Source organism: Tsuneonella aeria, from assembly GCF_009827495.1.
Classification (GTDB): Bacteria; Pseudomonadota; Alphaproteobacteria; order Sphingomonadales; family Sphingomonadaceae; genus Tsuneonella; species Tsuneonella aeria.
In genome coordinates this window covers 225,028-1,129,549 of the sequence record NZ_WTZA01000001.1, presented here as the reverse complement: position 1 = coordinate 1,129,549, position 904,522 = coordinate 225,028, and the positions used below count along the sequence as shown (strand labels likewise).

The 904,522-nt window shown below is 66.6% G+C and carries 881 protein-coding genes, 18 tRNA genes, 2 other RNA genes, 3 pseudogenes and 2 riboswitches (2 of these 906 running past the window's edge); of the genes and pseudogenes, 516 read left to right on the top strand and 388 right to left on the bottom strand.

The features are described 5' to 3' along the window. Positions 1-1,775, top strand: partial view of a RelA/SpoT family protein gene (locus tag GRI40_RS05565; RefSeq protein ID WP_160610422.1) — the 3' portion only. It extends 316 nt beyond the left edge of the window; 1,775 of the gene's 2,091 nt are visible here — the last part of the coding sequence; the start codon falls outside the window, past its left edge; it ends in the stop codon at positions 1,773-1,775. 16 nt (positions 1,776-1,791) lie between these two features. Here the strand turns inward: GRI40_RS05565 and GRI40_RS05560 are convergent, their stop codons facing one another. Together GRI40_RS05560 and GRI40_RS05555 are read right to left on the bottom strand one after the other, a co-directional pair. After that, entirely contained in the window at positions 1,792-2,064 is a 273-nt protein-coding gene (locus tag GRI40_RS05560) for an adenosylcobinamide-GDP ribazoletransferase (RefSeq protein WP_160610421.1), read from the bottom strand. A gap of 90 nt (positions 2,065-2,154) precedes the next feature. Beyond that, on the bottom strand, positions 2,155-3,105 hold the full coding sequence (locus GRI40_RS05555) for a peptidylprolyl isomerase (RefSeq protein WP_160610420.1): 951 nt from the start codon (positions 3,103-3,105) through the stop codon (positions 2,155-2,157). Between the two features lie 90 nt (positions 3,106-3,195). Between GRI40_RS05555 and GRI40_RS05550 the strand changes: the two genes are divergently transcribed. The 3 genes from GRI40_RS05550 (at position 3,196) to bfr (ending at position 5,260) form a co-directional block, all read left to right on the top strand. Beyond that, the gene (locus GRI40_RS05550) at positions 3,196-4,401 is read left to right on the top strand and encodes a DUF418 domain-containing protein (protein ID WP_337190502.1); all 1,206 of its coding nucleotides are present in this window, start codon (positions 3,196-3,198) and stop codon (positions 4,399-4,401) included. Positions 4,402-4,451: 50 nt separating this feature from the next. After that, on the top strand, positions 4,452-4,640 hold the full coding sequence (locus tag GRI40_RS05545; protein ID WP_160610419.1) for a (2Fe-2S)-binding protein: 189 nt from the start codon (positions 4,452-4,454) through the stop codon (positions 4,638-4,640). Positions 4,641-4,768: 128 nt separating this feature from the next. Continuing rightward, positions 4,769-5,260 (top strand): bacterioferritin, encoded by a 492-nt coding sequence (gene bfr, locus GRI40_RS05540; RefSeq protein WP_160610418.1) that lies wholly within the window; start codon positions 4,769-4,771, stop codon positions 5,258-5,260. A 63-nt stretch (positions 5,261-5,323) separates the two neighbouring features. Here bfr and der read toward each other — a convergent pair whose 3' ends face one another. Further along, positions 5,324-6,709 carry a ribosome biogenesis GTPase Der gene (gene der, locus GRI40_RS05535; RefSeq protein WP_160610417.1) on the bottom strand — a complete coding sequence of 462 codons (1,386 nt, stop codon included), beginning with the start codon at positions 6,707-6,709 and terminating at the stop codon, positions 5,324-5,326. A gap of 124 nt (positions 6,710-6,833) precedes the next feature. Between der and GRI40_RS05530 the strand changes: the two genes are divergently transcribed. Beyond that, positions 6,834-7,589, top strand: coding sequence for a CHAP domain-containing protein (locus GRI40_RS05530; RefSeq protein WP_160610416.1), 756 nt, complete (start codon positions 6,834-6,836; stop codon positions 7,587-7,589). 15 nt (positions 7,590-7,604) lie between these two features. Here the strand turns inward: GRI40_RS05530 and GRI40_RS05525 are convergent, their stop codons facing one another. From GRI40_RS05525 to GRI40_RS05515, 3 genes are read right to left on the bottom strand one after another with little or no spacing between them, the layout of a single operon-like run. Then, positions 7,605-7,889, bottom strand: coding sequence for a DUF3297 family protein (locus GRI40_RS05525; RefSeq protein ID WP_160610415.1), 285 nt, complete (start codon positions 7,887-7,889; stop codon positions 7,605-7,607). Between the two features lie 51 nt (positions 7,890-7,940). Continuing rightward, positions 7,941-8,117 carry a hypothetical protein gene (locus GRI40_RS05520; protein WP_160610414.1) on the bottom strand — a complete coding sequence of 59 codons (177 nt, stop codon included), beginning with the start codon at positions 8,115-8,117 and terminating at the stop codon, positions 7,941-7,943. Beyond that, positions 8,114-8,305, bottom strand: coding sequence for a hypothetical protein (locus tag GRI40_RS05515; RefSeq protein WP_160610413.1), 192 nt, complete (start codon positions 8,303-8,305; stop codon positions 8,114-8,116). The genes GRI40_RS05520 and GRI40_RS05515 overlap by 4 nt, the downstream gene beginning before the upstream one ends. 142 nt (positions 8,306-8,447) lie before the next feature. On the opposite strand from GRI40_RS05515, the gene GRI40_RS05510 reads away from it, so the two are divergent. The 6 genes and pseudogenes from GRI40_RS05510 (at position 8,448) to GRI40_RS05485 (ending at position 13,258) form a co-directional block, all read left to right on the top strand. Continuing rightward, positions 8,448-8,532: transfer RNA gene (locus tag GRI40_RS05510), tRNA-Leu, on the top strand. Positions 8,533-8,593: 61 nt separating this feature from the next. After that, positions 8,594-10,207, top strand: a complete 1,614-nt coding sequence (gene tig, locus GRI40_RS05505) for a trigger factor (protein WP_160610412.1) — start codon at positions 8,594-8,596, stop codon at positions 10,205-10,207. A 203-nt stretch (positions 10,208-10,410) separates the two neighbouring features. Further along, a pseudogene (locus GRI40_RS05500) lies at positions 10,411-10,614 on the top strand (DUF1622 domain-containing protein); the annotation flags it as partial. A 165-nt stretch (positions 10,615-10,779) separates the two neighbouring features. Next, complete coding sequence (locus tag GRI40_RS05495) at positions 10,780-11,484, top strand: ATP-dependent Clp protease proteolytic subunit (RefSeq protein ID WP_160610411.1); 705 nt, start codon at positions 10,780-10,782, stop codon at positions 11,482-11,484. Positions 11,485-11,642: 158 nt separating this feature from the next. Continuing rightward, complete coding sequence (clpX, locus tag GRI40_RS05490; protein WP_160610410.1) at positions 11,643-12,911, top strand: ATP-dependent Clp protease ATP-binding subunit ClpX; 1,269 nt, start codon at positions 11,643-11,645, stop codon at positions 12,909-12,911. 2 nt (positions 12,912-12,913) lie between these two features. Beyond that, the gene (locus tag GRI40_RS05485; protein WP_160610409.1) at positions 12,914-13,258 is read left to right on the top strand and encodes a DUF1648 domain-containing protein; all 345 of its coding nucleotides are present in this window, start codon (positions 12,914-12,916) and stop codon (positions 13,256-13,258) included. Positions 13,259-13,382: 124 nt separating this feature from the next. Here the strand turns inward: GRI40_RS05485 and GRI40_RS05480 are convergent, their stop codons facing one another. The 5 genes from GRI40_RS05480 to GRI40_RS05460 all read right to left on the bottom strand — a co-directional run bounded on the left by GRI40_RS05480 (position 13,383) and on the right by GRI40_RS05460 (position 17,413). Then, positions 13,383-14,297: a cation diffusion facilitator family transporter gene (locus tag GRI40_RS05480; RefSeq protein WP_160610408.1), complete on the bottom strand. Its 915-nt coding sequence runs from the start codon at positions 14,295-14,297 to the stop codon at positions 13,383-13,385. Positions 14,298-14,301: 4 nt separating this feature from the next. Beyond that, complete coding sequence (mtgA, locus tag GRI40_RS05475) at positions 14,302-14,964, bottom strand: monofunctional biosynthetic peptidoglycan transglycosylase (protein ID WP_160610407.1); 663 nt, start codon at positions 14,962-14,964, stop codon at positions 14,302-14,304. Positions 14,965-15,009: 45 nt separating this feature from the next. Further along, entirely contained in the window at positions 15,010-15,309 is a 300-nt protein-coding gene (locus tag GRI40_RS05470; RefSeq protein ID WP_160610406.1) for a hypothetical protein, read from the bottom strand. Positions 15,310-15,431: 122 nt separating this feature from the next. Next, positions 15,432-16,343 (bottom strand): RNA polymerase sigma factor RpoH, encoded by a 912-nt coding sequence (gene rpoH, locus GRI40_RS05465; RefSeq protein WP_337190501.1) that lies wholly within the window; start codon positions 16,341-16,343, stop codon positions 15,432-15,434. A gap of 125 nt (positions 16,344-16,468) precedes the next feature. Beyond that, positions 16,469-17,413: an RluA family pseudouridine synthase gene (locus GRI40_RS05460; RefSeq protein WP_160610404.1), complete on the bottom strand. Its 945-nt coding sequence runs from the start codon at positions 17,411-17,413 to the stop codon at positions 16,469-16,471. 125 nt (positions 17,414-17,538) lie between these two features. On the opposite strand from GRI40_RS05460, the gene GRI40_RS05455 reads away from it, so the two are divergent. The 5 genes from GRI40_RS05455 to GRI40_RS05440 all read left to right on the top strand — a co-directional run bounded on the left by GRI40_RS05455 (position 17,539) and on the right by GRI40_RS05440 (position 21,979). Then, positions 17,539-17,961 (top strand): M67 family metallopeptidase, encoded by a 423-nt coding sequence (locus GRI40_RS05455; RefSeq protein ID WP_160610403.1) that lies wholly within the window; start codon positions 17,539-17,541, stop codon positions 17,959-17,961. Between the two features lie 126 nt (positions 17,962-18,087). Further along, positions 18,088-18,732: a histidine phosphotransferase family protein gene (locus GRI40_RS13655; protein WP_202390141.1), complete on the top strand. Its 645-nt coding sequence runs from the start codon at positions 18,088-18,090 to the stop codon at positions 18,730-18,732. Positions 18,733-18,735: 3 nt separating this feature from the next. Continuing rightward, positions 18,736-19,440 (top strand): N-acetylmuramoyl-L-alanine amidase, encoded by a 705-nt coding sequence (locus GRI40_RS13650; protein ID WP_202390140.1) that lies wholly within the window; start codon positions 18,736-18,738, stop codon positions 19,438-19,440. Between the two features lie 6 nt (positions 19,441-19,446). After that, positions 19,447-19,858: RNase P RNA component class A (rnpB, locus tag GRI40_RS05445), an RNA gene on the top strand. A gap of 84 nt (positions 19,859-19,942) precedes the next feature. Beyond that, positions 19,943-21,979: a S46 family peptidase gene (locus GRI40_RS05440; RefSeq protein WP_160610402.1), complete on the top strand. Its 2,037-nt coding sequence runs from the start codon at positions 19,943-19,945 to the stop codon at positions 21,977-21,979. Positions 21,980-22,033: 54 nt separating this feature from the next. Here GRI40_RS05440 and GRI40_RS05435 read toward each other — a convergent pair whose 3' ends face one another. Further along, a complete protein-coding gene (locus GRI40_RS05435) occupies positions 22,034-23,344 on the bottom strand; it encodes a UDP-glucose dehydrogenase family protein (RefSeq protein WP_160610401.1) in 1,311 nt (436 codons plus the stop codon). Further along, positions 23,341-24,162 (bottom strand): metallophosphoesterase family protein, encoded by an 822-nt coding sequence (locus GRI40_RS05430; RefSeq protein ID WP_337190500.1) that lies wholly within the window; start codon positions 24,160-24,162, stop codon positions 23,341-23,343. Before GRI40_RS05430 ends, GRI40_RS05435 begins: the two co-directional genes overlap by 4 nt. Before the next feature lie 217 nt (positions 24,163-24,379). On the opposite strand from GRI40_RS05430, the gene GRI40_RS05425 reads away from it, so the two are divergent. Next, a complete protein-coding gene (locus GRI40_RS05425) occupies positions 24,380-25,138 on the top strand; it encodes a TorF family putative porin (RefSeq protein WP_160610399.1) in 759 nt (252 codons plus the stop codon). A gap of 13 nt (positions 25,139-25,151) precedes the next feature. Next, positions 25,152-25,589, top strand: a complete 438-nt coding sequence (locus GRI40_RS05420; RefSeq protein WP_160610398.1) for a VOC family protein — start codon at positions 25,152-25,154, stop codon at positions 25,587-25,589. Positions 25,590-25,592: 3 nt separating this feature from the next. Here the strand turns inward: GRI40_RS05420 and nhaA are convergent, their stop codons facing one another. Continuing rightward, entirely contained in the window at positions 25,593-26,810 is a 1,218-nt protein-coding gene (nhaA, locus tag GRI40_RS05415) for a Na+/H+ antiporter NhaA (protein WP_160610397.1), read from the bottom strand. Between the two features lie 94 nt (positions 26,811-26,904). On the opposite strand from nhaA, the gene GRI40_RS05410 reads away from it, so the two are divergent. The 5 genes from GRI40_RS05410 (at position 26,905) to GRI40_RS05390 (ending at position 32,876) form a co-directional block, all read left to right on the top strand. Next, positions 26,905-28,293 (top strand): glycosyl transferase family protein, encoded by a 1,389-nt coding sequence (locus GRI40_RS05410; protein WP_160610396.1) that lies wholly within the window; start codon positions 26,905-26,907, stop codon positions 28,291-28,293. Continuing rightward, positions 28,290-29,396 (top strand): hypothetical protein, encoded by a 1,107-nt coding sequence (locus tag GRI40_RS05405; protein WP_160610395.1) that lies wholly within the window; start codon positions 28,290-28,292, stop codon positions 29,394-29,396. The genes GRI40_RS05410 and GRI40_RS05405 overlap by 4 nt, the downstream gene beginning before the upstream one ends. 46 nt (positions 29,397-29,442) lie before the next feature. Beyond that, positions 29,443-30,357 carry a sulfite exporter TauE/SafE family protein gene (locus tag GRI40_RS05400; RefSeq protein ID WP_160610394.1) on the top strand — a complete coding sequence of 305 codons (915 nt, stop codon included), beginning with the start codon at positions 29,443-29,445 and terminating at the stop codon, positions 30,355-30,357. After that, a complete protein-coding gene (locus GRI40_RS05395; RefSeq protein WP_160610393.1) occupies positions 30,354-31,109 on the top strand; it encodes a TIGR02186 family protein in 756 nt (251 codons plus the stop codon). Before GRI40_RS05400 ends, GRI40_RS05395 begins: the two co-directional genes overlap by 4 nt. 81 nt (positions 31,110-31,190) lie before the next feature. Next, complete coding sequence (locus GRI40_RS05390; protein WP_160611445.1) at positions 31,191-32,876, top strand: ATP-binding protein; 1,686 nt, start codon at positions 31,191-31,193, stop codon at positions 32,874-32,876. Positions 32,877-32,882: 6 nt separating this feature from the next. Here the strand turns inward: GRI40_RS05390 and GRI40_RS05385 are convergent, their stop codons facing one another. Together GRI40_RS05385 and GRI40_RS05380 are read right to left on the bottom strand one after the other, a co-directional pair. Next, the gene (locus GRI40_RS05385; protein ID WP_160610392.1) at positions 32,883-33,617 is read right to left on the bottom strand and encodes a radical SAM protein; all 735 of its coding nucleotides are present in this window, start codon (positions 33,615-33,617) and stop codon (positions 32,883-32,885) included. 140 nt (positions 33,618-33,757) lie between these two features. Beyond that, a complete protein-coding gene (locus tag GRI40_RS05380) occupies positions 33,758-36,442 on the bottom strand; it encodes a valine--tRNA ligase (RefSeq protein ID WP_160610391.1) in 2,685 nt (894 codons plus the stop codon). Positions 36,443-36,574: 132 nt separating this feature from the next. On the opposite strand from GRI40_RS05380, the gene GRI40_RS05375 reads away from it, so the two are divergent. The 5 genes from GRI40_RS05375 to GRI40_RS05355 all read left to right on the top strand — a co-directional run bounded on the left by GRI40_RS05375 (position 36,575) and on the right by GRI40_RS05355 (position 40,978). After that, entirely contained in the window at positions 36,575-37,684 is a 1,110-nt protein-coding gene (locus tag GRI40_RS05375) for an ABC transporter permease (RefSeq protein WP_160610390.1), read from the top strand. Continuing rightward, complete coding sequence (locus GRI40_RS05370) at positions 37,681-38,595, top strand: ABC transporter ATP-binding protein (RefSeq protein WP_160610389.1); 915 nt, start codon at positions 37,681-37,683, stop codon at positions 38,593-38,595. Before GRI40_RS05375 ends, GRI40_RS05370 begins: the two co-directional genes overlap by 4 nt. Before the next feature lie 10 nt (positions 38,596-38,605). Beyond that, positions 38,606-39,556: an MlaD family protein gene (locus tag GRI40_RS05365; RefSeq protein ID WP_160610388.1), complete on the top strand. Its 951-nt coding sequence runs from the start codon at positions 38,606-38,608 to the stop codon at positions 39,554-39,556. An 8-nt stretch (positions 39,557-39,564) separates the two neighbouring features. After that, positions 39,565-40,149: an ABC-type transport auxiliary lipoprotein family protein gene (locus tag GRI40_RS05360; protein ID WP_202390139.1), complete on the top strand. Its 585-nt coding sequence runs from the start codon at positions 39,565-39,567 to the stop codon at positions 40,147-40,149. Between the two features lie 67 nt (positions 40,150-40,216). Next, a riboswitch (yybP-ykoY riboswitch) is annotated at positions 40,217-40,384 on the top strand. Positions 40,385-40,408: 24 nt separating this feature from the next. Then, positions 40,409-40,978, top strand: coding sequence for a TMEM165/GDT1 family protein (locus GRI40_RS05355; protein WP_160610387.1), 570 nt, complete (start codon positions 40,409-40,411; stop codon positions 40,976-40,978). On the opposite strand, the gene GRI40_RS05350 is transcribed toward GRI40_RS05355, so the two are convergent. From GRI40_RS05350 to crcB, 6 genes are read right to left on the bottom strand one after another with little or no spacing between them, the layout of a single operon-like run. Further along, positions 40,975-41,673 carry an ATP12 family chaperone protein gene (locus tag GRI40_RS05350; RefSeq protein WP_160610386.1) on the bottom strand — a complete coding sequence of 233 codons (699 nt, stop codon included), beginning with the start codon at positions 41,671-41,673 and terminating at the stop codon, positions 40,975-40,977. The genes GRI40_RS05355 and GRI40_RS05350 overlap by 4 nt on opposite strands. Beyond that, complete coding sequence (locus GRI40_RS05345) at positions 41,670-41,894, bottom strand: hypothetical protein (RefSeq protein ID WP_160610385.1); 225 nt, start codon at positions 41,892-41,894, stop codon at positions 41,670-41,672. Before GRI40_RS05345 ends, GRI40_RS05350 begins: the two co-directional genes overlap by 4 nt. After that, entirely contained in the window at positions 41,891-42,538 is a 648-nt protein-coding gene (locus GRI40_RS05340; protein ID WP_160610384.1) for an HAD-IA family hydrolase, read from the bottom strand. The genes GRI40_RS05345 and GRI40_RS05340 overlap by 4 nt, the downstream gene beginning before the upstream one ends. After that, positions 42,535-43,131: an FMN-binding negative transcriptional regulator gene (locus GRI40_RS05335; RefSeq protein ID WP_160610383.1), complete on the bottom strand. Its 597-nt coding sequence runs from the start codon at positions 43,129-43,131 to the stop codon at positions 42,535-42,537. Before GRI40_RS05335 ends, GRI40_RS05340 begins: the two co-directional genes overlap by 4 nt. Further along, positions 43,131-44,300, bottom strand: coding sequence for an RluA family pseudouridine synthase (locus tag GRI40_RS05330; RefSeq protein WP_160610382.1), 1,170 nt, complete (start codon positions 44,298-44,300; stop codon positions 43,131-43,133). Before GRI40_RS05330 ends, GRI40_RS05335 begins: the two co-directional genes overlap by 1 nt. Further along, positions 44,297-44,716 carry a fluoride efflux transporter CrcB gene (gene crcB / locus GRI40_RS05325; protein WP_160610381.1) on the bottom strand — a complete coding sequence of 140 codons (420 nt, stop codon included), beginning with the start codon at positions 44,714-44,716 and terminating at the stop codon, positions 44,297-44,299. The genes GRI40_RS05330 and crcB overlap by 4 nt, the downstream gene beginning before the upstream one ends. A gap of 216 nt (positions 44,717-44,932) precedes the next feature. On the opposite strand from crcB, the gene rpsU reads away from it, so the two are divergent. The 5 genes from rpsU (at position 44,933) to gatA (ending at position 49,551) form a co-directional block, all read left to right on the top strand. Next, a complete protein-coding gene (gene rpsU, locus GRI40_RS05320) occupies positions 44,933-45,139 on the top strand; it encodes a 30S ribosomal protein S21 (RefSeq protein ID WP_160610380.1) in 207 nt (68 codons plus the stop codon). Between the two features lie 110 nt (positions 45,140-45,249). Next, positions 45,250-45,831, top strand: a complete 582-nt coding sequence (locus GRI40_RS05315; protein ID WP_160610379.1) for an FKBP-type peptidyl-prolyl cis-trans isomerase — start codon at positions 45,250-45,252, stop codon at positions 45,829-45,831. 90 nt (positions 45,832-45,921) lie between these two features. Further along, entirely contained in the window at positions 45,922-47,595 is a 1,674-nt protein-coding gene (locus GRI40_RS05310) for a DUF4153 domain-containing protein (protein WP_160610378.1), read from the top strand. Positions 47,596-47,645: 50 nt separating this feature from the next. Then, a complete protein-coding gene (gene gatC / locus GRI40_RS05305; RefSeq protein WP_160610377.1) occupies positions 47,646-47,948 on the top strand; it encodes an Asp-tRNA(Asn)/Glu-tRNA(Gln) amidotransferase subunit GatC in 303 nt (100 codons plus the stop codon). 115 nt (positions 47,949-48,063) lie between these two features. Then, a complete protein-coding gene (gatA, locus tag GRI40_RS05300; RefSeq protein WP_160610376.1) occupies positions 48,064-49,551 on the top strand; it encodes an Asp-tRNA(Asn)/Glu-tRNA(Gln) amidotransferase subunit GatA in 1,488 nt (495 codons plus the stop codon). 42 nt (positions 49,552-49,593) lie between these two features. Here the strand turns inward: gatA and GRI40_RS05295 are convergent, their stop codons facing one another. Beyond that, a complete protein-coding gene (locus GRI40_RS05295) occupies positions 49,594-50,235 on the bottom strand; it encodes a class I SAM-dependent methyltransferase (protein ID WP_160610375.1) in 642 nt (213 codons plus the stop codon). Positions 50,236-50,354: 119 nt separating this feature from the next. On the opposite strand from GRI40_RS05295, the gene gatB reads away from it, so the two are divergent. Continuing rightward, a complete protein-coding gene (gene gatB / locus GRI40_RS05290) occupies positions 50,355-51,866 on the top strand; it encodes an Asp-tRNA(Asn)/Glu-tRNA(Gln) amidotransferase subunit GatB (protein ID WP_160610374.1) in 1,512 nt (503 codons plus the stop codon). Positions 51,867-51,884: 18 nt separating this feature from the next. Here gatB and GRI40_RS05285 read toward each other — a convergent pair whose 3' ends face one another. From GRI40_RS05285 to hisG, 8 genes are all read right to left on the bottom strand, one after another. Beyond that, on the bottom strand, positions 51,885-52,697 hold the full coding sequence (locus tag GRI40_RS05285) for a sensor domain-containing diguanylate cyclase (RefSeq protein WP_160610373.1): 813 nt from the start codon (positions 52,695-52,697) through the stop codon (positions 51,885-51,887). Positions 52,698-53,032: 335 nt separating this feature from the next. Next, positions 53,033-53,674: a helix-turn-helix domain-containing protein gene (locus tag GRI40_RS14075; RefSeq protein ID WP_160610372.1), complete on the bottom strand. Its 642-nt coding sequence runs from the start codon at positions 53,672-53,674 to the stop codon at positions 53,033-53,035. 65 nt (positions 53,675-53,739) lie between these two features. After that, positions 53,740-54,666 (bottom strand): acyl-CoA thioesterase, encoded by a 927-nt coding sequence (locus GRI40_RS05275; protein ID WP_160610371.1) that lies wholly within the window; start codon positions 54,664-54,666, stop codon positions 53,740-53,742. A 150-nt stretch (positions 54,667-54,816) separates the two neighbouring features. Further along, positions 54,817-56,916, bottom strand: coding sequence for a sodium-translocating pyrophosphatase (locus tag GRI40_RS05270; protein ID WP_160610370.1), 2,100 nt, complete (start codon positions 56,914-56,916; stop codon positions 54,817-54,819). 123 nt (positions 56,917-57,039) lie between these two features. Then, a complete protein-coding gene (gene thiL / locus GRI40_RS05265; protein WP_160610369.1) occupies positions 57,040-57,915 on the bottom strand; it encodes a thiamine-phosphate kinase in 876 nt (291 codons plus the stop codon). 39 nt (positions 57,916-57,954) lie between these two features. Continuing rightward, positions 57,955-58,404 carry a transcription antitermination factor NusB gene (nusB, locus tag GRI40_RS05260; RefSeq protein ID WP_160610368.1) on the bottom strand — a complete coding sequence of 150 codons (450 nt, stop codon included), beginning with the start codon at positions 58,402-58,404 and terminating at the stop codon, positions 57,955-57,957. Beyond that, a complete protein-coding gene (hisD, locus tag GRI40_RS05255; protein ID WP_337190499.1) occupies positions 58,401-59,690 on the bottom strand; it encodes a histidinol dehydrogenase in 1,290 nt (429 codons plus the stop codon). The genes nusB and hisD overlap by 4 nt, the downstream gene beginning before the upstream one ends. Next, the gene (gene hisG / locus GRI40_RS05250) at positions 59,687-60,328 is read right to left on the bottom strand and encodes an ATP phosphoribosyltransferase (RefSeq protein ID WP_160610367.1); all 642 of its coding nucleotides are present in this window, start codon (positions 60,326-60,328) and stop codon (positions 59,687-59,689) included. The genes hisD and hisG overlap by 4 nt, the downstream gene beginning before the upstream one ends. Before the next feature lie 77 nt (positions 60,329-60,405). On the opposite strand from hisG, the gene GRI40_RS05245 reads away from it, so the two are divergent. Further along, on the top strand, positions 60,406-61,464 hold the full coding sequence (locus GRI40_RS05245) for a DUF2332 domain-containing protein (RefSeq protein WP_237488999.1): 1,059 nt from the start codon (positions 60,406-60,408) through the stop codon (positions 61,462-61,464). A 210-nt stretch (positions 61,465-61,674) separates the two neighbouring features. After that, positions 61,675-63,564, top strand: coding sequence for an acetyl/propionyl/methylcrotonyl-CoA carboxylase subunit alpha (locus tag GRI40_RS05240; RefSeq protein ID WP_160610365.1), 1,890 nt, complete (start codon positions 61,675-61,677; stop codon positions 63,562-63,564). A gap of 39 nt (positions 63,565-63,603) precedes the next feature. On the opposite strand, the gene GRI40_RS05235 is transcribed toward GRI40_RS05240, so the two are convergent. Next, positions 63,604-64,854 carry a multidrug effflux MFS transporter gene (locus GRI40_RS05235; protein ID WP_160610364.1) on the bottom strand — a complete coding sequence of 417 codons (1,251 nt, stop codon included), beginning with the start codon at positions 64,852-64,854 and terminating at the stop codon, positions 63,604-63,606. 105 nt (positions 64,855-64,959) lie between these two features. Here GRI40_RS05235 and dinB point away from each other — a divergent pair, with 105 nt between their 5' ends. Then, on the top strand, positions 64,960-66,078 hold the full coding sequence (dinB, locus tag GRI40_RS05230; RefSeq protein ID WP_337190498.1) for a DNA polymerase IV: 1,119 nt from the start codon (positions 64,960-64,962) through the stop codon (positions 66,076-66,078). Here dinB and GRI40_RS05225 read toward each other — a convergent pair. The 9 genes from GRI40_RS05225 to crtY all read right to left on the bottom strand — a co-directional run bounded on the left by GRI40_RS05225 (position 66,075) and on the right by crtY (position 74,585). Next, positions 66,075-66,545 (bottom strand): NUDIX domain-containing protein, encoded by a 471-nt coding sequence (locus GRI40_RS05225; RefSeq protein WP_160610362.1) that lies wholly within the window; start codon positions 66,543-66,545, stop codon positions 66,075-66,077. The two genes, dinB and GRI40_RS05225, sit on opposite strands and share 4 nt — an antisense overlap. Beyond that, complete coding sequence (locus GRI40_RS05220; RefSeq protein ID WP_160610361.1) at positions 66,533-67,153, bottom strand: 6-phosphogluconolactonase; 621 nt, start codon at positions 67,151-67,153, stop codon at positions 66,533-66,535. Before GRI40_RS05220 ends, GRI40_RS05225 begins: the two co-directional genes overlap by 13 nt. Positions 67,154-67,190: 37 nt before the next feature. Further along, positions 67,191-67,748, bottom strand: coding sequence for a hypothetical protein (locus GRI40_RS05215; RefSeq protein WP_160610360.1), 558 nt, complete (start codon positions 67,746-67,748; stop codon positions 67,191-67,193). Positions 67,749-67,757: 9 nt separating this feature from the next. Next, on the bottom strand, positions 67,758-69,071 hold the full coding sequence (locus GRI40_RS05210; RefSeq protein WP_202390138.1) for an alkaline phosphatase PhoX: 1,314 nt from the start codon (positions 69,069-69,071) through the stop codon (positions 67,758-67,760). Positions 69,072-69,877: 806 nt separating this feature from the next. Next, positions 69,878-69,997 (bottom strand): GIY-YIG nuclease family protein, encoded by a 120-nt coding sequence (locus tag GRI40_RS14195; protein WP_474104389.1) that lies wholly within the window; start codon positions 69,995-69,997, stop codon positions 69,878-69,880. Positions 69,998-70,239: 242 nt separating this feature from the next. Beyond that, on the bottom strand, positions 70,240-71,280 hold the full coding sequence (locus tag GRI40_RS05200) for a phytoene/squalene synthase family protein (RefSeq protein ID WP_160611430.1): 1,041 nt from the start codon (positions 71,278-71,280) through the stop codon (positions 70,240-70,242). A 40-nt stretch (positions 71,281-71,320) separates the two neighbouring features. Beyond that, positions 71,321-71,902 (bottom strand): LOG family protein, encoded by a 582-nt coding sequence (locus GRI40_RS05195; protein ID WP_160610359.1) that lies wholly within the window; start codon positions 71,900-71,902, stop codon positions 71,321-71,323. Then, a complete protein-coding gene (locus tag GRI40_RS05190; protein WP_160610358.1) occupies positions 71,899-73,407 on the bottom strand; it encodes a phytoene desaturase in 1,509 nt (502 codons plus the stop codon). Before GRI40_RS05190 ends, GRI40_RS05195 begins: the two co-directional genes overlap by 4 nt. Further along, the gene (gene crtY / locus GRI40_RS05185) at positions 73,404-74,585 is read right to left on the bottom strand and encodes a lycopene beta-cyclase CrtY (RefSeq protein WP_160610357.1); all 1,182 of its coding nucleotides are present in this window, start codon (positions 74,583-74,585) and stop codon (positions 73,404-73,406) included. Before crtY ends, GRI40_RS05190 begins: the two co-directional genes overlap by 4 nt. A 117-nt stretch (positions 74,586-74,702) precedes the next feature. Here crtY and GRI40_RS05180 point away from each other — a divergent pair, with 117 nt between their 5' ends. Together GRI40_RS05180 and GRI40_RS05175 are read left to right on the top strand one after the other, a co-directional pair. After that, positions 74,703-75,575 (top strand): MipA/OmpV family protein, encoded by an 873-nt coding sequence (locus GRI40_RS05180; protein ID WP_160610356.1) that lies wholly within the window; start codon positions 74,703-74,705, stop codon positions 75,573-75,575. 105 nt (positions 75,576-75,680) lie between these two features. Beyond that, positions 75,681-77,489: a DUF885 domain-containing protein gene (locus GRI40_RS05175; RefSeq protein WP_160610355.1), complete on the top strand. Its 1,809-nt coding sequence runs from the start codon at positions 75,681-75,683 to the stop codon at positions 77,487-77,489. 54 nt (positions 77,490-77,543) lie between these two features. Here GRI40_RS05175 and GRI40_RS05170 read toward each other — a convergent pair whose 3' ends face one another. Continuing rightward, on the bottom strand, positions 77,544-79,082 hold the full coding sequence (locus tag GRI40_RS05170; protein WP_160610354.1) for a YadA-like family protein: 1,539 nt from the start codon (positions 79,080-79,082) through the stop codon (positions 77,544-77,546). 75 nt (positions 79,083-79,157) lie between these two features. Next, positions 79,158-79,496: a hypothetical protein gene (locus tag GRI40_RS05165; RefSeq protein ID WP_160610353.1), complete on the bottom strand. Its 339-nt coding sequence runs from the start codon at positions 79,494-79,496 to the stop codon at positions 79,158-79,160. 166 nt (positions 79,497-79,662) lie between these two features. Continuing rightward, a riboswitch (TPP riboswitch) is annotated at positions 79,663-79,770 on the top strand. Between the two features lie 29 nt (positions 79,771-79,799). Here GRI40_RS05165 and thiC point away from each other — a divergent pair. Both thiC and GRI40_RS05155 read left to right on the top strand, forming a co-directional pair. Further along, a complete protein-coding gene (gene thiC, locus GRI40_RS05160; RefSeq protein ID WP_160610352.1) occupies positions 79,800-81,698 on the top strand; it encodes a phosphomethylpyrimidine synthase ThiC in 1,899 nt (632 codons plus the stop codon). Between the two features lie 27 nt (positions 81,699-81,725). Then, positions 81,726-82,142: an SOS response-associated peptidase family protein gene (locus tag GRI40_RS05155; protein WP_160610351.1), complete on the top strand. Its 417-nt coding sequence runs from the start codon at positions 81,726-81,728 to the stop codon at positions 82,140-82,142. 51 nt (positions 82,143-82,193) lie between these two features. Here the strand turns inward: GRI40_RS05155 and glnA are convergent, their stop codons facing one another. From glnA to GRI40_RS05130, 5 genes are all read right to left on the bottom strand, one after another. Further along, positions 82,194-83,603, bottom strand: a complete 1,410-nt coding sequence (gene glnA, locus GRI40_RS05150; protein WP_160610350.1) for a type I glutamate--ammonia ligase — start codon at positions 83,601-83,603, stop codon at positions 82,194-82,196. Between the two features lie 43 nt (positions 83,604-83,646). After that, positions 83,647-83,985, bottom strand: coding sequence for a P-II family nitrogen regulator (locus GRI40_RS05145; RefSeq protein WP_160610349.1), 339 nt, complete (start codon positions 83,983-83,985; stop codon positions 83,647-83,649). Between the two features lie 223 nt (positions 83,986-84,208). Further along, positions 84,209-85,138, bottom strand: coding sequence for an N-acetyl-gamma-glutamyl-phosphate reductase (argC, locus tag GRI40_RS05140; protein WP_160610348.1), 930 nt, complete (start codon positions 85,136-85,138; stop codon positions 84,209-84,211). Then, positions 85,135-85,464 carry a hypothetical protein gene (locus GRI40_RS05135; protein WP_160610347.1) on the bottom strand — a complete coding sequence of 110 codons (330 nt, stop codon included), beginning with the start codon at positions 85,462-85,464 and terminating at the stop codon, positions 85,135-85,137. The genes argC and GRI40_RS05135 overlap by 4 nt, the downstream gene beginning before the upstream one ends. A 64-nt stretch (positions 85,465-85,528) precedes the next feature. Continuing rightward, on the bottom strand, positions 85,529-86,941 hold the full coding sequence (locus GRI40_RS05130; protein WP_160610346.1) for a leucyl aminopeptidase family protein: 1,413 nt from the start codon (positions 86,939-86,941) through the stop codon (positions 85,529-85,531). A 35-nt stretch (positions 86,942-86,976) separates the two neighbouring features. Between GRI40_RS05130 and GRI40_RS05125 the strand changes: the two genes are divergently transcribed. Both GRI40_RS05125 and map read left to right on the top strand, forming a co-directional pair. Then, entirely contained in the window at positions 86,977-87,792 is an 816-nt protein-coding gene (locus GRI40_RS05125) for a PdaC/SigV domain-containing protein (protein WP_160610345.1), read from the top strand. Positions 87,793-87,840: 48 nt separating this feature from the next. Further along, positions 87,841-88,668, top strand: a complete 828-nt coding sequence (gene map / locus GRI40_RS05120) for a type I methionyl aminopeptidase (RefSeq protein WP_160610344.1) — start codon at positions 87,841-87,843, stop codon at positions 88,666-88,668. A 7-nt stretch (positions 88,669-88,675) separates the two neighbouring features. Here map and GRI40_RS05115 read toward each other — a convergent pair whose 3' ends face one another. Then, complete coding sequence (locus tag GRI40_RS05115; protein ID WP_160610343.1) at positions 88,676-89,332, bottom strand: heme exporter protein CcmB; 657 nt, start codon at positions 89,330-89,332, stop codon at positions 88,676-88,678. Then, positions 89,329-89,904 (bottom strand): heme ABC exporter ATP-binding protein CcmA, encoded by a 576-nt coding sequence (ccmA, locus tag GRI40_RS05110; RefSeq protein WP_160610342.1) that lies wholly within the window; start codon positions 89,902-89,904, stop codon positions 89,329-89,331. The genes GRI40_RS05115 and ccmA overlap by 4 nt, the downstream gene beginning before the upstream one ends. A gap of 64 nt (positions 89,905-89,968) precedes the next feature. Here ccmA and GRI40_RS05105 point away from each other — a divergent pair, with 64 nt between their 5' ends. Next, complete coding sequence (locus GRI40_RS05105) at positions 89,969-90,262, top strand: 4a-hydroxytetrahydrobiopterin dehydratase (RefSeq protein WP_160610341.1); 294 nt, start codon at positions 89,969-89,971, stop codon at positions 90,260-90,262. A gap of 18 nt (positions 90,263-90,280) precedes the next feature. Here GRI40_RS05105 and GRI40_RS05100 read toward each other — a convergent pair whose 3' ends face one another. The 3 genes from GRI40_RS05100 to GRI40_RS05090 form a co-directional block, all read right to left on the bottom strand. Beyond that, positions 90,281-91,099, bottom strand: coding sequence for an SDR family oxidoreductase (locus GRI40_RS05100; protein ID WP_160610340.1), 819 nt, complete (start codon positions 91,097-91,099; stop codon positions 90,281-90,283). 65 nt (positions 91,100-91,164) lie between these two features. After that, complete coding sequence (locus tag GRI40_RS05095; RefSeq protein WP_160610339.1) at positions 91,165-93,231, bottom strand: S9 family peptidase; 2,067 nt, start codon at positions 93,229-93,231, stop codon at positions 91,165-91,167. Positions 93,232-93,317: 86 nt separating this feature from the next. Continuing rightward, on the bottom strand, positions 93,318-93,935 hold the full coding sequence (locus GRI40_RS05090) for a DNA-3-methyladenine glycosylase family protein (protein ID WP_160610338.1): 618 nt from the start codon (positions 93,933-93,935) through the stop codon (positions 93,318-93,320). Positions 93,936-94,042: 107 nt separating this feature from the next. On the opposite strand from GRI40_RS05090, the gene GRI40_RS05085 reads away from it, so the two are divergent. The 30 genes from GRI40_RS05085 (at position 94,043) to GRI40_RS04940 (ending at position 124,929) form a co-directional block, all read left to right on the top strand. Beyond that, positions 94,043-94,360 (top strand): 2Fe-2S iron-sulfur cluster-binding protein, encoded by a 318-nt coding sequence (locus GRI40_RS05085; protein ID WP_160610337.1) that lies wholly within the window; start codon positions 94,043-94,045, stop codon positions 94,358-94,360. Between the two features lie 85 nt (positions 94,361-94,445). After that, a complete protein-coding gene (locus GRI40_RS05080; RefSeq protein WP_160610336.1) occupies positions 94,446-95,447 on the top strand; it encodes a cysteine synthase A in 1,002 nt (333 codons plus the stop codon). 44 nt (positions 95,448-95,491) lie between these two features. Beyond that, entirely contained in the window at positions 95,492-95,827 is a 336-nt protein-coding gene (locus GRI40_RS05075; protein ID WP_160610335.1) for a hypothetical protein, read from the top strand. Then, positions 95,814-96,554 carry a motility-associated ABC transporter substrate-binding family protein gene (locus GRI40_RS05070; RefSeq protein WP_160610334.1) on the top strand — a complete coding sequence of 247 codons (741 nt, stop codon included), beginning with the start codon at positions 95,814-95,816 and terminating at the stop codon, positions 96,552-96,554. Before GRI40_RS05075 ends, GRI40_RS05070 begins: the two co-directional genes overlap by 14 nt. 345 nt (positions 96,555-96,899) lie before the next feature. Then, positions 96,900-97,379: a division/cell wall cluster transcriptional repressor MraZ gene (locus GRI40_RS05065; RefSeq protein WP_337190496.1), complete on the top strand. Its 480-nt coding sequence runs from the start codon at positions 96,900-96,902 to the stop codon at positions 97,377-97,379. Then, positions 97,379-98,326 carry a 16S rRNA (cytosine(1402)-N(4))-methyltransferase RsmH gene (rsmH, locus tag GRI40_RS05060; RefSeq protein WP_160610333.1) on the top strand — a complete coding sequence of 316 codons (948 nt, stop codon included), beginning with the start codon at positions 97,379-97,381 and terminating at the stop codon, positions 98,324-98,326. Before GRI40_RS05065 ends, rsmH begins: the two co-directional genes overlap by 1 nt. Further along, the gene (locus tag GRI40_RS05055; RefSeq protein WP_160611426.1) at positions 98,326-98,805 is read left to right on the top strand and encodes a hypothetical protein; all 480 of its coding nucleotides are present in this window, start codon (positions 98,326-98,328) and stop codon (positions 98,803-98,805) included. Before rsmH ends, GRI40_RS05055 begins: the two co-directional genes overlap by 1 nt. A 22-nt stretch (positions 98,806-98,827) precedes the next feature. Continuing rightward, positions 98,828-100,549, top strand: coding sequence for a peptidoglycan D,D-transpeptidase FtsI family protein (locus tag GRI40_RS05050; protein ID WP_160610332.1), 1,722 nt, complete (start codon positions 98,828-98,830; stop codon positions 100,547-100,549). Beyond that, complete coding sequence (locus GRI40_RS05045) at positions 100,546-102,036, top strand: UDP-N-acetylmuramoyl-L-alanyl-D-glutamate--2,6-diaminopimelate ligase (protein ID WP_160610331.1); 1,491 nt, start codon at positions 100,546-100,548, stop codon at positions 102,034-102,036. Before GRI40_RS05050 ends, GRI40_RS05045 begins: the two co-directional genes overlap by 4 nt. Before the next feature lie 53 nt (positions 102,037-102,089). Then, the gene (locus GRI40_RS05040) at positions 102,090-103,502 is read left to right on the top strand and encodes a UDP-N-acetylmuramoyl-tripeptide--D-alanyl-D-alanine ligase (protein WP_160611424.1); all 1,413 of its coding nucleotides are present in this window, start codon (positions 102,090-102,092) and stop codon (positions 103,500-103,502) included. Positions 103,503-103,517: 15 nt separating this feature from the next. Beyond that, positions 103,518-104,588 (top strand): phospho-N-acetylmuramoyl-pentapeptide-transferase, encoded by a 1,071-nt coding sequence (mraY, locus tag GRI40_RS05035; RefSeq protein ID WP_160610330.1) that lies wholly within the window; start codon positions 103,518-103,520, stop codon positions 104,586-104,588. Beyond that, a complete protein-coding gene (locus GRI40_RS05030) occupies positions 104,585-105,880 on the top strand; it encodes a Mur ligase family protein (RefSeq protein WP_160610329.1) in 1,296 nt (431 codons plus the stop codon). Before mraY ends, GRI40_RS05030 begins: the two co-directional genes overlap by 4 nt. After that, a complete protein-coding gene (locus tag GRI40_RS05025; RefSeq protein ID WP_160610328.1) occupies positions 105,877-107,100 on the top strand; it encodes an FtsW/RodA/SpoVE family cell cycle protein in 1,224 nt (407 codons plus the stop codon). The genes GRI40_RS05030 and GRI40_RS05025 overlap by 4 nt, the downstream gene beginning before the upstream one ends. Beyond that, complete coding sequence (murG, locus tag GRI40_RS05020) at positions 107,097-108,290, top strand: undecaprenyldiphospho-muramoylpentapeptide beta-N-acetylglucosaminyltransferase (RefSeq protein WP_160610327.1); 1,194 nt, start codon at positions 107,097-107,099, stop codon at positions 108,288-108,290. The genes GRI40_RS05025 and murG overlap by 4 nt, the downstream gene beginning before the upstream one ends. Then, entirely contained in the window at positions 108,287-109,717 is a 1,431-nt protein-coding gene (gene murC, locus GRI40_RS05015) for a UDP-N-acetylmuramate--L-alanine ligase (protein ID WP_160610326.1), read from the top strand. The genes murG and murC overlap by 4 nt, the downstream gene beginning before the upstream one ends. A gap of 83 nt (positions 109,718-109,800) precedes the next feature. After that, entirely contained in the window at positions 109,801-110,679 is an 879-nt protein-coding gene (murB, locus tag GRI40_RS05010; RefSeq protein WP_160611422.1) for a UDP-N-acetylmuramate dehydrogenase, read from the top strand. Next, positions 110,649-111,638, top strand: coding sequence for a D-alanine--D-alanine ligase (locus GRI40_RS05005; RefSeq protein ID WP_160610325.1), 990 nt, complete (start codon positions 110,649-110,651; stop codon positions 111,636-111,638). Before murB ends, GRI40_RS05005 begins: the two co-directional genes overlap by 31 nt. Then, complete coding sequence (locus GRI40_RS05000; RefSeq protein ID WP_160610324.1) at positions 111,631-112,554, top strand: cell division protein FtsQ/DivIB; 924 nt, start codon at positions 111,631-111,633, stop codon at positions 112,552-112,554. The genes GRI40_RS05005 and GRI40_RS05000 overlap by 8 nt, the downstream gene beginning before the upstream one ends. Continuing rightward, positions 112,554-113,834 (top strand): cell division protein FtsA, encoded by a 1,281-nt coding sequence (gene ftsA / locus GRI40_RS04995; RefSeq protein WP_160611420.1) that lies wholly within the window; start codon positions 112,554-112,556, stop codon positions 113,832-113,834. The genes GRI40_RS05000 and ftsA overlap by 1 nt, the downstream gene beginning before the upstream one ends. A 135-nt stretch (positions 113,835-113,969) precedes the next feature. Continuing rightward, on the top strand, positions 113,970-115,649 hold the full coding sequence (ftsZ, locus tag GRI40_RS04990; protein WP_160610323.1) for a cell division protein FtsZ: 1,680 nt from the start codon (positions 113,970-113,972) through the stop codon (positions 115,647-115,649). Positions 115,650-115,707: 58 nt separating this feature from the next. Further along, on the top strand, positions 115,708-117,540 hold the full coding sequence (locus GRI40_RS04985; RefSeq protein WP_160610322.1) for an SPOR domain-containing protein: 1,833 nt from the start codon (positions 115,708-115,710) through the stop codon (positions 117,538-117,540). 165 nt (positions 117,541-117,705) lie between these two features. Continuing rightward, entirely contained in the window at positions 117,706-118,215 is a 510-nt protein-coding gene (locus GRI40_RS04980; protein ID WP_160610321.1) for a type III secretion system chaperone family protein, read from the top strand. A 2-nt stretch (positions 118,216-118,217) separates the two neighbouring features. Continuing rightward, on the top strand, positions 118,218-119,030 hold the full coding sequence (locus tag GRI40_RS04975; RefSeq protein ID WP_337190495.1) for a pyrroline-5-carboxylate reductase family protein: 813 nt from the start codon (positions 118,218-118,220) through the stop codon (positions 119,028-119,030). A gap of 95 nt (positions 119,031-119,125) precedes the next feature. Then, on the top strand, positions 119,126-119,857 hold the full coding sequence (locus tag GRI40_RS04970) for a Bax inhibitor-1/YccA family protein (RefSeq protein ID WP_160610320.1): 732 nt from the start codon (positions 119,126-119,128) through the stop codon (positions 119,855-119,857). 149 nt (positions 119,858-120,006) lie between these two features. After that, positions 120,007-120,963 carry a hypothetical protein gene (locus tag GRI40_RS04965; protein WP_160610319.1) on the top strand — a complete coding sequence of 319 codons (957 nt, stop codon included), beginning with the start codon at positions 120,007-120,009 and terminating at the stop codon, positions 120,961-120,963. 96 nt (positions 120,964-121,059) lie between these two features. Beyond that, positions 121,060-121,135: transfer RNA gene (locus GRI40_RS04960), tRNA-Ala, on the top strand. A 97-nt stretch (positions 121,136-121,232) separates the two neighbouring features. Then, positions 121,233-122,291, top strand: a complete 1,059-nt coding sequence (gene obgE, locus GRI40_RS04955; RefSeq protein ID WP_160610318.1) for a GTPase ObgE — start codon at positions 121,233-121,235, stop codon at positions 122,289-122,291. A gap of 66 nt (positions 122,292-122,357) precedes the next feature. Continuing rightward, positions 122,358-123,491: a glutamate 5-kinase gene (gene proB, locus GRI40_RS04950; RefSeq protein WP_160610317.1), complete on the top strand. Its 1,134-nt coding sequence runs from the start codon at positions 122,358-122,360 to the stop codon at positions 123,489-123,491. Continuing rightward, positions 123,488-124,405: an NAD-dependent epimerase/dehydratase family protein gene (locus GRI40_RS04945; RefSeq protein WP_160610316.1), complete on the top strand. Its 918-nt coding sequence runs from the start codon at positions 123,488-123,490 to the stop codon at positions 124,403-124,405. The genes proB and GRI40_RS04945 overlap by 4 nt, the downstream gene beginning before the upstream one ends. Before the next feature lie 107 nt (positions 124,406-124,512). Then, complete coding sequence (locus GRI40_RS04940) at positions 124,513-124,929, top strand: hypothetical protein (protein WP_160610315.1); 417 nt, start codon at positions 124,513-124,515, stop codon at positions 124,927-124,929. 21 nt (positions 124,930-124,950) lie between these two features. Here the strand turns inward: GRI40_RS04940 and GRI40_RS04935 are convergent, their stop codons facing one another. The 8 genes from GRI40_RS04935 to GRI40_RS04900 all read right to left on the bottom strand — a co-directional run bounded on the left by GRI40_RS04935 (position 124,951) and on the right by GRI40_RS04900 (position 132,237). Continuing rightward, positions 124,951-125,751 carry a phosphoadenylyl-sulfate reductase gene (locus GRI40_RS04935; RefSeq protein ID WP_160610314.1) on the bottom strand — a complete coding sequence of 267 codons (801 nt, stop codon included), beginning with the start codon at positions 125,749-125,751 and terminating at the stop codon, positions 124,951-124,953. Then, positions 125,744-126,181 (bottom strand): DUF934 domain-containing protein, encoded by a 438-nt coding sequence (locus tag GRI40_RS04930; protein WP_160610313.1) that lies wholly within the window; start codon positions 126,179-126,181, stop codon positions 125,744-125,746. Before GRI40_RS04930 ends, GRI40_RS04935 begins: the two co-directional genes overlap by 8 nt. Beyond that, positions 126,174-127,808, bottom strand: coding sequence for a nitrite/sulfite reductase (locus tag GRI40_RS04925; RefSeq protein ID WP_160610312.1), 1,635 nt, complete (start codon positions 127,806-127,808; stop codon positions 126,174-126,176). Before GRI40_RS04925 ends, GRI40_RS04930 begins: the two co-directional genes overlap by 8 nt. Further along, a complete protein-coding gene (locus tag GRI40_RS04920; protein ID WP_160610311.1) occupies positions 127,808-128,107 on the bottom strand; it encodes a DUF2849 domain-containing protein in 300 nt (99 codons plus the stop codon). The genes GRI40_RS04925 and GRI40_RS04920 overlap by 1 nt, the downstream gene beginning before the upstream one ends. Beyond that, positions 128,095-128,859: a uroporphyrinogen-III C-methyltransferase gene (gene cobA / locus GRI40_RS04915; RefSeq protein ID WP_160610310.1), complete on the bottom strand. Its 765-nt coding sequence runs from the start codon at positions 128,857-128,859 to the stop codon at positions 128,095-128,097. Before cobA ends, GRI40_RS04920 begins: the two co-directional genes overlap by 13 nt. Positions 128,860-128,956: 97 nt before the next feature. Further along, complete coding sequence (gene metC, locus GRI40_RS04910) at positions 128,957-130,162, bottom strand: cystathionine beta-lyase (protein ID WP_237489089.1); 1,206 nt, start codon at positions 130,160-130,162, stop codon at positions 128,957-128,959. Positions 130,163-130,164: 2 nt separating this feature from the next. Next, on the bottom strand, positions 130,165-131,016 hold the full coding sequence (locus tag GRI40_RS04905) for a sulfurtransferase (protein WP_160610308.1): 852 nt from the start codon (positions 131,014-131,016) through the stop codon (positions 130,165-130,167). Between the two features lie 45 nt (positions 131,017-131,061). Then, positions 131,062-132,237, bottom strand: coding sequence for a hypothetical protein (locus GRI40_RS04900; RefSeq protein ID WP_160610307.1), 1,176 nt, complete (start codon positions 132,235-132,237; stop codon positions 131,062-131,064). A gap of 110 nt (positions 132,238-132,347) precedes the next feature. Between GRI40_RS04900 and queF the strand changes: the two genes are divergently transcribed. Together queF and fumC are read left to right on the top strand one after the other, a co-directional pair. After that, positions 132,348-132,833, top strand: coding sequence for a preQ(1) synthase (gene queF / locus GRI40_RS04895; RefSeq protein ID WP_160610306.1), 486 nt, complete (start codon positions 132,348-132,350; stop codon positions 132,831-132,833). Beyond that, complete coding sequence (gene fumC / locus GRI40_RS04890; RefSeq protein ID WP_160610305.1) at positions 132,830-134,209, top strand: class II fumarate hydratase; 1,380 nt, start codon at positions 132,830-132,832, stop codon at positions 134,207-134,209. Before queF ends, fumC begins: the two co-directional genes overlap by 4 nt. A 52-nt stretch (positions 134,210-134,261) precedes the next feature. Here the strand turns inward: fumC and xth are convergent, their stop codons facing one another. From xth to GRI40_RS04870, 4 genes are all read right to left on the bottom strand, one after another. Further along, entirely contained in the window at positions 134,262-135,050 is a 789-nt protein-coding gene (gene xth, locus GRI40_RS04885; protein ID WP_160610304.1) for an exodeoxyribonuclease III, read from the bottom strand. A 53-nt stretch (positions 135,051-135,103) separates the two neighbouring features. Beyond that, positions 135,104-135,179, bottom strand: a tRNA-Thr gene (locus tag GRI40_RS04880). 55 nt (positions 135,180-135,234) lie between these two features. Continuing rightward, entirely contained in the window at positions 135,235-136,110 is an 876-nt protein-coding gene (locus GRI40_RS04875) for a hypothetical protein (RefSeq protein WP_160610303.1), read from the bottom strand. Continuing rightward, positions 136,107-137,432, bottom strand: a complete 1,326-nt coding sequence (locus tag GRI40_RS04870; RefSeq protein ID WP_160610302.1) for a replication-associated recombination protein A — start codon at positions 137,430-137,432, stop codon at positions 136,107-136,109. The genes GRI40_RS04875 and GRI40_RS04870 overlap by 4 nt, the downstream gene beginning before the upstream one ends. A 308-nt stretch (positions 137,433-137,740) precedes the next feature. Between GRI40_RS04870 and GRI40_RS04865 the strand changes: the two genes are divergently transcribed. The 3 genes from GRI40_RS04865 (at position 137,741) to GRI40_RS04855 (ending at position 139,088) form a co-directional block, all read left to right on the top strand. Beyond that, complete coding sequence (locus GRI40_RS04865) at positions 137,741-138,196, top strand: PadR family transcriptional regulator (RefSeq protein ID WP_337190494.1); 456 nt, start codon at positions 137,741-137,743, stop codon at positions 138,194-138,196. Continuing rightward, positions 138,193-138,513: a DUF2218 domain-containing protein gene (locus GRI40_RS04860; protein ID WP_160610301.1), complete on the top strand. Its 321-nt coding sequence runs from the start codon at positions 138,193-138,195 to the stop codon at positions 138,511-138,513. Before GRI40_RS04865 ends, GRI40_RS04860 begins: the two co-directional genes overlap by 4 nt. Positions 138,514-138,596: 83 nt before the next feature. After that, positions 138,597-139,088: a hypothetical protein gene (locus GRI40_RS04855; protein ID WP_160610300.1), complete on the top strand. Its 492-nt coding sequence runs from the start codon at positions 138,597-138,599 to the stop codon at positions 139,086-139,088. Here the strand turns inward: GRI40_RS04855 and GRI40_RS04850 are convergent, their stop codons facing one another. Then, positions 139,089-140,243, bottom strand: coding sequence for a glycosyltransferase family 4 protein (locus GRI40_RS04850; protein ID WP_160610299.1), 1,155 nt, complete (start codon positions 140,241-140,243; stop codon positions 139,089-139,091). It abuts the gene before it with no gap. A 175-nt stretch (positions 140,244-140,418) separates the two neighbouring features. On the opposite strand from GRI40_RS04850, the gene GRI40_RS04845 reads away from it, so the two are divergent. From GRI40_RS04845 to GRI40_RS13805, 8 genes are all read left to right on the top strand, one after another. Beyond that, on the top strand, positions 140,419-141,549 hold the full coding sequence (locus GRI40_RS04845) for a phosphoserine transaminase (RefSeq protein WP_160610298.1): 1,131 nt from the start codon (positions 140,419-140,421) through the stop codon (positions 141,547-141,549). 96 nt (positions 141,550-141,645) lie between these two features. Further along, on the top strand, positions 141,646-143,229 hold the full coding sequence (gene serA, locus GRI40_RS04840) for a phosphoglycerate dehydrogenase (RefSeq protein WP_160610297.1): 1,584 nt from the start codon (positions 141,646-141,648) through the stop codon (positions 143,227-143,229). Positions 143,230-143,299: 70 nt separating this feature from the next. Continuing rightward, a complete protein-coding gene (locus GRI40_RS04835; RefSeq protein ID WP_160610296.1) occupies positions 143,300-144,418 on the top strand; it encodes an ATP phosphoribosyltransferase regulatory subunit in 1,119 nt (372 codons plus the stop codon). A 153-nt stretch (positions 144,419-144,571) separates the two neighbouring features. Beyond that, on the top strand, positions 144,572-145,861 hold the full coding sequence (locus GRI40_RS04830) for an adenylosuccinate synthase (RefSeq protein WP_160610295.1): 1,290 nt from the start codon (positions 144,572-144,574) through the stop codon (positions 145,859-145,861). Further along, positions 145,861-146,370: a L,D-transpeptidase family protein gene (locus tag GRI40_RS04825; protein WP_160610294.1), complete on the top strand. Its 510-nt coding sequence runs from the start codon at positions 145,861-145,863 to the stop codon at positions 146,368-146,370. The genes GRI40_RS04830 and GRI40_RS04825 overlap by 1 nt, the downstream gene beginning before the upstream one ends. A gap of 126 nt (positions 146,371-146,496) precedes the next feature. Next, positions 146,497-147,387, top strand: coding sequence for a winged helix DNA-binding protein (locus tag GRI40_RS04820; protein WP_337190493.1), 891 nt, complete (start codon positions 146,497-146,499; stop codon positions 147,385-147,387). A 74-nt stretch (positions 147,388-147,461) separates the two neighbouring features. Continuing rightward, complete coding sequence (locus tag GRI40_RS04815; protein ID WP_237488998.1) at positions 147,462-147,776, top strand: hypothetical protein; 315 nt, start codon at positions 147,462-147,464, stop codon at positions 147,774-147,776. Between the two features lie 122 nt (positions 147,777-147,898). Further along, positions 147,899-148,312, top strand: a complete 414-nt coding sequence (locus GRI40_RS13805; RefSeq protein ID WP_337190492.1) for a response regulator — start codon at positions 147,899-147,901, stop codon at positions 148,310-148,312. A 4-nt stretch (positions 148,313-148,316) separates the two neighbouring features. Here the strand turns inward: GRI40_RS13805 and GRI40_RS04805 are convergent, their stop codons facing one another. The 5 genes from GRI40_RS04805 to argH all read right to left on the bottom strand — a co-directional run bounded on the left by GRI40_RS04805 (position 148,317) and on the right by argH (position 152,802). Continuing rightward, on the bottom strand, positions 148,317-148,901 hold the full coding sequence (locus GRI40_RS04805; RefSeq protein WP_160610292.1) for a J domain-containing protein: 585 nt from the start codon (positions 148,899-148,901) through the stop codon (positions 148,317-148,319). A 156-nt stretch (positions 148,902-149,057) separates the two neighbouring features. Further along, on the bottom strand, positions 149,058-149,843 hold the full coding sequence (locus tag GRI40_RS04800) for a precorrin-2 dehydrogenase/sirohydrochlorin ferrochelatase family protein (protein WP_160610291.1): 786 nt from the start codon (positions 149,841-149,843) through the stop codon (positions 149,058-149,060). Continuing rightward, positions 149,834-151,093, bottom strand: coding sequence for a diaminopimelate decarboxylase (gene lysA / locus GRI40_RS04795; RefSeq protein WP_160610290.1), 1,260 nt, complete (start codon positions 151,091-151,093; stop codon positions 149,834-149,836). The genes GRI40_RS04800 and lysA overlap by 10 nt, the downstream gene beginning before the upstream one ends. Before the next feature lie 91 nt (positions 151,094-151,184). Continuing rightward, positions 151,185-151,427, bottom strand: coding sequence for a hypothetical protein (locus tag GRI40_RS04790; protein ID WP_160610289.1), 243 nt, complete (start codon positions 151,425-151,427; stop codon positions 151,185-151,187). A gap of 1 nt (position 151,428) precedes the next feature. Next, positions 151,429-152,802, bottom strand: a complete 1,374-nt coding sequence (gene argH / locus GRI40_RS04785; protein ID WP_160610288.1) for an argininosuccinate lyase — start codon at positions 152,800-152,802, stop codon at positions 151,429-151,431. Here argH and GRI40_RS04780 point away from each other — a divergent pair. Further along, the gene (locus GRI40_RS04780) at positions 152,801-153,391 is read left to right on the top strand and encodes a TlpA family protein disulfide reductase (RefSeq protein ID WP_160610287.1); all 591 of its coding nucleotides are present in this window, start codon (positions 152,801-152,803) and stop codon (positions 153,389-153,391) included. The genes argH and GRI40_RS04780 overlap by 2 nt on opposite strands. 39 nt (positions 153,392-153,430) lie before the next feature. On the opposite strand, the gene GRI40_RS04775 is transcribed toward GRI40_RS04780, so the two are convergent. Beyond that, positions 153,431-153,506: transfer RNA gene (locus GRI40_RS04775), tRNA-Val, on the bottom strand. A gap of 75 nt (positions 153,507-153,581) precedes the next feature. On the opposite strand from GRI40_RS04775, the gene arsC reads away from it, so the two are divergent. Both arsC and GRI40_RS04765 read left to right on the top strand, forming a co-directional pair. Beyond that, positions 153,582-153,962, top strand: a complete 381-nt coding sequence (arsC, locus tag GRI40_RS04770) for an arsenate reductase (glutaredoxin) (RefSeq protein ID WP_160610286.1) — start codon at positions 153,582-153,584, stop codon at positions 153,960-153,962. A 58-nt stretch (positions 153,963-154,020) separates the two neighbouring features. Further along, positions 154,021-154,998 carry an asparaginase gene (locus GRI40_RS04765; protein ID WP_160610285.1) on the top strand — a complete coding sequence of 326 codons (978 nt, stop codon included), beginning with the start codon at positions 154,021-154,023 and terminating at the stop codon, positions 154,996-154,998. A 4-nt stretch (positions 154,999-155,002) separates the two neighbouring features. Here the strand turns inward: GRI40_RS04765 and GRI40_RS04760 are convergent, their stop codons facing one another. The 3 genes from GRI40_RS04760 to fmt form a co-directional block, all read right to left on the bottom strand. Then, positions 155,003-156,115, bottom strand: a complete 1,113-nt coding sequence (locus GRI40_RS04760) for a zinc-binding dehydrogenase (RefSeq protein WP_160610284.1) — start codon at positions 156,113-156,115, stop codon at positions 155,003-155,005. 73 nt (positions 156,116-156,188) lie between these two features. Then, positions 156,189-156,944 carry a tRNA pseudouridine(38-40) synthase TruA gene (truA, locus tag GRI40_RS04755; RefSeq protein WP_160610283.1) on the bottom strand — a complete coding sequence of 252 codons (756 nt, stop codon included), beginning with the start codon at positions 156,942-156,944 and terminating at the stop codon, positions 156,189-156,191. 7 nt (positions 156,945-156,951) lie between these two features. After that, the gene (fmt, locus tag GRI40_RS04750; protein ID WP_160610282.1) at positions 156,952-157,857 is read right to left on the bottom strand and encodes a methionyl-tRNA formyltransferase; all 906 of its coding nucleotides are present in this window, start codon (positions 157,855-157,857) and stop codon (positions 156,952-156,954) included. 53 nt (positions 157,858-157,910) lie between these two features. Between fmt and recR the strand changes: the two genes are divergently transcribed. Next, a complete protein-coding gene (gene recR, locus GRI40_RS04745) occupies positions 157,911-158,507 on the top strand; it encodes a recombination mediator RecR (RefSeq protein WP_160610281.1) in 597 nt (198 codons plus the stop codon). A gap of 42 nt (positions 158,508-158,549) precedes the next feature. Next, complete coding sequence (locus tag GRI40_RS04740; RefSeq protein ID WP_160610280.1) at positions 158,550-159,116, top strand: peptide deformylase; 567 nt, start codon at positions 158,550-158,552, stop codon at positions 159,114-159,116. Positions 159,117-159,134: 18 nt separating this feature from the next. Here the strand turns inward: GRI40_RS04740 and GRI40_RS04735 are convergent, their stop codons facing one another. Further along, entirely contained in the window at positions 159,135-159,575 is a 441-nt protein-coding gene (locus tag GRI40_RS04735; protein WP_160610279.1) for a four-helix bundle copper-binding protein, read from the bottom strand. 93 nt (positions 159,576-159,668) lie between these two features. Between GRI40_RS04735 and GRI40_RS04730 the strand changes: the two genes are divergently transcribed. Both GRI40_RS04730 and GRI40_RS04725 read left to right on the top strand, forming a co-directional pair. Then, positions 159,669-161,054: a DNA recombination protein RmuC gene (locus GRI40_RS04730; RefSeq protein WP_160610278.1), complete on the top strand. Its 1,386-nt coding sequence runs from the start codon at positions 159,669-159,671 to the stop codon at positions 161,052-161,054. A gap of 38 nt (positions 161,055-161,092) precedes the next feature. Then, complete coding sequence (locus GRI40_RS04725) at positions 161,093-161,812, top strand: hypothetical protein (RefSeq protein ID WP_160610277.1); 720 nt, start codon at positions 161,093-161,095, stop codon at positions 161,810-161,812. On the opposite strand, the gene GRI40_RS04720 is transcribed toward GRI40_RS04725, so the two are convergent. From GRI40_RS04720 to GRI40_RS04690, 7 genes are all read right to left on the bottom strand, one after another. Then, positions 161,809-162,621: a TrmH family RNA methyltransferase gene (locus GRI40_RS04720; RefSeq protein WP_160610276.1), complete on the bottom strand. Its 813-nt coding sequence runs from the start codon at positions 162,619-162,621 to the stop codon at positions 161,809-161,811. The genes GRI40_RS04725 and GRI40_RS04720 overlap by 4 nt on opposite strands. 29 nt (positions 162,622-162,650) lie before the next feature. Further along, positions 162,651-162,929: an HPr family phosphocarrier protein gene (locus tag GRI40_RS04715; RefSeq protein ID WP_160610275.1), complete on the bottom strand. Its 279-nt coding sequence runs from the start codon at positions 162,927-162,929 to the stop codon at positions 162,651-162,653. Then, positions 162,926-163,354 (bottom strand): PTS sugar transporter subunit IIA, encoded by a 429-nt coding sequence (locus tag GRI40_RS04710; protein ID WP_160610274.1) that lies wholly within the window; start codon positions 163,352-163,354, stop codon positions 162,926-162,928. The genes GRI40_RS04715 and GRI40_RS04710 overlap by 4 nt, the downstream gene beginning before the upstream one ends. Before the next feature lie 70 nt (positions 163,355-163,424). After that, positions 163,425-164,357 carry an RNase adapter RapZ gene (gene rapZ / locus GRI40_RS04705; protein WP_160610273.1) on the bottom strand — a complete coding sequence of 311 codons (933 nt, stop codon included), beginning with the start codon at positions 164,355-164,357 and terminating at the stop codon, positions 163,425-163,427. A 46-nt stretch (positions 164,358-164,403) separates the two neighbouring features. Then, entirely contained in the window at positions 164,404-164,832 is a 429-nt protein-coding gene (locus GRI40_RS04700) for an HPr kinase/phosphorylase (RefSeq protein ID WP_160610272.1), read from the bottom strand. Beyond that, entirely contained in the window at positions 164,829-166,403 is a 1,575-nt protein-coding gene (locus GRI40_RS04695; RefSeq protein ID WP_160610271.1) for a sensor histidine kinase, read from the bottom strand. Before GRI40_RS04695 ends, GRI40_RS04700 begins: the two co-directional genes overlap by 4 nt. Positions 166,404-166,408: 5 nt before the next feature. Beyond that, entirely contained in the window at positions 166,409-167,161 is a 753-nt protein-coding gene (locus tag GRI40_RS04690) for a response regulator transcription factor (RefSeq protein ID WP_160610270.1), read from the bottom strand. A gap of 176 nt (positions 167,162-167,337) precedes the next feature. Here GRI40_RS04690 and GRI40_RS04685 point away from each other — a divergent pair, with 176 nt between their 5' ends. Next, on the top strand, positions 167,338-168,960 hold the full coding sequence (locus tag GRI40_RS04685; RefSeq protein WP_202390135.1) for a phosphoenolpyruvate carboxykinase: 1,623 nt from the start codon (positions 167,338-167,340) through the stop codon (positions 168,958-168,960). A gap of 180 nt (positions 168,961-169,140) precedes the next feature. Then, complete coding sequence (locus GRI40_RS04680) at positions 169,141-169,683, top strand: DUF937 domain-containing protein (RefSeq protein WP_160610268.1); 543 nt, start codon at positions 169,141-169,143, stop codon at positions 169,681-169,683. Positions 169,684-169,698: 15 nt separating this feature from the next. Here GRI40_RS04680 and GRI40_RS04675 read toward each other — a convergent pair whose 3' ends face one another. Together GRI40_RS04675 and GRI40_RS04670 are read right to left on the bottom strand one after the other, a co-directional pair. Then, positions 169,699-171,519, bottom strand: coding sequence for a DUF885 domain-containing protein (locus GRI40_RS04675; RefSeq protein ID WP_160610267.1), 1,821 nt, complete (start codon positions 171,517-171,519; stop codon positions 169,699-169,701). A 43-nt stretch (positions 171,520-171,562) separates the two neighbouring features. Next, positions 171,563-171,964, bottom strand: coding sequence for a DUF3597 domain-containing protein (locus GRI40_RS04670; RefSeq protein ID WP_160610266.1), 402 nt, complete (start codon positions 171,962-171,964; stop codon positions 171,563-171,565). 105 nt (positions 171,965-172,069) lie between these two features. Here GRI40_RS04670 and GRI40_RS04665 point away from each other — a divergent pair, with 105 nt between their 5' ends. Continuing rightward, the gene (locus GRI40_RS04665) at positions 172,070-172,276 is read left to right on the top strand and encodes a hypothetical protein (protein WP_160610265.1); all 207 of its coding nucleotides are present in this window, start codon (positions 172,070-172,072) and stop codon (positions 172,274-172,276) included. A gap of 6 nt (positions 172,277-172,282) precedes the next feature. On the opposite strand, the gene GRI40_RS04660 is transcribed toward GRI40_RS04665, so the two are convergent. Then, complete coding sequence (locus tag GRI40_RS04660; RefSeq protein ID WP_160610264.1) at positions 172,283-172,969, bottom strand: energy transducer TonB; 687 nt, start codon at positions 172,967-172,969, stop codon at positions 172,283-172,285. 130 nt (positions 172,970-173,099) lie between these two features. After that, on the bottom strand, positions 173,100-173,756 hold the full coding sequence (locus GRI40_RS04655) for an alpha/beta hydrolase (protein WP_160610263.1): 657 nt from the start codon (positions 173,754-173,756) through the stop codon (positions 173,100-173,102). A 93-nt stretch (positions 173,757-173,849) separates the two neighbouring features. Between GRI40_RS04655 and GRI40_RS04650 the strand changes: the two genes are divergently transcribed. From GRI40_RS04650 to GRI40_RS04640, 3 genes are read left to right on the top strand one after another with little or no spacing between them, the layout of a single operon-like run. Continuing rightward, the gene (locus GRI40_RS04650; RefSeq protein WP_160610262.1) at positions 173,850-174,920 is read left to right on the top strand and encodes an aminotransferase class V-fold PLP-dependent enzyme; all 1,071 of its coding nucleotides are present in this window, start codon (positions 173,850-173,852) and stop codon (positions 174,918-174,920) included. Further along, complete coding sequence (locus tag GRI40_RS04645; RefSeq protein WP_160610261.1) at positions 174,917-175,999, top strand: cysteine desulfurase family protein; 1,083 nt, start codon at positions 174,917-174,919, stop codon at positions 175,997-175,999. Before GRI40_RS04650 ends, GRI40_RS04645 begins: the two co-directional genes overlap by 4 nt. Further along, positions 175,996-176,334 carry a 2Fe-2S iron-sulfur cluster-binding protein gene (locus tag GRI40_RS04640; protein WP_160610260.1) on the top strand — a complete coding sequence of 113 codons (339 nt, stop codon included), beginning with the start codon at positions 175,996-175,998 and terminating at the stop codon, positions 176,332-176,334. Before GRI40_RS04645 ends, GRI40_RS04640 begins: the two co-directional genes overlap by 4 nt. Before the next feature lie 13 nt (positions 176,335-176,347). Here the strand turns inward: GRI40_RS04640 and GRI40_RS04635 are convergent, their stop codons facing one another. Continuing rightward, entirely contained in the window at positions 176,348-176,770 is a 423-nt protein-coding gene (locus tag GRI40_RS04635; protein WP_160610259.1) for a PRC-barrel domain-containing protein, read from the bottom strand. Positions 176,771-176,951: 181 nt separating this feature from the next. Between GRI40_RS04635 and parC the strand changes: the two genes are divergently transcribed. Beyond that, positions 176,952-179,252, top strand: a complete 2,301-nt coding sequence (parC, locus tag GRI40_RS04630) for a DNA topoisomerase IV subunit A (protein ID WP_160610258.1) — start codon at positions 176,952-176,954, stop codon at positions 179,250-179,252. A gap of 255 nt (positions 179,253-179,507) precedes the next feature. Here parC and GRI40_RS04625 read toward each other — a convergent pair whose 3' ends face one another. The 5 genes from GRI40_RS04625 to GRI40_RS04605 form a co-directional block, all read right to left on the bottom strand. After that, the gene (locus GRI40_RS04625; RefSeq protein WP_160610257.1) at positions 179,508-180,689 is read right to left on the bottom strand and encodes a CCA tRNA nucleotidyltransferase; all 1,182 of its coding nucleotides are present in this window, start codon (positions 180,687-180,689) and stop codon (positions 179,508-179,510) included. After that, positions 180,682-181,281 carry a CoA pyrophosphatase gene (locus GRI40_RS04620; RefSeq protein WP_160610256.1) on the bottom strand — a complete coding sequence of 200 codons (600 nt, stop codon included), beginning with the start codon at positions 181,279-181,281 and terminating at the stop codon, positions 180,682-180,684. Before GRI40_RS04620 ends, GRI40_RS04625 begins: the two co-directional genes overlap by 8 nt. Beyond that, complete coding sequence (locus tag GRI40_RS04615; protein ID WP_160610255.1) at positions 181,278-181,814, bottom strand: DUF1285 domain-containing protein; 537 nt, start codon at positions 181,812-181,814, stop codon at positions 181,278-181,280. Before GRI40_RS04615 ends, GRI40_RS04620 begins: the two co-directional genes overlap by 4 nt. Positions 181,815-181,838: 24 nt before the next feature. Beyond that, positions 181,839-182,396, bottom strand: coding sequence for a GNAT family N-acetyltransferase (locus GRI40_RS04610; RefSeq protein WP_160610254.1), 558 nt, complete (start codon positions 182,394-182,396; stop codon positions 181,839-181,841). A 69-nt stretch (positions 182,397-182,465) separates the two neighbouring features. Next, positions 182,466-183,662 carry a PQQ-dependent sugar dehydrogenase gene (locus tag GRI40_RS04605; RefSeq protein WP_160610253.1) on the bottom strand — a complete coding sequence of 399 codons (1,197 nt, stop codon included), beginning with the start codon at positions 183,660-183,662 and terminating at the stop codon, positions 182,466-182,468. On the opposite strand from GRI40_RS04605, the gene GRI40_RS04600 reads away from it, so the two are divergent. The 3 genes from GRI40_RS04600 (at position 183,661) to folP (ending at position 186,787) form a co-directional block, all read left to right on the top strand. Further along, a complete protein-coding gene (locus GRI40_RS04600) occupies positions 183,661-184,317 on the top strand; it encodes a ribonuclease HII (RefSeq protein ID WP_160610252.1) in 657 nt (218 codons plus the stop codon). The two genes, GRI40_RS04605 and GRI40_RS04600, sit on opposite strands and share 2 nt — an antisense overlap. Positions 184,318-184,494: 177 nt before the next feature. Beyond that, a complete protein-coding gene (locus GRI40_RS04595) occupies positions 184,495-185,619 on the top strand; it encodes a site-specific DNA-methyltransferase (protein ID WP_420006861.1) in 1,125 nt (374 codons plus the stop codon). A 55-nt stretch (positions 185,620-185,674) separates the two neighbouring features. Beyond that, a complete protein-coding gene (gene folP / locus GRI40_RS04590) occupies positions 185,675-186,787 on the top strand; it encodes a dihydropteroate synthase (protein ID WP_160610250.1) in 1,113 nt (370 codons plus the stop codon). A 54-nt stretch (positions 186,788-186,841) separates the two neighbouring features. Here the strand turns inward: folP and GRI40_RS04585 are convergent, their stop codons facing one another. Beyond that, positions 186,842-188,260 carry a sigma-54-dependent transcriptional regulator gene (locus GRI40_RS04585; protein ID WP_160610249.1) on the bottom strand — a complete coding sequence of 473 codons (1,419 nt, stop codon included), beginning with the start codon at positions 188,258-188,260 and terminating at the stop codon, positions 186,842-186,844. A gap of 151 nt (positions 188,261-188,411) precedes the next feature. On the opposite strand from GRI40_RS04585, the gene GRI40_RS04580 reads away from it, so the two are divergent. From GRI40_RS04580 to GRI40_RS04545, 8 genes are all read left to right on the top strand, one after another. After that, on the top strand, positions 188,412-188,552 hold the full coding sequence (locus GRI40_RS04580) for an aa3-type cytochrome c oxidase subunit IV (RefSeq protein WP_160610248.1): 141 nt from the start codon (positions 188,412-188,414) through the stop codon (positions 188,550-188,552). 11 nt (positions 188,553-188,563) lie between these two features. After that, positions 188,564-189,682 (top strand): NAD(P) transhydrogenase subunit alpha, encoded by a 1,119-nt coding sequence (locus tag GRI40_RS04575; protein WP_202390246.1) that lies wholly within the window; start codon positions 188,564-188,566, stop codon positions 189,680-189,682. Beyond that, a complete protein-coding gene (locus GRI40_RS13800; protein ID WP_160610247.1) occupies positions 189,679-190,149 on the top strand; it encodes an endonuclease domain-containing protein in 471 nt (156 codons plus the stop codon). The genes GRI40_RS04575 and GRI40_RS13800 overlap by 4 nt, the downstream gene beginning before the upstream one ends. Further along, complete coding sequence (locus GRI40_RS04565) at positions 190,149-190,457, top strand: NAD(P) transhydrogenase subunit alpha part 2 (protein WP_160610246.1); 309 nt, start codon at positions 190,149-190,151, stop codon at positions 190,455-190,457. Before GRI40_RS13800 ends, GRI40_RS04565 begins: the two co-directional genes overlap by 1 nt. After that, the gene (locus GRI40_RS04560; RefSeq protein ID WP_160610245.1) at positions 190,454-191,920 is read left to right on the top strand and encodes an NAD(P)(+) transhydrogenase (Re/Si-specific) subunit beta; all 1,467 of its coding nucleotides are present in this window, start codon (positions 190,454-190,456) and stop codon (positions 191,918-191,920) included. The genes GRI40_RS04565 and GRI40_RS04560 overlap by 4 nt, the downstream gene beginning before the upstream one ends. Further along, positions 191,920-192,240 carry a hypothetical protein gene (locus tag GRI40_RS04555; protein WP_160610244.1) on the top strand — a complete coding sequence of 107 codons (321 nt, stop codon included), beginning with the start codon at positions 191,920-191,922 and terminating at the stop codon, positions 192,238-192,240. The genes GRI40_RS04560 and GRI40_RS04555 overlap by 1 nt, the downstream gene beginning before the upstream one ends. A 79-nt stretch (positions 192,241-192,319) precedes the next feature. Continuing rightward, a complete protein-coding gene (locus tag GRI40_RS04550; RefSeq protein WP_160610243.1) occupies positions 192,320-193,534 on the top strand; it encodes a parallel beta-helix domain-containing protein in 1,215 nt (404 codons plus the stop codon). Further along, on the top strand, positions 193,531-194,550 hold the full coding sequence (locus tag GRI40_RS04545; RefSeq protein WP_337190491.1) for an SO2930 family diheme c-type cytochrome: 1,020 nt from the start codon (positions 193,531-193,533) through the stop codon (positions 194,548-194,550). Before GRI40_RS04550 ends, GRI40_RS04545 begins: the two co-directional genes overlap by 4 nt. Here the strand turns inward: GRI40_RS04545 and rsmA are convergent. The 4 genes from rsmA to GRI40_RS04525 form a co-directional block, all read right to left on the bottom strand. Next, positions 194,536-195,372 carry a 16S rRNA (adenine(1518)-N(6)/adenine(1519)-N(6))-dimethyltransferase RsmA gene (gene rsmA, locus GRI40_RS04540; protein WP_160610242.1) on the bottom strand — a complete coding sequence of 279 codons (837 nt, stop codon included), beginning with the start codon at positions 195,370-195,372 and terminating at the stop codon, positions 194,536-194,538. The genes GRI40_RS04545 and rsmA overlap by 15 nt on opposite strands. Then, positions 195,369-196,376 carry a 4-hydroxythreonine-4-phosphate dehydrogenase PdxA gene (gene pdxA / locus GRI40_RS04535; RefSeq protein WP_160611408.1) on the bottom strand — a complete coding sequence of 336 codons (1,008 nt, stop codon included), beginning with the start codon at positions 196,374-196,376 and terminating at the stop codon, positions 195,369-195,371. Before pdxA ends, rsmA begins: the two co-directional genes overlap by 4 nt. Continuing rightward, complete coding sequence (locus tag GRI40_RS04530) at positions 196,373-197,746, bottom strand: peptidylprolyl isomerase (RefSeq protein WP_337190489.1); 1,374 nt, start codon at positions 197,744-197,746, stop codon at positions 196,373-196,375. The genes pdxA and GRI40_RS04530 overlap by 4 nt, the downstream gene beginning before the upstream one ends. Positions 197,747-197,881: 135 nt before the next feature. Beyond that, on the bottom strand, positions 197,882-200,230 hold the full coding sequence (locus GRI40_RS04525) for an LPS-assembly protein LptD (protein WP_160610241.1): 2,349 nt from the start codon (positions 200,228-200,230) through the stop codon (positions 197,882-197,884). 115 nt (positions 200,231-200,345) lie between these two features. Here GRI40_RS04525 and GRI40_RS04520 point away from each other — a divergent pair, with 115 nt between their 5' ends. From GRI40_RS04520 to GRI40_RS04505, 4 genes are all read left to right on the top strand, one after another. Continuing rightward, positions 200,346-201,800, top strand: coding sequence for a leucyl aminopeptidase (locus GRI40_RS04520; protein ID WP_160610240.1), 1,455 nt, complete (start codon positions 200,346-200,348; stop codon positions 201,798-201,800). A gap of 61 nt (positions 201,801-201,861) precedes the next feature. Further along, complete coding sequence (locus GRI40_RS04515) at positions 201,862-202,299, top strand: DNA polymerase III subunit chi (RefSeq protein ID WP_160610239.1); 438 nt, start codon at positions 201,862-201,864, stop codon at positions 202,297-202,299. 74 nt (positions 202,300-202,373) lie between these two features. After that, complete coding sequence (gene ndk / locus GRI40_RS04510; protein ID WP_160610238.1) at positions 202,374-202,796, top strand: nucleoside-diphosphate kinase; 423 nt, start codon at positions 202,374-202,376, stop codon at positions 202,794-202,796. Positions 202,797-202,883: 87 nt separating this feature from the next. Further along, complete coding sequence (locus GRI40_RS04505) at positions 202,884-203,318, top strand: YybH family protein (RefSeq protein WP_160610237.1); 435 nt, start codon at positions 202,884-202,886, stop codon at positions 203,316-203,318. Positions 203,319-203,574: 256 nt separating this feature from the next. On the opposite strand, the gene purN is transcribed toward GRI40_RS04505, so the two are convergent. Both purN and purM read right to left on the bottom strand, forming a co-directional pair. After that, positions 203,575-204,567, bottom strand: coding sequence for a phosphoribosylglycinamide formyltransferase (gene purN / locus GRI40_RS04500; protein ID WP_160610236.1), 993 nt, complete (start codon positions 204,565-204,567; stop codon positions 203,575-203,577). Further along, the gene (purM, locus tag GRI40_RS04495) at positions 204,521-205,642 is read right to left on the bottom strand and encodes a phosphoribosylformylglycinamidine cyclo-ligase (RefSeq protein WP_420006860.1); all 1,122 of its coding nucleotides are present in this window, start codon (positions 205,640-205,642) and stop codon (positions 204,521-204,523) included. The genes purN and purM overlap by 47 nt, the downstream gene beginning before the upstream one ends. 53 nt (positions 205,643-205,695) lie before the next feature. Here purM and GRI40_RS04490 point away from each other — a divergent pair, with 53 nt between their 5' ends. From GRI40_RS04490 to GRI40_RS04475, 4 genes are read left to right on the top strand one after another with little or no spacing between them, the layout of a single operon-like run. Beyond that, positions 205,696-206,979, top strand: a complete 1,284-nt coding sequence (locus GRI40_RS04490) for a heavy-metal-associated domain-containing protein (protein WP_160610235.1) — start codon at positions 205,696-205,698, stop codon at positions 206,977-206,979. 31 nt (positions 206,980-207,010) lie between these two features. After that, on the top strand, positions 207,011-207,619 hold the full coding sequence (locus tag GRI40_RS04485; protein WP_160610234.1) for a P-loop NTPase family protein: 609 nt from the start codon (positions 207,011-207,013) through the stop codon (positions 207,617-207,619). 29 nt (positions 207,620-207,648) lie between these two features. Further along, entirely contained in the window at positions 207,649-208,359 is a 711-nt protein-coding gene (epsC, locus tag GRI40_RS04480; RefSeq protein WP_160610233.1) for a serine O-acetyltransferase EpsC, read from the top strand. Then, complete coding sequence (locus GRI40_RS04475; protein WP_202390323.1) at positions 208,356-208,712, top strand: DUF2794 domain-containing protein; 357 nt, start codon at positions 208,356-208,358, stop codon at positions 208,710-208,712. The genes epsC and GRI40_RS04475 overlap by 4 nt, the downstream gene beginning before the upstream one ends. Here the strand turns inward: GRI40_RS04475 and GRI40_RS04470 are convergent. Both GRI40_RS04470 and gph read right to left on the bottom strand, forming a co-directional pair. Continuing rightward, complete coding sequence (locus tag GRI40_RS04470) at positions 208,709-209,641, bottom strand: SDR family NAD(P)-dependent oxidoreductase (RefSeq protein ID WP_160610232.1); 933 nt, start codon at positions 209,639-209,641, stop codon at positions 208,709-208,711. The two genes, GRI40_RS04475 and GRI40_RS04470, sit on opposite strands and share 4 nt — an antisense overlap. A 120-nt stretch (positions 209,642-209,761) precedes the next feature. After that, positions 209,762-210,439: a phosphoglycolate phosphatase gene (gene gph / locus GRI40_RS04465; protein ID WP_160610231.1), complete on the bottom strand. Its 678-nt coding sequence runs from the start codon at positions 210,437-210,439 to the stop codon at positions 209,762-209,764. Positions 210,440-210,487: 48 nt separating this feature from the next. Between gph and glmU the strand changes: the two genes are divergently transcribed. Together glmU and GRI40_RS04455 are read left to right on the top strand one after the other, a co-directional pair. Then, positions 210,488-211,879, top strand: coding sequence for a bifunctional UDP-N-acetylglucosamine diphosphorylase/glucosamine-1-phosphate N-acetyltransferase GlmU (gene glmU / locus GRI40_RS04460; RefSeq protein ID WP_160610230.1), 1,392 nt, complete (start codon positions 210,488-210,490; stop codon positions 211,877-211,879). Positions 211,880-211,935: 56 nt separating this feature from the next. Then, the gene (locus GRI40_RS04455) at positions 211,936-212,154 is read left to right on the top strand and encodes a hypothetical protein (protein ID WP_237488994.1); all 219 of its coding nucleotides are present in this window, start codon (positions 211,936-211,938) and stop codon (positions 212,152-212,154) included. A 4-nt stretch (positions 212,155-212,158) separates the two neighbouring features. On the opposite strand, the gene GRI40_RS04450 is transcribed toward GRI40_RS04455, so the two are convergent. From GRI40_RS04450 to GRI40_RS04410, 9 genes are all read right to left on the bottom strand, one after another. Then, positions 212,159-212,386 carry a DUF1153 domain-containing protein gene (locus GRI40_RS04450; RefSeq protein ID WP_160610229.1) on the bottom strand — a complete coding sequence of 76 codons (228 nt, stop codon included), beginning with the start codon at positions 212,384-212,386 and terminating at the stop codon, positions 212,159-212,161. 121 nt (positions 212,387-212,507) lie between these two features. Continuing rightward, positions 212,508-212,864: a VanZ family protein gene (locus GRI40_RS04445; RefSeq protein WP_237488993.1), complete on the bottom strand. Its 357-nt coding sequence runs from the start codon at positions 212,862-212,864 to the stop codon at positions 212,508-212,510. Positions 212,865-212,875: 11 nt separating this feature from the next. After that, entirely contained in the window at positions 212,876-213,133 is a 258-nt protein-coding gene (locus GRI40_RS04440) for an ATP synthase F1 subunit epsilon (protein ID WP_160611396.1), read from the bottom strand. Positions 213,134-213,149: 16 nt separating this feature from the next. Further along, positions 213,150-213,893, bottom strand: coding sequence for an FkbM family methyltransferase (locus GRI40_RS04435; RefSeq protein ID WP_160610228.1), 744 nt, complete (start codon positions 213,891-213,893; stop codon positions 213,150-213,152). An 82-nt stretch (positions 213,894-213,975) separates the two neighbouring features. Next, positions 213,976-215,433, bottom strand: coding sequence for a F0F1 ATP synthase subunit beta (atpD, locus tag GRI40_RS04430; protein ID WP_160610227.1), 1,458 nt, complete (start codon positions 215,431-215,433; stop codon positions 213,976-213,978). A 26-nt stretch (positions 215,434-215,459) separates the two neighbouring features. Continuing rightward, entirely contained in the window at positions 215,460-216,092 is a 633-nt protein-coding gene (locus GRI40_RS04425; RefSeq protein ID WP_160610226.1) for a hypothetical protein, read from the bottom strand. A 32-nt stretch (positions 216,093-216,124) separates the two neighbouring features. Further along, positions 216,125-216,994 (bottom strand): F0F1 ATP synthase subunit gamma, encoded by an 870-nt coding sequence (locus GRI40_RS04420; RefSeq protein ID WP_160610225.1) that lies wholly within the window; start codon positions 216,992-216,994, stop codon positions 216,125-216,127. 28 nt (positions 216,995-217,022) lie between these two features. Further along, complete coding sequence (atpA, locus tag GRI40_RS04415) at positions 217,023-218,552, bottom strand: F0F1 ATP synthase subunit alpha (RefSeq protein ID WP_160610224.1); 1,530 nt, start codon at positions 218,550-218,552, stop codon at positions 217,023-217,025. 34 nt (positions 218,553-218,586) lie between these two features. Beyond that, on the bottom strand, positions 218,587-219,141 hold the full coding sequence (locus GRI40_RS04410; protein WP_160610223.1) for a F0F1 ATP synthase subunit delta: 555 nt from the start codon (positions 219,139-219,141) through the stop codon (positions 218,587-218,589). 243 nt (positions 219,142-219,384) lie between these two features. Between GRI40_RS04410 and GRI40_RS04405 the strand changes: the two genes are divergently transcribed. After that, on the top strand, positions 219,385-220,179 hold the full coding sequence (locus GRI40_RS04405; protein ID WP_337190544.1) for an O-methyltransferase: 795 nt from the start codon (positions 219,385-219,387) through the stop codon (positions 220,177-220,179). Positions 220,180-220,181: 2 nt separating this feature from the next. Here the strand turns inward: GRI40_RS04405 and GRI40_RS04400 are convergent, their stop codons facing one another. Continuing rightward, positions 220,182-221,735 carry a S1 family peptidase gene (locus tag GRI40_RS04400; protein WP_160610221.1) on the bottom strand — a complete coding sequence of 518 codons (1,554 nt, stop codon included), beginning with the start codon at positions 221,733-221,735 and terminating at the stop codon, positions 220,182-220,184. 108 nt (positions 221,736-221,843) lie between these two features. On the opposite strand from GRI40_RS04400, the gene GRI40_RS04395 reads away from it, so the two are divergent. Next, complete coding sequence (locus GRI40_RS04395; RefSeq protein ID WP_160610220.1) at positions 221,844-222,893, top strand: bifunctional transcriptional activator/DNA repair enzyme AdaA; 1,050 nt, start codon at positions 221,844-221,846, stop codon at positions 222,891-222,893. Further along, on the top strand, positions 222,890-223,654 hold the full coding sequence (locus GRI40_RS04390; protein ID WP_160610219.1) for an isocitrate lyase/PEP mutase family protein: 765 nt from the start codon (positions 222,890-222,892) through the stop codon (positions 223,652-223,654). Before GRI40_RS04395 ends, GRI40_RS04390 begins: the two co-directional genes overlap by 4 nt. Here GRI40_RS04390 and GRI40_RS04385 read toward each other — a convergent pair. From GRI40_RS04385 to GRI40_RS04375, 3 genes are all read right to left on the bottom strand, one after another. Further along, on the bottom strand, positions 223,651-224,283 hold the full coding sequence (locus GRI40_RS04385) for a glutathione S-transferase family protein (protein WP_160610218.1): 633 nt from the start codon (positions 224,281-224,283) through the stop codon (positions 223,651-223,653). The genes GRI40_RS04390 and GRI40_RS04385 overlap by 4 nt on opposite strands. Positions 224,284-224,323: 40 nt before the next feature. Continuing rightward, positions 224,324-225,895: a hypothetical protein gene (locus GRI40_RS04380; protein WP_160610217.1), complete on the bottom strand. Its 1,572-nt coding sequence runs from the start codon at positions 225,893-225,895 to the stop codon at positions 224,324-224,326. A 65-nt stretch (positions 225,896-225,960) separates the two neighbouring features. After that, positions 225,961-228,138, bottom strand: coding sequence for a primosomal protein N' (locus tag GRI40_RS04375; protein WP_160610216.1), 2,178 nt, complete (start codon positions 228,136-228,138; stop codon positions 225,961-225,963). 57 nt (positions 228,139-228,195) lie between these two features. On the opposite strand from GRI40_RS04375, the gene GRI40_RS04370 reads away from it, so the two are divergent. The 5 genes from GRI40_RS04370 to cysS all read left to right on the top strand — a co-directional run bounded on the left by GRI40_RS04370 (position 228,196) and on the right by cysS (position 233,728). Further along, positions 228,196-228,903: a DUF4197 domain-containing protein gene (locus GRI40_RS04370; protein ID WP_160610215.1), complete on the top strand. Its 708-nt coding sequence runs from the start codon at positions 228,196-228,198 to the stop codon at positions 228,901-228,903. Between the two features lie 63 nt (positions 228,904-228,966). After that, a complete protein-coding gene (fsa, locus tag GRI40_RS04365; RefSeq protein ID WP_160610214.1) occupies positions 228,967-229,623 on the top strand; it encodes a fructose-6-phosphate aldolase in 657 nt (218 codons plus the stop codon). Positions 229,624-229,625: 2 nt separating this feature from the next. Continuing rightward, positions 229,626-231,446 carry a cobaltochelatase subunit CobT gene (cobT, locus tag GRI40_RS04360; RefSeq protein ID WP_160610213.1) on the top strand — a complete coding sequence of 607 codons (1,821 nt, stop codon included), beginning with the start codon at positions 229,626-229,628 and terminating at the stop codon, positions 231,444-231,446. After that, positions 231,446-232,120 carry a nitroreductase gene (locus GRI40_RS04355; RefSeq protein WP_160610212.1) on the top strand — a complete coding sequence of 225 codons (675 nt, stop codon included), beginning with the start codon at positions 231,446-231,448 and terminating at the stop codon, positions 232,118-232,120. The genes cobT and GRI40_RS04355 overlap by 1 nt, the downstream gene beginning before the upstream one ends. Positions 232,121-232,180: 60 nt before the next feature. Further along, positions 232,181-233,728, top strand: a complete 1,548-nt coding sequence (cysS, locus tag GRI40_RS04350; RefSeq protein WP_160610211.1) for a cysteine--tRNA ligase — start codon at positions 232,181-232,183, stop codon at positions 233,726-233,728. Between the two features lie 97 nt (positions 233,729-233,825). Here cysS and GRI40_RS04345 read toward each other — a convergent pair. After that, positions 233,826-233,902: transfer RNA gene (locus tag GRI40_RS04345), tRNA-Pro, on the bottom strand. A 192-nt stretch (positions 233,903-234,094) separates the two neighbouring features. On the opposite strand from GRI40_RS04345, the gene yajC reads away from it, so the two are divergent. The 3 genes from yajC to secF are packed head-to-tail and all read left to right on the top strand — an operon-like array spanning position 234,095 to position 237,057. Then, the gene (yajC, locus tag GRI40_RS04340; protein WP_160610210.1) at positions 234,095-234,415 is read left to right on the top strand and encodes a preprotein translocase subunit YajC; all 321 of its coding nucleotides are present in this window, start codon (positions 234,095-234,097) and stop codon (positions 234,413-234,415) included. 50 nt (positions 234,416-234,465) lie between these two features. Further along, positions 234,466-236,064, top strand: coding sequence for a protein translocase subunit SecD (secD, locus tag GRI40_RS04335; protein ID WP_160610209.1), 1,599 nt, complete (start codon positions 234,466-234,468; stop codon positions 236,062-236,064). 15 nt (positions 236,065-236,079) lie between these two features. Next, positions 236,080-237,057: a protein translocase subunit SecF gene (secF, locus tag GRI40_RS04330; RefSeq protein ID WP_160610208.1), complete on the top strand. Its 978-nt coding sequence runs from the start codon at positions 236,080-236,082 to the stop codon at positions 237,055-237,057. A gap of 3 nt (positions 237,058-237,060) precedes the next feature. Here secF and GRI40_RS04325 read toward each other — a convergent pair whose 3' ends face one another. Both GRI40_RS04325 and GRI40_RS04320 read right to left on the bottom strand, forming a co-directional pair. Continuing rightward, positions 237,061-238,242, bottom strand: a complete 1,182-nt coding sequence (locus tag GRI40_RS04325) for a glycosyltransferase (protein ID WP_160610207.1) — start codon at positions 238,240-238,242, stop codon at positions 237,061-237,063. Between the two features lie 5 nt (positions 238,243-238,247). Next, positions 238,248-238,820, bottom strand: coding sequence for a helix-turn-helix domain-containing protein (locus GRI40_RS04320; protein WP_160610206.1), 573 nt, complete (start codon positions 238,818-238,820; stop codon positions 238,248-238,250). An 84-nt stretch (positions 238,821-238,904) separates the two neighbouring features. On the opposite strand from GRI40_RS04320, the gene GRI40_RS04315 reads away from it, so the two are divergent. Next, the gene (locus GRI40_RS04315; RefSeq protein WP_160610205.1) at positions 238,905-239,378 is read left to right on the top strand and encodes a DUF6456 domain-containing protein; all 474 of its coding nucleotides are present in this window, start codon (positions 238,905-238,907) and stop codon (positions 239,376-239,378) included. On the opposite strand, the gene GRI40_RS04310 is transcribed toward GRI40_RS04315, so the two are convergent. Continuing rightward, positions 239,371-240,057, bottom strand: a complete 687-nt coding sequence (locus GRI40_RS04310; RefSeq protein ID WP_160610204.1) for a CDP-alcohol phosphatidyltransferase family protein — start codon at positions 240,055-240,057, stop codon at positions 239,371-239,373. The genes GRI40_RS04315 and GRI40_RS04310 overlap by 8 nt on opposite strands. Before the next feature lie 45 nt (positions 240,058-240,102). Beyond that, a complete protein-coding gene (locus GRI40_RS04305; RefSeq protein ID WP_160610203.1) occupies positions 240,103-241,911 on the bottom strand; it encodes an ABC-F family ATP-binding cassette domain-containing protein in 1,809 nt (602 codons plus the stop codon). Between the two features lie 119 nt (positions 241,912-242,030). On the opposite strand from GRI40_RS04305, the gene GRI40_RS04300 reads away from it, so the two are divergent. The 4 genes from GRI40_RS04300 to GRI40_RS04285 all read left to right on the top strand — a co-directional run bounded on the left by GRI40_RS04300 (position 242,031) and on the right by GRI40_RS04285 (position 245,320). After that, complete coding sequence (locus GRI40_RS04300; RefSeq protein ID WP_160610202.1) at positions 242,031-242,759, top strand: SIMPL domain-containing protein; 729 nt, start codon at positions 242,031-242,033, stop codon at positions 242,757-242,759. Between the two features lie 62 nt (positions 242,760-242,821). Further along, positions 242,822-243,115: a PepSY domain-containing protein gene (locus GRI40_RS04295; protein ID WP_160610201.1), complete on the top strand. Its 294-nt coding sequence runs from the start codon at positions 242,822-242,824 to the stop codon at positions 243,113-243,115. 101 nt (positions 243,116-243,216) lie between these two features. Further along, on the top strand, positions 243,217-243,897 hold the full coding sequence (locus GRI40_RS04290) for a response regulator transcription factor (RefSeq protein ID WP_160610200.1): 681 nt from the start codon (positions 243,217-243,219) through the stop codon (positions 243,895-243,897). 7 nt (positions 243,898-243,904) lie between these two features. Further along, complete coding sequence (locus tag GRI40_RS04285) at positions 243,905-245,320, top strand: sensor histidine kinase (RefSeq protein WP_160611394.1); 1,416 nt, start codon at positions 243,905-243,907, stop codon at positions 245,318-245,320. Between the two features lie 4 nt (positions 245,321-245,324). Here the strand turns inward: GRI40_RS04285 and GRI40_RS04280 are convergent, their stop codons facing one another. Next, positions 245,325-245,615: a chorismate mutase gene (locus tag GRI40_RS04280; RefSeq protein WP_160610199.1), complete on the bottom strand. Its 291-nt coding sequence runs from the start codon at positions 245,613-245,615 to the stop codon at positions 245,325-245,327. A gap of 68 nt (positions 245,616-245,683) precedes the next feature. On the opposite strand from GRI40_RS04280, the gene GRI40_RS04275 reads away from it, so the two are divergent. Genes GRI40_RS04275 through GRI40_RS04265 form a run of 3 tightly spaced genes read left to right on the top strand, consistent with a single transcriptional unit; the run spans position 245,684 to position 249,469 of the window. Continuing rightward, on the top strand, positions 245,684-246,703 hold the full coding sequence (locus tag GRI40_RS04275) for a polyprenyl synthetase family protein (protein ID WP_160610198.1): 1,020 nt from the start codon (positions 245,684-245,686) through the stop codon (positions 246,701-246,703). Between the two features lie 40 nt (positions 246,704-246,743). After that, positions 246,744-249,173, top strand: coding sequence for an ATP-dependent helicase HrpB (hrpB, locus tag GRI40_RS04270; RefSeq protein ID WP_160610197.1), 2,430 nt, complete (start codon positions 246,744-246,746; stop codon positions 249,171-249,173). 17 nt (positions 249,174-249,190) lie between these two features. Continuing rightward, positions 249,191-249,469, top strand: a complete 279-nt coding sequence (locus GRI40_RS04265) for an ETC complex I subunit (RefSeq protein ID WP_160610196.1) — start codon at positions 249,191-249,193, stop codon at positions 249,467-249,469. 6 nt (positions 249,470-249,475) lie between these two features. On the opposite strand, the gene GRI40_RS04260 is transcribed toward GRI40_RS04265, so the two are convergent. Then, positions 249,476-249,712 carry a plasmid stabilization protein gene (locus tag GRI40_RS04260; RefSeq protein ID WP_160610195.1) on the bottom strand — a complete coding sequence of 79 codons (237 nt, stop codon included), beginning with the start codon at positions 249,710-249,712 and terminating at the stop codon, positions 249,476-249,478. A gap of 84 nt (positions 249,713-249,796) precedes the next feature. On the opposite strand from GRI40_RS04260, the gene ffs reads away from it, so the two are divergent. The 3 genes from ffs (at position 249,797) to GRI40_RS04245 (ending at position 252,133) form a co-directional block, all read left to right on the top strand. Next, positions 249,797-249,891: signal recognition particle sRNA small type (gene ffs, locus GRI40_RS04255), an RNA gene on the top strand. 41 nt (positions 249,892-249,932) lie between these two features. Then, on the top strand, positions 249,933-251,795 hold the full coding sequence (locus tag GRI40_RS04250; RefSeq protein ID WP_160610194.1) for a DNA polymerase III subunit gamma/tau: 1,863 nt from the start codon (positions 249,933-249,935) through the stop codon (positions 251,793-251,795). Further along, the gene (locus GRI40_RS04245; RefSeq protein ID WP_160610193.1) at positions 251,792-252,133 is read left to right on the top strand and encodes a YbaB/EbfC family nucleoid-associated protein; all 342 of its coding nucleotides are present in this window, start codon (positions 251,792-251,794) and stop codon (positions 252,131-252,133) included. Before GRI40_RS04250 ends, GRI40_RS04245 begins: the two co-directional genes overlap by 4 nt. 10 nt (positions 252,134-252,143) lie before the next feature. Here the strand turns inward: GRI40_RS04245 and GRI40_RS04240 are convergent, their stop codons facing one another. Then, positions 252,144-252,989 (bottom strand): hypothetical protein, encoded by an 846-nt coding sequence (locus GRI40_RS04240; RefSeq protein ID WP_160610192.1) that lies wholly within the window; start codon positions 252,987-252,989, stop codon positions 252,144-252,146. Positions 252,990-253,159: 170 nt separating this feature from the next. Here GRI40_RS04240 and GRI40_RS04235 point away from each other — a divergent pair, with 170 nt between their 5' ends. The 3 genes from GRI40_RS04235 (at position 253,160) to GRI40_RS04225 (ending at position 256,336) form a co-directional block, all read left to right on the top strand. After that, the gene (locus GRI40_RS04235) at positions 253,160-253,474 is read left to right on the top strand and encodes a Csu type fimbrial protein (RefSeq protein ID WP_160610191.1); all 315 of its coding nucleotides are present in this window, start codon (positions 253,160-253,162) and stop codon (positions 253,472-253,474) included. Beyond that, positions 253,471-255,861, top strand: coding sequence for an endopeptidase La (gene lon / locus GRI40_RS04230; RefSeq protein WP_160610190.1), 2,391 nt, complete (start codon positions 253,471-253,473; stop codon positions 255,859-255,861). The genes GRI40_RS04235 and lon overlap by 4 nt, the downstream gene beginning before the upstream one ends. Before the next feature lie 202 nt (positions 255,862-256,063). After that, positions 256,064-256,336, top strand: a complete 273-nt coding sequence (locus GRI40_RS04225) for an HU family DNA-binding protein (protein WP_160610189.1) — start codon at positions 256,064-256,066, stop codon at positions 256,334-256,336. A gap of 4 nt (positions 256,337-256,340) precedes the next feature. Here GRI40_RS04225 and rlmB read toward each other — a convergent pair whose 3' ends face one another. Then, positions 256,341-257,123 carry a 23S rRNA (guanosine(2251)-2'-O)-methyltransferase RlmB gene (rlmB, locus tag GRI40_RS04220; RefSeq protein ID WP_160610188.1) on the bottom strand — a complete coding sequence of 261 codons (783 nt, stop codon included), beginning with the start codon at positions 257,121-257,123 and terminating at the stop codon, positions 256,341-256,343. Between the two features lie 122 nt (positions 257,124-257,245). Between rlmB and GRI40_RS04215 the strand changes: the two genes are divergently transcribed. The 5 genes from GRI40_RS04215 (at position 257,246) to GRI40_RS04195 (ending at position 260,361) form a co-directional block, all read left to right on the top strand. Beyond that, positions 257,246-257,331: transfer RNA gene (locus tag GRI40_RS04215), tRNA-Tyr, on the top strand. Between the two features lie 71 nt (positions 257,332-257,402). After that, positions 257,403-257,537 (top strand): hypothetical protein, encoded by a 135-nt coding sequence (locus GRI40_RS13985; RefSeq protein WP_272916544.1) that lies wholly within the window; start codon positions 257,403-257,405, stop codon positions 257,535-257,537. A gap of 43 nt (positions 257,538-257,580) precedes the next feature. Beyond that, positions 257,581-258,711: a beta-ketoacyl-ACP synthase III gene (locus GRI40_RS04205; RefSeq protein ID WP_160610186.1), complete on the top strand. Its 1,131-nt coding sequence runs from the start codon at positions 257,581-257,583 to the stop codon at positions 258,709-258,711. A 52-nt stretch (positions 258,712-258,763) separates the two neighbouring features. Beyond that, complete coding sequence (locus GRI40_RS04200) at positions 258,764-259,513, top strand: phosphatidylserine decarboxylase (RefSeq protein ID WP_160610185.1); 750 nt, start codon at positions 258,764-258,766, stop codon at positions 259,511-259,513. Continuing rightward, positions 259,510-260,361 (top strand): CDP-alcohol phosphatidyltransferase family protein, encoded by an 852-nt coding sequence (locus tag GRI40_RS04195; RefSeq protein ID WP_160610184.1) that lies wholly within the window; start codon positions 259,510-259,512, stop codon positions 260,359-260,361. Before GRI40_RS04200 ends, GRI40_RS04195 begins: the two co-directional genes overlap by 4 nt. Here GRI40_RS04195 and GRI40_RS04190 read toward each other — a convergent pair. Next, a complete protein-coding gene (locus GRI40_RS04190) occupies positions 260,297-260,557 on the bottom strand; it encodes a hypothetical protein (RefSeq protein WP_160610183.1) in 261 nt (86 codons plus the stop codon). The two genes, GRI40_RS04195 and GRI40_RS04190, sit on opposite strands and share 65 nt — an antisense overlap. A gap of 351 nt (positions 260,558-260,908) precedes the next feature. On the opposite strand from GRI40_RS04190, the gene rpsB reads away from it, so the two are divergent. The 12 genes from rpsB to rpmE all read left to right on the top strand — a co-directional run bounded on the left by rpsB (position 260,909) and on the right by rpmE (position 272,218). After that, positions 260,909-261,676, top strand: a complete 768-nt coding sequence (gene rpsB, locus GRI40_RS04185; protein WP_160610182.1) for a 30S ribosomal protein S2 — start codon at positions 260,909-260,911, stop codon at positions 261,674-261,676. Positions 261,677-261,754: 78 nt separating this feature from the next. After that, complete coding sequence (tsf, locus tag GRI40_RS04180; protein ID WP_160610181.1) at positions 261,755-262,687, top strand: translation elongation factor Ts; 933 nt, start codon at positions 261,755-261,757, stop codon at positions 262,685-262,687. 139 nt (positions 262,688-262,826) lie between these two features. Further along, positions 262,827-263,546 (top strand): UMP kinase, encoded by a 720-nt coding sequence (gene pyrH / locus GRI40_RS04175; protein ID WP_160610180.1) that lies wholly within the window; start codon positions 262,827-262,829, stop codon positions 263,544-263,546. A 2-nt stretch (positions 263,547-263,548) separates the two neighbouring features. Beyond that, entirely contained in the window at positions 263,549-264,106 is a 558-nt protein-coding gene (gene frr, locus GRI40_RS04170; protein WP_160610179.1) for a ribosome recycling factor, read from the top strand. A 25-nt stretch (positions 264,107-264,131) separates the two neighbouring features. After that, positions 264,132-264,815, top strand: coding sequence for a polyprenyl diphosphate synthase (gene uppS, locus GRI40_RS04165; protein ID WP_160610178.1), 684 nt, complete (start codon positions 264,132-264,134; stop codon positions 264,813-264,815). Between the two features lie 4 nt (positions 264,816-264,819). Beyond that, entirely contained in the window at positions 264,820-265,527 is a 708-nt protein-coding gene (locus GRI40_RS04160; RefSeq protein WP_160610177.1) for a phosphatidate cytidylyltransferase, read from the top strand. Beyond that, positions 265,527-266,681 carry a 1-deoxy-D-xylulose-5-phosphate reductoisomerase gene (locus GRI40_RS04155; protein ID WP_160610176.1) on the top strand — a complete coding sequence of 385 codons (1,155 nt, stop codon included), beginning with the start codon at positions 265,527-265,529 and terminating at the stop codon, positions 266,679-266,681. Before GRI40_RS04160 ends, GRI40_RS04155 begins: the two co-directional genes overlap by 1 nt. A 1-nt stretch (position 266,682) precedes the next feature. After that, the gene (gene rseP / locus GRI40_RS04150; RefSeq protein WP_202390133.1) at positions 266,683-267,813 is read left to right on the top strand and encodes an RIP metalloprotease RseP; all 1,131 of its coding nucleotides are present in this window, start codon (positions 266,683-266,685) and stop codon (positions 267,811-267,813) included. Between the two features lie 215 nt (positions 267,814-268,028). Further along, on the top strand, positions 268,029-270,695 hold the full coding sequence (gene bamA / locus GRI40_RS04145; RefSeq protein ID WP_237488992.1) for an outer membrane protein assembly factor BamA: 2,667 nt from the start codon (positions 268,029-268,031) through the stop codon (positions 270,693-270,695). Continuing rightward, the gene (locus GRI40_RS04140) at positions 270,695-271,378 is read left to right on the top strand and encodes an OmpH family outer membrane protein (RefSeq protein WP_160610174.1); all 684 of its coding nucleotides are present in this window, start codon (positions 270,695-270,697) and stop codon (positions 271,376-271,378) included. Before bamA ends, GRI40_RS04140 begins: the two co-directional genes overlap by 1 nt. A gap of 16 nt (positions 271,379-271,394) precedes the next feature. Next, the gene (gene fabZ / locus GRI40_RS04135; RefSeq protein ID WP_160610173.1) at positions 271,395-271,865 is read left to right on the top strand and encodes a 3-hydroxyacyl-ACP dehydratase FabZ; all 471 of its coding nucleotides are present in this window, start codon (positions 271,395-271,397) and stop codon (positions 271,863-271,865) included. Positions 271,866-271,993: 128 nt separating this feature from the next. Continuing rightward, positions 271,994-272,218, top strand: coding sequence for a 50S ribosomal protein L31 (rpmE, locus tag GRI40_RS04130; protein ID WP_160610172.1), 225 nt, complete (start codon positions 271,994-271,996; stop codon positions 272,216-272,218). Positions 272,219-272,303: 85 nt separating this feature from the next. Here the strand turns inward: rpmE and GRI40_RS04125 are convergent, their stop codons facing one another. Next, positions 272,304-272,936: a prolyl hydroxylase family protein gene (locus tag GRI40_RS04125; protein ID WP_160610171.1), complete on the bottom strand. Its 633-nt coding sequence runs from the start codon at positions 272,934-272,936 to the stop codon at positions 272,304-272,306. 181 nt (positions 272,937-273,117) lie between these two features. Here GRI40_RS04125 and GRI40_RS04120 point away from each other — a divergent pair. From GRI40_RS04120 to GRI40_RS04080, 10 genes are all read left to right on the top strand, one after another. Beyond that, positions 273,118-273,194 (top strand) — tRNA-His (locus GRI40_RS04120). Between the two features lie 50 nt (positions 273,195-273,244). Then, positions 273,245-274,306, top strand: a complete 1,062-nt coding sequence (locus tag GRI40_RS04115) for a Glu/Leu/Phe/Val family dehydrogenase (protein WP_160610170.1) — start codon at positions 273,245-273,247, stop codon at positions 274,304-274,306. A gap of 61 nt (positions 274,307-274,367) precedes the next feature. After that, positions 274,368-275,090: a heme ABC transporter permease CcmC gene (gene ccmC, locus GRI40_RS04110; protein ID WP_160611391.1), complete on the top strand. Its 723-nt coding sequence runs from the start codon at positions 274,368-274,370 to the stop codon at positions 275,088-275,090. Then, positions 275,090-275,227 (top strand): hypothetical protein, encoded by a 138-nt coding sequence (locus GRI40_RS13645; protein ID WP_202390132.1) that lies wholly within the window; start codon positions 275,090-275,092, stop codon positions 275,225-275,227. Before ccmC ends, GRI40_RS13645 begins: the two co-directional genes overlap by 1 nt. Next, positions 275,224-275,682: a cytochrome c maturation protein CcmE gene (gene ccmE / locus GRI40_RS04105; RefSeq protein WP_337190488.1), complete on the top strand. Its 459-nt coding sequence runs from the start codon at positions 275,224-275,226 to the stop codon at positions 275,680-275,682. The genes GRI40_RS13645 and ccmE overlap by 4 nt, the downstream gene beginning before the upstream one ends. A 13-nt stretch (positions 275,683-275,695) precedes the next feature. Beyond that, complete coding sequence (locus tag GRI40_RS04100; protein ID WP_160610169.1) at positions 275,696-277,642, top strand: heme lyase CcmF/NrfE family subunit; 1,947 nt, start codon at positions 275,696-275,698, stop codon at positions 277,640-277,642. Next, positions 277,639-278,169 carry a DsbE family thiol:disulfide interchange protein gene (locus GRI40_RS04095; RefSeq protein ID WP_160610168.1) on the top strand — a complete coding sequence of 177 codons (531 nt, stop codon included), beginning with the start codon at positions 277,639-277,641 and terminating at the stop codon, positions 278,167-278,169. The genes GRI40_RS04100 and GRI40_RS04095 overlap by 4 nt, the downstream gene beginning before the upstream one ends. After that, positions 278,166-278,573 carry a cytochrome c-type biogenesis protein gene (locus GRI40_RS04090; RefSeq protein WP_160610167.1) on the top strand — a complete coding sequence of 136 codons (408 nt, stop codon included), beginning with the start codon at positions 278,166-278,168 and terminating at the stop codon, positions 278,571-278,573. The genes GRI40_RS04095 and GRI40_RS04090 overlap by 4 nt, the downstream gene beginning before the upstream one ends. Beyond that, entirely contained in the window at positions 278,570-279,199 is a 630-nt protein-coding gene (locus tag GRI40_RS04085) for a tetratricopeptide repeat protein (RefSeq protein WP_160610166.1), read from the top strand. Before GRI40_RS04090 ends, GRI40_RS04085 begins: the two co-directional genes overlap by 4 nt. 83 nt (positions 279,200-279,282) lie before the next feature. Beyond that, complete coding sequence (locus tag GRI40_RS04080) at positions 279,283-281,193, top strand: potassium transporter Kup (protein WP_160610165.1); 1,911 nt, start codon at positions 279,283-279,285, stop codon at positions 281,191-281,193. Positions 281,194-281,202: 9 nt separating this feature from the next. Here GRI40_RS04080 and GRI40_RS04075 read toward each other — a convergent pair whose 3' ends face one another. From GRI40_RS04075 to GRI40_RS04055, 5 genes are read right to left on the bottom strand one after another with little or no spacing between them, the layout of a single operon-like run. Then, positions 281,203-281,847, bottom strand: coding sequence for an inner membrane-spanning protein YciB (locus GRI40_RS04075; protein ID WP_160610164.1), 645 nt, complete (start codon positions 281,845-281,847; stop codon positions 281,203-281,205). After that, positions 281,847-282,770 (bottom strand): signal recognition particle-docking protein FtsY, encoded by a 924-nt coding sequence (gene ftsY / locus GRI40_RS04070; RefSeq protein WP_160610163.1) that lies wholly within the window; start codon positions 282,768-282,770, stop codon positions 281,847-281,849. The genes GRI40_RS04075 and ftsY overlap by 1 nt, the downstream gene beginning before the upstream one ends. Next, positions 282,767-283,933: a MiaB/RimO family radical SAM methylthiotransferase gene (locus tag GRI40_RS04065; RefSeq protein WP_237489081.1), complete on the bottom strand. Its 1,167-nt coding sequence runs from the start codon at positions 283,931-283,933 to the stop codon at positions 282,767-282,769. The genes ftsY and GRI40_RS04065 overlap by 4 nt, the downstream gene beginning before the upstream one ends. A gap of 2 nt (positions 283,934-283,935) precedes the next feature. Continuing rightward, positions 283,936-284,748, bottom strand: coding sequence for a diaminopimelate epimerase (dapF, locus tag GRI40_RS04060; RefSeq protein WP_160610161.1), 813 nt, complete (start codon positions 284,746-284,748; stop codon positions 283,936-283,938). Between the two features lie 47 nt (positions 284,749-284,795). Next, entirely contained in the window at positions 284,796-286,466 is a 1,671-nt protein-coding gene (locus GRI40_RS04055) for a putative bifunctional diguanylate cyclase/phosphodiesterase (protein ID WP_160610160.1), read from the bottom strand. Between the two features lie 130 nt (positions 286,467-286,596). Here GRI40_RS04055 and GRI40_RS04050 point away from each other — a divergent pair, with 130 nt between their 5' ends. The 3 genes from GRI40_RS04050 (at position 286,597) to GRI40_RS04040 (ending at position 287,594) form a co-directional block, all read left to right on the top strand. Further along, a complete protein-coding gene (locus GRI40_RS04050; protein WP_160610159.1) occupies positions 286,597-286,989 on the top strand; it encodes an EVE domain-containing protein in 393 nt (130 codons plus the stop codon). Positions 286,990-287,069: 80 nt separating this feature from the next. Beyond that, positions 287,070-287,240, top strand: a complete 171-nt coding sequence (locus GRI40_RS04045) for a CsbD family protein (RefSeq protein ID WP_160610158.1) — start codon at positions 287,070-287,072, stop codon at positions 287,238-287,240. 165 nt (positions 287,241-287,405) lie between these two features. Next, positions 287,406-287,594: a hypothetical protein gene (locus GRI40_RS04040; protein WP_160610157.1), complete on the top strand. Its 189-nt coding sequence runs from the start codon at positions 287,406-287,408 to the stop codon at positions 287,592-287,594. On the opposite strand, the gene GRI40_RS04035 is transcribed toward GRI40_RS04040, so the two are convergent. After that, positions 287,591-288,898: an MFS transporter gene (locus tag GRI40_RS04035; protein WP_160610156.1), complete on the bottom strand. Its 1,308-nt coding sequence runs from the start codon at positions 288,896-288,898 to the stop codon at positions 287,591-287,593. The genes GRI40_RS04040 and GRI40_RS04035 overlap by 4 nt on opposite strands. Before the next feature lie 109 nt (positions 288,899-289,007). On the opposite strand from GRI40_RS04035, the gene pgsA reads away from it, so the two are divergent. Further along, positions 289,008-289,613: a CDP-diacylglycerol--glycerol-3-phosphate 3-phosphatidyltransferase gene (gene pgsA / locus GRI40_RS04030; protein ID WP_160610155.1), complete on the top strand. Its 606-nt coding sequence runs from the start codon at positions 289,008-289,010 to the stop codon at positions 289,611-289,613. A 31-nt stretch (positions 289,614-289,644) separates the two neighbouring features. On the opposite strand, the gene GRI40_RS04025 is transcribed toward pgsA, so the two are convergent. Both GRI40_RS04025 and rnd read right to left on the bottom strand, forming a co-directional pair. Next, positions 289,645-290,541, bottom strand: a complete 897-nt coding sequence (locus tag GRI40_RS04025) for a LysR substrate-binding domain-containing protein (protein WP_160610154.1) — start codon at positions 290,539-290,541, stop codon at positions 289,645-289,647. After that, positions 290,538-291,734 carry a ribonuclease D gene (rnd, locus tag GRI40_RS04020; RefSeq protein WP_160610153.1) on the bottom strand — a complete coding sequence of 399 codons (1,197 nt, stop codon included), beginning with the start codon at positions 291,732-291,734 and terminating at the stop codon, positions 290,538-290,540. Before rnd ends, GRI40_RS04025 begins: the two co-directional genes overlap by 4 nt. Positions 291,735-291,906: 172 nt before the next feature. Here rnd and aspS point away from each other — a divergent pair, with 172 nt between their 5' ends. The 9 genes from aspS (at position 291,907) to GRI40_RS03975 (ending at position 299,250) form a co-directional block, all read left to right on the top strand. Beyond that, positions 291,907-293,691, top strand: a complete 1,785-nt coding sequence (gene aspS / locus GRI40_RS04015) for an aspartate--tRNA ligase (RefSeq protein WP_160610152.1) — start codon at positions 291,907-291,909, stop codon at positions 293,689-293,691. A gap of 151 nt (positions 293,692-293,842) precedes the next feature. Further along, entirely contained in the window at positions 293,843-294,526 is a 684-nt protein-coding gene (locus tag GRI40_RS04010) for a hypothetical protein (protein ID WP_160610151.1), read from the top strand. Continuing rightward, positions 294,523-294,990: a phage holin family protein gene (locus GRI40_RS04005; protein WP_160610150.1), complete on the top strand. Its 468-nt coding sequence runs from the start codon at positions 294,523-294,525 to the stop codon at positions 294,988-294,990. Before GRI40_RS04010 ends, GRI40_RS04005 begins: the two co-directional genes overlap by 4 nt. Further along, on the top strand, positions 294,977-295,867 hold the full coding sequence (locus GRI40_RS04000; protein ID WP_160610149.1) for a DUF3618 domain-containing protein: 891 nt from the start codon (positions 294,977-294,979) through the stop codon (positions 295,865-295,867). The genes GRI40_RS04005 and GRI40_RS04000 overlap by 14 nt, the downstream gene beginning before the upstream one ends. Positions 295,868-296,031: 164 nt before the next feature. Continuing rightward, positions 296,032-296,268, top strand: coding sequence for an acyl carrier protein (locus tag GRI40_RS03995; RefSeq protein WP_160610148.1), 237 nt, complete (start codon positions 296,032-296,034; stop codon positions 296,266-296,268). Between the two features lie 100 nt (positions 296,269-296,368). Next, on the top strand, positions 296,369-297,631 hold the full coding sequence (gene fabF / locus GRI40_RS03990; protein ID WP_160610147.1) for a beta-ketoacyl-ACP synthase II: 1,263 nt from the start codon (positions 296,369-296,371) through the stop codon (positions 297,629-297,631). A gap of 1 nt (position 297,632) precedes the next feature. Beyond that, on the top strand, positions 297,633-298,595 hold the full coding sequence (gene mltG / locus GRI40_RS03985; protein ID WP_160610146.1) for an endolytic transglycosylase MltG: 963 nt from the start codon (positions 297,633-297,635) through the stop codon (positions 298,593-298,595). Next, positions 298,556-299,110, top strand: a complete 555-nt coding sequence (locus GRI40_RS03980; RefSeq protein WP_337190487.1) for a 2'-5' RNA ligase family protein — start codon at positions 298,556-298,558, stop codon at positions 299,108-299,110. The genes mltG and GRI40_RS03980 overlap by 40 nt, the downstream gene beginning before the upstream one ends. A 63-nt stretch (positions 299,111-299,173) precedes the next feature. Further along, positions 299,174-299,250, top strand: a tRNA-Met gene (locus tag GRI40_RS03975). A 120-nt stretch (positions 299,251-299,370) separates the two neighbouring features. Here GRI40_RS03975 and ribB read toward each other — a convergent pair. From ribB to GRI40_RS03960, 3 genes are all read right to left on the bottom strand, one after another. Further along, a complete protein-coding gene (gene ribB, locus GRI40_RS03970) occupies positions 299,371-300,648 on the bottom strand; it encodes a 3,4-dihydroxy-2-butanone-4-phosphate synthase (RefSeq protein ID WP_160610145.1) in 1,278 nt (425 codons plus the stop codon). A gap of 127 nt (positions 300,649-300,775) precedes the next feature. Continuing rightward, positions 300,776-301,753, bottom strand: a complete 978-nt coding sequence (locus tag GRI40_RS03965; RefSeq protein WP_202390131.1) for a flavin reductase family protein — start codon at positions 301,751-301,753, stop codon at positions 300,776-300,778. Positions 301,754-301,758: 5 nt separating this feature from the next. Beyond that, entirely contained in the window at positions 301,759-302,289 is a 531-nt protein-coding gene (locus GRI40_RS03960; RefSeq protein ID WP_160610143.1) for a nuclear transport factor 2 family protein, read from the bottom strand. A 71-nt stretch (positions 302,290-302,360) separates the two neighbouring features. Here GRI40_RS03960 and GRI40_RS03955 point away from each other — a divergent pair, with 71 nt between their 5' ends. Beyond that, the gene (locus GRI40_RS03955) at positions 302,361-303,104 is read left to right on the top strand and encodes an SDR family NAD(P)-dependent oxidoreductase (RefSeq protein ID WP_160610142.1); all 744 of its coding nucleotides are present in this window, start codon (positions 302,361-302,363) and stop codon (positions 303,102-303,104) included. Here the strand turns inward: GRI40_RS03955 and GRI40_RS03950 are convergent. The 10 genes from GRI40_RS03950 to GRI40_RS03905 all read right to left on the bottom strand — a co-directional run bounded on the left by GRI40_RS03950 (position 303,089) and on the right by GRI40_RS03905 (position 311,162). Further along, positions 303,089-303,559, bottom strand: coding sequence for a nuclear transport factor 2 family protein (locus tag GRI40_RS03950; RefSeq protein ID WP_160610141.1), 471 nt, complete (start codon positions 303,557-303,559; stop codon positions 303,089-303,091). The genes GRI40_RS03955 and GRI40_RS03950 overlap by 16 nt on opposite strands. Continuing rightward, positions 303,543-304,073 (bottom strand): SRPBCC domain-containing protein, encoded by a 531-nt coding sequence (locus tag GRI40_RS03945; protein ID WP_237488991.1) that lies wholly within the window; start codon positions 304,071-304,073, stop codon positions 303,543-303,545. Before GRI40_RS03945 ends, GRI40_RS03950 begins: the two co-directional genes overlap by 17 nt. Next, entirely contained in the window at positions 304,070-304,840 is a 771-nt protein-coding gene (locus tag GRI40_RS03940) for an SDR family oxidoreductase (protein WP_160610140.1), read from the bottom strand. Before GRI40_RS03940 ends, GRI40_RS03945 begins: the two co-directional genes overlap by 4 nt. A 92-nt stretch (positions 304,841-304,932) precedes the next feature. After that, the gene (locus GRI40_RS03935; protein WP_160610139.1) at positions 304,933-306,102 is read right to left on the bottom strand and encodes a sulfotransferase family protein; all 1,170 of its coding nucleotides are present in this window, start codon (positions 306,100-306,102) and stop codon (positions 304,933-304,935) included. Further along, on the bottom strand, positions 306,099-306,470 hold the full coding sequence (locus tag GRI40_RS03930; RefSeq protein ID WP_160610138.1) for an EthD domain-containing protein: 372 nt from the start codon (positions 306,468-306,470) through the stop codon (positions 306,099-306,101). Before GRI40_RS03930 ends, GRI40_RS03935 begins: the two co-directional genes overlap by 4 nt. Next, positions 306,467-306,985: a nuclear transport factor 2 family protein gene (locus tag GRI40_RS03925; protein ID WP_160610137.1), complete on the bottom strand. Its 519-nt coding sequence runs from the start codon at positions 306,983-306,985 to the stop codon at positions 306,467-306,469. The genes GRI40_RS03930 and GRI40_RS03925 overlap by 4 nt, the downstream gene beginning before the upstream one ends. Next, complete coding sequence (locus GRI40_RS03920; protein WP_160610136.1) at positions 306,982-308,433, bottom strand: FAD-dependent oxidoreductase; 1,452 nt, start codon at positions 308,431-308,433, stop codon at positions 306,982-306,984. The genes GRI40_RS03925 and GRI40_RS03920 overlap by 4 nt, the downstream gene beginning before the upstream one ends. Further along, positions 308,433-309,209, bottom strand: a complete 777-nt coding sequence (locus tag GRI40_RS03915; protein ID WP_160610135.1) for a fumarylacetoacetate hydrolase family protein — start codon at positions 309,207-309,209, stop codon at positions 308,433-308,435. Before GRI40_RS03915 ends, GRI40_RS03920 begins: the two co-directional genes overlap by 1 nt. Beyond that, complete coding sequence (locus GRI40_RS03910; RefSeq protein ID WP_160610134.1) at positions 309,196-310,020, bottom strand: alpha/beta fold hydrolase; 825 nt, start codon at positions 310,018-310,020, stop codon at positions 309,196-309,198. Before GRI40_RS03910 ends, GRI40_RS03915 begins: the two co-directional genes overlap by 14 nt. An 11-nt stretch (positions 310,021-310,031) precedes the next feature. Continuing rightward, positions 310,032-311,162: an acyl-CoA dehydrogenase family protein gene (locus GRI40_RS03905; protein ID WP_160611383.1), complete on the bottom strand. Its 1,131-nt coding sequence runs from the start codon at positions 311,160-311,162 to the stop codon at positions 310,032-310,034. 234 nt (positions 311,163-311,396) lie between these two features. Here GRI40_RS03905 and GRI40_RS03900 point away from each other — a divergent pair, with 234 nt between their 5' ends. From GRI40_RS03900 to GRI40_RS03800, 21 genes are read left to right on the top strand one after another with little or no spacing between them, the layout of a single operon-like run. Then, a complete protein-coding gene (locus tag GRI40_RS03900; RefSeq protein WP_337190486.1) occupies positions 311,397-312,173 on the top strand; it encodes an SDR family oxidoreductase in 777 nt (258 codons plus the stop codon). Next, positions 312,173-313,090: a VOC family protein gene (locus GRI40_RS03895; protein WP_160610132.1), complete on the top strand. Its 918-nt coding sequence runs from the start codon at positions 312,173-312,175 to the stop codon at positions 313,088-313,090. Before GRI40_RS03900 ends, GRI40_RS03895 begins: the two co-directional genes overlap by 1 nt. After that, the gene (locus GRI40_RS03890; protein WP_160610131.1) at positions 313,087-313,974 is read left to right on the top strand and encodes a CoA transferase subunit A; all 888 of its coding nucleotides are present in this window, start codon (positions 313,087-313,089) and stop codon (positions 313,972-313,974) included. Before GRI40_RS03895 ends, GRI40_RS03890 begins: the two co-directional genes overlap by 4 nt. A gap of 36 nt (positions 313,975-314,010) precedes the next feature. Then, a complete protein-coding gene (locus GRI40_RS03885; protein WP_160610130.1) occupies positions 314,011-314,796 on the top strand; it encodes a CoA-transferase subunit beta in 786 nt (261 codons plus the stop codon). After that, positions 314,793-315,689, top strand: a complete 897-nt coding sequence (locus GRI40_RS03880) for an enoyl-CoA hydratase (protein WP_160610129.1) — start codon at positions 314,793-314,795, stop codon at positions 315,687-315,689. Before GRI40_RS03885 ends, GRI40_RS03880 begins: the two co-directional genes overlap by 4 nt. Further along, the gene (locus GRI40_RS03875; RefSeq protein ID WP_160610128.1) at positions 315,689-316,786 is read left to right on the top strand and encodes an NAD(P)H-dependent flavin oxidoreductase; all 1,098 of its coding nucleotides are present in this window, start codon (positions 315,689-315,691) and stop codon (positions 316,784-316,786) included. Before GRI40_RS03880 ends, GRI40_RS03875 begins: the two co-directional genes overlap by 1 nt. Then, positions 316,777-317,532 carry an enoyl-CoA hydratase family protein gene (locus tag GRI40_RS03870; protein ID WP_160610127.1) on the top strand — a complete coding sequence of 252 codons (756 nt, stop codon included), beginning with the start codon at positions 316,777-316,779 and terminating at the stop codon, positions 317,530-317,532. The genes GRI40_RS03875 and GRI40_RS03870 overlap by 10 nt, the downstream gene beginning before the upstream one ends. A gap of 2 nt (positions 317,533-317,534) precedes the next feature. Further along, entirely contained in the window at positions 317,535-318,698 is a 1,164-nt protein-coding gene (locus tag GRI40_RS03865) for an acyl-CoA dehydrogenase family protein (protein WP_160610126.1), read from the top strand. Next, entirely contained in the window at positions 318,698-319,636 is a 939-nt protein-coding gene (locus GRI40_RS03860; protein WP_160610125.1) for an acyl-CoA dehydrogenase family protein, read from the top strand. The genes GRI40_RS03865 and GRI40_RS03860 overlap by 1 nt, the downstream gene beginning before the upstream one ends. Before the next feature lie 8 nt (positions 319,637-319,644). Further along, entirely contained in the window at positions 319,645-320,796 is a 1,152-nt protein-coding gene (locus GRI40_RS03855; RefSeq protein ID WP_160610124.1) for an acetyl-CoA C-acetyltransferase, read from the top strand. Beyond that, positions 320,796-321,233, top strand: a complete 438-nt coding sequence (locus GRI40_RS03850) for a nuclear transport factor 2 family protein (RefSeq protein ID WP_160610123.1) — start codon at positions 320,796-320,798, stop codon at positions 321,231-321,233. The genes GRI40_RS03855 and GRI40_RS03850 overlap by 1 nt, the downstream gene beginning before the upstream one ends. Before the next feature lie 3 nt (positions 321,234-321,236). Next, complete coding sequence (locus GRI40_RS03845; protein WP_160610122.1) at positions 321,237-322,142, top strand: SDR family oxidoreductase; 906 nt, start codon at positions 321,237-321,239, stop codon at positions 322,140-322,142. After that, a complete protein-coding gene (locus GRI40_RS03840; protein WP_160610121.1) occupies positions 322,142-323,200 on the top strand; it encodes an acyl-CoA dehydrogenase family protein in 1,059 nt (352 codons plus the stop codon). The genes GRI40_RS03845 and GRI40_RS03840 overlap by 1 nt, the downstream gene beginning before the upstream one ends. Beyond that, a complete protein-coding gene (locus GRI40_RS03835) occupies positions 323,197-324,375 on the top strand; it encodes an acyl-CoA dehydrogenase family protein (protein ID WP_160610120.1) in 1,179 nt (392 codons plus the stop codon). Before GRI40_RS03840 ends, GRI40_RS03835 begins: the two co-directional genes overlap by 4 nt. After that, on the top strand, positions 324,372-325,151 hold the full coding sequence (locus tag GRI40_RS03830) for an SDR family oxidoreductase (protein WP_160610119.1): 780 nt from the start codon (positions 324,372-324,374) through the stop codon (positions 325,149-325,151). The genes GRI40_RS03835 and GRI40_RS03830 overlap by 4 nt, the downstream gene beginning before the upstream one ends. Continuing rightward, complete coding sequence (locus GRI40_RS03825; RefSeq protein ID WP_160610118.1) at positions 325,148-325,609, top strand: MaoC family dehydratase; 462 nt, start codon at positions 325,148-325,150, stop codon at positions 325,607-325,609. The genes GRI40_RS03830 and GRI40_RS03825 overlap by 4 nt, the downstream gene beginning before the upstream one ends. 5 nt (positions 325,610-325,614) lie before the next feature. After that, positions 325,615-325,989, top strand: a complete 375-nt coding sequence (locus GRI40_RS03820) for a nuclear transport factor 2 family protein (RefSeq protein ID WP_160610117.1) — start codon at positions 325,615-325,617, stop codon at positions 325,987-325,989. A 12-nt stretch (positions 325,990-326,001) separates the two neighbouring features. Then, complete coding sequence (locus tag GRI40_RS03815; protein ID WP_160610116.1) at positions 326,002-326,553, top strand: nuclear transport factor 2 family protein; 552 nt, start codon at positions 326,002-326,004, stop codon at positions 326,551-326,553. Beyond that, on the top strand, positions 326,546-327,607 hold the full coding sequence (locus GRI40_RS03810; RefSeq protein ID WP_160610115.1) for a DUF1214 domain-containing protein: 1,062 nt from the start codon (positions 326,546-326,548) through the stop codon (positions 327,605-327,607). The genes GRI40_RS03815 and GRI40_RS03810 overlap by 8 nt, the downstream gene beginning before the upstream one ends. Beyond that, positions 327,604-328,671, top strand: coding sequence for an alkene reductase (locus tag GRI40_RS03805; protein WP_337190485.1), 1,068 nt, complete (start codon positions 327,604-327,606; stop codon positions 328,669-328,671). The genes GRI40_RS03810 and GRI40_RS03805 overlap by 4 nt, the downstream gene beginning before the upstream one ends. Further along, complete coding sequence (locus tag GRI40_RS03800) at positions 328,668-330,149, top strand: acyl-CoA carboxylase subunit beta (RefSeq protein ID WP_160610113.1); 1,482 nt, start codon at positions 328,668-328,670, stop codon at positions 330,147-330,149. The genes GRI40_RS03805 and GRI40_RS03800 overlap by 4 nt, the downstream gene beginning before the upstream one ends. Here the strand turns inward: GRI40_RS03800 and dmpG are convergent. Together dmpG and GRI40_RS03790 are read right to left on the bottom strand one after the other, a co-directional pair. After that, complete coding sequence (gene dmpG, locus GRI40_RS03795; RefSeq protein ID WP_160610112.1) at positions 330,146-331,195, bottom strand: 4-hydroxy-2-oxovalerate aldolase; 1,050 nt, start codon at positions 331,193-331,195, stop codon at positions 330,146-330,148. The two genes, GRI40_RS03800 and dmpG, sit on opposite strands and share 4 nt — an antisense overlap. Next, complete coding sequence (locus tag GRI40_RS03790; protein WP_160610111.1) at positions 331,195-332,139, bottom strand: acetaldehyde dehydrogenase (acetylating); 945 nt, start codon at positions 332,137-332,139, stop codon at positions 331,195-331,197. The genes dmpG and GRI40_RS03790 overlap by 1 nt, the downstream gene beginning before the upstream one ends. 209 nt (positions 332,140-332,348) lie before the next feature. Here GRI40_RS03790 and GRI40_RS03785 point away from each other — a divergent pair, with 209 nt between their 5' ends. Further along, complete coding sequence (locus tag GRI40_RS03785; RefSeq protein WP_160610110.1) at positions 332,349-334,964, top strand: TonB-dependent receptor; 2,616 nt, start codon at positions 332,349-332,351, stop codon at positions 334,962-334,964. A 223-nt stretch (positions 334,965-335,187) separates the two neighbouring features. Further along, entirely contained in the window at positions 335,188-336,249 is a 1,062-nt protein-coding gene (locus GRI40_RS03780) for a Rieske 2Fe-2S domain-containing protein (RefSeq protein ID WP_160610109.1), read from the top strand. A 180-nt stretch (positions 336,250-336,429) separates the two neighbouring features. On the opposite strand, the gene GRI40_RS03775 is transcribed toward GRI40_RS03780, so the two are convergent. From GRI40_RS03775 to GRI40_RS03745, 7 genes are all read right to left on the bottom strand, one after another. Continuing rightward, on the bottom strand, positions 336,430-336,921 hold the full coding sequence (locus GRI40_RS03775) for an AsnC family transcriptional regulator (protein WP_160610108.1): 492 nt from the start codon (positions 336,919-336,921) through the stop codon (positions 336,430-336,432). After that, complete coding sequence (locus GRI40_RS03770) at positions 336,921-337,394, bottom strand: Lrp/AsnC family transcriptional regulator (RefSeq protein ID WP_160610107.1); 474 nt, start codon at positions 337,392-337,394, stop codon at positions 336,921-336,923. The genes GRI40_RS03775 and GRI40_RS03770 overlap by 1 nt, the downstream gene beginning before the upstream one ends. A gap of 33 nt (positions 337,395-337,427) precedes the next feature. Continuing rightward, positions 337,428-337,916, bottom strand: a complete 489-nt coding sequence (locus GRI40_RS03765) for a nuclear transport factor 2 family protein (RefSeq protein WP_160610106.1) — start codon at positions 337,914-337,916, stop codon at positions 337,428-337,430. Then, positions 337,913-338,845 carry an alpha/beta hydrolase gene (locus GRI40_RS03760; RefSeq protein ID WP_160610105.1) on the bottom strand — a complete coding sequence of 311 codons (933 nt, stop codon included), beginning with the start codon at positions 338,843-338,845 and terminating at the stop codon, positions 337,913-337,915. The genes GRI40_RS03765 and GRI40_RS03760 overlap by 4 nt, the downstream gene beginning before the upstream one ends. A 4-nt stretch (positions 338,846-338,849) precedes the next feature. Beyond that, the gene (locus GRI40_RS03755) at positions 338,850-339,620 is read right to left on the bottom strand and encodes an SDR family NAD(P)-dependent oxidoreductase (protein ID WP_160610104.1); all 771 of its coding nucleotides are present in this window, start codon (positions 339,618-339,620) and stop codon (positions 338,850-338,852) included. A gap of 99 nt (positions 339,621-339,719) precedes the next feature. Then, positions 339,720-340,604 (bottom strand): Coq4 family protein, encoded by an 885-nt coding sequence (locus GRI40_RS03750; RefSeq protein ID WP_160610103.1) that lies wholly within the window; start codon positions 340,602-340,604, stop codon positions 339,720-339,722. A gap of 13 nt (positions 340,605-340,617) precedes the next feature. Continuing rightward, a complete protein-coding gene (locus GRI40_RS03745; RefSeq protein ID WP_160610102.1) occupies positions 340,618-342,369 on the bottom strand; it encodes an N-acyl-D-amino-acid deacylase family protein in 1,752 nt (583 codons plus the stop codon). Positions 342,370-342,512: 143 nt separating this feature from the next. Here GRI40_RS03745 and GRI40_RS03740 point away from each other — a divergent pair, with 143 nt between their 5' ends. Continuing rightward, the gene (locus tag GRI40_RS03740; protein ID WP_160610101.1) at positions 342,513-343,259 is read left to right on the top strand and encodes a hypothetical protein; all 747 of its coding nucleotides are present in this window, start codon (positions 342,513-342,515) and stop codon (positions 343,257-343,259) included. Positions 343,260-343,265: 6 nt separating this feature from the next. On the opposite strand, the gene GRI40_RS03735 is transcribed toward GRI40_RS03740, so the two are convergent. Both GRI40_RS03735 and GRI40_RS03730 read right to left on the bottom strand, forming a co-directional pair. Then, positions 343,266-343,772, bottom strand: a complete 507-nt coding sequence (locus GRI40_RS03735; protein WP_160611381.1) for a VOC family protein — start codon at positions 343,770-343,772, stop codon at positions 343,266-343,268. 4 nt (positions 343,773-343,776) lie between these two features. Beyond that, positions 343,777-346,140 (bottom strand): TonB-dependent receptor, encoded by a 2,364-nt coding sequence (locus GRI40_RS03730; RefSeq protein WP_160610100.1) that lies wholly within the window; start codon positions 346,138-346,140, stop codon positions 343,777-343,779. Positions 346,141-346,314: 174 nt separating this feature from the next. On the opposite strand from GRI40_RS03730, the gene GRI40_RS03725 reads away from it, so the two are divergent. The 8 genes from GRI40_RS03725 to GRI40_RS03690 all read left to right on the top strand — a co-directional run bounded on the left by GRI40_RS03725 (position 346,315) and on the right by GRI40_RS03690 (position 356,459). Then, complete coding sequence (locus GRI40_RS03725; RefSeq protein ID WP_160610099.1) at positions 346,315-347,565, top strand: cytochrome P450; 1,251 nt, start codon at positions 346,315-346,317, stop codon at positions 347,563-347,565. Between the two features lie 67 nt (positions 347,566-347,632). Further along, on the top strand, positions 347,633-348,277 hold the full coding sequence (locus GRI40_RS03720; protein WP_160610098.1) for a nuclear transport factor 2 family protein: 645 nt from the start codon (positions 347,633-347,635) through the stop codon (positions 348,275-348,277). Continuing rightward, a complete protein-coding gene (locus GRI40_RS03715; RefSeq protein WP_160610097.1) occupies positions 348,277-348,741 on the top strand; it encodes a nuclear transport factor 2 family protein in 465 nt (154 codons plus the stop codon). Before GRI40_RS03720 ends, GRI40_RS03715 begins: the two co-directional genes overlap by 1 nt. Beyond that, positions 348,738-349,724: an NADP-dependent oxidoreductase gene (locus tag GRI40_RS03710; protein ID WP_160610096.1), complete on the top strand. Its 987-nt coding sequence runs from the start codon at positions 348,738-348,740 to the stop codon at positions 349,722-349,724. The genes GRI40_RS03715 and GRI40_RS03710 overlap by 4 nt, the downstream gene beginning before the upstream one ends. Positions 349,725-349,826: 102 nt before the next feature. Next, the gene (locus GRI40_RS03705; protein ID WP_237488990.1) at positions 349,827-351,290 is read left to right on the top strand and encodes a flavin-containing monooxygenase; all 1,464 of its coding nucleotides are present in this window, start codon (positions 349,827-349,829) and stop codon (positions 351,288-351,290) included. Positions 351,291-351,446: 156 nt separating this feature from the next. Then, entirely contained in the window at positions 351,447-353,906 is a 2,460-nt protein-coding gene (locus tag GRI40_RS03700) for a TonB-dependent receptor (protein ID WP_160610094.1), read from the top strand. A gap of 25 nt (positions 353,907-353,931) precedes the next feature. After that, positions 353,932-354,756, top strand: coding sequence for a hypothetical protein (locus tag GRI40_RS03695; protein ID WP_160610093.1), 825 nt, complete (start codon positions 353,932-353,934; stop codon positions 354,754-354,756). Further along, complete coding sequence (locus tag GRI40_RS03690; protein WP_160610092.1) at positions 354,753-356,459, top strand: amidohydrolase family protein; 1,707 nt, start codon at positions 354,753-354,755, stop codon at positions 356,457-356,459. Before GRI40_RS03695 ends, GRI40_RS03690 begins: the two co-directional genes overlap by 4 nt. A gap of 7 nt (positions 356,460-356,466) precedes the next feature. Here the strand turns inward: GRI40_RS03690 and GRI40_RS03685 are convergent, their stop codons facing one another. Both GRI40_RS03685 and GRI40_RS03680 read right to left on the bottom strand, forming a co-directional pair. Further along, positions 356,467-358,239, bottom strand: a complete 1,773-nt coding sequence (locus tag GRI40_RS03685; protein ID WP_160610091.1) for an acyclic terpene utilization AtuA family protein — start codon at positions 358,237-358,239, stop codon at positions 356,467-356,469. Further along, positions 358,226-358,924 (bottom strand): EthD domain-containing protein, encoded by a 699-nt coding sequence (locus GRI40_RS03680; protein ID WP_160610090.1) that lies wholly within the window; start codon positions 358,922-358,924, stop codon positions 358,226-358,228. Before GRI40_RS03680 ends, GRI40_RS03685 begins: the two co-directional genes overlap by 14 nt. A gap of 92 nt (positions 358,925-359,016) precedes the next feature. Here GRI40_RS03680 and GRI40_RS03675 point away from each other — a divergent pair, with 92 nt between their 5' ends. From GRI40_RS03675 to GRI40_RS03630, 10 genes are all read left to right on the top strand, one after another. After that, positions 359,017-359,940, top strand: coding sequence for an SDR family NAD(P)-dependent oxidoreductase (locus tag GRI40_RS03675; protein WP_337190484.1), 924 nt, complete (start codon positions 359,017-359,019; stop codon positions 359,938-359,940). A 2-nt stretch (positions 359,941-359,942) separates the two neighbouring features. Beyond that, complete coding sequence (locus GRI40_RS03670; protein ID WP_337190483.1) at positions 359,943-360,362, top strand: nuclear transport factor 2 family protein; 420 nt, start codon at positions 359,943-359,945, stop codon at positions 360,360-360,362. A 32-nt stretch (positions 360,363-360,394) separates the two neighbouring features. Continuing rightward, positions 360,395-361,294, top strand: a complete 900-nt coding sequence (locus GRI40_RS03665; protein WP_160610087.1) for an NAD-dependent epimerase/dehydratase family protein — start codon at positions 360,395-360,397, stop codon at positions 361,292-361,294. Beyond that, positions 361,291-362,082, top strand: a complete 792-nt coding sequence (locus tag GRI40_RS03660; protein WP_160610086.1) for an SDR family NAD(P)-dependent oxidoreductase — start codon at positions 361,291-361,293, stop codon at positions 362,080-362,082. Before GRI40_RS03665 ends, GRI40_RS03660 begins: the two co-directional genes overlap by 4 nt. After that, positions 362,079-363,770: an FAD-dependent oxidoreductase gene (locus tag GRI40_RS03655; protein WP_160610085.1), complete on the top strand. Its 1,692-nt coding sequence runs from the start codon at positions 362,079-362,081 to the stop codon at positions 363,768-363,770. Before GRI40_RS03660 ends, GRI40_RS03655 begins: the two co-directional genes overlap by 4 nt. Then, a complete protein-coding gene (locus GRI40_RS03650; protein ID WP_160610084.1) occupies positions 363,767-364,582 on the top strand; it encodes an SDR family oxidoreductase in 816 nt (271 codons plus the stop codon). The genes GRI40_RS03655 and GRI40_RS03650 overlap by 4 nt, the downstream gene beginning before the upstream one ends. Continuing rightward, entirely contained in the window at positions 364,582-365,568 is a 987-nt protein-coding gene (locus GRI40_RS03645) for an alpha/beta hydrolase (protein WP_160610083.1), read from the top strand. The genes GRI40_RS03650 and GRI40_RS03645 overlap by 1 nt, the downstream gene beginning before the upstream one ends. 101 nt (positions 365,569-365,669) lie before the next feature. Beyond that, on the top strand, positions 365,670-366,692 hold the full coding sequence (locus GRI40_RS03640; RefSeq protein ID WP_160610082.1) for a helix-turn-helix transcriptional regulator: 1,023 nt from the start codon (positions 365,670-365,672) through the stop codon (positions 366,690-366,692). Positions 366,693-366,757: 65 nt separating this feature from the next. Next, positions 366,758-367,912, top strand: a complete 1,155-nt coding sequence (locus tag GRI40_RS03635; RefSeq protein WP_160610081.1) for an LLM class flavin-dependent oxidoreductase — start codon at positions 366,758-366,760, stop codon at positions 367,910-367,912. An 83-nt stretch (positions 367,913-367,995) separates the two neighbouring features. Further along, the gene (locus tag GRI40_RS03630; RefSeq protein ID WP_160610080.1) at positions 367,996-370,278 is read left to right on the top strand and encodes an arylsulfatase; all 2,283 of its coding nucleotides are present in this window, start codon (positions 367,996-367,998) and stop codon (positions 370,276-370,278) included. A 7-nt stretch (positions 370,279-370,285) separates the two neighbouring features. Here GRI40_RS03630 and GRI40_RS03625 read toward each other — a convergent pair whose 3' ends face one another. The 8 genes from GRI40_RS03625 to GRI40_RS03590 are packed head-to-tail and all read right to left on the bottom strand — an operon-like array spanning position 370,286 to position 378,719. Further along, positions 370,286-371,209: a formylglycine-generating enzyme family protein gene (locus GRI40_RS03625; protein WP_160610079.1), complete on the bottom strand. Its 924-nt coding sequence runs from the start codon at positions 371,207-371,209 to the stop codon at positions 370,286-370,288. Further along, on the bottom strand, positions 371,206-372,318 hold the full coding sequence (locus GRI40_RS03620) for a Gfo/Idh/MocA family protein (protein WP_160610078.1): 1,113 nt from the start codon (positions 372,316-372,318) through the stop codon (positions 371,206-371,208). The genes GRI40_RS03625 and GRI40_RS03620 overlap by 4 nt, the downstream gene beginning before the upstream one ends. Continuing rightward, positions 372,315-373,184: a sugar phosphate isomerase/epimerase family protein gene (locus GRI40_RS03615; protein ID WP_160610077.1), complete on the bottom strand. Its 870-nt coding sequence runs from the start codon at positions 373,182-373,184 to the stop codon at positions 372,315-372,317. Before GRI40_RS03615 ends, GRI40_RS03620 begins: the two co-directional genes overlap by 4 nt. Continuing rightward, a complete protein-coding gene (locus GRI40_RS03610; RefSeq protein WP_160610076.1) occupies positions 373,181-374,398 on the bottom strand; it encodes a hypothetical protein in 1,218 nt (405 codons plus the stop codon). Before GRI40_RS03610 ends, GRI40_RS03615 begins: the two co-directional genes overlap by 4 nt. Then, a complete protein-coding gene (locus tag GRI40_RS03605) occupies positions 374,395-375,630 on the bottom strand; it encodes a sulfotransferase family protein (RefSeq protein ID WP_337190482.1) in 1,236 nt (411 codons plus the stop codon). Before GRI40_RS03605 ends, GRI40_RS03610 begins: the two co-directional genes overlap by 4 nt. Next, the gene (locus tag GRI40_RS03600) at positions 375,623-376,393 is read right to left on the bottom strand and encodes an SDR family NAD(P)-dependent oxidoreductase (protein WP_202390130.1); all 771 of its coding nucleotides are present in this window, start codon (positions 376,391-376,393) and stop codon (positions 375,623-375,625) included. Before GRI40_RS03600 ends, GRI40_RS03605 begins: the two co-directional genes overlap by 8 nt. Positions 376,394-376,407: 14 nt before the next feature. Further along, complete coding sequence (locus GRI40_RS03595) at positions 376,408-377,940, bottom strand: FadD3 family acyl-CoA ligase (RefSeq protein WP_160610074.1); 1,533 nt, start codon at positions 377,938-377,940, stop codon at positions 376,408-376,410. A 5-nt stretch (positions 377,941-377,945) separates the two neighbouring features. Then, on the bottom strand, positions 377,946-378,719 hold the full coding sequence (locus tag GRI40_RS03590; RefSeq protein WP_160610073.1) for an SDR family NAD(P)-dependent oxidoreductase: 774 nt from the start codon (positions 378,717-378,719) through the stop codon (positions 377,946-377,948). Between the two features lie 138 nt (positions 378,720-378,857). On the opposite strand from GRI40_RS03590, the gene GRI40_RS03585 reads away from it, so the two are divergent. From GRI40_RS03585 to GRI40_RS03550, 8 genes are all read left to right on the top strand, one after another. Then, positions 378,858-379,619: an SDR family NAD(P)-dependent oxidoreductase gene (locus GRI40_RS03585; protein ID WP_160610072.1), complete on the top strand. Its 762-nt coding sequence runs from the start codon at positions 378,858-378,860 to the stop codon at positions 379,617-379,619. Between the two features lie 88 nt (positions 379,620-379,707). Next, positions 379,708-380,580: an SDR family NAD(P)-dependent oxidoreductase gene (locus GRI40_RS03580; RefSeq protein WP_160610071.1), complete on the top strand. Its 873-nt coding sequence runs from the start codon at positions 379,708-379,710 to the stop codon at positions 380,578-380,580. A 7-nt stretch (positions 380,581-380,587) separates the two neighbouring features. Then, positions 380,588-382,177 (top strand): AMP-binding protein, encoded by a 1,590-nt coding sequence (locus GRI40_RS03575; RefSeq protein ID WP_160610070.1) that lies wholly within the window; start codon positions 380,588-380,590, stop codon positions 382,175-382,177. Next, entirely contained in the window at positions 382,144-383,847 is a 1,704-nt protein-coding gene (locus tag GRI40_RS03570) for a class I adenylate-forming enzyme family protein (RefSeq protein ID WP_237488989.1), read from the top strand. The genes GRI40_RS03575 and GRI40_RS03570 overlap by 34 nt, the downstream gene beginning before the upstream one ends. Next, on the top strand, positions 383,847-384,719 hold the full coding sequence (locus tag GRI40_RS03565) for an amidohydrolase family protein (protein ID WP_160610069.1): 873 nt from the start codon (positions 383,847-383,849) through the stop codon (positions 384,717-384,719). The genes GRI40_RS03570 and GRI40_RS03565 overlap by 1 nt, the downstream gene beginning before the upstream one ends. A 2-nt stretch (positions 384,720-384,721) precedes the next feature. Next, positions 384,722-385,828 carry a Rieske 2Fe-2S domain-containing protein gene (locus tag GRI40_RS03560; protein WP_237488988.1) on the top strand — a complete coding sequence of 369 codons (1,107 nt, stop codon included), beginning with the start codon at positions 384,722-384,724 and terminating at the stop codon, positions 385,826-385,828. After that, positions 385,825-387,333, top strand: a complete 1,509-nt coding sequence (locus GRI40_RS03555) for an amidase (RefSeq protein WP_337190481.1) — start codon at positions 385,825-385,827, stop codon at positions 387,331-387,333. The genes GRI40_RS03560 and GRI40_RS03555 overlap by 4 nt, the downstream gene beginning before the upstream one ends. Continuing rightward, positions 387,330-388,754 carry an MBL fold metallo-hydrolase gene (locus GRI40_RS03550; protein ID WP_160610068.1) on the top strand — a complete coding sequence of 475 codons (1,425 nt, stop codon included), beginning with the start codon at positions 387,330-387,332 and terminating at the stop codon, positions 388,752-388,754. The genes GRI40_RS03555 and GRI40_RS03550 overlap by 4 nt, the downstream gene beginning before the upstream one ends. 7 nt (positions 388,755-388,761) lie before the next feature. Here GRI40_RS03550 and GRI40_RS03545 read toward each other — a convergent pair whose 3' ends face one another. Then, complete coding sequence (locus GRI40_RS03545; protein ID WP_237488987.1) at positions 388,762-389,529, bottom strand: SDR family NAD(P)-dependent oxidoreductase; 768 nt, start codon at positions 389,527-389,529, stop codon at positions 388,762-388,764. A 111-nt stretch (positions 389,530-389,640) separates the two neighbouring features. On the opposite strand from GRI40_RS03545, the gene GRI40_RS03540 reads away from it, so the two are divergent. Both GRI40_RS03540 and GRI40_RS03535 read left to right on the top strand, forming a co-directional pair. Further along, the gene (locus GRI40_RS03540; RefSeq protein ID WP_237488986.1) at positions 389,641-390,402 is read left to right on the top strand and encodes an SDR family NAD(P)-dependent oxidoreductase; all 762 of its coding nucleotides are present in this window, start codon (positions 389,641-389,643) and stop codon (positions 390,400-390,402) included. Continuing rightward, the gene (locus tag GRI40_RS03535) at positions 390,395-391,681 is read left to right on the top strand and encodes an MFS transporter (RefSeq protein WP_160610066.1); all 1,287 of its coding nucleotides are present in this window, start codon (positions 390,395-390,397) and stop codon (positions 391,679-391,681) included. The genes GRI40_RS03540 and GRI40_RS03535 overlap by 8 nt, the downstream gene beginning before the upstream one ends. Here the strand turns inward: GRI40_RS03535 and GRI40_RS03530 are convergent. Beyond that, the gene (locus GRI40_RS03530) at positions 391,648-392,427 is read right to left on the bottom strand and encodes an SDR family NAD(P)-dependent oxidoreductase (RefSeq protein ID WP_160610065.1); all 780 of its coding nucleotides are present in this window, start codon (positions 392,425-392,427) and stop codon (positions 391,648-391,650) included. The two genes, GRI40_RS03535 and GRI40_RS03530, sit on opposite strands and share 34 nt — an antisense overlap. 13 nt (positions 392,428-392,440) lie before the next feature. Next, a complete protein-coding gene (locus GRI40_RS03525; protein ID WP_337190480.1) occupies positions 392,441-393,301 on the bottom strand; it encodes a glucose 1-dehydrogenase in 861 nt (286 codons plus the stop codon). 42 nt (positions 393,302-393,343) lie between these two features. Here GRI40_RS03525 and GRI40_RS03520 point away from each other — a divergent pair, with 42 nt between their 5' ends. Further along, positions 393,344-395,467, top strand: coding sequence for an oxidoreductase (locus GRI40_RS03520; RefSeq protein ID WP_160610064.1), 2,124 nt, complete (start codon positions 393,344-393,346; stop codon positions 395,465-395,467). 64 nt (positions 395,468-395,531) lie between these two features. Here GRI40_RS03520 and GRI40_RS03515 read toward each other — a convergent pair whose 3' ends face one another. Then, positions 395,532-397,097: a glycerol-3-phosphate dehydrogenase gene (locus tag GRI40_RS03515; protein ID WP_160610063.1), complete on the bottom strand. Its 1,566-nt coding sequence runs from the start codon at positions 397,095-397,097 to the stop codon at positions 395,532-395,534. Between the two features lie 66 nt (positions 397,098-397,163). On the opposite strand from GRI40_RS03515, the gene glpK reads away from it, so the two are divergent. Next, positions 397,164-398,672: a glycerol kinase GlpK gene (gene glpK / locus GRI40_RS03510; protein WP_160610062.1), complete on the top strand. Its 1,509-nt coding sequence runs from the start codon at positions 397,164-397,166 to the stop codon at positions 398,670-398,672. Here the strand turns inward: glpK and GRI40_RS03505 are convergent. Next, positions 398,657-399,034 carry a DUF6285 domain-containing protein gene (locus GRI40_RS03505; protein WP_160610061.1) on the bottom strand — a complete coding sequence of 126 codons (378 nt, stop codon included), beginning with the start codon at positions 399,032-399,034 and terminating at the stop codon, positions 398,657-398,659. The genes glpK and GRI40_RS03505 overlap by 16 nt on opposite strands. Continuing rightward, positions 399,024-400,043: a phosphotransferase gene (locus tag GRI40_RS03500; RefSeq protein ID WP_202390129.1), complete on the bottom strand. Its 1,020-nt coding sequence runs from the start codon at positions 400,041-400,043 to the stop codon at positions 399,024-399,026. The genes GRI40_RS03505 and GRI40_RS03500 overlap by 11 nt, the downstream gene beginning before the upstream one ends. Positions 400,044-400,107: 64 nt before the next feature. Between GRI40_RS03500 and kynU the strand changes: the two genes are divergently transcribed. Together kynU and GRI40_RS03490 are read left to right on the top strand one after the other, a co-directional pair. After that, positions 400,108-401,331, top strand: coding sequence for a kynureninase (kynU, locus tag GRI40_RS03495; RefSeq protein ID WP_160610059.1), 1,224 nt, complete (start codon positions 400,108-400,110; stop codon positions 401,329-401,331). 16 nt (positions 401,332-401,347) lie between these two features. After that, entirely contained in the window at positions 401,348-402,184 is an 837-nt protein-coding gene (locus tag GRI40_RS03490; protein ID WP_160610058.1) for an alpha/beta hydrolase, read from the top strand. A gap of 6 nt (positions 402,185-402,190) precedes the next feature. On the opposite strand, the gene acs is transcribed toward GRI40_RS03490, so the two are convergent. The 4 genes from acs to GRI40_RS03470 all read right to left on the bottom strand — a co-directional run bounded on the left by acs (position 402,191) and on the right by GRI40_RS03470 (position 409,146). After that, complete coding sequence (gene acs / locus GRI40_RS03485) at positions 402,191-404,158, bottom strand: acetate--CoA ligase (protein ID WP_160610057.1); 1,968 nt, start codon at positions 404,156-404,158, stop codon at positions 402,191-402,193. Positions 404,159-404,190: 32 nt separating this feature from the next. Next, the gene (locus tag GRI40_RS03480) at positions 404,191-405,726 is read right to left on the bottom strand and encodes an acetyl-CoA acetyltransferase (RefSeq protein ID WP_160610056.1); all 1,536 of its coding nucleotides are present in this window, start codon (positions 405,724-405,726) and stop codon (positions 404,191-404,193) included. A gap of 132 nt (positions 405,727-405,858) precedes the next feature. After that, on the bottom strand, positions 405,859-407,898 hold the full coding sequence (locus GRI40_RS03475) for a 3-hydroxyacyl-CoA dehydrogenase NAD-binding domain-containing protein (protein ID WP_160610055.1): 2,040 nt from the start codon (positions 407,896-407,898) through the stop codon (positions 405,859-405,861). A 12-nt stretch (positions 407,899-407,910) separates the two neighbouring features. Continuing rightward, entirely contained in the window at positions 407,911-409,146 is a 1,236-nt protein-coding gene (locus GRI40_RS03470) for a serine hydrolase domain-containing protein (protein ID WP_160610054.1), read from the bottom strand. 189 nt (positions 409,147-409,335) lie between these two features. On the opposite strand from GRI40_RS03470, the gene GRI40_RS03465 reads away from it, so the two are divergent. After that, entirely contained in the window at positions 409,336-411,102 is a 1,767-nt protein-coding gene (locus GRI40_RS03465) for a class I adenylate-forming enzyme family protein (RefSeq protein ID WP_160610053.1), read from the top strand. A 7-nt stretch (positions 411,103-411,109) separates the two neighbouring features. Further along, the gene (locus GRI40_RS03460; protein WP_160610052.1) at positions 411,110-412,357 is read left to right on the top strand and encodes a TetR/AcrR family transcriptional regulator; all 1,248 of its coding nucleotides are present in this window, start codon (positions 411,110-411,112) and stop codon (positions 412,355-412,357) included. Between the two features lie 72 nt (positions 412,358-412,429). On the opposite strand, the gene GRI40_RS03455 is transcribed toward GRI40_RS03460, so the two are convergent. The 11 genes from GRI40_RS03455 to tsaD all read right to left on the bottom strand — a co-directional run bounded on the left by GRI40_RS03455 (position 412,430) and on the right by tsaD (position 425,621). Next, entirely contained in the window at positions 412,430-415,261 is a 2,832-nt protein-coding gene (locus GRI40_RS03455) for a TonB-dependent receptor (protein WP_160610051.1), read from the bottom strand. A 228-nt stretch (positions 415,262-415,489) separates the two neighbouring features. Then, entirely contained in the window at positions 415,490-416,560 is a 1,071-nt protein-coding gene (locus GRI40_RS03450; protein WP_160610050.1) for an acyl-CoA dehydrogenase family protein, read from the bottom strand. A gap of 13 nt (positions 416,561-416,573) precedes the next feature. Beyond that, entirely contained in the window at positions 416,574-417,785 is a 1,212-nt protein-coding gene (locus GRI40_RS03445; protein WP_160610049.1) for an acyl-CoA dehydrogenase family protein, read from the bottom strand. Between the two features lie 364 nt (positions 417,786-418,149). Then, positions 418,150-419,157 (bottom strand): fumarylacetoacetate hydrolase family protein, encoded by a 1,008-nt coding sequence (locus GRI40_RS03440; protein ID WP_160610048.1) that lies wholly within the window; start codon positions 419,155-419,157, stop codon positions 418,150-418,152. Positions 419,158-419,164: 7 nt separating this feature from the next. Next, positions 419,165-419,806: a maleylacetoacetate isomerase gene (maiA, locus tag GRI40_RS03435; protein ID WP_160610047.1), complete on the bottom strand. Its 642-nt coding sequence runs from the start codon at positions 419,804-419,806 to the stop codon at positions 419,165-419,167. Further along, positions 419,806-420,981: an acyl-CoA dehydrogenase gene (locus GRI40_RS03430; RefSeq protein WP_160610046.1), complete on the bottom strand. Its 1,176-nt coding sequence runs from the start codon at positions 420,979-420,981 to the stop codon at positions 419,806-419,808. The genes maiA and GRI40_RS03430 overlap by 1 nt, the downstream gene beginning before the upstream one ends. A 47-nt stretch (positions 420,982-421,028) precedes the next feature. Beyond that, positions 421,029-421,385 (bottom strand): response regulator, encoded by a 357-nt coding sequence (locus GRI40_RS03425; RefSeq protein ID WP_202390128.1) that lies wholly within the window; start codon positions 421,383-421,385, stop codon positions 421,029-421,031. Between the two features lie 78 nt (positions 421,386-421,463). Beyond that, complete coding sequence (locus GRI40_RS03420; protein ID WP_160610045.1) at positions 421,464-422,048, bottom strand: hypothetical protein; 585 nt, start codon at positions 422,046-422,048, stop codon at positions 421,464-421,466. Continuing rightward, positions 422,045-423,592: a lipopolysaccharide biosynthesis protein gene (locus GRI40_RS03415; protein ID WP_160610044.1), complete on the bottom strand. Its 1,548-nt coding sequence runs from the start codon at positions 423,590-423,592 to the stop codon at positions 422,045-422,047. Before GRI40_RS03415 ends, GRI40_RS03420 begins: the two co-directional genes overlap by 4 nt. Continuing rightward, entirely contained in the window at positions 423,589-424,587 is a 999-nt protein-coding gene (locus GRI40_RS03410; protein ID WP_160610043.1) for an NAD(P)H-dependent glycerol-3-phosphate dehydrogenase, read from the bottom strand. Before GRI40_RS03410 ends, GRI40_RS03415 begins: the two co-directional genes overlap by 4 nt. Continuing rightward, the gene (gene tsaD / locus GRI40_RS03405) at positions 424,584-425,621 is read right to left on the bottom strand and encodes a tRNA (adenosine(37)-N6)-threonylcarbamoyltransferase complex transferase subunit TsaD (RefSeq protein WP_160610042.1); all 1,038 of its coding nucleotides are present in this window, start codon (positions 425,619-425,621) and stop codon (positions 424,584-424,586) included. Before tsaD ends, GRI40_RS03410 begins: the two co-directional genes overlap by 4 nt. 46 nt (positions 425,622-425,667) lie before the next feature. On the opposite strand from tsaD, the gene hemC reads away from it, so the two are divergent. The 3 genes from hemC to GRI40_RS03390 are packed head-to-tail and all read left to right on the top strand — an operon-like array spanning position 425,668 to position 428,245. Then, a complete protein-coding gene (hemC, locus tag GRI40_RS03400; RefSeq protein WP_160610041.1) occupies positions 425,668-426,621 on the top strand; it encodes a hydroxymethylbilane synthase in 954 nt (317 codons plus the stop codon). Next, positions 426,618-427,295 (top strand): uroporphyrinogen-III synthase, encoded by a 678-nt coding sequence (locus GRI40_RS03395; RefSeq protein WP_160610040.1) that lies wholly within the window; start codon positions 426,618-426,620, stop codon positions 427,293-427,295. Before hemC ends, GRI40_RS03395 begins: the two co-directional genes overlap by 4 nt. 50 nt (positions 427,296-427,345) lie before the next feature. Next, positions 427,346-428,245 carry a mitofilin family membrane protein gene (locus tag GRI40_RS03390; protein ID WP_160610039.1) on the top strand — a complete coding sequence of 300 codons (900 nt, stop codon included), beginning with the start codon at positions 427,346-427,348 and terminating at the stop codon, positions 428,243-428,245. An 8-nt stretch (positions 428,246-428,253) separates the two neighbouring features. On the opposite strand, the gene GRI40_RS03385 is transcribed toward GRI40_RS03390, so the two are convergent. After that, a complete protein-coding gene (locus tag GRI40_RS03385; protein ID WP_160610038.1) occupies positions 428,254-429,468 on the bottom strand; it encodes a UbiH/UbiF/VisC/COQ6 family ubiquinone biosynthesis hydroxylase in 1,215 nt (404 codons plus the stop codon). Positions 429,469-429,496: 28 nt separating this feature from the next. On the opposite strand from GRI40_RS03385, the gene GRI40_RS03380 reads away from it, so the two are divergent. Further along, a complete protein-coding gene (locus GRI40_RS03380) occupies positions 429,497-431,557 on the top strand; it encodes a protein-disulfide reductase DsbD family protein (RefSeq protein WP_160610037.1) in 2,061 nt (686 codons plus the stop codon). Here the strand turns inward: GRI40_RS03380 and GRI40_RS03375 are convergent. After that, a complete protein-coding gene (locus tag GRI40_RS03375; protein WP_237488984.1) occupies positions 431,517-432,116 on the bottom strand; it encodes a hypothetical protein in 600 nt (199 codons plus the stop codon). The two genes, GRI40_RS03380 and GRI40_RS03375, sit on opposite strands and share 41 nt — an antisense overlap. A gap of 94 nt (positions 432,117-432,210) precedes the next feature. After that, positions 432,211-434,406: an excinuclease ABC subunit UvrB gene (uvrB, locus tag GRI40_RS03370; protein WP_160610035.1), complete on the bottom strand. Its 2,196-nt coding sequence runs from the start codon at positions 434,404-434,406 to the stop codon at positions 432,211-432,213. Between the two features lie 99 nt (positions 434,407-434,505). On the opposite strand from uvrB, the gene GRI40_RS03365 reads away from it, so the two are divergent. The 6 genes from GRI40_RS03365 to GRI40_RS03340 all read left to right on the top strand — a co-directional run bounded on the left by GRI40_RS03365 (position 434,506) and on the right by GRI40_RS03340 (position 440,100). Next, the gene (locus GRI40_RS03365; RefSeq protein ID WP_160610034.1) at positions 434,506-435,261 is read left to right on the top strand and encodes an esterase/lipase family protein; all 756 of its coding nucleotides are present in this window, start codon (positions 434,506-434,508) and stop codon (positions 435,259-435,261) included. A gap of 76 nt (positions 435,262-435,337) precedes the next feature. Next, entirely contained in the window at positions 435,338-436,765 is a 1,428-nt protein-coding gene (locus GRI40_RS03360; RefSeq protein ID WP_160610033.1) for a circularly permuted type 2 ATP-grasp protein, read from the top strand. A 1-nt stretch (position 436,766) separates the two neighbouring features. Then, entirely contained in the window at positions 436,767-437,711 is a 945-nt protein-coding gene (locus GRI40_RS03355; RefSeq protein ID WP_160610032.1) for an alpha-E domain-containing protein, read from the top strand. 12 nt (positions 437,712-437,723) lie between these two features. After that, positions 437,724-438,539: a transglutaminase family protein gene (locus GRI40_RS03350; protein ID WP_160610031.1), complete on the top strand. Its 816-nt coding sequence runs from the start codon at positions 437,724-437,726 to the stop codon at positions 438,537-438,539. A gap of 28 nt (positions 438,540-438,567) precedes the next feature. Further along, positions 438,568-439,323: a proteasome-type protease gene (locus GRI40_RS03345; RefSeq protein WP_160610030.1), complete on the top strand. Its 756-nt coding sequence runs from the start codon at positions 438,568-438,570 to the stop codon at positions 439,321-439,323. Positions 439,324-439,473: 150 nt separating this feature from the next. Further along, positions 439,474-440,100: a response regulator transcription factor gene (locus tag GRI40_RS03340; RefSeq protein WP_160610029.1), complete on the top strand. Its 627-nt coding sequence runs from the start codon at positions 439,474-439,476 to the stop codon at positions 440,098-440,100. Here GRI40_RS03340 and GRI40_RS03335 read toward each other — a convergent pair. The 4 genes from GRI40_RS03335 to typA form a co-directional block, all read right to left on the bottom strand. After that, the gene (locus GRI40_RS03335; protein WP_160610028.1) at positions 440,097-440,774 is read right to left on the bottom strand and encodes an extensin family protein; all 678 of its coding nucleotides are present in this window, start codon (positions 440,772-440,774) and stop codon (positions 440,097-440,099) included. The two genes, GRI40_RS03340 and GRI40_RS03335, sit on opposite strands and share 4 nt — an antisense overlap. 24 nt (positions 440,775-440,798) lie before the next feature. Further along, entirely contained in the window at positions 440,799-442,250 is a 1,452-nt protein-coding gene (putP, locus tag GRI40_RS03330; protein ID WP_160610027.1) for a sodium/proline symporter PutP, read from the bottom strand. A 124-nt stretch (positions 442,251-442,374) separates the two neighbouring features. Further along, complete coding sequence (locus tag GRI40_RS03325) at positions 442,375-443,454, bottom strand: PLP-dependent cysteine synthase family protein (protein WP_160610026.1); 1,080 nt, start codon at positions 443,452-443,454, stop codon at positions 442,375-442,377. A gap of 36 nt (positions 443,455-443,490) precedes the next feature. After that, positions 443,491-445,326 carry a translational GTPase TypA gene (typA, locus tag GRI40_RS03320; RefSeq protein WP_160610025.1) on the bottom strand — a complete coding sequence of 612 codons (1,836 nt, stop codon included), beginning with the start codon at positions 445,324-445,326 and terminating at the stop codon, positions 443,491-443,493. A gap of 252 nt (positions 445,327-445,578) precedes the next feature. Between typA and GRI40_RS03315 the strand changes: the two genes are divergently transcribed. Further along, on the top strand, positions 445,579-448,281 hold the full coding sequence (locus tag GRI40_RS03315) for a TonB-dependent receptor (RefSeq protein ID WP_160610024.1): 2,703 nt from the start codon (positions 445,579-445,581) through the stop codon (positions 448,279-448,281). Positions 448,282-448,401: 120 nt separating this feature from the next. Next, complete coding sequence (locus tag GRI40_RS03310) at positions 448,402-448,860, top strand: DUF805 domain-containing protein (protein ID WP_160610023.1); 459 nt, start codon at positions 448,402-448,404, stop codon at positions 448,858-448,860. A gap of 119 nt (positions 448,861-448,979) precedes the next feature. Here GRI40_RS03310 and GRI40_RS03305 read toward each other — a convergent pair whose 3' ends face one another. After that, on the bottom strand, positions 448,980-451,490 hold the full coding sequence (locus tag GRI40_RS03305; protein ID WP_160610022.1) for an ABC transporter permease: 2,511 nt from the start codon (positions 451,488-451,490) through the stop codon (positions 448,980-448,982). Between the two features lie 10 nt (positions 451,491-451,500). Continuing rightward, on the bottom strand, positions 451,501-452,190 hold the full coding sequence (locus GRI40_RS03300) for an ABC transporter ATP-binding protein (protein ID WP_337190479.1): 690 nt from the start codon (positions 452,188-452,190) through the stop codon (positions 451,501-451,503). Between the two features lie 58 nt (positions 452,191-452,248). Between GRI40_RS03300 and GRI40_RS03295 the strand changes: the two genes are divergently transcribed. The 5 genes from GRI40_RS03295 to GRI40_RS03275 all read left to right on the top strand — a co-directional run bounded on the left by GRI40_RS03295 (position 452,249) and on the right by GRI40_RS03275 (position 457,937). Further along, a complete protein-coding gene (locus tag GRI40_RS03295; protein ID WP_160610020.1) occupies positions 452,249-452,986 on the top strand; it encodes an arylesterase in 738 nt (245 codons plus the stop codon). A gap of 71 nt (positions 452,987-453,057) precedes the next feature. After that, a complete protein-coding gene (locus GRI40_RS03290) occupies positions 453,058-455,166 on the top strand; it encodes a catalase (protein WP_160610019.1) in 2,109 nt (702 codons plus the stop codon). 22 nt (positions 455,167-455,188) lie between these two features. Then, on the top strand, positions 455,189-455,791 hold the full coding sequence (gene recO / locus GRI40_RS03285) for a DNA repair protein RecO (RefSeq protein ID WP_160610018.1): 603 nt from the start codon (positions 455,189-455,191) through the stop codon (positions 455,789-455,791). After that, positions 455,788-456,846 carry a 3-isopropylmalate dehydrogenase gene (gene leuB / locus GRI40_RS03280; RefSeq protein ID WP_160610017.1) on the top strand — a complete coding sequence of 353 codons (1,059 nt, stop codon included), beginning with the start codon at positions 455,788-455,790 and terminating at the stop codon, positions 456,844-456,846. Before recO ends, leuB begins: the two co-directional genes overlap by 4 nt. Before the next feature lie 2 nt (positions 456,847-456,848). Continuing rightward, positions 456,849-457,937 (top strand): glycosyltransferase, encoded by a 1,089-nt coding sequence (locus GRI40_RS03275; protein WP_160610016.1) that lies wholly within the window; start codon positions 456,849-456,851, stop codon positions 457,935-457,937. On the opposite strand, the gene GRI40_RS03270 is transcribed toward GRI40_RS03275, so the two are convergent. Beyond that, complete coding sequence (locus GRI40_RS03270; protein ID WP_160610015.1) at positions 457,934-459,202, bottom strand: phospholipid carrier-dependent glycosyltransferase; 1,269 nt, start codon at positions 459,200-459,202, stop codon at positions 457,934-457,936. The two genes, GRI40_RS03275 and GRI40_RS03270, sit on opposite strands and share 4 nt — an antisense overlap. A 206-nt stretch (positions 459,203-459,408) precedes the next feature. Here GRI40_RS03270 and GRI40_RS03265 point away from each other — a divergent pair, with 206 nt between their 5' ends. The 6 genes from GRI40_RS03265 (at position 459,409) to GRI40_RS03240 (ending at position 465,072) form a co-directional block, all read left to right on the top strand. Beyond that, on the top strand, positions 459,409-459,714 hold the full coding sequence (locus GRI40_RS03265; protein WP_202390127.1) for a hypothetical protein: 306 nt from the start codon (positions 459,409-459,411) through the stop codon (positions 459,712-459,714). A 36-nt stretch (positions 459,715-459,750) separates the two neighbouring features. Further along, positions 459,751-460,974, top strand: coding sequence for a trans-sulfuration enzyme family protein (locus GRI40_RS03260; protein WP_160610014.1), 1,224 nt, complete (start codon positions 459,751-459,753; stop codon positions 460,972-460,974). A gap of 63 nt (positions 460,975-461,037) precedes the next feature. Continuing rightward, positions 461,038-461,448: a Co2+/Mg2+ efflux protein ApaG gene (gene apaG, locus GRI40_RS03255; protein ID WP_160610013.1), complete on the top strand. Its 411-nt coding sequence runs from the start codon at positions 461,038-461,040 to the stop codon at positions 461,446-461,448. 10 nt (positions 461,449-461,458) lie between these two features. Next, on the top strand, positions 461,459-462,253 hold the full coding sequence (locus GRI40_RS03250) for a LysR family transcriptional regulator (RefSeq protein WP_160610012.1): 795 nt from the start codon (positions 461,459-461,461) through the stop codon (positions 462,251-462,253). Positions 462,254-462,463: 210 nt separating this feature from the next. Beyond that, a complete protein-coding gene (locus GRI40_RS03245; RefSeq protein ID WP_160610011.1) occupies positions 462,464-462,895 on the top strand; it encodes a DUF6766 family protein in 432 nt (143 codons plus the stop codon). After that, on the top strand, positions 462,892-465,072 hold the full coding sequence (locus GRI40_RS03240) for a hypothetical protein (protein WP_160610010.1): 2,181 nt from the start codon (positions 462,892-462,894) through the stop codon (positions 465,070-465,072). Before GRI40_RS03245 ends, GRI40_RS03240 begins: the two co-directional genes overlap by 4 nt. A 131-nt stretch (positions 465,073-465,203) precedes the next feature. Here GRI40_RS03240 and GRI40_RS03235 read toward each other — a convergent pair whose 3' ends face one another. The 3 genes from GRI40_RS03235 to GRI40_RS03225 form a co-directional block, all read right to left on the bottom strand. Next, positions 465,204-465,365, bottom strand: coding sequence for a hypothetical protein (locus GRI40_RS03235; RefSeq protein WP_160610009.1), 162 nt, complete (start codon positions 465,363-465,365; stop codon positions 465,204-465,206). Then, positions 465,365-465,559 (bottom strand): hypothetical protein, encoded by a 195-nt coding sequence (locus tag GRI40_RS03230; protein WP_160610008.1) that lies wholly within the window; start codon positions 465,557-465,559, stop codon positions 465,365-465,367. Before GRI40_RS03230 ends, GRI40_RS03235 begins: the two co-directional genes overlap by 1 nt. Positions 465,560-465,664: 105 nt before the next feature. Beyond that, a complete protein-coding gene (locus GRI40_RS03225) occupies positions 465,665-465,850 on the bottom strand; it encodes a hypothetical protein (RefSeq protein WP_160610007.1) in 186 nt (61 codons plus the stop codon). Positions 465,851-466,307: 457 nt separating this feature from the next. Between GRI40_RS03225 and rpsL the strand changes: the two genes are divergently transcribed. From rpsL to GRI40_RS03050, 35 genes are all read left to right on the top strand, one after another. After that, a complete protein-coding gene (gene rpsL, locus GRI40_RS03220) occupies positions 466,308-466,679 on the top strand; it encodes a 30S ribosomal protein S12 (RefSeq protein WP_160610006.1) in 372 nt (123 codons plus the stop codon). A gap of 167 nt (positions 466,680-466,846) precedes the next feature. Further along, on the top strand, positions 466,847-467,317 hold the full coding sequence (gene rpsG / locus GRI40_RS03215) for a 30S ribosomal protein S7 (RefSeq protein ID WP_160610005.1): 471 nt from the start codon (positions 466,847-466,849) through the stop codon (positions 467,315-467,317). Positions 467,318-467,384: 67 nt separating this feature from the next. After that, the gene (gene fusA, locus GRI40_RS03210) at positions 467,385-469,478 is read left to right on the top strand and encodes an elongation factor G (RefSeq protein WP_160610004.1); all 2,094 of its coding nucleotides are present in this window, start codon (positions 467,385-467,387) and stop codon (positions 469,476-469,478) included. Between the two features lie 90 nt (positions 469,479-469,568). Then, entirely contained in the window at positions 469,569-470,759 is a 1,191-nt protein-coding gene (gene tuf, locus GRI40_RS03205; protein ID WP_160610003.1) for an elongation factor Tu, read from the top strand. Positions 470,760-471,067: 308 nt separating this feature from the next. Then, positions 471,068-471,379, top strand: coding sequence for a 30S ribosomal protein S10 (gene rpsJ, locus GRI40_RS03200; protein WP_160610002.1), 312 nt, complete (start codon positions 471,068-471,070; stop codon positions 471,377-471,379). A gap of 186 nt (positions 471,380-471,565) precedes the next feature. Beyond that, complete coding sequence (gene rplC, locus GRI40_RS03195) at positions 471,566-472,450, top strand: 50S ribosomal protein L3 (RefSeq protein ID WP_160610001.1); 885 nt, start codon at positions 471,566-471,568, stop codon at positions 472,448-472,450. Between the two features lie 4 nt (positions 472,451-472,454). Further along, on the top strand, positions 472,455-473,081 hold the full coding sequence (gene rplD, locus GRI40_RS03190) for a 50S ribosomal protein L4 (RefSeq protein WP_160610000.1): 627 nt from the start codon (positions 472,455-472,457) through the stop codon (positions 473,079-473,081). After that, positions 473,074-473,388, top strand: a complete 315-nt coding sequence (locus tag GRI40_RS03185; protein ID WP_160609999.1) for a 50S ribosomal protein L23 — start codon at positions 473,074-473,076, stop codon at positions 473,386-473,388. Before rplD ends, GRI40_RS03185 begins: the two co-directional genes overlap by 8 nt. Positions 473,389-473,398: 10 nt before the next feature. Continuing rightward, positions 473,399-474,235 (top strand): 50S ribosomal protein L2, encoded by an 837-nt coding sequence (gene rplB, locus GRI40_RS03180; RefSeq protein WP_160609998.1) that lies wholly within the window; start codon positions 473,399-473,401, stop codon positions 474,233-474,235. Between the two features lie 6 nt (positions 474,236-474,241). Beyond that, positions 474,242-474,517, top strand: a complete 276-nt coding sequence (gene rpsS / locus GRI40_RS03175) for a 30S ribosomal protein S19 (protein WP_160609997.1) — start codon at positions 474,242-474,244, stop codon at positions 474,515-474,517. Further along, positions 474,517-474,894, top strand: a complete 378-nt coding sequence (rplV, locus tag GRI40_RS03170) for a 50S ribosomal protein L22 (RefSeq protein WP_160609996.1) — start codon at positions 474,517-474,519, stop codon at positions 474,892-474,894. The genes rpsS and rplV overlap by 1 nt, the downstream gene beginning before the upstream one ends. A 1-nt stretch (position 474,895) precedes the next feature. Continuing rightward, positions 474,896-475,600, top strand: coding sequence for a 30S ribosomal protein S3 (rpsC, locus tag GRI40_RS03165; protein ID WP_160609995.1), 705 nt, complete (start codon positions 474,896-474,898; stop codon positions 475,598-475,600). 15 nt (positions 475,601-475,615) lie between these two features. After that, on the top strand, positions 475,616-476,050 hold the full coding sequence (rplP, locus tag GRI40_RS03160) for a 50S ribosomal protein L16 (protein WP_160609994.1): 435 nt from the start codon (positions 475,616-475,618) through the stop codon (positions 476,048-476,050). Then, positions 476,050-476,295: a 50S ribosomal protein L29 gene (gene rpmC / locus GRI40_RS03155; RefSeq protein WP_160609993.1), complete on the top strand. Its 246-nt coding sequence runs from the start codon at positions 476,050-476,052 to the stop codon at positions 476,293-476,295. Before rplP ends, rpmC begins: the two co-directional genes overlap by 1 nt. Before the next feature lie 9 nt (positions 476,296-476,304). Then, positions 476,305-476,595 (top strand): 30S ribosomal protein S17, encoded by a 291-nt coding sequence (gene rpsQ, locus GRI40_RS03150; RefSeq protein ID WP_160609992.1) that lies wholly within the window; start codon positions 476,305-476,307, stop codon positions 476,593-476,595. 62 nt (positions 476,596-476,657) lie between these two features. After that, a complete protein-coding gene (gene rplN, locus GRI40_RS03145) occupies positions 476,658-477,026 on the top strand; it encodes a 50S ribosomal protein L14 (RefSeq protein ID WP_160609991.1) in 369 nt (122 codons plus the stop codon). Next, positions 477,026-477,346, top strand: coding sequence for a 50S ribosomal protein L24 (rplX, locus tag GRI40_RS03140; RefSeq protein WP_160609990.1), 321 nt, complete (start codon positions 477,026-477,028; stop codon positions 477,344-477,346). Before rplN ends, rplX begins: the two co-directional genes overlap by 1 nt. Then, positions 477,339-477,923: a 50S ribosomal protein L5 gene (rplE, locus tag GRI40_RS03135; RefSeq protein WP_160609989.1), complete on the top strand. Its 585-nt coding sequence runs from the start codon at positions 477,339-477,341 to the stop codon at positions 477,921-477,923. Before rplX ends, rplE begins: the two co-directional genes overlap by 8 nt. A gap of 30 nt (positions 477,924-477,953) precedes the next feature. Then, on the top strand, positions 477,954-478,259 hold the full coding sequence (gene rpsN, locus GRI40_RS03130) for a 30S ribosomal protein S14 (protein ID WP_160609988.1): 306 nt from the start codon (positions 477,954-477,956) through the stop codon (positions 478,257-478,259). Between the two features lie 11 nt (positions 478,260-478,270). Continuing rightward, a complete protein-coding gene (rpsH, locus tag GRI40_RS03125) occupies positions 478,271-478,666 on the top strand; it encodes a 30S ribosomal protein S8 (protein ID WP_160609987.1) in 396 nt (131 codons plus the stop codon). Beyond that, complete coding sequence (rplF, locus tag GRI40_RS03120; RefSeq protein ID WP_160609986.1) at positions 478,666-479,199, top strand: 50S ribosomal protein L6; 534 nt, start codon at positions 478,666-478,668, stop codon at positions 479,197-479,199. Before rpsH ends, rplF begins: the two co-directional genes overlap by 1 nt. A gap of 1 nt (position 479,200) precedes the next feature. Further along, a complete protein-coding gene (gene rplR / locus GRI40_RS03115) occupies positions 479,201-479,545 on the top strand; it encodes a 50S ribosomal protein L18 (protein WP_160609985.1) in 345 nt (114 codons plus the stop codon). Further along, entirely contained in the window at positions 479,545-480,342 is a 798-nt protein-coding gene (gene rpsE / locus GRI40_RS13795; RefSeq protein ID WP_160609984.1) for a 30S ribosomal protein S5, read from the top strand. The genes rplR and rpsE overlap by 1 nt, the downstream gene beginning before the upstream one ends. A gap of 5 nt (positions 480,343-480,347) precedes the next feature. Further along, a complete protein-coding gene (gene rpmD / locus GRI40_RS03105; RefSeq protein WP_160609983.1) occupies positions 480,348-480,524 on the top strand; it encodes a 50S ribosomal protein L30 in 177 nt (58 codons plus the stop codon). Between the two features lie 70 nt (positions 480,525-480,594). After that, positions 480,595-481,131: a 50S ribosomal protein L15 gene (gene rplO / locus GRI40_RS03100; protein WP_160609982.1), complete on the top strand. Its 537-nt coding sequence runs from the start codon at positions 480,595-480,597 to the stop codon at positions 481,129-481,131. A gap of 114 nt (positions 481,132-481,245) precedes the next feature. Next, a complete protein-coding gene (secY, locus tag GRI40_RS03095; RefSeq protein WP_160609981.1) occupies positions 481,246-482,610 on the top strand; it encodes a preprotein translocase subunit SecY in 1,365 nt (454 codons plus the stop codon). Positions 482,611-482,644: 34 nt separating this feature from the next. Then, entirely contained in the window at positions 482,645-483,292 is a 648-nt protein-coding gene (locus tag GRI40_RS03090) for an adenylate kinase (RefSeq protein WP_160609980.1), read from the top strand. A 45-nt stretch (positions 483,293-483,337) separates the two neighbouring features. After that, positions 483,338-483,955 carry an SRPBCC family protein gene (locus tag GRI40_RS03085; protein ID WP_160609979.1) on the top strand — a complete coding sequence of 206 codons (618 nt, stop codon included), beginning with the start codon at positions 483,338-483,340 and terminating at the stop codon, positions 483,953-483,955. Positions 483,956-484,246: 291 nt separating this feature from the next. After that, the gene (rpsM, locus tag GRI40_RS03080; protein ID WP_160609978.1) at positions 484,247-484,615 is read left to right on the top strand and encodes a 30S ribosomal protein S13; all 369 of its coding nucleotides are present in this window, start codon (positions 484,247-484,249) and stop codon (positions 484,613-484,615) included. Positions 484,616-484,682: 67 nt separating this feature from the next. After that, complete coding sequence (rpsK, locus tag GRI40_RS03075) at positions 484,683-485,072, top strand: 30S ribosomal protein S11 (protein WP_160609977.1); 390 nt, start codon at positions 484,683-484,685, stop codon at positions 485,070-485,072. Positions 485,073-485,178: 106 nt separating this feature from the next. Next, a complete protein-coding gene (locus GRI40_RS03070; RefSeq protein ID WP_160609976.1) occupies positions 485,179-486,231 on the top strand; it encodes a DNA-directed RNA polymerase subunit alpha in 1,053 nt (350 codons plus the stop codon). 98 nt (positions 486,232-486,329) lie between these two features. Beyond that, positions 486,330-486,758 (top strand): 50S ribosomal protein L17, encoded by a 429-nt coding sequence (rplQ, locus tag GRI40_RS03065; RefSeq protein ID WP_160609975.1) that lies wholly within the window; start codon positions 486,330-486,332, stop codon positions 486,756-486,758. A 231-nt stretch (positions 486,759-486,989) separates the two neighbouring features. Next, complete coding sequence (locus GRI40_RS03060) at positions 486,990-489,131, top strand: prolyl oligopeptidase family serine peptidase (RefSeq protein ID WP_160609974.1); 2,142 nt, start codon at positions 486,990-486,992, stop codon at positions 489,129-489,131. A 111-nt stretch (positions 489,132-489,242) separates the two neighbouring features. Then, positions 489,243-489,788: a hypothetical protein gene (locus tag GRI40_RS03055; RefSeq protein ID WP_160609973.1), complete on the top strand. Its 546-nt coding sequence runs from the start codon at positions 489,243-489,245 to the stop codon at positions 489,786-489,788. Positions 489,789-489,903: 115 nt separating this feature from the next. Continuing rightward, positions 489,904-490,629 (top strand): hypothetical protein, encoded by a 726-nt coding sequence (locus GRI40_RS03050; RefSeq protein WP_160609972.1) that lies wholly within the window; start codon positions 489,904-489,906, stop codon positions 490,627-490,629. Positions 490,630-490,633: 4 nt separating this feature from the next. Here GRI40_RS03050 and GRI40_RS03045 read toward each other — a convergent pair whose 3' ends face one another. The 18 genes from GRI40_RS03045 to GRI40_RS02965 all read right to left on the bottom strand — a co-directional run bounded on the left by GRI40_RS03045 (position 490,634) and on the right by GRI40_RS02965 (position 509,359). Further along, a complete protein-coding gene (locus tag GRI40_RS03045; RefSeq protein ID WP_160609971.1) occupies positions 490,634-491,245 on the bottom strand; it encodes a trimeric intracellular cation channel family protein in 612 nt (203 codons plus the stop codon). Next, entirely contained in the window at positions 491,242-491,370 is a 129-nt protein-coding gene (locus GRI40_RS13790; protein ID WP_237488983.1) for an LPXTG cell wall anchor domain-containing protein, read from the bottom strand. The genes GRI40_RS03045 and GRI40_RS13790 overlap by 4 nt, the downstream gene beginning before the upstream one ends. 12 nt (positions 491,371-491,382) lie before the next feature. Continuing rightward, a complete protein-coding gene (locus tag GRI40_RS03040; protein ID WP_237488982.1) occupies positions 491,383-491,919 on the bottom strand; it encodes a hypothetical protein in 537 nt (178 codons plus the stop codon). A gap of 1 nt (position 491,920) precedes the next feature. Next, positions 491,921-492,748 (bottom strand): hypothetical protein, encoded by an 828-nt coding sequence (locus tag GRI40_RS03035; RefSeq protein WP_160609970.1) that lies wholly within the window; start codon positions 492,746-492,748, stop codon positions 491,921-491,923. A gap of 61 nt (positions 492,749-492,809) precedes the next feature. Next, positions 492,810-494,228: a dihydrolipoyl dehydrogenase gene (lpdA, locus tag GRI40_RS03030; protein ID WP_160609969.1), complete on the bottom strand. Its 1,419-nt coding sequence runs from the start codon at positions 494,226-494,228 to the stop codon at positions 492,810-492,812. Further along, the gene (locus GRI40_RS03025) at positions 494,221-494,571 is read right to left on the bottom strand and encodes a hypothetical protein (protein WP_160609968.1); all 351 of its coding nucleotides are present in this window, start codon (positions 494,569-494,571) and stop codon (positions 494,221-494,223) included. Before GRI40_RS03025 ends, lpdA begins: the two co-directional genes overlap by 8 nt. Continuing rightward, positions 494,571-495,842, bottom strand: coding sequence for a 2-oxoglutarate dehydrogenase complex dihydrolipoyllysine-residue succinyltransferase (odhB, locus tag GRI40_RS03020; protein WP_160609967.1), 1,272 nt, complete (start codon positions 495,840-495,842; stop codon positions 494,571-494,573). The genes GRI40_RS03025 and odhB overlap by 1 nt, the downstream gene beginning before the upstream one ends. An 11-nt stretch (positions 495,843-495,853) precedes the next feature. Beyond that, positions 495,854-498,697: a 2-oxoglutarate dehydrogenase E1 component gene (locus GRI40_RS03015; RefSeq protein WP_160609966.1), complete on the bottom strand. Its 2,844-nt coding sequence runs from the start codon at positions 498,695-498,697 to the stop codon at positions 495,854-495,856. A gap of 77 nt (positions 498,698-498,774) precedes the next feature. Beyond that, positions 498,775-499,665 carry a succinate--CoA ligase subunit alpha gene (gene sucD, locus GRI40_RS03010; protein ID WP_160609965.1) on the bottom strand — a complete coding sequence of 297 codons (891 nt, stop codon included), beginning with the start codon at positions 499,663-499,665 and terminating at the stop codon, positions 498,775-498,777. After that, entirely contained in the window at positions 499,662-500,207 is a 546-nt protein-coding gene (locus GRI40_RS03005; RefSeq protein ID WP_160609964.1) for a hypothetical protein, read from the bottom strand. The genes sucD and GRI40_RS03005 overlap by 4 nt, the downstream gene beginning before the upstream one ends. Further along, entirely contained in the window at positions 500,204-501,166 is a 963-nt protein-coding gene (mdh, locus tag GRI40_RS03000; protein WP_160611365.1) for a malate dehydrogenase, read from the bottom strand. Before mdh ends, GRI40_RS03005 begins: the two co-directional genes overlap by 4 nt. Positions 501,167-501,393: 227 nt before the next feature. Then, on the bottom strand, positions 501,394-501,678 hold the full coding sequence (locus GRI40_RS02995) for a hypothetical protein (protein ID WP_160609963.1): 285 nt from the start codon (positions 501,676-501,678) through the stop codon (positions 501,394-501,396). Between the two features lie 92 nt (positions 501,679-501,770). Further along, positions 501,771-502,886: a cell wall hydrolase gene (locus tag GRI40_RS02990; protein WP_337190478.1), complete on the bottom strand. Its 1,116-nt coding sequence runs from the start codon at positions 502,884-502,886 to the stop codon at positions 501,771-501,773. Between the two features lie 149 nt (positions 502,887-503,035). After that, positions 503,036-505,300 carry a M3 family metallopeptidase gene (locus GRI40_RS02985; RefSeq protein WP_160609962.1) on the bottom strand — a complete coding sequence of 755 codons (2,265 nt, stop codon included), beginning with the start codon at positions 505,298-505,300 and terminating at the stop codon, positions 503,036-503,038. A 114-nt stretch (positions 505,301-505,414) separates the two neighbouring features. Then, the gene (gene thpR / locus GRI40_RS02980; protein ID WP_160609961.1) at positions 505,415-505,966 is read right to left on the bottom strand and encodes an RNA 2',3'-cyclic phosphodiesterase; all 552 of its coding nucleotides are present in this window, start codon (positions 505,964-505,966) and stop codon (positions 505,415-505,417) included. A gap of 10 nt (positions 505,967-505,976) precedes the next feature. Further along, positions 505,977-506,552 carry a DUF1989 domain-containing protein gene (locus GRI40_RS02975; RefSeq protein ID WP_420006870.1) on the bottom strand — a complete coding sequence of 192 codons (576 nt, stop codon included), beginning with the start codon at positions 506,550-506,552 and terminating at the stop codon, positions 505,977-505,979. A 5-nt stretch (positions 506,553-506,557) separates the two neighbouring features. Next, positions 506,558-507,256 carry a guanitoxin biosynthesis heme-dependent pre-guanitoxin N-hydroxylase GntA gene (gene gntA / locus GRI40_RS02970; protein WP_160609959.1) on the bottom strand — a complete coding sequence of 233 codons (699 nt, stop codon included), beginning with the start codon at positions 507,254-507,256 and terminating at the stop codon, positions 506,558-506,560. Positions 507,257-507,310: 54 nt separating this feature from the next. Beyond that, positions 507,311-509,359 carry a M13 family metallopeptidase gene (locus GRI40_RS02965; protein WP_160609958.1) on the bottom strand — a complete coding sequence of 683 codons (2,049 nt, stop codon included), beginning with the start codon at positions 509,357-509,359 and terminating at the stop codon, positions 507,311-507,313. A 275-nt stretch (positions 509,360-509,634) separates the two neighbouring features. On the opposite strand from GRI40_RS02965, the gene uvrA reads away from it, so the two are divergent. After that, complete coding sequence (gene uvrA / locus GRI40_RS02960) at positions 509,635-512,640, top strand: excinuclease ABC subunit UvrA (RefSeq protein ID WP_160609957.1); 3,006 nt, start codon at positions 509,635-509,637, stop codon at positions 512,638-512,640. A gap of 225 nt (positions 512,641-512,865) precedes the next feature. After that, positions 512,866-512,988, top strand: a complete 123-nt coding sequence (locus tag GRI40_RS13980; RefSeq protein ID WP_272916542.1) for a hypothetical protein — start codon at positions 512,866-512,868, stop codon at positions 512,986-512,988. A 33-nt stretch (positions 512,989-513,021) separates the two neighbouring features. Here the strand turns inward: GRI40_RS13980 and GRI40_RS13635 are convergent, their stop codons facing one another. The 11 genes from GRI40_RS13635 to GRI40_RS02910 all read right to left on the bottom strand — a co-directional run bounded on the left by GRI40_RS13635 (position 513,022) and on the right by GRI40_RS02910 (position 523,639). Next, positions 513,022-513,198: a hypothetical protein gene (locus GRI40_RS13635; protein ID WP_202390124.1), complete on the bottom strand. Its 177-nt coding sequence runs from the start codon at positions 513,196-513,198 to the stop codon at positions 513,022-513,024. Positions 513,199-513,338: 140 nt separating this feature from the next. Continuing rightward, the gene (locus GRI40_RS02955) at positions 513,339-513,887 is read right to left on the bottom strand and encodes a septal ring lytic transglycosylase RlpA family protein (protein ID WP_237488981.1); all 549 of its coding nucleotides are present in this window, start codon (positions 513,885-513,887) and stop codon (positions 513,339-513,341) included. A gap of 753 nt (positions 513,888-514,640) precedes the next feature. Beyond that, positions 514,641-515,864 carry an argininosuccinate synthase gene (locus GRI40_RS02950; protein ID WP_160609956.1) on the bottom strand — a complete coding sequence of 408 codons (1,224 nt, stop codon included), beginning with the start codon at positions 515,862-515,864 and terminating at the stop codon, positions 514,641-514,643. A gap of 182 nt (positions 515,865-516,046) precedes the next feature. Beyond that, complete coding sequence (locus GRI40_RS02945) at positions 516,047-516,817, bottom strand: SDR family oxidoreductase (RefSeq protein ID WP_160609955.1); 771 nt, start codon at positions 516,815-516,817, stop codon at positions 516,047-516,049. Positions 516,818-516,953: 136 nt separating this feature from the next. Beyond that, positions 516,954-517,259 carry a glycine zipper 2TM domain-containing protein gene (locus GRI40_RS02940; protein ID WP_420006859.1) on the bottom strand — a complete coding sequence of 102 codons (306 nt, stop codon included), beginning with the start codon at positions 517,257-517,259 and terminating at the stop codon, positions 516,954-516,956. Between the two features lie 193 nt (positions 517,260-517,452). Continuing rightward, positions 517,453-517,806, bottom strand: a complete 354-nt coding sequence (locus GRI40_RS02935; RefSeq protein ID WP_160609954.1) for a glycine zipper 2TM domain-containing protein — start codon at positions 517,804-517,806, stop codon at positions 517,453-517,455. Positions 517,807-517,918: 112 nt separating this feature from the next. Next, a complete protein-coding gene (gene rlmN / locus GRI40_RS02930; RefSeq protein ID WP_160609953.1) occupies positions 517,919-519,154 on the bottom strand; it encodes a dual-specificity RNA methyltransferase RlmN in 1,236 nt (411 codons plus the stop codon). A 36-nt stretch (positions 519,155-519,190) separates the two neighbouring features. Then, entirely contained in the window at positions 519,191-519,922 is a 732-nt protein-coding gene (locus tag GRI40_RS02925) for a 2OG-Fe(II) oxygenase (protein ID WP_202390123.1), read from the bottom strand. Between the two features lie 45 nt (positions 519,923-519,967). Beyond that, positions 519,968-521,065: a PA0069 family radical SAM protein gene (locus GRI40_RS02920; RefSeq protein ID WP_160609952.1), complete on the bottom strand. Its 1,098-nt coding sequence runs from the start codon at positions 521,063-521,065 to the stop codon at positions 519,968-519,970. A 61-nt stretch (positions 521,066-521,126) separates the two neighbouring features. Continuing rightward, positions 521,127-522,890: a lytic transglycosylase domain-containing protein gene (locus GRI40_RS02915; RefSeq protein ID WP_202390226.1), complete on the bottom strand. Its 1,764-nt coding sequence runs from the start codon at positions 522,888-522,890 to the stop codon at positions 521,127-521,129. Continuing rightward, positions 522,875-523,639 carry a uracil-DNA glycosylase family protein gene (locus GRI40_RS02910; RefSeq protein ID WP_160609950.1) on the bottom strand — a complete coding sequence of 255 codons (765 nt, stop codon included), beginning with the start codon at positions 523,637-523,639 and terminating at the stop codon, positions 522,875-522,877. Before GRI40_RS02910 ends, GRI40_RS02915 begins: the two co-directional genes overlap by 16 nt. A gap of 82 nt (positions 523,640-523,721) precedes the next feature. Here GRI40_RS02910 and GRI40_RS02905 point away from each other — a divergent pair, with 82 nt between their 5' ends. From GRI40_RS02905 to GRI40_RS02875, 7 genes are all read left to right on the top strand, one after another. Further along, positions 523,722-525,368, top strand: a complete 1,647-nt coding sequence (locus tag GRI40_RS02905; RefSeq protein ID WP_160609949.1) for an electron transfer flavoprotein-ubiquinone oxidoreductase — start codon at positions 523,722-523,724, stop codon at positions 525,366-525,368. A 6-nt stretch (positions 525,369-525,374) separates the two neighbouring features. Beyond that, entirely contained in the window at positions 525,375-526,184 is an 810-nt protein-coding gene (locus GRI40_RS02900; protein ID WP_160609948.1) for a 4-(cytidine 5'-diphospho)-2-C-methyl-D-erythritol kinase, read from the top strand. Next, positions 526,181-526,909, top strand: coding sequence for an N-formylglutamate amidohydrolase (locus GRI40_RS02895; protein WP_337190477.1), 729 nt, complete (start codon positions 526,181-526,183; stop codon positions 526,907-526,909). Before GRI40_RS02900 ends, GRI40_RS02895 begins: the two co-directional genes overlap by 4 nt. Positions 526,910-526,975: 66 nt before the next feature. Beyond that, entirely contained in the window at positions 526,976-528,823 is a 1,848-nt protein-coding gene (gene ilvD, locus GRI40_RS02890; RefSeq protein ID WP_160609946.1) for a dihydroxy-acid dehydratase, read from the top strand. Continuing rightward, positions 528,823-529,179, top strand: coding sequence for a hypothetical protein (locus tag GRI40_RS02885; protein WP_160609945.1), 357 nt, complete (start codon positions 528,823-528,825; stop codon positions 529,177-529,179). Before ilvD ends, GRI40_RS02885 begins: the two co-directional genes overlap by 1 nt. Further along, the gene (locus GRI40_RS02880) at positions 529,166-530,578 is read left to right on the top strand and encodes an NAD(P)H-hydrate epimerase (RefSeq protein WP_160609944.1); all 1,413 of its coding nucleotides are present in this window, start codon (positions 529,166-529,168) and stop codon (positions 530,576-530,578) included. The genes GRI40_RS02885 and GRI40_RS02880 overlap by 14 nt, the downstream gene beginning before the upstream one ends. Continuing rightward, entirely contained in the window at positions 530,578-531,765 is a 1,188-nt protein-coding gene (locus tag GRI40_RS02875) for a class I SAM-dependent RNA methyltransferase (RefSeq protein ID WP_160609943.1), read from the top strand. The genes GRI40_RS02880 and GRI40_RS02875 overlap by 1 nt, the downstream gene beginning before the upstream one ends. Here GRI40_RS02875 and GRI40_RS02870 read toward each other — a convergent pair. From GRI40_RS02870 to GRI40_RS02855, 4 genes are read right to left on the bottom strand one after another with little or no spacing between them, the layout of a single operon-like run. Beyond that, positions 531,762-532,535 carry a hydrolase 1, exosortase A system-associated gene (locus GRI40_RS02870; protein ID WP_160609942.1) on the bottom strand — a complete coding sequence of 258 codons (774 nt, stop codon included), beginning with the start codon at positions 532,533-532,535 and terminating at the stop codon, positions 531,762-531,764. The two genes, GRI40_RS02875 and GRI40_RS02870, sit on opposite strands and share 4 nt — an antisense overlap. Next, positions 532,532-533,218 (bottom strand): alpha/beta hydrolase family protein, encoded by a 687-nt coding sequence (locus GRI40_RS02865; protein WP_337190476.1) that lies wholly within the window; start codon positions 533,216-533,218, stop codon positions 532,532-532,534. Before GRI40_RS02865 ends, GRI40_RS02870 begins: the two co-directional genes overlap by 4 nt. Continuing rightward, complete coding sequence (locus tag GRI40_RS02860) at positions 533,215-533,508, bottom strand: acyl carrier protein (protein WP_160609941.1); 294 nt, start codon at positions 533,506-533,508, stop codon at positions 533,215-533,217. Before GRI40_RS02860 ends, GRI40_RS02865 begins: the two co-directional genes overlap by 4 nt. Before the next feature lie 31 nt (positions 533,509-533,539). Beyond that, complete coding sequence (locus tag GRI40_RS02855; RefSeq protein WP_237488980.1) at positions 533,540-534,505, bottom strand: GNAT family N-acetyltransferase; 966 nt, start codon at positions 534,503-534,505, stop codon at positions 533,540-533,542. Positions 534,506-534,534: 29 nt separating this feature from the next. Here GRI40_RS02855 and GRI40_RS02850 point away from each other — a divergent pair, with 29 nt between their 5' ends. The 12 genes from GRI40_RS02850 (at position 534,535) to GRI40_RS02795 (ending at position 549,379) form a co-directional block, all read left to right on the top strand. After that, the gene (locus tag GRI40_RS02850) at positions 534,535-536,055 is read left to right on the top strand and encodes an acyl-CoA ligase (AMP-forming), exosortase A system-associated (protein WP_160609940.1); all 1,521 of its coding nucleotides are present in this window, start codon (positions 534,535-534,537) and stop codon (positions 536,053-536,055) included. Further along, the gene (locus GRI40_RS02845) at positions 536,052-537,281 is read left to right on the top strand and encodes a pyridoxal-dependent decarboxylase, exosortase A system-associated (protein WP_160609939.1); all 1,230 of its coding nucleotides are present in this window, start codon (positions 536,052-536,054) and stop codon (positions 537,279-537,281) included. The genes GRI40_RS02850 and GRI40_RS02845 overlap by 4 nt, the downstream gene beginning before the upstream one ends. 175 nt (positions 537,282-537,456) lie before the next feature. Then, positions 537,457-538,104: an XrtA/PEP-CTERM system exopolysaccharide export protein gene (locus GRI40_RS02840; protein ID WP_160609938.1), complete on the top strand. Its 648-nt coding sequence runs from the start codon at positions 537,457-537,459 to the stop codon at positions 538,102-538,104. A 13-nt stretch (positions 538,105-538,117) separates the two neighbouring features. Next, positions 538,118-539,620 (top strand): XrtA system polysaccharide chain length determinant, encoded by a 1,503-nt coding sequence (locus GRI40_RS02835; protein WP_160609937.1) that lies wholly within the window; start codon positions 538,118-538,120, stop codon positions 539,618-539,620. Continuing rightward, the gene (locus GRI40_RS02830) at positions 539,617-540,585 is read left to right on the top strand and encodes a P-loop NTPase family protein (protein ID WP_160609936.1); all 969 of its coding nucleotides are present in this window, start codon (positions 539,617-539,619) and stop codon (positions 540,583-540,585) included. The genes GRI40_RS02835 and GRI40_RS02830 overlap by 4 nt, the downstream gene beginning before the upstream one ends. 65 nt (positions 540,586-540,650) lie before the next feature. Beyond that, entirely contained in the window at positions 540,651-542,216 is a 1,566-nt protein-coding gene (locus GRI40_RS02825) for a preprotein translocase subunit YajC (protein WP_160609935.1), read from the top strand. 15 nt (positions 542,217-542,231) lie between these two features. Beyond that, on the top strand, positions 542,232-543,314 hold the full coding sequence (locus tag GRI40_RS02820) for an XrtA/PEP-CTERM system-associated ATPase (protein ID WP_160609934.1): 1,083 nt from the start codon (positions 542,232-542,234) through the stop codon (positions 543,312-543,314). A gap of 50 nt (positions 543,315-543,364) precedes the next feature. Then, positions 543,365-544,210 carry an XrtA system polysaccharide deacetylase gene (locus GRI40_RS02815; protein ID WP_237488979.1) on the top strand — a complete coding sequence of 282 codons (846 nt, stop codon included), beginning with the start codon at positions 543,365-543,367 and terminating at the stop codon, positions 544,208-544,210. After that, a complete protein-coding gene (locus tag GRI40_RS02810) occupies positions 544,207-545,265 on the top strand; it encodes a FemAB family XrtA/PEP-CTERM system-associated protein (protein ID WP_160609932.1) in 1,059 nt (352 codons plus the stop codon). The genes GRI40_RS02815 and GRI40_RS02810 overlap by 4 nt, the downstream gene beginning before the upstream one ends. Then, a complete protein-coding gene (locus GRI40_RS02805) occupies positions 545,265-546,488 on the top strand; it encodes a TIGR03087 family PEP-CTERM/XrtA system glycosyltransferase (RefSeq protein WP_160609931.1) in 1,224 nt (407 codons plus the stop codon). The genes GRI40_RS02810 and GRI40_RS02805 overlap by 1 nt, the downstream gene beginning before the upstream one ends. Further along, positions 546,478-547,473 (top strand): exosortase A, encoded by a 996-nt coding sequence (gene xrtA / locus GRI40_RS02800; protein WP_237488978.1) that lies wholly within the window; start codon positions 546,478-546,480, stop codon positions 547,471-547,473. Before GRI40_RS02805 ends, xrtA begins: the two co-directional genes overlap by 11 nt. Positions 547,474-547,483: 10 nt before the next feature. Next, a complete protein-coding gene (locus tag GRI40_RS02795; protein ID WP_160609930.1) occupies positions 547,484-549,379 on the top strand; it encodes an XrtA/PEP-CTERM system amidotransferase in 1,896 nt (631 codons plus the stop codon). Between the two features lie 9 nt (positions 549,380-549,388). Here GRI40_RS02795 and zapE read toward each other — a convergent pair whose 3' ends face one another. From zapE to GRI40_RS02780, 3 genes are read right to left on the bottom strand one after another with little or no spacing between them, the layout of a single operon-like run. Beyond that, positions 549,389-550,504 (bottom strand): cell division protein ZapE, encoded by a 1,116-nt coding sequence (gene zapE, locus GRI40_RS02790; RefSeq protein ID WP_160609929.1) that lies wholly within the window; start codon positions 550,502-550,504, stop codon positions 549,389-549,391. After that, positions 550,501-550,956: a PaaI family thioesterase gene (locus GRI40_RS02785; RefSeq protein ID WP_337190475.1), complete on the bottom strand. Its 456-nt coding sequence runs from the start codon at positions 550,954-550,956 to the stop codon at positions 550,501-550,503. Before GRI40_RS02785 ends, zapE begins: the two co-directional genes overlap by 4 nt. 6 nt (positions 550,957-550,962) lie before the next feature. Continuing rightward, complete coding sequence (locus GRI40_RS02780; RefSeq protein ID WP_160609928.1) at positions 550,963-551,745, bottom strand: succinate dehydrogenase iron-sulfur subunit; 783 nt, start codon at positions 551,743-551,745, stop codon at positions 550,963-550,965. Here GRI40_RS02780 and GRI40_RS02775 point away from each other — a divergent pair. After that, positions 551,738-552,514 (top strand): haloacid dehalogenase-like hydrolase, encoded by a 777-nt coding sequence (locus tag GRI40_RS02775; protein WP_160609927.1) that lies wholly within the window; start codon positions 551,738-551,740, stop codon positions 552,512-552,514. The two genes, GRI40_RS02780 and GRI40_RS02775, sit on opposite strands and share 8 nt — an antisense overlap. On the opposite strand, the gene GRI40_RS02770 is transcribed toward GRI40_RS02775, so the two are convergent. Then, entirely contained in the window at positions 552,498-553,691 is a 1,194-nt protein-coding gene (locus GRI40_RS02770) for a hypothetical protein (protein WP_160609926.1), read from the bottom strand. The two genes, GRI40_RS02775 and GRI40_RS02770, sit on opposite strands and share 17 nt — an antisense overlap. Beyond that, entirely contained in the window at positions 553,688-554,821 is a 1,134-nt protein-coding gene (locus tag GRI40_RS02765) for a hypothetical protein (protein WP_160609925.1), read from the bottom strand. Before GRI40_RS02765 ends, GRI40_RS02770 begins: the two co-directional genes overlap by 4 nt. A 116-nt stretch (positions 554,822-554,937) precedes the next feature. On the opposite strand from GRI40_RS02765, the gene GRI40_RS02760 reads away from it, so the two are divergent. After that, on the top strand, positions 554,938-556,266 hold the full coding sequence (locus GRI40_RS02760; RefSeq protein ID WP_160609924.1) for a lipopolysaccharide biosynthesis protein: 1,329 nt from the start codon (positions 554,938-554,940) through the stop codon (positions 556,264-556,266). Here the strand turns inward: GRI40_RS02760 and GRI40_RS02755 are convergent. Together GRI40_RS02755 and GRI40_RS02750 are read right to left on the bottom strand one after the other, a co-directional pair. After that, positions 556,227-557,048, bottom strand: coding sequence for an NTP transferase domain-containing protein (locus GRI40_RS02755; protein ID WP_160609923.1), 822 nt, complete (start codon positions 557,046-557,048; stop codon positions 556,227-556,229). The two genes, GRI40_RS02760 and GRI40_RS02755, sit on opposite strands and share 40 nt — an antisense overlap. 99 nt (positions 557,049-557,147) lie before the next feature. After that, entirely contained in the window at positions 557,148-559,934 is a 2,787-nt protein-coding gene (locus tag GRI40_RS02750) for an Rne/Rng family ribonuclease (RefSeq protein WP_160609922.1), read from the bottom strand. 455 nt (positions 559,935-560,389) lie between these two features. Between GRI40_RS02750 and GRI40_RS02745 the strand changes: the two genes are divergently transcribed. From GRI40_RS02745 to GRI40_RS02720, 6 genes are all read left to right on the top strand, one after another. After that, positions 560,390-561,262 (top strand): N-acetylmuramoyl-L-alanine amidase family protein, encoded by an 873-nt coding sequence (locus GRI40_RS02745; RefSeq protein WP_160609921.1) that lies wholly within the window; start codon positions 560,390-560,392, stop codon positions 561,260-561,262. A 53-nt stretch (positions 561,263-561,315) separates the two neighbouring features. Continuing rightward, positions 561,316-563,832, top strand: a complete 2,517-nt coding sequence (locus GRI40_RS02740) for a penicillin-binding protein 1A (RefSeq protein ID WP_160609920.1) — start codon at positions 561,316-561,318, stop codon at positions 563,830-563,832. Positions 563,833-563,859: 27 nt separating this feature from the next. After that, the gene (locus tag GRI40_RS02735; protein ID WP_420006858.1) at positions 563,860-564,405 is read left to right on the top strand and encodes a peroxiredoxin; all 546 of its coding nucleotides are present in this window, start codon (positions 563,860-563,862) and stop codon (positions 564,403-564,405) included. 65 nt (positions 564,406-564,470) lie between these two features. Beyond that, positions 564,471-565,598, top strand: a complete 1,128-nt coding sequence (gene prfB / locus GRI40_RS02730) for a peptide chain release factor 2 (RefSeq protein ID WP_160609919.1) — start codon at positions 564,471-564,473, stop codon at positions 565,596-565,598. Beyond that, positions 565,595-566,338: a class I SAM-dependent methyltransferase gene (locus GRI40_RS02725; protein WP_160609918.1), complete on the top strand. Its 744-nt coding sequence runs from the start codon at positions 565,595-565,597 to the stop codon at positions 566,336-566,338. Before prfB ends, GRI40_RS02725 begins: the two co-directional genes overlap by 4 nt. Positions 566,339-566,369: 31 nt before the next feature. Next, positions 566,370-567,776 carry an NAD(P)H-dependent flavin oxidoreductase gene (locus tag GRI40_RS02720; RefSeq protein WP_160609917.1) on the top strand — a complete coding sequence of 469 codons (1,407 nt, stop codon included), beginning with the start codon at positions 566,370-566,372 and terminating at the stop codon, positions 567,774-567,776. A 3-nt stretch (positions 567,777-567,779) separates the two neighbouring features. Here the strand turns inward: GRI40_RS02720 and GRI40_RS02715 are convergent, their stop codons facing one another. Then, positions 567,780-568,787: a 2-hydroxyacid dehydrogenase gene (locus GRI40_RS02715; RefSeq protein WP_160609916.1), complete on the bottom strand. Its 1,008-nt coding sequence runs from the start codon at positions 568,785-568,787 to the stop codon at positions 567,780-567,782. Positions 568,788-568,875: 88 nt separating this feature from the next. Here GRI40_RS02715 and GRI40_RS02710 point away from each other — a divergent pair, with 88 nt between their 5' ends. Beyond that, the gene (locus tag GRI40_RS02710) at positions 568,876-569,340 is read left to right on the top strand and encodes an SH3 domain-containing protein (protein ID WP_160609915.1); all 465 of its coding nucleotides are present in this window, start codon (positions 568,876-568,878) and stop codon (positions 569,338-569,340) included. Between the two features lie 23 nt (positions 569,341-569,363). Here GRI40_RS02710 and GRI40_RS02705 read toward each other — a convergent pair whose 3' ends face one another. Further along, positions 569,364-570,560, bottom strand: a complete 1,197-nt coding sequence (locus GRI40_RS02705) for an acetyl-CoA C-acyltransferase (RefSeq protein ID WP_160609914.1) — start codon at positions 570,558-570,560, stop codon at positions 569,364-569,366. Positions 570,561-570,727: 167 nt separating this feature from the next. On the opposite strand from GRI40_RS02705, the gene GRI40_RS02700 reads away from it, so the two are divergent. The 22 genes from GRI40_RS02700 to GRI40_RS02600 all read left to right on the top strand — a co-directional run bounded on the left by GRI40_RS02700 (position 570,728) and on the right by GRI40_RS02600 (position 591,562). Next, the gene (locus tag GRI40_RS02700; protein ID WP_160609913.1) at positions 570,728-572,158 is read left to right on the top strand and encodes a coniferyl aldehyde dehydrogenase; all 1,431 of its coding nucleotides are present in this window, start codon (positions 570,728-570,730) and stop codon (positions 572,156-572,158) included. 129 nt (positions 572,159-572,287) lie between these two features. Next, complete coding sequence (gene ndhC, locus GRI40_RS02695; protein ID WP_160609912.1) at positions 572,288-572,662, top strand: NADH-quinone oxidoreductase subunit A; 375 nt, start codon at positions 572,288-572,290, stop codon at positions 572,660-572,662. Next, entirely contained in the window at positions 572,653-573,243 is a 591-nt protein-coding gene (locus GRI40_RS02690) for a NuoB/complex I 20 kDa subunit family protein (RefSeq protein ID WP_237488977.1), read from the top strand. Before ndhC ends, GRI40_RS02690 begins: the two co-directional genes overlap by 10 nt. Positions 573,244-573,293: 50 nt before the next feature. Continuing rightward, positions 573,294-574,190, top strand: coding sequence for an NADH-quinone oxidoreductase subunit C (locus GRI40_RS02685; RefSeq protein ID WP_160609911.1), 897 nt, complete (start codon positions 573,294-573,296; stop codon positions 574,188-574,190). Continuing rightward, a complete protein-coding gene (locus GRI40_RS02680; RefSeq protein WP_160609910.1) occupies positions 574,187-574,735 on the top strand; it encodes a hypothetical protein in 549 nt (182 codons plus the stop codon). The genes GRI40_RS02685 and GRI40_RS02680 overlap by 4 nt, the downstream gene beginning before the upstream one ends. Further along, a complete protein-coding gene (locus tag GRI40_RS02675; RefSeq protein ID WP_160609909.1) occupies positions 574,732-575,943 on the top strand; it encodes an NADH-quinone oxidoreductase subunit D in 1,212 nt (403 codons plus the stop codon). Before GRI40_RS02680 ends, GRI40_RS02675 begins: the two co-directional genes overlap by 4 nt. 117 nt (positions 575,944-576,060) lie before the next feature. After that, on the top strand, positions 576,061-576,729 hold the full coding sequence (locus GRI40_RS02670; RefSeq protein ID WP_160609908.1) for an NADH-quinone oxidoreductase subunit NuoE: 669 nt from the start codon (positions 576,061-576,063) through the stop codon (positions 576,727-576,729). A gap of 106 nt (positions 576,730-576,835) precedes the next feature. Next, the gene (locus tag GRI40_RS13630) at positions 576,836-576,976 is read left to right on the top strand and encodes a hypothetical protein (protein WP_202390122.1); all 141 of its coding nucleotides are present in this window, start codon (positions 576,836-576,838) and stop codon (positions 576,974-576,976) included. Positions 576,977-577,009: 33 nt separating this feature from the next. Further along, the gene (gene nuoF / locus GRI40_RS02665; protein ID WP_160609907.1) at positions 577,010-578,299 is read left to right on the top strand and encodes an NADH-quinone oxidoreductase subunit NuoF; all 1,290 of its coding nucleotides are present in this window, start codon (positions 577,010-577,012) and stop codon (positions 578,297-578,299) included. Beyond that, positions 578,296-578,583 carry a hypothetical protein gene (locus tag GRI40_RS02660; RefSeq protein ID WP_160609906.1) on the top strand — a complete coding sequence of 96 codons (288 nt, stop codon included), beginning with the start codon at positions 578,296-578,298 and terminating at the stop codon, positions 578,581-578,583. The genes nuoF and GRI40_RS02660 overlap by 4 nt, the downstream gene beginning before the upstream one ends. Beyond that, positions 578,583-580,574, top strand: a complete 1,992-nt coding sequence (gene nuoG / locus GRI40_RS02655; protein WP_160609905.1) for an NADH-quinone oxidoreductase subunit NuoG — start codon at positions 578,583-578,585, stop codon at positions 580,572-580,574. The genes GRI40_RS02660 and nuoG overlap by 1 nt, the downstream gene beginning before the upstream one ends. Further along, positions 580,571-581,614 carry an NADH-quinone oxidoreductase subunit NuoH gene (gene nuoH / locus GRI40_RS02650; protein WP_160609904.1) on the top strand — a complete coding sequence of 348 codons (1,044 nt, stop codon included), beginning with the start codon at positions 580,571-580,573 and terminating at the stop codon, positions 581,612-581,614. The genes nuoG and nuoH overlap by 4 nt, the downstream gene beginning before the upstream one ends. Beyond that, on the top strand, positions 581,611-582,096 hold the full coding sequence (nuoI, locus tag GRI40_RS02645) for an NADH-quinone oxidoreductase subunit NuoI (protein WP_160609903.1): 486 nt from the start codon (positions 581,611-581,613) through the stop codon (positions 582,094-582,096). Before nuoH ends, nuoI begins: the two co-directional genes overlap by 4 nt. Before the next feature lie 16 nt (positions 582,097-582,112). Next, the gene (locus tag GRI40_RS02640; protein WP_160609902.1) at positions 582,113-582,730 is read left to right on the top strand and encodes an NADH-quinone oxidoreductase subunit J; all 618 of its coding nucleotides are present in this window, start codon (positions 582,113-582,115) and stop codon (positions 582,728-582,730) included. Further along, entirely contained in the window at positions 582,727-583,032 is a 306-nt protein-coding gene (gene nuoK, locus GRI40_RS02635; RefSeq protein WP_160609901.1) for an NADH-quinone oxidoreductase subunit NuoK, read from the top strand. Before GRI40_RS02640 ends, nuoK begins: the two co-directional genes overlap by 4 nt. A gap of 6 nt (positions 583,033-583,038) precedes the next feature. Then, the gene (gene nuoL / locus GRI40_RS02630; protein ID WP_160609900.1) at positions 583,039-585,096 is read left to right on the top strand and encodes an NADH-quinone oxidoreductase subunit L; all 2,058 of its coding nucleotides are present in this window, start codon (positions 583,039-583,041) and stop codon (positions 585,094-585,096) included. Then, complete coding sequence (locus GRI40_RS02625; RefSeq protein ID WP_160609899.1) at positions 585,096-586,655, top strand: NADH-quinone oxidoreductase subunit M; 1,560 nt, start codon at positions 585,096-585,098, stop codon at positions 586,653-586,655. The genes nuoL and GRI40_RS02625 overlap by 1 nt, the downstream gene beginning before the upstream one ends. Next, entirely contained in the window at positions 586,655-588,118 is a 1,464-nt protein-coding gene (nuoN, locus tag GRI40_RS02620) for an NADH-quinone oxidoreductase subunit NuoN (protein WP_160609898.1), read from the top strand. Before GRI40_RS02625 ends, nuoN begins: the two co-directional genes overlap by 1 nt. A gap of 10 nt (positions 588,119-588,128) precedes the next feature. Further along, a complete protein-coding gene (locus tag GRI40_RS02615; protein WP_160611343.1) occupies positions 588,129-588,839 on the top strand; it encodes a biotin--[acetyl-CoA-carboxylase] ligase in 711 nt (236 codons plus the stop codon). Positions 588,840-588,852: 13 nt separating this feature from the next. Beyond that, on the top strand, positions 588,853-589,644 hold the full coding sequence (locus GRI40_RS02610) for a type III pantothenate kinase (RefSeq protein WP_160609897.1): 792 nt from the start codon (positions 588,853-588,855) through the stop codon (positions 589,642-589,644). Then, positions 589,641-591,287, top strand: coding sequence for a ribonuclease J (locus GRI40_RS02605; protein ID WP_337190474.1), 1,647 nt, complete (start codon positions 589,641-589,643; stop codon positions 591,285-591,287). The genes GRI40_RS02610 and GRI40_RS02605 overlap by 4 nt, the downstream gene beginning before the upstream one ends. Before the next feature lie 5 nt (positions 591,288-591,292). After that, positions 591,293-591,562 carry a DUF1467 family protein gene (locus GRI40_RS02600; protein ID WP_160609896.1) on the top strand — a complete coding sequence of 90 codons (270 nt, stop codon included), beginning with the start codon at positions 591,293-591,295 and terminating at the stop codon, positions 591,560-591,562. Between the two features lie 4 nt (positions 591,563-591,566). Here GRI40_RS02600 and GRI40_RS02595 read toward each other — a convergent pair whose 3' ends face one another. Continuing rightward, positions 591,567-594,221 carry a coiled-coil domain-containing protein gene (locus GRI40_RS02595; protein WP_160609895.1) on the bottom strand — a complete coding sequence of 885 codons (2,655 nt, stop codon included), beginning with the start codon at positions 594,219-594,221 and terminating at the stop codon, positions 591,567-591,569. A gap of 70 nt (positions 594,222-594,291) precedes the next feature. On the opposite strand from GRI40_RS02595, the gene GRI40_RS02590 reads away from it, so the two are divergent. From GRI40_RS02590 to GRI40_RS02575, 4 genes are all read left to right on the top strand, one after another. Then, entirely contained in the window at positions 594,292-594,594 is a 303-nt protein-coding gene (locus tag GRI40_RS02590; RefSeq protein ID WP_160609894.1) for an Hpt domain-containing protein, read from the top strand. 88 nt (positions 594,595-594,682) lie between these two features. Next, positions 594,683-595,828, top strand: a complete 1,146-nt coding sequence (locus GRI40_RS02585; protein WP_160609893.1) for a hypothetical protein — start codon at positions 594,683-594,685, stop codon at positions 595,826-595,828. Positions 595,829-595,865: 37 nt separating this feature from the next. Beyond that, the gene (locus GRI40_RS02580) at positions 595,866-596,825 is read left to right on the top strand and encodes a hypothetical protein (protein WP_160609892.1); all 960 of its coding nucleotides are present in this window, start codon (positions 595,866-595,868) and stop codon (positions 596,823-596,825) included. Next, positions 596,825-598,183, top strand: coding sequence for a sensor histidine kinase (locus GRI40_RS02575; RefSeq protein WP_160609891.1), 1,359 nt, complete (start codon positions 596,825-596,827; stop codon positions 598,181-598,183). The genes GRI40_RS02580 and GRI40_RS02575 overlap by 1 nt, the downstream gene beginning before the upstream one ends. Here GRI40_RS02575 and GRI40_RS02570 read toward each other — a convergent pair. From GRI40_RS02570 to gltX, 3 genes are read right to left on the bottom strand one after another with little or no spacing between them, the layout of a single operon-like run. After that, positions 598,180-598,371: a hypothetical protein gene (locus tag GRI40_RS02570; RefSeq protein WP_160609890.1), complete on the bottom strand. Its 192-nt coding sequence runs from the start codon at positions 598,369-598,371 to the stop codon at positions 598,180-598,182. The genes GRI40_RS02575 and GRI40_RS02570 overlap by 4 nt on opposite strands. Before the next feature lie 19 nt (positions 598,372-598,390). Further along, positions 598,391-599,677: a citrate synthase gene (locus GRI40_RS02565; protein ID WP_160609889.1), complete on the bottom strand. Its 1,287-nt coding sequence runs from the start codon at positions 599,675-599,677 to the stop codon at positions 598,391-598,393. Positions 599,678-599,687: 10 nt separating this feature from the next. Beyond that, entirely contained in the window at positions 599,688-601,094 is a 1,407-nt protein-coding gene (gltX, locus tag GRI40_RS02560; RefSeq protein ID WP_160609888.1) for a glutamate--tRNA ligase, read from the bottom strand. Between the two features lie 29 nt (positions 601,095-601,123). On the opposite strand from gltX, the gene GRI40_RS02555 reads away from it, so the two are divergent. Then, positions 601,124-603,304: a ComEC/Rec2 family competence protein gene (locus GRI40_RS02555; RefSeq protein ID WP_160609887.1), complete on the top strand. Its 2,181-nt coding sequence runs from the start codon at positions 601,124-601,126 to the stop codon at positions 603,302-603,304. 16 nt (positions 603,305-603,320) lie between these two features. Here the strand turns inward: GRI40_RS02555 and lexA are convergent, their stop codons facing one another. The 8 genes from lexA to GRI40_RS02515 form a co-directional block, all read right to left on the bottom strand. Then, on the bottom strand, positions 603,321-603,998 hold the full coding sequence (gene lexA, locus GRI40_RS02550) for a transcriptional repressor LexA (protein ID WP_160609886.1): 678 nt from the start codon (positions 603,996-603,998) through the stop codon (positions 603,321-603,323). 131 nt (positions 603,999-604,129) lie between these two features. After that, positions 604,130-604,915: an indole-3-glycerol phosphate synthase TrpC gene (gene trpC / locus GRI40_RS02545; protein ID WP_160609885.1), complete on the bottom strand. Its 786-nt coding sequence runs from the start codon at positions 604,913-604,915 to the stop codon at positions 604,130-604,132. Continuing rightward, positions 604,912-605,904 (bottom strand): anthranilate phosphoribosyltransferase, encoded by a 993-nt coding sequence (trpD, locus tag GRI40_RS02540; protein ID WP_160609884.1) that lies wholly within the window; start codon positions 605,902-605,904, stop codon positions 604,912-604,914. The genes trpC and trpD overlap by 4 nt, the downstream gene beginning before the upstream one ends. Beyond that, positions 605,901-606,485: an anthranilate synthase component II gene (locus GRI40_RS02535; protein ID WP_160609883.1), complete on the bottom strand. Its 585-nt coding sequence runs from the start codon at positions 606,483-606,485 to the stop codon at positions 605,901-605,903. Before GRI40_RS02535 ends, trpD begins: the two co-directional genes overlap by 4 nt. Then, on the bottom strand, positions 606,482-607,441 hold the full coding sequence (gene pip / locus GRI40_RS02530) for a prolyl aminopeptidase (RefSeq protein WP_160609882.1): 960 nt from the start codon (positions 607,439-607,441) through the stop codon (positions 606,482-606,484). The genes GRI40_RS02535 and pip overlap by 4 nt, the downstream gene beginning before the upstream one ends. Beyond that, positions 607,438-608,256, bottom strand: coding sequence for a phosphodiester glycosidase family protein (locus GRI40_RS02525; protein WP_160609881.1), 819 nt, complete (start codon positions 608,254-608,256; stop codon positions 607,438-607,440). Before GRI40_RS02525 ends, pip begins: the two co-directional genes overlap by 4 nt. Next, positions 608,253-609,644, bottom strand: a complete 1,392-nt coding sequence (locus GRI40_RS02520; protein WP_237489067.1) for an anthranilate synthase component I family protein — start codon at positions 609,642-609,644, stop codon at positions 608,253-608,255. Before GRI40_RS02520 ends, GRI40_RS02525 begins: the two co-directional genes overlap by 4 nt. Before the next feature lie 137 nt (positions 609,645-609,781). Then, positions 609,782-611,710, bottom strand: coding sequence for a peptidylprolyl isomerase (locus GRI40_RS02515; protein ID WP_160609880.1), 1,929 nt, complete (start codon positions 611,708-611,710; stop codon positions 609,782-609,784). 197 nt (positions 611,711-611,907) lie between these two features. Here GRI40_RS02515 and tpiA point away from each other — a divergent pair, with 197 nt between their 5' ends. The 3 genes from tpiA to GRI40_RS02500 all read left to right on the top strand — a co-directional run bounded on the left by tpiA (position 611,908) and on the right by GRI40_RS02500 (position 614,841). Continuing rightward, complete coding sequence (gene tpiA / locus GRI40_RS02510; RefSeq protein WP_160609879.1) at positions 611,908-612,672, top strand: triose-phosphate isomerase; 765 nt, start codon at positions 611,908-611,910, stop codon at positions 612,670-612,672. Positions 612,673-612,758: 86 nt separating this feature from the next. Further along, the gene (gene secG, locus GRI40_RS02505) at positions 612,759-613,106 is read left to right on the top strand and encodes a preprotein translocase subunit SecG (protein ID WP_160609878.1); all 348 of its coding nucleotides are present in this window, start codon (positions 612,759-612,761) and stop codon (positions 613,104-613,106) included. A 103-nt stretch (positions 613,107-613,209) separates the two neighbouring features. Beyond that, positions 613,210-614,841 (top strand): CTP synthase, encoded by a 1,632-nt coding sequence (locus GRI40_RS02500; RefSeq protein WP_160609877.1) that lies wholly within the window; start codon positions 613,210-613,212, stop codon positions 614,839-614,841. A 294-nt stretch (positions 614,842-615,135) separates the two neighbouring features. On the opposite strand, the gene GRI40_RS02495 is transcribed toward GRI40_RS02500, so the two are convergent. Beyond that, positions 615,136-615,603 carry an Hsp20 family protein gene (locus GRI40_RS02495; RefSeq protein WP_202390121.1) on the bottom strand — a complete coding sequence of 156 codons (468 nt, stop codon included), beginning with the start codon at positions 615,601-615,603 and terminating at the stop codon, positions 615,136-615,138. A 169-nt stretch (positions 615,604-615,772) separates the two neighbouring features. Here GRI40_RS02495 and grxC point away from each other — a divergent pair, with 169 nt between their 5' ends. The 5 genes from grxC to GRI40_RS02470 all read left to right on the top strand — a co-directional run bounded on the left by grxC (position 615,773) and on the right by GRI40_RS02470 (position 618,635). Beyond that, positions 615,773-616,039 carry a glutaredoxin 3 gene (grxC, locus tag GRI40_RS02490; protein ID WP_160609876.1) on the top strand — a complete coding sequence of 89 codons (267 nt, stop codon included), beginning with the start codon at positions 615,773-615,775 and terminating at the stop codon, positions 616,037-616,039. Continuing rightward, positions 616,036-616,860 carry a nitrilase-related carbon-nitrogen hydrolase gene (locus tag GRI40_RS02485; RefSeq protein ID WP_160609875.1) on the top strand — a complete coding sequence of 275 codons (825 nt, stop codon included), beginning with the start codon at positions 616,036-616,038 and terminating at the stop codon, positions 616,858-616,860. Before grxC ends, GRI40_RS02485 begins: the two co-directional genes overlap by 4 nt. Continuing rightward, complete coding sequence (locus GRI40_RS02480; RefSeq protein WP_160609874.1) at positions 616,857-617,312, top strand: DUF1178 family protein; 456 nt, start codon at positions 616,857-616,859, stop codon at positions 617,310-617,312. The genes GRI40_RS02485 and GRI40_RS02480 overlap by 4 nt, the downstream gene beginning before the upstream one ends. A gap of 39 nt (positions 617,313-617,351) precedes the next feature. After that, positions 617,352-617,428 (top strand) — tRNA-Arg (locus GRI40_RS02475). Positions 617,429-617,477: 49 nt separating this feature from the next. Further along, complete coding sequence (locus tag GRI40_RS02470; RefSeq protein WP_160609873.1) at positions 617,478-618,635, top strand: acyl-CoA dehydrogenase family protein; 1,158 nt, start codon at positions 617,478-617,480, stop codon at positions 618,633-618,635. On the opposite strand, the gene GRI40_RS02465 is transcribed toward GRI40_RS02470, so the two are convergent. Further along, the gene (locus GRI40_RS02465) at positions 618,629-619,132 is read right to left on the bottom strand and encodes a hypothetical protein (RefSeq protein WP_160609872.1); all 504 of its coding nucleotides are present in this window, start codon (positions 619,130-619,132) and stop codon (positions 618,629-618,631) included. The genes GRI40_RS02470 and GRI40_RS02465 overlap by 7 nt on opposite strands. A 149-nt stretch (positions 619,133-619,281) precedes the next feature. Between GRI40_RS02465 and GRI40_RS02460 the strand changes: the two genes are divergently transcribed. From GRI40_RS02460 to GRI40_RS02450, 3 genes are all read left to right on the top strand, one after another. Then, entirely contained in the window at positions 619,282-619,605 is a 324-nt protein-coding gene (locus tag GRI40_RS02460) for an FtsB family cell division protein (protein WP_337190473.1), read from the top strand. A 143-nt stretch (positions 619,606-619,748) separates the two neighbouring features. Further along, positions 619,749-620,846, top strand: a complete 1,098-nt coding sequence (gene pdhA, locus GRI40_RS02455) for a pyruvate dehydrogenase (acetyl-transferring) E1 component subunit alpha (protein WP_160609871.1) — start codon at positions 619,749-619,751, stop codon at positions 620,844-620,846. Next, complete coding sequence (locus GRI40_RS02450) at positions 620,846-622,258, top strand: pyruvate dehydrogenase complex E1 component subunit beta (protein ID WP_160609870.1); 1,413 nt, start codon at positions 620,846-620,848, stop codon at positions 622,256-622,258. The genes pdhA and GRI40_RS02450 overlap by 1 nt, the downstream gene beginning before the upstream one ends. Positions 622,259-622,303: 45 nt before the next feature. Here the strand turns inward: GRI40_RS02450 and GRI40_RS02445 are convergent, their stop codons facing one another. Genes GRI40_RS02445 through GRI40_RS02435 form a run of 3 tightly spaced genes read right to left on the bottom strand, consistent with a single transcriptional unit; the run spans position 622,304 to position 624,539 of the window. Next, entirely contained in the window at positions 622,304-622,756 is a 453-nt protein-coding gene (locus tag GRI40_RS02445; protein WP_160609869.1) for a TadE/TadG family type IV pilus assembly protein, read from the bottom strand. Then, a complete protein-coding gene (locus tag GRI40_RS02440) occupies positions 622,756-623,160 on the bottom strand; it encodes a TadE/TadG family type IV pilus assembly protein (RefSeq protein WP_160609868.1) in 405 nt (134 codons plus the stop codon). Before GRI40_RS02440 ends, GRI40_RS02445 begins: the two co-directional genes overlap by 1 nt. Positions 623,161-623,204: 44 nt before the next feature. Continuing rightward, positions 623,205-624,539, bottom strand: coding sequence for a pilus assembly protein TadG-related protein (locus tag GRI40_RS02435; RefSeq protein WP_160609867.1), 1,335 nt, complete (start codon positions 624,537-624,539; stop codon positions 623,205-623,207). Between the two features lie 62 nt (positions 624,540-624,601). Here GRI40_RS02435 and GRI40_RS02430 point away from each other — a divergent pair, with 62 nt between their 5' ends. Continuing rightward, positions 624,602-625,273, top strand: coding sequence for a hypothetical protein (locus GRI40_RS02430; protein WP_160609866.1), 672 nt, complete (start codon positions 624,602-624,604; stop codon positions 625,271-625,273). 37 nt (positions 625,274-625,310) lie between these two features. Continuing rightward, positions 625,311-625,772, top strand: a complete 462-nt coding sequence (locus GRI40_RS02425; protein ID WP_160609865.1) for a hypothetical protein — start codon at positions 625,311-625,313, stop codon at positions 625,770-625,772. Here GRI40_RS02425 and trmFO read toward each other — a convergent pair. Further along, positions 625,769-627,115, bottom strand: a complete 1,347-nt coding sequence (trmFO, locus tag GRI40_RS02420; protein ID WP_160609864.1) for a methylenetetrahydrofolate--tRNA-(uracil(54)-C(5))-methyltransferase (FADH(2)-oxidizing) TrmFO — start codon at positions 627,113-627,115, stop codon at positions 625,769-625,771. The two genes, GRI40_RS02425 and trmFO, sit on opposite strands and share 4 nt — an antisense overlap. A gap of 139 nt (positions 627,116-627,254) precedes the next feature. On the opposite strand from trmFO, the gene GRI40_RS02415 reads away from it, so the two are divergent. After that, positions 627,255-627,902 (top strand): lysoplasmalogenase family protein, encoded by a 648-nt coding sequence (locus GRI40_RS02415; protein WP_160609863.1) that lies wholly within the window; start codon positions 627,255-627,257, stop codon positions 627,900-627,902. Positions 627,903-627,905: 3 nt separating this feature from the next. Here the strand turns inward: GRI40_RS02415 and gyrA are convergent, their stop codons facing one another. Then, the gene (gene gyrA, locus GRI40_RS02410) at positions 627,906-630,695 is read right to left on the bottom strand and encodes a DNA gyrase subunit A (RefSeq protein ID WP_160609862.1); all 2,790 of its coding nucleotides are present in this window, start codon (positions 630,693-630,695) and stop codon (positions 627,906-627,908) included. A gap of 300 nt (positions 630,696-630,995) precedes the next feature. Here gyrA and GRI40_RS02405 point away from each other — a divergent pair, with 300 nt between their 5' ends. Then, positions 630,996-632,276 (top strand): hypothetical protein, encoded by a 1,281-nt coding sequence (locus tag GRI40_RS02405; protein ID WP_160609861.1) that lies wholly within the window; start codon positions 630,996-630,998, stop codon positions 632,274-632,276. An 80-nt stretch (positions 632,277-632,356) separates the two neighbouring features. On the opposite strand, the gene GRI40_RS02400 is transcribed toward GRI40_RS02405, so the two are convergent. Beyond that, the gene (locus GRI40_RS02400) at positions 632,357-633,082 is read right to left on the bottom strand and encodes an NYN domain-containing protein (RefSeq protein ID WP_160609860.1); all 726 of its coding nucleotides are present in this window, start codon (positions 633,080-633,082) and stop codon (positions 632,357-632,359) included. Between the two features lie 28 nt (positions 633,083-633,110). Next, positions 633,111-633,764: a carbonic anhydrase gene (locus tag GRI40_RS02395; RefSeq protein WP_160609859.1), complete on the bottom strand. Its 654-nt coding sequence runs from the start codon at positions 633,762-633,764 to the stop codon at positions 633,111-633,113. Positions 633,765-633,866: 102 nt separating this feature from the next. On the opposite strand from GRI40_RS02395, the gene lipA reads away from it, so the two are divergent. Together lipA and GRI40_RS02385 are read left to right on the top strand one after the other, a co-directional pair. Then, positions 633,867-634,811, top strand: coding sequence for a lipoyl synthase (gene lipA, locus GRI40_RS02390; RefSeq protein WP_160609858.1), 945 nt, complete (start codon positions 633,867-633,869; stop codon positions 634,809-634,811). Positions 634,812-634,824: 13 nt separating this feature from the next. Next, entirely contained in the window at positions 634,825-635,286 is a 462-nt protein-coding gene (locus GRI40_RS02385; protein ID WP_160609857.1) for a type II toxin-antitoxin system RatA family toxin, read from the top strand. On the opposite strand, the gene GRI40_RS02380 is transcribed toward GRI40_RS02385, so the two are convergent. From GRI40_RS02380 to GRI40_RS02375, 3 genes are read right to left on the bottom strand one after another with little or no spacing between them, the layout of a single operon-like run. After that, positions 635,247-635,744, bottom strand: coding sequence for a CinA family protein (locus GRI40_RS02380; RefSeq protein ID WP_337190472.1), 498 nt, complete (start codon positions 635,742-635,744; stop codon positions 635,247-635,249). The two genes, GRI40_RS02385 and GRI40_RS02380, sit on opposite strands and share 40 nt — an antisense overlap. Continuing rightward, entirely contained in the window at positions 635,741-636,280 is a 540-nt protein-coding gene (locus GRI40_RS13785) for a hypothetical protein (protein WP_237488976.1), read from the bottom strand. Before GRI40_RS13785 ends, GRI40_RS02380 begins: the two co-directional genes overlap by 4 nt. 8 nt (positions 636,281-636,288) lie before the next feature. After that, on the bottom strand, positions 636,289-637,425 hold the full coding sequence (locus GRI40_RS02375) for a bifunctional 2-C-methyl-D-erythritol 4-phosphate cytidylyltransferase/2-C-methyl-D-erythritol 2,4-cyclodiphosphate synthase (protein ID WP_160609855.1): 1,137 nt from the start codon (positions 637,423-637,425) through the stop codon (positions 636,289-636,291). Positions 637,426-637,498: 73 nt separating this feature from the next. On the opposite strand from GRI40_RS02375, the gene dusB reads away from it, so the two are divergent. The 7 genes from dusB (at position 637,499) to hflX (ending at position 646,718) form a co-directional block, all read left to right on the top strand. Next, complete coding sequence (dusB, locus tag GRI40_RS02370) at positions 637,499-638,515, top strand: tRNA dihydrouridine synthase DusB (protein ID WP_160609854.1); 1,017 nt, start codon at positions 637,499-637,501, stop codon at positions 638,513-638,515. Then, entirely contained in the window at positions 638,512-639,573 is a 1,062-nt protein-coding gene (locus GRI40_RS02365; protein ID WP_337190471.1) for a two-component system sensor histidine kinase NtrB, read from the top strand. Before dusB ends, GRI40_RS02365 begins: the two co-directional genes overlap by 4 nt. 4 nt (positions 639,574-639,577) lie before the next feature. Then, a complete protein-coding gene (locus tag GRI40_RS02360) occupies positions 639,578-640,990 on the top strand; it encodes a sigma-54-dependent transcriptional regulator (RefSeq protein ID WP_160609853.1) in 1,413 nt (470 codons plus the stop codon). 64 nt (positions 640,991-641,054) lie between these two features. Beyond that, positions 641,055-643,286, top strand: a complete 2,232-nt coding sequence (locus GRI40_RS02355) for a sensor histidine kinase (protein WP_160609852.1) — start codon at positions 641,055-641,057, stop codon at positions 643,284-643,286. A 16-nt stretch (positions 643,287-643,302) separates the two neighbouring features. After that, positions 643,303-644,679, top strand: coding sequence for a nitrogen assimilation response regulator NtrX (gene ntrX / locus GRI40_RS02350; RefSeq protein WP_160609851.1), 1,377 nt, complete (start codon positions 643,303-643,305; stop codon positions 644,677-644,679). Positions 644,680-644,841: 162 nt separating this feature from the next. Continuing rightward, entirely contained in the window at positions 644,842-645,390 is a 549-nt protein-coding gene (gene hfq / locus GRI40_RS02345; protein ID WP_160609850.1) for an RNA chaperone Hfq, read from the top strand. Positions 645,391-645,407: 17 nt separating this feature from the next. Further along, positions 645,408-646,718, top strand: coding sequence for a GTPase HflX (hflX, locus tag GRI40_RS02340; protein ID WP_160609849.1), 1,311 nt, complete (start codon positions 645,408-645,410; stop codon positions 646,716-646,718). Here the strand turns inward: hflX and mazG are convergent. From mazG to GRI40_RS02295, 9 genes are all read right to left on the bottom strand, one after another. Continuing rightward, on the bottom strand, positions 646,713-647,468 hold the full coding sequence (mazG, locus tag GRI40_RS02335) for a nucleoside triphosphate pyrophosphohydrolase (RefSeq protein ID WP_160609848.1): 756 nt from the start codon (positions 647,466-647,468) through the stop codon (positions 646,713-646,715). The two genes, hflX and mazG, sit on opposite strands and share 6 nt — an antisense overlap. 52 nt (positions 647,469-647,520) lie before the next feature. Continuing rightward, positions 647,521-647,691, bottom strand: a complete 171-nt coding sequence (locus GRI40_RS02330) for a hypothetical protein (RefSeq protein WP_160609847.1) — start codon at positions 647,689-647,691, stop codon at positions 647,521-647,523. Then, the gene (locus GRI40_RS02325; RefSeq protein ID WP_160609846.1) at positions 647,688-648,455 is read right to left on the bottom strand and encodes an MBL fold metallo-hydrolase; all 768 of its coding nucleotides are present in this window, start codon (positions 648,453-648,455) and stop codon (positions 647,688-647,690) included. The genes GRI40_RS02330 and GRI40_RS02325 overlap by 4 nt, the downstream gene beginning before the upstream one ends. After that, positions 648,452-649,228, bottom strand: coding sequence for a TatD family hydrolase (locus tag GRI40_RS02320; protein WP_160609845.1), 777 nt, complete (start codon positions 649,226-649,228; stop codon positions 648,452-648,454). Before GRI40_RS02320 ends, GRI40_RS02325 begins: the two co-directional genes overlap by 4 nt. Then, complete coding sequence (gene metG, locus GRI40_RS02315) at positions 649,225-650,787, bottom strand: methionine--tRNA ligase (protein WP_160609844.1); 1,563 nt, start codon at positions 650,785-650,787, stop codon at positions 649,225-649,227. The genes GRI40_RS02320 and metG overlap by 4 nt, the downstream gene beginning before the upstream one ends. After that, complete coding sequence (locus GRI40_RS02310) at positions 650,780-651,742, bottom strand: DNA polymerase III subunit delta' (protein WP_160609843.1); 963 nt, start codon at positions 651,740-651,742, stop codon at positions 650,780-650,782. The genes metG and GRI40_RS02310 overlap by 8 nt, the downstream gene beginning before the upstream one ends. Next, a complete protein-coding gene (gene tmk, locus GRI40_RS02305; RefSeq protein WP_160609842.1) occupies positions 651,733-652,368 on the bottom strand; it encodes a dTMP kinase in 636 nt (211 codons plus the stop codon). The genes GRI40_RS02310 and tmk overlap by 10 nt, the downstream gene beginning before the upstream one ends. Further along, positions 652,365-653,567, bottom strand: coding sequence for a D-alanyl-D-alanine carboxypeptidase family protein (locus GRI40_RS02300; protein ID WP_202390119.1), 1,203 nt, complete (start codon positions 653,565-653,567; stop codon positions 652,365-652,367). Before GRI40_RS02300 ends, tmk begins: the two co-directional genes overlap by 4 nt. 91 nt (positions 653,568-653,658) lie before the next feature. Next, positions 653,659-654,666 (bottom strand): lytic murein transglycosylase, encoded by a 1,008-nt coding sequence (locus GRI40_RS02295; RefSeq protein ID WP_160609841.1) that lies wholly within the window; start codon positions 654,664-654,666, stop codon positions 653,659-653,661. Positions 654,667-654,752: 86 nt separating this feature from the next. Here GRI40_RS02295 and GRI40_RS02290 point away from each other — a divergent pair. The 4 genes from GRI40_RS02290 to GRI40_RS02275 all read left to right on the top strand — a co-directional run bounded on the left by GRI40_RS02290 (position 654,753) and on the right by GRI40_RS02275 (position 656,593). After that, a tRNA-Ser gene (locus GRI40_RS02290) sits at positions 654,753-654,842 on the top strand. A gap of 58 nt (positions 654,843-654,900) precedes the next feature. Next, positions 654,901-655,320, top strand: coding sequence for a 6,7-dimethyl-8-ribityllumazine synthase (gene ribH, locus GRI40_RS02285; RefSeq protein ID WP_160609840.1), 420 nt, complete (start codon positions 654,901-654,903; stop codon positions 655,318-655,320). Further along, entirely contained in the window at positions 655,317-656,246 is a 930-nt protein-coding gene (locus GRI40_RS02280) for an aldo/keto reductase (protein ID WP_160609839.1), read from the top strand. The genes ribH and GRI40_RS02280 overlap by 4 nt, the downstream gene beginning before the upstream one ends. Before the next feature lie 32 nt (positions 656,247-656,278). Continuing rightward, positions 656,279-656,593, top strand: coding sequence for a hypothetical protein (locus tag GRI40_RS02275; protein ID WP_160609838.1), 315 nt, complete (start codon positions 656,279-656,281; stop codon positions 656,591-656,593). A gap of 15 nt (positions 656,594-656,608) precedes the next feature. Here the strand turns inward: GRI40_RS02275 and GRI40_RS02270 are convergent, their stop codons facing one another. Together GRI40_RS02270 and eno are read right to left on the bottom strand one after the other, a co-directional pair. Then, a complete protein-coding gene (locus GRI40_RS02270) occupies positions 656,609-658,687 on the bottom strand; it encodes a M13 family metallopeptidase (protein WP_160609837.1) in 2,079 nt (692 codons plus the stop codon). A gap of 118 nt (positions 658,688-658,805) precedes the next feature. After that, positions 658,806-660,092, bottom strand: a complete 1,287-nt coding sequence (gene eno / locus GRI40_RS02265; RefSeq protein WP_160609836.1) for a phosphopyruvate hydratase — start codon at positions 660,090-660,092, stop codon at positions 658,806-658,808. Positions 660,093-660,261: 169 nt separating this feature from the next. Here eno and GRI40_RS02260 point away from each other — a divergent pair, with 169 nt between their 5' ends. The 5 genes from GRI40_RS02260 to GRI40_RS02240 all read left to right on the top strand — a co-directional run bounded on the left by GRI40_RS02260 (position 660,262) and on the right by GRI40_RS02240 (position 662,520). Further along, positions 660,262-660,912: a hypothetical protein gene (locus GRI40_RS02260; RefSeq protein ID WP_202390118.1), complete on the top strand. Its 651-nt coding sequence runs from the start codon at positions 660,262-660,264 to the stop codon at positions 660,910-660,912. An 83-nt stretch (positions 660,913-660,995) separates the two neighbouring features. After that, a complete protein-coding gene (locus tag GRI40_RS02255) occupies positions 660,996-661,337 on the top strand; it encodes a phage holin family protein (RefSeq protein WP_337190470.1) in 342 nt (113 codons plus the stop codon). Continuing rightward, a complete protein-coding gene (locus GRI40_RS02250; RefSeq protein WP_160609835.1) occupies positions 661,334-661,693 on the top strand; it encodes a hypothetical protein in 360 nt (119 codons plus the stop codon). Before GRI40_RS02255 ends, GRI40_RS02250 begins: the two co-directional genes overlap by 4 nt. Before the next feature lie 16 nt (positions 661,694-661,709). Then, positions 661,710-662,192 (top strand): hypothetical protein, encoded by a 483-nt coding sequence (locus GRI40_RS02245; RefSeq protein ID WP_160609834.1) that lies wholly within the window; start codon positions 661,710-661,712, stop codon positions 662,190-662,192. A gap of 94 nt (positions 662,193-662,286) precedes the next feature. Beyond that, the gene (locus tag GRI40_RS02240; RefSeq protein ID WP_160609833.1) at positions 662,287-662,520 is read left to right on the top strand and encodes a DUF4170 domain-containing protein; all 234 of its coding nucleotides are present in this window, start codon (positions 662,287-662,289) and stop codon (positions 662,518-662,520) included. A 40-nt stretch (positions 662,521-662,560) separates the two neighbouring features. On the opposite strand, the gene greA is transcribed toward GRI40_RS02240, so the two are convergent. From greA to carA, 4 genes are all read right to left on the bottom strand, one after another. Further along, the gene (gene greA, locus GRI40_RS02235; protein ID WP_160609832.1) at positions 662,561-663,037 is read right to left on the bottom strand and encodes a transcription elongation factor GreA; all 477 of its coding nucleotides are present in this window, start codon (positions 663,035-663,037) and stop codon (positions 662,561-662,563) included. Between the two features lie 109 nt (positions 663,038-663,146). Next, on the bottom strand, positions 663,147-666,485 hold the full coding sequence (carB, locus tag GRI40_RS02230) for a carbamoyl-phosphate synthase large subunit (RefSeq protein WP_160609831.1): 3,339 nt from the start codon (positions 666,483-666,485) through the stop codon (positions 663,147-663,149). Then, the gene (locus GRI40_RS02225; protein ID WP_160609830.1) at positions 666,469-667,053 is read right to left on the bottom strand and encodes a hypothetical protein; all 585 of its coding nucleotides are present in this window, start codon (positions 667,051-667,053) and stop codon (positions 666,469-666,471) included. Before GRI40_RS02225 ends, carB begins: the two co-directional genes overlap by 17 nt. Beyond that, a complete protein-coding gene (carA, locus tag GRI40_RS02220) occupies positions 667,050-668,213 on the bottom strand; it encodes a glutamine-hydrolyzing carbamoyl-phosphate synthase small subunit (protein ID WP_160609829.1) in 1,164 nt (387 codons plus the stop codon). Before carA ends, GRI40_RS02225 begins: the two co-directional genes overlap by 4 nt. A gap of 130 nt (positions 668,214-668,343) precedes the next feature. On the opposite strand from carA, the gene GRI40_RS02215 reads away from it, so the two are divergent. From GRI40_RS02215 to GRI40_RS02170, 10 genes and pseudogenes are all read left to right on the top strand, one after another. Continuing rightward, positions 668,344-668,796, top strand: coding sequence for a GatB/YqeY domain-containing protein (locus GRI40_RS02215; RefSeq protein ID WP_160609828.1), 453 nt, complete (start codon positions 668,344-668,346; stop codon positions 668,794-668,796). A 53-nt stretch (positions 668,797-668,849) separates the two neighbouring features. Then, on the top strand, positions 668,850-670,760 hold the full coding sequence (gene dnaG, locus GRI40_RS02210) for a DNA primase (protein WP_160609827.1): 1,911 nt from the start codon (positions 668,850-668,852) through the stop codon (positions 670,758-670,760). Further along, positions 670,757-672,808 carry an RNA polymerase sigma factor RpoD gene (rpoD, locus tag GRI40_RS02205; RefSeq protein WP_420006857.1) on the top strand — a complete coding sequence of 684 codons (2,052 nt, stop codon included), beginning with the start codon at positions 670,757-670,759 and terminating at the stop codon, positions 672,806-672,808. The genes dnaG and rpoD overlap by 4 nt, the downstream gene beginning before the upstream one ends. Before the next feature lie 84 nt (positions 672,809-672,892). After that, positions 672,893-674,341, top strand: coding sequence for a sensor histidine kinase (locus tag GRI40_RS02200; RefSeq protein WP_160609826.1), 1,449 nt, complete (start codon positions 672,893-672,895; stop codon positions 674,339-674,341). Beyond that, positions 674,338-674,688: a response regulator gene (locus tag GRI40_RS02195; protein WP_160609825.1), complete on the top strand. Its 351-nt coding sequence runs from the start codon at positions 674,338-674,340 to the stop codon at positions 674,686-674,688. Before GRI40_RS02200 ends, GRI40_RS02195 begins: the two co-directional genes overlap by 4 nt. An 84-nt stretch (positions 674,689-674,772) precedes the next feature. After that, the gene (gene rpiB, locus GRI40_RS02190) at positions 674,773-675,222 is read left to right on the top strand and encodes a ribose 5-phosphate isomerase B (RefSeq protein ID WP_160609824.1); all 450 of its coding nucleotides are present in this window, start codon (positions 674,773-674,775) and stop codon (positions 675,220-675,222) included. Further along, positions 675,219-676,544, top strand: coding sequence for a serine hydroxymethyltransferase (gene glyA / locus GRI40_RS02185; RefSeq protein ID WP_160609823.1), 1,326 nt, complete (start codon positions 675,219-675,221; stop codon positions 676,542-676,544). Before rpiB ends, glyA begins: the two co-directional genes overlap by 4 nt. Before the next feature lie 2 nt (positions 676,545-676,546). Then, the gene (locus GRI40_RS02180) at positions 676,547-676,786 is read left to right on the top strand and encodes a hypothetical protein (RefSeq protein ID WP_160609822.1); all 240 of its coding nucleotides are present in this window, start codon (positions 676,547-676,549) and stop codon (positions 676,784-676,786) included. Positions 676,787-676,798: 12 nt separating this feature from the next. After that, positions 676,799-677,290, top strand: a complete 492-nt coding sequence (gene nrdR, locus GRI40_RS02175; RefSeq protein WP_160609821.1) for a transcriptional regulator NrdR — start codon at positions 676,799-676,801, stop codon at positions 677,288-677,290. 4 nt (positions 677,291-677,294) lie between these two features. Further along, positions 677,295-677,999 (top strand): annotated as a pseudogene (locus GRI40_RS02170) (RNA methyltransferase); the annotation flags it as partial. 55 nt (positions 678,000-678,054) lie between these two features. On the opposite strand, the gene GRI40_RS02165 reads toward GRI40_RS02170, so the two are convergent. After that, on the bottom strand, positions 678,055-678,366 hold the full coding sequence (locus tag GRI40_RS02165) for a chorismate mutase (protein ID WP_160609820.1): 312 nt from the start codon (positions 678,364-678,366) through the stop codon (positions 678,055-678,057). Between the two features lie 200 nt (positions 678,367-678,566). Here GRI40_RS02165 and rpsD point away from each other — a divergent pair, with 200 nt between their 5' ends. Next, positions 678,567-679,181 carry a 30S ribosomal protein S4 gene (gene rpsD, locus GRI40_RS02160; protein WP_160609819.1) on the top strand — a complete coding sequence of 205 codons (615 nt, stop codon included), beginning with the start codon at positions 678,567-678,569 and terminating at the stop codon, positions 679,179-679,181. Positions 679,182-679,320: 139 nt separating this feature from the next. Continuing rightward, positions 679,321-679,491, top strand: coding sequence for a hypothetical protein (locus GRI40_RS13625; protein ID WP_202390117.1), 171 nt, complete (start codon positions 679,321-679,323; stop codon positions 679,489-679,491). 14 nt (positions 679,492-679,505) lie between these two features. On the opposite strand, the gene tgt is transcribed toward GRI40_RS13625, so the two are convergent. From tgt to GRI40_RS02140, 4 genes are read right to left on the bottom strand one after another with little or no spacing between them, the layout of a single operon-like run. Next, positions 679,506-680,633 carry a tRNA guanosine(34) transglycosylase Tgt gene (tgt, locus tag GRI40_RS02155; RefSeq protein ID WP_160609818.1) on the bottom strand — a complete coding sequence of 376 codons (1,128 nt, stop codon included), beginning with the start codon at positions 680,631-680,633 and terminating at the stop codon, positions 679,506-679,508. A gap of 10 nt (positions 680,634-680,643) precedes the next feature. Beyond that, the gene (locus GRI40_RS02150; RefSeq protein ID WP_160609817.1) at positions 680,644-681,591 is read right to left on the bottom strand and encodes a DUF481 domain-containing protein; all 948 of its coding nucleotides are present in this window, start codon (positions 681,589-681,591) and stop codon (positions 680,644-680,646) included. An 18-nt stretch (positions 681,592-681,609) separates the two neighbouring features. Next, complete coding sequence (locus tag GRI40_RS02145) at positions 681,610-682,374, bottom strand: ABC transporter permease (RefSeq protein WP_160609816.1); 765 nt, start codon at positions 682,372-682,374, stop codon at positions 681,610-681,612. After that, positions 682,371-683,306 (bottom strand): ABC transporter ATP-binding protein, encoded by a 936-nt coding sequence (locus GRI40_RS02140; protein ID WP_160609815.1) that lies wholly within the window; start codon positions 683,304-683,306, stop codon positions 682,371-682,373. The genes GRI40_RS02145 and GRI40_RS02140 overlap by 4 nt, the downstream gene beginning before the upstream one ends. A 148-nt stretch (positions 683,307-683,454) precedes the next feature. Here GRI40_RS02140 and GRI40_RS02135 point away from each other — a divergent pair, with 148 nt between their 5' ends. Further along, complete coding sequence (locus GRI40_RS02135) at positions 683,455-683,850, top strand: cupin domain-containing protein (RefSeq protein WP_160609814.1); 396 nt, start codon at positions 683,455-683,457, stop codon at positions 683,848-683,850. Between the two features lie 6 nt (positions 683,851-683,856). Here GRI40_RS02135 and queA read toward each other — a convergent pair whose 3' ends face one another. From queA to GRI40_RS02110, 5 genes are all read right to left on the bottom strand, one after another. Beyond that, a complete protein-coding gene (gene queA / locus GRI40_RS02130; protein ID WP_160609813.1) occupies positions 683,857-684,882 on the bottom strand; it encodes a tRNA preQ1(34) S-adenosylmethionine ribosyltransferase-isomerase QueA in 1,026 nt (341 codons plus the stop codon). A gap of 15 nt (positions 684,883-684,897) precedes the next feature. After that, on the bottom strand, positions 684,898-685,617 hold the full coding sequence (locus tag GRI40_RS02125) for a peptidylprolyl isomerase (RefSeq protein ID WP_160609812.1): 720 nt from the start codon (positions 685,615-685,617) through the stop codon (positions 684,898-684,900). 77 nt (positions 685,618-685,694) lie between these two features. Further along, positions 685,695-686,222: a pantetheine-phosphate adenylyltransferase gene (gene coaD, locus GRI40_RS02120; RefSeq protein WP_160609811.1), complete on the bottom strand. Its 528-nt coding sequence runs from the start codon at positions 686,220-686,222 to the stop codon at positions 685,695-685,697. Continuing rightward, the gene (locus tag GRI40_RS02115) at positions 686,223-687,119 is read right to left on the bottom strand and encodes a polyprenyl synthetase family protein (protein WP_160609810.1); all 897 of its coding nucleotides are present in this window, start codon (positions 687,117-687,119) and stop codon (positions 686,223-686,225) included. A gap of 20 nt (positions 687,120-687,139) precedes the next feature. Further along, positions 687,140-687,391 carry an exodeoxyribonuclease VII small subunit gene (locus GRI40_RS02110; RefSeq protein ID WP_160609809.1) on the bottom strand — a complete coding sequence of 84 codons (252 nt, stop codon included), beginning with the start codon at positions 687,389-687,391 and terminating at the stop codon, positions 687,140-687,142. Between the two features lie 106 nt (positions 687,392-687,497). Between GRI40_RS02110 and GRI40_RS02105 the strand changes: the two genes are divergently transcribed. The 4 genes from GRI40_RS02105 to GRI40_RS02090 all read left to right on the top strand — a co-directional run bounded on the left by GRI40_RS02105 (position 687,498) and on the right by GRI40_RS02090 (position 691,761). Next, a complete protein-coding gene (locus tag GRI40_RS02105; protein ID WP_160609808.1) occupies positions 687,498-688,175 on the top strand; it encodes a hypothetical protein in 678 nt (225 codons plus the stop codon). A 10-nt stretch (positions 688,176-688,185) separates the two neighbouring features. Continuing rightward, complete coding sequence (gene purL / locus GRI40_RS02100; protein ID WP_160609807.1) at positions 688,186-690,390, top strand: phosphoribosylformylglycinamidine synthase subunit PurL; 2,205 nt, start codon at positions 688,186-688,188, stop codon at positions 690,388-690,390. Beyond that, positions 690,387-691,127 carry a DUF72 domain-containing protein gene (locus GRI40_RS02095; protein WP_160609806.1) on the top strand — a complete coding sequence of 247 codons (741 nt, stop codon included), beginning with the start codon at positions 690,387-690,389 and terminating at the stop codon, positions 691,125-691,127. The genes purL and GRI40_RS02095 overlap by 4 nt, the downstream gene beginning before the upstream one ends. 217 nt (positions 691,128-691,344) lie before the next feature. Beyond that, a complete protein-coding gene (locus tag GRI40_RS02090) occupies positions 691,345-691,761 on the top strand; it encodes a ferric reductase-like transmembrane domain-containing protein (RefSeq protein ID WP_160609805.1) in 417 nt (138 codons plus the stop codon). Between the two features lie 28 nt (positions 691,762-691,789). Here the strand turns inward: GRI40_RS02090 and GRI40_RS02085 are convergent, their stop codons facing one another. After that, the gene (locus GRI40_RS02085; protein WP_160609804.1) at positions 691,790-692,617 is read right to left on the bottom strand and encodes a Coq4 family protein; all 828 of its coding nucleotides are present in this window, start codon (positions 692,615-692,617) and stop codon (positions 691,790-691,792) included. Positions 692,618-692,681: 64 nt separating this feature from the next. Next, the gene (serB, locus tag GRI40_RS02080) at positions 692,682-693,566 is read right to left on the bottom strand and encodes a phosphoserine phosphatase SerB (RefSeq protein ID WP_160609803.1); all 885 of its coding nucleotides are present in this window, start codon (positions 693,564-693,566) and stop codon (positions 692,682-692,684) included. Here serB and miaA point away from each other — a divergent pair. The 7 genes from miaA (at position 693,559) to leuA (ending at position 701,497) form a co-directional block, all read left to right on the top strand. Then, a complete protein-coding gene (gene miaA, locus GRI40_RS02075) occupies positions 693,559-694,530 on the top strand; it encodes a tRNA (adenosine(37)-N6)-dimethylallyltransferase MiaA (protein ID WP_160609802.1) in 972 nt (323 codons plus the stop codon). The two genes, serB and miaA, sit on opposite strands and share 8 nt — an antisense overlap. Positions 694,531-694,643: 113 nt before the next feature. Continuing rightward, on the top strand, positions 694,644-696,410 hold the full coding sequence (gene ilvB / locus GRI40_RS02070; RefSeq protein ID WP_160609801.1) for a biosynthetic-type acetolactate synthase large subunit: 1,767 nt from the start codon (positions 694,644-694,646) through the stop codon (positions 696,408-696,410). A gap of 12 nt (positions 696,411-696,422) precedes the next feature. Next, the gene (ilvN, locus tag GRI40_RS02065) at positions 696,423-696,938 is read left to right on the top strand and encodes an acetolactate synthase small subunit (protein WP_160609800.1); all 516 of its coding nucleotides are present in this window, start codon (positions 696,423-696,425) and stop codon (positions 696,936-696,938) included. A 138-nt stretch (positions 696,939-697,076) separates the two neighbouring features. After that, a complete protein-coding gene (gene ilvC / locus GRI40_RS02060; RefSeq protein ID WP_160609799.1) occupies positions 697,077-698,096 on the top strand; it encodes a ketol-acid reductoisomerase in 1,020 nt (339 codons plus the stop codon). A gap of 77 nt (positions 698,097-698,173) precedes the next feature. Then, positions 698,174-698,620 (top strand): I78 family peptidase inhibitor, encoded by a 447-nt coding sequence (locus tag GRI40_RS02055; RefSeq protein ID WP_160609798.1) that lies wholly within the window; start codon positions 698,174-698,176, stop codon positions 698,618-698,620. Between the two features lie 19 nt (positions 698,621-698,639). Next, on the top strand, positions 698,640-699,524 hold the full coding sequence (locus GRI40_RS02050) for an I78 family peptidase inhibitor (RefSeq protein WP_160609797.1): 885 nt from the start codon (positions 698,640-698,642) through the stop codon (positions 699,522-699,524). A gap of 269 nt (positions 699,525-699,793) precedes the next feature. Continuing rightward, complete coding sequence (gene leuA / locus GRI40_RS02045; RefSeq protein ID WP_160611321.1) at positions 699,794-701,497, top strand: 2-isopropylmalate synthase; 1,704 nt, start codon at positions 699,794-699,796, stop codon at positions 701,495-701,497. A 124-nt stretch (positions 701,498-701,621) separates the two neighbouring features. On the opposite strand, the gene GRI40_RS02040 is transcribed toward leuA, so the two are convergent. Next, positions 701,622-702,998 carry an amidohydrolase family protein gene (locus GRI40_RS02040; protein ID WP_160609796.1) on the bottom strand — a complete coding sequence of 459 codons (1,377 nt, stop codon included), beginning with the start codon at positions 702,996-702,998 and terminating at the stop codon, positions 701,622-701,624. A 287-nt stretch (positions 702,999-703,285) separates the two neighbouring features. On the opposite strand from GRI40_RS02040, the gene GRI40_RS02035 reads away from it, so the two are divergent. Further along, positions 703,286-704,335: an amidohydrolase family protein gene (locus tag GRI40_RS02035; RefSeq protein WP_160609795.1), complete on the top strand. Its 1,050-nt coding sequence runs from the start codon at positions 703,286-703,288 to the stop codon at positions 704,333-704,335. 183 nt (positions 704,336-704,518) lie between these two features. Beyond that, complete coding sequence (locus tag GRI40_RS02030) at positions 704,519-705,493, top strand: NAD(P)H-dependent flavin oxidoreductase (protein ID WP_160609794.1); 975 nt, start codon at positions 704,519-704,521, stop codon at positions 705,491-705,493. Positions 705,494-705,495: 2 nt separating this feature from the next. Here the strand turns inward: GRI40_RS02030 and GRI40_RS02025 are convergent, their stop codons facing one another. Beyond that, a complete protein-coding gene (locus tag GRI40_RS02025) occupies positions 705,496-705,924 on the bottom strand; it encodes a flavodoxin family protein (RefSeq protein WP_160611319.1) in 429 nt (142 codons plus the stop codon). A gap of 136 nt (positions 705,925-706,060) precedes the next feature. Here GRI40_RS02025 and recJ point away from each other — a divergent pair, with 136 nt between their 5' ends. The 3 genes from recJ to GRI40_RS02010 all read left to right on the top strand — a co-directional run bounded on the left by recJ (position 706,061) and on the right by GRI40_RS02010 (position 708,084). After that, positions 706,061-707,839 (top strand): single-stranded-DNA-specific exonuclease RecJ, encoded by a 1,779-nt coding sequence (gene recJ / locus GRI40_RS02020; RefSeq protein ID WP_160609793.1) that lies wholly within the window; start codon positions 706,061-706,063, stop codon positions 707,837-707,839. Positions 707,840-707,910: 71 nt separating this feature from the next. Further along, positions 707,911-707,985 (top strand) — tRNA-Glu (locus tag GRI40_RS02015). Positions 707,986-708,009: 24 nt separating this feature from the next. Beyond that, a tRNA-Glu gene (locus GRI40_RS02010) sits at positions 708,010-708,084 on the top strand. A 44-nt stretch (positions 708,085-708,128) separates the two neighbouring features. Here the strand turns inward: GRI40_RS02010 and GRI40_RS02005 are convergent. Beyond that, positions 708,129-708,755 carry a hypothetical protein gene (locus GRI40_RS02005; protein ID WP_160609792.1) on the bottom strand — a complete coding sequence of 209 codons (627 nt, stop codon included), beginning with the start codon at positions 708,753-708,755 and terminating at the stop codon, positions 708,129-708,131. A gap of 463 nt (positions 708,756-709,218) precedes the next feature. Between GRI40_RS02005 and GRI40_RS02000 the strand changes: the two genes are divergently transcribed. From GRI40_RS02000 to GRI40_RS01975, 6 genes are read left to right on the top strand one after another with little or no spacing between them, the layout of a single operon-like run. Beyond that, positions 709,219-720,297 (top strand): beta strand repeat-containing protein, encoded by an 11,079-nt coding sequence (locus GRI40_RS02000; protein ID WP_160609791.1) that lies wholly within the window; start codon positions 709,219-709,221, stop codon positions 720,295-720,297. A gap of 44 nt (positions 720,298-720,341) precedes the next feature. Next, positions 720,342-721,034 carry an OmpA family protein gene (locus tag GRI40_RS13775; protein ID WP_237488974.1) on the top strand — a complete coding sequence of 231 codons (693 nt, stop codon included), beginning with the start codon at positions 720,342-720,344 and terminating at the stop codon, positions 721,032-721,034. Between the two features lie 17 nt (positions 721,035-721,051). Further along, positions 721,052-722,485, top strand: coding sequence for a TolC family protein (locus GRI40_RS01990; RefSeq protein WP_160609790.1), 1,434 nt, complete (start codon positions 721,052-721,054; stop codon positions 722,483-722,485). A 32-nt stretch (positions 722,486-722,517) separates the two neighbouring features. Continuing rightward, on the top strand, positions 722,518-724,650 hold the full coding sequence (locus GRI40_RS01985) for an ATP-binding cassette domain-containing protein (RefSeq protein ID WP_160609789.1): 2,133 nt from the start codon (positions 722,518-722,520) through the stop codon (positions 724,648-724,650). Next, a complete protein-coding gene (locus tag GRI40_RS01980; RefSeq protein ID WP_337190468.1) occupies positions 724,647-725,738 on the top strand; it encodes a cell wall hydrolase in 1,092 nt (363 codons plus the stop codon). Before GRI40_RS01985 ends, GRI40_RS01980 begins: the two co-directional genes overlap by 4 nt. Continuing rightward, positions 725,735-727,000, top strand: coding sequence for an HlyD family type I secretion periplasmic adaptor subunit (locus GRI40_RS01975; RefSeq protein WP_160609788.1), 1,266 nt, complete (start codon positions 725,735-725,737; stop codon positions 726,998-727,000). The genes GRI40_RS01980 and GRI40_RS01975 overlap by 4 nt, the downstream gene beginning before the upstream one ends. A 6-nt stretch (positions 727,001-727,006) precedes the next feature. Here the strand turns inward: GRI40_RS01975 and GRI40_RS01970 are convergent, their stop codons facing one another. Next, the gene (locus GRI40_RS01970) at positions 727,007-727,978 is read right to left on the bottom strand and encodes a transglutaminase-like cysteine peptidase (protein ID WP_160609787.1); all 972 of its coding nucleotides are present in this window, start codon (positions 727,976-727,978) and stop codon (positions 727,007-727,009) included. A gap of 157 nt (positions 727,979-728,135) precedes the next feature. Between GRI40_RS01970 and GRI40_RS01965 the strand changes: the two genes are divergently transcribed. The 6 genes from GRI40_RS01965 to phoB all read left to right on the top strand — a co-directional run bounded on the left by GRI40_RS01965 (position 728,136) and on the right by phoB (position 734,253). Then, positions 728,136-729,323 carry a sensor histidine kinase gene (locus tag GRI40_RS01965; protein WP_160609786.1) on the top strand — a complete coding sequence of 396 codons (1,188 nt, stop codon included), beginning with the start codon at positions 728,136-728,138 and terminating at the stop codon, positions 729,321-729,323. A 92-nt stretch (positions 729,324-729,415) separates the two neighbouring features. Beyond that, the gene (gene pstC, locus GRI40_RS01960; protein WP_160609785.1) at positions 729,416-730,798 is read left to right on the top strand and encodes a phosphate ABC transporter permease subunit PstC; all 1,383 of its coding nucleotides are present in this window, start codon (positions 729,416-729,418) and stop codon (positions 730,796-730,798) included. Further along, positions 730,791-732,041, top strand: a complete 1,251-nt coding sequence (gene pstA, locus GRI40_RS01955; protein ID WP_160609784.1) for a phosphate ABC transporter permease PstA — start codon at positions 730,791-730,793, stop codon at positions 732,039-732,041. The genes pstC and pstA overlap by 8 nt, the downstream gene beginning before the upstream one ends. Further along, positions 732,035-732,826 carry a phosphate ABC transporter ATP-binding protein PstB gene (gene pstB, locus GRI40_RS01950; protein ID WP_160609783.1) on the top strand — a complete coding sequence of 264 codons (792 nt, stop codon included), beginning with the start codon at positions 732,035-732,037 and terminating at the stop codon, positions 732,824-732,826. The genes pstA and pstB overlap by 7 nt, the downstream gene beginning before the upstream one ends. Before the next feature lie 9 nt (positions 732,827-732,835). Beyond that, positions 732,836-733,507 carry a phosphate signaling complex protein PhoU gene (gene phoU, locus GRI40_RS01945; protein WP_160609782.1) on the top strand — a complete coding sequence of 224 codons (672 nt, stop codon included), beginning with the start codon at positions 732,836-732,838 and terminating at the stop codon, positions 733,505-733,507. 59 nt (positions 733,508-733,566) lie between these two features. Next, the gene (phoB, locus tag GRI40_RS01940) at positions 733,567-734,253 is read left to right on the top strand and encodes a phosphate regulon transcriptional regulator PhoB (RefSeq protein ID WP_160609781.1); all 687 of its coding nucleotides are present in this window, start codon (positions 733,567-733,569) and stop codon (positions 734,251-734,253) included. Between the two features lie 9 nt (positions 734,254-734,262). Here the strand turns inward: phoB and GRI40_RS01935 are convergent, their stop codons facing one another. The 4 genes from GRI40_RS01935 to GRI40_RS01920 all read right to left on the bottom strand — a co-directional run bounded on the left by GRI40_RS01935 (position 734,263) and on the right by GRI40_RS01920 (position 741,408). Beyond that, on the bottom strand, positions 734,263-734,967 hold the full coding sequence (locus tag GRI40_RS01935; RefSeq protein WP_160609780.1) for an extensin-like domain-containing protein: 705 nt from the start codon (positions 734,965-734,967) through the stop codon (positions 734,263-734,265). Positions 734,968-735,026: 59 nt separating this feature from the next. After that, a complete protein-coding gene (locus GRI40_RS01930; protein ID WP_160609779.1) occupies positions 735,027-738,626 on the bottom strand; it encodes an error-prone DNA polymerase in 3,600 nt (1,199 codons plus the stop codon). 72 nt (positions 738,627-738,698) lie between these two features. After that, positions 738,699-740,138: a UdgX family uracil-DNA binding protein gene (locus tag GRI40_RS01925; RefSeq protein WP_202390115.1), complete on the bottom strand. Its 1,440-nt coding sequence runs from the start codon at positions 740,136-740,138 to the stop codon at positions 738,699-738,701. 25 nt (positions 740,139-740,163) lie between these two features. Further along, the gene (locus GRI40_RS01920) at positions 740,164-741,408 is read right to left on the bottom strand and encodes a putative DNA modification/repair radical SAM protein (protein WP_160609778.1); all 1,245 of its coding nucleotides are present in this window, start codon (positions 741,406-741,408) and stop codon (positions 740,164-740,166) included. Between the two features lie 124 nt (positions 741,409-741,532). On the opposite strand from GRI40_RS01920, the gene GRI40_RS01915 reads away from it, so the two are divergent. Further along, positions 741,533-742,381, top strand: a complete 849-nt coding sequence (locus tag GRI40_RS01915) for an alpha/beta fold hydrolase (protein ID WP_160609777.1) — start codon at positions 741,533-741,535, stop codon at positions 742,379-742,381. A gap of 115 nt (positions 742,382-742,496) precedes the next feature. Further along, positions 742,497-742,913: a PilZ domain-containing protein gene (locus tag GRI40_RS01910; RefSeq protein WP_160609776.1), complete on the top strand. Its 417-nt coding sequence runs from the start codon at positions 742,497-742,499 to the stop codon at positions 742,911-742,913. 9 nt (positions 742,914-742,922) lie between these two features. On the opposite strand, the gene GRI40_RS01905 is transcribed toward GRI40_RS01910, so the two are convergent. Continuing rightward, a complete protein-coding gene (locus GRI40_RS01905; RefSeq protein WP_337190467.1) occupies positions 742,923-744,494 on the bottom strand; it encodes a DUF6504 family protein in 1,572 nt (523 codons plus the stop codon). Beyond that, positions 744,421-745,281 (bottom strand): hypothetical protein, encoded by an 861-nt coding sequence (locus GRI40_RS13770; protein WP_237488973.1) that lies wholly within the window; start codon positions 745,279-745,281, stop codon positions 744,421-744,423. The genes GRI40_RS01905 and GRI40_RS13770 overlap by 74 nt, the downstream gene beginning before the upstream one ends. Before the next feature lie 91 nt (positions 745,282-745,372). Between GRI40_RS13770 and GRI40_RS01895 the strand changes: the two genes are divergently transcribed. Continuing rightward, positions 745,373-745,855, top strand: a complete 483-nt coding sequence (locus tag GRI40_RS01895; RefSeq protein ID WP_160609775.1) for a pyridoxamine 5'-phosphate oxidase family protein — start codon at positions 745,373-745,375, stop codon at positions 745,853-745,855. 82 nt (positions 745,856-745,937) lie between these two features. Here the strand turns inward: GRI40_RS01895 and GRI40_RS01890 are convergent, their stop codons facing one another. Further along, complete coding sequence (locus GRI40_RS01890; protein ID WP_160609774.1) at positions 745,938-747,521, bottom strand: amino acid permease; 1,584 nt, start codon at positions 747,519-747,521, stop codon at positions 745,938-745,940. A 136-nt stretch (positions 747,522-747,657) separates the two neighbouring features. Between GRI40_RS01890 and panB the strand changes: the two genes are divergently transcribed. Both panB and GRI40_RS01880 read left to right on the top strand, forming a co-directional pair. Next, positions 747,658-748,527, top strand: a complete 870-nt coding sequence (gene panB, locus GRI40_RS01885) for a 3-methyl-2-oxobutanoate hydroxymethyltransferase (RefSeq protein WP_160609773.1) — start codon at positions 747,658-747,660, stop codon at positions 748,525-748,527. Between the two features lie 36 nt (positions 748,528-748,563). Then, the gene (locus tag GRI40_RS01880; protein ID WP_160609772.1) at positions 748,564-749,637 is read left to right on the top strand and encodes a DUF475 domain-containing protein; all 1,074 of its coding nucleotides are present in this window, start codon (positions 748,564-748,566) and stop codon (positions 749,635-749,637) included. Here the strand turns inward: GRI40_RS01880 and GRI40_RS01875 are convergent. The 6 genes from GRI40_RS01875 to GRI40_RS01850 all read right to left on the bottom strand — a co-directional run bounded on the left by GRI40_RS01875 (position 749,588) and on the right by GRI40_RS01850 (position 757,317). Continuing rightward, positions 749,588-750,571 (bottom strand): bile acid:sodium symporter family protein, encoded by a 984-nt coding sequence (locus GRI40_RS01875; RefSeq protein WP_160609771.1) that lies wholly within the window; start codon positions 750,569-750,571, stop codon positions 749,588-749,590. The genes GRI40_RS01880 and GRI40_RS01875 overlap by 50 nt on opposite strands. A 40-nt stretch (positions 750,572-750,611) precedes the next feature. Further along, a complete protein-coding gene (gene prsR / locus GRI40_RS01870; protein ID WP_160611313.1) occupies positions 750,612-751,982 on the bottom strand; it encodes a PEP-CTERM-box response regulator transcription factor in 1,371 nt (456 codons plus the stop codon). Next, on the bottom strand, positions 751,982-754,090 hold the full coding sequence (gene prsK / locus GRI40_RS01865; RefSeq protein WP_160609770.1) for an XrtA/PEP-CTERM system histidine kinase PrsK: 2,109 nt from the start codon (positions 754,088-754,090) through the stop codon (positions 751,982-751,984). Before prsK ends, prsR begins: the two co-directional genes overlap by 1 nt. Next, on the bottom strand, positions 754,090-755,475 hold the full coding sequence (locus GRI40_RS01860) for a TIGR03013 family XrtA/PEP-CTERM system glycosyltransferase (RefSeq protein WP_160609769.1): 1,386 nt from the start codon (positions 755,473-755,475) through the stop codon (positions 754,090-754,092). The genes prsK and GRI40_RS01860 overlap by 1 nt, the downstream gene beginning before the upstream one ends. 119 nt (positions 755,476-755,594) lie before the next feature. Then, positions 755,595-755,882 carry a hypothetical protein gene (locus GRI40_RS01855; protein WP_202390114.1) on the bottom strand — a complete coding sequence of 96 codons (288 nt, stop codon included), beginning with the start codon at positions 755,880-755,882 and terminating at the stop codon, positions 755,595-755,597. A 67-nt stretch (positions 755,883-755,949) separates the two neighbouring features. Beyond that, positions 755,950-757,317, bottom strand: a complete 1,368-nt coding sequence (locus tag GRI40_RS01850) for a helix-turn-helix domain-containing protein (protein WP_160609768.1) — start codon at positions 757,315-757,317, stop codon at positions 755,950-755,952. 135 nt (positions 757,318-757,452) lie between these two features. On the opposite strand from GRI40_RS01850, the gene GRI40_RS01845 reads away from it, so the two are divergent. Both GRI40_RS01845 and GRI40_RS01840 read left to right on the top strand, forming a co-directional pair. Beyond that, entirely contained in the window at positions 757,453-759,051 is a 1,599-nt protein-coding gene (locus GRI40_RS01845) for an isocitrate lyase (RefSeq protein WP_160609767.1), read from the top strand. Positions 759,052-759,062: 11 nt separating this feature from the next. Next, the gene (locus GRI40_RS01840; protein WP_160609766.1) at positions 759,063-759,251 is read left to right on the top strand and encodes a hypothetical protein; all 189 of its coding nucleotides are present in this window, start codon (positions 759,063-759,065) and stop codon (positions 759,249-759,251) included. Between the two features lie 146 nt (positions 759,252-759,397). Here the strand turns inward: GRI40_RS01840 and GRI40_RS01835 are convergent. The 3 genes from GRI40_RS01835 to efp form a co-directional block, all read right to left on the bottom strand. Continuing rightward, positions 759,398-759,482, bottom strand: a tRNA-Leu gene (locus GRI40_RS01835). A gap of 52 nt (positions 759,483-759,534) precedes the next feature. Further along, the gene (locus GRI40_RS01830) at positions 759,535-760,371 is read right to left on the bottom strand and encodes an inositol monophosphatase family protein (RefSeq protein WP_160609765.1); all 837 of its coding nucleotides are present in this window, start codon (positions 760,369-760,371) and stop codon (positions 759,535-759,537) included. 6 nt (positions 760,372-760,377) lie between these two features. Continuing rightward, positions 760,378-760,941: an elongation factor P gene (gene efp / locus GRI40_RS01825; RefSeq protein ID WP_160609764.1), complete on the bottom strand. Its 564-nt coding sequence runs from the start codon at positions 760,939-760,941 to the stop codon at positions 760,378-760,380. A gap of 134 nt (positions 760,942-761,075) precedes the next feature. Between efp and GRI40_RS01820 the strand changes: the two genes are divergently transcribed. Further along, positions 761,076-761,465 (top strand): elongation factor P, encoded by a 390-nt coding sequence (locus GRI40_RS01820; RefSeq protein WP_160609763.1) that lies wholly within the window; start codon positions 761,076-761,078, stop codon positions 761,463-761,465. Here the strand turns inward: GRI40_RS01820 and GRI40_RS01815 are convergent, their stop codons facing one another. The 3 genes from GRI40_RS01815 to thiE form a co-directional block, all read right to left on the bottom strand. Next, positions 761,466-762,107 carry a M23 family metallopeptidase gene (locus GRI40_RS01815; RefSeq protein WP_160609762.1) on the bottom strand — a complete coding sequence of 214 codons (642 nt, stop codon included), beginning with the start codon at positions 762,105-762,107 and terminating at the stop codon, positions 761,466-761,468. Between the two features lie 7 nt (positions 762,108-762,114). After that, complete coding sequence (locus tag GRI40_RS01810; RefSeq protein ID WP_160609761.1) at positions 762,115-763,392, bottom strand: L,D-transpeptidase family protein; 1,278 nt, start codon at positions 763,390-763,392, stop codon at positions 762,115-762,117. Positions 763,393-763,467: 75 nt separating this feature from the next. After that, positions 763,468-764,130: a thiamine phosphate synthase gene (gene thiE / locus GRI40_RS01805; protein WP_160609760.1), complete on the bottom strand. Its 663-nt coding sequence runs from the start codon at positions 764,128-764,130 to the stop codon at positions 763,468-763,470. A gap of 39 nt (positions 764,131-764,169) precedes the next feature. On the opposite strand from thiE, the gene GRI40_RS13620 reads away from it, so the two are divergent. Beyond that, positions 764,170-764,553, top strand: coding sequence for a hypothetical protein (locus GRI40_RS13620; RefSeq protein ID WP_202390322.1), 384 nt, complete (start codon positions 764,170-764,172; stop codon positions 764,551-764,553). 39 nt (positions 764,554-764,592) lie between these two features. Here the strand turns inward: GRI40_RS13620 and GRI40_RS01800 are convergent, their stop codons facing one another. From GRI40_RS01800 to tkt, 5 genes are all read right to left on the bottom strand, one after another. After that, entirely contained in the window at positions 764,593-765,480 is an 888-nt protein-coding gene (locus GRI40_RS01800; protein WP_160609759.1) for a fructose bisphosphate aldolase, read from the bottom strand. 96 nt (positions 765,481-765,576) lie between these two features. Then, positions 765,577-766,050, bottom strand: coding sequence for a PaaI family thioesterase (locus GRI40_RS01795; protein ID WP_337190466.1), 474 nt, complete (start codon positions 766,048-766,050; stop codon positions 765,577-765,579). Next, entirely contained in the window at positions 766,047-767,261 is a 1,215-nt protein-coding gene (locus GRI40_RS01790) for a phosphoglycerate kinase (protein WP_160609757.1), read from the bottom strand. Before GRI40_RS01790 ends, GRI40_RS01795 begins: the two co-directional genes overlap by 4 nt. A 58-nt stretch (positions 767,262-767,319) precedes the next feature. Continuing rightward, the gene (gap, locus tag GRI40_RS01785) at positions 767,320-768,327 is read right to left on the bottom strand and encodes a type I glyceraldehyde-3-phosphate dehydrogenase (protein WP_160609756.1); all 1,008 of its coding nucleotides are present in this window, start codon (positions 768,325-768,327) and stop codon (positions 767,320-767,322) included. Between the two features lie 15 nt (positions 768,328-768,342). Further along, a complete protein-coding gene (tkt, locus tag GRI40_RS01780) occupies positions 768,343-770,331 on the bottom strand; it encodes a transketolase (RefSeq protein WP_160609755.1) in 1,989 nt (662 codons plus the stop codon). Positions 770,332-770,510: 179 nt separating this feature from the next. Here tkt and GRI40_RS01775 point away from each other — a divergent pair, with 179 nt between their 5' ends. The 4 genes from GRI40_RS01775 (at position 770,511) to GRI40_RS01760 (ending at position 772,233) form a co-directional block, all read left to right on the top strand. Continuing rightward, on the top strand, positions 770,511-770,717 hold the full coding sequence (locus GRI40_RS01775; RefSeq protein WP_160609754.1) for a hypothetical protein: 207 nt from the start codon (positions 770,511-770,513) through the stop codon (positions 770,715-770,717). Further along, on the top strand, positions 770,714-771,232 hold the full coding sequence (locus tag GRI40_RS01770; RefSeq protein ID WP_160609753.1) for a cell division protein ZapA: 519 nt from the start codon (positions 770,714-770,716) through the stop codon (positions 771,230-771,232). The genes GRI40_RS01775 and GRI40_RS01770 overlap by 4 nt, the downstream gene beginning before the upstream one ends. Positions 771,233-771,433: 201 nt before the next feature. Further along, the gene (locus GRI40_RS01765) at positions 771,434-772,021 is read left to right on the top strand and encodes a 5-formyltetrahydrofolate cyclo-ligase (RefSeq protein ID WP_160609752.1); all 588 of its coding nucleotides are present in this window, start codon (positions 771,434-771,436) and stop codon (positions 772,019-772,021) included. Beyond that, complete coding sequence (locus GRI40_RS01760; RefSeq protein WP_160609751.1) at positions 772,018-772,233, top strand: DUF2842 domain-containing protein; 216 nt, start codon at positions 772,018-772,020, stop codon at positions 772,231-772,233. Before GRI40_RS01765 ends, GRI40_RS01760 begins: the two co-directional genes overlap by 4 nt. 60 nt (positions 772,234-772,293) lie before the next feature. Here GRI40_RS01760 and GRI40_RS01755 read toward each other — a convergent pair. Beyond that, positions 772,294-772,370 (bottom strand) — tRNA-Asp (locus tag GRI40_RS01755). Between the two features lie 217 nt (positions 772,371-772,587). On the opposite strand from GRI40_RS01755, the gene GRI40_RS01750 reads away from it, so the two are divergent. Further along, positions 772,588-772,971 (top strand): hypothetical protein, encoded by a 384-nt coding sequence (locus tag GRI40_RS01750; protein WP_160609750.1) that lies wholly within the window; start codon positions 772,588-772,590, stop codon positions 772,969-772,971. 15 nt (positions 772,972-772,986) lie between these two features. Here GRI40_RS01750 and GRI40_RS01745 read toward each other — a convergent pair whose 3' ends face one another. The 5 genes from GRI40_RS01745 to thyA all read right to left on the bottom strand — a co-directional run bounded on the left by GRI40_RS01745 (position 772,987) and on the right by thyA (position 778,451). After that, positions 772,987-773,574 carry an iron chaperone gene (locus tag GRI40_RS01745; protein WP_160609749.1) on the bottom strand — a complete coding sequence of 196 codons (588 nt, stop codon included), beginning with the start codon at positions 773,572-773,574 and terminating at the stop codon, positions 772,987-772,989. Positions 773,575-773,665: 91 nt separating this feature from the next. Next, a complete protein-coding gene (locus tag GRI40_RS01740) occupies positions 773,666-775,051 on the bottom strand; it encodes a dihydrolipoamide acetyltransferase family protein (protein WP_160609748.1) in 1,386 nt (461 codons plus the stop codon). Positions 775,052-775,055: 4 nt separating this feature from the next. Continuing rightward, entirely contained in the window at positions 775,056-776,054 is a 999-nt protein-coding gene (locus GRI40_RS01735; protein WP_202390209.1) for an alpha-ketoacid dehydrogenase subunit beta, read from the bottom strand. 50 nt (positions 776,055-776,104) lie between these two features. Then, positions 776,105-777,400 (bottom strand): 3-methyl-2-oxobutanoate dehydrogenase (2-methylpropanoyl-transferring) subunit alpha, encoded by a 1,296-nt coding sequence (locus tag GRI40_RS01730; RefSeq protein WP_160609747.1) that lies wholly within the window; start codon positions 777,398-777,400, stop codon positions 776,105-776,107. Between the two features lie 82 nt (positions 777,401-777,482). After that, positions 777,483-778,451: a thymidylate synthase gene (gene thyA, locus GRI40_RS01725; RefSeq protein WP_160609746.1), complete on the bottom strand. Its 969-nt coding sequence runs from the start codon at positions 778,449-778,451 to the stop codon at positions 777,483-777,485. 112 nt (positions 778,452-778,563) lie between these two features. Here thyA and GRI40_RS01720 point away from each other — a divergent pair. The 3 genes from GRI40_RS01720 to GRI40_RS01710 all read left to right on the top strand — a co-directional run bounded on the left by GRI40_RS01720 (position 778,564) and on the right by GRI40_RS01710 (position 779,969). Next, positions 778,564-778,640, top strand: a tRNA-Pro gene (locus GRI40_RS01720). Positions 778,641-778,710: 70 nt separating this feature from the next. Then, positions 778,711-779,559, top strand: coding sequence for a TIGR02587 family membrane protein (locus tag GRI40_RS01715; RefSeq protein ID WP_160609745.1), 849 nt, complete (start codon positions 778,711-778,713; stop codon positions 779,557-779,559). Between the two features lie 8 nt (positions 779,560-779,567). Then, positions 779,568-779,969 (top strand): hypothetical protein, encoded by a 402-nt coding sequence (locus GRI40_RS01710; RefSeq protein ID WP_160609744.1) that lies wholly within the window; start codon positions 779,568-779,570, stop codon positions 779,967-779,969. 10 nt (positions 779,970-779,979) lie between these two features. On the opposite strand, the gene GRI40_RS01705 is transcribed toward GRI40_RS01710, so the two are convergent. Then, positions 779,980-780,768, bottom strand: a complete 789-nt coding sequence (locus tag GRI40_RS01705; protein WP_337190465.1) for an energy transducer TonB — start codon at positions 780,766-780,768, stop codon at positions 779,980-779,982. 3 nt (positions 780,769-780,771) lie between these two features. Next, positions 780,772-782,832, bottom strand: coding sequence for an ATP-dependent DNA helicase RecG (gene recG / locus GRI40_RS01700; RefSeq protein WP_160609743.1), 2,061 nt, complete (start codon positions 782,830-782,832; stop codon positions 780,772-780,774). A 142-nt stretch (positions 782,833-782,974) separates the two neighbouring features. On the opposite strand from recG, the gene GRI40_RS01695 reads away from it, so the two are divergent. The 3 genes from GRI40_RS01695 (at position 782,975) to mfd (ending at position 787,439) form a co-directional block, all read left to right on the top strand. After that, complete coding sequence (locus tag GRI40_RS01695; protein ID WP_160609742.1) at positions 782,975-783,487, top strand: hemerythrin domain-containing protein; 513 nt, start codon at positions 782,975-782,977, stop codon at positions 783,485-783,487. Positions 783,488-783,531: 44 nt separating this feature from the next. Then, the gene (locus tag GRI40_RS01690) at positions 783,532-783,819 is read left to right on the top strand and encodes an FAD assembly factor SdhE (protein WP_160609741.1); all 288 of its coding nucleotides are present in this window, start codon (positions 783,532-783,534) and stop codon (positions 783,817-783,819) included. Between the two features lie 137 nt (positions 783,820-783,956). Then, entirely contained in the window at positions 783,957-787,439 is a 3,483-nt protein-coding gene (gene mfd / locus GRI40_RS01685; RefSeq protein WP_160609740.1) for a transcription-repair coupling factor, read from the top strand. Positions 787,440-787,704: 265 nt separating this feature from the next. Here the strand turns inward: mfd and GRI40_RS01680 are convergent, their stop codons facing one another. The 4 genes from GRI40_RS01680 to GRI40_RS01665 all read right to left on the bottom strand — a co-directional run bounded on the left by GRI40_RS01680 (position 787,705) and on the right by GRI40_RS01665 (position 793,218). Continuing rightward, entirely contained in the window at positions 787,705-790,056 is a 2,352-nt protein-coding gene (locus tag GRI40_RS01680) for an EAL domain-containing protein (RefSeq protein ID WP_160609739.1), read from the bottom strand. Positions 790,057-790,280: 224 nt separating this feature from the next. Further along, positions 790,281-791,099 (bottom strand): outer membrane protein assembly factor BamD, encoded by an 819-nt coding sequence (locus GRI40_RS01675; RefSeq protein ID WP_160609738.1) that lies wholly within the window; start codon positions 791,097-791,099, stop codon positions 790,281-790,283. Between the two features lie 128 nt (positions 791,100-791,227). Continuing rightward, positions 791,228-793,045: a translation elongation factor 4 gene (gene lepA / locus GRI40_RS01670; protein WP_160609737.1), complete on the bottom strand. Its 1,818-nt coding sequence runs from the start codon at positions 793,043-793,045 to the stop codon at positions 791,228-791,230. Positions 793,046-793,056: 11 nt separating this feature from the next. Beyond that, positions 793,057-793,218: a hypothetical protein gene (locus tag GRI40_RS01665; protein ID WP_160609736.1), complete on the bottom strand. Its 162-nt coding sequence runs from the start codon at positions 793,216-793,218 to the stop codon at positions 793,057-793,059. Between the two features lie 149 nt (positions 793,219-793,367). Here GRI40_RS01665 and GRI40_RS01660 point away from each other — a divergent pair, with 149 nt between their 5' ends. Both GRI40_RS01660 and GRI40_RS01655 read left to right on the top strand, forming a co-directional pair. Next, positions 793,368-794,687, top strand: a complete 1,320-nt coding sequence (locus GRI40_RS01660; RefSeq protein ID WP_160609735.1) for an FAD-dependent oxidoreductase — start codon at positions 793,368-793,370, stop codon at positions 794,685-794,687. Positions 794,688-794,733: 46 nt separating this feature from the next. After that, complete coding sequence (locus tag GRI40_RS01655; protein WP_160609734.1) at positions 794,734-795,561, top strand: glycosyltransferase; 828 nt, start codon at positions 794,734-794,736, stop codon at positions 795,559-795,561. A gap of 12 nt (positions 795,562-795,573) precedes the next feature. On the opposite strand, the gene dnaN is transcribed toward GRI40_RS01655, so the two are convergent. The 4 genes from dnaN to GRI40_RS01635 form a co-directional block, all read right to left on the bottom strand. Then, complete coding sequence (dnaN, locus tag GRI40_RS01650) at positions 795,574-796,701, bottom strand: DNA polymerase III subunit beta (RefSeq protein WP_160609733.1); 1,128 nt, start codon at positions 796,699-796,701, stop codon at positions 795,574-795,576. A 168-nt stretch (positions 796,702-796,869) separates the two neighbouring features. Beyond that, positions 796,870-797,622: a 3-oxoacyl-[acyl-carrier-protein] reductase gene (gene fabG / locus GRI40_RS01645; protein ID WP_160609732.1), complete on the bottom strand. Its 753-nt coding sequence runs from the start codon at positions 797,620-797,622 to the stop codon at positions 796,870-796,872. After that, positions 797,622-798,560 (bottom strand): ACP S-malonyltransferase, encoded by a 939-nt coding sequence (gene fabD, locus GRI40_RS01640; protein WP_160609731.1) that lies wholly within the window; start codon positions 798,558-798,560, stop codon positions 797,622-797,624. Before fabD ends, fabG begins: the two co-directional genes overlap by 1 nt. A 26-nt stretch (positions 798,561-798,586) precedes the next feature. Beyond that, a complete protein-coding gene (locus GRI40_RS01635) occupies positions 798,587-799,414 on the bottom strand; it encodes an LD-carboxypeptidase (protein WP_160609730.1) in 828 nt (275 codons plus the stop codon). A 61-nt stretch (positions 799,415-799,475) separates the two neighbouring features. Between GRI40_RS01635 and GRI40_RS01630 the strand changes: the two genes are divergently transcribed. Then, positions 799,476-800,894 (top strand): glutamate ligase domain-containing protein, encoded by a 1,419-nt coding sequence (locus GRI40_RS01630; protein ID WP_160609729.1) that lies wholly within the window; start codon positions 799,476-799,478, stop codon positions 800,892-800,894. On the opposite strand, the gene GRI40_RS01625 is transcribed toward GRI40_RS01630, so the two are convergent. Further along, entirely contained in the window at positions 800,891-801,829 is a 939-nt protein-coding gene (locus GRI40_RS01625) for a DUF808 domain-containing protein (protein ID WP_160609728.1), read from the bottom strand. The genes GRI40_RS01630 and GRI40_RS01625 overlap by 4 nt on opposite strands. 197 nt (positions 801,830-802,026) lie before the next feature. On the opposite strand from GRI40_RS01625, the gene rpsF reads away from it, so the two are divergent. The 4 genes from rpsF (at position 802,027) to GRI40_RS01605 (ending at position 804,810) form a co-directional block, all read left to right on the top strand. Next, complete coding sequence (rpsF, locus tag GRI40_RS01620) at positions 802,027-802,407, top strand: 30S ribosomal protein S6 (protein ID WP_160609727.1); 381 nt, start codon at positions 802,027-802,029, stop codon at positions 802,405-802,407. Then, entirely contained in the window at positions 802,407-802,631 is a 225-nt protein-coding gene (rpsR, locus tag GRI40_RS01615) for a 30S ribosomal protein S18 (RefSeq protein WP_160609726.1), read from the top strand. The genes rpsF and rpsR overlap by 1 nt, the downstream gene beginning before the upstream one ends. Positions 802,632-802,644: 13 nt before the next feature. Continuing rightward, on the top strand, positions 802,645-803,253 hold the full coding sequence (gene rplI / locus GRI40_RS01610) for a 50S ribosomal protein L9 (RefSeq protein WP_160609725.1): 609 nt from the start codon (positions 802,645-802,647) through the stop codon (positions 803,251-803,253). A 120-nt stretch (positions 803,254-803,373) separates the two neighbouring features. Continuing rightward, positions 803,374-804,810, top strand: a complete 1,437-nt coding sequence (locus GRI40_RS01605; protein ID WP_160609724.1) for an AMP nucleosidase — start codon at positions 803,374-803,376, stop codon at positions 804,808-804,810. Positions 804,811-804,823: 13 nt separating this feature from the next. Here GRI40_RS01605 and GRI40_RS01600 read toward each other — a convergent pair whose 3' ends face one another. From GRI40_RS01600 to trmD, 8 genes are all read right to left on the bottom strand, one after another. After that, a complete protein-coding gene (locus GRI40_RS01600; protein WP_160609723.1) occupies positions 804,824-805,276 on the bottom strand; it encodes a YbjN domain-containing protein in 453 nt (150 codons plus the stop codon). Positions 805,277-805,410: 134 nt separating this feature from the next. Next, positions 805,411-807,255 (bottom strand): M2 family metallopeptidase, encoded by a 1,845-nt coding sequence (locus GRI40_RS01595; RefSeq protein ID WP_160609722.1) that lies wholly within the window; start codon positions 807,253-807,255, stop codon positions 805,411-805,413. Positions 807,256-807,323: 68 nt separating this feature from the next. Then, positions 807,324-808,076: an alpha/beta fold hydrolase gene (locus tag GRI40_RS01590; protein ID WP_160609721.1), complete on the bottom strand. Its 753-nt coding sequence runs from the start codon at positions 808,074-808,076 to the stop codon at positions 807,324-807,326. Then, positions 808,073-808,525, bottom strand: a complete 453-nt coding sequence (locus GRI40_RS01585; protein WP_160609720.1) for a GFA family protein — start codon at positions 808,523-808,525, stop codon at positions 808,073-808,075. Before GRI40_RS01585 ends, GRI40_RS01590 begins: the two co-directional genes overlap by 4 nt. 46 nt (positions 808,526-808,571) lie before the next feature. After that, entirely contained in the window at positions 808,572-809,129 is a 558-nt protein-coding gene (locus GRI40_RS01580; protein WP_160609719.1) for a hypothetical protein, read from the bottom strand. Between the two features lie 47 nt (positions 809,130-809,176). Beyond that, positions 809,177-810,202: an aspartate-semialdehyde dehydrogenase gene (locus GRI40_RS01575; RefSeq protein ID WP_160611309.1), complete on the bottom strand. Its 1,026-nt coding sequence runs from the start codon at positions 810,200-810,202 to the stop codon at positions 809,177-809,179. Between the two features lie 159 nt (positions 810,203-810,361). Then, complete coding sequence (gene rplS / locus GRI40_RS01570) at positions 810,362-810,733, bottom strand: 50S ribosomal protein L19 (RefSeq protein ID WP_160609718.1); 372 nt, start codon at positions 810,731-810,733, stop codon at positions 810,362-810,364. Beyond that, positions 810,730-811,470, bottom strand: coding sequence for a tRNA (guanosine(37)-N1)-methyltransferase TrmD (trmD, locus tag GRI40_RS01565; protein WP_160609717.1), 741 nt, complete (start codon positions 811,468-811,470; stop codon positions 810,730-810,732). The genes rplS and trmD overlap by 4 nt, the downstream gene beginning before the upstream one ends. A 43-nt stretch (positions 811,471-811,513) precedes the next feature. Between trmD and GRI40_RS01560 the strand changes: the two genes are divergently transcribed. Then, a complete protein-coding gene (locus GRI40_RS01560; RefSeq protein WP_160609716.1) occupies positions 811,514-812,467 on the top strand; it encodes an NAD(P)/FAD-dependent oxidoreductase in 954 nt (317 codons plus the stop codon). Between the two features lie 5 nt (positions 812,468-812,472). Here GRI40_RS01560 and rimM read toward each other — a convergent pair whose 3' ends face one another. The 5 genes from rimM to GRI40_RS01535 form a co-directional block, all read right to left on the bottom strand. Then, the gene (gene rimM, locus GRI40_RS01555; protein ID WP_202390113.1) at positions 812,473-812,958 is read right to left on the bottom strand and encodes a ribosome maturation factor RimM; all 486 of its coding nucleotides are present in this window, start codon (positions 812,956-812,958) and stop codon (positions 812,473-812,475) included. A gap of 5 nt (positions 812,959-812,963) precedes the next feature. Then, positions 812,964-813,512: a 30S ribosomal protein S16 gene (gene rpsP / locus GRI40_RS01550; RefSeq protein ID WP_160609715.1), complete on the bottom strand. Its 549-nt coding sequence runs from the start codon at positions 813,510-813,512 to the stop codon at positions 812,964-812,966. 33 nt (positions 813,513-813,545) lie between these two features. Beyond that, positions 813,546-815,024: a signal recognition particle protein gene (ffh, locus tag GRI40_RS01545; protein ID WP_160609714.1), complete on the bottom strand. Its 1,479-nt coding sequence runs from the start codon at positions 815,022-815,024 to the stop codon at positions 813,546-813,548. 120 nt (positions 815,025-815,144) lie between these two features. Further along, positions 815,145-815,220, bottom strand: a tRNA-Ala gene (locus GRI40_RS01540). Positions 815,221-815,321: 101 nt separating this feature from the next. After that, the gene (locus GRI40_RS01535; RefSeq protein WP_160609713.1) at positions 815,322-815,645 is read right to left on the bottom strand and encodes a TIGR02300 family protein; all 324 of its coding nucleotides are present in this window, start codon (positions 815,643-815,645) and stop codon (positions 815,322-815,324) included. A gap of 195 nt (positions 815,646-815,840) precedes the next feature. Here GRI40_RS01535 and aroA point away from each other — a divergent pair, with 195 nt between their 5' ends. Beyond that, a complete protein-coding gene (aroA, locus tag GRI40_RS01530; RefSeq protein WP_237488971.1) occupies positions 815,841-817,142 on the top strand; it encodes a 3-phosphoshikimate 1-carboxyvinyltransferase in 1,302 nt (433 codons plus the stop codon). Positions 817,143-817,148: 6 nt separating this feature from the next. Next, positions 817,149-817,397, top strand: coding sequence for a CBU_0592 family membrane protein (locus tag GRI40_RS01525; protein WP_160609711.1), 249 nt, complete (start codon positions 817,149-817,151; stop codon positions 817,395-817,397). Positions 817,398-817,404: 7 nt separating this feature from the next. Here GRI40_RS01525 and GRI40_RS01520 read toward each other — a convergent pair whose 3' ends face one another. Then, entirely contained in the window at positions 817,405-817,725 is a 321-nt protein-coding gene (locus GRI40_RS01520; protein WP_160609710.1) for an SMR family transporter, read from the bottom strand. A gap of 141 nt (positions 817,726-817,866) precedes the next feature. Between GRI40_RS01520 and GRI40_RS01515 the strand changes: the two genes are divergently transcribed. The 4 genes from GRI40_RS01515 (at position 817,867) to GRI40_RS01500 (ending at position 822,263) form a co-directional block, all read left to right on the top strand. Beyond that, a complete protein-coding gene (locus GRI40_RS01515; protein ID WP_160609709.1) occupies positions 817,867-818,508 on the top strand; it encodes a (d)CMP kinase in 642 nt (213 codons plus the stop codon). 178 nt (positions 818,509-818,686) lie between these two features. Beyond that, positions 818,687-820,399, top strand: a complete 1,713-nt coding sequence (gene rpsA / locus GRI40_RS01510) for a 30S ribosomal protein S1 (RefSeq protein ID WP_160609708.1) — start codon at positions 818,687-818,689, stop codon at positions 820,397-820,399. Between the two features lie 129 nt (positions 820,400-820,528). Further along, positions 820,529-821,284 (top strand): hydroxyacylglutathione hydrolase, encoded by a 756-nt coding sequence (gene gloB / locus GRI40_RS01505; protein WP_160609707.1) that lies wholly within the window; start codon positions 820,529-820,531, stop codon positions 821,282-821,284. Positions 821,285-821,288: 4 nt separating this feature from the next. Further along, entirely contained in the window at positions 821,289-822,263 is a 975-nt protein-coding gene (locus GRI40_RS01500) for an NADPH:quinone oxidoreductase family protein (RefSeq protein ID WP_160609706.1), read from the top strand. Between the two features lie 339 nt (positions 822,264-822,602). Here GRI40_RS01500 and GRI40_RS01495 read toward each other — a convergent pair whose 3' ends face one another. From GRI40_RS01495 to GRI40_RS01460, 8 genes are all read right to left on the bottom strand, one after another. Next, positions 822,603-823,154: a F0F1 ATP synthase subunit B family protein gene (locus GRI40_RS01495; protein WP_160609705.1), complete on the bottom strand. Its 552-nt coding sequence runs from the start codon at positions 823,152-823,154 to the stop codon at positions 822,603-822,605. A gap of 15 nt (positions 823,155-823,169) precedes the next feature. Then, positions 823,170-823,661: a F0F1 ATP synthase subunit B family protein gene (locus GRI40_RS01490; protein ID WP_160609704.1), complete on the bottom strand. Its 492-nt coding sequence runs from the start codon at positions 823,659-823,661 to the stop codon at positions 823,170-823,172. 77 nt (positions 823,662-823,738) lie between these two features. Then, positions 823,739-823,963: a F0F1 ATP synthase subunit C gene (locus GRI40_RS01485; RefSeq protein ID WP_160609703.1), complete on the bottom strand. Its 225-nt coding sequence runs from the start codon at positions 823,961-823,963 to the stop codon at positions 823,739-823,741. Positions 823,964-824,015: 52 nt separating this feature from the next. Further along, positions 824,016-824,765, bottom strand: coding sequence for a F0F1 ATP synthase subunit A (locus tag GRI40_RS01480; RefSeq protein ID WP_160609702.1), 750 nt, complete (start codon positions 824,763-824,765; stop codon positions 824,016-824,018). A gap of 19 nt (positions 824,766-824,784) precedes the next feature. Further along, positions 824,785-825,096 (bottom strand): AtpZ/AtpI family protein, encoded by a 312-nt coding sequence (locus tag GRI40_RS01475; protein WP_160609701.1) that lies wholly within the window; start codon positions 825,094-825,096, stop codon positions 824,785-824,787. Positions 825,097-825,269: 173 nt separating this feature from the next. After that, positions 825,270-825,656 (bottom strand): YdbL family probable chaperone protein, encoded by a 387-nt coding sequence (locus GRI40_RS01470; RefSeq protein WP_160609700.1) that lies wholly within the window; start codon positions 825,654-825,656, stop codon positions 825,270-825,272. Then, positions 825,656-825,913 carry a YnbE family lipoprotein gene (locus GRI40_RS01465; RefSeq protein ID WP_160609699.1) on the bottom strand — a complete coding sequence of 86 codons (258 nt, stop codon included), beginning with the start codon at positions 825,911-825,913 and terminating at the stop codon, positions 825,656-825,658. Before GRI40_RS01465 ends, GRI40_RS01470 begins: the two co-directional genes overlap by 1 nt. Continuing rightward, the gene (locus tag GRI40_RS01460) at positions 825,910-829,074 is read right to left on the bottom strand and encodes an intermembrane phospholipid transport YdbH family protein (RefSeq protein WP_160609698.1); all 3,165 of its coding nucleotides are present in this window, start codon (positions 829,072-829,074) and stop codon (positions 825,910-825,912) included. The genes GRI40_RS01465 and GRI40_RS01460 overlap by 4 nt, the downstream gene beginning before the upstream one ends. Before the next feature lie 106 nt (positions 829,075-829,180). Here GRI40_RS01460 and radC point away from each other — a divergent pair, with 106 nt between their 5' ends. The 11 genes from radC to GRI40_RS01405 all read left to right on the top strand — a co-directional run bounded on the left by radC (position 829,181) and on the right by GRI40_RS01405 (position 839,931). Continuing rightward, positions 829,181-829,894 (top strand): RadC family protein, encoded by a 714-nt coding sequence (gene radC / locus GRI40_RS01455; RefSeq protein WP_160609697.1) that lies wholly within the window; start codon positions 829,181-829,183, stop codon positions 829,892-829,894. 142 nt (positions 829,895-830,036) lie between these two features. Continuing rightward, entirely contained in the window at positions 830,037-831,890 is a 1,854-nt protein-coding gene (locus GRI40_RS01450; RefSeq protein ID WP_160609696.1) for an acyltransferase family protein, read from the top strand. A 66-nt stretch (positions 831,891-831,956) separates the two neighbouring features. After that, positions 831,957-833,285 carry an adenylosuccinate lyase gene (purB, locus tag GRI40_RS01445; RefSeq protein WP_160611307.1) on the top strand — a complete coding sequence of 443 codons (1,329 nt, stop codon included), beginning with the start codon at positions 831,957-831,959 and terminating at the stop codon, positions 833,283-833,285. 110 nt (positions 833,286-833,395) lie between these two features. Continuing rightward, positions 833,396-833,794: a LapA family protein gene (locus GRI40_RS01440; RefSeq protein WP_160609695.1), complete on the top strand. Its 399-nt coding sequence runs from the start codon at positions 833,396-833,398 to the stop codon at positions 833,792-833,794. Next, positions 833,791-834,465: an orotidine-5'-phosphate decarboxylase gene (gene pyrF, locus GRI40_RS01435; protein WP_160609694.1), complete on the top strand. Its 675-nt coding sequence runs from the start codon at positions 833,791-833,793 to the stop codon at positions 834,463-834,465. The genes GRI40_RS01440 and pyrF overlap by 4 nt, the downstream gene beginning before the upstream one ends. A gap of 44 nt (positions 834,466-834,509) precedes the next feature. After that, positions 834,510-835,145, top strand: coding sequence for a phosphoribosylanthranilate isomerase (locus GRI40_RS01430; protein ID WP_160609693.1), 636 nt, complete (start codon positions 834,510-834,512; stop codon positions 835,143-835,145). Then, the gene (gene trpB, locus GRI40_RS01425) at positions 835,142-836,350 is read left to right on the top strand and encodes a tryptophan synthase subunit beta (RefSeq protein WP_160609692.1); all 1,209 of its coding nucleotides are present in this window, start codon (positions 835,142-835,144) and stop codon (positions 836,348-836,350) included. The genes GRI40_RS01430 and trpB overlap by 4 nt, the downstream gene beginning before the upstream one ends. Before the next feature lie 51 nt (positions 836,351-836,401). Then, entirely contained in the window at positions 836,402-836,806 is a 405-nt protein-coding gene (locus GRI40_RS01420; RefSeq protein ID WP_160609691.1) for an endonuclease domain-containing protein, read from the top strand. Beyond that, a complete protein-coding gene (trpA, locus tag GRI40_RS01415) occupies positions 836,806-837,609 on the top strand; it encodes a tryptophan synthase subunit alpha (protein ID WP_160609690.1) in 804 nt (267 codons plus the stop codon). Before GRI40_RS01420 ends, trpA begins: the two co-directional genes overlap by 1 nt. An 89-nt stretch (positions 837,610-837,698) precedes the next feature. Continuing rightward, on the top strand, positions 837,699-838,547 hold the full coding sequence (gene accD, locus GRI40_RS01410) for an acetyl-CoA carboxylase, carboxyltransferase subunit beta (RefSeq protein ID WP_160609689.1): 849 nt from the start codon (positions 837,699-837,701) through the stop codon (positions 838,545-838,547). A gap of 91 nt (positions 838,548-838,638) precedes the next feature. Continuing rightward, positions 838,639-839,931, top strand: coding sequence for a folylpolyglutamate synthase/dihydrofolate synthase family protein (locus tag GRI40_RS01405; RefSeq protein WP_160609688.1), 1,293 nt, complete (start codon positions 838,639-838,641; stop codon positions 839,929-839,931). 37 nt (positions 839,932-839,968) lie between these two features. Here GRI40_RS01405 and GRI40_RS01400 read toward each other — a convergent pair whose 3' ends face one another. Beyond that, complete coding sequence (locus tag GRI40_RS01400; RefSeq protein WP_160609687.1) at positions 839,969-841,696, bottom strand: AmpG family muropeptide MFS transporter; 1,728 nt, start codon at positions 841,694-841,696, stop codon at positions 839,969-839,971. A gap of 74 nt (positions 841,697-841,770) precedes the next feature. On the opposite strand from GRI40_RS01400, the gene GRI40_RS01395 reads away from it, so the two are divergent. Genes GRI40_RS01395 through rsmD form a run of 3 tightly spaced genes read left to right on the top strand, consistent with a single transcriptional unit; the run spans position 841,771 to position 844,291 of the window. Beyond that, positions 841,771-842,928 carry an aromatic ring-hydroxylating oxygenase subunit alpha gene (locus tag GRI40_RS01395; RefSeq protein WP_160609686.1) on the top strand — a complete coding sequence of 386 codons (1,158 nt, stop codon included), beginning with the start codon at positions 841,771-841,773 and terminating at the stop codon, positions 842,926-842,928. Between the two features lie 17 nt (positions 842,929-842,945). Further along, complete coding sequence (locus GRI40_RS01390) at positions 842,946-843,722, top strand: pseudouridine synthase (protein ID WP_160609685.1); 777 nt, start codon at positions 842,946-842,948, stop codon at positions 843,720-843,722. After that, entirely contained in the window at positions 843,719-844,291 is a 573-nt protein-coding gene (gene rsmD / locus GRI40_RS01385; protein ID WP_160609684.1) for a 16S rRNA (guanine(966)-N(2))-methyltransferase RsmD, read from the top strand. Before GRI40_RS01390 ends, rsmD begins: the two co-directional genes overlap by 4 nt. Before the next feature lie 50 nt (positions 844,292-844,341). Here rsmD and GRI40_RS01380 read toward each other — a convergent pair whose 3' ends face one another. Beyond that, positions 844,342-844,938, bottom strand: a complete 597-nt coding sequence (locus GRI40_RS01380; protein WP_160609683.1) for a hypothetical protein — start codon at positions 844,936-844,938, stop codon at positions 844,342-844,344. 108 nt (positions 844,939-845,046) lie between these two features. Here GRI40_RS01380 and GRI40_RS01375 point away from each other — a divergent pair, with 108 nt between their 5' ends. Both GRI40_RS01375 and GRI40_RS01370 read left to right on the top strand, forming a co-directional pair. Continuing rightward, positions 845,047-847,347, top strand: coding sequence for an ATP-dependent helicase (locus tag GRI40_RS01375; protein ID WP_160609682.1), 2,301 nt, complete (start codon positions 845,047-845,049; stop codon positions 847,345-847,347). Positions 847,348-847,435: 88 nt separating this feature from the next. Then, positions 847,436-847,594 carry a hypothetical protein gene (locus tag GRI40_RS01370; protein WP_160609681.1) on the top strand — a complete coding sequence of 53 codons (159 nt, stop codon included), beginning with the start codon at positions 847,436-847,438 and terminating at the stop codon, positions 847,592-847,594. Between the two features lie 31 nt (positions 847,595-847,625). On the opposite strand, the gene GRI40_RS01365 is transcribed toward GRI40_RS01370, so the two are convergent. Further along, the gene (locus GRI40_RS01365; protein WP_160609680.1) at positions 847,626-849,002 is read right to left on the bottom strand and encodes a DEAD/DEAH box helicase; all 1,377 of its coding nucleotides are present in this window, start codon (positions 849,000-849,002) and stop codon (positions 847,626-847,628) included. Positions 849,003-849,153: 151 nt separating this feature from the next. Beyond that, positions 849,154-849,705, bottom strand: coding sequence for a hypothetical protein (locus GRI40_RS01360; protein WP_160609679.1), 552 nt, complete (start codon positions 849,703-849,705; stop codon positions 849,154-849,156). 109 nt (positions 849,706-849,814) lie between these two features. Here GRI40_RS01360 and GRI40_RS01355 point away from each other — a divergent pair, with 109 nt between their 5' ends. Both GRI40_RS01355 and GRI40_RS01350 read left to right on the top strand, forming a co-directional pair. Further along, entirely contained in the window at positions 849,815-851,263 is a 1,449-nt protein-coding gene (locus tag GRI40_RS01355) for an FAD-binding oxidoreductase (protein WP_160609678.1), read from the top strand. Between the two features lie 65 nt (positions 851,264-851,328). Further along, positions 851,329-852,111 (top strand): SapC family protein, encoded by a 783-nt coding sequence (locus tag GRI40_RS01350; protein WP_160609677.1) that lies wholly within the window; start codon positions 851,329-851,331, stop codon positions 852,109-852,111. Positions 852,112-852,282: 171 nt separating this feature from the next. On the opposite strand, the gene GRI40_RS01345 is transcribed toward GRI40_RS01350, so the two are convergent. After that, positions 852,283-853,215 (bottom strand): N-formylglutamate amidohydrolase, encoded by a 933-nt coding sequence (locus tag GRI40_RS01345; protein ID WP_237488970.1) that lies wholly within the window; start codon positions 853,213-853,215, stop codon positions 852,283-852,285. Between the two features lie 96 nt (positions 853,216-853,311). Between GRI40_RS01345 and cpdR the strand changes: the two genes are divergently transcribed. From cpdR to GRI40_RS01320, 5 genes are all read left to right on the top strand, one after another. Then, positions 853,312-853,701 carry a cell cycle two-component system response regulator CpdR gene (gene cpdR / locus GRI40_RS01340; protein ID WP_160609676.1) on the top strand — a complete coding sequence of 130 codons (390 nt, stop codon included), beginning with the start codon at positions 853,312-853,314 and terminating at the stop codon, positions 853,699-853,701. A gap of 78 nt (positions 853,702-853,779) precedes the next feature. Beyond that, a tRNA-Val gene (locus GRI40_RS01335) sits at positions 853,780-853,854 on the top strand. 213 nt (positions 853,855-854,067) lie between these two features. Beyond that, complete coding sequence (locus GRI40_RS01330; RefSeq protein ID WP_160609675.1) at positions 854,068-855,291, top strand: NADP-dependent isocitrate dehydrogenase; 1,224 nt, start codon at positions 854,068-854,070, stop codon at positions 855,289-855,291. Between the two features lie 111 nt (positions 855,292-855,402). Next, positions 855,403-857,163 (top strand): cation:proton antiporter domain-containing protein, encoded by a 1,761-nt coding sequence (locus GRI40_RS01325; RefSeq protein ID WP_160609674.1) that lies wholly within the window; start codon positions 855,403-855,405, stop codon positions 857,161-857,163. A gap of 42 nt (positions 857,164-857,205) precedes the next feature. Further along, positions 857,206-857,367, top strand: a complete 162-nt coding sequence (locus GRI40_RS01320) for a hypothetical protein (protein ID WP_160609673.1) — start codon at positions 857,206-857,208, stop codon at positions 857,365-857,367. A 3-nt stretch (positions 857,368-857,370) separates the two neighbouring features. On the opposite strand, the gene alaS is transcribed toward GRI40_RS01320, so the two are convergent. The 8 genes from alaS to dapA all read right to left on the bottom strand — a co-directional run bounded on the left by alaS (position 857,371) and on the right by dapA (position 869,011). Further along, positions 857,371-860,037 carry an alanine--tRNA ligase gene (gene alaS, locus GRI40_RS01315; RefSeq protein ID WP_160609672.1) on the bottom strand — a complete coding sequence of 889 codons (2,667 nt, stop codon included), beginning with the start codon at positions 860,035-860,037 and terminating at the stop codon, positions 857,371-857,373. Positions 860,038-860,259: 222 nt separating this feature from the next. Further along, entirely contained in the window at positions 860,260-861,330 is a 1,071-nt protein-coding gene (gene recA / locus GRI40_RS01310) for a recombinase RecA (protein WP_160609671.1), read from the bottom strand. A gap of 119 nt (positions 861,331-861,449) precedes the next feature. Next, the gene (locus GRI40_RS01305; protein WP_160609670.1) at positions 861,450-863,027 is read right to left on the bottom strand and encodes a DUF4139 domain-containing protein; all 1,578 of its coding nucleotides are present in this window, start codon (positions 863,025-863,027) and stop codon (positions 861,450-861,452) included. Positions 863,028-863,038: 11 nt separating this feature from the next. Continuing rightward, entirely contained in the window at positions 863,039-864,538 is a 1,500-nt protein-coding gene (locus tag GRI40_RS01300; protein WP_160609669.1) for a DUF4139 domain-containing protein, read from the bottom strand. Between the two features lie 59 nt (positions 864,539-864,597). Continuing rightward, positions 864,598-867,057 carry a hybrid sensor histidine kinase/response regulator gene (locus GRI40_RS01295; protein ID WP_160609668.1) on the bottom strand — a complete coding sequence of 820 codons (2,460 nt, stop codon included), beginning with the start codon at positions 867,055-867,057 and terminating at the stop codon, positions 864,598-864,600. Next, a complete protein-coding gene (locus GRI40_RS01290; RefSeq protein ID WP_160611305.1) occupies positions 867,054-867,599 on the bottom strand; it encodes a DUF2062 domain-containing protein in 546 nt (181 codons plus the stop codon). Before GRI40_RS01290 ends, GRI40_RS01295 begins: the two co-directional genes overlap by 4 nt. A 2-nt stretch (positions 867,600-867,601) precedes the next feature. After that, the gene (gene smpB, locus GRI40_RS01285; protein ID WP_160609667.1) at positions 867,602-868,084 is read right to left on the bottom strand and encodes an SsrA-binding protein SmpB; all 483 of its coding nucleotides are present in this window, start codon (positions 868,082-868,084) and stop codon (positions 867,602-867,604) included. A 45-nt stretch (positions 868,085-868,129) separates the two neighbouring features. Continuing rightward, on the bottom strand, positions 868,130-869,011 hold the full coding sequence (gene dapA, locus GRI40_RS01280; RefSeq protein WP_160609666.1) for a 4-hydroxy-tetrahydrodipicolinate synthase: 882 nt from the start codon (positions 869,009-869,011) through the stop codon (positions 868,130-868,132). Between the two features lie 107 nt (positions 869,012-869,118). On the opposite strand from dapA, the gene GRI40_RS01275 reads away from it, so the two are divergent. The 3 genes from GRI40_RS01275 to GRI40_RS01265 are packed head-to-tail and all read left to right on the top strand — an operon-like array spanning position 869,119 to position 872,108. Next, entirely contained in the window at positions 869,119-871,101 is a 1,983-nt protein-coding gene (locus GRI40_RS01275; protein ID WP_160609665.1) for a lytic transglycosylase domain-containing protein, read from the top strand. 34 nt (positions 871,102-871,135) lie between these two features. Continuing rightward, entirely contained in the window at positions 871,136-871,618 is a 483-nt protein-coding gene (locus GRI40_RS01270; RefSeq protein WP_160609664.1) for a GreA/GreB family elongation factor, read from the top strand. Then, complete coding sequence (locus GRI40_RS01265; RefSeq protein ID WP_160609663.1) at positions 871,611-872,108, top strand: invasion associated locus B family protein; 498 nt, start codon at positions 871,611-871,613, stop codon at positions 872,106-872,108. Before GRI40_RS01270 ends, GRI40_RS01265 begins: the two co-directional genes overlap by 8 nt. Positions 872,109-872,166: 58 nt before the next feature. On the opposite strand, the gene GRI40_RS01260 is transcribed toward GRI40_RS01265, so the two are convergent. The 5 genes from GRI40_RS01260 to GRI40_RS01240 form a co-directional block, all read right to left on the bottom strand. Continuing rightward, positions 872,167-872,841, bottom strand: coding sequence for an outer membrane protein (locus tag GRI40_RS01260; protein ID WP_160609662.1), 675 nt, complete (start codon positions 872,839-872,841; stop codon positions 872,167-872,169). Positions 872,842-872,985: 144 nt separating this feature from the next. Next, positions 872,986-874,785, bottom strand: a complete 1,800-nt coding sequence (locus GRI40_RS01255) for an acyl-CoA dehydrogenase C-terminal domain-containing protein (RefSeq protein WP_160609661.1) — start codon at positions 874,783-874,785, stop codon at positions 872,986-872,988. An 11-nt stretch (positions 874,786-874,796) separates the two neighbouring features. Continuing rightward, positions 874,797-875,246, bottom strand: coding sequence for a MerR family transcriptional regulator (locus GRI40_RS01250; RefSeq protein ID WP_202390112.1), 450 nt, complete (start codon positions 875,244-875,246; stop codon positions 874,797-874,799). Between the two features lie 32 nt (positions 875,247-875,278). Beyond that, complete coding sequence (gene hisI, locus GRI40_RS01245; protein ID WP_160609660.1) at positions 875,279-875,674, bottom strand: phosphoribosyl-AMP cyclohydrolase; 396 nt, start codon at positions 875,672-875,674, stop codon at positions 875,279-875,281. 265 nt (positions 875,675-875,939) lie between these two features. Continuing rightward, complete coding sequence (locus tag GRI40_RS01240; RefSeq protein WP_160609659.1) at positions 875,940-876,743, bottom strand: ComF family protein; 804 nt, start codon at positions 876,741-876,743, stop codon at positions 875,940-875,942. A 47-nt stretch (positions 876,744-876,790) separates the two neighbouring features. On the opposite strand from GRI40_RS01240, the gene GRI40_RS01235 reads away from it, so the two are divergent. After that, positions 876,791-877,561 (top strand): class I SAM-dependent methyltransferase, encoded by a 771-nt coding sequence (locus GRI40_RS01235; RefSeq protein WP_160609658.1) that lies wholly within the window; start codon positions 876,791-876,793, stop codon positions 877,559-877,561. On the opposite strand, the gene ppdK is transcribed toward GRI40_RS01235, so the two are convergent. From ppdK to GRI40_RS01220, 3 genes are read right to left on the bottom strand one after another with little or no spacing between them, the layout of a single operon-like run. Then, a complete protein-coding gene (gene ppdK, locus GRI40_RS01230) occupies positions 877,558-880,224 on the bottom strand; it encodes a pyruvate, phosphate dikinase (RefSeq protein WP_160609657.1) in 2,667 nt (888 codons plus the stop codon). The genes GRI40_RS01235 and ppdK overlap by 4 nt on opposite strands. Before the next feature lie 58 nt (positions 880,225-880,282). Next, positions 880,283-882,559, bottom strand: coding sequence for a glycine--tRNA ligase subunit beta (glyS, locus tag GRI40_RS01225; protein WP_160609656.1), 2,277 nt, complete (start codon positions 882,557-882,559; stop codon positions 880,283-880,285). Positions 882,560-882,593: 34 nt separating this feature from the next. Then, on the bottom strand, positions 882,594-883,505 hold the full coding sequence (locus GRI40_RS01220; protein ID WP_202390111.1) for a glycine--tRNA ligase subunit alpha: 912 nt from the start codon (positions 883,503-883,505) through the stop codon (positions 882,594-882,596). 135 nt (positions 883,506-883,640) lie between these two features. Between GRI40_RS01220 and GRI40_RS01215 the strand changes: the two genes are divergently transcribed. From GRI40_RS01215 to GRI40_RS01180, 8 genes are all read left to right on the top strand, one after another. Next, the gene (locus GRI40_RS01215; protein WP_160609655.1) at positions 883,641-883,811 is read left to right on the top strand and encodes a hypothetical protein; all 171 of its coding nucleotides are present in this window, start codon (positions 883,641-883,643) and stop codon (positions 883,809-883,811) included. Next, complete coding sequence (locus GRI40_RS01210) at positions 883,812-884,006, top strand: helix-turn-helix domain-containing protein (protein WP_160609654.1); 195 nt, start codon at positions 883,812-883,814, stop codon at positions 884,004-884,006. Beyond that, the gene (locus tag GRI40_RS01205) at positions 883,993-884,646 is read left to right on the top strand and encodes a hypothetical protein (protein ID WP_160609653.1); all 654 of its coding nucleotides are present in this window, start codon (positions 883,993-883,995) and stop codon (positions 884,644-884,646) included. Before GRI40_RS01210 ends, GRI40_RS01205 begins: the two co-directional genes overlap by 14 nt. 34 nt (positions 884,647-884,680) lie before the next feature. Further along, positions 884,681-885,604: a TraB/GumN family protein gene (locus tag GRI40_RS01200; protein WP_160609652.1), complete on the top strand. Its 924-nt coding sequence runs from the start codon at positions 884,681-884,683 to the stop codon at positions 885,602-885,604. After that, positions 885,601-886,479, top strand: a complete 879-nt coding sequence (locus GRI40_RS01195) for a TraB/GumN family protein (protein ID WP_337190463.1) — start codon at positions 885,601-885,603, stop codon at positions 886,477-886,479. Before GRI40_RS01200 ends, GRI40_RS01195 begins: the two co-directional genes overlap by 4 nt. Before the next feature lie 106 nt (positions 886,480-886,585). Continuing rightward, a complete protein-coding gene (locus GRI40_RS01190) occupies positions 886,586-887,245 on the top strand; it encodes a 50S ribosomal protein L25/general stress protein Ctc (RefSeq protein ID WP_160609651.1) in 660 nt (219 codons plus the stop codon). A 93-nt stretch (positions 887,246-887,338) separates the two neighbouring features. Beyond that, a complete protein-coding gene (gene pth, locus GRI40_RS01185) occupies positions 887,339-887,920 on the top strand; it encodes an aminoacyl-tRNA hydrolase (protein ID WP_160609650.1) in 582 nt (193 codons plus the stop codon). Further along, a complete protein-coding gene (locus tag GRI40_RS01180; protein ID WP_160609649.1) occupies positions 887,913-888,524 on the top strand; it encodes a CPBP family intramembrane glutamic endopeptidase in 612 nt (203 codons plus the stop codon). The genes pth and GRI40_RS01180 overlap by 8 nt, the downstream gene beginning before the upstream one ends. Here the strand turns inward: GRI40_RS01180 and GRI40_RS01175 are convergent. Then, the gene (locus GRI40_RS01175; protein ID WP_160609648.1) at positions 888,521-888,751 is read right to left on the bottom strand and encodes a hypothetical protein; all 231 of its coding nucleotides are present in this window, start codon (positions 888,749-888,751) and stop codon (positions 888,521-888,523) included. The genes GRI40_RS01180 and GRI40_RS01175 overlap by 4 nt on opposite strands. Before the next feature lie 169 nt (positions 888,752-888,920). Between GRI40_RS01175 and GRI40_RS01170 the strand changes: the two genes are divergently transcribed. Continuing rightward, entirely contained in the window at positions 888,921-889,631 is a 711-nt protein-coding gene (locus GRI40_RS01170; RefSeq protein WP_160609647.1) for a cistern family PEP-CTERM protein, read from the top strand. A 33-nt stretch (positions 889,632-889,664) separates the two neighbouring features. Here GRI40_RS01170 and GRI40_RS01165 read toward each other — a convergent pair whose 3' ends face one another. Next, complete coding sequence (locus GRI40_RS01165) at positions 889,665-891,185, bottom strand: tetratricopeptide repeat protein (protein WP_160609646.1); 1,521 nt, start codon at positions 891,183-891,185, stop codon at positions 889,665-889,667. Between the two features lie 100 nt (positions 891,186-891,285). Here GRI40_RS01165 and ychF point away from each other — a divergent pair, with 100 nt between their 5' ends. Together ychF and GRI40_RS01155 are read left to right on the top strand one after the other, a co-directional pair. Beyond that, positions 891,286-892,386, top strand: a complete 1,101-nt coding sequence (gene ychF / locus GRI40_RS01160; protein ID WP_160609645.1) for a redox-regulated ATPase YchF — start codon at positions 891,286-891,288, stop codon at positions 892,384-892,386. Between the two features lie 58 nt (positions 892,387-892,444). After that, positions 892,445-893,245, top strand: coding sequence for a DUF1206 domain-containing protein (locus GRI40_RS01155; protein WP_160609644.1), 801 nt, complete (start codon positions 892,445-892,447; stop codon positions 893,243-893,245). A 2-nt stretch (positions 893,246-893,247) separates the two neighbouring features. On the opposite strand, the gene GRI40_RS01150 is transcribed toward GRI40_RS01155, so the two are convergent. After that, positions 893,248-893,625 carry a MerR family transcriptional regulator gene (locus tag GRI40_RS01150; RefSeq protein WP_160611301.1) on the bottom strand — a complete coding sequence of 126 codons (378 nt, stop codon included), beginning with the start codon at positions 893,623-893,625 and terminating at the stop codon, positions 893,248-893,250. 44 nt (positions 893,626-893,669) lie between these two features. Between GRI40_RS01150 and GRI40_RS01145 the strand changes: the two are divergent. The 3 genes and pseudogenes from GRI40_RS01145 to GRI40_RS01135 all read left to right on the top strand — a co-directional run bounded on the left by GRI40_RS01145 (position 893,670) and on the right by GRI40_RS01135 (position 896,199). Then, positions 893,670-894,343 (top strand): annotated as a pseudogene (locus tag GRI40_RS01145) (MauE/DoxX family redox-associated membrane protein). 219 nt (positions 894,344-894,562) lie between these two features. Continuing rightward, positions 894,563-895,729, top strand: coding sequence for a hypothetical protein (locus tag GRI40_RS01140; RefSeq protein ID WP_160609643.1), 1,167 nt, complete (start codon positions 894,563-894,565; stop codon positions 895,727-895,729). Between the two features lie 5 nt (positions 895,730-895,734). Next, on the top strand, positions 895,735-896,199 hold the full coding sequence (locus GRI40_RS01135; RefSeq protein WP_160609642.1) for a MaoC family dehydratase: 465 nt from the start codon (positions 895,735-895,737) through the stop codon (positions 896,197-896,199). Here GRI40_RS01135 and GRI40_RS01130 read toward each other — a convergent pair. Together GRI40_RS01130 and mutL are read right to left on the bottom strand one after the other, a co-directional pair. After that, on the bottom strand, positions 896,196-896,711 hold the full coding sequence (locus tag GRI40_RS01130) for a hypothetical protein (protein ID WP_160609641.1): 516 nt from the start codon (positions 896,709-896,711) through the stop codon (positions 896,196-896,198). The genes GRI40_RS01135 and GRI40_RS01130 overlap by 4 nt on opposite strands. Next, a complete protein-coding gene (gene mutL, locus GRI40_RS01125; RefSeq protein WP_160609640.1) occupies positions 896,711-898,552 on the bottom strand; it encodes a DNA mismatch repair endonuclease MutL in 1,842 nt (613 codons plus the stop codon). The genes GRI40_RS01130 and mutL overlap by 1 nt, the downstream gene beginning before the upstream one ends. 190 nt (positions 898,553-898,742) lie before the next feature. Between mutL and GRI40_RS01120 the strand changes: the two genes are divergently transcribed. The 6 genes from GRI40_RS01120 to GRI40_RS01095 form a co-directional block, all read left to right on the top strand. Continuing rightward, the gene (locus GRI40_RS01120; protein WP_160609639.1) at positions 898,743-899,786 is read left to right on the top strand and encodes a rod shape-determining protein; all 1,044 of its coding nucleotides are present in this window, start codon (positions 898,743-898,745) and stop codon (positions 899,784-899,786) included. 14 nt (positions 899,787-899,800) lie between these two features. Then, a complete protein-coding gene (gene mreC, locus GRI40_RS01115; protein WP_160609638.1) occupies positions 899,801-900,703 on the top strand; it encodes a rod shape-determining protein MreC in 903 nt (300 codons plus the stop codon). Next, the gene (locus GRI40_RS01110) at positions 900,700-901,257 is read left to right on the top strand and encodes a rod shape-determining protein MreD (protein ID WP_337190462.1); all 558 of its coding nucleotides are present in this window, start codon (positions 900,700-900,702) and stop codon (positions 901,255-901,257) included. The genes mreC and GRI40_RS01110 overlap by 4 nt, the downstream gene beginning before the upstream one ends. Continuing rightward, positions 901,254-903,311: a penicillin-binding protein 2 gene (gene mrdA / locus GRI40_RS01105; protein WP_160609637.1), complete on the top strand. Its 2,058-nt coding sequence runs from the start codon at positions 901,254-901,256 to the stop codon at positions 903,309-903,311. The genes GRI40_RS01110 and mrdA overlap by 4 nt, the downstream gene beginning before the upstream one ends. Beyond that, positions 903,308-904,423 carry a rod shape-determining protein RodA gene (gene rodA / locus GRI40_RS01100; RefSeq protein ID WP_160609636.1) on the top strand — a complete coding sequence of 372 codons (1,116 nt, stop codon included), beginning with the start codon at positions 903,308-903,310 and terminating at the stop codon, positions 904,421-904,423. The genes mrdA and rodA overlap by 4 nt, the downstream gene beginning before the upstream one ends. Positions 904,424-904,519: 96 nt before the next feature. Further along, positions 904,520-904,522: transfer RNA gene (locus tag GRI40_RS01095), tRNA-Lys, on the top strand; it runs 73 nt beyond the window's last position.

Below are 904,522 nucleotides of genomic sequence, written 5' to 3'. Positions count from 1 at the left end.
TCGAGGCGATGCCCGAGAACGAGCGCGCGGCCGAGAACCTGCGCAAGTTCCTGCTCGCCATGAGCGAGGATATCCGCGTGCTGCTGGTGAAGCTGGGCGACCGGCTGCACAACATGCGGACGCTGCACTTCATCAAGTCACCCGAAAAACGCCAGCGCATCAGCCGCGAGACGATGGATATCTATGCGCCTCTCGCGGAGCGGGTGGGCATGTACGAATACATGCGCGAGATGCAGATGCTCGCGTTCGAGCAGATCGAGCCGGAGGCTTATGCCACGATAACCGGGCGACTGGCGCAGATCCGCAGCGCCGACGGGGGCCAGGTCGATTCGATCGCTCTCGCGATCAAGCAGGCGTTGGCCGAAGCGGGGATGAAGGTCGAGGTCTCGGGCCGGGAGAAACACCCCTATTCGATCTGGCGCAAGATGGCCGAACGGCACGTCAGCTTCGAACAGGTGACGGATATCATGGCGTTTCGCGTGATCGCCGAATCCGAGGCCGACTGCTACCGCGCGCTGGGGGTGCTCCATACCACATGGCAATTCATTCCGGGCAAGTTCAAGGACTACATCTCCACGCCGAAATCCAACGGTTATCGCAGCTTGCACACCAGCCTGATCTACGAAAATTCCATGCGCGTGGAGGTCCAGATCCGCACACGCGACATGCACCGCACCAACGAATTCGGCCTCGCGGCCCACTGGGCCTACAAGCAAGGTGATCGGCCTGATGGGCAGGTCAGCTGGCTGCGCGATCTGATCGAGATCGTCGATGCCAGCCACGACGCCGAAGAGCTGCTCGAGAACACGCGCATGGCGATCTATCAGGATCGCATTTTCGCCTTCACACCCAAGGGTGCGCTGTTCCAGCTGCCCAAGGGCGCCACGCCGGTCGATTTCGCCTTCGCGGTCCACACGGATCTCGGCGCACAGACGGTGGGGGCGAAAATCAACGGGCGGCACATGCCCTTGCGCACCGCGCTCAACAACGGTGACGTGGTGGAGATCATCAAGGGCAAGCAGGCGCAGCCGCAGATGAGTTGGCTGGGTTTCGTCGCCACCGGCAAGGCGCGGGCGGCGATCCGCCGCAGCGTGCGCCTGAAGGAGCGGGACGAGGTCGCCGCGCTGGGCCGCAAGCTGTTCGAAGAGATTGCGGCGCGTGTCCCCGCCAAGATCGGCAAGAAAGCGATCCGTGAGGCTGTCCGTCGGCTTGAGCTGGAGGACGAGGACGACCTGATGTACGCGGTGGGCGCCAACAAGCTCGGCGACCGCGCGGTCATGGAAGCCCTGATGCCGGGCAGCACCGCCGAGCTGGAAGAGGCTGCGGAATGGCCGCGGCAGGAAAAGGCGATCTCGATCCGCGGCCTGACGGCGGGCGTCGGCTTTCACCTCGCCCAGTGCTGTCACCCGGTGCCGGGCGACCGCATCGTCGGCCTACGCAAGGAAGGGGAGCCGGTGGAAGTCCACGCCATCGACTGCCTGGAGCTCGCGAGCGGCATCGACGCGCACTGGATCGACCTCAGCTGGGGACGCCATAGCCACGGCGCTGTCGGGCGGCTACGCGTAACGCTGTACGATCGACCCGGAACACTGGCCGAAATGGCCGGTCTTTTCGCCAAGAACCTGGCGAACGTGGTCGTCCTGGAACAGACCCACACGGATCATCCCTTCAGCACCTATGACGTGGAACTGGACGTCAAGGACCTTGCCCACCTGACCCGAATCCTCAGCGCCCTGCGCGCCAGCGACGCGGTGGCCCAGGCGGAACGGCTCTAGCTGAGGGTGTAGATACTCAGCGTTCGTCCCGGTCGCGGCGGCGGGTCGCATCGGTCACATTGTCGTCGTGGCCGCTTTTGTCGCTGAAGAACGCGAGCGCGAACAGCCCGCTGCCGAGCAGAACCGAGACGAAGACGCCGAGCACGGTGGCGATGACCGCATGGAGGTGCCAGGCGCCGACGATCTTGAGATAGACGAGCGCAGCGATCACCATCAGCACGCCCACGATGGCGATCCAGCGCATCATGCGGCGGAATTCGCGGGCGGCGTCGTCTCTATGTCTGGGCATGTCTCGCACCTTGCGGCGGCAGGCGAAGGTGCCCGCCCGCTTCATTCCGGCTCTGTAGCGCTTTCCTTCCGATGACAAGAGCGAGGCGCTTCAGGGTGCGCGCCTCACCGGCACCGGGATGTTGCAGACATCGGCGCCGCCAGCGGGCGCGATAAAGAACGGATCGCGCCGGTTCGCACGCGCGTCGGCATAGCGGGCGAACGTGATGACCTCCGTCGAAAGGTATTCGAAGCGGGGGCGATCGGCCGCCGGCAATTCGCTGGCGAGACGCATCGAGACGATAGGTGTGCGCTCCGCCGGTGTCGCGTAGAAACCCAGCGCTTCGGTACCGCGGGGCAGTGTGGATAGATGCTCCATCCCTTCGATCACGCGGCCGACGACGGCAATGTTACGGTCGAGATGGCGCGGGGCATGGCCAATGACGGCATAGAGTTCTGCACCCGTACCGGCATCCGGCGACATGCCTCGGCCCACGCCGACTGTGCCGTAGCAGTGTACCGGCCATTCGCGGACGCCGTCCGTCGCGATCGGCCAGCCGCTGCGGAATGTTGCGCCCGGTGCGTAGGCATCGCACAGCCAGGTCGCAGGAACATGGCTGCGATCCCCGCATGGATCGATGAGCATCGCCACTGCATCTAGCTGACGTACATAGCCCTGCTCGGTCGTTGCATGCATTCCTTTAGGAAGTGCCTTTGCTTTCCCGGCGTCCTCCGCGTCAGGATCCCCCCATTGGACGACGTAGTTGTCCTGGCTGCGCACGATCGCGAGCCCATCCCACCAGCCCGCCTTCGCGAGAGTGCGGACGTTCGCCGTCCACGGCTGGCTGTACGGGGGCGCGATCAGCTGGATGAAGACACGCCGCGGCCCGCGGGCGTCAGGGGCGAGGTCCATGACCAGAAGATCGTCGGGCAGGATCGTGACCCACTCATCAGCAGCAGCGCCGGCGACGAGTTCCCCAGGGGAAGGCGGCGGTGGCGAGGAGTCCCGGGCGATGGCCGGCAGCGCCATCAGCGCCGCGGCGAGAATGAATGCGGTTTTCATGGACCGGTTGTGCCACGTGCGTCCGGCAACGCAAGCGGATGCGATGCCTGCACCGTTGAGTGGGCGCCCGGCTCGCTCTAACGCTGCCCGGTGACCGATCCGCACATGCCACAGCTGCCCGCGGACAGACGGCTGGCTAGCCTCGACCTGACACGCGGGGTCGCGGTCATGGGCATCCTTGCTGCAAACATCGTCGCCTTCGGGCAACCCTTCATCGCCTACACTTGGCCGGGCGGGTTCGCGACGCCGCCGGGCACCGCAGATCCGTGGCTGTGGGCCGCGCAGTTCGTCGTGATCGACGGGAAGATGCGCGGGCTCTTCTCACTGCTCTTCGGCGCTGGAATGGCCCTGTTCGCGGAACGCGCTGCGGCGCGCGGGCAAGGCGACCTCCTCCAGCTCCGCCGGCTGGCGTGGCTGTTCGCGTTCGGACTTCTCCACTTCTACTTCCTCTGGCGCGGGGACATACTGGCGTCCTACGCCGTGTGCGGCCTCCTGGTGTTGCCGATGCTACGGTGGTCGCCCGTCACGCAGATCGGCGCGGCGATGACCGGATATCTCTTCGGCGCGGTAAGCAGCGCGCTGGTCTTCGGAGGGTGGTGGGCCTCCGGGACCGACCGGGCCGGTCCGGCGAGCGAGCATCTGGACGCCCAGCGCGAAACCGCGATCGCGCATGGGGGCGGCTATGTCGAATACGTTACCCATGCGTTCGCCGCGCACCGATGGGACTGGCTGGACGGCATTTCCCAATCGTTCACCGAAACTGTGCCACTGATGCTTTTGGGTGCCGCGCTCTACCGCCTGGGACTGTTCGACGGACGGATCGACCGCTGCGCGCAGGCGCGGTGGGCGTTGGCCGCGGTCGTCATCGGGTCGGTCCTGACCGTTCTGATCGCAGCCTGGGCCATGCGGGACGGGCTGAGCTACACGGGCACCCTGCTGGCGCAGTACGGTTTGCAGCCTGTCGCGCGGCTGCCGGTCATTGTCGGCTTTGCTGCCTTGCTCGCGCCGTGGCGCCCGAAGAGTGGCGCCTGGTTTGCGCCGAGAGTCGCGGCGGCCGGCCGCATGGCGTTTTCGAATTACATCTTCACGAGCGTGGTCATGCTGCTGGTGTTTCAGGCGTTGGGTCTGTTCGGCAGGCTAGACCGGATGGCGCTCTACGGAATCGTCATGGTGACTTGTGTGGCCATGCTTGGCTGGTCACAGCCCTGGCTCGCCCGCTTCCGCTACGGCCCGCTCGAATGGCTCTGGCGCTCGCTGACATATGGCAAGCGGATGCCCATGCGAAAACAAGCTTGATTGTGAGAACCATTCGCATTAGCACTGCAGGACCAGTCGGGAGTTTGTCCTTGTACGTCTGCATCTGCAATGCGATCCGCGAATGCGATCTCCGGCGCCAGGCCCTGCGGTGCGGCGGGGATGCCGAGGCTGTCTATGCTTCGATGGGTAAGCGCCCGAACTGCGGCCAATGCCTCGAAGACGCGCAAGACATCATGGATGAGGAGCGCGAACTGGCCTCGGTCCCCATCGCTGCCTGACCTTGCGAGGCACTCGCAAATGGCGGAATTCCGCCATTCTCGCCCTCAAATAACTTGCTGACGGCGTCGCCGGGGGCCATGGTGCGTGGGCGCCGCGGCACCGGCATTGATCCAGCAGGAGACCAGTCATGAAGGGTGATCCGACCGTCATTGAGTACCTCAACAAGGCGCTCACCAACGAACTGACGGCCATCAACCAGTACTGGCTGCACTACCGCGTGCTCCACCACTGGGGCGTTCGCCGCCTTGCCGAGTACGAGCGTCACGAATCGATCGACGAGATGAAGCACGCCGACGTACTGGCGGAGCGTGTGCTGTTCCTCGACGGGCTGCCCAACTTCCAGGCGATCAACCGGCTGAAGGTGGGCGAGACGGTCGAGGAAGTGCTCAAGGCCGACCTTGCGCTGGAGATGGAGGCGATCCCGCTGCTGAAGGACGCGATCCAGCATTGCGAAACGGTGCGTGACTACGTCAGCCGCGAAATCTTCGAACGCATCCTCGAAAGCGAGGAGGAGCACGTCGATTTCCTCGAAACCCAGTTCGAGATGATCGAGCGCATGGGGCTGGCAAACTACGTGCAGCTTCAGAGCGAACCGGCCGGTGGGGGCGGGGAGGGCTGACGTGCTCCGCGGTTCGTGCGCCACGGCCAGACCGCCTGGCCGGAGGGAAGAAACGGGAGGTGACTACGCCTTGCTGAACGGGTTCTTGGGGCTCTTGAGCACGACGCGTACGGGCACGGCCTCGAAACCCAGTTCCTTGCGGATGCTGTTCACGAGATAACGTTCGTAGCTTCGCGGTAGCATATCGAGTCGCGTGCCGAATACCACGAAGCGCGGCGGACGCGTGCCTGCCTGGGTGATATAGCGCAGCTTGATCCGCTTGCCCTTCGGGGCGGGCGGCGGGTTGGCTTCCAGCGCATCGTCGAACCAGCGGTTGAGCGCTGCGGTGGGCACGCGCCTGGACCATGCCTCGCGGATCTCGAAGGCGGCTTTCAGCATCGTGTCGAGGCCCTTGCCGGTCCGCGCGCTGACAGCGAACACCGGCAGGCCTTTCACCTGCGAAAGCCCGTCCTCGAGCGCCGCCTTGATGCCGTTGAACAGGCTGCTGGCGTTTTCCGCGATGTCCCACTTGTTGATGGCGACCATCAGCGCGCGACCTTCCTCGATCACATGGGCTGCGATCTTGAGGTCCTGGTGCTCCAGCCCCCGGGTCGCGTCCAGCAGGAGGACGACCACTTCGGCGAAATCGACTGCGCGCTTGGCATCGGCGACCGACAGCTTTTCCAGCTTGTCGACCACGGCCGCGCGCTTGCGCATGCCGGCCGTGTCGATCAGGCGGACGTCGCGCAGGTTCCCGTCCGGATCGGTCCACTGCCAGTCGACCGCAATCGAATCGCGGGTGATCCCGGCTTCCGGCCCGGTGAGCAGGCGGTCTTCACCCAGGAGGCGATTGATCAACGTGGACTTGCCAGCGTTCGGGCGACCGACGATGGCGAGCTTCAGCGGGCCCAGCGCTGCGCCCTCTTCCTCCGCAGCTTCGCCAGCCCGTTCGGCTGCCTCGCGCTCGGCCTCCGCCGCGCCGATCAGCGGCCAGAGCCCGTCGAACAGGTCCGCCACGCCCTCGCCGTGCTCGGCCGAAAGGGCGACCGGCTCGCCCATGCCGAGGGAGAACGCCTCGAACACGCCGGCGTCCCCCGCGCGGCCTTCCGCCTTGTTGGCGACGAGCAGGACCGGCACGGGCTGTGTCCGCAGCCAGCGCGCGATCTCTTCATCGAGCGGCGTTACGCCGGCGCGGGCGTCGATCACGAACAGGGCGGCGTCGGCGCCTTCCAGGCTGACCTCGGTCTGCTGGCGCATCCGGCCGGGCAGGGTTTCGGGATCGTCGTCCTCCCACCCGGCGGTGTCGACGACCGTGAATTCAAGTCCGGCGATCGTGGCATCGCCCATACGCCTGTCGCGCGTTACGCCGGGCTGGTCGTCGACCAGGGCCAGCTTCTTGCCCACCAGCCGATTGAACAGCGTGGACTTGCCGACGTTGGGGCGGCCGATGATGATGACGGTGGGTTTCATGGGTTCGTTTTCTGAACCGGGCAGGTGGCGCTTTGCGGCCGCCTTGGCAAGCGATGATGCCGGCGCGGGGGTGCGCGGAAGCGTGCAAAGAGAATTTTAACTTCGATCGATAATCATTCTCTTCATGAAGTGTATCGCGTCTATCATCGCACTCATGTGCGCGCTGGCTGTTTCAGGGCCCGCCGCCGCAAGCGCGAGCGAGGCGTTCGAGGCGCCGGCCGGGCAGGTCGAGCTCGCTCCCTACCTGCAATGCGTGCCGTATGCGCGGGAGCGTTCAGGGGTCCAGATCTTCGGGGATGCGCACACCTGGTGGGACCAGGCCGAAGGGCGCTATCGCCGCGGAAGCACGCCGCGGCCCGGCGCGGTGATGGCGTTCCGTTCCACGGGCAGCATGGTGCTGGGTCACGTGGCGGCGGTCGCGAGCGTGGTGGACAGCCGCACGGTCCTGCTCGATCACGCCAACTGGTCGCCGATCAACGGACGGCGCGGGCAAGTCGAACGCGGGGTCAAGGCCGTCGACGTCTCGCCGGCGAACGACTGGAGCCAGGTGCGGGTCTGGTACGCTCCGATCGGAGCGCTGGGGATCACGGCGTTCCCGGTGGCGGGCTTCATTTACCCGGAGCCGGCTGGCGGCGGGCCGTTCGGGGGGCGGCGCGTGCTGGCGCGCGCGGACCATGCGCCGGCAACCGACCAGCCGCCGATCTCGCCCGCGCCGTCCCGGCGCTTCGCCAGTGCCTTCGCGAGTCTGGGCGAACCCCGCGCCGCGATGCCGGCCCTCGCGCACGGCATGACGGCCGGTCCGCGGCCGCGCCGTACAGTCGCTGAGCCTGCCCGGCCGCGCGATCCGATCACGGCCGCGATCGCGCGCTACGGCAGCTAGGCCGAGCGAGCGGCCCTAGCCGGCCTTCTTCGCAACCGGCGGTTCATCGCCCAGGTCTTCGAACCAGGCTTCGACAGGACCGTTCAGCTTGATCGTGAGCGGCTGGCCCTTGCGGTCGACAGACTTGCCGGCCTGCACCCTGATCCAGCCTTCGGAGATTGAATATTCCTCCACGTCGGTCCGCACGCGGTCCTTGAAGCGGATGCCGATGCCGCGCTGCAGCACGCTCTCGTCGAAATGCGGGCTGCGCGGGTTGACCGAAAGGTGGTCGGGCGGGGTCTGGGGCTTCTCGTCGCTCATGCCGCGCGCCCTAGTCGCGCCGCCGGGCCGGGGCAATACCGCTCGCGCCGGTCAGTCGGGCGGCGGGACGATCTCGGGCTGCACCGCGGGGCGGGGCGTATCGTCATCGTCCGCGTCCCCCCGCTCCACCTCGACGCTGGACGGCCCCGTATCGATGACGGGGCCGTTGTCCGGGAGCGTCTTCGCCTGGTCGCGGGGCGGCGGCCTGCGTTCTTCCCCGCCGTTCATTGCTGCGGCGGGGGCATTTCGGCGGGCTGCTGATTAGGCGCGACCACGTCGGGCGGGACGGGATTGACCTCGTCCGGCTGGCGAACGGGATCTTCGGCCGGCGGAATGACCGGCGGGGTTTCCGGCGGAGCGCCGGGATCGATCGTGTCGGGGCCGGGGTCCGGCTGGATTTCGGGTTGGGAAGCCATCGGTTGTTCCTTGCTGTTCCATAGTCCAACGCGGGCCACACCCGTGGCGTTCCGCGCGCTTGCCCTTTCGGCGTGCGCGCTGTAACGGCGCACGCCTGTTCGCGGGCGAGGGCAACTTGCCGGCGCGGTCGTGTTCGGTCGGGCGGGCGTGGCGGAATTGGTAGACGCGCCGGTTTTAGGTACCGGTATCGCAAGATGTGGGGGTTCGAGTCCCTTCGCCCGCACCAACCGCCGCGCAGGCCCAGCGCGATTCCAGTTGTTTGATTCGAAAAAGGCTTACGTTTCTCCATGAAGATCGAAGAGACCACCACCGAAGGCCTGCGCCGCGCCTATGCGATCACGATCCCCGCCAAGGAGATCGACGCCGCGATCGAGGCCGAGGTGAAGAAGATCGCCCCGCAGGTCCGCATGCCTGGCTTCCGTCCCGGCAAGGTGCCGGCGAACCTTGTCAGGAAGATGCACGGGGACGCGATCCACGGGCAGGTGGTCAACGAACAGATCACGGGCGCCGTCGACGGCCTGATGCGCGAGAAGAAGCTGCGCCCCGCCATGCAGCCTCGCGTGGAAATGGGTGAAGGTTACGAACAGGGCAAGGACGTCTCGCTCTCGGTCGATCTGGAAGTGCTGCCCGAGATCGAGGCACCGACGATCGACGGCCTCAAGCTGGAACGCTTGACCGTTCCCGTCAGCGATGCCGAAGTGGACGAGGCTGTGGGGAACATCGCCAGCCAGCAGAAGAGCTGGAAGGATGCGCCCAAGGCGAAGAAGGCCGGCGACGGCGATCAGCTGATCATCGACTTCACCGGCTCCATCGACGGTGTCGAATTCGAAGGCGGCAAGGCGGAGGAAACGCCGCTGGTGATCGGCGCCGGCCGCTTCATCCCCGGCTTCGAGGAACAGCTCGCCGGGGCCAAGGCGGGCGACGACAAGACGATCACCGTCTCGTTCCCGGAAGACTATCCCGCCAAGGAACTGGCCGGCAAGGACGCCCAGTTCGCGATCCATGTGCACAAGGTGCAGGTGGAAGACGAAACCGTGGTGGACGAAGACTTCGCAAAGTCCCTCGGCCTTGAAAGCATGGAACAACTCCGCGGCCTGCTGAAGGGACAGCTGGAACAGGAGCTCGGCGGCCTCACGCGCACGGCGATGAAGCGCCAGCTGCTCGACACCCTGGCTTCGGGCCACGATTTCGACGTGCCGCAGGGCATGGTCGATGCCGAGTTCGAGCAGATCTGGGCCCAGCTTCAGCAGGAAGCCGCCAACGACGAAAACCCGGAAGAGGCGCTGAAGGAAATCGAAGGCGAGAAGGACGATTACCGCAAGATCGCAGAGCGGCGCGTGCGCCTGGGCCTGCTGCTTTCGGAAATCGGCCAGGCCGCCGGCGTGCAGGTGACGCAGCAGGAAATGTCGATGCTGATCCAGCAGGCCGCGCAGCAGTATCGCCCGGACGACCGCGAGCGTTTCATGGAACTGATCCGGACCAACGACATGGCGGCCGCACAGCTTCGCGCGCCGCTGTATGAAGACAAAGTGGTCGATTACCTGTTCGACAAGGCCGAAGTGACGGAGCGGGAAGTGACCCGCGAGGAACTGCAGGCCGCGATCGAGGCGGAAGAAACCGCCGAGCCCGCGCCCGCCAGGAAGAAGGCGCCTGCCAAGAAGGCGGCGAAGGCCGACGATGCCAAGGCCGCGAAGGCCGGGGCCGAAGACAAGCCGGAACCCGCGAAGGGAGCGCCGGCCAAGAAGGCTGCCGGCAAGTCCGCCGCCAAGTCCTCCGACGAAGGAGAGGCGGAGAAGCCGGCCCGGAAGGCACCGGCCAAGACGGCTGCGAAGGCGGACGATACCGGGGCCGACAAGCCGGCGAAGAAGGCACCGGCCAAGAAGGCCGCCGCCAAGAAGTAATCGCCGCGGCGGAACCGGCGCCGTCGTGTGCCGGTTCCACCCTTCATGCTTGAGCACTCGATCCGCGAGATGACACTCGCCACCTCGCTGGTGGTCGAGGGGCTTGCCGCGGTCATCGTCGCCTAAGCCGTGCTGCGCCTCTTGCTGTCGGTCCGCCACCACAGCGGAGACCATTCCGAAACGGCGCACGATACCAGAGAGGACATACGGGGCGCTGGCTGGTCCTGGCGCTGGAGCTGCTTTTGGGTGCCGACATCCTGCGCACGGCCGTGGCGCCGAGCTGGCACGAGATCGGCCAGCTTGGCGCGATCGCGTTCATCCGAACGGCGCTGAACTTCTTTATCCAGCGCGAGAGGCCGGTCGTGACCGGCGCGAACGCGACGGCGCGCAAGCCTAGAAGCCGATAATCAGGCGTCGGATCCGGGCCGATGACCTTCCGCCGGTCGCCCAAGATGACGGTGTAATCGGGCGTGCAGGCGATTGGCCGTGCATGGAAGGGGAAAGCCTCTTGAACATGGCGGGCCCACTCGCGACATAGGCCACCGCATTACTGACGAGAGGACGAATTCCCCATGATCGACGTGTTCGGCGGCTACGGCGACACTTATGGCTCCCAGGGCCAGTTCCGGCGCGATCCGGTCACCGGCGCGCTCGTGCCCGTGGTTGTCGAGCAGACCAGCCGTGGCGAGCGGAGCTTCGACATCTTTTCGCGCCTGCTGCGCGAACGCATCGTCTTCGTGACCGACCAGGTGGAAGACAACATGGCCTCGCTGATCGTGGCCCAGCTCCTGTTCCTCGAAAGCGAGAACCCGTCGAAGCCTATCAGCATGTACATCAATTCGCCGGGCGGTGTCGTCACCGCCGGCATGGCGATCCACGACACCATGCAGTACATCAAGCCGCGCGTCTCGACCGTGTGCGTCGGGCAGGCGGCGTCGATGGGCAGCTTCCTGCTGGCGGCGGGCGAGCCGGGCATGCGGATCGCGCTGCCCAACGCGCGGATCATGGTCCACCAGCCTTCGGGCGGCGCCCGCGGCATGGCCAGCGACATCGAGATACAGGCGCGCGAAATCCTGCGCATGCGCACGCGACTCAACAGCCTTTACGCCAAGTACACCGGCAAGCCGCTGGAGGAGATCGAACGGGCGATGGACCGCGACACGTTCCTCGAAGCGGAGGAAGCGCGCGACTTCGGCATCGTGGACAAAGTGTTCGAAACCCGCCCCGAGAGCGAAACCGCCGCCGATGCGGAAGGGACGGGCGGCGCGCCCGAATGAGGGCCGTCCGTGCGGCCGAAGCATTTGGGCAACCGTGCCCCTTCAGCTTGTCGCAAGGGCGTGGATGCTAGGCGCAATCGGTTGATTATCGCAATTCCGGCCTTAGGGTCGACGAATCCCCCATGCGCCCGCGGGCGCCGGGCTTCGGAAGCCAGGACATGACAAAGTTGAGCGGAACGGACTCCAAGAGCACCCTTTACTGCAGTTTCTGCGGGAAGTCGCAGCACGAGGTGCGCAAGCTGATCGCCGGCCCGACGGTGTTCATCTGCGACGAATGCGTCGAGCTGTGCAACGACATCATCCGTGAGGAAACCAAGGCCGGGATTGCCGGGCGCAAGGAAGGCGACGTTCCGACGCCGCTCGATATCTTCACCACGCTGAACGACTACGTGATCGGGCAGGACCGCGCGAAGCGCGTCCTCTCGGTCGCGGTGCACAACCACTACAAGCGGCTGAAGCACAGCGGCAAGTCGGGCGAAGTCGAACTTGCCAAGTCGAACATCCTGCTGGTCGGCCCGACCGGTTCGGGCAAGACGCTGCTGGCGCAAACGCTGGCGCGCACGTTCGACGTGCCGTTCACGATGGCCGACGCCACCACGCTGACCGAGGCCGGCTATGTCGGGGAAGATGTCGAGAACATCATCCTCAAGCTGCTGCAGGCGAGCGACTACAACGTCGAGAAGGCGCAGCACGGCATCGTCTACATCGACGAGATCGACAAGATCACGCGCAAGGCGGAAAATCCCTCCATCACCCGCGACGTTTCGGGTGAAGGCGTCCAGCAGGCGCTGCTCAAGCTGATGGAAGGGACCACCGCCTCCGTGCCGCCGCAGGGTGGGCGCAAGCATCCGCAGCAGGAATTCCTGCAGGTGGACACGACGAACATCCTGTTCATCTGCGGCGGCGCCTTCGCGGGCCTCGACAAGATCATCGCCGACCGCCTGCAGAAGCGTTCGATCGGCTTCGGCGCGCATGTCGCCGATCCCGACAAGCGCCGCGTGGGCGAACTGCTCCAGAAGTGCGAGCCGGAGGATCTGCTGAAATTCGGCCTGATCCCCGAATTCGTCGGCCGCCTGCCGGTGATAGCCACGCTCAACGATCTCGACGTGGCGGCGCTGGTGCAGATCCTTTCCGAACCGAAGAACGCGCTGGTGAAGCAGTATGCCAAGCTCTTCGACCTGGAAGACGTGGAACTGACGTTCACCGACGACGCCCTGCGCGCGGTTGCCGAGCGGGCCATCCAGCGCAAGACCGGCGCCCGCGGGCTCCGTTCCATCGTGGAGGGCATCCTGCTCGATACCATGTTCGACTTGCCCGACATGGATGGAGTCACCGAAATCGTCGTCGACAAGGACGTGGTCGAAGGCCGCAAGGAACCGGTCCGCGTGGTCGAGGCGAAGAAGGGCAAGAAAGAAGAAGCCGCCTGACCATGGACGCGGCCGTGATCGTGATCGCGGCCGTCTCCATCGTACTGCTGCTGGCGGCCGCCGTCCGGACGGACCGCCGCTATGCCCGGTTCGCGCGGTTGCCGACCCATTTCGACTTGCGCGGGCGGGCGGATGCCTTCGGCCCGCGCATGGTGATCCTGTGGGTCGTGCCCATGATCCTGATGACGACGCTGGCCGGCATCGCCGCCTTGATGGTGGTGCTCCCGGCCGAGGCACAGAACGGCAATCCGGTCGTCGGCATCCTGATTGCGTCGGTCTCGATGCTCGGCGCGCAGGGGCTGATCGTGTGGCCGCTCGCCCGATGGGCGGCGACGCAGGACCTCTAAACACCGGGGGTGTCGCGGTCCGGAGCCTGGCGCTCCATGCTAACGCTTACGCGATAGGCGCCGCCATCGCGCTCTAGACCAAGCTCGGCGCGCGAGAGGACGTGCTGCACTTCGATATCATGCCCTAGCGGCAGGCGTGCCTTTCCGCGTCCGCGCCGGTTAATTCCATTTCGACCTGGATCGTCGCGTGGCCGATGCCGAAATCATGATCGAGATCGTGGGCGACCGCGTGAAGGAACGCGTCGCCCGGATGCCCGCCCGGCATGACCAGGTGCGCGGTCAGTGCAGCTTCCGTCGTGCTCATCGGCCAGATGTGCAGATGGTGCACCGCCGCCACGCCCGCCAGCCCCGCGAGATGGCCGCGCACCGCCGCTTCGTCGATATGGCCGGGCACGGCGTTGAGGCCGAGCTTGACGCTGTCCTTCAGCAGTCCCCACGTGCCCCAGGCAATCACCAGCACGATGACGAGGCTGGTCACGGGATCGATCCACCGTTCACCGGTCAGCAGGATCGCCGCGCCGGCCACGACCACCCCCAGGCTCACGAGCGCGTCTGCCGCCATGTGGAGGAACGCGCCGCGGATGTTGAGATCGTGCTTGCGGCCGCGCGCGAACAGCATTGCGGTGCCCGCGTTGACCAGGATGCCGATCCCGGCGACCCAGATCATCGTGCGCCCCTCCACCTCGGGCGGGGCGGCAATGCGGTTGAAGGTTTCGAACGCGATCCCGCCGATCGCCACCAGCAGCAGCGCGGCATTCGCCATCGCGGCAAGGATGGTCGAGCTCTTGAAGCCGTAGGTAAATCGCCCCGCAGGGGGCCGCCGGGCAAGCACGCTGGCGCCCCACGCCAGGGCGAGGGCCAGCACGTCCGACAGGTTATGCCCCGCGTCCGCCACCAGCGCCATCGATCCGGAGAGGAACCCGAACGCCGCCTCCACGATCACGAAGGCGAGGTTGAGCGCGACCCCGATCGCGAAGGCAGCGCCATGGTCCGCGGCGCCATGCGCGTGGCCATGCGAGTGAGAGTGTCCCGCGCCCATCAGCTCACTCGTAAACGCAGGCGTCGAGCCCGTCGCGCCGCACCACGCCGATGCGCGCGGCGATGGTATTGCCATATCGGCGGGTAAAGCCGGTGGGATTCACTACCGACCGTTGCTTGGGAAGGGGCAGCGCCGCGACGATGCGGGCGGCCTCCATGCGGGAAAGGCGCGCGGCGGACTTGCGGTAATAACGCTGTGCCCCGGCTTCCGCGCCATAGGTCCCGATGCCGGTCTCGGCCACGTTCAGATAAACTTCCATGATGCGCCGCTTGGTCCACAGGTTCTCGATCAGGAACGTGAACCACGCCTCCAGCCCCTTACGCAGGTAGCCGCCGCCTTGCCACAGGAACACGTTCTTGGCGGTCTGCTGGCTGACGGTGGAGCCCCCGCGGATGCGCCCGCCTTCCATGTTGCGCTGGATGGCGTTCTCGATCGCTTCCCGGTCGAATCCATTATGGCTGCAGAACTTGCCGTCCTCGCCCGCGATCACGGCGGAGACGAGGTTGCGGTCGATGCTGGACAGCGGTTCCCAGTCCTTGGTGATGCCGTTGCGGTCCATCAGCATGGTGGCGGTGACGGGCACCGGCACGAAGCGGTAGAGGATTACGAGCAGCAGGCTGATGCCGATGAACCCGATGACCAGTTTGGCGAGCAGCCGCAAAATCATGGCCAAGCGGCTAGCCGGTTTGCCGGCCCGCCGCAAAGCGCAATGTCATTCGCCCACGGCGGCGCTGGTCTCGGACGCCGGGGGCGGGGCGCTTGCCTCCACGTCCGCAAGCATCGTCAGGTAGGCGAAACCGGCGATGGCCCAGCCTACGAAGTGGAGCACCAGCGAGGCGATCATGGTCTTGCGGGAGGGCCCTTGCTCTCCCTGGCCGACCTTGATCTCTCCATCGGACAAGGGGCGCATTGCCCGCATCAGGCTGCGCGCGTTGATCAGCAGGTGGAGGAAGGTCCCGAACACGATGGCAAGGCCGATGGCCACCACGACAAGCCCGGTCGTTGTCAGCATGGGCAACCCTCGCTCTCAAGAAAAAGGCCGGCAGGGAAGGTCCCCCGGCCGGCCTTTCGACTATCGCATTGATTACCGCCGGACATTGATCTGCATCAATCGCCGGTCCGGACCTTCTTCGATCACGCCGCCTGGGGCGCCGGCAACAGCCGCTCCGTCGCGATGCGTTGCATCGCCTTTTGCAGCTTCTCGAACGCGCGCACCTCGATCTGGCGGATGCGTTCGCGGCTGACGTCGTAGACCTGGCTCAGTTCCTCCAGGGTCTGCGGATCGTCCGTCAGGCGGCGTTCGGTGAGGATGTGCTTCTCACGCTCGTTGAGGCTGTCCATCGCCTCGACCAGCATCTCGTGCCGCACGTGGGCTTCCTCGGCCTCGGCGGTGGTTTCGTCCTGGAGCGGACGATCGTCCTTCAGCCAGTCCTGCCATTCGCCGGCGCCTTCCTCGCCATTGCGCATGGAGACGTTGAGCGAGCCGTCGCCGCCCATCATCATGCGCCGGTTCATGTTGATCACTTCCTGCTCGGGCACGCCGAGGTCGGTCGCGATCTTGGCCACATCGTCGGGGTGAAGGTCGGAATCCTCGTAGGCTTCCAGTTCCTTCTTCATCCGGCGGAGGTTGAAGAACAGCTTCTTCTGCGCGGCGGTGGTGCCCATCTTGACCAGGCTCCACGAGCGCAGGATGAATTCCTGCATGCTCGCCTTGATCCACCACATGGCATACGTGGCGAGGCGGAAGCCGCGATCGGGTTCGAACTTCTTGACGCCCTGCATCAGGCCGACGTTGCCTTCGGAAATGAGGTCGCTCACCGGCAGGCCATAGCCGCGGTAACCCATGGCGATCTTGGCCACGAGCCGCAGGTGGCTGGTGACGAGCTGGGCCGCCGCATCGGGATCCTCATGCTCGGCATAGCGCTTGGCGAGCATGTATTCCTGCTCGGGCGTCAGAATGGGGAATTTCTTGATCTCCGCGAGATAGCGGTTGAGGCTCTGCTCACCGCTCAACACAGGGACCGATACAGACTTTGACTTACTCACGTTAACCCTGACCTTTCATCGCGTCGCCCGAGTTGCTCGGGACCCCTGCCGGGCATCCCGCGTGGGGGGCACGCTCCATCGTTATAGGCTAAACACACTGGCGCGTGCAGTGCATTTCGTCGATTTCAATCTCCTATCCGATCGATTAGTTCCGCCATGTCGGCGGGCAGTTCCGCAGCGAAGCCGAGGCGTTCGCCGCTGACGGGATGGATGAATCCCAGGCTCGCGGCATGAAGCGCCTGGCGGTGAAAACCGAGTTCCCGGATGAGGGGGCGCAGCGGAGCGGGATCGCGTCCATAGACAGGGTCTCCCAATAGCGGATGACCGATTGATGCAAGGTGAACCCTGACCTGGTGGGTGCGCCCTGTTTCCAGCCGGCATTCGATCAGCGCAGCGTGGGCGAAGGTACGCAACGTCCGGTAATGCGTCACCGCGTGCTTGCCCCGGGTGGAGGTGGCGGGAAGCACCGCCATCTTCTTGCGGTTGGCGTCCGAACGGCCGACCCGCGCATCCACGGTGCCCTGCGGCGGGCGCGGCACACCGCCGCACACGGCCAGATATGTCCGCTCGATCGAATGATCGGCAAATTGCGCGGCGAGCCCTTCGTGCGCCGCATCGCTTTTCGCCACGACCAGCAGGCCCGACGTGTCCTTGTCAATCCGGTGGACGATGCCCGGCCGCAGCGTGCCATTGATGCCCGACAGGCGCCCGGCGCAGTGGTGCAGCAGGGCGTTGACCAGCGTTCCGTCGAGGTTGCCGGCGGCCGGGTGCACGACGAGCCCGGCGGGCTTGTCGACGACGATCAGGTGATCGTCCTCGAACACCACGTCGAGGGGGATGTCCTGCGCCTCGGTATCGAGCGGGGCGGCCGGCGGCAGGCGGATCGCGAAGGGCGCGCCGCCGGCGACTTTCGCGGAAGGGTTGACCGGGACCGCGCCCGCCACCGTCACCCGGCCCCCGGCGATGAGCGCCTTCACCCGCTCTCGCGACAGTCCGCTCGCGTCGGCAAGCGCCTTGTCCAGGCGGGCGGGGCCCTGAACGGTGCCGCTGATGGTTTCGCCGTCGCTCACAGATGCGCCTTCGCGCACATGACCGGCGTTGTCATCCCTGCGCGCGACCGAACCAGTCGCGGCCCTTCGACAAGCTCGGGGCGAATGGGTAGGGGGAAGGGGTGCAACCCGAAAACGGTTCCCTGATGCGCGTGTCGCAGCATCGCTTGTTCCTGGCGCCGCAAGCCCGCGCGGAACTGGAGGGGCAATTGCTGGCCGAGGCGGCGGCCGCGCACCCGCAGGAAGCGTGCGGGCTGATCCTGGGAAGCGGAGACCGGATCGACACCCTTCGGCCCGCCGCCAATGTCCACCCCGACCCGGCGGCGCACTTCGAGATCGATCCGCGCGCGCTGATAGGCGCGCACCGCGCCGCGCGGGAAGGCGGCCCGCAGGTCCTTGGATATTACCATTCCCACCCCTTCGGCCCGCCCGCGCCGAGCGCGACCGACCGCGCCCACGCCACGGGCGACGGCAGGGTGTGGGCGATCGTCGGCGAAGGGACGGTGGGCTGGTGGCGCGACGAGCCGGATGGCTTCGTGCCACTTTCCTACCAATGGGATGGCCGCTAGGACAGCGCGCATGACCGACAGCCCGCCCGTCCCGTACCGCTTCCGCGCGCGGGATCGGGGACACGGGATTCATTGGACCAGGACTGTGGTCCGTGCGGTCCACGCTTCAGGAAACACGCACCTCACATGAACCAGCCGGACCCGCTCGAACTCGCCGCCCTTCTTTGCTCGCGCCTTTGCCATGACCTGCTGTCGCCGGTCGGCGCGTTGACGAACGGGTTGGAGCTGCTCGCCGACGAACGCGATCCGGATATGCGCGAACGGTGCATGGACCTGCTGGAACAGAGCGCGCGGACCAGCGCGGACAAGCTGAAGTTCTTCCGCCTGGCGTTCGGCGCTGCCGGCGGCTTCGGCGAAAGCGTGCCGGTGGACGAAGCGCGCAAGGTGACCGAGGCGCTCGTTGGCGATGCCAAGCGGGTGACGCTGGACTGGTCGCTTTCGGCCGATCGCCTGCCCAAGGGCGCGGTCAAGGTGCTGCTCAACTTCGCGCAGATAGGCCTCGACGCACTCGTGCGCGGCGGGACGCTGGCGATCGGCGCGGAACGGCGCGACGGTGCCAGCGAGATCGTGGTCCGCGCCAGCGGGCCGCGCATCGCCTTCGACGAGACGATCGGCCGGGCGCTGGAGAACCGGCTGCAACCGGGCGAGCTCACCAGCCGCACCTCGGCCGCCTACATGATCGCGCAGCTCGCGGCGCAGGCGGGCGGAGGCCTCCAGTTCATGCTGTCGGACGATGCGCTGGTGCTGGGCGCGGTACTGCCCGAAGGCTGACCGATGGACGAGCTCGTCCACCGCACGGTTCCCTCGCCCAACTGGAACGATCGGGCGCTGCCGATCTCCATGGTGGTGATCCACTATACCGAGATGAAGCCGGCGGAGGATGCGCTCGCCCGCCTGACCGCGCCGGACGCCGGGGTAAGCGCGCACTACCTGATCACCGAAGAAGGCGAGGTGATCCGCCTCGTGGACGAGGACAAGCGCGCCTGGCACGCCGGGCAGAGCTATTGGCGCGGCCATCCCGACGTGAATTCGGCGAGCATCGGGATCGAACTCGACCATCCCGGCCATGCCCTGGGGTACCGCCCGTTCGCCGACGCGCAGATCGATGCGCTGCTGCCGCTGCTGGCACGGATCGTGAAGGCGTACGACATTCCGCGGGCCAACGTGGTCGGCCATTCCGATGTCGCCCCGATGCGCAAGATCGACCCGGGCGAGCTGTTCCCGTGGGATCGCTTGGCGGAGCACCGGCTGTGCCTTCCCCGACCGACCAGACTGGAAGCGGGCGACCCGTTCGACAACGACGCGGCGTTCTACCTCGCGCTTGAACGGTTCGGTTACGATGTGACTGACGGGCACAAGGCCGTGGCGGCGTTCCAGCGTCGCTGGCGGCCGGAACGGATCGACGGCGCGATCGACGGGCAGGTGCGGGCGATCCTGTTCCAACTGCTCTTGGATCGCGACCAGGGGCGCGCTAGATAGGACGGACCAGGGGGCCGGGCAGCCGCGTCGCTCGCCAGAGCGCCGAGGAAAGTCCGGGCTCCACGAAACAAGGGTGGCGGGTAACACCCGCCGGGCCGGGAACTTCGGTTTCAGGCCAAGGGACAGTGCCACAGAGAGCAGACCGCCTCCGCGCGAGCGGCGGCAAGGGTGAAAGGGTGCGGCAAGAGCGCACCGGGGTCCTGGCAACAGGGCCCGCACGGCAAACCCCACCCGGAGCAAGGCCAAATAGGGGCCTCGCGCCCCCACGGGGGCAGGGATGTTTCGTCCCGAGAGGCCCGGGTTGGCTGCTTGAGCGCACGTGGCAACACGTCGCCTAGATGAATGGCTGCCCCGGCGGCGCTGGTCCCCTGGGATACCGGCCGCCGGACAGAACCCGGCTTACAGGCCCCCTGGTAACAACCGTAACGACCCGTCTGGACATTGCCGCGCTGCGGGGAGATGGAAGCCGCGCGATTCCCCGCTCGAACGAGGACTTTATCCGATGAAGCGCAGCCTGTTTCTCGCCACCGCCGCCGCCACCGCAACCTTGGTCGCCGCGCCCGCCGCTGCGGACGAAGGGATGTGGACCTTCGATGGCTTCCCGGCCGCCAAGATGCGCGCGGATTACGGCTGGGCGCCGGACCAGGCGTGGCTGGGCAAAGTGCAGAACGCCGCGGTGCGCCTGACCGGCGGCTGCTCGGCCAGCTTCGTTTCGGCGCAGGGCCTCATCCTCACCAACCACCACTGCATCGCCAGCTGCCTTTACGACAATTCGACCGCGGCGATGGATTACCTCGACCGCGGCTTCGTCGCCGGGCGGCGCGACATGGAGCTGAAGTGCCCGGGCCAGCAGGCCGAAGTCGTGACCAGCATCACCGACGTCACCAACGACGTGAAGGGCGTGTTCGGCACGCTGACGGGCGAGGCTCTGACCAAGGCGCGCGACGGCAAGATCGCCGCGATCGAGACGGCCGGCTGCACCGATACCGCCACCACGCGCTGCCAGGTCGTCAGCCTGTTCGGCGGCGGGCAGTACAAGCTCTACAAGTACCGCAAGTATTCCGACGTCCGCCTCGCCTGGGCGCCGGAGGATCGGGCCGCGACGTTCGGCGGCGATCCCGACAACTTCAATTTCCCGCGTTACTCGATGGATGCGAGCTTCCTGCGCGCATACGAGAACGGCAAGCCGGTGGCGACGCCGAACCACCTCAAGTGGAACCCGCGCCCGCCGAAGGATGGCGAGATCACATTCGTGGTTGGCAACCCGGGTTCGACAAGCCGCCTGTTCACCGCCAGCCAGCTCGCCTTCACGCGGGAGGTCGCGCTGCCGATAACAGTGGCGACGACGTCGGAACTGCGCGGCCGTCTGATCCGCGCCATGCAGGAAAGCCCCGAGAAGAAGCGCGAAGGCCTCGATACGCTGAACGGCATCGAGAACAGCCTCAAGGTCTTCATCGGCCAGACGAAAGCGCTGAACGATCCCGCGTTCACCAGCAAGCTCGCCGCGGCCGAAGCCGACCTCAAGGCGCGCAGTGCCGGCGGCGCGGACCCGTGGACCACGATCGACAGCGCGGTGAGCGCGTACCGCCCGCTCTATCTCGCGTCGCGTTTCACCACGCCTTCCGGCCAGCTCTACGGCTATGCCCGCACGCTGGTGTTCGCCGCGCAGGAGCGTGAGAAGCCGAATGCGGAGCGCCTGCCGGGCTACACCGACAGCGCGCTGCCGCTGCTCCAGAAGCGCACGCTCGACCAGCGCCCGGTCTATCCGTGGCTGGAAGAACTGCGCATGCAGTGGAGCCTGTCGAAGGCGCGCGAATACCTGGGCGCGGACGATCCCGACACGCAGCTGCTGCTCGGCAAGGCAAGCCCCGAAGGGCTGTCGCAGTCGCTGGTGAACGGCACCCGGCTGGCCGATCCTGCGGTGCGCAAGGCATTGTGGGACGGCGGCATCAAGGCGATCCGCGCGTCGGACGATCCGATGATCGTCTATGCCCTGCGGCTCGCCGACCGGCAGCGGGAGCTTCAGCGGCTGACGGATGCGGCCTACAGCGCGCCGCTGGCGATCGCCGGCAGCCAGCTCGCCGACGCGCGCTTCGCAGCTTATGGCGACAGCGTCTATCCCGACGCCACGTTCACGCTGCGGATCAGCTACGGCAAGGTGGCCGGCTGGACCGAACGCGGGAAGCAGGTGCCGTTCCAGACCACGCTGGGCGGCACGTTCGACCGTGCGACGGGAAGCGAACCGTTCGACGCGCCGAGCGCGTTCCTGGCCCGCAAGAGCCAGATCGATCCGCGTGCGACCTACAACTTCGTGACCACCAACGACATCATCGGGGGGAATTCCGGATCGCCGGTTATCGACCGTGCAGGCACGGTGATCGGCGCCGCCTTCGACGGCAACATCCACTCACTGGGCGGGACCTACGGATACGACGGCACGCTCAACCGCACGGTCGCGGTGTCGACCGATGCGGTGCAGGAAGCGCTGGAGAAAATCTATCCCGCGCCAGCATTGGTGAAGGAACTCGCCGGCCGCTGATGCCGATGCGGCGGGCTGGGGCCGCGCAGTTGCGCCCCGCCCGCCGGCCCTGCCTCAGGCGCGTCCGACGCTGACGTATTCGAAACCCGCCCGACGCATCTCGATCGGGCGATAGATATTGCGCAGGTCGACGAGGACCGGCGTTTTCACGAGCGCTTTCACGCGATCGAGATCGAGCGCGCGAAATGCGTCCCACTCGGTGACGATCACCACGGCATCGGAGCCCTCGATCGCCGAATAGGGGCTGTCGCACATCACGACCTCCGGCATCAGCGGGCGGGCCTGTTCCATGCCCTCCGGGTCGTAGGCCGAGACCGAGACACCGGCATCGACGAGCGCCTGGGCGATCGCGATCGCAGGGGAATCGCGCATGTCGTCCGTATTGGGCTTGAACGTGAGACCGAGCAGCGCGACCTTCTTCCCGCGCGCAGAGCCGTTGCCGCCGAGCGCATCGATCACCTTGCGGCCCATCGCGCGCTTGCGGGTTTCGTTCACGCCGACCACGGCCTCCACGATCCGCACGGGGCTCTGGTAATCTTCCGCCGTCTTGAGGAGGGCGAGCGTGTCCTTCGGGAAGCAGCTGCCGCCGTAACCGGGGCCGGCGTGGAGGAATTTCTTCCCGATCCGGTTGTCCATGCCGATGCCGCGCGCAACGTCCTGCACGTCCGCCCCCACTTTCTCGCACAGGTCCGCCATCTCGTTGATGAAGGTGATCTTCGTCGCGAGGAACGCGTTGGCGGCGTACTTGATAAGCTCGCTGGTGCGGCGAGAAGTGAACAGGATCGGCGATTCGTTGAGGAACAGCGGGCGATAAACCTCGCGCATGACGTCGCGCCCGAAATCGTCTTCCGCCCCGATCACGATACGATCCGGCCGCTTGAAATCGGCAATCGCGGCGCCTTCGCGCAGGAATTCCGGATTGGAGACGACCGCGAAGCGATGCGGGGTACCGCTGTCCGCGACGATCCGTTCCACTGCATCCCCGGTGCCCACCGGCACGGTGGACTTCGTGACGATGACGGCATCGTTGGCGAGATTTTCGCCCAGTTCGCGCGCCACGGCATGGACGAACGAGAGATCGGCATGGCCGTCCCCGCGGCGGCTTGGGGTGCCCACCGCGATGAAAATGGCGCGGGCATCGCTGATGCCGGCCGCAAGGTCCGTCGTGAAGGAAAGGCGCCCGGCCTTCACGTTGGTTTCGACCAGGTCGGCCAGGCCGGGTTCGTAAATGGGCATGACCCCGCCGTTCAGCAGGTCGATCTTCGATTGATCCTTGTCGATGCAGACCACTTCATGCCCGAAATCGGCGAAACACGCGCCGGAAACCAGGCCGACGTAGCCGGAACCAATCATCGCGATCTTCATGCTGCGTAAGCCTCTCGTTCGATCGTGACCGCACCATTGCGCTCGACAGCCTGAATCAGGCGCCGCGCGGTTCCCTCGAGCACCAGGGCCGTCAGCACGCCGGTGCGATAGGCGCCGGTATCGATACCCGTGCGGTTCGCCCGTTCATCAACGTCTTCGGTGATGGTGTGCCCATGGATGACGAAGTGCGTATGCGGCGCGTCGTGCTCCAGGAAGGGCTCCCGGATCCAGCGCAGGTGATGCGGCTTCTGCTCTTCCAGCGGCACATCGGGAGCAATGCCGGCGTGCACGAAGAGGTAATCGCCGGCGATCAGGTAGTTGCTCGCCGCGTTCAGGAAGGCGATGTCGGCCGCCGGTACGGCGCGGTTGAGCATCGCCTGCAATTCCTCCAGGCTGGCCTGGTCGTACTCGGCGCGCGGAATTCCGTAGCTGAGGGCGGTTTCCCGGCCCCCATGCCGCAGAAAGTGCCGCATCACCCCGATATCTTCGAGGGAATCGAGGAACATTTCCTCATGATTGCCGGACAGCAGCCGCACGGATCGCCGGGTCTGCCAGTCGCGTGCGCGGGCCACCACGCCGGCGCTGTCGGGCCCGCGATCGACGAGGTCGCCCAGCAGCACCACCGTGGTCGCGGCAGGGGGCGATGCGGAATCGTCGGCCTCGATCGCTTCGCGGATGGCGTCGAACAGGTCGAGCCGGCCGTGAACGTCGCCCACCGCGTACCACCGCGTGCCGGGCGGCACCGAGGGCAGTGGCCGGGGTTCGGCCTTGGGCCGGAACATCTGGAGCAACGGGCTGAACATGGAAGCGCGGCGCATAGGGCAGCAGCCGGTGGCGTTCAATCGCTGACCGGGCGCTTAATGGCCGTGGCCGACAGCCGCTCCCCCGCTGGGTTGTTGGGAGGGGCCGGTTCATTTTTGTCTTGTACGATGAAGGGCCGGGCGACAGGAAAGCCCATTCTCGCCATTGACGCGCTCAAAGCCGCAACAGGTGCGTGCCGGAGGCGAGCCGGAGCGCCAATCTGGGGAGTTTGCCATGTTTCTGTCCACACGCGGTATCGTCGGCGCATTGCTGGCGGCGTCCGCGATGGCCGCCACCCCGGCGTTTGCGCAGGACGCGTCCCCGGGTCTCGGCGCGTTCACTGTCTCGGGGAGCGCCACCGCCGTCACGGACTACCGGTTCCGCGGGGTGTCCCGGTCGGGCGGCGATCCGGCCATCCAGGGCGGGGTGACAGTCGCCCACGACAGCGGATTCTACGCGGGAACCTGGGCGTCGTCGATCGATGACGGAGGCACGGACCTCTACGGCGATGTCGAACTCGACGTGTTCGGTGGCTGGAGCGGCGGCGTGGCGGAAGGCGTCGGGATCGACGTGGGCCTGCTTTACTACGCGTTTCCCACCAACGGTCCGGGTGTCGATGCGGGATTCTTCGAACCCTACGCCACGGTGACGGGAGATCTTGGCCCGTTGAGCGCCCGGGCCGGCGTCAACTATGCGTGGAGCCAGGATGCGCTCGGCGGCGGCGACAACCTGTACATTCACACCGAACTCAGTTCCGGTATTCCGACCACGCCGCTGACGGTGACGGCACGCCTCGGCTATACCGACGGCCCGCTCGCCCCGCCGCTGCTCGCCGGCACGGGGGACAGGACCGGGTTCGACTGGTCGCTGGGTGCCAAGGCGACCGTGCTCGGCGGACTTACGCTCGGCGCGGCTTATGTCGGGTCAGAGGGACCGGGCATCGACGGCTTCACGGACGATACCGTGGTGTTCTCCCTCGGCGCGAGTTTCTGACGGGATCCCTGCCATGGTGACGTTCCTCCACACGATGATCCGTGTCACCGATCCGGAGGCCACGATCGCCTTTTTCCGGCTGATCGGCCTCGAAGAGGTGCGGCGTTTCGATAACGAGCAGGGGCGTTTCACCCTGATCTTCCTCGCCGCGCCCGGGCAGGAAGGCGTGGCCGAGGTGGAACTCACCCACAACTGGCCGCCCGCGGACGGTTCGCCGCCGGAAGTCTACACCGGAGGCCGCAATTTCGGCCATCTCGCCTATCGGGTGGACGATATCTACGCGGCTTGCCAGCGACTGGCCGACGCCGGGCATGTCATTCATCGCCCGCCGCGCGACGGGCATATGGCATTCGTCAAGTCGCCCGACGGTATCTCGGTCGAACTGCTCCAGGACGGGCATCTGCCGCCGCAGGAGCCGTGGGCCAGCATGGAAAACACCGGAAGCTGGTAGCGGTCACACGCCCGCGTCGCGTTCCATGGCGCGGGCGCTGTCGCTCAGCGTCGTCATGCGCAGGACCGCGTAACCCGCGATCGCGGAGACGAGCGAACCGAGCAGGATGCCGATCTTCGCTTCCTCGATCAGCATGCGCGATCCGGGGAAGGCCAGCTCGGATATGAACAGCGACATCGTGAAGCCGATACCGCACAGCATCGCCACCCCCCATATCTGCGGCCAGGTCGCATGCTGCGGGCGGGGGGCATAGCCGATCCTGTCCGCGATCCAGATCGCCGCGAAGATGCCAGCCTGCTTGCCCACGACCAGCCCGGCCGCAATCGCGACGGGAAGGGGCGCGAGAAGACCCTCGATGCCCAGGCCCGCCAGGTTGACCCCGGCGTTGGCGAAACCGAAGATCGGCACGATGAGATAGGCGCTCCAGGGCGCGAGAGCGTGCTCCACCCGTTCCAGCATGGTGTCGTTGTTGGCGCCGACCATCGGCAGGGTGAGGGCGGCGGCAACCCCTGCAATCGTTGCGTGCACCCCCGAATGGAGGACGCAGAACCACAGCACCAGCGCGAGCGCGATATAGGGCCATGTGCGCGCGACGTTGGACCGGTTGAGCGCGATCATGCCCCCCAGCACCAGCAGCGCCGCCAGCAGCCACACAAGGTTCAGTCCGCCGGTGTAGAAGACCGCGATGATCATCACTGCGCCGATGTCGTCAACGATCGCGACCGTCAGGAGGAACAGGCGCAGCGTTGCCGGAACCCTGTTGCCCAGGATGCCGAGGACGCCCATCGCAAAGGCGATGTCCGTCGCGGCCGGGATCGCCCAGCCACGCGCCAGTGCGGCGTCAGAGCCTGCCACCAGGAGATAGACCGCCGCCGGTGCCGCCATGCCGGCGACCGCGGCAAGCATGGGCAAGCGCCGCTGGGCGGGATTGGACAGTTCCCCTTCGATCATCTCCCGCTTCACCTCGAGCCCGACGACGAAGAAGAACACCGCCATCAGGCCGTCGTTGATCCACAGGTGCAGGTTGTCGAGCTTGGGGATCGGGGTCCAGGGAAGCGGCGTGTAGAACATCGCCCGGTAGGCGTCGGCGAGGGGCGAATTGGCCGCGACCATCGCGGCGACGGCGACCAGGATCAGGAGAATGCCCGCGCCCGCGTCCTGCACGAACAGGGCCTTCACTGGTGCAAGGGCGTCCGCGAGCGTCCGGCGATTATGTTCCATGAATACCTTATTGAAATTGTGGCCGCATATTCTTGCGCCGTGAATGATCGGTGCTAGGCAAGGCGTTCGGCAGTGGAGGGGTCGCACTCGCCCAATGGGGACGTACTCATTTGCGGAATGGTTCGTGCTCGTCCAGCACGAACTGCTCCTGTTTGCCGGCGTCTTCTTCCTGCTCGGCGCAATCGACGACCTGGCGATCGACCTGATCTGGCTGTGGCTGCGGCTGACCGGCCGGGGCAAAAGCGAGCGCGTGCCAGAGCCGGCACTGCCGGTGCCCCTCACCGGGCGCGCGGCGGTCCTTGTTCCCGCGTGGCACGAAGCGGCGGTTATCGGCGCCACGGTGCGGCACATGCTGTCTGCCTGGCCGCACGCCGATTTGCGCTTGTACGTCGGCTGCTATCCCAACGATCCGGCGACCGCGGAGGCGGTGGAATCGGCTTGCGGAGGAGATCCGCGCGCCCGCCTGGTGCTTCATGAACGGAACGGGCCGACAACCAAGGCCGATTGCCTGAACCGGCTCTACCGGGCTCTCGAAGAGGACGAGATGCGCGAGGGCGTGCGGGCCCATATGGTCGTGCTCCATGATGCCGAAGACATGGTCGATCCGCTGGCACTGGGCCTGTTGGACGCGCACATCGGAACGGCTGATCTCGTCCAGTTGCCCGTCCTGCCGCATCCCATGGAGGATTCTCGCTGGATCGCGTCGCACTACGTTGACGAATTCGCCGCGGCGCACGGAGGGGTGATGGTCGTCCGCGACGCGCTCGGGGCAAGCCTCCCCACCGCCGGCGTCGGTTGCGCGATCGCGCGCGAACCGCTTGCGCGGATCGCGTCCGCGCGCGGATCGGGCGGGCCGTTTGCCGCGGACAGCCTGACGGAAGATTACGAACTGGGTCTGGGAATCGGAGCATTGGGCGGCCCGTCCCGCTTCGTCCGGGCGCGCGCACCGGACGGGCGGCTGATCGCCACTCGCGCGTGCTTCCCGGCCAAGCTCGATTGTGCCGTCCGCCAGAAGACCCGCTGGGTTCTCGGCATCGCCTTTCAATCGTGGGATCGCCTGGGCTGGGGACGACGACCGGTGGACGTGTGGATGCGCTTTCGCGACAGGCGCGGTCCGCTGACGGCGCTCCTGACGGCGATCGGTTACTTGCTGGTTGCGATGTTCGCGGTCGGCGGAGTGGCCCGGCTGGCCGGTCTGGGCACATGGGTCGAACCTTCGCCGCTCCTCGTCGCGCTGCTTATCCTGAACCTTTGCAGCCTTGTCTGGCGGGCCGCCTGGCGGTTCGCCTTTACCGCGCGGGAGCACGGGGTGCGCGAAGGGTTTCGCGCCATCCTGCGAATCCCTGTGGCGAACATCATCGCCATCATGGCCGGACGCCGTGCGTTCGCCGGCTATCTTGCCTCGCTGGCCGGCCGGAAGCCGCGCTGGGACAAGACCCGCCACACGGTCCACCCCGCCTTGCGTCCGGGAGCCGGGGCGTGAGCATGGCAAGCACCCGGCGGCGCGGGGAACCTCTCGTCGCGCTCGTGCTGCTGGTCGTGGGATGGGCCGGTGTGCGAGCTTATACGTGGGACACGCCGTTCCCTGATCGCACCGCGCCTGCCACTTTCCGGCTCGCGGCGTCACGCGAAGGCTCGGTCATCGCCCCCGCGGCGGGTGTGCCGGACGCGGTGCGGAGTGGCGATCATGTGCGCGCGCCGAGGGCCCGCGTGAAGGACTTGCTGCACCCGGCGGCGAGCATCGCCTTTCCGGGGCGGCCCGCCCGAGCGACAGTTCCGCACCGACCGGCACCATTACAGTCGGTCACGATGGCGCCCCCGGTCAGCTACGCGACGACCATGTCTTCGGAACCGCAACGCACTGCGCCGCCCCTTCTGCACGCAGCGCCCGGCGCACCGCATCTCTTGATTCAACGACCTGTTCAGGGCGCCAGTCCGTGGCGCCTGGACGCGTGGGCCGCCTGGCGCCCCGGCAGCGGGCTGGTCCGCATCGCGGACGGCGCCCGGCCCGCCAGTTATGGCGGCTCGCAAGCCGGTGCCTCGATACGCCGCATTCTGGCGGCGGGCCCGCACCAGCCGTCGGTCCATCTCCGCGCGACTTATGCCCCTGACCGTCCGCGGCAGGCCGACCTTGCGGCCGGATTGGGCGTTCGGCCGATCGCAGGTCTGCCGGTGCGCGTGATTGCAGAGGCCCGGGCAACGCGCGTGGGGGCCGATACGGAACTGCGCCCGGCGGCGTTTGCCGTGACTGAGGTCCCGCCGATGGATTTGCCCCTGGGTTTGACGGCGGAAGGATATGCCCAGGCCGGGTGGGTCGACGGGCGACACGACACGGCGTTCGTCGACGGACAGGCGCGCGTGACGCGCACGGTGGGGATGGTGGGACCGGTCAGGCTCGATGCCGGCGCGGGCGCTTGGGGCGGGGCGCAGAAGTTTGCCGAGCGGCTCGATATCGGGCCCACACTATCGCTCGCAGCGGCCGAAGGTCCGGCGGCGGTGCGGCTGTCGCTCGACTACCGCGTACGCGTGGCAGGCCGCGCCAGCCCGGGGAATGGGCCGGCGATCACGCTTTCGACGGGTTTCTGACCCCGCGCACCTTCATTCGCGCCGCAGCACGGGGTAGGGCCAGACGATGGACGTGTACCTTCCGATCGCGAATCTGTCGGTCAACGGGCTGGTCATCGTCGCGCTCGGCGCCCTCACCGGTGTCCTTTCGGGGCTGTTCGGAGTGGGCGGCGGTTTCCTGACCACGCCCCTGCTCATCTTCTACGGCATCCCCCCGACTGTTGCCGCCGCCTCCGCCTCGACCCAGGTGACCGGTGCCAGCGTTTCGGGCGTGCTTGCGCACAACCGGCGCGGGGGCGTCGATTACCGCATGGGCATGGTGACGGTCGCCGGCGGCATCATCGGTAGCCTGATCGGCGCCCTGCTGTTCCGTTTCTTCCAGTCGGTCGGCCAGATCGATACGGTTATCTCCATCCTCTATGTCGTGATGCTCGGCACGATTGGCATTCTGATGGCGCGGGAAGCGATCGGCACCCTTCGCGCCAACAAGGGCGGCGACAAGCCGCGCGCGGCCAAACGCCGCCACCATCCGCTGATCGCCGGCCTCCCCGGCCGGTGGCGATTCTACAAGTCGGGGCTTTATATCTCTCCGCTCGCGCCACTCATTCTTGGCGTCCTGGTGGGCATCCTGACGATGCTGATGGGGGTGGGCGGCGGGTTCATACTGGTGCCGGCCATGCTCTACATCCTGGGCATGAGCGCAGGTGTGGTCGTAGGTACGAGCCTGTTCAACATCCTGTTCGTCACGATGGTCACCACGATGACGCATGCCCTTACCACCAAGGCTGTCGACCTCGTGCTGGCAGCGCTCCTCCTCCTGGGTTCGGTCTCGGGCGCGCAGATCGGCTCGCAACTCGCCCAGAAGGCGAAGCCGGAGGCGCTGCGCCTGATCCTCGCCGCGATCGTGCTGCTGATCGCGCTGCGGATGCTGTTCGGCCTGGGTGTCCGCCCCGACGAAATCTATACGGTTTCGCGGCTGTGATCCGGGGCCTGTTCCTTATCCTGTCATTCCTGGCGCTGACCGCGCAGCGGGACCCGATCCTGGTGCCGGAAGTCAGCCAGCACGAAGTGCGTGTGCGCCAGGGGTTCACGGGTACGGAGCTGCTGCTGTTCGGCGCGGTTCTCGACCCTCGCGGCGTCCGGGCGGAACGGCCGTACGACGTGGTGGTGGTGCTCAAGGGCCCGACCGCGCCGATCCGCCTGCGGGAGAAATCCAAGGTCGGCGGCCTTTGGATCAACGCCGCCAGCACCGACTTCCGCTCCGCGCCCTCGTTCTTTGCGGTCGCCGCATCGCGCCCGATCGCGGAGATCGTCGACGAGAAAACCGCCGCGATCTACGAATTCGGCACCGATTTCATCCAGCTTTCTCCCACCGGAGAGATAGACCCGGCCGAACAGCAGCGTTTCCGCGAAGGGCTGGTCGACCTCAAGCGGCGTCAGGGCCTTTATGCGGAGGACATGCGCGGGGTCACCATCAGCGAAGATGTCCTTTACCAGGCCCGCATCAACCTTCCATCGCGGGTGCAGACGGGGACGTATACCGCCGAAACGTTCGCCGTGGATCGCGGGCGGGTGGTCGCCTCTGCTGTCGCCGAGGTCGAGGTCAGGAAAGTCGGGTTCGAGCGTTTCGTCGAGGTGTTCGCGCAGGAGCAGGCGTTCTTCTACGGCATCCTGGCGGTTGCGCTGTCGATCGGAATGGGATGGATGGCCGGGCGGCTGTTCGCGCTCGTCTAGACAGGCCGCAGGCATTGACCCGATCTTAACCGCACCGGCCCCATGGCCTCCCGACAAGGGAACGCCAGGGGCAGGGCAGTGATGGACGACGTTAACAAGCAGGCTTTCAACGATTTCGAGGACGCGGCGCCCGCTGCTGGCGGCACGTCGAACGCGTCTGCCGAAAACGCGATGCAGCCAATCGGCGTCGTGCTGGAGATCGCGGGTTCGGGATCACAGATTGCGCTCGACCTGCAACGGCTCAACGAATGCATGGCGGATGAAGACCCCTCGGTCGCGCTGGCGGGCCAGGTGGGCAGCCAGATCAAGATCCGCGTCGGCAACGCCTGGCTGCTCGCCAGCGTGCGCAACCAGAAGCAGGATCGGCGCAGCGGCGGCGGCATCATCGCCAACATCGACTTCCTGGGCGAGGGCAACGAGGAAAAGCTGACGGGCCGCATCAACGGGTTCCGCCGCGGCGTCACCCGCTATCCCATTCCGGGTGCGCTGATCTATCCAGCCACGACCGCCGACCTGCGCCAGATCTACGCCAGCGACGGGCGCTCCAACATCCAGATCGGCACGGTCTATCCCACGAAGGATATTCGCGCCGGGCTGTATATCGATGCGATGCTGGGCAAGCATTTCGCGCTGCTGGGATCGACCGGCACCGGCAAGTCGACCAGCGCCGCCCTGATCCTTCACCGCATCTGCGATGCCGCGCCCGACGGGCACATCGTGATGATCGACCCGCACGGCGAATACTCCGCCGCGTTCCGCAATACCGGCCTGATCCTCGACGTCAGCAACCTGCAGATGCCGTACTGGCTGATGAACTTCGAAGAGCACTGCGAGGTGCTCCTCTCCAGCAGCGGCAACGACCGGCAGACCGACCAGGACATTCTGGCAAAGTGCCTCCTGCGCGCCCGGTCCAAGAACCGACTGGCCGAAACGATGGGCAAGATCACCGTCGATTCGCCTGTGCCCTATCTCCTCTCAGACCTCTCCAACGAGGTGCAGAACGAGATGGGCAAGCTCGATAAGGCGACCAATTCGGCGCCGTACATGCGCATCAAGACCAAGCTGGACGAGCTGAAAACCGATCCCCGGTACCAGTTCATGTTCTCCGGCATGCTGGTCGGGGATACGATGGCCGAATTCCTGGCCCGCATCTTCCGCATGCCAAGCGCGGGCAAGCCGATCGCCATCATCGACGTGTCCGGCGTGCCGAGCGACATCACCAGCACGGTCGTCGCCGTGCTGAGCCGCCTGGTGTTCGACTTCGCGATCTGGGGGCGGGAAGAACGCACGCGGCCCATCCTGCTGGTGTGCGAAGAAGCGCACCGGTACGTGCCCAGCGAGAAGAACGCCGACGGATCGTCGGTCGGCAAGATCCTCAGCCGCATCGCCAAGGAAGGCCGCAAATACGGCATCAGCCTGGGCCTCATCACCCAGCGCCCCAGCGACCTTGCCGAAGGCGTTCTGAGCCAGTGCGGCACGATCATTTCCATGCGTCTCAACAACGATCGCGACCAGGCGTTCGTGAAGGCCGCGATGCCCGAAGGCGCGCGCGGGTTCCTCGATTCCATCCCGGCGCTTCGCAACCGCGAGTGCATCATCTGCGGCGAAGGTGTTGCGATTCCGATCCGGGTCAGCTTCGACAACCTCGACGAACAGAAGCGCCCGGCTTCCGAAGACCCGAGCTTCGTGGACCTGTGGCGCCAGAGCGGGGGCGAGGAAGAGCGGGTCCACCGAATCGTCCAGCGCTGGCGCAGCCAGGGCAAGTAACGCCCGTCAGGTCCCCCGCGTGTCGCCGTAGAGGTGGATATGCAGCCGGTCCGAAAGGCGAAAGCCGTGGCGCAGGCACAGGTCCGCCAACCACGACGTGCGTTCGCGCAAGGCGGCGCTGCCGGTACCTTCGGGCATCAGGTAGATGCGGTTCGGCGCGATGGCGAAGCGGGCCTGGATCGCCAGCACCTCTTCCACGTCGGCGGGCCGGGCGATCACGAACTTGAACCAGGCGCGCGGCTCCGCCGCCCAGGCCGACAAACGGACCGGGTCGAGCGCGAGTTCGCGCGCGTTGCCGCTGTGCGCCAGCTTGGGGCTGACCGTGTAGTGTTCGACATACCCGTCGAACCGGCGATGCGGGGCCACGGTGCCGTTTGTCTCCACCTCGATAGCGTAACCGCGAAGACTCGCGGCCAGTTCCGCCAGCGCGGCGCCCTGTAGCAGTGGCTCGCCGCCGGTGATCACCAGCCGGCGCGGAGTATGGCGGTCAATCGCCGCAGCCGTTTCAGCGACCGACAGGGTCACCTGGTTGACCCGGCGATTGAAGGCGATTCCGTCCCGGTGCGGACGCGCGTCCCCTTCGAAGCGCCAGGTATAGGCCGTGTCGCACCAGACGCAGGCGAGATTGCAGCGGCTGAGGCGGACGAAAGTGCACGGGACGCCGGCCGACAGTCCTTCACCCTGGAGCGACGAGAAAATCTCCGGCCCGCCGCTGTTGTCTGTGGCGAGGATGAGGTTCACCGTTCCGCTCCGCCCGCTTGAGACTGGGCCGTGTTACACATGTTACAGGGCCTTTGGGGGTAAAATCCGGGCTAATGCGCCGTCCGTTTCACAGGACAAAGCAACGGAGTGGGCCCGTAAGCGGACTTTTCGCCGCCGGTTCAGCCGAGCCGCTCCAGCGCCGCGCGGATGCGCTCTGATTCCCCTGCGTGATGCGCGTGATCGGCGCGTGCCTTTTCGACCGCCTCGGGCTTCGCCCGCTCCACAAAGCTGGCGTTATTGAGCCGGCCGGCCAGCGCCTGCGCCTCTTTCTCGGACGCGGCGAGTGCTTTGGAAAGGCGGGCTTTTTCGGACGCGATGTCGATCAACCCTTCGAGCGGGATCACGAGCGCGTCGCCGCCCGCGCCGATCTGCATCGCCGCTCCCTCGGGCGCGGGCGCTACGTGCACCGCGGTGAGCCGGGCCACCCGCTCGAGCGCGGCCTGGTTCGCGGACAGGACCCTGGCCGCCGTGTCCGACGGGGTTGCCAGCCAAGCCTCCAGCTTCGTGCCTGGGGCGAGGCCGAGTTCGTTCTTCGCGGTACGCAGGCTGCGCGTCAGGTCGATCAGCCATTCGACTTCGGCCTTCGCCGCCGGATCGGCCGCCGCGTCCGGCGCTGGCCATTGCGCCACGATCAGATCGTATGGCCGCACGTCCCCCGTCAGGCGGGCCTGCGCGTGCCACAGCTCTTCGGTCACGAAGGGCATGAACGGGTGCAGCATGACGAGGATCTGGTCGAGCACCCAGCCGGCGACAGCCTTCGTCTCGTCATCGATCGCGCCCTTGATCAGCTCCAGGTACCAGTCGCAGAAGGTATCCCACGCGAAGTGATAGATGGCGCCAGCCGCGGCGTCGAAGCGCAAGTCGGCCATGGCCTTGTCGAGCAGGGCCTGCGTGGCGACGACTTCGCCCACGATCCAGCGGTTGACGGCGCTGGTCGCGGCGGGCGCGGCCAGCGTCCTGCTGGCGCCGATGCCGTTCGCCTGGCAGAAACGGGCCGCGTTCCACAGCTTGGTGGCGAAGTTGCGGTAACCCTCCACCCGGCTTTCATCCATCTTCACGTCGCGGCCCTGGCTTTCCATCGCCGCCATGAAGAAGCGCAGCGCATCGGCGCCGAACCGGTCGATAAGGCCAAGTGGATCGACCACGTTGCCCTTGGACTTCGACATCTTCTGCCCGTCCGCCGCGCGCACCAGGCCATGGAGGTAGAGCCGCTTCCACGGCTGTTGGCCCATGTTGAAATAGCCCATCATTGCCATGCGAGCATCCCAGAAGAACAGGATGTCGAAGCCGGAAATGAGGAGATCGTTGGGGTAGTGGCGGTCCAGTAGCTCCGTCTGCTCAGGCCACCCAAGCGTGGCGAACGGCCAGAGCGCGGAGGAGAACCACGTGTCCAGCACGTCTTCGTCGCGGGTCAGGGTTACGCCTTCGCCGGCCTGCTCCTGGGCCTCCGCCTCCGTTTCCGCGACGAAGACATTCCCCGCACCATCGTACCAGGCCGGAATCCGGTGCCCCCACCACAGCTGGCGGCTGACGCACCACGGCTGGATGTTCTCCATCCAGTTGAAGAACGTCTTTTCCCAGGTCTTCGGGACAATCTCGATCTCGCCGCTGCGCACCGCCTCGATCGGCTGCTTCGCCAGCGTGGCGGCATCGACGTACCACTGGTCGGTCAGCCATGGTTCGATCACCACGCCGCCGCGATCGCCGAACGGAGTCTGGATCGTGCGGGGTTCGAAGTCCGCCTCCACCGCCGCGCCGTCCACATCGCGCGTCACGTGGGGAATGAGGAAGCCCGCCTCCTTCATCCGCTGCACCACCAGCGCGCGCGCGTCGAAGCGGTCCATGCCGATGAATTCGGCGGGGATCAGCCCATCTGCCGTCTGGACCACGCGCGCTTCGGCATCGAACATGTTGAGCATGTCGCCCGGCCGGATGCCGGCGCGCTTGCCCACTTCGAAATCGTTGAAGTCGTGCCCCGGCGTGATCTTCACCACGCCGCTGCCGAGTTCGGGATCGGCGTGCTCGTCGGCCACCACCGCGAACCGGCGGCCGGTGATGGGCTGGAGGATTTCCTTGCCGATCACGCCTGCATAGCGTGTGTCGTCCGGATGGACGGCCACGGCCATGTCGGCCAGCATCGTTTCCGGCCGGGTCGTGGCGACCTCGACCGCGCCGGAACCATCGGCGAAGGGGTAGCGGAAGCGCCAGAACCCGCCCTTGGTCTCGCGCGTCTCGACCTCCAGGTCGGAGATCGCGGTCTTCAGCCGCGGGTCCCAGTTCACCAGTCGCTTGTCGCGGTAGATCAGCCCCTTGCGGTGCAGGTCGACGAAGACTTTCGTGACCGCGGCGGTGAAGTGCGGGTCCATCGTGAACTGTTCGCGGCCCCAGTCCATCGAACAGCCGAGCCGGCGCAGTTGGCGCGTGATCGTGCCTCCACTCTCCGCCTTCCACGCCCAGACCTTCTCCACGAAATCCTCGCGTGAATGGTTCGTGCGCTTGTCCTGTCGCTCCTCAAGCTGACGTTCCACGACCATTTGCGTGGCGATGCCGGCGTGATCCGTGCCGACCACCCACAGCGCATCCTTGCCGCGCAGTCGTTCGTACCGGATGACCACGTCCTGCAGCGTGTTGTCGAGCGCGTGGCCGATGTGGAGCGATCCGGTCACATTGGGCGGCGGGTTGACGATCGTGAAAGGCTCGGCCCCCGGCCGATCGGGCCGGAACAGGCCGTTCGTTTCCCAGTGGTCGTACCAGCGCGCTTCGATGGCGGCCGGGTCGAAAGTCTTGTCGAGTGCGCTGGTCATCGCGCCGGGCCATGCCAGCGCCCCCGCGCCCGCGCAACGGCCCAGCGCATCGCGGCGGCCGCTCAGCCGCGCAGGGCACTGAATTTCCGACGCTTGTGACGACGCGCGTTTCGCCGCATACGCTGGCGCTGCATGATCGACGGGGCGGACTTCACGATAGACGAGGCGAACGGGGGCCGGCGGCTGGCGCTCTCGGGCAACTACCTCGTTTCGACTATCGCCGGTGTCGACCGGCGCCTGCGCGAAGTGGACGGGCCGCTCGATTCGATCGACCTGTCGGCCGTGCGCGAGATAGATACCGTGGGCACATGGGTGGCGCTGGGCGTCGCGCGGCGCACCGGCGCGCGCGTCACCGGCGCCAGCGAACGGGCCGAGCGGCTTATCGAGGCGCTGGCGGGAACGGAGGCGGAGGGCGATGTCGCACCGGATCGCTTGCCATTTTTCGCCCGAGTTTCCTCCGGCGTGGGGGACCGCGTGTTCGCGGCGGGACGCGGCACGACCAACGCGGTCGGCTTCATCGGGCAGTTCCTGCTCGCGGCCGGCACCCTGATTCGCCACCCGCGCCGTTTCCGCACCACCGCCTTCGTTCGCCAGCTGGAATTGGTGGGCGTCTCGGCGCTCGGCATCATCGGGTTGATGAGCTTCCTTATCGGCATCGTGATCGCACAGCAGGGCGCGGTACAGTTGCAGCAGTTCGGCGCCGAATCGCTAACGGTGAACCTCGTCGGCCGCATCACCTTGCGCGAACTGGGCGTGCTGATGACCGCGATCATGGTCGCCGGCCGATCGGGCAGCGCCTTCGCGGCGCAGATCGGCACGATGAAGCTGACCGAGGAAGTGGACGCGATGCGCACGATCGGCATCTCGCCGATGGAAGCCCTGGTCATGCCGCGCGTACTGGCGGTCACGTTCATGATGATCATGCTTGGCTTCTATTCGTCGTGCATGGCGATCATCGGGGGCGCGGTCGTGGGCGAACTGGCGCTGGGCATTCCGTTCGGCACGTTCCTTGCGCGGGTCAAGGATGTCGTGCCGATCTACGACTTGTGGGTCGGGCTGGTGAAGGCGCCGGTGTTCGGCCTGATCGTGGGAATGACCGGCTGTTACCAGGGCATGAAAGTCAAAGGGAACTCGGAAGAGGTCGGCCTTAGGACGACCAATGCCGTCGTCTTCGCGATCTTCACGGTCATCGTGCTCGACGCGTTTTTCGCCGTGTTCTTCACTAACATAGGTTGGGCATGAGCGACCCGCGCGATTCCGGCCCGCCCGACGACCAGGCGGTTACGCCCGGCCTGTTCGAGGATTTCGGGGATCCCGACGTCAACAGCCGCTACGAACGGTTCCGGGGCGAATATCCCATCGTCGTGGAGGGGCTTACCAACCGCTTCGGCGAACAGACGGTGCACGAAGACCTGTCGCTCAAGGTCCGGCGGGGCGAGATCCTGGGTGTTGTCGGCGGATCGGGCACGGGCAAGTCCGTCCTCATGCGCTCCATCATCGGGTTGCAGACGCCCACAGAAGGGCATGTCGAGGTGTTCGGCCGGTCGCTCACCGACGGGGACCCAGAAGAAGTGGTGGGCGTGCGCAATCGCTGGGGCGTGCTGTTCCAGGGAGGGGCTCTGTTCTCCACCCTGACAGTCGGCGAGAACGTGGAAGTGCCGCTGAAGCAGTTCTATCCCGACATCGCGCCCGACCTGATGCACGAGATCGCCCGGTACAAGGTCATGCTGACCGGCCTCCCCGAAGAAGCTGTCGCGAAATACCCGGCCGAACTTTCGGGCGGGATGCGCAAGCGCGCCGGCCTCGCCCGCGCGCTGGCGCTGGATCCGGAATTGTTGTTCCTTGACGAGCCCACGGCCGGCCTCGACCCGATCGGCGCCGCGGCGTTCGATGTGCTGACGCGCGACCTGCAACGCGCCCTGGGGCTGACGGTGTTCCTCATCACGCACGATCTCGATACCCTGTACGAAATTTGCGACAGGGTGGCGGTGCTGGCGGATCGCAGGGTCATCGCGGTCGGGACGATTCCCGAACTGCTCGAAACCGACCATCCGTGGATCGAGGAATATTTCAACGGTCCACGCGGCCGCGCCGCCCAGGCGAGCCAGGCGCGCGCCAAATCGTTGGACAAGTCCGCGCCGCGCGGGGCATAGGAACAAGCGCATGGAAACAAGGGCCAATCACATCTGGGTGGGAGCGGTGACGCTGTTCCTGCTGGCGGCTCTCGCGGTGTTCATCGTCTGGCTCGCCGGTATCAACAAAGGCGCACAGAACGATTACGACATCTTCTTCCAGCAGTCGGTGGAAGGGCTGGCGAACGGGAGCCAGGTCAGCTTTGCCGGTGTGCCGGCCGGCCAGGTCAAGCAGATCGCGCTGTGGGAAAAGGACCCGCAGTTCGTCCGCGTGCGTATCGCCGTGAATGAAGAGGTGCCGATTCTGGTCGGCACAACGGCCACGATCCAGGGCAGCTTCACCGGGGTTTCGACGATCCTGCTGGACGGGGCACGCAGCGGCGCGCCGCCGATCACCTGCGAGACCACCGCTTGCACCGAAGGTGTGCCGATCATTCCGCCCAAGGCCGGCGGCTTCAGCGCGATCCTCTCAAACGCGCCGCTACTGCTGGAACGGCTGGCCACGCTGACCGAGCGGCTGACGGTGCTGATGTCGGACCGCAACCAGGCCTCGATCGCCGGCATTCTGGCCAACACCAACCAGATGACGGCGGACCTTTCGCAGGCAACGCCGCAGGTACAGCGCACTATGGCCGAGTTGCAGGTGACCTTGCGCGAAGCGGCCGAGTCCCTCGACCAGTTCGAAAAGGTGATGGGATCGACCGATCGCCTGCTCAACCAGGAAGGCCAGAGTCTGGCCGCGCAGCTGCGCACCACGCTGACCTCGGCAGACGGGGCGGCCAAGTCGCTGTCCGCGACGCTGGAGGACGCCCGACCCGCCGCGCGCCAGCTTACCGAAAGTACGCTTCCGGCGGCCGAGGCGACCATCCGCGACTTGCGTGAAACCAGCCGTTCGCTGCGCGCGATCACCGAAAAGATCGAAAGCCAGGGGGCGGGCGGCCTGATCGGCGGGCAGAAGCTGCCTGACTACGAACCGGAATGAGAAACCCGATGATCACTATGAAATCCGGATCGATCCTGTTGGGCAGCCTGCTGCTGGCCGGCTGCATCAGCTTCGGCGGCAAGGTGCCCGAAAGCCTGTTGAGCCTGACGCCGACTCAAACGGTCGCGGCCGGGACCACGATCAGCGGCGACATTGCGCAGGCGATCGCAGTTGAAGAACCGGTGACGCCCCAGCGCCTCGCGGTCAATCGCGTGCCGGTGCAGGTGGACGACACACAGATCGCCTACGTCAAGGATGCGGTGTGGGTGGACAAGCCTTCGCGCCTGTTCCGCCGCCTGCTGGGCGAAACCATCCGTGCGCGGACGGGCCGGCTGGTGATCGACAACAACGATCCGGCGCTCACCCCCACGTACCAGCTTCGCGGCACGCTGATCGATTTCGGCTATGACGCGCGCACTTCGTCCGTCGTCGTCACGTTCGATGCCGTGCGCGACGTGAATGGCAGGCAGGTGACCACCCGCCGGTTCTCCGCGACGGTGCCCAACGTCCTGCCCGAAGCGGCTCCGGTGGGCGCGGCGCTCAACACCGCGGCCAACGACGTGGCGGGCCAGGTCGCCGACTGGATCGGCTGACCTAAACCGAGTTGCGGCCTCCGCGCCGCGCGCCACGATTGCCAGCTCTGGCCGATCCTGCTAGCGAGCGCTTGTCATCTGGGGAGTAGCCCGCCGCGCCCCGCGCGGTTCCTTGCGTCAACACACTCGATCGAGAGATCGTGGCGCAAGGGGACGGTACGCCGTCTGGACGAGACCAATGGCATCATCGTTTTCGCCTGGCCGGGCGGAACGCGGTGGTGCCGTTTGTCGTCTCGATCGCCCGGCCCGGAGACTGTTCATGGACGCGCTTTTGACTTCCACCGCGGTCGTGGCCCTGGCCGAGATCGGCGACAAGACGATGCTGCTCGCGATCGTTCTCGCCGCGCGGTTCCGTCGGCCACTGCCGGTCGTGCTGGGCATCCTGGTGGCAACGCTGGCCAACCATGCCATTGCGGCGTGGTTGGGCCAGGCAGTCGCGGGCCTGCTCGACGGCGCGTGGTTCCGCTACGCGGTGGGCGCCGGCTTTATCGCGATGGCGGCTTGGACATTGGTGCCCGACAAGCTGGACGCTGAGGATGCACCGCGACCGGCGCGCTACGGCGCTTTTCTCACCACGCTGATCGCGTTCTTCATCGTGGAGATGGGCGACAAGACGCAGATCGCCACCATCGCGCTGGGCGCCCGCTATCAGGACCTGGTGGCAGTGGCGGCGGGAACGACAATCGGGATGATGATCGCCAACGTGCCGGCGGTGTTCCTGGGCGACCGCATCGTGGAGAAGGTGCCGCTGAAGACGGTGCGCGTGATTGCCGCGCTGTTGTTCCTCGCCATCGGCATCTGGGTGTTCGTGGAAACCGCGCTGCGCTAGCCGGCGCGGGCGGCCCGGGCGAAGGCCGCGGCGTGGAGGAAGGCGCGCGCACGCTGCTTGCGGCGCGCTTCGGCCTCTGGCTCAACGCCCCACAATTCCGCCTGCCAGGTTTCCTCTAACTCCGCGGCGTCCCACAAGGCTTGCGGGTCCGCGTCGACCTCGAGCGCTCCCAGCCCGACGCACAGCGAGGCAGAGAGCGCAGTCATGACCTCAAGCGCGGCGAGGGTGAACGGATCGATCGTGGTCAGCCGCGCCCGCAGTCGATCGAGGGTGTCCGACGGCTGCGAGCGATGGATGATACCACTGACGCGGTCCATCCGCACGCCCTCGCGTGCCTCGAACGCTGCGACGAGCGGTTCCCAGACCTCCCACTGGCGCCGGTGGAGCGCTTCGTCAGGGTCGGCACGGTAGCACAAGGTGTCGCTCTCGGCGTAGCGCAACAGCTTGGCGATCACTGCCTCGGGATCGCTCGTCACGCTGTCGATTGCATGATCGGCCATGTCGCGCGCGGGAAAGCCGGTCGTGTCGACGGTCTCGCCCTGCGCGCGCCATTCCGCCGCCAGCATCTCCGCCAGCGCGCGCGTGGGCACGATCTGCGGCGCGCCGCCCTGGGTGCGGATGGCGCGCCCGTCCAGCGCGACCTGCCAGCCGCCGCCCGCCTGCTGGATGGCAACCTCGTTCCAGAAGCGCTTCATTGGGGCGGGGTCCGCCAAAGGCGCGCGAGGAGGAAGGGCGCCAGGAACACGTCCACCAGCCCCAGCCCCAGGAAGGCCCAGCCGGCGGAGCGTGGCCAGTCGATTTGACCTTCGATCACCAACAGGCCGAGCACCACCAGAACGGCGCCGAGTACCCGGTGGAATGCCATGAAATAGAATCGCGCCTTGGCCGGATCGCGCGGCGGCCGGTCGTTCGTCATGCAAGCAGGTCCTTCAGTTCGGCCGGGGTTGCAGCGACTGCCTCGGCACCGGCTTCCCGCAATTCGTCCGCCGCGTGATAGCCCCAGGCGACGCCGATGGCGCGGACGCCGGCGGCGCGGGCCATTGCCATGTCGAAGCTGGTGTCGCCGATCATCACGGTGTCGGTCGGCGCAGCCCCCGCCTCGTGCATCGCCGCGTCCAGCATGGCGGGATCGGGCTTGGACGGATGGCGGTCCGCCGTCTGGAGGGGACCGAACAGGTGATCGATACCGTGTCCGGCGAGGCAGGCAGTAAGCCCGCGATCCGATTTGCCAGTCGCCACCGCCAGAATCCATCCACTTGCGCTCAGGTGCTCGAGCACATCGCGCAGCCCCGCGTAGAGCGGTTCCTCCAGCGCGCCGGTCGCGCGCGCGTGGCGGAATGCCGTCTTGTACGCATCGACCGCGGCCGCCTGCCGCGCCGTGTCAACATCGGGGGCGAGCACGCGCACAGCCTGGGGCAGGCTGAGCCCGACGATCCGGCGGATGGCGTTGCGGTCGGGGCGGGACAGGCCGGCTTCGGCGAAGGCAGTCTCCATTGCGTCGCAGACCGCGGCCTGGCCATCGACCAGCGTTCCGTCGCAATCGAACACCGCCAGCCTCACGCCGCGATCGTCCGCATGAGATGCGCCAGGGCGGCGCGGCCGCTTGCCTCCAGCCCCTCGGCGATCGCCTCGCGATCGGCCGGAGATTTCTTCTGCGACAGCTTGATGGTGGGACGCCACGCCTTCACTTCGAGCGCAAATCCGACGATCCCGGCGTGGAGCGTGCGCCACATATCTGGCGGGGTTTCGTCCGCGCTCCAGCGTGCGCCGCCGAGCCGCCCTTCGTGCCGATCGATCAGCGCGTAGAGCAGGGCGTCGAGCGCTTCCCCGTCCAACCGCCGCACAGGACCTTCCAGTTCCAGCGCGACGTAATCCCACGTCGGCACGGTAGCGCGGTCGGTGTACCAGCGTGGGCTGATGTACCCATCGGGCCCGTTGACTGTGACCAGCGCGGTCTCTCCGGCGAGCCAGCGCGTGAGGGCGTTGCCACGCGCCAGGTGAAACTGCACCACCTCATCACGGTAAATCAGGGGCGTATGCGCGACCCGGGGCCCGTCCGGCGTGGCGGCGAAGACCATGCCGAAGCCCACTTCGTCGATAAGCGTCTCCAGGAGGGCGCGGTCATCGCTGCGGAACAGCGGGTTGGGGTGCATCAGCGCTTGCCCGCCGGCTTTCGCGGCACCTTGGTCTTGCGGGCGTTCCGGCCCCCGGCCGCGCGCGCGTCGGCGCGCCCGCGTCGTGTGGGCCGCTGTTCCTTGCGCGCCTGCTTCGCGTGCTGGCGGGCGGCCTGCTTCTTCTCCTCGCGCGAACGTTCGGGCGGCCCTTCCGTGGGGGAAGCATCGCTGAGCGTGATGTCGAAGCCCATTTGCGTCATGCTGGCTGCGAAATGATCCGGCAGTTCCGCGGTCACGTCGATCTTTCCCCCGTCGGGGCTGTCGATGATCAGTCGCCGTGCATGGAGATGCATCTTGCGGCTGATGCTGCCGGTAAGGAACGCCTCCTGCCCGCCGTATTTGCCGTCGCCCACGATCGGGTGGCCGATCGCCGCCATGTGCGCGCGGAGCTGGTGTGTACGGCCGGTGAGGGGCTCGAGCTCCACCCAGGAAACCGCGTTTCCGGCGCGTTCGACCACGCGGTAACGGGTCCTGGCGGGCTGGCCCGCCTCCTCGTCAACGTGCATCTTCTCGCCGCCGGTGCCTGGCTGCTTGGCCAGCGGCGCTTCAATCAGCCCATGCGCCACGTCCGGCACCCCGGCCACCAGCGCCCAGTAGATCTTCTTCGCACTGCGTCCTGAAAAGCGGCGCGAGAAAAACGCTGCGCTGCCTGGCGTGCGGGCGATCAGCAGCACCCCGCTGGTATCCTTGTCGAGTCGGTGGACGAGGCGCGGGCGCGGTTCCTGCCCGAAGGCATCGAGCAGGCCGTCGACATGGGCGGTCGTCTTGGTCCCGCCTTGCGTTGCGAGGCCGGGCGCCTTGTTCAGCACGATGGCTGCGGGCGTCTGGGCGATGACCATTGCCTCGGCCTCCGCGATCTGCTCCGCCGTCAGCTGGCGAATGGGCTTGGAGGGCTTGCCTTTGGGCAAGTCGCCGCCCGGCGGCACGCGAAGCACCTGCCCGGCGGCGAGGCGGTCTTCCGGCTTCGCACGTTTTCCGTCGACCCTGATCTGGCCCGTGCGCGCCCACCTGCTGACGGTCGCGAAGCCCACCTGCGGGAGGTGCCGCTTGAACCAGCGGTCCAGGCGCACGCCATCGTCGTCGGCCGCGACGGTGAACTGGCGCACGTCGCCACTTGCACCGGCGGCTGGGGTGTTTTCCGAAGTCATGTCAGGCGCATCGCGATAAGTCCGAGATAGAGGCCGGTGAGGCCTGCGAGGACCGACACGGCGGCATAGGCGAACGCGCTCGCCGCCTGCCCCCGTTCGATCAGCAGCATCAGTTCTAGGCTGAAGCTGGAAAAGGTCGTGAAGCCCCCCAGCAGACCCACCCCGATCAGCAGGCGTGCGCCTTCGCGCCCCTCGCCGTGGCGCGCCAGCCAGCCTGCGAGCAGACCCATCGCAAGGCTGCCGATCACGTTGACCGCCAGTGTCGCCCACGGAAACGCCGTCATGGCGGCAGGACCGAAGGCACGGGTCATTCCGCGGCCCACCTGATAACGCAGCAGCGCGCCCGCGCCGCCGCCGGCGAACACCAGGGCGCTGGCCGCCAAGGGGCTGGCGGCAAATGTCGGGGCGGTGGTCATCCTGCCTCGCGCCTTAGCCGCCGCGCCACGCCGTGCATAGGCATCCGCATGCTTTGAACGAACAGGCGCACTTGCAGAATCGCATTCGAGGGGTTAAGGGCGCGCGGCCCGCGGGACATCCGTCATGGATGCCTCGCCCTTTTCGTTATGTTTCCAAGGGCGCATCCCCGCTGTATCCGGCGGGCTCTGCGGCTTTGTTGTGAGGTGTCAGAGTACATGCAAATCATCGTTCGCGATAACAACGTCGACCAGGCCCTGCGCGCGCTCAAGAAGAAGCTGCAGCGCGAAGGCGTTTATCGCGAAATGAAGCTGCGCCGCCACTACGAAAAGCCGAGCGAGAAGCGCGCCCGGGAAAAGGCCGCCGCCGTTCGCCGCGCCCGCAAGATGGATCGCAAGCGCGCGGAGCGTGACGGCACCAAGTAAGGCCGTTTCGCGGTGGGGCCGGGTGATACAGACACCTTGCACCCGGCACATCCCTAAGGCATCGGGGCGCGGCGCAAGTCGCGCCCTTTGCATTTGTGCAGGATCTTTCGATGACCGACATCACCCGCGTTCCCCTGCAGTCCATCGCCCGCGGGTCGCTCACCAAGCTGTGGCTGGCCATCGCGGCGGCGGTATTGCTGGCAGCCGGTCTTGCCTGGGCGGCGCTGCCGGGCGGGGTGGAAGTTGATACGATTGCCGAAGGCACGGGACCTTCTCCGACCGCCGAGGACGTGGTTTTCGTCAAGTACACCGGCAAGCTGGCCGATGGCACGGTGTTCGACCAGTCGCAGGCCCTGCCGTTCCCCACCGGCGGGATCATTCCCGACGGCATGCCGATGCAGGTTTCGGGCGTTGTGCCAGGCTTTTCCGAAGCGCTGCAGAAGATGCAGAAGGGCGGGAAGTACCTGGTACGGATTCCCGCCGACAAGGCCTATGGCGCCTCGCCGCCTCCGGGCGCGCCGATTCCTCCCAACGCCGATCTCGTGTTCGAGGTCGAACTCGTGGATTTCATGAGCGAGGCTGACGCGCAGCGCCGGTTCCAGGTGTTGCAGCAGATGATGCAGGGCCAGCAGCAGGGCGCTCCGGGCCAGCCCGCGCAGCCCCAGGCGGGCGCGCCCTCCGCACCGCAATAATCACGCAATTTCACCGATCGATCAGCCTTTGCTCATGCCTGCGGCTGGTCAGAACGCTAACCCGAGCGGCAATTGCTGAAGGGGGAACGCATGGCGACCGAATCGGAACTGCGTGAAGAATGGCCGCTGCGGCCGTGGTATCTTGCCGGCCTCCTGGCCCTGGCAGGCCTCGGCATTCATTTCGCGAGCGGCGGGCGGGGGCCTGACACCGGCGTACCCTGGCGCGCTGCGCTCTCGGCGCTGCTCTTCTTCGGGCCGATGGCCTTTGCCTTTACGGCGGATCGGGATCGGTGGAAGGGGCCGCTCGCGTTCGCCGCCGTCGTCGGTCTCGTCATGGCAGGGCTCGCATGGCGCGCGGTGGGGGGCGGCGATTCCTACGCAACGCCGCATTTTGCGTTCATCGCCGGTCTGATCGCGACGGGCATCGCGGTGCCCCTGTTCCAGAGCGGGTTTCACCGCACGCGATTCGATACGCCATACGCGCAAATACACGGTCATGCCTGGCGCGATGCGATCGGGGCGGCAGGCGCGCTTGCCTTCACCGGTGCGTCCTGGCTCCTCCTGCTCGTGCTGAGCGAACTGTTCCACCTCTTGCGGATCGACGTGCTGCGAGACCTTATGCGTGAAGGCTGGTTCGGCTGGACGTGGTCGGGCGCGGCATTCGGCGCCGCACTGGGCGTTTTGCGGAACGAGGCGCGCATCATCGGCACGCTGCAGCGCGTGGTGATGGTCATCATGTCGATCCTTGGCGTGCCGCTGGCTCTAGCCCTGGTGGTGTTCCTGGTGGCGATGGCGGTTTCCGGGCCGGATGTGCTGTGGTCCGCCACGCGGAGCGCCACCCCCGTATTGCTGACATGCGCCGCCGGGGCATGGCTCATCGCCAACGCGATCATCCGCGACACCGACGCGGAGATGAGCGGCAACCGCGCCCTGCGTGCCGCGGGCATGGTGCTCGTCCTCGTGGTCCTGCCGCTGACGGCCTTTGCGGCATTCTCGCTGGGGACGCGCGTTGCGCAACACGGGCTCAGCCCGGAGCGCCTGTGGGGTCTTATCGCCATCGCGGTCGCCTGTGCTTATGGCCTCGCCTGGTTCGTCGCGGTTGTGCGCGGCTGGCGCGGCGGCGCGTGGCTGGACCGCGTGCGTCAGGCGAACTTACACCTGGCGGCGGTGGTCTGCGTCGTCGCGCTGGTGCTCTCGCTGCCACTGGTGGACTTCGGCGCGATCAGCGCGCGCAACCAGGTCGCGCGTCTGGAAAGCGGCGCGGTGAGCGCGGAAGATTTCGACTACGCCGCGCTGCGCTGGGATTTCGGCGACGCGGGTCGCAGGGCCTTGCGCGCTCTGGCCGAAAGCAAGGACGGTGCCATCGCCAGCAAGGCGCGCGAGGCACTGGCACTCGCCGCGCGGCCCTATCCCTCGTTCGACCGTTCGACAGTCCCAGACTTCCGCCTGCGGATGCAGGTGCCCGATGCGGCGCTGGAGCGGGCGATCCGCCGTTATTTGCAGGCAAATCCGTGGATGTGCCCCGACTTCTGCGTGGCTGTGGACACCGGCACTGCAGGCGGGGCCCGATCGGTTGCGCTGGTCACGCCCACGGGGGTGCAGTTGGCGCGCTTCCGCACGTCGGACCTCGTCCCGTTCCCGCCCGACCCCGTCGCCGCGCCCCCCGCCGTGGCGGAACTGGAAAACGCGCGGGTCGAGTTGCGCACACGGCCGATGCGGCAGATCTACGTCAACGGGCGGGCTGTGGGTGGGCCATTCGAGTAAGCGACGCGGGGGCGCTTGAAGGACCGGGCGCGCGCCGCTAACGCCCGGCCATGTCCGTTACCCGCGAAACTGTTGCCAAGATCGCCAGCCTGGCGCGCATCGAGATGGATGCGCCGGCGCTCGATCACATGGTGCCCGAATTGAACGCTATCCTCGATTGGGTGGAACAACTGGGAGAAGTGGACACCAGCGGCATCGAACCGATGACCGCGGTGATCCCGAACACCCTGCGGCTGCGCGACGACGTGGTCGATGCCGATCCGCTGACCGGCGGCGGCATTCGCGAAAAGGTTCTGGCAAACGCGCCGGCGGCCGAACACGGCTTCTTCGGCGTGCCGAAGGTGATCGAGTGATGCATCCACCTGTCGGCGTTCGCCCGGTGGCTTTCGACAGGCCGTCTTTCTCGCTCGTTACGGCGCCAGGCCTGGATCGCCACTCCCGCAAATTCGGCACGAACGGAATCCTGCCATGAGTGATGTGACCGACCTGGGCGTCAAGGCGATCCGTGACGGCGTAGCCGCCGGAACCTTCACCGCGCGCGAAGTGGCCGAGGCCTTTAACGCCAATGTCGCGGCGGCGCAGGATGCGCTGAACGCATTCATCGTCGCCACGCCGGACAAGGCGCTGGAGGCTGCCGACGCGGTCGACGCGGCCCGCGCGAAGGGCGAAACGCTTGGCATCATGGCTGGCGTGCCAATCGGCATGAAAGACCTGTTCGCCACCGAAGGGGTGCAGACCACCGCGGCGAGCCACATGCTCGAAGGGTTTATCCCGCAATACGAAAGCACCGTTTCGGCCAACCTGTGGCGCGCCGGCGCGGGGATGCTGGGCAAGCTCAACCTCGACCAGTTCGCTATGGGCTCGTCGAACGAGACCAGCCATTTCGGCAACGTGGTCAGCCCCTGGCGGCGGAATGATGGCGGCAACGCGCCCTTAGCGCCGGGCGGATCCTCGGGCGGTAGCTCGGCCGCAGTCGCGGCGCGGCTGTGCCCGGCGGCGACCGGGACTGACACCGGCGGATCGATCCGGCAGCCCGCCGCCTTCACCGGTATTTCGGGCATCAAGCCCACGTATGGCCGGTGCAGCCGCTGGGGTGTCGTCGCGTTTGCCAGCAGCCTCGATCAGGCCGGCCCGATGGCGCGTGACGTGACGGATTGCGCCATCATGCTGGAAGCGATGGCTGGTTTCGATCCCAAGGATGCGACCAGCCTCGACTTGCCCGTGCCGCAATGGGAGGCGTCACTCGATCCCGACATGCGGGGCAAGCGGATCGGCATTCCGCGCGAATACCGGATGGACGGCACCGACTCTGAAATCCTCAAGAGCTGGGACGATGGCATTGCCTGGATGCGGGACGCCGGCGCCGAGATCGTCGAGGTGAGCCTGCCGCACACCAAATACGCATTGCCTGCCTATTACATTGTCGCCCCCGCCGAAGCGTCGAGCAACCTCGCCCGCTACGACGGGGTGCGGTATGGCCTGCGCGATCTGCCAACCGGCGCCGGCCTGCAGGACATGTATGCCGCCACGCGCGCCGCCGGGTTCGGGGACGAGGTCAAGCGCCGCATCCTCATCGGCGCTTATGTGCTGAGCGCGGGCTTCTATGACGCGTATTACAACCAGGCCCAGCGCGTCCGCACGCTGATCGCCGCTGACTTCGCCGCGGCGTTCGAGGTATGCGACCTCATCCTGGCGCCCACTACCCCGACGGCCAGCTTCGCGCTGGGCGAAAAGATGGACGATCCGCTGGCGATGTACCTCAACGACGTGTTCGCCGTGCCGGCCAGCCTTGCAGGTCTGCCCGCGATGAGCGTGCCGGCCGGGCTCAATGGCCAGGGTCTGCCCCTGGGGTTGCAGCTGATCGGCCGCGCCTTTGACGAACAGGGCGTGCTGAACGCCGGGCTCGCCATCGAACAGCGCGCCGGCTTCACTGCCCGGCCCGAACGGTGGTGGTAGAAACGAACGATGTGGGGGCCACGAATACTGCCCCGGGCGCAACTACCGCGTCGATTCTTTCTTCACCGCGATCACGTATTGCATCGCCGTGAATCGCTCCAAAAGGCCGAAGGTCGCGGCGTTGAAGTAACGCCCCTTGCGCCGCCCGATATTGGCCTGAACCGCCTGCAGCTTGAGGCCGGAGCAGGTGGCCAGCGCGATGGCGCTGTGGCGCGTGAACCAGCGCAAATGGGTGCGATCGCGGATACCAGCATCCTCGTAATCGAAGCGGCCACGCAGGAGCAGCGGTGCGACAACTTCCCACGCGCTCATGTTGGGCACGCTTATGATCATGGTGCCCTGATCTGTCATGGCGCGATCGAGCGCGTGGACGGTGCGCCACGGGTCCTTGAGATGTTCGAGGACGTCGAGCGCCAGGATCGTGTCGAACGGGCCGTTGCGCACCAGCGCGTCTTCCAGCGCGGCGTGATCGTCGAAATCGACCGCTTCGCCGTCGACGCCGGGCAGGCGATGTTCGGCCACCTGGTCGAGCAGCACGGCGCGCGTGGCGCGGCCCTGCGCGCACAACGCGGCCGATGTTGCACCCCTTCCTCCACCGAAATCGAGTACCGCCCCCGCGTTCGCCGGCACCAGCGGCAACACGTCGCGGCGAACCAGATCGTGGTAATCGGAGCGGAATGCCATAAGTTCGTGGTCACGCGTGTCGGGAATCTGCGCGACACAGGGCTAGCGTCGGCTCGCTCCAATCCGTAAAGCGCTGGGCAGAGCCTGTCCAGCAGACCAGAACGGTTGCCCCAAACACAATGAACACATCGACTTACCGCATCCACGGCGCAACCGGCGAATGGGAGGTCGTGATCGGCCTCGAAGTTCACGCCCAGATCACTTCGGCCGCCAAGCTGTTCTCCGGCGCCGCAACCGCCTTCGGTGCGGAGCCCAACTGCCAGGTCAGCCTGGTCGATGCGGCCATGCCCGGCATGTTGCCGGTCCCCAACCGCGAATGCATCCGCCAGGCGGTGCGGACGGGCATGGCGATCGAGGCAGAGATCAACCGGTGGAGCCGGTTCGATCGCAAGAACTACTTCTACGCCGATCTGCCGCAGGGATACCAGATCAGCCAGCTCTACCACCCGCTGGTGGGCGAAGGCGCGCTGACGATCGAGGCGGACGAGAAAGCCGGCATTCCCGCTGACAAGCGGATCGGCATCGAACGCATCCATGTGGAACAGGATGCCGGCAAGCTGATGCACGATCAGCATCCGAGCATGTCCTATGTCGATCTCAACCGCAGCGGCGTCGCGCTGATGGAAATCGTCAGCCGCCCGGACATGCGCTCCCCCGCCGAGGCGGGTGCCTATGTGCGCAAGCTCCGCAGCATCCTGCGCTATGTCGGCAGCTGTGACGGGAACATGGAGGAAGGCTCCATGCGCGCCGACGTCAACGTTTCCGTGCGCCGGCCGGGTGCGCAGTTCGGCACCCGGACGGAGACGAAAAACGTCAATTCCGTCCGCTTCGTCATGGCGGTGATCGAGCAGGAGGCTCGCCGCCAGGTGGACCTGATCGAGGATGGCGGCGCCGTGGTGCAGGAAACGCGTCTCTACGATCCGGATCGTAATGAGACCCGCTCCATGCGCAGCAAGGAAGACGCGCACGATTATCGTTACTTCCCCGATCCCGATCTCCTGCCGCTGGAGCTGGACGAAGCGTTCCTGGACGATTGCCGGGCGAGCTTGCCGGAACTGCCCGATGCCAAGCGGCGGCGCTATATCGAACAGCTCGGCCTCAGCCCCTACAATGCCGGGCAGCTCACCGCCGAGGTCGAGGGGTTTCGGCGCTTCGAAGGGCTGCTGGCGGCGACTGCGGAGGCGCTCGGGAAACCGGAGAGCGACGTCGCGACACAGGTCGCCAACTGGACGCTGTCGATCGCGCCGGGCGTCATGAAGGCGCTGGGCCGCGATGCGGACCCGGCGCACAACACGCCCGCCGCGAGCGCGGCAATCCTGAAGATGCAGGCCGCGGGCGAGATCAGCGGCGGGCAGGCGAAGGAGATCTACGAGATCGTGCTCCGCACCGGGCGCGGGCCGGAGGAGATCGCCGAAACCGAAGGGCTGCGCCAGCAGTCCGATACTGGCGCGATCGAGGCGGTCATCGCCGGGGTTCTGGCCGCCAACGAAGACAAGGTCGCCGAATACCGCGGTGGCAAGGACAAGCTGTTCGGCTTTTTCGTCGGCCAGGCGATGAAGGCCATGCAGGGCAAGGGCAATCCCGCCGTCGTCAACCAGTTGCTGAAGGGCGCGCTGGGCACCCCCGACTGACCGCTTGATGCGCCTGCGTCAGGCGGCGGACTGGCGCGGCGGCGTGGCCCATTCCAGCCGGTTGCGGCCGCGCGATTTCGCGGTCAGCAGGGCCAGTTCGGCCGCGCGCAGGCAGGTGTCCGCATCGCCTCCGAACGGGGCGAGTCCCGCGCTCGCCGTCAATCGATGGCTGTCGCGGAGACCCAGGTTCATCGAGCCGATCTCGTCGATTACCCGCCGGCATGCGGCACTCGCCTGTTCGGCACCGGCTTCGGGCAAGAGCACGCCGAACGTGCCCCCGTCGATCCGGCTGAGGATGTCGTCGGGCTGCAGCAGTGCCCGCAGCAACCGGGCGAACGCGACCAGCACCCGGTCGCCCCCGCTGTGCCCGTGGCGCAGATTGACGGCGCGGAAGTGATCGAGATCGAACAGGGCGAGGTGGCCGGCGGCGCCATCCTCCAGCAGATGGGCCAGCATCCGCACGAACGCACCGCGGTTCGTGAGGCGGGTCAACGGGTCGGTCATCGTCACGGCGAACAGCCGGTCCTCCAGAGCGCGCCGATCGGCAATGGAGCGCAGGATGCCAACCGCGCCAGTGGCGCCGGGAAGTCCGCCCAGTCTCAGTTCCATCGCCTCGGCCGTGCCGTCCGGCCGGTTCACCAGAACCTCCATCCATCCCGATCCCGGTTTTCCGGCAAGCGCGGCGGCGTGTTCAGCCACCACGAAATCCGCGTAGGAAGGGTGGATGAGATCGAGCAGGTGTCGACCACGCGGGTTTTCCGGCCAGGCCTGGTCAGGAGTCGTGTACCCGGCAACCGCATGAACGATCCGGCCGCGGCGATCGGTTCGCATGACCAGATCGGTCGGGCTGTTCGCAACCAGCCGATACAGGGCCGAGCATTCGCCCGGCGACAATGTGCCCCACATTCGAATCAGCCCCCCGATCCAGGCGAGTCGCTCGGGTTCCCGGCACGAACGACAGCGCTAAAACTCAAGTCGGCGTAAGACGAAGCTAACGCCAAGTTCGCTCGGACAAGATCCCTACGCCCGAGGTTTACAAATCAGAGTTAGCTGCGCCGTTATGTCAACCTAACGAACTGTTTTAGCAACATAAATCATGATTCGTTAACGATGTTGTTCTTTTGCCAATTCAGTGACGAACGCAATAGAAATCGGGGTATAACTTCCTAGAGCTCGATCATGATGCGTACGCGTGACGGTTCCACGCCATACGCCTCTGCGATGCGGCGTCGGCTTCCATCGAGTATTTCCGGCGATCCTGATGGAGACGGTTCGAGCCCGCCCGGAGTGACGCCCAGTGCTTCGGCCAAGGCGCTCAACCGCCGGTCCGCGGGACGGGACTTGCCGTGTTCCCAGGCCCACACGGTGGGCTTGCTGACGCCAAGGCGGTTCGCGATGTCTGCCAGCGACAATCCCCGTTCCCGACGCAGACGGTGGAGGCGCTGGCCGAAATCTTCAGGCAGCGTGTCGGGTGCCGGGGTTCCCGACGCCTCGCCGCGCAACTGCGCCGCCGCCAGGGCCGCCGCGCCCAGCGGCTGGTCAAACCGGCATCCGTACATCGGCGCGTCCGCCCAAATGACGGTCGCCTCCGTTATGCCGGTCTCGGGAAGCTCGACCGCGAAGCGTGACCCGGCCTCGAGCGACTCATCCGTCTGGATCAGCAGCCCGGTCGCCGAAAGGTTATGGACCGTGACGGCTGCCGCATTGCCCTGCGCGAACCGGCCGCTCACCCCCAGCCGTAGGGCGCGCCGCGAAGCGTCCCTGCGATCAGCGGCTTCCACATCTTCAAATGCGGCTTCGAATGTCACCTGCGATCCCTCGTGCGATTGTTTTGCGCACGTTCGGGGATCGGAGTTAAGACAAGGTTAGTTTCTCAGCCCGCCGGTCGCGTGTGAGGCTCGACCCGCCGGATCATCCCTTCCTGCGCCACGCTCGCCACCAGGCGGCCGCCCTGGAATATCTGTCCGCGATTGAATCCGCGGCTTCCGCCCGACCATGGGCTGTCGCAGGAGTACAGGAGCCACTCGTCTGCCCGGAACGGGGCGTGAAACCAGATCGCATGATCGAGGCTGGCGCTTTTCACCTCCCCGCGCATCCACGACAGGCCGTGTGGCATGACGCTGGTGCCCAGCAACTGCATGTCGCTGAGGTATGCGAGCACCGCGCGATGGATGGGCTGATCGTCCGGCAGCGGTGCGCGGGCACGAAACCATGCGTGCTGCACCGGTTCCAGCGGCTCTTCGTTCAGCCAGTGCCGGCCGGTGGTGGACTTGATTTCGATGGGACGGGCCTCGGTAAACCAGTGACGGACCTTTTCCGGCATGCGATCGGCGACGCGGAGGCGGAGGATTTCGTCGCTTTCCAGCTCGTCCGGCCCGGGCACTTGCGGGGGTTCGGCGCGCTGGTGCTCCAGGCCGGGCTGGTTTTTCTGGAAACTGGCGGTGAGGTTCAGGATCGGCTGCATCGCACCGTCCGGCCCCGGCTGGCTGGCGACCACGCGGCGGTTGGAGAAGCTGCCGCCGTCGAGTTGACGGTCCACCGTCAGTTCGATCGGATGGTCCTCGTTGCCGCCGCGCAGGAAATAGGCGTGAAGCGAATGGGCCGCGCGATCCGCGCTCACGGTGCGCTCCGCCGCAATCAGCGCCTGTGCGATGACCTGCCCGCCGAATACGCGGCCGACGCCGCCCTTCTTGCGTGGACCTTCGAAGCAGTCCTCTGCAAGCGGCGCCGGATTCAGCAGGGCGACGAGATCGGCAACGAGTTGCTCGTCGCTTGGCGTGGGGACGGTCTGACTGGTCATCGCCGATCGCATTGGGCGGGCTTTACGTTTCCGTCAACCGCCCGGGCGTGACCATCGTCCGCTGGCCGTTGGCTCGAGGCCGCGATGAAAAAAGCCCCGCCCCGTGGTGCACGGGGCGGGGCGATCTTCACTGGCGGTGCGGCGCGCTTACTATTGCGCCGCGTAGAGTGCCGCGAGGAGCAGAAGTGCCACGATGTTCGTGATCTTGATCATCGGGTTCACTGCCGGGCCGGCGGTGTCCTTGTAGGGATCGCCCACCGTGTCGCCGGTCACCGCGGCCTTGTGGGCTTCGCTACCCTTGCCGCCGTGGTGGCCGTCCTCGATGTACTTTTTCGCGTTGTCCCACGCTCCGCCGCCGGCTGTCATCGACAGCGCCACGAACAGTCCGCCCACGATCACGCCCAGGAGCAGCGCCCCCAGCGCGGCAAAGCCGTTGGCCTGCCCGGCGATGGCAGTGATCGCGAAATAGACCACGATCGGCGCCAGCACCGGCAGCATCGAGGGGACAATCATCTCCTTGATGGCTGCCTTGGTGACGAGATCGACCGTGCGGGCATAGTCAGGCTTCGATTCGAACGTCATGATGCCGGGGTTGGCGCGGAACTGTTCGCGCACATCCTTCACCACGTCACCCGCCGCGCGCCCGACCGCGGTCATGCCCATCGATCCGAACAGGTACGGCAGCAGCGCGCCGAGCAGCAGCCCGACGATCACGTAGGGGTTCTCCAGGCTGAAATCGACGGTAAGGTCGGGGAAGAACTCCCTCAAGTCGGTGGTGTAGGCGGCGAACAGGACCAGCGCGGCGAGGCCGGCCGATCCGATGGCGTAGCCCTTGGTAACCGCCTTGGTGGTGTTGCCCACTGCGTCGAGCAGGTCCGTCTTCTCGCGCACGCTGTCGTCGAGCCCTGCCATTTCGGCGATGCCCCCGGCATTGTCGGTGACGGGGCCATATGCGTCGAGCGCGACGACCATCCCGGCCAGCGCAAGCATCGCGGTCGCGGCATAGGCAATGCCGATGAGGCCCGCGAGCTGATAAGCAATCACGATGCCCGCCACGATCACCAGCGTGGGGAGCGCGGTCGCTTCCATGCTGATGGCCAGGCCCTGGATCACGTTGGTGCCGTGGCCCGTCTCAGATGACTTGGCGATCGAGCGTACCGGACGGTAGTTCGTGCCCGTGTAGTATTCGGTGATCCAGATGATCAGGCCGGTGATGACCAGGCCCAGCAGCGCGCACCAGAACAGGTCCATCGCGCTGAAGGTCGTCGTCCCCGCGGTAAGCTGCGTGTCCATGCCGCCGAGCGCGGCGGTGAACGCCCACCAGATCGCCGGAATGGCAAGGACGGCGCTGACGAGGAAGCCCTTGTACATGGCCCCCATCACGTTCTTTCCGCCGCCCAGGCGCACGAAATAGGTGCCGATGATCGAAGTGACGATGCACACGCCGCCGATCAGGAGCGGCAAGCTCATCATCGGCATCAGGAGGTCGCCCAGCGTACCCATCAGCAGGGCGGTGAGCACCATCGTTGCACCCACGGTGACGACGTAGGTCTCGAACAGGTCGGCCGCCATGCCGGCGCAGTCGCCCACGTTGTCGCCGACGTTGTCGGCAATCACCGCGGGGTTGCGCGGATCGTCTTCCGGGATGCCCGCTTCGACCTTGCCGACGAGATCCGCGCCGACGTCCGCCGCCTTGGTGAAGATGCCGCCGCCCAGGCGCGCGAAGATCGAGATCAGCGACGCGCCAAATGCGAGCGCCACGAGGGCGTCGATCACAACGCGGTCGTTTGGCGCGTAACCCATCGTGCTCGTCAGGATCCAGAAGAAGACCGCGATGGCGAGCAGGGCGAGGCCTGCCACCAGCAGGCCGGTGATCGCGCCGGCGCGGAAGGCCATGGTCAGCCCCGGCTGCAAACCGGTGCTGGCAGCCTGCGCCGTGCGGACGTTGGCGCGAACGGAAATATTCATGCCGATGAAGCCGGCCACGCCGGACAGGATCGCGCCGACCACGAAACCGGTGGCGGAGATCGTCCCCAGGAACACTGCCACCAGCACGGCAACGACAATGCCCACTACGGCGATCGTGAGGTACTGGCGGCGCAGGTATGCCTGTGCCCCTTCCTGGATGGCCGCGGCAATTTCCTGCATCTTGGCGTTGCCGGCCGAGGCGCCGAGCACCTGGCGGCTTGTGACGACGCCATAGACGACCGCCAGCGCGCCGAGAATTATCGATATCAGAACTAGATCCACGGCAAAGTCCCCTCCTGCTTACGTGGAAAATCGCCGCGTCTCCCAACACGGCGAAGAGATGGCGAGCATAGGGCAGCGACTCGGACGCGCAAGTGCCAAAAAGGCGCAGATTTTCTCCGCAATTTACGCGCCGTGCGCATACCCCAGGCGATCGCCGTCCGGCGGCGGGACACCGTCGATCAGCAGGGGCGCGCCGCCATGGGGGCGCACGGTGCCGATGCGGTGCGCGGCGAGGGGCGGTGTCAACCGTTGAGGCAGGGTGAAGAGCAGCTGGTAATCGTCACCCCAGCGCAGCGCGTCGGCGCGACGGTCCTCGGGCGCGGCCAGGGGTACGTCCGCCCCGGCAATGTCGATCGTCACTCCGCTGGCAGCAGCCATCCGGCTCGCATCGAGCAGGACACCGTCCGAGACATCCATGATCGCGCTGACGAACGGCGCCAGCGCGCGACCTTCGGCCAGCAGCGGGCGAGGGCGGCGATAGGCCGTGCTGTTTCCGCCCGTGCCATCGCGCAACGCCTCGAACCCCATCATCGCAGCGCCGACCGGTCCGGTGATCCACACTTCGTCGCCGGCCCGCGCACCGCTGCGGGCCGGAACCGGCCGATGCGTGGCCCGGCCGATGGCGGTGAGGCCAATCGCGCGCGGCGCCCCTCCCGCGACCGTGTCCCCACCGAGCAGCGGAACGCCAAACGCATGGAATACCTCGCGGAGGCCGTCCACGAATCGCGCATCGCCATCGCCCAGCATGTGTCCGAGCAGCACACCCAAAGGTTCGGCGCCCTTGGCGGCGAGGTCGGACAGGTTTACCGCAACGAGCTTCCACGCGACGTCCGCCATGTCCTGACCGGCCAGCCAGTGCACCCCTTCGACCATCGTGTCGTGAGTAAGCACCAGGGCCTCGGCGCCGAGTTCGAGCACCGCACAATCGTCGGCAAGGCCACGCGCCGCAGGATGGGTCGCCAGCCCGCGCAACGCCTCGATGAGCGCGAACTCGTTCACTTCACCAGTCGTTGGCCAGGCGGCGTGTCCGAGGCGCGCTCAGCGCACACTTTTCGCCACCGCGTCGAGGACACCGTTGACGAACTTGGCTTCGCGGTCGTCGAAGAAGGCCTTGGCCACGTCCACCCATTCGCTGATCGCGGCGGCGACGGGCACGTCCTGACGGGCGATCAGCTCGTAGCTCCCTGCGCGCAGGATCTGCAGCATCGTCTTGTCGAGCCGGGCCAGCGTCCAGTTCTTTGCCAGGCGAGCGGTCAGCAGGTCGTCGATCTCGTCCGAACGCGCCAGGGTACCGCGGACCAGGTCGTCGAAGAAATCCACTTCCGCGTCGACGAATTCCGTCCCGTCGATCTCGGCGCCGAGGCGGTGCTGGTGAAATTCGTCTATCAGGCGCGCGGTGGGGGTACCTTCCATGCGTTGCTGGTAAAGAGCCTGCACGGCGGCGAGGCGAGCGGCCGAGCGCGCCTGGCTGCGAGGGGAAGCTGTCATTTCAGGCGTACCTCGATCGAGTGAGCGTGAGCGGGCAGGCCTTCGGCATGGGCGAGCGCCGCGGCCGCGGGCCCGATCCGCGCGAAGGATGCGTCGTCGAGCGCGATGAAGCTGGTCCGCTTCATGAAGTCGAGCACCGAAAGCCCGCTGGCAAAACGTGCGCGGCGACCGGTGGGCAGGACATGGTTGGGCCCCGCGACATAATCGCCCACCGCTTCGGGCGCCAGGCGGCCCGCGAACACGCTGCCGGCGTGGCGGATGCCGTCCAGGAACGGTTCGGGATCGTCCACGGCGAGCTCCACGTGTTCCGCAGCGAGCGCGTTGGCGAGGCCGATCGCCTCCTCCAGTTTCTCGACCACGATCATCACCCCGTGATCGTCCCAGCTGCGCCGGGCGACCTTGCCGGTGGACAGCATGGCGCACTGCACGTCCACACGATCTTCCACCTGATCGGCAAAGGCCTCGCTGTCAGTGATGAGGATGGCCTGCGCGTCCGGATCGTGTTCCGCCTGGCTCAGGAGATCGGCAGCGATCCAGTCGGGGTCGTTCATGCCATCGGCGATCACCAGGATTTCGCTCGGCCCGGCGACCATGTCGATGCCGACGACGCCGAACAGCTGGCGTTTTGCCTCGGCCACCCAGGCGTTGCCGGGACCGGTGATGACGTCGACCTTGCGAATGCGGCCTGTGCCGTGGGCCAGCGCGGCGATCGCCTGTGCGCCGCCGATGCGCCAGATTTCGTCCACGCCGGCAAGATGCGCTGCCGCGAGCACAAGAGGGTTGACCTTGCCCTTGGGGGTGGGGGTGACGACGACCAGACGCTCAACGCCCGCAACCCGGGCGGGGATCGCGTTCATCAGCAGCGACGAGGGATAGGCCGCCCGCCCACCCGGAACGTACAGCCCTGCGGCGTCCACCGCCCGCCACCGGGCGCCGAGGCGCACGCCGGCGTCGTCGATTTCGTCGCTATCGGCGGGGCGCTGCTTCAGATGAAAAGCACGGATGCGGTCCGCTGCCAGCGACAGCGCGTCACGCAACGCCGTGTCCAGTCCGTCGAACGCGGCGCGGCAGTCCTCTGGCGAAATGCGCCAGTCGGCATCGTCGGTGAGTTGGTGATCGTCGAACCGCTGCGTGTATTCGGCAAGGGCCTCGTCGCCCCGTGCCTTCACCCGCGCAATGATGGCCGAGACGTCGGAAGCGACATCCGTATCGCTTTCCCGCCGGTCATCGACGATGCGGCGGAACCGGACATCGAAGTCGGGATCGGTCGTCCGCAGCAGCCTCACGCGACAAGTTCCCGGAACCGCTCCACCAGCGCGGCCACGCGTGCATCGGTCTTGAGTGCGGCGCGGTTGACGATCAGGCGGGCGGTCACGTCCATGATCCGTGCGGTTTCGGCCAGCCCGTTGTCCTTCAGCGTCTGGCCACTCGACACCAGGTCCACGATCCGGCTGGCGAGACCGAGTTCAGGGGCGATTTCCATTGCCCCATTGAGTTTCACGCATTCGGCCTGCACGCCGTGCGCTTCGAAATAGCGGCGGGTGGTGTTCGGGTACTTCGTGGCGACGCGAATGTGGCTTGCTACGCGTGGCAAAGCCGCTCCCGGGACCGGTTCGGCCACGGACAGACGGCAGTGGCCGATCTGTAGGTCAACCGGGGCATAGAGGTCCGAATAATCGAATTCCTCGATAACGTCAGACCCAACGATGCCGGCCTGCGCCGCGCCATGGGCGACGAACGTGGCGACATCGAACGCGCGCACGCGGATGACGCGGTATCCGGGATCCTCGCACGCGAATGCCAGTCGACGGTCGCGCTTGTCGTGGAAGCCCGCTTCGGGCACGACACCGGCACGCGCCATCAGGGGGAGCGCCTCGTCCAGGATGCGCCCCTTCGGCACGGCGAATGTCATGGGGCTGGTCATCGCGGGCGCATTAGGGTTCGCCGGGCGAAAGGGCAACGCATATGGCCGACGGCAAATCACGGGACGCTATCGTTGACATGGACACCCGGGGGGAGGGCGCGGTCGCGCAGGCTTTCGCCAACCAGGTCGCCTATTGCGCCAAGGCACGGGCGCCCATCACCGCGCGCGTCGTCCAGGCGCTGGGCACGTTGGTGGAAGGCGGCGTTCCCGGCGCATTCCTTGATCGCATTCGCCGATGGGAGGGCGCGCCGCTCGCCGACGCGCTGCCGCTACGCGCCGCGGGCGGCATTCATGCCTTGCGGCTGGCGGATACTGAACGCGCGCTGGGCGCGATCTATCGGGGCGAACCGGCGGACGACATCGACCTGATCGGCGGTGCGATCGCCAACCACGAAGCGGCGCTGCTCCCCTGGCTGGACGGCCCGCCGCAGACGAACGAGGCGGGCCGCTCGGCAAGTTTCATGGCGGCCATGCTGTGGCTGGCAGACCGCGGACTGCCGGCGCGATACGAGTGCCTGGAGATCGGATCGTCGGCGGGGATCAACCTGATGATGGACCGCTATACCTACAATCTCGGCGGCGTGCACGCTGGCGCCGCCGATCCTGTAATGGCGTTCGCACCCGAGTGGCATGGTGCGCCTCCGCCGGACCGCCCGGTCAGCTTCGCGGCCCTCAAGGGCTGCGATGTCGCACCGGTGGACCTGACGGATCCCGATCAGGCGCTCAGGCTCCGGGCGTATATCTGGCCCGAACACACGGTGCGGTTCCAACGGATGGACGCCGCGATTGCCGCTGCCAAGGATCGTGCGCCTGACCTGGCCCAGATGAACGCCGCGCAATTCGTCGAGGCGGAGCTGGCCAAGCCGCAGGATTCCCGGACCACGCGGGTTCTGATGCACTCGATCGTCTGGCAATACGTGCCCAAGGACCAGCAGGCGCGAGTGACTGCGGCGATGGAGGCGGCGGGCGAGCGGGCGACCGCAGAACGTCCGCTGGCGTGGATCGCGCTCGAGGCGGATCGCACGGTGCATCGCCACGCGTTGAAGGTTCGCTACTGGCCGGGGGGCGAAGCGGCGCGTCAACTCGCCTGGTCGCACCCGCACGGTGCCGACATCGAATGGCTTTCGAACGGTTAGGTATCATGAGCCGGAATGCATTCGATCAAAAGGTCGCGGTGGGCCCGCGATTTCTGAACTGCTAGGCAAGACGACCCAACGGACCGGCGCCTGCGGCGGCTCGCGATGACGGAGTTCGGTGTTCAACGCCAGGGCAAGGCGCACCGCCGCGCAGCACTCCCCTTCACAGGGCTTCTCGCAATGGCGCGGAGGATGGGCTAGCGGGCGTGCATGATCACCAAGCTCCTGATCGCCAATCGCGGCGAAATCGCCTGCCGCATAATCCGCACCGCGCGCGGGATGGGGATTGCCACGGTCGCGGTCTATTCCGATGCCGACGCGCGGGCGCTCCACGTGCGTAGGGCCGACGAAGCGGTGCACATCGGCCCATCGCCCGCGGCCGAAAGCTACCTCCTCGGCGACCGGATCATCGCCGCGGCCAGGGAAAAGGGGGCGGATGCGATCCATCCCGGCTATGGCTTCCTGAGCGAGAACGCGGACTTCGCACGCAAGGTGATCGCGGCGGGCCTGATCTGGGTCGGCCCGAAGCCCGAAAGCATCGAGGCGATGGGCCTCAAGGATGCGGCGAAGGAGCGGATGATCGCCGCCGGCGTGCCCGTCACGCCCGGATACCTGGGTGACGACCAGTCGGACGCGCGGCTGAAGGCCGAGGCGGACGCGATCGGCTACCCCGTGCTCATCAAGGCCGTTGCGGGTGGCGGCGGCAAGGGGATGCGCAAGGTCGACGATGCGGCCGATTTCGACGCCATGCTGCAAAGCTGCCGGCGCGAGGCGACGGCGAGCTTCGGCAACGACCAGGTGCTGCTGGAGAAGTGGATCACCTCGCCCCGCCATATCGAGGTGCAGGTGTTCGGCGATGCCCACGGCAACGTCGTCCATCTGTTCGAACGCGACTGCTCATTGCAGCGCCGCCACCAGAAGGTGATCGAGGAAGCCCCCGCCCCCGGCATGGACGCCGCCACGCGCGAAGCGATCTGCGCCGCCGCCGTCCGTGCCGCGAAGGCGGTGGATTACGAAGGCGCGGGCACGATCGAATTCATTGCCGACGCCAGCGAAGGCCTCCGCGCCGACCGCATCTTCTTCATGGAAATGAACACGCGCCTGCAGGTGGAGCACCCGGTGACCGAGGAGATCACCCGCGTGGACCTCGTCGAATGGCAGCTGCGCGTCGCGAGCGGAGAGCCGTTGCCCCGCAGGCAGGACGAGCTCGCCATCAACGGCCACGCGATCGAGGCGCGGCTCTATGCGGAGGATCCGGCGAAGGGCTTCCTGCCGAGCATCGGACCGCTGGATCACTTCGTCCTTGCCGGCGACCGCGTGGATACCGGGGTCGAGGAAGGGGACGAAATCTCGCCGTTCTACGATCCGATGGTCGCCAAGCTGATCGCCTGGGGCGACGACCGCGAAGAGGCGATCGATGCCCTGTCGGAAGCCTGCCGGTCGGTGGAGATCGAACCGGTCAGGACGAACGCATGGTTCCTTGTGCGGCTGCTCGAAGAGCCATCGTTCCGGAACGGCGATCTCAGCACGGGCTTCATCGGCGACAATCAGGACCGGCTGATCGCGCCGCCGACCCCGTCGGCGGACCTGCTGCAGGCGGCGGCGGACGAACTGGTTACTGCGCCCTTGGCCGGCCCGCACCGGTCCATGCTCCAGACCCTGCGCGGTTTCCGCCTGAACCGCGAACCGGATTACGCGGTCAGGCTACGCATCGACGGCGAACCCGTCACGGTGGAACTGGATGATGCAGATGTATGGCGTGGCTATGCCCGCACGATCGTTACCGACGGCGGAACGCAGACTTTCTTCGAAGACGGCGCGGCCTTCCGGGTGGCGGGCGACCGCCACTATGCGGGCGGCCACCATTCCGCCCACGATGGCGAGATCATCGCGCCCATGCCGGGCAAGGTGATCGCGGTCGATGTCGCGCAAGGGGACGCCGTCACCGCCGGGCAGCGGCTCATGGTGCTCGAAGCGATGAAGATGGAGCACGCGCTCACCGCGCCGTTTGACGGCACCGTGGCTGAACTTTCGGTCGGCGCGGGCGACCAGGTTCAAGTGGAGACGCGTCTCGCGGTTGTGGAAGCGGCAACTCAATAACAAAACGCGCGAAAGAGAATTCTCTTTGCAGGGGCGGCGTCAGGTCGCCGAGCCCCGCGGGTGGAGGCGGCGGAACAGCTTGCCGTTCTCGCTGTAGAGCACCAGCACCAGGCTCACGACCCCCGCGATCAGCAGCGCCCAAGCGAGCGGGCGCGCCGTCCCGTCGAATGCCTGGCCGATGATCGCGCCCAGCACCGCCGACGTGACCATGCGTAAAAACGACTGCGCCGAGGATGCCGAACCCGCGATATGCTGGAACGGCTGCATCGAGATCGACCCGAAGTTCGCGCCCACGAAACCCAGCAGCGCCATGTTCGTCGCCATCAGCGGAAGGAACTGCCACAGCTTCTCGTCCCCGCTGCTCGCCGCCAGGACCTGCAACACCGACACCGCGATGAACGCCAGCAGCGCCGTATGCGACACCCGCCGCGCGCCGAAGCGTTCGACGATGCGCGAATTGAAGAAGTTGCTGACAGCCATGCCCGCGGCCGCGCCCCCGAAGATGAACGGGAAATAGGGGCCCATGCCGAACGTGTCGGTGACGAGTTGCTGCGCGGAATTGAGGAACCCGAACAAGGCCCCGAACACCAGCGACGACCCGACCACGTACCCGATCACGTCGCGCCGGGCGAATGCTTCGCGCATGTTCCGGAACACGGGCACCAGCGCGATTCGCTGTCGGTCCTCCGCGTGGAGACTCTCGGGCAGGCCGCGCCAGGTCCACAGCCCGATGGCTGCGGCGAGCCCGGCCATCATCACGAATATCCACCGCCAGCCGGCGAACAGCAGCACTGTCTGACCCAGGAACGGCGCGAGCACGGGCACGACCATGAACACCATCATGATGGTGGACATCATCCGCGCCATGCGATCGCCCCCCACCCGGTCGCGGATGATCGCCGCCGGTAGCACCGAAAGACCGGCGGTGAGAAACGCCTGGATCATCCGAACGGCGATCAGCAAATCGAACCGGGTCACGAACGCGCAGGCGATCGACAGCACGGCATAGATGAGGATGGAACCCAGCAGCACGGGCCGCCGTCCGAAGCGATCCGCCAGCACGCCCGGCGCGAGCGCCCCGAGCCCCGAGCCGAGGAGATAGGCCCCGACGACATATTGCCGCTGGTTCCCCGCCGCCCCCAGATCGTCGCCGATCATGCCCAGCGCCGGCAGCATCGCGTCGATTCCCAGCGCCTGGAGGCTCATCAACGCGGCCATCATGAACACGAGCCTTCGCTCGCTCATCGCGGCGAAGCTGCGTTCTTCGGCTGGGTTTACGGGGCCATGCATGGCAGGGCTATTGAACCTCGCGCCCGCGCATTGCCAGTTCCGAATTGCCACCGATGCAATGCAACCGCTTTTCCGCGCCGCAGCGAGCCTTTATCGGAAGGCGCCGTGAGCGAGGACCATGACACCGAAGGCGATGACGAGACGCAGGGCCTGCGCAAGATCGTCCACGTGGACATGGACGCCTTCTTCGCCAGCGTGGAGCAGCGCGACAATCCCGAGCTGCGCGGCAAGCCGGTGGCTGTGGGCGGCAGTTCGGGCCGGGGCGTCGTGGCCGCCGCCAGCTACGAAGCGCGCGTGTTCGGGGTCAGGAGCGCGATGCCATCGATCACCGCGCGGCGGCTGTGCCCCGATCTCATCTTCTGCAAGGGCCGGTTCGACGTGTACCGCGAGGTATCAGAGCAGATCCGCGCGATCTTCCACGACTACACCCCTTTCGTGGAGCCGCTGAGCCTGGACGAGGCCTACCTCGACGTCACCGACGATCTCAAAGGCATCGGCAGCGCGACCCGCATCGCCCAGGAAATCCGCCGGCGCATTCGCGAGACGACCCGTCTCACGGCCAGCGCCGGGGTCAGCTACAACAAGTTTCTGGCAAAGCTCGCCAGTGACCAGAACAAGCCCGACGGCCTGTGCGTGATCCGCCCGGGCGAGGGCGCGGCATTCGCCCGGGCCATGCCGATCCGTCGGTTCCACGGCGTCGGGCCCAGGGGCGCGGAGAAGATGACGCGGCTGGGAATCGAAACCGGCGCCGATCTCGCTGCGAAAGACTTGCCCTGGCTTCGCGCCCATTTCGGCAGCCGCGCCGACTATCTCTATCGCGCAGCGCGGGGAGTCGACCTTCGCCCGGTGCGCGCCAACCGCATCCGCAAGTCCGTGGGCGGTGAACGGACGTTTGGCGAGGATATCTCCAGCGGCGCGGTGCTGCGCGAAACGCTGGAAAACATCATCGAGATCGTGTGGGACCGGATCGAGCGCAACCAGGCGAGCGGCCGAACGGTCACCCTGAAGATGAAGTACACCGACTTCCAGATCACCACCCGGGCCCGGTCATTGCCACGCTCCGTCGGCTCGAAGGCGGCATTCGCAGAAGCCGCGCGGTCCCTGCTCGATGAATCGCTGCCCCTGCCACTGCCGATCCGGCTCATGGGCCTGACCTTGTCGAACCTTGACCGCGCGGACGAGCCGGGGGGTGCGCCCGATACGGCGCAGCTGCGCCTGCTCTAGCGAAGCTTGCCGCGCCAGGCCTCGATCCGGTTGCGGGCGAGCACGGCGAGCGGTTCCGGCAGCGAATGCGTCGGGAAAAACCGCGCCTCCACGACCTCGCGCCGGTCAGGCCGCGGACAATCCTGAGTCCTGCCGGCAACCAGCCATGCCGTGTGCGGCGATCCCGACAGCGTCTCCTGCAACTTGTCGAGCATGCGCACCCCTTCGAGCCGGCAGCCGACTTCCTCACCGATCTCGCGCCGCGCGGCATCTTCGGGCGCTTCGCCCCGCCTCATGCCCCCTCCGGGCAGGGTCCAGCTGCCCGAACCGTAGCTGTGGCGCACCAGCAAGAGCCGGCCCTGCAGATCGGTCACGAATACCGACACGCCCGCGAGCGGCCGCCGCCGCATCCGGCGCCAGCGATGCCGCACCCGGTGCGCCACCCGCAGGGCAAGCCGGTGCACCGGCGGGGGGATCAGACGAAGCATGTGACGGGCTGGCTGGCAGCGCGCAGCAGGCGTGCGACCGGCACGTCGCTCTCCCCCGCCGCGGCACGGTCGAACGTCGCGCGCTTGGCCTCGCCGCGGATGACGAAGACCAGTTCCGCGCTGGACAGCAAGGAGGGCAGGGTCAGGGTGATGCGCTCAAACGGCGCCTCGGGCGGGAGGGGATCGGGCATGATCCGGCGCACCGGCGCCGTATCGTCGATGCGCGGATTGCTGCATGGAAACAGCGAGGCGACGTGGCCGTCCTCTCCCATACCCAGCCATGCGAGAGCGAACGCGGGAACCTGCTCCATGACGGTGAGCGTCACGACCTCGGCACCCGCCGGGCCCAGCAGCGCGCGAATGCGGCCGGTGTTGGACGCGGGATGATCTTCCGGAACAACGCGGTCGTCGCCAGGCCAGACTGTCACCCGCTGCCAATCGATCCCCGTCGCGGCAAGTCGCTCGATGATCGGGAAAGGGGTGGACCCGCCGGGGACAGTGATCGCAACCCGACCGGGCGTGCCCGACAACGCGGTGCGCACGCGACCCGCCAGCCATTGGGCGATATCGGCGTCGGAGGCGCCTTCGATGATCGTCAGGTTGTCCACGCGCCCGCGATAGCAACAAAGCGTGGCCGGCGCGACCTCAGCCGATCAGGCCGCGCGCTTCAAGGCCCGCGACGATTCCCACGATCGCGAGGATCGTCGCGAGGGCGATGCGGAGCGCCCTGAGCGGCCAGCGGCGCAACTCCTCGCCCATCGCGACCGTGAGCGCCATGGCCGCGGCTCCGCCCAGCGCCCCGCCCGCGCCGGCCAGCCAGGCCGAGCCGCCGGCGGCGAACGCGAACACCAGGAACCGGGCCGCGTCGCCGACTTGGCGGACCACGAGGACCACGCACGTCGCGAACAGCGAACGGGTCGGTTCGTCCGGCAGGCGCGGTTGCCGGTGCCAGGCAAGTTCGACGGCGGCGAGCAGCAGTGCCAGCGCGACGAGCATGTCGGCCGCCGCTTCCGGCAAGGACAACGCCAGCGCCAGCCCGGCGATTGCCATGGCGAAGGCGGAGAGCAGTGACGCCAGCACACCGACGGCCAGCAACCCGCCGTTCCGCCCCAGGCGATCTGCAAGCCGCGCGACAAGGAGTTGATCCTTCCCGCCCAGGGAGACGGCAAGGACACTCACGAACGCGAGGAGGAACGACGCCAAGGGTTCAGGTCAGACCCAGGGCCCCGTGATGGCGAACGTCTTTGCCGGGCTGTAGGCGTTGACGAACAGCGTGCGGCCGTCGGGGCTGAAGCACGCGCCGGCAAGTTCCGTCTGGACGCGCAGCCGACCAAGCGCGTATGGAACGCCCGCGGGCGTGATCCCGCGCAGGTAATTGTCCACCGCATCGCTGTACTGGTCTTCACACACCACCAGGTCGCCCCATGGTGCGACCGTCAGGTTGTCGCCGTAATTGAACTGATCGGGGCTGGTCGATTCAAAGAACAGTTGCAGGCGGTCCGCGCCGTCCGCCAGCGAGAGGCGGTAGACTTGGCCAAGCTTCGCGCTGCCACCGTCAGTGCAGCAGAAATACAGCTCCCCATCGCCCATGTGGATGCCTTCGCCCCGGGCGAACAGCGCCGCGCCGCGTTCGGCGCCTGCCTTGCGCAAGTCGTCGTCCGGCGATTCCACGTTGGTGAGATCGATCCAGCGCACCGGGTGCCAGCTCTGCGGGGCGACCGTGACCCCGTCCCAATTGCGCGTGTCGCGCACCCCGTTCGTCAAGGCCAGTGCCTGGAGCCGTCCACCGTCCGCAAGGCGCCCCGGCACGTTGGGAATGAAACGATAGAGCAGCGAATCTGCGCGATCCTCGGTCAGGTACACCATGCCCGTGCGCGGATCGACGCAGGCCGCCTCGTGATTGAAGCGTCCCATCGCCTTCAAGGGCACGGGGTCGACGAGACCGGTGGCGCGGGCCGGCACTTCGAACACCCAGCCATGATCCTGATTGATCCGGCCGTCGGCCTTCACGACCGCTTCCTCGCACGTCAGCCAGCTTCCCCACGGCGTCACGCCGCCTGCGCAGTTTCGGATGGTGCCGGCAAGCGAGCGGAACTGCCTCTCCACCGCCAGCGTGCGCGCATCGACGACGATGGTGGTCGTACCGCCGGGCAGCGGGACCAGGCTGCGCGCGACATAATCATATGCCTTGCCGGTCACCCCGCCGCCGTCATGGCGGCCTGGAATGCATTCGTGGTTGCGCACCAGCGCCAGCTTTCCGCCGCCGATGTCGAAGCAGCCCATCCCATCGGCGGCATCAGGAACGGTGAACCCGTCACTCATCGTGTCGCCCAGCTTCGACAGGACGCGGTACGTGAAGCCCTGCGGCAGGTCGATAAAGCCCGCCGGATCGGGCACCAGCGCGCCATAACCCACGCGCCCGCCGCGCCCGGCCATCATCGCCGTGGAACACCCGCTGGCGGCGAGCGCCGCCATGGCGCTGGCAGTCGCGCCCAGCAAGCTGCGGCGGTTCATCTGGATAGTCATGTCAGCGATATCTCCCGGCGGGTGGGCCCCGCGTTCAGATTGCGTGGTGGCGCGGCGATGACAGCCGCAGATTACAAAGGTGCGGCAATGTTGCCGGGCGAGCGCGGGCCTCTTGCGCGTTGCGGCGTATCGGCATTGTCACGTCGCAACAGAGGCGATGGAGCGGATAACAGGAAGCCCCCGGCCGAGAGGCGCGGAAATCCCCCATCCTGAGCCGTGCGCAAGTGGACCCCCAATCTGACCCCCCCACATGCCGCGGATCCTTGTGGACAATCTGGCGGCGATGAAATGAAGACGGGGCCGTAGCCCCGCCCTTATTTGGTGCAGTCAAACTGCTTGTTAACAGCTGGCCCGCGATTTCTGAACTTGCGCAGTCTCGGTCATGCCGGGACAAAAGTCAATTGTCACACGAGCCCGTCGCTGCGAGAATGCACAAGAGGGGGATGTCTGTGAAAAGACTTTTCTTGGACATCGGCACCACCAGCATCGCTGGTTCCGAGCTTGCGAGCTACAACGATGCCTTCGTGGCCGTCGTGCCGAGGAGCACAACGGCCACTTGATGCTCAGAAATGCGGTCCAAGTGCAACTTGCTACGGTTGGCGCGCTGTGGCGCACATAGGCGTGACATCGTTGCGCTGCAAAAAAATTTCAACCGTAGTATCCTTTGCCTTGCGGTCCGCTTTGCGGTTCGACTTGTGGCCTAGCAGTTCAGAAATCGCGGGCCGACCGCAACGGGGGTAGGTGGCCTCGCGGGCCCGCAACAGGACGGCGCGGGGGGCAATCCATGGGCCGCCATCGCGGCCAGATCAGGCAGCGATCTCGAAGAACAGGTCGCGCCAATGCGGGTTCTGCTCTTCAAGCAGAGCGATCTTCCTGGACCGTGAGCCGGCCTTGAGCTGTTTCTCGCAGAGGATCGCGTGTCCCATGGTCGCGTGGAGTTCGAACCGTACAAGGCGCCTGCAGCCCTACCGTTTCGCGAAACCGGAAATCCCTCCTTCGCGGTGTTCCTATGCCCGCCTTAGCAGGTTGGAGGTGACGCCAACGTAAAGGGTGCCGCCCTTGTGGTTCGCGACGATATAGGCGGCGGGTTGGAAATCGCGGCGCACGGGCATGGATTGCTTTGTCGCTGCGCTCCTCGCAATGACGAAGTTTGGAAAAACCAGAAATTCTAGTCCGGCAACGGTTCCATCGGCGGCGGCGGGATGGGTCCGGACATGCGCACGTCGATGAGGATCGTGCCGCGGTGCCATGGCGGCGGCTCTGCGGGCTGCTCGGGCTTGTTCCTCACCGCCTCGACGAACGCGGCGGCGACATGGCGGAGCTTTCCGGCGCGGCCGATGACGACCCGCCGGTCCCAGGCATGCGGCCCCAGCTCGCGCACCCGGCGGCCGATCGCACCGTAGATGCGCGCCGCCGCCAGCACCGCCCAGCGGCTGCGGAAGGGGAGCCGCGCCGCGCCCATCCTGGCCCAGGCTTCGTGCCGTTCCATCCGCTCTATCAGCCGCGCGGCGATATCGGCGAGCTCCTGCCGATGGTGGGGATGCATCACCATGCCCGGCTCGATATCCTCCTCCACCATCCATTCGAGCGGGAGGTAACGGCGATCGGCCTTATCGTCTTCGGACACGTCGCGAACGATGTTGGCGAGCTGGAACGCAAAGCCCAGGTCGCAGGCGCGGTCCAGCATCCAGGAATCGTCGCGCGATACGCCCATGACCACGGCCATCATCACGCCCACCGCGCCCGCGACGTGATAGCAGTACCGGGCCAGGTCCGCCTCGCTGCGAGGGCGCCAGCCCATCGCGTCGAGTTCGAACCCCATGATGACATCCTCGGCCATCTCGCGCGTCAGGCCGCATTCGCGCGCCACTAGGCCGAATGCGTCGAACGCCGGGTCGGCGGTGGGCAGCCCTTCCATGGCGCGTTCGGTGAGCAGGCGGATGGCTGTGATGCGTCGTTCGGCCCCTTCCTGTTCGCCCAGGTCGCCGCCATGATCCTGGTTGTCGGCCAGGTCGTCGCAGCGGCGGCACCAGGCATAGAGCAGCCAGACCTTGTCCCGCGTATCGGAATCGAACAGGCGGCTGGCCAGTGCGAAGCTCCGCGAACCGCGAATGATCGAATCCTCGGCATGGTCGATCAGGTCCTCGCGCTCGCGGCCTCCGCCCGGCTGGGTGGGGGTAGTGCGCAAGATTCGCGACGGGGCGAGCATGCGCGGGACGACGCGGCGGGGGCGGCTCACGGGATTGCCCTCAAAGCTCGCTCGCCGTCATCTGGAAGATCGGCGTGTGCGGTTCGTAAGCAACCATCTTGTCCAGCAGCCCCTCCAGCGTCTCGTCGGCGATGATGATACCCTGATGCGCAGGCCGCACGAAGCCGATGTCGGCCATGTGGCGGTTGAAGGCGATCAGGTGGTCGTAGAACCCGAAGGCGTTGAGCAGCCCGACCGGCTTGGTGTGATAGCCAAGCTGGGCCCAGCTCACCGCTTCCCACAATTCGTCCATCGTACCGACCCCGCCGGGAATGGTGACGAACCCGTCCGACAGGTCCGTGAAGCGCTGCTTGCGTTCGTGCATCCCGGTCACGGTGCACAGTTCGGTGCAATCGTGATTGGCGACTTCGCTGCCCGCCAGCGCGTGGGGAATGACGCCGATCACCTCGCCACCCGCGTCGAGCGCGCCGGACGCCACCGCGCCCATGAGGCCGAGGCGCCCGCCGCCATAGACCACGCCGATCCCGCGTGTCGCCAGCCCCTGGCCCACCGCGCGGGCCAGTTCCATGTAGCGGGGATCGGCGGGCGTCGCGGACCCGCAATAGACGGCGAGGCGTTTCATTGCGCCAGATCCTCCAGCATCAGGCCCGCGGTCGTCTTCGCGCTGGCGACGACGCCGGGGATGCCGGCGCCCGGGTGTGTGCCCGCGCCGACGAGGTAGAAGTTCTTCACGACATCGTCGCGGTTGTGTCCGCGGAAATAGGCGCTTTGGGTCAGGACCGGCTCCAGGCTGAAGGCGCTGCCGAGGTGCGCGCTGAGATCGGCGGCAAAGTTGCTGGGGGCGTAGTGGAACCGGGTTACGATCCGGTCATGGATGTCCGGGATCAGGCGGCGGCCCACTTCGTCGAGGATGCGCCGTTCCAGCATGGGGCCGACTTCGTCCCAGTTCACCGTCAGCTTGCCCATGTGTGCGACCGGGACTAGGGCGTAGAACGTGCTCATGCCGGGCGGGGCCATGCTGGGATCGGTGACGGTCGGGTGGTGCAGGTAGATCGAGAAGTCCTGCGGCAGCACGCCGTGTTCGTAGATGTCATCCAGCAGGCCTTTGTACCGGGGGCCGAACAGGATCATGTGATGCGGAATGCCGGGCCAGGTGCCCTCCAGTCCGAAATGGACGAGGAACAGGCTGGGGGAGAACCGCTTGCGCGCGAGCGTGGCGGCATGATCCGTGCCGCGCCGCGTGCCGCCCAGCAGGTCGCGATAGGTGTGCACCAGGTCGCCGTTGCTGGCAACGGCATGGAACCGTTCCTTCCACCCGCTCGCCGTCTCCACCTCTGTCGCCCGGTTGCCGATCGTGTGCACCTTGACCACCGGATCGTGCATCCGGGTCGTGCCGCCCAGCCGTTCGAAATGGCGCACCATCGCGGCCGCCAGCCGGTTCGTGCCGCCGCGCGCCCACCACACGCCGCCGTCTTTCTCCAGCTTGTGGATGAGGGCGTAGATCGCGCTCGTGGTCATCGGGTTTCCGCCGACCAGCAGCGTGTGGAAGCTCAGCGCCTCGCGCAGTTTCTCGCTCCGGACGTAGCTCGAAACCATCGAATAGACGGATCGCCACGCCTGGTACCGCGCCAGGCTGGGCGCGGCCTTGATCATGCTGGCGAAGTCAAGGAACGGCTGCGACCCCAGCTTGACGTAGCCTTCCTGGTGCACGCCGGCGGAATATTGCAGGAACGCCTCGTATCCGGCGTAATCGCCCGGGGCCACGCGGTCGATCTCCGCGCGAAGCCGGGCCTCGTCGTTCGAATAGTCGAAGTTCGTCCCGTCGGGCCAGTTGAGGCGGTAGAACGGGGTCACCGGCATCAGCTCGACGTCGGCCGCCATGTCGTGTCCGGACAGGGCCCACAGGTCCTTCAGGCAGTCGGGATCTGTGATGACCGTGGGGCCGGCATCGAAGGTGAAGCCGTCGCGCTCCCAGAAGTAGCCGCGGCCACCGGGCTTGTCGCGCGCCTCCACCAGCGTCGTCCGCACGCCCGCCGATTGCAGGCGAATGGCGAGCGCCAGGCCGCCGAAGCCCGCGCCGATGACGCAGGCGCGCTTGCCTTCGGGCCCGGTGTCGGCGCCGTTCATGCGGCACTCCTGGCGAGAGGCTGGCCCGGCTCCACCAGGGCACGCAGGGCGCCCAGCACGGGGACGGGCGGCTTGCCGCACAGGATCCGTGCGCGGTCGGCCGTCGTGGAGCGGGCGGCATAGAACCGCTCGATCACCGGTTCGGGCTGGCGGTAGACGAGTGCGAAAGCGCGGCGGCGCTGGCCGGGCGCGCCGGCGCCGAACATCATCCGGCCGAGCGTGCGGTAATATGCCGTCCGGCGCCACTGCTCCCGCGCCCGGTCCGCGATCATCGCGGCAAGGCTCTCGCCATCAAGATCGGCGCTGCCGGCGATGGCGAGCGCGGTCTCCACCGCGAAGGGAAGGGTGTAGCTGGTGAGCGGATGGACGAACCCGCCGCGCGTGCCGATGGCGGCGACACCGGGCGTGCCGTGCGCGCGCTGGAACGCCGCGAAATCGCCGCCGGTGATGACGGGAAGCACGCCGGTTTCGTGGTCGATCGCCTCGCCCTCCCAGCCGTGCGCCTGGCAATAGCGGTCGATCCGCCCGGACAGCGCCTCACGGTTGAGCGTGGGCGCATCGGCGTAGTAGGTATCCTCCACAAACAGTTCGTCCGGGCCCAGCGGCAGGGTGTAGACGAAGCGCAGAGCGCCGTGCTGGTCCACGGCGGCATCCATGATCGTGGGCCGGTCCACGCCGTGCGGGCGCCGGGTCCTGAGGTGCCGGCCGAGGAATACCTGCCAGCCGCCGGTGAGCGCGGCGGCGTCCGCAATGCCGCGCGCATCGATCACCGCGCGCGCCGCGATGCGTTCGCCATCTGCCAGGTCGATGCCGCCCGCGTCCAGCGCGGCGATCCGCCGGCCTGTCCGGATGGCGTCGGACGGGAGCACGGCGCGCAATGCCCCGTCGAAGTCGGCCGAGTGCAGCGAGCAGTATCCGGTCGATAGATCGCGCGGGAATTGCGGGAAGCGCACCGCGTAGCCTTGCCAGCGCGCGATCCGGAATTCCTCCATCAGAGCGGTGCCCTCGCGGTCGAGGTCGCTGGCGAACCAACTCCACCGGTGGTGTCCGCCCAGCGCCGCGCCCTCTTCCACCAGCGCGATGCGCAGATCGGGCCGCGTGCGGGCAAGCGCGAGCGCAACCAGCCCGCCTGCAAGCCCGCCGCCGGCGATGGCGATATCGATCGTGTGCCCTGTCATGGACGGTGTGACTAGGCGGCATCACCCGCGCGGGCAATCGCCTTGGTAGGGCAGCTGCGCGGAACGCGCGGGCGCGCAGCGGGTTATCCCCGCGCAATCAGGGGAATAGCAATCATCATGAGAACCACCGCCATCGCCGCCGGCCTGCTGGCCGCGTTCGCCGCCGCGCCTGCCTTCGCGCAGGAGGAACAGGTCACCGCGGGACCGGCAGAGGCGGTCGAACGCAACGATACGGTCTATGACGACACCTGGGTTTCGATCGGGATCGGCGGCGGTTTGGGCCCCAGCTACGACGGTTCGGACGATTACGTGTTCTACCCCGCGCCTCTGATCCAGGGGAAAGTGGGCGGCATCGGAATCCAGCCGCGCCCCGCCGGCCTCGCGCTCGACCTGGTGGCGGATCCTGCCGAGGGCATGGGATTTGCGGCCGGCCCCGCGTTTCGAATCCGCACGAACCGCAGCCGCCAGATCAAGGACCCGGTCGTGGAAGCCGCGGGCGAGCTCGACACCGCGATCGAAGTCGGCGGCAACCTGGGCGTCAGCTTTCCCAAGTTGCTCAACCCCTACGACTCGCTCAGCGTCGGGGCCGACGTCCTGTGGGACGTCAACGGCGCGCATTCGGGCATGACGATCGCGCCCAGCGTATCCTATTTCACGCCGCTCAGCCGGGGCATCGCCGCATCGCTTTCGCTTTCGGCCGAACATGCCGACAGCGATTTCATCGACTACTATTACGCTGTCTCGCCCGCGCAGAGCATCGCCAGCGGCCTGCCGGTTTACGATACCGATGGCGGCGGCTGGACGAAGGCGGGGGTTACCTTGCTGACCGCGTTCGACTTCGACGGAGACCTTGCCAACGGCGGCCTCGCCGGGGTGCTGGTCGGCGGGTATTCGCACATGCTGGGCGATGCCCGGCGCACGCCTTACACCGCAATGAGGGGCAGCGCGGACCAATGGTTCGCCGCGGTGGGCATCGGTTACACTTTCTGACGCGTCATCGCGGGGCGGTGGACAGGCACCGCCTTTTCATCGAAATACCGTGCCTGCCCAAGGGAGCCGGCGCGTACCGGTCCCCGGCCTTTACAGGGAGTTTCGATGACCGCCTTTCGCTCGGTGCTGCTCGGCGCAGCAGCAGCCCTTCCGCTCGCCGCCTGCGCGACGGTTCCTTCCGCGACGGAAACTGTCACCGCCCCGGTGGTGGTGGCCGCTACCCCCGCCGCCGGGCAGAACGAGAAGCTCTACGCACTGTTCGAACGGACGGACCGCGAGTCGATTGCGCGAAATCCGATCGCCGGGTTCTTCCGGGGCGATTTCACGCGTGCCGACCAGCTCGGACCGCTGTTCTCGCTCGATGCCTTCGCTGCCGATCGCCGCGCTGCGGAGCAGGCACTTGCCGAGCTGCGCACATTCGATCGCGGCAGCCTGAACGCGACCGACCGCATCGCTTATGACGTATTCCGCTTCGGGCAGGAGCGGATCATCGCCCAGACCGAACCCGGCATCCTGCGGTATGAGGCGAACCTGCCGATCGATCACTTCACCGGCATCCACATCTTCTATCCGCGCCTGTCGAGCGCCGGCGGGCAGATGCCGTTTGCCACGGTGACGGATTATGAGAACGCGCTGAAGCGGCACGCCCAGTTCGGCCCCGCGGTCGACCGCGCGATCGAGCGGTTCCGCGCCGGCATGGCGGATGGCGTGGTGCACCCGCGCATCGCCACCGAGACGATGATCGCGCAGCTCGACACCCAGCTCGACCTCGATACCGGGGAAACGCCCTACTGGACGCCGATTGCCAAGTTCCCCGAAGCGATCCCGGCGGCCGATCGCACGCGTCTGACGAGCGAGTTCCGCACCGCCATCGAACAGGGCATCCGGCCCGCGCTGCAGCGCCTGCGCACGTTCCTCGCCACCGAATACCTGCCGAAATCGCGCAATACCGTGGGCCTGTCTGCCGCGCGGGGCGGGGCGGATTACTATCGCTACCGGGTGACGGAGATGACCACCCTGCCGCTCGATCCGGAAGCCGTGCACCAGCTCGGCCTGTCCGAAGTGGCGCGGATCAATGCGGAACTGGCGAAGGCGAGGGCCGAGGCCGGCGACCGCAAGCCGACGATCTACCGCGACAAGGCCGCGCTGACGGAAGCGTGGTACGATATCGGCCGCAAGGTCGATCCGCTGATGAACCGCCTGTTCGCCCGCCAGCCGCGCACGCCGCTCGAAATCCGGCCGTACGAGGAGTATCGCGAGAAGTTCAACCTGGCCGCGTCCTACAATCCGGGCGACGCGGCCACCGGCAAGCCCGGCGTGTTCTATTTCAGCGGGTACGATCTCGCCAACCGCACGGTTTCGCCCACGATCGCGCTCTACATGCACGAAGGCAATCCGGGGCATCACTTCCAGATCATGGAAGCGTACGAGAACACCGCGCTGCCCGCGTTTCTGCGCTACGGCGGCTATACGGCGTTCTCCGAAGGCTGGGGGCTCTACGCCGAAAGCCTGGGCTACGAACTGGGCCTCTACGACGATCCGATCGAACGGATCGGCGCGCTGGCCGGGGGCGAACTGCTGCGCGGAGTGCGGCTGGTGGTGGACACGGGCCTGCACGCCAAGGGGTGGAGCCGCCAGCAGGCGATCGACTACATGGTGGCCAACGGCCAGCCGCGCGAATTCGCTACCAGCGAAGTCAACCGCTACATCGTGATGCCGGGCCAGGCGCTGGCCTACAAGGTGGGCGAGCTCAAGATCAAGGAGCTGCGCAAACGGGCCGAAACCGCGCTGGGCGAACGGTTCGACGTCAAGGCGTTCCACCACCAGGTGCTGGGCACCTCGGGCCTCCCGCTCGGCGTGCTGGAGGCCAAGATCGACACATGGATCGCGTCGGGCGGCCCGGCCGCGACGTGAGCTGGGCGGCGCCGGGGTGCCGTCCCTGTCGCACCCCGGCGCTGATGCTGCCCGTCAGAACCCGAACGTGGCGGACACGGCGCCCCCGACGCGCTTGTCGCCGGTGTTCCCCGACATGCTGCCGGAGATATAGACCTTGTCCGCCAGGCGGCCGCTGATCGATCCGGCATAGCCCTGTTCCCCGCCGTAGGTGGCGGCGGCCACTGTCATCGAGATGTTGGCATCGGGCACCAGCTTGGCCTGGCCCATCGCCATGGCGGCCGCGACGCCGCCTTCGATCCCGTTCAGCCGCTGGTCGAACCCGTTGAGCCGGGTGTCGATCGCCGCGACCCGGCCCGAAAGGTCGGAGAACTGGCTGTCCGTTACGGCGGAGATGTATTCGACGGCGGTCCGCATTTCCTGCGCCGTGGCAACGCGCTGGCGGCCGAGCGTGCCGCTGGCATCGACCGTCACCACGTCCACCGGGCCGACCTGTGCCGCCGTCGAGGCGTCGATCCCGGCCACCTTCACCACGGTCTGCGTGTTGCCCAGCACGATCTGGTTGTCCGCGCTCGTCTGCGCGCCGGAACCGATGGCGGTGGAATTCTGGTGCGTCGACTGCGCGTCGAGCCCGATCGCGACCGAACCTGTCCGCAAGGCGTAGGCATTGGTGCCGATTGCGGTGGAGCCTACTCCGCCGGCGTAGCTGGCGTAGCCGATCGACGTGGCATAACTGCCCGCGGAGCGCGCAGCGGCGCCGACCGTGGTCGCCGCGGTGCCGCCGGCGTTGGCGTCGGTTCCCACGGCGGTGGCGTAGAATTCCGCGCGGGCGCCGATCGCATCGGAGTCGGCGGCGCTGTCGCTGCCGATGGCCGTGCCGGATTCGCTCGTTACATTGGCGCCGACGCCCATTGCCATGCTGTTCACGCCCTGCGCCGCCGCGGCCGAACCCATGGCGATGCTGTTGGTCTGGGTCGCAGACGCCGCGGTTCCGCTCGCGTTAATCGCGAGGTACGGACTTCCGCCGCCGCCGCCTCCGCCGATGGAGGCGATCGCGGCATCGAGCTGACCCTTGTTGACAGCGTCGCTCGCCGCCGTGCCGGCGGCGAGGCCGGTGATCTTGCTGCCGTTCATGGCGATGCCCTGCGACACCGTCACCTTGGGGGTCATCAGGCCGGTTTCGTCGAGCTGGGTCGTGACCGTTGTCGTCAGCGCATAGCCCAGCTGATAGAGCGACTGGAGCCCCGTGTTCACCGCACCTGCATAGTCAGGATATTGCGACAGCATCGGGCCCTGGTACACGGTCGCCGTGCCGGTGATCGTGCCGAACTGGATGGAGCGTGCATCGTCCCCGTCGTTCCGGAACGTGCCGGCCACGGCCGTGGAGTTGTTCACGATTGCCGTGGGGCTCACCGACTTGAGGATGAATTCGTACGAGTCGCCGGTCGCGCTTTCGAAGTAGCTTTCGACGTTGATGTCGATGCTGTTGACCGTGCCGGTCAGGTTGCTGATGCGGCTCCAGTAGGCAGGCGGGCTGGCGGAAGGGGCGGACCCGGCGCCGCCGGTCGTGACGAGCTGGATCCGCTCGCCCGTGTAGTTCGCCGTGACGTTCACGGTCTGCCCTTCGGTGGGGAAGAAATAGCTCGCATCGGTCGGGCCGAACCCCGGTCCGGTCGTTATGCTGAAGGGTCAGACAGCGTCCGGCCCGGTCTGAACCGGCAGCCCGTCGACCTTGAGGTTGCCGGAAAACGCCACCGTGTATGTATCGATCAGGAAGTCGGTCGTGGAATTGCGGGCCACGCGGGTGCGCCCGTTATATGTCACCGTGCGGGTGCCGTCGAACGTGCAGGGCGGCGTGACGATGACCGGCGAGGTCGTGTCGAAATTGCAGTCCGTGTCGTTGAGCGGCGTGGCATCCGGCTGGATCACGACGGTTTGCGCCGCGGACGGCGTGGCCACGGCGAACAGGGCGATCGACGAAAGCAGCGCCGCGCGACGTACGGCAGCCGGGTGAGAAAATCCGGTCATTGTATCCCCCTCAATAACAATGCACTACGTTGGCATTGTTGATGAAATGCTGCGTTAGCCGGACCTGGTTAACAACCCTCGAAAAGATTGGGGCCGCGCGTCGGCCTGGCCCCATCCGGCATCCCGCTGGCCGCCTCTGGACGCCCGCGGCTGCGGAGCCTAGAACGCGGCATCCCCGGGGAGCTCGCGCGAGCTGAGAGGTGGGCCTCGCGACCCACGACCCGTCGAACCTGAACCCGTTAACACGGGCGGAGGGAGGGCCGGCTCTTGCGCTCCCCGTCCGTCCCCATGAGGACTTGCGATATGGCGGACATCAATTCGAAGCTGGACATCGGCGTCACCACCGGGCCGATCCGCGGCAGCCGCAAGGTCCACGTCGGCCCGCTGGGCGTGGCGATGCGGGAAATCGACCTCGAACCCTCGAGCGGGGAACAGCCGGTGCGCGTTTACGACACCAGCGGACCCTACACCGATCCCGCCGCGCAGATCGACATCCGCCGCGGCCTGCCCCAGCTGCGCCGCCAGTGGCAGCGCGATCGCGGAGACGTGGAGGAATACACCGCCCGCGAAGTCCGCCCCGAAGACAACGGTCAGCTTGGGCCCGACCGTTCTGGCGGCGTGCCGGCGTTCCCCAATGTCGCCAAGACCGTGCTCCGCGCGAAGCCGGGCGCGAACCTCAGCCAGATGCATTACGCGCGCCGGGGCATCATCACGCCCGAAATGGAATACGTCGCGGAACGGGAGAATCTCGGCCGCGCGCGGATCGCGCATGAACGCGACGGGCAGGATTGGGGCGCGTCGATCCCCGACTACGTCACCCCCGAATTCGTCCGCGACGAAGTGGCGCGCGGGCGGGCGATCATCCCCTCCAACGTCAATCACCCGGAAGCCGAGCCGATGGCGATCGGGCGCAACTTCCTGGTCAAGATAAACGCCAACATCGGCAACTCCGCCGTCGCTTCGGACGTCGCCAGCGAAGTCGACAAGATGGTCTGGTCGATCCGCTGGGGCGCCGACACGGTCATGGACCTTTCCACCGGGCGCAACATCCACGACACCCGCGAATGGATCATCCGCAACTCGCCGGTGCCCATCGGCACCGTACCGATCTACCAGGCGCTGGAGAAAGTCGGCGGCGTGGCCGAGGACCTCACCTGGGAAATCTTCCGTGACACCCTGATCGAGCAGGCGGAACAGGGCGTAGACTATTTCACCATCCACGCCGGCGTGCGCCTGCCATACATCCCGATGACCGCCAGGCGCGTCACCGGCATCGTCAGCCGTGGCGGATCGATCATGGCGAAATGGTGCCTGGCGCATCACAAGGAATCGTTCCTCTACGAACGGTTCGACGAGATTACCGAGATCATGAAGGCGTATGACATCGCCTATTCGCTAGGCGACGGCCTGCGCCCCGGCAGTATCGCCGACGCCAACGACGAAGCCCAGTTCGCCGAACTCTACACGCTGGGCGAGCTGACCAGGCGCGCCTGGGCGCAGGACGTGCAGGTCATGATCGAAGGCCCCGGCCACGTGCCGATGCACAAGATCAAGGAGAACATGGACAAGCAGCTCGCCGCCTGCGGCGAGGCGCCGTTCTATACGCTCGGGCCCCTGGTGACCGATATCGCACCCGGCTACGACCACATCACCAGCGGCATCGGCGCGGCGATGATCGGTTGGTTCGGCACGGCGATGCTCTGCTACGTCACGCCGAAGGAACACCTCGGCCTGCCCGACCGTGACGACGTCAAGGTGGGCGTCGTCACCTACAAGCTCGCCGCCCACGCCGCCGACCTTGCCAAGGGACACCCGGCCGCCAAGGTCCGCGACGATTCGCTGAGCCGCGCCCGCTTCGAATTCCGCTGGCGCGACCAGTTCAACCTTAGCCTCGACCCCGATACCGCCGAACAATACCACGACCAGACCCTTCCCGCAGAGGGCGCCAAGACCGCGCACTTCTGCTCGATGTGCGGGCCCAAGTTCTGCTCGATGAAGATAACGCAGGAAGTGCGCGACTTCGCGGCGAAGCAGAACGCGGAGGTGGAGAGCTTCGTGGCGGCGGAGGAGGCGGAGGCCGGCCTGGCGCGAGTCGGAATGTCCGATCAGGACATGGAGACGGGCTTTGCCGAGATGAGCCGCGCCTATAACGAAGGCGGGCGCGAGCTGTATATCGGGGCTGGCGGCAGGGAGCACGATTGAGGCCAGGCCAGGTGCAATCTCTATCGCATGACCAAGGTGCATGCCGAGGTCGCCCATTTGTTCAATGCCGCGCTCGGGCCCGTAGGCAACGCACCGTCCGAAATCTACCCTGGCTACCCCGGGCTGGTGGCGGCGGACGGGGAACTGCGCTCGATGGTGTGGGGATCCCCGTTCCGACCGCGCGGCGCCAGGCCGGGATCGAAACCGCGTCCGGTCAACAACGCGCGGGCCGACAAGCTCGATAGCTTCATGTGGCGCTATTCGTTCCAGGAACGCCGCTGCCTCATCCCGGTGACCGCCTTTGCGGAGGCGCAGGGGGAGAAAGGCGCCAAGACGCGCACCTGGTTCACCCTGCCGGACGAACCGATCTTCGCGGTCGCGGGCATCTGGCGCGACACGCCGGAATGGGGCCCGGCCTACAGCCCTCGCCCGCTTCACACCTGAAAAAGGGCGCCCGGTTTCCCGGACGCCCCTTCGGCGGATTGGTGCGCGCGATCAGGCGCTGAAATACATGTCGTATTCCACTGCGCTGGGGGTCGTTTCCCAGCGGCTGACGTCTGCCCACAGCACTTCGGTATACGCGTCGATCTGGTCCTTGGTGAACACGTCGCCCTTCAGCAGGAAGTCGTGGTCCGCCTCCAGGCTCTCCAGTGCTTCGCGCAGGGAGCCGCACACGGTCGGTACTTCGGCGAGTTCGGCCGGGGGAAGATCGTAGAGGTTCTTGTCCATCGCTTCGCCCGGATGGATCTTGTTCTGGATCCCGTCGAGCCCGGCCATCAGCATGGCGGCGTAGCAGAGGTAGGGGTTGGCCATCGCGTCGGGGAAACGGAATTCCACCCGCTTCGCCTTTTCTCCCGAGCCATAGGGGATGCGACAGCTCGCCGACCGGTTGCGGGCGGAATAGGCCAGCAGCACCGGCGCCTCGAACCCGGGGACCAGCCGCTTGTAGCTGTTGGTGGTGGGGTTGGTGAAGGCGTTCAGCGCCTTCGCGTGCTTGATCACCCCGCCGATGAAATGGAGGCACATGTCGCTGAGGCCGGCATAGCCGTTGCCCGCGAACAGCGGTTTGCCGCCGTTCCAGATCGACATGTGCGTGTGCATCCCGCTGCCGTTATCGTCCTTGACCGGCTTGGGCATGAAAGTCGCCGTCTTGCCATAGGCGTGAGCGACCTGGTGGACCACGTACTTGTAGATCTGCATCCGGTCGGCGGTTTCGACCAGCGTGCCGAACGTCATGCCCAGTTCGTGCTGCGCGGCGGCGACCTCGTGATGGTGCTTGTCGCACGGCAGGCCCATTTCCAGCATCGTCGCGACCATTTCAGCACGGATGTCCACCGCGCTGTCGACCGGGGCGACCGGGAAGTATCCGCCCTTGGCGCGCGGGCGGTGGGCAAGGTTGCCGGCCTCGTAATCGCGGCCGGTGTTGGTCGGCAGTTCGACATCGTCGATGCGGTATCCGCTCGCGGCATAGCCATCTTCGAAGCGCACGTCGTCGAACATGAAGAACTCGGCTTCGGGGCCGACGTAGATCGTGTCGCCGATGCCGGTGGATTTCAGGTAGTTTTCCGCCCGCTTGGCGGTGGAGCGCGGATCGCGCGCGTACCATTCGCCGGTGGAAGGTTCCACCACGTCGCAGAACACGATCATCATCGGCGTGGCGCTGAAGGGATCGACGTAGACCCGTTCAAGATCGGGCTTCAGGATCATGTCGCTTTCGTTGATCGCTTTCCACCCGGCGATCGACGATCCGTCGAACATCAGCCCGTCCTCCAGCTCGTCCTCGCCCAGGATGCTGGCGACCATGGTCAGGTGGTGCCACTTGCCACGCGGATCGGTGAACCGCAGGTCGACCCATTCGATCTCCTGTTCCTCGATCTGGGAGAGGACGTCCTTCGCATTCGACATGTCGTTTCCTTTCTTCGCCGCCGCGAGGGCGGGCGGGAGCTGTTCAGAGGGCCGCGTCGTCCCGTTCGCCGGTGCGGATGCGGAGCGCGGATTCGATGGTTGAGACGAAAATCTTGCCGTCTCCGATGCGGCCGGTCTGGGCGGCGGCGGCGATCGCCTCCACCACGCGTTCCGCCTGGTTGTCAGAGACCACGACTTCCAGCTTCACCTTGGGCAGGAAATCGACCACGTACTCGGCGCCGCGGTACAGTTCCGTATGGCCCTTCTGCCGGCCGAAGCCTTTCGCTTCGAGCACGGTGATGCCCGACACGCCGACTTCGTGAAGCGCCTCCTTCACCTCGTCCAGCTTGAACGGCTTGATGATCGCTTCGATCTTTTTCACCTGATCTTTTGCCTTTCCTGCGCGCCGGCAATCCGCGGCCGCGCGGGTTGCGGAAACTGGTTATCCAAGAACCCTTTATTCAAGAACCGTGCCAACCGTGTGCTGGTTGAGCCTACGCCATTTGCCTGCGCGGCAAAAGGTGCCGGCGAGACGTTCATGGCCCCGGCGCACGTGGCGGGAATTGTTCCTCGACTGCCCATAAAACAGGCAGCACTGCCTGATTTCAGGGCAGGCGCAGGCCCGCAGTCTCGTCCACGCCGGCCATGAGATTCAGCGACTGGACGGCTGCTCCGCTTGCGCCCTTCCCCAGGTTGTCGAGCATGGCAATCAGCCGGGCCTGGCTGCCGTCAGGCGCGCCGAAAACGTGGAGTTCGAGCCCGTCGGTGGGCGCGCGCCCGCGGCGCAGCACGAGCTCGTCCACCGGTTCGGTCGCCACGCGCACCACGCGGCTGCCGGCGTAGAATCCCGTCAGGTGATCGCGCAGGGCATCGGCCGTCGCGGCGCCCGGCATCGCGGACAGCGGCAGGGGCACGTCCACCACCATGCCGCGGTGTGCGGGGATCACCGCGGGCGCGAAGAGTGGCGGGATCGAAAGCCCGGCAAAGCGCTGCATTTCCGCAACGTGCTTGTGCCCCGGGGCGAGCGCGTAACCCCGCCACGCGATATCGGGATCGCCCTCGAAGCGCTCAATCAGCGCCTTGCCGCCGCCCGAATAGCCGGACACCGCATTGCATGTGTAGGGCCAGTCGCCGGGCAGCAGTCCCTCCCGGATCAGCGGGGCCACAAGGGCGATGAAGCCGGTGGAATAGCATCCGGGGTTGGACACGCGCGCGGCGCCGGCAACCGCGTCGCGCCCGACGATCTCGGGGAAGCCGAAAGTCCAGCCGTCGGACGTGCGGTGCGCGGTGGAGGCATCGATCACCCGCACCGCGCTGTCGGGATCGATCAATCCCACCGCTTCGCGCGCGGCATCGTCAGGCAAGCACAGGATCGCGAAGTCCGCGTCGTTCAGCGCGTCGGCGCGGGCTGCCGCGTCCTTTCGCTGCCCTTCGGGCAGGGTGACGAGCGTGAATTCTGGACGTTCGGCAAGCCGCTCCGCGATCTCCAGACCGGTGGTGCCGACCGCGCCGTCAATGAAGACGGCCGCGCTCATCCCCCGTCCTGAGGTGCGAGGTGAGCGGTCGGCACGTAGCCCGTGGGCCCTTCCGGACCGCAGCAGCCCCAGCACCAGTCACCGGCGTAATCCAGCGCCTCGAACGCCTGGCCGGGTTCGAGCGTCGCCACCTCTTCCGAACCCGGGCGCGGCTGGCACAGCAGGGTAGCGCCTTCGTTACCCACGGAGCGTGGTTGCGGGGCGACGTAATGGGCCACCAGGTAACGGTCGGCGAGGGCGATATGCGCCAGGTCGCCGCGGATCGGCAGCGTCCCGACAGCCGGGCGTGCGACGGGGCCCGACAGCGAAAGCTGGCCGGTGGGCAAGGGGTAAGCGCCGGTGTCTGACGGGTTGGTGACGGTGCGGTCCTTCGTGCTGCGCGCGCCGCGCTTATAACGCTGCCGGGCTCACGGCAAGTTCCTCGCCGTAACGCGCCTGCAGCATATGCCACGCCGCGCGCAGGCCGATGGCCGCGCCGCCCTTGGGCCGGCCGGGCTTGGCGGCGGGACGCCAGGCGAAGGTATCGAAATGCGCCCAGTCGATACCGTCGCCGACGAACCGGTCGAGGAATAGCCCCGCCACGCTCGCCCCGGCAAATGCGTTGGGCGCGGCATTGTTGATATCCGCCACGTCGGACTTCAGCCATTCGCGGTAGCTTTCGGGCAGGGGGAGGCGCCAGCAGGCGTCGTCGTGCGCCTCGCCCGCGTCGATAATCGCCTGCGCCGTGGCGGTGCGCCGCGTGATCAGCGCCGGCAGGTCCGGCCCCAGCGCCACTCGGGCGGCGCCGGTCAGGGTCGCGAAATCGACGACCAGGTCCGGCGTTTCCTCGCTCGCCCGCGTGAGCGCGTCCGCCAGGATCAACCGTCCTTCAGCGTCGGTGTTGCCGATCTCCACCGTCAGGCCCTGGCGGCTTCGCAGCACATCCCCCGGACGGAAGGAATTGGCGGATATCGCGTTTTCCACCGCGGGAATGAAAAGGTGCAAACGCACCCTGAGACCGCGCCCCATGATGAGGCCGGCGAGCGCCAGCGCGTGCGCGGCGCCGCCCATGTCCTTTTTCATCAGCAGCATGCCTGCCGCTGGCTTGATATCGAGGCCGCCCGAATCGAAGCACACACCCTTGCCGACCACCGCCAGCACAGGGTGGCCGGGATCGCCCCATTCCAGGTGGATCAGGCGCGGGGCGTGCTCGCGCGATGCGGCGCGGCCGACCGCGTGGACCATCGGATAGGCCTGTTCCAGCGTGTCGCCCCGGGTGACGGTGATGGTCGCGCCGTGCGCCTTCGCCAGCGCCTCGGCCTCCGCCTCCAGCGCAGCGGGGCCCATGTCTTCGGCCGGCGTGTTGACGAGGTCCGCAACCTTCATCGCGGCCCGCGCCTCGGCGGTTACGGCGTCGATGGCCTTTGCATCCTTCGTCAACAGCACGCGCGGGCCCTGCGCCTCCGGATCGTCGCGATAGCGGGTGAAACGGTATTGCGCCGTCTGCCAGCCGAACAGCGCGGGCCCGGCTTCGCCATCGGCCAGACGATAGGTGCCGGCAGGAAGCACCTCGGCCAGCTTCGCCATGCACCAGCTCGATAGCTTCGCCGGATCGGCCACCCCGCCGACCGCGAACCAGCTTTCCCCGTCGGGAACGATGCCGACCTGGTAGCCGCTGCCGTCGAACCGCTGCCCCGCCAGGGCCGCTGCCTGCCCGTGGCCGAGCCGGGCGGCCCAGGCGTCGAACCCGTCCTTGTTGACCAGGTGGATGGCGGTGGCGGGCTGGCCGCGATCGGGCTGGATTAGCTCAGGCGATTTGCTCATATCCCGATCCAGTAACGCCTGCCCGGAGAATTCCAATGCCGACCCGCCTGTTCCTTGCCGGCGCCGCCGTTGCGCTGTCGTCGTGTTCTTCGCCGGCGGAGGTCGCGGAACGGACAGGCGCCGCGCCCGGTGCCACGACGGGCCCCGCCGCGTCCGCCACGGCCAGCGCGCGCGCCCAAGGAAACGCCCGCGCGGTGTCGGAAGAAACCGATCTCTACAGCTTCAAGTTCTCCTATCCCGCCGCCGCCGGCGCGATCGCCCCGCTCGCGGCCCGCCTGGACGACGAGGCGGAAAAGGCGCGGGCGGAATTGATCGCGGAAGCGAAGGCGGCGCAGGCCGAAGCGCAGAAGGAAGGCTTCCCGTATCACGCGCACAGCTACGGCGCGGAATGGCAGACCGTGGCCGACATTTCGGGTTTCCTCAGCCTGTCGAACCTTTTCTCGACCTACACGGGCGGCGCGCACGGCATGTACGGCATGCAAGGCTATGTCTGGGACAAGCGGGCGGGCCGCGGCTTCGATTCCGCTGACCTGTTCACGTCGAAGGCGGCGCTGCAATCCGCGCTTGGCGATGCGCTTTGCGACGCGCTCAACCGCGAGCGTGTGGAGAAGCGCGGCGCGCCGATCGACCCGGGCGACGAACTTTTCAGCGGCTGCCCTGGCCTCGACGAGGCAACGGTGCTGGTGGGATCGTCCAACGCGAAGACGTTCGACAGGATCACGGTATGGTATGGCCCGTACGTAGCGGGCTCTTATGCTGAAGGCGCGTACGAGCTGGATTTCCCGATGAGCCCCGCGATGGTCGCGGCGGTGAAGCCCGCATACCGGGTGGCGTTCAGTGCGAAGCGGTAACGGCACGGCGGGGATGACGAATCCGCTGGCAGCGCCTATGTGCAGGCGATGACTGAATACCAGACAATTACCGGGACCGAGACCGTCGTACGCGACGGCACGATCAAGCTGCACGGCCCCGCCGGTTTCGAAGCCATGCGCAAGGCGGGCCGCCTGGCCGCCGAAATCCTCGATGCGCTGGCCCCCATGGTACAGCCCGGCGTCACCACCGCGGAACTGGACGACGTGGTCCGCCAGATGACGATCGATGGCGGCGCGGTGCCGGCCACGCTCGGCTATCGCGGCTACACCCATTCGTGCTGCATTTCGATCAACCATGTCGTGTGCCACGGCATCCCCGGCGACAAGGCGCTGCGGGACGGCGACATCGTCAATATCGACGTGACCCCGCTGCTGGACGGCTGGCACGGCGACAGCAGCCGTATGTACCTGGTCGGTGACGTGCCGCTCAAGGCGCGCCGGCTGGTGGACGTGACGCACGAGTGCCTGATGATCGGGATCGAGCAGGCGCGGGCGGGCAACCGGCTGGGCGATATCGGCGCGGCCATCCAGGCGCACGCGGAAAAGCATCGCTACGGCGTGGTCCGCGAATTCTGCGGACATGGCCTGGGACGCCTGTTCCACGATGCGCCAGAGGTGGTCCATGCCGCCAAGGCCGGCACCGGTCCGGAGCTTCGCCCCGGCATGTTCCTGACGATCGAACCGATGATCAACCTGGGCCGCCCGTGGGTCAAGATGCTGAGCGACGGCTGGACCGCGGTGACGCGGGACAAGAGCCTGTCCGCCCAGTTCGAACATTCCATCGGCATCACCGAGGATGGCTGCGAGATCTTCACCCTCAGTCCGATGGGCCGCGACAAGCCGCCTTACGTTTGAACGCCGGCTAGCTTTCCCGCGACGCCCTGACCGCTGCACCGGCGGCAAACGGCGCCAGCGCGCACAATGCCAGGCTGATCGCGCCGCACAGGGCGAGTCCGGCGCTGTCGGGGCGGGCGAGGGCACCTGCACCGAAGATCAGGATCGGCACCGCGAGCGGCACCAGCAGCAGTCCGGCGAGCGCCGCGCTGCCGCGCATGGCCGCGGTCAGCGCCGCGATGACGAGACCGATGGCGGCGAGGCCTGGCGTGCCGAGCGCAAGGCCGAGGAGCAATGTGCGCACGGTCTGTTCGTCGAGCCCCAGCAGGCCCGCCGCGAGCAGCGTCGCGAGGAGCAGCAGCGGCCCGAAGCTGAGCCAGTGCGCCGCCAGACGAACCAGCAGGGCAAGCTCCTCCGTCACACCGCGCAGGGCAAGCTGGTCGAACACGCCGTTCGCCACGTCCGGCGCCACCAGCCGGTCGATCGGCAGGATCGCGGCGAGCAGGGCCGCAATCCACAGGACGCCGCCCCCGGTCCGCGCCAGCAAGGTCGCGTCCGGCCCTACGGCGAAGGGAAACAGCACCGCCACGGCCACGAAGAACATGACCGGCAGCCACGGTCCGCCGCGCCCGCCGCCAAGAAGCAGGCCAAGGTCGCGCCGCAGCAGGATCGCCGCGATCCTCACGCCGCAAATCCGGCAAGGTCTATCCGCGCCATGCCAGCCAGTGTGAACGGCTGGTGCGATGCAACGAGCGCGATGCCGCCCGCCGCGCAGTGATCCGCGACCAGCGCTTCGGCCAACCGGACGGCGGCAGTATCGAGCCCGTTGAGCGGTTCGTCCAGTAGCCAGATCGGCGCCCCCTGGCCGGCCATCCGGGCGAGTGCGGCGCGCTTGCGCTGCCCTGTCGAAAGGTAAGCGAAGGGAATGTCGGCCAGTCGGTCGAGGCCCAGCCGGGTGTCGTGCCGATCGGACTCGGCATCGATGCGGCGCCAGAAGGCCAGCCCTTCGCCAGTGGTGCGGTGCTCATCGAGAGCAGGCCGCTCATCCACCAGGGCGACGGCGCCTTCGCGCTCGATCATGCCGTCGAAGGCGGGCAGCAGGCCGGCAACGATCCGCAGCAGGCTGGACTTGCCGGTGCCGTTGGGACCGGCGATCTGCATCGCCTCGCCCGGCGCGAGGGCAAAGGACAGGCCCGCGAACAGCAACCGGTCTCCGCGGCGGCAGGCGAGGTTCTGCACGGCGAGACGCGGTTGCATAGACACGCCGGTTAGGCGAAGGGCGACGGGCCGACAAGCGCGCGAAAAAGCAGGGGATGACGCCATGGGAATCGCTGAACTGACCGGGACCGAACGCGACGAAGCCCTGGCCGCGCTGCCCGAATGGGCGCTGGTTCGCGATGGCAAGGCGATCGGGCGCCGGTTCGTCTTCGCCGATTTCAGCGAGGCGTTCGCCTTCATGACCCGCGTCGCGCTGCTGGCGGAAACGCACGATCACCACCCGGAATGGTCGAACGTCTACAACCGGGTGGAGATCGAACTGACCACCCACGATGCCGGCGGTTTGAGCAAGCGGGACGCCGCGATGGCGCGCGCGATCGACGCGCTGGTCGCCTAGAGGGCCAAAGCCGGCCGATCACTCGCCCAGTGGGCGTGCCCGGTTTCGCGCGTCCTGGCGTACCCTGCCCGGCATCCACCGCGCGCCGAAGGCCAGCCGCCGCGCCGTCTTGCCGACCAGCGTGTGGAGCCGTTCGCCATGCACCGCATCCCACGCGGCCTGAGCGACGTCGCGAACCGGCGTGATTTCGAGCCCGGCTTCTGTCACACGCTGGCGGATGGCCTGGTTGCTCTGCTGGTTAGGCGCGTGTTCCAGCAGCGGCGTGTCGATGAAGGCGGGCATGAGATCGCGCACCTTGATGCCGAATTCCGCCCATTCCGCGTCGAGCGCTTCCGTCACCCCGCGCACGCCGAACTTCGTGGCGGAATAGACGCTGGCGCCGCTGGTGCCGTAGATCCCGGCGGCGCTGGCCGTATTGAGCAGGCACGATCCCGGCGCGGTCTTGCGAAGATGAGGCAACGCCGCCTGCGCGCCAAAGAGAATTCCTTTCAGGTTGATATCGAGGCAGCGTTCGATCTCTTCCGTGGTGTTCTCGCTCAATGCCCCTCCCAGCGGGATGCCGGCGTTGTTGGCCAGCACGTCGATCCGCCCGCCCGCGGCGGTGGAGAACGCGTCCAGCGCAACGTCCCATGCCGCGCGGTCGCGCACGTCGAAGGTGTGGGCATAGGTGAACCCCCCGCCGATGCGGCTCTGGGTTTCCTTCATTCCGGCAGCGTCGATATCGCCCAGGCCCACGAACCAGCCGCGCCCGGCGAAGTATTCGGCGATCGCCCGGCCGATGCCCGACCCGCCGCCGGTGATGAAGATTGCCCGCCGCTGCGCCGCCTGTGCCGCCACTGTCCGCTCTCCCGTAATCCCTTGGAAGAGCGGACTAGCGCGGTCAGTTGCGAATTGCCATGGGCCTAGTCGCCCAGACCCTTCACGTAAGCGGCGCCTTCCACGATCTTCGCGGTGGAGCGCGCCACGGTGTCGCCGATCGGCTCCGCCCGCCCGCCGAGGCACGTGGCGAGGAAATTCTCGGCCACCGCGTTGAAGGCGATATTGTTGGCAGGCTTGGCGAACCCGTGCCCTTCGTCGGGGAACAGGACGTAAGTGACGGGAATGCCCTTGGCCTTCATCGCCTCCACGATCTGATCGCTTTCGGCCTGGTTGACGCGCGGGTCGTTGGCGCCCTGGCCGATCAGGAGCGGGCGCACGATCTTGTCGGCACTGTAGAGCGGGCTGCGTTCCTTGAGCAATGCCAGCCCTTCGGCGGTGCCGGGGTTGCCCATGCGTTCGTGGAACTGCGCGATGACCGGCGCCCAGTAGGGCGGGATCGTCTTGAGCAGCGTTTCCAGGTTCGACGGGCCCACGATGTCCACCCCGCAAGCATAGCGTTCCGGCGTGAAGGCGAGGCCGGCGAGCGTGGCATAGCCGCCGTAGCTGCCACCCATGATCGCCACTTTGTCCTTCGACGTCACGCCCCGGGCGACCGCCCAGTCCATCGCATCGTCGAGGTCGGTCTGCATGTCGCGGCCCCATTGCAGGTTGCCCGCTTCGATGAAGTCCTTGCCGAGGCCGGTGGAGCCGCGGAAGTTGACGCTCATCACCGCGTAGCCGCGGTTCGCCAGCCACTGGTGGGCGCTGTTGTAGCCGAAGCTGTCGCGCGCCCAGGGGCCGCCGTGGACGAGCAGCACCATTGGCACCGGCGCGTCGGGCACGCCGTCGGCGTTCCCGTCGCTGCCCGGCGGCAGGGTGAGGTAGCTCACCAGGGTCTTGCCGTCGCGCGCCGGCACCTCCAGCGCGTGCATCGGCTGCAGCGGCGCGCCGACGAGATCGGGGCGGGCGGTGTAGAATTCGGTCAGCGTGCCGGCCTTGCGGTCGTAGAGCCAGGTCGTCGCCGGCGCGACCACGGGGTCGTTGGCCACGACCCAGCGGCTGTCGTCATCGGTGCGGCTGAGGACGGAGAACTGCCCGTCGAGCTTGCTGTCCAGCCAGTCGAGCGACGCCTTGACCGCCGGGTCCGTCGCGGTCCATTCGCGCTTCAGGTATTCGACCGAATAGGCTTCCACCTGGCCGGTGATCGGGTTGGAAAGAGTGCCGCCGATATCAGCCCTGGCGTTTTCAGCGATGACGGTCTGCTTGCCCGTCGCGGTGTCGACCGCCACCAGCGCCGCGGTGTTGCGGTCCCGGCTGTCGAGCCAGTACAGCGTCTTGCCGTCGCTGGTGTAGCCTGCCGGCATGGTGGTGAGCGAATCGGCAAGGCCGGTGCTGGCCATCGGCTTTTCCGCCACTTTGCCCCCCGTGACGGTGAAGTAGTCCATCCCGCCCGCGGCGTTGGGGCGCAGCGCCATGCGGATGTCGAGGTTGTTGTCCGCCAGGAACCCGGCGTACTGTTCGTTGCGCATGACCTCGGTCAGCTTGCCGGTCTTGAGATCGAGCAGCCAGACATCGTGGTAGCGCGCATCGCGGTTGTTCAGGCCGATCAGCAGCTTGTCCTTTTTCACCGTGGACGCGCCGACCAGTTGCACGGTCGTCTTCTCGAACGGGGTCAGGGCGGTTTCCTTGCCGCTCAAGACATCGATCCCGTAGAGCAGCCAGTTCTCGTCGCCGCCCTTGTCCTGGATGTAGAGCACCTGGCTGCTGTCGGGCGACCAGAAGTATTGCCGGATCGGCCGGTCGGTCGCGGTGGTCATCACCTTCGCGGCGGCCGGCTGGGCGGCAGGCGCGACCCACACGTTCATCACGCCGTTCGAAGGGGCGAGCCAGCTCAGCCACTTGCCGTCCGGGCTGATGCGCCCGGCGCTCCTGGTTGGGTTGCCGAACAATACGGTGCGCGGGATCAGAGGCGCAGCTTGGGCAGAGCGGGCAGGTGCGGCGGCGGGGGCAGTCGAAGCGGCTGTGGTCATCGGTGTCTCTTGCATGGTGGTGCAGCCGGCCAGCGCCAGCGCGCTGGCGGCGATCGCCAAAGTCGTGCGGATTGTGTTCATGTCCCGTCCCCCTGAAATTGTTCCAACCTACTGTCTTAATCGTCTAATACGCCGCCCGCCCCGTATCAAGCGGCAACGCCGTGCGATCAGAGCGCTGCATTGTTGTAGTAATGCCATGTGAGCAGGGTCACCGCGCCGCGGTGCGGCCGCCACGGTTCGGCCAGCGCGCGCGTTTCCTTTTCGGTCGGGCGCGCCTCGAGCCCGAGGATGCGGCCGAGCCCGGCCTGTATGGCGAGGTCGCCCGCGGGCCAGATGTCGGGCCGCCCTTCGGCGAACAGGAGATATATCTCCGCGGTCCAGCGGCCGATGCCCTTGATCTGCGTGAGAAGGGCGATCGCCTCCTCGTCATCCGCGGGCAGGTTGTCGAAATCGATCGCGCCTGCTTCCACCAGCTCGCACAGCGATCGTGCGTACCCCTGCTTCTGGCGTGACAGGCCGCAGGCGCGCAGCGTGTCGAAATCGCGCGCCAGCAGGTCGGCGGCCGGGATCTCGGGGCCGAGTTCGTCCTCCAGCTTGCGCCACATGCTGGCGGCGGCGGCGACGGAAACCTGCTGACCGACGATGGCCCGCAGCAGGGTGACATAGCCGCGGTCGCGAATGCGCGGCTCGGGATAGCCGGCGACGGCAAGCGCCCGGGCGATCGCCGGTTCCTGCACGGCGACCGTTTCGAGCCCTTCCCGTATCTGCCCGGTGGTCAGTACCATTATCGCGCGCGTCCTCTCCTGCTTGCCAAGGCGGCGGCCAGCCCGTAGCAGCCGCGCCGCACGCGCAACAGGGCGCGCCATGCATTTCGCGAAGGGAGCACCGCATCATGCCCAAGCTGATCGTCGTCAACCGTGCCGGCGAGGAATCGACGGTTGAGGCGGCCGACGGCCTGACCGTGATGGAGGCCATCCGCGACAACGGCTTCGACGAATTGCTGGCCCTGTGCGGCGGATGCTGTTCGTGCGCGACCTGCCATGTTCATGTCGATCCTGCCTTCAAGGACCGGCTGCCTGCGATGAGCGAGGACGAGGACGACCTTCTGGAATCGAGCGATTTCCGCAACGCGGATTCGCGCCTGTCGTGCCAGTTGCCGTTCACTGCCGATCTCGACGGGCTGAAGGTGACGATCGCGCAGGAAGATTGACCTGGCCGCCCGGCCAAGGCTGGTTAGCCGGGCGCAAACCGGAACTGCGTTGCGGCCGGGCGGCGCGCAGCCTAGCGATCGCCCCATGATGGCACCTCCCGCGCGGGCATCGACGCTCGACCTGATCGGCAACACCCCGCTCGTCTTGCTCAAGGGCCCCAGCCAGGCGGCCGGCTGCGAGATCTGGGGCAAATGCGAATTCGCCAACCCTGGCGGCAGCGTGAAGGATCGCGCGGCGCTCGGCATCGTGCGCGATGCGGAAGCGCGAGGCGAACTGGCACCCGGCGGCACGATCGTGGAAGGCACGGCCGGCAACACCGGGATCGGCCTGGCGCTCGTTGCCAACGCGCTCGGCTATCGCACGATCATCGTCATGCCCGACAACCAGAGCGCGGAAAAGATGGCGACCCTGCGCGCGCTGGGCGCGGAACTCGTGCTGGTCCCGCCGACGAAGTATTCCGACGCCAACCACTTCGTCCATGCAAGCCGCCGGCTGGCAGAGGACACGCCGGGCGCGATCTGGGCGAACCAGTTCGACAACACGGCGAACCGCAAGACCCATATCGAGACGACCGCGGCCGAGTTGTGGGACCAGATGGACGGGCGCATCAGCGGCTTCACCTGCGCGGCCGGGACTGGCGGCACGCTGGCGGGCGTCGGCATGGGCCTGAAGGAGCGGGACGAGACGGTGCGGATCGCGCTCACCGATCCGCACGGGGCCGCGCTCTACAGCTATTACGCGACCGGGGAGCTTCAGTCCGAAGGCACTTCGGTGGCCGAAGGGATCGGTCAGGGCCGCATCACCGGCAACCTCGAAGGCGCGCCGATCGACACGCAGTTCCGCGTTTCGGACGCCGAAGGGCTGGAATGGGTCGCTCGTCTGCTGCGGGAAGAAGGGCTGTGCCTGGGCCTGTCGTCCGGGATCAACGTGGCGGGCGCGGTCATGCTGGGCCGCGAACTCGGCTCCGAGGCGCGGGTGGCGACGATCCTGTGCGACACGGGCTTCCGCTATCTCTCCACGCTCTACGATGCGGCCTGGCTGCGCGCGAAAGGCCTGCCGGTGTTCGACTGGCTGCGCGAGGGCTGAGGCGCGTTCATTGACTGGACAAGTGCATCGGCTAGCCTTGCACGATGGATAATGACACCCTTGCGGCCGACGACCGGGATGCGATCGGCGCGGCGCCGTTGGGCGGAACCCGGGCACAGGCGTTGCACCGCCTGCAAGTGGGCGTTTCGCTGCTGATCGGCATCGTCCTTATTGTCGGGCTCGCCAGCGTCATCGAGGAACGGGCCAAGCAATCGGACGAAACCGTGGTGCCGGCAGCGGCCGCCACCGCGACGTCCCAGGTGCCGGCGCCGGGAACCGATCCCCTGGCCGACGCGGGCGTCGTGCCCGACTTGCCCGATGTGCCGGCCGCGCCGGAAAGGAACGCGACCGACGCAGCCGAACCCGGTGGCGCGCGTTAAGCGGCGTGCAGCCACGCTCGCGGCCGCAGCTGCGGGCCTTGCCCTGGCCGGCGCCGCCGGGTGGGCGCTGGCCGACCGGGCGGAACCCCGTGCGCCCCTCGGCCTGTTTTCATCCTTGCCCGTCGTCTGGCCCGAAACCGCCTCGCTCGGCGAACTGATTGCGCCCGATGCGGCGCCGCACTGGGTGCGCACCGCGCTGGAAGATCGCTTCACGCCCGTGCCGCTCGACGCGCTCGATGCCCAGGTCCTCGCGCCCTTGCGCTCGCTCGTGATGGCGCAGCCCCGGCCGCTGGCTCCGGCAGAGAATGTCGCGCTGGACGAATGGGTGCGCGCAGGTGGGCGGGTGCTGCTGTTCGCCGATCCCCTGCTGACCGAGGAATCGCGCTTCGCCATCGGCGACCGGCGAAGGCCGCAGGATGTCGTGCTGCTTTCGCCGATCCTCAGCCGCTGGGGGCTGGAACTCACGTTCGACGAAGATCAGGACGGGCGGGAACGGCTGGTGGCGGTCGGCGGGCAGGCGGTGCCGGTCCGCCTCGCCGGGGCCCTGCGCCCCGTGGCTGGTCCCGGATCGGAATGCGCCATCGAATCCGCCGGGCTCATTGCCGAATGCCAGGTCGGAAAAGGGCGGGTCGTCGTGTTTGCGGACGCCGCCGTGCTTGAATCCGCGCGCGGCGTGGATGGCGGGGGCCACGCCTTCGAGGCCCTGCTGTTGCGCGCCTTCCCGTAACACGGGATTTCGCGGGAAAGCTGTTCCGGCGGGTGCAGCGCACCCACTAACCTTCTGTATTCTGGGCCGAATCATTCCGCCATGGAGCGGCGACGAAGACACTTGTCCGCATGATTATCCACATGAAATTAGCGGTTAACCGCCCATTCCCGTGAAATCCCGCTTTTTTCCCTTCCATCCCAAGGTGAAGAAAGTTAATAACATCCTCCATCGGTCACAACGTTCCAGCATGCGCATCGGGCTTCCTCCGATGCGAGCCGGAGGCGCTCGCGCCCCCGGATGGGCGGCGGCGTGTTCCGTGGGCGCTTCCGCACTGGCGGGGGCAGGCGAGGGGAGGGGGTTCACGTGGCAGCGGCGGCCTTCGGCGGCTATTCGGGACAGGCCTTTTCGCCCGCCGGCGACAAGGGTCGTTTCGTGCTGCCCCCGCTGTTCCGCAGCGCGGTCAAGACCTCGAGCGACGGCAAGATCCTGTGCCTCGACAAGCATCCGCGTTTCGCCTGCCTCGTCGGCTTCGGCCTCTCCCGCCAGCTGGAGCTGGAAACCCAGCTCGACCGCGAGGAAGATCGCGCCGGACCGGACTTCGACCGTGATACGCGCGCGGCGCAGCTGTTCGGGTTCGCCCGGGTGCCGTTCGACGACTCGGGCCGATTCGTCCTGCCCGATCACCTGCGCATGCTCGGCAACGTCGAAGACGCATTGTTCTTCCAGGGCGGCGGCCGCAGCTTCACCATCTGGAATCCCGCCGAGCTGATGAAGATGGACGACGCCTGGGCCGCCGCGAAGGCCGCCTGCGCGCAGTTCCTGGCGGAAGGGAAGGCGAAGTGATGGCCCCCGCGTCCGCAGCGCCGCACATCCCCGTCCTGCTCGACGAAGTGGTCGCCGCGCTCGCCCCGCAGCCCGGCGAGGTGATCGTTGACGCGACGTTCGGCGCGGGTGGCTATTCCCGCGCGCTGCTGGATGCCGGCGCGACCGTCCATGCCTTCGACCGCGATCCCGATGCGATCGCCGCGGGCCGCGAATGGCCGGAAACTGCGGAAAACCCCCCGCGGCTGGTTCTCCATCCCCGCCGTTTCTCCGAAATGGTTAACGCGCTCGCCGATTCGGGGCTGGCGCGCGTCGACGGGATTGTGATGGATATCGGCGTGTCCTCGATGCAGCTCGACCAGGCGGGGCGCGGTTTCGCGTTTTCCGCCGAGGGCCCGCTCGACATGCGCATGAGCCAGTCCGGCCCCACCGCTGCGGACTTCCTCAACACCGCCGAAGAGGGCGCGATCGCCGACGTCCTCTACACCTATGGAGAGGAACGCCAGAGCCGCCGCGTGGCGCGTGCCATCGTCGCGGCGCGGCCGCTTGAGACGACGGGAGATCTCGCCCGCGTCGTGCGCAAGGCGCTGGGCTATCGCCCCGGCGCGCCGAAGGACCCTGCCACGCGCAGCTTCCAGGCCGTGCGCATTCACGTGAATGCGGAATTGAGCGAACTGGAAGATGCGTTGAATGCAGCCGAAGTGCTGCTGGGCGAAGGCGGGCGGCTGGCAGTGGTCAGCTTTCACAGCCTGGAAGACCGGATCGTGAAGCGGTTTCTGCGCGATGCCTCTGCCGTCACCGGCGGATCGCGCCATCTGCCCGCGGCGGAAGCGGCGCCGGCCGTCTTCACGCGCGTGTCCAAGGGCGTGCGCCCGACCGAGGCGGAGACTGCACGCAACCCGCGCGCGCGTTCGGCGACGCTGCGCCACGCGGTCCGGACCGCCGCGCCGGCAAGGGAGGCCGCGTGATGGTCGCCGCCGGAAGCCGCCTCCGCCAGCTCGGCTGGTTCGTGACCCTGGCGCTGTGCATCACGCTGTTCGCCGCGCTGACCTTCAAGGTCAATTCGGTGCGCAGCGAAGTGCGCCTGGCGGAACGGCAGATCGTCGCCCTTCAGCGCGAGAAAGTCCTGCTGGAAACCGAGTTCGAAACCCGCGCCAGCCAGCAGCAGCTCGCCCAGTGGAACGCGGTCGATTTCGGATACCAGGCACCCACCGCCGATCAGTACCTGGAAGGCGAGCGCCAGCTGGCCGCGCTGGGAGAGCCGCGCGCGGTCGGCGCGCCGTCGCCCATTCGCGTCGCGCGGGCGAAGGACGATACCAGCGCCATGAAGCTGCCGGCGATGGTGTCCCCGCTCACCGGCAAGCCGGTCAAGAACATCGCCGACGAAGCGAACCTGGCCGAAGCGCTTGCCAGCGGCGGCGAATTCCTGGCGGAGGCCGCGCAATGATCGTGTTGGCGAGCGTCCGGCCATGAACACGATGACGGTCAGCACCGCGATCTATTCGGGCCGCGTCCAGCTGGTCACGGCGCGCCAGCAGCACCTGAGTGTCGCGCGGGCACGGGTCCTGTTCGTCGCCGCCCTGTTCGCGGCCCTTGCCCTGGCTGCAGTGGTGCGGATCGTCTATCTCGGCCTGACCGACGCAGCGCACAGCGCGACCTCGTTCGAAGAGGCGCTGCTGCCGCCCCGGGGCGAGATCACCGACCGCAACGGCGAAACGCTGGCCCGCGCGTTCCCGGCGTTTGCGCTGTGGTTCAATCCCGATGCGCTGGGCGGCGGCAGCTCGCTGGTCGCCTCGTCCAAAGCCGTCGCGGCCGAACTGAAGGCCATCTTTCCCGATATCGACGAAGCGCAGATTGCTGACCGACTGGCCAAGGGCAAGGCCGGTTACCTGCGCCGCCGCGTGCTTCCCGAAGAGGCGAACCGCGTCCAGGCCCTCGGGGAACTGGGCCTGGAGCTGCCGCAGGAAACGGACCGGCACTATCCGCAAGGGTCGATGGCCGCGCACGTGCTTGGCTATGTCGCCGCGGACGGGCACGGCCGGGTGGGCATGGAAAGCGTGCTCGACAAGCAGCTTGCCGATCCGGCCACGCGCGGGACCTCCATCCCGCTATCCATCGACGTGCGCGTTCAGGGTGCGCTGGAAGACGAACTGACGCGCGGGATGCGCGCGACGAACGCGGTCGGCTCTGCCGGCATCGTGCTCGATGTCGATACCGGCGAAGTGCTGGCGCTGGCCTCGCTGCCGGAATTCGATCCCAACCGGATCGATGAGGCTGGCGCGGCGAACATGTTCAACCGCGTGACCAACCAGGTTTACGAACTTGGCTCCACGTTCAAGCCGCTGACGGTTGCCGCCGGTATCGATGCCGGTACGATCACCGATTTCGGTCGCCGGTATTCCGCACGGCCGTTCCCCATCGGCGGCTTCACGATCCGCGACAGCCACCCGCTGGGCGATTCGCTCAACACGCCCGAAATGCTGATGCATTCGTCCAACGTGGTGACCGCGCACATGGTGCGGGAACTGGGCGCGAACCGGCTGAAGAAAGTCATGGCCGACCTCGGCATGAACGAGCGGCCCTATATCGAGCTGCCGGCCAAGGGCTTCCCCATCTGGGCGAGCGGCGACTGGCCGCTGCTGCGCGGGATGACGGTGGGCTATGGCCACGGCATCGCGGTGACCCCGCTGCACCTTGCCAGCTCCTACGCCGCGATGGTCAACGGCGGCATCTGGCGCCCGGCGACCCTGCACAAGCTGGCGCCGGGCCAGGCGCCAAAGGGCCGCCGCGTGTTCAAGGCCAGCACCAGTTCGCGCATGAACCAGCTGCTGCGCATGATCGTGGTCTACGGCACAGGCCGCAAGGCCGACGCGCCGGGGTTCCGGATCGGCGGCAAGACCGGTTCGGCGGAAAAGCCCGGCGCCGGCGGCTATCGGAAGACCTCGCTCGTTTCCACCTTCGCCGCGGCCTTTCCGATGGACCGCCCACGCTATGTGGTGATCGCCATGCTGGACGAACCCAAGGGCACGGTCGCCTCCAGCTTCCAGCGCACCGCCGCCTGGAACGCGGCGCCCATCGTGGGCCGCCTGGTGCCCCGCATCGGCCCGATGCTGGGCATCGCCCCCGACGCGCAGCGCGACGTGGATCTTTCGGACCTCGCGCCGCTCGTGCCGCAGAGCGCCAAGGAATGAAGCTGGGCCGCATCGCCGCCGAGGCCGGCTATGACGCAGGCCGCGCTGCCAATGAAACCGTGACCGGTTTCGCGCTCGATCACCGCAAGGTCGCGCCGGGAACGGTGTTCGGCGCCTTCCAGGGCGGCACCGTGAACGGAGAGGACTTTATCCCCGCGGCGGTGGCGGGCGGCGCCGTGGCCGTGGTCGCCCGGCCTGAGGCCAGTGTCGCAGGCGCGGTGCACATTGCCGATCCCATGCCGCGCCGCGCGTTCGCGCGCCTTGCCGCGCGGTTCTTCGCGCCGGTGCCCGAAACAATCGTGGCGGTAACGGGGACCAACGGCAAGACTTCGACGGTCGAGCTCACGCGCCAGCTATGGCGCATGGCCGGGCTGAGCGCCGCGTCCATCGGCACGCTGGGGGTGACGACACCGGACGAAAGCGTCTCCACCGGCCTCACCACGCCTGACATCGTCACGTTCCTTGCCAACATGGCCGGGCTGGCGCGCGAAGGGGTGAGCCATGTCGCCTTCGAGGCATCGAGCCACGGCCTCAGCCAGTTCCGCAACGAAGGGCTGGCGGTGGCCGCCGGCGCCTTCACCAACCTGAGCCGCGACCACCTCGATTACCACGCGGACATGGACGATTATTTCGCCGCCAAGATGCGGCTGTTCGATGAAGTCGTCGCCCCCGGCGGGGCGGCAGTGATCTGGCGCGACGGCAATGGATGGGCCGAACGCGCCGTGGAGCATGCGCGGCAGAGGGGTCTTCGCGTATTCTCCGTGGGCGACGAGGGGGAGGGAGCTGATCACGGCATCCACCTCGTCGCCCGCACCCCCGGCGCGCTGGGCCAGGCGCTGGAGATCGCCTTCGACGGCAAGACCCACACGATCAACCTGCCGCTGATCGGGGCCTACCAGGCCGCGAACGCGCTGGTGGCGGCCGGGCTGGTCATCGCAACCGGCGGCGATGCCGCGGAAACCTTTGCCAACCTTTCCCGTCTGCAGCCGGTGCGCGGCCGGCTGGAGCGTGCGGCCCTGACCCGCGCGGGCGCGCCGGTCTATGTCGATTACGCCCACACCCCCGATGCGCTGGAAGCCGCCATCGCGGCGCTCCGCCCCCACGTCAGCGACGCGCCGCGCGGCCGCCTGATCGCGGTGTTCGGCGCGGGCGGCGACCGTGACCAGGGCAAGCGCGCCGAGATGGGCCGCGTGGCGGCGGAGCGTGCGGACGTCGTGATCGTCACCGACGACAATCCGCGGGGCGAGGATCCCGCCGCAATTCGGCGGCAGGTCATGGAAGGCGCGATCGGCGCGCGCGAGATTGGCGACCGGCGCGCGGCGATCGGGGCGGCGGTGGCGCTGGCGCAGGCGGGCGACATCGTGCTCGTCGCCGGGAAGGGACACGAACAGGGCCAGATCGTCGGCTCGGGAGAATCTATGCGCGTGCTGCCTTTCGACGATGTGACCGTGGCGCGCGAAGCGGCCGGCGCAGGGGGCGCTGCGTGACCCGTCATCCCGCCTTGCGCGCATGGCCGCGCGACCGGCGTGACGCGCTGGGCATGGCGCTGTGGACCGCCGAGGAAATCGCGGCCGCCACAGGCGGAACCGCCAGCGGCCCATTCCAGTGCGCCGGCGTCGAGATCGACAGCCGCGACGTCCGCTCGGGCGATCTTTTCGTGGCGCTGAAGGGCGAAGCGACCGACGGGCACCGCTTCATCGACAAGGCTTTCGCGGCCGGCGCGGCGGCGGCCCTCGTCAGCGAGCCGATCGACCGTCCGCACGTCCTGGTGGCCGACACCGGCGATGCACTGGCGAAACTCGCCGCGGCGGCGCGCGCCCGGGCCGATGCGGTGCGTGTCGGCGTGACCGGCTCGGTCGGCAAGACGGGCGTCAAGGAAGCGATCTTCGCCGCGCTCGACCGCGCGAGCCGCGGCGCCGCGCATCGCAGCGTGCGCAGCTACAATAACCACGTCGGGGTCCCGCTCAGCCTGGCGCGGATGCCGGCTCGCAGCCGATATGGCGTGTTCGAGATGGGCATGAACCACGCCGGCGAAATCGCGGCGCTCACCCGGCACGTCCGGCCGCATGTCGCCGTCGTCACCACCATCGCCCCCGCGCATATCGAGAACCTCGGCAGCGAAGAGGCGATCGCCGACGCGAAGGCGGAAATCTTCGCGGGCCTGGCCGAAGGCGGCACGGCGGTCATCCCGGCCGACAGCGTGCATTACGATCGCCTGCTGGTGCACGCGCGGCAAGCGGGGGCGAAAGTCATTGCCTTCGGGCGTGCCGCCCATGCCGATGCGCGGCTGATGGACGCCATTCCGAGCGCCAATGGCGGCGCGCTGGTCACCGCCGACATCGCGGGCACGCGGCTGTGCTATTCGGTGGCGGAGCCGGGCGATCACTGGATCATGAACTCGCTGGCGGTGATGGCGGCGGTTCACGCGGCGGGGGGCGATCTGGCGGCGGCGGGGCTGGCGCTGGCGGAGATGGGCGGCCTCAAGGGGCGAGGCGCGCGCCACCGCGTGGCTGTGCCGGGCGGTCATGCGCTGCTGATCGACGAAAGCTACAACGCAAATCCCGCCAGCATGCGCGCGACCTTGCGCCAGTTGGGCCAGACGCCGGCTACCCGGCGGGTCGCGGTGCTCGGCAGCATGAAGGAACTGGGCGATTTCGCCGCCGGCTTCCACGGCCAGCTGGTCGAGCCGCTGGCCGAGGCGCGCGTCGACCATGCGGTGCTGGTGGGCGACGAGATGCGCAGCCTTGCGGTTGAATTGCGTCGCGAACTGGGGAAAGGGGCCGCCGGCCTGCTTGCCGCGCCGCTGACCTTCGCCCATTGCGATGGACCTGGCGAGGCGATCGCGGCGCTCGAGGAATTTGGCCTTGCGGGCGGCGATGCGATCCTGGTGAAGGGATCGAATTCGGTCGGGCTTGGCAGATTGGTCGCGCACTTCGTCGACCGTGGACGTTAGGGGCCGGACGGCTGGATGCTGTACTTGCTATCCGAGTGGATGGGTTTCGAAGGGGTTTTCAACCTCGTCCGCTACCAGACGTTCCGCGCCGGCGCGACGCTGCTCACCGCGCTGCTGATCGGCCTGATCATCGGGCCGCGTTTCATCGACCTTCTGCGCGTGCGGCAGGGCAAGGGGCAGCCGATCCGCGAGGATGGGCCCCAGACCCACCTGGCGAAACGCGGCACGCCCACGATGGGCGGGCTGATGATCCTCACCAGCCTTTCGCTGGCGCTGTTGCTGTGGATGAATTTGTCCAATCCCTTCGTCTGGGCGTGCATCGCGGTGACGCTGGGGTTCGGCCTCATCGGGTTCCTCGACGATTACGACAAGGTGGCCAAGTCGAGCCACGCGGGCGTGCCGGGCAGGGTGCGTCTGCTGCTCGAATTCGTGGTGGCGGGCATCGCGGCGTGGATCGTCGTCGGCCAGATCAACACGTTCCTCTACATCCCGTTCTTTTCCGGCCGCGGGGTGGAGCTGGGCTGGTTCTACTACATATTCGCCGCCCTGGTGATGGTGGGCGCCGGTAACGCGGTGAACCTGACCGACGGGCTGGACGGGCTCGCCACGATGCCCGTGATCATCGCCGCCGGCACGTTTGCGATCATCTCCTATCTTGCCGGCCGCGCGGACTATTCGGCCTATCTCGGCATTCCGCACGTGCCGGGGGCGGGGGAACTCGCCATCTTCTGCGCCGCGATCATGGGGGCGGGCCTTGCCTTCCTGTGGTTCAACGCGCCGCCAGCGGCGGTGTTCATGGGCGATACCGGCAGCCTGGCGCTCGGCGGGGCGCTCGGCGCGATCGCGGTCGCCAGTCATCACGAGATCGTGCTGGGCGTGGTCGGCGGCCTTTTCGTGTTCGAGGCGCTGTCGGTCATCATCCAGGTGTTCTGGTTCAAGCGAACGGGCAAGCGGGTGTTCCGCATGGCCCCGATCCACCATCATTTCGAACAGCTCGGTTGGAGCGAAAGCAAGGTCGTGATCCGGTTCTGGATCGTCTCGATCGTGCTCGCCTTGCTGGGCCTCGCCACGTTGAAGCTGCGATGATCGTCTCGCCCGCCTTTGCCGGCAAGCGGTACGCAGTCCTGGGCCTGGCGCGCTCGGGCCTCGCGGCGGTGGAATCGCTGGTCGCCAGCGGTGCGCGCGTGACCGCGTGGGACCGGCAGGATCATGCCCGCGCCAAGGTGGACACCGCCAACGTGTTGCTTGCCGATCCGCTGGAGATCGACCTGACCGGCTACGATGGCGTCGTCGTCTCGCCTGGCGTGCCGCTCAACACCCACCCGATCGCCGCGCGCGCCGCGCAGTTCGGCGTGCCGGTGATCGGCGATATCGAACTGTTCGCGCAGGCCCGCGCCGCGCTGCCGCCGCACAAGGTCGTCGGGATCACCGGCACCAACGGCAAGAGCACGACCACCGCGCTCGTCCACCACATCCTCCAGACCGCGCAAGTGCCGAGCACGATGGGCGGCAATATCGGCCTGCCGATCCTGGCGCAGGACCCGCTGGCGCCCAATGAGAACGGGGTCGGCGTCTATGTGCTGGAGCTGTCGAGCTACCAGATCGACCTGACCTACACGCTCGATTGCGACGTGGCGGTGCTGCTGAACGTGACGCCGGATCATCTCGACCGATATGACGGCTTCGAGGCTTACAGGCAGTCCAAGATGCGCCTGTTCGCGATGCAGTCTCCGGGCCGGGCGGCGATCATGCCGATCAGCGGGGAGAGCAGGATCGACCAATCCGGTTGGCCGAGCCTGCAAGGACCGCATAATGCCGGCAATGCCCTTGCGGCGATGGAGATTGCGCGCGCGCTGCGCATTCCCGAGGCGACATTGGCGACGGCCCTCCGCACTTTCACCGGCCTCCCCCACCGCATGGAGCGGGTTGCGACGCACGGCGGCGTGCTGTTCGTCAACGACAGCAAGGCGACCAATACGGACAGCGCGGCCCCCGCGCTCGCCGCCTTTCCGCCCCAGAGTGACGGCCCACGCATTCACTGGATTGTCGGCGGGCTGCCCAAGGAAGACGGGCTGGGCGCCTGCGCGCCGCATCTCGGGAACGTCAAGGCTGCCTATACGATCGGCGAGGCCGGCCCGCGCTTCGCGCAACTGATCGAGCCGCATGCCCCGGTGGTCCGTGCGGAAATGCTGTGCGAGGCGACCCGCCGCGCCATCGCCGCGGCCGCGCCGGGTGATGTGGTTCTGCTCTCGCCCGCCTGCGCCAGTTTCGATCAGTTCAAGGATTACGAACAGCGCGGCGAACGCTTCCGCCAGTTCGTTGCCGTTCTGACCGAGGATCCCGCCGCCGACCCGTGCAAGCAGGAAGCGCTGGTGTGAGCCCGCGGCCCTACATTCCCCGCAGCGGCGACCGCGTGCCGGCGCCTGCCCGATATCCCACGTCGCGGCGGGCGGAGCTCAAGATCTGGTGGCGCGAGATCGACCGGGTGCTGCTCGTCCTGGTGCTCGCGCTGATGGCAATGGGGACCGCTGCGGTGTTCGCCGCCTCGCCCGCCAGCGCGCACCGCCTGTCCACCCGCAATGTCGACCTGCCGGAGCTGTATTTCTACTGGGCGCACTTGCGCTGGCAGGCGTTGGGGCTGGTGTTCCTGTTCGCCGCGTCGACTCTCAGCCGCGAGAACGCCCGGCGGGTCGGCATCGTGCTGGCCGGCACGATGCTGTTCTTCCTGCTGCTGGTCCCGATCGTCGGGGGCGAAGTCAACGGCGCGCGGCGCTGGATCAACCTCGGCATCGCGGGGTTCCAGCCGTCCGAGTTCCTGAAGCCGGGGTTCGCTATCCTGCTGGCCTGGATCGTCAGCTGGCGGCTGCGCGATCCGCAGCTTCCCGTGGTCGCCACGGTCACGGGCGTCATGGCGCTGGTCGGCGCGCTGATGATGCTGCAGCCCGATTTCGGCGGCACCATCCTGTTCGCAGGGGTGTGGTTCGTGATCGTGTTGCTGGCCGGCATCCCGCTGAAGCGCGTGGGCATCATGATCGGGGCGGGCGCGGGCCTGCTCGTAGCCACGTACCTGCTGTACGACAACGCGCGCCACCGGATCGACGCGTTCCTGGGCGGCGGAACGGCGTTCGACCAGGTCGATCTTGCCAGCCGCACGCTGCTCGCCGGCGGGTGGACCGGCAGCGGGCTGTGGCTGGGCGTGCGCAAGATGAACCTGCCGGAAGCGCATACCGATTACATCTTCTCCGTGATCGGCGAGGAATTCGGGCTGATCGCCTGCGCGATCATCGTGGCGCTCTATCTCGCCGTCATCGTGCGGGTGCTGACCCGCCTGGTCGATGAAGAGGACCTGTTCACACTACTCGCCGCCGCGGGGCTCTGCACGCAGATCGGCGGGCAGGCGTTCATCAACATCCTGGTCAACCTGCAACTGTTCCCGTCGAAAGGGATGACCCTGCCGCTGGTCAGTTATGGCGGATCGTCGACGATCGCCGTCTGCATCGCCGTGGGCCTGCTGGTGGCGCTGACCCGGCGCAACCCGTTCCTCTATCGGGAGACGCCGGGCCTGCGCGGCCTGATCACGCGGGAGCTTGGCGCATGAGCGGGGCAAGCCGCCATTACGTGCTGGCCGCCGGGGGCACGGGCGGGCACCTGATCCCCGCATTCGCACTGGCGACCGAGCTGGAGCGGCGCGGGCACCACGTCGCGCTGCTGACTGATGCGCGCGGAGCTCAATTGCCCGGCAAGCCCGATTTCCTGCCGGTCCACCTGATCCCGGCCGGGCGGTTCGGCAAGAACCCGCTCCATTGGCCGCGCGGCATCGCCGCGATCCGCGAAGGGCGGCGCATGGCGCTGCGCCTTTTCGAAAGCTTCGCGCCGAGCGCGGTGGTGGGATTCGGGGGATACCCGGTGTTTCCCGCCCTGCTCGCGGCGCTCGCGGCGAAAGTGCCCAGCGTGGTGCACGAACAGAACGCGGTGCTGGGCCGTGTGAACCGCCTGCTGGCGCGCAAGGTCGATGCGATCGCCACGTCGTATCCCGATGTCGCCCGCCTTTCACCCCGCCATGCGGGCAAGGTGCATCTGGTGGGCAACCCGGTGCGTGCGGGCGTCCTCGCGCTGCGGGACGAACCGTTCCCCGCGTTCACCGCCGACGGCCTGCTGCGCGTGCTTGTCACCGGCGGAAGCCAGGGCGCGCGGGTGATGAGCGAGGTCGTGCCCGATGGGCTGGCCATGCTGCCACCGGCCTTGCGCCAGCGCCTGCAAGTCACCCAGCAGTGCCGGCCGGAAGACCTCGAGACCGTGCGTGCGCGCTATCGCGGGCACGACATCCCGGCCGAACTCGGCACCTATTTCGAAGACATGGCCGCGCGTCTGGCGGACGCGCACCTGTTCATCGGGCGGGCCGGGGCGAGCACCATCGCCGAACTGACGGCCGTCGGCCGCCCCGCGATCCTGGTCCCGCTTCCCATCGCAACCGACGATCACCAGGCGGCCAACACGCGCGAGATCGTGCGCGCAGGTGGCGCGCGGATGATCCGGCAGGACAAGTTCACCGCCAAGGAGCTTGCCAAGCAGATCCAGGCGATGGCCCAGCGCCCCGAAACGCTCGCCACGGCTGCCCACGCCGCGTGGAATTGCGGGCGGCCGAAAGCTGTCGAGGATCTGGCGGACCTCGTCGAAAGCTTCGGCGGTACGGCGCTGATGGATGTGATCCGCGTCGACGGCGGCGACGGCCGCGCCGCCAGTGGAGAATTTGCCGCACAGGGCGCCGCCAGGGATATGATGCGGTGAAGGGCGTTCCCACCGACATCGGGACGGTGCACTTCGTCGGGATCGGCGGGATCGGCATGTCCGGCATCGCGGAAGTGATGAACAACCTCGGCTACGCGGTGCAGGGATCGGATCTCGGAGAAAGCGCCACGGTCGAACGGCTGCGCGCGCGGGGCATCCCGGTGATGATCGGGCACGCGGCGGACAACGTCGCCGGCGCGGCTGTGGTTGTCACCTCGACCGCGGTGAAGCGCAGCAATCCGGAAGTCGCCGCCGCGCTCGAACACCGCATCCCGGTGGTCCGCCGCGCGGAGATGCTGGCCGAACTCATGCGGCTCAAGAACACCGTCGCGGTGGCCGGCACGCACGGCAAGACGACGACGACCAGCATGGTGGCCGCGCTGCTCGATGCCGGCGGGATCGATCCCACCGTCATCAACGGCGGCGTGATCGAGCAGTACGGTTCAAACGCCCGGCTGGGCGACAGCGACTGGATGGTGGTGGAGGCGGACGAGAGCGACGGCAGCTTCCTGCGCCTCGACGGTACGATCGCGGTCGTCACCAATATCGATCCCGAACACCTCGACCACTACGGCGATTTCGAGGCGGTGCGGCGGGCCTATGTGGAATTCATCCACAACGTGCCGTTCTATGGCGCGGCGGTGCTGTGCAGCGACCACCCGGAAGTGCAGGCGGTGATCGGCCAGGTGCGCGACCGCAAGGTGGTGACGTACGGCTTTTCCCCCCAGGCCGACGTGGGGGCGGACAACGTGCGCCCCGATGGCGGCGGCAGCGTGTTCGACGTCGTGGTCCGCCGGCTGGGCGAGGAAGATCGCCGCATCGCCGACGTGCGGCTACCGATGCCGGGGCGGCACAACGTGCAGAACGCGCTGGCCGCGATCGCCGTGGCGCTGGAGATGGAATGCCCCGACGCGGTCATCCGCACAGGCTTTGCCAAGTTCGGCGGGGTCCGGCGCCGGTTCACCCGCGCGGGCGAGGTCCCGGCCGGTGGCGGCGTGGCGGCGATCATCGACGATTACGCCCATCACCCGGTGGAAATCCGCGCGGTCCTTGCCGCCGCGCGCGAAAGCGCCGGGGCCGCCGGAGGGCGGGTGATCGCAGTGGTGCAGCCGCACAGGTTCACCCGCTTGCGCGACCTGATGGACGATTTCCAGAACGCCTTCAACGATGCGGACCGGGTGTTCGTCACGCCGGTCTACACGGCGGGTGAAGAGCCGATCGAGGGCGTGGATTCCGCGGCGCTGGTCGCGGGCCTCAAATCGCGCGGTCACCGCTGGGCCGGCGTGATCCCCGATCAGCAGGCGCTGGCCCGCGCGCTCGCCGCCGACGTGCAGGCCGGCGATTTCGTCGTCTGCCTAGGCGCGGGCGACATCACGCGCTGGGCAGCGGGCCTGGCGGACGCGATCCGGCAGGAGCAGGCGGCATGAGCCGGCAGCACGGCGAGGCCGGCTGGCTGCGCCAGAGCGCGCCCTGGGCCGCGGTGGACGAAACCACCGCCGCGCCCTTCGCCATGGATGGCCTTCGCGGCAGGCTGACGGCCGATGCGCCGCTGGCGCCGCTGGTGTGGTTCAAGACCGGCGGCAAGGCCGACTGGCTGTTCGAGCCGGCCGACCTCGAGGATCTGCGCGAATTCTTGTTCCGCATCGGTGGGCGCACGCCGGTGATGCCGCTGGGGCTGGGTTCCAACCTCATCGTCCGCGATGGCGGGGTGCCCGGCGTGGTGATCCGGCTGGGCAAGGCGTTCGCCACGGTGGAGGCCCGGCGGGACAAAGTGCTGGAATGCGGCGGCGGGGCGAGCGGCATCCTGGTCAGCTCCCGCGCGCGCGATGCGGGGATCGCCGGGGTCGAATTCATGCGCGGCATCCCGGGCACCGTGGGCGGCTTCGTGCGGATGAACGGCGGCGCCTATGGCCGCGAGGTGGCCGACGTGCTGATCGATTGCGACGTGGTGATGCCGGACGGCGAGTTCGTGACCCTGCCGGCCCGCGACCTCGAATATACCTACCGCCATTCCGTCCTTCCGGAAGGGGCGGTGGTCGTCGCCGCGCGGTTCCAGGGGCGCGAGGGCATTCCGGCCGAGATCGGCGAGGAGATGGACCGCATCGCCGCCGCGCGCGAAGCCTCGCAGCCGCTGCGCACGCGCACCGGCGGCTCCACTTTCAAGAACCCGCCGGGTGAAAAGGCCTGGGCTCTGGTCGACGCAGCCGGATGCCGCGGCCTGACATTGGGCGGCGCGCAGGTGAGCGAGAAGCACACCAATTTCCTTATCAACACCGGCGACGCGACGAGCGCCGATATCGAAGGCCTGGGAGAACAGGTGCGAGAAAAAGTCTACGCCGACAGCGGTATCTCGCTGGAATGGGAAATCCAGCGGGTGGGCCGGCCGTGAGCGCGGTAACGGCAAAGCCCCACGTCGTCGTCCTCATGGGCGGGTGGGCGAACGAGCGCCCCGTCTCGCTGATGAGCGGCGAAGGCGTTGCCAGGGCGCTGGAGGCGCGCGGATACCGCGTCACGCGCATCGACATGGATCGTACCGTGGCAGCGCGCATTGCAGAGGCCGCGCCCGACGTCGTGTTCAACGCGCTGCACGGGGTGCCGGGTGAAGACGGCACGGTGCAGGGCATGCTCGACCTGATGGGCGTGCCCTACACCCATTCCGGCCTCGCGACATCGGTCATCGCGATCGACAAGGAACTGACCAAGCAGGCGCTGGTGCCGCACGGCGTGCCCATGCCCGGCGGCCGCGTGGTAGAGAGCGAAGGCCTGTTCGAGAAAGACCCGTTGGCGCGCCCTTACGTGCTGAAGCCGGTCAACGAAGGAAGCTCCGTCGGCGTCGCGATCGTCACGGACGAAAGCAATTACGGCAACCCGATCCGGCGCGACGCCGCGGGGCCCTGGCAGGAATTCGCCACCTTGCTTGCGGAACCGTACATCCGCGGACGGGAGATGACGGTGGCCGTGCTCGACGGGGCCGATGGGCCGCGCGCGCTGACGGTGACGGAACTGGTGCCCAAGTCCGGCTTCTACGATTTCGACGCCAAGTACACCGACGGGATGACGGATCACATCTGCCCCGCCGACATTCCCGAACGGATCGCGGAACTGTGCAAGGCATATGCCGTGCAGGCCCACGTCCTGCTCGGCTGCAACGGGTGCAGCCGGACCGATTTCCGCTGGGATGACGAACAGGGGGAGGCCGGGTTGTTCGTGCTGGAAACCAACACCCAGCCGGGAATGACCCCGCTCAGCCTGGTGCCCGAACAGGCGCGCCATTGCGGGATGTGTTACGAGGATCTGGTCGAGGCGCTTGTCGGCGAAGCGCTTGCGCGGGGGGTAAGACATGGCTGAAACGATCAGCCGCAAGGGCAAGGGCGTCCGCCGATCGGCCGCGGCCCGCAGCCGTGCGGACACCGCGCGCCGTGCGCGTGCGCGGACCGGCAGCGCCATGGGCGGGGCGCTGGCGCTGCTGCCGTTCACCGAAGAGCAGCTGCACAAGGTGTTCCTGGTCGCGATCCTCGGCGGCGCAGCGGCGCTGATGTGGGTCGTCGCCAGCCTCGCGGGTGTTCCCGCGCTGCTCCAGGCGCAAGTCGCTTCGCTCGCCGCCGACGCCGGGTTCGAAGTGCGTCGGGTCCAGGTCACCGGCGTCGATCGCATGAACGAGCTCAAGGTCTACGAACGCGTGCTGGCCGAGCGCGACCGCCCGATGCCGCTGGTCGACGTGGATGCCATCCGGGCCGACCTGCTGGCGCTTTCGTGGGTGGAGGATGCCCGAGTCAGCCGACAGCTGCCTGAAACGCTGGTGGTCGACGTGGTCGAGCGCACGCCGCGCGCGGTGCTGCGCAAGGCGGACAAGCTGGTGCTGATCGACGGCGGCGGGCACGAGCTCGAGCCGATCTCCAGCGCCAATGCCAGGGGAATGCTCAAGATTTCCGGCCCCGGCGCCGCGCGCCAGGTGGCGGAGCTCGACACGCTGCTCGATGCGGCGCCGGCGCTGAAATCGCAGGTGGCGGAGGCCGAATGGGTCGGCAACCGGCGGTGGAACCTGACGTTCGCCACCGGCCAGGTGCTCGCCCTACCGCATGGTGACGACGCATCGGCCGGCGCGCTCGTCTCGTTCGCGCGGCTCGATGGGCTCAACCGGCTGCTGGGCGGCAAGGTCGCCGCGTTCGACATGCGCGCGCCCGACCGGATCTACATGCGCATTCCGGGCCGCGCGCAGGCCAAGGCGCTGGAAGCAAGCCCAAAAGCAAACGGGGGGCAATGATGGGCTTGCCGCGCATCGCCAAGGTCTTCGGCGCCGTCAACGTGGGATCGTTTCGCATCTCCGCGATGATCATGGGCCTGTCGGAAACGGGCGAGATGATCGTGCTGGGCTCCGGCAACCGCCAGAGTCAGGGCGTCAAGCGCGGATACGTCACCGATATGGCAGCGGCCACCTATGCCATCCGTGACGCGGTGGAGCGGGCGGAGAAGAACGCCGGCACCAGCATTTCCAGCGTATGGGTCGGCTGCTCGGGCGCCGGACTCGCCAGCCGGGTCGCCAAGGTGGAAATCGACATCGGCGGCCGCCGGATCGAGGAAGACGATATCGAACACCTGCTGGTTGCCGCGCGGGATTCGATCCAGCCGGACGGTCGCATGGTGCTGCACGCGCAGCCGGCGCATTACACGCTCGACGGGGCGCACGGGGTCGCCAACCCGCGCGGTCTCCATGCCGAACGACTGGGCGTGGATGTCCACGTGATGCTGGCCGACGGGGCCCCCATCCGCAACCTGATCGAAGCGGTGCGCAACGCCCATCTCGACGTGGAGGCGGTCGTCGCGGCGCCGATCGCGGCGGGCCACGCCTGCCTGAGCCCTGAGGAGCGCGAGCTCGGTACCGCCCTGGTCGAGATTGGCGGGGAGGTGACCAACGTCTCGCTCTATGCCGGGGGCATGCTGCTCGGTCTTACCGCGATCCCTTTCGGATCGTCCGATATCACCGACGCCGTGGCGAGCGCGTTCGGCATCCGCCGCTTCCAGGCGCAGCGGCTCAAGAGCCGCTATGGCTCGGCCGTCGCGTCGCCGAACGATTACCGCGACATGGTGCCGGTGAACGGACCGGGAGACGAAACCATCGGCCCCGCCGCGCGCGGGGCGGACGACAAGAACCGCGTGCCCCGGGCGGAACTGATCTCCGTCATCACCGAACAGCTTTCGCGCCTCAGCGACGAGATAGGACGGGCGCTGAAGGGCATGGGCTTCACCGGGGCCAAGGGCGGGCAGGTGGTCGTGACCGGCGGGGGCGCGGAACTGGCCGGCATCGCGGACTATCTCCAGATCGCGCTCGGCCGGCCGGTGCGCATCGGCAAGCCCCCGGCGCTTCGCGGGCTGGGAGAGGCGAACGCGACGCCCAGCTTCGCGACCCTGGCGGGCCTGTGCCTCTACGCCGCGGACGACCCGGTCGATATCCGCGCGGTGGGCCCGCGCCACCAGCCGACGATGCGCTATTCCGGCCTCGGCGTCGCCAACCGCGTGTGGCGCGCCATGCGCGAATACTTCTGAAACGGATTTGCCCTTGGCCGGCGCAGTGTTAACCGTTGTGGATAAGGAAGGGGATAGCTTCCCCGCCGCCCCCGCTTTGTGCAAAACTGACGTCAATCCTATTCACTTGCTGACTTTTCCCCGGAGGGAAGCCCAATGAGCATCAATATCGGTCCCCCCGCTGTCGACGACATGCGTCCCAAGATCATGGTCATCGGCGTGGGCGGCGCCGGCGGCAACGCGATCGCCAACATGATCGCTGCGCAGATCGAAGGCGTCGACTTCATCGTCGCCAACACCGATGCGCAGGCGCTGGGCAACGCCATGGCCGAAAAGCGCATCCAGCTCGGCCCCGATATCACCGGCGGCCTTGGCGCAGGCGCGCGGCCCGAAGTGGGTAAGGCCGCGGGCGAGGAATCGGTCGCCGAGATCGAAGACGCGCTCGACGGCGTCAACATGTGCTTCATCGCCGCCGGCATGGGCGGCGGCACCGGCACGGGTGCGGCACCCGTCATCGCGGAAGCCGCGCGGCGCAAGGGCGTTCTTACCGTAGGCGTGGTGACCAAGCCGTTCCTGTTCGAAGGCACGCGCCGGATGCGCGCGGCCGAGGCCGGGATCGAGGAACTGCAGAAGCACGTAGATACCCTGATCGTCATCCCCAACCAGAACCTGTTCCTGGTGGCGAAGGCGGAAACCACCTTCAAGGAAGCGTTCCAGCTCGCTGACGAAGTGCTGCAGCAGGGCGTCCGCTCCATCACCGACCTCATGGTCATGCCGGGCCTCATCAACCTCGACTTCGCCGACGTGCGTTCGGTGATGCAGGAAATGGGCAAGGCGATGATGGGCACGGGCGAGGGCGAGGGCGAGAACCGCGCGCTCGAGGCCGCCGAACGCGCGATCGCCAACCCCCTGCTCGACGGCGTCAGCATGGCCGGCGCGAAGGGCGTGATCATCTCCATCATCGGCGGCGAGGACATGAAGCTGCTCGAGGTGGACGAGGCGGCGAACCACATCCGCGAGCTGGTGGACGAAGACGCGAACATCATCTGGGGATCGGCCTTCAACCCCGACCTTCAGGGCAAGATCCGCGTGTCCGTGGTCGCCACCGGTATCGACGGCACGGGCGAAACGGCCGCAAGCGAGCCGCGATCGTTCGCCATGTCCGGATCGCGCGCGCCGAAGCGTCCGGTGCTGGAGCTGCCGCCGGAAGATGAATTCGAACTGCCGGCTGAAAGCGCGGTGGAGCCTGTCGCCGAACCGGCCGCCGCCTATGACGACGCGGCCGCGGGGCGCGACACGCTCGACCTCGGCGCCATGCCGAGCGAGTTCGAGGAATCCGACGCGGGCGAGAGCGAGGAATACGACGACGATGTCGATGGCATCGTCGATCCGCTCGCCGGCCTGCGCAACGCTGACGCCGACGGGGACGACGGCGCCGATGGCTACGGTGCGCCCCGCGGCGCTAATGCCGATGACGATGCCTACTGGGGCAACGATGCCGGCGCCGGGACGCCTGCCGCGCCGACCACGCAGGGCAGCGCCGGAGGGGACGAGCTCCTGCTCGACGCAGACCGCCTTTCCGAACGGGACGACACCGTTCGCCCGATGCTGGGCGGAGGGCGCCGGCGCGGATTGCTGACGGGTGATGACGGGGTCGCCGGCGACGCACCCGCAGCGCCCGCGGCAGGGGCGGGGACCACGCTGTTCGAACGCATGGCCAACCTTTCGCGCGGGGGCATGAAGCCTGCCGACGATGAGGATGACGATGACGGCGATGGCGGCGGCTCCGCATCGCTGTCGATCCCCCGTTTCCTGGGGCGGCAGAACAACCAGTAACCGGCCGGGCGCGGCTGTTCCGCAGGGGTTCAGCCGCGCCGGTGCAGGATGCGCAGCGATGGCTACCCGCACTTCACGAATGCTGACGATCCCGGCGCGGATCGTGGCGGCAGCGCTGCTGGCCGCCGGCGCGGTGCCGGCTGCCGCGCAGGTCCCGGTGGTCCAGGCGCTTCCGTCGCCGGCCGCCACCGAACTGCGCGATGCCCTGCGCCAGCTTGCCCGCAGCCCCGCGAACTTCGACGCGCTGATCGCCGCCGGCCGCGCGTCGCTGGCGCTCGACGACGTGGATGCCGCGATCGGTTTCTTCGGCCGTGCGGATAGCGTGCGCCCGGGCGACCCGCGGGTCCGGGCGGGCCTCGCCTCTGCGAAATTGAAATCCGACAATCCGGTGGAGGCGCTGCAACTGTTCGAGCAGGCGGCCCAGGGTGGCGCCGCGCCGGTGACGCTGGCGGCCGAACGCGGGCTGGCGTTCGACCTGGTGGGCGACAACGCTTCGGCCCAGATGCAATACCGGCTTGCCCTGACGCAGGGCCCCAATCCGGAAGTCAGCCGCCGCCTCGCGCTCAGCCAGGCGATCGCCGGCGACCGCAAGGGGTTCGAGGCGACGCTGCTTCCCATGTTGCAGCGCAATGACATGGCGGCATTCCGCGCGCGCGCGTTCGGCCTGGCGATCATGGGGGACGAGGCGCAGTCCGTTTCCATCGTGGAGACCGTGATGCCGCGCGAACTGGCGGCGCGGATCAAGCCGTATCTTGCCTACATGCCCCGGTTGACGCGGGCGCAGCAGGCAGCGGCGGCCAACCTGGGCGCGTTCCCGCGGGCCGCGCAGATCGGCCGCGACGATCCGCGTCTGGCGGCCTACACCGGCGCGCGCCCCGCCGGCGCTCCGGCCCAGGGTGCGGGATCGCGCCTGGCTCCGGCGGGCGAGCCGCTCGGCCCGCGTGCCCAAGCCGCGATCACCACGGCGCAGCGCCCGACCGCTGCCCAGCGGCGCCAGCAGCGCGAGACGGAACGGCGCCAGGCCGCGCTGGCGGAACAGCAGCGCAAGGCCGCCGCGGCCGCTGCGCGCAAGCCGGCCGCGACCGTCGCGCGCGCCTCTCCGCCGCCGGTCGTCGTGCGCCAACTGACCAACCCCTCTCCCCCGCCGCCACCGGCCGCACCGGCATCCGTGCAGCCGGCCGCAACCAGGCCCGCCGCCATGGCCAGCCCGCCGGTCGCGCGGACGGCCGAACTGCCACCCGTGGCGGACAGCGGCCTTGCACGGGTGCTGGCGGCGCAGCAGTCGCCGGTTGCTTCCTCCGCGCCGGGACCGACCGCCGCGGTGCCTGCCTCTGCCGCAACCCCCCCGGTGCAGATTGCCTTCGTTCCCCCTGCGTCGGCGACGCCCGCCGCCCCGCAACCTGTCGTGCAGGCAGTGCCCGAGCCGGTGAGCCTGGCGGAAGCCTTTGCCGAATTCGCCGCTGCCGACGCGAACGCCAGCCCGGCGGTGGGTGCGGTGGACATCACGCGGATCACGCCGCGCCGCGAATTGCCTCCCGAACCGAAAGCCGCGGAACCGAAAGCCGCCGAACCGAAAAAGGTCGCTGTGGCAAAGGCCGCCCCGCCGCCGCCGAAGCCCAAGGCGCCCAGCCGGGTGTGGGTGCAGGTGGCCACCGGCAAGGATCTCGGCGCGCTGGCGTTCGACTGGCGCCGCTTCGGCAAGGAAGCGCCCGCGCTGCTCGGCAAGCGGTCGGCCTATACGGCGAAGTGGGGCGTCTCGCGGCGGCTGCTGACCGGCCCGTTCGATTCGCAGCGTGCTGCTGCGAAATTCGTGGCGGACCTCAAGACGGCGGGCGTCGACGCGTTCACCTTCACCAGCAGCGAAGGCGAAGAGATCGCCCCACTGAAGTAACGCCCGCGCCCGGCCCGAGGGGTTAAGGCGCAGGGTTGCCAACGCGTTTTGCACAGCCTGTGAACAGGGTTATCAGGTTGTCCCCAAGCGTTAACCGCGCCCGCGTTGCCGCGCGGTCCGCGCGTCTTCACACAGCGGGCAAATGACAAGAGACGGGACGCCATCATGATCAGCGCAAACGACGATTATCCGGGCGAAGGCGACGACGCCGCGCCGGTCGACATGCTGGCCGCACTGTTCGAAGCGCGCGGCTGGGCGCACGAAATCGTCTCGCCGCACGAGATTTCCGGCGAAGTGCAGGGAAGCTGGACGACGTACCAGATCCGCGCGATCTGGCGGCCGGAGGACAACGTCCTGCAGCTGTTGTGCCTGCCCGATGTCCGCGTGGCGGAGGACAAGCGCAAGGCCGCGTACGAGCTGCTGGCGCTGGTCAACGAACAGCTCTGGCTCGGCCATTTCGATATCTGGTCGCAGGGCGGCATGCTGGTCTATCGCAATGCCCTGCTGCTGGGCGACGACGGCTTGCTGGGGCTGGGACAGGCGCAAGGGCTGATCGAAACCGCGGTCGACGAATGCGACCGGTTCTACCCTGCATTCCAGTTCGTGCTCTGGGGCGACAAGACCGCGCGCGAGGCGCTTGCCAACGCGATGGTCGACGCCGCGGGCGCGGCCTGATCGTGGCGGGCGCGGCGCCTTCGATCCTTGCCGCCGGTTACGGCAACATGGCGTGCGCCATGGTCGAAGGCTGGCTGCGCGCGGGCATTCCCGCCGCGTCCATCACCGCCTGCGGCCCCAATCCCAAGGCAACGCCCGATGGGGTGCGCTTCACGCAAGGGGTGCCTTCCGCCGCGCCGGATATCCTCCTGCTCGGGATGAAGCCGCAAGCGCTCGCCGCGGCCGCGCCGGGCCTGCAACCGGTGGTGCGCGCGGGAACGACGGTGATCTCGATCCTCGCCGGGGTGGAACTGGCCACGCTGACGCGGCATTTTCCGGGCGCGGCGGGGGTCGTGCGGCTGATGCCGAACCTCGCGGCCGCGATCGGCAAGTCGCCCTGCGCTCTCGTCGCCACTGGCCTGAGCGCGGAACGCCGGGCGGAGGTCACGCGCCTGGCGGAGGCGCTGGGCGCGGCCGAATGGCTGGCGGACGAGAACCTGTTCGACCTCGTCACCGCGCTCGCCGGTTCCGGGCCGGGGTTCGTCTATCGCTTCATCGATGCACTGGCCACGGCAGGGGCCGATCTCGGGTTGGCGCCGGACCAGGCGCGGCGGCTGGCCGTGCAGATGACCGAAGGCGCCGCGATGCTCGCCGCGGCATCGGCGGACAGCCCGGCCGCGCTGGCGGACAAGGTGGCCAGCCCCGGCGGGATGACGCGCCGGGGCCTCGACGTGCTTGATGCGGACGGCGCGCTTGTGAAACTTGTCACGGAAACCTTGCGTGCCGCGCGCGACCGGGGCCGCGAAATGGCGGATGCCGCGCGTGGCGAAGGTTAATCGCGCCGCGGCCGGTTTTCCTTGAACTGGCGGGGGAAACTCCCGATATTGCGGATACCGGCTTGTCGTCGCTCGGCGCCGGAATGGAGATTGGAATGGCTGAATTCAACGATCCCCGCACGACGACGACCGGCTTCGGGTCGGTTCCGCGCGCCGGTGGGCAGGTCGTGTTCGACGCAGGTCTGCGCAAGCACATGCTGTCGATCTACAACTACATGACAAGCGGCGTGCTGCTGACCGGCATCGTCGCGCTGATGACCTACACCTCGGGCATGGCGGCGACTTTCGCGTCGGGCCCGTTGATGTGGATCGTGGCCCTGTCGCCGCTCGCGATCGTCTTCGCGATGAGCTTCGGCGCCAACCGCTTTTCGAAGACCACACTGCAGATGCTGTTCTGGGCCTTTGCCGCGCTGATGGGCCTGTCGCTGTCGACGATCTTCCTGCGCTTTACCGGTGCATCGATCGCCGTCACGTTCTTCGCGACCGCCGCGGCGTTCGCAGGCCTGAGCCTGTTCGGCTATACCACGCAGAAGAGCCTGAGCGGGTGGGGCAGCTTCCTCATCATGGGCGTGGTCGGCCTGCTGGTCGCGATGATCGCCAACATGTTCCTGCAGAGCCCGGGGCTGATGTATGCGATCAGCTTCATCGGCGTGTTGATTTTCGCGGGCCTCACCGCCTACGATACGCAGCGGCTGAAGAACGAATACGCGATGCTGCGCGGCACGGAATTCGCCGGCAAGGCGGTGGTGCTCGGCGCGCTGACGCTGTACCTGGACTTCATCAACATGTTCCAGTTCCTGCTCAGCTTCATGGGCAACCGCGAATAATCGCACATACGACTCGCTTCATCGTGCCCGGGGTGCCAAGCGCGCCCCGGGCATTTTCTTTGCGGCAGGGCGGATGTAGGGTCCCCGCTTCAGCGGGGCGAAAGGCTCTTGCTGGCAGATTTGATGCGGGCAGAGGAGGGCCGCGCCGCATGTCGTTCAATACCACCGTCATCCGGGTGACCGCGTTCGCGGCGGGCCTCGCGTTTCTGGCCGGCTGCGCCACGCCGCCGCCGCCCCCGCCCCCGCCGCCCCCGCCGCCCGTGGCGAAGATCGTGCCGCCCAAGCCGACACCGCCGCTGGGCGCCTATGACGGGATGCCCATTCCCGCGGTCGAGGTGGACGGGCTCCGCCGGACGGTGAATTATGGCCTCACCCCCGCGCAGATGACGTGGAACCTGCGTTCCGGCCTCAACGTGGCGGCGCTCAACTGCCTGGAGCTTGAATACGATCCGATCCTCCAGGCGTACAAGACGCTGCTGAAGACGCAGGCGCGCGGCCTGTCCGCTGCGAACAAGACGCTGGAGACGGAATTCCGCCAGAAATACGGCTCCGGCTTCCGCGACGTGCTCGATGGCTACATGACGCAGGTGTACAACTATTTCGCGCTGCCGCCCGCGCGAAAGAATTTCTGCGACGCCTCGCTCGCCATCGCCAATGAATCGCTGACCGTGGCGCCGGGCGAACTCGATGCCTTCGCCGCGCGCAGCCTGCCCAGGCTGGAGGCTGTGTTCGAGGCGTTCTTCCGCTCGTACGAACAGTACCGGGTGGACCTGGCGAACTGGAACGCGGAATACGGGCCGCCGATCTACCGCGCGAATGCGATCGGGTACGTCAACCCGCTGGATCCGGCCGTCTCGGTCCCCGCAGGCTCGACCACGGTCGGCGCCATGCCCGCAACCGTGCCTGCCGCTTCGGCCGGAGCCTCGACCCCCGTCATCGTGCTGACCGAAACGCCGCCCGTGACGGAAGGTGTCCCGCAGCCCGCGGATGCCCAGCCGGCAACGGTTCAGCCGACGCCCGCACAGCCGTCAATCACCTTGCCGCCCGTGCAGCCGGCGATCGTCCTGCCGGCACCGGAAGCCACGCCGACCGGCAGCGGGCGCTGACCGGCCGACCGGATTTGCGCTTGAAAAACCGCCGCCCGCTGGTCTAGGGGGCGCGCTTCGCCGGCGCGGTCTTGCGCGCGGGCGGGATACTGGAACGGGGCCGTAGCTCAGATGGGAGAGCGCGTCGTTCGCAATGACGAGGTCAGGGGTTCGATCCCCCTCGGCTCCACCAGTGTCCGCGCCCATATGCCCTGATGATGCCAGCCGTGGCCTGGCCCCGGCGCCTGCGCGGCTTTCCACCGGCCCCTTAAACGCGTAGCGCCCTTTCCATGCACTTTCTCGACCAGGCGAAGATCTACATCCGCTCCGGCGCCGGGGGCCCGGGGGCGGTCAGCTTCCGGCGGGAGAAATACGTCGAATACGGCGGGCCCGATGGCGGCAACGGGGGCAAGGGCGGTGACATTGTGTTCGTGGCGGTGGCCGGCCTCAACACGCTCATTGATTTCCGCTACACCCAGCACTTCAAGGCGCAGCGCGGCGGGCACGGCATGGGCAAGGACCGCACCGGCGCGTCGGCCCCGGACCTCGTGATCGAAGTGCCGGTGGGCACGCAGATCCTGTCGGAGGACAAGGACGAGGTGCTCGCCGATTTTACCGAAGTCGGCCAGCGCGTCGTCCTGCTGGAAGGCGGCATGGGCGGCCGCGGCAACGCCAGTTACAAGACCAGCACCAACCGCGCCCCGCGCCAGCACCAGCCCGGCATCCCTTCGGAAGAAATGTGGGTGTGGCTGCGGCTGAAGCTGCTGGCCGACGTGGGCCTGGTCGGCCTGCCGAACGCGGGCAAGAGCACGTTCATCAACCAGGTCTCGAACGCGCAGGCCAAGGTTGGCGCCTACGCATTCACCACGCTGGTGCCGAAGCTGGGCGTGGTGCGCCACCGCGGGCGCGAATTCGTGCTGGCGGACATTCCCGGCCTGATCGAAGGCGCGGCCGACGGGGCCGGGATCGGCGACCGATTCCTGGGCCATATCGAACGGTGCCGCGTGCTGATCCACCTGATCGACATCGAAGGCGTCGATCCGCCCGAGGCGCTGCGCATCGTGGAGGACGAACTGGCCGCCTATGGCGAAGGGCTGGAGGATAAGCCGCGCCTGATCGCGCTCAACAAGGTGGACCTGGCGGACGCGGAGCTTGCCGGGGACTACGCCGCGGAACTGCTCGCCGCCGGCGTCGATGCCGTGTTCCCGATCTCCGGCGCCACGGGGGAGGGGGTCGATGCCCTGCTCGATGCCGCGCTCGGCTACCTGCCCGATCGCACCGCGACCGAGACGAAGGGCAACGAGGTGGAGGACCTGCCGGCCGATGGCGGGGACTGGTCGCCGATTTAGCCGCAATCACCGCCGCGCTTGTCCGGGTGACGGGCGGCCGGCCATTCGCTAAGCCCCGCCGCGCACATGATTATCGAGCGCCTTTCCCAACTGGCCGATCCGGCCCTCTGCCCGCGCATCGTCCTCAAGGTGGGGTCCGCCCTGCTGGTCGAGCGGGGCGGCGGCGTCCGCGGCGAATGGCTGGCGTCGCTGGTGGCCGAGATTGCCGAGGCGCAGGCGCGGGGGCAGCAGGTCGTCGTCGTCAGTTCGGGCGCCATTGCGCTGGGCGCGGCGCGGCTGGGCCTGGCGAAAGGCGGCCGGGCCAGCCTGGCCGACGCGCAGGCCGCGGCGGCGGTGGGCCAGATCGCGCTCGCGGGGACATGGGCGGAACTGCTGGCCGGGCACGGGCTGACCGCCGCGCAGCTTCTGCTGACGATCGACGATCTGGAGGATCGCCGGCGCTATCTCAACGCCGCCTCCACGCTTGCCCGCCTGCTCGAAAGCGGGGCGGTGCCGGTGGTGAACGAGAACGACAGCGTGGCCACCGCCGAAATCCGTTTCGGCGACAACGACCGCCTGGCAGCACGCGTAGCGCAGGCGGCGCGGGCCGACGCGGTGGTCCTGCTGAGCGATGTCGACGGCCTGTTTGACCGTGACCCGAAGGACCCTGGCGCCGCGCTGGTGAGGGAGGTCGCCGGTATCGACGAAACGATCCGCGCGATGGCGAGCGGCGGGTCGGCGTCCGGCATGGGATCGGGCGGCATGGTTTCCAAGTTGCAGGCGGCGGAACTGGCGGGGCGGGCGGGTATCGCGCTCGCCATCGTCAACGGCACGCACCGCGCGCCCATCGCCCGCGCATTGGGACAGGGCACGGGCACGCTGTTCCTGGCGCAGCGGCGCGATGGCGGGCGCAAGGCCTGGCTTGGCGGCCGGCTCGCCCCGGCCGGCGTGCTGACGGTCGACACCGGCTGTGCCGACGCGCTTGCAGCCGGCTCCAGCCTGCTGGCGGCGGGCGTCGTCGGCGTGGACGGCGATTTCGCGCGCGGCGACCTGGTGACGATCCATTCGGCCAAGGGCGACCGGCTGGCCCAGGGCCTGGTCGAATACGCCGCCGCCGATTGCCGCGCGATCGCCGGGCGCAAGGCGGCGGAGCAGGCGGAAATCCTCGGCTACGCACCGCGCGCCGCCGTGGTCCACCGTGATCACATGGTCCTGTTGTGAGCGGGCCGCTCGTCGCCCTCACCGGGGGCACCGGGTTCGTCGGCCGCGCCGCGCTGGACGCGTTGGCGAAATCGGGCGCGCGGGTGCGGGCCCTGGCGCGAACCGTTCCCGAAGGCGCGGACGCGGCCGAATGGGTGCGCGGCGATCTTTCAGATCGGGCAGCGCTGGGCCGCCTGGTCGAAGGGACCGAAGCGGTGATCCATGTCGCCGGGCTGACCACGGCCACGGACCCGTCCGCGTTCGAGGCCGCCAACGTAACCGGCACGCTGAACCTGCTGGAAGTTGCCGCTGCGGCGGGCGTGCCGCGCTTCGTCTTCGTCTCCTCGCTCTCCGCGCGGGAGCCGGAGCTGTCAGCCTATGGCGCGTCGAAGGCGCGGGCGGAGATGCTGGTGAAGGCGAGCGGCCTCGACTGGACGATCGTCCGCCCGCCCGGCGTCTATGGCCCGTGGGACGTCGATTATCTGGAGATGTTCAAGCTAGCGCGGTGCGGGGTCGTGCCGGTCCCCCCGCCGGGGCGCAGCTCGCTGCTCCACGTCACCGATCTCGCGGCGCTGCTCGCGGCCCTGGTGCCGGGGGGCGAGGCGGTCAGCGGTCACGTGTTCGAGCCCGACGATGGGCAAGCCGGCGGCTGGACGCATCGGGAGCTTGCCCACCTGATCGGCTGGGCGGTGGGGCGGCGGCCCTGGGTGGTCCACCTGCCGCGCGCGGTGCTGGAACAGGCCGCCCGCGCCGACCGGTTCGTCCGCCGGGGCCGTGCGCGGCTGACCGCCGACCGCGTGGGCTACATGGCGCACACCGACTGGGTGGCGCGTGCCGCCATGGCGGTCCCCCGCGAGATCTGGACCCCGCGCATCGCCACGCGCGAAGGAATGAAGATGACGGCGCAGTGGTACCGGGACAATCGCTGGCTCTGACCGCGCCGTTCGACAGCCGCCGCGCTTCGAAGTAACCTCGGTCCGGGATCGCGAGTCGCGCTGGCGGTAACGGCCGCCCCTGTCGAACACGACCAAGGGGAAACACCATGAAGAATATCGCATTGCTCGCCGGCCTGGCGATGCTGGGTGCGTGCGCCCAGGAAGCGCCGACCGCGTCCGAACCGGCGGACGCGGTCGCCGCCGCCACGCCTTCGCCCGCGGCGGCTGCCGCCGTGATGGCGGCCGATGGCCAGCCGCCTGTCGGGCGTTACCGCATCACCGCGGGGGATGGGCAGGTCTTCAACGAGGAACTCCGCGCCGACGGCACATACGTGCAGACGGACCAGGCCGGGGCCACCGTGGAAACCGGCAGGTGGAACCAGAAGTCGCCGACCGAATTCTGCTTCACCGCCGACAAGCCCGACGCGACCGAAGTCTGCAATACGGAAAAGGTGGAAAACGGCGTCTGGACCTCGACCGACCCGGAAGGGCGCACGGCCAAGGTGGAACGCGTCACCGCCTGACCTGACGCAGCCGGGCTGGGACTAGAACGCGGGTTCGTATCCCGCCGGCAGCTCGCCCTCCGGCCCTTGCGGGACGGGGGAGTGGATGCCGCATTCGGTCTTGTCCCAGCCCTTCCAGCGGCCCGAGCGCGGGTCTTCGCCCGGGGCGACCTTGCTGGTGCACGGGGAACAGCCGATCGAGGGGTAACCGGCCGCGACCAGCGGGTGGGGCGGCAGGTCGTGCTCCGCGACATGGGCGGCAAGGTCCGCGGCCTGCCAGTCGATCAGCGGGTTGATCTTCAGCCGGCCCACGGCGTCGGCATGGTCGAGTTCGAATCGGGGCAGGTTCGCCCGCGTGCTGGACTGGAACGCCTTGCGCCCCGTCACCGTGGCGTCATACTCCGCAAGCGCGGCCGCGAGCGGCAGCACCTTGCGGATGTCGCAGCACCCGTCGGGGTCGAACGACCAGCGCAACCCGCTTTCGTCCCGCGCGGCGAGCAGCGCCGGATCGGGCGCCAGCACTTGCAGGTTGGTGAGGCCGAGCCGCGCGACCAGCGCGTCGCGATAGGCGATCGTTTCGGGAAAATGCTTGCCGGTGTCGAGGAACAGGACGGGCGTATCCGGCGCCGTTTCGGCCACCAGGTGGAGCAGGACGGCGCTTTCCGCGCCGAAGCTGGAGACGACGGCGACGCGCCCCGCCACCCCTTCGCGCAGCACGGCGTCGAGCACGGCGCGGGTGTCGCTGGCGCGGTAGGTCTGGTTCAGCCGGATGGCGTCGGCGGCGGAGAATCGCGGCGCGACGTCGATCCGGTCGACCAGCCTGCCCACGCCCAGGTCAGCCATGCCGCAGCTGCCAGATCGGCACGCGCCCGGGTACGCCCGGCGGGTCGGCGGCCGGCTGGTAGACGTGCTGCCAGCGGGTCAGCGCGGCTTCGGCGTCGGCGGGGTCGAACGGCTTGTCGGGCGCGAAGCTGTCGAAGCCGCAGCGCTCCATGAAGAAGATGAGGTCCACCAGCACGTCGCCGGTGGCCTTGATCTCGCCGGTGTAGCCCGCTTCGCGCAGCATGCGCGCGGTGGAAAAGCCGCGCCCGTCGCGGAACCGGGGGAAGTCGACTTCGATCAGGCGCACCCGCGAAAGGTGCGGGAACAGCGTGGTGACATCCTCGCCCGCCTCGATCCGGACGGAGACGGCCTCCTCCTGTTCGAGGAAGGCGTCAAGGGAGACGGCCGGTTCGTCGGCCGCGGTGTCGGTGCGCAGGCGCAGGTCAGCCATAGATCGCCTCCTTGAAACCATCCATGCCGACGCGGCGGTAGGTGTCGATGAAGCGTTCGCCATCGGTCCGGACCGCGCGGTAATGTTCCACCGCCCGCTCCACCGCGTCGACGATCCCGGCCTCGTCGAAGCCGGGCCCGGCGATCTTGGCCTGGCTCGTCTCCTCGTCACCCGATCCGCCGAGCAGGAGCTGGTAGCTTTCGCTCCCCTTCCGATCGACGCCCAGGATGCCGATGTTGCCTGCGTGGTGGTGGCCGCAGGCGTTGATGCAGCCCGATATCTTGATCTTGAGCTCGCCGATATCGGCCTGCCGCACCGGGTCGGCGAAGCGCCGGGCGATCTGCTGCGCCACCGGGATGGAGCGCGCGTTGGCAAGGCTGCAATAATCGAGGCCCGGGCAGGCGATGAGATCGGTGACGAGATCGCGGTTGGCATCGGCCAGCCCCGCGGCCGCCAGCGCCTGCCAGACCGCGTATAGATCCTGCTTGCGGACATGGGGCAGGACCAGGTTCTGCGCGTGCGTCGCCCGCAGTTCGTCGAAGCTGTAACGCCGGGCAAGGTCCGCCACCACGTCCATCTGATCGGCGGAGATATCGCCCGGGATGCCGCCGACCGGCTTCAGGCTGATGTTGGCGATGGCATAGCCGGGCGCCTTGTGCGCGATCACCTGCTGGCGGACCCATGCCGCGAACGCCGGATCGGCAAGATCGATCGTGTCATCGAGGCCGGTTTCGAACGGCGGCGGCGCGAAATATGCGGCGATCCGGTCGTATTCGGCCTGCGGGAAATCCTCTCCCAGCGAAAGGAAGTGCGCGAACGCCTCTTCCACCTGGCGGGAGAATTCTTCCTGGCCCAGGTCGTGCACCAGGATCTTCATCCGCTGCTTGTGGATGTTGTCGCGCCGGGCGTGGCGGTTCCACACGCGCAGCACCGCCTGGAGGTAGCTGAAGACCTGTGTCGCCGGCAGGAATTCGCGGATCGGGTAGGCGATGAACGGGGTGCGCCCCATGCCCCCGCCGGCATAGACCTCGAACCCGATCTCGCCGTCCGCGTTCCGCACGATGCGAAGCGCGAAATCGTGCCAGCGCAGCGCCGCGCGGTCGGCCGGCGAAGCGATCACCGCGATCTTGAACTTGCGCGGCAAGTAGCTGAATTCCGGCATGAACGTGGTCATCTGCCGGATCATCTCGCACCACGGGCGCGGATCGATCAGCTCGTCCGCGGCGGCGCCTGCGTATTGATCCGAACTGATGTTGCGGATCGATTCCCCGCTCGTCTGGATGGCGTGCATCTGGACGCTGGCGAGGTCGGCCAGGATGTCCGGCGTCTCGGCCAGCTTGATCCAGTTGTACTGGATGTTCTGCCGCGTGGTGAAGTGGCCGTAGCCCCGGTCATAGCGGCGCGCGATATCGGCCAGCATCCGCATCTGCCGGCTGTCCAGCGTGCCATAGGGAATGGCCACCCGCAGCATGTAGGCATGAAGCTGGAGGTAGAGCCCGTTCTTCAGCCGCAGCGGCTTGAACTGATCGTCATCCATCTTGCCTTCGATGCGGCGGCGCACCTGGTCGCGGAATTCCTCAACGCGGGTGTCGACCATCGCCTGGTCGTATTGGTCATAACGGTACATCAGATCACCCAGTCCCGCGCGCCGGGATCGGCGGGTTTCAGCATCAGATCGGGGCGGACGGTGGGGCCGACCGCGCGGATCCGGTCCTTGATGTGCGCCGGTCGCACGCGGCCGTCTTCGGTGCGTGCCCCGTCGATGGCGTAAGGGTTGTTGACCCGGCGGGCGGCGGCCTCCCGCGCAAGGATCGCGTCGGCCTCGGCGCCGGCGTCCACCGCGTCCTCGACATGGAGCGACCAATCGTACCCGGTCCACCAGGTGACGGCGCCGCTCTTCAGATCGTTGCCGGTCAGGATGCGCATGTGTGGATCTCCGCCAGGGCGGCGACCGCCGCGTCGGGGCGGGCGGCGACGGCGCCGATCACGATGAGCGCGGGGCTCTTCACCCGTTCGCGCGCGACAAGGTCGGGCAGGGCGGCGAGCGGCCCGCGCAGCACGCGCATCTGCGGGCGGCTGGCGTTCTCGATCACGGCCACCGGCATGTCGGGCGCGAGGCCATCGGCCATCAGTTTCTCGGCGATTTGCGGGGCGGTGGACACGCCCATGTAGATGACCAGCGTGCGCCCCTTGCCGGCGAGCCCGGCCCAGTCCTGGTCGGTCAGGCCCTTGCACTGGCCGGCCACGAAGCTGACCACGCTGGCGGCGTCGCGATGCGTGAGCGCGATCTGCGCGGCGGCCGCCGCCCCGCCCGCGGCGCTGATGCCGGGCACGATCTCGACCGGAATGCCGGCGGCGTGGCAGGCTTCGGCTTCCTCGCCCCCGCGGCCGAAGATCAGCGGATCGCCGCCCTTAAGCCGAACGACGTCACGCCCGGCGCGCGCTTCGCGCACCAGCAACTCGTTGATCGCGTCCTGCGGCAATGTGTGGCGCGCGCGGCTCTTGGCGACCGAGACGAGGCGGGCGCCGGGCCGCGCCAGGGCGAGGATCGCGGGATCGACCAGCCCGTCGTGCACGATCAGTGCCGCGCGCTCGATCAGCCGCGCGGCGCGGATGGTCAGGAGGTCGGGATCGCCCGGACCTGCGCCAACGAGATATACGGTTCCTGGTATCGCCATGGCGGCCAGATGCGCCCGGCGCTGTCAGCCCGCCAGCCAGATTGCCTGTCAGAGCGGGAAGGCGCGATTTTGAAAGCTGCGATAGGCGTATGCGAAGCTAGGCTTCGGGGCGGGCCATCGCGTCGAAAGCCTGGGAGAGATCGGCAATCAGGTCGCCGGCGTCCTCCAGACCGCACGACAGGCGCACGCCCAGGCGGTGGCCGGCGGGCCAGGCGCGGGCGGTGCGGATCGGCGTGGGATCGAAGGGGATGACCAGGCTTTCGAACCCGCCCCAGCTATAGCCTATGCCGAACAGGCGCAGCGCATCGATGAAGCGGGCGCGCGCCGCCGGATCATTTCCCTCCAGAACGAAGCTGAACAGCCCGCAGCCGCCGGTGAAATCGCGCTGCCACAAGGCGTGGCCCGCATCCCCGGGCAGCATCGGGCACATGACGCGCGCCACTTCGGGCCGGCCACTGAGCCAGGTCGCGATCGTCAGCGCGGTCCCGGACGACTGCGCGAGGCGCACACCCATCGTGCGCAGCCCGCGCAAGGCAAGCGCGGCATCGTCGGGCGAGACGACTTGGCCCAGCGATTGCGCCGTGTGGCGCAGGCGCGCGTGCCAGGCATCGCCCGCGCTGGCCGAACCCATCATCAGGTCGGAATGCCCGCCGACGTGCTTGGTCAGGCTCATCACCACGATGTCGCACCCGTGGGCGAGGCCGGCAAAGCCGAGGGGGGAAGCCCAGGTGTTGTCGAGCACGCTCACCGCGCCATGTTCGCGCGCGATGCGGGCGAGGGCGGGCACGTCGGCCACCTCCATCGTCAGGCTGCCGGGGCTTTCCAGCATGACCGCGCGGGTCCGGTCGCAGAAGGCCGCGCGGTAGGCATCGTGGTCCAGCGGATCGAAGAACCGCGCCTCCACTCCCATGCGGCGCAAGAGGCCGGTGGCTGTCGCGCGGGTGGGCTCGTAGGCGTTGTCGGTCACCAGCAGCACGTCGCCCGGGCGGAGCACCGCCATCAGCGCGCCGGCGATCGCCGCCACCCCGCTGGGATAGAGCACCGTGCCCGCCGCGCCCGGTTCCAGCGCCGTCAGCGCTTCGGCCAGGGCCCACTGGGTCGGCCCGCCGCGCCGCCCGTAATAGAACTGCCCGTCCGTGTTGGGGCGCCCGCGCGCAAGATCGGCGCTGTCGGCGTAGAGCTGCGTGCTGGCCCGCCAAACCGGCGGGTTGACAGCGGCCCCGGTCCACTCCGGGCGCCGCCCCACCTCCACCAGGCGGGTGGCCGGCTTGTGCCCGCCGTCTCCAGCCGCTTTGCCGCCCATGGTCAGCGGGGCGCCCCGGTTTCCTTCGGCGTCGCGGGGTCGGCGGCCCATTCGCTCCAGCTGCCATCGTAGAGCGCGGCGTCCTCCACGCCCAGGCGATGAAGCGCGAAAAGCAGGACGGAAGCGGTCACACCGCTGCCGCAGGTAGCCGCGATCGGGCGCGCGAGATCGAGCCCGGCATCAGCGAAGGCCCGGCGCAGGTCCTCCTCGTCCTTGAACGTGCCGTCGGCATCGAACAGGTCGCGGAAGAACAAGTGGCGTGATCCGGGCAGGTGGCCGCCCGGCAGGTGATGGACCGTGTCCTCCGTCGCCCCGGTGAAGCGGCCCGCATCGCGCGCGTCGACCACTTGCTCTGTCCCGCCTTGCAGGTTGGCGAGCATATCCGCCTTGGTGCGGACCCGGCTGGTGTCGGCCAGGAGCACGGGCGTGTCCGCCAGAGCGGGCGCATCCGCCGTGCCGCTTTCGAGCGGGCGCCCCTCGGCGCGCCATTTCGCCAGCCCGCCGTCGAGTATGGCAACAGGCCGCACCCCGTTCATCCGCAACACGAACCATGCGCGCGCGGACGTTTTTACCGCGCTGTCGTCATAGAGCACGATCCGCGAGCCTGCCTCCACGCCGAGATCGGCCAGGCGGCGGGCAAGCTGGTCCGCCGTCGGCAGCGCGCTCGGCACGGAGGAGGCGGTGTCGGTCAGCGACCGGAGGTCGAGGAACCGTGCGTCCGGCAGGTGCGCCGCGGCGTGTTCCGCCGCCGCATCGCGCGCAGGCTCCGTCGGGTGGGCGGTGGCATCGAGCACGACGACGTCGCCGGCGCCGATCTCCGCCGCGAGCCAATCGGTGGTGACGAGCGAGTCCATTCCGCGCACGCTAGTCCCCTCGGCGCGCCCGGTCCAGACCGGCCGCTAGTCGATCGCCTTCTGGCCGACCGTGTGGTAAGTCTGCGGCATCTCGTCGAGACGGAACGGCTGGAGACGCTGGCCTGGCCCCCCCGAACGCAAGCCGACGATGAACGTCCGCGCGATCGGCGCCGTCCCGTCCGCCTGCGCCTGAACGCGCAGCAGCGGCACATAGACAACCGCCTTGCCGTGCGGGATCGGGCGGATTTCGCTCACCGGCAGGCGCAGCTCACCGGAAAACTGCACGCTTTCGCCCGGATCGACCTGTTCCAGCGTCATCACCGGCGTGAACGGGACGTTGGGGTCGGCAAGCTGCTGGTCGGTGGGAATGCGGGCGTGCGCGGTCACCAGGTCCGCCCCGAAGCGCACGTTGGCGAGCGGCCCGCGGCCGCGGTTGGTGACGACAAGTTCGTAACTGAGCGTCGCGTTCATCATGCTGCGGGCAAGGCGCACGGCGCGCGCTTCGACCAGCAGCGGCGGACCTGTATTGGCAAGGGGCGGCGGTGCGACGATCGACGGTTCCGGATCGGGCGCGGGCGTGGGATTGGTCGGGGGCGTGGGCGGGGGCGCCGCGGCACGGGGCGGGGCGATCACCGGCACGGCATCTTCGCCCGCGCGCCTGCGCCGCCGCAGGAAATAGGCCGCCGCTCCGCCGCCCGCCAGCAGCGCCAGCACGCCGAGGGCATGGCGCCAGCCCAGGCCTTCGTCCGCCGTAGTGGCAGGGGCCGGTTCGGGAAGCGCCGTCGTCGCCGTTGCGGTCGGCAGCGGAAGGGGCGCGGGCGCTTCGGCTGCGGGGCTGGCGGGGAACGGCGCCGCGGCATCGGCGACGGCTTCCGATTCCTGCGGGGTTGGCGCGGCCGGCGGTGTGAAGCGCGGGGGCAGCGAACTGTTGGCCGGCGGCGGAACGGGTCGCGGGGTCGGCGTTGCGGCCGGGCGGGGTGCGGGCGTCGGCGTCGGGGTCGGCGCAGGAGCGGGCCGCGCGGTGGGCGTGGGCGTGGGGGCCGTGTCGCGCGGCCGGGTCAGGATGGGCGCATCGGGATCGACGGGCCCCTGGATATCGCTCGGCGTGGGGGTGGGCGCCGGCGGCAGGCGAAACCCGCCGGGCGCGGTTTGCGCGGCCACCGGCATCGGGGGAAGCGCCGCGGCGAGCGCGATCAGACTGGCGAAGGCAAGATGTTTCATGGTGTGCGAATGTGGCGCTGCTCCAGGCGTCGGTGGCGCTGAATAGGCACTGAACTGGCCGAGTCTACACCCGCCTTGCGGGTGGGGGCAAGAAGGCCCAGATGCGCGGCATGAGCGACACACCTTCCTCCGCCGACTCCCCCGCCAGCGGGGCCCCGCTGCACCTGGGCCGGAACAGCGCGCTGCCCGCCTCGCCCGGAGAGGCCGTGCTGGATTACGTGCCCAATCCGCGCGCGGGCACGCTTTACCTGGTGCGCTTTGCCGCGCCGGAATTCACCTCGCTGTGCCCGGTGACCGGGCAGCCCGATTTCGCGCACCTGGTGATCGATTACGCGCCGGGCCAGACGATCGTGGAATCGAAAAGCCTGAAGCTGTTCCTCGGCAGCTTTCGCAACCATTGCGGCTTTCACGAGGACGTGACGGTCGGCATCGGCCAGCGGCTGATGGACGAGATGGCCCCGCGCTGGCTGCGCATCGGCGGCTACTGGTATCCCCGGGGCGGCATTCCGATCGACGTCTTCTGGCAGAGCGGCGCGCCGCCCGAAGGCCTGTGGGTGCCGGACCAGGGCGTCGCCGGATACCGGGGGCGGGGATGATGGACACGCGCCAGGAAAGCGACAGCTTCGGCCCGATCGACGTGCCCGCTGACCGGCTGTGGGGCGCGCAGACGCAGCGCAGCTTGCAGAACTTCGCCATCGGGGGCGAGACGATGCCGGTGCCGCTGATCCGCGCGCTTGGCGTCATCAAGCGCGCCGCGGCCGAGGCCAATGCCGAACTCGGCGCGCTCGACCCGGCACTGGCGGAGGCGATCGCGGCGGCCGCGCAGGAGGTGATCGACGGGCGGCTGGACGATCATTTCCCGCTGGTCGTGTGGCAGACCGGTTCGGGCACGCAGACCAACATGAATGCCAACGAGGTGATCGCCAACCGCGCGATCCAGATCCTCGGCGGGACGGTGGGAAGCAAGGCGCCGGTCCACCCCAACGATCACGTCAATCTCGGGCAAAGCTCCAACGACACGATTCCCAGCGCCATCAACGTGGCGGTGGCCGGTGCGATCGCGCACGGGCTGCTCCCGGCGCTGGAGGCGATGCACGCCGACCTTGCGGGCAAGGCGGCCGCGTGGAACGACATCGTCAAGATCGGGCGAACGCACACCCAGGACGCGACCCCGCTGACCCTGGGCCAGGAGTTTTCGGGCTACGCCGCCCAGGTAGCGGCGTCGCGCGAACGCATCGCGTTGACCCTGCCGGGGCTCTATCGCCTGGCGCAGGGCGGCACCGCGGTCGGCACCGGGCTCAACGCGCCGGACGGCTTTGCCCCCCTGGTCGCGGCGAAGATCGCGGCGCTCACGGGCCTGCCGTTCGAACCTGCACCCAACACCTTCGCCGCGCTGGCCGCGCAGGACGAACTGGTCTTCGCCCACGGCGCTCTCAACGCGGCGGCGGCGGCACTCTACAAGATCGCCGGCGACATCCGCCTGCTCGGCTCCGGCCCCCGGGCGGGCCTGGGCGAACTGGCCCTGCCGGAAAACGAACCCGGCAGCTCGATCATGCCGGGCAAGGTCAACCCGACCCAGGCCGAAGCGCTGACCCAGGTCTGCATCGAAGTATTCGGCAACCACGCCGCGATCACCTTTGCCGGCAGCCAGGGGCAGTTCGAGCTCAACACCTACCGGCCATTGATGGCCTGGAACGCGCTACGGTCCGTGCGGCTGCTGGGCGATGCGGTGGACAGCTTCACCCGGCACCTCTTGAAAGACCTTGAACCTCGAAAAGAGAACATTGCACGCGGCGTTGAGAATTCTCTTATGCTGGTCACCGCACTGGCGCCCGAGATCGGCTACGACGCAGCCGCCGCCATCGCAAAGAAGGCGCACGCCGAAGGCACAACCTTGCGGCAGGCAGCCTTGGGGAGCGGGGTGAGCGGCGCCGATTTCGACCGGCTGGTGCGGCCCGAAGATATGGTTTGAATACCGCGCGGCGGTTCGACAAAGGGGGCCGGTGCCCGCCGAACGGGCGACCTCAGGTTCCGGGCGGATCGTCTGCCAGCTCGATCCACACGGGGGCGTGGTCGCTGGTCTTTTCCCAACTGCGCGGTTCGCGGTCGACTTCGGCGGCACGGAGGCGGCCGCTGATGGACGGGCTCAGCAGGAAGTGATCGATGCGCAGGCCTGCGTTGCGGGCGAAGGCATTCCGGAAATAATCCCAGAAGGTGTAGATCGTCTCGTCCGGGTGGAGCGTGCGGAGCGCGTCCGTCCAGCCCTGATCCACAAGCCGGAACCACGCCGCGCGCACCTCGGGCGCGAAGAGCGCATCGTCCAGCCAGCGCTCGGGCTTGTAGACGTCCTTCTCGGTCGGCATCACATTGAAATCGCCCAGCAATACGACCGGCAGCCCGCTGTCGATCAGGCCCTGTGCATGCGCCGTCAGCCGCTCGAACCAGCGCAGTTTGTAGTCGAATTTCGGTCCCGGGCGCGGGTTGCCGTTGGGGAGGTAGAGTCCCCCGAAGAGCACCCCGTTGATCGCCGCCTCGATGTAGCGGCTGTGGGTATCGTCGGGATCGCCTGGAAGTCCGCGGCGCGTCTCGTGGATCGCACCCACCCGGCTGAGCAGGGCGACGCCGTTCCAGCGGCTCTGACCGTGCCAGACGGCGTCGTAGCCGAGCTTGCGGATCGCTCCGATGGGAAACTTATCGTCCGGCGCCTTCAGTTCCTGCAGGGCCACGACATCGGGTCGCGCTTGCTCCAGCCAGCGCAGCAGCACCGGCAGGCGACCGTTAACGCCGTTCACGTTGTAGGTGGCGATCTTCACGCAAGTGCCAACGCGCAGCCAGGCCGATCGGTGCCAGCGAACGGTGCGGGCCGTGGTGCCGGCTACAGGATTCGAACCCGTGGCCCCCTGATTACAAATCAGGTGCTCTACCAACTGAGCTAAGCCGGCATACCCTGCGCTGCCATGCCAGTGTTCTGCATGGCGGCGTGCGGCGGCCCATGCGTCAAATGGCGCCGAACGTCCAGCCTTCGGTGCGGGCGATCGCATCGGTCATCGCGGCCGGAGACCACAGCTCAGGCCGGCGCGCGGCAGTCCGCAGCCAAGCGGCGGCAAGCAGCGCATCGGCGCGATGATCGTCGATGGGACCGCTACCGCGCACCGGGCGGCTGTCCAGGGCGCGGAGGGCGGCGGCGAGGTCAGCGAAGCGCCGGATCTTGCTTCGCCCCGCGGTGCGGCCCGCGGCGAGCGCGGCGATCGTGGTATAGATTTCGACCACGACCGAACCGTGGGGCGGAACCGGATCGAACGGCCACAGCGCGACCGCGCCGTTCAGCCGATGCAGCACGCGCATGCCGGTGAGGCTGGCCTTGCCCACCTGGCTCGCCCCCACGAGGTTGAAGTTGCTTGTCGGCCGGCAACCCAGAGCCGTCTGGCCGACGCGTTCCGTCACCCGCAGGCGGCCGATCCCGCCGCCGAACAAATCGCCCTCCCGCGCTCCGTGCCGGCGATAGTGCCGCGCGATCTCCGGATGGTCAACGAAGCTGCCAGCGGCAAGGTGCGGATCGGCGGCGCTCAGGCCCTCCACCAGCGCCCACAGCGCGCGGGCATCCACCGGACTCTCCGCCCAGCCCGGAAAGTACGCGCCCCGGTCCGCGAACGCGAGCGAGCCCGATATGTCGAGGCCGACCAGCGTGTCTTCCGGCATCCCGCGGGCGATCCAGTCGGCGACTTCCTGCCGTGACCAGCGGTGGCCGGGGCGCACGATGCGCGGCGGCGCATCCCCTTGCCCGCAGATCGCGACCGCGATCCCGGCATGGCGCTCGCCCACCGCGCCGGACCAGTCGATCGCCGCGAAATGGCGAAAACGGTCGGGCCTCACCCGGCTGGCCGCTCCGCCCGCAACCGAGCCCAGTAATCCAGTCGCTTGCGCACCTCGCGCTCGAAGCCGCGATCGGGCGGGTCGTAGTAGGTCTGGCGGCCGAGTTCCTCCGGCCAGTAATCGGCGCCGGAGAACCCCTCGGCAGCATCGTGGTCGTAGGCGTAGCCCTTGCCGTAGCCTGCGTCCTTCATCAGCTTCGTCGGGGCGTTGAGGATATGCGCGGGCGGCATCAGGCTGCCCGTTTCCTTCGCGCTGCGCCAGGCGGCCTTCTGCGCCTTGTAGACCGCGTTGCTCTTGGGCGCGGTGGCGCAGTAGAGGCACGCCTGCACGATCGCGAGTTCGCCTTCCGGGCTGCCGAGGAAGTCGTACGTGTCCTTGGCGGCGAGGCACTGGACCAGCGCCTGCGGGTCGGCGAGGCCGATATCCTCTACTGCGGCACGCACCAGCCGGCGCAGCACGAAAAGCGGCTCCTCCCCTGCCACCAGCATGCGTGCCAGGTAATAGAGCGCGGCGTCAGGGTCCGACCCCCGCAGGCTTTTGTGCCAGGCGGAAATCAGGTTGTAGTGTCCCTCGCGGTCCTTGTCGTACACCGCCACGCGGCGCTGCAGGAACTGGCCGAGCTCGGTCGGGGAAAGCGGTTGGGCGATGTCCGCTGCGTAGAGCGTTTCCGCCTGGTTGAGGAGGAACCGTCCGTCGCCGTCGGCGCTGGCGATCAGCGCCTCGCGCGCATCCGCAGTAAGCGGCAGAGGGCCTTCCAGCGACTCGGCCCGCGCGAGCAGGCGGCCGAGCGCGTCGGCATCCAGCCGCCGCAGGATCAGCACTTGCGCCCGGCTGAGCAGCGCCGCGTTCAGTTCGAAACTGGGGTTCTCGGTCGTGGCGCCGACCAACGTCACCGTACCGCGTTCCACGAAGGGGAGGAAACCATCCTGCTGGGCGCGGTTGAAGCGGTGGATTTCGTCCACGAACAGCAGGGTGCGCTGCCCCGCCTCGGCCGCCTTGTCGGCTTCCGCGAAGACTTTCTTGAGATCGGCTACCCCGGAAAACACCGCGCTGATGGCCACGAAGCGCATGCCCACGGCATCGGCCAGGAGCCGCGCGGTGCTCGTCTTGCCGGTTCCGGGCGGACCCCACAGGATCATGCTGGAGAGACGGCCCGCCGCGACCATGCGCCCGATGGCGCCGTCCGGGCCGGTCAGGTGCTCTTGGCCAACGATCTCGTCGAGCGAGCCGGGGCGGAGCCGGTCGGCAAGCGGCGCATCCGCGCGCGGCATGCTGCACGTGGAGGCGCCGTCCGGCACGGTTTCAGGAAACAGGTCTGCCATTGGCGGCAAGATAGGCGGAAGGTCGCAAATTTGCGATGCCTCCCTTGAAAGAGTGCGCTTCTAAGATATATCGTGACCTATCGAGAACGTAATCGGGTGACTGAAAGATGCACAACGACTTTTCACGGCGCGATATGCGCAAGGCGATGAAGATGGCGGCGATGGCGCGAATGGCGGGGCGCAAATGGGGCGGTACCTTCGGACCCGACGGTCCATTCGGCCCTGATGGCCCCTTCGGCCCGCGCGGCCCTTTTGGTCCCGGCGGACCCTTCGGTAATGGCGAGGGACACCGTCGCCGGCGGGGGCGGATGTTCGGGCAGGGCGAACTGCGGCTTGCGCTGCTGAAGCTGATCGCCGACGAGCCGCGGCACGGTTACGAGCTGATCAAGGCGATCGAGGAACTGACCGACGGACATTACGCCCCTAGCCCGGGCGCGGTCTATCCTACGCTGCAATTGCTGGCCGACGAGGGCGCGATCGAGGAGAAGGCCGACGACAGCTCCGCCCGTAAGCCGTTCATCGCAACCGCGCAGGGACAGGCCGAACTCGCCGACAAGGCCGACGAGATTTCCGCCCTGTTCGAACGCCTGGAGGAACACGGCGACCGCCAATCGCAGGGCCGTTCGCCGCATCTGATGCGAGCCATGGGGAACCTCGCCCAGGTGCTCAAGAACAAGGTCCGCAACGGGGCGCTCGACCAGGAGGCGCTGGACGGCATCGTCGACATGATCGACGAGATGGCCCGGCGAATCGAGCGGCTGTGAGCGCGTCAGCCACGGCGCGCGTGCCGACGCAAAGCGCCTCGCGCTATCTGCAGCAGCTGTGCAAGCACTGGGAGCACAACCTTGCCGTCACGTTCGACGCATCGCGCGGCACCATCGTGTTCCCGCGCGATGCCCGCGGTTCGAGTTGGGCGGGTGATGCCACTGTCACGCTGATCGCGCATGACACCGATCTGGAGTGCCGCATCGATGCAAGCGTGCCCGGCCAGCTTGCGGCGCTCGAGGACGCCGTAGCCCGGCACCTCGACCGGTTCGCCTTCCGGGAAGCGCCGCTGGCATTCGCCTGGCAGGCGGCATGATCCTCTCGTGATCTCTGGCGACGACGCGGCGACGGTGGTAATCGTCGCCGCGTGGTCGCGACACGTTTGGGGGAGATCGCGTGATGGATGACGTTTCGACGGGGGGCGCCGCCCCGCTGCCTACTGACCCCGCATCGGCACCATGGCACCTCTGGGCGGTCGGCCTGATCAGCCTGCTGTGGAATGCGTTCGGCGGGTACGACTACGTCATGACGCAGACGCGAAACCCGGATTATTTCGCCTCGATCTCTGACCAGATGGGCATGAGCGCGGCGGAGATGACCGCGTTCTTCGACAGTTTCCCTGCCTGGGCGAGCGCGTTGTGGGCGATCGGCGTCTGGGGTTCGATCCTCGGATCGATCCTGCTCCTCGCCCGGTCGCGCCATGCGGCGACCGCGTTCCTCGTGTCGCTCGCGGGCGCGGTGCTGAGCTTCATTTACCAGGCGACGATCGACCTGCCGCCGGCGATGGAAGCCGGCACGATGAACAAGGTGATGCCGTTCGTCATCATCGGCGCGGTGGTCCTGCAGTGGATCTACGCCCGTCGCATGCGGGGGGCCGGCGTGCTGCGCTGATCAGCCGGCGCGGGCGGCAACAAGCCGCAGGTACACGTCCGCCACGGCCTGGTTGATCGCGTCCCACGCGAAGTCGCGACTGCGTCGCTCGCCCGCCACGCCGTGGGCCTGGCGCAGCGCGGGATCGCGGACATAGCGTTCGAGCGCGTCGGCAAAGGCGTCGACCGCGCCGTCTTCGGGCGCGACCAGCGTGCCGGTCTCCCCGTCGCGCACCAGGCTGGTGCTCCCGGTCGCCCCGGCGGCCACGACCGGCAGTCCGCTCGCCATCGCTTCCAGCGTGACGTTGCCGAATGTCTCGGTGATCGAAGGGTTGAAAAACACGTCGCTGCTGGCGAGTGCCCGGCCGAGCTCCGCGCCCTGTCGGAAGCCGACGAAGCACGCCCCGTCGAGGTTGTCCTCGAACCACTTGCGCGCGGGGCCTTCGCCGATGACCAGCACTTTGTGCGGCACGCCGCGGCCACGCAGCACGCGCAACGTGTCGGCGAACACGTCCAGCCCCTTTTCCATCACCAGCCGACCGAGGAATGTGATGGCCACGTCGCCGTCCGCGAAGCCGAGCGCGCGCCGCCACGCTTCATCGCGGCGGCCCGGATCGAAGATCGTGCGGTCCACCCCGCGCGACCAGATCGATATGTCGCGGCCCATGCCTTGCTGGCGCAGAACCTCGACCATGCTGGGCGACGGGGCGACCAGGGCATCGCATCGGCGATAGAAACGGCGGAGCCATCCTTCCAGCGCCGGTTCAAGGAAGCCCAGACCATAGTATCGTGGATACGTCTCGAACCGGGTGTGCACGCTGGCGAGCACCGGAACGCCGTGCGCCCGCGCCCAGCGCAGGGCGGCGCGTGCGGTGAAATCGGGCGAGGAGACGTGGACCACGTTGGGCGCAAACGCCTCCAGATCGGCGCGCGCCCCGGCGTTGAGGCCCAGCGGCACGCGATATTCGCTGCGCCCGGGAATCGGCACGGCGGGGACGGGCACCACGTCACCCGCCGGGGGAAAGGCCGGCTCCGCGATCGTCGGCGAATAGACGCGGACGGCGGCACCCTTGCGCAGCAGGTATTCCACCAGGCGATTCAGCGCCTGGTTCGCGCCGTCGCGCACCATGTTATAGTTGCCGCTGAACAGGGCGATCTTGAGCGCGGAAAGGTCCATTCGCCGGGGGCCTTAGAGCGCAATACTGGGTTTGGCGAGAGTGAGGCCGGGCGCAAAGCAAGTCGACTCGTCCTATAACGCCGTTGCGTGCTTGACTCGGCAGCACGCAACATTAGTGCGGCCGGCGGGCCACGCGGTCCCAACGCCGCGCGTGCTCTCTGCAAGGAGAGACTACATGACTGATACCCCGCCGCCGCCGGCGATCAAACCGGCGCGCCCCTGGTTCTCTTCCGGTCCCTGCGCCAAGCCGCCGGGCTGGTCCCCCGACAAGCTGGCGACGCAATCGCTCGGGCGCTCGCATCGCTCGAAGCTCGGCAAGGCGCGTCTCGCCCTGTGTATCGACCTGATGCGCGAGGTGCTGGAGGTGCCCGATACGCATCGGATCGGCATCGTTCCCGGGTCCGATACCGGCGCGGTCGAGATGGCGATGTGGACCATGCTCGGCGCCCGGCCCGTCACGACGCTGGCCTGGGAAAGCTTCGGCGAAGGCTGGGTGACCGACGCGGTCAAGCAGCTCAAGATCGATCCCACCGTTATCCGTGCTGGCTATGGCGAGTTGCCCGACCTTGGTCAGGTAGACTGGTCAAACGACGTGATCTTCACCTGGAACGGGACCACCAGCGGCGTCCGCGTGCCGGACGGGGACTGGATCGCCGACGACCGCGAAGGCCTGTCTATCGCGGATGCCACCAGCGCGGTGTTCGCGCAGGACATTCCCTGGGACAAGGTCGATGTGCTCACCTTCAGCTGGCAGAAGGTGCTGGGCGGAGAGGGCGCGCACGGCGTACTGATCCTTGGCCCTCGTGCGGTCGAGCGGCTGGAGTCTCACACCCCTCCTTGGCCGCTGCCCAAGGTGTTCCGCCTGGTAAGCAAGGGCAAGCTCGCCGAAGGCGTGTTCAAGGGCGAGACGATCAACACCCCCTCCATGCTGGCGGTCGAGGACGCGATTTTCGCGTTGGAATGGGGCAAGTCCCTGGGTGGGCTGACCGCGATGAAGGCCCGCGCGGACGCGAATGCCGCCGCGCTCGACCGGATCGTGCAGGATCGCGACTGGCTCGGCCATCTGGCCCGGGATCCCGCGGTCCGATCGAACACCAGCGTCTGCCTTACGTTGGAGGGGGCCGACGACGCGATGGTAAAGGCCATGGCCAAGCTGCTGGAAGAGCAGGACGCGGCCTATGACGTGGCCGGGTACCGCGATGCCCCTGCGGGCCTGCGCATCTGGTGCGGAGCGACCGTTGACACCGCCGATATCGAGGCGCTCGGCCCCTGGCTCGACTGGGCCTACGCAGCGGCCCGCGCCTGAAATTTGGCTCCCGGCAGAAACCGGGGCCACTCCATATCACCCGCCTCCCCCGATCGAGGTGATCCCGGCTCATCGCCGGATGACGAGGAAAGACCAATGACCAAGCCCAAAGTTCTCATCTCCGACAAGATGGATCCCAACGCCGCGCGCATTTTCGAGGAACGCGGCTGCGACGTCGACGTGATTACGGGCGAGACGCCGGAACAGCTCATCGCCCGGATCGGTGAATACGACGGCCTTGCTATCAGAAGCTCGACCAAGGTGACAAAGGCGGTGCTCGATGCCGCGACCAATCTCAAGGTTGTCGGTCGCGCGGGCATCGGAGTGGACAACGTCGACATACCCTATGCCAGCGCGCGCGGCGTCGTGGTAATGAACACCCCGTTCGGCAACTCGATCACCACTGCCGAGCACGCCATCGCGCTGATGTTCGCGCTCGCTCGCCAGATACCGGAGGCGAACGCGCAGACCCAGGCGGGCGAATGGCCCAAGAACGGCTTCATGGGTGTCGAGGTAACCGGCAAGACCCTGGGCCTGATCGGCGCGGGCAACATCGGCTCCATCGTCGCGAGCCGCGCGCTCGGCCTGCGCATGAAGGTCGTCGCCTACGATCCATTCCTGACGGAGGAGCGCGCGGTCGAGATGGGCGTCGAGAAGGCGGATCTCGAAACCCTGCTCACCCGGGCGGATTTCATCACGCTGCACACCCCGCTCACCGATCAGACGCGCAACATCCTCTCCCGCGAGCGGCTTGAGAAGACCAAGCCGGGCGTGCGTATCGTCAACTGCGCGCGCGGCGGTCTGATCGACGAGGCGGCGCTGAAGGACGGGCTGGAAAGCGGCCACATCGCGGGCGCCGCGCTGGACGTGTTCGCGACGGAGCCTGCAACCGATTCGCCGCTTTTCGGCACGAGGAATTTCATCTGTACCCCGCACCTCGGCGCCAGCACGACCGAGGCGCAGGTCAACGTGGCGCTGCAGGTGGCCGAGCAGATGGCCGACTTCCTGGTCAACGGCGGGGTTGCGAATGCGCTCAACATGCCCAGCCTCAGCGCGGAGGAAGCGCCCAAGCTGCGCCCGTACATGAAGCTCGCAGAAAGTCTCGGCAGCCTGGTTGGCCAACTTGCCCACGGCAACCTGACCCAGATCAGCATCGAGCGCGAAGGCGCGGCCGCCGCGCTCAACGGCAAGCCGATCGAAGGCGCGGTTCTGGCGGGGTTGATGAAGCAATACTCCGACACCGTGAACATGGTGAACGCGCCGTACCTCGCGAAGGAACGCGGTCTCGACGTACGGTCCATCCGGCACGAGCGGGAGGGGCCGTTCAACACGCTGCTGCGCGTCACCGTGGGCACCAGCCAGGGCGATCGGTCGGTCTCAGGCACTCTGTTTGGCAACGAAAACCCGCGGCTGGTGGAAATTTTCGGTATCGGGGTGGAGGCCGAGCTGGCCGGCCACATGCTCTACATCGTCAACGAGGATGCGCCCGGCTTCATCGGCCGGATCGGAACATTGTTGGGCGAAAGCGGGATCAACATCGGCACGTTCCACCTCGGCCGGCGGGATGCGGGCGGGGAGGCAGTCCTGCTGTTGAGCGTCGATCAGTCTATCCCCAAGGACGTGGTCGACCAGGCCTGCCAGCTGCAGGGCGTGAAGCTGGTGAAGGCGCTGGAGTTCTGACCGCTCCTTCTTCCGTTCGTGCTGCGCTTCCACAAGCCAGGCGAACGAAACGTGAGGCATCGTGATGGCAATGACCGAACCCACTGCCGACCTGCTCCCCGTGGGCCTGGAGGACCGCCTGCCGGTGGCCGCGCGCGCGCTCACGCGGGCGCGGCGGGCGGCGCTGGATGCGCTGGACTTGCATGGGTACGAGCGCGTGATCCCTCCGCTCGTCGAGTTCGAAAAATCGCTCGCGACGCGGATGAGCGGCGTTGCCACCCGGCGCATGTTCCGCTTCGTCGATCCCGCGAGCCTGCGCACGCTGGCCTTGCGTTCGGACATGACGGTGCAGATCGGGCGGATCGCGGCAACCAGCCTGAAGGGCGCCGCGCGGCCGCTTCGCCTCTGCTACGCGGGCGAAGTGGCGACGATCACCGCCGACCAGCTCGACCCCGCGCGCCAGCGTCTGCAACTGGGTGCCGAATTGATCGGCAGTGACAGCGCGGCGGCCGCCGGCGAGGTGGTCGCGCTCGCGATAGAGGCGCTGACCGCGGCGGGCGCGCGGGGCGTGTCGGTCGATTTCACCCTGCCCGATCTCGTCGATACACTGGCGGCAAGCGCGCTCCCGCTGGATGCGGACCGGATCGAGGCCGTGCGGCGGGAACTTGATGCCAAGGACGCCGGCGCGCTGAAGCAGGCGGGCGGCGAGGCATACCTGCCGCTGCTCTACGCGGCCGGCCCGTTCGACGAAGCGCTCGGCAAGCTCGCCGCGATCGGGGGCGAGACGGCCGGCGGTGCGTTGGAATCGCGCATCGAAGGCCTCCGCCAGATCGCGGCGCGCGTGGGCGATCGTGCACGCCTGACGCTCGACCCGACGGAGCGGCACGGGTTCGAATACCAGTCATGGTTCGGTTTCACGCTCTATGCCGAGGGCGTCCGCGGCACGCTGGGCAGGGGCGGTACCTACCGCATCGGCGGCAGTGATGAAGCCGCGACCGGCTTTACGCTCTATATCGATCCGCTGGTCGACGCGTTGGACGCGGCGCCTAGCGGAGACTTGCTGTACCTGCCGCCGGGACACGATCCGCAGGTCGCGGCACGGTTGCGCGCTATCGGCTGGCGGAGTGTGGCCGCCCTCCATGACGGAGAGGATCCGGCGGCGCTGGGCTGCACGCACAGGCTCGAAGGCGATACGCCCACGGCACTGTGACGGGCTGCCAATGATGCGTTCCCTATAGCGCATCCCCGTGGCATAGGGCCGCCGCCGCCCGGCCTCCCGGCGCGGGAAGACGAGTTTTCGCCTAGCAAGTGCAACACCCGGCCACGACGGCCGGCGCGCGACGAACGAAACGAGGGAATCGCTTTGGCCAACGTGACCGTGATCGGTGCCCAGTGGGGCGATGAAGGCAAGGGGAAAATCGTCGACTGGCTCGCCAGCCGGGCCGACGCGGTCGTACGTTTCCAGGGCGGTCACAATGCCGGGCACACGCTGGTTGTCGGCGACACGGTTTACAAGCTCAGCCTGCTGCCCAGCGGCATCGTCACCGGAACGCTCAGCATCATTGGCAACGGCGTGGTCCTCGATCCCTGGCACCTGAAGGCGGAGATCGAGAAGCTGGAGGGGCAGGGCGTCGTGATCGACGCCGACAACTTCGCCATTGCGGACAACTGCGCGCTGATCCTGCCGCTGCACCGCGATCTCGACGGGCTGCGCGAAACCGCCGCCGGGGCCGGCAAGATCGGCACCACCGGGCGGGGGATCGGTCCGGCCTATGAAGACAAGGTCGGCCGGCGCGCGATCCGGGTGTGCGACCTTGCCCATCTCGACGATCTTGGCCCTCAGCTCGACCGCCTCTGCGCGCATCACGATGCGCTGCGCGCCGGGTTCGATCAGCCGCCGATCGATCGCGACGCCTTGCTCGACCAGCTCCGCGAAATCGCGCCATCGGTGCTGCAATTCGCGCAGCCGGTGTGGAAGCGCCTGAAGAAAGTGCGCAAGGCCGGCGCGAAGATCCTGTTCGAAGGGGCGCAAGGCGTGCTGCTCGATGTCGATCATGGGACGTACCCGTTCGTCACCAGCTCCAACACGGTGAGTGGCACCGCCGCGGCGGGTTCCGGCCTTGGGCCGGCGTCCACCGGCTTCGTTCTCGGCATCGTCAAGGCATACACGACCCGCGTGGGAAGCGGCCCGTTTCCCACCGAGCTCGATGACGAGACCGGGCAGAAGCTGGGCGAACGGGGCCATGAGTTCGGCACGGTCACGGGGCGGAAGCGGCGGTGCGGCTGGTTTGATGCGGTGCTGGTGCGCCAATCGTGCGCCATCAGCGGCGTGACCGGCATCGCGCTCACCAAGCTCGACGTGCTCGACGGCTTCGACACGGTAAAGATCTGCACCGGTTACCGCCTGCGCGGCAAAATCCTCGATTACTTCCCCTCGCACGCGGCTGACCAGGCGGCGGTGGAGCCGATCTGGGAGGAAATGGACGGGTGGCGGGAAACAACCGCGGGCGCGCGCAGCTACGGCGATCTGCCCGCCCAGGCGATCAAATATATCCAGCGGGTGCAGGAACTGATCGAAACCCCGGTGGCGCTTATCTCCACCAGCCCCGAGCGCGCGGACACCATCCTCGTGCGCGACCCTTTCCAGGATTGATGCGGGGACGGGCGGCCTTTGCATCAGCCGCTGCGCTGGCGGCCGCACTCGCCGCCGGGTCGGGCGGTGCGGCGGCGCAGGCCGGGGTGCCGATTGCCGATTTCGTGCTGGTGGACAAGTCGGAACGGGTCATGACGCTATTCACGCAAGGGCATCCCACGTGGCAGGTCCACGGCCTCCAGTTCGGCGACGCTCCGCAGGGGCATAAACGGTTCGAAGGCGACGAACGGACGCCCGAGGGGCGCTACACCATCGATTACGGCAATCCCCAAAGCCGCTTTTTCCTGAGCCTTCACATATCCTACCCCAATGCTGCCGACCGCGTATTTGCTGCCGCTCATGGCCGCTCACCGGGCGGGGCGATCTTCATACACGGCCAGCCAAACGGTTCCGATGGCGCGCGTATGGATGGCGATTGGACCGATGGTTGCATCGCGGTTTCGGATGCAGAGATGGAAGCGTTGTGGCGGCTGATCCCTGATGGGACACCGATCGAAATACGCCAGTGACGCGTTGACTTGATCGCGCCGCTGACTACGCCCGCCGCCCCACGCGTTTCCAGGAGTCCGACCGTAATGCCGCAGGCCGATTTCGCCTATGCACAGCTTGGCCGAACACCTGCTTTTTCGGCCGGAGTGCACGCACCAAGCAGCGTCACCCGCGCGCAGATCGCGGATGCCGCCGAAGCGGCCGGCTTCGCCCTCATAGACTTCGATCTCATGGCGGAGCTCGAAACGCCGCCTCCGGCGCTTCCGGCCGAGATCCTGTTGGTCGATTGCCCGGACGACGAGGCCGCCTCGCTCGCTGCGCTGATTCAGCTCGACATGCGCGCGGCCAGCGGCGGTGTGCGACTGATCGTGTCCACAACTCTGGATTCGCTCGATTCGGTATTCGCATGCCTCGATCAGTCGGGCGCCGAAGTGTTGGTACAGCCCACTACGGGGGAACGCGTAATTGCCCTTGCGCGCGCGCTCATCAAGGTGCCGCGCATGACGGTTCGCGACCTCGACGAAGCCGACCGGCTGACGCTGCTGCGCTTGACGGAGCAGGTGGGCCAGATCGCAGCGCAGCTCGACCGGCTGTCGTCGGGCGAGGGGCTGGCGTTCCGCCTTGAATCACCGGCAATCGAATACAATCAGCAGGACGAGCGCCCGTTGATCCGTACGCCGCGCGCACCTTTGCCCGATCCGCGGTTGGTGCGGCGAATCATTCGCCAACGGCAGCTTCGCGCGCAGTTCCTGAGCGGTGAGCTGTTCGCGGATCCGGCCTGGGACATCCTGCTCGATCTGACCGCCGCAAGGGCCGAGCACACGCGCGTGTCGGTCACATCGCTGTGCATCGCCAGCGGCGTGCCGGCCACGACTGCGCTGCGCTGGATCGGCCAGATGGTGGACGCGGGCCTGCTCGAGAGGGTGGAGGACGATTCCGACCGGCGCCGCGCTTTCATCCAGCTTTCGGACAGGACGGCCGAAGCGATGGCGCGCTATTTCGCGGAACTGGGCAAGGAAGGCCTGTCGCTGGTCTAATCGCATCGGCGTCGTTGAAACTTCGGCAACCAATTCACTTTAGGGTGCATGAAGGTCGCAAGAGGCGCAGCACCTTGATCGAAATCGAAATCCAGAACGAAACGCACCAGTCGCAACATCGCATCCGCTTTGCCGCGGTTCCCCGCATCGGCGAAGGAATCCGCCTCCTGGAGCCAGACGGATGCTGGGCGAGCTACGACGTGCTCGACCTGTGGTACCAGAAGGCCGAATACGGCGAAATCTGGGTGCCCTACCTGCACGTTCGCATGACCCCGGCCGACAGCGCAGCGCTCATCACCGCGCCCGCGCAGGCGCCGCTGGGCGATGTCGGGACGCCGATCGATCGGCCGGTCTATGGGGAAGAGGAGTTCGTGCCATACGCGGGTTGATCAAGCGCATGGGCCCCGAAGGCCGGGTTCCATCCGAAACCGTTGCCGATCGGCCAAACGGGCCCGCGGCTGCATCTGTCGCGACCGCACCGCATGCAGCGCCAGCGGGAGCCCCCGCAGCGGTGCCGCCGCCGGCGCCGCATCCTGCGACAGCCGCAGCGCCGCGCGCCCAGCGAACGTGCCTGCTGGTCGATGATTCGCGAATGATCCGCAAGGTCGCTCGCCGCATCGTCGAAGGCGCTGGCTACGCCGTGGTCGAGGCCGAGAATGGCGAGGAAGGGCTCGCCCGCTGCCGATCGGCCATGCCGGACCTGGTGATAACCGACTGGAACATGCCGGTGATGACCGGCATCGAATTCGTCACCGCCCTGCGCGCCATCCCCTCCGCCCGCCCGCCTCGGGTCGTGTTCTGCACCACGAACTCCGGCGCACGAGACATCCACAAGGGGATCGAGGCGGGGGCGGACGAATACGTGATCAAGCCGTTCGACGATGCGGCGCTGCTCAGCCGCCTGGAAAGCATCGGCGCCGTGTGATCGCCTAGCCGGCGGGCTCTGCCTGGTCGTCCGCCTTGGCGATCAGCAGCTTTTCGGCCGCCACCGTACGCGATGTCGCGATGACGTGATCGACGCCCTCGATCGTGATCGCGAGCGTTCCCTGTTCGGTAATTTCAAGCAGCCCCTTGGACTTCAGATACCAGGAATGGAACGCGAAATGCTCGTCGGAGCATTTGAGCATTTCCTGCAGAATATACCCCACCACGCCTGCGTCTGACGCGTGTTCGCGCCGCCGTTTGTAGAGATAGAGAAGTATCTTTGCATGGATTTCCGCGTCGCTTAGCGCGGTTTTCTCGTCGATCCCCAGCGCATCGCTGTGCGCGGATGCGTAGACTCTCGGGCGGTGGATCGCGTGCGCGGTATCGTATTTCGCCCGCTGCGCAGGGTCCCGCAGCACCCGGTAGGCTGCGATCACATCGTTGAAGCGGGTGACGTCCGCCGTATCGACGTTGTCCGGGTGGAACATCTTCGCAAGGTGGCGATACGCCGTTTCAAGGACTTTCGCATCGCAGTTCGGGTTGACCTGCAGGATGTCGTAATGATCGACGAATTCGGTTCCGGATTCCATCAAGCCACCCCGTCGCACTGTCCTTCGAAACCGAAGAGGGCATCCTCATCGGCGGTCCGCCCCCCGGCGAACCATGATATCGCGCGACCTCGTCGAGGCTTCATGCGGAAGCGCGAGCCTCTTTTTTGAACGACGGTAGTTTGCGGCCCGGCAAAGTCAAAGCCGATCGCGCACGAGCAGAATCACCACCCGCCCACGCCGGTTTCCGATTGCAGCGGGCGAGGGGATTCGGACCGCGTCGGCTCTCGCGCGGTTGAGAATCGCGTCGGGAATGGCTGGGTCGTGGAGCAAGAAGTCGGCCGCGCCGAGCAGTCGGGCTTGCCGAAGTGTCAAGTCATCGGGGTCGTCACTGCCGAGGACGATTTCATCGATGCTGTCCCCGGGCTTGGCCGTTCCCGCCGCAATCCACGCGTCGAGCCGTTGTGCGGAGCGGTCATCGAACGGATCCAATGCGCCACCTGGCGCGAGTGCGGCATCGAGCGCGCGGCGCCGCTCGGCACCATTTGGCCAGCGCGCCCGTATCCGTTCGCGTGCGGCATGAAGGGCATCCCCAAGCCGGCCCAGCGACGCGGGGAGAAGCGTTTCGAGACGCAACCGCAGGTGCTTGGCGAGGCCGGCTGAAACGCCGCCCGTGCCGACCGCGATCAGCAGCGGGTCACGGTCGAGCACGCTGGGCACGGTGAAATCGCAAAGCTCCGGCCGATCGGTCACGTTGACCAGTAGTCCCTTGCACCGCAGCCGGATCGCCGCCGCTTCCGCCTGGCGCGGATCGTCGAAGGCGATGAAGGCGAGGCCGGCGTGGTGCGCCTCCGGCTCTCCGCAGCAGATGCCGCCGGCCCGTTCGACCAGCCGCCGCCTGGCCGCCCCTCCATCGCCATCGCCCAGAACCACGACCCGCCGCCCCGCCACGCAGTGAAACAGCGGGAGGCTGTTCAGAGCCATTCGGGAATCCGCTCCGCATCCATGATCGCTGCGGGGTCAATCCGGTCGGCGACCACGGCGAACCGATCGCCGTCCACCAGCACTTCGGGCACGAACCCGCGACTGTTGTAGCTCGACGCCATCGTCGCGCCGTAGGCACCGGCGGTGCGGAATACGGCGAGGTCGCCCGCGGCCATCGCATCGGTTTCCCGGTCCATGGCGAACGTATCGCCGGTTTCGCAGATGGGGCCGACGATGTGGGCGGTGGTCCGCTCGCCCGAGGGAGTGACGGCATCGAAATCGTGCCAGGCGCCGTACATCGCCGGGCGCATGAGGTCGTTCATCGCCGCGTCGACGATCACGAACGGCGGGCCATTGCCGCTGCGCTTGGTGCGGACCACCCGCGTCAGCAGCACGCCGGCGTTGCCCGCGATGACGCGTCCCGGCTCGAAGGTGAGGCGCACTTCCCACCCTGCCGTCACGCGTGCGACCATCGCGCCGTATTCGGCAGGCGTGGGCGGCTCGTCCCCTTTGCGGTACGGCACTCCAAGACCACCACCCAGGTCAGCATGCGTAACTGACAGGCCCCGCTGGCGCAGCTCCACGATGAGAGCGCCGACTTTCTCGAACGCCATCTCCAGTGGCGCAAGCTCGGTGAGCTGGCTGCCAATGTGCACGGCAACGCCCCGCATCTCCAGTCCAGGCTGGTCCGCCAGCGCGGCGTAAATTTCTGCCGCCCGATCGAGGGGAACGCCGAACTTGTTCTCGCGCATACCCGTGGAGATTTTCGCGTGTGTCCGCGCGTCGACATCGGGATTGACCCTCAGTGCGCATGGCACGCGCCGCCCGTGCCGCTCCGCGATCAGGGAGAGTTCGTATCCTTCTTCCTCGGATTCGAGGTTGAACTGGCCGATGCCGGCCTCGATCCCCTGCACGAGTTCGGCGTGAGTCTTGCCGACGCCGGAGAATACAACACCTGCCGGGTCCACGCCGGCGGCGAGCGCCCGGGTCAGCTCGCCGCCAGAGACGACATCGGCTCCGAAGCCTTCGCCGGCGAGGACTTTCAGGACGGCCAGGTTGGGATTGGCCTTCACGGCAAAGGCGATGTGCGGACTTTCGAGCCCCGCGAGGCCGGCGCGGAACACCTGGGCGTGCCGAACCAGCGTGGCCCGCGAATAGACGTAGACCGGCGTGCCCACAGCCTCTGCAATGGCGCTGAGCGGCACGTCCTCTGAATGGAGAACGCCATCACGGAAATGAAAATGATCCATCGGCGCTGCGCTTAGCTGCTCGGCCCGCACAAATCCAAGCAAGCCTTGCTTCGCCGCCATGGCCTCAGGTTATCAGCCGCGGTGCAATGGGTCATTCCGGCGGCAGATCGAACGGATCGTCCTCACGCTCTTCCGAGCGTTTGCGCAGTTCGACGGACCGCTCGGGCGCAGCGATCGGGTCAGGCTCCAGCAGGCGTTCGGCATCGGCCTGCTCGGTTGCGCCATATGCAACCGGCGGGAGCGGCTGGCCAGCAAGCGGCTCCAGGTCGGCTTTCTGACCGCAAGCGCCGAGCAGGGGCAGGGCGGCGGCAAGCAGGAGCAGGGTCTTTTTCATGTCACTCCAGTCCGATCGCCTTGGTCGCGGCGGCCACCTGTTCCCTTACTCGCGCGGGTGCCGTACCGCCATAGCTGTTGCGCGAGGCCACGGACCGATCGACGGACAGCGCGGCAAACACCCGCTCGTCGATCCGAGTATCGATTGCCTTAAGCTCGTCGAGCGAGAGCGCATCGAGAGCGGCCCCCTTGCTCTCCGCCAGCTTCACCGCGGCGCCCGTGATGTGATGCGCCTCGCGGAAGGGAACGTCAGCCTCGCGCACCAGCCAGTCGGCAAGATCGGTCGCGGTGGCGTAGCCGAGTTCGGCCGCCTGCCGCATCCGGTCGGTACGGAACGTGCTGTGCGCGATCATGCCTGTCATGGCGGCGATCGAAAGGGCGAGCAGACCGTGCGCCTCGAACACGGGCGGCTTGTCGTCCTGCATATCCTTTGAATAGGCCAGCGGCAGGCCCTTCATCGTGATCATCAGGCTGGTGAGACACCCGACAATCCGCCCGGCGTGGCCGCGCACGAGTTCCGCCGCGTCCGGGTTCTTCTTCTGCGGCATGATCGAACTGCCGGTGGAAAGGCTGTCGGGCAGGCGCACGAAGCCGAACGGCTGGCTGGCCCAGAGGATCAGTTCTTCGGCAAGCCGCGATAAGTGAAGCGCGCACTGTGCCGCCGCTTGCAGATAATCGATCGCGAAGTCCCGGTCCGACACCGCATCGAGGCTGTTCGCCGTGGGCCGCGCAAAGCCGAGCGCGGCTGCCGTGGCGTCACGATCGATGGGGAAGCCGGTGCCTGCGAGCGCAGCGGAACCGAGCGGGCATTCGTCCATCCGCGCGCGCGCATCGGCGAAGCGGCTGCGGTCGCGGCGCAGCATCTCGTAATAGGCGAGGAGGTGGTGGCCCAGCGTCACCGGCTGCGCGGCCTGCAGGTGGGTGAAGCCCGGCATCACGCTGTCGGCATGCTCGCCCGCGCGGGTGACGAGGGCCGCCTGCAAACCGCGCAGGCCCGCGTCGACCTGGCCGCACGCATCGCGCACCCACAGGCGAAAGTCGGTCGCCACCTGATCGTTGCGGCTGCGCGCCGTGTGCAGCCGCCCGGCCGCGGGGCCGATCAGTTCGGCAAGCCGGCTCTCGGTCGCCATGTGAATGTCCTCGAGGTCGAGGTTTTCCGGCACCCCGTCCGCTTCGTATTCGGCGGCCACGGCATCGAGGCCGTTCGCAATCGCCGCAGCGTCCTCCTCGCTGACGATCCCTTGCGCGCCCAGCATGGCGACGTGCGCCTTGCTGGCGGCGATATCCTGGCGCCACAGGGCCTTGTCGAACGGGATCGAGGCGTTGATTTCGCGCATGATGGCGCTAGGCCCCTCGGCGAAGCGCCCGCCCCACATGGAGTTTGCCCCCTTGCCGTGGTCATCCCGACTGTCGTTCACACTGGTTCTTTCGGCTGCCCTTGTCGCCGGGTGCAGTAGGGAAGAGCCTGTCGACCCGCAAGCAGAGGTGGCCGAGGCGGCAGCGGGGCAGTTGACCGGCATGATCGACCGCAGCCGGGCGGGGGACCTGATGCCTGCGGTGACGTTGACCGACCCCACGGGGCGATCGCTCAACACCGGGGCGCTGTCCGGCCAGCCGGTACTGCTCAACCTGTGGGCGACCTGGTGTGCGCCCTGCGTGGAGGAAATGCCGCTGCTCGATGCGCTTGCCGGCGAGTACGAGGGCAAAGTGCGCGTCTTGGTGGCGAGCCAGGACCTCCAGGGAGCGGAAAAGGTCGTGCCGTTCTTCCAGGCGAACAGGTTCCGGCATCTCGAACCATGGCTTGACCGGGAAACGCTGCTCAGCAGCGCATTGGGCGGTGACGGCGTCCTGCCGACGACTGTGCTCTATGATGGCAGCGGGCAGGAAATCGCGCGCGTGGTGGGCGGATACGACTGGCAAAGTCCCGAGGCGCGCGCGCTGGTGGACGAGGCTATCGCGGAGTAGGCCGGCAGCACGCCTTCAAAGGCAGGAAGCGGCCGGAAATGGTGGGCGATGACGGGCTCGAACCGCCGACCCTCTCGGTGTAAACGAGATGCTCTACCAACTGAGCTAATCGCCCGCTTTCGCGTCCGCGGGCGACTAGGCGCCTTCGCGGCGAAGATCAACCGGATGCGGCGCCGGAAGGACACAAGGTTTGACTGTCACGATCTATCACAACCCGAAATGCGGCACCTCGCGCAACACCCTGGCGGCGATCCGTGAGGCCGGGATCGAGCCACGCGTGGTCGAATACCTGAAGGACACGCCGACGCGTGCGGAACTGGCTGGGTTGATCGACCGCATGGGCATTCCGCCGCGCGACCTGTTGCGCGCCAAGGAAGCGGCCTATTCGGAACTGGGCCTGGACGACCCGTCACTATCGGACGAGCAGTTGATCGATGCGATGGCGGCGCATCCCATCCTCATCAATCGCCCTATCGTGGAAACGCCGCGTGGCGCGCGTCTATGCCGTCCTTCGGAAACCGTTCTGGAACTGCTCGGCGATGCGCCGCCGCCGGGCGACGATAACGCATAACGGCTAGGGTTGAACCGCGCGGGTTTCGCAGCGCACACCGGGGCGCTAAGGGACCGGCATGGCTCATCCGCACATTCGCCTGCTCGCAACCGGCGGCACCATCGCCGGGAACGCGGGGTCCGCGATCGAGCGTGGCTATCGGCCCGGCCAGATCGGTGCCGATGAATTGCTTGCCGCGGCCGGAAGCCTGAAGCTCGCAGCGACGTTCGAGGGGCGCGAGATCGCCGCGATCGGATCGCAGGACATCGGCTGGGCCCAGTGGAACGCGCTCCATGCCGAGATCGTGAGCGCGATGGCCGACGATGCGGTCGATGGGATCATCGTCACGCACGGAACCGACACTGCCGAAGAAACCGCGTTCCTGCTCGATCTGACCCTGCAGGCGGGCAAGCCGGTGGTCCTGGTGGGCGCCATGCGGCCTGCCGATGCGGTCGGCAGCGACGGGATGCGCAACCTGGCAAATGCTGCGCGCGTCGCCGGCGATCCGGTCGCTGCGGCGCGCGGCGTGCTGGTCGTGATGAGCGACCAGGTCTTCGCCGCCATCGACGTGCGCAAGGCCGCGACCGGCGGAGCGGAGGCGTTTCGCGGCTTTCCCCGCGGTCCCGTGGCCAGCGTGACGCCGACGTCGCTCGACTGGTTCGGCCCGCCGGACCGCATCGGCCGCGAAGCGCGCTTCGCCTGGCCCGGCGCATTGCCCAAGGTCCCCATCCTTACCGCCTATGCCGGGATGGAGGCCGACGCGGTCGGCTGCGCGCTCGCGGGCGGGGCGCAGGGGATCGTGCTCGCGGGGCTTGGGCAGGGCAATGCGGCGGGCCCGGTGATCGAGGCGCTGGCGCAGGCCGGCGTTCCCGTCGTGCGTTCCACCCGGGTGGACCAGGGCTCGGTCGACCGAAACCTGGAGGTCGACGACGATCGCCGCGGCTTCGTCGCCGCGCGGGGCCTGGGTCCGGCCAAGGCCCGCATCCTGCTGCAAGTCCTCATCGCGAGCGGGATCGACCGTCCCGAAACCATGCAAAGAGAATTCGATCGGCGCTAGTTTATCATTCCCATGGCGTGACGAGATACTTCTCGCCCGTTTTCATGGCGCGGTAATCGGTCGCCGCGTCCTTTTCCAGCATCTGGTCGAGCGTGACCCTGGCCTTGTAGCTGCTGGCGAACGTGGTGGTCAGCCCAGCCAGCACGCGCTGGCGCATCCGTCCGACGACTTCGAAGCCGGCCGACTGGAGGAACGGGGTCAGCAGCCAGCCCGACAGGACCCAGCCGAAGCCGTAGCTGGGCGTGAGGATCGTCGGCCCGGTATCGAGGCGGCCGTAGATGAACATGCGCTTCTGCTGGTTGGAACCATATCGGTTGTAGTCGGCCATCTTGCCCACCGCGACGCGCTCCATCGCCTTGAAGCAGGCGTCCACGGTCGTTCCGCCGCCGATGGGATCGAACCCGTAGAATGCGCCGGTCGCATCGATCGCCTCGGCCAGCCGGTCCATGAAATCGGGCTGCGAGGAATCGACCACCCATTCCGCGCCGAGGCCGCGGAGCAGTTCGGCCTGATCCGGTTTGCGGACGATATTGACTAGGGCAATGCCGTCTTCCTGGCAGATCTTCACCAGCATCTGGCCCAGGTTGCTGGCCGCCGCAGCGTGCACGATCGCGCCTTGCCCATCCATCCTGGCGTTTTCGACGAAGCCCAGCGCCGTCATCGGATTGACGAATGCGCTGGCGCCCTGTTCGGCGGTGAGGTCGCCCAGCGGCAGGCACATCGATGCATCCGCGATCGCGTATTGCGCATAGGCGCCGCCCGGCACGCAGGCGATCCGCTGGCCGAGAAGCGATTGCGCAAGTTCCCCGTCCCCGGCGGCGATGACGGTGCCGGCCCCTTCATTACCGACGGGCAGGCGCTGGTCGTGGCGGCCCTTCATCGCCCCGTGGAACGGCTGCGGCATCGGGGCGACGAGCTTGCCCGGCGAATATTCGCCGTTCTCGAGATCCGCCTGGCCGAGGAGCAGCGCAAGATCGCTCGGATTGATCGGCGCGGCTTCCATCCGGACGAGCACCTGGTTGCCGGTCGGATCGGCGAACTGGCTGTCCGCCACCTCCACCGTCAGCGTCCCGTCCGAGGCGAGGGTGGTGAAGAGCTGCTTGCCGGTGATGGTCATTCGAAATTCCTGTCCCGCTTGCTGTGTGGACTTCGTGGTAGTCCCCCGCCCGCGCCAAGGGAAGGGTTGCGCCTTAAAACCGGTCTTCGGGCGGATATGCGGCGTGCACGAAATAGAGGCCGTGCGGCGGCGCGTTGAGGCCCAGCTGCTGCCGGTCGCGCGCGGCCAGCGCATCGGCCACCCGGCTTTCTTCCCAGCGCCCCATGCCGACGAGCGCCAGGCAACCCACCATCGAGCGCACCTGGTGGTGGAGGAAGCTGCGCGCCGCCGTTTCCACCAGCACCCGTTCCCCCGCGCGGTGCACGGTGATCCGGTCGAGCGTCTTGACCGGGCTCGCGGCCTGGCACTGGACCGAACGGAACGTGGTGAAATCGTGCTTGCCCACCAGTGCCTGCGCCGCGCGGTCCATCGCATCGGCATCGAGCGGGCGGCCGATCCCCCACACCCGTCCCGCGTCCAGGGTGGGCGGGGCCCGGCGATTGAGGATGCGATATTCGTATGCCCTGCCGGTGCACGAAAAGCGGGCGTGCCATTGATCGCCCACCGCCGCGCAGGCGGTTACGGCCACGGGCCGCGGACGCAGATGGGCGTTGAGCGCTTCCATCATCCGGAACGGCGCGATGGCCGTTTCCACATCGACATGGGCGCGCATGGCGAGGGCGTGGACCCCGGCGTCGGTGCGTCCCGCCGCGTGCAATGTCGCGTGCTGCCCTGTCACGGCGAACACCGCGTCTTCCACCGCTTCCTGCACGCTGGGCGCGTTCGCCTGGCGTTGCAGCCCGGCGAACGGGGCGCCGTCGTATTCCAGGGTGAGGGCGAAGCGGGTCAACGCATGCTCACCCGATCGAGGTGCCTGCCGGGATCGGCTTGCCCCGGAGGAAATCGGCCACGTCCATCGCGGGCTTGCCGGCACGCTGCACCCGCAGGGGCTGCAAGGCGGCATAGCCGCAGGCGATCGTCAGCGTGTCATCCAGCGTGGTGCCGGCCTTGCCTTCGCGGGCAACGACCCGGGCCTTCAGCACCTTCACCCGCTCGCCATCGAGCTCGAACCAGGCGCCGGGGAAGGGGGCGAGGCCGCGCACCTGCCGCTCGATCGCCTCGGCGTCGCCCGACCAGTCGATGCGCGCTTCGGATTTGGCGATCTTCGGGGCATGGCTGGCCTCGGCATCATCCTGCGGCACGGCTTGGAGCTGCGGCAATTCGGCCAGCACCGATACCATGAGCTGGGCGCCGATCTCGGCCAGTTCGGCCGTCAGCTCCCCGGCGGTCTTGTCGTCGACGGGCGTGCGCGCGGTCGCCAGCATCGGTCCGGTGTCGAGCCCGGCCTCCATCCGCATGATGGTGATGCCGGTAACCGGGGCCCCCGCCATGATCGCCCGCTGTATCGGCGCCGCGCCGCGCCATTTCGGCAGCAGGCTGGCATGGACGTTGAGGCATCCGAGGGACGGAATATCGAGCACCGCCTGTGGCAGGATCAGGCCATATGCGGCGACCACCGCGACATCGGGCGCGAAGCCGGCAAGTTCCGCCTGTGCATCTTCGCCTTTGAGCGAAACCGGGCAGCGCACCGGAATGCCCATCGCCTCCGCCGCCTGCTGCACGGCCCCCGGCTGGAGGCGCTTGCCCCGGCCGGAGGGGCGCGGCGGCTGGGTATAGGCGGCCACGACGTCGTGCCCGGCTTCCACCAGCGTGGTCAGCGTGGGCACGGCAAACGCGGGCGTTCCCATGAAGACGATGCGCATAACGGGGGGTCCGAACCTTTCGCGAAAGGAGCGCAGCCCCTATCTCCGCCCCAATGGCATCGCAAGAGATCGAGGCGCTGGCGCAATCGCTGGCGCGCCTGCCCGGCCTTGGCCCGCGCAGCGCGCGGCGCGCGGTGCTGTGGCTGGTGAAACGGCGGGAAACCGCGCTGGCCCAACTGGTCGCCGCCCTGGCGGAGGTTCAGGCCCGGCTGGTCGAATGCGACATCTGCGGAAACGTGGATACGCAGGACCCATGCGGCGTCTGCGCCGATCCGCGCCGCGATCCGCGCGCGTTGTGCGTGGTGGAAGATGTCGCAGATCTCTGGGCGCTCGACCGGTCGCGGCTGTTCACCGGGCGCTATCACGTGCTCGGCGGGCGCCTGTCCGCGCTCGACGGGGTGGGCCCGGAAGATCTTTCCATCGGCAGCCTGATCGGGCGGGTGGAACAGGGGGGCATCGACGAAGTGGTGCTGGCGATGAACGCCACGCTGGAAGGGCAGACGACAGCCCATTACATTGCGGAACGGCTGGAGGCATTTCCCGTGCGCATCACCCAGCTTGCGCACGGCCTGCCGGTGGGCGGCGAACTCGATTACCTCGACGAAGGAACGCTGGCCCAGGCGCTGCGCGCCCGGCGGCCTGTCGCCTAGCGCTCACTTGCCGTTCAGCGCGCCTGTGCCTATCTGGCGCGCATGGCTATCCGTCAGATTCTCGAAGTGCCGGACCCCCGGCTCAAGGTCGTGTCCGAACCGGTCACCGCGTTCGACGACGAACTGCGTGCGCTCGTCACCGACATGTTCGAAACGATGTACGATGCGCCCGGCATCGGGCTCGCCGCCATCCAGGTCGGCGTGCCCAAGCGGGTGCTGGTGATCGACCTGCAGCCGGACGATCCGGATGCCGAACCGGTGCCGTGCAACCATGACGGCCATCATCATCACCACCAGCCGACGAAGAAGGAACCGCGGGTTTTCGTGAACCCCGAAATCCTCGATCCGGCGGATGAGCTGGCGACATACCAGGAAGGCTGCCTCTCGGTTCCCGAAATTTACGCCGATGTCGACCGGCCGGCCCGCTGCCGCGTGCGGTGGCAGGACCTCGACGGCGCAGTCCACGAGGAAGTGATGGAGGGCCTGATGGCCACCTGCATCCAGCACGAGATGGACCACCTGGAAGGCGTGCTGTTCATCGATCACCTCAGCCGGCTCAAACGGCAGATGGCGCTCAAGAAGCTCGACAAGCTGCGCAAGGTGGCCTGACCGTCCGCGAGCGGTTGCTCAGGTGGCGTCGTGGGCAAAGGTGCTCCGCTCGCCGTCCGCATGCACTTCGTCGTTGAGAGCCTGTAGCGCGCGCCGGCAGTCTTCCGCGCATTCGCGGCACATGGCGGCGCAGCGCTGGCAATGCGCGTGGTCATGGCGCGCGCATTCTTCCGCGCAGGTCTCGCACGCCTCGATGCACACGGCCAGCGCGCTGCGGATCAGCTGGCGGTTCTCGTCCGTGCGGCGCGTCGCCACGCGGTAGGCCATCGTGCATACGTCGGCGCAGTCCATGCACAGGCGGATGCACCGGCGCATGTCCATTTCCTCGGCGCTGCAGGCATCGGCGCAGGAATTGCAGATCGCCGCGCAGTACATCGCGTGTTTGACCGCCTCGGCCAGGCTTTCGTTGAAGTCCGCCCCGACCTGGGGATGTTCGCGGATCATTTCCTTGATCGACATGGCTTGCTCTCCTCGCCCTCATCAGCGAACGAGAGATGGGGATAGTTCCGCAGCCCTATTTCCTACTCTCGTCGTTCCGTCTATGTTCCCGTCATGGACACGATCGCACTCATCCTCGTTCTCGCCGCGCTGGTGATCGGCGCCGTTGCCGGGTGGTTCGTCGGCTCTCGCCCCGTGGCAGACTGGCGCACCCGGCATGGGGAGCGGGACGGGGAGGCGCGGGACCTGGCGGAGAAACTGTCGCGCATGGTGCCCGAACTCGCCACGATGAGCGAACGGGCCGCCCGCGCCGATGCCCTGGCGGAGTCGCTGGACCATGCGCGGGAAGAGCTGACGGGGCTGCGCGCGCAGGCCGCCGGGTTTGCGGAACAGAAGAAACTGCTGGAGGAGAGCCGCGAGAAACTGCTCAAGGAATTCGAGAACACTGGGGCGCAAGTTCTTGGAAAGGCGCAGGAGATGTTCCTCGCCCGGGCAGCCGAGCGGTTCGGCCACGCGGAAAAGTCCAACAAGGAAGCGATCGCCTCGCTGCTGCAGCCGGTGGGCGACCGGCTGAAGGCGTACGAGGAACAGGTCGCGACGCTGGAGAAGCAGCGGGTCGACGGTTTCGGCCAGCTCGCCGGCATGATCGAGGCGATGCGGCAGGGCCAGGAGCAGGTGCGCCGCGAAGCGCAGCGGCTCGGCAACTCGTTGACCAACGCGCCCAAGGCGCGCGGGCGGTGGGGTGAACGGGCGTTGCAGAACGTGCTGGAACAGTGCGGTCTCAGCGAACACACCGATTTCACGCTGGAACATGCGATGGACACCGCCGAAGGCCGGTTGCGGCCCGACGCGATCGTCAACGTGCCCGGCCAGAAGAAGCTGGTGATCGACGCCAAGGTGTCGCTCAACGCCTACCAGGCCGCGTTCGAGGCCGAGGATGACGACGCGCGCCGCCATCACCTCGACCTGCATGCCAAGTCGATGCGAGGCCATGTCCAGACGCTGGGCGCCAAGAGCTACCAGAGCCAGTTCGACGAGGCGCCGGATTATGTCGTGATGTTCGTGCCAGGGGAACACTTCGTCGCCGCGGCGCTGGAGCACGATCCGGAATTGTGGGATTTTGCGTTTCGCAACAAGGTCTTGCTGGCCACCCCTACCAACCTGGTGGCGATCGCGCGGACGGTCGCGCAGGTCTGGCGCCAGGACACCATCGCGCGCGAGGCGGTGGAGATCGGGCGCGCCGGGGCCGAGCTTTACGACCGGCTGGCGGTGGCGGCCGAACATATGAAGCGCGTCGGCGGCGGGCTGGAAAGCGCGGTCACCAACTACAACAAGTTCGTGGGCAGCTTCGAACGCAATGTCCTGTCGGCGGGACGCCGGCTCAAGGACAAGGGCATCGAGATCGGCAAGCGCGAGATCGAGCCCGTCCCGCTGGTCGAGTCCGCCCCGCGCTATGTCGAGGGGCCTTCGGAGTCCGAAAGCCGGTCCGCCGCACAATAGATTGAACCGCGCGGCCCGGGATGGTTAGTGTGCGGCCCATGACAGGCACAACCCGAACCCTGGCAGGATTGTCGGCGATCGCGCTCGTGGCCGCGTGCAGCCAGGACAACGCGCCGTCCGAAAAGATCAGCGATGTCGCCGAAACGGTGGCCGACACGGTCGAAGGTTCGGCGACCCCGACCGTCGCCGATGGCCCCTACGCGCCGCGCAACGATTGCCGCGAAGTGCCGGGGGCGGACGCATTCGTGGCGCGGTTCGCTGCTGCGGTGAAGGCGCGGGATGCGCAAGCCGTGGCCGCGCTCGCCGCGCCGGACGTCAAGCTCGACTTCGGCGGCGGCGCGGGGAAGGAACGGCTGCTGGCAATGCTCGCGGCGAAGGACGCGCCGCTCTGGGCCGAGCTCGATGCCCTGGCGAGCCTGGGCTGCGGGCAGAACGAACAGGGCGGCATCACCCTCCCGTGGTACGCGGCCCAGGCCATGGCGGACGTCGATCCGGGCAAGGCGATGATCGTGACGGGAGAAAGCGTCCCCGTCCGCGCCAGCCCGTCCGCGGCGCGCGCGATGGGCACGCTGTCCTGGGACATCGTCAGCCTGAAGGACGGCCTGCAACCGGGCGCTCCGTTCCAGCAGATCGTCATGTCCGATGGCAAGACCGGCTTCATCGCCAGCGACAACCTGCGCAGCGTGCTCGATTATCGGCTGATCGCCTCCAGCAGGGACGGCAAGTGGAGCATCACCAGCCTGGTGAAGGGTGACTAGCCGCCCAGCGCGGCGAGCACTTCGTAAGACAGGACAGCCGCGGCCATCGCCGCGTTCAGGCTATCAGCCCGGCCCTTCATCGGCATCGTCACCTTCAGGTCGCAGGCGGCCTCGTATTCCGGGGGAAGGCCGCGCGATTCGTTGCCGACGAGGATGAAACACGGCGCGGCGTAAGGCGCACCGCGATAGGGCACGGCATCACGCAGGCTGGCGGCGACGAGCTGGCCCGGGCCCGCGCGGAGCCAGGGCAGGAACGCATCCCACCGCGCCTGGGCGACCGATTGCGTGAAGATCGCGCCCATGCTGGCGCGCACCGCCTCCACCGAAAACGGATCGGCGCAATCGTCGATCAGGATCAGGCCGCCGGCGCCGACTGCGTCCCCGGTGCGCAGCATGGTGCCGAGGTTGCCCGGATCGCGCAGCGCCTGCGCCACCAGCCAGATCGGGGCGGCATCCCGGTCGATGGCCGCAAGCGACGTGTCGAACACGTCGAACACGCCGGCGACCGCCTGGGGGTTATCCTTGCCGGTGATCTTCGCAAGGATGTCGGCGCCGGTCTCGATCACCGCGCCGCCCGCCGCCACCACATCCGCCTCCAGCGCGCGGAGCAGAGGGTGGCCCCCGGCACCGCCCTGATCTTCCGACGCGAGGACGAGCGTCGTTGGCAACCGCCCGCTTTCGCGCGCATCCGTCAGCAGGCGCAGACCTTCTGCCAGGAACTGCCCGGAAGCCTTGCGGTGCTTCTTGTCCCGCAGCGCGCGGAGCGCCTTCACGGTGGGATTGGAGAATCCGGTGATCTGCCTGCGCACTGTTCTGTCAACTCGCCGGAGAGCCGCTCTCAGTCTTCACCGAACCCGTCGTCGATCAGCGCGCAGAGCTGGCCCAGCACGGCGTCGGCGTTATCACCCGCGACGACCACGTCGACCGTGTCACCCTTGGCCGCGCCGAGCATCATCAGGCCCAGAATCGATCCGCCCACCGCCTCGTTCGTGCCCCGCACCACTTTCACCGTGCACCCGTCGGGCAGCGCGGCGACCGCGCCGACGAACTTGGCGCTCGCACGCGCGTGAAGGCCGCGCTGGTTGACGATCGTGCAGGTGCGGCGCGCCTCCCTCAAGCGCCGACCCGCTTCTTTTCGCAATCGCCGGGCGAGAGGAATTCCGATGCGATGGTGATGTAGCTCTTGCCCGCATCGCGCGCCGCCTTCACCGAATCCGTCACGGTCATCGACTTGCGCGCGCCGGCCAGGCGAATCAGCATCGGCAGGTTGATGCCCGCGATCACCTCGACGCGCCCGGCATCGAGCAGCGAGATGGCAAGGTTGGAGGGGGTGCCGCCGAACAGGTCGGTCAGGATGATCGCCCCGTCACCACTGTCGACCTCCGCGATCGCCGCGGCGATTTCACGACGGCGCCGCTCCATGTCGTCACTCGGCCCGATGGAGATCGTCGCGATGGCCGCCTGGGGCCCCACGACATGTTCCATCGCGCTGACGAATTCCTCGGCTAGGCGGCCGTGGGTGACCAGTATCAATCCGATCATAATGTGCGACTTGGTTCGTTCTCGGCAGACACCGGCGCCCACCTCGCGCCACGGATACGTAACGGGATCGTCAATGTTGCGGCGCCCTTTCGAGCTGGTCGGCAGCACGGGATCCCAGGTTGCGATGGATCACAGTGGGCGAAAAACCCTCCTCGCGCAAGGCCTGCGCCATCGCCTCGGCGGTGTGGACCGACCGGTGCCGCCCCCCGGTGCAGCCGAACGCGATGTTGACGTAGGTTTTCCCTTGCGCCGCATAGCGTGGCAGCAGCGTGCGGACGAGGTCGCGGATGCGGGTAAAGGCATCCTCCCACCCCGGATCGCGCATGATGTGGGCCGAGACGGATGCATCGAGCCCGGTAAGAAGGCGCAGCTCCGGGTCCCAGTGCGGGTTGTCGAGGAAGCGCATGTCGAACACCAGGTCCGCAAGCGGCGGCATGCCGCGGGCAAAGCCGAAGCTGGACACGCTGATCGCCATCCCTTCTTCCGGCGCATCGGCAAATCGGTGGCGCATCGCCTGCTGCAGGTCGCTGGAGGACAGCGCGGTCGTGTCGATCACCGCCTCCGCCCAGCGGCGCAGGGGTTCCAGCAGCTCACGTTCCGCCTGGATGCCTTCCAGCACCGGGCGGCCCAGGGCCATCGGGTGGCGGCGGCGCGTTTCGTTGTAACGGCGTTCCAGCTCCGCCCCGCTGCAATCAAGGAACAGGGTCGTCACGTCGAGATCGTCGCGCGCGGCCAGCTTTTTCCAGCGGGCGATGATCTGCTGCGGCACGAAGCCGCGGGTGCGCGAATCGAAGCCGACGGCCAGGGGCGGGCGCGGTTCCCCGCTCGTCGCCTCGCTCACCACGAGACGTTCGAGCAGGCGGATTGGGAAGTTGTCGATCGCTTCCCAGCCGAGGTCTTCCAGCACCCGCAGCGCCGTTGTCTTGCCCGCGCCGCTGAGCCCGGTGACAAGCACCACCCGCTGCTTCGACAGGTCTTGGGAAAGGGACGATTCGCCGGTCATCGCGCAGCATTGCGCCCGGCCCGGGGGCGAGTGCAAGCCCGCCCGGCTATCGCGGCGCGTAACGGGGCAGGCCGTGCATGGCCAGGGCGTGCTCTGCCCGCAGCGCGGCGGCGGAATGGTGCGCGTCGAACGGCAAGGCAGGGATGGGCACGCCTTCGATCCCCGCCATCTCCGCCCGCTCGACAAGGCGCGGGCCATCGATGCCGAGGCGCAGGATCAGCGCGACCGGCGCTTCGCACGCGGGCAGGCTGGCGATGCCGATCCCGCGCAGTTCCAAAAGGCCACGGGTGGCAGGCGGCGGCGCGGCCCACACGGCATCGCCGCGCCGTTCGATCGCGATACCATCGTCCCCCACCAGCACCGCGCCGCGGTCGATCAACTGGAGCGCCAGGGTCGATTTGCCCGCGCCCGGCGGGCCGTCCAGCAACAGCGCGCGCCCCCCTATGGCAACGGCGGTGAACTGGCGCAGGTTCATTGGCGGCGGGCCCGCGCCTCTGGCAGCGTGAGGACGAGGCAGGCGCCGGATCGGCCGTCATCGTGCCCTTCGGCGATCAGGGTGCCGTCGTGCCCTTCGGCAATGGTGCGTGCGATGAACAGGCCGAGACCGCTATGCTGGCCGAACCCTTCGCTTTCCGGACGATCGGAATGGAACCGGCGGAACACCTTCTCGCGCGCTTCCTCCGGAATGCCGGGGCCTTCGTCGCTGACGGAGAGGGTGACGAGGTGGCCGTCGCGCTCGATGGCGAGGGCGATAGGGGCCCCGTCGGGAGAGAACGACACGGCGTTGTCGAGCAGGTTGTCGATCACCCGTTCCAGCCGCACCGGCACGCCCATGACCACCGTCTCTTCGCGCGGGTGAGTCATGGTGATCGTGTGCCCGCCGTTCTGACCGCGCGTTTCGCGCCGGCCGACGATGTTGGCGGCAAGCTGGGCAAGGTCGATCGCTTCGAACGTGGCGCGGCTCAGTTCGGCATCGATGCGGCTCGCTTCGGAAATCTCGCTCACCAGCCGGTCGATCCGCCGCACGTCGTGCGCGGCGATATCGGTCAACTGGCGGCGCAAGCCAGGGTCGTCGACCGCGGCCAGCGATTCGAGTGCACTGCGCAGGCTGGCGAGGGGGTTCTTGATCTCGTGCGCCACGTCCGCCGCGAAATGTTCCACCGCGTCGATCCGCTGGCGCAGCGCCTGGGTCATGTCGGATATGGCGCGGGCGAGCTGGCCGATCTCGTCGCGGCGGGCGGGCAGGCGGGGCACCTCCACCTCGCGTTCGCGGCCTTGCCGCACGCGGTTGGTCGCCTTGGCCAGCATGCGCAGCGGGGTCACGATCGTGCGCGCCATGTAAAGCGACAGCAGGGTGGACATCGCCAGCGCCAGCAGAACCGCCGACATCAGCGTGCTGCGCGCCTCGCGCACCTCCAGCGTGATGTCGACCGCGTTGCGGGTGGTCAGCAGCGTGGCGCCGCGCAGGCCCACCGGGGCCGCCGTGTTGATGACGGGCGTGCCGTCGGGCGCATCGCGCAGCTCGATCCGGGTCAGGTTCTCTTCCCGCGCGCGCTGCAGTTCGGGCCAGGCGTCGGCAGTGACTTCCTCGGGCTCGACATAGTCGGTGATCGGATCGGCGCCGACGATGGTATCCACCGCGCGGTCGAGCCAGCGGGCGAGGTTTTCCTGCCAGGTTTCGTCGCCCGGCGTATCGAACGCGAAGCTTGGTTGGCCCAGGGCAAAGCTGTCGGCCCACAGGTTCCCTTCGGCATCGAACATGCGCAGGCGCATCTTCTGTTCCTTGCCGATCTGGACCAGCAACGCTTCCTGCCGTTCGCGGCTCGCACCCGCCAGCGCCTCGGCCGTGATCTGCGCTTCCACCCGCGCCATCTTGTAGCGTTCGTTGAGCAGCTGCTTGCGATAGCTGTCGAGGTAGAACACCCCGCCGCCCAGCAGCAGCAGGGGCAGCAGGTTGATGATCAGGAGCCGCGGTGTCAGCGACAGCCGGCGGCCCGGGATGAACGCCATGCGCGCGGCCGATTGGCCGCCATCGCCGTCAGCCATCGGGGCTAGCCATCAGAGAAGCTGTAGCCCGCGCCGTAGAGGGTCTCGATCGCGCCGAAATTGTCGTCCACGCTGCGGAACTTGCGCCGCATCCGCTTGATATGGCTGTCGATCGTCCGGTCGTCCACGAACACGTCGTCGGGGTAGGCAGCGTCCATCAACTGGTTGCGGCTCTTGATGACGCCAGGGCGCTGGGCCAGCGCCTCGAGGATCAGGAACTCGCTTACGGTGAGGGAGACGGGGCGCCCGTCCCAGTTCACCTGGTGGCGCGAGGGATCCATGTGCAGGCGGCCGCGCTCGATCACCGGGCCGGGCTCCGGCTCGCCATGTTCGCCGGCTTCGCCGCCGCCGGCACCGGTGCGGCGCAGCAGCGCGCGGATGCGGGCGATCAGCAGGCGCAGGCTGAACGGCTTGGCGATGTAATCGTCGGCGCCCATCTCGAAGCCGGCTTCCTCGTCCCCTTCGTCGTCCTTGCTGGTGAGGAAGATCACCGGCAGATCGCTGTAGGCGCGCACCCGGCGCAGCAGCTCCATCCCGTCCATGCGCGGCATCTTGATGTCGAAGACGGCGAGATCGGGCGGATTCTCGCGCAATGCCTTCAGCGCGGCCTCGCCATCGGAATAGACCCGCGTCGCGAAGCCATCGGCCTGCAGCGCGATGGACACCGTGGTCAGGATGTTGCGGTCGTCATCGACCAGGGCGATCGTGCGCCGGTCGCCGGGTTGAGCTTCCGCGTTCGTCGGCCGTTCGTCGTGCATCACGCGGGCCTAGCGCCAACCGGCTGGGCTGACAATAAAACCCGCGGCGACAGAGCCCGGAGACGCGCCCCTGACCCCGGTTTGACGAGAATCGCTTTGCCGACTATGCGCCGGGCAGGGCCGCTGGCACGCGTGTGCAGGCGCCCGGTCGCACCGATGAACCCCGCATCTCGCGCATGGAGACAGCCGTGAACGCCCCGCTCGCCCATACCTTGTCCGACCAGGGCATCGCCACCTCTGCCGAAATCCGCGCGAACCTCGATACGAAGGCGCTGGTCGATCTCGCCGTTGCGGGCGGCGAAGGGCGCCTGTCGAAGCATGGCGCGCTGGTCGTGGAAACGGGCAAGCACACCGGCCGCAGCGCGAAGGACAAGTACATCGTCCGCGATGCCGAAACGGAAGGCACCGTGCACTGGGGCAAGGTGAACGTGCCCATGTCGCCGGAACACTTCGCCAACCTGAAGGCCGATTTCATGGCCGCGCTGGGGGACAAGGACACGCTCTACGTGGCCGACCTGTTCGGCGGGTCGCAGCCGGAACACCGCGTCAACGTGCGCGTGGTGAACGAACTTGCCTGGCACAACCTGTTCATCCGCACCCTGCTGGTGCGCCCCACGGCTGACGAACTGACGGATTTCGCGCCCGAATACACGATCATCGACCTGCCGAGCTTCCGGGCGGATCCGGAACGCCACGGCTGCCGCAGCGAGACGGTGATCGCCGTCAGCTTTTCCGAAAAGCTGATCCTCATCGGCGGCACCAAGTATGCCGGCGAAATGAAGAAGAGCGTGTTCGGCATCCTCAACTACCTGCTCCCCGCGCAAGGCGTGATGCCGATGCACTGCAGCGCCAACATCGGGCCCGACGGCAAGACGGCGGTGTTCTTCGGCCTGTCGGGCACCGGCAAGACGACGCTGTCGGCCGACGCCAGCCGCACGCTGATCGGCGATGACGAGCACGGCTGGTCCGATACGGCGGTCTTCAACTTCGAAGGCGGCTGCTACGCCAAGATGATCCGGCTTTCGCCCGAAGCGGAACCGGAGATCTACGCCACCACGCAGATGTTCGGCACGGTGCTGGAAAACGTCGTAATGGACGAGAACGGCGAACTGGACTTCGACGACGCCAGCCTGGCCGAAAACAGCCGCGGCGCCTATCCGATCGAGTTCATTCCCAACACGTCGGAAAAGAACCTCGGCCCCGTGCCGTCCAACGTGATCATGCTGACCGCCGACGCGTTCGGCGTGCTGCCCCCGATCGCGCGGCTCACGCCGGACCAGGCGATGTATCACTTCCTGTCGGGCTACACCGCCAAGGTCGCCGGCACGGAGATCGGCGTGACCGAGCCGGAAGCGACGTTCAGCACCTGCTTCGGCGCGCCCTTCATGCCCCGCCACCCGAGCATTTACGGCAACCTGCTGAAAGAGCGGATCGCCAAGGGTAACGTGCAGTGCTGGCTGCTCAACACCGGCTGGTCGGGCGGCAAGGCGACCGAACCCGGCATCAAGCGCATGCCCATCAAGGCGACCCGCGCCCTGCTCAACGCCGCGCTCGATGGCAGCCTGAACGACGCCGAATTCCGCAAGGACCCCAACTTCGGTTTCGAAGTGCCGGTCAGCGTGCCCGGAGTGGACAGCAAGCTGCTCGACCCGCGCGCCGCCTGGGCCGATCCGGTGGAATACGATCGCACGGCTGAAAAGCTGGTGCAGCTGTTCGTGGACAACTTCGCCCAGTTCGAAGAGCATGTGGACCAGGGCGTGCGGGACAGCGCCCCCAACGCGCACGTCCAGGCCGCCTGACGGATTTCAGCCTTGGAGAGGAGAGCCCCGGCCGGGAAACCGGACCGGGGCTTTTGCTTGCCCGGCACGAATGGTGATCTGCCATGGCGCCGCGCGTCCGCCACGCGGAACCCGCCGCATCCGCGCGACGTTGTTCACCCGAAGCGCCCGGTCCCGGGCCGCGTGAGGGAGACACCCGCGATGAACATGAGCCAGGCACTGTACGACAGCGGCGCGATCGGATCGATGGCCCGCGAACTGGGCGTTGACGAAGGGACTGCGAAACAGGCGGCGAGCGCGCTGCTCCCCGCGATTGTGGCGGGCCTGGGCCGCAACCAGGTCGGCGCCGGCGGCGTGCGCAGTGGCAGCACCGGCGGCGGCGGGCTTGCCGATATCCTGGGCGGCGTGCTGGGCGGCGGGAGCGGTGGCGGTCTGTTCGACGCGGTGCTCAAGCCGGAACCGACCAACAGCCAGCCGGGCAACGACATCCTGGGCCAGATATTCGGCAACAAGGATGTCAGCCGCGGCGTTGCGGAAGAAGCGGCGGGATCGACCGGCCTGCCGCCGGAACTCCTGAAGAAGATGCTGCCGATTCTGGCCATGGCCGTCGTCGGCTACATGATGCGCGGCAAGGGCGGGACCGGCGTTGCGGCAGGCGGGCTGGGCGGGCTGGGCGGCGGCGCGATGGGCGGAGCCCTCGGCGGCATCCTCGGCCAGGTCGTGACCGGGATGCTGCGCCGCTAGCGCCGCGCTTAGCCGTCAGGCGGCGATATACCGGTCGACGGTCCGCGCCAGGACGTCCATCGGCACGTTGCCGCCGTCCACCACTGCCTGGTTGAAATCCTTGAGGTCGTAGCGGGGCCCCAGCGCAGCTTGCGCCCGGGCGCGCTGGCGGACAATTTCGCTGTGGCCGGTCTTGTAGGCGCAGGCCTGGCCCGGCCACGAGCAGTACCGATCCACCTCGCTCGCCACCGACTCCGCGTTGTCGCCGTTCCGGGTGACGAAGAAATCGACGCCCTGCTGCCGGCTCCAGCGCTTGTGGTGGAGGCCGGTGTCCACGACCAGCCGGCAGGCGCGGAAGGCCTGGCTCTGGAGATACCCCAGCCGCCATTGCGGGTTCGCGTCGTAGGCGCCGAGCTCGTCCGCAAGTTGCTCCGCGTAAAGCGCCCACCCTTCGGAAAATGCGCTGAACGAGAGGACCGACCGGATCAGCGGCAGCTTGTTCGAATATTCCCCTTCCCAGATGTGGCCGGGCACCATCTCGTGGTGAGTCAGCGTCGGCAGGTCGTATTTCCGGTGCAGGTCCGTGGTGCGCAGGTTGATCCACATCCGCCCCGGGATCGTCCCGTCCTTCGATCCCGCACCGCCATAGGCGCCGGGGCCGCCCGGTTCTTCCGCCAGCGGCAGGCGGCGCACTTCCATGTTGGGGCTGACCACGGTGTTGAAGGCGCGCGGCATCTGCGCGGTGATCCATTTCAGGCGCTCGTCGATAAACGCCATGATCTCGGCGCGGCCGGGATCGCCCTCCTTGAACTTGTAGCGCGGGTCCTCGGCCAGCTGCCGCATCCGCGCGCCCACCGAGCCCTGCGCGTAGCCGGCATCACGGAGCAGCCTGTCCATCCGCGCGTGAATCTCGTCGAGCTCGCGGAGGCCGATCGCGTGGATCTCGTCCGGGGTCAGGCGCGTGGTGGTGGCGGCACGGAGCGCCCAGGCGTAGTATTCGTCGCCGCGCGGCTGGCTCCACATGCCGGGGTCCATGTCGGCAACCCCCCGCTCCGTCTTGAGTTCGGCGAGCTGGCGTTCGAGCGCGGCGACGATCGGCGGCATGAGCGCCTGCGCCCTGGCTTTCCAGTTGCCGGGTATCTGCGCGGTGCGGCTGGTGAGCCCGCTGACATAGCCGCCATCAGCCTTGCGCGCGTCGGCAATCGAGCCTTCCATCGCCCCGATCGCCTTGTCCAGCAGGAAGCCCGGCGGAACCAGGCCCTTCCCCCGCGCATCGCGGATGCGGCCGAGCTCTCCGTCGAGAACGGCCGGGATGGCTGCCAGCCGCGCGAGATAGGCTTCCGCGTCCGTCGCATCGCGCACGGGATGCTGCGATTCCATGAAGCGCGGCAGGTCGAGATAGGCCCCGACGTTCTGGATCACGACGTAAGGGCTGTTCCGCCAGCCGCCGACGGCCACGTCGCCATACGGCAGGGCAAAGCCGTCAAGCGCCGTTGAGTAGGCGCTCTCCACCACTTCGAAACTCGTGCGCGTGGCCGGATCGAGCCCGGCAGTGTCGACCGCCCGGGCCCGGGAGAGATCGCGGCGGAGCGTTTCGGCGAGTGCGCGCTGGCCCTGGGCCGACCGGTCCGACAAGCGGCCGCGGAGCGCGGCGTGGGCGCCGGTGTCGACGCCCAGGCTGGTCGCCGTTTCGGGCGAGTGGCGCAGCAGGTTCCACGCGATGTCGTCCAGCAAGGCAGCCGGATCGGTGGCGGCAAGGCCCGTGGTGGTCTTGCATCCAGCAAGGGCGAGCGCGGAAACGCCGCCAAGCCCGGCGAGGGCCTGACGGCGCGAGAGATGGAATGACGTGTGATGCATCACGGCAGGTGTGCAAGGGAGCGCACCTGCTGTCAAACCGCGATCAGTCGATGAATTCGGCCGGCACCTTGCCGCCGTTGCGGGACAATTCGCTCATGACCTTGCGGTGCAGCCAGACGTTGTCCTCCGCCGATCCCGAGTAATCGTTGCGCCCCAGTTCGGTCGCCAGCGCTTTGCGCGCTTCGTAATCGGAATCGATCCCCAGCAGCTTCATCAGGTCGACGATCGAGGTGCGCCAGTTGAGGCGATCCGCGCCGGCCATCGAATCGAGGTGGTTCTCGACATCGATCAGGGGTGCGGCCGCGGCCTGTGAAGGCTGCGCCGTGGGCGTGGGAGACGGCGGGGGCGAGCCCGGCGCCTGCGTGGTGTCAAGCGTGGGGGCGGGGGCCGGTGCGGCCTTCGCCTTGCCGAAAATCGCGTCCTTGATCTTGCCGAAAATGCTCATTGCCCAAATACTCCCATAGCGAAGCGACCCCATCCGGCCGATGGTTTCTGAAACGGCTGACCCGGGCGGCTGTTCCGGCGCGGCGGGACGCGCTATGCCGCAGCGATGCTCAATACCGTTCTTTCGATCCTGATGCTGGCCGCGATCGCCCTGGCGCTGGGGGCGGCCTGGATCTGGCGCCGGCCGGGGATGCGGCGTCAGGCCGCGCTGATGCTGGTGCTAGCTGCGGTGGCGCTGGTCAACGTGGCGATCTGGACCGTGCCCGACGGGGAAGGGCGCTCCCCCGCCGAGCAGCTCTCAGACGCCCGATAGCCGCGATTATTCCGGCAGCTCCCAGCGGACGGAGCTGGCAAACGTCCCCGGCGTGCGCTGGCCCGCTGTGTCCTTGGCGGGATCGAACCGCGCGCGCCGTGTCACGAGATCGCAGGTCGCCTTGTCCAGTTCCGCGTGGCCACTCGACCCGGTGATCGTGCACCCTTCCACGCTGCCGTTGGCGGCGATCGCCAGGCGGAACCGGGCCGTGCCGGTGAGCTCGCGATTGATCCAGCTCGACCGGTAATCGTCCGTGCTGATCCATTGCGCCGGATTGTTGCGCGGCCGCGCGGCGACGGGATCGAAAACGGGGCTGGGCGTGGCCGAGGGCGTGAAGGACGGGGTCGGCCCGGGGATGACCTTTGGCAGGACATCGGGGATGACGACCATGTCGGATGTCGCATCCACCGGCGGGCGCTGCGCGTTGAGGTCGACCGGCGGCACGGGCACGTGCAGCGGCGGGCTGACCAGGGTGGAATCGGGCTCCACCGCGGGATCCGGCTTCGACGGGGGCGGCGGCGGCGGATCGAGCGGGACGTTGACTTCGTATCCTTCGAGGCCCGGGATCGTCTCCACGATCTTCTCGAACTTCAGGCCGGTGATAAGCCCGTAACCGACCAGCGCGTGGATCGCGACGACGCCCACGATCGCGCCAGGGCGATCGCGCCAGCTCCTGTGTTCCAGATATGCCATGACACCATTCCTCTCTCGATGCGCCGCCTCAAGCGGTTTCAAGAGGATAACGATACAACATACCATGACTGCGGCCAAGCGATTTCGTCCGCGCTGCGACACGCGGAAGGTTGGCCGTGGCGGATGCGCCCTAGCGGATGGGGCAGTCGGGCGAGAGGCGGAAGTCGAGGTACTTGTCGACCGACAGCATCATGTCGTCGACTTCATGCTCGAAGAAGTGGTTGGCCCGCGGAATCTCGTCATGGTGGATGGTGATGTGCTTCTGCGTGCGCAGTTTTTCCACCAGCTTGCCGACGGAGCTCGGCTGCACGACGGTATCGCCGGCGCCGTGCACGAAGATACCGCTGGCGGGGCACGGGGCCAGGAAGCTGAAATCGTACATCGATGCCGGTGCCGAAACGGAAATGAACCCGCGCACTTCCGGCCGCCGCATCAGCAGCTGCATCCCGATCAGCGCGCCGAAGCTGACGCCGGCGACCCAGGTGGTCTGCGCTTCGGGGTGGATCGACTGCACCCAGTCAAGCGCGCTCGCCGCATCGCTCAGCTCGCCGACGCCGTTGTCGAAGCTGCCCTGGCTGCGCCCGACGCCGCGGAAATTGAAGCGAAGCGTGGCGAACCCGCGGTCCTGGAACGTCTTGTAGAGACGCTGGACGATCCGGTCGTTCATCGTCCCGCCCCCGTGGGGATGCGGGTGAAGGATCATCGCCACCGGCGCGCGGGCACGCGGCGCGGGGCTGTAACGGCCTTCGAGGCGGCCTTCGGGGCCGGGAAAAATCACTGAGGGCATCGGTCACGACCTGCTTGTAATGAAGACGCGGCGGTGCCGGCTGGCGCGCTGCGGACGGGCGGCTATATAGGCGCGGAGGCGAAAATCGCAATCGTGACGAATTCCCGCATATATCTCGACCACGCGGCCACCACGCCGCTGCGCCAGGAAGCACGCGCGGCGATGGAGCAGGGCTTCGCGCTGTGGGCCAATCCGAGCAGTCCGCACGCCGACGGCCGCAAGGCGCGCGCCGCGCTGGAAGATGCGCGCGAACGGCTGAAGGCGGCGCTGGGCTGGCAGGGCGAGGTCGTCTTCACCTCCGGCGCCAGCGAGGCGGCTGCGCTCGCGATGGCGGGCGGCGGTCCCCGCTGGGTGGCGGCGGTGGAGCATGACGCGGTGCTGGGGGCGGCCCGGGGGGCGACGGTGTTGCCTGTAAGGGCAGACGGGGCGCTCGATATCGCGGTCCTTGAAGCCCGACTGGCCGATGCGCCGCAACCGCCTCTGGTAGCGGTGCAGACGGTCAATTCGGAAACCGGCAACGCGCAGGATTGCAGCGCGATCGTTCGTGCCGTGCAGGCGGCGGGCGGGCGGACACTGATCGATGCGTCGCAATCCGCGGGCAAGTTTCCCCTGTGCGCCACGACCGACATGGCCATCGTTTCGGCCCACAAGTTCGGCGGCCCCGTCGGCATCGGCGCCTTGCTGGTACGCGATCTGGCCATGCTGCCGCCCGCCGGAGGGCAGGAGCGCGGCTATCGGCGCGGGACGGAGAATCTTCCCGCCGCGCTCGGCATGGCCGCCGCGCTGGAAGCCTGCGCGCAGCCTTACCTGGCACCCGAGACGCTCGAGTCGCTTGAAGGTTTCGCGGGAGAGGTGCGCGCGCTCGGCGGGGAGTGGCTGTCGGATCGCCTGTCCTCTCCCACGCCTTACATCCGCGCGCTCGCCATGCCCGGCCTGTCGGGCCAGGCGCAACTGATGCGGTTCGATATGGCGGGTATCGCGGTCAGCCAGGGCTCGGCCTGTTCATCGGGGACGATGAAGCGCAGCCACGTGCTGACCGCGATGGGCCTGCCGGACGCGGCAGCCGATCGGACGATCCGCGTGAGCTTCGGCTGGACCACCACCCGCGACGAGGTCGAGCGGTTCTGCGCGGTGTGGCTCGACATGGCGCGCAAGGCCGCATGATCTACCTCGACTATCAGGCGACGACCCCGCTCGCGCCAGAGGCGCGTGACGCGATGCTTCGGTGGCTGGGCGGTCCCGATAGCGACACGTTCGGCAACCCGCACAGCCCGCACCGCATGGGCCGCATGGCGCGCGCCGCGATCGAGCTTGCGCGGGACGAAGTGGCGGCGCTGTTCCCGCCGGGCGGGCGGGTGCTGTTCACGGGCGGCGCGACGGAAGCGATCAACCTCGCGATCCGCGGAACCCCGGGGGATGGCACGGTCGCGGTTTCCGCCATTGAGCACGCGGCGGTGCTGGACACGGCCGACGCTGTCGGACCGGCCCCCCGTCTTGCAGTGACCGAAGACGGCATATGCGACCCCGCGCAGGGCCTGTCTGGCGGCACGCGGCTGGTTTGCGTGATGCAGGTCAACAACGAGATCGGGACCGTTCAGCCGGTCGACCAGTGGGCCGAGCAGGCGAAGGAAACGGGCGCCCTGCTGCTGTGCGACGCGGTGCAGGCTTATGGCAAGCTGGCGGTGGCCGGGGCCGACCTCGTCGCGATCAGCGCGCACAAGTTTCACGGGCCGAAGGGGGTCGGCGCCCTGTGGGTGCGCAACGGGGTCACGCTCACCCAGCAGCAGACCGGGGGCGGGCAGGAAGCGGGGCTGCGTTCCGGCACCCTGAGCCCGGCGCTGATCGCCGGAATGGGCGCCGCCGCCCGCGTGGCGCGCGAACGGATGGCCGCGGACGCCGCGCACGTCGAAGCGCTCTGGGCCCGGGCGCGCGAAATATTCGCCGGCTGGCACCTCAACGGCAGCGCGCACGATCGCTGGAAGGGCAACCTCAACCTCTGGCGCGAGGGGCTGGACGTGGCCCGCTTGATGAGCGACTGCCGCGAGGTGATGTTCAGCGCGGGCAGCGCCTGTGCCAGCGGATCGGGCCGCACCAGTCATGTGTTGAAGGCCATCGGACTTGCGGACAGCGCGGCGAAATCCTCCATCCGACTGGGCTTTGGACGCTACACGACACGCGCGGAGCTGGAAGAGGGCGCTTCCATGATCGTGGTGGCCGCCGACAGGCAGGATCGTGCAGCATGATACGCGTGCATTTCACGACCGCCGCCGGCGAGACGGTAGAGGCCAATGGGCAGGAGGGCGACAACCTCCTGCGCATCGCACAGGCGAAGGGTCTGCCGCTCGAAGGCACGTGCGAGGGCCAGATGGCCTGTTCAACCTGCCACGTGATCGTGGCGCCCGACTGGTTCGACCGCCTGCCGCCCGCTAGCGAGGAGGAGGAGGACATGCTCGACCTTGCCGCCGGGGCCTGCCGGACCAGCCGGCTCGCCTGTCAGATCGACCTAGGCTCCGAACTCGACGGCCTCAGCGTGCGGGTGCCCGCCGAAAGCCACGACATGCAGCTTGATCGCCGCTGACGGGGTTCAGCCGTCAGGTCGTGGACAAGTCGGCGGCGGGCAGCGCATCGAGTTGTGCGCCGGTCATCGGAGAAGTGAGGTCGGTGTCGTCACCACGCCGCACGGTTTCGAACCCGTCGATCGGCACGATCACGTAGCGATCGGGATTGCTGTCCTCGAGCTCCACCAGCAGACGGTCCACCGTGCCGCCGGCATTGCGAAGGACCCGTTCGACGTCGCCCAGCTCCGCGCCCGCCGAATCGACGATTTCGGCATCGAGAAGCTGCCGCTCGGTCAGGCCGAGCGCGGCGATTGCATCGCCGGCCTGCGCGGCGCTCGCGTCCGCGGTCTGTTCGATCCGGTCCTCGGTCCGCTCGGCTGCGCGATCGGCCTCGCTCCCGCAGGCCGAGACCAGCAGAGCGGCGACTAGGGCGGGTGCGGCGAGGTGGCGTGCCATGTCAGATCTCCAGCGGTAACGGGCCTTCCTGGCGCCCGCTTATCCTGAACAGATGCGCCAGCCCTTGCGTTGTTCCCGGAAAAGCCCTGCCGCGCGCCCGACCCGGGGGCCGGATAGGCGTGGGGATAGCGGCGCGTTCCGCCGTTGAGCGGGCGGCGTTGGCCCTGCTAGGGCGGCCGCCATGGTGGACCTTGTGCAATCTGACAAAGACCCGTTCGACGCGATCGTCGATGCCCCGTTCGACAGTGCGCTGTCGGAACGATACCTCGTCTATGCGCTGTCCACGATCACCGCGCGCAGCCTGCCGGATCTTCGCGACGGGTTGAAGCCGGTTCACCGCCGCCTGCTGTGGGCGATGCGGCAGCTCCGCCTCAACCCCACCGACGCGTTCAAGAAATCCGCCCGCGTCGTGGGCGACGTGATCGGCAAGTATCACCCGCACGGGGATTCGTCGGTCTATGACGCGATGGTGCGGCTCGCGCAGGATTTCTCGCTCCGCTACCCGCTGGTGGAAGGGCAGGGGAACTTCGGCAATATCGACGGCGATAACGCCGCCGCCTATCGCTACACCGAAGCCCGGCTGACGCGCACCGCGATGCTGCTGATGCAGGGTCTCGACGAAGGGACGGTCGATTTCATCCCGACCTACAACGGGGAAGAGGAAGAGCCGGAGATTTTCCCCGGCCTGTTTCCCAACCTGCTGGCGAATGGTTCCAGCGGCATCGCCGTGGGCATGGCGACCAACATCCCGAGCCACAACGTGGCCGAGGTGCTGGATGCCGCCCTGGAGCTGATCGACAATCCCCATGCCGAGCACGCCCGCCTGATGGAGCTGTTCCACGGCCCCGATTTCGCCACCGGCGGGCTGGTGGTCGACAGCGCGCAGACGATCTCCGCCGCTTACGAAACCGGGCGCGGGTCGTTCCGGATGCGGGCCCGCTTCTTCGCCGCCGAGGCCAAAGAGGAAGCCGATCGCATGGCCGGGATCGAGCGGCTGGGCGGCGGGCAGTGGCAGCTCGTCGTCAGCGAAATCCCCTACCAGGTGCAGAAGGGCAAGCTGATCGAACAGGTCGCCCAGGCCCTGGCCGACCGCAAGCTGCCGATCCTGGAAGACGTGCGCGATGAAAGCGACGAGGCGATGCGCATCGTCTTCGTGCCCAAGAGCCGGAACGTCGACCCGGAGCTGCTGAAGGAATCGCTCTACAAGCTGACTGACCTCGAAACGCGGTTCGGGCTCAACCTCAACGTGCTCGACGCGCAGGCGGGCAGCGGGCTCACCCCGATGGTGATGGGCCTGAAAGAGGTGCTGCTTCACTGGATTGCCAGCCAGATCGACATCCTCCAGCGCCGCAGCCGCCACCGGCTGGACCAGATCGCGCGCCGGCTGGAGCTGGTCCAGGGCTACATCGTCGCTTACCTCAACCTCGACCGGGTGATCGCGATCATCCGCGCCGAGGACGAGCCGAAGCCGGTACTGATGGCCGAATTCGAGCTGACCGACCGGCAGGCCGAAGCCATCCTCAACATGCGGCTGCGCAGCTTGCGCAAGCTGGAGGAGATGGAGCTTCGCCGCGAGCTCGACGCGCTGCTGAAGGAGCAGGACGAGCTTGCCCGCCTGCTCGAAAGCCCGGCCCGCCAGCGCACCCGCCTGAAGCGCGATCTGGCCGCGATCCGCAAGGAATACGCGGAAGATACCCCGCTCGGCCGGCGTCGGACCACTGTGGCGGAAGTGGCTCCCACGGTGGAATATGATCCGGCCGCGATGATCGAGAAGGAACCGGTCACGGTGGTCCTGTCGGCCAAGGGGTGGATCAGGGCGGCGCGCGGCCATGTGCCGCTGGATCAGGACTGGAAGTTCAAGGAAGGCGACGGTCCCGCATTCGCGCTGCACGCGCAGACCACCGACAAGCTCCTGCTCGCCGCGGATGACGGGCGGTTCTACACCCTGGGGGCCGACAAGCTGCCCGGCGCGCGCGGGTTTGGCGAACCGGTGCGCACGATGCTGGATATCGATCCGGAAGCGGCCGTGGTCGCGGTGATCGTCCACCGGCCCAAGGGGCAGCTGCTGCTGGCGTCCTCCAACGGCAAGGGCTTCGCCGCCGAGACCGCCGAACTGCTCGCCGAAACGCGCAAGGGGCGCCAGGTGGTGAACGTGAAACCGGGACAGAAGCTGGTCGCCGTGCGCGAGATCGCGCCGGCACACGATCACGTGGCGGTGGTGGGCGACAACCGCAAGCTGGTGGTATTTAGCCTGGAAGAGGTGCCGATCCTGGGGCGCGGGCAGGGCGTGGCACTGCAGCGTTACCGCGACGGCGGCCTGTCCGATGCGATCACCTTCACCCTGGCCGATGGGCTCAGCTGGGCGATGGGCGGCGAGACGGGCCGAACGCGGACCGAAGACGACGTGTGGCAATGGAAGGTCGCGCGCGGTGCCGCGGGGCGCCTCCCCCCGCGCGGGTTCCCCAAGGACAATCGGTTCTGAAAACTAGAAACGGGCCGGCGGCGCTTGTGCACCTGCCGACCCGTTTCGCGACCCGAAGGGCTCTCGCTTCTGGCGAGGCCTTCCGGAAACTCTCAGTTGGCGCGTTGCCGTTTCCAGCCGCTGCCGCAACCTGCTGTGCGGTGAAAAGAGCCGCCAGCGCGCCCTGTGCATTCCTCGCGAAATGGTCCCGCTCAATTGCACCGGGCCGCCGGCAAACGGGGTGCCACGCGAAACCTGAAGCGCAGGTGAAGCAGGTCACCCCGCGCGGCGTTCGAGTTCTTCCGCCAGGATCGCTTCCACCCGCGCCCGGTCCGGGAACCCTTCGGCTACCCAGCGCGCCTCCACATTGCGCAGGATGCGGGCGACTTCCGGCCCCGCGCCCACGCCGCGTGCGACGATCTCGCCGCCTTTCAACGGCATTTCGGGCACGGTCCAGCCGGCGAGCGGAGCGATGTCGCCCCCGGTAAGCAGCAGCCGGTCGGTGGCGCAGTCGATCCCGACGCGCCAGGCCAGGGTGCGGGCATTGCGGCCGTCTCCCACCTCGCGCGCCGCAGCGCAGGACAGGCGGTGGCGCTGGCTGCGTGACAGGCGCAGGCGCGCCGCCGCGCTCTCCGCGACAGCGGGCACCGGCGGCAGCAGCGCGGCGAGCCGGCGGACGGGATCGGCCGGAACCCTGCTGACCCGTTCTGCCGCCACAACGTCAGCCAGCTTGTCCACTTCGCGCGAGCCGGCTTCCGGCAAGATCACCTGGAGCACGCCCAGTTGCCGCATCCGGGCGATCGTGGGCGCGGGGCTGGCGAGGGCGAGCAGGCCTATCAGTTCCCAGCCCACCCGTTCGCGGCTGAGGCCCTTGAGGCTCGGCGCGAGTTCCGCGCACGCGGCCTCCGCCTCCGCATCGGGGGTGTCGCCAAAGCGCGCGTGGAAGCGGAAGTATCGCAGGATACGCAGGTAATCCTCACGTATGCGTTGCCGCGCATCTCCGATGAAGCGCACGCGCCCCGCGGCAAGATCGTCGACGCCGCCGAAATAATCGAAGATCTCGCCCGTCGTCGGATCGGCATAGAGGGCGTTGATCGTGAAATCGCGGCGGGCGGCATCGTCTTGCCATTCGCTGGCAAAGGCCACCGTGGCCCGCCGGCCGTCGGTCGACACGTCCTTGCGCAGGGTGGTGATCTCCACGTTCCCGCCTTCGACCAGTGCGGTCACCGTGCCGTGGTCGATGCCGGTGGGAATGGCGCGGATGCCGGCCCCGTCCAGCCGCTCGATGACACCGTCCGGCGTCAGCGGTGTCGCGGCGTCGATGTCCTGTACCGGGCTGCCGAGCAGCGTATCGCGCACCGCGCCGCCCACCCAGCGCAGGTTGCCGTGCCCCAGCGCGTCCACCAGCCGCGCGAGGCCGGGGCGCGCTGTCCATTCGGCATGGGGCAGCTCAGCCATCGAACAGGTCCGCCAGCGCCATGCGGCGCGAAAGATTGCCGATGATCGCCGCAGTGACGCCCCAGATGCGGTGTTCCTGCCAGACGATCTCGAAATAAGTCCGTTCCGCGCCTTCCCACACCACGGTCCGGGGCGTGCGGTTGGCGGGATCGAGCAGGTAGGCAAGGGGCGGTTCGAACCAGCTTGCCACCTCTGCCGGGTTGGGCACGATCGGCAGGTCGGGCGGCACCATCGCCAGCACGGGCGTGACATCGTATCCGGTGCGGGTGCGGAACGGGTCCGTCGCGCCGATCACCTGCACGTCGCGCGGGTGAATGCCCAACTCTTCGTGCGCTTCCCGCAGGGCGGCAGCGACCGCGTCCTCTCCGGGATCGAGCTTGCCGCCGGGAAATGCCGCCTCGCCCGGATGTGCGCGCATGGTGTCGGGCCGGTGAGTCACGATCACCCCGGGCTGGGGCCGGTCGGTGACGGCGATCAGCACGGCGGCAGGGCGCAAGTCGGCGGGCGGCGCCATCGCGTCCACCAGCAAGTCCACATCCCGCGCATGGCCGTCCGCGAACACGCGCGCCAGCCGGTCGATCAGCGCGGTCATCCCGGCACCAGCGAGAAGGTTGTGCCCTTGCTGGTCACGGCGAGACCGGCGTCCGCCATCAGGGCAAGCTGTTCCCAGGTGGAACGGTTCAGCCGCGCTTCGCACCCGTTGCGGACGGACAGGTAGATCGCCGGGGTCTCGCGGTTTCCGCGCGCGGCGATGGGATTGCCCGGCCCTGCGATCACGATCTCGTCGGTGTTGAGGCGGAAGGCGAGCGCTCCGTCCCGTGCGGTCACGTCGGTGGCGACGAAGGCCGCGTCCGCCACCGCGATGCGCAGCTTCTGCACCGGGGTCACCAGCCAGTGCCCCTCGCCGTCGCGCATCAGCAGCGCGGCGAACGCGCGGACCATCGCGGGGCGTGTGATCGGGCCCCCCTCGTGCGTCCAGCTGCCGTCCGCCAGGATCGCCATGTGGCTGTCACCCGTTTCCGCCGGGTTCCACTGCTCGATCGGCGGGAGCCGGCGCGCGCCGACCGCCTCGGCCAACTGCGCGAGCGACATGCCGGCGATTTCGGGGGGCGGATCGTAGGGCATCGGGCGGGCGATGCCAGATGCGCGTCAGTTCGCCAAGCCGCCCGCTATTGACCCCGCCGCCGCGCCGCCGCGCCAGGGCCCCAGCATGCCTCCCTGCGGTAACAGCGCCGGCGCGGCGCCGCGCACCAGAAGCCGGGCGGGGTCCCACGGGCCCGGGCACCGCCAACCGCGCGGCGCCTCGGCAAAGCCGAAACGGCTGTAATAGGGCGCGTCCCCGATCAGGACCTGCGGAAGGGGCGGGGCGGTGTCTCCCGCGAGCGCCTCGATCGCGCCCAGCGATGCGGCCATCAGCGCCTTGCCATATCCTTCGCCCTGATGGGCCGGCATGACCGCGACCGGCCCGACCATCAGCAATGGATGGGCCGCGCCGTCCGGGCAAGCCAGGGCGACAGGCCACACCTGGATCGTGGCGACGAGGAATTCGTCGTCGTCCAGCGCAGCGAGGCTCAGCCCCTCAAGCCACTTCGCGCCTTCGCGAATGCGATAGGCCGTCCGGCCGCGCCGCGCCGGCTCGAACGCCGTGTCGAGCAGCTCTTCGACCAGGTGCGGGTCGATCGCGGACAGGGGGACGATTGTCGGCATTGCGGCGCGCGCCGATAGGGGGCCGGCGCGCGCGAGTCGAGCAGTTTGGCGCCTTCGCTGGGGGACCGCCTAGCGCGCGGGCCGCAGTTCGATCAGCCGGCCACCTTCCCGATCCTCCAGCAGCCAGATCGCGCCATCCGGCCCTTCGACGATATCGCGCAGGCGCCGTTCCACCGGAACGCGCGCGACCTCCCGGCCTCGCTCCCCGTCAATCGCCACGCGCACCAGCACGGTCGGCTTCATCCCGGCGACCAGCGACTGGCCCTTCCATTCGGGCCACAGCTTGCCGGAATAGAAGATGAAATCCCCCGGCGCGATCACCGGGTTCCAGGCGATCGCCGGGGCGGCGAATTCGGGCCGGGTGGCGTGGGGCGGAATCTCCCGCCCATCGTAGTGGTCGCCCTCCGATACGATCGGCCAGCCATAGTTCGCGCCTTCACGCACGAGATTAAGCTCGTCGCCGCCCGCCGGTCCGTGCTCCAGGTCCCACAGGCGTCCCTGCGCATCGAACGCAAGGCCGAGCACGTTGCGGTGGCCCATCGAGTAGATGTCCGGCCGCGCGCCCCGGGCAGCAAGGGCGTTGCCGGCGGCCGGCGTGCCGTCGAGATTCAGGCGCACGATCTTGCCCAGCGCGGTGCGCGGATCCTGCGCCGGGTCCATCTTCTGTCGGTCGCCGCTGGAAACGAACATGTGGCGTCCGTCGGGCGAGAAGGCGATGCGGTGCGAGTAGTGCCCGCGCCCGGTAACCTTCGGCTCCTGCCGCCAGATGACGCTGAGGTTCTCGATCGCGCACGCGTCCGCCTCCGCGCACCGCAGGATGCCGCGTCCGACCACGGCGCCGCGCGTGTCGCCTTCGCCCGCTTCGGACCAGCTCAGGTAGACGGTGCGGTCCTGCAAGGTGGGTGCGGCCTCGGACGGAAGGAAGGCAATGTCGCCAAGCCCGCCCTGGCCGCCGTAATCGACCTTCGGCAGTCCGGTGACGGTGCCCAGCCTGCCGGTTAGCGTGTCGACGAACTTTGCAGTGCCGCCCCTTTCGGTGATGAACAATACGCTGGTGCCCGGCGCGAAGGCCGCGGCCCATGGTTCGTCGAACGCGCCGAAGGACCGGGCGGTGAAATCGCCGCTTTCGCTGATCGTCACACTCTGCCCCGCAGTGCCGGCGGGGAAGGGGGTCGATTCCGCGGTGGGGGACGGTTGCGCCGTGCAGCTTGCGGAAAACAGCAGGCACGGCGATAGGGCGGCGGTCAGGATCGCGGATTTCGTCATGCTCGGTGCAACTCCCCACAAGGATTTCGGTCCCGCCCCGCTGGTGGTGGGCGTGGACGAGGCTGGCCGCGGCCCGTTGGCCGGGCCTGTTGTCGCCGCCGCGGTCGTCCTGTGCAAGCCCCGGCCGGCGGGGATCGACGATTCGAAGAAGCTGTGCGGCGTCACCCGCGCCCGACTGGACCTTGCCGTGCGCCGCCGCTGCGCCTGGGGCGTCGGCGTTGTGGAGGTGGAGGATATCGACCGGCTCAACATCTTCCACGCAACGATGCTGGCGATGACGCTGGCGGTGACCCGTCTTGCCGAAGCGCTCGGCCGCGAACCGGACCAGGTGCTGGTCGACGGCAACCTCACCCCAGCCGGACGCCGGCCGGAATGGCGCTGGAACGCGCGGCCGATCGTCGGGGGCGATGCGAAAGAGCCGGCGATCGGCGCGGCGAGCGTCGTTGCTAAGGAATGGCGCGACCGGATCATGCGTGAACATGCCAGGGCGCACCCCCAGTATGGCTGGGAAACCAACGTCGGATATTCGACGCCCACGCATCTTCGCGCTTTGGCCGAACACGGGCCGTGTCCGCTCCATCGCCGCAGTTTCGCGCCGGTCTCCAATCAGCTTGAATTGAGTCTTTCGCGCCACACCCCCGAGATGGTGGGTTGAAGAATAGCGCGCTGACTCAATATCTTGTGATGGACACTTTCTGTTCCGTCTGAGAAAAGCCGCAAGACCTGGCACGCCGCTCGCACTCCCCGCTTGACGGCGAGTCCGCTTGGACTCACCCTGTGGATAAGTTGAATCAGGGGGAATGACGGGATGGGGGTCTTGGAGACCACGCGGATGCGTGCATGCACCGCGACGAAGGTGGCGCCAGGGACTAAAAGAGGGGCAATCGACCTGCCGGTTGGGCGCATACTGGCCGGCGACTGTGTCGAGGCGATGCGCAGCCTGCCGACCGCCAGCGTGGACCTGGTGTTCGCCGATCCGCCGTATAACCTGCAGCTCGGCGGAGAACTCAACCGGCCCGACGGCAGCCATGTCGATGCGGTGACCGATGCGTGGGATCGGTTCGACAGCTTCGCCGCATACGACGCCTTCACGCGCGACTGGCTGAGCGAGGCGCGCCGGGTGCTGAAGCCCGATGGCGCGCTGTGGGTGATCGGCAGCTACCACAACATCTACCGCGTCGGGGCGATCCTGCAGGACCTCGGTTTCTGGCTGCTCAACGACATCGTCTGGCGCAAGACGAACCCGATGCCCAATTTCCGCGGCACCCGCTTCACCAACGCGCACGAGACGCTGCTGTGGGCGAGCACGGGAGAAAAGGCCCGTTATCACTTCAATTATCGCGCAATGAAAACTCTCAATGACGAGCTGCAGATGCGCAGCGACTGGGTGATCCCAATCTGCGGGGGGCAGGAACGGCTGAAGGAAAACGGCCACAAGGCGCATCCGACACAGAAGCCGGAAGCGCTGCTCTACCGCGTCCTGCTCGCCACGACGGAGAAAGGCGACGTGGTTCTCGATCCCTTCTTCGGCACCGGCACTACCGGCGCGGTCGCCAAGCGGCTGGGACGACAGTGGATCGGCTGCGAGCGGGAAGCGGCCTACCGCGAGGTCGCGACCCGGCGCATCGCGAAGGAACTGCCGCTCGACGAAAGCGCGATCGCCACGATGAACAGCCCGCGCACCGCGCCCAAGGTGGCGTTCGGCGCCGTGGTCGAAGCGGGGCTTCTGCCGCCGGGCACGCACGTGTTCGACAAGAAGCGACGCTGGACCGCCACGGTGCGCGCCGACGGGTCGCTGGTATGCGCCGGGGCGAGCGGGTCGATCCACGGCCTGGGCAAGGAATTGCAAGGCGCGCCGAGCTGCAACGGCTGGGCATTTTGGCACTACGATGCCGCTGGCGAGATCAAGCCGATCGACGCCGTTCGCCAGACTTACCTGCTGAGCGTCGAGGATTGACTCGGAGGGTGTCAGGACAGCGTAACATGGACAGCGCCCCCAGGCGCGCGGCAGCATGAGCGAACGGCTATACCTGGTGCCCATCGGCCTCGCGGCGAGTCCGCAGGCCGAGGATGGCGACGCCGTGCGTCTGGCCAGCGGACTCGTGTTTGCCCACCGCTTCGCCGCGATCGTCCGCCGCGATGGGCGGGTGGTGGGACGTCATCCGTTCACGCCGCGGACTGCAGCGGAGACTTTCGCCCGCCTTCCCTCCGGGCTGGGGGACGATGCGGAGGAGCAGTGGGCTGGCCTGCGCACTGCGCACCCGCCGCTCCAGATGGGCGACCGGACGATCCGGCTGGACCAGCCGCAGGTCGCCGGAATTCTCAACGTGACGCCCGACAGCTTTTCGGACGGGGGCAAATTCCTTGATCGGCCCGAAGACGGGGCCGCTCACGCCGCCGCCATGCTGGAAGCGGGCGCGGCCCTGGTGGACATCGGCGGCGAAAGCACGCGGCCCGGAGCGCGGGCGGTCTGGGAAGGCGACGAGATCGCGCGGGTCGTCCCCGCGGTCGAATACTGCCGCCAGATGGGCGCTGCGATCAGCGTCGATACGCGGCGCGCGGCCGTCATGGCGGCGGCACTCGATGGTGGGGCGCACATGATCAACGACGTATCCGCGCTGCGCCACGATCCCCAGTCGGCGGAGGTTGTCGCCGCGCGGGGTTGCCCGGTGGTGCTGATGCACGCGCCCGGTTCCGCCGAGGACCTCCACGCCGGCTGCGATTACGACAACGTGGTGTTCGACGTCTTCGACTGGCTCGCGGCGCGGCGCGATGCGGCTGTCGCCTCCGGGATTGCGCGCGAACGAATCGTGCTCGACCCCGGCATCGGCTTCGGCAAGACGCTTGTCGAGAACCTCGCGCTGATCAACGCCCTGCCGTTGTTCCACGCGCTGGGCCAGCCGCTGATGTTCGGCGCCAGCCGCAAGCGGATGATCGGCGCGATGAGCAACGAGGCCGCGGCGCACGATAGGCTCGGCGGCAGCGTCGCGCTGGCGCTCCAGGCGATGGACGCGGGCGTGCAATTGATCCGCGTCCACGATGTCGCCGAGACGGTTCAGGCGCGCAACGTCTGGCGGGGATTGAGGGACGCGGCGCTGACCGATTTTTCGAACTTGCCCGACTGAATCAATGCAGCGCTGATGCGATCGCGGGAAGCGGGCCGATCAATCCAGGATTGATCAAGCCGCGCTCTCGATACCGAGGTCGCCGAGCTTGCGATAGAGCGTCGAGCGGCCGATGCCGAGCCGGCGGGCGACCTCGGTCATCCGACCGCGATAGTGCCCGATGGCGAGACGGATCACGTCGGCCTCGATGTCTTCCAGGCTGCGCAGGTTGCCGTCGGGGGTATAGAGCATGACGCCGACCCCGTCCTGGTTGGGGTTGCGCGCCTCCACCGGCTCGCCCAGCATCTGCGACAATTGCGGGAAGCTCTCTGCCGTCAGCGCGTCACCGTCGCAGAATACGGCCGCGCGAAACAGCACGGCCTGGAGCTGGCGCACGTTGCCCGGCCAGTCGAACGCGGCGAGCAGGGCGAGCGCACCATCGGTGATGGTCAGTGCGCGCAGGCCCGGCTGATCGCCGATGCGAGAGAGGAAGTGGCGCGACAGCGCCTGGATGTCGCCGGTCCGCTCCCGCAAGGGGGGCAGCACGATGGCTGTCGCCGAAAGCTGGGCGTGCAGGGCGGGATGGAAATACCCGGCCTGGTTCAACGCCCCCAAAGGCAGGTTGCTGGCGGAAAGTATCCGCACGTCGATCCGGTATCCGTGCCGCGCGCCCACCGGGCGGACGACGCCGGTTTCGATGACGCCGGCCAGTTTCTCCTGCAGGTCCAGCGGCAGGCGATCGACCTCGTCGAGCACCAGGGTGCCGCCGTCGCACTGTTGCAAGGCGCCGACCTGGCGCTCGAACGCGCCGGGAAACGCGTTCGGTTCGTGCCCGAACAGCACGGATTCGATGGAATTGGCGGGCACGGCGCGGGCGTTGATAAGCCGGAACGGTGCCTTCGCACGGGGCGAGGCGGCGTGCATCGCGCGCAGCAGCATCTCCTTGCCCGAACCCGTTTCGCCCTCGATCAACACGTTCCCGTGGCCGCGCGCGGACTTGGCGGCCTTGGCCAGGGCGGCGCGAAAATTGGGCGCCGTGCCGATCATCGCGTCGAAGTCCAGCACCTGGCCCAGCTTCTCGGTCAATGGCTGCAGCTCGTCGCGCGGTGCCTCGCGCCGCGTGGCGCTGCGCAGGGCCTGCATCAGCCTGTCGGGCGCGACCGGCTTGATCAGGTAATCGGTCGCGCCGGCGCGCATCGCCTCGACAGCCAGCAAGGGACTGGCGCTGGCGGTGAGCATCAGGATCGGCACGGCCGGCCGGCGGCTCTTCAGTTCCTCGATCAGCGAACAGGCATCGTCGCCCGGCACCCACTGGTCGAGGATGATCGCCGAGAGCTGCATCCCCTGGCGCGTGCCCAGCGTGGCGATCGCCGTCTCGGCATCGGGGGCCACCAGCGTGCGCCAGCCTTCACGCGCGGCTAGCGCACTGATCAGGCGGCTCTGCGCGGGCTCGTCGTCGATCAGCATGAGCAAGCGGTTTTCGCCGTCGGTCATCGTGTCCCATCCCGAAACAGATCGACCGATTACGGGACAAGGGGTAAAGGTCATCTTAAGCCGCGGCATAACCCTTGGGTCGGCACTTGAGCCGCCGCCGCTCCCGCGATAGGGTCCCGCCGAATTTCAGGTAACAGGGACCGCGATCGCAATGGCCACCGGCAACGATGTCAACGCGCAGGATATCAAGGAGCACAAGGGCACGTACGGCGGGTTCGTCACGATGCTGAAGTGGACCGTGCCGATCACGGCACTGATCGTTCTGGTGATCGTCATCCTGATTGCCGAGTGATCGCAGCGCGCTTGCGGATCGCCGTCCTCAAGGAACCAGCGGCGGGCGAAACCCGCGTCGCGTTGACGCCGGAAACGGCGAAGAAATTTATTTCGCTAGGCGCGACCGTCGCGGTAGAGGCCGGGGCGGGTCTCGCCGCCAGCATTCCCGACGCCGCCTATGCCGAGGCCGGTGCCGAAGTCGGGCCGGCTGCGCAGGTGCTCTCGGGCGCGGATATCGTGCTCGGAATCCAGGCACCCGATGCCGCCGCGCTCTCTGGAACAAGACCCGGCGCCTGGGTCGCGGCGATATTCGATCCTCTCGGCCGTCCGGATCGCGTCTCCGCCTACGCCGATGCCGGTCTTGAAGCGCTGGCGATGGAGTTCATGCCGCGCATCACCCGCGCGCAGAGCATGGACGTGCTGTCGAGCCAGTCCAACCTCGCCGGTTACAAGGCGGTGATCGCCGCCGCCGATGCCTATGGCCGGGCGTTTCCCATGATGATGACCGCTGCCGGCACGGTGCAGGCGGCGAAAGTCTTCGTGATGGGGGTGGGCGTCGCCGGTCTGCAGGCCATTGCGACCGCCCGGCGCCTGGGTGCGCAGGTTTCCGCGACCGATGTGCGCAGCGCCACAAAAGAACAGATCCAGTCGCTCGGTGCCAAGCCGATCTTCGTCGAGAATGTCGCCGGAATCGAGGGCGAGGGCGCCGGCGGCTACGCCACCGAAATGAGCGAGGAATACCAGCGCGCTCAGGCCGAGCTGGTGAGCGGCCATATCGCCCGGCAGGACATTGTCATCACCACCGCGCTCATCCCCGGCCGTGCCGCGCCGCGGCTGATCTCGGATGCGCAGATCGCGACGATGAAACCCGGCAGCGTGATTTTCGATCTGGCGGTGGCGCAGGGGGGGAACGTCGAAGGTTCGGTCGCCGACGAGGTGGTCGACAGGCACGGCGTCAGGATCATCGGCTATGCCAACACGCCCGCGAAGCTGGCAGCCGACGCAAGCGCGCTCTTCGCCCGCAATCTCTACAACTTCCTCTCCGCGTTCTGGGACAAGGAGACGGGGCGGCCAGTGCTAGACGAGGAAATCGGGGGGGCGGTGCGACTGACACAGGGCGGCGCCATCGTGAACGAGAGGCTGAAGTGAGGACCGGGGGTAGCTTGCCTCCCCGCGACGGGGAGGGGGACCGCGCGAAGCGCGGTGGTGGGGACTCGAAGTTCGTCGCCAGGCCGGCCGTCGCGCGAGCCCGCCAGCTTCGCAAAGACATGAGCGTTTCCGAACGACTTCTGTGGCAGCGCCTCCGCCTACGACCTAAAGGCTACAAGTTCCGCCGCCAACATCCGATCGGTCCTTACATCGCCGATTCCTGCTGCTTGTCGGAGCGCTTCGTTATCGAAGTAGATGGAAGCGCGCACGACGCGATCGACCGCGCCAAGTTCGACCTCCGGCGCAACGCTTTCATGAAGGAAAACGGGTTCAGGGTATTGCGGGTAACGGCGGCGCGTGTGCTGGCGAATGCGGATGACACCGCGGAGGCCATCGTCGCGCGGTTGCCGAGTCCCCTCCACCGTCCTGCGGACGGTCCCCCTCCCCGTGCCGGGGAGGCAACCTAATGGACTTCATCTCGATCCTGTCGATCTTCGTGCTGGCCTGCTTCGTGGGTTATTACGTCGTCTGGTCGGTCACGCCGGCGCTGCATACGCCGCTGATGGCGGTGACCAACGCGATCTCCAGCGTCATCATCGTCGGCGCGCTGATCGCGTCGGCTGCAGCGGGAAGCCCGAGTGCGAAGTGGCTCGGCCTTGCCGCCGTGGCGTTCGCGAGCGTCAATATCTTCGGCGGGTTCGCTGTCACCGCGCGGATGCTGGCGATGTACAAGAAGAAGGACAGGCCCGCTGCCGTGCCGGAGAAGAAGGCGTGAGCCTCCCGCCACTGGAGACCACTGACTTGTCGATCGTCGCGGATGCCGCGCACGCCGTCAGCCCGTGGGTTGCGCTGGCCTATCTGGCGGCGGGAGTGCTGTTCATCCTCGCCCTGCGCGGACTGTCCTCGCCCGCGACATCGCAGCGCGGGAACCGCTTCGGCATGGCGGGCATGTTGATCGCTGTGGTGACCACGCTGGTCACGCACGACGTCGCTTCGCTGCCGGAAATCCTGGGGGCAATTGCCTTGGGCGGCGGTATCGGCTGGATCATCGCCCGGCGCATCGCGATGACGGCCATGCCGCAGCTTGTCGCCGCATTTCACAGCCTCGTCGGCCTTGCCGCAGTGCTTGTGGCCGTTGCGGCCTTCCTCAATCCAGGGGCGTTCGGCATCCTGGGAATGGACGGCAACATCCTCGCGGTCAGCCGGGTGGAGATGGCACTAGGCGCCGCGATCGGGGCGATCACCTTTTCGGGCTCAGTCATCGCGTTCGCCAAGCTCAACGGCAACATGAGCGGCACGCCGATCCTGCTGCCCGGACGCCATGCGATCAACCTCGGCACACTGTTGGCGATCATTGCGGGCACGGCGATCTATGCCCTGTCCAACGACGCAGGCGCGGGCGAGGGATGGCTGTTCTGGGCGATCATCGCCGCCGCCTTCGCGATCGGCTTCCTGCTGATCATCCCGATTGGCGGGGCGGACATGCCGGTCGTCGTGTCGATGCTGAACAGCTATTCCGGCTGGGCAGCGGCGGCGATGGGGTTCACGCTGCACAACACCGCGATGATCGTCACCGGCGCGCTGGTGGGTTCGTCGGGCGCGATCCTGAGCTATATCATGTGCAGGGCGATGAACCGCAGCTTCCTGTCGGTGATCGCCGGCGGATTTGGCGCGGAGACCGCGATTGGCGGCGAAGCGCGCGAGGCGCGGCCTTACAAGTCGGGCAGCGCGGAAGATGCCGCCTACATGCTGGAACAGGCCGAAAAGGTCATCATCATCCCCGGCTATGGCATGGCCGTCGCCCAGGCGCAGCACGCGCTGCGCGAGATGGCGGACAAGCTGAAAGAGCGCGGCGTGGAGGTGAAATACGCCATCCACCCCGTCGCCGGCCGGATGCCAGGGCACATGAACGTGCTGCTGGCCGAGGCGCAAGTGCCCTACGACGAGGTGTTCGAGCTTGAGGACATCAACTCGGAATTCGCGCAGGTCGATGTCGCTTTCATCATCGGCGCGAACGACGTGGTGAACCCCGCCGCGAAGACCGACAAATCATCGCCGATCTACGGCATGCCGGTGTTCGACGTGGACAAGGCGAAGCAGGTTTTCTTCATCAAGCGTTCCATGGGCGGCGTCGGCTACGCCGGCGTCGACAACGACGTGTTCTACATGGAGCAGACGATGATGCTGCTCGCCGATGCGAAGAAGATGGTCGACGATATCGTGAAGGCGCTGGACTGATGCGCGGCGTGCTCTGCGCGGCCGCCCTGCTGGGGGCGAGTGGATGCGTGGAAACGGTGGCCGAAGACCGAGTGGAAAGCGCCCTGGTCGAAGCAGGCCTCTCGTCCGCCAACGCTGCCTGCATGGCGGGACGCATGGTGGATCGGCTGACGATTGCCCAGCTCCGCAAGCTGGAACGACTTGAGGCACGCCCCGGTGAACGGGAACGCCCCGCCACCATCGGAGAGTTCGTGGAACGGGTGCGCCGCGTCGGCGACAGCGAGGTCATCGCGGTGACGGCGAGTTCCGCCGCCTTGTGCACCACCGGCCTCGCGCACTGACCGCCGCCGGCGGCTTGCGTTTCGGCGGACAGATGTGTCACCCTTCCGCCCAGGTTACGCGGCGAGGGGAGAGCGCACGATGAAAACCACGATCCTTGCCGCGATACTGTTGGCCGGGGCCAGTTCCAGCGCGATCGCCGCGACCCGACAGGTCGATGCCGGGCCCGACGCGCAGACACGGTTGCAGGAAGCGTTGATACTCAGCCAGCCCGGCGACGAGGTGGTGCTGGCGGCGGGCCGCTTCATGCTGGACGATGGCCTCAGCCTTGACGTGGATGGCGTCACCCTGCGCGGGGCGGGCATGGATGCGACCATCCTCGACTTTACCGGGCAGACCGGCTCGGGCGAGGGGCTGCTGGTCACAAGCGACCGCGTGACGCTCCGCGATTTCGCGATCGAGAACCCGAAGGGCGACGGCATCAAGTCCAAGGGCGCGGACGACATCGTCTACCAGCGGCTGCGGGTGACCTGGACCGGGGGCCCGAAGGAGACGAACGGCGCCTACGGCCTGTACCCGGTGGAAAGCACAGGCGTGCTGATCGTGGGCAGCGAAGTTTCCGGCGCCTCGGATGCGGGCATCTACGTCGGCCAGTCGAAGGCGATCACCGTGCGCGGCAACGTGGCCCGCCACAACGTCGCCGGTATCGAGATCGAGAACAGCCGCGATGCGATCGTGGAATCAAACTTCGTCACCGGTAATACCGGCGGCATCCTGGTCTTCGATCTGCCCAGCCTTCCGGTGATGGGCGGCGGCAACACCCTGGTGCGCGGCAACCTGGTGGCGCACAACACCACGCCCAATTTCGCGCCCAAGGGCAACATCGTGGCTGGTGTGCCACGGGGCACCGGCATCATGGTGATGGCCAACGACGGCGTGCTGGTTGAGGGCAACATCCTGGTGGACAACCCGACCGCGCCGGTGATGGTCGTCGCCTATCCCATGAAGTTCGACGACAAGACCTACAACCCGTACCCACGCAATGTCGTGATCGGGGAGAACACGGTCGATCGTGGCGGCACTGATCCGCAGATCGACGGGCGGAATGCGTTGCTGGCTGCATTCGGGGGGGCATTGCCCCCGGTGATGTGGGACGGGCTGGCGCAGGAGGGCACGGTCGCCCTGCGCGTCGACCCTTCGCTCGGGGGATGGTCGCTCAACCTGCCGGCGCAGGGCGGCGGGTTGAGCGGCGCGGGGGCAAAGCCGGGTCCGCTTTCGGTTCCAGCGCCGACGACAGGTTTCGCGTTGACCGGCGTTGGCGCGCCCGCTGCGCTCGAGGCACGGCTGGTCCCGTGAAACGCCATTGGGTGCTGGCGGCGGCGCTGATCGCCGCTGCTGCGGCGACCGGCGCGGCGCACGGTCCGGCTGCGCCCAGCGATGCCGCAATTACCGGCTCGGCCTTTCCGACCATGCTGTCGGAATACGGGTTCTTCACCGATGGCGCGGCGCAGGCACCGGCTGCCGGCGTGCGCGCTTATCGGCTCAACACGCCGCTCTATTCCGATGGCGCCGAAAAGCTGCGCTTCGTCTATCTGCCAGCGGGCGCGCGTGCTGGGACCGAGGGCGAAGGGCTCTTGGACTTCCCGGTCGGTTCCGCGCTCATCAAGACGTTTGCCTTCACCGAAAGCGGCAGTCGGCGGCTGATCGAGACACGCGTGCTGCTGCACCGGGCCGATGGCTGGCTGGCCCTGCCGTACCTCTGGAACGCCGAACAGACCGATGCGAAGCTGGCCTTGGCGGGCGCGCGCGTTGCTGTGACGACCCCGGCGGGGGAACGCATCGACTACCGCGTTCCCAACAAGAACCAGTGCAAGGAGTGTCACGGGCTCAATGATGCCGTCATTCCGATCGGCCCGAAGGCGCGCAATCTGTCCACCGCATGGCTGAACGATTTCGCCCGTGACGGACACATCGCGGCCGTGCCCGTGGTCGCACGCACCCTGCCGGTGTGGGAAGAGCGCGCAGAGGCGGGCGTCGAACCAGCGGCACGCGCCTATCTCGACGTCAATTGCGCCCACTGCCACCAGCCCGGCGCCATGGCGTCCAATTCAGGGCTGGATCTTCGGTGGGAGCAGACCAGCGCGCAGGCGCTCGGGGTCATGAAGCGGCCGGTGGCTGCCGGTCGCGGCGCTGGGAATCTCCTGTTCGACCTGGTGCCGGGAAAGCCCGGCGAATCGATCATGGTCCACCGGATGGCGAGCCTTGAGGGCGGGGTGGCCATGCCTGAACTGGGCAAGGGGACGGTCGACAAGGAGGGGCTGGCGGTCGTCGAGCGCTGGGTTGCGGCCATGGCGCCGTCAGGGGCGCCCTGATGAAAGCGCGCGCGCGATGGCGACGAATTCCTCGACCGACAGTGTTTCCGCCCGACGCTGGGGGTCGATGCCGAGGCTGGCGAGCGCATCGAGTGCGCCAGGGAGAGCCTTCACGCTTTGCCGCAGCATCTTGCGCCGCTGCCCGAAGGCCGCTTCCGTAAGCCGCTCCAGGACGCGGGCCGAGACACCGGAAGGCATCGCTGCCGGCTCGACATGCACGATCGCGCTCATCACCTTGGGCGGAGGGGTGAACGCACTCCGGTGAACCTTCAGCGCCAGCCGGGCGGTCGATCGCCATTGTGCCAGAACGGCCAGGCGGCCGTAGGCATTGCTGCCGGCGGGTGCGACAACGCGCTGGGCAACCTCCTGCTGAAACATCAGCGTCAGGCTGGTCCACCGGGGCGGCCACTGTTCCCCCGAAAGCCAGCGCGTGAAGAGCGCGGTTCCCACGTTATACGGCAGGTTGGCGACGACGGCGAAGGGTTCGCCCACCAGCGCCGCATGGTCGATCCTCAGCGCGTCGCCTTCGACGACCTGCAACCGGCCCGGAAATGCGGCTTCAAGTTCGGCGAGGGCGGGGAGGCAGCGCCGATCCATCTCGATCGCAGTGACGCGGGCGCCTGCACGCAGAAGCGCGCGAGTGAGGCCGCCCGGGCCGGGTCCGATTTCCAGCACGGCGCGGTCCGTGAGATCACCGGGGATGGCCGCGATGCGATCCAGCAGCTGCGCGTCGAACAGGAAGTTCTGGCCCAGCGCCTTCGATGCCGAGAGACCGTGCCGGGCGATCACCTCTCGTAGCGGGGGAAGAGGGGAATCGCTCATGCCGCGCGCCGCGCCGCGCATTCGCCCGCCATGCGGATCGCCGCGATCGTCGCGCCCGCGCTGGCCCGGCCTGTCCCGGCGATGGAGAATGCCGTTCCGTGGTCGGGGCTCGTCCGCACGATCGGCAGGCCCAGCGTGATGTTCACCCCTAGATCGAAGTCCAGCGTCTTGAGCGGGATCAGTGCCTGGTCGTGATACATGCACAGCGCCGCGTCGTAGCCTATGCGGGCGTGCGGCGCGAACAGCGCATCGGCCGGGTGCGGCCCGCTGGCGTCGATGCCTTCCGCGCGCAGCGTCTCCACCGCGGGGCCGATGACGCGCAGTTCTTCGTCGCCCATGCGTCCGTTTTCGCCGGCATGGGGGTTGAGCCCTGCAATTGCCAGGCGCGGTGCGGCGACGCCAAAGTCGCGGCGCAGCGCTTCGGCGATGATCCGCGCGCGCCGACGGATCAGGTCGACCGACAGGAGACCCGCAACTTTCGCGAGCGGCACGTGGACCGTCAGCGGCACGGCTCGCAGACTCGGCCCCGCGAGCATCATCACCGCATCCTGTGCCGGGACGCCGCACGCGTGCGCGACGAACTCGGTCTGGCCCGGAAAATGGAAGCCGACTTCGGCCAAGCGTGCCTTGGCGATCGGACCAGTCACGATGCCAGCGGCCTTTCCCTCTACGGCCAGATTCGTCGCCGCCTTCAGCGAGGCGAAGGCAAGCGCGGCCCCTTCGGAATCCGGCTCCCCCGGACGCCAGATGCCGTCGAGCGTGCCGAGCACGGGGAGGGCACGGCCGAACACGCCGACCGCCTCATCGAGGGAGGCGATCGGCTCGATCGGCACGTCGAGACCGCGCGACCCGGCGGCGCCGGCCAGCAGGCGCGCCCCACCGATGACGGCGAAGGGGGGCAGCCGCTCGCGTTCCCGCAGCGACCAGGCATGGGCGATCAGTTCCGGTCCCACCCCCGCCGGATCGCCGAGCGATACGGCCAGCGGGCGAGAGGCGGCGTTCAGTTGTATTCGATCACCGCGTCGTTGCGCAGGTCGCGCATGTAACGCTGGGCGCGCTTGTTCACCCGATCGTCCTCAAGCTGCGACATCAGGTCATCGAAATCGGGCGCGCCCGTGGCCTGCGGATCGTCACGGCCGCACAGCATCAGCACGCTTACGCCATCGCGGGCCGAACCGAACGGGGGCGTCGTCTGTCCGACCTGCAGCTCCATCAGCAAGGGCTGCAACTGCTCGGGCAGGCTGCGGAGGACAATGCCATCGTTGGAAACAACTTCGGCACCGATCGCCTGCGCGCGATTATCGGCGTCGCCGCAGCCTTTCATCGCTTGCACCGTGGTGGTGAACGTGGCGAGTTTCGCCTGGGCCTGCGATTCCGTGATGCCGGGCTCGAACTTCAGCGAAATCTGCTTGAGGCTGAGGACCGCATCACGCGCGTCCGAAGTCAGCACGGCCCGCTTGTCGATGAGATAGAGGATCGAATAGCCGCCGGAGTTGGCAATCGGCCCGACAAGCTGGCCGGGCTGCATCTGCCGCGCCGCGACTGCCAATTCGCTCGGCAGCATTTCAAGCCGCACGAAGCCAAGGTCGCCCCCGGCCGCAGCAGTCGAGGATTGGGAATACTGGCGGGCGTAGCCGAGGAAGCTGCCGCCGCCGCGCAGTTGTTCGATGATCTGGTTGATGTTGGCTTCGACCTGGGCGGCGTTTTCGGGTGTCGCCGACAGCCAGATTTCCCCCAGGCGATATTCCTCGGTCCCACGGCTCGCCTCGAGCCGTTGGAGCATCTCGTTCACTTCTTCGGCCGAAACGTTGACGAACGGTGCGACGTTGCGGCGGAGCAGGCGCTGCCACGACAGTTCGCCAAGGATCTGCCGCTTGAGCGAGTTGGAGGACGAGCCGATCCGGGTGAGGTAGGCATCCATCGCTTCGACGTTCTGCCCGAAGTTCTGCGCAGCGACCCGGGCGTACGTCTGATCGACCTCGGCCTGCGAAACCTCGATCTGCTGCGCGCGCGCTTCCTGGATTTGCAGCGATTCGTCGATGAGGTTGCGCAGGACCTGCATGCGCAGCCGCTGAAGCTCCGCCGGTTCGATTTCGCTGCGGGAGGCAGCGACGATCAGCGCAACGCGCTGATCGACATCGGTGCCGGTGACGATCTGGCCGTTGACGACCGCGGTGGGCTTGCGGCTGTTCGGATCGTTCTTGCCCAGGATCGCGACGTCTGCCGGGATATCCAGCGCGCCTGTGATGCTGGGGGTCGTGGCCTGGGCGGCGGGATCGGCCGGCTGGGCCGCGGTCTGCGCGGCGATCGGCGAAGCGACCACCGCCATCGCGGCAGCGCCGCACAGCCAGTTCGAAAGAGTCCTATGAATCACGCGTTTATCCGTCTGCGCGGGGGCCACGGAGAGCCGCCCCCAGTGTTGATCCCGCGGGTGCCCCCGAGCGGCTTAACCGTTGCTGAGTGGCGTGCCGGATAGCCTGTTTGCCTGCCGCTGCCAACGGTCCGTCGGCTAGCGCCGAAAGCCGAGGTTGTTGAGGGCGAAATACAACTGGAACGCATTGCCCCGGCGCGCGTCCCCTTGGTCCACGAAATCGCGGCGCCACGTGAGGCCCAGCTCGAGGCAATCGTCCTGATACGCGACGCCAAGTCGGGTGCGAACCGGATCGAATCCGTCGGAGTTCAACGTGGGATCCTCGAACCGGTCGGTCAGGTTGAACACGCCTGAACCGAAGACGGACCAGTAATTCGCAAACGCCACCCGCCCCGCGAAACGCAGTTCCTCGCGGTCACGCAAATCCTCGATAAGTGGGGAGATATCCCGATTGAGGCGGAGGTAGCCGACTTCCGCATATGTGCGGCTGGAACCGACCGTCGCGTCGAGCTCGTTGCGCCTTACTGCGAGCCCGTCCTTGTCGAGGCGGAAGCGGTGGGTGAACTTCACGAAGTCGCGGAAGCGCACCTGCGTACGGCCGACAAAGTCCGACAGCCGCTCGCTCAATCCGGTGCCGTCGGGCAGGATGCTCTCGCGATTGCTCAGCCGGTAGGATTGCCCGATTGTCGTGTCGATGCGCCAGTCCGGCAGGTTCAGCTGCCAGTCGAAGCCGTATGTTACCCGGGGCCGATCCTCCACCCGGTCGTGTCCCGGGAAGCGATTGAGGGCGAACAGGTTCGAATCCTCAAGGTCGATCGCCCGCGCGTCTTCGTTGGGAACGGCAAGGTTGCGGATCGGCGGGCTGACCACCAGCTGTACGCGCGGGGTCAGCACCTGTGTCCCGCCGAACAGCGCACCCACGAAGGGCCATTCCATGTCTGCGGCGGCAATCGCGACTCCGCGCGTCTGCCAGCCGGGATTGCCGCGATAGATCGCCGTCGCAGTCAGGCCGTTTTCGTCGGAGTGATAGACATCGCCGCGCAGCAGCGCCGTGAGCGTCAGCATCTGGCCCCAGGCGGTGACGCGCCGGAAGTCCCACTTGCCGCCCAGGAACGCGCGCTGCGTATCCTGCCCGTCCCGTCGATGGATCGCGAGCGTGTTGGCGATCAGTTCAAGCTTCCCGCCGACAAGCGGCGCATCGATTCGTTTGCGATAGTCGATCAGCGGCAGGGCGATCGGCACCTGGCCCTGCGGCACGCCGATCCGCAGCGTCTGCGTCGCATAGCCCGCGATCGCCAGGTAGGAATCGCCGTCGATGCGCTCAACCTCGACCATCGAGCGCAAGCGGTCGTCCCGACTGATGTCGTATCGGCGCAGGAACGTGCGATCCGTCGCGCGGCGGACGGAGAAATTCGTGCTCCAGTTGGGATCGAACTGGAACCGGCCGTTGGCGAACAGGTACCCGCGGAACTCGTCCTCGCCCACCGCACTCACGCCGACCTGGTCCAGCCGCCGGCTCACCGTCGCGTATCCCGTTATCTGGTAAGCGCCCTGGTCTGTAAGATGCCGCCACTGGGCACTCGCCATCGGCGGTGCCTCGGTAAAGGCGTAGGCGCTGAGCGTGAGATCCTTGTTGGGCGCCATCTTGAGGAAGTAGCTGCCGCTGATCTCGAACCCGTTGTTCCGTGAGAACTGGACCTCGGGGACGAGAAACCCGGAGCTGGGCCGCCCGTCCGTCCGGACGACCAGGCCAGGAAGCGGGAGAAGCCGCGCCCCGAACAGCTCGAGATACGCGCCGCGGAACCGGACGGTCTTGTCCGAAGGCGAATAGATCACGCGGTCGGCGGTGATGCGCCAGCTCGGGTCCTTCGGGCAGCCTTCAGCGGTGACGACATCACACCCGGTGTACGCGGCGGTGGCAAGTTCCACCGTGCCGTCGGCCAGGCGGGATCCGCTGACGGCGGCGAGGCGGCCCCCTTCGCGCAGGGCCAGGAGCAGATCCTCCATCGCGCCAGCCTCGAACTCGTCGGTCAGTTCGATGCGGCTGGTGTAGAGCTGGTTGCCGTCCTCGTCGACGAAGCGAACATTGCCGCTGGCGACGATCTCCCCCGTCGTGCGATTCCAGGTCACTGTGTCGGCCCGGACCGACCGATCTTCGCTTCGCAGTACGACGTCGCCAGTCGCCGTGACGGCATCGGAATTCTGGTCGTACGCGACAGTCGCCGCTTCAAAGTCGACCCGGCGATCGTCCTCTCGTGGGGCAGGCGTCGTCTCAGCTTGGAGCGGCGGGATAGCGGGCCGGTCTGCCGGTTCCCCTTCCGGCGTATCGCCTTGCGGCCTCTCTGGCGTGGCCATGCCTGGCGCGGCGCCATCCTGCGCGGCGGCATTCACGGCGGTGAGGGACAGGGCGATGGCCAACGCGCTTGCAGCCCATTCGGGCAAGCGACGCGCCCTGGCTTGCTGCGATCCGGTACGGGCGGGGAGCATCGCTTGCCTATCGCATCGGCGCCGCCTAATCGCAATCGCCAACGCACCCCGCCGCACGCGTTGCGGCAGACCGCCTCGATGCAGCGTTCGGACTCGCAGAATATCCGGAGATTTCATGAAGGTCGAATTCGCCACCGCCGTCCCTGCCGGCACCCCGATCGTCGCCCGCGTCGTCAATCTGGACACGCTTCCGTCCGACATCGATCGCGCCATGGCCGAAGGTGCCAGGGCCGCGCGCTTCAAGGCCCGGCCGGGCCAGGTGTTCGACGGGTTTGCCGAGCGTGATGGCGCGGTGATCCGCGTGGCGCTGGCAGGCGCGGGCGAGCCGGAAAACGAAGCCCGCATCGCCAACCTGGAGAAGGCGGGCGGCGCACTGGCGGCGAAATTCGCCTGTTCCGGCGCGGAATCGATCGCGCTCGCGGCAGACGGCTTGAGCGCCGAGGAGATTTCGGCGGTCGCGATGGGGCTGCGGCTGCGCGCGTGGCGATATGACATCTACCGCACCCGGATGAAGGACGAACAGAAGATCACGCTGAAGCGCGTGATTATCGTCGGCGCGGGCGAAGGAGCGGAAGCGGCGTGGGCTGACGCGGAGGCGCTGGCCGAGGGTATCGAACTGACCCGTGAACTGGTCACGGAGCCGGCGAACATCATCTACCCGGCGTCCTTCGTGGACCGCGTCCGGCCACTGTACGAAGCGGCCGGGCTGGAAGTGACCGTGCTCGGCGTCGAGGAGATGGCGGCCCTGGGCATGGGCGCGCTGCTGGGCGTCGGCCAGGGGTCCGAACAGCCGGCGCGCCTGCTCGCGGTGAAGTGGAACGGCGGCGCCGCGGGCGAGCGGCCGACCGCTTTCGTCGGCAAGGGCGTCACATTCGATACCGGGGGTATCAGCCTCAAGCCAGGGCCGGGCATGGGCGACATGAAGTGGGACATGGGCGGCGCGGGGGCTGTTGCCGGCGCGATGCTCGCCATTGCCCGCCGCAAGGCCAAGGCGAATGTCGTCGCGGTGATGGGCCTTGTCGAGAACATGCCCGACGGGAAGGCGATGCGCCCGGGTGACGTGATCACAACCATGAGCGGCCAGACCGTCGAGGTCCTCAACACAGACGCTGAGGGGCGGCTGGTGCTGTGCGACGCGCTGACCTGGGTGCAGAAGGAGCACGACCCCGTCGCCATTGTCGATTTCGCGACGCTGACGGGCGCGATGATCATCAGCCTGGGCTTCGAGCACGGCGGCCTGTTCGCCAACGACGATACCCTGGCGGACGCATTGCTCCAGGCGGGCAAGACATCGGGCGACAAGCTGTGGCGCATGCCGCTGGGCCCGGCGTACGACAAGCTGATCGATTCGCCGATTGCCGACATGCAGAACATCGGTCCGCGCGAAGGCGGATCGATCACGGCGGCGCAGTTCCTGCAGCGGTTCATCGACAAGGATCGGCCGTGGGCGCACTGCGATATTGCCGGCATGGTGTGGGCGACGAAGCCGGGCGCGACGTGGGACAAGGGGGCCACGGGCTACGGCGTGCGGCTGATCGACCGCTACGTCCGCGAGGTCCTGGAGGGCTGACGGCGCGTTCGCGAAGGCTGCAAAGAGAATTCTTATCGGGCGAGATAAGAGGCGATCCGCGATGAACCTGGACTTCTGGCAGTTCTCCGAAGGCCCCATCCCCCGGATCGTGGCCCTGATCGCCGAACGCGTGGTCGGAACCGGCGATCGATTGTTGGTGACCGATGCCGATGATGCGCGCCGCGGCGCCATTTCGGCGGCGCTGTGGGAGGCGAAGCCGGATGCCTTCCTTGCCAATGGCGAGGCGGCCGCCCCTCATGCCGCGCGCCAGCCGATCCTGCTGTCGGCGCATTGCGATCCGGCGAATGGCGCGCGAGTCCTGGTGCTGGCGGACGGGAAGTGGCGCGACGGGGCCGCGGGCTTCGATCGCACCATACTGTTGTTCGGCGAAGACGGCGCGCCCGATGCCCGGGCTGTCTGGCGGCAGTTCGACGGGCGTGCCGATGTGGAGCGCGGCTACTTCGCGCAGGAATCGGGCAAATGGGTCAGGAAAGCGTGACCCTTGCGCCTTGCGCGGGCCATCGTTAGGGGCGCGCGCAATCCAACCCATCCCTGTTGTCCAAGGAACCTGTCATGGCGGTCACCCGCACCTTTTCCATCATCAAGCCCGACGCCACCCGCCGCAACCTCACCGGCGCGGTCACCAAGATGCTGGAGGATGCCGGCCTGCGCGTCGTCGCGTCAAAGCGGGTCCGGCTCAGCCGCGAACAGGCGGAAGGCTTCTATGCCGTGCACAAGGAACGCCCCTTCTTCGGCGAACTGTGCGATTTCATGACCAGCGGCCCGGTGGTCGTGCAGGTCCTGGAAGGCGAAGACGCGGTGAAGCGCAACCGCGACGTCATGGGCGCGACGAACCCGGCCGACGCCGACGAAGGCACGATCCGCAAGACCTATGCCGAAGGGATCGAGGCCAATTCGGTCCATGGGTCCGATTCTGATGAAAATGCCAAGATCGAAATCGATTATTTCTTCAAGCCGGAAGAAATCGTCGGCTAACGATCACGCCGGCGTCACAAAGACGCCGGCGCCCAACTAAACTTTCAGCAATGGCCACACCCGGCATATCCATGCTAGGGTCGGGTCATGCTTTGGGGTCGAGGCAGAAGGTGCAAGGCGCTCGCCGCGCGATTCGTCGCGGCCGTGAACGCGCACGATCTCGACGCATTCGCCGGGCTCATTACCGACGATTTCACCTATATCGATAGCTTGCGCGAAGGCGTCGTCGGGCATGCCGCCGCGCTGGAGGCTGCCCGGACGTTGTTCGACAAGGATCCCGGCATCTTCGTCGAGGTGGAATCGGTCAGCTTCAGCGATCCTTATGTCCTGATGCGGGGCTGGGCGCACAGCGCGGATCCCGAGTTCGGGCGTCGCCGGGCGGCCTGGCGCGCCCGATGCGAGGACGGCGCGCTGGCCGAATGGCAATCGTGGGCGGAAGGCGGCCCCCCGCACATGAGCCGGACATACGCGCCCGACGCGGCGGTGGACCTTTCGTCGCGCGCCGCCAGCAAACCGGCCTGAGCGCAAGGCCGCCCTAGGGCTGCAAGATTCGCTCCATAGTGCGACCCCTGCGCGGCGCCGCGTGCGCCGTCCGATTCCCAGCATTGCGCACCTTCCGGTAACTAAAGCGAGGCCGAGGATCCGGCCCACCAGTCGGCGCCAATCGCGGCGAAATCGACTTCGGCCGGTCCTTCGAACCTCGCCCGCGCACTTGCCAGGCGGTAGTCCCAGGCGCGTTGGGCGTGACGGCGAACGAGCGCCCTGCGTGCGGCCGCAATCAGAACTGGTCGGCGGCGTCGATCAGTGTGGTGAGCCGCTTGGGCGCGACCGAACGCCAGCTCCGCTGCAGCCAGCCGTCGATCGCCTCCCAGTCGGTATCGCCGAGATCGAGGCGGATGCCGATCCACTCGTCCCCGAAATAGGGCGGGCGATAATAGCGCATGGGATCGCTTTCGATCAGGTGCGCCTGTTCGTCGAGGCCGCTTATCCGCGCCAGCAGGGCGGTGCGCCCGTCGCCGTGGTGGTCGAGCGAGACCCAGCCGAATTTCTTGCCCTTCACGATCCCGAAACAGGGCATCCCGTGGCTGACCGTTTCTTCCGCCTGGGGGAGGGCGAGGGCCCGTTCCCGCACCTGTGCGACGAGCCAGTCGGCGTCGAACGGGCGGGAGACGTAATCCGCAAGAACCCGTGGATAGAGCTGGTGTTCGGCGATGCGCACGCGGTCCGCCAGCGTCCCTGCCGTATCCCCCGGCAGGACGGCGACCTGCGCCTGGCCGAGCACCTCGCCCGCGTCCAGTTCGTCGGTGACGAGGTGGACGCTGCATCCGGCCACCCGGTCGCCCGCGTCGATTGCCGCCTGGTGCGTCGCGAGGCCGCGATACTTTGGCAGGAGCGACGGGTGGATGTTCAGCATCCGCCCCGCCCACGCCGAGACGAACGCCGGGCCGATCACGCGCATGTAGCCGGCCAGCGCGACGTATTCGGCCCCGCTGGCACGGATGGCCGCGTCCATCGCGGCATCGTGGGCCGCCCGTTCCATCCCGCGGTGCGCCTGGGCGAACACCGGCACGCCTTCCGCTTCGGCGATGGCGAGGCCTGCGGCGGACGGATCGTTGCTGGCCACCAGCACGATCCGGTACGGCGCATCGGGCAGCCTGCTGGCATAGAGCAGCGCGGCCATGTTCGTGCCGCTGCCCGAAATGAGCACGGCGACCCGCGCCTTCTCACGCAAGATGGCGCGCTTCCCATGCTTCGCGCGCGGACCAGGCATCGGCCGATCCCCGCACGGTGCAACCCCGCGGCCCGTCGATAACCTCGCCGATGCGATAGACCGTCTCGCCGTTCGCCTCGAGATCGGCGGCGACCTCGCGCGCAAGATCGGGGGTGACGGCCAGCACCATGCCGATGCCGCAGTTGAACGTACGCGCCATCTCGGCGGGTTCCATCGCGCCCTGGGCCTGCAGGAACGCCATCAGGCGGGGCTGTTCCCAGGCATCGACATCGACCACCGCGTGCGCGCCGTCCGGCAGGACGCGCGGGATGTTTTCCAGCAGGCCGCCGCCGGTGATATGGGCCAGCGCGTCGATCTTGCCCGCGCGCACCAGCGGCAGGAGGGATGCGACATAGATGCGCGTCGGCGCGATCAAGGTATCGATCAGGCGGACATCGGGATCGAACAGGGCGGGCCGGTCCATCCGCCATTCGCGATCTTCCGCAAGACGGCGCACCAGCGAATAACCGTTGGAATGGACCCCGGTGCTGGCAAGGCCCAGCAGCACATGGCCGGGCGCCACCTTGTCGCCCGCAAGCTGCTCCCCCCGCTCGACCGCACCGACGCAGAAACCGGCAAGGTCGTAATCGCCCGCCGCATACATGCCCGGCATTTCGGCCGTTTCGCCGCCGATCAGCGCGCAGCCCGCCTGCCGGCAGCCATCGGCGATCCCGGCAATCACGCGTTCGGCGATCCCGTTCTCCAGCTTGCCGGTGGCGAAGTAGTCGAGGAAGAAAAGCGGTTCGGCACCCTGGACGATCAGGTCGTTGACGCACATCGCGACCAGATCAATGCCGACGGTATCGTGCCGGTCATGGTCGATCGCCAGCTTCAGCTTGGTGCCCACGCCGTCGTTCGCGGCGACCAGGATCGGGTCCACATAGCCCGCGGCGCGCGGATCGAAGAAACCGCCGAAGCCGCCGAGTTCGCTGGTCGCCCCCGGACGCGCGGTGGATTTTGCGAGCGGGCCAATCGCTTTGACAAGCGCGTTGCCCGCGTCGATCGAGACGCCGGCGGATTGATAGGTGTACGCGCGGGGCGGGCGGTTTTCGGCCATGCCCATGCCCTTACGCATTCGCGCTTGGATTTCCATGGCCCTTTGGGCAAAAGGCCCCCGGTTTTTCCCCGATGATGGCTTTCACCCACCTTTCGCGCAATCCGCGCCGCGCCACCGTGGCAGCCGGGCTGGCGCTTGCCGGGGCGGCGCTGGCCGCTTTGGGTGCCAACGCGATCTGGGCGCAGATCGCCGGCGATCGCGGCATCGCGGCCGTGGCCGCGTCCGGCGACATCCACGTGCGCGGGGTGGAGGTGGACGTTACCGGCAAGGATGCGGCGGACGCGCGCGACAAGGGCTGGCAGGAAGCCATGCGCCTGGCGTGGAAGAAGATCGGCGGCCCATCGATCCCCGATGGCCAGTTGTTCGGCCTGGTATCCTCCGTGGTGGTCGAATCGGAACAGCTGGGCCCGACACGCTACGTGGCGCGTCTCGGCGTCGTGTTCGACCGGGCGCGCGCGGGCGGCCTGCTGGGCCGGGGGGAGGCGATCGCGCATTCGGCCCCGATGCTCCTGGTGCCCGTGACCTATTCCGGCGGCACGCAGACGGTCTATGAACGGCGCAACCCGTGGCAGCGCGCCTGGGCCGAATACCAGCCGGGGGCGAGCCGGATCGATTACGTTCGCCCATCGGGTTCGGGCGGCGATTCGCTCCTGCTGACGGCGGGGCAGGTCAACCGCCGCAGCCGCACATGGTGGCGCAACGTGCTCGACCAGTTCGGCGCGTCGGACGTGCTCGTCGCGATCGCGCGGCTGGAACATCAGTATCCGGGCGGCCCCGTCCGGGGCGAGTTCACCGCGCGCCATGGGCCGGACAACACCTATCTTGCCAGCTTCACGCTGACCGCCCCCAGCCAGGAAGCCTTGCCCGAAATGCTCGACCAGGCGGTCCAGCGCTTCAACGCCATCTACGAACAGGCGCTCGCCGACGGGAAGCTGGCGCCCGATCCGACCCTGGCGCTGGGTGAGCCCCAGATCGACCCGGCGATCCAGCAGATGATCGAGCTGGGACGGCTCGCGGGCCAGCGGGATCGCGCAGCCGAGGCCGCGGCGCGCCGTGCGCGCGAGGCGGAGAAACCGGCGGAGGCGGAACCCGCCAACGATCCGGAGACGACTTCGGTCGTCAACACCTACGCCGTCGAGTTCCTGACGCCCGACGCCGCATCGTTCGACGATGCGCTGGCGGGCGCGCGGGGCGCGGTCGGCGTGCGATCGGCCACGCCGACCAGCACCGCGGTGGGGGGCACGTCGGTCATGACGATCGCATTCGGCGGCACGCTTTCCGAGCTTGCGACGGCACTTCGCGCGCGGGGCTTCACCGTGCGGCAGACCAGCAACTCGCTCGTCATCAGCCGGTGAGGCGGACGGGCGGCGCCAGGGATCGCGGCTGATGGGCCAGTTCGCCCTGCCGCTGTCGGTGCGGCGGGCCGATGACCCGGGCCGCGTCGTGGTCGGCAACGCCAATCGCGCCGCGGTCGACGCGCTGGGCGAACCGGCCGCCTGGCCATATGGCACGGCAATCCTCGCCGGCCCGCCGCGCAGTGGGAAGAGCCTGCTGGGGCGCTGGGTCGAAGGGCAGGGGGGTGCCGATGTGCTCGACCGGGCGGACACGCTGGACGAGACCGAGCTGTTTCATCGCTGGAACCGCACGCAGGAAACCGGCCGTCCGCTGCTGCTGATCGCCGCCGACCCGTGGACGATCCGCCTTCCCGACCTGCGCAGCCGCCTGGGCGCCGCGCTCCACCTGGCGATCGGGGTGCCGGATGACGACATGGTCGCCGCGCTGATCGCGGCCCATGCCGAAGCGCGCGCCCTTGCGCTGGGCGACGGGGCGCTTACCTACCTGGTTCCGCGGCTGGAACGCAGCTTTGCCGGGATCGAGGCGGTGGTCGCGACGATCGACAGGCTGAGCCTGGAGCGCAAGACCCCACCGACCCAGTCGGTCTGGCGCGACGCACTCGACGCGGTGCAGGGCCTGGAGCAGCCGCGCTTGCTTTGAAGCGCGAAGGATGGGAGTTTCGGGGCGCGATGTTCGAGCGACTGACCGGCTATCTCGATTCCATACGCGCGCGCGACCCCGCGCCGCAGTCGCGCTGGGAAATCCTGCTCTATCCCGGCGTCCTCGCCGTCGGGCTGCACCGCGTGGCGCACTGGCTGTACGAGGCGAAGCTCTATTTCCTCGCGCGGTTCGTGAACCACTTCAGCCGGTTCCTGACCGCGATCGACATCCATCCCGGCGCCACGATCGGGCGCAACCTGTTCATCGACCACGGCTTCACCGTGATCGGCGAAACGGCCGAGATCGGCGACAACGTCACCATCTACCAGTGCGTCACGCTGGGCGGCACGAACCCCACCAACGGCGTGGGCGGCAAGCGTCACCCGACGCTGGGCGACAACACCATCATCGGTTCGGGCGCCCAGATCATCGGGCCCATCACCATCGGCACCCGCGCCCGGGTGGGGGCGAACGCGGTGGTCACCGACGATGTCCCCGAAGGGGCGACGATGATCGGGCTCAAGGCGCGCTCGACCCTCGTGCCGGCGGAGGAGTGGATCAAGGAATTCATCCCCTACGGCACGCCCTGTGACGAACCGTGCACCCCCAGCCGCGACTGCGTGGAGAAGCTGGAGGGCGACCTGGCTGCGCTGCGCGCCGAACTGGCGGAGCTGAAGGCGGCGCTGCCCGGTTCGCGGCCCCGGCCCGCCCCCCGCCGCACAGGGGCCAAGCGCGGGTGACGGGTCCGTCCGGCGGCGGATCGATCGTCCCTTTCCCCGGCCGCGCGCCAAGCCAGGTCGGCTTCGAACGGGTGGAGCTGGGGCGTATCCTCGACCTGTACGGACGCATGGTGGCGGCGGGCCAGTGGCGCGATTACGCGATGGACTTCACCCGCGATTATGCCGTGTTCGCGGCATTCCGGCGCGCGGCCGAGCGCCCGCAGGCGCGGATCGAGAAACGACCGGCCCTGCGCGTCCGGCAGGGCATGTGGACCCTGTTCGGCGAACACGGCCAGGTCCTGAAGCGCGGGCACGAACTCGCCGGGGTGCTGGCCCCGGTCGAGCGCCGCCTGCTCCGTTCCGTCGCTGATTAGTCGCGGGCGCTGGTGGGCGCCGCATCGCCGACCACCTTCTGCATTGCCTTGAGGATCGCGCCCGACTGTTCGGCGCCCGAATTCGGCGCCTGGAGCCCGGTCTGCGCGCTGATCGCGTCCCAGTGGGCGGCAAAGCCTTCCACGGTGCGTTCGTCTTCCGGCAGCCACACCGCTTCGTTCATCACCACCCAGGCAGAATGGTAGCCCCCGGCGCCCGCGCCCACGATCGCGTTGGTCGGCGCATCTTCGCTGACGAGATACAGGGCGGCCGGAACCACGTTTTCCGGCGCGAACAGCTTGAACGCCTGTTCGGGGAACAGGTCTTCGGTCATCCGCGTGCCGGCGACCGGCGACAGCGTGTTGACGCGGATGTTGTATTTCGCGCCTTCGAGCTGGAGCGTCTTGGTAAGACCCGCAAGGCCCAGCTTGGCCGCGCCGTAGTTCGCCTGGCCGAAATTGCCGAACAGGCCGGTGCTGCTGGCCGTCATCAGGATGCGCCCGTAGGCCTGCTCGCGCATCAGGTCCCAGCACGCCTTCGTGGCGTTGGCAGAACCGTTGAGGTGCACGTCCACCACGAACCGGAAATCCGCCGGTTCCATCTTGGCGAACGTCTTGTCACGCAGCACGCCGGCGTTGTTGATGAGAATATGCACGCCGCCCCACTTCTGCCGGGCATCGGCGACCATCTTTTCCATCTGTTCGTATTCGGTGACGGAGGCGCCGTTCGACATCGCCTGGCCCCCAGCGCGTTCGATCTCCTCGACCACCTGGAGCGCCATGTCCGAATGACCCGTGCCGTCACGCGCGCCGCCCAGATCGTTCACCACGACCTTCGCGCCGCGGCGCGCCAGTTCCAGTGCATATTCGCGGCCAAGACCGCCGCCTGCGCCGGTCACGATGGCGACCTTGTCGGTGAACGAGATGGTCATGGCAGATGTCCTTTTTCGATAGTGATGTGCGGGTTGACGCGTCCGTAAACCATGGAGCGGCGTTGGCAACAACCGCGCGGTGATGCAACCGCGCGCGCCGCGCGCCGCGCCCCGCGCCCCCTAGCGCTCGCCCAGACGCTCCAGCGCCGGGACCAGCTCGGCGAACGAATCGATGACGGCGTCTCCGCCCAGCTCCGTCGGCGGGCGGTCGCAGTAACCGTATCCCGCCACGACGACCGGCACCCCGGCGGCGCGCGCCGCAGCGACATCATAGCTGCTGTCGCCGACATAGACGAAGCTGCCGCCGCCGAGCATCGCCCGCGCTTCAAGCAGCGGGTCCGGCGCGGGCTTGGAGCGGCCCTTGCCCAGCGTGTCGCCGCCGAGGATCACGTCGAACCTTTGCGCGAGGCCGAGCGCATCGAGGATCTGCCGTGCGAAACTTTCGAACTTGTTGGTGATCAGCGCCAGCCTTGCCCCGCGCGCGGTGATCGCGCCCAGCGTGTCCTCCACCCCCGGATACGGGCGCGTGTGGTCGCTGTTATGATCTGCGTAGTAAGCCAGAAGCGCCTTGTAGAGCACCTGGAATTCATCCTCCGGCAATCCGCCGCGGCTGTCCGTCACCCGGCGCAGCATGGCCTTTGCACCGCCGCCGATCAGACCTTCGATCCCGGCCAGCGGCACCGGCTCCTGCCCGCCCACGACCAGCGCATGGTTGACCGCCGCGCCGAGATCGCGGTGCGTTTCGAGAAGCGTGCCGTCGAGATCGAGCCCGACGATATCGAAAGGGAAATCGGCCATCCGCCATGGCGGTAGCGCCGATTCTTTCAACCGCAAGGAATTGGTGGCATGGCCCGCCCCATGGATATCACCAGAGAATTTGCCGCCGTCATCCTCGCCGCGGGGAAGGGCACCCGCATGAAAAGCCAGGTGCACAAAGTTCTGCACCCGATCGGCGGGCGGGCGATGCTGCACCACTTGATGGCCAGCGTGAACGAACTGTCGCCCCGGCAGACGGTCGTCGTGGTCGGCAGCGGACGTGACCAGATCGAAAGCGCGGTGGCAGGCCGCGCGGCGACGGCGCTGCAGGAACCGCAGCTCGGCACCGGCCACGCGGTGCAGCAGGCGGCAGCTGCGCTGGCCGGCTTCACCGGCGACGTGCTGATCCTCTATGGCGACGTGCCCTTCGTGCGGCCCGCCACGATGCAGCGCATGCTCGACCGCCTGCACGCGGATGACGCGCCTGCCGTGGTGGTCCTGGGGTTCGAGCCCGCCGACACCTTGCAGTACGGCCGCGTCATCGCGGCGGCGGACGGCACGATTGAGAAGATGGTCGAGCACAAGGACGCAAGCGCGGCGGAGCGGGCATGCCGGCTGTGCAATTCGGGGCTGATGGCGGTGCGGGGGCCGGACCTGTTCGCGCTGCTGGACCGGGTGGGCAACGACAACGCGGCGGGCGAATACTACCTCGTCGATGTCGTCAACGTCGCCCGCGCCGACGGGCGCAAGAGCGCAGTGGTGGTAACCGACGATCCGGGCGAGGTGGCCGGAATCAACAGCCGGGGCGAGCTGGCCGACGCCGAAGCGCAGTGGCAACGCTTCCGCCGGGACGAGGCGATGGCCGCCGGCGTGTCGCTCCGCGCGCCTGACACGGTGTTCTTCAGCTACGACACCGTGCTGGGACGCGACGTGACGATCGAACAGAACGTGGTTTTCGGCCCCGGGGTATCGGTCGCGGACGGCGCGACGATCCGCGCCTTCAGCCATCTGGAAGGGGCAAAGGTCGGCGAAGATTGCCAGGTCGGCCCCTTCGCGCGGCTGCGGCCGGGTGCGGTGATGGAAAAGGGCGCCAGGGTCGGCAACTTCGTGGAGATGAAGAACGCGACACTTGGCGAAGGCGCGAAGGCCAATCATCTCACCTATCTTGGCGATGCCGACGTGGGCGCGGGCGCCAATATCGGCGCCGGGACGATCACCTGCAATTACGATGGCTATTTCAAGCACCGCACCGTGATCGGGCCGCGCGCGTTCATCGGATCGAACAGCGCGCTGATCGCGCCGGTGCGGATCGGCGCGGACGCCATCGTGGCCGCTGGCAGCGCCGTCAGCCGTGACGTGGACGAAGGCGAACTGCGCATGGTCCGGGCGGAACAGCTAGTGAAGCCCGGCTGGGCCGACCGTTTCCACGACGCGATGAAGAAAAAGAAGGCGCAGGAACGCAGCGCGGGGAAAAAGGGCTGAGCCTGACCGACCGCGCCTGCTGGCTGTGCAACCGGCCGCTGGGCAACCGGTTCCAGATGCACCACACGGTGCCAAAGGCCAAGCGCGGGCGCGAAACGGTGGCCCTGCACCCCATATGCCACCGGGCGATCCATGCGAACTTCACCAACGCGCAGCTTGCGCGAATTGGCGGGGATCGGGCCGCATTGCTGGAAAACGCGGCAATGGCGAAGTTCGTGGCATGGGTGGCCGACAAGCCACCCGATTTTCACGCGCCGACGCGCATTGCCCGCTGACCGTTCAGGCCAGTTCCCTGGCCCGATGCCCGTCCACCTTGTCCTCCCAGGTGCGGAATTCGCTGCGGCTGAGGAGGTAACGCCGGCGGGCTTCGTCGAACGTGATCACTTCGTCACGCACCGCCCGGACCACGTCGCTCTTGCGCTGGTCGGACCAGTGCACGCGGTGGGATTTGGGCAGGCCGGCGCGCTTGATCGCTTCGGCAACGGTGCTGTCGTAAGGGTAAGCCATCTTGAATTCTCCTCCGCCCCCTCGAGAGCCAGAAGTGGACGGAGAGAGTTAATTCCATCTTGCCGACCATGGCTTACGCCGGGTTAAGCATCCCAGTCGAGCCACTCGTGCGACGAAGCGATTATCTCGGCCAATCAAGCACCTGGCGCACGGCGAAAAGCGCGATGGCGGCCGCGGCCATGTCGGCCAGCCAGTCCACCCAGTCCGCATCCCGGTGAAGGGCGGGAATGGCCTGGAACAGCTCGATCGCGGCGCCGAATACCGCGAGCCAGGCGAACAGGACGATGACGGGCTTATCGCGCCAGCCGGCCGCCGCGAGGCAGCCCAGCGTGGCGAAGGCGATCATGTGCTGGACTTTATCGCCGGGCGCCCCGGGCAGCGCCGGGGGGCGGGGGAGGAGCGCCATGACGAATGCGAAGAGGACGCATGCCACGAACGCGCGCCGCAGCCATCGCTGCGTGCGCGGATCGTCCAGCATCTGGCGAATGGTCAGCCCTCGGCGTGTTCGGCCAGCACGGTGAGGCCGTTTTCGCCCACTTCGGCAAAGCCGCCGCGCACTTCGATCGTTTCCGGCGCCGCACCGGCGGTGCGATAGACCTGCAGCGCGCCGTCGCGCACCGTGCTCATGAAAGGTGCGTGGCCTTCCAGCACGCCGAAGTCGCCTTCGGTGCCCGGGACGACCACCATGTGGACGTCTTCCGAACGCACGAGCTTGGCAGGGGTGACGAGTTCGAAGTGCAGCATGATATCCGGTCCGTTGGGTTCAGCCTGCCAGCGCAGCGGGGCGCGCCATCAGGCAATCGTATTCGAGTACGCTTCCCGCAGCGGTGCGGTTGACGATCGAAAGGTTCATCAGCGCAAATCCCAGCGCTTCGTAATAGGCGAGGGCGTCGATATAGCCGGGCTGGCCGGCATACAAGGGCTTGATCGAGACTTCCGATTGCAGGCCCAGCATGCGGGGCAGGGCCGCTTCGCCGCCTTTGCAGACTTCGAGATCGTAGCCTTGCGTGTCGATCTTCAGGAAATGGCGCGCGTCGGCGCCGACCAGCCCTTCGATCCGGTCGAACACGTCGTCGAGCCGGCGGACCTCGATCGCGATCGTTTCGCTGACCGCGGGCGTCTCGCCGGGCAGGGGATCGAGGAACGAGCTGTAGACCGTGCCCGCACCGGACCCCAGGACATTGAAGCGCTTCGTCTCCGCCTTGCTGCCCAGCGCGAAGTTGAAGGTGTGCCAGCGTGCGTCGCGGTTCGCGGCCTCGGCGATGATGGCGTATTCGCGGGGCATCGGCTCGAACGACACTATGTGCCCGGTGTAACCGGTGCGGCGCAGGCGGTCGGCGAATTGGCCGGTGTTGGCCCCGACATCGAGCACGCAATCGATCCGCAGGCGGGCGAGCAGGTCGGCGGTGTAGGAAAGCTCGAGATACTTCTGCACCAGCGACCCGGCGGGGATGCGTACGCCGGCCCTGATGGCGCGCAGTGCCACGTCGGTGAACACGCCGCTCACCCCCGCTTCGGCGCAAATGCAGTTCCGGCCGCGTGCGGGTGCACGCGGCCGGACATTGCACAGGTCATGGACCGTGGTGGGATCAAGCCTCGTCGGCCATCTTCTTGGCCTTTTCGACCGCTTCCTCGATCCCGCCGACCATGTAGAAGGCGCTCTCGGGCAGGTGATCGTACTCGCCGTCCACCACTGCCTTGAAGCTCTTCACGGTGTCTTCCAGCTGGACGAACTTGCCCGGGATGTTCGTGAACACTTCGGCCACGTGGAACGGCTGGCTGAGGAAGCGCTGGATCTTGCGGGCGCGCTGGACGGTCAGCTTATCTTCTTCCGACAGCTCGTCCATGCCGAGAATGGCGATGATGTCCTGCAGGCTCTTGTACTTCTGCAGCACTTCCTGGACGCGGCGGGCGGTCTGGTAGTGCTCCTCGCCCACGACGCGCGGTTCGAGCACGCGGCTGGTGGAGTCGAGCGGGTCGACCGCCGGGTAGATGCCGAGTTCGGAGATCGCGCGGCTGAGCGTCGTGGTCGCGTCGAGGTGCGCGAACGAAGTTGCCGGCGCCGGGTCGGTCAAGTCGTCCGCCGGCACGTAGATCGCCTGGACCGAGGTGATCGAGCCCTTGGTGGTCGAGGTGATGCGTTCCTGCAGGTTGCCCATGTCGGTCGACAGGGTCGGCTGGTAGCCCACCGCCGACGGAATACGGCCGAGCAGCGCCGACACTTCCGAACCGGCCTGGGTGAAGCGGAAGATGTTGTCGACGAAGAACAGCACGTCCTGGCCTTCCTGGTCGCGGAAGTATTCGGCCATCGTCAGGCCCGACAGCGCCACGCGCGCACGGGCGCCCGGGGGCTCGTTCATCTGGCCGAACACGAGCGCGACCTTGCTGCCTTCGCTGGTCGGATTGCCTTCGGCGTCCTTGGCGATGACGCCGGCGTCGAGGAATTCGTGATAGAGGTCGTTGCCTTCGCGTGTGCGCTCACCCACGCCGGCGAACACCGACACGCCGCCGTGGCCCTTGGCGATGTTGTTGATGAGTTCCTGGATCAGCACCGTCTTGCCGACGCCCGCGCCGCCGAACAGGCCGATCTTGCCGCCCTTGGCGTACGGGGCGAGGAGGTCGATGACCTTGATACCCGTGACAAGGATCGCCGCTTCGGTCGACTGGTCGACGAACAGCGGGGCTTCGGCGTGGATCGGGGCGCGCTGGGTGGCGCCAACCGGGCCGCGTTCGTCGATGGGTTCACCCACCACGTTGAGGATGCGGCCGAGGGTCTGCGGGCCGACCGGCACCGAGATCTGCGCGCCGGTGTTGGTCACGCTCTGCCCGCGGGTGAGGCCTTCGGTCGCGTCCATCGCGATCGTGCGCACGGTGTTCTCGCCGAGGTGCTGGGCGACCTCGAGCACCAGCTTGTTGCCGTTGTTGTCGGTTTCCAGCGCGGTCAGGATCGCCGGCAGTTCGCCTTCGAAAGCGACGTCGACGACGGCGCCGATCACCTGCGCGATGGTGCCGTTAGTGGTCTGGTTCAGAACGGGGGCGGTGGCCATTTTCGTTTCCTGTTGAATAATTCGTCTCAGAGGCGTTCGAACTTGAGACCTTCGTTTGACACACTCAAAATGCGAATTCGTACTGACTTTACTGCGATAACCGTCGGCAACTCGGATACGTCGAACTCAAGCTCTTGGGTGAACGCGGGCCGGGCGAGGTCGTTCAGAAATTCCCGATAATCGAGCTTGATGGTGCCTTTGGAGTAGCCGTTAAAGATCAATACGTTCTTGAATCCGTTGCCGGCCACGCTGGTTTGCTGGGTAGATCGAGAATAGGCGGTCCTTGGAACCTTGCCTGCGCTCCCTCCGGCAGCGTTAATCCGGTCAAAAGTCCCGTCTCGGTCATCGTCGTATGCGCAGGCTTCGGTATACTGGCCGCCAATTGTGTTGTGAGCCAATCCCGGGGCACATGCTTTGATCGCTTTGTCGTGAGGAACGATAACAAGCTTCGTTCCGGCTGGAATGGTCGCCCGCCAAGCGATCCAACCCTTAGTCATTTCGCCCTCAGGTATTAGAACATCCTGGGTGACAATCGAATAATTGGAATGTTCATAGATCGTCGAACCAATCGTCTGGGTGACGACCTCTCCCACCGCGGGCGTCTCCACATTCACGTGCTGCACCGTTTCCGCAGCGTTTGCCGAAGATACGCCGATCATCAGCGACGCAATTAGGAAGACCCGCAAAACCATTAGAGGGCCTCCGCGCCCGCGATGATTTCAATGAGTTCGGTGGTGATCGCGGCCTGGCGGCTGCGGTTGTACTGGATGGTCAGCTTGTTGATCAGCTCGCCCGCGTTGCGCGTGGCGTTGTCCATCGCGGTCATCGAGGCGCCCTGTTCGGACGCCTGGTTTTCGAGCAGCGCGCCGAACACCTGGGTCTTGAGGTAGCGCGGCAGCAGCTCGGCGAGGATTTCCTCCTCTTCCGGCTCATACTCGACCGATGCCTGGCTGGCGGCGGCCGCGGCGGGCGCGGGGACGGGGATGATCTGGATCCGGGTCGGTTCCTGGGTCAGCGCGCTCTTGAACTTCGAGAAGAACAGGTGTGCCACGTCGAACCGGCCGCCTTCGTACATCTCGGTCAGCTCGGTAACGATCCGTTCCGCTTCGGCATAACCAGGTTCGCGCACGTCGGTGGTGTCGAACATCTGCGCGATGTTGCCGGGGTGCGCGCGGCGGATCGGTGCGCGGCCCTTGCGGCCGACGAGGTAGAAATCGACGTCCTTGCCCTCGGCCTTCAATTCGCGCGCCTTGGCGAGCGCGGCGCGGACGATGTTCGAGTTGAACGCGCCGGCGAGGCCCTTGTCGCTGTTGGCGACGACCAGCAGGTGGCGCTGGTCCTTGCCGGTGCCGGCGAACAGCTTGGGCGCGCCGTCACCCGAAACCTTGGTCGCCAGGCTGGCCATGACCGCGCCCAGACGCTCGGCATAGGGGCGCGCCGATTCGGCGGCCGCCTGCGCCTTGCGCAGCTTGGCAGCCGCGACCATCTGCTTGGCCTTGGTGATCTTCTGGGTCGACTTGACCGAGTTGATCCGGCCCTTGAGTTCTTTCAGCGAGGCCATTTCGGCTCCCTAGCTAGTCTCTTCGGGCTCAGGCGTACTGCTTGGCGAAGCTGTCGAGCGCGGCCCTGGTCTTGTCGGCCACGTCGCCTTCGAACTTCTGCGTGCTGCGGATTTCGTCCAGCACGCCGGCGTGTTCGCTGCGCATGAACGCCAGCATCTGCGCTTCGTAGTCGGTCACCTTGTCCACCGCCACGCTGTCGAGGTAGCCGTTGGTGCCGGCGAAGATCGACACCGTCTGCTCTTCGAACGGCATGGGCGAGAACTGGGCCTGCTTGAGCAGTTCCGTCAGGCGCGCGCCGCGGTTGAGCAGCTTCTGGGTCGAGGCGTCGAGGTCCGAACCGAACTGCGCGAAGGCCGCCATTTCGCGGTACTGCGCCAGCTCCAGCTTGATGGAGCCCGAAACCTTCTTCATCGCCTTGGTCTGCGCGGCACCGCCGACGCGGCTGACCGACAGGCCGACGTTGATCGCCGGACGGATGCCCTGGTAGAACAGGTTGGTTTCAAGGAAGATCTGGCCGTCGGTGATCGAGATCACGTTGGTCGGAATGTAGGCCGACACGTCGCCTGCCTGCGTTTCGATGATCGGCAGCGCGGTCAGCGATCCGCCGCCGTTGGCGTCCGACATCTTCGCCGCACGTTCCAGCAGGCGGCTGTGGAGGTAGAACACGTCGCCCGGATAGGCTTCGCGGCCCGGCGGGCGGCGAAGCAACAGCGACATCTGGCGGTAGGCCACGGCCTGCTTCGAAAGGTCGTCATACACGATCACGGCGTGCATGCCGTTGTCGCGGAAGAATTCACCCATCGCGCAGCCGGTGTAGGGCGCCAGATATTGAAGCGGGGCCGGTTCCGAAGCGGTGGCGGCGACGATGATGGAATATTCCATCGCGCCGTTTTCTTCCAGCGTGCGGACAAGCTGCGCCACGGTCGAGCGCTTCTGCCCGACGGCGACGTAGATGCAGTAAAGCTTCTTGCCTTCGTCCGTGCCGGCGTTGGCCTGCTTCTGGTTGATGAAGGTATCGATCGCCACGGCGGACTTGCCCGTCTGGCGGTCGCCGATGATCAGCTCGCGCTGGCCGCGGCCGATCGGCACCAGCGCGTCGATCGCCTTGAGGCCGGTCTGCACAGGCTCGCTGACCGATTGCCGCGGGATGATGCCCGGTGCCTTCACTTCGACGCGGCGGCGTTCGTCCGAAACGATCGGGCCCTTGCCGTCGATCGGGTTGCCCAGCGCGTCGACCACGCGGCCGAGCAGGCCCTTGCCGACGGGCACGTCCACGATGGTGCCGGTCCGCTTGACGCTGTCGCCTTCCTTGATCTCGGCGTCCGAGCCGAAGATCACCGCGCCGACGTTGTCCGCTTCGAGGTTCAGGGCCATGCCCTGCACGCCGTTGGCGAATTCGACCATCTCGCCCGCCTGGACGCTGTCGAGCCCGTGGATGCGGGCGATGCCGTCACCGACCGAGAGCACCGAACCGACTTCCGAGACTTCCGCCTCGGTGCCGAAGTTGGCGATCTGGTCCTTGATGACCTTGGAGATTTCTGCGGCGCGGATTTCCATGACTGAGCTACCTTCAGAAGACGGGCTTGCGCCCTTAGGCCTTCATGGCCTGAGCAAGAGAGTTGAGACGACTGCGGATCGATCCGTCGATCCGCTTCGATCCGATGGTGACCACGAGACCGCCGAGCAGGTCGGGGTCCACGCTGGTCGAAAGCTTGACCGTGCGACCTTCGCGCGCGGTCAGCTTCTGGCGGAGCTGTTCGATCTGGGCGTCGGTCAGCGCGTGGGCGCTGGTCACTTCGGCGGTCACTTCGCCGCGCTGGGCGGCGGCGATCGTGCGGAATGCCCGGATCATGTCCGTGAGGTGCGACAGGCGTCCGTTGGCGGCCAGCGTGCCGAGGAATTTCTTCGTGAGATCGGACAGGCCGAGCGATCCGGCCACCGCTTCGATCGCAGCGCCCTGAGCACGGCGGCCGATGCGCGGGTTGACGGTCAGACCGCGCAGATCTTCCGATTCGGCATATGCCGACGCCAGCGTTTCGAGATCCGATTCGACGGCGGTGACAGTGCCCGCTTCGCTGGCGAGTTCGAACAGCGCGGACGCATAACGCCCTGCCAGGCTAGCCAGAATACCGGCGGAAATATCCACGCGCGTTGGTCCTCTTGGGTCCGGAAAAACGATCGGTCGCAGCCGCGCCTGCGGAATGGCCGCCCGATGGGCTGCCGGGGCAAGGCTGGCGCGCCCCTATCACCGGCCTTTCCGCGATGCAACCGGGGCGGCAAATCCCAAGGAAAAGCTCGCCAGAATTTGCAAGTTAAAGGTAATGCACGGGCGAAAGCGCGGCGAATCGAATCGTCTTCGCGCGCCGGAAAAGGGGCTGATCGGTTGATTGTGGATAAACTGAAGGTCGCCCTGCGCAAGTCGCGCGCCCGGGGCCGGTTTGTCGGGCCGATCAATGCCCTCAATCGCGCGCACCTCAAGATGAAGGAGGCGAAGGACCGCCGCCTGCGCGATGTCGCGATGGCATCGCTCGACGGATCGCGGCCGGACGATGTCGAGGGCCTGGTCGATTTCGCGATGAACGGGGCGGGCGGCTTTTTCCAGCCGATGCAGAGCCGGGTGGAAATCACCGAGCTGGTGCGCCTGGTCCGCGCGCGCCAGCCGCGCAGCGTGCTGGAGATCGGCACGGCACGCGGCGGGACGCTGTTCCTGCTGACCGAAAGCTCCGCGCCCGGCGCGCATATCGTCAGCCTGGACCTGCCGGGCGGCCGCAATGGCGGCGGGTATCCGGAATGGAAGGCGGAGATCTATCGAAAGTTTCCGCGGGGGGATCGCAGGCTTTCGCTCGTGCGCGGCGATTCGCATCTCGAATCGAGCCGCGATGCGGTGGCAGCGCTCGCGGGACAGGACGGTTTCGATCTCATCATGATCGACGCCGATCATTCATACGACGGGGTGAAGCGGGATTTCGAACTCTACAGCCCGCTGCTCGCGCCCGGCGGCATGATCGTCATGCACGACATCCTGCCCAACCGGTTCGACGCGGAGATCACCGTGGCGCCATTCTGGGCCGAAGTGCAGCGCCGCTACCCCCACACCCGCGAGCTGGTGGAGGACCGCGACCAGGGCGTGTTCGGGATCGGGCTCGTATTCCCTGACGGCGAGCAGGCCGCCGCCACCCGCTGAGATCAGCGCGGCCGGCACTGGCGCACGATCCGCTCGGTGGGCTGCGCAGGCAGCAGGGCCGCGACCGCGGATTGCCGTTCGCCGAGCGTGCGGGCCGCATCGTCCGCCCCGCACGCGGGTGCCTGATATGCGGCGCGCGATTCGCGGGCCTGGCGCATCGCGGCTCGCGACAACGGATACCGGTCGGTCCGGAACGTGCGCGTCCGCGGGTCGAAGCGGTTGATCGAAACGGTGTCTTCCCCGTCCGGCACGAAGAGGCGCGTCCAGGCGCCATCGGCAAAGCCGTATTGCGTCCGGCCGTTGACACAGCCGCCGGGCGCCCATTCGAACGCCAGGTCCACCGGCGGTTCCCCGACCACGCGGCTGCGTTCGGGATCGAGCGTGCAGGTCAGCTTCGCCGCCTCGCCCTCGGTCGATTCCGGACCGTCACCGGAACCCGCCGCATCGTCGCCCTCTTCGCCCGCCAGTATCTCCGAAACGCGGCGATCGATCGCGTCCAGGCCGGGGCGGGTGAACCATATGGCGAGCGCGCCCACCAGGGCCGCCGCCGCGACCGCACCAGCGATCCGCATGGCCTTGCCCCCGTCCTCGCGCGAGCGGAACTGATAGGCGGCAAACCCGGCTGCCGCCGCCAGGAGGATCAGCAGGCCGGCCATGGCCATGGCGTTTTCACGATCCGCAAGGACGGCCATCTCCGCTTCCAGCCGGGCACGTTCGCGCCGTTCGCGCGATGTCTCCGCGCGGCGGGCGAGATCTGCGCGCGCAGCGGCCTGCTCGCTCGCCAGGCGCTCCCGCTCTGCGGCGTCCAGTTGCGCCATGCTGCGGCAGGGGAGGGCGTTGACCGGCACGGGGACCGAAGCCGCGCGCAGGAACGCGGCCAGCTCCCGCCCCGAAACGGCGAACGAAAACTCCGCGTCCCCGCCTTCGTCGGAGGCGGTGCCGAAGCTGTTGACGCCCAGCACCCGGCCGCACGCGTCGAGCAGGGGACCGCCCGAATTACCGCGCGCGATCGCGGCGGTGTGGAGCACTGTGTCGACGTCCCGGCTGGGCCGCGAGCCGGAGACATGGCCGCGGCTCTTCACCGGCGGCTGCGACCGGAACAGGTCCGCGATATCGAGGCCTTGCGCCCGGTCGACGTTCATCGGATAGCCGACAGCCGAAACCTCGTCGCCGTCGGTGGCCGCTATCCCGGACAAGGTGAGCGCCGGCAGCCGGAGGTCTCCCATCAGCTCGAGCAAGGCCAGGTCCTTGGCCGAGTTGACGGCGACGATGCGCGCAAAATCGGCCTCGCCCCCATCGGACGGCACGATGGCGATGCGCGTCGTCGGATCGTTGGCGGCCTCTTCCAGCACATGGGCGTTGGTCACGACGCGGGTGGGGGAGATCGCGAATCCGCTCCCGTGGCTCATGGGATAGATGGTTTCACCGTCCGTGCCGACGATCACCACCCGCACCACCCCGCGCGCCGCGGCGGTGATGTCGGCAGGCTCCGCCAGGGCGGACGCGGAGAGAGCTGTCAGGATCAGCGCCGCCAGCGCCCGGAACATGCGGATCATGGGCCGCTTGTGGCAAGGCGTGACATTGACCGCAAGACGCGGGACGCGCGGGGCAGGCGATACCGCTACCTGTTCAGCCGCACCCCGATCTGGCAACAGGATGACGCGATGGCAGACACTCTCGTTCTCGACGATGACCGGCGCTGGCAGATCGCGCTCGCCAAGGATCGCCGCTACGATGGCGCGTTCGTCACCGGCGTTCATTCCACCGGAATCTATTGCCGGCCGAGCTGCCCGGCGCGCGCGCCTTTGCGGCACAACGTGCGGTTCTACGCCACGCCTGCCGAGGCGGAGGCGGCCGGCTTGCGCGCCTGCCTGCGCTGCACGCCGGACGCGATCGGTCGCGACGACGCCACGGTCATCGCGGCGATCGAGGCGATCAAGGCGAGCGCGGGGCGCCTGTCGCTGGGCGAACTCGCCGCGATGGGCGGATACTCCGCGGCCCATTTCCAGCGGGTGTTCAAGCGCGCGACCGGGCTCTCCCCCGCCGCATATGCCCGCGCCTTGCGCGAGGAACGGGCGCGCGACGCGCTCAGCCGCCAGGGCAGCGTGACGGAGGCGATTTATGGCGCGGGTTACGAGGCGCCGAGCCGGTTCTATGACGACATGAAAGGGAAGATGGGCATGGCACCCAGCGCTTGGGCCGATGGCGGCCGCGGGACGACGATCCACTGGGCTGTCGCGGAGACGTCGCTCGGCCCGATGCTCGTCGCCGCAACGGACAAGGGGGTGTGCCGCCTGTCGTTCGGGGAAGGGCGCGACGCTCTTGCGCGCCGGTTTCCGAAGGCGGCGCTCGTGGAAGGGGGCGACGCGTTCGCGCGCCTTCTCGCCGAGGTGATCGCCACGGTGGAGGCCCCGGGTGATGCGCCCGCAGGCTTTGCCCATATCCCGCTCGACGTGAAGGGCACCGCCTTCCAGGAAGCGTGCTGGAAGGCATTGCGCGCGATACCGCCGGGCGACACGCGCACCTATGCACAGATCGCCGCGGCGGCTGGCAACCCTGCCGCGGTCCGCGCAGCCGGAAGCGCCAACGCGCGCAATAACGTGGCCGTGCTGATACCGTGCCACCGCGTCATCCGCACGGGCGGGAACCTCGGCGGCTACGCCTACGGCCTCGACATCAAGCGGGAATTGCTCAAGCGGGAGACGAAACGATGAACCGGGTGGATACCTTTCGCGCGCTGCACGTGCCCGGCGACCCGCTGGTCCTGTTCAACATCTGGGATGCGGGGACGGCGCGAGTCGTGGCCGAAGCGGGCGCGCAGGCGATCGCGACCGGAAGTTACGGCGTAGCCGAATCGCTCGGCTTCGCGGACGGGGAAACGGTTCCTTTCGAACTGGTGCTGGCGAATCTACGGCGCATCTGTTCGGTGACGGACCTTCCGGTGACGGTCGATCTGGAATCAGGTTACGGCGCGACGCCGGCGGACGTGCAGCGATCCGTGGATGCGGCGCGCGATGCGGGTGCCGCGGGGATCAACATGGAAGACCGGATGCCGGGCGAATCGGCGCTGGTCCCGATCGACGATCAAGCCGAGCGCCTGTCCGCGGCGGCATCCAGCGGCCTGTTCGTCAACGCGCGCTGCGACGTGTTTCGTGGCGGCGACGTCGCGGCGGACGGGGAGAAGCTCGTCACCGCCACGCTGGAGCGTGCCCGCGCCTATGCGGACGCCGGGGCAGGCGGGCTGTTCGTACCGTTCCTGGCCGATCACGGATGCATCGCCGCGATCTGCGAAGGATCGCCCCTGCCGGTCAACGTCCTCTGGTCGCCCGGCTGCGGCCCGCGTGCCACGCTCGCCGCGCTGGGCGTCGCGCGGATCAGTCACGGCCACCAGCCGTGGGCCGCCGCAATGGACATAATGAAGCGCGAGGCCGCGAGCGTATTCGCGGGCGGAGTGCCAGCCTACGCGGCGGGCTAGTCCAGCTTGGGCGTCACCCCCGGCTCGCACTTCTCCATCGCGCGGCGATAGGCGGGCCGCTCCCCGATTCGCTTCAGATAGGCGGCGATATGGGGGAACTGCGAAAGATCGGCGCCGCCGAACATGCGCGCCGTGGTGAGATTGAAGCCCATCATGATGTCCGCCGTGGTGAGGGACCGGCCGCCGAAGAACGGCGCCTCCGCCAGACGGGCTTCGGCAAGTTGCCAGGCCTTCGCCGTCCGGTCCGCCACGAAATCGGGCAGGGGATCCGCGCCCAGCCGCCGCGCCACCAGCCCCATCATGCCGGTCGCCATGAAGGTCGCGTTGGAGAAGTGGAACCAGAGCAGGTGCCCGGCGAAGTCCGCGTCGTCCGGACCCGGAGAATGCCGCGCCTTACCGTATGTGCGGTCGATATATTCACAGATCGCGCCGCTTTCACCCAGCACGAGGTCGCCGTCCGTGATGACGGGCGCGATGCCCATCGGGTGCAGCGCCTTGTACTCATCGGGCGCGAGATTGTTGTCCGACCGGCGGGTGTAGAGCCGGAGATCGTAATCGAGCCCGAGTTCTTCGCACAGCCAGACCACGCGTTCCGACTGCGAGATGCGCAGGTGATGGACCGTCAGCATTTGAACCTACTCCCGTAACCAGCGCCCCCGCGGACGACCGTCAGCTATCATCGTCCTCGTCATCGCGCTTGTCGCCGTCTTTCTTGTTGGTCGGCGCAAGCCGCGCGAGCAGGGGCGCGCGGTCCCCGGCGTTCATCTTCTCGATCAGGCCGCGGAACCGCTCCGCCCGCTTGCCGCTGTGCGGATCGTTGACGATCGGCCCGAGCAACAGCAGCGCTTCCTTGTCGCGGTTTTCCAGCAGCAACTGATGCGCCAGGGTCGTGCGAAGCCCGCCGTCGAACGGGGCGAGGTCATAGGCGCGGTCGAGCGCGATCAGGGCGTCTTCGGGCGGGGTTTCGCCGGCCAGCACGAAGCTGAGGTAATAGCCCATCAACGCCAGGGGCTGGTTCGGATCGGCCCGGTTGGCGGCAACGAAGTTCTCCCGCGCGATCTTATACTGCGCGGGATCGTCCTGCGCCCGCTGCACGGCGATGTTGGCGAGATAGAGGCGCGCGTCGACGGAGGCGGGCTCGATTGCCAGCACCCGTTTTGCGAGCGCTTCGGACTGCGCCAGGTTCTTTGCGTCGAATTCCGCCTCGGTCGCGGCCAGCAGCACCGGCACGCTGTTGGGATATCGGGCCACCAGTTCGCGCGCCGGGGCCACCAGGCTTGCGGCGCGCCGTTCGGTCACGCCCCGCGTGCTGCTGATGTGCAGCTTCATCCGCTCGGCCTCGTCCTCGCGGACCGCGCGCACCCGTACGGCGGGGGGCGTGTAGTTTGCGTAGTTCACGGCGACCGCGCGGACCCGGCCCTTGCGATAGTCCTCGAGGTCCCGCTGCAGCTTGTCGAGATCGCCGAACGCCTTTTCGGCGGCCACGAGGTTCGCCTCGCCCGCGTTGATGCGGCGGAGGTAATCGGCAAGCTGGCCCTTGCGCGTCGGTTCGAAGCTCAGATAGCTCACCGCCATCCAGCCATAGGCATACTGCTTCATCACCATGGTGCCGTCGTTGCCCTTCAAGGGCGGATCGAACAGCTTGCGGACATCGATGCTGAGGTATTTCAGGGCGTCCGCGCGGTGGGTCGGCGCCTCGCCCAGGTTGAACCCGTTATCTGTCAGGTTCAGCGTGCCGAAAAGCTCTGCAAACCCTTCGACATACCAGAACGGGTATGCCGCGGCGGCGTTCTGGAACATGAAATAGTGCGTATATTCGTGGAACAGCACTTTCGCGGGGTCGATATCCCGCTGTTCGCTGCGCGTGCCGGGTGTCCGTTCGCGATCGGGCCGCAGCGGCACGAAGGCGACCGAACGCCCCGCGCGCGGGATGAAGAAGCCCGCAACCCCGCTGTTGGCCGCGCTGTGCAGTTCCGCGATGTCGCTTGTGCGGCCGAACTGATAGACCGTGAGCTTCACGGCATCCGGCACTTCCTTGCTGGCGGTGGATACGCCGCCGAACATTCGCAAGGCATTGTCCAGTCGTTCGAGACTGGCTGCCAGCGTCTGCGCGTCTTTTTCCGACCCGGCGGAATAGACGATGAAGTGATCCGACTTCGCTTCGAACCACTTGTCCGCGGCGTGCGCCGGCGCGGCGACGACGGCAAACGCCGCCGCCAGAGCGAAAACATACTTCTTCATGATTGCAACCCCAGTCCCCAGTAACAGGGCGAAGTTTGCATAAGCGCCGGCTGTTGTGAAGGCCCTTACACGAAGCTGTAGGGATCGATGTCGATCGACACGCGCACCCCTTGCGGGAAGCGCAGCGGCGCCAGCCAGTCGCGGATCACGTCCTGCACCTGGGCGCTGCGGCGGGCGTTGAGCAGCAGGCGGTACCGATACCGGCCGCGCAGCAGGTTGAGCGGTGCGGGCGCGGGCCCCAGAATCGCCACGTCGGGCACCTGGGGCCGCGTGCCGCCGATCAGGTTCGCCGCCTCGCGCGCCTCGGCATCGTCCTCGCTCGAGACGATGATCGCCGCCCAGCGTCCGAAGGGCGGGGCACCGGCGTGGCGGCGCGCCTCCGTCTCGGCGGCGTAAAAGGCATCGCGGTCGCCGGCTGCCAGCGCCTCGATCACCGGCGCGGCGGGGTGCCGGGTCTGGATGAGCACCTCGCCTGGCTTGGAACCCCGGCCCGCGCGCCCGGCGACCTGGGCCACTTGCTGGTATGTCCGTTCCGCCGCGCGCAAGTCGCCGCCTTCGAGGCCGAGGTCCGCATCGACCACGCCCACCAGGGTCAGTTCCGGAAAATGGAAGCCTTTCGTGACCAGCTGCGTGCCGACGATCACGTCGATCGCGCCGCCTTCGGCCTGGGCGACGAAATCGGCGGCCTTTTCGGGCGAGTTGATCGTGTCGCTGGTGACGACGGCGACGCGCGCTTGGGGGAACAGGTCGCGGACCTCGTCGGCAATCCGCTCCACCCCCGGGCCGCACGCGACCAGGCAGTCGAGCTCGCCGCATTCCGGGCAGGCGGGGGGCGGCGGCGTCTCGTGCCCGCAATGGTGGCAGGCGAGCCGGCGCGACAGCCGGTGCTCCACCAGCCAGGCGGTGCAGTTGGGGCACTGGAACCGGAACCCGCAGTTGCGGCACAGGGTGAGGGGGGCATAGCCGCGGCGGTTGAGGAACAGCAGCGACTGTTCGCCGCGCGCCAGCCTTTCCTCCATGCCCGCCACCAGCCGCGGCGCCAGCCAGCGGCCGCGGCCGGGCGCCTCTTCCGTCAGGTCGACGGTGTCGATCGCGGGGAGGCGCGCGCCGCCGTAACGGTCCTCCAGCACCAGCCGGCGATAGATCCCGCTTTCGGCCATCTGCAGGCTTTCCAGCGCCGGCGTCGCGCTGGCGAGGATCACCGGGATCGCTTCGAACCGCGCACGCATCACGGCAACGTCGCGCGCGTTGTAACGGACGCCTTCGTCCTGCTTGAAGCTGATCTCGTGCGCTTCATCGACCACGATCAGGCCGAGATCGGCATAGGGCAGGAACAGGGCGGATCGCGCGCCGACGATCACCTGCGCCCCCCCATCCGCCGCGCCCGCCGCGATGGCGCGCCATGCCCTGCGGCGCTCGGTCGATTTCAGGCTCGAATGCCAGACGATGGGCGGCACGCCGAAGCGGTCCTCGAACCGCCGGAGGAAGGCCTCTGTCAAGGCGATCTCGGGCAGGAGGACGAGCGTCTGGCGGCCCATTTCGAGCGCGGCGGCAACCGCCTCGAGATAGCATTCGGTCTTGCCCGATCCCGTCACCCCGTCGAGCAGGAACGGTTCGAACCGCCGCGCGCGGACGGCATCGACGAAAGTGTCTGCGACCTCCGCCTGCGCGGGCGAGAGTTGCGGCGCCGCGAAATCGGCCCGCGCCGGCGGGTAGGGTCGGTCGCAATCGACCTGCACCGCCTCCAGCACGCCCTGGTTGACCAGCCCGCGCAGCACGCCTTCGCTCACGCCGGCGAATCCCGCCAGTTCGCGGATGGTCGCCTGTTCGCCTTCCAGCGCGTCGATCGCCGCCTGCCGCTGCGGGGTCATGCGTTCGGGCGCGCCGCCCGACAGGCGGTATTCGGTTATCGTCGCCGGACCACGCAGCGCGCCGCCGCTCGCCAGAACCATGCGCGCGACGGAGGCGAGCGACGCGCAGTAGTAATCGGCGGTCCATTCGATCAGCCGGCGCAGCTCCGCCTTCAGCGGCGGGACGGGCAGGACGGCAAGCAGCGGCCGCAGTTTCGCGTCCGGAACCTCGCTGGTGGGGAGCCGTTCCGATTCCCAGACGATCCCGACGATCTGCCTGGGCCCCAGAGGCGCGACGACGACCGACCCGGGCGCGACGTGCATCCCATCCGGAACGCGGTAGTCGAGCGGGCCAAGCGCGGCGTTGAAGATCAGCAGTCGGGCGCGGTTCATGTGTTCCTGCCCATATGGGCGCGGCCGGGGTGGTGCGGCAAGGTGAGGACTGGAAGAATGACTGAGACGACGACCATCCCGACTATTTTTCACCGCCGCGGCTTCCTGGCCGGGCTGGGCGTGGCCAGCGGCGCGCTGATGCTGCCCGCCTGTGCCGGCCCTTATGGCGGCGGGTTCAGTTTCACCGACGCGATCGCGCGCCTGCTGTTCATCTCTACCGGCCGCGCATTCGACCGGATGACTGCGCCGGGCGGGTTCTGGGACCAGCAGGTCGCCGCCTTGGGGTTCGAGCATTTCCTGGGCGCCCGCGGCGGGACGCTCGGCCGCATCCTCACCTCGGGCCTGTTCAAGGACCGGCTGGCGCGCGCGCTGGCGCCGGTCGCCTTCGAAGCGGCGGACCGCGCGGCGCCGGTGGTGGCCGACACCATTCGCGTCGTCGGTTTCCAGAATGCGATCGACCTCGTGCGCGGCGGACCGACCTCGGCGACCAGCTATCTGCGCCAGGAGATGGGCACGCGCCTGATCGACGCGATGCTGCCGGGCGTCGGACAAGGGCTGCGCGTGGCGAGCGATCCCCTGGTGGGCGAAGCGCTCGCGGCGCTTTCGGGCGTGGACATTCCGCAAGTCGCGCGCACGTTCAGCGCCCGCGTCGACGACGTCATCTGGACGGAGATCGGGCGGGAGGAAGCGCTCATCCGCGCGGATCCTGCCAGCACGCGCGATCCGCTGATCATCGGCGTGTTCGGCGGGGCCCGCGCGCTCTAGCCGCCGCCCGCCCCCGCCGCTAAGGCTCCCGGTGAATCGCATTCCCGGGAGCCTTGCCGCGCCATGAAGTTCTTCGCCGACACCGCCGAAATCGCCGACATCCGCGAGCTCAACGAAGCCGGGCTGCTCGACGGCGTGACGACCAACCCCTCGCTGATCGCCAAGTCCGGGCGCGATTTCATGGAGGTCACGCGCGAAATCTGCGCGATCGTCGACGGGCCGGTAAGCGCGGAAGTCGTGGCGCTCGACCACGAGACGATGATGCGCGAGGCCGAGGTGCTGCGGAAAATCGCGGACAATGTCTGCATCAAGGTGCCGCTGACGATCGACGGCCTCAAGACCTGTCGGGCGCTCACGGGCGACGGCACGATGGTCAATGTCACGCTGTGCTTCTCCGCCAACCAGGCGCTGCTGGCGGGCAAGGCGGGCGCGACGTTCGTGTCGCCTTTCGTGGGACGGCACGATGACAACGGCTATGACGGGATGGAACTGATCCGCGACATCCGCCTGATCTACGACAATTACGACTTCGGCACCGAGATCCTCGTCGCCAGCGTCCGCCACGTCGTGCACGTGCTGGAAGCCGCGCGCATCGGCGCGGACGTGATGACCGCGCCGCCCAAGGTCATCACGGCGCTCGCGAACCACGTCCTCACCGACAAGGGCCTTGAAGGCTTCTCGTCCGACTGGGCGAAGACCGGGCAAAGCATCCTCGGCTGAGCGTGGCGGATGAAACGCCTCTCGACCGCTTCAAGCACGCGCTGACCGGGGCGAGCCGCGCCCTGGCGCACGAGCCGGAGGTGGAGGTGGCGTGGAGCGCGGATGCACCGGCGGCGCGGGGCAAGAACTTTCGTGTCCCGCTGCCCGGCCGCACCCTTCCGCCTGACCAGGCGCGCGAGGCGCGCGGCTTCGCGGACAGTTTCGCCCTGCGCCTGCGTTATCACGACGAGGCGCTGCACATGCGCGCGATGCCGCCGGAACCCACCGCGCGCGCGTGTTACGACATGGTGGAGCAAGTGCGGTACGAGGCGCTGGGCGGCGAAGGCTACAGCGGCATCCGCGCGAACCTCGATGCCGCGACCAGCGTCCGCACCGCCGCCGACCCCATCGCCCGCGCATCGCGGACCGAAGACGTGCCGGTCGCGACCGCGCTCGGCCTGATCCTGCGCGAGAAGCTGACCGGCCAGCCCGTCCCCGAACGCGCGGCCGCGGGGGTGGGCATGTTGCGCGGCTGGATCGAGGAGCGCGCCGGCGGCGACTTCGATGCGCTGGCCCGCTCGCTCGACGACCAGAAGGCGTTCCAGGGCCTGACGCTGGACTTGCTGCGGCACCTCGACCTCACCCTGCCCGAAGATACCGACCAGCCCTCCGACGACGGCGACGAGGGGGAGGAACCGGAGGGCGAGGACCAGGACGAAGGCGAGGACGAGAACGAGGGCGAGGGGCAATCTCCCTCGACCGAGATGGCGGGCGAGCTGACCGAGGGCGACGACGCGGGCGAATCCGACACCGACATGCGCTCCGACGAGGAGGCCGCCGATGGCGAACCGGGCGACGAGGGGGAGGAAGGGATGATGCCCGTCCGCCCCAACCGCCCGTGGACCGACATACCCGACGGCTTCGACTACAAGCCATGGACCACGCGCTTCGACGAAGTGGTCGAGGCGCCGGAACTGTGCGATCCGGAAGAACTCGACCGCCTGCGCGCCTATCTCGACAGCCAGCTCACCGGCCTGCAGGGCGTCGTCACGCGGCTCGCCAACCGGCTGCAGCGGCGGCTGATGGCGCAGCAGAACCGCAGCTGGGATTTCGACCAGGAGGAAGGCCTGCTGGATGCCGCGCGCCTCGCCCGCGTGGTCATCAGCCCGGGCCACTCGCTCAGTTACAAGATCGAACGCGACATCGAGTTCAAGGACACGGTCGTCACCCTGTTGATCGACAATTCGGGATCGATGCGCGGACGGCCGATTTCCATCGCCGCGATCAGCGCCGATATTCTCGGCCGCACGCTGGAGCGGGTGGGGGTCAAGACCGAGGTGCTGGGCTTCACCACCCGCGCATGGAAGGGCGGGCAGAGCCGGGAGGCCTGGCTGTCCGAAGGCAAGCCCGCGCAACCCGGCCGTCTCAACGACCTGCGCCACATCGTCTACAAGCGCGCGGACGAGCCGTGGCGCCGTGCCCGCCGCAACCTCGGCCTGATGATGCGCGAAGGGCTGCTGAAGGAGAACATCGACGGCGAGGCGCTGCTGTGGGCGCACGAGCGCCTGCTCGCCCGGCCGGAGGATCGCCGCATCCTGATGGTCATCTCCGACGGCGCGCCGGTCGACGACAGCACGCTGTCCGTCAACAGCGCGGGTTATCTCGAACAGCACCTGCGCAAGGTGATCGACTGGATCGAGAAGCAATCCCCGGTCCAGCTCGCCGCGATCGGCATCGGGCACGACGTGACCCGATATTACCGGCGATCGGTGACGATCATGGATGTCGAGCAGCTCGGCGGGACGATCACGGAGCAATTGGCTGAACTGTTCGAGGTCGATTGATGAACGTCACCGAAGCCGTAAGCAGCCGCCGCTCGATCCGCGCCTTTCTCGACACGCCGGTCGATCGCGATGTGCTGGAACGGGTGCTGACGATGGCCCAGCGCGCCCCATCGGGCGGCAATACCCAACCGTGGCATGGCGTCGTTCTGACGGGAGAGCCGCTCGCCAGGCTGATTTCCCGGGTGGCGGACGATCTGCCGAAGGGGACGGCAGCGCACGCGCCGGAATACGACATCTATCCCAAGGGCCTTGACGGAGCATACGAGAGCCGGCGGCGCGGGGTGGGCGAGGATATGTACGCCTCGCTCGCCATCCCGCGCGAGGACAGGATGGCCCGCCTGATGTGGTTCGCCCGCAACTTCCAGGCATTCGGCGCGCCGGTGCTGATGCTGGTCCACACGCCCCGGTACATGGGGCCGCCGCAATGGTCGGATGTCGGCATGTGGCTGCAGACGATCATGCTGCTCCTTCGCGGCGAAGGGCTCGACAGCTGTCCGCAGGAAGCCTGGGCGATATATAGTCGGCAGATCCGCGAGGTCGTGGCCATTCCCGATGATCACATCTTCTTCTGCGGCCTCGCGATCGGGCACCGCGATCCGGATGCCGTGGTGAACAGCTTCCCCGTCGCCCGCGCGCCCCTGGAGGAAGCGGTGCGCTGGGAGGGGTGGCAGTAGCAGCTTCGTCCGGCGATCCCGGCTTGCGCTGGAATGACGGTGGGATGTAGGCCGCCCGCGATGACCGATCTCACGCTGTTCAACTCGCTGACCCGCAGCATCGAACCATTCGCGCCCGTCCACGCCGGAGAAGCGCGGGTCTATACCTGCGGCCCGACGGTCTACAACTATCCCCACATCGGCAACATGCGCGCTTATGTGTTCGCCGACGTGCTGGGGCGGGTGCTGGCGTACAAGGGATACACGCTCACCCACGTGATCAACATCACCGACGTGGGCCATCTCACCGACGATGCCGACGCGGGGGAGGACAAGCTGGAGAAGGCGGCCGCGGCCGGCACCCGGTCGATCTGGGACATCGCACGCCATTACACCCAGGCCTTCCAGGCCGACGTGCGCGCGCTCAACATCCGCGAACCGGCGCAGTGGACGGTCGCCACCGACTACGTGCCCCACATGATCGATTTTGCGAAGGGGATCGCGGACAGGCACTGCTACGAACTCGACAGCGGGCTTTACTTCGACGTCTCCACCGTGGCCGATTACGGTCGCCTCGCCCGCGCCCACACGGACGAAGGGGAAGGCCGGATCGAAGCGGTCGCCGGCAAGCGGAACGCCGCCGATTTCGCCATCTGGCGCAAGACCCCGCCGGGCGAGACGCGCCAGATGGAATGGGATTCGCCGTGGGGGCGGGGCGCGCCGGGCTGGCACCTGGAATGCAGCGTGATGAGCGGGGAAGTCCTCGGCTTCCCGTTCGACATTCACACCGGCGGCATCGACCACCGCGAGATTCACCACCCTAACGAGATCGCGCAGAACCAGGCGCATTGCTGCACCGGTGGGCTGGACGACGCGGCCAACTCGGGCGCGCGGATCTGGATGCACAACAACTTCCTGGTAGAGCGCCGAAAGGACGGCGCCGGCGGGAAGATGAGCAAGTCGGCGGGCGAGTTCCTGCGGCTGCAACTGCTGATCGATCGGGGCTACCACCCGCTCGCTTACCGCATGATGTGCCTCCAGGCGCATTACCGCAGCGAACTGGAATTCAGCTGGGATGGCCTAGCCGCGGCGCTCACCCGGCTGAAGCGCATCAACCTGGCGATCCTGCGCCAGTCGGAAATCTACAGCGAAAGCTACGCCGCCCCGGTGGCCGCGCCGGGTAGTCGCGAGCCCGCGCCGCCCCCTCTGCCGCCCCCGCCGCCGGCCCGGCACGATATGATCGCGGCGGCGCTGACGAACCCGAAGCTGCGCGAACTGGCGGACCGGTTCGACACGGCCCTGTCGGACGATCTCAACACGCCCATGGCTCTGACCGTGTTCGAAGAAACGCTTGCCGCGAAGAAAGTCCCGGCGGACGAGAGAGCGCTGCTGGCGATGAGCATGCTGTTTCCGCTCGGCCTGACCATTCTCGCGCGCGAGGAACTGCGGATCAGACCGCGCGATGCGGCGATCGATGAGGCCGCGGTCGAGGACATGCTTGCCCGCCGCAAGGATGCCCGCGCCCGGCAGGACTTCGCCGCATCCGACGCCATCCGCGACGAACTGGCCGCGGCCGGGGTCGAGGTCATGGACGGCGACGCGCTCGGTTGGGAGTGGGCGCTCGGTTGAGGCGGGGCGCTCGGCAGGTCGGATTACCGGGGAACGCGTGGAGCGAATACGCACGGGCGCTTCGCATTGGAGCTTGGCTCAAGCTGCTGTTTGCCACTGGTCGGGACGAGAGGATTCGAACCTCCGACCCCCACACCCCCAGTGTGATGCGCTACCAGGCTGCGCTACGTCCCGAGACCAGTGGAGCGCGCGCCTATAGGTTGGGCGCATCGGCATGGCAAGCTGCCGTTTGCCCGCGAATATACGCGACCTTGGCCGGTCGATTGCCCTTGCGCGGGGATGCTGCTAGGCGCGCGGCCATTGTCGGACATGAGGGGCCCACCCACATCTCCGGCGCGCCATTTCGATCGAACGGATCAGACTACGATGCTCGACATTCTCGCCGCCACGACGACGGCGGCCGCGCCCCCGGCCTGGATAAGCTGGCTGCCGATTGTCGGCATGATCGCGATCTTCTGGTTCCTGCTCATCCGCCCGCAGATGCGCCAGCAGAAGGCCCACCGCGAGAAGATCGGCGGTCTGAAGCGGGGCGACCAGGTGGTCACCGCCGGTGGCCTGGTCGGCAAAGTGCTCAAGGTGGACGAACACTACGTCGATCTGGAACTGGGACAAGGCGTCAAGGTGAAGGCGGTCAAGCAAACCATCGGCGACGTTATCCCGCCTGCCGGCACCGCAGCGAACGATTGATTCTTCGCTTTTTCTGCCTTCCCGCGACTCTCTAGGGACGCTTCTCATCGATGCTTGATTTCCCGCGCTGGAAGAAGATTTGGCTCTGGGGCCTGATCCTCCTCACCTCTCTTGCCGCCCTCCCTTCGGTCGTCTCGCTGGCCGGGGCGCGCTGGCCGCAAAGCCTGCCCGATCCCTCGATCAACCTCGGTCTGGACCTTGCCGGCGGCAGCCACATCCTGCTGGAGGCCGACGGCCGGCAGGTCGCGACGCAGCGCCTGGAAACCATGGAAGAATCGGTTCGCACCGCCATGCGGCAGGCCGACCCGGCCATCCGCATCGGCGACGTTTCGACCCAGGGCGGACGGCTCAGCTTCATGGTCGACAGCGCCAGCGATGTCGATCGGGCGCGCGAGCTCCTTCTGCCGCTCGTCAATGGTAACGGGCTGCGGCGCGAATGGACCTTGTCGGTGGTGGACGAAACGCGTTTCGTCCTGGTGCCGACCAAGGAAGGTATCGATGCCGCGCTCAACCAGGCGATGGACAGCGCGAAAGACGTGATCGATCGGCGCATCAACGCCATCGGCACTCTGGAGCCGACGATCATCCGGCAGGGCGACACGCGCATCGTGGTCCAGGCGCCCGGGCAGCAGGATCCCGAAGCGCTGAAGGCACTGATCGGGCAGACCGCCAAGCTGGAATTCAAGCTGGTGGACCAGAACGCCTTGCCCAGCGACGTCCAGGCAGGCATCGCGCCGGCGGGCAGCGAGATATTCCCGTACGTCGAAGGGGCGCCCGGCACCGGCCAGAATATCGCCGTTCGCCGTCTTGGCGGGATCAAGGGCGACAGCCTGGTCAACGCCCAGGCGACGGTAAACCCGGAGACGAACGAGAACGTCGTCACGATCCAGTTCGACCAGCAGGGCGCGGCGAAGTTCGCCCGGCTGACGACGGAGAACGTGAATCGGCCATTCGCGATCATCCTCGACAACAAGGTCCTGAGCGCGCCCAACATCAACGAGCCGATCCGCGGCGGCACGGCGCAGATTTCCGGCAGCTTCACGGCGGAAAGCGCCAACCAGCTCGCCATCGCGCTTCGATCGGGCGCGCTACCGGTGGACCTGAAGGTGATCGAGGAGCGCACCGTCGGGCCCGATCTCGGCGCGGATTCGATCCGGGCCGGTATGGTCGCGATGGGTATCGGCACCGGGCTGGTGCTGCTGATCATGCTCGTGACCTACGGGCGATTCGGTTTTTATGCCGACGTCGCGCTGGTGCTCAACGTGCTGATGATCCTCGGGATCATGGCAATGATGAACACCACGCTTACTCTCCCGGGTATCGCCGGATTCGTGCTGACGATCGGTGCCGCGGTGGACGCCAACGTGCTGATCAACGAACGCATCCGCGAGGAACGTCGACGCGGGCGCAAGGTCGTGCAGTCGGTGGAAATGGGCTACAAGGAAGCCAGCCGCGCGATCTTCGATGCCAACATCACCAATGTCATCGCAGCGGTGCTGCTGTTCCTGTTCGGTCAGGGCCCGGTGAAGGGCTTCGCCGTCGTGCTTGTCATCGGCGTGGTCACTTCGGTGTTCACTGCCGTCACCATCACCCGCATGTGGGTCGCCGGCTGGCTGCGCCGCGCCCGGCCGACCGACCTGCACGTCTGACCAGGGACGAAACCGATGAAACTCCTGAAGCTCGTCCCCGACAATACCAACATCAATTTCCTGAAATGGCGCGTGCCTTTCTACGTGGTCAGCATTTTCCTGATCATTGCGAGCTGGGGACTGGTGGCAACCAAGGGTCTGAACCTGGGTGTCGACTTCGTCGGCGGCCAGATGATCCGAGTCACCTTCGTGGGCCAGCCGGAAGCACCGGTCGCCTCCATGCGCGACGAGATCCAGGAGCTGGGCTACGGAGAACCGATCATCCAGCGGTTCGGCGCGCCCAACGAAGCGTCGATCCGCATGAAGCTGCCCGAAGGGTCCGAAGAGCAACCCGATCTGGCCAACACAATGGCGAACCGGATCACGAAGGCGATCCAGGCAGCCCATCCGGAGGCGCGGATCGACGGGGTCGACTCGGTGTCCGGCAAGGTGTCGGGCGAACTTTTCCAGACGGGGCTTCTGTCCCTTGCCCTCGCCATGCTCGGGATCTCGATCTACATCTGGGTGCGGTTCGAATGGCAGTTTGGTGTAGGCGCGCTATTCGCGCTCATTCACGACGTTTCGCTGACGATGGGCCTGTTCGCGCTCACCCAGATGGAATTCGACCTCAACATCGTTGCGGCGATCCTGACGATCATCGGCTATTCGCTGAACGACACGATCGTGATCTACGACCGTATCCGTGAAAACATGAAAAAGTATCGGCGTATGCCGCTGCCGGAGCTTCTGAACCTCTCGGTGAACGAAACACTGGCGCGCACCGTGATGACTTCGCTCACGCTGCTGATCGCGCTCATTCCGCTGCTGTTCCTGGGGCCGAGCAGCCTGTTCGGCCTGACGGCGGCAATCACCATGGGTATCTTCGTGGGCACCTACAGCTCCACCTACATGGCGGCGCCGTTGCTGATCTGGTTCGGGGTCAAGTCCGACAGCTTCGTGCCGTCCGATGAAGGCCCGAACCAGGCCGAGCGGATCGCCCGCGGCGAAGGCTGACGTTCAGCCGGCGAGGCGGGTGTAATGCGCAGCCAGCGCCGCGGCGTTGGCCTGCCAGCTGAACCCGTCCGCCAGTGCAGCGACCGCCTCTGGCCGCGGCGGGTCGGCAAGCAGTTCCCGCACGCCCGCCGCGATCGCGTGCGGATACCGGGCGACGATCCGCCCGGCTTCGTGCGAGACGACCACTTCCCGTGCGCCGCCAGTGTCGCAGATCACCAGGGGGGTGCCGCATGCCAGCGCCTCCACCCACGCATTGGCGAGCCCTTCGCGCGCGGAAGGCAGCACCATCGCATCCGCCGCGGACAGGATGAGCGGCAGCAGGTCATGATCGACATTGCCGAGGAAATGCACGCGGTCCGCCGCCCCGCGCGCGCGCGCCTGTGTGCGAAGCCGTGATTCTTCGGGGCCATGGCCGACCAGCAGCAGGACAGTGTCGGGGGGAAGCCCCTCCAGCGCGTCGATCACCAGATCCTGCCCCTTGATCGGGATCAGGGCCCCCACCGAAACGAGCACAGGTGCCGAAGCCGGTAGTTCGATCCCGAGTTCACGGCCAAGCCGGCGGCGAAGTTGCGGGTGATGCAGGGGGCGGAAGCGGTCGCGGTCGAGCCCGGTGCGGTGCACGGTGATCCTGTGCCCGGGGAACCCCAGATCGCTCATGTCGCGGGCGAGCGCTTGCGAAACGGCGAGCAGGCCGGTTGCCTGCTCTGCTGCGGCCAGCATCTGCGCGAGAGCCCATGGCTTCCCGCCCCAATAGTGAATGTCCGATCCGCGCGCCTTGATCGAAAGCGGGAGTCCCAGGGCTTTCGCGACTTCCGCGGCGGCGGGGCCATCGGGATAGAAGAACTGGGCGTCGACCAGATCGAACGGCGCCTCGCCATGCAGGCGGCGGACGAGCGGCAATATGGCGCGCGCGATGCGGGCCGGATTGTTCCGTGCGCCGAAGGTCGGGATGAGTCGGAAGGGGGGGCGATAGACCTCCACCTTGCGCTCCACCGCATCAACCGTGGCAGCCTTCAGCGCGCGATATCGGCCGAGTGCCATCGGGGGGAGGCCGATCGGGTTGACCACGGTCACATGCCAGTCGCCCAGCGCGGCGAGCGCCTCCATGCTGCGGGCGACAAACGCGCCGAAGCGCGGCGCGGCGGGATTGGGATAGAGAGTGGAGATCGAGAGAACGCGGCGCATCGCCGTCACAGGCGCCGCACAAGCATTTCGGCAACGGCGATCCAGGCCGGATCGTCGATCACCTGCTGCTTCTGCCCGGCGCCCACCGGCAGCACGCCAACCTTGCCGGCCCGCCGGTCGATCAGCCGGCCGAACGCGAAGCGGCCGCCCTTTCGCGGCACCAGCACGTCGCGGTTCACCGCCCTTGCCGCATCCTCCGGCGCGATTTGCCGCAACCAGAGCTGGTCTCCGGCACGGTATTCGCCCGCGCTGGCTTCCACCGACAGCACGACGCGTATGCCGTCTCCGCCCAGTTCGGTGGGCACAATTGCATCTCGGGGTGAGGGAAGAGGGTGCGGCCCATCGGCTGCGAGAGTCGCGACAACCTGGGCCGGCGCATTCGACTCCGACCGGACGAGCGTTTCGGGATCGACGCCCAGCGCGGCGGCAATCCGGTCCATCCAGCGAAGCGAGAGGTTGCGCATGCCGGTTTCGAGCCGGCCGATGGTTTGTGCCGTGGTCGGCGGGGAGCAAGCCCCGGCGAGGTCCGCCAATGTCATGCCCTTGCTTCGGCGGATGTCGCGGATACGGTTGATCACCGCATTCTCCTAACCAGATCGGTTTTCCGCTTTCCTACATGCGTTCCGTTTTGGCAAGCGCATCCGTCAGCCAGGAGAGCACCATTGAAACGCGAACTCGCCGAACGCGAACTCACCGTCGAAGGCCCCGTGCGGTCGGGACCGGCCCGGGCGAAGCGGCGCACAGTCACCGTCAATCTCGCCGAATCGCCGGTCGCATGGCTTCATGCCCGCGGGCATCTGTGCGACCGCCTGTTCGCTGCCGGCGAACGGCTGCGCGCCGACTATGAACGGGCAAACCTTGCGCCGCGCGTGACAATGCTGTGGGAGCCTGTGCGGGTTCGCACGACGGGGGATACCGGCCTGACCCCTGGCGAGCGGCAGCTTGCCGCCAAGCAGCGGTTCGATGGCGCCCTCGCCGCGGCTGGAGCAGGCCTGGCCGATATCCTCTGGCGGGTGGTCTGCGCCGGAGAGACGCTGCCTCACGCGGAACGCGCGATGGAATGGCCGGCGCGCAGCGGCAAGCTGGTGCTCCGCCTTGCGCTTGCGCGCGTCGCCGATTTCTACCGGATTACCTGAGGCCGGTGCGGTCGGCCCGATCGCTCGCGGCCAAGCTGCGTCCCACCCGCACAGTCTGCACTATGAAAATACCGATCAGCAACGTCGCGAGCGCGCCGAACACGATATCGAACAGGTTGAACCCGGCAATGCGGCCAAAGTCGGGGCCGAGCACGCCCATCGTCACCGTCAGCGCGATCAGGATCAGCCGCAGTTCGGTCGGTCCGGCGCCCATGTGGGACAGGGGAAACTCGCCGGCCACTTTCGCCAGCAAGAACGTGTGCACGGCCAGCAGCAGATAGGCCACCACGGCGAACAGCGCGATCTCCACCTGGAGATAGGGACTGATCCCCAGGCCACCCAGGATCAGCAGCGCGGCGAACCCGTCGCAACTGTGGTCGATGAAATACCCGAAACGCGGCCGCTCGATGTGGCGATAGCGCGCGATCGTTCCGTCGAGCGAATCGCCGAACCAGTGGATCGGGTAACCCGCGACTGCCAGGATCAGCCAGGCCGGATGCAGGGTGCTGAGGGCGTATCCGGCACCGATGGCGAGGGCTGCCAGCATCGCCAGCGCCGTCAGCCCGTCAGGCGTGACGCTGGCCGGAAGCCGCGCGCACAGCCACGCGAGCAGGCGCTTCTCGCCGACTGCCAGCACATTGCGCTGGATACGCCGCGGGGTCTGTAACGGGACTGTCATGCGGCTGCATTGCGCTTGCGACGCGGGTCCGCAAGCGAATTCCGGTCAGCCCTCCGCCTGTTCAGCCAGGACGAGCCAGCGTTCCTCGGCCGCATCGCGTTCCGCCCGGGCGGTTTCGATCCCTTTCATCACGCTGGCGAAGCGCGCCGGATCGCGGGCATAGAGGTCGGGGTCGGCCAGGATGTCTTCGCCCTTGGCGATTGCCCTGTCGAGTTCCTCTATCCGGGCGGGAAGCAATTCGAGATCGCGCTGGTCCTTGTAGGTCAGTCGCGGCGCCCGCGAAGGAGCGGGTGGGGTGGGCGGGGCGGGCGCGGAGCGGTCGCCCACCATCTTGGCGGAACCGGCCTTTGCCGCATTGCCGGCCGCCGCCTTGCGCCGTGCCGCCCAATCTTCGTACCCGCCCGCAACCACGTCCACCCGTCCGCTGCCGTCGAGGCCCAGGGTGACCGTGACCGTGCGGTCGAGGAAGTCGCGATCGTGGCTGACGATCAGCACCGTGCCGTCATAATCCGCGATCACTTCCTGCAGCAGGTCCAGCGTTTCGAGATCAAGGTCGTTGGTCGGTTCGTCCAGCACCAGCAGGTTCGAACGCCGGGCAAATTCGCGCGCCAGCAGCAGGCGGCTGCGCTCTCCGCCGGAAAGGGTACCGACCTTGGCATCGACGATGGCGGGATCGAACAGGAATTCCTTGAGGTAACCCTGCACGTGCTTGCGGGCGTCGCCGACGTCGATCCAGTCCCCGCCTTCGGCCAGCACCTCCCGCACGGTTTTCTCCGGCGCCATCAGGCTGCGTTGCTGGTCGATCACGATCCCGGTCAATTTCTGCGAAATGGTGACCGTGCCGCTGTCCGGAGCGAGCGTCCCTGTGAGCAGCCGCAAAAGCGTTGTCTTGCCCGCCCCGTTTGAGCCGACCACGCCGATCCGGTCGCCCCGCTGAATGCGCAAAGAGAATTCTCTTATGATGCGCCGGTCGCCGAAAGACTTGCTGATATTCTCGGCAACGATGACCGACTTGCTCTTGAATTCTCCTTCGTTTGCAAGCTGCAGTTTGGCGGTGCCGGCCGGGTTGATCATCGCGGCGCGGGCCGCGCGCATCTGGTGGAGTTTTTCCAGCCGGCCCTGGTTGCGCTTGCGGCGGGCGGTCACGCCGCGTTCCAGCCAGTGCGCCTCGATCTTCAGCTTGGCGTCCATCCGTTCGGCGTTGCGGGCCTCTTCGGCATAGACCTGTTCCTCCCAGGCCTCGTACCCGCCGAAGCCGACGTCCTTGCGGCGCATCGATCCGCGGTCGAGCCACAGGGTCGCGCTGGTCAGGCGCTTCAGGAACGTGCGGTCGTGGCTGATGACGACGAATGCGCCGGTGAAGCGCTTCAGCCAGTCTTCCAGCCAGTCGATCGCCGCGAGGTCAAGGTGGTTGGTCGGCTCGTCCATCAGCAGCAGGTCAGGGTCCTGCGCCAGGGCGCGGGCGATCGCCGCCCGTCTCCGTTCCCCGCCGCTGGCACCGGCCGTGGCCGTTTCCATGTCGATGCCAAGCTGCCCGGCGATCGCCTCCACCTCGTGCCGCGCCGGCGCATGGCCGCCCGCCAGCGCCCAGTCCAGCAAGGTGGCGTGGCCGGTGAGGTCCGGCTCCTGCTCCAGCAGCACGATACGCGTGCCGGGCTTGACCTTGCGGACGCCGCGATCCGCCTCGATCTGCCCGTCGATCAGGCGGAACAGCGTGGTCTTGCCCGCGCCGTTGCGGCCGATCAGCGCGATCCGGTCGCGCGGTCCGATATGCAGGTCGAGGTCCTGGAACAGCCAGCGGCCGCCCTGTTGCAGGCCGAGCCCTTCCCAGCTCAAGATCGGAGGTTGCGCCATAGGGCGCGGCCGATAGCGGCGCGGCGCTGGCGGAACAACCGCGAACGGCGGATGTTCACCGGTGCGTAAGCGCCGACCCGGCAATCCCAGGCGCAGTCATAACGAGGAGCACATTCCGCATGAACCGTCAGTCACTCGCCATCGCCGCCGCCGCCGCTTCTGCCGCTGTCGCCGTTCCCGCCGCCGCTTCGGGCGCGGAGGTGCAGGTGACGTCGCAGGGCCCGCTGGTCGAACTCTCGGTGACGGAAACGGTGAAGGCGCGGCCCGATATCGCCGAAGTGAGCGCGGGTGTGACGACGCAGGCCCCCACCGCGGTGGAGGCGATGCGTGCCAACGCGCAGGCGATGGACAAGGTCGTCCAGCGGATACGGGCGCTTGGCATCGCGGCCGACGATGTGCAGACCACCGGCATCAACCTTGGCGCGCAGTACGATTATGACCAGACGGCGCAGCGGCAGGTGTTCCGCGGATACCAGGCATCGAACCGCGTCAGCGTGACCCTGCGCGATGTGAAGCGGACCGGCCCGGTCCTCGACGCGCTGGTCGCCGCCGGGGCAACCGACATCGGCGGCCCCAGTTTCTCGATCGACGATGACAGCGCGCCGCGCGCGCAGGCCCGCAAGGCCGCGTTCGACCGGGCCCAGGCCCAGGCCACCGAATACGCGCGCTGGGCGGGCTACACTGGCGTGCGCCTGCTTTCGATCAGCGAGAACGTCAGCCCCGTGCGGCCCATGCCCTACGAGCGCGCGATGGTGGCATCGCAGATGGATGCCAAGGCCACCCCGGTGGAGCCTGGCCTGGTGGGAACGACGGTCAATGTCGCGGTCACGTTCGAAATGACACGCTGAACGGCGCGGCGCGCCGGCATTCACGGGTTGTTCAATGCGGGGCGGCTAGGCACTCTTTCCTCATGAAAGCCATCGTCGCCTCGCTCATCGCCGCCGCGCTCGTCATTCCGGGTGCGCCGGCGCTCGCCCAGCGCAACGAACAGGGCGCCGCGCGCAAGGAAATGCGGGCTGGCAACGTGCTGCCGTTGCGCGAGATCGAAGGGCGGATCCTGCCGCAGATGCGCGGCAGCGAATACCTCGGCCCCGCCTACGATGCGACCGCCATGGCCTATCGCCTGAAGTTCATCCGCGAAGGGCGGGTGACCTATGTCGACGTCGACGCGCGCACCGGCCGGGTGCTGAACGTATCGCGCTGATCGCGGGCGTCCCCGAGCCCTGCGGAAACCGCTGGCTCGGTTGACGCGTTGACCTGTTGCGCCCACATCCTGCGCGACAACTCAACAGGGACCACTCGCCCATGCGCCTACTGATCGTCGAGGACGAGCCGACCCTCGGCAAGCAGCTCAAATCCACGCTGGAGCAGACCGGCTATGCCGTCGATCTCGCCACCGATGGCGAAGATGGGCACTTCATGGGCTCGACCGAGGAATACGATGCCGTGATCCTCGATCTCGGGCTGCCGGAGATCGATGGCCTCACCGTGCTCGGCATGTGGCGCAAGGAGGGGCGCAAGTTCCCGGTGCTTGTGCTGACCGCGCGCGACAGCTGGTCCGACAAGGTCGCCGGGCTCGATGCCGGCGCCGACGATTACCTTGCAAAGCCGTTCCAGACGGAGGAGCTGATTGCCCGCCTGCGCGCCCTGATCCGCCGGGCGAGCGGCAACACCTCGAGCGAGCTGACCGCGGGCCCCGTCCGCCTCGACACCCGTTCGGGCCGCGTCACCCTGTCGGGGGAGCCGGTGAAGCTGACCGCACAGGAATACAAGCTGCTGAGCTACCTGATGCACCACAAGGGCAAGGTCGTCAGCCGCACCGAACTGATCGAACATATCTACGATCAGGATTTCGACCGTGATTCCAACACGATCGAGGTTTTCGTCACCCGCATTCGCAAGAAGCTGGGTGCAGATGTCATAACGACCATCCGTGGCCTCGGTTACAGCCTCGACGATCCCGACGAACAGCCCCGCGCCAACTGACGCCGCGATGGCGTCTGGTCCCGCCGGAGCGCAGGCCGATCCGGTGAGCGCGGAAGCAAAAGGCTCGCCGCACACCGGCAGCCTGTCGCGCCGGATGATGGTGATCGCCTTCGGGTGGATCGCAATCCTGCTGCTGGCCGGAGGGTTCGCGCTCGATCGCACGCTGACGAAGCAGATCGAGAACAGCTTCGACGAACAGCTCGAATATCTTCTGAACGCGATGCTGGTTTCCGCCGAGATCGGGCCGGACGGCGAAATCTATTTCAACCGCACCATCGGCGAACCGCGCTTCCTGGAACCCAACAGCGGGCTCTATTTCCAGATCAGCGCGCCCGGGCGGGAAGGGTATCCGTCACGATCGCTGTGGGACAAGACCTTGCGCGTCCAGGGGAACCATCTCGATTCGCAGGCGCACTTCTACAACAGCGAACAGTTTCCGGAGGAACCGCTGCGCGTCGTCGAACGGTCGGTGACGCTGCCTTACAGCGACAGCCGCTGGACGTTCGTGGTGGCATCGGCCCGCGTTCAGCTGGACGAGCAGATCGCCCGCATCCGCTGGATCCTGGGGTGGAGCTTCGCGGTCCTTGGCCTCGGCCTGTTCGCGATGGCCATGTTGCAGACGTGGTACGGCCTGGGCCCGCTGCGCCGCGTGCGACTGGCCATCCAGCACATGCGCGCCGGCGGCGCCAACCGCGTGACCGACCCCCTGCCGCTGGAAGTGCAACCGCTGGTGGAGGAGCTCAACGGCTTGCTCGCCCATTCGGAACGCCAGGCGGAAGAGGCGCGCACCCACGCCGGCAACCTGGCCCACGCGCTGAAGACCCCGCTCACCGTGATCAACAACGCCGCCACCGCGCGGGCAGAGGACCTGTCTGAAACGGTGATCCGCGAGGCCGGCACCATGCGGCGGCACGTGGACCATCACCTTGCGCGCGCCCGCGCCGTGGGGCGGCGCGCGGTGGGCCATGCCCAGACGCCCGTTTGCGAAAGCGCGGAGGCGGTGCGCCGGGCGGTGGAGCGGCTCTATCCCGAAGTGCGCTTCGATCTCGACGGCAACCGCGACGCGATCGTCGCCATCGAGCGGCAGGACCTCGACGAAATCCTCGGCAACCTCATCGAAAACGCGGCCAAATACGGCGGCGGCAGCGTGTTCGTGACCGTGGATGCGGAGCCTGACGCGCGCAACTGCGTGATCTGGGTGGAGGATGACGGGGCCGGCATTCCGGAGACGGAGCGCATCCGCATCTTCGACCGCGGCGCGCGGCTCGACACGGGAAAGCCCGGCACCGGCCTTGGCCTCGCCATCGTGCGCGACGTGGCGGAAATCTATGGCGGCGGTGTCACGCTGGGCGAAAGCGACGATCTGGGCGGCCTGATGGTCCGCCTGATACTGCCGCGGCCGGGCGGGGGGCGCCCGGGCTGATCTGTCAGCCGTCGCGCGCGCGTTCGTGGTGGCGGATGACTTCGTCGATCACGAAGCGGATGAACTTCTCGCTGAATTCGGGATCGAGCTGCGCGTCTTCTGCCAGCGCGCGAAGGCGGGCGATCTGTTCGGTCTCGCGCGCCGGGTCTGCCGGCGGCAGGTGCGCGTCCGCCTTGTAGGCGCCCACCGCCTGCGTGATCCGGAACCGTTCGGCAAGGATGTGGATCAGCGCGGCATCGAAGTTGTCGATGCTCTTGCGATAGGCGGCGAGGACGGGATCGGTGGTTTCGGTCATGCGCGGCGCGACACGATAGCGGCGATTCGCCGCTTGCCAAGCTCCCGCTTGCCGCCCAAATGCCCGGCATGAGCGCCGAGATCGTTCCGCTGAAGCGCCCCGGCGCGCCCGTGCCTTCGCTCGACCCGATGCTGGAGCTGACCGCCCCCGGCATGAACGCGGTGAACGCGGTGATCCTCGACCGCATGCAGTCGAAGATTCCGCTGATCCCCGCGCTCGCCGGCCATCTCATTTCGGGCGGCGGCAAGCGGTTGCGGCCGATGCTGACCCTCGCGGGCGCGGAAGTCGTCGGGTACAACGGCACGCGCCATCACAAGCTGGCCGCCGCGGTCGAGTTCATCCACACGGCGACCTTGCTGCATGACGACGTGGTGGACGGTAGCGACTTGCGCCGCGGCAAGGCGGCGGCGAACATCGTGTTCGGCAACCCGGCGACCGTGCTCGTGGGTGACTTCCTGTTCAGCCGCGCGTTCGAGCTGATGGTGGAGGACGGCAGCCTCAAGGTTCTGAAGATCCTCTCCAACGCCAGCGCCGTGATCGCGGAAGGGGAGGTCGACCAGCTCACCGCCCAGCGCCAGATCGAGACGAGCGAGGAACGCTATCTTTCGATCATCGGCGCCAAGACCGCCGCCCTGTTCGCTGCGGCCAGCCGGATTTCCGCGGTCGTGGCGGAATGCGACGAGCGGCGGGAGCAGGCGCTCGACGATTACGGCCGCAACCTCGGCATCGCCTTCCAGCTGGTCGACGACGCGATCGACTACGATTCGGATGCGAGCACGATGGGCAAGGCGCGGGGCGACGACTTCCGCGAAGGCAAGATGACCTTGCCGGTGATCCTCGCCTACGCCCGCGGCAGCGAGAGCGAGCGCAAGTTCTGGCAGGCGGCTATCTCCGGCCATCTCGCCGGTGACGACGCACTTGCGGAAGCAACCCGCCTGATCGCGCATCACGGCGCGCTCGACGCCACGCGGGACCGGGCGCGCCACTTCGCCGCGCGTGCCGCCGATGCGCTGGCGATCTTCCCCGACAGCGCGGCGCGCCAGGCGATGGAGGAAGCCGCGCGTTTCGCCGTCGCGCGCGGGTATTGATCCCTCCGGTCGGAGCCCTGCTGCACCGGGCCCGCGCCCGATGAGCGACCTTCCCATCCATGCCGTGCTGCCCGATCTTCGCGCCGCCCTGCGCGCGGCGACGGGCGCGGTTCTGATCGCGCCGCCGGGTGCGGGCAAGACCACCGTGGTCGCGCCGGCGCTCCTAGCCGAACCGTGGTGCACCGGCCAGATCATCGTCACCTCGCCCCGCCGGGTCGCCGCGCGCGCGGCTGCCGAACGCATGGCGGAGCTGCTGGGCGAGAAGCCGGGTGAAACGGTCGGCTACCTGACCCGGATGGACAGCCGCCAGTCGGCCCGCACCCGCGTGCTGGTGGTGACGGAGGCGATCCTGGTCAACCAGCTGCTCGACGATCCGGAACTTGCCGGGGTGTCGGCCATCCTGTTCGACGAGGCGCACGAGCGGCACCTCGATGGCGACCTCGGCCTGGCGCTGGCGCTGGAGGCGCAAGGGGTGCTGCGCGAGGACCTGCGTCTGCTGGTCATGTCCGCGACCATCGACGGGGCGCGGTTTGCCCGGCTGCTGGGTGCGGACGCTCCCGTCATCGAAAGCGCGGGTGCGGCGTTTCCACTTGAAATCAGGTGGTTGGGCGCAGATGCTGACAAGCGGTTCGAAGATGCGATGGCCGCGGCAATCGTCACCGCCTGGCGCGAACAGGCGGGCAACGTGCTCGGCTTCCTGCCGGGCGTGGGCGAGATCGAGCGCGTGCGCGAGCGGCTGGCCGAACGGTTGCCGGATGCGCTGGTGCTGCCGCTGCACGGGCAGGTGGAGCCGGCGGGACAGCGTGCCGCGATCCGCCGCGATCCGGCCGGGCGGCGACGAATCGTGCTGGCGACGGCCATCGCGGAAACCTCCCTGACGCTCGATGGCGTGTCGGTGGTGGTGGACAGCGGCCGCGCCCGCCGGGCGGAATTCGACAAGGCGGCCGGGACCACGCATCTCGTCACCGGGCGCGCCAGCCAGGCGGCCGCGGCGCAGCGGGCTGGGCGCGCCGCGCGTCAGGGGCCCGGCGTCGCCTATCGTCTGTGGGAGGAAGCCGCGCACCCCGGCCGCCCGCCGTTCGACCCACCGGAAATGCTCACCGCCGACCTCGCGCCGCTGGTCCTGGCGCTGGCGCAGTGGGGCGCGGGCGATCCGGCTGCACTGGCCTGGCTCGATCCGCCGCCCGCCGCCGCGCTGGCCGCCGCACGATCCCGTCTGGCAGGGCTCGGCGCGCTTGACGGCGAAGGGCGGATCGCGGACCGGGGCCGGGCGCTCGCTGCCCTGCCACTGGGTCCGGCGCACGCTGCGATGGTGCTGCGCGGGGCGGAACTGGGCGCGTCGGAGATCGCGGCGCGCATCGGCCTGCTGCTGCAGGAACGCGGCCTGGGCGGGCGGGGCGAGGATATAGCGCACCGCCTGCAGCGCTGGTCTGCCGACCGCTCCCCCCGCGCTGAGGCAAGCCGCAAGCTGGCGGCAGGATGGGCGCGGAAAGCCGAACGGCTGGCCGAGCGAGAACCAGGCGCCCGTGCCGCTGTGCCGCCCGCTGTCCTGCTGCTCGCCGGCCTTCCCGACAACTTGGCGCGGCGGCGGGATGCCTCGGGTGAACACTGGCTCTCGGCTGGCGGGCGCGGCTACCTGCTCGACCCCGCCAGCCCTCTGGCGCGGGCGGAATGGCTGGCAATCGGCGACGCGCAAGGAGCCGCCAAGGGCGCACGCATCACCGCCGCGCTGCCGCTAGACACCGCGGAGGTGGAACGCTGGCTCGCCGACCGGATCGAACGGCGCAGCGTGCTCAACTGGACGGGCAACCGGATCGAGGCGCGGCTGGAGCGGCGGATCGGCGCGATCACGCTCGCCAGCGGCCCCGACCCTGCGCCCGACCCAGACGCGGTGAGTGCGCTGCTTGTGGACAAGGCACTGGAAAACCTGTCGACGATCGTGCCGCAAGCACTCCTCGCCCGGGCGCGGTTCGCGGGGATCGAAGCGCTCTGCGAAGAGTCGCTGCGCGCATCGACGGCGCTCTGGCTCCGGCCTCTCCTGGACGGTCGCCGCGATCTCGATGTGCCGGGGAGCAGGGTGGCGGACGCGATTCTCGGCCTGCTTGACTGGCATCAGCGCCAGCGCCTCGACACCCTGGCCCCGCGCGAATTCGTCAGCCCCGCCGGCACGCGCCACGCGATCGATTACGCCGGTGATGATGCCCCCAGCGTGGAGGTCCGCGTGCAGGCGCTGTTCGGGCTGGATGCCCATCCGATGATCGGCGCCACGCCGCTCCTGCTAAAGCTGACCAGCCCGGCCGGCCGGCCGCTGCAGTCCACGCGCGACTTGTCCGGGTTCTGGCGGGGAAGCTGGAAGGATGTGCAGCGCGACATGAAGGGCCGGTATCCCCGGCACCGCTGGCCCGACGCGCCGTGGACCGAAAAGCCCAGCCTCAAGACGAAGAACGCCTTCCAACGTGCGCCAAGCTGAATTAGGGCAGGGGCATTATGGCCGCACGCATCTATCAACGCCCGAAGAACGCCATGCAGTCCGGCAAGGCGCTCACCGACCAGTGGATCCTGGAATTCGAGCAGACGGAGGCGCGCGTGCCCGATCCGCTGATGGGGTGGACCGGCAGCGGCGACACGCAGGCGCAAGTCGTGCTGAAATTCGCGACGTGCGCCGAAGCACAGGATTACGCCGCCCGGCACGGCATCACGGCCCGCATCCACGCAACGCCGCCCAAACGGCTGAAATTGCAGGCCTACGCGGACAACTTCCGCTAGGGCGGCTCAGGCGTTGCCGTTGCGGCGGCGCGTTTCCCAACCTTTCCTGGCGGCGGCGGAACGGTCCGAATCGCGTCGGCCCGAACCGGATTGCTTGCCGCCGCCGTCCTGCTTGTTCACCGTCGCCCAGGCGCGCCGCTCGGCTTCGGAACTGGAGACGCCGCGTTTTTCGTAGCTTTCCTCGATATGTTCCGCCTTGCGCTTCTGCTTGTCGGTATATGCGTCCTTGTCGCCCTGGGGCATGTTCGCTCTCCTTGCGCCATCCACCGGCAAACGCACGGCGTCGCAGCCGGTTGCATTCGGGACTGCTGTTCGCCATATGCGCGGCCGGGAGTCGGTCGGACGCTTGCGTCCGCCAACCTGGTCAGGTCCGGAAGGAAGCAGCCACAACGGGTTGCGGCGGGTCGGCCGGCTCCTCCTTTCTTTCCATGACATTCCGCCCCCCAGCCCCTAGTTTCCGCGCATGAGCGATTCCGGGGACATGTTCGGCGATACCCCTCCCGAAAAACCGGCCGAAGGCGACGCTGCCGATGCGCGGCCGACGGCTGCCGAGCTGGAAGCCGCCGGGCAGAATTCGATGTTCGGCGATTTGGCACCCGCGCCTGGGCCTGCACCGGCACCGGCCGATCCGGCAGCGCCCGCGCTTGCGCCATCGTCGCCCGAGCCGGCCGAGGCAGCGCGCCCATCCCGGCCCGAGGCCAGCCAGCCCTATCGCGTGCTGGCCCGGAAGTACCGCCCGCAGACCTTCAGCGAGCTGATCGGGCAGGAACCCATGGTTCGCACGCTGGCCAATGCGATCAAGCGCGACCGGCTGGCCCATGCGTTCCTGATGACCGGGGTGCGCGGGGTGGGCAAGACGTCCACCGCGCGGCTGATCGCCAAGGCGCTCAACTGCATCGGACCGGACGGGCAGGGCGGCCCGACGATCGACCCGTGCGGCACGTGCGAACCCTGCCGCGCGATCGCTGAGGGGCGCCATATCGACGTGATCGAGATGGACGCCGCCAGCCATACCGGGATCAACGACATTCGCGAGATCATCGAAGCGGTGCGCTATGCCGCGGTGTCGGCGCGCTACAAGATCTACATCATCGACGAAGTGCACATGCTGTCGACGCCTGCCTTCAACGGGCTTCTGAAGACGCTGGAAGAGCCGCCCGCCCATGTGAAGTTCCTGTTCGCCACGACCGAGGTGGACAAGCTGCCCGTGACGGTCCTCAGCCGCACCCAACGCTTCGACTTGCGGCGCATCTCGCCCGAGATGCTCCAGCAGCATTTCGCCAGCGTGTGCCGGCAGGAGGGCGTGGGCGCCGAGGACGAGGCGCTGCACCTGATCGCCGCCGCGGCCGAAGGGTCGGTGCGCGATGGCCTGTCGATCCTCGACCAGGCAATCGCCCATGCCGATCTGGATCTGGACGGGCCGGAACAGGCGCCGCAGGTGACCGCCAGCCGCGTGCGCGACATGCTCGGCCTTGCGGACAAGGGCGCGCAGCGGCGCCTGTTCGCCTGTCTTCTGGAAGGGGACGCCAAGGGTCTCCTGGCCGCGCTCGACGATCAGTACGCGCTGGGTGTCGAGCCGCTCGCCCTGATGCGCACGCTGCTGGAGCTCACCAATCGCATCACCGTTGCGCAAGTCGGCGGCAGCGGCGCCGACGCGCCGACGGCGGAGGAGCGTGCGGTGATCGATGGCTGGACCGGACAGCTTTCGCCCGGGCAGCTGCATCGGCTGTGGCAGTTGCTGCTCAAAGGGTACGACGAAGTGCGCAGCGCGCCGGACCCGCTGGTCGCGGCGCAGATGGCCTTGCTGCGGACACTGCACGCCGCGGACCTGCCGGATCCCGGCACGCTGGCGAAGACGCTGGAGGACATGGCAGCGCGTGCCGCCGCCAACCCCGCACCTTCGGTGGCCGGTGCCGATGCCCCAGCGCCGGCAGCGCGCGCCATCGAATGGGCGGACCTTGTGCGCGATCTGGAGCAGCAATCCGGCCAGCTTCACCTCGCGTCCCGTTTGCGGATGCAGGTGCGCCCCGTGTCCGTGGCGCACGGAACGCTTACTTACGAGCAGGCGCCCGGCTTCGGCGACGATCTCGCGTCGGATATCCGGCAAGGCCTGTTCGAACTGACGGGCGAACGCTGGCAGGTCGAGCGGGTCGAGACAGGCGGCGCCCCTTCGCTGTATGAAATCGAGCAGGCCGAGCAGGCCGCCGCCGAAGAGCGCCTGCGAGCCCACCCGCTGGTCGAGGCGACACTCGCCGCTTTTCCCGACGCCGTGATGCTGTCCGAAGAGGACGACGCCGGCGCACCACCATGGAGCAGACGCGCATGAAATCGATGGAAGAAATGCTCGCCGCCGCGCAAAAGGCGGCCGAAACGATCCAGCAGCAGATGGGCGATGCCCAGGCGAAGCTCGATGCGCTGGAGGTGGAAGGCGTCGCCGGCGGCGGGCTCGTCAAGATCCGCTGCACCGCCAAGGGGCGGATCCTTGGCGTGTCGATCGACGACAGCCTGATCGTGCCCGATGACAAGCAGATGCTGGAAGACCTCATCACCGCCGCGTTCAACGACGCGCGGGGGAAAGCCGACCGAGTCGCGAACGACGAGATGCAGAAAATCCAGTCGGGCATGGGCCTGCCGCCGGGCTTCAATATTCCCGGCCTCGGCTAGGCAGCGGTCTTTACGCGGCGGCGCCGCGTGGCCGCGACCGCCGTTCGCCCTCGGCGAAGCGGCCGCCGGCCTGTTCCAGTAACTGGTGCACGGTGGCGATGTCCACGTGACTCGCCGCGGGATCGACGGACACGAACACCTTGCCGCGGGTGACGGCTGCCTCGTAATAATCGACCGCCCGGTCCTCCACGTCGAGGTCCGTCAGCATTCGCGCAAACGCGCCCCCGGTCGCCCCCATGGCACCGCCGAAGGCGCCCATGACCGCGGCCGCCTGCGCCGCGATTGCGCCGCCGGCTGCGATCAGGCCCACGCCGGGTATGGTCAGCAGCGTCACGCCGAAGATCGCGCCGGCCAGCCCGCCGCCCGCGCTCGCCGCCGCGACGCTCAGCCGCGAATGGCCGCGCGGTTCGTCGGGGTTCGATTCCAGGTACTGGCCAGCGCGCCACAGCAGGGAGATTGCCCGGGCGCTCACGCCGGATGCGGTCAGCTGCCGGAAGGCGCGCTCGGCCGCTTCGGGCCTTTCGAAGATCGCCGTGACCTCCTGCCGCCGCTTGCATTTCTCGACCGCGAACGCCTGGGAAAAACAGCGGGCGAATTCGTCCCGCGCGGCGGCCTCGTCGAACGTGAGCCGCAGGCCCGCCTCCCGGTGCAGCTTCGACACGCTGGGCGAGGCACCGCCGCGAAAGAGCGTCCGCAGCAGCATCTGCACCGTGGTGGGGCGAAGCTCCTGGTCGGTCCCGCGATTGATCCAGGTAAGGCGCCGGGGGCGGGGATGGCCTGTGCGCAGATGATTGAGCGCGGCGAGATCTTCCGCGCGCACCACGAAACTCGCAAGGCGGTCAACCTCCTGCGTCATCGCGGTGGCATATGACAACCGGTTGGGCTTGGCTTGAAGGAAATCGACATTAGGCGCCCGCGTGCCGCAGCGGCACGGATGTGTATAAGTATGGTTACCGAGGCCGACCGCGGAATCCGTTACGATTATCCTGCGATCCATCGCGGGGGCAACGAACGGAGTGGACAATCGTGATGCGCCTTCACCGCAGCGTTCCCGGGATCATCGCGCTGGCGATCACCGCCCCTGCCCAGGCCGGCACCACAAGCGGGACGATCGCGGTCTCGCTGACTGTTGAGCCGACGTGTCATGTCACCGCGCGGCCGATGCCGTTCGTGTGGCGCGCGGGCTTTCCCAGCCATGCACAGACCGGCGATCGAACCCGGCGAATATCGCGACACCCTGACCGTGACCGTCACGTTCTGATCGAGAAGGCCACGCGCCCCTGTTGCGCCACCCGGCGCCAACTCCCATATCCGCCGGCAATGGACGGATACGTGAAATGAATCAGATTTTCCCCCTTCTCCCCTTGCGCGACATCGTGGTCTTCCCGGGCCAGGTCGTCTCCATCTTCGTCGGCCGCGAGAAGTCGGTCGCGGCGCTGGAATCGGCGATGGGCGGCGACAAGGACGTGTTCCTGGTCGCCCAGCTCGATCCCGCGTGCGAAGACCCGGTGCAGGAAGACCTGTACCAAACCGGCGTTGTGGCGCAGGTCCTGCAACTGCTGAAAATGCCCGATGGAACCGTGCGCCTGCTTGTCGAAGGCGGCCAGCGCGGGGAACTGAAGAGCATGCGGGCGGAAGGCGGCTTCCTGGTGGCCGACGTGGAAACGCGCGCGCCCGACACGGCCTCCGGCAGCGAAGTCGTCGCGACGATGCGCCACGTGGTCGAACAATTCGGCGAATATGCGAAGCTGAACAAGAAGCTCGGCGAAGGCGCGGGCAACGATCTCGGCGAGATCGACGACGCGGGCGAGCTTGCCGACACGATTGCCGCTGCCATCACCGCGAAAGTGGGCGAGAAGCAGGCGCTGCTGGGCGAGCGCGATCCGTTGAAGCGCCTCGAACGTATCATGGCGATCATGGACGGCGAGCTGTCGGTCCTGCAGGTGGAACGCAGGATCCGCGGCCGCGTGAAGCGCCAGATGGAAAAGACCCAGCGCGAATATTATCTCAACGAACAGCTGAAGGCGATCCAGAACGAGCTGGGCGGCGGCGACGGCGAGGATGGCGACGAGATCGCCGAACTCACCGAGAAGATCGCCAAGCTGAAGCTCAGCAAGGAAGCCCGCGCCAAGGCCGAAGGCGAGTTGAAGAAGCTCAAAACCATGCAGCCGATGAGTGCGGAAGCCACCGTCATCCGCAATTACCTCGACGTCCTCCTGGGCCTGCCCTGGGGCAAGAAGTCGAAGGTGAAGAAGAATATCGCCGAAGCGCAGGCGGTGCTGGACCAGGACCACTACGCCCTTGAAAAGGTGAAGGACCGGATCGTCGAATACTTGGCGGTGCAGGCGCGCACCAACAAGCTGAAGGGCCCGATCCTGTGCCTCGTCGGCCCGCCGGGCGTGGGCAAGACGTCGCTCGGCAAGTCGATCGCCAAGGCGACCGGGCGTGAATTCGTGCGCCAGTCGCTGGGCGGCGTACGCGACGAGGCGGAGATCCGCGGCCACCGGCGGACCTATATCGGTTCGCTGCCGGGCAAGATCGTTTCCAACCTGAAAAAGGCCGGGACCAGCAACCCCCTGTTCCTGCTCGACGAGATCGACAAGCTCGGCCAGGATTTTCGCGGGGACCCCGCTTCGGCCCTGCTCGAAGTGCTGGACCCGGAACAGAACAACAAGTTCCAGGATCACTATCTCGAGCTCGATCTCGACCTCAGCGACATCATGTTCGTGACCACCGCGAACAGCCTGAACCTGCCGCAGCCGCTGCTGGACCGGATGGAGATCATCCGCCTGGAAGGCTACACCGAGGACGAGAAGGTCGAGATCGCGCAGCGCCATCTGGTCGCCAAGCAGGTGGAGGCGCATGGCCTGAAGGACGGCGAATTCGTCGTCACCGAAGACGCGCTGCGCGACCTCATCCGCTATTACACGCGGGAGGCCGGCGTCCGCACGCTGGAGCGCGAGATCGCGCGGCTTGCGCGCAAGTCCCTGCGGCGGATCCTCGAGAACAAGGATACCAGCGTGACCATCACGCCGGAAAACCTCGGCGACTTCGCGGGCGTGCGCAAGTTCAAGCACGGGGTAAGCGAGGACGAAGCGCAAGTGGGCGCGGTGACCGGGCTTGCCTGGACCGAAGTCGGCGGCGAACTGCTCACCATCGAAAGCGTCACCACGCCCGGCAAGGGTGAGGCCAAGACCACGGGCAAGCTGGGCGACGTGATGAACGAGAGCGTGGCGGCGGCCTTCAGCTTCGTGAAGGCGCGGGCGCCGGCATACGGTATCAACCCGCGGCTGTTCCAGCGCAAGAACATCCACATCCACCTGCCCGAAGGGGCCGTGCCCAAGGACGGGCCGAGCGCGGGCGTGGGCATGGTCACCTCGATCGTGTCGACGCTCACCGGCGTCGCGGTGCGTCCCGACGTGGCGATGACCGGGGAAGTCACCCTCCGCGGCCGCGTGCTGGCAATCGGCGGCCTCAAGGAAAAGCTGCTCGCCGCGCTGCGGGGCGGCATCAAGACGGTGCTGATCCCGGAAGAGAACGTGAAGGACCTGGTGGAAATTCCCCAGACCATTCGCGACGGGTTGCAGATCGTGCCGGTCAGCCATGTAGACCAGGTGCTGGAACATGCACTGGTCGCACCGCTCAGTGCCATCGAGTGGAGCGAAGCGGACGATCTCGCCAGCCAACCCCTGCCGCCCCAACATGGCGAGGGCGCGCGCGCGCATTGACCATGCGGCCGGGCGATCCCTGCCGCGCGATCGCCTCGTCGCCCGTGTGTCTCATTTCCGCGCACCGGCGCGCGTTCCCGTGTGACAAGCCCGATTTCGCTTTGACTTGATAGCCAAAACGCTCTCAAACTCCCGGCCTTTGGCGGCGCCGAATCCTGTCGGTTCGCCGCTTCATCGCTGTCGCTTTCGCAAGGGGGATTGAATGAACAAGAACGACCTCATCGGGTCAGTCGCCGAAGCTGCCGGGCTTTCCAGGAGCGACGCCGCCAGCGCGGTAGAGGGCGTGTTCGATGCAATTACCAATGCACTGAAGAACGGCGACGAAGTGCGTCTGGTCGGATTCGGAACGTTCACCGTAGCGCGCCGCAAGGCTTCCACGGGGCGCAACCCGCGCACCGGTGAACCGATGAAGATCAATGCCTCCAATCAGCCCAAGTTCAAGGCCGGGAAGCTCCTCAAGGATTCGGTGAATTGAACGATCAGCGCGTGGCGATCGCGTAGAGCGCGATCGCCGCTGCGTTGGAGACATTAAGGCTCTCCATCGCCTCCGCGATCGGGAGCCGTGCCAGCGAATCGCAATGGGACGCCACGTTGTGGCGCATGCCTTCGCCTTCAGCGCCCAGGACCAGCGCGACCTTGCCCGCGGGCAGAGCTTCGGCCAGCGTCGCTTCCGCTTCTCCGGCGAGGCCGATGCGCCAGTAACCGGCCTCGGCCAGATCCTCCATCGCGCGGGCGAGGTTCACCACGCGGACCCACGGCACGATTTCCAGCGCACCGCTGGCCGACTTCGCGACTGTGCCCGACTCGGGCGGCGCGTGGCGATCCTGTGTTACGATCGCGGCCGCGCCGAATGCGGCGGCCGACCGCAGGATGGCACCCACATTGTGCGGGTCGGTGACTTGGTCGAGCACGAGCACGGGCCCGTCATCCTCGATCGCCTCGTCAAGGAAGACATCCTCCAGCGGCGCGCATTCGAGCACCAGGCCCTGGTGCGGCGCATCGCGCGCGACCAGGCGTGCCAGGTCGGCCGGATCGGCCCATTCCACGGGGAAATCAGAAGGGAGTTCACCATCGAGCGACGCCACCCCTTCGCGCGTCGCCCACAGCTTGCGGTGAACGCGCTGCGGGTTCTTCAGCGCCGCTTCGACGGCGTGGCGCCCCCACAAGCGCACTTGCCCCGCGCCTGCCCGGCCGCTGCCGCGACCGCCCTGCATCCGGCCCGCGCGGCCGCGCATCGCCTTCTTCTTTTCACCTTTGGCCATGTGCGGGCCTGTGCCAGCGGGGCCATTGACAGGCAAGCGCCGCTTCGCCATTGCGCGCTCCTCTCGGCCGGCCGACCCTGTAGCAGGGGTCATCTCTTAAAAAGAAGCGGCAGGCCCTGTGTGGACAGGTGGCCGAGTGGTTAAAGGCAGCAGACTGTAAATCTGCCCGTGCAAGCGTACGCTGGTTCGAATCCAGCCCTGTCCACCACCTTTTTGCCTGAGGCGCCAAAGGCGTCCGGGTGGATCGACATGCATCTGGGGGGATGGATGAACAAGCGAATGCCGATGTCGCCGGAGGCTCGCGCGAAGGCTGCCGCAGCGCGGCGTAAACGCCTCCTGATCACGAAAGTGCTGCTCGTCATCGCGGGCGGTCTGGTGATCGGAATGTGGGCTTACCTGTTTCTCGGCAAGTGATCCGATGCTTGCGGCACGGGCGTCGCGGGCCTAACCCGCGGCGATGAACGCGTCACACCGCCCGGTCATATCGGCGACCGGCCTCTACACGCCGCCGGAATCGATCACCAATGCCGAGCTGGTCGCCAGCTTCAACGCCTATGTCGAGCGGTATAACGCCGACCATGCGCAGGCGATTGCCGCGGGCACGGTTGCAGCGCTTCAGCCCAGTTCCACCGAGTTCATCGAGAAGGCGAGCGGCATCAAGTCGCGCCATGTGATCGAAAAGGCGGGCGTCCTTGATCCCGCCGTCATGCGCCCCTGCATCCCCGAGCGTGGGAATGACGAGCTTTCCGTCATGGCGGAAATCGGCGTCGCGGCCGCGCGCCAGGCGCTGGCGAATGCCGGGCGCGAGGCGAGCGACGTGGACGCCGTGCTTTGCGCCGCTTCCAATATGCAGCGCGCCTATCCTGCGATGGCCATCGAGATCCAGCAGGCGCTGGCCATAGAGGGTTTCGCATTCGACATGAACGTCGCGTGCTCTTCCGCCACGTTCGGAATCCAGACCGCGGCGGATTATATCCGCGCCGGCCACGCCCGGTCCGTGCTGGTCGTCAGCCCCGAAGTGACGAGCGGCCATCTCAACTGGCGCGACCGCGACAGTCATTTCATTTTCGGCGACGTTGCCACGGCCGTGCTGGTGGAGGACGCCGGAATCGCCCCGGTCTGTCACTGGGACATTCTGGGCACGAGGCTGAAGACCGTGTTTTCCAACAACATCCGCAATAATTTCGGCTTCCTCAACCGTGCGGCGCCTGAGGGCGAGGGCCTGGCCGACAAGCTTTTTGTCCAGGAAGGGCGCAAGGTGTTCAAGGAAGTGGTGCCGATGGTCTCGGCCCTGATTCTCGAGGAATCCGCGCGGCTCGGGCTCGATCCGCAGGCGTTGCGCCGGCTGTGGCTGCACCAGGCCAACGCCGGGATGAACCGCCTGATCGCGGAGCGTGTGCTGGGGCACGAAGCGTCTGAGGATGAAAGCCCCACCGTGCTCGACACATATGCCAACACCTCGAGCGCCGGATCGGTGATCGCCTTTCACAAGCACAACCGTGACCTTTCCGGCGGGGATACCGGGGTGATCTGCAGCTTCGGTGCCGGATACTCCGTGGGCGCGGTGTTCGTGCGGCGGGCCGCCTAGAAGGCGGCGGTTTCGCTTGTGACAATCCGGCGCACGCCGTAAGCCCGCCTCCATGCCCGGAGAAATTCTCGACAACAGGGGCCGGGGCGCGTCGCAATGGCACTGGCCCTCGGTCCACCCGGAAGGCCGCAAGTTCGCGCTCATGGTCGGGGTCGCAAGTCTCGTGACCGCGTTGCTCGCCTGGGAAACGATCGCCTGGCCCCTCGCATTCCTGACACTCGGGGTGGCAGCGTTCTTCCGTGATCCCGAACGCGTCGTCCCGCAGGACGATCGGGCGATCCTTTCGCCCGCGGATGGCACCGTCACCCTGATCCGGCGCATGGCGCCGCCTGCCGAACTGATCGTGGACGACGGTACGTCCGGACGCGGACTGCCGGCGGGCGAAGTGACGCGCGTTTCGATCTTCATGTCGGTGTTCGACGTGCACATCAATCGCGCGCCCGTGGGCGGCACGGTGCGGCGCGTGGTCTATATCCCCGGCAAGTTCATGAACGCCGACCTCGACAAGGCGAGCGACGACAACGAGCGGCAGCATCTGCTGATCGAGCGGAACGACGGTACCCAGGTCGGCTTCACCCAGATCGCCGGTCTTGTCGCGCGGCGGATCGTGCCGTTCGTGAAGCCGGGCGACATGGTCGCGGCTGGGCAGCGCGTGGGCCTGATCCGGTTCGGAAGCAGGGTGGACGTCTATCTGCCGGCAGGCACGGACGCGAGGGTCGTGACCGGACAGACCGTTGTCGCAGGCGAGACGATCCTCGCTGAAATCGGGACGCAGCAATTGATCGAAGGGGTCAACCAATGATCGAGGGGAGACCGCGCATTGGGCCCAAGGCGGCCGAGGACGAAACGCCGCTCCCGCCGCGCGGCAGCGGCCAGCGCGGGCTGGCGATGCGGGCGGTGGTACCCAACGCGATCACGGCGGCGGCGCTCTGTTCCGGGCTCACCGGCATCCGCTTCGGCATTTCGGGCATGTGGGCCGAAGCGGTCCTGGCGATCATCCTGGCCGGGGTGCTCGACGGTATCGACGGCCGCATTGCCCGCCTGCTGAAGGCGCAGTCCCGCTTCGGTGCAGAGCTGGACAGCCTGGCCGATTCGCTCAGCTTCGGGACGGCGCCGGCGCTGATCCTGTTTCTCTGGTCGCTCAGCGACATGACGCGCCTGGGCTGGTTTGCAGCCCTTGCATTTGCCGTGTGCGGCGCGTTGCGCCTTGCACGATTCAACGCGCAGATCGACGTGACGGACCAGCCGCACAAGTCCGCCGGATTCCTCACCGGGGTCCCCGCCCCGGTGGGGGCCGGTCTTGCCATGCTGCCGATCTACCTGTGGATGGCGACGGGAGAGCCGATCTTCCGCGATCCCCGACTGGTGGCGCCGTGGACCGCGCTGATGGCGTTCCTGATGATATCGAACATCGCGACGTTGAGCTGGACCCTGATGCGCCCCCGGCGTGCGGTGCGGCTCGGCGTAATCGCGGTAGTGGGGATGATCTTCGCGGCGCTCCTGCTGGAGCCGTGGTGGACGCTTGCGGCGATCTGCATCGGTTATTTGGCGCTGATCCCCTACGCCTGGGCGCGGTATGCGCGGGTCAGGCGACAGCGCGCAGCCGTTCCGGTGAGCGCGCACCTTGGCGCTGACGCCGGCCCGCATTGACTGTGGCCGGCCGCAACGCCGGCATGCGCGCCATCTGCACCTGATCTTCGAAACGCACGACGATCTGGCGAAGCGAATCCTGCCGGTCCGCGTCCGCGCGGAGGTTCCTGGCCGCGTTCCACCCGCGCACTGCGGCATCGGCGATCGTGAGGAGGCTTGCGACGGCGATGGCGGCGAATGGCGCGATCAGGAACATGGTGGTCATGCGAAATTGCCCTTGCTGGCGTCACAACCATGTGAATCGGCTGTGGACACTTAGTGGAAATCGTCGATTCGGGGTTTGTTCCCCCGTCATCCGAAATGTTCCCTATTTGTTCCATGCCGTCAAGCCGCTTTTGGGACGAAACGCGTTAACCCTGCGTCAAATCGAGACTGGAAATCGACGGAACAAGTCGCTAGAGGGCGCGCCGTTCGATTCCACGATTCTGCATCGGCAGGCTTTCGTAATCGGGCAAATTCACATGGAAGGCACTGCATACCGGTGCCCGCAGCGGGCTCTCCGCACGGGTTCCAGCTTTCCAGAGGAACAACCGGAAAGGAAATACCTATGGCGGCACCTACCGTCTCCATGCAGCAATTGATCGAGGCCGGCGCACACTTCGGCCACCAGACCCATCGCTGGAACCCGCGGATGAAGCCGTACATCTTCGGCGCCCGCAACGGTGTTCACATCATCGACCTGTCGCAGACGGTGCCCCTGATGGCCCGCGCGCTGGACTTCATCCAGGACACGGTCCGCTCGGGCGGCAAGGTGCTGTTCGTTGGCACGAAGCGCCAGGCGCAGGATCCCATCGCCGAGGCGGCCCGTCGTTCCGGCCAGCACTTCGTCAACCACCGCTGGCTGGGCGGGATGCTCACCAACTGGAAGACGATCTCGGGCTCGATCCGCCGGCTCAAGACCCTGGAAGAACAGCTTTCGGGCGACACTTCGGGCCTGACCAAGAAGGAAGTCCTCCAGCTCACCCGTGAAAGGGACAAGCTGGAACTGTCGCTCGGCGGCATCCGCGACATGGGCGGGATTCCCGACGTCATGTTCGTGATCGACGCGAACAAGGAAGACCTCGCGATCAAGGAAGCCGGCGTGCTCGGCATCCCGGTCGTCGCGGTGCTGGATTCGAACGTCGACCCCAGCGGCATCGCCTTCCCGATCCCGGGTAACGACGACGCGGCGCGCGCCGTGCGCCTCTATTGCGACGCGGTGGCCGAAGCGGCCACCAGCGGCAAGGGCCGCCAGACGATGGATTCGGGCGAGGACTTTGGCGCGATGGCCGAACCGCCGGCCGAAGCCGACGCCGCTGCCGCCGCCGAGGCGTGAGAACGCTTCCAACCGGATACCGGAGCGTCGGGGCCCACTGACCCGGCGCCCGGCCTGCATTCAAGAAGGAACAATGACATGGCAGCATTTACCGCCGCCGACGTGAAGGCCCTGCGCGAGAAGACCGGCGCGGGCATGATGGACGCCAAGAAGGCGCTGGAGCAGAGCAACGGCGACATCGAAGCCGCCGTTGACGCACTGCGCGCCAAGGGCCTTGCCACGGCCGCCAAGAAGTCGAGCCGCACCGCGGCCGAAGGACTCGTCGGCGTGGCCGTCGATGGCACGAAAGGTGTCGCGGTCGAGGTCAACTCCGAAACCGACTTCGTCGCCAAGAACGACCAGTTCCAGGATTTCGTCCGCAAGGTCACCGAAGTCGCGCTGGCCGAGCAGACGGCCGACGTCGACGCGCTCAAGGCCGCTTCGTATCCCGACGGCGGCACCGTGACCGACAAGCTGACCGACAACGTCGCGACCATCGGCGAGAACCAGCAGGTCCGCCGCCTGAAGCATGTTTCGGTCACCAACGGTATCGTGTTCCCCTACGTCCACAACGCGGCCGCCGATGGCCTCGGCAAGATCGGCGTGCTCGTTGCGCTCGAGAGCGAGGCCGACAAGGCTGTGCTCGAGGACCTCGGCAAGAAGCTGGCGTGGCATGTCGCTGCTGCGTTCCCGCAGGCGCTCAACGCTGAAGGCATCGATCCGGCCGTCGTGGAGCGTGAACGTGCCGTTCTGCGCGAAAAGAATGCGGAGAAGATCGTTGGCAAGCCGCCCGAGATTGCGGAGAAAATTCTCAACGGACCGGTCGAGAAGTTCCTTCGCGAGAACGCGCTTCTCACGCAGGCCTTTGTGATGGACGGCAAGACGCCCGTTCAGGATGTCATCGCGGCTGCTGCCAAGGAAGCAGGCAAGCCTATCGCGCTAGTGGACTACGTCCGCTTCCAGCTCGGCGAAGGCATCGAGAAGGAAGAAAGCGACTTCGCCGCCGAAGTCGCCGCCGCGGTCAAGGGCTGAGCCCTACCCAGAACGCAGGCGGCCGTCGGAGCGATCCGGCGGCCGCTTTTCGTTGGCAGCTATGCCCTTGCCGCAAAAGGGCCGCGTCCTATAAGGGCGCCCATTCCCCCCGCCGTTCGACAGACGAGAATCCACTTTCATGGCCCTGCCGAAACTCAAGCGCGTCTTGCTGAAACTGTCGGGCGAGGTGCTGATGGGCACGCAGCAGGGCGGCATCGATCCCGCGTTTGTGATGGAACTGGCGCAGGAGGTTAAGGCCGCGAAGGACACCGGCCTGGAAATCTGCCTGGTCATCGGCGGCGGCAACATCTTTCGCGGCGTGGCCGGCGCGGCGCAGGGCATGGACCGCGCCCAGGCCGACTACATGGGCATGCTGGCGACCGTGATGAACGCGCTGGCGATGCAGAATGCGCTGGAACAGATCGGCGTGCAGACCCGGGTGCAGTCCGCGATCCAGATGGACACGGTGTGCGAACCCGTGATCCGCCGCCGCGCCGAACGCCACCTGGAAAAAGGGCGGGTGGTGATCTTTGCCGCGGGTGTCGGCGCGCCGTACTTCACGACCGATTCCGGTGCGGCGCTGCGGGCTGCCGAAATGAAGTGCGATGCCCTGCTCAAGGGCACCAGCGTGGACGGGGTCTATGACAGCGATCCCAAGCGCAACGCCGCCGCGGTCCGTTTCGACACCGTGACGTACGACCGCGTGCTGGCGGACAATCTCAAGGTGATGGACGCCTCCGCCGTGGCCTTGTGCCGCGACAACCAGATACCGATCGTGGTGTTCTCCATCCGCGAGCAAGGCAACCTTGCGCGCGTGCTGGCGGGCGAAGGCGTGCAGACGATAGTGCAGGGAAGCTGACAATGGCGAAATACGACAAGTCCGACATCGAACGGCGCATGAAGGGCGCGGTGGAAAGCCTGAAGGGCGACCTTTCCGGCCTGCGCACCGGCCGGGCCAACACCAGCCTGCTGGATCCCGTCGTGGTCGAGGTTTACGGCGCGATGATGCCGCTCAACCAGGTGGCCACGGTGTCCGCGCCCGAACCGCGAATGTTGAGCGTGCAGGTGTGGGACAAATCGAATTTGACCGCGGTGGAGAAGGGCCTCGCCAAGGCGAACCTCGGCCTCAATCCCATGATCGACGGGCAGACCTTGCGCCTGCCGCTTCCTGACCTGACAGAAGAACGGCGCAAGGACCTGGCGAAGATCGCCGGCGAATACGGCGAGAAGGCGAAGATCGCCATCCGCAACGTCCGCCGCGACGGCATGGAAGCGCTGAAGGACGACGAGAAGAAGAAGGACATTTCGGAGGACGAGCGCAAGCGCTCCGAGGACGACGTCCAGAAGATGACCGACAGCCACGTCGCCGAAACCGACACAGTTGTGGCGGCGAAGGTGAAGGAAATCCTCTCCCAGTGATGCCGCGGCGTTCCGGAGCGGCGTGATGACGGACGGGGACGCGGTCGCACGTCACGTCGCGATCATCATGGACGGCAACGGCCGCTGGGCCAAGGCGCGCCACCTGCCGCGCGTGGTCGGGCATCAGCGGGGGGTGGAAGCGGTGCGCAACCTCGTGCGCGCGCTGAAGGACACTTCGGTCGAGTGCCTCACACTCTATGCCTTCAGCAGCGAAAACTGGAAGCGACCGGAGGACGAGGTCGGCGACCTGATGAACCTGATGCGCAAGTTCGTGAAATCGGACTTGCCGGAATTCATCGCCAACGACGTGAAACTGCATATCCTGGGCGACTGGCGCGGGCTGGCGCCGGACATCGTCGCCATGCTGGAAGACGCGCTCGCTCGCACCGCCAATGGCTCGCGCACCCTGGCGGTCGCGCTCAATTACGGCGCGCAACAGGAAATCGCCCGCGCCGCGGCGAAGGCAGCCGCGGAAGGCGCGATCACCCCCGAGGCGATCGAGCGGCATCTCGACACGGCTGTCCTGCCGCCGCTTGACCTGTTGATTCGCACCAGCGGCGAAGTGCGCCTGTCGAACTTCCTGCTGTGGCAATGCGCCTATGCGGAAATGAACTTCACCGACGTGCTGTGGCCTGATTTCACCCCGGGGCACTTCGACCAGGCGCTGGCCGACTTTGCAAAACGGGAGCGGCGCTATGGCGGACGGTGAGCCCATGGCCACGGCAGTAAAGGCCAAATCCAGCGACCTGACGGTGCGCATCGTTTCGGCCGTGATCATGCTGGCGGCCGCCATCGGCGCGCTGGTGGCGGGCGGCGCGGTGTTCGATACTTTCGTGGTCGTCGTGGCGCTTGTCGCGCTGGTTGAATGCATCCTCCTGATCGTGCGGGCGACGCCCAACGTGCCGTTCCGACTGGCGGGCGTTCTTGCCGCCGCGCTCTATTTCGGCGTGGCCGCGGCCATATTGGCGGGGGCGGGCGACTTCCTGATCGTGCTGATCGTCGGCGTCACGGTGTTTACCGACACGTTCGCCTACTTCACGGGCCGGGCAGTCGGCGGGCCGAAGATTGCCCCGGCAATCAGCCCTTCGAAGACCTGGGCGGGCCTTATCGGCGGCATGGCGGGCGCAGCGTTGTGGGTGGTGCTTTGGGTCCTGGCCATCGACGGGGGCATCGTCGGCCCGCGCTTCGATCTCGGTCTTTCGCTTTCCGCAGCGAACCTCGGCCAGGCGGCTGCACTGGGAGCGATCCTGGCGGTGCTGGCGCAGGCGGGCGACTTCTTCGAAAGCTGGATCAAGCGCCGGGCAGGGGTGAAGGATTCCTCGGCGCTGATCCCTGGTCACGGCGGCGTGTTCGACCGGGTTGACGGCATGCTGCCGGTGGCGATCGCCGTCGGGTTCGTCGCATCCTGCCTCGCCAACTGATGCGCACGATCTCCATCCTCGGCGCGACAGGCTCGGTCGGGGCATCGACGCTCGACCTGGTTCGCCGCAACCCGAACCAATGGCGTGTGACCGCGCTGACCGCCAACGACCGGGTGGACGAGCTCGCGGCGCTTGCGCGGGAATTTTCGGCCAGGCTGGCGGTCGTTGCCGACGAGGCGTGCCTGCCCGCCCTGCGTGCGGCGCTGGCGGGAAGCGGTGTGGAGGCGGCGGGCGGCGCCCGCGCCCTGTGCGATGCGTCAGCCATGGGGGCCGATGTCACCGTGGCGGCGATCGTCGGCTGCGCCGGGCTGGGCCCGGTCATGGCGGCGATCGAGCAAGGGGGGACGATCGCGCTCGCCAACAAGGAAGCACTCGTTTCGGCCGGCGAGGTCATGACGGCCGCGGTCGCCCGGCACGGCGCCACTCTGCTCCCGGTGGACAGCGAGCACAACGCGATCTTCCAATGCCTCGCGGGCGGGCGGATCGAAGACGTTCGCCGGATCACGCTGACGGCCAGCGGCGGCCCCTTCCGCACCTGGGACGCCGCCCGGCTGGCGACGGCCACACCGGCGCAGGCGGTGGCCCACCCAAACTGGGACATGGGAGCAAAGATCAGCGTGGATTCGGCCACGATGATGAACAAGGGCCTCGAATTCATCGAGGCGCATCACCTGTTTCCGGTGGGGCTCGACCGCATCGCCATCGTCGTCCACCCGCAGAGCGTGATCCATTCGATGGTCGAGTATCGCGACGGGTCGACGCTGGCGCAATTGGGTCCGAGCGACATGCGGGTGCCGATCGCGAGCTGCCTTGCCTGGCCAGGGCGGATGGAAACGCCGATGCCGTCGCTCGACCTCGCCGCGATCGGCAGCCTGACGTTCGAGGCGCCGGACGAGGGACGCTTTCCCGCCACCCGCCTCGCGCGCGAAGCGGCGGCAGCCGGGGGCGCCGCGCCCGCCGTGCTCAACGCCGCGAACGAGGTGGCGGTCGCCGCATTCCTCGCCGGCAAGATTGCGTTCACCCGCATCGCGGTAATCGTCGAGCAGGCACTCTCGCGCATGGTACCGGCATCCGCGCCTGCAAGCCTTGCCGACGTGCTGGCGGTGGACCGGGAAGCGCGCGCCCGGACGCAGGAAATGCTGGAGCTTACCTGACTTGATCGAATCGCCGCCCTTCTGGCTCTACATCGTGGGGTTCATCCTGCTGCTCGGACCGCTGGTGACGGTGCACGAGTTCGGGCACTACCTGATGGGTCGCCTGTTCGGCGTGGGGGTCGAGGCGTTCTCGGTCGGCTTCGGCAAGGAAGTCGCCGGCTTCACCGACCGCCGGGGGACGCGCTGGAAGCTGTCGGCCCTGCCGCTGGGCGGGTATTGCCAGTTCAAGGGCGACATGAACCCAGCGAGCATCCCAGACGCGCGCACTGTGGCAGACCTGACCCCGGCGGAACGGGACGGCAATTTCCACCTTGCCCCGCTGTGGCAGCGGGCGCTCATCGTGCTGGCGGGGCCGCTCACCAACCTGCTGGTGGCGATCGGCATCTTCGCCGCCTTCTTCATGATCTACGGCAAGCCGGTCCAGGCCGATCCGGCGCAGACCAACGTCGTCCAGGCCTTCGCCGAAGGATCGGTGGCCAAGGCCGCCGGCGTGCGGGCGGGCGACCGGATCGTGGCCGTGAACAGCGAGCCGATCGGCGATTTTCGGAGCCTGACCGAACGCGTGATCATGAATCCCGGCGAGGCGATCGTCCTGGGCGTGGAGCGCGGGGGAGAGCGCCTGCGCATTCCGCTGACCATCGGCAGTTCGGTGGAAAGCGACAAGTTCGGCAACCAATCCCGCGTCGGACGGCTGGGCGTCGTCTCCAGCCCCATGCGGTTCGAGCCGGTTGGCCCGCTGGAATCCGTGCGCCTCGCGGCCGCGGAATGCTGGGGCCTGGTGCGCATGATGGTGGTCGGCATTGTCCAGATCGTCATCGGCGAACGGTCGGTGGACGAGCTTGGCGGACCGATCAAGATCGCCAAGTTCTCGGGCGAGCAGCTCAGCCTCGGGGCGCAGGCGTTCGTCGGGTTCGCGGCGCTGATCTCGCTTAATTTGGCATTCATCAACTTGTTGCCAATCCCCGCGCTCGACGGTGGGCACCTGGCTTTCTACGCGGCCGAGGCGGTTCGCCGGAAGCCGGTGGGCCCGCGCGGTCAGGAAATGGCGTTCCGCGCCGGCGTGGCGGTCCTCCTCGCGCTGATGCTGTTCGTTACGGTCAACGATATCCTGTCGCTCCCCGTTTTCGGGTGACGAGGGGGCGTCATGGAAGGGTTCTTGCGCGGCCAGCAAAGGCGTCGCGCCGCTTGATCGGGCAACGGCTATGGGGCAAGGGCGCACGCAGTGCTGCCGGTGCCGTCCAAGGTCCGCAGGCGGCGTGCGCGGGAAACCCGCAGGATAGTTTTTTGGACGGGAGTCCCATCTCGATGTTCGCAAGCGATTTCGCCGGTTCACGCACCCGGCCGGCCATGGCCCGACTGGCCCTGACCCTGATGTGCGGAACGGTGCTTGGCGGCATTCCCACCATTGCCCTGGCGCAACAGGCGCAGCCCGCGCCGGCTGCCTCTCCGACCCCGGCCGAAACGACTGTCGCGCCCCAGGTCGACACGATCCGGTCGATCTCGGTGGCGGGTGCCGAGCGGCTCGAACCCAACACGATCGTATCCTACATCCGCCTGCGCGTGGGCCAGCCTTACACCCAGGCCGCGGCCGACCAGGCGCTGAAGGATCTTTACGCCACCGAACTGTTTTCCAGCGCCAGCATCGTGAACAACGGCGGCGACGTGGTGGTGACCGTGGCGGAAAACCCGGTGATCAACCGCATCGTGCTGGAAGGCAACAAGCGGATCAAGAGTGACAAGATCCTGCCGGAGATCAAGCTTTCCGCGCGGCAGATCTTCACCCGGTCCAAGGTCCGCGCGGACGTCGCCCGCATCATCGAGCTCTACAAGCGCCAGGGCCGCTTCGCCGCCACGGTTGAGCCCAAGATGGTGCAGCTCAGCCAGAACCGCGTCGACGTGGTGTTCGAAATCAACGAAGGGCCCAAGTCCAAGGTCCGCGCGATCAACATCCTGGGCAACGAGGCGTTTTCCGACGGCGAACTGCGGTCCGAGATGGTCACGAAGACCGCGGCGCCGACCCGGTTCTTCAGCTCCAACACCAGCTATGACCCCGACCGCCTGGCGTTCGACCAGCAGAAGCTGCGCCAGTTCTATCTGACGAACGGCTACGCCGACTTCCGCGTGATCTCGGCCGTCGCGGAGCTGACGCCGGACAAGCGGGACTTCATCATCACGTACGTGGTGGAAGAGGGCGAGCGCTACAAGTTCGGCGATGTCTCCGTGCAGAGCGAGTTGCGCGATTTCTCCAGCGACGCGTTGACCAAGAACGTGCCGATGAAGGAAGGCGACTGGTACGACGCCAAGCTGGTGCAGGACACGGTCGAACAATTGACCGAGCTTGCCGGCACCTTCGGTTATGCCTTCGCCCAGGTGGAGGACGTGTACCGCCGCAACAAGGACGAGCGCACGATGGGCGTGAGCTTTGTCCTGAAGGAAGCGCCCCGCGTCTATGTCGAACGCGTGGACGTCAACGGCAATACGCTGACTCAGGACAAGGTGATTCGCCGCGAATTTCGCCTGGTGGAAGGCGATGCGTTCAACTCCTTGCAGGTGAAGCGCACCACCAACCGCATCAAGTCGCTGGGCTATTTCCAGGAAAGCTTCGAAGTCGCGCAGAAGGACGGGACGACGCCCGACCGGATCATCCTGGAAGCCAACGTCGAGGAACAGCCGACCGGGCAGTTGCAGCTTTCGGCGGGATTCTCGTCGATCGAAAGCTTCATCCTCGCCGCCTCGATCCAGCAGCGTAACTTCCGCGGGCGCGGCCAGACGGTGGGCCTGGGGGTCAACTATTCGCGCTATTCCAAGAGTGCGAACATCAGTTTCTCCGACCCTTATGTGTTCGATCGGAACATCTCGTTCGGCGCGGATATCTATCGCCGCGACCTGAACAGCTTCAACTACCTCAACAACGATCGCAATACGACGTTCGAACAGACCACGACGGGCGGCCAGCTTCGCCTGGGCGTGCCGCTGACGGAATATATGTCGCTGGTGGGCAGCTACACGCTCAACTTCGACAACGTCTCGCTGGACGAAAACCAGTTCTTCTCCGACCGCCTCGATCCGCCGAACTTCACGTGCGATCCGCTGCTGGCTGGGCGGTACCTGTGCGACGCGCTGGGCAAGCGCACCAGCTCGATCGTCGGCGCGACCATCGCCTACGATTCGCTCGACAGCCGACTGCGTCCGACCCGCGGCCGTTCGGCCTCGCTGACCGGTGAATTCGCCGGGCTTGGCGGTTCGGTGAAGTACGCCCGCCTGCGCGCGCGGGCCGCGCAATACTTCCCTGTAGGCGCGGGTTTCATCTTCTCACTTTCGGCTGAAGGCGGCGCGATCAAGGGGCTGGGCGGTGACGAGGTGCGCCTGACCGACCGGTTCTTCCTGGGCGAGCCGCAGTTTCGCGGGTTCGATATCCGCGGCGTCGGCCCGCGCGTGCTGCGGCGGCCGCTGATCGACGATCCCGACAGCACCGATCCGGCGGACTTCATCACCGTCACCGACCGCAACCGCGTGTCTGATGACGCATTGGGCGGCAACTATTATTACCTCGGCCGCGCGGAGCTGGAAATTCCGCTGGGCAGCGGCGCGCGCGAAATGGGCCTGCGTCCGTCGGTGTTCGTCGATGTCGGCGCGCTATGGGGCAACAAGTTCAGCCAGGCCGATGCGGAGAACAGCCCGTTCCCCGGCGGGATCAATTTCCCGCAGCGAGATGCGAACGGCAATCCCCTCTACACCCAGATCGTGTCCAATCCGGACGGCACGACGACGACCACGATCGTCACGTCGCCGACCAGCCCAAGCGGCGCGTCCAACACGCCGCTTCAGAACAACATTCCGCCCTTCCAGGAAGTTTACCTGGGCGATTCTCCCAGCCCCCGCGTGTCGGTGGGTGTTGGCGTGAACTGGAACTCGCCGTTCGGCCCGTTCAGGATCGATTTTGCCCAGGTGCTCTTGAAGCAGCCCGGTGATGACACCAAGCGCTTCACCTTCAACGTAGGAACCCAATTCTGATGAAGACCTATCTCAAGCCCCTGCTGGCCGCCGGTGCGGCCCTCGTCGCCGTCTCGCCGATCGTCGCCACGCCGGTTTCGGCGCAGATCGTGAAGGGCATCGGCGTCGTGAGCCTGCCCGCCGTGGTTGCCAATTCCAACGCTTACAAGACCGCGGAAACGCAGCGCCCCGTCACCTACAAGGCTCAGATCGACCAGGCGGAAGCCCGTCGCCTCGCGATCTCGAACCAGCTCCAGCCGCTGGTGACGAAGTACAACAACGACCAGCGCGCGAACCCCAACAACGCTTCCCTGGCGCAGCAGGCGGCGGCGATCCAGCAGATCAGCCAGGCCGGTCAGAACGAGATCCAGCAGCTCGTGGCGCCGGTCGCGCTCAGCCGTGCCTATGTGACCGAGCAGATCGAGGACAAGCTCGACGCCGCGGTGCAGAACGCCGCGCGCAAGAAGAACATCCAGCTGATCCTCGATCCCAGCTCGGGCGCGGTGCTCTATGCCGATGCCGCTTACAACATCACGCAGGACGTGCTGAACGAACTGAACACGCTGCTCCCCTCCGCGCAGCTCGTGCCGCCGCAGGGCTGGGTCCCGCGCGAGGTGCGCCAGCAGCAGGCCGCCGCCGCGGCAGCGCAGGGTGCGGCTCCGGCTGCGCCGACGCAGAACCCGCCGGCAACCACCGGCCGCTGATCGGAACGGCAGGGCCATGAGCGACGGCGAAACGAACGCGGGTGCGTTCGATATCCTCAAGGTGCTCAAGGCCCTGCCGCACCGCTATCCGCTGCTGCTGGTCGATCGGGTCAAGTCGATCGAGCTCGGCGCGCGGATCCATGCGGTGAAGGCGGTTTCGTTCAACGAACAGTTCTTCCAGGGGCATTTTCCGGGCCGGCCGATCATGCCCGGCGTGCTGCAGATCGAGGCGCTGGCCCAGGCGGCCGGCGTGCTCGGCATCGAGACGTTCGAGCTGGCAGGCACGGGCAAGCTGGTCATCTTCATGGCGATAGAGAACGCCAAGTTCCGCGCGCCCGTGGAGCCGGGCTGCCTGCTCGACCTCGAGGTTGAATTCGTCCGCAAGAGCAGCCGGGTGTGCAGGTTCAAGGGGCGCGCCAGCGTCGAAGGCCAGACGACCTGCGAAGTCGAATTCACCGCGATGATCGCCGACGCGCCTTCGGATTGACCGAACGCCCCATTAGGGCACCGGGGCAGAGAGACCCGCTTGCCAAGGCCGCGCGACCCGGCTAACCGCGCGCCTTTCCCACGACAGCTGGACCGGTCGGAACCGATCCGAAGCTACGGAGACTTGCCATGAAGGCCGATACGCACCCCGAATACCACACCATTACCGTCAAGATGACCGATGGCACCGAATTCCAGACCCGTTCGACCTGGGGCAAGGAAGGCGACGTGATGGCGCTCGACATCGATCCGACGAGCCACCCGGCGTGGACCGGCGGCAAGCAGCAGCTTCAGGAAGGCGGCCGCGTGGCGAAGTTCAACCAGCGTTTCGGCGGGCTCACGCTCAAGAAATAAGCGGTTCGTTCATCGCGGAACGTGCGAAGGGCGGCCCGGCAACGGCCGCCCTTTTCCATGTCAAAGAGAATTCTTAACTGCCGTCTTAACCCCACGGTTTCTCGCGATACCACTTGGTGATGACGTACTTGACCCCGCGGCGCACTTTCATGCCGTGGTGCAGGGTCGCCGGATTGGGGCTGCCGTCCGGTCGCCGGTTGTTCCAGGCGAGCAGCTTGCCGGCTTCGGGCTGGACGATCTTCTTCGCCGCACCGAACCGGGTGCCGCCGCCAGCCTCCACCGCGTTGAGGTAAACCATGAAGGTCCAGGTGCGCTGGCCCGCGATGGCGCAATATTTCTCCCAGTCCCGTCCGCCCGGTTCGAAGTAGTCGGTATGCGCCTTGAATTCCTGCCCCACGGCATAGCGCTGGCCCTGGACCGGTTCGCCATGGCGGGGATCGATCCGGTTGAGGGACAACAGCCGGTCCTCCAGCTGCCGGACGGCGGGCGCGGCGGGGTCGAGATCGCAGGTCTCGCTGGTCCGGAACAGTGCGTCGCCATTGTCGTCGGCGATCGTGGAGGGGCGCCGGCCCTGTTCGATGAGGGCGATCAGTTCGAGGCACAGGTCGGGGGGCAGGAACCGCTTCAGCTGGAACAGTTCGAGCTTCGCGAAGGGCGCGCGCTGCACACCGGTGGTGGCGCCCAGGATTTCGGCCGAGGATTCGCCGGGTTGAATCATGTCCGCGCCGACTAGGCGAAACGGGGGCGGGAAACAATCTTGCGCCGATGGGCCGCTGCCGCAGTTTTCGCTTTGCAAAGCGGGGCGGCTATGCAACAGGCGCAGCCCCCGCGGGATGCCGCTTGACGGGCCTTTTCAGGGGTCTATCTGCCCCGCCTCATGGCATGCATCGGGGCATGTGGCGATCGTAGCTCAGTTGGTTAGAGCGCCGGTTTGTGGTACCGGAGGTCGGGGGTTCGAGACCCCTCGATCGCCCCATTTTCCCCGTCGTGCGCACCGGGCTTTTCCGGCCTTGAACGGGGTATGCGATGACGGCTTTCTGGACCCAGGCGGACTATGACGGTCACGAGTTGATCGAGCTGGTCCACGACCGCGCTTCGGGCCTTACCGCGATCATCGCGATCCATTCCACGCACCTCGGCCCGGCGGCCGGCGGCACCCGCTTCTGGCATTATGCCGACCCCGCCGACGGCATGCGCGATGTCCTCCGCCTGTCGCGCGGGATGAGCTACAAGAACGCCATGGCCGGCCTGCCGATGGGCGGCGGCAAGGCGGTGATCCTGGCCGGACGCGATCGCCGCAAGACGCCCGAGATGCTGGCAGCCTTCGCCACGGCGGTCGAGGCGCTGGGCGGCCGCTACGTCACGGCCGAGGATGTGGGCATTTCGGAAGCGGACATGGCCGAAGTGTCCAAGCACACCCGCTTCGTTTCCGGCCTGCCGGTCGCGGCGGGCGAGGCGGGGGGCGATCCCGGGCCCTTCACCGCGATGGGCATCTACCACGGCATCAGGGCGGCGGTTGAGCACAAGCTGGGCAAGGCATCGCTCCAGGGCGTGCGGGTCGCGCTCCAGGGTGTCGGCAGCGTCGGCGGCGGCGTCGCCCGCCTGCTGGCGAAGGATGGCGCGCGGCTGGTCCTGGCCGACGTCGACGAGGCGCGGGCCGCCGCGCTCGCCCAGGAACTGGACGGCGAGTCGGTCGCCCCCGATCAGATCATGTCGGTGGCCTGCGACGTGTTCAGCCCCAACGCGCTCGGCGCGATCCTGGACGAAGAGGGGATCGCCCGGCTCGACTGCCCGATCGTGGCGGGCGGCGCGAACAACCAGCTTGCGCGGGCCGAGCACGGCCGCGTCCTGGCCGACCGCGGCATCCTCTACGCGCCCGATTACGTCATCAACGCCGGCGGGATCATTTCCGTGACGCTGGAATATCTCTGCCGCCGCGACAACACGCCCTGCGATATCAACGAGGTGCGCAAGCGCATCGCGCAGATTCCGGACCGGTTGCGGACCATCTGGCAGGAAAGCGACAGCACCGGCGTATCGGCCGACCAGGTTGCCGACCGCATGGCCCAGGCACTTATCGGCCGCTGACACGAACGGTTACTTGTCCGACCCTCCCGGTCCTGCCAAAGCGGAACGGACGGTTATCCCGATGCACGGCTTCGCCAATCCCAAACGCTTTCTCGGCATCGCGCGTCCGCTGACGCCGTGGCTGCTTGCCGCCGGCGTGCTGTTGACGGGCGGGGCGCTGCTCTGGGGCCTGACCCAGGTTCCGGCCGAGCGCCTTCAGGGGGAAACGGTGCGCATCCTGTTCCTGCACGTGCCCGCCGCCTGGCTGGGTATGGCGGGGTGGACCGTGATCGCCGGCGCCAGCGTGGCGGAGATCGTCTGGCGCCATCCGCTGTCCACCATCGCCGGCCGCGCCGCCGCCGTGCCCGGGGCATTCTTCACCGCGCTGTGCCTCGTCACCGGGTCCATCTGGGGCCGGCCCGCGTGGGGGACGTGGTGGGAATGGGACGGGCGCCTGACCAGCATGCTGGTGCTGCTGTTCCTTTACTTCGGCTACATCGCCCTTGCCGGGGCCGCGGCGCGCGAAGGCGTATCGAGCCGCATTCCGGCGATCTTCGGCATCGTGGGCATCGTCAACGTGCCGGTCATCCACTATTCGGTGCTGTGGTGGTATTCGATCCACCAGCCGCCCAGCCTGTCGATGGGCGGTTCCGCGATGGCATGGGACTTCCTGGTTCCGCTGATCGTGGCGACGGTCGGTTTCACCTGCCTGTTCGCGGCCGTCGTGCTGATGCGGATGCGGGCCCTGCTGGCGGACGTGCAGGCCGAGGCGCGCCTTCGCCGCCGCGCGCGCGAGGCCGCCTGATGCGCGAGAGCCTGGACCAGTGGCCGTTCGTCATCGCGGCCTACGCGATCGGCGTGATCGGGACGATCGTCCTGCTGACCTGGGCCTGGCTCGCCATGCGCCGGGCCGAGCGTCGCCGGGACGGGAGCGGCCGGTGAACGCGGTCAAGCCCAAGCACCAGCGGCTGGCACTGGTCGTCGCGGCGATGGTGGCCCTGATCGCCGCGGCGGTGATCGCCACGTGGGCGCTGCGCAGCCAGGCGAGCTATTTCTACGTGCCGAGCGAGATCGTCGCCGACCCGCCGGGCGCGGGGCGTTCCGTGCGGCTGGGCGGGATGGTCGAGAACAATTCCATCGTCACGCAAGGTGACGGCGTGACCATCGAATTCATCGTCGGCGACGGCAAGGCGCGCGTGCCGGTGCGGTTTTCCGGCATCGTGCCCGACCTGTTCGTCGAAGGATCGGGCGTTGTCGCGGAAGGGCGCATGCAGGCGAACGGCACGTTCTATGCCGACAAGCTGCTGGCCAAGCATGACGAGAACTACATGCCGCGCGAGCTCGACAGCATGACCGCTGCGGAGAGAGACGCCGCGGTGGCCGCGACCACCGAATGACGGGCAGCGCGGCATGATCGCCGAACTCGGGCTCGCGGCGCTGTGGCTGGCCGCCGCGCTGGCGGCGCTGCAACTGGTGGCCGGTGTGCTGGCCCTGCGCAGCGCGGGCAGCGACATCGCGGCCCTGGTCCGCCCGGCGGCGGTGGTGCAGGGTTTCCTGACCACGTTCGCGTTCGCCATGCTGGTCTGGCTGTTCGCGCGCACCGATCTGTCGGTGAAGCTGGTCGCGATGCATTCGCATTCAATCAAGCCGATGATCTTCAAGCTGGCGGGGGCCTGGGGCAACCACGAAGGGTCCATGCTGCTGTGGATCACCGTGATGAGCGCGGCGGGCGCATTGATCGCGCTGGCGGAGCGCCGCCTGCCGGAACGCACCATGCTGGCGACGCTCGCCGCACAGGGCTTCGTCGCGCTTGGTTTCTATGCCTTCCTGCTGCTGAGCTCCAACCCGTTCGAGCGGCTGCCCGTGCCGGCTTTCGAAGGGAACGGCCTCAACCCGCTGCTGCAGGACATCGGCATGGCGTTCCACCCGCCGACGCTTTACGTCGGATATGTCGGGCTGTCGGTTGCGTTCAGCTTTGCCGTGGGCGCACTGGTGACGCGGCAGGTGACGCCCGATTTCGCGCGGGCGATGCGCCCCTGGGTGCTGGGTGCGTGGATCTTCCTGACGCTGGGGATCACCGCCGGATCGTACTGGGCCTATTACGAACTCGGCTGGGGCGGCTGGTGGTTCTGGGACCCGGTGGAGAACGCCGCGCTGATGCCGTGGCTCGCGGCGACCGCGCTGCTTCATTCCGTCGGAGTGCTGGCGGCGCGTGATGCCCTGCGCGCGTGGACGATCATGCTGGGCGTCGTTGCGTTTTCCATGAGCATGCTGGGCACCTTCCTCGTCCGATCCGGCATTCTCACCAGCGTCCATGCCTTCGCGGTCGACCCGGAACGGGGCACGTTCATCCTTGCGCTGCTGGCGATCTACATCGGCGGTGCGCTGGCGGTGTTCGGCCTGCGCGCGGGCAGCGTCGCGGAAGGGGAACGGTTCGCGCCCGTCAGCCGCGAAGGCGCGCTGGTGGTGAACAACGTGCTGCTGTCGGCGATCCTCGGCGTCGTCCTGCTCGGAACTCTGTATCCGCTGATGACCGAGGCGTTTGGCGTGCGTGTCTCGGTCGGCCCGCCGTATTTCGATCCCGTCGGTGCGATCTTCTTCATGCCGATGATGGTGGTCATGGCGATAGGGCCGTTCCTGCGCTGGCGGCGCGACCGGTTGGCCCGGGTCCAGAGCCCGCTGATCCTGGCGGGCATCGTGGCCCTCGCGATGCTGGCACTCGCGCTGGCCCTGGCGACACCGCGCGTGCTGCCGCTGCTGGGGCTGGCGGTGGGCGCGGGGCTCGCCGCGGCGTCTCTCCTCGCGCTGCGGGGCCGCGACGTGCGCCGCCTGCCGCTCGCGACGTGGGGGATGGTGGTGGCGCATCTAGGCATCGCGGTGGCCGTCATGGGCATGGCGAGCGAGAGTGCCTTCACCAAGGAACGGCTCGCCGCATTGCGCGTGGGTGAAGCGGCCACGGTGGGGCCGTGGGAGGTGACGCTGCAAGAGGTGACGCCAGTCGCGGGTCCTAACTGGAACGCCATCGAAGGGGTGATGATCGCCCGGTATGCCGACGGTGCGCCGCGCCGGCTCGCCCCGCAGGCGCGCAGCTTCTGGGCGCCGCCGACCGAAACGAACGAAAGCGCGCTGGAAACCCGCTGGAACGGGCAGCTCTACGCCGTGCTCGGCAAGGCGGCGGACGGTGGCCGATGGCAGGTCCGGCTGTGGTGGAAGCCTTTCGTGACGTTGATCTGGTACGGCGGCGTCATGATCGCGCTGGGCGGATTGCTGGCGCTGATCGGGCGGGTCCGCGCCGATCTCAAGCGGCGTACCGTGCAGCGCAAGGCGGCTGAGCGGCGCGAGGGGATGGCATCGTGAAGCAGTGGCGCTTCTTCCTGCCGCTGGCGGTGTTCGCGGCCTTTGCCGGGCTGGCGGCCTACCAGCTCAACCAGCCGAAGGACGAATTCGTCCAGTCGGCGATGATCGGCAAGCCGGTTCCCGCCTTCGCCATGCGCGCCGCTTCGCCCGACCGGCCCGGGTTGACCCAGGCGGACCTTGCCGATGGCCGGCCCAAGCTGCTCAACATCTGGGCAAGCTGGTGCGTGCCGTGCGCCGCCGAAGCCCCGCAGCTCGCCGCGCTGGAGGCGCAGGGCGCGACCATCGTCGGCGTGGCGATCCGCGACCGTCCCGAAGACGTCGCCGCCTTCCTCGCCCGCTATGGCAATCCCTATGCCCGGATCGGCGCCGACGACCTGAGCGAGCTTCAGCTTTCGATCGGCAGTTCCGGCGTGCCGGAAACGTTCGTCATCGATGGCAAGGGAGTCATCCGGTATCAGCACATCGGCGACGTGCGGGCCGAACACGTGCCGCTGCTGCTCGATGAATTGCGGAAGGCCGGCGGATGAGGGCGGTCCTGGCCATCGTGCTGGTGCTTGCCGCCGTGCCTGCGTGGTCGCAGGACGCGGTGCCGCCGGCGCCCTATGCCTACCGCCAGCTGCCCGACCCGGCGCAGGAGGCGCGGGCGCACGACCTGATGGTGACGCTGCGCTGCCTCAAGTGCCAGAGCCAGACGATCGCCGACAGCGACGCGCCGATGGCCGGCGACATGCGGCACCAGGTGCGCGTGCGGATCGCGCGCGGGGAGGACCCGGCCGCCATCCGCGCCTGGATGATGGAACGCTACGGCGATTACGTCAGCTATGCGCCGCAGGTCAGCCGGACGACCTGGCCGCTCTTCGCCGGGCCGCTGGCCCTGCTGGCGATTGCCGGGCTGCTCCTGTGGCGGCGGCTGGGGCGCAAGTGGTCATGAGCTACATTCCCGTCATCCTGCTCGCGGCCATCGCCTTCGCCGTGGCGGCGTTCGTCCTGCGCCTGCCCCGGAGCGCATGGGCCCTGCTGGGTGCGGCGCTGGTGTTCGGGCTGGCAGGCTACGCGTTGCAGGGTTCTCCCGGCCAGGGAGGCGCCCCCAAGGCGCCGACGGCGGGCGAGGCGGACGCGGGGGTCGTGCTGGTCGAGGCGCGGCGCGAACTGTTCGGCCCGGCGCCTCCGTCGCGGTTCGTGACCGTGGCAGATGGTTTCGCCCGGCGCGGCCAGTTCACCGATGCCGCCGCGATACTCCGCGGCTCGCTGGACGAAAATCCCGACGATCCGGAAGCCTGGCTCGCGCTGGCCAACGCGCTGGTTCAGAACGCGGACGGGCAGGTTACGCCCGCCGCCGTGCTGGCGTTCGAGCGGGCGGAGCGGGCCGATCCCGGCAGTCCGGGGCCGGGGTATTTCCTGGGGGTCGCCCTCATCACGTCGGGTCGCCCGGCCGAGGCCCGCGCGCTGTGGGTGGACATGCTCGATCGTGCGCCGCCCGATGCGCCGTGGCGGGCGGGGCTGGCGGAGCGGCTCGCCCGGCTCGACATGCTGATCGCGCAGGCCGGCCGCCAGTAAATGCACCGCGCAAGCCCAGCGCGTTGCGGACCGAAATGGGCGGTGCTAATGGCCGCGGCCTTCACGGCACAGGTGGCGACTCGATGAGTCAGGCGTTCGCGGAAGGTGCGGCCGGTGAGAAACCGGTAAGCGCCAAGGTCAAGCTCGCAGTCGGTGCCATCGGCATCGTGTTCGGCGACATCGGGACGAGCCCGATCTACGCCTTTCGCGAAACGTTCGTCGGGCATCACCCGCTGACGCTCGACACCCTGCACATCATGGGCGTGGTCAGCCTGATCTTCTGGGCGATCACGATCATCGTGTCGCTGCAGTACGTCGCGATCCTGATGCACGCCGACAACAAGGGGCAGGGCGGCACGCTGGCCCTGGTGGCCCTGATATCGCAGAAGATTTCCGGCACCAATCGCGGGTGGATCGCGATCATGCTGGGCGTGTTCGCGACCGCGCTGTTCTATGGCGACAGCATGATCACGCCCGCGGTGTCGGTGCTGTCCGCGGTCGAGGGCCTGACGACGGTGGAGGCGCGCCTGGCGCCGTTCGTCATCCCGATCGCGCTGGCGCTGCTGATCCCGCTGTTCCTGCTCCAGAAGCGCGGTACGGCGAGCATCGGCAAGCTGTTTGCGCCGATCATGCTGGTCTATTTCTCGACCGTCGGCGTGCTCGGCATCATCCACATCGCGGATTATCCCGGCGTGCTCGCCGCGCTCAACCCGTGGTACGCGGTGCAGTTCTTCATGACCGACAAGCTGCTGGGGTTCCTCGCGCTGGGATCCGTCGTGCTCGCGGTGACGGGGGCCGAGGCGCTCTATACCGACATGGGGCATTTCGGGCGCGGCCCGCTGCGGATGGGGTGGTTCGGGTTCGTCATGCCGTGCCTGGTCCTCAACTATTTTGGCCAGGCCGCGATGATCCTCAGCCTGGAGGCATCGGCGGCTGCGGACGCGGTGCAGAACCCGTTCTTCCTGATGGCAAGCGAGACGTTCCGCCTGCCGCTCGTGCTGCTGGCGACCGCGGCGACGGTGATCGCCAGCCAGGCGGTGATCTCGGGCGCCTTTTCGGTCACGCAGCAGGCGATCCAGCTCGGCTTCGTGCCGCGCCTGTCGATCCTGCACACCAGCGAGACGGAGCACGGCCAGGTCTACATCCCGTTCGTGAACTGGGTGCTGATGATCGCGGTCATCCTGCTGGTGCTGACGTTCCGCAATTCGTCGAACTTGGCGGCGGCATATGGCATCGCCGTGACGGGCGCGATGCTGATCGACACCTGCCTGATGGCCGTGCTGTTCATGATGGTCTGGCGGTGGAAGCTGTGGATGACGATCCCGGTCGTGGCGGTGTTCTTCTTCGTCGACGGATCGTTCTTCGGCGCGAACCTCTACAAGGTGCCTGACGGTGGCTGGTTCCCGCTGGTGGTGGGGGCGGTGGCCTTCACGCTGCTGACCACCTGGGCCCGCGGACGCAGGCTGATGCGCGAACGGATGAGCGAGGTCGCCCTGCCGATCGCGATCTTTGCCAAGAGCGCGAAGAATTCCGCGACCCGCGTTCCCGGGACGGCGATCTTCATGGCCTCGACCGCGAACGGCGTGCCCAGCGCGCTGCTGCACAACATCAAGCACAACAAGGTGCTGCACGAACGCGTGGTGATCCTGACGGTCGAGATCGCGGACGTCCCGTATGTCGACCAGGCGGACCGTTACGAAATCCATGCCGTCAGCGACGGCCTGTTCCGGGTGAAGCTGCACTATGGCTTCATGGACGAAACCGACGTTCCCGCAGCGCTTGCCATGATGGACGAATGCGGCGGCATGTTCGACATGATGCACACCAGCTTCTTCCTCAGCCGGCAGACGCTGATCACCAGCAAGCGGCCGGGCATGGCGAAGTGGCGGGAAAAGCTGTTCAGCTGGATGCTGCGCAATTCGGCGACGGCGATGGAATTCTTCCGCCTGCCCACCAACCGGGTCGTGGAACTGGGCAGCCAGCTGGAAATCTGACCGCGCGTATCAGCCGGTCGGCGGCGGGGTCGTTTCTTCTTCCTGCAGGCCTTCGCTGGCCAGCCCGTGCTTCAGCAGCATGGGGATCTGGGTGAAGGTGAACAGGAAGCTCAGCGGCATGAAAACCCAGAGTTTCGCCCACAGCCAGTTTTCGAAGCTGAGCTGCGCGCGCAGCACTTCGTTGAGGCCGGCCAGGACGAGGAAGAACAGCCCCCAGTTGCGGCTGAGCTTCAGCCAACCGGCCTGATCGAGGCCTTCGAACGCGGTGCCCAGCAGCGTCTTCAGCAGCGCCTTGCCGCGCATCCAGCCGCCGATCAGCGCGACCGCGAACAGCACGTAGATCACCGTCGGCTTCAACTGGATGAAGCGTTCGTCGCGCAGCCAGATGGTCAGCGCGCCGAACCCCACGATGAGGGCGGTCGAAAGCCACAGCATGGGCGATACCCGCCCCAGCTTCCATTTCGACACGGCGAGCGCGACCAGCGCGGCGACGATGAACGCCAGCGTGCTCTGGACGACGGCGACGATCTGCGATCCCGGCGAATCGTCCCCCGGCGCGATCCATTTGTAGACCAGCAAGAATACGATGATGGGGCCATAATCGACCGCCACGTTCAACCAGCCTGACGGCTTTCGGGCAGCATCATCGGCCATCACGCCACTCCTGCAATGACACGCGCGACGAGATCCGCATCGAACGGGCGGAGATCGTCCATCTTCTCGCCGACGCCGATCGCATGTATCGGCAGGCCGAACTGTTCCGCCGCGGCGACCAGGACGCCGCCGCGCGCGGTTCCGTCGAGCTTGGTCATGACCAGGCCCGTGACGCCCGCGACATCGCGGAATGTCTCGATCTGGCTGAGCGCGTTCTGGCCGTTCGTCGCATCCAGCACCAGGATGACGTTGTGCGGCGCTTCGGGATTGAGGCGTCCCAGCACGCGGCGGATCTTGGCGAGTTCGTCCATCAGCTCGCGCTTGTTCTGCAGGCGTCCGGCGGTGTCCACGATCAGCGCGTCGATCCCGCGCGCAGTCGCGTCCTTGACTGCATCGAACACGATGGAGGCCGGATCGCCCCCTTCGGGCCCGCGAACGATGGGTACGCCGATGCGTTCGGCCCAGGTGGCGAGCTGGCCGATCGCCGCCGCGCGGAACGTGTCGCCCGCGGCCAGCATCACGCCGTAATCGTCTTCCTGCAACCAGTGGGCAAGCTTGGCGATCGTGGTCGTCTTGCCGCTGCCGTTCACCCCGATGACCAGGATGACCTGGGGCCGGGGGAAGGCGATGATTTCCAGGGGCACCGCCACGGGCCGCAGGATCGCGGCGATTTCCTCCGCCACCGCCTCCTTCAGCTGCGTTTCGGTGACGTCGAGGCCGAAGCGTTTCTCGGACAATCGATCGCGAATGCGCCGGGCGGCGGCCGGGCCGAGGTCCGACACGATCAGGGCATCCTCGACATCGTCGAGCGTCGCTTCGTCCAGCCGGGTCGTGCCGACCACGCCGCCCAGGTTCTGGCTGAGCCGTTCGGAAGTCTTGCGGAAGCCGCCGAACACGCGCTCCGTCCACGTGGGTTCGCTCATGCGAGCAGGCCTTCCTCGATGCGGTCAGGGATCATTGTCACGATGTCGCCGCGCCGCGTGTTCGCGGGCAGGCGCACCCGTGCGAAATTGGGCGCATGGCCCGTACCGTCAGCTTCGCACAACACGGCCGCCGGCTGGCCCAATTGGGTGCGCAGCCAGTTCGCGCGCGTATCGCGGACCGCCGCGCGCAGTTCCGACGCCCGCCTGCGGATCGTGAGCGGATCGACCTGCGGCATACGGGCGGCGGGGGTGCCAGGCCGCGGCGAATAGGGAAAGACATGGCCGTGAACGATACCGAGATCGCGCACGATCGACAGGTTCTCAGCGTGGTGCGCCGCGGTTTCCGTGGGGAACCCCGCGATCAGGTCTGCGCCCAGGGCAATATCCGGACGGCGCGCCTTCAGCCGGGTGGCCAGCGCCATGGCATCCGCGCGCAGGTGGCGGCGCTTCATGCGCTTCAGGATGAGGTCGCTGCCGTGCTGCAGCGACAGGTGGAGATGCGGCATCACGCGTGCCTCGCCACCGATCAGATCCTCCAGCAACGGGTCGATCTCCACCACGTCGACCGAGGACAGCCGCAGCCGCGGCAGTTCGGGGAAAGCGCAGAGAATCGCGCTGACCAGATCGCCCAGGCGCGGCCGGCCCGGCAGGTCGTGGCCCCAGCTCGTCAGGTCCACCCCGGTCAGCACCACTTCGCGCACGCCCGCGGCGATCACCGTCTCGACTTCGCGCAGTGCTCCGGAGATTGGCAGCGATCGCGCCGGGCCCCGCCCCTGGGGTATGATGCAGAACGTGCACGCGTGGTCGCAGCCGTTCTGGACGGCAACAAAGGCGCGGGTGTGTGCCCGTTCTGCCGGGCGCGGCGCGACCGGTGCGTTCCACGCGCGCGGATCGAGCTTGGCCGCATTGCTGACGATGCCATCCACTTCCGGCATCGCGGCCAGCATCGCGCGTTCGACTTCGGCCGCGCATCCGGTGACCAGCAGGCGCGCATCCGGCCTGGCGCGGCGGGCGCGCCGGATCGCCTGGCGGGTGTGGCGCACCGCCTCGGCGGTGACGGCGCAGGAATTGACGACCACCGTGTCGCGCGCTTCGGCGAGCACGGCACGGATGCGTTCGCCTTCCGACAGGTTGAGCCGGCAACCGAGGGATATGACCTCCATGGTCACGCGAACTTGCCCCAGTCGAAGCTGCCGCGAAAACTTTCTTCGGCAGGGCCGGTCATCCCGATGCGCCCGTCTTCGCCCCATTCGATATGCAGCGGACCGCCGGGGAGGAAGACCGTCGCCTCCCGCCCTTCGACCAGGCCCTTTCGCATCGCTGCGACCGCCGTGGCGCAGGCGCCCGTGCCGCACGCGCGCGTAAGGCCCGCGCCCCGCTCCCACACCCTCAGCACTATCTCGGCGGGGCCCGTCACCTGGCCGACCATGACGTTGATCCGTTCGGGAAACAGCGGATCGTTCTCGATCTCGGGGCCCAGCCGCTCCAGGGGAACCTGGTCCAGATCGTCGACGAAGAAGACCACGTGCGGGTTGCCGATGCGCAGCGCCATCGGGGATGCGAGGCCCTCCCACGCCACCGGCATCGCGGCGGTATCCATCGCGTAGGCCAGCGGGATATCCGACCAGCCGAACACCGGAACGCCCATGTCGACCCGGGCGCCGCTTCCCGACGGGGCGACCGTGATCGTGCCGCCCGCAGTCTCGACCCGCGCCGCCGCGCCATGGAGGAGGGCGACCGCGCGGCTGGCGTTGCCGCACGCTTCCACCTCGCCGCCGTCGGCGTTGAAGATCCGCATCCGGAAGTCCGCAGTATCGGCCGCCTCGAGCAGGATCAACTGGTCGCAGCCGATCCCCGTCCGCCGGTCGGCAAGCGCCCGCGCGGTGGCCGCGCCGATGGGCGGCAAGGATTCCGCGCGCCCGTCGAGCACGACGAAATCGTTGCCGAGCCCGTGCATCTTGACGAAAGGAACCCGCATAGGCGGCGGGCTCTATGCAAGGCCGGGCGCCGCGTCCAGTTTTCGCGTCAGCTCGCCTTGCGGTTCACGCGGGCGGAGTGCTCCGTCAAATCGGCCGCGTCATCCGCGGGCGCCACTGCGTGGGCCAGCAGGCCCGCCTCCGCCAGACGCGCGCGGACGGCGGCGGCGTCTTCGGGCCGTCCGTAGAAGTAGCCCTGGCCTTTGAGCTCGCCCATGCGGCGCAGGCTTTCGAGAATGACGGGATTTTCGATGCCTTCGGCCGTGATCGGCAGATCGAGCCCATCGCCCAGCGAGACGATGGCGCGCACCATCTTGTCGCTGTCGTCGCTGCCGGCGAGTTCGGACACGAAGCTGCGATCGATCTTCAGCCGGTCGAACGGGAGCGAGCGAAGCTGAGACAGGCTGGAGAATCCCGTGCCGAAATCGTCGAGGCTGATGGTCACGCCCTGGTTCTTGAGGCTGGTGATGATCGAGCGGACCACTCCGATATTCTCGTGCAGGCAGCTTTCGGTGATCTCCACGTCCAGCCGATGCGGCGGGAAATTGTGCTTCACCAGCAGCTTGAGCAGTTTCTGCGAAAACCACGGATCGCGCAGCTGGATGGGCGAGATGTTGACCGACAGGGACAGGGTGGGCGACCACTCCCGTGCATCCTGCAGGGCCTGGTCGATCAGCCGCTCGCTCAGTTCCCCGATCATGCCGATCTCCTCGGCCACGGGAATGAACACTTCGGGGCTGATCGAGCCCAATGTCGGCGAATGCCAGCGCGCCAGCATTTCGAACCCGGTCAGCTGGCCGGTGGCAAGGTCCACCTGCTGTTCGTAGAACGGCACGAACTCGCCGCGCGCGACGCCGCGGCGGATGCCGTTTTCCAGCTCGCCGCGGAAGCGCAGTGCCCGCTCCATCGGTTCTTCGAACCAGAAGAAGCAGTTCTTGCCCTGCTTCTTCGCGTGATACATCGCGATGTCGGCACGGTGCGTCAGCGTCTCGGCGTCGACCGCGGCCGGATCGTCATGCGCCCCCAGGTTGGCGGAAATGCCGACGGAGATCGTGACTTCGATATCGATCCCGCCGTGCGATACGGGCTGGGCCACCCGTTCGATCAGCAGCCCGGCGAAGTGATCGACCCGTTCGGGCGTGCGCGGGTCGAACGGGACGACGCAGGCGAATTCGTCCCCGCCAAGCCGGGCGAGCAGGCCGTCCTTCGGCATCAGCGCGCGTATCCGGTCGGCGATCGCACGCAGCAGGGCGTCACCGGCGGTGTGCCCGTTGAGGTCGTTGATCATCTTGAAGTTGTCGAGATCGACCATGACGAATGCGGCCGCGCGACCATCGGCCCTGGCCGCCGCCAGCAGCGTATCGGTGGCGGGGCCGATGCTGCGGCGATTGAGGCTGCCCGTCAGCGGATCGCGTTCGGACAGTTCGCGGGCAAGCTGTTCCGCCTTGCGCCGTTCAGCAATCTCGCCGGTCAGCTCGGCGTAGCGGCGCCATCCGAAGATCACGAGCGCGATGTTGAGAAGCAGGGCGTTCACGAGCACGGGATCGGGCGCCGCGCCGATGCCCATCCAGGACTGGAGGACTTGCGGCAGGACCATGCCGCCCGTCCCGACGAAGAGGATGATGGCCGCCGCAGCAATGCCGAGCGCGACAAGATCGCGTTCCGCCGCGCCCATTTTGGGCGGCGGGCTTTCCTGTCCCTTGTCGTCTTTCGCCCGCATGCCCGTGCAACCGATCCCCCATGTTGCGCGAGGCCACCTATTCCCTAAGGGATTGAACATTGCGTTAAGGGTGCGTGCACCCGCGGCGCCCCGGTCGAAGGAGAGTGATAGCGTGCCGCGATACTGGCTGATGAAATCGGAACCGGATGCCTATAGCTGGGACGATCTGGTGTCCGAGGGCGAGGGGACCTGGGACGGCGTCCGCAATTATCGCGCACGCAACAATCTTGCCGCGATGAAGGTTGGCGACCGGGCGTTCTTCTACCATTCCAATATCGGCAAGGAAGTGGTCGGCATCGTCGAGATCAGCGTGCCGGGGTTTCCCGATCCCAGCGACGACACGGGGCGCTGGACGTCCGTCAAGGTAAAGCCGGTGCAACGCGTCAGCCGCCCCGTCAGCCTCGCCGCCATAAAGCAGGACCCGCGCCTGAAGGAAAGCGAACTCATCCGCCAGTCGCGGCTCTCCGTCGCCGAATTGACCCCGGACGAGTGGGCCGCGATCCTCGATCTGGCGGGGGAGTGACGGGAACGCGGGCGGTGCCCGCCCGTTGGTCGAATGAAGCAGCGGCGGGTTGCCGCAGCCATCCCGAGAGGAGACAATCCATGGGTGAATTCACCGACAAGGCCAAGGGCCTCGGCAATGAAATCGCGGGCAATGCCAAGCAGATGTCCGGCGATCCGGAAACGCGCGCCGAAGGCGCGGCGCAGGAACGCAAGGGCGAAGCGCAGAACCTCAAGGGCAAGGTGAAGGGCGCGTTCGGCGACAAAGTCTAACCGCGTTCAGCCAATGCCATTCGAAGGGCCGCTCCGAAAGGAGCGGCCCTTTTTCTTCGTGTGAGCGCCGGTCGCCTGATGAACGAACAGGCTTAATGTCCCGCCGCGCGACAGCGCGTCATTGGCGAGGAGCGGAATGGTTTCCAAAGTGTTAACACCATCGCTATGCGACGCTCACTCGTTCTCACCGATGAATCGGCCCGCCACCCCTTCCGCGCCGGCCTTCCGCCCCATGTTCGCAAGAGCCCGCCGGTTCCCGATCCGGTGTCCTGGGCCATCACGCGCGACGACGTGCGCGGATTTGCGAGTGCCTATTTCGCAAGCCTTGCCGCGGTCGCCGTCCTGATCGTCTAGAGCGCGGCGGCGCGCTCCGCGCGCAGGAGCAGCAGCCCGAGCCAGGCGGAGATCAGGCACATCGCCGCGGTGAGCAGGAGATGATGCACGATCTCGAGGCCCGCGGCGCTCAGGCCCGTCGCGATCAGCGATCCGACCACCATGGCCCCGGAATTCACGATGTTGTTCGCGGCGATCGTGCGCGCGGTCTGCGTCTTGGGCACGAAGGTCGTGAGGAACGCGTAGAGCGGAACCACGAACATGCCCCCCGCCACCGCGATGCCGAGAAGGCTGACGAGGAGAGGGATGGCGCCCGGATGCGCGATGAATTCGCCGACGGTGAGCAATGTCCCGTCCGCCTCTGCCACCCAGGTCCGGCACACGAAATAGAACGCGAGGACGAATACCCCCATCGCGATGACGGCCATCGGCGAATATCGCGCTGAAACGGTGCCCTTGAGCAGCGCGTTCACCGAAACGGAACCGATCGCGACCCCGATCGAGAAGATGACCAGGAACAGGCTGGCAACTTCCTTGCTGGCCGTCAGCACGTTCTTCGCCAGCGGCGGAAACTGGATGAACAGGACGGCACCGATCGTCCAGAAGAAGCTGATCGCCATGATGGCGAGGAACACGCGCCTGTCATGGGCGGTATTGCGCACCAGGTTGATCGAACTGCGGACGATATGGAAATCGAGCGGCTCAACGGCACCCTGCGCAGGGGCCGGCGGGACATGGCGGGACACGAGAAATCCGGCGAGGGCGGTCAGCACGACGAGGGCGGCCGCGGCTTCCACGGCGATCCAGCCGGCCAGGATCGTGCCGAAGAGGATGGCGATGTACGTGCCCGCCTCCACCAGACCGGTCCCGGCGAGCACTTCGCGTTCGTGGAGGTGTTGCGGCAGGATCGCGTACTTGATCGGGCCGAAGAAGGTGGAATGCACGCCCATCGCGAACAGCGCGAGCATCATCAGCGGGATCGCCGCGGCCTGGATCAGCAGGCCCTGCCATGCCAGCAGGAGACCTGCCGCCCCCACGAGCATGATCGCGATTTCCGCCGCCTTCACGATGCGGATGATGCGGGCCTTGTCGCGCATGTCGGCAAGCTGCCCCGCGAGGGCCGAGAGCAGGAAGAACGGCAGGATGAACACCGCGCTCGCGACCGCGCTGAACGTGCCTTCGGCGCTTTCGGAGTTGTAGACGCTGTACACCACGAACAGGACCATCGCGGTCTTGTAGAGGTTGTCGTTGAAGGCGCCGAGAAGCTGGGTAACGAATAGCGGCAGGAACCGCCGGCGGCGCAACATGTGGGTGGTGACAGTCATGCGATCCCGAAATGGTTGCCGCGTCCGCCGCGGGCTCTAGCGGCTGCCGCGCTGGGGACAAGCGCTAAGGGCGCTTTTGCCGGGGCGCGGGCTGCGCTAGGGCGGGGCGATGCAGTCACTGCCCAACCTGCTGACGCTGAGCCGCATCTTCGCGGTCCCGTTGCTGGCCTTCCTCTTGTGGTGGCCCAACTGGCGTTTCGGGTATGGCGTGGGCTTCGTGCTCTACTGCGTGATCGCTTTCACCGATTATGTCGACGGGTACCTCGCCCGCGCGCAGGGGACGGTGAGCAAGCTCGGCGTGTTCCTCGATCCCATCGCGGACAAGATCATGGTCGCGGCCGTGATCCTGGTGCTGGCGGCCCAGGGATATATGCGCGGGCCATATGTGGGCGATCTGCACGTGATCGCCGGGCTCATCATCCTTGTCCGCGAAATCGCGGTTTCGGGCTTGCGCGAATTCCTGGGGCCGCTGCAGGTTTCGGTCCCGGTGTCGAAGCTCGCCAAGTGGAAGACGACGTTCCAGCTCGTCAGCCTCGGCGCGCTGATACTGGGGGGCGCTGTCCACGGCGCGCCGTGCGAAGTGCGCAGCGATTGCGGCCCGCTGGCGGACCAGTGGATTCACGTGGTCGGGCTCGTCAGCCTGTGGGCCGCCGCCGCGCTCACCCTGGTGACGGGCTGGGACTACCTGCGCGTCGGCCTCAAACACATGGATTGACCGCTGGGCGGGGCCGTGCGGGTCAAGCCCTTCAACCGGCCTTCAGCTCTTCGGCCAGCAGCCTGAATTCTTCGCTGCGGGGGGAGTTCTTCCGCCAGACCAGGGCGATTTCCCGGCTGGGGGCCTTGCCCTTGAGCGGGCGGGCAACGACTTCGGTTTCGTGCAGGATGCCGGCCTCGATCGCCATTTCGGGCAGCATCGTCATGCCCAGCCCATTGTCCACCATCTGCACCAGGGTGTGGAGCGACGTCCCGATCATCGTCGCCGAGGCGCGCAGTTCAGGGCGGTTGCACGCGGCAAGCGCATGGTCGCGCAGGCAATGCCCGTCCTCCAGCAGGAGCAGGCGTCCTTCGTCGATCATCGAGGCCGGGATTTCCGCCGGTGGATCGCGGGGTTCGTCCCGGGGAAAGGCGACGAACAGGCGATCGTCGGTGATGTGCGCCGTATCGACATCGCCGGTGGCATAGGGAAGCGCCATCAGCACGCAGTCCGCCCGGCCGTGGCTCAGGCTTTCCAGCGCGTCGCCGGTGGTTTCCTCGCGCAGGAACAGCTTGAGCGCGGGCCGTTCCCGGCGCAGGCGCGGCAGGATGCGGGGGAGCATGAACGGGGCGATGGTGGGGATCACGCTCATGCGCAGCTCACCGCTCAGCGGTTTTCCGCTCGCCTGGACCAGATCGCTCAGTTCCTCCGCCTCACGCAGAAGGCGGTGTGCCTTCGCGACGACCTGTTCCCCCAGCGGCGTGAAGCGCACTACGCGCCGGCTGCGCTCCACCAGGGTGACGCCGAGCAGCGATTCCAGTTCGCGGATTCCGGCCGACAGCGTGGACTGCGAAACGAAGCTCGCGTCGGCGGCACGGCCGAAATGGCCATGCTCGTGCAGCGCAACCAGGTACTGCAGCTGCTTGATGGTGGGAAGGTAAGTGCTCACTCCGCGGCCAGTTCATCCCCGGCCGCGGGCAATTCGATCCGGGTCATGACCAGGCGGCCCTTCTCGACCCCGAACCCGAGCTTGCCTTCCACCAGGTCGAGCGCGTCCTTGCCGAACACTTCGTAGCGCCATCCCTTGAGGATCGGCAGGTCGCGCACCCCGGCGGCCAGCGCCTCCATCTCGTCGCTGCGGGTAAGCAGGCGCGCGGCGACGTCGATCTCGCGGCTGCGGATCTTGAGGAGCAGCTTGAGGAGGTCCGCCACCAGCACGCCTTCCTTGCCCAAGGGCGCGCCGCGCTTCGGCTTGTCGGGCATCTCGTCGGCGGAAAGGGGCTCGGCCTTTTCGATCGCCTTCATCAGGCGCTTGCCGATATCGTTGTCGCGCCACGCGGCGCTCAGGCCCCGCACCTTGACGAGGTCGGCCTGCGCCTTGGGCGGATGGCTGGCGAGGTCGGCCAGCGTCTCGTCGCGCATGATGCGGCCGCGCGGGATGTTCTTGTGCTGCGCCTCAGCCTCGCGCCAGGCGGCCAGCGCCTTGAGGCGGCCGAGCACGGCGGCGTTGCGGCTGGGCGGGCGAATGCGTTCCCACGCGCTCCCGGCGTCGTTGGCGTAGTTCGCCGGGTCGGCGAGCTTCTCCATTTCGGCGTCGAGCCAGGCGCCGCGGCCTGTCTTGAACAGCTTCTTCAGGATGCGCGGGAAGATCTGCGCCAGGTGCGTGACGTCGCCGATGGCATATTCGATCTGCCGATCGGTCAGCGGTCGGCGGCTCCAGTCGGTAAAGCGCGCCCCCTTGTCGACCGCGAAGCCCAGCCAGCTTTCGACCAGGTTGCTGTAGCCGATCTGTTCGGACTGGCTGATCGCCATCATCGCGATCTGGGTGTCGAAGATCGGATGCGGGGTCTTGCCCGTGAGGTTATAGACGATCTCGACGTCCTGGCCCCCGGCGTGGAAGACCTTCAGCACATCCTCGTTCTCGCACAACAGGTCGAGCAGGGGGGCAAGGTCGATGCCGTCGGCCATCGGGTCGATCGCGGCGGCTTCGTTGGCGTCCGCGATCTGTACCAGGCACAGTTCCGGCCAGTACGTGTTCTCGCGCATGAATTCGGTATCCACCGCGACGAAATCGGATTTCGCGAGGCGGGCGCAAAGGTCGGCCAGCGCCTGGGTGGTGGTGATCAGATCGTGTATCTTCATCGGTTCTTTTCTTGTCCCGGGCGGAGTACCGCCCACGGGATCGCGCCGCAGCTTGACAAAGCCGGGTCGTTCCCCTGTTAGCCCGCGTCGTTTGCCCCTATGGGGGCCGCGCCCGCGATGCGTTTTGCGGGCCGCCCCTAACGCCTTACCCGCCTAATTGGAAAGTATTTAGATGCACGCCTATCGTACCCACAGCTGCGGCGCCCTGACCGCGAACGATGCCGGGCAGGACGTCCGCCTGTCGGGCTGGGTGCATAACAAGCGCGATCACGGCGGTGTGCTGTTCGTCGACCTGCGCGATCATTACGGCGTGACGCAGATCGTGGCCGACAGCGACAGCCCGGCGCTGCCGGTGCTCGAAAAGCTTCGGCTGGAATCGGTGGTGACGATCGACGGCACGGTGAAGGCGCGTGCCGAAGCCGCGGTGAACCCGAACCTGCCGACCGGCGCGATCGAGGTCTTCGCCCGCGACGTCACCGTGCAGAGCCGGGCGGACGATCTGCCGCTGATCGTTAATTCGGCGGAAGATTATCCGGAGGAAACCCGCCTCAAGTACCGCTTCGTCGATCTGCGGCGCGAACGCCTCCACCGCAATATCATGCTGCGTTCTGGTGTCATCGCCTCGCTGCGGCGGCGGATGATCGGGCAGGGCTTCACCGAATTCCAGACGCCGATTCTCGGCGCGTCGAGCCCGGAAGGCGCGCGCGACTATCTGGTGCCCAGCCGCTTGCACCCGGGGCGCTTCTACGCCCTTCCGCAGGCGCCGCAGATGTTCAAGCAGTTGCTGATGGTGGCCGGCTTCGACCGCTATTTCCAGATCGCGCCCTGCTTCCGCGACGAGGACCTGCGCGCCGACCGCAGCCCCGAATTCTACCAGCTCGACTTCGAGATGAGCTTCGTGACGCAGGAGGACGTGTTCACGACCATCGAGCCGGTGCTCGCCGGCGTGTTCGAGGAATTCTCGGGCGGCAAGAGCGTGACTCCCGCGGGCAGCTTCCCGCGCATTCCGTATCGCGAGGCGATGCTCAAATACGGCACCGACAAGCCCGACCTGCGCAACCCGCTGATCATTTCCGACGTGTCGCAGCACTTCACCCGCAGCGGCTTTGGCCTGTTCGAGAAGATCGTCGGTTCCGGCGGCGTCGTCCGCGCGATCCCGGCGCCCGCGACTCACGAAAAGAGCCGCAAGTTCTTCGACGACATGAACGAGTGGGCACGGCGCGAAGGTTTCGCCGGCCTCGGCTACGTCACACGCAAGGGCGGCGAATTCGGCGGGCCCATCGCCAAGAACCACGGCACCGAGGGCATGGAGACGCTCTATGCTGAATTGGGGCTGGGCGACAACGACGGGCTGTTCTTCGCCGCCGGCAAGGAGAAGGACGCCGCCAAGCTCGCCGGCGCGGCGCGAACGCGGGTTGGCGAGGAGCTCGGCCTCATCCCGGACGACCGGTTCGAATTCTGCTGGATCGTCGACTTCCCGATGTTCGAATACGACGAGGACGCGAAGAAGGTCGACTTCAGCCACAATCCGTTCTCGATGCCGCAGGGCGAAATGGAGGCGCTGGAGAGCAAGGACCCGCTCGATGTCCTGGCGTGGCAGTACGACATCGTGTGCAATGGGTACGAGCTGAGTTCGGGCGCGATCCGGAACCACAAGCCGGAGATCATGTACAAGGCGTTCGAGATCGCCGGCTATTCGCGGGCGGACGTGGATGCGAACTTCAGCGGCATGATCGAGGCGTTCAAGCTGGGCGCACCCCCGCATGGCGGTTCCGCTCCCGGAATCGACCGCATCGTCATGCTGCTTGCCGACGAGCCCAATATTCGCGAGGTGATCGCTTTCCCGTTGAACCAGCGGGCACAGGACCTGATGATGGGCGCGCCGAGCGAGGTGCCGGCGCGGGCCTTGCGCGATGTCCACATCCGGTTGGCCCAGCCAGCGGAGTCCGGCTCCTAGCTTTAATTAAAATCAAGTATTTAATTCGCTTGGAGGCGGAACGGGCACGTTTCGTCGCAATCCCGGCGTGTTGATGGCGATCGCCCATTCTGAACGGAACGCATGAGCGGGGCGTCCATTGGTTTCCCAGCAAGCCAAAGGAGCCCCTCCCATGACCGAAACGACAGGCCAGAGCAGCACGAGCACGTCTGCCCAATCCGTACGCGACGAGCTTTCGCAAGATGCCTCGCGCTTGACCCAGACAGCCACCCAGCGGGCAGAACAGGCCGCAGACGGGGGCAAGAAACAGGCCACCACTGCCGCGCACGCCGCGTCGTCCGCCATCGGGAAGGCGGCCGGTGCGCTTCGCCAGGATGACAAGGCGCCGGAGTGGCTCGCCAACGCCTTCGACAAGACCGCGCGGCAGATCGACGATCTCGCCCGGACCATCGAAGGGAAGGATATCAAGGAGATACGCCGGGGCGTGAGCCAGTTCGCGCGCCAGAACCCCCTGGCATTCCTGGCGGCGTCGGCTGCGGCCGGATTCGCGGCGGCACGGTTCCTGCGTGCGGGCAGCGAATATCAGAGCCATCATCCGGAAGGCGGACAGGGATCGTCCTCCGCCACCAGCCGGTTCGCGGGTTCGTCGTACGATCCTTCGGCGTCTACCGGCTCCGGCGGGACCGGACCGGGCACGCGCGCAGGCTCAGCGACCGGATCGGACATGGGCGGCGCCGGCACCTCGACCGGTTTCGGCACGGGCAGCAGCAGCGCCCAGGGCGGCGCATCGCGACCGGGCGAGACCACATGGTCGCCTGCTTCGTCGGCGTCTCAGCGTGAAGGGAGCATGTCGTGACCGATGCCACAATCCACACCACGGCCGCCGGGTCCGTTCGATCGCGGGACCCGGGCGGCGGTGACAACGTCGTCGACCTGATCGGCCGCCTGACAAGCCAGGGCGCGCATCTTGCGCAAGAGCAGGTTGCCCTGATGCAGGCGGAAGTCCGGGAAAGCGTGACCGACATCAAGCAGGCGATCGGCGCCTACGCGGGCGCTGCCGTGCTGGGGCTCGCCGGCCTCGGCGTGACGCTGACCGGCCTCGGCTGGTGGCTGGGCACGGCGATCGACAATGTCCCGCTGGGGATCGTCATCGTCGGGATCATCACGCTGATCGTCGCCGCCGTTCTTTACTCCGGCGCCAAGAACAAGCTCGCGGCCGCCAACCTGAAGCCGGAACGCACCATCCGGACCGTGGAACATACGCCGGACATCGTCACCGGCACGCACAGCACCACAGGAGCTACCCATGAACGCCACTGACAACACATCGCACCGCGATCCTGCCGAGATCGAACGGGAAATCCGCCAGACGCAGGCCGAGATGAGCCGCACCGTCGACCGTCTCGGGGACCAGTTGACACCGCGCAACCTCCTCAACGGGCTGCTCGACAAGGCGGACGAGAACGGTATCGACGCGCGGTATCTCGTCGACGGCGCGCGGCGCAACCCGATCGCGCTGGCCATGATCGCCCTCGGCGGAATCTGGCTGGTGAGCGACAGCGACGCGAAGGCATCGTCGCTCAAGCCATCCGGCCTTGGCAACCTCAAGAAATGGGGCGCCCATGACGATCATCATCGTGGCTATGTCGATCATATGAGCCGCTGCGAGCCGCAGGCGAACGAGGACATGGCCGCATATCGCCGTCGGCGTGACATTGCCCGGTCGAATTATCTGATGATCGAGCAGCGGCACGACGAGGACGAGACCTCGTTCCGGCAGCGGCTCGATCAGGCGACGGACGCCTTGCGTGACAAGCGCGACAGCCTGCTCGACCAAGCCGGCCAGATGGGCCGCAGCGCGAGGGGCACCGCCCGGGGCGCGGCGGACAGCGCCAGCCAGGCCTATCAGTCGAACCCCATGGTGGGCGGCATGGTCGCCGCGTTCGTGGGCGCGCTTGCCGGGGCGACCGCGCCGGTGACGCGCTTCGAAGAAGAGCAGATGGGCAGGATGGGCTCCGACGCGCTCGACGCCGCAAAGGACAAGGCACACGACCTTGCCGACATGGCGCGCGACAAGAAGGATGAACTGATCGACAAGGCCGACCGTAAGATGGGCGATACCCAGTCCGCCGGATCGGCCGAACGGTCTTTCGCGGAAGCATCCTCGCCGCGGTCCACCCAGTACAGCTCGACCTGAACCGGTCGCCGGGCGGACATGGCGGCAGTTCGCAAGTGCTGCCGCCTTTCGCTTGGGTCACGCTAAACCAAGGATACGCACGCGCGCCCGGGCACTTGCCAGCCCCGGCGGCGTTCATTAGGGCGAAAGGCAATTCGAAACCCCCAAGCCAAGAGGGAACTCTCATGAGCGATACCGCTGAACGCGTGCAGAAGATTGTCGTCGAACACCTGGGTGTAGAAGCCGACAAGGTTACCCAGGAAGCCAGCTTCATCGACGACCTGGGCGCCGACAGCCTCGACATCGTGGAACTCGTGATGGCGTTCGAAGAAGAATTCGGCGTGGAAATCCCCGACGATGCGGCTGAGAAGATCACCACCGTCGGTGACGCCACCAAGTACATCGAAGAGCACAAGGGCTGACAGGCCCGTCCCGCCGTGCTCGCCTGACGGCAAGTCGGCGGGGCTTCGACAGGCTCGACCCCAGGCGGGGCCGGGCCTGTTGCATTTCACGGAGAGCAGAATGCGCCGAGTGGTCGTAACCGGATTGGGCCTCGTAACCCCGCTGGGTGCCGATGTCGAAACGACGTGGAAGAACCTTATCGCCGGCAAGAGCGGGATCGGACCGATCACCCGCTTCGACGTCACCGACCAGAAGGCGAAGATCGCCGGCGAGGTGAAGCCGGCCGACCACGAATGGGGCTTCGATCCCAACAAGCGCGTGGATCACAAGGTTCAGCGCCAGGTCGATCCGTTCATCGTCTACGCGATCGATGCCGCCGGGCAGGCGATCGAGGATGCCGGCCTCGAAGACATGGACGAGGCGACCAGGGAACGCGCGGGTGTCTCCATCGGATCGGGCATCGGCGGCTTGCCGGGAATCGAGAGCGAATCCCTCGTGCTGGCAGAAAAGGGTGCAGGGCGCGTCAGCCCGCACTTCGTCCATGGGCGGCTGATCAACCTCACCAGCGGCCAGGTTTCGATCAAGTACGGGCTGATGGGGCCGAACCACTCGGTCGTGACGGCGTGCTCCACGGGCGCGCACTCGATCGGCGATGCCGCGCGCATGATCCGCGACGACGATGCGGACATCATGCTGGCGGGCGGGGCCGAATCCACGCTCAACCCGCTGGGCCTTGCCGGGTTCGCCCAGGCGAAGGCACTCAACATGAGCATGAACGACACGCCGGAAAAGGCGAGCCGCCCGTACGACAAGGGGCGTGACGGCTTCGTGATGGGCGAAGGCGCCGGTGTCATGGTGCTGGAGGAATACGAGCACGCCAAGGCGCGGGGCGCGAAGATCTATGCCGAGGTCGTGGGTTACGGCCTGTCGGGCGATGCCTATCACGTCACGGCCCCGCACCCGGAAGGGCGCGGCGCGGAGCTCGCCATGCGCATGGCGCTGAAGAAGGCGGACATGGGGCCGGGCGACATCGACTACGTCAACGCGCACGGCACCAGCACGATGGCCGACACGATCGAACTCGCCGCGGTAAAGCGCGTGCTGGGCGACGATCTCAACGGCGCCTCGATGTCGAGCACCAAGAGCGCGATCGGCCACCTTCTCGGCGGCGCCGGGGCGGTGGAGGCGATCTTCTGCGTGCTGGCGATTCGCGACCAGGTGGTGCCGCCGACACTGAATCTCGACGATCCGGACGAGGGCACCGAAGGGGTCGATCTCGTGCCCCACACCGCACGTCACCGCGAAGTGGATGCCGCCCTGTCGAACAGCTTCGGCTTCGGCGGCACCAACGCCAGCTTGATCTTCAAGAAGGTCGAAGGCTGACGTGAAGCGCCTGATACTGGCCGCCGCGCTGATCGGGGCGGTCGGGCTCGCCTGGTTCGCGTGGGGCTGGTACGGCTCGGCCAACGTCGAGAAGGAGACGGCCTTCACCGTGCCGGACGGGGCCACGCTGACGAGCGTCGCACGCGAACTGGAGGACAAGGGCCTGATCGCCTCGGCGGACAGCTTCCTGCTGCGCGCGAAGATTCTCGGCAGCGGCGACCCGGTGCAGCGGGGCGAGTTTGCGCTGCCCCAGGGTGCGAGCCCGGCGACGATCCTCGATACGCTGCAGCATGGCCAGGTCATCCGCCGCTTCGTGACGGTGCCGGAAGGGCTGCCGTCGATCATGGTGCACGAGCGGCTGATGGCCGAACCCCTGCTGACCGGGCCCATTCCGGTCCCGGCGGAAGGCTCCGTCCTCCCCGATACGTACGATTTCGAACGCGGCGAAACCCGGGCGAAAGTGCTGGCGCGGATGCAGGCCGCAATGACCGCCTATCTCGCCGAAGCGTGGGCCAAGCGGAAGCCCGGCATCGCTGTCTCAAACCCGCGCGATGCGGTGATCCTGGCCTCGATCGTCGAGAAGGAAACCGGCGTGGCGCGCGAACGGCGCATGGTCGCCGGCCTCTATTCGAACCGGGTGAAGCAGGGGATGCCGCTCCAGGCCGATCCCACGATCATCTACCCGATCACGAAAGGAAAGCCGCTGGGCCGCCGAATCCGCCAGAGCGAGATCGCCGCCGTGAACGGCTACAATACTTATACGATGCGCGGCCTTCCCGACGGGCCGATCACCAATCCGGGGCGCGAAAGCATCGCGGCGGTGCTTGACCCGGCAAAGACGGATGCGGTCTTCATGGTGGCCGACGGGACCGGCGGTCACGTTTTCGCGAACACCCTTGCCGAACATAACGCCAACGTCAGCAAGTGGTTCGCCATCCGCCGCGCTCGCGGAGAGCTGGACTGACCGGAACAGGCAGCCTCGCGCCGCTGATCGTCACCGCCGAACTGCCCGAGGCGTTGCAATCGCGCGCCGACCAACTCCGCGCCGCGCACTTCCCGCCTGAGCGCAACGTTCTGAAGGCGCACGTCACCTTGTTCCATGCGCTCCCGCCGAGCCTGGAGGGGGAACTTCGCGCCGCGCTCGCGACCGAGGCTCGGGCGCGGCCGCCCGAGGCGCGCCTCGAAGGGCTGATGAACCTCGGGCGGGGGACGGCGCTGCGGATCGTGAGCCCGGCGATGGTGGCGTTGCGCGAACGACTGGCCGACCGGTTCCATGGCCTGCTCACCCCGCAGGACATGCAGGAACCACGCCTGCACGTGACGATCCAGAACAAGGTTTCCCCGGACGAGGCCCGCGCGCTCCAGGCGCGATTGGCGCCTTCGCTCCAACCGCGCGCGTTTGCGTTCGCGGGGCTCGCCTGTCACCGATACCGCGGTGGCCCCTGGGAGTTTGTCCGCCGCTGGAATTTCCGCGGTTGACCGGCGTGACCAGCGCATCTAGATGCGCCGCCTGCCCGGCGACATAGCCGCGCGGCCCTCTGGGGCGGAGTAGCTCAGCCGGTTAGAGCAGCGGAATCATAATCCGCGTGTCGGGGGTTCGAGTCCCTCCTCCGCTACCATTCCCGGACCAAGAAGCCGGGTCTTCCATGTCGACGTGAAGCCCTTGGCTTTGTTCGGGCGGCGAGGGCGATTCGGTCGATGAGAGTGCGGACCGCTTCGCGCCCGCCTGATCGCTGAGGTCAGGTGTCCCCGATCGCCTTCTCACCCACGATGTTGATGCCATAGCCTTCGATGGCGACCACGTTGTGATGCGCATTGGTGAGCAGGATCATGTCCTGAACACCCAGGTCCACCAGGATCTGCGCGCCAATGCCGTAAGTGCGCAAGTCCATGCTTGGGGGCTGGCCGCTCGCGGCTTCGACCTCGCGGGTCAGGCTTTCCGGATCGCCCGGCATCAACAGGACGATAACCCCCGCGCCTTCGCGGCCGATTTCGGCCATCGCGCGCTGGAGCGTGCGCTTGCGCGGCCCAGGTGCGCCCAGCACGTCGGAATAGATCGAGATCGCGTGCATCCGCACGAGGGTGGCCTGCGAAGGGTCGATCGCGCCCTTCTGGAGCACGATGTTGACCGTGCCATCCACCTTGTTGCGGTAGGATTTCGCGATCCAGTCGCCCCCGTAGTCGGAGGTGAAGGGCGCGGTCGCGATGCATTCCACCAGGTTGTCGTGGCGGCGCCGGTATTCGATGAGGTCGCGGATGGTGCCGATCTTCAGGTCGTGAACTTTGGCGAAGGCGATCAGATCGTCCATTCGCGCCATGGTACCGTCGTCCTTCATGATCTCGCAGATCACGCCGGCGGCATTCAGACCGGCGAGGCGGGCGATATCGACCGCGGCCTCGGTATGACCCGCCCGCACGAGGACGCCGCCATCGCGGGCGACCAGGGGGAAAACATGCCCCGGTGCCACGAGATCGGATTTGCCTTTGCTGGCATCGATCGCAACCGAGACGGTGCGCGCGCGGTCCGCTGCGGAAATCCCTGTCGTCACGCCCTCACGGGCTTCGATCGAGACGGTGAAGGCCGTTTCGTGCCGGCTGCCGTTGTTCCGGCTCATCAATTCGAGCCCCAGGTGCTCGATCCGTTCCCGGGTCATCGCCAGGCAGATCAGCCCGCGGCCGTGAGTGGCCATGAAGTTGATCGCATCCGGGGTCGCCATCTGCGCAGGGATGATGAGGTCGCCCTCGTTCTCCCGGTCCTCGTCGTCGACGAGGATGAACATGCGCCCGTTGCGCGCTTCGTCGATGATCTCCTCGATCGGGACAAGGGCGGGGCCGTCGTCGCTGGCGAAAATGAACCGCTCCAGCTTGCCGAGCGTCTCGGCAGTGGGGTTCCAGTTCTCCTCCATCAGATCGCGCAATGTGTTGGCGTGCAGCCCGGCCGCACGGGAGAGGCCAGAGCGGGACATGCCGCTTTCGCTCACGAGGCGACGGATTCGAGTGATGAGATCAGCAGACATGACGTCGGCGTATCACAGCGTAATGTGAGATGCTATCAAAAATAGAGACATTATGATGGGCTGCGATGATCGGCCCGCCGCAAACAGATCCCATCGTTGCCGAAGAGTTCGTCGGCGCCGGCGCGCGTCAACCGGCGCTGCCGTCTTCCAGCCACAGGCGCGGCAGGCCGGGGTCGGTTCCGTGGATGACCCGTTTGAGCAGATGGCGCAGGAGGTCCGCCTCGCTCGGATCGAGTATCTCCAGCATTTCATCCTCGATCGCCTTGGCCGCGGCGGCGGCTTCCAGGAACTTGCGCCGTCCGGCCTCGCTGAGTTCGAGCTTGCCGTGATCGACCGGCACCACGAGGTCGCGTTTCTCGAGATCGGATGCGACTGCCGGGTCGAAACGATACCCGGTGTATCCGATGAGCGCGTTGATCTCCTGGATGTCGGCAGGGCCGCGAAGCCCCAGGACACTCAGGGCGAAATGGTCCACCAGGCTGAGCTCGAGACGTTCGAGCACGGGGCGAATCCTGCCGTAGGCCTGGTAATGCGCGCGCCCCAGGAGGTAGCCGAGGAAATCTTCGCCGAAGCGGTCGGCGGTGGCCGCTTCCGGTTGCGCCTGTTCCAGGTTGGCGGCTCGCCGCGCCGCGAGCGCGTAACGGCCGGAGTGGAACAGCAGGGCGGGGCGGTCGCTGCGCTCGAACGCCTCCACTTGCCCCACGAAGATCACGTGGTCCCCGCCGTCATAGCGATAGGCCATGCGGCATTCGAAGCGCGCTGCCGTGCCGGTCAACAAGGGCGATCCGCCTGCGCCCCGCTCGAATTCGAGGCCGGCGAACTTTTCCGCGCTCGTCCCCCGGGCGAAGCGGTTGGACAGCGCCTCCTGGTCGGAGGCGAGAACATGGACAGCGAAATGATCGGCAGCCTCGAACACCGGCAGCGAGGAGGATTTGCGCGCGAGGCTCCACAGAACCATAGGCGGGTCGAGCGAGACCGAGTTGAAGCTGTTGGCGGTGACGCCCACGTCGCCTTGCGCCTTGTCCGTCGCCGTCACGATGGTCACGCCGGTCGCAAATGCGCCGAGAGCCGAGCGGAACTCGTTCTGGTCGATCGCTCCGCTCATGCTCATCAATCTCCGGCAGGCCCGATCGCCGTCCCCGACGGCGCTTCGCCCATCACGGTTACGGTGGTTCGGCCCTCGCTGTCCACCGCCTGCTGCAGGAACGAGGTTCGCCGCGAGCGGGTCGCCGCGATCCACCAGCGGCCATCGCGGCGAACGTAATCATCCTCGTATTCGACGCCCATCTGGGTCAGCAGCCGCGGGCCGAGGTTCACATTGTGAAACAATAGCGACCATCGCCCCCTTGCCTCGTCCGCGCCATCGAATTCGATCACGCCGTTGGCGCCGTGGTGGATGTCGAAGACACCAGGCGCGCAACCCATTTCGCGATAGACTGCCACGAAAGCGTCGCGATCATCGAAGCGCGGGAAACCTTCGAAATCGATCACCGCCCCGTCGGGAGAAAGCGTATCGCGCACCCCTTCGACATCCTTGAGGTCGCAGCTGCGCAGGTAACGCGCCTTCAATTCGCGGATCGCACGCTCGTCTTCCAGGCGCTGAACCCGAGCCGTCACGTCATTCAACGACATTTCCGCCATTATGCGATTTCCCTCTGGATTTGCGTAGCCATACCGTTATGCCGTTACGCAAATCAAGCGGAGAGAGCCACATGGAGTTTGCCGGCAAGCGCATAGTCGTGACAGGTGCCGCATCGGGGATCGGCCGTGCCACGGCGATCAAGTTCGCGGCCGAAGGGGCCGACCTGGTCATCGCAGACATCAACCAGGCCGGGCTGGAGGAAACCGCCGGGATGCTGGCCCGAACCGCGCGTGCGGTGCCTTACGACGCTGCCGATTTCGATTCCTGCCGCGCGCTGATCGCGGCCGCGGCGGAAGGCGGCCCCATCGACGTGCTCGCCAACGTCGCGGGGATGCTGGCCTGGGGTCCGACGCTCGATTTCGATGAGGCGCTGTTCGAGAAGATCGTGCGGGTGAACCTCACCAGCGTCTATTGCCTGTGCCGCGCGGCGTTGCCGCACCTGATCGAGAGCAAGGGCAATATCGTCAACACGGCATCGACAGCCGCCTTGCAGGGGATCGCCTACACGGTTGCCTACGCAGCCTCGAAGCACGGCGTGATGGGCATCACCAAGAGCCTGGCGGTCGAGTTCGCGAGCAAGGGCGTGCGGGTCAACGCGGTCGCACCAGGCCATGTCGACACGCCGATGGGCAATTCCGCGCCGCCAGCGGGCGATGTGGACTGGGCGCTCGTGATGCGCAATTCGCCCAAACTGGTCGATGGAACCTGCGCGCCTTCCGACATTGCCGAAACGATCGCGTTCCTCGCTTCGGAGCGATCGCGCAAGACGACCGGGGCAATCCTCAACGTCGATGGCGGTCAGCTCGCCGGCTGAGCGGCAGACAGCAGCGCGAACGCGCCGGGATTGCCGTCCAGCGGGCGATTGACCCGGCGCGCAACGCGCCAGCCTTCGGGGGTGCGCGCGAGTTCCCAACGGTTAGCGCTGGCGCGCCATACCGTCCATTCATCGCCGTTCCGCCGGAACACGATGCTGTGATTGACGGCGATCGCCTTGTCCCCATCCAGGTCGATGGCCGGCGCGCTGAGCACATGGGCGCAGCCATCGGCCATCAGCGCGCGGTGAAGCGCCGCATCGATCAGCGCGGCGATGGCGGGACGGCCGCGCGCCACGTGGAAACCGCCGACATCGTACTCGCCCGCTTCGGTCCACAGGGCGGCAAGCGCTTGTGCCTCGCCCGCGTCGGCAAGCGGTCCGTAACGCGCGATGAGGTCGCGGATGGCTTCGCGGTCTTCAACGCGCCGCAGGCGGAGCTCAGCCGCCTCCACCATGGAACCCCTCCGCGCGGGCCTTCAGCGCCAGCGCACTGTCGTCGAACGCCCGCTTGATCCACGGGCCTGCGAAGCGGAACACGTGGATGCCGTTGGCGCCCAGGAAGGCGTCGGTCGAATAATAACGGCAGCTTTCCGGACCGGTCGCCTCGATCACCTGATCGCGCCGCGCGGGGTAGGGCCAGTAGTCGAGGTTCGGGAATTCCCAGCTCAGCAGCCGTTCCGGCTCGAATCCGCAGATATATTCGAGGTTGGGCACCGTCGGACCGCCCGCGGTGGCATAGTTTATCAGGGTCATCTCTATGGGCGCGCCCATCTCGAGCGTGGAGACCGCCCGAATGCAGAACGGGTTCCACTCGTTGTAGCGCGGCAGGTCGGTGAGAATTTCCCAGACGACACGCGCCGGCGCGGCGATGTCGATCGTGTCGGAGACCGTCACGGCATCCGGGTCGAACCCCATAGCCGGATCGTCGGCGAGCGAAGGGGCGGCTTTCATCCAGTCGAGCATGATCATGGCGCCACCCAGTCGCCGCCATTGACGTCGAGCGCGGCGCCGGTGATCTCGCTCGCGTAGTCGGACAGCAGGAAATAGATCGCCTTGGCGCAGTCCGCATCGGGCGGGATGTGGCCGACGGGGATTTCCGATGCGCGCTGCGCGCGAAATGCATCGCCCTGATCGCCCAGGGACCCGATGTAACCTTCCAGCGGCGCGCCCATCATCCAGCCCATGAGCGTGGTGTTGACCCGAATACCGGTTCCCGAAAGCTCCACTGCGAGTTGCCGGGTGAGTTGGTTGAGCGCCGCCTTCGCCATCGCATAGCCGCCCTCGCCGGGCATCGGCTTGCGCGTGGCGAGCGTGGAGACGTTGACGATCGATCCGCCGCCGGCCTCGCGCATGGCAGGAATTACCGACTGCGCCATGCGCAGCGCGCCGGCCGCGTTGACATTGAACGCCTGGAGAAGCTGGTCGATCGAGTGCGTTTCCAGGTTCATCCAGTCAGGGTGGAAATAGGCGGAGTTCACCAGGCCATCGATCCGGCCCCACTGGTCGATCGCGGCCTTCGCCAGGGCCTGGCACTGGTCGGTATCGGATACGTCGCATGGTACGGCGATCGCTTCGCCACCCTTGCCGGCGATATCGGCGACGATCGCCTCGATCGCATCCCTGCTGCGTGCGGATACGACCACTCTCGCCCCTTCGGCGGCTGCACCGCGGCAAGTGGCCTGGCCCATGCCGGGCCCCGCGCCGGTGACAATGACGACTTTATCCTTGAGCAACATCCGCGGGCATCCTTTCAGGGTATGATTATGGGATCGTTACGATGACTTTGGCCGCTTTCCCAGGACGCGCGGCGGCTGCGAAAGTCGTGAGGTCACCGGGCCGTCTCCAGATAGCGGCTGTGATATTCCGCAAAGTCCGCGGCGATGCCTTCCGGCGTCAGTCCGAACTGGTCGGGTGTGTATTTGTGACGCGGCCGCCCCTCGCGCCGGTTGGCCTCGACACAGTCCGCCATCGCGGCGGCGTCGGCCTCGTCGAACCCCAGTCCCAGTGCGCGCATCACGCGCTCTCCAGTGCCCACCGGGTCGCGCACGGTTTCTTCGTACCGCACGTCGATCACCTGGCCCGCGGGCAGCGTAGCGCGGATTGCCTCGAGCCGGGCGAGACCTTCCGCGAAGCGCCGGCTCCAGTGAGCGCCCTGTTCCTCCTTGCGATACGTCGTCGACGAATTGACCGTGAGCGAGCAGCACATCGAGCAGTAGCTGGGCACGACCTCGCCGACGTCGCGATGCGTCATCACCAGCTTCGCTTCGGGCCACACCTTCAGGAAGCCGGCGAGACCGCCCATCAGGTGGTGGGGCGTCTTGAACACCCAGGGCCGCCGCGGCTCGCCGCGTGCCGCACGCTGGTGCTGGATCGCCTGCATGAAACGGTACAGATCGCGGAAGGCCGGCTCCTGGTCCTGTTCGGCCTGCCAGAAGCCGTATTCGTGGATCGGCATCATCGAATCGTAGGTGCTCGACAGGAACGTCCGGTCGAGCAGCACCACTTCTTCGTTGATGGCCATCGCGTCCATCGGGTCGATGCTTTCAAAGTCGGGCCATTCGGTGAGCAGCCAGTCGACGAGCTGCTTGCCGGCTTCCTGGCGCGGACCGGGATCGCTCGCCGTCTCGCCCGGGAAGGGGAGGGGGAAGGCGGTTTCCCACCACCACAGCGCGGTGAGCCTGGGGGACGAGGCCAGCAGGCGGTGCACCATCGTGGAACCGGTGCGCGGCAGGCCGACGATCGCGCAGGCGGCTTCCACGCGTTCTTCTTCCGCCGCGGGATGATCCTTGAAGTATTGCACCAGCTTCAGCCGGTCGGCGAGTGCGCCGCGGATGCGCACCCCGGCCGAGCTTTCGGGCGAGACCAGCCCGGCATCGCGATTGACGAATCCGACGAGCTTTTCGAGCGGAGCAAGGAACCACGGATCGCCGAAGTCATCGAGCCCGGTTTCCGCCCGGGCTTCGGCCAGCAGCGTTTCCACGTCGAGTTGTGACGTCAAAGAGAATTCTCCTCTAGGTCATTTGCGCGCGTTTCCACCACGAACATGCGGGTGAACGCGCGATCGAGAAATTGATCTTCGTCCGCGGCGATCATGGCGGCGACCGCGGGGTCGGCATGGCGAGCGAGCATCGCGTCATATCCGGCGCGGTCGCCGAACTCGATCTCCGTCACCACGTCGAAGTCGAACGGGGCGGCATCGCTTTCGAACGCTGCGGTAAAGTCCGCGAAGTTGCGGCGGTAGGCGGTGATTGACGGAAACTGTGACAGGATCAGGGGCGCGTGGTAATTTTCGTAGTAACGGATGAAGGCATCGCGAGTGATGTCGGCGCGCCGTTTCAGCAGGGCGATGACCTTGAACCCGCTCATGCGCCGGGGCCTGCCAGCAAGCCGAGCGTCCACGACGGGTCGCTGCGATCGGCCGTGCCGCCCGGCGCCTGCCCGGAAAGTTCCTCAAATGCGGTTTCATCGACGGGGCGGGCATCGCCGTGATCGAACACCAGGCTCCGCTCGATGAATTTCCACGTCCCGGCGCGCCGCTCGTACCGGTCGAGATAGCGCCCGCCGATCACGATCTCGCGGCGCTGGGGCGGGCGGGTGCGGTGGTAGGCGACCGCGTAATGTTCGCCTTCGGCACGATCGCCATCGATCGCGAAGAGACTGTTGGTCACGCGGTGCACGGTGAGCTCGAACGGCGCCATGGCATCGGGCAGCCACGCGACGAACGCATCGGCGGTGCCATCGAACATCGCGCCGTGGTGGTCGACGGCGTCGTCCCAGTATAGCGAGCGCACCAGGGCGAAGTCGCGGCGGTCGACGCCGCGGCAATAGCGCATGACGAGGTCTGCCAGCGCGACCCTGTCGAGCGCCTCGTCCGCCGTCACGCCGCCGCTTTCCGTCCGGCCCTGCGGCCGAAGAACGTGCAATCGGCAAGGCTCATTCCCGAAGAATAGCCGTGGCCCCAGGCGGGAAGGCCCGACGTGCAGCGACCCGCGGCATAGAGCCCGGGGACCGGCGTGCCGCCCCGGTCGAGCACCTCGCCATCCACGGACGTCTTCAAGCCGCCGAGCGTGAAGAAGCTGAAATAGCTCGCCTGGAAATCGAGCTCCAGCGCCACGAACGGCCCCTGGTCGAGCGGGACGAGGATCGGCGTGCGCTTGCCGTACAGCGGGTCGCGGCCTTCGCGCGCGTGCGCGTTATAGAACGCCATTGTCGCCGCCAGGGTGCCCGCCGGCATCTCCAGTTCGGCCTCGACTTCCTCCCACGTATCGCCCGTCCCGGCGATCGAGACGCGGGCAAATTCGGGCGGCTGTTCGAAATGCGCGCTGTCGAGCAGGAGATAGACCTTGCCGCCCGGTTGATCGACCGCGGTGCGGCTTACCCGGCCGTGATAGCAGTCTTCGTTGATGAAGCGCTGGCCGGCGATATTGACGAACACGCCTTTCGCGTGCGGTTCGGGCATGGTCCACGGGCAGGTGGTGAAGAACTGGTCCATGTGGATCGCGTCGCCGCCGGCGCTCACGCCCAGTTCGATGCCCGACCCGTCATCCTTGTCGCCGATGGGATCGGCAATGCGGAAGGTATCGGGGCAATACTTGCGGCGCATCCCTTCGTTCATCACGAAACCGCCGGCGGCCAGCACCACGCCCTTCGCCGCGCGGACGAAGCGGTTCTGGTTGTCGATCCGCATCACCGCGCCGACGATACGTTCGCCATCGCGGACGAGCGCAACCGCGCGCGCATCGGTCACGATCTCGACGCCGCGCTCCCGCGCGCCGGCTTCCAGGATATCGACCAGCGGGCGGCCGCCGCCCCAGCCCATGTGCTGGATCACGTGGCCGCGCGGGGCGGGCGTGGCGAGATCGCAGAACGGCGCGGCGGCTTCGCTGCCCGACCAGATCAGCGTGGAATCGTCGGTGGGTTCGATCACCTTGCCGGGCATGTAGTTGCCGCGATAGGGCACGCCCTGCGCCTTGAGCCAGGCGTAATGATCGAGCGCTTCGGCCGCGTAGAGATCGCACTTCGCCTCGTCGGCACAGGGGCCGCCGGCAAGCTTCAGGTAAGCGGCCAGCGCTTCGGTGGTGTCGTCGAACCCGGCGGCCTTCTGCGCGTCCGTGCCGCCGCCGATGTAGATCTCGCCGCCCGACAGCGCGCTCGCGCCGCCGCTGCCGGAATTGCGTTCGAACAGCATGACCCGCGCCCCGGCACCGGCGGCCTCGATCGCAGCGCAGGCACCCGCCGCGCCAAAGCCGATCACCGCCACATCGGTCTCGTAGTCCCAGGCGGCGACTTCGTGAGCCGGAAACGGACGATGCAGCGAGATTTCCGTCATTATTCGAACCGTGCCTCACAAGTGCCGACGCCTTCGAGCGTCATTTCGAAAACATCGCCCGGGCGCGCGTCTTCCAGCGGCACGAGGCTGCCCGATAGGATGACGTCGCCCGCGTCGAGCGTGACGCCGTATTCCCCGAGCGTGTTGGCGAGCCACGCGACCGCCTGCGCGGGGTCGCCCTGGACCGCCGAACCGTAGCCTTCCGATAGCGGCGCGCCGTTCTTCGTGACGGTCACCCTGAGCGCCGGCAGGTCGAAATCGCGGGGGTCGACCCGCGCTTCGCCGAGCACGAACACGCCGCAGCTCGCGTTGTCCGCCACGGTGTCGACGATGCCGATCTTCCAGCCTTCGATCCGGCTATCGACGATCTCGAAGCAGGGGGCGATCGCCTCGGTCGCAGCGACCACCTGCGCGGCGGTCACTCCCGGTCCGTTGAGCGGCGCCTTGAGGATGAACGCGATCTCCGCTTCGGCACGGGGCTGGATCAGGTTGTGCGCGGCGATGTCGATCACGCCCTTGGCCAGCATCCGGTCGGTCAGGAAGCCGAAGTCCGGCTGGTGCACGCCGAGCATGTCCTGCACGGCCTTGCTGGTGACGCCGATCTTCTTGCCGATCACCCTTTCGCCATCGGCGCGGCGGCGGGCCAGCGCGTCGAGGCTGATCGCGTAAGCATCGTCGATCGTGAGCGAAGGGTCGCGCGCGATCAGCGGGGGCACCGTGCGCCCGTCCCGGAGCGCATGGTAGAGTTCCGCGCCGTAGCGTTCAGCGGTCTGCATTCAGGAAGTCGATCGCGTAGGCGTTGAACTCGGCCGCGCGTTCGACCTGGACCCAGTGCCCGGTGCGCGCAAAGGTGAGCGTGCGCACGTCGGGACATGCGTCGAGGAACAGGCGTGCGTGGCTTTCCGGGCAGAATTCGTCGTTCAGCCCCCACATCACGAAGATCGGCTTGTCCAGCTCGTGCAGGCGCAGCCCCAGGTTGGGCGTCTTCATGCGCGCCAGCACGTCCTTGGGCTGCGTGCGCGCGACGGCGAAGCGTTCGGCCACCAGCTCTTCGGGGATCCTGTCGGCGTAATCGGGGTGGAGGAGGTTCGCGATCAGCCGGCGCTGCTCTTCGAGATTGAAGTCCGGCCCGCCGAAGCCAGAGACCATCTTGGCGATGCCGGGCATGGTGAAATAGCTCGCCTGTTCCGCCACCGCGCCCGGCGCCATCAGCACCAGGCGGCGCGCGAATTCCGGATGATCGAGCGTCATCTGGATGGCCACCCCGCCGCCGAGCGAATTGCCGATGAGGTGCGCGCTCTCCACGCCGTGCTGGCGCAGGGCATCGTACAGCGTGTCGGTGAACAGCTGGAGCGGGTAGTCAACGCCTTCGGGTTTCGACGACGCGCCGTAGCCGATCATGTCCGGCAGGATAACCCGGTATCCGGCCGATACGAACGCGTCGATGTTCTGGCGGAAATTGGAAGCGCCCGACGCGCCGGGCCCGCTTCCGTGGATGAACACCACCGCGGGGCCGCTGCCGGCTTCCTTCAGGTGAATCTGGTAATCGCCGGCGACCGTGTAGGTCGCTTCGCGGAGTTCGGCCATGGTCTCTCCGGTCACAGGAACGTGAATGCGGGCGGTTCGCCCGTCAGGCTGCCTACGAGGTCACTCGTCCGGTTGCCCGGATCGTTGGCGACGTGGGCGCGCGCGGCGCACAAGTCGAGCCAGGGCTGGACGATGGGGCTCGACATATAGATCGCGCGCCCGCCGAGAAGGGGCAGCATTTCGTCCACCAGATCGGCGAGACGCCTGACCACGTTGGACGAATTGTATGCGTAGAGCACCCGCTTTTCCATCGGGATGGGCTCGCCCCGCCCGGCGGTTTCCATCAGGTCGTCGAACGTCGCCGCCAGGGTCCGCTCCATCTCGATGATCTGCGCGTGCGCGCGGGCAATCGCCGCGTGGAGCAAGGGGTCGGCCTTCGACGCCTTGCCGGTGTTGGACGAAACCCGGTCGAGCATGATCTGCACCGCCGCGTTCACCGCGGCGCGCGCGCCGCCGAACGCTGCGGTCGATACCGACCGGATGAAGACCTGGGCCCAGGGGAGGGAATAGAGCGGGCCCGTGTTCACATCCTGGCCCGGATTGGTGCAGGCGAACCCGTCGCTCGCCTTGTGGGTGCGATATTCGGGGATGAAGGCATTGTCGACGACGATGTCCAGGCTGCCCGTGCCCTGAAGTCCGAACACGTCCCAGGTTCCGTCGATGATCTCGTAATCGCTGCGCGGCAGCAGGAACGTGCGCATCTCCGGCGGGCCGCTTTCGCCGAAGATCAGCGAGCCCAGCAGAATCCAGCCGCAATGCTTCGATCCTGATGAGAAGCCCCAGCGGCCCGACAGGCGGAAGCCGCCCTCGACCACTTCGACCTTGCCGACGGGCTGGTAGGTCGATGACACCAGCATTGCCGGATCGTCGCCCCACACTTCCGCCTGCGCGCGGTCGTCGAACAGGGCGAGCTCGAACGGATGGCAGCCGATGACGCCATAGACCCAGCCGGTCGACATGCACCCTTCGGCCAGGGCCTTCTGGATTTCGAAGAAGACGTTGGGATGCATCTCGTAGCCGCCCCAGCGCCTGGGCTGGAGCACGCGGAAGAAGCCCGCCTCCTGCATTTCCGCGATGGTCTCGGCCGGCACGTTGCCTTCGATCGTGCAGCGGCGGGCGCGTTGCTTCAGCACCGGGATCATCGCCTTCGCACGCGCGATCAGATCGTCAGCTGATGGCACGGCGCCCTCGCGCCCGATGGTCTCTGCCTTGGCTACGGAAATGCGCTCGCCCATTTTGATTCGCCTCATGCGGGAAACTCGTAATAAAAAATGCCATGGGATACGCAAATCGTCAATTGAAAAGCGTTTTCGCTTCCGATAATGCAAATGCAATCCGCCCGAGGTCGGCGATTCCGTTCAAGGAGCCTGTTGCGCGTGTCCCCTCCATCCGCTCGTATCGACCTGACGGGGCAAACCGCGATCGTCACCGGCGGGACGCGCGGGATCGGGCGCGCGATCGCGGTGGCGCTGGTGCAGGCGGGGTGCGATGTGACCGTGTGCGGCCGCGCCCAGCCTGACGACCTGCCGGACGGTGTGCGGTTCGAAGCGGTTGACGTGCGCGATCCGGAAGCCGCCGCAGCGTTCGTCGACAAGGTCGCCGCACGGCACGGCGGGCTCGACATACTGGTGAACAACGCCGGCGGCTCACCCGAAAGCGATGCGGCGACCGCCTCGCCGCGTTTTGCCGAAGCGATCGTCAGGCTCAACCTGCTCGGCCCCCTCTACATGGCGCAAGCCGCGCACCGGCACATGGCCGGGCGGGGCGGCGGCAGTATCGTCAACATCGCCAGCGTCGCGGGCGCCCGCCCGGCACCTGGCACCGCTGTGTACGGCGCCGCGAAAGCCGGGTTGCTCAACCTCACGCAGAGCCTGGCGCAGGAGTGGGGCCGCGCGGGGATCAGGGTGAACGCGCTGATCGTCGGCCTGATGCAGACGGAAACCGCCGAGGCGACATACGGTTCGGCCGAAGCCCAGGCCGCGGTTGGGCAATCGATTCCGCTCGGGCGGATGGGGCGGGGCCAGGATATCGCCGACGCCGTCCTTTATCTGTGTTCGCCGCTTGCCGCCTATGTCAGCGGCGCCCGCCTCCAGGTCGATGGCGGGGGAGAGCGGCCGTATTTTCTCGATCTGGTCAAAGGGGCAGAGGGCTGATGGGTGTGAAATCGCTCGGATACGTGGTGATTGCTACGGCTCAGCCGGAGCGGTGGGATCATTTCCTGACGCAGGTTGCCGGGGTCATGCGTGCGCCGGACGCCGCCGACGGCGCGGCGCTGTACCGCATCGACGACCGGCCGTTCCGCTTTCGCATCGAACGCGGCGCGGAAGAGCGTCTGATCGCCGCGGCGTACGAAGTGAGCGATGCGGAATTCGACCGCCTTGTCGATGCCATCGCCGCGGCGGGACGCCCCGTTCAGCATGGCGACTCCGAAGAGGCGCGCGGGCGCGGGATCGCGCGGTTCATCCGCACCTCCGATCCCGCAGGGAACGGTCTCGAGTTCTTCACGGGCGACACGCGCGATGACGTGGCGTTCGTCTCGCCCGTCGGGGTGCCGGGTTTCGTCACCGGGGACATGGGGATGGGTCACGCGGTCTTCTCGGCGCCCAACTTCGACGAATGCCACGCCTTCTATCGTGACGTGATCGGCTTTCACGACACGGACCTGCCCGCGTTCCACCTCATGGGCCCGGATGCGCCCCCGATGCACTTTGCGTTCATGCACGCGGACAATGGGCGCCATCACAGCATTGCGCTGGGGGAAGGTCCGGTGCCACCTTCGGGCTGCGTGCACCTGATGCTGGAATATCCCGACCTCACGGAAGTAGGCAGGGCCCATGACCGGATGAAGGCGCACGGTTATGTCGAGAGCGCGACCCTGGGCCGCCATCTCAACGACGAGACAACCGGGTTCTACGTCCAGACCCCGGGTGGCTTCGATCTCGAGATCGGTTGCGACAGCCTCGTGATCGATCCCGGGGCGTGGGAAGTGACCCGGCACAAGGGTATCAGTGCCTGGGGGCACGAATGGGCCTGGCAACGGGCGATGAAGGAGGCGGAGTCCGCGGCATGAGCAGACCGCTCGACAAACGAATGAGCCCGGCGGAAATCGTCGGGCAACTGTCCGACGGCATGACGCTGGGGATTGGCGGCTGGGGCCCGCGGCGCAAGCCGATGGCGCTGGTTCGCGAAATCCTCCGTTCCGATCTCAAGGACCTGACCGTGGTCGCCTACGGCGGCGCGGATGTCGGGATGCTGTGCGCCGCCGGCAAGGTCCGCAAACTGGTGTTCGCGTTCGTCTCGCTCGACGCAATCCCGCTGGAGCCGTGGTTCCGCAAGGCGCGGGAAGCCGGTGCGATCGACGTCCTCGAACTCGACGAAGGCATGTTGCAGTGGGGCCTGAAGGCGGCGGCGTTCGGGTTGCCGTTCCTGCCGACGCGCGTCGGCCTCGGCACCGACCTGGCGGAGCTGGGCGGCCTCAAGACGGTGCAGTCGCCCTATGCGGACGAAGAGACGCTGATCGCGATGCCGGCGCTGGCGCTCGACGCGGCGCTGATCCACGTCAATCGCGCGGACCGGCGCGGCAACATCCAGGCGCTGGGCCCGGACACGTATTATGACGAGTGGTTCGCGCGCGCGGCGGCACGGACGTTCGTGAGCTGTGAAGAGCTCGTCGAGGCGATGGAAGACGCCTATCCCCAGGACGCCCAGGCCAACATCGTCGAACGGTCGTACATTTCCGGCGTCGCGGAAATCCGCGGCGGCGCGCATCCGAGCTCGCTGCCGCCGGCCTATGGCTGGGACATGAAGGCGTTCAAGGCTTACGCCGACGCGGCCAAGGATCCGGGAGACTGGAGCGCGGTGGCCGATCGTTTCGTCGGCGCAAGCGAGGATGAATACATCGCCGGATTTGGCGGCACGGATGCCGTCACCAAGCTGCCGCTGCCGGTTTTCTGATGATGGGCGCTTTCCCACACAAGGGAGGTATTTGACATGGCCACACTGGCCGAACTGTGCATCGTCGCCTGTTCCGAGGCGTTCCGCGGCAATGGCGAGGTCGTCGCGACCGGCGTGGGCCCGGTACCCCGGCTGGCGGCGGGTCTCGCCAAGCTGACGCACACGCCCGAACTGCTGATGACCGACGGGGAGGCTTACCTTGTCGAGCAGCCGGTACCGCTGGGCCCCCGCGGCGATTACAAGCCCCGGTTCGCCGGACATCTGCCCTTCAGCCGATTCTTCGACGCGGCGGTGTGGACCGGGCGGCGGCATGCCATGGTCACCCCCACGCAGATCGACCGGTTCGGCCAGATCAACCTGTCGCGCCTCGGCGGCACGCACGAACAGCCGAAGACGCAGATGCTGGGCGTGCGGGGCTTCCCTGGGAACACGATCTACCACCCCAATTCGTTCTTCTTCCCCGCGCACAGCCCCCGGGTGTTCGTCCCGGACGAGGTCGATATGGTTTCGGGCGTGGGATACAATCCGGCCCGGCGCGTCGCGGGGGGCAACTATTCCGGCGTCGATCTGCGACTGATCGTGACAAACCTGTGCGTGATGGATTTCCGCGGGCCTGGCAACGCGATCCGCGTGATTTCCCTGCATCCGGGCGTCACGTTCGCCGACGTGACGGAGGCCACCGGTTTCGATCTGATCGACGCGGTCGAGAGCGTGACCCCTGCGCCCACCGATGAGCAGCTGGCGGTGATCGAAAGCCTCGACCCACACGGCATCCGCGCGTCGGTGATCAAGGACAATCCGCCTGCGAGGAAAGCGGCATGAGCAAGGGTCACGAGCTCGTCGAGCCGAAGCGCGCCGACGTTTCCTACGAAACCGAAGAGCCGGTCCGGTACGAAGTTGTCGACCACGTCGCGTGGATCACGATGAACCGTCCCTCGTTCAACAACGCGCAGAACGGGCAGATGACCTACGCGCTGGACGACGCGTTCAACCGCGCCGTCCAAGATGACGACGTGCGCGCGATCGTGCTTGCCGGCGAAGGCAAGCACTTTTCCGCCGGCCACGACATCGGCACGCCGGGGCGCGACCTCCATCACGAATTCGAAAAGCGCCTGATGGTCGCGCCGCACACGAACAAGCCCGCGGCAGAGTTGCTCTACACGCGCGAGCAGGAACAATACCTCGGGATGTGCAGGCGCTGGCGCGATGTGCCCAAGCCCACGATCGCGATGGTTCAGGGTGCCTGCATCGCCGGTGGGCTGATGCTCGCCTGGGTCTGTGATCTCATCGTGGCGAGCGAGGACGCGTTCTTCCAGGATCCGGTCGTGCCCCTGATGGGCATCCCGGGCGTCGAATACTTCGCCCACGCCTATGAACTGCCCCCGCGTATCGCCAAGGAATTCCTGCTGCTGGGCGAGCGGATGCCCGCCGCGCGCGCTGCGCAGTTCGGGATGGTGAACAAGGTCGTCCCTCGCGAAGAGCTTCGCGAGGCGACCGCGACGTGGGCCGCCAAGCTCGCCGCTTCGCCAAGGCTCGGCAACTGGCTGACCAAGCAGGCCGTCAACCATGTCGAAGAGCTGCGCGGCAAGCGCGCCGCGATGGATGCGGTCTTCCACATGCATCACTTCGCCCATGCGCAGAACGATCTGGTCACCGGGGATTCGATCGGCGGCGTCAGCGGCAAATCGGCGGCGGCGGCCAACAAGTCGTCCTGATGAACGGGCCGCTCTCCACCGCGCTTACGCAGCGGCTAGGCTGCCGTCTGCCGGTGATCCAGACCGCGATGGGCTGGATCGCGACGCCCGAACTGGTCGCGGCGTCCAGCAATGCAGGGGCGTTCGGTTTCCTGGCCGGCGCGGTGATGGAGCCGGCCGAACTGGCGGATGCGATTGCGCGGCTGAAGGACATGACGCCGCACGCGTTCGGGGTGAACTTTCACAGCTTCCAGCCCGGCGCGGCGGACATTGTCGCGGTCATCCTCGCCAATGCGGACCGGGTGCGCGCGGTCAGCTTCGGGCGCGGCCCGGATGCGAAGATGATCGCCCGGTTCCGCGATGCCGGGATTCTGTGCATTCCCACCGTGGGGGCCGTTAAGCACGCGGAAAAGATGGTCGCGCTGGGGTGCGAGATGATCACCGTCCAGGGCAGCGAAGGCGGTGGCCATACCGGCGCGGTTCCGACGACGGTGCTTTTGCCGCAAGTGCTGGACGCGGTTGACGTGCCCGTGGTCGCGGCCGGTGGTTTCGGTGACGGGCGCGGCCTCGCCGCGGCGCTCGCCTATGGGGCCGCCGGGGTGGCGATGGGCACGCGCTTCCTGATGACCGCGGAAAGCCCCGTTCCGGCCCTGCCCAAGGCGGCCTACGTCAAGGCGGGTACCGGCGATATCGCGGTGACGACCAAGGTGGACGGGATTCCGCAGCGGATGATCCTCAACCCGCTGCTCCGCCGGATCGAACGGTCAGGCCGGCTCGGCATGTGGAAACGCGCCATGGAAGCCGGGCTGGAGATGAAGCGGCAGAAAGGCATGAGCTGGGGCCAGGTGCTTTCGACCGCCCGCGGGATGACCAGCCACGGCGAAATGCCCCTGGCCCAGGCGATGATGGCCGCTGCGGCACCGATGATGATCCAGCGCGCCGTCGTCGCCGGCGATGCCGAACAGGGGCTCATGGCCACGGGCGTGGTCGCCGGGCGGCTCGCCGACCTTCCCACATGCGCAGAGCTGCTGGCGCGCATCGAAGCGGAAGCGCTCGCGCGGATCGCAGCGCTCACCCAACCGTCGCAACAGGTCAATGGAATGCACAAATGGGCATAGAAACCACCATCAGCGACCGGATCGCGGAGATCGTGTTCGACGTGCCGCCGGTGAATGCATTCGACTCCGAGACCTGGCTGTCGCTGCCGGAGATCATTTCGGCCGCGGCGCGCAATCCTGGCGTGAACTGCATCCTGATCCGCGCGGCCGACACCGCGCGCGGCTTCTGCGGAGGCGTCGATATCAAGGAAATGCAGGCCCATCCCGAGCGGATCACGCTGCTGAACCGCGGAAATTACCTGACTTTCAAGGCCATTCGCGACGCCGAAGTGCCGGTGATCGTGGCGGTTCACAAGTTCGTCATCGGCGGCGGGATCGGCATTTGCGGCGCTTCCGACACGATCATCGCGGCCGACGATGCGTTCTTCTCGCTGCCCGAAGTCGATCGCGGCGCGATGGGCGGGGCCAGCCATCTTTCGCGCATGCTGCCGCTCCACAAGGTGCGGGCGGCATTCTTCACCGGCGGTAACATTCCCGCGCAGGAAGCCTGGCGCCTGGGCGCGGTGGAGAAAGTGGTCGCTCGCGAGAAGCTGGTCGAGGAAGCGCGGGCGTTCTGCGCGGTCGTCGCTTCGAAAAGCCGCAAGGCGCTCGTCATCGCGAAGGAAGCGCTGAACGGTCTCGAACCGCGCGATGTGGACCGCGGATACCGCTGGGAACAGGGCTTCACGCTCGAAATGTACATGCACGAGGATTCGCAGAAGAGCCGGGACGCGTTCGTGGAGACGGGCAAGGCGGCGAAGTTCTGACCATGGACCTTGCCTACACGCCCAAGCAGCAAGCCTTCCGCGCAGAGGTTCGCGCGTGGATGGAAGCGCATGTTCCGAAGGAACCGCTCGTCACACTCGAATGCCGCGAAGGGTTCGATCAGCACGTCGCGTGGGAACGGGAACTCGCGAGCGGTAACTGGGGCATGGTTACGTGGCCCGAGGAATTCGGCGGGCGCGGCCTTGACCTGATTGAGTGGCTGATCTTCGAAGAGGAATACTTTCGCGCCGGCGGACCCAACCGTGCGAACCAGAACGGCATCTTCCTGCTGGGCCCGACGATCATGGAATTCGGCACGCCCGAACAGAAGGCGCGCTTCCTGCCGCCCATGGCGAGGGGCGAGACGATCTGGGCGCAGGCGTGGTCGGAACCGGGCGCAGGCAGCGACATGGCGGCGATCAGTTCCAGGGCTGTGCGCGATGGCGATCACTACGTGCTCACCGGCCAGAAGACCTGGTCCAGCCGCGCGGCATTCGCGGACTGGGGCTTCGGAATCTTTCGGACCGATGCAGATAGCAAGCGGCACAAGGGCCTGACGTTCATCCTGTTCGATCTCGATTCGCCCGGCATCACCAGGCGTCCGATCCGGCAGCTTCATGGCGACACGGGCTTCGCCGAACTGTTCTTCGACGAAGTGCGCGTGCCGGTGGCAAACCGGTTGGCGGGCGAAGGCGAAGGGTGGAACGTGGCAATGGCGACCGCCGGCTTCGAACGCGGGCTGATGCTCCGCTCGCCGGGACGCTTCCAGGCGACTGCGAAACGGCTTGTCGAACTCTACCGTCGGCACGAAGCCGAAGCGTCCCCCGCGGCGCGTGAGGCGGTGGTGCAGGCCTGGGGCGCGGCGCAGGCATACGCCTACAACACCTACGCCGTCGCCTCGAAGATCATGGCGGGCGGCAAGATCGGCGCGGAGGCGAGCCTCAACAAGATCTTCTGGTCGGAACTCGACCGGGCGATGCACCGGACGGCGATGCAGCTCCTGGGCGCGCAGGCGGAGCTGAAACGCTTCGCCGACGGGCGGATCAACCAGTGGCTGGAAGGCTACATCTTCTCGCTGTCGGGGCCGATCTACGCCGGTTCGAACGAGGTGCAGCGCAATATCATCGCCGAGCGGCTGCTCGGCCTTCCGCGGGTGGGAGCAGGCTGATGGACTTCCGCTTCACCGAAGACCAGCTCACCCTGGCGGAAACGGTCCGCGACTATCTGGCGGGCACGCATGGCCCCGAAGTCCTGCGGCGCCTGGATGCGGAGGGTAACCGCGATCCGGCCATCTGGCAGGGTCTTGCGGACATGGGCCTGACCGGCCTGCTTGTCCCGGAAGAGCACGGCGGCCTTGGCCTCGGGCTGCTGGACGCCGCATTGATCGCGTCCGAGTGCGGCCGTGCGGCGCTTGCCGAGCCGCTCGTCGACACGGCGTTCGTGGCGGTGCCGTGGTTGCTCGCCAAGGGGCAGACCGGCGATCTGGCCGCAATCGCGCGGGGCGAGAAGACTGTCCCGCTCAACCACCCGGTCAATCCCTGGGTGACAGACGGCGCGGGAGACGCGCTCGAAAGCGTCGATCCGCTTCGAAACCTTGCTGCGTCAAGCGGAGACGGCGTCTCAGGACCCGACGACAAGCTGTTGAATCTCGGTGCGTTGATGTCGGCCGCACAGCTCATCGGCCTTGCTGAGGCGATGCTGGCACAGGCGGGCGAATACGCGAAGGTCCGCACCCAGTTCGGCCAGCCGATCGGGGGATTCCAGGCGATCAAGCACCAGTTGGCGACGTGTGCGGTCGCGATCGAATTCGCCAAGCCGGTGGTCTGGCGCGCCGCGCAGGCGCTGGAGGATGGACTCGCTGGCGGGCCGGTCCACGTCAGTCACGCCAAGCTCGCCGCCACGGATGCCGCGATCCTTACCGCCGAGACCGCGATCCAGGTTCACGGGGCCATGGGCTATACCTACGAGGTCGATCTTCACTTCTGGATGAAGCGTGCCTGGGCGCTCGCCGGGGCCTGGGGCGATCGCGCATTCCACTATTCCAGGGTCGACGACGCAGTGATCGGTGGCGCGCTTCCGATTGGGCCTGAACACACTTTCGCCTGAGAGAACAAATGCCTGAAGCCTTTATCATAGACGCGGTGCGAACACCCATCGGGCGCAAGAAGGGCAGCCTTGCACACGTTCATCCCGCCGATCTGGGCGCGCACCCGATCAAGGTTCTCGTCGAGCGCACGGGCATCGATCCCAACGCCGTCGAGGATGTCGTGTGGGGCTGCTGCGATACCATCGGACCGCAGGCGGGGGACATCGGCCGCACCGCGTGGCTCGTCGCCGGGCTGCCCCAGCACGTGCCGGGCACGACGGTCGATCGCCAGTGCGGTTCGTCGCAGCAAGCGCTGCATTTCGCCGCGCAAGGGGTGATGAGCGGCACGCAGGACCTCGTGGTCGCGGGGGGCAGCCAGGCGATGAACGCGATCCCGATCTCGGCCGCGATGTATGCCGGCGAACCCTACGGTTTCGGAAACCCCTTCAACACCTCGCCGGGCTGGGTCGAACGCTATGGCGACGGGCTTCTCAACCAGATCAACTCGGCTGAGATGATTGCTGAGAAATGGTCGATAAGTCGCGAAGAAATGGAACAATTTGCCCTCACCAGCCACCAGCGTGCGCAGGCCGCGACGGACAATGGCTGGTTTGCGCGCGAAATCGCCCCGCTGGAGGGGCTCGAGATTGACGAGACGATCCGTCCGGGCACCACCCTGGAAGGGCTCGCCAGTCTCAAGCCGGTGCAGGAAGGCGGGGCGATCACCGCTGGCGTGGCAAGCCAGAATTGCGACGGTGCGGCGTCGTTGCTGGTCGCCAGCGCGCGGGCGGTGAAGGATCACGGACTGAAGCCGCGTGCCCGCATCCATCATCTGTCCGTGCGGGCCGACGATCCCGTGTGGATGCTGACGGCGCCGATCCCGGCGACGCGGTATGCGCTGAGCAAGGCCGGCATGACCGTCGATGATATCGACTTGTTCGAATGCAACGAGGCATTCGCCAGCGTGCCGATGGCGTGGATGAAGGAACTCGGCATCCCGCACGAGAAGGTGAACGTCCACGGTGGTGCCATCGCCCTGGGCCATCCTCTTGGCGCCAGCGGCGCGCGGCTGATGACCACGCTGCTGAACGCGCTCGAGCGCACCGGCGGGCGCTATGGCCTCCAGACGATGTGCGAAGGCGGGGGTCAGGCCAACGTGACGATCATCGAGCGTTTGTAATGGAACCGGCGATCGCCATTCCAAACCTGCTTTACCAATACGCGATGCGCTTCGACGACGGCGACTTCGCCGGCGCCGCCGCGCTGTTCGACAAGGGGTGCGTGATCGCCGGGGGCCAGCGGATCGCCGGGCGCGACAGCATTCTGGCCATGTGGAAGACGTGGGTGAAAACCTACGATGGCAAGCCTCTTACCCGGCACATCACCACCAATCCGATCATCGAACTGTCGGACGATGGCGCGTGCGCGACGTGCCAGAGCCAGTGGACCGTAATCCAGGCGGCGCCCGGCTTCCCGCTGCAGGTGGTCGCATCGGGCCGCTACCGCGATCGCTTTGCCCGGGATGACGCGGGCCGCTGGCATTTCACAGAGCGCACCTACGTCCAGACCGATCTCGTCGGCGACAGCTCCGCGCACACTCTCCAGGCATTGGGATAAGACATGGGAATCTGCGACAACCGGACAGTGATCATCACCGGCGCAGCGCGCGGGCTGGGACGCGCCTATGCGCTCGCCTTCGCCGCCGAAGGCGCGAACGTGGTCGTCAACGACATCGGCACTTCGCTGGGCGGGGAAGGTCGCGACACGAGCGCCGCCGACGCGGTGGTCGATGAAATTCGCGCGGCGGGCGGGGCGGCCCTCGCGAATTACGAGGACATCACCGACTGGGACGCTGCGAAGCGTATCGTGGATGCGGCGATCGAGGCGTTCGGCGACCTTCACGTGATCGTCAACAACGCAGGGATCGTGCGCGACCGCATGTTCGTGTCCGCCACGCCGGAAGAATGGGACGCGACCATGCACGTCCATCTGCGCGGCCATTTCTGCCTGGCGCGCCACGCCGTGGATTACTGGCGTGCAAAGCAGAAGCGCGGGGAAAATCCCGATGCGCGGATCATCAATACCACCAGTGGGGCAGGGCTCCAGGGTTCCATCGCGCAGTCGGCCTATTCGACCGCCAAGGGCGGGATCGCGTCGCTAACGCTGGTGCAGGCAGCCGAACTCGGCCGATACGGCATCACGGCCAACGCGCTCGCCCCTTCGGCGCGCACCCGCATGACGGAGCAGGCCTTCGCGGACAAGATGGCCACCCAGGGCGACGCGTTTGACGTGATGGACCCGGCGAACATCGCCCCCACCGTCGTCTGGCTCGGCTCCAGCGAGAGTGCGAACGTGACTGGCTGCGTGTTCGAACTGGAAGGCGGCAGGATCATGCTGGGAGATGGCTGGCGCGAAGGACCGGCGGTGGACGCGGGCAGGCGCTGGAACCCCGACGAGGTCGGCGAGGCCGTTGAGACGTTGCTCGCCGAAAGGGTTGCTCCCCGAAAAGTCTGGGGGACCGCCTGATGCATTTCGCATTCACCGACGAACAGGCGATGATCGTGGAAACCGCGCAGGCGTTCTTCCGCGAGAACGCGTCTTCGGCCCGCACCCGGGCGGCGATGGCCAACGACGGAATCGATCGCGCCTTGTGGGACGCGTTCTGCGCAGAGCTTGGGCTGTCGGGCATCGGCATTCCGGAAGCGGTCGGTGGCGCCGGGCTGGGGCTGGTGGAGCTGGCAATCATTGCCGAGGCCGCGGGCGCACAGGTTTCCGCCCTGCCGATGCTGGGTAGCCTCGCCCAGTGCGCGCAGGCAATCGCGGCGGGTGGCAGCGATGCGCAGCGCGAAAGCTGGCTGCCGCGCCTTCTCTCCGGCGAAGTCATCGCGGGCTACGCGCACGACGCGGGTTTCGTGGCTGATGGCAACAGGATTTCGGGCGAAGCGGGCTTCGTCGCGCATGGTGGGTCTGCGCAGGTCTTTCTGGCCAGTAACAACGCATCGGCCTGGATCGTCCCGGCTGACGCAGAGGGCGTGACGGTCACCCCGCTGACGACGATGGACCAGACGCGGCCCTACGCCCGCGTTTCATTCCAGGGAGCCAAAGGGGAGCCACTCGCCGATCCGATGGCGGCAAGCACCGCGGCGCACCAGGCCGCCTTCGTCGTCGCCGCGGCAGAGGCGCTCGGCGGCGCGCAGGAGGCTCTCGACCGCACGGTGGCTTACGCCAAGGAACGCGTCCAGTTCGGTCGCCCGATCGGGTCGTTCCAGGCCTACAAACACCGCCTGGCGGACATGATGATCGAGATCGAACAGGCGCGCAGCGCCGTGTATTGGGCGGCCTGCGCGGTGGACGAAGGATCGGACGAAGCGCCGCTGGCGCTGCATGCCGCCAAGAGCTTTGCCACCGACACGTTCCTGCGATGCGCCGGCGACATGATCCAGCTCCACGGTGGGATAGGGTTCACCTGGGAACACGATGCGCACCTGTTTTTCAAGCGTGCGCGGGCGCTGCAATCCATGCTCGGCAGCAATGCATGGCACCGGGAACAAGTTGCCGCAATGATCCTCGGAGAAGCGGCATGAAGCTGGGATTTTCGCAGGCGGAAGAGGCGTTCCGTGCCGAGGCCGCCGACTGGCTGCAAGGTCAGATGGCGGGCGAATTCCGCGACATCAAGGGGATCACGAAGCTCACCGAGAAGCCCGAGCGGCGCAAGGAATGGGAGCAACAGCTCGCCGCGCACAAGTGGTCGTGCATCGGGTGGCCGGAGGAATGGGGCGGCCGCAACGCGACGCTGGCCGAACAGGTCATCTTTGCCGAGGAATACGCGCGCGCCGGGGTTCCGGGCCGCGTCAACCACATCGGCGTGGAGCTGGCGGGGCCGACGATCCTGGCGTTCGGCACGCCCGAACAGAAGGCACGCTTCCTGCCTGGCATCGCCGGTGGGACGACGATCTTCTGCCAGGGCTTTTCGGAACCGAACGCGGGCTCCGACCTTGCCGCGGTGCGCACGAAAGGCCGCCTCGAGGGCGGGGAATGGGTGGTCAACGGCCAGAAAATCTGGACCAGCCTTGCCCACATATCCGACTGGATCTTCGTCGTGACGCGCACGGAAGAAGGATCGAAGGGGCCCAAGGGCCTCACTTTCCTGATGATGCCGATCGACCAGCCGGGCATCGAGATACGCGGCATCGAGCAGATCAACGGCGATGCCGAATTCAACGAAACGTTCTTCACCGACGCCCGCTGCCCGGCGGACAGCCTGATCGGCTCGGTAGGCGGCGGCTGGCAGATCGCGATGGGCCTCCTCGCGTTCGAACGGGGGGTTTCGACGCTGGGCCAGCAGATGGCTTTCCGTAACGAGCTCGACGCGATCATCGAAGTGGCCAGGGCGAACGGTTCGGCGAACGATCCCCTGATTCGCCAGCGCATCGCGAAGGCGGAAATCGGACTGCGCCTCATGCGTTATGGCGCCCTCCGGATGCTGTCGAACACGGATCATTCACGGATCGACGGCGCGGCGCTCACCTACAAGATCCAGTGGGCGACCTGGCGGCGCAACCTTGGGGAACTTGCGATGGACGTGCTCGGCCAGGCGGGCGAGGTCACCGGTAATCCGGAATACGAATGGGATACGCTGCCCAACCTGTTCCTCTATTCCCGCGCCGATACGATCTATGGCGGCACCAACCAGATCCAGCGCAACCTGATCGCGGAGCGCGGTCTTGGAATGCCGCGCGAGCCGAGGGGTGACCTGTGATCGTACCGCAATATCCCGAGCCGCGCGGCTTGCTCCGGGGCAAGACCGTCGTCGTGACCGCCGCGGCCGGCACGGGCATCGGCTTCGCCGCCGCCAAGCGCGCGGCGGAGGAGGGGGCGACCGTTCTCGTCAGCGACTTCCACGAGCGGCGACTGGGCGAAGCGGCCGATCGCATCGCGGCCGAAGTGGGCTGCGCACGCCCGGCAACCTTCGTGTGCGATGTTACCAGCCAGCAGGACGTCGACGCCCTGCACACCGCGGCGCTCGCGGCGCTTGGCCATGTCGATGTCCTGATCAACAATGCCGGTCTGGGGGGCGAGGTGCCCGTTGTCGACATGACCGACGACCAGTGGTTTCGCGTCATCGATGTGACGCTCAATTCCGTGTTCCGGATGACCCGCGCGTTCCTGCCGTCGATGCAGGCGCGCAAGACCGGCGCGATCGTCAACAACGCATCGGTCCTGGGCTGGCGCGCGCAGAAGGGGCAGGCGCATTACGCGGCCGCAAAGGCCGGGGTGATGGCATTTACCCGTTGTTCCGCGGTCGAGGCCGCCGAACATGGCGTGCGGATCAACGCCGTCGCGCCCTCGATCGCGATGCACGCGTTCCTTGCCAAGGTCACGACCGACGAACTGCTCGCCGAACTATCCGCCAAGGAAGCGTTCGGTCGTCCCGCGGAAGTGTGGGAGGTCGCCAACGTGATGCTGTTCCTCGCCTCTGACCTGTCAAGTTACATGACCGGCGAAGTGCTGTCGGTATCGAGCCAGCGCGCATGACCGCCGTCTATCAATCGCCGCGCGACCTGATCGGGCAGGAAGGGGCGACCTTCGGCCCGACCGACTGGCTCTCCATCGAGCAGGAGCGGGTCGACGGCTTCGCCGATGTGACCGGCGACCACCAGTGGATTCACGTCGATGTCGCGCGCGCCCGGCAGGGGCCGTTCGGGGGCACGATCGCCCACGGCTATTTGACGATGAGCCTGGTGAACCACTTCCTTCCCGAACTCGTGGAAGTCCGGGGATTCACGCACGCGGTCAACATCGGGGCGGATCGGCTGCGGTTCCTAAGCCCGGTAAAGGTCGGCAGCCGCATCCGCGCGAAAGGCGAAGTGATCTCTGTCGAGGAGGTCAAGGGCGCGATCCAGTCGGTGGTGCGCGTCGTCATCGAGATCGAGGGTGCCGACAAGCCTGCGCTCAGCGTCGATACCATCAGCCGTTATTATTCGGAGCAGTGACGCAAATGCCCACGCCAGAACAGATGCAAGCCGCCGTCCATGCATACGTCGATGCCTTTGCGCGCGAGGATTCCGAAGGCGTCGTCGCGCTGTTTGCCGAGGACGCCACGGTGGAAGATCCGGTCGGGACCCCCGCCAAGGTCGGGCACGACGCGATCCGCGAATTCTACACGATGTCGATCGGCACTGGCGCGAAACTCGAACTGCAGGGGCCCATCCGCGTCGGCGGCGATTTCGCAGCCTTTGCGTTCCAGGTGCGCCTGAAAATGGGCGAGGCCGATGCGACGGTCGATGTGATCGATGTGTTCCGCTTCGACGACGCGGGCAAGGTCCGATCGATGCAGGCGTTCTTCGGCCCGGGCAATTTCACCGGGATGTAAAGGATACAGGCGATGCCCTTTACGTTGCAGCAGCTGTCCGACCTGGAGGATATCCGGCAGTTAAAGGCGCGCTATTTCCGGTGCATCGACACCGGTAACGAGGGGGAACTTGCGACCCTGTTCACCGAAGACGTGCGGGTGGACTTGCGCGGCGGCGGCTATCGCCTGCAGGTGGAAGGGCGGGGCGAGATGATCGATTTCATCGGCTCCAGCTTCAATTCCGACATTGTCGCCATGCACCACGGCCACACGCCGGAAATCGCATTTGTCGCACCTGACGAGGCGACGGGCACCTGGTATCTCCAGGATCGGTTCATCGATCCGGTACGCGGGACGGATACCATTGGATCGTCGCTCTACTACGATACCTATCGCCGCACCGACGATGGCTGGAAGATCGCCGCGAGCGAGTACGAACGTGTGTACGAAGAAGTATCGCCCATCCGGGCCGAAGCCAGGCTGACCGCGCATCTGCTGGCGAAAACCGGGCGTCCTCCGGAGCGAAGGGTCGACACCGGGCGCTGGCTCACCTGGTACGAGGAAGGGACTTCAAGCGATGGCTGAGACCTTGTCGGAAGCATGGCGTACTTTCTGCGCCGAGCTGGCGGAAGCCGGCGCCGTGCTCGATCGCGGTCCCGCGACGCCGCTCGATCAGGCGGAAGGGCTACGCTATCTCAGTCGTCTCACGCGCACCGCGCTCAACATGCTGGTAGATTCGAACGATCCTGACTTTCCGCGGATTTTCCAGCTTTGCGACGACAAGTTGAAGATCGGCGCGGACAATCCCGACAACATCTACCAGCAGTTCTGCGTGCGCGGAGACCGGCGTTACCGATTGCGCGGCGAACGCGGGACGGTGCCCTATCTCTCTCTCGGCTCCAAGGCCAATCGCTATGCCATCGATGGCACCATGGCCTCCACTGGCGAAATCGAATTCGCCGACGTGGAGCTTGAACCGGACGGTACCTTCGAAATCCTCATCGGGCGGGAGCCGGAGAACCGGAACTGGCTTCCGCTCGCCGACGATTCGACGATCGTGATCATCAGGCAGACGTTCGAGGAAAAGGCGGCGCAAACCCCTGCCACGTTCACCGTCGAATGCCTGGACGGGCCGTCGCACCCCCACCTCGTCACTCCGGACGAAATCCGCGCCCAGCTCGCCCAGACGGCGGCCTGGGTGAAGGGGACCGCGCAGACGTTCGCCAGCTGGACCGAAATGTTCATGGCGGCGCCCAACCGCATCTTCGAGCACGATCAGAGCTTTTTCCAGAAAGCCGGCGGGGACCCGCAGATCTGGTACGGCCATGCCTTCTACAACCTGGAACCGGGGGAGGCGTGGGAACTCACGTTCACCCCGCCGCCGGGCACGCGGATGTGGAATTTCCAGCTCGACAACTGGTGGATGGAATCGCTCGATCATGTCCATCACCGGGTCTGGGTCAACAATACGATGGTCACGCCCGAACAGGATGGCAGCGTGCGCCTCATCTGCGCGGACGCCGATCCCGGCTATGGGAACTGGCTGGACCTGGCCGGGCACCGCCTGGGCACGGCGCTGTTCCGCTGGATCGATGCGCCGACGCATCCCGTACCGCAATGCCGGGTGTTTCGCCCGTGACGGACGCGTTGTTTGCGCCCGTGAGAATTGGCGCGCTGGACCTTCCGAACCGCATCGTCATGGCCCCGATGACCCGCGACCGGGCAGGCGAGGGCGACGTCCCGACCGCGGACATGGTCCAGTATTACCGTCAGCGCGCCAGCGCCGGCCTGATCGTGACCGAGGGGACCCAGCCGACGCCCGAAGGCAAGGGTTACTGGCGCACGCCCGGGATACACTCGCAGGAGCAGATCGACGGCTGGGGCCGTGTCGCCGACGCGGTTCACGCAGAAGGTGGCCGAATCGCGATGCAGCTCATGCACTGCGGGCGGGTCGTGATTCCGGCGAACCGTGGCTTCACCGCTGACGTCATCGCGCCATCGGCGATTGCCTGCCCTGACAAGGTGCCCGGACCGGATGGCGTTCCGATGGATTGCGCCGTGGCGCGGGCAATGACGTCCGCCGACATCCGCAGGGTTGTGGGGGAATATGCCCAGGCGGCGCGCAATGCTCGTTCGGCCGGGATCGACGCCGTCGAACTGCACTGCGCCAGCGGCTACCTGGTCAACCAGTTCCTGAACCCGGCAAGCAATGTGCGCGACGATCAATACGGCGGGACGGCGGACAACCGCGCCCGCTTCGCCGCCGAGGTCTTGGCGGCCATGGCTGATGCCATCGGCGGCGATCGCGTGGGTTTCCGCATTTCGCCGGGCAATCCCTACAACGGCATGGACCCGCGCGATCCAGCCTCGACCTTCGTGCCGCTGCTGCGCGCCGTGAACGGTCTCGGGCTGGCCTATGCCCATGTGATCGACATGGGGCTGACCGATCTCGACACCCTGCAGATGGTTCGCGACAACTGGTCAGGGCCGATTGTCGCGAACAACATGCTGAAGGCAGACAGTGCAGCCGCATTGATCGAAGCCGGCCGGGCCGAAGCCGTTTCGTTCGGCCGCGCGTTCATCGCCAATCCCGACCTGCCGCGCCGCATCCGTGAAGGCGCCGTAATTGCCAAGCCCGACTACGCCCTGCTCTATACGGGCGAGCAGCGAGGCTACATCGATTATCCCAAGCTGAATGCATGAAGGAACGCTGGGAACCGCTGCTGGCCGAGCTGGCGCGGCGCAAGCAGGCATCGCGCGAGATGGGCGGGACGGAGCGCCTCGATCGTCACCGCGGCGCGGGGAAGCTCGATGCGCGGACGCGGATGGCCGCTCTCTTCGACGATGGCGTATGGACCGAGATCGGGGCATTCGCCGGCGAGGAAGGGACGCCGGCTGACGGTCTGCTGGCAGGCTTCGGCAAAGTCGACGGCCGCCCGGTGCTATGCGGGGTCGAGGATGTGACCGTGCTTGGCGGTTCAATCGGGGATGTGGGCGCCGACAAGCGCTACCGGCTGACCCAGCTTGCCCTGCAGGAACGGGTGCCGCTCGTGTTCATGCTGGAAGGCGCAGGGCACAGGCTGACCAATATCCATCCCGGTCGTCGCCCGAACGATTTGCAGGGCCTCGCAGATCTGTCCGGCAAGGTCCCGATGGTCTGCCTCGTTCTCGGCGCGTCTGCGGGCCACGGGGCGCTGACGGCACCTTTGTCGGACTTCGTGGTGATGAGCGAGCAGGGCTCGATGTTCGTCGCAGGCCCGCCCATCGTGAAAGCCGCCATCGGGGAGACCGTGACCAAGGAGGCTCTTGGCGGTCCGGCGGTGCATCTGGCGTCGGGCGTCGCGCATAACCGGGCGGCGGACGACGGCGCGGCCATCAGGCTGGCGCGCCGATACCTTGGGTATTTTCCGTCGAACGCCTGGCTGCCGCCACCGGCGGCGGAGCCTGACGACGGCCCCCGATTGCTCGAGGGCATCCTCGAACTGGTTGATCCCGATCCCGGTCGCCCTTTCGACATGCGCCTGCTCCTCGGCGATTTCGCCGATCGGGGGAGCCTGCTCGAAATTCAGCCGGAGTGGGGCGGCGCGCTCGTCACGGCTCTCGTTCGCCTTGGCGGGCGGGCGGTGGCGATCGTCGCAAACAATCCTGCGTCAGGCGCGGGCGCGGTGGATGCAGCCGCCGCACAGAAGGCCGCGCGTTTCCTGACATTGGCAGACGCGTTCCACCTGCCCGTGGTTTTCCTCACCGACAATCCCGGGGTGATGCCCGGTTCTGCTTCCGAACGCAGCGCAGCGCTGCGTCACGCGGCACGGATGTTCGCGGTCCAGCACGGCCTTCGCGTGCCCAAAGTCCATGTCACGTTACGCAAAGCGTTCGGTTTCGGCAGTTCGCTGATGGCCATGAACCCGTTCGACGGACAGACGATCAGCCTGGCTTTTCCCGCAGTGACCCTCGGCGCCATGCCGGCCCGGGCAGGCGCCGACGCCGCCCGGCTCTCGCCCGAGGAAAAGGCGAAGGCGGAAGCCGATCAGGCGGGCAGTGCGTGTGCGATGGCCGGCAAGCTGGCGTTCGATGCCGTGATCGACCCGCGCGATTTGCGGAACGAACTCCTCGCCGCGCTCGCCCTGACGAGCGAGCGCGGTGGCGAATACGTTCCGCGTCCGGGGGGTATCCTGCCCTAGGCCGCGCGTTCCTTGAGCATATCGAGCGCCACGTCGACGATCATGTCCTCCTGTCCGCCCACCATCTTGCGCCGACCGAGCTCGACGAGGATCGCGCGGGTATCGAGGCCGTAGTCGGCGGCCGCCTTCTCGGCGTGGCGCAGGAAACTGGAGTAAACGCCCGCATAGCCGAGCGCGAGCGTCTCGCGGTCGACCCGCACGGGGCGGTCCTGAAGGGGCCGGACGAGGTCTTCGGCCGCGTCCATCAACGCCATGACGTCACAGCCGTGGTTCCAACCCTTGCGGTCGGCGGCGGCTATGAAGACCTCGAGCGGCGCGTTTCCCGCGCCTGCGCCCATGCCGGCGAGACTGGCGTCGATCCGCACCGCACCGCATTGGGCGGCGACGATCGAGTTCGCCACGCCCAGGCTGAGATTATGATGCGCGTGCATCCCGCGCTGCGTCTCGGGCTTGAGCACGCGGTCGTACGCCTCGAACCGCGTGCGGATGCCGTCCATGTCGAGCGCGCCGCCACTGTCGGTGACATAGACGCACTGGGCGCCATAGCTTTCCATTAGGAGCGCTTGCCGGGCGAGGGCATCGGGCTCGATCATGTGGCTCATCATCAGGAAGCCGGAGACATCCATGCCCAGATCGCGCGCGATGCCGATGTGCTGTTTCGAGACATCGGCTTCGGTGCAGTGAGTCGCCACCCGAACCGAACGCACGCCGAGATCGTATGCGCGCCGCAGTTCCTCCACGGTGCCCACGCCGGGCAGGATCAGCGTCGTCAGCACACTCTTCTCGAGCACCTCGGCAACCGCTTCGAGCCATTCCCAGTCGGTATGTGCACCGAAGCCGTAGTTGAAGCTCGCTCCGCTGAGGCCGTCGCCATGCGCGACCTCGATCGCGTCGACACCCGCCTTGTCGAGGACCGCGGCGATCTGGCGCACATGGTCGACACCGTACATGTGCCGGATGGCGTGCATCCCGTCGCGCAGGGTGACGTCCTGGATGTAGAGCTTCGCGCCGGTTTCGACGTCGAATCCGCTTTGCTGCGCGGTCATCACACGGTCTCCTTCTGCGCGGCCATCCGGCGCTCTGCGAGCAGTTCGCCCGTCGCCTTCGCGGCTGCGGTCATGATGTCGAGGTTGCCCGAATAGCTCGGCAGGTAGTCACCGGCGCCCTCGACCTCGAGCAGGATCATCGTCTTCACACCGGTGAATTCGCCGTGGCCGGGAATCTTCAGCGGGTTGTTGTCGCCAAACCGTTCGAACTGCACGTCCTGCTTCAGACGGTAGCCGGGCACGTATTTCTGCACTTTGGCGACCATTGCCTCGACCGAGGCGCGAATGGCGCTCTCATCGGCGCCGTCCGACAGGGTGAACACCGTGTCGCGCATGATCATGGGCGGTTCGGCGGGGTTCAGGATGATGATGGCCTTGCCCTTTGCCGCGCCCCCAACATCCTCGATCGCGCGGGCGGTGGTTCGGGTGAACTCGTCGATATTCGCGCGGGTGCCCGGGCCGGCGGACCGCGAGGAAACCGAGGCGACGATTTCCGCATAATGGACATTGGCGACCTGGCTCACCGCGGCGACCATCGGGATTGTCGCCTGCCCGCCGCACGTGACCATGTTGACGTTGGGCTGGTCCAGATGCGCCTCCATGTTGACCGGCGGCACCGTGAACGGTCCGATCGCCGCAGGGGTCAGGTCGACCACCTGTATCCCGTCTGCGCGCAGGGCCTCGTCATGGACCTTGTGGGCGTATGCGCTGGTGGCATCGAACGCGATGCCGATCTCGCTGTAGAACGGCAGCTTCTTCAGGCCCTCGATCCCCTCGTGCGTGGTCGCGATGCCGTGTTCACGCGCCATCGCGAGGCCTTCGCTCGCCGGATCGATGCCGACCACGGCCACGAGTTCCATGTTCTGCGGGTACTTGATCATCTTCATCATCAGGTCCGTCCCGATGTTGCCTGAACCGATGATCGCCGCCTTGACGCGCGTCATGCGAGAAGCCCTTTCTGCCGTTCCGTGACGCGCAGCCTAGCATACCTCACTGCCGAAAACAGCCCTGGGACCCATGATAAATTCGCAAAGGTGGGTCAAAGCAGTGCTATATCCCCAAATTGCGTAGTTGAAGTTGACATAATCGACGAAAAGTGGGATTTGCGTGGTTGGCGAGCGCGAGATTCATCGCGCCCCGGGGAGGATTGTCCATGAATCGCTTTCGCGCACCCATTGCGTCGCTTTTCGCCAGTGCCAGCATTGCCGCGCTGGTCTGCCCTGCGGTGGCTGCCGCGCAGGATGCGGCAGACGAGACCGAACAGGGTAACGCCGGCGGGCTGAACGAAATTGTCGTCACCGCGGATAAGCGAACCGAAAATCTCCAGGAAGTGCCCATCGCGATCTCCGCGGTCCAGGCTGCGGACCTCGAACTCCGCGGCCTGACCGAGGCGAAGGATCTGTCGGCAGTCGTGCCCAACGTGGTCGTCAGCGGCGCAACGACCAACGCCACCGCCTCGGTCATCACGATTCGCGGCATTCCCACGGCGGCTGACGAGACTCAGGGCTATGACAGCCCGATCGGCGTCTATCTCGACGGGGTCTATCTCGCGCGGTCCTCGGCCTCGACTTTCGAAGTAGCCGACATCGAGCGCGTCGAAGTGCTGCGCGGGCCGCAGGGCACCCTGTTCGGCCGCAACACGACCGGCGGCGCGATCAACTTCATCACCCGGCTTCCCGAGGACGAGACACGCGTGAAGCTGCGCGCGGGATACGGGAACTACAATGCCTGGAACGTCCGCGCGCTGGTGGACACTGGCCTGTGGGGCGACAGCGGCGTCAAGATGAGCTTCGGCTACCTCCATCGGGAGCGTGACGGGGTGGTCGACAACATCCTCGAACCCGATGACAGCCGGGACCCGGGCGGCATCAATGTCGACAGCTTCCGCTGGGCGACCCAGGTCGACCGCGGCATCGTGAGCTTCACGAACACGTTCGACTACACGGTGATCGAAGGTGTTACGTTTGCGAACCAGCTTGCCGAGGTCGGCGACGGCACCTTCCGGCCCAACGTGACCATTGACGGATTCCAGTTCGCTCAAGTGCAGCCGGCCAATCTGCGCGCTTTCCTAGGCACGGCCACGCCCCTGCAGCCCCAGTGCGGCGCGCCGCTCGATTCGGTCAGCCGCGAGCGGCTCGACAAGATCTGTCTCGATCAGGCCGGCGTTTCGACCGACAAGCTCTATGGCAACATGACCCGTGTCGAGCTTGGCTTCGATCCCTTCACGGTCCGCTCCACCACGGCATTCCGTTGGTGGAACAACAAGATTCGCGGCAGCGACCTCGACGGTCTCGGGGGAATTCGCGGCCCGCTGTTCAGCCAGGCTTCGCTGTTCAACGGCATGCCCGCCAACCTGATCGCATTCGTCCTGCCCCCCGCACAGGCAGCGTTTGCGCCGTTCATTGCGGCGACGCCTGTGCCGACCACCACCAATCCGCTGTTCCAGGCGGAAAACAATCGGCGGCAGCGCCAGTTCAGCCAGGAAGTGGAGATCATCTCCCAGTCTGGCGGGGCGTTCGAGTGGGTGCTGGGCGCGTTCTATTTCAAGGAAAGCGGGTACGAGCTGAACCGGCAGAACTTCCTGTTCGTGCTCGATACCAACCAGGCCGTGTTTACCGATGCCTCGTTCGGACCGCTTGGGGCGGCCTTCCGCGCTGCGAACCCGGCCCGGTATCGCGCCCTGCCGCAGACATCGACCCTGGGTTACGATGTGTCGGGGCGCAGCATCGCCGTGTACGGGCAGGCCACGTGGCGCCCCGGCGGGCCTGATGCGCCGTTCGGCATTACCGCCGGCCTTCGCTATACATGGGACAAGAAGTGGGTCGACCGGTTCCAGAACGGGCTGACGCCGTACACCAACCCGGCGGAGATCGCGCTCAACACGGGCAGCGTGAGCTTCAGCGAACCGACGGGTCACGTCACGCTGGACTACCGCGCTGCCGAGGACATCAATCTCTATGCCCGGGTCGCGCGCGGTTATCGCTCGGGCGGGTTCAATCTGCGGCAGTCGACGCAGCTGGACAACCCGGCGACCCCGAATGTGAACGAGGCGGTCGGCCTCATTCCGTTTAATTCGGAAAAGATCGACTCGTTCGAAATTGGCGCCAAGACAGAATTCTTCAACCGTCTTCGCTTGAACGCCGCCGCCTTCTACAATGTCTACAACGACCAGCAGGCGACCATTCCCATCCCCATCGTGGGTGGCGGCAGCTTCGGCACGCAAGTCGTGAACGCGGGGAAGACCGTCTACAAGGGCTTCGAGATCGAAGGCCGACTGGCGATCACCGATGCGTTCACTGCCGACGGATCACTGGGTTATGTGCACAAGGACGTGAAGGAGTTTCCGGGCGCCGACATCACCGGAACGATTCGCAATATCGGTGACGTGATCGTCCCCGGTTATTCGCCGAACTACACGGCCAACGCGGGCCTGACGTATTCCGCACCTGTCGGCAACAGCGACATGCGGCTTACCGCCCGCGCTGGGTGGAGCTACGTTTCCAGCCAGGTTCAGTTCAACAACCCGCTGACCGCACCGTTTCAGGAAGCGACCTCGTCTGAAGCGCACAGCCTGTTCGACGCCCAGATCAAGCTCGACGGGATCGGCTTCGGCAATTCGGATAACGGGTTGAGCCTGATCCTGTGGGGGAAGAATCTCACGGACAAGGAATATGTCAGCCGTGCAGTTGATTTCGGTCAATTGGGAATGGGCACGACGATCTATGGTGAGCCCCGCACTTACGGTGTGACCGCCGAACTGACGTTCTGACCTTCTCGGAAGGCCGATCGAGCACGGGGGCGCGTACCAGTGCGGTGCGCGCCCCCACTTCTTAGGGGCGGAGTCGGGTCTGATTATTGTTTGCGTAACCGCTAGGCCATGCAGTTACGCAAACTGGGCCAAAGAACGTCAATCGGGCGAGGAACGCGGCTGCAGGCTGGACAATCTTCGCGAACGTCACTAGCTTGACCTTGAGGAAGAGGAGCGTCGCAAAATGGGCACGACTGCCGAATACGGATTGGGCGAATTCACGTTTCCGCGTGGATGGTTCATGGTCGCCGATGCCACGAAGGTGCAGGACACGCCCTTCAACGCGCGTTATTTTGGCGAAGACATGGTGATCTACCGCGGCAAGAGCGGCAAGGTCTATGCGGTCGCTGCCTATTGCCCGCACATGGGCACTCACCTTGGCAAGAACTCCACATCGTATGTGGTGCAGGACCGGGAGCATATCGACGGGGAGGGTATCCGTTGCCCCTACCACGCCTGGCGCTTCGACGGTGCGACGGGCCAGTGCGATGACATTCCCTATTCACCCGCCGCAATTCCCAAGGCCGCCTGTGTAAAGACATGGCCGGTGAAGGAACGCGCCGGGATCATCTGGCTGTGGCACGACGCGGAAGGCGGCGCGCCGGACTATGACGTGCCGGCGTTCGAAGACTGGGACAATCCCGAATGGGTCCAGTGGGAGGTGGACGATCTCGGCACCCTGGCCTGTCATCCCCAGGAAGTCATCGACAACATGACCGACAAGGCGCACCTGACGCCGGTCCATGGATCGATCGACATGGAGCGTTTCGTCAACCGGTTCGACGATCATGTCGTCCGCCAGTACCTCGTGGCCGGGCACAAGACGCTGATCAGCGACGGCGACGGCATGATGATCAATGATACCTGGTACACGGGGCCGGGCATCCTGCAGTCCACCATGCTCGGCGAGTATCCCTCGCTCATGCTGATCTGCCACACGCCGGTGGACGATGGTGTGATCTACGTATGGCACGCGCTGCTGGTCAAAACGCCGGACGTTGAGATGGCCCGCGGTTATCAGGCGGCCAGTCTTGCCGCGTTCTCCCAGGACTTCGAGATCTGGGGCAACAAGCGCGCCTGTATCAACCCGTTGATGGTGAAGGGTGACGGGCCGTTCCACAAGGTGCGCATCTGGTATCGCCAGTTCTACAATCCCCGGGCCCGTGCCGCAGAGTTCCAGGCCCGGGTCAACGGCGAAATCGAAACGAGCGGCACCCGTAATTCGCCCTGGCCAGACGCGGCCTGACGGCGAAGTTTCGGAGTTTTCTGTACGCATTCACCCTCTGCACCAGTTGCGGCGGGTGAATGCGGCTGACGACGTGGCGGCGTCCCGAAAATCCGGATGACGGGTTTGATAGATTGGGGCGGGCAATCCGGCCCCGGCTTCCCCCGGGGCATCGCAGTGCGGGACCGCTGGTGCGCGGGCCTAATCGTCGTTTTCGGCGATATCGGATGTGCCGGTGATCTTTACGACCCTTGCGTTGTACTTGAACGTCTTGACCGCGATCGAGGTCTCGACATGGTGGACCCCGGGCATCGCCAGGATCTGGTCCGAGGCGACCGCTACCAGTTCCTCGAGTTGCTCGAACAGGCAGATCGCGATGATGTTCGACCGACCCATGGTGACCAGAACGCCGGTGACCCGCGGTATCGTCGCGATACGCTCCGCAATGGCTCTCACCTGATCGACTTCCGCATTGATCGCGATGAACGCCAACTTGGTTTCGCCCTGGGTGCCGAGCCCGGTCAGCGCGGTGAAGGCGATGAGCTTGTCCTGCTGAAGCCGCCGGATGCGCCCGCGCACCGTGCCTTCGGTGACGCCGAGGTCGGCCGCAATCTTGCGATTGGACACCCGCGCATCGCGCGCCAGCACTTCGATGAGCTGACGATCGAAATCGTCCAGGGAGGGGGTCGGCACTAGCTTCGCGCCTCGATCGGGGCGACGTCGAATTCATATTTGACGACGTCGATAGCGATTGCCGGGACCAGCGAGCGAATGCCGCGGATCTTGGCCAGCTTGTTGAGCATCAGGTCCGACAGTCCGTCAAAATCGTGGAGCGCCACGAGCACGTCGATGTCATAGCGCCCCGTCACGAGGTGTGCTGCGAACACTTCGGGCAGGGCGGCGAGTTCTTCGGCCACTTCGCTTGCCGCGCGGCCTTCGACTTCGATGGCGACTTCCAGCAGCACGTTGTAACCATGTGCCGAAAAGTCCGATACGGCCACCACGCGCAGGGCGTCGGCTTCTTCCATCCGGCGGATGCGGGAGGAGACCGTCGCCGCAGTGAGACCGAGGATGTCCGCGATCTGCTGGTTGGTGGCGCGACCATTGCGACGCAAGTGCGCCACAATTTCGCGGTCGATGTCGTCCATCGTGAAGCCGGCGTTCATTGCCAGGTCTGTTGAAGCGCGTCGAATTGGCCGTCAACCCGCTTGTGCCGCCGCGCGGTTGTCCGCGCGCATCGCCAGGCCCGCCGGGTCGAACCGTTCCACCGGGCGCGTCTCGACCCATTCGACCGTCAGGCGGCGTTCTGCAAAGCGCCATTGGCCATCTACCCTGGCGTAGCGATTGGCGTAGCGCAGCGCCATGTCGAACACCTTCCACCCGCCATCGCCGTCATCGATGATATGGCCAGCGATGCAGGTGGTTTCGCCGCTTGCGCTGTCGCCCTCGATCGCGCCGAAGGTATGATTGAAGACGTTGTGCATCGTCTTGACGAATGCTGTTCCGACTTGTGCGATCATCTGCCGCAGCCCGTCATGGCCTGCAAAGGCAGGGACGCCCCGGTCGGACGATCCCACAAGGCCATCGTCCGTGAACAGCCGGACGAGCCCTTCCGCGTCGCCGCGATCCACGCACGACGCATAATCCCAGGCGAGCTGGCGCAGTTCTTCGCGGTCGGCCGCTGTCACGCCAGCGCCTCGCCAAGCCGCCGGGCGGCGGCCACGGTCCACTCCCTGGCGTCCGGAACGATGTCGGTCATTCCGAAAAACCCGTGGATCATCCCCGGTGCCTCGATCTTGGTGACGGCAACGCCGGCGTCCGATAGCTTGCCTGCGTAGGCCACCCCCTCATCGTGGAGGGGGTCGTGTTCCGCGACGACGACGGTTGCGGCCGGAAGCCCGGCAAGATCGTCGCGTGTCAGCAGCGATGCGAGTTCGGCTGTATCGGTGTCCGCATCGCCCAGATAGTCGTCCCAGAAACGCCGCATCGCCGCGATCGGGAGGAACGTGCCGGGGCCGCCATTGGCCTGATAAGACGGTGTTTCGAAATTACGAACCACCACCGGATAGATCAGAAGCTGGTGCACGATATCGGGTCCGCGCCGATCACGTGCCATCAGGGCGACCGCCGCTGCCAGGTTGCCGCCAGCGCTATCGCCAGCCACGGCTAGGCGCGATCCGTCCACGCCCAGTTCGCGCGCGTTACGGGTTGCCCAGAGCGTCGCCGCGTAACAATCCTCAGCAGCGGTGGGATAGCGGTGTTCCGGCGCCAGCCGATAGCCCACCGACAGGACGGCGCACCCCGCGTCCCGCGCGAGCGCCCGGCACGTCGCGTCGTGGGTTTCGAGCGTGCCGAGCACCCAGCCGCCGCCGTGGAAGAACATGGTCAGCGGGGGCGTATCCGGGGCACCTTCAGGTACATACAGCCGCGCCGGGATCGACGCGCCTTCGACCGGGATCGTCAGGTTCTCGACCCGGGCCATCGCCAAGGGCTCGCCAGACGCCATCGGGTTGTCAGCGAAGGCACGAAGCTGATCGGCCGGAACGGTGGCCCAGTCCATCGAGACGAACGGCGCCATCGCTTCCAGCATCGGGTTGAAGCCGGGGTGAATGGCCATGGTCCTAGACTCCGAATCCGCCTGATACGTTGATCGTCTCGCCCGTGACGTAGGCTGCGCGCGCGGATGCAAGGAAGCTGACGGCATAGCCGATCTCTTCCGCCTCGCCCCAGCGCTTCACGCACAGCGCCTTTTGCGTCTCCTCGACCCAGCCATCGGGGAACGCGCCCTTCGCCATCAGTTCGTGGAACATCCCAGCGTCGATCACGCCGACCAGGACCGAGTTCGCGCGAATGCCATTGCGGCCCTCTTCGCGCGCGATGCCCTGCAGAAAGCTCTCGTTCGCGGCTTTTGGCGCGACGGAGAGACCATCGCGGTCCGGCCAGCGCCGATGGCCGGCGGAGCCGAGGTGGACAATCGATCCGCCACCGTGTTGGCGCATGTGCGGAATGAGGGCGGTGGTGGCGCCGATCAAACCGAGCACTTCGGTTTCGATCGCGTTGCGCCACGCATCGAGAGGGGTGTTGGCAAGGTAGTGCTGCTCTACCAGGGGGCCGGCCGCCCAGACCAGCGTGTGCACCCGCCCGTGTTCGGCAACCGCGCTGTCCACAAGCGCCGACAGGCTCGCTGGATCGCGCACGTCGCAGGCATGGACACTTGCCTTGCGACCCTTGGCGACCGCCGCGCTGGCCACGGTCTGTGCAGCGTCTTTCTTGCGGTTATAGACCAGCGCCAGGTCGGCACCGTCGGTGGCGAGGACTTCGGCGACCTTGCTGCCGATCCCGCCGCTGGCGCCGAACACAAGGGCGCAGCCGTCCGGGAAAAGTGCGGTCATGGCGTCCTCCCTCGCGCGATATGCGTATTACCGGTTATTCAAAAATACGCATATCGCCCGAAAGTAACTGCTGCAACAGCGAAACGCGAGAAGGGGCCGTTATTCGGCCGCTTCCAGCGCAATGTCGTCGTTGTCTGCGGGCAGGTCCATGCAAAGCCGATTGGTATCCTCCCATTCACCGGCAGGGGGAACCGGCGTAATGTTCAGCATTCGCCGAATCTCGGTGATGGGTGTGTCCACGAGCGACCGCCAGTCGGCCAGCATGATGGGATAGGCCCAGTTGCGTCCCTGCTCGGCGCCGCGGAACTCCGCTTCGAGATTGAGCGCCAGTGCCTCAGGATAGTGCAGGCTATCCTTCATGATGGTCTTGGCCTTGAGATAGCACTGGATGCGGTTGAAGAACGCCGCCAGCTCGGGGCGGAAGTACAGCGACTTCGAATGCAGGTTTGCATTCAGGAGAGCGATTTCCCCGCCGTGGTTCGGGCCAAAGCCGGTCACCATATGTTCGATATCGTGAGTCAGCGCGGTCTGGCGGAGGTAGAACGTGAAGTCGTTGACCACCTGCACTTCGCGAAAGAAGACGTCGAGCTCGTAGCCGCTGTTGACCATGAAGTCGTAGAGCATCGCGCCGAGCGTGCCGGGGGCGCACCCTTCCACTTCCGCCTTGGTGAAATCGGCCAGGTTCCTCTTTTCAAGCCACTCCCGAAACAGGGGAAGTCGCGCCTTTTCCTCCTCGAACAGGCGGATGATGTCGGCGTGATCCTCCAGCATGTGGAGGATTTGCGCGACTTCCGGAATATAAGCCGTGTTGGGCAGATCGGGCCCGTTTCGGCGCAGCATCTCCTGCGCGACCAGGCTCCGCAGTTCGGCGCTGTTCAGGTACTTCGAACTGCTGACAAGCACCGAACTCGACGTTTCTACCTTGCGGATCGCCCCGTTGAAATACTGGCGCTCGCCTTCGCCGACGATGGCTTCGCTTTGCATCCTGGCGCTCTCCTTACTCGGCCGCTTCCAGCGCGGCGGCTTCGGCGTGGTCGTTGACGGGCGCGAGGAACTCGCCCGGCTTGGCACCGGTGTATGCGCCGTTCTCGAACGTCGGGACCCCGTTCACCATGGTAAGGCGCGTGGGCATGGGCTGACGGGTGAAACGCCATGTCGTGCCGCCCTTGCCGTCGGGCACGTCGAACGCCTTTTCCATCTGCCTGCGCTGCACTTCCTCGAGATTGAACACCGCGATGTCGGCGCGCTTGCCCGGCGCGATGACGCCACGATCGTGGAGGAAGAAGTGTTCGGCGAGCTTGCCGGTCATCACGTGGACCGCCTCGGCCATTGTCATCGACTTCTCGTCGCGCACGTACTGGGTCAGCAGCAGGGCGTTCTCACCACCACCGCACAGCATTTGCAGGTGCGCGCCCGCATCGGAGATGTTGCCGACCGTCTTGGGGTCACGCATCAGGGCAATGGTGAGGTCCTCGTCCTTGGGGAAGGGGGCCATGTGGACGGTCGACTTCGTCCCGTTGGCAAGGATCCAGTCCGCCATGGCATCAGACCGGTGCTGCCCGCGCTCGTCGGCATATTCCTTGAGCGTGATGTTGAGCGGGCCGGTGCCGTTCTCGCTGTCCAGCAGGTGGAGATCCTGCGGATTCTTTAGCGGGGAGTGATCCCAGGCGTTCGCGTCCCAGCTTTCCCGCGCACGCGCCCGCCAGTCGGGATCGGCGAGCAGCGCCGCCTTTTCCTCGTGCGTTTCAGCCAGCACGACCTCATGCCAGACGTAATCGTTCGATTGTGCGAAGATGAGCGACTTGACGAGGCTGAGCGTGGACGTGGGCGAGACGTGCGCCACGCCCGGCCAGATATCGACGCCCGCAGCGCGCATGGAATTGACGCGCTCTTCCATCGCGGGCCGAATAGCCTGCTGGAAGCCGAGCGTCGGCACGGCGCCGGCCACCTGGATGCGGATTTTGCGCCCGGTGAGCAGCTTCTCTAGCCGCTCCATGTTCGCGGGGCCCGTCATGCGCATGAAGGTGTCGACGATCACCTGGTAGCAAGCCGCGGGATAGCGTTCGAGTACATCGAACAGCGCGGAGAACTCGGCGTCGTCGGCAAGGAGGGACGGCACGGGGCGATCGCTTCCGTCGTGATCGTGCATGTTGTCGCTCATGCCCAGCGCGCCGGCCGCCATCGCATCGTCGAGCAGTTCGCACATCTTTTCGATTTCGTCAGGTGTCGCGGCGCGCTCCCACGCGTCCATGCCCATGGCGGCGAGGCGGATCGCGATGTGGCCGACATAGAGGGCGTAGTTCAGCGGAACCTTGACGTTGCGCTGCATCGAGGCGCGATATTCGCTCCACTTCTGCCAGTCCCACGGAACGTGTTCGAGGAACGGCCCTTCGGGAATATCCTCGAAGAACGAGAAGATGTTGATCATCTCGCGCTGCGCCTGCTTGTCGGGATGGAGGGGCGCGGCGGTGAAGCCGCAGTTGCCCAGGATCATCGTGGTGGCGCCGTAGCCGGGCAGGGGATCGAGATCGGGCTGCCACCACATGGTCGCGTCATAATGGGTGTGGCTTTCGATGAAGCCGGGGGAGACGTAGCAGCCGGTGGCATCGAATTCGCGCTCTCCATCGCGGAGGGAAAGGCCCGGCGCGACTTCCGCGATCATGCCGTCGGTGACGCGGACATCGGCGAGGAACGGTTCGGCACCGGTCCCGTCGACGACGGTTCCACCGCGGATCAGCATGTCTGTCATTTTTGCAAATCTCCCGACTGTTGCGGCGCACGGGCCGCTTTGCCTGACAGAGTATGCGCGGCGCGATTCGCGTCCAGAATCTCTTCGCGCGAAGGTGCATGCCGTGATACCCAGTGGTGCGCGTGGTGATCCCGGGGCGGTGCATGACGGAACGAGCGGATAGCAAAGAGAATTCTCTTCTGGCCGCATTGCGGCGAGAATTGCGCGCGGGCGGCTGGACGGCAAAACGTATCGCGGCGCATTTCTCAGCCAGCGAGGCGAGCGCGAAGCGCTGGCTGGCGGGTCGCGGGCTGACCCTGGCCCGATTCGCAGACCTGGCCGCCCTGACCGGCCTTTCGCTCGCGGAACTGGCGGAGGCGCCGCATCAGCCGGCGCGCGCGCTGGCGCAGGAGCTGACGCTGGCGCAGGAGCAGGCGTTATCCGAAGACAGCCTCCTCTCGTTCCTCTTCATGGTCATCGTCGGGGGCGAGGGGTGGGAGGATTTCGCGCGCGATTTCGGCGTGCCTGAAAACGCGATCGAACCGGCGCTGGCGCGTCTGGAAAAGCTGGCGCTGATCGATCGCCTGCCGGGCGGGCGGGCGCGGGCGCTGCTCGATCGCAATGCATTGTGGCGCAAGTCGCCGCTGCGCGAGCGGTTCGAAACGCAGATGAAGCCGCAGTTCGTCGGCATGGATTTCGCCGCGCTCGACGCGGTCTATGCCTCCGAAGTGGTCAAGCTGTCGGACATGGGCGCCGCCCGGGTTGCCGAGGCGATCGAACGCCATCGGCGCGAGCTGCACGGGATCGCGGAGGAAGATCGCCGCACGGCGGTGCTCCCGCGGCGGTGGCACGCCGTGCTCTACGCTGCACGGCGCCTGGATGGAGCTGGCTTGCGCGAGGAATTGCGCTGACGAATGTCAGGCGGCCAGGTCGATCTCGGTCACGGGATCGCGGCCGTCCCAGCCTGCGGCGGCGGCCATGCCGGCATCCATCATCGCGCGCATGCCTTCGCCGGCGATCAGTTCCCAGACCACGCCGGGCGCCGGTTCGAAATAGGCGACTTGGCTGGCCGAATTGCCCGCCTTGAAAACGGGTGCAAGCCCGTGCGCGCCGAGCAGGGCCACCGCGGTGTCGAAGTCTTCCACCACCCAGGCGAGGTGGTGAACGCCTTCGCGGAGCGTGCCGTCGTCATCGCGATAGGGGGAAGGCGCATCGCTGGTCGGCTGGATCAATTCGATCTGCACCGTGCCGCGATAACCGAGCGCGACATCGATGGTCACGTCGGCCGGCAGCCCGCGATAATCGCCGGTCAGCCTGACGTTGCGATAGACCGTCCACGGCCCGACGCCGAGGTGCGATGTCCACATCGCAACCGCGGCGTCGAGGTCGGCCGTGACATGGCCGATCTGGTCTATCGCACCCATCACGTCAGTAGCGGAAACCCACCGTGAGCCCGTAGGTGCGGGGATCGGGGAAGTACCCGACCGTCAGGCCGCCGAAGCCCGGCCCGAAGTCGATGAAGTTCGACGGGCTGTCTTCCTTGGTGATGTTGCGGGCCCAGAGCGACACTTCGGCCTGGCCGCCGCCCACCGGCACCTCGCTGAGACGCAGGCTGGCGTTGACGATCGTGCGGCCGTCGGACCGCGTATTGTTCGCGTTCTGATCCGATGGGGTGGGCGTCACCAGCGCGTAGGGGAAGGTGTAGTACTTGGAGACGTGGTTAAGGTCGCCGACGAGATTCAGCTTGCCCCAGTTCCCTTCGACGATCCGCCAGTCCGCGCCCAGTGCAGCGGTGTACTTGGGCGTATGCGGGAACGCGCGGTTGTCGGACACGTCGGTGCCGAACTCCACGAACCGCTTATAGTCCGCATCGAGATAGGCGAGGCTGCCGTTGATCGTGATCGCGTCGCTCGGGCGGAAGATCGCTTCGAATTCCAGGCCCCTGATGCGCGCCGCCGCCGCGTTGCGGACGATCGAGGATGCGGCGCCGGCAGCGGTGAAGATCGAAAGCTGGATGTCCTTGTGTTCGTCCCAGAAGCCGGCGACGTTGAAGATCAGCTTGCGGTCGAACAGCCGGGTCTTGACCCCCACTTCGTAGCTGTCGACCTTTTCCGCGTCGTAGGGATCGCACAGTTCCAGCGCGCCGCTCGGGCAGTCGGCCGTGGGCGCGGCGATCGTGTTCGTCTCGCCGTTGAAGCCGCCCGATTTGAACCCGCGCGCGAAACGGGCATAGAGGTTCACGTCAGGGGTTGCCTCGTACGACAGGGTCGCAGCGGGGCTGAAGTTGTTGTACTTCGCATCGGGCACTCCGCCGTAGGGGATGTCGATCGCCGTCAGCGGAAGGATCGCCGCCGGCAGCGACGGGTCCGCAAGGATCTGGAGGAAGCGGCGGATATCCTTCTTCTCATGCGTGAAGCGCCCGCCGAGGGTCAGCTTGAGCTGCTCCGTGATCTTGAAGTCCGCCTGCGCGTAGGCGGCATAGGCTTCGGTGTGGGAGCCATAGTCGGACTGGAACGCGCTGCCCCCGCCGAAGAAGCTCTGCGGCCCGTCGGTCTCGGCCTTTTCCTTGTAGTAGAACAGGCCCACCACGTAGTTAAGGCGATCGTCGATGGCGCTGCCGGTGGCCTGCAGTTCCTGGCTGTAGCTGTGGAAGCGGGTTTCGCGTCCCGTCGCCGCCACGGGAAGCGGCGAGCCGTCGAGGTCGATCAGGTCGGACCAGCGCAGATTGCGGTAGGCGCTGATCGATTTGAGCGTCACGGCGTCGAGGTCCGCCGTCAGGGTGAGCGCGTGGCCATACGTGCGCGACCGTTCGTACAGGACGCCGTCGACCGAGCCGGTCTCCTGCCGGTCCGGATTTTCGAACAGGCCAATCGGGAAGAACGCCCCGCCGAACGCATATCCGGGGCTGTTGGGATCGAAGATGTCGCGCGGATCGCCGTTACGGTTGATGCGGACGAGCTGGGCAAAGTCCGGGCGCTGGTCGAACTTGGAATAGTCGAACATGTAATCGACCGTCAGCACGCTGCCTTCCGGCTGGAGGCGGGCCTGCGCCACGAAGCTGCGCCCGTCGAGATCGTTCGTATCGTCATACAGCACCGGCCCGGCGAGGAACGCCTGCTGCGGGTACGGGTTGGGCACCAGGTCGATGAAGCCGTCGCGCTTCTGGATCTGGCCGGAGAACTTTAGCGCCAGAGGGCCCATCGCGGGAAGATCAACGACCGCGCGGCCTTTCCAGTAATCGTAGTTGCCGTAAGTGGCTTCCGCGACGAGGCGAAGCTCCCCCGATGGCTTGCGCGGGACGAGGTTGACCGCGCCGGCAAGCGCGTTGCGGCCATAGAGCGTGCCCTGCGGCCCGCGCAGCACTTCCACCCGTTCCAGATCGGCGACGTCGAAGATCGAACCTTGCGCCTTCGCGATGTAGACCCCGTCGAGGTAGAGCCCGACCGCGGGTTCCCACGTCACGGCGGGGTTAATCGTCACCGACCCGCGGATGGCGATCTGGGAGATCGTCTTGTTCGAAGGGGCGCGTTCGATCTTCACGTTGGGCGCGATGGAGCCGAGATCGTCGATCGCGGTAATGCCGCGCGATTCGAGGAATTCGCTCGAGACCGCGGAAATCGCGATCGGCACGTCCTGGATGTTTTCCGCGCGCTTCTGCGCGGTGACGACGATCGCGCCGATGCCCACGTCGTCATCGGTCGTGGCCGTGGTCGTGTCGGTTTCCTGCGCGAAGGCGGGGTTCGCCAGGGCAACGGCGGCGATGGCGGTGGAAACGAACAGCAAGCTACGCATGAAAACCTCTCCGGGAGTGTGGGGCCCTGCAAGGAGCCGCAGTATTTTGTCGATTCACTTACGCAATAGCGTGCCTATCCGCAAGAATGCCAACGATATGCGCAAACACGGCGCGTCGCAGGCTTGCATTTCTGCAACAGTTGCGTAGCGTTCGCTTCCGGAGGTGATCTGCCCATGCCCAAGCCGTGCGCGATCAATGTGTGGGACCCGGCGGTCTATGCCGACGAGGGCGAGATTACCGCGCGCTATCGCGCGCTGCGGGCGGCGGGGCCGGTCCATTGGGTGGAGGCGGAACCTTATCGCCCGTTCTGGGCGCTGACCCGCCATGCCGATATCCTTGAGGTCGAGCGTGACCAGAAGACCTGGCTCAGCGCGCCGCGCGTGACGCTGGTACCGGCGGAGGTCGAGCAGGCCACGCTCGCCCAGTTCGGCACCCGGTGGGGGCCGGTGCGCACGCTCATCGATATGGATGAGCCCGATCACCGCACCTATCGCGCGATTGCGCAGGCGTGGTTTACGCCGCGGTCCCTGCGCGCGCTCGAGGACAGGATGGATGCGCTGGCCTCCAGCTACGTGGACAAGCTGGCGTCGCTCGGCGGCAGCTGTGATTTCGCCGAAGAGATCGCGACACCTTATCCGCTGACGATGATAACGGCGCTGCTCGGCTTGCCTGAAAGCGATAACGAACTCGTTCTGAAACTCACGCAGGAGCTGTTCCACGCGACCGATCCCGAGCGGCAGCGCTCGGGCGAACCGACCGGGCTCGCCACGGCGCAGCAGTTTGCCTTTTACCTCGGCGGCATCCTCCAGCAGCGGCGCGACGCGCCGACCGACGACCTGATGAGCGTGATCGCCAATTCCGAGATCGATGGCGCGCCGATCCCGGTGATGGATGCCATCGCGTACGGTATTCTCCTGGCAACGGCGGGGCATGACACCACCAGTTCGAGCGTGGGGGTGGGGATGCTCGCATTTGCGCGCAACGCGGACCAGCTCGAAAGGCTCAAGTCCGATCCGGACGGGTTGGCAGCCACGGCCACCGACGAGATATTCCGCTGGGCGACCCCGGTGCGCCACATGATGCGCACCGCCGCGCACGACACCGCGATTGCCGGGCAGCCGATCGCTGCGGGAGAGAGCGTGTGCATGCTCTACATGTCCGCCAACCGCGACGAGGATGCGTTCGACGCGCCGTATGAATTCCGTATCGATCGCAGCCCCAACCGCCATCTCGGTTTCGGTTACGGCGCGCACCACTGCCTCGGCCGCGTGCTGGCGGAAATGGAGGTGAAGGCGCTGTTCCGCGAACTCGGCCGGCGCGTGGAAAGCGTGGAACTGGCCGGGGAGCCGGACTGGGTACGGACCAACTTCACCGGCGGCCTGAAGCGCCTGCCGCTGCGCTACACCATGCGCGGCGGAGCTTGAGGCGGCGCCTCGATACGTCGGGCAACCGCCACGGCGCACGACCCATCATTCAGGAGAGGACACCCGCTTGACCGACGCTGCCCTGCTTGCCCGGATCGACCGGCTGGAATCGCTCGATGCGATCCGCCAGCTCCCGGCCAAATACGCCCTCGCGCTCGACATGCGGGACATGGACGCGATGGTCTCGCTGTTCCCCGCCGACGTCCGCGTCGGCAAAGATGCCAGCGGGCGCGTGGCCTTGCGCGCCTACATGGACCGCACCTTGCGCTCCCCGTTCACCGGAACCTCGCACCACATCGGCGGCCATGTGATCGAATTCGACGATCCCGATCACGCGCACGGTGTCGTCTATTCCAAGAACGAACACGAGACCCCCGTCCCGGGCGGGCGCGACGAATGGGTCATCATGCAGATGATGTACGTCGATGATTACGTGCGCGCGGATGGGCGCTGGTATTTCGCGCGGCGGCTGCCGCTCTACTGGTACGCGGCCGATCTCAATGCCCCGCCCACGGGCCCCAACAAGATGCGCTGGCCCGGGACCGAGGCGGCCGAGGGCAACTTCCACAAGCTGTTTCCCAGCTATGCCGAGTTCTGGGCCCGGGACGGGGCGCAGGAAGGGCCGGTGCCCGAGCCCGCTCCGCTCGACGGGTTCCTCAATGCCATGCGCCGCGGCGCCTCCGCACCGAGGGTGAAAGTGCGGGCCGACTGATGGACGCCGCGCTCAGCCAGCTGATCGACGAACGCGCGATCGAGCAGATCTATGTCCGCTATTGCGAACTCGTCGACGGCAAGGACTTCGACCGGCTGGACGAAGTGTTCACCGCGGACACGCTCGGCGATTATTCGCGGGCGCTGGGCGAGGGCGTCGTCACCCGAGGCCTGCCGGCGCTGATCGCCGCGATGCACCACAACCTTGGTGCCGGATCCCACTGCGGGGCGACGCATCACAACGTCGGCAACTTCCGCATCATGGTGGAAGGCGGCCGAGCCCGGGCGCAAGTCCACTATATCGCGGCCCATGCCGGGGAGGGCTCTCACGCCGGGAAAAGCTATGTCATGTGGGGCGAATACGACGACGTGCTGGTGCGGACGCCCGCAGGCTGGCGGGTGGCCGAGCGCACGTACACCCTGGCGGTCTCGCAAGGCGACCCGGCCATGGTGAGCCGCGGATGAGCGGCACGATGCAGGCGATGGTGATCGATCGCTTCGGGGAACCGGACGTCTTTCGCCTTGCCGAGATCGAGCGGCCCACTGCGGGCCCGGGCCAAGTGGTCATCCGCGTCGCCTGGGCCGGGGTCAACCCGGCCGACTGGAAGGCGCGGCGCGGGTGGCTGGCGCAATATTTCGACTATCGCTTCCCCTTCGTCGTCGGTTTCGACGCCGCCGGCACCATCGCCGAGGTGGGCGCGGGCGTGACGTCGTTCGCGCCGGGCGACCGGGTGGTGACGGCGTCCAACCAGGGGTTGGGCGAGAACGGGACTTATGCGCAATTCGTCCGGTCCGACGTGGACCGCGTCGCGCACCTTCCCGGCGCCTGCCCGATGGACCTCGCCGCGGCCTTGCCGACGGCCGGGATCACGGCGTTCGAGGCGCTGTTCGATGTCGGCCGGCTGGAGCCGGGGCAGCGCGTGCTGGTGAACGGCGGCGCGGGGGGAACGGGCAGCTTCGCCATCCGCCTCGCACGCGAAGCAGGCGCGCGCGTGGCCGCCACCGCACGCGCGGCCAACCACGATTATCTGCGTGCACTCGGCGCGGAGTGCGCGATCGACTATCGCAGCGGCGATGTGGCCTGGGCCGTCCGCGCGTGGGCGGGCGACGACCTGGCGCTGGTAGTGGACACCGTGGGCCAGGGAACGCTCCTCGATGCGGTCGACTGGGTCCGCCCGGGAGGGACCGTGGCGCCGATCGGGACGCTGATTGCCGGCGAGCCCGCGCACGACGCACGGCGGGCGGCGGCGCGCGGGGTCCGGGTCGTTCCCACGATCGCCAGCTTCGAACGCCAGGGCCGCCAGCTACGCGCCCTGGTCGAACGCCTGGCCGACGGCGCGTTCGATACGATCGCGCTGACCCGCATGACGCTTGGCCAGGCAGCCGAAGCGCACCGTCTGGTCGAGGAAGGACACGTGCGCGGAAAGATCGTGATGGAGGTCTCGTGACCCGCGTTTTCTGGTCCGTTCGGACGAAGCCCGGCCACCCGCGCGCATGATACCAGGGCGGCAGAGGATAGCGAAGGGCATAGGCATATGAATGGACGGAAGATGCGGTTCCTGATGATCGGCGCCGGGATGTCGGGCATTCTCGCGGCGATCAAGCTGCGGGAAGCCGGGCATGACGATGTTATCGTGCTGGAAAAGGCCGATCAGCTGGGCGGAACCTGGCGCGACAATCGCTATCCCGGCCTCACCTGCGACGTGCCGGCCCATGCCTATACCTACAGCTTTGCGCCGAATCCGGAGTGGAGCCGGTTCTTCGCCGGGGCCGACGAGATCCGCGCATATTTCGAAAAGGTCGCGCGCGATCACGGCATCCTGCCGCTGATCCGCTTCAACCGCGAAGTCATCGACCTGTCGTGGGAAGGCGGCGAGTGGCGCGCCGCGACGGGCGTTGGCGAGGATTACGTAGCCGATGTCGTCATCGTGGCGTCCGGCCCGCTGCATCACCCGCGCATGCCCGACATCGAAGGCCTGGAAAGCTTCGCCGGCCAGGCGATGCACACCGCGCGGTGGGATGACAGCGTGGCGCTCGACGGGAAGCGCGTGGGCGTGATCGGATGCGGTTCGACCGGCGTGCAGATGGTCAGCGCCCTTGCGGACCGCGCGGCGCGCCTGGTCCACTTCCAGCGCAATCCGCAATGGATCATGCCGGTGGTGGATTTCGCCTATACCGACGCGGAGCGCGAGGCATTCCGGAACGACCCGTCGCTTGTCGACGCGATCCGCTACGACCCGGAATACGAAGGGAACGTCCAGCGCTTCACGATGGGGATCATCGATCCCGATAGCGAGGCGATGCACGCGATCGAAGAGCTCTGCCGCGTCAACCTGGAGCAGTCCGTCGCCGATCCCGTCCTGCGCGAGCAGCTGCGCCCCAACTATCGCGCGGCCTGCAAGCGGCTGATCTATTCGCCGAATTATTACGAGCGCGTCCAGCTCCCCGCGGTGGTCGTCGAAACCGGCGGGATCGAGCGGATCGAGCCGGCGGGCGTCCGGATGAAGGACGGGACCCTGCACGAACTGGACGTGCTGGCACTGGCGACCGGTTTCGACGCGCAGAAGTTCATCCGGCCGACGACGGTGCGGGGACGCGACGGGCTGACGCTGGACGAAGCGTGGGAGGATCACGCCAGCGCCTACATGGCCATCACGATACCCGACTTCCCCAACATGTTTTTCCTGAACGGCCCGACGTCCCCGGTCGGCAACTTCTCGTTGATCGACGTTGCGGAACGCCAGTGGAGCTTCGTCGCGGCGCTGATCGCCGAACTGGCGAGCGGTGCGTGCGACGAGATCAGCGCGAGCGCCGAGGCAATGGCGGCTTACGACACGCGCCGGACGGCTGCCGCCGCGGGCACGATCTTCGCTTCCGGTTGCTCGAGCTGGTACCTCGACAAGAACGGCGTCCCGATGACGTGGCCGTGGAGCTACCAGGCCTTCGCCGATGCGATGGCCAATCCTGTGCTGGCCGACATGGATTGCCGCGTGGCGGCCCGCGCTGCTGCCTGAACGCGCGCGGTCAGGGCGGCGCGGCATTTGCGTAGAAATATCTTCGGAGCCTTACGCATAGACTTCCTGCTGAGGCCGAAATGATGTTTATTCGGTTGCGACCAGCTGGCGCTCGCACTGCGAGTCGAAGACCGGCGGCGAGCAGGGAGAAGAGCAATGGCTTATTCGAGGATTCTTATCGCGAGCGGATCGTCGCTGCTGGCCCTGGGGCTTTCCATGGCAGCAGCGCCCGCCGCCGCGCAGGACACGCCGCCGGAAGCCCGCAACGATAATCGCGGGATCGACATCGTCGTCACGGCGCAGAAGCGCGAACAGCAACTTGTCGACGTGCCGATTTCCATTGCGGCGCTGGGCGCGGAGCAGCTCGAGAACAACCAGATTGCCGAGCTGCGCGATTTCGTGGGCCAGGTGCCCAACCTATTCGTCAACAATTTCAACGGCCGGTCGGACACGGTCCGCCTGTTCATCCGCGGAATCGGCCAGAACGACGTGACGCTGACCCAGGACCCGTCAGTCGCGCTCTATGTCGACGGGGTCTATGTCGGCACGACGGTCGGCGGCGGGTTCGAGACGGAGGATCTGGAGCGGATCGAGGTTCTGCGCGGACCGCAAGGCACGCTCTACGGCCGCAACGCGACGGGCGGCGCGGTGAACATCATCTCGAACAAGCCGCAGCTTGGACAGTTTCAGGCCAAGGGCTCGATCGGCTACGGCAATTATGACGCCCGCCGGGCGGTGTTGACGCTCAATGCCCCGATTGGTGACATCGCAGCGGTGCGGGTCAGCGGATTGCGGTCGAAGCGCGACGGTCTGTACGAGAACACTGGCCTGGGCGCGGATTTTGCCAGGCAGAACCGTACTGCCCTTCGCGGTGCCGTGCGCGTTCAGCCGAGCGAACGCTTCACGTTCGATTACGCGTTCGACTATTCGCGCAACCGGGACACGGGCACGCTGACCGTGCCGACCGAGGGCGCACCGCTGTCCGTTCCGCTCGCCGCCCCGTTCCCGATTCCGGGCACGTTCGGCCTGGCCACAGGCATCACGCGGCTCGTCAACACGTTCGCAGGCCCGGTGCCTTTTGAAGGCGGAAGGCCCGACAGCGCCACCGCGCTCAGGCCGGTGATCGCCGGGGACGGCAAGGTCTATGGTCACACGCTGACGCTGGAGTGGGAAGCGAACGACAACCTGACGGTGCGCTCGATCACGGGACACCGGCGGATCAACAACATCCAGCACGCCGACAACCTGCCGTCTCACGAAGCGCGCATCATCACCAGCGTGCTGACGTCGTCCATCCCGACCCTGCCGGCCGGTACCGTGCTCGACGTGATCGGGCCGAACGGCGTGGCGGCGACCACCGACGACACGCGCTTCCGCAGCACGTCGCAGGAACTGCAACTGCTGGGCACGACGGGCTTTATGGCCGGCAGCCTCGATTATGTGCTCGGCGGCTATTACTACGAGGACAGCGCCACGCTGGACATCATCGGCGGCGCCATCGGGTCGGGACCGCTCGTGCTCCAGAACCTGACCACCGTCGATAACAAGAGCTACGCGGCCTATAGCGAAGTGACCGCGCGGCCCGGCGCGGACGAGAAGCTCTCGATCACTCTCGGCGCCCGTTATTCGCACGATCGGCGCAAGGCGACGCGCATCAACGAACGGTCGTTCTCGTTCGCCGCGCTCGGCGGATTCACCGCACAGGATTGCGCGTTCTTTGCCCGCACGTTCCAGGCCCTGGGCCAGACCTGCGCGCCGACCGGGGTCGTCCAGGCGGCGTCCTATGCCAGGAGCTTCAACAATTTCTCGCCGTCCCTGACCGTCGCCTACAAGCCGAACGACGATCTCAATCTCTATGCAAAGTATGCGCGGGGCTACAAATCGGGCGGGACGTCGCAGCGGTCGGCGAACCCGCTGAACTTCGCGGTCGGATTCGACCCCGAAAAGGTCGATTCCTACGAAGCCGGCATCAAGGGCAAGGCGTTCGACCGCAATTTCCTGTACTCGATCGCCGCGTTTTACATGACGCTGGATAACTACCAGGCGAGCCTGCAGACGGGCGCCACCGCGGGCGACCGCGATTTCAAGCCGATCGACGGCAACGAGATTTACGGGATCGAGTTCGATCTCGCCGGACGCCTGACTGACGAGCTGTCGGTGGGGCTGTCGGGCGCCCTGCTGCGGGCCACATTCGGCGAGCGTTCGGCGACAGTGCTGCTCGATACGGGCCAGACCCAGGTGCAGGATTTCATCGGGGAACAGACCTCTGCGCCCAAGGCGTCGGGCAACGTCTATCTCGATTACAACCGGCTCATCGGGGATGCCTGGGCGCTCGGCTTCCACGCCAACGTCAGCTACCAGAGCAGCATCGAGACATCGTCGAACGTGCTCGACAACCGCACGATCGGGCCCAAGGTGCTGGTCGATGGAAGCATCGAACTGACGCGCCTGCTTGCCCAAGACCGGGAGGTGTCGCTGCGCCTGTGGGGCAAGAACATCTTCGATCGTGAATACGAAACGGTCACCTACGGATCGTTCGCCTTCACCGGTGCCACCACGGTGAGCGAATTCGGCGACCCGCGCACGTACGGACTGACACTCTCGTTCGAATACTGATCATACTGGAGACGGGTACGCAAACATGGACGATATTCCCTACCTCGCGCGCGGCATCATGCCGGTGGGTACCGATTCCAGCGTGCTCGTCTCCTCGTCGAAATACCTCAACGACCCGCGCCTGCGTGAATGGATCGCGATGATCGCGCTCAAGGCGAACGGGCCGGATTTCCCGCCCGCGGCGGAAATGCACCAGCTGATCGGCATCCTCGCGGACTTGCGCGACTACGACCGGATCGAGGCGATGTTCACCGCCGAGCGCAAGGTCAATCCCGCGCTCGACGCGTGGTTTTCCGAAGGGTTCGTGTCGGATTACAAGCTGGAGGACATGGCCGGCTGCGCGCCGGGAACGCTCGGCGGGATCATGTACAAGGCGTTCAGCGACGGCGGGTACGAAGTGCAGATCGTGCCGCCCTACGAACCCCGCACGCAGTGGGAGTATTACTCGCTGCGGTCCGGCCAGACGCACGATTTCGAACACATCCTGACCGGGGGCGGCTTCAACTACATGGGCGAGCTGATCCCCTACTGGTTCCGGCTGGCGACGATCCACACGCACGTGACCGACAAGGAACTCGCCGGCGAGATGAGCGTGATGGGGATCCTGGGCTCGATGCGCTATGTCGTGCGCACGATGCTCCATTACCCGCAAGTGTGGGAAACCGCGCTCGACTGCATCAAGCAGGGGATCGAGATCGGCCAGCAGTCCGACCCGTTCTGGATGGCGAAGATGGAGGATTACTGGCACCTCCCCCTGGCAGAGGCGCGCGAGGCGCTGGGCGTGCGCGGAGCTGTCGACCGCGATACCGCGCGCGAGGGCGAGATCTGGTCGGGCAGGGCCGCGGCGTGAGCGCCTACGACCTGGTGATCCGCGGCGGCACGGTGGTCGACGGCAGCGGCGGCGCGCCGTTCGTCGGCGATGTGGCGGTGAACGCCGGGCGCATCGCCGCGGTCGGTGCGGTCACCGGGCGGGGCGCGGAAGAGATCGACGCCACCGGCCGGATCGTGACCCCCGGCTTCGTCGATCCGCACACGCACTATGATGGCCAGGCGATCTGGTCGGACCGGCTCAGCCCGTCATCGTCGCACGGGGTGACGAGCGTCGTCCTCGGCAACTGCGGCGTCGGCTTTGCGCCGTGCCGCGCGGAGGACCGGGAAACGCTGATCGACGTGATGGAGGGGGTGGAGGATATTCCCGGGGTCGTCATGGCCGATGGCTTGCCGTGGAGCTGGGAAACCTTCCCGCAATACCTCGACGCGCTGGAAGCGGGCCTGCGCGATATCGACGTGGCGGCGTTCCTGCCGCACAGCCCCTTGCGCGTTTACGCCATGGGCGCGCGCGGCGCGAACCGGGAGCCCGCGAACGACGACGATCTGGCCACAATGCGCGGGCTGGCGCGCGAGGCGATCGAAGCCGGCGCTATCGGCTTCGCAACATCGCGCCTGCTGATCCACAAGACCGCCAGCGGCGCGGCGATCCCCAGCTTCGACGCCGATACGGACGAGCTGAAGGCGATCACCGCCGGCATGGCGGAAGCGGGATCCGGCATCCTGCAGGTGGTCCCGAACCTGTTCCTCGGCCTCGGGCCCGAATTCGCGCTGATCGCGGATGTCGCCGAAAGCTGCGGCCGGCCGGCAACGGTCACGCTCGGCACCGCCAACGATGGCGCGCCCAATTGGGATGGGGCGCTCGAAGTGATGGATGGGGCCGGCGCGCGCGGCGTATCGATGACCTCGCAGGTGCTTCCGCGCCCGATCGGGATGATCGAAGGGCTGGAGCTGTCGGTCCATCCGTTCGTGCTGTGCCCGAGCTGGCAAGCGCTCGCGAAGCTGCCCCTCGATGAAAAGCTTGCCGCGATGCGCGATCCGCACCTGCGCGCAAATCTGATCGCGGAGGAGCCCGACCCCGGCCACCCGCTCGCGCAGATGGCGCGAAACTGGGAGTGGCTGTTCCCCTTCGCCGGAGAACCCGATTACGCGCCCGCAAAGGACACCAGCGTCGCCGCGCTGGCCGCCCGGGCGAACGTCTCGCCGCCCGAATGGGCTTATGACTGGCTGACCGAGGGGGCGGGCGGGAATTTCCTGCTGGCTACGCTCGGCAACTATTACGAAGGGCGGCTCGACGTCGTGAAGGAACTGCTGTCGCGCCCGGACTGCATCGTCGGGCTGGGCGACGGCGGTGCGCACTATTCCGCGATCTGCGACGCCAGCTATCCGACCTTCATGCTGACTCACTGGGTCCGCGACGCTAGGGGAGAAGGATTCTCGCTCGAGCAGGCGGTCCATATGCTGAGCCGCAAACCGGCGCTTGCCATCGGGCTGGGCGACCGGGGGCTGATCGCGCCGGGCATGAAGGCCGATCTCAACGTGATCGACCTCGACAGGCTGCACCTCCCGATGCCGCACGTCGCCTACGACCTGCCCGCCGGAGGGCGAAGGCTCGACCAGCGGGCGACGGGTTACGATGCGACGGTCGTTGCGGGAACGGTGATCCGCCGCTTCGACGAGGACACCGGAGCCCGTCCGGGAAGGCTTGTGCGCGGCGCGCGCTAGCCGCGCTTCAGGCGGACACCGGCACCGGGAACCGCATCAACTGCTGCGCGACGCTCTTGGCGGCGGGATCGAGGCGCGTGCTCGCATTGATCCCGCCCGGCAGCGCGCCTTCCAGCACGATATTGACGGCGGCGATGCCGGGCAGGTCGTAGATCCTGACCGCGCCCGCGTCCCTCACGAACAGGTGCGCGAACCAGGCACGCACCGCCTGCGGGGTCAGCGCCGCGCGCAGATCACCCATCCGCGCGGGATCGCGGGCGATAACGCCGATGTTGACGGTTTCGCCTTTCTCGCCGCTGCGCGCCCAGGCGAGCCGTTCGAGAGGAAGCTCGCGCACCATGAGCGCGCCGGGCGCCGGGGGAGCCGGGCGTTGGATCGCCGCAGCATCGAATCCGCCATCCGCCGTGGCCGCCAGCGGCTCGAACCCAGCGTCCACGTCGAGCAGGGGGACGACGTCGGCCTTGGGGATCAGAAACGAGACCAGCCGCATGAGCGGCGCCACGCTCACGCCGAACGCCACGCTGGTCCCCGGCGCCATCGCCGAAATGGCCGCGAACTGTTCGCGCACGAAGCCTTGCACGGCGGCGGCCTCGTCGTGGTCGACGACGAGCTTCACCAGCACTTCCTGCGCGTCTTCGTTCAACAGGCCGATCGCTTCGCCCGCGCCGACCAGCACGGCTTCGGTGGAAAGGAAGGGGGCCATGTTGCGGGCGCGCAGCATGGCCGCCCCGCGCGCGAACAGCGCATCGGCCTGCTTGCGCGCGCGGGCGACGGCACGCGGGCCGATCACCGGTTGCAGGGCCGTCCCGCGCCAGCCCTTGTCCCAGGTGGCGCACACCTTGAGCGTGCCGGTCGAGGGGTGACCGATCGCGCCCGTCACCGCCACCCGGTCGGGCCCGATCTGCGCAAGGCGAACCTCGCTCATGTCCAGGACGACGTCGGGCACGATGTAGGCCTGCGGGTCGGCGGTTTCGTAGAGCATCTGCTCGGCGACCGTGCCGCAGTTGACCACGCCGCCGCTACCCGCCGGCTTGGTGAGGACGAACGTGCCGTCCGCGCGGCATTCCGCAATCGGCGCACCGATGGTGTCCCAGCCTTCGACGCTCTCCCAATCGGTAAAGGTGCCGCCGGTGGCCTGCGCCCCGCATTCGACCAGATGGCCGGCGAGGGTGCCGGCGGCAAGTTTCTCCCATTCGTTCGCCGCCCAGCCGAATTCATGGACCAGCGCGCCCAGGGTCAGCGCCGAATCGACGACTCGCCCGGTCACGACGATGTCCGCGCCCCGCAACAGGGCCTCGGCAATGGGGAACGCGCCGAGATAGGCGTTGCAGCTCGTCACCCCTTCGCCCGGCAGCAGCTCCCCGTTCGCCATGTCGGGGGTGCCCGCGAGTTCCGGCAGGCGATGGAGCAGATCGTCACCGCTGATGCAGGCGACCTTGAGCGCCAGGCCGCGCCGGGCGATTTCCGCACGCAGCGCGGCGACCAATGCAGCGGGATTGACCCCTCCGGCGTTCGCGACGATCCGGCACCCCGTCTTTGCGATAGTCTCCAGGTGCGGTCCGATGTGGACCTGCATGAAATCGGACGGATACCCGCTGCCCGGATCGGCCGCGCGCATCCTGCCCAGCAGTCCCATTGCTCCTTCGGCCAGGTAATCGAGCACGATGTAGTCGACGCCGTCGGCCAGAAGCTGCGGGACGGCCAGCGCGCTGTCGATGAAGAACGCCGCCCCTCCGCCGATGCGGACCACGCGCCCGGCGGACTGCTCAGCCGAAGTCATGCTGGCTCGTCGGGATGACATCGATCCGCGCGAAGTCGATGAACCCGCCGCAGCTGTCCATCATGCTCGCCAGGTTCGCCTGGAACTTCGCCTCGTCGCCGACCGCATCGAAGAACGCCTGCGGCTCGGTCAGCGCTTCGGCGGGGAAGCATTCCTCGATGAAGGCATCGTAGGCGGGCGCATCGGGCGTAAGCGCGCGGACGACGCGGTTCTGCACGTATTCGAAATTGGCCTGCGTCTCGATGGCGACGGTGGTGTGGTGGGTCCGCCAGTGGCGATCGGCCGCCTCGGGCTCCAGATCGGGCCGGAAGGCGAGGAAGGTTGCCTGGGACCAGCCCCAGGTGCGTTCCCCGCGCCGCGGCGGATGCGCCGTGTTCGCAATGATCGTCGCTTCGGAGACGAGCCAGGCGGCGAAGCGCGGCGCGATCGCGCCGACAGAATCCGCCACGGGTGCGAAGAAACGCGGGTTCGCGGCGGGCAGCCAGAACTGCGCCACCGCGTGCGGTTCCTGCCAGCGCTGCACGTGGCCCGCGCCCGCTTCCACCGCGTCATCGCGCACATTCAGGCGGATTGAGCTCGCCCCTGCGGATCGCAGGGCAACCGGCAGGCGATCGAGCAACGCCGCGTTGAACGCCGCGCGATCCTGGCCTTCCGGCGACCACAGCGCCGCCACGACCTTCTCCATTTGCTCCCCTCCCGCTTTACCCGTTTTCGTAGCATCTGGCCGTTTGACCTACGCATAACTGAAGTGAAAGGCCATGACAAAGCCTGTTCGCGTTGTTACACCGGCCTCAATTTCGTGAGGAGAGCGCGAATGGACATTGTCGAGCATCATTGCGGGAGGCAGTGCGCGTGACGCCGCCGTCCAGCGCGCTCGATTTCACCGGAAAGTCGGTCCTCGTCACCGGCGGCGGTGTCGGTATCGGACGCGGCATTGCGGAAGCGTTCGCCGCTGCGGGTGCGCGCCTGACCATTGCCGAGATTGATCCCGCCCGCGCTGCCGACGTGGCCGCCGCGCTGCCGGGCGCCGACGTGATAACCTGCGACGTGCTCGATCGCGCCACCCCGGCGATGCTAGCCGAACGGATCGGCGCTTCGGCGGGCAAGCTCGACGTGCTGGTGAACAACGTCGGCCACTTCGTCCACGCGCTGCCCTTCGCGATGCTTGAGGATGGGCAGGCGGAGGAGATTCTCGACGTCAACCTGGGGCAATTGCTGCGCATGACCCGGGCCATGCTCCCGCTGCTCCGCGCGGCCGCTCCGGGATCGTCGATCGTGAACGTGACCTCGATCGAAGCATACCGGGGCATCCCGTACTGCAGTGTGTACGCAGCGGCGAAAGCTGGCATCGCAGGCTTTACCAAGAGCCTCGCGCTCGAACTCGCGCCCGAGGGCATCCGCATCAACGATGTCGCGCCCGAAACCACGGACACGCCGCAGGTGGCGCTCGACGTGATGATTCCGCCGGAAAACCGGGCCGACATGGACAAGTGGATACCGCTCGGCCGCTTCGGCGCGCCGGCCGATTGCGCGGGGGCGGCCCTCTATCTCGCCAGTCCGCTCGCGAGCTGGGTCACGGGCACGGCGATCCATGTGGACGGGGGCGCCCTGGCGGCCGCCGGGTGGACCCGCACGCCGGCGGGGGAATGGACTATCATGCCGATGGTCGCCGGGAACGGCCTCAGGATTCCGGGGAGCTGAGCGTGGACGATCACGCCCAACTTCGCCGCGCCGCCGAACTCTATGCCGTGGGGGCGGACCGCCGCGACAAGGACTTGTGGCGGCAGGTGCTGGCGCAGGACTGCGTTATCGAAGGCCCGGGGTTTTTGATCGAGGGGGTGGAGGCGAACCTCGGTTCGCTTGATTTCCTGGCCGCGAACTTCCGCGCCACGATCCACCGCGTTCACCAGTGCGTGGCGACCATTGCAGGTCACGAAGCCCGGGGCGAGACTTACTCGACCGCCGATCACCTGTCGAACGATGCCGACACAATCCTCGTCTGGTCGATCCGGTACCAGGACCATTGGCGGCGCGAGGAGGGGGCGTGGCGTTTCGCCCGCCGCAAGCTGATCGTCGATTGGGAGGAGACCCGCCCGGTCACTCCGAAGCCCGGCGCGACATGACCACCCAGCGATTGCGCGAAGGAAGGAACCCTATGAAAATTCTCGTTGTCGGGGGCACCGGCGCACTCGGCGGCCATGCCGCGATCCATCTTGCAGCCAAGGGGCATGACGTGACGATCGGCGCGCGCAACCCCGCGCATCCGGGCACACCGATGGCCGAAATGCCGTTCCTGCAAGGGGACTATGTGGCGGGCGACTTCACGCCCGACCGGCTCCGCGGGTTCGACTGGGTGCTGTTTGCCGCCGGCAACGATCCGCGCCACATCCCGCCCGGGGACGACGCGGAGGCGCATCTGCAGAGGGCCAATCACGAGGCTGTGCCAGCGTTCTTCGCCGCCTGCCGCGAAGCCGGGGTCAAGCGCGTGGTCCAGCTTGGCAGCTACTATCACCAGGCAGCGCCCGAACTCGTCGAAGGCAACCGATATATCCAGTCGCGCAAGGCCGCCTGCGAAGGCGCGCGCGCCGAAGGGCGGCCGGGCTTCGACGTCGTCAGCGTCAACGCCCCTTTCATGGTGGGAAGCGTGCCGGGCCTGCCGAGCATGATCTTCGAGCCCTACGTTCAGTGGGCCCAGGGAAAGATTCCCGTGCCGGCCTATGCGCCCGCCGGGGGCACCAACTTCATGTCGTTCCGCTCGCTTAGCGAAGCGATCGAAGGCGCGTTCGAGCGGGGCGAGCCGGGCAAGGCGTACCTTGTCGGTGACGAGAACCTGAGCTTCGCGGATTATTTCCAGCGCTTCTTCGACGCGGCGGGTAATCCGGCGAAGGTGGAGGAACGCGACGAAGAACACCCGATGCTGCCCGACATCGCCATACCGCAGGGGCGGGGGAACTGGGTGCGCGTCGATCCCGATGCGGACGAAACGGCCACGCTCGGCTACCGGCGGAACGACGTGACGAACGCCGTCCAAGACCTGGTGGACCAGTTCGGGTGAGCGGCGTGGCGGTCATCACCGGCGCGGCGAGCGGCATCGGCGCGGGTCTTGCGCGCAAGGCAGCGGCGCGAGGCATGTCCGTAGTTCTCGCGGATCGGGATGCCGAGCGGCTGGCGGTGGTTGCTGCCGAGACGGGGGGGATCGCCGTTCCCACGGATGTGACCGACCCGGACGCGCTTGAGGCGCTGGCGCACGAAGCGTTCGCGCAAGGCCCGGTCGATCTGCTGTTCAACAACGCGGGCGTGCTGACCACCGGCAATTCGTGGGAAATCCCCGCCGACAAGTGGCGCCAGTCGGTTGAAGTCAACGTGCTCGGCGTGGTCAACGGGCTGCGCGCGTTCGTGCCCCGCATGATCGCGGCCGATCGCCCATGCCGGATCGTCAACACCGCGTCGGTCGGCGGCTTTCTACCCAGCCCGCTCATGGCCCCGTATTCCGCAACCAAGTTCGCGGTCGTCGCGCTAACGGAATCGCTTGCGGGCGAGCTTGCCACGGTGCGCAGCAAGGTTGCCGTCTCCCTTCTGGCGCCCGGCCCGGTCAAGTCCGAGATCTTCCGCGAGGAAGCGGGCGCCAATGCGGAGCAATTCGTGGGCACCATGCGCGACATGCTGGAACAGCACGGCGTCACGCCGGACGAATTCGCCGAACGCGTGTTTGCAGCGATCGACAGCGGTGAATACTGGATCGTCCCGCAGCCCGAAGCGCTCGACGAGGGCCTGCGTGCGCGCAACGAAACGATCGCGACACGCGCGACGCCGCAATTCTACATGACAGACGAGGATTCATGAGCCAGTCCTGGGACAAGGAAGTCGATGTTCTGGTGGTCGGTTCGGGGGCGGGCGGTTTGCTGTCCGCGCTGGTCGCCGCCGACAACCACGCGGACGTCCTGATCGTCGAGAAGGAAGCCCTCTGGGGCGGCACCTCCGCCACGTCGGGCGCGGGCATCTGGATCCCGGGGAGCGACCAGGCGGCCGCAGCGGGTTTCCACGACAGCGTGGACGACGCATTCACGTACGTGCGGGGCCTGTCGGCCGACAACGTTCCCGACGAACAGATCCGCGCCTACGTGGAAAATGCTGCGCCGATGCTGCGCTGGATCACCGCCAACACCGATATCGAGTACCAGGCTTTTCCCTATCCCGATTATCACGCGGAAAACCCCGGCGGCTCGCCGACCGGGTTCCGCACGCACATGCCGCTGCCGATCGACGGGCGGCGGCTGGGCAAGGATGTGGAGACGCTGCGCTACGCCTCGCCCGCGGCAAGCCTGTTCGGCTACCTGAACTGGCACTTCGACGAAACATACATCCTGCTGTTTCGCTCGAAGGGCTGGTTCACGCATCTGGCGAAGTCGCTGGCGCGCTACTGGCTCGATCTCCCGTTCCGCTTCAAGTCGGGCAAGGACCGACGGTTGACGCTGGGCAATGCGCTCGCCGGCGGACTGCGGCTGGCCCTCAACAAGCGCGGCGTGCCGCTGTGGCTCGAAAGCCCGATGCGCGACCTGATCGAGGAGGACGGCCGGATCGTCGGCGCCGTAATCGGCCGTGGGGGCAGGGACGTGCGCGTCCGCGCGCGCAAGGGCGTGGTGCTCGCCGCCGGGGGGTTCGACAAGAACCAGGCCATGCGCGACCAATATGCGCCGAACTATCGCCGCGCCAGGTTGTCGGGGGGCACGTCCGGCAACACCGGCGATTCCATCCGGGTGGGCGCGCAGCACGGCGCGGCGCTGCGCAACATGCATTCGGCCTGGGCGGCTCCGGTGTTCTACATTCCGGGCGAGGACCGCGGGCGGCTGTGCACGATCGAGCGCGCACTGCCCGGAACCATCATGGTGAACCAGAGCGGCAAGCGCTACCTGAACGAGGCGGCGAGTTATCACATCGTCGGCCAGCAGATGGCGGCCGCGGAAGCGGCGGGGGAGGGTACCGACCCCAGCTGGATGATCTTCGACCACGCATTTCGTCACAAGTATCCGATGGGCCCGCTGCTCCCTCTCGTGCCCGACTGGGCGCAGAGCGGGATGGTCAAGCTGGCGATGAAGCGTGCCGATTCCATCGGAGAGCTCGCACGGGAAATCGGCGCCGATCCCGCGACGCTCGAAGCGACCGTTGCGCGGTTCAATGAATTCGCGGTCAAGGGCGAGGACCCCGATTTCCATCGCGGGGAGGCGGCCTACGACAAGATGTACGGCGACCCGCGCAATGGCCCCAATCCCTCGCTCGCCCCGATCCTGAAGGCGCCCTTCTATGCCTTCGCCATCCACCCGGGCGATATCGGCACTAATGGCGGCATGGTCACCGACGCCAGGGCACGGGTGCTGAACGAAGCGGGCGAGCCGATTCCGGGGCTCTACGCGATTGGTAACAACGCGGCTTCGGCCATGGGCGAAAGCTATCCGGGGGCGGGCGTCACGATCGGGCCTGCATTGACCTTCGGCTACATCGCCGCCCGTGACATGACAGGGGCCAACGCGTGAGCGGCCCGCTGGAAGGACGGGGTGCAGTCGTCACCGGCGCGGGGCGCGGCATCGGCCGGGCGATTGCCCAGCGCCTGGCAGCGGACGGAGCCCGGGTCGCGGCGCTCGACCTCAACCTCGCCGATGCGGAAGCCACCGTCGCCGGCACAGCCGATCCCCAACGTCACCTCGCGCTCGATTGCGACGTTTCGGACAGCGCCAGCGTGGCGGCTGCGGTCGCCGCGGCGCGCCACGCGTTCGGGCGGCTGGATATCGCGGTTGCCAACGCCGGCATCGGCAAGGCGCCGGGCGACGGTTCGGAAGAGATGTACGCCGCCATGGCCCGGCGGGCCGAGGACCCGGCGGTCCCGGTCGATCAGCTGATTCACATGGGAGACGAAGGCTGGCGCGGCGTCGTGCGCGTGAACCTCGACGGCGCGTTCTTTCTCATGCGCGAAACGGTCCGCGTCATGGCGGCCGACGGAAACGCCGGCTCGCTGGTGTGCATCAGTTCGACTTCCGCGCAATCGGGCGAGGGCAGCCCGCATTATTGCGCCAGCAAGGCGGGCGTGATCGGGCTGGTGCGCCAGCTCTCTCGCGAGCTTGCGCCGCGCGGCATTCGCGTGAACGCGGTTGCGCCCGGGCCGACCGATACGCCGATCATGCAGGGAATTCCGGACGACTGGATCACGTCAATGGAGGCGTCGATACCGCTTGGCCGAATGGCGCGGCCGGAAGAAGTCGCTGCATCTGTCGCCTGGCTGGCGAGCGACGAGGCCAGTTTCACGACCGGTTCCGTACTGGTTGCGAACGGGGGGAGCTATTTCTTCTGATGGCGGAGTGGTCGCATCATTATGCGCCAGTCAATGGCCTGACGATGCACTACGTGGAGCAGGGCGATGGGCCGCTCCTCGTCCTGTGCCACGGGTTTCCGCACACCTGGTTCAGCTGGCACCGCCAGATCGGCGCCCTTGCCGCAAAAGGCTGGCGCGTGGTCGCTCCGGATATGCGGGGGATGGGGCGGACCAGCGCGCCGGCAGACTGGCGGGCGTACGATTGCGACCACACGGTCGGCGACTTGCTGGGTTTGCTCGATCACCTGGGGGAGCAGCGGGCGGTGTTCGCCGGGCTCGATTTCGGAGTGCTGGCGATCTACGATCTCGCATATCGCCATCCGGAACGGCTCACCGCGATCATCGGGCTCGAAAATCCGCACTGGCCGGACCGGCCCGAAAAGACGCCGCTGGCCGAGGCAGCAGAATGGGCGCGGACGCATTTCGTCCACATTCACGACTTCGTTTCCCGTGACGACAGCCACGCGGAGCTCGATGCCAACCCGCGCGAATTTCTTGCGCGTGTCTATTACGCGCTGTCGGCCGAATACCACTATCTCGATGTCTGGAAGCATCCGCCGGGAACGCGCTACATCGACGCACTGCCGCCTGCGCCGCCGCTCCCGTGGCGGTGGCTGAGCGAGCTGGAGCTGGAATTCATCGTCGCGGACTACGCGGCCTCGGGCTTCGCGGGCGGGATCAACTGGTATCGCGCGATGGACTTGCGCTGGCATCAGCGGGCGCCCTTCCGCGGGCGCCGGTGCGCGGTCCCGTTCTATTTCATCGGCAGCGTCCACGATGTCGACCTGGAGGCGTGGCACGGGCCCGACCCGATTGCCGAGATCAAGACCCAGTACGAAGACGTGCGGCGGGTCGAGATGGTCGAAGGGGCCGGGCACCTGATGCAACTCGAACGCTCGGGCGAAGTGACGAGGATCATGGGCGAATTCCTCGATGACATCGCCGGGCGGAGCGCGGTCTCCTGAGCGCGGCCGCGCTCACGGCATTATCACGCGCCCTGGAGGCGCTTTTCGGCGGACTCGCCTCCAGCGATCCGTGGGATGAATTCCTGTTGGCGGTTCGCGGGATGCTCGATGCCGAATTCGCCACGCTGATCCTGACGCCGCCCGGCGCCACGCGTCCGGGGCAAATCCTCACGCCCGGCGCGCCGGCGGCCGAGGTGGAGCGCTACACGGCGGAATTTTTCCGCGACGATCCCTTCACCGGGCTGCCGGAAGGCGAAGTCGTTGCCTATCACGAATTCTTGGGCGCGCGCGCGACGGAGGCGAGCGACTACAACCGCTGGCTTGCCGAACATTCGACTCACCGCGTGCTCGGCGTGGATATGCGTTCGGGCACCGGGTTCGAGGCGCGGCTGCGCATCACCCGCACCCGCGGCGTCGACTACCGCCGCGACGAGGTCGCCGCACTGCAGCGACTGGTGCCGCATGTCCGAAACGCGCTGGCGATCTACCAGGCGCTGGAGTCCAACCGATCGGAGCACGCGGTGTTCTCGGGTGCGATCGAGCAGCTCGCGGTGGGGATCGTCGTCCTCGATCACGACGGTCGCATCGTGCGCAGCAACGCGGTCGCCGACGCCATCCTGGCGCAGGGCGACGGCGTGGCCTGCAGCGACGGGCGGCTCCGTTTTGCCGAGGCGGACAATCGAACGGCTCTCGACGCCGCGCTGGCCGAGGCGCGAACCGGTGTCGGCAAACGCGTTGCGCCGATCGCAATCCTGCGGATCGGGCGTCCATCGGGTCGCCGCGATTATGGCGTGGCCATCCACCGGCTCGCGACGCCCCCTTTCATGCGCACGGGGTCTACCCCCGCAGTGACCCTGATGATCAGCGATCCGGATCGCCCCGTGCTGGCTGATATCGCCGCGTTGCGGCAGCGCTTCGGCCTCACGCACAAGGAAGCGCAACTGGCGGGCGAGCTTGCGGCGGGACTGTCCCTCGACGAAGCGGCGGCGCGGCTCGGCATCGCGCGCAATACCGCCCGTTCGCACTTGCGCGGCCTGTTTGCGAAGACGGGCGCGTCGCGGCAGGGTGAGCTCGTGCGGCTGGTCCATTCCAGCCTGCCGGGGCTCGGAGGCCAGGAAAACTGATCCGTTCGGACGAGGCGGCGGTCCGCACACCATGCGAAGGTGCGCGCCATTTGGGAGAGCAAGCAATGAAGTTTTCGATCATCTACGAAGCGCAGATGGTGGACACCAGTCGGGCGAACGAGCAGGCCGTGTTTCTCCAGATCGTCGAACAGGCCAAGCTTGCCGAGGAGATGGGCTTCGACTGCATCTGGTGCGTCGAACATACCGCGCTGACCCAGTACGCGCACATGTCCGCGCCCGAGACGGTGCTGGCGTTCATCGCCGGGGCGACCAGCCGCATCCACGTGGGCCACGGCGTCGTTTGTCTGCCCCCCGCGATGAACCATCCGGTGAAAGTCGCCGAACGGATCGCCACGCTCGACATCCTCAGCCAGGGGCGGGTCCACTTCGGCGTGGGCAAGGGCGGCACGCAGCAGGAGGCGGGGACGTTCGGCTACGACCTGAACGAGCTTCAGCCGATGATCGATGAATCGATGTACCTGATCCCGAAGATCATGGTGCAGGACGAAATCGAGCACGACGGGGAATACATCAAGATTCCGCGGCGTCCGATCCATCCCAAGCCGTTTCAGGACCCGCACCCGCCGATGTATCTCGCCTGCACGCGCGAAAACACGCTGATCGCGGCCGGCAGCCGCGGGATCGGCGCGCTGGTGCTCGGCTTCTCCGGCCCCGACGAAATCGCCAAGAAGAACGCGATCTACCGCGAGGCCTTCCGCAACCGGAAGGCCGAGGACCAGGTCGGCTTCCGCCCGAACGAGCACCTCGCCGCCCTGTGCGCCGCGACGGTGCTCGACGACCGCGAGAAGGCGCGCAAGATCGGCTTGCGGGGCCAGCGCTTCTTCGCCGAATCTATCGCGTATTGGTATCAGGGCGGCCCGAAGCCGACGGTCGACGAGAACCTCTCCGCCGACGAACAGGAAGCGATCCTGGCCGAGGAGAAGAAGCAGGTCGTCGCATACCTTTCCGAAGAAGCGATCCCGGTGGGTGACGAACACCTGTCGAACTACACGGTCGCCCAGGATGCTTACGGCACGCCCGACGATTGCATCCGGTATGTCCAGCGCCTGATCGACGCCGGGGCGGACGAGATTCTCTTCATTTTCCAGATGGGCGGCATTCCGCACGACGTGATCATGGAGACGATCCGCAACATCGGCGAAAAAGTCATTCCGCACTTCCGCGCGCAGCAGACACGGCCGGACGCCGCCGCGCGATAGGAAAGCCGGGGCATCCTATTGCGCGTAGCAATCCGCCCGCTATGGTGCGCAGACACGATAAGAATTCGCGCATGGAGGGGTGAATGCGTATTTCCAGGCTGCTGATGGCAACGTCTCTCGTTTTGACCGGGGCGCCGCTAGTGGCGCAGCAGACCGCAGCGGCGCCTGCGCAATCCAGTCCCTACGTGACCAAGGCGCCCGACGGCGCGCCAAACATCGTGATCGTACTGCTGGACGATGTCGGATTCGGATCGACCTCGACATTTGGCGGGCCTGTCGCGACGCCGGCGCTCGACACGCTGGCGGAGCAAGGGCTGCGCTACAATCGGTTCCACACGACGGCGATCTGCTCCCCGACGCGCGCGTCCTTGCTCACCGGCCGCAACCCGCACGCCACCGGCGTCGGTGCGGTCGCCAACACTTCCGACGGCCGCCCGGGTTACAGCGGGTATCATTCGGCCGACACCGCGACCATTGCCCGGATCCTGCGCGATCGCGGTTACAACACGGCGATGTTCGGCAAATGGCACCAGACGGGTGACTGGGAAATCTCGCAGAGCGGCCCCTTCGACCGATGGCCGACCGGGGAGGGCTTCGAACGGTTCTACGGCTTCCTGGGCGGTGAGACGGATCAGTTCGAGCCAACGCTGTATGAAGGCACCAGGCCGACCATGCGCCCGGCGGTCGAGAATTATCACCTGACCGAAGATCTTGCGGACAAGGCCGTCGAATGGCTCCGCGCCCAGCAATCGACGAGGCCCGACAAGCCGGTCCTCCTGTATTTTGCGCCCGGAGCCGCGCACGCGCCGCTCCAGGCGCCGCGCGACTGGATCGACCGGTACAAGGGGAAGTTCGACCAAGGCTGGGACAAGCTTCGGGAGGAGATCTTCGCGCGGCAGAAAAAGCTGGGCGTCATCCCCAGCAATGCGACGCTCTCCGCGCGCGATCCGCAACAGCCCGCATGGGACGCGCTGACGCCCGACCAGAAGCGCGTGGCGGCACGTTTGATGGAAGTCTACGCGGGCTTCCTCGCGCACACCGATGCGCAAGTGGGCCGGCTGGCTGAGGCGTTGCGGGCGCAGGGGGAATTCGACAACACGCTGTTCATCTACGTCGTTGGCGACAACGGTGCGTCGGGCGAAGGCGGACTGCTGGGCAGCGCGAGCTACATGGGCGCGATCCAGGGAATGCCCGAGACGGACGCGATGCGGCTGGCGCAGATCGACAAGCTGGGCGGGCCGGAAACATACGCCCATATCCCCGCAGGCTGGGCCTGGGCGATGGACGCGCCTTTTCCGTGGATGAAGACGGTCGCCTCGCACCTCGGCGGGACGCGCAACGGCATGGTCGTCACCTGGCCCGCGCGAATTACCGACAAGGGCGGGGTGCGCAGCCAGTTCGGCCACGTGAACGACATCGTGCCCACCATTCTGGAGGCGACGGGCATTCCGGCCCCTGCCGAAGTGGGCGGGGTGGCGCAGAAGCCGATGAACGGGACAAGCCTGATCTACAGCTTCAACGACGCGAAGGCGCCCGAACGCCACACGACCCAGTATTTCGAAGTGTTCGGGCATCGGTCAATCTATCACAACGGCTGGATGGCGTCGGCCTTCCACAGCCGCTTGCCATGGGCCGTGATGGGCTTCGGCAACAAGTCGTTCGAGGATGACAAGTGGGAGCTTTACGACCTGCGTAACGATTATTCGCAAGCGAACGACGTCGCTGCGAAATTTCCCGACAAACTGGCCGAGATGAAGGCGCTCTTCATGCAGGAGGCGGCCGCCAACCAGGTCCTCCCGTTGCAGAATGTCGATCTCACCCGGCCTAACGGGTTGCCGTCCCTTTCCGCCGGCCGAACGTCCGTGACCTATCACATGGGCGCCGTCGGGATACCCGAAGCCGCGCTGCCGCGGGTTTACAACCGTTCATGGTCCCTCTCCGCAACCGTGGACGTGACGGACGCGTCGTCGGGTGTCATCGCTGCGGTTGGCGGGTCGAGCGCGGGATGGTCGCTCTATCTCGATGCGGAACGGCGGCCGGTGTTCTCCTATCGCCTGTTCAATATCCAGCAGCTCGCCTTGCGCGGCGATGCCCCACTTGCGCCGGGCCAGCACGACCTTCGGATGGATTTCGACTACGATGGCTCCGGGTATGCCAAGGGCGGGCAGCTGTCGCTCAGCGCTGACGGGACGAAGGTTGCCGGGGGCCGACTGGTCGCCAGCCCGCCGGCGTTCTTCACCATCGACGAGACGTTCGACGTCGGGATCGATCGCGGTTCGCCGGTCGGTGACTACCCGGCGACCGCGGCGCTCGGATATCCGTTCGGCGGCGGCCAGATCGACAAAGTGACGATCGACCTCAAATAAGGGCGCGTCAAAGCGATCGCGCGCAACGGAATCCGACGTGCGAGGTGCTTGTATCGACCGGTTGGGCATAGCGCGCAGCCGGTCGGTAACGTTGGCAATAGTTCGCGGCGCACAAGTGCGATCCGCCTTTCAGAACGCGTCTGCCAATCGCCATATCCGGCGTGCAGGGATCGTGGCTTGTGCCTTCGTCACCGCCGCGCGGGTTGCGCGGGATGCAGCACGGGCTGGCTGACGGCGTTGCGTGGCGATCGGCGTACCAGTCGGCGGTCCATTCCCAGACGTTGCCGATCATGTCGAACAGGCCGAAGCCGTTCGCTGGAAAAGCCCTGACCGGCGAGGTGCGGGCGAACCCGTCGGTCAGGAGGTTCTGGTGCGGGAATTCTCCCTGCCAGTAGTTAGCCTGCGGCTTTCCTCCGGGCTCGAATTCCCGCCCCCAGGCGTAATCGTTGCGATCGAGGCCGCCGCGCGCGGCGAATTCCCATTCCGCTTCGGACGGAAGCCGTTTGCCGGCCCAGGTTGCATACGCTTCCGCGTCGGCAAGGGCGATGTGCACCACCGGATGATCCGCCAACCCCGCAAGATCGCTGCCCGTGCCATACGGACGGCGCCAGTCCGCGCCGAATTCGAAGCCCCACCAGGCGAACGGATCGGCAAGACCGGTCCTCTCGCGCGGCGGGGTGAATACGAGCGAACCCGCACGCGCCATTTCGGGCGGCATGCCCGGGTAGTTGGCCGGATCGGGGGCGGTTTCGGCAAAGGTGACGTACCCGGTGTCTGCCACGAACGCCGCAAACTGGTCGTTCGTCACCGGGGTCAGGTCGATTTCGAACGGATCGACTTCGACCTCGTGTGCCGGGCCTTCCTCGGGGTAATGGCAGTCCGATCCCATCCAGAACCGTCCGCCCGGAACACGCAACATTTCGCCCATCATGGGTTCGCGTTTACGTCCCGCCACTGTCTTGCGCGAGCGGAATCGCGGATCGCGTCGAGCACGGCCTGGCCCTTGACCGCGTCGTCGAACGTCGCCGCCCGCTCTGGCAGCGCAGGTTCGCGACCGGCGATCTTCTCGGCCATTTCGGCGAACAGACGTGTGTAGGGCGGCACATCGAAACCCATGGTGTGCCAACGGTCCATTTCCGTCTGGACAAGTTCGCTGACCGGAAAGGGAGTCGGCGGCGCGTTGACCAGTTCGGCGGGCATCGGCACCTGCCGTTCGCCCGACGCGTCGGCCAGCCAGACTTCTTCCGGGTCGCCGTAGTTCGGCCCGCTCTGGATCCACGCGCCGCCCCGGGTGCCGGTTACCTTTGTTGCCATGACGAACCCGCTGCGCGATTCCTGCGCGGCGACGATCGTGCCCATGACGCCGCTGCCCGTTTCGAACTGGACGGAATAGCAATCGTCCGCGGTGCGCTGGGGGCGCCCGGGCGCCAGCACCTGCAACTGGCCGGACACCCGCGCGATCGGCCCGAACATGTAATCGACCTGGTCGAACATGTGGCTTCCGAACGCGCCGAGAAAACCGCCTCCCTGGCTCGCGTCCTCCCACCAGTCCGCTACCGGTTCGTCCGGCGAAAGGTTGCCGGGCTGGTGATAGATGCGCAGGAAGTGAAGGGGATCGCCGATGGCGCCCGACTGCACGACACGGCGAAGCAGCGCCTGGGCGCTGTCGAACCGGAATTCCGCGCCAAGCATGTGGATGACGCCCGCGGCATTCGCAGCGTCGCGCATTTCGCGGGCCTGCGCTGCATCGCGCGCGAACGGCTTCTCGCACACGACGTGCCGCCCGGCCGCGATCGCCTGCATGACGGGCGCGTAGTGCGCGTGCGGCGGCGTCGCGACAGTGACCAGGCCGACGGCGGGATCCGCCAGGGCCTCGTCGAGGCTGTCCGTCGCAAGCGGGATCGCAAGCGGCGCGGCGCGTTCCGCCGTTCGCGTACGGTCGCGGCCGACGATCGCGCGCACTTCGATCCCGGCGTCGCGCAGTGCGCGCACGTGCGTGAACAGGCCGAAACCCGTCCCGACGACGACAGCGCCAATCATGCGTCCACTCCAGACAAGGCGAGGCAGTAATCGAGCCCTTCGGCACTGCGGCGCGCAAGCTCGGGGAAGGGGAGCGCGGAAAGTTCGGCCGAGAACACCTCGATCCCGGCAGGCGCGGTGGTTCCGGTTGCGGCGAGCGCCTGCATCAGACCCTTGAGGTCGAACGCGCCGTCACCGGGCATGGCGCGGATCATCATGTCGGCAAAGGCATCGTCGGTCGCCGGCGTCGCCGCCGCATCGTTCATCTGCCAGGACGAGATCAGTTCCGGCGGCACGCGCGCCATATCCTCGAGGGACGATCCTGCCCGGAAGAAATGGTAGCTGTCCACCAGCATTCCGGCGTTCGTGCGGTCTGCTCGCTCGAGGACCTCTTGCGCCTGCGCGACGGTGCGCACGCAGCCGGTGGGCACGAATTCCAGGGTGACGTCGAGGCCATGGTCGGCCGCCACGTCGCAGACCTTTGCGAAATGCTTCGCGACCTCGGGTGCGTCGAAGGGCAGGCCGAACAAGTCGGCGACCGTGACCGCCGCGGAACCAAGATCGGCGGCGGTCCGGCACACCCGCTCGGCCGTCCCATCGAGCATCGCCACGGCCATCTCGCGCGGGAGCAGCGGGGTGTCCGCGCTCTGGCCGGGCATCCAGTTGCCCACGATTTCCACGTTCGAGAGCGTGAGCCCGGCGTCGGCGATCATGGTCTTGAGATCGTCGCAGCCGAGGCCAAGGCTGCGCGCGGCGACGATGTCGGATGCGAACAGGGTGACGGCCGTGAACCCCGCATCGCGCGCCGCGGGGTAGCGCTCGGTCACGGGCGTGCCCTGACAGGTGCCTGCATAGAGAATTCTCTCTCGGGGCTTGAGCGTTCTCATTCGGCGACTTCTCCGCTGAGAATGGGTTCGATCGCAGCGAGCGCGCTCTCGCCGTGCGCCGCAAGCTGCGCGAGCGGAACCCGCCGGAGCGATACGGCAGGCGGCGCGCCCCGCGTGCCGATGAGGCGCAAGCTCATCCCCCCGTGGACATGGCCGAATGGCGAGATCACATTGCCGCAGATTCCCGGATCGGTGCCGGTGACGATAATCCGCACCGAACCGTCCGCGTTCAACCGTGCGGTGTACTTGGTGACGTAGCCGTCGCCCTGTTCGTAGTTGTCGAGGTTTTCCTGCCAGATGGAGCAAAGCTGGAAGATCCAGTAATCGCACGCGCTGGGCATGAAATCGATCACCAGCGCCTCGTCAGGCTGGCATTCCCATGCACCGAAGCCGTGATGGCGATCCGGCACGCCGCCGTTGGAGAAATAGACTGCGCGGTCGAACCGGATGCGGTTGGGCCGCTGGCCGAGGTTCGCCTGCCACCACCGCCGCACGAGTTCGCCGTAACCGAGCACAGTCTGGCCCGCCTTCGCGAGGCCGTCCGCCACCTCGCCCGGCGTGACGGCGCGCGGGGCAGGGCTGTCGATGCGTTCGATGGCAAACTGCGGCGCGGCCGTATTGGCCCGGTCGTGATAGAGCGTGCGCACCAGCAGCCCGACGCAATCGGGCTGGATCGGCAGCCAGTCGGCAATCCCCTCGATCGGCGTTTGCGAAACCGCGATGGTGAAGTGGCCATCATCGTCGAAATGGACCTGGTCGGACGTGATGAAGCCGGTCGTCTGGTAAGCGGTCGGATCGAACCGGGTCAGGCCCGCGACGCCATCGGCGGCCCATGCGCGATCGCCCGGATGGCGCGGCTGGGTGGAATTCCAGCTCGCGATGACGAAATAAGGCAAGCCCCCGCGGTTGCCCCGGATGACGTAATCGTGGCTGCCATCGACAAATTCCGCGAGGAGGTGATCCTGGTCCGGCGACTGGAAGTTGATCGACTGGCGCCACGGCGTGTCGCGAAGGCGCGGATTATCGGGTTCGCAGTTCTCGAGAAACCGTTCCAGACCGTTGCGGGTGAGCCTTCCCAGGAAACGGTACCACTCCGCGCGGTCGAGTTCGTTGGCGTCTTCCCCGAACGCGTCGACGATGCGGCCCGCCGCCTTGAGGGAATCGCAGAAATCGTCCCACGCGGCACCGGCCAGCAAGCGTTCACGCCCGTTCATCGCACTTCTCGCGATACGCCGAACCGTTCGGTGTAGAAGGAAAAGCGATCCCACAGCGCATCGGGGTCGAGCCCGAAGTCGCCGCGCAGGTCATACACCACCTGGCCGTGCTTGCCGCGCGGGTTCGCTGCCAGGTGGCGTTCGATCCGCTGGCGGGCGGCGGGCGTCAGCTCGAGATCGGCCATCGCATAGATTCCCTCGATCGTGCCCAGCTGGTCGGCCATGTACGCGTCGAAGCGGACGTCGATCGCGCGGGGGAGGGCGTCACGGTCCGCCACGCATCGGCGCAGCAGGGCCTCGATCCGGTCGATCCAGTACGTCGCCAGCTCTACCAGGTCGACCGTCCGGCGGAGGCGGTCGCCATAGGCGATCATGGTGATCGCCGATTGCAGCACTGCGAGCGGATCGCGGTGCGTGATGACGACCGTCGCGTCGGGGTAAGTCGTCGCCACCGCGCGCAGGTTTTCCATGTGAGGCGGCGACTTCAGCACCCAGCGGTTCGGCCCGCGCGACCATGTCATGTATTGCAGGATGCGCCGGGCATAGGCGTAATGCGGCGCCTGATCGTGCGACAGGTAATAGTCGCGCCAGCGATACGGGCGGCTGACCCATTCCGGCAGGTAGCCCGAGAAGTCCGGCCCCAGCAGTTCCACGTCCTCGTGAATCCCGTCGGGCGCCATCTCGTGCATCGCGGGCATCAGCGGCAGCAGCGATTCGAACTGGCCCCACATGGCCACGCAGTCCGCCCTGCGCGGATCGCTCTCGGGCGGCGGCGCAGGCTCGCTGCGCGCGATCGGCTCCATCGATTCCCACAGCGTCATCGATCGCAGCCGGTCGTCGGCCGCCAGAAGGTTCACCAGGTGCGTGGTGCCGGAACGCGGGAGGCCCGCGATGAGAATCGGCCTGTCGATAACGACATCGGCGATCGCGGGATGCCGCTTCCAGGCGTCTTCGAAACGAAGCCGGGTGCTGGCCTGGCGGACGCAGTCGGCGAACAGGTTCGCGCGGCCGAGCGGGTTCAGACCGGTATCTTCGTCAAAACTTGCAAGCCAGATCCCTAGGCGTTCGCGAAAGTCGGCCGCGCCGAAATCCGAAAGGCCGGTCGCGACACGCGCCGCGTCGAGAACGGCTTCGGCATTCATCCGCACCGGCGGAACGGACGCGATCGCACCTTCGATTTCCGGAGTCAGCCGGGGTGCGGCCAGATCGTCGATCCGGATCGTTTCAACCACTGATCGTGTAGCCTCCGTCGACCATGATCGTCTGGCCGGTGATCCATGCCGCGGCGTCGCTGGCCAGGAACAGCACCGGTCCGGCGATATCGTCCGGCTTGCCCAGGCGGCCCAGCGGCGTGCGGGCGACGGACGGTTCCCGCCAGGCCGATCCTTCCGGGCTGAACACCGCTGCGGTCATCGCGGTTTCGACCAGGCCCGCCGCAACGACGTTCAGGCGAATACCGCTGGCACCCAGATCGACTGCGAGCCCGCGGGTCATGCCCAGCAGACCGGTCTTCCCCGCGCCGTATCCCAGGGTCACGGCGAGGCCCATGAAGCTGGTCACCGATCCGATGCCCACAACGCAGCCGCCACCGGCCCGCCCGGATGCGGCCAGCTTTCCAGCGAGCTTGCGGGTCAGGCGGTACGGGGCGGTCAGGTGAATGCGGACGGCCCTGGCGAACACATCCGGATCGCGTTCGTCCAGGCCCAGCGGGTAGAACGACATTCCTGCGTTGTTGACCAGCACGTCGCAAGCAGGGACAGCGTCCGCCACGGCATCGATGCTGCCGTCATCCTCCAGGTCGAGCGGGAGGTAGCGCATGCCGGAAAGGTCCGCATCGTATTCGTTCGCGCTTGCGCGGGTTCCGGTGACGGTCACATTCGCGCCGGCCTCGCGGAAGGCGGTCGCGATCGCGCGTCCGATGCCGCTGGTCCCGCCGGTGACGAGAATGTCCGCGCCTGCGTAATCGTAGCGGATCGATTGCCAGCCCACGTCCATCTCCCCGTTGCGGATTATCTGAGTTCCGTCTTGATCACTTTGCCCGAGGCATTGCGCGGCAGTTCGTCCACCACCACGAAACTGCGCGGGACCTTGTAGTTCGCCATGTTGGCGCGCGACCAGGCGATGAGATCCTCCTCGCCAGCGCTGGCACCGGGGCGAAGGACGACGAACGCCTTGCCCACTTCGCCCATCCGTTCGTCGGGCACGCCGATTACGGCGCTCATCGAAATGGCGGGATGTTCGGCCAGCAGCTTCTCGATCTCCGCCGGGTAGCAGTTGAAGCCGCCGGCGATGAACATGTCCTTCTTGCGGTCGGTGATGCGCACATAGCCGTCGGCGTCCATCGTGCCGATGTCGCCGGTATGAAGCCACCCGTCCGCATCGATAGCCTCGGCCGTGGCATCCGGGTCATCGAGGTAGCCCAGCATTACCCCTTGGCCGCGGACCCGGATCTCGCCCGTTTCCCCGCGCGGCAGTTCCCGTCCGTCTTCCCCGGCGATAACGACCTCGTTGCCGGGGATCGCAGCGCCGCAAGTGGTGGCGATCCGGTCGATCGAATCCCTGGGGCGACAGGACGTGATGTTGACGCACTCCGTCATCCCATAGGCGGTGACGATATCGCGCAGGCCCAGTTCGGCAATGGTGCGCTGCACCAGCACCGGTGGCACGGTCGCCGCACCGGTTGTCCCGCCGCGCAGCGACGCGCAGTCGAATGGCCGTGCCTGCTTTTCATCCAGCAGCATCTGGAAGATCGTGGGCGGGCCGGGAAGGAACGCGATCCGGTGTTCCTCGATCATCCGTGCCGCCTGCCGCGCATCGAACTGTGCCATCGGGACGATCACCGCGCCCGCGATCAGGCACGCGACCCACCCGACCTTGAGCCCGAAGGAATGGAAGAACGGATTGGCGATCAGGTACCGTTCGCCTTCGGCAAGGCCGGTATTGCCGATCCACACGCCCACCTGCGGAATGACCCGGCCATAAGTCATGAGCACGCCCTTGGGTGCGCCGGTTGTGCCGCTCGTGAAGATGATGTCGGACAGGTCGTCTGCCGACAGCGCCGCGAGCGCGGCATCAACCCGCGCCGGATCGACGTTGTTTCCGCCCCGGACGAAGGCGTCCCAGTCCGTGTCCATCAGGACAGTCGATTCCAGGGCGGGCAGGGCTTCGTCCGCCAGGAGCGCGGGATAGTCGATCCCCAGGAAATCGCGGACCGTGAACAACACGCGTGCGCGCGTGCGCCGCAGGATGTCGCCCGCCTCGCGCCCCTTGAGCCGGGTGTTGAGCGGGACGATGGCGGCGCCGCAGGTCATCGCGCCGACGGCCGCGACGATCCATTCGCGCGAATTGGGTGCCCATATCGCGACGCGGGCGCCCGGGCCGATGCCTTGCGCGATCAGCGCGGCCGCGGCCGTGCGGCATTGCTGCCAGAGGTGTTCGAAACTCCACGTCTCGCCGCGTTCGATCAGTGCGGGCGCATCGCCCCAGCGAGCGGCCGCCGATTGCGCGGCGTGCGGGATCGTCGGGGGCAGCTGGTCCAGCATCGCGCTCAGGAAGGAATGTAGAGTTGCGCCGCCTTGCCGCCGTCGACCGGCAGGGCCACCCCGGTGATATAGCTCGCAGCGTCCGACAGCATGAACACGATCGCTTCCGCCAGCTCCTCCGGCTGGCCGCCGCGGCCCATCGGGATGGCGTCCGCCGTCTTTGCCGCGATCTCGGGCGCGGTGCGGGCGAAGTCCTCGGTCGCGGTGGTCTGGACCTGGCCCGGGACGATGGCATTGACGCGCACGCCCTTGCGCGCGCCTTCCATCGCGGCCACGGCGGTGAACTGGATCAGCGCCGCCTTGGAAGCCGAATAGCTGGCGTAATTGGCCATCGCGCGAATGCCGGTGGTGGAGGAAATGTTCACGATCGAACCTTTGCCAGCCTCGCCCATCACCTTCATCGCGGCCTTTGTGCCGATGAACACGGCTTCCGCATTGACCGCGAAATCCTTGCGCCAGTGATCGAGCGTGAGCTTGCCGATGGGGGCATAGTGAACCGACATCGCGTTGTTGACCAGCATGTCGAGCCGTCCGCGTTCCTCCGCGACCCGTTCGATGAGGGCGGTGAACGCGTCGAAGTCCGTCACGTCGAGCTGCACCGCCTCCACGCTGCCGCCTTCGCCTTCGATCCGGGCGCGGGCGGAATCCAGCGCGTCCTGGCGGCGGCCGCAGATGACCACGTGCGCGCCGCGGCGGGCGAGGAGTGCCGCCGTGGCAAGGCCGATCCCGTCACTCCCCCCGGTCACGATCGCGACGCGTCCGTTCAGGTCGTGGGCCATATCATACGCTCCTCTGGTGGTGTTTCGAGCGTCCATGCGCTGATAAGTTCGAGACGCAATTGACGCACCGTGCGGGCGTCTGTCAACCTGATGCGTAAATGTGACCGCTTCACATTTACGAATCTGCGGGGTGATAGGATGACGGACCTACGGGACAAGGTGGCGCTGGTCACGGGCGCCGGGCAAGGGGTGGGGCAGGGCATCGCCCTCGCGCTGGCCAATGCGGGCGCGGCGGTCGCGGTGTCCGGGCGCACCGCGGCCAAGCTGGAACAGACCTGCGACGCGATACGCGAACGTGGCGGCCGTGCCTTGCCCATTGCGGGGGATGTGAAGGATCCTGCCTCGCTGGGCGAGATGGTCGCGGCCGCCGTGGACGCTTTCGGCGGCCTCGATATCGTCGTGAACAATGCCCAGGAAGTGCCGCTCGGCACCCTGCTCGAAGTCACCGACGATGCGTTCGTCGCGGGGTTCGAATCGGGGCCGCTGGCAAGCTTCCGCCTGATGAAGCTGGCCCATCCCCATCTCGTCGCGCGCGGCGGGGGGACGATCATCAACCTGGCCTCGTCCGCGGGCATTCGCTGGGACATGACCGGATACGGCGCATACGCGGCGGTCAAGCAGGCCGTCCGTTCGTTGACGCGCGCCGCGGCAGCGGAGTGGGGACGCGACGGGATCCGTGTCCTGACCGTCGCCCCGCACGCCGAATCGCCCGGGCTGAAATGGTGGGTGGAAAACAATCCCGAGGAGGCGGAGGCTTTCTTCCGGACCATACCGCTTGCGCGGATCGGCCGGCTGGAAGAAGACATCGGGCGCGCTGTCGCCGCCCTGTGCGGGCCGGACCTGGCATACCTCACCGGGGCGACGATACCCCTGGACGGCGGGCAGGCGAATTTTGATTGAGTGCGTAGCGCGGTGCCGCTTTCCAATTCGCAAACCATCGTATATATGTCACTCAAACTAGAAAATGCGTCGCAGCAGGAGGGTGTGGATGATGGATAAAAAGGTGGCGCTCGTGACCGGCGCCAGCCGCGGCGCGGGGGCCGGCATTGCACGCGGCCTGGGTGAGCTCGGCTACACCGTCTATGTGACGGGCCGCACGACGGCGCCCGGCGATGCAAAGGGGTGGGACGGGAGCGTCCTGCCCGGCACGGTCGCGGAAACGGCGGCCGCCGTCACGGAACGCGGCGGCGAAGGGATCGCCGCCATCTGCGATCACGCCGACGACGCCCAGGTGGAGCGACTGTTCCAGCGCATCCGCGACGAACAGGGGCGGCTCGACCTGCTCGTCAACAACGCGGCGTATATCCATCATCAGCTCATCGAAAAGAAGCCGTTCTGGGAGAAAGAGCTCGACGCGCACAAGATCCTCGATGTGGGGCTGCGTTCGGCCTACATCGCGTCGTGGCACGCGGCCCGGATCATGGTGCCGCAAGGCAGCGGGCTGATCGGCATGGTGAGTTCGTTCGGCGCAAGCTGCTACATGCACGGCCCGGCCTATGGCGCGCAGAAGGCCGGTCTCGACAAGCTGGCCCACGACATGGAGCATGACTTGCGGGGGACCGGCGTGGCCGCTGTCTCCATCTGGCTTGGCCCACAAGTGACGGAGCGCGCCCTGATCGCACGCGAGGTCAATCCCGAGCAATACGAGGGCTTCATGGAGATGGCCGAGAACCCCGAGTTCACCGGCCACATCCTGGACGCGATCAGCCGCGCACCCAATCGTGACGAGCTGTCGGGCCAGACCCTCATCGGTGCAGAGGTCGCGCGCGAGTTGGGTGTGACGGACCGCGGGCGCGACCGTCCGTCGCATCGCGAGATGCTGGGCAGCCCCAACGCCAAGAATCCGGCGGCCGTTTACTGACCGGCAGATGGCGGGCCAGTTCCATCTCGCCGATCTGTTCGAAACGGTCGCGGCGACCGTCCCGGACCGCGTTGCCGTCATCTCCGATTCCGCGCGGCTGACATACGCCGAACTGAACGCGCGGTGTGACCGTATCGCGGGAGGGCTGTCGGCGCGGGGGATCGGGCGCGGCCACAACATCGGGCTCTATCTCCACAACGGGCCGGCGTACCTCGAAGTCTTCATCGCGGCGTGCAAGATCGGGGCGGTCCCGTTCAACGTGAACTACCGCTATCGCGCGGAAGAGCTGCGTTACCTGTTCGACAACGCCGATTGCGCGGCGATCGTGCACGGTGCCCAGTTTACGCCGACGGTTCGTGAGATACGCGGCGACATCCCGACGCTTCGTCTGGCCGTAGCGGTGCAGGATGGCTCCGGCGCGGATACGGCAGGCTCCGTCCCCTATGCCGATCTTCTCTCGGCAGAGCCGGCGGGACCCTACGAACGCTCCGAAGACGATTGCCTGATCTGCTATACGGGCGGAACGACCGGGCTGCCGAAGGGGGCGCTGTGGCCGCACCGTGCCTTCCTGTTCGCTTGCGCAGGAGGGGCCGGTTTCTTCAACCCGCACGGCGTGCTGGCGGAACCGGCCGGCATCGCGGATCGTGCGCGTGACGGGTATCCGCTGAAGATGTTCCCGCTCGCGCCGCTCATGCACATGGCGGCCATGTGGGCGGTGTGGTCCGGACTGTTGAACGGCCTCACGATCGTGCTGGACGAAGGCGCCGCGTTCGACGCGGAACGGATGCTGGACACGGCAGAACGCGAAGGCGTCAACCTGGTGCAGTTCGTGGGAGACGCAATGGCGGTCCCGTTGCGGGACGCGCTGCGCGCCAATACGGAGCGGTGGAACCTGGCCAGCGTGATGAACCTCGGTTCGGGCGGGGCCGTATTCTCGCAAAAGCTCAAGGACGAACTCAAGGAACTTGTCCCCAGCGCCAGCGTGACCGACGGCATGGGCGCATCGGAAACGGGCATCGCCGGGATGGCCGAAACGTCCGACGAAGGGGTGATGCGATTGCCGGCCGGGGAACACCAGCAGGTCATCGTCGATGGACGGATCGGCGAGGTTGGCGAAATCGGCTTCGTCGCGCGAAGCGGGAACACGCCGGTTGGATACTACAAGAACCCGAAGGCGTCGGCAGAGGTTTTCCAGGCCATCGACGGCCGGCTGTGGGCAGTATCGGGTGATGCCGCCCGGTTGGACCAGGACGGCAAGATCACCGTGTTCGGGCGCGGTTCTACTTGTATAAATACCGGGGGGGAGAAAGTCTTCCCGGAGGAAGTGGAGCAAGCGCTTCGTTCCCATCCGGCCGTGTTCGATGCAGTCGTGGTCGGCCAGGCTGACGAGCGCTGGGGTGAGCGGGTGGTCGCGGTCCTCTCGCCCCGCGCGGACGCCGCACGGCCGTCGCTGGAAGAGATCAGGAGTCATCTCCAGGCGGGGCTCGCCGGATACAAGCTGCCGCGCGCCTTGATCTGGGTGGACGAGGTGCGGCGATCGCCGGCGGGAAAACAGGATTACCAATGGGCGAAATCAGTGGCGGCACAAGCGGCATGAGCGGTGCGGTCGATCCTGTCCTCGCGGCGCTGACCGCTGCCGGCCAACCGTTCGAGATCGGCGAACGCGACGGGAGCCGCTGCTTCGTCAACATGCCCGCGGACCTGGGCGTGCTGATCGATGCGGCGCGCAGGCACGGCGACAAGACGTTCATCGTCGAGGGCGAAAGACGCCTGACGTTCGAGGATGTGTTCGCCTGGCGCGATCGGATCGCGCCGCAGCTCCGGATAGCGAAAGGCGATCGGGTCGCCATCTGCATGCGCAACCGTGCGGAATGGATCGTGGCCTTCATGGCGGCGGTCAAGGCGGGCGGCGTTGCCGCGCTGCTCAACAGCCGCGGCTCGCCTGACGAGCTTGTCGCCATGATCGAAGAAGTGACGCCGGCCGTGGTGATCGCCGACGCGGACCGGGCGGCGCGGCTGCGCGAAGGCGGATACGCCGGGCGGATCCTCGACCTCACCGCCGACGCCAACGCCGATGCCGATGGCGATGCCGGTGGCGCCTGGGGCAATGCCGGAGGTTCCCTGCCTGTCCAGCCCGCGGCGCCGGACGATCCGGCCGCGATCCTGTTCACTTCGGGGACCACGGGCCGCGTGAAGGGGGCCGTTCTCACCCACCGCGCCCTGACCACGGGCCTGCTTTCGATGCAGCTTTCCGGGGTCATGGTGCTGCACAACATGGCGCGCAAGCTGGGGGTGGAGCCTGAAACCCTGATGTCGCAGATGCCGCAGCAGGCGGTGCTCCTCGTCTATCCCCTGTTCCATATATCGGGCCTGGGCTCAGCGTTCCTTTCTCCGCTGTTTGCCGGATCGAAGATCGTCATCATGCGCCGCTGGGATGCGAACGAGGCGCTCCGGCTCATCCGGGACGAACAGATCACGATGTTCACCGGCGTGCCCACGATGCTCTGGGACCTGCTGAACACCGCCAGACTCGAAGACGCGGACCTGTCATCGCTGCGCAACGTGGCGTCGGGCGGGCAGGCGCTGCCGGTCAACTTGCTCCAGGCGATCCGCAATGTCTGCCCGGCCGCGCAGATGGGCACCGGTTACGGGATGACGGAAGCGTCGGGTGCGATCGCGCAGGCCGTGGGCGAAGATTTCGTGCGAAAGCCCGCCTCCGCCGGCCGCGTATTGCCCCTGGTCGACGTGCGGATCGAAGGGCCTGGGAGCGAGGCGCTGGCGGCGGGGCTGACGGGCGAGATACTCGTCCGCGGCGCGCAGACGATGCAGTGTTACTGGAACCATCCCGATGACACGGCCGCGGTCCTTTCCGAAGATGGCTGGCTGCGAACAGGCGACGTCGGCTACGTCGATGAAGAAGGCTATATCTTCATTGTCGACCGGACCAAGGACATGGTCATTTCGGGCGGCGAGAACATCTATTGCGCCGAGGTGGAGCGCGCACTCGGCGAATTGCCCGGCATCACCGAATGCGCGGCCTTCGGCATTCCGGACGAACGTCTGGGCGAATTGCTGGTCGCGGTGGTCGTGGGCGAAGGTCACAGCGAAGCATCCCTGATCGGCGACGTGGGGGAGCGGCTGGCCCGCTACAAGGCGCCCGGGCGGGTGGCTTTTTCAAGCGAGACCCTTCCGCGCAACGCGGTGGGCAAAATCGACAAGCGCGCGCTCAAGGCGCGATGGAACGAACTTATCGGAGGGCCCGCCTGATGGGGTATCCCAAGGACATCAAGATCATCGATTGCATGCTGGGCATTCCCGAAGCGGAAGAGCGCGGCGACTGGTACGCCAGCTTCCGGCCCCTGATAAAGGACGCGCAGACGCTGGAGCAGTTCGCGATGCCGGCGCAGTACATGTTCAAGGACATTCCGGAATCGGGGCAGCAGGCCGATTACATCCGCTGGACCGTCGAGCAGATGGACCGCTTCAACATCGAGCGCGCGCTGGTGGGGTGGAACGATAACGATACCTCGCGCCGGGCGAAGGAGATGTACGGCGACCGGTTCTTCTTCGACATGCCTTGCGATCCCAACAAGGGCATGGAGGAAGTCCGCCGCATCAAGCGGGTGCACTCCGAGGTCGGACTCTCCGCGATCAGCGTGTTTCCCAGCGGCACGCTGCCGCAAGTGGCGATCAACCACAAATACATGTTCCCGCTCTACGCCTGTGCGGTCGAGCTCGATATCCCGATCCTGCTCAACGTCGGGATTCCCGGCCCGCGCATCCCGATGGAGACGCAGAAGGTCGAACACCTCGACGAAGTGTGCTGGTTCTTCCCCGATCTCAAGATCGTCATGCGCCACGGCGCCGAGCCGTGGGAAGCGCTGGCCGTGAAGCTGATGCTCAAATGGCCGAACCTCTATTATTCGACCAGCGCGTTCGCGCCGAAGCATTATCCCAAGGCGATCATCGATTATGCCAACACCCGCGGCGCCGACAAGGTGATATACGCCGGGTATTTCCCGATGGGGCTCAGCCTCGACCGCATCTTTTCCGACATGGAGAACGTGCCGCTCAAGGACGAAGTCTGGCCCAAGTTCCTGCGTGAAAACGCGCGCAAGCTGTTCAAGCTCGGAGACTGACAATGGTCGAAGCCGATCCCAGAGATGCCCGTACCCCTCCTGTCGCCGTCTGGCAGGTTCTCGAGCGCATGAGCAAGGAGGAGCTGCTCGAATGGCGGCTCGCCGAACCTTCCAATCGCGCGTCGGTGGAGGAGCGCCGGCTCGATATCGGGTACCCGTTCGGCTGGTACGCGGCCATGCTTTCGAGCGAGCTGCAGACGGGCGAGGTCAAGCCGCTGCGCTATTTCTCCACCGATCTGGCGATCTGGCGCGGCGAGGACGGCCAGGTGCGGATGATGGAGGCTTATTGCAAGCACCTGGGGGCGCACCTCGGCCATGGTGGCAAGGTGGCCGGCAACCTGCTCGAATGCCCGTTCCACGCGTGGCGCTATGACGGCGAGGAAGGGGTGGTGAAGGAAATCCCCTATTCCCCGTCCATTCCGCCCCAGGTCAAGCGCAAGTGCATGCGCACATGGCACGTCGCCGAAGCGAACCAGGTGATCTGGTTCTGGTATCATCCCGAAGACATCGCGCCGCTCTACGATGTGAAGCACATTCCCGAGACCAGCGATCCGGCCTGGACGCCCTACGACGAAGCGAGCTGGACCGTCTGGGGCTCGCTTCAGAACATGGCCGAGAACGGCGTCGATTTCGCGCACTTCAAGTTCATTCACGGCACGGCGTCGATGCCGGAGGCGGAACTCGGCTGGGGGGAGTGGGATCGCACCGGCATCGTCCGCGCGAAGATGGGCACCCCCCGCGGCGAAGTGGACGGGACGATCACGTCGATCTCGAACGGGCCCGGGCAGGCATGGGTGCGGTTTACCGGCATCTGCGAGACGCTGCTGATCGCGTGCGTCACACCGGTGGAGCCCGATCGCATGCACGTGCGCTATTTCTACACCCAGCCACGCGAACAGGCTGAAGGCCCGATGGCGGGACTGGCGCGCGCGATCATCAAGGACGTCAACAAGCAGCTCGACCAGGACAAGGTCGTCTGGGACCGTCAGCAGTATCAGCCCAATCCCGTGATCTGCCAGGGTGACGGCCCCATCGCGCAGTTCCGCCGCTTCTACGCGCGCTACTACGCCGAAGGAGACGGCGTGCCGAAGTCGATGGTGGCGGCGTGAGCGCCACGCGCCGGCAGGTGATCGCGGGCGGGGCGGCGCTCGCGGTTGCGGGCGCGGCGGGGGCGAGGGAGAAACACATGGCGGTCCAACGGGATCAATTCTCGCAGCATGATGCGCTCGGCCTCGCGGAACTGGTCCGGAAGCGCGAAGTCAGCCCGGGCGAGCTGCTCGATGCGGCGATCGCCCGCACCGAGAAAGCGGACCCCAAATACAACTTCCTCGCCCGCGAGCACTATGACTTGGCGCGCAAGGCCATCGACGCCGGCCTGCCGCAAGGCCCGCTGACGGGCGTTCCGTGGCTGGTCAAGGATCTGAACACCTACATCGAAGGAACGGTGACCGGCCAGGGCAGCCGTTTCTACAAGAACAACGTCGGCACGGTGACATCGGAGATCGTGCGGCGCTACCAGCGCGCCGGGCTGGTGATCTTCGGTAAGACGACGACGCCCGAATTCGGCCTGACCGGGACCACGGAATCGATCGCGGAAGGCGCAACGCGGAACCCGTGGAACCCCGAACATATCGCCGGTGGATCGTCCGGCGGGGCGGCGGCTGCGGTCGCGGCGGGGGTGATCCCGGCTGCGCATGCGACCGACGGCGGTGGCTCGATCCGCATCCCTGCCTCGTGCTGCGGGCTGTTCGGCCTGAAGCCCAGCCGCGGCCGGACCCCGATGGGCCCGCTGCGCACGGAAGGCTGGGGCGGCCTCTCCATCCACCACGTCGTGAGCCGGAGCGTCCGCGACAGCGCGGCCTTGCTGGACGCGACGCGGGGGCCGGAGCCGGGCTCGCGCTATGCTGCGCCCACGCCTGAGCGGGCCTATCTGGCTGAGGTCGGCCGGGACCCGGGCAAGCTTCGCATCGCGCTGTGGCTGACCACGCCGGGCGGCACGCCGGTCGATCCCGAAGTGCTCGATGCCGCGCGCGCAACGGCCAGGCTGGCGGAAAGCCTCGGCCATCATGTCGAGGAAGCCGCCCCGAAGATCGATGCCGCGGCGGTGGGCCAGGCATCGTTCGTCCTCATGGGGGCGTCCGTCGCGGCGGAGCTGGACGACCGCGCCAAGGCGATGGGGGTCACGCTCGGCCCCGATCTGGTGGAGCCGGTCACGCTCGCGTTCCGGGAACTGGGCGCCAAGTTCCCGGCGACCGAATGGGTTCGCGGCAACAACGCCTTGCAGGCCGCGGCGGTCGAGCTGGCGCGGTTCATGGATAATTACGACGTGATCCTGTCGCCGACCATCGCGGTCGTGCCGCCGAAGCTTGGCACGATCCACCTTGCCCAGGATTTCCAGACCTTCATCAAGAACGTCACGCCGTTCACGCCGTGGACCGGATTGTTCAACCAGACGGGCCAGCCGAGCATGTCGGTGCCGCTCGGCATGTCGAAGACGGGGCTGCCGATCGGCAGCATGTTCACCGCGCGCTACGGAGACGAAGCGACGCTGTTCCGCCTCGCGGCACAACTCGAAAAAGCGCAACCATGGTTCGATCGGAGGCCTGCGGCATGAAGCGCCTGATCCTTGCTGCCGTGCTGTTTGCCAGCACGGCTAGCGCCCACGAGTTCGTCCCCAGCGAAGATGACAAGCTCGCCATGCAAGGGCGTGCGATCCTCGCGCGCGAGCACCCCGACGTCATGCGGCATCTGTCGCGAAACGACGGTTTCGGCGGGGCGTCCGCGCCCTTGATCGCGCGGCAGATGCTCAGCACCGCGCCGGAGGTCGTTGCCGAAGCCCGCGCGAAGATGACGGTCGAAAGCTACGGCACGCCCGGCAAGGGGTTGTGGTTGATACGCTTTCCCTACGTCAACGTTGCCGTTGTCGAGACGGGCGATCAACTTGTCCTGATCGATTCGGGCTATGCGTCCGTGGGCGAGGTGCTCAAGGATGTCCTCCCCACGCTGTCGCCCAAGCCGCTCAAGACGATCGTCCTCAGCCACGTCCACGTCGATCATGCCTATGGCGCCCGGGCCCTGATGGGCCTGACCCCGCGGCCGGACGTCATCGCTAGCGACGTGTTCCCGGCGATGATGGACAAGGAAATCCGCCTTGGCGGGTCCATCGGCCGGTTCAACAACCAGCCGCTCGCGCTCCAGCCGACAAGCCGCGACGATGTCGTCATGCCGAACATCACGTTCCGCGACCGCATGGAACGAACCATCGGCGGGGAGAAATTCGTGTTCATCCGCTCGCCCGGCGAAACGGAGGAGCAGATCTGGGTCTGGCTGCCCGATCGCAAGACGATTTTCACCGCCGATTACTACCAGGGTTTCCTGCCGAACGCCGGTAACGGCAAGCGGATCACGCGGCATATCACGGAGTGGGCCCAGGCCTTCCGCCAGATGGCGGCCCTTCAGCCGGAGCTCATGCTGCCGATGCACAACGCGGCGGTCAGGGGGAAGGGCGCTATCGGCGATGCGCTGACCCTCAATGCGCAAGCGCTCGAATGGATCGACAACTACGTGGTCGACCGTCTCAACGCGGGTGAGCGCAAGGACGTGATCGCGGCCAACGTGCCATGGCCGGAGAAGTTCGCGAAGGCACCGCTGCTCGATCCGGAGTACAACCGCCCGGCCGATATCGCGCGCATGGTCGCGCGGCGCTGGACGGGATGGTGGGACGACATCCCTTCGCACTTCGCGGCGCTGCCATACGAAGCCGAAGCGCGCGAGGCGGTGCGGCTGGCCGGCGGCGTGGAGGCGCTCGATACGCGCGCGCGGGAATTGCTCCCGACGCAGCCCATGCTCGCCGCCCGGCTCGCCGACTGGGCGCAATACGGCGCGCCCGACGATCCGCGGGCGTTGCGGCTCGCCATCGATGTCTATCTGGCGCGGCTGGCCGAGCCTGACATGCCTGTGCAGGAATCGACGATATATCTCGACGTGGCTGCCCGCGCCCGGGCCAGGCTCGCGGCGATCGAAGGCGCGCCCTGAGCCGTGCTCAGTCGCCCAGGTCGGGCGCCCAGGCGACACCGTTGATGTGCCCGCCGCCGTCGACGAACAGGGTATTGCCCGTAAGATAGCGCGCGTCCTCGCTCGCCAGAAAGGCGACCACCGGCGCGATGTCACTTTCCGGATCGCCCATGCGGCCCATCGGATTGGCCGCTTCGATCCGTTCGATCATGCCCGGCTGCTGCGACATGATCCGCCGCGCGGCGTCCGACATTGCGGCAGGGCAGACCACGTTGCAGGAAATGCCGTACCGGGCCCACTCGCGCGCGGCGGTGCGGGTCAGTGCGCGCAGCGCCTCCTTCGCGATGTTGTAGTCGGCGCTGCCCATGTGGGCGTTGACGCCGTTGAGCGAGGCCATGTTGATGATACGGCCCCAACCCCGACTCTTCATATGGGGCAGCGCAGCCTGCATCGACCACTTTGCGGCATGGACCCCGAAGCGCAGCGCGACATCCATCTGTTCGTCGGTCTTGCGTTCGATCCGGTCGACGCCGCTGCCGCGCCATGCGTTGTTGACGAGGATGTCGACGGCGCCGGCCTCGGCCATCATCCCGAGCAGGCTTTCCTTGTCGGTAACGTCGACTTCTATGAAGCGCGCCGTGCCGCCTGCCGCGTTGACCGCGTCGGCGCAGGCAGCGCCGCTGGCCGGGTCGAACTCGGCGACAATGACTTCGGCGCCGTCACGCGCGAGGCGATGCACGATCCCTTCGCCGATGCCGCTCCCGCCACCGGTGACCACCGCAGTGCGGCCAGACAATTTTCCCTGCAAGTCGCCTCCGTAGTTTCGCAATCACCGAATTCTCTTGAGGCATACTTGCGATTTGCGTATGAAAAGCACAATAGGAAAACGCATTGGGCGATTGGAGCGATGATGCGCGGTTTGCAGGGCAAGGTCGGGGTGATCGCGGGCGGGGCGCGCGGAATCGGGGCGGCGACCGCGCGGCGCCTGGCGGAAGAGGGTGCCAGCGTCGTCATCGGAGACCTGTTGGCCGACCAGGCCGAGGAAACGGCAAATGCGATCCGCGCCGCCGGCGGCAAGGCGATCGCGGTGATGCTCGACGGGACCGACGCGGAATCCCAGGCCGCCATCGTGCAGGCCGCGCAGGACGAATTCGGCGGCCTCGACTTCTACCATTCCAACCTGGCGGGCGGGACAGACGGCGATATCGACGCGCTGAACTGTCCGGTCGATGTGCTTGAGAAAAGCTTTGCGATCAACAGCAAGAGCCATTTCCTCGCGACTCAGGCCGCGCTCCCGGCCATGCTGGAGCGCGGTGGCGGGGCGATGATCTACACCTCGTCGGGCGCGGCATCGGGCGGCGCGCCGTGGCAGGTCGCCTATCCGATGACGAAGAACGCCATCCACCCCCTGGCGCGGCACGTTGCGGCGAAGTGGGGAAAGCAGGGCATCCGCGCGAACGTCATCTGTCCCGGCCTGGTTCTAACGGAAGCGGTGAAGCTTCATCTGACCGACGAATATGTGGAGCGCGGCTTGAAGGCCGTTCCCCACACCCGTCTTGGTGCGCCCGAAGACATTGCCGCGGCAGTCGCGTTCCTTGCGTCCGACGACGGCGCGTGGGTGAATGGGCAGGTCTGGCACGTCAACGGCGGAGCACAAATGCGTGACTGAGGCCCAGGCCGCCCGCGGCACCAACCCATGGCTGGCGCTGTTCGCCCTGCTGGTCGTCGGCATATTCAACTATGCCGACCGGTTTCTCGTCACCGGGCTCGTCGGGCCGCTCAAGGAAACATTCCAGGTCGGCGACGGCTTCATCGGCCTGTTGATGGGGCCGGCGTTCGTGCTGCTGTTCGTCGCGGCAGGTGTGCCGATCGCGCGCATCGCCGATCGCCGATCGCGGGTGAAGATCATCGCGCTGGGCTGCGTGATGTGGAGCGCCTGCACAGTCGCGACCGGTCTTGCCGTCAGCCCATGGCAGATCGCGCTTGCCCGGGTCGGCGTGGGGGTGGGGGAAGCCGCGTTCGCTGCGCCTGCCTATTCTCTGCTCGCGGATTTCTTTAGGCCGGAGCGGCGCGGGCTCGCCTTCGCGATTCTGGGTCTCACAACCTATATCGGCCAGATCGCCGGGCAGGCGGGCGGTCCGGCGGTGGCGGCCGAATACGGTTGGCGCACGGCGTTCTGGGGCCTCGGCGCGGCGGGCCTGACCTTCGGGCTGATCCTGCCCCTGATCGTGAAAGACCCGCCACGCGGGGGGCGCGTCGCACCGTCCGCGACGATTCCCTTCCGCGAGCTCATCGCAACCCTGCGCGCTGCGCCGAGTTACCTGCTGATGGCCCTGGCATTCGGACTCGGGTCGCTTTCAGGGGTGTCGTTCGGATTCTGGGGGCCGGAAGTCTTCGCGCGCGCCTATGGCGTCGATCCGGTCGTGGCGAAGTCCACTTTCGCAGGCTATTTCGGGATCGCCGGGCTCACCGGCATGCTGGCCTTCGGCGCGGTCACGGATCGCCTTTCGAAACGCTCCATGCAATGGCCGTTGCGGCTTGGCGCGATCGCCCTGTTCGCCGCCACAGTCTGCGTCCTGGCGGCGACCTGGGCCCCGTCCTTGACGATTGCGAAGGCGCTGGCGATCCCGTCCGGGCTGATGGGTGGCGGCTGGTCGATCGGGTTCCTTGCGACGCTGGCCTATGTTCTCCCCGACCGTTTCCGCGCGACCGCGACCGCGCTGTTTCTCGCGGCGACGACCTTGCTGGGGTTTTTCATCGGTCCGTGGGCGGCCGGCCAGATCAGCCAGTCCCTCGGCAACGACGCGATGTCGCTGCGGATTGGTCTGTCGGTGACGATCCCCGCCGGCTTCGTGGCCGCGGCTCTGGCCTGGATAGCCATGCGCCGGGTGGAAGCCGACAGGGAACGGCTGGCTCAGGCCGCTGGAGACCCTGGCAGCCCTATGTAGTAGTGCCCGGCGTTGAGCCCGCCGTCGACCGACAGCTCCGTGCCGTAGCAGTACCGTCCGTCATCTGACGCGAGGAAGGCGGCGGCGGCGGCGATATCCTCCGGATCGCCGGCGCGCTGCGCAGGATAGATACTGAAGGCCGCGTCGACATGTTCGCGCGGGGCGTTCGTCGGGTTGGTCATCGCCGAGACGATGCCGCCCGGATGGATCGAGTTCACCCGGATTCCGCGGGGCCCCAGTTCGAGCGCGCATGACTTGGTGAACCCGCGCACGGCAAATTTCGACGCGCAGTAGGCTGATAGGGCGTTTGCGCCCGAGATGCCGTCGGCGGAGCTCATGTTGACGATGGAGCCCCCTCCGTCTCGTTCGAGCAGAGGGATTGCGGCCTGGCTGCCGATCATGACGCCCATCACGTTGATGTCGATGATGCGGCGCATCTCGTCTTCGGTGAGGTCGTCGAGCGCCTTGAACACGATGACGCCCGCGTTGTTCACGAGGCAGTCGAGCCGGCCGAAGCGCTGCTCCGTTTCGGCGAGGGCGGCATCCCAGTCGGCCCGGCGGGTAACGTCGAGCCGCACGAAGACGACGCCATCCCCAAGCTCGCTGGCGAGGGCGGCGCCTTCGGTGTCGAGCACGTCGGCGATGACGACGTGGGCGCCTTCGCGAACGAAACGGCGCACGATACCTTCACCGATCCCGCGCGCGCCACCGGTGACGAGCGCAACCTTGCCTTGCAAACGATTCATGTCCTGTCTCCTGTCAGACAGCGGTTGCGCCGCCGTCGATCACCAGCGGGTGGCCGGTGACAAAGCTCGCCTGGTCGGAACACAGCCAGAGGACCGCCGCCGCGATCTCCTCGGCGCGGCCCATCCGGCCCATCGGGGTCATCTTGTCGATCACCGCTTTCATCTCCGGGTCGGCGGTGAGCGGCGCAGTCATTGGTGTTTCGATGACGCCCGGACAAACCGCGTTGACCCTGATTCCGGCCGTCGCCCAGCGCAATGCGCCATGTCGCGTAAGGCCGATCACGCCGTGCTTGGTCGCGACATAGCCCGGTTGCGCGCCGTTGCCGGTGAGCCCGTTGATCGACGATGTGTTGACGATCGCGCCCTTGCCTTGCGGAAGCATCGCGGCTGCTTCCTCGCGCATGCAATACATGACGCCTGACAGGTTGATCGCAATGCTGCGGTCCCACACCGCGTCTTCGTATTCATCGGCCCCCAGGTTGTTGATGCCGGCGTTGTTGTGCGCGAAATCCAGTTGCCCAAACTCGGACATAGCGCGCGCCACGAGGGTCTTGACCTCGGCCGGATCGGCCACGTTGCAGCGCTGATAGATCGCGGTGCCGCCGGCGTCCGCGATCATCGCCAGGGTTTCTTCGCCGCCGTCGTCGTTCACATCCGATACGACGACACGCGCGCCCGAGGCGGCGAACGCCAGAGCGGTCGCGCGGCCGATCCCGCCGCTCGCGCCAGTGACCAGCGCCACTTTGCCGTCGAAGCCGTAGTTCATGCATGCTCTCCGTCGCGAAATGCGTAATGACCACCATAACCAAGGACGCAAACAACGCAATAACCGCTTACAATCTGCGGTGATGCGGATTAAAACGCGATCAGTCACCGCACTGACGCAACAGGTGCGAAATCACGAGGATTGCCGGGAATGAGTGCTTCACCCTACGCCCACCTGCTTTCGCCCGGCCGGATCGGCAGCATGGAGCTTCGCAACCGTATCGCCGTGACGGCGATGGGCGTGAGCCTGTCCGAACCGGACGGCACCGTCGGTGAGCGACTGGCGGCCTATCACGAGGAACAGGCCAGGGGCGGCGCGGGCCTGATTATTACCGGGGTGCTCGGCGTCGCATGGCCGGTCGGGGCGGTGCAGCCCTGCCAGACCGCGATTTCGGACGACAAGTTCCTGCCTGGCCTGACGGCGCTGGCCAGCCGGGTCCACGCGCACGGGGCGAAGATCGCGGCCCAGCTCCATCACGGCGGATTGGTGGCGGGATACTCTTCGGATGAATTCGACCAGCCGCTCTGGACGCCCAGCGTGCCCCCGCCGATGCAGGGCGATTTCCTCGATTATTTCCTGCCCGAGGAGCTGGCCGGATTCGCCGGCGGCAAGCTGCCGTCGCTCAAGGTGCTGGACAAGGCGGACATCGATCTCGTGGTGGCGCAGTTCGCGGCCGGTGCGCGCCGCGCCAGGGAGGCCGGGTTCGACGGAGTCGAGATCCACAGCGGGCACGGCTACCTGCTGTCATCGTTCATTTCGCCCAAGACCAATACCCGCACCGACGAATACGGGGGGTCGCTGGAAAACCGGGTGCGGCTGCTGCTGGAGGTGATCGCCGCAGTGCGGGCGGAAGTGGGTCCGGACTTCCCAGTCTGGTGCAAGCTCGATTCCCGCGAAATCGGCAAGGAGGGCGGGATCGAGCTGGACGATTGCATCGCGGCGGCGAAGCTGGTCGAGAGGGCCGGTGTGGATGCGATCACTGTCACCGCGTATCACGACACCGGCAAGGGTAAGCTCCATTCCGGCTCGAACATTCCGCACGAACCGGAAACGAACATTCCTTCAGCCGCGGAGGTCAGGCGCGCCGTAGGGATCCCGGTCATCGCGTCCGGCCGCGTCGAGCCAGAGGCCGGCGACAAGCACATTGCGGACGGCAAATACGATTTCCTGGCGATGGGCCGCAAGCTGCTCGCCGATCCGGCCCTGCCGGCAAAGCTGGCGGGCAACGCGCCGGATTCCGTGCGTCCGTGCATCTATTGCTACACCTGCGTTTCGACAGCCTATGTGCGCACGCAAGTGCGCTGCGCCGTCAATCCGGAGACCGGGTTCGAGTGCGAACGCCCCACCTCGCTGGTGACGGGAAAGCACTTCGTGATCGTCGGCGGTGGGCCAGGCGGAATGGAGGCTGCAAGGCGCATGCACGAAGCGGGCAACCGGGTGACCCTGATCGAAAAGGGCGCGCGGCTCGGCGGCACTTTGCGCATCGCGTCGCTCGCGTATCCGGCGAATGAACGGCTGCTGGACTGGCTGATCCAGGAAGTCGAACGCTCATCGATCGACGTGCGGCTGAACACCGAAGCCGACGCCGGGCTTCTGCGCGAACTGAAGCCGGATGCGGTCATTGTGGCGAGCGGCGCGCGGCGCGCGATGCCCGATCTGCCCGGCAACGACCTGCCTCACGTCTTCAGCGGCGAAGACATGCGCAACCTCCTGCTGGGGGAGGGGAGCACGGAGCTGAAGCGCAAGACCGGATTGATGACCCGCATGGCGACCAGGATCGGCGCCGCGACCGGTGCGACCGCGAACATCGACTTCGTCCGCACGGCGACGAAAGCCTGGATGCCGCTGGGCCAGAACGTGGTGATCGTCGGCGGCGAGCTGGTCGGGGTCGAACTGGCCGAATTCCTGCACGAACGCGGCCGGACGGTCACTGTGCTCGAACCGTCGCCCGCACTGGGCAGGGGGCTGACCTTGGTCCGGAGGATGCGGCTGCTCGCGGAACTCAAGGAGCATGGCGTGGCCTTGCTGGCCGGCGTCCGCGACCTTTCGATCGAGCAGGACGTGGTTCGCTTCACCGACGCGGCGGGGGCGGAGCGCACGGTGCCGGCCGACCACGTGATCGTCGCGATGGGCGCGCATGGCGACACGTCGCTGGCCGACCGCTTGCGCGCCGATGGCTTCGCCGTCGAGACTGTCGGCGACGCGAACGGGGTAAGCTACATCGAAGGCGCGATACGCGGGGCCGCCGACGCGGTCATGAGATTGAGCGCCTGAAAGACGCCAGAGCCGGCAACCGGCTCGAGCGAAAAGGCGGGATGACGGTCGAGGAACAGCGACGTCACCTACGCGCCGTCGATTGAATGCGGCCGGCCGGTGCGGGGTCCGCCGCCCTAGTGCGCGTGTGATCGGCCAGCCATTGGTCGATGGCAGGCCAGTCAGCCGGCGGAATGTCCAGCCCCAGCTTTGTGCGCCGAAACAGGACGTCTTCCGCGGTCCGCGCCCACTCCCTGTCTGCCAGCCACGCCAGTTCGCGCGCGGTCAGGCCAGCCCCGAACGCCTGTCCCAGGTCGCCGGGTTCCGTGACGTCGTGGAGGATATCCTCGGCCGCGGTGCCGTAAGTATCGGCGAGCCGCGCCAGCAGGTCAGCCGGCAAGGCCGGATGCCGGGCTTTCAGCGTTTCCCGGAATGCGCGCCGGTCCCTGTCCGGCAAGTCGCCGCCGGGGAGCGCCGCGCCGGACGTCCACCCGGTCGGGGACGAACCGAGGATGGGCGCGAGGATCTCCAGCGCGTGTTCGGCCAGCTTGCGGTATGTCGTGATCTTGCCCCCGAACACGCTCAGCAGTGGGGCTCGGCCCCCGTCCGCATCGAGGTCGAGCACGTAGTCGCGTGTCACGGCCGAGGCGTTCGCGGCCCGGTCGTCATAGAGCGGGCGGATCCCGGAATATGTCCAAGCAATGTCCTGGGCGGTGACAGGCCGCGCAAAATTACGCGTGACGGTGGCGAGCAGGTAGTCCGTTTCCGCGGCGCTGATGGCCGGTTCGCCCGGCGGCCCATGCCAGGGCTCGTCCGTCGTGCCCACAAGCGTGAACCTGTCGAGCCAGGGGATCGCGAAGACGACCCGTCCGTCCGGATTCTGCAGCAGAAACGCGTGGGCGCCGGGGTAGAGCCGGGGCAGGACGATGTGGCTGCCCTTGACCAGCCGGACATGGCTGCTTTTCCGGGCGCATTCGACCGTGCCGATCACCTGATTGACCCATGGGCCCGCCGCGTTGACGATCGCCCGCGCGCGGACCGTGCGCTCGCGGGCAGAATCCTTGAGCGTGGCGGACCATCCGGCGGCCGTGCGCTGCGCCCGGACGAAGGCGGTGCGGGTGCAGACGCGGGCGCCCCGTTCCGCCGCATCGCGTGCGTTGAGGACGACCAGCCGCGCATCGTCCACCCAGCAGTCGTAGTAGGCGAACGCGCGGCCGCCGCGGTGTCGCAGTCCTTCGCCGCGCGCATCGGTGGCGAGGCGCACGGTCTGCGTCGCCGGCAGGCGCTTGCGTCCGCCCAGGTGGTCGTACACGAACAGCCCGGCGCGGATGAGCCACGCGGGGCGCGAACCGGCACTTTGCGGCAGGACGAATTCCAGCGGCCATATGATGTGCGGGGCGATGGCCATCAGCCGCTCGCGCTCGATCAGCGATTCGCGCACCAGCCGCACCTCGCCGTATTCGAGATAGCGGAGTCCGCCGTGCACGAGCTTGGTGGAGGCGGACGAGGTGTGGCTGGCCAGATCGTCGCGCTCCACCAGCAAGACCGACAGCCCGCGGCCGGCGGCGTCGCGCGCAATGCCGGCGCCGTTGATCCCGCCGCCCACGACCAGCAGGTCGATCGTTTCGCAAGGCGGGTTCGTCGGCGCCATCGCCTTGCTCTATAGCCCGCTTTGCGCTTTGCACACCTTGGCGATGACCGGGAAGGGGACGGGACGATGGCGGATGCGAGGTACGTGCTGGCGGTCGACCAGGGCACCACGTCCACCCGGGCGATCGTGTTCGATGCGGCCGGAAACGGGCTGGCGACCGCGCAAAGAGAATTCTCTCAACACTATCCTGAGAGAGGTTGGGTCGAACACGATCCCGAAGTTATCTGGCGCGATACCCTGGAGACGATGCGCGCCGCATTGGCCGAGAGCGGATTGCACGCATCCGCGATTGCCGGGATCGGCATCACCAACCAGCGCGAAACCGTTGTTGTCTGGGATCGCGAGACGGGCGTGCCGGTCCACCGCGCCATCGTCTGGCAGGATCGCCGCACGGCGGATGTGTGTGCCGCGCTGCGGGACGCGGGCCATGAGCCGGAAGTGCGGGCAAAAACGGGCCTGCTGCTCGACCCCTATTTCTCCGCCACGAAGGTCGCCTGGATTCTCGACCATGTCGAAGGCGCGCGGGAACGGGCCGAAGCGGGCGCGCTTGCCTTCGGGACGATCGACAGCTTCCTGCTCTGGCGCCTGACGGGCGGCCGGGTCCACGCGACCGATCCCACCAATGCGGGACGGACGCTGCTCTACGACATCCGCGCCGACCGGTGGGATACTGACCTGTGCAAGCTCTTCCGCGTGCCGATGGCCATGCTGCCGCTGGTCCACGACAACAGCCACGTGTTCGGCCACACCGCGCCCGGCCTGTTCGATGCGGCGATCCCGATTGCAGGCATCGCGGGCGATCAGCAGGCGGCCTTGTTCGGGCAGGCGTGTTTCAGCGCGGGCATGGCCAAGGCGACATACGGGACGGGCTGCTTCCTCCTGCTCAACACCGGCAGCGAGGCGGAGCTGTCCGACGACAAGCTCCTGGCGACACCCGCGTATCGCCTTGCGGGGAAGACGACCTACGCGCTGGAAGGATCGATCTTCGTGGCCGGGGCGGCGATCAAGTGGCTGCGCGACGGCCTGGGCGTGATCGCACACGCCAGCGAGACCAGCGGCCTCGCCACGGGCGTGCCCGACAGCCACGGCGTGTACATGGTGCCGGCCTTTGTCGGCCTGGGTGCGCCGCACTGGGACCCGGATGCCCGCGCGGCGATCTTCGGGCTGACGCTCGATGCCACGGGCGCGCACCTCGCCCGCGCGGCGCTGGAGGCAGTGGCTTACCAGACGATGGATCTGGTGGATGCGATGATCGCGGGCGGCGCGGACAGGCCCGCCACGATCCGCATCGACGGGGGCATGGCCGCCAACGACTGGCTGTGCCAGTTCATCGCGGACATGCTGGGGGTGACGGTGGAACGGCCCGCGCATCTCGAGACGACGGCGCTGGGCGCGGCGTTCCTGGCCGGGCTGGCAATGGGGGTCTGGCGCGATCTGGACACGCTGGCAGGCCTGGTTCGGGCGACCGACCGCTTCGTGCCGGCCATGGCCGACGATCGCCGCGCCGAGCTGCGCCGCGGATGGCATGCCGCCATATCGCGCACGCTGACAACGCGCGATCAGTCGCGGGGTTGACCGCCGTCCCCTTCGCCCCGCGATGCGCGGTAGGCGGGGTAAGTGGGCTGGTCGACCGCCAGCTTGGCCACGCTGGTGCGGATGAGGTGATCGATCAGCATCGAATCGTCGAGGCGGAGGGTGCCGCTCCTGATCGCGGCGCACAGCGCCTCGGTCGCTTCCCCGGCGCTGCCGAACTCGCCGAGCAGAGCCCCGATCCGTTCGCGGACCGCGCGCTCGAACGCGGGCCCCAGCGCAAGCTCGCGCTCCGCGATGCCCAGGGCATTGGCGGCGACTTTCTGCGGGAATCCCGGCGCCGCGCCGTGTTCCAGGGCCCGGCGGGCCTCGGCAATGAGCAGCAGGGCTGCGGGCCTATCGAGCATTCCACGCCCCGTGTCCCGGCGCGAGCAGGCGCATGAGATCGAATTCGGTTTCCGATGCCCGGCGCGCGATCACGCCGGCTTCCACCGTGCGTCTGCCGGCCACGAATGCTTCCGCCACCCCGGCGCACATCACCCCCCAGTTCATGGTCTGGAACACTTCCCAGGCGTGAAGCGCATCCCGGTCGACCGGCGCGCCGCCCGCTTCGGCGTAGCTTGCCAGCAGATCGTCGCGCGTGCCGAATCCGCCCACCGGCAGGTCGGGCCGCTGGAAGCGCCAGCTGCCGACGCAGAGCCAGGCAAGGTCATAGGCAGGCGGCCCGATCCGGGCGAGTTCCCAGTCCAGCACCGCGCGGATGCCTTCCGGCCCAACCATGAGATTGCCCGTGCGAAAATCTCCGTGAAGGAGGACGTTTCGCCCGGTGTCGGGCAGGTGCCCTGCCAGCCATCGGAGCGCATATTCGAACACCGGACGAGGCTGGCCGGTGTCGCGATAGCGTTGCTCCAGCGCGGCCAGTTCCTCCGCACTCGTCCGTTCGGCCAGCATCAGGGTCGCGTGATCGCGAACGGCGTGGATGCGGGCGAGTATCTCGCCGCACTGGCGCGCCATCCCGGCGCGGGCGGCGGCCAGTTCCGGCAGGCGCAGCACGCGGCCGCCGACTGTCTCCCCCTCCAGCCGCGCCATGACATAGCCGTCGCCGGCAGGGGAACCGCCGGGCAGTTCGAACGCGACCGCCGGGACAGGCACGCCCGCTTCCGCGACGCGTCGCACTACGGCCGCCTCTGCCGCGACGCTCGCCAGGCCTTGCGCGGAAAAGCGCCGCCCTGCAGGCTGCCGGCGCAAGACCAGCGGGCATTTCGTGCCGTCCGCCGCCTCGATGTCGAAGGCCCACATTTCCTTGCTCGCGCCGCCGGAAAGCTTGCGCAGGCCGGTGACGTGCCGGCAGTCGATGCCGGCGCCGCGTGCCGCGTTGGCAAGATGCGCCGCGAGTTCCGATTCCGCCCTGTCCACGGGCGGGGAGGATGGGCAAATCGCCCGTGGTTGGCAAACGCTTCCGGCGCTATGCATCCCGGCGATGACCCCCGAAGCTCTCGACGCCGCCGATGTCCTCGCCCCGTTTCGCCAGCGTTTCACGCTCCCCGCGGAGACGATCTATCTCGATGGAAACTCGCTCGGCGCGCTGCCGCGGGACACGGCGGCCCGGATGGCGGAGGCTGTCCGGAGCGAATGGGGCGAAGGCCTGATTCGATCGTGGAACGATGCGGGCTGGGTCGACGCGCCGGGGCGGATCGGGGACAAGATCGCGCGGCTGATCGGTGCCGGGCCGGGCGAGGTGATCGCGTGCGATTCCACCTCCGTCAACGTCTTCAAGGCCTTGACCGGCGCGCTCTCGCTGGCGCCGGAGCGGCGCGTGATCCTGTCGGAACGCGGCAATTTTCCCACCGATGTGTACATGATGCAGGGCATTGCCGCGCTCGGCGGCGGCCAGGTCGAAGCCCGGCTGGTCGAACCGGGCGCGCTGGAGGACGCGATCGACCAGACCGTCGCGGTCGTGCTGGTGACGCAGGTCCATTACAAGACCGGTCGCGTGCGCGACATGGCGGGCCTGACGCGCCGGGCGCATGAAGCGGGGGCCACGATCGTCTGGGATCTCAGCCACAGCGCGGGGGCGATCCCCGTGGATCTGGCCGGGGCGGGGCCCGACTTCGCCGTCGGCTGCGGGTACAAGTACCTCAATGGCGGGCCGGGGGCGCCGGCGTTCCTCTACGTCGCCCGGCGGCACCAGAACCGGGTGATGCCGGCACTTTCCGGATGGTTCGGCCACGCCGACCCGTTTGCCTTCGACGACACCTATCGCCCTGCCGAAGGGGTCGGCCGCTTCCTGGTGGGGACGCCGTCCGTGCTGGGGCTCGCCGCGCTGGAGGTGGGGGTGGACCTGTTTCTCGAAGCCGACATGGCAACGGTTCGCGCCAAGTCGCTTTCGCTCTCGGGCCTCTTCATCGAACGCATGGCGCCGCTTTGCGCCGGCCACGGTTTTCGCCTCGCCAGCCCGGAAAACCCGGCGGAACGGGGCAGCCAGGTTTCCTACAGCCACCCGGAAGGCTACGCGATCATGCGGGCGCTGATCGCGCGCGGCGTGATCGGCGATTTCCGCGCGCCGGATATCGTGCGCTTCGGCTTCACCCCGCTCTATACTTCCCACGCCGACGTCGCCGCGGCGGTCGCCGTGCTGGCGGAAGTGATGGAGACAGGGGCGTGGGACCGCCCGGAATACCGATCGCGCGCCGCGGTCACCTGACAGGGGAGAGAAGCAGATGGCACCGAGCGAGACCTGGACCGTAGGGGGCCACGGCGGGCTGCGTCTCCATGCGCAATCGTGGCTGCCCGGCGGCGCGGTGCGTGACGTGATCGCCATATCGCACGGCTACGCGGAGCACGGCGGGCGCTACGGCCACCTCGCCGAACGGCTGGTGGCATCGGGATATGCGGTCCACGCGCTCGACCATCGTGGGCACGGGCGGTCCGGCGGCAGGCGCGCGCTGGTCGACCGGATGGACCATGTGATCGAGGACTTCCAGCGGTTCGTGGCCCGGGTGCGGGCGCGGCATAGCGGGCAGCGGATCAAGCTCCTCGGCCACTCGATGGGCGGCAACGTCGCGTTCGGATATGCCCTGCGCTGGCCGGAAGACCTTTCGGGCCTGATCCTGTCCGGCCCCATGATCGGCGGCAGCCTGCCGATGGTGCAGCGGGCGGTGCTGCGCCTCCTGTCCGCGGCGGCGCCCAACACCGGCACGATCGCCCTGCCGCCCGAGGCCGTGAGCCGCGATCCCGCGGTGGTGCAGGCCTATATCGCTGACCCGCTCGTCACCACGGGCAAGCTCGCCGCGCGAACCGTGCACGAGATGTTCGCCGCGGTCGCGGGCTATCGCGACAAGGCTCCGTCAATGAATGTGCCCGTTCTGATCCAGCACGGTGAGGCCGACAGCCTGGTCCCCATCGACGGCATGCGCCCCGTTGCCGATCGCATCGGCGCGGCGGACAAGACGGTGATCGCCTATCCCGGCCTCTACCACGAGATCTACAACGAACCGGAGAAAGACGCCGTGATCGAAGACCTTCTGGCCTGGCTGGACGCGCATCCCGCACCCTGACGGGCGCTACCGGTTCAGCCGCCCTTCGATCAGCGTGTCGACGACGCCCGGCTCCGCCAGGGTGGAGGTATCGCCCAGCGCGCCGGTTTCATTCTCCGCGATCTTGCGCAGGATGCGGCGCATGATCTTGCCGCTGCGCGTCTTGGGCAGGGCAGGCGTAAAGTGCAGGTGGTCGGGCGAGGCGATCGGGCCAATCTCGCGCCGCACCTGGTTGCGCAGTTCCGCCGCCAGTTCCTCGCCCGGCTCTTCACCGGCATTGAGGGTGACGTAGCAATAGATGCCCTGGCCCTTGATATCGTGCGGGAAGCCGACGACCGCGGCCTCGGCCACCTTGTCGTGCAGCACCAGCGCGCTCTCGACCTCGGCGGTGCCCATGCGGTGGCCGCTGACGTTGATCACATCGTCGACCCGGCCGGTGATCCAGTAGTATCCGTCAGCGTCGCGGCGGCATCCGTCGCCGGTGAAGTACTTGCCCGGATATGTGCTGAAATAGGTCTGCACGAACCGATCGTGATCGCCATAGACCGTGCGCGACTGGCCGGGCCACGAACGGTCGATGACAAGGTTGCCGCTCGCCGCGCCGCCCGTGCGCTCGTCGGCGATCACCGTGCCGTCGCCATCCACAAGCTGCGGCGAGATGCCGAAGAACGGCCGGCCCGCGCTGCCCGGCTTCATGTCGTGCGCACCGGGCAGGGTGGTGATCATCACCCCGCCGGTTTCGGTCTGCCACCAGGTGTCCACCACCGGCAGCGCGCCCTTGCCAACCGTTTCCGAATACCAGCGCCAGGCCTCCGGATTGATCGGCTCCCCGACAGAGCCCAGCAGGCGCAGGGACGACAGGTCGTGGCGGTTCACCGGCTCCGCCCCTTCGCGCATCAGGGCGCGGATCGCGGTGGGCGCGGTGTAGAATATGTTGACCTTGTGCTTCGCCACGGTGGCCCAGAACCGGTCGTGGTCGGGATGGTTCGGCACGCCTTCGAACATCAGCGCCGTGGCACCGTTCTGCAGCGGGCCGTAAACGACATAGCTGTGCCCGGTGACCCATCCGATGTCCGCCGTGCACCAGAACACCTCGCCCGGCCGGTAATCGAAGGTGTAACGGAACGTCGTTTCGACCCAGACGGCATAGCCGCCGGTGGTGTGGAGCACGCCCTTGGGCTTGCCGGTGGATCCGCTGGTGTAGAGGATGAACAGCGGGTCTTCCGCGTTCATCGGTTCGCACGGGCATTCGCCAGGCACGCCTTGCGACAGGTCGTGATACCAGTGATCGCGCCCTTCGGTCATGGCTACATCGCCGCCGGTGTGGCGGACGACCAGCACCGCCTTTACGGAAGCTTTGGCCAGCGCTGCATCGACGTTGTCCTTCAGCGGAATGGTCTTGCCGCCGCGCAAGCCTTCGTCGGCGCAGACGATCCAGTCGCTGGCGCAGTCCTCCACCCGCCCGGCGATCGCCTCCGGGCTGAAGCCGCCGAAGATCACTGAATGCACCGCGCCGATGCGCGCGCAGGCGAGCATGGCGAACGCGCCTTCGGGCACCATCGGCATGTAGATCGTCACCCGGTCGCCCTTCGCGACGCCCATCTTCTTCAGCGTGTTCGCCATGCGGATCACCTCGGCCTGGAGATCGGCATACGTGATGCGGCGGACTTCGCCGGCGGGATCGTCCGGCTCGAAGATCAGAGCGATGCGGTCGCCGTTTCCGGCGGCGACGTGGCGGTCCACCGCGTTGTGGCAGATGTTGAGCGCGCCATCGACGAACCATTCGATGGAGACGGGATCGAAACGCCAGTCGCCCGCCTTGGTCGGCTGCCGGCTCCAGTCCAGCCGCTGCGCCTGTTCGAGCCAGAACCCGTCGCTGTCAGCCATGCTGCGGGCGTACATCTCCGCATACTGGGCGGCGGTGCAGTTGGTCCCCTGCTCAGCGGCAGCGGGGCGGCGCACCCATTCGTCGTGATGCGCGGCGGGCTCGGTCATGGCTCTCTCCTTGTCCAGCGAACGCTAGCCAATCACGCCGTGAGTGTGAACGCGTTCCGTTCTCCGTCGCTCGAAAGCGTGACTTGCCGGCCGAGCGGCTCGTGCGCCTCCATCTCGGCGACGGTGGCGGGATCGTCGCTGCGGGCGATGAAGCGGCGGCCGTCCGCGAGGCGCCCGATCGCGATGGCATAAGTCGGCCCGTCGCGGCCGTAGGCGATCGTGTAGGTTTCGATGGTGCCGACGCCTTCCGCGCGTTCGGCGCGCGGGGGCGGCGCGGCACGCGCAGGCTGCGTAACGCTCCAGCCAGGAAACGGCGCGGGCCGGGTGGAGAGGACGAGCGCGGCGTACTTGCTCTGGAAGCCGCCGTTTGCGCCCAGCAGGCCGAACGCGCCGGGCTGCGCGCGCAGCCGGTCCACCATGCCGGCGATGGCATGGCTGGAATACCCGTTGCCCGCGCCGCCGAAGTACGGGAGCCCTCCGGTGACGGTCAGCCCGCGCGGGTCGCCGGGTGCCAGACCGAGGTGGTCGATCGCGGTGGAGAACACGGCAATCGGGAAGCACGAATAGAAATCGAGCACCGCCATGTCCGCAATGCCTTTGCCCGCAGCGCCCAGCGCGGCGTCGAGCGCGGCCGCGGCCGCGGGGTATGCGCCCGGGTCGGCGCGATCGAGTATGTCGGGCTCCTCCGCCTGGGCGGCCCCGTGGATGAACACCCACTGCGACTCCGGAATGCCGGCCTCCCGCGCCGCGGCTGCCGACATGACCAGCAGGGCCGCACCCATGTTGACCTGGTCGCGCGCGACGACCTTCAGCGGGAAGGGATCGGCGATCATCCGGTTTCGGGGCGTGACAGCGGCGATATCCTCGGCCGAGAGCGGCTCGCTCGCGGCGCTGGAGAACGGGTTGGCAGCGGCCACCGCGCTGAAGGGTGCGAACAGCTCGCCCATCGCCGCGCGGTATGCCTCTCGGCTGAGGTCGAGTCGGGCCCGGCGGGCATTTTCGAGCAGGGCGTAGGCGATGGGGGCGGTGACGATGCCGTGGGCGATCCCCTCGCTGGTGAGGACCCGCATGGCGCCGCGGTCTTCCACTTCGCCCTCGTCATGCTCCGCCCAATCGCGTGTTTCGCCCAGGGCTACGAGGTGGCGCGTCGTGGAGATCGCTTCCGCCCCGAACACCATGCCGGCACCCACTTCGCCGCGCGCTATCCGGTCCGCCAACCCGACCAGCGCTGTGACGGGCGACTGGCCGCCGACCGCCTCCAGCACGGCGTGCCGGGGCGTGAGGCCAACGCGGCGCGCCACGGCGAGCGGGAACTTGTCCGGCTTCCCGAAGGGGGCGGGGGCCGCCCCCGAATCCGCGAACGTGCGGATCGCGCTGACGCTTTCGATCAGCGGCCGCAAGTCCCGCGCTGCGCCGGCATCGGCCAGGGCGCGCTCCGCAGCCCAGGCGGCGAGATCGGCGGCGGAGCGGGCGCGATAATCGGGATCGCCGATCCGCTCAACCACTTGCGCCACGCCGACGATGACGGGGGTGCGATCGACAGCGTCAGAGGACAATTCCTGGACCATGTCAGCCCTGGGCCATTATCCTGGCGGAACGATCCGGACGCCCGCCGCGAGCCGCTTGGGCAGCGGTTCGGCGGGGAGGGGGCAGTGTCATCGCGCGAGCATGCCTCGCTTCACGCGATGCGGGAAGCCCGATCACCGGTTGAACGTCTCGCCCGCCTCCGCCTTCCGCCGCAAGTAGTTGCTGACCGGAAGGCCATGCCTTTCAAGACCTTCGACCACGGTCTTGAGACCGATCGTGTCGGCCCAGAACATCGGGCCGCCGGTGTATAGCGGCCAGCCGTAACCGTTGATCCAGACCACATCGATGTCGCTGGCGCGCTGGGCCATCCCTTCTTCCAGGATCATCGCGCCCTCGTTCATCATCGGGTAGAGCAGCCGCTCGCGGATTTCCTCCTTGGACACCGCGCGCTGCGGCTTTCCTTCGCGGGCCGCGAATTCGGCGACGATCGCCTTCGTTTCTTCCGAAGGGGTGCGATTGCGCGCCTCGTCATAGTCGTAGAAACCCTTGCCGTTCTTCTGGCCGAAACGCCCCTTGGCGCACAGCGCCTCGCGGATCGTTTCCACCCGGCTCGGATCGCGATGCCAGCCGATGTCGATCCCGGCGAGATCGGCCATCTGGAACGGGCCCATCGGGAAGCCGAATTCGAGCAGGACGTCGTCCACGTCCCAATAATTCGCGCCTTCCAGGATCAGCGCGTTCGCCTGCTGCTGGCGCGGGCTCAACATGCGGTTGCCGATGAAGCCGTGGCATACGCCCGCGACCACGGCGACCTTGCCGATCGTCTTGGCCAGTTTCATGGCTGTCGCCAGCACATCGGCGCGGGTTTCCTTGCCGCGCACGATCTCCAGCAGTTTCATCACGTTGGCGGGCGAGAAGAAGTGCAGGCCGAGGACGTAGCCAGGCCGGCTGGTCGCCCGCGCGATCTCGTCAACGTCGAGGTAGCTGGTGTTGGTGGCGAGGATCGCGCCCTGCTTCGCCACTTCGTCGAGCTTGGCGAACACCTCCTTTTTCACGTCCATTGCTTCATACACCGCCTCGATGACGAGGTCGCAGTCGGCGAGGTCGGCGTAATCGAGCGTGGGAGTGAGGCGGCCCATCGCCTGTTCCACGCCATCGGCGGTCATGCGCCCGCGCTTTGCCGTGGCGTCGTAGTTCTTGCGGATCGTGCCGGTGCCGCGGTCGAGTGCGTCCTGCTGCATTTCGAGGATGGTTACCGGGATGCCTGCGGTCAGGAAATTCATCGCGATGCCGCCGCCCATCGTGCCCGCGCCGATCACGCCGACCTTGCGAATGGGGAGGATCGGGGTGTCGGCGGGCACGTCGTCGATCTTGTTCGCCGCGCGTTCGGCGAAGAAATAGTGGCGCATGGCGGCCGACTGGGTGCCGCCCATGAGCTTCAGGAACAGGTCGCGTTCGCGCTTCACACCTTCGGCGTAAGACAGTTCGCCCGCCGCCTTGACCGCCTCGATGGCGGCGTTGGGCGCGTCGAAGCCGCGGATCTTGCGCGCCTGGGAAGCGCGGAACCGGTCGAAGATGTCGGGATCGCGCACGCCGTCCTGGTTCTTCGTGCCTTCCGAGGCCCGGGGCACGGGCTGGCCGATCTTCGCGCGCGCGAATGCGACCGCGTCCGCTTCCAGGCTGTCCTCGCCCACGATCGCGTCGATCAGTCCGATGCTTTCGGCCTTGCTTGCTGAAATCGGATCGCCGCCGACGACCAGGGGCAGCGCGGCTTCCGCGCCGACCAGGCGCGGCAGGCGCTGGGTGCCCGCGGCGCCGGGGATGAGGCCGAGCTTCACCTCCGGCAGGCCGATCTTCGCGCTGGGCACCGCGACGCGGTAATGGCACGCGAGGGCGACCTCGCACCCGCCGCCGAGCGCCGTGCCGTGTATGGCTGCGACCACCGGCTTGTCGCTCGCTTCCATCGCGTCCAGTGTTTCGAGCAGGCTGGGGCCCTGCGGCGCCTTGCCGAATTCGGTGATGTCGGCGCCTGCGAAGAACGTGCGCCCGTCGCACCGAACGACGATCGCCTTCACCGCGTCATCGGCGAGGCCCGCCTCGATCTCGCGCTTCAGGCCCGACCGCACGGCCTGGCCCAGCGCGTTGACCGGCGGGTTATTCGAAACGATGATCAGGACTTCGCCGTTGCGGCGGGCGGTGATGGGATCGGTCATCGGGGGTTCTCCTCAGGCGCGGCTGTCGGCAAGCGCGGAATAGATCAAGGTCTTGAGCTGGCGGCGGATGGGGTAGGCGCTGGAGGGATAGACCTGCGTCATGAACACCATCGTGATGCCTTCCACCGGATCGACGAAGAACGCGGTGGAATAGGCGCCGCCCCAGTAGAATTCGCCCTTGCTGGCGGGCATCAGGGTCTTGGCCGGGTCAATGACGCACGCAAAGCCCAGGCCGAAGCCCACGCCCGCGTTCTGGCTTTCGGAAAACAGGCTTTGCGAAAGCTGGGTCAGGTCCTGGCCGCCCGGCAGGTGGTTGGCCGTCATCAGGGCGAGCGTCTTGGGGCTGACGATGCGCGCGCCGTCCAAAGCGCCGCCGTTCACCAGCATCGCGGCGAAGCGATGGTAATCGGCCAGGGTCCCGATCAGTCCGCCGCCCCCGCTGTCGAACGTGCCGGGCTGGTTGAGCTTGCTGGTCGGCCCCGCGTCGATCAGCTTCGCGGGCTGGCCGGGCAGGTACTGATAGGCATCGACCAGCCGCTCCGCCTCACCCTCCGCCACGCCGAAGCGGGTGTCCGTCATGCCCAGCGGCGCGAAGATATGCTGCGCGAAGTAATCGCCCAGCCGCATCCCCGAAATGCGTTCCACCGCAATGCCGAGCACATCGGTCGCGACCGAGTAGTTCCACCGTTCGCCGGGCGAGAATTCCAGCGGCAGCTTGCTCAGCCGCGCAATATACTCCTCGCTGGAAAGGTGCGCGCGCGCGAAGTCGAAGTTGTTCTCCCGATAGACCGCGTCGAGGTTGGTGCGGTTCTGCAGGCCGTAGGTGAGGCCGGACATATGGGTCAGCAGGTCGACGAAGCGCATCGGCCCTGCCGCCTTGCCCGGGACGAACGGGCTCGACCCGCCGCCGCCGGCATAGACCCGCAGGTCCGCGAATTCGGGGAGCACTTTCGTCACCGGGTCTTCCAGCGCGACCTTGCACTGTTCGACCAGCTGCATGAACGCGATCGAGGTGATCGGCTTGGTCATGCTGGCGATGCGGAACAGGGCATCGTCACGCAGCGGGCCGCGGCCTTCGCCCATCGTCCCCATTCGCGCGGCGTACACCGGCTGGCCGTCACGCGCGACGAGCAGCTGCATCATCGGCAGGCGGCCGGCGTCGAGATAGGCATCGCGCAGGAACGGTTCGATCCGGCCGAGCCGTTCCGGATCGAAACCAAGGCTGGCCGGTACTGTCACGTCCGACATCGTGTATTTTTCCCTCCGCACAGGTCGCTTCGTGCCATTGTGGCCGCAGGCATACCCGCCTTTCTGACAAGGGCAAACCCTCTCCGCCGCACGAGGCCATACCACGCGTTGGAAAGGGCACTTGCACCCGCGCCGCGAATATTCCTACAACCAGGCCGAATAACAACAAGGCGACGGCAAGGGAAAGCGATGTCGGAAACCAATGTGGCGCAGGCGCTCGGCTGGACGCCGCCGCCGGGCTGGCCGGCGATGAGCCGCGACGCCATCCAGGCCCGCCTGACCGCGCCCGGCGAACGGTTCGAGATGGAGTTGGTGGACATCCGCGGCGTCCCCACGCGGACATGGAAGAATGCGCCCGAAAACCTCCGCGCGCTCATGACGCTCGCCCGAACGCACGGCACCCGCGAATTTGTGATCTACGAAAGCGAGCGCGTGACATACGCCGCGTTCCACCGCGCTGTTGCCCGGCTCGCGGTCGAACTGCAGGCGCGCGGCGCTGCCAGGGGCGACCGGGTGGCGCTGGCCATGCGCAACCTTCCGGAGTGGCCCGTGGCCTTCTTCGCCGCCGTTTCGATCGGCGCGATCTGCGTGCCCCTCAACGCCTGGTGGACCGGGGGCGAGCTGGCGTACGGCCTTGCCGATTCCGGAACCAGCGTGCTGATCTGCGATGCGGAACGCTGGGACCGCATCGCGCCCCACGTGGCCGATATTCCCACGCTGCGGCACGTCTTCGTCAGCCGGGGGGAGCCGGGAACCCTCGCGGGCGGGGCCGAACGTCTCGAAACGCTGATCGGTGCGCCGGCGACCTGGGCGGACCTGCCCGACGCGGACCTGCCGAACGTGCCCATCGCGGCCGACGACGACGCGACGATCTTCTACACCAGCGGCACCACCGGCAATCCGAAGGGCGCGCTGGGCACGCACCGCAACCTCGTGACGAACATCTTCTCCAGCGCGTGGAACGCGGTCGTAGCCGCGCTGCGAAGGGGCGAAGTGCCGCCGGACCCCGTGCCCAGGACGATGCTGACGGTGATACCGCTGTTCCACGTCACCGCGTGTTCCGCCGGGCTGATGGGCGCGGTCGCTGCGGGCCACACCCTCGTCTACATGCGCCGGTGGGATCCGGTGCAGGCGTTCCAGGTGATGGAGCGCGAGCGGGTGAACGTGACCGGCGGCGTGCCGACGATCGCGTGGCAGCTGCTGGAGCACCCTGCTCGCGCGCAGTACGATCTCTCCAGCCTGGAAGCCATCGCCTATGGCGGCGCACCAAGCGCGCCGGAGTTGGTCCGCAAAATCCGCGATGAATTCGGCGCCTTGCCCAGCAACGGCTGGGGCATGACTGAGACCATGGCGACAGTGACCGGTATCTCGGCCGAGGATTACCTCAACCGGCCGACCAGTTGCGGTCCCCCGGTGGCGGTGGCCGACCTCAGGATCATGAGCGAGGACGGCGCGCGCGAATTGCCGGCGGGCGAAGTGGGCGAGCTGTGGGCGCGCGGACCGATGGTGGTGAAGGGATACTGGAACAAGCCGGAAGCGACGGCGGAGACGTTCGTCGATGGCTGGGTCCGCACCGGCGACCTCGCGCGGCTGGACGCGGAAGGGTTCTGCTACATCGTCGACCGGGCCAAGGACATGATCCTGCGCGGCGGGGAGAACATCTATTCCTCCGAAGTGGAGAACGTCCTCTACGATCACCCGGCCGTCACCGACGCGGCGCTGGTGGGTATTCCCCACCATACGCTGGGCGAAGAACCGGCCGCGGTCGTGCACCTGGCGCCCGGCACCAGCGCCAGCGAAGCGGAGCTGCAGGCCTGGGTGGCGGAGCGGCTGGCCCGGTTCAAGGTACCTGTCCGCGTGCTGTTCACCGAAGACACCCTGCCGCGCAACGCCAACGGCAAGATCCTGAAGAAGGACCTGAAGGCGCTGTTCGAACGCGAGCCGGAAAGGCTTTAGCGGGCCGATGGGCGAGGGGATGAGGGCGGGGGAAACCGGCCGTTTCGAACGGCGGCGGCAGGATGTGATCCAGGCCGCGTCCGAACTCATCAACGAACTGGGGGTGAAAGGCACGACCTTTGCCGAGCTGGCGCAGCGCGTCGGCCTCAACGCCACCAGCATCACCTATTACTTCGACCGCAAGGACAAGCTCGTCACCGCGGTGTACGAGGCGACCCTCGACTGGATGGAGCACGCCGCCCGCACCGCGGCGGCACAGGCGGAGCCGGCCGACCGGCTGCGCGCATTCATCGCCGCGCACGTCGCGCTGCGCCGCCGCATCCGCGCGGGCGAACGCGGCCTCATCACCGCGCTCAGCGAAATCCGCACGCTCGAGGAAGGCGCCCAGCGCCCGCTGCTGGATCAGTATTCCCGCATCGTCGGCCACGTCCGCGCCTTCTTCGGCGACGAGCGCCACGGATTGCAGCGCGCGGTGGACACCGCGCGGGCACATATCCTGCTGGAAGCCATGTTCTGGTGGCCGGTCTGGTCGCTGCGCTATTCCACGCGCGATTTCGACCGGCTGGAAGAGCGGATATTCGACGTGCTTGCGCACGGTCTCGCCGGGACGGGGCAGGGGTGGGCGCCGCGTCCGCTCGACAACCGGGCGTGGCGAGGCGAACGCGATGGGGAAGGGGATACGGTCGATGCCTTCCTGCGCGCGGCGACGGTGATGATCAATCAGCGGGGGTATCGCGGCGCGTCGGTCAACCGCATCGCCGCCGCGCTCAACGTGACCAAGGGCAGCTTCTACCACCACCACAGCGCGAAGGACGATCTCGTCTTCGCCTGCTTCGAACGCAGTTATGACCGGCTGTCGGCGGTGCAGCTCGCGGCGTGCGAGGCGGGCGGCGACGGCTGGTCCCAGATCGCCAGCGCGCTGGCCGAACTGGTGGACCTGCAGTTCCACGATGCCATGCCATTGCTGCGGACGGCGGCGCTGCAGGCCTTGCCCAGTGACGAACGGGGCAGCGTGGTGGTGCGTTCGAACCGCCTGGCAAATCGCTTCGCCGGGATGCTGGCGGATGGCATAGCCGATGGATCCGTGCGGGCGGTCGATCCGCTCGTGGCCAGCCAGCTCATCATGCCGGCTCTCAATGCCGCGTACGAAGCGCGCGGCTGGGCGGCGCGCCAGCCCGATCCGGCGCTGGCGGTGAAGCTCTACGCATGGACGCTGTGCGCCGGCGTGTTCACCGATCCGCCCGAAGTGCGCTGAACCGGGATCGCTGACAGGAAGCGCCGGGCTCCGCTCTTGCGGAACCCGGCCCCTTTCTTCACGTCGCGCGGATCAGAAGTTCGTGCGCAACGTCACACCATAAGTCCGCGGTTCGGCCAGGAACTGCGAGAAGATCTGGCGGCCGCCCGGATACTGCGGGTCGGCGAACGCAGCCGTTGTCGAGACCGCGCCTTCCTGGAAAGGCGAATTGAACGCGACCTGGGCATAATCCTTGTTGAAGATGTTCTGGCCCCACAGTTCGATCGCCCAGCGATCGTCCGGCCCACGAAGCCCGACGCGGGCGTTGAAGGTGGCAAACCCGTCCTGTTCCTTCTGCGGGAACAGGTCGGAACCGGTGTTGTAGTCCCCGGTCATGCGCCCATCGATGTAGAACAGCGCCGACATGCCCGACGATCCTATAGCCGGGGTGAAGGCAACCGAGGCAGTCGTGGTGATTTCCGGGGCATTCGACAGGTTATCGCCTGGCAGCTTGCGCAGCGCCTGGTTGAGCGGCGCGCCGTCCTCCGTTCCGACGAGGTCATCGCGGTAGCTCGTGTCGGCATAAGTCAGGCCCATCGCTATCCGCAGGTCCCGGGCGGGCACGAACTGCGCTTCCAGCTCCACGCCTTGGGACAGGACGCCGTACGTCACGTCGTCCGGATTGCAGGCGCCGCTGGCCGCCGCGCCGGCGTTGTAGTTGGGCGCGCCGACGAACTTGCTCTGGTCGCGGTCGGCCCCGCCCAGGTCATTGGAACAGCCGTTGACGTTCTGCACGATGAACACGGTGCCGTCGAACGTGTTGAGCTGGAAGTTGCTGAACTCCTGCCGGAATGCGGCAATGCCGAAGGTGAACGGTCCAGTCGAATACTTGGCGCCGATCTCGTACGCATTCACGGTTTCGGGATCGAACTGCAGGCTGCCGACCAGCGCCTGCGCCCCGGCCGCGCTGTTGCCGCCGCCGAAAGCCGCGAAGGGCAGCACGGGCGACTTCAGGGCCGAGCGGTCGAAGTTGAACCCGCCCGCCTTATACCCGCGCGAATAGCTGCCGTAGACCAGCAGGTCGTCAACCGGCTTCCACGAGAGGATGGCCGTGCCGGTGAATTCGTCCTCCTTACGCTCGTCGGCAATGCTGACGCCGTTGAGCTCCGCGGTCGAGTTGCCCTGGCAGGTGAGCGAGATGAGACCCCCCGCCGTTGCTGCCAGAGGGGTGGTCAGGAAGGGCGTCAGAGCGGCCTGCTGGGCCGTGCACGCGACGTTGTCGTTGCCGAAGGTCGCGCTGAATTTCTTCTTCTCGTTGGTGTAGCGCAGGCCGAGCGTCAGATCGACCGTGTCGGTCACGTGGAAGATGTTGTGCGTGAACGCCGCGAAGCTCGTGCTGTCCTGGCGGTAGTTGTCCACAGTGCTGCCCCGGTCGCGCACCGAGTCCAGCCGATCGAACGCCCCGAGGAGTGCGGTGCCGACTGCCGCGCTGATGCCCGCACCGGCAAGCGCGCCCGACGGCAGCAGCGCGCGACCGGTCGCCGAGAGACAGCCTTGGCCGGTCGGTGAATAGAAGGCGGCCAGCGATCCGCCCGATACCGCGCGGCAGGTCGCGAAACGGCCGTAGTCCGCGCCGAAGCGCAGGTTGCTCCGCCCGCGGAACTTCTCGTCGGCGAAGAACCCGCCGACCAGCCAGTCGAGCCGATCGTTGAACGCCGTGCCGTTTAGGCGGATTTCCTGCGTGAACGTCTTGAACGCCCGGCGGTTGTTCCCGTCGGCGGCGTTGTAAAGAATGTCGACCGAGCTGTAATCGATATCGCCAGCCTGTTCGGCGTAATAATCCCGATAGGCGGTGATCGAGGTAAGCTGGATTCCGCCGAAGTCCCAGTCGACCTGGCCGGAGATGCCCCAATCCTCGGTCTTGCCGCCGTATGTCCGGCCCGGCGTGACCGACAGGACGCGTCGGTATCCGCTGTTGAATGCCGCCGGGTCCTGGCCCAGGTCGCGCATCACGTTGATGATGTTGTTGCCGTTGCCGAACGTGCCGACACCTGCATTCACGAGCGGCACGGGTTCGTTGAGGTTTCCGATGAACGGATTGACTGAACGATCGACATAGACCGCGCCGCAGCAGCTTTCGTCGCGGTTGGTGTAATCGCCGATGATGCGGATGTTGAGCGCATCGGTCGGTTCGAAGCGCAGCTGCCCGCGGATGAAATACCGGTCGCGGTCATTCACCCGGGTGTCGTTGGCCGGATCGCGGTAGAACCCGTCGCGCTGCACGAACACGCCGTCGACCCGCGCGGCGATAGTATCGCCGATCGGCACGTTCACGTTGCCCGCCAGCCGCAGATAATCGTAATTGCCGTACGTCGCCTCGGCCCCCGCGGAGAAGCCGGAGAACGAGGGCTGCTTCGAGATGATCGAGATGAGACCGGCGGACGAGTTACGGCCGCCCAGCGTGCCCTGGGGGCCGCGCAGAACCTCCACCCGGTCGATCTCGCCCAGTTCGTTGAGGCCGATGCCCGAACGCGAACGATAGACGCCGTCGATGAACACCACGACCGAGCTTTCGAGGCCGGGGTTGTCGCCCACCGTGCCGATGCCGCGGATGCGGGGCGAAGCGTTCGCTTCCGTGCCCGTGGAGGATACCAGCAGGGACGGCGCCACCTGGTTGAGCTGGCGGATGTCGTTCGCGCCGCTGTTCTGAAGCGTTTCGGCACTCACCGCCGAAATCGCGACGGGAACGTCGGCCAGCGCCTGCGCGCGCCCCTGCGCCGTCACCACGATGACATTGGGGTCCGCGGCGGCCTGCTCATCCTCCACGGGGGAAGGCGCAGTATCCTGGGCGAATGCCGAGGTCGGGGCGAGCACGCCGACCGTCAGTGCAAGGCAGGCGCACGACTGGCGCAGGGCAAATTTCATTGGTCTGTCTCCCACATTCAGGGCTTTTTTGAATCTCGCGCGAAGCGGATACCCGTTTATCGAAATTGAATTGCAAGCAAGGGGTGCTGTCAATCGGTTTTGGTTCAATTTCCTCCGTGTTTACGTCATTATCGAACGGGCTGCGCCCAATATGTCACGCAATGCGTACCCGGAATCCAGCAGGCGCGATTGCGCCAGGGCGTTGCGGCCAGCTGCGCAAGGCTGCGGTCAATATCCTGCAAGGGATGCGAACCGGCGGCGGCAATAGCTGGTGGACCCCCAGCTCGCCTCCAGCACACGCGCGCGCTTCAGGTAGAACCCGATGTCGTATTCGTCGGTCATGCCGATCCCGCCGTGAAGCTGCACGCCTTCGCGGCTCATCAGGTGGAGCACGCGGTTTGCCTCCGCCTTCGCAACCGTCGCCGCCCGGGCGACGCCGAAGCCGCTGTCCAGCGCCTCCAGCCCGCCTTCGACCGCGCTGCGCATCATCGCAAGGTCACCGAACAGGTCCGCCATGCGGTGCTGCAAGGCCTGGAAGCTGGCGAGCACCTGATTGAACTGGACGCGCTGCTTCAGATAATCGAGCGTTACGTCGAACACCTGTTGCGCCATGCCGAGCATTTCGGCCGCGGTGAGGATCCGCGCGCGGTCAAGCACCCGGTCGAGGAGATCGTCCCCGCCGCCGGCCAGCCGCTCGGCAGCCGCGCCGTCGAAAGTGACTTCGGCATGACTGCGCATGTCGGTGAGCTTCCGGGGCGAGAGGGTGACGCCTTCGCCCCGTTCGACGAGGTAGAGCCCGTCAGCCGCCGCCACGACGAACAGCGCAGCGCCGTCCGCCTCGTGCACGAAGGCCTTGGTACCGGTCAGCTTGCCGCCGTTGACCCGGGTTTCGATCCGGGATGAATCGTGGCGGGCGCCTTCGTCGACGGCGAGGGTGCCAACGATCTCTCCGCTGGCGAGGCGCGGGAGCCACTTCGCTTTCTGTTCGTCGCTGCCGCCCAGCACGATGGCGCTGGCGGCGATGGTGGTCGCGACGATCGGGCTGGCGGTCACGGACTTTCCGAGTTCTTCCACCACCAGGCCGGCGCTCATCCAGCCGAAATCGCTGCCGCCGTGTGCTTCGGGGATGACGATCCCGGCCCAGCCCATCTGCGCCATCGCGGACCAGGCATCGGGCGAATATCCCTCCGCCGGCTTTTCGGCCCGCACCTTGCGGAAGGCGGCGACGGGGCTTTCGTTCGCCGCCCATTCGCGCGCCATGTCACGCAGCATTTCCTGTTCTTCGTTGAGAATGGCCATGTTCCGCGCGCCCTTACTGGTGGTCGAGCATGCCAAGCACGCGCTTGGCGATGATGTTGTTCTGGATTTCGGTGGAGCCGCCGTAGATCGTCGTCGCCTTGCCGAAGAGCCAGGCGCGCACGCCGGAAAGCTCGCTGTCGGAAAAGCCGTCCCCCTCCCAGCCGAGGCCTTGCAGGCCCATGATCTCGATCAGCAACTCGGCGCGTTCCTGCCCGAGCTTGGTGCCGAGCTTCTTCAGGACGGAGCTGATCTCCGACACGCCGCCCTGCGCCTTCGATTCCTCCATCGCCCGCTTGGCAGTGAGCAGGAATGCTTGCCAGCGGATTTCGAAATCGGCGATCCGGTCGCGCATCACCGCGTCGACAAGGACGCCCTGGTCATCGGTCTCGAGATACTTCTTCGCGACATCGGAGAGAGCTGACCCCATCAGCCGCGCCATCGACCCGCCGCCCGACAGGTTCGTGCGTTCGTGCTGCAACAGCCGCTTGCCGATGGTCCAGCCCTGGCCTTCCTTACCGACCAGGTTTTCCTTGGGCACCTTCACGTCGGTGAAGAACGTTTCGCAGAACGGGCTCATCCCGCTGATCATCTGGATCGGGCGGACTTCCACCCCCGGGTCCTTCATGTCGATCAGCATGAACGATATGCCGTTATGCTTGTCGCTGCGGTCGGTGCGGACGATGGCGAAGCATTTGTCCGCCCACTGACCGCCGCTGGTCCAGGTCTTTTGTCCGTTGACCAGGTAATGATCGCCCTTGTCCTCCGCGAAGGTCTGCAGGTTGGCGAGATCGGACCCGGCATTGGGTTCGGAATAGCCCTGACACCAGCGGATTTCGCCGCGTGCGATGGGCGGGATGTGTTCGCGCTTCTGTTCCTCACTGCCATATTCCAGCAAGGTGGGGCCGAACATCATCACACCCATGCCGCCGATGGGGTTGTAGGCGCCGACCTTCGCCATCTCTTCATTCAGGATATGCGCCTGCTTGCGGGTGAGGCCGCCGCCGCCGTATTCCTTCGGCCAGGTCGGCACGCCCCAGCCGCGGCTGCCCATCGCCTCGCGCCAGGCCTTTTCCGCCGGGCTTTCGTTCGTCGGCCCTTCGACGCTGGCAAGAGCATTGTTGCTGCCTTTCAGCTCAGCCGGGAAATGTTCGGCCAGGAATGCGCGCACCTCCTCGCGAAAAGCGTCGTCAGCGCTTGCTTCTTTGGGTTCGGCCAGGGTCGCCATGTTCACTCTCCTCGTTGCCGTGCAGGGGCGCCGGAGGCCCGTGACGGATGACCTTCAGGCGCGCCGCTCACGCCTGAGGCGCGGGGCACGCGGTGCTTGCGCAGCGGGATACAACGGCAAAGCGCGGGCGCATTCCGCCGGGAACGGTGCAGGCCGTTTACAGGGTGCCAATGAATACCCGGCCCATCCGTGGCGGTGCTTCGAAACCAGTGCGGGGCGTCCGCAGCCATCGAGGTATCTCTCCCGCAGGCTGCGGTATCGCAGTCCTGTTGTCCGAACATACCGCGTTTTGGAAAACGGGCAAGCGGAGTCGCGCGGGACAGCGGGAGGAGGGCTCGGGGGGGGGCGGGCGCTGCCCCCGCTCTCAGGCCGCGACGACTTCCTGTTCGATCTTGCCGAAGATGGAATGACCCTGCTGGTCGCGCATCTCGATGGAGACCACGTCGCCCGGCTTCATGAACGGAGTAGTGGGCTGTCCGCCGTCGATCGTTTCGATCATCCGGATTTCCGCGATGCAGGAATATCCAGCCCCGCCGGCGCTCACCGGCTTGCCCGCTCCGCCATCCGCGCCCTTGTTGCTGACCGTGCCGGACCCGATGATCGATCCGGCGGCGAGGTTGCGCGTCTTGGCCGCGTGGGCGATCAGGTCGGCGAGGCTGAACGTCGCCTCCTGCGCGGCATTAGCGCGGCCAAACGCCTGGCCGTTGTAATCGACCATCAGCGGAAGGTTGATGACGCTGCCTGACCACGCCTCTCCGAGCTCGTCCGGCGTCACCGCTACCGGGCTGAAGGCGCTGGCAGGCTTGGACTGGAAGAACCCGAACCCCTTTTCCAGTTCGCCCGGGATCAGGCCGCGCAGGGAAACGTCGTTCACCAGCATCAGCAGCTTGATGTGATCCGCCGCGTCCTCCGGCGACACGCCCATCGGCACGTCGTCGACGATGGCGGCGATCTCGCCCTCCATGTCGCAGCCCCAGGCCTGGTCCTTGAGCGGGATGGGATCGCGCGGGGCGAGGAACCCGTCGCTGCCGCCCTGATACATCAGCGGATCGTGGTAGAAGCTTTCCGGCACTTTCGCGCCGCGCGCCTGGCGCACCAGCTCCACATGGTTGATGTAGGCCGAACCGTCCGCCCACTGGTAGGCGCGGGGAAGCGGGCTTGCCGCGTCGTGTTCGTGAAACCGGCCGCACGGGACGGTCCAGTGCTCCACATCGCGATAGAGCGCTTCGAGCTGCGGAGCGACCTGGCTCCAGTTGTCCAGCGCATACTGCATCGTCGGGGCGATATGCTCGGCGCTGGAATAGCGGGTGATGTCCTTGGACACGACGACGAGCTTGCCGTCGCGGCCGTGCTTGAGCGATGCGAGTTTCATAAAAGGCTCAGGCTCCTTGAGGGGTGTCCGGCTGATTGTCGGGGTGGGCGCGCTGGAATTCGGGGAGGGCGAGGCAGGCAGCCTCGATCCGTGTCATGTTGGGCATGCCGCTGAAGTCGAAGTCGAAGCGCCGCGCGTTGTACATCTGTGGAACGAGAACGACTTCGAACAGTCCGGGCCGCTCATGAAGCGTCTCTTTGACACCCAGTTGCGTGAGCCGCGTCTCCACCGGGACCAGCGTCTTCATCAGCCAGTGGCGGTACCAGGTGTCGATATCATCCTGCGAATGGCCGAGCTCGTTCTTGAGGTATTGCAGCACCGGCAGGTTGTTCACCGCGTGCAATTCCGTTGCGATCGCATAGGAAAGCTCCCGCACGGTGAAACGATCTTCCGCATCGCGAGGCAGCAGCGGTCGGTCCGGATACGCCTCGTCGAGCCATTCCAGGATCGCCATTGACTGCGCCCGGTCGCGCCCTCCCGCCTCCAGCATCGGTACCCCGGCAAACGGATTGCGCGCGCGGTACGCATCGCCGCGCTGCTCGGATTTCAGCAGGTTGACCGGTTCGATTTCGTAATCGAGGCCCTTGAGGTTGAGCGCGATCCGCAGCCGGTAGCTGGTGGAACTGCGGAAATAGGCGTGCAGCCGCATCAAAACGCCGGGATGCCCGTCAACGCGCGGCCCAGGATCAGCGCGTGGACGTCGTGCGTGCCTTCATAGGTGTTGACCGTCTCCAGGTTCACCATGTGACGGATCACCTGGTATTCGCCGCTGATCCCGTTGCCGCCGTGCATGTCCCGCGCTTTGCGAGCGATATCGAGCGCCTTGCCGACATTGTTGCGCTTGACGATGGAGATCATCTCGGGCGCGAATGCGTGATCGTCCATCAGCCGCCCGACGCGTAGGGAGGCCTGAAGGCCGAGCGCAATCTCGGTCATCATGTCGGCCAGCTTCAACTGGTAGAGCTGCTTTGAGGCGAGGGGCACGCCGAACTGCTGGCGATCGAGCCCGTATTGGCGAGCGGCGTGGAAGCAGAACTCGGCCGCGCCCATCGCGCCCCACGAAATCCCGTAGCGCGCGCGGTTGAGGCAGCCGAACGGGCCCTTGAGACCGCTGACTTCGGGGAGCAGCGCGTCGACGCCCAGCTTCACCTCGTCCATCAGGATCATGCCGGTCGTGCTTGCCCGCAGCGACAGCTTGTTCTCGATCTTCGGGGCCGAAAGACCGGCCATTCCCTTGTCCAGAACGAAGCCGCGGATCGCGCCGCCGTGCGCCTCGCTCTTGGCCCAGACCACGAACACGTCGGCGAAGGGGGCGTTGCTGATCCAGGTCTTTGCGCCGGAGAGCGAATAGCCGTCGCCGTCCTTTCTCGCGTACGTCCGCATCGCCCCGGGATCGGAACCGGCGTCCGGTTCGGTCAGGCCGAAGCAGCCGATCAGTTCTCCGCTGGCGAGGCCGGGCAGATACTTGCGCTTCTGTTCCTCCGACCCGTAGGCGAGGATCGGATACATCACGAGGCTCGACTGCACGCTTGCCATCGAGCGGTATCCGGAATCGACCCGCTCGATCTCGCGCGCGATCAGGCCATACGCGACGTAGCTCGCGCCCGCGCCGCCGTATTCCTCCGGGACCGTGGCGCCCAGAAGGCCGGCGCGGCCCATCAGGGGAAACAGTTCAGGTGCATCCGCTTCGTTGGCGAATGCTTCGATGACCCGGGGCTGCAATTCGGATCGTGCGAAAGCGCGGGCGGCGTCGCGAATCATTCGCTCGTCCTCGGTCAATTGCGCGTCGAGGCCGAACGGATCTTCCCAGTCGAAAGGTGTCATGCCTTGCGCTCTCGCAGGCCCGGGCGGGCGGCGCAAGGGGGCGCGCGTTACGCCTCGGCAAGTGCCTCGCGCATGGTCGCGATGATGCGATTTGGCGGGCACGGCTTGGCCAGCGCGAGGGCATCGGGAAAGCGGCGGCTGACCTCGTCCGGGCTTACTTCTCCGGAATGGAAGATGATCGGCACGTTTGCCGCTTGCAGCTTTTCGGCAAGGGGGAAGACCTCGCCATCTTCCAGTCGCACGTCCAGGATCGCGAGATCGGGCGTGCGGCGGTCTACCGCGTCGCAGGCCGACTGCGTGGTATCGTACGGGCCGGCAACTTCGTAGCCGGCTTCCTCGACCGTATGGCGCAGGTCCACTCCGATGATCATCTCATCTTCCGCGACAAGCACGCATTGGGCCATGGGGGTTCTCCGGTTGAGGGGGCCGGGCTTAAACTCCGCCGGTCCCCTCCGGTTCCCGGGGATAGGGATTAACGCCGGTCAGCTGGCGCCGAAGCGGGTCGCGAAGGCGGCTTCATCGCCGCTCGCCAGCAAGCGGGCCTGGCCCGTCCAGTCGTCGCGCCGGATGCGGCCCTGAAAACGGCCGAGCTGCGCATCGATCCGGTCGATGTCGGCATCGCTCCACCCGGCGATCTGATCGAAGCGGGTGATGCCAAGCGCGTTGAGGGTGCCGGCGAGCTTCGGACCCAGGCCCTTGATGCGGGTGAGATCGTCGGAATCGCCGACGCCTGGCCGGTCGCTCTCGGCCGCATCCTCTTCCGCGATTTCGCCCGCCCGCACGTCGGCCATGGCAGCGGCGGCGGCGACAGCGGCGCCTGCTCCTCCGATCGCCTCGGGCACATCGGGCGGCAGCGGAGCATTGACGAACGTGCCCGTCGCCGCCGGGGGCGCATCGATCAGGGCCTGGTTGCGCGCGGCCGGCGCGGCGCCTTCGTCCAGCGTGTCGCGCCGATCAATCGTCACCCGAGTTCGCCGGCTGGCCGCGATGATCCACCACAGCAGGATCAGCAGGACGGCCCCGGCGATGGCGAGCAGAAGCCAGTTTTCGGCAGCGAACGTGTTCATGGTCTTGGTTCCCCTTCCAGCGACGCAGCCGGCGGTGCGGCCACGTTATCGCCATGTTCGAGATTGCGGCGGAACAGCACCCGGTCCTCGGGCCCGAATCCGTAACGCCAGATCACCCAGCCGTATGTCAGCAGGATGAGCGGAATGCCGAACGCCAGCTCCGCCCATTCGGGCAAGCGCGTCGCCAGCCAGCCGACGACGATGGCAGGCGCGGCGGCGTAGACAAGCGCCCAGCGCCAGTTGTTTATCCGTTGCCTGAGCATTCGCCCCAGCATGATCGACTTGACGATCGAGGCCGTGCCCAAAGCCAGCACGAGCGCCAGCGCGGCGCCCGCGGCCTTGTATGTTTCGGGAAGGTCCAGCCGGTCCACCGCAATCATCGCCCCGATGGTCAGCACGGCCTGTAGCCCGATCGTGGCGACCGACACGATCAGGTTCCTGAACCGTGCGACATATATCAGTGCCGCTTCGGCCACCACCGCGGCGGCCGCCACCACCTCGGCCGCGAGGAGGAAGGCGAGCGCGCCGGTACCTCCCACGAAATTCGGGCCCACCAGGCCCATCACCGCTTCGCCGGGAATGCCCAGGGCCAGGGCGATTCCCGCTTGCGCGGCGGTGATCCAGAAGCCCACCTGGCACACCTGCCGCGCGATCGCGGCGAAGTTCTTTTCCTTGAGGTTGCGGGTGATGACCGGGCCCAGGATCGGTTCGAAACTGGTCTTCAGCTTCTGCGGCAGCGAGGCAACCTGCTGCGCCACGTAATATACGCCCACCGCAGCTGGCGCGGCGAACAGGCCCAGGATGAAGATGTCGAGCCGCCGCGTGCCCCATTCGATCGCGTCGGCACTGGCGAGCGGCAGTGCGCGCCAGGTGAACCGCGCCATGGCCCGGGGCCGAGGGCGCCACCCGCTCGGCAGGCCATATGTCCTGAAGAACGGCCACAGCGCCGTCAGCAACCCGGCATAGATCGACGCGAGATAGGCCATCGACAGGCCTGATCGCGGGATCACGAACCACAGCGCGCCGGCGAGGATCGAGATCGTCCATGGCTCCACCACCGCACGCGCCCGCACGGTGGTGCCGACATCGAACCGATAGGCCTGGGCGGCCAGCACGATCTCGGTCAGCGCATAGCCGGGGATGGCGAGCACGATCAGGCGGTCGAGAGCGGTATATTCGCCGCTGGGGAACATGGGCGCGGGCACCAGCCAGAAGAAGGCCACCGCCGCAAGCGAAGCCAGCGTCGCGATGAGGATCCCGTCGAAAACGAGGTTAGCGGGCCGTTCGTCGGGCGCTTCCGACAAACGCTGCGCCAGGCCGCGCTTTTCGCCCATCGAGCAGATCATGGCGGTCAGTTCCACCACGACGAGCGCGGATGCGAAGCGCCCCAGCGATTCTGCACCATAGAGCCGGCCCGCGATGAAAAGGAACGGCAGGCGCGCGGCGAGGCGTAGCAGGAAGCCGAAGAAATTGGTCCGGCCACCCTTGGCCAGCGCGGCGATGTCTTCCTGCGGATTACCCGGCTGCACAGCCGGCACGCTCATGCACCGACCTCGGTCGCGAGCGGGCGGGCGAGCAGTTCGGCAACGATGGTTTTCGCCGGCGCGCCCTGCAGCAGGCGATGAACGGCCGCCACGATGGGCATCGCGACACCGTGCCGCGCGGCGAGATCAGCAAGCACGGGCGCGGTGTGCGCACCTTCGGCAACCGTGCGTCGGTCGGCCATCAGTGCGGCCGGATCGGCCCCTTCGCCCAGCGCCTTGCCGAGGCTGAAGTTCCGGCTGGACGTGGAAGAGCAGGTGAGGACGAGATCGCCGAGGCCGCACAGGCCGGCCAGTGTATCGCGTTCGGCACCCAGCGCTTCCCCGAAGCGCAGCATTTCGGCATAGCCGCGCGCGATCAGGGCCGCGCGCGCGTTCTGGCCGAGGCCGAGGCCGTCGACGACTCCGCAGGCGATCGCCAGCACGTTTTTAACCGCACCGCCGATTTCCGCCCCGGCCACGTCCCCTGAATAATACGGGCGAAACGCGGCGCGCGCGATGACCGGGTGAAGCCGGTTCCACTGCTCCGTGCCGCCCCCGCATGCCAGCGTGACCGCAGTGGGCAGCCCGGCGGCGACTTCATGGGCGAAAGTTGGGCCGGAAAGCACGGCGATCCGCGACGTGGGCGCCGTGTCATGCGCCACTTCGTTCATCGGGCGCCCGGTGCCTGCCTCGATCCCCTTGGAACACAGGACGAGATCGCGCGGGTGCGAAGGCATGGCGCCGAGTACGACGGCCATATGCTGCGCGGGAGTCACCACCAGCAAGACGTCGAGCGCCGCCATCCGCGCCAGGTCGCCAGTCGCCTCGATCGTGGGCTGGAGCGCGGCTGAAGGAAGAAACACGCTGTTCCGGCGCGCGGTGTTCACCTCCTCGACGATCTCGGGCTCTCGCGCCCAGAGCAGTACATTGCGTCCGTCGGACGCAAGCATCTGGGCAAGCGCCGTGCCCCACGCCCCGGCGCCGAGCACGCCGACTGTCGGTTGTCCGCCGCTCATGCCTTGACCCCGGCGCCGCGCACGGGTTCCGCCTCCGGATCGAGCGGCCAGCGCGGACGTGCGGCGACGTCCAGCGGATCGGCCTGGGCCCCTATGGCGAGGCGCTCCTGCCCGGCCCAGGCGATCATCGCGGCGTTATCGGTGCACAAGGCCGGGGGCGGCGCGGAAAAGCGCATTCCATGTTTCGCCGCGAGCCCTTCAAGTGCGCTCCTGACCGCGGCGTTGGCCGCGACCCCGCCAGCAACCACCAGCGACGGCACCGGCGCCATCCGCCCCAGGGAATGGCCCAGGCGGTCGATCACGCATTCGATCGCCGCCTGCTGGAAGCTCGCTGCAATGTCGGCGGGCGGGTGCTGCCCCGTGGCGTGCGCGCGGAGCACGGCGCTCTTCAACCCGGCGAAGCTGAAATGCGCTTCGGCGCTACCCTTCAGGGGGCGGGGAAGGGGGACGGCCTGTGGATTACCGTCGCGCGCGAGCCGCTCCACCGCCGGGCCCCCGGGGAATCCAAGGCCGAGAATTTTGGCGGTCTTGTCGAACGCTTCCCCCAGGGCATCGTCGATTGTCGTGGCCAGGCGGCGATAACGGCCGACGCCGTCCACCCGCAGGATCTGGCAATGGCCGCCTGAAACCAGCAGCAGGGCGTAAGGGAATGCGAGGTCCGGATCGGCGAGCCGCGGCGAGAGCGCGTGCCCTTCCAGGTGGTTGATCGCCATCAGCGGCACGTCCGCCGCCATCGCCAACGCCTTTGCACTGACGAGGCCGACCATCACGCCGCCGATCAGGCCCGGCCCGGCGGTTGCGGCCACCGCGTCGAGATCGCCAAGCGATACGCCCGCTTCGCGCATGACCGCCTCGATCATCGGGGCGAGCCGTTCCGCGTGGGCGCGGGCGGCGATTTCCGGAACGACGCCGCCATAGGGTGCGTGCGCATCGTCCTGGCTGGCGATTGCCTGCGCCACGATCGTGCGGTCGTCTGCGACGATCGCGGCCGCGGTTTCGTCGCAGCTCGATTCAATGCCCAGTACGATGCCCATCCTTGCTTTCCCTTAGCCCTTTGGACGGCTACGGCAAGCGGACCCGATGTCTCAGCCACTCTCCGCCAGCCCTTCGACCGTCAAGCCCCTCCGCCTCGGGACCCGACGTTCGCCCCTCGCGATGGCGCAGGCGCACGAAGCGCGCGCGCGCCTGGCGAAGGCGTGGGGCTGGGACGAGAACCTGATCGAGCTCGTCCCCGTGCTGGCGAGCGGTGACAAGGTGCAGGACCGGCCACTTGCCGAGATCGGCGGAAAGGCCCTGTGGACGAAAGAGCTGGATGCGTGCCTTGCCGACGGACGCATCGACCTCGCGGTCCACTCGCTGAAGGATGTCGAAACGATCCGGCCGTCGGACATATACATAGGCGCCGTGCTCCCCCGGGCGGATGTGCGCGATGTCTTGCTTGGCGCGCCCAGCATCCGGGCGATTCCGGAAGGCGCACGGGTCGGCACCAGCGCGCCGCGCCGCGCCGCGCAAATGCTCCATCGGCGGCCGGACGTGTCCATCGTGCCGTTCCGCGGTAACGTGGCGACGCGGATGGCCAAGCTGGCGGCGGGGGAAGCTGACGTGACGCTGCTGGCCGCAGCGGGCCTGGAAAGGCTGGGCGAAAGCGGGGTGGGCACGCCGCTTGCTCTCGATGACTGGCTACCGGCGCCATCGCAGGGCGCTATCGCGATCGAGTGCCGGGCGGGTGACCGACAGGTCCGCGAATGGCTGGCGGCGATCGATCACGCGCCGAGCCGCGCCGAAGTGATGGCGGAGCGCGCACTGCTGGCCGGCCTTGGCGGCAGTTGCCATTCGCCTATCGCTGTCCTGACTCGCCACGTCGGCGATCACCTCGCCATTCGTTGCGCGATCTACAGTGCGGACGGGTTGGAGATGGTGGAAGCGACGGTAACCGCAGCGGTTGGGGACGATGAGGCGCCGCGGCGGCTTGCGGCAGACCTTCTCGCCCGCGCGAGCCCTGCGATCGGGGCGCTGTTCGCCGGCCCGGAATGAGCCGGCCACTGGTGATCCTGCGGCCCGAACCGGGCCTGTCGGAGACGGTGGCTGCGGCCCGGGCACTGGGCCTGCAGCCTGTGCCGGTGCCGCTGTTCGACATTGCGTCCGTTCCCTGGGCCGTCGCCCATCCGGACCGCTATGACGGGTTGCTGGTGGGAAGCGGCAACACCTTCCGCCACGGGGGCCCAGGCCTCGCGGCTCTGAAGCAACTGCCCACCCTCTGTGTGGGAGAGCGGACGGCGATGGCGGCGATGGATCACGGTTTCGCTGTGGAGATGACGGGCAATGGCGTCCTCCAGGGCGTGCTCGATGCGCTTGTGCCGCCGCGGCGGCTCCTGCGCATAGGTGGGGAGGAACGCGTGCCGGTCACCGCGCCATCAGGGATCGGGATCGATGATTGCATCGTGTACCGTGCGGTCCCGCGCCCTCTTTCGCCAGAAGGTGCCGCGGCCTTGACCGCAGGCGGGCTTGCCTTGTTGCACTCGGCAGCGGCCGCACGCCATTTTGCCGCGGAGTGCACGCGATTGGGAATCGTCCGCGCCAACGTCGAAATCGCAGCGCTGGGGCCCCGCATTGCCGACGCGGCGGGGCGGGGCTGGCGCGCGGCGCACACAGCCGATGTCGTGGCAGATGCCGCCTTGCTGGCCATCGCCGAACAGTTATGCCACTAGGGCGGCGGGGTTGCTGGCCGCACGGGCCGTGGGTCGAAGAACGGGACTGAATGGACGATTACACCTCCACGGGCCGCGCAGGTCCGTCGATCAAGCCGCTGCTGTTTGCCGTGCTTGCGGCGTTTCTGCTGGGCGCGGCGGTGACCGGATACCTCGCATGGAAAGGCGTGTTCGCGCCCCGCGCAGTGCCGATCGAGCCGGCCGACACGGCCACCACGGCCGCCGTTGTGCCCGCGCCTTCGCCAACGCCCAGCGTCAGCGAAACCGCGAGCGCCGCGGTGGAGCGGGTCGAAGAAGTGCAAGGCGGCATCGACCAGCGGCTCGCGGCGGCAGAGCAGCGGATCGCCCGCCTCGATCTCCAGGCGCAGGCCGCCGCGGGCAACGCGGCCCGGGCCGAAGGGCTTCTGATCGCGTTCGCGACCCGCCGCGCCCTCGATCGTGGCGAGCCGCTGGGCTATCTTGCCGACCAGCTTCGCCTTCGCTTCGGGGATGCGCAGCCCAATTCCGTGCGGACGGTCATCGCATTCTCGGAAAACCCCGTGACGCTGGATGTGCTGCTCGCGCGGCTGGACGGGCTCGAGCCGAACCTGCGGAACGTGTCGACGCAACCGCTCTTCACACGGCTTCAGAACGAAATCTCCAGCCTGTTCGTCATCCGGCGTGAAAGCGCGCCGTCGCCTCAGGCCGGCAAGCGCTTCGAACGCGCGCGCATGTTCCTCGAAAGCGGGCGCATCAGTCGCGCGATCGCGGAAGTGGAAAAATTGCCTGGTTCGGCAAGCGCCACCAACTGGATCGCCGATGCGCGTCGTTACGACCGGGCGCGCGAGGCGCTCGACCTGATCGAGACCGCTGCGGTGCAGGAACCGCGCCGGCTGCGCAACGGTGCGGGCCAGGCGGTGGAGCAGCTCAGCCCCGCTACGGCGGCCAGCCCGGAGCCCACCGTTCCCTGACGGGCGCGTCAGTCCTTCAGCAGCTCGGGCAAGGCGCCGGACACGCCGCGCGCTTCGTCCATGAACCAGCTCTTCAGCGGTGCCATCCGCTGGACGCCGGCCATGCCCAGGCGTCGCACGGCGCTCGCTGCCTTGCCGGGAACGCCGAACAGCCAGGTGAGGCCATCGGTCGCCAGCGCGACTGAGAACCCGTCGAGCGCGCGCCATTTCTCGTATCGCGCCAGCACTTGCGCATCGCCGGGGTCGAGGCCCAGGCGCATCCCTTCGGCGACAACCTCCACCAGTGCGCCCACGTCGCGTAGTCCGAGGTTGAGACCCTGTCCCGCGATCGGGTGGATACCGTGTGCGGCGTCGCCCACCAGGGCCAGGCGCCGGGCCACGGTGCGCGCCGTGTGCTGGAAGCTCAGCGGGTAGGACGAACGGGGACCGACCGCGACGATATCACCCAGGATGTCCCCCATCCGTTTCACGGCCTCGGCCAGGAATGCACGATCCGACAGCTTGAGATATCCGGCGGCATCGCGTTCGGCGACAGTCCAGACCAGCGCGCTTCGGTGATTTCCCTCCGCATCGTCCTGCATCGGCAGCAATGCGAACGGACCGGCGGGATAGAATATCTCCCACGCGGTGCCGTCGTGCGGCAGCGAATGGGTAAGCCAGCTTACGATCGCCCGGTGGCTGTAATTCCACTGGGCGAGGGGAAGGCCCGCTTCTTCGCGCGTCGGGGACCGGCGTCCCTCCGCGGCGACCATGAGGCTCCCTTGCAGGACGGTGCCGTCCGCCAGCGTGGCCGACACGCCGTGCTCGCCCCGCACGCGCCCGGTCACTTCGGCGCGGGGATGGAAGGCGATCGCCGGCACTTTTTCCGCAGCCTCGAACAGCGCCAGGCGCAGGCGGCGGTTCTCGAACATTCGGCCGAGCGAACCTTCGTGCGGCTCCGCCACGAAATCGATCCGGCCGGGCTTGAGCTGGTCGCTCACCGCAATGCGCGCGATCGGGCAGGCGAAGGGTTCCAGCAACGGCGCGAGCCCGATGTTGGTGAATAGGTTCCAGCTTGCGGTGGAGATGGCGCTGGCCCGGCCGTCGAACCCTTCGGCGGTCAATTCTGCCGGGTCGGCACGATCGACCACATGGCTGGTGATGCCTTTCCTCGCCGCGGCAAGGGCCAGCGTCATGCCGACCAGTCCGCCGCCGAGGATCACGAGGTCGCGCTTGTCGTTCATGCCTGTGAGCCCTAGAGCGCCACGCACGATGCACGCAAGGACATTGCCCCTGCTGACGGCGATCTGCGCGCTGTTCCTCGTTCTGCTGCCGGGCCTGGCGCTGGCCCAGGTCGGCGTCGAACCGCGGCAAAATCACATCGCCGCGCGCCTTGTGGCCGAAGGGCCGGCCGAACCGGGAGAGACGCTGACGATCGCCATCGCCTTCGACCCCGAGCCAGGCTGGCACGGATACTGGTCCAATCCTGGCGACGCTGGCTACGGAATGGAACTCGACTGGGAGCTTCCCGCGGGGTGGCGTGCAGGGGAACCGCAATACCCCGTACCGCAGAAGCTCGTGATCGGCGGGCTGATGAACCATATTTACGAAGGGCCGTACTCCGTGCTGGTGGACCTGGTCGCGCCTGCAGGGAGTGCGGAGGCGGCGAACCGCATCGCGCTCGACGCGCGCTGGCTGGCCTGCACCGATACGATCTGCGTGCCCGAACAGGCGCGGCTTGCGCTCGACCTGTCGCAGGCGTCACCGGAACGCGCCGCGTTCGACCAGTGGCGCGCGGCAATTCCTGCGCTGCTGGACCAGCCGGCCCGTTACGCCATCGAGGGCGGATACCTTCGCCTTGCCGTCCCTCTTCCCCGCACGATGCCTGTCACGGGGCCGCACGTTTTCATCGGCCCCCGCGACCTCGTCGATTACGCTGCGCCCCAGGCATTCGCGCGGAAGGGCGACCTGCTGATTGCGCGCATTCCACTGGCGGCCACTGTCGCGTCCCCCGATTCCATCGAGGGCATACTGGCGCTTGATGATGGCGACGGCATCCGCTTCCGTGGGGAGCCTGGCGCGGTTCCGGCCGACGGCACGCCGATTGTGAGCGCGGCCTCTGAAACGGGCCCGCTGTGGCTGCTTGCGATCGGCGCCCTTGCCGGCGGTCTGCTGCTCAACATCATGCCCTGCGTGTTTCCGATACTGAGTCTGAAGGCGCTGAGCCTGGCGCGCGCCGGGGAAAGCGATGGAAAGGCGCGCATCGAAGGGCTGGCCTATACTGGCGGCGTCATGCTGGCGACGATCGCACTGGGTGCGGTCATGCTGGCTCTCCGCGCCGGGGGAGAGGCGGTGGGCTGGGCGTTCCAGTTGCAGGAGCCGGCGGTTGTCGTGGCGCTGCTGGTGCTGGCGGGCGCGATTACCGCCAACTTCGCTGGCCTGTTTCATCTGCCGTCCCTGTCGATCGACCGGGGGGGCGAGCCGGCCGGGGCATTCGCCACCGGGCTGCTGGCCGCTTTCGTCGCGACGCCGTGCACGGGGCCGTTCATGGCCGCCGCGATGGGCGCCGCGCTCCTGCTGCCGCCGGTTGAGGCGCTCCTCCTGTTCACGGCCCTGGGCCTTGGCCTGGCGCTCCCGTTCCTGGCGCTCGGCTTCGTTCCGCGCCTCAGGAGGATGCTGCCGCGCCCCGGACCGTGGATGGAGCGGTTCCGGCGCATCATGGCGATCCCGATGGGCCTCACCACGCTGGCGCTGGTCTGGCTGTGCTGGCGGCTCGGGGGTCCGTGGTTCGCGCTCGGCGCCCTGCTCCTTGCCGCCCTTGCCGTGGGAGTGATCGTGTGGGCCATGCGGGAACGCGCGCGCGACCGCCGCCATGCCTACATCCTGGTCCTGGGCGCGAGCATTCTCGCGGTGTGTTCCGCGCAGTTCCTGCCCCGCCTCTTCGAACAGCCTTCGCGGCAGGCCGATACCGGCATGCTGAGCGCGCAACCGTTCACCGAGGATCGCCTCGCCCAGGCACGCGCGTCCGGCAGGCCGGTCTTCGTGTGGTTCACCGCGGACTGGTGCCTGACATGCAAGGTCAACGAGCAGGTGGCGATCGAGCGGGAGCCGACGCGGGCGGCATTCGAGCGGGCGGGCGTCGTCGCGCTGGTGGGTGACTGGACGCGTCGCGATCCGGCGATCACTCGCTTCCTGGCGGATCGCGGCGTTGCGGGGATTCCGCTTTACCTGTGGTACGCGCCCGGTGCCGAGGCGGAGGTCCTCCCGCAGGTTCTTTCGCCGGACAGCCTGGTCACATTGGCGGCGGATGTTCCTGAGCCCCCCGGTTCCTGACCGGCGTCGCGATGCGGCGGCAGGCTTCGATCAACGCGCCAGGGCGCGGACTGCCCTGGAGCACCAGAGTGCCGGCGCCGGGAATGGTCAGTTCCAGCCTGCGCGCCCCGGTCAGCGCGTCGAGGCGCGGATCGATTGCCTGATAGCGGCCGCGCCACAACCAGCCGCGCCCGCTGTCGGCGGCGTCGATCTTCAGGCGCACCACGTGACCGTTGCCGACCAGCGCCATCATGCCTTGCGCGCGGGGATCGGTCTGCGCGTAGCGGGTCACTTCCACGAAGACATTTTCGCCGCTGCCCGTGCAGGCGATGGAAAGCAACGGCCGGTGACCGGGCTGCCCGAAGACGATGCGCCCCGGTTCGCGGCTGTCAGCCCAGACGGCATCGTCCGTCGCAGGGGACGTCATTTCGACGCGCGGCCCCCGGGCCTGCTGGGCCATGTCGATGCGCTGCACGTACCCGTCGCTCGCCGGTGGACGGCATGCGGCAACGGCGACGACCAGCATCGCGACGGGCAGAATCGCGGCAGGGAGGATCGCGGGGGACGGGCGGGGCAGCACGCGCACGCTATGGCAGCGACACCGTGGCTGGTAAACGCACCGTTAGGAGCAAGGGCCTTCGAAGCTGTCTAAAACCCGTGACGCGGCGCAAGGATCAGGGCTTGCCGCCCATGCGCTTGTAACGCGTCTTGCCAAAGCGGTCCTTGCGCGTGCCGGGCTTGCCTTCGTTGCTGCGGCCCACAAGCGGTGCCTTGTGCTCGCCCGCGGGCAGGCCGAGCTCGTCGTTTTCCAGTCGCCTGATCTCGTCTCGCAGGCGCCCGGCTTCCTCGAACTCCAGGTCCGCGGCGGCGGTGCGCATCCGCTTTTCCAGGTCCTGGATATACGCGCGCAGATTGTGGCCGACGAGGTTGTTCCGTTCCGGATCGCCGATGTCGACCGTGACGCTGTCCTGCGCGGCAGTATGTGCCACGATGTCCTGAATTCCCCGGATGATCGTGGTGGGAGTGATCCCGTGTTCCGCGTTGTAGGCTTCCTGCCGGGTGCGGCGGCGCTCCGTTTCTGCGATCGCGCGTTCCATGCTGCCGGTGACGCGGTCGGCGTAGAGGATGACCTTGCTCTCCACGTTGCGCGCCGCGCGCCCGATCGTCTGGATGAGGCTGGTTTCCGACCGCAGGAACCCTTCCTTGTCGGCGTCAAGGATACAGACGAGGCCGCATTCGGGAATGTCGAGCCCTTCGCGCAGCAGGTTGATACCGATAAGGACATCGTACACCCCCAGGCGCAGGTCGCGGATTAACTCGATGCGTTCCAGCGTCTCGACGTCGGAGTGCATGTAACGCACGCGTACGCCCTGCTCGTGCATGAACTCCGTCAGGTCTTCCGCCATCCGCTTGGTCAGGGTGGTGACGAGCGTTCGATAACCCTTTTTCGCCGTCGCCTTGCATTCGGCGATGCAGTCCTGCACCTGGTCCTCCACCGGGCGGATCTCCACCGGCGGGTCGATTAGGCCGGTGGGCCGGATGACCTGTTCTGCGAACACGCCGCCCGTCTGTTCCATTTCCCAGCTTCCGGGCGTTGCGCTGACGGCGAATGTCTGTGGGCGCATCGCGTCCCATTCGTTGAAGCGCAAGGGGCGGTTGTCGATGCAGCTCGGCAGGCGGAACCCGTACTCAGCCAAGGTCATCTTGCGGCGGTGGTCGCCTTTCGCCATCGCGCCGATCTGCGGCACCGTCTGGTGGCTTTCGTCGACGAACAGCAGTGCGTTGTCGGGCAGGTATTCGAACAATGTCGGCGGCGGCTCACCCGGCAGGCGGCCGGTCAGGAAGCGGCTGTAGTTTTCGATGCCGGCGCAGCTACCCGTTGCGGCAATCATCTCGAGGTCGAAATTGGTGCGCTGTTCCAGCCGCTGAGCTTCGAGGAGGCGCCCTTCCGCGTGCAGTTCCTTCAGCCGTTCCTCAAGCTCGAACTTGATGGCCTGGCTTGCCTGCTTCATCGTAGGGCCGGGCGTGACATAGTGGCTGTTGGCATAGACCCGCACCGAGCTGAGGCTGGCGCCCTTTGCCCCCGTCAGTGGGTCGAATTCGGAAATCTCCTCGATCTCGTCGCCGAAGAAGCTGACCCGCCAGGCCATGTCCTCGTAATGGCTGGGGAAGATTTCCAGGCTGTCGCCGCGCACGCGGAAGTTGCCGCGCTGGAACGCCGCATCGTTGCGCTTGTACTGGAGCGCCACGAGCTTGCGGATGATCTCGCGCTGGTCGACTGATACGCCCTTCTTGAGGTCGAAGATCATGGCCGAGTACGTCTCGACCGAACCGATGCCGTAGAGGCAGCTGACCGAGGCGACGATAATCACGTCGTCGCGTTCGAGAAGCGCCCGGGTTGCCGAGTGACGCATCCGGTCGATCGCCTCGTTCACCGAGCTTTCCTTCTCGATGTAGGTGTCGCTGCGCGGCACGTAGGCTTCCGGCTGGTAGTAGTCGTAGTAGCTGACGAAATACTCGACCGCGTTGTTGGGGAAGAAGCTCTTGAACTCGCCATAGAGCTGCGCGGCAAGGATCTTGTTCGGCGCCAGGACGAGGGCGGGACGCTGGAGCTCCTCGATCACCTTAGCCATGGTGAAGGTCTTGCCGCTTCCGGTCACGCCAAGCAGGACCTGCGTCTGTTCCCCATCGCGTGCCGAGGCGACGAGCTCGCCGATCGCCGTTGGCTGGTCGCCGCTGGGCTCGTAATCCGAGACGAGCTCGAACCGCCGACCGCCCATGGACTTCTCGGGCCGGGCGGGCTTGTGGGGGACGAAGTTGCCGGAGGTATCGGGCTCTTCAAGCCCGCGGCGGATCACCAGTTCGCTCATGCACCGTGATATGGGGGTCCGCTTGGCGGCGGGCAACTGCCGAAGTATAGCACGGCTTCGGACTGGAAACGAAGGAGGCGGGCAGCGCGTTACGAGAACATGACATATGCCAATACCATCGCTCGGCACATTCCTGCCGGCCTGCGCGACCGCGTCGCGCTCGCCAGCCAGCCTGCGCCAGAGGGTGTCACGGGTCCGCGCCTGCGCCTGATGCTTGGCGAGCTCGATTATCTCGTCGAACCGTTACGGCGCCCGCTCCGCAAGCGTGAACCTCGCGCAGCGGCCGCCACCAGCCGCACCGTCATGCTGCTTCCCGGGTTCGCCACGCACCCCGTGCGGATGCGGCATCTCGCGCGCGGACTTCGCGCGGCGGGCCACCGCGTGTCGAACTGGGGCATGGGCTTCAACTGGGGCGCCGATGCAGACCGGTTCGACCGGGCCGAAGCGCGCCTGGCCTACCTGGCGGACCGGTATGGGGAGCCGGTGACCCTGGTGGGATGGAGCCTGGGCGGACTATTCGCACGCGAGATCGCCAAGCGCCGCCCGGAAGCGGTGGCGAAAGTCGTCACCATGGGTTCGCCGTTCTCCCACTCACCGCGCGCGAACAATGTGTGGCGCGCTTACCAGTTCATCGCCGGGCACCCGGTCGAAAGCCCGCCGGTTGACGTGGACCTCGCCGCCAAGCCGCCGGTCGAGACGGTGGCTATGTGGAGCCCGCGAGACGGGATCGTCCACCCGCGCGCGGCCTGCGGCAAGGCCGGCGAACGCGACCGGGCCGTGGCCCTTCGGTGCACACACATGGGGTTCGCCTACGATCCACAGGTGATCGCTGCCGTCCTGCGCGAGCTTTCTTGATCTTTCGCGGTAATTTTGCAGTGCATTTGCGGGGCGCCGGATTACGGTGCGCACAAGTCTTGCCAGCAGGGGGCCGATGAACGGCGCGACCGATCCGTTTGACGAAATGCGCGATCCGGCCGGCGCCGTGAGGCCGGCTTACGCCGGCTACAGCACATGGTACGACGAGCAGGACCCGAATTGGCTGCGGCGCAAGAATGCCGAGGCCGAGGGCGTTTTCCGCCGCACCGGCATAACCTTCAACGTGTATGGCGAGGATGCGGCGGAGGAACGCCTTATCCCGTTCGACATGATCCCGCGGATCGTGTCGGCGGCCGAGTGGCGCAGGCTGAGCAAGGGTATCGAACAGCGCGTGCGTGCGCTCAACGCGTTCATCCACGACCTTTATCACCGGCAGGAAATCATCCGGAGCGGCCGCGTGCCGGAGCGGCTGTTCCGCGATAATGCCGCCTGGCTTCCCGACATGGTGGGATTCACGCCGCCCGGGGGGGTTTACACCCATGTCGTGGGCATCGACCTGGTGCGGACGGGCCCGAACGACTTTTTCGTGCTGGAGGATAACGCGCGCACGCCAAGCGGCGTGTCCTACATGCTCGAAAATCGCGAAACGATGATGGCCATGTTCCCGGAATTATTCACCCGGGTGCAGGTGGAAGCGGTGAGCGATTATCCCATGCGGCTGGCGCGAAGCCTGGCCGCCTGCGCGCCCGCCATGACAAGCGGCAAGCCCGTCGTCGCCGTCCTGACGCCCGGCATCTACAACAGCGCATATTACGAGCATGCTTTCCTCGCCGACCAGATGGGTGCGGAACTGGTCGAGGGCATCGACCTGCGTCTGGTCGACGGGCGGATCGCAATGCGGACGACGGGGGGATATCAGCCGATTGACGTGCTCTATCGCCGGGTTGACGACGAATACCTCGATCCGCTGACCTTCAATCCCGAAAGCGTTCTGGGGGTGCCGGGGATCATGGATGTGTACCGCGCAGGCGGCATCACGATCGCCAACGCGCCCGGCACCGGCATCGCGGATGACAAGGCGGTCTATTCCTTCATGCCGGAAATCGTCGAGTTCTACACCGGGGAAAAGCCGCTCCTGCCCAATGTGGAAACCTTCCGCTGTGTCGATCCGGACAGCCTGAAATACGTGCTCGACAACCTGGCCGAGCTGGTCGTGAAGGAAGTGCACGGTTCGGGCGGATACGGCATGCTGGTGGGCCCTGCCGCCAGCCGCCGCGAGTTGGCGGAATTCCGCCGCAAGCTTGCTGCCCGGCCGGAGAATTACATCGCGCAGCCGACACTGGCGCTGAGCACGTGCCCGGTGTTCGCGCGCAAGGGCCTGGCACCCCGGCACGTCGACTTGCGCCCTTATGTCCTCGTTTCGCCCGACCGGATCGACATCACGCCCGGCGGCCTCACCCGGGTGGCGCTGAAGAAGGGCAGTCTGGTGGTCAATTCATCGCAAGGAGGCGGCACCAAGGATACCTGGGTGCTGAAGGACTGACATGCTGGCCCGCACCGCCAACGGGTTGTTCTGGATGTTCCGTTACCTCGAACGGGCGGAGAACACCGCGCGCCTGCTCGACGCCGGGATGCGCATGGCGCTGACCCGCGATCTGGTGACAGCCGAGGAGGAATGGCGATCGGTCATCCATGCCGCCGGCCAGGGCGCGGCATACAGGGCCAAGCACGGTACCTACACCGGCATCCAGGTCTGGAATCACATCCTGCGCGACAGGGACAATCCCGGCAGCGTGCTGGCGATGATGCGGCAGGTCCGCACGAATGCACGCGGTGTACGCAATGCCATCAGCGGAGAACTGTGGGCCGTCGTCAACGAAAGCTGGATGGCGCTGGATGACAAGCTGTCGCGCCCCATTGGCCAGGGCAGCGTGGGCGAGGTCGTCGGCATGATCCGGCGCGCGGGGACTTTGGCTCACGGCGCGATGGTCAATTCGATGCTACGGGATGCCGGCTACAACTTTGCGCGCGCCGGGACATTCGTCGAGCGGGCGGACAATACCGCCCGCATCCTCGACATGAAGTATTACCTGCTGCTCCCGTCGCTCAGTTACGTGGGATCCAGCCTCGATTCCGGGCAGTGGGATCAGGTGCTGCGGTCCGTCGCCGGGGACCGCGCCTATCGCTGGCTCAACGCCGGGCAAACGGACCCGCGCGGAATCGTGGAATTTCTCGTGATGGACCAGCGCTTCCCCCGCAGCTTGTCGCACAGTCATCACCAGCTGGGCGCAAACCTCGCGGCGTTGGAGCGCATTCACGACGCGGAACTGCCCAGCGGCGCACTGATCCGCGCGTCATGCGACAGCCTGGTCGATCTCTCGATCGAGAAAGTGTTCGAAGACGGGCTCCACCAGTACATCCAGGGGTTCCTGGGGCGGAACCAGGCCATCGCTAACGCCATCGTGCAAGATTACCGGTTCATGGGCTGAAGAGGGACCGACATGCGCCTCGCCGTCCGCCATACCACGCGCTACACATTCAAGCAGCCGGTGGTGCACGCCCTGCAGCGGCTGCGCCTGACGCCCAAGGAAACGCAGGGCCAGTCGATCGTCGAATGGGCGATGACCTATCGCAACGGGCAGATGGAGCTCGCCTACGACGACCAGCACCACAACCATGTCTCGCTCATCTCTGTCGAACCGGGTGTAACCGAGGTGGAAGTAACCTGTGAAGGGGTGGTGGAAACCAGCGATCATGCCGGGGTGATCGGGCGCCATGCCGGCCACCTGCCCCTGTGGAGCTTCGTCACCCAGACCGACCTGACGCGACCCGGCCCCCGTCTGCGGCACCTGATCCGGGGGTTGGACGTGACTGACCAGAACCGCCTGGAGTATCTACATTCCCTGTCCGCGGCGATCCGCGATCAGGTGAGGTACGGCAAGGGCACGACCGGGGTCGGCACAACCGCCGAACAGTCGGTCGAAGCCGGTTGGGGGGTGTGCCAGGACCACGCGCACATCTTCATCGGTGCTGCTCGGCTGAAAAATATTCCGGCACGCTACGTCTCCGGATACCTGCTGATGGACGACAGGGTCGACCAGGAAGCGACCCACGCCTGGGCCGAAGCATTTGTCGATGGTCTCGGCTGGGTCGGCTTCGACGTGTCGAACGGCATCAGCCCCGATCCCCGCTACATCCGCCTGGCGACGGGCCGGGACTATCGTGAGGCCGCGCCCGTGACCGGCATTACCCTGGGCAGCGCGACCGACCACCTGCACGTCGATGTCGCGGTGGCGCAGCAGAAGGCGGAGCAATGAAGCTGAACGCAAGGAGCCTGGCGAAACGATGACCTATTGCGTGGGAATGGTGCTCGACAAGGGGCTCGTCCTGATGAGCGACACCCGGACCAATTCGGGCGTCGACAACATCTCCGTCTTTCGCAAGATGATGAGCTGGAGCGTGCCCGGGGAACGGATCGTGACGGTGATGACGGCCGGCAATCTGGCGACGACCCAGGCCGTGATCAGCCAACTCGAGGAACGGACCAAGGCCCCTGGCGACCGGCGCAACAGCGTGTTCGAAGCGCCCACGATGTTCCAGATCGCGACCGAAATCGGCCGGCTGCTCCACGAAACAATCGCCGAACGGCAGGCGGTAAACGGTGCGGCGGGGAAGGGGCGCTTCACCGCGTCGATGATCGTGGCCGGCCAGATGAAGGGCATGGAGCCGCGGCTGTTCCTGATCTATCCCGAAGGCAACTTCATCGAGGCGAGCTGGGACACGCCGTTCTTCCAGATTGGCGAAACCAAATACGGCAGGCCGATCCTCATCCGGGCCTACGATCGCTCGATGAGTTTCGAAGACGCGGTGAAGCTGCTGCTGGTCAGTTTCGATTCCACCCTCAAAGCGAACCTGTCGGTCGGGCTTCCGCTAGACCTGATGGTCATCGAGCGTGACGCCTTCGTGGCCACGCACGAGCGGCGGATCACGCACGAGGACACGTACTACCAGGCGGTCTCGCTCGGATGGGGAGAGGCGCTGAAGAACGCCTTCACCGAACTGCCGGATTATTCGTTCTACGCCGGGGACAAGAACGGCTGACCGGCGCGCGCCCCCGGCCGATGGGTCCGTTTCGGATGGATCGTACGCCGACGACCGGACGGCGACCACGCATTAGCACTTAGCGGCAATCGGTCCATTTTCGTAGCCGATTGGTTTTACGCGCTTTTCCGCACCGGCCATCGTGCCGACATGAAACTGAAACAACTCGTCCACTACGTCGAACCCGACACGCGCCTGCGCGCCGAACTTGCGCGCGCGACCTTCGAACTTGGCCATCACGCCGAGGTCTATGCCGATCTTGCGGAACTTGCCGATCACCGGGCCACCCGCGGAATCGCCGTGATACGTGACCGTGCCGAATGGGGCGGTGTCGAGGGCATTCTGGATACTCTGTCGGCGGCGTGCATCTGGCTGCCGCTCGTGGCGATGGACAGCGATCCGGACGCCGGCCAGGTTGTTCGCGCGGTGAAGGCCGGCGCGATCGACTACCTTGCGCTGCCGCTCGACCGGCGACGGCTGGGCACGCTGCTTTCCGATATCGACGAGGAGGCGCGCGCGCATGCGGAGGCGCGGCGCAGGGTGATCGACGCCCGTACGCGGATCGGGACGCTCACCCCGCGGGAGCGTGAGGTCCTCGACTGGCTATCCCTTGGCAGCAGCAACAAGGCGATAGCCCGCGAGCTCGCCATCAGCCCGCGCACGGTGGAGATTCACCGCGCGAACATGATGACCAAGCTTGGCGCGGTCCATGCCGCCGAGGCGGTGCGGTTGCGGATCGAGGCGCAGCTCGAAGCGCCGTCGGTTCTTGCGGGTTAGCGGCAGAACCCGCCGCTTCGCCCCGCCTCCAGATGAAGGTGATCCCGGTGCGCCGCGTTATAATCCGGACCGAGTATGGTGCCGAAGCGCTTGCATGCACTTGCGTGGACAAGGCGCAGGAATTCCCGGCGCGCCGGATCGGCCCCGTTCCAGTCCTCCGTCACGCTGATGCGACGGCCATCGGCCAGCACGAACGAGGCGACATCGATCGCCTGGGCCGTGGCGTGCGCCGACCGGCGCGAGCTGCCGGCGACGTCTCGGCAGGAATAGCTGCCGAACGTCTCGATCCGCGATAGCGGACTGCCCAGGGTATGGCGCGCGGCGCGGTCGACGCCGAACCGGGCCCAGGCCGCCATCGTCTCCGCCAGGGGGCAGGTGACCGGACCCATGCCAGTCACCGCGAACTGTGCGGTGTCTCCCTGAAGGGCGGCGAGGTTTACGGTGCCGATGGTTGAACAGCCCGCGCCGAAATAACGATCAGGCGCGGGCGAGAAACGCGCGCCCGTTTCGCCGAGCCCGGTCATGCATTGCCGGGCCTCCGACGCAACGGCGGCCGGTCGGGGAGCCGAGACCGGCGGGCGGGCGGCTTCCGTCCCTTGCGGCACGAGCTTGCCGCATCCCGCCAGTGCCAGCGCACTTGACGCGATGACGAACCAGGGGGCCGTGCTTCCCATCCGGCCAAGGTTGCCGCAACAGGGTTAACGCAGGCCTAATTCGCCTTCGTTACGCGTCAGCTTGCTGACGGCGACGATCGCGATCCAGGCGGCGATGAAGCCGGGGATGATTTCGTACACGCCGGGGCCACCCAGGAAATCCTGATCCCAGCCGAGCACGATCCACGCGCCCACGACGAGTGCCCCGGTGACGAGGCCGGCCACGGCGCCCGCGCCCGTCATCCCGCGCCAGGTGAGGGCGAGGACGATCATCGGGCCGAACGCCGCGCCGAAACCGGCCCAGGCGTGCGCCACCAGCGCCAGGACTTCGCTGTCCGGATCGGCCGCGATCGCGATGCCCATCGCGGCGACCAGGGCCACGCAGACACGGCTGACGGTGACCGCTTCCCGCTCCCCCGCCTGCTTGCGCAGGAACAGGCGATAGAAATCCTCGGTGAGCGAGCTCGACGATACCAGGAGCTGCGAACTGATCGTCGACATGATCGCCGCCAGCAGTGCGGCGTACAGGAGGCCCGTCACGAGAGGATGGAACAGGAGGTTGGCGAGCAGGATGAAGATCGTCTCGGGGTCGGCGAGGGTGAGCCCGTTACGCTCCACGAACGCGCGCCCCGCCAGGCCAACGCCCACCGCGCCGATCAGGCAGACCGCCATCCAGATCATCCCGATATTGCGCGCCGCCGGGATGTCGTCCGCCGATCGGATCGCCATGAACCGAACGATGATATGGGGCTGTCCGAAATAGCCCAGACCCCACGCGACGGCCGAAAGCCACCCGATCGCGGTGAGGCCATGCGTCAGGTCGAGGAACCCTTCCTGCGGCACGGCGGCGAGGCTGGCGCCCGCGCTGCCGTCGGGGCCGAACATGACCGCGATGGGCATGATGACCAGCGCCCCAAACATGATCATGCCCTGCACGAAATCGGTCAGGCTGACGGCGAGGAAACCGCCGATCATGGTGTAGGCGAGCACCACCAGCGCTGTAACCCAGATCCCGGTCATGTAGCTGCCGCCGAGCGCCATCTCGAACAGCTTGCCGCCGCCCACCATGCCCGCTGCGGTGTAGACGGTGAAGAACACCACCACGATCACCGCGCTGATCAGACGCAGTGCGGTCGCCTTTTCCGGGAAGCGGTTGCCCAGGAATTCGGGGATTGTCAGCGCATCGCCAAGCGCTTCGGTCTGGCGCCGGAGGCGGGGGGCGACCACGATCCAGTTCACCAGCGCGCCGGCGAGCAGACCGATGCCGATCCATGCCTCGACCAGGCCGCTGGCGTAGAGCGCGCCCGGGAGGCCCAGCAGCAGCCAGCCCGACATGTCGCTCGCCCCGGCGGAAAGCGCGGTGACGGATGGCGACAGGTCCCGGCCCGCCAGCAGGTAGCCTTCGCTGTCCGCGGTGGACTTGCGCAAGGCGTAAACGCCGATGGCGAGCATGAGGACGAAGTAGATCGCGAGCGAGACGATGACGCCGGTTTGCATGGCGCGTGATACCAATCCGGACGCGGTGACTACAGCCCCCCTTGGTCGCTATGCACGGGTTTCCTCATGGGACGAGCCATCGCCGCCCCTGCAAAGAGAATTCTCTTTGGCGTTGCAAGGCTTCTCAATCGGCGGGCCAGCCGAACGTTCGGGCCAGTTTCTCGGTCGGCCCCGCAAGATCCAGCCCGCAACCCGCAACCCACGCGTCGTCGAAATAGGTTCCGGCGTAGCGTTCGCCGTCGTCACACAGGATGGTGACGATGCTGCCGCTTTCGCCGCGATCGGCCATTTCCTGCGCGAGGATCGCGACGGCCCACAAGTTCGTTCCGGTCGATCCCCCGACCTTGCGCCCGATCCGCCGGCTGAGGAGCCGCGCGCCCGCGACGCTTTGGGCATCTTCCACCGCCACCATCGCGTCGACGACATCGGGCAGGAAGCTTGCTTCCACCCGCGGGCGACCGATGCCTTCGATGCAGCTGCCGCAGCCCGGAGCCGTGGTGATCGAGCGGTCCGCCCAGTGCCGGTGAAAGACGGAGGCGGCCGGGTCTGCCACCATCAGGCGCGTGGCGTGGCGGCGGAAGCGGATGAAGCGGCCGATCGTGGCCGAGGTGCCGCCGGTCCCCGCACCGCAGACGATCCATGCCGGCACGGGATGCGGTTCCAGCGCCAGCTGTTCGAATATCGTTTCGGCGATGTTGTTGTTGCCGCGCCAGTCGGTTGCCCGTTCGGCGAAGGTGAACTGGTCGAGGTACACGCCGCCCATGTCGTCGGCGATCTGCTGGGCCACGGCGTAGACTGCCGCCGGATCGTCCACGAAATGCGCGGTGCCGCCGTAGAATTCGATCGCCGCCACCTTTGCGGGCGCCGTGCTGCGCGGCACGACCGCATAGAACGGCAGTCCGAGCATGCGCGCGAAGTAGGCTTCGGACACCGCGGTCGATCCGCTGGACGCCTCCACCACCGGCTTGCCCGGCCCGATGCGCCCGTCGCACAGGGCATAGAGGAACAGCGAGCGCGCCAGCCGGTGCTTCAGGCTGCCGGTCGGATGGCTGGCCTCGTCCTTCAGGTACAGGTGCACCCCCGGCATCGCGGGGAGCGGGACCGGCACCAGGTGCGTGTCGGCGGACCGGTTATAGTCCGCCTCGATCGCCCGGATGGCCTCGGCCGTCCACGCCCGGTCGGCCGGGAACCTGCCGGCCGTCATGCGGGCAATCCGGTCGCGAGGCCGGTCACGCGCGCATCAGGCCGCAGTGCGCCGCGCCTTCTTGCGCTCGTGCGGGTCGAGGATCGCCTTGCGCAGCCGGATCGACTTGGGCGTGACTTCCACCATCTCGTCATCGTCGATGTAGGCGATCGCCTGCTCCAGCGTCATCACCTTGGGCGGGGTGAGGCGGATGGCATCGTCCTTGCCGGTCGAGCGGAAGTTGGTCAGTTGCTTGGACTTGAGCGGATTGACCTCCAGATCCTCGGGCTTGGCGTTTTCGCCGATGATCATGCCTTCGTAGATCTTCGCCTGCGGGCCCAGGAACAGGATCCCGCGCTCTTCCAGGCTGTTGAGCGCGTAGCCCACTGCCTCGCCCGTGCCATTCGAGATCAGCACGCCGTTCTGGCGCCCTTCGATCGACCCCTTGTGCGGCCCGTACTTCTCGAACAACCGGTTCATGATCCCGGTGCCGCGCGTGTCCGACAGGAATTCGCCGTGGTATCCGATGAGGCCACGGCTGGGGGCGGAGAACGTGATGCGGGTCTTGCCCGCGCCGGACGGGCGCATTTCAGTCAGCTCGGCCTTGCGGCGCTGCATCTTCTCGACGACGGTGCCCGAATGTTCGTCGTCCACGTCGATGACGACCTGTTCGTAAGGCTCCAACCGCTCGCCGTCTTCCTCGCGGAACAGCACGCGCGGGCGGCTGATGCCGAGCTCGAAGCCTTCGCGGCGCATCGTCTCGATCAGCACGCCCAGCTGGAGCTCGCCGCGGCCGGCCACTTCGAAGCTGTCCTTGTCGGCGCTTTCGGTGACGCGGATGGCGACATTCGTTTCCGCTTCGCGCATCAGGCGGTCGCGGATCATGCGGCTCGTCACCTTGTCGCCCTCGCGGCCTGCCAGCGGGCTGTCGTTGACGGCGAAGCGCATCGACAGCGTGGGCGGGTCGATCGGCTGGGCGGCAATGGGCTCGCTCACCGAAGGGTCGGCGATGGTGTTGGCCACGGTCGCCTTCTCCAGCCCCGCGAGCGCGACGATGTCGCCGGCCCGCGCGCTGTCCACGGGCACGCGGTCCAGGCCGCGGAACGCCAGCAGCTTGGTCGCGCGGCCGGTTTCCACCACGTTGCCGTCCATGTCGAGCGCGCGGATCGGATCGTTCACGTTGATCGTGCCCGACTGGACCCGCCCCGTCAGGACGCGGCCCATGAAGTTGTCACGGTCCAGCAGGGTGGCGAGGAAGCTGAACGGCCCGCTCGCATCGAGGCCGGGGGCGGGGACGTGGCTGACGATCTTCTCGAACAGGGGGATCAGCGTGCCTTCACGCCGCTCCGGGTCATCGCTGGCATAGCCATTGCGGCCCGAGGCGTAGAGCACGGGAAAATCGAGCTGTTCGTCCGTGGCGTCGAGCGAGACGAACAGGTCGAACACCTCGTCCAGCACTTCCTGGATGCGCTCGTCCGGGCGGTCCACCTTGTTGACCACGACAATGGGGCGCAGGCCCAGCGCCAGCGCCTTGCCGGTGACGAACTTCGTCTGCGGCATGGCCCCTTCGGAACTGTCGACCAGCAGGATCACGCCGTCGACCATGGACAGGATGCGCTCCACCTCGCCGCCGAAGTCAGCGTGCCCGGGGGTGTCCACGATGTTGATGCGGACATGTTCGTCCGAACCTTCCGGCGCCCATTCGACCGAGGTCGGCTTGGCGAGAATGGTGATCCCGCGTTCCTTCTCCAGGTCGTTGGAATCCATCGCCCGCTCTTCCACGCGCTGGTTTTCGCGGAACGTGCCGGACTGGCGGAAAAGCTGGTCGACCAGCGTCGTCTTGCCGTGGTCGACGTGGGCGATGATCGCCACGTTACGGAGGGATGTTGTCATAGATGTCTCTTGAAGGGCGCGCGTGGTGCGGCCGATTGCGGGCGCGCCCCTAGCGGACAGAGGGCCCGGCGGCAAGCGCGGCGCGCTGTGTCGTCACGGTAACACTCCCGGGGACAAGCAAGCCGATCCGCCCGATGCACTTGAGCCTGCGCGAAGGCTAACATACTGACTCGGATGTCAGCTTGGGTTGCCGGCGCGCACGGAATGTTCCGCGTGACAGCTAGCGCCCTCTTGGTGAGGATCTGATACCCCATGATGAAGACCGTTATCGGCATGGCCGGACACGCGCGATTTACCCTTCTCGCCGGCGTCGCCGCGATTGCGCTGCCCACCGCGGCGCAGGCCCAGAGCACCCCGGTCACCGACGCGCAGGCCCAGGTCGACACCGATGGCGACAACACGCCGGATTCGCAGGATTCCGGGCTGGGCAACCAGATCATCGTCACCGCGACTAAGCGCGAACAGACGCTGCAGGAAGTGCCGGTCGCCGTCAGCGTGACCACCGCCGAGACGATCGAGCGGGCGCAGATCCGCGACGTGACGGACCTCGCCTCGGTCGTTCCCTCGCTCAAGGTCAGCCAGAACCAGAGCCAGTTCGCAACCCGCTACTCCATCCGCGGCTTCGGCACGGACGGCAACAACCTGGGCCTCGAACCGTCGGTCGCGATGTTCGTCGACGGCGTCTATCGCAGCCGCGCGGTCGCGCAGATCAGCGATCTTCCCGATATCCAGCGCGTGGAGGTGCTGCGCGGGCCGCAGTCCACCCTGTTCGGCAAGAACGCCAGCGCGGGCGTGATCTCGATCGTCACGCGTTCGCCCAGCTTCGATTTCGGCGGCAGCGTGGAGGCCACGTACGGCAACTATGACGCGATGGTGGTTAAGGGCTACCTCACCGGCCCCATCACCGATACGATCGCGGCCAGCATCGCGGCCGGTTACAACCGCCGCGACGGATACCTGACCAACGCCTTCAACGGCGACGACGTGAACGATCGCAACCGCTATTTCGTGCGCGGCCAGATGTTGTTCGAACCGTCGGACGTGTTCCGTTTCCGCCTGATCGGCGACTACGATTCGATCGACGAGAAGTGCTGCGGCGTCGTGAACCTGCGGCCTTCGGCGGCCACCGGTGCGGTGGCCGCGGTCGGCGGCATGGTGAACGATTTCCGCACCCCGTTCGACGACGTGATCTATTCCGACGTCGTGCCTGACAGCAAGGTGCGCAACTGGGGCGTTTCGGGCCAGGCCGATTACGAACTGGGCGCGCTGACGCTGACCTCGATCACCGCCTATCGCCAGACCAAGCTCGACGCGGACCAGGACGTCGACTTCACCAGCGCGCGTCTCGCCACCGGCGCGAACGTGGGGCAGGCCAAGCTCAAGACCTTCACGCAGGAGCTGCGCCTCGCCAGCGACTTCGATGGGCCGCTGAACTTCCTGCTCGGCGGATATTACTTCAATGAAAAAGTCCGCACCGCCGACCAGATCATCTATGGCGAGGATTTCCGCGAGTATGCGAACATCCTTATCGGCGGGCCGGGCGTCATCACGAACCCGCCGAACGATGCGGCCGTCGATGCGCTGGAAGCACAGTTCAGCGCGCTCACCGGGCGGAACCTGATCAACCAGTTCTTCCAGCCCGGCCAGGGCTTCTTCAATCGCATGACCCAGAAGAACGAGGCGTACTCGATCTTCGGCAATGTCGATTTCGAAGTGACCCCGGGCCTGGTCCTGACGCTGGGCGCCAACTACACGCACGATGCCAAGGACGTGGTCACCAATTCCGAAAGCACCGATGTCTTCTCCGCGCTGGATCTCAATGCGATCCGCACGACGGCGACGAACTTCGGCATCGCCCAGACCGTCGGGCGCCTGATCGGCCTTCAGGGCGGCGCGCTCGCCTCGCCCGCGCAGATCGCCGGCTTCGCCGGGGCGCAGCCTGCGGCGTTCGCGCAGATCCAGGCGGGTGCCGCGGCCCAGACCGCGCCCATCCTGGGCCTTCGTCCGCTGCAGTTCCTGCCGCCGTTCCAGAACTGCCCGAACGCGGTGGAAGACTGCTCCACGCGCGACAGCGATCTCAGCTACACGGCCCGGCTCGCCTACGAGATCAGCCCGACGTTGAACGTCTACGCGTCGTATTCGACCGGTTACAAGGGCGCGAGCTTCAACCTGTCGCGTGACAGCCGCCCGACCGCGGCGGACGCGCTGGCGCTGCGGGCAGCGGGCCTGGCGGTCACTAACCTGGCATCGGGATCGCGCTTCGCCGAACCCGAGGACTCGACCGTTTACGAACTCGGCATCAAGGGCAACTGGGGCCTCGCCGCGGCGAACCTCACGTTCTTCCAGCAGTCGATCAAGAACTTCCAGACCAACACCTTTACCGGCACCGGCTTCATCTTCGCGAACGCCGACAAGCAATCGACGTTCGGTGTGGAGTTCGACGGCTATGTCCGGCCGGTGGACCAGCTCACCCTGAGCCTGGCGATGACCTACCTCGATCCCAAGTACGACAGCTTCGTCAACTCGCCGTTCGGCGACCTTTCGGGCGCGTCCGATCCGACGATCGCGAAGCTGTCGGCCGTGGTCGGCGCGCAATGGGACCAGGAAATCGGCGACGGCGACCACCTGATCGCGCGCACGGACTTCAGCTACGCGTCGCCGGTCCCGGTGTCGCAGGGGCTGCCCGGTTTCATCCAGCGCGATGCCGCCGGCAACATCGTCAGCTTCGCGCCGGCGATTGCCGTCGGCCGCCAGTTCCGCAGGGAAGTCAACGATCTCAACGCGTCGCTGACCTACGTGATGGACATGGGCCTCGAACTGAGCGTGTGGGGCCGCAACCTGCTCGACGATCGCAACATCACCGCGATCTTCGATTCGGTCGCGCAGGCCGGCTCGATCTCGGGCTACACGAACCAGCCGCGCACCTACGGCGTTTCGGCGCGGTTCAAGTTCTGATCGCTCCGGCGTTCAGGGGAATGAAGGAAGGGCCTCGTTCGCGGGGCCCTTTTTCGTTGCGCGGGCGGCCCCGTTGTGTTGCTCTCGCCGCATGTGATTGACCGAACAGGGGGAATTTCGATGAACTGGATGATCTTGCCATTCAAGCGCTACGCCGAATTTAGCGGCCGTTCGCGCCGGATGGAATACTGGATGTTCACGCTGCTCAATGCGATCGTGATGACCGTGCTGATCGTCTTCGCGCTGGGCGCCGGGGGCGCCGCCGGCGTGCTGGAGGCGGACGCGAGCGGCGATCCGGCCGCCGGCCTCATGGCGCTGTTCGGCGGTATGGGCCTGCTGATCGTGGTCTACGGGCTCGCCATCCTCATCCCCAGCATCGCCGTCACGGTGCGCCGCCTGCACGATCGCGACATGAGCGGGTGGTGGTATCTCGGCGCGATCGTGGGCGGCATGATCCCCTACGTCGGGTTCCTCGTCTCGATCGCGTTCCTCGTCCTGATGGCGCTGCCCGGCACGCCGGGGCCGAACCGCTACGGGCCCGATCCCAAGGGTGTGGGCGACGCCGAGACTTTTGCCTGACGACTGACGGACCGGGGCCCGCCTGCCAGCCGGGCGGGCCTTCGCAGCCGCCAGCAAGGAGAATCGCTGGGCTCCGCCCCTCGGCACGCGCGACGTGGCCGAGGTCTTCGCCTGACGGGCTAGAGCGCGCGCAGGGCCTGCGCCGGCTTGGCGCGCAGCAGGGGCAGGGCGCCCGCCACCGCGAACACCACGACGAGCGCGAGGCCCGCGCCGAGCACGCCGAGGACGGCGGGCCAGGACGGCAGCCAGTCGAATTCGAACATCTGCGTCACGACCGCCCAGGCCGCGACGAGCCCGATGCCCAGCGCCACCACGGCGAGCATCGCCGCCAGCGCCGCGTATTCGGCGAGCGCCAGGAGGAGAACCTGCCGCCGGCTCGCGCCCAGCACGCGCAGGATGACCGTATCGTACGTCCGCTGCGCCCGCGCCGCCGCGATCGCGCCGAGAAGCACGGCAAGGCCTGCGAGCACGGCGACCGATGCCGCGGCCAGCGTCGCCAGGCCGACCTGGCCCAGCAGCTGCCGTGCCTGGACCAGCACGGGCCCGATCTCGATCACGCTGGCGGAAGGGAACGTGCTGACCAGCGCGCGAAGCAGGGATCCCCTGGCGGCGCTTTCGCCGAGATCGACCGTCGCGGCCAGGTTGTGCGGCGCATCGCGCAGCGTGTTGGGGCTGAACACCAGTACGTAGTTGAAGCCCATCGTCTGCCAGTCGATCCGCCGCAGCGACGCGATGCGCGCCTGCCGCTCCACCCCGAGCACGCCGATCGTCAGGTAGTCGCCGACCGACAGGCCGATGGCGTTCGCCAGGTCCTCGTCCACCGACACCAGCGGTTCGCCGGTGTAATGGGCCGGCCACCATGCGCCGTCCACCACGGTGTTGCCGGGCGGCACGCTGTCGGCATAGGTCAGCCCGCGTTCCCCCCGCAGCGCCCAGGCGCCTTCCGGCAGGTCGTCCCCCAGATCGGCGACGCGGGTCATCGCGCCGCGCGGGCCGTAAGCGAGGATCGCGCCGCGCAGGGCAGGCACCGTGCGCACGTTCGCGCCCGGCGCGGCCGTTTCCACCAGGGCGCCGAACTCGGCAACGCGGTCCTTCGGCAAGTCGAGGACAAAGTAATCGGGCGCCTGCGCGGGGACCCTGCGGGCGATCGTGCCGTCGATGCTGGTCTGCACCGCGGCGAGCAGCACGAACGCCGAGAGCCCGAAGCCGAGCGCCGTCACCAGCGTGCCGGTGGCGGCGCCGGGGCGGTGGAGATTGGCGAGCGCCGCGCGCAGCAGCGGGTCACGCGGCCGGGGCATGCGCGCCGCGCCCCGGCGGATTGCCCACCCGATCCCGGCCAGAAGCGCCAGGGTCGCGCCCGCACCGGCGAGGAACCCGGCGGTGAGGAGGGGCTGCCGCGCCGTCGCCAGCGCCAGCGCCACGATCGCGGCAAGCCCGATGATGACGGGCACGAGCGCAGCGCGGTCGCCCGCCAGCGGCGACACGCGTTCCCGCATCAGCGCCATGGCCGGAAAACGCCGCGCACGCATCAGGGGCGGCGCGGCGAACACCAGGGCGACCAGCAGGCCGTAGGCAAGCGCCGTCAGCAGCGAGAACGGCGCGAACACGATCCCGCTTCCCACCGGAAGAAGCCCTTCGAGCGCGCGTGCCAGAAGCGGCGTCAGCGCGACGCCGGCGGCGATGCCCGCAAGGCTTCCCGCAAGCGCCGCCGCGCCGATCTCCAGCATATATATGCGCGCGATGTCGTGGCTCGTCGCGCCCAGAACCTTCAGCGTCGCGATGCTCTGCCGGCGCGCGTCGAGATAGGACGAAACCCCCCCGCCGATCCCTATGCCCGCGATGACCAGCGCCGCCAGGCCGACAAGCGTGAGGAATTCGCCCATGCGCCCGACAAACCGGTCCGCCCCCGGCGCGCCCCGCTCGCGCGTGTTGATCTCGAACCCGGCGTTGGGAAATGCAGCCTTGAGCGCCGTTTCCGCCGCCGCCGGGTCCCCCGGGCCGTCGAAGGCGACGTTGGTCTTGGACTGATACATCGCGCCGGGCGCGGTCAGCCCGGCTGCGGCGGGGACTTCGGACCGCACGATGACCGTCGGACCCAGCTGGAATCCTTCGCCCAGGCGGTCGGGCTCGTTGTCGATAATGCCGCCCACCGTCAGCCGCGCGGTGCCGACCGAGAAACTGTCTCCGGGGCCAACGTCAAGGCGATCGGCAGCGCCTTGCGCCAGCCACGCCTGGCCCTGCGGCGGGGCGCCGACGACCTTTCCGCCGGCGAGCGTCGCCTTGCCATAGAGCGGCCAGCGATCGTCCACGGCCTTGAGCTCGATGGGCGCCGCGGCGGTGTCGGTGGTCGCCATCGCCTGCATGCGCGTGCCGAGGGAGACAGTGCCGAGCGCGTCGAGCGCCGCCAGCTCCGCCGGATTGGGACCACGCTGCCACAGCTCCACCTGCAGGTCCGCGCCGAGGAACTCCCGCCCCCGATCCGAAAGCTCCCGCTCGATCGTGCTGGTCAGCGTCCCGATGGCGGCAAGCGCGCCGGTGCCCAGGAACAGGCAGACGAGCAGCAGCCGAAGCCCGCGGAACCGCGCGTTGAGATCGCGCCGGGCGATGGCCCAGGCGGTGGACCAGCTCATCGGCCGCACCTCACGCGGTCACGTCGCTCGCGATGCGCCCGTCGGCGACGGTAATCACCCGGGTGCAGCGCGCTGCAAGCTCGGCATCGTGCGTGATGATCAGCAGCGTGGCGCCGGTTTCCGCGCGCCGGTCGAACAGCATGTCGATGATCGCGGCGCCGGTGGCGGCGTCGAGGTTGCCGGTCGGCTCGTCGGCGAAGATCAGCGCGGGGCGGGGCGCCGTGGCGCGCGCGATGGCGACGCGCTGCTGCTCCCCGCCGGAAAGCTGCGCGGGATAATGGTCGAGCCGGTGGCCGAGGCCAACCGCCTCCAGTTCGGCCCGGGCGCGGTCGCGCGCGCGCTCCATCCCCGCAAGCTCCATCGGGGTGGCGACGTTTTCCACCGCGGTCATCGTGGGCAGGAGGTGGAAGGCCTGGAGGACGATACCGATCCGGCCCCGGCGTGCCTGTGCCAGCCCGTCTTCATCGAGCGCGGCGAAATCCGCACCGGCGATCTCCAGCGAACCCGAACTGGCGCGTTCCAGCCCGGTCAGCACCGCCATCAGACTCGACTTGCCCGAACCCGACGGGCCGAGCAGCGCGACCACCTCGCCCACGCCGACATCGAGGTCGATGCCTTTGAGGATGTGCACCGGTGCGGCCGGGGTGCCGAGGGTCAGGGTCAGGTTGCGGGCGGAAATCGCGCGGGAGGGGCTTGTCACGCCCACGCGATGACATAGCTGGGGTGAGGCGGCAATATCCGTCATGGGAGATGACACGATGAGACTGCGCGGCTGGATGATGCTTGGTGCGGCAATGGCGCTGGCCGGCTGCCAGGGCGAAGTCGCCGCCCCCGATCCCGCGCCCGCAGCCACGTCGACGGCGTCGGCCGCGTCTGCCGCCACCGACAATCCCGATACCGCGATTGCCGGTCGCGCAGTGCGGGTGCTGGCTTTCGGTGACTCGTTGTTTGCCGGCTACGGCCTCACCAGCCCCGACCTTGCCTATCCCGCCCGGCTGGAAGCGGCCTTGCGGGCCGATGGCCATGACGTGAAGGTGACGAACGCGGGCGTATCGGGGGATACGACCGCCGCGGGCCGCCAGCGCCTGGCCTTCACGCTGGACAGCCAGCCCGCGCCGCCGGACCTCGTGTTGCTGGAACTGGGCGGCAACGACCTGCTTCGCGGCCTGCCGCCCGAACAGACCCGCGCGAACCTGGCCGCCATGCTCGGCGAGCTTGAAAAGCGCGGCATCCCGGCCGTGCTGATGAGCCTGCAAGCACCGCCCAACTACGGCGCAACGTGGCAGAATCAGTTCGACGCGCTCTACCCGGCGCTGGCCAAAGAACATGGCGCCACGCTGGTGCCCTTCGTGACCCAAGCGGTCTTCGCCAATCCGGCGCTGCTCCAGGCCGATCGGGTCCATCCGACGGCGAAAGGTGTCGAAGCGCTCGTTTCCGCGACGTCGGACGCGGTGGCCGAAGCGCTTCCCCAACCCGATGGGCCCGACCGCCTTTGAGGGCAGGCGAAATGCCGGAACGCGCGGTGCGGTAAACCGTCTCTCCTGCAAACCAGCAGCAGGAGAGACCGATGACGAACGACGACAATGCAAAATCCGGGGCCGAAGATACCGGTGGCAGGTCGTTCGCCTTCGAAACCGGCAGCGGGGGCGAAACGCACCAGCGTGTGGCGAAGGGGGGCGATCACGCCGACGAGGATGCGCACCTGACCACCAACCAGGGCGTGCGGATTTCCGATAACCAGAACAGCCTGAAATCCGGCGCCCGGGGCCCCGTCCTGCTCGAAGATTTCGTCTTGCGGGAAAAGCTGTTCCACTTCGACCACGAACGCATTCCGGAACGGATCGTCCACGCGCGTGGCAGCGGCGCCCACGGCACGTTCACCTGCACGCGCGCCGTGCCCGAACTCACCCGTGCGGCACCCCTGCAGGCCGCGGGCAAGGAAACGCCGGTCTTCGCGCGCTTTTCCACCGTGGCGGGCAACAGGGGCAGCGTCGATACCCCGCGCGACGTGCGCGGCTTCGCGGTGAAGTTCTATACCGACGAAGGGAACTGGGACCTCGTCGGCAACAACTGCCCGGTGTTTTTCATCCAGGACGCGATGAAGTTTCCCGACCTGGTCCATGCCGTGAAGATGGAGGCGGATCGCGGTTATCCGCAGGCGACGGCCGCGCACGATACCTTCTGGGATTTCGTCAGCCTGATGCCGGAATCGACCAACATGCTGCTCTGGGCGATGAGCGACCGCACGATTCCCCGCTCGCTGCGCATGATGGAAGGCTTCGGGGTGCACACGTTCCGGCTGGTCAATGCCGAGGGGAAGAGCACGTTCTGCAAGTTCCACTGGAAGCCTGTCCTGGGCATGCAGTCGACCGTCTGGGACGAGGCCGCAAAGCTGCAGGGCGCGGACAACGATTACCATCGCCGCGACTTGTACGAAGCGATCGATCGCGGCGATTTCCCCGCATGGGACCTGGGCCTGCAGACGTTCGACGAGGAATTCGCCGCAGCGCAGCCGTACGACGTGCTCGACGCGACCAAGATCATCCCGGAGGAAGACTGCCCAGTGCAGATTGTCGGCCGGATGGAGCTCAACCGCAATCCGGCAAACTTCTTCGCGGAAACCGAACAGGTTGCGTTCTGCCCGGCGAACGTGATCCCGGGGATCGACTTCACCGCCGATCCCCTGCTGCACGGGCGCCTGTTCAGCTATCTCGACACCCAGTTGAAGCGGCTGGGCACGACCAATTTCCACCAGATCCCGATCAACGCGCCGCGCTGTCCCATGCGCAACTTCCAGCGCGACGGGCACATGCAGATGATGGTGCCTGAAGGGCGCGCGAACTATGAACCGAACAGCCTTGCGATGGGCGGCGAGGACGGCGGCCCGCGCGAATGCCCCGAAACCGGCTACACCAGCTTCGCCCCCCGCGACATCGGGGGCGAGGCGGGGGATTCGCTGCGCATCCGGGCCGAGCTGTTCGCCGACCATTTCAGCCAGGCGCGCCAATTCTACCGCTCGCAGACGCCAAGCGAGCAGGCGCATATCGTCGGTGCCTTCGTGTTCGAACTGAGCAAGGTGGAACTCGTCCACATTCGCACCCGGATGGTTTCGCGCCTGCGGAACGTGGACGAGGATCTTGCCCGGCGCGTTGCCGAAGGCCTGGCGCTCGACCTGCCCCCGGCCGCACCCGCCGCCCGTCCGCCAATCGACATGCGCCCGAGCGATGCCCTGTCCATTCAGAAGAACATGCGCCGCACACTCGAAGGCCGGGTGGTGGGCGTGCTCTTCGGCGAGAACACGGAGCAGGACCTGCTCGACGAATTGCAGGACATGATCGAGGACGCCGGCGGATCGGCCCACTTCGTCGCGCCCAAGGTGGGGCTGGGTGCAGACGGGCAGCTTGCCGGCTCACCCTCGGCCAAGTTCGATGCGATCGCGCTTGCGTTGACCGAGGAGGACACGGCCAAGCTGCTGAAGGAAGGCGCCGCCGTGCAGTTCGTGATGGACGCATTCGGCCACCTCAAGGCGATCGGCGCCAGTGCCGGATCGCTCGCGCTGCTCGACAAGGCGGGGGTAGAGGCGGACGACGGCGTCACCGGGCTCGACGCGGCCTTCATCGAAGCGGCGACCCGGCGCTTCTTCGACCGCGAGCCGAAGGTGCGCATGCTCGTCTGATGCGCTAGGGGAGGGCGGGCAGATGCACCTGACCTTCCCCGCCATCCTCGTCGCCGCGCGCCAGCACGGAGAGACCGCCGCAATCGTGCGCGTGCTGAGCGGGCCGTACGGCCTCGTCGCCGGCTATGTCGCGGGCGCGCGCGGGCGGCAGTTGCGGCCGGTGCTGATCCCGGGCAACCGCGTGGCGGCGGAGCTTGTCGCCCGCAGCGATGCCAGCCTGCCCTCGCTGCGGCTGGAACTGCTGGAAAGCCGCGGGCCCTGGATGGGCGAGCCGCTGCCCGCCGCCGCGATCGCATGGGTGACGACGCTGACGGCAGCGGTCCTGCCCGAACGGAACGCCTATCCCGCGCTATACGATGCGCTGGCCGCCACGCTGGAGGCGGTGTGCCATGCCCCGTCCGCGCGGGGGTGGCTGCCGGCGGTGATCGGTTACGAGGCGCTGGTCCTGCGCGAACTGGGTTACGGCGGCCGGGGCAGCGTGCCCGAAGCGGACCTTGAGGGGCTGTTGCAAATGTTTGCCCGCGGTGCCGCCCCGCTGGAGCGGTACCTGCTTGCCGACCGGAAGGGCAATGCTATGGCCGCCCGCGCAATGCTGCACGCGCGGCTGGAGAGACTGACGGGATGAAAGTCGCGGTATTTGCAGGGGACGGCATCGGACCGGAAGTCGCGGGCGCGGCCGTGCGCGTGCTGGAAGCGCTCGATCTGCCCGCGCTCACCCTGTTCGAAGGCGACGTCGGCGGCGCGGCCTATCGCCGCCACGGCCATCCTCTGCCGCCCGAAACCCTGGAGATGGCGCGGGCTTCCGACGCGATCCTGTTCGGCGCGGTCGGCGATCCGGCCTGCGACGGCCTGGCGCGCGCGCTCCGGCCCGAACAGGCGATTCTGGGCCTACGTGCGGAGCTGGGGCTGTTCGCCAACCTGCGCCCCGCCAGGACTTTCCCGGGCCTGGAGGGCATGAGCGCCCTGCGCCCCGAGATCGCGGCGCGTATCGACCTTCTGATCGTGCGCGAACTGAACGGCGACGTCTATTTCGGCGAGAAGGGCGTGGACACGCTCCCCGGCGGCGGGCGCCGCGGGTGGGACATGATGCGGTATGACGACGACGAGGTGCGCCGGATCGCCCACGTCGCCTTCCGCGCCGCGCAGGACCGCAAGGGGCGCCTGTGCAGCGTCGACAAGGCCAACGTGCTCGAAACCAGCCAGCTCTGGCGGGACGTAGTGACCGAGGTCGGTGCCGAGTATCCCGAGGTCGCTCTGGAGCACATGTACGTCGACAACGCGGCGATGCAGCTCGTGCGCGAACCAGGTCGGTTCGACGTTCTGCTAACAGGGAACCTGTTCGGTGATATCCTGTCCGACCAGGCGAGCATGTGCGTGGGTTCCATCGGCCTTCTCGCCAGCGCGGCGCTGGGGGAACGGCAGACCGCGTTCGGCACGTTCGGGCTTTACGAGCCAATCCACGGCAGCGCGCCCGATATCGCCGGCCGGGGCCTCGCCAACCCGACGGCGGCGATCCTCTCAGCTGCGATGATGCTGCGCCACTCGTTCGGCCGCGAAGCCGACGCCGTGCGGGTGGAGAGCGCCGTGGCCAGGGCGCTTGCCGATGGGGTGCGCGGCGCGGACCTGGGGGGCGATGCCGGCACCGCAGCGATCGGCGACGCGGTGATCGCGCGCCTCTGACCATGGCCGGTCTCGCCATCGTGCTGCCAACGCTCAATGAGCGTGAGAACATCGCGCCCCTGGTCGCGCGAATCGAAGGCGCGCTGGGACCGGATGGCTGGGAAGTCATCGTGGTCGACGACAACAGCCCCGACGGCACGGCGGACGCTGCCCGTGCGCTCGCCGTGGCCGACCCGCGTGTGCGCGTGATCCAGCGCTTCGGCCGCCGCGGCCTGGCAAGCGCGGCGATCGAGGGGATGTGCGCGACGGCGGCGCCGCTGGTCGCGGTGATGGATGCCGATCACCAGCACGATCCCGCGCTTCTGCCGGCCATGCGCGCGGCGATAGAGGCGGGGGTGTGCGACATCGCCGTCGCCAGCCGCTTCGTCGAAGGCGGCACGGCGGCGGGCCTGTCAAGCGAGACCCGGGAGAAAGGCAGCCGCCTCGCCAACCGGCTTGCCCGGAAGGTGACGGGGGTCGAGCTTACCGACCCGATGAGCGGATACTTCATGCTGCGAACCGATGCCTTGCGCAGCGTGGCGCCGCGCCTGTCGGGGATCGGGTTCAAGATCCTGCTCGACCTGCTCGCTGCTGCCGCCCCCCCGTTGCGCGTAAAGGAACTCCCGCTCCAATTCGCGGAACGGCGGAGCGGCGAGAGCAAGCTCGACAGCGCGGTCGCGTTCGAGTTTCTCGTCGGACTCTACGATCGCAGCTTCGGCCGCATCGTCCCCAGCCGTTTCGCGCTGTTCGGTACCGTCGGCGCGATGGGCGTGGCGGTGCACATGGCGGTGCTCACGCTGCTGTTCCGTATCGGGGGAGAGGGGTTCGCGCTCGCCACGGTGATCGCCACTTTCGCCGCGATGACGTTCAACTTCTGGCTCAACAACCGGCTGACGTACCGCGACCAGCGCCTCCGCACCCCCGGCGCGATCCTGAAGGGCTGGCTGGGCTTTTGCGCCACCTGTTCGGTCGGCGCGCTGGCCAACGTGGCGACCGCGACCCTGCTGCAGGCGCGGGGCCTCCACTGGGTGCTGGCCGCGCTGGCGGGGATCGTCATCGGGTCCGTGTGGAACTACGCCCTTTCCAGCCGCGTCGTCTGGGGCCGCTTCTAGCGCCAGCTGGCAATCCACATCCATTGTTCGAAGGCACGTTCACCGCCGAGCGGTGCGCTGCTGAGGATCGGCCAGAACCAGGCGAACAGGGCGGCAGAGCCCGCCAGCACCGTCCAGGCGATCCACCCCCAACCCCGGCGGCGCAATGCGCCAAGCGCCAGCGCCAATCCCGCGAGCAGCGCCATGCTCGGCACGAAATAGTGGTAATAGAACTGGATGGGCTTGCTCGCCACGATCCAGAACCCCAGGCTGACGAGGTAGATAGTGGCCACGGCCAGCGCGTCCATCCGCCGCCGCGCGAACGCGGCCCACAGGCACCACAGCATGGCGGGAAGGCCCAGCAGCATGGTCAGCGGATTGCCGATCAGCAGGACGCCGCGCTGCGCCCCGTCGACCGGTTCGTAAAGGTACCAGATCGCACGCCGGTTGATGATCCAGTCGGTCCAGGTGCTCTGGTACGGATGCGGCTTGATGACGCTTTCCTGCATTTGCAGCATCATCTGGTGGAGGCCTATCAGCCCTCCCTTCGCCTGGTCAGGTGCGATCATGAACGCGGGCAGGTATGTCGCGGCATAGACGGCGAGCGGCAGCACCCCCAGCCACACGGCCGCTTCGGTCAGGCGGATGCCGGGCACCGGGGCGCCGCGGCGGACCCACAGGCCGCTCCAGCCGGCGGCATGGAGACGCGCGGCCAGGAAGGCGATACCGGGCAGGGGGGCGAGCGGGATGGCGTTCCACTTGGCGGCAAGCGCAAGACCCATCGCGGCCCCCGCGATCGCCAGGCTGCGCCGCCCGTGCTCCGGCGCGCGGATCGCGGCGGCGCATTGCCAGAATGAAACCGCGAGCATCGCCACCATGACAGCATCGAGCATGGCGATGCGGGCGTGGACGAACAGGTGGAACCCGGTCGCGAGCAGTACGCCGTAAGCAATGGTCGCGAAGCGGCTGAGCGACGCCAGCCACAGCGCGCGCATGGCCGCGAACAGGGCCAGCGCCGACGCGAGAAGGCTGCTGAGGCGCCAGGCCCACGGGTGGTCGCCGAACAGGCCGATGCCGGCCGCCAGCACTTCCTTCGCGAACATGGGGTGTTCGCGGTTGAGCCAGTCACTGCCGGCCAGCAGCGCGCGTGCCGCCGGCAGGTAGTGGATCTCGTCAAAATACGGCTTTGACGGGATGCCGAGGCGCACCGCCGCGAGTGCGGTGAATGCGGCCGTCAGCGCCACGCACCACCAGAGGGGATCGCGGGCCTCCGTATCGCGCGTCATGGATGGGGCGGCGGGATCGGGACTGGCTGACATGCGAAGCGGCGAATAGCGAATGCGGGCCCCGAACGGAATAGTCGGCAAACCGTTATTGCAGCGCGGCAGAGCGTTGACAATGCGGTGATTTCGTCCAGTTTCCGTCGCGGAACCGGCAGTAAAGAAGTGCGGCGTCGCGATCCTGCACCGCTTGACCGAGGGGAAAATCCATCATGCTTCGCAAGCTGCCGATCGCTCTTTCCGCTGCTGCGCTGGCGATTTCGCCGGTCGCGGTCCAGGCCGCCCAAGCACAGCGCGCCACCGCGCCTGTGACCGAGGACAGCCAACTGGGCGGAAGCCTTCTGTGGATCGTGGCGGCAATCGCCCTCGTGGTCGGTATCATTCTCATCGCCGACGACGACGATCCGGCCAGCCCGCGATCGCCTGAACGATTCGACCATTCACGAAACGGGGCCGCATTCGGCCCCGTTTTTGCGTCTGCGCCCGGCCACTGCGCCCTCAAAGCCATTTTTCGTTGAAGCCGCGGGCAATCCGCCCCTAGAGCCCGCCTCGCGATGAAAAAGACCACCGGCATGAACCGTTCCGTCACCCAGGCATGGGGCCCGGCCACCCGCGCGGTGCGCGGCGGCACCTGGCGCAGCGAGCACGGCGAGACGAGCGAGGCGCTGTTCCTCTCCTCCGGCTATTCGTATGACGATGCCGGCACTGTCGCCGCCCGTTTCACCGGGGAGGCTGCGGGGATGACGTATTCCCGTCTGCAGAACCCCACCGTCGCCATGCTGGAAGAACGCATCGCCCTGATGGAAGGGGCCGAAGCGTGCCGCACGCAGGCCAGCGGAATGGCGGCGATGACCGCGGCGCTCTTGTGCCAGCTTTCGGCCGGCGACCACGTCGTTGCCGCGCGTGCCGGGTTCGGTTCGTGCCGCTGGCTGGTCGACAGCCTGCTCCCGCGTTTCGGCATCGAGACGACAGTTATCGACAGCGCGGTCGACAGCGAATGGGATGCCGCGATCCGTCCGAACACCAAGGTGTTCTTCTTCGAAACCCCGGCCAATCCCACGCTCGACGTGGTGGACATGCAATACGTCTGCGATCTCGCGCGGGCGCACGGCATCGTGACGGTGGTTGACAACGCGTTCGCCTCGCCCGCGTTGCAGCGACCGCTGAACTTCGGCGCGGACGTCGTCGCCTACAGCGCCACAAAGCTGATGGACGGGCAGGGCCGTGTCCTGGCAGGTGCGGTGTGCGGCAGCGCGGCCTTCATCAACGATGTCCTTCTTCCGTTTCAGCGCAACACCGGCCCGAACCTGAGCCCGTTCAACGCCTGGGTCGTGCTGAAGGGCCTGGAAACGCTGGATCTTCGCGCCCGGGCGCAGAGCGCGGCCGCGATCGAGCTGGGGCGCGCGATCGAACAACGTATCGCACCCGCCGGCGGCCGCATGCTTCATCCGGGCCTGCCGAGCCACCCGCGTCACGAACTCGCCATCCGGCAGATGCCGCGGGGTACGGGCCCCATCTTCGCCTTCGAGGTCCCGGGCGGGCGGACGCAGGCCTTTGCCCTGCTGGACGCGCTGGAACTGATCGATATCTCCAACAACATCGGGGACGCGCGCAGCCTCATGTGCCACCCTGCCAGCACCACGCACGCCGGCTTGAGCGACGATGCGCGGGCGGAAATGGGCGTGACCGAAGGGCTGCTCCGCATCAACGTGGGGCTGGAGGATGTCGCCGACCTTGTGAGGGATGTCGACGCCGCAATGTCCGCCGCGGGGCTCTAGCCCGGGGCTTTCCTACCCCGGCCGATTGCACCGGCGGCGGCCGCCCGCTAGGTTGCCTCCACGATGAAACAGCTATTCCAGCATGCCGCCATCACCGACGGGATCACCGTGCGGGTGGCGGTGAATTTCCTGCCCGAACAGTCCCGTCCCGATGACGGCAAGTGGTTCTGGGTCTATCACATCCGGATAGAGAACGGGTCGGACAGCCGGGTCCAGCTCGTAAGCCGGCACTGGCGCATCACCGATGCGCGCGGGATCGTCAGCATTGTCGATGGCGAAGGCGTGGTGGGCGAACAACCGGTGCTGGATCCGGGGCAGGCGCACGATTACGTTTCCGGCTGCCCGCTGGATACGCCGCACGGCACGATGGAAGGCTTCTACACCTTCCACCTGCTCGATGCGCAGGGATCGGGCCAGCCGCTCGAGGTGCGCATCCCGTTCTTCCCGCTGGCGGCGCCGGCCACCGCCGGTTAAGGCGCCGCGCATGAAGCGCACGCACCTGCCTCTCAACGCCTTGCGCGTATTCGATGCCGCCGCGCGGCACCTGTCGTTCACCCGCGCGGCTGACGAGCTGGCGGTGACGCCCGCGGCCGTCGGCCAGCAGATTCGCGCGCTGGAAGATCACTTGGGAACGGTCCTGTTCCGCCGGACCAGCAAGGGGCTGGAATTGACGGACGAGGCGACCGCCGGCCTCGATGCGCTGCGCGAAGGGTTCCTGAAGTTCGAGGAATCGGTCCAGGCGATGCAGGCCAGCCAGGCGAGCGACCGCTATACCATCGCCGCCCCGCGTGAATTTTACGCCCAGTGGCTCAGTCATCGCCTCGCCGCGTTTCTCGCCGAGAATCCTGGCGTGCGCTACCAGCTCATCGCCGACGAGAATGCCGACTTCACGGAGACAAACCTCGACGTGGCAATCCGCCTCGTGGATGGCCCCGGTGACCTGGAAGGGGTGGAAATTGCGCCGGCCCGCCGCGTCGTCGTGGCCGCCCCCGGCGCGCCCGACCAGTGGATCGCTTGGCCCGGCGTGGCCCTGCCCGATGGGGGCGAAGGCATGGTCCAGGTCGCCAATCCCGGCCAGGCTCTGTCAAGTGCCATCGCGGGGCTGGGCAAGGCGATCCTGCCGGCACTGCTGTGTGAGGAAGCGGTCACGGCCGGCCGGCTCGAGGTGCTGGAGGGGCCTGACGAAGGGCGCCGCGCCTACTGGCTGGTCGCCCCGCTGCCGCAGTGGCGGCAGAAGAAGGTGAAGTCGCTGGTTGCCTTCCTGACGGACGCCGGCTGAAGACACCCGCCAGCTCGCCGGTTCGCGTAAGCTCGCGGATGCACACGGCCGTCCCGTCTTCCAGGCGGGTGTGGATAATGGGCGAGGGTTAAATTCATCCGATCCCGCCCCCGCGCGCCAGAGTGCAGCGCGCGTGCATTGCCGCAATAAGTCAGGGGCGGGAACAAAGCCGCAGATTTGTCCTTCTGGCCACTGGAAGGAGCATTGCTCATGTCCGGAAACGTCGAGAGCAGCGCCGCCCGATTGGGAATTTTCGGCAAATACGCCTACGCCTGGATTACGCTCGCGTTTTTCATCGGTTCGTTTGCGCTCCACTGGTACTTCGGGTGGCAGGCGTACGTCGATGAAGCACGCCAGCATGGCAGCAGCCCGGAGGTCAACGAGTACCTCATCACCATGGGCCGCGACACGTTCGAGAACTGGCAGTCCGAATTCCTCCAGCTTCTGTGGCAGGTCGTCGGCCTGGCCTATTTCCTCTACCTCGGCTCGCCGTCCTCGAAGGAAAATGACGATCGGTTGGAAGCGAAGATCGATGCGCTCCTTCGCATGAAGGGCGACGAAGGCGCGAAGGTCGTCGAGCAACTCGACGAGAAGTTCATGCGGCACGGCGGCCACGCCCAGCCCCACGGACACAGAGGGTGACCGGTTCACCGTCGCTCGCGGTCCGCGAGACGGCGCGTGCGTTCGGCGAAGGGCGGCAGCTGGCGAAAGCGAAGCACAACGCGTTCTTGGTGGAGGCCGTGACGCTGGGTGCCGACCTCTGGATCCGCCTGTCGCGCGATGCGAAGTCAGGCGGGCTCGCATGGCGGGTTCCGCTGCTCACGGAAGGGGCCAGGATCGAGCGGGTGGAGGGCGACGATCTCCTCGCTTTCACCGCCGTCACCGACCTCGGCACGCACCGCATTACCGTGAGCGCGGACGAGAGCGATCCGGCGCTGTTCTCGCTGGAACACGCCTTCCGGCCCGATCGTGCGCTGCACTTGCCGTTCATCCCGCGCGACCTGATCGCGGTGGGACCCGGTGTCCGCGCGGAAAGGCCCAAAGGCACGATCGAGGCGAGCCAGCGGCGGCTGAATACCGGGCTGTGCTATTTCTCGCTCGACGAGCCCGATTTCGGCAAGGTGCTCTATCTCCAGGATCTCACCCGGCTGAACGCCTATTTCAACGCGACCGGCACGAAGCCTGAAAACGCGGTGGGCGGGGAGTGGCCCGAGTTAGGCTACCTCGCGCCCACTCACCCTGATGACCCCTCGGCCGCTCTCCCGGGCGGGCGCGAGACGGTGCTATCCAGCGCGCACATCCTGGTGCGTCGCTTCCCGCAAGAGGAGGAAATCGCATCCGCGTGGCAATTCCTGGATATGCTGGCGGCCCTTTATCGCAGGATCGACCGGCCTGAAGCCATGTATCGCGACTGGGTCGGCCGATCGCGGCGGACCCTCGACGACCTGCGCGCCAGCCCCAAGGCGCGCACGCGGCATCGCGGCAATACCTATTTCCACCCCTACACCGCGACCGAATACCCGGATTCGATGGTCCAGCTCTCGCTGCTTTCCGCCATCCACGAATGGGGACGCTGGCAAGGCAAGCGGGATCCGCTCGAACGCGAGATCGTGAAGGGCCTGCGCGGTTTCTACGATCCGAAGCTCAAGGCGCTGCGGCGCTACCTGCCCGATGTGGGCGACGACAAGGACGCCGACGCGGTGGACAGCTGGTACATGTACCACCCGATGGCGATGCTTTGCTCCCTGGCGCTCGACGGGGAGGAGGAGGCGCGGGCCCTGCTGCTCGACACGGTCGATTACGGGATCAAGGCGGCGCAGCACTTCGAGTATCGCTGGCCGATCCAGTACAAGGTGGACACGTTCGAGGTCATCACCGCGGTGGCTGCCGACGATCGCGGCCAGACCGACGTGAACGGCATGTACGCCTGGGTCATGCTGCAGGTGCACGCCCTCACCGGAGAAGCGCGCTTCCTGGCCGAGGCGCGCGCCGCCATCGAAGCTGCCGCGGGCAGCCGCTTCCACCTCAATTACCAGGCCAACCTCACCGCCTGGGGCGCGGCGGCGTGCATTCTTCTGTGGCGCATCACCAACCAGAAGCACTACCTGTCACAAAGCTACGTCTATCTCGCCAGCTTCTTCCACAATTCGCTTATGTGGAAGAGCGAGATCGGCGCTGCGCGCGAATACGGCAATTTCATGGGCGTCACCTGCCTGCAAGATGCGCCGTACATGGCGATGTACGAATGCTTCGACAGCTTCGCCGCGTTCGAGACCTACCTCGATCTCGGCGGGCCGGACCTGATCCCGTCGGTAAAACTTCTCGTGAGCGAATACTGCCGCTACGCGCTCCACCGCGCATGGTTCTACTATCCCGATGCGTTGCCGGAAGATGCGATGGCGAAGGACGATATCCGCAACGGCCATATTGATCGCGCGCTGTCATTCCCCCTGGAAGACCTTTACCCCGATGGGCAGCCGGCGGGGCAGGTGGGGCAGGAAATCTACGGGGCGGGCGGGGCGATGGTGTTTGCCACGCGTGCATTTCACCGGGTGGAGCGGGCGCCTTTCATGCTCCACTGCGATCATTTCGTGCGGGCGCTGACCCGGATGGACGAATGTGCCATCAGCTTCGCGATCGACGGGCCGGCGGCGATGGACGCGGCGATCGCGCTGATCGCGGACAAGCCGCGCCGATCCGCCACTACGATCGTGCTGCGCGGCGCCGACGGTCAGAAAATCCCGCCCCTGAAGGATACAGGGACCGCGCTGTGCCGGTTCTCGGTGCCGACTCAAGGTGCCTATACGCTGAGCTGGTAAGGGCGCCGGATCGCCGGCTTGCAGGTTTTGGGCAGCACTTCGGCCTGGATGCGCTTGAATAAAAGGCGCGCGCTTTGCGGGCGCACGACCCGAAGCGCGCGGTTTTCCCTAGCGGGGTGGAGACGCGGCGCTCAGTCCCCGCCGCCGCTGTCGCTGCCTGGTCGGCCCCCGTCACGGCCCTGATCGTCCTTGATCCGCGCATGATTGGGCTGCGCGTCTTCCTGAGGCTCGCGCTCGGCCTGCGGTCGCTGATCCTTGCGCTGTTCTCCGCGCTCGAGGTTCCGGTCGGCCATCAACGGTTTCCCCCGCGCTCGCCGTCCATGCCGGAACGCTTGGCTGGCTGGCCCTGCTGCCCGCGCGGGTCGGTTTCCTGACCTTCCATCGCGGCAAGATCGTTGTCCTGTCCGGGCTGGCCCCCTTCATCTCCGTCGCGGGTGGACTGGTTCTGCCCTTCGCGGTTTCGGGCCGCTGTGGCCTTCGGGCGCAACAGGCTCTCGTTTGGGGTCGGTCGTCGTTCGCTATCCTTCGGGGAAGTAACGGGCCAGGGCAGGGGTCGGGTCCCGCAACCGGGCCGAAGCGGGATCCCGAGCGATCAGTCGCCCTTGTCGCCCTGGTTGCGCGGCTTCTTCGTGCTCGCATGCTGTCTCGCGTCCTGACTCAGCGACTTCGACTGATCGTCGGATTCGCCGAAAGTGCCGTCGTCGTTGCGCCGCTGGTAGCGTTTCTCGTGCGGCTGGATGAGTTCGCGCTTGCCGTCGCTGTCCTTCTTGTCGGCCATGACAGGGCTCCACATGGTTGGTATGCGGTATGAAACTCGCGCCATGCTACGGCGTTCCGCACCTGTTCCGGCCCCGGCGGATTTCGCGATCGCCGGCCGTTCCCTTGACCGCCGGGGCGAATCCGACTAGGGGCGCGCCCATCCAGGGCCCGGTTCGCTCGGCCCCGGTCAGATAGAGCTGAACATTGGCGGTGTCGTCCCGGGGGCCTGGCGTATGTTGCGCAAGGGCTCTTTTCTATTGAAGCGCGGCCTCGTGCAGGGCGTTTCGGGGCGGCCGTCAAAGTAACCCGGTGTCCGTGGGCGCGGGTGGAGTGATTCAAGCTCGCAGACCCTGTTGGCCAGGCATCGCGCCTTGGCAACGATCCCGGTTTGGCCGGGAACGACCGGTTCGGCGAACTTTCTCCCTTCACCCTGTTCTTGTGGCACCGCCATACGGTGAAGAGAGAGAACTCCTTTAATGCCGACGATCAACCAGTTGGTCCGCAAGGGCCGCGAACCGCAGAAGGCCAAGTCGAAGGTCCCTGCGATGGAAGCGAACCCGCAGAAGCGCGGCGTTTGCACCCGCGTCTACACCACGACCCCGAAGAAGCCGAACTCGGCGCTGCGCAAGGTGGCCAAGGTGCGCCTGACCAACCAGCGCGAGGTCATCAGCTACATCCCGGGTGAAGGGCACAACCTGCAGGAGCACTCCGTGGTGCTGATCCGCGGCGGCCGCGTGCGCGACCTTCCGGGCGTGCGTTACCACGTGCTGCGCGGCGTGCTCGACACGCAGGGCGTGAAGGACCGCAAGCAGAGCCGCTCCAAGTACGGCGCCAAGCGTCCCAAGTGATGGCTGGTCCAGGCCGTCGTCCCGGTGTCAGGCCGGGATCGCTGTCGGCCTGGTCGGATATCACCGGAGAGAGTTTCCACCGGAGTGCTTGCGGCAAACGATCCCGTCTTTCGCCGGGATGATGTGTTGAAACACCGCTGTCGCTCCCGTGTTCTGGAGTTTAAGAAATGTCACGTCGTCGTCGTCCCGAAAAGCGGGTCATCCTGCCCGATCCCAAGTTCGGGGATCAGATCCTGTCGAAGTTCATGAACAACCTCATGCTCGACGGTAAGAAGTCGGTTGCGGAACGCATCGTCTATGGTGCGCTCGAAACCGTCGAGAGCCGTGCGAAGAGCGATCCCATCGCAGTCTTCCACACCGCGCTCGACAACGTGAAGCCGCAGATCGAGGTGCGTTCGCGCCGCGTCGGCGGTGCCACGTACCAGGTGCCTGTCGAAGTGCGTCCGGAACGCGGCCAGGCGCTCGCGATCCGCTGGCTCATCACCGCTGCCCGCGGCCGTGCGGAAACCACCATGGCCGCGCGTCTCTCGGGCGAGCTGATGGATGCCGCCAACAACCGCGGCAACGCGGTCAAGAAGCGCGAAGACACGCACCGCATGGCCGACGCCAACCGCGCCTTCTCGCACTACCGCTGGTAACACCTATATAGGGCGGGGCCGGGCGATCTTGCGTCCGGCCGCTCCCTTCTCTCCAAGGAATTTTCCCATGGCACGCAGCCATCCCATCGAGCGTTACCGAAATTTCGGAATCATGGCGCACATCGACGCCGGCAAGACCACGACGACCGAGCGTATCCTTTACTACACCGGCAAGTCCTACAAGATCGGCGAAGTGCACGATGGCGCCGCCACCATGGACTGGATGGAGCAGGAGCAGGAGCGCGGGATCACGATCACTTCCGCCGCCACGACGACGTTCTGGCAGGCTGAGGACGGCCAGGGCCCCGAGCACCGCCTGAACATCATCGACACCCCCGGCCACGTCGATTTCACCATCGAAGTCGAACGTTCGCTGCGCGTGCTCGACGGCGCGGTTGCGGCCTTCGACGGCGTCGCCGGCGTCGAACCGCAATCCGAAACCGTGTGGCGCCAGGCCGAAAAGTACGGCGTGCCGCGGATGTGCTACGTCAACAAGCTCGACCGTACCGGGGCGGACTTCTATTATTGTGTCCAGACGATCATCGATCGCCTTGGCGCAGTCCCCGCTGTGCTCTATCTTCCGATCGGCGCGGAATCGTCGTTCAAGGGTCTCGTCGACCTGGTGAACAACCGCGCGATCATCTGGCAGGATGAGAGCCTGGGCGCCAAGTTCGACTATACCGACATCCCCGCCGACCTGGCCGACAAGGCCGCGGAATACCGCGAACGCCTGATCGAACTCGCCGTCGAGCAGGACGACGACGTCATGGAAAAGTATCTCGAAGGCGAGATGCCCGACGCGGCGACGCTCAAGCGGCTGATCCGCAAGGGCACGCTGGCGGGCGCGTTCGTGCCGGTCCTGTGCGGCTCCTCGTTCAAGAACAAGGGCGTCCAGCCGCTTCTCGATGCGGTGGTGGACTACTTGCCGAGCCCGGTCGACGTCCCCGCGATCAAGGGCATCAAGCCCGACAGCGAGGAAGAAGACACGCGCCCGTCCTCAGACGACGCGCCGTTCTCGGCCCTTGCGTTCAAGATCATGAACGACCCGTTCGTCGGCTCGCTGACCTTCTCCCGCATCTATTCGGGCAAGCTGACCAAGGGTTCGTACCTGAACTCCGTCAAGGACAAGAAGGAAAAGATCGGCCGCATGCTGCTGATGCACTCGAACAACCGCGAGGACATCGAAGAGGCATACGCGGGCGACATCGTGGCCCTGGCCGGGCTCAAGGAAACCACCACGGGCGACACGCTGTGCGACCCGGCGAAGCCGATCATTCTCGAGCGGATGGAATTCCCCGAGCCGGTGATCGAGCTGTCGGTGGAGCCCAAGACCAAGGCCGACCAGGAGAAGATGGGTGTCGCGCTCCATCGCCTCGCGGCCGAGGATCCGAGCTTCCGCGTGACCACCGACCATGAATCGGGCCAGACGATCATCAAGGGCATGGGCGAGCTTCACCTCGACATCCTCGTCGATCGCATGAAGCGTGAGTTCAAGGTCGAGGCGAACGTCGGTGCGCCGCAGGTGGCATACCGCGAATACCTCGCGAAGCCGGTGGACGTGGACTACACCCACAAGAAGCAGTCGGGTGGTTCGGGTCAGTTCGGCCGGGTCAAGGTCAAGGTCGAGCCGGGTGAGCGCGGCCAGGGCTTCGTCTTCGTGGACGAGATCAAGGGCGGCAACATTCCGAAGGAATACATCCCCGCGATCGAGAAGGGCCTGCGCGAGCAGGCCGAGAGCGGCTACCTCGTCGGCTTCCCGATCATCGACTTCACCGTCACACTCTACGACGGTGCGTACCACGACGTCGACTCGAGCGCGATCGCGTTCGAAATCGCCGGTCGCGGCGCGATGCGCGAAGTGGCGCAGAAGGCGGGCATCAAGCTGCTCGAGCCCATCATGAAGGTGGAAGTGGTCACGCCGGAAGATTATCTCGGCGACGTGATCGGCGACATCAACAGCCGCCGCGGCCAGATCCAGGGCACCGACACGCGCGGGAATGCCCAGGCCGTGGAAGCCAAGGTGCCGCTTGCCAACATGTTCGGCTACGTCAACGAACTGCGTTCGTTCACCCAGGGTCGCGCGCAGTACACGATGCAGTTCTCGCACTATGACGAGGTGCCGGCGAACGTCGCTGCCGAGGTCAAGGAGAAGCTTGCCTAAGGAAAGGCGAGCGTCTAGTGGCGGCGCCTGATTCACCGGGTGCCGCCGCAGGCTTGGTGAAATTCAATCCAGACAGAGGTTTTAGTCAAAATGGCAAAGGCAAAATTCGAGCGGAACAAGCCGCACTGCAACATCGGCACCATTGGTCACGTTGACCACGGCAAGACGACGCTCACCGCGGCGATCACCAAGGTCATGGCCGAAGTGTACGGCGGCACCCCCGTCGACTTCGCGAACATCGACAAGGCACCCGAAGAGCGTGAGCGCGGCATCACCATCTCGACCGCACACGTCGAGTACGAGTCGGACGCTCGTCACTACGCGCACGTCGACTGCCCGGGTCACGCGGACTACGTGAAGAACATGATCACCGGTGCCGCCCAGATGGACGGCGCGATCCTGGTCGTGAACGCAGCCGACGGCCCGATGCCGCAGACCCGCGAGCACATCCTGCTCGCGCGCCAGGTCGGCGTGCCGGCTCTCGTCGTGTACATGAACAAGGTCGACCAGGTCGACGACGAGGAAATCCTCGAACTCGTCGAACTGGAAGTGCGCGAGCTGCTGAGCTCGTACGACTTTGACGGTGACAACATTCCGATCATCAAGGGTTCCGCGCTGGCTGCTCTCGAAGGTCGCGATGACCACATCGGCAAGGATTCGGTCGTTGCGCTGATCAAGGCGGTCGACGAATACATTCCGCAGCCGGACCGTCCGGTCGACAAGCCGTTCCTCATGCCCATCGAAGACGTGTTCTCGATCTCGGGCCGCGGCACGGTCGTGACCGGCCGCATCGAGACGGGTGTCGTCAACGTTGGTGACGAAGTCGAAATCGTCGGCATCAAGGACTCGAAGAAGACGACCGTCACGGGCGTCGAGATGTTCCGCAAGCTGCTCGATCGGGGCGAAGCCGGCGACAACGTCGGTGCGCTGATCCGCGGCGTGGCTCGCGAAGAGGTCGAGCGTGGCCAGGTTCTCGCCAAGCCGGGTTCGGTCAAGCCGCACACCGACTTCGACGCGGAAGTCTATGTGCTGTCGAAGGACGAGGGCGGCCGTCACACGCCGTTCTTCGCCAACTATCGTCCGCAGTTCTACTTCCGCACCACCGACGTGACCGGTGAGGTTGTTCTTCCCGAAGGCACCGAAATGGTCATGCCGGGCGACAACGTCACGATCGGCGTCAAGCTGATCGCCCCGATCGCGATGGACGAAGGTCTGCGCTTCGCTATTCGCGAAGGCGGCCGCACCGTCGGTTCGGGTGTCGTCGCCAAGATCACGAAGTAAGCCTCTTACGGCAGCATGGTCTGGCCCGGCTCTCGCAAGGGAGCCGGGCCTGGTTGTGTCTGGAGCCATTGCAGGCTCGTCAGCGCCCTTGGTGGGATCGCGATCGAATCCTCCAACAAAACCGTGCAATCGGGGGTTGCACGACAACCGCGCTATCCGTATAGGCGCGCCACCGGACGGGGATTCGTCTCCATCCAAACAGATTCACAGGAAGGCCGCCTGTTCCCGCATGTCGGGCAAGACCGGGCGGGCCTTTCTTTTTTGCGGGCCGGCAACGGCTCGTACGGCTCTTTCGCATCGGTAGGGACATGGAAGCTCAGAATATCCGCATTCGCCTCAAGGCGTTCGATCACCGCGTGCTCGACCAGGCGACTGGCGAGATTGCGGACACCGCCCGTCGCACGGGTGCGCTGATCCGGGGCCCCATCCCCATGCCGACGCGTATCGAGAAATTCACCGTGAACCGCGGTCCGCACGTCGACAAGAAGTCGCGCGAGCAGTTCGAGGTGCGCACCTACAAGCGGCTGCTCGACATCGTGCAGCCGAACGCCCAGACGGTGGACGCGCTGATGAAGCTCGACCTAGCCGCTGGCGTCAACGTCGAGATCAAGCTGGCTTGATTTCGTCGCGAGCCGGCAGGCTCGCGGACAAGGGATACCTCCGGCCGCGCCTTCGGGCACTGGCCGGGCAGCGTCCCCCGTCTCGCCTCGAGAGAGGCACTTTGGCCCGGACGGGGCGATGCATGACAACCTGGGCCGAGCACGCCTGTCGGATGGTCCGGCAGGCCTCTGTAAGGAGAACGGATCATGCGCTCCGGCGTGATCGCTAAGAAAGTCGGGATGACCCGCCTGTTCCAGGAAGATGGCCGCCACGTGCCGGTCACCGTCCTGTCGCTGGAAGATTGCCAGGTCGTCATGCACCGCACTGGTGACCGTGACGGCTACTTCGCCGTCCAGCTCGGTGCGGGCGAAGCGAAGCAGAAGAACGTCAACAAGCCGCAGCGCGAGCAGTTCGCAAAGGCCGAAGTCGGCCTGAAGATGCGCGTCGCGGAATTCCGCGTCGACGGCGAAGACGGGCTGATCCCCGTCGGGTCGACCATCTCGGCCGAGCATTTCGTTGCCGGGCAGAAGGTCGACATCACCGGCCACACGCAGGGCAAGGGCTTTGCCGGCGCCATGAAGCGCTGGGGCTTCGGCGGCATGCGCGCGACGCACGGCGTCTCGATCAGCCACCGCGCCCACGGTTCGACCGGTAACCGCCAGGATCCGGGCCGCGTGTTCAAGAACAAGAAGATGGCCGGCCACATGGGCGACCGTCAGCGCACCCAGCAGAACCTGGAAGTGGTTCGCACCGACGCGACCCGCGGCCTGATCTTCGTGAAGGGCTCTGTCCCGGGTTCGAAGAATGGCTGGCTGCTCGTTCGGGACTCCGTGAAGCTTTCGCTGCCCGAGAACCTGCCGTTCCCCGGCGCGGTTCTCGAGAAGAAGAGCACTGCTCCCGAGCACGAGGAAGCGCCTGCCGGCATGGTCGAGGCTGCTGCCGAGCACGAAGTGATCGAGCAGGTGAGCCCCGAGATGCAGGAGCAGCTCGCTGAAGAGCAGCAGGCCGGTGCCGATACGGATACCGATGCCACCGCCGAAACCACCGCCGAGGGCGCTTCGCCCGCCGGTGATGAAAACAAGGAGGGCTGATCCCGTGAAGGTGAAGGTCCAGAAACTCGACGGCGGCGCCGCCGGCGACCTCGAGCTGAATGACGAGGTCTTCGGTATCGAGCCGCGGCAGGATATCCTGCACCGCGTCGTCACCTGGCAGCTGTGGAACCGGCGGATGACCGCCCGTCCGACCCGCGAGCGCAGCGACGTTGCCCGTACCGGCAAGAAGTTCGGCCGGCAGAAGGGCGGCGGCACGGCACGTCACGGCGACCGTGCAGCACCCGTGTTCATCGGTGGCGGCAAGGCGCACGGTGCCAGGAAGCGCGATTTCAACATCTCGCTGAACAAGAAGATCCGCGCGCTCGGCCTGCGCATGGCCCTTTCGAGCAAGGCGAAGGACGGCCTCGTCATCGTCGACACGCTCGAACTCGCCGATGCCAAGACGAAGGCGCTGAAAGGCCATTTCGACGCGAATGGCTGGAGCGGCGGCAAGGTGCTGGTGATTGACGGCGATGCGGTCGACACTTCGTTCGCGAAGGCTGCGGGCAACCTGCACGGCATCAACGTGATGCCGGCGGTGGGCGCCAACGTCTACGACATCCTGAAGCACGACACGCTGGTCCTGACGAAGGCTGCGGTCGAAAAGCTGGAGGCGCGCTTCAATGGCTAAGCAGGCAAAGCAGGTCGATGCGCGTCACTATGACGTGATCGTCGCCCCGCACATCACCGAGAAGTCGACCCTGGCGTCCGAACACAACGCGATTGTGTTCAAGGTTGCCGGCGATGCGACCAAGCCGCAGATCAAGGAAGCCATCGAGGCCATCTACGATCGCAAGGTGGCAAAGGTGAACACCATCGTCGTCAAGGGCAAGACGAAGCGCTGGAAGGGCAAGCCCTACACGCGCACCGACATGAAGAAGGCGATCGTGACCCTGGCTGAAGGCCAGGACTCGATCGACGTCACGAGCGGGATCTGAGGGCAGGACTATGGCACTCAAGAACTACAAGCCGACCAGCCCGGCCCGCCGCGGCCTGATCCTGGTCGACAAATCCGGCCTGTGGAAGGGCAAGCCGGTCAAGGCGCTCGTCGAAGGCAAGCGCAAGACCGGCGGCCGTAACAACAAGGGCCACGTCACGTCGCGCGGGATCGCCGGCGGCCACAAGCAGAAGTACCGCTACATCGACTTCAAGCGTCGCAAGTGGGACATGCCTGCCACCGTCGAGCGTCTGGAATACGACCCCAACCGCACGGCCTTTATCGCACTGGTGAAGTACGAGGACGGCGAACTGGCCTATATCCTTGCGCCGCAGCGCCTCGCCGTCGGCGACAGCGTCGTCGCAGGCGAGAAGACGGATACGAAGCCGGGTAACGCGATGCTGCTGGGCACCATGCCGGTCGGTACCATCTGCCACAACGTGGAGATGAAGCCGGGCAAGGGCGGTCAGATCGCCCGTTCGGCAGGGACCTATGTCCAGGTTGTCGGCCGTGACCGCGGCATGGTGATCGTGCGCCTCAACAGCGGCGAGCAGCGTTATCTGCGGGCGGATTGCATGGGTACGGTTGGCGCGGTCTCGAACCCCGACAACCAGAACCAGAACTTCGCCAAGGCCGGTCGCAACCGCTGGCTGGGCAAGCGTCCGCTGACCCGCGGCGTCGCGAAGAACCCGGTCGATCACCCGCACGGCGGCGGCGAAGGCCGCACTTCCGGCGGCCGCCACCCGGTCACCCCGTGGGGCAAGCCGACCAAGGGCGCCCGCACCCGTCACAACAAGGCCACGGACAAGATGATCATCCGTTCGCGCCACGCGAAGAAGAAGAGGTAATCGGACATGGCTCGTTCCGTCTGGAAAGGTCCTTTCGTCGACCTCCACCTGCTGAAGAAGGCCGAGGACGCGCAGGAGAAGAGCGCGCGCGGTGCGATCAAGACCTGGTCGCGTCGCAGCACGATCCTGCCGCAGTTCGTCGGTCTGACGTTCAGCGTCTACAACGGCCAGAAGTTCATTCCGGTCTCCGTCAACGAAGACATGGTCGGCCACAAGCTCGGCGAATTCGCGCCCACGCGCAACTTCCCCGGCCACGCCGCCGACAAGAAGGGCAAGCGCTGATGGGCAAGCAGAAAGCCCCCCGCCGCGTCGGCGATAACGAGGCTCTGGCCGTCGGCACCACGATCCGTGGTTCCGCGCAGAAGCTGAACCTCGTGGCCGGCCTCATCCGCGGCAAGAAGGCCGAGGACGCGCTGAATATCCTCGCCTTCTCCAAGAAGGCGATGGCTCGCGACGCCTCCAAGGTGCTCGCCAGCGCGATCGCGAATGCCGAGAACAACCACAACCTCGATGTCGACGCGCTCGTCGTCGCCGAGGCGTCGGTCGGCAAGTCCGTAACCATGAAGCGCTTCCACACGCGTGGGCGCGGGAAGAGCACCCGCATCCTGAAGCCGTTCAGCCGGCTGCGCATCGTGGTCCGTGAAAGCGAGGAGGCCTGATATGGGTCATAAATCGAACCCCATCGGCCTGCGCCTGCAGATCAACCGGACCTGGGACAGCCGCTGGTACGCCGAAGGGCGCGACTACGCCAAGCTGCTCAGCGAAGACATCGCGATCCGCAAGTACATCGTCGAAAGCCTGCCACAGGCTGCGATCTCGAAGGTCGTGATCGAGCGTCCGGCAAAGCTGTGCCGCGTTTCGATCTATGCCGCCCGTCCGGGCGTCATCATCGGCAAGAAGGGCGCCGACATCGAGAAGCTTCGCTCGAAGCTCGCGTCCATGACGGCGAGCGATGTGAAGCTCAACATCGTCGAGATCCGCAAGCCGGAGATCGATGCCAAGCTCGTCGCCCAGGGCATTGCCGACCAGCTCATCCGCCGCGTGGCCTTCCGCCGCGCGATGAAGCGGGCGATGCAGTCGGCCATGCGCCTTGGCGCCGAAGGCATCAAGGTCATGTGCGGCGGCCGTCTTGGCGGTGCGGAGATCGCGCGCGTCGAACAGTACCGGGAAGGCCGTGTGCCGCTGCACACGCTCCGCGCGAACGTTGACTATGCCGAAGCCGAGGCGCTGACCGCCTACGGCGTGATCGGGATCAAGGTGTGGATCTTCAAGGGCGAGATTCTCGGCCATGATCCGACCGCGCAGGACCGCTTGATGATGGAGGCCCAGACCTCCGGCGTCCGCCCGGCTTCCGACCGGCGCTAAGGTAGAGCAAGAACCATGCTGCAACCGAAGAAAACAAAGTTCCGCAAGATGTTCAAGGGCCGCATCAAGGGCGAAGCCAAGGGCGGTACCGCCCTGAACTTCGGTTCCTATGGCCTCAAGGCGCTTGAGCCGGAACGTGTCACCGCCCGCCAGATCGAGGCGGCGCGCCGCGCGATCACGCGTCACATCAAGCGCCAGGGGCGCCTGTGGATTCGCGTGTTCCCGGACGTTCCGGTCTCGAAGAAGCCGGCCGAAGTCCGCCAGGGCAAGGGCAAGGGCGCGATCGAATACTGGGCCGCGCGCGTGAAGCCGGGCCGGATCCTGTTCGAGCTCGACGGCGTGCCCGGTCCGCTCGCGGCAGAGGCGTTCAGCCGCGCGGCGATGAAGCTGCCGATCAAGACCAAGGTTGTCGCTCGCCTGGGCGACACCAGCCACCTGGGAGCCGAGTAATGGCCAAGAAACCAGCCCCCACGGCTGCCACCGGCGGGAACGCGAAGGCCGCCGACATGCGCGCCCGGACGGACGACCAGCTGGCGGAACAGATGGTCGAGCTGAAGCGCGAGGCGTTCAACCTGCGCTTTCAGGCGGCGACCAACCAGCTGGAGCGCCCCGCGCGCATCCGCGAGGTTCGCCGCGACATCGCGCGTATCAAAACGCTGCAGGGCGAGCGTTCTCGCGCTGCCGAAGCGAAGTAAGGAACCGATATGCCAAAGCGTATCCTGGTCGGGACCGTCGTGTCCGACAAGACCGACAAGACCGTGACCGTGCTGGTCGAGCGCAAGGTTAAGCACCCGCTCTACGGCAAGATCATCCGTCGCTCGAAGAAGTACCATGCCCATGACGAGGCGAACGCCTATCATCCGGGCGACGTCGTGCGGATCGAGGAAACCCGCCCCATCTCCAAGACCAAGACCTGGACCGTGAAGGACCGGGTGCAGGCTGGCGGTGTGCAGGCGGTCGATGCCGATCTCGATGTCGAGGCCGCGGGCAACTGAGCCAGTTTTAATAGGAACTGCCGGACTGGTTCCGGCAAGCCGAACGAGAAGGAAACGGATCTATGATCCAGATGCAATCCACGCTCGATGTCGCTGACAACAGCGGCGCCAAGCGCGTCCAGTGCATCAAGGTGCTGGGCGGATCGAAGCGTCGGACCGCCGGCGTGGGCGACGTGATCGTCGTCTCCGTCAAGGAGGCGCAGCCGCGCACGAAGGTCAAGAAGGGCGATGTTCACCGCGCCGTGATCGTGCGGACCCGCAAGGATGTTCGCCGTCCCGATGGCAGCGTGATCCGCTTCGACAGCAACGCTGCGGTCCTGGTGAACAAGAACGAGGAGCCGATCGGTACCCGTATTTTCGGGCCGGTGGTGCGCGAACTGCGCGGCCGCGGCTTCATGAAGATCATCTCGCTCGCTCCGGAGGTGTTGTAATGGCCGGCGCCAAGATCAAGAAGGGCGACAGCGTCGTCGTGCTTTCGGGCAAGGACAAGGGCCGCACCGGCACCGTCCAGTCCGTCATGCCGAAGGACGGCAAGGTCGTCGTCGACGGCATCAACGTGATCGCCCGTCACCGCAAGCCGAGCCAGCAGAACCCGCAGGGTGGCATCGACCGCAAGCCGGCCCCGATGCGCATTGCCAAGGTTGCGCTGGCCGATCCCAAGGACGGCAAGCCGACCCGCGTCCGGTTCGAAACCAAGGACGGACGCAAGGTCCGCGTTGCCGTCAAGTCCGGGGAGACCATCGATGGCTGATACCAATGCCCCGCGCTTGAAGGCTAAGTACGACGCCGAAATCGCCAAGGCGATGACGGAAAAGTTCGGCTACAAGAACGCGCTGGAAGTGCCGCGGCTCGAAAAGATCACGCTCAACATGGGCGTGGGCGAAGCGAGCCAGGACAAGAAGAAGGTCCAGACGGCTGCCGAGGAAATGGCGCTGATCGCCGGCCAGAAGCCGGTCATCACCAAGGCCAAGAAGTCGATCGCGCAGTTCAAGCTGCGTGAAGGGATGCCGATCGGTGCGAAGGTGACCCTTCGCCGCGAGCGCATGTACGAATTCCTTGATCGCCTGGTGACGATCGCCATGCCCCGCATCCGCGACTTCCGCGGGCTGAACCCGAAGAGCTTCGACGGGCGCGGCAACTATGCGATGGGCCTGAAGGAACAGATCATTTTCCCGGAAATCTCGTACGACAAGATCGAGAAGGTCCGGGGGATGGACATCATCATCACCACCACCGCGAAGACCGACGACGAGGCGCGCGAGCTGCTGCGCCTGTTCGGTTTCCCGTTCCCGCGCGAGGACGCTGCTGAAGAGCAGCAGGCCGCGTGAAGCTAGATTTGAGGAAGAGAGCTTAAGTCCATGGCGAAACTGAGTTCGATCAACAAGAACGAGCGGCGCAAGAAGCTCGTGAAGAAGTATGCGGGCAAGTACGCCCGGCTGAAGGCGATTGCCGACGACGAATCGAAGGACGATTCGGAGCGCCTGATGGCGCGCCTGAAGCTGGCCGAAATCCCGCGCAATGCGAACCCGACCCGGGTGCGCAACCGCTGCTCCACCACCGGCCGCCCGCGCGGCGTGTATCGCAAGTTCGGCCTTAACCGGATCGAGATCAGGAACCTGGGCAACAAGGGCCTGATTCCCGGTCTGACCAAGTCGAGCTGGTGAGGATCTGACAGATGGCTATGACCGATCCCCTGGGTGACATGCTCACCCGCATCCGCAACGGGCAGCAGGCGAAGAAGGACTCCGTCCTTACCCCCGCCAGCAAGCTGCGCGCGAATGTCCTCGAAGTGCTTCAGCGTGAAGGCTACATCCGTGGCTTCACCGAAGACGCTTCGGGCAAGCATCCGGCGCTGCGGATCGAACTGAAGTATTTCGAAGGCGAACCGGCGATCAAGCACGTCGCGCGCGTTTCGAAGCCTGGCCGCCGCGTGTATTCGGGTTCCAAGGAACTGCCGACGATCCGCAACGGCCTCGGCATCACCATCGTCTCGACGCCTCGTGGCGTGCTTTCCGACGCGGAAGCCCGTACCCAGAACGTCGGCGGCGAAGTGCTGGCGGAGGTGTTCTGATGAGCCGCATCGGCAAGCGTCCGGTGGCGATCCCCAGCGGGGTCACCGCGGACATCAACGACAAGACGCTGTCAGTGAAGGGCCCCAAGGGCACCTTGTCGATGGGTCTGTCCGACAACGTCACCTACACGGTTGAAGACGGCGCGATCTCGATCAAGCCGGCGAACGACAGCAAGGCTGCAAAGGCCTTCTGGGGCATGCAGCGCACGCTCGTTGCCAACCTGGTCGAAGGCGTTACCGACGGTTTCACCAAGACCCTGGTGATCAAGGGTGTCGGCTACCGCGCGCAGGCCCAGGGCAAGACCCTGAAGCTGCAGCTCGGCTACAGCCACGACGTCGACCTGCCTGTGCCCGAAGGGCTCGAGGTGAAGACGCCGGACCAGACGACCGTAGAGATTTCGGGGATCGACAAGCAGGCCGTCGGCCAGTTTGCCGCCGAAATCCGCCGCTGGCGCAAGCCGGAGCCCTACAAGGGCAAGGGCATCGCCTATCGCGGCGAGTTCATCTTCCGCAAGGAAGGAAAGAAGAAGTAAGATGGCCAAGCTTTCCCTCTTCGAGCGCCGCCGCCGCCGCGTGCGCACTGCGATCAAGGCCCGGGCCGGATCGCGGCCCCGCCTGTCGATCCACCGCACCGGGCGCCACATCTATGCGCAAGTCATCGACGACGCGCAGGGGCGCACTGTTGCCGCCGCGAGCACGCTGGGTGGCAAGTCCGCCGGCGGGAATGTCGATGCCGCCGTCCAGGTCGGCAAGGACATCGCGGAAGCTGCCAAGAAGGCCGGCGTCTCCGCTGTCGTCTTCGACCGCGGCGGGTTTCTGTTTCATGGCCGCGTGAAAGCGCTGGCCGACGCCGCCCGCGAAGGCGGGCTGGAGTTCTGATGATGGCTGACAACGAAAACACCAACGAAGCCGCTGCCGAAACGCAGAATGCCGTCGTGAACGAGCAGCCGGCGATTGCCGATACTCCTTCGCAGGCTGCCGAGGCGCAGAGCGCCGAAAGTGGCGATCCGACGCAGCCGCGTGGACGCGGCGGACGAGGCGGAAACGATCGCGGCGGCCGCGGCCCCGGCGGCGGCAATCGTGACGGACGCGGTGGCCGCGGGCGCGGCGATCGCCGCGACAACCGCCGCGAGGAAGAAGACGACGGGATCATCGAAAAGCTGGTCCACATCAACCGGGTCTCGAAGACGGTGAAGGGCGGCAAGCGCTTCGGCTTCGCAGCGCTGGTCGTAGTCGGCGACGGCTCGGGCCGCGTGGGCTTCGGTCATGGCAAGGCGCGCGAAGTGCCGGAAGCCATCACCAAGGCGACCGCTTCGGCCAAGAAGAAGATGATCCGCGTTCCGCTGAAGGAAGGCCGCACGCTTCATCACGACGGCAAGGGCCGTTTCGGTGCCGGCAAGGTCAACGTCCGCAGCGCCCCGGCAGGTACCGGCATCATCGCCGGCGGTCCGATGCGCGCAGTGTTCGAAAGCCTAGGCGTCGCCGATGTTGTGACCAAGTCGGTCGGCACTTCGAACCCATACAACATGATCCGCGCCACTTTCGCCGCACTGACTGACCAGACTTCGCCGAAGTCGGTTGCGCAGCGTCGTGGCAAGAAGGTCGCCGACCTGCTGGGTCGTGGCGGCGCGAGCGAGGCCGAGGCAGAAGCCGACGCCGCCGCGATTGTGGAGTAAGACTGATGGCGAAGATCAAACTCAAGCAGATCGGCAGCCCGATCCGCCGCCCCGAAAGCCAGAAGAAGATCCTGATCGGCCTGGGCCTCGGCAAGATGCACCGCGTGGTGGAGGTCGAGGATTCGGCCGAAGTCCGCGGCGCGATCGCCAAGCTGCCGCACATGGTCGAGATCGTCGACTGAAATGACATGGCGCGGCCGGGGTTGCCTGGCCGCGACATGGCGCGACAAAAGCGAAAGCGAGTGCACTGACATGAAACTGAACGACATCCGCGACAACGAAGGCGCCCGCCACCGCAAGATGCGGATCGGCCGGGGCATCGGTTCGGGCAAGGGCAAGACCGGCGGTCGCGGCCAGAAGGGCCAGAAGGCGCGTTCCGGCGTCGCCGTCAAGGGCTTCGAAGGCGGCCAGATGCCGCTTCACATGCGCCTGCCGAAGCGCGGTTTCAACAACCCGAACGGCAAGGATTACGCCGAGGTCAACCTTGGCATGATCCAGAAGTTCATCGATTCCGGCAAGCTGGACGCCACCGGCACGGTCGATCACGACGTGCTGAAGAGCGCGGGCCTGGCGACGGGCGGCAAGGACGGCGTGCGCCTGCTTGGCAAGGGCGAGCTGAGCGCGAAGGTCAGCTTCCGGGTTGCCGGGGCGTCGAAGGGTGCGATCGAAGCGGTCGAGAAGGCCGGCGGATCCGTCGAAGTCATCGAGCGCGGCCAGCCCGAACACGAGAAGAAGGCTGCGCGCGCGGCCGCCAACAAGACCGCGCGTAACGACAAGGCCGCCAATTAAGCGAATAACGGGCAGCGGGGGTTCGACATGTCGGCCCCCGCTTCCTATGTAGCCTCCCTTGCCGGGAGGACCCCAAAGACCCCTTGGCGCCAATACAGGATCTCGGGTAACCCCATGGCATCACGCGCCGACAACATCGCGAGCACTCTGAGCCTCGCGAACTTTTCCAAGGCAACCGAACTCAAGAACCGCATCTGGTTCACGATCGGCGCCCTGATCATCTTCCGCTTCCTGAGCTTCGTGCCGCTTCCGGGCGTCAATCCGCTAGTGCTGGAGACGCTGTACGAGCAGACGCGCGGGGGCATCCTCGATCTGTTCAATACGTTCTCGGGCGGCAGCCTTGAGCGCATGAGCCTCATCGCGCTCGGCGTCATGCCCTACATCACGGCGTCTATCGTCATCCAGCTTGCCGCTTCGCTTCACCCGGCGCTCGCCGCGTTGAAGAAGGAAGGTGCGAGCGGACGGCAGAAGCTCAATCAGTACACCCGGTACGGTACCGTGTTCCTGTGCGCAGTGCAGGGCTGGTTCCTAGCCCAGGGTCTCGAAAGCTACGGGGCGCAGAGCGGGCTCCAGGCCGTCGTCATTCCCGGCCTGCTGTTCAAGATCACCGCCGTGATCAGCCTGGTGGGCGGCACGATGTTCCTCCTGTGGCTGGGTGAGCAGATCACGAGCCGCGGGATCGGCAACGGCGTTTCGCTGATCATCATGGCCGGCATCGTCGCCCAGTTCCCCAGCTTCGGCGCCAACCTGTTCGAAGGGGGGCGTTCGGGCTCCATCAGCGCCTTCGTGATCGTCGGCTTTGTCGTGATGATCGTGGGCCTGATCCTGTTTATCTCTTTCATGGAACGCGCTCAGCGACGCCTGCTGATCCAGTATCCCAAGCGCGCCAGCCAGCGCGGCATGATGCAGGCGGATCGCAGCCACCTGCCGCTGAAGCTCAACACATCGGGTGTCATCCCGCCGATCTTCGCAAGCTCGCTCCTGCTCCTGCCGCTGACCATCAGCCAGTTTGCCGGGCAGGGCATTGACCCCAACAGCACGACCGGCGGGATCATCAACACGCTGAACTTCTACCTTCAGCACGGGCAGCCGTTGTACCTGCTGCTCTATGCCATCGGGATCGTCTTCTTCTGCTTCTTCTACACCGCGGTGGTCTTCAATCCGGAAGAGACGGCCGACAACCTGAAGAAGAATGGCGGGTTCATCCCGGGTATCCGGCCTGGCAAGCGTACACAGGATTACCTGGATTACGTCCTTACGCGGATCACCGTGATCGGCGCGGCCTACCTCACCCTGGTGTGTGTGCTGCCGGAATACATGATCGCGCAGACGGGCATTCCGCTGTTTCTTGGCGGCACCAGCCTGCTGATCGTGGTCAACGTGACGGTGGATACCATCAGCCAGATACAGTCTCACCTGCTGGCCCACCAGTATGGCGACCTCATCAAGAAGGCCAAGTTGAAGGGCCGTCTGCGCTAGGGCATTATCTCGGCCTGCTGCGGGGAGCATTACCGTGAACATTATCCTGTTGGGCCCCCCGGGGGCGGGCAAGGGCACGCAAGCGCAGCGACTGGTCGAGCGTCACGGGATGCGGCAGCTCTCCACCGGTGACATGCTGCGTGCGGCGGTAAAGGCGGGGACCCCCGTCGGCCTGGAAGCGAAAGCGGTGATGGAGCGCGGGGAGCTCGTCTCTGACGAGATCGTCTCACGCCTCATCGATGCCGAGCTTACCGCGATGGCTGATGAGACCGGCGCCATCTTCGACGGATATCCGCGAACCGAAGCCCAGGCCTCCGCGCTCGACGCCATTCTCGCCGCGCATGGCCGGACGCTCGATCACGTGATCGAACTCGACGTGGACGAAGACGCACTTGTGGAACGCATCACCGGGCGCTTCACCTGCGCGGTCTGCGGCGAAGGATACCACGACATCCACAAGAGGCCGCGCCTGGCGGGAACGTGCGACAAGTGCGGCAGCTCCGAATTCAAGCGCCGGCCTGACGACAACGAAGGCACCGTGCGCACCCGCATGGCCGAATATCGCGCCAAGACGGCGCCGATCCTTCCGATCTACGAGGCGCGCAATATCGTCCGGCGTATCGACGGAATGGCCGACATCGACATCGTGAGCGAGGCGATCGAGCGGGTTCTCGCCAGTTAGCGCCTCGTGGTGTATCCTCCCCTCCAAGAGCAGGGGGTGATAATCATGGGCAGACTGAAAATCCTGCTTGCGGCTCTGGCGGCGGGCATCGTTGCTGTGCCTGCTTCGGCCGAAGTCACGCAGACATCGCCCGGCCACTTCGTCTCGCGTAACACGGCGTCGACCACCGCCGATTCCACCACCGTCTGGCGCACGCTGATCGAGCCGGCGGCCTGGTGGGAGGACGCACACACCTGGTCGGGGAGCGCAGCGAACCTTTCCATTGCGCCCCAGGGCGGCGGCTGCTTCTGCGAACGGCTGTCCGCGCAGGAGCGGCGGCTCGACGGCAGCGTGCAGCACATGACTGTGGTGATGGCGCAGCCGATGAAGCTCCTGCGCATGACGGGTGCGCTGGGGCCGCTCCAGGGCGAGCCGGTCAACGGTGTCCTGACCGTGACGATCGAACCGCGCGAAAGCGGCGGAACCGCGCTGGTCTGGGAATATGCGGTCGCCGGGCACTTCCGGTTTCCGGTCGATTCCCTCGCCAGATCGGTGGACGCGGTGATGGGGGTGCAACTGGGTCGACTCGTCGCAGCGGCGAACAGCGAGGGTGAGCGCGAGGAGGAGGGCGGGGACAGCGGCCTAGCGTCAACACGCCCGCTTGCGGACCAGGGCGATCCGTAATAAACATCGGACTGCTTCGATCGCGCCGAAGAGGTGATCGTGCCAGCCGGGAGATCGGCGGTGCATACAGATCCTCCGGCGGCCCCTGCGGGTGCGCGCCATTGACGCGCGCAGCGAATCGCACTAAGCGCGCCCCTCATTCGTCATACGCGGGTCGGTCCGGCAGGTGTTCCTGTAACAAGCAGGGCGCGCCATCCGGACCTTTGCCGTAACGCAACCTGCCGATCTCGAATGAAAGCGATGAGATAGGGGCGCCCGGCCGGGTAGCTCCTGTGGAGCATGGAGAACTAAGTGGCTCGTATTGCCGGGGTAAACCTCCCCACCAACAAGCGCGTGATCATCGCGCTCACCTACATCCATGGTATCGGTCCGACCACGGCGGTGAAGATCGCCGACAAGCTGGGCATCGATCACAGCCGCCGCGTGCAGGACCTGTCCGACGCCGAAGTGCTGCAGATCCGTGAAACCATCGACGCCGATCATTCGGTCGAAGGCGATCTTCGCCGCGAAACCGCGATGAACATCAAGCGCCTGATGGATCTGGCCAGCTATCGCGGCCTGCGTCACCGCAAGGGCCTGCCGGTTCGCGGCCAGCGCACTCACACCAACGCCCGGACCCGCAAGGGCAAGGCCAAGCCGATCGCAGGCAAGAAGAAGTAAGCCGCGCTCGCCCCGCTCGGTCGGCGGCGACGGCTTCATTTCTTGGATTTAGGACAGGAATTCCCACATGGCTCGTGAACCTCAGCGCATCCGCAGGCGGGAGCGCAAGAACATCACCAGCGGCGTTGCGCACATCAATGCCAGCTTCAACAACACCATGATCACCATCACCGATGCACAGGGCAACGCGATCAGCTGGTCTTCGGCCGGCATGATGGGGTTCAAGGGCAGCCGCAAGTCGACGCCTTATGCCGCCCAGGTTGCCGCCGACGATGCCGGCAAGAAGGCGGCCGAGCACGGCGTCCGCACGCTGGAGGTTGAGGTCAAGGGGCCCGGGTCGGGCCGTGAAAGCGCGCTGCGCGGCCTTGCGGCGATCGGGTTCACGATCACCTCTATCCGCGACGTGACGCCGATCCCGCACAACGGTGTGCGCCCGTCCAAGCGTCGCCGCGTCTGATCTTGCCTGCCCGGCGGCAGGGTCGCTCCTTGCCGCCGATTTTTCGTAGGATCGGACGCCTCGCCGGCGCCGGTCCCACACGCATTTGAACCCCAAGGGGATATCCATGGCCGTCAACACCAAGAACTGGCAGGAACTCAAGAAGCCCAACAGCCTCGACGTGAAGGACGCCTCGAAGGGCCGCAAGGCAACCTTCGTGGCGGAGCCGCTCGAGCGCGGCTTCGGCCTGACTCTCGGCAACGCACTGCGCCGCGTTCTGCTGTCGAGCCTCCAGGGTGCCGCCATCACCTCGATCAAGATCGAAAACGTGCTGCACGAATTCTCGTCGCTGGCCGGCGTTCGCGAAGACGTGACCGACATCGTGCTGAACGTGAAGCAGATCGCGCTGCGCATGGAAGGCGAGGGCCCTAAGCGCCTGCAGCTTGCCGCCACCGGCCCGGGCGAGGTCAAGGCGGGTGACATCGCGGTCTCCGGCGATATCGAGATCATGAACAAGGATCTCGTGATCTGCCACCTCGACGAAGGCGCCAACCTCAACATGGAACTGACCGCCGACACCGGCAAGGGTTACGTTCCGGCCGTGGGCAACCGGCCGGTCGACGCGCCGATCGGCCTGATCCCGATCGACAGCCTGTACTCGCCCGTCCGCCAGGTGAGCTACAAGGTCGAGAACGCGCGCGTCGGGCAGGAACTCGACTTCGACAAGCTGAGCTTGACGATCGAGACCGACGGAACGGTGACCCCGGAAGACGCGGTGGCCTATGCCGCCCGCATCCTGCAGGACCAGCTTGCGCTGTTCGTCCACTTCGAAGACGGCATTCCGCAGTCGTCGAGCCCGATGATCGGCCTTGCCGCGCAACCGGAAGAGAGCGACGCGAACCAGCTCAACCGCTACCTTCTCAAGAAGGTCGACGAGCTCGAACTGTCGGTCCGTTCGGCAAACTGCCTCAAGAACGACAACATCATCTACATTGGCGATCTGGTCCAGAAGACCGAGGCCGAGATGCTCCGCACGCCGAACTTCGGCCGCAAGAGCCTCAACGAGATCAAGGAAGTCTTGAGCTCGATGGGCCTGCGCCTCGGCATGGACATCCCCGGCTGGCCGCCGGAAAACATCGAGGAAATGGCCAAGAAGCTGGAGCAGGAACTGCTCGGCTGATCGGCTGATTCTCCAACCGGGGCATGGGCCGGACCCCTTCATCCGGCCTGCATCGGGTTACCTGACACGGACCCCCTACGAACGAGGACGAACCGGAAATGAAGCATGGCATCAAGGGCCGCAAGCTGCAGCGCAAGAGTGGCCACCGCGCCGCGTTGCTGCGCAACCTGGCGGCAGCGCTCATCAAGCACGAGCAGATCATGACCACGACGCCCAAGGCCAAGGAACTGCGTCCGTATGTCGAAAAGCTGATCACGCTGGCGAAGCGCGGCGGCCTCAGCAACCGGCGCCTGGCGATGGGCCGCCTGGGCGACGACGTGCAGCTGCGCAAGCTGTTCGACGTTCTTGCCGAGCGTTATGCGGGCCGTGAAGGCGGCTACACCCGCATCATCAAGGCGGGCATCCGCCAGAGCGACGCGGCGCCGATCGCGATCATCGAACTCGTGGACCGTGACGTGGAAGCCAAGGGCCAGGACTCCGGTCCGGTGATGAACCATGACGAGGACGAATACGAAGCCGCCGCCTGATCGGGCCGTTTCGCAAGGTATCCGGGGCCGGGGGGAAACCTCCGGCCCTTTTCGTTTTTGCCGTGGCGAAGGCGGTGTCCGGACCTTGCTAACGCCGCACGGCGAATTACAGTTGCCGCACGTGCACCTTCCCCGGGAGATTCCATGTCGTCGAACTTTCGCGCGCTTCTTGGCGCCGCCTCGCTGCTTGCCTTGTCCGCGCCGCTCGCGGCCCAAACGTCCGGAGCATCCATGAACGCCGCAGTCCAGCCGGGGCCGATCGCCTATCCTGCCACCGAACGCGGTACCACGGTGGAGACCCAGTTCGGCGAACAGATTGCCGACCCCTATCGCTGGCTCGAGAACGACGTGCGGACCGATCCGAAGGTCGCCGAATGGGTGGCGGCGCAGAATGCCGTTACCGATGCTTACCTCGATACCCTTCCGGGCCGCGACTGGTTCAAAGGCAAGATCGCCGCGTTGATGAATTACGAGCGGTTCGGTGTCCCTCAAAAGTACGGCAGCCGCTATTTCTACACCCGCAACACCGGGCTGCAGAACCAGAGCCCGCTCTATGTGCAGGACGGCCTGAACGGGGAACGGCGCGTGTTGCTGGACCCGAACACCTGGGCCCAGGACGGCGCCACTGCGCTCAGCGGATGGCGTCCGTCGCCTGACGGATCGAAGCTGCTCTACATGGTGCAGGACGGCGGCACGGACTGGATGATCATCCGCGCGCTCGACGTCGCAACCGGCGAGAAGATCGACGACGATATCCGCTGGGCGAAGTTCACCGGGCTGTCCTGGGTGGGTGAGGACGGGTTCCTCTATTCGCGCTTTCCCGAACCGGAGAAGGGCCAGGATTTCCAGGCGCTCAACTACAACCAGGCCGTCTATTACCACAAGCTTGGCACCCCGCAGTCGGCGGACCAGCTCGTCTATGCGACACCGGACCACAAGGAACGTGGTCACGGCGCGGCGGTGACCGACGATGGCCGATGGGCCTTCATCGTCAGTTCGCTGGGCACGGACTCCAAGTACGAGGTTCACGCCATCGACCTGACTCAGCGGGCTGCGAAAGGTTGGGCCGCGCGGCCGCTCGTGACCGGGTTCGACAACGCCTGGAATCCGATCGATGTGATCGGCAACACCGCCTATTTCGTGACCAACAAGGATGCGCCGCGCTATCGCATCGTCAAGACGGATCTTTCGGCCGCGACACCCAACTGGACAACCGTCGTCGCCGAAGGCGAACAGCCGATCGACGGCGCTTCGATCATCGGGGATAAACTGGTCGTCACCTACCTGAAGGATGCGACCACGCGCGCCGCTGTCTACACCCTCGACGGGAAGCCGCAGAAAGATATCGCACTCGGCGAATTGGGAACGGCTGGCGGCTTTGGCGGCCGGGCCGGTGATCCCGAGACATTCTACACTTTCACCAGCTTCAATCGCCCGGGCACGATCTATCGTCTCGACGTCAATACCGGTGCAACGACCCCGTTCGCCACGCCCACGCTGACGTTCGATCCGGATCGCTTCACCGTGCGTCAGGTGTTCTACCCGTCGAAGGACGGGACGAAGATCCCGATGTTCATCGCCCATCGCAAGGATGTGACGCGCCCGGCCCCGACGTTGCTTTACGGATACGGCGGGTTCGATGTTTCGCTGACGCCGGGGTTCTCCGCCACGCGCATGGCGTGGATGGAGGCGGGCGGTGTCTTCGCCCTCGCCAACATTCGCGGGGGGGGGGAATACGGCAAGGCGTGGCACGATGGCGGGCGGCTGGCGAACAAGCAGAACGTCTTCGACGATTTTGCGGCGGCAGGCGACTGGCTCAAGGCCAATGGCGTGACCACGCCCGGCGGCCTGTCGATCGAAGGTGGCTCGAACGGCGGCCTTCTGGTGGGCGCAGTCACCAACCAGCGGCCCGATCTGGTCGACGCCGCCCATGCCGCCGTCGGCGTGATGGATATGCTGCGCTTCGATCGATGGACGGCCGGCCGGTACTGGGTGGACGATTACGGTTATCCGTCGAAGGAAGCCGACTTCAAGGTGCTTCGGGCCTATTCGCCCTATCACAACATTCGATCCGGCACCGATTACCCGGCGATGCTCGTCACTACCGCCGACACGGACGACCGCGTCGTGCCGGGCCACAGCTTCAAGTACACGGCCGCGCTGCAGGCGGCCGATGTGGGGGACAAGCCACATCTGATCCGGATCGAGACCCGGGCAGGGCACGGCAGCGGCAAGCCGACCGACAAGGCCATCCAGGAGGGGGCGGACGTCCTCGCGTTTCTCGCGCACTGGACCGGTCTGGCCATGCCGCCGGCACCTGGCGATGCGGAGCCGATCATGTCCCCGGCGAACCGTTCATCCACGCAACGCTGAAAATGAACGACAGCTAACATAGCAATTCAGACTCACCTCACGGCGAATCGCCTAAACATGGCGGGCAATAGCGAAGGGTTCAGTTCCTTTCGCGAAATCGTGAGGTGAGCCATGAATACCATTTCGAAAGCCCTTGCTGGAACGGTCGCGGCTGGCGCGATGGCTCTGGCTTCCGCCACTCCCGCCGCCGCGCAGGATCGCTACCGCGACCGCGACAACGGCATCAGCGCGGGCGAAATCATTGCCGGCGCGCTGGTGATCGGCGGCATCGCTGCTGTTGCGAGCGCAATCGGCAAGGACCGCGGTTACAACGGCACCTATGGCGAACCGTATTACAACGGTGGCTATTACAATAACCGGTACGACAATCGTTATTACAATGGCGGCAGTTCGCGCCAGGCAGTCGAACAGTGCGTCCGCGCCGCCCAGCAGAACGCCTATCGGTATGGCAATGCGCGGGTGACCGACATCCGCAACGTCGACCGCAAGCGCGACGGGTATCGGGTGAAGGGCACCATCGTTGTCAACGAACGTAACGGCGGTTGGGGTCGCGACTACAACTACCGCTACGGTGGCCGCGATTACGATACCGGCCGCTTCACCTGCGACGTTCGCTACGGGCGAGTGGTCGATCTCGATTACAGCGGTCTGCGGTAAGCAGCAGATCCATTAAAAACGCGTCAGGCGGTTCAGGCTTTTGCAAGTCTGGGCCGCCTATCTTTTTGAATGGCGCGCGGCCTGTTGCCGTGAGGCCGCTCGAAGGATTGCCACCATGATGCCTCGCCTTGCCACCGTCGCTGCGTTCGCCGCGACGGCCTCAATGGTTGTCACCCCGCTTTCCGCTGCGGAAATGCCTGCCGTGCAAGCGCCCGCTGCCCTTGCGAAGGCGGGGTTCGAAGCCGATGGCGTCAACGCCGATAACTATCGCCGCTGGCATCGCCGTGACCGGGTAGACGCAGGGGATGTGATCGGCGGGCTCCTGGTTCTGGGCACGATTGCGGCCGTCGCCAGCGCAGCATCGAACGCCAACCGCAACCGCGCCCGCGATTATCGTTATCCCTACCGGAGCCCTTATCCGGGTGGATCATACGACAGCCGTTACCGCACGCAAGATGACCGGGGATGGAGCGCGGGGATCGAGCGCGCGGTCGATATGTGCGCGCGCGAGGTGGAGCGCAATGCGCGGATCGATACGGTCGACGCGGCCGAACGTAACGCCGCGGGCTGGCATGTCACCGGGCGCCTGCGGACCGGGCAGAACTTTACTTGCATGATCGGCAACGACGGACGGATCGACGGCGTCGAATATGGCCAGGGATTCGATCGACAGCGCGGCGCCGTCCTCGATCGTCAGTGGCAGGACGATCGCTATGCCGCAGCACGGCAGGCCGAGGATGGCCGCGCCGCAGTGCCGGCCTATCCCGGTGGCCCATTGCCGGGTGACCCGACGGGCGACGGACGCTACGAAACTGCGGACGCTCCGGATTTTCCGGGCTAACCGCTCATTCCTCGCGGTAGCTCGGCAATCCGAGCTTCCACCGGATCGCAGCGCTCCGGACCGCGAAGCCGGTGGTCCATGCTACCGCCCAGGTCAGTCCATCGGGCAAACCGGCCAGCCATCCGGCTACGGCTAGCCCGGCAGAAATCGCCGCGGCGGTAACGTATATTTCGGGACGCATGATGATCGACGGAACGCCCGCGATCACGTCGCGCGCGACGCCGCCCGCGCATCCGGTGACCACGCCGAGCACGGCGGCAGGGACAGGGGCAACACCAAATGCCAGGGCCTTTGCCGCGCCCAGCACGGCAAAGCCGGCAAGCCCTGCGGCATCTGCATATTCGAGAACTTCCTTTTCCCACCACCGGCGAGGGGTGAACCACGCGATCAGCGCGGTCGCGAAGATCACCGGCGCCACCCAGGGGTTGTGCAGCCAGAATGCCGGCGCACCCAACAGCATGTCGCGAAGCGATCCTCCGCCGACACCCGTCACCAGCGCAAAGAATGCCATCGTAACGAACGTCTGACGCAGGCGCGCGGCCAGCAGCGCGCCGGTAAGGGCGAAGATCGCCGTGCCGATCAGGTCCAGCGCGGGGGGCAGGACGATCGGCGTCATGCCGCCACCCGCGAGCGGCGACGACGGAACAACAGGACCACACCCATGATCGAAGCTACCAGCGCCAGGAGGCCGAACACCATGACGAACGGATTGTGACTATCCTCGCGCGTTTGCAGATCCATGATGTGGATTCCTCACATGAAATCGTAGAACCGCCACCAGCGGGTGCGCACGGCTTCGATTTCGCCGCTGTCCCGGTTGATGTAGACCCGCGTGCCGTCAGTCAGAGTCGCCTGCCATACCGCGACCGGCTTGCGCAGGTCGAGCGGGGGATTCCGGGGATCGAAGCCGCGGATGATCGTCACCTGGTCTCCCCCGCGGACGGCAGAGCGGAGCACAACGCGCGCTTCCGCCTCGTCAAGGGGCGGAAGGGCTGCGCCTGTCGCCGCGTCGTAACGCGTGATGCGGCCGTCGGGTGCCGTGGCGAGCGTGATCGCGCGGCCGTGCTGCATGAACGATCGTAGCTCCGAAATCGTCTGGCCGGGGCCGGCCGTGATCTGAGCGGGTGTGATCGTGAGGGCAGGGCGTTGCTCCGGATTGAGGCGCAAATGGGTCCCGCGCACGTCCTCTATCGGGCGCACGACCATCAGCACGCCGCTGAGCGTCCACAGGAGCATCGGCACGCCGACCAGCCAGCCAAGCCAGATATGCCACCGCGCCAGGCGCCTCATCTTAGCTCCCCCCGCCATCGATCAGTTTTCCAGCAAAGTGCGCGATCACCCATGCAGCGCCTCGGCCAGCCGGATTATCGTCATCGCGTGCTCCCTCGCAGGGCACCAAGGCCCAGGCAATAGCCCAGGATCGACGCGGCGCCATAGCCAATGAGCGGGGTGGGGTAAGGACCCAGAATCGATGCAACCACAAGGGCGCCGGTCCAAGCGGCGAGGCCCAACCCTCCGCACTTGCGTTCCGGGTTAAGCACCGCGGAAGAGAGCACAGCAACAGCGAGCAGCACCAGACGGCTAACGGCAGCATGCCGCCGCTCGCGGCAAGGTCGTTTGCCACGCCTTCGACGAACTGCACGGGTTCAAGCGGGTCAGCACGCAACATGCAGAGCGCCCCGGTGGCGAGCGTGACAACGAATGCTACCATGGCAGGACGATCGCGCCGCACAAGCCCGGCGGCCGCGGTCGCTGCGACTAGCGCGAAAGATGCGGCCCGGTCGGGTTGGGCAAGGATCAGGAGGCCGGTCGCGCCTGCGGCGGCGGCGCCCGTCCACCCGCCACGGCGCTGGAGCGTAACGGCGAGCATGGGGCCGGTAAGCATCAGCGCGTGCAATCGCAGCGGGCCGATCGCCAGCCAGCGCTCCACACCGTCAATCGCTGGGCCAAAGCCGAGCGCGATCAGCGCCGCGGCTGGCGCGGCGGCCAGCGCCGCCCCGTCAGGCACGCGGCGCATGAGCGGGATAATTATCAGTCCCACGGCCAAAGCGGCCAGGTTGACCAGCGGATAGGAAGAAGGCGCGCCGGCGCCGTATTGCCACGCCGCGCCGGCGATCACCGTAGCGGCCAGCGCCATCGCGGCGAGAGGGACAGGACGCCGCCGCATCGCCCGGTGCGGATCAGATGTGGATCGGCTTTCCTCGAACGCCCATCGCCGCTTCCTTGATCGCTTCCGAATGTGTCGGGTGGGCGTGGCAGGTGTAGGCAATGTCTTCGCTGGTTGCGCCGAATTCCATTGCCTGCGCCGCTTGTGCGATCATCGTCCCGGCGACGCTGGCAATACACCAGACGCCAAGCACGCGGTCGGTCTGTGCATCAGCGATCACCTTCACGAAGCCATCCGGCTCGTGGTTCGTCTTGGCCCGGCTGTTGGCCATCATGGGGAACTTGCCGATCTTGATACCGGCCTTGTCGCCACCTGCCTTTTCGATCGCCTGCTCTTCGGTGAGCCCGACACCGGCGAATTCGGGCCAGGTGTAGACCACGCCAGGGATCACCGCGTGATTGACGATGCCGGTCTGGCCGGCGATGTTCTCGGCGCAGGCGATGCCTTCGTCCTCGGCCTTGTGCGCGAGCATCGGGCCGGGGATGACGTCACCGATCGCCCACACGCCGTCCACCGCCGTGCGGAAGTCGTGGTCGGTTTCGATCTGGCCGCGCTGGTTGAGCTCGAGACCGATCGCTTCGAGGTTGAGACCATCCACATTGGGGCGGCGACCGATGGAAACGAGGACGCAGTCGGCCTCGATCGCCTGGCTGTCACCGCCGGCGGCGGGTTCCACCGTCAGCGTTGCGCTGGTGCCGTTCACAGCGCAGCCGGTGACCTTGGTGCCCATCATGAGGGTCATGCCCTGTTTCTTGAAGATCTTTGCCGCTTCCTTGCGTAGGTCCATGTCCATGCCGGGCAGCAGCTGGTCGAGAAATTCGACGACGGTCACTTCCGCGCCGAGCCGCCGCCAGACCGAGCCGAGCTCCAGCCCGATAACCCCGCCGCCGATGACGACCATCTTCTTCGGCACCTGGCGCAGTTCCAGCGCCCCGGTGGAATCGACCACGACCTGCGCTTCGTTGTCCACCTCCACGCCCGGCAGGGGTGTGACGGAGGAACCGGTGGCGATGATCACGTTTTTCGCCGTGACGGTCTCCTCACCCACTCTGACGGTGTGGGCATCAACGAAGCTGGCGCGACCCTTCTTCCAGTCCACCTTGTTCTTCTTGAACAGGAACTCGATCCCGCCGGTCAGCTGCTTCACCGCGTCGCGCCGCTGGCCGTGCATGGTTTCGAGATCGAGCTTCGGCTCGACGACGACGCCCATCCTGGCCATCGTGCCGTTCGCGGCCGCATCGAAGAACTCGCTGGCGTGGAGCATCGCCTTGGACGGGATGCACCCGACGTTGAGGCACGTGCCGCCGAGTGTCTCGCGGCTTTCGGCGCAAGCGGTCTTCAGCCCGAGCTGCGCCGCGCGGATGGCGGCGACATAGCCGCCCGGGCCGGCGCCGATAACGAGGACGTCGTAGTCGTAAGTCTGGTCAGCCACCCGCTTCCTCCGTGGGCAAAATCTGTTTGTCGCTGTTCGCGCCTGTCGCGCCGGCGCAGGAATTCACGATAGTCTCGATCCGCGCCGGGCTGACGTCGGGGACGGACACATCGCTTTCGGCAAGGAATGTCTCGACGCTGCAGGCGCACACCTCCGCCACCCGCCCCGCCACGATGCCGGCGTTTTCCGCCACCTGGCGGCATTGCAGATCGATCGCGGTGCGGGCTTCCCCGCGCACCGCGTCACCTGCGATCTGTGTCGCGGCATCGCATCCCGACAGGGCAAGGACGGCCGCTGCGCCGGTCAGGGCGATGCTGGCCGCGCGGAAGGAGCGAGCGCGCATCACAGGTCGATCAGCATCCGCATCGGATCTTCGATGGCTTCCTTGATCGTCTTGAGCGCCGTCACCGCCTCGCGCCCGTCGATCAGGCGGTGATCGTAGGATAGCGCGATGTACATCATCGGGCGGATCACGATCTCGCCATTGCGGACGACCGGGCGATCCTCGATCCGGTGGAGGCCGAGCACGGCGCTCTGCGGCGGATTGATGATCGGCGTCGACATGAGGCCGCCGAACACGCCGCCGTTGGAGATCGTGAAGGTTCCGCCCTTCATGTCGTCCATCGTCAGGGTGCCGTCCTTGGCGCGCTTGCCGAAGTCGGCGATGTCCTTCTCGATCTGCGCAAAGGATTTCGCATGCGCATCGCGAACCACCGGCACGACCAGGCCGTTGGGCGCGCTGACCGCTACCGAGATGTCGACATAGTCGAAATAGACGATTTCTTCGCCGTCGATCTGTGCATTGACCGAAGGGATATCCTTCAGCGCCAGGCACGCAGCCTTGGCGAAAAAGCTCATGAAGCCGAGTTTGATGTCGTGCTTCTTCGCGAAGGTATCCTTGAACTTCTCGCGCGTTTCCATGACCGCGGTCATGTCCACGTCGTTGAAAGTCGTGAGCAGCGCGGCAGTTTCTTGCGCGCTCTTGAGGCGCTTGGCGATGGTCTGGCGCATGCGGGTCATCTTGACCCGCTCCTCGCGCCGCTCGCCGCCGCCCGCAGTTGGCGGGGCGGTGCTGGCAGCGGGTGCCGGCGAGTCCCCGGTTTCCTTCTTCGCGGTGGCAGCGGCGAGCACGTCTTCCTTGGTCAAACGGCCGTCCTTGCCGCTTCCCTTGATGCTCGAAGGATCGACGCCGTGCTCGAGCACCGCGCGGCGCACAGCGGGGCTGAGGGTCTGCGTGGCGTCGGAACCCTGACTTTTCGCCTGGGCCGGGGCGCCCGTGTCCGCTGCGGGAGAAGGTGCGGGCGTGGGCGCGGCGGTAGCTTCTGCGGGGGCGGCCTCTGTCCGCGGCTCCACGTTGGTGCTTTCGCCAGGGGCGACGTCGTCCTCGATCACGGCAATCAGGGCGCCGACCTCGACCGTATCGCCAACCGCCACCTTGTGTTCGCCCATGACGCCGGCGACGGGCGAGGGCACCTCGATCGCCACCTTGTCGGTTTCCAGGCTGACGATCGGCTCGTCGGCCTTCACCGCGTCACCGGGTTTCTTGAGCCATTCACCGATGGTTGCTTCGCTGACGGATTCACCCAGCGTGGGGACTGTGACTTCCTTGGACATATCGTGGTTCCTCAAGCGGGTTTCTGCTTGGCGGCCGCAGGACGATCGGCCGGCACGGCGCCGGCGCCGTCCAGATCGAGAGCGGCCGCGACCAGCGCGCGCTGCTGTTCCTCATGGCGCTTCGCAAAGCCGGTGGCTGGCGAAGCCGCCGCCTTCCGTCCGGCATAACGCGGCCGCATGCCGGTGTGGCCGGCTTCGTTCAGTGCAGCCTCGATCTTGCTTTCCACGAAGAACCACGCGCCGTTGTTGCGCGGTTCCTCCTGGCACCAGACGACCTCCTGCAGGTTCGTCATGCGCTCCATGCGCACCGCCAGCGGATCTCCGGGGAAGGGATAAAGCTGTTCGAGCCGGACGATCGAGACATCATCCAGGCCAGCCTCGTCGCGGGCGGCGATGAGGTCGTAGGCCACCTTGCCGCTGCACAGCACCAGGCGGCGGACCTTTTCGTCCGGCATGTCCGCCGTGTCGGAGACGATGCGTCGGAAGTGGCTTTCACCGGTGAATTCCGACAGGCTGCTCTTCGCCATCGGGTGGCGCAGCAGGCTCTTCGGGGTCATGATTACCAGCGGCTTGCGGAACGGGCGGAGCATCTGGCGGCGCAGGACGTGGAAGTAATTCGCCGGCACGGTGATGTTGCAAACCTGCAGGTTGTCGTCCGCGCACAGTTGCAGGAACCGCTCCAGCCTGGCGGAGCTGTGTTCGGGGCCCTGGCCTTCGTAGCCGTGCGGCAGCAGCATGACGAGGCCGTTGGCGCGCAGCCACTTGGCCTCGCCCGCCGCGATGTACTGGTCGAGGACGATCTGTGCACCGTTGGCAAAGTCGCCGAACTGCGCTTCCCACAATACCAGCGACTTGGGATCGGCCATCGCGAAGCCGTATTCGAAGCCCAGCACGCCGTATTCGGACAGCGGGCTGTCATAGACTTCGAACTTGCCGTGCGGCAGCTGGGTCAGCGGGATGTACTTGCGTTCGTCCGTCTGGTCGAGCCACACGGCGTGCCGCTGGCTGAACGTGCCGCGCCCGGAATCCTGGCCCGACAGGCGCACGCCGAAGCCTTCGGTGACGAGGCTGCCATAGGCGAGCGCCTCGGCCGTTGCCCAGTCGAACCCTTCGCCATTGGCGAACATCTGCCGCTTTGCTTCCAGCACGCGCTCCAGCGTCTTGTGGATCGTCAGGTCGTCCGGAACGGTGGTCAGCGTGCGGCCCAGGCTGTCAATCAGCTTGCGCGGGATCGCGGTGTCGACGTTTCGCCGCGCGTCTTCGGGATCGACAGGCTTGTTGAGGCCCGCCCAGCGCCCGCCGAACCAGTCGGCGGCATTGGGCTTGTAGCTGGCAGCCGCGGAAAATTCCTGTTCCAGGTTGGCGTTGAACGCATCGCACATCGCATCCGCATCGCCTTCGGCGATCACCCCTTCGCGCTTCAGGCGTGCGGAGTAGATATCGCTGACGCGGCCATGTTTGCGGATCGCCGCGTACATCAGCGGCTGCGTGAAGCTCGGTTCGTCGCCCTCGTTGTGGCCGAAGCGGCGATAGCACCACATGTCGATCACGATGTCGCGCTTGAACCGCTGGCGATACTCGATCGCGAGCTTGCAGGCGTAGGTTACCGCTTCGGGATCGTCGCCGTTCACGTGCAGGATCGGCGCCTGGATGCCCTTGGCCACGTCCGACGGGTAGGGGGAACTGCGCGCGAATTGCGGGCTGGTGGTGAACCCGATCTGGTTGTTGATCACGAAGTGGATGCAACCGCCGGTGTTGTAGCCGCGCACGCCCGAAAAGCCGAGGCATTCCCATACAATGCCCTGGCCGGCGAAAGCCGCGTCGCCGTGGATCAGCACAGGCAGCACCTGTTCGTGCTGCATGAGATCGTCGCGGATCGCCTGCTGGGCCCGCGCCTTGCCAAGCACGACGGGATTGACGGTTTCGAGGTGGCTTGGGTTGGGCACCAGGCTCATGTGGACGGTGATGCCGTCGAATTCGCGGTCTGTGCTGGTGCCGAGGTGATATTTCACGTCGCCCGATCCGCCGACGTCTTCGGGGTTCGCGCTGCCGCCCGAGAATTCGTGGAAGATAACGCGGTAAGGTTTCGCCATCACGTTGGCGAGCACGTTGAGCCGGCCGCGGTGAGCCATTCCGTAGATGATTTCGCGCACGCCCAGCTGGCCGCCGTACTTGATCACCGCTTCGAGCGCCGGGATCATGCTTTCCCCGCCATCGAGGCCGAAACGCTTTGTGCCGACGTATTTCTTGCCGAGGAACTTTTCGTACTGTTCGCCGCGGATCACGGCCGAAAGAATCGCCCGCTTGCCTTCGGGCGTGAAGGTGATGACCTTGTCAGGCCCCTCGATCCGTTCCTGGATGAAGCGGCGCTCCTCCACGTCGGCGATGTGCATGTATTCGAAGCCGACGTGGCCGCAGTAATTCTTGCTGAGAATGGCGACCAGTTCGCGGATCGTGGTCCATTCGAGACCGAGGGTCCCGCCGACAAAGACAGGCCGTTCCAGCGCGTCACCCGTAAAGCCATGGTATTCGGGCGTGAGGTCTGCCGGCAACTCGCGGTGCGACAGGCCCAAGGGATCAAGCTCCGCGGCGAGGTGCCCGCGCACCCGGTAGGTCCGCACCAGCATCATCGCGCGGATGGAATCGGCGGCCGCCTGCTCTACCGCCGCATCGTCGAGCGCCTTGCCGGGCTTCGTGCCTGCCGCGGCCTTCACCGCCAGCGTCATCGCCGTGGGATCGAGCGCCTGGGTCAGATCGTCTTCGCTTTCCCCACCGACCAGCGGCCACTTCGCGCGGGCCCACGTCGGCCCGGGTTGCGGGTCGTCGGGGAGGAAATCGTGCAGCTCGTTACTCATAAACAGTCACTTATACGCCCCGGCAGGTCCCGGGGCCTCCTTCGGCGTGAGGCGTCGTCAGATGAGACCCGCCGTCCTCACGCAAGTTCCTTCAGCAACGCGTCCATCGTGGTGCCGAGTTCGCTGGGCGAAGGGGATACGGTGATCCCCGCCTTCTCCATCGCCTCGATCTTGTCGTCCGCGCCGCCCTGGCCGCCCGAGACGATCGCGCCGGCGTGGCCCATGCGGCGGCCCGGAGGCGCGGTGCGCCCGGCGATGAAGCCGACCATCGGCTTGCGCACGCCCTTCTTCGCCTGGTGAGCGATGAACTCGGCCGCCTCTTCCTCGGCGCTGCCGCCGATCTCGCCGATCATGATGATCGACTTGGTGGCGTCGTCCTTGAGGAACAGTTCGAGCACGTCGATGAAGTTCGTGCCGTTGACCGGATCGCCGCCGATGCCGACCGCGGTCGTCTGGCCGAGGCCGACCATCGTGGTCTGGTGCACGGCTTCATAGGTCAACGTGCCGGAGCGGCTGACGACGCCGACGCTGCCCTTCTTGAAGATGGAGCCGGGCATGATGCCGATCTTGCACTCGCCGGGGGTGAGCACGCCGGGGCAGTTGGGCCCAATCAGCCTGCTCCTGCTTCCCGAAAGCGCGCGCTTGACGCGCACCATGTCGAGCACCGGGATGCCTTCGGTGATGCACACGATCAGCGGCACTTCGGCGTCGATCGCCTCGAGGATGGAATCCGCGGCGAACGGCGGCGGCACATAGATGCAGCTCGCGGTGGCGCCGGTGGCCGAGACCGCCTCCGCCACAGTGTCATAGACCGGCAGGCCGATGTGTTCAGTCCCGCCTTTGCCCGGGGTGACGCCGGCGACCATCTGCGTGCCGTAGTCGAGCGCCTGCTGCGTGTGGAACGTGCCGGTTTCGCCGGTCATACCTTGCGTGATGACCTTGGTATTCTTGTCGACGAGGATGCTCATTTGCTCGATTCTCCCACCGGGACCTGGCCCGGGACAGTTGCGGCGATCGCCCAGCCATTGTGCTCGGCAGCCGTAAGTTGATAGCCATCGGCGTAGTGCGCCACGTAAGGTAGGGCCCGACTGCCTAGAGCGGATTTCGGCAAGTTCGATGACGTGCGTTCATGCAATATCGCACCCCTCGTGTCGCCGAACGTCGCGCCCTCGACGACGACCGAACACACATTGGCGAAACCGGTGTCGCCCGTTCCGTCGGGCAGCATGAGATAGGCATCGGATTCGCCAGCCAGTCGATATATCCTCTCCATGACCTGTGACGTCATCGGCGGACGCATCGACCAGCTGTTGGCCGATCCAAGCGGCAGCGCGAACCGGATCATGATCTGGGCGTCTTCGGGCAATTCACGAAATTTTACCGCCTCGACACGGTCGGGGTCCAGCGTCGCATTGCCTTCAAGGCACGCTTCCTGGAACACCCGGAACGGTGTCGGCAACGGGGCGACCGCTTCGACAACCGGTGGCTGGTCGATCGCCAACATCGTCAAGCCAGTTCGCTATCCAGCCCCTTGCAGGCCACCAGGAGTTCCTCGACCGCGTCGGTCGAGACCTTGAGGTTGGCCTTCTCCTCATCCGACAATGCGATCTCGACCACTTCCTCGATGCCGTTCGCGCCGATGACGGCGGGGACACCGACGTAGAGGCCGTCGAGGCCGTACTTGCCTTCTACGTAGGCGGCGACCGGGAGGATTCGCTTCTGGTCGCCGAGGTAGGCTTCGGCCATCGCGATTGCGCTGGTGGCGGGGGCGTAGTACGCGCTGCCCGTCTTCAGCAGGCCGACGATCTCTCCACCGCCGGAACGGGTCCGCTGGACGATTTCGTCGATGCGGCTGGCGTCGATCCCCTTGATCTTCGCAAGATCATTGACCGGGATACCGCTGACGGTGGTGTAGCTGGTGACCGGGACCATCGTGTCGCCGTGTCCGCCGAGGACGAAGGCGTTCACGTCCTTCACCGAAACCCCGAACTCCCAGGCGAGGAACGTCGCGAAGCGTGCGCTGTCGAGCACGCCGGCCATGCCGACCACCTTGTTGTGCGGCAGGCCGGAAAATTCGCGCAGGGCCCAGACCATCGCGTCGAGCGGATTGGTGATGCAGATAACGAAGGCATCGGGCGCATGATCGCGGATGCCTTCGCCGACCGATTTCATCACCTTGAGGTTGATGCCGAGCAGATCGTCGCGGCTCATCCCCGGCTTGCGCGGCACGCCGGCGGTGACGATCACCACGTCGGCGCCGGCAATATCCTCGTAGGAATTGGTGCCGGTGACCTTCGCGTCGAACCCTTCGATCGGGCCGCATTGGCTGAGGTCGAGCGCCTTGCCCTGGGGAATCCCCTCGGCAATATCGAACAGGACGATGTCGCCCATTTCCTTCTTCGCGGCGAGATGAGCGAGCGTGCCGCCAATCATGCCGGCGCCGACGAGGGCGATCTTGGCGCGCGCGATCTTGTTCCGGGCCATAGGGAGAGCAATCCTTCCATCGCGCGGGATCGGCCATCGGTCGGCATGCCCCGTCCCGCAGGCGCGGCAGCCCGTGAATTCGATGGCGGACCTAGGCCCGGGGGGCGTTCATTGCAACCGGCAATAGGGCAGCGGCGCAAACAATCTTTGCAATTAGTTATCAATTGCAACGCGGTCCGTCGGCACCTCGATGAGTCACCTTTCGCGATCGATCAACGGAGGCGAGTGGTCCTGCGATCAAACGCCTGACAGATCGCCTGCCATCGAACGCGCCCAGTGGCGTCGCCCGCGCTTTCGGCGGCTGCAAGGTTGGCGCGGGCCACGGACAGGGCGCCCAGGCCGTGCGTGGCAAAGTGGCGCAGCGCGTCATCGAGCAACGCGTCGTCGGCCAGGCGGCGGCCGTTATCGTTCGCAGCGTCGTAAGGCCGCGGCGCGGTGAGCGCGCGGGCGACCGGCGCGGGCGAGGCACCCCGCGCGGCGGCGAAATGAAGAGGCATGATGATACTGCTTTCCTGCGAGCCCGAATGGCGCAACGGCGTATGGCGGCACACTCCTACGCCCCGGTATAGCGACACGGTTGCCAGGGCGTTTACCCCGCGGGGCGTGCACCGGGTTGCGCGATCCAGCGGCCCGAGTTGGCGTATTCGGGCTTCACGTTGCTCGCCTGCGGGAGCGTGTCGACAACGGGCGCGGGCGCAACGGTGCGGGACGAAGCTGACGCAGCGAACTCCGACGCGACCGGAGCGAAGGCGGCCGTGTCGGCAGCCTTGCGCCGCGCCGCTTCGTAGGCCTCCGCCAGCACGACCGGATCCGCCGCGGAATCGGCGACGGGGGATGCCGCCCGTGGGTGCGGGGCCGCGGCCGGCTCGTGCCCGCGATAACGCGCCGCGAACGCGTCGCTGCGGCCCGCGACGCCGCGCCACTTGTAGAACGTGTGCAGGCCAATCGTGCCGACGTTTTCCAGGCTCGATGCCCAGTAAGGCAGGACGTACGTGGCGTGATAGTGCGTCGCGAAGCCGACCGGGCGGTGAACATAGCCCGCCAGCGCTGCGGCAGCGATCCCGCGCGCCCGGTCCCAGGCCGCGCGGGCAGGAATGCGGGCCAGCGATCCGTCGCAGGTGAAGGAGAACTGGCAGCCTGTGCGCCGCTCGCTGCCCTGGAACACGACGCCGCACACGCTGGCCGGATAGCTGGGGTGGGCCACTCGGTTCAGGATCACCTGCGCCACCGCGCGCTGCCCGTCGGCAGGTTCGTTCGCGGCCTCGTAATAAAGCGCCATCGTCATGCACTGAAGCGCGCGGGCCTTGTCGAGCCCGCTGCCCGCCGCGCGGAAGGCAGCCGCGCTGACTGCAGGGGCCAGGGCGGGTTCCGCATCCCAGCGCGCGCCGGTCGCGATCGGCGCGGGCGGGGCGTCGTCGGGAAGCCCCGAAACATCCTCCAGGTAGTAGAATGCCGAGCCGGGGAAGCTGAGGCCGGCGGTCTCGAACGGCATGAGCCGGACGGGGGCCGCCTCCGCCGCGGGGCCGAGAGCGTGCCAGCCACCGGGCGCGGCCATCGCGGGGAAGGTTACCGCCGCTGCCAACGTCAGCATCCGGCGCCCGCGGTGCGGCCCGTCGATTGTCAGCAGCGCGCGAATCCGGTCCCGCCACGTCGCTCGGTGGCGGGGATAGACAGGGCCACGTGTCGGGGCAGGGGTGTTGCGCACAAAACTCCTCGAAGCGGGCCGCCTACCGGTTACCTCGCGCACAGGCGAGGGGAGTGGTAGCCACTGTCCCTTGGCGGAACAGCCCGCAATCGAGGGTTAAGCGGTGTCCCTTCCGGCGACTTAACGCCGCCGGAAGAGCTTATCGCGGGTCAGGACTTCGGCGTGCCTGTGCCGTTGCCGCCGTCGTCGGTCGTCGCAGCTTCGGGCGGGGTGTCACCGCCAACCAGGCCGCGCGATTCCAGCATCGGGCGAACGTCGGGACGGCGGCCGAGGAAGTTCTGGAACATCTGGTAATAATCCATCGTCCCGCCGCGGCTGAGCACGGTGGCGCGGTAGTGGTCGCCGTTCTTGCGCGTCAGCCCGCCGTTGTCGAGGAACCACTTGCGGCTGTCCTTGTCGAGCATCTCGGTCCACAAGTAGCTGTAATAGCCCGCGGAATATCCGGCCGGGCTCGAGAATATGTGGTTGAAGTAGCTGCTGCGATAACGCGGCGGCACGAGGTCCACTTCCAGCCCGAGCTCCGTCAGTGCGCGACGTTCGAACGCGTCCACTTCCGCGGGCGTGTCGATCGCTGCCGCTTCGGCCGGGGTGAGCGCGTGCCACTTCATGTCGAGCAGCGCGGCTGCCACGACTTCGCCGAAATCATAGCCCTGGTTGAACTTGCCCGCTTCCTCCAGCTTGTCGATCATCGCCTGCGGGATCGTCTCGCCCGTCTTGTAGTGTTTGGCATAGTTTGACAGGACCGACGGATAAGTCGCCCACAGCTCATTCACCTGGCTCGGATATTCCACGAAGTCGCGCGCCGTGGCCGTGCCCGACAGGCTCACGTACTTCTGGTCGGCGAAGAACCCGTGCAGCGCGTGGCCGAATTCGTGGAACATGGTGTTCACGTTGTCGAAGCTGACGAGTTGGGCCTCGCCGGCGGGCGCCTTGGGGATGTTGAGTACGTTGTAGATCACCGGCTTGGTGCCCCACAGGTAGCTCTGGTCCACGAAGTTGCTCATCCAGGCGCCGCCGCGCTTGCTGGGCCGCTGGTACGGGTCGAAGTAAAACAGGCCGAGCTCGCTGCCGTCCCGATCGAACACGGTATAGACCGTCACATCGGGGTGATAGACAGGCAGGTCCGTGCGCTTGGCGAACTTCAGGCCGTACAGCTGTTCCGCGGCGTAGAACACGCCATCTTCCAGCACCTTGTCGATCTGGAAGTATTCGGCGACCTTGTCCTCGTCGAGGTCGTAGCGTTCGGCCTTCACCTTGTTGGCGTAGCGGTACCAGTCCCACGGCTGGACGGTAAACTTGCCGCCTTCCTTGCGGATTTGCTGATTGAGCAGCGCGGCCTCGCGGCGCTGGGTGGCGGCGAGTGGCGGCACCATCTGCCCCATGAAGTCGAGTGCGGTCTTCGGCGTTTCGGCCATCCGGTCCCACATCGTGTAGGTCGCCCAGTCGGGCTTGCCGAACAGGGCCGCCTTCTGCGCGCGCAGGCTGGCGATGCGGGCCAGCAGCAGGCGGGTGTCGTTCGGCCCGCCCTGGTCGGCGCGGTGGAGGCTGGCCTTCATCAGCCGTTCGCGCACCGCGCGGTTGGTCAACGAGGGGAGCAGTGGCTGCTGCGTGGTGTTCTGCAGGGCGATGGCGAACTTGCCCGGCTGGCCCTTTTCTTCGGCCAGCTTGGCGGCCGCGGTGATATCCGCATCGCTCAATCCCGCAAGCTCTGCCCGGGTATCGACGATCAGCGCGTTGGCGAGGGTCGCTTCCCGCAGGCGCTGGCCGAACTGGGTGGTCGTGGTGGACAGCTCGCTGTTGAGAGCCTTCACCTGCTCGCGCTGGGCATCGGTCAGCATCGCGCCGGCCTGGACCATGTTCTCGTACGTGGTTTCCAGCAGCTTGGCGTCTTCCGGCGTCATCGTCATCGCGGCGCGGTTATCGTAAACCGCCTTCACGCGCGCGAAGAGCGCCGGGTCGAGCGTGATGGAATCGCCGTGCGCCGTCAGCTTGGGGCTGATCTGTTCGTTGATCTCGTCAAGCCGGTCGGTGGTGTTGGAGCCGGTGAGCGCGAAGAACACGGTCGCCACGCGGCCCAGCATACGGCCCGATTTCTCCAGCGCGACGATCGTGTTTTCGAACGTTGGGGCCGCCGGGTTGGCGGTGATCGCGGCCACTTCGGCCTTCTGGATGGCCATGCCCTGCTCGAACGCGGGGACGTAATCGTCTTCGCTGATCTTCGTGAAGTCGGGCGCCAGGAAGGGGAGCGTGCTGTCGGATGCGAAGTAGCCCGTACCCTCGGGAATGGCGACGGCAACAGGCGCATCTGTCACGGGCGTGGCGGCAGTCGTGGTATCCTGCATGGTGGTGCATCCCGAAAGCAGAGCGCTGGCGAGCGCCAGTGGCGCCGTCGCGGAAAGGAAACGATTGGTCATGGTACAGGAAGTCCCCGTTCGGTGAATGGTGTCACGCTGGCGGTAGGTCGGCTAGCGCATGGGCGCAACAAAGCCGTGTTTGCCCGCAATCGCAACCGCGGGATTCGTCGTTCGTCAGCCTGAGTCGGCCGTTCGTCGGGCAAGGGGCCATTTCGCCAGGGTGGTGTAGCGCGATCCCGTCGGCGCGAGCGTGCTCTCGTACAGACGAAAGGAAGTGACCGGCCACGGCGGGGCGGAAAGCGCGCCGTGGCGTGCAAGCCATTCGCCCGCCCCCGTGCTGTGGCCGCCAAGGCGGGCGAGGGTCACGTGCGGCACGAACGACTTTGAATCTGGCGGAACACCCGCCGCGCGGCACGCCGAGGCGACCCGACGATGAAGGGTCAACAACCCATCCGAGGGCGCAATCGCGGCCCAGAGCGCCGATGGCCGTCCCTTCCGCTCGAAATGGCCGGCGCCGCGGATCGCCAGGTCGAAGGCGTCCCCCATCACGCTGCCGAGCGCAGCGCCGAGGTCGTCCGCGCCGCGATGGTCGATCTCGCCTATGAAGCGCAAGGTCAGGTGGAGCTGGTCTTCATCCTGCCAGCGCGCACCGTCCACACCGCATTGTGCCGCCAGCAATGCGTCCCGGACCGGGGCAGGCGGTCGAAGGCCGAGGAACAGGCGCACGGGCGGCCGATCAGTCGATCCGGTAATGGATCGGCTTGAAGCTGCCGCCGTTCGATGCGTAGGCCGAACAGGCGGTCAATCCGATAATGCAGTCCATCCGGGCCTCCAGCACGACCATGTCGCCGGCGCGGGAGATCGGCGGATCGACGCTCAGCGCGCCGTCTTCCCGCACCGGCACGTTCATGAACAGGTTAAACGCAGTGGGGATGGCATCGGGCCCTATGCCGAAAGGTTCCAGCGCCTCCGCAAGGTTGCCGAAACAGCCGCGGTGCACGGGCTTGTCGGGATAAAAGATGCGGAAGGTATCCGTGCTGCAAGGGGTCAGCAGGAAATCGTGGCGGCCGACCGTGTCGTCAATGATCTCCAGCATGATGCGGGACCGGTTCGACCAGAGGCGATGCCCTTTGCTGAGGCGGATCGTCTCCTCGTAATCGAAGGTCCGCCCGTTCGAGATGACCTCGCGCCGGTCGTCGGCGTTGTACGCCACCAGATCGGCGACCTGCATGCCCATCGGATCGATCACCGTAAGGGTTTCACCTGCGGCCAGCGGGAAGGCGACGCCGCTGCGGGGCGCGATTTCATGCACCCCGTTCACACCCGTGGATCCTTGAAGGGGCACGTCCAGGTTTCGGCCACTGCCCGGCCGCTGTACTGGCGTGCCGCGCTCGTCGCGCCGTGCCGGTCCAGCATCGGGTTGGGCGTGCCGGCCAGGGCCACGTCGCGGGCGATGATCCTTTCGCGCATTCGTTCGTAGCGGCCCTCGGCGCGCAACCGTTCGAACTGGTCGTGCAGGTTGAACACGATTGCCGGCCGTTCGAACCGCCGGGCCGGGCGGGACGCATTGGGGTGGAGGCCGACGGCGAAATAGGCCTCGCCTCCGAAGCTCAGCGAGAAATGGGGATCGTCCGGGTCCGCGCTCACCCGATCATCGCGCGATTGGCCCAGCCACATGTCCTTGTCCGTGATCGACTGCAGGCGCTGCCACATGGCCCGCTCGAATTCGACTTCGCTAAGGTCGCATGGCGTGTCGAAGATCACCGCGAAGCTGCGCAGCCCGTCCTGGTCGTTCTTGTAGCGCCACGACCATTCGAGCAGATCGTGCGTGATCTGCAGGTCGTTCCACGCACTGGTGATGTCACGCGCGCGGGTAACCTGCAGCAGTCCCTTCGCAGCCGCGGATTTCGCGCCAACGCACGGAAACGCCGCGTCCGCGATCATGGTGCGGAACCGGTCTTCAACGGTAAAAGAAGGGGCGTCGACATCGCCGACGCCCGTGCGTGTCAGGGTCATTTGCATGGGACCGTAACGCCCAAGCCGGCGATGCGGTCCCATCCAAACAAACGTTTACCAGATGCGCACCCGGTTCTCAGGCGCGATGTACATCGCGTTGTCCGGCGTGACCCCGAACGCTTCGTACCACGCGTCCACGTTCCGCAAGGGGGCGATCGTGCGATAGCGCGCCGGGCTGTGCGGATCGGTCGTCACCTGGCTGCGCAGGGCATCCTCGCGCGCCTTGGCCTTCCACACCTGGGCATAGGCCAGGAAGAAACGCTGGTCGCCTGTCAGCCCGGCGATCACCGGCGCCTCCTTGCCCTCGAGCGACTTCTTGTAGGCGTCGTGCGCGATCATCACGCCGGCCAGGTCGGCGATGTTCTCGCCCATCGTCAGGTCCGGGTTGATGAAGCTGCCCGGCACTACCTCGAACGCGGCGTACTGTGCGCCGAACTTCTTGGCCTCGGCCTCGAAGCGCGCGGCATCCTCCGGCGTCCACCAGTCGCGCACGGCGCCGGTAGCGTCGATCTTGCGGCCCTGATCATCGAAACCGTGGCTGATCTCGTGGCCGATGACGACGCCGATGGCGCCGTAATTGACCGCCGGATCGGCGTAGGCATCAAAGAATGGCGGCTGGAGGATGCCGGCCGGGAACACCATCTTGTTCTCCAGTCCGCCGTTGTAGGCGTTGACCGTCTGCGGGACCATTGCCCACTTCTTGCGGTCCACCGGCTGGCCGAGGTCGCTCATCCCGTACTCCGCGTTGAAACGCGTCGCGGCCGCTGCGCTCGAATAGAGGCTGCCCGGGTTCACAGAGAGGCCCGAATAGTCGCGCCATTCGTCGGGGTGGCCGACCATCACTTCCATTCGGTTGAGCTTTTCCAGCGCGGCGGCCTTGGTCGGCGGGCTCATCCAATCGTTGGCGCGGATGCGGTCGCCCATCGCCAGCTTCAGGTTCTTGACGAGGTCATCCATCCGCTGCTTGGCGACCTGCGGGAAATACTCGGCGACATAGGCCTGGCCGACCATTTCGCCGAGCGATCCGTTGACGAGGTCCACCGCGCGCTTCCAGCGCGGGCGCTGCTGGCTGACGCCCGAGAGCGTGCTGGTGAAGGCAAAGCGGCTGTCGACCATGGCCTGGGGAAGGTACGGCGTTGCCTGGGCGGTGACGTTCAGTTCCTGCCACAGCTTCAGCGTTTCGAGATCGGTCTTTTCGTACAGCGCCGCGAACGCCTTCACCGCGGTGTTGTCGTTCACGATCATGCGCTTCTGGTCAGGGATTCGCGCGCCGGCGAAGAACGCGTCCCAGTCGACCCCGGGGGCGTACGCCTCAAGCTCGGCTGTCGACATGGGGTTATTGATCAGGCCGATATCGCGCTGCTGCGCGGCATCCCAGCTCAGTGAGGCGAGATAGGTCTCGAACGCCATGATCCGGCTCGCCGCGCCCTTGGGGTCGGCCTTGCCGAGCGTCTTCATCGTGCGCTCGATATAATCCTGGTAGGCCGCCCGCTGCTTCGCGTAGTCCGACTTGAAGTAGTAATCCTTCTGCGGCAGCCCGAGCCCGCTGGTGCCGAACCACAGGACGTTCATGTCCGGGTTGTCGGTATCGGCATAGACGCCGGGGCCGAACATGCTGCCGCCGAAGCGGTAGGTGGTGCTGCCCATGTAGCGGGCGAATTCGCTCTTGTCGGAGATCGCACGCACTTCCGCGAGGTCGGCCATTAACGGCTTGAGTCCTGCGCGCTCGACCGCGGCTTCGTCCATGAACGCGTTGTAGAGCGCGCCGTACTTGGTCCCCGCGGGCGCCTGCTGGATCAGCTTCTGGACGTTGGCCTGGATTTCCTCGCTCAGGTTGTAGAACGAGCCGACGCTTGGCCGGTCGGCGGGAATCTCGGTCGCCGCGATCCACGATCCGGAAGCGTACTTCTCGAAGTCGTCGCCCGGCTTGACCGAGAGGTCGCGCGAGGTGAGGTCGACCCCGAAATCGCCGATCATCGCCTTGCCGGTGACGACGATCTGCTGGCTGTCGTCTGCCGCCGCGTCCTGCGCGAAAGCCGGCGCGGCTGCGAGCGAAAGCGCCAGCGCGGTGGCGGCGGCGAGCTTGGTCCTCAAACGTGTCATGATAGGCGGTCCCCTGAAAGCGCGCGCCGTGCCTGTCGAGAGACACCCGCGCAAGTGGTTGTCGCTGAAACCATTGCCGCTCAACCGTGCGAGGAGTGGTCGATGAACCGCGGGGAGGCGTCGACGAAAGAAGGGGGGGGGGGGCCGGCGGCAGGCGCTGGCATCCGGGCCCGGCGTTGCATGTGCGGACCCCGCTCCCCACATCGCGCGTTCAGGGTGGAGGGTCCCACCGCACCTATTGACACGCGCGAACGAAACCGGAACACGCCCGACCTATGTCTCTCACGAAAATCAGTGTGCGCGGCGCCCGCGAACACAACCTCAAGGGCATCGACATCGATCTGCCGCGCGACGCGCTGATCGTGATCACGGGGCTTTCCGGCAGCGGCAAGTCCAGCCTGGCCTTCGACACGATCTATGCCGAAGGGCAGCGCCGCTACGTCGAAAGCCTGAGCGCCTATGCCCGCCAGTTCCTTGAGATGATGCAGAAGCCCGATGTCGAGCATATCGACGGGCTCAGCCCCGCCATCTCGATCGAGCAGAAGACCACAAGCCGTAATCCGCGATCCACGGTGGCGACCGTTACCGAGATCTACGATTACATGCGCCTGCTGTGGGCGCGGGTGGGTGTGCCCTATTCGCCCGCGACCGGCCTGCCGATCGAGGCACAGACCGTGTCGAACATGGTCGACCGTGTGATGTCGCTGCCGGAAGGGACGCGGCTCTACCTGCTCGCGCCCGTGGTGCGGGGCCGCAAGGGCGAATATCGCAAGGAACTGGCCGAATGGCAGAAGGCCGGCTTCACCCGCGTGCGCATCGACGGCGAAATGTACGAGATCGGCGAGGCGCCGGCGCTCGACAAGAAATTCAAGCACGACATCGAGGTCGTGGTCGATCGTCTGGCCGTGCGGGAAGGGATCGAAACGCGGCTCGCCGACAGTTTCGAGCAGGCGCTGAAGCTGGCCGAAGGGCTGGCGTATGTCGATCTGGCGGATACGACGGTGGCCGACCTTGCCCCCTCCGACGCTCGCTCTGCTCGCGCCATCTCCCCCAAGGGGGGAGATTCAGAGTCTCCCCCTCTGGGAGAGGTGGCAGCGCGCAGCGCTGACGGAGGGGGGATGAAAGGCGCCGGCCTGCCGCCCAACCGCATCGTCTTCAGCGAAAAGTTCGCCTGCCCGGTCTCCGGCTTTACCATCGAGGAAGTCGAACCGCGCCTGTTCTCGTTCAACGCCCCGCAGGGGGCGTGTCCGGCGTGCGACGGCTTGGGCGAGAAGCTGCTGTTCGACCCGCAGCTCGTCGTGCCGAATGAACATCTGTCCCTGAAGCAGGGGGCGGTCGTGCCGTGGGCGAAGTCCAACCCGCCGAGCCCTTATTACATGCAGGTCCTCTCCAGCCTCGCGAAGGAATACGGCTTCGATCTCACCACCCCGTGGGAGGCGCTGGGGGAGGAGAACCAGGGCGTGATCCTCCACGGCACCAGGGGCAGGGCCGTGCCGCTCACCTTCAAGGACGGGCGCAAGGAATATACCGTGCGCAAGGCGTTCGAAGGGGTGATCGGCAACCTCAACCGCCGCATGCTGCAGACGGAAAGCGCGTGGATGCGCGAGGAGCTCGGCAAGTACCAGACCGCGCAGGCGTGCGAGACCTGCCACGGCAAGCGCCTCAATGACAAGGCGCTCGCCGTGAAGATCCCGAGCGCCGATGGCGGCACCGACATCGCCACCCCCACGCAGATGAGCGTCACCGCGGCGAAGGACTGGTTCCTCGCCCTGCCGGCGCATCTCAGCGAAACGCAGAACCAGATCGCGCGGGCGATCCTGAAAGAGATCAACGAGCGGCTGGGGTTCCTCGACAATGTCGGGCTGGACTACCTCAACCTCGACCGAACCAGCGGCACGCTGAGCGGCGGCGAGAGCCAGCGCATCCGCCTCGCCAGCCAGATCGGCAGCGGGCTGTCGGGCGTGCTTTACGTGCTCGACGAGCCGAGCATCGGTCTCCACCAGCGCGACAACGACCGGCTGCTGGAAACATTGAAGCGCCTGCGCGACCTCGGCAACACGGTGATCGTGGTGGAGCATGACGAGGACGCCATCCGCGCCGCCGACCACGTAGTCGACCTCGGCCCCGGTGCAGGCGTCCACGGCGGCGAGATCGTGGCGCAGGGCACGCTGAAGCAGGTGCTGAAGGCGAAGAACTCGCTCACTGCCGATTACCTCACCGGCCGGCGCGAGATCGCCATTCCCGCCACGCGCCGCAAGGGCAACGGCCACCAGCTGACCGTCCACGGCGCGCGGGCGAACAACCTGCGCAATGTCACCGCCAGCCTGCCGCTCGGCACGTTCACCTGCATCACCGGCGTATCAGGCAGCGGCAAGTCCAGCTTCACCATCGACACGCTCTACGCCGCCGCCGCGCGGCAGCTGAACGGCGCGCGGGTGATCGCCGGGGCGCACGACAAGGTGACGGGCCTCGAATTCTGCGACAAGGTGATCGAGATCGACCAATCGCCGATCGGCCGCACCCCGCGTTCCAATCCCGCCACCTACACCGGCGCCTTCACCCAGATCCGCGACTGGTTCGCCGGGCTGCCCGAGAGCCAGGCGCGCGGGTACAAGGCGGGGCGCTTCAGCTTCAACGTCAAGGGCGGCCGGTGCGAGGCGTGCCAGGGCGACGGACTGATCAAGATCGAGATGCACTTCCTGCCCGACGTGTACGTGACGTGCGAGGAATGCCACGGCAAGCGCTACAACCGCGAAACGCTGGAGGTGAAGTTCAAGGGCCTCTCCATCGCGGACGTGCTCGACATGACGATCGAGGACGCGGAGGGCTTCTTCAAGGCCGTTCCCCCGATCCGCGACAAGATGCACATGCTGAACGAAGTCGGCCTCGGCTACGTCAAGGTCGGCCAGCAGGCGACCACGCTGTCTGGCGGCGAGGCGCAGCGGGTCAAGCTCGCCAAGGAACTCAGCCGGCGCTCCACTGGGCAGACGCTCTATATCCTCGACGAGCCGACCACTGGCCTGCATTTCGAGGACGTGCGCAAACTGCTGGAAGTGCTCCAGCGCCTCGTCGACCAGGGCAACAGTGTGGTGGTGATCGAGCACAACCTCGATGTCATCAAGACCGCCGACTGGATCGTCGACCTGGGCCCGGATGGCGGCGTGCGGGGCGGGGAGATCGTGGCGGAAGGCACGCCGGAGGACGTGGCGCGGGAGCCGCGGAGTTTTACGGGGCAGTATCTGCGGCCGCTGTTGGAGCGTCGCTTCGAGGCGGCGGAGTAAGACGTCCTCGTGGATGAATCGGTGGCGCTGCGGCGAGGATTTCGCGCTCAACACGCGAGACGGGCGTAAACAATTCGCAACATGACGACACGTTCCCGCTGAATTGCGGCGATTAGGTGTTTCCCGCCAACCGTGTTACATGTTTGCCATTGCCGGACCAGAATTGGCCTGTCGGTGACTGAGAGAAGCTTCGGCATTGCTCCCGCCACGCGACGAGGAGCAGCGATGTCAGACATTATCATCCCGCTCGTGATTTTCGCCGCGTTCCTGGGCACGGCCTTGTTCGTGTCAGAATGGATGAGCGGCGGGCTGGGCGAATTCCGCGCGTTCTGGCGCCGGGGCGAGTAGGCTCGCCACGGGGGCGCGCGCTCGTTCGCCTGGTTACCGCGGCGGCGGGGTGCCGCGTTCGATGTCCTCGCGCAGCTCCACCGCGCCGCGCTCTGCCCGGGCGGCGGTGCCGCGGCCGGCGGAACGGTTGCGCAGGAAGGCCCAGATGACGATCGCGATGAGCAGGATCGGGCCCCCGATCACCACCAGTGTCCATACTTCGCCGCCCATCGCTCGTACCTTTCCAGCTAGCCCTTGACGGACCAGCGCACGAGCGGCCTCGATGTTCCGGGGCCGGCGCTGTGGTCGACGGATGAAGTCGGCGAGGAACGATAAACCTGCTGCGGCGGGTTCTATCGGCGCACGTGTGCTTAGTCGTGCAGCGCGAAGTTCACCCGGCCGCTGCCGCGCTGGACCAGGCCGAGCGTGACTGCCGCGGTCTTCGACAGGTCCAGCACGCGATTGCCGTGGAAGGGCCCGCGATCGTTGATGCGCACCACCACCGACTTGCCGTTGGCGGGGTTCGTCACGCGCAGCTTCGTCCCGAAAGGCAGGGTGCGATGCGCGGCGGTGAGGGCGGAGTTGCTGAACGCCTCGCCGCTGGCGGTGCGGCGGCCGTTGAACTTGTCGGCGTAATAGCTCGCCACGCCGCTGCCCAAGACTTCCGCCTCCGGCTCCGCCTCTTCGACAGGTGCCTCGATCGCGGTGACGTCGACCATTCCGGGGGCCGGAACAAATGCGGTGGCTGCGGTGTTGATTGGGGAGAACGACGCGGCGAACGCGTCGTCACCCTGACCGCCGGGGGGCGCGCCGTTGTCGGCGAAGGCCGGGGCGCTGGCCGATGCCGGCAACATCAACGCGGCGGCAAACGCGGCGGTGCGGATCGTGCGCGAACCGCGCCGGGTGTCCGTAATCTGCATGGCGGCGTTTTTACGGACGCGTTTTGAGGCTGTGCACCCTCTGGTGCTCGCCTCACCCCGGACTCTTCACCGTTCATCGTATGGTCCGGGAGTATTAACCATGATTCGGCGGGCGACTCCCGCGCTCGCCGGGAAATGGGGGCCTCATCGAACTGGCGAGTCGCGCGGCCCTGCCGCAAAAGCAAATGGGGCCGACCCGAAGGTCGACCCCACTCTCACCAGCGCGTGGTCCTTTCCCGAAGGAAAGGCGCTTGGCGGCCAGTGCCTATGCCGTTCGACCGCAGTCTCCCGGCGCTTTCACCGGCGCTCGCACCGGCATCCGGTTGCGCCAGTCGGTGGGGCGGGATCCGAGGATCCTTCCGCTTCGCCTGGCGGTCCCGAAACCGGACTTGCCGTTCTGGTCCTTCGTCTTCAGGCGCGGTCTTCCAGGTCGAAACCCGGTATCGTGCCATTCTAACGAATGACCGGGAAAAGCCCGGTCGATGGCTGCGCAGCGTCGCGAACTTCTCAAGCGACCGATTTGCCTTGAACCGAGGTCGCTGGCATCTCGATCTCGACGATCGCGCGGACAGTTGCCGCCATCTCTCCGTGGTATAAAATGCCGTTCTCTTTCAGGCGGTTGGGCCGTCAAGTTGGTGGCTTTTCGCACCGCTTCGATGTCCCAAGACTGCGCCGCGAGCCCGAGTCGTGCAAGCGCGCAAGAGGGCGGTTATCCACTGTCCCCCGAAATCGCTGTGGACACGCGTGGACAAGTCAACGGCCCGCCGCGTCACGTTGCGCCAGCAGACGCAGGCGCAGTGCGTTCAGCTTGATGAAGCCCTGCGCATCGGTCTGGTCGTAGGCGCCGGCGTCGTCCTCGAACGTGACGTGGCGTTCGGAATAGAGGCTGTTCGCGCTCTTCCGCCCCACGACTTGCGCGAGCCCCTTGTAGAGCTTCAGGCGGACGGTGCCGCTGACTTTCGCCTGGCTGTGATCGATCGCGGCCTGCAGCATCTCGCGCTCCGGGGCGAACCAGAAGCCGTTGTAGATGAGCTCCGCGTACCTGGGCATCAGCTCGTCCTTGAGATGCGCGGCCCCGCGGTCGAGGGTGATCTGTTCGATCCCGCGATGCCCCCGGGCGTAGATTTCGCCGCCCGGCGTCTCGTACATCCCGCGGCTCTTCATCCCGACAAAGCGGTTTTCCACCAGGTCGAGCCGGCCGATCCCGTGCTTGCGGCCGAGGTCGTTGAGCGCCGCAAGCAGGCTGGCCGGGCTCATCGTCTCGCCATTGAGGGCCACGCCGTCGCCGCGCTCGAACGCGATCTCGATGTATTGGGGGGTGTCGGGCGCATCCTCGGGATTGACCGTGCGGCTGTAGACGTAGTCCGGCACTTCTTCCCACGGGTCTTCCAGCACTTTCCCTTCGCTGGACGTATGAAGCAGGTTCGCGTCGGTGGAGAACGGGCTTTCCCCGCGCTTGTCCCGCGGCACGGGAATCTGGTGCTGTTCGGCCCACGCGATGAGGGCGGTGCGGCTGGTGAGGTCCCACTCGCGCCACGGGGCGATCACCTTGATATCGGGGTCAAGCGCGTAGGCGCTCAGTTCGAAACGAACCTGATCGTTGCCCTTGCCGGTCGCGCCGTGGGCGATCGCGTCGGCGCCGGTTTCGCGCGCGATTTCGATCAGGCGCTTGGAGATCAGCGGGCGGGCGATCGAGGTGCCCAGCAGGTAATCGCCTTCGTAACGGGCGTTCGCGCGCATCATCGGGAACACGAAGTCGCGCACGAATTCCTCGCGCAGGTCGTCGATATAGATGTGTGCGTCGGGCACGCCCATCAGCTTCGCCTTGGCGCGCGCGGGTTCCAGTTCTTCGCCCTGGCCGAGGTCGGCGGTGAAGGTGACGACTTCGCATCCGTAAGTCACCTGAAGCCACTTCAGGATCACGCTGGTGTCGAGCCCGCCGGAATAGGCGAGGACGACTTTCTTGATGTCGGACATGACAGGCTCCGCAATGGCGATTGGGCGGGCCGCTATCAGCGCGAAGGCGACGGGGCAACCGGGCCTCCGCTATAGGCGCGCGTTACGCTGGTAGCCCGCGCGAGCTTACCGGTCCGCGCTTGCCCTGACCGGTGCCGCCAGGCGAGGCGGCCGCCCTCGCTGCCGGTGGAGCCGGCGCCGAATCACGACCCGCCGGAACGGGCGAGGAAGATCACGTCGCGCGGCTGACTCAGCAGGTGCTGCCCGCTGTCGACGAACAGTGTCTGCCCGGATTCGAGCCAACCTTCGGCCAGCCAGCGGCACGCCTCGGCAATCTCGTCCGCGCCCGTTCTCCGCTTCAGCAGGTTGAGCCGGTGGCTGACGTCGGCTTCGGTTTCGAGCTGGTCGTGACTGGCCAGGATCGCGCCGGGCGCGACGCCGTACACCTTGTCCTGCGACCGGGCCGCGTCCATCGCCAGCATCGGGATCGTCGCGGCGAGCGCGTGCTTGCTCATGGTATAGCTGAAGAAATCGGGGTTGGGGTTCGCAAGCTTTTGGTCGGTGACCTGGATCACGCGGCGAGGCGGACCGTCAGGATCCAGGCGGAGAAACGCCTGGGCCATCCGCGCCGGCGCCTCCGCGTTGACGCGCATGGCCTTGCGATAGATGTCGCTGTCCATTCGGACGGCATCGTCGCGTTCGAAGACCGACGCAGAGTTCACGATGACGCGCCAATCGGGGAACTTGGCGCCGAGATGCGCCACCATCGCCTCGGCCGCTTCGGCGTCGACGAGATCGCAGTGGATGGCGCTGCCGTCGAGCTCGTCCGCAATCTCTTCCGCCTGCGCGGCCGAATGGCCGTAATGGACGATGACGTGCCAGCCCGCGGCGGCGAAGCAACGGGATATGGCAGCGCCTATGCGCCGGGCGCCTCCCGTAACCAGGACAGCCGGCCGTCCGTCTGTCCGCGTCATGGGCGCTGCAAGATGGGAAAGCCTGTCACCCGGGCCTTGAAGCACAGAGCAGGGGGCAGGGGAAAGACAAAGAAAGACGCGCCGCCCCTGCCGGGACAGCGCGTCGTTCGCGTCAGCTTGTGGGTGTCGGCTGCCTTTAGCGGCACTTCACCGTGCCGCGCTGGACCTGGCGGCCGACCAGGGCCCCCGCTGCGGCGCCGAGGATCGTGCCTGTGGCGCGCTCGCCACGCGTATCGACCGCGCGGCCGAGCAACGCGCCGGCAGCGGCGCCGACGATCAGGCCGGTCGTGCCGTTGGAACGCTTGCAATAATACCGTCCGTCGTCGCCCTTCCAGTAACGGACGCCGTTGTCGCTTGTATAATAACGGCGTTCCTTGGCGAAGGCCGGGGCGGCCGGCGCGAGCAGGCTGGTTGCGGCCAGGGCGAGCATGATCTTCTTCACGGGGTCTTCCTTTCCCTCATTGGGTTCTTCGGTGTCAGCGCGCGAGCTGCCCAACGGGTCCACAACGGCAGATGAACGGATGCCGTGGCCGGCGAATTCGCGACAGGCCGCGTCAATCGAGCGGTGAACCGTGCATACAAAAAGGGCGCGCATCCCATTGGAATGCGCGCCCACGTTGTCACCAATGGCCGGATCAGCGGCAGGACATGGACTTCTGCACTTCCCGGCCAAGCAGCGCGCCGGCGGCCGCGCCCAGGATCGTTCCGGTGGCACGTTCGCCCCGCGTATCGATGGCGCGGCCGGCAAGGGCACCTGCCGCACCACCGACCAGCAGGCCGACCGTGCCGTTCGAGCGCTTGCAGTAGTAGCGATTGTCTTCGCCGCGCCAGTACCGGATGCCGTTGTCCGACGTATAGTAGCGCGGCTGATAGGCCTGCTTCGCGCGCTTGCCGTGCGCGGGCGCCCAGTGGGGCGGATCGGCAAGGGCGGGCGTCGCCATGGGCAGCGTGAGGCCGGCGGCGGCGATGGCGAGAAGGCTCTTCTTCATGATCGGGTCCTTTCCCCCGCGAACGTCGCGAGTGTCGGAAATGATGATGGCCGGGCCCATCGCAACCTGACCTGAACGAGGCTGTTGGCCGGCGCTCAGGGACGCGCTGCCATCAATGGGTCGCAGCCGCCTCGCGGTCGATCTGGGCGCGGCTCTTGCGTTCGGCCGCTGTCTTGAGCTGGCCGCACGCGGCGTCGATGTCGCGCCCGCGGGGCGTGCGGACGGGCGCGCTGATGCCGGCTTCGAAGACGATTTCCGAAAATCGCCGCACCCGCTCCGGCGTGGAACAGGCGTAGGGCGCGCCGGGCCAGGGGTTGAACGGGATCAGGTTCACCTTGGCGGGGAGGTCGTAGCTTTTCAGCAGGCGGACCAGTTCGCGCGCATCCTCGTCGCTGTCGTTCTTGTCCTTCAGCATGACGTATTCGAACGTGATGCGGCGCGCGTTGCTCGCCCCAGGGTATGCGGCGCAGGCGGAAAGCAGTTCCTCGATGCCGTATTTCCGGTTGAGGGGCACGATCTCGTCGCGCACGTCCTTCGTCACGGCGTGCAGGCTGACGGCCAAGTTCACGCCGATCTCCTCCCCGCAGCGGGCCATCATGGGGACAACGCCGCTGGTGGACAGGGTGATCCGGCGCTTCGACAGGGCCAGGCCATCACCGTCCATCACGATGCGCAGCGCGCCCTTCACGTTGTCGAAATTGTACAGCGGTTCGCCCATGCCCATCATGACGATGTTGGTCAGCAGGCGCCCGTCGGACGAATAGTGGCCGGCATCCTCCGCATCCTCGAGGCCCGCCATCGAACCCTTCGGCCATTCACCCAGCGCATCGCGCGCCAGCATGACCTGACCGACGATCTCGCCCGGGGTGAGGTTGCGCACCAGCTTCATCGTGCCGGTGTGGCAGAACGTGCAGTTGAGCGTGCAGCCGACCTGGCTGGACACGCACAGCGTCCCCCGATCGGCGTCGGGGATGAACACCATTTCGAAGTCGTGGCCGTCGGCGGTGCGCAGCAGCCACTTGCGGGTGCCGTCGGTCGAATGCTGCGCCTCGACAACGTGCGGCCGGCCAACCACGAAGCGTTCCGCCAGCCACGGGCGCATCGTCTTCGCGATGTCGGTCATCGCCTCGAAATCGGTGACGCCGCGGTGGTAGATCCAGTGGAACACCTGCTTGGCGCGCAGCTTCGCCGCCCGCGCATCGAGCCCGGCTTCCGCGAACAGCGCGATGATCCGGTCACGCGGCAGGCCGAGCAGATCGATGCGGCCATCGGCGCGCGGCGTGGTGTCGCGCGCGACGGGGACCGGATCGACGGGTCCGGGAATGGGCATCAGTGCGGTATCGGCCATGGCGGCGGCGCATATAGGCGCTGATCGCGCCAAGGGCTAGGCGGCGCGGAGCCAGCCCGTGATCGAATAGCGCGGGGCACCCGCGAAAGGGGCGACGTAGCTGACCGAATGGAGCTGCGGCACGGTGAACACGTGCATCGCGTTGAAGGCCGGGGCCAGCGCGCCCGTCACATCCCCGCGCGCATCGTGGAACTGCAACAGCCCGCCCCATTCGGTTCGCCAACTGGGAGTGAGGTTGATCACGTAGGCGGCGATGCGGTTCTTGCCTTCCACGCCGTCATCATGCCCGGTCAGGAAGTGGCCGGGCAGGTATCGTGTCGCCTGCCCGTCGACGAGGGTCACGCGGTCGTCCCCCACCAGCCGCCGGAGCTTGGCGAGCGTCGCGGGGCTATTGAGCATGTCGAGCAGCCGGTCGAGCAGGAGGCCGCGATCGGCGCGCTCCCGGGCATTTTCCGACACCCGCACGGAATCGAACAGGAACTGGAAGCCGTCGCGCGCCGCGTCGTGGACCGATCGCATGAACGCGGCGCCTTGCTCCCCGTCCAGCGCGGCGATGGATTCGGGTCCGAGGTCCCATGTCTTGTCGCCCTGGTTGACGACCCGCCACCATTCCAGTTCGCTGGCGAGATGCCTGTGCAATGCCTCGGCCGCCTCCGCCGAGAATGCCGGCTCGATACGCACATGGCCCTGTGCGGCCAGCGATGCGGCGTAACGGTCGAGCGCGGCCTCGTCGGCCTGGAGCGCAAGGTCGGGCAGGGGATGGGTCATGCGCTGGCTATAGAAGGGTGCGCGGGGCGCGGTAAACGGCGGCCTTCACAGCAGCCGCAACTGGCCGGCAGGGGCGGGAGTGCGGAACCCGGTGCAATCGAGTTCGAATCGGTGCTTGCCGATGCCCGCCCTGCGGCACGCCAGCGCGAACCGCGCGCGAAACAGGTCGGCCCACACCCCGCTGGGCCGCATCCGGGTGAAGAACGCCGGATCGTTGTCGCGCCCGCCGTTCCTGTTCGCCCGGATGGAACGGACGATGCTCATGACCTTGTCCCCGCGCTCGGGGAAGTGGACCGAGAGCCATTCGCGAAACAGCGGCGCGACCTCGTGCGGCAGGCGCAAGGGTATCCACCCCGCCGATTTCACGCCCAGCGCGGCCGCGCGGCTGACGATGTCCTCCATGAAGCTGTCGGTGATGGCGGGAATGATCGGCGATACGGAACAATGCGCAGGCACGCCGGCTTCCACCAGCCGGCCCAGCGCCGCCAGCCGCTTCGCAGGCGCTGCGGCCCGTGGTTCGAGCAGGCCCGACAGGCGCGGATCGAGCGACGTCACCGACACGCTGACCGCGATCAGGCGCTGGCGGGCAAGCTGGGTGATGAGATCGAGATCGTCGAGCACGCGGTCGGACTTGGTGGTGATCGTCACCGGGTGCCGGCTGTCGAGGCATACCTCCAGCACCTGCCGGGTGATCCGGTACGTCCGCTCGATGGGCTGGTACGGGTCCGTGTTCGTGCCCATCGCGATCGGCTTCGGGCGATAGCGCGGCCGGGCGAGCGTTTCGCGCAGCAGGCGCGCAGCATCGGGCTTGGCAAACAGGCGCGTCTCGAAGTCGAGGCCGGGCGACAGGTCGTGATAGGCGTGCGTCGGCCGCGCGAAGCAATAGATGCAGCCATGCTCGCACCCGCGATAGGCGTTGATCGAGCGATCGAACGCGATGTCGGGCGAGGTGTTGAAGGTGAGGATGGTCTTCGGATGTTCCTCCGTCACCGTGGTGCGCAGCTTGACCGGAGGGCCATCGAGGGATTCGACGTGATCGCGCCAGTCGCCGTCCACCGCACGCTCGGCCAGGCCGAATCGCTGCGGCGCCTCGGCCGATTGCGCACCGCGGCCGTCGATCCGGGGGGCGAGTCGGCGTTCCATTGGCGGAACATACACGGAACAAAGGGCGCGGGGAAGACGGCGCGACCCGCCGCCCGCAAAGTCAGTCGGCGCGGGTGAGCCTCACCGCGCCGCCGCCGGCAAGCTCCGGGAACGTCGGCCACATGCCCTGCGCCAGCGCGATCCGGCTGTCGGAAACACCGCCCGCCTGCCGCTCGTACATCCAGTAATTGCGCATGACGATGCCGACGTATCCGCGCGTCTCCCAATAGGGGATGCTCTCCATGTAGAGCAGCGGATCGCCCTGGTCCCGCACTTCGCTGTTCCACCGCGTGACCGGCGTGAGGCCGGCGTTGTATGCCGCCATGATCTTGGGCAGCAGGCCCCGCGTCGCGCCCGAATCGCGCAGCATCGCCAGATGACGCTGGCCGAACGCGAGGTTCACGTCCGGCCGGTTGAGGTCGGCGGCTGTACCGGCGACACCGATCCGGCCCGCGTGGTCCTTCGCCGCGGAGGGCATGATCTGCATCAGACCGCGCGCGCCGGCGGGGCTGACCGCGCCGGCCTGGAAGCGGGATTCCTGCAACGTGTGGGCAAAGGCCAGCGCGGGATCGACCTGCCAGCCGGTGGTTGGCTGCCAGCGCGGCGCGGGGTAGCGCAGGGCCGTCTGCGCCTTTGCCCCGCGCGGCGCGTTGGCCGCCATCCACAACTGGGTGGAAGGCAGGCCCAGTTCGCGCGCCAGGCGGCTGAGGGCGTCGTATTCGGAAGGCGTGCCGATGCGCGCCTCGTGCCGCAGCACCTCGTCCGCCAGCGTGTCCTGCCCCACTTCGGCAAGGGCCACGGCGGTGCGTACGTTCGGTGCGTCGCGCAGGCGCTGCCAGTCGGCAAGATCGAAGTCGGCGGACCGCCGTTCGCCCGGAAGGGCCTGTCCGAGAGCCTCGCGCGCCAGCATACCGTAGAGCGTTTCGTCGAGCCGCGCCGCACCGCGCAGCTGCTCGGCCGCCTTTTCAGGCTGGCGGCAGCGGACCAGCGCGCGGCTGGCCCAATAGTAACTCGCCGCGGTCAGTTCGATATTATGCGCCGAACCGGCGGCGCGCTGGAATGCCTCGGCCGCGCCGGCGCAATCGCCGAGTCGCCATGCCGCGAGGCCCGCCGTCCAGTCGCCTTCGCCGACCCATGCCCCGCTGCCGCCGCTGCCCACGGTCTGGGCGACCGCCAGTGCCGCGGCATCCTGGTTCTCGATGTAATAGCTCCACGCCACGCGCTGGCGCCATTCGGCCCGTGCCGCGCTCGACAGGGCGGCGTCCACACCGTCGAGCAGCATGCGCGCGCCGGTCGGGTCGTCGGACTTGATCCGATCAAGGATCGCCGCCTTCACGTCGGCGGGCATCGTGCCATCTTCGACGCTGCGCGGCAGGACCCGGCGGCTGGCCGATGGCTGCGCGACCATCTGCTGCGGCACCGGCAGGCCGGGCATGATCGTCAACCCGCGCTTCACCCCCAGTGCCGCGATCTGCGCCGACTGGGGGAGGTGCGTGCCTTGCGCCAGCCACTGTTCGATGGCGGGGAGTTCGATCCTGGGGCTCGCGGCGTCGAGATAGTACTGCGCCCGGGCCACCTGGTGCAGCGGCCCGTCGGGCCTTTCGGCCAGCATCATGTCGGCCTGCGCCCAGTTCTTCGCCTCCAGCGCGGCGAACAGCGATCTGTACCAGTCGCGTTCCGACTTGCTCAGGAGTTCGGGGACGGTGGTGGCATTGGCCCGCGCGCGGAAGTATTCGGCGGCGGAGCTGTTGGCGAGAGCAGGCGTCGTCGCCGCGCAGGCAAGCGCTGCCAAGACCCCCGCGGCACGTTTCACCCGTCGTCCCATTTCTGTCCGTCCGTCCATTCCAGCCAGCGGCGCCACAGCCGCGCGCGCAGCTTTCCGTTCCCTAGCAGTCGCTCCGGCCCCGCTTCGAAAAGGGCAGGGACCGCGCCGCCTTCATGATTGAACGTGCGCAGGTTTTGAGCGCCTTGCGCCGGATCGTGCCCGATCAGCGGCAGGATGTTCTGGCCCAGGACCAGGACGCGCTTCGGCCTGGCGAGGGCCACGTGGTGGCCCAGGACATCGCCCATGCCCCCCGCGCGCAGGCCGGCCCAGTCGGGCAGCGTTTCATGCCGGGGCAGGGCGGCGGCGTAATAGACCTGGTCGGCGGACAGGCCCGCCGCCACGGCGAACGCGCCCAGCAGCCGTCCCTGGGGCCCGGAGAGGAGCGTTTCGCGATCCGCATCCTCGGGCATGGGGACCACGATCATCAACTCGGCACCCAGCGGCCCGCGCGGCGCCACGCGCGGCGAAAGTCCGCCTTCGTCCAGCGATCCTTCATTGAGCCACCAGTCGGCGAAGGTGTCCAGCGTCTGCGGCCACTGCGCGCGGTCGCCGCCCACGCGGGCAGGTGCGGGCGGCGGCGGGGCCGCTGCCGCCGAACGCGGCGCGGGACCGGCGGGCGCAGGCTCCTCCTTTTCCGCGAGCCAGGGTTCGGCGGTGTCGCGGTAAGCGGCGTCCACGCCCGCCGTGCGCCACCAATCGAGCGCGGCGGCGATGTCGCTTGCAAGCGGGGATTGGGCGGGCTGGGGCATAAGTGTAGCCGGTCGGGTCTTGACCTGCCACGCGGCTGCAATCAAGCAAACTCGCAAACCAGCGTGGGATAATGGAAAGCCGATGATCGAACGTGAATCGATGCCGTGCGACGTGCTGATCGTCGGCGGCGGGCCGGCGGGGCTCGCGGCGGCGATCCGCCTGAAGCAGATCAATGCCGAGCTTGAGGTCCTCGTGCTCGAGAAAGGCAGCGAGATCGGCGCGCACATCCTGTCGGGCGCCGTGGTCGATCCGCGCGCGCTGGACGAACTGCTGCCCGACTGGCGCGACAGCTGCCCGATGGCCGAAGTGCCGGTGACGGACAACTGGCACTGGGTGCTGAGTGCAAAGGGCAAGACGAACCTGCCGCACATGATCATGCCGCCGTTCATGTCGAACGACGGGTGTTATACCGGATCGCTCGGCAACATGACCCGCTGGCTCGCGGAACAGGCCGAAGCGCTGGGCGTGATGGTCTTCCCCGGCTTCCCCGCCGCCGAGGTGATCATCGGCGAGGATGGCGCCGTCGCGGGCGTCATCACGCAGGACATGGGCGTTGCCGCCGATGGTTCGCACAAGGGCGATTTCCAGCCCGGCATGGAGATCCATGCCAAGTATACCCTCTTCGCCGAAGGAGCCCGCGGGCACCTCACCAAGCGAATGAAGGCGAAGTACGACCTGGAGGCGGATTGCCAGCCGCAGGTCTATGGTCTGGGCATCAAGGAAATCTGGGACATCGACCCCGCCCGGCACGTGCCGGGCCGGGTGATCCACACGCAAGGCTGGCCGCTCAGCGAGAGCGAGAGCTGGGGCGGGGGCTTCCTCTATCACCAGGGGAACGGCCAGGTGGCGCTCGGCTTCGTCACCGCGCTCGATTACAGGAACCCGTGGGTCAGCCCGTTCCAGGAATTCCAGCGCTGGAAGCAGCATCCCGCGATCCGCGAATACCTCGAAGGCGGCAAGCGCGTGGCCTATGGCGCGCGCGCGATCAACGAAGGCGGCTGGCAATCCGTGCCGCGCCTCGCATTTCCCGGCGGCGCGCTGATCGGATGCGCCGCGGGCTTCGTCAACGTGCCGCGGATCAAGGGCAGCCACACCGCGATGAAAAGCGGCATGCTCGCCGCCGAAAGCGTGGCGGCAGCGATCGGCCGGGGCGAGGAAAAGACCGCGTTGATGGATTACGACGCGGCCGTTCGCGATAGCTGGATCGCGGACGAGCTGAAGATGGTGCAGAACGCCCAGCCCGCGGTCGCCAAGTTCGGCGGCGAACTGGGCACCATGGTCGCCGGGCTCGACATGTGGCTGCGCTATCTCAAGCTGCCGATCATCCCGGCGTTCAAGCACGAACCGGACTACGCGCTGACCGGCCGTGCCGACCTGTTTCCAAGGATCGCCTATCCCAAACCCGACGGGGTCATCAGCTTCGACCGCCTGACCAGCGTCGCCTTCAGCTACACCAACCACGCGGAAAACCAGCCGGTCCACCTGATCGTCAAGGACATGGAGCTGCAGAAACGCAGCGAGCTCGGCGTCTATGGCGGCCCGTCGCAGTTCTACTGCCCCGCGGGCGTTTACGAATGGCTTGTGGACGAAGGGACGGGGGAACCCAGGTTCCAGATCAATTCCCAGAACTGCGTCCACTGCAAGACCTGTGACATCAAGGACCCCAACCAGAACATCACCTGGGTCGCGCCCGAAGGCGGCGGCGGGCCGAACTATCCGAACATGTGATCGGCCTTGCGCGAAACCGCCTACGCCAAGATCAACCTGGCGCTGCACGTGCGGCGGCGGCGGGGGGATGGGTATCACGAGATCGAGACGCTGTTCGCGTTTGTCGATTGCGGAGACACGCTGAGCGCGCGCACCGCCGAGCGGGACGAGCTGAGGATTATTGGCGAGTTCGCCTCGCAACTGTCTGATCCATTTGGCAATATCATCGCGAAGGCGCTGGCGAAGCTGCCGCGCTCGCAGGGGCTCGCGCTGACGCTGGAGAAGAACCTGCCGGTGGCCGCGGGCCTCGGCGGCGGGTCGGCCGATGCGGGGGCGGTTTTCCGGATCGTCGGGGCGCCTCACGGCCTGCCCGACGACTGGCGGGCGCGGGCGGCAGGGCTTGGCGCCGACGTTCCGGCCTGCGTGGAAAGCAGGATGTGCCTTGGCCATGGCACCGGCACCGCGTTGTCGGGCGTCGTCAACGATCTGGACGGCGCGCCCGTCCTCCTCGTCAACCCGCGAATCCCGCTCGCGACCGGGCCGGTGTTCGCGGGCTGGGACGGGATGGACCGCGGTCCGCTGCCGGCCGGCCCGGCCTCGGCCATCATGCGGGCGGGGCGCAACGACCTGGAACCCGCGGCGATCGCGCTGGTCCCGCAGATCGCGGAAGTGCTCGCCGCACTTGGGGAGAGCGGCGCGACGATCTCCCGCATGTCCGGTTCGGGCGCGACATGCTTCGCGCTTTACGCCGATGCCCGGGCGCGCGACGCGGCAAGCGCGCGGATCGCTGCCGAACACGGTGGCTGGTGGCAGATGCGCGGGGCTTTGCGCCCGTGACCGCGCAGTCGTGGCGTCACATCGGCCCCGAACCGCGCAAGGGCGGCATCGTCCTTGTCGCCGATCACGCTTCGAACGCGGTGCCGCCGGATATCGATCTCGGCATCGATCCCGCCTTGCTGCACGAACATATCGCGGTTGATATCGGGGTGGACGCGGTGGCCGAAGACCTCGCCCGGAACAGCGGCATCCCGGCCCATCTCGCATGCGTGAGCCGGCTCGTCTGCGACCTGCACCGCGAGGAGGACAATCCCGCCGTCATTCCCGAAGCGAGCGATGGCCACGCGATTCCCGGCAATATCGGGATCGACCGGGAAGCGCGGCTGGCGCGGTTCCACCGGCCGTATCACGATGCACTTGCCGCCTGGCTCGACGCTGCGGACCCTGCGCTGGTCATCTCGCTGCACAGCTTCACCCCCGCGCTGCGGAGCGCGCCGGCGCCCCGGCCGTGGGAGGTCGCGCTGCTGTACAACCGCGATGACCGCGCGGCCCGTCATGCTATCAAGCTGTTCGAAGAACACGGCCTAAAGGTCGGAGATAACGAGCCTTATTCCGGCCGCCTGCTCAACGCGACGATGAACCGCCATGCCGAGGCGCACGGGCGCCCCTATCTCGCGATAGAGGTGCGCCAGGACCTCATCACCGACGCGGCCGGCCAGGCGCGCTGGGCGGCGCTGATCGGGAAGGTCGCGGGCCAAGTGGCAATCCTGCTTGAGGCGGCGTAAGGAAAATCCGTTGGGGCCGAAGCGGCGGCTGGCCTAATCCGGCCTCGACAACCAAGGACCTGCCCGATGCCCGAACTCCGATCCCGCACTTCGACTCACGGCCGCAACATGGCGGGGGCGCGCGGGCTGTGGCGGGCGACGGGGATGAAGGACGGCGATTTCGGGAAGCCGATCGTCGCCGTGGTCAACAGTTTCACCCAGTTTGTACCGGGCCACGTCCACCTCAAGGATCTCGGCCAGCTGGTCGCGCGCCAGATTGAGGCCGCGGGGGGAGTTGCCAAGGAATTCAACACGATAGCGGTCGATGATGGCATCGCCATGGGGCACGACGGGATGCTCTATTCCCTGCCCAGCCGCGAGCTGATCGCCGACAGCGTGGAGTTCATGGTCAACGCTCACTGCGCCGATGCGATGGTGTGCATTTCCAACTGCGACAAGATCACGCCGGGCATGCTGATGGCGGCGCTGCGCATAAACGTGCCGACAGTGTTCGTCAGCGGCGGCCCGATGGAGGCGGGCAAGGTCGTCCTGCGGGGCAAGGAGGTGGCGCTCGATCTGGTCGACGCCATGGTTGCCGCGGGGGACGAACATTACACCGACGAGGAGGTCGCCGATATCGAGCGGGCCGCGTGCCCCACCTGCGGATCGTGCAGCGGCATGTTCACGGCGAATTCGATGAATTGCCTGACGGAGGCGCTCGGTCTGTCGCTGCCGGGCAACGGATCGGTCCTGGCCACTCACGCCGACCGGCAGGGCCTGTTCGAACGCGCCGGCCGGCTCGTCGTGGCGCTGTGCCAGCGTTATTACGGGGAAGGTGACGAAAGCGTCCTCCCCCGCAGCGTCGCCAGCTTCGAAGCGTTCGAGAACGCGATGAGCCTCGATATCGCGATGGGCGGGTCCACCAACACCGTGCTCCACCTGCTGGCCGCCGCGCACGAGGCGGGCGTCGATTTCACGATGGCCGATATCGACCGCCTCAGCCGCCGGGTGCCCTGCCTGTGCAAGGTCGCCCCGGCGAAGGCGGACGTGCACATGGAGGATGTGCACCGCGCGGGCGGCATCATGGCGATCCTTGGCGAGCTTGAGCGTGCCGGCCTGCTCCACACCGCCCTGCCGACGGTGCACAGCCCGACGATGGGCGATGCGCTGGCGGACTGGGACGTGCGCCTCACCAACAGCCCCGCCGTGCAGGATTTCTACCGCGCGGCGCCGGGCGGCGTGCCCACGCAGACCGCGTTCAGCCAGTCGCGGCGGTGGGACGATCTCGATACGGATCGGCAATGCGGCGTCATCCGCGCGCGTGACCACGCCTTCAGCCAGGACGGCGGCCTCGCGGTGCTGTTCGGCAACCTTGCGCGGGACGGCTGCATCGTGAAGACCGCGGGCGTCGACGAACACATCCTGAAGTTCACCGGCCCTGCGAAGGTCTACGAGAGCCAGGACGCCGCGGTGGCCGCGATCCTGACCGACCAGGTTGTTGCGGGCGACGTGGTGGTGATCCGTTACGAAGGGCCGCGCGGCGGGCCCGGTATGCAGGAAATGCTCTACCCTACGAGCTATCTCAAATCGAAGGGGCTGGGCGCGGCGTGCGCGCTGATCACCGACGGTCGGTTTTCGGGCGGCACCTCCGGCCTTTCGATCGGGCACGTCAGCCCCGAAGCGGCCGAAGGGGGCCTGATCGCCCTGGTCGAGAACGGCGACCCGATCGAGATCGATATCCCGGCGCGCACCATCAACCTCGCTGTGCCGGACGAGGAGCTCGCCCAGCGCCGCACCGCGCGCGAGGCTGATGGCTGGCATCCCGCCCAGCCGCGTCCGCGCGCCGTATCACCCGCGCTCCGGGCCTATGCCGCGATGACCACCAGCGCAGCGCGCGGGGCAGTGCGCGACGTCAGCCGCCTGCAGGGAGCGTGATGCGAATTGCCGCCATGTTGCTGGCGGGCACGCTGGTGTCGTGCAGTCCCGGCCAGGAACAGGCCCAGGCCGCCCCCGGGGCGGTTCCGGTCGCGTGCGCGCTGGCCAGGGCGGCGGATTTCGCCTCCACCTGCCTGGTTGAGCGGGTAGTGGGCGAGGAAGGCGCGGAATTCGTGGTGCGGCATCCCGATGGCGGGTTTCGGCGCTTCAAGATCGCGCCCGATCGCAGCGGCATGATGGCCGCCGATGGCGCCGACATCGCGGTCAACACGCTGGCGGGCGATCCGCCCATGCTCGAAGTCCGCGTGGCGCAGGATCGCTATCGCTTCCCGGCGGACCTCGATGCGCAGCCCTGACCAGGTGCTCACCGCGGCGCAGATGCGCGCCGCCGAAGAAACGCTGGTATCACGCGGCACGACGATCGATGCGCTGATGCTGCGCGCGGGGGAGGGCGCGGCCGACTGGATCTGGCGTGCCGCAATGGGGCGTGACGTGACCGTGCTGTGCGGGCCGGGCAACAACGGCGGCGATGGATACGTGATTGCCCGGGTCTTGCAGGATCGCGGGCTCGCGGTGCGCGTGGTCGCGCCGCTTCCCCCCGCGACCGATGCCGCGCGCGCGGCGCGGGATGCTTGGGCGGGCGGGGCCGAAACGGGCGGCGCCGAAACGGGCGGCGCTTCGGTTCGGGGCGGGGTGTTCGTGGATTGCCTGTTCGGGACCGGCCTCACGCGGCCGCTGTCTGCCGATCACGCCGGGCTGATCGCCGCGCTGGGCCAGTCCCACGCTTTCGCCGTGGCGGTGGACGTGCCGAGCGGCGTGGCGACCGACGATGGTGCCTTGCTGGGCGATCTGCCGTCCTTTGACATGACGCTGGCGCTGGGGGCCTGGAAACCGGCGCATTTCCTGATGCCCGCAATGGCGCGGATGGGGGCGCTACGTCTGGTCGACATCGGCCTGGACCGGGTGGAGGACGCCGCCTGTCTCTATCCGCGTCCGCACCTCGCTGCCCCGGCGACGGAGGCGCACAAATATGCGCGAGGCCTGGTCGGCGTCGTGGGCGGGCCGATGCCGGGCGCCGCGCTTCTCGCTGCGCAAGCCGCCATGCGAGCAGGCGCGGGTTATGTGAAGCTCCTTGCCGACCAGCCCCATCCTGCGGGGCCCGCCGCGCTTGTCGTCGACGGCAGGCCGCTGCCCAATGCGCTGGAGGACCCGCGCTGGTCGGCCCTGCTGGTCGGCCCCGGTCTTGATCGCGATGACCGGGCACGCGATCGATTGCGCCACGTGCTCGATCGCGCGGTGCCCTGCGTGCTCGATGCCGACGCATTGCATTTGCTCGATCCCGACATGCTGGAGGGCGTCGATACCGCGCGGCTCCTTCTCACCCCGCACGAAGGGGAGCTGGGCCAGCTCTGCGCGGCATTTGGCATCGCGGGGACGGCCAAGGTTGACCGCGCACGTGGGCTAGCAGCGGTCACCGGGTTGACGGTTCTCGCGAAGGGCCCCGATACGATCCTGGCGGCGGGCGATGGCCGGCTGGCGTTCTTTGACCGGGCATCGAGCTGGCTGTCGACAGCCGGCACGGGTGATGTCCTCGGCGGGGTCGCCGCATCGCGCCTGGCGACGCGCGAAGATTGCTTCGCGGCTGCGGGGGAGGCCGTGTGGCTACATTCGGAAGCGGCGCGCCGCGCCGGAGCGGCATTCACGGCGGACGATCTTGCGGCTTGCGTGTCAGGCGCTTACGCGCATTTCCTGTGATGGAACCTGAAGAAATCGTGCGCGTCGCCGCGAAAGGCGAAGGCGTGACTGAAAGCGGCCGCCACGTCGCGTTCACCGCACCGGGCGACCGGGTCGGGGAAGACGGCAGCGTGAAGCCGGGGCCGCACCGGGCGATCCCGCCGTGCCGCCATTTCGGGCGCTGCGGCGGGTGCCAGCTACAGCATCTGGACGAAGCGGCGCTTGCCGCATTCGTGCAAGGCAGGGTGCGCAACGCGGCGCTTTCACAAGGGCTCGAACCGCAGGTGCTCGCGCCCGTGCACCTATCGCCGCCCCGTTCGCGCCGCCGCGCCACGCTTCATGCGTCGGGGGGCAAGAGCAGGGCGGCGATCGGCTTTCGTGAGGCCGGCGCGCACCGCATCGTCGACATGGCGGAATGCCATATCCTGCGCCCGGAACTGTTCGCGATCGTCGCGCCCTTGCGCGCGATGCTGGCGATCCAGACGGGCAACTGGTCCACCGATGTCGATCTGGCTCTCACCGACCAGGGCGTCGATTGCGGCATTCGCAATTTCCGCATGGAGGGTCTGGAGGCCACGGAAGCGGCGATGGCGTTCGCCCGCGTCCAATCGCTGGCACGGCTCACTGTCGACCTCGGCTACGGTCCGGAAACGATCTGGGAACCGGAGCCGGTGACCGTGCGCCTGGGCGGCATTCCGGTGCCCTTCCCACCGGGCGGCTTCCTCCAGGCGACCGCTGACGGGGAGCAGGCGCTGTCCCAGGCCGCGCGGGAATGGACGATGGGGAGCCCTGTCGTCGCGGACCTGTTTTCCGGTCTCGGAACGTTTGCCTTCGCCCTCGGGGGCCGCGTCGCCGCGTTCGAGGCGGCACGCGACGCGCACCTTGCCTGCCGCGCTGCGGCGTCCCGGGCGAACCGGCAGGTGGACGCCTTCCACCGCGACCTGTTCAGAAACCCGCTCCGGCCTGATGAACTGGCGAATTTCGACGCGGTCGTTCTCGATCCACCCCGCGCCGGCGCGCGCGATCAGGTTGCGCAGATCGCTTCGAGTGCGGTGGGGCGGGTCGTTTACGTCAGCTGCAATCCGGCGAGCTGGGCCAGGGATGCAAGGACGCTGGCCGATGCCGGCTTCCACCTCGCCGAGTTGCGCCCGGTCGGCCAATTCCGGTGGTCGACGCATGTCGAGCTGGCGAGTCTCTTCGTCCGCTAGCCCTTCAGAGCCTCGAGCAGGTGCTGGAACAGGAAATCGCGGTCGGGTGGCTCGATCCAGCCATGGCTCGCGCTGTCGAAATGGATAACGCACGCGTCTCCCGGCGGCCAGGACGCCGTGAAATGCTGTGCAGTCCTGTCACGCGTCGCGATAAGAATTCTCTTTGCACCATGAAATCGCGCCAACCCGGCTGCCATTTCCCCTGCAAGGGACGTGGGCGCGGGTCTGGGTCTCATCGCGTGAACCAGCCCCTTGGCCAGCCCGGCGACATTCACCTTGCCGGTCAGCAGGCGCAAAATCTCCTGCGGATTGCGTAACTTGGCGCCGTACCGCTGCCTCACCGCGCGCGGCACAGGTAGTTCGGCGTCGTCTTCCAGGACCCACGGATTGGACAGCACCAGCCCGTCCATCCCGGCGCCGGAATCCAACATCAACGCACTGGCACCATCGCAATTTCCCCATGCTATCAACCGCTTGACGGACGGCGCCTCGGCGCGGAACGCCGCGGCGGCGGTGGCGATGTCGGGCCCGGCGCTGCGAAATCCGCCATTGGTTCCCACACTGTCGCCGACGCCGCGGCGGTCGAAGCGGAAGACGGGATACCCCGCGGCGGCAAGCCTGCCCGCCAGCGCCGCGTAGTGCCCGGCGGGGCCGGATCGAACTTCGCCACCGCCGCTGACGATCAACAACCCGCTGCTCCCGGGCGCCATGTCGATCGTGCCGGCGAGCCAGTCTTCTCCGCAAGGGAACACGATGTGGCGACGGCTCATGCGGGGCCGATCCCGTCGGCAATGATGGCCGCGATCGCCTCGGCCTGCTCAGGCGCTTCGGAGGGCTCGGCGCGCAGCCACAGGGCGCTGCCTGGCAATGCGGACTGCTCGATCTCGACCAGTCCCTCCGTCGGTGTCGCGCTTTCGATGGCATTGAAGATGGCGGAACCCAGGTGCCACCCGGCGAGCACGGCGCCGTGCGTTCGCGCCTCTTCGAGAAGAGCGGGCCCCGGCCGGCCGCGGCCCCCTTCCGCGTCCGCGATCGCCTGCGCCCGGACGAGCGACCGTAACATGCGCGCACCGGCAAGCGGCGCATAGTGCCACCCGGGCATTTCGCGCGGGGCAACAAGCGTGCCCGCGCGAATGGCGAGAACATGCGTAGCCCTGAAATAAGAACGCGCGACGTCGGCGGCATGACGCCATCCCGTGAGCGTCTGCTCGGCCAGCGGGCTTTCGCTTTCATTGCAGCCCGGCAGGTCGGGCAGGAAACTGTCGATGCCCGATACGTCGAGGCGTCGCATCACCTCGACCGTCTGGCGCCGCATCTTGTTGGCTTCCTGGAACCATGCGGGCAGGACAAGCAGGCGTCGCGCGCGCCGCCTGTCGAATGCGAGTGCAAGTTCGTCGCGTCGTTCCCCGTCAGGGCCGACAGAGGGCCAATTCAGAAGTTCGAACGGCCTCACGCCGAGACGGCTTTTGCCTCGGCAAATGCAAGCAGGGCGCCGAAGCTTTCGAGCATCTCGCCGCCGACCTCGTCGTCGTCGATGACGATGCCGAGCCGGTCTTCCATCTCGGTCAGCAGGCCCGCGACCGCCATCGAATCAAGCTCCGGCAGGTGTCCGAACAGCCCGGTGTCGGCGGTAAATTGATCCACCCGACCCGCATCGAGGCCGAGCACATCGACCAGGATACCGCGCAGCGCGGTGTCGATATCGCCTCGGCTCGCAGCCAGGTGATGATGATCGGCGGTCATTCGGGCTCCCTCGCGCCAAGGCCGGGCGCGACTAGACCGCGGCGCGCACTGGCGCAAGCATCCGCTTCGCCAGCGCCGGCCAGGCGCGCGGGTTGGACGGGTTCAGACAATCGATGGTGAAGCGCGGCCGCACGATCTCCATCCAGTCGGCCTTGTACGCATCGTCACCGGTGCCGAAATCGACGAACTCCACGTTGTCCCGGTCGATCACCTCCGCCATCAGGCGTGCGGTGACGATGGTTCCGGGGGAGAGGTAGCTCGCGCTCTCTCGATGCGCGAGCTTGTGAATATAGGCGGTGGCGTTTTCCACCGTCCAGAACTGGGCCGCGACGGGCTGCCCATCCTTTGTGGCGATGGCGAGCCTGATGCGCCCGGCATCGCCCTCGGCCCTTGCGAAGCGGCGCAAAAATTCGGGATCGCCTTCCGCGGGCTTCCAGCTGTCCGCGTAAACTGCCTCGAACGACTTCCACGAATCCGCATCAAAGTGCCGGAAAACCTGAACATCTACCCTTCCGCCTTTGCGTGAGACGGCGGTGCGCAAGGCGCCGGGCCGCCCGCCCCAGTACTGCGCGAATGTCCTGCCACCGACCCTGAGCACATGGTTGACGTCCGAGCGGACACATCGAACGTGCCAACCCGATTTCCGGAAAGCGCGACAAAGGATTGCGGCCACGCCGTTTTCCTCAGGCACGGGTCGCAGGGTCACCCTGTAGGCGGACTGCCGGAGACTCCGCGCGATCGCTTCCATAAGGGAAGGGTCATTGCCGATCGGTCGCCATGTGAATGCGTACCAGTTCGCGAGCGATTGCAATCGTCCCGCGGCACCTTCCAGGACCAGCGCCTGATCCCGCCCGTTTGCGTCGCCCGCCAATGCAATCAATGGTTTGTGGCCAGAATCTTCCAGCATCTTGAACCACTCGACACGGTCGAACGGGCCCACGGCGTCGCTCGCCGCTTGCAAGACGTTTACCGTGCGGTGATAGCTGACCGCGGCCAATCCTGCCGTCCTTCTTGCCGGAGTTGTCTTTGCTCGACGCGCCCGACCCCGTGCCCCGGCCCCTCGATCATCTCGCCGAACGTGGCAACGGTGACGCGCCGGCGCTCGTCATGCGCGGCGAAACACTTACCTATGATGACTTAAGAACCCGTGTCGGAAAGCTCGCGTCCTGGCTCGCTCGGCAGGCGATCCCGGGAGACCGTGTGGCGACATGGGCCGCGAAGGGTGAACTCACCTGCATGATGCCCCTGGCCGCAGCGCGGGCGGGGCTTGTCCACGTCCCCATCAATCCGGCGCTCAAGCGCCTGCAGGTTGCCCACATCCTGGAAGACAGCGCCGCCACGCTGCTCGTCGCGAACGGCGCGCGGGTTGGATCGCTTGAGGCGGGCGATGTCCCCGCCGGCTGCCGGACGTATGCCGAAGAGGACCTTTGGGCTGAGGTGATGAGGTGCGACACCCTGGGTGTGTCAGAGCACGATTCCGACGACCTTGCCGCCATTCTCTATACCAGCGGTTCGACGGGGTTGCCGAAAGGCGTCATGCTGAGCCACGCCAACATGTGGCTCGGCGCGGTCAGCGTGGCCCATTATCTTGGGATGGCCCGCGACGACGTCACGCTCGCTGTCTTGCCGCTCAGCTTCGATTACGGCCAGAACCAGTTATTCTCGACCTGGTACGCCGGGGGTGCAGTCGTGCCGCTCGACTATCTGCTGGCGCGGGACGTTCCACGGGCCTGCGCTCGTCACGGGGTGACGACACTTGCCGCCGTTCCCCCGTTGTGGGTCCAGCTCACGGAGATCGAGTGGCCGGAAGGGGCTGCCGCGTCGATGCGCCGGCTGACGAACAGCGGAGGCGCCCTGACGGAGCCGCTTGTCCGGAAAATGCGCCAGATGTTTCCCCACGCGCGCCTGTTCCCGATGTATGGGCTGACGGAAGCGTTCCGGTCGACCTATCTCGATCCGGCGCTTGTCGATGCGCACCCGACCTCGATAGGGCGAGCGATCCCGTTCGCCGAGGTCCTGGTGATCGGCGACGACGGTGCGGTCGCTGGTCAGGATAAAGAAGGTGAGCTGGTCCACGCCGGACCTCTGGTGGCGCAAGGCTACTGGCGCGACGAGGCGCGCACCGCGGAACGCTTTCGGCCGGCGCCAGAAAGCTCCGTCAGCGGCGGTACCGCGGTCTGGTCGGGCGATCGAGTGCGACGCGATGCGAGCGGGTTACTCCATTTTGTCGGCCGCCGCGATGCGATGATCAAGAGTGCGGGAAACCGCATCAGTCCCGAGGAGGTGGAACGCGCTGCCATGGCGACAGGGATGATCGCGGAAGCGGTTGCAGTCGGAGTCCCCGACGCGCGGCTGGGCGAGGCGGTCGCGCTCGCCGTTCGCAGTACCGGATTTGACGAGGCTGCGTTTCGCAAGGCGCTTTCCATCATGCTGCCGGGGTTCATGCAGCCACGAGTGGTGGGGAACCTGGAGACACTGCCGCGCAACCCGAACGGCAAGGTCGATCGCCGCGCGATCTCCCTGGCCATGGCCGAATTCGCCGCGTGAAACCGCTCGGGCCGATACCGGATGGCTATCACGCAATCGGCGGGCAACTCGCGATTGGTGCGCAATCTGCGCGGGATCTGGTTGACGCCGCCGGTGGCACACCTCTGTTTGTATATTCCAGGGCGCACATCGATCGGCGCGTGGCCGCGCTTCGTGCTGCCATGCCGGGGCAACTGGCGATCCATTATGCCATCAAGGCTAACCCCTTTCCTCCTTTGCTGGCGCACATGGCGACGCTGGTCGACGGGTTCGACATCGCTTCGGGCGGTGAACTCGCCATCGTGCGCGATGCGGGCGTGGACTTGGCGGATGTCAGCTTTGCCGGCCCCGGGAAACGAGACCGGGAGCTGGAAGCCGCTGTTCTGAGCGGCATCACGCTCAATTGCGAGAGCGAGAACGAGGCGCAGCGTGCTCTGGCGATCGGGGACAGGGTGGGGCGCGCGCCGCGTATCGCGGTCCGCGTCAATCCCGATTTCGAGCTCAAAGGCAGCGGAATGAAGATGGGCGGGGGCGCCAGGCAGTTCGGCGTCGACGCGGAACGGGTGCCGGCGCTCGCGAAGGCGATCATTGCCGGCGGGGCGGATTGGCAAGGACTGCATATCTTCGCCGGAAGCCAGAACCTCGACGCCGAAGCGATCGCCGAGACGCAGGGCAAAGTGCTGGACCTCGCAGACTCGCTTGCACGGGCAATCGGCGCAGGCCCCTTGCCGAAACTGAACATCGGAGGTGGCCTGGGCATCCCCTACTTCGCGGGTGACGTGCCGGTCGACATCGGCATCGTGGGCGATCGGCTGGGGGAGCGCTTTGCGGATCTTCCCGACAGCCTCGCCCAAACCACGATGGCCATGGAACTCGGCCGCTACCTCGTGGGGGAGGCCGGCGTTTACTTGTGTGAGGTGATCGACCGGAAGATCAGTCACGGAGAGGTTTTCCTGATCACCGATGGGGGGCTGCATCATCAGCTGGCCGCCTCGGGCAACTTCGGCACGGTGGTGCGGCGCAATTACCCCGTGGCTGTCGCCAATCGGTTCGATGCGGAGCCAGTGGAGACCGCGAACGTGGTTGGCTGCCTGTGCACTCCGCTCGATCGGCTGGCGGACAAGGCGTTCCTGCCAGCCGCCCGGATTGGGGACCTGATCGCCGTGTTCTGTGCCGGCGCATATGGCGCGACGGCATCACCCATGATGTTTCTGGGCCAGGGTGCTGCCCGGGAAATCCTGGTTTAACCTTTCCCCATGCGGTGTCCCGCTGCGGGACCGGGCGCGACAACCCCCTTCAGCCTAACGGTATCTTCATCAATCCCCGCGAGTGAGCGGCCCTGAACACACGCGTCCACGGTGTGTGACGGGTAGCCGGGCGCCCGTCAGCCGCGGGCTGCTCGCTTGCAAGGAACCATACCCGATGCGCATCTCTCGCCGCCTCCCCATCCTGGCGATCCTCGCCGCAGCGACCATCGCGTTGCCAGGATGCGTGAGCACCGGCCCCGCCGGAGAGTTGCCATCGGCGTCATTCGTTGCCGCGCAGGAAGGGCCGGGTGAGGACTACGTGATCGGGCCGCTCGACGAGCTGACGATCAACGTCTGGCGCAATCCCGAACTGAGCGCCGAGAAGATCCAGGTGCGGCCCGACGGGCGCATCACGACGCCTTTGGTGAACGACATGCCGGCCGTCGGCAAGACGCCCGCGGCGCTCTCGCAGGACATCCGCAACCAGCTTTCGCAATACATCGAAGATCCGCTGGTCAGTGTGATCGTTACGGACTTTTCCGGCACTTTCAGCCAGCAAGTGCGCGTGATCGGCGCCACGGAAAAGCCCGCCAGCCTGCCGTACCGCGCGAACATGACGGTGCTCGACGCGATGATCGCAGTCGGCGGGCTCAGTGAATTTGCCGCCGGCAACAAGGCGAAACTGATCCGCTTCGACAAGGAGACCGGGTCGCAGCGCGAGTTCGCCCTGCGCCTGGGCGATCTGCTCAAGAAGGGCGAAAGCCGGGCCAACGTGATGCTGCAGCCGGGCGACGTGATCATCATCCCCGAAAGCATGTTCTGAGGGCACGGCGGCCATGAACGAGATCTTCGAAGAACTCAGGGCAGGCCTTGCATCGGTCTGGCACCGGCGCTGGCTGGCACTGGGCGTTGCCTGGGCAATCTGCCTGCTGGGGTGGATGGCCGTGGCCATGATCCCGAACAGCTACGAATCCAGGGCGCGCATCTACGTTCAGTCGGACAATGTCCTGTCCGACCAGCTGAAAATCGCAAACGGGGGCCGCGAGGAAATCGAACGCGTTCGCAAAACGCTCATCGGGGCGATTAACCTCGAGAAAGTGGTTCGTGCGACCGATCTGGGCCGCACGGTCGCGACCCAGCGTGACATGGACCGTGCAGTCGACGATCTTAGTGAAAGCGTGAAGGTCGAAAGCCAGGAAGACAGGCTGTTCACCATCACGGCGACGATCGGAAAGTCCGACAGGTCCGACGCGAGCAACGCGAAACTGTCGCAGGATGTCGTTCAGAAGCTCATCGATATCTTCCGTGAAGAGAACATTGCGGGCAGCCGCGGCGAGGTTGCCGAAACTGTCGCCTTCCTCGACCAGCAGCTCGACGAGCGTAAGGCCGAGTTGGAAGTGGCCGAGCAAAAGCTGTCGACATTCGAGGCATCCTATCCCGGGCTTGTGGGCGGCAGCTCTGCCATTTCAGGAAGATTGTCAGCGACGCGGATGGAACTGCGCGGGGTCGATGCCGATCTCGCTGCCGCGCAAAGCGCGCTCGCCGCAGTGAACGGCCAGCTTGCAGGTACGCCCCGCGTGATTGCGGGCTCCGGTGGAGATGGTGCACTTGCTCAGGCGAATGCGCAGCTTGCCGGGATGCAGTCGCGCGGTCTGACCGACAACCATCCCGATGTCATAGCGTTGAAGCGGCAGATCGCCTTGCTGGACCGTGCGGGTGCGGGCGGCCCGCAGGGGGGTATGGCGAACCCGGCCTACAGCTCGCTGATTTCGATCAAGGCCGAGCGCGAGGCAAACGTCCAGGCTTTGATGGCGCGAAAGGCCGCGCTGCAATCGGAAGTGTCCGGGGCGATGGCCGATCAGGCGAGCGAGCCGGCGGTCGCCGCAGAAGCGAACCGGATCAGCCGCGACTATGATGTTCTGAAGCGGAAATACGACGAGCTTTTGCAGAACCGCGAGGAAATGCGCCTCCGCGGACAAGTCGAAAACGAACGTGCCAGCTTCCAGTTCGACGTCGTCGATCCACCGAGCGCTCCGCGCCAGCCAGCCTCGCCGAACCGCCCGTTGCTGTTGTTCGGGGTCCTGCTCGCGGGCATCGCTGGCGGCATAGCAGCGGCTTTCGGCGTCGGGCATATCCGCTCGACCTTTGCGACCGCCTCGGGCCTTGAGAAGGCGCTCGGCCTGCCGGTCCTGGGATCGATATCGGAAGCGTTGTCTGACGCCGCGCGCACCCTGCAGCGCAAACGGATGAAGCACTTCTACGCGGCAAGCGCGTCGCTCGCCGGAATGTTCGGAGTGCTCCTCACCATCGAATTCGTCCAACGGGGTTTCGTCGCATGACCGATCACAGCGCACACCCGCTGCCGCCCAGTTCCGATAACACGGACGAGGACTCCCTCTTCGAGCGGGCCTCTGCAGCCTTCGGCCTCGATGCCATGCGCCTGGCCCCAGTGCCCCAGGAGCTGGCAAGCGAACCCGTTCGCCTCGTCCGCGATCCGAAGCGCCGGGCGTCGCCAGAGGAGCACGCGCGTATCGCTGGTGAAACAGAGGCCCCGCCTCCGGAGCCTTCGGTTTCGCTGGAAGGCGTCCGCCATGCCATCGACCGGGAACGTCTGCGGCGGCAGGGGCTAATCGTCCCCGAAGCCGAACCGACGGCCCTGCTTGAGGAGTTCCGGATCATAAAGCGGCAATTGATCGCCGCCGCGCGGGACAACGCCGATCCCGCCGCCCGGCGCATCCTTGTCTGCTCTCCGCTGCCCGGCGACGGCAAGACATTCTGCGCGACAAACCTCGCGATTGCCATGGCTGGCGAGCGCGACGGCGAAGTGGTGCTGGTCGATGCGGATTTCGCCAAGCCGTCGATACCCGACGCACTTGGCCTTCCGCGCGGGCCCGGCCTGATGGATGCACTCGCAAATCCCGAACTCAATGTGGAAGATGTCGTGCTGGCGACGGACATTCCGGGTCTTTTCGTGCTCCCGGCCGGCCAGCAGATCGCGAGCGACAGCGAATGGCTGGCGAGTGCCCGCACTGCGGAAGTGTTAGCGCGCCTGTCGCGCGGTGCGCCGGGGCGCATGATTGTTTTCGACAGTCCGCCTGTCCTTGCGGCATCCATCGCGGCCGATCTTGCGCGGCACGTGGGCCAGGCGGTGCTTGTGGCCCGTGCGGACAGCACAGCGCAGAGCGCGTTGGAGGACTCGGTCCAGCTCCTGGGCGCCTGCCCGGACATCAAGCTCTTGCTCAACGCCACCCGGTTCTCGCCCAGCGGTCGGCGCTTCGGCACGTATTATGGTTTCGATGGATGACCGCAGCGCGAGCCAGATTCCGGCGGATCGCGCTGTACGCACTTGCCTGCGCCACATGTGTTCCTGTGACGGCGCAATCACGCGAGAGTGAACCGAAAGATACGCGCTCGGTCAACGTGTCGCCTTACGTCGAGCTTGGCCAGGTTCTGACCACAGAACTGTCCGGGGATGGCGATACCGCGACGTACACGCAGGCTGCGGCCGGCGTCGATGCGTCCGTCCAGGGGCGTTACAACGGCGGCTCCGCATCACTGCGATACGAACGCTCGTTCGGATACGGGGACGGCGTGACGGACGGTTCTCGTCTGTCCGGGCTGGCGCGAGGATACGCTGGTCTTGTTCCCAATATGCTGACGATCGAAGGCGGGGCCCTGGCGTCGCGGACGCAGTCAGGCCGAGATAATCGCGCATTCGGCCCAATGCGGATACGTGGTGCAGAGCACCGGCTCTATTCCGCCTACGCGGGTCCGGTGATCCGCACGCGCGCGGGCGATGCCGAGATCGAAGGCGATTACCGCCTCGGTTATTCGCGGCTTGATACCGGCAACCAGGTTCCGATCGCACCGCAAGCGCATGTCCTGGACTTCTTCGACGAAAGCGTGGTGCAGAGCGCGAACCTGCGGCTGGGGACGCGCCCCGGCGCGCCCTTGCCTGTTGGCGTCGGATTGGGCGCCGGGTTCATGCAGGAAGATGTGTCCAACCTCGATCAGCGGGTGCGCAACGCACATCTCCGCGGCGACATGACCGTGCCCTTAGCGCAATCGCTCGCTCTGGTCGGCGGCCTCGGGTACGAGGACGTGCTGGTCGCCAACAGGGACGCCGTGCGCGACGCCGGCGGCTTGCCCGTGCTGGGACCCGATGGTCGCTTCGTCACCGATAAAAGCGCGCCCCGCAAGGTGGCTTTCGATGTTTCCGGCATCATCTGGGATATCGGGGCCATATGGCGCCCCAGCCGGCGCACATCCGCTGAATTCCGCTTCGGTAAGCGTTACGGTTCAACAACATACAGCGGCACATTCTCATGGCTGTTGAACAGCCGGAGTTCATTCAACCTGTCGATCTATGACGGAATAAGCGGACTCGGCGGACTGTTGACGAATGCTCTCTCGGGTCTTCCGGCCCAATTCACTGCCAGCCGCAACGCCGTGAGCGGGGACGTCGATGGTTGCGTGTCGAGCCAGGAGGGGGGCGTCTGCCTCAACGGCGTTCTGGGTTCTGTCCGATCGGCGATATTCCGCGGGCGCGGAATTGCCGCCAACTATTCGTACCGGATCGGCCAGGTCACGGCCGGCGCGGGGGCGGGTTACGACAGGCGCAAGTTCATTGCGGCACCGGGCACCGTGCTGGCCGCGGCCGATGGCGTGGTGGACCGGAACGCCTGGATTGCGGGGTATCTTTCGGGCCCTCTCGACGAGCGCTCGAGCTTCAAGGTCAGCGCTTACGGAAACCGCCTTCGCAGCGACTTCGCGAACGGCGGTGATGCAACAGTGCTCGGCGCTTCGGCAGCATATCAGCGGCAATTGATCGACGGCCTTTCCGCCAACGCTGCCTTCGGAATTGAGCGCATCGACGGGGATTCGATCAATGTCGGTGCAGCCTCGGTACTGATTGGCCTGCGCTACGATTTTTGAAGGACTTGTTCGACGATGTTCGAAGAATTCTACGGACTGACGGCCCGACCCTTCCAGTTGACGCCGGACCCCCACTTCTATTTCGAGAGCGCCACCCATCGTAAGGCGATGAGCTACCTCGGCTATGGCCTGGCTCAGGGCGAAGGGTTCATGGTGATTACCGGCGAAGTCGGCGCAGGCAAGTCGACCCTCGTCGCTCATCTCATGAGGCGCATCGATCCGAGACAGTTGACCGTGGGCCAGATCGTGACCAGCAGTCTCGATGGCGAGGAGATGATCCATGTTGCGGCGCAGGCCTTCGGCCTTCCGACCGAAGGGCTCGACAAGGCATCGGCACTCGGCGCAATCGAGGCCTTTTTCCATGACGAGGCGCGTGCAGGCCGCCGCTGCCTGTTGATCGTCGATGAATCGCAGAACCTGAGCGTGGAGGCGCTGGAGGAGCTGCGAATGCTTTCGAACTTCCAGCTCGGCGCGCATCCGCTCTTGCAGACGCTCCTCCTGGGTCAACCGGAGTTTCGCCGGGTGCTGGCTGATCACCCTTCGCTCGAACAGCTCCGTCAGAGAGTGATCGCATCCCACCACTTGTCCGCGATGGAAGAGGCTGAGATCGAACCCTACGTCACCCATCGCCTCCGGCGCGTGGGCTGGAGCGGCAACCCTCAGTTCGATGCGTCACTGTTCGTCGAACTCCACACGGCGTCGGGAGGAATCCCTCGCCGCATCAACCAGATCATGAGCCGACTTCTGCTTCTGGGTGCCGTGGAGCGGCGTACGCAGATCGACGCGCCCATGCTCGCTTCCGTTCAGCGGGAGATGCAGGGTGAACGCGCATCGTCGCTTTCACCACACCAGTCGGCAGAGGCCTCTGTCCCGGGCGATGGAATGCTCGCTGAAAAGGTTCGGCAGCTGACGGATTTGCAAGAGGCGCTTGCACGGATCGAGGACGCGCGGGCGCGTGAAAGCCTATCAAATGCTGAGCTGGCGTCCCGGCTTGGCAAACTGGAAGCGCACGTCGCCGAGCAGGACGCGGCGGTCCGCCACGTCCTCGGCATGCTGATCGAATGGTTCGAGGGCGATGCGCCCCGCGTCGCGGCCTGACGGGTGGTGTAATCACCATGACACCAAAGTCATCAGGCATTATCAACGGGATGTCGGTCGATGTTGAGGACTGGTTCCAGGTTGGCGCATTCGAAAGCGTTATCTCGCGGGACGATTGGGACAACCTGCCGCTGCGCGTGACCGACAACGTCCTGCGCATCCTCGACATGTTTGCCGAAGCGCAAATCAAGGCAACGTTCTTTACCTTGGGCTGGGTGGCGCGGCGCAACGGCGCGCTCGTCCGCAGGATAGCGGATGCCGGGCACGAGATCGCCAGCCACGGCTGGGATCATGCGCGCGTGTTCACGCTTGATCGGCGGCAGTTCGGAAAGGACATCGCCGCCGCGCGCAAGGTGTTGGAAGATGCTGCCGGCGTACCGGTGATCGGCTATCGTGCGCCCAGTTTTTCGATCGATCAGCGAACACCCTGGGCATACCTCGAGCTTGCCGAGCAGGGTTATGCCTACAGTTCCTCAGTCGCGCCCGTGGCGCATGATCATTACGGATGGCGGGATGCGCCGCGGTTTGCCTTCCACCCGCTGCCGGCGAACGAGTTGCTGGAGATTCCAGTGACCACCGCAATGGTCGGCGGGCGCCGGGTCGCCGCGGGGGGCGGGGGTTTCTTTCGGGTGCTGCCTTATGCCTTCAGCCGGTGGGCGATACGGCAGGTCAATCGCGAAGAGGGACGCCCCGCGATATTCTACTTCCATCCGTGGGAGATCGATCCCGCGCAGCCGCGTGTGCCGGGTGCACCCATGCGTTCGCGCCTTCGCCATTACACCAATCTTGAGCGAATGGCCGACAAGCTGCGTAGCCTGGTAAACGAATTCGCCTGGGACCGCATGGACGCCCTTGCGGAGAGAGAACGCCGAACGGTGACCGGACTGGCGGCATGAATGCGCCCTTCTACCACGCCGGCCAAATCGTCCGATTGTGCGACCTTGCCGATCCCAATGAGCGCGCCCGGATCGAAGGTTTCGTGGCCAGAATGGGCGGCACGCCGTTTCACCGGCCTGCCTGGCTTTGCGCAGTAGAGCGCGGAACGGGCCAGCGCGCGCGAGGGATCATCGCGGAATCCAGCGGTGAACTGGCTGGCTGGCTTCCACTGACAGAAGTGCGCTCGCCCTGGTTTCCGGCGGCGCTCGTATCGACTGGATTTGCGGTCGGCGGCGGGCCGTTGGCGGCTTCGTCGGCTGTCGCACAGAAACTGTGCAAAGCGGCTACGGAACTTGCCAGGCGGCTCGCGTGCGGGTCGGTCGAACTGCGTGGCGGCGACGCGCCGGAAGGATGGGCGATAATCGCTGATAGGCACGCCAACTTCGCTGGGCCGATTGCGGCGGACGACGCGCGTCAACTCGCAGTCATTCCGCGCAAGCATCGGGCGGAGGTTCGCAAGGGACTCGACCGGGATTTTCGGATCACGATCGGCAAGGCCCCCGCGGATCTCGCAGCGCACTATGCGATCTATTCCGAAAGCGTGCGCAACCTGGGGACGCCTGTCTTTCCGAGGGCATTGTTCGCGGCAATGATCGAAGCACTGGACGCAGACACACTCACGTTGTGGGAGGGGGGTAACCCGGTCGCGAGTGTGCTCTCCCTTTATCATGGCGACGCGGTGATGCCGTATTGGGGCGGGGGAAGCCGCGCTGCGCGCGCGAGCCGGGCGAATGAGCGCCTCTATTTCGAGCTGATGCGCCATGCCCGGGCCCGTGGATGCCTGCGGTTCGACTTCGGGCGGTCCAAGGTCGGCAGCGGGGCGTACGCGTACAAGAAGAACTGGGGCTTCGAGGCGGAACCGCTCCGCTACGCGACCTGGACCGACGGCGCCCTGCGACCACGTAACATCGACCCGACGAGCAGCGAATATTCGGCGCGGATCGAACTCTGGAAGCGCCTGCCTATGGCCGTCACCAATCGGCTCGGTCCGGTCATTGCCAAAGGGTTGGCGTGATGGGCGAGACTCTCTTCATTGCCCACCGCATGCCATTCCCGCCTGAGCGGGGCGACAAGATACGATCCCATCACCTGCTCAAGGCCCTTGCCGCTCTGGGTCCCGTGCACGTCGCGACTTTCGCGGAAACAGCAGCGGACTACGCAGCAGAACCATATCTGGCCGAGATGGCCGCGAGCCATGTGCTGGTTGCGCGGCCCAGAAGGCTGGCCTGGAGCGGATTGAAAGCATTGGTGACAGGGAAGCCCGTCAGCCTGACGGCATTCGCCAGCGATCGCCTTGCGCAGTGGATCGCAGAGACGCTGCGCGATCGACCGATCGATACGGTGTTCGTGTTTTCCGGTCAGATGGGCCAATACATTCCCTTCGGGTTCCAAGGGCGTGTGATCGTCGATCTCTGCGACGTCGATTCCGCCAAATTCGAAGCCTACGGTGCATCGCGGCGCGGGCCGAGGGCGTGGGTGGACCGGCGCGAATGCCGTTTGTTGCGTGCCGAGGAAGCGCGTCTGGGGCACCTGGCCGATGCCACCCTCCTGGTGAGCGAGGCCGAAGTCGCGCTGTTCAAGGCGCGAACGGATCGTCCGCCAAGGTGCGTTGTCGCGCTGGGCAATGGGATCGATACTGCCTTTTTCGATCCGCGTGGCGCCGCGCCGCAACCCGAACTGGCGGCCAGTGCAAAACCGAACCTGCTGTTCACCGGCCAGATGGATTACGCGCCCAACGTGGCGGCGGTGGAGCGCATGGCGAGAGCCATTATGCCGATCATTCGCCAACGCGCGCCCGCAGTGCAGTTTCACGTCGTCGGCCGTGCCCCCACCGCAGCCGTTCGCGCACTGCAAGGGGTGAACGGGACACGGGTGTGGGGCGAAGTTCCGGACGTGCGCCCCTTCCTGGCGGCCGCGGACGTTGTCGTGGCACCCCTGGCGATCGCACGCGGCGTGCAGAACAAGGTCCTTGAAGCCATGGCGATGGCCCGTCCGGTCGTCCTGACGCCGGAGGCCGCGACCGGGATCGGTGGGAGCGACCCGGAACATTATGCGATCGGCGACAGCGACGCCGCATTGGCCGATCGCGTGCTCACGCTCCTCGCCGATCGCCAGCAAGCCGCAGCGATGGGCGTTTCGGCTCGCCGATTTGTCGTCGCGCACAAGGGGTGGGCCGCTGCACTCGCGCCGCTTGCGGACCTGGTAGGACATGCGCCCCGAGTGCGCGATGCCGCGTGAGGTTTCGATCCCGGCCGCCATGCCTTCGAGCGGAGGCAAGTGGCGCTACGCCCTGGCCCAACTCGTCCTGGGATGGCTGATCCTGCTGGCAGTCACATGGTCTGAATGGGGCCAGATGGCGCACCAGTGGTTCAACATCGATACGTATAATCACATTCTGCTGGTGCCGCCGATAATCGGGTGGCTGGTTTCCCTCCGCCGCGATGAGCTTCGCAGGACTGAACCGGTCGCGTGGTGGCCAGCTATCGCGGGTGTCGCGGCCGGCATGGCGGTCTGGCTGGCGGGACGTGTTTCCGGCTTCAACATAGTCGCACAGGCAGGCACGGTCTTCGCTTTCCAGTGCGCGGTCTTTGCGTTCCTGGGCCTGCGGGCCGGACTGATAGCCGCGTTCCCCGTGGGGTTCGCCATGTTCCTCGTTCCCTTCGGAGACGAGCTTATACCGGCCCTGCAATCGGTTACCGCGCGCCTTGCTGTCGATCTTACGCATTTGAGCGGCGTCCCGGCCATCGTCGATGGTCTCTTCATCGACACGCCCGCAGGTCGTTTCGTAGTTGCGGAGGAATGCTCTGGAGTAAAATTCCTGGTCGCGATGATCGCGCTGGCGGTGCTCGTCGCGTGGACGGGTTTCTCGCGTTGGCGGGATCGGATCCTGTTCGTTGCAGGTGCCGCCGCTGTCTCCATCCTCGCGAACGGTGTACGGGCATGGGCGACGATCTATGCGGCGCAGTACGTAGGGATAGAACGGGCCGGCGGGTTCGATCATATCATCTACGGTTGGGTTTTCTTCGCGGTGGTGATTGCTATCGTGCTCGGCCTCGCATGGCGGCACTTTGACCGCGACCCGGCGCAAGCGGGCCTCGCCGCGGCCGATCTCGATATGCCGGTCGTTGCGCGTCTTGAGGGGTTTGCGGTCGCCCCGTCGCTGGCCATTGGCGGCGTTGCAGCTGTCGCGATGAGTTTTGCCGTACTGGCCCGGCTCGTCTAGGCGCCAGCACATGTGCGGTATCGCTGGCATCTTCCACTGCGGAATTCCCAAGCCCGTCGATCCGGCGCGCGTCACGCGCATGTGCGATGCGATGGTCCACCGCGGGCCCGATGGGGAGGGTGTCTGGACGGCCCCAGGAGTAGGTCTGGGCCACCGACGCCTGTCGATCATCGACCTGGCAGGATCCCCGCAACCGATGGCGTCATCCGACGGGCGCGCAATGCTGGTATTCAACGGCGAGATCTACAATTTCAGAGAGCTACGCCGCGACCTCGAGGCATCTGGGGCGGTCTTCCGTACCAACGGCGACAGCGAGACGATCCTGGCCGCCTGGCGCAAGTGGGGACCCGAATGCTTGCACAGGCTGCACGGGATGTTCGCGTTCGCAATCTACGATCTCGACCGGCGGGAACTCTTTCTGGCCCGCGACCGGCTGGGCGTGAAGCCGTTATTCACCGCCATGATGAGCGATGGCAGCATCGCCTTCGCATCGGAGCTCAAAGGCCTGCTTGCGCATCCGCTGCTGCGGCGGGAGATCGATCCCCTTGCCGTGGAGGACTATCTCGCCTGGGGCTACGTCCCTGATCATCGCTCGATCATCGCCGGCGTGGAAAAGCTCCCAGCCGGCCACTATCGTCTCCTGCGTCACGGCGCTTCGCCTGCGCCGGCGGTGCGCTGGTGGGACGCGAGCTTTGCCGAGAGGCGACAGGAGAAACCCGCGGATCTCGAGGCCGAGCTGTTGTTCCGGCTGCGCGAGGCAGTCACCAGCCGGATGGTCTCGGACGTGCCGCTGGGCGCATTCCTGTCTGGCGGGGTCGACAGCTCCAGCGTGGTCGCGCTCATGGCCGAGGCGAGTGCGGAACCGGTCAGAACCTGCTCCATCGGCTTCGACGAAGCGTCGCTCGACGAAACCGGATACGCGCGCCAAGTCGCCGAGCGCTTCGGAACAGATCATCGTGAGCGCATGGTGTCATCTGGGGATTTTGACCATCTCGACACGCTGGCCGGGATGTTCGATGAACCTTTCGCCGATGCCTCTGCGCTGCCCACCTGGCGGGTCTGCGAACTGGCGCGCGAGACGGTAACAGTCGCGCTGTCGGGTGACGGTGCCGACGAAGCCTTTGCGGGATATCGCCGCCACCGGTTCCATGCGGGAGAGGAACGCGTGCGGTCTTTGCTGCCCCGGGCATTGCGGGGCCGCGCGTTCGGAGCCCTGGGCAGGGCGTGGCCGAAGCTGGACTGGGCGCCGCGACCGTTGCGAGCAAAAACGACGTTCCAGTCGTTGGCGGGAACCGGCGAGGAAGGGTATGCGCGCGCGCTCGCGGTCACCGCGCCGGAACTGCGCGCTGCGCTTTATTCCGATGCCTTCCATCGATCTCTGGGCGGATATCATGCGGAAAGACCGCTGATCGATCTCATGCAAGCAGCGCCGGCGCGGTCCGGGCTCGACCGTGCGCAATACGTGGATCTCAAGTTTTGGCTGCCGGGCGACATTCTGACCAAGGTCGACCGCACCAGCATGGCGGTGAGCCTGGAAGCGCGCGAGCCGCTGCTCGACCACCGTCTGATCGAGTTTGCGGCGACACTTCCGGAAGGGCTGCGCATTCGGAGGGGGCAGGGCAAGTGGCTGCTGAAACACGCGATGGAACGCTATCTCCCGCGCGAGGTGCTTTACCGGCCAAAGCAGGGCTTCGTAACGCCTATTGCACAATGGCTTCGCGGCCCGTTGGCAAGCCGCGCGCGCGCGATCGGGCGCGGTGGCGCCTTGGCGCGCACGGGATGGTTTGACGAGGGCCGCGTCGCCGCGCTGGCCGAACAGCATATCGCCGGCCGCGCAGACCATTCTCGGTTGCTGTGGCAACTGATCATGCTGGACCGCTCGCTGACCCGGCTCGGGGTTGCCTGAAGATGCAGGTCAGCCTTCGGCCCCGTGGCCGTGAGCCATGTAGTCGGCGCTGCGCATCTCCTCAAGCCGGCTGACCGTGCGATCGAATTCGAAGCGACCGTCGCCTTGCGTATAGAGCGCGGCCGGCTCGGCCGCCGCCGTAGCGAAAAGCTTGACGTTATGCTCGTAGAGCGCGTCGATCAGCTTTGTGAAGCGAATCGCCTCGTTCCGGTTCTCGGGTCCCATGATGGGAATGCCGACGATAATGACCGTGTGGTACGCTCGCGCGATCGCCAGATAATCGGCCGCGCCCCGATTGTCGCTGCATAGTCGCTTGAAACTGAAGACGGCCACGCCCTTCAGGCTCTTGGGGACATGCAAGGTACGCCCGCCGCCGAGATCAAGCTGTCCGCTAGGGACGTGCTCCGCGTCTTCGGGGTTGTAGTCAGTCAACCGGAAGAACGCTTCGCGCACCTGGGCCGTCGCAGCATCTCCCAGCGGGGTATGCCAGCTGTCCAGTCCCGCGAGGCGGTCGAGACGGTAATCGACTGGGCCGTCGAGGGGCATGATGTCGAGCTGTCGCTCGATGAGGTCGATGAACGGGAGGAACAGCGATCGGTTCAGCCCGTCCTTGTACAGATCGCGGGGAGGGCGGTTGCTGGTTGTGACAACGGTCACCCCTTCGTCGACGATCAGCGATGAGAAGAGCCGCGCCATGATCGCCGCATCGGCGGTGTTGTTCACGACCATTTCGTCGAACGCCAAGCAGCGCACGTCGGAGGCGATGCGGGCCGCGACCGGGCCGATTGGGTCGCCTGCTTCTTTCGCCCGTTCTTCCTGGATGAAGCCGTCCACCTCCAGCATGAAAGCGTGAAAGTGGACGCGCCGCTTTTCCGTGATGGAGAGCGTATCGACGAAAAGGTCCATCAGCATCGACTTGCCGCGGCCGACCCCGCCCCAGAGGTACAAGCCACGCGGAGAAGCAGGCACGCGGCCAAGCAGCCTTCCGAGAAATCCGCCAGCCTGGGGCTCCTCCAGTTTGCGCTGAAGGGCATCGAGCGCCACGGCGGCGCGTTGTTGATCGGGATCCGCGCGCAACTCACCAGCCGCGACGAGCGCATGATATCGCGCAAGCACCCCGCTCAACTGCTGATCGCCTTTCGGACGAGCCCGGAAAAGGCGGCTACGAGATGATCGCCCTGCTCAACCTGTCCGCGCAGGAACAGCATCCGGCCCGTCTCGCGCAGCACCTCGACCACCGAATCGAGAGGTCGATCCATAACGCCCGCACCGATGAACTGCGTAGATAGCTCCAGCGTGACGGCGCGCGCGCCTTCGTTCCCCGTAAGCGTTCGCATGGCGGCGAACAGGGAGATATCGATCAGCGCCAGGGTTACGGCCCCGTGGATCATGTCCTGCAGGTTTGAATGCTTGCGCTCCGGCTGCATCCGCAGGCGGCACCTGTCACCTTCGACGCGGACCATAAGCGGCCCCATGACAAGGTGGTTGAAGCGCGTTTGGTCGATTATGTCCCAGGTGTACCAGCCCGGACGATCCTCGATCGGCTGGTAACGGAAGAAGCGGTCGACCTCGCTCACGCGGTATCAGCCGTGCTTTTCCACCTGCATCTTCTTGATCTCGGCGATCGCTTTCGCCGGGCTCAGGCCCTTCGGGCAAACGTTGGAGCAGTTCATGATCGTGTGGCAGCGGTAAAGCCGGAAGGGGTCTTCCAGCTGCTCCAGCCGCTCCCCGGTCATCTCGTCACGGCTGTCGGCGAGCCAGCGATAGGCCTGGAGCAGGATCGCCGGTCCCAGGAATTTGTCCGAATTCCACCAATAGCTGGGACATGCGGTGGAGCAGCAGGCGCACAGGATGCATTCGTAAAGCCCATCCAGCTTCTCGCGCTGTTCGGGGCTCTGCAGGCGCTCCTTGCCGCTCGGCGTGGGACTCACCGTCTGCAGCCAGGGCCGGATCGAAGCGTACTGGGCGTAGAAGTGAGTGAAATCCGGCACCAGGTCCTTGATGACCTGCATGGCCGGCAGCGGCGTAATCCGCACTTCGCCGTTGAGGTCTTCGATGGCGGTGGTGCAGGCCAGACCGTTCTTGCCGTCCATGTTCATCGAACACGAACCGCAGATTCCTTCGCGGCAAGAACGACGGAAGGTGAGCGTGGGATCGATCTCGTTCTTGATCTTGATCAGGGCGTCGAGGACCATCGGCCCGCAGTCATCGAGATCGATTTCAAACGTGTCGTACCGTGGGTTTTCCCCGCTATCGGGGTCGAAGCGATAGATTTTGAACGTCTTGATCCGCGCACCGCCCATGGCCTTGTGTGCGCGGCCCTTGCCGGTGATCGTGGAGTTCTTGGGAAGCGTGAAGGTGGCCATCGGCGCCGTGATCCTCGCGGAAACGATTTGCCGCTTCTCTAGCGGCTTGCCGCCGGGTGGCAAGGGCGTGCGCTTCTTGCACCGCGTCCATGCCGGCCCTAGCGGCGAGCCGATGCGCATCGCGATCTACGACCTCGACCGGACCCTGACCAGGCGCGCCACTTTCACGCCGTTCCTTCTCTATGCCGCGTGGCATCGCGCGCCGTGGCGACTCGCATTGTCGCCCGTCTGGGTCGCGGCCATGGCCGGGTACCGCATGGGCCTGTGCAGCCGCACGGCGCTGAAACGGTTCGGCATGCGCCTCATGCTCGGCGACACGGCAGTGGCGGAACTGGAACGCATGGGCGCACGGTTCGCCCGGCGCCGGGTCGAGCGTGGGGGAATGGCACCGGGTGCCTTGCGATCGCTCGAAACCGAACGCAAGGCGGGCGCGAAAATCGTCATCGCGACCGCCGCCTTCGCATTCTACGCGAAGGGGTTCGCCAAAGAGCTTGGGATCGAACATCTGGTCGGCACCGACTGGGACGGCCAGCGAATTCCGGGGGGCAACTGCTACGGTCGCGTCAAGCGCGAACGCTTCGAAGCGTGGCTGGCAGACAGTGCCGCGGATGACGTTGGCGCGGACATCGCGTTCTACAGCGACTCGCTTGCCGATGGCCCGCTCTTTGCACGCGCGACAGAGCCGGTCCTCGTGGTATCGAGCGATCGTGAGAAGCGCCGCGCACGCGGCAGGGGCTGGAAAGGCGAGATCGTCAACTGGGCGCGCTGAACAGCTCAGCCAAAGCGTCCGCACCGCGCTCAGACGCGGTCCGCGCGGGATCGATATCCATCGTGTAGTGAAACAGGCGCTCCTGCGTGGAACGATACTCCTGCGCGAGGTCTCCCCAGCGCTCCACCAATGGCCAGACATCCGCCGCCTGGGTCACCACCGGGCCATTCTGCCAGAACTGATATGCAGCGGGCCCCTGGCGCGCCGCGTCCAGGAATATGCATGTGCCGGGCTCGCGCAGGAACTCGTACACCTGGCTGCTCACATCGCCGAGGTAGATGTCTGCGGCCGCGGTATAAGTCATGTCGAAAAGGCGCGGACTGTCGACGTCGACGTGGATGTTCGGTGCCTCCAGGGCAATCCGAGGGATTGGCGGACGCTTCCGCGCGGTCCGGTATTCCAGCGAAACGTGCAATGATTTCCGGAACAGCATGACATGCGGCGCGAAGACGAGGTTGAAGCGATCCCATTGACGCGCCGCGGTCTCCAGCAGTGCAGGTCCCTGATCGTACCACGACGACAGGCAGGGATCGAAATGGGGGTTGTAGACGATTGTGGGAAGATCGTTGGCGAACAGGCGTGCGTCAGGTTTCCGCGTGACCGTGTCGAACTTTGCATAACCGACCACCCGGCATTGGTCTTCCGTCGCGAGACCGTGCCGCACTAATTCGTCCACGACCTTCTGCCCGCTGACGAGGTAGTGATCGAACTGCGACAGTGCCGGGTGATAGGTCACGTTCCGATCGCCTGCGCCGTGCGGCACGAATACGAACCGCGGGGCGCTGTTTCCCATTTTCTTTCGCAAGACGCGCCGCACCATCAGGCAGGTCCGCTCGGGAGAAACCACCGCGTCGACCGTAGCGAAAAGCGGCATGTGATATCGGAGCCGCGCCAATCGCTTCAGCGGAGCGATCCGGTTCGGCGCGGAAAGCGCGGCATCCAGCGCCCCTGGCAACGACAGGTCGGCCCAGCTGACCCCTCGGGCCGCATCTTCCCCGATCAGCTGGCGCACGCGGGATGCGATTTCCGCCGTGCCGAACGCCGCGATGACTTCAAACGCCGGATAGTTCGCGGTCAGTTCCGCCATGATGCCGGCCACGTGCGCGGCCTGGTGCGCGGCATCGTGGTTGAACAGGAACAGCACGCGTGGACGGGGCTTGCTGGCAATCCCGCTCATGGATCGACCCGCCCCTCTGCCAGGTAACGCAAGATGAGGTCCGCGCTGCGGATGACCGACTGCGGGCCCGTATCGCCAAGCGCCCCCTTAGCCGCTTGCTTTTGCCGCTCGATAAACTCTGGATGCAGCGTCGGTGCCCGTTCGATTGCGTCCTTGAGTTCGTCCGGGCGCTCGATCACCTCGCCAAGCTCCCACGCGCTAAAATGCGGATTGCCCTTCCACTTGACGCGATGTGGGTTGAGGAACACGCAGGGGCGGGGCCGGGCAACAAATTCGAACACCTGGCTGCTCACATCGCCCACATAAATGTCGGCCGCTTCGCTATAAGTGTTGTCGAGTGAACGGTCGGATCCGGGGTCGACCAGGATGGTGCAGTCACTGCGTGCCCGCAGGTTCCGGCGGACGGATTCGCTTCTGCGCCTGAACAGCTTTACGTGCGGAGCCACGATCAGATTTGTCCCGCGATTGGAGCGGAAGGTTTCCATCATCGGTTCGAAGAACACGTCCCAGCTTCGCAAGCTTCGGTCCTTGTGCGAATTGTAGAGGACGGTGGGATTATCGTTCTCAAACAGTCGCGGTGTGTGATCCGCCAGTAGCGCGGTAGTCACAAATTTTGGATACCCGACCGCGGCGATATGCCCTTCGCGGCTCAGGCCATCCCGCAGATAGGCACTTACGTCGGCCGGGCCTTTCACCAGGATCAGGTCGCAGTGAATGCGGTTGGCATGCGAAGGGACCTTGCGTTGCGCGGGGCCGTGAGTCAGCAGGATGCGCCGGGGGCGTGCATCTTCCGGTTCGCCTTCAAACAGGCGCGTGATCCCATCTTCGGTGGAAACAATCGCATCATATCCCCGCAACAGGGCCTCGTTCCGCGCCATGACCTGTGGCTTGGCAAGACCGAAGATCCGCATGCTCCGGATAGCCCCGCCTATCAGGCCCGCGTCGAGGGGCGTCGACGGCACCGCCGAAACGCCGTGCGCCCGGGCTAGTCGGTCAAGTTGGGCGGGCGTCGCGGGGTCGAGGTGGAAGACGTCCACCGACACTCCAGGCCGTGCCATGAGTTCGAACAGCACCGCGGCACCGTGATAGACCTGGTAGGCCTCGGCGATGAACACGAACGCGATCCTCATCGAAGGCGCTCATGCGGTATGGCGCGCGGATTGACAATCGTGCGCCGTTCACGGGGCGATTGACGGTGGGTGAACCCTATTGTGCCGATCGACAAACTCCGCCAATTCGGCCCGCAATGGGGGAGCCGGCGGAAAACCTTGAACATGCGGATGCCGGTTTTCGCCGTGTTCTCAAGAATATCGGCTGGCTCTTGGGCGGCAAGGGCTTCGGTGCTGTCTGCAGTCTCGTGTACCTGGCCATCCAGGCCCGCTCGCTGGGGATCAAGGATTTCGGCCACTTCTCGCTGATTTTCGGCACCGCTCAGGCGTTCGTTGCCATAGCGGGTTTCCAGACCTGGCAAACGATCGTCCGTTTTGGCGCGCCCTTGACAGTCTCGGGGGCTTGGGACCGGTTTGGCAGGCTCGCAGTCCTGGGCGCCCTGATCGATTTTTCGGGTGCCATAGGTGGCTGCCTTCTCGCCGCCATCGTGTTCTACGTGTTCGGCGCCGCCCTTGACCTCAATCCCGCATATATCGACCCCGCGTTCCTCTTCGTGTGCGCGCTTATCTGGGCGCGTGGATCGGCGGCGGTGGGAATCCTGCGCGTGCTCGACCGGTATGACCTGGCTGTCTGGGTCGGTGCGGTGACGCCGGCTGCGCGCCTGGGCGCAGCGGTCGCGATCTGGTTGAGCGGGGCATCGGTCGAGCGATTCCTGCTTGCCTGGGCGGTGATCGAGATTGCGACCGCGCTTCTGCTGTGGCTCGTCGCCTGGCGCGCGGGAGGGACCGCCCTTCGCCTGTCCCACGCTATGGACTGGCGCACCACGCTTGCCGAACACCCGGGTATCGTGCGTTTCCTCGGTATCAATTCGCTCAGCACATCGGTCGTTGCCGTGCTTCAGCAAGGGCCGCTCCTCGCAGTCGGCTATTTCCTCGGGACCAGCGCTGCTGGGGTTTACCGCATCGCCGACCAGCTCGCCAAAGGGCTGTCCAAGCTCACCACCCTGATTGCCCAGTCGCTTTATCCGGAGGTCAACCGTCAACGCCACAGCGCGTCCGGCGAAGCCTTCCGCAAGCTGATCCGGCAGATCAACGTCATGGTGCTGGTGGCGGGGGTTTCGGTCGTGGCGCTGTCAACCTTGCTAGGACCGCAACTGCTTGGCCTGATTGGCGGCGGTGCCTTCGCCCGGGGCGGGGCCATCCTCATTCCGTTGTCGCTGGGGGCCGCGTTCGAACTCGCCAGCGTGACCTACGAACCCGTGCTCCACGCCTCGGGCCATACGATATATCCGCTCTACGGGCGTCTGCTCGCGGTGGGCGCGATCGCATTGGGCATCGTGCTGTTCGTCGATCACGGGCCCGTCGCGGTCGGCTGGGTGGTGGCCGGCGGGATGGCCGCAAGCTACGCCGCGCTCAGCGCCATGTGCTATTTCGTGTTACGTGAGATGGCGGCGGGGGAAGAGTGATCGGCGCGCGCCGCGCGGTCTTTCAGTATCGCCTCGATCACCGGGATGTCGGCGGGTTTGTCTGCATCGATGCACGCTTCTGCGGCCTGCATCGGCACGACCTTGGCTGACAGGCTGAAGCGTCTGCCGATGCGGGCCGCGAAACTGTGAATGTCGATCAAGCGAAGGATGGCCGCGAGGAGTAGGGCCGGCCCCATCGCGCCGACGATCTTCATGCCCTTCTTGCGGTCCTGCTCCAGCGAACGCCAGAATGACACGAGGGGCAGGGCCTTGCGTCCGCTCAATCGGAAAACATTGGCGCCCGACCAGTTTCCCCCACGGAACTTGAGCCAGGTGCGCGCGGATGAAAATCCCGCTGCCTCCACCAGGCGTCGTTCGACGAGACCAGCCGCGACGTCGTTGCCGGCGGCGCCGTCGAGAAATTGCGCGATCATGTCGGCCGTCAAGAGGACGTTATCGGCGGTTGTCACGAACAGAGGCGCGTCAACGCGGCGTAGCTGGAATTCGACCGCGTCGGCGATGGAGCCGGACGAATCGCGCCATTCGACCGAAGCTGCCCACGCGGACAGCGCGGTGTCCTTCCTAAGATCGCGGGTATCCTGCGCTATAACGATGATCGACCCCACGCGGGACGATTCGGTCAAGGCTTCGAGCACATGGGCCAGCATCGGCCGACCGCCAACCTGGAAGAGAGCCTTGCTTGACAGGCCGGTGCCCGCGAGGAGCGGGTCCGGTCCTGGCCGCGTGCCGGCGAGGACGAGGGCGGTAACAGGCCTGGTCATTCGCGCTGCGCCCGGGCCTTCAGCATCGGCATGAAAGGGCGTTCGCCGGCGGGCAAGCACCCATCAGGTACCGTCCCGCCGGCGAAACTCGACAAGGAGCTATTCGCCGAATGTGCGCTGCCACCAGCCGCGCTTTGCTGGCGGAGCTTCATTCGCGGTCTCTGCCACCTGACCGGCGGGCTCGGCCGCGGGAGCCGTGACCGGGTCTGCTGTTGTCGATTCTGCAGCTTGCGCCGGTACGCTCGGTTCAGCCGCTGCATCGGTCGCGGCCTTGCGCGCGCGCGTCCGCCGGGGTTTGGCAGGTGCCTCGGGCACCGCGCCGTCGACTACTGTCTCGTCGGCGCCGGGCCCGCCCGCATCAGCCGGATCGACTTTCTTGCGGCGCGTCCGCTTCGGCTTTTCTTCCGGGGCCGGTGCTGGCTCCTGAGGTGTCTGCTCGTCCGTGACCGGGATCGCGGCATCGGCCGGGATGTCGTCCTTTTTCCGGCGGGTGCGGCGCTTGGGTTTGTCCTCGGCCACAGGTTCGGCTGCGGGAGCGGCGTCCTCCGGATCCGCGACGACAGCTACGTCCTCGGTCAACTGGCTTGCGACTGTTGCGGCCAGTTCTTCGGTAATATCCGTGTTGACCGTTTCTTCCGCATCGCCGTCTTCGCGCTCACGGCCCCGCCGACGCCGGCCGCCGCGGCGGCGCCGCTTACGCGGGCGATCCGCATCGTCTTCATCATTTTCAGGCCGCTCGCCAGCCTCGCCCTCGTCGCCGGTGTCGGTATCGGACGATTCGTCGTCGCTCTCTTCAATTGCGCGAGCGCCGTTCTCGCCATCATCGCGATCGCGGCGGTTTCGGCCCCCGCGCCGGCGGCGGCGCTTCTTGCGACCACGATCATCGCCATCCTGCTCGCCGGAAATCTCGCCATTGTCGGCGACATTCTCGTCCTCGGCGAGTTCGTCCTCATCGTCGAAATGGTCGTCCTCGATGTCGTCGACGATGGGTGCGAACTTGGGCAAGCTGGCGGGGCGAGGCCCACTGCTCGCGACGCGCATCTTGGCGCCTTCATCTTCGCCTTCCGGCAGGACTTCGACCTTCACGCCATAACGGTCCTCGATCTCCGCGAGGTCGGACCGCTTGGCATTCAGCAAGTAGACCGCCGCTTCCGTGGAGGCATAGAGGCTGATCATGGTGCCCTTGCCGCGGGCGGCCTCGTCCTCGATCAGACGCAGGGCGGAAAGCCCGGCGCTCGATGCCGTGCGGACAAGCCCGGTGCCGTCGCAGTGCGGGCACTCGCGCGTCGTGGCCTCGAGCACGCCGGTGCGCAGACGCTGGCGGCTCATTTCCATCAGGCCAAAGCCGGAGATTCGGCCGACCTGGATGCGTGCGCGATCGTTGCGCAGGGCATCCTTCATCGCCTTCTCGACCTTACGGATATTCGACCCGTATTCCATGTCGATGAAGTCGATCACGACCAGCCCGGCCATATCCCGCAGGCGAAGCTGGCGGGCGATCTCGCGCGCAGCTTCGATATTGGTGTTGACCGCAGTCGCCTCGATCCCATGCTCCTTCGTCGAGCGGCCCGAGTTGATGTCGATCGACACCAGCGCCTCGGTGGGGTTGATGACGAGATAGCCGCCGCTCTTGAGCTGCACGACCGGGTCGTACATCGCGCGAAGCTGATCTTCGGCCCCGAAGCGCTGGAACAGGGGAACGGGATCGCTGTACGCCTTCACCTTGCGGGCATGGCTCGGCATGAGCAGCTTCATGAACTCACGTGCTGAACGGTAACCGTCCTCGCCCTCGACCACGACCTCCTCGATCTCCTTGTTATAGATATCCCGGATGGCGCGTTTGATCAGATCGCTGTCCGAATGGATGAGCGCCGGCGCGACCGACTTGAGTGTGTTTTCGCGAATCTCGTCCCACAGGCGGGCAAGGTAGTCGAAATCACGCTTGATCTCCGGCTTCGTGCGCTGGAGGCCCGCCGTGCGGACGATCAGGCCCATCGAGCGCGGAAGCGAGAGGTCGCTGACGATGGTCTTCAATCGCTTGCGGTCGGCGGCCGAGCTGATCTTTCGGCTGATGCCGCCCCCATGGCTGGAATTCGGCATGAGCACGCAATAGCGTCCGGCCAGGCTGAGGTAGGTCGTCAGGGCGGCGCCCTTGTTGCCGCGTTCTTCCTTGACGACCTGGACCAGAAGGACCTGGCGACGCTGGATCACGTCCTGGATTTTGTAGCGGCGGCGTAGCGCCATGCGCTTGGCGCGGACTTCGTCCACTTCCTTCGCCCGGCTGCGACCCTTGCCCTGCCGGCGCGCGCGATCCCGGCCGCGCGAACGGCCGTTTTCGCCGCGATTGGCGTCGTCATCGCTATCCCCGACGCTGTCGTCATCGTCCTGATCGACGTCACCGATGTCGCTGCCGTTTTCGTAATGGCCGTCCTCGATGGTGGCGACCTCATCCTTCTCCGAAGTGTCGATTTCCTCCACCCCGTCTTCGGCGATTTCCTCGACGAGCGATTCGCCGGTTTCATCGTCGGCGTCGTACTCGTCGCCTGGCGCGTGGCCTTCCTCTTCCTCCTCGGCGCGAAGCTTCGCTTCTTCTTCTGCCGCCTCGGCCTCTTCGGCGAGCAGCTGGTCACGATCCTCTTTCGGGATCTGGTAGTAATCCGGATGGATTTCGCTGAACGCGAGGAAGCCATGCCGATTGCCGCCGAAATCGACGAAGGCGGCCTGCAGGCTGGGTTCTACCCGGGTAACCTTGGCAAGGTAGATATTGCCCTTGATCTGCTTGTGTTCGGCAGATTCGAAATCGAATTCTTCGATCCGGTTACCCTGAAGCACCGCCACCCGGGTTTCTTCCGGGTGGCGCGCATCGATAAGCATGCGCGTTGCCATTGTGAATTCTCCGTACGCGCGGCGATGCAGCCCCTGGTCCTGCGGACCGGATGCCATGCGCGCGTGCTGTTGTTGAAAAGCCGTTCGGGATGTCAGCCCGAATGGCGGATGCGAACCGGCACGCGCGCGTAACCGCGGCGGGCCGGGAAGATGTGTCTGCAAGGATGTGCGAAGGCGCCGATTGCGCCGTCCGGTCGCCGCAGACCGCGCGTCCGCCATCCGGCGGCGTCAGGTACTGCGGGGTGGGTAGGCTCATCGCTTGCGTCAACCTGGTAAAGGCCGCTGCGAATGCAGGGCCGGGCATCGGGTCGGCTCCAGTCTGCATGCCGCGAAATCCGGCGACAAGCGAGGCGCGGAGGCTGCTCGCCCCGATTGGGCCGAGTGCTAGCACCGGGGGTAGCGAACGGCAACTATATTGCGCGGACAGGTGTTGAGGCATTAACTCCCGCAACACGATGTCGCGGCGCGCCCAACTCTCCCTGTTCCTGCTCGCGCCCGTGCTCGTGATGGCTGCCATTCTTGCGGCCTGGCTCGCGCTCGCGGTGCCCGCACTGGGCCGCGATTACGTGTTGCGTTTCGAGCTGCCGCCTGCAGGCGAGCGCGCGGATCTGCCGCGCGTCCTTGGTCCGCCCGATCGTTCCCGGCCCTTGATCGTAATCGATGCGGGACACGGAGGGCACGACCCTGGCGCGACTGCAATGGGATTTCAGGAAAAGGACCTGGTTCTTGCGCTCGCGGCGGCACTTCGTGAAGAGCTCATCCGACGCGGCGGCACGCGCGTGGCAATGACGCGCGAAGACGATCGCTTCCTTGCGCTCGGCGAACGCTCCGCGATCGCCCGCGATCTTGGGGCGGACCTTTTTCTTTCGATCCATGCCGATTCTGCCGGTGAAGCAGATGCGATCAGCGGGTCGAGCATATACGTCCTGTCCGAAGAGGCCTCCAGCGCGACGGCAGCACGTTACGCCGCGCGGGAAAATGCAGCGGACGCGGTTAACGGCGTCAGATTGTCGGAACAAAGCGACACGGTGAACAGCATCCTTGTCGACCTTGCGCAGCGCGGGGCGCAGAACGACAGCGCCGCGTTCGCGCGCCTGATCCAGCGCGAAGGGCGCGGCATCTTGCAATTCCACCCGGAAACCCGGCGCTCGGCTGCCCTGGCTGTTCTGCGGGCACCGGACGTGCCGTCCGTGTTATACGAAGCGGGGTTCATCTCGAATCCCGACGACGCCGAGCGCCTGGCATCGCCTGCGGGGCAGCAGGCCTTCGCTCAGGTGCTTGCGCGCGCGGTCAGCATATATTTCGCGCGGCAATCGGACGTGCGATAGCCTTCGCGGGGCTGGCGCGTGGGGGAAGGCGCATGCTAAGCGCGGGCGCGACCATGGCCGATACTTCCACATTGCAGCACATCCGTTACCGCATCCGCCGCGACACTCGTGGGGCGGCCGCCTGGTTTCGTCGCAGTTGGCAAGGCAGCCGGAGATTTCGCTGGATCGTCGGCATCCTTGGGACGGGGTTTCTCGCGCTGATCCTGCTGTGGGCGTTTCTAGCCCATGACTTGCCGGATGCCGAAACGCTGCTCGATTACGAACCTCCGCTGCCCACGATCGTGCGCGGCGTCGAAGGGGACATCGTGCATTCCTATGCGCGCGAGCGGCGAGTCCAGCTCCAGTATGCCGACTTCCCGCAAGAACTGATCGAATCGTTCCTCGCCGCCGAGGACAAGACGTTCTTCACTCACGGAGGCGTGGACATCACCGGGACGATGGGCGCAGTTTTCGACTACGCGACGAAGTTCGGTTCGGGCGAGCGCGCCGTGGGCGGATCGACGATTACCCAGCAGGTCGCAAAGAATATCCTGCTCGGCGACGAGTACTCGGTCACGCGAAAGCTGAAGGAAATGATCCTTGCGCGGCGGATCGAGGGCGTGTTGTCCAAGCCGCAAATCCTTGAGCTCTATCTCAACGAGATTCCGCTGGGCCGCCGGAGCTTCGGGGTACAGGCCGCCGCGCGGGCCTATTTCCAGAAGGATGTCGGCGAACTCGACCTGCACGAAATGGCGTTCCTCGCCATCCTGCCCAAGGCACCGGAACGCTATGGCCGTTCGAAGAACGAGGGCATGGCGATCGAGCGACGGAATTTCGTGCTCGACCAGATGGTCGCGAACGACTTCATCACCGCGCAGGAAGGGGCGGCCGCAAAGGCGCAGCCGCTCGGCCTCAAGCCCGCGCGTTCCACGGTCCCTTCGGTCGACGCGGGATATTTCCTCGAAGAAGTGCGGCGCGAGCTGATGGGCAAGTTCGGGGAAACCGCCAAGGACGGCAAGAACAGTGTCTACGCGGGGGGGCTCTGGGTGCGGACATCTCTCGACCCGGAGCTGCAGGAGGCTGCTCGCGACGCCCTTCGCGGGGGCATCCTGCGTTACAGCGCCGGGAAGGGGTGGACCGGGCCGATCGCCACGATCGACGTGTCCGACGACACCTGGCAGTCGCAGCTTGCCGCATCGCCGCTGGGCATCAGCTACCGGGACTGGCGTGTTGGCGTCGTCACCCGCCGCGATGGTTCGCGCGCGACGATCGGCTTTTCGGACGGTGACACGGCTCCGCTTACCGGCTTGCCGGACGGGCTGCGCGCCGGCCACGTCATCGCCGCTGCGCCAACCGGTAACTCCTATGCCGTCCGCACTGTACCCGAGGTCTCGGGTGGCTTCGTGGTCGAAGAACCGTTCACCGGCCGGGTGCTCGCCATGCAGGGCGGGTTCGATCACCGGCTCAGCGACTTCAATCGCGCGACTCAGGCACTCCGCCAGCCCGGCTCCACCATCAAGCCGTTCGTCTATTCGACGGGTCTTGACCACGGCATGACGCCAGCCACCGAAGTGCCCGACCAGGCCTACTGCTTTTACCAGGGGGCGGCACTGGGCGAGAAATGCTTCCGCAATTTCGGTGGTGGCGGCGGCGGCGTGCACACGATGCGCTGGGGGCTGGAGCAGAGCCGCAACCTGATGACCGTGCACATTGCGATGGACGCCGGGATGCCAAATGTCACCCGTACGTTCGAGCGTCTGGGTATCGGCAAGTACCAGAACTATCCGGCGTTCGCGCTCGGTGCGGGCGACACCACGGTGCTGCGGATGGTCAACGCCTATGCCACGCTCGCCAATCACGGCCGGATCAACACCCCGAGCCTGATCGACTATGTCCAGGATCGGCGGGGCAAGGTGATCTGGCGCGCGGACAAGCGCGAGTGCAACGGCTGCAACATGGCCGAATGGGACGGCAAGGCCATGCCTCGGATCAAGCCGACCGGCCGCCAGGTCATGGATCCGCGCACAGCGTATCAGGTCGTCCACATGCTCGAAGGCGTTGTCCAGCGCGGGACGGCGGTGAGGATGCGGTCGCTCGGCCTGCCGCTGTTCGGCAAGACCGGCACGACCACCGGCCCGACCAACGCCTGGTTCGTCGGCGGTAGTCCCGACCTCATCGCCGGCATGTATATCGGATATGACAAGCCGCGGAACCTGGGCGGGTGGGTGCAGGGCGGGAACACGGCCGGCCCGATGATGATCGACTTCGTCAAGGCGACCCGCGACCGGTGGTCCGACGAACCGTTCGTGGCGCCGGCGGGCGTGCGGATGGTCCGGATCGATCGGCGCAGCGGGAAGCGGGTGTTCGACGCCTGGCCAACCGACGATCCGATGGCGTCCGTTATCTGGGAGGCCTTCAAGCCCGACACGGAACCGCCGCGGGCGACCCGGCAGGACGCGGTCGCAGCCAAGCGCAACGAGATTCTGGAGATGATTCGGCGCGGGCGGCAGGCCAACGCCCAGGCCGCGGCGACGCGCCAGCGCGCGGCGCCGCAGGCCGACTTCGTCGAGGAGCAGGGCGGCATCTATTGAGGCACGCGACGGGCTGGGAGAACGACAGTGATCAAGAAACTGCTATTCGTGGCCGCGATCGCGCTGCTGCCGGCCCCCGCCATTCCGGCGCTGCCGGTGGGTGCGAAAGCGCCGCTGTTCTCCACCCAGGCTGCGCTTGCCGGCAAGGTGAGCGGCTTCAACCTCCGCGCCGCGCTGGCGAAGGGGCCGGTCGTGCTTTATTTCTACCCCAAGGCGTTCACGAAGGGGTGCACGCTGGAAGCCAACGCCTTTGCCGAAGCGACCCCCGAGTTTGCCCGATGGGGCGCGACGGTCGTCGGCATGTCGAACGACGATATCGCGACGCTTGTCCGGTTCTCCCGCGAGGAATGCCGCGACAAGTTTGCGGTGGCGTCGGCCACCCCGAAGATCGTGTCGGCATACCGGGCGGCTCTCGTGCGCGAAGGCAAGGCCACTGGCATGACCGAACGCACCAGTTATGTGATCGATCAGAAAGGCCGGATCGTGTTCGTGCACTCCGATCTCGACTACAAGGATCACGTGCGCCTGACCCTCGCTGCGGTGAAGAAGCTGCAGGCCGGCCGCTACCATTGATACGCGCCCTTTCGCACGCGCGCGCCCTTCGCTAAGCGGCGGGCCAATTCTGCTGGAGTTCTGACATGCGTGCCGAAGGGCAGGCCCATATCCAACGTATCGATGCCGCCCTCGCGCTTGTCCGCCAGTCGCTCGATTGGGACCGCGCCCTGCGCCGGCTCGACGAGCTGAACGCCCGGGTGGAGGATCCCAAGCTGTGGGACGATCCCAAGCAGGCGGAGGCCGTCATGCGCGAGCGGCGCAAACTGGACGCAGCGATCGGCACCGTGCGCGAAATTTCGTCCGAGATGGCCGACGCGGTCGAATTCGTCGAGATGGGCGAAGCCGAAGGTGACGCCGATATCGAGGCGGAGGGCCTCAGCACCCTGGCGCGCCTTGCCGAGCGGGCCGACGCAGACAAGGTGCAGGCACTGCTGTCGGGCGAAGCGGACGGCAACGATACATATCTCGAAATCCACGCCGGCGCGGGTGGCACCGAGAGCCAGGACTGGGCCGAGATGCTGCAGCGGATGTACACCCGCTGGGCGGAGCGCAAGGGCTTCAAGGTCGACCTTGTCGATTACCACTCGGGCGACCAGGCAGGGATCAAGAGCGCTACCCTGCTCATCAAGGGCGACAACGCCTATGGCTACGCGAAGACGGAAAGCGGGGTTCACCGGCTCGTCCGCATCAGCCCATATGACAGCAGCGCCCGCCGGCACACGAGCTTCAGTTCGGTGTGGGTCTATCCGGTGATCGATGACAACATCTCGATCGAGGTGAACCCGGCGGACCTGAAGATCGACACCTACCGTGCCAGCGGCGCCGGCGGCCAGCACGTGAACACGACCGATTCCGCCGTGCGCATCACCCATGTGCCGAGCGGGATCATCGTGGCCAGCCAGATCGATCGAAGCCAGCACAAGAACCGCGAAATCGCGATGAACATGCTGAAGGCGCGCCTGTTCGAGGAGGAGATGCGGCGCCGCGAGGAAGCTGCGAATGCCGAGCATGCAAGCAAGAGCGATATTGGATGGGGGCACCAGATTCGCAGCTATGTCCTCCAGCCGTACCAGATGGTGAAGGACCTGCGCACGGGCCACACTTCGCCGTCGCCGGACGATGTCCTCGATGGGGCGCTCGATCCGTTCATTTCCGCCGCGCTCGCGCAGCGCGTCACGGGCGAGGCGGTGGACGTGGAGGACGTCGATTGACGCGTATCCCGCTCGCGCTCATCCTCGCCGCCGTTCTCGGTGCCTGTCAGTGGGCCGGGCAGGCCGATGAAAGCCGGCCCGAAACGGCGCAGGATTTTCCCCGTGCCGAACGGCCCGTGTCCGATCTCGGCGCGAACCAGTTTTCCACCGAGACGCAGCGCGACAGCGTGGGCGAAGCGCAGAAGGTGATGGATCTGGCGGAGATCGCGCCCGGCATGACGGTGGCCGATCTGGGCGCCGGCGAAGGATACTACACCGTCCGGCTCGCCGAAAAGGTCGGCAGCGAAGGCCGGGTGCTCGCGCAGGACATCGATCGCGACGCCCTGTCCAGGCTGGGCCAGCGTGTCGAGCGCGAACGGCTGGAAAATGTGTCCATCCGCCTGGGCACCGCAGACGACCCCAGGCTCCCGGCCAACAGCTTCGACCGGGTGTTCATGGTGCATATGTACCACGAGGTGCAGGAACCTTACGCGTTTCTCTGGCGCCTGTGGCCGGCCTTGCGCGAAGGTGGAAAGGTGATCGTGGTTGATGTCGACCGCCCGACCAACGAACACGGAATCCCGCCGATGCTGCTGACATGCGAGTTCGAACGTGTCGGCTTCACGCTCGACGCATTCAGGAACGCGCCGGAGCTGGCCGGGTACTATGCACAATTCACGCGAGCGGCTACGAGGCCGGAGCCACAGGCGATCAAGCCGTGCCGGCAAGTCGCCGACGTGGGCAATTCCGCCGTCGGCTGACTACACCCCAAAGGGAGCGACGTTACACCTCATGGCATTCAAGGGTTTGCAACCGATTCTTTACGGCGGGCGCGAGGTTTGGCCGCTCGTCGAAGGCGGCAAGGGTGTGTCGGCGACGAATCATCTCAGTTCCGGCGCATGGGCCGCCGCCGGGGGCATCGGCACTGTGAGCGCGGTCAATGCCGACAGCTATGATGCAGAAGGCAAGATCGTCCCCCAGGTTTACGACGCGCTGACACGCGTCGAGCGGCATCAGCAACTGATCCGCTATGCCATCGACGGCGCGGTGGAGCAGGTGCGCCGTGCACACGAGATCGCCGGCGGCAACGGCGCGATCAACGTCAACGTGCTGTGGGAAATGGGCGGCGCGCAGGAAGTGCTCGAAGGCGTGCTGGAGCAGACGCCGGGCCTGGTGACGGGCGTCACCTGCGGCGCGGGAATGCCTTACAAGCTGGCCGAAATCGCCCAGCGCTACAACGTGCACTACCTCCCGATCGTCAGTTCCGCGCGCGCATTCCGGGCGCTGTGGAAGCGCAGCTACAGCAAGGTGCCGGGCCTTATGGCGGCGGTCGTCTATGAGGACCCGTGGCTGGCGGGTGGGCACAACGGCCTGTCGAACGCGGAAGATCCGCTGAAGCCGGAAGACCCCTATCCGCGCGTCAAGGCGCTGCGCGATACGATGCGGGCCGAAGGGGTCAGCGAGGACACCGCCATCGTCATGGCCGGCGGCGTCTGGTTCCTGCGCGAATGGAACGACTGGATCGACAATCCCGAACTCGGCAAGATCGTGTTCCAGTTCGGCACTCGGCCCTTGCTGACGCAGGAAAGCCCGATCCCGCAAGGGTGGAAGGATGCGCTGCGCACGCTGGAGGAAGGCGACGTGCTGCTGCACAAGTTTTCGCCCACCGGGTTCTATTCCTCGGCCGTGAAGACCGATTTCTTGTGGGACCTGATCCGCCGGTCCGAACGCCAGATTCCCTACAGCCGCGTCGAGGCAGGGGAGCATGTCCGCCAGCTCGATGTCGGGGTCCGCGGCAAGAACTTCTGGGTCGCGCCCGCCGATTACGAGCGGGCCTGCGCCTGGTTCGCGCAAGGCTATACCGAAGCGTTGAAGACGCCCGACGACACGATCGTTTACGTGACCCCCGCCAGCCGCGACGAGATCCGCAAGGACCAGAAGGACTGCATGGGCTGCCTCAGCCACTGTCAGTTCTCGAGCTGGAAGGACCACGACGACTACACCACCGGGCGCCTCGCCGACCCGCGGAGCTTCTGCATCCAGAAGACGTTGCAGGATATCGCCCACGGCGGACCGGTAGAAAACAACCTTATGTTCGCCGGCCACGCGGCCTACCGGTTCAAGCAGGATCCGTTCTATTCCAACAATTTCACGCCGACGGTGAAGGAACTGGTGGACCGCATCCTGACCGGGGACTGAGCGCTAGACCAGACCCTCCAGCACCTGATCGGGGGGCCGATGGCCGTCCGCCCAGAAGCGGATGTTGGCGATCACCTTCTCGCCGGACGCTTCCCGCCCTTCCACGGTCGCGCTGCCAATGTGCGGTTGCGCGATGACGGTGGGGAGGGCGACAAGCCGGGCATCAACCCGAGGCTCTTCCGGAAATACGTCAAGCCCTGCGCCGCCGAGGCGACCGGCCTCAAGCGCCTGGATCAGTGCTTCGTAGTCGACGAGGTCACCGCGCGCTGTGTTGATGAGCACGGCGCCCGGTCGCATCGCCGCAATGCGGCCCGCATCGATCATGCGATGCGTCGATGCGTTGGCGGGGCAGTGCAGCGTGACCACGTCGGATTGGCCCAGCAGGTCGTCCAGGTTTTCGACGAATTCCGCTCCGAACATGCTCTCCACGGCCTGGGGCAGGCGATGGCGGTTGTGATATCTGATCGTGAGCCCGAAGGCCCGGGCCCTGAAGGCCACCGCCTGGCCGATGCGGCCCATCCCGACGATCCCGAGCACTTTGCCGGACAGCTTCCGTCCGAGCAGCGCGGACGGCGCCCAGCCGCTCCATTCGCCGCGGCGAATCAGCGATGTTCCTTCGCGAAGGCGCCGCAACACGCCGATTATGAGCGCCATCGTCAGGTCGGCGGTGTCCTCCGTAAAGACGCCTGGCGTGTTGGTGACGATGATCCGCCGCGCTCGCGCTGCGGTTAGATCGATGTGATCCACCCCCGCGCCAAAGCTGGCGATGAGGCCGAGTTGCGGGCCGGCCGCATCGATCAGCGCGGCGTCGATGCGGTCCGTGACGGTGGGAACCAGAACGTCGGCGGTCTGTACGGCGCTCACCAGCTCATCGCGCGAAAGCGGCGTGTCTGCCGGGTTGAGGGTCGTGTCGAAAAGCTCGCACATCCGTTCCTCAACCGACGGCAGCAGGTGGCGGGTGACGACCACTTTCGGCTTGGCGGTCCGGCGCGGGGTGGGGCTGTCGCTCATCGCAGGGATTGGCTAGGGTGAACGACCCGACATGGTCAAGCGCTCCACGCTTGAAGCAGTCGGGGGTTGGGGGTTATCGACGAGAGTCATGAGATCACTTGCCGTTACTGCTGCCGTTGCCGCCGCACTCGCCGTTCCCGCCGCCGCGCAGGAACGGGAGGTGCCCTATTGGGCATCGATCAAGGCCGAGACGCTCAACATGCGAGCGGGGCCGGGGCGGGATTTCCCCGTGCGCTGGGTGTACAAGCGGGCCGGCCTGCCGCTGAAGGTGGTGCGCGTGCACGAAGGATGGCGCCTGGTGCGCGATCCCGCCGGCGACGAAGGCTGGGTCACGGCGAACCTGCTGAGCAAGGACCATGGCGGGATCGTCGTCGGCGAAGGCCTCGCCGCCATTCGCGCCAAGCCGTCCGACTCCGCACAACTCCGCTGGAATGCGGAGCCGGGCGTCGTCGGCAAGCTCGACAACTGCGCGAAGGGATGGTGCGAGATCGCTGTGGGCGGCCGCAGCGGTTTTATCCGCGCCGACCGCGTCTGGGGCTCGGGCACGCCCTGAGCCCCGTCGGGCGGTTCGGCCCTTCAGACCAGTTCGAGGGCGACTGCCGTCGCCTCGCCGCCGCCGATGCACAGCGAGGCGACACCGCGCTTCAGGCCCTTCTGCCGCAGCGCATTGATCAAGGTGACGATGATCCGCGTGCCGCTGGCCCCGATCGGGTGGCCCAGCGCCGTGGCGCCGCCGTGCACGTTGACCTTGTCATGCGCCAGGCCGAGATCGCTCATCGCGAACATGGCGACGCAGGCGAAGGCCTCGTTGATCTCGAACAGGTCCACATCGTCCTTCGACCAGCCGGCTTTTTCCAGCACCTTCGTGATCGCGCCGACGGGTGCGGTGGTGAAATCCTTCGGCTCCTGCGCGTGGGCGGCCATGGCGACGATCCGCGCGACTGGGGCGAGGCCCTTGTCCCTCGCCACGCTCTCGCGCGCCAGAACCACTGCGGCGGCACCGTCGCTGATCGAGCTGGACGAGGCGGCGGTGATCGTTCCTTCCTTGGCGAAAGCGGCGCGCAGGGCGCGGATCTTCTCCGGATTGCCCTTGGGCGGCTGTTCGTCGGTGTCGACGATCGTATCGCCCTTGCGGCCCTTTACCGTTACCGGGACGATTTCGTCCGCGAAGCCGCCGTTGCCGATCGCGGCATTGGCGCGGCGCAGCGATTCCACCGAGTAATCGTCCTGCGCCTCGCGGGTAAGCTGGTATTCGTCGGCGGTATCCTGTGCGAACGTCCCCATCGCGCGGCCCGCGTCGTAGGCATCCTCCAGCCCGTCGAGGAACATATGATCATAAGCCGTGTCGTGCCCGATGCGTGCGCCGGACCGGTGCTTCTTCAAAAGGTAGGGCGCGTTCGTCATGCTCTCCATGCCGCCCGCGATGGCAAGATCGATAGTGCCCGCGGCCAGCGCCTCGCTCGCCATGATCACGGTCTGCATCCCGCTGCCGCACACCTTGTTCACCGTCGTCGCCTGGACGGATTTCGGCAGCCCTGCCTTTAGCGCGGCCTGGCGAGCGGGCGCCTGGCCGAGGCCGGCGGGCAGTACGCAGCCCATGTAGATTCGCTCCACATCGGCGCCTGCGACGCCGGCCCGCTCCACCGCGGCTTTCACCGCCGTGGCGCCGAGATCGGTTGCCGGGACATCGGCCAGGGCGCCCTGCATCCCGCCCATCGGCGTGCGCGCGTAGGACAGGATGACGACGGGATCGGCGGCGGAAAACGTGGACATGGACGGGCCTTTCTGTGGGCTTTGCCGGGCGATCTAATGCTGCACTGCGGTAATGGCAATCCGAGTGCCGACTTGGTCCTCCGGCGCACTAGAACGCGCGGGCGCACGCTTGCCAAGGCGCACCTTATCGCCCTAGCCGGTGGCAAACAGAAACCCGCGGAGGAATCATGGCCGACAATCGACACGCCGAACTCGTCGGCATTCTGGGCAAGCAGCGCGCCGCGTTCACCGCTGCCCGGCCTGAGCCGCTCTCCGCGCGCCGCGACAGGATCGAGCGGGCCATCGCGCTGCTGAAGGAAAACGGCGAGGAACTGTGCCGCGCGATGGCTGCCGATTTCGGCAACCGCAGCCCGCACCAGTCGATGATCACCGACATTGCCGGCACCGTAGGTTTTGGCCGATACTGCCTCAAGAACATCTACAAGTGGTCGCGCACCGAACGGCGCAAGGTGCAGTTTCCGCTCGGCCTGCTGGGCGCCCGGGCGGAGCTGCGCTACGAGCCCAAGGGGGTGATCGGCATCCTCAGTCCGTGGAATTTCCCGGTCAACCTCAGCTTCGGACCCTTGATGCAGGTCTTCGCGGCCGGCAACCGGGCGATGCTGAAGCCGAGCGAATTCACCGAACGGACCAGCGACCTGCTGGCCGAACTCGTCGCCGCGCGCTTCGGTGCTGACGAATGCGTGGTGGTGACCGGCGGCCCCGAGGTGGCGCACGCGTTTTCGGAGCTGCCGTTCGACCACCTAGTGTTCACCGGTTCGACCCAGACCGGGCGCAAGGTGATGGAAGCCGCGGCGAAGAACCTGGTGCCCGTCACCCTGGAACTCGGCGGCAAGTCCCCTGCGATCCTGGGGCGCAGCGCGGACCTCGAAAAGGCGGGCGAGCGGATTGCGCTCGGCAAGATGATGAACGCGGGGCAGATCTGCCTGGCGCCCGATTACCTTTATGTCCCGGCCGACATGGAGGAGGGCGCGGTCGCCGCCGTGGAGCTTGGCGTGCGCAACATGTATCCCAGCCTTCTTGCCAACGAAGATTATGCCAGCGTCATCTCCGACCGGCACTTCGATCGGCTGAAGGGCCTGGTTGAAGACGCGCGGGCGAAGGGTGCCGAGGTGCTGGAGATCAACCCGGCGGACGAAGACTTCAGCCAGTCCAACGCGCGCAAGATGCCGCTGACCATCCTGCGCAACGTTACCGACGACATGGACGCGATGAAGGAGGAGATCTTCGGGCCCGTGCTGCCGGTCAAGACCTACAAGGCGGTGGAAGAGGCGATCGCACACGTGAACGCGCACGACCGGCCGCTTGGCCTCTACTACTTCGGTGATGATGCGGCGGAGCGTGAAGAGGTGCTGACGCGCACCATTTCGGGCGGGGTGACGGTGAACGACGTGCTGTTCCATGTCTCCATGGAAGACCTGCCGTTCGGCGGCGTGGGCCCATCGGGCATGGGCAGCTATCACGGGGTGGAAGGATTCCGCGAATTCAGCCACGCCCGCAGCATCTATACCCAGCCCAGGGTCGACATCGCCAAGCTGGGGGGAATGAAGCCGCCCTATGGCCCCGCCGCGGTCAAGGCGGCGCGGATGATGATGAAATAAGTCGGGCCGGCCATACCGCGGCACGGAATTCGGCGGAGCCTGGGGGATTTTTGGTGGGACCCGGCCTTGCGCCATGCGGCACCCCGGCCTAGAGGCGCGCACGAACCCCCAAGCAATCGAGTCAGCCCGTTGGTCGACCTTTCGCAGTACCTGCCAATCCTGATCTTCCTGGGCATCGCCCTGGGGCTTTCGGCGCTGTTCGTGTTCCTGCCGATGGGCGTTTCGCGCCTGACCGGCACGCACAATCCGACGGCCGACAAGCTGAGCGAATACGAATGCGGTTTCCCCGCTTTCGAGGATCCGCGCGAACCGTTCGACGTGCGATTCTACCTCGTGGCGATCCTGTTCATCATCTTCGACCTGGAAGCGGCGTTCCTGTTCCCCTGGGCGGTCAGCCTGGACCTCACCGGCTGGCCGGGCTGGATCACCATGATGGTGTTCCTGGGCGAACTGGCGATCGGCCTCGCCTATGCATGGAAGAAGGGCGCGCTCGAATGGGATTGAACGAACAGCCGGCGCTCAGCCACGTGCTCGCCAACCCGGCGGCCGGCACCGCGAGCGGTCCGGCCAACAACCCGGTGCTGCACCCGGATGCGAGCTATGCCAACGCGCTCACGACCGAGCTCGACAACAAGGGGTTCCTCGTCACCTCCACGGAAGAACTGTTCCAGTGGGCCCGCACGGGCTCGCTCTGGTGGATGACCTTCGGCCTCGCCTGCTGCGCGGTGGAGATGATCCACGTCAACATGCCGCGTTACGACATGGAGCGCTTCGGCGTGGCGCCGCGCGCATCTCCGCGCCAGTCGGACGTGATGATCGTCGCCGGCACCCTGTGCAACAAGATGGCCCCGGCGCTGCGCAAGGTCTATGACCAGATGTCGGATCCCAAGTACGTGATCTCGATGGGCAGCTGCGCGAACGGCGGCGGCTATTACCATTACAGCTATTCCGTGGTGCGTGGGTGCGACCGGATCGTGCCGGTGGACATCTATGTCCCGGGTTGCCCCCCGACGGCCGAGGCGCTGCTCTATGGCGTGATGCAGCTCCAGCGAAAGATACGCCGTCAGGGGACGATCGAGCGGTGACGTCCCCGGTTCTACATCCTGCCCCCCGCATCGCCTCCAACGATGGCGTGATGGCAACGCTCACTGCCGCGCTCGGCGGCGTGGTCACCCACGCCCGGGAAGAACATGGCGAGATCGTGCTGACCGTGCTGCGCGACAGCATCGCCGACGTGCTGCGCACCCTTCGCGACACGCACGACTACCAACAGCTGATGGAGATCGCCGGGGTCGACTTTCCCGACCGGGCGGAGCGGTTCGAAATCGTTTACATGCTGCTGAGCGTGACGAAGAACCACCGCATCATCGTGAAGTGCTCCGCGGCCGAACACACGCCGGTGCCGACGGTCACCACGATCTGGCCGGTCGCCGGCTGGCTGGAGCGCGAAGTGTTCGACATGTACGGCGTGCTGTTCGCCGGCAACACGGACTTGCGCCGCATCCTCACCGACTACGGCTTCGAAGGCCATCCCTTCCGCAAGGACTTCCCGCTCACCGGATATACCGAGCTGCGCTACTCCGAAGATGAGAAGCGCGTCGTGTACGAACCGGTCGATCTGCCGCAGGATTTGCGTCAGTTCGACTTCATGAGCCCATGGGAAGGGGCCGACTACGTGCTCCCGGGTGACGAGAAGGCGGCCGAGAAGCCCGCTGCGCCGCCCGTGGCCGTACCGAAAGTCACGCCCGCGAAGGGCGTCAGCGGCGCCGGGGAGCCGAGCGACAGCAAGGCGAACGAGAACGTCGCGCCCGCTTCGACCAGCGGCACGGTTTCGGGCCAGGGGCAGGGGTCTCCGGCTCCGAAGGACACGGCGACGCCCGCGCCCGGCGCGCCGGAGCCCACGGAAGGCCGCCCCGCGCGCAAGCCCCGCAAGGGCAAGTCGGCCGACACCGCCGCCGCGACCGAGCCCAAGACGCGCGCGCCGCGCAAGCCGCGGACACCGCGCGCGAAGCAGAGCGGGGACGCAGAATGATCCGCGCCGCTGCCCTTATCGCACTGGCGGGCCTTGCCGCCTGCTCCGAGCCCGCGGACCAGAAGGCGGAGAGCGCCGACGATTTCGCCCAGCGCGCCGGCGTGGGCGGTGCAGCCGCAGGCGCGCCCGCCGTCGCGGAAATCAACGCACAGCCGCTGGCCGCGCCCACCGGCAAGGCGCTCCTCACCCCGCTCGCGCGCAACGCGCCGACCGCGCTTGGCGAAATTCACGGCGGCTGCTCTTACATCTACCAGGGGCGGTCGCTGCTCGTCGTCGGCGCCCCTGACACGACCGACGCGACCGGAAAAGGTGTGCTGGTAATCGACGGGCAGCAGGTCGTCCTTCCCGGCGCCGCCGCGGGCGGCCCTCAGGTCGTCGAATCCGGCCCCACGCTCAGCGGAAACGGCTACACCGTCGCGGTGTTGCGGGCAGACGGCGCGCCGCGGAGCGTGAGCGGCCGCAACGAATGGGCCGCCGACCTCGTGGTCACGGGCCCCACCGGCGAAACCACGTTCTCGCCCGGCACCTGGAACTGCACGCCATGACGATGCAACTGGAACAGTCGCCGACCACCGGCGACGAGGTCATCACCAACTACACGATCAACTTCGGGCCTCAGCACCCGGCGGCCCACGGCGTGCTGCGCATGGTGATGGAGCTGGACGGCGAGATCATCGAACGGATCGATCCGCACGTCGGCCTGCTGCACCGGGGCACCGAGAAGCTGATCGAGCACAAGACGTACCTTCAGGCGCTGCCGTATTTCGACCGGCTCGATTACTGCAGCCCGCTGTGCATGGAGCACAGCTACGTCCTCGCGATCGAAAAGCTGCTCAACCTCGAAGTGCCGCTGCGCGCGCAGTACTTGCGTGTGATGTTCGCGGAGCTGACGCGGATCTGCAACCACATGCTCAACCTCGGCAGCCACGTCATGGACGTGGGCGCGATGACGCCGAACCTGTGGCTGTTCGAAATCCGCGAGGATTGCCTGAACTTCTTCGAGCGGGCGAGCGGCGCGCGCATGCACAGCGCGTGGTTCCGCCCTGGCGGCGTGCACCAGGACGTGCCGCTGAAGCTGCTGACCGACATCGCCGACTGGCTGGACACCCGCCTGCCGCGCCTCTTCGAAGACGCGATGAGCCTCGTCATCGACAACCGCATCTTCAAGCAGCGCAACGTCGATATCGCCGTGGTGAGCAAGGCAGATGCGCTCGCCTGGGGTTTCTCCGGCCCGATGATCCGTGCCGCCGGCATTCCGTGGGACTTGCGCAAGAGCCAGCCTTACGACGTGTATGACCGGATGGACTTCGAAATACCCGTGGGGACGAACTCCGACTGCTATGACCGGTTCATGATCCGGGTCGAGGAAGTGCGTCAGTCGGCCCGCATCATGAAGCAGTGTCTGGCCGAAATGCCGGAAGGGCCTGTGGCGAGCGACGACCGCAAGGTGGTGCCGCCCCGGCGCGGCGAGATGAAGCAGTCGATGGAAGCGCTGATCCACCACTTCAAGCTCTACACCGAAGGCTTCCACGTGCCCGCGGGCGAGGTTTACGTCGCCACCGAAAGCCCCAAGGGCGAGTTCGGCGTGTATCTGGTATCGGACGGCAGCAACAAGCCATACCGCTGCAAGATCCGCCCGACCGCGTTCAGCCACCTCCAGGCCATGGATTTCATGTCCAAGGGCCACATGCTCCCCGACGCGACCGCCATTCTGGGCGCTATCGACGTGGTGTTCGGGGAGTGCGATCGGTGAGACCATTCGGCAAACTCGTCATCCTGGCCTTGAGCCGGGATTCGGCTTCCTTCTTGGGATGCCCGAAGCAAAGCCCAACCCCGGCCTTCGCCGGGGCGACGATCTGGGGGGATCGTCGTGGCTGACCGCGCGCCTGCTCCCGACACGCCCGAGCTGCGCGAGCGGTGGGGTTCCTTTGCCTGGACCGCCGACAACGCGGCCAAGGCGAAAGAGATCGTCGCGCGCTATCCCGAAGGGCGGCAGCGTTCGGCTGTGATGCCGCTGCTGTTCCTCGCCCAGTACCAGGTCGGCGCGGAGACCAACACGCAGGGCTGGCTGCCGCTCCCCGTGATCGAATTCGTGGCGCGCGAACTCAATATGCCCGTGATCCGCGTGCTCGAGGTCGCGACGTTCTACACGATGTACAACATCGCCCCGGTCGGCCGCTTCCACGTGCAGGTCTGCGGCACAACGCCGTGCATGCTGCGCGGGTCGGATGCGCTGCTCGACGCCTGCTACGCGCGCGGCATGAAGAAGGGCCACACGACCGACGACGGCATGTGGACGCTGACCGAAGTCGAATGCATGGGCAACTGCGCCAGCGCGCCGATGGTCCAGATCAACGACGGCAACTACGAAGACCTGACGCCCGAGCGGCTCGACTCGGTGCTGGACGCGCTCGCCCGCGGCGAGACGCCGAAGGAAGGCACCCAGGACCCGGCGCGGCATACGGTCGAGCCGGCCGGGGCGCTGAGTTCGCTCACCGCGATGGCGGACGAGAATCACGATTACCGGGGCGAATGGTGATGGCCGAAACGCTTCCCGAAGATAGGCGCACGATGAAGATCGTGCGCTATACCTCGATCGGTTCCGCGCTGTTCATCCTGGCTGCGCTCGGCCTGCAGGTGCTGGCATGAGCGTGACCACGATCATCATCGCGCTGGTTCTTGTCTTCATCGCCTGGAAGGTGTTCGCGGGCGTGGCGAAGTTCACCGCGATCGTGCTGATCCTAGGAGCTGCGGCATGGTTTGCCTCGCAGGGAGGATTTTCGTGAGCCTGGCTGACGTTTTGATTGGGACGCTCGCAAATGCTGGCTGACCGGGACCGCATCTTCACCAACCTGTACGGCTTCCAGGACTGGGGGCTGAAGGCGGCGCAGGCGCGCGGCGACTGGGACGATACGAAGGCGCTGCTCGCCCGCGGGCAGGACGCGATCATCCAGGAAATCAAGGATTCCGGCCTGCGCGGCCGCGGCGGGGCGGGCTTCCCCACCGGCATGAAGTGGTCCTTCATGCCCAAGGAAAGCAAGGACGGCCGGCCGAGCTTCCTGGTCATCAACGCCGACGAATCCGAACCCGGCAGCTGCAAGGACCGCGAGATCATCCGCCACGATCCGCACAAGCTGATCGAAGGCGCGCTGGTCGCCGGCTTCGCGATGCGCGCGCGGGCCGCGTACATCTACATCCGCGGGGAATTCATCCGCGAGGCGGAAACGCTGTTCGCCGCCGTGGCCGAGGCTTACGACGCCGGGCTGCTGGGCAAGAACGCGGCCGGATCGGGCTACGACTTCGACGTCTTCGTCCACCGCGGCGCGGGCGCCTACATCTGCGGCGAAGAAACCGCGATGATCGAAAGCCTGGAAGGCAAGAAGGGCCAGCCGCGCCTCAAGCCGCCGTTCCCGGCAGGCGCTGGCCTCTATGGTTGCCCGACCACGGTCAACAATGTCGAAAGCATTGCCGTCACACCCACGATCCTGCGGCGCGGCGCGAACTGGTTCTCCAGCTTCGGGCGGGAGAACAACAAGGGCACCAAGCTGTTCCAGATCAGCGGGCACGTGAACCGGCCCTGCGTGGTGGAAGAGGCGATGAGCATCCCGTTCAGCGAGCTCATCGAGAAGCACTGCGGCGGCATTCGCGGCGGGCGTGAGAACCTGCTGGCGGTGATCCCCGGCGGTTCGTCCGTGCCGCTGGTTCCGGCGGACCAGATCTGGGACGCGCCGATGGATTTCGACGGGCTCAAGGAACTGGGCAGCGGCCTCGGCACGGCGGGCGTGATCGTGATGGACAAATCGACCGACGTCGTCCGCGCGATCAGCCGCATCAGCTATTTCTACAAGCACGAAAGCTGCGGCCAGTGCACCCCGTGCCGCGAAGGCACCGGATGGATGTGGCGTGTCATGGAACGCCTGCGCACCGGCGACGCGCACGTGGACGAGATCGACATGCTCCACCAGGTGACCAAGCAGGTGGAAGGCCACACGATCTGCGCCCTGGGCGATGCGGCTGCGTGGCCCATTCAGGGCCTGATCCGTCACTTCCGCCCCGAGCTCGAGAGGCGGATTGCCGAGGCAGGCAACATGGCGGAGGCGGCGGAGTGACTGTCGTCCAGAAGAAACATCAGTTCACAACCGGACCTCGCAAGGGTGAAACGGAGACTCGAACAGCACACCGTCATGCCGACGGTTTCTATCGGGTCTATTCTCCGGACGGCGTGGTCGGGTCGGATGGAAAACGGCGTTGGAACGTCGAGGAAAACATGAAGCGATTGGCGAGCATCGACGAGGTTGCTGATCTCGTTGAGAAGGGTTGGGGTGTTCGGATGACCGGGCCGCTCACACCTGTGCCATCGCTCTGCACTGCCGATATCGAGGTGATCCGATAATGCCCAAGGTCACCGTAGACGGCGAAGCGATCGAGGTGCCCGATGGCGCCACCGTGCTGCAGGCGTGCGAGCTTGCCGGCAAGGAAATCCCGCGATTCTGCTATCACGAGCGCCTCAGCATCGCCGGCAACTGCCGGATGTGCCTGGTCGAGGTGAAGCCCGGCCCGCCGAAGCCGCAGGCCAGCTGCGCGCTGCCGGCTGCCGAGGGGCAGGAAATCCGCACAGATAGCCAGATGGTCAAGCTGGCGCGCGAGGGGGTGATGGAGTTCCTCCTGATCAACCACCCGCTCGACTGCCCGATCTGCGACCAGGGCGGCGAGTGCGACTTGCAGGATCAGGCCGTCGCCTACGGCCGCGGCGGTTCGCGCTATGAAGAGAACAAGCGGGCGGTCACCGAAAAGTACATGGGCCCGCTGATCAAGACGATCATGACCCGGTGCATCCACTGCACCCGCTGCGTGCGCTTTTCCGAAGAGATCGCCGGCGTGGACGAGATCGGCGCGCTCTATCGCGGCGAATCGATGCAGATCACGACCTATCTGGAAAAGGCTGCCAGCCACGAGCTCAGCGCCAACGTGATCGACTTGTGCCCGGTGGGCGCGCTCACCAGCCGGCCTTATGCCTTCGAAGCGCGGCCGTGGGAGCTGAAGAAGACGCTGTCCATCGACGTCAGCGACGCGGTGGGGGCCAACATCCGCCTCGACAGCCGGGGGCGCGAAGTCATGCGCGCGCTGCCCCGGATCAACGACGACGTGAACGAGGAGTGGCTGTCGGACAAGGGCCGCTACATGGTCGACGGCCTGACCCGGCGGCGGCTCGACAGCGTGTGGATCCGTAAGGATGGCAAGCTGGCCAAGGCGAGCTGGGACGAAGCGTTCGCGGTGATCGCCGGTGCAGCGCCGGGCGCCAGCATCGCGGCCATCGCCGGCGACATGGTCGATTGCGAAACGATGTTCGCAGCCAGGAAGCTGCTGAACGCGCTCGGTTCCGACATGCTGGAAGGCCGGCAGACCGGGCTCAGCTATCCAACCGGCAACCTCGCGGCGGTCAACTTCAACTCGGGCCTCGCCGGGATCGAGACGGCCGACGCTATCCTGATCGTCGGCAGCCATGTCCGCTGGGAAGCGCCGCTGCTCAACGTGCGCCTCCGCAAGGCGGCAAAGCGCGGGGCGAAGGTGTTCGTGGTGGGGCCGCACTGGGAAACCACGTTCCCGGCCGAGTTCCTGGGCGAGGACGCCGCCCTGGTGCACGACCTGCCGGAACGCGTCACCGAAGCGCTGGCCGCGGCGGAGCGCCCGGCGGTGATCGTCGGCGGCGCGGGGCTCGCGGCAGGCGCGCTCGACGCGCTCCTCGCAATCGATGTCCAGCGGGATGGCTGGAACGGGTTCAACGTGCTGCACATGGCGGCGAGCCGCATGGGCGGATTGATGCTCGGCTACGCGCAGAAGGGCGGCATCGCCGACGTGATCGAGGCTGCACCGAAGGTGGTGCTGGCGCTCGGTGCGGACGAGGTCGACTGGTCGCAATTCGCCGGCAGCCTGAAGGTCTATATCGGGCACCACGGCGATAGCGGCGCGCACGCCGCCGACGTGATCCTCCCGGCTGCCGCGTTCAGCGAAAAGGACGGAACCTACGTCAACACCGAAGGCCGCGTGCAGTTTGCCGAGAAGGCCGTGTTCGCGCCGGGCGACGCGCGCGAGGACTGGACGATCCTGCGCGCGCTGGCCGATGCCCTGGGCGTGACCGTCGGGTTCGACACGTTCGCCCAGCTCCAGGCTGCGATGATTGCCGAAGTGCCCGCGCTGGGTATCGAGGGTCTGGCTGATTACGGAAAGCTGCCGAAACCCGGTAAAGGCAAGGCCAGCGGCAGGATCGCCTACCCGATCAAGGACTTCTACCTCACCAACCCGATCGCGCGCGCCAGCGTGGTGATGCAGCGCTGCTCGGCCGAACTTCTCCATGGCGCGGATATGGCGGAGGCCGCGGAATGACCGAGACCTTCCAATCCTGGGGCATGACCCATGACTGGGCGTGGTTCACCGCGACCATTGCCGGCATCCTGCTCATCGCACTGCCGCTGATGCTGGCAGTGGCGATGATCATCTATGCCGACCGCAAGATCTGGGCGGCCATGGCGCTGCGGCGGGGGCCCAACGTGGTGGGCCCGTTCGGGCTCCTCCAGTCCTTCGCCGACGGCCTCAAGGTGTTTCTGCAGGAGACGATCGTTCCATCGGCGGCAAACAAGGGCCTGTTCCTGATTGCGCCGATCATCACCTTCACCGTGGCGCTGATGGCGTGGGCGGTGATCCCGTTCAATTCGGGCGCGGTGCTGGCGGACATAAACGTCGGCCTGCTCTACGTGCTCGCGATCAGCAGCCTGGGCGTTTACGGCGTGGTGATCGCGGGCTGGGCGTCGAACTCGAAGTATCCGTTCTTCTCCGCCATGCGCGCCGCGGCGCAGATGATCAGCTACGAAGTGTCGATCGGGTTCATCCTGATCTGCGTGGTGCTCTACGCCAACTCGTTCAACATGAACGCGATTGTCGAAGCGCAACGCGGCCACGGGCTGGGGATTGTCAACGGGTTCGTGTTCAACCTGCTGATGTTCCCCATCTGGGTCATGTTCCTCATCAGCAGCCTTGCCGAGACGGCGCGCGCGCCGTTCGACCTGACCGAGGCGGAGAGCGAGCTCGTCGCGGGTTATCAGACCGAATACAGCTCGATGAGCTTCGCGCTCTACTGGCTGGGCGAATACGCCAACGTCCTGCTGATGTGCGCGCTTAATGCCGTACTGTTCTTCGGCGGCTGGCTGCCGCCGCTGGAGCTGGAGATCCTCTACTGGGTGCCGGGCTGGCTGTGGCTTTTCCTGAAGATATTCTTCTTCTTCTTCATCTTCAGCTGGGTGAAGGCGACCGTGCCGCGCTTCCGCTATGACCAGCTCATGCGCCTGGGGTGGAAGGTGTTCCTGCCGCTGTCGCTGATGTTCGTCGTGCTGGTGTCCGGCTGGCTCATGTTCACGAGGTACGGATGAGCGCGCTCCATCTCATCAAGTCGTTCACGCTCTGGGAATTTCTCAAGGCGCACGCGCTGACGCTGAAGTATTTCTTCAAGCCGAAGGCGACGATCAACTATCCGTTCGAGAAGAACCCGCTCAGCCCCCGCTTCCGGGGAGAGCATGCGCTGCGCCGCTATCCCAACGGGGAGGAGCGGTGCATCGCGTGCAAGCTGTGCGAGGCGGTGTGTCCTGCGCAGGCGATCACGATCGAGAGCGAACCGCGCGAGGACGGCAGCCGCCGCACGACGCGGTACGATCTCGACATGACCAAGTGCATCTTCTGCGGGTTCTGTCAGGAAGCGTGCCCGGTCGATGCCATCGTGGAAGGGCCGAACTTCGAATACGCGACCGAAACGCGCGAGGAACTGCTCTACGACAAGGCGAAATTGCTGGCCAACGGGGACAAGTGGGAGCGGGCGCTGGCCGCGAACCTTGAAGCCGACGCGCCCTATCGTTAGGGGCCGCGCGCAAACCATGATCCAGACCGTCGCCTTCTACCTGTTCGCCGCGCTGACGATCGCTTCGGCGGTGTTCGTCATCATGGCGCGCAACCCGGTGCATTCGGTGCTGTGGCTGATCGTCGCGTTCTTCAACGCTGCCGGCCTGATGGTGCTGGTGGGGGCGGAATTCATCGCGATGCTCCTGGTCATCGTCTATGTGGGCGCGGTCGCCGTGCTGTTCCTGTTCGTGGTGATGATGCTCAACATCGATTTCGCGGAATTGCGCGCCGGCTTCGTGCGGAACTTCCCGCTGGGCCTTGCCATCGCGCTGATCCTGCTGGCCGAACTGGTGCTGGGCATCGGTGCGTGGCAGGCCGGCGCGATGGAGCTGGGCGAAGCGACCGCCGACCAGGTGACGCCAATCGCGGACAGCAACATCGCCGCGCTCGGCCAGGTGCTTTACGGCCAGTACCTGTTCCTGTTCGAAAGCGCGGGCATCATCCTGCTCGTCGCGATGGTCGGTGCGATCGTCCTGACTCACCGGGAACGCAAGGATACGAAGCCGCAGGACATCTCCAGGCAGAACAGGCGCCGCCCGCAGGATGCCACGCGCAACGTGAAGCCCGAAGTGGGGCAAGGGGTGCAGCTGTGATCGGCATCGAACACTACATCGTCGTCGGTACGATCCTGTTCGTGCTGGGCGTGCTGGGCATATTCCTCAACCGCAAGAACGTGATCGTGATCCTGATGGCGATCGAGCTCATCCTGCTGTCGGTGAACATCAACCTGGTCGCGTTCAGCAGCTTCCTGGGCGATCTCACGGGGCAGATCTTCGCCATGTTCGTCCTCACCGTAGCCGCGGGCGAGGCCGCGATCGGGCTCGCCATCCTGGTCATCTACTTCCGCCGCCGCGGGACAATCGCAGTCGACAGCGTCGACCGGCTCAAGGGATAGCAGACCTTGCACCCGATCCTCATCATCGTCTTCGCGCCGCTGGCGGCCGCGATCGTCGGCGGGCTGGGCAACCGCGCGCTCGGCAATACCGTGGTCAAATCGATCACCACCGGCGCGCTGTTCCTCGCGGCGGCGCTGAGCTGGCCGATCTTCCTCGGCTTCGTGAACGGCACCGCCAACGCAAGCGTGGTGCCGGTGCTGCAGTGGGTGCACTCGGGCGACCTCGCCTTCGACTGGGCCTTGCGCGTCGATACGCTCACGGCCGTGATGCTGGTGGTGATCACCACCGTGTCGGCGCTCGTGCACCTCTACAGCTGGGGCTACATGGCCGAAGACCCGGACCAGCCGCGGTTCTTCGCCTACCTCAGCCTGTTCACCTTCGCGATGCTGATGCTGGTGACCGCGGACAACCTCGTCCAGATGTTTTTCGGCTGGGAAGGGGTCGGCCTCGCCAGTTACCTGCTGATCGGCTTCTGGTTCCGGAAACCGAGCGCGAATGCCGCCGCGATCAAGGCGTTCGTGGTCAACCGCGTGGGCGACCTCGGCTTCATGCTCGGCATTTTCGGCACCTACCTCGTGTTCGGGACCGTCTCGATTTCCGAAATCCTGGCCGCGGCGCCGGGCATGGCGGGGGCCACGATCGGCTTCCTCGGCTACCGCGTGGACACGATGGACGTGCTCTGCATCCTCCTGTTCATCGGGGCGATGGGCAAGTCCGCGCAGCTTGGCCTGCACACCTGGTTGCCCGACGCGATGGAAGGCCCGACCCCGGTGTCCGCCCTGATCCACGCGGCGACGATGGTAACGGCCGGCGTGTTCATGGTTTGCCGCCTCAGCCCGATGTTCGAGGCGGCGCCGATCGCGCTCGCCTTCGTCACATTCATCGGCGCGGCGACTTGCCTGTTCGCGGCCACGGTCGGCACGACGCAGTGGGACATCAAGCGGGTGATCGCTTATTCCACCTGTTCGCAGCTCGGCTACATGTTCTTTGCCGCAGGCGTCGGCGCCTATGGCGCGGCGATGTTCCACCTGTTCACGCACGCGTTCTTCAAGGCGCTGCTGTTCCTGGGCGCGGGCAGCGTGATCCACGCCATGCATCACGAACAGGACATGCGGTATTACGGCGGCCTGCGTAAGCGCATCCCGCTCACGTTCTGGGCCATGATGGCGGGCACGCTCGCCATCACCGGCGTCGGCATCTATTGGCTGCATGCGGGCTTTGCCGGCTTCCATTCCAAGGACGCGATCCTGGAGGCCGCCTGGGGCCGGGGCACGGAGATGGCGCACTTCGCCTTCTGGCTGGGCGCGTTCGCCGCGCTGCTCACCAGCTTCTATTCCTGGCGGCTCATGTTCCTGACGTTCTGGGGCAAGCCGCGCTGGGCCCAAAGCGAGCATATCCAGGATGCCGTGCACCACGGGCATGACGATCCCGAAGGCGCGAACCCGCCCGCCCAGGAAGATTCCGGGGATGACGCAGCGCACCACGTGCCGCACCCCGATCACGGCGACGGCACCGCGGGCTATCACCCGCATGAAAGCCCGCTCTCGATGCTCGTCCCGCTAGGCGTGCTGAGCCTGGGCGCGGTGTTTGCCGGGTTCCTGTTCAATCACGCGTTCCTCGACGACGCGGGCTTCTGGAACGGGTCCATCTTCTACAACGAGAACCTGATCCACGCGCTGCATGGCGTGCCGCTGTGGGTGAAGCTGACCGCGACGATCGTGATGCTGATCGGTCTTGCGATCGCCTGGCTCGGCTACATTCGCGATCCAGGCATGCCCGAACGCGCCGCCGACCAGCTGGGGCCCGTGTACCGGTTCCTCTTCAACAAGTGGTACTTCGACGAGCTCTACAACCTTGTCTTCGTGCGGCCCGCGTTCTGGTTCGGACGCCTGTTCTGGAAGGGTGACAAGACCGTCATCGACCGGCTTGGGCCCGACGGCGCGGCGTGGGTTGTGGCGCAGGGCACCGCGGGGGCCAAACGCGTCCAGTCCGGCCTCCTCAACACATATGCCTTGTGGATGCTCATCGGCGTGGTCGCGGCGATTACCTGGGTGCTGCTGTAATGGGGGGCCTTCCGATCCTTTCGCTGATGCTGCTCGTGCCGCTGGTCGGCGCGCTGGCCTGCTTCTTCCTCGATGCAAGGGCCGCGCGGATGACTGCGCTGGTGGCCACGCTCGTCGACCTCGCGCTCGGCGTGGTCCTGTGGGCGAGCTACGACGTCGGCGGCGCGCAGTGGCAGTTCGTCGAGCGCGCGCCGCTGTTCGCCGGCTTCCAGTATGCGCTGGGCATCGACGGCATCGCGCTCATGCTCATCTTGCTCAGCGTGTTCCTGATGCCGATCTGCATCCTCGCGAGCTGGGACGGCATCCAGAAGCGCGTGGGCGAATACATGGCGGCGTTCCTGTTCATGGAACTGCTGATGATCGGCGTATTCGCCGCGCAGGATATCCTGCTGTTCTACATCTTCTTCGAAGCCGGCCTGATCCCGATGTACCTGATCATCGGTATCTGGGGCGGGCAGGACCGGATTTACGCCAGCTACAAGTTCTTCCTCTACACGCTGCTCGGCTCGGTCCTGATGCTGATCGCGATGCTGTGGATGATGAACGAGGCCGGCACGACCGACATCCCGACGCTGATGCAGTACGATTTCCCGGTCCAGGCGCAGACCTGGCTGTGGCTCGCCTTCTTCGCCAGCTTCGCGGTCAAGATGCCGATGTGGCCCGTGCACACCTGGCTGCCCGACGCGCACGTGCAGGCGCCGACGGCCGGTTCCGTCATCCTGGCGGGCGTGCTGCTGAAGATGGGCGGTTACGGCTTCATCAGGTTCAGCCTGCCGATGTTCCCGGAAGCGAGCGCATACTGGGCGTGGCTGGTCTTCGCGCTCAGCATGGCGGCGGTCGTCATCACCAGCGTCATCGCGCTGGTGCAGCACGACATGAAGAAGCTGATCGCCTATTCCTCGGTCGCGCACATGGCGATCGTGACGATCGGTCTGTTCGCCTTCAACGTGCAGGGCCTGGAAGGCGCCATGATCGTGATGCTGAGCCACGGCCTGGTATCCGGCGCGCTGTTCCTGTGCGTCGGCGTGATCTACGACCGGCTGCACACGCGCGAGATCGACCGTTACGGCGGGCTGAGCATCAACATGCCGAAATATGCGGTGTTCTTCCTGCTGTTCACGATGGCCAGCATCGGCCTGCCGGGGACCAGCGGATTCGTGGGCGAATTCCTCAGCCTGGCAGGGATCTACCAGGTTTCGACCTGGGTTGCGCTCGTCTGCACCACCGGCATCATCCTGGGCGCCGCTTACATGCTCTACCTTTATCGCCGGGTGGCTTTCGGGCCGCAGAAGAACGCTGACGCCGCCGCCATGCCCGATCTCAACGCGCGTGAATGGCTCATGCTCGCCCCCATCGCGGCTGCCGTGCTGTGGATGGGCGTCTATCCGGAAAGCTTCCTCGCCCCCATGCGCAAGGACATCGCGGCGCTTGATGCGCGGATCGCCCGTGCGGCGCCGGCCGGTGACAGCAAGCCGGCAGCGGCGCGGCCGGAACAGGTGCGGCGCGAAGCGGCGAACGCAATGCCGCATCACGAAGCGAGCGCAGGGGAGGCCCACTGATGGAATACTCCCACTCGCTTCGGCTGATCGCGCCCGAATTCGTCCTCAGCATCGGCGGCCTCGTGCTGCTGCTCGCGGCGGCGTGGATGGGCGACCGGGCCAGCCGTGCGATCTCCATCGGCGCGGTCGCGATCATCGTCGCCGCGGCCGCGCTGTCCGTCCCCGCCATCGCCGGCGGCAACATGGGCGTGGATAGCCACGCGTTCTTCGGCCAGATGCGGGCGGATGCGTTCGCCGCCCTGTCCAAGCTGATGATCTACATCTCCGCGGCAGCGGCGCTGATGGTCGCCCCGCGGTTCTTCGACCGCTTCAACGCGATGCGCGCCGAATTCCCGGTGCTGGTCGTCTTCGCCATTCTTGGCATGGGGATCATGGTTTCGGCCGGGGACCTGATGACGCTCTATATCGGGCTGGAGATGAACAGCCTGGCGGCATACGTGCTCGCCGCGTTCCTGCGCACCGACGGGCGTTCGGCGGAAGCGGGGCTCAAGTATTTCGTGCTCGGCGCGCTGGCCAGCGGCATCCTGCTTTACGGGGTGAGCCTGACGTACGGCTTCACCGGCACCACCAGCTTTGCGGGCATTCGCGCCGCGCTGGAAGGCGGCCTTTCGACCGGCGCGCTGTTCGGGCTGATCTTCGTCCTCGCCGGTCTTGCGTTCAAGATCTCGGCCGTGCCGTTCCATATGTGGACGCCGGACGTCTACGAAGGCGCGCCGACGCCGGTCACGATGTTCTTTGCCACCGCGCCCAAGGTGGCCGCGATCGCGCTGCTCATGCGCGTGGCCGTTGACGCGTTCGGACCCCAGGCCGGTGCCTGGCAGCAGATCGTCGCGTTCGTCGCGCTCGCCTCGATCGTGGTCGGCGCGCTCGGCGCCATCGGGCAGGAGAACCTGAAGCGGCTGCTGGCCTATTCCTCGATCAACAACGTCGGCTTCATCCTCATCGGCCTCGCCGTAGCGACGCCCGCCGGGGCGAGTGCGATGCTGGTCTATCTCGCCATTTACGTCGCGATGACCATCGGCAGCTTCGTGGCGGTGCTGATGTTGCGGGACGCCGAGGGGAATCAGCTCGAAACCTTCGCCGACATCGCCGGCCTCAGCCGCACGCGGCCGCTCCTCGCATGGTGCTTCCTCCTTCTTATGTTCAGCCTGGCGGGCATTCCGCCGCTGTTCGGGTTCTGGGGCAAGCTGGTCGTGTTCCAGGCCGCGGTCGATGCTGGGATGATCGCGCTCGCCGCCCTTGCCATCGCCGCGAGCGTCATCAGCGCGTTCTATTACATCAAGGTCGGCAAGGTCATGTTTTTCGACGAGCCTTCGGACCGCGTGACCGGCCGCAACGACTGGGCGCACTGGTTCCTGCTGATCGCCAGCACGGTGGTCATCTCGCCGCTCGGATATTTCCTCACGGTCTGGCTCGGCAACCTGGCCGACACGGCATCGGCCGCACTGTTCCTGGCGGCCTGACGTTCCCGGTATCATCCGCACGGTAGCCGAAACCGGCTCCACAAACGCAGACCTGCTCGCTGCGTTGCGTGCGGGTGAGCGGGCCCCGGAGGGAACCTGGCTGGTCGCCGACCGCCAGACCTCCGGCCGGGGCCGGCAGGCCCGCGCGTGGTCCGATGGCGCAGGCAATTTCATGGGGTCGACCGTCGTCCGCCCGGGACCGCACGATCCGCCACCGGCCACGCTTGCGCTGCTGGCGGGGCTCGCGCTTTACGAGACGGTTTCCCCCCTCATTTCCGATCCGCGATCCCTGTCGCTCAAGTGGCCCAACGACCTGTTGCTGGGCCGGGCGAAGCTCGCGGGCATCCTGCTCGAAGGGCAGGGCGATGCGGTCGTCGTCGGCATCGGGGTGAACCTCGCATCGGCGCCGGCGGTCGAAGGGCGGGAGACGGCGGCCTTGTCCGCGCTGGGCCCCGCGCCCGATCGTGACGCGTTCGCCGCGCGGCTCGCAGATCACTTCGACCGCGAGCTGGAACGCTGGCGCGCGGTCGGCGTCGAACCGCTCCTGCGCCGCTGGCAGGCCGCGGCCCATCCGCGCGGAACGGTGCTGTCGGTGCATGAACCCAGCGGTGCGCTCGTGTCCGGCCTTTTCGACGGGCTCGCGCCCGACGGTTCGATGCTGCTACGCTTGGAAGATGGGTCGCGCCGTGCCATCCACGTTGGCGACGTCTCGCTCGCCTGAAGGAAGTTGCCCGATGCTGCTCGCTGCCGATGTCGGTAATACGAACGTCGTTTTCGCGCTCTACGCGCTGCTGCCGGATGGCGGGCGGGAAATCCGGGCGCGCTGGCGGATCGCCACCGATCCGCGCCGCACGGGTGACGAATACGCCGTCTGGCTGCTGCAACTGCTGGCCATCGAGGGTTTCGCCCGGGAGGATGTCACGCAGATCATCGTCGGGTCGGTCGTCCCCCGCGCGGTGCACAACATTACCGTACTTGCCGAGAAATACTTTGGCATCGAGCCGTTGATCGCAGGGCAGGGCGCGGCGGAATGGGGCTTCACAGTCGATGTCGACCAGCCGCGTTCGCTCGGGGCGGACCGCGCGCTCAACACGATCGCCGCCCATGCCAAGTACGATGGCGACCTCATCGTGGTCGATTTCGGCACCGCGACGACGTTTGACGCGGTCGACTTCAACGGCGCCTACAAGGGCGGGATCATCGCGCCCGGCATCAACCTGTCGCTCGACGCGCTGGTCGGCGCCACGGCCAAGCTGCCGCGGATTGCGATCGAGGCACCGCGTTCTGCCAGCGTGATCGGAACCAATACCGAAGACCAGATGCTGATAGGGGTGTTCTGGGGTTACGTCGCCATGATGGAAGGATTGATTGCCCGCATGCGAAACGAAATCGGCCGACCCGCGCGGGTCATCGCCACCGGGGGCCTCGCGATCCTGTTCGACGCGCACACCGACATTTTCGACGCCGTCGATGCCGACCTGACCCTGGACGGCCTCGCCATCCTGGCGCAGCGGGTGACATCGTGAAGAAGGATTTCACGCCCGAAGACGAACTGCTTTTCGTGGCGCTCGGCGGGTCGGGCGAGATTGGCATGAACGTCAACCTCTACGGTTGCCAGGGCCGGTGGCTGATGGTCGATCTGGGGATGACGTTCAGCGGCAACGAGTACCCGGGCGTCGACCTGGTGTTTGCCGACCTCGCCTTCATCGAGGAACGCGCCGACCGCCTTGACGGGATCGTGCTGACTCACGCGCACGAGGATCACATCGGCGCGGTGCCCTATTTCGCCGCCGACCTTGGCGTGCCGCTCTACGCCACGCCGTTCACCGCCGACCTCGTGCGCCGCAAGCTCCAGGAAGCGGGTCTGGTCGATGAAGTCGAGCTGATCGTGGTGGACGATGCCGAACGCTTCGCCGTCGGCCCGTTCGACATAACCTACCTGCCGCTGGCGCACTCGATCGCCGAAGGCCACGCCCTGCTGATCGACACGCCATACGGCCGCGTGTTCCACACCGGCGACTGGAAGCTGGACGACGAGCCCATCATCGGCGAACCGACGACCGAGGAAGAACTGCGCGCGCTGGGGGACGAAGGCGTGCTGGCGCTGGTCTGCGATTCCACCAACGTGTTCAACCCGCAGGAAAGCGGATCGGAAGGCGGGGTGTACCGCGCGCTGCACCAGGAGGTCGCGAAGTGGGACGGCCGGCGTGTCCTCGTCACCACCTTCGCCAGCAATGTCGCGCGGCTGCATACGCTGGGCGCGGTCGCGGTGGCCACGGGCCGCAAGCTGTGCGTGGCCGGGCGCTCGCTCGACCGCATGATCGAGGTTTCGCAGGACAACGGCTACCTCACCGATTTTCCCGAAACGGTCGATTTCGATACCGCCATGTCGCTGCCTCGGGGTGAGGTGCTGATCATCGCCACCGGCGGGCAGGGGGAGCCGCGCGCCGCGCTCGCCCGCGTCGCTGAAGGCCAGCATCCGATCGAACTGTCCGAAGGCGACGTGGTCCTGTTCTCCAGCCGCCAGATCCCCGGCAACGAAATCGCGGTGGGGCGGGTGCAGAACCTGCTGGCCGAACGCGGCATCGTGGTGGTGACCGATCGCCAGAGCGGCATCCACGTTTCAGGGCATCCCGGGCGGCCGGAGCTGGAGGCGCTCTACGGCTGGTTGCGGCCGGAGATACTGGTGCCCGTCCACGGCGAGATGCGGCATATGACCGAACAGGCCCGCCTGGGCCTCGCCAACGGTATCCCCCGGGCGGTGGTCCAGAAGAACGGCGATCTCGTGCGGCTCGCGCGGGGCACGCCGGGCAAGCTGGCTGAAATCGGCGCGGGCCGGCTGATCCTCGATGGCGATATCATCGCGCCCGCCGACGGGGAGGCGATGGTCATGCGCCGCCGCATCGCGCGCGAAGGGCTGGTGTTCGTGGTCATCGGCCCGGCCGGCAGTGTGCAGGTGGAGGGCGTGGGCATCCCGCTCGACGAGGATTACCCCGCGTTCGTCGCCGAAACGCGCACCGATGTCGCGAACGCCATCGGCAAGCTGCGCGGCGCCGACCGCCGTGATCGCAGCGCGATTACCGAAGCCGCGCGGCTCGCCGCCCGCCGTTCCGCAACGCGCTGGTCGGGCAAGCGCCCGCAAGTGCGCGTCCTGGTGAGCGAAGGATAGCCGCCATGCAGTGGACCTCCATCCTGGCGATCTATTTCCTGTTCTGGGTGTTTTCAGCCTTTTTCCTGCTGCCGTTCGGCGTGCGCACGCACGAGGAGCTGGGCATCGAGCGGGTGCCCGGGCAGGCGGACAGCGCGCCGGCGAACTTCCGTCCCGGTCGGCTGCTGATCCGCGCGACCGTGATCTCCGCCGTACTGACGGCCCTGTGGGTGGCCAACTACGTCAACGGGTGGGTCACGCCCGCCACTTTCGGTTTCCCCATCGGGCCTTACTGAGAGGTCAGTCCCGCAGGCGCTCGATCGCTTGCGCCAGCACGACATAGAGCTTGCCCATGTCGCTGCTGAGCAGCGTCACCCCGATCGCGTGCCCGTCGCGCGTGGACAGCATCGTGCGCAGCATCGCCTCGAAATCGTGGATGTAGCGGCTCACGTGTTCGCGGAATTCGCTGTCGCTGTCGAACAGCTCGGCGATGTCGCGGGTCTGCGTGCTGTCGATCAGGCGCACCGCGCGGCGGGTAAAGATACCGCGATCACCGCGCAGGTAACTGGTCCATGCCATGTCCGTCACGTCGGTCGAGAGCGCTTTGGCGATATCGATGGCGTGGCTGTTCAGGCTTTCGGTGATGAGCGCGACGCGGCGGGCGAAATCGGAATCGACCTGCTCCTCCGCGCGCTGCCGCGCGTGGGCCACCCGGCTTTCCAGATTGGCGGCAAGCTCGTTCACCCGGGCAAGCTGGTCACGCAGTTGCAGCGCCGCGTCGCGGCCCAGCTCCGCCGCCTGCGATGCGCTTCCTTCCAGTTCGCCAAGCGCCGCGCCCACCCTGGCCTGGACGGCGCGGTCGATGGCGCCCGCGGCCTGTTCGCCGATGCTGTCGGCGAGCGCGCGGACACGGGCGGCGCCTTCGGTTTCGACAACCGTGATGGCTGAGCGGACCGCGTCCTCCAGCTGGCCGATGGCGCCCCGCAGTTCGGTGCTGGCATGTTCGGCGGCACCGCGGCTTTCCCGCTGGAGTGCATCCAGCGCGGCGCGCAGTTCCGCGACCTGGCCTGCGTTCTGGGCATGTTCGGCGGCGATCCGGCCATGGAACGCCGCGATGTCGCCCATGGCCGAGCCGGTTTCGCGACTGGCGGCGAGGACATAGTCCGACAGTTCGCGGCTGCGTTCGCCGGCATCGGCCAGCATCAGGCCCAGCGATTCCCCCCTCTGGCCCAGCGTGGCGAGGCGCGCCTCGGCATCGCCGATGGCTGCGGGCAGGTCTGTCCGCGAATGTTCGGCGCTCGCGCGGATCAGCTCGAGCAGCCGCACGCTCGCCTCGGTGAGATCGGCGACCGCCCGGTCCGTGCCCTCGAGCGCTTGGCGGCTGGCCGCCAACTGCTGCGCCAGCGTCTCGATTGCACCCGCTACCGCGGTCTGCGCCGCGCTGCCCTGGCCCGCCGCCTCGGCCATTTTCTCGCCGAGAGCGGCGAGACGTGTGGCGATCGCCGCGCTTTCGTCGGCCAGCGCCGCACTGTGCGCCAGGTGCCCTTCGCGTCGCTGCGCGATTTCTGCATCGAGCGCGCTCATCTGCGCGGCGATGGTCTCCGCCTGGGCCGCGTACACCTCCAACGCTTCGGTGCGGCGCTGATCGACATCTGCGACGAACCGCGCCTGCGTTTCGGCAAGGCCCGCCGCCACCTGCTCGGCCTCGTCGCGCAGGACCTGCAATCGCGCCGTAGCGCGAGCCCTGGCGGTTTCCTCCATCCGCTCCACTTCGGCGGCGGCGTCGGAAAGCTCGGCGTGCAAGCCGGCCAGGCGCTGGTTCCACGACGAAAGGGCGCTGCGCTCCGTTCCGGCGAGGCTGTCGCCGACGGTCGCCGCACCTTCGCGCAAGGCCGCGATGCGGGCCTGGAGGGATCGCAGGAGTTCCTCCTCGTGCGATTCCATTGCGCTGGCGGTGCTCTCGATCTCGGCCCGCAGGCGATCGGCGCGATGGCGCATCGCGGCCAGCACCTCGACCTCGCGCCCGTCCATCTCCGTGCGGAATGCCTCGCTGCGTTCGCGAAGGGCCGCGAAGCGGTTGCCCGCGATCTCGTCGAGCTGGGTGGCCTGCGCTTCGAACGCGGCGATCGCGGCATCGACTCGCGACCGGAGCGAGCCGACCTGCCGCTCGCTGGCGAGGCCGAATTCGTTCAGCCGGTTGAGGCCGGCGATCAGTTCGGCAACGTGTTCGTGCGCGGTGTTGCCGGCGCCGCCGATCTGGTTCGATACGTCGCGCGCCGCGTTGGCGATCACCGGCAGGTCGCTGCGCAAGCGGTCCATGTTGTCGAGCGCCGCGCGGCTCACCCCGGCGATCGCGTCGACTTGCTGGCCGTTGTCGCGCACCAGGTTCTGCAGGCGATCGGCGTGCTCTCCGATACGCTGAGTTGCCACGCGCCCCAGCGTGTCGAGTTCGCGCGATTGCGCGGCGAGGAACTCGCGCGCCAGGCTGAGTTCGCGGTTGACGGTGGAGAGACGGGCTTCGAGCGCCTCGCTTTCCGACCGCAGGGCCACTGCCGCATCGGCGAACCGCCCGGCTTCCCGCCGGCTCATGCGCATGACGAGCAGCCAGACCGCCACGACCAGGAGGACGGGGATGGTCCAGTCGATCAGGAGCCGCGATCCTCCTTGCGGAGAGATGCCGCCGGTCACCGCCGTCCAGTTTGCCCAGGCGAAGAACGCCGTCCACGCCAGCACCGCCGATATCGCAAGTGCGGGTGCGATCCGCGAACCGCCGCGTGCGGGCGACGCATCCCAGTCACCGCTTTCGTGAAGCGGGGCGTCAACTTCGGCGTGAACCTCGGCCTCGGCCCAGCTTTCGTCCAGCGTCAGCGGCTCCGCAGCCGCTTCATCATGGTTGACCGGCCCTTCGGCGGGGTTGCCGAGCCCTACGGCGCGGATGTGCGTTCCTCCACTCATGGCAGCGAATTACACCATCCCGGTATGGTTAAACAGTGTCTTAATCTCCGGCCGTTATGCCGTGCGGGCCATGGCATATCAAAACCTTGCATTCGATGCCGCGCTGGCGGCCGCGGCGGGGCGGGATCCCGTCCTGCTCGCCGAACTGCGCGGCGCGTTTCGCGACAGCCTCGACCGGCACCTCGACCAGCTCAAGCGTGCGCGGTGCGATGGCAACTGGGCGATCGCCGCCCAGCGGCTCAAGGGCCTTGCCGCGGGATTTCATGCCGGCGACTTGATGGCGCTGGCGGAAGAAGCCATCGCGGCTGCGCCGGGCGAGCCCACCGTGGTCCGCAGGATCGAGCGCTTTCGCGACGAGTTCACCACCGGGTGAGGTCGCCGGCCTAGCCAAGGCGTTGTCCGCCCCGTAGAAACGCGTCCGTTTTGTGACGCGGGGATTGGGCGGTTTGCGCATCGCATTGTTGACCATGGGCCCCGCGGGCGAAGATGCGCCGCGACTGGCCGGGCGCCCGATCGCGTGGCACCAGCTCCATTCGGCACTGGCGCTGGCCTGCGAACGGATCGTCTGCCTGGCGGACGGTCCTTCGCCCGATCTTGCGGCCGTGCAGCACGAGGCGGAGCGGCGCGGCGCCACGTTTCACGCGGTTCCCCATCATCGCGGCTTGTCGGGCCTCGTATCGGCGGCCGATACGCTGGTCGTCTATGCGCCGGGGGTCATGCCGGACAACGGGTGGCTCGGACAGGCGCTGGGTAGCCGGACGGGCATCGCCACGTTTCCCGCGGATAACGCGGTCGAACTGGGGTTCGAACGGATCGACCGCGATCATGCCTGGGCCGGTGTCCTCGCCACGCGCGGAGACGCGGTCGAGGCGCTCGCCGCGCTGCCGCCCGATGCGGACCCGGTGTCGGGCCTCTTGCGCGTGGCCTTGCAGCGGGGCGGCAACTGCGTGGCGGTTCCAGAGAAATGGCTGGATGATGGTCAGTGGGCGCTGATCGGCAGTCGCGCGGTCGCCGATCGTCACCAGGCCGAATGGTACCTGCGCCATGTTCCACCGCCCGCAGCGGATCGCCCGGGAGACTACCTCGCCTACCGGGTCGCCCGCCTGGCCAACGCACGCATCGCCTTTCCGGCGCGCGCATCGCGGGTCGCGCTCGGGGTGGCCGCGGCGCTGGCAGGCGGTGGAGCAATCGCGGGGTATCTCGGCTACACTGTCGCCGCGCTCGCAGCCCTGGCGGTTGCCGCCTTCGCTTCCGAAGCCGCGACCGCGCTGGGGCGTTTCGCGCGGGCGGGGACGGGGGAGCGGGCGCCGCGCTGGCTTGCGCCGGCCCGGGACGCGCTGCTCGATGTGGCGCTGATCGCCGTCGCGGCAAGCCCGGTCGCGTTCAGCGGGTGGCCGGCCCCGTTCGCGGCGCTGATGCTTGCTGCCGCGGTGCGATTGTCCGGCGATCCCGCCGCCCCCCGCCCCCTGCGGCCGCTGGGCGACCGGGCCGCCGTCTTCGTTTTGCTGGCGATCGCCGCGGCAGCCGATCGCTTGCCCGGAAGCATGGCGCTGCTGGCATCGCTGGGTCTTGCGCTGTGGCTGTTCTGGCCGCGGCAGCGCGGCTAACACGTGCTTAACCACGGCGTGCTACAAAACCGGCCAAATGGACCAGAATGCAATCAATTCGTCCGGTGATTTCGCGGCAGAGAGAATTCTCTTTGACGCGCTCGCGCACGGGGATGCCGTGCTCGGGACGATTGGTCCGGTGCTGGGTCACCTGCTGGCGAACCATGATCACTCGCTCTTCAGCGACGAGATCCTGACCCGGGTGCGGGGGATGGTAAACGACATTGCGCGGCAGTTGCTGCTGGCGCAAGGCGAGGCCGCCGAGGTGGACGACCCCCGCGCCTTCGCCGCGACCTTCGCCGGCGCGCTTGCGGACACACTGCTGGCGGAAAGGGCGCTGACCGCCCATTGTCACGCGCTCGCGATCGAGTGGCACGCCACCGCCCGGCTCGAGGCGCAGAACGCGATCGATCCCGTCCTGTCGCCCCTGTTGCAAGCGCTCGTGTCGTCCGACGACGCACCGACCGCAGCCGCGGCGATGGCCGCCCTTGCGGCGCAGGCGCGTTTCGTCCAGCAACAGCGGCGCATGGAGCTGCCGCTGAGTGAGCTCCCGGCAGACTTGCTCCACCTGTGCATCGCGTCCTGGCGCAGCCACGTCGGCGAACAGGAGGAGGGGGTTTCCGGCGCTCTTGCGCGGGTGCGGGAATCGTATGACGAAGGGGCCAGCCGGCTCGCCCGCCTGGCGCGTCTAGTGCATGGCATGGGGCCGGGGATGCTCGCCGCGCTGTCCGTGGCCCACGCCGGCGTCGCGATCTTCCTCACCGCGCTTTCCGCCGCATCCCACCAGGATCGCGCGCTCACGGTCCTTGCAACCAACGATCGGCAGATCGCACGGTTTGCCCTTTCCATGCGGGCGGCCGGCCTGAAGCCGAGGGCCATCGAGGAGCAGTTTCTCTATTTTCATCCCGAGGGCGCCTTGCCTCCGGAGCTTGACAGCCTGGGCGCCGACAGGGCCCGCGCGCTGCTTTCCGCCTCATCCCGCTCGTCGGCCGGCTGATGGTACTGGCCGGAACCGCCGTACTCGCACGCGCCCGCACCGATGGCGCGGACCGGATGGTCGAGGCTGACGAGCTGCTCGCGGGCCTGCAACGGCGTTGCGGGGGTGACATGCCGGGCACCGTGGCCGTTCCGCAGTTGCTGGAGGTCGTACGCAAGTCGCGCAACCTTGGCCTGCGCCTGGCGCGGACGATCGAGGCGCTGGATGGCGACGAAATCGTTCGCGCCTGGATCGAAGTGCTGCCAGGCGATGACGGCTGCCTGGTGGAGGTTATAAACTGGTCCGCGACCCCGCGGCCGCCGGAAACGGACCACGAAGCAGCGGCGCGGCGGATTGCGATCGACCGCGACATGGCTGATCTCACCGCGCGCCTCGACCCGGAACAGCGGCCGCTGACAGTCGAAGTCAACGCGCCGGACCTGGCCGAGTTCGAACGGGCACTGCAACAGGGCGGGGGCCAGCCATGGACCGCCTCAGTCACTTTCACGGACCTGGCGGAACGGCGGCCAGCCCACTGGCGCCTGCTCGATGGGGCACGGTGCCGGGTGCCGGGGTCAAGCCGCGACTGGACTGTGACCCTTGTGCCCCTCGGCCGGCCCGAGCCGGGGAGCGCCGGCTTCGAGCTGCTGCTGGTAGCCGACGCCCCTTTGCCGGAGGTTCAATTGGCGCCGCCAGAGCAGGCGAGCTTGCCGCCGGGTTTCGGCCGTGAACTGACGCCCGTGCTCCGCCAGCCGATCGCGCGGATCATCGCGAATGCGGAAACGATACGCGCGCGCCTGGCCGGTCCGCTGGCCGATGAGTACAGCGACTACGCTGCGGACATCGCCACCGCCGGACAACACCTCCTCTCGATGATCGAAGACCTGTCGGATCTGGAGGTGGTGGAGGCCGAGGGTTTCACGACGGCCCCCGACAGCATCGATCTTGCCGACGTCGCGCGCAGGGCGGTGGGCATCCTGGGCGTGCGGGCCCGGGCGAAAGACATCACGCTGATTACGCCCGACGGCCAGCACCAGCCCGCAATCGGCGAGTTCCGGCGGGTGCTTCAGGTCCTGCTCAACCTGGTCGGCAACGCAATCAACTACTCCCCTGCAGGCTCCGCTGTCACGTTGTCATTGGGACGGGACGGCGAGCGGGCGCTCGTCACCGTTGGCGATGAGGGGCCGGGGCTCTCGCCGGAGCAGCAGGGACGGGTGTTCGAGAAGTTCGAACGCCTTGGCCGGGGTTCGGAAGGGGGGTCGGGCCTGGGTCTGTACATCTCGCGCCGATTGGCGCGTGCGATGGGCGGGGACCTGACGGTCGAGAGCGTGCCGGGTTCCGGCGCGCGATTCACCCTGGCGGTGCCCGCGAGCGACTAGCCGCGGTGGCGGCGTGCCGAGCCGCCCACGAACATGAGCGCCCCGACGATCGCAGTGATTGCTCCGTAAAGCGCCAAGGACCGGTCGGCGAGCATGGAGCTCCCGGCCGGCCACATCACGATCCCCAATCCCTGCAGCACCCACAGGTCGCCGGAGAGGAACAGCGCCAGGCCAAAGGACCTGCGCAACCAGCCCGATCGTGCGCGATTAGCGCTTGTCGACCGTCACGTAATCCCGCTCGGTCGGGCCCGTGTAAAGCTGCCGCGGGCGGCCGATCTTCTGGCCTGGGTCGGAAATCATCTCGTTCCACTGAGCCACCCAGCCCACGGTGCGGGCCAGCGCGAACAGCGCGGTGAACATCGTGGTCGGGAATCCGATCGCCGACAGGATGATGCCGGAATAGAAATCGACGTTCGGGAACAGCTTCTTCTCGATGAAATAGGGATCGTTCAGTGCGATCTCTTCCAGCTGCAAGGCGGTTTCGAACAGCGGGTCGTTGACCTTCAGCGCTTCGAATACTTCCCGCACGGTCTTCTGCATCACGGTCGCGCGCGGATCGTAGTTCTTGTACACACGGTGTCCGAAGCCCATCAGGCGGAACGGATCGTTCTTGTCCTTCGCGCGGTCGATATAGTGCGGAATCTTGTCCGGCGTGCCGATCTCCTTCAGCATGTTCAGCGCAGCCTCGTTGGCTCCGCCGTGGGCCGGGCCCCAGAGGCAGGCGATGCCCGCGGCGATACACGCGAAGGGATTGGCGCCCGAGGAGCCGGCCAGTCGAACTGTGGAGGTCGATGCGTTCTGTTCGTGATCGGCGTGGAGAATGAAGATCCGGTCCATGGCGCGTTCGACCACGGGGTTCACTTCGTAGGGTTCGGCAGGAACGCCGAATGTCATTCGCAGGAAATTGCCGGTGTAGGACAGCGAGTTGTCCGGATAGAGGAACGGCTGGCCAACCGAATACTTGTACGCCATCGCCGCGATCGTCGGCATCTTCGCAATCAGGCGGTGGCTGGCGATCTTGCGTTGCTGCGGGTCGGCAATGTCCGTGCTGTCGTGATAGAATGCGCTCAGCGCGCCCACAACGCCGCACATGATCGCCATGGGGTGCGCGTCCCGCCGGAACCCGCGATAGAACGTCGCCAGCTGTTCGTGCAGCATGGTGTGGCGGCTGATGGTGTAGGAAAACTCGTCGAGCTCTTCGCTGGATGGAAGCTCGCCGTTGAGCAGCAGGTAGCTGACCTCCATGAAGCTGGAATGTTCCGCAAGCTGCCCGATCGGGTACCCGCGGTGAAGCAGCACGCCTTCATCGCCATCGATATAAGTCAGCGAGCTTTCGCAGCTCGCGGTCGACGTGAAGCCCGGATCGTACGTGAACGCACCGGTCTGCGAATAGAGCTTGCGAATGTCGATGACCTGGGGCCCCACCGTGCCCTCCAGGACCGGCAGGTCGATGCCCTTTTCGTTATAGCTCAGCGCCGCCTGCGTGTCCGCCATCGTCTTCTCCTTAAACTTCGGTTCGTGCCTGTGCGTCGATGCGCGCGAGCGCCTCGTCGCGCCCCAGCAGGACTAGTACATCGAATATGCCCGGCGACGTGGTTGTGCCGGTAAGCGCCGCGCGCAAGGGCTGGGCGAGCTTGCCGAGGCCGAGGCCCACCTCCTCCGCATATGCCTTGAGGTTGGCCTCCAGCGCCGCGAGGGTCCAGTCGTTTTGGGTTTTCAGCCGGTCAGAAATGTTTGCGAGCAACCCGCGCGCGTCGTCGGTCAGCAGCGCTGCCGCCTTTTCATCGAGTTGCAGGGGCCGCTGTGTGAACAGGAACCGCGCGCCGGCGGCAAGTTCGACCAGGTCCTTTGCCCGCAGCTTGAGCTGCGGCATGGCGGCGGTCAGCAAGGCCCGGTCCACGTCAGGGCCGATCCGCGGGGCCACGAGCTCTGCCAGACGGGCATCATCCGCCTCGCGGATATAGTGGCCGTTGAGATTGAGGAGCTTCTTCATGTCGAAGCGGCTCGGACTCCGGCCGACGCCCGAAAGATCGAAAAGTGCGACCGCTTCGTCGCGCGAGATTTCCTCGCGGTCGCCGTGACCCCAGCCGAGGCGCAGGAGGTAGTTGAACACCGCTTCCGGCATCAGCCCCATCTCGTCGCGATAGGCGTCCACCCCCACCGCGCCGTGGCGCTTGGACAACTTTGCGCCGTCACCGCCCAGGATCATGGGCACGTGGGCATAGACCGGTTCAGGCCAGCCCATGGCGTGGATGATCGCGAGCTGGCGGAACGCGTTGTTGAGGTGATCGTCGCCCCGGATGACGTGGGTCACGCCCATGTCGTGATCGTCGACCACCACGGCCAGCATGTACGTAGGCGTACCATCGGACCGCAGCAGTACGAAATCGTCCAGCTCGGCATTGGCAACGGTGACAGTGCCCTGGACTTCGTCCGCGATCGTCGTCTCTCCGTCGCGCGGCGCCTTGATGCGCACCACGAACGGCCGGTCGGATGGCCAGGACGACGCATCGGCATCGCGCCATTCGCTGTCGATGCGGAAGGTGCGGCGCTCCGCCTGGGCGGCGGCGCGGCGCGTGGCGAGATCTTCGGGGGTCAGGTAGCAACGATAGGCCGCGCCCCGCTCCAGCAACTGGTGCGCCACCTGTGCATGGCGTTCAGACCGGGCGAACTGGAACACGGGCGGCTCGTCTCCTTCCAGGCCGAGCCAGCCCAGCCCGTCGAAGATTGCGGCGATCGCGGGTTCGGTGGACCGCGCGCGATCGGTGTCCTCGATGCGCAAGAGATATTTTCCGCCGTGTCGGCGGGCATACAACCAGTTGAACAGGGCCGTGCGCGCGCCGCCTATGTGGAGGAATCCGGTGGGCGAGGGGGCGAAGCGGGTGACCACTCCTCCGCTTGCGCTTGCCATCCGAATTCGATTCCCTATCCAATGGTTACATGGCGATCCGCACCGTCCCGCTCGTGCCCATGGGTGAGGAGCCATCGATCGATGCTGCGATGCAGCAGCCGCCTTGGCGGAACACGCTGCGCTTGTCCACCCTCGCGGACCGCGCGGAGCGTTGGCTGGACTCAGCCGGTTTCGACCGGGCGCCGTGGCTGGCGGTGGCGCTGGCCGGCGGGATCGCTGTCTGGTTCGTGCTTGCTCGTCCGGCGGGTTGGATCGCGGCATTGTCGGGCGGGCTCGCCGTGGCGGCGCTGGCGCTGCTCCACTGGCGAGGGCGGGACGACCGCAGCCACCTTCGCCTCGCAGCGGTCACAATTGGTCTGGTCTTCGCGATCGGAGTCGCGCTCATTTGGACGCGGTCTTCCATCGTCGGGACGCCGCCTCTCGAGCGGCCCATGACGGTGATGCTGGATGGGCGCGTACTGGAGCGCGAAGACCAACCCGCGCAGGCTAGGGTTCGCCTCACGCTCGCCTACCGGGAGGGTGACACCGGGCAGGCACGCAAGGTTCGGGTGAACGTCCCGGCCGACAAGCTGGCCTCCGAGGTTGCGGAAGGTGCGCGTGTCCGCCTGCGCGCGCGCCTGATGCCGCCCGCGGCGCCGATGGTACCGGGCGCTTACGACTTCGCACGGACGGCGTGGTTCTCAGGGCTTTCTGCGACCGGTAGCGCGGTCGGGAGCGTCGAAATTGTGGAGGCGCCGCACCGGCGGGACGCGCTAGCCCGGTGGCAGCGTTCCCTGGCTGAACATGTCCGTTCGCAGGTCGCCGGCTCCGAGGGGAGCATCGCGGCCGCGTTTGCCAGCGGCGACCGCGGTGGCATTTCGGAGCGCGATGAGCAGGCGATGCGCGATTCCGGCCTGACACATCTTCTGTCCATCAGCGGATTGCATGTCAGCGCAGTGATCGCGGGCGCCTATGTCCTTGCCATGCGCTTGTTCGCACTCTGGCCGTGGCTCGCCTTGCGAATTCGGCTGCCCCTGGCGGCGGCCGTTTGTGGCGCAGTGGCAGGCGTCGGCTACACGCTTCTGACGGGGGCGGAGGTGCCGACGGTCCGCAGTTGTATCGGGGCATTGCTCGTCCTGGGGGCGCTGGCCTTGGGACGGGAGCCCCTATCGCTCCGGATGGTGGCAGCAGCGGCCTTCGTGGTGATGCTGTTCTGGCCAGAGGCGGTGGCGAGCCCCGGCTTTCAGATGAGCTTTGCCGCCGTCATCGCGATCGTCGCGCTGCACGGGGCGGGCCCCGTTCGCGCCTTCCTCGCCCCGCGCGAGGAAAGCTGGCTGGAGCGGATGGCGCGGCGGCTCCTGATGCTCCTTCTTACCGGGGTGGTCATCGAATTGACCCTGATGCCGATCGTGCTGTTCCACTTTCATCGCGCGGGCTTTTACGGCGCGTTAGCGAATGTCGTGGCCATCCCGCTGGTGACCTTCGTTACGATGCCCCTGATCGCTGCCGCCCTGCTGTTCGATCTGGTCGGGGCCGGGGCGCCCCTCTGGTGGTTGACCGGGAAGTCGCTTTCGCTTCTGCTCGATATCGCGCAATTCACTGCATCACAGCCGGGCGCGGTCAAGCTCATGCCGCAGATGAGCTGGATTGCGTTCGCGTTGTTTGTCGGCGGGGGCCTGTGGCTGGCGCTTTGGCAAGGCCGCCGGCGGCTGTTCGGGTTAATTCCCGTTGCCGTCGCATCCGGCCTTTTGATTACAACGCCTGTGCCCGATATCCTGGTCGCCAGCGACGGCAAGCATGTTGGCGTGACGGGAGAGGGAGAGCGACTGATCGTCTTGCGCGAAGGGCGAAGCACGTTTGCAAGGGACAACTTGCTGGAGCTGGCAGGGATGCAGGGCGAGCCGCTGCCTATCGGGGAATGGTCAGGCGCGCGGTGCAGCCGGGATTTCTGCACCATGACAATCCACCGGGGCGGCCGCGACTGGACCGTTCTCATGGCGCGCAATCGATCGCGGATCGAAGAACGCGCGCTGTCCGCGGCGTGCCAGCTGTCCGATATCGTCATCGCCGATCGCTGGCTTCCGCGCAGTTGCCGACCGCGCTGGCTGAAGGCGGACCGACGCTATCTAACCGAGAGCGGCGGCCTCGCGATCGACCTTGACGATGCGCACGTGCGCTCGGTTGCCGAAGGGCAAGGCGCCCTTCCCTGGTGGACGAAACGCGGGACTTGAATGTTCCGCCCGCGTCCTAGTGATAACGCCGGAGGAGGCCTGCCAGCTTGCCCTGGACCTGCACTTCGGCAGGCCGGTAGATCTGGGGATCGTAGGCGCCGTTCGCCGGATCGAGCCGGATCATCCCGTTCTCGCGCCGCAGGTACTTCAGAGTCGCTTCCTCGTTCCGGATAAGGGCGACCACGATCTCGCCGTCGCGCGCCGCGTCGGTCTTGCGTACCAGGGCGAAATCGCCGTCGAAGATGCCCGCTTCGATCATGGAATCGCCGGACACCTCGAGCGCGTAGTGTTCCCCGGGGCCAAGCAGCGCGGCCGGAACGGGGAGGGTCGCCTCGCCTTCGAATGCCTCGATCGGAACGCCGGCGGCAATCCGCCCGTGAAGCGGCAGGTCGACAACGTCATTGGCGGGCTCCGGACGGCGATCCGCCTTGAATGCGTGAGTCTCGGCCACTTGCTTCGACCGCGGGGCCGGAACAGAATCACCAGGCTGCCGAACCACCTCCAGCGCGCGGGCGCGATTGGGCAAACGGCGGATGAACCCACGTTCCTCGAGTGCAGAGATCAGTCGGTGGACGCCCGACTTGCTCTTGAGATCGAGCGCGTCCTTCATCTCCTCGAACGACGGCGAAACACCGTCGGCCTCGAGACGAAGCGTGATGAACTGAAGAAGTTCGCGTTGCTTGGCAGTCAGCATGCGTGGGCCCTTTGCAGATGTTACCAAGGCGAATGTTCCGCATCGGAACGAACGTGGAACAATTAGGCAACTTCTGGTGGCGCGTCAAGCGTTGGTGGGTTGCACCGGTTTGGTCGGATGGGTGAGCGCGTTCAGCCCTGAAGCAACCGGCGGGTCGCGGCTTCCACGTCGTCCTCCCGCATGAGACTTTCCCCGACAAGGAACGTTCGGACCCCGGATTCCGCCAGATGCTCGCAGTCAGCGTGCGACCGGATGCCGCTCTCCGCGACGAGAAGAACATGTTCCGGCGCCAATCGCGCGAGCCGCCGGGTGGTATCAAGATCTGTCGTGAAGGTCTTGAGATCGCGGTTGTTTACGCCGACAAGGTGGGACCGGAGCACAGCCGCACGCTCCAGTTCGCGTTCGTGATGGACCTCCACAAGGACATCCATGCCGCGCTCCAGGGCAGCGGCCTCGATTTCGGCCATCTTCGCGTTATCGAGGGCGGCCACGATAAGCAGGACCGCGTCGGCACCAAGGGCGCGCGCTTCAGCGACTTGCCACGGGTCGACCACGAAGTCCTTCCGCAGCACCGGAAGGGCACATGCCCGGCGCGCGTCGGCCAAATAGTCGTCGTGACCCTGGAAGAAGTGTTCGTCGGTCAGCACTGAAAGGCATGCCGCGCCGCCCCGTTGGTATGCGATGGCGTGTTGGGCAGGGCGAAAATCGCTTCGGATCAGGCCTTTGGAGGGCGAAGCTTTCTTTATCTCTGCAATCAGAGCAAACCCATCCCGCGACCGCCGGCGGAGAGCCGCCTCGAACCCGCGGGGTTTTTCCAGGCCGCGCGCTGCGCTATCCAGATCGTCCAGCGTCGCCCGTGCCTTGCGATCGGCGACTTCGAGGCGCTTTCTCGCGCAGATTTCTTCGAGGCGATTCATCGGGCGAGCTCGATCCAGTCAGCAAGCAGCCGCTCAGCGGCGCCCGTATCGAGCGCTTCGGCTGCCATGGCGGCCCCACCGACGTAATCGGTCGCCCGTCCCGCCACCATCAGGGCCGCTGCCGCATTGAAAAGCACCGCGTCGCGATATGGGCCGGGGGCGCCCATCAGCAGCGCCTGAAGGGCGCGCGCGTTATGCCTTGCGTCACCGCCACGGATCGCCTCGATCGGCGCGGTGGGGAGGCCTGCGTCCGATGCACGGGCGCGCCGCATTTCCCATTCATGGCCGCGGACTTCGGCGACCTCGTTGCCACCGGCAAGGCTAAGTTCGTCGAGTCCTTCGTCGCCCGATGCGATCAGCGTCCGCTCGGTGCCGAGCCGCGCCATGGCGTCGGCATAGATGGGAACGTAGGCGGGGCGCGCGATCCCGATCAACTGCATCCCGACCCCGGCGGGATTGGATAGCGGGCCCATCAGGTTGAAAATCGTCCGCCGGGCGAGCCTTTGACGGATGGGCTGGATACGCCGCATCGCAGGGTGGTGGTTGGCAGCGAAGAGGAACCCAATTCCGAGGATTTCCAGAGACTTCTCTGCCGTTCTTCCCGCCGCTTCCATGTCGAGCCCCAGCGCCTCGAGCGTATCGGCGGCGCCGGCCTTGCTGCTGGCCGCGCGGTTCCCGTGCTTTGCCACCGGCACACCGCAGGCCGCGACCACCAGGCTGACGGCGGTGGAGACGTTCAGGGTGTGGTGTCCGTCGCCGCCGGTTCCGCAAACGTCGATCGCGCCATCGGGCGCCGTTACCGGAAGCAGCCGCGCGCGCAGCGCCCGGGCCGCGCCAGCGATCTCGCTCGCGGTCTCCCCGCGGTCAGACAAGTCGCACAGGAAGCGGGCGGTCTCCGCTTCATCCACTTCGCCGTCGAGCAAGGCACCGAAGACGTCTTCGGCCTCGCTTTCATCGAGGTGAGGTTCGGCTTGCGGGAGCGTTCTCATGTCGTCGTCCTTTCAAGCCCGCCGCAGATCGCGAGGAAATTCGCCAGCAACGCGTGCCCGTGCTCCGTAGCGATGCTTTCCGGATGGAACTGGACGCCGTGGATTGGAAGGTCGACGTGGCGAAAACCCATGACATGCGCATCGTCCGCCGTGGCATTGACGGCCAGCACATCAGGCACGTCTTCCACAACCAGCGAGTGATAGCGGGTGGCGTTGAAGGGGGAGGGCAGTCCCAGGAAAACGCCGCTGCCGTCATGCGTGACGGGCGAGGTCTTGCCGTGCATCAACCCACCGCGCACTACCCGGCCACCGAAGTGCTGTCCAATCGCCTGATGGCCCAGGCACACGCCAAGCAGGGCGCGGGCCGAGGCCGCGCAGGCCGCGACAACATCGAGGCTGATCCCGGCCTGGTCGGGCGTGCAGGGGCCGGGCGAAATCACGATGCCGGTCGTGCCGATCCGCATCGCATCGGCCACCGAGATCGCATCGTTTCGCTCCACCTGCACCTTCGCGCCCAGTTCCATGAGGTAGTGGACTAGGTTGAACGTGAAGCTGTCGTAGTTGTCGATGACGAGGATCATGGTGCGCGATCCGCGAAATGATCGGTTGCCCGCACGAGTCCGTCAACGATGCCCGGCTCGCTCGCGGCGTGGCCTGCGTCCGGCACGATCCAGAGTTCCGCTTCAGGCCAGGCCTTCTTCAGTGCCAAGGCGGAGGCGGGGGGAGTGCAGATGTCGTGGCGGCCCTGCACGATGATGCCCGGTATCCCGCGAATGCGATCGGCATCCCGCAAGAGCTGCGCTTCATCGAGGTAGAAGTTCTCGAGGAAGAACTTGGCGCAAATGCGCGCGAAGGGGACGGCTTTTGCAGGGTCCGCAAATTCGTCGAGCAGGCCGGGCGAGGGCAGTAACGTGGCGACGTATCCTTCCCACAGCGACCACTCCCGCGCCGCTGACAGCCGTGTCGGTTCATCCTCGCTCGTCAGCCGGCGGTAGTAGGCTGCGACAAGATCGTCCCGCTCGGCTTCGGGAATGAGGCCTGTGAAGGCGTCCCATTGTTCCGCCATGATCTCGCTCGCGCCGTATCTGTAAAGCCAGTGCTTTTCCCGTTCGCGGGCAAGGAAAACACCGCGCAGGACCAGTTCGGTCGTTCGCTCCGGGTGTTTCTGCGCATAGGCGAGGGCCAGGGTCGCGCCCCAGCTGCCGCCGAACACCTGCCACGCGGCGTGGCCGCACATCGCCCGCAGCCGTTCGATATCATCGACGATCCGCCATGTGTCGTTGGCCTCGATGCCTGCGAACGGTAGCGATCGCCCGCAGCCGCGCTGGTCGAACAGCAGCACATCGTAACGCGCCGGATCCCACTGCCGCCGATGGTTGGGATGCATTCCGCCGCCGGGGCCGCCATGGAGAAACACGGCCGGCTTCGCGTCCGGTGTGCCGACGCGCTCGTAGTAGAGCGAATGTCCTTCGCCGACATCGAGCATGCCGGTCTCGTAGGGCTCTATTTCGGGGTAGAGCCTGCGGCGTTCGGTCATTGGTCGCGTTCCTCTACGACGATCATGGGGCCCATCGGGGCGCGCGCGTCCATCCGGTCAGCGGCAGGGTCCCACAGCGCCGATACCGAACCATCGAGGTAAAGCGCGTTTGGTGTCTTCGCTATGTCGCGGAAGAACCGTGCGATCTTCCCGAACGAGACCGCGCCTTCGCTGATGACGAAATGCGCACGGCCGGAGCCGTCAATGCCAACTCCGTTGCGGATCGTGCGGCTCGGACCGTCTTCGGTGATTTCCGGGTGGAGCTTTCCGCCGACCACAAGCATCGGGCCGCTCTGCGTGCCGAACTGCGGGCGGTCCCCGATCTGGGCGTAGAAATCGTCCGCCGTCATGACCCGCCACTTCGCTCCGGTGCCGAAAAACACTCCGTTGGGCTTCAGGTGGAAATTGCCGGCACCGTCGTTGCGATTGAGTTCGCGCCCGCGTTCGCCGTCCTTGACGTAATAGCCGATCGGCTTGCCTTCACCGTCGAACATACCGGCATTGACCGCGAATGCCACCGCAGGCGCGTCGTCCGGGCGGCCCGCGGCCATGGCGGCGAAGTTGCGAAAGGGCGGGTTGCCAAGGACAGTCGAGATATGGTGCCGGGCCGGTTCGGCGATACAGTGCGTGAATCCTACCCCTTCGAACGTGGCAGACGTGCAGGCCAATGCCACTTTCGGCGTCGGCGCAGGGGAGGGGGCGGCGACAATCGCCTTGCCCGGATTTTCCAGGTCGATCCGTGTTACCGGCTCTCCGCCGGCTTGAGGCCCGCAGCCTGCCACGAAAGCGGCTAGCGCCGCCGCGTGCCACTTCATTGACCGAACTCCGGCTCGGCGGCGACCCGATAGGCCTCGCGCGCGGCAGCGAACAAGGCGCCCGCCTTGGCCTCGCACTCGCGCTGTTCGTATCGGGGATCGCTGTCGGCCACGATGCCTGCACCTGCCTGGACGTGGAGGGTACCGTCCTTCACCACTCCGGTGCGCAGAACGATACAGGAGTCGAGTGTTCCGTCGGGTGCGAAGTAACCTACCCCGCCCGCGTATGGGCCACGGGCGTCGGGTTCCAGTTCCGCGATGATCTCGCACGCGCGGATCTTGGGCGCACCGCTGACCGTGCCCGCCGGAAAGCCGGCGAACAGTGCATCGAGCGCGCCCTTCGCGGGATCGAGCGTGCCGACAACGTTGCTCACGATGTGCATGACATGGCTGTAGCGTTCGACCGTGAAGCTATCCGTCACCCGGACCGAACCGGGGGCAGAAACCCGGCCGACGTCATTTCGGCCGAGATCCAGCAACATGAGGTGCTCGGCGCGTTCCTTGGGATCGGCGAGCAGGCTCTGTTCGGCCGCTCGGTCTGCCTGAGGATCGCTCCCACGCGGCCGAGTGCCGGCGATCGGCCGGATCGTGACCTCGTCGTCCCGCACCCGGACGAGAATTTCCGGGCTGGACCCGACGACCGCAAACCCGGGCAAGTCCAGGAAGTAGAGGAACGGGCTGGGGTTCACGCGCCGCAACGCGCGATAGAGCGCAATGGGCGGAAGGGAAAAAGGGCAGGTGAAACGCTGTGACAGCACGACCTGAAAGATGTCGCCTGCCGCGATGTATTCCTGCGCCCGGCGGACCATCTGCGTGAAGTCGCCCGATGCCATTGCGGCAACCGGTTCCACGCGGGGCGCATCGGCCGTGCGAACGGCTGGCGGCGCCGCCCTTGCAAGTTTGCCAAGTGCGCAATCGATCCGATCGGTTGCTGTCTCGATCGCGCCTTCGGGCGACACCCCCTGGGTCGGCCAGAGCGGCGCGATGCAGAACAACTCGTCGCCCAGACGGTCGAACACCAGGATCAGCGTCGGGCGGACGAACAGCATGTCGGGAAGGCCGAGACCTGTTCCGCGCGGCGCGGGAATCTTCTCAACCAGACCGATTGTCTCATACCCGAAATAGCCGACGAGGCAGGCGAGGGCAGGGGGCAGGGCGGGCGGCGTGTCGATGCGGCACGCCTCCACCAGCGCGTGCAGTTCGGTGAACGTGTCGCCCTCGCACTCTTCGAACGCGGTGCGATTCGTTTGCCATCTGCGGTTGATGGCAGCCCGCGCGCCGTCGGCCCGAAACAACAGGTCGGGATCCAGCCCGAGCAGGCTGTACCGGCCGCGTACCTCGCCGCCTTCCACCGATTCCAGCAGGAAGTCGCCGCGCCCCGGCTGCATCAGCTTTCGCGCCGCCCCGACCGGCGTTTCCGTATCCGCGACCACCCGTCGCCAAACCAGGGCGGGGCGGCCGCCTGCAAGAGCCGCGCGGGCCTCCGCGGCATTCTCGGGCCTCAAGCCGTCCAAGACGGCCGACCTCAGTTCGCGCCGACGAGGCGCTTGCGGACGGCCTCAACCGCGTCCGCGTTGCGTTCGATCCCCACGTCCTTGCGGATCGCCGCGCGCATCGCATCGCCATATTCACGGCCGAGCAGCTGACTAAGGCTGGCGGAGGCCTGAGCCACCACCGGATCGCCGGGGGTGATCGCGCCGGGCCGGATGGAGTCCAGTTCGATCACGTACCAGCCGATGTCGTTCGGCGCTTCCAGGCGCTTGACGCTGTTCTGAGCCATTGAGAACAGGAGAGCGAGCGGCGGCGGGACCCGCTGGCCCTGGCTTGCCAGTTCCTGCCTGGACATGCTGACCTGCTGCGGCGCCGGGATCGCAGCGGTTTCGGCATCGATGGCCGCCTGGAGCGACTGGCCCTTCGCCATGCGCGCGACAATGCGGTCGGCGGCGGCCTTCGCGGCGCGTGAGCCGACCGAGCGGCGCCAGGCGGCGACAACGTCGTCACGGATTTCGGCGAGCGGCGCCGCGGCCGACGGCGTAATCCGGCTGGTCTCGAAGACCAGATAGCTCTGCCCGCCCGGCATGGCGGCGATCTGGGGCTGGCCTTCCTCCATCTCGAACGCGCTTGCCAGCGCGGGCGCGAGCACTTCCGGTGCGCGCTCGGTCGCCGAACCATAGACCCGTCCGTCCCCTACCAGCGGCGCGGTCGTCTGCAGGTTTACCTTGAGCGAGCCGGCGATGTCGGTGAGCGCGTTGCCCTCGTCGATCTGCTGCTCCACTTCCGCGGCGAGCTCGGACAGTGCACGGGTGCGCTTTTCTTCCGTGAGCGTGGCGGCGATCGCTCCGCGAACCTGGTCCAGAGAGCGGGCGGGGATGGCAGAGACATTGTCGACCCGTACGACATACCAGCCCAGTCCGCCGCGCGTCGGCCTTGCTATCGCGCCCTTGGCTGTGCCGAAGACGGCCTGCGCCACGGCCTGCGAAGACTGGCCGGCGTAGGCGCCGCGTTCGACACCCTCGATCTTGCGCGTTTCGAGCCCCGCTTCGCGCGCCGCCGCCTCGAGGGCGCCGGGACCACGTGAAGCGATTGCCTGTGCCGCCTGCTGAGTCGGCACGATCAGCTGCGTCAGGGTCCGGGTCTCGCGCGCGGCGTACTCGCTCGCGCGGTCGCGGGCGTAGCGCGCGGCGATTTCCGATTCGCTCGGGGTGATATTGCCGAGCGCGGACGCGTCGAACGTGGCGTAGCGCAAGACGCGCCGTTCAGGGCGGATGAAGTCAGCCTTGTTCGCGTTGTAGAACGTGTTCAGCTCGGCCGCGGTGGGGTCGCTCGCGGGCACGAAAGCGGAACTCGGGATGACCGCCACCGCGCCTTCCCGCCGCTCGCGGGCGAGTGCGGCGTAGCGAAGCGCAATCTTCGAAGGCATGCGCGCGCCGAATGCAACGGGAACCAGGGCCTGCTGGGCGAGAAGGCTGTCGGCGAGATCGCGCCGGACCATCGCGTCGGTCAATCCGCGCGAGGCGAGAAGCTGCTGGTATGCCGTGTCGTTGAAGGTTCCGTCGGCGCCGGCGAACGCCGGAATCCGGCGGATTTCGCTGTTGACGAGGTTCGTCCCGGCACCGAGCCCGTTCTTTTCCGCCCAGATGCTGATCGCCTTGCGATCGAGGAGCTGGTTCAACACATCGGTGAGGCCGCCCTGCTGGACGAACGCCTCCATCGACATCGTCGGGTTCTGCGCGCGAATCTGGTCGAGCGCCGTGTCGGCCGCCTGCGAGAGTTCGCTGCTCCCCACCTTGTCGCCGCCGACCACCGCGACCGTATCCCCGCCGCTGATCCCGCCCGGCGCGCCCGTGCCCGAGACATCGGCGACGACGAATGCGAGGCCCAGCAGACCGATGAAAGCGATCGTGACGGCAAGGCCGATCCTGGTCTTGAAGATGTTGCGGAAGAACTGGAGCATGAAGAACGGCAAGCCTGGCTGAGGGTGAACAGCGCGCGCGATCGCGCGAACGGGGGCGAGCTGTAGAGAGGCTGCGACCTCGCCGCAACAGGTCTGGACCGTTTTGACGCGAAGACGTTTGGGCGCTAGCAGGCACCCGGCCGCTACCGCTATGAAAGCGGCGAACCCCCATTGTTCAAGGCATTCGAGGATATTTCATGGCCCTTCGGCCTTACGTCGTCGGCAACTGGAAGATGAACGGCACGCGCGCCATGCTCGCGGAAGCGCGCGCGATCGACCGGTCGGCCCAGCGCCTGATGAAAGTGGAAGTCGCTCTGGCGCCACCGTTCACCCTCATCCACGCTGTCCACAAGGAGGTGGAAGAGATTGGGGTCGGCGCGCAGGATTGCCATGCGCAGGGGGATGGTGCCTTCACGGGTGACATATCCGCCGCAATGGCCGCCGATGCAGGCGCCACGTTCACCATCCTTGGCCACAGCGAGCGCCGGCAGGGGCATGGCGAGACCGATGCGGACGTGCTTGCCAAGGCCGGCGCCGCGCTCGATGCCGGCCTCCAGCTCATCATCTGCTGCGGCGAAACCGAGAGCGTTCGCGACAGCGGCAACGCCGTTCAGGCCGTGACCGACCAGCTGCGTGCGTCGCTTCCGCAGACGCTCGAATCGGCGAGCGAGAAACTGACCGTCGCGTACGAACCGATCTGGGCGATCGGCACGGGCCGTACGCCAACCGTCGGCGACGTCGAATCGATGCACCGCGCGATCCGCGCCTTGCTGATCGACCGGTACGGCGAAACGGAAGGGGGCGCGATCCGCATCCTGTACGGTGGATCGGTCAAGCCGGAGAACGCGCGGGAATTGCTTTGGGCAGCGGAGGTCGGCGGGGCGCTGGTGGGCGGCGCGAGCCTGACCGCCGAAAGCTTCATGGGCATCGTCATGGCAGCGGTCGACCTTCAGGAAGCCTGAGCCTGGCGCTGCACTCCCCGCGCGCCCTTGTGGTTACGGTGGCCCGCGCCTAAGTGCACGGCCATATCATTCGGATTATTTCAAACATGTCGCTTTTCCTCTTTCTCCTCGTCGTCCAGGCCATCGTGGCCGCTGCGCTGGTCGGGGTCATCCTCGTCCAGCGTTCCGAAGGCGGCGGCCTGGGGATCGGCGGAAGCCCGAGCGGCATGATGAGTGCGCGTGGCGCGGCGGACTTCATGACCCGCGCCACCCGTTGGCTCGCAATCGTTTTCGTGGGCCTTTCGATCGTGCTGGCGGCCATTGCGGCGAGCACCGGGACTGGTGTGACTTCGGTAGAGTCGACTCTCGATCGCGCCGCACCCGTTCGGCAACCGGCCACTCAGCCGGCCGCGCCGCCCGCCGGGGACGACCCGCTGGCCGGCATCGCCGACTGATCCATCCGGCCTGAATCATCGCCAAGGCGGTTGTGGATTGCGGCGTAGTGCCGTGCCAATCCGCTTGCGCCACCCCCTCGCATACCTCTAAGGCCCAACTCCCATGGCGCGGTATATATTTATCACCGGCGGCGTGGTTTCCTCGCTCGGCAAGGGTTTGATGGCGGCAAGCCTCGCGGCTTTGTTGCAGGCGCGCGGCTTCCGCGTCCGGATTCGCAAGTTCGACCCGTATCTGAACGTCGATCCGGGTACGATGAGCCCGTATCAGCACGGCGAGGTTTACGTGACCGACGACGGGGCGGAAACCGATCTGGACCTCGGCCATTACGAGCGCTTTACCGGCGTCTCGGCGCACCAGGGCGACAACATCACTTCCGGTAGGATCTATCGCGACATCATCGCGAAGGAGCGGCGGGGCGATTACCTGGGCGCCACCGTCCAGGTCATTCCCCATGTGACCGATGCCATCAAGGCATTCGCCCAGGCCGAAACCGACGATCTGGACTTCATCCTGTGCGAGATAGGCGGCACGGTCGGCGACATCGAAAGCCTCCCTTTCATCGAGGCACTGCGCCAGTTGCGCAATGAACTCGGCCGGGAGAACACCTGCTTCGTCCATGTGACCCTGGTGCCCTACATCGCGGCAGCCGGCGAATTGAAGACCAAGCCGACGCAGCATTCGGTTCGCGAGATGACCGGGCTTGGCGTCCAGCCGGACATCCTTCTCTGCCGCTGCGAGAAGCCGCTGCCGGACAGCGAACGGGCAAAGATCGCGTTGTTCTGCAACGTGCGCAAGGAAGCCGTCATCCCTGCTCTGGACGCGTCGAGCATCTATGCCGTGCCGACCCAGTATCACCGCGAAGGTCTCGACAACGAAGTGCTCCGCCACTTCGGGATAGCAGCGCCGGACCCTGCGCTCGAGCGGTGGGACGATATCCTCGATCGCTACGAGAACCCCGAAGGGGAAGTGACCATCGGGGTTGTCGGCAAATATGTCGGTTTGCCGGATGCCTACAAGTCGCTCAACGAAGCGCTCGTTCACGGTGGGATGGCCAACCGTGTGAAAGTGAATATCCGTTGGATCGATGCCGAACTGTTCGAAAAGGATGACGAGGATATCGCCGCGCGGCTCGAACCTCTCCACGGCATCCTGGTGCCGGGCGGTTTTGGGGAGCGGGGCAGCGAGGGAAAGATCGCCAGCGTTCGCTTTGCCAAGGAACGGAACGTGCCCTTTTTCGGCATCTGCCTCGGCATGCAGATGGCCTGTATCGAAGGTGCCCGCGCCGCCGGTCATACCGAAGCGAGTTCGACCGAGTTCGGCCCGACGCAGGAGCCGGTCGTCGGCATCATCACCGAATGGATGAGCAAGGAAGGGCTTCAGCAGCGGAGCACCGAAGGCGACCTGGGGGGCACGATGAGGCTCGGCGCTTACGAAGCCAGCCTCTCGGGCAACAGCCACGTCAGCACGATCTACGGCGGCGCCACGTCGATCAGCGAACGGCACCGGCACCGCTACGAAGTCAACGTCGCCTACCGCGACGCGCTGGAGAGGGACGGGCTGGTATTTTCAGGCATGTCCCCCGACGGCCTGCTGCCGGAAATCGTCGAGCGGCCCGACCACCCGTGGTTCATCGGCGTCCAGTTCCACCCCGAATTGAAAAGCAAACCGTTCGATCCGCACCCATTGTTCGCGGGGTTCATCGGGGCAGCGCTGCAGCAGGCGCGCCTCGTCTAACCACGATTGCGCGGGGTTATTTTCTACAAGTCGCAGTCGGCAAACTCGATTATATCTTGCCAATGGAACAGGAGCGTCGCAAGGCTCCTGGCGAAAGTTATCTTTTGCTAAGTTTGGGGCGCAGACAGTGGGCAATCCGCCGCAGCCGCACATTGGGCAGGAGATGAGTGGCTTGGTGCGGATTTGATCGTCTTCTGCGACCCGGACGATGAGATTCGCCCAGGGCGGCGTTCGCGTCGCGGGGGCGGGCCGTAAGGTCCGCCCCCATTCTTTTACGGCTCCATGGGCGCGCGATCAGGCGGCGTCCGCGTCACCAGAGTCCTTTACGACTTCCAGCGTGGGCTGGCCGCCGACGATGATTTTCTTCGGCTTCATCGCCTCGGGCACTTCGCGCACCAGATCGATGGTCAGGAGCCCATCAGCCAGGTCGGCATTTTCCACCCGCACGAAATCCGCAAGCTCGAACCGGCGTTCGAACCCGCGATTGGCGATTCCGAGATGAAGCATTTCGCCTTGCGCGACATCGGGGCGTTTCTTGCCCTGCACCACGAGCAGGTTCTGCTGGGCAGTGATGTCGAGATCGCCGGCGCGGAATCCCGCCACGGCGATCGTGATGCGGAATTCGTCTTCCCCGCACCGCTCGATGTTGAAGGGGGGATAATTGTCAGTCGAGTTTCCGCGGCCCTGGCCTTCGAGAAGGTCGAACAGACGGTCGAAGCCGACGGTCGTGCGGCGATAGGGGGTGAAATCGAGACGTGACATTTCGCAAATCCTCCGAATGAGCAATTTGATGCAAGGCCGGCCCATTTCCTGGCGCCCGCCGATGATTGCCACCCCGCCCGACTTGCGGCACGGGGCAGCGATACCGAGATAGTCGGCACCCGGACCGCTTCAAGAGCGTTCTCCCCAGGTCGGCAATGAAGGAAAGAAGATGGCTGCCCCCGAAGTCGTGATCTACACCAAGTTCGGGTGCGGTTATTGCTATCGTGCCAAGCGCCTGCTCGATTCCAAGGGGGTATCCTATGTCGAGCATGACATCACGATGGGCGGGCCCAGGCGGGACGAAATGCTGAGCAGGGCCCCGATGGCCCGCACGGTGCCCCAGATATTCGTCGGCGACACGCACGTCGGCGGGTCCGACGATCTCCATGCAATGGAGGAAAGCGGCAAGCTCGACGCGCTGCTCGGGGCTGCGTGACACGCGTTGCCGTCCTGCAGATGACGGCCGGGATCGATCCTGCCCGGAATTGCGAGACGCTGACCCAAGCCATCGCTCAGGCGAAGGCGGGCGGGGCGGAAATGCTCTTCACGCCCGAGATGTCGCTCCTGCTCGACCGCGACCGCCGGCGTGCCGCGGACGCGATCGACAGGGAAGAGGACAGCCGCTGGCTGAACGCGCTGCGCGGTGCCGCGCGCGACCATCGCATGTTCGTGGCGCTGGGGTCGATGGCCGTGCTGCGCGACGATGGGATGCTTGCCAATCGATCTATGGTGATCTCTTCCGCCGGCGAAATCGTCGCGCGGTATGACAAGATACACATGTTCGACGTCGACCTGGCCACTGGCGAAAGCTGGCGTGAGTCCGCGGCATACGCGCCAGGGCACTCCGTCGTCGCGCTGGATGATACCCCGGTCGGCAGGCTCGGCCTGTCGGTGTGCTATGACATTCGTTTTCCCGCCCTGTTCGACGCGCTTGGCCGCCGTCAATGTGACGTCATCGCGATTCCGGCCGCGTTCACCGCCACTACGGGGGCGGCGCACTGGCACCTGCTCCAGCGCGCCCGCGCCGTGGAAGCCACCTGCTGGGTCGTCGCCGCCGCTCAAGTGGGGGAACACGAAGATGGCCGCCATACCTACGGGCACAGCCTGGTCATCGATCCGTGGGGCCAGATCGTGCTCGACATGGGCGGTGATGGCCCCGACCTGGGCTTTGCGGACATCGACGATGGCCGTACAAGCGATGTCCGGCGTCAGCTTCCCAGCCTTGCCAACAAGATGCCGATTGAAGAACTATCATGATCGTGTTTGATCTCGCCTGCGCCAACGGGCACCGCTTTGAAGCGTGGTTCGGATCTTCGCGGAGTTTTGCGGAACAGGCAGATCGCGGGTTGGTGTCGTGCCCGGAATGCGGCAACACCGCGGTGACAAAGGCGCCCATGGCCCCCGCCGTCGCCCCCAAGGGGAACGCGCGAAGCAATCCGGCAGAAGGCCGCGATCGGATCAACGCGGTCTCGCCCGAAGTCGCGAACGCGATGAAGGCGCTGGCCGCAGCGCAGCGGGAAGCGCTGAAGAACAGCACATGGGTCGGGTCCAGCTTCGCGGACGTGTCGCGCGCGATGCATTACGGGGAGCGGGATCACGCGACGATCCATGGGCAGGCGACGCCCCAGGAAGCGCAGGCGCTCCACGATGAAGGCGTGCCGGTCTTGCCCTTGCCCTTTCCCGTGACGCCGCCCCACAAACTCAACTGATTGCCAGCGCGCGGCGCGGCGCTTAGAGCCGCTGGCGGCGCGCCCGTAGCTCAGCAGGATAGAGCATCAGATTCCTAATCTGGGGGCCACAGGTTCGAATCCTGTCGGGCGCACCACTGTTCTGCCAGTCTTTGCGGCACGAACGCCGCTTGCTAGGCCTCCGGCATGAACGAACGCGAAGACTTGTCCGACATTCGCCGTGCGGTGCGGGCGCTGTGCGCAGAATTCCCCGGCACATACTGGCGGGCCAAGGACCGCGACCGCGCCTATCCCGGCGAATTCGTCGATGCCCTGACGCAGGCCGGGTTTCTCGCCGCGCTGATCCCGGCGGAATTCGGCGGAAGCGGCCTGAAACTCGATGCCGCCGCCGTCATCATGGAAGAGATCCAGGCTGCCGGGTGCAACGGCGCCAGCGCCCACGCGCAGATGTACATCATGAACACCTTGCTGCGATACGGCAGCGCGGACCAGAAGGCGCGCTACCTTCCCGGGATCGCAAGCGGCGAACTGCGCCTGCAGGCATTCGGGGTTTCGGAACCGGCCAGCGGGACGGACACTCTCTCGCTCAAGACGCGCGCCATGCGCGATGGCGATCACTACGTGGTCAACGGGCAGAAGATCTGGACCAGCCGGGCTGAACATTCCGATCTCATGCTCCTCCTCGCCCGCACGACACCGCGGGAGGAGGCGGAGAGCCGGACAATGGGCCTGAGCCTCTTCCTCGTCGATATGCGCGAGGCCATCGGCAACGGGCTGACGATCAAGCCCATCCGCACCCTGATGAACCATTCGACGACGGAGGTGTTCTTCGACGACCTGCGCATTCCGACCAGCGCGCTGATCGGGGAGGAAGGCAAGGGATTCCGCTATATCCTGTCCGGAATGAATGCAGAGAGAATTCTCATTGCAGCCGAATGCGTCGGCGATGCCAAGTGGTTCATCGAAAAGGCGACCGCCTATGCCAAGGATCGCAAGGTGTTCGACCGACCGATCGGCCAGAACCAGGGTGTCCAGTTCCCGATCGCGCGCGCCTATGCCCAGATGCGGGCTGCGGAGTTGATGGTTCATCACGCGGCGCAGGCCTACGACGCCGGCGGCAATCCCGGGGCCGAGGCGAACATGGCCAAGCTGCTGGCAAGCGAAGCGAGCTGGGCAGCGGCGGACATGTGCGTGCAGACCTTCGGCGGCTTTGGCTTCGCCGAGGAATACGATGTCGAACGCAAGTTTCGCGAAGCGCGGCTGTACATGGTGGCACCGATCAGCACGAACCTGATCTTGAGCTACCTGGCCGAACACGTGCTGGGCCTGCCGCGCAGCTATTGAGCCTCCCACCCGCGTTCGAGCATCTCGCGTTCCTCGTCTGCGTCAAGGAAGCGGGCCGCCGGCCTCGCCCGTATCGCATCGGCAATCGCGCGTTCCACCGCGGCGAACTTGCGCGGGTCATTCGCCGCGATATCCGCGCCATCGCGCTGAACCGCGAGATGCCATCCACCGGCCCGTCGGCAGGCTATTCCGGAAAGGTCCGAACGGATGAACGCCCGGCATGGCGTTTCCCGATCGTCCGCAAATGTGGAAATCACGCGGGTCGGGTGCCCTGCGGATTGCGCCGCGGTCTGGGTTTCGAGAGCGTGCGCCAGATCGCCTGCCGCGAAGGTAAGCCCGTTTCTCTGCTCGACGATCGCAGGCAGGAAAAACCCCTGGGACGCGACCAGCACGGCGCCCATCGCCACCGCCAGGATGGCCCAGCGCACGCCGCGCCCCGCGACGACTCGCTTGCGCCGGCTGGCGTGTTGCGGGATTTGCGGTTCGGCCAAGGGCATGGTGCACTCCAATAAACCGTGCGCCATTCCTGGCAATTCACCCACACACTGCGGTCATTGGCAGGGAGAACGGGAATTGCCGGGGCTTTCTGCCCTGTTGCCCGACAAAGCGCTTGAACGAAAAGGTTAACTGTGATTCTAACCGTTTCGTGACACGGGAAGGCCACACCATCGTATCGCCGAAGGAGCGCATGACCCAGGGCATCGCGCTGGCGGTGCTGCTGGTGCTGGGCGGCCTGGCGATCGCCGGGCCGAGCGGACTGCTTGCCTGGGGCGAGAACCTTCGCCTGCTCGACCAGCGCCGCGCGACCATCGCCACCCTCTCGCACGAGCGAGACGAGCTTAAGGTCCAGGTCAACGCGCTCAACCCTTCCAACGCCGATCCCGACCTGGTGGGCGAGCTGCTGCGCAAGGATCTCAACGTCGTCCACCCCGACGAGGTCGTCATCCTGCTGGACAAGCCTGCCGACTGACTTCGCGTCGCTTGCCCGGCGATCCGGCGGGTTCGGTTTCCCCTACGGCAATTTCATCGGCGCGTGGATTGCACGCGTGCGGACCTTGGGCCATAGGCCGGGGGCTCCTTCGCCACCTCCCCGGCGAGACAATTGACACGAGGATGAGCACTTTGGCCAAATCAGCCAGCAAGGATCCCACGGGATCCGCGAAAGCATCGGCTAAATCGGCAGACGACATCGATTTCGCTCTGCGGTCGTTGCAGGAGGCGCATGCGAAGGCGCCGCGTTTCGCGCCGAGCGATGAACAACTGCTGGATTTCTACGAGCAGATGCTGTTGATCCGCCGGTTCGAGGAGCGTGCCGGCCAGCTGTACGGACTGGGCCTGATCGGCGGGTTCTGCCACCTCTACATCGGGCAGGAAGCCGTCGCGGTCGGCCTGCAATCGGCGCTGACCGAGGGGCTGGACAGCGTCATCACGGGCTATCGCGACCACGGCCACATGCTGGCCTATGGCATCGACCCCAAGGTCATCATGGCCGAGCTGACCGGCCGTGAAGCCGGGATCAGCAAGGGCAAGGGCGGGTCGATGCACATGTTTTCGACCGAGCACCGCTTCTACGGCGGGCACGGGATCGTCGGCGCGCAGGTCGCGCTCGGCGGTGGACTTGCGCTGGCGCACCAGTACCGCGGGGACGGCGGGCTCTGCCTGGCGTACTTCGGCGACGGGGCGGCCAACCAGGGCCAGGTGTACGAGACGATGAACATGGCATCGCTGTGGAAGTTGCCGATCGTCTTCGCGATCGAGAACAACCAGTACGCCATGGGGACCAGCACTGCACGGTCGAGCGCGGAGACGGAGTTCTATCGGCGCGGCACCGCGTTCCGTATTCCCGGCATGGACGTCAACGGCATGGACGTGCTGGAAGTCCGGCAGGCGGCGGAGCTTGCCTTTGCCCACGTGCGGGGCGGCAATGGCCCCGTCCTGATGGAACTGAACACCTACCGGTATCGTGGGCATTCCATGTCCGACCCTGCGAAGTATCGCACGCGCGAAGAAGTGCAGGACCAGCGCGAACACAACGATCCGATCGAGCGCGCGCGCAAGGAACTGCTGGAGCGCGGCCGGAGCGAGGACGAATTGAAGGAACTCGACAAGCGCATCCGTGCCCAGGTGGCCGAGAGCGCCGACTTCGCCGAGAACTCGCCGGAGCCCGATCCGCGCGAACTGTACACCGATGTGCTGGTGGAGTCGTACTGATGGCAATCGAACTCAGGATGCCCGCCCTGTCCCCGACGATGGAGGAAGGCACGCTCGCGCGTTGGCTCGTCAAGGAAGGCGACAGCGTATCCGCCGGCGATGTCCTCGCGGAGATTGAAACCGACAAGGCGACGATGGAATTCGAAGCGGTCGACGAAGGCACGATCGGCAAGATCATGATTCCGGAAGGTACGGAGAACGTGAAGGTGGGCGAGGTGATCGCGACGATGGCGGGCGATGAAGCCACCGGTAGCGACAGCGCGCCGAAACCCGCTGCCGAGGCGACGCCCGCGGAAAACCCTGCAAACGCGCAGAAGGCGGATGAATCCGGTGCGCCTGCGGCCAAGGCCCCGGAAGGCGGCGCCGCACAGCTCGCCAGCGACGCGAGGCCGGCCGCCGATCCCGCCATTCCGGCGGGCACCGCGATGAAGACGGTGACGGTGCGCGAGGCGCTGCGCGATGCGATGGCCGAGGAGATGCGGTCTGACGAGCGCGTTTTCGTGATGGGCGAAGAGGTTGCCCAGTACCAGGGCGCCTACAAGGTGACGCAAGGCTTGCTCGACGAATTCGGCCCCAGGCGCGTGATCGACACGCCGATCACCGAATACGGTTTCGCCGGCGTCGGCGCAGGTGCAGCGATGGGCGGGCTGCGTCCGATCGTGGAATTCATGACGTTCAACTTCGCCATGCAGGCGATCGATCACATCATCAACTCGGCGGCCAAGACCAACTATATGTCGGGCGGCCAGATGCGCTGCCCGATCGTGTTCCGCGGGCCCAACGGCGCGGCCAGCCGTGTTGCCGCGCAGCACAGCCAGAACTTCGCGCCGTGGTATGCCAGTGTCCCGGGTCTCGTGGTGATCGCGCCTTACGACGCGGGGGACGCGAAGGGCCTGCTGAAAGCCGCCATTCGCAGCGAAGACCCGGTAGTCTTCCTGGAGAACGAGCTCGTTTATGGCCGCAGCTTCGACATCCCCGATCTCGACGACCACGTCCTGCCTATCGGCAAGGCGCGTGTCGTGCGGGAAGGCAAGGACGTGACGATCGTCACCTACTCGATCGGCGTAGGGCTGTCGCTCGATGCGGCCGAGGCCCTTGCAGAGGAGGGCATCGAGGCGGAAGTCATCGACCTGCGCACCCTGCGCCCGCTCGACAAGCAAACCGTGCTGGCCAGCCTTGCCAAGACCAACCGCATGATCGTGGCCGAAGAAGGCTGGCCGACATGCTCGATCGCATCGGAAATCATCGCGATCGCGATGACCGAAGGGTTCGACGATCTCGACGCGCCCGTCCTGCGGGTGTGCGACGAGGACGTTCCGCTGCCTTATGCGGCTAACCTGGAAAAACTCGCCCTGATCGATGCCCCGCGCATTGCCGATGCGGCGCGCAAGGTGTGCTACAGGGAAGGCTGATCACGCAACGTCGAGGGCGGTGGGGGCATCCCCGCCGCCAAGCGCTCAGGGGGTCACGGCCTTCACGTTTGCGTCGTAAAGATAGATGTCGCGCCCGTAGCGGATGGTCAGAATGGCCGGGTCCACGAACGGCATGAATTCCGGGGGGGTGTAGGCGATGTCCAGCCGGAGCTGGCGCACTCCGTCCACCTGCGTGGGCTTGTCCGTCACCTTGGGGACGAACGTGCCAGCGCCCAGTTGATACTTCGCGCCGGCGGCAAGAGTGTCCGCCTTGGTGGCGATGGAATCGTTCGTGATCTTGTTGCCCCGCTGGTATTCGACCATCGCGAACCTTGCGACATCGTTGGTGATATTCCGGACTGCATTGTAGTTCTGCATCCAGAAGCCGGTCTGCACCGCCCCCAGCAACATCGAGATGAGCACGGGAAATATCATCGCGAATTCGACGAGGGACGCGCCGCTCCTGTCGCGGATCAGGGAAGGGAACACGGCGCGCATCACCCGACCTGCACCGTCCGCACGACGTTGTAATTGAACGGCGTTCCCAGTCCGAAACTCGTCCAGGTGGGGGTGTACCTGCCCTTGAACGTCGTCTGGACGAAGGCATAGACCTGCTGGCCCGAGCTGCACGCCGTGCTGCTGTCGACGAATGTCGATGCGTTGCCGCACCTCCATTTCGCCTCGAGGACGATATCGGCGGGCGCTATACCGGTCGATGTCGCCAGCAACTCCTTGAGCTTGGTGGAGCTCACTCCGTCGCCGGCCGCGGCAGCGAGCACGATCGCCTCCGCCTCGCTGGCAGCGCTCTGCAATTCCTGCTGTTTCTGGACCATCGTGCCCATCTCGAAAGCGCCCACCGCCATCATGGCGAGCACGGGCGCGACCAGGGCGGTTTCGATCACCGCAGTGCCGCGCGCGCAGCCTGCAATCTGGGAAAGGGCCTTGATCATGAGATCAGCCGGACCCCGGGCTTCGCTTCGAGCGCCTGGGTCTCTTCCTGCGAGCACAGGGTGTAGAGGTAGGCTCCGCCCGTCACGTTCAGGGTGTATGAGGTGATCTGGAAGCAGACGCCGTCGGCGGCCTGCGCATTGCCGTTCACCTTGATGTTGCCCTTGGGCAGATGCAGCTTGCCCTGGATATGCATGTTGGCATTCCCGTTGACCACGTGATCGGTTTCCGTTTCCGTGTCGTCGGCGATGATCAGGATGTTTTCGTACTTCCGCGCGAAGGTGTCCGAATACCCGAGCTCGATCAGCTTGGAGTATGTCGGCGGCGTCAGGTTGAGGCTGCTTTTGATGGTTCCCCCGCCGCCCGTGTCGTTGGCGCCGCTGCCGCCCATCTTGAGCACCGCGCCGTCGAGCAGCACGAACATGACGCCGTAACCCGCGACCACCGCGTTGTGCGTCAGGTCGAGCTCCGTTTTGACGTAGTAGATCCCGGGGGCGAAGGTGGTGTTGCACCCGATCTTGATCCCGCCGTCGTAAACGCCGGGCTGGAGCGCGAGCGTCCCCTTCTTGACGTTCTTGCAATCGACCGACCGCGGCGGCTCGGTGGCGGGGGGTTCCGGCCCGAACAGTTCATTTACGTAGTTGCCGATCGAGCTGTCGAGCACGAGCTGCCCTGTAAAGCCCGGCGGGAGGTCCACGGCGTCGTTGTTGCAGGCGGTAATCGTCGCGATCTCGATCGTGGCGTTGTCGCCGATGTTGATCGCGCCCGGTTCGCACGAGATCGCGATAACCCCGCAGTTGGCGATCACGGTCGCGCCGTTACCCACCTGGAACGTGCCCGCGGCATCCTTGCGAAGGGTTCGCAGGCACGCCTTGTGAACGGTGCCGGCGGCGTAGGCGGCCTCGGACGATACGGCGATGCGCGTCCCGCCGGTCATGAGCAGGCGCGAGAACGGCAGGGTGACCGTGGCCGATGCGGCGACAGTGACGGAATTGTTCGTGCCGCCCTGGAAATTGCCGCGACCGACCGTGGGAGAAACCGTCCCGGCATAGCGGGTGGTCATGCCCAGGTTGTTGGCGAATTCCCGCGCCGCCCGGCCCGTGTACGTGCTCCCGCTGTCCTTGTAGGCCAGGGTCCATGCCCCGGCGATCGCGCCCTGGTCCGCGGCGTGCTGCATTTCGCGCTGGATCATGTACCACTGGGCGGTATCGACGCTGTATCCGGCGGCGCCGACGAGGGCAGGGAGGGCGACCGCCGTCAGCATCATCGCATTGCCCGATCGGCAGCGCGCCAGTCGATTCATCAGGTGGTGGAGCTTTCCTGCCATGATCATCCCGCGCGCAGTTTCCTACGGCGGCCGATACGCGAAGATAGGTAAGGAACCGGTGAAGTCGGATGGTTAACGGTTTCTCACCGGACGGCGGGCCGCTGCCGCCCCTGCCGGCGGAGCGCGAGATCGCGATCGCCTTCACGCCGGCCGCCTGGCGCCCCCTGTTGAACGCACTGCACCGCCTCGATGCCAGGCTGGGGCAGGTCGTGTCACGATCGCGCGAGCCTCTCCTCGCGCAAGTCGGCCTCGCCTGGTGGAGGGATCGCCTGACCGAGGATTGCGACGCCTGGCCCCGCGCGGACCCGTTGCTGACGCTCGTCGCCACCACCTGGGGCGCCCGGTCCGCCGCACTTGTGCCGCTGGTGGACGGCTGGGAGAATCTGGTCGGCGAGGGCGCGCTTGCCGCCGAAGCGATCTCCGCGTTCGCCGAAGGGAGGGGGCAGGCCTTCGCCAATTTCGGGGAGCTGGCCGGGGCGCGCGATCGGCACGCCATCGCGGCGGCAGGGCGCCGATGGGCACTCGCCGATCTGGGGAAGCGGACGTCGAGCGATGCCGAACGCGCTATGGCGCGCGAGCTGGCGAAACAGATTGCTCCGACACCGTCGCTTCCACGACAATTGCGCGGCCTTGCGGTGCTCGACAGGCTCGCTCAGCGGGCCGTGAAGCGTGACGGCGCGCTGCTTCCGGATCGCGCCGCGGCCCTGCTTGCCTGGCGGGTTGGCATGTTCGGTCGATAGGATTACTGCCGGGGCAGGGTGGCAAGAGGGGTCGTTTGTGAACCGGTTGGTGTTGGGCGGTTTCATCGCGCTCGTCCTCGTGGCGATCGGGATGTTCTGGTGGCAGGGACGCGCCGCGGTCGAACAGGGCGCGCCACCGCCGATCCCCGATGCCGTGCAGCCCGCACCCGATGCCTTGCCATCGGCAGATCCCGGCGCCATGCGCGGACCGGCCCCACCGGAAGCGACCGAACTGACCCGCGAAGAGCAGCGCTTCTTCCGCTATGACCGCAACCGCGATCGCCGCATCACGCGCAACGAGATGCTTTCGAGCCGCACGGAGGCGTTCCGGAAACTCGATAAGGACCGCAACAACCTGCTCGATTTCGAGGAATGGGCGGTTGCGACCGCAAGGCGGTTCGATGGCGCCGACGGCAACCGCGACCGGGAACTCGACATGGCGGAATTCCTGACGACGGCGCCCAAACCCGCGCCGCGCAAGCCGGCCTGCCGCTGCTAGGCCGGCACCGCTGCCCGGGCTGAGAGCCAGGCGCCAAGGTCCGTCTTCGCCCGTTCTGTGTAGGCTTCCTTGCGCGCCTTTTTCGGCACGTCGGGCAATGGCGGGAAAAGTCCGAAGTTGATGTTCATCGGCTGGTAGGTCTCCGCCTCCGCATCACCGGTGATATGCGACAAAAGGGCCCCAAGCGCCGTTGTCCTCGGCGGCGCCTGCCATGCTTCGCCGCGCAGTTCGGCCGCCGTCATCAGCCCGGTGACAAGACCGATCGCGGCGCTTTCTACATAGCCTTCGCAGCCCGTGATTTGCCCGGCGAAGCGGATATGTTCCGCCCCCCGCAGGCGCAGTTGACGGTCGAGAACGAGGGGAGAGTTGAGGAACGTGTTGCGGTGAAGGCCGCCAAGCCTTGCGAACTCTGCGTTCTCCAGCCCGGGAATCGTCCGGAACAGACGAACCTGTTCGGCGTGTTTCAACTTCGTCTGGAAGCCGACCATGTTCCACAGCGTGCCAAGCTTGTTGTCCTGCCGCAACTGAACCACGGCATGGGCCCAGCGCCCGGCGGGATGTTCCGGAGTGGCGGTATGAGGATTGTCGAGGCCCACCGGCTTCATCGGACCGAAGCGCAGCGTCTCGCGGCCGCGCTCGGCCATGACTTCGATCGGCATGCATCCATCGAAATAGGGCGTGTCGGATTCCCAGTCGCGGAAGGCTACCTTCTCTCCTTCCAGCAGCCCGTCCACGAATGCTTCGTACTGGGCTTTGTCGAGGGGGCAATTGATGTAATCCTTGCCGCCCTTGTCCCATCGGGCAGCCATCCAGGCGACGCTCATGTCGATGCTGTCGCGGTGAACGATTGGGGCGATGGCATCGAAGAATGCAAGGCTGTCCTGCCCCGTCGCGGCGCCGATGTCCTGCGCAAGGGAGGCGGCGGTGAGGGGGCCAGTGGCGACGATGGTCGGGCCGGTCGCGGGCAGGGTATCGACCCGCTCGCGCACGATCTCGACTGTCGGCAGGGCGGCCAGTTCGCGCTCCACGGCAGCCGAAAAGACGTCGCGATCAACCGCCATGGCGGAGCCTGCGGGTACGCGCGCCAGCTCCCCGGCGCGCATGACGAGGCTGTCGAGACGGCGCATTTCGTGGTGCAGCAAGCCGACCGCGTTCTTCTCATCGTCGTCGGAGCGAAAGCTGTTGGAGCAGACCAGCTCGGCCAGTCCGTCGCCCTGGTGCGCAGGCGTCGTGTCGCCGGCTCCACGCATTTCGCTAAGGCGAACCCGGACGCCGCGCCGTGCGAGCTGCCAGGCCGCTTCGCTTCCGGCGAGCCCGCCGCCGATAATATGAACCTGATGCATGGCCGCGCGTTAGCTTCTCGGTCCCACGCTGACGAGGAATTTTGCGTCCCTGCCCCGCCGTGCGCGAGGGCGGGCCGCATCGCCAATCGGCTCGACTTCATCCCCAGCTCACGGCAGGGGCGTGAAAAAGGGGGAGACCATGGCGAAGCGCGCACTGATTGATCACCGGCTCTGGCTGCTCGCGGGGATGGCCATGGCCATCGCCTTCTGGACCATGGATGGCAGCGCGGGGATACCCGCGCTTCGCGTTGCCCTGAAGGGCGGATCGGTTGCCGTCCTCGCCATCTATGCGTGGCTTCGCGGTCGCACGGGCGACGCGACGATGATCGGGATCGTCATGGCGATCGGCGCTGCGGGGGATGTCGGCATGGAACTGAACGTGATCGCGGGCGGCGCGCTGTTCGCCGCTTCGCATATCGTCGCAATCGCGCTTTACAGACGTAACCGCCGGCCGGCGCCGACCGGCTCGCAGATCGCGGCGGCGGGTGCATTGCTGCTTGGCGTGCCGCTTGGAGCCTGGGCCCTGACTCACGATCCGATGCCCGTGATTTATGCAGTCGTGCTGGGGGCGATGGCCGGGGCTGCTTGGCTCAGCCGGTTCAGCCGCTACACGGTCGGGATCGGGGCGCTGCTGTTCGTCGCGAGCGACATGTTCATTTTCGCGCGGCTCGGCGGCGTGCTCGACGAGAGCGTGACGAGTTGGCTCGTCTGGCCGCTATACTACGGAGCCCAGTTGATGATCTGCACCGGGGTGGTCCGCGCCAGTTCGCCGAACCACCGCGGCTGAAGATCAGGCGCCCGGTTCACCTTCCATGTCGGCATCGCTCTGCGGTGTCGTATCGGGCCGGGTTTCCTCGGCGGAGCGGCCGACCATTTCTTCCGCGATGGCCTCTTCCGCAGCGGTCTCCGGCCCTTCTTCCTCGTCCAGGCGAACGGCCGAGACGATGTGCTCGTTATCGGCCACGTTGAACAGGCGCACGCCGGCGCTGGCCCGGCCGATGACGCGCATGGAAGCCAGGCCGATGCGGATCAGCTTGGCCTGGTCGGTGACCAGCATCAACTGGTCCGAACGGGTGGCGGTGAAGCTCGCCACGACGGTGCCGTTGCGGGCGATGTTGTCGATATTCGTGATACCCTGGCCGCCGCGCCCGGTGCGCCGGTATTCGTATGCGGAGGTCATCTTGCCGTAACCGTTGGCGCAGATCGTCAGGATAAATTGTTCGCGCTCCGCCATCTCCGCGAACCGTTCCGCGGAAATGGCCGGCTCGCCATCACGCTCCGCCTTCCACGGCGCGAATCGGAGATAGGCCTCGCGTTCTTCCCCTTCGGTGCCGACGCGGTGCAGGATCGACAGCGACACCACTTCGTCACCAGGGGCAAGCCGCATGCCGCGCACGCCGGTGCTGGTGCGGCTCTGGAATTCGCGCACGTCATCGCCGGCGAAACGGATCGCCTTGCCCTGTCGGGTGGCGAGGAGGACATCGTCGCTGCCGTCCAGCAGGGCCACGCCGATCAGGCGGTCTGCGCTGCCGTCATCGAAACGCATGGCATACTTGCCGTTGGTGGGGATGTTCGCGAACGCATCCATGCTGTTGCGGCGGACATTGCCCAGCGCGGTCGCGAAGACCACGTTTAGCGCGCCCCAGGTGCTTTCGTCTTCCGGCAGAGGGAGAACGGCGGCGATCGACTCGCCGTCGTCGAGCGCCGGAAGCAGGTTCACGATCGGACGGCCGCGCGTCGCCGGGCCACCTTCGGGAAGGCGCCATACCTTCAGGCGATAGACCTTCCCGGCCGTGGAGAAGAACAGCACGGGATTGTGCGTGCTGGTGACGAACATGTTCGACACCGCATCCTCGTCCTTCGTGGCCATGCCGGCGCGACCCTTGCCGCCGCGGTGCTGCGCGCGGAACGTGGAGAGCGGGGTGCGCTTGATGTAACCGTCGAGGGTGACGGTCACGACCATTTCGTCCCGTTCGATCAGGTCCTCGTCATCGAGGCCGTCCCAGGCCGGGGCGATCTCCGACAAACGCGGCGTGGCGTAGAGGTCGCGGACTTCGATGAGTTCGCCGCGCATCACTTCGTACAGGCGCCCCCGGTCCGCCAGGATCGCCAGGTAGCCGGCGATCGCTTCCGCCAGGCTCTTGAGTTCGTCACCGATCTCGTCCCGTCCCAAGGCCGTCAGGCGGTGGAGGCGCAGGTCGAGAATCGCCTTCACCTGGCGTTCGGACAGGCGATATGTGCCGCTCGACTGGTCCGCGTCGGGCTCGATCGCCTCAACCAGCGCAATGTATTGCGCGATGTCGCCAATCGGCCATTCCCTGGCGAGCAGGCTGGCCCGCGCCGCGCCGGGGTTTGCCGAACCGCGGATCGTCGCGACCACTTCGTCCATGTTGGTCACCGCGACCACCAGGCCGAGCAGGATGTGGGCCCGTTCGCGGGCCTTCAGCAGTTCGTACTTGGTCCGCCGGGTGATCACCTCCTCGCGGAAGGTGATGAACGCCTGCAGGATGTCCTTGAGGCCCAGCGTTTCCGGGCGCCCGCCGCGGATGGCGAGCATGTTGGCAGGGAAGCTCGCCTGCGCCGGGGTGTGCCGCCATATCTGGTTGAGCACCACTTCCGGCGTAGCGTCACGCTTCAAGTCCACGACGACGCGGACGCCCTGGCGATTGGATTCGTCGCGAATGTCCGCAATGCCTTCGATCCGCTTGTCCTTGGCGGCATCGGCGATCTTTTCCACCAGTCCGGATTTTCCGACCTGGTAGGGGATGGATGTGAACACGATCGACTGTCGATCGCCGCGCCCGGTTTCGATCGTGTGGCGCGCCCGCATCAGGATCGATCCGCGCCCGGTCATGTAGGCGTTGCGGGCACCAGACTGACCCAGGATGAGCGGGGCAGTGGGGAAATCGGGGCCAGGGATGATCGCCATTAGGTCTTCGGCGGACATCAGCGGGTCGTCGATCAGCGCAAGGCACCCGTCGATCACCTCGCCCAGGTTGTGGGGCGGGATATTGGTCGCCATGCCCACCGCGATACCGCCGGCGCCGTTGACCAGCAGATTGGGGAAACGCGCCGGCAGCACGGACGGTTCTTTCCGCGAACCGTCGTAGTTGTCGACGAAATCGACCGTGTCCTTGTCGAGATCGTCGAGCAGGCTGTTGGTGACCCGGGCCAGCCGCGCCTCGGTGTAACGCATCGACGCGGCGGGATCGGGGTCCATCGACCCGAAGTTCCCCTGGCCGTCGATAAGCGGCACGCGCAGCGACCACGGCTGCACCATGCGTGCCAGCGCATCGTAGATCGCGCTGTCGCCGTGGGGGTGATAGTTGCCCATCACGTCGCCGACGATTTTGGCGCTCTTGCGGTAGGGCCGGCCGGCGACGAAACCGCCTTCGTTGCTGGCGAACAGGATGCGGCGATGGACCGGCTTCAACCCGTCGCGCACGTCGGGGAGGGCGCGGCTCACGATCACGCTCATCGCGTAATCGAGGTAGCTGGTCTTCATCTCGTCGACGATGTCGATCCGGGAGAATTCTTCCGGCGCGGCCGGCGGGGCGCTGGTCTGGGTATCGTCGCTCAAGGTTCTGTTTTTCTCTTGGCGCGCACGAAGGCGCTGCTGTGGGCAAAAGCCTAGGGGAAGGGGGCGGGAACCGCCAGTTCGCACGGCGTCCGGGAGCGGCTGCTGGCCGCCTTTTCCACATAAGATTGAGCAGCGCCCGCCGCAAGCGCTGAGCGGCGGCTGACAGGGCTGTTCAAAGCCGGTTCACGGCCGGAACGGCAGATGCGATTGCAATGTCGCACACCGCGCGCCACTAGCGCCGGCAAGCGGCACCAATGCCGCCGTCACCGGTTGCATTTTCCACTCAAGGGAGACCACTCGATGTCCGTATTCAACCTGACCGGCGCTGCCTCGCGCCTGGGCCTGGCCGTTGCGCTTGCCGCAGGCACTGCGACCGTCTTCGCCGGGCCCGCTTACGCCCAGAAGAAGGATGCGAAAGCGCAGGCTGCGCCGAAGGCCAACTATTCGAAGGGCTTCGTCGGCGTCTACCAGCCGTTCGCCAAGAAGCTCGACGCAGGTGGCGATCTCAACCCGCTCAAGGCGGAGTTGCCGGCCATAGCCGCGGCAGCGCAGACCGCGGACGACAAGTTCGCCATCGGCCAGGTGACTTACAGCATCGGCGCCAAGACGAGCGACCCCGCTCTCCAGCGTCAGGGCCTGGCGATGATGATCGACAGCGGCAGCGCCCAGATCGGGTCCGACCGCGGCAAGCTGGCGTATGCCACCGCACAGCTGGCGTACCAGGCGAAGGATTGGGCCACGGTGCAGGCCCGCGCCCAGCAGGCGATCGACGCGAATTATGGTGACGACGCCGCGATCCTCCTGTCCGAATCGTACTTTGCGCAGGATCAGATCCCCGGCGGTCTTGCCGTGCTCGACAAGGCTATCGCAGCGAAGGTCGCAGCCGGGCAGCCCGTGCCGGAAGCGTGGCTGAAGCGGGCCGTGTCCGTTGCATACCAGGCGAAGCTTGACGGCGAGGCGACGAAGTTCGCTAACCTCTTCGCGCAATATTATCCCTCGGCGACGAGCTGGGGCGACGCGATCGCGATTCAGCGCAACCTCAACGACTACGAACCGCAGGCCCTGCTCGACCTGATGCGCCTCGCCAATCGGGCGAACGCGCTGCGCAGCGAACGCGACTATGTCGATTACATCGGTGCGGTCGATGCGCGGCGGTTCCCGGGCGAAACGCAGAAGATCATCGCGCAGGGGATCGCTGCCGGCCACCTGAAGGCGAACGACGTGTTCGTGGCGGAAGCCAACTCGGTTTCATCCAGCCGCCTGAAGGCGGACCAGGCCGACCTTCCGGGCCTTGCCCGTGACGCTCGCCTGCCCGGTGCCACGCTGGCCACGCTGATGGCCGCGGGTGACGCGTTCCTCAGCTATGGTCAGGCCGCGGAGGCGGAAGAGTTCTACACCCGCGCGCTGACCAAGCCCGGTGCCGATACGGCGCGCATGCTCACCCGGCTCGGAATCGCGCAGCTCGACCAGGGCAAGCGTGACGCCGCGATCGCCACGTTCGCCAAGGTGGACGGCGTGCGGAAGCCGATTGCGGCCCTGTGGACGATCTACGCCCGGCAGGGCGCCCCCGCTGCGCAATAACCAGCGCCGCCAGAATAACTCTGAAAGAAGGGCGCGCCTGTTCGCAGGTGCGCCCTTTTTTTTTATTGCGAAAGCAATCGTCAGCGCAGGCGCTTGACCCACAACTGGCCATCGTCGCGGCGCTCGACCCGAAAGTTGCCCAGGCTGCGGAACATGGCCGACAGGCTGTTGAACCCATAGTTTCGCACGTCGAAGCTGGACCGGTTGCCGGCGATCTGGCCCACCTGCTGCACGCGTGCCCAACCTTCGTCGTCGCGTTTCGCCTCTTTGTAGGCGGCGCCGATGAGGTCCATCAGCTCGGTATCGGCGGCGACCGTCTCGGCCGATCCTTCGGCGGCCGTATTCGCTTCGTTGGCCGCCGTTTTCATCAACTGGTCAATATCGATGAACCGGGTGCAGACCGACTTGAACGACTGCGGGGTGCGCGCGCTGCCGAAGCCGTATACGACGATCCCGTCCTGCCGCAGCCGGGTGACAAGCGGCGTGAAGTCGCTGTCGCTGCTCATGATGCCGAATCCATCGACCTTGCCCTGGTAAAGCAGGTCGATGGCATCGATCGTCATCGCCATGTCGGTGGCGTTCTTGCCTTTCGACACGTCGAACTGCTGCTGCGGGCGGATGCCGAAGCGGTTCGTGATTGTGTCCCACTTCGCGAGGCCCTGCTTGGCGAAATTGCCATAGGCGCGGCGGATGTTGACCTGGCCCAGCTCGGCCATGACAGTCAGCACCGGATCGATCGCGGTCGGCGTGACGTTGTCCGCGTCGATCAGCAGCGCGATGTTGGTAAGGTTCTGGTTGTTTTCCATGGCCCGCGTGATGGGCTTCTCTCCCGGATTACGCAACCGGGAGGAATTCCCCGCTAGGCTCGTCCAGCAGGTGGAGCACGCCGTCGGAAATGGCGAAGAATGCACCGCGCAGGCGCAGCTTGCCGCGCTGCTCGAGCTCGCTCACGCAAGGGAAAGTGCGCAAGTTCGCCAGGCTGACCTTGACCCCGGCCTGTTCCATCGCCCGTTCGGCCGCCCGGCCCTCGGTGCCGTGTTCGGCGGCAACGGCATCGCGCGCCTCGTCCAGCAAATCGATCCAGTCGGCGATGAAGCCGCCCTGGCCCGGTTCCGTTCCCTGCATCGACTGGGTCAGCGCCGCCTTGCACCCGCCGCACATGCCGTGGCCCATGACCACGATCTCATGCACCCGCAGGAACTGCACCGCGAACTCGAGCGCGGCCGACACGCCGTGATGCCCGGGCGTCGTTTCGAACGGGGGGACCATCGCGGCGACGTTGCGGACGACGAAAATCTCCCCGGGCGCCACGTCGAATATCTGCGACGGATCGACCCGGCTGTCGGAACAGGCGATGACCATCACCCGGGGTTCCTGCCCCTCGCTGAGGGCGGACCAGCGGTCGCGCCGGCTGCCCCATCCATGCTGGCGGAAACGGCGGTATCCGTCGATGAGCCCGGCAAGCGCGGGCGATGTTTCGGTGGTCATGGCGCGCGGCGTTGCCGCACCGGCGGGCGCCTGACAACCCCCGGAGCGCACTCGCCGTGCCGGGCATTGCCTCTGTCGGGCCTGCGTCCTAAGTGGGCGCGCATGAATGATCTCGCGTCCGCTCCGCTTGCCGCACCCCGGCCCGAACGCCAGCGCAAGCCCGACTGGATCCGCGTGAAGGCGCCAGTCAGCAAGGGCTACCACGAAACGCGCCAGCTGATGCGCGATCTCTCCCTTAACACGGTCTGCGAAGAAGCCGCCTGCCCCAACATCGGGGAATGCTGGACCAAGAAGCACGCCACCGTGATGATCCTGGGCGACGTGTGCACGCGTGCCTGCGCATTCTGCAACGTGAAGACGGGGATGCCGCGCACGGTCGATCCGCTGGAGCCGGAGCATGTCGCCGCCGCCGCCGCGAAGATGGGCCTGCAGCACATCGTCATAACCAGCGTCGATCGGGATGATTTGCCCGATGGCGGGGCGGGCCAGTTCGTGAAAGTCATTGCCGCCCTCCGGCGCGAAACGCCGCAGACGACGATTGAAATTCTCACCCCCGACTTCCGCAACAAGATGCGTCCGGCGGTGGAGGCCATCTGCGAGGCCGGGCCCGACGTCTATAATCACAACCTCGAAACGGTGCCGCGGCTCTATCCCACGATCCGGCCCGGTGCGCGTTACTACGCCTCGCTCCGCTTGCTGGAGGAGGTGAAGACCCATGATCCGCTGATCTTCACCAAGAGCGGGATCATGCTGGGCCTCGGCGAACAGCGCCTGGAGGTGCATCAGGTCATGGACGACATGCGCTGCGCCGATGTCGATTTCATCACCATGGGCCAGTACCTGCAGCCAACCCCGCGCCACGCGAAGGTGGAGGACTTCGTCGCCCCCAAGGTGTTCGATGCTTATGGCGCGATCGCGCGCGCCAAGGGGTTTCTTCAGGTTGCCGCAAGCCCGCTCACGCGATCCAGCTATCACGCGGGGGACGACTTTGCGGAAATGAAGGCCGCCCGCGAGGCGCGCCTTGCCCGCACGGCGCCCGCTGCCTGAAGCTGCCGCCGCGATGCCCGGGATCCAGGAAGTCCGCACGATGCCTTACACGGCCGAACAGATGTTCGACTTGGTGGCGGACGTTGCCCGTTATCCGGAATTTCTGCCCTGGGTTGTCGCCACCCGCGTAACGTCCGACAGCCCGACAGCCATGGTCGCCGACATGCTCGTCGGCTTCAAGGCCCTGCGCGAAAAGTTCACGTCGCGTGTCACGAAGGATCGCCCTCGCGAAATAACCGTTCACTACGTCGACGGGCCCCTCCGCGATCTCGACAACCGGTGGCAGTTTCGCCCGCTTGCCGGCGGCGGGTGCGAGGTGGACTTCTGCGTGGAGTTCACATTCCGCAACGCCGTGTTCGAAGCGCTCGCCGGTCAATATTTCGACCGCGCATTCCGCAAGATGGTAACCGCGTTCGAAGAACGCGCGGCCGCGCTTTACGGAAGTAGCAGTTCCAGCGCGACGAGCGTGGCCTGACGGCGCACCTCGCTCCGGCTGCCGCCGTCGAAGTGCCGCATCTCGCCCTCGGGCTCCCCATCGTCGCCACGGCGCGCGCGGGCGAAAACGACCGTGCCCACTGGTTTTGACGGACTGCCGCCGTCGGGCCCCGCAATGCCGCTGATCGCAACCGCGACATCGGCGTTGGAGTTCTTGAGCGCCCCTTGCGCCATGGCCCAGACACACGCGATCGAGACTGCGCCGAATGTCTCGATGATCTCGTTCGGGACATCGAGATCTTCGCGCTTCGCCTCGTTCGAATAGGTCACGAAGCCGCGATCGAGAACGGCGGACGATCCGGGAATCTCCGTCAATGCAGCCGCGACGAGCCCGCCGGTGCAGCTCTCGGCAGTTGCCACGCGCCTGCCATGCCTTGCGTTTTCTCCGACCACGCGGAGCGCAAGGGCGACGATCTCTGGCGGGAGCAGGTCGCTCACGACTGGGCCGGGCACATTGCCAGGTTCCTGGGCTTGATCATGGCCAGCACGAAGGCGATCATCGCCCCGCTGTCGCGCGGCGCCAGGGCGGAAGCAATCTGCATCCCGCGCTCGACGTTGGCGCATTCCGCCGGCTTTATCGATTCGCCGATCTTCTGGGCGATGATCGCATCGACGAGCGGGCGCACGGACTCGTCGGGCAGTGCCGCGAACATCGCGGCGGGACCAGTGGATTGCGCCCCGGTCGCCTGACTGCCGATCACGCGGAGAACGCCCGCCTTCGCCGTGGGCCAGGTTTCCGCTTGTAGGGCGGCGTACCTGGCGGCGAAGGCATTGCCCCGGGTCGCGAGGAAGCCGTTCGATGACAGGCGGTTCGCGCACTTGGCTCGCACGCCTTCGACTGCGGCAGGGACCGAGTAGATCGCGATCTGCGCGACCTCCCGTTCCGTCAGGCATGGTTTTGCCTGCGCCATGGCCTGGGAGGGGAGGAGCGCGGCAAGCGCCACGACGGTGAATGTGCGAAGCGCGCTGTTCATTGAATGTCTCATGCGTTGCGGAATACCATCGCGACCGCTTCGGCGGCGATGCCTTCGCCGCGACCGGTGAAACCCAGTCGCTCCGTGGTCGTCGCTTTGACGTTTACCGCGCCTTCATCGATCCCGGCAAGCGCGGCAATGCGCGTCTTCATCGCGTGGCGGTGTGGGCCGATCCTCGGCGCTTCGCAGATAAGCGTGACGTCGATATTGCCGACCCGATAGCCAGCCTCCGCCACCAGCGACAACGCGTGCTCCACGAAGCGAGAGGACGGCGCACCTTCCCAGCGCGCGTCGCTCGGCGGAAAGTGCTGGCCGATGTCTCCGGCACCGACGGCACCAAGCAAGGCATCGACCACGGCGTGGAGGCCGACATCGGCATCGCTGTGGCCCGCAAGTCCGAGATGATGATCGACCTTGACGCCGCACAGCCACAGGTCCTCGCCGGGGTCCAGCCGGTGCACGTCATAGCCCGAACCGACCCGCCATGCGGGACTGTCTTCCATGAAATCCTCCGCAAAAGTGACCTTGTGCAGCGCTTCGTCGCCCGCGACCATCGCGATGGCACCGCCCGCGGCGCGCAGCACCTGGGCGTCGTCTCCTGCATCGGGCGGGCCCTGCCAGGACGCGTGAGCAGCGCGAATGTCCGCGACGCGAAAGGCTTGCGGCGTCTGGACACGCCGCAGGCTTGCGCGGTCGGCACTTGCGTCCATCAGGCCGTCACGTTCGGTGGCCAGGCTGTCTATGACGGGGAGGACCGGGATCGCCCCCGGATGATCGGCCAGCGCTTCGAGCAGACGCACGAGCACGGCGGAGGGGATCCGCGGGCGTGCCGCATCGTGGATCAGCACACGCTCCGCCAGGGGCAGGGCGCTCAGGGCCCGCGATACGGACTGCTGCCGGGTCGCGCCCCCGGTCACGAATGTCACCGCCAGGCCGTCGAGCGCCGCGGCAGCAAGGTCCGCGCCGGACGCGGGAATGGCGACGATCACCTCGTCGGCTCCGGCGGCGAGCAATGCTTCAACCGAGTGGCGCACCAGAGGCTTGCCGCGCCACCGCGCGAATTGCTTGGGCACCGGTTGGCCGGCGCGCGATCCTTGCCCGGCAGCAACGACGATGGCTGAGAAGGGGGGCAGTGCAGGGGGCATCGCACGGGCGCTACCGCCTTGCGCGCGAGCCTTCAATCCACTAAGCGCTGCACAAAATTTAGGCATCTTTCCTGTGACAGCGCTACCATCCCCGCCGCCCCTGCGGCCGATTTCGGTCGGTCCCGTTACGGTCGACACGCCGGTTGTCCTGGCGCCGATGACGGGCGTCAGCGACATGCCGTTCCGCATGGCGGTGCGGCGCTACGGCTCCGGCCTCAATGTCACGGAAATGATCGCCAGCGAAGCAGCCATTCGCGAAACGCGGCAGTCGATCCAGAAGGCGATGTGGGCGCCGCTGGAAGATCCCGTGTCCATGCAACTCGTCGGATGCGACCCCGTATCGATGGCGGAGGCCGCCAGGCTGGCAGCCGACCGGGGCGCGGCGATCATCGACATCAATTTCGGCTGCCCCGTGCGCAAGGTCGTGGGCCAGTTCGCCGGGAGCGCGCTGATGCGCGAGGTACCGCTGGCGATCAAGCTGATGGAAGCCTGCGTCGAGGCGGTGGACGTGCCGGTGACGGTCAAGATGCGGATGGGCTGGGATCACGCCAGCCTCAACGCGCCGGAGCTTGCGCGCATCGCGGAAGACATCGGGGTCCGCATGGTCACCGTCCACGGGCGCACGCGCAACCAGATGTACAAGGGCGAGGCGGACTGGGCCTTCGTCCGCAAGGTCCGAGATGCGGTGACCATTCCGGTCATCGTCAACGGCGATATCTGCTCCGTCGCCGACGCCGCGAAGGCGCTCGATCAATCGGGCGCCGACGGCCTGATGATCGGACGCGGCGCCTATGGCCGTCCGTGGCTGCTTTCGCAGGTGATGCAATGGTGGCGAACCGGGGAGGCGCAGGCGGACCCCTCGATCGACGAACAGTACGCGGTGCTGATGCGCCACTACCGCGAAATGCTGGATCATTACGGCGCGGACACCGGGGTCAAGATGGCGCGCAAGCACCTGGGTTGGTACACCAAGGGCCTGCACGGTTCGGCGGAGTTCCGCAACAAGGCCAATTTCATCGATGACGCGGGCCAGGTGCTCGGGGAGATCGAGCGATTCTACACGCCCTTCCTGGTGCGGAAGGCTGCGTGACGGCGCCTGGCGCGCCGGGGCCGCGCGAGCAGATCGCCGGCCTATCTTTCGCGGTGCTGCTGATCGATCCCGACCTCACGATCGTTGAGGCCAATCCCGCGAGCGAGAACATGTTGGGTCGCAGCGCGCCGCGACTTGTGAGCACCGCACTGCTTGAGGTGTTCGCTTTCGAGGATTCCCGCATCGCGGAACGGATTCGCGACCAGTTGGCGCCGCTGGTGGCACGCGACGTTGCGGTTCGTGTCGGTGCGGCCCCGCGGCGCGTGAACCTGACTCTCTCGCCCGTTCCATCCCATCCGGGATGGCGCGTTCTCACCCTGTCGGAGGCGCCGCAAGACATGGTCGAGCCGGGCAATGGCACGGCGCAACTCAGCGCACCTGCCGTGCTGGCGCACGAGATCAAGAATCCGCTGGCAGCGATCCGTGGGGCGGGGCAACTGGTAGCCCGCAAGCTCAAGCCCGCGGACCGTTTGCTCGCTGACCTGATTACCGGCGAGGTGGATCGCATCGCGTCGTTGATCGACCGAATGCAGCGCATCGGCGCGCGCACCAGCGAGCCGAACGCCCCGTTCAACTTGCACGAAGCTGTCCTGAGCGCGCTGGCCGCGGTTCGGGGCGGGGACATGGCCGGGGTCGAACTTGTCGAAGCATTCGATCCCTCGTTGCCCACCGTCATGGGCAATCGCGCCGGGCTGGAACAGATCGTCATCAACCTGGTGGCGAACGCCCGCGATGCGGTCGAACAGCAGCAAGGCGCCCGGGTTACCGTCCGCACCCGATACGCGAGCGGCCTCAGCGTCAACGCCGCAGGCCCCGGGCGACCGGTGCGCCTGCCGATCGAGCTGACAGTCAGCGACAACGGCCCGGGTATCGACGCCGATCTGCGCGATCATGTGTTCGAACCCTTCGTCAGCAGCCGTGCGGGGGGGCAGGGGCTCGGTCTTGCACTGGTGCGCCGGTTGGTGCGCGACATGGGTGGCCGCGTGGCGCACGAGCGCGACGAAAGCGCCGGTCTCACGCACTTTCGCGTCCACCTGCCGCTGGCGGAAGGGGCGTGAACCGATGAAGGGGGCGATCCTCCTGGTGGAAGACGACGCCGCAATCGCGACGGTCGTCAGAGCTGCGCTCGAAGATGAGGGCTTTGCGGTCGATTGCAGCGACTCCATCGCCGGTCGCGACCGCCTGCTCAGGACCCGCGTCTACGCCGCCATGCTGACGGATGTGGTACTGGCGGATGGCGACGGCATCGCCAGCCTGTCGGCCGTCCAGGCCGCGCATCCCCACCTGCCGATCATCGTGCTGTCGGCACAGAACACACTCGACACCGCCATTCGTGCGGCCGATATCTCGGCGTTCGAATACTTTCCCAAGCCCTTCGACCTCGAAGAACTGGTCCGTGCGGTCGTGCAGGCCGTCGGGGCGCGGAACGTGGCGGCCGATCCGCAGGGCGAGGGCACGCATGGGGCATTGCCGCTGGTCGGGCGGAGCCATGCGATGCAAGGCGTTTACCGCATGATCGCCCGGGTCCTGCGTAACGACCTGACGGTGCTGATCCTGGGCGAATCCGGGACCGGCAAGGAACTCGTGGCCGAAGCGATCCACCAGTTCGGTCACCGGAAGACGGGGCCATTTGTCGCCGTCAACGCCGCCGCGATCCCGCACGATCTGATCGAAAGCGAACTGTTCGGGCACGAAAGGGGCGCGTTCACCGGGGCCCACGCGCAGGCCATCGGCAAGTTCGAGCAGGCCAACGGCGGCACGCTGTTTCTCGACGAGATCGGCGATATGCCAGCGGCCGCGCAGACGCGGCTGCTGCGTACGTTGCAGTCCGGTCGCATCCGGCGCGTCGGCGGCCGGCACGAGATTGCGGTGGACGTACGGATCCTTGCCGCGACCAACCGCGATCTCGCCCCGATGATCGCCGCGGGCACTTTTCGCGAAGACCTGTTTTATCGCCTGAACGTCGTGCCCATCGAGCTGCCCCCGCTGCGAGAGCGCGTCGACGACATTGCGGCGCTCACCCACCATTTTCTTGAGCAGGCAGCTGCCGACGGCCTGCCGCGGCGGCGGATCGACGATGCGGCAATCCGCGCGCTTGAGCAGCGCCCCTGGCGTGGCAATGTCCGCGAGCTTCGCAACGCGGCGTACCGCCTGGCGCTCATGGCACGCAAGGATGCGATCGACGCCGATACCGTGCACGCCGTGCTTGGCCGGCCGGAACCCGCAGGCACCGCGCCCGAGGCGAGTTTCGCGCAAGCAGTGGAAGCGTGGCTCCGCGCCGCCGCGCCGCCCGACGGGACGCTCTATGGTGCCGCCACCGCGGCGCTCGAACGCCCGTTGTTCAGCCGCGTGCTGGAGCGGACGGGCGGCAATCAGGTGCAGGCGGCGCGCATGCTCGGCATCAACCGCAACACCTTGCGCAAGCGGCTCACGGAACTCGGGATCGATCCGGATGGCGCCGCGGCGCGCCGATGAAAGCGGAACGGTTCGCCGAATACCCCTTGCATATCTGCAACAGTCCAGTTGTAATCGCGCAACGATGACCGCCGCGCTTTCACCGGATTTGCACCAGCCGCCGGCGCGCCGCAGCCCGCGATGGTGGCGCAGGTTCCTGGTCGTCAGCCGCCGCGCGAACTTCTACCTGATCCTGGAGGTTATCGCGGCGGTCGCCGTCATCGCTATGATCTGGATAACCTGGTACACCTTTACCAGCGCGCCGCCCAATGGCCAGCTGCTGCCATCCCAGAAGGTCGCGGGCCTGCTTATCGCCACGCTCATCCCGGCGATGGCGCTGCTGGTGCTGGCGGGCCGGCGCTTCGCCTTGCGCCGCGCAGCGGGGAGCACCGCGCGCCTGCACGTCCGCCTGGTATTCTTCTTCTCGCTGATCGCCGCCATCCCGACGCTGCTGGTGGCCGGGTTTGCGGCCTTCCTGTTCCAGTCCGGCGTCGATTTCTGGTTTTCCGACAATTCGCGCGGGCTGATGCAGAACGCCAACTCGCTCGCTCGCGGGTATTATGAACAGAACCAGGTGCAGGTGGCCAATCAGACGGTCGCGATGGCCAGCGACATGGCCTATTACCTGCAGAGCTTCGAACTGACCGATCCCGATCTTGCCGACGTCTATTTCCTCCAGGTCAAGCAGCGGGAAATCAACGAATCCGCCGTGCTCCAGCGGCTCGATGACGGGTCGATCCGGACCGCCGCCATCTTCAACCTGAACGAAGACAATGAACCCGGCACTTTCGCCGCCGTCGCCGTGCCCCGGCTCCTGGCCGGCGAGGCCATGGTGGTCAGCGCCAATCCGCAACGGATCGAGGCGCTGGCGCCCATCGATCTCAAGAGCGGTATCTTCCTCTACAATGCGCGGAATTCGGAAGCGCTCGGGTTCAGTCAATGGGCAAGCGCCCAATCTGTCGTCATGGCGTATGACGTGCTGACGAAGCGGGCACGTGCGCTGCAACTGCGCTTCAACCTTGCGCTGTTCTTTGTCAGCCTGGCGCTCGTCGGACTGGCGGTATGGTTCGCGCTTCGCTTCGCCGACCGCCAGGTGGAGCCGCTCACCGAACTCGTGTCCGCCGCGCGCAAGGTGGGCGGGGGGGACTTTGCCATGCGGGTTGAAGGCCGAACCGGGCCTGACGAAATCGGCATGCTCAACCGCGCGTTCAATCGCATGGCCGGCCAGATAGAACAGCAGACGGCCGCACTTCTCGGTGCAAACCGCCAGCTCGAGGAACGACGTGCCTTTATCGAAGCGGTGATCGGCTCGATCACGGCCGGCATCGTGACGGTGGACCAGCAGGGCCGGATCCTGCTGATGAACAGCGCCGCGCAGGAACTGTTGCTGGGCGCCACCGGCCCCGTGCCCCCCGCCGCGCTGCTATCCGACCTCGCGCCACAGTTCGCGGCGATCGCCGACGCGCGCCAGTCGTCGGGCACGGTTAACTGGAGCAAGGGCGGGGAGCTTCTGACCCTGGCGGTGAAGGTGGGCGAAGCACCCGAAGGCCGGGTGATCACCTTCGAGGACATTACCCGCCAGATCCTCGACCAGCGCCAGGCGGCCTGGTCGGACGTGGCCCGCCGCATCGCGCACGAAATCAAGAACCCGCTCACGCCCATCCAGCTTGCCACGGAACGGCTGAAGCGACGCTATCGCAAGCAGATCGAGACCGACGGTGAACTGTTCGACGAGCTGACCAACACGATCGTCCGCCAGGTTGGCGACCTGCGCAAGATGGTCGACGAGTTTTCCAGCTTTGCCCGTCTGCCCAAGCCTGTGTTCCGCCCCGAGGACGCGCACGACCTCGTGAAGCAGGCGCTGTTCCTCCAGGAGGTCGCCCATCCGGAGATCGATTTTCGTCTGGTTTCCGGCGCTCCGGGGCCGATCACGATCGCGTGCGACCGCCACCAGCTGGGCCAGGCGATGACCAACGTGCTCAAGAACGCGGTGGAGGCGATCGAGGCCCGGGCGCGAGGGGCGGAGCCCGACTATCGCGGCCGCATCGCCGTGCAACTGACGCCGACCGCCGAAATGCTGGCGATCGCGGTGGAGGACAACGGCATCGGCCTGCCACAGGATCGCGAACGGATCGTCGAACCATACATGACGACACGCGAGAAAGGCACCGGGCTCGGCCTCGCGATCGTCAACAAGATCGTCGAGGAACACGGCGGCGACATGACGTTCGCGGGCGCGGAAGGGGGCGGGGGCACCCGTGTCACCTTGCGCTTTGCGCGCGACCCCCTGGCGGCAGCGTCCGCGATTCCGGAATGAGGTTGAGGCAAGACTGATGGCGCTCGATATCCTGATCGTCGACGACGAACGCGACATCCGCGAACTCGTGGCCGGCGTGCTGAGCGACGAAGGCTACGAATGCCGCACAGCGGGCGACAGTGCCGCCGCGCTCGCCGCGGTCGACGTCCGGCGGCCCAGCCTCGTCCTGCTCGACGTGTGGCTCCATGGCAGCCCGATGGACGGGCTGGAGGTGCTCGACGAGATCAAGAAGCGCGAACCCGAACTGCCGGTGATCATATTTTCCGGGCACGGAAATATCGACACGGCCGTCTCCGCCGTCGGGCGGGGAGCGATGGATTTCATCGAGAAGCCGTTCGAGGCCGGCAAGCTGCTCCTGCTGGTTCAGCGGGCGACCGAGACCGAACGCCTGCGCCGGGAGAACGTCCGGCTGCGCGAAGGATTCGCCCGGGGCGAGGAATTCACCGGCAACTCCGGCGCCATCAACGCCGTGCGCGCCACCTTGAAGCGCGTGGCCAATACCGGCAGCCGCGTGATGATCAGCGGGCCGGGCGGGTCAGGCAAGGAAGTGGCCGCCCGCCTGCTCCATTCGTGGAGCGCCCGGGCCGACGGGGCCTTCGTCATCGTCAATTCCGCCCGGATCACCCCGGAACGGTTCGAACAGGAACTGTTCGGCGAGGAATCCGACGGCAAGCTGGTGCGGCCCGGCCTCCTCGAACTTGCGGATGGCGGCACGCTCTATCTCGATGAAGTGGCTGACATGCCGCTGAGCACCCAGGCCCGCATCCTCCGCGTGCTGACGGAGCAGAGCTTCGTGCGCGTGGGCGGCAGTCGGCAGATCGCGGTGGATGTGCGGGTCGTCTCGTCCACCTCCCGCGACCTGGGGCGGGAGATCGAGGAAAAGGCTTTCCGCGAGGACCTGTTCTATCGTCTGAATGTCGTGCCCGTCACCATCCCTTCGCTTGCCGAGCGGCGCGACGACATACCGGCGCTCGCCGATCACTTCTTTGCCCGTTATGCCGCGGAACAGGGCATCTCCCCGCCCGACCTGTCGGAAGAAGCACTGGCCGCGCTGCAGGCTTACGATTGGCCCGGAAACGTACGCCAGCTTCGCAATGTCGTCGAACGGACGATCATCCTGACGCCGCGCGAACGCCTGTCGGTGATCGAGGCCGACATGCTCCCCAGCGAAGTGACCGGGGGGCGCCTGGGCGGGGGCGGGGGCATTTCGGCGATGATGGGCGTGCCGCTGCGTGAAGCCCGCGAGAGTTTCGAACGCGAATACCTCTCCATCCAGATCCGGCGGTTTTCCGGCAACATCTCCAAGACTGCGAGCTTCATCGGCATGGAGCGCTCCGCGCTGCATCGTAAGCTCAAGCTGTTGGGCATGGGCGACCGGCGCGACGACGAATAGTTCAACGCTCGCGGAACGCAGGTGCAGCAAAAGCATTTGCGAAACAGGTGGGCGCTCAATATTCGGTCGCGACAACCGGCGCGGGGCTCCTGGACCACGCGCCAGATCGCGGACCGTGCCTTGTTGAGAAATGCGGCCGCCGACAAGACGGAGACCGTTCACGTGTCCACGACCCGAACCCTGTCCGCGCGCCCGATCCCGCCGAAGGAGCCCGACGTGCCCGCGACTTCCGGCGGCAAGCAGCAAAGCTTGCAGGATGCGTTCCTGAACATGCTGCGCAAGAACAAGACCCCTGTGACGATGTTCCTTGTGAAGGGCGTGAAGCTGCAGGGCATTGTCACCTGGTTCGATAACTTCTCGATTCTGTTGCGCCGCGACGGCCAGTCTCAACTGGTGTACAAGCATGCGGTCTCCACGATCATGCCGGGAAATCCGATGGATGCCGGACAGTTCGCGAGCCAGGGGTCCAACGCCAAGCAGCGCCTGCTCCAGGACGTATTCCTGAGCCGCGTCCGCGAGGCGGAAGTTCAGGTGACCATGTTCCTGGTAAACGGCGTGATGCTCCAGGGCACGATCGCCGCGTACGACCTGTTCTGCATGCTGCTGGAGCGGGACGGGTACGTTCAGCTTGCCTACAAGCACGCGGTGTCCACTATTCAGCCGGCGACGGCCGTGGACCTGAGCGATGAATTCGAAGGCGACAGCGACTGAGCTTCGACGACAACCTGATGGGCGAGGTGTCCCGCGGTGCGCGGGCCGTTGTCGTATGCCCCGACGTGCGCGGCCGCCATCACGACCTGGAGCCTGAGGCCCGGCTCGAGGAAGCGTGCGGACTTGCGCTGGCGATAGGCATCGTCGTGGCGGATGCGGCGGTGATCCCCGTGCGCCAGGTCAAGCCGGGCACGTTGTTCGGATCGGGCCAGGTGGACAACATCGCAGTCGCTTGCGAACAGCACGAAGCGCAACTTGTCATCGTTGATGGCGCGCTCACGCCCATCCAGCAGCGTAACCTGGAAGACCGGCTCAAACGCAAGGTGATCGACCGCACCGGACTGATCCTGGAGATTTTCGGCGAGCGGGCCGTAACCGCGGAAGGGCGGTTGCAGGTCGAACTGGCGCATCTCGATTATCAACAGAGCCGCCTCGTGCGGTCGTGGACTCACCTTGAACGGCAGCGCGGCGGGTTCGGCTTCCTGGGCGGCCCCGGCGAAACCCAGATCGAAGCCGACAGGCGGATGATACGGCAGCGCATGGGACGCCTGCGCAAGGAGCTGGAAGGGGTGCGCAAGACCCGCGCGCTCCATCGCGACCGCCGCGGTCGTGCGCCATGGCCGGTTATCGCGCTGGTGGGTTATACCAACGCAGGCAAATCCACGCTTTTCAACCGGCTCACCGGCGCCGATGTCATGGCCGAAGATCTGCTGTTCGCGACGCTCGATCCCACAATGCGGGCCATTACTTTGCCGGGGGTGGACAAGGCGATCCTGTCGGACACGGTGGGATTCATTTCCGATCTGCCGACCCAGCTTGTCGCCGCGTTCCGCGCCACCCTGGAAGAAGTCACTGGCGCCGATATAATCGTCCATGTGCGTGACATCGCCAATCCCTCGACCGCCGCCCAGAAAGCGCAGGTGCTGGAGGTGCTCGGCGACTTGGGCGTTGGAGGCGAAGATGTCGAGGGTGAGGGCGAGGGCGCGATCCCGATCCTTGAGGTCTGGAACAAGATCGACCTGCTGCCACCCGATGACGCAAGCGCCGTCGCTGACGCCGCCAGCGCCGACCCGATGACCGTGGCGATATCGGCCGAAACGGGGGAAGGGGTGCAGGCGTTCGTGGAACACGTGGCTGCATTGCTGACCCAGCAGGCGCGGGTGCATGAACTTGTCCTCCCGGCCAGCGCCGGGCGGCGGATCGCATGGCTGCACGCGCACGGAGACGTGATTGAGGAAGCGGAGGCCGGCACCGGACCGGACGGGCCGCTGCGGCGCATCGTCGTCCGGCTCAATCCCAAGGAACTCGGTCAATACGAAAGCCTATAGGCGTTCGGCTGCCTTCACCTGCTGCCAAAGCGTTTCCTGTTCCTCAAGCGACCGCGAGGCGAAATCACCCCCGGCCGCCTGTTCCATCGCGCGGAAGCGCCGCTCGAATTTCGCGTTCGCGGCGCGGAGCGCTTCTTCGGGCGCCACGCCATAGGCGCGCACCAGGTTGACCGCGGCGAACAGCAGGTCGCCTGCTTCTTCGAAGCGCTCCGCCTCGGATGCCTCTGCAAGCTCGCGCGCTTCCTCCGCCACTTTCGCAGCCGGTCCCTCGGGGTCGGGCCAGTCGAAACCGACGCGAGCGGCGCGCTTCTGAAGCTTTTCCGCGCGCATCAGCGCGGGCAATGCAGCTGCGACCCCGTCGAGTGCGCTGGTCGAGCCGCTGGCGGCGCGTTCGGCGGCTTTCAAATCCTCCCAGTGGCTCGCGTCAGTGATACCGGCCGTTTCGCCGAAGATGTGCGGGTGGCGCGCCTCCATCTTGTCGGCGATGGTTCGTGCGACGTCCTCAAAGGTGAAATAGCCACCTTCGTCGGCGATACGCGCGTGGAAGACGACCTGAAGCAGGAGATCGCCGAGCTCACCGCGCAAATCCTCCATGTCCGCACGCTCGATGGCGTCGGCCACTTCGTATGCTTCCTCGATCGTGTACGGGGCGATCGTCGCGAATGTCTGTGCACGATCCCATTCGCATCCGCGATAGGGGTCGCGCAGTGTCGCCATGATGCGGAGAAGGCGATCGAGCGAGGCGCTCATACGGGGATGATAATATATATTATGTTAAACGGAAGGGTGGGCGCCATGTCGATCACGCGCCGACCATCGAAAACAGCAACGCCACGGCCGTGAATATCCCAGCCCATACGAGCGCCATCTGGACGCCCTTGCGCCAGCCCATGCGAAACGAGGCGACCGCACTCGCGGCAAGGATCAGCCAAGCTCCAAGGCCGATCAACTGAACGACGCCGTGTTCGTTCATACGGTGACCTCCAGGCCGTCGTACCCGACCATGACGTGGTCCGGCACTTCGGCTGACAAAGTGCGGTAATCGAGGCTTTTGTCGAGGTGGGTCAGCACCGCCCGCCGCGCGCCCGACCGCGCGATCAGGTCCAGCGCCATGTCGAGATGCGCATGGGTGGGATGCGGACGGCGGCGAAGGCAATCGACCACCATCAGGTCCGCACCGGCGAAAACCTCCAGCATGCCGGGGACAATTTCACTGAAGTCCGTGGCGTAAACCACGGATTTCCCGTCAGCATCGAAGCGATAACCGGTAGATTGCGCAGGCCCGTGCGGCATCTGGACCTTGCCGATTCCGAAGCCTGCGAAGATGCGCAGTTTTTCCAGCGTGTTGAGTTCCACGATGGTGGGATAGCCGTGCTCCCCGGCGAACACATAGCTGAAGCGGGCCCGCAGCCTGCGGGCAGTCTCGTCTGCCGCGAACCCCGGGAGCGGCCCCGACCGGTCGTACCGCATCACGCGCAGATCATCGATACCGTGGCAATGATCCGCGTGATCGTGAGTCCAGAAAACCCCGTCCACGCGGTCGATCCGGTTGGCGAGGAGCTGCGCGCGCAAGTCGGTGGACGTGTCCACCAGCAACCGCTTGCCCTCGTCGCTTTCGACAATGATCGACACGCGGGTGCGCCGGTTGCGCGGCTCGGCGGGATCGCACTCCCCCCAATCGTTGCCGACGCGCGGCACGCCGGTCGAAGTGCCGCTGCCGAGCATGAGCATCTTCATGCCGCTTTTCCGAATAGCCCGAAGAAGTTGCGGCTCGTTGTTTCGGCAAGTTCTTCAAACGGGATTCCGCGCAGTTCGGCGAGGAACGCGGCGGTGTCGCGCACGAAGGCCGGTTCGCAGGGCCTGCCGCGATGCGGGACCGGAGCGAGGAACGGGCTGTCCGTTTCGACCAGCAGGCGATCGGAGGGCACGTCCCTGGCGACCGCGCGGAGCACCTCGGCATTTCTGAACGTGACGATTCCGGAAATCGATATCGAAAGTCCCAGATCGAGTACCTTCCGCGCAAAATCCGCGGATGCCGTGAAGCAATGGATCAATGCCGGGAAGCGCCCCTTCCCCATCTCTTCGGCAAGGATCCCGGCGGTGTCATCCTCCGCATCGCGGGTGTGAATCACGATCGGCAGACCGCTTTCGCGCGCGACGCCGATGTGCATCCGGAACAGATCGCGCTGCACCGCGCGATCCGACCTGTCATAGTAATAGTCCAGCCCGCTTTCGCCGACGGCGATCACCTTCGGGTGTTCGGTCGCAGCGAGGAGCGCGTCGCGCCCCAGGTCGGCGTGGCCGTCCGCCTCGTGCGGATGAATGCCGACACTCGCCCAGACATCTGCTTCACGCTCGGCCGTGCCGACGACCTTGTGCCATTCGCTCTGACGGGTCGAGATATTGAGCATGCCGCTCACGCCGGCGGAACGTGCTCTTGCCAGCACTGCTGCCTGATCGTCGACAAGACCATCGTATTCGAGATGGCAATGGCTATCGATCAGCCTCACCCGGCGTCCCCTGCCGGCATTTCCAGCCGTGGGAACACGCCGGTGGGTTGCGCCAGACGGAAGCCGTTTTCGACCAGGCGATCGAACCACGTGTTGTCGGTCAGTGCGATGAAATCCCGCTCGGCTTCCGGGATGCCGAGCTGGTCCAGTACGCGATCGGCCGATTGCGGCACGACCGGCCGGATCGCGATGGCGAGGTCGCGCACCGCCCTCAACAATGTCAGCAGCACGATTCCCATGCGCTCAGGATCGGTCTTGCGCAGCGCCCACGGCGCCTGTTCGTCCACGTACTGATTGCAGGCGAAGACGGCGCGCATCCAGGCTTCGATGCCGACCGAAAAGTCCAGCGACTCGAACGCCTGTGGCAATTCGCTGGCACACGCAGCACGAACCTGGGCCAGCAGCGCATCGTCTTCCGCGGCGGGAGAAAACTTGCGAAGTTCGCCGTCCATATTCTTGTAAATCATGGATAATACGCGCTGAGCAAGGTTGCCGAAGCTGTTTGCCAGCTCCGCATTGCAGCGATTGACGATCGCCTCGGCAGAAAATCCGCCGTCGTTTCCGAACACCACTTCGCGCATCAGAAAATAGCGCAATTGATCGACGCCGAACTGCTCGGCAAGGGCCATCGGATCGATCACGTTGCCCAGCGATTTCGACATTTTCTCCCCGCGGTGAAGCAGGAAGCCGTGGCCGAAGATTGCCTTGGGCAAGGGCAGGCCCGCGCTTTTCAGGAAGGCGGGCCAGTAGACGGCGTGGAACCGGACGATATCCTTGCCGATCAGGTGGAGGTCTGCCGGCCAGAACCGGGCGAAGTCTCCATCGCGGTCGGGAAAACCGATCCCGGTGAGATACGTGGTGAGCGCATCGACCCAGACGTACATCACATGTCCGGGGCTGCCGGGAACGGGCACGCCCCAGTCGAAGCTGGTGCGGGAGACGGAAAGGTCGCGCAGATCGTTCCCGCGCAGGAAGGCGAGAACTTCGTTGCGCCGGCTCTCCGGCCGAAGAAAACCGGGTGTTTCGTTGAGCTCGATCAGGAAATCGCGGTAGCGCGACAGGCGGAAGAACCAGCTTTCCTCCACGTTCCATTCCACGGCCGTGCCCTGGGGCGAAAGCTTCTGCCCCCCTTCCCCTTCGACCAGCTCGCTCTCGTCATAGAAGGCTTCGTCCCTGACGGAATACCAGCCTTCGTACCGGTCGAGGTAGAGATCACCGGCATCGTGCATCGCCTGCCACAGGACCTGGCTCGCCGCGTGATGCTGCGCCTCGGTCGTGCGGCGAAAGGCGCTGTATCCGACGTTGAGCCCGTCGCACATCGCGCGGAAGTGGTCCGACATCTCGGTCGCGAAATCGAGCGTTTCGCGCCCCGCGTCGCGAGCGGTGCGATCCATCTTCAGCCCGTGTTCGTCCGTGCCTGTAACCAGGCGGACGTCGTAGCCCTTTGCCGCGCGAAAGCGCGCGATGACGTCGGCCGCGATCGCTTCGTAAGCGTGGCCGATGTGCGGCTTGCCGTTCGGGTAACTTATCGCGGTGGTAAGGTAGTAGGGTTCAGCCATTGCCCCGTTCGCTAGCCGGGGCGACCGAGGCGAGCAACCCGCCGATTTGCATGGCCAGCAAGCCGGGATCGAAATTGTAGATCGGCGCCTGCGCAGCGAGATTCACGAGGTCCGCGTGCGCATCCGCCACCGCGGGGATCGCGCTGCGCGGCGCGCCGGGTGCCATCGAGGCGACGCGCGCACGGGCAAGCTCGATCGTCGCTGCCATGCGGTCGCGGTCCGGGCGCGGGCCGATCGCCGCGGCAAGCTGGCCGCGCAGCGCAAAATCCGCGTCGCCCTCCGCCACGATCTTCTGCATGAGGGTGTCGAGCACCCCGAGCTTCTGGCTCAGGAATCCGAACGCCGCACCGGGGGATCCGCCAGCGGCAGCGACGGCAGCGGCACGGGCGGCAGCATCGGCCTCCGGCGCTTCCTCCATCAGCAACCGGTCGATCGCTTGGTCGGGTATCGGCGCGAAGCGCAGCGTGCGGCAACGCGACCTGATGGTCGGCAACAACCGCGCCGGGCGATGCGCGACAAGCATGAAGAACGTGCCGGCGGGCGGCTCCTCCAGGCTTTTCAGCAGCGCGTTGGACGCGCCCTTTTCCATGTCGTCGGATGGATCGATAATGACCACCCTGCGGCTGCCCAGCGTAGGCCGCGTGGTCAGGCGCTTCTGCATGGCCCGGATCGAATCGACAGGGATGTTGCGCTTGCGTTCGTAGGGCTCGCCAGCCTCACGCTTGCGCTCTTCCTTCTCGTCCCTGGGCGGGTGGGAGAGCACGATCACGTCGGGGTGCATGCCTTCGGGCTGCGGAACGCCCGGCTCGGCGACCATTTCACGCGCGGCGTCACGCGCGAATATGCCTTTTCCCAGTCCGCGCTTGCCCGCCAGCAACCAGGCATGATGCATCCGGCCGCCTGCGATCGCATCGCGCCATTCCGCCCAGGCGGGCTCATGCCCTATCAGTGGCACAGGCGCCGGTCCACTTCGGCGAGGACGCGGGCCAGAACGTCCTCTGCAGGGCCGTTGCCGTCGATCACGGCGAATCCCCGGGGATCGTCCACGGCCATGCGGGCGAAGGCGAATGCCACCGCGGCGTGATAAGCGGCATCCCGCCCCCCGATCGCGTCCGCGGCGCCCTCGTCGCGCCGCTGGATCCGCGCGGCCGCCTCCGCCGGATCGACGGTGATGAGTATCGTTAGATCGGGGCGCAGGCCGCCGCTGCCGATGGCGTGAAGCGCGCGCACGGCATCGTCCCCCACGCCCCCTGCCCCGCCCTGGTAGGCGCGGCTCGAATCGACGAAGCGGTCGCAGATCACCCAGCGCCCTGCCGCCAGCGCCGGTCGGATGCGCTGGGCAACGTGGTCCGCGCGCGCCGCGGCGAACAGCAGGGCCTCGGCCTCCGGCCCCCATCCGGCACCCGGCGGCTCCAGCAACAGTGCGCGAACAGCCTCCGCACCCGGGGTTCCACCCGGCTCGCGCGTCGTGTCGACATCGATGCCGCGCTCGGCCAGCGCATGGGCAAGCAGCCGCGTCTGCGTGGACTTGCCGCTGCCCTCCCCCCCTTCCAGTGCGATGAACCGGCCCCGGATTGTCATATCAGGCCGGCGACGCCGTTGAGGAGCCGGTGGCCGATGTTGGCCTTTTCCACATCCTCGCCAGCGACAAGGGGCACGCGCGACGGCCGCATGCCATCGGCGATGATTTCAAGCTCTGCCACCTGTTCGCCCAATGCGATCGGCGCGCGCAGCGGCCCTTCGTAATGGACGCGAAGGCGCACCGTGCCGGTCTGACCCGCGGGGAGATCGTAGCCAAGGTCGATCGGCGCGATGAGGGGGACCGATCGGCTCGATCCGCCTTGGACTTGCGCGGCGGCGACAACATCGCCCTTGGCGAACAGGGGCTTGCCGGTGAAGGACTGGAATCCCCACTCAAGGAATGCGCGGCTTGCCTGCTTCTGAATACGCGACGTCGGCGCGCCGCCTACGACCATGACGAGGCGCCGGCCATCGCGCTGCGCGCTGCCGAGGAAGCCATATCCGGCCTGGTTGGTGAACCCCGTCTTGATCCCGTCGGCCCCGGGCACCACGCCTGTCACGGGATCGTGGTTGCGCTGTTCGAAGCCGTTGAACTTGAGCGTGCGCTTGCCGAAGTACCGCGCGTAGAGGTCGGGATGGCGGGTGATCATGGCGGAGGCGAGCGTCGCCAGGTCCCGCGCGGTCACGAACGTGCGCCCTTCGTCCATCCATCCGTTAGGCGTGCCGAAATGGCTGTTGTTCATGCCGATCTCGCGCGCCTTCGCGTTCATCATGGCTGTCCATTTCGGCAGGGATCCGGCAATGCCCGCCCCCAATACGGCCGCGCCGTCGTTGGCCGAGACGGTCGTCACGCCGTGGAGCAGGGCATCGACACTGACGCGCTGGTTGTTTTCGAGGAACATCGTCGAACCGACGCCGTGCCAGTCGGTCCACAATTCCGGGCTGACGAGCATGAGCTGTTCGGGCGCCACCCGGCCGCTGTCTATCAGCTCGAACGCCAGGAAGGCGGTCATCACCTTGGTGATCGATGCGGGCATGAACCGCCGGTCCGGTTCCCGGGCGTAGAGCGTCTGGCCAGAAGACAGGTCGACCATCATCGCGATGGGCACTTCGGGCGGCGGCGGGGCGAAAACGGGCGGCTCGGCAGGGTAATCGGCGCTGGCGACCTGCACGGAGCTTGTCAGGGCAATTGCGGCGAACAGGGCACTGGACGAACGAATGATGGAGCGCTCCCGCCGCCGTGCTGGACGGCGGTTCAACCGATGGCTTGGACCGCGGCGCTATAGCGAGTGGCCGGCATCTTGGCGAGCGCCGCGGCGGCCTGTCCACGATCCTTGCCGCCGAGCATGGTCAGCGGGCAATCTCGTCTGCCAGCAAGCCGACGCTCATCGCGTAGTAGTTGGAACAGTTGTATTCCAGGATCACGCGATAATTGGCGGTCAGCAGCCATGCCCGCGTTCCTGGACCGTCGGGCTGGAACAAGGTCGCCATGACGGTATCGCCCAGATAGGCCTGGGGCCGTACCCCAAGGGCGCGCCATTCGCTCACTGTTTTCCAGCGGCTGTGACGGCCGTGCACAGGCGCGCAGACGGGGGCGTTGGTGCGCGATTGCAGAGCGCTCCAGTCCAGACCTGGCGGAACGCTGGCCTGCACGCCCCACGGCTGCCCCCGCCGCCAGCCGGCGTCGCGGAAATAGTTCGCGATCGATGCGAGCGTATCGGACCGGTTGTTCCAGATATTGCGGCGGCCATCGCCGTCGCCGTCCTGGGCGAGCCGCAGATAGATGCTCGGCAGGAACTGCGGATACCCGAATGCGCCCGCCCAGCTGCCCTTCAGCGTGCTGCGCGAGACGCCCATGTCGGCGATCTTGAGAAGATCGACGAACTCGGTTGCGAACAGGTCCCGCCTGCGCCCTTCCCAGGCCAGCGTGGCGAGGCTTCGGGCAAGGTCGAAATCACCTGTGTAGCTGCCGTAATTCGTCTCGTGGCCCCAGATGGCGACGAGCATCTTGGCCGGCACGCCGTATCGCGCCTCCATCTGCGCGGCGAGCGGGCCCAGCGCCTGGTAATTGCGCCGTCCGCCGTTCACGCGCGCGGCGTCGACGTGCGTGTCGAGATAGCTTTGCAGCGGCGAATACCGCCCGCTCGTGTTCGGCGTGCCCGGTTGCCCGCGATCGAGCTGGATAACCCGGCTGTTGGGCGTGAGATCGTACGTCATCCGCTGGATCGTCGCCTCGCTCACCCCTTCGGCGCGGGCGCGGGCGATCAGGGTCTGCAGGTAGGCATCGAAGGACATGTCCTGCGCGGAGACGGGCGCGGCGATCAGGAGCGAGAGGAAGGCGAGCAGTTTCAGGCGCATGCCGCATACTCGCACAGCCACAGTGCCGGGGCAAATCGCAATCACCGGATGACAGGCACGCCTTGGCGCGCTAGCCGCCGCTGCAAGGACAGGTGGCCGAGTGGTTTAAGGCAGCGGTCTTGAAAACCGCCGTGGGTGCAAGCTCACCGTGGGTTCGAATCCCACCCTGTCCGCCATGCTGCCGGCGGCGATCTTCGCGAACCGTCTTGCCGAACCACTGAAGGAGCATCGCGCTTGGCCCGTTTCCTTATCGTCGAAGCCCGGTTCTACGACCACCTCAACGACATGCTGGTCGCCGGCGCCGGAGCGGAACTGGCGCGCGCGGGGCACGAATACGACGTAATGATCGTGCCCGGCGCGCTCGAGATTCCCGGAGCCATCGCGACCGTTGCTGAAAGCGGCAAGTACGATGGCTTCGTTGCCATCGGTGTGGTGATCCGGGGCGAGACCTACCATTTCGAGATCGTCGCCGGCGAAAGCGCGCGCGGGGTCATGGCGCTCACGATGGACGGCATCCCCGTCGGCAACGGTATCCTGACCGTCGAGAACGAGGAACAGGCGCTTGTCCGCGCCGACCCCGCGCAGAAGGACAAGGGGGGCGAGGCCGCCAAGGCCGCGATGGCGCTCCTCGCAATCACGGAACAATACGCATGAGCGCGCACCCGTTCATCGCCGGCATCCCGCTCGTCCTCGGCGGCAATGTCTTCGGCTACACCGCCAAGGGTGACGAGGCGTTCGCCGTGCTCGATGCGTTTTACGAGGCTGGCGGGCGGATGATCGACACGGCCGACGTATATTCGGCCTGGGTGCCGGGCCACAAGGGCGGCGAATCCGAAACCGTCCTCGGCGAATGGCTCGCCAGCCGCGGGGTGCGCGACGACATGCGCCTTCATACCAAGACCGGCATGCTCGGCGGCGCGGAATTGTACGACCCGGCGCGCGTGCTGCAATCGCTCGATGAATCGCTCAATCGCCTGCAGACCGACCGCGTCGATCTCTATTACGCGCACAAGGACTATCCGGAGCTGCCCATCGCGCAGATCGTCGACGCGTTCGGCGGCAGTGTCCGTTCGGGCAAGGCGCTGGCGGTCGGCGCATCCAACTTCGATGCCGAGCGGCTCCTCGCGGCGCTCGAGGAGGCCCGCGAAACGGGCGCGGCCGGCTTCGCGGCGCTGCAGAACGAATACAACCTGGTGTCGCGCGCGTCCTACGGCCCGGACCTCCAGCACGCGGTTACGCAGAATGACCTCGTCATGCTGCCGTTCTACGGCCTCGCTTCGGGATATCTCACCGGCAAGTATCGCACCGAGGCTGACTTCGACAAATCGGTGCGTGGCAACAGCGTGCGCAAGCTGGCTGGGGGTATCGGCCCAGCCATGCTGGCGGTCATGGACGATATCGTGGCCGAGACAGGCGCCGGGCACTCTGCGGTGGCGCTGGCCTGGCTTGTCAGGCAACCCGGCATCCCCGCGCCGATCGCCAGCGCGCGCACGGTGGAACAACTTCACGAGCTGCTGGAATTCACCCGGATCGAATTGACGGACGAACAGTTGACCCGCCTGACGGCGGCGGCGGCCTGACTTGGCCCATATGCCGGCCTGAAGGGGGAGCGATGAACGGACCGCTGGAATGGATCGCAGCAATCGGCACGATGCTGGCGGCCGGCATGATCGCGCTCGACCTGGGCCGCAAGGCGACCGGTTGGGGGTTCGTGCTGTTCTGCATGGTTTCCGTAACGTGGATCGTGTCCGGCCTGACCAGCGGAGCCATGCCCATCGCCGCGATGAATGGCGTGCTGCTGCTCATCAACGCATACGGGGTGTGGCAATACCTGCTCAGCCCCAAGAATCGCAAGGTCATGGACCGGCTGGAACCGGTCGCGCAGGCGATCGAGCGCGAGGTGGAGGCGGAAGAGGCCAAGGCCTGATCCGCCCTCCAGCTGCTACCAGACGGAGACCCGCTCCGCCGGGGGCAGGTACAGCGCGTCGCCTTCCTTCACGCCGAAGGCATCGTACCATGCATCGATGTTGCGCACGGTCAGCGCGCGGTACTGGCCCGGCGCGTGGCCGTCGGTCGCGATTCTCTGGCGCATCGCTTCCTCGCGCATCTTGCTGGCCCAGGCCTGGGCATAGGCGATGAAGAAGCGCTGGTCGCCCGTGAACCCGTCGATCACCGGCGCTTCCTTGCCGCCGAGTGACGCGCGGTAGGCATCATAGGCGGCTTGCAGGCCGGCCAGATCGGCGATGTTCTCGCCCAGCGTCAGGTCCCCCTTCACGCGGAGGCCCGGGTACGGTTCGTAAAGCGAGTACTGCGCGGCGAGCGCCCTGCCCGCCTCTTCAAACCTGGCTTTGTCGGCATCGGTCCACCAGTTGCGCATGGCGCCCGTGGCGTCGAACGCGGCGCCGTTGTTGTCGAAGCTGTGGCTCACCTCGTGCCCGATCACCGCGCCGATCGCGCCGTAGTTGTAAGCCGGATCCGCCTTCGGATCGAAGAACGGCGGTTGCAGGATGGCGGCAGGGGAGTTCAGCGCATTCTGGACCGGCAGGTTGACCGCGTTCACCAGTTGCGCATTCATCCACCACTCGCCCTTGTCGAGCGGCTTTCCGATCTTGGCGAGCTGCGCGGTGTAGCGGGCCTTCTCAGCCGCCGTGACCGCCGCATAAGGATTGCCATCGGGAATGGTGAGCGCCGAATAGTCGGTCCAGGTATCGGGATAACCGACACCGACAGACATCGTCTCCACCTTCCTGGTCGCTTCGGCCTTCGTTTCCGGCGCCATCCAGTCGAGTGCATCGATGCGCTTTGCGAAAGCGGCCTTGATGTTGTCGACCATGCCCTGGATTTCGGCCTTGTCCGACGCGGGGAAGAACCGCTCGGTATAGAGCTTGCCGATGGCATCGCCCAGGTGGGTGTTGAGCGCAGCAAGCGCCCGCTTCTCCCGCGGGCGCTGTTGCTCTTGCCCCGAAAGCCGCTTGCCGTAGAAATCGAAGTGCAGCCTGTCGATCGCGCTCGGCAGGACGTCGCTGTGCGCGTTGACCTGGTGGAACGCGGGCCAATCCTTCCACGCATCCAGCGGCTCGCTGGCAACCAGCCGTGACAGGCCCGTGATCGCCCCGGGGTGGTAGGCGTCGAAGGTCTGGTAAGGGGCAAGCTGTGCGCCCGCGAAGAACGCCGGCCAGTCCAGACCAGGCGCTTGGCGCGCGAAGTCGGCGTGGGTCCACAAGGTCGCCGCCTTCGTCCAGTCGTCGCTTTCTTCCCGGCTGGCGTGGGCCCGGGCGATCTTCATTTCCAGGTCATAGACACGCTGGGCCCGCGCCTCCGCGTCCGGGATGCCGGCCGCCTTCATCACGTCGGCGATGTACGCGAGATAGGCGGCGCGGATCGCTGCCATCTCGGGATCGGCGGACAGGTAGTACTCGCGCTCCGGAAGGCCCAGGCCGCCCTGAAGGATATATGGCACCACCTCCCCGCCCTTCAGCGCCTGGGTAACGAATACGCCGAACAGGTTCTCGGTCTCGAAATTCGTATTGTTGAGCGGATCGACGTCCGCGCGCACCTGGCTGCCGAGCACTTGCGCCAGCTGCTTCTTGTCGCCGATGGCCCCAAACCGGTCGAGATCGGCCTTGATCGGCGTCATCCCGGCGGCGTCGATGGCCGCCGTGTCGAGGAAGGACTGGTAGAACGTCTTCACCTTCGCAGCATCGCTGCCCGGCTCCGGGTCGGACGCGACGATTTCGGCGATCAGGGTTTCGAGGTTCTTTTCGGTCTGCTGGTCGGCGATCCAGAAACCGCCGATGTTCGACCGGTCCGCCGGTATCTCGGCGGTCTTGAGCCAGGTGCCATTGGCATAGGTATACCAGTCGTCACCGGGCTTGGCCGTGATATCCATCCAGTCCTTGCGGATGCCGAGTTCCGTCCCGGCAGCCGCTTCCATCCCGGGTATGGGAACATCGCATGCGACCGGTCCCAGCCCGACCACGGAGACGGAGAGCAGCAGCGCGGCGATCAGGCGGGTCTTCATTCAGCGTCCCTTCGGCTGGCCGCGCAAGAGCGGCACGATGGATTGATGGTGCTGCCTAAACCGCCCCGGCGAGCGCCGCAAATACCGCCATCGCCCGCCGTGCGGTCTCCGTCGATATTCAGACCGACAGGCGCCCGAAACATTCGCGCCCGGCGTAGTGAGCGCTGGGGCCCAGCTCTTCCTCGATCCGGATAAGCTGGTTGTACTTCGCGAGCCGGTCCGACCGGGCGAGGCTGCCCGTCTTGATCTGCCCGCAGTTGGTGGCGACCGCGAGGTCCGCGATCGTGGCGTCCTCGGTTTCGCCGGAACGGTGGCTCATCACCGCGGTGTAGCCGGCGCGCTGCGCCATGGTCACGGCCTCAAGCGTCTCGGTCAGCGTGCCGATCTGGTTGACCTTGACCAGCAGCGAGTTGGCCAGGCCGCGCGCGATGCCCATCTCCAGGCGGCGCGGATTGGTCACGAACAAGTCGTCACCGACAAGCTGCACCGAACCGCCGATCATTTCGGTGAGGGCCTTCCAGCCTTCGAAGTCATCCTCGCCCATGCCGTCCTCGATCGAACGGATGGGATATTCCTTCGTCAGGTCGGCGAGGTAGGCGGCCATTTCCCGGGGCGAGAGCGACAGGCCTTCGCCGGAAATTTCGTACCGCCCGTCACGGAAGAACTCCGTCGCCGCGCAATCGAGCGCCAGCACCATATCCTCGCCCGGCTTGAAACCCGCCTGCTCGATGGAGGCCATGATGAAGTCGAGCGCGGCGCGCGTGCTGGCAAGATTCGGGGCAAAGCCGCCTTCGTCACCCACCGCGGTGGCCAAGCCTTTCTGGTGCAGTCCCTTCTTCAGAGTGTGGAAGACTTCGGCCCCCCAGCGCACGGCTTCGGCCAGGCTGTCGGCACCCACCGGCATGATCATGAATTCCTGGAAGTCGATCGGGTTGTCGGCGTGCTCGCCGCCATTGATGATGTTCATCATCGGGACCGGCAGGACGTGCGCGGCGACGCCGCCGACGTAGCTGTAGAGCGGCAGTCCGCGCGCGTCGGCAGCCGCCTTGGCGATCGCCAGGCTCGCGCCAAGGATCGCGTTCGCACCGATCCTGCTCTTGTTCTCCGTCCCGTCGAGATCGACCATCGCAATATCGATATCCCGCTGGTCTTCGGCATCGAGACCTACGAGAAGTTCGCGCAGCTCTTCGTTCACCGCGCCGACCGCCTTGGTCACGCCCTTGCCCAGGTAACGCGCGCCGTCTCCATCGCGCAGCTCCACCGCCTCGTGCGCGCCGGTCGAGGCCCCGGAGGGAACCGCCGAGCGTCCGAAGCTGCCGTCTTCCAGCCAGACATCGACCTCCACCGTGGGGTTGCCGCGGCTGTCGAGTATTTCACGGCCATGGATGTCGATGATAGCGGTCATGGGGTCTCCACTCGAAGCACTGTTGTAATTCGGTAATACACCCCTAGATCGGGGTGCCAGCGGCGCTCTATGCGGCGGAACTATGGGGCGCAAGTTGCGTTGCAGCATCGATACGTCCCGGTCTCCACGCCGGGCCCGCAATCTCATTCGAGGGTAAAAGGAAATCAACATGGCCGAAGCCACCCCGACCCCCACGCCGAAGACCCCCCGTACGTCCACTAAGCGCACCGGTTCGACCACCGGTACGGACAGCGGTGCCGCGACAAATACTTCCAGCGCGATGCCCGACACCACGGTCGAACCGATCACCGCGATCGATACGAGCGCCACCGCTCCCACGTCGGGCCGGGCCGAGGCCAAGACCCGCTTCAACGCGGCCCTTGCGGAAGCCAAGGCCGGCGCCGCCGCCCTGCGGACCGAGGCGAGCGACCGTGCCGCCGCATATCGTTCGCAGGCCCGCACGCAGAGCGAGAACTGGGTCGGCGAGGCGCGCAATTACGGTGCCCAGGCGAAGGGTAAGGCTGGCGAGCTTGCCACTGACGGCAAGGGCAAGGTTGCCGAAGCCCTGTCGGCTCTCGGCCGGGCGGTGCTGGATACCGCGCCCACGGTCGACGAGAAGCTCGGCGCCAAGTACGGCGATTACGCCCGCACGGCCTCGCGCTCGCTGCAGGACGCCTCGGCCCGCCTTGATGCCCGCACGGTCGATGAACTGAGCGACGATGCCCGCGAACTGGTGCGCAAGAGCCCGGCGCTCGCCGTCGGTATCGCGGCCGTCGGCGGCTTCCTTCTCGCCCGCCTGTTCCGCAGTTCGAAGGATTGATCGCGCGGGCGCGGGAGGGGCAGTTGAACGACGCACCCGACAGTTTTGGCACGACGTCGCACGACGCTGCGGATAGCGTTCCCGTGAGCGAGCGACCCTCGCTCACGGAGGACGTGTCGTCACTGCTATCCGACGGCCGCACGTATCTCGAAGCGGAACTTCAGTACCAGAAAAGCCGGGCGGCATTCGCGGCCGACCGCGGCAAGTCCGGTGCCATATACGGCGTGGCCGGCGCTGCCCTGCTTCATCTCGCGCTGGTGGCGCTGGTGTTGGGATCGATCCTGGCACTGACCCCTAAAGTGGGCGCCTTCGCGGCCACCGCGATTGTCGTGGCCGTGCTGCTGGTCGCCGGTATCCTGCTGGCACTCGCGGCACGCAAGCGGTTTGCCGCGATCTCGTCCGCCTTCCGTGAAGGTGCGGTATGAGCACGGACCTCGCCCGGCAGCTCCGCGAAGATCGCATGATGCGCGACGCGGCAAGAGCGCTGGTCTCGGCCGACATTGCTAACCTGCGATCGACCTACGCGGCGCAGTCGCTCTCCAGCCGCGTGATCGACCGTATCGGCGACGGCGCGTCGGACGTCCTGGACGAGGCCGTTTCCGTCGCGGAGAACAACAAGGGCGTGATCGCCACCCTGCTCGCTGCCATCGTCCTGTGGTTCGCGCGGCATCCGATCGGTTCGCTCTTCGATGGCGAGGACGACGCGGACCCCGAGGGTCGCGAGGCCGAGGCAGGAACCCGCCCATCGCTAACGCCACAAGACGCGGCCCAGAATTCATGAAATCAAGGATTTACCCATGACGACCCCAGAAAAACGAATGGAGCTCAAGAACAAGATCGAGGCGGCAGAGCAGCGCAATGCCGGCCGCTCGCTTGGCGACCATGCACGCGACGCGCGCGAGGGCGTGACCTCGTTCGTCAAGGAACACCCCATCACGACCGTCGCGGGCGGGCTGGCGATCGGCGTCCTCATCGCTTCGCTCGTCCCCGGCCCCGGACGGCGCCTGCGCAAAAAGGCCACGGCGCGCACGGCTATCCTGGGCGGAGTGGTCGCGGATCTGGTTGCCAAGTACGGCGAGCAGTTCATCGAAGGCGCCAGCAATGCCGCCAAAGCCGGCCAGCACCGCGCCGTAGACATCGGCAGCGCAATCGGCAGCACCGCGCGGCACCTGCGCCACGAAGCGGGCGACCTTGCCAGCGACGCCGGTTTCCGCACGCGGGAAGCAGGCGAGCGCGCAGCGCGCACGTTCCGCAACTTGCGTTCGCGCATCACCAACTGACCCCATAACGGATTCGGCATGTGTGGCGCGGCGGGGTTTCCCTGCCGCGCCACATTCATTATGGGCGCGGCAAATCCGTCCCAAGGACCATTTCATGACCCAGCAGAAGCAGCTCCTCCACCTCGTGATGGGTGGCCGCGTCACCAATCCGCAAACCCTCGAATTCGCGGATCTCAATGCGATCGACGTGGTCGGCGTGTTCCCCGACTACCCCAGCGCCCTCGACGCATGGCGCGGCGCGGCGCACCGCACCGTCGACGATGCCGAGATGAAGTACGTGATCGTGCATCTGCACAAGCTGCTCGATCCCGGCGCCCCAGGCGCCTGATCGCGGCGGGTGGGGGCGGCACGCGCCCCCATGAAATCGGTCAGATGAACTCGATCTTTTCGACGAGGTAGAACTTGTCGCCCGAAGGGACCGTCACTTCGATCTCGTCACCGACGGTCTTGGTGATCAGCGCGCGGCCCAGCGGGGAGTTGTAGCTGATCCGCCCGGCCTTCGCGTCGGCTTCGGTCTGACCGACGATCTGATACTTCACCGGCTTGTCATCTTCATCCAGCAGGGTGACGGTCGCGCCGAACACGATGCGGTCGCCCGATAGGGTCGCCGGATCGATGATCTGCGCGCGGCTGATGCGGTCTTCCAGGTCGGCGATCTGCGCTTCAACCTGGCCCTGGCGTTCCTTCGCGGCGTGGTATTCGGCGTTTTCGGACAAGTCGCCATGCGCGCGCGCTTCCTCGATCGCATCGACGATCTTCGGTCGTTCGGCCCGCAGCGCCTTCAGGTCGGCGGTGATCCGCTCGTAACCTTCGGCCAGCATCGGCACCTTTTCCATCGTAGCCATCCTGTCTTCTTTCCCTGAAAACGGGTTCCCGCCGCCAAAATGATGACCGGGCCGCCGTGATGGCAGCCTGTTGCCGGTCGATCATGTCGTGGGGAACGCGCGTCGTATTTCAGCTATAATAGTCCTGCAGGGGGCGCACTTCAAGCTGGCTGGCCGAAACCTCCGAAATCGCCCGGGCCGCGGCAAGGCTGGCGGCGGCGGTGGTGTAGTACGGCACCCGCGCCTCCAGCGCACCGGCGCGGATCGACTGGCTGTCGAGCAGCGACTGCCATCCCTCAGTCGTATTGAAGATCAGCGCGACTTCGCGGTCCACGATCCGGTCCACGATATGGGGCTGGCCCTCCGCCACCTTGTTGACCCGTTCGACCGCGAGACCCTGCTGCGCAAGATAGCGCTGCGTGCCGCCGGTCGCGATCACGGAGAAACCGTGTTCGATCAACGCCCGCACGGCCGGCACGATGATGGCCTTGTCGCTGTCCTTGACGGATACGAATGCCACGCCCCCGTCCGGCAATGTGCTGCTTGCGCCCATCTGCGACTTGAAGAACGCTGTGGGAAAATCGCGGTCGATTCCCATCACTTCGCCGGTGGACTTCATTTCCGGTGTCAGCACCGGGTCCGCGCCGGGGAAGCGGTTCCAGGGGAAGACAGCTTCCTTCACCGCCATGTAATCGAAAGTGCGCCTGAACGGCGGGAAACTGGCGAGCGGCTCCCCGGCCATGACCCGCGCCGCGATCTTGGCGACGGGCTGGCCGATCGCCTTGGCGACGAACGGCACGGTGCGGCTTGCGCGGGGGTTGACCTCGATCAGGAACACCTCCTCCCGGCCGTCGATTTCCTTTACGGCGAACTGGATGTTCATCAGGCCCCGGACGCCAAGCTCCATCGCCAGAAGCTCCGCCTGCCGCTCCATCTCGGCGACGATTTCGGGGGACAGGCTGTACGGCGGCAGGGTGCAGGCGCTGTCGCCGGAATGGACCCCGGCCTCCTCGATATGCTGCATCACGCCGGCGATCCGCACTTCAGTGCCGTCGCACAGCGCATCGACGTCGCACTCGATCGCATCGCGCAGGTACTGGTCCACCAGCACGGGGGAATCGCCCGACACGGTGACCGCCGTGGCGATGTAGTTATCGAGCTGCGCTTCGCTGTCGACGATCTCCATCGCCCGGCCGCCGAGGACGTAGCTCGGCCGCAGCAGGACGGGGTACCCGATACGGGCGGCAATCGCCGCGGCTTCGTTCCGCGTGCGGGCAAGGCCGTTGGCTGGCTGCTGCAGCTTCAGCTTGTTGACCAGCTTGGCGAAGCGCTCGCGGTCTTCCGCCAGGTCGATCGCATCGGGGCTGGTGCCCAGGATCGGGATGCCTTCGTCCTCCAGCGCCTGGGCGAGTTTGAGCGGGGTCTGCCCGCCGAACTGGACGATCACCCCGACCAGCTCGCCATTCTCCTGCTCGACGCGCAGGATTTCCAAGACATCTTCAGCGGTTAGCGGTTCAAAATAAAGTCTGTCTGAAGTGTCGTAATCGGTGCTCACCGTCTCCGGGTTGCAGTTGACCATGATCGTTTCGAAGCCCGCCTCGCTCAGCGCGAAGCACGCGTGGACGCAGCAGTAATCGAACTCGATGCCCTGCCCGATACGGTTCGGCCCACCGCCCAGGATCACGATCTTGCGCCTGTCGCTGGGCCGCGCCTCGTCCTCCGGCTCGCCAAAGCTCGGCGCCTCGTAGGTCGAGTACATGTAGGGCGTCACCGCCTCGAATTCGGCGGCGCAGCTGTCGATCCGCTTGAACACCGGGTTCACGCCGAGCCGGCGGCGCAGCGCGCGGACCTCGCCCGCCGTGGTGGCGCCGGCCATGGCCTTGACCGCATCGTGCAGCAGGCCACGCTTGCGCGGCGCGACCGTCTCGCCCAGCCCACCGGCGACCCCGACGGAGCGGACGGCCAGCGTGGCCAGGCGATGGTCGGAAAAGCCCATGGCCTTGAGGCGGCGGAGCTGCCCGGCATCGGCCGGCAGGCCGCGCTCCATGACCACGGCTTCGCACTGAACGATCTCTTCGATCTGGCGCAGGAACCACGGGTCGTAGGCGGTGATCTGGTGGATCTCGTCGACCGAGAAACCTTCGCGGAAGGCCTGCGCCACCATGACCAGGCGGTCGGGCGTGCGTTTCGAAAGGGCCGAGGTGATGACATCGCGTGTGGCGCCTTCGAGCTCCGACACGCGGTTGAACCCGTCGAGCCCGGTCTCCAGGCCGCGGAGCGCCTTCTGCATCGATTCCTGGAAGTTGCGGCCGATTGCCATGACTTCGCCGACGGACTTCATCGCGGTGGCCAGTTCCGGCCTGGCGCCCTTGAACTTCTCAAAGGCGAAGCGCGGAATCTTGGTGACGACGTAGTCGATCGTCGGCTCGAACGCGGCGGGCGTGGCGCCGGTGATCTCGTTGGTCAGCTCGTCTAGGGTATATCCGACCGCGAGCTTCGCGGCGACGCGGGCGATCGGGAAACCGGTGGCCTTGGACGCAAGCGCCGACGAGCGCGAGACGCGCGGGTTCATCTCGATCACGATCAGCCGCCCGGTCTTGGGATCGACTGCGAACTGCACGTTGGAACCGCCTGTTTCCACGCCGATTTCACGCAGCACGGCGATGCTCGCCGAACGCATGATCTGGTATTCCTTGTCGGTCAGCGTCAGCGCCGGGGCGACGGTGATGGAATCCCCGGTGTGGACCCCCATCGGGTCGACGTTCTCGATCGAGCAGATGATGATGGCGTTGTCGTTCCGGTCGCGGACGACTTCCATCTCGTACTCTTTCCACCCCAGCAGCGATTCCTCGATGAGGACCTCGGTGGTCGGGCTGGCGTCGAGCCCTTCACGGACTATGCGTTCGAATTCCGCGCGGTTGTAAGCAATGCCACCACCCGTGCCGCCCAGGGTGAAGCTCGGGCGGATGATTGACGGAAGGCCGGTTTTCTCCAGGACTTCAAATGCTTGCTCCACGGTGTTGGCAACGCCGCTGCGCGCGCTTTCGAGCCCGATCTTGTCCATCGCCTCGCGGAACCGCTGGCGGTTTTCGGCCTTGTCGATCGCGTCGGCGTCGGCGCCGATCATCGTGACGCCGAACTTTTCGAGCGTGCCGTCCTCGAACAATGCCAGCGCGGTGTTGAGCGCGGTCTGCCCGCCCATCGTGGGGAGCAACGCGTCGGGCCGCTCCTTCTCGATGATCTTGGCGACGATCTCGGGCGTGATCGGCTCGACATAAGTCGCGTCGGCGAACTCGGGATCGGTCATGATCGTCGCCGGGTTGGAGTTGACCAGGATCACCCGGTACCCCTCCTCCTTCAGCGCCTTGATCGCCTGCGTGCCCGAATAATCGAACTCGCACGCCTGCCCGATGACGATCGGCCCGGCGCCGATGACGAGGATCGAGGAGATGTCAGTGCGTTTGGGCATATATATATCTGATCACTTCGGGTTCGGCGACGAATATCCCGCCGCGCTTCCAAGGAATGGTTTCCACTAAACTTTTGGGGTCGTCTAAGCTCGGGTCATAGCTGACGTACCCCCGTTCAGGGTGACGCCCCTCAACTGTCACCCAGTGATTCTCTCGAGATTGATTGACGACAGCACGGGCACCTTGGGCAAGAATGTCGTGCCCGTGCGATCCCTTTAAATACTCTGCCCCCCACAGATGTTTTAGCCTTTTCGACGAGAATGCGATGGCTCTCAGGTTTTCGCGATCTGCGACTTCCAGACCGTTGAAAATTCTTTGCAGCGCCATGTCGTTAAACCCACCACCATTCTCGGCCTTAGGCTCGAAAAGATGTTCAGCAGTGAGTAGTTTTAACCGCTGTGCGCTCTCAGCCAGACGCTGCAGAGCAAGTTCCGCAGCTTTCACATAAAAATCCATCTGGTTTCTGGGATTCTTATTCTTGACCTTAAAACAAGCGATTAGATGGGCCGCGCAGTAAAGGCCGCAAAGCATATCGCCACTCCCTTGATGGAAGAGTCTTTCGCTCACCCCAACATCCCCACGAACTTCTCGAACAGGTAGAAGCTGTCCTGCGGGCCGGGGCTCGCCTCGGGGTGATACTGCACGCCGAACGCCCGCTTCCCCGTCAGCGAAATGCCGCAGTTTGAACCGTCGAACAGGCTGACGTGGGTTTCCTCTACGCTTTCGGGGAGCGCGGTGTTGTCGATCGCGAAGCCGTGGTTCATCGATGTGATCTCGACCACCCCGTCGCTCAATCGCTTGACCGGGTGGTTCGCGCCGCGGTGGCCCTGGTGCATTTTGCTCGTGGTCGCCCCGGCGGCGAGGCCGAGAAGCTGGTGTCCCAGGCAGATGCCAAAGACGGGTGTTCCGCGCTCGATAAGAATTCTTATTGACGGCACCGCGTACACGCCGGTTGCCGCGGGATCGCCCGGTCCGTTGGACAGGAATACCCCATCCGGCTTGAGCGCATCGATCTCCGCGATCGAGGTTTTCGCCGGCACCACCGTCACCCGCGCCCCGGCCCGCGCCAGGTTGCGGAAGATGTTGTCCTTGCTGCCATAATCGATCGCGACAACGTGGGGTCGGCCCTGCAAGTCGGCGCGGCCATATCCCTTGCCGAGCTCCCAGTGACCGCCGCCCCACTCCTCCTGTTTCTCGCGGCTGACCCGCGCGGCGAGGTCCATGCCCTCCAGCCCCGGCCATTCGCGGGCACGCTTCACCAGCGCGGGAATGTCGAACACCCCATCGGGCGCATGGGCGATCACCGCGTTGGGCGCGCCGCTCAGGCGTATCCTGCGGGTGAGCGCGCGGGTGTCGACGCCCGACAAACCCACCCGCCCCTTCGCCGCGAGCCAGTCCCCGAATTCCTGCTCGGCGCGGAAGCTGGAACTGGGCGTGACCGACTGGCGCACGACGCAGCCCACGGCCCCTTCCACCTGCGATTCCACGTCCTCGAAATTGGCGCCGACGTTGCCGATGTGCGGAAAGGTGAAAGTGACGATCTGCGCGGCGTAGGAAGGATCGGTCATCACCTCCTGATATCCGGTCATCGCGGTGTTGAAGCAGACTTCGCCCACCGCCTCGCCCACCGCGCCGAAGCCCTTGCCCCATACCACGGCGCCGTCGCCCAGCACCAATACGCCGGTCGCGCCGGGAGGTTGCGCGTGGCTGGGTGCGGGGTCGGCCATAAGGGGCGCTCCGAAAGAGGGGTTTACCGGCGATGTCGCTAAGTCCCAGCCGCTAGGGCCGGTTCCCCATGGCGTCAACCCGCGCTAAGCGCACCATGCACACCACTCCCCGCGAAAAGGCACCACCGACATGATCCGCGATACCATCAAGCAGGCCCAGATCGACGCGATGAAAGGCGGCGACAAGGAACGGCTTGCCGCCGTGCGCCTGATCCTGGCCAGGCTGAAGGACCGCGACATAGAGCTCCGCACCGCCGCGCAGGCACCCGACGACGATGCGATGGTCGTCGAAACCCTGCAGAAGATGGCCAAGCAGCGCCGCGAATCGATCACGATGTACATGGACGGCAACCGCGAGGAGCTGGCCGAGCAGGAGCGCAAGGAGCTTGCAGTGATCGAAAGCTTCCTCCCCGCCCGCATGTCCGACGACGAGACGCGTGCGGCGATCGCCGGCATCAAGGCGGACCTGGGCGCATCATCCATCAAGGATATGGGGCGCGTAATGGCCGAACTGAAAGCTCGGCATGCCTCGGTGCTGGACATGCAGGGGGCGAGCCGCCTGGTTAAGGAGGCGTTGAGTTGAGCATTTGCGGGGTGGTGCGCACTCCTGGCTGCCTCCGAGCGGCAGCAGCGTAAATGCTATCTCCGCAATGGCTGGACGAACTGCGCGCGCGGGTGACGCTAAGCGCCGTCGTCATGCGGACGACCAAGCTGATCCGCGCGGGGCGGGAATGGAAGGCATGCTGCCCGTTCCATGACGAAAAATCGCCTTCGTTCTACGTGAACGATGCCAAGGGGTTCTACCACTGCTTCGGCTGCGGGGTGCACGGCGACGTAATTCGCTGGATGACCGACCAGCGCGGTCTCGCCTTCATGGATGCGGTGAAGGAGCTCGCGGCAGAGGCGGGAATGGAGGTGCCGGCAGCCGACCCCCGGGCGATGCACCGGGCCGAGCGCCAGGCAGGGCTGCACGAAGTGATGCAGGCGGCGCAGGACTGGTTCCGCGCGAACCTTTCCACGCCCGCCGGTGGCAAGGCGCGCGCATATCTGGAAAGCAGAAAGTTCGATGCGCACACCCTGGAACGGTTCGGCTTCGGCTATGCACCAAATGCCCGCAACGCGATCACCGGGGCGCTCAAGCAATTCGACCGGGCGATGCTGGTCGAGGCGGGACTCCTCATCGCGGTCGACGACGAGGCCGGCAACACGCGGGAGCCCTACGACCGGTTCCGCGACCGATTGACGATCCCGATCCACGATCCGCGCGGCCGGGTGATCGGCTTTGCTGCGCGCATTCTCGACGCCGACAAGAAAGATGCGGCGAAATACCTCAATTCCCCGGATACGCCACTGTTCGACAAGGGGCGGACCCTGTTCAACCTCCATCGTGCCGGGCCCGCCTCCCGCCGCAGCGGGCGGATGGTTGTCGTCGAGGGACAGTTGGATGCCGTCGCCATGGCGGCGGCCGGGTTCGAGGAGACGGTGGCGCCGATGGGCACCGCCCTCACGGAACGTCAGCTCGAGATGCTGTGGCGCATGATCGATGTACCTGTCCTGTGCTTCGACGGCGACAATGCGGGCCGCCGCGCCGCCATGCGGGCGATCGAGCGCGCGCTTCCCATGCTCGCCCCCGGTAAAACCCTGTCCATCGCCAGCCTCCCCGCCGGCCTCGATCCCGACGACCTGATCCGGCAGCAGGGCGCCGGCGCAATGGCCGAGTTGCTGGGCAACGCAGACAGTCTTCTCGACACCCTGTGGAGCTTCGAGAGGGCGGCATCCCCATTGTCTACGCCGGAGGACAAGGCGGGTCTGAAGGCGAGACTGATCGCCCATTGCGAAACGATCCAGCACCCGGACATCCGCTCCCTCTATCGCCGCGACTTGCTGGAGAAGTTCTCTGCGTTCGCGTTTCCCCCCAGGGCGCCCCGCCCCGACCGTCCGCAACGCGACTGGAAGAGAGGCTTCGGTAAGCCACCGGCCCCGCAGCTCACGGCCGAAGCTGCCGCTCGCCTGCGCCGGGCAGCCGAAGGCGGTGGCCGCGACGCGCTCGCCACGGCGGTGATCGCGGGATTGCTGCGTTTCCCGGACCAGATCCTCACCCATTCCGAGCCGCTCGGCCGGTATGCGCGCGGCGACGGGCGCTCAGGCCCGGCGATGGAGGCTCTCATCGAGGCGGCAGAAATGCTTGAACCGGGGGAACTTGCGCCCATATGCGCGCCACAGGGCTTCGCCCCGCCGCCGGACAGCAGTCGCTATGCCTTCCTCGACGAAGGCGCCGATCCGATAGCCGCGCGCGAGGACCTGGCCGAAGCCGTGTCGTTGCTGGTCGAACGGCCCGCGCTGGATGCCGCACTTGCGGCGGCCACCGCGCGCTTTGAGACCGACCCTGAAGCCGCCTTCGCCGAGCAGCAGCGCCTGCTCAAACGAAAGCTGGCGTTCGAGAAACGACTCGGGCTAATGGCCAGTCGCAGGGCCGCGCGCGCAGCCCAGAACGATTCAGACTCTCCGCCGGCGCCGCCCGGCGCCGCGGACGAGGACAGCGAATGACACGAGACGAAATGGCGACCCAGGACGATACCGAATCCAAGGACGATGCTCCGCTCATCGACCTCAATGAAGCGACGATCAAGAAACTGATCACCAAGGCGAAACGCCGCGGTTACGTCACCGTCGACGAACTGAACGAAGCCCTGCCGCAAGACGAGCTGTCTTCGGAGCAGATCGAGGACGTCATGTCCGCGATCAGCGAAATGGGCGTGAATATCGTCGAGAACGACGACGATGCAGAAGGCGACGCCGAGCCTGACGATGCCGAAGACCTGGTCGAGGACGACGAGGACGGCGACGACGAAGGCGCCGCCAACAAGCCGGCAAAGCCCGCCGCCGCCGCGAAGAAGAAGGAAACCGTCGAACGCACCGATGATCCGGTGCGCATGTACTTGCGCGAAATGGGCGCGGTGGAGCTGCTCAGCCGCGAGGGCGAAATCGCAATTGCCAAGCGGATCGAGGCCGGGCGCGACATGATGATCATGGGCCTTTGCGAAAGCCCGATCACCTTCCACGCCATCATCCAGTGGTCCGAAGCCCTCAACAACGAGGAAATGCAGCTTCGCGAGATCCTCGATCTAGACGCCATGCTCTCCAAGGAGCCGCCCGTCGACAAGATGGAGGAAGGCGCCGAGGACGACGACGACGCAGAGATTTCCGAGGAAACCGCCGGCCCCACTTTCAAGGAAGAAGAGGACGTCGAGGAGGAAGAAGAGGCTGAAATCGACGAGGACGGCGAGCTTCGCACCCGCCGCCGCGAGGAGGAAGAGGAAGAGGACAACACTCTCTCCCTCGCCCAGATGGAAGCCGCGCTGAAGCCCGAGGCGCTGGAGACGTTCGCGCGCATCACCGATCTTTTCAAGAAGTTCGAGAAGCTGCAGGCCGAGCGTGTCGATACGCTGGGCCAAGGCATCGAATATCCGGCGGCAAAGGAAAAGAAGTACGAGGCGCTGCGCGAACAGCTCACCGCCGAGGTCGAAAGCGTGCAGTTCCACGCGACCAAGATCGAGTTCCTCGTCGACAATCTATATGCCTTCAACCGCCGGCTGACCACGCTGGGCGGACAGATGCTGCGTCTCGCCGAACGGCACAAGGTGAAGCGCGCCGATTTCCTCAGCATCTACATCGGCAACGAGCTTGATGACACCTGGCTGCAGGACAACGCCAAGAAGGACAAGAAGTGGGCCGCCTTCGCCGAGAAGGAAGCCGATGCCGTGGAACGCATTCGTGCGGAAATCGCGGACATCGCTGCTGCGACCGGCATGTCGCTCACCGAGTTCCGGCGCATCGTCAACATGGTCCAGAAGGGTGAGCGCGAGGCACGCATCGCCAAGAAGGAAATGGTCGAGGCCAACTTGCGCCTGGTGATCTCGATCGCCAAGAAATACACCAATCGCGGCCTGCAATTTCTTGATCTTATTCAGGAAGGCAACATCGGCCTGATGAAGGCCGTCGACAAGTTCGAGTACCGCCGCGGTTACAAGTTCAGCACCTATGCCACGTGGTGGATCCGCCAGGCGATCACGCGCTCGATCGCGGACCAGGCGCGCACCATCCGCATCCCGGTCCACATGATCGAGACGATCAACAAGCTGGTGCGGACCAGCCGCCAGTTCCTGCACGAGCAAGGCCGCGAGCCGACACCGGAGGAAATGGCCGAGCGTCTTTCCATGCCGCTGGAAAAAGTGCGCAAAGTGATGAAGATCGCCAAAGAGCCGATCTCTCTCGAAACGCCGATCGGCGACGAGGAAGACAGCCACCTGGGCGATTTCATCGAGGACAAGAACGCCGTGATCCCGGTGGACGCCGCGATTCAATCGAACCTCAAGGAAACCGTCACCCGGGTTCTCGCCAGTCTTACCCCGCGTGAGGAACGCGTGCTGCGCATGCGCTTCGGCATCGGCATGAACACCGATCACACCCTGGAAGAGGTCGGGCAGCAGTTCTCCGTCACCCGCGAACGCATCCGTCAGATCGAGGCCAAGGCCTTGCGCAAGCTGAAGCACCCCAGCCGCAGCCGCAAGATGCGCTCCTTTCTCGACCAGTGAGGAAACATTCGTTTCCGGGATGGTTAGAGCAAAAGGGATGGCCGGATTCTTGCATCAAATGCATCGCCAGGGGGGCGCGTCTGCATGAGCGCGCATGTCCCGGTAGACTTCGAGCAGCTGTTTTCCCGGTCGCCCAACCCCTACATGGTGTTGGATCGTGCGCTGTCCATCGTATGGATGAACCAGGCGTACCTGGACACCACGATGAGCGAGCGGGACGCGATCATCGGACGGGGCATGTTCGAAGCATTTCCCAGCGACCCCGAGTCCGACAGTTTCAAGCTACTCGACAAGTCGATCCGCCGAGCCTTCGCAACGGGAGAAGTCGATGAACTCGCGCTGATCCGGTATGACCTGCGCACGCCTGACGGGACATTGGCCGAAATGTACTGGAGCGCCACCCATACGCCGATCCGCACGGCGGACGGCGCGGTCGCCTTTGTCCTCCAGCATACCGTCGATGTGACCGAGTTGCACACCCTGCGGCAATTGCGGGACGGGGCTGGACTGGTCCAGCGGGCGGGTGCCGTCCAGGCGCGGAACGCCGACTTGCTGGTCGAAAGCCGGAAGCTCCGCAACATGTTCGACCAGGCGCCCGGCTTCATGGCGATGGTGAGCGGCCCGGACCATGTGTTCACCATGACGAACGCGGCCTACGCGCGCCTCACGGCCCAGCGCGACATCGTCGGGAGGCCGGTGCGGTCGGCGATCCCGGAGGTCGTCGAGCAGGGCTTTACTGCCATTCTCGATACCGTTCGCACCGAGGGGCGCCCCTATGTAGGGGAGCGGGAGCCGGTCCAGTTGCAGAAGGAAGGGAGCGAGGAGACCGAAACCCGCTTCCTGAACTTCATTTTCCAGCCGGTTTTCGACGAAGGCAAGGTGTCGGGCATCTTCATCCAGGGCCACGATGTCACAGACGAGGTTGAGGCATTCGAGGCCCAGCGCCTCCTGATCAACGAGCTCAACCACAGGGTGAAGAATACGCTTGCTGTCGTGCAGGGGCTTGCCGCGCAATCGTTCCGCAGTGTTCCAGGTGCCGAAGGGGCGCGGCGGACGTTCGATGCACGTCTGCACGCTCTCGCCGCGGCGCACAGCCTCCTGACGCAAAACAACTGGGATTTTGCCCAGGTATCCGATGTCGTCAAAAGCGCCGTCGAGGCGACCGCCGGCTCGGACATCGAGCGGTTCGTCATCAACGGCCCCAACATTTCGCTCCCCCCGCAGACGGCGGTATCACTGGCAATGATTGTTCACGAGCTTTCAACCAACGCGATAAAATATGGCGCGCTGAGCGATGGTGCCGGGCGCGTCAGCGTCACCTGGCAGGTCGAGCAGCAGCCGCGCGGCGAATTGTTGACGCTGGACTGGCGGGAATCAGGTGGCCCGGTTGTGATCGAACCGACTCGGCGGGGTTTCGGATCGCGGCTGATCGAACGCGGACTCTCGGCGGAAAGTGGCAGCGACGTGACCATCGAATATCCTGCATCCGGCTTGCATTGCCGCATCGCTACTCACCTCGAGGGCATGAGGTGATTAGGCTGAAGGACCAGACCATTCTCGTTCTGGAGGATGAGGCGATCATTGCGATGGTGCTCGAGGATGCCCTGCTGGACAGCGGCGCGAACGCGATCATGGTCGATTCGCTCGAGAAGGCGGAGGCGCTGATCCTGTCCGGGCGCGCACTCGATGCCGCGGTCCTGGATGTGAATGTTCACGGGGGGCAAAGCTACGATGTCGCGCGTCTCCTGCTCGCACGCGGAGTGCCGTTCATCTTTGCGAGCGGATACGGCAACGCCATAGTCCCGCCGGACTTGGCGCACATCCGGTCGATCACAAAGCCTTACGTCCTTGAAGATATCGCGGACGCGCTCTGCACCTGATCGCACCGGATTATCCCGACGTAGTGAAGGGAATTGTGCACTGGCGGGCTGGCGAAAAGCGGAACGCTCGCCTATGCGCGCGCCATGCGGGTTGCCATTGCCTCCGATCACGCTGCCGTCGACCTGAAGGCTGCCCTGCGCGCGTGGCTGATCGACGAGGGACACGAAGTCGCCGACTTGGGCCCGGACAGCCACGACAGCGTCGATTATCCGGATTTCGGCTTCCGGCTGGCTGAGGTTGTGGCCGACGGCACCGCCGAATGCGGCGTGGCGCTGTGCGGGTCCGGGATCGGCATTTCTATCGCGGTGAACCGCAATCCAGGCGTCCGCTGCGCGCTGATATCGGAACCGCTCTCAGCGGCGCTCGCGCGCGAACACAACGATGCCAATGTCATCGCACTCGGGGCCCGCCTGACCGGCATCGACATGGCCAAGGCCTGCATCCAGGCCTTCGTCACCACCCCGTTTGCCGGCGGCCGCCACCAGCGCCGTGTCGACAAGCTCGCCAACCCGCCATCCCAGGAGACGGCATGACCTCCGCGCCCGCCACGCTCGACCCTCACGCCGCCGACCCGCTGGAACGCTTCTGGGGAGACGATCTTGCCGCCGCCGATCCCGCCGTCGCCCAGGCGATCCGCGACGAACTCGGCCGCCAGCGCAACCGCATCGAACTCATCGCCAGCGAGAACATCACCAGCCGGGCGGTGCTGGAGGCGACCGGCTCGGTCTTCACGAACAAATACGCAGAAGGGTATCCCGGCAAGCGTTACTACGGCGGCTGCGAATATGCCGACGCGGTGGAAAACCTGGCGATCGATCGTGTGAAGCAGTTGTTCGGCTGCCAATTTGCCAACGTGCAGCCCAACAGCGGCAGCCAGATGAACCAGGCCGTTTTTCTGGCGCTGCTTCAGCCGGGCGACACGTTCATGGGGCTTGACCTCAATTCCGGCGGGCATCTCACACATGGGTCGCCCGTCAACATGAGCGGTAAGTGGTTCAAGCCCGTCAGCTACGGCGTGCGGCGCGAGGACGAGCTAATCGACATGGACGCGGTTGCCGCCACGGCCCGCGAGCACAAGCCCAGGCTGATCATCGCCGGCGGCACTGCCTATTCACGGGTCTGGGACTGGGAAGCGTTCCGCCGGATCGCGGACGAGGTGGGCGCGTACCTGATGGTGGACATGAGCCACATCGCCGGTCTGGTGGCAGGTGGCGCGCACCCGTCACCCATGCCGCATGCGCACGTCGTCACCACGACCACCCACAAGAGCCTGCGTGGCCCGCGCTCTGGCGTGATCCTCTGGAACGATGAAGAGCTTTCGAAACCGCTCAACATGGCGGTCTTCCCTGGCTTGCAGGGCGGGCCCCTGATGCATGTCGTGGCGGCGAAGGCGGTCGCTTTCGGCGAGGCGCTTCGCCCCGACTTCCGCGACTATGCCCACCGGGTGGTCGAGAATGCGCGCGCGCTGGCGCAGGGCGTGGAGGCAGGAGGTCTGCGCGTGGTCTCCGGCGGCACGGACAATCATTCGATGCTCGTCGATCTCACGTCGCGCGACGTGACGGGCAAGGCGGCCGAACATGGCCTCGATCGCGCCTACCTGACCTGCAACAAGAACGGCATCCCCTACGACACGCGCAGCCCCTTCGTGACCAGCGGCATCCGCCTGGGCACGCCGGCCGGCACCACGCGCGGCTTCGGACCGGACGAATTTCGCACGATCGGCGGTCTCATCGCCGAGGTGGTCGACGGACTGTCCCGCAACGGTCCGGAAGGCGATGCGCAAGCGGAACAAAGCGTTCGCCGCCGCGTCGCGGAACTGTGCGATGCATTCCCCGTCTATCCCGGAAGGAACTGAACATGGAAAACAACGGCAACTTCGACAATAATGACAACGGCGGCAGGCAGGACTGGGTTGCCGACGTGAAGAACGAAGTCAGCGGCATGGCCCGCGAAGGGATGCACCACCCTTCGACCAAGCCTGTCCTGACCGGTGCGGCGATCGGAGCGGTGGCCGGGGTCCTGTTGCCGTTCGTATCGCTGCCGTTGGGCCTCGCCGCGGGCGCCGGTATCGCACTCTACAACCGCGTAAAGAAGTAAGCGCAGGCCGGGATGCGCTGTCCGTTCTGCGCTCACGACGATTCGCAGGTCAAGGACAGCCGCCCGACCGAGGACAGCACCTCGATCCGTCGGCGCCGCCAGTGCGAAAGCTGCGGGGCACGGTTCACCACGTTCGAACGCGTCCAGTTGCGTGAGGTCTTCGTGGTCAAGAACGGGCCGGATGACGGCACCGGTCGGCGCGAGCCATTCGACCGCAGCAAGCTGGAACAATCCATCGCCCTCGCAGTGCGCAAGCGCGGCCTCGAGCAGGAACGCCTCGATCAGCTCGTCAGCGGTATCCAGCGCCAGGTCGAAACTGCGGGGGAGAGCGAAATTCCGTCGTCCCGCATCGGCGAGATGGTGATGGAAGGCCTCCGTCAGCTCGATAGCGTTGCCTATATCCGTTTCGCCAGCGTCTATCGCGATTTCAGCGAGGCGCGCGATTTTGAGGAATTCGCCAGCAGCGTCCGAGACGTTGCGCAAGCCGATGACAATGGCCGCTGATAACCCGATCGTCGTTCTCGTCCGCCCGCAGTTGGGGGAGAACATCGGGACGGCAGCGCGGGCGATGCTGAACTTCGGGCTGACCGAGATGCGCCTTGTCGAACCGCGCGACGGGTGGCCCAACCCTGCGGCAGGGCCGGCGGCGGCGGGTGCCGACGTGGTGCTTGAAAAGGCCCGCGTGTTCGCCACGACGGCCGAGGCGGTTGCCGATTGCGCGCATGTGTACGCCACCACGGTGCGGAAACGGGGTGTCTCGAAACCGGTCCTGACGCCGGAGGACGCCGCGCGGGAGATGCACGGCAACCCTGGGCGCAGCGCGATCCTGTTTGGCCCCGAGCGGTCGGGACTGGAGACCGAGGACGTCGCCCTCGCGCGGGCCATCCTGACCGTCCCGATCAACCCGGAATTCGGTTCCCTCAACCTGGCGCAGGCGGTGATTATCGCCGCCTACGAATGGTCGAAAACCCAGGCCCTCAGCTCACCCACCGCCAAGGAGCTGCTGCCGCCCGCCCCGCAGGAAGAGCTCGACGGGATGATCGCCCAGCTCGAAGCCATGCTTGAACCAAAAGGATTTTTCCGGCCGGAAAGCCGCCGCCCGCATACGCGCCGCACGTTGCGCACCCTGTTAAGCAAACCGGGCTGGAACCACCTGGAGGTCCGGACGATGCGCGGCGTGCTGAGCCATCTTGCCAAACCCGACCGCGACTAGGGGCATCCAACGCATTCTCCGGCGGGATGCACTGCTCTCGGTGAGCGGTCGCGGATCAACCGCGCAGCCGATCCCACTCCTCGGTCTCGTAGGCGATGGAAGCTTCGACGAGCCGCTCCCACAAGTCGCCAATCGCCTTGCCGGGCAGGTTGCGCGCAGAGGCGTCGGAGACAGCGGCCGAAATGACCGCCGCTTTGCGACCTTCGTCCCGCACGGTTTCGCGATCCGGCTTGATCCGCGCGGCGGCGCGCATGTAGCCGAACCGCCGATCAAGCAGGGCCATCAGTTCCCGGTCCGTTTGATCAACCCCCGCGCGCACTTCGAGCATGGTGGTGCAACTATCAGGCGGAAGGATGGTGTCGGTCATGCCGCGCCGGTTGGCCGCTTCCTGCCGGTTTGTCGAGAGCGCACGGGTTGACCCGGGCGCCTTTCATGCTATGCGCGCGCCTCGCATTTGATCCCGCACCCCGGTGAAGCGGCGATCGCGGCGGACGACACGGTCTGCCGGGCGTACCGGGCTTTGAACATGGCCGCCGTGGCCGTGACAGCAAATGAAGGACCGACATCATGTCGAAGCGCAAGAGCGCCAAGCACAAACTCGACCGCCGCATGGGCGAGAACATCTGGGGTCGCCCGTCGTCCCCCGTCAATCGCCGTTCTTACGGCCCTGGTCAGCATGGCCAGCGCCGCAAGGGCAAGATGAGCGACTTCGGCCTGCAGTTGCGCGCCAAGCAGAAGCTCAAGGGTTACTATGGTGACGTGACGGAAAAGCAGTTCAAGGCGACATATGCCGAAGCTGCGCGCATGAAGGGCGACACCGGTCAGAACCTGATCGGACTGCTCGAGCGCCGTCTCGACATGGTCGTCTATCGCGCCAAGTTCGCGCCGACGATCTTCGCGGCACGTCAGATCGTCAGCCACGGCCACATTCGCGTCAACGGCGTGAAGTGCAACATCGCCAGCCGCCGTATCGCCGCGGGCGACGTGATCAGCCTGGGCGACAAGGCGAAGGAAATGGCGCTCATCATCGAAGCGCAGAGCCTGCCGGAGCGGGACATTCCCGATTACGTCAGCGCCGACGGTACGGACAAGATCACCTTCACGCGCGTTCCCAAGCTGGACGAGGTACCTTACCCCGTGACGATGGAACCGAACCTGGTTGTCGAGTTCTATTCACGCTGATCCGGCTTTCGAATGAAGTCACGAAAAGGGCGGCCCGAACGGCCGCCCTTTTTGCTGTATAGCCGCCTCTCAAAGGCATTCGCCGATAACTTTCAGCAACCTAGGAACTCGCCCACCCCGCGCGCATTGGGAGGGTGAAATGACAAAGTTCCGTTTCGTAACCCCGAACCGTGTCGGAAAATGGTATGCTGATCTTCAGCAGGCCCAAGCGTACGCGAGCCGCATTGGCGCCGGTTTTCTCGATCGCCTGTCGGGCCGGTTCGTCGCCTACCCGGGCACTGCCATGGAACAGCGCGACTTTGCGCGGTGACGTCGGCGGCGGCGTTACGCCCCGCCCGAATACCTTTCGAAAAAGGCTGTCGCGAATGGCGTCATCGCCTCTTCGGCGATGGCCGTTCGCATGCTCGACATGAGTTGCTGATAGAACGACAGGTTGTGCTCGGTCAGCAGCATCGCGCCGAGCATTTCACCCGCCTTCGTCAGATGATGCAGGTAAGCGCGGCCGTACGTGCCGCACACGCTGCAAGAACACTCCGCATCGAGCGGCCCAGTGTCCTCCGCATGGCGAGCGTTCCGTAGATTGAGCGGCCCGCTCCACGTGAACGCCTGGCCGTTGCGTCCGGAGCGCGTGGGCAGCACGCAATCGAACATGTCCACGCCGCGCAGGACCGCGCCCACGAGGTCGTCGGGCTTCCCCACCCCCATAAGGTAGCGCGGACGGTCTGCCGGGAGCTGACCCGGCGCGAAGTCGAGCGTCGCAAACATGGCCTCCTGCCCCTCCCCCACGGCGAGACCACCGATGGCGTAGCCGTCGAAACCAATCTCCTGCAGTGCACCTGCCGACCGTGCGCGCAGCCGCTCGTCAAGCGCGCCCTGCTGAATGCCGAATAGGGCCGACCGCGCGGCATGCTCCCCGCCCTCGTCGAATGCATCGCGGCTCCGGCGAGCCCAGCGCATCGAGCGCTCCATGCTCACCTCGATCTCACCAAGCGGACGGTCCGCACGCGGGCATTCGTCGAATGCCATGACGATATCGCTGCCCAGCAATCGCTGGATTTCCATCGATCGTTCGGGTGTCAGCATATGGCGCGAGCCGTCGATATGGCTGCGGAAGGACACGCCCTCCTCCGTCAACTTTCGCAGGTCGGCCAGGCTCATCACCTGGTATCCACCGCTGTCGGTCAGGATCGGCCGGTCCCAGTTCATGAAGCGGTGCAACCCGCCCAGGCGTGCGACCCGCTCCGCACCCGGGCGGAGCATCAGGTGGTACGTATTTCCCAGTATTATGTCCGCGCCGGTCTCGCGGACGGTCTCCGGCTTCATCGCCTTTACCGTCGCGGCGGTGCCCACGGGCATGAAGGCAGGTGTGCGGATCTCTCCGCGCTCCATTGCAATCGTCCCGGTGCGCGCCTTGCCGTCCGTGGCGGAGATCGAAAATGCGAAGCGGGCCATGGGGTGCCGATCAGAAACCGTAAACAAAGCCGAAGCGCGTCATCGTGTCGGTGGTGGCGCGGCCGATCGCCGGCTCGCTGTCGTAATCGACCGAATAGGAGACGCGGGTGCTGAGTCGCCGCGTGACCTTGGCCTCCAGCCCGGACACGAGGTTCACGGTCGTGCTGCGGGAATCAACCAGTGCTACAGCTGCCCCGCCGGCCGCGGCCACCGCGTTGGCATCCTGGGTAAAGATCAGCCCTTCTGCGATCCGCCAGTCGAAATCGAGGCCGAACAGGCCGGCCAGTCGGCTGTCCCGTCCCCCGTCCACGAAATGCGTGACGCGGTACGCCGGACCCGTCTTGATCGAAAGGTCCATCTTCGGCCCGTGGACCAGGCGATATCCGACGCCGCCGGAAACGGCATAGCGGCCGGCGAAGCCCTGGAAACGGTCACGTTCGTATTGCGCCAGGCCATAGGCGAACAGACCTTCCCGGATCTCGATTCGCGGTTCGTACAAGGCGGTGAGCTGGTCGCGCGTTGTCTGGCCGCGAGAACGCTGGACATCGGCTCGCCCGGTGAGCTTGTGGCTCCAGGCGGGGCCAGTGCGCGTGAGGGTTACCGAGCCGCCGATGCCGGCATTGTCGGAATTGCCGGTGGAGCGGAAGCCGCTGAGTTCGCCGCGCCCTTTCCACAGGTCGAACACGCCCGCATTGCGCCGCGCCTCTGCCAGCGCCGCATCCTCGGCGGCGGCCGCCGCGGCATGCTGCGCATGGAAGTCGCGCTCCAAAGCGTCGACCTCCGCGACATCGCCAGGATAGGCAGCGCGGGCGATTTCGGCGACCGTGGCGACCTTGGCGGCGTCCCCCGTGGCGATGGCGGCACGGATCATGTCACGCACAGGCGCGGGAAGCGCCGCATTCGCGGACATCGTCCATGCCAGGCCCGAAAATGCCAGAAAGATGGTTGTTTTCAGCATCGCCGCGGCGTTAGCGCGTCAGCTCCGCAGTCGCCACCCCGAGCGAAAGATCCAAGCGATGACTGCGATGCACAGTGCCAGGAACACGAGTGTCAGACCCAGCGAGACGCCGATGCTCACATCCGCCTCTCCATAGAAAGTCCAGCGCAGGCCGTTCACCAGATATACGATTGGATTGAACAGCGCGACCGTGCGCCACGGTTCGGCGAGCATGTCGATCGAATAGAAGGTACCGCCAAGGAACGTCAGTGGAGTGAGGATCAGCATCGGAACCATTTGCAGCTTCTCGAACCCTTCGGCCCAGACGCCGAGGATGAAGCCGAGCAGCGAGAAACTTGCGCTGACGAGAACGATATAAAGAACCGCCAATACCGGGTGTGCAACTGTATAGTCGACGAACAGGTTCGCAGTCAGCAGTATCACCGCCGCAAGGATCAGGCTCTTGGTTGCCGCGGCGCCCACGAAGCCGATCAGCGTTTCCGCGACCCCCACTGGTGCCGAAAGAAGTTCATAGATGGCGCCCGTGAAGCGCGGCATGTAAATGCCGAAGCTGGCGTTGCTGGTGCTTTCGCTGAGCAGAGTGAGCATCAGCAGGCCGGGCACGATGAACGCCCCGTAGTCGACCCCGCCCACCGCGCGCATCTGGCCGCCTATCGCGGCGCCGAACACGATGAAATAGAGGCTGGTGGTCAGCACCGGCGACACCAGCGAGCCAAAAACCGTGCGCATGAAGCGCATGAGTTCGTTGCGGTAGATCGCGTACGTAGAGCGCCAGCCGATCATGCGACGCCGTCCTCCACCAGGTTGACGAAAATATCCTCAAGGCTCGATTCTATCTGGTCGAGCGCCATGAAAGGTATGTCTTCCCTGGAGAGCGCCTGGGCGATTGCGGCCACCTCCGCCTTGCCCTGCCCTGCCCCGTTGCCGCCGCGATACACCAGCGTCCTGCCGTCGTCTTCCAAATGGAGGGAATATGCGCACAAGCTATGCGGCACGGCAGCGAGCGGCTGCGCCAGGCGGAAACGCGCTTCCGTTCGGCCGAGCCGTGCCATGATCGCGGCCTTGTCGTCCACCAGCAGCAGGCGCCCCTTGTCGATCACTCCCACCCGGTCGGCCATCTCTTCCGCCTCCTCGATGTAGTGGGTGGTGAGGATCACGGTGACGCCCTGTTCACGCAGCACGCCAATCTGGCGCCACATGTCGCGCCGCAGTTCCACATCCACGCCAGCGGTTGGCTCGTCGAGAAAGAGGAGCTCAGGATCGTGGCTCAGCGCCTTTGCGATCAGCACCCGCCGCTTCATCCCTCCGCTGAGCGCGCGGATCTGTTCGCGCCGCTTGTCCCACAGGCTGAGCGAACGCAGCACCTCCTCGATTCTGGCAGCATTGGGCGCGCAGCCAAACAATCCCCGCGAATAGGCGACCTGCCGCTCGACAGTGTCGAACATGTCGAAGCCAAGCTCCTGCGGCACCAGCCCGATCCGGCGCCGCGCGCTGCGCCAATCCGTTCGCAGGTCATGCCCGAATGCGCGAATATTGCCGCCGGTCGCGCGCACGATTCCGCAGACAGCGCCGATCAACGTCGTCTTCCCGGCACCGTTCGGTCCCAGCAACGCGAAGATTTCCCCACGGCGGATCGTGAGATCCACGCCATCGAGCGCCGTCAGCCCACTGGGATAGACCTTAGTGAGCCCTTCGATTTCGAGAATCGTATCCATCCGCCACGAACCTTGCTGCGGCAGACGGAACAGGTCAAACAGGGGCCACCCGGTTTTCCGGCAGGCGCCGGCAGATGGTCGGTCGGGCCGGACCGAAAAGTGGATCGCCGCGTTACAACTGCAAACCCATCAACATCGGAGGAAACAGATGAAGGGCTACCACGACAACATCGAGACCGTGACCGAAGACAACGCTGATTTCCGACGCGTGCTCTACACCGGCCACAACCTTCAGCTTGTCGTGATGACCCTGAAGCCGGGCGAGGAAATCGGCGCCGAGGTGCACGACGATCGCGACCAGTTCTTCCGCTTCGAAGCGGGTGAAGGCGAAGTCACCGTCGATGACAATCGTTATGCGGTGAAGGCTGACGACGCGATCATCGTGCCCCAGGGTGCGCGGCACAACGTGCGCTGCACCGGCGACGAGCCGCTGAAGATGTACACGATCTACAGCCCGCCCGAACATATCGACGGAACCGTTCACCGCACCGCTGAAGAGGCGAACGCGGCGCACGAGCACTTTGACGGGAAAACGACCGAATAGGAGAACTCAGGGGAGCAACAGCGAGGAATCGCCGTAGCTGTAGAAGCGATAGCCGTGGCTGATGGCGTGGGCGTATACGGCCTGCATCCGCTCCCGCCCCATCAGCGCGCTTACAAGCATGAACAGTGTTGATCGGGGAAGGTGGAAGTTGGTCATCAACCCGTCCACCGCGTGAAAGCGGTAGCCGGGGGTGATGAAGATCGACGTGTCGCCCTCAAAGGCATGGATACCATCAGCCCTGGCTGCGCTTTCCAGAAGGCGAAGGCTCGTCGTCCCTACTGCGATCAGGCGTCCGCCCGCTGCGCGCGCCGCATTGAGCCGGGCGGCGGTTTCGGCGTCGATCCGGCCCCATTCGGCGTGCATCGCGTGGTCGGTGGTATCTTCTGCCTTCACCGGCAGGAATGTGCCCGCCCCGACATGCAGGGTAAGCATTTCACGACCCACGCCCGCTGCATCAAGCGCCGCGATCAGCTCCGGCGTGAAGTGGAGCGCAGCGGTGGGCGCGGCAACGGCGCCGTCCTTGTCCGCGAACATGGTCTGATAATCGGCGCGATCCGCGTCATCGGTTGGACGCTTGCCCGCGATGTATGGCGGTAGTGGCATGCTCCCTGCCCGCTCCAGTAGGACCTCCACCGGGTCATCGCCGTCGAAGGCCAGAGTCCACGATCCATCCGCGTGGCGGGTTTCGGCGCTGGCTGTGACACCGGCGGGAAAAGCGATTGTATCCCCCTCCCGCAGCCGTTTGGCGTTGCGGATGAACGCCTGCCAGCGCCTGAGATCGATACGCTTGTGCAGCGTGGCGCCGATCCGCGCATCGCCCCGCTTCCCTTCCAACTGCGCGGGGATGACGCGGGTATCGTTGAATACCAGAACGTCACCGGGACGCAGGAACGAGGGCAGGTCACGCACCGTGCGGTCGGTGAAAGGCCGTTCGCCTTGGGCGACCAGCAGCCGCGCCGCATCACGCGGCCGCGCCGGGCGAAGGGCGATCAGGTCTGGCGGAAGATCGAAATCGAACAGGTCAACACGCATGGCGTGCCGGCCAGGTCAATTGGTCTGCGGCGCGTTCAGCATGTCCGCGGTCACCTCTTCCTGGACCGGGGCGGCAGGCGGGGGCGCAAAGGCCTGCGGCTTGCCGTCCGCTGCGATGGAAGCCTGGACGATTACCGTGGGATTCGCGGGCGGCTCGCCGCGCTGGATCGCGTCGATCCCGTCCATCCCGGCAATAACCCGTCCGAAGTTCGTGTATTTCCGGTCAAGGCTGAAGCGCGGGTAGAACGTAATGAAAAACTGGCTGTTCGCCGAATCGTCGCTTGCGGCGTGCGCCATCGAAATGGTCCCGCGCAGGTGCGGCATCGGGTTGAACTCCGCCTTCAGGTCCGGAAGCGTCGACCCACCACGGCCCGTGCCAGTCGGATCGCCGGACTGCGCCATGAACCCTTCGATCACGCGGTGAAAGATCACCCCGTCATAGAAGCCCTGCCGGGTCAGCGTCTTGATCCGGTCGACGTGCGCGGGCGCCCAATCGGGCATCAGGCGGATGGCGACGCGCTTGCCGTTGGAAAGGTCCAGCAGAAGCACGTTTTCCGGATCGTTCGCGATGGAATAATCGATCGGCGCATAGACACGCGGACCGGCCGGCGCGACTTCGGCCGCAGCGACGGGTGCCTCGGCAGCAGGGGCCGCTGCATCATCCTGCGCGGCGGCGGGAACAGTGACAATCGCCAGCGCGGCGAACGCCGCCGAAGCGAACAGGCGAAGATGCATCTTTGAAGTTCCGTCCGAAATCATGACAATCCTGGCGCCCGCCTCTAGCTGCGGTGGACTGTCGGTTCAATGAATGATCAGAGGTCGCCGCGCCGGCCGATCCGGTCCACGCGGGCGATCACGTCCGCGCGCACCGGTCCGCTGACGAAGGGCGCGATCTCGCCGCCGAACAGGGCGATTTCCTTTACCAGCTTGCTGGCAATGGGTTGCAGCGAGACGTCGGCCATCAAGAACACCGTTTCGATATCCTGGCTCAACTGCTGGTTCATCCCGGCCATCTGGTATTCGTATTCGAAGTCCGCCACCGCGCGAAGGCCGCGAACAATCACGCTGGCGCCCATCTTTTCCGCCCAGTGCATGAGCAGTGCGTTGAAGCCGACGACTTCGACGTTTTCGAGGCCAAGCGAGGCGACTTCGCGCTTCACCATCGCCATGCGCTCGTCGGGCGTGAACATCGGGTCCTTGCTGGGATTGGTCGTCACGCCGATGATCAGGCGGTCGACGAGCTTGCTCCCGCGCCGGATGATGTCGGCATGGCCCAGCGTAATGGGATCGAACGTACCCGGGTAGATGCCGATCCGTTCGGCCGGGGCTGCACGGTTCACTCAAGTGTTCCTTTCGACAACGTAGCGTGCAAGCGCCCGCAACAGGTCTGCCTCAGTTCCATAACTACCGAGATGCCCAATCGCTTGCTCGACAAGGGCGCGAGCCTGTCGGCGGGCATCATTCCGGCCCATCAGGCTGACGAAAGTCGCCTTGCCGGCGGCATCGTCCTTGCGCAGGGCCTTGCCTGCCAATGCCTCGTCACCCTCCACGTCGAGGAGGTCGTCCGCAATCTGGAACGCCAGCCCGATGTCACGGGCATAGGCGCGAAGGTGCCCCCGCCCCTCCTCCGGCACGCGGGCGAGGACCGCGCCCATTTCCACTGCCGCGCTCAGCAGCGCCCCGGTCTTGAGCTGCTGCAGGCGCGTGATCGTGTGGAGGTCGTAACGTTGGCTGCCGGCGGCCATGTCCATCATCTGCCCGCCCGCCATGCCGCCCCATCCGCTAGCGACGGCCAGCGTCGCGACAAGCTCGGCCCTCACGAACGGATCGCCGCTCGTTTCAGGCGCCGAGAGAATCTCGAACGCCAGTGCGTGGAGCGAATCGCCTGCAAGAACTGCGGTCGCTTCATCGAACGCCTTGTGCACCGTGGGCTTGCCGTGGCGCAGATCGTCATCGTCCATGCACGGCAGGTCATCATGGACCAGGGAATAGGCATGGATCGCCTCCACCGCGCATCCGACCCGAACGGCGGCACTGCGATCCGCCCCATGCAGCGTCGCCACCGACACGGTCAGAAGGGGGCGCACACGCTTGCCCCCGCCAATCGCGGCATAGCGCATCGCCTCGACCAGCTGCGCGCGCGTATCGTCGGGGACGGGCAGGATGCTTTCGAATGCGGCGTCGACCTCGCGCTGGATCCGCGCGAGCGCCGCCTCCAGAGGGCCATTCCCAAGCATGCCGGGTTGCGCCACGGTGGTCAGCTTTCGCTGTCGAACGGAACCGCGTGACTGGCGCTGCCGTCGGGACGCTGCACGATCTTCTCGATCCGCGCCTGAGCGGTGTCCAGGCGGGCCTGGCAATGCTTCCGCAGCGCCTCCCCCCGTTCGTAGAGCGCAATGGACTGGTCCAGCGGGACGTCGCCGCTTTCCAGCCTGGCCACAACCTGTTCGAGCGCGCGGAGGGCATCCTCGAACGACAGGTTCGCGATATCGGAATTTTCGTCTGCCATCCCCTCTGCATTGACCGGCACGGCGCACCCGGTCAAGCTGCCAGCAAGGGGAGCAAGTGGGGACGCGGGTGGCTGGATACGACGTGGTCGCGGCAAGGGAGCCGGCATGTTCATAGGTCACTGGGCGCCGGCGCTGGCCGCCGCGGCCGTCATGCCCACGCGCCCGCGCCTCGGGACCCTGTTTATCGCGGCCCAGCTGGTGGACTGGGCGTTCTTCGCGCTACTGTTGTTAGGTGTGGAGGACATGCGCCTCGCCCCGGGGATCACGCACATGAACCCGATGGACCTCTACCACATGCCATATACCCACAGCCTCGCCGGGACCGCGGCATTCGGCGCGGTGTTTGCTGCGGTCGTGTGGGCCTGGCGGCGAGATGTGCCGCTGGCGCTGGCGGCGGGCGCGGTGGTGATCAGTCACTGGCTGATCGACCTCTTGGTGCACCGCCCCGACCTGACGATTGCAGGCGCACCGCCGAAGCTGGGGCTTGGCCTGTGGGACGTTCCTGAAATTGCCATGCCGCTGGAGCTGGGGCTGACCCTTGGCGCGCTGGCCTTTTACCTGCGGCGCACGCGCGGTCCGGCCCTGCCGGCGATCGTGCTCGGCTTGATGATGATAGGCCTGCAGGCCGTGAACTGGTTCGGGCCGACGCCTACGGCCGTCGATGCAAGCATCAGCGTGACCGCCTTTTTCGCATATGGCGTCGTGACTCTATGTGCATGGTGGCTGGGAAAGACACGAATTCACAGGCGTCCAGGTCTAGCCCCGGCGGCACCGCGCGGCTAAGGGCGCGGCCATGGCCGAAATCACCCAGGATGTCGTCGAGGCCCATGGCCTCAGCCCCGAGGAATACGAGCGCGTGCTGCACGCGATGGGGCGGGAGCCGAACCTCGTGGAGCTCGGCATCTTTTCGGTCATGTGGTCCGAACACTGCAGCTACAAGTCGAGCCGCCTGCATCTCAAGAAGCTGCCGACCGAAGCGCCGTGGGTCATCTGCGGCCCGGGTGAGAACGCGGGCGTGATCGACATCGGCGACGGGCAAGCGGCGATCTTCAAGATGGAGAGCCACAACCACCCCAGCTATATCGAACCCTACCAGGGCGCCGCGACGGGCGTAGGTGGCATCTTGCGGGATGTGTTCACGATGGGCGCGCGGCCGGTCGCCAACATGAACGCGCTGCGTTTCGGCAGGCCCGATCACCCGAAGATGAAGCACCTGGTGAAGGGCGTGGTCGCCGGAATCGGCGGATACGGCAACTGCGTCGGCGTGCCCACAGTGGGCGGCGAGACCAACTTCCACCCTGCCTACGACGGCAACATCCTGGTGAACGCCATGACAGTTGGCGTCGCCGATGCCGACAAGATCTTCTACTCCGCTGCGACCGGCGTGGGCAATCCGATCGTCTACGTCGGCTCCAAGACAGGGCGCGACGGGATCCACGGCGCCACCATGGCCAGCGCTGATTTTGCCGAAGACGCGGAGGCGAAGCGTCCGACGGTGCAGGTCGGCGATCCGTTCACCGAGAAACTGCTCATCGAGGCTTGCCTCGAGCTGATGGCGACCGACGCGATCGTCGCGATTCAGGATATGGGCGCAGCCGGCCTCACTTCCTCCAGCGTGGAGATGGCGACCAACGGTAAGGCGGGCATCCGCCTCGTGATGGACAACGTCCCCTGCCGCGAAGAAGGCATGACGCCCTACGAGATGATGCTGTCCGAGAGTCAGGAGCGCATGCTCATGGTCCTGAAGCCCGGCCGCGAGGCTGAGGCGGAGGCGATCTTCCACAAGTGGGAACTGGATTTCGCGGTGATCGGCGAAGTGACCGACACCGGGCACATGGTGCTCGAATGGCAGGGCGAAGTCGTCGCCGACATCCCCCTCGGGCCGCTCGCCGCCGACGCGCCTCTTTACGACCGGCCGGCGATGAGCCGCGAGGAATACAAGGCCTGGGCGCAGGTGAACCCGCTTCGCGAAGTGCCGCACAGCACCGACATCGGCGCGGACTTGCTCAAACTGATGGCCAGCCCAGACCTCGCATCGCGCCGCTGGATATGGGAGCAATACGATAGCCAGGTCGGCGCCGACACGCTCCAGCTGTCGGGCGGCGACGCGGCGGTGGTGCGCGTCCACGGCACCCGCAAGGCGCTGGCGATGACCACCGATTGCACCCCGCGATATTGCTACGCCGATCCATACGAAGGGGGAAAGCAGGCCATCGCCGAGGCTTACCGCAATCTTTGCGCGGTGGGTGCGCGTCCGCTGGCGGTGACGAACTGCCTCAATTTCGCGAACCCGCAGCGGCCCGAAATCATGGCACAACTCACGGGCTGCCTGGAAGGCATGGGCGACGCCTGCCGCGCGCTGGACTTCCCCATCGTGAGCGGCAACGTCAGCCTCTATAACGAAAGCAAGGCCACCGGTGGCGGCAGCGCGATCCTTCCGACACCTGCGATCGGCGGCGTCGGCGTGATCGACGACTACGCGAGGATGGCGACGATCGGCTTCAAGTCCGAAGGCGAAGCCCTGATCCTGATCGGCCATACGGCGGGTCACATAGGGCAGAGCCTCTGGCTGCGGGAATGCCATGGGTTTGAAGGCGGCGACGCGCCGCCCGTGGACCTCGACCTCGAACGCAGGCACGCGGAATTCGTGCGTGCGCTTGTGGCAGACGGGCGCTTCAGCGCAGTACACGATTGCTCTGATGGTGGGGCGCTGGTCGCGATTGCGGAGATGGCGCTGGCCGGCAACATCGGCGTCGAGGTCGCCCTGCCCGATGTCCCGACCCCGGCTGCGGTGTTGTTCGGAGAAGACCAGGCGCGGTACCTCGTCAGCACGCCCCAGCCCGACGCCGTCCTGTCGGCAGCAAGCGACGCAGGGGTGTTCGCTGCGACTGTTGGCACGACCGGAGGGATTGCGGTCGGCGGACCGGGGTTCAGCGTCCCCCTCGTCACCTTGCGCGAAGCCAGCGACAGTTTCTTCCGCGACTGGATGGCCGATTGACCATTCGGGTCGGCGTTGGTGGCTGGACGTACGAGCCGTGGCGCGGGGCATTCTATCCCCAGGGCCTGACGCAGAAGCGCGAGCTTGCGTTCGCGGCGCGGGCGCTCACCGCGATCGAGATCAACGCCACATATTACGGACGGCAGAAGCCCCAAAGCTGGCACAATTGGGCCGCTGCGGTGCCCGATGGTTTCGTCTTCAGCGTGAAGGCCTCGAAGTATTGCACCCAGCGCAAGGTGCTCGCTGACAGCGGCGAATCGATCCGCAAGTTCTTGGAGCAAGGCTTCACCGCGCTCGGCGACAAGCTGGGCCCGATCAACTGGCAACTCGCGGACGGCAAGACGTTCGACCGCGACGACTTCGCGCGCTTCCTCGATCTCATCCCGGAAAGGCAGGACGGCGTGCCGCTGCGCCACGCGGTGGAGGTGCGGCACGCCAGCTTCTGCCACCCGGCTTTCCTGGACCTGGCCCGCGCGCGGAACATCGCGGTTGTCTTCGCCGATTCCGATGCCTTTCCCCGTATCGAAGAGCAGACCGCAGACTTCACCTATGCGCGCCTTCAGCGCACCCTCGAGGATATCGATACCGGGTACGACGCCGCCGCGCTCGATGCCTGGGCCCGGCAGGCAAAGGCCTGGGCCGATGGCGATCGCGACGTGTTTATCTATTTCATCTCGGGCGCGAAAGTCCGCAATCCGGCGGCTGCAATGGCCCTGATCGAACGTCTGGCCTCGTAATCCGCCGGGAACCGCGGTAGCTTTCCCGCCGGAGGGCACGCCGATGCAGTATCGCTGGCCGATGTGGCTCGGGCTTGCGCTGGGGATCGGCGCGGTGGCGGCGGGCTGCTGTCGGACACGGCCCGCAGGACCAGTGGCAGCACGCGGCTCTCTACACCGCGCGGGTGGGGTTCCCCCTCCTCATCGTCGCCTATATCGCCCGGCCGCTGCATCGCTCATGCCTGGCGCGTTCAGCAAAGCCGCCCTCGCCCGGCGCAGATGGATCGGGCTCGGCTTCGCGATCAGCCACACGGTCCATCTCGTTGCGCTGGTCATGGCGCTACGGCTGGCAGGACAGATGCCTGAGCCAGTCACGGTGATCGGCGGCGGGTTCGCTTACGTGCTTCTCTATGCGATGGCGTTCACTTCAACCGGCACCGCTCAGCGCCGGCTTGGCAAGTGGTGGAAGCGGCTCCACCGCTTCGGCATCTACTACCTCTGGCTGATATTCGTGCTGAGCTATCTCGGCCGGGCCTTCGACCCGGAGCGGAGGTGGATCGGCGTGATCTTCGGTTCGATCGCGCTGGCTGCCGCGGGGTTGCGGCTTACAGCCTGGGTTAAATCACGCGGCGCGCGGCCCGTCGCTGTCACCTGACGTGCCCAGCCCGATCGAGAAGCGCGATTCAGGCCGCCATATCCTTGCCGAGCAAGTCGTAAGGGTCGATCCCTTCGCGGCGCCATACGTCATGGCAGGTTTTGTACCAGACCGCGGGCGTGATCCCGAGCTGTTCCCGCGCCATGGCGAGGTCCATCGCCAAGAGCTCGCGGATCGACATGTGGACCAGCGGCGGGCACGCCTTGCCCAGGCGATGTGCCTCCCGCACCGCGCGCCACACCGGCGCCTTGCTGCGCACCTGCCTGGTGATGTTGTAAGCCCCCGCATAACCAAGCAGCAGGTGTCCCGCGGCCGGCTGCTGGCCGTGGGTGAAGAGCAGAACGCATTGTTCCCCCAGCGCGTCGCGGCCATAGCCGGTGAGGATGTGCATCAGGTCGTGGGTGTCGCGCTGGCGAAACCCGTACCATTCGATGAGATCGCCGTATTTCGGGCGGCCGATCTTGTCCGATTCCGCGACGAGGCCTGCTGCCGAGAGCCCCTCCCGTTCCATGAAATCGCAATAGGCGTGGGCGACGGAACCCTTGGGCATTTTGCGCAAGGCAGAATGATCGTCGAGCATCGGCGGAAGGAACGGTTCGGCCGCGCGTAGGGCCTCGCCTTCAGGGCTCAGCGTCATGGAGCGAGCGCGGGGGATGAAATCTTTCGACGGGAGCGATTCGTAGATTTCGAACACCAGCGCGGTGTTTTCCTTGTCCTTGACCAGCTCCCCGAACTTGCGAAGGGCGCGGCGGATATCGCGCTTCGGTTCCGGCCGGGCGGGATTGCGAAACAGGGTGCCGTCCGCGGCGCATGCGGAACCGGCCTCGGCATTCGGGATCGGTTGCAGGTCGGTCATCGAGAGCCGTTTACTGACATTCATGTCAATATAGCGCCGTCACCAGGCCACGCAAAGAGAGTTCCTATTTCGCAATCCAATCGCTTCTTGGAATTCCCAAAAGCGAGAGAATTGCGGTGAGGTCCCCCCGATCGACCGTTCCGTCAGCCGCAGCGCGGGCTTTTGGCTTGGCGTGGTAGGCGATCCCCCAGGTCGCGGCTTCGATCATCGGAATGTCGTTCGCTCCGTCCCCGGTGGCGAGGCTCGTGACATCCCCGCCCAGCTGCGCGACTTCGTCCAGCAGGACCTGGCGCTTGACGGCGCTGTCCACGATCCCGCCGGCGAGCGCACCGGTGAGTGCACCGTCGGCGACGCCGAGTCGATTGGCGACCACGCGGTCGAACCCCAGTTGTCCCGCCACGGGATCGGCGAAATGGTGGAAGCCGCCCGTCACCAGCACGCTGCGGCATCCCCGCGCCTTCAGCGTGGCGACGAGGGTGCCCGCGCCGTCCATAGGGCGGATGCGCTCCGCCAGGCAGGATTCGATCGCGCTTTCCGCCATCCCGCCCAGCAGCCCCACCCGCTCGCCGAGCGCGCTGGCGAAATCAAGTTCGCCCAGCATCGCCCGTTCGGTGATGGCGGAAACTTGGTCCTTCAGCGACGCGAAATCCGCCAGCTCGTCGATGCATTCCTGGCCGATCATCGTCGAATCCATGTCCGAGACGAACACGCGCGGCGCGGTGATTTCGTGTGGAGAGACGAGCACGTCCACCGGCGCGAAATGATCGTCGATCACCCGGCGCAGCACGCGCGGATCGCCTTCGGGCAGGGAAAGCTCCAGCACGTCGCCGCAGAAATCGAGCATCGCCGCTTCGGCCACCCGCAGCCCCGCGCCCTCCAGCGCCGCGATCGCCGCGTCGAGCCGTGTTTCCAGGTTGTGCGGGTCTGCTATCAACCGCGCGATGAGCACTGCGACATCTCCGGAAACCCGCGGCGAACGGCCGCCGCTCGCGCTCATCGCAGGGCCCACCGCGAGCGGCAAGAGCGATCTGGCGGTGCGCCTGGCCCTCGCCGCCATTGCGCAGGGACGCCGCGCGGTGGTGATCAACGCGGACAGCGCGCAAGTCTACGCCGACCTGCGGGTCCTCAGCGCGCGCCCTTCCGGAGAAGACATGCGCGGTGTGCCGCACCGCCTGTTCGGCACCTGGGACGCCGGCGTCGCCTGTTCGGCCCCCCAATGGGCAGCCGCCGCCCGCGCGGAGATTGCGCAGGCCCACGCCGAAGGTGGCCTGCCGATCCTTGTCGGGGGAACCGGGCTCTACCTCCAGACACTGCTTCACGGCATCGCACCGATGCCACCGATCGATCCCGGCGTTCGCGCTAAAGTCCGCGCGATGCCGGTGGGGGACGCTTACGCCGAGCTGGTGCGGGCCGACCCCGAGCGCGCGGCGCGGCTGGCCCCCGCCGACACGACGCGCGTGGCGCGGGCGCTGGAGGTCGTGCGCTCGACCGGCCACCCGCTGGCGTACTGGCAGCAGCGGCGCGAAGGCGGCATCGGGGACAGCATGGCCTTGTCACCGCTGGTCCTGGGCGCCGACCGCGACTGGTTGAGCGCACGCTGCGATCGGCGCTTCGAGGCCATGGTCGCCGGGGGCGCGGCGGACGAGGTATCCGCCCTCCTCGCCCGCAACCTCGACCCCATGCTCCCGGCGATGCGGGCGATCGGGGTTCGGGAGATTGCCGCGTGGCAGGCGGGCACGCTCACCCGCGCCCAGGCGATCGCCGCCGGACAGCTGGCAACGCGGCAGTATGCGAAGCGTCAGGCCACCTGGTTCCGCAACCAGCCTCCCGCCCACTGGCCTCGCGCCTCGGCAGAGCACATTGCCGGGATAGCAAAAGTTGAAACATTATTCCCAAATCTGCGGTTGACGTAGCAACATCATTCCATCTAACCCGACAGGTACTCGACGAGAGCAGACCCGGCGCGTTGTCCCCGCGTCGGGTCGTATTTTTATCGTGGCCCTGGGTATCGGGCGCTGATCGAAGAATGGAGTGTGCGGTGGCAGAGCGCAGCGGCGCCCGAATCCTGATCGATTGCCTGGTTTCGCAGGGCGTCGAATACGTCTTCGGTTATCCCGGCGGCGCCGTGCTGCCGATCTACGACGAACTGTTCGCCGAAGCGCCGGAGGGCGGCCGCATCCGCCACATCCTCGTCCGGCACGAGGCCGGCGCCGCCCACGCGGCCGAAGGATACGCGCGCAGCACCGGCAAGCCGGGCGTGGTGCTCGTCACCAGCGGTCCCGGCGCGACCAATGCCGTGACCGGCATCGCGGATGCCTACATGGATTCGATCCCCCTGGTCGTGATCACCGGCCAGGTTTCCACACCGCTCATCGGCACGGATGCGTTCCAGGAAGTCGACACGATCGGCATCACCCGCCACTGCACGAAGCACAACTACCTGGTGAAGGATCCCGCGCGCCTGCAGGCGACGATCGAGGAGGCTTTCGAGATTGCCACCACCGGTCGCCCGGGACCCGTGCTGGTCGACATTCCCAAGGACGTGCAGGTCGCCCTGGCTGAACAGGAACAGTGCCCGTCCGCCCGCGCCGCGGCCCGCTACAGCCCGCCCTCGGCCGGCACGGACGATGCCATTGCAGACGCGGTCGCCATGATCGCGGGTGCGGAACGCCCGGTGTTCTATACCGGCGGCGGCGTAATCAACGCGGGCCCGGCCGCGAGCGAGCTGCTCCGCCGCCTGCAGAACCTCACCGGCGCGCCCGTTACCAGCACGCTGATGGGCCTCGGCGCGTTTCCGGCGGACCATCCCGACTGGCTCGGGATGCTGGGGATGCACGGCACCTACGAAGCCAACATGGCGATGAACAAGTGCGACGTGATGGTCTGCATCGGCGCGCGGTTCGATGACCGGGTGACGGGGCGGCTCGACGCCTTCAGCCCGGATTCGAAAAAGATCCACATCGATATCGACCGGGCCAGCATGAACAAGACTGTGGCCGTGGACCTGCCGATCCTGGGCGATTGCGCTGTGGTGCTGGAACAGATGATCGAGGCCTGGGGAAACCGGCGCGGCCGCGATCTTGGCGAATGGAAGGCGCGGATCGCCGGATGGCGTGCGCGGGAAAGCCTCGCCTATCCCGCAAGCCGTACGGAGATCATGCCGCAGCGCGCGGTGGAGCGCCTCTTCGCCCTCACCCGCCACCGGGATCCGATCATCACGACCGAGGTCGGCCAGCACCAGATGTGGGCCGCGCAGTATTTCGGATTCTTCGCGCCCAACAAGTGGCTGACCAGCGGCGGTCTTGGCACGATGGGCTATGGCCTTCCCGCCGCGATTGGCGCGCAGCTTGGCAACCCCGATGCGCTGGTGATCGACATCGCGGGCGAAGCGTCGATCCAGATGAACATCCAGGAACTGGGCACCGCCAGCCAGTACCGGTTGCCGGTCAAGGTGTTCATCCTCAACAACGAATACATGGGCATGGTCCGCCAGTGGCAGGAACTGACCTATGAGAGCCGATATTCAAACAGTTACAGCGATTCGTTGCCAGACTTTTTGAAGCTCGCCGAAGCCTATGGCTGGAAGGGCATCCGCATTTCGGACGAGGCGGACCTCGATGCCGGCATCCAGGCCATGATCGACCATGACGGGCCGGTGATCGTCGATTGCCAGGTTTCGAAGGAGGCGAACTGCTTCCCGATGATCCCCAGCGGCGCGGCGCACACCGACATGCTGCTGTATGGCGACCGCGTCGAAGGCACGATGGACGACGAAGCCAAGGCTCTGGTTTAGGGGCGCCCGCAGATGCACATCACGCAACAAACGGCCGAGCGCCACGTGCTCGCCATTACCGTCGATAACGAGGCCGGCATCCTCGCCAAGATCGCCGGCATGTTCACCGCGCGCGGGTACAACATCGACAGCCTGACCGTGGCAGATATTTCGGAAAACCACGCGGTCAGCCGGATAACGATCGTCACCAACGGGCCGGATCACGTGATCGACCAGATCCGCGCCCAGCTCGAGCGGTTGATCCCGGTGCACAAGGTCGTCGACCTGACCGAGGCAGGCCCTCACGTCGAGCGGGAGCTGGCGCTGGTCAAGGTGTCAGGCACCGGGGAGAAACGGGTGGAAGCGCTGCGCCTCGCCGGCATATTCCGGGCCAAGCCGGTCGACACCACCACGGCGAGCTTCATCTTCGAGATCACCGGCGCGCCGGAGAAGATCGACAGTTTCATCGCGCTGATGCGCGAGCTTGGCCTGGTGGAGGTCGGCCGCACAGGCATCGTCGGCATGATGCGCGGGGCGGAAGGGGCCTAGGCAATGTACATTCGCGCCAAACAAACCCTCGTCGTCCCGGGGCTGACCAGGGACTAACCTTCCTCCGCGGCGCTCGAAGAAAAAACCTGGCCCGGATCACGCCGGGCCGACGATACATCTGATTGTGAGGACCGATACGTGAAAGTCTATTACGAAGCCGATGCCGACCTGAACCTGGTCACGGGCAAGAAGATCGCCATCGTCGGTTATGGCAGCCAGGGCCATGCCCACGCCCAGAACCTGCGCGACAGCGGGGTGAAGGACGTGGGGGTCGCGCTGCGCGAAGGTTCGGCAACGGCCCGCAAGGCCGAGGACGCCGGTTTCCGCGTAATGTCCAATCGCGATGCCGCCGAATGGGCCGACGTCATCATGATTCTCGCGCCCGACGAACATCAGGCGGCTATCTGGGAAGACGATCTCAAGGGCCGCATGAAGCCCGGCAGCGCGATCGCTTTCGCCCACGGGCTCAATGTCCATTTCGGCCTGATCGAGCCGCCGGCCGATATCGACGTGATCATGATCGCGCCCAAGGGGCCGGGACACACCGTCCGCTCCGAATACCAGCGCGGGGGCGGTGTGCCGTGCCTCATCGCCGTGCACCAGGATGCCACGGGCAACGCCCATGATATCGCGCTGTCCTATGCGGCGGGGCTCGGCGGTGCGCGCAGCGGGGTGATCGAAACGAACTTCAAAGAAGAGTGCGAGACCGACCTGTTCGGGGAACAGGCGGTGCTGTGCGGCGGCATCACGCACCTGATCCAGGCGGGGTTCGAAACGCTGGTGGAGGCCGGATATGCGCCCGAAATGGCCTATTTCGAATGCCTCCACGAAACCAAGCTGATCGTGGACCTGCTGTACGAAGGCGGCATCGCCAACATGCGATATTCCATCAGCAACACCGCCGAATATGGCGACATCACCACCGGCCCGCGGATCATCACCGACGAAACGAAGGCGGAGATGCGGCGCGTGCTGGCCGATATTCAGTCCGGCCGGTTCGTGAAGAACTTCGTGCTCGACAACCGCGCCGGGCAGCCGGAGCTCAAGGCCGCCCGCAAGGCTGCGGAAGCGCATCCGATCGAGCAGGTCGGTGCGAAGCTGCGGGCGATGATGCCGTGGATCGGCAAGAACAAGCTGGTCGACAAGGCCGTCAACTGAGGCAGGCGAACGCAAGCGGAAACATGGCGGCGCGCGCGGCGTTGTCGGGGGAACGTGCCATTCATGGAAGACCGCCGATGACCCTGCGCCCGCTGCTTCTCGCCCTTGCCGCCCCGCTCGCGCTGGCCGCCTGCGGGGAGCCGGCAGAGCCTGACCCGGCGGCTGATACTCCGCCGGCCAGCACACCCGGTGCGCCGGCAAGCGCCTCCGCATCGCAATCCGGTGCCCCGACGGGCAGCTTGAGTGCGGGGAGTAAGGCCAGCACTGCCTCGCCCGCCGGGGACGCTGCCATGGGCACCGTCGACAGCAACCCGCCGGGCGATGCGTGCGGTGCCAGCAAGGTTGCCCCCTTCGTGGCGCAACAGGCCACCGCCGCCGTCCGCGCGCGCCTGGAGGCGGAGGTCGGCCACGACCGGATCCGCTGGGTCGGCCCGGACACGGTTGTCACGATGGACTTCCGTTCCGACCGACTCAACGTCATGCTGGATTCGAACGACGTCATCACTGGCGGCAAGTGCCAGTAACCCCGGAAGAGGAGACACGATGAACCGGACCGCACTCGGCGCAGGCGCCATTCTCGCGCTGGCCGCAGCTTCGCTGGCAGTGGCGCAGGCCCCGCAAAAGCCGGGCGCGGCGGACCCTTCGCGGGTGACGGCGGGAACCTACAAGGTCGATGCCGCGCACACCCTGGTCGGGTGGAGCGTCGACCACTTCGGCTTCAACGATTACTTCGGCCTGTTCGGGAACGTCACCGGCACGCTCGCGATCGACCCGGCGAACCCCTCGGCGGCGAAGCTCGACGTCACCATCCCGATCAACCCCACGGTCGCCAGCGAGGGGCTGCGCGAACACCTGCTGCGCCCGGGCAAGGACGGCAAGCCAGCCGATTTCTTCGGGGCGGAGCCGGCGCCGGCGCGCTTCGTTTCTACAAGCGTGCAGCCCGCCGCCGACGGGCGCAGCGCCTACATCCTGGGCAACCTCACACTCAACGGACGCACCAATCCGGTGGCGATCCAGGCGACGTTCAACGGCGCGGGCGCCAATCCGATGAGCAAGGCGGAAACGATCGGTTTCCACGGACGGGCGATGATCCGCCGGTCGGACTTCGGCATCAACGCCGCGTTGCCGGTCGTGGGCGACGAGGTCGAGCTCGATATCTCGGCCGCGTTCGAGAAGGCGGCCGCAGGGTCTACCGAGCCGCAGCCTCCCGCCCCCGCCATCCAGGCCTGCCGCGCCGACCGCGCGCAACCCTGGTTTGGCAAGGCCGCGACACCGGAAGTGCGCCGCGCAGTCGAGCAGGCGACCGGGGCGAAAGCGGCGCGGTGGCTCTATCCCGACAGCGTCGTCACGATGGACTACCGGGAAGACCGGCTGAACGTGATCATGGACAAGGGCACGGACATCATCCGATCCGCCCGCTGCGGGTGAGCGGCGGCGCCGTACGGCCCGTCTGATTACAGTTGAAACATTTGCCGCCGGCGCAATTATCGCGCATGGCGGCCGGAATGACGCGCAACGCTGCCCTGCTTCTACGACTTACGCGCCCTTGGGCGTGATCCGGCGCGTGGCCTGAAGGGCCCGGCCGGCGCCCCAAGGGCCCGGGGTGGACAGGCCACCCAGCACCGCCATCCAGCCCGCCGAAGTGCACTGGCAGCCATCCGCGTTACGAGTATTCGTCCATGACCATGCCCCGAACCATGCTGCGCGAACCCGCGCGCAAGTACAGCGCCTTTCCGCAAGTGCCCCTGGCCGACCGCAAGTGGCCGAGCCGCACGATCACCGCCCCGCCCCGCTGGCTCAGCACCGATCTGCGCGACGGCAACCAGGCGATCGTCGACCCGATGGACGCGGTAAAGAAGAACCGCTTCTTCGACCTGCTGGTCGAGATCGGGGTCAAGGAGATCGAGGTCGGCTTCCCCAGCGCCGGCGCGACCGAATTCGATTTCATCTCCGGCCTCGTGCGGTCCGGCCGTGTGCCGGACGATGTGACGGTGCAGGTATTGACCCAGAGCCGCGAGGACCTGATCCGCACCTCGTTCCAGAGCCTCGAGGGCGCCCGCGCTGCCATCGTGCACCTCTACAACGCCGTCAGCCCGACGTGGCGCGACATCGTGTTCCGCATGAGCCGCCAGGAGGTGAAGGCCATCGCCGTCGCCGGCGCCAAGATCATGCGCGACGAAGCGGCGGCGCGCCCCGGCACGGACTGGCACTTCCAGTACAGCCCCGAGACGTTCTCCACCGCGGAGCTCGATTTCAGCGTCGAGGTTTGCGAAGCGGTCATGGATGTGCTGCGGCCCACGCCCGAACGGCCGATCATCCTCAACCTGCCGGCAACGGTCGAGGCTTCGACGCCGAACATCTATGCCGACCAGATCGAACGCTTCATCGACATGCTGCCCAACCGGTCCTCGGCGGTCATCAGCCTGCATACCCACAACGATCGCGGCACCGGCGTCGCCGCCGCGGAATTGGGCCTGCTCGCCGGGGCCGACCGCGTGGAGGGCTGCCTGTTCGGAAACGGGGAGCGGACAGGCAACTGCTGCCTGGTGACAGTCGCTCTCAACATGTACACGCAAGGCATTGATCCGGGACTGGATTTTTCCGACATAGACCGGATCGTCGAAACCGTGGAATACTGCAACCAGATCCCGGTCCACCAGCGCCACCCCTATGGCGGGGAGCTGGTCTTCACGGCCTTTTCCGGCAGCCACCAGGATGCGATCAAGAAGGGGTTCGAGGCGCACGCCGTCCAGAACGACGAACGCTGGCGCGTCCCCTACCTGCCGATCGACCCGGCGGACCTGGGGCGCAGTTACGAAGCGGTGATCCGCGTGAACTCGCAGTCCGGCAAGGGCGGATTCGCCTGGGTGCTGGAGCAGGACCAGGGCCTGAAGCTGCCCAAGGCGATGCAGGCGGACTTCTCCAGGGCCGTCCAGCGCATGGCCGACGACCTGGGTCGCGAACTGGGCGCGGCCGACATCTGGCGCGCGTTCCGCGAGACGTACCACGTCGGCGAACCGACCCGCCCCTTCCAGCTGGTCGATTACGAAGAAACCCGCGCCGGCGACGGCACGCGCGTATTTGCCGGCACGATCGCGGTGGAAGGCAAGGTCCAGTCCGTCAGCGGCCGGGGCAATGGGCTTATCTCATCGGTCGTCGCCACGCTGGAGGACGCATTCGGCGTGAAGATGGAGGTGTGCGACTATTCCGAACACGCCCTCTCCACCGGCTCCGACGCGCGCGCCGCCGCCTACGTCCAGTGTGCCCTGCCCGATGGACGCTTCGTCTGGGGCTGCGGCATCGACGAGGACGTGGCGACCGCAAGCGTGCGGGCGGTATTGAGTGCTGCGAATGCGGCTGTCGGGGCAGACCAGGCGGCGCCCGACTCAATGCCGGGGTGACGGTTGATCTACGTGAAGTGCTCCCTTCTAACGTCACCCCGAGGTTTACTCGGAGTCCGCTGCACCATTTCACGACCGAACAATCGAATGGCCGCGATGGGTGGACAGCGGACATCAACCCTGGTCATTGAAGCCCGAGCTTGCCCTTCGCTGCGGCACGGAGTTTTTCCGGGTCGTATGCCCGTCCGTCTTTGATGACGATCGCGACCTTGCGGATGTCGTCGATGTTTCGGTCAGGCGCACCCTGAACAATCAGCATGTCCGCTACCTTGCCGACCGCTATTGTCCCAATCCGATCGCCTTCACCCAAGAAATCCGCGGCGTCGTGGGTAGCAAATCGAATAGCTTGCAGTGGGGTGAAACCCGCTTCGACGAGAGCGATGATTGCTGCGTGATCTGCATAACCGGGAACCGCGCCGAAGTCGCTTGCGTCTGCTCCGATCAACAGTCGTCCTCCGCTCGCGACGAAATGCCGCTCGAAATCTCGGTGTGCCTTGTCCCAGGCCCGAACATCATCGACCGATGGCAGCCATGGAGGACGGTTCTTGATGAGTTCGGCGTGACGGGCGCGCTGATCGGGGCTCAGCATCGACAGTTCTTCGTCTGAGCGCTGAAATGGCCCGGTGGTGGGCGTCGCGACGATGGCGATTTTTCTCTCCACGAGCAGCGACATAAGGCGTTGGGCAGCAGCGGACGTTGGATCGTATACAAATTTTCCGACCCCATCCGGCGCTACGTCAAAGTCTTTTGCGCAAGATGTCAGACTATGCTCGATCGTGTGGATGCCGGCTGCAGCGGCCTCGGTGCAGCTGATCTCTCCCAAATGTCCGGCAACGTGCATTCCTCGGTGTTCTGCTGCTGCGACGGCACCAGCCAAGGCTTTAGGATCAATGGCGCTGTAGACCTTGATCGAGGTAGCGCCTTGTGCCCCCCAATAGTTGGTGACGGCAGCGGCTTCCGCTGCGGTGGTGACGACAGTGTCTCCAAGGAAGTCGCCGGCAGGTCCATTGAGGTAGGCGCCCGTGACGAAAAGTCGGGGACCGACAGCTCGCCCGGAGTCGATCCGCCGCTTCAGGTTAAGATCGATCTGCGGCGCTTCCGCGCCGGCTGTCCGAGCCGAAGTGACGCCCGCAGCGAGGAGAAGTTTCGGGACACTACTCGGCATTGCATTCCAGACAGAAGATCCCGAAAAATAATTGATATGCTCGTGCATCATCACGAGACCCGGGAGGATCGTATGTCCGGCCAGGTCGATCCGCTTGGTGGAGGGCGAAGCGGCAATTGCCTTGGCGATGCGGACGATGCGGCCATCATCTATGAGGACGCTAACCTTTTCCTTCGAAGACGCTCCGGTTCCGTCAATCAGGCGCGCGTTGACCAACAGCAGGGAGGTCGCTTCTTCCTTGAGATACGGTTTGAGAGGCGATGCTGCCGGCTGCGCCCAGGAAGGCGCACCAATTAGGACCGTCAGAAGGAGGCTGAGTCGAGTAGCGAGGTTCATTTTGTCCTCATTGCCCGTGCACACGTCTTATCATGCCTGAACATCGGGGGCTGCGCCAACTGTCAATGTCCGCAATGGCGTATGCCGCCATCCGCTTTCCTGCAGCTTACCGCCGGTGGGTAAGCCGAAATCATGAGCGGACATCTCGCAAAGCGACACCGTCGCCGGTGCAAGGCGACACTTGCGCCCCGCAAGATGACACATTCTCCGCCAGGGCGATAAGGCCCCTCTGGACACTGTGACAGCGTCACACGAGTGTGAGCAAAACCACCTGCGAGAGCCGCGCTATGACCGAACCCATCCTCGAGCCAGACCTGGCGATCGTCGATCCGCACCACCATTTGTGGGACCTGCGGCCGCTGCTGCCGATGTTTCCGGAACCGCGTCATGCCTTCGTCGAGGCGCTGGTCGGCGCGGCGCACTATACGTTCGACCAGCTTCACGCCGATACGCACACCGGGCACCGCGTGATCGGCACCGTGTTCATGGAATGCGGCGCGTTCTACGATGCGAGCCGGGGCGAGGCGCTGAAGGTCGTCGGGGAAGTCGAGTATGTGAACGGGGTCGCGGCGCAGGGTGCGAGCGGGCTCTACGGCGACTACCGGCCCTGCGCGGCGATCGTCGGGCATGCCGACCTCACGCTTGGCAGCAGGGCCGGCGGGGTGCTAGACGCGCTCCAGGCCGCCTCGCATCGTTTCGTCGGCATCCGCCACGCTGGCGCATGGGATGCCGATCCCGATGTGCTCGGCCCGCCGTTCCATCATCCGGAAGGGCTCTATCTCGATAGCACATTCCGCGAAGGATTTGCCGAACTGGGCAAACGCGGGCTGACGTTCGATGCCTGGCTGCTGGAACCGCAGCTCGGCGACCTGCTCGATCTCGCGCGGGCCTTCCCGGATCAGCCGATCGTGCTCGATCACTGCGGCACCCCGCTCGGCATAGCCAGCTATCGCGGCACGCTGCCGGATCATTTCGAACGCTGGCGGACCAGCATCCGCGCCATCGCACAGTGCCCGAACGTCACCGTGAAACTGGGCGGCCTCGCCATGTCTTTCTGCCAGCTTCCCGACCGCGGCCCCGCCGCCGGGCTCGGCTCGGAAGAATTGGCCGCGATGTGGAAGCCCTACATGGAAACCTGCATCGAGGCGTTCGGCGCAAACCGCGCGATGTTCGAAAGCAACTATCCAGTGGATCGTTGGGGCGCGAGCTACCCGGTGCTGTGGAACGCGTTCAAACGCCTGTGCGCGAACGCATCCGATGGTGAGAAGCGCGACCTGTTCGCGGGGACGGCGGCGCGGGTTTACGGGTTGGAGCATCTGCTGCCTTCCACACCCTAAAACCATTCTCGACCAATGCCGAGGTCGGGAGGGGAGCCGAACCCCGGGTCAAGCCCGGGGTGACGAGATAGGGTGAGGTAAGCGAGCAGGCGGTTTTCGAGTGAACCTTGAGTGAAATCTGCCCTGCTCGACAGCCTTCCCCGCACGCACTAAGCCGGTTTCAGACCGCAACCGGAGTAGCCGATGCCGACCACCCTGCCCGCGCCTTTCGACCGTCTCCGCCTCCCCGTGATCGGATCGCCTCTGTTCATCATTTCGGGGCCTGAACTGGTGATCGCACAGTGCAAGGCGGGGATCGTCGGCGCATTCCCGGCGCTGAACGCGCGGCCGTCCGGGGTGCTCGACGAATGGCTGCACCGGATCACCGAAGAACTCGCCGCGCACAACCGGGATAACCCCGATCGTCCCGCGGCACCTTATGCCGTCAACCAGATCGTCCACAAGTCGAACAACCGGCTGGAAGAGGACATGGCGGTGTGCGCCAAGTGGCAGGTGCCGATGGTCATCACCTCGCTCGGCGCGCGTGAGGATGTTTTTGCCGCCGTTCGCGGATGGGGCGGCGTGACCCTGCACGATGTCATCAATGACCGCTTCGCCCGCAAGGCGATCGAAAAGGGCGCGACCGGGCTGATCCCGGTGGCGGCCGGGGCCGGGGGCCATGCGGGCACGCTTTCGCCCTTCGCACTGATGCAGGAAATCCGCGGCTGGTTTGATGGGCCTGTCGCCCTGTCGGGCGCTATCGCCCACGGCCGGTCCGTGCTCGCAGCGCAGGCCATGGGCGCCGACTTCGCCTATATCGGCAGCCCGTGGATCGCCACGCACGAGGCGAATGCCGAACAGCGATACAAGGATGCGATCGTGGAATCGAATGCGGACGGGATCGTCTATTCGAACCTCTTCACCGGGGTGCACGGCAATTACCTGCGCTCCTCCATCGTGGCCGCCGGGATGGACCCGGACAACCTGCCAGACAGCGACCCGTCCGCGATGAACTTCGGCAGCGGCGGCAATACGGACGCCAAGGCGTGGAAGGATATCTGGGGATCGGGCCAGGGGATCGGCATGGTCCACGCGGTGGAAAGCGTGGCCGACCGGGTCGAGCGGCTGGCGGCCGAATATGCCGCCGCAAGGGAAGAACTCGCCGCCAGGATGCAGTGACGCTAGAACACGCCGGCCGCCATTCCTTCCGCGAGCGCCGCGCCGAGATCGCGGCAGGTGACAAGCGCGTGTTCCGGAACGGTCTTGGGCGCCAGGATCGCCTCCGGCGTCTGCGCCGAAAGGTTGACGATGAGCGGCTCTGCCACCCGGCGCAGGCGCCAGCCCGTGGCGATCCGGTCAATCTGCCGCTGGGCGCCCTCCCCGTCAGATCCGGCCGCGATCAGCGTGGCGTACGGTCGGCCCTCGATCCGACCGAGCACAGGGTAGTAGCAGGTATCGAACATCTCCTTCATCATGCCCGACATCGCGGCCAGGTTCTCGGGACAGGCGAAGATGTATCCCTGCGCGGCGAGCAGGTCAGCCGGTCTCACCGCTTCCGCCGCAACCAGTCGCGCCGCTCCGTTCGCGCCGTCGAAGGCAGCCTGGGCCATCGCGCGTGCGGCGCCCGTGCGGCTGTGCCAGACGATCAGCAGCGGTGGATTCACGGGCGAAATGATCGCCCTGCCCCGTGGTTTGTCAACCGCCCCGCGCTTTGCACGGACCAGCGGCTGCGATAAGGCCGACGAGATGGCATCCCGGTCGCTCTCTCCCGTATTCGGCGTCACCCGTTCGCTTTCCGGCAAAGCCTGGCGGTGGCGCGGGGGCAACATGGACCTGGGCGACGCGCAGGGGCAGCTGGACGATCTCGTGACCCAGATGCTTATCGCGCGCGGCGTTCCGCGGGACGATCTCGATCGCCACCGCGCACCCACGCTGCGCGCGTTCCTGCCCGATCCCTCGCTGTTCCGTGACATGGACGCCGCGGCCGAACGCCTTGCCCAGGCGGTCATTTCCGGCGAGACGGTGACGATCTACGGCGACTACGATGTCGACGGCGCGACGAGCGCGGCGCTGCTCGTGCGCCTGCTTCGTATGCTGGGGCACGACGCCCGCTACTACATCCCGGACCGCCTGCTGGAAGGATACGGGCCGAGCGGGGCCGCGCTGGTGCGCCTCGCGGAAGACGGCTCCAGCCTCATCGTCACGGTGGACTGCGGCGCGATGGCGCACGATGCCCTGGCGCAGGCGCGCGATGCCGGCGTGGACGTGATCGTGGTCGACCACCACAAGTGCGCGGCGGAGCTTCCGCACACTGTCGCTCTCGTGAATCCGAACCGCCTCGACGAATCGGCCGAAGGGGCCAGCCACGGTCACCTCGCTGCGGTGGGCGTCGCGTTCCTCCTTGCCGTAGCGCTCGTGCGGACATTGCGCGCGCAAGGATTCTTCGCGAACCGCCCGGAGCCGGATCTGTTCAGCCTCCTCGATCTCGTGGCGCTGGGCACCGTGGCCGACGTCGCCCAGATACGCGGGCTCAACCGGGCGTTCGTGGCGCAAGGGCTGAAGGTCATGGCGCGCCGGGCCAACACGGGCATGGCCGCGCTGATCGATGCCAGCCGGCTCAAGCGCCCGCCTGCATGTAGCGACCTGGGATTTGCCCTGGGCCCCCGGATCAACGCCGGCGGGCGCGTGGGCGAAGCGACGCTCGGCGTGCGGTTGCTCACGACCGAGGACCCGGACGAAGCCGCCGCGATCGCCGCGCAGCTTTCCGCACTCAACGAAGAACGCCGCGCGATCGAGGCGGAAGTGCAGGAAGCTGCCGAGGCCATGCTCGAAGGCCAGCACAACCGCGCGGTGCACGTCGTGGCCGGCAAGGGCTGGCATCCCGGGGTGATCGGCATCGTCGCCGGCCGGCTCAAGGAAAAGACCGGCAAGCCCGCGATCGTGATTGCCCTCGACGGGGAGAGCGGCAAGGGATCGGGCCGCTCCATCGCGGGCGTCGATCTGGGTGCGGCGATCATCGCTGCGCGCGAACTCGGTATGCTGGTGGCCGGCGGCGGTCATGCGATGGCCGCGGGCCTTACGGTGGACGCGGCGCAAGTGAGCCGCCTGGCCGACTGGCTGGACAGTCAGCTCGGCAGTGCCGTCGCACGTTCCAAGGAAAGCGAGACAATCGCCCTCGATCTTTCGGTTGCCGCTGGCGGGCTTACACCCGATCTGGTTGATGCGCTGGAAGAAGCGGGGCCGTTCGGGATGGGCTGGCCGGGCCCCCGCGTCGCCGTCGGGCCGGTGAGGCTCGTGAAGGCCGAAATGGTCGGCAGCGATCACCTGCGCCTGATCGCGAGCGGCCTCGACGGGCGGACCTTCAAGGCGATCGCATTCCGGGCGGCGCAGTCGCCGATGGGACAGGCACTGATTCACGGGGAACGGGGCCGCAGATTATGGCTCGCCGGGCGCGCGAAGATCGACGATTGGGGGGATCGCCGCCAGGCGGAACTCCATCTCGAAGACGCCGCCTGGGCTGACTGAGCAAAAGGGCGCGACACGGGGTTGACCGGGCGTGCCCACCCCCCTAAGTGCGCCGCCACGCCTCCCAGCGGGGCCCCTTCGTCTAGCGGTTAGGACGCGGCCCTTTCACGGCTGAAACACGGGTTCGATTCCCGTAGGGGTCACCACCGGAGCGCGAACGGCCAGGCCTTGGCCCCTTCGTCTAGCGGTCAGGACGCGGCCCTCTCACGGCTGAAACACGGGTTCGATTCCCGTAGGGGTCACCAACCCTGGACGGCATGCATCGCGGAATTGCGCGCCCGATTTGCGCCTAGCGGCGCTGGATGACGATGCGGTCGCCGATGGGATCGAAGTTCACGGCAAACCCGCGATTTCGAAGAGAGCGGAAGCTGGTTCGGTCCTGGCCGGATTCGCGCAGCTCGGAGGCGAGCGTGCCGTCGACGGGTGCCATCAGGCCGGCAAGCTCCGCGGTGGCAATCTCGATAGCGCCGCCGGGCTGTACCCAGAGGGCGGCCGATCCGATCTCTGTGCCGTTGTGCACTACGGCCTTGCGTATCGCGATCTCGCCATCCGCGGCGCTCGCCGTGCCGCCTCCCGCGCTCCGCAGGTCGAACGCTATCGGCAATGCGAAATCGCCTCCACCGGAGAGTTGCGGCTTCCCAGGCGGCGCGTGGGGCGTTGGCAGGTCCGCGACGCGATCGGTCAATACGGGCGTCTGGACGGGGAGAGCGGGGTCAAGTTCCGTCTGCAGGACATCGGAGGGTGGCGGTTCCGGCACCGGCGACTCGGGAAGCAATGCCGGCAGGGGAAAACGCAGTGGGTAGCCCGAATGCGGGCTGGAACCCATTTTTCCCGGCCATCCAGCTTGCCAGGCCCAGACGAGTGCCACGCAAAGCACCGCGACAAAAACCGCGATGCCCTTGCGCACGCGCACCATCACCGGGCCCGCAGGTTCGTCGGCCGAACGAGTAACGTCGCTGCCATGGCCGAAGCCCCAGTTCCTTTCGCCCACTGAACGGACCTTTCGAAAAGAGCCCCAGTTTTCAGTTCACCGCAAGCGGTTTCAACCGAAGCTTTCGTTCGGAAATCCTGTGTTGCACCCCGCTGCGAAACCCGATTTGCCTTAAGTGCGCCGGCTAACGCGTTGTTAGTAGGACATAACGTGAAGCCGCGGAATCAAGGTTAATTCGCTTGTAACCATTCGGGAATCCTGTTCTTCTGCGTTCAGAAACGACTCGTCGTGGCTAACTCCTTGCCTAGGCATGGACGCACGAACGATCACAGGGGCCGCAAGACTGGAAATTCGCTGATCGCCGCTTCGCGGCGCTTCACGATGCGCCACAGCGGCCCTTTGCAGTCTTGCAGCCTCGCACGCTGTGCACCGAATTGTGAGGCTGAACATGGACGTACACGACCGCGGCATCGTCGGCTTTGAAGGCGGCGACCAGGCTTTCCTGCAGGACCGCAGCGAACCATCCGAGTCTGCTGGCGGTCGCGGTGCATCGCAGATCGTGATGCCCGATGCCGCGGGTGTCGTTATCCTGCCACCGGGTACGGAGCTGGGCGATATTCGTGTCGAAGGGCGCGATCTCGTGGTCATCGGAGCCGACGGGGTCCGCTACGTCATCCCGGACGGCGCGATCATCGTGCCGCAACTCGTCATCGACGATGTGGCGATCCCGCCGCTCAATCTCGCGGCGCTGCTGATCGGGAACGAACCGCAACCCGCCGCGGGAAATCCGCAGAGCTCGGGCGGCAATTTCGCCAGCCCCGTGGACCCTCTGCAGGATGCCTATGACCTTGGCGACCTGCTGCCTTACACGGAGCTGAGCTTCCCCCAGCCCGAAGAACGCGAGGTGCTCCCCGCATTCGTTGACCGCGAACCGGAAGTGGTGATCGTCACGCCCGACCAGCCGGCAGGCGCGGTTGCTGCGACCGCGACGGTGCACGAGGCAGGCCTGCCCGGACGGGGCGCGGAACCCGCAGGAACGAACGCGGCTTCCAGTTCGGAAACGACAACGGGCACGATCGCCATCAACGCGCCTGACGGTCTTGTCTCGGTGACGATCGGGGGCGTCGTCGTAACGACCGTCGGGCAGACATTCCCAGGCACGAACGGCACGCTGACGATCACCAGCATCTCCGCGGGTGCGATCGGTTACAGTTACACCCTGGCGGACAACCTGGTCGGGCAATCGGCCGGCGACACGTACGCTGTCGCCGTAACCGACCGTGACGGTGACGTGGCGACAGCTTCGCTCACGGTCGATGTTCTCGACGACGCACCGATCGCGAACGACGATGCGGACAGGGTCGCTGCCGGGACCTATGGCCCCGAAACGGGCAACGTCATCACCGGCGCAGGCACGACGAGCGGCGCACCAGGAGGCGATCAGCAAGGCGCCGACGGGGCGCGGCTGACGGCGGTCACCGGCTTCGGCGGCAGCGATGCCACGTTTGACGGTGCCGGCAACCTCGTCGTCCAGGGGCAGTACGGCGTGCTGGCCGTGAAGGCGGACGGCTCCTACACATTCGTCCGCACGCCCGGCACCGCCGGCGGTGTAACCGACAGTTTCACGTACACGCTCACCGACGCCGACGGCAGCACGGACTCGGCTGTGCTGACGATAACCATCGAGGACAGCCCCGCCGCGGTCGTCGATCTGCCGACCAGCGGCGCGGGCACCATCGTGGACGAGGCAGGATTGCCGCCGCGGCAGGACGAGGCGCCCGGCACGCAGGCGCCGACGCCTGTCGAAAGCACCAGCGGAACGATCGTCGTTTCCGCGCCTGACGGGATCGCCACCGTCCAGATCGGTACGGTCGTCGTCACGGGCCCCGGCCAGGTGATCCCCCTGCCCCAGGGCAATCTGACGATCGACACCTACGACCCGGCGACCGGCACGGTCACCTATACCTTCACGCTGACGGATAACACCGCGGGCGATTCGACCACCGTCACCATTCCCGTGACCGTGACCGACGTGGACGGTGACACGGATACGAAGCCGCTCGTCATCACGATCCTCGACGATACGCCCGAAGCGATCGACGACAGTGCAAGCCAGTCGGCCGAGAACGCGCCGGTCACGGTCGATGTCTTCGCCAACGATATACAGGGCGCCGACAGTGTTCAGGTGGACACGGTCGCGCTCGTTCCGGGCACGCTCAGCGGCACCGGCCAGCTGACCAACAACGGCGACGGTACGTTCACCTACGTGCCGGGACCCGGCGAACAGGGCACGGTCACGTTCGATTACGCGATCGTCGATGGGGACGGTGACCGGTCCGAAGCGACCGTCACGATCGCACTGCTTCAGGACTCGACACCGTCGCTGTCGGTGACCGGCGGCAATTCCGTCGACGAGGCCGCTCTCGGTGCCCGGGCGGATGAGCCCGCCGGATCGAACGAATCCAGCACGGGTGAAACGGCGTCGGGCAATATCGCGGTGACGACCGGCGGCGATTCGCTCGGCAGCCTGGTCATCAACGGGATCGATGTCACCGCGGGCGGCACGGTCAGCACGCAAAAGGGCGTGCTGACGGTCGGCGTGAGCAACGGTGCGTACAGCTATAGCTATACCCTGACCGACAACACGCTGTCGGATCCTGACAGCGACACTTTCAGCATTGTTGCCACGGACAGCGACGGAGACTCCGCAACGACCAGCCTGGTCATCGCGATCACCGACGACCGGCCGTCCGCAGCGGACGATGCCGCATCGCTGGCCGCCGGGGCCTACGGTCCGATCGGCGGTAATGTTCTTGCCAACGATACTCAGGGCGCGGACGGGGCACGTGTCGCCAATGTTGCGGGCGCTGGCGGAAACGCAGCGGCCGGCGTCGCCGTGGAGGGCGCGTACGGCACCCTTCAGGTGGCAGCGGACGGCACGTTCACTTACGTGCGCAATCCCGGATCGCCGGGCGGCGTGACCGATACCTTCACCTACACGATCGTCGACGGGGATGGCGACACCGCCAGCGCGACTCTGGTGATCTCGATCCCTGACAGCGGGACCACGCTGACCTTGCCGACCTCTGGCCAGGGCGGCACGCTTGTCTTCGAAGAAGCGCTGGCGACCGGATCAAATCCCGGAAGCAATGCGGAATCCACGAGCGGAAGCATCGCCTTTACCGCGCCGGACGGCCCGGCGGCGGTTACGATCGACGGCCAGGCGGTCGCTGTCGGCACGACGATCGTCGGGGCGTTCGGTACGCTCGTAGTCGATGCAGTCTCGGCAGATTCAATTTCCTATACCTACACGCTGACGACCAACACGAATGGTGACAACACCGCCGACCGCTTCACCGTCCGCGTAGAGGACCGGGACGGCGACTCATCGCAAGGCGAACTCGTCATCGACATTCGCGACGATGTTCCCACTGCACGTCCCGATGCCGATTTCGTCAGCGAAGACGGCCGACTTACCGCGACGGGCAATGTCGTGACCGATACGGAAAACAATGGCGGCGCCGACACGGCCGGTGCGGACGGAGCAAGCGTCACCGCAGTGAGTGGGCCCGCTGGGCCAGGCGCGGTCGGCTCGCCCGTCGCCGGGCAATACGGCACGCTCACGATGGGGCCGGACGGAACCTATTCGTACACGCTCGATAACAGCCATCCGCTCGTCCAGGGGCTCGATTCCTCCGAGACGCTAAGCGAGACATTCACCTATACGCTGACGGACGGCGACGGCGATCCCTCCGCGAGCACCCTTGTCATCACCATCCGCGGCGCCGACGACGGCATCTCGATCACCGGCCTCAACGCCGCGGGTCCCGAAATCGTCGTCGATGAAGATGACCTGGCGACAGGTTCTTCGCCGGACGCGGGCAACCTGACGAAGACGGGGACATTCGTCATCACCGCCCAGGATGGGATCGTCACGATAGAGGTTGGCGGTCTGACAATCTATTCGGGCGGCGCCTTCGTCGCGGGCCACCAGATTTCCACGGCATACGGCACGCTCACTTTTACCGCGGTGAGCGCGGATGTTGCGGACCTGAACGGCGACGTCACCCGGGCGACAGTGGCGTACAGCTACACCCTCAATGCGAACACTGCGGACCACAGCGGGGCGGACGACCTGTCCCTGACCGATGCCTATACAATCCGGGTTACCGACAGCGACGGCACCGTGGGGACGGACACGCTGGAAATCCAGGTGATCGACGACGTCCCGACCGCCGCCGACGACAGCGACGCGATTGCTGCTGGCGATTACGGGCCGGCAACCGGTAACGTCATCACCGATGCGGAGGGCGACGGTGGTGAGGATACCACGGGGGCCGACGGCGCCGTGGTCACGTCGGTAACGGGTTTCGGCGGGACCGGAACGGTTACCGGAACCACGCCAGGCCAATACGGCACACTGGTCCTCAATGCCGACGGGTCGTACGAATACACGCGCAGCCCGGGTACGCCGGGCGGCGTGACCGACACCTTCCAGTACGCGATTACCGACGCGGACGGCGACACCAGCGTCGCCACCCTGAGCATCGCGATCAGCGACGCGGCCCCTGTCATCGCGGGCAACGCCGCCGTGCAACTCGACGACGACGCATTTCCCGGCGGAAATCCCGGGGGCGTGGGCGACGCGGCGCCCGACACCGCCAATCTGACCGGCACGCTGTCCGGATCGGGCGGCGACGGGCCCCTTACATGGGCCTTCACCTCTGTCAGCAGCGCAGCGAGCTTCACGGCAACCATCGTCAACCCGGGATTGCTGGAAGTAAGTCAAGGTGGCCGGCTCATCTTCACCGTCACGCTTGATCCTGCGACGGGCGATTACACAGTCGTCCAGAACAACCCCTACGATCATCCCGCGGGGCTTGATGAAAACGACGCCGTGTTCAGCGTCGGCTACACCGTGTCGGACATCGATTCGGACACGGCCGCTGGCACGCTGACGATCCAGATCGGTGACGATACGCCAAGCGCCTACGATAACGCGGGCGCGGTGACCGAAGGTGGCACGACCGGCGGCAATGTCCTCACCGACGGGACACCCGACATATTCGGCGCGGATGGCGGCTCGATCCTCTCGTTCGCAAGCGCGTCGGGCGGCCCCAGCGCGATGCCGGGCGGATCGATCGCGACTGCGCTGGGCACACTGACCATCCACCCGGACGGCAGCTACTCTTACGTGTCCAATGCAAACAGCACGGGTGCGGACACGACGGACACGTTCACCTACACCATCATCGACGGTGACGGCGATACCGCGACCGCCACGCTTGTGATCGCCATCGACAACGTCGCTGGGAATGTTTTCGCCACGGCTGTGAACGTGAACGAAGCCGGTCTCGACACCGCCACCGCGACAGGTAGCGATCCTGCGTCCAACGGAGAATTCGGCGGCGGCGCCATCACGGTAACCGGCGCGACCGGTCCGTTCACCTACACCCTCATTGGCGCGAACAGCGACGGCGATGGGCTTTACGGCTCGCTCGTGCTGGACAACGCCACGGGCACCTACAGCTATGCGCTGGATACCCCCTTCACCGACACCGTTGCCGAGAACACGACCAACGTCGTCAACGGCGCGGAAAGCTTCGCATACGAAGTGCGCGACGCAGCTGGCAACCTGATCGGAACGGGCACGATCGCGGTGAACATCATCGATGACGTGCCGGTTGCCGTTGACGAACCCGCAGTGACCATTGCCGAGGACCTGTCAGGCGCAATCAGCGGCAACGTGCTGGCGAACGACACCCCGGGCGCGGATGGCGCCACCCTTACCCATGTCGACCTGGGCACCGGAATCGTCGCACTGACCAGCGGTTCACCGCTCGGCGGGGGCGTGTTCGGCTTCACCACCGCGCAGGGCACCTACACCTTCGCTGCCACGGGCGCGTGGACGTTCGATCCCGCCGACGGGCAGGATCAATCGAGCGGACCGATCGACGCATCGTTCACTTACCGCCTGACCGACAGTGACGGCGACTTCGACGACGCCGTCCAGCCGATCACCATCGTCGATGGCGCGGGCCCGGCAAACCCGGCCCCCGCAACCCTGACGCTGGACGATCAGAACCTGGCTGACGGGAGCACGCCCGCCGGGCCGGATTCGGCCAGTCACACCATCACGTTCGTCCCGGGATCGGACCCGTTCGTCGCGATCGCGTTCGGCGATACTGCGGGGCTCGCCGGCGGTCTTACCTGGACCCGCGTCAGCGACACGCTGATCGAGGGAAGCGACGGCGGCCGCCCGGTCGTCTCTCTCAGCCTGTCGGTCGCCGGCAACGACGCGACCGTCACCGCCACTTTGATCGACAACTACCTCGGCCACACCCAGGTCGACCTCGACGATCTGGCCGCCCTTGGCGCCGTCACGGTCGTCGCCACCGACACGGATGGCGATCAGGCCACCGCGAACGTGACGCTCCAGGTTTCCGACGATCTGCCGACCCTGGCAGTCGCGCCCGCGGCAGCCGGCGCCCTGACGGTGGACGAAACCCTGCTTGCGACCGATGCCACCGCGAACTTCGCCGGCCTCTTCGCACCCGACTACAACGCGGACGGCCCGGGTGGCATCAGCGGCTACACGCTCGGTATCAAGGCAGATGGCGCCGACACCGGGCTCGTCGATACCGGAACCGGGGAGCGGGTCCTGCTGCACCTGGAAGGCAACAGGATCGTGGGGCGGACAGAGACGAGCAACCTCGTCGTGTTCGAACTCACGAACAACGGCAGCCTGGTGACGCTGAACCAGCAGCGCGCTGTGAGTCACGGCGATCCGTCCAGCGACAATGAGGCATCTCCTGCCCTGTCACCGGACCTTGTCACACTGTCCGCGGTCGCAACCGATAGCGATGGCGACACCGCCCGCGCGGTGGCCAACATCGGCGGCGCGATCCGCTTCCTCGATGACGGCCCGTCGATCCAGATAGCTGCGGTGGATGGCGATACGATCGCGTTGATCACGCAGGATGCAGACACGATCGGGGGGGCCTTCGACAGTGCCGCCGCCGATTTCAGCGGAGCGTTCGCCCTGGCAGGATCGTCGGGGGGTGCTGACGGAACGCAATCGATCTCCTGGGCCTATGCCCTTGTGCTCGACGTTGCTTCCGGCGCCGTGTCGGGCCTCACCAGCAATGGACAGCCCATCTATCTGCACAAGGCAGGGGCAACCGTGGTGGGTTCGACTTCGGCCGATCCCGATGCCAGCGGAGCCTGGGTGTTCGACATCACGGTCGACCAGGGCGGCACGGTCACGCTGCGGCAGTATGCCGAGCTGGACCATGACGCACCCGGCTCTACCAGCGCTTTCGACCTCCAGACGGAATTGCTGCCGACTGGCCTCGTCTCGCTGGAAGCGACGGCGACGATCACCGATGGTGACAACGATACGGCCGTCGATACGGCCCGGATCGATCTGGGCGGCAACATCCGCTTTGCCGATCATGGACCGACTGTCTCGGTAACCGGCGCCGCCCCTGCCCTTATCGTGGACGAAAGCGATCTTGCGACGAACGACAGCAAGAGCTTCGCCAACGTGTTCACCATCGATTATGGCGCGGATGGCCCGGCGGCGGCAGGCGCCCTGGCATACACGCTTTCGGTCAAGTCGGCCGGAGCCCTATCCGGCCTGACCGACACGGCGACCGGCAACCAGGTCTATCTGTTCGTGGAAGCGGGCCAGGTTGTCGGGCGCGAAGGCACGAGCATCGCTGACGCCGCCAGCGGGGACCGCGTGTTCACCGTTTCGGTGGACGCGGCGGGCGTGGTCACCCTCGACCAGATCCGGGCCGTCGTTCATTCCGATACGACGAGTTCGGATGAATCGCGCGGCCTGGCGGCCGACGATCTGATCGTCCTTTCCGCGACCGCGAAGGATGGTGATCTCGACACAGCTACGGGGTCGATCACGATCGGCGGCGATCTCGTGTTCAAGGACGATGGACCGACTGCCGGCACGAACGCGCCGGTGCGGCTCGATGACGATACCCTGGCCGGCGGCAACCCCGGCGGGACCGGGGACGATCCCGATCCTTCCCCCGCCACGGTGTCGGGCGTTCTCTCCCACAGTTTCGGCAGCGACGGCGGGGCCGTGCAATTCACGGCGGCGGGAGCGCCCGCTGGATTCCGCTACTCGGCGGCGACCTCGGGCTCGACGCAGACCGTCCAGATCCACCAGGAACAGGGCGCAGGCAACTGGGTAACCGTTTCGACAGTCACCCTGAACACCGCGACCGGCGCCTATACGGTCACGCAGAACGATAACGTGCTGCACGCGGACGGACTGCAGGAAAACAACCAGATCTTCACGCTGGGTTATGCGGTGCGCGATGGCGACAACGACGTCGCAACGGGGACAATCGTGATCGATATCGATGACGACACCCCCACCGCGGCGCCGGACACGAACACCGTGGTCGAAGGTGGCACCGTCACCGGCGATGTCGATGCGAACGACAGCTATGGTGCCGATGGCCCCGCCGCGCCGGGCGGCAGCGTCGTCGGCGTGCGTGCCGGCAGCGACACGACATCACCCGCAACGGGCGGGCTTGGCGGCGCCGGCATAAGCAGCGCATTGGGCACCCTGACGCTCAACGCCGATGGCACTTACACCTACAAGTCGTTCGCCAACGCTGTCACGTCCGATGCGACGGACACGTTCGTCTACACGATCCGCGATGCCGACGGCGACCTCGTTACGACCACGCTAACCGTCACCATCGACGACGTCACGCTTACCGGAGCGACCGGCAACGTGGTCGTGTATGAAAAGGCGCTCGACACCACCGTGCAGCCTGGCGACGTTGCGGCCGGATCGGTCACAGGGTCTGACCCTGCCAACACGGGCGAGACCGCGACCGGCAATGTGAGCGTCACCGGCGCCACGAGTTATGGCATCGCCGGCGGGACCGATAACGGTGCGACCATCACCATGGTCGGAACGTATGGCACGCTGGTGATCGTCAAGGCGACGGGGGCTTATACATACACCCTCACCTCGCCCTATTCCACGAACCCCGCGGCCAACGACGGCGTGACGACCGCCGACAACGCCGAGGCGTTCACCTACACCGCCACCGATGCCCACGGGAATTCCATTAGCGGCATCATCAACATCGATATCGTGGACGATGTGCCTCTCGCCGCGGTCGCCAACCCGGTCACTATCGGAAACGCGGGCGGCGCGGTCGGCAATGCCTGGCTCGACAGCGATCAGACCCTGGCGAACAACCTGGGTGCCGATGGCGGGAAGGCCATCTTCACGTCGGCCACCATCGATGCCCTGCAAGGCCAGAACCTGACGTCGGGCCTGTCTTCCCTGAACTACACGATCAGCGCCGATGGAACCGTGCTTACGGCCAACAAGACATCGGACGGGTCCCTGGTCTTCACGCTCCGCCTCGAGCCCGCGGGCTTCGATGACAAGTACGTCATCGAAATGGCGCAGCCGCTCGATGCCAAGCTGAATGTCGATTTCACCGGCAACGCCTATGACTTCACGGGCGGCAACACCGCGTGGGCGGGCTTCATTCCCGACGGCGAGCCGGTCGGCGGCGTCGACAACAACAGCAACGACCTGTTGCTGACCCCCGGCGTCGGCGGCGTGAACGCCAGCACGATCAACCAGTCGACCGTCCAGTATGGGGTCGGTTCGGGCAACTCCATCGGCCTCGAGGGCGGAGCGGCCGAGACGTTCCGGCTCGACTTCGTCACCGATCTGCGCGGAAATTCCGCCGGATCGGGGGGATACGGCGTGTCCGGCAACCGCGACCATGCGTTCGATGGCCATTACCAGACGAACGGCGCCACGGTGACGTTCACGGCAAGCAACGGCACGACCCTGCGCTTTGCCGCGTACGACGATCTCGACGGCAACACCGCTGTCGGCGATGGCGTGCTCGACACGATCACCGGCGTGGCACTCAGCTACGAAGGCCTGACGACCGGCATTATCACGCCGACGACGACGCTCACCACCTATACCCTGGGATCGGGGGCCAACACGCGCACCTACACCGTGAAGCTCAATGCCGATGGCACCGTCGATATCGGGGGTCTCTACGGCACGTCGGGCAATCAGGCGGTCGGAACGGTTGTCGCAGTCTATACCGACACGGCCGGCGCGCTGGCCCCGGGCGAGCTCCAGGGCTACAACAGCCTGCAGTTCACCTATGTCTCGGGCGCCGAGATCAAGGTCGGCAACTTCGGCACGACCGTTCTCACCGACGATCCGGTCAATTTCACCGTTCCGATTTCGCTGGTGGACGGTGACGGCGACCAGGTCAGCTCCGGCAACCTGGCCATCACGCTCAACCCGGTTGTTCCGCCGGTCGTGGTGGACCTCGATGGCGATGGCGCGGAATTCCTGGGCGCCGCGGCGGGGGCCACATTCGATTACGCCGGTGACGGCACACCCGATGCAACCGCATGGGCTTCGCCTGACGACGGCATCCTCGGGATCGACCTCGATGGCGACGGCGCGATCGGCACGGCGGCGGAGTTCGTGTTCGGCGGCGCCGGACACAGCGACCTGGAAGCGCTGGCCACGAAATACGACGATAACGGGGACGGCGTGCTGGACGCCAGTGACCAGGCCTATGCCCGGTTCGGCGTCTGGCAGGACGGCGACAGCGACGGCGTGTCGGATCCCGGCGAGTTCGCCAGCCTGGCGGAACGCGGCATAACCGCAATCAGCCTGACGGGCGACAACCAGCGTTACAGTGCAGCGGACGGAGAGGTCGTCGTTTCCGGCAGCGCGACCTACACCCGGGCCGACGGCACCACCGGTTCGCTGGCGGACGCGGCCTTCATGACCGAGATGCGCACCGCGCAGCGCACGGCCGAAGTCGTGACCACGGCGGCCGCCGCGGTTGCAGTCGCTGCCGCAACGTCCGCGGTTTCTGCGGCGGCGGCTTCCCCCGCCGGGGACCACGAACGATCCGGGCTGGCGACCGAATTCGTGCAGGCGCCGATCGAAATTGACCCGGCCGAGAGGAGCGGCGCACATGGCACCGGTACGGCGAACGAAGGCACCCGCTCCGATCACCCGCATGCGGCGCAGGCGGCGAATGACCATGCGACCGATCAGGAGACCGCGGCGGCGACCTTGGCCGATGTGGTGGATCGCTCTGCCGGAGCGACCGACCACGTGGCCGGCCACGCGGAACCTGCCGCTACCAGCGCGCCGGCCGCCCTGTTCGGCACGGGGGGCGGGGACGGGGTGATGCAGGCCCTGCTTGCGCTCGCCCCGGAAGGGGGTGCGGCAGGCGGCAATGAAGCGACAGCCCAGGCTGCGATCGCAGACGCCATGTCGGACGTGACCGGCAGCGCCCTTGTCGACGCGATCGTCGATCATTTCGCAGGGGGCAGCGAACCGGCCATCGCCCTCGCCGCGAACGACACCGGATCGCACCTGCTCACCCAGGTGATCGGCGGGTCCGGCGTGCCCACCACGTACGACGCGTTTGCCGCGATGGCCGACGCGGATGCGCATGCGCTGGCTGCGGCCCAGGCATGACAACGATGCTTGCTTCGGGGGATACTATGACCAGATTGCTCGTCATGACTGCTGCGACGCTCTCTTGCGTAGTAGCGACACCTGCCTTTGGGCAGGCAACCACGGCCGAACTGATGGCGGCGGATATCGGGTCGCTGCGCGACGAAATCCAGCAGCGTTACGACCTGGCGCTGGCACGCTCGACCGATCCGGCCGTGATCAACGCCAACGATTCCCGCTACAACTGGGCGAACGAGGCAAAGGTCCAGTGCGGGATCGCGCTGGGTTTCCTGAAATCGTCGACCCGTGACGAGACGAGCATTTCGAACTGCGTGCTGGCAGCGGGCCTGATCGATCGCGTTGACACTCCGCTTTCCACCCCGGCAGTCCCGCCGATGGCCAGCGGGCCGGCAGAGATTTGCGACCAGCGCCAGCCCGGCATCGTCTTCTTCGATTTCGATTCCGCCACGCCGCCCGCGGATGCGCAGCAGACGATCCAGTTCGTCGCACAGAATGCCGGCCCCTGCGGGTGGACGGCGATCGACGTCGTCGGCCACACCGATCGTTCCGGCAGCGACGCGTACAACGACGGCCTTTCGCGCCGCCGTGCCGAAGCGGTCGCATCGCTCATGACATCGATGGGCGTCCAGCAGGCGGCAATCACGACGGGCGCGCGCGGGGAGTCCTCGCCGCGGGTGCCCACCGAAGACGGCGTCCGCAATCCGCAGAACCGCCGTGTCGAAATCGGCGTCCGGTGAACATCGAGGGGGATACCATGCGCAAATATACATTCGCTGCACTGGTCGGCGTGCTGCTGGCCTCGTCGGCCCAACCGGTCTTGGCGCAAGACGCCGGCCCCGTGGCCGCAACGCCTGCTGTGCCGCCCGCCGGCGGCGCTGTCTCGCTGCAGGATGCCGTCGCAATCGCGATGCGTTCCAACCCCGACATCATCCAGGCGCAGATGAACAAGGAGGCAATCGAGTTCGAACGTCGCCAGGCGCAAGGTCTCTATGCGCCCCGCGTGGATATCGAGGCGTCGGCCGGGATCCGACGGCTGGAGAACCAGACGCGCCGAACCCTCGATATCGCTGACGAGGAACTCTATCCGCTCGAAGCCGGAGTGGTCGGCAACTGGACCCTCCTCGACTTCGGACGGCGCCGCGGCGAGCTGATCCGCCAGGCCGCGCGCGTCGACGGCGCTTCGCTGCGGGTTGTCGAACGGTCCGAATTCGTCGCGCTGCAGATCGCACGCCAGTATTTCGACGTCCTGCTCCAGCAGCGCGTGGTTGCCGCATCGCAGGATAATGTGACGTTCCACCAGATGCTGGTGAGCGATCTTGGCAAAGGGGTGGAACAGGGATCGATCAGCATTGCTGACCGGCAGCAGGCCGAAGAACGCCTGCAGTCCGCACTGGTCCGCCAGACGGAAGCGACGCAGGATCTCAACAACGCGACCATCACGCTGCGGCGCCTCACGGGGCTCGATATCGGTCAGGTGGTCGTTCCGCCGAACCTTGCTGCCGCCCTGCCCGCATCGCTCGATACGGCGGTGGGCCTTGCCCGCACCCGCAATCCGCGCGTGCGCGAAGCGAAGGCAGACGTGGATTCCACCTACGGCCTCGTCAAGGCAGCGGAAGGCGATCTCTATCCCAAGATCGGCCTGGAGGTGCGCGGCCGCGTGGGCGAGGATATCGACGGATTTCGCGGCGAAACCAACGACGTCCAGGGTCGCGTGGTCCTGAACTGGAACGTGTTCGACGGAGGCATCAACCGCGCCAAGGTGCAGGAAATGGTCCGCCGGGCGAGCGAAGCCCGTTACCGTCTCCACGCGGTGGAACGGGAAGCGGAAGAGGATGTCCGCACTGCCTGGACCACTATGCAGAGCCAGTCGAATATCGTGACCCAGGTGGAGCGCCAGAGCCAGGTGAGCGACGATCTGCTGCTGTCCTATCGCAGCCAGTTCAACGTGGGCCGGCGATCGCTCCTCGACGTGCTCGATGCGCAGAACACGCGGTACAATACCCAGGTTCGTCTCGAAACCTCGCGGTTCTCGCAACTCTTCGCCCAGTACCAGACGCTCGCCGCGGTGAATGGCTTGCTGGATGCACTTAACATCGCACCGGGTGCCGGGGCCGGCGAAACCGAACGCGAACAGTTCGACTATGGTCCGCCTCCGCCTGCAGAGTTGCAGCGCCGCGTGCGCGGCTGAGTGCGAACCGGTCGCAGGGTTCGAGGAAACGGATGATCGAAGGCGACGACATAACCGGCGTGCTGGGCGACCCGCTCGCGGAATGCGTGGGCGAACTGGCGCGCCGGCTCGGCCCGCATTTCGATCCCGGTCGCCTGTCGATGCTGCCGCGCGACGCGAGCGGGCGGCTGCCCGGCCACCAGGCCGAGGCCGCCCTCGAACTCGCCGACCTGCCTTTCGAAAGCCGCGCCGTGCGCCGCTTGCCGGTGCGCGGCTCGGAATATCCGGCGCTGGTGGAATTCGATCGCGGCGATTTCGCCATCGTGCTCGATGCTCGCGAAGGCGATCTGCTGGTCTGGCGCCCGTTCACGGGTGAAGCGTGGACGCCGCTGCATGCGCTCAAGGGGGCGCCGATCACCCGCTTCCTGGCGGTTCACGGCAACCCCGATGCAATGCGGGCGAACGAGGCGCCGTGGCACGCGAAGGGCCGGCATCACTGGTTCTGGGGGGAGCTGCGCAAGGAGCGGGCCGCGCTGTGGCCGATACTCGTCGCCTCCGCCGTCATAAACCTGCTCGCCGTCGCGCTGCCCTTGTTCACCATGAACGTGTACGACCGCGTCATTCCGAACCGCGCCGGATCGACCCTGTGGGTCCTGGCGATCGGGGTCATGCTGGCATTCGCGCTCGAATACATGCTCAGGCGCGCGCGGACCGAGGTCGTTGACGAAGCGTCGCACCGGCTTGATCTCAAGCTGTCGCAGAAGATCTTTTCGCGATTGCTTGCCGCGCCGCTGGACAGCCAGCGCGGGCACACTGGGTCGCTGGCCCAGCGCGTGTCCGAATATGCGGTCGTTCGCGATTTCTTCGCCTCCACCACGGTCGTCCTGATCGTGGACGTCGTGTTCCTGTTCGTGTTCGTGGGCGTGATCGCGATCATCGCGGGCTGGCTTGCGGTGGTTCCACTGGTGATCATCGCGGCCATGGCGCTGGCCGGCTATATACTTCAGCGGCGGGTCGCCGATGCGGCGCGCGATGCGCAGGCCGATGCAGGCCTGCAGCAGACCGTCCTGGTGGAATCGCTGGCGGGCATGGAAACGCTCAAGAGCCTGTCAGGCGAAGCGGGCATGATCGGGCGCTGGCGCAAGCTGGCCGAGATTGGCGGCCATTCGCAGATGCGGCTCCGCCAGATCAACGCGCAGGCGATCGGGCTTGCCCAGACGTTCCAGCAGGTCTCGTCCGTCGCCCTGGTGATCGGCGGGTACTATCTGTTTGCCGCGGGTACGATCTCGATGGGCGCCATCATCGCGGTGGTGATGCTCGCCTCCCGGTCGCTGGCGCCCGCCGGACAGATCGCATTCCTTCTCACGCGCGCCCGACAGGCCAACACCACGCTGGAGAGCATCGAACGGCTCTTCGAGGGCGAGGACGAGCGGACGGTGGACGGCAAGCTTGCCTTGTCCCCCATCGCGGCCCCGACCATCACCCTGGAACGGGTTTCTTTCGGGTATCCCGGTGCGCCGCGCTCCGCGCTCGAGGCCGTCGATCTCACGATCCGCCCGGGCGAGCGGATCGCCGTGGTCGGGCGGGTTGCTTCGGGGAAGTCCACCCTCGGACGCGTGCTGTGCGGGCTCTATGCGCCGAGCGAAGGCGCCATGCTCGTCAACGGCATCGACAGCCGCCAATATCGTCCGCAACAGCTGCGCGACGCATTCCGGTTCGTCGGGCAGGATGCGGCGATCTTCAGCGGATCTATTGCCGAGAACCTGAGGCTCGGGCGACCGGGCGTCACTGACGAAGCGCTCGTGGCATCGCTTCGCGCGACCGGGGCGGACCAGTTCCTGGCTCGCGATGCCGGCGGGTTCGACCGTGCGGTGGGGGAAAGTGGCTCGAGCCTGTCAGGGGGTCAGCGGGCGTTCCTGTCCCTCTCGCGCGCGATCGTGACGCCATGCGAACTGCTGTTCCTTGACGAGCCCACCGGCGCCATGGACGCGCAAACCGAGTCACTTTTCGTCGAGCGGCTGTCCCAATCGCTTACACCCGGGCAGACCCTGGTCGTTTCCACGCATCGCCCGGCGCTATTCGGCCTCTGCGACCGCCTGATCGTGCTCGACAAGGGCCGGGTCGTCGCAGACGGACCGTTGCAGGAGGTGATCGATCGTTCGGTCACGAATGGAGCCATGACGTGAACACCGTGACTGCCGAACCCGAAGCACCCTCGGCCCTCGCCCGCGCACTCGGCGGCGCGCGCGGTGCGCTAGTGGGCGCCCTGGCAGCACTCGCCGTCCTGTGCAGCATTGCCGCATTTGCCCTGCTCCCGCCCGAACGCGCGGCCAGCGCCGCCGTCCCGCTCAGCAAGGCGATGCGTGAAGACATTTCCACGATGTCCACGGGCCTGGGCCAGCCGCTGGTGATCGAGGGGGATTCGGCGGTCGAACGCAACGCGTTGATCCCGATCTCGTCGTTGCCCGTCGGCCAGATGGACGGCTTCACCCAGATCGCCCCCACGTCGTCGGGCTACGCCACGGCGCTGCAATGCCTGACCCAGGCAATCTATTACGAAGCAGCGAATGAACCGGCGAGCGGCAAGGCAGCGGTGGCGCAGGTCGTCCTCAACCGGCTTCGCCATCCGGCCTACCCCAATTCGGTATGCGGCGTCGTCTATGAAGGCGCCAATGCCCGTGTCTGCCAGTTCAGCTTTACCTGTGACGGTTCGCTGCTCCGCACGCCGATGGCGCGCCAATGGAATGAATCGCGCCGGACTGCACAAGCCGCGCTGGCCGGGACGACGGCGCCGGAAGTGGGCACGGCAACGCACTATCACGCCGATTACGTCGTTCCGCGATGGGCATTCACGCTGGGCAAACTGCGGCAGATCGGCCGCCACATCTTTTACCGCTTTCCCGGTTCCGTGGGGTCGGAAAGGGCGTTTTCCGACCGATGGACGGGGGTGGAGCAGATCCCGGCACTCAACTTCGGCCGGCTGCGGGCCGCGCTTACCGCGCGCGACACCGTGGTCGAGGACGTTCTGCCCGCAAGCGAAGCCGTTCCAGGCCTGACAGTCGCACCGCACGTGCAGGACCGTCATGCATCCAGCGACGTGGGCGGCCGTCTCGATACGACGACCACCTGGCGACTGACGATCCCGGACCCCACGGAGATCAGCAACGGATATCGCGGGGTCATCAGCGGGCAAGGCGAATCGGCCGGTCCGGCCCCGTCCCCCGCGGCCGCGGCCGCCCCCGCCTCCACCGCACTTCCCGCCACCGGCGCATGACCTTGCGCGACCGTTTCGATTCCTGGGATTCCAGCCGGCGCCTGATCGCGATTGCTGCGGTCGGGCTCTTGGCGCTCCTGCTGTGGGCGGGGCTCGCGCAAGTCGACCAGGTGACCCGCGGGACGGGCAAGGTCATACCATCGAGCAAGGCGCAGCTTGTCCAGCCTGCCGAACCCGCGGTGATCGACGAGATACTCGTACGCGGTGGCCAGACGGTGCGCAAAGGGCAGCTGCTGGTCCGGCTGGACGATGCGCAGGCATCGTCGGAGCTGGGCCAACTGGAAGCCGAGAACGAGCGGCTCGGCCTCAGGGCGGAGCGTCTTCAGTCGGAAGCCAGCGGCGGCGGCGCGATCGGTTGCGACGGTGCGGACTGCGCCGAGGAACAGCGCCTGCAACAGGTGCGGGTCGCAACGGCCCAGGCGCGGCAGAATGCGTTGTCAGCGGCCATCGAACAGCGCCGCCGCGATCAGCAGGAGGCGCTGGCCACGGCGGCATCGCTGGAGGACAGCGTGCGCCTGTCGCGCGAACAGGTTGCCATGCTCGAACCGCTGGCCGCAAAGGGCATCGTCCCGCAGACCGAACTCCTGACCGCCCAACGCGACCTCGTCGATGTGCAGGGCCGGCTCTCGGCAGCACGGCAGGCCGCGGCGCGCGCGGGGGCGGCAATCCGCGAGGCCCAGGCGGACTATAATTCGGCGCGGCTCGATTTCCGCCAGCAGGCGCTGAACGAGCGCAGCGAACTCCAGACGAAGATCGCCGTCAACGAACAGACGATCCGCGGCGCATCGGCCCGCCACCAGCGCAACGAGCTGAGGGCGCCGTCGGACGGCATCGTCAACGATGTCCAGATCACCACCGTGGGGGGCTTCGTCAACGCCGGCGAGAAGATCATGCAGATCGTCCCCGTCGGGGAAAAGCTGCTGGTGGAAACACGGGTCGCACCCAGCGACATCGCCTTCATCAAGGTCGGCGACCGGGCCAACGTGAAGGTGACGGCGTACGACTTCTCGATCTTCGGCGGCCTGCCCGGCCGGGTGCAGCAGGTATCGGCGGACAGCATTTTCGACGAAGCTGAACGGCAGGCGTACTATACCGTGCTGATCGAGACGGACCGATCGTATATCATGAAAGGTGCGCAGCGCCTGCCCATCGTGCCGGGCATGATCTGCGACGTCGCGATCGTGACAGGGGCACGCAGCATCCTGTCATATCTCCTCAAGCCGATCGAAAAGGCGTTCGATGTCGCTCTGACGGAACGCTAGGCGCGTTCAGGCACCGTGCAGCCAGGTTTCGCGCACGCCGAAGCTGAGGATCGCGCGATAATCGTTCTGCGGTCCGGCATCGATCACCTCGTCCGATGCGTTGTCCAGCATCCGATATCCCTGTTCCGTGCGCACGATCAGCACCGCATGGTCGGCCATGCGCACCAGGTCGCGGGCTACGGTCAGGATCATGTCTTCGCGCGGGATGCCGGCAGCGGCGAGCATCTGCATCTTGAGCAGCGCCATGTCCTCGCAATCGCCCTTGCGCAGCTTCAGCGTCTTGCGGGCGCCCGCCCAGTAATCCGCCTTGCCGAACAGGTCCTGGTCCTCGACATAGGCGATCGACCGGTTGACCCAGCGGTTGACCGTGGCCAGCGCCTGATGCCGGTCGCCCGAGACTGCCCCCAGGTGCCGGCGGGCAAGGCCGCGCGGCAGGCTTTCGGCCCGCACCCTGTTCCAGTCGCTGTCGAAATTCGTGCGGCCGATGCGCACGCGCTTGCTGGCGAGGAAATGTTCCGGATCGGCTGGGAGCGCCAATCCGCCGGTGCCGAGACCCGCGGCGGGCGCGGGCCGGACCGCCGCCAGCGACTGGCACGATCCGGGGACAGGCCGGGCCGCATCGGCTCCCGGTGTCAAAGCGGGCGCCGATGCCAGCGCCGCGACTTGCGCCGAAGCCGGCTGGGAAACCGCGGCGCTTTGCTGCAAGCGAATGGCGTCGAGCGCGCTCGTGGCTCCGCCCAGAATTGCGAGGGACTTCGCCGGTGCCGCCAGTGCGGGCGAAAGGGGCTGCCGCGGGGCGGTGCAGCCACCGTTCGCCCCCGCCAGGCGAATGAAGCCGGCAGGGGCCATTTCGACGGCGGACGTTTCCGCCCGGACCGTCGAGGGCGCGAGGATCAGCGCCAGCGCGGTCAGGCCGATGGCCCCGAGCCGGGCGATGTCCCATCCTGGATGATGGGCGGGCGACAGGATCCGTTCCATGCCAGCCGAATTACCGGGCAGGTATGATGGGGAGCTTCCGGAACACGGTTAACAGGCCGGCAACCTTCCGGCGCGCGCGGCCGCCGACATGTCGCTTTCATGGCGTTGGGGAAAGCGGGGTGGCGCATGGCGAGCCGCGGCGCTAGTGGCGAGCGCAATGGAGCCCCGCCGTTCCCTTCCCTGGCCGGGTATCGCCCTCGCCGTTCTGGGCGGGTTGGCGATTCTGCTGCTGGCGCAGCAAGTCTGGCTGGCGCTGTCGATTCTCCTGCTATGGCTGGGATCATTGTGGCTCGCGACGTCGGAACCGCCCGCCGTGCAGGCGCGCCGCCCGTCCTCCGGGTTCACCCGCGACACGATGGGCGAACTCATCGAACATTCGGCGACCCCGTTGCTCCTTACCGAGAAGGATCGCATCGCGATTGCCAACCAGTCGGCGCGCGAGGTGCTGGGGGCGCACGTGGTGGGACAGGATGTACGGGTCGCCTTGCGCCACCCGGAGGCGATCGCCCTAGCCGACCGTGCGGAACCCGCGACCGCAACGGTACGCGGCCTTGCCCGGCTTCGTGACATCTGGACGATCAGCCGTCAGCCGCTGGACAATGACTACGCCGTCTTGGAACTCATCAACCGTACGGCCGAAGCGGACATCAGCCGTGCGCACACCGATTTCGTCGCGAACGCCAGCCATGAATTGCGCACGCCCCTCGCCTCGATCATCGGATATGTCGAAACCTTGGGCGAGATGGACGGCGACGCGGACAGTGCGACGCGGTCCCGCTTCCTCGGCACGATCCTGCGCGAAGCGAAGCGGCTCCAAGGCCTCGTCGACGATCTCATGTCGCTGTCGCGGATCGAGGCGGAAAAGCACGAGGCACCTTCAGAACGCATCGACCTGGGCACCCTGGCGGAGCGCGCGGCGCGCGATGCGGCGGGCGCCGAACGCCAGGGGCGCCTGGAAATCGAGGCCGAAGAGAACGTCGTGGTGCTGGGCGATGCGCAGCAACTGGAACAGCTGGTGCGCAACCTGGTCGAAAACGGGCTGAAATACGGGGCCGAGGGCGGCCGCGTGCGGGTGGAAGTGAGCCGGCGCCAGTCGCGCGGCGTCCGCCTGGTCGTCTCCGACGAAGGCGAAGGCATCGGGGCGGAGCACCTGCCCCACCTCACCCGCAGGTTCTATCGCACCGATCCGGGCCGCAGCCGGGCATCGGGCGGGACAGGCCTGGGGCTCGCCATCGTGAAGCACATCGTGGAGCGGCATCGCGGCCGGCTCAATATCGCCAGTGCGCGCGGAAAAGGGACGACCGTCACCGTGCGCCTTCCGCTCGCCGCCGAAGCCGGGCAATAAGCGCCTCGTGCCCTATTCGGAGTCACAATAGTGTCACACAATTGTAGCAATGGGCGCACGACCGACGCCTCGACCGAGACGCTGATTCCCTGATGTCGATTACCTTGCTTCTCCTGATGGCCCTGGGCCTTGCGCTCGCCGGATGGCTGGCGGCGCGTGCGCGTGCCTGGAGCTTTCGCCGCACCGACGGCGTCCGGCTTGCGTCGCTCCCCAGCTACCACGGCTGGTATACGGCGCTGTGGATCGCCGTGCCGGTGCTCGCGTTCATCGTGCTGTGGAGCCTCGTCGCCCCTGCCCTGATCACGCAGTCGGTGCTCGCTCATCCGGCTGCGGCCAGCCTCCCGGATTTCGACTTTCAGCGCAACGCCCTGTTATCCCAGGCCTACAGCGTGGCGAGCGGCGCGAGCGGCACCGTGGCCCTCCCCGCTGCGGCGCCCCTGGTGGAACCCTATCGCGATGCGATCGGTCACTATCGCCTGATCGGCATCCTCGCCACGCTCGGCATCGCGATCGCCGCAGGCGGCTTCGCGCTGCTGCGCCTGAAGCCCGACTTTGCCGCCCGGACCAAAGTGGAACGGATCGTGATGGCGATCCTGCTGGTCGCGTCGCTCGTGGCGATCCTGACCACGCTGGGCATCCTCGGCAGCCTGGTGTTCGAGACGATTCGCTTCTTCGGCATGGTTTCGCCCATCGATTTCCTGTTCGGGACGCACTGGGCGCCCGATCCGATGGCCAACCCGGAAAATCCGGACGGCAGCCGCTACGGCGCGGTGCCGCTGTTCTGGGGCACGATCTTCATCGGCACGATCATCGCGATGATCGTCGCCATCCCGCTCGGCCTGATGAGCGCGGTGTACCTGACGCAGTACGCCCGGCCGCGCTGGCGCAAAGTGCTGAAACCCGCGCTGGAGATCCTCGCCGGCGTGCCGACCGTGGTTTACGGCTATTTCGCCGCGCTGACGGTCGCGCCGTTCATCCGCGACGTCGCCCAGGCAGCCGGGATTGCCAACGCCAGTTCCGAAAGCGCGCTCGCGGCCGGCCTCGTGATGGGCGTGATGATCATCCCGTTCGTTTCCTCGATGGCGGACGACAGCATCGCCGCCGTGCCCCAGGCGATGCGTGATGGCAGCCTGGCGATGGGCGCGACGCGCTCCGAAACCATCCGCCGCGTCCTCCTGCCCGCCGCCCTGCCGGGGATTATCGCGGGCGTTATGCTCGCCATCAGCCGCGCAATCGGCGAGACGATGATCGTGGTCATGGCCGCCTCCACCGCCGCCAACCTCACCGCCAATCCGCTGGAGGCGATGACGACGGTGACCGTCCAGATCGTCGCCATGCTGACCGGCGAAGGCAGTTTCGATCATCCCGCCACCCTCAGCGCCTTTGCGTTGGGATTCGTGCTGTTCATGGTCACGCTGGCGCTCAATTTCATCGCCCTGCGCATCGTCAAGCGGTTCCGCGAAGCCTATGACTGACGTCGTCACCCCTACCCGCACGCCTGCGTTCGAAGCGCGCCTGAAGAAGCGATACCGCGCGGAAAAGCGATTCCGCGCGCTGGGCCTGGGCGCGATCATCTTCTCGGTGATCGTGCTGTTGTTCCTGCTGGTCACGATGATCGGCAACGGCATCGGCGGGTTCCAGCGTGCCGAGGTGCGCGTACCCATCGATTTCACGCAGGCCGGGCTCGCCGCCGATCGGGCGATGCTGGAACGGGACGACGCGGCGGAGCGGCTGCGCGCGCAAGGCTTGCCCGAAGTCGTGCAATTCTTCGCGGTAAAGGAACTCGGCGAGGCCGGCGGATCCGAACTGTCGCCCGAAGCCTGGCGCGAGGTCGCCTCCGCGATCGTGGACGATCCGGCGCTGCTCCAGCGTCAGCAGACGTTCGACCTGCCGGCCAGCGCGGGCCTTGCCGCGGGCCTCGCCGGCGAAGGCAGCGCCGAAGAGCGTCAGCTTGCCCGCTCCCTTGCTCGGGAAGGAAAGCTGGCGGAGCGGTTCGACCCCGGCTTCCTGACCCGGTCGGACGCGACCGACCCACAGGCGGCGGGCATCTGGGGTGCGCTCAAGGGTTCCATGCTGACCATGCTGGTGACGCTGGCGCTGGCGTTCCCGATCGGGGTGCTGGCGGCGCTCTATCTCGAGGAATATGCGCCCAAGAACCGATGGACCGAACTGATCGAGGTTTCGATCAACAACCTCGCCGCGGTCCCTTCGATCATCTTCGGTTTGCTGGGCCTCGCCGTGTTCCTGTGGATATTCCCGGACATGCGATCCGCGCCGCTCATCGGCGGCATGACCCTGGCGCTGATGACGATGCCGGTGATCGTCATTTCCGGCCGCAACGCGGTAAAGGCGGTGCCCCCCAGCATTCGCGACGGCGCGCTGGCGATCGGCGCTTCACCCGTGCAGGTCGTGTTCCACCACGTCCTGCCACTCGCCCTCCCCGGTATCCTCACCGGCACCATCATAGGCATGGCGCGCGCGCTGGGTGAAACGGCGCCGCTACTGATGATCGGCATGCGCGCATTCGTGGCGACCCCGCCCGATGGGCTCACCTCGCCCGCAACCGTCCTGCCGGTGCAGATCTTCCTGTGGTCGGACGAGATCGATCGCGGTTTCGTGGAACGCACCAGCGCGGCGATCATCGTGCTGCTCATCTTCCTGCTCGTTATGAACGGGCTGGCCATTTACCTTCGCAACAGGTTCGAAAAGACATGGTGACCGTCGTCCATCCCAACCTCGATGAGTCCGATCCCAAGATGCGGGCGCGGGACGTTTCGGTATTTTACGGCGCCAAGAAGGCGATCGACGACGTGTCGATCGACATTCCGTCGCAATACGTCACCGCGTTCATCGGCCCGTCGGGCTGCGGCAAGTCCACGTTCCTGCGCACCCTCAACCGCATGAACGACACGATCGCGGGTGCCCGGGTGGAAGGCTGCATCGAGCTCGATGGCGACGACATCTACCGGTCCGGCATGGACGTGGTTCAGCTGCGCGCCCGGGTGGGCATGGTCTTCCAGAAGCCCAACCCCTTTCCCAAGTCGATCTTCGAGAACGTCGCCTACGGCCCGCGCATCCACGGGCTTGCCGAAGGGAAGGCGGAACTTGAGGGGATCGTGGAAAAATCGCTGCAACGGGCCGGACTGTGGAACGAGGTGAAGGACCGGCTGGCCGATAGCGGCACCGCGCTTTCCGGAGGCCAGCAGCAGCGTCTGTGCATCGCGCGCGCGATCGCGGTCGACCCCGAGGTCATCCTGATGGACGAGCCGTGCTCCGCCCTTGACCCGATCGCAACAGCGCGGATCGAGGAACTCATCAGCGACCTTCGCGGCCGTTACGCCATCGTCATCGTCACGCACTCGATGCAGCAGGCCGCCCGGGTCAGCCAGCGCACGGCGTTCTTCCATCTCGGCAAAATGGTGGAGTATGGCCGCACGTCCGACATCTTCACCAATCCGCTGGAGGAGCGGACGAAGGATTACATCACCGGCCGTTACGGCTAAGAACAGGTCATGAGCATGGACCACACCGTCAAGGCGTTCGACGACGACATCACCCGGCTGCGCGGCCTCATCGCCGAGATGGGGGGCATGGCCGAAGTTGCGGTGCAGAACGCGATCGACACGCTGGTCAAGGGCGACGACGCGCTGGCCGAGCGGATCATCGCGGACGACAAGAAGATCGACGCGCTCGAGTCCGAAGTGGACAAGCTCGCGGTTCGCATCATCGCGCTGCGCGCGCCGATGGCGGACGACTTGCGCGAGGTGATCGCGGCCCTGAAGATCGCCGGCGTCGTGGAACGGATCGGCGATTATTCCAAGGCCATCGCGAAAGCGAGCCGGGCGATCGAGGACCGCAAGAAATTCGGGCCGATGACGCTCGTGCCCGCGATGGGCGAGATCGCGGCGGAAATGGTGCACGACGCGATGACCGCATATGCAGCGCGCGATGCCGTGCTGGCCCGCGAGGTCATCTCGACCGACGAGAAGGTCGACAATTTCTACGAATCGATTTTCCGCAACCTTGTCAGCCACATGGTTGAAAATCCTTCGACCATCAGCTCTGCCGCGCAATTGCTGTTCGTCGCCCGCAACCTGGAACGGATCGGCGATCACGCGACCAACGTGGCCGAGATGGTGCACTATGCCGCAACAGGCGCTTACCCCGTGGACGCGGATTTCTGACGCGGCGACGACATTCCGCCGTCGTGAAGATGTAACAATTCTGGTGTGCAGGTGAAACCATGACCGCCGCCAAGCTCCTCCTGGTCGAAGACGACCCCGCTCTCGCTGAACTGCTGGAATACCGCTTCGCCAACGAAGGGTACGCGGTGCGTGCCACGTCCGATGGGGACGAGGCCCTCCTGCTCGCGTCGGAGGATACGCCCGATCTCGTCATCCTCGACTGGATGATCGAGGGCACCAGTGGCATCGAGGTCTGCCGCCGCCTGCGGCGCGACAAGGCGACGGCACACGTGCCGATCATCATGCTCACCGCGCGCGAAACGGAAGACGACAAGATTCGCGGGCTCGAAACGGGGGCCGATGATTACCTGACCAAACCGTTCTCACCCCGCGAGCTGCTTGCCAGGGTCGCAGCGGTGCTGCGGCGCATCCGCCCGGCTCTGGCCGGGGAATCGATCTCGGTGGGCGATATCGCGCTCGACCCGGTCGCCCACCGCGTCACACGCCGCGGACAGGCCCTGCACGTGGGCCCCACCGAGTACCGCCTGCTCCGCTTCCTGATGGAAAGCCCGGGCCGGGTGTTCAGCCGCAGCCAGTTGCTCGACGCCGTATGGGGGTCAGAAAGCGAGATCGAGCTGCGCACGGTCGACGTGCACATTCGCCGGCTTCGTCAGGCGATCGCCGTGGAAGGCGCGAAAGACCCCGTGCGGACGGTGCGCAGCGCCGGATATTCCCTCGAAGCCTGAGCGGGCCGGTTACCGGCAGACCCTGCCGAATCCCCGCGCGGCTTGATCCAGGTGCAGATGATCGGCGTGCGCGGCGTTGTATTTCGGGCTCAGCACCGTGCCAAAGCTTTCGCAGGCATGATCGCGCACCCGGCGGAGAAAGGCGGCCTTGGCCCCATCGCCCGGCCAGTCCCGCAGCACCGAAACGCGCTGCCCATCTTCGGTGACGAACGCCGCAATATCGATCGCGTTGCCGGTGGCGTGTTCGCTCCAAGCGCCGCTCGACCGGCCATAGAGGCGACGGCAGGAATACGTGCCGTAATGCTCGATCCGGTCCAGGGGTGAGCCGAGCGTTTCTTCCGCCGCGGGGCGCACCCCGCTCTCCACCCACCGGGCGAAGGCAGCCGCCACTGCGCATGTCGTGACAGGACGGCCGGGGGCCAGCGGGAAATCATCTCCCACGATCCGGTCCGGCCGGGCACATGCACCCGCGCCCGCCGGATCGAGCGCAGTGAATGCCACGTCGCTCCGCTCCAGGACGGCGCGGCAGGCTGGCCCGTCCGTGCGCAGGGCGGCGAGCTTGCGCGCCGTCGCCCAGCCCAGCGGGTCGCGCAAGTCGAGCGGCGCCCACGGATTGTGTTCGGGATGGGCGTCGAGCCAGGCTTTCGCGCCGAGGAGCACGGCACCCAGCATCAATGCGGCGATCGCCAGGCTGTCGAACCAGCTGAATTTCATGCCGGGACAACGCCGCAGAGAACGACTTGTTCTTCTGCGACACCGCCCTTCGCCGGCCCTCAATGAAAATCGCGCGAGGGCGGCAGCGGCAACAGTTTCGGCACGATCCGCGCATCGCGTGGGTGCCCGCCGGTAAAGCCGCAATCGCGATTGCCGGGGGATGGCGGTTCGCACGGCGGGACTGTCGGCACGGCGCCATCGCGCCCTTCGCCTGCAGGACTGATCCTGGCGGGCAGCGGATTGTTGCAGTGGTCCGCGCGCGCGATCGGCGTCTTGATCAGTTCGTCGCTCAGGCAATGAAGCGCGTGCGTGGCGTCGGTCAGGTGGTGCACGATGACGTGGATTACCTCGTCATCGTACTCCACCCTGCCGCGCACCTCCATCAGCCGGGCCCCCATGATGACCTTGCGGTATTTTTCCATCATGTCGGGCCAGACCACGAGATTGATTACCCCGGTCTCGTCCTCCAGCGTGATGAAGCACACGCCCTTGGCGCTGCCCGGCCGCTGGCGAATCAGCACCACGCCCGCGACATTCACCATCGAACGGAACTTGCGGTCCCGCAGGTCATCGGCACGGACGAACCCGCGGGCGGTGAGCGACGGGCGCAGGAAGCTCAGCGGATGCGCCTTCAGGCTCAGCCGGTGAGTCTGGTAGTCGGCGACGACTTCCTCGGCCAGCGTCATCGCGGGCAGCCGTGTTGCCTTGCGCTCGGCCCCTTCCTCGCGTTCGCGCGCGGCGGCGAACAGGGGCAGATCCCCCGCGCCCACCAGGGTACGCGCGTTCCACAAGGCCTGGCGCCGCGGCAGATCGAGCGAGCCGAAACAATCGGCAGCGGCCAGTCTTTCGACATGGGCCGCAGCGATACCGGCCCGATCGCGCACGTCCCGCACATCGCGGAACTGACCTTCGGCTTCCCGCGCCGCGACCAGTCGGGCGGCGACGAATTCGGGCAGTCCGTCGATCTGGCGCAAGCCGAGACGCAGGCCCCAACCGCCGTCATGACGCCATCTTTCCCCGTTCTTGCGAGGGCGCGGACGCGATGGGCACGCGTGTGGCACCGGTTCCAAGGTGCAATCCCATTCCGAATGATTGACGTCGATCGGCAGCACCACGACGCCGTGTTCTTCGGCATCGCGCACGATCTGCGCAGGCGCATAGAAGCCCATCGGCTGGGAATTGAGCAAGGCCGCCGCGAATGCCGCCGGGTAATGGCATTTGAGCCAGCTCGACACATAGACCAGGTGCGCGAAACTGGCGGCGTGGCTTTCGGGGAATCCGTATTCGCCGAAGCCCTTGATCTGGTTGAAGCAATTGTGCGCGAATTCGGGATCGTAACCGCGCGCGATCATGCGGCCGACCATCATGTCCTGGTGTTCGTTCACCATGCCGCGCGACCGGAACGTCGCCATCGCCTTGCGCAGGCGATTGGCATCGGCATTCGAGAACTTGGCGGCGTCGATGGCGATCTTCATCGCCTGTTCCTGGAAGATGGGGACGCCGTATGTCCGGCCAAGGATCGAGGAAAGCTCGTCGGCCGGGCCGTGATCCGGCGATGGGCTCGGCAGATTGAAATCGGTCCGTCCTTGCCGGTGTTCCCGCCGCGCCTTGAGATAAGGATGGACCATGTCGCCCTGGATCGGCCCCGGCCGCACGATCGCCACCTGCACCACGAGGTCATAGAATTCGCGCGGACGCAAACGCGGCAGCATGTTCATCTGCGCCCGGCTTTCCACCTGGAACACGCCGAGCGAATCCCCTTCGCACAGCATGTCGTAAACCGCCGGTTCCTCCTGCGGCAATGTCGCCATCGTGTGGGAGACGCCGTGGTGGGTGCCGACCAGTTCGAGTGCCTTGCGGATGCAGCTCAACATGCCGAGCGCAAGGATATCGACCTTGAAGATACCCAGTTCGTCGATGTCGTCCTTGTCCCATTCGATGAAGCTGCGATCGGGCATCGCGCCGTTGCCGATGGGAACGGTTTCGACCAGCGGGCAGTCGGTGAGGATGAAACCACCGACGTGCTGACTGAGATGCCGTGGCATATCAATCATTTGCCTCGTCAACTTGAGAACCCGCCGCAAATAGGGATCGGACAAGTCGAGCCCCGTTTCGCGCCGGACATGGTCCTCGTCGATCTCGCGTCCGTGTCCGCCCCACACGGTGCGTGCGAGCGAAGCGGTCACGTCCTCGCTCAGCCCCATCGCCTTGCCGACTTCGCGTATCGCCATTCGGGGGCGGTAGTGGATCACGGTCGCGCACAGGCCCGCGTGCTGGCGGCCATATGTGCGATAAATCCACTGGATCACTTCCTCGCGCCGTTCGTGTTCGAAATCGACGTCGATATCGGGCGGTTCGTTGCGTTCCTCGGACAGGAAACGGTCGAACAGCAACTGATGCTCGGCCGGATCGACCTCGGTTATGCCGAGACAGAAGCATACCGCCGAATTGGCCGCGCTGCCGCGTCCCTGGCACAGGATGGGCGGATCCTGGCTGCGCGCGAAATCGACGATTTCCTTGATGGTCAGGAAATACTGCGCGATCGAAAGCTTCCCGATCACGCTGAATTCGCGTTGAAGCGTGTCCCGAACGGCCCGGGGTATCCCGTCTGGATAGCGCCATTCGGCCCCCTTCATCGTCCGGTCGACCAGGTATTCCTGCGACGTCATGCCCTGGGGGTAATCGCGCTTCGGGTATTCGTATTTCAGTTCCTCGAGGCTGAACCGGCAGGCATCGGCCACCGCGCGCGATGCCGCGATGGCGTGAGGCCAGCGGCCGAACAGCGCGACCATCTCGGTTGGCGATTTGAGATGCCGTTCGGCATTGGGATGGAGCAGGTGGCCGGTATCCGCCACCGTGGTCTTGTGCCGGATCGCTGTCATCACGTCGTGCAAGGGGCGCTGTTGCTGCACGTGATAATGCACGTCGTTGGTGGCGAGCAGCGCAAGACCGTTCGCCTTCGCGAGCGCATCGAGCCGGTCGATCCGCGCGATATCGTCACCGGTATAAAGATAGCTGGCGGCAAGATGGCGCAGCGTGGGGAACTGCCGCGTCAGGTGGGGGAGGATGTCGGCAAACGCGATCGCGTTCCGCGTCTCGGCGTCCTCTGCCAGATCCGTTGCCGAATCCGCGCGGCGCAAGGGAACGACGTTGTTCGCAACCGGGATCGTGAACGCATCCGCCAGATCGCGCGGCGGCAACAGGATAAGCTGCACGCCTTCCGCATGTTGGGCGAGCATCGGAAGCGATATGTGGCACGCGCCCTTGTCCTGCCATTCGCCGTCGATCGTGCGCATCCGCCCGGCCGAGATCAGCCGGCACAATCGTCCGTAGGCCGCGCGATCGGTGGGATAGGCCAGGAACGCCAGCCCTTCGATCGTCTCGATCCGGCAGCCGATGACCGGCGTGAGCTTGAGCGTCCGCGCCGCGCCATGGATGCGAACCACCCCGGCCATCGAATTGGCGTCCGCGATGCCGACCGCGTCATAGCCAAGCCGCCAGGCGCGTTCGACCAGGTCCACGGGAAGCGACGCACCGCGCAGGAACGAGAAGCAGCTTGTCACCCCCAGTTCGACGAAGGGCGCGCGCGGCGGCGCGTCGATCAGGTCGGGATCGGCTTCGATCCGCCGGCGGGGAATCTGGAAATCGTTTTCGGGCATCGTGCGCCCGCCTTCATCAAGGTGCGGGCATCCCCGCAGGCGCGGGAATGACGATCGGGGAAGGCGGCCGGATCACGTCAGTTCCTCCAGCCGTTCCTTCACCGCGGCGAGATCGGCGTCGAACAGGCGCGATTGTTCCTCGCGCGCCGGGCCATCGAGCCGTAGCAGGTAGGACGGGTGCGCGGTGACCCACAGTTCGCTCCCATCCTCCAGCGGATGCGGCGCCCCGCGCACTTTCGAGATGCTCACCGTCTTGCCGAGCATGCCGCGCGCGGCGCTCGCCCCCATCGCGAGGACCAGCCTGGGCTGGACGAGTTCGCGCTCCCCCTCGAGCCACCAGCGGCAGATGTCGACTTCCTTGGCGGTGGGTGTCTGGTGCAGCCGCCGCTTGCCGCGCTGGACGAACTTGAAATGCTTGACCGCGTTGGTGACGTAGGCGCTGCGCCGGTCGATCCCGGCGCGTTCGAGGTGCCGGTCGAGCAGCTGCCCTGCCGGGCCCACGAACGGGCGGCCAGCGAGATCTTCCTGGTCGCCTGGCTGTTCGCCCACGATCATCAGGGCCGCATCGCGCGGACCTTCACCCATCACCGCCCGGTTGTCGAGCAGACCGATCGGGCACATCCGGCAGGCGTGGATCGCCTTGTCGATCGCGGAGAGCGACGTGGGCCGTTCACCCATCTCCAGCGTGCCGGCGGCGACCATCTGCGACTCCCGCGATTGCGCCCCTGCGACAAGCTCGGGAATGAGCGCCGCTTCGGGCATGTTCTTCCAATATTTGCGGGGCATTTCCTTCAGCATCGCCCCGACCTTCAAACGCGCGGGATTGAAGATCGATGCATAATATCTGCGCCACAGCTCCTCCGTGGGATCGCCCGCGGGCGCATCGGAACGCTGCGCAGGCGGCCCTTCTTCCAGCACGGCGCGATCCCAATGGAGCGACCCCCTGGGGGTGAGGATCGACCACGTCATGTTGGCGAAGCGGCGGACGAAGAACCCCGCGTTGGCGCGCAGGATGTGATGTTCGGGTTCGAACCAGGCGACGTAATGTTCGCCCGCGCCCCCATCCCCGCCTTCGACCAGGCGGAAGCGGACGAAGGCGCGCATCTTGTGGATGTCGCGGCGCACCGCGCGCGCCATTTCGTCCAGGCGGCGCACTTCGGGATCGGCGCCGTCTTCCAACAGGCGCGGACTGCCCTGCATTCGCCACAACAGACGATAGAGCAGGGCAAAGCGTTCGGGATCGGAATGGCAGATCGCCGTCTTCGCCAACTGGACGAACGCGCGGCTGGCGCGCACCGGCGGGGCATCGGCGCCCGGACTCGGAAGGCGGCGCCGTCCGCCTGCGAACAAGTCCCCCGCGCCGCCCGGCTCGATCCACGCAACCCGGTCGGGCGGCACGTCGCGCTGGACCAGCGCGCGCGCCTGGTCGCGCCAGAACTCGAAGTCATCGGGCTCGGGCAACGTGACGCCGAACGCGCCGGGCAGGCGCATGTCGCGAAAGGGCGCGCTCATGGCGAACGAGGCCGAAAACACAGGCTCATGCCGCGAACAGCTCAAGCTGCTCGGTCTTCGGCGCCAGCAGCGCGCGAAGATCGGCGCGGTCGGTGAGCATGACCGGCCGCCAGTCGGCGGTGACGATGAACGGCCGTACCTTGGCAATCGAGACGGTGAGCCGCGCTACGTCATCCAGCCGCATCGTCCGGTGGCGGCGGCTGGCGAGAATCCGTTCGACCGCCCGCACGCCCAGGCCCGGCACGCGCAGCAGCGCCTCCTTCCCGGCACGGTTCACGTCCACGGGAAAGCGTTCGCGAAACTTCAGCGCCCAGGCGAGCTTGGGGTCGATGTCGAGCGGCAGGTTGCCGTCCGCTTCGGTCGCCTGCATGACTTCCGCCGGCTGATAGCCGTAGAACCGCATCAACCAGTCCGACTGATACAGGCGATGCTCGCGGACCAGCGGCGGGCGCTTCAGCGGCAGCACCGCGCTGGCATCGGGAATGGGCGAAAACGCGCTGTAATAGACCCGGCGCAGGCGGAAGCTGTCGTACAGCCGGCTCGCCTTGCTCACGATATCCGCATCGGTTGCCGCATCGGCACCTACGATCATCTGGGTGGATTGTCCCGCGGGGGCGAAGCGCGGCGCGTGCCTGAACCGTTTTCGCGCGTCGCGGGTTTCGACGATATCGCTTTTCACCTTGCCCATGGCGCCTGCGATCTGGCGCGCATCCTTGTCGGGCGCGAGCCGGACGAGACCGGCATCGGTCGGCAATTCCACGTTGATCGACACCCGGTCGGCGTAGAGCCCCGCCTGATGCACCAGCTCGGGGTCCGCCTCCGGAATGGTCTTCAGGTGGATGTAGCCGCGAAAATCGTGTTCTTCGCGCAGGATCCGCGCCACTTCGACCATCTGTTCCATCGTATGGTTCGACGATTTCACGATGCCTGAGGACAGGAACAGCCCTTCGATATAATTGCGCCGGTAGAAGCTGAGCGTGAGGTCCACGACCTCCTGCGGGCTGAACCGCGCCCGGCGCACGTTCGAGCTCTTGCGGTTGATGCAATAGTGGCAGTCGAAGATGCAGTGATTGGTCAGCAGAATCTTGAGCAGCGAGATGCAGCGGCCATCGGGCGCATAGGCGTGGCAGATGCCCATGCCTTCGGTCGAGCCGATCCCCTTCCCCCCAGTGGAATTGCGCCTGGTGGTGCCGGACGAAGCGCACGACGCATCGTACTTCGCTGCGTCGGCCAGGATGGCGAGCTTCTCTATCGTGCTTAACGGACCCATTCGTTCTATATATGTTCTCGCAACAGATTCGCCAACACCAATCGTTCGGTGACGATCACGCTCGGCGGAACTGGCGGGTGCGACCATCCGTTTCGTGCCGGAACCTCCAGAAAAGGAACGCGCGATGCCATTTGCCACCACCCGGGACGGAACCAGGTTACGCTGGAAGGAACTCGGCCAAGGCCGTCCGGTGATGCTCATTCACGGCTGGCCGCTTTCCGCCGACAGCTGGGACCCGATCATGATCGCGCTGGCGGACAGCGGCTATCGCGCGGTCGCGTATGACCGGCGCGGGTTCGGGCATTCGGATCATGCGCCCACGGGCTATGATTACGACACCTTCGCCGACGATCTGGCTGACGTCATGGCGGACGCCGGCGTGGAAGTCGATGCGGCCCTTGTCGGCTTTTCGATGGGAGGCGGCGAAGTCGCCCGCTACCTAAGCCGGCATGGCGGCCGCGGCGTGAGCCAGGCAGTGCTGATCGCATCGGTCGTGCCCTACATGCTCAAGACCGACGATAATCCCGATGGCGTGCCGCAATCGACCTTCGACCAGATGACTGCCGGGATGAAGAAGGATTTCCGCCACTTCTTCACCGGCTTCTTCGAGGATTTCTACGGCGACGGGGTGCTGGTGAACAAGGTGAGCCAGGAAGAGAAAGACTGGGCGTGGAGGACCGCCATGCACGCCAGCCAGTACGCCACCCTGAAAGCCGCCGAAGCGTTCGCCACGACCGATTTCCGGCCCGATCTCGCCAGCTTCACGATGCCCACGCTGGTGATCCACGGGACCAAGGACGTCACCGTGCCGATCGATGCCACCGCGCGCGCGGTCGCAAAAGCCGTGCCGGGTGCCACGCTGGTGGAATACGGTGGGGAGCCGCACGCCGTGTTCGCCACGCAGACCGAGCGGCTGGCGAAAGACCTGGTCGCATTCCTCGACCAGGGCGGTCGCAGCGGCGGGGCCGCCTGACCGGCCCGGCAGGTTTACGGATCGCGCGTTTCCTTGCGCCTCCCCGGGTCTCTTGCGGGGGCGTAAACCATGTTCCGACAATCGATATTAGGGTTGCGGATGAACTGTGGCAGGGATGGAACCGCTGCGCGTCTACGAGCCCGATGACTTTTTCGAGCGCCGGGCGTCACGCCGCGTGGAAGTGACGTGCGAGGCGGTGCTGGAGACGATGACGTCGCGCGCGTCGGGCAGTTTGTGGGACATTTCGGAAAGCGGCGCCCGGCTGGCAGTGATCGATCCGCCCCAGGCCGGTTCCACCGCCTTGCTGCGCTGGGCCGGCCGGGAAGCCGTATGCACCGTGATCTGGTCGGAAAACGGCCAGTGCGGCGTATCCTTCGCGCGTGCGCTCGACCCGGCGGTGGTGGTGGAGACGGCCAGCGTCAACCGGGTGATCGAAATGCCGATCGCGCATGTCGGCAATATCGCGCAGGGCCGCAAGCGGTCAGCCTTCCGGGCATCGTTTCAGACCGTGGCGGACGTGGCGGCGGAGTAGCGGGGGCAGTCAGGCGCACAGGCCTTGCAGGAACCAGTCCGGCACCCCGCCGCGCCCATCGCCCAGGATCCCGAGCCGATAGATCCAGTACCGCCGGCCCTGCGCGTCTTCGATGCGATAATAATCGCGCAGCCGGGCAGTGCCCTTCTCGCGCCACCACTCCGGCGCGATCCGTTCCGGCCCTTCCACCCGCACCACGTCGTGCACCTGTCCCCGCCAGCGGAAACGTTGCGGGTAGCCGTCGGGCGTCGCGTAGAGCACCGCGATCGATTCCGCCTTGTCGAGCATCTTGAGCGGGCGGGCATGGAACGCCAGTTCGCCCTGCTGCGGCGGTTCGGGTTCCAGCGGCGGCTGCCAGCGCTGGGCGCGTTCGGGAATGTGGCTGGGGTGGAGCACGGGACGGCGCACGGCCTGCGGCCCCAGGCGCACCGTCAGCCGATCGACCAGCGCCGCCAGCGAGGTGCCAGAATCCTCCGCCGCGGCTTCGATATCCGCTTGCGCCGAGGCCAGCGGTTCGGCCCAGCTTGCCCGCAGCCGCACGCATTCGATGCCGAAGCCGGCGTCCACATCGTCGAGCCGGGCGGCGAACAGACGCACGATATGCCCCGCATCGCGCGTGGCGGCGGCCAGTTCCAGGTTCCGGACAGTCACCTCGCCATCCACCTGCCACATGCCGAGTTCGAGCCGGCGGGCACCCTGCCCCAGCCTTTCTAGTTCGCGGGCCATGTCATCGGCGAGGTCGGCCATCACGCTATCGAGCAGTTCGCGGTGGCGGATCGGTTCCATCAACCGGCGCTGGACCAGCGGCATGCTAGCGGGGACGACCGGTAGCAACGGTTCAGACACTTTGCCGAGCAGCTGGTCCATCCGGACGAGCGGATTGGCAACCGCCGACCTGGCGCGAAACCGGCGGTGAAGCGCATCGCGTCCGTGGCGTTCGCCGAACCGGCCGGTCAGATCACCGATACGCTTCAACCCCAGGCGGCGCAGCACTGCCACGACCGCGTCATCCAGGCGCAACGATGCGACAGGCAATTCCGCCAGGCAGGCGGCGATGTCGTCTGCCGGAGACAGGATCGTGCCGTCGGGGCCATAATGCGACAACGCCCAGGCCGCGCCGGCGGTCGGCGCGATGGCGAAGCGGGCGGCAAGGCCCCGGGCGGCAAAGCGCGCGCGGGCATCGGCGAGCAGTTCCGCCTCCCCGCTGAACAGGTGCGCGACCGCGGTCATGTCGATCAGCAGGCCGTCGGGCGCATCCATCGCCGACCATGGACCCCAGCATAGCGACCATACGGCCAGCTTCTCCAGGAAAGCATGGTCGCCCGGTGGATCGCTGGGTGCCACCTGGATCGCCGGATACAACGCCCGCGCATCGGCCAGCATCATGCCGCTTCGCGCGCCGGCGGCAAGACCGGCGGCGTTGACCGCATCGATGCGCGGTCCGTGTGCGGTTTCAGCGATCAGCGCCAGTGGCGCGGCGTCGGCGCCTTCGCCCGGCGCCAGCCCGTTACCAAGCCGCCAGCGATCGATCGCCAGCCGCGGCAGCCATACCGACAGGATGCGGCGAGGCCGTGCCTGCACCGGTATCGGGGCCCGCGGGGCGATCGGCGACGAGGCGGGCCGCGGCAAGGCCATGTCCGTCATCGTGCAGGGTCCATGTTCCAGGGGGATGGCGGCGTGCGCGAAACAGCTCGGCACGCCATGCGGGGATGCCGGGCGCGGCGGCGTTCCAGCGCGGTGGGGGTGAAGGGGCGGCAGCAACGTCCCACCGCATCCGCGCGGACGACAGGTCGCGTTCGGCATCGAGGCGCACCAGCCACAATGGCACGCGGTGCCTTTCGGCCGCCAGCGTAAGCCGGCGCGAAGCGGTAAAATCGAGCGCGCGCGGGTTGCCCGCCAGTTCCCCGATCACCACGGCCAGATCGCGGCAGCGCAGCCCTTCTTCCAGCGCGAACAAGGCGTCTTCCACCTTGTTGGCCACCACGTGGATCAGGCGGTTGCGGAAGGCGGCGGGCAGGCCGGGACGATAGGGACGCCCGCCCACGCGCAGCGCGGCCTTGTCCTGCACCCACAGCACGGCGCGGCGATCCGCGATTTCGGCCAGCGCGGAAGAAGCCCCCGCCGGTTTCCCTGCCGCCGGTTTTCCTGCCGTCGGTTTTTCTGTCGCAAGTGCATCGGCCGCCAGTGCATCGGCTGCCAGCGCCAGCGCCGCGGCCGCCCCGCTCGCTTCCCGCGAACTGGCGAACACTTCGCTATGCCGAACGGCGGCAAGGCCAGGCCGCCATGCCGGCGCCGTGGCGGACACCCGGGCAAGACCGGCGGCGGTCGGCATTTCGGCAAGCGGTGGCATGGCGGAATATCGACTCATTTGTTCCGGTTATGTTCCATCATGGATCGATTCGCAACGGTCGGAACAACCTGTCCCCCGCCCCGTTCGCCAAGGAAAGAAAGGGAAGCCCATGAAATATGATCAAGGCAATGCCGACGAATTGAAGGAAAAGTTCTGGCGCAATTTCGCCGACTCGCCATTCGTGTTCGTTTCCTTGCAGAGCACGGCCAACGATGCCCTCGTGATGACGGCCCAGCTCGACAAGGATGCCAACAGCGCAATCTGGTTCTTCACCAACCGCGACGGTCACCTTTCCGAAATGGGGCCCGCCACCTGCACGTTCGCTGGCAAGGGACACGACCTGTTCGCCCGCTTCGAAGGGGTGCTGAGCGAAGAAACCAGCCGCGAACGGCTGGACAAGCAGTGGTCGAATTTTGTCGAGGCATGGTTCCCGGGCGGGAAGGACGATCCCAACCTGCTGATGCTCCGGATGGACCTGGGCCAGGCCGAGATCTGGGACAGCGACCTTGGCGTCATCACTACCGCCAAGATGGCGCTCGGCATGGATGTCCGCGGCGACACGGCGGGCACGCACACCGAAACCGCGCTCTGACGCACCCCGCGATGCAGGAAGGGCCGCCTCTCCGTACGGAAAGGCGGCCCTTTCTTTTTGTGCCTTTACGGCCTGACCGCGGTTAGCGGGCGTCCTCGGGGACATCGATCGGGAAGGAATGTTCCTGCCCGCCGATATCGTCCACCACTTCCACGATACCGCGGCCCAGCAGGCTGTTCCGGCGGCTGTAGCCGAAATAGACCGCGAACCCGATAACCGTCCACACCGGCAGCACCAGCATCGCTTCCAGCGGCAGGTTGAGGAACAGGAACAGGCAGCCGGCAATCGTCAGCGGGCCGACGATCGCCAGGCCGGGCACCCGGAACGGACGCTTGCGGTCGGGCGCCTGCTTGCGCAGCAGCATGACCGCGATGGCGACCATGAAGAACGCATAGAGCGTGCCCGCGTTCGCGATGTCCGCAAGCTGGCCGACCGGCAGGAACGCCGCGGCAACCGCCACGATCGCGCCGGTGATGCCGGTCACGATATAGGGGGTCTTCCACTTCGGGTGCACCGCGGAAAGCTTCTCCGGCAGCAGCCCGTCGCGCGCCATCACGAAGAAGATGCGCGTCTGGCCGAACAGCAGGATCAGGATCACCGAAGGCAGCGCCAGGAACGCCGCGATGCCCAGCATGTTGCCGATGCCCGAGAAACCGATCTGCCGCAGCACATGCGCCAGCGCCTCGTTGGAACAGACCAGCGCATCGGCATGGGCCGCCATCGCGCACTGGCGGGCAAGCTCTTCCGAACCGGCGGGGAACGGGACGCCGTTCGGCCCCATGATCGGCTGGCCGCCGATGGTGCCGACCGCGCCGGCCGCGACCAGGATGTAGAAGATCGTGCAGATGAGCAGCGACCCGACAAGCCCGATGGGCACGTTACGCTGCGGGTTGCGGGTTTCCTCCGCCGCCGTCGAAACCGCGTCGAACCCGACGTATGCGAAGAAGATCGTCGCCGCCGCACCGACTGCGCCAACCCCGGAACCGAACCCGCCGAACAGGCCGGCCGGCAGGAACGGGTTGAACTTGTCGGGATCGAAATATGCGCTGGTCAGCGTCAGCGCGATGAAGATCGTCAGCGCGGTGATCTTGATCGCCACCAGCACCGCGTTGACCCGCGCGCTTTCGGTCGTGCCGATCATCAGCAGCCAGGTCACCAGCAAGGCGATGATAAGCGCCGGGAGGTTGATGAAACCGCCCGCCGCGCCGCCCAGCGCGAGCGGCCCGGCGCTCAGCCAGGCAGGTAACTGCACGCCGAAGAATTCGTTCAAGATGGTCCCGGTGAAATACCCTGACCACCCCACCGAAACGGCCGAGGCCGCGATCGCGTATTCGAGGACGAGGGCCCAGCCGACCGTCCAGGCCAGGAATTCCCCCATGGTGGCGTAGCTGTAGGTGTAGGCCGAACCCGCGACGGGGATCATCGCGGCGATCTCCGCATAGCAGAGCGCGGCAACGATGCAGACCGCGCCGGCGATGATGAACGCCAGCATCAGGCCGGGGCCGGCCTTCTGCGCGCCCGCGGCGGTCAGCACGAAAATGCCCGTGCCGATGATGCAGCCGATCCCGAACAGGGTGAGCTGCACGGCGCCGAGCGAACGATGGAGTGACTTCTTCTGCGCCGTCGCCAAGATGGCGTCGAGCGGCTTAATCCGGTCGAGTAACATGACCCCAATCCTCTTGTCAGGCGGCCGTTGGCGGCCCGCCTCCCTCATGGCGCGCGAAGCTAGCGTGGTGGATGGTCAGCGCAAGCCGTAATGTCCGGGCTTTCCCCGTCTCCGTGCCGCAGCTAGAGACCCGCGAATGTCCACCACGTTCCAGCTCGACACCGCGACCAGCCGCGCGACGCCCACCCCGCAGCCGATGCGGCGGCTGACCGTGCCGGCGATCAAGGGTCGCAAGGCGGGCGGCCAGACGCGCGATCCGCTGGTCATGCTCACCGCGTACACCGCGCGCCAGGCGCAGCTTCTCGACACGCATTGCGACATGCTGCTGGTGGGCGATTCCCTCGGCCAGGTCATCTACGGCCTGCCGTCCACGCTCCAGGTCACGCTGGAGATGATGATCGCGCACGGCGCCGCCGTCGTTCGCGGCAGCTACCACAGCCTCGTTGTCGTCGACATGCCGTTCGGCGCATACGAAGCCAGCCCGCAGAAAGCGTTCGACAGCGCGAGCCGGATCATGGCGGAAACGGGCGCCGCAGGCGTCAAGCTGGAAGGCGGCGCGGCGATGGCCGAAACGATCGCCTTCCTGTCGCAGCGCGGCATTCCGGTCATGGCCCACGTCGGCCTGACACCCCAGGCGGTCAACGCGCTCGGCGGCTATGGCGCGCGCGGCCGCAGCCAGGAAGAACACGCCAGGATCGTATCCGATGGCAAGGCCGTGCAGGAAGCGGGCGCGTTCGCCGTCGTCGCCGAAGGTGTCGTGGAACCCATCGCGGTCGCCCTGACGCAGAGCCTGGAGATTCCCGTGATCGGCATCGGCGCGTCGGCGGAATGTGACGGCCAGGTTCTCGTCACCGAAGACATGCTCGGCATGTTCGAGCGCGTGCCGCGTTTCGTCAAGCGGTACGAAGACCTCGCCTCTGTCATTTCGAAAGCCGCCGAAACATATGCCGCCGAAGTGCGTTCGCGCACATTCCCCACCCGCGACCAGACATACCAGCCGCGGTAATCCGCGACTTCCTGCCCCCGCTCATTCGGAATCACGATGGACACGCTCAAGCGCTTCTACACACTCTCGCTCATCTTCACGATCGTCTGCCTGGGCCTTGGCGCATGGTACGGGTTATCGAGCACCGGCAGCGTCGGGGGCATGCTCCAGTTGCTGTGGATCGTCGTCGTGCTCTCCGTCCTCGAGATTTCGCTGAGCTTCGATAACGCCGTGGTCAACGCGTCGGTTTTGAAGGACATGGACCGCACCTGGCAGCGGCGCTTCCTCACCTGGGGTATCCTGTTCGCAGTGTTCGGGATGCGGATCGTGTTCCCGCTCGCCATCGTGGCGATCGCGGCCGGGCTCGGACCGGTGCAGGCCGTGAACCTGTCGCTCAACGATCCGCTCGAATACGAACGCATCGTGTCGAGCGCGCATGTCGGTATCGCCGGTTTCGGCGGCGCGTTCCTGGCGATGGTCGGCCTCAAGTTCTTCTTCGATGGCGAGAAAGACGTTCACTGGATCGGTTCGGTCGAGCGGTTCCTCGGCAAATTCTCCGCCCTTCCCGCGGCGGAGATCGCGCTGCTGCTCCTGACCCTGTGGGGCATTTCGCTGGTGCTGCCGGATGCGGACGCGCTGACATTCCTGGTCGCCGGCATCCTTGGCCTTGTCACGTTCATCGCGGTCGAGGGGATCAGCACGCTGCTGGAACTGAGCGAGGAGAAGCAGCGCCTTGCCGGTGCGGCGGTGCGCAGCGGACTGGGCGGGTTCCTTTACCTCAATATCCTCGACGCCAGCTTCAGCTTCGATGGCGTGATCGGCGCGTTCGCACTGTCCAACAACATGATCGTCATCGCGCTCGGCCTGTCGATCGGGGCGATGTTCGTCCGCTCCATGACGATCCACCTCGTCGAACAGGGCACGCTCGCCCAGTATCGCTATCTCGAACACGGCGCATTCTGGGCGATCATCGTGCTCGGCGGCATCATGCTGCTGTCGGCGCGCTGGCACATCCCGGAAACGATCACGGGCCTCATCGGCGCGATCCTGATCGGTCTGTCGCTGTGGTGGTCGGTGCGGTTCAACCGCAACAATCCGGAGCCTGTCGAGGACGCCGTGCGAGGCGACTAGCCAGCGGCGCGCTCACCATCAGCTGCAGCAGGTGATAGACCAGCAGCGGCAACAGGATCATGCCGGCAGCCGCGGGCGGGAACAGCACCGACGCCAGCGGCGCGCCCATCGCCAGGCTCTTGTGCGCCCCGGCGAACAGGAACGCGATCCGGTCCGCGATATCGAGGGCAAGCATCCGGCCGATCGCCCAGGCAGCGCCGAATGCCGCGCCCAGCATGGCGACGACGCCGGCCAGCAGGACCAGCCATTCCGCCGCCCCGACCCGCGCCCACAGCCCCTGTTCGACGGCCGCGGAAAACGCGACGTAAACGGCGATGGCGATAGACAGTCGGTCCATCCAGGTGATGAGCGCCCGGTGGTCGCCGATCCACGGGGCAAGGCGCACCTGCAGCACCTGCCCGATCGCGAAGGGCACCACCAGAATCGCGACGATCTTCACGAGGCCGTCCATGCCGAGTTCCGCCGCGCTGCCCCCGCCCATGGCCGCGAAGATCGGCACGGTCAGGAACACGCCCATCACGTTGAGGAGCGCGGCCGCCACCACCGAATTCGCCACGTTTCCATCCGCCAGGGACGTGTACGCGGTGGCGGACTGCACGGTGGAGGGAAGCGCGCCCAGGAACAGGAAACCCAGCGCCACCATCGGCGGCAACACGGGCGCCATCGCGATGGCGAAGCCCTTGCCCATCAGGGTCATCGCACCAAAGCACCAGATCGCCAGCGGCAACAGGAACTGCCAGTGCCCGATCCCGCGCCGAACCTGGTCGCGCGAAAGGCGCAGACCGTTGAGCAGGAACAGCAGGAAGATCGCGCCGTTCGACACGGCCTGTGCGATATCGCGCTGCCCGCCGGTGGCCGGCAGCACGCTCGCCAGCAGGATCGCCAGCACCAGCAGACGGACCATCGGATCGAAAACAGTCAGCACACGTGTCATGTGCCGCGGCTTGGCGCGGCAGGCCCACCGTGTCGAGCGTTCAGGCGTGCAGATCGTACTGCTTCAGGAGATCGTAGAGCGTCGGACGGCTGATCCCCAGCAGCTTGGCGGTGTTGGAGATGTTCCCGTCGCTCCGCGCCAGGGCGTGGCGGATCACCGTGCGATCGGCGCGTTCGCGCGCGCCCTTCAGGTTGAGCACCTCGGCGCCCGATGGATCGTCCGCCCCGCCCGGCAGATCGAGATCCTGCGCGACCACCAGCTTGTCGTCGGCCATGATGACCGCCCGCTTCACCCGGTTCTCCAGCTCGCGTACGTTGCCGGGCCAGTGCCACGCGTCGATGGCCGCCAGCGCATCGGCGCTGAAGCCCTTCACCCGGGGGTTCATCTCCCGCGAGAGACGGGCGAGGAAGGCCTTGGCAAGCAGCACCGCGTCCCCCGGCCGCTCCGCCAGCGTGGGGACTTTGACGACGATTTCCGCCAGGCGATAGAACAGGTCTTCGCGGAAAGTGCCCGCCGCGATCATCGCTTCCAGATCCTGGTGCGTGGCGCACACGATCCGCGTGTCGACCGCGATGGCCTTGCGCCCGCCGACCCGCTCGATCGTCCTTTCCTGGAGAAAGCGCAGCAGCTTGACCTGCAAGGGCAGCGGAATATCGCCCACTTCGTCGAGGAAAAGCGTGCCGCCATGCGCCAGCTCGATCTTGCCCTCGTTGCTCCGCACCGCGCCGGTGAACGCACCGCGTTCGTGACCGAACAGCTCGGCTTCCAGCAGGGTTTCGGGAATGGCCGCGCAGTTCAGCGCCACGAACGACCCGTCCCGCCGGTCGCTCGCGTCGTGGACGCCGCGTGCCAGCAGCTCTTTCCCCGTGCCGCTGGCGCCCAGCAGCATGACCGAGACGTTCGTCCGCGCCACGCGCTCGATCGTGCGGGCAACCTTGGTCATCTCGGGCGCGGCGGTGATGAGCGTGCCGAGCACCGTCTTGTCCTCGCCCACCCTGGCGGCGAGCCGGCGATTTTCCGCCTCGAGTTCGCGCAGGGCGAACGCGCGGCGCACGATCAGGCCGAGAGCATCGATGTCGACCGGCTTCTGGTAGAAATCGTACGCCCCGCGCTGGATCGCCTGCAGGGCGCTTTCCCGGGCGCCGTGTCCGGACGCGACGATCACCTTCGTATCCGGCTTCAGGGCCATGATCGCATCGAGGATGGCAAACCCCTCGCTGGTCCCGTCGGGATCCGGCGGCAGGCCGAGGTCGAGCGTGACGACGCCCGGCTCCTCGCTTCGCAGCGCCGCCAGCGCGCTCTCCCGGTTCCCGGCAATGGTCACGGCGAAATCGTCGTACGCCCACTTGAGCTGCGCCTGCAGCCCCGCGTCGTCCTCGATCACCAGCAGCCGCGGCTTGTCTTCGCGCATCATGCGACCTCGTTCACGCGCGGGTGTTCCGCGATGAATTCCGCTGCGGCCGAAAGGGGCAGGACAATCGCGAAGCGCGTGCCCAGCCCTTCCCGCGACAGGACATCCAGACGCCCGCCCATGCCGCGCACCAGTTCGCGCGCCTCGAACGCGCCGATGCCGAACCCGCCGGTCTTGGACGATACGAACGGCTTGAACAGGCCTTCGCGGACAAACCGGGGCGTCATCCCCGCGCCCGCATCGACGATCTCGATGCGTCCCTGCAATCCGTCGCACGACACGTCGAGATAGACCGGCATGGCCGGCGCGCTGGCCTCCACCGCGTTCTGCACCAGGTGGACCAGCGCCTGCTCCAACCCATCGGGATCGCCGAGCACGATGCACGGATCGCAGCGCGTCAACTGCACCGGGTGGCCCCCGGCATACCGGCCCGCCACGCGCTGCGCCATCGCGGCCAGATCGATCGGGAGCCGGGCCGATGGCGACGGGGCGCCGTACCGGCCGAGCCGCGCCAGCAGCGCGTTCAGCTTTTCCGCGCTCTTGGTCAGTGTCACCAGCATATCCTTGCGGAATTCGGGGTTGTCCGCGTGCCGCTCCGCATTGCGGGCAAGCAGCGACATCTGGCTGGCGAGATTCTTGATGTCGTGCATCACGAACGCGATGCGGCGGTTGAAGTCGTCGAAGCGGGCCGCCTCCACCAGCGCTTCGTGCCCGGCCTGTTCCGCCAGGAAACTGGCGAGCTGGCTGCCGACGGTCTTCAGCAGGTCGAAATCCTCCCAGTCCAGCCGGCGCGCGATCGGAGGCCGGGCAAGGACCGCGACGCCCACCAGTCGATCGAAGTGGATCAGGGGGATCACCGCCCACGCCTTGGGATCATCGCGCAGCCACCCGGGAACCAGTGCCGCCTCACCGAAGCGGTCGGTCCCGGCGCGCACGTCGTCGAGCTCGATGACCATGCCCCCACGTTCCAGGAACGCGGCGAATTCCGGATCGCACGCATTCCCCGGCGCGGGCGCACCGGGCCACTGCCACGATCCTGCCAGCGTGAACGCCCCGTCGTCGGCCGGCAGCAGCAGGACGGCACCCGTGCTGTCGGTGATATCGGCCAGCGCCTGGGCCGCGCGATCGGGCAAGGCCGGCGCATCGGGGCCGGCGCGGCCGATCGTCGCGGTAAAGCGAAGCCACTCCGCCCGGTAATCGTAACGATGCTGGAACAGGTGCTTGAAGGCGTTGACCCGCAGCCAGCCGCGCACCTTGCCCGACGGCAGCCAGAACACCGCCGCCGTCACCGCCGCGAACAGGAAGGCGACTTGCGTCAACCGGCCGAGGTCGCCGCCCAGCAGGCTGAGCCAGCGCGACACGAGCAGCATTCCGGCAAGGTACAGGCCGATGAGCGCGAGCGACAGCGACTGGAACGCCACCGCGCGGCTCGGCACCAGCTTCAGATCCGCCGCCCGCGCGTTCGCGGCCACCGCCAGCAACGACGCAACCGCAGCAGGAACCAGTCCACGAAGCGCGCTCACCTCCGCGGGCATCGACTGGGTGAACCAGGCAGCCGCGTAGAAATTGAGCTGGAACGTCCAGAACACGGTCAGCGCCGCGGCGGGCCAGCGCAGGATCTGCCGCGCCACCGGCGATGCGCCTGCATAAAGGTTATGCACCAGCACCAGCGCGCCCACGGCGACCAGCGTTCGTAGCGACGCCGTGACCGAGAACGCGACCGCGTGCAGGCCCTTGTCCGCACCGAAGCGGGCGTCGAGCAGGGTGACGAGCGGCAACAGGCATTCCACCAGGCACAACACCATCACCAGCGGGCGGATTGGCGCCAGCATCTGGTCACGGCCATCGTTGCCGAACAGGCGATAGAGCACGACCACCCAGGCAAGATTGCGCGCGCTTTCGATGATTTCCGCGGCGGTCGATCCAGCGCCCCAGGCCGCGGCCGTCACGCACCAGACCGCGGTGATGAGCAGCGCCGCGATGGCCGCGGGCCGTTCGCTCCGCGGGCTCGCGCGCCGCCACAGCAGCGCCGCCACCAGCGCGCAGGCGACCGCGCCTGCGAGGTTGAGGGCAAACCCCAGCAGCGACCATGCCGCGTCCGCCGGCATCAGCGCGCACCTTCCGGCCACAGAATGACGCGCACCGTCTGCAGCAGGATCAGCAGGTCGAGGAAGGGTGTGTAGTTCTTTGCGTAATAGAGATCGTATTCGAGCTTCGCCCGCGAATCCTCGACACTGGCGCCATAGGGGTAGTTGATCTGCGCCCAGCCGGTGATCCCCGGCTTCACCATGTGCCGTTCGGCGTAATAGGGCAGCTTGTCGTCGAGATCGGCCACGAACTGCGGCACTTCCGGGCGCGGCCCGACGAAGCTCATCCGGCCGGTCAGCACGGTCCACACCTGCGGCAGTTCGTCGATGCGGACCTTGCGGATGAAGCGGCCCAGCCGGGTCACGCGCGGATCGTTCCGCGACGCCCAGCGCGCGCCGTCCTTTTCCGCATCGGTCCGCATGGAACGCAGCTTCACCAGCTCGAACGTCTGGCCGTACAGGCCCACCCGGCTCTGGCGGAAGAACGCCGGCCCCTTGCTGTCGAGCTTCACCAGCACGGCGAACACCAGGATGACCGGCAGCGTCAGGATCAGCAGCAGCCCGCTCGCAAGGATGTCGAACACCCGCTTCGCCGCGCTGGAGATCGCGCGGCCCGACGAGAAGCCATCGGAAAAGATCAGCCAGCTCGGGTTGAGCGTGTCGAGATCGACGCGGCCCGTCTCGCGTTCCAGGAAGCTGGAGAAATCGTTGACGTGCACGCCCATCGTCTTGATGCGCAGCAGGTCCTTCAGGGGCAGCGCGTTGCGCCGTTCCTCCAGCGCGAGGACGACTTCGGTGGCGCCCATGTTCGCCACGAAGCGGCCCAGGTCCTGAACCGCCGCGCGCGGAATGGCTTCCTCGATGACCGGCGCGCCTTCGTTCATGCCCACGAACGCGGCGATGGCGATCCCGCTTTCGGGCCGTTCGGCCAGCAGCCGGATGCGCTGGGCGCGCCGCCCGTCCCCCAGCACGACCACCCGGCGCCGGAACGCGGCCGTGCCGATGACCGTGCCGACCAGCAGCCGGTTGGCGACCAGCAGCCCGATCGAAATGAACATCGAATAGATAAGGGTCGACCGCCAGAACTGCGATCCCGGCACCATGAAATCGAGCAGCGCCAGCGCGATGACGCCCAGGCTCACCGCCACGAGAAGGCGCGCGCCGGCAAAGCGCATCGAGCGCAAGGCATCGGCACCGTACGTGCCGACCGCGATCATCGCGAGCCAGACGACCCCGGCAAAACCGAGCAACATGCCCAGGCGGCTCACGAACGGACCGGGATCGATCGCGATCTGGGCGGCGCGCAGTTGCCATGCCAGCTCGGCGGCGCCGAACAGCAGAACCAGATCGAACAGACCCAGCAGCATGACTGCGTGCGGGATGTAGTGTTTGAAAAGACGGATCATCGTCTCGGGCCGGGGGCACTCCTGTGAGGGGGCCCGGACTAACGGCGAGAGATGAAATGTCGGTAAATTTTACAAACCGCCGCCGGCAGCGGAAATCGCCGCCGGCGGTGGTCGATAGCTCAGTTCTTGGTCACCGAATCGGCCGCGTCCTGCGCCGCATCGCCGACCTGCTGGGCGGCATCGCCGACATTGCTGGCCGCATCGGCGATCGCGTTGTCCTTCGCGGCTTCCGAATTGCTCATGCCTGAAAACAGGAACAGGCCGGCGACGACGGCGACGAGCAGGATGAGCGCGATCAGCCAGCCCGATCCGCCGCTGCGGCGCGGTTCGCCATCGGTGACGATCGTGTGCGTGGTGTGCGTGTCGCCGCGCGGCGTTTCCACTTCGGTGATGCGTTCTTCGGTCATTATGGTGTTCTCCCTCATTATACCCTGCAAAAACGGCCGCTCCCGGGGCCGGTTCCGCGATGCATGGTTAACCGCCAAAGCGGAACGGAGTCACGCCCTGCTCCAGCGCCGGGAACTGGAGCACCGCCCCGTGCGGAGGCAGCGAGCGCTGGACGCAGTTGGGCACGTGGCATCGTGCGCAGCCCTGGCCGATCCGCGTCGCATCCTCCGCCCTCAGCGAAATCCCCCGCGCCGCCGCGATATCCGCGGCCATGTGCGCCTCCACCCCCAGTGCGACGACGAAGCGGGCGCCGCCGCGGCCGTTGACAGTGCGGGCCATCGTCAGCCAGTGCGCCGGCGCCCCGCCCGCGCCGTCCACCAGGACCGGGTGAACGCACAGTTCGCCCGTCCGCTCGAATGCGCGGTGGGCCAGCCACAAGGGGCAGCTGGCGTCCCCGTCCAGCCAGGCAGCGCCGCTGGCGCCCGCGTATCGCTTGGAGACCTGCCCCGCCCGGTCAATCCGTGCCATGAAGAACGGCAAGCCCCGCTGCCCGACCCGCTGCAAGGTGGTGAGCCGGTGAGCGAGCTGTTCGAAGCCCACGCCGAAGCGCCGGCCCAGCACCGCCAGATCGTACCCGGTCCCCTCGCACGCACGGAGGAACCGGCCATAGGGCATGACCAGGGCGGCCGCGACGTAAGCGGTAAGATGGCGTTCGAACAGGCCGCGCGCGGACGGATCGGCGAACTGCGGTGCGGCAGCCAGGTTGGCGATCGCGCTGCGAAACTCCAGCGCTGCGATCTGGATCGCAACCTGGAACGTGCGCGACGCGGGGTCGAGCATCTCGTTCAGCTGCAACTGCCGTGCGTGGAGATCGAGTCTGCGAAGCGTATCCGGCAATACGTCGTTCGGGAGGATGCGCACCGCGATCTGGTGCCGTTCGCGCAGGCGCTCCGTCAGCGCGGCGCCGGTGTCACCGCGCGACAGGCGCAATTCGTCGGCCAGCGCCTCGGCCGCCGTGTCGAGATCGGCGAAATGATTGCGCCAGCGTTCAATCTCCCGCCGAACCGCGATAATCGGGTCGTCCCGCAGCGCGGCCGGTGCGGCATTGTCGTACAACCGCGCGAACGCCGCCGCGGCGTGCGGCGCTGCGGCGAGAAATTCGTTGAGCTCGTCGCGATCGATCGCGAGGTCGGCGAAGCGTTCGTCCGACAATCGCCTGGCCAGCCCGTCGACACCCCCGATCGTCTCATCCTCGCGCAACAGCCGCGGATCGAAGTCGAACTGGTCGGCCACCTGAACGATGACCCGGGCGGAGACCGGCCGCTGGTTGCGCTCGATAAGGTTGAGGTAGCTGGGCGATATGGCGAGGCGCGCGGCCATGGCCGACTGGCTCAACCCCTCGCGCCGGCGCAAGCGCCGCAGTGCTGGTCCGGCAAACAGCGCCCCATCCACCATTTGTAAATTCCTTGACAAGTTTGCAGCCGATATTGCCGTGACCACGCGAACGAGACAAGATTATTTGTAAAAAATACGTTCCGAACGCGGCCCGCCCACGTAGAACGGTGGCAACCTTCCACCAGGGCAGCGCACATGACCTATCAGAACCACATCGCCGACTTCCGCCGCACCATCGATACCGCCGGCACGGCCTGGGCGGCGATCGATGCCGAGAGCGCCGCCCGGATGCGCCTGCAGAACCGCTTCCCCACCGGGCTCGACATCGCGCGCTATACCGCCGGGATCATGCGGCAGGACATGGCGGCATACGACGCCGACCCCGCGGCTTACACGCAGAGCCTTGGCTGCTGGCACGGCTTTATCGGCCAGCAGAAGATGATCGCGATCAAGAAGCATTTCGGCACCACGAAGGGCCGTTACCTCTACCTGTCGGGCTGGATGATCGCCGCCCTGCGCAGCGAATTCGGCCCCCTGCCCGATCAGTCGATGCACGAGAAAACCAGCGTGCCCGCGCTGATCGAGGAACTCTACACCTTCCTGCGCCAGGCGGACGCGCGCGAGCTGGGCGGCCTGTTCCGCGAACTCGACACGGCGCGGGAGGCCGGCGACGAGCTGGAGGCGGCGCGCATCCAGCACGCGATCGACAACCACGAAACGCACGTCGTGCCGATCATCGCCGATATCGACGCGGGCTTCGGCAATGCGGAGGCGACGTACCTGCTGGCGAAGAAGATGATCGAGGCCGGGGCCTGCGCGATCCAGATCGAGAACCAGGTTTCCGACGAGAAGCAATGCGGCCACCAGGACGGCAAGGTCACCGTCCCGCACGAAGACTTCCTGCAGAAGATTCGCGCGGTGCGGTACGCGTTCCTCGAACTCGGCGTGGAGGACGGCGTGATCGTCGCCCGCACCGACAGCCTGGGCGCCGGCCTCACCAAGCAGATCGCCTTCAGCAAGGAACCGGGCGACCTGGGCGATCAGTACAACAGCTTCCTCGATTGCGAGGAAGTGTCAGCGGGCGAGATCGGCAACGGCGATGTCCTCATCACCCGCGACGGCAAGCTGCTGCGGCCCCGGCGCCTGCCCAGCAACCTGTTCCAGTTCCGTGCCGGCAGCGGCGAGGATCGCTGCGTGCTCGACTGCATCACGTCGCTGCAGAACGGGGCCGACCTGCTGTGGATCGAAACCGAAAAGCCGCACATCGGCCAGATCGGCGGCATGATCAGCCGGGTGCGCGAGGTGATCCCCAATGCAAAGCTGGTGTACAACAACAGCCCGAGCTTCAACTGGACGCTGAACTTCCGCCAGCAAGTCTATGACAAGTGGGCAGAAGAAGGCCGCGACCTGTCAGCGTACGACCGCGCCAGGCTGATGCACGTGGATTATGACGGGACGGAGCTTGCCGACGAAGCCGACGAGCGCATCCGCACCTTCCAGCGCGATGCCGCGCGTGAAGCGGGCATCTTCCACCACCTGATTACCCTGCCGACGTACCACACCGCAGCGCTTTCCACCGACAACCTCGCTCGCGAATACTTCGGGGACCAGGGCATGCTGGGCTACGTCAGGAACGTGCAGCGCGAGGAAATCCGCCAGGGCATCGCCTGCGTGAAGCACCAGAACATGTCGGGGTCCGACATCGGCGACGACCACAAGGAATACTTCGCCGGCGAAGCGGCCCTGAAGGCGGGCGGCGAGCACAACACCATGAACCAGTTCGCGGCAGCGTGAGGAGCGAGACGATGACCACGACCACCGAAGAGACCGGCACCACCGGCGCGAGCGAACCGGGCCGCGCCAGGGCGCTCCTCTCGACCGCCGATTTCAAGCTGCTGCGCACGGCGCTGACCGCCTATGCCCGCACGCTGGACGACCGCGACGAGCTGGCAAGGATCAACGCGCTGCATCACCGGCTGGGCACGTACACCTGACCGCGTGATCCATAATCTCCTGGGGAGGAGAGACGGCCGTCGGGGACCCTCTCCCCGGCGGTCGTCGAATTTCCTGCGTCTGACGAGTGCGATGCGGGCTGGAACCGGCGCGTCACCGGCCTGAATTCGATACGAACGAAATGCGCTGGTGCCCCCGGCCGGAGTCGAACCGGCACTCCTTGCGGAACTCGATTTTGAGTCGAGCGCGTCTACCAATTCCACCACGGGGGCTCGCACCGGCGCGCAGCCGGATAGCGGCAGCGGGGTGCCGCCGCAAGCGTGCTCAGTTCTTGAGCGCGGTCGCCAATGCCTTGTGCAGCTTGGAATGGAGGCCGTCGGTCGCCGCCAGGACCTGGCTGTCGCAGATGGGCAGCGACCGTCCGCGGTAGTCGGAGACGAAACCGCCGGCTTCGCGCACCAGCAGGCACCCGGCAGCGGTGTCCCACGGGGCAAGATCACTCTCCCAGAACCCGTCGAAGCGGCCGGCTGCCACCCATGCGAGGTCAAGCGAGGCGGAACCGAACCGGCGGATGCCGGCGACCTGCGGGCCGATGGCTGCGAAGATCCGGCTCCATTCGCCGAAGTCGCCGTGCCCACCGTAAGGGATGCCGGTGGCGATCAGGGCGTCCGACATGTGGCGGCGGCTCGATACGCGCAGGCGCGCGTCGTGGAGCCATGCGCCGCGGGTCTTTTCCGCCCAGAAGGTTTCGTCGGTGATCGGCTGGTAGACGACACCCGCGGTCACCTCGCCCCAGCCCGAACCGTCAGGGCCCCTGCCGTCCAGCGCCGGTTCCTGCACCGCGATCGAGATGGCGAAGTGCGGGATTCCGTGGAGGAAGTTGGATGTTCCGTCCAGCGGATCGACGATCCACCGGGGCTTGCCCGGATCGCCTTCGATCGTCCCGCCTTCCTCCATCACGAAGCCCCAGTCGGGCCGCGCGTGGAGCAGTTCGTCATAGATCGTCCGCTCGGCGATCTGGTCGGCCTTCGAGACGAAGTCCGACGGGCCCTTGCGGCTTACCTGGAGGTGCTCGACCTCGCCGAAGTCGCGCCGCAGCCGGCCGCCCGCCTTGCGCGCGGCCTTTTCCATCACGCGGATCAGGCCCGAAACAGCAGCCATGGCCGATCAGCCCGCCTTGCCGACGTATGTCCGCTCGTACACGTCGACGATGATGCGCGTACCGCTTTCGATGTGCGGCGGCACCATCACGCGCACGCCGTTGTCGAGGACGGCCGGTTTGTAGCTGGAACTGGCGGTCTGTCCCTTCACCACCGCGTCGGCTTCCACGATCGTGGCTTCGACCTGATCCGGCAGCGCGACCGAGATGGGGCGTTCGTCCCACAGTTCCAGCGTGACGTCCATCCCGTCGGTCAGGAACGCGGCGGCATCACCCAGGAGGTCGGCCGGCAGGTTGATCTGTTCGTAACTGTCCTTGTCCATGAACACGAGGCTATCGCCGTCCATGTAGAGGTACTGGAATTCCTTCTGGTCGAGGCGCACCCGCTCGATCGTGTCGGCGCTGCGGAAGCGCACGTTCGTCTTGCGGCCGTCCTGCAGGTTCTTCATTTCGACCTGCATGTAGGCCCCGCCCTTGCCGGGCTGGGTGTGCTGGATCTTGGCAACCTTCCAGATGCCGCCTTCGTATTCGAGGATGTTGCCGGGACGGATGTCCACGCCGGAGATCTTCATGCTGGAAAGAGCCTTTGATTGGGATGGGCCGCATCACCGGTTGGGAACGGGCGCCGCGCGCCGCGCTCTAGCTTCCCCGGCGGCGGGGGGCAAGGTGCTGGTGAACGCGGTCCGCCGATGCTAGCGTGGCGGCCATGCCCGCGCGCCGCTTTATCCTGTTCGCCTGCCCCGTGTTCGCCGCCTTCGCCTGGCCGGCGGGCGCGGGGGCGGTTTTGCCTGAAATGACGGGCAAGATCGGCACGCTGCCGCACGGCCGCTATCTGTGCGAACTGCCCGGCGACGCCGCCGGCCCCGCGTCGGTGCCCGTCGACGGCGCGTGGTTCGATGTGATCAACGGGTCGAGCTACGTGTCCGAAACCGGCAAGGGCACGTACTTGCGCATGGGCAAGAACGTGGTCTTCACCCGCGGCCCGATGCGCGGCGCACTCTTCAGGCTGAGCGGCCCGCGCGTCCTGCAACGCACCAATCTGGAAGGGCCGCTGGCGCGCATGCGCTGCGTGCGATCCGGGCCCGCTGCGGATTGATCAGCGTTTTGTCAGCAACGGATAGGGGTTGACCGGAGTCGCGTCCGCCCACCATTTCGCGGCCGGGGTCGTGCGCAGGATCTGGAAATGGAGGTGCGGCACGGCGGGATCGGCATTGCCCGTCACCCCCACCCCGCCCAGCCGCTGCCCCGCGGTGACGATCTGGTTTTCCGCAAGGCCCGGCGCGTAGTCGACGAGATGGGCGTAGTAGTAGATCGTCCGCCCGTCGGCCGACCGGACGTAGATCGTCTTGCCCCCGGCGTCCGACCAGAACAGCTTTTCGACCCGCCCCGGCGCTGCGGCGAGGACGGGCGTGCCTTCGGGCGCCAGGATGTCGAGCGCTTCGTGCGTGCGGGTGCCGCCGCCCCGCGGCGCGTTGAACGTGTCGACCAGTTCGCCCGAAGTCGTGCCGGCCACCGGGATCACCAGCGACCCGGAGCGCACGGCCACCGCACCGGGAGCGCTCGCTTCAGGCGCAGGCCTGGCAGCGGGGCGGGCCGGCACGGCGCGCGCGCCGACCAGGCTCCACCCCGCGTGTCCGCCGCGCAGGCGATCGACGATCGTGCCGCCGGCCAGGAACCACACCGCCGATGTCAGCGTGGCCGTGATGACGATCGTCAATGCCCGGTCGAGCGCGCCCATCGTGCCCTCAGGCCTCGAAGACGACCTTCGTGCCGGGCTTCACCATCTGCGCCAGGCGCGCCGCATCCCAGTTGGTCAGGCGGACGCAGCCATGCGACTGCGCGCGGCCGATCGTCTGCGGTTCGGGCGTGCCGTGAATGCCGTAGTGTTCCTTGTCGAGATCGATCCACACCACGCCGACCGGGCCGTTCGGCCCCGGGGGAAGCTGCTGCTTTTCCTCGTGGTCGGGCACGTCCCAGAACAGTTCGGGATTGTACGCGAAGGTGGGATTGCGCGCGACGCCGTTTATCTTCCAGTTGCCGAGCGGCAGCGGATCCTTGCTTGAGCCCGAGGTGACGGTGAACAGCACCAGCAGCTTGCCCGCCTGGTCATAGCCCTTCAGTGTGCCCTTGCTCTTGGAGACGACGATCCGTTCGACGTTCGGCTGCTCGGTCCCGACGCCCAGGCTTTGCAGGGTCTGCTGCCAGTCGGGATCGTCCACGGCACCCGGCGCGATGCGGTCGCCGCCGATGTTGGGCACGCGGATAAGCTGGCCGGCCGCGAAGGTGGACGGGAGCGGCGCCGTGTTCGCCCCTTCCGTTCCGCTCGCTGACGGGGTGGGCGATGGCGAGGCTGTCGCGCGGTCGGCCGGGCTGCCACTCGCACTGGGCGAAGCGCCGGGCGTCGCGGGCCCGGTCCCCTGCCTTACGGGGCTCTGCATGGAACCCTCGGTCATGCCCGCCGGGCGCCCCCCCGGGTTCAGCGCCTTCAGCACATCGACCGTGGTGTGGAAGCGTTCGGCCAGCTTTTCATCGAGGTTTTCGTACCCGAGCCGCTCCATCTTGGCCTGGTCGGCGGCATCTTCGGGGATGCGGGCGTACTTCAGCGTGCCCCAATCCGCCGGTATGCGCACGACGCGGGTGGCGGGGATGGATTGCCACTGCGCCAGCTTGGCCTTGGTCGGCTCGTCCAGTTCACCCGTCACCGACAGCGAATGGGCTTCTTGGAAACCCCGCAGGGCGTTCGTGGTGGACATGCCCATCTTGCCGTCGATCACGCCGGGGCCGAAGCCCTGGCGGTCGAGCACAACCTGCGCCTGCATGATCGGCCGCGCTTCGGTATCAGGGATGTTGGGAATGTCGGAGGCCGCGTCGCCGCCGTCGTGCGAAGCCATGCTGTCGGCCAGGCTTTCGGTCGTGGCGTTGGCTTCCCGGTCGGCGGAACCGTCCTCGGCATAGCGGTCGGTACCGTTGAAACCGCATGCCGCCAGTGCGAGCAGCGAAGCGGCGGCAAAAATTGTGCGCATATTTGTCCCTCGTTACACGGGACGCGTCCCGCCCCTCGCGTTGGACAACGGACGAACCGGCCAAAATATCCGGGCTCAGTCGCCGTTTGGCGCCTCGAACGGGTTGTCGCGGATCGTCGCGTGGAAACGGCGCACGTTTTCCGCCGGGTCGCCGTCCCACACGGCTGCGGACACGGCGAGGAAATCGGCGCCGGCGCGCAGGATCGGCCCGCAATTATCGGGGGTGATGCCTCCTATCGCGACGCACGGCAGCTCCACCATCGTCTGCCACCAGGTGAGGAGCTCGAGCGAGGGGCGATGTTCGGTCGCCTTGGTGCTGCTGGGGAAGAATGCTCCGAACGCGACATAGTCCGCGCCGGCGTCCCCCGCCTCCAGCGCCAGGTGGCGGCTATCGTGGCAGGTGACGCCGATCTGCATGTCGCGCCCGACCATCGCGCGCGCATCCCGCACGTCGCCGTCGGACTGGCCGAGGTGGACGCCGTCCGCCCCCAGCCGCTTGGCCAGCGCCACACTGTCGTTGACGATGAAGGCGCAATCGTGCGCGGCGCACAATGCCTGCAAGGGTTCCGCAAGGCGCGCAGCGGCGTGCTGGTCGACGTCCTTCACACGAAACTGGAACGCGGCGACGTCGCCCGCGCCGAGCGCGCGTTCGAGCCGTTCGGGAAAGGCCCCGCCGACATTGAGAGGGGATATGAGATAGAGCTGGCAGCCGGTCATGCGCCGACAGGTAGCGGCCATTCAGGCAACCGCAAGCGATGACCGTGCGTTATCGCCGCCATGCGATCCTTCAGCGTCATCCTGCCCGCCCTGCTGCTCAACGCCTGCGCGGTGATCCCGCCGCCCGACACCACGCCGCCGCAGCCGCAGGGGTATGCCGTGCCCCTGGGCGTCGCGGTGCAGGTCGGCGATCTTTCGGTAACGCCGACCGCGCTGGTGGAGGACAGCCGCTGCCCGATGAATGCCCGCTGCGTCTGGGCCGGGCGCGTGGTCGTGCGCACGCGGATCAGCGGCGCAGGCTGGGCCGACAACGCCGATCTGACCTTGGGCGAACCGTACGGCACGCACGGCAAGGTGCTCGCCCTCGTCAGCGTGCGCCCGGAAAAAACCACGCAGGCGGAGATGCCTTTGCGCGACTATCGCTTCGTCTACGAAGCCCGCTGACTGGTGGCCCGCTGACCGGCAGCGGGCCCGCGCACTCCGTCAGGCGACGCTGGCCGCCTGGATCTTGTCGATCGCCGCGCCCAGCGTCGAATCGAATTCCTCGTCCGACTGCTGGTGGCGCAGGTCCTGCAACAGGCCGCGGCTGAAGCTGGCGATCATGCCTTCGTTCTGGGAGAGCTTCTCGCACGCCTCGTCGGTCGAATACCCGCCGGACAATGCGACCACGCGCAGCACGGCGGGGTGATCGATCAGCGGCTTGTAGAGGTTGGGTTCCACCGGGATCGAGAGCTTGAGCATGACCTGCTGCCCCGCGGGAAGCGCGTCGAGCCCTTCCAGAATCGCGTCGCGCAGGACGATCTCGCCTTCCGCCCGGTCGGGCGCCTTGATGTCGTATTCCGGCTCCAGCATCGGGACGAGGCCGGCGGCCAGGATCCGCGCGCCTTCCGCAAACTGCTGGCGGACGACCTGCTTGATACCGGCCGTATCGTTCGACTTGATGACGCTGCGCATCTTGGTGCCGAACACGCCCTTGGCCTTGGCGCGGGCCAGAAGGTTTTCGAGATCGGGCATCGGCTTCATCAGCTGCGCGCCGTTCACCTCGTCCTCAAGGCCCTTGTCGACCTTCAGGAACGGCACGATGCCGCGCTCGGCCAGTCGTTCCGGCACCGGCTTGCCGCCGCTTTCCCCGTCCATCGTCTTTTCGAACAGGATCGCGCCGATCACCTTGCCGTTGCCGAAGCAGGGGGATTCCACGATGCGGCTGCGCATCTGGTGGATCAGGGCGAACATCTCGTCATCGCCGTTCCACGCGCCTTCTTCGACGCCGTAGCCGGCCAGCGCCTTGGGGGTCGATCCCCCCGACTGGTCGAGGGCCGCGATGAAGCCCTGGCCGGTGGCGATACGGTCGGTCATTTCCTGATGGTTCATCGTGCTTCCCTGCCTGTTCAAGCGACTGTGCATGCGAATGCGCATGCGAATTTGGGCCGGGCCATAGCTAGCCCCGGTAACCCTCGCAAGCCGCCCTCAGGCGCGCTTGCCGACCTTGCGGATGATGCCCGTGAAGCTCAGCGCGGGCGTGCCGTCAGCAGTCACCATGCCGCGCACGAACACCGTCTTGCCGCCGCCCCGTGTCACCTCTCCGCGTGCCTCGACCAGCGCGCCCACGGGCACCGGGTTGAGGAAGTCCCCCGCAAGGTGGAGCGTGACCCCGTGGCTCCCCGCCATCTCGTGCCGGGCGATCGTGAACAGCGCGGAATCGGCAAAGGTCAGGATATTGCCGCCGTGCATGAACCCGCCGCCGTTCATGTGGCGCGGCTCGGCACGGAAGGCGAGGACCATTGCCCCGCCCGGCTCCTGCCGCTGGTAATAAGGGCCGACCAGATCCTCGAACGGATCGTCCTCCCAGCTCGCCCAGCCGGCCCACTCGCCTTCGCTGACGGGGATCAGGTGGCTGCCGGCGCCGACGCCTTCATCGGCCGGCGGGACCTGTTCGCTCACGCCGCCCGATCCTGTGCCAGCGCCTTCACGCCGGGCAGTTCGCGCCCCTCCATCCATTCGAGGAACGCCCCACCGGCGGTAGAGACGTAGGAGAACTGCTCCGCCACGCCGGCGTGGTTCAGCGCCGCCACGGTATCGCCGCCGCCCGCGACGGAAATCAGGCTGCCGTCCTGGGTGAGCGCCGCGGCGGTGCGGGCGAGTGCGACGGTCGCGGTGTCGAACGGCGCGGTCTCGAACGCGCCCAGAGGGCCGTTCCACACCAGGGTGCGGCAGGTCTTCAGCACGTCGGCGAGCGATTCGACCGCGGCGGGGCCCACGTCGAGGATCATCTCGTCGGGCGCCACCTCGTGCACGTTGCAGGTACGCAGGCTGGGCGGATTGGCGGCGAATTCCTTCGCCACGACGACGTCATAGGGCAGGTGCACCGTGCATCCTGCGTGGTCGGCTGCGTCGAGGATGGCGTTGGCGGTCGAGGCAAGATCGTGTTCGCACAGCGACTTACCGACGTTCACCCCGCGCGCGGCGAGGAACGTGTTGGCCATCCCGCCGCCGATGATGAGGTGCTGCACCTGCCCGACCAGGTTCTCCAGCACGGCGAGCTTGCTCGATACCTTGGCGCCGCCGACCACGGCCGCCACCGGGGGCTCCGGCGATCCGAGCGCGGCATCGAGCGCGCGCAGTTCCTTCTCCATCGCCCGCCCTGCGTATGCGGGGAGGAGATGCGCCAGCCCTTCCGTGCTGGCATGCGCCCGGTGCGCGGCGGAAAACGCGTCGTTGACGTAGATGTCGCCGTGCGCCGCCATGCCTTGCGCGAACAGCGGATCGTTTGCCTCCTCGCCCGGCCAGAAGCGCACGTTGTCGAGCAGGCCGATGTCGCCATCGCGCAGGATGCCGATCGATTGTTCGACCACGGGGCCCATCACCTCGGGAATGAACATGATCTCGCGGCCCAGCACCCGCTCGACATCACCCTGCACAATGCTGGTGCTCATCACCGAGCTCCGCGCGCCTTTCGGCCGGCCGAAGTGGGCGAGCAGCAGGACCTTGGCCCCGGCATCGGCCAGTTCCAGGATCGTCGGCGCGCTCGCCTCCACCCGGGTCACGTCGCTTGCCCGGCCTTCGATCATCGGCAGGTTGAGATCGACGCGCACCAGCGCGACCTTGCCGCGCAGATCGTCTGGCAGATCGTCGAGCGTTCTATACTGCTTCATGTATCGTTCCGCTCTCAATGAGAATTCTCTTTGACACGCCCACTGCGCGGCCGTGAGGTCAGATCAGCCGGGCCATGACCCCGGCGGTATCGATCATGCGGTTAGAGAAGCCCCACTCGTTGTCGTACCAGCTGACCACCCGGGCAAGCTTGCTCTCGAGCACGGCGGTTTCAAGAGAATCAACGGTAGAAGACGCCGGGTAGTGATTGAAATCGCTCGAAACAAGCGGTTTGTCGGTGTAGTCCAGCACGCCCTTCATCGGGCCATCGGCGGCGGCCTTCAGCGCGGCGTTGATCTCTTCGGCGGAGGTGTCGCGACCCGGCGTGAAGACGAGGTCGATCATCGACACGTTCGGCGTCGGCACCCGCACCGAACTGCCGTCCAGCTTGCCCTTCAGCTCCGGCAGAACGAGGCCCACCGCCCGCGCCGCGCCGGTCGTGGTGGGGATCATGTTCTGCGCCCCGCCGCGCGCGCGCCGCAGGTCCGAATGGATCTGGTCGAGCATGCGCTGGTCGTTGGTGTAGCTGTGGATCGTGGTCATGAAACCGCGCTCGATGCCCATCGCCTCGTGCAGGACCTTGGCCACCGGCGCCAGGCAGTTCGTGGTGCAGCTTGCGTTGGAGACGATCACGTCGTCGGCGGTCAGGCTGTCCTGGTTGACGCCGAACACGATGGTCTTCGAAACACCCGTCGCCGGGGCGGAGATCAGCACGCGCTTGGCGCCGGCCGACAGGTGGGGGCGGCTCGCCTCGTCCGACTGGAAGAAACCGGTGCATTCAAGCACCAGGTCAATGCCGTTCGCCTTGTGCGGAAGGTTGCCGGGATCGCGCTCCGCCGTCACGTGGATCCGGCGACCGTTCACGACCAGGTCGTTACCGTCCGTCTCCACCGTGCCGGGGAAGCGGCCGTGCGTGCTGTCGAAACCGAAGAGCAGCGCGTTGGACTTGGTGTCGGCCAGGTCGTTGATCGACACCAGCTCCAGATCGTGATCGGTCCGCTCGAGGATGGCGCGCGCGACAAGCCGCCCGATACGCCCGAAACCGTTGATCGCAACCTTGGTCGCCATTGTTAGAAGCTCCTGCTAAATGCCTAGTTTTGCTTTGATTTGCGGGACGATCGCATCGCTCGTGATGCCGAACCGCGCGTAGAGATCTTCCGCCGGGGCCGACGCGCCGAAACGGTCGAGACCTATCTGGATGCCATTGCCCCGGGTATAGCGTTCCCAGCCCAGCGTGGCGCCCGCTTCGATCGAGACGCGCAGCAACTCTTCCGGCGGGAGATCGGGCAGCAGATCGGCCTTGTAGGCCGCGTCCTGCGCCTCGAACAACTCCATGCAGGGCATCGAGATCACGTCCGCGCCGATGCCCTCGGCCTCGAGCGCGTCGGCCGTGGCCACGGCCACCTCGACCTCCGAACCGGTCGCGATCAGCACGACCTTGCGCGGAGCCCTGGCGCTGCGCAAACGGTATGCGCCCTTTGACGAAAGCATCCCGCCCTGGGTGCGCAATTGCGGCAGGTTCTGCCGGCTGAGCGCGAGAACCGAAGGCGTCTCGGGCCTCGAAAGCGCGAGGGCCCAGCACTCCGCAGTCTCAACCGCGTCGCACGGGCGGAACACATTGAGGTTGGGGATAAGCCGCAGGCTCATCAACTGCTCGATCGGCTGATGCGTCGGCCCGTCCTCGCCCAGGCCGATGCTGTCATGCGTGAAGACGTAGATCGCGCGGGTCTGCTGCAGCGCGCTGAGGCGCACGGCGTTTCGGCAATAATCGCTGAAAATCAGGAACGTACCGCCGTAAGGTACGACGCCGCCGTGCAGCGCCATGCCGTTCATCGCGCAGGCCATGCCGAATTCGCGAATGCCGTAATAGACATAACGCCCGGCGTAATCGTTCGCGGTCAGCGGGCGGGTCGATTTGGTCTTGGTGTTATTGGAACCGGTAAGGTCGGCCGAACCGCCGATCATGGCCGGAACAGACGCGGTCAGCACCTCCAGCGCCATCTCGCTCGCCTTGCGGGTGGCGACCTTCTTCGGGTCCGCCAACAGGCCTTCGATATAGTCGGCGAGGCCGGTGTCGGCCGGAAGGTCGCCAGCCATCCGTGCGCTGAAATCGGCCCGCGCGGAGCTGCTGTCGAGGCGCGATCGCCATTCGACATGGGCGGACTTGCCGCGATCGCCGGTCGCTCGCCAGTCGACCATGATCTCGTCGGGGATCACGAAAGGCTCCGACGTCCAGACCAGGTGCTCGCGCACTGCGGCCACTTCCTCGTCGCCCAGCGCTGCGCCGTGGACGGCACTGGTTCCCTGCTTGTTCGGGGCGCCCTTGCCGATCACCGTGCGGCATTCGACTAGCACAGGGCGATCGTCGAGACGCGCTGCCTCTGCCAGCGCGCGGTCGATGTCCGAAAAATCGTGTCCGTCGCATTTCAGCACGTGCCATCCGGCCGCGCGGTAGCGGGCCGGAATGTCCTCGCAGGTGGAAAGATCCGTCGATCCGTCGATCGTGATGCGGTTGGAATCCCACAGCACCTTCAGGCGGCCCAGGGCGAGGTGACCGGCAAGGCCGATCGCTTCGTGGTTCACGCCTTCCATCAGGCACCCGTCACCCGCGATGACCCAGGTGCGATGATCGACCAGCGCGTCGCCATAGACGGCGTTGAGATGCCGCTCCGCCATCGCCATGCCAACCGCCATCGCAAGGCCCTGGCCGAGCGGCCCGGTCGTGCATTCGATGCCGTCGACCAGGAAGTTTTCCGGATGGCCGGCGCACACGCTGCCAAGCTGGCGGAAATTGCGAATGTCTTCGATAGTGGGCGAGGCGTAGCCAGACAGGTGGAGCAGGCTGTAGATCAGCATCGATCCGTGCCCGGCGCTCAGCACGAAGCGGTCGCGATCCGCCCAGTCCGGTGCGCTCGGATCGAAACGCAAATATCTGGACCAGAGCACGGTCGCCACGTCGGCCATGCCCATCGGCATTCCGGGGTGGCCCGAATTGGCCGCCTGCACCGCATCCATGGACAGCGCGCGAATGGCGTTGGCCATCGGCGCCAGGCGGGCGGTATCCAGCGTCATCTCGGCAATGCTCCTGACCAGAAAGGTGCGATTCGGGCGCGCGCGGCCCCCTTCGCGGACCCCCGGAGCAAGGTCAAGGCAAGCGGACCGATCGATCACCCGCCCGTTTGTGCAGACGATCTGTCAACTCGCGGCAGCAAATCTTTGCTCTTGCGCTGAAATGCGGTAAATCCGCGGCCATGGAAACGAACAGGACCGAAGCCGCAGTCCAGCGGATCGAAAGTGCGCTCGCACGGATTGCCGCCGCTGCCGATCAGCCGCGCCCCCCCGCCGGCGCGGAGCAGCCATCGGTCACGGCGCTGGTGGAGCGGCACGAATCGCTTCGCGAGACGGTCGCGCAGACGATCGGCGAGATCGACGCCCTGTTGGCCGAGATGGAATCATGAGCGAAGTCGCACTTTCCGTCGGCGGCCGGATATTTCGCGTGGCGTGCGCGGCGGGCGAGGAAGACCGCGTGATACGGCTGGGTGCGCTTGTCAGTGACAAGCTGGTCGCGCTCGGGAACCTCTCGGGGCACGAAGCGCAGAACCTGCTGTTCGCGGCCCTCATTCTTGCCGACGAAGCGCACCAACCGCACGCGGCCGAAGACAGGGATGGCGCGAATGCCGAGCGTGAGATGGAAGCCGCCCGAACCCGGCAAAGCGACGAACCGGCGCGGGCGGCGTCCGTTAACGAAGCGCTCCAGGGCGAACTGGCAGCGGCGCGGAAACACGCCGAAGACCTGTCATCCAGGCTTGCATCCGTTACGTCCGAGCGCGACGAGCTGGCGGCCCACGTGCAAGCGCTCGGCACTGCGGATCAGGCGCCGCAGATGGCTGACCTTGCCCCGGCCCTCGAACGACTGGCGCAAATGCTGGAAGAATGTGCCGACAAGCTTGAGAGCGGCCGGCCCAACACCTAGATTGGGTGCGGCGGGGCTGCCCGGCACGAGCCGCATCGAAAATCCCTGGGGCTATAAGCACATCCTGGGGGCTGTCCCTGCCCTGGCTACCGGGTTCGTCCCGGGAACCGGGGTATATGGTCCCCGCCTGACGTTCGGCGTCAGAGGATTTTGGGGCAACGACCCATGGTGGTTCCGCCACACCATCGCTAACAGGCAGGCATGACCGATACTGTGCTCGACAAGGCGGCGCTGCGCCGGGATTTGAAGGCCCAGCGGCGCCGGCACGTGGCCGCCCTGCCCGATGCCACGCGGGCCCTGCTTTTTCGCGTTCCTCCCGCTACGGTGGCCCGCCTGATCACACCGGGCGCAACAGTCGGGCTTTACCGGGCCGGTCCCGACGAGGCGCCGGCGGGCGCCTATGCGCGGCATTTTCAAGAGAACGGGCACGCAATCGCCCTGCCCCGCTTCGCGGCCCGCGATGCGCCCATGGCATTCGCGCTCCACACCGATCCCAACGGGGAGAGCGATCTCGAGACCGGTCCGTTCAACCTGCTGCAACCGCGGGTCGATGCGCCGGAAGTAACGCCGGACGTGCTGATCGTGCCGCTTGTCGCGTTCACAGCCGACGGTGCGCGGTTGGGCCAGGGCGGCGGGCACTATGACCGGTGGCTGGAGTCCCATCCCGGCACGATCGCGATCGGGCTCGCCTGGGATATCCAGTTGGCAGACGAACTCCCGAGCGAGGCGCACGATCACCCGCTGACCGCCGTGGTCACGCCGACGCGTGTTTATGGTCCTTTCGCATGAGGACCGAACCGACACTACGCATCCCGCTCGGGCTCCTGGCGCTCCTGTTTCTCATCGGCGTCTATTCGCTCGTGGTGGCCCGATACGTCCCATCGCTGATCGGTGACTGGAACGGGCTGGCGCAGTCGGCTGTCTACCTGGCGCTGGGGCTGGCCTGGCTGCTGCCCCTGCGGCGCTTCCTGATCTGGATGGAAACCGGCCGCTGGGGTTGAGCCTGCGCTAGCGTTACAAACACTGCCGCCAGCGATCACAGCGTGAAGAGAAGTCCCAAGTGGCGCGAGTGACGGGGCTCGAACCCGCGACCTCCGGCGTGACAGGCCGGCACTCTAACCAACTGAGCTACACCCGCGCAAAAGGGGTTCGCACCGCTTGGGAGCCGCGCCACTAAGGGGTCATCCGCGGGCTGTCAACCGCCCGTACCGCTGCTTTTTGCCGCAATCTTGCTCTACGCAAAATTAACCATATCGCCGGCAAAAGACCCCCGGCCCGGCAACGGGCGAATGGGGGGAATTGCAATGCGATCGGCGAGGAATCTCGGGCTCAAGGCAGCCCTGTTTGCATGCGCAATGGCAAGCGCTGCTGGCGCATCGGCCGCGGTCGATATCGATCGCGCGGTGTTCATTGAGCGCCAGGTGGAAGGGGTGCGCGCCCTTGAGCCTGCGACGACCTTGCGCAAGGGCGACAAGGTGGTGCTGATGGTCGCATGGACGGCCGCGCCGTCCGCAAAGGGATACGTCGTCGAGAGCGCGGTGCCGCGGCCGCTGGCGTTCCAGCGCGCCGGGAGCGACGCGGCGGAAGTCTCCATCGATGGCGGGCGTACCTGGGGCCAGCTCGGCGAATTGCGCCTCGGCAACCGTCTCGCGTCGGCGGAGGACGTGACGCACCTGCGGATGCGCGTGCCCGCCAGTGCCACCAGCGGACGCCTGACCTACAAGGCGATCGTTCGCTAGGCGCGGGCCGCCCGCTCAGCGCTTCTCGTACTTCCAGTTGCGCCGCTTTCCTTCGGCGACCCAGGCGATGGTGTCCTTCAGCCGCCGGGCGCGGGTTTCCGCGCGCTTCGCATCGGTGATCCACGCGATGTAATCGCGCCGCTGCGCCGCGGTGAAGGCGGCGAAATGATCCGCCGCCGCCGCGTTTCCGGCGAGTGCCGCGGCCAAGTCGTCGGGGACTGACAGTTCCGCTTCAGCGGGTGGTTTTCCTAGTCTTTTGCGGGCTTTACCCGCCTCTTCTACGACGAGGCGGAGCGTGGCGACCAGTTCCTCTTCGGGAGGTAGATCGGCGAGGGAGGCGATCTTGCCGTACCGGCCCATCCCTTCGGTGTCCTTGGCGCCCTGCCGCCCGTCCCCGTGAATAACGAACGCGCAGTGCGCCTTGAAAGCCGCCATCCCTGCGACGTTCCTGCCGCCGGTTATGAAGTGCGGCATGCCCCACTTGATGCCCTCCTCCACCTGCGGAATCGCCGAATGGACGACCTTGCGCAGATGGACCAGGATCGGCTGCGCGAAGGGCGCGGCCTTGTCGATGTAGGCGTCGATGCGCGGATCGGTGATCATGCCAGCGGGTCTAGCCGATCCCCACTTTTCCGCAAAAGATGGTGCAATCGCGTGTCAAAGAGAATTCTCTTTTGACGTTGAAGTGCGTCTCTCACACCAGCAGGAGCGCCGGCGTCTCGATCAGGCGCTTGATTGCCTGGATGAAGCTCGCGGCATCCCACCCATCGACCACGCGGTGATCGCAGCTGATGGAGATGTTCATCAGCTTGCGCTTCTCCACCCGCTCGCCGCCCATGCCGTCGGGCACGAACATCGGGCGTTCGACGATGCGATTGGGGCCGATGATCGCGACCTCGGGCCGGTTGATAACGGGCGTCGTCGCCACGCCGCCGAGCGGGCCGAGCGAAGTGACGGTGAGCGTCGATCCCGACAACTCGGCGGACTTCGCCGAACCATCGCGCGCAGCATCGGCAAGGCGGCGGATTTCCGTTGCCAGCTGCCACAGGTTCTTCGCCTGCGCATCGCGGATCACGGGCACCATCAGGCCCCCGTCGGTCTGGGTCGCCATGCCGAGGTGCACCGCGCCGTGGCGCGTCACCACGCCCGCGTCATCGTCATACCGCGCGTTGATCATGGGAAACTCCGGCACCGTCCGACAGATCGCGGCGATCAGCAGCGGCAGCATCGTGAGCTTGGGCCGTTCCCCCCGCGCCGCGTTGAGCTGTTCGCGCAGCCGCTCCATCTCGGTGACGTCGCATTCCTCCACGTAGGTGAAGTGCGGGATGTTGCGCTTGGCCGCGGCCATGTTCTCCGCGATGCGGCGGCGCAGGCCGATGACCTTGATCGCCTCGTCCGGGCGAGCGCTGCCTGCCGGGGCGTGGCCGCTCGCCGCGCCGTAGGAGATGAAGGCATCGAGGTCGGCATGGCGGATGCGCCCCTCCTCGCCCGGCCGGACTTCGGCAAGATCGATGCCAAGATCGCGCGCGCGCTGGCGCACGGCCGGGGTGGCGAGAACCCTGGCGCCGCTTCCCGTTCGTGCCGGGCTCGTCGGTTGCGAAATGCCCCCTGAGGCAGAACCGTCATCCTGCTTCGTCGGCGCTGCCTTCGGAGAGGAGGACAATCCTTCGACAGGCTTGGGGCGAACGGGAGAGGAAACCGGCTCGGGCACCGACTCGTCCGGGGCGGCCACTTGCGCAATCGCCGCGTCGGCATCCGAGGCGTCGGGGTTCTCCACCTCGATCCGTTCCTCGACCACCTCCGCAGTGGGCGCCGGCGCCGCGTCCCCGGCGACTTCGCCCTCGGTCTCGATCACCACCAGCATGGAGCCGATCGCGATCACGTCGCCGACTTCGCCTGCGACCTCCACGACGGTGCCCGCGACGGGGCTTTCCATCTCAACCGTGGCCTTGTCGGTCATCATGTCGGCAATCTGCTGGTCTTCCTCCACCCGGTCGCCCGGCTTGACGTGGAAGGCGACGATCTCGGCCTCGGCGATGCCTTCGCCGATGTCGGGGAGCTTGAATGTGAAACGGGCCATCGGATCAGGCTTTCAAAATCGAATCGATTGCTTCGCCGATGCGAACCGGGCCGGGGAAATAGGCCCATTCGAGGCTGTGCGGATATGGCGTGTCGAACCCGGTCACCCGTTCGACGGGTGCCTCCAGGTGATAGAAGCAGCGTTCGGTCACGAGGGCGCTGAGCTCCGCGCCGAAGCCGCTGGTGCGCGTGGCCTCGTGCACGATCAGGCAGCGTCCGGTCTTTTCCACCGAAGCCTCGATCGCCGCGATGTCGAGCGGAACCAGGGTGCGCAGGTCGATGATTTCGGCATCGACGCCTTTCTCGCGGCACACCGCCTCGCTCACATGGACCATCGTGCCGTATGTCAGCACCGTCAGCGCGTCGCCCTCGCGCACGGTGCGCGCCTTGCCGAGCGGGATGCTGTAGTATCCTTCGGGCACGCGGCTGTCGGCGTGGTTCTTCCACGGTTCGACCGGCTTGTCGTAGTAACCGCTGAAGGGGCCGTTGTAGATCCGCTTCGGTTCGAAGAAGATCACCGGATCGTTATCCTCGATTGCCGCGATCAGCAGGCCCTTGGCGTCGTAGGGCGTGCTGGGGATCACGGTCTTGAGCCCGGCGACGTGGGTGAACAGCGATTCCGGGCTCTGGCTGTGAGTCTGCCCCCCGAAGATGCCGCCGCCGAAGGGGCTGCGCACCGTCATAGGCGCGATATATTCGCCGGCAGAGCGGTACCGAAGCCGCGCCGCTTCGCTGATGAGCTGGTCGATCCCCGGATAGATGTAGTCGGCAAACTGGATTTCGGGGACGGGGCGCAGGCCATATGCGCCCATGCCGACCGCCGCGCCGATAATGCCGCATTCGGAAATCGGCGTATCGAACACGCGGTTCTTGCCGTGCTTCTCCTGCAGGCCCGCGGTGGCGCGGAACACGCCGCCGAAGTAGCCGACGTCCTCTCCCATGATGACAACCGTGGGATCGTGGCTGAGCATGATGTCGAGCGCGTCGTTGATCGCCTCGATCATGTTGATGTTCCGCGCCGGCGCGTCGGCCAGGCCGACGGGGGCGTCGTCGATCAGGCTTGTGGCCACTTGATCTTCCTTTCGCGGATAGCCTGGGCGGCCTGTTCTTCCAGATGCCAGGGGAGTTCCTCGAATACGTCTTCGAACATCGTGTGGAACGGGTGGTGCATGCCGTGGCCGAGGACGCCGTTCTTCTCGGCCTCCTTGGTGGCGGCCTTCACCTGCTCCGCGCAGTCGAGGTCGAGCTGCTGCTGCCGATCCTCGTCCCACTCGCCGAGGTGGATCAGGTGGTCCTTCAACCGCGTGATCGGATCGCCCAGCGGCCATTCGTTGCGTTCCTGCGCGCTGCGATACTGGCTGGGATCGTCGGAGGTGGAGTGCCCTTCGGCGCGGTAGCTGAAATGTTCGATCACGGTGGGGCCGCCGTTGGCCCGCGCCCGATTGGCGGCCCACTGCTCCGCCGCATAGACCGCCAGCGCGTCGTTCCCGTCCACCCGCAGGCTGGCGATGCCGTAGCCGACCCCGCGCGCGGCAAAGGTCGCCCGCTCCCCGCCAGCGAAACCGGAAAAGCTGGAGATCGCCCATTGATTGTTGACGACGTTGAGGATCACCGGCGCGTTGTAGACGGCGGCGAACAGGCAGGCGGCGTGGAAGTCCCCTTCCGCCGTGCTCCCTTCGCCCACCCAGGTCGCGGCGATCCGGCTGTCACTGCGCATCGCGCTGGCCATCGCCCAGCCCACCGCCTGCGGCGTCTGCGTCGCCAGGTTGCCGCTTATGGTGAAGAAGCTGTGCGCCCGGCTGGAATACATGATGGGCAGCTGGCGCCCCTTCAGCTTGTCCCCGCGGTTGGAGTAGATCTGGTTGATCATCTCAACCAGGGGATATCCGCGCGCGATCAGGATGCCCTGCTGGCGATAGCTGGGGAACACCATGTCATCGGCGGCAAGCGCCATCCCGGCGGCCACGCTGGTCGCCTCTTCCCCGGTGCACTTCATGTAGAAGCTGGTCTTGCCCTGCCGCTGCCCGCGGTACATCCGTTCATCGAAGGCGCGCGTCAGGGCCATCGTCCGCAGCATCTGGCGCAAGGTCTCGGGGCCGAGCTTCGGGTCCCACGGTCCGTGTGCGGCGTTGTCATCGCCCAGCACGCGGATGAGATCGTTGGCCAAGCCCTGCGTGTCGATCGGCGCACATGTTTCGTCGGGCCGCGCCTGTTCACCCGGGCGGCTGATGCGCAAGTCGGAGAAATCGACCGTGTCGCCGGGACGGAATTTCGGTTCGGGAACATAGAACTGCAGCGCAGGGCGGTTGTGGCCCGCCTGCCCCGGTCCGCTGGACATTTCGTCCGCCATTCACGCTCTCCCGCGTCAGAAGCAATCTTTTACGTCGGCGTTATTTTATTTCAAAGCCGGTCACGGAGTCAAGAAAGCGCCGTCACACGGCCACCGGCGCCTTGAGTGGGCCAAGCGGCGTGTAATCGATGACCGCGAAATCTTCGATAGCGTAGTCGAAAATGCTGTCCGGCTGGCGCAGCAGCTCGAGCCGCGGAGCGCCTTGCGGCGCGCGGGCGAGCTGCTGTTCGATGAGGTCGGCATGGTTCAGGTAAAGGTGCACGTCGCCGCCCATCCAGACGAACTCCCCCGGTTCCAGACCCGTCTGCTGGGCCAGCATCCGCTGCAGCAGCGCGGCCGACCACAAGTTGAACGGCAGGCCCAGGGCGACATCGCAGCTGCGCTGGTACAGCAACCCGTTGAGCTTCCCGTCCGCGACGTGGAACTGGTAGGTCTTGTGGCACGGCGGCAGGGCCATGCGGTCAAGCTCCGCGACGTTCCAGCCTTCGATGATGTGCCGGCGACTGCCCGGATTGTTCCGCAACGATTCGACCACCGCGGCCACCTGGTTGATGCCTTCGCCCGGCTCGTAGAGACCGTCGGCGCGATAGCGCCAGGTCGGCCAGTCGACCCATTGCTTGCCGTACACCGGCCCCAGATCGCCCCAATTGCCGGCGAACGCTTCGTCCGCGGCGATACGTTCGACGAATTCGGCGATCGCGATGTCGTCACCGGTCTCACGCACGTAACGGGCATGGGGCCAGTCGTCCCAGATGTGGACGCCCTGAAGCACCAGGGGCCGGATGTTCGTTTCGCCGGTGAGGAACCACAGCAATTCGCGCGTCGCCGTCTTCCAGTACACCCGCTTGGTGGTGATGAGCGGCATCGCCCCGCCCGCCAGGTCGAAGCGCAAGGTGGCGCCGAAGACGGAACGCGTGCCCACCCCCGTGCGGTCGATCCGCTCCGACCCCTGCTCCCAGATACGCCGCATCAGGTCGAGGTATTGCTGTTCCGGATGGGTATCGCCGGGAGAACTGCCGGGAGAATCGCTGCGCGGAAAGGCACTGGCCATGGCCCTGTCCCTACTGCGCGAATTGCCGGCTTGCCACCCCGCCATCCCCTCCCTATAGGCCGCCGCCTGCCTCGCCCACCTTCGCGCTTCGGCTGCGGTGGGCAAGATCGGTCGGGGAATAGCTCAGCCTGGTAGAGCACTGTCTTCGGGAGGCAGGGGCCGGAGGTTCGAATCCTCTTTCCCCGACCATTTCTTCACACCTCTGCGGGCGCGGGACGTTCCGCTGGAAACAACCGGGCGCGCCCGGGTTATTGGCGACATGAACGCCCGTTCCGCCGCCTCCCACAGCAACCGCGACTTTGCCAAGGGCCTCGCCCGCGCCTTTGCCGGCGCGCTGATCTTCGCGCTTCCGATGCTGATGACGATGGAGATGTGGTGGCTCGGTTTCTACGTGGACCGGGGGCGCCTGCTTCTACTCCTGCTCGCGGCGTTCGTGCTGCTCGTGCCTCTCTGCCGCATCGTGGGGTTCAGGAGTACCGATGGCGGAATCCTGGAAGATGTCGTCGATGCCTTCACCGCACTCGGCACAGGGATTGTCGCCTCGGCTCTCATCCTGTTCCTGCTGGGGGTGATCGCGTCGGGAATGCCGGCAAGCGAGATTCTCGGTAAGATCGCCATCGAGGCCGTTCCGGCCAGCATCGGCGCCGCGCTCGCCCGCGGGCAGCTCGGAGCGCGCGCCGACGAGGGCGATGGCGAGGATGCGCTGGACGTGGAGGACTCCTACGCGACGGAGCTATTCCTCATGGTGGTGGGCGCGCTGTTCATCGCGTTCAATCTCGCCCCTACCGAAGAGATGATGTCGATCGCATTCATGATGACGCCCTGGCATGCCCTGGCGCTTGTCGTGTTTTCGCTGCTGGTCCTCCATGCGTTCGTCTATGCGCTGGATTTCAAGGGGGAGCATGAGCTGCCCGAAGGCATGAACAGCCTGACCGGCATCCTGGTGTTCACGATGGCGGGATACGGGATCGCGTTGCTCGTCAGCCTTTATGTCCTGTGGACCTTCGGGTGGACCAATGGAATGGCGCTGGGGCCCATCGCGATGATGACCGCCGTGCTGGGATTCCCCGCGGCGCTCGGCGCCGGTAGCGCGCGTCTCGTCGTCTAGGAGCAGCAATGAAAGAAGACGAAGGAAAACACGACCGCCTGCCGCCGCTCGCGATCCTGGCGGGCTCTATCGGCCTGCTGCTGACCGTGGGCCTCGTGGGATTCATCGGTTGGGAGGCCACGCGCCAGGAAGGCGTCGCCGTGCCGGTGGTCGTGGTGGAGGCCGGCGACGTCACCCCGACCGGGGGCGGCTACGTCGTGGAGTTCGAAGCGCGCAACCTTTCGGGGCGCACGGCCGCGAACGTGGAGATCGAGGCGTCCCTGGAGCTGGCCGGCGAGCCGCCGGTGGTCAGCACGGTCGCGCTCGATTACGTGCCCGCCCATTCGAAGCACAACGGCGGCGTCTTCCTTCCGGCCGATCCGCGGACGGGAACGCTGGAGATGCGCGTGCTCGGCTACGCCGAACCCTGAACACGCCCAGCTATTCGGGCCGCGCGATCCACCAGTGGGTTTCGCGCACCATCGCGCCGACCGGCCGCCCGTTACGATCGGTGGCGGGGCGATAGCGGAAGCGCTGCTCGATCAGGCGGCAGGTCAGGCTGTCTAGAGGGACCATCCCGCTCGATTCGTCCGCACGGCAGCCGCTCACGCGCCCGCCAGGCCCCACGGCGAAGATCACGGTGACGGCGGCTTCCTGCCCTTCGGAGAGGACTCCATCGGGCAGGTCCGCGAACGACAGCCGCCCGGAGATGCGCCGCGGGCCGCGCACGGGCTCTCCATCGCCGGTCCCGTCCCCGTCCCCGCCCGTGCCGCCGCCGCCTGGCCCATCGCCATGCAGCCCCGCCCCGCGGCCGGGCCCGGGAAGGTCGGCCGCCCCGGTTTGCGCAGCGCTGCCGGCATCGGCCTCGGTTGCGGCGACGATCGGCGGCGGGACGATCAGCGGGGTCACAGGCGGCGCGACAACAGGGGTGGCGCGATTGCGCAGGTTACGCACGCCCGCATCGTCCCTGGGCGCGGGCTTGCGGGCCCGGCGCTGCTCTGCCCGCTGCCTGGGCCTGGGCGGGGGCGGCGTCTCGCTGAAGGCGACCGAGACCAGCGCCGGGACAGGCTGCGCGCGATGCTCCACTCCGAAGCCATGGACGAGCAGGGCTACGACAAGCGCCGTCACGCCTGCTGCCGCCCCCGCCGATACCATGCGTGGTGGCCGCCATTCGTACATTGCGCGCGGGATAATTTCGGCCGGATTGATCGCGACTGAATTGCCCGCCACCCGCTACCCTCCCCGCAGGAGCTGGACCCCCCAGTCCCGTTCGAAGAGATAGAGCAGGATCCGGGCCGCCGCCCCTCTTTCTCCCGAGAGCCCGCCGTCACGATCCATCAACAGCCGCGCATCGTCGTGCGCCAGGGGGAGCAGGCGCTGGATCTGGTCGAGATCGGCGATGCGGAAGGGCGTGTCACCCGACTGTCGGGTGCCCAGCAGCTCGCCCCCGCCGCGCAGCCGTAGATCCTCCTCGGCCAGGCGAAATCCGTCCTGCGTCTCGCGCATGAGGGCGAGGCGCTGCTTGCCAGTTTCGCTCAGCGCATCGCCGCGCAGGAGCACGCAGACCGACTTCTTGTCGCCCCGCCCCACGCGCCCGCGCAACTGGTGCAACTGGGCAAGGCCGAACCGTTCGGCCTGCTCGATCACCATCAGCGTGGCGTTGGGGACGTCCACCCCCACCTCGATCACCGTGGTCGCGACGAGAAGCCGGGCCCGCCCGGAGGCGAACCGCTCCATCGCGGCGTCTTTCTCCTCAGGGCGAAGCTGCCCGTGGACCAGCACGATGTCATCGCCGAAACGCGCCTTCAGCGAAGCGTAACGCGCCTCGGCCGCGGCGATGTCCTCCGTCTCCAGTTCGCGGACCATCGGGCACACCCAGTACGCCTGCGCGCCTGCTTCCATCTGGGCCGCCAGACGTTCCACCACCTCGGGCAATCGCTCAGCCGCGATGACGACCGTGTCGATCGCCTGACGGCCCGGCGGCATCTCGTCGAGGCGGCTGACATCCATCTCGCCGTACTGGGCCAGGGTCAGAGTGCGGGGGATCGGGGTGGCGGTCATGGCCAGGGTATGCGGCGTCACGCGCCCCTTGCTCGCCAGCATCAGCCGCTGGGACACGCCGAACCGGTGCTGCTCGTCGATCACCACCAGGCCGAGGTTGCGATAGGCGACCGCGTCCTGGAAGATGGCGTGCGTGCCGACGACGATCGGAATGCTGCCATCCTGCAGCCCCATCAGGATCGATTCGCGGGCACGCCCCTTGTCGCGGCCGGTGAGCAGGGCGATCTCGACCCCGGTCGGCGCCAGCATGCGGCGCAGTGTCTCGAAATGCTGGCGCGCCAGTATCTCCGTGGGCGCGAGGAGCGCCGCCTGCGCCCCCGCCTCCACCGCGATCAGCATGGCTTCCAGCGCCACGACAGTCTTGCCCGATCCCACATCGCCCTGCAGCAGCCGGAGCATCGGGACACCCTGGGCAAGGTCGCCTGCGATCTCGTCGATCGAGCGGCGCTGCGCTCCGGTCAGTGGAAACGGCAGCGCGAGTTTCGCCCGGAGTGATCTGTCGCCTTGCAGCGCCTGTCCGCGCCGGCGGCGATTGTCCGCGCGGACCAGCATGAGCGCCAGGCTGTTGGCGAACAGTTCGTCATAGGCCAACCGGTCGCGCGCTGCCTGATGCGCGCCGCGGTGCGCGAGCGGCAGGGCCTCCGCCCACGCCGGCCACCCCGCGGAGGCGAGCTGGGAAGGTTCGATCCATTCGGGGAGATCGGGAAGCCGCGCCAGCGCCTGCGCGACCAGGCCCGCGACCTTGGGCTGGGTGAAGCCTTCCGACAGGGCATAGACCGGCTCGTTCAGCGTTCCCAGCAGACCGCTGCTGTCCTCGGCCACGTGTTCCGGGTGAACGATCTGGAGCATCTGGCCATACTGGTCCAGCCGCCCCGCCACCCAGCGGCGCTCGCCCACCGGCAGCTGCTTTCGCGCCGTGTAGCTCGCCTTCCCGAAGTAGGTCAGCGATACCACGTTCCCGAGCGCATCGTACGCCATCACGTTGTATGGCCCCCGGCCGCTGCGGGCCGCGCGGTGTTCGCTCACCGTCAGCGGCACCACGATCTGTTCGCCGACGCTCGCGTGGCCGAGATTTTCCACCGGCCGCCGGGTCACGAACCGGTCTGGCAGGTGGTACGCCACGTCGCGTACGCGGGTCAGGCCGAGCTTTTCCAGCGGCCGCGCGACCTTCGGCCCGACCCCGTCCAGCGAATCGGCCGGGGCGAACAGAGGGTTGAGCACTTCGGGGCGCATGGCGCGCCTTAGAACAAGTTAGGCGTGTTTCGTCACCCCTGCTGGCGTGTTGGCAGCACATGCCAAATGTTAAGCAGGAACCAGTCCCGCACCTCGCCGCTTTAGCGGACGACACCACCCATCCGCCAACCGGAGAACCAGAATGGCCACCAGGGAATTCACCGACGCGATCATGCTGCTCAAGAACGACCACCGCGAGGTCGAGGACCTGTTCACGAAGTTCGAAAAGGCCGGCGACTCGGGCCGGAAGTGGCAGATTGCCCAGCAGATTTGCAACGAGCTCAAGATCCACTCGCTGCTGGAAGAAGAAATCTTCTACCCGGCGACCAAGGACGTGGTGGAAGAAGACCTCTACAAGGAAGCCCATGTCGAGCATGACGGGGCGAGCGTGCTGATCAACGACATCATGGAATCCGGGGGCGAAGGGGAATTCTTCGAAGCCAAGGTGAAAGTCCTGCAGGAGCAGATCGAGCACCACGTGAAAGAAGAGGAACAGCCCAAGGAAGGCTATTTCGCCCAGGTGCGCGACAGCGACGTGGATGTCGTGTCGATGCTCGACCAGATGATCGCGCGCAAGGAAGAGCTGAAGGCGCAGGCCGAGGCTGGCGGTCTGCCGCCCGCCGAGCTGACCGCGGTGGACGCGGACGCCAGCTGAATCCCCGGATGACGGCCACGGCCATGGCGGCTAGGGACGCCGCCATGGCCAGCGCCCCTCCCCCTGCAGACCGTCTCGCCGCACGTCTCGCCCGCGCGCGTTTCCGCGCCTGGCACCGCGGCACGCGCGAGGCTGATTACATGATCGGCGGCTTCTACGATCGCTATGGCGAGAGCTGGGACGAGGCGGGTCTCGCTTGGTTCGAAGCCTTGCTCGAAGAAGACGATGTGGACGTGATGGCCTGGGCACTCGGCGTCGAGCAGCCGCCAGATCATCTCGCCGGGGAGCAGATGGTCCTGATGCGGAAACTTGATTACGTCGCCATCGGATGAATCGCCGGGCGGACCGGAAACCGGTTGCCGCGCGCCGCGTTCGCACTATCTGACATGGCCCCGACTGTCCCGATCCGCGCGCGGATCGGGCGCCGCCGCGTGCGCGCCTGCCCGGTAACCCACCGTCCGGAAAACACATGCCCGACCTCAAGACGATCCTCACCGCCCGTCAGCCGCTGACACTCTCGTCCATCCCGCGCGGGGCACAGCCGCTGGTGATGGCCGACCTTGCCCGTGCGGCAAAGGGACGTGCGGTTTTCGTCGCGCCCGACGAGGCCGCCATGCGCTCGGTCGCGGATGCGGCGCACTACTTCGCGCCGGAGCTGGAGGTCATCGAGTTCCCGGCATGGGACTGCCTTCCGTATGACCGCGCAAGCCCTGCCCTGGCAGTGAGCGCGAGAAGGCTGGCGGCGCTCCATCGGCTGCAAGCGGGCGGCAAGGCGCCGCAACTCCTCGTAACCACTTCCAACGCCCTGCTCCAGCGTGTGCTCACCCCCTTCCGCGTGCGCGAGGCGGTGCAGGAACTGAAGCCCGGCATGGTCATCGCGCGCGAAGCGCTGATCACTCTGCTGCAGCGGCAGGGATACAACCGTACCGATACCGTGATCGATCATGGCGAATTCGCGGTGCGCGGTTCGATCTTCGACGTGTTCCCCTCCGGCATCGAATCCGGCCTGCGGCTCGATTTCTTCGGCGACGACCTGGAATCGCTGCGCCTGTTCGACCCCACCACGCAGATGACCACGGGCACGCTCGACCGGCACCTGCTTCTCCCTGCGAGCGAGGCGCTGCTCGATGCCGATACGATCAAGCGGTTCCGTTCGCGCTATCGCGAAATGTTCGGCGCCAATGCCACGCAGGACCCGCTCTACCAGGCGATCAGCGACGGCCGCCGGCTTGCCGGGATGGAGCACTGGCTACCCCTGTTCGAGGACCGGCTCGCCACGCTGTTCGATCACCTGTCAGGCGAGGACCTGATCGTCATCGACAGCGCCGCGGTGACCGCCGCGGAAGAGCGCTTCGGCGACATTGCCGATTACCACCGCCAGCGCGAGGAAGGGACCTATCGCCCCCTCCCCGAAGACGCGCTCTACCTAACGCAAGACGAGCTGGCGGCGCAGATGCGCGACCGGCCGATACACCGCGCGTCGATCTTCGCTGAGCCCGAGGGGCCTGCCGTGGTCGATTTCGGGTTCCAGTCGGGGCGCGATTTCGCGCCGGAGCGCGCCCGCATCGCGAACGGATCGGGCGACAATCTCTACGCCGCGGCGGCGGATCACCTGAAGGCAGTGGGCAAGGCCGGCAAGCGCCCGCTCCTGGCCGCCTATTCCAAGGGCAGCCGCGCCCGTATCGCGTCGATCGTTACGGAAGCTGGCGCACCGATGGAACTGGCCGAAAGCTGGCAGGAAGCACTCGGCATGTCGGCCAAGGGCCGCGCCGTCGCCATCGTCCTGCCGCTCGAAACCGGGTTCGCCAGCGAACAGATCGATTTCGTTACCGAGGCGGACCTGTTGGGCGACAGGCTGGTCCGGCGCAAGAAACGCCGCAAGAGCGCGGACGCCTTCCTCGCCGAGCTCCAGGCGCTCAACGCCGGGGACCTGGTCGTCCACATCGATCACGGCATCGGCAAGTACCTGGGGCTGGAAGCGATCCCCGTCGGCAAGTCGCAGCACGACTGCGTGATGCTGGAATACCACGGCGGCGACAAGCTCTACGTCCCGGTCGAGAACCTCGAGGTGCTCAGCCGTTACGGATCGAGCGAGGAGATGGTCGGGCTCGATCGGCTGGGCGGAGAGGCCTGGCAGAAGCGCCGCTCGCGCCTCAAGGAACGCATCCGCGAGATCGCCCACGAACTGCTGCGCACCGCGGCCGCCCGCGCGTTGCGCAAGGCTGCCGTGGTCGAGACGGAGGAAGCGAGCTTCAACCAGTTCGTCGACCGCTTCCCGTGGGAGGAAACCGACGATCAGGACCGCGCCATCGACGAGGTGCTGGAAGATCTCGCCAGTGGCCGCCCGATGGACCGCCTGGTGTGCGGCGACGTGGGCTTCGGCAAGACGGAAGTCGCGCTGCGGGCCGCCTTCGCCACCGCAATGAGCGGGCGGCAGGTCGCGGTGGTCGCGCCCACCACCCTGCTCGCCCGCCAGCACCACGAGAACTTCGCGGCGCGTTTCTCCGGCTTTCCGCTCAAGGTCGGGCGGCTCAGCCGGCTGGTCACGGCGAAGGAAATGTCAGAGACCCGCGACGGGCTGGCCAGCGGCGATATCGACGTGGTGGTGGGCACGCACGCCATCCTGTCGAAGAGCACGCAGTTCAAGAATCTCGGCCTGGTGATCGTGGACGAGGAACAGCGCTTCGGCGTGACGCACAAGGAGAAGCTCAAGCAGCTGCGCGCGGACGTCCACGTGCTTACCCTCACCGCGACGCCCATCCCCCGCACGCTGCAGATGGCGATGAGCGGGCTGCGCGAGCTTTCGACCATCCAGACCCCGCCGGTCGATCGTCTCGCGGTGCGGACCTACGTCATGGAATGGGACGACATGGTGATGCGCGAGGCGCTGCTGCGCGAACATCACCGCGGCGGCCAGAGCTTCATCGTGGTGCCGCGCATCGCCGACATGCCGCAGGTGGAACAGTGGCTCGCCAGCCATGTGCCGGAAGTGAAATCCATCAGCGCACACGGGCAGATGAGCCCCACCGAGGTGGAAGAACGGATGAGCGCGTTCTACGACGGGCGCTACGAAGTGCTGCTGTCGACGACGATCGTCGAAAGCGGGCTCGATATCCCGAGCGCCAACACGATCGTCATTCACCGGGCCGACCGGTTCGGTCTGGCGCAGTTGTACCAGCTCCGCGGACGGGTCGGCCGATCGAAGCGGCGCGCGTACGCCTACCTCACCACGACCCCCGACACGGCGCTCAGCGAAGTCGCGGAAAAACGCCTGAAGGTCCTGGGCGATCTCGATTCGCTGGGCGCCGGGTTTCAGCTGGCCAGCCACGATCTCGACATCCGGGGGGCCGGCAACCTGCTGGGTGACGAACAATCCGGCCATATCCGCGAAGTGGGCTTCGAGTTGTACCAATCCATGCTGGAGGACGCGATCCTGGCCGCCAAGGCGGGCGACTCCGGCGTCGTGCGGGAGGCGGGCCCCTCGCCCCAGATCACCGTCGATGCGCCGATCATGATCCCCGAGGATTACGTGCCGGACCTCGCCGTACGCATGGCGATTTACCGGCGGCTCAACGACGCGCGCGATCAGGGCGAGATCGAAGGACTGGCGGCCGAGATGATCGACAGGTTCGGCCCCCTGCCGCCGGCGACCGCCAACCTCGTCAAGCTGATCGAGATCAAGCACCGCGCGATCGAGGCCAATATCGCCAAGATCGACGTCGGCGCCCGGGGCACGCTGGTCACGTTCCACAACGACGATTTTCCCGACCCGGCCGGATTGCTGGCGTGGGTAGAGCGGGTCGGACCGGACGCCCGGTTACGCCCGGACATGAAGCTTGTCCTCTCGCGCGCATGGGGCGATGCGAACAGCCGTCTCAACGGTCTGCTGCAGCTCACCAAGGGGCTGAGCGGGGTGGCCCGGCGCGCAGGGAAGGCGAAGAAGGCGGCATGATCGGGTGTGGCGATGTTCACGTGTGCATTGGTGATTCGCCGTTAACCATTTGATTTCGCGACCATGTCGCCAAATCCGTCCCTGAATCAAAAAGCCCCGGAAAAACCGGGGCTTTTCAATTCTTTCGATTGGCTCAGCGACCGCCGAAAAGTTCGGTCATCCAGTCCCAGATGCCCACGGTGAGCTTGAACAGCATGGTTTTCCTCCTGTTTGCACGGGCGTGCTAACAAAAGGCGTTACCAAAATCTTAAGGGTAAATAAACTGTTAAGCGGCCACGGCTTTGTCCCGGAGTTGTGGCAGTAGCTGGGCCATCGGGATGGCCTTCGAGAAATGATACCCTTGGGCCGCGTCGCATCCCATTTCGTGAAGGCGCTGCACCAGCACCGGGCGCTCGACGCCTTCGGCAACGGCGATCCGCCCGAGTGAATGGATCATCTCGATCGCAGATCGCACGAGCGCCGCGTCCTCCGCGCAGTTGTCCATGCCGGACACGAAACTGCGATCGATCTTGACCTCGTCCGCCGGAATGCGCCGCAAGTAATGCAGCGAAGCGTGACCCATGCCGAAATCGTCCACCGACAGCTTCACCCCCATCGCTTTGATCTCGGCGAAGACGGCAGCCACGACCTCGTCATTGTCGATCGGGGCAGTCTCGGTGATTTCGATCACCAGGTTGCCGGCAGGAACGCGGTATGCCTTCAGCAACTGGCGAAGCTGGCGTGTGAACAGGGGATCGCGCAGATCGAGCGCGGAAATATTGATGGCGATGCGAAATGCCGGGTCCGCTGCGATCGCGGCCCGCGCCTGGCTCAAGGCGCGATTGAGGACGAAGCGCGTGATCATGTCGACGCGGTTGTGCTCCTCGGCGATCTTGATGACCTTCGATGGATCGATCATCCCGCGAACGGGGTGCCGCCAGCGCAGCAGGGCTTCGGCGCCGATGATTGCGCCGCTCTTCAGAGACACCTTGGGCTGATAGAGGACTTCCACCTCGTTGTGCCGGATGGCGCTTTCAAGCTCGGACAGGATCTCCAGGCGCCAGGCCCGATCCTCGACGATATCCTCCTCGCTGATCATGAAAATCCGGCCGGCACGCGCGGCATCCTCGGCGCACTGGATTGCACTTTCGATCCGCTCGCGCAGTGGCGAAGAGTAATTCGTGTCAGCGCCGATAGCGGTTGCCACGTCGGGCGAATGCGCCCCTACCGTTATGTTGATGTTGAACAGGGCGTGGAGCCCGCGCAAGTGGTCTTCCAGCAGCTCGCCGTCGACACGGGGTTGCAGCCAGACGAACGTGTCTTTTTCAAAAAGGAATTCCGCATCGGGCTGCGTCGCGCGTAGCCGGGCCTGCACTTTGCCGAGCAATTCATCCACCTGCTCTGCGGCCAGGTTTGCACTGATCGTGGCGAAGTTGCGCAGCTTGATGGCCAGCACTTCCGTTCCGCTGTCGCTGCGCATGTCGATCGCCGTCTCGATACGGCGCAAATCGGTCGAGCCCCGGTAAGACATGCGATCGAGCATGTGGAACCGCACCCCGCCGATCGCGAGCGCACAAATTGCGGCAAAGATGTCCACGTTGATGAGGAGGAAGTCCAGTCCAAGAGGCACGATAAGGAGGAGGCCGGCAACGGCCGCGAACTGGGTCCGCGACGGGCGGACGCGCCGGGCCTGGTACAACAGGAACGCGCACGCCACCAGGAAGGGCATTATCCAGCCGGATTCGATGGGAACGCCTTTCTTCAGCGTTTGCGCGCCGACCGCATGAAGGATAGCGCCAGCGACCTTTTGTTGGAACGGTATCGGGTGGAAGTCGTACGTCATCCGGCTTGGTGGGCTAACGACAAAATCCTTGCCCGCTACCGCTGCCCGATCAATGTCCCCGTTGAGAAGATCGAGATAGTGCATTGTGGGCACTGTCGCGTGGTCGATCGCCAGATCGATCCTGTACATCTGCTCAGGAAGTCGAACGTTCGCCAGTTCTGCTGACAGGGACGGCTTTGCCTCGCCGCCGATTTTACTCTCGGTCGGAAAACGGATAGCGAGGCCAAGCGGACCTTCCTGGCCAAGTATACTTACAATGTTCACATGCGGCGCAAAGTAAGGATTGGGCTTCAGGTTCAGGTTTTCACCGCTGATGCGCTTAACGTTGGGAACCGCCCCAACGAACACCCGGCCACGATACCGCTTGAAGGCCTCGACCAGCTTGGCGTCTTCCGCTGGCGTCGACAGGTCGGCGTAGGCGCGGTCGAAGAACACCCGCTTGGCGCCCATGGCGAACAGGTTGTCGAGCAGCTTCGCGTCGTCGCTGCGCCGGGGTTCGTTCCCGCCGAGGACGCTGAGCGAGTATTCGTCGACATTCACCACGACAATCGATTGATCGGCCGGGTGTTCGCGCACCATGGCGCGCACGGCGCGGAAGGCGTCTTCCAGCGGTTCGAACAGTTCGATCGCGCCGGAGATCAGGCCGAGACCGATCGCCCATGCCAGAATCCGGGTGCGCGGATCGATCGGCCGACCGCGGCGTCGCCACGCGAGCGCACGGCGCAGCCAGGCGCGCAAGGGTCCCACCCTCGCCCGCTGTCCGTCTGCCGTGGACTTGTCTGCGACTGTACCCATTCGATGCGGCAGATTTTGCCGCCTCCGTTGCGATTGGCCGGAGCCGCGCTCAGTCTAGGAGGGTAATGGGTAAAAATTCGTAACCGAGGCAGAACGCCGTTTTACCGGAGAACGCGGGCGGTTCGTTGCACCGGAATTTACCATGTCCGGTAAGGCGGAACTGACCATACCGGCACGCCGCCCTACCCCATCTCCCGGGGCGGGTTCGAGGCGAAATTCCGGGACTAGCTTGCGGTAACGCCAGCGGCGTTCTTCTGCACCAGCTTGTAGGCTTTCTCGTACCACTCGCTGCCCGGGTAGTTCGCGCCGAGCACGGCGGTGTACTTCACCGCCTCTTCCGGCACGCCCAGGGCGAGGCTCGTTTCGGCGAGGCGGTAGAGGGCTTCGGGCGCGTGGCTGGTGGTCTGGTAGTTGTCGACCACGTTCTGGAACCGGATCTGCGCCGCCAGCCAGCTCCCCGACCGTTCGTAGAAGCGCCCGATCTCCATCTCCTTACCGGCGAGGTGATCCTGCACCAGGTCCAGCTTGAGCTTCGCATCGCTTGCATACTCAGTCGCGGGGTAGCGACGGATCAATTCCTGCAGCGCGGTGCGCGTCTGCTCCGTCACCTTCTGGTCACGCTCCACGTCGCTGATCTGCTCGTAATAGCTGAGCGCGATCAGGTAATAGGCATATGGCGCATCGCGGTTGCCGGGGTGGATGGAGAGGAACCGCTGCGCGCTCTCCACCGACTTGTTGTAATCGCGCGCCACGTAGTAGCTGAACGCGCTCATCAACTGGGCGCGGCGGGCCCACGGCGAATAGGGATGCTGGCGCTCCACCTCGTCGAACAGCGCGGCGGCGAGCTTCGGCTGCCCGCGATCGAGCCGGTCCTTCGCCGCGGCGTAGAGCGATTCCACGTCCCGCGCGACATAGCTGGTATCCTGCGGACCGCTGCTGCGCCCGGCACATGCCGAAAGAGCGAGCGAGAGGCCGACTGCGGCCGCCACCGCCAGGCGGCGCGACGAAGGGGTGCGGGGCGAAGCGCGAAGGGGCGTCTGCATAGGCCGCGCCTATAACGCCGGCCCGCGTGAACGCAAAGTGAAGTTGCCGCCCTCGTCCACGCTGTCCTGCCCGCGTTCAGGCAATCGTTTCAGGAAGGGCCCGGAAACGCTTTCACCATGGCTGGCGATCACTCCTCGCCCATGCGCAACGCCGCGATGAACGCCTCCTGCGGAATGCTCACGTTCCCGTACTCCCGCATCCGCGCCTTGCCCTTCTTCTGCTTCTCCAGCAGCTTCTTCTTGCGGCTGATGTCGCCGCCATAGCACTTGGCGGTCACGTCCTTGCGCAGGGCGGCGATTGTCTCGCGGGCGATCACCTTGCCGCCGATCGCGGCCTGGATGGGGATCTTGAACAGGTGGCGGGGGATGAGGTCCTTCAGCCGTTCGCACATGCCGCGCCCGCGCGCCTCCGCGACGGAGCGGTGGACGATCATGGACAGGGCGTCGACCGGCTCGTTGTTGACGAGGATGCTCATCTTCACGAGGTCGCCTTCGCGCAGGCCGATCTGTTCGTAGTCGAAGCTGGCATATCCGCGGCTGATCGATTTCAGGCGGTCGTAAAAATCGAACACCACTTCGTTCAGCGGCAGTTCGTAGCTCACTTGCGCGCGGCCGCCGACATACGTCAGGTCGGTCTGGATACCGCGCCGGTCCTGGCACAGCTTGAGTATGGAACCGAGGTATTCGTCGGGGGTGTAGATCGTCGCCTTGATCCACGGCTCCTCGATCGTCTCGATCCGGCTGGGATCGGGGTAATCTGCCGGGTTGTGGAGCATGATCTCGCGCGCGTCGTCGTTGCGGCTGGCGCGGAGCTGGATGCGATAGACGACCGATGGCGCCGTGGTGATGAGGTCGAGATCGTATTCGCGGGTCAGCCGTTCCTGGATGATCTCTAGGTGCAGCAGGCCGAGGAATCCGCAGCGAAAACCGAAGCCCAGCGCCGCGCTCGATTCCATCTCGAAGCTGAAGCTGGCGTCGTTGAGGCGCAGGCGGGCGATCGATTCGCGTAGTTTCTCGAAGTCGGCGGCGTCGACCGGGAACATGCCGCAGAACACGACCGGCTGCACCTCCTTGTAACCGGCCAGCGCCTCGGTGGCTCCGCCCTTCACCGTGGTGATCGTGTCACCGACGCGGGCCTGTTCCACTTCCTTGATCTGGGCGGTGATGTAGCCGATCTCGCCCGGCCCCAGTTCCGGCAGGTCGACGCGCTTGGGGGTGAAGGCGCCCACGCGGTCGATGAGGTGCTGCGTGCCGCCCTGCATGAAGGTGACGTGCAGGCCCTTGCGGATCGCGCCGTCGATCACGCGCACAAGGATCACCACGCCGAGGTAGGGATCGTACCAGCTGTCCACCAGCATGGCCTTGAGCGGCGCGTCGCGGTCGCCCGCGGGCGGCGGGATGCGGGCGACGACGGCTTCCAGCACGTCCTCGATCCCGATGCCGGACTTGGCGGACGTGAGCACGGCTTCGGACGCATCGATGCCGATGATATCCTCGATCTCGGCGCGGACCTTTTCGGGTTCGGCGGCGGGCAGGTCGATCTTGTTGATGACGGGCACGATCTCGTGGTCATGCTCGATGGACTGGTACACGTTGGCGAGGGTCTGCGCCTCCACCCCTTGCGCCGCGTCGACCACCAGCAGCGCGCCTTCGCACGCGGCGAGGGAGCGGCTCACTTCGTACGCGAAGTCGACGTGGCCGGGCGTGTCCATGAGGTTGAGGGCGTATGTCTCGCCGTCCTTTGCAGTGTAGCTGAGACGGACCGTCTGGGCCTTGATAGTGATGCCCCGTTCGCGTTCAATGTCCATGTTATCAAGGACTTGTTCGCTCATCTCACGGTCCGTAAGTCCACCGGTCGCCTGGATCAAGCGATCCGCCAGGGTGCTCTTCCCATGGTCGATGTGGGCGATTATGCTGAAATTGCGTATGCGCTGAAGGTCGGTCATCGTCGGCGCCCTTAGCCGCGCGCGGGCGGCCTGTCAGCAGTCACGCCGTTCCAGACGTGGGGGAAACCGCCGCTTGCCGGGACACGCGCGATTTTGCGCCAGGCGATCCGCACCAGCCGCCCTCCCTTCAGCCCTTCGATGGCGCGTTGCCGCTGCGCAAGACCACGCCGCATCAGCGAATGGCTCGCTTGCCAAGCAACAGGGCGCCGTGCATGAATTGCCAAATCAAACAGCGCCCGGGAGATCGACCCATGCGAGCCCCTCCAATGGTTGAACGCGTCCGCCGGGCGATTGTCCCCTTGGCCGGGAGCGGCCAGACCGCGTGACCGTTCATCTCGCGATCGTCGGCTCGGGTCCTGCGGGATATTACACGGCGGAAGCCGCGCAGAGAAAGTGGGGCGACGACGTCCGGGTGGACGTGTTCGATACGCTGCCGGTGCCCTATGGCCTGATCCGGACCGGGGTTGCACCCGATCACCAGTCGATCAAGGGGGTCAGCCGCCGATACGAGGCGACCGCCCTCAGCGAGAATGTCCGCTTCGTCGGCAATGTAACGATCGGCGAGGACGTGTCGGTCGAGGAACTGCAGGACCTGTACGACGCCATCATCCTCGCGACCGGCGCTCCGCACGATCGGCCGCTCGGCCTGCCGGGCGAGGATCTGGCCAACGTGTTTGGCAGTGCCGCGTTCGTCGGTTGGTATAACGGCCACCCCGCCTTCACCGATCTCGATCCGGACCTATCCGGAGCGAACGCTGTCGTCATCGGCATGGGCAACGTGGCGCTGGATGTTGCGCGTATCCTGGCCAAGACGGAGGAGGAGTTCGCCGGAAGCGATATCGTCTCGCACGCGCTGGCGGCCTTACGCGATGCGTGCGTTTCCACGATCACCATCGTCGGCCGGCGCGGCCCGCACCAGATCATGATGACGCCCAAGGAACTGGGGGAACTGCAGCACCTCTCCCGCGCCGCGCCCCGCGTCGACCCCGCCGATCTTCCCGACGAGGGAGACGATGCCATGCTGGAGCCGGGGCTGCGCAAATCGGTCAGTCACCTGCGCAGTTTTGCTGCACTTTCCGAGGCCGACCGTGCCGCGAAGCCGGTCACCATCGATTTCGACATGTTCGCCTCCCCCGTGCGCATCGTCGGTGAAGGCACGGTACGCGGCGTGGAGGTGGAACGGACCGTGGTGGACGCCGGGCGCGCTGTTGGAACTGGCGAAACATACGTGGTCCCGGCCGATCTGGTCGTCGCGTGCATCGGGTATCGCTCCTCGCCCATACCCGGGGTCCCGTTTGACGAACGGCTGGGACGGTTCCCCAACGACGAGGGACGGATTCTGCCGGGATTGTACGCCGTCGGTTGGGCGCGGCGGGGGCCGACAGGAACGATCGGCACGAACCGGCCCGACGGGTTCGGGGTGGTCGATCGCATCGCCGAAGACCTGGCGTCCGGTGCGATCGGCGCGGCATCGAAGGATGGGCGCGCAGGTTTCGACCGGCTCGCTGCCGAACGCGCCCTGGATATCGTCACCTTCCGCGACTGGAAGAAGATCGAGGAAGCAGAAGCCAGCGCCGCGCGCGCGGGCTCTCCGCGGGAAAAGTTCGTCGACATCGAAAGCATGATCCGCGCGCGCGGATGATCGGCGCGCACTCGACTCGCTATCCCGCGAGCACTAACCGGCCGCGATGATCAGCCACGTCATCCTGACCCGTTTCAACCTGGCGACCCCGGGGCGCGAACAGACGCTGCGGTCCGATCCAGCGTGGCTCGCCGGGCGGTTCGACCTTTTCGAACGATATTGCCTGCCCAGCGTCGCCGCCCAAACCGACCCGGATTTCGACTGGATAGTATTGTTCGACGACGAGACCGGCGATGATGCCCGCGCGCGTATCGTCGCGGCGCAGGCGGTGTTCCCATTCCGCGCCGTTTTCACACCCATGTTCCCGCACGGCAAATGGGCGGCTTTCACCCGCTCCGTTATCGGACCGCCGCAACCCGGCCGCCTGGTCGTCACCTCAAACCTGGACAGCGATGACGGGATCGCCGTGGATTACGTCGCGCGCGTGAAAATGGCGGTGGCGTCTGCCGGCCGGGCACCGCCTTACGCGATCAATTTCACCAGCGGGATCGTGCTGCGCGATGGCATGCGTTACCTTCATCGGCACCGGTCGAGCGCGTTCACCAACCTGGTGGAACACGACACGCCATCGCTGCGTACCGGGAACACCATCAATCACATGGAGATGGTCAAGCACGTTCCGATCCTTCAGGAACGCGGGCCCCCGGCCTGGCTGCAGGTGGTACATGACACCAACGTATCCAATCGCGTCCGCGGGCGACTGCTGACCGACGTGGAGGCGGGACGATTTCCCCCGTCCGTCATCGGCCCTGCCCCCAGGGTTTCGGCACGCCGATGGATAACCGAAAACCTCGCGCTCGGCCCGCTGCGCTGGGGGCGGGACGTTCTGGTGAAACTGTACCGCCTGGTGAGGCCGTGGCGCCCCGCAGGCTGACCGGCCCCGTCCTCAGACCCGCATCGGCATGAGGACGTAGAGCGCCGGGCTCTTTTCATCCTGGCGGATCAGCGTCGGGGCGCCAGGGTCGGCCAGGTGCAGTTCCACCGTGTCGCCATCGATCTGGTGGAGAATGTCCTTCAGGTAATTGGCGTTGAAGCCGATCTCCATCCCTTCGGCCCGGTAGTCGGCGGGCACTTCCTCCGCCGCGGTGCCGTTGTCGGGCGAGGTCACGGACAGCGTCACCTTGTCGCTTTCCAACCCCATCTTCACCGCGCGCGTTTTTTCCGTGGCGATCGTCGCCACGCGGTCCACGCCCTGGTAGAACGACCGCGGATCGAGCTTCAGCAGCTTGTCGTTCGCGGTGGGGATCACCCGCGAATAATCAGGGAACGTCCCGTCGATCAGCTTGCTGGTCAGGACAACGCCGCCCTCCCCGCCCAGGGTGAAGCGGATCTTGCTGGCCGACAGGTCGATCTGGACGTTGCCGTCGAGGGATTCTTCCAGCAGCTTGCGGAGTTCCGCCACGCATTTGCGCGGTACGATCACGTCGGGCATCCCATCGGCGCCTTCCGGGCGGGGCAAGGTGAACCGCGCGAGCCGGTGGCCGTCGGTCGCGGCCGCCTTGAGCACCGGTTGCGCCTCGTCCGACACGTGGAGGAAAATCCCGTTGAGGTAGTAGCGGGTTTCTTCGGTGGAGATGGCGAACCGGGTGCGGTCGATCAGTTCCGCCAGCGTCTTGGCCGGCAATTCGAAGCTGGTCGGCAGATCGCCTTCGACAATCACCGGGAAATCGTCACGCGGCAAGGTGGGCAGAGAGAAGCGGCTGCGCCCGGCCTTCACCGTCATGCGGTTGTCCGCCGTCTCCAGGCTGACCTGGCTTCCTTCCGGCAGCTTGCGCGCGATGTCGAACAACAGGTGGGCGGATACCGTCACGGCGCCCGCACCCTCGACCGAAGCGGCCGCCATCTGTTCGACGACCTGCAGGTCGAGGTCGGTCGCCATGACTTTGAGCGAGCCGCCGTCGGAGGCGTCGATCAGCACGTTCGAGAGGATGGGAATCGTGTTGCGGCGTTCAACCACCGACTGCACGTGGGACAGGCAGCGCAGCAGTGTCGCGCGTTCGATCGTCGCCTTCATCGGTTCCTACTCTTATCCCTCCGTGCGCGCCCGTCTGCCTATCCGGGGCCGGAATCGCCCGCGAGCGCCGGAAATTCGCGATTATCCTTAGCGGGGGGACCGCACCGCACAAGGATGATCGCGGCGATCACAGCGGCGCGGCGCAGATTCCTTGGGGATAACGCCACCTCACGAGATCATCGCCATCCCGCCGTTCACATGCAAGGTCTGGCCGGTGACATATCCTGCTTCGCGCGACGAAAGATAGGCGACGGCTGCGCCGATATCCTCGCCCTCGCCCATGCGTCCCATGGGGATGCGCGCATTGAGGGCATCCTTCTGCGCATCGGGCAGCGTGTCGGTCATGGCGGTGCGGATGAAGCCGGGCGCCACGCAGTTCACGGTGATCCCGCGGCTCGCCAGTTCCTGCGCCATCGCCTTGGACATTGCGGTCAGCCCGCCCTTGGCCGCCGCGTAGTTCGCCTGCCCCGGGTTGCCGGTCGCGCCGACGACGCTGGTAATGGTGACGATGCGGCCGAATCGTGCCTTCATCATGGGCTTGGCCGCGCCGCGCATGAGGCGGAACGCCGCCTCAAGGTTGACCCGGATCACCGCGTCCCATTCCTCGTCCTTCATCCGCATGACGAGGTTGTCGCGCGTGATACCGGCGTTGTTGACGAGGATATCGAGCTTGCCGAACGTATCCATCGCGGCGGGGATCAACTCCTCGACCTGGGCGGTGTTCGACAGATCGCAGGTGATCTCCACGTGATCGCCGCCGATCTCGCGATTGAGCTGCTCGCGAAAGACCCGCAGCTTCTCGCCGTTGGAGCCGGACAGGGCGAGGCGCGCGCCCTGCCGCGCCAGCGCATACGCTATGGCCGAACCAATGCCGCCGCTCGCGCCCGTGACCAGCGCGGTCATGCCCTGGAGGTTGAACATCACGCGATCTCCTTCGCCAAAGCTTCGATATCGGCCATTGTCACCACGCTCCTTGTCACAACATCAGGCGCGCTGCGCCCGATCATGGGACCGAGCACCTTTCCGCCCAGTTCGACGAACGTGTCGACGCCCGATGCCTGCATGGCCAGCACGCTCTCGCGCCAGCGCACCCGGCCGCACACCTGATTGACGAGCAATCCGCGTTCCTCTGCAGGATCGGTGACCTGACCGGCCGTGACGTTGGCGTAGAGCGGCACGCGGAACGGCCGGGGCGGCGTGCGTTCCAGCGCTTCGGCCATCGCATCGGCTGCTGGCTGCATCAACGCGCAGTGAAAAGGTGCCGAAACGGGCAGCACGACGCCGCGCTTAATCCCGTGACCCTTCGCCAGCGCAACCGCGCGCTCGATGGCTTCGCGGTGTCCGGAGAGGACGACCTGCGTGGGATCGTTGTCGTTCGCGACCTGGCAGACCTGCCCTTCGGCAGCAGCATCGGCCAGCGCTTGCGCCTTTTCGAGATCGGCGCCGAGCAACGCGCACATCGCCCCCACGCCCACCGGAACCGCCGCCTGCATGGCCTGCCCGCGCAGCTTCAGCAGCCGCGCCGTGTCCGCCAGCGTGAACGCGCCCGCCGCGCACAGCGCCGTGTATTCTCCGAGCGAATGTCCGGCCACGCAGTCCGCCACGGAATCGAGCGCGACGCCCCCCTCTTTCTCCAGCACCCGCAGAACCGCGATCGCGTGGGCCATTATCGCCGGCTGGGCGTTTTCGGTGAGCGTGAGCGCATCGTCCGGCCCATCCGCCATGATCGCGAACAGTTTCTGGGAAAGCGCGTCGTCGACTTCCTGGAAAACCTCGCGCGCGGCCGCGCTGGCGGCGGCCAGTTCCACGCCCATGCCCACTTTCTGGCTCCCCTGGCCGGGGAAGACGAACGCTTTCATGCAATGCTCCTCTTTGCGACCGCCGCCTATGCGCGCCGGGCGGGCGCCGCAAGGCCGAAGGGCACGATCCGGTTGGCTGCATGATGGCCGACTTCTGCGCGGCCGAGGTAGGGGATGGACGCGCGCTCGCACCAGTAACGCGCGATGTCCTCCGCCTCGCTGCCGAAGGGCCGGTCGTTCTCAGGCACCGCGGTGACCATGCCGAGACGGATGCCGGCGACCCCCGTCAGGTTCGCCGCGACGTGGAAGAACAACCGGTCGATCGCGTAGAGGTGCTCGGCGACTTCCTCGACTATGACGACGTGTCCGCGCAAGTCGGGCATCAGCGGCGTGCCGATGAGCGTCGCCAGCGTCATCAGGTTGAACGCGACCGTGGGCCGGCCATCCAGACGCGGTTCCTGGCCGGCGGCATCGCTGGAAAACCATTGTAGTGCGCGCCGGATCGCCTCGCTCCCGCCGTCCCGCCGGATGTCGAGCGGCATCGGACCGTGCACGGGCCGGCCGATCCTTTCGCGGTACAGGGCCGCCAGCAGGAAGCCGCAGTCGGAATACCCCATGAAGGTCTTGCCGCGCGCGTTCGCACCCAGGCCGGTGACAGCTTCCGATGCTATCCGGTTGGAGCCGTAGCCGCCCTTCGCGAACCAGACCGCTTCTGCCGACGGATCGTTGGCGCATTCGAGCAGCGCGGAAAGGCGCAAGGCATCCGGCCCGGCGAAATGGCCTTCCTGCGCGAAGCACTGTTCGTGAAAGTCCAGATCCAGCGCGGGAAACTCGGATGCCGCCAATGCTGTAACCTCGGCGGCCACATCGCGGGTGATCGGGGTGGCTGGGGCGCAAATGGCGACGCGGGTCATCGCGCCAGCCTTAGCAGCGCTTCCCATCGCGCACATCCCCGCCTAATCGTCGCCGCCGATCATGCACAGTTTCATCGACATCGCGGCCCGCCCCTGGTTCTTCTGCGGCATCGGCGGGTCAGGCATGCTGCCCTTGGCCCAGATCGTTCGCGGCCTGGGAGGAACGGTGGCGGGTTCGGACCGCAGCCACGATCAGGGGCGCACGCCCGAAAAGTTCGCCTGGCTGGCGGAGAACGGTTTCGACCTTTTCCCGCAGGACGGAAGCGGGGTGACATCCCCCGACCAGATCGTCGTAGCGAGCGCCGCAGTCGAGGACACCGTGCCGGAGATCGCCAAGGCGCGCGAGCTTGGTTGCGAGCGGATGTCGCGGGCGGAGCTCAACGCCGCCCTGTTGAACGCGGCCGGGACGGGCATCGCGATCGCCGGCACCAGCGGCAAGTCCACTGTCACGGCCATGCTCGGATGGATCCTGCACTGCGCCGGCCGCGCTCCGACGATCATGAACGGCGCGGTGATGAAGAACTTTGCCACCGCCGCCGATCCCTTCGCGAGCGCGCACGTTGGCGGCCGCGACACCTACGTCAGCGAAGTGGACGAGAGCGACGGGTCCATCGCGCTCTATCGCCCGGAGGTCGGGGTGCTGCTCAACGTCAGCCTCGATCACAAGAGCATGGCGGAACTGCGCGTCCTGTTCGCGGACTACCTCCAGGCATCCGCGCGGCGCGCCGTGAATTTCGACGATCCGGAAGCCCGCGCGCTCGCCGGCGCCCTCGGCGGGGTGACCAGCTTTGCCGTCGACCATACGGACGCGGACCTGTTCGTCGAAGCGGGCTCGATCGTCGAAACCGCCACATCGATCGCGGCGCAGATCGTCGACCGCCGCGACGGTTCACGTCACGCGATCCGGGTGGCCATGCCCGGGCGGCACAACCTTTCCAACGCGCTGGCAGCGATCGCCGGTGCGTCGGCGGCGGGGGTCCGGCCCGAAGAAGCGGCCGCCGCGATGGCATCGTTCAAGGGCCTTGCCCGGCGTTTCGATATCGTCGGCACCACCTACTCCGGCATCACCGTGATCGACGATTTCGGCCACAATCCCGAGAAATGCGCCGCCACCTTGCGAACACTGCGGCGCCATCCGGGCCGGGTACTCGCGTTCTTCCAGCCCCACGGCTACGGACCCTTGCGCCAGATGGGGGGTGAGCTTGCCGAGACATTCGCCCGCGAGCTCGGCGAAAATGATCGGACGTTTATCTGCGATCCGCTCTATTTCGGCGGCACGGTAGAACGTGACGGGGGCGCTGAACGGATCGTCCGCCTGATCGAACAGGCCGGCGGCCGGGCCGAGCATGTTCCCACGCGGGACGCCGTGGCGGAGCGGGTCGCGGCCCTCGCCCGACCCGGAGACCGCATCGTGGTCATGGGCGCACGGGACGATACGCTGAGCGCCTTTGCAAGCGACCTTCTCGCCCGCCTGGGCTAGTGGGCGCCCACCTTCAGCACCTTGTGCAGAACGAACACGATGATCGCCCCCAGGATCAGCCCCACCAGGGCTGAAAGCGCAGCGTAAGTCATCCACCCGAGGATGCCGCCGAGCGCGCCGGAGGCAGCCTCCACCGCGTGGCGCATCACTTCCACCAGGTGCTCGGGCCCCGGGACGCCCAGCTCGTATAGGCCGTGGAGGATGATCCCCCCGCCCACCCATAGCATGGCAACGGTGCCGACCACCGAAAGCAGAGTCAGGACCTTGGGCATCGCCAGCAGCAATCCCCGCCCGACCTTTTGAGCGGAAGCGGAGGAACGGTGAGTCAGATGGAGGCCGACATCGTCCATCTTCACGATAAGTCCGACCACTCCATAAACCACCAGGGTGATGCCGATACCAACCACAGCCAGGATCGCCGCGCGCGCAAGCAGTGTCTCGGGCCCGATCGAGGCCAGGGTGATCGCCATGATTTCCGCCGAGAGGATAAGATCGGTGCGGATTGCCCCCGCGACGCGCGATTTCTCGAAAGCGACCGGATCCTCGATCGGATCTTCCAGCGTCTCGCCGTGTTTTGCGCCGCCGAGCTTCTCGATGACCTTTTCCGCGCCTTCGTAGCAGAGGAATGCGCCGCCCAGCATCAGCAGCGGCGTTATCGCCCATGGCAGGAATTCGCTCAGCAGGAGGGCGATCGGCAGCAGGATCACCAGCTTGTTCTTGAGACTGCCCCGCGCGATGCGCCAGATGATCGGCAATTCGCGGTCTGGCGTGAAGCCGGTGACATAGGCTGGCGTCACGGCCGCATCGTCGATCACCACGCCGGCCGCCTTTGCGCCGGCCCTGCTGGCCGCAATTCCCACATCGTCTATCGAGGCGGCAGCCGCGCGCGCGATTACCGAAACGTCGTCAAGCAGCGCAACCAGACCACCGGCCATGCGTATCTCCCCACTCGCGGGCCAAGTGCCCGCCAGGCGACAAGCGCACAAGACTTGCTTTTGTGCCCGATCCGGCTAAGGGCCCCGCTTTCCGCAATCAATGCGCAAGCCGGGGGCGGGAAATCAAGAAAGCCGGAGGGGCCCCTGCGATCCGCGCGGGACAAGCCAGCGATCGGCATGGACAAGGACGTAAGAATATGGCTCTGTACGAGCACATCTTTCTCGCGCGCCAGGATCTGAGCCAGGCTCAGGTCGATGCATTGGCCGCGACGGCCACCGAAATCGTCGAAGCGAACGACGGCAAGGTGACCAAGACCGAGACCTGGGGTCTCAAGAACCTCGCCTACAAGATCGACCGCAACCGCAAGGCGCACTACGTCATGCTCAACATCGAGGGGCCCGGCTCCGTCGTTGCCGAGCTCGAGCGTCAGACCCGGATCAACGAAGACGTGATCCGTTACCTGACCGTGCGTGTCGACGAGCATGAGAGCGGCCCCAGCGTGATGATGCGCAAGGGCGACCGCGAACGTGGAGACCGCGATCGCAAGCCGCGTCGCGACCGTGAGGAGCGCGACTGATGGCCCGCCCGTTTTTCCGCCGCCGCAAGTCCTGCCCGTTTTCGGGCAAGAACGCGCCGAAGATCGATTACAAGGACGTGCGCCTGCTTCAGGGCTTCATGTCCGAGCGGGGCAAGATCGTCCCCAGCCGCATCACCGCCGTTTCTGCCAAGAAGCAGCGTGAGCTTGCCCAGGCCATCAAGCGTTCGCGCCAGATCGGCCTGCTGCCCTACATCGTGAAGTAAGGAGGGCCGCACAATGGATATCATCCTGCTCGAACGAGTCGCTAATCTCGGCGCGATGGGCGATGTCGTGACCGTCAAGGACGGGTACGCGCGCAACTTTCTGCTCCCGCAAAAGAAGGCGCTGCGCGCCAACGAAGCGAACCGCAAGGTCTACGAATCGAACCGCGAACGCCTGGAAAAGGAAAACGCCGATCGCCGTAGCGACGCCGAAAAGGCTGGCGGCGACCTCGAAGGCGCCGAGATCGTCCTGATCCGTTCGTCCTCGAACGCCGGCCAGCTTTACGGTTCGGTCAACGTCCGTGACGTCGTCAGCGGTCTGGAAGCTGCCGGCCACAAGGTCGACAAGCGCCAGGTCGTGATGGGTCACCCGATCAAGACCCTGGGTGTCCACGACGTCACCATCGCGCTCCACCCTGAAGTGCACGTGACGGTGAAGGCCAACGTGGCCCGCTCCGATGACGAAGCGGAACTGCAGCGCCAGGGCGTCGATGTCATCGGATCGATGGCGGCCGACGAACGCAACGAAACCGAAGGCTTCACCGAGGAAGTCGACCGCAGCCTGGAGCCGGGAGAGATTCCGGCCGACCTGCTGGAAGAACGCGCATCGGCCGACGAGGCCTGATCCCCGCGATCTCGACACCGAACAGAGGGCGCCGCGAAAACGGCGCCCTTTTTTCGTGCGTGCCTGAACGCGGTATCTCCGCCGTTTGAAATGTCATCATCGGCGCGCTATCGGCGGTCGATGCAATCCATCGATACGGTCATCAGGGAACTTACCGAACTCCACGCCCGCGCGGTCGAGACCTTGCGCGGCGATATCCTGGCATATTCGCGCGAAGGCACCGCGCCCCCCGCCCATCGGCGGTTCGACGGCAGCTACGCATATCCTGAACTGGTGCTGCGCTTCACGGGCGGGGAACCCCGCCAGGGCCGTGGCCGCGCGTTCGGACGGCTCAATACGCCGGGCACCTATGCTACCACTGTCACCAAGCCCGCACTGTTCGCGGATTACTTGCGCGATCAGCTCCAGTTGATCGCGGCGGATTACGACATCGCCCTCGAAGTGCGCGCCTCGCGCCAGGAAATCCCCTTTCCCTATGTCCTTGACGGCGGTGCCGGGCTCGAACTGTCACGCATCAGTCCGCAGGAACTCGCGCGCCATTTCCCCGCGACCGAGCTTGCCCTGATCGGCGATGAACTGGCGGACGGGATCGAGATTGGGGGAGGCGAAACGATTCCCCTCTCCCTGTTCGACGGGCTGCGCACCGATTTCTCGCTCGCGCGCCTCGCCCATTACACGGGCACCGCACCCGAACACTTCCAGCGCTTCATCCTGTTCACAAACTATCACCGCTATGTCGACGAATTCGTCGATTGGGCGGCCGCGCAGCTGGGCGAAAACGGGCACACGGCGCTCGCCGGCGCCGGTGGCCTCATGCTCACCGAAAAGCGAGAGAACGCGCGGCTCCAGTTGTCGGACACGGCATGGCGCCGGCACCAGATGCCCGCCTATCACCTGATCGGCGAGAACCGCAGCGGGATCACCCTCGTCAACATCGGCGTCGGCCCGTCCAACGCCAAGACGATCACCGATCATCTTGCCGTTCTCAGGCCGGAGGCGTGGTTGATGATCGGCCACTGCGGCGGGCTTCGCCCCAGCCAGAAGATCGGAGATTACGTCCTGGCACACGCCTACCTGCGGGACGATCACGTGCTGGACATGGTCCTGCCGCCGGAGATTCCCTTGCCGGCCATCGCCGAAGTGCAGCAGGCGCTCTACGGCGCGGCGGAAGAAGTGTCCGGCACGCACGGCGCCGATCTCAAGCAACGCATGCGCACCGGCACAGTCGTCACGACGGACGATCGCAACTGGGAACTCCAGTATACCCGCTCCGCACACCGAATGTCGTTGAGCCGCGCGGTCGGTGTGGACATGGAAAGCGCTACCATCGCCGGCCAGGGTTACCGCTTCCGCGTGCCTTATGGCACGCTCCTGTGCGTAAGCGACAAGCCGCTACATGGCGAAATCAAGCTGCCTGGCCAGGCCAACCGCTTCTACGAAGAAGCGATCGCGGCCCACCTCCAGATCGGTGTGGCGGCATGCCGCCGGTTGAAGGAGGAAGGCGACCGGTTGCACAGCCGCAAGCTGCGCGCGTTCAACGAACCGCCGTTCCGCTAAAGGACTGCCGCGCCTAGTTTCCGCGCTCTTCTGCAAAAATCATGTCGGACACATCGGTCAGGTTGTCGGAATATGCCTCGAGTGAACGGATGAAGACCTGGCGGGGAATGCCCGCGCCGGTCACGAGGTCGAAATTGACCCACGGATCGCCGTCTTTATCGAGCCACATGGCCGTATAGCGGTACTTGGTGACGATCTCGTTCAGCAGCGAAAGAGGCATCGGCTTTTCGCGATCAAAGCCTGCGCGAAACTGCAGCGATTCGCACCGATCGTGGTTGGTTTCGTCGCAGCCGTAGAAATAGATGAATCCGTCAAACTGGCCGAACGCCGTCTTGATCATGGGATCGCCGTAGCCGTCGACGTCGAGATCCGCCTTGTAACCGGCATCGCGCATCGCCTTCGCGATGCCTCCCGGATTGTATGCCGTCACCGTCTCGTCAGCGGCGAGAACCGGCGTGCCGCCCAAAAGGACCATCGAAAGCGCGGCTGCAGCGCATATCCTGATCGAAGACCTCACGTGCGAATCCCCCTGATGAACTTGCCCTCAAGGGGCTCTCATCAGGGGGATTCGATCCGGCCGCAAGTACGATCGCGCGCGCGTTACCAGCCCTTGGGCTTGCCCTTGTTCTGCTGGTCGAGCCACTTCTTGAGCGGCGCGAAATAGTCCAGCATCGGCTTCGCGCTCATCTGCCGGGTTCCGGTGAAGACCTGCAGCGCGTCAGGCCAGGGCTTCGATGCGCCCATCTCGAGCATGGCGTTCAGCTTCGCCCCGACCTCCTTGTTGCCGTAGAAGCTGCAGCGATGCAGCGGTCCCTCCCACCCGGCCTGCTTGCACGCCGCCTGGTAGAACTGGAATTGCAGGATCCGCGCCAGGAAGTACCGGGTGTAAGGCGTGTTGCCGGGGATGTGGTACTTCGCACCGGGATCGAACGCGTCGGCCGGCCGGTCGACGGGCGGAACGATGCCCTGGTACTGCTTCTTCAGGTCGACCCAAGCGGTGTTGTAGTTTGCCGGGGTGATCGACCCGTCGAACACGCCCCAGCGCCACTTGTCGACCAGCAGGCCGAACGGGAGGAACGCCACCTTGTCCATGGCCTGGCGCAGCAGCAACCCGGTGTCCTTGTCCGCGCTCGGTACTTTCGACGCGTCGAGCAGGCCGATGTCGACAAGGTACTGCGGCGTGATGGACAGCGCGACGAAATCGCCGATCGCCTCGTGGAAACCGTCGTTCGCACCGTTCAAGTAAAGAAACGGCTGATCGTTATAGGCCCGTTGGTAGTAATTGTGCCCAAGCTCGTGGTGAATGGTGACAAAGTCATCGGAATTCACCTTGGTGCACATCTTGATGCGGATATCGTCCTTGTTGTCGATGTTCCACGCGCTGGCATGGCACACGACTTCGCGGTCCGCCGGCTTCACGAACATCGATCGCTGCCAGAACGTCTGCGGCAGCGCCTCGAACCCGAGCGAGGAATAGAACCCCTCGCCGATCTTCACCATGTCGAGCGGCGTCTTGCCCTGGGCGGCCAGCAGTTCGCCGATGTCATAGCCAAGATCGCCCGCGCCTGCGGGAGCCACCAGGGGATAGATGTTGCCCCATTCCTGAGCCCACATGTTGCCCAGCAGATCGGCGCGGATCGGGCCCGTCTTGGGTTGCACCGCATCGCCGTACTTCTCGTTGAGTTTCCAGCGAACATACGTGTGCAGCGCTTCGTACAGCGGCTTCGTTTCGTTCCACAGCCGCTCCGTCATCGCGGTGAATTCAGCCGGCGTCATGTCGTAACCCGAACGCCACATCGCGCCCGTGTCGGCAAAGCCGAGCTCCTTCGCGCCCTCGTTGGCGATCGTGACCATGCGGGCGTAATCGTCCTTCATCGGAGCGCCCACGTTGGTGTGCCAGCTTGCCCACATCTCGGCGAGTTCGGCCGGTGTCCGCTCGAGGTTCCCCATCTCGGCCTCGATGTCGGACCCGCTGATCTCCTTGCCGTTGAGCGTGCCCTTGCCCTTGCCGTACTGGCTCTGCAGGTCGGTCGCGATCTGGTTCAGTTCGGTTGCGGCACCCGGGCGGGTCGGCGCCGGGAGGACCAGGCCGTTGCGCATGATGTCGAGCTTGCGCCTCACATCGGCATCGAGACCGGGGAGCGCGGCAAACTTCGCCGCCTCCAGGGCGTACCTGACGCTTTTCTCCGTGCCCACCGCATTGATCCGCGCGGCCATCGCGTCGGTATCTTCGGTAATATACGTCGCGTTCACCCAGTTCACCTGGCTGGCTTCGACCGTGTAGTCGAACAAGTCCTTTTCCGCCGCGGCGACGAATCGGGCGGCGCCTTCCGGCGTCAGGGGATAGGCACTGTTGGCGGCGGCCGTTGGCGCGGTTTCCTGGGCGAACGCCGGCGTGGCGAGCGCCACGGCGAGCGCGGCAAGCGCGGTGGATGCAAACTTCATGGGCTGAATCTCTCCCGGATCATGTTCTGGTTGCGTTTGTTACGGCCGTAACCTGTGCGCCGCGTGAATCAAGGCGAGAGGAACCGGGCAATCGCCTCGCCCATCGCGGGTTCGGTGACGGAACTCATGTGCGTGCCGGGCACCTCTTCCAGCCGCGCATCGGGCAAGGCGGCGACCAATTTCGCCGGATCGCCATTGTCCCGATCCTGCGCCCCGCACAGGACCAGCGTCGGCATCGTTATCCGGGCGAGTTCGGCCGGCTCGGTATCCCCCACCGATTCAAGCAGAAGGCGGGCCGCGGCGCGATCCACCTTCTGTGTTTTCATGAAGCTGACCGCGAAGAATGCCGGGTCGCCGTGCTTCACGGTCTCGAACCGGTCGATGGCGTCGAGGAAGAATGCCGCACGCCGATTCCATCCGGCCAGTCCTTCGAGCCCCATGCCGGCGAGCACCAGCCGTCGGGGCTTGAGCCCCGTGATGACACCGCGCGCCGCCGTCCGCGAACCGAGGGAAAACCCCACAAGATCGAAGTCCGCCAGGTCCAGCCCAGCGACCAGCGCGGCCAAGTCCTTGACGAGCACGTCGTGCGGATAAGCCTCCGCCTCGTGCGGCCTGGCGCTCGCCCCGTGCGCGCGAAGATCGGGCATGATCGCCTCGAACCCTGCGTCGGCGAGGCGCTGCGCGTGTCCGAACCGGATCCAGTTGGTGCTCGCGTCGGAAAACAGGCCATGCAGCAGCAGCACGGGCCGGCCCGATCCCATCCGGTGGACCGCAAGGGGTTGCCCGTCGTATCCCGGATGAATTTCGCAGATCGCGTTCATGGCGGGGGCTCCACTCCTGCCTGGCGCCATTTCTGCACCAGCACTTCGTACTCGTCGGTGCGGATCCGCGGCAAGGCGCTGGTGTCCAGCCACGCCTCATGCAGGCTCTCCGCCCCGAAGTGATGCTTGGGCACGAAGTCACCCGGGTCGTCGAAGCTGCCAACGGTGAGGTCCATCTTCGTGGAGCCCGTCTTGAACCGGAACCCCAACGGTGTCCCGCACCGCGCGCAGAACGGCCGCTCCGCGATGGGCGAGCTTTCGTAGAAGTCGGGCTCGCCATCCCAGTCGACGTCAGCCTGTTCGACGGAGACGAAGCTCGCTGCGAAGCCCCCGGTCGCGCGCTGGCACATCCGGCAGTGGCACAGATATGCTTCTGCCGGATCGACGGACGCGGTGTAGCGCACACGTCCGCACTGGCAGCCCCCGCTTTTCTGCAAAAGGTTGGTCATCCAGCAAGTCTAAAGCAGCGCGGACGATCCGCAAAGCGCAAGGGGTTTACCGGAAGAAGCAGTTCGCGCCGGCATGGAGAGACGCGATCCGGGCGTTCTCGCCGGCCCCGTCGGCAAAGCCCCCGATTTCCCGACCGTCGGCGGAAACGTATGTGAATTCGCCTTCCAGCGTGCTTTCGGCAACGCGCTTGACGCTGCGGCCGACCGCCAAGTCGCGCAACCGCATGCCGGGGCGAATACTGTCCCGCGTCACAGAATTGCGCCCGGGCTCCGCCCACCAGCCTGCCAGGCGGTCATCCAGGAAGTTGAGTGTAAGCGATCCATAGCGAACGAACCGCATCGGTCCGGCGCCGCACTCCGCGTTTTCGCTCCGCACCGCAGGCTCTGCCAATGCCCGCTCGGCCGACGTCTCGACCGCGTCCCGCGGCGTGCCGAACGGAAAGAATCGAGCATTCGCCTTCGCGCGCCCGATCGCGATGCCGTCAGTATCCAGTATCGCTACGCCCTGATGCGCGGCTGGCGCGACTGCGGTTGCCGCAGCGGTGCCTGCCGCCTTCGGCGCCTCGTCCCGGGCCGGCGGACCGCCACATGCGCCGATGAACATCAGCGGCACCATCAAAGCTACTGCCAGGCTGGCAGTGCGACCAGCCTTCATCCCTTCTGAAGGCACCGGCGGCCGAGCAGCTCCGCGATCTGCACGGCATTCAGCGCTGCGCCTTTGCGCAGGTTATCCGAAACGCACCAGATGTTGAGCCCGTTCTCGACCGTCGGGTCATCCCGCACGCGCGAGACATACGTCGCCCCGTCGCCCACGCATTCGATCGGGGTGACGTATCCACCGTCTTCACGCTTGTCGATCAGCATCACGCCGGGCGCTTCACGCAGAATGTCCATCGCCTGTTCGGCGCCGAGCTCGCGTTCAAATTCGATATTGATCGATTCGGAGTGACCAACGAACACCGGCACGCGCACGCAGGTGGCGGTCACCTTGATCTTCGGGTCGAGGATCTTCTTGGTCTCGACCACCATCTTCCATTCTTCCTTGGTCGAACCATCGTCGAGGAAGCTGTCGATGTGCGGGATCACGTTGAACGCGATCTGCTTGGTGAACTTCTGCACCTCCACCTGGTCGCCGACGAAGATGGCGCGGCTTTGCTGGAACAGTTCGTCCATACCCGCCTTCCCGGCACCGCTTGTCGACTGATAGGTGCTGACGACCACTCGCTTGATCCCGGCCGCATCGTGCAGCGGTTTCAGCGCGACGACCATCTGCGCAGTGGAGCAGTTCGGGTTGGCGATAATATTCCGGGCGGAATATCCGTCGATCGCATCCGGGTTCACTTCCGGCACGATCAGCGGCACATCCGGGTCCATGCGGTAGAGCGAGGAATTGTCGATAACGACGCAGCCTGCGGCAGCGGCCCGGGGCGCGTGCTCCTTGGCGGGGCCGCTGCCGGCAGCAAACAGGGCGATGTCCCAGCCGGCGAAGTCGAAGTGATCGATGTTGCGGCATTTCAGCATCTTGCCGGTGTCGCCGAACTCGACCTCGGTCCCGACCGAGCGCGAGCTGGCCACCGCCGCGAGCTCATCAATGGGAAATTCGCGCTCCGCCAGCACGGCCAGCATTTCGCGGCCCACATTGCCGGTCGCACCGACCACTGCCACCCGGTAGCCCATGGCCATGTCTCCTTCGCACCTGCAAAAATTTCGGGCCGACGCCTAAGCCTCTCGTGGGCAAAGCGCAACGGGGGTGGGCACGCAGCGCAATTGACCCGCTCACGAAAAAGGGCGCCCCGGCCGACCGGAGCGCCCTTTCGTGCTCGTATGCGCGAAAGCTTACTGCGAAGCGGTCTCGCGGCGTTCGGCGATGCGCGCGCGCTTGCCGGTGCGGCCGCGCAGATAATAGAGCTTCGCCCGGCGAACGATACCGCGACGAACCACGGTGATGCTCTCGATGTTCGGCGAATAGAGCGGGAACACGCGCTCCACCCCTTCCCCGAAGCTCATCTTGCGGACGGTGAAATTGCTGTTGATGCCCCGGTTCGAACGGGCGATGCACACGCCTTCGAAGTTCTGGGTACGGGTACGGGTGCCTTCGACCACGCGCACGCCGATGCGTACGGTGTCACCGGCACGGAAGGCCGGGATGTCCTTGCCTTCCGACAGGGCGCCGACGGCTTCGGCTTCGAGTTGCTGGATCAGGTTCACTGGTCCGATTCCTTCGTTTCACGCCGCGCGCCAGAGGCAGGCTGAACCCGAGCGCCATCGTGACGCTCCCAAAGGTCCGGCCTGCGTAGCCGTGTATCGGATTCGCTCATGGCCTTGCGCCATGCGGCGATCCTCGCATGATCCCCCGATCGCAGCACTTCGGGGATCGTGCGCCCTTCCCATTCATAAGGTCGGGTGTACTGAGGGTATTCGAGCAAGCCTTCCTCGAAGGATTCCTCGGCACCACTGAGCGGCGCGCCCATTACGCCGGGAAGCAGCCGAATGCAAGCATCGAGCACCGCCAGCGCCGCCGGCTCTCCGCCCGAAAGAACGATGTCGCCAAGGCTGACCTGCTCGATATGCGGGCGCGCCTCGAACAGCCGCTCGTCGAAGCCTTCGAAGCGGCCACACAGGATGGTTACGCCCGGGCCCGCGGCAAGGTCCCGAACGCGGGCCTGCGCGATCGGTGCGCCCCGCGGCGTCATCGCCAGGACGGGCCGATCGTCTGCAACACTGTCGAGCGCCGCGGCCAGGACGTCCGCCTTCAGGACCATTCCAGCGCCGCCGCCCGCCGGGGTGTCATCCACCGTGCGGTGGCGATCCATCGCGAAGTCGCGGATCTGCACGGTCTGAAGGCTCCAATCCCCCCGCTCCAGCGCGCGCCCGGCGAGCGAAATCGCCAGTGGCCCGGGAAACATCTCGGGATAAAGCGTTAAGACGGTGGCGGCGAACGGCATCGGCGCGCCATGCGACAGACAGCCAGGGGGATCAAGGCAGGCGATGGACGACACAACCACCGACGATTGCATCATCATCGGCGCAGGGCCGGCGGGGCTGACCGCGGCGATCTATCTTGCGCGCTATCACCTTTCGATCCGCCTGTTCGACAACGGTACCAGCCGCGCGGCCTGGATTCCGTGCACGCACAACCATGCCGGCTATCCGGACGGGATCGAAGGCAAGGAACTGCTGCGCCGGATGCGCGAACAGGCGCGCAAATACGGCGCCATCCGCGAGGAAAAGACAGTCGAACATCTGGCCCGGGTGGGCGACCGCTTCACCGTCGGCACCGAGGGGGCCACTTACACCGCCCGCAGCGTGCTGCTCGCAACCGGGGTCGTGAACCGCCGGCCCGATGGCCTGGAGGAAAGCGTGCATGACGAAGCGCTCGCACGCGGTCTGTTGCGCTATTGCCCGGTGTGCGACGGCTATGAGGTGACCGACAGGCGAGTGGCCGTGATCGGCACGGGCAAGCACGGCACTGCCGAAGCCCTGTTCCTGCGCGGGTTCACCGCCGATCTCACGCTGGTGAGCTCACAAGGCGACCATGAACTCGACGCAGAGTGCATGGCGCGCCTCGACGAGGCGGGGATCATCTGCATCGCCGGGCCATGCGGGGGCTACGCGATCGAGGGAGATCAACTGGCGTTCGACACCGCGCAGGGACGAGTGGCTTTCGACAGCGTCTATCCTGCACTGGGCTCGCATGTCCGTTCGGAGCTCGCGGAGTTGGCAGGGGCACGTATCGGCGAAGGGCATTGCGTGACGGTGGACGCGCATCAGGAAACGAGCGTCCCCGGCCTGTTCGCGGCCGGCGACGTCGTGATCGGGCTCGATCAGATCAGCAATGCCATGGGGCAGGCGGGAGTCGCGGCGACGACCATCCGCAATCACCTGGCAAAGGAACGTCCGATGTTACGCGCTGCGCCGGAAGGCGGGGACCGTGGCGGCTAGGATCGTCAGTCGGGTACGAAGCCGTCCGCGATGACCACGCCTTCGGCCGACCAGGATGGCGCGGCCACCAGCGTGAAGGGGACCATGAAACGTCCGCCCGCGACGGCTTCGATCTCGAGAATATCGCCCGCACCGAAATTTTCGATGCCGACCACGGTGCCAATTGCCGTGCCGTTCTCGGTCGTGACGGGCAGGCCGATTATGTCGGCGTGATAATACTCGCCTTCGGCAAGCGGAGGCATCGCGGAACGCGGGACAGTGAGCACAGTTCCGCGCAGCTTTTCAGCGGCCGTGCGATCCGGCACTTCGGCGAAGCGGGCGATCGCCCCGCCCTTGCCATCGTTACGCAGCGTCCGGACAGTCAGCGCGCCATCGTTGAAGGCGGCATATCTTTTTAGGGCATCGAGCCCTTCGCCGAACAGCTTGAGACGGACGTCGCCCGTCACCCCGTGCGCGCCGGTGATGGCGGCCAGGGTAACGGGCTTGTCCATCGGGATCAGCCTTCCGCCTTTTCTTCGCTACCTTCGACGGGCTCTTCCGAACTCGCCTTCAGCGTACTGCCTTCGTCGGGCTCGGCGGCACCCTCGGCCGGCGAATCGGCGCCCGGCGCGGCTTCGTCCGCGGGGGCTTCGGCAGCGGCCTCTTCAACTGCCGGCGCTTCTTCCGCTTCAGGCTGGGCGGCGGCAGCTGCGGCAGCTTCCTCTGCCTCGGCAGCCTTGGCGGCACGCTCTTCCGCGCGTTCCTTGGCCGCTTCGCCCGGCTCACCCTTCTTCGGGTTGTTACGGGGCGCACGCTCGCGGATGCCGGCGGCATCGAGGAAGCGCGCCACGCGGTCAGACGGCTGCGCACCCACCGAAAGCCAGTGCTTCGCGCGGTCGCCGTTGAGCTTCACGCGCTCCTCGCTGTCCTTGGGCAGCAGCGGGTTGTACGTGCCGATCTGTTCCAGGTACTTGCCGTCACGCGCCGCGCGGCTGTCAGCCACCACGATGCGATAGTACGGACGCTTCTTCGCGCCACCGCGCGAAAGCCGGATTGCAATTGCCATTGTGTCTTACCTTTCAAATGTAAACGACTGAAATCACTTCTTCTTCATCAGGTCCTGCAGGTTGGCCGGCATCGCGCCGCTGCCGAGCCCCGGGAGCGCCGGCGGAGCCGAGCCGCCCGCCCCCCCGCCCATACCTATGCCGCCGAGCGCCCCGCCGAGACCGCCCTTGCCAAAAGCGGCAGCGAGGCCCTTGAAGCCGCCCATCTTGCGTATCTGCTTCATCGCGCGGGCCATTTCCTGGTGCATCTTGAGCAGCTTGTTCACGTCCTGCACGTCGACGCCGGCGCCCGCGGCCACGCGCTTCTTGCGCTTGGCATTCATCAGTTCGGGCCGCTCGCGTTCCATTGGCGTCATGGACGAGATGACCGCGTCCATATGCACCAGCAGCTTGTCGTCCATGCCGCTGCTGGCCATCGCGGCCTTGGCCTTCTTCATGCCGGGCATCATGCCTGCCAGCATGCCCAGCCCACCCATGTTCTGCATCTGCTTCAGCTGCATGCGCAGGTCGTTGAGATCGAACTGACCCTTTGCCATGCGCTTTGCCAGCGCCTCGGCATCTTCCTCCTTGATGGAGGCGGCAGCCTTTTCCACCAGGCTGACAACGTCGCCCATGCCCAAAATGCGGTCGGCCACGCGGCCCGGATGAAACGCCTCCAGCGCGTCGAGCTTTTCGCCCGTGCCTGCGAACTTGATCGGCTTGCCGGTGACGTGCCGCATGCTGAGCGCGGCGCCGCCACGGGCATCGCCGTCCATCCGTGTCAGCACGACGCCTGTCAGCGGCACTTCCCCGCTGAACGATTGCGCCACGTTTACCGCGTCCTGGCCGGTCAGCGAATCGACCACCAGCAGCACTTCGGTCGGCGCCGAGACGCCGGCGACCGCCTTCATCTCGTCCATCAGGGCCTGATCGACGTGGAGCCGGCCCGCGGTATCTAGCAACAGCACGTCCATTGCCTGCAGGCGCGCCGATTCCAGCGCACGCCGGGCGATGTCGACGGGTTGCTGACCCTTGACGATCGGCAGCGTCGCGACATCGACTTGCGTGCCGAGAACAGCGAGCTGTTCCTGCGCCGCCGGACGCGCCACGTCGAGCGAGGCCATCAGCGCCTTACGCCCGTGCTTCTCGCGGATATACTTGGCCAGCTTGGCGGTCGTGGTCGTCTTACCCGAACCCTGAAGCCCGACCATCATGATCACGACCGGCGGCTTGGCGGCCAGGTTCAGATCTTCCGCCTGCGCACCTTCCCCGCCGCCCAGCATCTCGACCAGTTCGTCGTGGACGATCTTGACGACCTGCTGGCCCGGCGTGACCGAGCGCAGCACGTCCTGGCCGACAGCTTTCTCCGTCACCGCGTCGATGAAGCGCCGCGCGACCGGCAGGGCGACGTCGGCCTCCAGCAGTGCGACCCGCACCTCGCGCATCGCCTCGCGCACATCCGTCTCGCTCAGCGCGCCGCGGCCGCGCAGGCGGTCGAACACGTTACCGAGGCGGTCGGACAGATTGTCGAACATGCGCTACCTCAAACCGGGGCGGCCCGTGCGGGCCTGCCGAATGCGAAAAACGCCGGCGGACGAAACCTCGTCGGCCAGCGTGCGAGCCTCAGCAGAGAACCCGACTTATCTGTTGTGCAATGGTGGAGCCTAGCGGGATCGAACCGCTGACCTCCTGCATGCCATGCAGGCGCTCTCCCAGCTGAGCTAAGGCCCCATTTCCATCGCTGTCCGCAGACCTCCTGGGAGGAGTATGCGGCGCCGCCGAAGCGGCAGGCGGGCCCTTTATGGACCCGGCCTGCGCTTGGCAAGCGGGAATTAGGTGTCGTCGTCGTTGTCGTCACCGCCAGTGGCAACGCCCAGGTCGTCGTCACCGCCCAGGTCCACGTCGTTGTCAGGCGAATCCTCGTCGTCATCGACGTCGATGTCGTCCAGTTCGTCGTCGGCCAGATCGGAATCAGGCTCGGCGTCCTTCTTCTTCTCTTCCTCGAACGGGATCGGCTGCTTCGACTTCAGCACGGGTTCCGGATCCCACTGCTCACCGCATTCGATGCAGGTCACTGGATCGTCCTTGGTGAGGTCGTAGAACCGTTCACCGCACTTGGGGCACTGGCGCTTGGCGCCCCACTCTGGCTTGACCATTGCAATTCCTCGATGCTGCCTGCCCGCGGGGGCGGATAGGCGAAATATAGGGAGACTTGATGGATAACCGGCGCACCGGAATCAAGAGCGGGCGCGCCTTGCCATAGCCCACCCCCGCTGTCAAAAGCCGCGCGCCGCCCCTCGCCGGACACATCTCCCATGAACTCGCCCTCCTTGCCTCAGCCCCGCCGCTTCATGCCTGCTGGCCCTTTGCGTGGGCGCATCCGGGTACCGGGGGACAAGTCGATCAGCCACCGGGCGATCATGCTGGGCGCCCTCGCCGTTGGTGAGACGCGCGTGACCGGCCTGCTTGAGGGCGAAGACGTCATGGCGACGGCTGCGGCCCTCGGCGCCCTTGGCGCGACGATCTACAAGGAAAGGGCGGACGATCCGTGGTCAATCCACGGCGTGGGTGTGGGCGCGCTCCTGCAACCCGAAAGCGCGCTGGAGATGGGCAATTCCGGCACGTCCACACGTTTGCTGATGGGCCTTATCGCCAGCCACGCGATCACCGCAGCCTTCACCGGAGATGCCAGCCTGTCGAAGCGCCCCATGGGCCGCGTGATCGAACCGCTGAGCCGGATCGGCGCGCAGTTCACCCCGTCGCCGGGGGGGACCCTGCCACTGATGATGACGGGCGCACCCGTCCCCGTGCCTATCGAGTATCGTCTCCCGGTGCCGAGCGCCCAGGTGAAGAGCGCTATCCTGCTCGCCGGGCTCAACACCGCCGGCATTACAACCGTGATCGAACCCGTACCGACTCGCGATCATACCGAGCGGATGCTGCGCGGCTTCGGCGCTCGCGTCGAAGTGGAGGAATCCGGCGGCACGCGCACGATCCGCATCCACGGGGAGGCGGACCTGCGCCCGCAAGCCATTATCGTGCCGGGCGACCCGTCTTCGGCCGCGTTCTTCATCGTTGCCGCGACACTGGTAGAAGGCAGCGATCTCGTGATCGAGAACGTCGGCCTCAACCCGACGCGTGCCGGGTTGATCGAGGTGCTCCGGCAGATGGGCGCTGACATTACGGCGATCGAACCGCGCGAAGTCGGCGGCGAACCGGTAGCGGACCTCCATGTGCGCCACTCCGTGCTACGGGGCATCGAGGTAGACCCGGCGCTGGCCCCCAGCATGATCGACGAATTTCCGATCCTGTTCGTCGCTGCCGCCCTGGCCCAGGGTCGCACCACCACGAGCGGGCTCGAGGAACTGCGCGTCAAGGAAAGCGATCGCCTCGCGGCCATGGCCACCGCCCTTGCCGCAGTCGGCGCGCGAGTCGAGGAAACCGCTGACGGCCTGGCGATTGACGGGTCCGGCGGCGCACCGCTGCGAGGCACGACGGACGGCCGGATCGAGACGCACCTCGACCACCGGATCGCCATGAGCATGGCGGTCGCCGGCCTCGCCAGCGTGGACGGCGTGGAGGTCGACGACGTGCGCCCCATCGGCACCAGTTTCCCGGCGTTCGAGGCGCTGCTCGAACAGGCGCGCGCCTGACGTCTCATGGATATCTATACGATCGTCGGCTTCTTCGGCATGGCCTGCATCATCGCCGCGTACGCCTACCTCACCTTCAACGCGGCGCCCAACCCGTTCGTGCTGCACGGGACTAACCTCGCCGGTGCGGCGCTGCTGACCGTGTCGCTGGTTGAACACACAAACCTGCCCAGCCTGGTCCTCGAAGGGTTCTGGGCGTCGATCGCCCTGTACGGCATCGGCAAGGCACTGGTCGAGCGCCGACGCGCATCCTGACAGCGCGTCAGCCGGGCGATGACACCTTCATCAGCACCAGGCCCGAAACGATCAGAACCGCCGCCGTAACACGCGCGACGCTCACCGTCTCGCCGAGCCACACGATGCCGAGAATGAAGGCGCCCACCGCACCAATGCCGGTCCAAACGGTGTAGGCTGTGCCCAGCGGGAGCGACTTCATGGCCAGCGCCAGCAAGGCGAAGCTCAGGATCATCGCGATGATCGTGATGGCGGAATATGTCGGCCGGGAAAATCCGTCCGAGAGCTTCATCGAATACGCCCACACGATTTCGAACAGTCCGGCGACGAACAGGTAGATCCAGGCCACGGCAGCCTCCTTCAAGGTTTCCGCCGGGCCGTCCCGGACCTCCTGCTTGTCAAAAAGCACGCGGGACGTGGCCCTCGCCCAGGCGAGATAACATTGAGCGGGCGGTTCTCAAGTCCGCGAATGCCGACTAGGGGATTTTGCATGATCATCGCCGTCGACGGCCCGACCGCATCGGGAAAGGGCACTATCGCCCGCGCGCTCGCTGCCCATTACGGCCTGCCCTATCTCGATACCGGGTTGCTCTATCGCGCGGTCGGCCGGCAGGTTTTTCTCGATGGCGGCAATCCGGACGATGGCGGCGACGCCCTCGCCGCCACAAGCTTTCCTGACGGCCTGCTGCTCGATCCGCATCTGCGCAGCGAGGAGACGGGTGGGCTCGCCAGTCGCGTGTCGATCCACCCCTCGGTCCGACAGGCACTTTTCGCGCGCCAACGCACGTTCGCTACGCAGGCCGGTGGCGCTGTACTGGACGGGCGCGATATCGGCACTGTCATTGCACCCGACGCGGACGTGAAGATCTTCGTGACGGCTGCGATCGAAACCCGTGCCCGGCGGCGGTGGAGCGAGATGCGGGAGCGGGGAGCGGACGTGACCCTGAACGAAATCGCAGCGGACATCCGCGCCCGTGACGAGCGCGACGCCGCGCGCACCGACGCGCCGCTGCGGGTCGCTGAAGGGGCGTTCGTTATCGACAACTCGGCAATGACCAGGGAGCAGGCGCTAGCCGCTGCGGTCGAGGCGGTCGAGGCGGCGCGCCTTCGCGCTTGCCCTGAGAGGCGCTAGCGCGTATGTGCGCGCCCGTCCCGACAGCATCGCTCGACAGGACCTTCGCGGCGGCATCCGGCCGCGCGGAGAAGACGGCCCTCTTGCCCCGTTGACCCCGCAATCGTGCGAGAGACGGGTAAAGACCCCGGTAAAACCGGTGGCCGGTAGCAAACGTAGTAACGGGAACCCCCGAAACATGGCTTCAACCGCCAATCCCACACGCGCCGATTTCGAGGCGCTGCTCAACGAACAGCTCGGCGGCGCCGGCGACGAAGGCTTCGAAGGCCGCGTCGTGAAAGGCACCGTGACCGCGATCGAGAATGGCATGGCCATCATCGACGTGGGTCTGAAGAGCGAAGGCCGTGTGGCCCTCAAGGAATTCACCCGCGGCGAAGGCGAAGGCGACCATGGCCTTACGGTCGGCTCGGAAGTCGAAGTGTTCGTCGACCGCGTCGAGAACGCTGACGGCGAAGCGATGCTCAGCCGCGACCGCGCCCGCCGCGAAGCCGCCTGGGACAAGCTCGAGAACGAGTTCGGCGAAGGCAAGCGCGTGGACGGCCGCATCTTCGGCCGCGTCAAGGGCGGCTTCACCGTCGACCTCGATGGCGCCGTGGCGTTTCTCCCCGGCAGCCAGGTCGATATTCGCCCGGTGCGCGATGTCGGCCCGCTGATGGACATGCCGCAGCCCTTCCAGATCCTGAAGATGGATCGCCGTCGCGGCAACATCGTCGTGTCGCGTCGTGCGGTCCTGGAAGAAACGCGCGCGGAACAGCGCAGCGAACTCATCGACAAGCTGTCCGAAGGCCAGATCATGGACGGCGTCGTCAAGAACATCACCGATTACGGTGCGTTCGTGGACCTCGGCGGCATCGACGGCCTGCTCCATGTCACCGACATGAGCTACAAGCGCGTCAACCACCCCAGCGAAGTCATCAATATCGGTGACACGGTGAAGGTGCAGATCGTCCGCATCAATCCCGATACCCAGCGCATCAGCCTGGGCATGAAGCAGCTCGAAAGCGATCCGTGGGATGGCGTCGCCGCCAAGTACCCGGTCGGCATGAAGATGAGCGGCACGGTCACGAACATCACCGAATACGGCGCGTTCGTGGAAATCGAGCCCGGCATCGAAGGCCTGGTCCACGTTTCGGAAATGAGCTGGACCAAGAAGAACGTCCACCCCGGCAAGATCGTCTCGACCTCGCAGGAAGTCGAAGTGATGGTGCTGGAAGTCGACAGCGAAAAGCGCCGCATCAGCCTCGGCCTCAAGCAGGCCCAGCGCAATCCGTGGGAAGAGTTCGCCGATGCCCACCCGGTCGGCTCGACCGTCACCGGCGAAGTCAAGAACGCGACCGAGTTCGGCCTGTTCATCGGCCTGCCCGGCGACGTGGACGGCATGGTCCACATGTCTGACATCGCCTGGGGCATCTCGGGCGAAGATGCGCTGGCGCTTCACCGCAAGGGCGAGGAAGTCCAGGCGATCGTTCTCGACGTCGATGTCGAGAAGGAACGCATCAGCCTCGGCATGAAGCAGCTCGAGAAGGGCGCACCGACTGCCGGCGCCGCCGCTTCGGCCAGCGGCCTCAAGAAGAACGACGTCGTGACCGTGACCGTGCTCGAAGTGCGTGACGGCGGCCTGGAAGTGCAGGTCGGCGACGATGGCGCAACCGGTTTCATCAAGCGCAGCGACCTCGGCCGCGACCGCGACGAACAGCGTCCTGACCGCTTCCAGGTCGGCAACAAGCTGGACGCGATGGTCACCGGCTTCGATCGTTCGAAGAAGCCGAACTTCTCGATCAAGGCGCGCCAGATCGCCGAAGAGAAGCAGGCCGTGGAACAGTACGGTTCGTCCGACTCGGGTGCTTCGCTCGGCGACATCCTCGGCGAAGCGCTGAAGGCCAAGCAGTAAGCGAACCGCGAGGTTAGTTTGCGTCACGGGACTCACGCCTGCGACGCGCACGCCGAAACAGAAAGGCCCGCCCGCTCAACCGAGCAGGCGGGCCTTTTCTGAGAGCGGCTGAGCGCCTATCCTCCCGCCATGCTGGAAATCCATCAGTTCCCTTGCCTGTCCGACAACTACGGCTTCCTGGTCCACGATTCGGACAGCCAGGAAACGGTCTGCATCGATACGCCCGACGCCGATGCCTATCTGCGCGAAGCGGCCGCGAAAGGCTGGCAGATCACGCAGATATGGAACACCCACTGGCACCCCGATCACGCCGGCGGAAACGCCGCCATCAAGGCCGCCACCGGCTGCACGATCGTCGCCCCGGCTGAAGTCGAGAAGATCGCTCCGATCGACCGCGTCGTGGACGATGGCGACACCGTCACGATCGGCGTGCACGAAGCGAAGGTGATCGACGTGGGCGGCCATACCACTGGCCATGTCGCCTATCACCTGGCTGACGACGGCATCGCCTTCGTGGGAGACAGTGTGTTCGCGCTCGGCTGCGGACGCATGTTCGAAGGCAATCCGCAGCAGTTCTGGGCAAGCCTCGATCGCATCCGTGCCTTGCCGCCCGAAACCATGCTGTACTGCGCGCACGAATATACACAGGCGAACGCGCGCTTCGCCCTCAGCGCAGATCCGGACAACGCAGAGCTGCGGGCATATGTGGAAGAGATCGACGCGCGGCGGATGCGGAATGAACCGACCGTGCCCACCAAGCTGGAACGCGAGCTGCTGACCAACCCCTTCCTGCGCGCCGACCGGGATGATCTGCGTAGCCGTTGGGGCGGCGACACGCCTGAGGAAACCTTCGCAATCCTACGCGCGGCCAAGGACAATTTCTGAATCGATGCGCGGACTGCTGGTCCGGTCCCTGACTCCGGACCTTTCGGGGCTCGAGATGGCGGACCTGCCCCGCCCCGTCCCCGCGGATGGAAATGTGCTGGTCCGGGTGCGCGCGGCATCGCTGAATTATCCGGACCTTCTGATGACGCGGGGCGAATATCAGTTCAAACCGCCGGTGCCATTCGTGCCCGGCATGGAAATGGCGGGCGAGGTGATCGAGGCCGGACCGAATAGCCGCTTTGCGCCCGGCGACCGCGTCATGGGGGGCGCCAAGACCGGTGCATTCGCCCAGATCGCCTCCCTGCCCGCCGGAACCTTGCGGCACATACCCGCCGGGCTCGACTTCGACCGGGCGGCAAGCCTCGGCGCTGCCTATGTCACCGCCTATACCGCGCTGGTCGAACTCGGCGGTATGCAGGAAGGCGATACAGTCCTGGTCCATGGCGCAAGCGGCGGCGTGGGGCTTGCGGCCTGCAACCTCGCCCGGGCGCTGGGCGCCACGGTTATCGCAGGGACCCACGATCCCGCCAAGATGTCACGGATCGAAAGCGCCGTCGCCCCCGCGGCTGTTATCGATAACCGCGGCCGCTTCCGGGATAACGTCGCAGAGCTCACTGAAGGACACCTGTGCGATCTCGTATTCGACCCCGTGGGTGGCGACGTTTTCGACGAGAGCACCCGCTGCGTGGCCTTCGGCGGCAAGCTGCTGGTCGTCGGCTTCGTTGCGGGACGCATCCCGCAGGTTGCGGCCAACATCCCCCTGATCAAAGGCTTTTCGATCGTCGGCGTGCGCGCGGGAGAATATGCGCGGCGCTTCCCGGATCGCGGTGCACGGATCGCCGATGCCGTCGCCCGCCTCGCAGCCGAGGGGCGCATCACCCCGACGATCGACCGCACCCTGCCCCTCATGCACTGGCGGGAGGGATTTGAGGCGATGGCGTCCGGCAGCCTGGTCGGGAAGTTGGTCTTTCATCCCTGACCGAAAAGGAAAGCTGTCTCAAGCAGCCGACCACAGGGATTCCGCCTTTTTCGCTGGTCCTATCGGGAAACCCGCATGCCATCGTTCAACCAATAACCGCCGAAACCTGCCATCGTTCTGTGAATCGGATCACGCGGCCCTTCAGAACCATCGAAGTCGGCGGGAGTTTTTGCAACGTCCCTGCCGCCCGGCGACGATCGTCACCCGGCTACGGTCACGTCAGTCGAGCGCCCATTCGTCGCCGTCCAATGGGCAGCAATCGATCTGCGGTAACCAGCACGCCGTCTCTCCCCGAGCGTGTCGAGAAGAGAGATCGACGATAGGCCGGCCTAAGCCGCCTCAGATCCCGGCAATGATCGTGTCGGCGAGCTTGCGGTCGTCGGCCTCGAGGTGCCGCTCGCGGATCAGTTGGGTCGCGGCTTGCGTTGCAAGGCTGGCTGCGTCGCGGCGCAACTCTTCCACGACCGCGCGCTCTGCGGCAGCGATCTTGGCCGTCGCCATCGCGCTACGCCGCTCGATCAGGGCAGCCGTATCGGCCTCTGCCTGGCTCACGATGTGCGCTGCTTCCGTCCGGGCGTGGTCGAGCATCGCCGCAGCGTCACGCGCGCTGGCGGCATGCTGGGCCTTGGCATCGTCAAGAAGAGCCTGGGCCTCGGCGCGGATCCGTGCGGCCTCGTCGAGGTTCCGGCGCTTCTCGGCGATCTGGCCGTCCAGCGCAGCCGCGATCTTCTGCGGTGCCTTCAAGACGAAAATCGCCAGCAGGAAAAAGATCGTCAGGCTGACATAGACCCAGCTTTCCGCGCCAAGCCCAAGCAAAGTCGGTTCGGCGTGGTCCGCAACCTCCGTATGACCGGCGGGATGCTCTTCAACGATTGCGGGAAGTGCGCTCATCTCTCGTATGTCCTGTCAGCGGCGGGCGAGCGCGTTGTCGACGGCGCCTGCCGCCGATTCGGCAGAAGGCTCCGTACCGGTTAGACGAGCAACGATGGCCTGGGTCGTTTCCCGGGCGACATCGCGCATTGCTTCCTGAGCAGCGCCGCGAGCGTCCGCTATCCGCTGTTCGGCCGCCGCCAGTAACGCGCCTGTCTCCTGGTCCGCGGCAGCCACGCGTTGCTCGCGCGCCTTGCCCGCCTGCGCTTTCGCGTCGGCCAGGGCCGCGCGGGCCTGTTCACGGTTGGCTTCGAGTTCGGCCTGGTAGCGTTCGCGGAGCGAGTCTGCCGCTTCCTTCGCCTCCCGCGCGGTCGAGAGATCCGTGTCGATCCGGTTTGCCCGCTCGTCCATCACCTTGCCGAGACGCGGCAGCGTCAGGCGAACGATGCCGAAGTAGAGCACGATGAAAAACACCGCCAGCCAGAACAGCTGGGGGATGAACACGTTACCGAAATCGAATTGAGGCATCGAGGCCGCCCGTCAGTCGGAATAGAGTGGATCCGGCCCGGGCGCCGAAAATGCGCCCAGGCCGGTAATCCGGAAGATCAGCTGAACGCCAGCGCCAGCGCGACGACCGCCGCGATCAGGCCAAGCGCTTCGGTCACGGCGAAGCCGAAGATCAGGCGGCCGCCCATCTGCGCGTCGGCGCTGGGATTGCGCAGCGCGCCGTTGAGGTAGTTGCCGAAGATCGCGCCCACGCCGATCGCGGCAAGACCCGCGCCGATCGCAGCCAGACCCGCGCCGATAACTTTTGCCGATGCAACGTCCATGTCGAAAACCTTTCCTAAGCGTAGTTCAGTGTGGCGGACAAGAAATGCCCGGTTAGTGGAGGTTCACCGCGTCGTTGAGGTACAACGAAGCGAGGAGAGCGAAAACGTAGGCCTGCACAACCGCGATCAGCAGTTCGAGCGCGGTCAGCGCCACGTTCACTGCCAGCGGCAGGATGCCAAACACGTACGGGATGGCCTGGAACGAGCCGAGCGCGACCACGAACGTCCCGAACACTTTCAGCAGGACGTGGCCGGCGGTCATGTTCGCAAACAACCGGATCGCGAGGGTGAACGGCCTTGAGAGGAAGCTCAGCACTTCGATTACGAACACGAAGGCGCCGAGGAAGATATTGGCGTCCTTCGGCCAGAAGAGGCTGAAGAAGTGCAGGCCGTGCCGCCAGAAACCGACAACGCAGACGACGATGAACACGAGGAACGCCAGGCCGATCGTCACCGAGATATGGCTGGTCGGCGTGAAGGCCCCGACCCACGGCAGCAGCCCCAGCAGGTTGCACACGAGCACGAACATGAAGATCGCGAAGATCAGCGGCGCATAGCGCTTGCCTTCGGGCCCCACGTTTTCGGACAGCATGTTGCGCACGAAGTCGTAAACGTACTCGACCGCAGCCTGCCAGCGCCCGGGAACGAGCTGCGGGCGGGCGGTGCCGACGAACATGAAGATTCCGATCACGCCAAGCGCGATCGCCATCCACAAGGAACTGTTGGTGAACGAGAGATCGTACCCCGCCGCTTCGAGCGGCTGGATGCGGACGACCTCGAATTGCTCCATCGGGCTTGCCATGAAACTCGTATCCTGCCTGTCAGCCGTCGTTGCGGGGATCGCTGTCGAACTGCGCGGAGGTCTTCATCGCCCGGCGCACACCGGCCGCAAAGCCGAGCACCAGGAACACGATCATGCCCCACGGCGCGGTTCCCAGCCCTGCCCAGTTGTCGATGGCCCAGCCGATGAAACCGCTGACCAGCACGGCCCCGATGAACTCTATGCCCACGGCCCAGCCACGCGTTTCCGCCTGGCCTTGCGCGTTGGTGGCGCCTTTATGCTGGCGCGCTTGCGCGTCTGCGATTCGGCGATCGAGGTCGTCGCCGGAATTGTGGTCGTTCTGGTCGGCCAAGGCGTGCGGTCCGTTGCGCTTCCCCGGCCGCCGCGAACGGGTGGCCAGGTTCGAAAATATACGGAACCGGCCCTACCCTATGAAAGGAAGAGCCGGTGCGCCGCCCCCTTAGGCAGGGCCCAAGGCCGAGTCAACCGACCGCGGCCCGCTCTCCCGCTCAATCGGCCGATGCGTCAACCTGGACAACGGCTGTCGCGCATCGGCGCGGCGGACGTGCGCGTCTGCCACGATCCGTCGGGCGCCTGGTATTTCTCGCCCGGCGCCGTGCGCGCAATCGCGATACACCCGGCGGTAAGGGCGTATTCCTCGAGGGTGGCATTCGCGGCGCGCGCCTTTTCCGCATAGAGCGCCCGGCGTTTTATGTTGATGTCCGCCACGATCCGCTGGAGCTGGCTCCCGCCGTTCCCGACGATGCCGAGGTAGCCGTCCATCTTTTCGCCCACCTGGCCGGCGGCCCGTGCGGCATCGTAGGCGGGGTCGCGCTGGGCGCTCGCCGGGGCTGCGATCACGACAGCAAGAGCAAGCATCGCGCCCTTGCCCAGATTCCAGAAGCTGCTCATCAGAAGATGTCCTCGTTTTCCTCGATCGTCTCGCCCGCGTCGGCTGCGAGGCGGTAGATCACTTCCTGCCGGATGTTCACATTCAACTCGATGACAATCGGCTTGTCCGGGGCCGTCACGTTGACACAGCCTGCCGCCCCGCCAAGGGCCATCACCGCGCCCGCCAGTCCTTTTGCCACCACCGCTACGCCGCGACGGCGCCTGGCTGAGGCGGCTACGGGCGCACCGGGTCGATCGGTCATATCGGAACGCGTCATGGCAAATTCTCGCTTTCGAGGGTCTGAACGGGCGGTTGGTCGGGTATGAGATCGTCCGGCGCAATGTCGGGTGCCGGCGGCGTGACAGATCGGCGGAGCATGCGGCCGTCGTCGGTGAGCAGGCCGAGGGATCGGGGATCGCGCACCGATGCCGGATCGTACATCGACTTGATTGACGTGATCAGCTGGTAGAACGGCGCGCGAACGGTGACGTTGAAGCGGATCGGCAGGGATTCGAACCGCCTGGTCAGGAAATTGCGCCGGGCCCTTGCCCCTTGCTTGACGCCGTCGAAGCGGACGCGTGTCACGATCTCGCCGGTAAGGTTGCCGTCCATGGCGAGCGACATCTGCCGGTAATCGAGCGAGCGCAGCGCGTCGAATGCGAAATTCGCCATCGTGCCCAGGTCGCGGCGGTTGAGTTCTCCGACATAGGAAATGTTGCCGCCCGGCGGGCGCGCTATCAGCAGCCCACCCTGGATGCGGCCGTTGCCCTGGCTGTCGAACACGACTGGCAGGGTGCCGTCGAAGATGCCGGTGGCGGCGATGTTCTTGAGGTCCAGGTGATCCACGAAGCGGGCGGCGTCCAGCCCTTCGATCTCGAAGATATAGTGCCGCTCCTCGCTCATCCCGAGGTTGAGCGATGTGGACCGCAAGGTCAGCGTCCCGCCCATGAACGGCCAGGTTGCACCTTCAACAGACAGAAATTGTCCGCCTCTAAGTGCGAAGACAAGCTCGCCCTCGGTCACCTCGATGCCGGGGTTGACGGAACCGATCGCGATCCGCTGGTTCGGCGCTGTCGTCAGGCCGAGCAGGTCGCTGAACTCGATCGTTCCGCGAGCTCCCTTCACCGGTCCGAACGCCGCTGCAAAATCGAGCGATTCGCTGCTGAAACGGCCCCGGCTGGTGACGCCGGCCGCGTTCCAGTCGATCCGCCCCGTGCCGGTCACAGTCCCCATGGTGTTTGCGATCACGCCGCGCGCGCGGGGGAACAGGGCGGCGGGCTGCAGGGCGCGGTCGAACAGCAGGCCGGGAACGGCCAGGTCCGCGTGACCTGCACCGCTCGCAAGATTGTGGACGATCGCCGCTTCGGTGACGATGCGTTGCGTTTCCGGTTCACGCAACGATGCATTCGCGTTGATGACGTTGTCCCGCAAGGTCAGCGTCGCTTTCTGCGAGACCAGCGGATTGAAGCGCGGCTCCGCCTGCCGGTCCACCAGCCGGAACCGCCCTTCGGCAAGGCGCAGGACGCCGCCCGAATAGCGCCAGTTGCCCGATGCCTCGCGCAAGTCGAGCGGCACGGCGAAAAGGCGCACGTCGGCATCGGCGAATGTGCCGCCGATCTCCCTGCCGAACGTCGCCGTGAGGTTGGAGATTCGGAACGTGCTCGCAGTCGCAACGGGGCCGAGCGCGACGTCCACCGCGCGCGCACTCAACGCGCCGGGGTAGGCGAAACCGACGGGCCCGCTGCGCAGGCGTATCGGCGTCTCGGCGAGACGGCCGGAAAGGTCGAGCGACGGCGCGCCGGCAGCGAGGCGAATTCCCGACGGGGTTTGGCGAAGGATCGGTTGCCCTTTGGACGGGCAAAGCGTGACGGCACGGCGGTCCAGCATCAGAGACGCGATGGCGAGCCGGTCGAACGCGACCCGCGTGCACGTCGGCCATAGGGAAAGACCCGCCCGCGCGGACCATGTGCCATCGAGCGGCAGCTGCAGGTTCCGGGTCGAACCGCCCGGAAGCGGGCCGCTCGCCTGTGCGCGCCCTTCGAAGTCCAGCGATCCGTCGCGGCGTTGAGCGACCACCAGTTCGGGGATCGCCAATGCGCTGCTGCCGGCGCTGTACGGCGCCATCCGCAGGCGGAGAACCGCCGCGCCGGACGACGCGCGCTCCATCCGGCCAGCGATCCGTGGCAGGCCTGCGCCGCCGGTCGCGAGGTTGCCGGACAAGCGCGCGGCCTGACCGCTCGCAAGCCGGACGTGCACCTGGCTGAGCGCCAGCAGCGTCGCCCCGCTGCGGCCGCGCAATGTCGCGCTGGGGACGACGAGGCTGCCGCCCCGATCGGTCTTGCGGAACGAAACGGTTGCGATGGCGCGGCTCGCCCGTTCCTCGCGGGAAAGCGCCGCGCGCGCCTGGCGCACCAGGGGTGCCAGCAAGGTATCGTCCGTGGACTGCGCGGTATCCGCCAGCAGGCGATCGAGACCGCTGCCGAGCCGCAAGCCGTTGCCTTCCAGATCCGCGCGCGCCTCGACTGAACCGAACGACTGCCGGGCGCGAAGAATGCCGTCCGCGGTAACCAGAGCGGCACTCGCCTGCGGGTTCCGCACACCGCGCGCCGCCAGGGTATATTCAGCGGTGAGCGCGTCCCGCCGCCAGGACGCGCGAACCTGGCCAGTGAGGCCGTTAGACATCGTCGCGCCCGTTTGCAGCAGACCGGTCTGGATGACCGCCTTTCCCTCTACCCCGGACAGATCGGCATCGCCGGCAAGGTCGAGCTCCGCCACCACGTTGCGCATGGCCATGCCTGCGCATTCGCCATTCCCCGCGCGCATGGGCCCTTCGAAAGAAGGCTTGCCGTCATCAGTGGCGATCCGGCCATAGAGGGTGAGGCCTGACAGCGAGCAATCGGCACGGTTGAGGCGCGGCATCGTCGCGGCCAGCACCCCGGCAAACCCGTCATCGATCCGCCCTGCCCCGTCGATCTTCACCCCGATCGGGCCCATGTCGCTTTCAATGAGTGCACGCCCGTCGATCAGGCGCACATCCAGCTTCGGCAAGCCCGGCGGCTGACCGGTGTCGCGCAGCAGGACCTTGTCAAGCGTGCCGAAACTGGGCTTGCCGCCCCGCAATGTTCCGAACAGCCTGGGCCTGTGTAGGGTAATCCGCCCGATGCGCGGCGTCCCCAGGCGAAAGATGACCGCGACTTCGGCGCGCTCCACCGTCAAGTCCGGGGCGGCGGGGTCGCCCACCACGATATCTGTCAGGACCTGCCGGTCGGGACCGATCGTCTCGATCCTGTAGGTCGCCGGAATGTCGAGAGTGCGGAGTTGCCGCTCGATCAGGTTGCCTGCGATCCGCTCGCGCGAGAGCCAGGCCGCGCCCGCGAGGGCGATCAGCAGGATCAGCAGGCCGGCGACGACCCGGGCCCACACACGGCGGCGGGGCATTGCGGACACTGCCCCCGCTGCCTCCCCGGATTCTTCGTCCCTTCCGACCATCCCCCCCCACTTGCGCACCTTATCGCTGATAGGCAATGGATTGTGGTGTCAGGACATGCCGGGGGTAACGTTGCCGCAAGCTGAAAAGGCGGGGGGCGCCACGCAGGCGACAGGGCATCGCGCGCGCCTCCGCCAGCGTATGCTCAGCGGCGGGGCGGAGGCGCTCGCCGATTACGAAGTGCTCGAATACCTGTTGTTCGCCGCGAACCCGCGCGGCGATACCAAACCGCTCGCGAAGGCACTGCTGGCACGCTTCGGTTCGCTCAACGCCGTGTTGAACGCGGAAACCGGCGCGTTGAGGCAGGTCGGCGGCATGGGCGAGACAGGCGCGGCCGTGCTCAAAGCCGTGGCACTGGCGGCGCGCAGGATGGCGCGGGGCGCCGTCCAGGACAAGCCGGTGCTTGGCAGCTGGCTGGCCCTGATCGACTACCTCACCATCGACATGGCGCACCTCACGGTCGAGAGGGTACGGGTCCTTTATCTCGACACGCGCAACCGCCTGATCGTGGATCATCACGTTGGCGACGGGTCGATCGACGAAGCGGCAATCCATCCGCGCGAAGTCGTCCGCAAGGCGCTGGACGTCGGCGCCACGGCCATGATTCTGGTCCACAACCACCCGAGTGGCAATCCCGAACCCAGCCGCGCCGACATCGACATCACGCGCCGCATCGCCGAGGCCGCGCGCCTGCTGGGCATCGTTGTCCACGACCACGTGATCGTGGGGCGCGAAGGCCATGTCAGCCTGAAAGCCAGGGGCCTCATCTGAGACGGACCTGGATCAGAGACGCAGGCCGGCGAGGCGACCGATTACTCCCGCCGCGCTGGGTTCTTGTGCGGTGCGAGGCGATGCCCTAGCGGCCCGCCCAATGCTGCAGGCGGGGATTAGGGATACGGGGGTCAACCCGGCTTTGGGTCACCGCCCAGAGATCGACGGGCTACGCGCGCTTGCGGTCGTTCCGGTTGTGCTGTTTCACGCAGACCTGTTCTGGTTCACCGGCGGCTTCGTCGGCGTCGATGTTTTCTTCGTCATCAGCGGTTACCTCATAACGGCGATCCTGATGCGGGATGCGTCCCGGCCCGGCCATTTCGCGGCCTTTTACGAACGACGTGCGCGGCGAATTCTGCCGGCGCTGTTTCCGATCCTGATCGCAGGGCTGGTCGGCGCGTGGTACCTCTTCGTACCGCTCGACTTCAGGCATTACTCGCAGGCGGTGGCCGCGACCGCCCTGTTCGCATCCAACATGCTGTTCGCCCTGCAGAACGACTACTTCGGCGGAGAGGAAGGCTTCGAGCCGCTCATTCACGGATGGAGCCTGTCGGTCGAAGAGCAGTTCTACTTCATCTACCCGGTGCTCTTGCTGGCTCTGATCCGGTTCCGGCCCCGCGCGATCCTGCCGACGATCGCCGGCATCCTGTTCGCCAGCTTCGCGCTCGCGCTCGTTCTCGCCGAAACCTCGCCGCGTTTTGCATTCAACCTGCTGCCGACCCGAGCCTGGGAATTGCTGGCGGGCGCCGTGTGCGCAGTCTTGCCGCCGGTTTTGAAGACCCGACAATTGCCCGGTCTCGCCGGGATCGCCCTCATCGTCACAGGCATGGTTGTCATCGGTCCGGATACGCCGGTTCCGGGAGTGGCATTCCTGTTACCGGTGGTGGGCACCGCTCTGGTGGTCCGATACGCCACCACGGGATCGATCGCGGCGCAGATCCTCGGCTGGCGGCCTTTCGTCCTCATCGGCCTCATCTCGTACGGGCTGTACCTGTGGCATCAGGTTCTGCTCGCCTTCGTCTTCTATACCACGTTCGGGGCGCCTTCCCGGGGCGTGCTGGCGGCGACGATCGCGATGTCGACCGTCCTGGCCGCTGTCTCGTACAAGTGGATCGAGCAACCCGTCCGGCGCAAGCAGTTCCTCAAATCGCGCACCACGCTTATCGCCTTCTGCTCCGCCGGCCTGCTCGCGGCCATCGGCCTCGGCGTGGCCGGCCATCTGGCGATACTGGAACCCCGCTCCGGACCCGATGCACGGCGATTCGATGCCGTGTACCCGGGCGGGCTCGCCAGCCGCGCCATCCCGGCAGGGAAGCTCGCCTTCGTGCTCTATGGCGACAGTCACGCCAGGCAGTACGAGAACGCGCTTCAGACCCGCCTGGGCCGCGGGGCGCTGCTGGGAGAAAACGCCTGTATCGCGCTCCCCGACATAAGCAGCTGGCAGAGCGGGGAGGAGCGCCAGCCGTGCATCGATCAGTACGATGCCATGCAAAGGCTTGTTGCGGAGCGGTCCGTCCCGGTGGTCATCTGGGCACAAAGATGGGAAAGCGAGCTGTTTGCAAACGCTGATGCCAGACCGCTCGGGTCCGGCAGCGGCCCCGCCGAACCCGTGCTCCGCAGCCAGCTTGAACAGGTCAGGCGCACCCTCCCGGCCGGGACCCGGCTGATCATCCTCGGCAACACCCCGGGTGCGAGGGCGAGTGCGCCGCAGATGGCGGACGGGCTTCTGCGATGCAGGGCGTATCGCAACGTCACGTGCCCGACGATATTTGACCGCTCGTATGCCGAAGGGGCGAAAATGAACGCGATCCTCCGCGCGTTCGCCGCGGAGACGCCGGGCGTCACGTACATCGACACGGCGCAACTGCTATGTCGCGGAGACAAGTGCCCGATCCTCGACGGAGACCGCCTCTATTACCATGACGGCGATCACGTGACGGCATACTCCGCGAACATCGTTGCAGACAGGGTGGCCTCGGTCGTCAGGTCTGATTGACCGATGGGTTGCGTTGCCGTGGCGGGCGCCCTAGCCGCCACCGCGTCACACAAACCGGAGTCGATGATGGTCCCCCGCTATTCCCGCCCCGCCATGTCCGCGATCTGGGAAGCGGAATCGCGATTCCGCATCTGGTTCGAGATCGAGGCTCACGCGACGGAGAAGCTCGGCGAGCTCGGTGTCGTGCCGGTGGAGGCCGCCCGGGCGTTGTGGGCGTGGTGGGCGACCGAGCCCGCGATCGACGTGCCCGCGATCGATGCGATCGAGGCGGTGACCAAGCACGATGTGATCGCGTTCCTCACCTGGGTCTCCGAACAGGTGGCCGCGCACTCGGGGGAGGATTGGGCCCGCTTCATGCACCAAGGCATGACCAGCTCCGATGTGCTCGACACCGCGCTGGCAGTGCAACTGGCGCGCGCGAGCGATATCCTGATCGAAGACATCGACCTGCTCCTCGCCGCGCTCAAGACGCGCGCAGAGGAACACAAGTACACGCCCACGATCGGTCGCAGCCACGGGATTCACGCCGAACCCGTCACCTTCGGGTTGAAGCTCGCGCAGGCTTACGCGGAGTTCGACCGGTGCAAGGCCCGTCTGCAGACCGCGCGGGCGGAGATCGCGACTTGCGCCATCAGCGGCGCCGTGGGCACGTTTGCGAACGTCGATCCGCGCGTTGAAGCGCATGTCGCAGAGAAGCTGGGCCTGACCGCGGAACCGATCAGCACCCAGGTGATCCCGCGCGATCGCCACGCCATGTTCTTCGCGGTTCTGGGCGTGATTGCAAGCTCGGTGGAGCGGCTCGCGATCGAAGTGCGCCACCTGCAGCGCACCGAAGTGCTGGAAGCGGAGGAATACTTCTCCCCGGGCCAGAAGGGCTCCAGCGCGATGCCGCACAAGCGCAATCCCGTGCTGACGGAGAACCTCACCGGCCTCGCCCGCATGGTCCGCAGCGCGGTCGTGCCCGCCATGGAGAACGTGGCCCTGTGGCACGAACGCGATATCAGCCACTCGTCGGTCGAACGTTTCATCGGCCCGGATGCGACCATCACCCTCGATTTCGCCCTGGCACGCCTGACCGGCGTGATCGACAAGCTCCTCGTCTATCCGGCCAGGATGCAGAAGAACCTCGACCGGATGGGTGGCCTCGTTCACTCGCAACGCGTTCTGCTCGCGCTGACGCAGGCAGGGGTGAGCCGGGAGGACGCGTATCGCCTGGTGCAACGCAACGCGATGAAGGTGTGGGAAAGCGACGGCGCGCTTTCGCTGCTCGATCTGCTCAAGGCCGATTCGGAAGTGACCTCCGCCCTCAGCGCCGCGCAGCTGGAGGAACGGTTCGACCTTGCATATCACTTCGCCCAGGTGGACACGATATTCGCACGGGTGTTCGACAGCTGATCGCGCAGACATTGTTTGTCTGCGGCGCCGCGATGGTCCATCATCGCTGCACGATATAGTGGTCCGGCACGCCGGAGACCGCGAACCAGGCTGGGCAAGGGGATAACAGGATGCAGGCATTGCGCTTGATCGGGTGGGTCGCGGTAACGGCGGTCTTCGTCATGTTCATGTCGATCAACTACACGCGGCCGGTGCCGGTGCGTTTCTGGCCGATGCCGGGCGACACGCTGCTCGTCGAATGGCCGGTGGCCGTGATCGCGCTGGTGTTCTTCCTCCTCGGCTTCGTTCCGACATGGCTGATGCATCGCGCGGTCGGTTGGCGGCTCAAGCGGCGCATCACGCTGCTGGAAACGACCGCGCGCAATCATGCGATGGCGGCGGCGACCCCGCCGATCCCCCCTGCGACTGTCCCGGGCGATTCCACTCCGGCGCATCCCCCCTACCCACGGGCGGACGATCATCAGCCGGTTGCCGGCGCCCCCGTGCCGAAGGACGACATCCTTAAGTGAGCAATCCGGTCTATCTCGCGCTCGACCTGCCGCAACTCGATGCGGCAAAGGCGCTCGCCGCGCGGGTGAAGGGCCACGTGGGCGGCTTCAAGCTGGGCCTCGAATTCTTTTGCGCCCATGGCCACCACGGCGTCCACGAGATCGCGGCGCTGGGCTTGCCGATCTTCCTCGACCTCAAGCTGCATGACATTCCCAACACCGTGGCCGGCGCGATGCAGGCGATCCACATGCTGCAGCCCGCGATCGTGACCGTGCATGCCGCGGGCGGCCGGGCCATGATGGAAGATGCGAAGGCGGCCGCGGGCCAGGCAACGCGCGTGGTCGCGGTAACATTGCTCACCAGCCTCGACGAGCGCGATCTGCAGCGTACCGGCATTGCAGGCTCTGCGCACGACCAGGTCATGCGCCTGGCGGAACTGGCGGAAACCGCCGGGCTCGACGGGATTGTTTGCTCCGGGCAGGAAGTCGCCGCTGTCCATCGACAGTGGAAGGACGGGTTTCTCGTCGTGCCGGGCCTGCGCCTGGCGGACAACCATGTGGCCGATCAGAAACGCGTCGTGACCCCGCGCAAGGCGCGTGACGATGGTGCCAGTGTGCTGGTGGTGGGCCGGCCAATCAGCCGCGCGGCGGATCCGCTCGCCGCGGCGCGCGCCGTCGAAGCGACACTCTAAACGCTTCGTTTGCACTTTCGGCGGGCTGCCGTATGGCCGCGCGCATGACAAATACCCTCGTCAAGGTGTGCGGGCTTTCCACGCCCGAAACCGTCGATGCCGCCGTTGACGCTGGCGCCGATTACATCGGCCTGGTCCATTTCGCCCCGTCCCCGCGTCACGTGACCCTGGACCAGGCGGCCCGGCTGCGGGCGCGCGTACCGATGACGACAAAGGTGGTCCTGCTGCTGGTGAACGAACAGCCGGTTCCTACCGCCCAGGCGGTCGACGCGGTCAAGCCGGACGTGGTGCAGTTCCACGGCGGTGAAACGCCGGAGTGGCTCGCCCTGTTGAAAGGCGCGATGCCACAGGAAGTCTGGAAGGCCTACGGGGTGCGCGATGCAGGCTCCCTTGAATCCGCGCTCAAGTTTCGCGGCGCGGTCGACAGGGTGCTGTACGATTCGGCGAAGGGCGCGCTGCCGGGTGGCAACGGCCTCGCGATCGACTGGTCGCTCCTCGCGGCGCACCGACACGAACTGGCGTGGGGCCTCGCCGGCGGCCTGACGCCCGACAATGTCGCCGATGCCATTCGCCAGACCGGCGCGCCGCTGGTCGATGCATCGAGCGGCCTTGAAAGCGCCCCTGGCGTCAAGGATGTGGACAGAATCCGCGCCTTCGTCCAGGCGGCACGGCAGGCATGAACACACCCAATTCCTTCCGCGCGATGCCGGACGAACGCGGGCATTTCGGCGATTACGGCGGACGCTATGTCGCCGAGACGCTGATGCCGCTGATCCTCGAGCTCGAGACCTCATACCGCGCCGCGCAGGCCGATCCGTCGTTCGAGGCGCAGTTCCAGGATCTGCTCGAACATTATGTCGGACGGCCCAGCCCGCTCTATTTCGCCGAGCGCCTGACCGAAGCGCTTGGCGGCGCGCAAGTGTGGTTCAAGCGCGACGAGCTCAACCACACCGGCGCGCACAAGATTAACAACTGCATCGGCCAGATCCTCCTCGCGATCCGCATGGGCAAGCAGAAGATCATCGCGGAGACCGGCGCGGGCCAGCACGGCGTCGCCACCGCGACCGTCTGCGCGCGGTTCGGCCTCCCCTGCACGATCTTCATGGGCGCTACCGATGTCGCGCGTCAGCAGCCCAACGTCTTCCGCATGAAGCTTCTGGGTGCCGATGTGGTGCCAGTTACCAGCGGCGCGGCGACGCTGAAGGACGCGATGAACGAGGCGCTGCGCCACTGGGTCGCGCACGTGGAGGACACGTTCTACATCATCGGGACCGCCGCCGGCCCGCATCCCTACCCCGAGCTGGTGCGCGATTTCCAATCGGTGATCGGCAAGGAAGCGCGCGCGCAGATGCTTGAGCGCACCGGCCGCCTGCCCGACCTGCTGGTCGCGGCCATCGGCGGCGGCTCAAACGCGATCGGCCTGTTCCACCCCTTCCTCGACGACGTGGGTGTGAAGATGCTCGGCGTCGAGGCGGCGGGGCACGGGCTCGACAAACAACACGCGGCGAGCCTCGCGGGCGGTGCGCCGGGCGTTCTTCACGGCAACAAGACGTATCTGTTGCAGGACGAAGACGGCCAGATCGCAGAGGCGCACTCGATCAGCGCGGGCCTCGACTACCCCGGCATCGGCCCCGAGCACGCCTGGCTCAAGGACACCGGCCGGGTCGAATACACCGCCGTCACCGACGACGAGGCACTGGACGCCTTCCAGCTCCTCTGCCGCACCGAAGGCATCATCCCCGCGCTCGAACCCAGCCACGCCATCGCCGCCGTCGCCAAGCGCGCGAAGGAAATGGACCGCGACGCGATCATCCTCGCCAACCTCTGCGGGCGGGGGGACAAAGACATCTTCACAGTGGCGGAGCATCTGGGAGTGGAGATTTGAGCCGGCGGCAAAGGCCCTCACCCCTTCAGGGGAGAGGGTTGGGAGAGGCGAATGCGTGACCTCGAGCTGACGAAGCGCGCCCGCGCAATGCGCCGCGCGATGACGGAAGCTGAAACGCGGCTCTGGCCGGAACTGCGGGCCAAGCGCTTTGTCGCTGTGAAGTTCAGGCGGCAGAAGGTCATCCAGGATGAGCGCCACCGCTACATCGTCGATTTCGCTGCGAATGATCCGAAATTGGTCATTGAATTGGATGGAGACACCCACGCCGCCTGCGCACGCTACGACGCCGCGCGCACGACGTTTCTTGAAATCAAGGGCTACCAGGTGCTGCGTTATTCAAACCACGACGTGACGAGAAACATGGACGGTGTGTTGCAGCATTTGGCTGGCGTGATCGCGCAACTGCAATCACAGCCCCCTCTCCCAACCCTCTCCCCTGAAGGGGAGAGGGCTTGATGAGCAGCCGCCTCGCCTCCGCCTTTGCCCAAGAGTCGCCCGACGGGACTCGCCACCCCGCGCTCGTGTGCTTCATCACCGCGGGCGATGGCGACACCGCGTCGAACCTCGACGCGGTGGTCGCAGGCGGTGCGGACGTGATCGAGCTCGGCATGCCGTTCACCGACCCGATGGCCGACGGCCCGGCGATCCAGGCGGCGAACTTGCGCAGCCTGGGCGCTGGAACGACGACGGCCGACGTGCTCGCCATCGCCAGCGGGTTCCGCGCGCGTCACCCTGAGGTGCCGCTGGTGCTGATGGGCTATGCCAACCCGATGATCCGCCGCGGGCCGGTGTGGTTCGCTGCCGAGGCCAAAGCCGCCGGGATAGACGGGGTGATCTGCGTCGACATCCCGCCCGAGGAGGACGACGCGCTCGGCCCCGCGCTGCGCGATGCGGGCGTCGACCTCATCCGGCTGGCCACCCCCACCACCGATACGGACCGCTTGCCTGCGGTACTCGAGGGCTCGTCGGGATTCATCTATTACGTCTCGGTCGCCGGGATCACCGGGCTCCAGCAGGCCGCCACCGCCTCGATCGAGAGCGCGGTAGCCCGGCTCAAGGCCGCGACCGACCTGCCGATCGCGGTCGGTTTCGGTGTGCGCACGCCCCAGCAGGCAGGGGCGATCGCGCGCGTGGCGGACGGGGTGGTCGTGGGCTCGGCACTGGTCGAGCTGTGCGCGGAGCCCGACGCGCCGGAACGCTTGCGGAAGCTGACCGCTTCGCTGGCCGAGGCGGTGCACAACGCGCGCCAGCTTGCCTAACGTCGTCATTCCCGCGAACGCGGGAATCCAGCGAGAAGGAAACTGGATCCCCGCTTTCGCGGGGATGACGATTAGAATAGGAGCACCCCATGTCTTGGCTCAACCGCGTCCGCAATTCGCTCCCCTTCGTCGCCAAACGGGAAACTCCCGACAACCTGTGGGTGAAGTGCCCCAGTTGCCAGGAAATGCTGTTCGTCAAGGAATACGAGGAAAACCTCAGCGTCTGCCCGCGGTGCAACCACCACGGGCGCATCAATGCCGATACGCGGCTGGCGCAGCTCCTCGACCCGGGTTTCGAACTGCTCGCCCAGCCGAGCGTGAAGGAAGACCCGCTGAAGTTTCGCGACACGGCCAAGTACACCGACCGGCTGAAGAAGGCGCGCGCCAAGAACCCCCACGCCGATGCCTTCAGCGTGGGTTCCGGCACGATTGAGGGGCGGCCCGCCGTGGTCGGCGTGCAGGATTTCAGCTTCATGGGCGGCAGCATGGGCATGGCCGTGGGCACCGCCTTCTGCACCGGGGCCGAACGCGCGCTCGATCGCCGCTGCCCCTACGTCGTGGTGACGGCGGCCGGCGGCGCGCGCATGCAGGAGGGCATTCTCAGCCTGATGCAGATGCCCAAGGCCACCGTCATGACGCGCCGGTTGAAGGAAGCAGGCCTGCCCTACATCGTGCTGCTGACCGATCCCACCACGGGCGGCGTCACCGCGAGCTATGCCATGCTGGGCGATGTCCAGATCGCGGAGCCGGGCGCCCTGATCGGGTTCGCCGGGCAGCGCGTGATCCAGGACACGATCCGCGAGCAGCTTCCCGAGGGCTTCCAGCGCGCGGAATACCTGCTGAAGCACGGGATGGTGGACATGGTGGTGGACCGCAAGGACCTGAAGGCGACGCTGGCGACGCTGATCGACTACCTCGCGCCGAGGAAGGCGGCCTAGTGGTGAAGCCGTCATCCCGGCCAAAGCTGGGAGATGCTTCATACTTCGCACTTCAGGAAAATGGCCCCGGCTTTGGGTGTGATGACGCACGGTGAAGGATTTCGCGACCTCATCCGATCCCGCCGTCCAGGCCACGCTTGATCGGCTGGCCAGGTTGTCGCTCCCACAGGGGCGATTGGGGCTCGATACGATCCGCACGTTGCTCGCCCGGCTTGGCGATCCGCAGAAACGATTGCCGCCGACGTTTCATGTCGCGGGGACCAACGGCAAGGGTTCGACGTGCGCCTACCTGCGCACGATGCTGGAGGCCGGCGGCCTGACGGTCCACACCGCGACCAAGCCGCACCTGGTGCGCTACAACGAACGCATCCGCATCGCGGGTTCGCTCATATCCGATACCGAGCTGGCCGAGCGACTCCGCACAGTCCTCGACGCAGGGGCCGATCTGGCGCCGAGCTTCTTCGAGGTAACGACCGCGGCGACCTTCCTCGCTTTCGCCGAACATCCCGCCGATGCCTGCGTGATCGAGGTCGGGCTTGGCGGCCGGTTCGACGCCACAAACGTGCTGGAGGCGCCAGCGGCGTGCGGCATCGCCAGCCTGGGTATCGATCACGAGGCCTTCCTGCTCGCGCCGGAAGACGGGACGCCATGCGAGCCACTGGCACGCATTGCCTTTGAGAAAGCCGGCATCGTCCGCCCCGGCCGGCCGCTGGTCACGCAGTCCTACCCCGAGGGGGCCGAGTTGGAGATCGAGCGCGCGGCGATGGCGGCGGGCGCACCGCTTCACATGCGCGAACGCGATTGGACGGCACACATCGGCACGCAGATCGAATACGAGGATCGCCATGGGCGTGTGGCGCTGCCCCTTCCCGCGCTCCCGGGCCGCCACCAGGCTGACAACGCCGCGCTCGCCGTGGCGATGCTACGTCATCAGGATTTCGTGACGGTGGATATCGGGGCGATGATCGACGGTGTCCGGTCGGCACGCTGGCCCGCGCGGCTCCAGCGGCTGGCGGGCGGCCCCTTGACGGCGAATGCACCAGGCCGCGCCGTGTGGCTGGACGGGGGCCACAACGCCGATGCCGGCGCGGCGATTGCCCAGCACTTCACGGACCCGGTTCACCTTATCGTCGGTATGCTGGCCAACAAGAACCCGCGCGCGATCGCCGATCCGCTGGACAGGCGCATGGCGAGCCTGTCGGTGGTACCGGTGCCCGGCAGCGAAAGTCATCCGGCCGGTGCGTTCGGGCCCGACGCGCGGGCCTTTACCGATGTGGGGGCGGCGCTGCGGGCGATCCCCGATGACGGCTTGCCGATCCTGATCGCCGGTTCGCTATACCTCGCAGGCGAAGTGCTGCGGGCGAACGTGGAAGTGCCGGACTAGGCTGTCCGCCCGCGCGGGGCCTGGAAGCGTCCGCTCATCATTCCGCCGGCACCGCCACGCCGGCTTCAGGCGTCACCACGCCGCGGGCGCCGGTGCGGCTCTGGCGCCACCATTCGAGCACCACCAGCGCCATGGCGCCCACGCCGATCCAGGTCGTCAGGATGAAAACATCGTAATAACCCTGCCGCTCGATCATCTGGCCGAGCGCGCCGCGCCCCAGCGTACCGACCAGCAGCGTGAGGGAGGACAGCAGGGCGTACTGCACCGCGCTGAACTGCTTCGAGACGATCGAGGAAAGCCACGCGACGAACGCCGCACCCGCGATACCGATGGCGAGGTTCTCTCCGCCGATCGTCAGCATCAGTCGCGCGAGCCGCTCGCTCCCCCCGGGAAAGCTCGAGACCAGCGCGGAGAACCCGCTGCCGTTCGCCAATGCGCCGATGACCTGGCCTCCCGCGGCCATGTCGGCGTAAAGGAGGTTGGTGAGCGCCGCGAGAAGTCCGCCGATCAGCAGGGTCGGCATGCGCCCCAGCGCGGTCAGCATCCAGCCCCCGATAGCCAGGCCGAGCACGATCGCGCCGACGCCGAAGATCTTGGAAGCGAAGGCGACCTCGTCCTTGGTGTACTGAAGCTCGCCCAGATAGAACGGATAGGCGAACGTGCCCCAGATCGCGTCGCAGATGCGATAGGTCAGCACCAGCGCCAGGATCAGCACCAGCGACCAGCCCATCCTGCCGACGAACTCGACCAGCGGCAGCACCAGCGCGCGGTAGAGATGGTCGAGGGCGAAAGCGGCGCCGCTTGCTGCCGGCGCGTCCTCGGCCAGAAGGTTGTGCCCCTTGCTCTGCTGCCCGGCCAGCCAGCCCGCGATCAGCGCCGGGATGACGATCGTCGCGACGATCACCCAAGGGCCCCAGGTCAGCGTGAATTCGGTGGGGTCCGGGCGGTTTTCCGGCAGCGCCGTCATCGATCGGATCATGAAATCGAGCAGGACCGCGATCGTGCCCGCCCACAGCAGGCCGACAACCGCAAGCGCGCGGTACCGGACCTTGGGCGCCAGCGCGCCGGCCCGGCGCAGGGCGCGCACCTGCGCGTCATTCTCGATCGACCCGTCGCTCGCGCCCCGCCCCGCGTCGGGCGCGAACAGCCCGGCGATACCAATGGCGAGCAGCATGGCGCCCATCATCGTGTAGGTCATCGGCCAGCCGATCCGTTCGGCGATGATCAGCGCCAGCGCCCCGCCCGCCAGGGAGGATAGACGGAAGCCCATCTGGTAAACCGTCGACAGTACGTCGAGCGTCGCCTTCTCGTCAGCCACGTCGATGCGCCAGGCGTTGATCGCGATGTCCTGCGTGGCGCTGGCCAGCGCCCCGATGCCGGCCAGCAGGCTGAACATGCCGAGCTGGCTGCGCGGATCGAGCAGGGCCATCGTCACCAGGATCGCGCCCAGCAGCAATTGCATCGGGATGATCCACTGCTTGCGCTTGCCCAGGCGGCGCAGGGCCGGCAGGTCCACCTTGTCGATCAGCGGCGACCAGATGAACTGGAAGGCGTAGGCGAGCCCGATAAGCGAGAATACGCCCATCGTTTCCAGGTCGACCTCGGCCTCCGTCAACCACGCGAACAGGGTGCCCAGGAACAGCGCGAAGGGCAGCCCGCTGGCGAACCCGAACAGTAGCATGAACCCGGTCTTCCGGTTCCGCAGCGCCTGGCCGAGGATGCGCCAGCTCGACGGTTTCTTCGTTGCGGCGGCTGCTTCGGCCATTCCCTGACTGTCCTTCCCGTTCGACCCGTTTCGTGCGACACTTAACGCGGGAAGAGGAATAGGGAAGCGCTGCGATGAACGACGTCGTAACCGCGCCGGGGAAAAGGCCCACCGGAGGCCAGCTGGCGTTGGCAGAGGCACTGGCCCGGGGCGACACCCGGCCCGCGGCGGACATCACCACGGTTCCCGCGGCCGTCTATACCGCCCCGGATCACTTCGCGCGCGAAAAGGCCGCCCTGTTCGACCGGCTCCCGCAGGTGCTGATGCCCAGCGCATTGTTGCCCGAACCCGGGATGGCCGTGCCGCACGACCTGTCGGGCAGGCCGCTGCTGGTGACGCGCGACAAGGCGGGCGCGGTGCACGTGTTCCTGAACGTCTGCCGCCACCGCGGCACGCGCCTCGTCGAAGGCACCGAGGCGGAATGCGCCGCGCGGTTGGTGTGCCCCTATCACGCGTGGACCTATCGCCTCGACGGAGCGCTGCTCGCCCTTCCCCGGCCCGACAGCTTTCCCGGGCTCGACAAGGACGATTATCACCTCGTCGAGCTGCCGAGCCGCGAGGCTGGCGGGCTCATCTGGTACGCGCCGGCGAACGGCGCCGATTTCGGCCACGCCAACACGATCGGCGACGACATGGACGCCTTCGGCACGGCGGATCACCACCTGTTTCGCCGCAAGACGCACTCGGTGGCCGGAAACTGGAAGCTGATCATGGACGCGTTCCTTGAAAGCTACCACGTCACCCGGCTCCACGCGAAGACGATCGGCCCGTTCTTCAAGGATGGCGTGACCACTGGCGACATGATCGGCCCGCACGCCCGCAGCGCGGTGGGCCGGGTGGAGGAGATGGGCGGGGTCGACCTTGCCGACATGGCCGCGCTCCGCCGGCGCGTGACGTTCGCGTACCAGTTCCTGCCGGCAACCGTGATCATACCAAGCCCCGACTACCTCAACGTCCTGACCCTGTGGCCGCAGGCGGTGGACCACACGCTGGTGGAGGATTTCATGCTGATCCCCGAACCGCCCGCCACCGACAAGGCGCGCGATCATTGGGAACGCAGCTGGGCGCTGCTCGACGGCGGGGTCTTCGCCAGCGAGGACTTCCGCGCAGCCGAGCTCGGCCAGCAGGGCCTCTCTACCGGGGCCGTGCCGCACCTGACGCTGGGAACGCTGGAAGGCGGCATCGCGCGCTTCCACGAGACGGTGAGCGAGGCGTTGCGCGCCGCATCCTGAAGGCCTAGTCGCGCCCGATGCCCCGATCCGAACGCCCTGAAGGCGCCGCCCCTCCTCCCGCGCGCAGCGGCGAACGCATCGCCAAGCTGCTGGCCCGCGCCGGCGTCGCCAGCCGCCGCGAGGTCGAACGGATGATCGCCGACGGCCGCGTCGCCATCGACGGCAAAGTGCTGAACACCCCCGCCAGGGTCCTGCCGAACCTGAAGGGCGTGACGGTCGACGGCAAGCCGGTGGCCCGCGCGGAGCATGCCCGCGTGTTCGCGTTTCACAAGCCTTCGGGCCTGCTCACCGCGGAGCGCGATCCCAAGGGACGACCCACGATCTACACCGCGCTGCGCAACTCCCTGCCGCGCGGGGCGCCGCGGGTCATGCCCGTTGGCCGGCTCGACATGAACACCGAAGGGCTGCTGTTGCTGACCAACGACGGCGAGCTGAAGCGCGCGCTGGAACTGCCGTCGTCCAACGTGCCCCGCACCTACCGCGCGCGGGCGTTCGGCGATGTGACGCAGAGCCAGCTCGACGACCTGATCGAAGGGGTGGAGATCGACGGTGTTCGCTACGGCAAGATCGAGGCGGACCTCGACAGCGGCAAGGGCCGCAACCGCTGGATCGTGATGACCCTCACCGAAGGCAAGAATCGCGAGGTTCGCCGCGTTCTCGAACACCTGGGCCTGCAAGTCAGCCGGCTGCTGCGAGTGGGTTACGGTCCGTTCAACCTGGGCGACCTGCCGCGCGGCGCGGCGGCGGAGATCCCGCAAGCGCAGGTAGAGCGTCTGCGCAAGAGCTTGCGATGAGGATCATTGCCGGCGAATGGCGCGGCCGCAAGCTGGCCGCCCCCAAGGGCGATCTGACGCGCCCCACTGCCGACCGCACGCGGGAAACGCTGTTCAACATGCTCGCGAGCCGGCTTGGCACTTTCGATGGCCTGGTGGTGGCGGACCTGTTCGCCGGTTCCGGCGCGCTGGGGATAGAGGCGCTGTCGCGCGGGGCCGCGTCGTGCCTTTTTGTCGAGAACGACGCCGGGGCGATCGATGTCATCCGGGCGAACATCGCCGCTGTCGGTGCGCGCGACCGGGCCGAGGTGCGCCGCGGTTCGGTTATGGACCTGGGGCCGGTCCCCGCCCCATACGACCTTGTCCTGCTCGATCCGCCGTATGGCACGGGCGCTGCCGCGGTGGCCCTCGACCGAATGGGCCGCCTCGGCTGGATCGGCCCGGCGACACTGATCGCCGCCGAAACAAGCGCCAGGGAGACGGTTGACGTGCGATCCCTCGAGATCGAGGCGGAACGCAAGGTGGGCAAGGGCAAGCTCTGGCTCCTGCGCAAGGCGGCCGGAACGCCCGGCGAAACGTCCCCCGCATAAAAAAGGGCGCCTCCCCAAGGGCGCCCTTTTCATTGTCGGTTCGCCGCTGATCAGCGCTGCGGCAGCTTGCCCGGAATCTCGCTAGCAGGCTTGCCGGGCCAGTAGTTGAGCGGGCGATTGCCGTAATTCTTGCCGGCTTCGCGCGGGTTGCGGCAGCTATCGGTGATGGTCGCGCTGCAAAGCGGATATTCCCCGCCCGCGGCAGTCGTGGCAGCAGGAGTGGTCTGGACGACTTCGCCCGCCACCATTTGCGGCGGGCTGTCATTGGCATTCACCGCCGCCGTCGCTGCTGCCATCGCGGTGGGCGAAGCGCTGGCCGACCGCGTGCGCATGACCTGGTTTTCGATCGAGGCCCAGGTCGCCGCGCGCTGCTCGGGCGTCATCGCGTACACTTGCGCGCGCTGCTCGTCAGTCAGGGCCCACCACCCGGTCTGCTGCGGTTCGGTGAGCGTCCAGTAATAGACGCGGTAGGTGTTCGGCCACGCGGTGTAGATCGTCTGGCGCTCCACCGGCCAGGCATCGTACACCGTCTGCTGGGTGGGCGTGAGAACGTAGACGTCCCCACTGGAGGTCACGACCGCGTCCTGCGCGATAGCGGGAACGGCGAAAGCCAGCGCGGCCGCGCCGGCGAGGATCAGCTTGTTCATGAAGCACTCTCCGTATCGTTTCTGCACCGCACTACGCACGGCAATCGCGGACGGTTCCGCTGGCCCCTTGCGTGCAGCACGCGTGTTCCCTAGCTGTTCGCGCCTGCCATGACGCCCGCGCCCCTGCCTCCCACGCCGGAAAACGGTATTCCGCCCTATGCGATGGGGCTGAACGAACCGCAGCAACAGGCGGTGCTGACGACCGAAGGCCCCGTGCTGATGCTGGCCGGGGCGGGCACGGGAAAGACGGCCGCCCTCACCGCGCGGCTGGCGCACCTGGTCGCGACCCGGCGCGCCTGGCCGAGCGAGATCCTGTGCGTCACCTTCACCAACAAGGCCGCGCGTGAGATGCGCGAACGGGTCGGCCGCCATATTGGTGATGCGGTGGAAGGGATGCCCTGGCTGGGCACGTTCCATTCCATCGGCGCCCGGATGCTGCGCCGCCACGCGGAGCTGGTCGGCCTGCAAGCGAACTACACGATCATCGACACCGACGATCAGTTGCGGTTGCTGAAGGCGCTGATCACCGAACATGGGCTGGACGAAAAGCGCTGGCCGGCGCGGCAGCTTGCCGGCCTGATCGACCGCTGGAAGAACCGTGGGCTCAATCCGCGGGATCTCGATGCGGTGGAGAACGAAGCCTATGCCAACGGCCGGGGGCAGCAGTTCTACGGTCTGTACCAGGACCGCCTGAAGGCGCTGAACGCCTGCGATTTCGGCGACCTGCTGCTGCACATGCTGAATATCTTCCGGACCCACAACGACGTGCTGGCCCAGTATCAGCAGCGTTTCAAATACGTGATGGTGGACGAATATCAGGACACCAACCAGGTCCAGTACCTGTGGCTGCGGCTGATCGCGCAGGCGCGCAAGAACATCTGCGTTGTCGGGGACGATGACCAGTCTATCTACTCCTGGCGCGGGGCAGAAGTCGCCAATATCCTGAAATTCGAAAAGGATTTCCCCGGCGCCACGGTCATCAAGCTGGAACAGAACTATCGTTCCACCCCGCACATCCTGGGCGCGGCCAGCGGGCTGATCAACGCGAACAGCGAACGCCTGGGCAAGACGCTGTGGACCCAGATCCCGGCGGGCGAGAAAGTCCGCGTCATCGGCGTGTGGGACGGGCCGGAGGAAGCCCGCCGCATCGGCGAGGAGATCGAGCGGCTGGAACGCGAAGGCGCCGGGCTGGACCAGATCGCCATCCTGGTCCGCGCCCAGTACCAGACCCGCGAGTTCGAAGACCGTTTCATCCAGATCGGCCTCAATTACCGGATCGTCGGCGGCTTTCGCTTCTACGAGCGGGCCGAAATTCGCGACGCGCTGGCGTACCTGCGGGTCATCGCCAGCCCTGCCGACGACCTGGCGTTCGAGCGTATCTACAACCAGCCAAAGCGCGGCCTGGGTGCCAAGACGCTGGAGACCATGCACCGCTATGCCCGCGCCGCCGGGTTGCCCTTGGCCGCCGCGTCCCTGCAACTGGCCGATACCGACGAGCTGCCGGCCCGCGCGCGCGCCACGATCGCGGCGCTGATGCGCCAGTTCCTGCACTGGCGCGAACTGGCGGAGACCACTTCGCCCGCCGAATTGCTGCGCACGGTCATCGTCGAAAGCGGGTACGAGGCGATGCTGCGCGGGGACAAGAGCGCGGAAAGCGCCGGCCGGGCGGAAAACCTGTCCGAACTTGCCCGGGCGATGGAGGAATACGACACGCTGGGTGATTTCCTCGAACATGTCGCGCTTGTGATGGACAACGACCGGGGCGACACGGGGGAAAAGGTCACCATCATGACCATCCACGCCGCCAAGGGCCTGGAATTCGATCACGTGTTCCTGCCCGGCTGGGAAGAAGGCGTGTTCCCCAGCCAGCGCGCGCTCGACGAGGGCGGCATGGCCAGCCTGGAGGAGGAACGGCGGCTCGCCTACGTCGCGATCACCCGGGCCCGGCGGCGCTGCACGATCATTCACGCGGCCAACCGGCGCATCTACGGCCAGTGGTCCAGCAGCATACCCAGCCGCTTTGTCAGCGAGTTGCCGGCGGAACACATAACGGAAGAAACCACGCTCACGGGCGGCGCATCGCTATGGCGCGCGCAGTTGAGCGAGCATGACGATCCCTTCGCCCATGTCGCCGCATCGCAGCCCGCCCGCACCATGACGCGAGGGCCCGGTTTCCAGCGCGCGTTGACCACCGGGTATGACAAGACCCCGCATCGCGTGCGCGAGGTCACTCGCAGCGCGGCGAGCTTTGCCGCCAAGCCGCGATCGGACATCGCAGTCGGCCAACGGGTGTTCCACGACAAGTTCGGTTACGGCGAAGTCGTGGACCAGGAAGGCAACAAGCTGGAAATCGAGTTCGAGCAGGCGGGGCGAAAGCGGGTGATCGACAGCTTCGTTTCGGTGGCCTGAGCCACCCGCGCGGTCGTCCGCCGCTTCGCTGCTGCCTTACCCGGAAACCTCCCCCTCCCCAGCCGTTGGTCGGCTGAAGGAGAAGATCATGTCCAGCGAAACCGGCAACGCCCAGGCGCGCGAGGAAAACCGCGGAAGCGCAAATCCCAACGAGGCGCGTCAGAAAGCCGACAGCCGCGATCCCAACAAGTCGAACGCCCGCGACCGCGAAGGCCGCAAGGGCGGCGACAACGCGAAGGCGCTCTAGGCGAAGACCCTCTAGGCGAAGCGCTCGGGACTTAGCCGAACCCGACGCTGAGGAAGCCCGGCACCGGGCCGTTCCATTCGCCCGGCTGCATCGGCGGCCCATCGTCGCGTTCGTCCCGACGCGGACGGTCATCCCGGCTGGCGTCCCGCTGCGGCCGGTCTGCACGGGGTTCGCGCGCGCGGCGCGGGCGTGCGTCGCGTTCTTCGCTTTCATCACGGCTACGGTCCTGCCGGGGCGGTTTCGCAGCTGCGCGTTCGGGGGCCGGCTCCGCCGCGCGCAGTTCCACCCGCACATCTTTCTTGCCGAACACCGGAACGGCGGCGCCGGTCAGCTTTTCCACGTTGGCAATCGCCTCGGCATCCTCCTCCGACACGAAGGTGAATGCGCGGCCCTTGGCCCCGGCGCGGCCCGTGCGGCCCACGCGGTGAACGTAATCGTCCGGGTGCCACGGCGTGTCGAAGTTGAAGACGTGGCTGACGCCCTTGATGTCCAGCCCCCGCGCGGCGACATCCGATGCAACGAGGATCGTCACCTCGCCCTTCTTGAACCGATCCAGCTCCTTGATCCGGCTGGCCTGGTCCATGTCGCCGTGGATTTCGGCGCTGGCGAAGCCATGGCTCTGCAGGCTCTTGTTGATCTCGCGCACCGTGGTCTTGCGGTTGGCGAAGATGATCGCGGTTTCGACAAGGTCGTTGCGCAGCAGCCAGCGCAGGGTGTCGCGCTTGTCGCGCGCCTTTACCGGCACCTTGAAGGCGGTGATGTTCTCGTTGTTGGAAGCGCGGCGTCCGACCTCGATCCGCTTGGGATTGGTCAGGAACTTCTTCGCCAGCTTCTCGATCGGCGGCGGCATCGTGGCCGAAAACAGCATCGTCTGCCGGCTGTCGGGCAGCTTGGAACAGATGAACTCGATGTCGGGAATGAACCCCATGTCGAGCATGCGGTCCGCCTCGTCGATGACCAGCAGCTCGCACCCGTTGAGCAGGATCTTGCCGCGTTCGAACAGGTCCATCAGCCGGCCCGGCGTCGCGATCAGCACGTCCACCCCGTCGGACAGTGCCTTGAGCTGGTCGCCCATCTGCACGCCGCCGATCAGCAGCGCCATCTTGAGGTCGTGGTTGACGCCATACTTCTCGAAATTCTCGGCCACCTGGGCGGCCAGTTCGCGGGTCGGCTCCAGGATCAGGCTGCGCGGCATCAGCGCGCGGCGGCGGCCATGGGCCAGCACGTCGATCATCGGCAGCACGAAACTCGCCGTCTTGCCCGTCCCCGTCTGGGCGATGCCGACGATGTCCTTCATCATCAGCACGGGCGGGATGGCCTGCGCCTGGATCGCGGTCGGTTCGGTGTAGCCCGCCGCTTCGACCGCCTTGAGCAATTCGGGTGAGAGGCCGAGGTCGGCGAATGTCATGGGTTCAGTAATGTTCGAAAATCCGGTGGTTGGTGCACGCCCGCTTCGACGGCAGTCGGCAGGCGTGCACGGTAGATCATGCTGACCGTCCGCGTACGAACGCGCGCGCCCTGCGCGCATCATGCGCGAAAGTCAACGAAAACGCAGCGCCTCAGTCGCGATCGGCGACGAGCTGGCGCATGCGGCTGATCTCGCATTTGCTGCCCGACCGCGAATGGAGCCGGTCGCGATCGACGCACAGCATGCCGTCGTTCGTGCGTTCGAGATAGAAGCCGGAATAGAAATCGCGCGCGCTGCAGCTTTTTTCAAGGCTGGCCGCAACCAGGCGCCTGTCGCGCATGAACAACAGCAGCCGCCCTTTGGCATCCGGCTGCACGGCCGCGATCCGGCTGACGGCCACGCAGTTGCCCATCTTGCGTTCCTCGAGGTCCGGCTGCGCGAGGCGGGGCATCATGTCGGGCGCGATGCTCTGCCGGGTTGCCGGCCCCGGCGGGGCGATGCGCACGATCACGCGTTGCTGGATGCGGACCTGCGCAGCGACGGGATCGTCCGACAGATCGGTGCGCGCGGCCCCGGCGCTGGACGCCGCGACCGGCGCACGATCCGCGCCCGGCACGAGACCGGCATCGGCAGGCACGGGAGCAACCAGCCACCCCGGCATCAGCAGCGCTACGGGCGCGAACAGGGTTGGCAGAATGGTCATCGCTCGGTTCGACGCTACCGGATAGCGACCCAGCTTGAATACCTGCTTAATTGCCCCGATCCACCGCACGGTGGATTTCCCCGCCGCGCCCGTGGCATAGGCCCTGCCTATGATCGATACGGACGCTTTCCTGGCCGAGGCCGGCGCCCTGCTCGGGCCCCGGGGGCTGACGCGCGACGACGATCTGATGCGCCCCTGGCTGACGGACTGGCGCGGACGGTTCGTCGGGGCGGCGATCGCCATGGCCTCGCCCGCCTCCACCCGGGAGGCGGCCGAACTCGTCCGCCTTTGCGCACGGCACGGGGTGCCCATCGTACCCCAGGGCGGCAACAGCGGCATGAGCGGCGGCGCGACCCCGGACGATAGCGGCACCGCCCTTCTCCTTTCGACCCGCCGCCTCGACACGATCCGCTCGCTCGACGCATCGGCGCGCCAGGTCGTGTGCGAAGCGGGGGTGATCCTCCAGACCTTGCACGAGAGGGCGGACGACAACGGCCTGCGTTTCCCGCTCACCCTCGGCGGCAAGGGGTCGGCGACAATCGGCGGCCTGATCTCCACCAACGCGGGCGGTACCCAGGTTCTGCGTCATGGCTCCATGCGGGCGCAGGTTTTGGGGATCGAAGCCGTGCTGGCCGACGGCAGCATTTATGCCGCCCTGGATGCGCTGCGGAAGGATAACCGCGGCTTCGACCTGAAGCAGTTGCTGATCGGATCGGAAGGAACGCTGGGCGTGGTGACGGCGGCCACCTTGAAGCTGGTGCCGGCCATCGCCGACCGGCGGGTCGTGTGGGCGGGCACCCGGACACTCGAAGCCGCGCGCGACCTGCTGGTCCTGTGCGAGGAGATTGCGGGCGACGCGCTGGAAGGTTTCGAGGTGCTGGACCAGCAGACCCTGGACGACGTGATCGACCATCTCCCCGGCGCACGGCCGCCGCTGTCGGGCTGTCACGGCTGGCATGCGCTGATCGAACTGGTGGCGGATCGTGGCGCGGCCGCGGAACTGCCCTCCCGTACGGAAGCCCTCCTCGGACAGGCGATGGCGCGCGGCCTGGTCGAAGACGCCACGATCGCCGCCAGCGAAACGCAGGCCGAAGCGTTCTGGCTGCTCCGGGATTCGATCTCCCCGGCGGCACGCGCCAGGGGCCCGGCGGTGCAGCATGATATCTCGGTGGCGGCCGAACGCATGCCTGCGTTCGTGGCCGAGGCGGTGCCATTGATGGAGCGCACGTGGCCCGGCACGCGCGCCATGGCGTTCGGGCACCTCGGCGATGGCAACGTGCATTTCCACGTGATCGCGCCGCCCGGGGTGGATGCGCGCCGCTGGCTGGAAACCGACGGCAAGCGGATTAGTGCGCAAGTGTACGAATTCGTCACCGCTTGGGGCGGCTCGATCAGCGCCGAACACGGCATCGGCCAGTTGAAACGCGACGAATTTGCCCGCCTGGGCGATCCGGTTGCCATAACGATGCTGCAGTCCGTGAAACGCGCGCTGGATCCCCGGGGGATACTCAATCCCGGCAAGCTGGTGCCGCTTGCGCCACCGGAACCAAGACCCTAAAGCGCGCGCTTTCCCGCGCGGCCAGGCAGGCATGCGCATTCGATCCTGACGCTCGGAGACCGACGATGGCCAGCGCGCCGCAGACCACCCTGCCCCTGTTCTACAACGACCTCATGCCGCTCAACAGCCGCGATCACGTGAACTACCGCGTGAAGCGGGTCGACGGCCTGACATGGCTGGTCAACCAGCACGCCGTGCCGCTGACGTCCGACGAATTCATCCAGGCGCAGCGCGACTATCCGATCGTCTTCAGCTCCGGCGAAGGCGGCGTACCGCTTGCGCTGATGGGCCTCAACGAAGGCGTCAACGCGTTCGTGGGCGACGACGGCAAGCTGACCGAAGACGTGTACGTCCCGGCCTATGCCCGCCGCTATCCCTACCTTCTCGCCCGCCTCACGCCCGAGGCGGAGGAGCTGTCGCTGTGCTTCGACCCCACCAGCAAGGCCATCGGCGAGTTCAAGGACGGGGACCCGCTGTTCGATTCGGAAGGCAAGCCCGGCCAGCCGATTCAGTCCGCGCTCGATTTCTGCGAACAGTTCGAACAGGCCGGAGCCCGTACCCAGGCGCTGATCGAAGAGCTGAACAAGCATGACCTGCTGATGGACGGCGAGATCGCGATCACCGCGAACGCCAATCCGGAAAAGCCCTACATCTATCGCGGCTTCAAGATGGTGAACGAAGAAAAGCTGCGCGATCTCGACGCCGAAACAGCCAAGACCTGGGTCGCCAACGGCATCATGGCGATCATCTTCGCGCACCTGTTTTCGCTGCAGCTGATGAGCAACGTGTTCTCGCGCCAGATGGCCCAGGGCAAAGTGCCCGAAGGCCAGCCCGAACCGGCCGCCTGATTCGGCGAAACGCCCGGTGGAAGCGATGAGTTCGGGGTTGAAGAATTCAGCCTCGCACCTAAATTCTGCCTAGCCGGTTCGCGCTCCCCTCATGGCCGAGCCGGCTGGTGCACCGATGTGTACCTCCTCCCTGAACCTTGGCCACCTCGTGCACCGCACGGGGTGGTTTTTTTATTCGGCAGCGACAGGCAGGGGGCCTCGCCCGCCCATCAGTGCGACATCTTCGCCAAGATGACGCACGAGGTTGGCGATAAGGCGCGTCACAGCGGGCGCCCGCGGCCCGGGCCGGTCGAAACGCGCATCCAGATAAGTGCTGCGGCATATTTCGATCTGGATGGCATGAATGTCCCGTGCCGGGGCCGCATGCCGGTCCAGCACGAATCCCCCTGCATACGGCCGGTTGTGCGCCGTCGCCCGCCCGTTCGCGTCCAGGAATGCCAGCGTGCGGGTAACGATCGACCGCGCGCAGCTCGCGCCGAAGCGGTCGCCCACGACGAATTCCGCCGGGACCGCGCCCGTCCGCGCAGCGGCCAGGGGCGGCATCGAGTGCAGGTCGATGAGAAGTGCGGCGCCCCAACGGTCGCGGATGGATTCCAGCGTCGCTGCAAGGGCTGCGTGGTACGGACGGTGCACGGTTGCCAGCCGCGCTTCGAGCTCGGCATGGCGCGTGCGTTCGCGCCAGATCTCTCCCAGCCCGGTCAGGCGGCGCGGGATGAGCCCCAGCCCGCCCCGCGCGCGGCGATTGACCGAGGATGCCCGCGCGGGGCGGCCAGGCGAATGCCCCGCGATCATCGACCAGTCCACGTCGTCTTCCGCGCGGTTGAGGTCGATCATCGCACGCGGCGCGTCAGCCACCAGCAGTGCCGCGCCGGTCGCCTCCGCGGCGCCTTCCGCCAGCACGTCCACATAACGGTCCTCGAGACGCAGGGCCGTGACGTCCGGCGCGCGCATCCGGTTGCGCAGCGCCTCCGGATAGGCACGGCCCGCGTGCGGCACGGCGATGAGGACGGGCATGCCGCCGCCGGTCGCAAGGCGAAACGGCGCGCCGTGCGCACTGCGCGATACGTGCGGCGGCGTCCCTTCGGGGTGATCCTGCCAATCCATCCGCGCGAGTTGTGGACGCCGGCAGGTCCGCTGTCAAAATGCCGCGGCGTGCGCGTTGCCAAAGATTTCTTAAGCGCCGCGCGCTATGGCAGGGGCATGAATGACCCATCCCCCATCCGCATCCTCCTCGCCGAAGACGAAGAGGCGATGCGCACTTACCTTGCCAGGGCGCTGGAAAACGCCGGTTACGCGGTCGTCGCCGTGGGGCGCGGCACCGAAGCTGTCCCGCACCTGGAGGCGGAGCATTTCGATCTCCTGCTGTCGGACATCGTCATGCCGGAAATGGACGGGATCGAACTCGCCCAGAAGTGCAACGAGGTGAGCCCGCTGACGAAGGTGATGTTCATCACCGGGTTCGCAGCGGTCAGCCTCAAGGCCAGCCGGGAACAGCCGCGCGCCAAGGTTCTGTCGAAACCCTTCCACTTGAAGGACCTGGTGATGGAGGTGGACCGCATGTTCCGCCCGGAGGTTGCCGCGAGCGTCTGAAGCCAGGCGCGCATGGGCGCAATCTGCCTCTTGCGCGGCGGGCTGCCCCTCGCTAATGGCCGCCCCGCTTGATGGTGCGGGCGTATAGCTCAGTGGTAGAGCACTATGTTGACATCGTAGGGGTCGCAAGTTCAATCCTTGCTACGCCCACCATCCAGACCGGAGGCACGAAACCCGCCGCGCAATCGGCGGGTTTTCTGTATCTGGCGTGCTCCCGCCAGGCGAAGCGGCACAGGGGAGACGCTGTCCGCGGTCCGGCAAAACGCGCCGCGAACGGGCGTCTTTCCGGTTTGCGGCCGTCCCCTTGCACCCCCCGTCCGCCCTGCTAAAGCCCGCGCCAACTCCCCGATTGGCAGCAGGACTGACATGGCAAAGATCAAGGTGAAGAACCCCGTCGTCGAGATGGACGGCGACGAGATGACCCGCATCATCTGGCAGTGGATCCGCGAACGGCTGATCCTCCCCTATCTCGACATCGATCTGAAGTACTATGACCTCAGCGTCGAAAAGCGTGACGAGACGAACGACCAGATCACCATCGATGCCGCCAACGCCACGAAGGAACACGGCGTCGCGGTCAAGTGCGCCACGATCACCCCGGACGAGGCGCGGGTCGAGGAATTCTCGCTCAAGAAAATGTGGAAGAGCCCCAACGGCACGATCCGCAATATCCTGGGCGGCGTGGTGTTCCGTGAACCCATCGTCATCCAGAACGTCCCCCGGCTGATCCCCGGCTGGACCGATCCCATCGTGGTCGGCCGCCATGCGTTCGGCGATCAGTACCGCGCGACCGACACCCTCATCCCCGGGCCGGGCACGCTGCGCCTGGTGTTCGACGGAGAGAACGGCGAATCGATCGACCTGGAGGTGTTCAAGTTCCCCTCCAGCGGGGTCGCGATGGCGATGTACAACCTCGACGATTCGATCCGCGATTTCGCCCGGGCGAGCCTCAATTACGGGCTCAACCTCGGCTGGCCGGTCTATCTCAGCACCAAGAACACGATTCTCAAGGCTTATGACGGGCGCTTCAAGGACCTGTTCCAGGAAGTCTACGAGACCGAAGGCTTCAAGGAGAAGTTCGCGGCCGCGGGCATCGTTTACGAGCACCGCCTGATCGACGACATGGTCGCCTCCGCCCTCAAGTGGTCGGGCAAGTTCGTCTGGGCCTGCAAGAACTACGACGGCGACGTTCAGTCGGACCAGGTGGCCCAGGGCTTCGGCTCGCTCGGCCTCATGACCAGCGTGCTGATGACGCCGGACGGCAAGACAGTGGAAGCCGAAGCGGCGCACGGCACCGTGACCCGCCACTACCGCCAGCACCAGCAGGGCAAGGCGACCAGCACCAACCCCATCGCCAGCATCTTCGCCTGGACCCGCGGCCTCATCTATCGCGGCCGCTTCGACGACACCCCCGAGGTCGTGAAGTTCGCTGAAACGCTGGAGCGGGTCTGCATCGAGACGGTCGAGAGCGGCAAGATGACCAAGGATCTCGCGCTGCTGATCGGGCCCGAGCAGGCCTGGATGACGACCGAACAGTTTTTCGAAGCGATCGTCGAGAATCTCGAGAAGGAAATGGCCGCCGCGGCCTGATTTGCACGCCTGGGGCCGCCAAAGAGAATTCTCTTTGCGGCCCCGGCAACGACCACGGGGCCGCTTTCGTTCGGCCGTGACATCGCCTGCCCCCGCCGATAGGTGCGAATCATGGCGGCAGAGCTTCAGTATTCCCCACTGATTTCCGATGGCCTCGTCATCCTGGGGGCCGCCGGCATCGTCATCCCGGTATTCCACCGTTTCCGCATTACCCCGGTCATCGGGTTCATCCTGATCGGCCTGCTGGTCGGTCCCTTCGGCCTCGGACGGTTCGTCGACGAATTTCCGTGGCTGTTCCACATGACGATATCCGACGCGGAAGCGCTGGCGCCGTTTGCCGAATTCGGCATCATCCTCCTGCTGTTCACCATCGGCCTGGAACTCTCCTTCAACCGCCTGTGGTCGATGCGCCGCCTCGTATTCGGGCTCGGCGCGATGGAGTTGCTGCTCATCGGTGGGCTTATCGCCGCAGCCTTTGCGGCCATGGGCCAGGAGTGGACCGGCGCTCTGGCGCTGGGTTTTGCCCTTGCACTGAGCTCGACGGCGATCGTCCTGCCCATATCCGGCACCACCACCCCCGTCGGACGCGCGGCGCTCTCCATGCTCCTGTTCGAAGACATCGCGATCGTGCCGATCGTCTTCATCCTCGGCGCGCTGGCGCCATACGCGCAGGCCGAAGGGATGGAGGGACTCGTCACCACGCTGTGGCAGGGCTTCGCGGTGGTGGTGGCGCTGCTCGTGCTCGGGCGGCTCGCCCTGCCTCCGCTGTTCGCCCAGGCCGCGCGGACGAAGAGCCCTGAGCTATTCCTGGCCGCGAGCCTGCTCGTCGTCATCGGCGCCAGCCTGGCCACCGCGGCAGCCGGCCTGTCCCCGATCGTCGGAGCGCTGATCGCCGGATTGCTGATCGCCGAAACCGAATATCACGGCGAAGTGGAAGGGATTATCCAACCATTCAAGGGCCTTGCTCTCGGGGTCTTCCTGATCACCATCGGCATGAGCATCGATTTCGCGACCATCTGGGCGCAACTCGGCAATATCATGCTGGCCGTCACGGGCGTGCTCGTCCTGAAGGCGATCGTCACAGGGGTCCTGCTACGGCTCATGGGCGCGCGGCGCAGCACGGCCGCCGAAACCGGGCTGCTCATGGCGAGCCCCAGCGAAACCACGCTGATCGTCCTTACCGCGGCGACTGCGGCGCTGCTCATCGACCGGGAAACCGCCCATTTCTGGCAGATCGTCACGGCGATCGGTCTCACCGTGACACCGTTGCTCGCAATGCTCGGCCGCGCGGTGGCCCGGCGCATGGACCCGATGCCCCCCGCGGAGGACGACCTGGGGGAGGCCAAGGTCATCATCGTCGGGGCGGGCCGGGTCGGCCGGCTGGTGGCGGACATGCTCATCGTCCACGGCATACCGTATGTCGCCATCGACAGCGACGGCGACCTCATCGAACGGGCCCGCCGGTCGGGCTATCGCGCGACCTTCGGCGATGCGGCGCGGCGGAACGCGCTGGACCGGCTGGGCATAGAGACTGCGCCGGCGGTCATCCTGACAATGGATGAACCCGTGCTTGCCCAGCGGATGACGACGCGGCTGCGCAGATTGTATCCGGAACTGCCGATCATCGCCCGCGCGCGCGATCTCAACCACGCTGCGGATCTTTATCGCGCAGGGGCCAGCCATGCAGTGCCCGAAACGCTGGAGAGCTCCCTCCAGCTGTCCGAAGCCGTGCTGGTGGATCTGGGCGTTCCGATGGGCCCGGTGATCGCGTCGATCCACGAGAAGCGCGACGAGTTCCGGGAACAGATCCGGCGCGACGGCGACCTTGCGCACAAACCCAAGCTGCGCACCAGCGTTGCGGATACGGGATAAATCCAGGCGCGCGGCCGTTGATACGGGGAAGGAGACACTCTGATGTCAAAACCCGATCAGCCCGAAAAGACTTCCCCCGCCCAGCAGAAGGGCGAGGATCACGGCAACGTCAAACGCCCCCAGCAGACCGACCGCAACATGCGCGACGTAGACCTGGCACGGGGCAGCGAAGTCGAAACGCGCAACGCTTCGTCGGGCCGCTAGAGGTCAGGCCGGTGCGGCCTGCTCCTCCAGCAGCGCGCGGACCGCTGCAATAGCATCGTCCGCCTTGCTGCCGTTGGGCCCGCCGCCCTGCGCCATGTCAGGCCGACCGCCGCCGCCCTGCCCGCCAAGCGCGGTCACGCCCGCGCGGACAAGCTGAACGGCATCGAAGCGTTCCGTGAGATCGGCGGTGACAGCAACGGCGATCGCCGCGCGGCCATCGTTCACGGCGACGATCGCAGCGACGCCTGATCCCATGCGCGACTTGGCCTCGTCGAGAAGACCGCGGAGCGCCTTGGCCTCCAGTCCGGGAAGGACCTGACCGAAAAAGGCCACGCCCGCGACCTGTTCGTCCACGGGGCCCGCCTGCCCGGCACCGCCACCGAGGGCGAGGGCGCGCCTTGCCTCCGCAAGCTCACGTTCGAGACGCTTGCGTTCGTCCAGTAGGGCGACGATCCGGGCTGGCACTTCCTCAGGCGTCGAACGGAAAGTTGCCGCGGCATCGCGCAAGGCGTTCTCACGGTTGACCAGCCATTGCCTCGCCGCTTCGCCCGTCAGCGCCTCGATCCGGCGGACGCCGCTCGAAACGGCGCTTTCCGAAATCACCCGTAGCAGTCCGATGTCGCCCGTCGCGCTGACATGGGTGCCGCCGCACAGTTCGACCGAGTAATTGCGCCCGCCGTCACCTGCGCGGCCCATCGAGAGGACGCGCACCTCGTCGCCATATTTCTCGCCGAACAGCGCCATGGCCCCCGCCTGGATGGCGTCGTCGGGGCTCATCAGCCGGGTCGTGACCGTCTCGTTGGCGCGAATCTCCGCATTCACCTCCGCTTCGATCGCGGCGATATCGTCCGGTGTAAGCGGCTTGGGGTGCGAAAAGTCGAACCGCAGGCGATCCTCGGCCACCAGCGAACCCTTCTGCGTCACATGCTCTCCCAGCCGGTGGCGAAGCGCCGCGTGAAGCAGGTGAGTGGCGGAATGATTGGCCCGGATGCGGTCGCGCCGATCTGCATCGACCGCGAGATGGACCACATCGCCCACGGCAATCGTCCCGGCTTCGACTGTCCCCTCGTGCGCGTGCAGTCGCCCGAGCGGCTTCGACGTATCCGTCACCTCGATCCGCAGCCCATCCGGCGAGGTGATCGCGCCGGCGTCGCCAGCCTGCCCCCCGCTTTCGCCATAGAAGGGGGACTGGTTGGTGAGCACCGTCACCGCATCGCCGGCCCCGGCGTTCGGGACCTCGACCCCGTCGCGGATAATGCCGACGACCCGCCCTTCGCCTTCGGTCGCCGCGTAGCCGGTGAATTCCGTCGCCCCTTCGCGTTCGGCGATGTCGAACCACAGCTCGCCGTCGGCCGCTTGGCCGCTGCCCTTCCAGGCGGCGCGCGCGGCCGCCTTCTGGCGGGCCATTGCCGCGTCGAAGCCCGCGCGATCGACCGCGATGCCGCGGTTGCGCAGGGCGTCTTCGGTCAGGTCGTAGGGGAAACCATAGGTATCGTAGAGCTTGAACGCGGTCTCACCGTCCAGCTCGCCCCCCTCGCCCATCGCGCCGGTGGCTTCATCCAGCAGGCGCAGGCCGTTCGACAGTGTGCGGCGGAACTGGGTTTCCTCACGCTCCAGCGTCTCTTCGATCAGCGGCTGCGCCCGGGCCAGTTCGGGGTAGGCCTGGCCCATCTCGGTGACGAGGGCCGGCACCAGGCGGTGCATCAGCGGATCGCGCGCGCCCAGCAGGTGTGCATGACGCATCGCGCGCCGCATGATCCGGCGAAGGACATAGCCGCGCCCTTCGTTGGAAGGGAGCACGCCGTCTGCCAGCAGGAAGCCGCTGGAACGCAGATGGTCCGCGATCACCCGGTGGCTGGCGCGGCTGTCCCCTTCCGCAGCGACACCGGTAAGGCTTTCGCTCGCGGTGATCAGGGCGCGGAACGTGTCGGTGTCATAGTTATCATGCACGCCCTGCAGCACCGCGGCCACGCGTTCCAGGCCCATGCCGGTGTCGATGCTGGGGCGCGGCAGTTCGCCGACGATCTCGCCGGCGGCCTGCTCGAACTGCATGAACACGAGGTTCCAGATTTCGACGAAGCGGTCGCCGTCCTCGTCCGGGGAGCCCGGGGGGCCGCCGAAGATGTGATCGCCGTGGTCGTAGAAGATCTCCGAGCAGGGACCGCAGGGCCCCTCGTCGCCCATCGCCCAGAAGTTGTCCTTCGTGGGGATGCGGATAATCCGGTGATCCGGCACGCCGGCGATCTTGCCCCAGAGCGCGAACGCCTCGTCATCGGTGTGGTAAACGGTCGCCGTCAGCCGCTGGGGATCAAGCCCCCATTCCCTGGTCAGCAGCGTCCATGCGTGGACGATCGCCTGTTCCTTGAAATAGTCGCCGAAGCTGAAATTCCCCAGCATTTCAAAGAACGTGTGATGCCGCGCGGTGTAGCCCACATTGTCGAGATCGTTGTGCTTGCCCCCGGCGCGCACGCATTTCTGGCTGCTCGCGGCCGTCGGCGCCGGCGGCGTTTCTAGGCCGGTGAAGATGTTCTTGAACGGAACCATGCCCGCGTTGACGAACATCAGCGTCGGATCGTTGTAGGGGACCAGCGGCGCACTGGGCACCGTGCGGTGGCCCGCGCCCGCGAAGTAATCGAGGAAGCTCCGGCGAATGTCGTTGGTCGAGGTCATGACACCCGGCAGGTAATTGCTGGCGCCAGAGCCGACAAGCGAATTAAGGTCGAAAAGTGGCAGACGGGCCTGGCGGGCGCGGAGATTCCGCGCGGTCCCCTTGCATGGTGCAAAGGCGTTGGCCGGTTCGCACCCGGATGAGAAAAGGCCGGCGCGGGCAAGTGGTCAGCCGCGCCGGCCCATTTCGTCCAGTCCACCCCGGGGCCCGCCAAGCCCTGCGGGTCAGTCGTCGTCGCCCGGCCCGGGGCCGACCATCATCTCTTCGGCGACCGCATCCGTGCGGGCGCGGATGGCGGCTTCCAGCTTGCCGCCCACTTCCGGATTGTCCTTGAGGTATTGCTTGGCGTTTTCACGCCCCTGCCCGATGCGGATACTGTCGTAGCTGAACCAGCTGCCCGACTTCTCCACCAGTCCGGCCTTGACACCCAGATCCAGAACCTCGCCGATCTTGGAAATGCCTTCGCCATACATGATGTCGAATTCCACCTGCTTGAACGGCGGCGCGACCTTGTTCTTGACGACCTTCACGCGGGTCGCGTTGCCGACGATATCGTCGCGATCCTTGATCTGGCCCGTGCGGCGAATGTCGAGACGGACGGAAGCATAGAACTTGAGCGCGTTGCCGCCCGTCGTCGTCTCCGGATTACCGTACATTACGCCGATCTTCATGCGCAGCTGGTTGATGAAGATCACCATGCACTTCGACCGGTTGATGGAACCGGTCAGCTTGCGCAGCGACTGGCTCATCAAGCGGGCCTGGAGGCCGACGTGGCTGTCGCCCATCTCGCCCTCGATTTCGGCGCGCGGCACGAGCGCCGCCACGGAGTCGACCACGAGCACGTCGATCGCGTTCGATCGCACCAGCGTGTCGACGATCTCCAGCGCCTGTTCGCCCGTGTCGGGCTGCGACACGATGAGTTCGTCGATGTTGACGCCGAGCTTCTTGGCATAGACCGGGTCCAGCGCATGTTCGGCATCGACGAACGCCGCCGTGCCGCCGCCTTTCTGCGCTTCCGCGATCACATGCAGCGCAAGGGTCGTCTTGCCAGAGCTTTCCGGCCCATAGACCTCGATCACCCGGCCGCGCGGCAGACCGCCCACGCCCAGCGCGATATCCAGACCGAGGCTGCCCGTCGAAATCGTTTCGACCTGCATCGTCTCCTTCTGGCCCAGCTTCATTGCAGAGCCTTTTCCGAACGCGCGATCGATCTGCGCGAGCGCGGCGTCGAGCGCCTTCTGACGGTCCGCGTCCATTTGAGTACCTTCTACCAGTTTCAGATTCGCAGCCGCCATGACACACCCTTTCGCGTTTTGACCAGACCTGCAGGTCCGATGTCACCCGATGCGCGATGTATTCGGTTTGTTCCGGTAGAACAAGAGGGGAACACGGAAATTTTAAGCGTCGCGCCGAACTACTCGTTCACGATCGACCAGCGCAGTTCCCGGCGACCGTTTGCGGGCACGGACGTCTCGTAAACGCGCGCGCCGTCCTTCACCCGCTCCCCCCGGAGGCCCGCAATCCGTGCCGCTGAACCGCCCAGCGTAACCCGCACCCGGACGGATGCCGGGTTGGCGTTGGTGAGGACGAGCCGCATGGGCACGCGATCGCCCTGCTTGCGCCGCTCCGGGTCGTCTTCCACCGTGCAGGCCGCGAACACTTGCGGGCTTTGGCCAAGGGCGATCTCCACATCCTGTCCCGACGCGTAATCGCGCAGACGTTCTTCGCCGACCAGCAGTTCGCCGCGCGGCGTCGATTGGAACACGGTGATTCTGCCTGCCGGCAGCGCGACCCCGAGGCCGTGGCGCGGATCGTTGACCGAGGCGAGCAGGATACCGGCCGCCGCGGGTTCGTCAGGCGCGTTCCAAGGGTTGCAAGTGACGGTGTGCAGCAGTCGCCCGGCGACGCCATCGCGGTCGAGGAAGGCGATCTGCTTCTGGCTTTGCGCGGCGATCGTGACCGGCTCCGGCACGCGATACAGCTTGAGATCGCCGAGATCCTCTTCCTGCGCGACCATTGCTGCGCGTGAGATGCGAGAACCCGTGACGATGATTGTGCCGGCCGCCGATTCCATCATCACCGCTGGCGGCGGCGGTGCCGGCGGAGGTGGCGGCGGTGGATAGGGATAGTCGATCGGCGACCCCGCGGCGGTGTTCCCGAAGGGATAACAGACAAGCTGCAGCGGGTGGCCCTGGGGCGGGTCTGACAGCGCCTGGTAATTGCTCGTCACCCGCAGCTTGCCCGCAACTGCCATCAGGTCGGCGTGGGCGAAGCTCTGGTTGTTGTCGTTGACCAGGGTGAGCCAGCTCGTCAGCTGCATCTTCACATCGTCAGTGGAACCGCCATGGTCCAGCGTGGCGACGTAATGCGCCTGCCAATCGAAGCCCCACGACAGGTAGGTCAGCGTCACCGTGTAGGTACCGCCCGCGGCCGAAACCGTATCGATCGAATAGATGGGCTGCGCAGAGAGGCCCGCGGGCACCTGGTCGAAGGTAAGCCTTTCGGGAAGGCCGGAGCATCGCACCGCTTCGAACCCGGCGGCTGTCTGCAACACCAGGCCCCCATCCGCCCGGGCGCGGACGATCGCCTGTTCGCTGGCCTCGCGCCCGGTGGCCGGATTGGTCCGGGTGATGGTGACGCGATTGCCCAGCGTCCCGTCGACCAGCGCCCCGGGGCTCAGCAGATCGGCATTTCGGTTCTTCTCGATCGTCCCGCCGGGGAGCCCCGTGACGATCGCGGTCACGGCGACCATCCCTTCGGAAACGCCTTCGAAACGGATCGTGCTTTCACCCGGTGGCAGCGTGACCTGGCGGGTTTCGCTGATCATCGCGAACCCTCGCGGCCAGTCGCGCGCCATGGATTGGTCGGGGCCGCGTTCAGGGTCGCGATAGACGGTCACCGCCAGGTCGCCGGGCGGCGCCGCGTCGATCACCTGGCGCGCCGTCGCGGGCGCGGACAGGGCCAGCAGCGTGGAGAATAGCGCGCGCCGCACGGCTACGGCTCTCAGTACCGCGTCTCGTAGGTTACGCGCACTTCGCGCTTGCCGTTGGCGGGGACCGTCACGCGATAGCGGCGCTGCCCCGCGTTGATCTGTTCACCCGCCACGTCTTCGCTGGTGACGCGGAAGTCGCGGCTCCACCATCCCTGGTCGAGGCCGGCTTGCGTCAGGTCGACCTCGACCGGTACCGGCTTTGCGTTCGTGAAGCTGTAGCGCATCGTCGTGCGCCAGTATTCCACCGGGCGTTCCGAAGTGACCTCGCGCACGACGGCGCCGTCCTTGACCACGCGATAGCGGCTGCTGGCTTCCCATTCGTTGGCCGTGATGCGATCGCGGCTCACGACTTCGGCCTGGACGAAGACGTCGAACGCATCCCCTGTCACCAGCTCCAGCGCGCTGCCCATCGGGGTGTGCCCGATGCGGCTTTCCCCGACGAACTGCGGCGTGCCCTGCCGGTCGCGCTGGTAGAACCGGACGATCCCGGCGGGCAAGGCATCGCCAAGACCCTGGTCGCGCGCGGTCGAAAAACCGATCGCGGTGGACACGTTCACCGGCGCTCCGTCGCTGCCCAACCAGCCGACCGTGCGGGCATAGACGCGCCGGGCGGGCACCGCCTGAACGTCGAGGAAGCTGACCTGCTTGGTCTGTGCGTTGGCGATCGTGGTTCGGCCCGTCAGGGGATAGAGGTAGAAGTCGCCGAGTTGTTCGCGCGGTGCCGTCTCCGTTCCGGGGACGAAGCCTCCGGGGGGCGGCGGCGGAACCCGGGGGCGGCGGATCTGGTTTGCACCCGACATGCCCGACGGCGTGCCCGCGACCAGGACGGTATCGGCGTTGTGAAACGTCGTGCCGGTCTGGTTGGTCAGGGTCACCCACCCCTGCATGTCGGTTGTCCCGCGCGCTTCGTCATAAAGGGCGACGTAATCCGCCGACCAGCCGAGCCCGCCTGTCAGGTATCTGATCGAGGCGGGCCGTGTCCCCGCGCGATCGCTTTCGACCGTGACCGAGAGGGTCGGCCGCGCCCGCAAGTTGGGCGGCACGCCGTCGAAGATCGTGCGCACCGGCAGGCCATCGTCGCGCAGCACTTCGATCCGGTCGCCGATCTGGACGACCACGCCGCCCGCCGTGGACAGGACCGTTGCCTGTTCCCGCGTCTCCGCCCCGGTCGCGGGATTCGTGCGGACCAGCGTGACGGTCTGCCCGATCGCCTTTTCCATGAGCTTGGTCGGCGTCAGGAGGTCGAAGTCGAAGTTCTGTTCGACGATGCCCGCGCCTTCGGCGGCGAAGCTCAGCGTCTCGGGCCGGATCTGCGCGGATACGTCAGGAAATTCGATCCGGCTGCGGCCGTTTGGGATCGAAAGCTGGCGAACATCCTGCACCAGCGCCTGCCCGCCGTTGTAGATCGTCACGTCGAGATCGCCCTGGGCGCTCGGCCCCGCTTCCCCGGGCTGCGCAAGCGTGGCCGACGCGACGAAAAGTGCTGCGGTCCCCAGCAATGCGAAGCGCATGACCGACCCTCCATGGAAACGTGATTTATGTTACAGTGTCACATGCCGCACACGGCAAGTCAAGTATCCGATCGACCACGCTGCGCGCCCAGGACTACGCCGACCTTGTCGGAAATCTGCTGCACGCTGAACGGCTTGGGAAGGAAGTGCATGTCCGCCATGTCGATATCGCGCCGCAGCTGCTCTTCCGCGTAGCCCGACATGAACAGCACCGGCAGGGCCGGGTGGAGCTTGCGGATCGCGCGCGCCATGGTGGGCCCGTCCATCCCCGGCATGACCACGTCGCTGACCACGAGGTCGAACGGTTCGCCATTGGCGATGGCGGAGAGCCCGTCTTCGCCGTCAGCGGCCGTGGTCACGGAATATCCGGCGCGCACCAGCGCGCGTTCCGCCACCGCGCGGACCATGTCTTCGTCTTCCACCAGCAGGATGCGCCCCCCGCCGGCCCACTGGACCGCCGGTTCGGGTGCCGCCCTGGCACGCGGCGCGGGCATGGCGCCCTGATAGACGGGGAAATAGACGGTAAAACGCGCGCCGTGAGTCGCTGTACCGGACGGCAACGGAATGTTGTCCGCAAAGATGAATCCGCCCGACTGCTTGACGATGCCATAGACGGTCGAAAGCCCCAGCCCGGTGCCCTTCCCCTGATCCTTGGTGGTGAAGAACGGTTCGAAGATCTTGCCGAGGTGTTCGGCTGGGATGCCCCCGCCGGTGTCCTGGACGACCAGCGCCGTGTAGTCGCCTTCCGGCAGGATCTCGGTGCCCATGTGGCGCACGTCCCGGGCAGTGACGCGGCGCGTGGCGATGGATAGCTTGCCGGCACTGCCGCCCTTGCCCTCCCCTTGGGCGAGCATGGCGTCACGCGCGTTCACCGCGAGGTTCACGATCACCTGCTCCAGCTGCTGCGGATCGGCGCGCACCGGCCCGAGGTCTCGATCATGGTTCACGCGCAGTTCGATCTTTTCACCGAGCAGCCGCTTCAGCAGCTGGCTCACCTCGCTGACCACATCGGGCAGCTGGAGAACCTCCGGACGCAAGGTCTGCTGGCGGCTGAAGGCGAGCAGCTGGCGCGTCAACGCGGCCGCCCGGTTGGAGTTGGCACGGATCTGCTGGATGTCATCGTAGTCGCTGTCACCAGGCGAATGGCGCAGCAGCATGAGATCGCAGGTGCCGATCACCGCGGTGAGCACGTTGTTGAAATCGTGCGCGACACCCCCTGCGAGCTGGCCCACCGCCTGCATCTTGGTGGCCTGCGCCACCTGCCGCTTCAATCGCGTTTCCTCGGTGGAATCGACCAGGCTCAGGAGCACCGCCGCCTCGCCCAGGCCGCGGACGCCGGCGATGCCCAGCGATACGGGCTCGTCAGGCTGGCCACGCAGGCGAAGTGCCATGTCGGTCGCAGCGGCAGGCCCCTTGCCGAAGCGGCGGACCGCATCCACCAGCGCCGCCTTGTCTTCGCGCACGACGAGGTCCGAAGGGAACTGCGGCAGCGCCGCGCCCTCGATCGCGGCAGCCCGGCGAAACGGCTTGTTGGCGAAGAGGAACCGCCCGTCGCGATCTGTCATCGCCAGACCAAGCGGAAGGGCGCCCAGCAACGATTCGAGCTGCGGGGTGGCACCCGGCCCCGCCCCTTCCGTGGCAGCCCCGATCCCGACGCCCGAATCGATCAGAAGCATCAGCGAACCGCTCTCGTCCGCCCCGGGCAAGCGGGGATCGCCCTGTTGGCCGAGCGGGATGTGGATCAGGGTCTGGGGGTTGCCGCGGCGCCCCTCCCGCGCAAAGAAAATCCGTTCGCGTTCGTCGGCACGCAGCAGGGTGGCGAAATCCTGGCCCGCCAGGGTCGCCTCCGGGTCCCCGATTGCCCGCTCCGCAAAACCCGGTGCGGCGGCGCGCACCAGGCCGTCGGCCCCCACCAGCGCGGCCTCGATCCCTCCGCGTGACAGCAATGTCCCCAGCGGGCCGGCAATCCGCGCACCGATATCTTCCGCGAAGTCCTCCTCGGTGATGCCGGTCAGGCGCCAGATCAGGTAATCGTCGCCCCGCCCGGCACGCTCCGCTTCCGCACGCCAGCTCGCCGCGGCACCATCGGCCCGGAGACATTCAGCCGAAGCGCGGCCGTCACGCCAGGCTTCCCGCGCCGCGCGGGTCATCGCTTCGAGGCCGGCGCGGTCGAGCGGCAGGTTGGGCGGCGCATTGCCGGCGCCGAACCATTCGCTGTAGGCCGTATTGGCGCAGACCAGGCGGTTGGCTCTGTCGACGATGGCCACCGCCTCGCCGCGCCGCTCGATAGCGGCGACCGTGACCGACCAGTCCGGGGGCGCCAGCCCTTCCGGCTCCCCGCGCCCGCGCAGGCGGACGAGAGCGAAACCGGCTGCGACAAGAACCAGCAATCCGCCCGCAAAGGCAGCGGCCGCCGCGAACGCGCCGGTCGCGAACCAGACCAGGAGGACACTCAGGACCAATGCCCCTGCCAGGGCGCCCGTGAGCCGGGTCCCCGCGTTGAGATCCGCCGCCGTCATCGGTTGCGCATGGTTTCGATCATCAGCCTGCGCTTGCGCCCGATCCACCATGCCCAGAAAAGTTTCGCGAGGAGGTAGCCGATCGAAGCGGTCACCACCGCGATCACCGCCAGCCCGAAAAGCACCGCCGGCGCCGCGTCGGAAACGAACCAGCGCGTCCAGTCGCCCAGGCTCGCGCCGCTGTTGAACAAGGCCTGCAAGGTGCTGAGGTCCGCCTTGAACCCGAACCAGTTGCCCACCCAGGCCGCGGCCAGCAGGATCAGCGGCGTCGTCGCGGGATTTGACAGGAAGGTCATCAGCGCGGCGATGGGAATGTTGCCGCGGCTCGGCACGCAGAGCAGCGCGGCGCCGATCATCTGAACGCCGGGAATCAGGGCGAATATCCCCACGAGGAGCCCCGCCGCCACGCCCCGCGGGACCGAGCGGCGCGTGAAACGCCACAGTTCATGCCGGCGCGCGAGCGGGCCGACCCACCGCGAATGTTCCAGGTCTTCCCGCTTGGGGAGATTGCGATTGACCCATGCCGACGCGCGCTCGAACATCGTCACCCGCGCTCGCGCAGGAGGCGCGCCTTGTCGCGCTGCCAGTCGCGGTCCTTGATCGTCTGGCGCTTGTCCTGCGCCTGCTTGCCCTTGGCCAGGGCGAGTTCCACTTTTGCGCGGCCACGCGAATTGAAATAGATCGACAGCGGCACCAGCGTCATGCCCTTGCGCTCCACCGCGCCGGTGAGCTTGTCGATCTCCCGCGCGTTGAGCAGCAGCTTGCGGGGCCGGCGGGGTTCGTGATTGAAGCGGTTGCCGTGGCTGAATTCCGGCACGTTGGCGTTGACCAGCCACACCTCGCCGCCGCGCACTTCGGCGAAGCTTTCCGCGATGGACGCCTCGCCCGCGCGCAGTGCCTTCACCTCCGTGCCCGTCAGCATCAGGCCGGCTTCGAACTTGTCCTCGATGAAGTAATCGAACCGCGCGCGCCGGTTCTCGGCGACGGTCTTGTGCTTGTCGAAGGTTTCGGGTTTCGGGCGCGCCATGGAAGCGGCGCATCTAGGCACTCTGGCCGATGCTGCCAAGCGCGCTTACAGCAGGCCGGCGTGCTCCAGCGCTGCATCGACCGCTTTTTTCGCCGCGTCGGAGCATTCCACCATCGGCAGGCGCACGCTGGGGGAAACGAAATCGTGCACGCGGCTCAGCGCGTACTTAACCGGCCCCGGGCTCGCATCCTCGAACATCGCGTAGTGCAAGGGGTACAATCGGTCGTTGAGATCGCGCGCGCGGGCGAGGTCGTTGGCCGCGATGGCAGCCTGGAATTCGGCGCACAATGCCGGGGCGACGTTGGCCGAGACCGAGATGCAGCCCACTCCGCCCGCCGCGGAATGGGGCAGCCACAGTTCGTCGTCGCCCGAAAGCTGGCAGAACTCCTTGCCGATTCCCATGCGATGATCGGTCACGCGCGACAGGTCGCCGCTGGCATCCTTGATTCCGATTATCTGTCCGGGGAATCGCGCCGCCAGCTCGCACACCGTTTCCGGCAGGATGTCGGTCACCGTTCGCCCGGGCACGTTGTAGAGCACGATGGGCAGGTCGCTGTTTTCGGCGAGAAAGCTGAAATGGGCGATCAGGCCCTCCTGGCTCGGGCGGTTGTAGTACGGGGCCACGCACAGGGCGGCCGATGCGCCGGTCTTGCGGCTGAAGTTCATGTGCAGGCGCGCGTTCATCGTGTCGTTGGAACCGCACCCGGCGATCACCGGCACGCGGCCGGCAGCCTGTTCCACGCACACTTCGATCACGCGGTGGTGTTCCGCATTGCTCAGCGTCGAAGCCTCGCCCGTGGTGCCGCAGGGAACCAGCGCGCTCGATCCGCTCTCGATCTGCCAGTCGACCAGGCGGCGAAACGCCTTCTCATCGAACGCTCCGTCGCGAAAAGGAGTCACGAGAGCGGGAATCGAGCCGGAGAACATTGCCGTTGCGCCTTTTCCTGGCCCATACGAATGCCGGAACGGGGGGTCCGTATCCGCGCGCCCGGGGCCCGTGTTATTCAGCGCCTGATAAGGAGACGGTGGCCAGAATGTCCAGCATGCTCGGTAATCGCTTGATCCCCCTTCGCTTTCTGGCCCTCGCCACCACCACTCTCATCTCGGCGCCGCTCGCCGCCCAGGCCACTTACGACGCCACCTACGACGGCCGGGCGCAGATGGTCGTCCCTTCTTCGGGCCAGGCTGCCGTCGCGGTCGAGCGCTGGAAGCAGCTGACCGCGAGCGATCGCCTTTCCTTTTCCGATTACGCCGGGTTCGCCCTCGCCTATCCGACTTATCCGCGGATGGAGATCATCCGCAGCTACGCCGAAAAGGCGCTGGAGCGCGATCTGGCGACAACGCCGCAGCAGGTCGCCGCGTTCTTCGACCGCTTCCCGCCGCAGACCAACGCGGCGCGCGCGCGCTACGCGCTTGCTCTCGGGAACACGGGACGGCCCGAAGCGCGAGAGGTCGCGCGCACCGCATGGCGGGGCGGACAGATGAGCAGTTCGGTCGAAGCATACCTGATGGGCCTCCACGGCCCTGCATTTACGATCGACGACTACGACGAACGGATGCGTTCGCTGCTGTGGCAGGGCCAGAACGAAGCGGCGCTCCGCACTCTGCCGGCCACGTCTCCGGCCAATCGCGCGCTGTTCAACGCGCGGCTTGCGCTGTTGCAGGGGCAGGACCCCGCGGCATCGGGAATTCCGGTCCCCGCCAACGCCACCGCCGATCCGGGCTATGTCTTCAATCTGGCGCGGCATTACCGGTCCACCGGGCAAGGGTATCGCGGCCAGCAGCTGCTGGCGACGCGCGCGGCATTCTTCCGCCCGCCCCACGATGCCGAAGACATGGTCACCGAGATGCTGACCCAGGCCAAGGGCGCGTCCGCCAACACCGCCGCCGCGATCGCGTCCAAGGTCGATGACCTGTTTGCGCCCGGCACCGACATCTCGGGCCTCAGTTACCGCCTGCGCGACGATTACACCTCGCTGATGTGGCTGGGCGGAACCAAGGCGCTGTGGTCGATGGGCGACGGCCGCGCGGCGGCACCGCTGTTCTATCGCTACGGCAACGCGGCGCGCACCCCGCAGACCCGTTCGAAGGGGTTCTACTGGGCCGGCAACGCATCGGCGCAGGCCGGCAATGCCGCCGAAGCGAACCGCTATTTCGAAATGGCGGCGAAGTATCCGGAGTATTTCTACGGCCAGCTCGCGCTCGAGCGGCTTGGCCGTCCGCTGCCGTCCTTGCGGCAGGCATCGACCGTCCAGCCCACGCCGGCCGAAGTCGCATCCTTCAACGCGTGGCCCCTGGTCCAGGCAGTGCGGGCGACAGCGCGCGCGACGGACTGGCGCACCGAACGGTATTTCTTCACCGCGCTCGCAGACCAGGCGAGGACGCCGGGCGAACTGCAGCTCGTCGCCAATCTGGCCGCGCAGATGGGCCTGCCGGAACTCGGCGTGGTGATCGGCCGCGTCGCGCCGGAAAAGGATTTCAGCGGCTTCACCACGGTCGGTTTTCCCGTCGTCGCCCAGCCGCCAGGCACGGACTACACCGTGGTCCACGCAATCGCGCGCCAGGAAAGCGAATTCGACCGCGACCGGGTGAGCCACGCCGGCGCTCGGGGTCTGATGCAGATCATGCCGGCCACGGCGCGGGAACAGGCGGGCAAGATGGGCATGTCGTACATGAGCGCCAGTCTGACCGGCGATCCGCAGTACAACATCCGCCTGGGCGACGCGTACTTCGCGCGGATGATGGACTACTATGGCGGCAGCTTCCCCCTTGCCGCGGCGGCCTATAACGCGGGCGCCGGCAACGTGAACAAGTGGCTGCGCGCCAATGGCGATCCGCGCACGGGCGCGATCGACTGGCTGCGCTGGATGGAATCGATCCCGATCTTCGAGACGAAGAACTACGTGCAGCGGGTGATCGAGAACGCCGTGGTGTACGAAGCGCTCCACCCCGAAAAGGTTCGCGGCGGCCGGCCCCGCAGTGCAACCCAGTTCATCGGCAAACGCACGCCGGGTTGATGGCGGCGCAGGCGGTCCGCTATGGCGGGCCGCGATGTCCGCCGCCCGTTCCAACCCCATCACGCCCGCCGGCTTCGCGGCGATGAAGGCGCGTTACGACCACCTGTTGGGGGAGGAGCGCCCGGCCGTGGTGGAGATCGTCAGCTGGGCCGCCGGCAACGGCGATCGCAGCGAAAACGGGGACTATCTCTACGGGCGCAAGCGGATGCGGGAGATCGACCGGGAATTGTCCCAGCTGTCGCGGCGAATGAAGGCCGCCCGCGTGATCGACCCGCGCGAGCAGGTGGACCGCGCGCGCGTTTACTTTGGCGCGCAGGTGACGCTGGTTGACGAGGACGACCGCACGATCCGTCTGACGCTGGTGGGTGACGACGAGCAGGACGCCTCTATCGGCCGCGTCGGGTGGAGCTCGCCCATGGCGCGCGCCTTGCGCGGGGCCGAAGTGGGCGCATTGCGCACGGTGCGGCTGCCGGCGGGGGAGCGCGAATGGGAAGTGACCGCGATAACCTATGAATAGCCGCGCTTGCCTGGCGGGTGCCGCCATCCTGCTGGTGGCAATGCCCGCGGTCGCCCGCGACAGCCTGGGCGTGTACGATAGCTGGGGCGCGTTCCGCGATCCGGCCGTCCCCCGGTGCTACGCCATCGCCAAGGCACAGCCCAGCAAGGCCCGGCGGGATGCGCAACCCTTCGCCGCGATCGGATACTGGCCGACGCGCGGGGTTCGCGGGCAAGTGAGCTTCAGCCTGTCGCGTTCCGCCGCCCCCGCCCCTGCGCCTGTCCTGCGCATCGGAAACGCCCGGTTCGATCTCAAGGGCTCAGGGCGCCAGGCATGGGCCAGCGACAAAAGCGTCGATGCCGCAATCGTGGCGGCCATGCGCGCGGGCGCGACCATGTCGGTGTCCGCGTGGGATACGCGGGGCAACCGGTTTACCGACCGCTACCGGCTGGAAGGCGCCGCAACGGCGATGGATGCAGCGACCGTGGGATGCGCGCGACTGGGGCGCTGAACATGAAAAGGGCGGAGCCGAAGCCCCGCCCTTCCCTATCTGCCGAAGATCGGTCCGCTCAGAAGCGGATGCCGGCCGTCGCGACCACCTGGTGGCGGTCGGTGTCGAGGTTGAAGCGGCTGCCATCCGGCGTGTTGCCGTCGAAGTCGAATTCACCCTTGCTGTACTTCGAGTAGCGGTATTCCGTCCCGATGTAGGCGTTGCGGCCTACCGCGAATTCGGCACCCGCGCCCACGCGCCAGCCATCGGTGTCCAGACCTTCGTCAAGGTTGACCGTGTTGTTCGATCCTTCGACCGAGAAACGCTGGTTGGTGTAACCAGCCTTCGCATAGACCATCGTCGAAGGGCTGGTGACATAGCCGACCCGGCCGCCGACGTAGATGTCACGATCGGCCTGCACGCGGCCCAGGTTGAACACCAGGGGATCGTCGTTGTTGAAGTCCTCACCGGCAGTGCTGCCGGAATACGAAGCTTCCGCGCCGATGCGCAGGTTTTCACCCACGGGGAAGTCGTACCCGACCACGGCGCCGTACTGCACCCCGTCCATCGACTGCTTCAGGTCGCGCGCATCGTCGATGTCTTCGCTGCTTCCCGAGCGGATGTGGTCCCAGCCGACTTCGCCGCCGACGCGGACACCGCTGAAGGGAACCTCGGAAGCGGTCTGGGCCATCGCGGGAACCGCGATAGCCGCCAGGGCGCCCGCTGCGGCAAAGGTTGCGATCCGAATTTTCATTGTCTGTAACTCCGTTGTCGTATCCGGGCTCGCCATTACGATGCCCTGGACCCGCTCAACGGAGGCGGGATGCGCCAGTTTCATTAACCTCAAACAACGGCGCGTTTGTGGCATTTCGGCCACAACGCCGGCGCAGCCAAGCCCTCAGGCCGCGGTAAGGAACGCGTCCTCGTCCAGCGCCATCACCGCGTCCGATCCGGCTTCGATCTTCTGCCGCAGTGCACCGGCATCGGGGACGTAGCGTTCGAAGAAGTACCGCGCCGTGGTCACCTTCGCCTGGTAGAACGCCGCATCATCCGGTCCGGCAGCCAGGCGCGCGGTCGCCAGCTTCGCCATGCGCAGCCACATCAGCCCCAGCGAAACCACGCCCATGATGTGCAGGTAATGATGCGCCCCGGCGCCCAGGTTTTCGGGGTTGGCCATCGCGTTCTGCATGAACCACATCGTGGCTGCCTTCTGTTCGCCCACGGCCTTGCCCAGTGCCTCGGCCATCGGCGCCAGGTCGCCTTCGGTTCCCGCCACCTCGTCGTCGATCATCCTGAAAAACGCCTGGATCGCGGCCCCGCCCTTGCTGGCAAGCTTCCGGCCGCACAGGTCCATGGCCTGGATCCCGTTGGTGCCTTCGTAGATCTGGGTGATGCGGGCATCGCGCACGAACTGTTCCATGCCCCATTCGGCGATGTAGCCGTGGCCGCCGAACACCTGCTGCATGTCCACCGCCACCGCGAAGCCCTTGTCCGTGCCGTAGCCTTTGATCACCGGGGTCAGCAGCCCCAGCAGGTCGTCAGCGGCCGTACGCTCGTCCGCGTCGTCGGAATTGTGGGCGATATCCACCTGCAGCGCGGCCCAGAGGTAAAGCGCGCGCATCCCTTCGGTATAGGCCTTGGCATCCATCAGCATCCGGCGCACGTCCGGGTGCACGATGATCGCATCCGCCTTGGCCTCCGGATCGCGCGGGCCGGTCAGGGCGCGGCCCTGGCGGCGCTCGCGCGCATAGGCGACTGCGTTCTGGTATGCCGCTTCCGCCTGGGCGAGACCCTGAATGCCGACCCCGAGGCGCGCGGCATTCATCATCACGAACATGGCGGCCAGGCCCTTCATCTCCTCGCCCACCAGCCAGCCGGTCGCGCCGTCATAGTTCATGACGCATGTCGCGTTGCCGTGAATGCCCATCTTGTGTTCGATCGAACCGCACTGCACCGCGTTGCGCGCGCCCAGGGTGCCGTCGTCGTTGACCAGGAACTTGGGCACCACGAACAGGCTGATGCCCTTGCTGCTGTCGGGCGCGCCGGGTGTCTTCGCCAGCACCAGGTGGATGATGTTCTCGCTCAAGTCGTGCTCGCCGGCAGAGATGAAGATCTTCGTTCCCGTTATCGCGTAAGTCCCGTCGCCCTGCGGCTCGGCCTTGGTGCGGATAAGGCCCAGGTCCGTGCCGCACTGCGGTTCGGTCAGGTTCATGGTCCCCAGCCAGCGGTTGGCGATCATGTTGGGCAGGTAACGATTCTTCAGTTCGTCGCTGCCGAAGGCCAGCAGCGCGCTGACCGCCCCGTTGGTGAGGCCCGGATACATCCCGAAGGAATGGTTCGCGGACGAGACGAATTCTTCCAGCACGAAACCCAGCACGTGCGGGACGTCCTGTCCGCCCAGCTCCGCCGGTTGCGACAGCGTGGACCACCCCGCCGCGACATACTGGTCGAAAGCCGCCTTGAAGCCGGTGGGGGTCGTCACCGATCCATCGGGATGGCGCGTGCACCCTTCCCGGTCGCCCACCTGGTTCAGCGGCTGGAGCACCTCGCTCGCGAACTTCCCCGCTTCGTCTATCAAGGTATCGATCAGGTCGGGCGTGGCAGCCTCGAAGCCCGGGCGGTTGCCGTAGCTTGCAAGATCGAGCAGCTCGTTGACGATGAATTTGGCGTCACGGGTAGGCGCGGTGTAAGTTGGCATGGGATCCTCGTTCAGCCTTCGTCCGCCACGCGCTCGACGTGGACAATGAAATCGGAAAGTTCGGTTATGGCCGCGTCGATATCGGCGCGCTGGCGTTTCAGTTTCTCGATATGGTCGCGGCACTTCGCGATCGTGACGCGCCGCTGCTCGACCCGCCCGTCGCCGAGGTCGTAAAGGTCGATCATCTCGCGAATTTCGCCGAGGCTGAACCCGACGTTCTTCGCGCGCATGATCCATGCGAGCCGGGCGCGGTCGCGCTTCGAATAGATGCGGGCGAGGCCCACGCGGCGCGGCGCGATAAGGCCTTCATCCTCGTAGAACCGCAAAGCGCGCGCGGTGCAGTCGAATTCGGACGTCAGGTCGGAGATCGAGAACTGTTCGCGATCGTGGATGTCCGGCCGGTCGATGTGCGCGCCGCCATGGGGGGCGTCGGCGGGAACTTTACGGGCGGTGTGGGCCATGCCCGGTACATACCGCCTGGTTTACGCAAACGTCAACATTTGACGGGCAGGAGAACCCCGTCGTTGGCAAGTTCCCGGTAGAAACACGATCCCGCGCCCGTATGACAGGCCGGGCCGGCGGGCGCGCACTCGAGGACGAGCGAGTCATGGTCGCAATCGACCAGGATACGCGATACCCGCAGCACGTTGCCGGAGGTTTCGCCCTTCTGCCACAACACCCCGCGCGACCGCGAATGGAAGTGGGCAAGGCCGGTCTCGCGGGTCGCCGCAAGCGCCTCGGCATCCATGAAGGCGACCATCAGGACCTGCCGCGTGACGCCATCGACGGCAACCGCGGTCAGCAGCCCGGCTGCATCGAATTTCGGCTGAAATAGCGTCTGGTCGTCGCGGTCTGTCACTTTGATTCCGTAGGTTACGCTGCCGCGCATTCTTGTTGCAGGATGACAACAGATGCCAGACAAAAGTCGGCACTTCGCAAGATGCGCCTTTGATCGGCGCGACATTGGTGGGACACAGGCTGCGCTGCTCCGAAAGGGGCGCGAACCGGACTTCGGTGCCTGTCAGAGCGCCAGGGTTCAGGGACTGGTCGGCCGCACAACGCCATGCGATGCGGCCGGCAGACGATGAGGGATCGGACCCAGCCGGCCAAAGGGGGTGGCCGTCGTTGCCGCAAGGCGGGTCCAGCGTATTTCGTCACGGTACGCCCGGGGCCAGCGCCCCGGGCGTTTCCGTTTGCGGGCCGCCGATCTCGCCTTCGACTTCGTCCAGCACCCGCGCGAAACAGGCGATCATCACGCGGCGCGCGCCCGCCCGCTTCAGCACGCGCACCGCCGCGGTGCTGGTGGCGCCGCTGGTCAGCACGTCGTCCACCAGGATGATGTTGGCCCCGGCGACTCGATCGGCCCGCCCGGGGTTGACGGCCAGCGCACCCTGCAACGCGCGTGCGCGTGCGTTCCGGCCGAGCCCGCCGAGCTTGGGCGTGTGCCGTGTGCGGACCATGGCATCGACGACGCACGGCTGCCCGGTCAGCTTCGCCATCTCCTGCGCCAGCAAGGCCGCCTGGTTGTATCCCCGCGCCCACAACCGCCAGCGATGCAGCGGAACCGGAACAATGATCCACGCCCCTTCCAGCACCGGCAGGCGCGCGGCGATCAACCGCGCGAGGAACGGTGCCAGCGCGATCCGCCGCCCGTGCTTGAACGCCAGGACCAGCTGGCGGGACCCGTCGCCGTAGATCGTGCCGGCGGCGATCCCGTCATGCAGGGGCGGCGTGGCGAGGCACGGGGCGCACAGCGCGCCGGCGGTCACCTGCGCATCCTCGAGCGGGCGCTGGCACATGGCGCAGCCGGGCAGGCCGGGAATGCGCAGCGTGCCCCAGCAATCGGTGCACAGGCCGGGCTGCACGCCGGTCGCCGCGCCGCACACCGGGCACCGGGGCGGATAGACCAGATCGACCAGGGGCGCGAGACCGTCACGGATCGTCTTCGCCACCGTCATCGACAGGGCCCTTGCCACGTGCACCGCACGGATGCGAAGGCCGCCCCATGACGTCCGGCACCCCGCCCCGCATTTTCGACGAACGCCGGCGGCAGGCGCGCGCCGAACGGTCGCGGCGCCTGCAACAGCGCCAAGATGCGCCCCGATGGCTGGCGGAGGCGATGGCCGAGGACGCGCTCGACCGGATCGCCTTCATGCGGCTGACGCCCGCGCGGGCGCTGGTCGCCGGCACCGGCGCGGACATGGTGGCCGAGACGCTGGCGCAAGGCGGCGCGGAGGTGACCATGGTTGACGCCGCGGGGCTGGATCATGAGCGGCCTTATCCCTTTGGCGGGTTTGACCTGATCGTCAGCCTGGCGGTGCTCGACACGGTCAACGACCTGCCGGGCGCGCTGATCCACCAGCGCGCGGCACTGGCGCCCGGCGGGGTGCTGGTGGCGAGCATGGTCGGCGCCGGCAGCCTCCCGCGGCTGCGCGCCGCGTTGCTTGGGGCCGATGGCGAGCGGCCCGCGGCCCGCCTGCACCCGGCCGTGGATGCCGCATCGGGCGCCGCGCTGCTGCAGCGGGCCGGCTTCGCGCGGCAGGTGTCCGACGGGTGGACCTTGCGGCTGGGCTACCGAGATGCCGCCACCCTTGTGGCCGACCTGAGGGCACAGGGACTGACGAGCGTGCTCGCCGACGCCCCGCCCCCGCTGACGCGCTCCGGCTGGGCGCGCGCCCGGGCGGCATTCCTTGCCGAGGGTGATGACGCCGGCCGCGTGATCGAGACCATCGAGATACTGACGCTGACCGGCTGGCATGACGCCCGCCCGGACTAGCGCCGCAACGCAGCCTGCGCGGCGGCGAGGCGCGCGATCGGGACGCGGTACGGGCTGGCGCTGACGTAATCGAGGCCCACTTCCTGGCAGAACGCGATGCTCGCCGGATCGCCGCCATGTTCGCCGCAGATGCCGAGTTTGAGGCCGGGCACACTCCCCCGCCCACGTTCCGCCGCGATGCGGACGAGCTCGCCCACGCCGTCCACGTCCAGGCTGACGAACGGATCGCGCGGGAAGATGCCCTGTTCGACATACTGGCTGAGGAAACGGCCCGCATCGTCTCTCGAAACGCCGAGAGCAGTTTGCGTCAAATCATTGGTTCCGAACGAGAAGAACCGAGCTTCATGCGCGATGTCGCCGGCCATCAGGGCGGCGCGCGGCAGTTCTATCATCGTGCCGACGAGGTATTCGAGCCGCTGGCCCCGCTCCGCAAACACCGCTTCCGCCACCCGGTCGATCAAAGCGCGCAGGATTGCGAGTTCGCGGCGCGTGGCGACGAGCGGAACCATGATCTCCGGCACCGGGGCCGCGCCGCCTTCGTCCGCCACGTCGCAGGCGGCTTCGTAGATGGCGCGCGCCTGCATCTCGTAGATTTCGGGGTAGGTAATACCCAGGCGGCACCCGCGATGGCCCAGCATCGGGTTGAATTCGTGCAGTTCCTCGGCCCGGCGGCGGAGATGGTCCACACCGTAACCGGTCACCTCGGCCAGCTCGGCGAATTCCGCCTCGGTACGCGGGAGGAATTCGTGCAGCGGCGGGTCGAGCAGGCGGATCGTGCACGGCAGGCCCGCCATGACGCGGAAGATTTCGGCGAAATCGGCCCGCTGTTCCGGCAGCAGCAGCGCCAGCGCCCTTCGGCGGCCGGCCTCGTCCTCCGCCAGGATCATCTGGCGCACGGCGCTGATCCGGCCTGCGTCGAAGAACATGTGCTCCGTGCGGCAAAGACCGATCCCTTCCGCACCGAACTGCCGCGCCATGCGGCAGTCGGCGGGCGTTTCGGCGTTGGTACGCACTTTCATGATCCGGTGGCGGTCCGCCCATTCCATCAAGGTGCCGAAGTCGCCGACCAGCTCGGGCTCGATCGTGGCGACTTCGCCCGCCATGACCTGGCCGGTGCTGCCGTCCAGCGTCAGTATGTCGCCTTCGGCCATGTCGCGCCCGGCGATCCGCAAGGTGCGCGCGCTGAGGTCGATCGAGACGGCCGAGGCACCCGAGACGCAGCAGCGCCCCATGCCGCGCGCGACGACCGCCGCGTGTGACGTCATGCCGCCGCGCGCGGTGAGAATGCCCTGCGCGGCGTGCATCCCATGGATATCCTCCGGGCTCGTCTCCACCCGAACCAGGATCACCTTCTCGCCCCGCGCGACCCAGTTTTCTGCGGTATCGGCGTCGAGCACGATGCGGCCCGACGCTGCGCCCGGGCTCGCCGGCAAGCCGGTGGTGAGCACGTCGCGCGCGGCAGCAGGGTCCAGCGTCGGGTGCAGCAACTGGTCGAGCGCCATCGGATCGACGCGAAGGATCGCGGTCCGTTCGTCGATCAACCCTTCGCCCGTCATGTCGACCGCCATCTTGAGGGCGGCCTTGGCGGTGCGTTTTCCGCTGCGCGTCTGCAGCATCCAGAGCTTGCCGCGCTCCACGGTGAATTCGATGTCCTGCATGTCGCGGTAGTGCGATTCCAGCAGGTCGAAAACGCGGGCGAGTTCGCCGTAAGCCTCCGGCATCGCCTCCTCCATGGAGAGCGGCCTGGCGCCTGCGGCCTCCCGCGCCGCGCGCGTCAGGTACTGCGGCGTGCGTATGCCGGCGACGACGTCCTCCCCTTGCGCATTGACCAGCCACTCGCCGAAATAGGCCCGCTCGCCCGTTGCCGGATCGCGCGTGAAAGCGACCCCGGTGGCGCTGGTGTCGCCCATGTTGCCGAACACCATGGCCTGCACGTTCACCGCGGTGCCCCAATCGGCGGGAATGTCATTGAGCCGGCGATAGACCTTGGCGCGGTCCGAATCCCAGCTGTCGAACACGGCGCGGATCGCGCCCCAGAGCTGCTCGGTCACGTCTTGCGGGAACGGGGCGCCCAGTTCCTGATCGACGATCGCGCGGTACCGCGCCACAAGCTCCCGCCAGTCTTCAGCCGCCATCTCGGTATCGGCGAAGTAGCCCCTGTCTTCCTTGGCGATTTCCAGCGCTTCTTCGAACAGCCCGTGGTCCAGGCCCAGGACCACGTCGGAATACATTTGGATGAACCGGCGATAGCTGTCCCAGGCGAACCGTTCGTCTCCGCTCACCGTCGCGAGCCCTTCCACCGTCGCGTCGTTGAGGCCCAGGTTCAGCACCGTGTCCATCATGCCCGGCATGGAGACCCGCGCCCCTGACCGGACGGACACGAGCAGCGGATCGGCCGCATCTCCGAAGCGCTTGCCGACCGCTTTTTCGATATGCGCCAGTGCCTTGTCGACCGAAGCTCTCAGCGATTCGGGAAACGCGCCGCCTTCCGCCAGGTAGCGGACGCATTCTTCGGTGGTGATGGTGAAGCCGGGGGGAACAGGCAGGCCGATGGCGGCCATTTCGGCAAGGTTCGCCCCCTTGCCGCCAGTGACGGTCTTGTCCTTCTGCCGGGCATCGACATGCGGCGCGCCGCCGCCGAAGGGATAAACCGTTTCGTTCATGCAACGTCCCTGAATGTTGAAAGGTGGACCACAGGTTACCCAGTTCTGGAAGCGGAACTCACCCTTCGATCCGGGAAAAATCCGCCACCCGGTGCACAGCATCGCGCAGGCGGGCCAGCAGCCCCAGGCGCGCATCACGCCTGGCCGGATCGGCATCGTTCACGGTCACGGTGTCAAAGAACGCATCGATCGGTGCCCGCAGCCTCGCGAGCGCGGCCATCGCGCCGGCGAAATCCTCTCCATCCACCGCCGCGGTCGCGGTGGGCTCCGCAAGGTCGAGCGCCTCCATCAGCGCCTTTTCGGCAGGTTCCGGCGTGTAGGAAAGCGGATTCTCGCGCTCCTTCTCGATCGCCAGCCGCGCCTGGACCACGGCGGCGAGATCGGGATCGTCGACCATCGCCAGCGGGTCTTCCTCGCCCGTGCGGGGAATGCCCGGGGTCTGCAGGGCCCCCTTCGTGCCGGCGGACGCTGGTGTCGCGGGCGCGTTCGCGCCATCGCCGCCACCGTCCCTATTCGATGCCTGCGCGGCGCCTTCCTTCCTGAGGATGTTCGCGGCGCGCTTGTAGCCGGCGAGCAGGTTGGCGCCGTCTTCGGTCTCCATGAAGACCTGCAAGGCCTTCACCCGGGCAAGCAGGCGCACCAGGTCGTCTTCCGGATTTCCCGCGTTTCGGCCCAGCGCGAACACAGCGTCGATGAGGTCGTGACGCACGCCCGCCTCGCGCTGCTGGACTTTCAGGCGGTCGGCGAAGAAATCGAGCACTTCGGTTGCCGACCTGTCGAGCCGGTGAGTCGCCGCACTGTCGCTGTCCTGGCGCGCACGGTTGGCCAGCGCGCCCCGCACCACCTGTGTCAGCGGCATCCGCAGGTCGTTACGCGCGATCAGCTCCAGCGCGCCGATCGCAGCCCGGCGCAGCGCGAACGGATCTTTCGAACCGGTCGGCTTCTGGTCGATCCCGAAGAAGGCGCAGATCGTGTCGAGCTTGTCAGCGAGGCTGACCGCCACCGTGACCGGAGCGGTGGGAACATCGTCGCCCTGCCCCGCCGGCTTGTAGTGATCGCGAATGGCATCCGCCACGGGATCAGGCAGACCTTCGGATCGGGCGTAATATCCGCCCACAAGCCCTTGAAGTTCCGGAAATTCTCCGACCATCTCGGTAACCAGATCGGCCTTGGCGAGGCGCGCGGCCTGCTCGGCCTGGGCGGGGTCGGCGCCCTTGACGATACCCTCCTCCACCAGCCACCGCGCCAGCTTCGCCACGCGTTCGACCTTGTCGGCGACCGTGCCGAGCTTCTCGTGGAAGGTGATCCGCTCCAGCTTCTTCGCGTGCTGCGCGAGCGGGGCCTTGCGGTCCTGCTCCCAGAAGAACCGCGCATCGGAAAGGCGCGCGGCGAGGACCTTGCGGTTGCCGTCGACCACCGCCGCGCCGCCGTCGGCCGCGTCGATATTGGCGGTGCAGACGAACGCGTTGGCGAGCTTGCCCGCGCTGTCGTTGCAAACGAAATACTTCTGGTTGGTGCGCGCGGTGAGCTGGATGACTTCGGGCGGCACGTCGAGGAACGCAGCGTCGAAACGGCCGAGGAGCGGCACCGGCCATTCGGTGAGACCGGCGTTCTCCACCACCAGGCCCTCGTCTGCCACCAGCGTCAGCCCTTCGGCCTCGGCAGCGCGGCGAGCGCCATCACGGATCAGGTCTTGCCGTTCGGCATGATCGACGATGACGTGGCAGGCGCGGAGTTTTTCCGCGTAATCGTGCGCGCCGCCGATCGTGATCGGCCCGTCGTGGTGGAAACGGTGGCCGAGCGTGGCATAGCCGCTGGCGACGCCGCCCACCTCGCACTCGACCAAATCCTCGCCAAGGATCGCGACGATCCCGCTGAGCGGGCGGACCCAGCGCAGGCTCTCCGTGCTGAGCGACGCCGCGCCCCAGCGCATCGACTTGGGCCAGGGAAACGCCTGGACGATCGCCGGGATCGCCTCGGCCAGGACATCGCGGACCGCGCGGCCCGGTTTCTCGACGACCGCAAAGTACACGCCGCCGCGATCTTCGAGCTGCTCCTTCGCGAGGCCGGTCTTGCGGAGGAAACCCTCCAGCGCCTGGTCAGGCGCGCTGGTGCGGGGGCCCTTCGTTTCCTCGCGCACCGGCTCGGTCGCGTCCGGCAGATCGCGCGCGATCAGCGCGAGGCGGCGCGGGGTGGACCACACCGTGATCGCGCGCGGCGCAATGCCTGCGGCGTCCATTTCCTTGCGGAACAGCTTTTCCAGATCGGCGCGCGCGCCCGCCTGCATGCGTGCGGGAATTTCCTCGCAGCGGAGCTCGAGAAGGAATTCGCTCATCTTGCGGCCTCAAAGAGAATTCTCTTTCGCACTATCACAGCGACCATCCGGGGTATCGCGCCTGCCATTCGGGCGCCTTCATCGCGGCGTAGGCCTCGCACGAAGACCGCGCCAGATCGCGCACCCGCGCCATGTAGCTGGCCCGTTCCTGCACGCTGATGACGCCCCGGGCCTGGAGCAGATTGAACACGTGGCTTGCCTCCACCGCCTGTTCGTAAGCGGCGATGGGCACGTCGGCGGCGAGCGCGTTGCGGCACTCCGCCTCGGCCTTGGCGAACAGGTCAAACAGGGCATCGGTGTCGGCGACTTCGAAGTTCCACTTCGACATCTGCCGCTCGTTCTCGAGGAAAACCTCGCCGTAGGAGACCCCTTGGGCGTTGAACGCCAGGTCATAGACGTTGTCGACACCCTGAAGGTACATCGCCAGCCGCTCCAGCCCGTAGGTCAGTTCCCCCGCCACCGGCTTGCAGTCAAAGCCGCCCATCTGCTGGAAGTATGTGAACTGCGTCACCTCCATCCCGTCGCACCAGACTTCCCAGCCAAGGCCCCAGGCGCCCAGCGTCGGGCTCTCCCAGTCGTCCTCCACGAAGCGGATGTCGTGCTTCAGCGGATCGATGCCGATCGCGGCCAGGCTCTTGAGATAGAGTTCCTGCAGATCCGGCGGGCTCGGCTTCAGGATAACCTGGTACTGGTAGTAATGCTGGAGACGATTGGGGTTCTCGCCATACCGCCCGTCCGTCGGGCGGCGGCACGGCTGCACGAAGGCGGCGTTCCACGGTTCCGGCCCCAGGGCGCGGAGCGTGGTGGCTGTGTGGAAAGTGCCAGCCCCCATGCGCATGTCATACGGCTGAAGGATCAGGCAGCCCTGCGCGCTCCAGAAATCGTGGAGCGCCAAAATCATGTCCTGGAAGCTGCGTTTCGGGTCACGGGATATGGCGGCGCTCATGGCCCGGGCCATGGCGGATGGCCGTGGACGGGTCAACAGAGTGCGATGTAAGGTTTGCTTGACAGTGTAATCAGTGCGCGACATTAAGTCAGGGAAACCTGACACTCACCACTGATTCGGAATTGGGGCCAAGTCATGAAGCACGCCGCGAAATCTCACCGCACCATGGCGCTGCTGGCGGCGGCGATTGCGGGGTTGCTGCTGGCGGCCGGCGCTTTCGCCCTGCCGGATCGCGGCGTACCTTCGCGCAGTGGTGGCGGCGGCGCGGTAGGTCTGCCGGGTCTTGGCGCAATCGCGATGTCCTGAGTGCAGAACCGTCTCAAAGTCCTGCGCGCCATGCGCGACTGGAGCCAGGCCGAACTGGCGCTGCGGCTCGACGTCTCGCGCCAGGCAGTGAACGCCATCGAGACCGGCAAGCACGATCCCTCGCTCCCCCTCGCCTTCCGCATTTCCCGCCTGTTCGAACTTCCGATCGAGGAGATCTTCGATGACCAGCCCTGAGCCTCTCGATACTTTCCGGGAACCAACCGATGGACCCAGCTTCCGGGACATCGCCGTGGCCGCAATCGCGGGGCTGGCGCTATTGTTCGGCATCGGCCTCCTGGCGGGCCTCGCCGTCGCGGCCAGCGAGGGAGCGATCCGCAACCCGGCGCGCGCCGCCACCGGGCTCGCGATCGCGGTGTTGCTGGTCGCGGGCTGCGGCTGGGCGCTGTGGCGTGTGGGCCGAAAGCTGACGGGCGGTATCATGTCGCCCAGGCAGCGCACCGCGCGGCGGATGGTGATCCTTTCGATGGCGATTGGCGCCGTGCTTGGCGCCGCGCTGCAGATCTCGGCACTCGATGGCGATCCGCTGGCGATCTCGACCGGCCCCGTGCCGCCGTTCGCCGCTCTTGTCACGATCGCAGTGTTCCTCACCGCCGTGCCCGCGGTCAGCTGGCGCTGGTGGCGCAGCATCGACGAGCACGAGGCGCTGTCGTACAAGGATGGCGCGCTTGTCGCCGTGTACGCCTACTCGGCCATCGCCCCGACCTGGTGGATGGCCTGGCGCGGCGGATTCCTGCCCGAACCCCACTATATGGCGACGTTCCTGATCGTGATGGCGGTCTGGGCCGCAGTCTGGGGCCTGCGCCGATTTTCCTGAGCTTTCGTTACCCCGTTCCCTGGAGATTACTCACATGCTGAAGACCAGACTGCTTCGAACCCTCGCCTCCGCCCTCGGCCTGCTGTTCCTGCCCGGATGCGCCGCCACGCAAGATGCAGCACGCCTCGCAGCCGCCGCGCCTGTCGCTGCGCCAGCCGGTCCGGCGCTCTGGAAGGTGGCGGACGAGGACACCACGATCTACCTGTTCGGGACCGTGCATGTCCTGCCCAAGGACACGCAGTGGTACGACGCGCGCATCGCCCGTGCACTGGAATCCTCGGGCTCCATCGTCACAGAACTGCCGCCTGCCGCGTTGAGCGACCCGAAGATGCAACAGGTCATGATGAGCTATGCCATGCTGCCCGCCGACAAGAACTTGCGCGCCCTGTTGACCCCTGAGCAGAAGGCTACCTACGAAGCCGCCCTCACAAAGCTGAAAGTGCCGGTGGAAGCGTTCGACCGGTTCGACCCGTGGTTCGCCGGCATGACCCTTTCGATGCTGCCCCTGATCCAGACCGGCTGGAACCCGGAGAGCGGGGTCGAGAAAGTGCTCGAGGGCAAGGCCGGCACGAACGTGGAGCGCGGCGCGGTGGAAACGGTCGAGATGCAGATGAAGCTGTTCGACGAGCTGCCGCAGGATGCTCAAGTCGCCTTCCTGATGGCAGCTGCGGAAAACCTCGACAAGGTAGTGCCGCAGCTCCAGGCGATGGTCGACGCGTGGAGCGTGGGCGATGCCGACAAGCTCGCGGCGTTGATGAACGAGCAGTTGCAGGATGATCCCGCCCTCGCCGACCGGTTGCTTTATGCGCGCAACCGCAACTGGGCCGAATGGATCGACCAGCGGCTGGACCAGCCCGGCACGGTGTTCATGGCCGTCGGCGCGGGCCACCTTGCCGGAGCCGAGAGCGTGCAGGCGGCGCTGGGCAAGCGCGGCATCCAGTCCGTCCGCGTCCAGTGATCCGCCGCGTCTTCGCCCTCGCGCTCGCCGTCGCCCTTGGCGCGTGCGGTGGCGAAGGGGCACGCGGGGACCTGCCGCCGCCCTCGCCAGCGCTGTGGGAAGTCACCCGGCCCGATGGCCGCGCGGCGGGATGGCTGTTTGGCACGATTCACGCCCTGCCAGCGGGCACCGCGTGGCGGACACCCGCGATCGACCGCGCGATCGTAAGCACCGATATGCTGGTGGTCGAAGTGGCCGACCTCGACGACCGCGGGAAGCTGGCCGCCACATTCACCCGGATGGCCCATTCGGATGGCTTGCCCCCACTATCTGGGCGGGTGCCCGGCGGGATGCGGGAACGGCTTGCCGCGCTCCTAGCAAAGGGCAACTATCGCGAGGCGGACTTTCGCGCGATCGAGACATGGGGCGCGGCCATCATGCTGTCGCGGCTTGCGGACGAATCCAGCGGAGGAAACGGGGTTGACCGCGCGCTCGTCACCGCTCTCGAAGGGCGTCCGATCGTGGAACTTGAAGGCATCGAAGGCCAGTTCGCGATCTTCGACGGCCTCCCCGAAAGCGACCAGCGCGACCTGCTGGGCGCCGTGGTCGGGGAAGATACGATGGACACGGATGACAGCGCTCGCCTCGCCCGCCTGTGGCTCGCCGGAGACATGGAAGCTATCGCGCGCGAAGCGGACGAAGGGATGCTGGCGGACCCCGGCCTGCGCGAAGCGCTTCTGACCCGCCGCAACCGCGCCTGGGTCGAGCGTCTCGCCGCCATTTACGCCAGCGGCAAGCGCCCGCTGGTTGCCGTTGGCGCGGCGCATATGGCCCCGCCATCCGGCCTGCCGGAGCTACTGGCAGCACGGGGCTACACCGTCACCCGCGTGCGCTGAGCTTGCCTTTCTCCTCCTGCGCCGCTAACGGCCCGCGTTCCGGCGTCATGGTCATCCCTGGAGGCGTGGCGGACCGGGCATTCAACCGCATTGAAAGGCAAGTACCATGAGCGACGCTCTGACCCTGCCGGCCGAGGCGCGCGAACGGGCTGGCAAGGGAGCCTCCCGTATTCTGCGCCGCGATGGCCGCGTTCCCGCCGTGATCTACGGCGGCAAGGAAGAACCCCTGATGATCCATGTCGAGGCGAAGGAACTGACCCGCCAGCTCGGCACCGGTCATTTCATGAACTCGATCGTGATGATCGACGTTGGCGGCAAGTCGGTCCGCACCCTGCCCAAGGATGTTGCGTTCCACCCGGTGACCGAACGTCCGGTCCACGTCGACTTCCTGCGTCTCGCGAAGAACGCCAAGATCCAGGTCGCGGTGCCGGTCGTGTTCCTTAACGAAGAGGACAGCCCCGGCCTCAAGAAGGGCGGCGTGCTCAACATCGTCCGCCACGATCTTGAACTGATCTGCGAATCCGACAAGATCCCTGACCAGATCGAAATCGATGTCACCGGCAAGGATGTGGGCGATGCGATCCACATCAGCGAAGTGACCCTGCCGGCGGGCGCGGAAAGCGCGATCACCGATCGTGATTTCACCATCGCCACGCTGGTCGCTCCCTCCGCCCTCAAGAAGGCCGAAGGCGCCGAAGCTGCCGGCGATAGCGATGGCGCGGCCGCACCTGCGGACGACAACGCCGGAGACGCGGCGAGCGAATAAGCCGCTTCGCGCAACCGAACATTACGGCGAAGCGCCGGTCCAGCGATGGGCCGGCGTTTTGCTTTTCGACCACTGTGTGCATAGGACGCCGCCATGCAAATCTGGGCAGGTCTCGGCAACCCCGGTCCGCAATACGCGATGCACCGGCACAACGTGGGTTTCATGGCGCTCGACGTGATCGCGGACATGCACGGGTTCGGTCCCGTGCAGAAGAAGTTCAGCGGGTGGGTGCAGGAAGGGCGCATCGGCAACGCGCGGGTCCTGCTGCTGAAGCCTGCGACATACATGAACGAAAGCGGCCGCAGCATTGCCGAAGCGCTGCGCTTCTACAAGCTCGACGCGGAAGCGCTGACCGTATTCCACGACGAGCTCGACCTCGCGCCGTTCAAGGTGAAAGTGCGGGTCGGCGGGGGGCTGGCCGGGCACAACGGGTTGCGGTCGATCGACAAGCACATGACCCAGCTCGGCGGCGCCGAGTTCCGCCGCGTGCGCATCGGCATCGGCCACCCGGGGCACAAGGACCGGGTGACAGGCCACGTGCTGGGCAATTACGCCAAGGCGGAGATGGACGATCTCACCGACATGCTGGCGGCAATCGGGGCGGAGGCGTCCTGGCTTGCGGCCGGCGACGACCCCCGCTTCATGAGCGAGATCGCCCTGCGGCTGCATGGCTGACGGAAGCGCCGCGCTGACGCCTGGCAAGGTGGCGCTCGCCCTTGCTGCACAGGCCTTGCTGCTGATCGGTGCGGGCGTGGCGCTGTGGGTGCTTTCGGGGCGCGACGTCGCCGACTTCGTGGATTTCGGGTGGCGGCCCGTGCTGCAAGGGCTGGTTTTCGGAGGCGTGCTGATCGCGGTTCTCGCCTCCGTTTTCCGGCTGTTTCCCGATTTCCTCGAACATACCGCGCGCCAGCAGGCGCGCATGGCGCAGATCTTTCCCGCCCGCACGGGCATGCGGAATTATGTCTGGCTGGCCCTGTGTGCCGGGATCGGGGAAGAAGCCGTGTTCCGCGGCGGCTTGCAGACATTGCTGACCGACTGGATGCATCCCGCGCTTGCCGTCGTGCTGGCGGCCGCCGGGTTCGCGGCAATCCACCTCGCCCGGCCGCTGATCACGGCGATCATACTCGTCGCGGGGATCATCTTCGGCGCGGTCTACTGGGCGACCGGGAGCCTGGTGACGGTCATGGTCGCGCACGCGCTATACGACGTCTGGGCGCTCCGGACGCTCCACCGCGAGCTCATCAGGCTGGGCTATTGCGAACCGGGCCCGGCGGCCTAGACTGCGATCGAAGCGCCCGGCCGGGGAGTCCAACCAAGTGCCTGCATGCACCCGATGAAGAAATCGCGGCGGTCTGCTTCCTTCGCAACCGATTCGACCATGGCAAGGCAGGTCCGCTCTGCCTGGTCGAACGACGTCCCGGGCCCGCCGATCCAGTCGTGGGAGTTGGTGGTTTCGCACGCGCCCAGGGCGAGCACGGCCAGCGAAGCAAAAAGGGCGCGTCCCATCGCGCCGGTCTGACAACACGCGTCACGCCGCGCAAGCGCTTTGCACGCGGGAGGAAGGTAGGCAGCGTTCGCTAACTCGTCCTAACCTGGCACACCGCCAACGCGGCGCTTGGAGCCGGCGGACTTGTTTGCGATTTGGGCAGCACAAACCTTTCCGGGGGAAACCGAAATGCGCCGTTCCAAATTCATTCTCGTCGGCACGGCGCTCGCCGCGCTGGTCGCTGCAACACCCGCACTGGCCGATCCGATCACGTTCGATGCTGACGATGTCGGCACGACCTTCACACTCAACTACAACGGGTTTTCGGGCGGCACTATGGTCGATGGCCTCACCGCTTCGACCACTTTCACGCTCACCGGCGTGACTGGCACGAGCTACACGTTCGATTACACGGTCAACAACACAACCGGCTCCGGCGTCGAATCGCGCATCTCCAGCTTCGCCTTCGACACCGACGCGCAGATCGCCACGGCTTCAAGCACCGGCACCTACAACGATGCGCTGACCGGCAGCAGCTATCCGAACGGCATCGGCAGTGTCGACGTCTGCTTCAAGGCTGGCGGATCGAACAGCTGCGCCGGCGGGAACGGCGGCGTGACCACCGGCGACATCGGTTCCGGTTCGCTGACGCTGGGTTTCGCCCAGCCGATCACCTCGCTCACGCTCGACAACTTCTTCGTGCGCTACCAGTCGGTCTCGGGTGCGGGACCGATCAGTTCAGGTAACGGCGCTGTGATCACGAGCTCTGGCGGAACGCCGGTTCCGGAACCGGAAATGCTTGTCCTGTTCGGCCTTGGCGCGGCGGCCCTGGCATTCCGCAGCCGTCGTCGCCAAGCGGCGACCGGCGCTGCCGGCGCCCCGGCCCTCGCCTACGCCTGAATCCGATCCGGCCCTGGCGCTGCCATCCTTCCCCTAGCGGGTGGCGAGCGCCAGGTGCCGGGCGATCGCAGGGTTCTGCGGCGCCAGCTCTGCCGCCTTGCGCAACAGGGCGATGCCGCCTTCGCGGTCGATCCCCCCTTCCACCATGATCCAGCCCGCTGTGTCGAGCACCGACGCATTGCCAGGCGCGAGCTTCAGGGCCGCCTGCGCGTGTTCGTGCGCCACGGCGTGGTTGCCCTGCCTCCCTTCGGCGTAGGCCAGGTTGTTGAGCACCATCGCGTTGCGTCCATCGGTCATGCCCAGGATCGCGCGGTAGCCCGCTGACGCCCCCGACCAATCCTCCTTGCGCAGCGCCGCGTCAGCCTGTGCCAACCGCGTGGCGAGCGTCTGTGCCCCAGCGTCGCGTGCCCGGGCCTGCCACTGTGCGGCATCGGGCGTTCCAGCCGCCTTGGTCGCAGCCGCCATCGAGGCGACGTCTCCGGCGCGCGCGCCCGGTGCCGAGGCCAACGGGCGCAGCGTGGCGACCGCTGCGGGCGCATCGCCGGAAGCGAGCTGCGCCCGGCCCAGCAGCCGCAGAGCCGCCGGGCGGCCCGGCTGGCTGCGCAAATAGGCTCGAAAATGCCCGATCGCCTGTTGATGGAGGCCGAGCTCGCCAAGCGACTGGCCGTAAAGCAGCTGCGCTTGCGGCATCGTGTCCAGGCGCTCTTCCTCTGGCTGAAGAATGGACCGGGTTCGCTGCCAGTCGCCCTCGGCTGCCGCGAGCCGGGCCTGGAGATAGACAATCGACGGGTCGCCAGGCGTGCGTGCCGCGGCAGCCTTGAGCAGGGGTGCCATCTCGGTCGTCCGGCCAAGGTCACCCAGGGCGCTCAGCCGTCCCAGCAGGACCGGCCTGCTTTCAGGCCACCGCTTTCCGGCTGCCTCGTACTCGGCGAGTGCTGCGTCATGGCGCCCCTCGGCGGCAGCAAGCTCACCGGCGGCGAGCATGGCCTCAAGCGGCTCGTCCTTCCCGCGCGCGCCGGCAAGCGCAGTCCGCGCTCCTTCCAGGTCGCCGCGCAGCAAGGCGTAGCGCGCGGCCTCGCCCAGCAGGCGTGCCCGCGATCCGTCTGCCGCCGCCCCGGCCGTAAATGCCTGCGAGGCGCCTGCATGGTCGCCGCCGCGCAGCGCGGCAAGCGCGCGAACACGCCATGCTTCGGAGGTGCGGAGCCCCTCCACGCTGGCGATGGCAAGATCCGGCTTCCCGCGCAGCAGCTGCGCATCCCCTGCCAGGATCGCGGCGTCTGCCGGCGCACGGTCCATGGCGCGGAGCCGTTCCAGCGTCGTCATCGCCCCTTCCCCGTCACCCAGCTCCAGTTGAGTCCGCGCCAGCAAATCGAGCGCGGCCCCATCTACTTCCCCGCCCTCGATTGCCGAGAGCAAGTGGACGCGCGCTTCGCTGAAACGGTGCTCGGCGAAACTGGCGCGCGCCTCGGCCAGCGACTCCTCCGGCGACGGGGCGCAGGCGCTGGTAAAAAACATCGCGACAGCGAGCACGGCGGGCGTAATGCGATTGGTCATATGCACAGGCTAACGCGCGCTCCCAAATATTTGGTGAAGCTGGCCAAGCGCGCCCAGGCTCGCTAGGGCGCGCGCTTTCACGCATCACAAGGTACAGAAGATGGGTTTCCGCTGCGGGATCGTCGGCCTGCCGAACGTCGGCAAGTCCACCCTGTTCAACGCGCTCACTGAAACGCAGGCCGCGCAGGCCGCGAATTATCCGTTCTGCACTATCGAACCGAACGTCGGGCAGGTCGCGGTGCCGGACGAACGTCTTGAAACGATCGCGTCCATCGCGAAGTCCGCCAAGATCATCCCAACGCAGCTTGGGTTTGTCGACATCGCCGGGCTGGTAAAGGGCGCGAGCAAGGGCGAAGGCCTGGGGAACCAGTTTCTCGGCAACATTCGCGAAGTGGACGCGATCGTGCACGTCCTGCGCTGTTTCGAGGATGATGACATCCAGCACGTGAGCAACCGCGTGGACCCCATCGCCGATGCCGAGGTGGTGGAAACCGAACTGATGCTTGCGGATCTCGAAAGCCTGGAAAAGCGCGTGCCCGCCGCCGCGAAGAAGGCCACCGGCGGCGACAAGGAATCGAAAGTGCTCGCCAGCGTGCTCGGCCAGGCGCTCGATCTGCTGCGCGAGGGCAAGCCCGCCCGCCTGACGGAGCCGAGGGACGAGGAAGAGGCACGCCTGTTCCGTCAGGCGCAGCTCCTTACCGCGAAGCCCGTCCTGTATGTCTGCAACGTGGCTGAGAGCGATGCGGCCGAGGGCAACGACCTGTCCGCGCGGGTGTTCGAGAAAGCCTCGGCCGAAGGCGCCCAAGCGGTTGTTGTTTCCGCGGCGATCGAAAGCGAACTCGTCACCATGCCGGTAGAAGAACGCGCGGAGTATCTTGCGGACCTGGGCCTCACCGAAAGCGGGCTCAGCCGGGTGATCAAGGCCGGCTACCGGCTGCTCGGCCTCCAGACTTTCTTCACGGCCGGCCCCAAGGAGGCGCGCGCCTGGCCGTTTCCGGCCGGGGCCAAGGCACCCCAGGCCGCGGGTGAGATTCACACTGATTTCGAACGGGGCTTCATCCGCGCGGAGACGATCGCGTTCGACGACTACGTCGCGCTGGGGGGCGAATCTGGCGCGCGCGAAGCGGGCAAGCTGCGGCAGGAAGGCAAGGAGTACCTCGTCCAGGACGGCGACGTGTTGATGTTCAAGTTCAACGTCTGATCGCGCTGGGCACCTTCCACGCACTCGCACGTTGGGCGCGAAAAGGGGAATAGCCGCGATGGTCGACAAGTCCGAGAAGTTCAGCTGGCTCGTGCGCATAGGCTACGCCGCGCGCGGGGTGGTTTATATTTTGCTGGGATACCTGGCCCTGTCGACGGCCGGCAAGGCGGGCGACGGTCAGGCCGCCGTGTTCGACATGATCCAGGATGCGCCGATGGGCGAGGTTATTCTTTACCTCGTCGCCCTGGGCCTGCTCGCATACGCGGTATTCAAGGCAATCGACGCGGCATCCAATATCGAGAGTCATAGCGACGACGCCTCGGGCAAGGGAAAGCGCGTGGGCGCAGCGGCAAGCGCGATCGCGCACCTCGTCCTCGCCTATACCGCCTACCAATTCGCCGCCGGAGAAAAGCAGCAGTCCGCGGGCGAAGGCGGCAGCGGTCAGGAGGTGGCCGGCAGCCTGCTTACCTGGGATATGGGACCGGTGCTGCTGGGACTCGTTGGCCTTGGTTTCCTCGTTGCCGCGGCGGTGCAGGCCAAGAACGCCTACACAGGCAATTTCATGAAGCACGTCAGCGGCAGCGCGCCGCGCTATGTCGAACCGATCGGGCGCGCCGGCCATGCCTCGCGGGCGGTCGTCTTCGCGCTCATCGGGTGGTCGCTGATCAAGGGCGCATGGTTCTCCCGGTCAGGCGAGATAAAGGGCCTCGGCGAAGCGCTGGTCGCCTTGAGCGATAATGGAGTGATTTATCCTCTGGTCGCTCTCGGCCTGATCCTGTTCGGCGTGTTCAGCCTGATCATCGCGCGGTACCGGATCATACCTGACATCCGCAAAGACAACCTGAAGCCTCGGCTGTAACGTCAATCGAAGGCGGCGAGGATGGGACATGGTCCCGCCCCGCCGCGGGCGCAGTCGTGGGCCAGCTTGCCCAACGCGCGGCGTGCATCCTCGAGCCGCGCGATTTCCGCCTCGAGCGCGGCGATTCTATCCTGCGCCATCGTACGCGCGCGCGTGCGATCGTCACTGCGGTCCAGGTTTATGAGTTCCGCGATCTGGGAAAGGGTAAATCCCGCCGCCTGCGCCCGCCGCACGAAGCGCAGCCGCCGCGCGTCCTCCGCGCCATAACGACGGCCGCCCCGGGCTTCGCCCCGCGGCGCCGGCATCAGACCTTTCCGCTGGTAGAATCGCACCGTTTCCACGCCGACGCCGGCCGAAGCGGCCAGATCGGATATGCGCATCGCTTTCACGCTTGACTCCGTACCTTGGTACGGAGGTTATAAGCATGCGCATGACAGGTTCCAAGACCGCAAGCCTCACCCGCATGGCGCTGCCGGACCATACATGTCCGTATGGCATCAAGGCCAAATGGCTGCTCGAACGTCATGGCTACACGGTGGACGATCGATCGATGGGCGGCGAATCGGCGGCTACACCGACCTTCGCGCGTTCTTCGGCAAGCCGCTTCCGGCTGACGGATCGACACGCTACGTCCCGGTACTGGCGGTTTTCGCGGCGGCCGGGGCGCTGGCGCTCGCCGTAAGCTACGCGGTGTTCGGCAACCCGTTCACCGTGCGCGCCGGCGAATGGTTTGTCAGCTTCGCGATGGTCATTCTCGCCATGCTCAAGCTGCAGGATGTCGAGAAGTTCTCGAGCATGTTCCTGGGCTACGACCTGCTCGCCAGACGATGGGTGCCTTACAGCTATGCGTACCCGTACCTCGAGTTCCTGGCCGGCACGCTGATGGCCGCGCAGGCGCTCGACTGGGTGTCGATTCCGGTTGCGCTCGTAATCGGCACGATCGGGGCCGTGAGCGTCTTCTACGCCGTCTACGTGCAAAAGCGCTCGATCAAGTGCGCCTGTGTGGGCGGATCGAGCAACGTGCCCCTGGGGTTCGTGTCACTGAGCGAGAACCTTGCCATGATCGCGATGGCGGTCTGGATGATCTTCTACCATTGATATTCGTGGAAATTTCGACCGATGATAACGCGATGGATTCTCGGCGCGGCCGTCCTGGCCCAGCCCGTCCCACTTTTCGCCCAGGACCGCCACGCGGGCCATGACACGCCCGCGACGGAACCGGCCGCACCGACCGCCTCCCCGACGGATCACGTCCACATGGACCATTCCGGGAAAGGTCATGCGGGGATGGACCATTCGGGGATGGACCATTCAGCGATGTCTCACCGCGGTGCGGGACACGGCGGTATCACGCATTCCGGAGAGGGTTCGGGCACCGCGCGCGTGCCCGCCAACGAGACGATGAGCCATGGCGCCATGGTTGGATTGGGAGGCGATGCCAGCCTGATGCTACACGGTTTCCTCTGGCCGGTCTACACCGACCAGGGCGGGGTTCGCGGCGACGACAAGTTCTACGTCCAGTCCATGGCGATGGCGACGATCTCGGCGCCGTTCGAGGGCGGGAAGTTCACCGCCCGGACGATGTTGAGCCTGGAGCCGCTGATGCGCCATGATGGCTATCCCAACCTCTTTGCTACGGGTGAGGTCGCGTATGGCGAAGCGCTCGTCGATCGGCAGCATCCCCACGACCTGTTCATGGAGTTGGTCGGCCGGCTCGATATCGACATCGCGGACGGGACGACCGCGTTCATCTACGGCGGGCCGGTCGGGGAACCGGCATTGGGGCCGAGCACGTTCATGCATCGGGCCAGCGCGCGCTATAATCCGGAAGCCCCCATCACCCACCACTGGTTCGACTCCACCCACATCACCTATGGCGTGATCTCTGCCGGGGTCGCGGCGCCGCGCTGGCAGCTTGAGGCCAGCACCTTCCGTGGGCGCGAGCCGGACGAATATCGCTGGAACATCGAAAAGCCCCGGCTGGATTCGTGGAGCGTGCGCGCGAGCTATGCGCCCTCGCCAGCCTGGTTGCTGCAGGCAAGCCACGGCCGAATCGAGCAGCCGGAAGAACTGCATCCGGGGGAGGACGAACATCGGACGACCCTGTCCGCCCAGTACAACAACGCTCGCGGGCTGTCGGCGATGGCGGCATTCAGCGCCAAGGATCGCGAACCCGGCAAAACGCTGACGGCGTGGCTTGGTGAAGTGAACTACGACCTGACGGACAGGCATACGGTGTTCGGCAGGATCGAGAACGTGAAGAACGACGAACTTTTTCCCGATCACCACGACCCGCTCCACGATCAACCGTTTCGCGTGACGAAGTTCCAGGCCGGCTACGCCTATCGCGTCCCTCTCGGTCCATTGAACCTCGCACTTGGCGGATCGGCGGCAACGTATGCCAAGCCCGCGGCGCTCGACCCCTATTATGGGCGCAGTCCTTTCAGCTACACTGTGTTCGCACGATTCAGCCTGGGGGACTAAGGCGCATGGATTATTTTGAAGACATCGAAGTCGGCCGCAAGGCGCGGTTTGGCCGGTACGAGGTCACGCGAGAGGAAGTGGTCGAGTTCGCGAAAAAATACGATCCGCAAGCCTTCCACCTCAACGACGATGCAGCCGCGAAGACGCATTTCGGCCGGCTCTCCGCAAGCGGCTGGCACACTTGCGCGATGACGATGTCGATGCTGGTCCGCAACATGGAAGAAAACCGCCAGGCCGGCCTCGGTTCGCCCGGGATCGACGAGTTGCGGTGGATCAAGCCCGTGTACCCTGGCGACACGCTGCGGGTGGAATCAACTGTCCTCGAGAAGCGGCGCAGCGAGTCGCGGCCCGAGATGGGCATTTTCAAGTCCCGGCTCACCGTCTTCAACCAGAACGACGAACCGGTCATGTCCATGGTTTCGAACGGCCTGATCCAGGTTCGTGACCCGGATGCGGCGATCGAAACCTAACTACCGCACTGCGCGATCCCGCTGGCCTGATAGACGATCTGGTCCCGATCGTTACGCAGCACGAAACGCGCGGGATAATCGACCGTCTCCATCCCCGATTGTTTGCCTTCTGCGGATGACAGATCGAGGATGAGCGACCACGCCGCGCCGGTGTAGCGCGATCGGGTGCCCAGCGGCAGCACGTCGCTTCCCGCGTCGGGGGCGAAAGGCACCAGCTTCCCGTCGATCTTCATGTAGCCCCGTTCCGGCTGAAGCAGCGCGACGGGCGTTCCGCTGTCGGCGAGCGCAAAGTTGCAGCCCGCGCCGAAAAGATCGTACTGTTCGACGTCGGCAAAGCCGATCGTGTCGGGCGTCACCGGCGTCGGCGGTGGGACTTGCGCGGCCTTGACCTCGGCCACGGCGGCCTCGTTCATGCGGGCTTTCTCGGCAGGGCTAGGGCCCTCTTCCTCGGCGCAGGCGGACAGCATCAGCAGCGTGACCGACAGCGCGGCGGCGTGGAACCGTGAGGTCATCAATGTCTCCCGAACAGTTTTTCGACGTCCGTCATCGAAAGCTTAACCCACGTTGGCCGTCCATGGTTGCATTGGCCCGAACGCGGCGTGCGTTCCATCTCCCGAAGCAGGGCATTCATCTCAGCCACGGACAGCGCACGGCCCGCGCGGACCGATCCGTGACAGGCCATGGTTGCCAGCACCAGCTCGAGCTTCTCAGTGAGCAGCAGCGAGCCACCGTCCGCGGTCGGTCCGTGCTGTGCGATGTCGTCGGCGATGTCGCGCAGCAACGCGTGCGGATCGGCGTTGGCCAGCGCGTGCGGCAGACTGCGCACAAGCATGGCGCCGGGGCCGAAGCGCTCGATCGAAAGCCCGACCGCGCCAAGGCTGTCCGCCGCGGTTTCCAGGCGGTCGCAATCCACCTCGTCCAGCTCCACCACTTCGGGGATGAGCAGTGCCTGCGCGCGCGCCGTTGCAACGCCGGCGCCTGCGGCACGCAGGCGTTCAAGCACCAGACGCTCGTGCGCAGCGTGCTGGTCAACCAGGATCAGCCCGTCGGATGCCTCTGCCACGATGTACGTCTGCGCAACTTGTCCGCGTGCGACGCCGAGCGGGTAGTCGGCCGCATCGGCAGGCATGGGCGCGGCCTCTTCCGCCCGGCCGAGCGGGACGGCCAGCGTCGCATCCTCATGGGCCCGCCACGCCGATGCAGGCTCATGCACCCCTGCGGACGCGACCGACCACGCGCGGGTGGAAAAAATCGAACCGAGCGTGTCCGCCGCCGGGGCAGGCTCTGTCGTCCACCTGCGCATGGCCGCGGCGTCGGGTGTTTGCGCGCTGCGCCGGTCGCCGGTGGAGAGCGCCTGGCGCAGGCCTGAAACTATGAACCCGCGCACCCCTGCCGCATCCCGAAAACGGACCTCCGTCTTGGCGGGGTGGACGTTCACGTCGACGTCTTCGGGCGGGATGGTCAGGAACAGCGAGAGCACTGCATGCCGGTCTTTCGCCAGCATATCGGCATAGGCGCCCCGCACGGCCCCAACGAGGAGGCGGTCCTTCACCGGTCGGCCGTTGACGAACAGGTACTGGTGGTCTGCAACGCCCCGGTTGTAGGTCGGCAGACCGGCAATTCCGCCAAGGCGCATCGTGCCCGACGGCGACGGCCGCTCCAGCTCGATCGCGACGCCATTGTCCTTCAACTCGCGCGCGACAATCTGCGCAACCCGGTCAGCCAGCGCCTGCCCGGCTTGCAGCGACAGGATCCGCCGGCTGCCATGCTCGAGAGTCACGCCGATGTCAGGCCGGGCCATGGCCAGACGCTTCACGACGTCGAGGCAGGCGGCATATTCGCTGCGCGCACTGCGCAGGAACTTGCGGCGCGCCGGCACCCGGGCGAAGAGCTGTTCCACCCGCACGCGCGTGCCCGGCGGCAGGGCGGCGGGCCCTTCTCCCGCCAGCATGCCGTGATCGACCACGTAGCGCCAACCCGCCTCGCTGCCGCGCGGGCGGCTCTCGATCGTCAGCCGCGCTACGCTTGCGATGCTGGGCAGCGCCTCGCCCCGGAAACCGAGCGTGACGACCTGTTCGATCGCACCGTCGGCTCCGATCAGGCTTTCCGGCAGCTTGGACGTCGCATGCCGTTCCAGGGCGAGCGCCATCTCAGGGGCCGTCATGCCGCAGCCATCGTCGGTTACCTCGATCCGGTCGAGGCCGCCTTCCTCCAGCAGCACTGATATCGAACTTGCGCCCGCGTCGATCGCGTTTTCGATCAGTTCCTTGAGGGCCGCCGCCGGGCGCTCCACCACTTCGCCCGCCGCGATGCGGTTTACCAGATGCTCCGGCAGGCGGCGAATATCAGCCATGCCCGGCCCCTAGCGACCAAGCGTCACAATTTCGAGCCGGCCTGTGGGATTTCCCGGGGACGGCCGCACAATCCTTTGGCGTTTTCCGGGGCCTTTGGCTAAAGCACCGGCACTTCCCGCCACCTCCCGGGTCGCTGTTGCCGCGAACGCCGCGGCAAAGGCCCGCAATCACACGGATTACAGGCCACCAATGGGTTTCTTTTCGAATCTCCTCAAATTCGGATCGCAGAACATGGCGATCGACCTCGGTACGGCAAACACGCTGGTATATGTCGAAGGTCAGGGAATCATCCTGAACGAACCTTCGGTGGTCGCGATCGAGACCCTGAACGGCATCAAGCGGGTCAAGGCCGTGGGCGAAGATGCGAAGATGATGATGGGCAAGACGCCTGACAGCATCGAAGCGATCCGTCCCCTGCGCGACGGCGTGATCGCGGACATCGAAATCGCCGAGGAGATGATCAAGCACTTCATCCGCAAGGTGCACGGGAAGAAGAGCCTGCTTCGATATCCGGAAATCGTCATCTGCGTCCCCAGTGGCTCGACATCGGTGGAACGCCGCGCCATTCGCGATGCGGCGAGCAACGCCGGCGCAAGCCAGGTCTTCCTGATCCTGGAGCCGATGGCCGCCGCGATCGGCGCGGATATGCCCGTGACGGAACCCGTCGGCAGCATGGTCGTGGATATCGGCGGCGGCACGACGGAAGTCGCGGTGCTCAGCCTGCGCGGCCTTGCCTACACCACGTCCGTCCGCACCGGCGGCGACAAGATGGACGAGGCGATCGTCAGCTACGTCCGCCGACATCACAACCTGCTGATCGGTGAATCGACGGCTGAGCGGATCAAGAAGGACTACGGGATTGCCCGCCACCCCGAAGACGGGATCGGCGAACAGATCACCTTGAAGGGCCGCGATCTGGTGAACGGCGTGCCGAAGGAAATCACGATCAATCAGGCGAACATTGCCGAAGCGCTATCGGAGCCCATCGGGGCAATTGTCGAAGGTGTTCGCATCGCGCTCGAGAACACCGCTCCCGAACTGGCAGCGGATATCGTGGACCAGGGTATCGTCCTCACGGGGGGCGGCGCCTTGATCCAGGGCCTGGACGAACACTTGCGCGAAGAAACCGGCTTGCCGGTCTCCATTGCCGAAGATCCTCTGAGTTGCGTCGCTCTCGGCACCGGCCGGGCCATGGAAGATCCCGTCTATCGCGGCGTCTTGATGACCGCCTGACAGGATGATCTGACATGGCGCCGCATACCTCACGGCGCTCCGGGCATTCACGCAGGGCGCAATACGGACTGTTCACGGGCTATGTGCTCGCCGCGATCGGCGCTGCCGTCGGGGCCGCGCTGCTCGCCATCTCGTTATGGCGGCCGTCGACGTTCAACGGCCTGCGCGGAACGGCGTCTGAAGCCGTCACCCCGGTGGGCAGGGCAAGCGCCGCGACACGTGCAGGAAGCCAGGACCTGTTCGACACGATCTCGGGCTATCTCGCCGCGGGCAGCCAGAACGCGGCACTGAAGCGCGAGGTGGAAATCGCACGCATCCGCTTGAAGGAAGCAGAGGCGGTGCGGGGAGAAAACGCGCGCCTCAAGGCCCTGCTCGGCTTTCGGGAGGGCGCGGTGAAGCCGGTCGCCATCGCGCGCCTTATCGGGTCCACCGCGTCCAGCACGCGGCGGTTTGCCTATCTCGGGGCGGGGAGCAACCAGGGCGTGGCCGTGGGGATGCCCGTGCGCTCCCCCCGGGGGGTCGTGGGCCGCATACTGGAAGTCGCACCGGACAGTTCGCGCGTGCTGTTGCTGGCCGATAGCGAAAGCGTGATTCCGGTCCGGCGCTCCCGGGATGAGATCGTGGCGTTCGCCGAAGGGCGCGGCGACGGACGCCTCCGCATTCGCCTGATCAATCTGGGCATCAATCCGCTGAAGAAGGGGGACGTGTTCGTCACCAGCGGGGCCGGAGGCTACTATCGCCCGGGCATCGCCGTGGCGATCCTGCAGGAAGTCACCGAAGACGGCGGCGTGGCCGCGGTGATCAGCGATCCCGCCGCGACGGATTTCGTGGCGGTGGAGCCGATCTGGCAGCAGCGCGCGCTGGAAGCGGCCGCGACGCCCGTGGCCGAAACGGTGGGCGAGGCTGAAGGCGCGTGATCGGCGAAATTTCCGCCCGAGCCCGGCGCGATCGCTACGGCAGCAAGATCAACCGGACTCACTCGCCGCTGCTTGCCTACGCGGTCCCGGTCCTTTCGATCATGCTGGGATCGTTGATCCCGCAGCTTCCCATCGCCAGCGCGGTCCCGCTCATGCCGCCGCTCGGCTACCTCCTCCTGCTGTCCTGGCGCTTCGTGCGACCTGGTCTCCTGCCGGTGTGGGCGGGTTTCCCGCTCGGGCTGTTCGACGACCTGTTCAGCGGCCAGCCATTCGGAAGCGCGATAGCGCTGTGGTCCGTGACCATGCTGGGCATGGAACTGTTCGAAGCACGGTTCCCCTGGCGCGGATTCTTTCAGGACTGGCTGGTGGCAGGGGTCATAGTGACTTGGTATCTGGTTATCGCCGCCCTTTTCTCGGGCGGCCGGGTCGACGGCACGATGCTGCTCGTCCTGTTGCCGCAAATCGTCCTGTCGGTGAGCATCATCCCGCTGCTTTCCCGCCTGGTGGCCGGGCTTGATCGTTTCCGCCTGTCCCGCGTGCGAGTCCTCGGATGATCGCGCGACGGCGCCGGAGGCGCGCCAAGCCGTTCGTGAGCCCGGCGACACTGGCGACGACATTCGAGCGGCGCAGCTTTGTGATAGGGGCGCTACAGGGCGGATTGGGGCTGCTGCTCACTGGGCGGATGGCCTACCTCTCCATCTTCGAGAACGAGAAGTATCGTACCGAGGCGGAAAGCAATCGGGTCAACCTGTCGTTGATCCCTCCCCGGCGTGGCTGGATACTCGACCGGAACGGCGCGCCGCTCGCCTCGAACAAGGCGGACTTTCGCGTCGACATCATTCCGGAACGCATGCGGGACCCGAAGGGCGAAGTGGCTGCCCTCGCCCCCATCCTGGGCCTAGACGCCGAAAAGGTGCAGGATCTTCACGACAAGATCGATGAGGCGCGCGGCTTTGCGCCGATCGAGGTGGCAAGCGGGCTCGACTACGAACAGTTCGCGGCCGTCAGCGTGCGTCTTCCCGACCTACCGGGCGTTGTGCCGCAGCGCGGCTTTTCGCGCTTCTATCCCACCGGCCCTTCGGTCGGGCACCTAATCGGGTTCGTCGGCCCGGCGAGCGCCGAAGAGTACGAGAAGGACCGCAACCCGATCCTGATCACCCCAGGCTACAAGATCGGCAAGGACGGCCTGGAAAAGCAATTCGAGAAGCGCCTCCGGGGGGTGCCCGGCGCACGGCGGGTCGAGGTGACGGCGTCCGGCCGCCTCGTCCGCGACCTCGAAACGCGCGAGGACATCCAGGGCAAGCCTCTCACGCTGACGATCGATGGGCCGTTGCAGGATTATGCAGCCCGCCGCATCGGGCTGGAGTCGGGCTCGGTCGTGGTCATGGACTGCCAATCCGGTGACCTGCTGTGCATGGCGTCGATGCCCAGCTTCGATCCCAACAGCTTTTCCGACGGCATCGGCCGTATCGAATATTCGATGCTCAGCCAGGACGAGCGGGTGCCCCTTCGCAACAAGGTATTGAAGGGGCTCTATCCGCCGGGGTCCACCGTCAAGCCGATGGTCGCGATGGCCTTTCTCGAGGCTGGGCTTGATCCGAACGCAACCGTTTCGTGCCGCGGCGGCCTGCGGGTCGGCAATCGCACGTTCCATTGCTGGGACCGCGGCGGCCACGGCACCGTGGACATGGCCAAGGCCGTGTACCAGTCATGCGACGTCTATTTCTATTACTTCGCCCAGCGTCTCGGCATGGATGTCATCGCGCCGATGGCGCGGCGTTGCGGCATGGGCGAAGAATTCCCGCTGCCTGTCCTCAGCCAGTTCTATGGCACCGTGCCCGACCCGGCGTGGAAGCTGAAGAAATATGGCCAGGCTTGGCAACCCTACGACACCGTGAACGCGACCATCGGCCAGGGTTACATGCTGGCCAATCCGCTGCAGCTCGCGGTTATGGCGGGGCGCCTCGCCACAGGCCGCAAGCTGATGCCGCGCCTGCTGCTGGACCCGTCCTTGCCGCAGCCCGCGTCGATGAATTTCCACGGCGATCACGTGCAGGTGATGCAACAGGCGATGAGCGACGTGGTCAACGGGCCTGGAACCGCGGGCCGGGCCAAGCTGCCCATCCCCGACGTGCTAATGGCCGGCAAGACCGGGACCGCGCAAGTTGTCGGCCTCAACATCTCCAGCGGCAAAGGCGGGTTGTGGAAGTATCGCGACCACGGCCTGTTCATATTCTTCGCGCCATTCGATAATCCACGCTACGCCGGTGCCGTGGTCATCGAGCATGGCGGCGGATCGGCCTCTGCCTACCCGATTGCGCGGGATGTCATGACCTTCATGTTCGACCCGAAGAAGGGGCTGGAGGCGCTCGACGCGCTGGAGAAACAGTGGGGCGGTACGCCGCAGCAGCGCCTGGAAGCGCGCTATCGTTCGTATGCCAGCGCTGCCGGCGAGCGGATCGGACCGGCGCCCCGCCGCGTCGAGGACGTGTTTGCGCGGGTGGATGCCGAATCCCGCGCGCCGCAACCTCTTGAAACAGCCGCCGTAAACCCGCCGCCCGAGCCGGTGGGCCGCGCAGCCCCCGCCGCCGGGGGTGATCCGCGATGAATTCCGTCATCCCGGCCCCCATCGCCCGCCAGCCGTGGCAGATGCTCCTGCCGCTCATCCTGTTGATCGCGTTCGGCGCGGCCGTGCTCGATTCCGCCGCCGGCGGGACGTTCAGCACGTTCGCTGCGTCACACCTGGTGCGCTTTGCGGTGTTCCTAGTCATGGCGAGCGTGATGACCTTGTTCAGCAAGGATATCGTGCGCCTGGTGGCGTACCCCGCGTACGTCGTCATTCTGCTGCTTCTGCTCGCGGTGGAATTGCTGGGTTTCGTGGGCGGCGGCAGCCAGCGTTGGATCGATCTCGGCTTCATCGTGCTGCAACCGTCGGAGCTCATGAAGCCGGCCATCGTGCTGGCCCTTGCGCGTTTTTACGCCGACTTGCCTTCTGGCATGATCCCCACCTGGCGATCGCTCGTTCCGGCGGCCGTGATCATCGGGATGCCGGTGCTGCTGGTTCTGTTGCAACCCGATCTCGGGACCGCCACGGCAATCGCGTTTGGCGGAGTCTGCGTCATGTTCCTCGCCGGCCTGCCGCTGTGGTGGTTCATGGCCGGTGCCGGGGTGCTGGTCGTCGCGGCGCCGTTCTCGTTCTTCTTCCTGCTGCACGATTACCAGCGGAACAGGGTGTTCACGTTCCTCGATCCGGAGAGCGATCCGCTTGGGACCGGATACCACATCACCCAGTCAAAGATCGCGATCGGATCGGGCGGGCTGACTGGCAAGGGTTTCGGCCAAGGATCGCAGAGCCACCTCAACTACCTTCCGGAACCGCATACCGACTTCGTCTTCGCCACCATGGCTGAGGAATGGGGCCTCTTGGGCGGGGTGTTCGTGCTCGGCGTGTTCTTCCTGATCCTGCGTTGGGGCTGGCGCGTCGCCATGGCGTCGAACGATCGGTTCGCGCGCCTGCTGGGCGGCGGGATGGTCGCGACGATATTCTTCTACGTCGCCATCAACCTGTCGATGGTCATGGGCCTGGCGCCGGTTGTCGGCATTCCCCTGCCCTTCATGAGCCACGGGGGCAGTTCGATGATGACCAACATGATCTGTCTGGGCACGCTGATGATGATCAACCGGTGGAACATGCGCGGCGGTCGCCAGTCGCTAGCTTGATTGGCGGCGAGAGGCTCTTGGCAATCGCGAACGAGCCGCTATATGCGCCTCTCCCGGCGATTCGCGGGCCCCATCGGGCCGGATGAACGACGGCGTGGA

Bases quoted from the DNA above. Each gene is read 5' to 3' on its own strand.
- GRI40_RS04845 (WP_160610298.1), top strand. From the start codon at position 140,419: ATGACTGATACCCCGCCGCCGCCGGCGATCAAACCGGCGCGCCCCTGG.
- leuA (WP_160611321.1), top strand. From the start codon at position 699,794: ATGCTGCGCGAACCCGCGCGCAAGTACAGCGCCTTTCCGCAAGTGCCC.
- nuoN (WP_160609898.1), top strand. From the start codon at position 586,655: ATGGAATACTCCCACTCGCTTCGGCTGATCGCGCCCGAATTCGTCCTC.
- GRI40_RS03290 (WP_160610019.1), top strand. From the start codon at position 453,058: ATGACGAACGACGACAATGCAAAATCCGGGGCCGAAGATACCGGTGGC.
- GRI40_RS01975 (WP_160609788.1), top strand. From the start codon at position 725,735: ATGACCTTGCGCGACCGTTTCGATTCCTGGGATTCCAGCCGGCGCCTG.
- GRI40_RS05335 (WP_160610383.1), bottom strand. From the start codon at position 43,131: ATGCACCCCAACCCGCTGTTCCGCAGCGATGACCGCGCCCTCCTGGAG.
- nrdR (WP_160609821.1), top strand. From the start codon at position 676,799: ATGCGCTGTCCGTTCTGCGCTCACGACGATTCGCAGGTCAAGGACAGC.
- fabF (WP_160610147.1), top strand. From the start codon at position 296,369: ATGCGCCGAGTGGTCGTAACCGGATTGGGCCTCGTAACCCCGCTGGGT.
- GRI40_RS03905 (WP_160611383.1), bottom strand. From the start codon at position 311,162: ATGATCCCGGTGCTGAAGCAACGCGCCCGCCGCTGCACGATCGAAGGC.
- GRI40_RS01135 (WP_160609642.1), top strand. From the start codon at position 895,735: ATGGATTATTTTGAAGACATCGAAGTCGGCCGCAAGGCGCGGTTTGGC.
- GRI40_RS01535 (WP_160609713.1), bottom strand. From the start codon at position 815,645: ATGGTCAAGCCAGAGTGGGGCGCCAAGCGCCAGTGCCCCAAGTGCGGT.
- GRI40_RS01365 (WP_160609680.1), bottom strand. From the start codon at position 849,002: ATGACATTCGCCGACCTCGGCCTCTCACCCGAATTGCTCAAGGCGGTC.
- GRI40_RS02830 (WP_160609936.1), top strand. From the start codon at position 539,617: ATGACCGATCACAGCGCACACCCGCTGCCGCCCAGTTCCGATAACACG.
- GRI40_RS02280 (WP_160609839.1), top strand. From the start codon at position 655,317: ATGAGCGCGCACCCGTTCATCGCCGGCATCCCGCTCGTCCTCGGCGGC.
- GRI40_RS01815 (WP_160609762.1), bottom strand. From the start codon at position 762,107: ATGGGCGCGCTCGACCGGGCATTGACGATCGTCATCACGGCCACGCTG.
- rplN (WP_160609991.1), top strand. From the start codon at position 476,658: ATGATCCAGATGCAATCCACGCTCGATGTCGCTGACAACAGCGGCGCC.
- GRI40_RS02715 (WP_160609916.1), bottom strand. From the start codon at position 568,787: ATGAGCGACAGCCCCACCCCGCGCCGGACCGCCAAGCCGAAAGTGGTC.
- GRI40_RS02030 (WP_160609794.1), top strand. From the start codon at position 704,519: ATGCCGACCACCCTGCCCGCGCCTTTCGACCGTCTCCGCCTCCCCGTG.
- GRI40_RS01935 (WP_160609780.1), bottom strand. From the start codon at position 734,967: ATGAAATTCAGCTGGTTCGACAGCCTGGCGATCGCCGCATTGATGCTG.
- GRI40_RS01495 (WP_160609705.1), bottom strand. From the start codon at position 823,154: ATGAGCGCACTTCCCGCAATCGTTGAAGAGCATCCCGCCGGTCATACG.
- GRI40_RS03265 (WP_202390127.1), top strand. From the start codon at position 459,409: ATGCTTCGCAAGCTGCCGATCGCTCTTTCCGCTGCTGCGCTGGCGATT.
- GRI40_RS01255 (WP_160609661.1), bottom strand. From the start codon at position 874,785: ATGCCAACTTACACCGCGCCTACCCGTGACGCCAAATTCATCGTCAAC.
- GRI40_RS05530 (WP_160610416.1), top strand. From the start codon at position 6,834: ATGAAGTGTATCGCGTCTATCATCGCACTCATGTGCGCGCTGGCTGTT.
- GRI40_RS05180 (WP_160610356.1), top strand. From the start codon at position 74,703: ATGAGAACCACCGCCATCGCCGCCGGCCTGCTGGCCGCGTTCGCCGCC.
- GRI40_RS02260 (WP_202390118.1), top strand. From the start codon at position 660,262: ATGGCCGAAGCCACCCCGACCCCCACGCCGAAGACCCCCCGTACGTCC.
- GRI40_RS05355 (WP_160610387.1), top strand. From the start codon at position 40,409: ATGGACGCGCTTTTGACTTCCACCGCGGTCGTGGCCCTGGCCGAGATC.
- trpC (WP_160609885.1), bottom strand. From the start codon at position 604,915: ATGAATCGCCTCGAAGAAATCTGCGCGAGAAAGCGCCTCGAAGTCGCC.
- GRI40_RS02675 (WP_160609909.1), top strand. From the start codon at position 574,732: ATGACGATGCAACTGGAACAGTCGCCGACCACCGGCGACGAGGTCATC.
- GRI40_RS02575 (WP_160609891.1), top strand. From the start codon at position 596,825: ATGGTACTGGCCGGAACCGCCGTACTCGCACGCGCCCGCACCGATGGC.
- mazG (WP_160609848.1), bottom strand. From the start codon at position 647,468: ATGAGCGCCTCGCTCGATCGCCTTCTCCGCATCATGGCGACACTGCGC.
- GRI40_RS04680 (WP_160610268.1), top strand. From the start codon at position 169,141: ATGAACATGAGCCAGGCACTGTACGACAGCGGCGCGATCGGATCGATG.
- GRI40_RS02085 (WP_160609804.1), bottom strand. From the start codon at position 692,617: ATGACCGACCTGCAACCGATCCCGAATGCCGAGGCCGGTTCCGCATGC.
- GRI40_RS03965 (WP_202390131.1), bottom strand. From the start codon at position 301,753: ATGAGCGGAGCGATCGACCAGAACGAGTTCCGCTCGGCTCTCGGCGCA.
- GRI40_RS01320 (WP_160609673.1), top strand. From the start codon at position 857,206: ATGTCAAAACCCGATCAGCCCGAAAAGACTTCCCCCGCCCAGCAGAAG.
- GRI40_RS04870 (WP_160610302.1), bottom strand. From the start codon at position 137,432: ATGGCAGACCTGTTTCCTGAAACCGTGCCGGACGGCGCCTCCACGTGC.
- GRI40_RS05350 (WP_160610386.1), bottom strand. From the start codon at position 41,673: ATGAAGCGCTTCTGGAACGAGGTTGCCATCCAGCAGGCGGGCGGCGGC.
- GRI40_RS03085 (WP_160609979.1), top strand. From the start codon at position 483,338: ATGGGCAGACTGAAAATCCTGCTTGCGGCTCTGGCGGCGGGCATCGTT.
- GRI40_RS01605 (WP_160609724.1), top strand. From the start codon at position 803,374: ATGCAATCCATCGATACGGTCATCAGGGAACTTACCGAACTCCACGCC.
- GRI40_RS03735 (WP_160611381.1), bottom strand. From the start codon at position 343,772: ATGGGTGCGATAGACCAGATCGGCCATGTCACGGCCGACCTCGACGCC.
- GRI40_RS03680 (WP_160610090.1), bottom strand. From the start codon at position 358,924: ATGGAGAAGGTCGTGGCGGCGCTGTGGTCGCCGGAAGGCCAGGATCGC.
- GRI40_RS02705 (WP_160609914.1), bottom strand. From the start codon at position 570,560: ATGTCCACGTTTTCCGCCGCCGATCCCGTCGTCATCCTGTCCTACGCG.
- GRI40_RS04470 (WP_160610232.1), bottom strand. From the start codon at position 209,641: ATGACCATCTCGTTCACCGACAAGGTCGCCATCGTGACCGGCGCAGGC.
- rplO (WP_160609982.1), top strand. From the start codon at position 480,595: ATGAAACTGAACGACATCCGCGACAACGAAGGCGCCCGCCACCGCAAG.
- GRI40_RS05225 (WP_160610362.1), bottom strand. From the start codon at position 66,545: ATGCTTCGTCTGATCCCCCCGCCGGTGCACCGGCTTGCCCTGCGGGTG.
- GRI40_RS03420 (WP_160610045.1), bottom strand. From the start codon at position 422,048: ATGAACACGTTCGCTGCCGAAAACTGGCTTCTGCTCGCCATCGCCGGG.
- GRI40_RS01920 (WP_160609778.1), bottom strand. From the start codon at position 741,408: ATGGGTCCGTTAAGCACGATAGAGAAGCTCGCCATCCTGGCCGACGCA.
- GRI40_RS05525 (WP_160610415.1), bottom strand. From the start codon at position 7,889: ATGAGCGACGAGAAGCCCCAGACCCCGCCCGACCACCTTTCGGTCAAC.
- GRI40_RS05400 (WP_160610394.1), top strand. From the start codon at position 29,443: ATGGACGTGTACCTTCCGATCGCGAATCTGTCGGTCAACGGGCTGGTC.
- murG (WP_160610327.1), top strand. From the start codon at position 107,097: ATGAGCGGGGCAAGCCGCCATTACGTGCTGGCCGCCGGGGGCACGGGC.
- GRI40_RS04900 (WP_160610307.1), bottom strand. From the start codon at position 132,237: ATGAAACATCTTGCCTTCGCCAGTCTGATCGCGCTCGCCGCGGCGCTT.
- GRI40_RS02740 (WP_160609920.1), top strand. From the start codon at position 561,316: ATGGCCGATACTTCCACATTGCAGCACATCCGTTACCGCATCCGCCGC.
- GRI40_RS03750 (WP_160610103.1), bottom strand. From the start codon at position 340,604: ATGCAAAGCGAAGCCATCGTCGGCGAAGGCGAGCGCCAGTATTTCAAC.
- GRI40_RS01630 (WP_160609729.1), top strand. From the start codon at position 799,476: ATGCACAGTTTCATCGACATCGCGGCCCGCCCCTGGTTCTTCTGCGGC.
- cpdR (WP_160609676.1), top strand. From the start codon at position 853,312: ATGAATGACCCATCCCCCATCCGCATCCTCCTCGCCGAAGACGAAGAG.
- GRI40_RS04710 (WP_160610274.1), bottom strand. From the start codon at position 163,354: ATGATCGGATTGATACTGGTCACCCACGGCCGCCTAGCCGAGGAATTC.
- GRI40_RS02325 (WP_160609846.1), bottom strand. From the start codon at position 648,455: ATGAAGATGCTCATGCTCGGCAGCGGCACTTCGACCGGCGTGCCGCGC.
- GRI40_RS01240 (WP_160609659.1), bottom strand. From the start codon at position 876,743: ATGACGGTGGCGAAGACGATCCGTGACGGTCTCGCGCCCCTGGTCGAT.
- ccmA (WP_160610342.1), bottom strand. From the start codon at position 89,904: ATGCAACCGCGTCTCGCCGTGCAGAACCTCGCCTGCCGCCGCGGAGAC.
- purB (WP_160611307.1), top strand. From the start codon at position 831,957: ATGGTCCCCCGCTATTCCCGCCCCGCCATGTCCGCGATCTGGGAAGCG.
- GRI40_RS01290 (WP_160611305.1), bottom strand. From the start codon at position 867,599: ATGTTCGAGCGCGCGTCGGCATGGGTCAATCGCAATCTCCCCAAGCGG.
- GRI40_RS02885 (WP_160609945.1), top strand. From the start codon at position 528,823: ATGCGAATTGCCGCCATGTTGCTGGCGGGCACGCTGGTGTCGTGCAGT.
- GRI40_RS03995 (WP_160610148.1), top strand. From the start codon at position 296,032: ATGAGCGATACCGCTGAACGCGTGCAGAAGATTGTCGTCGAACACCTG.
- GRI40_RS03810 (WP_160610115.1), top strand. From the start codon at position 326,546: ATGGCTGAGACCTTGTCGGAAGCATGGCGTACTTTCTGCGCCGAGCTG.
- GRI40_RS01585 (WP_160609720.1), bottom strand. From the start codon at position 808,525: ATGACCAACCTTTTGCAGAAAAGCGGGGGCTGCCAGTGCGGACGTGTG.
- GRI40_RS01470 (WP_160609700.1), bottom strand. From the start codon at position 825,656: ATGAGCAGCTTCTGGAATCTGGGCAAGGGCGCGATGCTTGCTCTTGCT.
- trmFO (WP_160609864.1), bottom strand. From the start codon at position 627,115: ATGCATCAGGTTCATATTATCGGCGGCGGGCTCGCCGGAAGCGAAGCG.
- GRI40_RS03710 (WP_160610096.1), top strand. From the start codon at position 348,738: ATGAGCGGCACGATGCAGGCGATGGTGATCGATCGCTTCGGGGAACCG.
- GRI40_RS03705 (WP_237488990.1), top strand. From the start codon at position 349,827: ATGCGGTTCCTGATGATCGGCGCCGGGATGTCGGGCATTCTCGCGGCG.
- GRI40_RS05235 (WP_160610364.1), bottom strand. From the start codon at position 64,854: ATGCATGGCCCCGTAAACCCAGCCGAAGAACGCAGCTTCGCCGCGATG.
- lepA (WP_160609737.1), bottom strand. From the start codon at position 793,045: ATGACCGACCTTCAGCGCATACGCAATTTCAGCATAATCGCCCACATC.
- GRI40_RS04610 (WP_160610254.1), bottom strand. From the start codon at position 182,396: ATGCCGACAATCGTCCCCCTGTCCGCGATCGACCCGCACCTGGTCGAA.
- GRI40_RS04380 (WP_160610217.1), bottom strand. From the start codon at position 225,895: ATGAAGAAGTATGTTTTCGCTCTGGCGGCGGCGTTTGCCGTCGTCGCC.
- GRI40_RS02610 (WP_160609897.1), top strand. From the start codon at position 588,853: ATGCTGCTCGCTGCCGATGTCGGTAATACGAACGTCGTTTTCGCGCTC.
- uppS (WP_160610178.1), top strand. From the start codon at position 264,132: ATGACGGACGGGGACGCGGTCGCACGTCACGTCGCGATCATCATGGAC.
- GRI40_RS04045 (WP_160610158.1), top strand. From the start codon at position 287,070: ATGGGTGAATTCACCGACAAGGCCAAGGGCCTCGGCAATGAAATCGCG.
- apaG (WP_160610013.1), top strand. From the start codon at position 461,038: ATGAAACAGCTATTCCAGCATGCCGCCATCACCGACGGGATCACCGTG.
- rpsA (WP_160609708.1), top strand. From the start codon at position 818,687: ATGGCTTCAACCGCCAATCCCACACGCGCCGATTTCGAGGCGCTGCTC.
- GRI40_RS13625 (WP_202390117.1), top strand. From the start codon at position 679,321: ATGACAAAGTTCCGTTTCGTAACCCCGAACCGTGTCGGAAAATGGTAT.
- GRI40_RS01155 (WP_160609644.1), top strand. From the start codon at position 892,445: ATGGTCGACAAGTCCGAGAAGTTCAGCTGGCTCGTGCGCATAGGCTAC.
- GRI40_RS05555 (WP_160610420.1), bottom strand. From the start codon at position 3,105: ATGAAAACCGCATTCATTCTCGCCGCGGCGCTGATGGCGCTGCCGGCC.
- rpiB (WP_160609824.1), top strand. From the start codon at position 674,773: ATGCGGGTTGCCATTGCCTCCGATCACGCTGCCGTCGACCTGAAGGCT.
- GRI40_RS05000 (WP_160610324.1), top strand. From the start codon at position 111,631: ATGGCTGAAACGATCAGCCGCAAGGGCAAGGGCGTCCGCCGATCGGCC.
- GRI40_RS04000 (WP_160610149.1), top strand. From the start codon at position 294,977: ATGAACGCCACTGACAACACATCGCACCGCGATCCTGCCGAGATCGAA.
- GRI40_RS01770 (WP_160609753.1), top strand. From the start codon at position 770,714: ATGAGCGAAGTCGCACTTTCCGTCGGCGGCCGGATATTTCGCGTGGCG.
- GRI40_RS04920 (WP_160610311.1), bottom strand. From the start codon at position 128,107: ATGCGCATCCTGACCGGCAACGATCTGAAGAGCGGCGCCGTCACCTGG.
- GRI40_RS03625 (WP_160610079.1), bottom strand. From the start codon at position 371,209: ATGATGGGCGAAATGTTGCGTGTTCCGGGCGGACGGTTCTGGATGGGA.
- GRI40_RS04155 (WP_160610176.1), top strand. From the start codon at position 265,527: ATGCGCACGATCTCCATCCTCGGCGCGACAGGCTCGGTCGGGGCATCG.
- GRI40_RS02955 (WP_237488981.1), bottom strand. From the start codon at position 513,887: ATGCAGATTACGGACACCCGGCGCGGTTCGCGCACGATCCGCACCGCC.
- GRI40_RS05365 (WP_160610388.1), top strand. From the start codon at position 38,606: ATGGAAACAAGGGCCAATCACATCTGGGTGGGAGCGGTGACGCTGTTC.
- GRI40_RS02755 (WP_160609923.1), bottom strand. From the start codon at position 557,048: ATGACCAGGCCTGTTACCGCCCTCGTCCTCGCCGGCACGCGGCCAGGA.
- GRI40_RS05330 (WP_160610382.1), bottom strand. From the start codon at position 44,300: ATGACTTCGGAAAACACCCCAGCCGCCGGTGCAAGTGGCGACGTGCGC.
- GRI40_RS04280 (WP_160610199.1), bottom strand. From the start codon at position 245,615: ATGACCGAAACCACCGATCCCGTCCTCGCCGCCTATCGCAAGAGCATC.
- GRI40_RS03930 (WP_160610138.1), bottom strand. From the start codon at position 306,470: ATGAGCGGGTTCAAGGTCATCGCCCTGCTGAAACGGCGCGCCGACATC.
- tmk (WP_160609842.1), bottom strand. From the start codon at position 652,368: ATGACAATCCGGGGCCGGTTCATCGCACTGGAAGGGGGGGAGGGCAGC.
- sucD (WP_160609965.1), bottom strand. From the start codon at position 499,665: ATGAGCATCCTCGTCGACAAGAATACCAAGGTCATCACGCAAGGTATG.
- ftsY (WP_160610163.1), bottom strand. From the start codon at position 282,770: ATGAGCGAACCCACGTGGACGGAGCGCGTGTTCGGCGGCTTCCGCAAG.
- GRI40_RS02250 (WP_160609835.1), top strand. From the start codon at position 661,334: ATGAGCACGGACCTCGCCCGGCAGCTCCGCGAAGATCGCATGATGCGC.
- GRI40_RS01680 (WP_160609739.1), bottom strand. From the start codon at position 790,056: ATGGGTACAGTCGCAGACAAGTCCACGGCAGACGGACAGCGGGCGAGG.
- fabZ (WP_160610173.1), top strand. From the start codon at position 271,395: ATGAGCGACGGCGAAACGAACGCGGGTGCGTTCGATATCCTCAAGGTG.
- GRI40_RS04090 (WP_160610167.1), top strand. From the start codon at position 278,166: ATGAGGGCGGTCCTGGCCATCGTGCTGGTGCTTGCCGCCGTGCCTGCG.
- GRI40_RS02905 (WP_160609949.1), top strand. From the start codon at position 523,722: ATGATCGAACGTGAATCGATGCCGTGCGACGTGCTGATCGTCGGCGGC.
- GRI40_RS02375 (WP_160609855.1), bottom strand. From the start codon at position 637,425: ATGCCCCCTGCACTGCCCCCCTTCTCAGCCATCGTCGTTGCTGCCGGG.
- GRI40_RS04835 (WP_160610296.1), top strand. From the start codon at position 143,300: ATGACCGAACCCACTGCCGACCTGCTCCCCGTGGGCCTGGAGGACCGC.
- GRI40_RS02495 (WP_202390121.1), bottom strand. From the start codon at position 615,603: ATGTCACGTCTCGATTTCACCCCCTATCGCCGCACGACCGTCGGCTTC.
- GRI40_RS04190 (WP_160610183.1), bottom strand. From the start codon at position 260,557: ATGTTCCTGATCGCGCCATTCGCCGCCATCGCCGTCGCAAGCCTCCTC.
- GRI40_RS01180 (WP_160609649.1), top strand. From the start codon at position 887,913: ATGGCTGACGGAAGCGCCGCGCTGACGCCTGGCAAGGTGGCGCTCGCC.
- GRI40_RS04390 (WP_160610219.1), top strand. From the start codon at position 222,890: ATGAACCGGGTGGATACCTTTCGCGCGCTGCACGTGCCCGGCGACCCG.
- GRI40_RS02580 (WP_160609892.1), top strand. From the start codon at position 595,866: ATGGACCAGAATGCAATCAATTCGTCCGGTGATTTCGCGGCAGAGAGA.
- GRI40_RS13620 (WP_202390322.1), top strand. From the start codon at position 764,170: ATGCGATCCTTCAGCGTCATCCTGCCCGCCCTGCTGCTCAACGCCTGC.
- GRI40_RS01970 (WP_160609787.1), bottom strand. From the start codon at position 727,978: ATGGAACGGATCCTGTCGCCCGCCCATCATCCAGGATGGGACATCGCC.
- GRI40_RS13785 (WP_237488976.1), bottom strand. From the start codon at position 636,280: ATGAACAGCGCGCTTCGCACATTCACCGTCGTGGCGCTTGCCGCGCTC.
- GRI40_RS01875 (WP_160609771.1), bottom strand. From the start codon at position 750,571: ATGACACGTGTGCTGACTGTTTTCGATCCGATGGTCCGTCTGCTGGTG.
- GRI40_RS02165 (WP_160609820.1), bottom strand. From the start codon at position 678,366: ATGACCGACACCATCCTTCCGCCTGATAGTTGCACCACCATGCTCGAA.
- GRI40_RS04665 (WP_160610265.1), top strand. From the start codon at position 172,070: ATGCTCAATACCGTTCTTTCGATCCTGATGCTGGCCGCGATCGCCCTG.
- kynU (WP_160610059.1), top strand. From the start codon at position 400,108: ATGACCCCCGAAGCTCTCGACGCCGCCGATGTCCTCGCCCCGTTTCGC.
- GRI40_RS03745 (WP_160610102.1), bottom strand. From the start codon at position 342,369: ATGACAGACATGCTGATCCGCGGTGGAACCGTCGTCGACGGGACCGGT.
- GRI40_RS01915 (WP_160609777.1), top strand. From the start codon at position 741,533: ATGCCATTTGCCACCACCCGGGACGGAACCAGGTTACGCTGGAAGGAA.
- GRI40_RS02405 (WP_160609861.1), top strand. From the start codon at position 630,996: ATGTCCGTATTCAACCTGACCGGCGCTGCCTCGCGCCTGGGCCTGGCC.
- GRI40_RS05085 (WP_160610337.1), top strand. From the start codon at position 94,043: ATGCCCAAGCTGATCGTCGTCAACCGTGCCGGCGAGGAATCGACGGTT.
- GRI40_RS03570 (WP_237488989.1), top strand. From the start codon at position 382,144: ATGGGCGAAATCAGTGGCGGCACAAGCGGCATGAGCGGTGCGGTCGAT.
- GRI40_RS01800 (WP_160609759.1), bottom strand. From the start codon at position 765,480: ATGAACCATCAGGAAATGACCGACCGTATCGCCACCGGCCAGGGCTTC.
- GRI40_RS01480 (WP_160609702.1), bottom strand. From the start codon at position 824,765: ATGGCAAGCCCGATGGAGCAATTCGAGGTCGTCCGCATCCAGCCGCTC.
- GRI40_RS04385 (WP_160610218.1), bottom strand. From the start codon at position 224,283: ATGCTGACGGTCCATCACCTGCGCATCTCGCAGTCGGAACGCGTGGTC.
- GRI40_RS02025 (WP_160611319.1), bottom strand. From the start codon at position 705,924: ATGGCCCAGGCTGCCTTCGACGGCGCGAACGGAGCGGCGCGACTGGTT.
- atpD (WP_160610227.1), bottom strand. From the start codon at position 215,433: ATGGCCACCGCCCCCGTTCTGAACCAGACCACTAACGGCACCATCGCG.
- GRI40_RS04040 (WP_160610157.1), top strand. From the start codon at position 287,406: ATGCGACGCTCACTCGTTCTCACCGATGAATCGGCCCGCCACCCCTTC.
- GRI40_RS03060 (WP_160609974.1), top strand. From the start codon at position 486,990: ATGAACGCCGCAGTCCAGCCGGGGCCGATCGCCTATCCTGCCACCGAA.
- GRI40_RS04805 (WP_160610292.1), bottom strand. From the start codon at position 148,901: ATGGAATCCGGAACCGAATTCGTCGATCATTACGACATCCTGCAGGTC.
- GRI40_RS05200 (WP_160611430.1), bottom strand. From the start codon at position 71,280: ATGCTCGCCCCGTCGCGAATCTTGCGCACTACCCCCACCCAGCCGGGC.
- GRI40_RS03015 (WP_160609966.1), bottom strand. From the start codon at position 498,697: ATGAGTAACGAGCTGCACGATTTCCTCCCCGACGACCCGCAACCCGGG.
- putP (WP_160610027.1), bottom strand. From the start codon at position 442,250: ATGCAAACCGGCGTCATCGTCTCGCTCGCGATCTACTTCGTCCTCATG.
- GRI40_RS01590 (WP_160609721.1), bottom strand. From the start codon at position 808,076: ATGAACGCGATCTGCGAAATTCATCCGGGATACGACGGGCAACCCCTT.
- GRI40_RS02360 (WP_160609853.1), top strand. From the start codon at position 639,578: ATGAAGGGGGCGATCCTCCTGGTGGAAGACGACGCCGCAATCGCGACG.
- rplV (WP_160609996.1), top strand. From the start codon at position 474,517: ATGGGCAAGCAGAAAGCCCCCCGCCGCGTCGGCGATAACGAGGCTCTG.
- GRI40_RS01790 (WP_160609757.1), bottom strand. From the start codon at position 767,261: ATGAAGCAGTATAGAACGCTCGACGATCTGCCAGACGATCTGCGCGGC.
- crcB (WP_160610381.1), bottom strand. From the start codon at position 44,716: ATGACCACCGCCCCGACATTTGCCGCCAGCCCCTTGGCGGCCAGCGCC.
- mutL (WP_160609640.1), bottom strand. From the start codon at position 898,552: ATGGCTGATATTCGCCGCCTGCCGGAGCATCTGGTAAACCGCATCGCG.
- GRI40_RS01715 (WP_160609745.1), top strand. From the start codon at position 778,711: ATGAACGCCCGTTCCGCCGCCTCCCACAGCAACCGCGACTTTGCCAAG.
- secG (WP_160609878.1), top strand. From the start codon at position 612,759: ATGTCGCTTTTCCTCTTTCTCCTCGTCGTCCAGGCCATCGTGGCCGCT.
- GRI40_RS05055 (WP_160611426.1), top strand. From the start codon at position 98,326: ATGGTCGCCGCCGGAAGCCGCCTCCGCCAGCTCGGCTGGTTCGTGACC.
- metC (WP_237489089.1), bottom strand. From the start codon at position 130,162: ATGGGCGGCAAAGCGGCTGGAGACGGCGGGCACAAGCCGGCCACCCGC.
- GRI40_RS03620 (WP_160610078.1), bottom strand. From the start codon at position 372,318: ATGATTGGCGCTGTCGTCGTCGGGACGGGTTTCGGCCTGTTCACGCAC.
- GRI40_RS05005 (WP_160610325.1), top strand. From the start codon at position 110,649: ATGGGAAATCCAGCGGGTGGGCCGGCCGTGAGCGCGGTAACGGCAAAG.
- GRI40_RS01140 (WP_160609643.1), top strand. From the start codon at position 894,563: ATGTCTCACCGCGGTGCGGGACACGGCGGTATCACGCATTCCGGAGAG.
- GRI40_RS03565 (WP_160610069.1), top strand. From the start codon at position 383,847: ATGGGGTATCCCAAGGACATCAAGATCATCGATTGCATGCTGGGCATT.
- accD (WP_160609689.1), top strand. From the start codon at position 837,699: ATGTCTTGGCTCAACCGCGTCCGCAATTCGCTCCCCTTCGTCGCCAAA.
- GRI40_RS01710 (WP_160609744.1), top strand. From the start codon at position 779,568: ATGAAAGAAGACGAAGGAAAACACGACCGCCTGCCGCCGCTCGCGATC.
- GRI40_RS03050 (WP_160609972.1), top strand. From the start codon at position 489,904: ATGATGCCTCGCCTTGCCACCGTCGCTGCGTTCGCCGCGACGGCCTCA.
- GRI40_RS01215 (WP_160609655.1), top strand. From the start codon at position 883,641: ATGAAGCACGCCGCGAAATCTCACCGCACCATGGCGCTGCTGGCGGCG.
- GRI40_RS05470 (WP_160610406.1), bottom strand. From the start codon at position 15,309: ATGCTGACAACGACCGGGCTTGTCGTGGTGGCCATCGGCCTTGCCATC.
- GRI40_RS03345 (WP_160610030.1), top strand. From the start codon at position 438,568: ATGACCTATTGCGTGGGAATGGTGCTCGACAAGGGGCTCGTCCTGATG.
- GRI40_RS04305 (WP_160610203.1), bottom strand. From the start codon at position 241,911: ATGGCGCAACCTCCGATCTTGAGCTGGGAAGGGCTCGGCCTGCAACAG.
- GRI40_RS04295 (WP_160610201.1), top strand. From the start codon at position 242,822: ATGAAAGCCATCGTCGCCTCGCTCATCGCCGCCGCGCTCGTCATTCCG.
- metG (WP_160609844.1), bottom strand. From the start codon at position 650,787: ATGGCTGAACCCTACTACCTTACCACCGCGATAAGTTACCCGAACGGC.
- GRI40_RS05360 (WP_202390139.1), top strand. From the start codon at position 39,565: ATGATCACTATGAAATCCGGATCGATCCTGTTGGGCAGCCTGCTGCTG.
- GRI40_RS03310 (WP_160610023.1), top strand. From the start codon at position 448,402: ATGAACTGGATGATCTTGCCATTCAAGCGCTACGCCGAATTTAGCGGC.
- GRI40_RS01880 (WP_160609772.1), top strand. From the start codon at position 748,564: ATGGACACGCTCAAGCGCTTCTACACACTCTCGCTCATCTTCACGATC.
- rapZ (WP_160610273.1), bottom strand. From the start codon at position 164,357: ATGACCGGCGAATCGTCCCTTTCCCAAGACCTGTCGAAGCAGCGGGTG.
- GRI40_RS01400 (WP_160609687.1), bottom strand. From the start codon at position 841,696: ATGGCCGAAGCAGCCGCCGCAACGAAGAAACCGTCGAGCTGGCGCATC.
- tuf (WP_160610003.1), top strand. From the start codon at position 469,569: ATGGCAAAGGCAAAATTCGAGCGGAACAAGCCGCACTGCAACATCGGC.
- GRI40_RS02935 (WP_160609954.1), bottom strand. From the start codon at position 517,806: ATGAAGAAGAGCCTTCTCGCCATCGCCGCCGCCGGCCTCACGCTGCCC.
- rpsJ (WP_160610002.1), top strand. From the start codon at position 471,068: ATGGAAGCTCAGAATATCCGCATTCGCCTCAAGGCGTTCGATCACCGC.
- GRI40_RS05050 (WP_160610332.1), top strand. From the start codon at position 98,828: ATGAACACGATGACGGTCAGCACCGCGATCTATTCGGGCCGCGTCCAG.
- odhB (WP_160609967.1), bottom strand. From the start codon at position 495,842: ATGTCCAAGGAAGTCACAGTCCCCACGCTGGGTGAATCCGTCAGCGAA.
- GRI40_RS02275 (WP_160609838.1), top strand. From the start codon at position 656,279: ATGAACGGACCGCTGGAATGGATCGCAGCAATCGGCACGATGCTGGCG.
- GRI40_RS01910 (WP_160609776.1), top strand. From the start codon at position 742,497: ATGGAACCGCTGCGCGTCTACGAGCCCGATGACTTTTTCGAGCGCCGG.
- trpA (WP_160609690.1), top strand. From the start codon at position 836,806: ATGAGCAGCCGCCTCGCCTCCGCCTTTGCCCAAGAGTCGCCCGACGGG.
- GRI40_RS04050 (WP_160610159.1), top strand. From the start codon at position 286,597: ATGAAATCGGAACCGGATGCCTATAGCTGGGACGATCTGGTGTCCGAG.
- mfd (WP_160609740.1), top strand. From the start codon at position 783,957: ATGCCCGACCTCAAGACGATCCTCACCGCCCGTCAGCCGCTGACACTC.
- glyS (WP_160609656.1), bottom strand. From the start codon at position 882,559: ATGAGCGAATTCCTTCTCGAGCTCCGCTGCGAGGAAATTCCCGCACGC.
- GRI40_RS02750 (WP_160609922.1), bottom strand. From the start codon at position 559,934: ATGGCAACGCGCATGCTTATCGATGCGCGCCACCCGGAAGAAACCCGG.
- GRI40_RS05095 (WP_160610339.1), bottom strand. From the start codon at position 93,231: ATGAACACAATCCGCACGACTTTGGCGATCGCCGCCAGCGCGCTGGCG.
- secF (WP_160610208.1), top strand. From the start codon at position 236,080: ATGAAACTCCTGAAGCTCGTCCCCGACAATACCAACATCAATTTCCTG.
- GRI40_RS05410 (WP_160610396.1), top strand. From the start codon at position 26,905: ATGGGGACGTACTCATTTGCGGAATGGTTCGTGCTCGTCCAGCACGAA.
- GRI40_RS02535 (WP_160609883.1), bottom strand. From the start codon at position 606,485: ATGATCCTCGTCATCGACAACTACGACAGCTTCACGTTCAACCTAGTC.
- bfr (WP_160610418.1), top strand. From the start codon at position 4,769: ATGAAGGGTGATCCGACCGTCATTGAGTACCTCAACAAGGCGCTCACC.
- grxC (WP_160609876.1), top strand. From the start codon at position 615,773: ATGGCTGCCCCCGAAGTCGTGATCTACACCAAGTTCGGGTGCGGTTAT.
- GRI40_RS01745 (WP_160609749.1), bottom strand. From the start codon at position 773,574: ATGATCACCGATCCGCGCATCGACGCCTACATCGACAAGGCCGCGCCC.
- GRI40_RS01190 (WP_160609651.1), top strand. From the start codon at position 886,586: ATGAGCGACGCTCTGACCCTGCCGGCCGAGGCGCGCGAACGGGCTGGC.
- GRI40_RS03590 (WP_160610073.1), bottom strand. From the start codon at position 378,719: ATGGCCCACGACCTGAACGGACGCGTCGCGATCGTGACCGGGGGGAGT.
- GRI40_RS01485 (WP_160609703.1), bottom strand. From the start codon at position 823,963: ATGGACGTTGCATCGGCAAAAGTTATCGGCGCGGGTCTGGCTGCGATC.
- GRI40_RS05155 (WP_160610351.1), top strand. From the start codon at position 81,726: ATGACCAAGGTGCATGCCGAGGTCGCCCATTTGTTCAATGCCGCGCTC.
- GRI40_RS04765 (WP_160610285.1), top strand. From the start codon at position 154,021: ATGGCTCATCCGCACATTCGCCTGCTCGCAACCGGCGGCACCATCGCC.
- prfB (WP_160609919.1), top strand. From the start codon at position 564,471: ATGCGTGCCGAAGGGCAGGCCCATATCCAACGTATCGATGCCGCCCTC.
- fusA (WP_160610004.1), top strand. From the start codon at position 467,385: ATGGCACGCAGCCATCCCATCGAGCGTTACCGAAATTTCGGAATCATG.
- GRI40_RS04555 (WP_160610244.1), top strand. From the start codon at position 191,920: ATGCGCGGCGTGCTCTGCGCGGCCGCCCTGCTGGGGGCGAGTGGATGC.
- GRI40_RS03365 (WP_160610034.1), top strand. From the start codon at position 434,506: ATGACATATGCCAATACCATCGCTCGGCACATTCCTGCCGGCCTGCGC.
- GRI40_RS04485 (WP_160610234.1), top strand. From the start codon at position 207,011: ATGGGCCAGTTCGCCCTGCCGCTGTCGGTGCGGCGGGCCGATGACCCG.
- nuoI (WP_160609903.1), top strand. From the start codon at position 581,611: ATGAGCGCGCTCCATCTCATCAAGTCGTTCACGCTCTGGGAATTTCTC.
- fumC (WP_160610305.1), top strand. From the start codon at position 132,830: ATGATGGACACGCGCCAGGAAAGCGACAGCTTCGGCCCGATCGACGTG.
- GRI40_RS03465 (WP_160610053.1), top strand. From the start codon at position 409,336: ATGTCGGAAACCAATGTGGCGCAGGCGCTCGGCTGGACGCCGCCGCCG.
- nusB (WP_160610368.1), bottom strand. From the start codon at position 58,404: ATGACAGCTTCCCCTCGCAGCCAGGCGCGCTCGGCCGCTCGCCTCGCC.
- mraY (WP_160610330.1), top strand. From the start codon at position 103,518: ATGCTGTACTTGCTATCCGAGTGGATGGGTTTCGAAGGGGTTTTCAAC.
- carA (WP_160609829.1), bottom strand. From the start codon at position 668,213: ATGGCCGACCCCGCACCCAGCCACGCGCAACCTCCCGGCGCGACCGGC.
- GRI40_RS05560 (WP_160610421.1), bottom strand. From the start codon at position 2,064: ATGCCCAGACATAGAGACGACGCCGCCCGCGAATTCCGCCGCATGATG.
- lon (WP_160610190.1), top strand. From the start codon at position 253,471: ATGAATCAGATTTTCCCCCTTCTCCCCTTGCGCGACATCGTGGTCTTC.
- GRI40_RS02840 (WP_160609938.1), top strand. From the start codon at position 537,457: ATGCGCATCTCTCGCCGCCTCCCCATCCTGGCGATCCTCGCCGCAGCG.
- GRI40_RS03455 (WP_160610051.1), bottom strand. From the start codon at position 415,261: ATGAAATTTGCCCTGCGCCAGTCGTGCGCCTGCCTTGCACTGACGGTC.
- tkt (WP_160609755.1), bottom strand. From the start codon at position 770,331: ATGACGCTGGATACCGCCCGCCTGGCGCCGATGGCCAACGCCATTCGC.
- phoB (WP_160609781.1), top strand. From the start codon at position 733,567: ATGACCGCCGCCAAGCTCCTCCTGGTCGAAGACGACCCCGCTCTCGCT.
- GRI40_RS05165 (WP_160610353.1), bottom strand. From the start codon at position 79,496: ATGACCGGATTTTCTCACCCGGCTGCCGTACGTCGCGCGGCGCTGCTT.
- GRI40_RS03575 (WP_160610070.1), top strand. From the start codon at position 380,588: ATGGCGGGCCAGTTCCATCTCGCCGATCTGTTCGAAACGGTCGCGGCG.
- rplX (WP_160609990.1), top strand. From the start codon at position 477,026: ATGGCCGGCGCCAAGATCAAGAAGGGCGACAGCGTCGTCGTGCTTTCG.
- GRI40_RS04400 (WP_160610221.1), bottom strand. From the start codon at position 221,735: ATGATCCGCATGTTCCGGGCGCTGGCGGCGCTGATCCTGACAGCTCTC.
- GRI40_RS02780 (WP_160609928.1), bottom strand. From the start codon at position 551,745: ATGGCCACCTTCACGCTTCCCAAGAACTCCACGATCACCGGCAAGGGC.
- GRI40_RS04685 (WP_202390135.1), top strand. From the start codon at position 167,338: ATGGAGACAGCCGTGAACGCCCCGCTCGCCCATACCTTGTCCGACCAG.
- GRI40_RS02680 (WP_160609910.1), top strand. From the start codon at position 574,187: ATGATCCGCGCCGCTGCCCTTATCGCACTGGCGGGCCTTGCCGCCTGC.
- GRI40_RS04085 (WP_160610166.1), top strand. From the start codon at position 278,570: ATGAGCTACATTCCCGTCATCCTGCTCGCGGCCATCGCCTTCGCCGTG.
- folP (WP_160610250.1), top strand. From the start codon at position 185,675: ATGAGCGAACGGCTATACCTGGTGCCCATCGGCCTCGCGGCGAGTCCG.
- GRI40_RS01490 (WP_160609704.1), bottom strand. From the start codon at position 823,661: ATGCCTCAATTCGATTTCGGTAACGTGTTCATCCCCCAGCTGTTCTGG.
- rimM (WP_202390113.1), bottom strand. From the start codon at position 812,958: ATGGACAAGCCCGTTACCCTGGCCGCCATCACCGGCGCGCACGGGGTG.
- GRI40_RS01220 (WP_202390111.1), bottom strand. From the start codon at position 883,505: ATGAGCGCCGCCATATCCCGTGACCCGAAACGCAGCTTCCAGGACATG.
- GRI40_RS02125 (WP_160609812.1), bottom strand. From the start codon at position 685,617: ATGCATCTTCGCCTGTTCGCTTCGGCGGCGTTCGCCGCGCTGGCGATT.
- GRI40_RS03540 (WP_237488986.1), top strand. From the start codon at position 389,641: ATGATGCGCGGTTTGCAGGGCAAGGTCGGGGTGATCGCGGGCGGGGCG.
- rpsK (WP_160609977.1), top strand. From the start codon at position 484,683: ATGGCTCGTGAACCTCAGCGCATCCGCAGGCGGGAGCGCAAGAACATC.
- GRI40_RS04355 (WP_160610212.1), top strand. From the start codon at position 231,446: ATGAACGTCACCGAAGCCGTAAGCAGCCGCCGCTCGATCCGCGCCTTT.
- rpmE (WP_160610172.1), top strand. From the start codon at position 271,994: ATGAAGGCCGATACGCACCCCGAATACCACACCATTACCGTCAAGATG.
- fabD (WP_160609731.1), bottom strand. From the start codon at position 798,560: ATGAAAGCGTTCGTCTTCCCCGGCCAGGGGAGCCAGAAAGTGGGCATG.
- GRI40_RS03585 (WP_160610072.1), top strand. From the start codon at position 378,858: ATGACGGACCTACGGGACAAGGTGGCGCTGGTCACGGGCGCCGGGCAA.
- parC (WP_160610258.1), top strand. From the start codon at position 176,952: ATGGTGGACCTTGTGCAATCTGACAAAGACCCGTTCGACGCGATCGTC.
- GRI40_RS01760 (WP_160609751.1), top strand. From the start codon at position 772,018: ATGAGGACCGAACCGACACTACGCATCCCGCTCGGGCTCCTGGCGCTC.
- GRI40_RS05130 (WP_160610346.1), bottom strand. From the start codon at position 86,941: ATGAGCAAATCGCCTGAGCTAATCCAGCCCGATCGCGGCCAGCCCGCC.
- pyrH (WP_160610180.1), top strand. From the start codon at position 262,827: ATGGCCCTGCCGAAACTCAAGCGCGTCTTGCTGAAACTGTCGGGCGAG.
- rplE (WP_160609989.1), top strand. From the start codon at position 477,339: ATGGCTGATACCAATGCCCCGCGCTTGAAGGCTAAGTACGACGCCGAA.
- rpsE (WP_160609984.1), top strand. From the start codon at position 479,545: ATGATGGCTGACAACGAAAACACCAACGAAGCCGCTGCCGAAACGCAG.
- GRI40_RS03910 (WP_160610134.1), bottom strand. From the start codon at position 310,020: ATGGCCGAACTCCGCGAAGCGACCTACACGGTCGCCGGCGATTACCAG.
- GRI40_RS01820 (WP_160609763.1), top strand. From the start codon at position 761,076: ATGCCCGCGCGCCGCTTTATCCTGTTCGCCTGCCCCGTGTTCGCCGCC.
- thyA (WP_160609746.1), bottom strand. From the start codon at position 778,451: ATGGCCAGTGCCTTTCCGCGCAGCGATTCTCCCGGCAGTTCTCCCGGC.
- GRI40_RS04260 (WP_160610195.1), bottom strand. From the start codon at position 249,712: ATGCCCCAGGGCGACAAGGACGCATATACCGACAAGCAGAAGCGCAAG.
- GRI40_RS01560 (WP_160609716.1), top strand. From the start codon at position 811,514: ATGGACGACACAACCACCGACGATTGCATCATCATCGGCGCAGGGCCG.
- rpsU (WP_160610380.1), top strand. From the start codon at position 44,933: ATGCAAATCATCGTTCGCGATAACAACGTCGACCAGGCCCTGCGCGCG.
- GRI40_RS03700 (WP_160610094.1), top strand. From the start codon at position 351,447: ATGGCTTATTCGAGGATTCTTATCGCGAGCGGATCGTCGCTGCTGGCC.
- GRI40_RS04200 (WP_160610185.1), top strand. From the start codon at position 258,764: ATGCCCGGAGAAATTCTCGACAACAGGGGCCGGGGCGCGTCGCAATGG.
- GRI40_RS02470 (WP_160609873.1), top strand. From the start codon at position 617,478: ATGAACGAACGCGAAGACTTGTCCGACATTCGCCGTGCGGTGCGGGCG.
- GRI40_RS03460 (WP_160610052.1), top strand. From the start codon at position 411,110: ATGGGCGAGGGGATGAGGGCGGGGGAAACCGGCCGTTTCGAACGGCGG.
- GRI40_RS03245 (WP_160610011.1), top strand. From the start codon at position 462,464: ATGTCCGGAAACGTCGAGAGCAGCGCCGCCCGATTGGGAATTTTCGGC.
- GRI40_RS05370 (WP_160610389.1), top strand. From the start codon at position 37,681: ATGAGCGACCCGCGCGATTCCGGCCCGCCCGACGACCAGGCGGTTACG.
- nuoH (WP_160609904.1), top strand. From the start codon at position 580,571: ATGACCGAGACCTTCCAATCCTGGGGCATGACCCATGACTGGGCGTGG.
- GRI40_RS02145 (WP_160609816.1), bottom strand. From the start codon at position 682,374: ATGATCGGCTGGCGCTCTACGTACGCGATCTACCGCAACGAACTCATG.
- GRI40_RS01150 (WP_160611301.1), bottom strand. From the start codon at position 893,625: ATGCGCATATCCGATCTGGCCGCTTCGGCCGGCGTCGGCGTGGAAACG.
- GRI40_RS01355 (WP_160609678.1), top strand. From the start codon at position 849,815: ATGATCGATACGGACGCTTTCCTGGCCGAGGCCGGCGCCCTGCTCGGG.
- rpsG (WP_160610005.1), top strand. From the start codon at position 466,847: ATGTCACGTCGTCGTCGTCCCGAAAAGCGGGTCATCCTGCCCGATCCC.
- GRI40_RS04585 (WP_160610249.1), bottom strand. From the start codon at position 188,260: ATGACCGACGGCGAAAACCGCTTGCTCATGCTGATCGACGACGAGCCC.
- GRI40_RS04615 (WP_160610255.1), bottom strand. From the start codon at position 181,814: ATGCCCTACGATCCGCCCCCCGAAATCGCCGGCATGTCGCTCGCGCAG.
- GRI40_RS05195 (WP_160610359.1), bottom strand. From the start codon at position 71,902: ATGAAACGCCTCGCCGTCTATTGCGGGTCCGCGACGCCCGCCGATCCC.
- GRI40_RS05495 (WP_160610411.1), top strand. From the start codon at position 10,780: ATGATCGACGTGTTCGGCGGCTACGGCGACACTTATGGCTCCCAGGGC.
- GRI40_RS02245 (WP_160609834.1), top strand. From the start codon at position 661,710: ATGACGACCCCAGAAAAACGAATGGAGCTCAAGAACAAGATCGAGGCG.
- GRI40_RS03335 (WP_160610028.1), bottom strand. From the start codon at position 440,774: ATGGGAAGCACGGCCCCCTGGTTCGTCATCGCGTCAAGTGCGCTGGCA.
- rlmN (WP_160609953.1), bottom strand. From the start codon at position 519,154: ATGGCCGATACCGCACTGATGCCCATTCCCGGACCCGTCGATCCGGTC.
- GRI40_RS01300 (WP_160609669.1), bottom strand. From the start codon at position 864,538: ATGCGCTTCGCATTGCTGGGGACCGCAGCACTTTTCGTCGCGTCGGCC.
- GRI40_RS01380 (WP_160609683.1), bottom strand. From the start codon at position 844,938: ATGAACAAGCTGATCCTCGCCGGCGCGGCCGCGCTGGCTTTCGCCGTT.
- lysA (WP_160610290.1), bottom strand. From the start codon at position 151,093: ATGGATCATTTTCATTTCCGTGATGGCGTTCTCCATTCAGAGGACGTG.
- GRI40_RS04490 (WP_160610235.1), top strand. From the start codon at position 205,696: ATGATGGCTTTCACCCACCTTTCGCGCAATCCGCGCCGCGCCACCGTG.
- GRI40_RS05380 (WP_160610391.1), bottom strand. From the start codon at position 36,442: ATGACCAGCGCACTCGACAAGACTTTCGACCCGGCCGCCATCGAAGCG.
- GRI40_RS01325 (WP_160609674.1), top strand. From the start codon at position 855,403: ATGGCGGCAGAGCTTCAGTATTCCCCACTGATTTCCGATGGCCTCGTC.
- GRI40_RS01985 (WP_160609789.1), top strand. From the start codon at position 722,518: ATGATCGAAGGCGACGACATAACCGGCGTGCTGGGCGACCCGCTCGCG.
- hrpB (WP_160610197.1), top strand. From the start codon at position 246,744: ATGAGCGACCTTCCCATCCATGCCGTGCTGCCCGATCTTCGCGCCGCC.
- GRI40_RS03885 (WP_160610130.1), top strand. From the start codon at position 314,011: ATGGCCACACTGGCCGAACTGTGCATCGTCGCCTGTTCCGAGGCGTTC.
- nhaA (WP_160610397.1), bottom strand. From the start codon at position 26,810: ATGGAACATAATCGCCGGACGCTCGCGGACGCCCTTGCACCAGTGAAG.
- trpB (WP_160609692.1), top strand. From the start codon at position 835,142: ATGAACACACCCAATTCCTTCCGCGCGATGCCGGACGAACGCGGGCAT.
- GRI40_RS13635 (WP_202390124.1), bottom strand. From the start codon at position 513,198: ATGGGCGGCGAAGTATGGACACTGGTGGTGATCGGGGGCCCGATCCTG.
- GRI40_RS03385 (WP_160610038.1), bottom strand. From the start codon at position 429,468: ATGAACGACAAGCGCGACCTCGTGATCCTCGGCGGCGGACTGGTCGGC.
- hisG (WP_160610367.1), bottom strand. From the start codon at position 60,328: ATGACCAGCCCCATGACATTCGCCGTGCCGAAGGGGCGCATCCTGGAC.
- GRI40_RS04855 (WP_160610300.1), top strand. From the start codon at position 138,597: ATGGATGACGTTTCGACGGGGGGCGCCGCCCCGCTGCCTACTGACCCC.
- trmD (WP_160609717.1), bottom strand. From the start codon at position 811,470: ATGCCGTTCGCCGCCACCGTCTTAACGCTTTATCCCGAGATGTTTCCC.
- rpsH (WP_160609987.1), top strand. From the start codon at position 478,271: ATGGCTATGACCGATCCCCTGGGTGACATGCTCACCCGCATCCGCAAC.
- GRI40_RS02135 (WP_160609814.1), top strand. From the start codon at position 683,455: ATGAAGGGCTACCACGACAACATCGAGACCGTGACCGAAGACAACGCT.
- GRI40_RS01375 (WP_160609682.1), top strand. From the start codon at position 845,047: ATGACGCCCGCGCCCCTGCCTCCCACGCCGGAAAACGGTATTCCGCCC.
- der (WP_160610417.1), bottom strand. From the start codon at position 6,709: ATGAAACCCACCGTCATCATCATCGGCCGCCCCAACGTCGGCAAGTCC.
- epsC (WP_160610233.1), top strand. From the start codon at position 207,649: ATGTTCGAGCGACTGACCGGCTATCTCGATTCCATACGCGCGCGCGAC.
- GRI40_RS01665 (WP_160609736.1), bottom strand. From the start codon at position 793,218: ATGCGGCGTGGTCTTGCGCAGCGGCAACGCGCCATCGAAGGGCTGAAG.
- GRI40_RS02090 (WP_160609805.1), top strand. From the start codon at position 691,345: ATGCCTGGCGCGTTCAGCAAAGCCGCCCTCGCCCGGCGCAGATGGATC.
- GRI40_RS03415 (WP_160610044.1), bottom strand. From the start codon at position 423,592: ATGAGCGTGCCGGCTGTGCAGCCGGGTAATCCGCAGGAAGACATCGCC.
- GRI40_RS02690 (WP_237488977.1), top strand. From the start codon at position 572,653: ATGGGATTGAACGAACAGCCGGCGCTCAGCCACGTGCTCGCCAACCCG.
- GRI40_RS02795 (WP_160609930.1), top strand. From the start codon at position 547,484: ATGTGCGGTATCGCTGGCATCTTCCACTGCGGAATTCCCAAGCCCGTC.
- GRI40_RS04325 (WP_160610207.1), bottom strand. From the start codon at position 238,242: ATGCGCCGCGTTCTCTCGATCTCCACTCTCTATCCCAATCCCGCCGCG.
- rplB (WP_160609998.1), top strand. From the start codon at position 473,399: ATGGCACTCAAGAACTACAAGCCGACCAGCCCGGCCCGCCGCGGCCTG.
- GRI40_RS02910 (WP_160609950.1), bottom strand. From the start codon at position 523,639: ATGCCCCAGCCCGCCCAATCCCCGCTTGCAAGCGACATCGCCGCCGCG.
- tsaD (WP_160610042.1), bottom strand. From the start codon at position 425,621: ATGGGCATCGTACTGGGCATTGAATCGAGCTGCGACGAAACCGCGGCC.
- GRI40_RS02500 (WP_160609877.1), top strand. From the start codon at position 613,210: ATGGCGCGGTATATATTTATCACCGGCGGCGTGGTTTCCTCGCTCGGC.
- GRI40_RS04740 (WP_160610280.1), top strand. From the start codon at position 158,550: ATGGCTATCCGTCAGATTCTCGAAGTGCCGGACCCCCGGCTCAAGGTC.
- miaA (WP_160609802.1), top strand. From the start codon at position 693,559: ATGAGCACTGCGACATCTCCGGAAACCCGCGGCGAACGGCCGCCGCTC.
- GRI40_RS04865 (WP_337190494.1), top strand. From the start codon at position 137,741: ATGTTCGGGCAGGGCGAACTGCGGCTTGCGCTGCTGAAGCTGATCGCC.
- GRI40_RS02435 (WP_160609867.1), bottom strand. From the start codon at position 624,539: ATGATCATGGCAGGAAAGCTCCACCACCTGATGAATCGACTGGCGCGC.
- thiE (WP_160609760.1), bottom strand. From the start codon at position 764,130: ATGGCCGCTACCTGTCGGCGCATGACCGGCTGCCAGCTCTATCTCATA.
- GRI40_RS01930 (WP_160609779.1), bottom strand. From the start codon at position 738,626: ATGCCCGAAAACGATTTCCAGATTCCCCGCCGGCGGATCGAAGCCGAT.
- GRI40_RS04080 (WP_160610165.1), top strand. From the start codon at position 279,283: ATGAGTCAGGCGTTCGCGGAAGGTGCGGCCGGTGAGAAACCGGTAAGC.
- GRI40_RS04620 (WP_160610256.1), bottom strand. From the start codon at position 181,281: ATGACCGCGCTGATCGACCGGCTGGCGCGCGTGTTCGCGGACGGCCAT.
- GRI40_RS03865 (WP_160610126.1), top strand. From the start codon at position 317,535: ATGGACCTTGCCTACACGCCCAAGCAGCAAGCCTTCCGCGCAGAGGTT.
- GRI40_RS03950 (WP_160610141.1), bottom strand. From the start codon at position 303,559: ATGGTGGAGGCGGCTGAGCTCCGCCTGCGGCGCGTTGAAGACCGCGAA.
- GRI40_RS02465 (WP_160609872.1), bottom strand. From the start codon at position 619,132: ATGCCCTTGGCCGAACCGCAAATCCCGCAACACGCCAGCCGGCGCAAG.
- GRI40_RS04670 (WP_160610266.1), bottom strand. From the start codon at position 171,964: ATGAGCATTTTCGGCAAGATCAAGGACGCGATTTTCGGCAAGGCGAAG.
- GRI40_RS03270 (WP_160610015.1), bottom strand. From the start codon at position 459,202: ATGACGCGCGATACGGAGGCCCGCGATCCCCTCTGGTGGTGCGTGGCG.
- GRI40_RS02945 (WP_160609955.1), bottom strand. From the start codon at position 516,817: ATGACGCGGACAGACGGACGGCCGGCTGTCCTGGTTACGGGAGGCGCC.
- GRI40_RS01965 (WP_160609786.1), top strand. From the start codon at position 728,136: ATGGAGCCCCGCCGTTCCCTTCCCTGGCCGGGTATCGCCCTCGCCGTT.
- GRI40_RS03275 (WP_160610016.1), top strand. From the start codon at position 456,849: ATGGCCGGTCTCGCCATCGTGCTGCCAACGCTCAATGAGCGTGAGAAC.
- GRI40_RS03550 (WP_160610068.1), top strand. From the start codon at position 387,330: ATGAAGCGCCTGATCCTTGCTGCCGTGCTGTTTGCCAGCACGGCTAGC.
- gloB (WP_160609707.1), top strand. From the start codon at position 820,529: ATGCTGGAAATCCATCAGTTCCCTTGCCTGTCCGACAACTACGGCTTC.
- GRI40_RS04115 (WP_160610170.1), top strand. From the start codon at position 273,245: ATGACGGCTTTCTGGACCCAGGCGGACTATGACGGTCACGAGTTGATC.
- GRI40_RS02685 (WP_160609911.1), top strand. From the start codon at position 573,294: ATGGCAACGCTCACTGCCGCGCTCGGCGGCGTGGTCACCCACGCCCGG.
- gatB (WP_160610374.1), top strand. From the start codon at position 50,355: ATGAACACATCGACTTACCGCATCCACGGCGCAACCGGCGAATGGGAG.
- pdhA (WP_160609871.1), top strand. From the start codon at position 619,749: ATGAGCACTTTGGCCAAATCAGCCAGCAAGGATCCCACGGGATCCGCG.
- GRI40_RS02870 (WP_160609942.1), bottom strand. From the start codon at position 532,535: ATGAGCCGTCGCCACATCGTGTTCCCTTGCGGAGAAGACTGGCTCGCC.
- thiC (WP_160610352.1), top strand. From the start codon at position 79,800: ATGGCGGACATCAATTCGAAGCTGGACATCGGCGTCACCACCGGGCCG.
- queF (WP_160610306.1), top strand. From the start codon at position 132,348: ATGAGCGACACACCTTCCTCCGCCGACTCCCCCGCCAGCGGGGCCCCG.
- GRI40_RS03630 (WP_160610080.1), top strand. From the start codon at position 367,996: ATGCGTATTTCCAGGCTGCTGATGGCAACGTCTCTCGTTTTGACCGGG.
- gatC (WP_160610377.1), top strand. From the start codon at position 47,646: ATGTCCGTTACCCGCGAAACTGTTGCCAAGATCGCCAGCCTGGCGCGC.
- GRI40_RS01850 (WP_160609768.1), bottom strand. From the start codon at position 757,317: ATGGTGGATGGGGCGCTGTTTGCCGGACCAGCACTGCGGCGCTTGCGC.
- GRI40_RS01120 (WP_160609639.1), top strand. From the start codon at position 898,743: ATGGGTTTCTTTTCGAATCTCCTCAAATTCGGATCGCAGAACATGGCG.
- pstC (WP_160609785.1), top strand. From the start codon at position 729,416: ATGTCGATTACCTTGCTTCTCCTGATGGCCCTGGGCCTTGCGCTCGCC.
- rpsN (WP_160609988.1), top strand. From the start codon at position 477,954: ATGGCGAAACTGAGTTCGATCAACAAGAACGAGCGGCGCAAGAAGCTC.
- GRI40_RS04245 (WP_160610193.1), top strand. From the start codon at position 251,792: ATGAAATCGATGGAAGAAATGCTCGCCGCCGCGCAAAAGGCGGCCGAA.
- GRI40_RS04595 (WP_420006861.1), top strand. From the start codon at position 184,495: ATGCGTGCATGCACCGCGACGAAGGTGGCGCCAGGGACTAAAAGAGGG.
- ilvB (WP_160609801.1), top strand. From the start codon at position 694,644: ATGGAGTGTGCGGTGGCAGAGCGCAGCGGCGCCCGAATCCTGATCGAT.
- gph (WP_160610231.1), bottom strand. From the start codon at position 210,439: ATGGCCGATTTCCCTTTCGATATCGTCGGGCTCGATCTCGACGGCACG.
- GRI40_RS01580 (WP_160609719.1), bottom strand. From the start codon at position 809,129: ATGTTCATCGGCGCATGTGGCGGTCCGCCGGCCCGGGACGAGGCGCCG.
- GRI40_RS02150 (WP_160609817.1), bottom strand. From the start codon at position 681,591: ATGCTGAAAACAACCATCTTTCTGGCATTTTCGGGCCTGGCATGGACG.
- panB (WP_160609773.1), top strand. From the start codon at position 747,658: ATGTCCACCACGTTCCAGCTCGACACCGCGACCAGCCGCGCGACGCCC.
- GRI40_RS03580 (WP_160610071.1), top strand. From the start codon at position 379,708: ATGATGGATAAAAAGGTGGCGCTCGTGACCGGCGCCAGCCGCGGCGCG.
- glnA (WP_160610350.1), bottom strand. From the start codon at position 83,603: ATGTCGAATGCGAAGGACGTCCTCTCCCAGATCGAGGAACAGGAGATC.
- GRI40_RS01625 (WP_160609728.1), bottom strand. From the start codon at position 801,829: ATGGCCGGTGGTCTGGTTGCGCTGCTTGACGACGTTTCGGTAATCGCG.
- GRI40_RS02445 (WP_160609869.1), bottom strand. From the start codon at position 622,756: ATGCGCGCCGTGTTCCCTTCCCTGATCCGCGACAGGAGCGGCGCGTCC.
- GRI40_RS05295 (WP_160610375.1), bottom strand. From the start codon at position 50,235: ATGGCATTCCGCTCCGATTACCACGATCTGGTTCGCCGCGACGTGTTG.
- efp (WP_160609764.1), bottom strand. From the start codon at position 760,941: ATGAAGATCTCCGGCGTGGACATCCGTCCCGGCAACATCCTCGAATAC.
- GRI40_RS03655 (WP_160610085.1), top strand. From the start codon at position 362,079: ATGAGCCAGTCCTGGGACAAGGAAGTCGATGTTCTGGTGGTCGGTTCG.
- GRI40_RS03790 (WP_160610111.1), bottom strand. From the start codon at position 332,139: ATGACGCGCGTCAAGGCGGCGATCATCGGTTCAGGCAACATCGGGACG.
- GRI40_RS01270 (WP_160609664.1), top strand. From the start codon at position 871,136: ATGTCCGCCGCCCGTTCCAACCCCATCACGCCCGCCGGCTTCGCGGCG.
- GRI40_RS01840 (WP_160609766.1), top strand. From the start codon at position 759,063: ATGACCACGACCACCGAAGAGACCGGCACCACCGGCGCGAGCGAACCG.
- GRI40_RS04800 (WP_160610291.1), bottom strand. From the start codon at position 149,843: ATGGCTCTGAACAGCCTCCCGCTGTTTCACTGCGTGGCGGGGCGGCGG.
- GRI40_RS04690 (WP_160610270.1), bottom strand. From the start codon at position 167,161: ATGCACGACGAACGGCCGACGAACGCGGAAGCTCAACCCGGCGACCGG.
- GRI40_RS04930 (WP_160610313.1), bottom strand. From the start codon at position 126,181: ATGGCTGACCTGCGCCTGCGCACCGACACCGCGGCCGACGAACCGGCC.
- GRI40_RS04370 (WP_160610215.1), top strand. From the start codon at position 228,196: ATGACTGAGACGACGACCATCCCGACTATTTTTCACCGCCGCGGCTTC.
- GRI40_RS04550 (WP_160610243.1), top strand. From the start codon at position 192,320: ATGAAAACCACGATCCTTGCCGCGATACTGTTGGCCGGGGCCAGTTCC.
- GRI40_RS05480 (WP_160610408.1), bottom strand. From the start codon at position 14,297: ATGGGCGCGGGACACTCTCACTCGCATGGCCACGCGCATGGCGCCGCG.
- GRI40_RS02430 (WP_160609866.1), top strand. From the start codon at position 624,602: ATGGTTAACGGTTTCTCACCGGACGGCGGGCCGCTGCCGCCCCTGCCG.
- GRI40_RS05080 (WP_160610336.1), top strand. From the start codon at position 94,446: ATGATGGCACCTCCCGCGCGGGCATCGACGCTCGACCTGATCGGCAAC.
- GRI40_RS05040 (WP_160611424.1), top strand. From the start codon at position 102,090: ATGGCGCTGTGGACCGCCGAGGAAATCGCGGCCGCCACAGGCGGAACC.
- phoU (WP_160609782.1), top strand. From the start codon at position 732,836: ATGAGCATGGACCACACCGTCAAGGCGTTCGACGACGACATCACCCGG.
- rnd (WP_160610153.1), bottom strand. From the start codon at position 291,734: ATGAAGATACACGATCTGATCACCACCACCCAGGCGCTGGCCGACCTT.
- GRI40_RS04525 (WP_160610241.1), bottom strand. From the start codon at position 200,230: ATGCTCCCCGCCCGTACCGGATCGCAGCAAGCCAGGGCGCGTCGCTTG.
- dnaN (WP_160609733.1), bottom strand. From the start codon at position 796,701: ATGAAGGCGACGATCGAACGCGCGACACTGCTGCGCTGCCTGTCCCAC.
- GRI40_RS03960 (WP_160610143.1), bottom strand. From the start codon at position 302,289: ATGGCGGAAATGTCGTTGAATGACGTGACGGCTCGGGTTCAGCGCCTG.
- fsa (WP_160610214.1), top strand. From the start codon at position 228,967: ATGAAGTTCTTCGCCGACACCGCCGAAATCGCCGACATCCGCGAGCTC.
- GRI40_RS03440 (WP_160610048.1), bottom strand. From the start codon at position 419,157: ATGAAACTCGCATCGCTCAAGCACGGCCGCGACGGCAAGCTCGTCGTC.
- GRI40_RS04375 (WP_160610216.1), bottom strand. From the start codon at position 228,138: ATGAACCGCGCCCGACTGCTGATCTTCAACGCCGCGCTTGGCCCGCTC.
- GRI40_RS01855 (WP_202390114.1), bottom strand. From the start codon at position 755,882: ATGACCGAAGAACGCATCACCGAAGTGGAAACGCCGCGCGGCGACACG.
- GRI40_RS03520 (WP_160610064.1), top strand. From the start codon at position 393,344: ATGAGTGCTTCACCCTACGCCCACCTGCTTTCGCCCGGCCGGATCGGC.
- ffh (WP_160609714.1), bottom strand. From the start codon at position 815,024: ATGTTCGACAATCTGTCCGACCGCCTCGGTAACGTGTTCGACCGCCTG.
- GRI40_RS01165 (WP_160609646.1), bottom strand. From the start codon at position 891,185: ATGACCAATCGCATTACGCCCGCCGTGCTCGCTGTCGCGATGTTTTTT.
- dnaG (WP_160609827.1), top strand. From the start codon at position 668,850: ATGCTATCTCCGCAATGGCTGGACGAACTGCGCGCGCGGGTGACGCTA.
- GRI40_RS01430 (WP_160609693.1), top strand. From the start codon at position 834,510: ATGACAAATACCCTCGTCAAGGTGTGCGGGCTTTCCACGCCCGAAACC.
- GRI40_RS04275 (WP_160610198.1), top strand. From the start codon at position 245,684: ATGAGCGCCGAGATCGTTCCGCTGAAGCGCCCCGGCGCGCCCGTGCCT.
- rsmD (WP_160609684.1), top strand. From the start codon at position 843,719: ATGAGGATCATTGCCGGCGAATGGCGCGGCCGCAAGCTGGCCGCCCCC.
- GRI40_RS03355 (WP_160610032.1), top strand. From the start codon at position 436,767: ATGCTGGCCCGCACCGCCAACGGGTTGTTCTGGATGTTCCGTTACCTC.
- GRI40_RS02555 (WP_160609887.1), top strand. From the start codon at position 601,124: ATGGCGATCCGCACCGTCCCGCTCGTGCCCATGGGTGAGGAGCCATCG.
- ilvN (WP_160609800.1), top strand. From the start codon at position 696,423: ATGCACATCACGCAACAAACGGCCGAGCGCCACGTGCTCGCCATTACC.
- GRI40_RS02385 (WP_160609857.1), top strand. From the start codon at position 634,825: ATGCCCGGGATCCAGGAAGTCCGCACGATGCCTTACACGGCCGAACAG.
- GRI40_RS01695 (WP_160609742.1), top strand. From the start codon at position 782,975: ATGGCCACCAGGGAATTCACCGACGCGATCATGCTGCTCAAGAACGAC.
- greA (WP_160609832.1), bottom strand. From the start codon at position 663,037: ATGGCTACGATGGAAAAGGTGCCGATGCTGGCCGAAGGTTACGAGCGG.
- cysS (WP_160610211.1), top strand. From the start codon at position 232,181: ATGACCGATCTCACGCTGTTCAACTCGCTGACCCGCAGCATCGAACCA.
- GRI40_RS04265 (WP_160610196.1), top strand. From the start codon at position 249,191: ATGGCCGCACGCATCTATCAACGCCCGAAGAACGCCATGCAGTCCGGC.
- GRI40_RS04240 (WP_160610192.1), bottom strand. From the start codon at position 252,989: ATGACGCAGGAGGTTGACCGCCTTGCGAGTTTCGTGGTGCGCGCGGAA.
- GRI40_RS01735 (WP_202390209.1), bottom strand. From the start codon at position 776,054: ATGATCGAGGCGATCAACGACGCGCTCGACATCATGCTCAGCCACGAT.
- GRI40_RS04940 (WP_160610315.1), top strand. From the start codon at position 124,513: ATGAAGAATATCGCATTGCTCGCCGGCCTGGCGATGCTGGGTGCGTGC.
- GRI40_RS02760 (WP_160609924.1), top strand. From the start codon at position 554,938: ATGGGGGAGCCGGCGGAAAACCTTGAACATGCGGATGCCGGTTTTCGC.
- GRI40_RS02950 (WP_160609956.1), bottom strand. From the start codon at position 515,864: ATGTCCGACATCAAGAAAGTCGTCCTCGCCTATTCCGGCGGGCTCGAC.
- GRI40_RS04395 (WP_160610220.1), top strand. From the start codon at position 221,844: ATGGCAGACACTCTCGTTCTCGACGATGACCGGCGCTGGCAGATCGCG.
- GRI40_RS03825 (WP_160610118.1), top strand. From the start codon at position 325,148: ATGACCGCCGTCTATCAATCGCCGCGCGACCTGATCGGGCAGGAAGGG.
- GRI40_RS02720 (WP_160609917.1), top strand. From the start codon at position 566,370: ATGGCATTCAAGGGTTTGCAACCGATTCTTTACGGCGGGCGCGAGGTT.
- GRI40_RS01420 (WP_160609691.1), top strand. From the start codon at position 836,402: ATGCGTGACCTCGAGCTGACGAAGCGCGCCCGCGCAATGCGCCGCGCG.
- murB (WP_160611422.1), top strand. From the start codon at position 109,801: ATGGATGGCCTTCGCGGCAGGCTGACGGCCGATGCGCCGCTGGCGCCG.
- GRI40_RS02700 (WP_160609913.1), top strand. From the start codon at position 570,728: ATGGCCGACAATCGACACGCCGAACTCGTCGGCATTCTGGGCAAGCAG.
- GRI40_RS04780 (WP_160610287.1), top strand. From the start codon at position 152,801: ATGGAGTTTGCCCCCTTGCCGTGGTCATCCCGACTGTCGTTCACACTG.
- tpiA (WP_160609879.1), top strand. From the start codon at position 611,908: ATGGCCCTTCGGCCTTACGTCGTCGGCAACTGGAAGATGAACGGCACG.
- frr (WP_160610179.1), top strand. From the start codon at position 263,549: ATGGCGAAATACGACAAGTCCGACATCGAACGGCGCATGAAGGGCGCG.
- pip (WP_160609882.1), bottom strand. From the start codon at position 607,441: ATGACCGAACGCCGCAGGCTCTACCCCGAAATAGAGCCCTACGAGACC.
- recG (WP_160609743.1), bottom strand. From the start codon at position 782,832: ATGCGCCCCGAAGTGCTCAACCCTCTGTTCGCCCCGGCCGATTCGCTG.
- mrdA (WP_160609637.1), top strand. From the start codon at position 901,254: ATGATCGCGCGACGGCGCCGGAGGCGCGCCAAGCCGTTCGTGAGCCCG.
- GRI40_RS01200 (WP_160609652.1), top strand. From the start codon at position 884,681: ATGCTGAAGACCAGACTGCTTCGAACCCTCGCCTCCGCCCTCGGCCTG.
- GRI40_RS14195 (WP_474104389.1), bottom strand. From the start codon at position 69,997: ATGGGACACGCGATCCTCTGCGAGAAACAGCTCAAGGCCGGCTCACGG.
- GRI40_RS02110 (WP_160609809.1), bottom strand. From the start codon at position 687,391: ATGGCAGACGAAAATTCCGATATCGCGAACCTGTCGTTCGAGGATGCC.
- GRI40_RS02355 (WP_160609852.1), top strand. From the start codon at position 641,055: ATGACCGCCGCGCTTTCACCGGATTTGCACCAGCCGCCGGCGCGCCGC.
- GRI40_RS04645 (WP_160610261.1), top strand. From the start codon at position 174,917: ATGATCTACCTCGACTATCAGGCGACGACCCCGCTCGCGCCAGAGGCG.
- eno (WP_160609836.1), bottom strand. From the start codon at position 660,092: ATGACCGCTATCATCGACATCCATGGCCGTGAAATACTCGACAGCCGC.
- GRI40_RS03915 (WP_160610135.1), bottom strand. From the start codon at position 309,209: ATGCAGACCGCTGAACGCTACGGCGCGGAACTCTACCATGCGCTCCGG.
- GRI40_RS01675 (WP_160609738.1), bottom strand. From the start codon at position 791,099: ATGCAGACGCCCCTTCGCGCTTCGCCCCGCACCCCTTCGTCGCGCCGC.
- GRI40_RS02515 (WP_160609880.1), bottom strand. From the start codon at position 611,710: ATGCTCCAGTTCTTCCGCAACATCTTCAAGACCAGGATCGGCCTTGCC.
- GRI40_RS05435 (WP_160610401.1), bottom strand. From the start codon at position 23,344: ATGAAGATCGCGATGATTGGTTCCGGCTACGTCGGCCTGGTTTCCGGC.
- GRI40_RS13650 (WP_202390140.1), top strand. From the start codon at position 18,736: ATGGACGAGCTCGTCCACCGCACGGTTCCCTCGCCCAACTGGAACGAT.
- GRI40_RS03880 (WP_160610129.1), top strand. From the start codon at position 314,793: ATGAGCAAGGGTCACGAGCTCGTCGAGCCGAAGCGCGCCGACGTTTCC.
- GRI40_RS03760 (WP_160610105.1), bottom strand. From the start codon at position 338,845: ATGGCCATTCACCCCGGCTTCAACCCGATGCTGGAAGCGATGGCGCCG.
- GRI40_RS03350 (WP_160610031.1), top strand. From the start codon at position 437,724: ATGCGCCTCGCCGTCCGCCATACCACGCGCTACACATTCAAGCAGCCG.
- glmU (WP_160610230.1), top strand. From the start codon at position 210,488: ATGGCCCGCCCCATGGATATCACCAGAGAATTTGCCGCCGTCATCCTC.
- GRI40_RS01370 (WP_160609681.1), top strand. From the start codon at position 847,436: ATGTCCAGCGAAACCGGCAACGCCCAGGCGCGCGAGGAAAACCGCGGA.
- cobA (WP_160610310.1), bottom strand. From the start codon at position 128,859: ATGGCGATACCAGGAACCGTATATCTCGTTGGCGCAGGTCCGGGCGAT.
- GRI40_RS02330 (WP_160609847.1), bottom strand. From the start codon at position 647,691: ATGAACGAACACGGCGTCGTTCAGTTGATCGGCCTTGGAGCTTGGCTG.
- rplP (WP_160609994.1), top strand. From the start codon at position 475,616: ATGCTGCAACCGAAGAAAACAAAGTTCCGCAAGATGTTCAAGGGCCGC.
- GRI40_RS13645 (WP_202390132.1), top strand. From the start codon at position 275,090: ATGCGCGAGAGCCTGGACCAGTGGCCGTTCGTCATCGCGGCCTACGCG.
- GRI40_RS03665 (WP_160610087.1), top strand. From the start codon at position 360,395: ATGAAAATTCTCGTTGTCGGGGGCACCGGCGCACTCGGCGGCCATGCC.
- GRI40_RS03360 (WP_160610033.1), top strand. From the start codon at position 435,338: ATGAACGGCGCGACCGATCCGTTTGACGAAATGCGCGATCCGGCCGGC.
- GRI40_RS02640 (WP_160609902.1), top strand. From the start codon at position 582,113: ATGATCCAGACCGTCGCCTTCTACCTGTTCGCCGCGCTGACGATCGCT.
- GRI40_RS03640 (WP_160610082.1), top strand. From the start codon at position 365,670: ATGCTCGATGCCGAATTCGCCACGCTGATCCTGACGCCGCCCGGCGCC.
- GRI40_RS05375 (WP_160610390.1), top strand. From the start codon at position 36,575: ATGATCGACGGGGCGGACTTCACGATAGACGAGGCGAACGGGGGCCGG.
- GRI40_RS03055 (WP_160609973.1), top strand. From the start codon at position 489,243: ATGAATACCATTTCGAAAGCCCTTGCTGGAACGGTCGCGGCTGGCGCG.
- ccmC (WP_160611391.1), top strand. From the start codon at position 274,368: ATGCACGGCTTCGCCAATCCCAAACGCTTTCTCGGCATCGCGCGTCCG.
- GRI40_RS03635 (WP_160610081.1), top strand. From the start codon at position 366,758: ATGAAGTTTTCGATCATCTACGAAGCGCAGATGGTGGACACCAGTCGG.
- radC (WP_160609697.1), top strand. From the start codon at position 829,181: ATGCCGGGGGTAACGTTGCCGCAAGCTGAAAAGGCGGGGGGCGCCACG.
- GRI40_RS03785 (WP_160610110.1), top strand. From the start codon at position 332,349: ATGAATCGCTTTCGCGCACCCATTGCGTCGCTTTTCGCCAGTGCCAGC.
- GRI40_RS03390 (WP_160610039.1), top strand. From the start codon at position 427,346: ATGGACGATTACACCTCCACGGGCCGCGCAGGTCCGTCGATCAAGCCG.
- GRI40_RS01690 (WP_160609741.1), top strand. From the start codon at position 783,532: ATGGCCAGCGCCCCTCCCCCTGCAGACCGTCTCGCCGCACGTCTCGCC.
- rpsR (WP_160609726.1), top strand. From the start codon at position 802,407: ATGGCCCGCCCGTTTTTCCGCCGCCGCAAGTCCTGCCCGTTTTCGGGC.
- GRI40_RS01895 (WP_160609775.1), top strand. From the start codon at position 745,373: ATGAAATATGATCAAGGCAATGCCGACGAATTGAAGGAAAAGTTCTGG.
- GRI40_RS02050 (WP_160609797.1), top strand. From the start codon at position 698,640: ATGAACCGGACCGCACTCGGCGCAGGCGCCATTCTCGCGCTGGCCGCA.
- GRI40_RS01635 (WP_160609730.1), bottom strand. From the start codon at position 799,414: ATGACCCGCGTCGCCATTTGCGCCCCAGCCACCCCGATCACCCGCGAT.
- GRI40_RS01345 (WP_237488970.1), bottom strand. From the start codon at position 853,215: ATGGATTGGCAGGATCACCCCGAAGGGACGCCGCCGCACGTATCGCGC.
- argC (WP_160610348.1), bottom strand. From the start codon at position 85,138: ATGAGCGCGGCCGTCTTCATTGACGGCGCGGTCGGCACCACCGGTCTG.
- GRI40_RS04455 (WP_237488994.1), top strand. From the start codon at position 211,936: ATGCACCACACGGTGCCAAAGGCCAAGCGCGGGCGCGAAACGGTGGCC.
- GRI40_RS04505 (WP_160610237.1), top strand. From the start codon at position 202,884: ATGCTTTGGGGTCGAGGCAGAAGGTGCAAGGCGCTCGCCGCGCGATTC.
- GRI40_RS02965 (WP_160609958.1), bottom strand. From the start codon at position 509,359: ATGACACGTTTGAGGACCAAGCTCGCCGCCGCCACCGCGCTGGCGCTT.
- GRI40_RS01750 (WP_160609750.1), top strand. From the start codon at position 772,588: ATGGCAAGCGCTGCTGGCGCATCGGCCGCGGTCGATATCGATCGCGCG.
- GRI40_RS03780 (WP_160610109.1), top strand. From the start codon at position 335,188: ATGGGCACGACTGCCGAATACGGATTGGGCGAATTCACGTTTCCGCGT.
- GRI40_RS02525 (WP_160609881.1), bottom strand. From the start codon at position 608,256: ATGAAGTGGCACGCGGCGGCGCTAGCCGCTTTCGTGGCAGGCTGCGGG.
- GRI40_RS01860 (WP_160609769.1), bottom strand. From the start codon at position 755,475: ATGATCCGTCTTTTCAAACACTACATCCCGCACGCAGTCATGCTGCTG.
- GRI40_RS01130 (WP_160609641.1), bottom strand. From the start codon at position 896,711: ATGACCTCACGGTTCCACGCCGCCGCGCTGTCGGTCACGCTGCTGATG.
- GRI40_RS03560 (WP_237488988.1), top strand. From the start codon at position 384,722: ATGGTCGAAGCCGATCCCAGAGATGCCCGTACCCCTCCTGTCGCCGTC.
- GRI40_RS01525 (WP_160609711.1), top strand. From the start codon at position 817,149: ATGGATATCTATACGATCGTCGGCTTCTTCGGCATGGCCTGCATCATC.
- leuB (WP_160610017.1), top strand. From the start codon at position 455,788: ATGAAAGTCGCGGTATTTGCAGGGGACGGCATCGGACCGGAAGTCGCG.
- GRI40_RS01235 (WP_160609658.1), top strand. From the start codon at position 876,791: ATGACGTCCGGCACCCCGCCCCGCATTTTCGACGAACGCCGGCGGCAG.
- GRI40_RS03395 (WP_160610040.1), top strand. From the start codon at position 426,618: ATGAGCCGGCCACTGGTGATCCTGCGGCCCGAACCGGGCCTGTCGGAG.
- GRI40_RS04735 (WP_160610279.1), bottom strand. From the start codon at position 159,575: ATGTCGATCAAGGAAATGATCCGCGAACATCCCCAGGTCGGGGCGGAC.
- GRI40_RS03945 (WP_237488991.1), bottom strand. From the start codon at position 304,073: ATGATCATGCTCGACTGGATGAAAGCCGCCCCTTCGCTCGCCGACGAT.
- rpsD (WP_160609819.1), top strand. From the start codon at position 678,567: ATGTCGAAGCGCAAGAGCGCCAAGCACAAACTCGACCGCCGCATGGGC.
- GRI40_RS04445 (WP_237488993.1), bottom strand. From the start codon at position 212,864: ATGCTGGACGATCCGCGCACGCAGCGATGGCTGCGGCGCGCGTTCGTG.
- GRI40_RS04055 (WP_160610160.1), bottom strand. From the start codon at position 286,466: ATGCGGGCGAAAGACGACAAGGGACAGGAAAGCCCGCCGCCCAAAATG.
- GRI40_RS01765 (WP_160609752.1), top strand. From the start codon at position 771,434: ATGACCGATACTGTGCTCGACAAGGCGGCGCTGCGCCGGGATTTGAAG.
- GRI40_RS03480 (WP_160610056.1), bottom strand. From the start codon at position 405,726: ATGGTCCAGGAATTGTCCTCTGACGCTGTCGATCGCACCCCCGTCATC.
- tsf (WP_160610181.1), top strand. From the start codon at position 261,755: ATGGCAGCATTTACCGCCGCCGACGTGAAGGCCCTGCGCGAGAAGACC.
- aspS (WP_160610152.1), top strand. From the start codon at position 291,907: ATGCACGCCTATCGTACCCACAGCTGCGGCGCCCTGACCGCGAACGAT.
- GRI40_RS04075 (WP_160610164.1), bottom strand. From the start codon at position 281,847: ATGGCCGATGATGCTGCCCGAAAGCCGTCAGGCTGGTTGAACGTGGCG.
- GRI40_RS04515 (WP_160610239.1), top strand. From the start codon at position 201,862: ATGAACCTGGACTTCTGGCAGTTCTCCGAAGGCCCCATCCCCCGGATC.
- GRI40_RS05315 (WP_160610379.1), top strand. From the start codon at position 45,250: ATGACCGACATCACCCGCGTTCCCCTGCAGTCCATCGCCCGCGGGTCG.
- rlmB (WP_160610188.1), bottom strand. From the start codon at position 257,123: ATGGCCAAAGGTGAAAAGAAGAAGGCGATGCGCGGCCGCGCGGGCCGG.
- GRI40_RS13630 (WP_202390122.1), top strand. From the start codon at position 576,836: ATGAGCGTGACCACGATCATCATCGCGCTGGTTCTTGTCTTCATCGCC.
- GRI40_RS04125 (WP_160610171.1), bottom strand. From the start codon at position 272,936: ATGATTCAACCCGGCGAATCCTCGGCCGAAATCCTGGGCGCCACCACC.
- rplC (WP_160610001.1), top strand. From the start codon at position 471,566: ATGCGCTCCGGCGTGATCGCTAAGAAAGTCGGGATGACCCGCCTGTTC.
- GRI40_RS03315 (WP_160610024.1), top strand. From the start codon at position 445,579: ATGATGAAGACCGTTATCGGCATGGCCGGACACGCGCGATTTACCCTT.
- tig (WP_160610412.1), top strand. From the start codon at position 8,594: ATGAAGATCGAAGAGACCACCACCGAAGGCCTGCGCCGCGCCTATGCG.
- rsmA (WP_160610242.1), bottom strand. From the start codon at position 195,372: ATGAGCGATTCCCCTCTTCCCCCGCTACGAGAGGTGATCGCCCGGCAC.
- GRI40_RS04520 (WP_160610240.1), top strand. From the start codon at position 200,346: ATGAAGGTCGAATTCGCCACCGCCGTCCCTGCCGGCACCCCGATCGTC.
- GRI40_RS04140 (WP_160610174.1), top strand. From the start codon at position 270,695: ATGAAGACCTATCTCAAGCCCCTGCTGGCCGCCGGTGCGGCCCTCGTC.
- GRI40_RS02565 (WP_160609889.1), bottom strand. From the start codon at position 599,677: ATGGCGGACACGCAGGCGGCGCTGAGCTATAACGAAAAGGGCATCGAC.
- GRI40_RS04985 (WP_160610322.1), top strand. From the start codon at position 115,708: ATGGCTACCCGCACTTCACGAATGCTGACGATCCCGGCGCGGATCGTG.
- GRI40_RS02815 (WP_237488979.1), top strand. From the start codon at position 543,365: ATGTCGGTCGATGTTGAGGACTGGTTCCAGGTTGGCGCATTCGAAAGC.
- GRI40_RS03840 (WP_160610121.1), top strand. From the start codon at position 322,142: ATGCATTTCGCATTCACCGACGAACAGGCGATGATCGTGGAAACCGCG.
- GRI40_RS01890 (WP_160609774.1), bottom strand. From the start codon at position 747,521: ATGTTACTCGACCGGATTAAGCCGCTCGACGCCATCTTGGCGACGGCG.
- GRI40_RS05310 (WP_160610378.1), top strand. From the start codon at position 45,922: ATGGCGACCGAATCGGAACTGCGTGAAGAATGGCCGCTGCGGCCGTGG.
- GRI40_RS13775 (WP_237488974.1), top strand. From the start codon at position 720,342: ATGACTGCTGCGACGCTCTCTTGCGTAGTAGCGACACCTGCCTTTGGG.
- GRI40_RS13985 (WP_272916544.1), top strand. From the start codon at position 257,403: ATGCCGATGTCGCCGGAGGCTCGCGCGAAGGCTGCCGCAGCGCGGCGT.
- GRI40_RS02985 (WP_160609962.1), bottom strand. From the start codon at position 505,300: ATGACCAATCGTTTCCTTTCCGCGACGGCGCCACTGGCGCTCGCCAGC.
- GRI40_RS03225 (WP_160610007.1), bottom strand. From the start codon at position 465,850: ATGGCCGACAAGAAGGACAGCGACGGCAAGCGCGAACTCATCCAGCCG.
- hflX (WP_160609849.1), top strand. From the start codon at position 645,408: ATGGGCGAGGTGTCCCGCGGTGCGCGGGCCGTTGTCGTATGCCCCGAC.
- GRI40_RS02180 (WP_160609822.1), top strand. From the start codon at position 676,547: ATGGAAAACAACGGCAACTTCGACAATAATGACAACGGCGGCAGGCAG.
- uvrA (WP_160609957.1), top strand. From the start codon at position 509,635: ATGTCTCTCACGAAAATCAGTGTGCGCGGCGCCCGCGAACACAACCTC.
- mreC (WP_160609638.1), top strand. From the start codon at position 899,801: ATGGCGCCGCATACCTCACGGCGCTCCGGGCATTCACGCAGGGCGCAA.
- GRI40_RS05425 (WP_160610399.1), top strand. From the start codon at position 24,380: ATGTTTCTGTCCACACGCGGTATCGTCGGCGCATTGCTGGCGGCGTCC.
- GRI40_RS03600 (WP_202390130.1), bottom strand. From the start codon at position 376,393: ATGGACGTGGGCTGGCAATCGATCCGCTACGATTACGCAGGCGCGGAC.
- GRI40_RS04225 (WP_160610189.1), top strand. From the start codon at position 256,064: ATGAACAAGAACGACCTCATCGGGTCAGTCGCCGAAGCTGCCGGGCTT.
- GRI40_RS03530 (WP_160610065.1), bottom strand. From the start codon at position 392,427: ATGAATCGTTTGCAAGGCAAGGTTGCGCTCGTCACCGGTGGCGCGCGC.
- GRI40_RS03955 (WP_160610142.1), top strand. From the start codon at position 302,361: ATGGAGTTTGCCGGCAAGCGCATAGTCGTGACAGGTGCCGCATCGGGG.
- GRI40_RS03475 (WP_160610055.1), bottom strand. From the start codon at position 407,898: ATGACCGATCCCATCACCGCCCGCCGCAACGGCGAAGTCCTGATCATC.
- GRI40_RS02600 (WP_160609896.1), top strand. From the start codon at position 591,293: ATGCAGTGGACCTCCATCCTGGCGATCTATTTCCTGTTCTGGGTGTTT.
- GRI40_RS04290 (WP_160610200.1), top strand. From the start codon at position 243,217: ATGCGCCTACTGATCGTCGAGGACGAGCCGACCCTCGGCAAGCAGCTC.
- GRI40_RS04660 (WP_160610264.1), bottom strand. From the start codon at position 172,969: ATGGCATATCTGGAACACAGGAGCTGGCGCGATCGCCCTGGCGCGATC.
- GRI40_RS05440 (WP_160610402.1), top strand. From the start codon at position 19,943: ATGAAGCGCAGCCTGTTTCTCGCCACCGCCGCCGCCACCGCAACCTTG.
- GRI40_RS01830 (WP_160609765.1), bottom strand. From the start codon at position 760,371: ATGGCTGCTGTTTCGGGCCTGATCCGCGTGATGGAAAAGGCCGCGCGC.
- GRI40_RS02805 (WP_160609931.1), top strand. From the start codon at position 545,265: ATGGGCGAGACTCTCTTCATTGCCCACCGCATGCCATTCCCGCCTGAG.
- GRI40_RS01250 (WP_202390112.1), bottom strand. From the start codon at position 875,246: ATGGCCCACACCGCCCGTAAAGTTCCCGCCGACGCCCCCCATGGCGGC.
- GRI40_RS01810 (WP_160609761.1), bottom strand. From the start codon at position 763,392: ATGCGCACAATTTTTGCCGCCGCTTCGCTGCTCGCACTGGCGGCATGC.
- obgE (WP_160610318.1), top strand. From the start codon at position 121,233: ATGCACTTTCTCGACCAGGCGAAGATCTACATCCGCTCCGGCGCCGGG.
- GRI40_RS05125 (WP_160610345.1), top strand. From the start codon at position 86,977: ATGCCGACCCGCCTGTTCCTTGCCGGCGCCGCCGTTGCGCTGTCGTCG.
- hisI (WP_160609660.1), bottom strand. From the start codon at position 875,674: ATGCGCGGCAGCGTAACCTACGGAATCAAAGTGACAGACCGCGACGAC.
- GRI40_RS02005 (WP_160609792.1), bottom strand. From the start codon at position 708,755: ATGGTGCGCGTGCGCAAGGGCATCGCGGTTTTTGTCGCGGTGCTTTGC.
- GRI40_RS03695 (WP_160610093.1), top strand. From the start codon at position 353,932: ATGGACGATATTCCCTACCTCGCGCGCGGCATCATGCCGGTGGGTACC.
- GRI40_RS01350 (WP_160609677.1), top strand. From the start codon at position 851,329: ATGGCCAGCGCGCCGCAGACCACCCTGCCCCTGTTCTACAACGACCTC.
- GRI40_RS04635 (WP_160610259.1), bottom strand. From the start codon at position 176,770: ATGGCACGCCACCTCGCCGCACCCGCCCTAGTCGCCGCTCTGCTGGTC.
- argH (WP_160610288.1), bottom strand. From the start codon at position 152,802: ATGTGGGGCGGGCGCTTCGCCGAGGGGCCTAGCGCCATCATGCGCGAA.
- GRI40_RS13770 (WP_237488973.1), bottom strand. From the start codon at position 745,281: ATGAGTCGATATTCCGCCATGCCACCGCTTGCCGAAATGCCGACCGCC.
- aroA (WP_237488971.1), top strand. From the start codon at position 815,841: ATGCCTGCTGGCCCTTTGCGTGGGCGCATCCGGGTACCGGGGGACAAG.
- GRI40_RS01925 (WP_202390115.1), bottom strand. From the start codon at position 740,138: ATGAGCGCGCCCTTTCGCGACATGCGCCTGCCCGGCGCGTTCGGCGTC.
- ftsA (WP_160611420.1), top strand. From the start codon at position 112,554: ATGGGCTTGCCGCGCATCGCCAAGGTCTTCGGCGCCGTCAACGTGGGA.
- GRI40_RS05390 (WP_160611445.1), top strand. From the start codon at position 31,191: ATGGACGACGTTAACAAGCAGGCTTTCAACGATTTCGAGGACGCGGCG.
- GRI40_RS04580 (WP_160610248.1), top strand. From the start codon at position 188,412: ATGGCCACCGGCAACGATGTCAACGCGCAGGATATCAAGGAGCACAAG.
- GRI40_RS04205 (WP_160610186.1), top strand. From the start codon at position 257,581: ATGAACGCGTCACACCGCCCGGTCATATCGGCGACCGGCCTCTACACG.
- GRI40_RS02040 (WP_160609796.1), bottom strand. From the start codon at position 702,998: ATGAACCTCGCTACTCGACTCAGCCTCCTTCTGACGGTCCTAATTGGT.
- GRI40_RS05175 (WP_160610355.1), top strand. From the start codon at position 75,681: ATGACCGCCTTTCGCTCGGTGCTGCTCGGCGCAGCAGCAGCCCTTCCG.
- GRI40_RS04450 (WP_160610229.1), bottom strand. From the start codon at position 212,386: ATGGCTTACCCTTACGACAGCACCGTTGCCGAAGCGATCAAGCGCGCC.
- GRI40_RS03325 (WP_160610026.1), bottom strand. From the start codon at position 443,454: ATGACGGCCGGCAGGTTCCCGGCCGACCGGGCGTGGACGGCCGAGGCC.
- GRI40_RS04285 (WP_160611394.1), top strand. From the start codon at position 243,905: ATGGCGTCTGGTCCCGCCGGAGCGCAGGCCGATCCGGTGAGCGCGGAA.
- GRI40_RS03725 (WP_160610099.1), top strand. From the start codon at position 346,315: ATGCCCAAGCCGTGCGCGATCAATGTGTGGGACCCGGCGGTCTATGCC.
- recJ (WP_160609793.1), top strand. From the start codon at position 706,061: ATGGCATCCCGGTCGCTCTCTCCCGTATTCGGCGTCACCCGTTCGCTT.
- dapF (WP_160610161.1), bottom strand. From the start codon at position 284,748: ATGCGGGTTCCTTTCGTCAAGATGCACGGGCTCGGCAACGATTTCGTC.
- GRI40_RS05485 (WP_160610409.1), top strand. From the start codon at position 12,914: ATGGACGCGGCCGTGATCGTGATCGCGGCCGTCTCCATCGTACTGCTG.
- prsK (WP_160609770.1), bottom strand. From the start codon at position 754,090: ATGCCGGCGGACGCGGCATGGTCGCTGCTGGGGTTTGCCCTCAACCTC.
- GRI40_RS04970 (WP_160610320.1), top strand. From the start codon at position 119,126: ATGGCTGAATTCAACGATCCCCGCACGACGACGACCGGCTTCGGGTCG.
- rpmD (WP_160609983.1), top strand. From the start codon at position 480,348: ATGGCGAAGATCAAACTCAAGCAGATCGGCAGCCCGATCCGCCGCCCC.
- GRI40_RS01390 (WP_160609685.1), top strand. From the start codon at position 842,946: ATGCCCCGATCCGAACGCCCTGAAGGCGCCGCCCCTCCTCCCGCGCGC.
- GRI40_RS04850 (WP_160610299.1), bottom strand. From the start codon at position 140,243: ATGGACCTTTCCGCGCTCAAGATCGCCCTGTTCAGCGGCAACTATAAC.
- GRI40_RS03755 (WP_160610104.1), bottom strand. From the start codon at position 339,620: ATGACCGCACTTTTCCCGGACGGCTGCGCCCTTGTGTTCGGCGCCAGC.
- GRI40_RS02595 (WP_160609895.1), bottom strand. From the start codon at position 594,221: ATGAGTGGAGGAACGCACATCCGCGCCGTAGGGCTCGGCAACCCCGCC.
- GRI40_RS03895 (WP_160610132.1), top strand. From the start codon at position 312,173: ATGGGTGTGAAATCGCTCGGATACGTGGTGATTGCTACGGCTCAGCCG.
- GRI40_RS05075 (WP_160610335.1), top strand. From the start codon at position 95,492: ATGGATAATGACACCCTTGCGGCCGACGACCGGGATGCGATCGGCGCG.
- GRI40_RS03340 (WP_160610029.1), top strand. From the start codon at position 439,474: ATGAAACTGAAACAACTCGTCCACTACGTCGAACCCGACACGCGCCTG.
- GRI40_RS02215 (WP_160609828.1), top strand. From the start codon at position 668,344: ATGATCCGCGATACCATCAAGCAGGCCCAGATCGACGCGATGAAAGGC.
- GRI40_RS03505 (WP_160610061.1), bottom strand. From the start codon at position 399,034: ATGCTCGATAGGCCCGCAGCCCTGCTGCTCATTGCCGAGGCCCGCCGG.
- GRI40_RS03740 (WP_160610101.1), top strand. From the start codon at position 342,513: ATGACGGAACGAGCGGATAGCAAAGAGAATTCTCTTCTGGCCGCATTG.
- dmpG (WP_160610112.1), bottom strand. From the start codon at position 331,195: ATGACCGCGCAGCAAAGCGGATTCGACGTCGAAACCGGCGCGAAGCTC.
- GRI40_RS02200 (WP_160609826.1), top strand. From the start codon at position 672,893: ATGAGCGCGCATGTCCCGGTAGACTTCGAGCAGCTGTTTTCCCGGTCG.
- GRI40_RS03645 (WP_160610083.1), top strand. From the start codon at position 364,582: ATGGCGGAGTGGTCGCATCATTATGCGCCAGTCAATGGCCTGACGATG.
- GRI40_RS13655 (WP_202390141.1), top strand. From the start codon at position 18,088: ATGAACCAGCCGGACCCGCTCGAACTCGCCGCCCTTCTTTGCTCGCGC.
- rplF (WP_160609986.1), top strand. From the start codon at position 478,666: ATGAGCCGCATCGGCAAGCGTCCGGTGGCGATCCCCAGCGGGGTCACC.
- GRI40_RS05285 (WP_160610373.1), bottom strand. From the start codon at position 52,697: ATGCGAACCGATCGCCGCGGCCGGATCGTTCATGCGGTTGCCGGGTAC.
- GRI40_RS05210 (WP_202390138.1), bottom strand. From the start codon at position 69,071: ATGACTATCCAGATGAACCGCCGCAGCTTGCTGGGCGCGACTGCCAGC.
- gntA (WP_160609959.1), bottom strand. From the start codon at position 507,256: ATGACCCTGACACGCACGGGCGTCGGCGATGTCGACGCCCCTTCTTTT.
- GRI40_RS01730 (WP_160609747.1), bottom strand. From the start codon at position 777,400: ATGGCGGACGAAATGTCCAGCGGACCGGGGCAGGCGGGCCACAACCGC.
- queA (WP_160609813.1), bottom strand. From the start codon at position 684,882: ATGCGTGTTGACCTGTTCGATTTCGATCTTCCGCCAGACCTGATCGCC.
- GRI40_RS03430 (WP_160610046.1), bottom strand. From the start codon at position 420,981: ATGACACCTTTCGACTGGGAAGATCCGTTCGGCCTCGACGCGCAATTG.
- GRI40_RS04825 (WP_160610294.1), top strand. From the start codon at position 145,861: ATGCGGGGACGGGCGGCCTTTGCATCAGCCGCTGCGCTGGCGGCCGCA.
- GRI40_RS01515 (WP_160609709.1), top strand. From the start codon at position 817,867: ATGATCATCGCCGTCGACGGCCCGACCGCATCGGGAAAGGGCACTATC.
- GRI40_RS04760 (WP_160610284.1), bottom strand. From the start codon at position 156,115: ATGACCATCACCGGCAAGCAGCTCTTCACCACCCTCGCCTCGGACGGG.
- ndk (WP_160610238.1), top strand. From the start codon at position 202,374: ATGGCGGTCACCCGCACCTTTTCCATCATCAAGCCCGACGCCACCCGC.
- GRI40_RS05245 (WP_237488999.1), top strand. From the start codon at position 60,406: ATGGACACCCGGGGGGAGGGCGCGGTCGCGCAGGCTTTCGCCAACCAG.
- GRI40_RS03450 (WP_160610050.1), bottom strand. From the start codon at position 416,560: ATGGCCATTCTCAACGAAGAACAGGAAATGCTGCGTGACATGGCGCGC.
- GRI40_RS02810 (WP_160609932.1), top strand. From the start codon at position 544,207: ATGAATGCGCCCTTCTACCACGCCGGCCAAATCGTCCGATTGTGCGAC.
- GRI40_RS04100 (WP_160610169.1), top strand. From the start codon at position 275,696: ATGATCGCCGAACTCGGGCTCGCGGCGCTGTGGCTGGCCGCCGCGCTG.
- GRI40_RS04625 (WP_160610257.1), bottom strand. From the start codon at position 180,689: ATGGCTGAGCTGCCCCATGCCGAATGGACAGCGCGCCCCGGCCTCGCG.
- GRI40_RS05345 (WP_160610385.1), bottom strand. From the start codon at position 41,894: ATGACGAACGACCGGCCGCCGCGCGATCCGGCCAAGGCGCGATTCTAT.
- GRI40_RS02105 (WP_160609808.1), top strand. From the start codon at position 687,498: ATGTTCATAGGTCACTGGGCGCCGGCGCTGGCCGCCGCGGCCGTCATG.
- bamA (WP_237488992.1), top strand. From the start codon at position 268,029: ATGGCCCGACTGGCCCTGACCCTGATGTGCGGAACGGTGCTTGGCGGC.
- GRI40_RS04420 (WP_160610225.1), bottom strand. From the start codon at position 216,994: ATGGCCTCGCTGAAAGAACTCAAGGGCCGGATCAACTCGGTCAAGTCG.
- GRI40_RS03800 (WP_160610113.1), top strand. From the start codon at position 328,668: ATGAAGGAACGCTGGGAACCGCTGCTGGCCGAGCTGGCGCGGCGCAAG.
- GRI40_RS02880 (WP_160609944.1), top strand. From the start codon at position 529,166: ATGCGCAGCCCTGACCAGGTGCTCACCGCGGCGCAGATGCGCGCCGCC.
- gatA (WP_160610376.1), top strand. From the start codon at position 48,064: ATGAGTGATGTGACCGACCTGGGCGTCAAGGCGATCCGTGACGGCGTA.
- GRI40_RS04925 (WP_160610312.1), bottom strand. From the start codon at position 127,808: ATGTACCGTTATGACCAATACGACCAGGCGATGGTCGACACCCGCGTT.
- dapA (WP_160609666.1), bottom strand. From the start codon at position 869,011: ATGTTCTCCGGCTCGATTCCCGCTCTCGTGACTCCTTTTCGCGACGGA.
- GRI40_RS03820 (WP_160610117.1), top strand. From the start codon at position 325,615: ATGCCCACGCCAGAACAGATGCAAGCCGCCGTCCATGCATACGTCGAT.
- GRI40_RS03045 (WP_160609971.1), bottom strand. From the start codon at position 491,245: ATGACGCCGATCGTCCTGCCCCCCGCGCTGGACCTGATCGGCACGGCG.
- GRI40_RS02415 (WP_160609863.1), top strand. From the start codon at position 627,255: ATGGCGAAGCGCGCACTGATTGATCACCGGCTCTGGCTGCTCGCGGGG.
- carB (WP_160609831.1), bottom strand. From the start codon at position 666,485: ATGCCCAAACGCACTGACATCTCCTCGATCCTCGTCATCGGCGCCGGG.
- gltX (WP_160609888.1), bottom strand. From the start codon at position 601,094: ATGGCAAGCGCAAGCGGAGGAGTGGTCACCCGCTTCGCCCCCTCGCCC.
- GRI40_RS02745 (WP_160609921.1), top strand. From the start codon at position 560,390: ATGTCGCGGCGCGCCCAACTCTCCCTGTTCCTGCTCGCGCCCGTGCTC.
- GRI40_RS02450 (WP_160609870.1), top strand. From the start codon at position 620,846: ATGGCAATCGAACTCAGGATGCCCGCCCTGTCCCCGACGATGGAGGAA.
- GRI40_RS03070 (WP_160609976.1), top strand. From the start codon at position 485,179: ATGGCCGTCAACACCAAGAACTGGCAGGAACTCAAGAAGCCCAACAGC.
- GRI40_RS02995 (WP_160609963.1), bottom strand. From the start codon at position 501,678: ATGCCTCTTCATTTCGCCGCCGCGCGGGGTGCCTCGCCCGCGCCGGTC.
- GRI40_RS04695 (WP_160610271.1), bottom strand. From the start codon at position 166,403: ATGGCTGACGGCGATGGCGGCCAATCGGCCGCGCGCATGGCGTTCATC.
- GRI40_RS03770 (WP_160610107.1), bottom strand. From the start codon at position 337,394: ATGAACGCCGGCTTCACGATGGACGACATCGACCGCGAAATTGTGGCG.
- GRI40_RS13790 (WP_237488983.1), bottom strand. From the start codon at position 491,370: ATGGATCTGCAAACGCGCGAGGATAGTCACAATCCGTTCGTCATGGTG.
- GRI40_RS04655 (WP_160610263.1), bottom strand. From the start codon at position 173,756: ATGCCCTCAGTGATTTTTCCCGGCCCCGAAGGCCGCCTCGAAGGCCGT.
- GRI40_RS02400 (WP_160609860.1), bottom strand. From the start codon at position 633,082: ATGGAAAACAACCAGAACCTTACCAACATCGCGCTGCTGATCGACGCG.
- hemC (WP_160610041.1), top strand. From the start codon at position 425,668: ATGTCTCAGCCACTCTCCGCCAGCCCTTCGACCGTCAAGCCCCTCCGC.
- GRI40_RS05030 (WP_160610329.1), top strand. From the start codon at position 104,585: ATGATCGTCTCGCCCGCCTTTGCCGGCAAGCGGTACGCAGTCCTGGGC.
- rpsS (WP_160609997.1), top strand. From the start codon at position 474,242: ATGGCTCGTTCCGTCTGGAAAGGTCCTTTCGTCGACCTCCACCTGCTG.
- proB (WP_160610317.1), top strand. From the start codon at position 122,358: ATGATTATCGAGCGCCTTTCCCAACTGGCCGATCCGGCCCTCTGCCCG.
- rodA (WP_160609636.1), top strand. From the start codon at position 903,308: ATGAATTCCGTCATCCCGGCCCCCATCGCCCGCCAGCCGTGGCAGATG.
- GRI40_RS01205 (WP_160609653.1), top strand. From the start codon at position 883,993: ATGACCAGCCCTGAGCCTCTCGATACTTTCCGGGAACCAACCGATGGA.
- rpmC (WP_160609993.1), top strand. From the start codon at position 476,050: ATGGCCAAGAAACCAGCCCCCACGGCTGCCACCGGCGGGAACGCGAAG.
- GRI40_RS04965 (WP_160610319.1), top strand. From the start codon at position 120,007: ATGTCGTTCAATACCACCGTCATCCGGGTGACCGCGTTCGCGGCGGGC.
- crtY (WP_160610357.1), bottom strand. From the start codon at position 74,585: ATGACAGGGCACACGATCGATATCGCCATCGCCGGCGGCGGGCTTGCA.
- GRI40_RS02590 (WP_160609894.1), top strand. From the start codon at position 594,292: ATGGCATATCAAAACCTTGCATTCGATGCCGCGCTGGCGGCCGCGGCG.
- secY (WP_160609981.1), top strand. From the start codon at position 481,246: ATGGCATCACGCGCCGACAACATCGCGAGCACTCTGAGCCTCGCGAAC.
- rpsQ (WP_160609992.1), top strand. From the start codon at position 476,305: ATGCCAAAGCGTATCCTGGTCGGGACCGTCGTGTCCGACAAGACCGAC.
- maiA (WP_160610047.1), bottom strand. From the start codon at position 419,806: ATGCGGCTGCACGCCTATTTCCGCAGTTCCACCAGCTACCGGCTGCGG.
- GRI40_RS02835 (WP_160609937.1), top strand. From the start codon at position 538,118: ATGAACGAGATCTTCGAAGAACTCAGGGCAGGCCTTGCATCGGTCTGG.
- rplQ (WP_160609975.1), top strand. From the start codon at position 486,330: ATGAAGCATGGCATCAAGGGCCGCAAGCTGCAGCGCAAGAGTGGCCAC.
- rplI (WP_160609725.1), top strand. From the start codon at position 802,645: ATGGATATCATCCTGCTCGAACGAGTCGCTAATCTCGGCGCGATGGGC.
- GRI40_RS03515 (WP_160610063.1), bottom strand. From the start codon at position 397,097: ATGGCGCCGACGAACCCGCCTTGCGAAACGATCGACCTGCTGGTCGTG.
- GRI40_RS01275 (WP_160609665.1), top strand. From the start codon at position 869,119: ATGTCCAGCATGCTCGGTAATCGCTTGATCCCCCTTCGCTTTCTGGCC.
- GRI40_RS04905 (WP_160610308.1), bottom strand. From the start codon at position 131,016: ATGGACTCGCTCGTCACCACCGATTGGCTCGCGGCGGAGATCGGCGCC.
- GRI40_RS04725 (WP_160610277.1), top strand. From the start codon at position 161,093: ATGACAGGCACAACCCGAACCCTGGCAGGATTGTCGGCGATCGCGCTC.
- GRI40_RS05105 (WP_160610341.1), top strand. From the start codon at position 89,969: ATGGGAATCGCTGAACTGACCGGGACCGAACGCGACGAAGCCCTGGCC.
- GRI40_RS03380 (WP_160610037.1), top strand. From the start codon at position 429,497: ATGCACGCAAGGACATTGCCCCTGCTGACGGCGATCTGCGCGCTGTTC.
- GRI40_RS01440 (WP_160609695.1), top strand. From the start codon at position 833,396: ATGCAGGCATTGCGCTTGATCGGGTGGGTCGCGGTAACGGCGGTCTTC.
- GRI40_RS01465 (WP_160609699.1), bottom strand. From the start codon at position 825,913: ATGACGCGTTCCGATATGACCGATCGACCCGGTGCGCCCGTAGCCGCC.
- GRI40_RS05090 (WP_160610338.1), bottom strand. From the start codon at position 93,935: ATGGTACTGACCACCGGGCAGATACGGGAAGGGCTCGAAACGGTCGCC.
- GRI40_RS04035 (WP_160610156.1), bottom strand. From the start codon at position 288,898: ATGACTGTCACCACCCACATGTTGCGCCGCCGGCGGTTCCTGCCGCTA.
- mtgA (WP_160610407.1), bottom strand. From the start codon at position 14,964: ATGATTTTGCGGCTGCTCGCCAAACTGGTCATCGGGTTCATCGGCATC.
- ilvD (WP_160609946.1), top strand. From the start codon at position 526,976: ATGCCCGAACTCCGATCCCGCACTTCGACTCACGGCCGCAACATGGCG.
- GRI40_RS02395 (WP_160609859.1), bottom strand. From the start codon at position 633,764: ATGACCACCGAAACATCGCCCGCGCTTGCCGGGCTCATCGACGGATAC.
- pstB (WP_160609783.1), top strand. From the start codon at position 732,035: ATGGTGACCGTCGTCCATCCCAACCTCGATGAGTCCGATCCCAAGATG.
- GRI40_RS02295 (WP_160609841.1), bottom strand. From the start codon at position 654,666: ATGCGCCTGAAACTGCTCGCCTTCCTCTCGCTCCTGATCGCCGCGCCC.
- ntrX (WP_160609851.1), top strand. From the start codon at position 643,303: ATGGCGCTCGATATCCTGATCGTCGACGACGAACGCGACATCCGCGAA.
- GRI40_RS04790 (WP_160610289.1), bottom strand. From the start codon at position 151,427: ATGAAAAAGACCCTGCTCCTGCTTGCCGCCGCCCTGCCCCTGCTCGGC.
- GRI40_RS01655 (WP_160609734.1), top strand. From the start codon at position 794,734: ATGATCAGCCACGTCATCCTGACCCGTTTCAACCTGGCGACCCCGGGG.
- GRI40_RS03875 (WP_160610128.1), top strand. From the start codon at position 315,689: ATGAACGGGCCGCTCTCCACCGCGCTTACGCAGCGGCTAGGCTGCCGT.
- rpsC (WP_160609995.1), top strand. From the start codon at position 474,896: ATGGGTCATAAATCGAACCCCATCGGCCTGCGCCTGCAGATCAACCGG.
- GRI40_RS02765 (WP_160609925.1), bottom strand. From the start codon at position 554,821: ATGAGGATCGCGTTCGTGTTCATCGCCGAGGCCTACCAGGTCTATCAC.
- GRI40_RS01295 (WP_160609668.1), bottom strand. From the start codon at position 867,057: ATGACGGCGGCGGATCTCAACGCGGGGACCCGGCTCACGGGCGCCCTG.
- ftsZ (WP_160610323.1), top strand. From the start codon at position 113,970: ATGAGCATCAATATCGGTCCCCCCGCTGTCGACGACATGCGTCCCAAG.
- trpD (WP_160609884.1), bottom strand. From the start codon at position 605,904: ATGAGAACGCTCCCGCAAGCCGAACCTCACCTCGATGAAAGCGAGGCC.
- GRI40_RS04425 (WP_160610226.1), bottom strand. From the start codon at position 216,092: ATGATCGGCGTATCTTCGGCAAACGCTGCGGAAACGGTGCAGCACGTG.
- recR (WP_160610281.1), top strand. From the start codon at position 157,911: ATGGCATCGCAAGAGATCGAGGCGCTGGCGCAATCGCTGGCGCGCCTG.
- prsR (WP_160611313.1), bottom strand. From the start codon at position 751,982: ATGCGCGAAGACAAGCCGCGGCTGCTGGTGATCGAGGACGACGCGGGG.
- GRI40_RS01575 (WP_160611309.1), bottom strand. From the start codon at position 810,202: ATGGGCTACCGGGTGGCAGTGGTCGGTGCGACCGGCAATGTGGGCCGC.
- GRI40_RS01845 (WP_160609767.1), top strand. From the start codon at position 757,453: ATGACCTATCAGAACCACATCGCCGACTTCCGCCGCACCATCGATACC.
- rpsB (WP_160610182.1), top strand. From the start codon at position 260,909: ATGGCGGCACCTACCGTCTCCATGCAGCAATTGATCGAGGCCGGCGCA.
- GRI40_RS03410 (WP_160610043.1), bottom strand. From the start codon at position 424,587: ATGAGCGGCGGACAACCGACAGTCGGCGTGCTCGGCGCCGGGGCGTGG.
- GRI40_RS02115 (WP_160609810.1), bottom strand. From the start codon at position 687,119: ATGCTTGGGAATGGCCCTCTGGAGGCGGCGCTCGCGCGGATCCAGCGC.
- yajC (WP_160610210.1), top strand. From the start codon at position 234,095: ATGCTCGACATTCTCGCCGCCACGACGACGGCGGCCGCGCCCCCGGCC.
- GRI40_RS02520 (WP_237489067.1), bottom strand. From the start codon at position 609,644: ATGCAGCCGGGGCGCGGCGACTTCCTGCTGGAATCGGTGGAAGGCGGC.
- rsmH (WP_160610333.1), top strand. From the start codon at position 97,379: ATGGCCCCCGCGTCCGCAGCGCCGCACATCCCCGTCCTGCTCGACGAA.
- GRI40_RS01265 (WP_160609663.1), top strand. From the start codon at position 871,611: ATGAATAGCCGCGCTTGCCTGGCGGGTGCCGCCATCCTGCTGGTGGCA.
- glpK (WP_160610062.1), top strand. From the start codon at position 397,164: ATGGCGGATGCGAGGTACGTGCTGGCGGTCGACCAGGGCACCACGTCC.
- GRI40_RS04065 (WP_237489081.1), bottom strand. From the start codon at position 283,933: ATGGAGGTCATATCCCTCGGTTGCCGGCTCAACCTGTCGGAAGGCGAA.
- GRI40_RS13980 (WP_272916542.1), top strand. From the start codon at position 512,866: ATGTCAGACATTATCATCCCGCTCGTGATTTTCGCCGCGTTCCTGGGC.
- rpsP (WP_160609715.1), bottom strand. From the start codon at position 813,512: ATGGCAATTGCAATCCGGCTTTCGCGCGGTGGCGCGAAGAAGCGTCCG.
- GRI40_RS03940 (WP_160610140.1), bottom strand. From the start codon at position 304,840: ATGTTGCTCAAGGATAAAGTCGTCATTGTCACCGGCGCGGGGCCCGGC.
- GRI40_RS02770 (WP_160609926.1), bottom strand. From the start codon at position 553,691: ATGAGCGGGATTGCCAGCAAGCCCCGTCCACGCGTGCTGTTCCTGTTC.
- GRI40_RS05430 (WP_337190500.1), bottom strand. From the start codon at position 24,162: ATGCGCCGCGCTTCCATGTTCAGCCCGTTGCTCCAGATGTTCCGGCCC.
- GRI40_RS03920 (WP_160610136.1), bottom strand. From the start codon at position 308,433: ATGACGGAAATCTCGCTGCATCGTCCGTTTCCGGCTCACGAAGTCGCC.
- GRI40_RS02140 (WP_160609815.1), bottom strand. From the start codon at position 683,306: ATGGATACGATTCTCGAAATCGAAGGGCTCACTAAGGTCTATCCCAGT.
- GRI40_RS04700 (WP_160610272.1), bottom strand. From the start codon at position 164,832: ATGAACCTGCGCCAGTTCACCGCCGTTGCCATAGGGGGGCGCGCGCTG.
- GRI40_RS01360 (WP_160609679.1), bottom strand. From the start codon at position 849,705: ATGACCATTCTGCCAACCCTGTTCGCGCCCGTAGCGCTGCTGATGCCG.
- GRI40_RS04250 (WP_160610194.1), top strand. From the start codon at position 249,933: ATGAGCGATTCCGGGGACATGTTCGGCGATACCCCTCCCGAAAAACCG.
- ribB (WP_160610145.1), bottom strand. From the start codon at position 300,648: ATGTCTGCTGATCTCATCACTCGAATCCGTCGCCTCGTGAGCGAAAGC.
- GRI40_RS02035 (WP_160609795.1), top strand. From the start codon at position 703,286: ATGACCGAACCCATCCTCGAGCCAGACCTGGCGATCGTCGATCCGCAC.
- GRI40_RS02240 (WP_160609833.1), top strand. From the start codon at position 662,287: ATGACCCAGCAGAAGCAGCTCCTCCACCTCGTGATGGGTGGCCGCGTC.
- GRI40_RS03235 (WP_160610009.1), bottom strand. From the start codon at position 465,365: ATGGCCGACCGGAACCTCGAGCGCGGAGAACAGCGCAAGGATCAGCGA.
- GRI40_RS03185 (WP_160609999.1), top strand. From the start codon at position 473,074: ATGGCTAAGCAGGCAAAGCAGGTCGATGCGCGTCACTATGACGTGATC.
- GRI40_RS03890 (WP_160610131.1), top strand. From the start codon at position 313,087: ATGAGCAGACCGCTCGACAAACGAATGAGCCCGGCGGAAATCGTCGGG.
- secD (WP_160610209.1), top strand. From the start codon at position 234,466: ATGCTTGATTTCCCGCGCTGGAAGAAGATTTGGCTCTGGGGCCTGATC.
- rpsL (WP_160610006.1), top strand. From the start codon at position 466,308: ATGCCGACGATCAACCAGTTGGTCCGCAAGGGCCGCGAACCGCAGAAG.
- GRI40_RS03260 (WP_160610014.1), top strand. From the start codon at position 459,751: ATGAAAAAGACCACCGGCATGAACCGTTCCGTCACCCAGGCATGGGGC.
- nuoG (WP_160609905.1), top strand. From the start codon at position 578,583: ATGCCCAAGGTCACCGTAGACGGCGAAGCGATCGAGGTGCCCGATGGC.
- GRI40_RS04600 (WP_160610252.1), top strand. From the start codon at position 183,661: ATGCTCGGTGCAACTCCCCACAAGGATTTCGGTCCCGCCCCGCTGGTG.
- GRI40_RS05455 (WP_160610403.1), top strand. From the start codon at position 17,539: ATGCGCGTGTCGCAGCATCGCTTGTTCCTGGCGCCGCAAGCCCGCGCG.
- GRI40_RS01170 (WP_160609647.1), top strand. From the start codon at position 888,921: ATGCGCCGTTCCAAATTCATTCTCGTCGGCACGGCGCTCGCCGCGCTG.
- GRI40_RS02000 (WP_160609791.1), top strand. From the start codon at position 709,219: ATGGACGTACACGACCGCGGCATCGTCGGCTTTGAAGGCGGCGACCAG.
- GRI40_RS05275 (WP_160610371.1), bottom strand. From the start codon at position 54,666: ATGACCAGTCAGACCGTCCCCACGCCAAGCGACGAGCAACTCGTTGCC.
- GRI40_RS02920 (WP_160609952.1), bottom strand. From the start codon at position 521,065: ATGGAACGCCGACTCGCCCCCCGGATCGACGGCCGCGGTGCGCAATCG.
- ychF (WP_160609645.1), top strand. From the start codon at position 891,286: ATGGGTTTCCGCTGCGGGATCGTCGGCCTGCCGAACGTCGGCAAGTCC.
- GRI40_RS03470 (WP_160610054.1), bottom strand. From the start codon at position 409,146: ATGTCGGACGTGACAGTACCGGCCAGCCTTGGTTTCGATCCGGAACGG.
- GRI40_RS03850 (WP_160610123.1), top strand. From the start codon at position 320,796: ATGGAACCGGCGATCGCCATTCCAAACCTGCTTTACCAATACGCGATG.
- GRI40_RS04935 (WP_160610314.1), bottom strand. From the start codon at position 125,751: ATGGCTGACCTGGGCGTGGGCAGGCTGGTCGACCGGATCGACGTCGCG.
- GRI40_RS01595 (WP_160609722.1), bottom strand. From the start codon at position 807,255: ATGAAGTTTGCATCCACCGCGCTTGCCGCGCTCGCCGTGGCGCTCGCC.
- gap (WP_160609756.1), bottom strand. From the start codon at position 768,327: ATGGCGACCAAGGTTGCGATCAACGGTTTCGGGCGTATCGGGCGGCTT.
- pstA (WP_160609784.1), top strand. From the start codon at position 730,791: ATGACTGACGTCGTCACCCCTACCCGCACGCCTGCGTTCGAAGCGCGC.
- GRI40_RS04675 (WP_160610267.1), bottom strand. From the start codon at position 171,519: ATGCATCACACGTCATTCCATCTCTCGCGCCGTCAGGCCCTCGCCGGG.
- GRI40_RS04310 (WP_160610204.1), bottom strand. From the start codon at position 240,057: ATGACAGTCCCGTTACAGACCCCGCGGCGTATCCAGCGCAATGTGCTG.
- GRI40_RS04605 (WP_160610253.1), bottom strand. From the start codon at position 183,662: ATGACGAAATCCGCGATCCTGACCGCCGCCCTATCGCCGTGCCTGCTG.
- recO (WP_160610018.1), top strand. From the start codon at position 455,189: ATGCACCTGACCTTCCCCGCCATCCTCGTCGCCGCGCGCCAGCACGGA.
- GRI40_RS03685 (WP_160610091.1), bottom strand. From the start codon at position 358,239: ATGACTTCGGCTGAGCAGTCCGCCGGGCGCGTGGTCCGCATCGGCGGA.
- GRI40_RS02820 (WP_160609934.1), top strand. From the start codon at position 542,232: ATGTTCGAAGAATTCTACGGACTGACGGCCCGACCCTTCCAGTTGACG.
- atpA (WP_160610224.1), bottom strand. From the start codon at position 218,552: ATGGAAATCCGCGCCGCAGAAATCTCCAAGGTCATCAAGGACCAGATC.
- GRI40_RS04730 (WP_160610278.1), top strand. From the start codon at position 159,669: ATGGACACGATCGCACTCATCCTCGTTCTCGCCGCGCTGGTGATCGGC.
- GRI40_RS05045 (WP_160610331.1), top strand. From the start codon at position 100,546: ATGAAGCTGGGCCGCATCGCCGCCGAGGCCGGCTATGACGCAGGCCGC.
- rpsF (WP_160609727.1), top strand. From the start codon at position 802,027: ATGGCTCTGTACGAGCACATCTTTCTCGCGCGCCAGGATCTGAGCCAG.
- glyA (WP_160609823.1), top strand. From the start codon at position 675,219: ATGACCTCCGCGCCCGCCACGCTCGACCCTCACGCCGCCGACCCGCTG.
- GRI40_RS01500 (WP_160609706.1), top strand. From the start codon at position 821,289: ATGCGCGGACTGCTGGTCCGGTCCCTGACTCCGGACCTTTCGGGGCTC.
- GRI40_RS04565 (WP_160610246.1), top strand. From the start codon at position 190,149: ATGGACTTCATCTCGATCCTGTCGATCTTCGTGCTGGCCTGCTTCGTG.
- smpB (WP_160609667.1), bottom strand. From the start codon at position 868,084: ATGGCGCGCCCGAAACCCGAAACCTTCGACAAGCACAAGACCGTCGCC.
- GRI40_RS02480 (WP_160609874.1), top strand. From the start codon at position 616,857: ATGATCGTGTTTGATCTCGCCTGCGCCAACGGGCACCGCTTTGAAGCG.
- GRI40_RS04980 (WP_160610321.1), top strand. From the start codon at position 117,706: ATGATCAGCGCAAACGACGATTATCCGGGCGAAGGCGACGACGCCGCG.
- GRI40_RS02270 (WP_160609837.1), bottom strand. From the start codon at position 658,687: ATGAAGACCCGCCTGATCGCCGCGCTGCTGCTCTCCGTCTCCGTGGTC.
- serA (WP_160610297.1), top strand. From the start codon at position 141,646: ATGACCAAGCCCAAAGTTCTCATCTCCGACAAGATGGATCCCAACGCC.
- GRI40_RS03835 (WP_160610120.1), top strand. From the start codon at position 323,197: ATGAAGCTGGGATTTTCGCAGGCGGAAGAGGCGTTCCGTGCCGAGGCC.
- GRI40_RS03860 (WP_160610125.1), top strand. From the start codon at position 318,698: ATGGACTTCCGCTTCACCGAAGACCAGCTCACCCTGGCGGAAACGGTC.
- GRI40_RS03595 (WP_160610074.1), bottom strand. From the start codon at position 377,940: ATGCTGGACCAGCTGCCCCCGACGATCCCGCACGCCGCGCAATCGGCG.
- recA (WP_160609671.1), bottom strand. From the start codon at position 861,330: ATGGCGGCTGCGAATCTGAAACTGGTAGAAGGTACTCAAATGGACGCG.
- purN (WP_160610236.1), bottom strand. From the start codon at position 204,567: ATGCCTGGTCCGCGCGCGAAGCATGGGAAGCGCGCCATCTTGCGTGAG.
- pth (WP_160609650.1), top strand. From the start codon at position 887,339: ATGCAAATCTGGGCAGGTCTCGGCAACCCCGGTCCGCAATACGCGATG.
- fmt (WP_160610282.1), bottom strand. From the start codon at position 157,857: ATGCGCATCGTCTTCATGGGAACGCCCGCGTTTGCCGTGCCCACGCTG.
- GRI40_RS03250 (WP_160610012.1), top strand. From the start codon at position 461,459: ATGAAGCGCACGCACCTGCCTCTCAACGCCTTGCGCGTATTCGATGCC.
- GRI40_RS05240 (WP_160610365.1), top strand. From the start codon at position 61,675: ATGATCACCAAGCTCCTGATCGCCAATCGCGGCGAAATCGCCTGCCGC.
- GRI40_RS04160 (WP_160610177.1), top strand. From the start codon at position 264,820: ATGGCCACGGCAGTAAAGGCCAAATCCAGCGACCTGACGGTGCGCATC.
- GRI40_RS02860 (WP_160609941.1), bottom strand. From the start codon at position 533,508: ATGACCGCCGATCATCATCACCTGGCTGCGAGCCGAGGCGATATCGAC.
- rplR (WP_160609985.1), top strand. From the start codon at position 479,201: ATGGCCAAGCTTTCCCTCTTCGAGCGCCGCCGCCGCCGCGTGCGCACT.
- GRI40_RS05420 (WP_160610398.1), top strand. From the start codon at position 25,152: ATGGTGACGTTCCTCCACACGATGATCCGTGTCACCGATCCGGAGGCC.
- nuoF (WP_160609907.1), top strand. From the start codon at position 577,010: ATGCTGGCTGACCGGGACCGCATCTTCACCAACCTGTACGGCTTCCAG.
- GRI40_RS01395 (WP_160609686.1), top strand. From the start codon at position 841,771: ATGAACGACGTCGTAACCGCGCCGGGGAAAAGGCCCACCGGAGGCCAG.
- GRI40_RS01990 (WP_160609790.1), top strand. From the start codon at position 721,052: ATGCGCAAATATACATTCGCTGCACTGGTCGGCGTGCTGCTGGCCTCG.
- GRI40_RS03855 (WP_160610124.1), top strand. From the start codon at position 319,645: ATGCCTGAAGCCTTTATCATAGACGCGGTGCGAACACCCATCGGGCGC.
- GRI40_RS03610 (WP_160610076.1), bottom strand. From the start codon at position 374,398: ATGAACGGGCGTGAACGCTTGCTGGCCGGTGCCGCGTGGGACGATTTC.
- clpX (WP_160610410.1), top strand. From the start codon at position 11,643: ATGACAAAGTTGAGCGGAACGGACTCCAAGAGCACCCTTTACTGCAGT.
- map (WP_160610344.1), top strand. From the start codon at position 87,841: ATGACTGAATACCAGACAATTACCGGGACCGAGACCGTCGTACGCGAC.
- GRI40_RS02925 (WP_202390123.1), bottom strand. From the start codon at position 519,922: ATGACCCATCCCCTGCCCGACCTTGCGCTCCAGGCCGACGAGGCCGCG.
- purM (WP_420006860.1), bottom strand. From the start codon at position 205,642: ATGCGTAAGGGCATGGGCATGGCCGAAAACCGCCCGCCCCGCGCGTAC.
- GRI40_RS05520 (WP_160610414.1), bottom strand. From the start codon at position 8,117: ATGAACGGCGGGGAAGAACGCAGGCCGCCGCCCCGCGACCAGGCGAAG.
- lexA (WP_160609886.1), bottom strand. From the start codon at position 603,998: ATGCTGACTGCCAAGCAACGCGAACTTCTTCAGTTCATCACGCTTCGT.
- ppdK (WP_160609657.1), bottom strand. From the start codon at position 880,224: ATGAACGAAACGGTTTATCCCTTCGGCGGCGGCGCGCCGCATGTCGAT.
- GRI40_RS03025 (WP_160609968.1), bottom strand. From the start codon at position 494,571: ATGCGCGCTCGCTCCTTCCGCGCGGCCAGCATCGCCCTGACCGGCGCA.
- GRI40_RS04300 (WP_160610202.1), top strand. From the start codon at position 242,031: ATGAACCGTCAGTCACTCGCCATCGCCGCCGCCGCCGCTTCTGCCGCT.
- GRI40_RS03615 (WP_160610077.1), bottom strand. From the start codon at position 373,184: ATGAGAACGCTCAAGCCCCGAGAGAGAATTCTCTATGCAGGCACCTGT.
- GRI40_RS02055 (WP_160609798.1), top strand. From the start codon at position 698,174: ATGACCCTGCGCCCGCTGCTTCTCGCCCTTGCCGCCCCGCTCGCGCTG.
- GRI40_RS05190 (WP_160610358.1), bottom strand. From the start codon at position 73,407: ATGAACGGCGCCGACACCGGGCCCGAAGGCAAGCGCGCCTGCGTCATC.
- alaS (WP_160609672.1), bottom strand. From the start codon at position 860,037: ATGACCTCGACCAACGACATTCGCCGGAGCTTCCTCGATTACTTCGCG.
- GRI40_RS02710 (WP_160609915.1), top strand. From the start codon at position 568,876: ATGAGATCACTTGCCGTTACTGCTGCCGTTGCCGCCGCACTCGCCGTT.
- GRI40_RS03845 (WP_160610122.1), top strand. From the start codon at position 321,237: ATGGGAATCTGCGACAACCGGACAGTGATCATCACCGGCGCAGCGCGC.
- GRI40_RS01460 (WP_160609698.1), bottom strand. From the start codon at position 829,074: ATGCCCCGCCGCCGTGTGTGGGCCCGGGTCGTCGCCGGCCTGCTGATC.
- GRI40_RS02915 (WP_202390226.1), bottom strand. From the start codon at position 522,890: ATGGGACGACGGGTGAAACGTGCCGCGGGGGTCTTGGCAGCGCTTGCC.
- GRI40_RS02625 (WP_160609899.1), top strand. From the start codon at position 585,096: ATGGGGGGCCTTCCGATCCTTTCGCTGATGCTGCTCGTGCCGCTGGTC.
- GRI40_RS04640 (WP_160610260.1), top strand. From the start codon at position 175,996: ATGATACGCGTGCATTTCACGACCGCCGCCGGCGAGACGGTAGAGGCC.
- GRI40_RS01740 (WP_160609748.1), bottom strand. From the start codon at position 775,051: ATGGCCCGTTTCACATTCAAGCTCCCCGACATCGGCGAAGGCATCGCC.
- GRI40_RS03305 (WP_160610022.1), bottom strand. From the start codon at position 451,490: ATGAGCTGGTCCACCGCCTGGGCCATCGCCCGGCGCGATCTCAACGCG.
- uvrB (WP_160610035.1), bottom strand. From the start codon at position 434,406: ATGAGCGAACTGGTGATCCGCCGCGGGCTTGAAGAGCCCGATACCTCC.
- GRI40_RS02875 (WP_160609943.1), top strand. From the start codon at position 530,578: ATGGAACCTGAAGAAATCGTGCGCGTCGCCGCGAAAGGCGAAGGCGTG.
- GRI40_RS01260 (WP_160609662.1), bottom strand. From the start codon at position 872,841: ATGAAAATTCGGATCGCAACCTTTGCCGCAGCGGGCGCCCTGGCGGCT.
- GRI40_RS03490 (WP_160610058.1), top strand. From the start codon at position 401,348: ATGGCACCGAGCGAGACCTGGACCGTAGGGGGCCACGGCGGGCTGCGT.
- GRI40_RS04010 (WP_160610151.1), top strand. From the start codon at position 293,843: ATGACCGAAACGACAGGCCAGAGCAGCACGAGCACGTCTGCCCAATCC.
- GRI40_RS01775 (WP_160609754.1), top strand. From the start codon at position 770,511: ATGGAAACGAACAGGACCGAAGCCGCAGTCCAGCGGATCGAAAGTGCG.
- lipA (WP_160609858.1), top strand. From the start codon at position 633,867: ATGAATGATCTCGCGTCCGCTCCGCTTGCCGCACCCCGGCCCGAACGC.
- acs (WP_160610057.1), bottom strand. From the start codon at position 404,158: ATGACCGAGCCCGCCGCGCATCACGACGAATGGGTGCGCCGCCCCGCT.
- purL (WP_160609807.1), top strand. From the start codon at position 688,186: ATGGCCGAAATCACCCAGGATGTCGTCGAGGCCCATGGCCTCAGCCCC.
- typA (WP_160610025.1), bottom strand. From the start codon at position 445,326: ATGACAACATCCCTCCGTAACGTGGCGATCATCGCCCACGTCGACCAC.
- pgsA (WP_160610155.1), top strand. From the start codon at position 289,008: ATGCAGTCACTGCCCAACCTGCTGACGCTGAGCCGCATCTTCGCGGTC.
- GRI40_RS03715 (WP_160610097.1), top strand. From the start codon at position 348,277: ATGGACGCCGCGCTCAGCCAGCTGATCGACGAACGCGCGATCGAGCAG.
- GRI40_RS03040 (WP_237488982.1), bottom strand. From the start codon at position 491,919: ATGAGGCGCCTGGCGCGGTGGCATATCTGGCTTGGCTGGCTGGTCGGC.
- GRI40_RS03295 (WP_160610020.1), top strand. From the start codon at position 452,249: ATGAGACTGCGCGGCTGGATGATGCTTGGTGCGGCAATGGCGCTGGCC.
- fabG (WP_160609732.1), bottom strand. From the start codon at position 797,622: ATGTTCAACCTCCAGGGCATGACCGCGCTGGTCACGGGCGCGAGCGGC.
- GRI40_RS03870 (WP_160610127.1), top strand. From the start codon at position 316,777: ATGGGCATAGAAACCACCATCAGCGACCGGATCGCGGAGATCGTGTTC.
- xrtA (WP_237488978.1), top strand. From the start codon at position 546,478: ATGCCGCGTGAGGTTTCGATCCCGGCCGCCATGCCTTCGAGCGGAGGC.
- GRI40_RS01330 (WP_160609675.1), top strand. From the start codon at position 854,068: ATGGCAAAGATCAAGGTGAAGAACCCCGTCGTCGAGATGGACGGCGAC.
- GRI40_RS03730 (WP_160610100.1), bottom strand. From the start codon at position 346,140: ATGCGTAGCTTGCTGTTCGTTTCCACCGCCATCGCCGCCGTTGCCCTG.
- GRI40_RS05515 (WP_160610413.1), bottom strand. From the start codon at position 8,305: ATGGCTTCCCAACCCGAAATCCAGCCGGACCCCGGCCCCGACACGATC.
- GRI40_RS03425 (WP_202390128.1), bottom strand. From the start codon at position 421,385: ATGGCCCAATGCGTGCTTGTCGCGGAAGATGAGATGATCATCGGAGTG.
- GRI40_RS01175 (WP_160609648.1), bottom strand. From the start codon at position 888,751: ATGGGACGCGCCCTTTTTGCTTCGCTGGCCGTGCTCGCCCTGGGCGCG.
- GRI40_RS04195 (WP_160610184.1), top strand. From the start codon at position 259,510: ATGATCGAGGGGAGACCGCGCATTGGGCCCAAGGCGGCCGAGGACGAA.
- GRI40_RS03445 (WP_160610049.1), bottom strand. From the start codon at position 417,785: ATGGCGACCCTGGCCGAACCCAAAGAAGCAAGCGCTGACGACGCTTTT.
- tgt (WP_160609818.1), bottom strand. From the start codon at position 680,633: ATGGCCCGCTTCGCATTTTCGATCTCCGCCACGGACGGCAAGGCGCGC.
- GRI40_RS03815 (WP_160610116.1), top strand. From the start codon at position 326,002: ATGCCCTTTACGTTGCAGCAGCTGTCCGACCTGGAGGATATCCGGCAG.
- rpoD (WP_420006857.1), top strand. From the start codon at position 670,757: ATGACACGAGACGAAATGGCGACCCAGGACGATACCGAATCCAAGGAC.